The sequence below is a fragment of the Nonomuraea thailandensis genome (genome assembly GCF_024172165.1).
In the GTDB taxonomy this organism is placed as follows: domain Bacteria; phylum Actinomycetota; class Actinomycetes; order Streptosporangiales; family Streptosporangiaceae; genus Nonomuraea; species Nonomuraea thailandensis.
In genome coordinates this window covers 2,302,422-3,225,167 of sequence record NZ_JAMZEB010000002.1, presented here as the reverse complement: position 1 = coordinate 3,225,167, position 922,746 = coordinate 2,302,422, and the positions used below count along the sequence as shown (strand labels likewise).

Below are 922,746 nucleotides of genomic sequence, written 5' to 3'. Positions count from 1 at the left end.
AGAACCTGGAGGCCACTGAACGGCTGGCCGAGCTGGCCGCCGCCAAGGGTGCCACCGTGGCACAGCTCGCCCTGGCGTGGCTGCTCGCCCAGGGCGACGACATCGTGCCGATCCCCGGCACCCGTAACGTCAGGCGGCTGGAGGAGAACGTCGCGGCGGCCGACCTCACGCTCGACTCCTCCGACCTGGCGCGCATCGCCGAGATCCTGCCACACGGCGGCTACGGCGCCCGCTACCCGGAGACGCTGCAGCCGTCCTGGGACTGACCCTCGCGTACCCCCTTCCGTCATCGCTCAACACCTAGGAGAAGCACTGTGGGCAGCAAGATCGCACTGGTCACCGGGGGCAGCCGAGGCATCGGCCGGGCCATCGCAGAACGGCTCGGCCGCGACGGGTTCACCGTCGCGATCACCTACTCGCATGACAAGGACGCGGCCGAAGAGGTCGTCATGCGGATCGGCCCCGGTCACGCGTTCGCCATCCAGGCAACGTTCGGTGTCCACGGGGACGCCACCGCGCTGTGGCAGGCCTTCGACGCCCACCCGCTGACCAGCGGCGCCGTGGACATCATCGTGAACAACGCCGGCATCACCCGCAGCAGCGACCTGGCCTCGTTGACCGAGGCGGAGTTCGACCAGATCTTCGCCGTCAACGTCCGCGCGCCGTTCTTCGTCGTCCAGGAAGGGCTCCGGCGGCTGCGTGACGGCGGGCGGATCATCAACATCTCCGCCGGCACGGCCAGGCTGGCGTTGCCCGACTTGATCGCCTACGGACCCACCAAGGCCGCGTTGGACAACTTCACCCTCAACCTCGCCAAGGCTCTGGGCGAGCGCGGGATCACGGCGAACTCCGTGGCGCCCGGCATCGTGGACACCTATGGGTGGTTCCGGGACAACCCCGAAGCCGAGGCGCACGCCGTGTCGCTGGCCGCCCTCGGCCGGCTCGGACAGCCGGAGGACATCGCCGACATTGTCGGCTTCCTGGCCTCTGACGATGCTCGATGGATGACGGGGAGGGTGATCGATGCCACTGGCGGCGTCGGCCTCTGAAGCCCGCCGCGATCTTCCTCACTGCGGGTGCGCGCGGTCGGGTCGCCCCGGACGCCTCAGTCCGGGGGCTCCCACAGAACCGTGCGAGACAATCTCTCGTTGCAGAGCTCTGGTCGTTCTGATCACCGGGCAGTCGGGATCGCTGTTCACCCGCTCGGGGCAGCGGCAGCGTTGACCGTCGGAACCAGCAGCACGGCAACGGCCGGCCGTGACCCGGCTGCAGGCAAGCACTCGACATGCAGGCCCGGACCTGACTCGGCCCGTCAGAGGGGCGCGCCGGCCCACCGCCGGCAGATCGTCAGCACCTGCTGCTCGGTGGGCTTCTCCACCAACGGCATCCTGCCTGGCGATGCTCGCAGCCCGTCGAGCAGGACCTGCAGATAGCGGCGGTACAGCCGCGGACGGACCTGGACGGAGTGCTGCGCCAGGTCGGTCACCAGCCACAGGATCATCATCACGTCGTCACCGGCGACGTCGTCGCGCAGGTCGCCCTCGGCCCGCGCCCGGTCGAGCAGGTGCCTCAGGACCTCAGCGACGCGTTCGACGGTGGGCCGGCCGAGCCGCCATCCGCCGCCGCCGAGCGCCACGTCGCGCAGCCCGAGGTTGTCCACCAGCAGTTCGGTGATGCTTCCCAGGAGGAGTTCGAGGCCGTCCCAGGCCCGTTCGGCCTCACCCGCACGCCTCGCGACCTCCGCCAGCTGACCCAGCGGCTCCTCCAGCGCCGCGTGGATGAGCTCTTCCTTGTCGGTGAAGCGCCGGTACACGGTGCCGACGCCCACACCGGCGTGGTGGGCGACCTCGTTGAAGCCGACGGTGAGGCCGCGCTCGGCGAACAGTTCCTGCGCGGCGCGCACGATGCGGTCCCGGTTGCGCTCCGCGTCCCGGCGCAGGGTGCCGCGCCGCGCCGGCTCATGGGCGGAGGCGGGTCGCGGTGTCACGCCTCGAAGCGTACCCCCAAGCGGATAGATGGGATCAACATCACAGCCCGCCGACCCGACAGAAGCGGATGCGAGCTATCCACTTCTCACTAGACTGCGGAATCGGATAAGCCCTATCCGGTTACTTGAAGTCCCACGTCAGAAGCAGAAAGCGAGTGCACGATGGCCGAACTGCTGTACCGGCTGGGCCGGTTCACCGCCCGGCGGGCCTGGTGGGTGATCGCCGTCTGGGTCGTCGTGCTCGGTCTGGCCGTCGGAGCCTTCCTGGCCTTCGGCGGGACCATGAGCTCGACGATGACCATCCCCGGCACGCCCACGGCACAGGTAACCGACCGGCTCAAGACCGAGCTGCCGGTGGCCAGCGGCGGCACCGGCCAGGTCGTCCTCCACTCCAGGAACGGTACGGAGCTCACGGCCGACCAGCGCGAGAGCGTCAGCGCCGCGCTGAAGAAGGTCGCCGACCTGGACGGCGTCGACCAGGTGGCCGATCCGTTCACCTCCGCCGACGCGCGCGCGGAGCAGGCGAAGAAGATCGCGGATGGTCTGGCGCAGGTCGACAACGGCCGCGACCAGCTCGACAAGGGACGCAAGCGGCTCGACCAGGCCCGTACGCAGACCGAGGCGGGCATCGAGCAGACCGAGGCCGGCATCGAGCAGGCCGGTCAGAACCCGCAGCTCAAGGCGACCCTGACCCGGCTCAAGGCGACCCTCGCCCAGCTCGACAAGCAGCAGGCCGAGCTCGACGAGCAGAGCGCCACCCTGGAGAAGTCCGAGCAGCAGCTGCTCGTCGGGCGCGACCTGCTGACCATCGCGGATGGCATCCGTACGGTCTCCTCCGACGGCTCGACCGCGACCGCGACCGTCGTCTTCGACCTGCCGCAGCAGGAGATCACGCCGGAGACCAAGAAGGCCGTCACCGAGACCCTCGACGCGGCTCTTCCCGAAAGCGTCACCGCCGACTACTCCGCCGAGATCGCGCAGGGCGAGATCCAGCTCGGAGGCGTCGGCGAGGCGGTCGGCCTCATCGTCGCGGCCCTCGTGCTCATCATCATGACCGGCACCCTGGTGGCCGCCGGGCTGCCGATCCTCAACGCGCTCTTCGGCGTGGGCGTGGCCGTCGCGGGAGCCATGGCGCTGTCCGGCACCATCGAGATGACGTCGGTGACGCCCATCCTGGGCGCCATGCTCGGCCTGGCCGTCGGCATCGACTACGCCCTGTTCATCCTGCACCGCCACCGCCGCCAGCTGAAGGCGGGCATGCCCGTGCAGGAGTCGATCGGGCTGGCCAACGGCACCAGCGGCAACGCCGTGGTCTTCGCGGGCAGCACCGTGCTCATCGCGCTGCTGGCACTCAACATCACCGGCATCCCGTTCCTCGCGCTGATGGGCACCGTCGGCGCCGTCGCCATCGCCGTCGCGGTGCTCCTCACCGTGACCATGACCCCGGCACTGCTCGGCCTGCTCGGGCACCGGCTGCTCCCCCGGCGCGACAGGAAGGCCGCCTCGGACGCCACCGGGCACGGCGAGCCTCTGGCGGCGCCGAAGCACGTACAGCCGATGGGCTTCGGCAGTGCCGTCCTGCGGATCGTGATCGGCGTCGGCGCGCTGGCCCTCATCGCGCTGCCCGCCGCCTCGATGCGCCTCGGCCTGCCCACCGGCGCGTCCGAGGCCGCCGACTCCACGCAGTACCGCGCCTACACCGCCATCACCGAGAAGTTCGGCGCCGGCGCCAACGGGCCCCTGATCGTCGTCGCCGACCTCGATCGCGGCGTGACCGGCGACGATCTCACGCCGGCCCAGGCCGACCTCGGCAAGCAGCTCATGGACGTCGACGGGGTCACCGCGGTCGCCCCCATCGGCGCCAACGACCAGGGCACCGTCCTGGTCTTCCAGGTCGTCCCGACCGGCGGGCCGACCTCGGAGTCCACCGAGGACCTGGTCCACGACCTGCGCGGCCGCGCCCTCGATCTCGGCTCCGGCGACGTCTCCCTTTCGGTCGCGGGCAGCGCCAGCGCCAACCTCGACATCTCAGAGAAGCTCGCCGACGCCCTGCCGGCCTACCTCGCGGTCGTGGTCGGCCTGTCGCTGCTCATCCTGATCGTCGTGTTCCGCTCGATCCTGGTGCCCCTCATCGCCACGGGCGGCTTCGTCCTGTCGCTGTTCGCGGCGCTCGGCGGCGTCACGGCCGTCTACCAGTGGGGCTGGCTCGGCAGCGTCTTCGGCGTCACCGATCCCGCGCCGATCCTCAACTTCCTGCCGACCCTGCTCGTGGGCATCCTGTTCGGGCTCGCCATGGACTACCAGCTCTTCCTCACCTCAGGGATGCGTGAGGCCTACGCGCACGGCGCTCCCGCCCGGCAGGCGGTCACCGAGGGCGTACGGGCGGGAAGGGCCGTCGTCACCGCCGCCGCGGTCATCATGATCTCGGTCTTCGGCGGATTCATGTTCTCCCACATGACGATGATCCGGCCGGTCGGCTTCGCCCTGGCCTTCGGCGTGCTCGTCGACGCCTTCGTCGTACGCATGCTGATCATTCCGGCGGTCATGCACCTGGCGGGCGACAAGGCGTGGTGGCTGCCGCGCTGGCTCGACCGGATCCTGCCTGACGTGGACGTCGAGGGCGCCAAACTGGAACGTCACCACCAGCCTGCGCCGGCACGGGTCCCTGAGACCGCCGCACGCTGACGGCAGGTGCGCGGCCAGGACGGCCGGGCCCCGTCCTGCTGGAGGGCAGGTGGCCCGGCCGGTTGCCTGGACCGCCCGCTGGACGACCGGCAGCGCCCGATCGTCCAGAACGTCCACGGCGCACTGGCTGACCGGCGGCGACGCCGCGACGGCGTCCGGACGCCGGCCACGAACAGCGGTCTCTGCGAGCCGCACCTCCGGGTCTGCGATGGGAGCCCGCCGCCCGAGACGTCGCCGCGAAAAAACAGCCGGCCGGGCACTGCTCGATGGGCTGATCGCTCGATGGTTGCTCGCGTGTACGCGATACAGCCCGACAGACGGCGACACTGGCCGACACACTGGCGGGAAGAATCCCGATCACAGCCCATACGAATCAACATCCGGCGGCACCGAGCGACCTCAATCGTTCCAGCCGCCAGGGACCGTGTCGCCGCGCCGTGGCGGAGGTCATGCAATCGGCCTGGTCAGCAGGTGAAGCTCCCTGTAGGGCTCTCCGGGATGACGGGCTGGATCGCCGGCGAGTGGTCCGGACCCGCCGGAGACTGCGGTGGTCGCCAAGCTGGTGGCATCCTGGGCCGGTACGGCGGTGCCGGCGAACACGGCCGGCAAGCCGGCCATCCCGGTCATGACACGGAACTGCGATAGTCGGCTGCGCATTCGCATCCTTCTCTGAGGGGCGAAGGGCTGTCCGACCGGAATGCCCAATGTTTACAGAGATGCGCCGATGAAACTTTCATCAATGCCGGTGCACGCTGGCCGAACCTGCCATGTCAGAACCTGCACGTCCGACCGAAAAGTTTCAGCATCGCGCGCAGAAGTTCGCCAGGCAGAGACACGGTGACAATAGCCTTTCAGCTCCGGCCCGGGCGCGAAGTTCGAAATATGGACGAGAATAAATCCTGCCGTCCCCGGAGTCCGAAAGCTCGCAGCGGAAAGGGCCTTTCCGCAACCGTTGACAGTGATTCTGGCAGCGATCACAGTATGCATGCTTGTAGATCTCGAGGCGGCACTCGAGGGCCACCAGGCAGCGCCGTCGCATGACCGGACCGGCCGATATTCGGGCCGGCGAGGTGGAGTGGAGGCGAACAGTAGCCGGCATGCGAGGCGAAGCGCACAACCCAACAAATCGGAGATCAATCGAATGAGCAATTCTCCGCAGTGCCCTTGGCCATGTGCTCCGTCATGAGGCGACGGCCGCCAGATCCTCGTGACAAGTGGTCAACGCCGCCACTGAATTCGTGGTGACCGACCAAATACCCGTCCCTGTAAGGAGAAGCATGCGAAAAGTCACTTTGCTCCGCCGGTTCGGCCTCGTCTCAGCGGTGGCGGTCGGCCTGGCGACCACGCCCGTGGCCGCGCACGCCGACGGCTATGACACTCCCCGCAGCGCCACTGTTGTGGGGGCGGGCAACACCTACGCGGAAGGGGTGGCGGCGGCCGAACGGCGGGCCCGGCAGGCCGTCCTCGCGGTCGGCCACGACTGCACCCCTGGGACCTATCAGAATTTCGGCATCTACACCTCTCCGGGTGGCGGCACATGGGTCTTCCAGTCCACCCACGAGGCGATGTGCGTCGACTGATCAAGTTTCAGCAGATAGGCCTCCGCCGGCGTTGCCGGGGCACTGCAGCCCCGCTGTCCGCAGCGGAGGCCGTTCCATGCCAGGTGGGACATCGCTACGGCAATCGACGCGAACGAGGTCCGGCAAGGCATCAGCCCGCGTTGACCTGTCTTGTTCCGGCACGCGACCCGTGCGGCGGGGTACGACCGCTGGCGCGGTGTTTTGCCCAGGATGTGCTGGTGCGCCGCGAATTGCTCAAGCGTTTCGCTGATCGATGGCTGCTCGGTAGTTGCTCGTGCGCGTGCAACCCACGCGAACCTCGGGCCCCATCGCGCGGCGCGCAAAGGTGGTCTTCAGGAGTCGGCTCCCGGCTCGCGTGGAACAAGGTGACCAGTGCATGCGCCTCTGCGGCCGGGGGATCCCGAGAGGGTGCGCGAGTACCGGCTCACCGCGCGACTCGGCGAGGGTGGCCAGGGAACGGTGTTCCTCGGCATGTCACCCACCGGCACCCGCGTCGCGGTCAAGCTGCTGCGCGCCGACCTCGCGCAGGACGAGGAGGCGCTGGAGCGCTTCGTCCGTGAGGTCAGCACCACCCGACGGGTGTCGCCGTTCTGCACCGCGACGGCGATCGGCACCCCCTCCTACATGGCTCCCGAGCAGTTCGCGGGAGAGGACGCCGGATCAGCGGCCGACATGTTCGCCTGGGGCTGCACGATGGTCTTCGCGGCCAGCGGGCGTCCGCCGTTCGGCACCGACAGCCTGCCCGCGGACGGGCCCGGTGAAGGCGAAGTCGTCGGCCGGCGGCACCTGGCTCCCGGCCGTGATCGACGGCGGCCGAGCACCGGTCCGGCCCGCCGGGCAAAAACGCATCGGCGTGCTGGTCTGGCTCGCTCCGAACGCCGGCCAGGTCGTCCACGCCGAGCGGATCCTCACCGCAGGCGGCTTCGCGTATCCGCTGCCGGAGCCAGGAGAGCGCGTTTCTGTCTGCGGATCGCGGACCAGGTGTCCGTCGTGGTCCTGCTGCCGGTGCTGCGCCCACCGTGTACGTCAGCGGCTGGGCCTGTTTCCCGGCCCTGGCCTCAGGCCCGTCCTGGCCGAGTTGGAGGAGGGGTGCGCCCGGCTCGACGAGCCGGTCGAGCGGCGTCGTGATGACGGCTCAGGCACTACCGCCGGAAGCCGGTGAGCTCGACGAGCGCGGCCTCGACCGACGTGAACAGCTCGATGTCATGAACCGCGTGACCGGGCAGCACTCCCCCATCGACCACGAGCAACCGGCCGTCGGCTGCCCTGGCGTGCTGGGAGGCCGACGAAAGAAGGTCGCAGCCGCACTCATCGATCGCCGTCAGACGGGTGAGGTCCATGACGAGCAACGGCGGGATCCGGCCCACGAGCGCGTTGACCACGTACTGCTTGAGAATCAGGCAGGCCACGGCGTCGAGCCGCCCTGTCAGGGACAGCAGGACGACGTCCCCGTGCCGGTCGAGGCGGATGTCGAAGTCTGGATCGTCAGGGAGAGTGCCCGGTTTCGCGGAATGCATGGTGAAACGTCCCTGGTCTGATGGCGCGCTTCTACAGCGCCGACCAGACTTCCCGGCTCACCCTGAGGCCGACCCTAGCAGTCCCTTGCCGTGTGCAACGTTCACGGGCACGAAGAAGGCCAAAGAGGCTCAACGGCGCCCCAAACTCGGTCACACCATGCAAGGATATTTGGCGGCGACCTGCTCGCCGGTTGATCGGCCTGGTCGCGCTCGCCATCTGCATCCCCTTGGCGTACTACAACGGCTCGCTGCTCGATCGGCGCCCGACCGTGTACAACTGATCAACATGAAGGAGCGCTCGCCGGACCGGGTGGACCGGCTGGCCGCCGCCGGGCTGATCGTGCGCGAGGTCAACCCGCACAACCGCCGGGAGATCCTCATGCTGGCTCACCCCGGAGGGCCGGCGGCCGGTCGACGACGTCACCGCGCGCCGCAGCGAGGAGATCGCCGACATCGTCTCGCGTCTGACGCCGCAGGAGGCCCAGGCCTTGATCACCGCGATGACAGCGTTCAACAGGGCGGGCGGCGAACCATCGGCGACCATGCGCCATCCCCTCGGCTGGCCGGATCGGTGGTCCATCCCCGCCCGTAAGCTGAGTGCACCGGACTCCTGGCCCTGGCCGACGAACAGACCGTTCTGAAGGCTGCCGACGACCACCGACTGGACACACCGATCAGAAGCGGAACATCTCGGCGAACCGGCCGAGGAGCGCGGGATCGCCTTCGATGCGAAGGCTGCCGTCGCCGAGTAGTTCGTCCGGGGTCCTGCCGCCACCCATCAGTTCGCGGACGGGGTGGCCGGCCAGCCGTTCGATGACGAGGTCAGGGGCGGGGTGCGGACCGATGCCGACCATGAGCTCCCCATCGCTGATCTGCAGGCGGAGCGTGAAGTCGCCCATGCGGACCTCGTAGCCGACGGTGACGCCTGGGGCTGCTTCCGGCCGGTAGGCGGTGCGGAAGGACATGGCGACCGATTCGGCGGTGACCAGCTCGCCAGGGCGAGGCTCGGTGAGGGTCCGCGCGCCCCAGCGGCCCAGCGCGACCAACGCGGGTTCGAGGTCGCGCCCGTAGTCGGTCAGCTCGTAGACGACGGCGCGCTCGGGGCGCGGCAGCGCGCGACGGGTGGCCAGTCCTGCCTCCTCCAGCTGTTTGAGGCGGGCCGAAAGGATGTTGGTCGGGATGGCCGGCAGGCCCTTGTGCAGGTCTGTGAAGCGCTGGGGTCCGATGAGCAAGTTACGGATGATCAGCATGCTCCACCGTTCGCCGACCATCTCCATCGCGCGGGCCAGGCCGCAGAACTGTCCGTACTCCCGAGACGCCATGATGCAAATATTAACCCATACTTCAGTTGACAAAGCGTACTTGCAAAAGACAAGCTTCTTCCTGCCGGGCCGCGACGCAGGCCCGCGCATATCGTCTCCAAGGAGTCATCGCATGACCGCCAACCGCAAGATCGTGGCCGGGCGGCTGTTCATCTCGCTGGACGGTGTCGTGGAAGCACCGGAGAGGTGGCACTTCCCCTACCTGAACGACGAGATGAGCGCCGCGGTCTGGCCGCACCAGACGGGCGAACTGGCCGATCAGCTCAACACCATGGCAGCGGGCGGCGGCTCTTCGCCAGGGACGCCGGCCCGGTGCCCCTCGAGCTCACCCGATCCGCCGTGTTCACCACCGGCGTGATCGACCTGACGTACCGGCCGGCCTGAATCATCCGGATCCGCAAGACACGTACAGACCGAGGCACGGCAAGGCGCGCACTTCGGCTCCTGAGGTTCGCACCTGCCGGCCAGACCGCCATGGGGTCCCATCCCCGCTGCCCAAGGGAGAACAGCATGTCGTTCCAGGCCTACCTCGACAACATCGAGGACAAGACCGGACTGACACCACGCGAGTTCATCGCTCTGGCGAAGGAACGCGGCCTCGATGCCCCGTCCGTGAAGGCTGGGGAGATCGTCGACTGGCTGAAACAGGACCATGGCCTTGGACGTGGACACGCGATGGCGTTGGTGCACGTCATCAAGAAGGGGTCGAAGATCGACGCCAAACACGTCGGCAGCTCGGGCTCCCACCGCGACGAGTCCGACACGCTCTGGCTGGACGGCAAGAACAACCGGCCCTGACGAGGGCGCGCCGCATGGACAGCGGCTCCGACGGCGCCGGCCCTTCCGGGCGGCACCGTACGGTCATGGAAGAGGGCCGGCCCGTGCGGTGCCTGTCGAGAACACAGTTGGATGATCGATATGCACAGACCTCGTGCCCGCGAGGGGCACGCGTGCGGGACCCGGAGTGACGATGAGCCTGGAGAGCCTGGGACTGACCGCCGAGCAGGAGCGCCTCTACCGCTACCTGCTGCGCCACCCCCAGGCGGACCTGGATGTGGCCGAGGTCGAGCTGGTCATGCCCGGCGTGCGGCCGGTGCTGGCCGGCCTGCGGTCGCTGGGCCTGGTGGACGGCACGCTGACCGCGCTCGCCCCGGCCGCTGCGATCGATGTGCTGGTACGGCGGCGCATCGAGCAGACCCATCGCCAGCTCACCGAGCTGACCCTCGCCTGGGACGTGCTCACCGAGCTGACGGAGGAGCATCGCAGCGGCCGGCCCGTCCAGATGGTGGAGCACATCCCCGAGGGGGTGGCCGTCACCCGTCGCATACGTACGCTGCTGGCCGCCGATCCCGGCGAGTTCGCGCACCTGAAGATCCGCGCCCGTCACGTGTCCTCCGATTACGACGACAAGCCTTTCCAGCGGCTGCTGGCGCGCGGGTTACGCAGCCGCACCCTGTTCCCTGCGCGCACGCTGGGCGATCCGGGGCAGGAGCCGCACGCACGGTCCTTGCATGCCCTGGGCGATCTGCACCGGGTGACCAACGAGCCGGTCAGGCACCTGGCCATCGTCAACCGGTCGGTCGCCTTCGTGCAGGCCGATCCCGCCCAGGCGCGGGCGGGGGCGCTGCAGATCCGCCAGCCGGGTGTGGTGGCCATGCTGGCGGACGTGTTCGACGGCATGTGGGCGCGTGCCCGCGATCTGGACGATCTGCCGCTGTCGCCGATCGAGCAGCAGGTGCTGCACGCGCTGACCTGTCACGACAACGACGAGGTGGCCGCCCGGTCGATCAGCGTGTCGGTGCGCAAGTTCCGCGCGCACGTGGCGGAGCTGATGAACCGCCTGGACGCGGCCACCCGTTTCCAGGCAGCGCTGCGCGCCAAGGAACGCGGCTGGTTGTGACGGAAAAATCAGGACAAGTATGCGGCGGCCACCGCCGCGGTGCCGACCCGGTCGATGCCGGCGATCGGCGCGTCGCCGAAGGTGTCGCTCACGACGTCGCGCGTCCGCAGCCGAGGCGGCCAGCGCAGGGTGTTGGACATGAAGGCGGCCGGCCGCAGGAACGTCCAGGCCAGGCCGGACTCGCGCACAGCCGTCCCGGAGTCGATCATGTAGGCCGACACGGCGTTGGCGGTGTCGGTGGCCACGGCGGCCTGGCTGGACAGCAGCGCCACACGCTCGACTCCGGCCCCGGCTCAGGTGACCAGGATCACCGCAGCGTTCTGCCGAAGTGCGCGGCCACGGTGTCGGCCGACACCGTCACCTGCGGTTCCTGGTCGTAGAAGTCGAACTGGGTGCCCTGGGTCCACAGGATGTCCCCGGGCCCGGCCAGCCCGGCGTGGAAGCGGCGCGCGCCGTCGGGGATGGCGGCGTCCTGGCTGTGCACGAGCAGGGTGGGCCGGGTGATCTGCGGGGCCAGCGCGATGGAGTCGTAGGTGAGCCAGTCCGGCCAGGCCATCACCGCGAACCGGTTCGGCCAGGCCGGGATGCCGCCGCGGGCCGGGTTGAGATAGAAGTCGATGGCGTACGGCATGGCCGCGCGGGGATCCGTGGCGCTGACGACCGGCACGTAGTCGATCTCGCCGGTCTCGTCGTAGCGCGATCGGGCCTCGCGCCCGATCTTGATCTTCTCGGCCACCGCTTCCGCGCCCCCGTAGGCGGCCTCGCAGACGGCGGCGTCGTGCAGCCAGGGCGCCACCAGCGCCAGGGAGGTGATGCGGGGATCGTGCGCGGCGGCGTCGGCCATGTACATCGCCGCCGCGCAGATGCCCAGGGCGCCCACTCCATCGCCCTCGACCGCCGGGTGGCCGGCCAGGAAGCCGGCCGCGTGGTGGATGTCGCGGACCTTGCGCGCCGGGTTCTCGACCTCCCGCGGCTCGCCGCCCGATGCTCCGAAGCCGGTGAAGTCGAACGACAGTGCCGCGAAGCCGCGTTCGGCCAGGCGCTGGGCGTAACGGTCGGCCATCAGCTCCTTGACGCTGGTCCAGGTGCCGGCCACGACCACGCCCGGCGCCCGCTCCACCCCCTCGGGCAGGAAAAGGTTGCCGGCCAGGGTGACGCCGTCGCTGTCGAAGCTCACGTTCACGCGTACTCCAAGGTCGCTCTGGTGATCGATCCACCGGTGATGTCGAAGTGGTAGTTCGCGCGGAAGCCGCCTGCGCCCGCGGGCTGGAAGCGGACCAGCATGCTCACTCCGCCTGCGCGCGGGGTGTGGTCCAGCAGCGTGTACGTGCCGCCGATGACCTCGTTCGCCGCCCAGCGGCGGATGGCGTCCCGGCCGCGGATCTCGCGGCCGACGTCGGTGACCAGGCCGTCGGGCGCGAACGCGGCGGCCAGCGCGTCGGCGTCTCGCGCGGCCACCGCGTCCAGGTAGCGCTGCGCCGCCGGATCGAGCGGGCCGACTGAGGCGGCCGGCGAGGGCGGAGGAGTGACGGAGCCGGCCGCGACCGCGCGCAGCAGGTCGCCGCCGGCCACGCCCGCGATACCGCCGGCGACCAGGACGGCCGCCGCCGTCCCGGCGATGGCGAGGCCCTTCCTCATCGGACGCCGTCGTTCCAGGCCGCGGTCATCACGACCGCGGTGATCCGCCAGCCGCCGTCGGTGCGCGCCAGCTCGAAGCGGTACGTGCCGCCCAGCGTCCACAAGGTGTCATCGCTCTTACGGTGGGTGGCCTGGAAGGGGGCGGTGCACGAGGCGGTGTCGCCGTCGACGACGGCCAGAGGGTGGCCGAGCAGGTGCTGGGTGGCCGCGTAGCCGCCGAGCGCGGCCTGCCAGCCGTCGATGATCTGCGCCGGAGTCAGCGTGACGGGCTCGCCGCCGTTAAGGCTGGTGTAGTCCAGGGTCACCTTGTCGGAGAACACCTCGGCCAGCTCGGCCCACTGTCGCCGGTCGGCATGCCAGGCCATTCTCAGGCAGACGTCGATGACGTCGAATCGCTCCATGCGGCCAAGCATGTCGAGCCTTGCCGTGGGCGAGGCAGGCGTAGAAGTTGCAGCTCCGGCTGCAGGAACGTGCAGGTCGCCGCACAAATGGTCGCGCGCCTCCGCCGGCAGTACGGCTTGAGAGGGCGTCCGAGAAGCGAAGTCCGTGGTTGATCGCAACCCGGAACGCGTTCGACGACCCAGGGAACCCCAGGGGCACCGTTCCGCCAGGTCGCGTAAAACTGCCGCCGACGAACGCGGCTGGACCCGCGAAGCCGCATGATCGAGGGGTTTGTCGGGGCCGAATGCGAGACTCCGCACATGAATCTACGTTCAGGCAGCCTGACGTGAGCACGTTTGAGCAGTTCACCCTCGAACCGACCGACGAAGAGTGGCGCCGCGCGAGAATCGCTCGCGGGCAGCTCTGTGATCAGCGGTTCCCGTTGCCCGCAGGCGTGACCGACGTGATCTTCGACCGTGCGCGCTTGGTCAACGTGGACTTCACCGCGATGCGCTTCCCCTGTTTCGTTGCCTTTGGCAGCGAGTTCGACGGCTGCGACTTCTCCGGCGCCGTCTTCGAGCAGCTGTCGATGGGCAGCACCGGCACGGGCATCGGCGGACAGGAGGGGGACGGCGCCGCGTGGCCGCAGACCGTCTTTCGCGATTGCGTGTTCCGCCGCACTCGATTCGCGGAGTTCACCGCCTTCGGCAACGTCCGGTTCGAGGGGTGCACCTTCGACCGGTCTCGTCTGCGGCAACAGACGAACACGAGCGAGGCGGAGTTCGTCGACTGCGTCTTCCTCGGCCCGGTACGCAGCATCAACTTCTGGGGCCGCCCAGCCGATCGCGGCCATGCTGTGCTTGGCAGAGACCGCAACGACTTCAGCGGCAACGACTTCACCGCAGCCGAGCTCGACAACGTCTCCTTCCGTCATATCGACCTGCGGGCTCAGCGCTTCCCCGGGCTGCCCGGCTACGCGCTCCTCGGCCGGATCACCGAGCGGGCGCGTGCGGTGCTGCCGCTGGTCGACAACTGGCCGGATGACAAGCACCGCCAGGAGGCCCGTTCCGCGCTGGAGTTCCTCGCCGACACGGCGCGCGCCTGGACCGACGACCAAGCTCTGGTGAGCCCGGCGAGACTGGGCCGCAGGCTGCCGCCCGCCCTGCGCGAAGAGCTGTTCGCCGCGTTCAGACGCACATCCAGCGATACATCCCTCGGCTGAGGCGCACCGCCTCGCGGGCCAGGTCCCGCAAGGCGGTGAGGCGCTCGGTCTCGTACTCGTTGAGCAGCTCGTCCTCGGCATACTCACGCACCCGCGCATCTTCTACGGCAGCGAGCGCGGCGACCGTCTCCGGCATCACCCGGTCCACGCCCGACACCTCACCGTCGTCCACGACGACCTCACTGTCGCCGAACTCGCCGGCGTCGCGCCCGCTGAGCTCGGCCACCAGGTCGCCGAGCTCGTCGATCCACCCCTTGCAGTCGACATACGGCAACTTCGCATGCGCGGGCCCGCCGGAAAGAGCCCGCTCGGCTGACTCATCTGACTCCGCCGTGAAGTAGTCGACCAAGACGCCCATGGTCGAACACCTTATCGATCAAGCCGCCGCGAGGACAGAGATCGCCCTGGATCGTTCGTCTCCCAAGCGCATCGCTAGCTTGACCGTCCATATCCCCCGACCAGAAGGGCTCGCGCGTCCAGGACACCGGCTACGGCAGCCTGTCCCGGTTCGCGCGCGGGAAGATCGACCTGGAAGAGATCAAGGCCGAGAGCTACCCGCTGGCCGTAGAAGACGGCGCACGTCTGTCCCCCTTCGTCCGCCCGCACATCAACTTTTGTCTGGACATGTTGCCGAGTCGTCATGGTCCTGTCCTGGGCGCCTGGTCACTCATGGGTGTCGAAGGGTTCGTCTCTCCCATCTCGGCTCGCCCCCTGAGGGGCCGGGCCGCCGGTCCTGTCTATGCTCAAGCCCATGGCACTGGAATGGGAACAGATCATCGTCGACTCCGCCGACCCCGTCGCTCTGGGGCGCTGGTGGGCCGAGGCTCTCGGCTGGGTTGTGGTCGACGAATCCGAGGAGATCATCGAGATCCGGCCTGAGCCGGACCGGATGCCGGGGCTGCTCTTCGTGCCTGTCGCCGAGGGCAAGACGTCGAAGAACCGGCTCCACCCCGACTTCCGCCCCGACGACCAGGAGGCCGAGGTCGCCCGGCTGCTCTCCCTCGGTGCCCGGCGCGTCGACGTCGTGCAGGACGAGCAGCACTGGGTGACCCTCCTCGACCCGGAGGGCAACGAGTTCTGCGTCCTGGGTGAGCGGAAGAGCTGAGCGGAGGCCGGCAGTTATTCGAGGCCCCGAGTCGTACGGCGGAGGGTTCCATCCATCGACAGCGGCAGTCGTGGGGCGTGCTCGCTGGTGCTGAAGAACTTCGAACAGCGCAGGTAGAGGTCGCACTCGCAGGGGCCTTCCTGCGGAAGACGCAGGCAGACATCGTCGCGCTACGGTGGCCGAGGATCGCCATGACGGTCCGGATCTGCGCGCCGCCTACGGCGAGCCGGGTTCCGACCGCATGCCGGAATCTGTGGGCGGTGACGGTCGGGTGCCCGTCGGCGTCGGCCAGGCCCGCAATCGCCTACGCCCGGTCGCTGGGCAAGCCCGTGCGGTTCACGCACCCCGAAGTCGACCCCGACGCCTGACCGCCCACCTCCACACCCTCCGCAGGTAACCCTTGGAATTGATCGTCTAGGTGTCCGGACCGCTTCCTGCGCCCGGGCCGGGACGTTAGGGCGGTCCGAGGACGTCCGGGGTGATCAGGGCGCGGGCGGTGGCGGCGAAATAGTCGCTGGGGGCGGCGTCGGCGAGGCCGAGGATGACGCCCTGGCTGAGGCCGACCAGGAGCGCACGCAGCGCCGTGGCCAAGCGTTGCGACTGCTGCGACGTGACGGCGGTCCCGTGGTGGGGTCTGCCGGCAGCAGCGTGGTCAGGCGTTCTTCGTGTGCCTTGACGCTGGCGGCGAGTTCGGGTGCCCCAGCGCGCGCGAGGCCGTGGCCCCGCAATCCAGCGAACCGCTCGGGAGTCCGCTGTTCCTCCGTCCGGCGCCTCCATGCCCCGAACCAGACAAGCAATCCCAGGACGTCCTAATCACGCTGTCCTTCAGCCCGGCGTAGCGGGGTCGGGGATTGTCGCGGCTTCGTTTTCGCTTCGTTTCCGATACGTCCCCCGGCGCTCTCCCGCACAATCGCTGGCATGCCGAGTCCCAAGGATGTCCAGCAGGCCCGTACCCGCCGTATCGAGGAGGCCGCGGCGGCCCAGGCGCGCAAGGCCGAGCGGCGCGCCGAGAACGAACGCAACCGCAAGGCCAAGGTCGACGCCCAGCGCCGGGCGGCGCTGCCGATCCACGAGCGCCTGGCCGAGACCGCCGAGAGGATCGACGCCAAGTGGGTGATACCCGCTGCCACGGTGTCGGCCGAACAGGTGCGAGCCGCCCAGCGGGCCGCGATCACCCGGGTGGAGGTCGTGGAGGTGATCCGGGAGATCACCGTGGAGGTGCCCGCCCCGCCGCTGCCGGCAGGAAGCTACACCGAGTGCGAGGTGTGCGTGGGCCGGGGGATGCGCGACCGCTACGGGCAGGTGCCGGCCGGCGCCGAGCAACTGCGCCTGGTCGACGGGGCCGGGCAGGAGGTGACCGTGATCGACGTGTGCCCGACGCACGTGCCCTACGTCCAGGCCACCGCCCGCCGGCGCGGATTCCGGGCACTCACCCCGACCGGCGACCAGGCACCGGCAGCGCCGTCATAGGGTGCCGGACGCCTGGGGATGGACGACGGCGGCATCCGCGAGGGGTTCAACGGCGCGGGATGGGGCTGGAGGCCCTCGTGAAGCTCATGTCCATCCAGTGCCGCCAGTTCGAGCCGTCGTCAGTGCGCTCCCATTCGGCCGTCATGGAGGCGCCGTCTTCGGCGATCACCAGCCTCGCCCGCTCCGTCTCACCGGCGAACGTCCAGACACCCTCGTCGTCGACGCTTGCCCGCATGGTGACGAAGTTGCCGTGATGGTCGAAGGAGCGCATGGGGTAGGTCCGGCTCGCTGGATCGTAGGGACCGATCATCTCGATGACCTCGACGTGCTCCTCGTTCATGCGCACGTCCACGCGGTGAATGAGGAAGTGCTCGCCCGCCAGCCACTCGTAGGTGTCAGACCCGGCGATGCGGATCGCCGGGTCGATCGCGGTGGCCGCTGTCCGCCCCTGCGAACGCCAATGGCCGACCAGCGCGTTCAGGCGCCGGTTCTCCGATCGCGGGGCACGGGTGTGGTCGTCTCCTGACATGGCGGATCCTCGTCCTCGATAGAGTGTAAGATGTTGCTTAAACACTTACATGCTGTCCCGGCAGTGCGCAAACGAAGGCGGTGGCCCATGGACGACGCGCTTCGCGCTGTGGCGGACCCGACCCGCCGCGCCATCCTCGTCCTGGTGCGGGATCGCGAGGTTTCGGCCGGCGAGATCGCCGAGCGCTTTCCCGAAATCAGCCGCCCCGCGGTGTCCCAGCACCTGCGAACGCTGACAGCGGCCCGCCTCCTCGACGTCCGCCGCGCGGGCAATCGCCGCTTCTACCGGCTCCGTCCGGAGGGCCTGGCCGAGGCGGTGACGTTCCTGGAGAGCATGTGGTCCGCCTCGCTCAGCCGCCTCCAGCACGAAGCCGAGCGAGAAGAACGCGCGCGCACTGGCGACCAGGACGTGAAGGGATCGTGGTGAGCAGGACGATTGAGCAGACGTTGCACATCCGTGCGCGTCCCGAGACGGTCTGGCGGTTCTTCACCGACCCGGCACGCCTGGCGCGATGGTGGGGGACGGCCGAGCTGGACGCCCGCCCCGGCGGCACCTTGCAGGTCGCGATGCACGAGGGCCCACGCCCGGTGATGCGCGGACGGTTCGTGGAGCTCGTGCCGTACGAACGTCTCGTCTTCACCTTCGGCTGGGAGGCCACACCAGGAGCGCCCGGCATGGCACCAGAGGCATCCCGAGTCGAAGTCACCCTGACCCCGCTCGGTGACGGCACCGAGCTCACGCTGCGCCACAGCGGTCTGCCGGCCGTGCTCGAAGAGGAGACCAGCGACGGCTGGGCGCACCTGCTCCATCGTCTGGGCGAAACGGCCGGACACCAGGAGCTCCGCTGAATCTGGTCGAACCTCCGCGTACGTCGCTCCCCTGCTGCCTGCTCGCGCAGGTCGCGGATCCCGTCCTCGCGTCCCCAACCTCCGCGGTGAGCGCGCGGAGGTTGGAACGGATCCATGCGGCATCGCCAGGCCTGCCGTGGTGGCCGGCTCAGAGAGTCGCGGTCACAGGACGGCGGCCACCAAGGCGAGCGGGAACGGAGGTGAGCGGGAACGGAGGTGAGCGGGAACGGAGGTGAGCGCCGCCACCACGAGCACGGTCGCCGGCACCAGGGCGATCAGCTGCCAGGGTGCGGGAAGCGTGGCCTTGTCGCTGTCACCGCCGGCGATCGTGTTGATGGCGGCGAACAGCAGGAAGCCTCCCGGGAAGACACCCATGACGGCGCCGAGGAGCGCGGGCAGCACCTGCGCGGCCGCCAGGGCGACGGTCACTTCTCGGGGGGTTGCGCCGAGGGCGCGTGCCAGCGCCGATGCATGCCGGTTGTCGAGCACCGTCGCCCAGGTGATGACGACGGCGTTGACCGCCGCCAGGGTGAGCAGGACGACCGTCCAGACCAGGAGCACGTGCCGCAGCACCGCCACCTGAGCTTCGGTGTAGGCGCCGGTGCCTGGCTGGCCGGAGAGGAAGGTGTCGAGCACCAGCAGGACGTGGATCCCGCTGACCGTGACCGCGATGCTGACCGCACCCAGCGCCACCCGTCGCGGCCGGCGGGCGGCGACCCGCAGGGCGAGCAGCAGCGGGACGGGCAGCCGCGCAGAGACAGTGATCAGCCAACCGGTGCGGCGAGGCGGGCGGGCCGCGTCGGCCAGCGCGCTGACGGTGCTGGTGCGGGCGCCGCGCACGGCCGGCACAGCGGTCGCCACCACCGCGACGCCGAGCGCCACGGCGGTCACCAGCCCGATCGTGGGCCAGGTCAGCGGCGCCGTCCCCGCGCTGCCGACGAGGCCGGCGCTGGACCCGGTGAGCAGCGGAGCGGTCAGCGCTCCGAGCGCCAGCCCGGCCGCGGCCGCGACGGCGGCCACGAGGAGGTACTCCGCGAGCAGCACGGCAGCGACCAGACCCGGGGTGCCGCCGACTGCCTTGAGGAGTCCGACGCGCCGGTGCTGGTCGGCCATCCGGCCGCCGACCAGCACCGAGAGGCTGGCCACGGCGAGCAGGCCGAGCAGCCAGGCGCCGATGAGCAGCAGGGTCTGGGAGTCCTTGGCCAGATCGGTGGCATCGGCGAGGATGCTCTGCCAGGTCTGCATCGGCATGGCGCCGCCGTGATCGCCGCCGGTCCGGTCGACGAGGGCCTGCGCCTGGTCCGGGTCGGCCAGCTTCAGGTTCATCACGTAGGACAGGGGGCTTCGGTCGGAGGCGAGGCTCCGCACGTCCGCCCGGGTGAGCCAGACGAGCCCGGGATTGTGCAGCAGCCCCGCCGGCAGGTCCCGGTCGTCGGGGACGGCGCCGTTGATGCAGCCGGCGGAGACGACGCAGGTCGCCCCGGGATAGGGCGGCATGGCGGCGGTGACCGCGACGCCGACGACCTCGAACGACCTGCCGCCCAGGGCGACCGAGTCGCCGACGCCCACATCGAGCGAGTCGGCGAAGGCGGCCTGGAGCACCACGCCGCCGTCGCTGACCCACTTGCCTCGCGTCACCTCGGGCTGATCGACCGCCGTGACAGTGGCGTCGCGCCCCACGGCCTGGACATCGGATGTCCGGCCGGATGCCTCAAGGCTGCCTGCGATGACGGGGTACGGTCCGCTGTGCTCGGTGACGCCGGAGGCGGTGGCCAGTTTCCCGAGCGCGGTGAGGCCGGCGAGGCCGGCGCTCGCGACCACGTCGGGTCCCTTGGTCGCCGCCCGGGTGCTCCGGTACGGGTCGCCGGCCGCGTCACGCAGGACGAGCCCGAGCGTCAGCGTCGTGGTGGCGGCCAGGATGGCGATCAGCAGAAGCGCGGCCTCGGTCCGGCGACGCCGGAGGTCTCGCAGGGCGAGACGGACCACGAGAAGGAGGAGGCCCATGCCGGTCAACCCTCCAGCCCGGCGAGCGCACCAGGCTGCCCGGTGGTGCCGCCGCTCAGCCGGTTATCGTCCGCCAACGCGCCGTCGCGCATCGAGAACGTCCGGTCCGCGGTGGCCGCGATCCGCGCGTCATGGGTGACGATGACCAGCGTCTGCCCGGACTCGTGCAGGTCCTTGAAGAGCTGGAGGACGTCCAAGGTGGCGGCGCTGTCCAGGTTCCCGGTCGGTTCGTCGGCGAGGACGACCAGCGGCTCGTTGCACAGCGCCCGGGCGACCGCGACCCGCTGCCGCTGGCCGCCCGACAGGGCGGAGGGCAGGAACCGCGCCCGGCCGGCGAGCCCGAGCTGATCCAGCAGCTCCTCCGCGCGCCGCCGTGCGACCCGCGGCGAGCGTCCGGCCAGCAGCGCCACCAGTTCGACGTTCTCGACGGCGGTGAGCTCCTCCATCAGGTGGAAGGACTGGAAGACGTAGCTGACCTCGGTCCGTCGCATCCGGGCCAGCGCCTTCTCGCCGAGGTCGTCGATGCGCCGGCCGTTCAGCGACACCTCGCCGGCCGAGGGCCGGTCCAGCCCGCCGAGCAGGTGCAGCAGCGTGGACTTGCCGCAGCCGCTGGGCCCCGTGATCGCCACCGTCTCTCCCGCGCTGACATCGAGATCGACGCCGTCGACGGCATGCACCATTCCTTCCCCTCTGCCATGCTCCTTCCGCAGCCCGCGGGCGCTCAGTACGGGCGTGCCGGCGGCATTGCTCACGATCCACTCCTTGCGATGGGTCCGGTTCTGCCTACGGGTCCTCAGCCGGCGCAGGTCCGCCTCAGGGGCGAGAGAGGCGGCCGGCCCAGCCGCTTGCGGCAGGCACGTCAGAGCAGCGCCAGCGCCTCGGCCACACCGGGGTCGCGCCCGGTGGCCAGGTCGAGGGCGGTCATGGGGGCGTAGTGGTCGACCGGCACGCCGATCGTGTCGATGGTTTCGCGGGCGGGCCCGAGGTGCCTGACCTTGGGCAGGAGCATGGCGCTGCCGTCGTCGAGGAGATATGCCTGGCTGGGGCCGGAGACCGCTCCGGCGGTGCGGGTTCCGACGAGGGTGCCCAGGCCGTTGTCCTTGACCGCCGCGCTGAAGTCCCCGCAGGCCGAGGCGCATCCGCGGTCGGTGAGCACGATCAGGCGCGCGCCGAGCAGCGGGACGCTGTCGTCGGTCCGGTTGGGCACGCACTCGCCCTTGAGCGGGCAGAAGTAGCTGGTGACCTTGCCGTGCGCGAACGCGCCGAGCAACCGTGTGACCTCGCGAGGTGACCCTCCGCCGTTGCCGCGCAGGTCGAGGACCACGAGCTTCGGCCGGTCCCGCAGCTTGGCGATGACCTGGTCGGCGGCGCCTTCGTGGAATCGTTCACGGTGTCGCCGATGAACGCCGGCACGCCGTTGGCCTTGACCACGATGTCCCCTGGCCGGATGCCGGCCCTGGCGGCGGGGCTGCCGGGCAGCACCCGGGTGATGAACAGCGGCGGCCGGGCCGCGGGATCGAGCCGCGGGCCGTACTCGGCCGACACGCCCGCGATGCCCGTGCCGGTCGGCTCGCCCTGCGACGGGTCGGTGTCGCGGTTCCCGCTCAGGGCGGGCAGCCGGAGGTGGCTCCGGTCTGCGCCTCGCCGCATCAGGTCCTGGGTGTAGGCGGCGAAGGCGCTCCGCAGCAGCGCCTTCGGATCCATGACCGGGCCGCTGTAGTAGTTGTCCAGCACGCAGAAGTACGCCTGCCGGAGCGTGTTCACCGAGGTCGGCGGTGCCGATCGCGGCGGTGGCGCCGTGCTGGTGGCGCAGCCTCCGCCTCGGGTGGCCGATGGGGACGCCGGCTGGGGCGTCGTGGCCGATGCGGATGCGGACATCGGGCAAGCCGCCACCAGGACGGCCGCGCAGAGGGCTCTGATCATGGCGGTCAGCGTGGCCTGAAGCGGGTTACCCGGTCGTGAACGGATCCGTTAACGCCGCTGCAACGCCGATTCGAGTATGAACGTCGGATGCGCATTCTGGTGGCCGAAGACGAGCGCGACCTGGCCGATCTCGTGGCGGTGGGATTACGCCGCCATGCCATGGCCGTCGACGTGGTGTACGACGGGGCCGCCGCCGTGGAACGGCTGGCAGTGCACGACTACGACGTTCTCGTGCTGGATCGGGACCTGCCCGAGATGCACGGCGACCTCGTGTGCCGTGAGCTGGTGGCGCGCGGGAGCCGTACGCGGATCTTGATGATGACGGCGGCGGCGTCGGTGCCGGAACGAGTGGCGGGTCTGGGGATGGGAGCCGACGACTACCTGCCCAAACCGTTCGACTACACCGAGCTGGTCGCGCGGGTGCGGGCACTGGGACGGCGTAGCCGGTCGGCGGTGCCACCGGTGCTGACACGGCACGGGATCGTGCTCGACCCCCACCGGCTGCAAGCCTCGCGGGACGGGCGGCATCTGCACCTGTCACTCAAGGAGTTCGCCGTCCTGGAAGTGCTGATGAGGGCGGACGGCGCCGTCGTGAGCTCCGAGCGGCTGCTCGAAGAGGCCTGGGACGAGAACGCCGATCCGTTCACCACGGTGGTGCGGGTCCTGATCAGCCGCCTGCGGGCCAAGCTGGGCGACCCGCCGTGCATCCAGACCGTTCCCGGCGCGGGATACCTGTTGTGACGACGATCCGGGTCCGGCTCACCCTGATCTACTCCGGGCTGTTCCTGCTGACCTCGGTCGTGTTGCTGGTCACGGTCAACCTCCTGCTGCGCCAGGCGCTGAAGACGCGGGTCGCCCGGCTACCCGGGCAAGTGGTGGCACCGGGTCCCCGGCCGCTGCGGCCGCGGCTACCCGAGCTGGTGAACGACGTGATCAGCTACCAGTGGGAGATGACCACCTTCACGGTGGGGATCTTGACGCTGGTCTCGCTGGCCGTCGGATGGCTGGTCGCCGGGCGGATCCTGCGGCCCGTCCATCGGATCACCGCCACCGCGCAGCGGCTGTCCCTGTCGACGCTGCACGAGCGGATCGCGCTCACCGGGCGGGAGGACGAGCTGAAGGAACTGGCCGACACCTTCGACGCGATGCTCGACCGGCTCGAACGCTCCGTCGAGGCGCAGCGGCGGTTCATCGCCAACGCCTCCCACGAGTTGCGGACCCCGCTGGCCGTCCAGCGGGCGGCGATCGAGATCGGGCTCCCCGAGGACGGCGGCGAGATCCGCAGCACGCTCCTGCGCCACAACCGCCGCGTGGAGAACCTCATCGACGCCCTGCTGGTCCTGGCCCAGGCGGAGAACGGCCTGGACAACCGGAGCCCGGTGGCCCTGGACCAGGCGGTACGGCTCGTCCTTGCGGAAACAGGTGCGGACGGCGTCACCGTGACGGCGCGGGCAGAGCCGTTCGTCGTCGATGGGGATCCTGTCCTGCTGAACCGGCTCGTCACCAACCTCCTCGACAACGCGGTCCGCTACAACCACCCCGGCGGAACCGTTGAGGTGACGCTCTCCCGTGGGGTGTTGACGGTCCGTAACACCGGCCCGCACGTGCCCCAGGAACGTCTCGGCGATCTCTTCGAGCCCTTCCGGCGGCTGCACACGACGCCTGGACAGGGCGCCGGGCTCGGATTGTCGATCGTCGCGGCGATCGCAAGGGCTCACGGGGCCGACGTGCGGGCGCACCCCAATCCGGGTGGCGGGCTGGAGCTCGTCGTGGTCTTCCCGGAATCCGGGGACGCGTCCGCCGCGGGAGGAACAGCGGAGTGATGCGTGTGACCCGGAATGCGCGTGTGCCCCTCGTGGCGTTCCCCGGCGAGCACCTCGCCGTGATCTGCGGGATCGGGCCTGGACCTGGCTCCCGCCCGGCTCGCCGGAGCGGCACTCGCCCGACGGGGAGGACGTGTCGGGCGAGTGCCGGTTCCGTCAGTTGTCGGCGTAGGCCTGGAGCCCGGGCAGCGCCCTGCCATCGAAGTCGAACAGGGTGGTGTTGCTGACCACGTTGTCGCCGCCGACCTGCCAGCCGACCCCGTCCGCCGGGATCATGACCGGGTCCCAGTAGAGGTCTCCGATCACTGCGCCGTCCCTGACGGACTTGAGCCCGGCGAAGAGCTCGTACAGGAAGTCGCGCTGGCCCTCGGGCGTCTCTCCGTAGGGCACGGGGCCGTTGTCCAGGAGTTGGCCCTTGATGCCGTCATGGGTGACCGGGTTCCAGTTGATGCCGCTCTCCATGACCATGATCTTCTTGCCGAACCGGTCGTACATCCGCTCGAAGAACCCGAGCACGGTGGGGATGTCCTTCTGGGTCCAGTACGGGTAGTACGACGAGCCGATCAGGTCGAAGGGCACGCCCTGCTTCTCCAGTTCGCCGAAGTACCACTCGTACTTGCCGTCGTCACCCGCGGCGTCGAGGTGGATGATCACCTGGGAGCGCGGTGAGACGTCCTTGATCGCCCGGTGGCCGGCCTTGTAGAACCGGGCCAGCTTGGCGAAGGCGTCCGGCTGCCCGTAGGACGCGCCGTAGGGGAAGAGCAGGCCCCCGGCGGTCTCGTTGCCCAAGGACACGAAGGCCGGGGTGGTGCCCTGGGCCTTCATCCTGAGCATGATGCGCTTGGTGTAGTCGTAGACGTACTTCTCCAGCTTGGCGATGGCTTCGGCTTCCGGCAGCGAGGTCACCTCGCGCCAGTCCTTCGGGATGTCCTGGATCGCGCCGTTGGACCAGTAGTCGCTGTAGTGGAAGGTGAGCTGGACGGCCATGCCGTGCTCGGCGGCGCGCCGGGCCAGGTCGAGCATGTCGTTCTCGTCCTGGTAGCCCTGCGGCAGGTGGTCGCCGGGGTGGCCGATGCGCGGATGGTCAGGGCCGGTGCCGTTGTAGAGGCGCAGGCGAACGATGTTGACGCCGTTGTCGCGCAGGATGTCCATCGGGTCGCGGCGGTGGCCGCCTGCGTCGTAGTAGCGCCCGCCGCTGTCCTCGACCCAGTTCAGCATGGTGATGTCACCTCCCTTGTAGAAGGTGTACGGCTCCGCGGCCGGCACGACCTCCACGTCGTCGAGCCGGACCGTGGTGGCCGCCCGGCTGTCGACCCGCAGGCCGAGCGTCAGCTTTCCGCGCGTGACGGTCAGCCCTCTGACCACGATCTGCTTCCAGTCGCCGGAGGCGGGAAGCGCGGTGCGGCCGTTCCCGGCGAACAGGTAGGCCGACTTCTGACCGCCGGAGCTCCGGGCCCAGGCCGAGACGGTGTAGATGCCGTCGGGCACCCTGACCGTCTGCTCCACGGTGCCGGTGCCGGTGAGGGTGAGGGCCTGGTTCCCGGTACGTCCGGGGGCGGCGACGCCGGCCGCGCGCCCGGTCACCTTCCACCCGTCGAGGCGGGGGTTCTCGAAGCCGGGATTGACCAGGTCGCGGGCCTGTCCAGGAGACGAGGTGGCCGCGGAGGCGGAGGGAGCCGTCATTGAGGTGAGGGGAAGCGCTGCCGTCACGAGAACGGCGAGCGCTCGGCGAGCGCGCATGGGACTCCTCGATGCATGGGGGGACGCGTGGGCTGGAAGGGGCTGGTGATCGTCACCACTCGGCGAACGAGCCGTCGGCGTGCCGCCACAGCGGGCTGCGCCAGCGGTGGCCCTGCCGCGCCATCCGCTCCACCTCGGCCTCGTCGATCTCGATGCCGAGCCCGGGGCGGGTGGTGCGGGTGGCGTACCCGCCGGGAAAGGTCAGCGGGGCGGGATCGACGAGATAGTCCAGGATGTCGTTGCCCTCGTTGTAGTGGATGCCGACGCTCTGCTCCTGGATGAGGAAGTTGGGGATGGCGAAGGCCAGTTGCAGGCTGGAGGCCAGTGAGACGGGGCCGAGCGGGCAGTGCGGGGCCATGGTCACGTCGTAGGTCTCGGCCATCGCGGCGATCCGGCGGACCTCCGAGATTCCGCCGGCATGGCTCACGTCGGGCTGGGCCACCGCGATGCCGTGCCCGATGACATCGCGAAAGTCCCACCGCGAGTACAGCCGTTCGCCGGTGGCGAGCGGGATCGAGGTGCTCGCGGCGAGCGCGGCCAGGTTGCGCGAGTGCTCGGGCAGCACCGCCTCCTCCACGAACAGCGGCAGGTACGGCTCCAGGAGCGGCAGCAGCCGCCGGGCCATGGCGGTGGAGGCCCGCCCGTGCAGGTCGACCACCAGGTCGTGGTGCTCGCCGATGGCCTCGCGTACGGCGGCGACGCGCTGGACGACCTCCATGGTGCGGGCCGGGGTGTCGATGGTGGTCAGCTCGGCGGAGCCGTTCATCTTGACGGCGGTGAACCCGGCCTCGATCTGTGTCGCGGCGAGCTCGGCCACCTCGGCGGGGCGGTCGCCGCCGATCCAGGCGTACATGCGGGCCTTCTCGCGCACCGGGCCGCCGAGCAGCTGGTGCACGGGCAGGCCGGCGGCTTTGCCGGCGATGTCCCACAGCGCCTGGTCGATGCCGGCGACCGCGCTCGACAGCACCGGGCCGCCCCGGTAGAAGCCGCCCTTGGTGAGGACCTGCCAGTGGTCCTCGATCCGGAGCGGGTCCTCGCCGATCAGGTAGTCGCTCAGCTCGGCGACGGCGGCGCGGACGGTCTCGGCCCGGCCTTCGACGACCGGCTCGCCCCAGCCGGTGATGCCCTCGTCGGTGCGGATGCGCAGGAACAGCCAGCGGGGAGGGACGAGGAAGGTGTCCATGGAGACGATCTTCATGAAGGTCCGTTCTAGGAGGAAGTGGTGGAGATGCTCCAGCCGCCGTCGACGTTGAGGCAGGCGCCGGTGATGAAGGAGGCCTCCGGCGCGGCGAGGAAGGCGACGGCCGCGGCCACCTCGTCGGGGGTGCCGAAGCGGCCTGCCGGGGTCTCGGCGATGGTGGCGGCCCGGCCCTGCTCGCCGATGCCGTCCCAGGCGGGGCTCATGATCGGGCCGGGGACGACGGCGTTGACGCGGACATGCGGGGCGTACTCGACGGCGAGCTGCCGGGTCAGGGACTGCAGGCCGCCCTTGGCGGCGGCGTACGGGGCGCAGCCGGGGATGCCGGTCCGGGCGTGCACCGAGGAGGTGATGACCAGCGCGCCGGAGGCCTCGGCCAGCAGCGGGCAGAAGGTGCGCGCCGCCAGGTAGGCGGCCTTGAGCGAGACGTCGATCTGCAGGTCCCAGTCCTCTTCCGGCATCTCGTGCGCGGGGCGGGCGGGCACGACCCGGCCGGGGCCGTTGGCGTGCAGCACGTCCAGGCGGCCGAACCGGGCACGTACCTCCTCCAGGGCGGCGGCCCAGTCGCGGGCGGAGGAGACGTCCAGGTGCACGAAGGCGGCCCGCTCGCCGATCGCGGCGGCCACGTCGCGGCCCCGCTCGTCGGCGACGTCGGCCAGCAGCACCCGCGCTCCCTCGGCGGCCAGGCGGCGGGCGGTGGCCGCGCCGATGCCCGAGGCGGCGCCGGTGACCAGGGCCGTCCTGCCCTCGAAGCGGCCGCCGTTCGCCGCTCCGTGAGCCTCGGAGTGGCCGCTGTTCGCCGCTGCTCCGCGAGCCTCGGAGCGGCCGCTCATCGCTGCTCCGTGAACAGCGCGTTGGCGGTGACCTGCAGGTCCACGTCGGCCCACATCGGGTGGTGGGGGGCCGCGTTCGAGCAGACCACGGTGCCCCACGCGCCGACGCGCCGGGCGTGCCGGACCGCGTCCAGGCAGATTCCGGCTCCTACGGGCCCTTCCTCGAAGGTGCCGCGCAGCGGGGTGTAGCCGACCCAGCCCTCGCCGAACACGAGAGGCAGGTCGCGGGCAGCGGCCCAGTCTGCGGCCACCTCGATCCAGATACGCAGCCTCTCGGCCATGCCGTAGTGGTACCCGGCGTACCGGTCGTACAGCCAGCGGTCGAACCGGGCCGGATCACACCAGTCGTGAAGGTACACCTCGCGGGCCGGCACCACCGTGGCCGCGCCGCGCCACTGCTGCTCCGGACGCCAGTCTCGCAGGTCGGGGGCGTCCGGTCGCAGCAGCTCCCGCCGGGCGCGCTCCTGCGGGAACGGCACGGTGGTGTCGCGCAAGGCGAAGGCGGCGATGAGCTCGTCCAGGACGCCGTAGACGTAGGGGTGGAAGACGGCGACGTCGATGTTGGCGGGGATGCCGCGCATCTCGGCGTGCGGCACCCGGGCGTAGTTCACCGTCATGGGGAGGTCCGGGTGCCGGGTCTTGAACGCGTCGACGGCCTTCTCCAGGTACGGTCGCAGGCCGAGCACCCGGGGCTCGCCGGGCGCGAGCGCTTCGGTGAGCCAGGTGGACTGGATCTCGTTGTGCAGCTCGACGAACGCGATCTGCTCGGCCAGGCCGTGCCCCGCCACGAAGTCCACCAGGTCGGCGAGGGCCTCGGCCAGCGCGTTCGCGCGCCGCTCGGCCGGTACGGCGCGCAACGCCTCATACCAGGCGCGGTCGGCCAGGAAGCTGGAGCTCTGCTGGTACTCCCAGGAGGAGACGATCACCTGGCAGCCGTGCCGCCGGGCGGCCTGGAACAGCGCCAGCAGGTGCGCCCGGCCGTCCAGTGTCGCGCTCTCGCGGACGTCGTACCAGCGGGTGCCGAGTCCGTAACCGCGGCCGAAGGGGGCGAAGGTCAGCGCGGAGGTGTCCAGCCCGGATCCGAACAGCAGGTACGGCATCGCACAGACGCGCACGGTGTCGTACCCGCGCGCCACCGCCTCGGTGAAGGCCCGGTCCAGGTCCTCGAACGGCTCTCCTGGGCCGGTCCTGGTGTACCAGGTGAAGTCCCAGAGCGTGATGGTCAGCGTGGACAAGAATCGGCTCCCTCAGGATTTGACGGCGCCCGCGGTCAGGCCGTCGAGCAGTTGCTTGCGCAGCAGGATGAACATGATCAGGCTGGGGATCGCGGCGAGCACGCTGCCGGCCAGCACCAGGTCGACCTGGCGGGCCTCGGCGGCGTACAGCGACTGGATGCCCAGCGGCAGCGTGTACTGGGCGGGGTCGGAGACCACGATGAGCGGCCAGAGGAAGCTGTTGTAGCTGTTGAGGAATCCCCACACGGCCAGCGCGCCCAGCGCGGGACGCAGCAGCGGCAGCACCACGCGGGTGAACAGCCCGAACTCCGAGGCGCCGTCGATGCGGGCCGCCTCCAGCACCGAGTCGGGCACGGCCTGCTCGGCGTACTGGCGCATCATGAAGATGCCGAACGCGGGGGCCACCCAGGGCACGATCAGGCTGAAGTAGACGTTGGTGACGCCGGCCTTGACGAGCATGACGAACAGCGGCACGACGATCACCGCGAACGGCACGGCCATGGAGCTGAACATCACGTCGAACAGCAGCCGCTTGCCGCGGAAGCGGTACTTGGCGAAGGCGAACCCGGCCAGCGCGCACACGAACACCGACACCGCGGTGGACACCACGGCCACGACGGTGCTGGTCGCGAACCAGCCCCAGAACGGCTGCGTCTCCAGCAGGCGGGTGTAGTTCTCCAGCGTGAACGGCGACGGCAACGGCTGCGGCGGGTAGGTGAAGATGTCGCCGCGATGCTTGAACGACGAGCTGAGCGCCCACAGCAGCGGCAGCACGAACATCACCACGAGGGCGATCAGCAGGACGTACACCAGCCGCGGTCTGCGGGCGGCCGGCCCTGCCGAGGCGCGCCGGGCGTGCGAGGGATGCGAGGCTCGGGAGGCTTGGGTGGTGATCACTTCTCTCTCCCCACCCCGAGCGCCGCGTTGGCGGTGCGCCCGATGAGGAAGACGATGACGAACATCACGACGCCGGCCGCGGCCGCGTAGCCGAGCTGCTGGCGGGTGAAGGCCTCGCGGTAGATGAACATCGCCACCGACAGCGTCGCCTCGCCCGGGCCGCCCTTGGTCAGCAGCATGGGCTCCTCCAGGATCTGCGCGGTGCCGACCATGACGGTGACGGCGACGAACGCGGTGACGGGATTGAGCATGGGCAAGGTGACGTGGAAGAAGCTGTGCGCCCGGCCGGCGCCGTCGATGCTGGCGGCCTCGTACAGCTCGCGCGGGATGTTCTTCAGCCCGGCCAGGAAGAAGATCGTCAGGTAGCCGGTCCAGCGCCACAGCACCAGCAGCATCACGCTGACCTTCGCCCAGGAGGGCTCACCCAGCCAGTCGATGCCGCCCCAGCCGAAGAAGCCCCGCAGCGCGGCGTTGAACAGGCCGTACTCGCGGTCGTAGAACAGCGTGAAGACCAGCGCGATGATGATCGGTGACAGCACGACGGGGATGAAGAACGTCAGCCGGAAGAAGTCACGGCCGCGCAGGCCGCGCGCGTTGAGCGCCTGGGCGATCAGCAGCGCGGCCGGCACCACGACGCACACCGAGAACAGCACGTACAGGACCGTGTTGAGGACCGCGGTCAGGAAGCTGGTGTCGCCGAACAGGCGGGTGTAGTTGTCCAGCCCGACCCACAGCGGCGTGCCGAGCCCGGCCCACTCGGTCAGGCTCAGGTAGCCGCCGATGCCGATCGGGACGATCAGGAACAGCGCGTACAGCAGGTAGAACGGGGAGATGAAGACGTAAGGCGCCAGCGCCCTGCGTCCTGCGGCGGACAGCACCTCAGTTCCCCTTCTTGCTGGTGTAGGCGGCCACCGCCTCCTTGATCGCCTCGGCGGGCTTCTTCTTGCCCTGCAGCGTCTCCAGCATGGGGCCGCCCAGCGCCTCGGTGAGCACGTTCAGCGTGGCGTGCTGGTAGAAGGTCGGGCTGTCCTGCGAGGCGGGGGTGTAGACGTCGAACAGGCGCTGCCCGCCCAGGTACTCGTCCTCGAAGCCGAGGAAGTCCTGGTCCTGGTACAGCGACTTGAGGGTGGGCAGGAAGCCGCCCTGCTGGAAGCGCAGCAGCTGCCCGTCCCTGGTCAGGTAGGTCTGCTTGAGCAGCTCGGTGGCGGCCGCGGTGTTCGGCTTGTCCTTCAGGACGGCGAAGCCGGTGCCGCCGAGCGCGGAGGCGATGTGGCCGCCTCCGGCGAACTTGGGCAGGTTGCGGATGCGCCACTTGCCCTTCTGCTCGGGCACGTTGGTCTGCAGGCCGTAGACGTTGTACCAGTTCGGCATCACGGTGGCGATGAGCTTGCCGTTCTTCAGCGCGGCGGTGTTCGGCGCGCCGTACGGGTCGGGCAGGGCCAGCAGGAAGCCGCTGGCCACGCCCTTGGCCATGAAGTCGAGCACCTCGACGGCCTCGGGGGAGTCCAGGGTGAGGTTGCCGCTCTGGTCGAAGTAGCCGCCGCCACGCTGCAGCAGCAACTGCAGGAACACGTTCGTGATGGAGGTGTTGTCGCCGGTGGCGACGGTGCCGAGCGACTGCCCCGTCTTCTTGTGCAGCCGGGCGCCGATCTCCGCCAGCTCCTCCCAGGTGCCGACGTCCTCCGGGATGTCGTTCTTCTTGAACTCGTCCTCCCGGTAGTACAGGACACTGAGGCAGGTGTCGGACTCCAGCGCGTACAGCTTGCCGTCGATGCTGTACGGGGCGGTGCGCAGCAGATCGTCCTTCATCGGGGCGACGACGCCGTCCAGGTCGAGCAGGAGCTGCTTGCCGATGCCGCCGGTCATGACCCGCGGAAAGACACTGATCACGATCCCGATCATGTCGGGCGTCCCGGTACCGGCCGCACCCTGCGAGACCATCTTGGTGACCAGGGCCTCGCTGTCGGCCTGGGTGGTCTTCACGGTGTAGTCGAAGGCGCCGCCCGGCGCGGCGCTGAGCCGCTTGGCCGACTCGGTGAACGTCTTCACGTAGCCCGGGTCGTGCGTCCAGAAGTTGATCGTCACGGCCCCCGACTTGACCGCCTGGCCACCGCCGGTCCCGCCGCCGCAGGCGCCGAGCACCGGCGCGGCGAGCAGACCACCGCCGATCAGGCCGGTCCGACGCAGGAAGGCGCGCCGCGTCACGTCGCTCATCGTCGACTCCTTGGTTGGGGGTTTGATGTGCCCGGATACGGGACTTGACGAGCAGGATGCCGCCCCACCTCGCCGGAAGTCAACAATTAGTACGATTATTTTTTGCACTAGTATGTTTTGGAGGTGATGTAGGCGATCCATGGGGGCGGTGGCCGGGGTGCGGGCGTGGCATGATTCCGCCATGACGGAGATCGGGAGAGCCGGTGCGCACGACCGGGTGGTCAGCAGTCTGGGCACGGCCATCGTCAACGGCGACCTCTCACCTGACGACGACCTCGACGTGCCGGCTCTGCAGGAGCGTTTCTCGGTCAGCAGGACCGCCGTGCGCGAGGCGCTGCGGGTGCTGGCCGCCAAGGGCCTGGTGGGAGCCCGGCCCAGGCGAGGCACCTTCGTGGCGCCGCGTGAGCACTGGGCGCTCCTCGACGCCGACGTGCTGCGCTGGCGCTTCGCCGACCGGGTGGACGAGACGTTCCTGGACGAGCTGGGCGAGGTACGGCTGACCGTCGAGCCGGCCGTGGCGCGCATGGCGGCGCTGCGCCGCACCGATCGCGACCTGGCCGATCTGGAAGACGCCCTGGCCGCCATGCGGACGGCGGTGGGGCGGCCGGCCGTCGATCACGTGGAGGCCGATCTGGCCTTCCACCACGCCCTGCTGCGTGCCGCGCACAATGAGCTGATGGCGCAGATGGCCACCACGATCGAGGCGGGGCTGCGGTTGCGTGACCAGTTCGTGCACGCCACGCTCACCAGCGAATCCACCGACAAGCACGCCGAGGTGCTGCTCTCCGTGCGCAAGCAGCGGCCGAAGGCGGCCGAGACCGCGATGCGAGCGCTCATCGAGCGCTCCATCGCGGACGTCGACCTGGCCAAGAAGGTGCACGGAGAGCAGGCCGGACACTGACCGGTGGCAAGGCCGGACACTGACCGGTGGCAAGGCCGGACGATCAGGGCCCGTGCCCGCCGTCAGCGCGCCACACCGTCACCCGCCGCCAGCAGGTCCAGCTCGCGTAGCCGCGGCAGCCCCTCCCAGTCGCCCCACGTCGCCACGGCGAACGCGCCGCACGTCACGGCGCGCTCCGCGCGGCCGGCCAGGTCGAGCCCGTCCAGCCGCCCTGACAGGTAGCCCGCGACGAAGGCGTCGCCCGCCCCGACGGGGTCCACCTCGCTGACCTCGCGGGCGGGCACCCGCAGCGCCGTGTTCCCGTCGGTGACGTAGGCGCCCTCGCGCCCCAGCTTGACGACGACCTCGCGCGGCCCCAGGTCCAGCAGCCGCCGGGCCAGCATGCCGGGGTCGTCCCTGTCTTCCGGCGCCTCGTTCGCGACGAGCCGCGCTTCTTCCACGCCGGCGAAGAGCACCTCCGCCCGGCCGGCGAGCCGCCGCAGCACCTCACCGGCCTGTTCGGGCGGCCACAGCAGGGCGCGGTAGTTGACGTCGAAGCTGACCGGCACACCCGCTTGCTCCGCAACCAGCAACGCCCGCTCCACCGCGGCCGCGGGCCCGGGGCCGAGCGCCGGCGTGATCCCCGTCAGATGCAGAAGGTCCGCCGAACCGATCGCCTCGGCGGCGACATCGCCGGGCGAGAGCCGTACCCCCGCCCCGTCCCTGCGGTGGTAGGCGACCACCACCCGATCGGCGGTCCGCCGGTGACGCGTCATCTGCCCGGTGGGCCGGTCACCGTCGCGCACCGTACGGGAGACGTCGACGCCCTCACCCCGCATCGAGGTCAGGATCATGTCCGCCGCCGCGTCCTGACCGAGCCGCCCCAGCCACGTGGCGCGGTGTCCCAGCCTGGCCACCCCGATCGCGACGGTCGCCTCCGCGCCCGCGTACGACAGCGTGGCCGCGGCACCGGGTGACGGCGTGCCGATGCCGGACACCCGCGTCACCGCCATCACCTCGCCCAAGGTGACCAGCTCACCCATCCGGGCCTCTTCTCCCGGCGATCTCGACCAGCCGCTCGGCGCGGGCGGCCAGCGCTGCCGTGTCACCGTCCGCGCACGCCTCGCCCAGCAGCGGCGAGCCCATGCCCACGGCCCGCGCCCCGACCTGCAGGTAGCCGGGTACGTCCTCGATGCGGATGCCTCCGGTCGGCACCAGCGGGATCTGGGGCAGCGGGGCCCGTACGTCCCTGACGTAGCCGGGGCCGCCCGCCGCGCCCGCGGGAAAGACCTTGACCATGGCGGCCCCCTGCGACCACGCTTGGACGATCTCCGTCGGCGTGAACGCCCCCGGCAGGACGGGGACACCGAGCCGCCGCCCCTCCGCGATCACCTCGGGCAGCACAGCCGGTGTGATCAGGTAACCCGCGCCGGCGGCCACGGCCCGGCGGGCCGTGGCCGCGTCGAGCACCGTGCCCGCCCCGACCGCCACGCCCCGCAGCCCGCCCCCGGCCGCCCACCGGATGGCCTCGGCCGCGCCGGGAGTCGTCATGGTGACCTCCATCGCGCGGACGCCCGCGCCGGCGAGGGTCTCCAGCACGGCGTTGAGGTGGCGGGAGCCGGCGGCTCTGATGACGGCGATGACGGGCAGAGCGGCCAGCGCCTCGTCCAGGGTCGTCATCGCTCGTGCTCGACGACCACGGTGCGGGGCACCGGGACGAGGGTGACCGAGCGCAGTTCCAGGACGGCACCTCCCGGATAGGCGGTGGGCCGCACCTGGGGCGAGACGAACACGGGGGCGTCCTGGCTCAGCGGCAGCAGCCGCACCTCGATCCCGTGCTCCAGGACCTCCTCGCGGAAGCGGCGCAGCCCGATCTCCCACGCCGGGCCGTACCAGAACTGGTCGGCCACCAGCCGGCCGCCGATGTAGGCGCGGCCCACGTCGCCGATCCAGTCCAGCCGCAGCAGCACCTCCTCCTCGCCCGTGAAGGCCTCCTGGGGGACGGTGACGCGGTACACGGCCGCGTGATCGAAGTCCGCGTCGGTGGGCGCGGAGGCCCGTCCTGACACCGCGTCGATCACCGGCTGTCTGACCGGGCCCGCCTGCTCGACCTGCTCCACCTTCGCCTCGGGCACCTGACCGGCAGAGGCAGGCGCCGGCAGCAGGCCGAACACGCCGTCGGCCCGCGTCGCGGAGGCCGGGGCGGGGAAGATCCGCACGTCGGAGGAGCCCTGGCCGTGGACCACCAGGCGGCCCTCCTCGATCACCACGGGCCGCTCGCTCAGCACCAGCCGGTCAGCCCCCCAGAGCTGCCCCTGGGCGGCGGTCAGGGCGCGGGCCGCGTCCAGCACCAGGACAGCCGCGCCCGCACCGGACGCGTCGCGCACCCGTACCAGGCACCCGGCGCCCGGTACGAGATCAGTGATCACCAGGCGGTCGCCCTCGCGCTCCGCCGTCGCGGGACCCTCGACCCCGGTGACGGTGGCGGCGTCGAAGACGAGCTCCACCGGGATGCCGGCGGTCTGGCAGAAGACGTGCACCGGCTCGTCGGCGTCCAGCACCCCCATGGGCTGCGCGGTGGCGCTCAGCAACATGCTGCCGCCGACCGGGCGAGCGAGCGGCCAGACGAAGTACGCCCCGGACGGCACCGTCACCGGCTCACGCGGCACGACGAGCTCGCGACCGTCCAGCTCGACCGCGAACCGCACGTCCTCGTGGGCGGGCAGGGTCTCGACCGGCTGGTGATTGTTGACGAACAGGAACCCCGAGCGACCGTCGGAGCGTACACACCAGCGCAGCGTCTCCCGGTCGGCCGTGTCGTCGGGGGCGTCCTGTGGCATCGTCAGCGTCATGGTCGCCAGGTCCGGCCCGTCGGCCGCCAGCCACAGATGCTGCAGCCGCAGATGGTGGAAGGAGTCGCGGAACTGGCCGTACTCGCCGAGTGGAGCCTGGAAGTCGTAGTTGATCACCGGGCAGTCGTTGGGGTAGCCGGTGGCGTGCGACTCCTGCAGCGTGGACAGCTCGCCGATCTTCTGGGACGCCCCGTGGTACATGTAGTAGCCCTGCCACACCGACCCGCTGCCCAGCTTCACCAGCCCCAGCGCGGCCACGTCAGGGGCCTCGATCACCGGCCGGCGGTGGTAGGAGGTGTACATCCCGCCGCCCAGCTCACAGGTGGCGAACGGGTAGCGCGCCAGGTGGCTCTCGTCCGAGCCGGTCACCTCCGTGGTGCGCAGGTCCGCGCCGATGGAGTCGTCGTCCCGGCCGGGGCCGAAGAAGTAGTGGGCCCGGCTCTGCTGCGGCCAGCCGTCATGGGCGGTGTCCCACGCGGCCTCCGCGTACCCGCCGAACAGGGGAATCACCTCGTCCGGCGGCAACTGCGCGTGCCCCCAGCCGGTCGCCGTCCACAGCGGCGCGTCGATGCCCGCCGCCTGGGCGATGCGCTTCAGCGTGGCGAGGTGGCCGGGCTGGTCGTACAGCTCGTTCTCCACCTGCACCGCCACCACCGGGCCGCCCTGCTTGCGGGTCAGGCCGGCAAGCTGGGCGCCGATCTGCTCGTACAGCGGCCAGACCAGCTCGATGTAGCGGGGGTCGTCGGTTCGTGGCACGCAGTCGGCCCCCAGCACCCAGTCGGGGAAGCCGCCGTTGCGCGACTCCCCGTGCCCCCACGGCCCGATCCGCACCACCACGTCCAGCCCCAGCTCGGCACAGGTCGTCACGAAGCGGCGCAGGTCGCGGTCGCCGCTCCAGTCGAAGACGCCGCGCCGCTCCTCGTGCAGGTTCCAGAAGACGTACGCGGCGACGACCGTCACCCCGCCCGCTCGCACCTTCAGCAGCTCTTCCCGCCACTCGGCCGCCGGGTAGCGGCCGTAGTGGAACTCTCCCATGATCGGGAACCACGGTTCACCGCCCCGGCTCAGGTACCGGGAGTTCACGGTGATCGCGTCGGGCTGCTGGGGAAGGTCGCCCAGCCGCAGGTGGTCTTCCATGGGCGGGGGGATCTGGCTCGGGATGTCGAGTCGTCGCACTGCTGCACCTTTCCTTCAGGCCACACAACGGGTGCACAGTACTATAACTATGAGAAAAAATACTACTAGTCGAGCTGCTGAACGGTGCAGGCGCGATCCACGGCTGGGCAGGCCCGGCAAGCGGCCATAGGAGAACATACGCGGCGGAGTTCCCGCATCCGCATGCCGACCGGCGCGAGACGGCTGCGGTGATGTACCGGACGGCTCGCCGAACCGGCCGCCGCGACCGGGCCGAGGGCCGTCGGCGGCGCCGGCGGTCTGATGGACGCACATGCCGGCGCCCGCCCCCGGAATCTGCCGGAGGCGGGGCGCGGGGTGGCTCGCACTACTTCAGCCAGGCGTTGCGCTGGACGATGGGCAGGTTGCCCAGCCCGAGCGTGGTGCCGGCGCCGGCCAGGGCGAGGCCGATGAGGACGATGGAGTAGACGAGGTGGTCGTCCATGAAGGGGTTGTTCGCGAGGGGCAGCTCGGCGGCCCACATGAGGACCAGCATGAGCGTGCCGGTGGCGGCGGCGATCCGGGTGCCGATGCCCAGGACGAGGGCCAGGCCGATGCCGAGCAGGCCGGCCATGAACAGCCAGTCCACCCACGCCTGACCCGCCAGGCCGGCGAAGAAGCCACCGAGCGCGTTCTCGCCGGTGCCCTTCAGGAACCCGGTCGTCGGGCTCCCCCCGTTGATCCACGCCTTGGCCGCCGGAGTGGCGAACCCCCAGCCGAACGTCTTGTCCAGGAACGCCCACAGGAAGACCCAGCCGATCGAGATCCGGGCCGCGGCCCAGACGTAGTCGACGGGACGGCGGGCTCGCGCGGCACCGGTCTCCATGACGGGCCTGCTGATGGTGGCGGCCATGATGGCCCCCTTCCGAGGGGTGATGCGCCGTTTCTGTGTCCTGTCCAGCACACCGCCGGCGCGGCTCGCGTAGCAGTGCCGGAGGGCCTGCGGCGCAGGGACCTTCGTCCCCTGCCGCTCAGGGTTCGTCCTTGCCGGGGCCGGACCACCGCGACCGGGCAGGTCACGTGATGCAGGACGCCGTGACCGACGGAGCCGAGGACCGCCGAGGACCGCCGAGGACCGCCGAGGCGAAGCCTCCTCGCCCGCGCGAGCCCACGACCACCAGGTCTGCCATCGCACCGGCCCTGGCCAGGACGCCCACCGGGTGCCCGGACAGCGTCTCGTGGGTGATGTCGACGTCGGGGTTCTTCTCGCGCCACCGCGTCAGGCTCTCCGCGACCGCCCGGGACTCCTCCTGGTAGACCTCCACCATGCGGCTGTTCCAGGCGGTCAGGTACGGCCGCGGACCACTGCGACGGGACAGCTCGCGTGGTGGAGGACCCCCCTGCTGACCGATCCGAGCAGCAGCGAGCCGAACGCACCGCGGCCGTGGGAGCCGACGATCAGCAGGTCGCACGCGGTGCCGGTGAGGGCGTCGACGGGGTGCGCGTTCTGGACGTCCTCCACCAGCTCCACCTCGGGATGCCTGGCCTCCCATGGTGCGACCCGCTCGCGGACCATCTCGTGCCGGGTGGCGTGGATCTCGTCCACGTCGAAGTAGATCTCGGGAGCGAAGGCGTGCACCGGCACCTGCCAGGCGTGGATGAGGCGCAGCGTGGCTCCTCGCAGGCCGGCCTGCGCGAAGGCGTAGGCGATCGCCGGTTCGCAGCTGTCGGAGTCGTCGACGCCGACCGCGATCTCGCCGATCCGCTCGCGGGAGCCGGCCCGCACCACGACCACCGGGCAGGGCGCCTGCCCTGCCGTCTTCATGGTCACCGAGCCGAGCAGAGCTCTGGTGAACCCGCCCAGCCCTCGGTCGCCGATGACGAGCTCGTCCGCCTGCTGCGCCTGTTCCTGGAGAACATCCGCCGGCCTGCCCTCGACGAGCTGAGGGACCACCTGCACGGTGGGTTGCCGGGAACGCGCGATCGCCTCGGCCGCCTCCAGCACCTTCGCGGCCCCGCGCAGCAGCACGTCCTCCGGACCGAGAGCGACGACTCCGGCGATGTTGTACGGATGACGGTCCAGCGCATGAACGATCCGGAGCTCGGCACCCGTCCGCGACGCGTCGTCGGCCGCCCACTCGACCGCCGCGGCGGCAGCAGCCGAGCCGTCGACGCCCACGATCACGAGACCGGTCATGGTGATCCTCTTCACCGGCGGCTTCTCCGGAAAACTCCGGCCGGGGCAAACATGACATGGCCTGGCCTTTGGTTTCCCTGCAGGGCTTGCTCGTGCGGCTCGGGGAAGGCTCACCCGCCAGTCTCACGCGGTGATCCGGGCCTGACGCGTACAGGTGTGAGGGCTATGCCGGTGGTGCCGGCGCGTTCACCACGGCGACCGGGCAGTGCGCGCGGTGCAGTACGCTGTGACCGACCGAGCCCAGCCTCGCGCACGACACCCCGCTGAGCCCCACCGATCCCACGACGACGAGATCGGCGGTACGGGAGGCCGCGGCCAGAGCCGCGATGGGGTGCTCGAAGCTCATCGACACGGCCAGCTCGACGCCCGGGTGCGCCCCGCACCACTCGGACAGGCGCCGCTCGATGCCGTCGCTGTCATCGACGGGCACCGGCCCGAAGCCGGCGGGATGCGGAGCGGCGGGCGGATGGCGCAGGCCGTGCAGGACATGCAGACGGCCCCGGCGGGCGCTCGCCTGCTGCGCGGCGTACTCCAGAGCGTGGTCCGCCGCGGGAGAGCCGTCGTAGCCCACCACGACCTCACCGCTGGGCGCGCGGGGCAGACGCCTGACCACGACCACCGGGCATGCCGCGCACGCGGCCAGGCCGAGCCCGACCGAGCCCAGCACCAGGCCGGCGAAACCGCCGAGCCCTCTGCTGCCCACCACCACGGTGTCGGCCGTCCCCGATTCGCTGCGCAGCCGTTCGGTCACCGCTCCCGTCACCAGGGCAGTCGAGATCGACGCCTCGGGGGCCGAGTCGCGGGCCCGCCCGGCCGCGCTCAGCAGCTGCCTCTCGCATCGCCTGGTCAAGGTGTCCTGCTCCGTGGTGGCGTCCAGGGGGTGCTCGGCGCACCAGGGCTCGCGGACGTGCACGACCCGCAGCGGCAGCCCTCTGCGGTCGGCGTCCTCAGCCGCCCAGTCGAGCGCCGACCACGCCGTCCTGGAGCCGTCGAACCCGACGACGATCGATGTGGGCATCCTTCACTCTCTTCCTGCGGCGGACCGTGCCCGACACCTCCTTGGTAACCGTTTGTGATCGTTCTATTCGCCTCGGTGTGGCAGGCGGACGAGCTTCCGCAGGGATCGAGTGGACGGCCGGGGCCGGCTCGAAGGACGGAAGGCCTTCCTTCGCAGGACCTTCGACCATCACCGAGGCACGCCGGAACCGCGAGGGTGAGAGCACGAGCGAAGGAGAGACACAGGTGGCCATCCCCTGGCCCGGTCCGCCTGCGGCACCTGTCAGCACTGCGTCGGCAGCGGCGAGTCCCCATGCGATGCCGGATGCGCGCCGGGCGGGTCCGAGGACATCAACCGGTCCTGTGACGACGTCCTGACCGGCGCCATCACCGCGCGCCTGGTCTTCGCGATCCGAGAATCTGAAGGGACGCACCATGTGCAACTACTGCGGCTGCCGGGAGTTTCCACTGATCAGCCGCCTGTCCCAGGAGCACGGCGACATTCAGGAGTGCGCGGGAGCGCTGCGGCGGGCGATCCGCGAGGGCCGGCACGGCGACGCCGCGCCTCTTCTGGACGAACTGCTGACACGGCTCCTTCCGCACACCGTCACCGAGGAGAGCGGGCTGTTCGCCGAACTGCGCGCCGAGGGGTCGCTGGCCGCCGAGGTGGAGCGGCTCTGCGCCGAGCACGCCGGCATCCACGGCGTGCTCGGCACGATCGATCGGGCAACGCCCGACTGGCCCGCCGTGCTGGAGGCGCTGGACCGGCTGTACCGGCACATCGACCATGAGGAGCACGGGCTGTTCCCGGCCGCCGTCATCATGCTGCCGCTCGACGCCTGGGATCGCATCACACCAGGGCAGCCTCCGGCCGGCCTCCCTCCGGAAGACCGGTCCGCCGCCGGACGCCCGGGGTGACGAGTGGGCCTGACAGCAGGCCGGCTCGGGCCCTTCCCGCGTCCACCGTGGCGATCATGCGTGCCGCGACGGGGACCAGGCGTTCACGAACGGCACGCCCGCGGTGAAGGCGGCGCGGCCGATGCCGGCCGGCAGGGCGGCCGGGCTGGTCTGCCCGGCCAGGCCGATGGACAAGACGGGCCAAGGCGTCCGGAGGTGCCGGGCCACGTCGCTCTGATGGGGGAAGCTGCCCGGCGGGTAGCCGCACCACGGCTCCTCTGCGAGCACGTCGCCGGTGCCGGCGTAGGCGCGGGAGCGAGAGCCGCCGCAGATGGTACGGAACTCGCAAACTCCGCACCTGCCGCCCAGCAGCTCGGGATCGCGCAGATCGGCGAACAAGGGGGCGGAGCGGTAGATCTCGGTCAGCGGCCGATCACGTACGTTGCCCGCCCCCAACGGCAGAAATCCGGACGGATGTACGGTCCCGGATCGCCGCCCGTGATCACGAACAGCGGTGCGGGCCGGCCGAAGGCCGCCACCTGCCGCATCAGCTCGCCGGCCTCGTCGGTGGTCAGCTCCCCGGGATGCCGGTCGGGCACGGCTTCGGCCCGGCAGTGCAGGCACGCGAGCGGGCAGGCCTGCGTGGCCTCCCAGATCACGATGAAGGGGCGGTCGGCGACATCTCGCCGGATGGATCGCAACGGTGATCTGCCGGTCATGCCCTGCTGCCGGCTGAGCTGCAGCGGGCGCAGGAAGCGCCCGCAGGGACGGAGGGCTGGAGAACCTCGCCGGTCTTCTTCATCACAACGTCTCCGGCACGGAGAGAACAGAGCACGTGGAGCCAGGATGTCGTGCCGCAGGCTGCTCGCAGCAGGGACCAAAGTCCCCGGGCGAGTGTCCGATGGACCAGCACGGCCTGTCCTCGGCGAAGGTGTCACGCATGAGGCGCAGGCCCATCGCTCTCGATTCCGCCGACGTGCAGGTCAAGATCCGTGGCGGGATCCGTCCCGCGGAGGTCCGGCAGGCCAGGCAGACCATGGCGGAGCTGTCCAGGCTGGCGCACGAACGGGTGCTCGATGCCAGGGTCACGCTCGGCACCGCTCCCGGGCTCGCGGCGCGGCGGCGGACGGCGCAGGCCGTGGTGGGCTTCGTCCTAGCGGCAGTCGGAAGCGGACGCCGTGGGCAGGCGAAGTGCCATCACGGCGATGTCGTCCAGCCCGCTCGTCGGAAGCCCGCTGACGACCGAGTCGCAGAACCTGTCCACCGGCTCGTCGGCGACCGACTCGGCCAGGCGGCGCAGCCGCCCCAGGCCCTCGTCGAGATGTTCGCCGGGCCGCTCGACGAGACCGTCGGTGTACAGCAGCAGCGTGCTGCCGGGCGGCAGAGGTTCGACCTGTGAGGCGCGGGGCTTGGTGTAGGGGAAGCCGAGCAGCGGGCTGACGCCCTCTTCGAGGAGACGGCCCTGGCCCTCGCGGGTGACCAGCAGCGGCGGCGGGTGTCCCGCCGAGGCGTACCACAGCTGGTAACGGCCGTCGAGCTTCTCCACGCGGGCGTACACGCAGGTGGCGGTGACGTCGCCCGACAGCGACTCGATGGCGATGTTCAACCGGGTGAGGATCTCGCCCGGCGGTTCGCGGCGGTCCATGGCCAGCGCGCGGAGCATGTTGCGCAGCTGGCTCATGGTGACGGCGGCGCTCAGGTCGTGGCCGGACACGTCCCCGATGACCAGCGCCGGGACGCCGTCGGGCAGGACGAAGGAGTCGTACCAGTCGCCGCCCACGTCCGCCGCCGACGGGCTGGCCCGGTAGCGGGCGACGATCCGCAGGTCGGGCAGGCGCGGCGGATCGGCGAGCAGGCTGTACTGCAGGGCCAGCGCGATCTGCTGCGCGCGCTGGAAGCGGATGGCCCTGCTCAGAGCGTCGTGGGCGTGATCGAACATGCGGGTCAGCAGGGTGATGTCGTCCCGGCTGACCGGCGGGCGGTCGCCGCACGTCACCACGTTGACCACGGCCGGGACCGTGCCGTCCACCACGACCGGCAGGATCAGCATGCCGTTGGCGCCGTTGGCCGTCAGCCAGGGCAGCGTGCCGTCGGGGGCGACCTGCGGCGGGGGCGAGCCGGCGGGGAAGGTCTTCAGCATGGGCCGGCGGCGCCGTGCGACCTTGACGAAGGCGTGGGTGGGGGGAAGCGGTTCCTCGCTGTAGGGCGGCAGGCGCTTCACGCCGGGACGTGCGGCGGTGGCCACCCGCTCCACGATGAAGGGGGCGCCGCCGTGCCGTTCGCCGGTCAGGTCGGTGACGAGATAGACGCCGCAGCCGTCGGCCAGCTCCGGCACGATCACGTCGACCAGCGCGCCGAGCATCTCCTCCAGGCTTCCCAGCTGCGCCGTGGCGGTGGCGGCGCGGTCGAGCAGGCGTTGCCGCCGCTGGTCCTGCCACTGCTGCTCGATGTCGGTGCAGCTGCCCACCCACTCCACCACCTGGCCGTCCTGGCGGATCGGCACGGCGCGGAGCTGGAAGTGCCGGTAGCCGTCACGGGTGCGCAGCCGGTAGACGTGCTCCCACATCTCGGTGGCCTTGCTGACCGCGTGCGCCCATGACCTCACGGTGGCGGGGCGGTCGTCCGGGTGGACCATCTCCACCCAGCCCTGCCCGCGGTACTCCTCCCACTCCTGCCCGGTCACCCGTTGCCAGCTCGGGCTCGGCTCGGACACGTACCCTTCCCTGTTGGTCACCCAGAAGATGTCCACGCTCAGGCGCATCAGGCTCTCGTAGCGCCGCAGGATGCGGCGGCGCTCCTCGGCGACGGCCGTCATCTGGCGCGCGGTGGTGCACTGCTCGGTCACGTCCATCACCATCACGAGCACGCCGTACTCGCCGCCGCCGAAGGCCACCCGCGACAGGCTGAAGGTGAAGAAGTGCTCCCCCGGCGCCCGGGCGCCGGGAATCGGCAACGCCTCCTCGGCGGACCTGACGACCGGCTCCCCCGTGGCGTACACCCGGTCGAAGCCGGCACGGTAGTGCGGCAGCACGAAGGTCGCGAACGCCTCCTCCACCGGCATCCCGCCGCGAGGGGCGCTCACCTGCGAACGGTACATGGCGTTGCTGTAGATCAGCCGGTGCTCCGGCCCCCACGTCACCGCCACCCCGACCGGCGCCGGGTCCAGCATCTCGAGTGCGAGCCCGCTGCCGCCGCGATCTGCGACCTCCATCGTGACCTCCCCCGACGGTCACAAGCTCCCTCAGCCCTACCCATGGAGGGCGGGCCACGAACGCGCCCTCTCCCCCGGCGGCGTCCACCGGATCAGGCGCCGGGTGTTGCCGTTCGAGCGCGGCCGAGTGTGGCCGCGTGTGGCCGAGTGCGTCCGAATCCGTCTCGTCCCCCTGTTGGACAGCGGGTACACGGGTCTTCACTGATGGTGACGCGGCGACCCGCCGCACCGACGGAAGGACTGTCATGACCGACAACGAGCGCCACGAGCCGTACGAGCCCCCGCAGCTGCTGGAGATCGGCGAGTTCGGGCAGCTGACCCGCGGCTACGGCATGCTCAACATGGACGGCATCTACTACTACCCAGGCTGAGGCCACCGTGCCCCCCGAGTTCCCCGGAGTCCGGCACGGATCCGGACAGCGGCACGTCGCACAAGGAGAAGGCATCAGTCATGGTCGGTAACGAGTCGTACGAGCCTCCGCGGATGCTCGACCTCGGCAGTTTCGCAGAGCTGACCTGCGGTTCCGCCGGACCGTACGTGGACGCGTTCTACTACTACGGATAAGACGAGGGGTCCGGTGCGCAAGCTGAGCGGTGAGGAGTTCGCGGTGCTGCCCGACAGCGCCGCGGGAGCAGCCCTCGCGCAAACGTTGCACGGCGCAGTCGTGCTGAGCTACGCGTCCGGCCGTCCGTGTCTGCTGGCCGCCTCGCCCGGCGAGATCGTCAAGGCGGAGGCGGGCCACGCGCGGCTGGCGGTGATCGGCACGTGTCCGGTCACCGCCGGCCGGTTGCGGCGGATGGCCGCGCGGCTCGGGTGCCTGGCGGACGCCGATGCGGTGGCCGCGGCGCTGTCCGGCAGTTTCCATCTGGTCGCCGTCGTCGGCGGGCAGGTCCGGGTGCAGGGCACCGCTTCAGGCATGCGGCGGGTGTACTACGCGCGAGCCGGCGGGGCGGTGCTCGCATCCGATCGGGCGGCGTTGCTCGCCGCGCTGACGCGGGCGGCGGTGGACGAGCAGGCTCTGGCGGTGCGGCTGCTGATGATGGTTCCGCCGGCACTGGCCGAGCCGCTGTGGGAAGGGGTCGCCATGGTGCCGCCCGGCGAGGCGGCCCATATCGACGCGGACGGGGTGCGGCTGCGTCCCTGGTGGCGGGCGCCGGAGCCGGAGGTACCGCTGGAGGAGGGGGCTCCCGTGGTGAGGGCGGCCCTCGAGGAGGCCGTGGCCGCCCGGATCGGCGAGGGCGCGGTGGTGGCCGGCGACCTGTCCGGCGGGCTGGACTCCACGCCGGTCAGCTTCCTCGCCGCCGCGACGGCCGGGCAGCGGTCGGCGAAGCTGGTCACGCTCGCGCTGGCCATCGACGATCCCGACCATGACGACCCGCAGTGGGCGGCCCTGGCGCGGGCGTACCTGCCCGGCGAGCATGAGGTGGCCTGGTCCGGCGACCTGCCCAAGTGGTTCGCCGGAGCGGCCGAGGTCGTTCCGGGGCTGGACGAGCCGACGCGGTGGCTGCGCGCGCTGGCCCGCGATCTGGCGCATTCGGCGCTGCTGGCCGGGCGAGGAGCGACCGTGCGCCTGACCGGGCACGGCGGTGACGAGGTCACCCTGCTGCCCGCCTGCTACCTGCACGACCTGGCTCGCCGCCACCCGGCGGCGCTCTGGCCCCACCTGCGCGAACAGCGGTCCAGGGCTCGGTGGCCGCTGTGGGCGAGCGTCCGCGAGCTGGCCGACCGGCGCCCCTATGCCGCCTGGCTGGCCGATCAGGCGCAGACGCTCAGCGCGCCGCTGTCCCGTTTCCGGCCGGACTTCGGCTGGGAGCACCCGCTGCGCCTGCCCGACTGGACGAGCGGGGCCGCGAAGGACGCGGTCCGCCGGCAGCTCGTCACGTGCCCGGCCGAACCGTACTCTCCTCTGCGCGCCCAGCATCTGAGCCTGTCAAGCGTGCGTTCCATAGCCGCGTCCGTCGACGGCGCGCAGATCATGACGGGTCGTGTGGGCGTCCCCGTACACGCGCCCTTTCTGGACGACCACGTCGTCGCCGCCTGCCTGGCGGTGCGGCTGGACCAGCGGGCGGCGCCCGGCGTCTACAAGCCGCTCACCCGGGCCGCGATGCGCCCCGTCATGCCGGCCGAATGCCTGGAGCGCACCACCAAGGGCGAGTTCTCGGCCGACATCTATCAGGGGCTGCGCCTGCACCGCGACCAGCTCCTGACCCTGCTCGACGGCTCGCTGCTGGTGGAGCGCGGCCTGGCCGACGCCGCCGCGCTGCGCCGGACCTGCTTGCGCACCCCGGCCGAAGGCGGGCCGGGCGTGCTGGCACTTGACGTCTTCATCGCCGCCGAGAACTGGCTACGAGCCCTTCTCGCCCATCCCGTTCAGGAGGAGTCGTGCGCGTGAGCCTGCGCCCCGGCGTCACTCTCACCCCGATCGACGAGGTCGCCGTGCTCCTGGACGAGCGCACCGGCCGCTACCACCAGCTCAACGCCACCGCGGCACTCGTCCTGCGCAGCCTGCTGGCGGGACACGGCACCGGCGGGGCCGCCCGCGAGCTCGTCCAGGCCCATCCCGCCGCGACGCCCACCGCCGAGGCGGACGTCGCGGCGCTCGTCGGGCAGTTGCGCGCCGCGAAGCTGATCGTCGAGACCGTCGCCCTGGAGCAGCCGTGATGAGCGTGTCCATGGTGCCCGCCGACCGGCCCGGCCTGCCCTGGCGCCGTCGTCCGCCGGCGCTGGCCGCCGTGGCCGCCGCGCATCTGATCGCCCGCCTGCCGCCGGCCCGCATCCGCGCGGTGCTGACGTTCGTCCGCCGCGGCGCCGCGCCCGCCACCGCCGAGCAGGCCAGAGCGGCACGGGACGCGGTGCTCGCGGTCAGCCTGTCGTGCGCCGGGGAAGGCTGCCTGCCCCGCTCCATCGCCGCCGCCCTGCTGTGCCGCTCTCGCGGATCCTGGCCCACCTGGTGCGCGGGCATCCGGGTCAACCCGTTCGGCGCCCATGCCTGGATCGAGGCCGACGGCCACCCCGTCGACGAGCCGCCCCGCCGCTATCGGGTCACGATGGTCGTCGCCCCGCGGGAACTTCGGCGATGAGAGCCCTGACCCCGGTGCCGGCATGGCGCTCAGGCACCGAGGTGGTGACCTCCGGCGGATGGCCACAACAGGACGAACGCTTGACGCGGGCGGTGGCGCGGCCAAGGGTGAAGCCGGGGCGGATCCTGGAGGGGCACCATGAACGAGTACGAGGCGATCGTGCAGAGCCTGAGCGACATCGACCAGCGCATCAGGCAGGACAACACCGGGGTGTTCACCGAGATGCTCATCCTGTTCGATCACGTGCTGGTGGCACGCACCCAGCCGTACAGCGGCTACGACGGCTACCAGGTGGGCGGCAGGGATCTGCGTTACGCGCTGGTCAACCCGCTGTCCGGGGCCAGGAACACGCGCAGGCCGTACTACGTCGGCAACCAGGAGGCGAACATCTCGCTGGCCGACTCCGAGGTCGTCAGCATGGAGCAGGCCTGGCAGTGGATGACCGCCTGGAAGGCGGGTCACGCCGCGTACCGGCAGCAACTGGTCCAGCAGCAACAGGCCTGGCGGGAGGCGATGGAGGCGGGGGCGTCCGACATGCGGGCCCGCGAGTACGAGCGCCTGCGCATGGAGGAGGAGCCGCTGCCGCCGCCTCCCCAGATCTGGGGCCCGGTTCAGGAGAAGGCCTGGCAGGCCGAGGTGGACCGCGGGGAGGCGGCGGCGAACGAGGTGCTCAAGGACTGGGACAGCCGGCCCCGCTGGGTGACGGTGGTCCTGGTCGGCAACATCGGGCCGTGCGACGGGTGCAAGGCCCGGCTCAAGGTCTTCCTGTACGACCTCAGCGCGGAGATGTTCCCCAAGGCGCTCGTCATGGTGAAGGCCGTCTACACCGGCCAGGAGCACAAGCCGGGGGTACGCGGCGACACCGACCGGCTGCAGACCGAGTACGGCTACCCGGACCGTGCCCAGCAGGTGGAGTACCGGTCGGCCACCGGCACCGTCTGGCGGCCGTGGGCCCGCATCGTGACCCCCTGGCCGGTGCAGTGAACCGGCCCTGACCGGGACGGGGTCGCCCGGCCTGCTCACCGCGTCCGCGATGACCTGGAGCGCGTCGCGACAACGCCGGGGTACTGCCGGAGCCGGACGGCGCGTTTCGCGCGAGCTCGCTCTCGTCCCACGGCTCAGTACGCGCGACATTTCTGGGTAGAGCTGCCGGCACTGACTTCGGAGGAGGCCCGAGACCATGCCGGCACTGCCCGCGCCGCTGACGCACCACACGATCGACGTCGACGGGGTCGAGATCTTCTATCGGGAGGCGGGGCCGCCGGATGCGCCGGTGTTCCTGCTGCCGCACGGCTACCCCTGCTCCTCCTACGAGTTCCGCAACCTCATGCCCGCCCTCGGTGACCGCTGGCGTCTGCTCGCCCCCGACCTGCCGGGCTTCGGCTACAGCGCCACCCCCGAGGACTTCTCCTACACCTTCGACGGCTACGCCGCCTTCCTCGAACGCTTCACCCAGGTGATGGACCTGCCGCGCTACGCCCTCTACCTGCATGACTACGGCTCCCAGTTCGGCTTCCGCCTGGCGCTGCGCGCCCCCGAGAGGATCACCGCCCTGGTCGTCCAGAACGGCGACATCTACGAGGACGAGCTGGGCCCGAAATACGCCTGGCTCAAGGAGTTCTGGGCCGACCCGACCGACGAGGGCCGGGCCAGGATGGCGCAGAACGTCTCGGAGGACGGCTTCCGCAGCGAATTCGTCGGCGAGCTGCCCGCCCACCTGGCCGAACGCGTCAGCCCGGACCTGTGGAAACTCCACTGGGCGCTGATGGACACCCCTGAGCGCCGCCGCAACATCGTGGGCCTGTTCGAAGATCAGGCGACAACCCTGGGCTGGTTCCCCGAAGAACAGGCGTACCTGCGCGAACACCAGCCTCCCACCCTGATCGTCTGGGGGCCGCACGACGGCTACATGCCCGAAGGATCGGCGCGAGCCTACCTGCGCGACCTGCCGGACGCCGAGCTGCACCTGCTCGACGCCGGTCACTGGGCGCTGGAGACCAACCTCGCGGAAATCGTCCCCCTCGTCCGAGACTTCCTCGGCCGCGTCCCGTCGTCGCCCTGTCGCTCGGCCAGTGCCAGGCAATGCACGAGACGCTGACCTGGCTGAGAGAGCGGACCGCACCGCCGCGGAAGCGCGACCCCGCTTGCGCGCGTTCGCTGAGGCCGGCCTCTCAGCACGCGGGATTTGCGCGTCCGTCACGACCGGCCGGCGGCGGAACTGGATGAGGCGGTGTCTTCAGGGCGCGCCGAACCAGTCGGAGAGTGCTCTGTGCAACGCGGGCGTGGCGGTGTCGCCGGATTCGTCGACGGAGGCGGCCCAGGCGATGTGGGCGTCCGGCCGGATCAGCAGGACGTCGGCCGGTCGGTCGTCGGTCTTGGCGGTGCGAAGGTCGACGCGTCGCGTCCAGTGGCGGGCGGTTTCGCGCAGCTCGGGGCGGCCGGCGAGGTCGAGAAGGATGGGCCGGGCGGGGCGCAGGAGGTCGGCGACGCTGGTGACGCCCTCGTCGGTGTGCAGGGTGAGGTCGGGGGCGAAGGTGCCGGCCAGCGGGTGGTGGCCGGCGCCGGGCATCGGGTAGCGGATGTCGGTGCCGGCGACGAGGGCTCCCATCCGGCGTAGCGGCTGCTCGTCGGCGAGCAGTTCGGTGAAGACCTCCCGGAGTGCTTCGGCGGCCGCGTCGTGTCCGCGTCGCAGGGCCACCTGGGCGCGGGTGTGCAGCAGGGTGCGGGCGCCGGCCGGATGGCGTTCGTCGTGGTAGGTGTCGAGCAGGCCGGCCGGAGCCGTGCCGTGGAGGTCGGCGGCCAGCTTCCAGGCCAGGTTGACCGCGTCCAGCAGGCCGGCGTTGAGCGCCACTCCGGTGGCGGGGAACAGGTGCGCCGCGTCGCCGGCCAGCAGGATCCGCCCTTCGCGGTAGCGCTCGGCCTGGCGGGCCTTGAAGGTGAACCGGGACAACCGCGTCGATCCGGCCAGGGGCAGGTGCGCGCCGAGCACGCGGTGGACGCTGTTCTGCAGCTCGGCCAGGGTCATCGGGACGTCGTCGTCGTACTCGGCGGCCTCGTCCTCGATGGTGTAGAGGGAGACGGACCGGCTGCCGGGCGAGGAGCCGACGCCGAGCAGGCCCTGGTCCGTGCGGGTGAAGCCGGCGCGGATCGTGCCGAAGCCGGGGACGTCCAGATCGCCGTTGCCGAGAACGGTGACCGCGTCGGGCAGGGTGACCTGGGCCAGCCGGTTGACCTCCGGGTAGACCGTGCCGGGGAACGGGATGCCGGCCCAGCCGCGGATGCGGCTGCGCGCGCCGTCGCACCCCACGAGGTAGCGCGTGCTCACCTGGTAGGGGCCGTCGGGGCCGTGCACGTCCACGGTGACGGCGTCGTCGTCCTGGCTCACCCCGGTCACCTCGTGGCCGCGGCGGACGTCGACGCCGAGTTCGCCGGCGCGTTCGCCGAGCAGCCGCTCCAGCAGTTGCTGCGGCAGCGGCAGGGCGTGCATCGGAGGATCCGGCAGGTGGGTGAAGTCCAGGTGCACCCCGCCGAACGGGAACCGGGGAGCCGGCATCGGGCCGGTGCACGCCGCTTCGAACCGTGCCAGCAGGCCTCGGTAGCGCAGCAGTTCCAGGATCTGGCCGCCCAGGCCGCCGGCCTTGGGGGTGTCGCGTGGCCGCGGCTGCCGTTCCAGCACCAGCGGCCGCACTCCGGCCAGGCGCAGTTCGGCGGCCAGCATGAGACCGGTCGGGCCGGCCCCCACGATGATCACGTCGGCGTCCCCTGCCGGCCGCGCTACTCGCAGATCTTCTCCTGCGGGCCGGGGGGCATCGTGGTGCTTCATCATCAATGGCCTTTCGATCGTGTGGTTGTCGTGCTGCACCAGACGCGCATGGACACTCGCTTCTTGGGTGCATTGACCGTTTCGTAATTATTGAACGGGACGTCCCGTATGGCTGCCTAGCGTGAGGGATGCACCTCCTCGATGTCAAACGGGGCGTCCCGTCCCGATATGGTGAGGCTATGAACGCCCGCCGCCGCTCAGCCGACCGGACCGAAACGATCATGCAGACCGCACTCGATCTGGCCCTTGAAGTCGGCTACGCCAAGCTCAGCATGGAGGCGATCGCCGGCCGGGCCGGGGTCGGCAAGGACACCATCTACCGCCGGTGGCCCTCGAAGGGACTGCTGTTCCTCGACTCGCTGCTGTCGCTGAACCAGCGCGCCCTCGACTATCCCGACACCGGCGACGTCCTGGCCGACCTGCGACAGCAGATCCACGCCGCGGTGGACCTGCTCGCCACCCCGCCGTGGGGCCCGCTCTACCGGGCCCTGGTGGGCGAGGCTCAGCACAATCCGGCGGTCGCCGCCGGGCTGAACGACCGCTTCATCCAGCCGCAGGCGGACAAGACCGTCGCCCGGCTCAGGGCGGCTCAGACCAAGGGGCAGGTCTCACCCGACTTCGATCTCGAACTGGCCATGGCGGTCCTGTCCGGCCCCCTGTACTTCCAGTTGCTGATCACTCAGGAACCCCTGACCCACGAGTACGTCAACCGCATCCTCGACGCCCTCTTCGCCGGCCTGGACCCTCGGCCACGACCCTGAGATGCGACCGCTTGCCGGGACCGCGGGCACAACGGCGCGACGCGAATCAAACAGACATACTCCCGCTATACCGGACGTCAGTACGCTGGCGGCTCAGCCGAACCGGGCTTACCGAAAGGGAGAATCAATGGCGGCTCGAGCTGCTCGAACCATGATGACAAGTGCTTGTGCGGCAATCGCTCTAGGATTTTCAGCGGCACCCGCGAACGCCGACGAGCCGACCCTCCCAGCCGCTCCCAAGAAGGTCTATTCGATCGAGAAAATCGGGAAGCTGATGACGAATGTGCACGACGGCACCCGCCTCCTGGCATCCTGCCAAGCGGACAAGGGTGGCACCTGCACGATCTCACGCACCTTCAGCGTGACGCGCACGATCGGTGTCGCTCTGGGCGTCTCCAGGTCGTTCGTGTCGGGCGAGCTCAACATGAGCTCGGCCCGCACGGTAGAGGTGCGAGCCGCCTGCACCTCCCGGGCGTTCACGTCCAACAACCAGATCTACAAGGCTTATCCTTCGGGGACGCGGCAGTGGTACAAGGTCGTGGAGAAGTACTACGTCGGCGGAAAGCTCAAGCGGACGACGAAGTCGGTGCCGCTTCAGGCCTTCAATCCGCAGGGAGTCTCCTGTCTGATGCGCACCAAGTGACCTTACGCGGAATCCGTTCACGCGCGTGATGGATCAGGCGTATGTGGTGGCGTTCAGAGATTCCCGGTCACCATCTCGCGGAGAGCATCAGCGGCTGTGTGCCGTATCCCTCCTCCCAGGTCGCCGTCCGCCGCTTCGACCGCAAGCGCCTGCTCCGCCCCCGGTGGAGCGTTCGTGCCCTGCCTGCCTCACCGCGTCCACGACCTCTGACGCCGTACCCGTGCCACGGTGCCTCTCTTGCCCCCGGGCAGCGGACGATCGATACTGCCCAATACCGGGGGGAAAGCGCCAAACACCATCACCGTCCACCGAGCAGGGAGTGATCGCTGTGGCCTCTCCGCACCGCTACGTCCCCTCACGCCGCGATCTGCTGAGGTCCGGCATCTCGCTCGGCGCCGCCGCGGGTGTCGCCGGCACCGGTGTCGCCGACGCCTCGACCGCCTGGGAACCGCCGCGCGCCCAGGGCGAGCGCGGCATGGTGAACGTGCCGTTCGAGGGTTTCGAGAAGGTCCGGGTGGGGCTCATCGGCCTCGGCAACCGGGGCGGCAGCCAGGACGTGCGGTGGGGCGCCGTCTCCACGGTCACCGCCGTGTGCGACATCCGTCCGGAACGGGTCAGCCGCACCATCTCCCGCATCATGCAGCAGGGTTTCCAGGACGTCGAGCCGGTCGGCTACTCCGCGGGCGAGCAGGACTTCCTCAACCTCGTCCAGCGCGACGACATCGACCTGATCTACGTCGCCACCCCGTGGGAATGGCACTACCCGCAGGCCAGGGCGGCCATGGAGCACGGCAAGCACGTCGCGGTCGAGCTGCCGATCTCCCCGCACCTGGACGAGATCTGGAGCCTGGTGCGCACGTCCGAGCGGACCCGCAAGCACTGCATGCTCCTGGAGAACGTCAACTACTTCCGTCCCGAGCTGCAGATGTTCAACATGGTCCAGGCGGGGCTCTTCGGCGACCTGCAGCACGGCTCCGGCGGCTACGTCCACGACCTGCGCTGGCCGTACCTGTTCGGTGGCGCCTACCACCCCGAGCACTGGCGGCGGCGCTGGCAGACCCGGATGAACGCCCTGCACTACCCGATGCACGGCCTGGGGCCCGTCTCGGCCGCCATGGGCATCAACCGCGGGGACCGCTTCGACGAGCTGGTCGCCGTGGCGTCCCTGCCCAAGGCGCTGGCCCTGTTCCGCGAGGAGGACCCCCGGGTGACCCCGGACCACTCGTCCTGGCAGGACAAGCCGTACATCTCGGGCGACCGGCACACCTGCTTCGTCACCACCGCCCGCGGCCGGTTCATCCGGGTGGAGCACGACGTGAACTCCCCTCACCCGTACACCAGGGAGACCACGCTCACCGGCACGCGGGGGTCGATCGAGCTCGACAACGCCCGGGTCTACCTCGAATCGCTCGGCCACAACGACCACACCTGGCGGACCGGCAGCGCCTACACCGCCATCCGCCAGCAGTACGACCACTGGTTATGGCCGTTGCTGGAAAGGCTGGCCGACCAGTACGGCGGGCACGGCGGCGGCGACTTCGTCTCCATCTTCCGCCTCGTCCAGTTGATGCGGCTCGGCATGACACCCGACATCGACGTCTACGACTCGGCGGCATGGTGCTCGGTGATCCCGCTCAGCCACGAGTCGCTGAGGTCCGGCCGCCTGCGCCCGGTCAAGGTGCCCGACTTCACCCGCGGCCACTGGAAGGAGGCCCGCCCCACCTTCGACCGCCCGCAACCGGAGGACCCGCGGCTCACCGCCGGTCGCCGCGCCACCGGGATCATCGAGCCGGGCAGCAGCGAAGCGAACGGGGACGCCGACCCGGCGCCGGGCGCCGGCAACAGCCAGGAAGGCGGCCGACCGGCCCCCGACGGCCAGTGACCGCCGGTGCCCTCCACGGCTACCGCAGCCTCATGATCCAGTGCAGCCTGACCGGCGCCTTCGCCACCCCCGGCGACGGCCGGCACGCCGCGGACGGCATCCGGCGCACGTGCGCCGACCGGCCGAAGAATCGCTCACGACCCGGACAACATCTTTCACCCGAATCACAACATCCACCCGCAAGTTGATCCGGCACAAAAACGGGAAACCCATGCGGGTGTTTTGTGCCCGGCATAATCACTCCGCCGCGAAAGAATCTTCTTGTCGGTATGTGAATGATGTTGTACTCTCCATTAAAGATCAAATCGAATCAATCGATTGTGATGGAGTGGCCGTGGCAGTTCATGAGCCCCCGCAGCGCAAACGCCGCTTATCTCGACGCTTCTTCACCCGGGCCATGGGCGCCAGCGCCCTGGCCGCCGCCACGTCCGTCGCCACCCAGGCACGACCCGCCTCCGCACAGGCCATCTGCGAATACCTCTGCTGCCAATTGCTCTACTGCCCGACCTTCCCTTACAGCACGTGCTCGAACAACGCGACCTACATCTGGGGCTGCTACTCGGGAGCGTCCTTCTGCCGATGCTGCGAGGCCCCCGGCCGGGCCTCCATCAGCTGCTATCCCTGAGCAACAGACGGACGACCCGGAGGCCCCGCAATGTCGATCACCCCGACAAACCACGGCTACGCGTACATCTTCGAGAACGAGGGCGCGGTGAACGTGGCGGTCTGTTCCCGCATCGAGAACGACAAGCCCGTCGGCGTCATCGCCATTCATTTCCGCACCAAGCAGATCAAGGTCGATTCGACCATTCAACTGACCGGGGACAAGGGCGGGCGTTACTCGACCGCGCCCGTCGCCGTCTACGGGGAGGATCAGGTGATCCACCTCCGCACGGTGACCGCGGCCGAGGGGCTGACCGCGGCCGGGCTCCCGTCGTAGCCGGCATGGGCGTCCTGCCCGTCACCCTCAGCGCACTGCTCGCAGCGACCCTGCTCACCTCGGGGGCCGGCAAGATGGTCAGCCCGCGCGGCCTGGCCGCGGCCCTCGGTGAGCTGACCGGCTCACGGCAGCCGCCCGTCGTCCTGATCAGAGCGGTCGCCGCCGTGGAGATCGCTCTGGCCGCGCTGGCGGCGTCCGCCCAGGAGCACCCGCTGACCTTGCTGATCGCTGCCCTGCTGGGAGCGGCTTTCGCGCTGGTGGGGGTCATGGGACGGCTGCGGGCGAGCTCGCTGCCCTGCGGCTGCTTCGGCCGGAGCGGCTCCCGGTCGTTCGGCGGCTGGAACGTGCTGGCCGGCGCCGCGGTCCTGGCCTGGGCACTGGTGCCGGCGCTGCGCGCGACGGAGCACGACCAGGCCGTCCAGTTGCTCGCCCTGAACGTGGCGGTGGCCGTCCCCGTCTGGGCGAACCGGCGATACCTGACCGTCTTCGTCCGAGGAACCATCGCGCGCGAACGGACCGAAACATGATCACGGCACTGATTGTCACCCTGCTCGCGCTTCTCACCCTGGCGGTCGTGATCCTGTTCGCGATGTTGGGTGAGCTCAACGCGCGGGTCGCCCAGGCGCCCGCGGGCCAGGCGGGCCGGCCCGAGTCCGTCCAGCCGTTGCCGGAGGCCAAGCTCGGCGCGACGGTCATCGAGTTCCCCGACGGGCTCGCCCGGCCGCCGGGTGTGCTCCTGGTCTTCAGCACGACCTGCGGGGCGTGCCAGGAGCTGGCGCCGCAGGCGCGGGGCTTCTTCGCCTCGGCGGGGGTGGACCTGGTCGGCATCGTGGTGTCGTGCGCGTCGGCCGAGTCGGGCGGGGAGTTCGTGGCGCGCTACGGGCTGGCGGACCTGCCCGGCTACGTGGACGTCTCGGGCCGGTTCAGCATGGCGGCGCTGGGCGTCGGCATGAGCCCGGCGGCGGTGGCGCTCTCACCCGAGGGAGCCGTACGGTCTGCTGTGGTGTTCAGCTCCTTCAACGCCCTGTCGAGCTGGATCGGCTCCCTCGGCGACACTCCCGACGCCGCGGACGGCGTGAGCGTCCTGCCGGGCAAGGATCTCGTCTGATGAACGTACCCGCGATCGCGGTCCTGGCCTCGGCCGGCTTCGTCCTGCAGTACTGGAGCCCTTGAGGCCGTTCGATGGTCGGCGTCGCCGGTCCATTGTCCAGGCGGTCGCCTGGCGCAGCACGCCGCTTCATCGCGGGCTACTCCCTGGGGCTCGTGGCGGGCGGAGCGGTCATCGCCCTGCTGGCGGCCGTGGCCGCCGAAGGGCTGGGGAGCGCGCTCCCGCTCCGGTGGCGCGAGGTGGTGGCAGGCGCTCTGCTCGTCGGCGTGGGGGTCGCCGACGTCCTGAACCGCACCCCGCACGTGATGCGGCAGGTGCCCCAGGACTACGCGCGGGCGCTCGAACCCGGCTGGCGCGGCCTGCTCTGGGGCGTCGACCTCGGCCTGCTGTTCACCACGCAGAAGACCACGTCGCTCATCTGGGGCGCCCTGGTGGCCACCGTGCTGCTCAACCCCGCGGCGGCGCCGGTCTTCCTGGTCGGGATGGTGGTCGCGTCGGTGGTGGGGACGGCGATCGGGACGGCGCTCAACCACGTTCCCGGCCGGGCGTTCATGGGTGGTGAGCGGGTTTTCATCCGTACTGTTCGGATCTTGAGTGGAGTAGTGCTGATATGCCTGGGTTTGCTCCAGATCGTGTAGTGGCCGGAGCCGCCTCGCGCTGCACCCCGGATCCGGACGGCGGCGTCGTCGTGGTGACCAGGTTCGACTGCGGCGGGCTGTGGCGGCTGCTCGCGTTCCGCATCGCGCACGCCTGGATCTCCGCGCGCATCACGCCGCGGCTCGAAGGGCTCGTCTTCATCGCCACCCGTACGGACGTCGCGGCACGCCGGGTGCTGAGCGTCACCCTCTTCCGCAACCTCGACCAGGTCTACCAGATGGGTACCATCCCGGCGCACATCAAGGCCGCACGCGTCACCCGCCGGTTCGGCGTGCGGACCCGCGGCGCCATCTTCGCCAACGTCGGGGACTGGCGGACGGTGCTCTTCGACGCGATGGCGGGAGAGCCGGTCATCGACTGACGTACTCCAGGTCGATGGAGTCCGTATGGGAGCTCCACGCCAGGTCCAGGCGCCAGCAGCCGGGGCTGGGCAGGTCGACGGACGAAGGCCCGGGGCCGCCCCGGACGGTGATCTCCGTCGGCGTGCCGGTGCCGTTCAGCCGGGCCTCGATCCGCAACGGGTCGGAAGGAACCAGCGGCGCTTTCGAACGCCACAGTATTTTGTTTCCCCGGTCCGGACTCGGCGGGCTGTAGAGCGGATAAGCGAAGAGGACGGCGACCATGTCGCCGCGCCTGCTGGCGGCGTAGTGTATTTCCGCGCCGGGCGTGAAACCGGCTCGCGCCCAAGAAGGCGGCTCACCCTTGACGACCTGGAACTGGCACGGCGTCGTCGTGGCGGGATTTCCGGACGCCTGATCCTGCCGGCCCTGGGCGGGAGCGGCCTCATTCGTGCAGGCGGCTGACACAAGCAGTAATGCAGCCACCATGACGTGGCGCGACCGTATCAAGCCGACCTCCGAAAGCGCGACGGATGACGAAGTCACCCCTAACGTACTCGCGCCCGGCAGGGCGGGGAATCGGCTTGACGTATTTCGGAACCACGCTCGGCGGGCTGTTCGAGGATCGGTGGCCGCCGGCCGATGCGGCGTGCCTTGCGGTATTCGCCCGACGGCGGCCGGTCCACGCCCCTGGCCGCGAGGACGGTGCCGACGTCACCGACGTGGGCCTCGAACGAAGCAGCCGCCGCCGAAGGCCTCGATCGGCCGCGGGCCCACAGCCGGTGGGCAGCACGTCCTCACGGGCAAGGTGATCCCCGCGAAGCGACCCGCCTGTGAGCTGCCGTCAACGGGGCGTGCCGGATGGGCGGCAGGCGATCGGCGGGCCGGCTGCCACGCCTCAGATCAGGGGTAGAGCGTGTAGGTCTTGGTGTTGTTGCACACGATCGTGCCCGGGAGGCAGCGCTTGGCCCTGATCGTGATCCGGTCGAGGTTGGTGCGGGTCGTGGACCACTTGAAGCTCTTGTGGCCCTTGTTCCGGCCGGCCTCCTTGTACCCGCCGTAGATCTCGTTGCCGTTGCTCTTCTTGAAGGAGACCTCGACCACGGTCGTCCAGACGTCGTTCTTGGTGTCCGTGACGCTGCCGCGCGCCTCGCCGTAGCCGTTGCTGCAGAGCTTCAGGACGTAGCTGACGAAGCCGTCCTTCGTGCTCAGCTTGCTCCACTTGTCCTTGCAGCCGGCCGAGGACACGCTCGAGGTGGTGGTGGAGGCCGTGGCGGCCGTGGCCGGCGTCAGTACGGCGAAGGCCGCAGAGACCCCCACGACAGTGGCGAGCATCCTCGAGGCAGAAAGCTTCCGCATGGAATTCGATCCTTGTCAGTGAATGAGAATTTCGCGGTGCTCCGCCTGTGATCGGAGCACCGCGAAGAACGCTAGAGACCGGCGGTATGGCAGCGGTATGTCCGCAGCAAGCGGAGGTGTCCTGGGATCGAGCCCATCGACGGTCACGCAGACCCGGTCGTGGCCGGGCCCGGTGATGACCGTTGCGGCAGGGAACGATCGCAACTCGCTCGACGCAGCGCTGTCAGCCCGCGTTGATCGTCACTTGCTTCGCGTCCGGGAACCGGACGGGCAGAACTCGGCCTCCATCACCGTCTTGGACATGTCGAGCGAGTTGTATCCGGCGTACCGGTCGATGGTCACGTTGGTGGCGATCATGTGCTTGGCGTCCCGGGTGCCCATCGCGAAGGAGAACCCGCCGGTGATGGCGCCGCCGATGCCCCAGACCTGCACACCACACGAAAGCTCCCACGAGAAGACGCCGGTGCCGTACGTGGTGCCGGTGATCCAGGTGTCCTTCCAGGTCCCGTCCGGCATCTTGATCCCGGTCTTGACCATGGTGAACATCTCCCGCTGCTGGGCGGGCCGGAGAAGCCTGCCGCGCAGCAGCGCGCCGGCGAACCGGTGGAGATCGCCGGCCGTGGAGACCACGCCGCCCGCCGCCCACCCGGTGGTGGCGCTCTGGTCGGTGACGTCGTAGACCTTGGCGTCGGGCTCGGCGGCGAACAACGTCGAGTAGTGCCGGGGGTGGGGGCCGCGTATCCTCGTCTCCCTGCCCGGCAGGTACGTCCCGGTCAGGCCCAGCGGGCGGACGATCCGCCGCTCGATCTCGCCGGCCAGCGTCCTGCCCGTCACCTTCTCGACGATCATCCCGGCGAGGATGTAGCCGGTGTTGGAGTACACGAAGCCGTCACCCGGCGTCTCGAAGGAGCGCGGATTGCGCAGGCCGATCCTCACGAGCCGCTCGGGCGTGTAGACGTCGTAGCGGTGCTCCAGCCACGCGGGGCCGGAGAGCTTGGCGAACTCCTCCTGGTCGTTGCCGTAGTTGAAGATCCCGCTGGTGTGGTTGAGCAGGTGCCTGATGGTGATCGCGCCGCCGTCGTTGCCGTTGCCCTTGACCAGGCCGGGCAGCCACTTGTCCACGGTGTCGTCGAGGCTCAGCTTCCCTTCGCCCGCCAGTTGCAGCACGACGGTGGCCGTGAACGGCTTGGCGGCACTGCCGATCCGGAACCGCTCCTGCGGCTGGCGCTTGCGGCCGGTCCGCAGGTCGGCCACCCCCGCCGAGCCGAACCACCGTCCACGACGGTCGCGAACCTCGGCGACCATGCCGGGAGCACCACCGTCGGCCACGGCCCGGCCGAGCGCCCTCTGGAGCGGGGCGTGGCCGGGGGCGGCCGCCGCGGGGGGCGCCGTCGCGGCCCCCGCCAACGTCATGGCGGTGATGAGCAGCCCCACCGTCGAGGGGATGGATGTGGCCATGTCGGTTCCTTTCCAGGCGGGGTACGTCAGCACGACGCCGATCGCCCCGCTCGCGATAGTACTTGTTCAGCGCGAGCCAAACGCTATCTTGCGTTCATCTATTACGCAACGAAAGCCTCAATATACGCAGGAAAACGCCCCAAATATTGCAATGGGAATGCGGATGAACGCAAAACACCAAGCCTGACTTGCAATGAGATGTCGATGAAAGCAATTCCGCCTGCGAACACCTCGACGGGCCGTCACGACGACAGAGGTGACGGAGACAGGCCGGCCTACGCGGTCACGGTGCCGTGGCGATGCGACATCCCGCCGAGACACCTGGTACGCGGGCAAGGCCCTACGCGGCGAAGAAGGGAAGCCTCCTGGCATCAAGGGAAAGCCACTGTACGTGCGGACATGCTGCCGTCAGCCAGGAGCCCGCAAGCCGAGGTCAGGAGCTGCCGGCCAGATGGGAGAGGCCGGCGCGGGCGCGGGACTGCTCGGCGAGGTCGCCCACCTCGACGGCCGCGTCGAGGGCGTCACGGTAGAGGTGCCGTGCCCGGCCGGCCTGGCCGAGCGCCAGCGCGGCCGTGGCGAGGCCGTTGAGGGCCTTGGCCTCGCCGCGCCGATAGCCGAAGCGGCGGTACAGCTCCAGCGCGTCGCCGTGGTGCTCGCCCGCCTCCGCCGGCCGGTCCAGCCGCAGGCAGGCGATGCCGAGGTGGTGCAGGGCGTCGGCCTCGCCGCCCCGGCTGCCGATGGCCCGGAAGAGGTCCAGCGCCTCGCGGTGCAGCCCGGCCGCCTCGGCGAAGCGGCCCTGCCGCTCGTGGGCGGCCCCGAGGTAGTCCGTGGTCACCGCCTCGCCGAAGCGGTCGCCGAGCTCACGGAACACCTCCAGCGATCGGCGCAGCGCGCCGAGCGCGGCCTCGTGATCGCCGGCGGCGGCTCGCACGTCGCCCAGGCCGGTCAGGGCCCGAGCCTGGCCGCGGCGGTCGCCGGCAGTGCCGGCGACGGCCAGGGCCTGCTCGAAGCTCTCCGCCGCCAGCCGGTGGTCGCCCTGCGAACGGTGCACCCAGCCGAGGTCGGTCAGCGCCCGGCTCTCCTTCTCGGGGTCCGCGAGCCGCCGGGCCGCGGCCAGCGCCTTGCCGTGCAGCGTGCGGGCGTCGTCGTGCAGCGCGTGGTCGTACAGGTAGCGGTAGAGGGTGGTGGCCAGCAGGCCCGTGTGGGCCGGCCGGCCGGTGTCGCAGGCGTGCGCGGCGGATCGTACGAGGTTGCCGCGTTCGGCGTCCAGCCAGGCGCGCGCTTCGGCGGCGTCGCGGAAGCACGTCGCCGGGCGGGCGGTCGCCGGCCGCCTGTGGGCGCTGTCGGGATAGAGCAGGTCCATGGCCGCGGAGGCGGTGCTGAGGTGGTGGTCCAGCAGCCTGGTCAGGGCGGCGTGCCGTTCGTGGGATGGTTCTTCGGCTGCGGTGTCGTGGGCGTACTGCCGCAGCAGGTCGTGGAAGCGGTAGCGGCCCGGTTCGTGCTGCTGGAGCATGTGCGTGTCGAGCAGCGCCTCCAGCGTGTCCTCGGCCTCGGCGACGCCGAGGCCGGCCAGAGCGGCCGCGGCGGGCGGGGCGACGTCGCGGCCGGGGTGGAGGCCGAGCAGGCGGAACAGGTGGCGTTCGGTCTCCTCTAGCTGCTCGTACGACAGGGCGAACGCGGCCGCCACACCGCGCTCGGCCGTCGCCAGCTCCGACAGCCTGCGCCGTTCGTCGCGCAGGCGCTGGGCCAGGTAGGCGACGCTCCAACGGGGCCGGTGCCGGAGCCGGGCCCCGGCGATCCGTACGGCGAGCGGCAGGAATCCGCACAACAGGAGGACCTCGGCGACCGCGTCCGGCTCCCGGACGGCGCGTTCGCCCACGATCCGGGTGAAGAGGCCGGTGGCGTCGGCGGCGGGCAGGACCTCCATGGGCAGGGACCGGACGCCGTCGAGATCGGTCAGGCGGCGCCGGCTGGTGATGAGGAACAGGCTGCCGGAAGGGCCGGGGAGCAGCGGACGTACGTGCGCGGAGTCGGCCGCGTTGTCCAGGACGACGAGAACGCGGCGGCCCGCCAGCTCGGCTCGCCACAGCGCGGCGCGCTCCTCCAGCCGGGCGGGGACGGCCTCGGCGTGGATGCCGAGCTGGCGCAGCAGTGCCTCCAGCGCCTCGGACGTGGTCACCTGCTGCCTGCCCGCCGTGTGGGCGTGAAGATCGACGAAGAGCCGGCCGTCGGGGTAGTGATCGGCGAGGTGGTGGGCGGCGCGCACCGCGAGGGCGGTCTTGCCGATGCCGGCCATGCCGTCGATCGCGGTGATCGACGGCCCGGCGCCGTCCGCGGCGATCAGCTGGGTCAGCTCGGCGGTGCGGCCGGCGAAGTCGGCGACGTCGTAGGGCAGGAACGTCGGGGTCTTCCCCTTCGGGCTCTCGCCGGCTCGTACGGGCGGGCCGGCGTCCCCCCGCAGCACGGTCTCCTCCACGGACAGGAACGCGGGGCCCGGGTCCAGGCCCTGTTCGCGCGCCAGCCGGGCCCGGTAGCCACGCCCGGCGGACAGCGCGTCGGCCTGCCGTCCCGCGCGGTGCAGGGCCAGCATGAGCTGCCCGGTCAACCGCTCGCGCAGCGGGTGGCCGGCCAGCTCCGCGCCGAGCCGGTCGATGAGCTCCTCATGCCGTCCCGCGGCGAGCTCCAGGTCGGCCAGCCGTTCCACGGCGGCCAGCCGACGGTCCTCCAGCCTCGCGCGGGCGGCCGGAGCGTAGTGCGCCTGCACGTCGGCGAGCGCGGGCCCGCGCCACAGCTCCAGCGCCGAGCGCAGCCGCCGGGCGGCCTGGCGGGGATCGTCCTCGGCCGTGGCCGCGAGGGAGGTGAAGTCCTCCAGGTCCAGCTGCCCCGGCCGGGGGGTGAGCACGTATCCGGCCACGCTCGTCCGGATCTGGTCGGCCGCGCCCGCCGCGCGCAGGACGCGCCTGATCGCGGCCAGCGCCGCGTGCACCTGGGCGCGCGGTGTCCGGTGGCGTCGGCCCCCATACCGCGTCGATCAGCCGCTCCACGCTCTGCGCGCGGCCCGCGTGGAGCAGCAGGTAGCCGAGGAAGGCACGGTGCCGCGGGGCGAGGCCGGGCAACGGCCGGTCGCCTGCCGAGACCTCCACGGGACCCAGGATCAGGAAGCGCGCAGACACCCCAAGATCGTACAAGTTGTGGCATATCGGCGCTCCATAGCCCACGCATAGCCGGCGCATCAGAGCCCTTGCCGAAACTCGTCAGCAGAAAGCGCGTAACCGAACCCTGCTGAGGAGTCACCCCATGCAAGCACGGATGAAGAACCCCGCCCTGGTCCTGCCGGGCGCGATGCAGGCGCTGCTCGCGCTCGGCAAGGCCGCCGACCAGGCCGGGCTGCCCAGGACCACGGTCGACCTGGTGCTGTTGCGGGCCAGCCAGATCAACGGGTGCGGCGTGTGCGTGGACATGCACGCCAAGGACCTGCGCAAGCAGGGCGAGAGCGACGAGCGGCTGTTCGCCGTGGCCGCGTGGCGCGAGACCCCGTACTTCACCGACGCCGAGCGCGCCGCGCTCGCCCTGGCCGAGGAGGCCACCCGCCTGGCCGACGGCGGCCAGGTCGGCGACGCGGTGTGGGACGAGGCCGCCGACCACTACTCCGAGCAGGAGCTGGCCGGTCTCCTGCTGCAGATCGCCACCGTCAACCTGTGGAACCGGCTGAACGCCGCCACCCGGCAGATCGCGGGCGCGGCATGGTGAGCGTCGCGCTCGTCACCGGGGCCACCAGAGGCATCGGCCTGGCGACCGCCCGGCTGCTGACCGAACGCGGTGTCACCGCCATCGCCGGCGCGCGGGACGAGGCCGCCGCCGAGCGGCTCGGCCTGCCGTACGTGCGCCTCGACGTCACGGACCCGGCCGGCGTCCGCGCCGCCGCCGGATGGATCGAGCGGGAGTACGGCAGGCTCGACATCCTCGTCAACAACGCCGGGATCCTCCTGCCTGACGGGCCGCCGAGCCAGGCCACGGCCGAGCAGGCCCGGCACGTCTACGAGACGAACGTGTTCGGCGTCATCGAGGTCACGAACGCGATGCTGCCGCTGCTGCGCCGCTCGCCGGCGGGGCGCGTGGTGAACGTCTCCAGCGAGCGCGGCTCGATCGGCCGCGCCCTGGACCGGCGGCACCCGCTGTGGCCGATGCTCAACCTGACGTATGGCTCGTCCAAGGCCGCGCTCAACATGATCACCGTGTCCTACGCCAAGGAGCTGTGGGACACCCCGATCAAGGTCAACGCGGTCGACCCGGGCTGGGTGAAGACCGACATCAACCACGGCGCCGGGATCAAGACCCCCGAGGAGGGCGCCGCGCCGATCGTGGCCATGGCGCTGCTCGGCCCGGACGGCCCCACCGCCGCCTTCGTCCAGGACGAAGGCTTCATCCCCTTCTGAGGAGTACGCGCATGCGCGAAATCGTGCGAGGCCGGGTGTTCCTGCCTGGCGACGACGGGTTCGACCGGGCCGCCGCGCCATGGGCGGTGGGAGTACGCCAGCCGGTGGTCGCGGTCGCGGAGGCGGCCGACGCCGACGACGTGGTGGCGCTGGTCCGCTACGCCCGCCGGGCCGGGCTGACCGTCACCGCCCAGCCGTCCGGGCACGGCGCTTCCGGCGACGTCGACGGGATGATCCTGCTGCGCACCGGCCGCCTGGACGAGGTCGCCGTCGACCCGGCCCGGCGGCTGGTGCGGGCCGGTGCGGGCGCGCGGTGGGGGCAGGTGCTGGCCGCGACCGGCAAGCACGGCCTGACCGGGCTGGCGGGCAGCAGCCCGGTGGTCTCCGTCGCCGGGTTCGTCGCCGGTGGGGGCATCTCGTGGTTCGGCCGCAGGTACGGCTGGGCCGCCGACTCCGTGCGCGCGTTCGAGATCGTCAGCGCCGAGGGCGAGCCGGTGCGCGTCACCGCGAGCTCCGACGCCGACCTGTTCTGGGCGCTGCGCGGCGGTGGCGGCGACTACGGGATCATCACCGCCGTCGAGCTGGACCTGTACGAGGTACCCGGCCTGTACGGCGGGCGCATCGTGTGGCCCGCCACGCGCACCGGCGAGGTGTTCGAGGCGTTCCGGGCCATCACGGCGGACGCGCCGCGCGAGCTGTCGCTGTGGCTCAACCGGATGGCCGCGCCGCCTCCCGCCCCGGCGACGGTCGGCATCGACGTGACCTTCCTCGGAGAGGTCGCCGAGGTGGAGGAACTGCTGGCCCCGCTGGCGGCGATCGGCGGCAGCCTGTCCGACAGCCGTGGCCCGATGGACGTCGCCGGCCTGGGCGCCATCGCCGCCGAGCCGGTCGACCCCAGCCCGATGCTGGCACGCACCGAACTGCTGACCGATCTGCCCGTCGGCGTCCTCGCCGGGGCCGAGCTCGCGCCGCTGCTGAACATGCAGGTCAGGCATCTGGGCGGCGCCCTGGCCGAGGCGCGGCCGGACGGCGGCCCCGGTGGCGCGCTCGGCGAGCCGTACCTGCTCCACCTGCTCGGGCTGCGGCTGCCGCACCTGGCCGAGGCGGTGCGAGCCAGGCAGGCCGCGCTGGTCGCGCACGCGGGCGAGGCGGTCAGCGGGCGCAAGCCGTACACCTTCCTCGCGCCCGGCGAGAGCGCCGCCCAGGCCTTTCCCGCTGAGGCGGCGGCGCGACTGGCGCGGATCAAGCGCGAGCGCGATCCCGGCGGCGTCATATGCGCCAACTTCCCGGTAACGGGCTGAGGACCGGCCGCGCGCAGCGAGGGCGCCGGCCCCCGCGGGAACGTCGCGAACACGCCGGCGCGGGCCGATCGCACGCTCCACCACCGGCCCCGGCCCCGGGGCGGCACGAGAGGTGACCGTCAGAGCGGAAGATCGGGAAGCGCCGGGCGGCTGCTGTAGCGGCGGCGCTGGTAGAGGTAGAACAGCACGAGATGCACGGCGGCGGCCAGCAGGCCGAGCACGATCGCGGCGGCGAGGGGCAGTGCCTGGGCCGCGAGGAGGGTGATCCCCGCCCCGGTCACGATGCTGTTGATGGTGGCCACCATCATGGCGATGGAGAAGAAGCCGACAAGCCAGTCACGGCGCCGTCCGATGCCCAGCGTGGCCGCGGCCGCGGCGACGACATCGTCCTCTGCCGGTCCCGCCCAGGCGACGATGTACGCGTCCGCCTCCGGGGAGAGCCGGCGATAGTAGCGGCGGATGCGAGCCATGGCGCTGCGGCACTGGATGTTCTGCAGACCCGTGTCCACCAGCCGGACGCTGGTGAACAGCCCGAGGATGACCAGCGTGGGTAACAGGGCCGCGGCCAGCGGCGCGAACGCGGGCGAGGGCGGGGCCGCGAAGCCGAGCGCCACCAGCGAGCTGGACAGCGCCATGACGTACAGGGTGGCCCGAGCCGATTCCTCGCTGGTGGCGGTGCTCGCGGCCGTCTGCAGCACGAAGTGCTCGGTCGTGAGCGCGGACATGAAGGCAGGGTGATTGTCGGTCACCCGGACATACTGCCTTTCGCCTGCCGGCCACGCGATGGCCGGGAAGGCCGAGCCGTCCGTGCAGGACTGACCGGCGGCGATGCCGGGCGGCCGAACCGGAAATGACTCCGACCACGCCCAGGGGGTCGTTCTGAGGTCTAGAATCACGCCGAGTGGGGCTCATCTACAACGATGTGACCGGCGAACTCCCGCTGGTGCAACGGGTGTGGTCGGCGACCTGTGATGCCACGACCGGTTTCAGCTCGGCGGTCAAGGCCTCGTCCATGATCGCTTTTGCGCGGGGCGGCGGCGACTTCACGGTGCACGTGCGGGGACCGGAGACGAGGAGCACCTCGCTCACCTGCCTGGAGGGCTGGGAGTTCTTCGGCGTGGAGCTGCGGTTCGGCGCCTATCTGCCGCTCTACCCGCCCTCCGGCCTGATCGACCTCAGGGACGCGTTGCTGCCGACGCTGCCGGGCGGCCGGATCTTGCTGGACAACCGGGACTGGGAGATGCCGACCGTGCAGAACGTCGACGTCTTCGTCGACCGGCTGGTGCGGGCGGGCCTGTTGTCGTTCGATCCTCTCGTCGACGAGATCCGGCACGGCGAACGGCCACGCGGCATGTCGGAGCGGGTCGCGCAGATCCGGTTCCGCCGGGCCGTCGGGATCTCGCATCGCACGCTCGCCGGCATCGAGCAGGCACGGCACGCCGCGCGGCTCCTCACGGCGGGGAGCTCGATCGCCGACGTGGTCACCGCCTGCGGCTACTACGATCAGCCGCAGCTCGCGCGGGCGATGCGGCGGGCGACCGGCCACACCCCGGGCGAGCTGAGGGCCGGCATCCCGTTCCTGGCGTTCTGAGACGGGTTCGGTTCGATACAAGACGGACCGGCCGGCCGGATGCTTGACTCCTGGGCGTGCGAAAACTGATCGAATACGACCACCTCTCGATTGACGGCCGGATGTCCGGCGACGCCTGGTGGGCCGGGCAGGCGAACGTCGTCCCCGACGACGACCACTTCGCCTATCAGCTCCGGCTGCTGTCCTCGGCGGTCGGTCTCGTGCTCGGCCGGGTGACCTATGAGGGCTTCGCCCGCACCTGGCCGACCATGACCGGCGAGGTCGCAGACAAGATCAACTCCTTGCCCAAGCACGTCGCCTCCACCACGCTGACCGAGACCACGTGGAACGCGGAGGTGCTGGCCGGCGATCCGGTCGAGGCGGTCGCCCGGCTCAAGAAGGCCGGCGACGGCACCTTGGTGAAGTACGGCAACGGCCCGTTCAGCCGGGCGCTGGTCGAGGCAGGTCTGCTCGACGAACTGCATCTGAGCGTCTCCCCCTTCGTCGCCGGATCCGGTGAGTCGCTTCTGTCCGGCATCGGGACCACCGCCATGGATCTGCTGAAGGTGACCGAGCTCGGCAACGGCACAGTGGTGCTGACCTACAGGCCGAGCCGATAGGGGATCGACATGACTCAAGGTGCGTACGCCTCGGTGAACGGCATCGACCTCTACTACGAGGTTCTGGGCGCCGATCGGCCCGGTCCGCCGCTCGTCATGCTGCACGGCGGCGGGTACACGTTCCGTCTGAGCTTCGACTCGCTGCTGCCGGCGTTGGCCGCCGAGCGGAAGGTGATCGGTGTCGAGTTGCAGGGGCACGGGCACACCGCCGACAGCGACCGGCCGTTCTCCATCCGGCAGTGCGCCGAGGATGTGCTCGCGCTGCTCGACCAGCTCGGCGTCGGGCGGGCCGACCTGTTCGGCTACAGCCTGGGCGGGCTGGTCTCCACCGAGGTCGCCGTCTCGGCCCCGGATCGGGTCGGCCGGGCCGTGCTGGCGGCTTCGCATTTCCGGGCGACCCGGTCCGAGGCGTACTATCCCGAGATCACGGCGTTGGACCTGGCCTCGCCTCGGATGCCGACCGAGGAGGAGGCCGCGGCGATGCAGCGCGCCTACGACGAGGTGGCGCCGGATCCCGAGGGCTTCTTCCCGTTCGTGAGGAAGATCGAGCCGGTGGTGCACGATTTCGGCGGGTGGACCGACGAACAGCTGGCCCGGCTGACGATGCCGGTCCTGATCATCATCGGCGACACCGACTTCGTCCGGCTGGAGCACGGCGTCGAGATGAAGCAGCTGCTGCCGAACGCGCAGCTGGCGATCCTGCCGGGCACGAAACACCTTCAGGTCATCCGTCCCGACCTGGTGCTGCCGATGGTGACCGCGTTCCTGCGCCAGTGATCTGGATGCCGGCCCCGGCCCCGGCATCCAGATCACAGCCCGGCCACCGCGAGCGCGCCGAAGCCTGGCAGGGCGTGCTCGGCTCTCAGGTGCGGGTCCAGCGCTGGTTGGCGCCGCCGTGGCAGGTGTAGAGCTGGAGGCGGGTGCCGTTGGCGGTGCCCTGGCCCACCGCGTCCAGGCACAGCCCGGACTGCACGCCGGTGATGGTGCCATCGGCGTTCAGCCGCCATCTCTGGTTGGCGCCGCCGTGGCAGGAGTAGATCTGGAGGCGGGCGCCGTTGCCTGCGCCGGCCGCGTCGAGGCACTTGTCGCCGTGGACGCGGAGCTCGCCGGCCGAGGTGGCGGCCCACTGCTGGTTGACGCCCCCGTTGCAGTCCCACAACTGCACCTGCGTGCCGTCGGCGGTGGCCGTGCCGGGCACGTCCAGGCAGCGTCCGGAGCCTGCTCCCCTGATCTGCCCGGCGACCGGCGAGGTGGGCGTCGTGGTGGGCGTCGTGGTGGGCGTCGTGGTGGACGAGCCCTCGTCCAGGCCGAAGAAGCGGATGGCGTGCGCGGCCATCCCGGGGCGCGGCAGGTCGTGGCCCGCGCCCGTGATCGTGTACGCCTCGACCTGCCCGGAGCCGAAGACCCGCCGGGTCCAGCCGGACTGCGGGCTGTCGGTGGAGGTGGGGGTCTGGCTCAGCCCGTGCACGTCGGTCCACTGGTCGACCTCCTCCTGCAGCATCGTGTAGGGCAGCACGGAGTCGGCGGTGCCGTGCCAGGCCATCACGCGCGGGCGGGGCCCGGTGTAGCCGGGGTAGGCGTTCCTGGCCAGGTCACCCCACTGCCGCGGCGTCTTGTCGCCGCACCCTGCGGGCCCGAGGCACCCGTAGGGAACTCCCGCGAACGGCGCGCCCGCCTTGAACACGTCCGGGTACGTGGCGAGCAGGTTGAGCGTCTGCATCGCGCCGGAGGAGAAGCCGGTGGCGAACACCCGCTGCGGGTCGCCGTTGTAGCGCTGCAGCACATGGCTCGTCATGGAGACGATCGACACCGGATCGCTGCCGCCGCCGTGCCGCAGCGCCTCGGCCGACCACACGTCGAAGCAGTTGGACATGCCGTTGGCGCTCTTGTTCGCCTGCGGGTAGATGACCACGAAGCCGTACCGGTCGGCCAGCGAGGCGAACTCGGTCCCCTGGTGGAAGGACGGGGCCCAGCCGTTGCAGCCGTGCATCGCCACCAGCACGCCCGGCCTGGCCGCGACCCTGTCCGGGACGTACACGTACATCCGCAGACCGCCGGGGTTGGCGCCGAAGCCCGTCACCTCGGTCAGCGCCGCGGCCGACGCGCCCGGCACGGCCGTCAGGAACATGGCCAGCGCGGTGACCGCCGCCGTGACCATCGCCACCAGCGCGGCCCCGACGCCCACGTGCCGGCTCGTCCGCGGTTCGCCACGCTTCATGGTTCCGCCTCTCCGCTGTTAGCGCTAACGCCGACGGGGCCGAGCCCCTTGAGTCGATGGAGGGACGCAGCAAATACGAGAGGGAAAGCTACTGTCAAGAGCGCCTTAGCTTACGGCGGAGAGCAGTGGCGCCAGTTGAGCCTTCCTACCTCGGACTATCCCGCCGCGGGGACGACTGGCCAGCGATGGCGGGCCATGAAAGTTTCACGGCGACCCCACCTTCGGAGCCTGGGCCGAAACATTTCAAGAACACACAGCGGGAGTCATACCAGTACAGCGGGCCTCTCCGAGGACCAGGTAGCTCGAAACTTTCACTGCATTCTTGACAACTTTCGGCACAGATCCACACACTGAGTGCCCCACCTTCCCCATGATTCGCCTCTGGAGGCTCCAGCATGCGTGTCAACGCCATGTCCCCGCCTGCCGCCCGGCGGCCGCTCGGCGCTCGCCGCCACGCATTGATCGCAGGCGCGCTCGGCGCGCTCGGCCTGATCACGGCACTGGCGACCGCGATCCCGGCCGATGCCGCGGCGAGCACGCTCGGCGCGGCAGCCGCGCAGAGCGGCCGCTACTTCGGCACCGCCATCGCCTCGGGCAAGCTCGGCGACTCCGCCTACACGACGATCGCCGGCCGCGAGTTCGACATGGTCACGGCCGAGAACGAGATGAAGATCGACGCCACCGAGCCCAACCGGGGGCAGTTCAACTTCACCGCCGGGGACCGGGTCTACAACTGGGCCGTCCAGAACGGCAAGCGGGTGCGCGGCCACACCCTGGCCTGGCACTCCCAGCAGCCGGGCTGGATGCAGCAGTTGTCGGGCAGCACGCTGCGCCAGGCGATGATCAATCACATCAACGGCGTCATGGGCCACTACAAGGGCAAGATCTACGCCTGGGACGTGGTCAACGAGGCCTACGCCGACGGCAACTCCGGCGGGCGGCGTGACTCCAACCTGCAGCGCACCGGCAACGACTGGATCGAGGTGGCCTTCCGCACCGCGCGCGCCGCCGACCCGGCCGCCAAGCTGTGCTACAACGACTACAACATCGACAACTGGAGCTGGGCCAAGACGCAGGGCGTCTACAACATGGTCAGGGACTTCAAGGCCCGCGGCGTGCCGATCGACTGCGTCGGCCTGCAGTCGCACTTCAACAGCAACAGCCCGTACAACAGCAACTACCGCACGACCATCCAGAGCTTCGCCGCGCTGGGGGTCGACGTGCAGATCACCGAGCTGGACATCCAGGGCGGCTCGGCCACCACGTACGCCAACGTCGTCAACGACTGCCTGGCGGTGCCGCGCTGCACCGGCATCACGGTCTGGGGCGTCCGCGACACCGACTCCTGGCTCGGCTCCGGCGCCGCCGCGCTGCTCTTCGACGGCAACGGCAACAAGAAGGCCGCCTACACCGCCGTGCTCAACGCGCTCAACGGCGGCACCACGACCACGCCGACGCCCGGCGGCGACGCGGGCCGGATCACGAGCACGGCCTCCGGCCGCTGCGTGGACGTACCCAGCGCCGGCACCGCCGACGGCACCGCCGTGCAGCTGTGGGACTGCAACGGTCAGAGCAACCAGCAGTGGGCGCAGACCTCCGCCGGCGAGCTGAGGGTGTACGGCAACAAGTGCCTGGACGCCGGGGGCACGGGCAACGGCGCCAAGATCCAGATCTACTCCTGCTGGGGCGGCGACAACCAGAAGTGGCGCGTCAACTCCGACGGCACGATCGTGGGCGTGCAGTCCGGGCTGTGCCTCGACGCCGTGGGCGGCGGCACGGGCAACGGCACGGGGCTGCAGCTCTACAGCTGCTGGGGCGGCAGCAACCAGAAGTGGACCTACAACCCTGGCACGTGAGCAGGGCGTGAGTTCCCCCCGACCCTGATGGGGTGAGCCGCACCCGTCCGGACCGGAGCGGACGGGTGCGGCTCCATGGCGTGCCGGCCGCCCAGCGGCGCCAAGGGGCCCAGCCGCAGAGAGAGGGGGATCCTCTGGGGCGGCCGGTGGACACCGAACTCGTCGTCCGCGACGGCGCCGCCCCGGCCCCGACCGTCTGAGCCGTGGTCCCGGCTATCTCAGGCCGCCGACGGACAATCCTCCTCGCCAGTGTCGCTGGAGGGTGAAGAAGGCGATGACGAGCGGAACGACCGACACGAGCGCGCCCAGGATGATGAGGCTCCAGAGGGAGGTGCTGCCCGCGTTGTTGGCCGAGGCGATGCCCTGCCAGAGGCCGAGCCCGACGGTGACGGGGAAGAGGCGGTTGTCGGACAGCATGGCCAGCGGCAGGAAGTAGTTGTTCCAGGAGGCCACGGCCGACAGGAGCAGCACGGTGACCACCGCGGGCCGCATCAGCGGGAAGGCGACCTGGAGGAACGTGCGGATCTCGCCCGCGCCGTCGGCGCGCGCCGCGTCCAGGATCTCGTCGGGGACGGCGTCGCGCGCGTAGACGTGCATCAGGTAGACGCCGAACGGGTTGAGCAGGGAGGGCAGGATCACCGCCCAGATCGTGTTGGTGAGGCCGAACTCGGAGAACATCATGAAGGTGGGGATCACCAGGGCCGTCGCCGGCACCATCAGCGCGCCGAGCACGAGCGAGAAGCTGAAGCGCCGGGCGGCGAAGCGGTACTTGGCGAACCCGTAACCGGCCATGACGGCCAGGATCGTGGCGCCGATCCCGCCGGCGAACGCGTACAGGGTGGAGTTGAGGATCCACCTGCCGTAGATGCCGTTGTCGTAGGTGAACAGCTGCTGGAGGTTGCCGAGGTAGTCGATCCGGCCGGCGAACCACAAGGTGTTGCCGCCGCCGAACAGGCCGGGGGCGTCCTTGGAGCTGTTGACGATGACCCACCAGAACGGCACGAGGAAGTACACCACCAGAAATCCGAGCAGCACCTGCAGGGGCAGGTGGTGGCGCGGCCGGCGGCGGACGCCGGCGCGGGAGCGGGCACTCGTCACAGGAAGCTCCTCCGCTTGCGGGTGAAGAACAGGAAGGCGTAGACGCCGACGAAGACGATCCCGCCGAGAGCGAAGGAGATCGCTGATCCGTAGTTGAAGTTCGCGAGGGCGAACGCCTGCTGATAGGCGTACATGTTGGGGGTGAAGTCCGGTCCGATCGTGCCGGCCGCGAGTGATCGCAGGATCTGGGGCTCGTTGAAGAACTGCAAGGTGCCGATGAGCGAGAAGACCAGGATCAGCAGCAGCGCCGGGGCGATCAGCGGGATCTTGATGCGGAGCGCGATCTGCCACTTTCCGGCGCCGTCCATGCGGGCCGCCTCGTACAGCGCGGGGTCGATGCCCTGGAGCGCCGCGTACAAGATGATCATGTAGTAGCCGGCCCACTGCCAGGTGACGATGTTGACCAGGCCGAAGAAGATCAGGTTGCTGCCGAGGAAGTCGGGCGGGGCGGCGCCGAACAGGCCGAACAGGTCGGAGAGCGGCCCGAAGCTCCTGCTGTACAGGAATCCCCACATGACGGCCCCGATGACGGTGGGAATCGCGTACGGGAGGAAGATCATGAGGCGGGAGAAACGGGCGAACAGGGAGGTCACCGCATCCAGGATCAGGGCCATCGCGAGCGCGATGATGATCTGCAAGGGGATGGAGACCAGCGAGAAGCGGATGACGAACCATGACCCGGAAAGGAAGCTCGGGTCGGTGAACGCCTTCACATAATTGTCGAGGAGAACAAAACTGGTGCCGCCGATCAGCTTCTTCTGGAAAAGGCTGAGGTACAGCGCGTACGCGAGCGGCGCGATGAGCAGAGCGAGGAACACGATCCCGAACGGCCCGACGAAGAGCCATCCCATCAGGTGCTCGCGCAGGCTCACCTTGCCGCGCGTCCTGGGCTTGGCTCGGGTGCTCGGCACGCTCTTGTCGATCATGAGGGTCAACCTGGACTCCGGGGGTCGATGCTGGGGGGGTAGCGGGTGGGCCGGCCGGTGAGGGACGGCCCACCCCGCGCGTCACTGAACGGTGAAGCCCTGCTCCTTGGCGTACTTCGCCACGTCCTCCTGCACCCGGTCGGCGGCCTGCGCGCCGGTGACGGAGCCTTCGATGAGCGCGCTGACCTGCTTGGTCATGGCGTCGAAGTAGTACTGGCCGAACGGGCTGTAGGTGACGCCCTTGTAGGCGTTCGCGGCGGGAACGTAGACCTCCTTGTTCGCCTGCTGGCCGCCGAAGAAGGCCACCTTCAGGTTCACGAACTCGGGATCGTTGAGCGCCTTGAGGTTCAGCGGGAAGATGATCTGGTTGGTCCAGCCGTGGGTGAGCGACTCCTTGTCGGCGTAGAGGCCGAACGCCGCCTTCGCGGCGAGTTCGGGGTTCTTGGCCTGGCTGGTCACGGAGAAGGCGGAGCCGCCCCAGTTCACCTGCACCGGGTTGGCGGGGTCCCACTGCGGGAGCGGCGCGACCGCGAACGTGCCGGTGTCCTCGCCCTTGCCGACGCCGGCTCCGGTGAGGTAGCCGGGCGCCCACGCGGCCGAGATGTACGTCGCGTACTTGCCGTTGATCACTCCGGAGATGTACTCGGGGGTGAACTGGTCCTGCGTCCCGACCAGCCCCTTCTTCACCAGGCGGCCCCAGTAGTCGAGCACGTCCTTGGAGGCCTGGTCGTTCAGCTTGACGCCGATGGAGCTCTGCTGCGCCGGATCGTAGGCGAACGGGGCCGCGCCCTTCTGGATCTGCAGCGCCATGGTGAGGGCCGACACGTTCGCGGCGAAGTCGCCGAACGCCGGGCCGCCGGCGTCCTTCATCTTCTGGGCCGCCTCCTCGTACTCGGCCCATGTCTTCGGCGGCGTGATGTCGTACTTCTCGAAGATGTCCTTGCGGTAGATCATCGCCATCGGGCCGCCGTCGACGGGCACGCCGTAGACCGCGTCGCCGACGGAGACGTCCTTCCACGCGCCCTCGCTGTAGTCGGCCTTGACGGCGTCGAAGCCGTACTTCTTGATGTCGACGAGCGCGTTCTGGATCTGGAAGGTCGGGATGCGGTCCATCTCGATCATGATCACGTCGGGTGCGCCGGTGCCGGCCGAGATGGCGGTCTGGAACTTGTCGTACTCGTCGCTGCCCTGGCCGACGTTGGTCCAGCAGACCTGCACCTCGGCGTTCTGCTTGTTGAAGTTGTCGACGACGAGCTGCATGTTGGGGTACCAGCCCCACATCGTCACGACCGGCAGGTCCTTCTTGGGGATCGTGTTCGTGCAGTTGCTCGCGCCGCTGCCGCTGGCGGTGGTCGCGCCGCCCCCTCCCCCGCCGGAGGAGCAGGCCGTGAGCGCGGTCGCGGCGGCGAGCACGGCCACCGCGGCAGTGAGCCGGTTCTTGTTCATTGGCATATTTCCCTTGGGGATCGCGACGCACGAAGGGTCAGGCGCCGCCGTGGAAACCGAGCGATCGGCGGGGACGGGGCCCGGGTGGGGACCACCCGGGCCCCGTCCGTCGTGCCGATCCTCATGTGAGCGCTAACAGCACGCCCGGACGATCTCGCTCAGCGCTTGAACAGGCGCGGCGCGAGGTCGATGAGGTTCTTCTGCCACACGTCCCAGCCGTGCGGCCCGGGGGTGACCCCGTCGAACTCGTAGCGGATACCGAGGGTGTTCAGCGTGTTCAGGGACGTCATGAACGACGGGTAGACGAAGTCCGTCCGGTCGCCGACGTACAGGCGCAGCAGCTTGGTGCCGTTGTTGATCGCCTGCGCGTCGACGCCGGCGCCGCTGCCGAACCCGGCCGAGAAGGCCGCGACGTAGGCGAAGCGGCCCGGGTTCGCCTTGAGCATCCCGAAGGTCTGCCCGCCGCCCATCGACAGGCCCGCGAGGGCCTGCCGCGAGGGGTCGCTGGAGACGTTGTAGCGCTCGCGGGCCGCTGGAGCGAGGTTCTCCAGCAGCTCCTTGTTGAAGTCGGACACGTTGCCGTTGCCCATCACGACCACCATCGGCACCAGGTTCCCGTCGAGGAAGTGGTGGTCGAGGATCTGCTTGGCCCGGCCCATCTCCACCCAGTCCGTGTGGTTCTGGCCACCGCCGTGCTGGAGGTAGAAGACGGGGTACGGCTCCGCACGATCCGGGTCGTAGCCCGGCGGGGTCCAGACCAGCGCGGTCCGGTCCTGGTTCGTGACGTTGCTCCGGTACGTCAGGCTCTCGACCTTGCCGCCCTGGCCGGCGGGCACGTCCGTGAGCAGGCGCGCCTGGTCGCCGGGGACGAGGAAGGTGCTCCACGTCGGCTCGGTGGTCACCTTCGTCGGGTTCGACACGTCCTTGACCGAGGTGCGGTCCACGATCAGCCGGTAGTAGTAGAACCACGGGTCGAGCGGGCCCACGGTCACGCGCCAGCGGTCACCGGCGCGTGTCATCGGCACGCGCAACCAGCTGCCGCCCGGCGCCCAGTTCGCCCAGACCTTGACGTTCTGCGCGTTCTGGAAGTCCGTCGTCGTCTCGAAGGTGACGAAGCCGTCCTCGGTCACGAACGGCGTCGGAGTGGTGCCCGGCGCCGGTGGGGCGAACTCCCCCTTCAGCCGCCCGTGGCCGGCACTCGGGCCGTGGTCGCGCACCTTGCGGAACAGCCGCGGCACGAAGTCGATGAGGTTCTCCTGCCAGGCGTTCCAGTTGGCCCCGGCGTCGGGGTTGACCCCGTCGAACTCGTAACCGACGCGGGCGCGGTCCAGCGCCTTCGTCAGGCGGCCGGTCGCGTTGTACGCGGGGTCCGTCACGTTGCCCGTGTACAGGCGCACCAGCTTGACCTGGCGGTTGTCCGCCTTCACCTCCGTCAGGAGACCTGAGAACGAGCCGGCGTAGGCGTAGCGGCCCGGCCGGGTCAGTGCGGCGCGCAGCGCCCGCGCCCCGCCCTCGGCCACTCCGGCGATCGCCTGGTGCGCCGGGCCGCGGTGAACGCGGTAACGGTCGGCGACCGCCTCGCGCAGGTCCTCGCCGACCGGTGCGCCGCCGTCGCTGATCACGACCACCATCGGCTCCATGGCGCGCCGGATCGTCAGGTTGTCGAGGATCTGCTTGGCCCGGCCGAGGTCGAGCCAGTCGGTGGCGCTCACGCCGTCGGCCGGCTGCAGGTACAGCACGGGGTAGGTCTTCCTGGCCGCGTACCCCGGAGGCGTCCAGACCAGGGCCTGGCTCCCGGCCCCGTGGGTCAGGGTCTCGATCGTGCCGCCCTGCCCCTGCGGCGCGTCCGCCAGCAGGCGCGCCGCGTCGCCGGCCACGAGGAAGGTGCTCCAGAGCGGCTTGGACGCCACGGCGGTGCTGTTCGTCGGGTCCTTGAGACCCTTGGTGTCATCGCCCGTGACCTGGTACGAGTACAGGCCGGGCTTGAGCGGGCCGAGGACGCCCGACCAGGCGTCGCCCCGCCGGGTCAGGCCGAACTCCGCCCAGGTGGACGAGGGGCCGAAGTTGCCCTCGACGGCGAGCTGCGACACCGGGCCCACGGCGGCCTCGACGGCGGCCACCGGAACGGTGAAGGACGCGTAGCCGTCCTCGGAGACGGTCAGCCACGGCGTGTCCGCCGCCGCCGGCCGCGGCACGAGCAGCACTGCCGCGATCGCCATGACCGCGGCGGCGATCGCCGCCGCGAGCCTGCGCCCGCCTTGGGGGTGTGACCTGCCGTGATAAAGTAAAAATGGCATGCGAAAACTCCCTTAACGGTCGGCCACGGTTGATGCCCGGCCGGCCGACCGGATGTATGCGGTGGATCTTCAGTGGTCGGTGTTCGCACCTCCCTTCCGTCGTCGGGGTCAGCTTGCCCACCTGACGTTCGTTGCCGCGAACGTCAGGTGTGACGTGACGCCATACCTTACGGTGACGTCGCGATCACAGGGACCCGCCCGGTGCGGCGGTGGAGCCGCGCACCACCAGACGGGTCGGGAGCACGATCCGGCCCGGGCCTTCCCAGTCGCCGCGCACCAGCGACTTGAGCATGCGCGCGGCCTCGTACCCGAGCCGGTACATCGACTGGTCCACGGTGGTCAGCCCCGGCTCGGCCAGCGCCGACTCCGGGATGTTGTCGAAGCCGGCCACCGACAGGTCGCCGGGCACGTCGAGCCCCAGCTCCTTGGCGACCTCCAGGGTCTTCAACGCCATCCCGTCGCTGGCGGCGAAGATGGCCGTCGGCCGGTCCGGCCGGTCCAGCAGCGCCCGCGCGAGCGGTGCCGCGGACTCCGGGTTGAAGCTCCCCCGCGCGATCAGCCGCGAGTCGATCGGCACGCCGGCCTCGGCCAGCGCCGTGCGATAGCCCTCCTCGCGTGACCACGCGGCTTCGAGACTGGCGCGGCCCGCGATGAAGCCGATGCGCCGATGCCCCAGGCCGAGCAGGTGCTCGACCACCGCGGTGGCGCCCGCGAGGTTGTCGGCCGTCACCGACGGCACCGCCGAGCCCCGCGCCGGATCGATGACCACGACCGGAGTGCCGCTGCGCACCTCGCGCGAGGGCGTGACCACGATGCACCCGTCGGTGAGCGTGCCCGACAGGCGGGCCAGGTGCCGCTGCTCCCAGCCGTCCGAGTAGGTGCCGTAGAGGTCGCTGTTGGCGTAGATGATCAGATCGAAACCCGACTGGCTCAGAGCGTCCATCACTCCCTTCAGCACCTCGGCCGTGTAGGACTGGAAGCTGTGGGTGACCAGCCCCAGGACGTTGGTCCGGCTGCTGCGCAGGCTCGTGGCCACGAGACTCGACTCGTAGCCGAGCTGCTCGATGGCCGCACGGACCTGTCCGATGGTGCTCTCGCTGACGCCGTAACGCCGGTTGACCACCCGCGACACGGTCGCCGTGGAGACTCCCGCCAACCGTGCGACATCACTCATCGTCACTGGCGCGCCGCCGTTGGCCATGCTGCCTCACAAGTTGCAATCGTTATCGGTTACGTTTGCAGCGGCAAAGGTAAGCGATCTCCAACGCGGAAACAAGGCCTTTCCGGCCGGCCGTTCTTCGGGTAGAAACTTGACCGGATCGTCGTGATCAGGACGACGGCGCGGGGCCCGTCGAGTCGCGGACGCTGAGGGTCGTCGCCAGCTGGAGGTGCCGTGAGGCGGGCTGGACGCCGTCCGCCATGCCGAGAACGGTCTCCACGGCCATCCGCCCCATGCCGACGAGAGGCTGCCGGACGGACGTGAGCCGCGGCGTGGTCCACTCGGTCTGCGGCGTGTCGTCGAACCCCGTGACCGACAGCTCGTCCGGGACGGGAATGCCGAGCTCCTTGGCGGCGGCCAGGACCCCGACGGCGATCTCGTCGTTGCCCGCGACGATCGCGGTCGGCCGCTCGCCGGGCGAGAGGAGATCGCGGGCGTGCCGCTGCCCGGCCTCGACGGAGAACGCCTCGTGGCGGATCAGCGCGCGATCCGGGGCGATGCCGGCGGAGTCGAGCGCGGCCTGGTAGCCGTGGAAACGTTCCAGCGAGGGTGCGGAGCCGAGCGGTCCGCCGATCCAGGCGATCCTGCGGTGGCCGAACCTGATGACGTGCTCGGTCGCCGAACGGCCGCCCGCCCAGTTGGTGGAGCCGATGCTGACCAGCCGTGACTCCGTCGTGTCGATGGGATCGATCGTCACGACGGGCAGCCGGAGCTCCTCCGCGGCGCCGAGCACCGAGTCGGGCACGGCGACGGCCAGCGCGATGAGCCCGACGACGCCGGACGCCTGCTGCTCCTCGATCCAGGTGCCCGCCGCCGGGCGGCTCGTGCTGATCGGCTCGCCGGGCGGCAGGCGGAGCAGGAGCTCGGCCCGCGCCGAGGTGGCGGCCATGAGGATGCCCTGGAGCACCGTCCCGGCGTAACGGGACTCCACGATGTCGAGCACGGTGACGAGGGTGCGCTCCCGCGTCTGCTCGTGCCGCACCGCCGTCGGCTTGTAGCCGATCTCGGCCATGACCCCGAGCACCAGCTCGCGCGTCTTGGCCCCCACGTCGCTGCGCCCGTTGAGCACCTTCGACGCGGTCGTCGGCGAGACGCCGGCCAGCCGGGCGACGTCGGCCAACGTGGCTCGATCGGAAGGACCTCGCCGTCGCATCACGACTCCCTCTCTCCGGGCTACGAAATTATTTCGTAACCTACCACGAGCCCTTCTCTCCAGCGGTTCTCCCCCGTCCCCCCGTTGACACGGCGCAGAGGGGACACCTAGTGTCCTCGCAACATCGAATAAGCTGCGAAATATTTTCGTAACGGCTGAGGAACGAGAGGAGAGGCCCATGCGGCTCTCCCACAAGCTCAGGCTCCTTTCCGCGGCGCTCGCGCCGATGCTCGCGCTGACCGCGTGCTCGGGCGGCGGCTCCGGAGGCGGCTCCAGCGCCGGCGGCGGTGACGAGCAGGTGAAGATCACGGTCTGGAGCTGGGACGGCACTGTCGAGAAGGCCGTCCCCGGCTTCCAGGCCGCGAACCCGAACATCACGGTCGAGGTCGTCAACGCGGGCTCGTCCCAGGACGAGTACAAGGCGCTCGACAACGCCATCCAGGCCGGCTCGGGCGTCCCTGACCTCGTCATGTTCGAGTACTTCGCGGTGCCGTACTTCGCCGTTCCCGGCAAGCTCGCCGACCTCGGGGAGCTCGGCGCCGACAAGCTCAAGCAGGACTTCGTCCCGGCCGCGTGGAGCGACGTGACGGTCAACGGCAAGGTCCACGCGGTGCCCTCCGACTACGGTCCGTCGGCGATGTTCTACAACATGTCCACGCTCAGGAAGGCCGGCATCGAGGAACCCCCCGCCACCTGGGACGAGTACTACGAGGCCGCCAAGAAGATCCACGCTCTCGGCGACGACTACTACATCGCCCAGGACACCGGCGACATCTTCTTCCTGCTCTCCCTCATCTGGCAGGCCGGTGGCCGCCCCTTCAAGGTGGACGGCACCAAGGTGCGCATCGACTTCACCGACCCGGGCACGACCAAGGCCGTGGCCTTCTGGCAGAAGCTGCTCGACGAGGGCCTGATCAACACCAAGATCACCGGATGGTCCGACGACTGGAACCGGGCGCTCAACGACGGCACCCTGGCAACCCAGACCATGGGCGGCTGGCTGACCTCCACTCTGCCCGAGCGCGCGCCGGACGCCGCCGGTGACTTCCGGGTCGCGCTGATGCCGCAGTGGCAGCAGGGCGACAGGACCGGCGCGGCGAACGGCGGCAGTTCCTTCGGCATCCCCGCCGCGGCCGAGCACAAGGAGGCGGCCTTCACATTCCTCGAGTACTTCACGCACGGCGGCGGCCTGTCCACCCGCGTCGACGCCGGCGCCTTCGTGCCGAACATGTCGGTGCTGGAGAACGAGACGTTCCAGAGCAAGGCCAACCCGTACTTCGGCGACCAGAAGGTCGGCGCCGTGCTGGCCGAGGCCTCGGAGATCGTCGGCGGCGGCTGGCAGTACCCGCCGTTCTTCGAGTGGGCCCGCTCGATCTACGGCGACCTGGCCTCCCCGTTCTACACGACGGGCGAGGGCTCGCTCGCCGAGGTCCTCGAACAGTGGCGGCAGCGCTGCATCCAGTACGGCAACGAGCAGGGTTTCGAGGTGAGCTAGCAGGTGGCGCCGACCCGCAAGCGCCGCAGATCATCGATCGGGCCGGTGTTCATCGCGCCCTTCGGCGCGCTGTTCGCGCTCGTCTTCATCGTGCCCATCCTGTACGCCGCCTACCTGAGCCTCTTCCAGGACAGGCTCGTCGGCGGCAACACGTTCGTCGGGCTCGCCAACTACGTCAAGCTGGTGCAGGATCCGCAGTTCTGGGACGGTGTGGGACGCGTCGTCTGGTTCACCCTCGTCCAGGTGCCGATCATGCTGTTCTTCGCCATGGCCCTGGCGCTGGCGCTGGACTCCATGCGCCTGCACGGCGCCAGGTTCCTGCGAGTGACGATCTTCCTTCCGTACGCGGTGCCGGCGATCGTGTCGACGCTCATGTGGGGATTCCTCCTGGGCGTCAAGTACGGCCTGTTCGGCAGCCTCAACCGGGCCCTGGGCACGAACCTCGACCCCTTCGCCCCCGGCACCACGCTCATCTCCATCGGGGTGATGGTGACGTGGGCGTTCACCGGGTTCAACATGCTCATCTTCTACGCCGCGCTCAAGGCGGTCCCGCGCGAGCTGTACGAGGCGGCGGCGATCGACGGGGCCGGAGAGTTCCAGATCGTCCGGGCGATCAAGCTGCCGGCCCTGCGCGGGTCGCTGGTCGTCACGATCATCTTCTCGATCATCGGCACGTTCCAGATGTTCAACGAGCCGCAGATCCTGCCGTCGATGGTGGCCAACAGCGGCGTCACCACCTTCTACACGCCCAACCTGTACGCCTACAACCTGGCGTTCACCGGGTCGCAGCAGGGTTACGCCGCGGCGCTCGCGCTCGTCATGGCGGCGATCACCATCGCCGTCGCCTACGCCGTCCAGATCAGAGGGCTGAGGAATGCAGATCAGTAGCCGCCGGCTCTCCACGGTGGAGAATCCCAGGAAGAGCACGACTCTCACCGTGATGACGGGGCTGTTCACTCTGTACTGCCTGCTGCCGCTCGGATGGCTGGTCGTCAACGCCACCAAGTCGCAGGCCGACTTCGTGTCGACGTTCGGGCTCGCGCCCGGCCGCGAGTTCGCCCTGTGGGACAACATCGTGCAGGTGTTCACCTACCAGGACGGGATCTTCTCGCGGTGGTTGCTCAACACCGTGCTCTACGTCGTCGTGGGCGCGACCGTGTCCACCTTCCTGGCCGCCCTCGGCGGGTACGCCCTGGCCAAGCTCGACTTCCGGGGCAAGCGGACGTTCCTCCTCGTGGTGCTGGGGTCGATCTCGGTCCCCGGCATCGCCCTGGCGATCCCGCAGTTCCTGCTGTTCGCGCACATCGGCATGACCAACACGCCGTGGGCGGTGCTCATCCCGTCCTTCATCAACCCGTTCGGGTTGTACCTGATGTGGGTGTTCACGGCCGAAGCGGTGCCGACGGGCCTGCTGGAGGCCGCGAAGATCGACGGCGCCGGGGAGTTCCGGACCTTCCTGCAGATCGCGCTGCCGCTCCTCGCGCCGGCCGGAGTGACGGTCCTGCTGTTCTCGTTCGTGTCGATCTGGAACAACTACTTCCTGCCGTTGATCATGCTGAAGGATCCCGCCTGGTACCCGTTGACCGTCGGCATCAACCAGTGGAACAAGCTGGGCTCGACGGCCGGGAACGGCGCCCTCATCCAGAATCTCGTGATCACGTCCGCACTGCTGACCATCGTCCCGTTGATCATCGCGTTCCTCGGCCTGCAGCGGTACTGGCAGTCGGGCCTGTCGCTGGGCGCCGTCAAGGGCTAGATGGCGCACCTGTCGAAAGAAGTGAGGCAATGAAGAGCAAGCCCCGGTTCCGGATCGACGGCGAGCTGCGTGAGGAGACCGCGCTGCCGCACGTCTGGAGCAGGTGCATCGGCGCCGGCCGGGCGAACGAGGCGCTGCGCGCGGACTGGCAGCGGCAGTTCGCCGAGGTGGCCGCCGCGACGGGGGTCGAGTACCTCCGCTTCCACGGCGTCTTCCACGACGACATGTTCGTCTACCGGGACGGTTACGGCGGCGGCTTCGGCCCGGACACTCCCCTCCCCTCCCCCGTGTACACCTTCAGCTACGTCGACAAGGTCTTCGACTTCCTCCTGGACCTCGGCGTCCGGCCCTTCGTCGAGCTGGGCTTCATGCCGCGCGCGCTGGCCACGCGGACCGAGACCGTGTTCTGGTGGGGTGCTCACTGCAGCCCGCCCAACGACATGGCGCGCTGGGTCGAGCTGGTCACCAGAACGGTCGAGCACTGGATCGACCGGTACGGGTCCGACGAGGTGCGGCAGTGGCGCTTCGAGGTGTGGAACGAGCCGAACCTCGTCCCCTACTTCTGGACCGGCACGAAGACCGAGTACTTCCAGCTCTACGAGCACACCGTGCGGGCGATCAAGGCGATCGACCCCGCCCTGAAGGTCGGCGGGCCGGCCACGAGCGTCTTCGTGCCCGACGACCGCTACAGGGGCGAGACCGAGGACCGCTCCGCGGCGCTCGCGACGGCCGCCGCGACCGACGTGGACGCGCTCGACTGGCGCCCGGTCTGGATCGAGGACTTCATCGCCTGGTGCGCCGAGCGCGCCCTGCCGATCGACTTCGTCTCGGCCCACCTCTACCCCACCGACTTCGCCTACGGCGCCGACGGCGAGGCCGTGCACATCACCCGGTACGCCGACGCCACGTACGACGACCTGACCCTCCTGCGCAAGCTCGTGCGGAACAGCCCGTACCCCGAGGCGGAGATCCACATCACCGAGTGGTCGACGTCGCCGTCGGCCCGCGACTTCATCCACGACACGCCGTTCGCGGCGACCTCCATCACCCGGTCGTACCTGAAGTGCGCGGCTCTGGCCGACTCCATCTCCTACTGGACGTTCACGGACGTGTTCGAGGAGGGCGGCGCCGGGATCGGGCCGTTCCACGGCGGGTTCGGGCTGGTGAACGAGGGCGGCATCCACAAGCCCACGTTCCACGCGTTCACCATGCTGGGCCGGCTCGGCGATCGGCTGCTCCTCTCGACGCCCGACGGGGTCGTCACCCGCGACAGCCGGACGTCGGCCGTGTCGGCGGTGTTCTTCAACTACCCCGAGGACATGGCGATGAAGGGCGTCGCCGCGCGCGGCTCCTACCCGGCGGCCCGCGCGCTGGCCGAGGTGGGGCCGGGCCGGCGCGTCCGCCACTCGATCGGCGGCCTGCGGCCCGGCGGCACGTTCCTCGTCGAGATCCTGGACTGGGAGCACGGCAACGCCGCCGAGGCGTGGTACCGGCTCGGATCACCCCTCAACCTGTCCCGGGCCGAGCACGACCATCTCAGCGGGGTCGCCGACTCGCTCCTGCGGTACACGCTGACCGTGCCCGACGACGGCGTGCTCGACCTGGACGTCGAACTCGCCCCCTGGGCGGTGATGTCCCTGACGCAGGCGTCCTGACCAACGGCGCGGGCCGTCGTCCGGGAATGCCGGGCGACGGCCCGCGACCGGGGGTCAGGTACGGGTCCAGCGCTGGTTGGCGCCGCCGTTGCACGTCCAGATGGTCAGCCTGGTGCCGTTGGCGGTGGCGTTGCCGGGCACGTCCAGGCACTTGTTCGCGCCCACGGCGGTGACGCTGCCGTCACTGTTGAGGCGCCACTTCTGGTTGTTCTGGCCGTTGCAGTCCCAGATGATCACCGCGGTGCCGTCGGCGGTGCCGGCGCCGTTCACGTCCAGGCACTTGCCGCCGTACACCCGCAGCTCACCTGCGCCGGTCGTGGTCCACTGCTGGCCGGCCTGGCCGTTGCAGTCCCAGATCTGCGCCTGCGTGCCGTTGGCCTGCGAGGCGCTGTCCAGGCACCGGCCCGACCCCGCTCCCCGCAGTGCGCCCGTGTCGCCGGGGGGCGAGCCGTCGTCCCGCCCGACGCCCCTGCCGTTGAAGGTGATGGAGTCCAGGTCGAACGCGTTCGCGGACGGCGCCTTGAACACGACGTGCAGGGTGCGCGTGCCGCCGGGGTCGGTCACCCGCACCGCGGGCAGCGACACGTAGGTGTTCCAGCTCCCGGTCGCCGGCACGGTGCTGGTGGCGAGAAGGGGCCCGGCCGGCGAGTCGGCGCGCAGTTCGATGGAGGCGCCGGTGGCGGACGGCGCCGAGACGCGGAAGGACACCGTGTCGATGCCGGACAGGCTGATCGGGGTGAAGGAGATCCAGTCGCCGGCGGAGATGTCGCCGATGCGCCTGCCGCCCTCGGCTCCGGACTCGTCGACCACCCGGATCCCGGACGAGCCGGTGTAGTGCTCGGCCTGCTTGTGCTTCGGCTGCAGGGTGATGCCGGCGGAGCCCTTCAGTCCGCCCCGGTCGGTGTAGTCGGCGGACAGGACGTAGTAGACGTTGGACGCCTCGTCGTGGCCGGAGGCAGTGGTTGTGACCGTCCCGGTGCATCCGGTGTACTGGCCGGTGTCGTGGGCGTGCTGGTCGTGGCCGAGCGCGGTGATCACGTTGACCTTGGCACAGTCGGCGGCGCCGTCCTCGGCGTCGGTGACGTCCACCGTGTAGTCCACCTCGTCGCCGAAGTCGATGAACCCGCCGTCGGGCGGAGCCGGGAAGGCCACGTCGGGACGGGTGTTGCCGACGACGACGGGCACCGTGACGCTGCCCGTCTTCCCGCCCGCGTCCCGCACGGTCAGCCTGGCGGTGTAGGTGCCGTTGGCCTGGTAGGTGTGGGAGGGGTTGGCGCTGGTGGAGGTCGCGCCGTCACCGAACTCCCAGGCGTAGGTGATCGCGTCGCCGTCGGGGTCGGCCGAGCCGGCCGAGGAGAATGACACCGTCAGCGGCGCCGCGCCCGAGTCGGGGTCGGCGCTCGCCCTGGCCAGGGGTGCGCGGTTCCCTGCCACGTAGTCGATGCGGTAGATGCTGTCGTCGGTGTTGGCGTGGCCGAAGCCGTTGCCCCAGTCGGCCATGTACAGGGCGCCGTCCGGGCCGAACTTCATGTCGATCGGCGCCCGCGGGGCGAGCTGGGCCACGAAGGGGCTGATCTTCAGGAGGTCGCCCGAGGAGTCGAGGCGGAACTCCTTGACGAAGTTGCGGCTCCATTCGTAGAAGAACGGCGTGCCGTCGAAGTACGCGGGGAACTTCCGGTCCGAGCCGCCGGCCGCGTCGTAGCGGTAGAAGGGGCCGCCCATCGGAGCGGCGCCGCCGCAGCAGTTGATCTCGGGGAACTCGGCCGAGGCGTGGTAGTTGTACCAGACGGTCGCCGGCTTGGCGGCGGGCAGGCTGGTCAGGCCGGTGTTGTTGGGCGAGTTGTTGACCGGCGCCGAGCAGTTGAACTTCGCGCCGGAGGTGTTGGTGGCGAAGTTGTAGTCGTTGAACGGAAGGTTGTTGCCGACGCAGTACGGCCAGCCGTAGAAGCCCGGCTCCTTGATGAGGTTCCATTCGACGGTTCCCTCGGGGCCCCGGCCGGCGTTCGCGGAGCCCGCGTCGGGGCCGTAGTCGCCGACCGAGATCCAGCCCGTCGTCCTGTCCACCGAGAAGCGGAACGGGTTGCGGAAGCCCATCGCGTAGATTTCCGGCCGGGTCCTGGCGGTGCCGGGCGCGAACAGGTTGCCGGACGGGATCGTGTAGGTGCCGTCGGGCTCGGGGTGGATGCGCAGGATCTTGCCGCGCAGGTCGTTGGTGTTGGCCGAGGAGCGCTGGGCGTCGTAGTGCTCGCGGCCCTGCCGCTCGTCGATGGGGGTGTACCCGCTGGAGCCGTTGGGGTTGGTGTCGTCCCCGGGGCCGATGTAGAGGTTGCCGTTCGGGCCGAAGGCGAGGTAGCCGCCGGTGTGTCCTGGCTCGTCCACGTTGCGGTACGCCGGCACCTCGATGATCTTCTTCTCGCTGGACAGGTCGAGGCTGGTGCCGTTGAAGGTGAGCCTGGACACCCGGTTCACCTCGCCTCCGCCGGCCGGCGAGTAGTTGAGGTAGATCCAGCCGTTGGTGGCGAAGTTCGGGTCCAGAGCCAGGCCGATGCCGCCGTCCTCGCCGCCGTCGTACACCGGCAGGGTGGCGATGACGCGCGTGGCGCCGCCGCCCGCGGGGATCAGGTTCACCTTGCCGGAGCGGGAGATGTAGAAGACCCTGCCGTCGGCCGCCACGTCCAGCTCCATCGGCTGGTCCGGCGCGCCGTCGAGAGTGACCTTCTGGAAGCGGCTCGCGACCGTGCCGCCGCAGTCGCCCGCCGCCGCGCCCGCGGCCCACTGCACGGCGCCGAGCAGATGCTGCCTGAACAGCGGCTCGGAGTAGGAGGAGGCATTGTGGCCCATCGCGGTGGCCCACACGCGGGCGCCCTCCGGGTTGTGGCACCAGGAGATCGGATGGTCGGCGCCCATCTTGTTCGGGCCCGCGTCATAGGTGGTCTCGTCCGCGGTCACCAGTACGTGCACCGAGCCGCGCATGTTCCTGTCGAAGTTGTACCACTCCTCCGTCCGCGCCCACCGGTCGGGCAGCCCCTTCGTGGAGGGGTGCGCGTCGTCGGCCACCTTGGCGGTGCCCTGGAGGATCGAGGAGTGGGCGGTCATGTGCGCCCCGGCCAGGACGACCTGGTCCCACCAGGGGAACTGCGACTCGATGTTCATGTCGGTGGCGTTGTGCACGGCGACGACCCCGCGCCCGCCGCGCACGTAGGACTGGAAGGCCTGGCGCTGGGTGTCGTTGTCCCAGACCATGCCGCTGGTCTGGAACATGATCACGGCGTCGTAGCTGCTCATGGCCGCGCTCGTGAAGACGCTGGAGTCCTCGCTGCGGTCGACCTGGAAGTTGTTGTCGGCCGCCAGTTGCTGGAACATCGTGACGCCGGCGGAGATGGAGTCGTGCCGGTAGGCGCCGCTCGCCGTCTCGGTGAACAGCAGCACCTTGAACTGCGGCGCGGCGGCGTGCGCGGCCAGCGGCGACAGCGACAGCGACAGCAGCAGCCCTGACAAGGCTGCGGCCAGGGCGCTCAACAGGCGTGATCTTCGCATGAGGGATCTCCTGAGGGGGTTGCCGGCAACGATGCGGAACTTTCAGAGGGTGCGCAGGTAGGCGAGACCGTCCACGGCGAGGGCGTCCTGGCTCTGCGCGAGCGGCCGCCAGATGGAGGCCGCGGTGGCGATGGCCCGGTTGTGCGCGGTGAACGACTCGATGACGAGCGGGCCTTCGTAGCCGGTGTCACGCAGGGCGGTGGTGAAGCCGGGCCAGTCGAAGCGGTCGGCCCCGGGCGTGCCGCGGTCGGTGCCGCACACCTGCACGTGCGCGATCCGGCCGGCCGCGGTCCGCACCGCCCGGGCGGGGTCCTTCTCCTCGATGTTCAGGTGGTAGACGTCCAGGGCCAGGTGGCAGTCGCCGGGCAGCGCGTCGAGCGCCTGCTCGACGGTGTTGAGCAGGCTGGTCTCGTACCGGTTGAGCGGCTCGACCGCGAGCTGCACCCCGCGCCCGGCGGCGTGGTCCAGGACGGGCCGCAGGTTGGCGCGCAGCTCGGCGTAGGCCGCCTGGCGTTCGTCCGGCGAGAGCCGCCACGTCCGGCCGACGGAGGCGTACGCCGGGCCCGCGATCACCGGGGAGCCGACGGTCACCGCCACGTCGACACAGTGCCGCAGGTAGTCCTGAGTGTCGCGGACGGTCTCCGGGGAGGCGGCCACGAGCTCGCGTCCCGGCGGCATGACCAGCACCACGGACGCGGCCAGCCCGTGCTCGGCCAGCACCGCCGCGGCCTTGTCCGGGTTCCAGTCGCCGGGCCGCTCGACGGGCAGCTCGATGACGTCGAAGCCCCATCCGGCGACGAGGGGCGCGAGCCGCGCGAGGTCGTCGTCGGTCAGCGGGGAGACCCAGACCCAGGTGTTCACTCCGATGGATGACATGGGGTCCCTCTTCCTCGTCGGTGCGGGAGGCCGGTCAGCTCTTCCTGCCGCCCCAGGTCTCCGGGAAGCCGGGCAGGTCCTCGCACCCGCACAGCGCGTAGTGCAGCGGCGGCATGTTGGGCTTGAGGTAGGACGAGAGGTTTTCGGCGGTGACCTTGGGCTGCGGCAGGTTCCACGTCTCGGGCACCTGCTCGCCCTTGAGGATCTTCAGGGCGGCGATGACCGGGGTGCGCCACTGGTAGGTCGGGTACGTGGGCGCGACGGCGATGAGGTTGCCGTCCTTCCATTTCTGCAGGAAGTCCTGCTGGTCCTCGCCGTTGATCGGCGGCACCGGCAGGCCGGCGTCCTCGAAGGCCTCGATCGCGGCGACCGCCGTGGCGCCCGCGTCCATCCAGACGCCGTCGATCGTGCCGTGCCGCTGGAGGTAGTCGCTGACGATGCTCTTGGTCTTGGCGGCGTCGCCGTCGGTGAACTCCACCCCGACGACCTGGACCCGGCTGCGGTCGAAGACGACCTTCGCCGCCGACCAGCGGGTCTCCAGCACGTCCACGCCGGGCAGGATGCGCAGCGCCAGCACCTTGCCGCCGGCGGGCACCTTCCCTGCCAGGAACTCGGCGGCGTCGGCTCCGAAGGCGTAGCCGCCGATGGGCTTGATGAAGGTCACCGGGCAGTCGGTCTCCACGCCCCGGTCGAAGACGATGACCGGCACCTTCCCGCAGGCGGCCGTCACGGCGGGGGTGAGCGTGGCTGTGGTGTTCGGCGAGACGATCAGGGCGTCGCAGCCCTTGGCCTGCAGCTCGGCGATGTCGGAGATCTGCTTGTCGTCCTTGCCCTCGGCGTCCAGCGCGGTGAACTTCGCGATCTCCTCGTGCAGGCCGACCTCGGCCTGCATCGTCTTCCAGCCGACCTGGCGCCAGGGGTTGTTGACCGCCGCGTTGGAGAAGCACAGGTGGTACGGTCCGTCCTTCCTGTACCGCGCCGTGTCGATCATCTTGGGGGCGATGGCCTGCTCCCACGGTTTGCCCGAGGGGCCCTGCGGGGTCTGGGAGCGCATGGCGAGCTGGGCGTCGAAGTCCGCCTGGACGAAGAACTTCGACTGCGCGCCCGTTCCGGAGCGTGGGGCGCTGGAGGCGGGCGCGGCGGGCGGGGACGTGGCCGCCGGCTTGTCGGTGGTGCAGCCGGCGGCCACGAGCGCGATGATCGCGGTGAGCACGGCGGCCACGGTCTTACGACGCGGCATGAACGTCTCCTCTTCGGGGGGTGGGCTTGCGGAGAAGGGGAAGCCGGAGGGCTCCCGCCGCGACCGCGGCGATGATGATGACGCCCTGCACGGTGAACTCCAGCGCTCCGGAGATCCCGTACAGGTTGAGCAGGGTGAACAGCGCCTCCAGCGTGACGGCCCCGGCCATGGCGGCCAGCGCGGAGCCGCGCCCGCCGCCGAGCGCCACGCCGCCGAGCACGACCGCGGTGATGGCGGAGAACTCCAGGCCCTGGCCCACCTGGGCCGAGACCCCGGCGAAGCCGCCGAGCAGGATCGCCGCCACGGCCGCGGACAGGCCGGAGAGCATGAAGGCGAAGATCTTGACCCGGTCGACCCGGACCCCGGACAGCGCGGCGGCCCTCTCGTTGTCGCCGGTGGCCATGAGGGTCCTGCCGAAGTCGGCGCGCATGAGCCGGATCGCCGCCCCGCCGGCGGCCAGCAGGATCAGCACCGACCATGGCACCGCCCCGAGGCCACCCCGCCCGAACATCCTGAAGCCCTCCGACAGCGCGCCGCGTGGCGCGCCGCCGGTCCAGAGGAAGACGGCCCCGCTGAGGACGAGCAGCATCCCGAGCGTCACGATGAACGACGGCACTCGCAGCTTGGTGGTGACCAGGCCGTTGACCAGCCCGACGAGCGGCCCGGCGAGGATCAGCAGGGCGAGGACGGGCCACGTGGCGGACTCGTCGCCGTCGATGAGCCGGGCGGCGATCACCACCTCGGCCGTCACCAGCGAGCCGACCGACAGGTCGAACTCGCCGGCGACGATGACGAAGTACTGCCCCGCGGCGAGGATCACCAGCGGCGCTGCCCGTTTGAGGAACGTCAGGAACCCGGCCGGCTCCAGGAAGAAGGGGTTGGCCATCGCGATGGCGACCAGCAGCACCACGAGGACCGCGAGGATGGGGAGAGCCCTTTTCACGGCGTCCGCCTTGTCTTGCGCCGCGCGTAGACGGCCACCGCGACGACGATGACCACGCCACGGACCACGTCCTTGACGAAGGAGTCGACCTCGAGCTGGTTGAACAGGGTGTCCAGGACGGCCAGCAGCAGGACCCCGCCCACGGTGCCGGCGACGCCGCCCTTCCCGCCGGCCAGCGCGGTCCCGCCGAGCACGACCGCGGCGATGGACTCCAGGTCGTAGCCGCCGTCGGTGCCCACCGTCGGCGCTCCCGCCCCGAGCCGGGAGGCCAGCAGCAGCCCCGCGACGCCGGCGCAGAGCGAGCAGAGCACGTGGGTGAGCACGATGACCCGCCCCGTGCGGATGCCGGACAGCCGGGCGACCTCCGCGTTCCCGCCCACCGCGTAGATCCGGTGGCCCAGCCGCGTCCTGCTCAGCAGGAACCAGGCCGCGACGGCCACACCCGCCCAGAGCAGGGCGGAGACGGGCACCGGCCCGATGCGGGAGTAGCCGAGGAGCTGGAACGACTCGGGCACCCTGCCCGCGGGGCCGTCGTACAGGTGGTCGACGACCCCCTTGATGATCATGGCGACGCCCAGCGTGGCGATGAAGGCGTGCACCTGGAGCCGGGTGATGACCAGCCCGTTGACCAGGCCCACCAGCGCGCTGACGGCCAGCACGGCGGCGACCGCCGGCCCGATGCTCCCCTCCCCGCCCGCCATGATCTCCGCCGCGACCAGCGAGGACAGGCTGATCAGGTAGGCCACGGACAGGTCGAGCGAGCCGGCCAGGATCGCCAGCGTCTGCCCGACCGCCACGATGCCGAGGGCGGCCGAACGCTGCTGGATCCCGACGACGCTGTCCAGGGTGAGGAACTGGCCGCCGTCCAGCGCGACGAGCACCCAGCCGGCCGCGACCAGGCCGAGCAGGGCGAGGTAGACCACCTGCGCGGGTTCGCGCAGACGCGCCGCCAGGCCGCCGTGCGCCCGGCCGCGCCGGGCCGGACGGCGGGTGCGCGTGAGCAGGTCCATTCAGGCCACCCCTCCCGCGGCCAGGCGCATGATGGCCTCCTCCGAAGGCTCGGCGGGCAGCGTGCCCGCCACGCGGCCGTCGCGCAGGACGACGACCCGGTCACTCAGGCCGATGAGCTCGGGCAGCTCTGAGGAGATCATCATGATGGCCATGCCGCCGTCGGCCAGCTCGCGCATCAGATCGTGGATCGCGGCCTTGGCCCCGACGTCCACGCCCCTGGTCGGCTCGTCGAAGAGCAGCACGCGCGGCGCCACCGCCATCCACTTGACCAGCACGACCTTCTGCTGGTTGCCGCCGGACAGGTAGCGGACCTCCTGGTCCTGCCGGGCGGGCGCCAGGCGCACCCGTTCCAGCAGCTCGCGCACGCCGTCCCGGGTCCTGCCCCGGCCACCGGCCGCGCGGGCGACGAGCAGGGCGTTGTCGCGCACGGACTGGCGCAGCGCGAGCCCTTCCGCCTTGCGGTCCTCGGTCACGAGCCCGATGCCCAGCCGCACGCCCTCCCGCACGGAGCGCGGCCGCGCCGGGACCATCTCGCCCGTGGTGAACGGCTCCGCCCCGAAGATGGCCTTGGCCAGTGCCGACCTGCCGGAGCCCTGCAGCCCCGCGATGCCGACGATCTCCCCGGCGCGCAGGTCCAGGTCGATGTCCCGGAGCTTGTGGTTGCCGGCCCCGCGCAGGCTGAGCCGCACCTCGCCGGCGCCCGCGGAGCGGGGCGGGAAGCAGGCCCCGAGGTCGCGGCCCACCATCAGGCGGATCAGCTCGTCGGGGGTCACCTCGCCGATCGGGCGCGTGGTGACCCGCGCGCCGTCCTTGAGGACGGTGACCCGGTCGGCCAGGCCGAACACCTCGCGTAGTCGGTGGGAGATGTACACGACGGCGACGCCGCGTTCCCGCAGCCGGCCGATCAGCCGGTGGAGCAGCTCCACCTCGTGCTCGGCCAGCGCCGCGCTGGGCTCGTCCATGACGACGAGCCGCGCGTCCACCGACAGCGCCTTGACGATCTCGACGATCTGCTGCTGGGCCACCGACAGGCGCCTGACGGCATCGCGCGGGCCGAAGGGCTCCTCGCCCAGCTCGCCGAGGAGCCGGGCGGTCGCCTCCTCCATGGCGGCCCGGTCGACCAGGCCGCGCCGGACGGGCTCGCGCCCGAGGAACACGTTCTGCGCGACGGTGCGCTCGGGCAGCAGGTTGAACTCCTGATGGATGATCGCGATGCCGACCCGCTGCGCCTCCAGCGGGTGGCCGAAGGAGACGGGCCGGCCGTCGAGCTCGATCGTGCCCTCGTCCGGCGCGTGCACCCCACAGATGATCTTCATCAGGGTGGACTTGCCGGCGCCGTTCTCACCCACCACGGCGTGGACCTCACCGGCCGTCACCGCGAGGTCCACTCCGGACAACACCCGCACGCCGAGGAAGCTCTTGCCGATGCCGCGCATGCTCAGCACCTGAACCGCCTTCTGGAGGTGACTTTCAACGGCGCGGGCTCCCGCCTGGCTCAGCCACGGGTCCACCGCTGGTTCGCGCCGCCGTTGCAGGTCCAGATGCGAGCCCTGGTGCCGTTGGCGGTGCCTCCCGCCTCCAGGCACTTGTTCGCCCCCACGGCGGTGACGGTGCCGTCGCCGTTCAGGCGCCACTTCTGGTTGTTCTGGCCGTTGCAGCTCCAGATGATCACGTTGGTGCCGTCGGCGGTGGCGGCGCCGTTCACGTCCAGGCACTTGCCGCCGTAGACGCGCAGCTCGGTGGCGCTGGTGGCGGTCCACTGCTGGTTGGCCTGGCCGTTGCAGTCCCAGAGCTGCGCCGCGGCTCCGTTGGCCTGCGAGGCGCCGCTGACGTCGAGGCACCGGCCCGAGGCCACGCCCTTGAGCGGCCCCGTGCCGCCGGGCGTGCCGGTCGACTCCTTGATCCGGACGTTGCGGAAGGACACCACGTCGCCGGACCCGTGGTTCTGGATGCCGATGTACCCCTGCTGGAGCGAGCGGGCCGGGTCGGTGTTGGTGAAGTCGTTGATCCTGCTGCCGTTCAGGAACACCTGCAGCCGCTCGCCCTCCACCAGCAGCTCGTAGGTGTTCCACTGGCCCGGCGGGTTGAGCGCGGCGTCGCGGGCGGCGAGGTCGGCGGACTTGACGCCGTAGATCGCCCCGGTGGTCCTGTCCGCGGTGTCGGTCGCGTCGATCTGCACCTCGTAGCCGGTGCTGAGCGCCGCATTGGGATCGCTGGTGGCAGGGAAGCCGACGATCACACCGGAGTTGGAGTCGCCGGTCAGCCTCCAGTCGAGCTTGAGCGAGTAGGAGCGGAACTCCTTGGCGGAGTACCACAACATGCCCATGCCGCCCTGGGACGTCAGCGTGGCGTCGCCGTTGGCGAACGACCCCGGCCCCGCCTGGGACCAGCCCGTCGTCGAGCCGTTGTACAGCGTCGTGTACCCGGTCTCCGGGCGGCAGTCGGCGTTGACGGCCCCGGCCGTGTACCGGATGCCGCCCAGCAGCAGCGAGCGGAAGTTGGGGTCGGCGTACGACTCCTGGGTGTGCCCCAGCCCCGTGTAGAACGCGCGGCCCGCGGCCTGCGGGTGGCACCAGGTGATCGGGTGGTCGCCCATGTTCCCGCCGCTGTAACTGCCCTCGTCCAGGTTCTGCAGCACCCGGACGTTCGGGCGGGGGTTGGTGCGGTAGTTGTACCACTCGTCGGAACGCGACCAGGTCGCCCCCAGGTGGGCGGTCGCGGCGTGCGCCCGGTTCTCGGTCCGCACGGAGGCCTGCTGGATCGCCGGGTGGTTGTTGAAATAGGCCCCCATCAGCTGCCCGTAGTAGGACCAGTTGTACTCGGTGTCCGCGGCCGAGTGCACGCCCACGTAGCCGCCGCCGCCGTCCACGTAGGCCTGGAAGGCGGCCTGCTGGCTGTCGTTCAGCACGTCACCGGTCGTGCTCAGGAACACCACCGCCTTGTACTGGGCCAGGTTGGCCGTGGTGAAGGCGCTGGAGTCCTCGGTGGCGTCCACCGCGAAGTCGTTGGCGGTGCCCAGGTCGCGGACGGCCTGGATGCCGGCGGGGATCGAGTCGTGCCGGAACCCGGCCGTCTTGGAGAACACCAGCACCTTGAAGGCTGCGGCCTGGGCAGGGAGGGCGGGGATCATCACGGCGGGGATCATCACGGTGGTGACCGCGATCGCCGCCAGTGTCGCCACCAGGCGCCGCGGCCGAGAGGTCCTGCGGTCGATTCCTGGCGCGGCTGGGGTCGGATGTCGGAGCATGGGGTGTCCCTTTCAGACGCGGGTCCAGCGCTGGTCGGTTCCTCCGGTGCACGTCCAGATGCGGGCCTTGGTGCCGTTGGCGGTGCCGCCGACGTCCAGGCACTTGTTCGCGCCGACGGCGGTGATCGTGCCGTCGGCGTTCAGGCGCCACTTCTGGTTGTTCTGGCCGTTGCAGTCCCAGATGATCACCGCGGTGCCGTCGGCGGTGCCGGCGCCGTTCACGTCCAGGCACTTGCCTCCGTAGACCCGCAACTCGGTCGCGCCGGTCGAGGTCCACTGCTGGTTGGCGCCGGCGTTGCAGTCCCAGATCTGCGCCAGGGCGCCGTTGACCTGCGAGGCGCCGTTGACGTCCAGGCACCGGCCCGAGGCCACGCCCCGGAACGTGCTCGTGCCGCCCGCGGGCGGGGTGCCGGTGTCGAAGGTGAAGGAGTCGACGTCGAACAGGTAGCCCTGCCCGGTCGGGCCGCGGAAGACCAGGTACAACGTGGTCGGGCCGGACGGCGCGCCGCTGAGGCTCGCCGAGACGTCGGCGAAGGTGTCCCAGCCGCCGGTGCTCGCCACGTTCACCGTGCCCAGCAGCGTGCCGGTCGCCGAGCCCGCCCGGACCTCGATCCGGCCGCCCGCGCCGGCCGACGACACCCGGGCGGTGATCCGCGTGGCGTCGGCCAGGCTGTACGGCTGGAAGGAGATCCAGTCGCCGTCGTCGAGGAAGCCGGCCGTCCTGCCGCCCTCGGCGGTGGCGTGGTCGGCCGTCTGGACGCCCTGCTGGGCGCCGAAGTGCTCGGCCTGCCGGTGCCTGGGCTGCAGCACCCGGGCGCTGGTCGAGGTCAGGCCGCCCGCGTCGGTGTAGGAGGCCTCGAAGACGCCGTAGATGTTGGCCGCCGCGTCGTGCTCGCCGTCCACCGGCACCGCGATGGAGCCCGAGCAGCCGGTCCGCGAGGTGATCTGGTGGCGGTGGCTGTCGTGGCCGAGCAGGTAGGCGACGGTGACCTTCGCGCAGTCGACGGTGCCGTCCTCCGGGTCGGTGACGGTGACCTGGAAGGGGACCGTGTCCCCGAAGGAGAACAGGCGCCCGTCGGCGGGGCTGGTGAGGGTGACCGAGGGCGCGGTGTTGCCGACGTTCACGATCACGTTCGCCGTGCCGGTGAGGCCCTGCGGGTCACGGACCGTGAGCGTCGCCGTGTAGGCGCCGTTCGCCGTGTAGGTCTTGCCCGGGTTCGCCGCCGTGGAGGTGGTGCCGTCGCCGAAGTTCCACGCGTACGTCAGCGCGCCGCCCTCCGGGTCGGAACTGCCCGACGAGGAGAAATTCACGGTCAGCGGAGCGGGTCCGGACGTCTTGTCCGCGGCGGCCCTGGCGATCGGGTTGCGGTTGGCGCCGCCGATGTACTCGACGCGGTACAACGCCTGGTTGTTGCTGCCGGTGCCGTAGTCGAGGACGTACAGCGCGCCGTCGGGGCCGAAGGCCATGTCCATCACCTGCGTGCCGGACCACGGGAAGGCCGAGATCTCGCCGTAGCCGCCGTCCGTCCTGACCTCGATCGCCTTGATCCAGCGCCGGCCGTACTCGCCGGCGAAGTACCGCCCGTCGAGAACCTGCGGGAACTTGATCGGGGAGTTCAGGTTCGGGTCGAACCGGTAGACCGGGCCGCCCATCGGCGACTCCGACCCGGAGCCGAACTCCGGCGGGCTGCCGGCGTCCCCCGCGTACCGGATCCACGCGGGCTTGGCCGGGGGCAGCGTGGCGAGGCCGGTGTTGCGGAAGGAGTTGTTGGCCGGGCCGCCCGCGCAGTTGTACTTGGCGCCGGTGCCATTGCTGGCGAAGTTCCACTCGTTGTAGGTCTCGCTGGTGGTGTTCGTGCCGGTGCAGTACGGCCAGCCGTAGTTGCCGGGGCCGGTGATGCGGTTGAACTCCACCTGGCCGCTGGGCCCCCGGTTCGCGTTGGTCACGCCCGCGTCCGGCCCGTAGTCGCCGAGGTAGACGACGCCGGTCGCCTTGTCCACGCTCATCCGGAACGGGTTGCGGAAGCCCATCGCGTAGATCTCCGGCCGGGTTCTCGCCGTCCCCGGCGGGAACAGGTTGCCGCTGGGGATCGTGTAGGTGCCGTCGGGCTGCGGTTTGATGCGCAGCAGCTTGCCGCGCAGGTCGTTGGTGTTGGCGGAGGAGCGCTGCGCGTCGAACTGCGGGTTGCGGTTGGTCCGCTCGTCCAGCGGGGAGTAGCCGCTCGACTCGAACGGGTTGGTGTCGTCGCCGGTGGTCAGGTAGAGGTTGCCGGCGGCGTCGAAGTCGATGTCGCCGCCCACGTGGCAGCACTGGCCGCGGTCGTTCTGCACCCGCAGGACCACCTTCTCGCCGGCCAGGTCGAGCGTGTCGTCCGCCTTGAGGGTGAAGCGGGACAGGTACAGCTCGCCCTTCCACTGGTCGAACTGGGCCTGCGTGCCCGTGCCCGGCGCGTCCCCGGTCGGCGTGCTCAGCCTCGGGGAGTAGTAGAGCCAGAGGTGCCGGTTCGAGGCGAAGCCGGGGTCGGCCGCCACGCCCTGCAGTCCCTCCTCGTCGTGGGTGTAGACGTTGAGCCGGCCGGCCACCTTCGTGTTGCCGCCGGCGTCGGTGACGCGCACCGTGCCGTCACGGGCCGTGTGGACCACGGACCGGTTCGGCAGCACGGCCAGCGACATCGCCTCGCCCAGTTCCGCGCCGCCCGATGCGAGGGACACCTGCTGGTAGTCGGACGGCGGGATGTCGAGGGCGTGGGCCGGGGAGGCGCCGAGCGCGAGCGCTCCGGGGATGATCAGTGCCAGCGTGGTCAGCAGGGTGAGCCACGGACGTCGGGACATGAGGGTTCCCTCCTGCGACAGGAAGACCGGTCAGGGCGAGACGCCCGGGATTCGGCTCGTGGCCAGGGGGTGCCGCCTCTGGCCACGCGACGTTGGGCCGCCCGCAGTCGGACGGCGTCAGGCGCGGGTCCACTTCTGGCCGGCGCCGCCGTTGCAGGTCCAGATGCGGGCCCTGGTGCCGTTGGCGGTGCCGCCGACGTCCAGGCACTTGTTCGCGCCGACGGCGGTGATCGTGCCGTCGGCGTTCAGGCGCCACTTCTGGTTGTTCTGGCCGTTGCAGTCCCAGATGATCACCGCCGTGCCGTCGGCGGTGCCGGCGCCGTTCACGTCCAGGCACTTGCCTCCGTACACCCGCAGCTCACCCGCGCCTGTCGAGGTCCACTGCTGGTTGGCCTGGCCGTGGCAGTCCCACAGCTGCGCCGCGGCGCCGTTGGCCTGCGAGGCGCCGTTGACGTCCAGACACCGGTTGGACCCCACGCCCTTCAACGCGCTCGTGCCGCCCGGGGACTGGCCGCCGGGCCCGGCGGCGGCGATCACGGCCTGGGCGCCGGCCGGCCAGGCGCCGCCCGCGACGGTGACGTTGTTGTTCACCACGTTGCCGCGGTCGCCGTTGGTCACGTTGGTGCTGCCGTTGGTCGACCAGTTGCCTGTGACGGTGAAGTCGCCCATGTTCTCGCCGTACCAGTAGTTGGCGGTGGCCCAGGTGCCGGTGTTCGACAGCACGTTGTTCCTGACGGTGAAGTACCGGGAGCCCTCGTCGAAGTAGATGCCGAACCAGCCGTTGGTGCGCAGGCAGTGGTTGTCGCTGATCACCGCGCCGGGGTTCCACGACAGCGTGTAGATGCAGCCGCCGTCGGTCATCTGCTGCATGACGTCGTGCACGTAGTTGCCGACGAGCCGGTTGCCGGAGGCTGTGGTGGGCGTGGTGTAGCGCGGCTGGAAGTCGTACAGGCCGCGGTCGGCGTAGTGGGTGCTGCCGCCCGGCTCGTTGGCGCCCCAGCCGTAGCCGATCGACATCCCGGTGTAGGGCAGGTTGTAGACCTCGTTGTGGGAGACGTCGGTGCCGGTGACGTACGTGGTCAGGACCGAGACCACGCCCCGGTGGTCCAGGCCGAGGTCGTGGATGCGGTTGTGGCTGACGGTGATGTTCCGGTTGACCATCCGCGGGTCGGCGGGGTGGTGCGCGTCGGCGCGCACGCCGCCGACCACGACGCCGCCCGCCGAGCTGCGGGCGATCTCCGACCGGGTGACCGTGATGTCGGCGGCGCCCAGGCCCACCCCGCTGCCGTGCGCGTTGGCGTCGTTGCCGATGCCGATGGCCGTCTGCCCGAGGTTGACGAAGCGCGAGTCGGTGAAGGTGATGGTGTTCGCCGCGGAGACCTGCACGGCGGCGGGCATCTGGTGCCAGTTCGGCCGGGTCGCCTCGAACTGGCGGCAGCCCTGGTGGCACGAGGTGAAGGCGGGCCAGCTCCAGTTGCCGGCGATGTAGGCGCCGGTCTGCTGGTCCACGTAGCCCTGGTTGCCGCTGGGGCCGAGCCAGCTCGTGCCGGTGAAGGTGATCCCGCCGAACGTGATGTGGTGCGCGGGCGCGTCGTAGGTTCCGCCGACCTGCACCAGCGACTGCTGCACCGGCAGCTCCACGCTCACGTTGCCCATGTTCTGCCCGGCGAGCGGGATGTAGGACAGGGCGCCGGTTCCGGGGTCGAGGTACCACTCCCCCGGCGAGTCGAGGAACTCGTAGGCGTTGACCAGGTAGAGCGGCCCCGCCCGGTGCGGGCTGGTGAAGGTGTCGTAGCCGAAGTTGTTGTTGTTCCAGGCGGGCTGGCGCATCGTGATGAGGTTGCCGCTGATGCTCTGCACCGGCGCGTACCGGTCGGTGAAGGAGCCGACGCTCTCCATCTCGACCCGGCCCTGGTTGGCGAGGTTGTTCAGGTAGCCGAGCGCGCCGCTGGTGAATCTCATCCCGGTGCTGCTCGCGGTGAAGTCGGAGCGGTTGACGGCGGTGCGCGCCCGGGTGGCGAGCGCGCCGTCGACGTACAGCTGCCGGCTGTCGATCCCGGCGCCGGCGTCGGCGCGCCAGATGTTCTTCGCGGGGTCGGCCTGCGACCAGCCGGTGACCGCCCTGGCTCCGCTGATGACCGGGACGGCCCCCGCCGCCGCCGCCTGCCACCTGACGGAGTAGCCGTTGTTCCCGGAGTCGGCGGCGGTCAGCCGGAGCGGCGCGGAGAGCCGGTACACCCCGCCGGTCAGCTCCACGACGATGTCACCGGACATCCCGGCGTTCAGCGAGCGGACCGCCGTCTGCGCCGCGGCCAGCGAGCACGGCTGGGTGGCGGTGCACGCGCTGCCGGTGCCGTTGGGGGCGGCGTGAAGGGTCGTGGTGGCCGCGAGGGCCGGGGAGGCGGGGGCGATGAGGGCGAACGCCGCGGCCAGCGCGGCGGCGACGACGCCGGCCAGGGACGGTCTCGGCGTCGGAACGGGCGATGGTAAGGGCACAGTCGGTCCTTTGGGGGGTAGGGGCGCCGGCCTGCCTCTCAATTAGCTTCGGATCATGAGCGCCCGTCAAGAGATGAAGCAGATCTATTTCAGGATTCGCACACCAAGAGTATGACCAAAGTGCGCTCATCTCCCCGCCCACCAGCACAGACATCGGCACTCATGCCGAGCTACGGCAACCTGTCGCGCATGAATCGTTCATATGTGTCGTACTCATCGCGGAGGCACGCTTCACGGGAAGGGCCGGCTCATCAGTCATACTCATGCAGGAAACGCCGAGGAGGGAGCACGGTGACCGACACCCCGCGCGAGAGCGGATACCGGCCGGGCTACGAGGTAGCGGCCGAGCAGGTGCTGGAATTGATCGTCGAGCTCGGCCTGCGTCCGGGCGATCGCATGCCGACCGAGAACGAGCTGGCCCAGCAGCTGGGCACCAGCCGCACCGTGGTGCGCGAGGCGGTGAAGATCCTCTCCGCGCTCGGCCGGGTGCGCGCCCAGAAGGGCCGCGGCCTGTACGTGGCCGACGACGAGGGGATGTTCGGCGCCGGGCGCCGGGGATCCTTCTTCCTCCCGACCGACCTCGACCATGTCTACATGCTGTTCGAGTTCCGCCGGGCGCAGGAGATGGAGACCAGCCGGCTGGCCGCCCGCCGCGCCACCCCCGCCGAGCTGAGGGCCATCGAGGAAGCGGCCGGCGTGTGCCGCCACGGCTTCGAGACCGGGCGCGAGGACCTGTTCAACGAGGGCGACGACGCCTTCCACACCGCCATCGCCACGGCCTCGCACAACATGTTCCTCCAGGTCGCCGTGCAGGAGGCGCGCCGGCTGCAGGCGCAGTCGAGCCTCATCGGCCTGCGCGGCTCGGTGGGCGGGCACGCCGCCAAGGCCGTCGAGGAGCACGACGCCATCCACCAGGCCATCCGGGCCGGCGATCCGGAGGCGGCCGCGCAGGCGGCGGCCACGCACATCGACAACACCCTCGACGACTACCGCAGGGAGATCCAGCAGCGCCTCTTCTTCTCCTCGCGCTGAGCGGGCCCTCCCGGTCCGGTCCTGGCCGCACGCTGCCGGGCGAGCGGTCGCGGGGCAGGCTCATCCCGGGAACCGCGCCGGGCAGGAGTGGCTGGCGACCGCCAGCAGCCGCCGTCCGGCGTGCTCCGGCCGGATGTGCGGGCCCTCGGGTGCCGTGGCGTCCGGCCGGCGGAACGCGTCGATCGCCTGCTCGTCCACCGTGATGCCGAGGCCCGGTGAGTCGCCGAGGACGAACGCGCCGTTCTCGACGTGCAGGTCCAGCGACAGCCCGAGCGGCGGGTGCAGATCCTGCAACTCGCTGGCCAGGTGGTTCGGCACCGACGTCGCGGCGTGCAGCAGCGCGACGGGCGTGGCGCCGATCGGGCTGACCGGCAGGTCGTGGGCGTGCGCCAGCGCGGACACCCGCAGGAAGTGGGACACTCCCCAGACGACGGCCGTCTGCACGATGTCCACGGCGCCCGCGGCCAGCAGCGGGCGGAACTGCTCCAGCCCGGTGAGGTTCTCCCCCGTGGCGACGGAGGCGCGGATCCCGCGGCCGACCGTGGCCAGGCCCTCGGCGTCCCAGCGCCGGACCGGCTCCTCGATCCACGTGAGATCCAGCGTGCGTTCGAGCTCGCAGACGTGCCGGACGGCCTGCTTGCGGGTCCAGGCCTCGTTCACGTCGAGCATCAGACCCGGCCGCGCGCCGCGCCCCGCCTCGGTCAGGATGTCCCGCACCAGCGTCAGGCGGCGGCGGTCGCGTTCGATGTCGAGGCCGCCCTTGATCTTGGCCGCGCGCAGACCGTGCCGGGCGTAGACCTGGTAGACCGCGACGAGCTCGTCGTCGGTCAGGCCCATGTCGAGGCCGGAGGCGTAGGCGGTCACCTCCCGGTCGCGCCCGCCGAGCAGGCGCCAGAGCGGCTCGCCGGCGGCCTGCGCCTTGATGTCCCACAGGGCGGTGTCGAGCGCGCCGATCGTGCCGAACACCGCGCCGGCGTGGCCCGCCTTGAAGGTCCGCCGCAACATGCGGTCGTAGAGCGCCGTCACGCCGCGCGGATCCTCGCCTTCGATCGCGGCGAAGACGGCCCCGATCTCGACGTGCGGCCCGAGGCCGACGCCGGTGATCCCTTCGTCGGTGTCCACCAGGACGAGCGGCACCGGGACGGCTCCGTCGGCGAAGACGCCGTTGACGTCCCCGACGGGACGGCCCCATTCCTGGACCGTCGTCATGGTGCGATACCCCGTGATCCGCATGTCAGCCTTTCGTGGAACCGGCGGTGACGCCGTCGGCGATCTGCCGCTGGAGGAACAGGTAGATCATCAGCACGGGCACCGCGGCGATCAGGACGCCCGAGGCGAACATGGGGATGTCGTCGGAGTACTGCCCGCGCAGCGCGTTGACCCCGATCATGAGAGTGCGGTGCTCCGGCGACGGCATCATGAGCAGGGCGATGAGCACGTCGTTCCAGCAGAACAGGGCGTCGAGGATGCCGACCGACAGCAGCGCCGGAGCGCCCAGCGGGAGCATGATCCGCCGGTACACGCCGTACACCGTGCCGCCGTCGATCCTGGCCGCGTCGACGATCTCCGGCGGGATGGTCCGGTAGTGACTGGTCATCAGGAAGACGGTGAACGGCAGGAACTGGGCGACGTAGGCCAGGATCAGTCCCGGGTAGGTGTCGATGAGCCCGGTGTCGGCCATCACCCGGGTGAGCGGCACCATGATCACCTGGAACGGGATGAACAGCCCCGCCAGGCAGCCCAGGAAGATCATCGAGGAACCGCGGAAGCGCAGCCGGGCCAGCGCGAAGCCCGCCATCGACCCGAACAGCAGCAGCAGCGCCACGGCGCAGGCCACGACGACGAACGAGTTGACGAAGTACCGCGCCATCCCGGCGCCGGCCCACGCTTCGGCGAGGTTGTCCCACCGCAGGGAGCCCGCCGGGGAGAACCGGTCGAGGACGTAGTCGCGGCGCGTCTTCATCGCGACGTTGGCGGTGAAGACCAGCGGATAGATCGTGGCCAGCGCGAGACCGGCCATCGGCACCGCCGCCGCCCACCTGGCCAGGCGCGTCCCGCGCATCAGTCCTGCCTCCCGGCGCGGCGGAGCAGGGTGATCTGCAGGAGCCCGGCCACGAGCATGACGACGAAGAGCACCGTCGAGGCGGCCGAGGCGAGCGCCGGCCGGCTCATCTGTCCCTGCTGGTGCCAGATGTAGTACTCCGGCAGGTAGGTGGCGCCCTCCGGGCCCCCGCTGGTCATGACGAAGAGCAGGCCGAACATGGACGTCAGCATTCCGATCATCGTGGTCACGAAGACGAACTGGATGGTGCGGGTCAGGCCCGGGACGATCACGTGCCAGATGGTCCGGCCGAGCGACGCGCCGTCCACCCGGGCGGCGTCCAGCAGCGAGGAGTCCAAGGTGCTGAATCCCGCGAGGAACACCACCAGGGCCATCCCGAACGTCGCCCAGACGTGCACGCCGACGACCGTGAACATGGCGATGCCCGGCTCGCCTAGCCAGTCGACGGGGCCGGTGCCGAGCGCCGCGAGCACGGAGTTCAGCGGGCCGTCGTAGCCGAGCAGAAGGTTGAAGATCGCGCCGACGATCACCGGCGAGAGCACGGCCGGGAAGAAGTAGACGCTGCGGTAGACCCGGTGGCCCGGCACGCGCAGGTAGATGAACGTCGCGAGCAGGCCCGGGATCGCCACGGCCAGGGGAAGCAGCAGCACCAGCAGCCCGACGTTGCGTAGCGAGATCTGGAACAGCGGGTCGGCGGCGAGCTCCAGGTAGTTGTCCAGCCCGACGGGGCTGCCGTTGAGCTCGCCGTCGCCGGTGAAGGAGAAGTTGACCCCGAGGGCCAGCGGCCACAGCCGCAACCCCACGATGATCAGCACGGCCGGGGCCACCAGGACGTAGGGCGCCAGCCGCTCCCTGTGCGGGGACGGCCCTGCGATTCGCACGCGGTCAGCCCTTCCGATCGGAGGCGGCCAGCTGCTCCACGGCCTTGTCCACGGTGGTCGACCCGCTCAGGAGCTGCTGGGACAGTCGTCCCAGCAGGTCGAGGGTCTTGGCGGACAGCGCCACGTGCAGGGCGGGCTTGCCGGTCTCGATGCCGGAGGCGATCGTGGCGACGGCCGGACCGGCCCGCGAGACGTCGATCGTCGTGTCGGACGCGATCGCGCCGGCCTGGGTGGAGAACGCCGTCAGGGCGTCGGCCGAGGTCAGGGAGCGCACCAGATCGGCCGCCAGGCCGGGGGTCTTCGTCCACTTCGCGACCGCGTAGCCGATGCCGCCGTCGTACGGCAGGCTCGGGGTGGCCCCGTCGGTGACGACCGGCGCCCGCATGACGCCGATCTGGTCGGGCGGCAGGAACTCCTTGAAGTCGTTCCAGTGCCCGATGTCCGACATCAGCCCGATGATGTGAGCGGCCTTGCCGGTCTCGAAGACGCGGAAGATGTCGGTGAACATCGCGGTGGAGTTGGCGCCGTCGTTGTTCAGCCCCTTGTCGCCGGTCTCCTTCCACAGCTCGAAGATCCGCTTCACGTGGGGCGAGGTCCAGTCGCGCCTGCCGGCGATCCAGTCGTCGTACTCCCGGGGCGTGAGGATGCCGGAGCCGAGGCCCGACAGGAAGAACTGGATCCCGAAGCCCTCCTTGTTGCCGAGCGCGAAGCAGGCGGCGCCGGTCGCCTTCTTGATGGCGGCACAGCCGCCGACGAGCTCGTTCCACGTCCTGGGCGGGGCCGCCGGGTCGAGGCCGGCCTTCTCGTAGAGCGCCTTGTTGTAGTAGATCGGGTGCCCCTGCAGGGTCACCGGCGCGGCGTAGACCTTGCCGTCCTTGCTGAAGGCGTCCCAGCCCGCCAGCCGGCTCCGGTCGGCGGCCACGTACTGGTCCAGCGGGAGCAGGGCACCGGCCCGGTCGCGGAGCTGCCCGCCGCCGTTGAAGAGCATGACGTCGGGCCCCTTGCCGGCCTGGATCGCCGTGCCGAGCAGGGTGTAGTACTGGTCGAACGGCTGGGCGACGAACTCGACGGCGACCCCGGGGTGCCGTGCGGCGAAGTCCGCCTTCGCCTTCTCGATGTAGGTCGCGGCGACCGGTTCACCGGATTTCCAGTCCCAGACCACGAGCTTCTGCTGCTGCTGTTCCGCCTCGCCGGAGGGGGTGTCCGTCCGGGTGGCGCTCCCGCAACCCGCCACGGCCAGTGCCGCGGCCATGAGAGCCGACCATAACGCTCGCTGCTTCATCGTTGCCCGCTTCCCGCGAGTGGCCGCCGGATCCGGCCGACTGCGGCAAACGTAATTCGTATGACGTATGACGGCAAGAGGGTCTCCCGTATACTGCTGATCAGGTCACCGGAGGGCGGAATGACGGCATCGCAGGAATCAGCCGGCAGTGTCCCGGCGCAACCGGCCTGGGCGCGCCGCCCGGCGAGTCTCGCCCGGGCGGTGACGGCCGAGCTGGTGGAGCGCATCGTCCGCGGTGTGCACCCGCCCGGCACCGCGCTGCCTCCCGAGCCCGCGCTGTGCGAGGCGTTCTCCGTGAGCCGCACCGTCGTGCGCGAGGCGGTGAAGATCCTCCAGGAGAAGGGCCTCGTGCAGGTCCGGCAGGGCTCCGGCACCATGGTGACCCCGCCGGCGACCTGGGACATGCTCGACGAGCTCGTCCTCACCGCGGCCATCGCCGAGGACGAGAGCCTGACGATCCTCGACGACCTCGTCGTCACGCGGCGCGTGCTGGAGTCGGACATGGCCAACGTCGCCGCCCGCCTGGCCGGGCCCGACACCGTCGAGCGGCTGCGCACCCTGGTGGACCAGATGGACGAGCTCGTGGACGACCCGGTCACGTACGCCGAGAGCGACCGCGCCTTCCACGACACGATCATGCGCGCGTCCGACAACCGCATCGCGCGCGGCGTCGTGCGGTCGCTGGAGGGCCAGGTCGTCAACACCGCCCGCTACCTGGGCCGGACTGAGCGGGCCCTGTGCGTGGCGTCGAACCTGGGGCACCGCCGCATCTACGAGCGCATCGCCGCCCACGATCCCGAGGGCGCCGCCGAGGCGATGTTCCAGCACATCACCGAGGCCTGGATCGTCCGCCGCAGCGGCACGGCCGATCCCGTCCGCCTCCAGCGATAGCACGACCGCTACGCGCTCGCCTGCGCCCGGGCGACGGTCTTCCGCACGCAGAGACGCACGCGATCACTCACACGGGCGTGATGCTCCAGTGGTTGTTGGTGCTGTTGTTCGGCGCCCACATCGCCACGGTGGAGCCGGCGGTGGCGTTGCCCATGCCGTCCAGGGCGGTCCCGGTCCCCCGGTTGATGACCTGGTGGCGGCCGTTGGCCACGGCGTTCAGGCGCCACTGCTGGTTGACGCCGCCGTTCCAGGCCGCCTGCCGGGCGCTCGCGCCGTTCGCGGTGCTGCCCCAGCTGTCGACGACCATGCCGTTGGTGCGGTTGACGATGCGGTACCAGCCGCCGCCCAGGTCCGCGAGCTGCCACTGCAGGTTGGTGCTGCCGTCGAGGCTCCACTGTTTGAGCACCGAGCCGGAGGCGACGTTCCCGCCGCTGTCCAGGACGAGGCCGGTGGCGCCGTTGGCGATGCGGACGTAGCCGGCCGGTGAGGCGGTCACCGTGGCGCGGTAGGTGCGGCCGGCCTGGCCGGTCAGGGTGATGACGTCGGGTTCGGGTCTGGTGACCGGGACGGCGCCGCCGGTCGTGGTGTCGGTCACCTGGAGGGTCCCGGCGAACGAGCGGCTGCGGACGTTGACCGTCGCGTTGCGGTCGAACCTGACGAGGACCTCGGTGGCCGCGCCGGAGCTCCAGGTCACGTCCACCGTATGACCGCCGCGTCCCCGGAGGCCCTGCACCCTGCCGTTCGGCCAGGCGGGCGGCAGGGCCGGCAGCACGTGCAGCTCGCCGGCGTGGCTCTGCAGCAGCATCTCGGCGATGCCGGACGTGGCGCCGAAGTTGCCGTCGATCTGGAACGGAGGATGCAGGTCGAACAGGTTCGGCGCGAGCCGGTCCGTCCGCACCAGCAGGCGGAGCAGCGCGTGCGCCCGGCTGCCCTCCTCCAGCCGCGCCCAGTAGTTGATCTTCCAGGCGAGCGACCAGCCGGTGCCGTCGTCGCCGCGCAGTTCGAGCGTGCGCCGGGCGGCGGTGTGGAGGGCCGGGGTGCCGCGTCTGGTGATCTGGTTGCCGGGGTGCAGGCCGTAGAGGTGGGAGACGTGCCGGTGGTCGGCCTCTGGCTCGATCCAGTCGTACAGCCACTCCTGGATGTTGCCGCGCGAGCCGGTCTTCGTCGGCGGCAGCCGGTCCCGGGCGGCCAGGACCCGCGTCCGGAAGTCGGCGTCGGTGCCGAGCGCCTGGGCCGCCCTGGCACAGCCGTCGAACAGGTCGCGCAGGATCTGGTTGTCCATGGTGGGGCCGGCGCAGACGCTGACGCCCGAGTGGTGGGCCAGTTCCGGGGAGTTCGACGGGTTCGTGACCAGATAGCCGAGGCTCGGTTCCTGCACGAGGGTCTCGAGGAAGAACTGGGCGGCGCCCTTCATCGCCGGGTAGTACTGCCGGAGGAACTCCAGGTCGCCGGTGAAGGTGTAGTGGTCCCAGACGAGGGTGGCCAGCCACGCGCCGCCGGTCTGCCACATGCCCCAGAACGCGCCGTCCACCACCGACGTCCCCCGCCAGGCGTCGGTGTTGTGGTGGGTCACCCAGCCGCCTGCGTTGTACTGCGCCCGGGCCGTGCGGGCGCCGCTGACCGCGAGCTCGCCGATCATCCTGAACACCGGCTCGTAGCATTCCGACAGGTTCGTGGTGTCGGCCGGCCAGTAGTTCATCGGCAGGTTGGCGTTGATGGTGTATTTGGAGTCCCACGCCGGCGTCAGCGAGTCGTTCCAGATGCCCTGCAGGTTGGCCGGTTGGGTGCCCGGCCGGGAGGAGGAGATCAGCAGGTAGCGGCCGAACTGGAACAGCAGCGCGGAGAACTGCGGGTCGTCGGTGCTCGCGTGCTGGGCGATCCGCACGTCCGTCGGCTGGTCGGCGGCCGGGGTGCGGCCGAGGTCGAGCGCCGTGCGGCCGAACAGCCGCTGGTGGTCGGCGACGTGCCGGCCGCGCAGGTCGTCGAAGGTCCTGCCGGCCGCGGCGTCGAGGTGGCGCCGGGCGATGCCCTGGTGGTCGCCGCTGACGTCGCGCCAGTCGCGGTAGCCGGAGCCGATGGAGATCAGCACCGTCACGCTGTCGGCGTTGCGCACCTGCAGCGTGCCGCCGGAGCTGCTGACGGTGCCGCCCTCGGCGACGGCCCGGGCCAGGGCGAGGAACCTGACGGAGCCGGGCACTCCTTCCATGTCGCCCGAGATGCCGTCGAGGGCCACCGTGGCCGCGTCCGGGCTGGAGCGCGTCGTCCGCTGGGGGCTGGCGAACGTCGCGGAGAACGTGATCGAGCCCGGCCGGTCGGCGGTCAGGCGGAGGGCGATCACCTGGTCCGGCGCGCTCGCGAACGCCTCGCGCCGGTACCGCACGCCGTTCTGCAGGTAGGACACGGCAGTGGTGGCGGTGGTGAGGTCCAGATGGCGCTGGTACTCCGAGACGCCGGCAGTGCCGCCGAAGGTGAGGCGCAGGTCGCCGACGGTCTGGTAGGCCAGCTGGCCGGCCGGGGTGCCGCGCATGTTCTGGTCGATCAGGGTCTGGGCCTGGTTCCACTGGTTCTGGAAGACCAGCTGCCGGATCTGCCCCAGCGCGGCCGCCCCACGGGGGTTGCTCTGGTCGTAGGGGCCGCCCGCCCAGACGGTGTCCTCGTTGAGCTGCAGCCGCTCGGTGTCGGTGTTGCCGAACACCATGGCGCCCAGGCGGCCGTTGCCGATCGGCAGTGCTCTCAGCCAGTCCGTGCCGGCGCTCTCGTCGTACCACAGGGCGAGGTCATTCGCGGCCCGCACCTCCGGCGGGGGCGCCGAGGCGGCCCGGGCGGTGGCCGTCCAGGACAGCGGCACCATCGCGGATCCGGCGCCGGCCGCGCCGAATCTCAGTACTTGCCTTCGCGATAAATCGGACATGTCGCTTCTCGTTCTCCACTCTTACGTACGGGGGGCGCGGCCTGTCAGGCGGTTCGGACGAGCTGCCGCTGCTGGTTGGTGCCGCCCCCGTCGTCGTACTGGACGATGTCGGCGCCGTCGGCGGTGGAGGCACCCTGCGCTTCGAGGGCCTTACCGCTGTCGCGGTTGGCCAGCACGTACCAGGCGTTCGTGTCGATGCCGCCGGGAGTGCCGGTCATCCCGGTCACGAAGGTGGTCACGCTGCGGGCGGGGAGCGTGACGGTGAAGGAGCCGTTCGACACGCCGGTCGCGCCCTGGGGGCGACGGCGGCGGGGTCGTTGAGGATCGGGTCGGAGATGTTCTTCAGGTACTGGAAGGATTCGGGCGCGATGACCCTCGTGCTGATCGAGCCGGCGTTCTCCCGCAGGTGCCCGGTGGAGTCGTTCAGGTGCTGGGCACAGGCGCCGTACGGGTCGTACCGCAGGCGTCCGGCGTCGGTCCGGCCGCCCCCGACGAAGGTCTCGGCCATGTGGGCGGGCGGATTCCACGGAGACGCGATGACGGTCGCCCCGAGCTCGGCCGCGCCGTGCCGTGGCCAGGTCGCGGCTCCAGTCCGCCTGGTTCTCGGGGGCGGGGATCCTCAGCACGGAGAACCCCAGCCGCCCCTCGCCGGCGCCGAACGCCGTGTCGCGCTGGGCGGCCGCCAGGTCGCCGATCCAGGCCGCGTGGGCCATCCCGCCGAAGCCGCGGATGGTCTGGCGCCGGGCCGGGGGGTCGATGACCGCCGCAGCGGGGGCGGCCCGCCCCACGGCGGCGATGACCGGCAGCGCCCCCGTTGCGGTCATCGCGCTTCTGCGGCCCAGCCGGGTGCGGTCCCTGATGCCAGGGTCGTTCGGGCCATGCGTCATGTCTGCTCCTTCGGCTGCCGGGGCCGGCCCGCGCCCTCGCGGGCCCGCAGGGGCCGCGAGGGCGCCATCGGCGGCGGGGAGGCGCTTCCGCCCGGGTACGGCTCCGGTCCGGCCTGCTGCGACGGGGAAGGTGGTGAACGAGATCTCGGCCGACTTCCTGGAGGAAGGTAAGGGCCTCTGACGCGGCTCGTCAACCGTTCACGGCTGGAAACTTAACTAAGATCAACCCGATCGCATGGCGATCCATGGCCCATGCCGCCCGCGACACGGAACGCGGTCAGCGGCGACGCCCGGCTTCGCCGATGGACGCCTTTCCCGACGTCAGAAGCGGCGCGGCAGCGTCCGGACCGATCTGGACGAACGAGCATGGACGAGACCCGGCGTCCATCGTGTACGCCTGCACGGCAGAGCCGGCACGCCGAGGCGCGCATGGCCGGGCAGCAACTTAACTTCGAACCTCTCGCACGTTATCTGTTGCCAACGGGTAACTTCTGTGAAACTTTCACTTGCACGGGCGGTGCGTCGTGATCTCCCTGGAGACGAAATTCCAGGCGGGAAGGTGTTCCTTCGGCAGCGCCCGGGTCGGCAGGGGCTTCCCCTCGTTGACGCCAGGTCGGACCGTCGGATGTACTCCGCGACAGCGCCCTCACCGTAGGAGGCCCGTGCACCCCGCCAGCATGAAATGTTAGCGCTAACATCACCTCGGGAAGCCAAGGAGTCCGCATGTCCTTGAGCCGTCGTCAGCTCTTACAGGGCGCGGGCGCGACCGCCGCGCTCTCCGTCACCGGCCAGCTGGCCGGCGCCTCCCCCGCCCTGGCCGCCCTCCCCTGGGCCAGGCCCGACCTCGGCGTCTCGGCCTACGAGTTCGATCTCGGCCAGGTCCGGCTGACCTCCGGCCGCCTGCTGGACAACCAGAACCGCACGCTGAGCTACCTGCGCTTCGTCGACGTCGACCGGCTCCTGTACGTCTTCCGCGCCAACCACCGCCTGTCCACCGGCGGCGCGGCGGCCAACGGCGGCTGGGACGCGCCCACCTTCCCGTTCCGGTCCCACATGCAGGGCCACTTCCTGACGGCGTGGGCGCAGGCGTACGCGGTGCTCGGCGACACCACCTGCCGGGACAAGGCCGCCCACATGGTGGCCGAGCTGGCCAGGTGCCAGGCCAACAACGGCGCCGCCGGGTTCACCGGAGGCTACCTGTCCGGCTTCCCGGAGTCGGACATCACCGCCGTGGAGAACCGCACCCTGACCAACGGCAACGTGCCGTACTACTGCATCCACAAGACCCTGGCCGGGCTGCTGGACGTCTGGCGGCTGATCGGCGACACCCAGGCCAGGGCCGTGCTGCTGGCCCTGGCGGGGTGGGTGGACGCCCGCACGTCGCGGCTGAGCCAGAGCCAGATGCAGGCCATGCTCGGCACCGAGTTCGGCGGCATGAACGCCGTGCTGACGGACCTGTACCAGATGACGGGGGACTCCCGCTGGCTGGCCGCGGCCCGGCGGTTCGACCACGCGGCCGTGTTCGACCCGCTGGCCGCCGGCCAGGACCGGCTCAACGGCCTGCATGCCAACACGCAGGTGCCCAAGTGGATCGGGGCGGCGCGCGAGTACAAGGCGACGGGCACGACCCGCTACCGCGACATCGCCGCCAACGCCTGGTCCATCACCGTCGGCGCGCACACGTACGTGAACGGCTCCAACAGCCAGGCCGAGCACTTCCGCGCCCCCGGCGCGATCGCCGCCCACCTGACCAGGGACACCGGCGAGGCGTGCAACACCTACAACATGCTCAAGCTGACCCGGGAGCTGTGGCTGCTGTCGCCCACCCGGGCCGACTACTTCGACTACTACGAGAACGCCCTGCTCAACCACCTGGTCGGGCAGCAGCGCCCGGCCGACCCACGCGGGCACGTCACCTACTTCACCCCGCTCAACCCCGGCGGGCGCCGGGGCGTCGGCCCGGCCTGGGGCGGCGGCACCTGGAGCACGGACTACGGCTCCTTCTGGTGCTGCCAGGGCACCGGGATCGAGACCAACACCAAGCTGATGGACTCGATCTACTTCCACAACGGCACCACCCTGTTCGTGAACCTGTTCGTGCCCTCCACGCTCACCTGGAGCGGGCGCGGCATCACGGTCACCCAGACGACCTCGTATCCCGTCGGCGACACCACGTCGCTGCAGGTCACCGGCAACGTGAGCGGGTCGTGGTCGATGCGCGTCCGCATCCCGGCCTGGACGCAGGGCGCGACGATCAGCGTCAACGGCGTCCAGCAGAGCATCGCCGCGGCACCGGGCACCTACGCCGACCTCACCCGGTCGTGGACGACGGGCGACACCGTGACCGTACGGCTGCCCATGCGGGTGGTCATGAAGGCCGCCGGCGACGACCCGAACGTGCAGGCCGTCACCTACGGCCCGGTCGTGTTGTCGGGCGACTACGGCGACACCGCCCTGTCCGCGGCCCCCGCCCTGACCCCTTCCTCGATCGCCCGGACCAGCACCTCCGCCCTGACCTTCACGGCCACGGCCGGCGGGGCTCCGGTGCGGCTGGGCCCCTTCTACGACGCCCACGACCACAACTACGTCGTCTACTGGAACACCGGTGGCACCGGCGCGGCCAGCTTCCGGCTGGTCAACGCGGCCAGCGGACTGGTCCTCGGCATCCAGGACATGTCCACCGCCGACGGCGGCCCGGCCCTGCAGTGGACCGACAACGGCACCGCCGACCACGACTGGGTCCCGGTCATCGACGGCAGTGCCCTGCGGTTCCGCAACGTGCACAGCGGCAAGGTGCTCGGCGTCGAGAACATGTCGACCGCCGACAACGCCCGCGTGCTGCAGTGGGGCGACAACGGCACCGCCGACCACCGCTGGACGGTCACCGACGCCGGCGACGGCTCCGTCAAGATCCGCAACGTGCACAGCGGCAAGGTGCTCGGCGTCCAGAACGGCTCGACGGCCAACGGCGCCCCGGTGGTGCAGGACTCCGACAACGACAGCCCGGACAACCAGTGGCGATTCATGCCGAACGGCGCGCGCCGCCTCCAGAACGTGGGCACCGGCATGGTGCTCGGCGTCACCGGCATGTCCACGGCCGACGGCGCGCTCGTCGTGCAGTGGGGCGACACCGGAACCGCCGACCACCTGTGGACGGCGATCGCCGACACCGGCGGCTACCTGCGGCTGCGCAACTCCCACAGCCAGAAGGTGCTGGGCGTGGAGAACATGGGCACCGCCGCCGGGTCGCGCGTCGTGCAGTGGGCCGACAGCGGCACCGCCGACCACCGCTGGCGGCTGCGCTACGGGCCGGGCGCCGCCTTCCGCATCCAGTGCGCCAACGGCGGCCGGGTGCTCGGGCTCGCCGGCACCGCCCAGGGCGCCCAGGTCGTGCTCGCCGACGACAACGGCACGAACGGCAACCTCTGGAGGTTCCTGTGAGGCGCGTGCTCGCGATCCTGTCGTCCCTGCTCGTCGTGGGCGTGTTCCTCACGCCTCAGGCGTCGGCCGCGACGGTCGACACCAACGCCTGGTACGTGCTGGTCAACCGCAACAGCGGCAAGGCCCTGGACGTCTACAACCTCGCCACCAACGACGGCGCCCGCATCACCCAGTGGAGCCGCAACAACGGCAACCAGCAGCAGTGGCAGTTCGTCGACTCCGGCGGCGGCCACTACCGCATCAAGTCCCGCCACTCCGGCAAGGTCCTGGACGTCTCCGGCTTCTCCACCGCCAACGGCGGCGCGATCGTCCAGTGGGCCGACCTCAACGGCACCAACCAGCAGTGGCGCCTGGCCGACTCCCCCGACGGCCACGTGCGACTGATCAACCGCAACAGCAGTAAGGCCCTCGAAGTGCAGAACGCCTCCACCGCCGACGGCGCCAACATCGTCCAGTACGACGACTGGGGCGGCACCAACCAGCAGTGGCAGCTCGTCCGCGTGGACGGCGGCGGCAGTGGCTACACCAACCCGGTCGTCTGGCAGGACTTCGCCGACGGCGACATCATCCGCGTCGGCGACGCCTACTACTACTCGGCCTCGACGATGCACTACTCGCCGGGCGCGCCGATCCTGCGCTCGTACAACCTCGTCGACTGGGAGTACGCCGGCCACTCGGTCCCGAGGCTCGACTTCGGCTCGGGCGCCTACGACCTCAACGGCGGCCGGGCGTACGTGAAGGGTATCTGGGCCTCGACCCTCAACTACCGTCCCAGCAACAGCACCTACTACTGGATCGGCTGCGTCGAGTTCAACCGGACCTACGTCTACACCGCCTCCGCCGTGGACGGCACGTGGACCAAGCGCTCGCAGATCGGCACCTGCTACTACGACGCCGGCCTGCTGATCGACACCGACGACACCATGTACGTCGCCTACGGCAACGGCACCATCAGCGTCGCCCAGCTCACGCCGGACGGGCTCGGCCAGGTGCGGGCCCAGCAGGTGTTCCAGACCCCGAGCAGCGTCGGCACCCTGGAGGGCGCCCGCTTCTACAAGCGGGGCGGCTACTACTACATCTGGCTCACCCGCCCCGCCAACGGCCAGTACGTGCTCCGCTCCACCTCGCCGTGGGGCCCGTACGAGATGCGCCAGGTCCTGCTGAACATGCCCGGCCCCATCTCCGGCGGCGGCGTCCCCCACCAGGGCGGCCTCGTCCAGACCCAGAACGGCGACTGGTACTACATGTCGTTCGTCGACGCCTACCCCGGCGGCCGGGTCCCGGCGCTCGCGCCGATCACCTGGACCGGCGACTGGCCGACCGTCCAGACCGTCAACGGCGGCTGGGGGGTCACCTACCCCAGGCCGAACATCCAGACCAGCCGCACCGTCGCCTCCATGATCGGCCCTGACACCTTCACCGCGGGCAGCCTCGGCCACCGCTGGGAGTGGAACCACAACCCCGACACCAGCCGCTACTCCACCGGCGACGGCCTGCGCCTGCAGACCGCGACCGTCACCAACGACCTCTACAACGCCCGCAACACGCTGACCCACCGCATCCAGGGCCCGTCGTCCACGGCGACGATCGAGCTCGACCATTCGCAGATGGCCAACGGCGACCGCGCCGGGCTGGCCATGCTGCGCGACCAGTCGGCCTGGATCGGCGTCAAGCGCGACAACGGCGTCAACCGGGTCGTGATGACGAACGGGCTGACCATGAACAGCTCGTGGCAGACCACCGGCACCGGCGCCGAGGCGGCGAGCGCCGCCGTCACGGGCAGCCGGATCTGGCTACGGGCCACCGCCGACATCCGCCCCGGCTCCGGCCGGCAGGCCCGCTTCTCCTACAGCACCGACGGCAGCACCTTCGTGAGCCTCGGCCCGGCCTTCACGCTCAACAACGCCTGGCAGTTCTTCATGGGCTACCGCTTCGGGATCTTCAACTACGCCACCCAGTCACTCGGCGGCGCGGTCACCGTGCGCCGCTTCGACCTCACCACCCCCTGACCGAAAGGCACAGACGTGAAACTCGGATCCGTCCTGGCGACGGTGGCCACCTTACTGGCGAGCCTGCTCGTCGCCGCGCAGCCCGCCGACGCGGCCACCGTCGACACCAACGCCTGGTACGTCCTGGTCAACCGCAACAGCGGCAAGGCCCTGGACGTCTACAACCTCGCCACCAACGACGGCGCCCGCATCACCCAGTGGAGCCGCAACAACGGCAACCAGCAGCAGTGGCAGTTCGTCGACTCCGGCGGCGGCTACTACCGCATCAAGTCCCGCCACTCCGGCAAGGTCCTGGACGTCTACAACTTCTCCACCGCCAACGGCGGCGCGATCGTCCAGTGGGCCGACCTCAACGGCACCAACCAGCAGTGGCGCCTGGCCGACTCCCCCGACGGCCACGTGCGACTGATCAACCGCAACAGCAACAAGGCCCTGGAAGTGCAGGGCGCCTCCACCGCCGACGGCGCCAACATCGTCCAGTACGACGACTGGGGCGGCAACAACCAGCAGTGGCAGCTCGTCCGCGTGGACGGCGGCGGCAACCCCGGCCAGTGCGACCTTCCGTCGTCGTACCGCTGGTCATCGACGGGCGTGCTGGCGACCCCGAGGTCGGGCTGGGTCTCGCTCAAGGACTTCACCGTCGCCCCCTACAACGGCAGGCACCTCGTCTACGCCACCACGCACGACACCGGCACCAGGTGGGGCTCGATGAACTTCGGGCTGTTCAGCAACTGGTCGGAGATGGCCTCGGCCAGCCAGAACGCGATGTCCAACTCCACGGTCGCGCCCACGCTGTTCTACTTCGCCCCGAAGAACATCTGGGTGCTGGCCTACCAGTGGGGCGGCACCGCGTTCTCCTACCGCACCTCCAGCGACCCGACCAACCCGAACGGCTGGTCGGCGCAGCAGGTGCTCTTCTCCGGCAGCATCTCCGGCTCCAGCACCGGCCCCATCGACCAGACGCTCATCGGCGACGGCTCGAACATGTACCTGTTCTTCGCCGGCGACAACGGCAGGATCTACCGGGCCAGCATGCCCATCGGCAACTTCCCCGGCAGCTTCGGCAGCACCTCCACAGTGATCATGAGTGACACCACGAACAACCTGTTCGAGGCCGTCCAGGTCTACAAGCTCCAGGGCCAGACCAAGTACCTCATGATCGTCGAAGCGATCGGCGCGCAGGGCCGCTACTTCCGCTCGTTCACCGCCACCAGCCTGAACGGCTCCTGGACGCCGCAGGCCGCCACCGAGGCCAACCCCTTCGCCGGCAAGGCCAACAGCGGCGCCACCTGGACCAACGACATCAGTCACGGCGAGCTGATCCGCACCAGCGCCGACCAGACCTTCACCGTCGACCCCTGCAACCTGCAGCTCCTCTACCAGGGACGCAGCCCCAGCTCCGGCGGCGACTACGGTCTCCTGCCCTACCGGCCGGGCCTGCTGACGCTGCAGCGCTGACGGCCTGACGCGGACCAGCTCCTCCTGGTGGTCCTTCAGCGAACCGGGTCCTGGACACGGCGCCTGGGAGCGTCAGCCGTGTCCAGGACCCTCGCACATCCCGTCACCACCGGTCCGAGGGAGACAACTGGTGAGAATCGCCCTGCGCACGGTCCTGTGCACCGTGGGCCTGCTGCTTACGAGCGTGCTGTTCCCGTCGGCGGCCGGCGCCGACAATCCGATCGTGCAGACCATCTACACGGCCGATCCCGCGCCGCTCGTCCACAACGGCCGCGTCTACCTCTACACCGGTCACGACGAGGACGGCTCCACGTACTTCACCATGCGTGACTGGCACGTCTACTCCTCCTCGGACATGGCCAACTGGACCGACCACGGCTCCCCCATGAGCCTGGCCACCTTCGCCTGGGCCGACGCCAACGCCTGGGCCGGTCACGTCGCCCACCGCAACGGCCGCTTCTACTGGTACGTGCCGGTCCGCGACCGCGCCACCGGCTCGATGGCCATCGGCGTCGCGGTCGCCGACAGCCCGACCGGGCCCTTCCGGGACGCCATCGGGCGCCCGCTGGTCAACAACGGCGAGATCGACCCGAACGTCCTCATCGACGACAACGGCCAGGCCTACCTGTACTGGGGGAACCCTCGCCTCTGGTACGTCCGGCTGAACACGGACATGATCTCCTACTCCGGCAGCCCGACCCAGATCCCGCTCACCACCGCGGGCTTCGGCACGCGAACCGGCAACACCGGCCGCCCGACCCTGTACGAGGAAGGCCCCTGGGTCTTCAAGCGCAACGGCCTGTACTACAACGTCTTCGCCGCCGAGTGCTGCTCGGAGTTCATCGGCTACTCGACGGCGCCCAGCGCCACCGGGCCGTGGACCTACCGGGGGACGATCATGCCCCGCCAGGGCGGCAGCTTCACCAACCACGCCGGGGTCATCGACTTCAACGGCGGCTCCTACTTCTTCTACCACAACGGCGCCCTCCCAGGCGGGGGCGGTTACACCAGGTCAGTGGCCGTGGAGAGGTTCACCTACAACGCCGACGGCACGTTCCCCACCATCAACATGACCACCGCCGGGCCGCCCCAGATCGGCACGCTCGACCCCTTCGTCCGCCAGGAGGCCGAGACGATCGCCTGGGCCTCGGGGGTCGAGACCGAACCGTCCGGCGAGGGCGGCATGAACGTGGGCTTCATCGAGAACGGCGACCATCTCAAGGTCAAGGGCGTCGCCTTCGGAGACGGAGCCTCCTCCTTCACCGCCCGCGTGGCGTCGGCCACCGGCGGCGGCCGGATCGAGCTGCGGCTCGGCAGCGCCACCGGCGCCCTCGTGGGCACCTGCGCCGTCGCCGGCACCGGCGGGTGGCAGAGCTGGAGCTCGGTGACCTGCCCGGTGTCCGGGGCGACCGGCACGCACGACCTCTACCTCCGCTTCGCCGGCGGCAGCGGCTACCTGCTCAACCTCGACTGGTGGCAGTTCACGCCGGGCGGCGGCAGCGGCACCGACCTGCTGGCGAACGGCACCATGGAGAACGGCACGACCGGCTGGACCGCCTCCGGCGGCACCCTGACCGCCGCCACCGACGTCGCCCACGCCGGCAGCCGGTCCCTGCTCAACTCCGGGCGGACCGCGTCCTGGAACGGCCCCCACCAGAACGTGACCGCACGGCTCACCAACGGCAAGAGCTACCTCACGAGCGTCTGGGTGCGGTCGCAGAGCGGAAATCCCAGCGTGAAGGCGACCCTGACGGTCACGGCGGACGGCACCACGAGCTACCACCAGCTCACCCCGGCGCGAACGGCCGGCACGAACGGCTGGACCCAGCTCACCGGCACCACGACCGTGTCCTGGACCGGAACGCTGACCAACGCCTCCTTCTACGTCGAGACGACCGCCGGCACAGACGGCCTCTACGTCGACGACGCCTCCTTCCGGTGACCCGGCAGAAGGGACGCCGGCCATCCGACACCCCTGCGATCACCTGCGCCTGAGCCGCCCTCCCACCCCTTTGAGGAGAGACATCGATGAGCAGGAACCGAACGCGCTTCTCCCTCGTCCTGGCCGTGACACTGACCCTGACGGCAGGGGTCGGCCCGGTCCTGCCCGCGCGGGCGCTGGAGAACGGCGTGGGCCGCACCCCGCCGATGGGCTGGAACACCTGGAACACCTTCGGCTGCGACATCAACGAGACGCTGATCAAGCAGACGGCCGACGCGCTCGTCAGCTCCGGCATGCGCGACCTGGGCTACCAGTACGTCGTGGTCGACGACTGCTGGTTCGATCCTCATCGCGACCCGGCCGGAAACCTCCAGGCCAACCCGTCCCGCTTCCCGAGCGGCATGAAGGCGCTCGGCGACTACCTGCACGCCAGGAACCTGAAGTTCGGCCTCTACCAGGCGCCGCTGGACCGGACCTGCGCCCAGTACTTCGGCGCCTACCCGGGCGCGACCGGCAGCCTCGGCCACGAGGCCCAGGACGCCCGGCAGTTCGCCGCCTGGGGCGTCGACTACCTCAAGTACGACTGGTGCTCCCCCACCGGCACGATCGACGACCAGGTGCGCACCTTCGCGAAGATGCGCGACGCGCTGGCGGCCACCGGCAGGCCGATCCTCTACAGCATCAACCCCAACAGCATTCATGAGAAGACCGGCCCGCAGCGCGACTGGGGCGACGTCGCCAACATCTGGCGCACGACCGAGGACATCACCAACGCCTGGAACACGGGGCAGACCAACGGCTACCCGATGGGCATCCAGAACATCGTCAACGTCAACGTCCCGCTCGCGGGCCGGGCCCGGCCGGGGCAGTTCAACGACCCCGACATGATGGTCGTCGGCCGGGGCGGCATGAACGACACCGAGATGCGCAGCCACTTCGCCCTCTGGGCCGTCATGGCCGCCCCCCTCATCGCCGGCAACGACGTCCGCGCCATGGACGCCGCGACCTCGACGATCATGAAGAACGCGAACCTGATCGCCATCAACCAGGACCCGCTCGGCCTGCAGGCCACCCAGGTCGGCAACGACGGCATCCGCCGCGTCCTGGCCAAGCGGCTGAGCAACGGCGACGTCGCGGTCGCCCTGTTCAACCAGGGCGGCAGCAGCACCACGGTCAGCACCACCGCCTCCGCCATCGGTCTGACCGGCGGCCCGTTCACGCTCCGCGACGCCTGGACGAACGCCGTCACCACGACGACCGGCGCCATCTCGGCGAACGTGCCCGCGCACGGCACCGCCGTGTTCCGGGTCAGCGGCGGCACCGCCATCCCGGCCACCCGCATCCAGGGGGCCGGCTCCGGCAGGTGCCTCGACGTGAACGGCGCCTCCCAGGCCAACGGCACCCAGGTGGTCATCTGGGACTGCCACCAGCAGGCCAACCAGCAGTGGACCGGCACGACCGCCGGCGAGCTGCGCGTCTACGGCGCCAAGTGCCTGGACGTCAGCAACGCCGGCACCGCCGACGGCACCGGCGTCATCATCTGGGACTGCAACGGCCAGAGCAACCAGAGGTGGCGGTTCAACACCGACGGCAGTATCACGGCCGTCGGCGCGAACAAGTGCCTGGACGTGGCAGGCAACGCCACGGCCAACGGCACCAGGCTCCAGATCTGGACCTGCACGGGCGCGGCCAACCAGCGGTGGTCCCGGATCTAGGCCGTGTTTCAGAAGTGACTTGAGTGGCGGTTGCTCGAGGTGTTCGTAGATCGACAAAAAAAGAGGTCTCCGGTAGATGAGTCAACGACCAAGAAGACCATCTGCACGGAGACCTCGTGGACACCTTACCGGTGGCCGGGCGGGCTGATCTGACCGATGCGCAGTGGGCGGTGCTGGAGCCGCTGCTGCCGGTCGGCCGCAAGCCAGGGCGCCCGCCGACCTGGACGAAACGGCAGCTCATTAATGGGATCCGGTGGCGGGTTCGGGTGGGGGCGCCATGGCGGGACGTGCCGGAGCGGTACGGATGCTGGCAGACGATCTACGGGTTGTTCCGGCGCTGGCAGCGTGCCGGAACCTGGCAGCAGATCCTGACCGTCTTGCAGGCTCAGGCGGACGCGGCTGGGCTGATCACGTGGGATGTGAGTGTCGACTCCACCGTCTGCCGGGCTCATCAGCACGCCGCCGGGGCGCGGAAAAGGGGGATCTGCAGGTCGAGTCGCCGGGCGGGGTGCAGGAAGAGCCGGCCGATCACGGGCTGGGGCGTTCCCGGGGTGGCTTGAGCACCAAACTGCACCTGGCCACCGAGCAGGGCCGCAGAGCACTGTCGATCGTGCTGACGGCCGGGCAGCGTGGTGACAGCCCGCAGTTCACGGCGGTCTTGGAGGGCATCCGGGTGCCGCGCCTGGGCGGGGGCCGGCCCCGTACCCGGCCGGACCGGGTGCTGGCCGATAAGGCCTACAGCTCGCGCGGTAACCGCCGTTACCTGCGCAGGCGCGGCATCAAGGCCACCATCCCGATCAAGCTGGACCAAGCCGCCGCCCGGCGCAGGAAGGGGACGAAGGGCGGCCGGCCACCGGCCTTCGACCCCGAGTCCTACAAGCTGCGTCACGCCGTGGAATGCGGCATCAACCGGCTCAAGGGCTACCGGGCGGTGGCTACCCGCTTCGACAAGCTGGCCGTGCGCTACGAAGCGACTGTTCATATCGCCGTGATCGACACCTGGCTATGAGCGCACCACTTCTGAAACACGGCCTAGGGGCCGCCGCGGGGCGCTCGCCGACGGGAGACGACAGGAGGTCCGGGCGGCCGGCCGTCAGCGCAGTCGAGCCGCCAGCCCGTCGAGAACCACGCCGAGCTGCCGTTCGAACCTCCTGTCCCCGTCGTCGCGCAGGTGCCCGGCGGCCTTGACCAGGTCGGCGCCTTCCCCCAGCCACGCATCGCGCTCGGCGAGCGAGTACCGGCCCGGGTCGGCGCCGGCGGACTGGCTGCGCTCCTGCTCCTCGATCACGAAGCCGACCACGAACGCGGTGACCAGGTCGATGGCGTCGTCCGCCTCGGCCAGTGAGAACCCGGCCGCGGTCAGGCGCCCGAGCCAGGGCTCCTTGGCCTTCACCACGCCGGGGTCGGAGAAGCGGGTGCCGCTGAAGATGCGCGCTCCGTCCCGGTGGAGCAGGTACTCCGAGCGCAGGACGCGGGCGTAGGCGGCCACGCCGTCACGCCAGCCGGCGCCGGCGGCGATCTCCGAGAGGGCGGCGGTGACGCGGCGCATGACGAACGTGCTCATCTCGTCGAGCAGTTCCTGCTTGTTGCGGACGTGCCAGTACAGCGCGGGGGCTCCCACGCCGAGCCGGGAAGCGAGCGCGCGGACGGTGAGGGCGTCCATGCCCTTGTCATTGAGCAGATCGAGTGCCGCCGCCACGATCCGCTCCCGCGTGATGCCCTTCGCCACGGTTGACACCTTAACAAAGTTCAGGCACGGTGGGTGACATCGGAATTGAACTTAGTTCAGGAGCGTGCGATGCGTGCTGCAGTCGTCAACACCCCGGAGTCGACACCCGTCTGCGCGGACTTCCCCGACCCGGAACAGCGGCCGGGCCAGGCACCCCTGCGGCTCGTGGGCGCGGGTCTGCACCACGTCGTCCGCGGGCTGGCCTCCGGCCGCCACTACGGCAGCGGCCAGGCCTACCCCCTCGTGCCGGGCATCGACGCCGTGGCCAGGACCGGAGACGGGCGGCTGGTCTACACGGGCTTCGCCCGCTCACCCTGGGGGACGATGGCCGAGTGGCTGGTCACCCCGTTCGAGGTGGACCTGCCCGCCGGGGCCGATCCGCTCGCGGTCGCCGCCGGCATGAACCCCGCACTTGCGGGCTGGATGCCGCTGATCACCCGCCGCAGGGAGGCGGGCGAGCTCGGCACCGTGCTGGTGCTCGGGGCGACCGGCATGTCGGGCGGCCTGGCCGTGCGGGCGGCGCTGTCCCTCGGCGCGAAGCAGGTCATCGCCGCCGGGCGCGATCACGAGGCGCTGGAACGGCTGCGCGGCCTCGGCGCCGTCACCGTCCCGCTCGCGGCACCCGACGCCGCGGCACCCGGCGCCGGAGCGACCGGCACGGGAGCGGCCGCCCTCGCCGCCGCCGTAGCCGAGGCGCCGCCCGCGCTCGTGCTCGACTTCGTGTGGGGCTCCGTCGCCGAGGCCGCCTTCGCCGCGCTGGGCCAGGCCGGCACGAACGGCGACAACCCGGCGATCGGCTACGTGCAGATCGGCTCGCTCGCCGGAAACGACGCGGCGCTGCCCGCGGCGCTGCTGCGCAGCCGGCGGATCCGGATCAGCGGCAGCGGCGCGGGCTCGGTCTCGAAGGCCGAGATGATCGCCGAGCTTCCCGAGATCATCGCCCGGTTCGGCGACGGCACCTTCGACGCGCCGTACACCGCCTACCCGCTCAGCCGCGTCGGCGAGGCCTGGGCGCACCAGGGCCACACCCGCGCCGTCGTCGTCCCGGACTGACCGGGCCCGCTCAAGCAGAAGGGAAAGGGCATCATGCAGAGACGCGCACTGGTCGTCGGGCTCGGGATCGCCGGCATGTCCGCGGCGATCGGGCTGCGGCAGGCCGGGTGGCGGCCGGTCATCGTCGAACGGGCCACGGAACGCCGGAGAGGCGGCTACTTCGTCGGCCTCATGCCGCAGGGCAGGCAGGCCGCCGCCGACCTCGGCATCGCCGGCCACCTGCACACCCGCAACCCGCCCGGCGGCGGGAAGGCGTACTCGCTCACCCGGCGCGGGAACCGCGAGCCCGGCCTGGGGTTCCTGCACCAGCCGGGCGCTCCCGCCGCGGTGGTCCGCGGGGACATCGAAGCCGCGCTCTGGCAGGGCATCCGCAGGGACGGGACGAGCGAGCCCGTCGACGTGCGGTTCGCCACGAAACCCGTCGAGATCGACGACACCGGTACCGACGTGCGAGTGCTGCTGGAGAACACCGGTACCGGCGCGTGGCGCCGCGAGAGCTTCGACCTGGTCGTCGGTGCCGACGGGCTGCGATCGAGCGTGCGCCGCATGGTCTTCGGCCCGCACGAGGACTTCATGACCACCTGGGACGCGATGATCTGCGCGTTCCAGCTCCAGGCGCAGGTGCCGTCCTTCGCGGCGGCGGACAGCGTCATCAGCGCCCGCGAGGGCCGCGGGGCGTGGGTGTTCGGGTTCGCCGACCTGCCCCCGACCGCCCTGCTGACCTACCGGACGGGAGACGTCGAAGGACAGTTCGCCGGATCCACGATCGAGCGGCTGCGCACCGCGTTCTCCGACATGGACGACCCCGTGGTGCGGCACGCCCTCGACTCCCTGGAACAGGCGCCGGATTTCCTGTTCGACTCGGTGCACCAGGTGAAGATGCCCCGGTGGAGCAGAGAAAGGGTCGTCCTGGTGGGTGATGCGGCGTGGTGCCTGAATCTCTACTCGGGCATGGGCGCCACCTTCGCCCTGCGCGGTGGCGCCGAGCTCGGCCGGGCACTGCGGGAGAGCCCGGGCGATCTCGGCGTCGCGCTGACCGCCTGGGAGTCACGGCTGCGCCCGGCCATCACCAGGCATCAGCGCCTCGCCCGGATGAAGCAGCAGTTGTTCGTGCCGTCGAGCCGTCCGGCCGAAGCCCTTCGCTCGGTGGTCCTGCGCCTGGCGTGCGCGGCGCGAGAGCGCAGGCTGGCGAAGGCCCGTGCCGCCGGCGGAAGCACGCCGTGAGGTGACCCGCCCGCTGGGCATCCCCGAGCTAAACGCCGCGGCCTGCCCGCCCGGGCGGGGGTCTCCGGTCAGGCGGCGGTCATCCCGCCGTCGGCGGCGAGCGCGGCACCGGTGATGAATCGGGCTTCGTCGCTCAGCAGGAACGCCACGAACGCCGCGATCTCCTCCGGCTGGGCGATCCGCCCGATCGGGTGCATCACCGCGGCCGCCCGCAGGGACTCCTCCGGCGACGGGCCCAGGTTGCCGCGCAGCAGCGGCGTGTCGACCCCACCGGTGACCAGTGCGTTGATCCGTACTCCGGACCCGGCCGCGTCGAGCGCCGCCGACCGGGTCAGCCCGACCACGCCGTGCTTGGCCGCGCTGTAGGAGGCCATACCCGCCTGCCCGGTGACGCCGAGGACTGAGGCGTTGTTGACGATCGCGCCACCGCCGGCCGCCCGCAGCGCGGGGATCTGGTGCTTCAGGCCGAAGAAGACGCTGCTGAGGTTGAGGGTCAGGTCGGCGTGCCAGGCGTCGCCGTCCACGTCCGTCACCGCCCCGGCGGCGGTGGCGGCGCCGACGTTGTTGAAGGCGCCGTCGAGCCGGCCGTACCGGCTCACCGCCTGCCGGACCAGCTCAGCCGCCTCGGCCTCCACCGTCACGTCGGCGGGCACGAAGGTGGCCTCGCCTCCGGCGGAGCGAAGCCCGGCGGCCAGCGCGTCGCCGGCGTCCTTGCCGCGGGCGGCCAGAACGACGTGCCCGCCCTCGGCTGCGATCCGCTCGGCGGCGGCCCGGCCCATGCCGGAGGTGGCACCGGTGATCAGGATGACTTTCCCTGCGAAACGTGCGGACATGACTACTCCCTATGGACGTGTGCTGGCGAGTTCAGAAGGTGAGCACGAGCCGGCCGCGAAGACCGCCGGCCTCGAGCCGCCGGTGCGCCTCGGGGGCCTCGGCCGCGGGCAGTGCCGCCGCGACGCGCGGGGTGAGCGCGCCCGACTCGGCGAGCAGGCGGATCCGGTCCAGCTTGTCCGTCCGCCCCGCGTAGTCGGGGACGAACGGCGTCAGCACCGTGACGCGTCCGCCGCCGTCGATCTCCTGGCCGCCGGGCTCGCCGGCGGTGCGGAACCGGACGTACCGACCGCCGTCACGTACGGCATGGAGCAGGCGTGGTCCGGCCAGCGCCGCGTCGGCGACCGCCGCCACACCTTCCGGATACCGGGCACGGATCCGCTCGGCGACGTCGGAGCCTCTGGCCACGATGTCGGCCGCGCCGGAGCGGCGGATCAGATCCTCGTCGGCGGGCGCGGCATCGGCGACCACGGTCAGCCCCGCCTGCCTGCCCAGCTCGACCAGGTAGCCGCCGAGCGTCCCGGCGGCCCCGACCACGGCCAGGACGGAGCCGGGCGCGAGCGCGAGGCGGTCGAGCGTCAGCAGCGCGGTGAGCCCGTTCATCGGCAGCGTGGCCGCCGCCGGGTGATCGGCGCCCGCCGGCGCGCGGACGACCCAGCCGGCCGGGAGCACCACGTACTCGGCGTAGCCGCCCGTGGCCGGGCCGATCGGATGCGTCATCGCCATCACCGGCTCTCCCGGTGACAGGGCGGTCTCCGTGCCCGGGCCGATCTCGTCGATCACGCCGGCGATGTCCATCCCCGGCACGTACGGCGCCGGCACCCCGGCGAACAGGTGCGCGAGCACGCCACTGCGCAGGAGCGTGTCCGCCGGATTCACCGCGGCAGCGTGCACCCGCACCCGGACCTCGCCGGGCCCCGCATGCGGCTCCGGCAGATCGACGGCCCGCAACACAGCGGGCCCTCCGAACTCGTACAGACCGACCGCTCGCATCGTCGCAGCTCCTCGATGGTTCTCTTCATATACCTGGTACGATTTCAGCACCGTCGCACGGAGCGGGCGGAGGCGACAAGAAGGCACTTCGACCTGCCCAGGTATCACCGGGAGAACCGTTCCTCACAGGAACCTGGTATAGCCCGTATACTGCTCGCCATGGCGCACCCGATCACGCGGGCGGGCGACACCTCCGCAGACCGGCGCGAGCAGGCCCGCGACCTGATCCGCGACGTGCTCGAACGGATCGGCGACAAGTGGTCGGTGGTCGTCATCTGCCAGCTGAGCGACACCACCCGGCGGTTCAACGAGCTGCGCCGGATGAGTGCGCCCATCACCCAGCGCATGCTCAGCACGACACTGCGCGGCCTGGAACGGGACGGCCTGGTGACACGCACCGTCCACGACACCACTCCCCCGCGGGTCGACTACGCGCTGACCCCGCGCGGGCTCAGCCTGCTCAAGGTCGTCCGCGACCTGGCCGGATGGGCCGAGGACAACGCCTCCGGCATCCTGGAGTCCAGGACGGCCTTCGACGCCCGATGAGCTGACAGACCGCCCCTCGCAGGTGTGGGCGGCAACACGCCGTACGCGGCGCGACGGCGCAGTCGTCGCGCGCGGGCGGCAGGTCGGCGCGCCCGCCCGTGCCGCCGCCGGGCCCGCCGTCATGAGCCCGTTTGCGGGACGGCCCCGGTGAAGAGGATCATGGTGGCCCGGCGCCCCGGAGTGGTGGCGAAGAGGCCGCACGCCTCGTCCTGGTCCGGCGCCCGGAGTCTGCCCGTCGCCGTTCCAGGAGGTCTGCGCGTGTTGGTCGACGCTGCCCACCGGGGCGTTCATGACCGCCTCTCGGGCCGTCCCGAGCCGATCGGCCGATGAAGCGCCCTTCCTGCAAGCAAGATCACGGCAGGTTCCAAGTCAGCGGCAAGCCGGGTCACCGATGCTGCTGTGCGGACACCCGTGATCTTCGGCGAAGGGAGCAGGTGCGCGTGCCGTCCCCGAGGGGCGGGCCCGTTCGAGACCGCCCACCCGGGCACGTTCGACCTTGCTGGAAAGAGGACACATGAATACGGATGTGACGGGCGCGAACCGCCCTCTCACAGACTCGCCCGGCCGCCTCCACGAGGCCTTGGAGGCGCAGTGCCGGCGGACGCCCGATCGCGTCGCCGTCGTCGCGGGCACGAGCCGGCTCACCTACGCCGAGCTCGACCGCAGGGCCAACGGGATCGCCCACGCCCTGGCCGCGCGGGGTGTCGGACGCGGCGACCTGGCGGGGATCTGCCTGGACCGCGACGAGTGGCTGGTGCCCGCGCTGATCGGGGTGCTGAAGGCGGGGGCGGCCTACGTGCCGTTGGACCCGGCCTACCCGGGCGAGCGGTTACGGTTCATGGCCGAGGACGCCGCCGTGAGCGCGGTGGTCACCTCGGCGGCGCGGCTCGGCACCGCGTCGCTGACCGGCGCGGGCACCGTGCTCGTCGACGACGTGAGGCCCGCCGCGCGCGGGCCCGAGGTGCCCGGCGAGCCGGGCGACGCCGCGTACGTCATCTACACCTCCGGCTCCACCGGCCGCCCCAAGGGCGTGGTCGTGGAGCACCGCAACACCCTGAACCTGGTGCGCTGGGAGGCGTCCGCCTACACCGCCGAGGAGCTGAGCGGCATGCTGGCCGGCTCCTCCATCTGCTTCGACGCCTCGATCACGCAGATCTTCACGCCGCTGTCCGCCGGCGGAACCGTGATCATGGCGGACAACGTGCTGGCGCTGACGACGCTGCCGGCCCGCGGCGAGGTGCGCACGGTCTTCGGGGTCCCGTCCGCGCTGTCGGTGCTGCTGCGCGAGCCGCTGCCGGACGGCGTGCGCATGGTGCTGTCCGGCGGCGAGCGGCTGACCGCCGCCCTGGTCGCGCGCATGTACGCCAACCCGGGCGTGCGCCGCGTGCTCAACATGTACGGCCCCACCGAGTGCACCACCGGCTCCACCATGTTCGAGGTCAGCCGCGGCTACCAGGGCGACCCGCCGCTGGGCGCGCCGATGGCGAACGCGCTGCTCAGCGTGCGCGACGCCGCCGGCGCGCCGGTTCCGGACGGCGAGGTGGGCGAGTTGTGGATCGGCGGGCCCGGCGTGACCCGCGGGTACCTGGGCCACGAGTCGCAGGCGTTCCGCACCGAGCCGGACGGCGCCCGCGTCTACCGCAGCGGCGACCTGGTCCGGTGGGTGGACGGCGAGCTGCGTTACGTGGGCCGCGCCGACGACCAGGTCAAGATCCGCGGCTACCGGGTGGAGCTGGGCGAGGTCGAGTCGGCGCTGGACCGCCATCCCGCGGTGCGCCGCGCCGTCGTGCTGGCGCACACCGACGACGACGGCATCGCCTACCTCGCCGCGCACGTGGCGGCCTCCGGCGTGACCGAGCCCGAGCTGCGCGACTGGCTGCGCGACCGCCTGCCCGATCACCTGGTCCCGGCCAGGATCGGAGTGACCGGCGACCTGCCGATCGGCCCGACCGGCAAGGTGGACCGCGCGGCCCTGCCCAGGCTGGGCGCCGCCCGGACGGACAGCGCGGCGCCGGTCGCGCCGCGGACGGACGACGAGCGCCAGGTGGCCGAGGTGATCGCGGACGTGCTGGGCCTGCCGGAGGTGGGCGTGCACGACCGGTTCGCCGACCTGGGCGGGCACTCGCTGGCCGCCGCCCGGGTGGTGGCCGAGCTGTCACGGCGGCTCGGTCACACCGTGCCCCTGGCGGCGTTCCTGACCGAGCCGACCGCGGCCGGGCTGGCGGCGCGCCTGCGTGAGCCCGGCTCGGCGCCGGTGCGGCGGACCGGCCGGACCCGGCACCCGCTCACCGCCGCGCAACGCGAGTTCTGGACGTTGCGCCGGCTTCACCCGCACAGCCCGGTCACCACCGTGTCCGTCCGGCTGCGCGTGCGCGGCCTCAGCGGCAGCGCCCCGCTGCACCCGGCGCTGGACGCGATCCTGCGCCGGCACGAGGCCCTGCGCAGCACCGTCCGCACCGGCGAGGACGGCGTCCCGTACGCGGTCGTGCACCCGCCGGTCACCGTCCCCCTGGTGGAGCACCCGGCGGGCGCGGACCCGGCGAAGGTGGCGCAGGCGGCGGCGGAGCACGTGTTCGACGTGACGAACGAGGTGCCGCTGCTCCGCGCGAGCCTGTGCCCCGTCGGGGACGACGTGGCCGAGCTGGTTCTCGTGACGGATCACCTCGCCTTCGACGGCGGTTCCGTCGGCGTGCTGATGGACGAGCTGGCCGCCGAGCTGGCGGGCGAGCCCGTTCCCGGCCCGGCGGTGCAGCTCGGCGACGTGGCGGTGCGCGAGCAGGAGGACCGGCCCGACCTCGCGCGGCTGCGGGAGTTCTGGCGCGGCGAGCTGGCGGGGGCGCCGGTGGCGGGGCCTCCGCCCGGCGACCTGACGACGTGCCGGGTGATCAGGCCGCTGCCCGGGGAGCTCACGGACGGCGTGGCCGCGCTGGCCCGCGCGTGCGGCACGACCCCGTTCGCGGTGTACCTGGCCGCTCTCGCCCTGGCCTCCGGCGAGCCGGACACGCTGGTCGGCGTGGTCGCGGCGCGGCGCGCCAGGCCGGAGCTGGCCCGGGTCGTCGGGCCGCTGATCGACACGATGCCGGTGCGGCTGCGGCCGGACGCCGCGCCGACCTTCCGCGACCTGGTCGAGCAGGCCGGGGAGGCCACCACGCGGGCTCTGGTCCACCAGGAGGTTCCGCCCGCCGACCTGCCCCGCGCCCCGGTGCTGCTGGCCATGCAGCACGCCGAGGTGCCGGTGCGCGCCGGCTGCCTCGAACTGCTGACCGAGGTCGGCTCGGGCGCGGCGGTGCACGAGTTCAGCGTGCTCGTCAACCGCACGGCCGCCGGCGCCGAGCTGCACCTGGAGTACGCCGTCGCGCTACTGGGGCGGGAGGCGGCCGAGGCGTACCTGGACCGGCTGCTGTGGCTGCTGCGGCGCGCGGTGGCCGAGCCGGACCTGGTGATCGCGACCCTGGATCCGGTCACCCCGGAGGAACGCGCCGCGTTGCTGGCCCGCGCGGCCGGGCCGCGGCTGCCGGACGACCTGCCGCCGGTGCCGCTGGCGCTGGCGGCGCACACGACGGGCACGGCGGTGGTCGGGCCGGACGGCGCCGCGCTGAGTCACGCCGAGCTGAACGACCGCGCCGACCGGATCGCGGCCGGGCTGCTGGAGCACGGGGTGTCGCGGGGTGACGTGGTCGGCGTCCGCGTGCCGCGCGACCGGATGTTGCCCGCGGTGCTGCTGGGGGTGTGGCGGGCGGGGGCGGCCTACCTGCCGCTGGACCCGGAGCACCCGGCCGAGCGGCTGCGCCTGCTGGCCGCGGACGCGGGCGCCCGCGTGGTGCTCACGCGCGGCGAAGCACCGCTTGAGGGCGAGGCACGCGTTGAACGCGCGGCCTTCCATGAAGGCGCAGCGCCCCGTGAAGACGCAGCCCCCCGTGAAGACGCAGCCCTCCATAAAAGCCGTGCACCCCGTGAAGGCGGTGCACCCTTTGCGCCGGCGCCGGCCTCCGACGCGGACGGGCCGGTGATGCTCGACGCGGACCGGCTCGCGGCGGGCCCGCGCGCGGACCTGCCCGAGGTGCGCGGTGACGACCTGGCGTACCTGACCTACACCTCCGGCTCCACCGGCGCGCCCAAGGGGGTCGAGGTCACCCATGGCGGCCTGGCCGCCCTCGTGGCCGGGATGATCTCGACGCTCCGCCTCGGCCCGGCCGACGTGCAGCCCGCGGTCGCGCCGCTGAGCTTCGACGTCTCCGCCTCCGAGCTGTGGAGCGTGCTGACCGCCGGCGGCACGTCGGTGGTGGTCGACAGGGCCACGGCCACCGACGGGCACGCGCTGGCGGAGCTGATCAGCACGAGCGCGGCCACGGTGATCGACCTGGTGCCGACCGCGTACCGGATGCTGGTCGCGGCCGGCTGGGCGGGCGGCGCGGCGCTGCGCGCCGTGGCCGGCGGGGAGGCGCTGGACCCGGCGCTGGCCGAGCAGATCCTGCTCCGCGCCGGCGAGTTGTGGAACGCCTACGGGCCCACCGAGAGCACCGTCACCTCGGCGATGTACCGGGTGCGGGGGCACGAGGGCGACCGGGTGCCGATCGGGTCGCCGATGCCGGGCGAGCGGGCGTACGTGGTCGACGCGCGGCTGCGGCTGGTGCCGCCGGGCGCGGTCGGCGAGCTGCTGCTGGGCGGCGCCGGGGTGGCCCGCGGCTACCGAGGCCGGCCGGAGCCTGCCTCGGCCGCCTTCGTGGCCGACCCGTTCACGCCGGACGGCCGGTGCTACCGCACCGGTGACCTGGCGCGGTGGCGGCCGGACGGGACGCTGGAGTTCCACGGCCGCCGCGACCACCAGGTCAAGGTTCGGGGGTACCGGATCGAGCTGGGCGAGATCGAGGCCGTGCTGCGCGAGATCACCGAGGCCGCGGTGACGGTGGCAGGGGCGGACGCGCACGCCCACCTGGTCGGCTACGTCGCGCCGGAGACGGCGGACCTGGCCGCGATCGAGCGGCACGCCCGGTCCCGGCTGCCCGGCCACATGGTGCCGCGCCGCTGGGTCGCCCTGCCGGCCCTGCCCACGCTGCCCAGCGGCAAGGTCGACCGCGGCGCGCTGCCCGAGCCGGACACCGGGCCGGAGCCGGCGCGGGTCGCGCCCGCCACCGACGCCGAGCTCCTGGTGGCCGCCGTCTGGGCCGAGGTGCTCGAACGGGCCGAGGTCTGGGCCGGCGACGACTTCTTCGCCCTCGGGGGAGCCTCGTTCGCCGCGACCAGGGTGGCCGCCCGCCTGCGCGAGATGTTGCAGGTGGCCGTGCCCGTGCGGCTGCTGTTCGACCGCCCGGTGCTGGCCGACTTCGCCGCCGCGCTGGAAGAGCTGCTGGCCGCCGACCTGATGGAGGGGATCGAGGGATGACCGAGGTACGTGAGGACCGGATCGCCGCACTCGTCCGGTCCAGGCTCGCCGCCGCCCTCAAGCCGGGCGAGCAGGCCGGCATCCCGGCGACGTCGGCCGAGGACATGCCGCTGTCGCCGGCGCAGGAGCGGCTGTGGTTCCTGGCCCAGCTCGAACCGGGCACACCCGCCTACAACGTGCCGCTGACGCTGCGGCTGCGCGGCCCGGTGGACGTCGCCGCCCTCACCGGCGCGGTGGCGGACCTGGCGGAGCGGCACTGGATCCTGCGCGGCGTCATCGGCGAGGGACGCGTGCGGCCCGTCGCCGCCGTGCCCGTGCCGGTGGTGGACGTGGAGCCGGCGGGGCTGGAGCAAGAGCTGGCCGGGCACGCCTGGCGGCCGTTCCGGCTGGACGCCGAGCCGCCCCTGCGGGCCACGGTGTTCCGGCTCCGCGACGACGAGTGCGTGCTCGCGCTCACCCTGCACCACATCGCCACCGACGCCTGGTCGGAGCGCGTGCTGCTGGACGATCTCGCCCGCCTGTACGCCGCCCGCCTCGGCCTGGAGCCGCCCCCCGCTCCCCCGGCCCTGCAGTACGCGGACGTGGCCACGTGGGAGGCCGGGCGGCCGGACGCCGACCTCGACTGGTGGGCCGGGCGCCTGGCGGGCCTGCCGCCGGTGCTCGACCTGCCGCTCGCCCGCCCGCGCCCGCCCGTGCCCACGTGGGAGGGGGCGGCTGTCGCGGTGGAGGTGCCCGGGCCGCTGTCGGCGAAGGTGCGCGCGGTGGCGGGGACGTCGCCGTTCATGGTGTTCCTGGCCGGGTTGCAGGCGTTGCTGAGCCGTCTGTCCGGCATGGACGACATCGCCGTCGGAGTGCCGCACGCGGGCCGCCACCATCCCGACGCCGAGCAGGTCGTCGGCTGTTTCGTCAACACCCTGGTGGTGCGCGGCGACACCTCGGGCGACCCGACCGGCGCGGAGCTGCTGGCGCGGGCGCGCGGGGCGGCGCTGGACGCGTTCGCGCACGCCGGCACGCCGTTCGAGCGGGTCGTGGAGCGCCTGCAGCCGGAGCGGGACCTCTCGGTCACGCCGCTGTTCCAGGTGATGCTCAACGTCTACGACACCGGCGCGCCGGTGTCGCTGCCCGGTCTGGAGGTCGTGGCGGGGTCGCCGCCCGCGCCGACCGCCAAGTTCGACTTGAACCTGGAGCTCGGCGACGACGGCACCCGGTTCGCGGGCGAGCTGCGTTACCGCACGGACCTGTTCGACGAGGCCACCGTGCGGCGGCTCGCCGGCTGGTACCTGGAGCTCCTGGACGGCATGCTCACCGACCCGGACGCGCCGGTGCGGCTGCCGGCCGGCGACGACCTGCGCGGCCGGGCCGCGGACCTGCCCGTGAACGTGCCGCTGCACACGCTGGTCGAGCGGGCGGCCGACGCCCGCCCGGACGCGATCGCGGTCGAGGGGATGGGCGACGCCCGTTCGGTCGCGGTTGAGGCGGTGGCCGGCGCCCGCCCGGACGCGGACGTGGTCGAAGGGCCGCCCGGCACCCGCCCGGACGCGGACGTGGCCGGCTCGCTCAGCTACGCGGAGCTGGACCGCCGCGCCAACCAGGTGGCCCATTGGCTGCTGGCGAGCGGGGTCCGGCCGCAGGAGCCGGTCGGCGTGCTGCTGGAGCGGCGGCCGGAGCTGGTGGTCGCCATGCTCGGCGTGCTCAAGGCGGGCGCGGCCTACCTGCCGCTCGACCCGGTCTACCCGGAGCGCCGCAACCGGGCGGTGGTGGCCGACGCCGGGGCGCGCATCGTCCTCACGGAGGCCGAGCTCGCCGCCGCGGCGCAGGCGTCCGGCGAGCGTCCCGGCGTGAAGGTGCGGCCGGAGCACCTGGCGTACGTGATCTACACGTCGGGCTCGACCGGGCGGCCGAAGGGCGTCGCGGTCGAGCACCGGCACATCACGCACTACCTCGGCGCCGTGGCCGAGGCCGTTCCCGCGGGGATGACCTCGTTCGCGCTGGTCTCCACCGCCGCCGCCGACCTGGGCATGACGAACGTGTGGTGCGCGCTGACCACGGGCGCCACCCTCCACCTGATCGACCACGAGACGGCCACCGACCCGGCCGCGTTCGCCGCCCGCCTGACGGCACGTCCGGTGGACGCGATCAAGATGGTGCCCAGCCAGCTCGAACTCCTCGGCACGGCCGCGTTACCCGGGAAGCTGCTGATCCTGGCCGGTGAGGCGGTGCCGGCGGACCTGGTGGCGCAGGTCCGGGAGGCGCGGCCCGACCTGGAGGTGCAGATCCACTACGGCCCCACCGAGACCACGGTGTCGGTGCTGGCCTGCGACGCCGGCGAGGCTCTGGCCGAGCTGGGCCCAGACTCGGGACAGCGCTCGGGCCAGCGCTCGGGCCAGGACGCGGGACAGCGCTCGGGCCAAGGCTTGGGCCAGGGTCACGGCCGGGCGCCGCTGGGCCGGCCGCTGGCCGGCGTGGTGTGCCGGGTGGCCGACCCGTCCGGGAGGGCGCTGCCGTCCGGCGTGCCCGGGGAGTTGTGGATCGGCGGTCCCAGCGTGGCCCGCGGCTACCTGGGCCGCGCCGATCTCACCGCGGAACGCTTCACCGGCGGCTGGTACCGCACCGGCGACCGGGTCCGGGTGACCGGGGACGGGCTGGTGGAGTTCCTGGGGCGGATCGACGACCAGGTGAAGGTGCGCGGCTTCCGCGTGGAGCCGGGCGAGGTCGCCGCGGCGTTACGGGCCCTGCCGCAGGTCGCGGAGGCGTACGTGCAGCCGGTCGGCGCCGGTCTGGAGCGGCGCCTGGCCGCCTGGGTGACGCCGGCGGCCGTGGACGTGACGGTGGAGGTCGCTCAGGTGCGGGCGGCGCTGCGCGAGCGGCTGCCCGACTACATGGTGCCGGCCGCGATCGGCGTGCTGGAGGCGTTGCCGCTCACCCCGAACGGCAAGGTGGACCGGGCGGCGCTGACCATGCCCGAGGCGGGGCCCGCGGTGCGGGTGCCGCTGGGGAGTTCCGCTGAGCGCCTGGTGGGCGAGGTCTGGGCCGACGTGCTCGGGCTCGCCGAGGTGTTGGCGGACGACGACTTCTTCGCCCTCGGCGGGCACTCGTTCGCGGCGACCCGGGTGGCCGGGCGGCTGCGGGAGCGGCTGGGCGCGGCGGTGCCGGTGCGGCTGCTGTTCGAGCACCCCGTGCTGGCCGACCTGGCCGCCGCGCTCCCCCGCCCGCCCGCCACCGCGCGCGTCCGGCGCGCGCCGGCGGACGGGCCGATCCATGGGTCCGTGCACGGGCCGGCGGACGAGCCGATCGGCGGGCCGGCGGACGGGCCGATCGATGGGCCGGTGAACGGGCCGATCGGCGACCCGGTGGACGGGCCGGTGCCGCTGTCCGGGGTGCAGGCCAGGCTGTGGTTCCTGGCGCAGCTCGAACCGGACAGCAGCGCCTACAACGTGCCGGTGGCGCTGCGGCTGCGCGGCCCGCTGCGGGCGGAGGCGCTGCTGGGTGCGGTGCGCGACCTGGCTGAGCGGCATCACGTGCTGCGCGGCGTGGTCGACGACTCCGGCCCCGAGCCGGTGATGGTGGTGCGGGACGCCGGCGAGGTGCCCGTGTCCACCGCACGCGTCGATCGGCCGGAGGTGGAGGACGTGCTGGCCGCGCACCTGGCGACGCCGTTCGCGCTGGACCGCGAGCCGCCGATGCGTGCGGTGCTGCTCACCGTGGACGCCTGCGCGCACAGCGGCACGCACGACAGCGCGAAAGGCGGCGCGGAAGGCGGCACGCACGACGGCGCGGATGGCGAGCGGGAGCACGTGCTGTCGCTCACCTTCCACCACATCGCCACCGACGCGTGGACACGGGGCCTGCTGCTGTCGGAGCTGTCCGGCCTGTACGCCGCCCGCCTCGGCCTGCGCCCTCCCCTCGGCCCGCCGCCGGCGCAGTACGCCGAGGTGTCGCCGGTCCCCGACCCGGCCGACCTGGACTGGTGGGCCGGGCACCTGGACGGCCTGCCACCGGTGCTCGACCTGCCGACCGACCGGCCGCGCCCCGCGGTGCCCGGCCCGGGCGGGGCCGCGCTCGACCTGGAGCTGACGGCCGGCCTGAGCGAGCGGGTCAGGGCGGTGGCCGCCGCCTACCGGTCCACGCCGTTCATCGTGCTGCTGGCCGGGTTGCAGGCGCTGCTGGCCCGGCTGTCGGCGAGTACGGACATCGCGGTCGGCGTGCCGGTCTCCGGCCGCGACCATCCGGACACCGAAGGCGTGGTGGGCTGCTTCCTCAACACCGTGGTCGTGCGGACCGACGTGGGCGGCGACCCGACGGGGCGCGACCTGCTGGCCCGCGCGCGGGAGTCCGCCCTGGGCGCGCTGGCGCACGCGGGCACGCCGTTCGACCGGGTGGTGGACCGGCTGCGGCCGGAGCGGAACCTGGCGGCCACGCCGCTGTTCCAGGTGATGCTCAACTACGTTCCGGGTGTGGCCGGGGCGGAGCTGCCCGGCCTGGAGGCGTCCGAGATCCACCTGCCGGAGCTGACCACCAAGTTCGACCTGAGCTGGCACGTCGTCGACGAGGGGCCGGGCGTGCCGCTGCGCGGCGGGCTCGCCTACCGGAGCGACCTGTTCGAGCCGGGCACCGCGGCCAAGCTGACCCGCTGGTACGCGGCGCTGCTCGACGGGCTGCTCGCCGACCTGGACGCGCCGGTGGGCGCGGTGCCGCTGGAGCCGGTGACCGGCCCGGCCGTGGACGGCGGGCCGCCGCCCGAGCCGCCGGCCGGGGCGGTGCACCACCTGATCGAGCGCTGGGTGGACGAGACTCCCGGCGCGCCGGCCGTGGTGGGGGCCGGCCGCGCCCTGACCTACGCGGAGCTGGAGGCGTCCGCGAACCGGATCGCGCACTGGCTGCTGGAGGCCGGGGTGGGCGCCGACGAGCCGGTGGGCGTGCTGCTGGAGCCGGGCGCTGACCTGGCGTGTGCGTTGTTCGGCATCCAGAAGTCGGGCGGCGGCTACCTGCCGATGGACCCGGCGTACCCGGCGGCGCGGATCGCCGCGATGCTGGAGGCCGCCGGGGTGCGGGCCGTCGTGACGGTGAGCGAGTTCGCGCCCCTGATCGGCGACGGCAGGAGGGTGCTGGCGCTCGACCGGCCGCCGTCCCTGCCGGACACCCGCCCCGAGGTCGACGTGCGGCCCGGGCACCTGCACCACGTGATCTTCACGTCGGGGTCCACCGGCACGCCCAAGGCGGTGGCCGCCGAGCACGGCGGCGTCCTGAACTACCTGGGCGGCATGCTGCCGCGCATCGGGATGCCCGGCGGGTCGTTCGCGGTGATCTCCACGCCCGCCGCCGACTTCGGACTCACCTGCGTGTTCGGCGCGCTGACCACGGGCGGGACGGTGCACCTGGTGCCGCGCGAGACCGCGATGGACCCGGCCGCGTTCGCCGGTTACCTGGCCGAGCACCGGGTGGACGTCGTCAAGTGCGTGCCGAGCCACCTGGAGCTGCTGGCCTCGGGCGGCGACCTGGCCGCCGTGCTGCCGCGCGGGCTGCTGATCCTGGCGGGCGAGGCTTGCCCGTGGGACCTGGTGGAGCGGGCCCGGGCCGCGCGGCCCGGGCTCAGGATCCAGAGCCACTACGGCCACACCGAGTCCACGATGATCTGCCTGGTGTGCGACACCGAGGAGGTCCCCGCCGACCGGCGGACCGGGATCGTGCCGCTGGGCCGTCCGCTGCCCGGGGTGTACGGGCACCTGGTGGACGCCGCACTGCGGCCGGTGCCGCCCGGCGTGCCCGGCGAGCTGGTGGTCGGCGGCCCGGGGGTCACCCGCGGCTACATCGGCCGGCCCGAGCTGACCGCCGAGCGGTTCGTCCCCGACCCGCTGACCGGGAAGGGGCGTTGTTACCGCAGCGGCGATCTGCTGCGCGTCACCTCCGACGGGCGGATCGAGTTCCGCGGCCGGGTGGACGACCAGGTCAAGGTGCGCGGCTACCGCGTCGAGCTGGGCGAGGTCACCACCGCGCTGCGGGCGCTGCCGGAGGTCGCCGAGGCGGTGGTGCTGCCCGTCGGCGAGGGGAAGGCCAGGCAGCTCGCCGCGTGGGTGACGCCCGCGAGCGTGGAGGCCGCGGCCGTGCGCCCGGCGCTGCGTGAGCGGCTGCCCGACTACATGGTGCCGGCCCACGTCATGGCCCTCGACCGGCTCCCCCTCAACCCGAACGGGAAGATCGACCGGGCCGCCCTGCCCGAGCCGGTGGCGGAGCAGGCCGCGTACGCGCCGCCCGCGACGCCGGACGAGGAGCTGGTCGCCGGCGCCTTCGCCCGGGTGCTCGGTGTGGAGCGGGTGGGCGCGGGCGACGACTTCTTCGCCCTCGGCGGCGACTCGTTCGCCGCGGTGCGCGCGGTCAAGGAGATCGGCCGCGGGCTGCGGGTGATCGACCTGTTCACCCGGCCCTCCGTGGCCGAGCTGGCCGCGTTCCTGGGCCGCGAATCCCTGGGCGCCGATTCCCTGGGCGGCGAGGGCGGCGGCGGGCTGCTGCACCGGCTGGGCGGCGGCCGGGCCGGCGAGTTCACGCTGGTGTGCGTGCCGTACGGCGGCGGGTCGGCCGCGGTGTACCAGCCGCTGGCCCGGGCGCTGGGCGAGCGGGTGGAGGTGCTCTCGGCCGAGCTGCCCGGCCACGACCCCGCCCGCCCGGACGAGCCGCCGCTGCCGCTGGAGGAGCTGGTGGACGTGCTGGCCGCCGAGGTGGCCGCGACCGCGTCGGGCCCGGTCGCGATCTACGGCCACTGCGTGGGCTCCGCGCCCGCCGTCGCGCTGGCGCGCCGGCTGGAGGCGGACGGCGTGCCGGTGCTGGGCGTGATCGCTGCCGCGAGCTTCCCTGCGGCGCGGCTGCCCGGGCGGGTCAGGCGGCTGTTCGGTGGCGACCGCTGGGTGTCCGACCGCATGTTCCGCGACGCGTTGCGCGCCTCCGGCGGGCTGCTCGACGACATGGACGAGTCCGCCAAGCGCACCGCCGTACGCGCCATGCGGCATGACGCCGACCAGGCGCAGGAGTGGTTCGGCCGCGAACTGGCCGGCGAGGGGGCGCCGCTGCGCGCCCCGATCCTGAGCCTGGTCGGGGAACGCGACCGCGCCACCGAGCTGCACGAGGAGCGCTACACCGAGTGGGCGGCTTTCGCGCCTCGGGTGGAGCGGGCGGTGCTGCCCAGGGCCGGCCACTACTTCCTGCGCCACCAGGCCGAGCCGCTGGCCGCCCTGGTGCTGGCGCACCTGACCCGCTGGGCGGCCGGAACGCTGCCCGATCCGGTGCGCCCGCCGGAACGCACCGGGCTGCGGCCCTTCTACACGGTGGCGGCCGGGCAGATCGTCTCGGCGCTGGGCACGGCGCTGAGCTCGTTCGCGCTCGGTGTGTGGGCCTACCAGCGCAGCGGCGAGATCCTGGATCTCGCGCTGGTCACGATGCTGGCGCAGATCCCGGCGGTGCTGCTCACCCCGCTGGGCGGCGCGCTGGCCGACCGGGTGGACCGGCGCAGGATCATGCTGGCCTGCGACGCGCTGTCCGGGCTGGCCATGGTGGCGCTGGTGCTGCTGCTGACCACCGGAGGGCTGGAGTTCTGGAACGTCTGCCTCATCGTGGGCGTGACCTCGGTCGTGTCGGCGTTCCAGCAGCCCGCGTGGCTGGCGGCGATCGCGCAGCTGGTGCCGAAACCGTACCTGCCCCAGGCCAACGCGCTGGCGAACGTGGGCTTCGGCGCGGGCAACGTGGTCGCGCCGCTCGCGGGCGGCGCGCTGATCGGCCTGTTCGGGTTGTCGGCGGTGGTGGCCGTGGACGTGGTCACGTTCGCGGTCGGGGTGCTGACGCTGCTGCTGGTGCGTTTCCCCGACCGGCTGTTCCACCGGCGAGAGGAGACGTTCACGGCGGCGCTCACCGGCGGGTGGCGGTTCCTGCGCAGGCGGCGGCCGTTGCTGGTGATGGCGCTCTACTTCGCCGTGGTGAACTTCTGCACCGCGCTGATGTGGGTGCTCGTCACCCCGGTCGTGCTGGCCATCGGCACCTCGGCGGACCTGGGCGTGGTCACCGCCGTCGGCGGTGTCGGCGCGGCCGTGGGCACCGGCGTGGTGCTGGTGTGGGGCGGCACCCGGCGGCGGGCCACCGGGATGGTCGGCTTCGTGGTCGGGTCCGGGCTCGGCGTGGTGCTGATGGGCGTGTGGCCGGTCGTGTGGCTGGTCGCGGCGGGGTTGTTCGTCCGGCTGGCGTGCATGAGCATCGGCAACGCGCACTGGCTGTCGATCATCCAGGTCAAGGTGGGGCCGGAGCTGCAGGGGCGGGTGCTCGCGGTGAACATCATGATCGCCACGGCCATGCAGCCGCTCGGCTTCCTCACCGCCGGGCCGCTGGCGGAGTGGGCCGGGCGGTTCGCCGGCGGGCCCGGCGACGGCGCGGGGGTGGTGCTGCTCGCCAGCGGCGTGTTCCTGGTGGTGTGGGGGCTGCTGGGGCTGCTGTACCGGCCGCTGCATCACCTGGAGGACCTCGTCCCCGACGCCGCGCCGCCGTCGGAGGCCGCGGCCGACCTGGACGCCGTCCAGGAGAGGGTGCTGAGCGCGTGAACGCGGAAGGGGCGGAAGGGGCGGCACGCACGAAGTCAGGAGACGGGGCACGCGCGCAGGCGGAAGGCGCGGTGCGCGCGGGGCTCGTCACCGCGGCCGACATCCGGGAGGCCGGTGACCGCATCGCGCCGTACGTGCGGCGCACGCCGCTGCTACGGCTGCCCGGCGAACGGCTCTGGGTCAAGCCGGAGAACCGGCAGCCCACCCGCTCGTTCAAGGTGCGCGGTGCGGTCAACGCCGTGGGCAGGCTGGCCGGGCGCGGCGTCCGCCACGTGATCGCCCAGTCGTCGGGCAACCACGCCCAGGCCATCGCCTACGCCGCCGTCGAACAGGGCGTGCGGGCGACCGTCGTGCTGCCGGACACGGCACCGGAGCTGAAGGTGCGCGCCGCGCGCCGGCTCGGCGCCGAGGTGGTGATCGTGCCGCCCGCCCTGAGGGAGGAGGCATGCCTGGCGCTGGCCGACCGGTTCGGCGCGACGGTGGTCGGCTCCGACGCGTTCGACGTCATCGCCGGGCACGGCAGCGCCGGGACCGAGATCTGCCTGGACCTGCCGGACGCGGGGGCCGTCCTGGTGCCCGTCTGCAACGGCGGCCTGCTGGCCGGGATCGCCGTGGCGGTCAAGGCCGCCGGCCCGGCGATCCGGGTGATCGGCGTCGAGCCCGAGCTGGCCGCCGACGGGGCGGCCAGCTTCCGGTCGGGCACGCGGACGGCGTGGCCGGTGGAGCTGACCTACCGCACCAGGGCCGACGGGCTGCGCGCGCCGGTGCTGGGCGCGCTGGCGTGGGAACACCTCTACCGGTACGTGGACGACATGGTGACCGTGACCGAGGACGCCATCGACGCCGCCGCCGGCCTGCTCTGGCGGGAGCTGGGGGAACGCGCCGAGCCCAGCGGCGCGGTGGCCACGGCCGCCTACCTCACCCGCCGGGCGCACCTGCCGCCGGGGCCCGTGGTCGCGGTCCTGTCCGGCGGCAACGTCGCGATCGGCACGGAGTCCAGGGAGGAGCCGCTGGCGCGGAGCACCTGACCCCCATGGCCGCGCGGCCGGTCCGGCAGCGATCATCACCTGATCATTTCTCAGAACTTTCACCGGCGCCCCGCCGTCAAAGCAGACATGATGAAGACGATGATCGTGACCTCGCTGGTCGCGGGCTCCCTGATGGTCTCCGGTGCCACCGCCGCGGTGGCGCAGGCGAAGCCGGCGCTGGGGCCGTACGGTTACGGTGCCGTGAAGCTCGGCATGACCGTCAAGCAGGCCAAGGCCACAGGTGACGTGGTCGGCAAGATGCCGGGCGGAGGCGGCTGCTCCGGCTGGGACCTGAAGAAGTACCCGACTCCTGAGAACGGGGTCGGCATCTACATCTCACCACGCGTGGGGCTGGCCGCCATCTTCGCCGCGAAGGACATGAGGACCCCGGAGGGCATCAGGCTCGGCTCCACCACCAAGCAGCTGAAGGCCGCCTACCCGAAGATCAAGAAGGACATCCACGGCTACTATGTGATCACGGCCCCCGGCAACAAGAAGGCTTACTACTCCTTCGGTGTCACGCACGGCAAGGTCACCGAGTACGGCATCGCGCTCAAGAAGCAGGACTGCTTCAACTAGGTGCGATCTCCCGCGCTCATCAGCATGCCGCCGGAGCGCGGAAAAGGGATCTCCAGGAGCCTCCCGGAGACGTCGACAGCGAGCCCGAGGACCACGGCCTCGGGCACTCGCGCAGCGGGGCTGGTCGCCGGCCGCGACACCACGGCGTCACCGTCCTTGACCTCACCTCCGCCCCGCGGCGCGGCCCCGCATCAGAGGGAGGTCGCCGCACCGGGCCGGATCCGCAGCGGCAAGGATCCCTGGTGCAGCCGGAAGCCGTCCAGCTCCTCCGGCTCCACCGCGAGCCGCAGCCGGGGAAGCTCGCGGGCGATGCGCTCGAACATGATGCGAGCCTCGAGCCGCCCCAAGGAGGCGCCCAGGCAGAAGTGCGTCCCGTGGCCGAAGGCGAGGTGCCGGTGGACGTCCGGGCGATGGAGGTCGAACACGTCCGGATCGGAGAAGACCGAGGGGTCCCTGTTCGCGCCCCACAGTGACAGGCCGACGCGCTCGAACGCCGGGATCGTGCCCCCCGCGATGTCGACCTCGCGGAAGGTGAAGCGAGGCGGAACGATCTCGACGGGCCCGCGGAACCGGAGCGTCTCCTCGACGGCCGCGCTCGCCAGTGACGGGTCGGCGAGCAGGGCCTGCCACTGCTCAGGGTGCGTGAGCAGCAGCCGGATGCCGTTGACGAGGACGTCGACGGTGGTCTCCTGACCGGCGATGAGCAGGAGCTGCACCATCGCGACGAGCTCGTCGCGGTCGAGAGCGTCACCTTGCGACTCCAGCGCGACGAGCTCGGAGAGCAGGTCGTCCTCGGGGACCGCTCGGCGGCGCCCGGCCAGCTCGTCGAGGTAGGCGGCGAAGGCCAGCGTCGCCGCGGCATCGTGGTCGGCCGCGGAGACGATGATCGCCGACCACTCGCGGAACCGGGCGCGGTCCTCCTCGGGGATCCCGACGAGCTGGGCGATGACGTTCACGGGCAAGGGATCGACCAGGTCGGCCACTCCGTCGAACGTGCCCAGCCCGCGGGCGCGGGCGACCAGCCGGTCCGCGACGCCGGCGATCCACGGCTCCAGCCGCGCGATCGTCCGGGCCGTGAAGGCCGTGCTGACGAGCCCGCGCAGCCGGGTGTGGTCGGGTGGATCGAGCTGGATGAGCTGGCGCGCCGCGATTCGTGCCGCCTCGCTCCGGTGGTGCTCAGGGATCACGTCCGGAGCCTGATGCCTGAGCACTTCGTGACCGATGGCCGGGTGCCGCAGGCCGTCGAGGACGTCGGCATGGCGCGCCACGACCCAGAGCCGGTGACCGGCCGGGTCGACCTGCGGGACGGGCCGGCCGGCGGCCCGTACGCGGGCGTGGAACGCGTGCGGGTCGCGGCGCGTGTCGGGCTCCCACAGCTCCGACGGCCTGAACTCAACAGTCACGTGCCACCTTCGGTGAGGTCATGGATGTGAAGGGAGGCGCTCCGACCCGCGCCTACGGCGCCAGCTCGCTCCGCGCTCTCGCGGCGGCCGCCACCACCGCGTCCTTCTGCTCATCGGTCAGGCGCCCGGCCGCCACGAACTGCTCGGCCGTCCTGGCGACCGTGGCGACGAACGCGCCGTGGGTCGCGAACGGCGCATTGTCCCAGACCACGTCGAGGAACGTCAGCCCGTCGGTGCCGGGCGACGGGATGCCGCTGACCGGGACGTCGTAGTCGGGCAGCCCGTCGTTGCGTCTGACGTTGGGAACGCCGGAGTCGATGCTCCCGAAGACGATCTGCGGCTCCACCCGGCGGAAGTAGGCGGAGTGGGCCTGGGTGTCCCCGACGTACCACGGGCGCAGGGTGAACCCGTGCGTGGTGAAGATCGGGTCTCCTGCCGCGCTCGTACCGGCCGGCGTGATGGCCGCCCGCGCGTAGTCGCCGTCCCGCTTGAGGTACCGGTAGAGCGACAGCTCCCGGTAACTGCCGCCGCCGGGGTTGCCGACGATCGGCATGAGCAGCGGGCCCCACATGACGGACTGCGTGTCCGGCCGGTCGATGGCACGCTCGATCCGGATGCTGAACGGCATCGAGACGTCGATGACGTCCCCGGGGCGCCAGGTGCGGCGCAGCGTCACGTAGGTGCCCGGCTCGGCGGCCCGCACCGGCGCCATGGTTCCGTTGATCCGCACGGTGAACCCGTTGCGGGCCCATGCGGGGACGCGCAGCTTGATGTCGAGGGCGCCGGCGCCGTCGATGACGAGCTTCGTCCTGGCCTCGCGCGGGAAGTTCGTCTCCTGGGTCACGACGAGGTTCTTCTCCGCCCAGGTCATGGTCGAGGGCACGAAGAGGTTGACCCAGAGGGCCGAGCCGTCGGCGGCCCTGAAGTAGACGGTCTCCTGGTACTTGGTGTGGTTCTCCAGCCCCGTCCCCCCGCAGCAGGTGCCGGTGTTGCCGTAGGACCTGTTCGCGCCGGGCGTCAAGGGCTGGAAGTAGGTCACCTGCGGGTTGCTCGTGGTGGCCACGTCGGCTCGCGAGCCGGCGATCTGGTTGAGCACGGCTCGCTCGTAGTAGTCGATGTAGGCCGGGTCCTGCGTGTGGAAGAAGAGGTTGCGGGCCAGCTTGGAGACGTTGTAGATGGAGCAGGTCTCCGCGCCGCCCTGGGCGATCGCGTTGGCGATGTTGTCCCGGTTCTGGAACATCTCGATGTTGTTGTTGGAGCCGGGGTAGTTCCCGCCCGTGCCCCCGTGCGAGAACATGCGGTGCGGGACGACCATGCCGAAGAAGTTCTTCGCTGCCTGGAAGTAGTCCTCGTCGCCGCTCTGCTCGAAGATCCGCAGGTAGCCGACGAAGTTGGGCACGTGCTGGTTGACGTGCAGCCGGGCCGGGCGGCGCCGGCCGAGGTCGGCGGGGTCGGTCACCACGAGGATGTCCCGGTTCTCGACGCAGGCGCCGAAGAGGGACTCCCGGTTGTCGAAGAGCCTGGCCGTGTCGAGGTGCTTGGCGTCCCCGGTCAGGGCGTGGATCTCCGGGAACACCTCGTTGGCGCCGCCGTACTCGCCGGCGATGTAGGTGTCCCACATGAGGTTGAGGTCGCTCCTGGTGATGGGCCCCTGGTATTGCGGGTGGTTCTTGTCGCCGACGGTCAGGGCGAGGTGCGCCCACTCCGCCATCTTGATGACGACTTCGCGAGCCTTCTCGTTGCCGGTCAGGTAGTAGGCGTCCAGCAGGCCCCGCATGATCTTGTGCTGGGTGTACCAGGGCGCCCAGACGTTCGTGCCGAGGTTGCTGCCGTAGACGGCGAACCGGGGCGGCCCCAGCCGGATCACGGCGTCCTCGGGGATGGCCCCGAGATAGCCGGGATGGGTGGGCACCCACAGCCCGCCGCCTCCCTGCGTGACGGGGACGATGCCGGCGTCGCGGCCGTTGGGCGACGAGTCGAGCGCGGTCGATCCGCCTTCCTCCTCGAAGCGGTACCAGGCGATGTTCCCGCCGCCCGTGGATCCCGCGGCGGACGTCGTGAGGGACTGGACCTCTCCCGCGCTCAGGGCTCGGTCGAAGACGTGGAACTCGTCGATGGTCGCGTCGAGGAGCGGGTCTCCGTACTGGGAGCGGCCGATCCAGATGTTGCCCGGGACGCCGAGGCTGGTCGGGTCGAGCGTCATGCCGGTGTTGGTGGCCACCGCCGCGCCGTTGACGTAGAGCGTTCCGACAGTGCCCGAGAGCGTGACGGCGAGGTGTGCCCACTGCCCGGTCGGCAAGGCCGACGTGCCCGTGATCTGCTGCTCCTGACCGCTGCCGCCGATGGTGATCGCGAACCGCGGCGGATTGCCGGCCGCGCCCGAGCGGGCGGTGAGGAACATGTTGACCGTGGTGTTCTGGCCGAAGTCGAAGATCCTGCTCCAGGTCTGCGCCACGGCCAGGTTGACCCAGGTCGCGATCGTGAAGTCGGTGAGCTGGGACACCGCCTCCTGGGGAAGGCGCAGATGCTCCGCGCCGCTGCCGCCGTTGAGGCGCAGACCTTTGCCGAAGCGCCCCTCGACCCGGCCGATGACGGGCTCCTCGGGCTCGTTCCCCCCGCCGGGAGCGTCCATCCGCGCGGTGATGGCGGCCTGGCACGCGGCGAGCTCGTCGACCATCCAGTCGAGCTTGTCCTTGAAGACCTGCTGGCCCTGGTCGGCGTAGGCCTGGGCGAGGGCGCTCAGGTAGTGGCCGGCCCAGTGCCCGCTCAGCAGCCCGCCGTTCTCCCAGCCTCCGGGTAACTGCAGGCCCGGAGGGTTCGGCCGGCCGGCCTGGTCGTTGAAGAGCATGAGGAAGCGGCGTTCGTCGAACGCCTGCAGGAAGGCCTTCATCCGGTCCCGCTTCTCCTGCAGCAGACCGGCGTTCAGGCGTACCTCGCCCAGCGCGAACGGCCTGACCGCCGTGTTGCTCCCCGCACCGACGTACGGGATCCCGGCGACCCCCGCGGCCGAGGCCTCCGCCGCCGCCGCCGGAACAGGCTTGGCCGTCACGGCCAACGCCAGCCCGACGGTTGATGCTCGTACGAATGTCCGGCGGCTCACTCCCGGCTTCTCGGACGCTGTCATGGCCCGTCATCCCTTCGCTTACGAGCGGTGGCTGCACCGTGGACAGGTGGTTTCGTGCCGTCGCGAAATGTTAGCGCTAACATTTTCATGGTCAACGATGAGGACGTCTGACGAATCAGTAGCCTTCACAGACCTCGCCGACTAGACCAGCCAGCCGAACTGTTACTGATGTGTTGCACATCGAGACGCGGAGCTCTGCGGGCCCCTCGCCGGCGCCGCGTCCCCCGAGCGAGTACGACGCCGGCGAGAAGGTGACGCACCGGGTCAGTGGTCGGTGTCCTTGGTCTTGACCTTGCAGGTGGAGGTCGCCGTCCTCCCCGGGTCGCTCACCGACGTCGCGGTCAGCGTGACCGTGGCGGACCTGGCGCTGCCCGGCGTACGGGTCACGAAGACCGGGACGTCGGCCGACTCGCCGAACGCGGCCGTGGCCAGGTTGTTCGGCAGGTGCGCCGACCAGCCCGGGCCCGCCGCCCGAGCCGACAGCCGGTAGACGTCGTTGCGCAGGTGGGCCCGCTCGTCCTGCGGGTGCAGCGCCGGGTCCGTGGCCGCGTCCTTGCCGGTGTTGGTCAGCCGGAAGGAGCAGTTCGTGGCGTACTCGGGGGCCTTGCCGCCCGCCCGCCCGTTGCCCAGCGCCACGCCACGCTGCTGCGGCCCGGCGCCCGCCGGGTTCCGCACGCCGAGGACGTAGTGCAGGAAGCCGTTCTCGTCGGTGTACTTGTTCAGGATGTAGAAGTGCAGGCCGTTCGCGGCGTCGAGGTACTCGTTCGCCGAGCCCGAGTTCGTGCCGGCGTGGAACAACGCGTCGTTGAGCTGCCGGTAGTCACCGATGGTGCGCATCACCTCAGTGCCGTCGGGCCGCTCGTAGTCGAGCATGCCGATGTCTTCGGGATGCGCGTCCACGACCCACGTGAAGCAGTTGTAGCCGCAGGTCGAGCCCTCTCTGCCGTCCTGTCCGGGCTCGTAGGGCTTGTTCTTGGCGATCAGCACGCCGTTGTCCGGCTGGAACGAGCCGTACCCGATCCGCTGCACCGTCTCCAGCGTGTAGTTCCTCCATCCGCCGGAAGGGCCGCCGCCGTCGCACAGCGGGTCGGCGTTGACGTCGCAGGCGGGCGAGCGGTCCACCGGCGCGTCACCGTCCAGCAGCACCTGCAGGCCCGCCCGGGAGCCCGCCGGCAGCGGGCCGGTGTTCACGGCCCTGGCGATCACGTCCACGACGGCGAGGCCGGACCTGGCCAGCCCGTCACGGTTGAACCGCGCCACCGAGGAGTAGGGGACGAAGCCCATGCCGATCTTGTTCCGCAGCGTCTGCTCGGCGGCCATCGAGGCGCCCTGCTGCGCGGGAACCTGCCAGCGGTTGTGCGGACCGCCCGGCCCGTTGAACGAGCCCCGGTCCAGCATGTCCCACGGGCCCGACCCCGCGCGGTGGTACGGCCGCGCGTACGGATTGTTGTTGTTGTCACCGATGCTGAAGAAGAAGTGGGCCAGCTCGTGCGTGATCGTGCCCGAACTCTCACCCTGCCGGACCGTCGACTGGCCCCAGAGCTGCGAGCCGGCGAGCCAGGAGGTCCAGGGGACGTACCGGCTGCGCACGCTGGTGGGCTGTTCCGGGTTCGGGTTTCCCCAGACCTCCCGCGGCACGTCCTCCGGCGAGTCGAACTTCATCTCGCCGAACTCCTGCCACACCGAGGTCTCGTCGTAGCCGGCGTAGATCCGCAGGACCACGTCGTAGCCGCAGTTGCCGGTGCAGTTCGCGTCGGCGTGCCAGAGGGTGTCGGCGTCGGTTTCGAGCCTGGTCCCCGCGCAGTTGTTGACGCCGGCGCCGCCCGGGACCGTGACCGTCCCGTCGAGGGTGAGATGGGTGCTGTCCGGGATGCCGGTGACCACCCTGCGCCCGGACGGGGTCACCCCCGCGATCGTGACGACGTCGCCGACCTTGAGGAACGCGGTCGACGCCACCTCGATGGTGCTCACGGCGGACTGGCTGCCGGTCACCGTGGTCCGGCCGGGGCAGCCCTGCTGCTGTTCCTGGCCGATGTCGTTGAGGCCGTACTGGAAGGAGTCCTTCGGCAGCTCGTACGGCCCGAACGCGGTGATCGAGGAGACGCCGATCTTCCCGCCGCTCTGCTCCATCCAGTAGCCGTTGATGGTCTGGAAGTGGTTCACCGGGCTCGGCTTGTTGAAGAAGTCGGCGTAGAACCGCGGGACCTCGTCCCTGGTGATGGGGTCGAGCTGCGGGTTGCCGAAGGGGTCGGAATGCTTCGGCCGGGTGATCACGAACGGCTGGTTGGGGAAGTCCACGGCCACGAGGGCCACCCGCAGCGCGCGATCGGCCGGGACCGCGCCGTCGGTGGCCCAGCTCACTCCGGGGATCGGCTTGTAGTCCTGCCAGGTCATGTCCTGCTGGTCCTGCACGCGCTGGGGGTCGATCGGCTGCAGCGCGGGAGGCCGGAACGCCGTGGTGGCGGCCTGGCCGGCCTGCGTCATGCTCAGCGATGCGCCGAGCAGCAGGACGCCGGACACCGCGAGGGTCTTGGTCGACAAGCGTCGGGCTAAGCGACGGCCACGATGGAAGATCACGAACGTACACCTTTCCTGTACGAGCCTGCCGCACACTACGTCCGGAGGAGTTCCGCGTCACCGGCATCGGGTCGCACGCCGCCGGACCCGCCTCCCGCAGGACGAATTCGGCACCGCAACAATGGGCGTCGGCAAGAGTGGCCGGCATTTCTCACCGCGGGTCAATTCTCTATTCAGCCGAATCCCTCGACCCGCTTTGCGCATTTGCTACTGTCGAGCGGTGCCGGGCGGCCACGGGAGCTTTCCGTCGCGGCCCACGAGTGCGCCTCATGACAACTCGCAAAAAAGGAGAACGGCCTACGTGAACGCGACTCTCACCCCCTATCGGCCCGGCCTCGGCGACGCGGGCGCCGCGCGGCAGGCATAGTCATGGCACATTTCCCGGCGCCGCCGCGCCTCCCCGGCCGGGCGGGCGTCATCGTGGTGGGCGGCGGCATGGCCGGGCTCGAGCTGGCCGGTCAGCTGCACCGGTCGGGAGCCGGCGAGGTGCTCGTGATCGAGTCCGGTCCGGGCCTCGAGTCCCGCCACGTGTCGCAGTCCTACCCGGAGCGGCGCGCCGGCGAAGTGGTCCTGCGTCCGGAACGCGACCGCCACTTCTTCCGCGGCTGGGAGCCCGTGGGATCGCCGCACTTCGCCGACGGGTCCGGGCTCCGGCGCCGGCTGGGCGGACGTTCGCTCTACTGGTGGGGGATCGTGGTGCCGATGGACCCCTGGGCGCTGATCGAACCCTGGTGGCCGGCGTCCGTCATCGCGGACCTCACAGGGAGCCGGCGCGGCGGCGCGTCGCTCTATGCCCAGGTCGCGGAGGATCTCGGCATCCCGGCCGCGGCCCTCTCGCCCGGCGACACCCGCGGACCGGGTCCGTCGTTCTCCCTGGCGGGCCTGGACTTCCACCCGGTGCCGAGAGCGGTCCGCGGCACCGGGAGCCGCTGGAGCGCCTATTCGCCGCTGGACTACTGGCGTGACCCCGTCACGGCGAGCCCCGTTCGCGCCCTCGATGGCGTCACCATCGCCTGCCAGCACACCGTCGAGCGGGTGTTGCTGCGCGACGGGCGGGCCGCCGGCGTCCGGGCCGTTCGGGCCGGGGACTGCGATCCCGTCGACATCCGGGCGGACGCGGTGGTGCTCGCCGCGGGCACGATCGAGAACAGCCGGCTCGTTCTGCGTTCGCGCGCGAACGGCGGGACCACCCGGCAGCGGCTGACCGGTCTCAGCGACCACATCGTCCAGGGGTTCACCCTGACCCTGCCCGCCGGCGCGGCCGATCCCGCCGTGGCCCTGCCCGCCGGTCACTTCGTCTCCCCCGGCGACGGCGGTCACCGCTCGAACCTCTTCCTCGGCACCGAGGAACTCGCGTCCGGCTCGGTCCGCGTCGAGGTCAGCACGATGGGCGAGCACCTGCCGAACGAGCGCAGCTTCGTCGAGCACCGGCGGGCGCCGGACGGCACGACCAGCGTGCACGTGGGCGCGGCCCTGGCGGAGGCCGACGAAGCGCTGGTCGCGGAGCAGCAGCAGCGGCTCGGCGACCTCTGGCGCTCCCTCGGCGCCCGGTACGGGCTGCCGGCCACGCCGCTGGTCTTCGGCGGGTTCGGCACCTGGCGGCCGCTGTCAGGCGGCCTGGTCACGTACGCGTCCGCGCTGGGGACCGTCAACCACGAGGGCTGCACCATCCGCCTGGGCGACGGGCTGACCGAGCGGCACGAGGTCGAGGACGTCCCCGGGCTGTACGTGCTCGGGCCCGCCACGTTCCCGCGCCTGGGCGCGGCCAACCCGTCGCTGACCACTCTGGCGCTGTCCAGGCGGCTTGCCGCCATCCTGGCCGGCCCGCCACGGCACGGGACCGCATGCCCCTCCCCGGCACGAGGGTGATGACGCCTGATCACGAACATGCGCCACCAGCGAGAAACCCAAGGCCATCCTCAGGACCGCATGACGGACATACTCGCAATATACCGGCCGTCGCTATCTTCACTGTGAATCGCGACTGCGACGCTCGCAGCCGACAATTCTTTGCCTGCCCTGATTGCAACGTACTTCTATTGTGCGCTCATGAGAGGTGTCGTGGACGTTTCCGTTGTAACGGCGGTGCACAATCGCAGTGTCGCCGCACGAAATGTTCTCCGCAGTCTGACTCATCAGACTCTTCCCCCCGAATCGTTCGAGGTGGTGTTCGTCGACGACGGTTCCGAACGGCCGCTGGCCGACGAACTCGCCGCTGAACTGGCGGCGCTGGCGCCGGCGTTCAAGCTCCGTTTCCTCCGGCACGACACGGCAAGAGGCGTGCAGGAGGCGAGAAACGCCGGAGCCGCGCAGGCCGAGGGCGAGGTGCTCGTCTTCCTCGACGCCGACTGCCTGGCGCACCCCGGGTTGTTGCGGGCTCACCTGGACGCGCACGCCGGGCGCCAGGTGGCGGTGTGCGGTTACACGAGCGTGCGCGAGCTGACTCCGGCCGGTTGGAGGCTGCTGCTGGGCGACGACTGGGACTTCGGCGATCCGGCCGGCCTCGCCGGGCGCATGGAGGGGACGCCGCAGCTTCACGACCCGTTGTGCGAGCTGCTGGCCGATCCGCGGCCGAGTGACTGGGCCTTCTTCTGGACCCACAACGTCAGCATGCCTCGCTGGGCCTTCGAGCAGGTGGGCGGGTTCAAGAGCGAGTTCCCCGCCAAGGGCGTCGAGGACATCGAGATGGGTTACCGGCTCGCACGTGCGGGTCTGCCGACCGTCTTCGCGCCGGCGGCGAAGGCGGTGCATCAGCCCCATGACCGGCTTCGCGGGCGCGACATCGTCCAGGACCGGCACAACGAGCAGATCCTGGTGCGGATGTATCCGACGCTGGAGGTCGAAGCGGTCTGCAGCTACGACATCGTGCGCTCGCGCGAGCTCGTGCCGGCGATCGAGCGGTTCGCCCGGGCGCTGGATCCGGCCACGTCGGACTGCGCGCGGCTCGAGGAGCTTCCCGGGGTGTGCGCGCGGGTCGCCACCGCCGGGAACGTCCTGGTGCTGGGAGATCCGGCCGGCTGGCCGGCCGGGCTCAGGGCCCCTGACGCGGTCTGCTTTCCGGGAGACGCTCGGGAGTGGTCCGGGCCGGGCCGCGAGATCCCGTGGCTGCCGCTTCTCGGCACCCGCGTTCCGTACCCGGATGACCATTTCGAGCTCGGGCTGGTGACCGACTACTGGCGGAGCTTCCCCGAGCGGACGCTCAGCCGGATCCTGTCGGAGCTGTGCCGCACCTGCCGGAACGTGGTGCTGCTGTCGGGAGTCAGCACCGCGCCCCTGCAGCGGGCCGATCCCGCGCTGGCCGCGGCGCTCGACGCGCACGACCACCCCTACTGGGAGTTCACGGTGCGGCTTCGGCGTGAGCTGCACGAGTTCGAGATCGTCGAGCGCGAACGGGTGGGCGCCAGGGCGGCCTTCGACCTGCGTGAGCGGCCCTGGGAGGCCTCGGACCTGCGCACGGCGATCGGCGCTCCGCCGGCGCGGCACCCCGCGCAAGGGGGTGCGTGACGTGGAGCCTGCGCGTGACCCCCGATTCGATGAGCTCAAGCGAGCCAACCGCGACCGCAACATCGCGGAGTTCGAGGAGCGTGCCACCGTCCTGAGCAGCCTGCCACGGGTGCTGTTCCTGGAGCTGACGGAGAACTGCAACCTGTCGTGCGCGATGTGCCGTTCGGGCGGCCCGTTCGACCGTTCGCGCAACATGTCCATGGAGCTGTTCGACCAGGTCGCCGAGAAGCTGTTCCCCACCGCGGAGATCGTGGACCTGCGGGGCTGGGGCGAGAGCACCGTGCTGAAGCGCTTCCCGGAATTCGTGGACCGGGCGATCGGCTACGGCTGCCGGGTCCGGCTGGTGACGAACCTGTCGGTGACGAACGAGCAGCTGTGGCGCCGGATGGTGCGGCAGGGCGTGAACATCACCGTCTCGCTGGACGCGGCGCGCGCCGAGACGTTCGCCGCGCTGCGCGGCGGCGCCCGGCTGGAGGTGGTCCTGCGCAACCTGGAGGCGATCGTCGACGAGTCGGCCCGGCTGGGGACCGGGACGGACAACATCGTGCTGAACGTCGTGGTGCAGAGCCAGGCCCTCGGCGAACTGGCGGACATCGTGGCGCTGGGCGAACGATTCGGGGTGCGGGTCAACCTGAACGTGGTGAGCCTCGACGCGGACGATCCCGGCGATCTGCGGTTCCACCGTGCGGCGCTGGCCGACGCTCTGCACGACACGGCGCGGGCCGCGGCGGCCGGCGGCGTCGAGGTGCAGCTCAACACCGCGCTCGACCCGGGATGGGCGGACCTGTCGCACGCCGACAAGACCTGCACGCACCCGTGGATGTACTTCTACGTCAACTACCGGGGACAGACCGGCTTCTGCGACCACCTGATCGGCGCGCCCGGCACCCGCTACCTGATCGGGGACCTTCGCCGATCCGGCTTCGAGGAGATCTGGAACGGGCCGCGCTACCAGCGCCTCCGGGCCGAGCACGCCGCCGGCGCGGGGCAGATCTCGGACGACTTCGAGGAGTGCCGATGGTGCTACCGCAACCGATACACCGACTTCGACGAGGCGAGCTATCCACCCTACGCCCGGCACCGGGTGCTGCTGAGCCCCGCCCACTGCGCCTCCTTCCTGCCGGCCAGGTCCGGCCAGGCGCCCGGCCCGAGCAGGCGACGACTCCCCCTGGCAGGTGAATAGATGACGACGCGACCGCTTCCTGAGCCGGCCCCGCACCGGCCCGTCTGGCCCGAGATCGACGATCTCAGCGTGCAGGCGATCCAGGCCGCGTTGCTGAGCGGGCGCCTGGCGGTCAGCGGACCTCCGAGCCGCTGGCCGTCGCGGAACGTGATGGCGGCCGCGGCGCTGGCGAGGCTCACCCGGCGCCGCCACGCCACCCTGACGGCCAGCGGTTCCAGCGCGATCGTCATCGCGCTGCAGGCCGCGGACGTCGGTCCGGGCGACGTGGTGCTGCTTCCCGCCACCACGTGGGTGGCGTGCGCCACCGCCGTGCTGCGGGTCGGCGCGGTCCCCGCGTTCTTCGACGGCACCGACGGCTCCCCCTGCCTGGTCGGTCACAGCCCGGTCGACTCGCCCCGGGCGGTGCTCGGCGTCCACCTCTACGCGCAGCAGTGCGACGTCGCGGCGCTCCGCCGTCGGTTTCCGGACTCCGTCCTGATCGAGGACGCCTCCCATGCCCAGCTCGCCGAGACCGCCGGTGACAGGGTGGCGGGCTCGCTCGGCGACATCAGCATCATGAGCACCCAGGCGACCAAGATCCTTGCGACCGGCGAGGGCGGTGTCGTGCTGACCGACGACGGCGAGCTGGCCTCACGCATCGAGTCGCTGATGATGGATTCGCGCCGGAGGCTGCCCGAACCGGCCCTGGGCCTGCTCAACGAGCTCGAACCGGCGGGGCTGCAGCACGGAGCCAACCACGCCATGTCCGAGCTGTCGGCGGCGTTGTTGCTGGACCAGCTCGCCCGGCTGCCGGACCAGTCGCGGCGCCGCGCCACAGGGCTGGCGTACCTGCTCGACCGGCTGGCCGGCGCGGGCTGGCAGGCGTTCGCGGACGAGGGCGCGCGCCGTTCGGGCAACTTCTACGGGCTCGCGGTGCGGCTGCCCGGTCACGAGAGCGACGCCGGCTCCTTCATCGCGAAGGTGAGCCGTGACACCGGGATCGTCCTCGACCGCGTCTATCCGCCGCTGCCCGAAGGGCCGCTGTACCGGCCGGCGACGGTGAAGCAGTACGCCGGGCTCGGGGAGCTGACCGGTCCGCTGGAGCGGGCCCGGCACTGGCACGACCGGCACGTCGTGATCCCGCACCACCTCTTCCTGGCCGGCGAGCCCGCACTGGACGCTCTGGCCACGGCGATGACAGGAGGCGCCCGCAGGTCCAGAGCCGTGCCGCGGCGACGCCCGCTCGTCGAGGTGGTGGTCGTGACCCGGGGGGAGCGCCCGCGGTTGCTCGCGGCGGCGCTGGAGAGCGTGGCGGCGCAGCGAGACGTGGACGCCGACATCTCGGTGACCGTGTGGCTCGACAAGGGGGCCGACGCTCCGGACGAGGTCCTGCTGCCTGCCGGGCTCGACGGTGTCCGCCTCACGACGGTCGGGCACTCGGGCGCCGTCCCGGCCGAGCCGTGGACGCGCGTGGCCACGCTGCGGCAGTTCGCCATCGATCGCCGGATCGGCGATCACCTCGCCTTTCTCGACGACGACAACACCTGGTCACCCGATCATCTGGCCGGTCTGCTGGCGCTGGCCAGGCGCGGCTATCCGGCGGTCCACTCCTGGCGCCGCATGATCGACGCGGACGGGAACCCGGTCCTGGTCGACCGCTTCCCGTGGCTGCCACCGGGGGACAAGGCCGTCCAGCGGCTCGCCGAGCTCGCCTCGGCAGGCATCATGTCCGCGGACAGCAGCGTGATCAGGGACGCCGTCCGGCGCCCGGACGGCGGCGTGGGCATGGTCGACATGGGCGAGTGGCTCTTCGACTCGACGGTCCTGCCGGTGCTGCGCATCGCCACACCGCGCTCGGCCGCCGAGGTGGAGGAGCGCATCGGCGAGGACGACCTCCTCCTGCGGCAGATCGTCCGGCTCGGCATCCCCACCGCCTCCACCGAGAGGGAGACGCTCCGCTACCGCCTCGGAGGCATGTCCAACCCGGAAACGGTGACGAGATGAGCATCGAGCCACCGGACGGGCAGATCATGCACGACGCCGACTTCTTCGCCACCCACGGTTTCTGCGTGTGGCGCGGGCTGCTGGAGCCGGCCGAGGTCGAGGGCCTGCGCCGGGAGGTGGACGACGCGCTGGCCGCGAACTACGCTCTGCCTGCCGCCCCGGTCCCCCACGCCACCGGCACGGAGGGCTACTACGTGCCGATGATGGGCGATCGCACGCCCCTGAGCCGGGAGCTGCTCGCCGGGCGTCTCCTGCCCGCCGCCGTCAGGCTCCTCGGCACGCCGGTGCTGCCGAAGCCCGCCAAGGGGATCCTCTACCGCGACTCCTCGCCCTGGCATCAGGACTCGGCGGACGCCTCGTTGACGGCGGTCAAGATGGTGGCCTACCTGGAGCCGCTGACGGCCGCCGACGGCGCCCTGCAGGTGCTGCCCGGCAGCCATCGGGGCAGGTACGGCCGCGCCCTGGCCGAATACCGGCGCCGGTGGCCGGCGGCCGAGCCGCTGTTCGACGAGCGCGCCGAAGCGGCGATGTGGCCCGGCGTCCCGGTCACGACGAACCCCGGCGACGTGATCGCGTTCGACGTCCATCTGTGGCACGCCAGCATCGGCGGCCGGGACAGGCGGCAGTGGAGCGTCTCCTACGCGGCGGAACCGGCCGACGAGGCCGGGCGGTCGGCCGTCCGCGACTACCTGCTGTCGTTCCTGGACGTCGGACACCCCTACGACCTCGACACCTACCCCTACTTCGACCCGGAATGGGCGCATCCGCCCAGGCCGGCGTTCGCGGATCGCATGGCGGAGCTGCTTTCGTCCAGCCCGGTACCTGGGAGGCCGACCGTTCGATGAGCACCTTGCTGGATTTCTACGACCCCCTTCTCTACGAGTTGAACGTCGGCCACGCTCCGCGGGTCGGCGAGGTGTACCGCAAGGAGCTGTCGCCGCTGCCGGGCCGGCCCCGGGTGCTCGAGGTGGGATGCGGGACCGGCGACATCCTGGTGCCGCTGGCGGTGGACGGAGCCGAGGTGATCGGCGTCGACAGCTCGGCGCGGATGCTGGAGCATCTGGCGCACCGGCTGACCACGTTGCCGCGAGAGGTGGCCGCCCGGGTGCGTCTGGCGCGGGAGACGGCCCCGGCGCTGCCGGCGATGGACCAGGTCGACGCGGCCATCCTGCCGAACGACCTGGTCGCCCACCTGATCGGCGAGGACGCGCTGGACGAGCTGTTCCGCAACCTGCGCCGCGTCCTGAGGCCGGGCGGGATCCTGCTGCTGGACGCCGAGCGCTTCGACGTCGCCTTTCTCGCCTCGATCACCGGGTCCGGCGGCGGGCTGACCCGCACGCACGGCTTCTTCGACTTTCCTGACGGGCGGCTGCTCCGGGTGGACGAGCAGTCGGCGTACGACCCCGCCTCCGGGGTCCTCACCAGCACGTTCGGCTATCAGATCCTGGACGCGGACGCCACGGTCGAGACCACCTGGTACCGGACGCTGCGCCAGTATCCCCGGAGGATCCGCGAGATCACCGCGGCGCTGCGACTGGCCGGGTTCGACATCGCCGAGGTGCGGGAGGACGCGTTCCCCCCGGGGCTCGACCACATCCTGATCTCGGCACGGACGGCGGGGCCCGCGCATGACTGAACGATCGCGAGCGGAGCTGGCCGCCGCGCTGTGCGAGCTCTTCGGGCTGGAGGCGGCCGGTGCGGACGTCACCCCCGTCGGCCGCGGGGCGATGGGACAGGTCTGGCGGCTGACGGCCGGCGGTGCGGCGTACGCCGTCAAGGAGCATCTCTGGGGCGTGGACGAGCGGGCCGTGGCCCGCGGCGCGGCGTTCCAGCAGGCGGCGGCGACCGTCGGCGTGCGCTCCCCGCGCAACGTCCCCACCCCGGACGGAGCGCTGGTGGGGCACCTGCCTGCGGACCTGGGCGGCAGCGGCGTCCGCCTCTATGACTGGCAGGAGGGCCCGGCGCCGCGCCCGGACGAGGCGGAGACGCCCGAACGTCTGGGCGAGCTGCTGGCGCGCCTGCACGGGCTGGCCCTGACGGCGCCGGACCCGCCCGAGCCCTGGTACGAGACCCTCGACGAGGTGGACTGGGAACGCCTGGCCGGCCCGGCGGGGGCGCGCCGGCCGTGGCAGGAGCGGCTGGCGGCCACGCTGCCCGGCCTGCGGAGACTGGCGTCGCTGGTGACGCCCTCGGAGCCGGACGACCGGATCATGTGCCACCTGGATGTCCAGTGCTCCAACGTGGTGGTCACGGAGCGTGGCTGGGTCCTGCTGGACTGGGACGACACCGGCGCCGGGTGCCCCGACCGGGAGCTGGCCATGGCCCTGCTGCGCTGGTTCACCGCCGGCGGCGTCGACGGGGCCGCGATCGGCAAGACGATGGCCGCCTACCGCGCGGCGGGCGGGACCGCGGTGCTGGATCCGGACCGCTCGTTCGCCATGCAGGCCGCGAGCTGCGTCAACTTCGTCGCCGCACAGGCGCGGCTCGCGCTGGACGACGCCCACGCCGAGCATCACGCCGACGCGGAGGAGCGCCTGACGAACGTGCTGACGGCGCTGCCGGACGTCGCGACCTATCACGAGGTGGCCCGCTTCGCGGCGGCCGGTGACGCGGGCGGGGCGGCATGACCGGCTACTACCAGGGCCGCTTCCGCGACCAGTGGGAGGCGGTGGCGGCCGAGGTCTTCGCCGACGAGCTGGCCCTGACCACGGTGACCCCGCGTACGGGCCTGCGCGCCGCCCGCGGCGCCGGCTCCGCCGCGCGGATCGCCGCGAGGCTCGGCGCCGCGACCGGTCTGGAACTGACGGCGGACCTGGTGCGCCGCCTTGACAAGGTGCACGCGCTGGGCGCCTATCTGCGCACGCATGCCCGGCTCGATCTGTGCGTGCAGTTGCTGCCCGACTCCCGGGGCCCGCGGCCCAAGCTCTTCTACGTCCACTCCGCCTCCGGCAACGCGTTCGCGATCTGGGCGCTGCGGAGCCTGCTGCCCGTCCCGCTGTCGGGGGTGCGGGCGGCGGGCCTGTACGGCGAGCGCGAGATCCCGCGCACCATCGCGGAGTTCGCTGACGTCTACCTCGACGAGATCCGTGACGCGCAGCCCGAGGGCCCGTATCTGCTGTGCGGATTCTCCGGCGGCGGATCCATCGCCTTCGAGCTGGCCCGCAGGCTGCACGCGCAGGGCGCGCAGGTCGGGCTGCTGGCGTTGATAGACGCCCCTCCCCCGGTGTTCGGATCCACCTCGGTGCCGGACGAGAGCGTCCTGATGGAGGACCGCCTGCGCGAGTTGCTGCGCCGCGTCGAGGGCCGGGTGCGCGATCACGCCGATGCCGGCGACCCGGAGGTGGTCGGCGTCCTGCGCGGCGGGGACGCTCTGGCCAGGGACATGGGCAGCGACGCGCTGCGCCGGCAGCTGACGGTGTACGCCCGGCTGATCCGCGCGTGCGCGGCGTACCGGCCCGCCCGCTATCCCGGCACGGTGCACTACTTCGCGGCCGAGGCCGCACCGGAGCACGTGGAGCAGTGGGAGCCGTACGCCGGCGCCCTGCGCACGTACCGGCTCGACGCCGAGCACTACGAGTACGAGATCTTCGCCGATCCAGGCTTCCGCGAGGTGTTTGCCGGTCTCGTCGGTGACGCGCTGCGGCGGGCGGGGACCGGATCGGACGTCGCTTCCGGAAGCGGCGAGCGGTGCTGAGGCCCGCGCTCCTGCGCCAGGTCACGAACGCCTACCGGAGCCTGCCCAAGCCGGCCAGGCACTTTCTCCGGGAGGTCACCACCGGCCGGCCCTTCGTCACGCTGTCCCCCCATCTGCCGATCGCCATCCACGGCGCCTTCCAGCGGATGAGCGAGCGCCCGGATGATCCGCTGGCGGGCGGCGCGTACTACGAGTTCGGCCTCTACCGCGGGTACAGCCTGTGGTTCGCCGAGCAGATCTCCCGCGAGTACGCGGGGGCGGACTTCACGTGTCTCGGCTTCGACTCCTTCCGGGGCCTTCCCGCCTCGGCGGTGGACGGCGCCTTCTACGACACCGGGGACTTCGCCGCGGGTTACGACGAGGTCGTCGCGAACCTGCGTGCGCACGGCGCCGACTTCCGGCGGCTGCGGCTCTTCGAGGGGTTCTACGGCCAGGAGCTGTTCGAGGCTCTCGCCCGCGAGTACGACTTCCCGCCGGCGGCCGTCTGCACCATCGACGTGGACGTCTACGAATCCTGCCTCGAGGTGCTGCGCTTCCTGCACGGCCGGCTGCGGGTCGGTTCGATCATCATCTTCGACGACTACAACGACATGGGGGCCAGCGATGAGCACGGCGAGAGACGTGCGCTGGAGACGTTTCGGCTCGCGCATCCGGCCTTCTCGCTCCGGCATCTCCGGGATGTCGGTCCGGAGGCCGCGGTGTTCGAAGTGACGGCGATCTGAGAGAGGCATCGTGGACACCACGTACGAGATCTCGTTCGCCGGGCTCGCCCGGGAAACCGCCCCCCTGACCTGGGGCCAGCGCCACATCTGGACGATACAGGACGCGCACCCGCACAACCGCTCGCAGTTCCACCTCTCCCACCACTGGCGCGTTCCGCCCGGGGCCTCCGGACGAGACGTGCGGTCCGCCCTGGGTCGGCTCGTGGAGCGTCATCAGGCGCTGCGCACGCGCCTGCTGGACTCGCCCCGCGGCCTCACTCAGCAGGTGCACGGTGACGGCGCGTTCGCCGTGCGGGCGCGGGAGGTCGCGACCGGCGAGCAGAGCGAGTACGACCTCAACCGGCTGGCAGGGGAGCTGATCGGCGGTGACTTCGCGTGGGACGAGGAGTTCCTGGCGAGGTTCGCGATCCTGACCGTCCGCGGGGCGCCCGCCTGGGTCCTCGTGATCACCTCGCACATGATCACGGACGGGGCCGCCTGCTCGATCCTGGAGCGCGAGTTCCTGGCGCTGCTGGAGGCGCCGTCCGCGCTGCCCGACCCCACGAGCCAGCCCGTCCGGTGGGCCGCCGGGGAGCGAAGCCGGCGTGGCGCCGAGACCAGCAGCCGCAGTGCCGCGTACATGCGGGAGGTGCTGCGGAAACATCCGCGCCCGCTGTTCGGCGGGGCCGCGCCGCCCGCCGGCGCGAACGGCGGCTTTCCCGTCGTCCTGGGTCACGGCCCGGACCTGGGCAGGCACGTGCGGCGGCTCGCCACGCGCTGGAGAACGTCGGAGGCTTCCGTCGTCCTGACGGCGCTGGCGAGATCGTGCGCCGCGCACACGGGAGTCGACTCGTTCCCGCTGGGCGTGACCTGCTCCAACCGTCAGCTGCCCGGGGCCGCCGGATACGTGGGCATGCTCGCCCAGAACACCCTGATCGGGGTGGACGTCTCCAGCGGGACGCCGGCACGCGTGGCCGACCAGGTGCGCAGGTCCCTGCTGGCCGCCTCCGCGCATGCCGCCTTCGACCAGGACGAGCTGGGCGAGGTCCTGGCGGAGGCGGGCGTCGACGACGACTATGTGGGGTTCGGCGCCGTCGGGCACTTCGTGAACTACATGCCCCTCGATCGCGGGCCGGCGGCGGAGCAACGGGCCGGGTCCGCGTCGATCCGGATCGAGGAGGGCGATCCCGCCGACTACCGGATCCCCCGTTTCGGCGTGGTGTTCCACGCCATGGCGGACTACCTGGGGGTGCGCATGTTCGCGGACCCGGCGGTCATCCCGGTGGATCTGGCCCGGTCCGTCACCCGGTCCTGTCTCGAAACGTTGCAGTCGTTTGATTAGGAGGTCACGTGGGTGAGGTTGTCATCACCGGAGGGCTCGGCTTCATCGGTTCCCACGTCGCCGACGCCTATCTGGCGGCGGGATTCCGGGTCCGGGTGATCGATTCGACCGTCGGGGCGGTGATCGACGGCTCCGACTACGCGTCGGACGCACGCTACGAGGTGGTCAGGGAGCCCGTCGAGGACTATCTGGCCGGCGGCGGCACGTTCAGCGGCGTGGACCGGGTGATCCATGCCGCCTCGCACGTCGGCCCCGCCGGGATCCTGCCCAGGGCGGGCACACTGGGCTACGACATCGTCGCCAGTTCCAGCGCCGTCGTCGAGGCGTGCCTGGCGGCAGGCGTCCCGCTGTGCGTCTTCAGCTCGGCGGAGGTCTACGGCCGCAGCGGGATCCTGGACGAGCGGGACCCTCTCCGGGTGCCCACCGCCTACAACGCCCGTATCGAGTACGCGGTCGCCAAGGCCATGGTCGAGGCGATGACGGTCAACAGCATGGCCCGGGGGCTGCGGGCGGTGGTGATCCGCCCGTTCAACGTCGCCGGGCAGCGGCAGTCACGCGCCGGGGGTTTCGTGATGCCCACCTTCGTGCAGCAGGCGCTCGCGGGACGGCCCCTGACCGTCTTCGGCGACGGGAAGCAGGTGCGGGCGTTCACAGCCGCCGACGACCTCACCCATTTCGTCCTCGACTACATGGACGCCGCGATCGACGCCGGCGAGCCGATCGTCAACATCGGCAACCCGGCCAATCGCACGACGATCGGCAGGCTCGCCGAACGGGTACGCGAACTGCTCGGCAGCGACTCGCCCATCCTGCACACCGACGGACGCCGCCGGCACGGCGACGCCTACGCCGAGGCGGAGTCGTTCGAGAAGATGCCGGCGCTGCGCGCGGCGACCACCCTGGGGTGGAAGCCATCGGTCAACCTGGACGACCTCATCAGGACCACGGCGGACTACTACGAGAGTCGCGAGGACGTCAGGGGGCGCTGTGCGCCGCTTTGACCGCGTTCTACTGGTGTCACCGCACGCCGATGACGAGGTGCTCGGCTGCGGAGGGCTCCTCGCCAGGCTGGCGGACGACGGCTGCGAGGTGCACGTGCTCTACCTCGCCGTCGACGGCATGAGCCACTACGGCCTGGCCCGGCCGACGACGTTCCGGCAGCGCACGGCCGAGATCGAGCAGGTGAGCGAGCTGCTGGGGTTCGGCTACGAGATCGCCTACGGGGATCGGCAGCTCACCGAGCGCCTGGACACCGTCGGCTTGCGCGAGCTGGTGGACCTGCTGCAGGAGCGGATGGACCGGTTGCGTCCCGACCTGCTGCTGCTGCCCAGCGGCGACGACTACGACCAGGACCACGTGGCCGCCTTCCGGGCCGGGTTCGCGGCGGCCCGGCCGATCGGCGGGCAGTTCGGCAAGTGGCTGGTCCCGTACGTCATGTCGTACGAGATGACCAAGCTGCAGTGGGCCGCCGACCCGATGGGCAGGTGCACCGCCTTCGTGGACATCTCCGCCCACCTCGATCGCAAGCTGGAAGCGCTCGCGGCCTACGCGACGCAGGCCAGGCCCAGCCCGCACATCCGCAGCAGCGAGGTGGTCTCGGCGCTCGCCCGCATGCGGGGGGCGGAGATGGGCGTGCACAGCGCCGAGGCCTTCGAGGTGCACCGGGCGGTCCTGTAGACCGGGCGGTTTTCGAGACATGTCAGCCAACACGGGTGAGGTTAACGAATGTCCATCTCCGGCGCCGTGGACGCCATCGAAGTGCTCAGGCAACATCCGGACGTCGTCGACGCGGTCCTGGTGGACGTGGAGATCCACGGCAGAACCGCCTCGATCGCCGCCGTCCACGTCATCGACTACTGCAGCCCGCAACTCCTGCGCGAGCACGTCCACGACCTGCTCGGCGGGACGGGCAAGGCGGTCGACGGCGTATGGGTGGCGGACGTGCCCGACCATCCGGCGCCCGGCGGCGGCGCGCTCGACCTGGCGGCGATCCGGGAGACGCTCCGCGAGCACGCCGAAGAGGTGATCTTCGTCGCGCCCCGGGGCGATCTGGAGGAACAGCTCGCCGCGCTCTGGGCAGAGATCCTGACGCTGTCACGCGTCGGCGCCACCGACGACTTCATGGACCTCGGAGGCGACTCGCTGAGCGCCGCCAGGCTGCTGGGCGCTCTGCAGGAGCGGTGGGCCGCCACGATCGACGTCTTCGAGCTGCTGGAGGCCTCCACCGTACGCGGGCTCGCGCACCTCCTGCTCGAACGGGAAGCCGGGGCGGAGCGCGGATGATCACCATTGACCGGCGGCTGAGGCAGCTCGGCCGGACGCACGGCGAGCGACCGGCGATCATCACGGCCGCGCCGGACGGCGCTTGCGAGGAGCTGAGCTGGGCCGGCCTGTCCGACCGTGTCCTCGCCCTCGCCGGGCGCATGCGCGCGGCGGCCGGTCCTGACACCGTCGTCGCGATCCCGGCGCACCGCAGCCTCGACGGCGTCAGCCAGGTGCTGGCCGTGTTGTGCGCCGGGCTCATCGCCCTTCCCTACGAGCCATCGGTCCCGCCTGCGGAGCTGGAACGGCAGTTCTCAGCGGTCGGCGACCGCCTGGCCACGCCGACGCCCGCACCCGACCTGCTGGGCCGGGCGTCGGGACCTGCCGCCGACCGGCCGCCCGCCGCGGCGGAGGGCGGGTACGTGCTGCTGACCGGAGGCTCGACCGGGCTCCCGAAGCCGGTGCTCAGGCCCGGCCTGCCGTTCTTCCACCCGGACAAGGGGCCGTCGCTGCTGCTGCAGACGGCCGGATGGCGACCCGGGCAGACCCAGCTCGTCGTGGGCTCGCTCGCCCACGCGGCCCCGTTCAACCATCTCCTCGAAGGCGTCCTCAGCGGCAACACCCTGGTGCTTCCCGAGCTCTTCCTGCCGGGCGTCATCCTGGACCTCGTCGAACGGCACCGCGTCGACTGGATCCAGCTCACCCCCACGCACATGCGGATGCTGGAACCGGCTCTCGCCGGACGGCCGGACGCCCTGCGGCGGGTGAGCGGCGTCCTGCACACGGCGGCGCCGTGCCCTCCCGGCACCAAGCGGGCCTGGATCGAGGCGGTGGGCCCGCAACGGCTGTTCGAGATGTACGCCGCCACCGAGGACATCGGGCAGACGCTCTGCCGGGGTGACGAATGGCTGGCGCACCCCGGGACCGTCGGGCGCGGTTTCCTGACCCGGATCAGAATTCACGACGACGACGGGCGGCTCCTTCCGCCCGGCGAGGTCGGAACCGTTCACATGCGCGGCCTGCCGGGAAGCCGGTCCGGCCGCGGCACCATCCGGCCGGGCCGGCCCGGCCGCGGCGGGTTCGCCACCGTGGGCGACCACGGCCACCTCGACGAGGACGGCTACCTCTACCTGTCCGGCCGCGCCGACGACCTGGCCATCGTCGGTGGCGAGAACGTCTACACCGAACACGTCGCCGCGGTGATCATGTCACATCCGGGGGTCGCCGACGCCGCCGTGGTGGCCGCGCCCGACGACGTTCTCGGCGCGAGACTGATCGCCCTCGTCGTGCCCGGCGGCCAGGAGCCGCCGGGCGCGAGCGCCGTCCTCCGCCACTGCCGCGACCGGCTCGCCGGCCACCAGCTACCGGCGGAGGTGCGGATGGTCGAGGATCTCGGCCGCCTGCCCAGCGGAAAGCTGCCCCGCGAGAAGCTGAGGAGGATCGTTGCGCAACCCGTTTGAGAGACCGCCGTCACCGGGGCTGGACCCGCGCCTGGCCGTCGGTGTCTCGAACTGGCAGGGCCTGCGCCGGTTGCTCGCCGAGCGGCGGCGGCTGGCGCGGCTGCTGCCCAGCGGCGGGATGGGGAACGTCCTCGCCTACTGCGCCCTCCTGCTGCTCGCAGCCGCGGCCCCGTCGGCCACGGCCCTGCTGACCGGGCAGCTCGTCACGGCGACGGCCGCCGCCCCGGGCTCGCCGGACGGATGGGGACCGGCCACGCTGTCGCTGCTGGTGGCGATCGCCGTCGTCCATGTCGTGCAGCAGGGCGCCGAGGCCGGGCAGCAGATCTTCCGGGTCGCGCTCGCCCGGCGCATCGACGGCAGCGTACGGGCACGCGTGCGCGAGCTGACCCTGCAGCCGGGCGGGCTGTCCCATCTCGAACAGCCGGACCTGCAGGACGACCTGAACCGGCTGTGGGACACCGGGGGGATGATCAACCGCACCAGGAGCCCGGGCACCGCCACCGCGGGAGTCGTCGCGGCCGTGTTCCGGGTGCTCGGAGCGCTGGTGGCCACGGCCGTGGTCTTCGCCTTCTCTCCCCTGCTGGCGATCGGCCTGCTGACGGCGACCCTGCTCATCCGCGCGATCAACCGCCGCCAGTGGCTCTACCTCACCGAGGTCGCCGACGACCGGGCGCGACACCGCCGACGGGTGCACGAGTGGTCGGAGCTCGCCGCCGGGCCGGCCGCGGCGAAGGAGGTCCGGCTGTTCGGGCTGGGCGCGTGGGCGACCGAACGGCGCCGGCGGTCGGCGCTGGCGTGGGCCGGGCCGATCTGGGCGGTGCGGCGCGACATCCTGCGCAAGCAGGGGACGACGATGGTCCTGGCCGTCGGCGCGGGTTTCGCCGCGCTGGCCGTACCCGGCCTGGCGGCCGCAGCGGGCCTGATCGGCATCGAGGACCTGGTCGTCTACCTGGTGGCGGCGTGGGGCATCTTCGCCGCCCGCGACGTGGGGCCGGACGGGTTCGACATCGAGTACGGGCTGGGCGCGATCCGTGCCCTCGACCGCCTGATCGAACGGTACGCGCGCCTCGGGGCCGCCTGGGGCGCCCAGCCGCCGCCCACGGGTGCCACGGCACTGGCGGACGGCGCCGCGAGCCCGCCGCCGGCTCCGCGCATCCGCTTCGACGACGTCCGCTTCAGCTACCCGGGGAGCCGCCGGCCGGTGCTGGACGGCGTGGACCTGACCATCGAACCGGGCGAGGTCCTGGCGATCGTCGGGTACAACGGCGCCGGCAAGACCACCCTCATCAAACTGCTCAGCGGCCTGTACCGCCCGTCCGGCGGCCGGATCGTCGTGGACGGGAAGAGCCTCGCCGGCTTCGACGCGCGCGAGCTGTCAGCCTGGCGAGGCCGCATGACCGTGCTGTTCCAGGACTTCGTCCACTACCCCGGCAGCATCGCCGACAACATCGCGCTGTCCGCGCCCGAGACGCTCGGCGGCGAGCGGGAGACCACCTGGCGGGCGGTCACGGACGCCGCCGTCAGGGCCGGGATGGGCGACCTGCCGGCCCCGGCCACGGACGGGCTGGACACTCCGTTACGGGACGGGGAGGCAGGCGCGCTCGGGCTGTCCGGCGGGCAGTGGCAGAGGCTCGCGACCGCCAGGGCGCTGTTCGCCGTGCGGCACGGACGGCGGTTGCTGGTGCTGGACGAGCCGACCGCGCATCTGGACGTGCGAGCCGAGGAGGCGTTCTTCGACCAGGTCGTCCGCGAGGTGCGTGACACGTCGGTCGTGCTGATCTCCCATCGCCTCTCCACGGTCCGCCACGCCGACCGCATCGCGCTGCTGCGGTCGGGAAGGATCACCGAGACCGGCACCCACGAGGAGCTGCTCGACCGGAACGGCGACTACGCCAGGCTCTTCCGCCTGCAGGCCGACCGCTTCCAGGCTGTTCAGGGCGGCAACACGTGAAGGCGAGAGCCAGGGTCCTGGCGAGGATGCTCGCCCTGTCGGTCCGCGCGGACCCCAAGGTGGCGGCGCTGGCCGGCGTCCTGGTGGTCTTCGGCGCCGGGGCGCTGGCGCTGACGGCGCTGGCGCAGCGCTGGGTGGTCGACTCGGCCGCGAGCGGGGGCCGGCTCGCCGGCGGGGTGCTGCTCGCCGCGGCCCTGGGCGCCGCGGGCTTCGCCGCGATCACCATCTCGACCCACATCCAGAACAACCTGCGCAACGATCTGAGCGACCGGGTCGAGGTCCTGCTCAACCAGGAGATCTTGACCAGCGCGTCGGGGATTCCCACCGTCGAGCACCTGGAGCGGCCCGAGTATCTCGATCGGCTGGCGATGTTGCGAGCCGGCGGGGCCAGCGGCACCCGGGCGCTGGCGGTCTCCTGCTGGGTCGCCGTCGAGACGGCGGCGACCCTGCTCGGCCTCGGGCTCACGGTGTTCCTCCTGGCCGGCGTGCATCCCGCGTTGTCACTGCTGACCCTGCTGGGAGGTGCGCCTCTCGTGCTGGGCAACCGGGGCGACCGGCTGGTCCAGCGAGCCCTGGACGGCATCGCGGAGCCGGCGCGGCAGGAGCAGGCGCTGCACGACCTGTGCACGCTGCCCGGCCCCGGCAAGGAGGTGCGGATCGCCGGGAACGGCTGGAAGCTGAGCCGGCGCGCCCGGGACCTCTGGGCGTCGGCGCTACGGAGGGAGGTCGCCGCCCAGGTGCGCGGAGCGGCGTGGCGGTGGGCCGGATGGATCTGCTTCATCGCCGGTCTGGTCACGGCGATCGGGATCTCAGTGACGATGGTCCGCACCGGTCAGGCCACCGCGGGCGACATCGTCCTGATCATCGTCCTGGCCGGCCGGCTCGGGGAGCAGATCGACGCGACGCTCGACGGCGTGAGCCGGCTCTCCGAGGCAGGCCGAGTGGGGCGGCACTACCTGTGGCTCCAGGACTACGCGGCGGCGCGGACGCGCGGCGGGGGCCCGGCGCCGTACCGGCTCCGGGACGGCATCACCTTCGACGACGTCACCTTCACCTACGCCGGGGCGCGGACGCCGGCGCTGCGCGAGGTCAGCCTGCACCTGCCGGCCGGGTCGGTGGTCGGCCTGGTCGGCGTCAACGGCGCGGGCAAGAGCACACTGGTCAAGCTCCTCACCGGGATGTACCGGCCGGCCACCGGATCGATCTTCGTCGACGGCGCCGAGCTCGCCGGCATCGACCCCGCCTCCTGGCGGGCGCGGCTCAGCGGGGCCTTCCAGGACTTCGTCACACCACACCTGCCGGTGAGCGAGGCGATCGGCATCGGCGACCTGTCGCGGTTGGAAGACCGGCCCGCGGTGCTGGCGGCGGCTGAGAAGGGCGGCGCGGCCGAGCTGATCGCCGGGCTCCCGCGAGGACTCGACACCCAGCTCGGCCGGGCGTTCGACGGAGAGGAGCTGTCGCACGGCCAATGGCAGAAACTCGCGCTCGCCCGCGCGCTGATGCGCCCATCGCCGCTGGTGCTCGTCCTGGACGAACCCACCGCCGCGCTCGATCCCCAGGCCGAGCACGCCGTGTTCGAACGGTTCGCCGAACAGTCCGCACAGGTTTCCGCCAACGGCGGCATCGTCCTTCTCGTCTCGCACCGTTTCTCGACGCTGCACCTGGCCGACCACATCGTGGTGCTCTCCGGCGGCCGGGTCGCCGAGCAGGGCAGCCATGCCGAGCTGCTGGCCGGTGGCGGGGAGTACGCCACGCTCTACCTCACCCAGGCCAGGGGCTACCGGTGACCGCGGAAGGCGCGCGGATGCGGCGGGAGATCGGCTTCACCGGGGTGTTCAACTTCCGCGACGTGGGGGGCTACCCGGCCCTGGGCGGCCGGTCGGTGCGATGGCGCAGGCTGTTCCGTTCCGACGCACCGTCCGGTCTGAGTGGCGACGATCGGACGCGGTTCGCCTCGCTGGGCATTCGCACCGTGGTGGACCTGCGCCGGACGTACGAGGTCGAGCGGCAGGGCCGGATGCCGGACCTCGACGGCGTAGCCTACCGGCACATCGATCCCGGTCATCGGGAGTGGCACGCTTCGTACCGTCCCGGCGCCGACCCGGCCCGCTATTTCGCCGATCGTTATCTCGACCTGGCGGAGGAGGGGGCTCATGGCCTGGCCGAGACGATCAGGGTGATCGCCGCCGAGGAGTCCGGGCCCGTCCTCGTGCACTGCGTGACGGGCAAGGACCGTACCGGAGTGGTGTGCGCGCTCGTGCTCGCCCTGCTCGGCGTGCCCGATGACGACATCGACGCCGACTACGCCCTGAGCGCGCGGGCCAACGTCAGGTACGCGGCCTGGGCCCGCAGGAACCGGCAGGCCGTCCTGCCGGGATTCGCCTCGCCGCCCGGCTCCGTCAGGCTGTTCCTGGCCGGGCTGCGCGCCGTTCACGGCACGGTCGAGGCGTACCTGATCGGCGCCGGGCTGGGCGCCGATGAGCTGGCCGCCCTCAGAACGCACCTGCTCGAACAAGGGAGACATCATGGGATCTGAGCTGGAACGCTCGCTTTCGCGGATCTGGGTGGAGGAGCTGGGCCTGGACGCCGCCGATCCCGACGGCGATTTCTTCGCCGCGGGCGGGACGTCGCTGCTGGCGGTCCGGCTGGCCGGCCGGGTGCGCCGCGAGCTGCGCCTGGACATGGAGATCGACACGCTGGTCGAGCATCCGACGCTCGGGGCGCTGACGGCGTTCCTGGCGAGGGGGGACGCCGGGCCCGCCGCGCCGAGCGGACCGGCGTAGGGCGGCCCTGGCATCACGCGGCGGCCCGAATGCGGATGGAACGGGATGTCACGCCTTGAGGGCGTGCGATTATCACTTCCGAGAAGACATGCGAAATCACTGGTGGTCGCGGCCCTGATCGCCGCGTTACTGAGCGTCCCGGCCACGGCGGAGGCTGCGCCCTCGCCCGTCGCCGGCGAGATCACCACCCTCAAGAACGAGCTCGGCCGACTGATCGAGACCCAGCGACAGGGCCCTGCGCCCATGGACGACCAGGTCGCGACCGGCATGAAGGAGAATACGGAGAAGGCGGAATCCCAGATCGCCTCCGAGCCGTGTCAGGCGGCGGACTCACTGCTGGCCTTCGCCAGGGCCGGCCGTGAGCAGGTACGCGTCCTGCGGGACACGATCGACGGCGGCGGCTGGAACAGCGATCAGCTCGCGCAGCTCACCAGCACCCGCACCTGGCTGGACAGGCTCGGACGGCAGGCCGGAGCGCTTCGAGCCCGGATCTTCACCGAGATCAAGTCGTGCGAGGGGCCGATCGACGTCTACGTCGATCCCGTCCGGGCCCAGCCCAAGGGCGACAGCCTGCCCGATGACCGCCCGCTGGCCAGCCTGACCGACTCGGACGGCACGTCAACGGACTTCGTCGCCGACGAGCTGGTCGTCTCCACCTCGGAGCCATCGGTCCTGGACGCGATCGTCGCCCGCTACGACGGCAAGGTGCTGAACAAGGTGGAGCAGGGCGACACCATGCACTACCAGGTCAGGATCGAGACCAAGCTCGCCCAGCCCGAGAGGTTGAGCGACGATCTCAAGGCGATCGACCCGGACAAGACCCAGGCCGAGTCCGTGGCGGTGTCCAGCACCGCTGGGCTGGAACTGCTCGCCGCGGCCGCCTCGGCCACGAGCGAGAAGGCCACGGTCGGCGTCAACTGGGTCGGCACCTCGGACGACATCCCCAACAGCAACACGCCGGAGGCGTCCAGCGGCCCGTCGGGATTCAGCGCGTCCGGCTATGACCGCAACTCCTACACCTGGCAGTACCTCAACGAGGGCGGCCCTCAGGACATCGGCGTGACCTCGGCCTGGACGGTCCTCGACTCCGTCGGCAAGCTCGACAACAAGATCAAGGCAGCGGTGCTCGATCGCGGCTTCGACATCACCGCCGACCACCCCGCCTCCAGCACGGTCACCAGCTCGGTGCCCGGCGTGAGCCCGAGCTACCAGTTCAGCTGGGAGCCGCGCTGGCACGGAACCACGGTCACCGACTCGATGGCCGCCGTTCCCGGCAATTTCATCGGTACGGCAGGCACGGCCGCGACCGTCGTCCGTCCGACCGGGGTGTGGACGACCGGAGACATGTTCTACACCATGGCCGCGATCAGCCAGGCGCTGGCCGGAGGCAACAAGATCATCAACATGAGCTTCAGCGCCGCGGTGCCGTGGTACCTGGCGTGGAGCGTGCTGCCCTTCGACGGCTACACGGCCTTCGTCCGTGCGGTGAACGACGTGCTGCTCTTCTCCTCGGCGGGCAACGACGGAAAGGACGTCGACGCGACCACCGGTTTCATCGTCAAGTGGGAGAAGGCCTGGCACACCCCGTGCGAGAACTCGGGGGTGACCTGCGTCGGCGGGCTCGCCAAGAATTCGCTCAACCGCCATGCCGACTCGAACTACGGGCACGAACACGTCGACATCTTCGCGCCGTACACGGTCCTGGCCGGGCCGGACCCGGACAATCCCAGCACGAGCACGGCACGGGCCAAGCACGGCACCAGCTACGCGACGCCGTACACCGCCGGCGTCGCCGCGCTGATCTGGGCGGCGAACCCCGGCCAGAGCATGGACACGGTCGAGGACGTGCTCATGCGGAACAGGCGGCCGAGCCCTGACAGCAAGATCAAGAACAAGGTCATCACCGCTCTGAGCGCGGTCCAGGACGCGTTGCCGGCGACGATCAAGATCGACGCCCCGACGAACGGGAGCGTTCTGTCGCCGCACAGCCCGACCCAGTTCAGGGCGAGCCTGTGGACGGACGGTCACCCGCTGCCCGCGACCATCACCTGGCGGCGCAACGGCACCGTCATCGGCACGGGCCTGCAGTTCCAGTCGGCCGTTCCCGCCGGAACCCATGCGATCACGGCGACCGCCGTGTTCGCCGACGGAGCTTCCACGGCGGACGTGGTGACGGTCTCCTCCGTGGACCACGTCCCGGTGGTGAAGGTGAGCGGCCCGAGATCGACGACCTCGACACCCACCTTCGACAAGTCCGAGCTCATCCCGTTCCACGGGACGAGCCAGGACGACCTGGGCCCGCTGCCGGAAAGCGCGATGAAGTGGTACCTCGACAATTCGACCACGCCCTTCGCTACCGGCCACAATCCGACCATCAACACGGGCGCGGCCGTCGGCAACCACACGGTGACGCTCAAGGGCTGCGACACGGCCGGCCAGTGCGGCCAGGAGACCATCCCGATCGTCATCCAGGCCGACGGCTCGAACAAGCCACCGGTCGCTCGGGTGACCAACCCGGCGAACGGGACGCTGTTGTGGGTCAACGGCAACGACACGACCGGCTGGTATCACGAGATAACCCTCAACGGCACGGTCACCGACCCTGAGGGGGCGCCCGTCACGGTGAAGTGGTTCGACAACGGCGTCGAGATCGCCGACACCCTCCAGCCGACGGTCCGCCTCCGCGGCGGCTGCGGCCCGTACAACCACACCCTGGTCCTGCAGGCCAGGGACAACGCGGGCATCGTCCGCCAGGACCAGGTGACCGTCACGGTGAGCCTGGTCTGCTGACCACCGCGAGGGCCGGCCTGACCGGCCGGCCCTCGCACGGCCGGCGACCACCTTCCGTGAGAGACTTCCCGGGCACTCCCCCGCCTCGCGCCCGGCCGGCGCACGGATTTCCGTGAGTAGGCGCGCGGAACCGCGGGTCCAGGCCGATACTGGCCGTATCGGGGATGCGCACGGGACATGTCATCGGAGGGGCGGGCGGTCGCGGCATGGTGAAGGTGTATGTGTCCTCCACGTTCAAGGACCTGCAAGCCGAGCGGGCGGCGGTGCGGCTGGCCGTGGAGCGGATGCGGCTGCCCGGCGTGGCCATGGAGGCCTACGTCGCCGAGTCCGAGCGCCCGCTGGACAGGTGCCTGCGCGATGTCCGCGACTGCGACGTGTACGTGGGCGTCTTCGCCTGGCGCTACGGCTACATCCCGCCCGGGCAGAACACCTCGATCACCGAGCTGGAGTACCGGCAGGCCGTCGAGGCGGGCAAGCCCACCCTGATCTTCCTGCTCGACCAGGACGCCCCCTGGCCACGGTCCCGGATGGATCAGGACCTGCTCCGGATCGAGACGCTGCGGGAGGAACTGACCACGGCGTTGCTGTGCAGCACCTTCCACACCGCCGACGAACTGGCCGGGCTGGTCGGCGCCGCCCTCCACAACCATCTGACCGAACTGCGGCACAACAGCGCCGGCCGAGCTCCCGCCGGAGCTCCAGGCGCCGGGGCGCCACCGGCCGCCGAGCAGAGGACGTCGCAGGTGAGGGCCGAGGGCGATCGGTCGGTCGCCATCGGCGGCGGCAACTCCGGCATCGTCTCGACCGGTGACGGCGCGCGCAACGTGCAGATGCGGGCGCAGGCCTCGGATCAGGGCCGGGTGTACCAGTCAGCCGGCGACCAGCACATCTTCGAGGGCGACGACCAGCGGCGCGCCTATGGCGGCGACCACGTCGAGTTCCACCACAACACCTCTCCTGGCACCGTCGCCGGCAAGCAGGTGAACCACCCGGAGCCCGCCTCACCGGACGGAGAGGACGACGCGGCGCGCTGATGGCCGGATGGAGCGCCGCACCGAGACCGCCATCGCCGTGCGCATGTCCGGCCGGGTCAACGGCGTGGTGGGCGTGGTCGACAAGCTGACCTTGAAGCAGGACGACTCCAAGTGGGAGGCGTTCTGGTCCTGCTCGCGCGCGAGGCCATGAGCAGTGCCGGCCGTCAGGCCGTCACCGGGATCAGCGCCGTCGGTCTCATGGTGGGCAAGCGGATCAAAAGCTTGCCCGTACCGCACGGCGAGCAGATCGCGGGCATGGTCGGCCGCCGTGATCTGATGGCGATGCGGGCCCGCCCGTACCGTGCCCGGCATCGTCCGGGTCGAGCACGTCAGGAGATCACCATGAGTGCCGTCGTCGAGAACGTGATGACCACCGATGTGGCCGCCGTCAACGAGAACGCCTCCTTCCACACCGTGGCCGAGCTGCTCATCAGCCGGGGCGTCAGCGGCGTTCCGGTGCTGGACGACGACAACCGCGTGCTGGGCGTCGTGTCCGAGGCCGACCTGCTGGCCAAGGAGGAGTTCAAGGAGCGCTACTACGGCGACGGCTACCGGCCGCCGCTGCGCGCCCGCATCCGCCACGCGACCGGCAGCGAGGGCAGCGGCTACCGCAAGTCCCTCGGCGAGACCGCCGGTGCTCTGATGACCAGCCCCGCCCACGTCACCACCCCCGACGCCCCCGTCGTGTCGGCCGCCCGGCTGATGGACCGTTACGGCGTCAAGCGCCTGCCCGTGGTCGACGCCGACGGCCGCCTGGCCGGCATCGTCAGCCGCCGCGACCTGATCAAGGTCTTCCTCCGCCCCGACGAGGACATCGAGCAGGAGGTGCGCGAAGCGCTGCACGGCCGGGCCGACGTCGCCGTGGCCGACGCCGTCGTCACGCTGAGCGGGACGTACGCCGAGCACAGCCAGGCCGTCACCGCCGTCCGCCTGGCGGAGAACATCGACGGCGTCGTGGCCGTGCACGACGAGCTCACCTGGAAGCACGACGACATCGCCGACCTGCCCGTCTGGGGCGGCGCATGACCCCGGCCCGGCCGATCCGGTGACCGGCTGACCGCGCGAGGACGGTCACACCGGGCGGCGGCTGCTGGGCTCGATGGAGCGCTCCTGCGCGCGGGCGGTGGACCTCGGGTTACCGGCGATCGCCTTCACCGAGCACGTCGACCACACCGTCTGGACGGTCGCCCTCGATGCCCCCGCCCCCAACGGCCATCTTGCGACTCTGAGCACGCCGGACGGGCTGTTGACCCCCCGGCGTTCGACGCGCCCGGGTATCTGGAGGCGATCGAGAGGTGCCGCGAACGGTTCCCGAGTCTGCGGATCCTGAGTGGCCTCGAGGTGGGAGAGCCTCATTGGCATGCGGCGGCCGTCACAGATGTGTTCTCCGTGCTCGCGCACATCGACTACCCGGTCCGTTACTGGCCGGGACGAAAGGCCGGTCCGTTCGATCCCTCGGCGTTCGAAGAGGAGTTCCGGCACGCGCTGCGGGTGACAGCTCAGTCGGGAAGGGCACTTGAGATCAACACGCGCGTGCCGATGGGCCCGGCCCTCCGCGTCCCTACATCAGCGGCGGGACGACGATGAGGTCGTCGTCCTCGGCGGTCAGCTCGCCCACGACGTCCACCACGCCTTCGACGTTGCGGACGGCTTCGACGAGGGCGATGGCCTGCGACCTCCACCGCACCTGCCCGCCGATCCTCACCATGCCGGCGTCGATCTCGACCGTGAACGGGCCGGGCTGGGGCAGCAGGGCGCGGATGTCGGCCTCCAGCTCGCCGGCGGGGCGGGTGAAGACGCGCAGCACGTCCCGCTGGTGCAGGGTGCCGATGACTCTTCCGGTGACGACGTCGATCACGGGCAGCTGCTTGACACGCTCGGCGTGCATGAGCCGGGCCGCGTCGCGCACGCTGGTGCCCGGGGTGACGGTGATCGCCGGGGAGGTCATCAGCTGGGACGCCGTGACCGCGGCGGCCTTCTCGTGCTCGCGCCGCCGCTTGCGGGACTCGAACAGCGACACGCTGTGGCGTACCGTGTCGATCTCCTTGAGCAGCAGGTCGTCCTCGGAGACCACGCCTATCGGGCGGCGGTCGGCGTCGATGACGGTGACCGCGCCGACCGCGAACCGCTTCATCGCGGCCACGATGTCGGCGAACGACGCGTCCGCCAGCACGGCGATGGCCACGCGTCCCATGACGTCCTTGACTTCGATCGACATGATGTCCACCTCTCTCTCGCTTTCCAGGCTCGCGTACGGCGGCTCGCGCGGTCAGCGGCGAACGTCCCCGATGACCATGACGAAGGTCCCGCGTCGTCAGGCGCGGACCGCGGCGACCGGGCAGCGGGCATGATGCAGCACGCCCCGGCTGACCGGGCCGAGCAGCGCCGTTCCCAGGGCTCCGCGCCCGTACGAGCCGACGGCGAGCAGGCCGGCCACATACCGCGAGGGGTCGCTCACGTGCGCGATGCGCCGCGGCGGCCCTGCGAGCTTCATGGAGGACACGCACATGACCGGCTACGGAGACTTCGGACGTCGCATCCACCACCTCCGCGATCGGCTCGGCCTCTCGCTGGAGCAGGTCGCCGGCCGCGCTGACATGTCGGCCGGATACGTCCAGTGGCTGGAGACCCGGCTGGGCACCCCCGACAGGGGCACGGTGAGCGGGCTGGCCGGAGCGCTGGAGAACACGGTGGAGGACCTGCTCGGGGGGCCGCGATCGTCCTCCCGGCCAGGGGCCGGGGATGGACGAGCCGGTCCTGGAGGTGCTGGACGCCGAGGAGTGCCTGCGGCTGGCCGCGCCGGGCGGCATCGGGCGGGTGGCGTTCAACGGCTCGCACGGGCCGACGGTGCTGCCGGTCAACTTCAGGCTGTACGAGGGCGCCGTCGTCTTCCGCACCGCCCGTGGCGGTCCCATGGAGGCCGACCTGCGTACCGGCCTGGAAGGGGTGGACATCAAGATCGCCTTCCAGGTGGACCGGATCGACGAGGCTCAGCAGGCGGGCTGGAGCGTGCTCATCCTTAGGGAGCCGCCCACCACGTGCCGCAGGACGAGGTGGCCAAGGTGTCCGACGCCGGTGTCACGCCGTGGGCGGGCGGCGAGCGCCACGTGTACGTCCGCGTCGTCCCGCAGCAGGGCACCGGCTCAGGTCACGCCTGGATGTCGAGGGACGGGCCGCGGTCGCACCGATGAGACGCTGGCGGCCGGAAGTTCTTGCGCAGGAACCGGGCGCTGACGCCGGACTGCCTGGACACCCAGGCGCGGCATGGCGTGCGTCACCGGCAGCGGCGCGTCACGCGGAGCCGCCTCCCGCGCCGCCCGGCCGTTCGCGTCCGGGTGCCCGAAAACCCGCCCGACCTGGGGGCAGGGCGGGCGGGTGGCCGGGGCGGCTACTGGAGCCACGGGGTGCGGCGGACGATGGGCAGGTTGCCGAGCCCGAGGGTCCTGCCGACGCCGGCGAGGGCCAGGCCGACGAGGACGATCGCGTAGATGATGTGGTCGTCCATGAACGGGTTCGTCTGGAGGGGCAGCTCGGCCGCCCACATCATCAGCAGCATCGCGGTGCCGGCGCCGGCGGCGATCCGGGTGCCGATGCCGAGCACGAGCGCCAGGCCGATGCCGGCCAGGCCGGTCATGAACAGCCAGTCCACCCAGGCCTGCCCGGCCAGGGCCGAGAAGAAGCCGCCGAGGGCGTGCTCGCCGGTGCCCTTGAGGAAGCCGGTGGTCGGGCTGCCGCCGTTGGTCCAGGCCTTGGCCGCCGGGGTGGCGAAGCCGAGGCCGAAGGTCTTGTCCAGGAAGGCCCAGAGGAAGATCCAGCCGATCGCGATCCGGGCAGCGGCCCAGACGTGGTCGACGGGGTTCTTGCGCTCCGCCTTGCCCACGCTGGTGTGCGTCACAGGCCGGTTGACGGTGGTGGCCATGGCGAGCCTCCCTTTCCTGTTCTGTCGCGCGTCCTTGTCCCACCTCCATCACACCGGTTGCGGCGGCCGGTGATCAGTGCCGTACGGCCCTGGGCCGAAGGACCTTGGTCCTCCCCATGACAGCGTCCCGGTCAGCCCCTCTCCGCCTGGCGTTGTTGACGGCGTCCATGACCAGGTGGTGGCGGGAGGCGCGGTTGCGCACGGTCATGTCGAAGGGCGTGGTGGTGGTGCCCTCCTCGATGAAGCCGCGCACCGGGAACCGGTCGGCGTCCGGGCGGCCGTGCACGCTCCCTTCTCGGCGTGGTCACGGCGGTGCCCAGGGCGCGGCTTGCAGCCCTTGCCGCCTTCGGTGGGGCGGCAGCCCGGTCTGGGGCCACCACCACACCATCCGACCTCAGCCGGGAACCCCGTGAACAGGGCCGGAGGTCCCGACGACCGGAGGTCCGAGGGCCGTCTGCCGCAAGGCGTGCGACGGCGGCGAGCGGTCCCGTCCGGCCGGACCTGCCGTCAGGCGCGAACGGCGGGCGTCCAGCGGCATGGTCATCGCCGGCGGGAGAGCTCGTCAGCGCGGCGGAGCAGGGCTCGGCGCTCCGGCTCACTGCGGGCCAGGGCCGCGGCCTGCCGGAACAGGACGGCGGCACGATCATGGTCGCCCTGGCGAACGGTCAGGTCCGCCTCGGCGGCGACGGCGAGGGGATAGCCGTCCAGCATGCCGCCCGCACGCGCCCGGGCCAGCAGCGCGAGCCCGGCCGCCGGGCCGTGCGCGTGGCCGTGGGCCACCGCGCGGTTCAGCTCCACCACCGGGGTGGGTTGCATCCGCGCGAGCTCGTCGTAGCAGGACGCGATCGCCCGCCAGTCCGTGGCCGCCGCCGACGGAGCCGTGGCATGGCAGGCGGCGATGCGCGCCTGCAGCGCGTACGGGCCGTCCTGGCTGGTCGTGGCCAGGAGGCCGAGCGCTTCGGCGATGGCGGCGTGGTCCCAGCGGGACCGGTCCTGCTGGTCGAGCGGGAGCAGGTCGCCGTCGGGGTCGCGGCGGGCGTCGTGGCGCGAGTGCTGCAGCAGGAAGAGGGCGAGCAGCGCGGACACCTCCGACCGGCCCGGCATGAGCTGCCTGAGCAGCCGGGCCAGGCGGATCGCCTCCGTGGCGAACGCCGGCTCGCCGCCGGCCGTGTAGCCGCGGGTGAACAGCAGATAGAGCACCGCCAGCACGCCGGGCAACCGCTCGGCCAGGGCCGGGCCGGTGGGCACCCGGTACGGGATGCCGGCGTCGGCGATCCTCTTCTTGGCCCGGGTCAGGCGGCGGGTCATGGTGGACTCGCTGACCAGGAAGGCGCGGGCGATGCCGGCCGTCGGCACCGCGCAGATCGTCCGCAGCGTGAGCGCCACGCGGGCCTCCATCGCCAGCGCGGGGTGGCAGCACGTGAAGACGAGCCGCAAGCGATCATCCACGACCTCACCCACTGTCCCGTACGCCACCTCGCCCTCCACCTCGCCCTCCACCTCGCCCTCCACCTCGCCCTCCACCTCCCCTGCTGTCTCTCCCGCCGCCTGCGCCCGGCCGGCGGGATGTGTGGCGGTGCGGGCGAGCACCGCCAGCTCGTCCAGCTTGCGGCGTTCCACCGAAGCTCGCCGCAGCGTGTCGATCGCCCGGTTGCGGGCGACCGTCATGAGCCAGCCTCCGGGATTGGCCGGTACGCCGTCGGCCGGCCACCGCTGCAGGGCCAGCGTCAACGCCTCCTGCGCGCAGTCCTCGGCCAGCGCCCAGTCACCCGTGACGCGGATCAGCGCGGCGACGATGCGGACGTAGGCGTCCGCGGCGGCGGCCTCGACGGCGGAGGCCGCGGAGGCCGCCGAGGCCGCCGAGGCCGCCGAACCGGCAGCAGCCGCCGGAGCCGCCGCACCCGCCCCGGCGGACCTGGAGCCTGGCACCAGCGTCACTGTTGCGGCCCCGCGAACGGACGCAGCTCCAGCCGCCCGGCCCGAGCCATGGGATGGGTGCGGGCGATCTCGACCGCCTCGTCCAGGTCCGCGCACTCCAGCAGGTCGAAGCCCACGATCACCTCCTGGGTCTCGGCGAAGGGCCCCTCGCACAGCAGCAACTCACCGTTGCGCACCCGGACGGTGGTGGCCGCGGCAGCCGGGGCCAGCTCCGAGCCCTGCAACCGCCGCCCGCGAGCGTCGTTCTCCGACACCCACGCGTGAATGTCCGGCTCGTTCTCCTTGTCGGTGTCGGGCTGGGCGTCGGTGCAGACGAACATCAGGTACTTCACTCCGGGCTCCTTCGAACGGATGGCTTGCCGCCATGCTGACGAGTCACCCTAGTGACGAACGGGTAGCCCGATTCCGGACACACCCCGGTCCTCGCACACGAAATTCCACCCTGGCACCGCACCGGATCATCCCCGGCGTGCCCCCTCAGCCTGCGCTCACCACCGCCGAGGGCGATCGGCGGCCGTCGCGGGACCTTCGTCCCTGACCTGCCGGCCAGGAACGCGGGCAGGCTGAAGACATGAAACTCGACTCGGCCGGTCTGCAGGTGCTCACCCGCGAGGAGTGCATGCGCCTGCCGCCGTCACGCCCGATCGGGCGGATCGTCTTCACCGACCGCGCGCTGCCGGCGGTGCAGCCGGTCAACTTCTGCCTGGACGAGCAGGACATCGTCATCCGTACGGCGGCCGGCTCCGAGCCGGCGGCCACCACCCGCCGCTCGGTCGTGGCCTTCGAGGCCGACGACTCCGGCACCGGGGCCCGCAGCGGCTGGCCGGTCACCGTCGTCGGCTGCGCCCGCGTCGCCGAGGCCACCGGCCGGCGCCTCCAGCAGCTCACCTGACTCCTCAGGCCGCCGGAAACCCGTACTGCGCGATCCACAGACCGGGGATCACCTCGACCTCGCCGCGCAGGCCGAACCCGAGCCGTTCGTACAGCGCACGAGCCGGCACGTTGTCCCGCCCGGTGGCCACCACGATCCGGCGCTCCCCCGCCCTGGCCATGACCTCCTCGACCAGGCTCCTGCCGATCCCTCGCCGCAGCACGTCAGGATGGACGATCAGGCGGTTGATGTCCACCTCGGCGGGCGTCTCCTCCCACGCCACCGCGCCCGCGAGCCGGTCTCCCTCGACCATCGCGCCCAGCCACGAGAGGGGCTGGGCGCGCAGGTCGTCCAGGCTCTCGTGCAGGGGCGGGATCCGGTCGTCCTGGATGAGCTCGGCCTCGACGGCGTAGGAGGCACGCTGCAGGGCGAGCAACTGCGAGCCGAGCGGATCGTCGGCCGGGGAGACTTCGGTGATCAGCATCGCATCAGTATGACGCCGCGTCCGGCCTCCCGTTCCGCCCGGTGGCGGTCAGCAACCTGCCGTGCCCCTCAGGGGTGAGCGCGGGTTCCATCCGAAGAGGGATGCGCGTTACGCCGGGACGCTGCCAGAGTTCGCAGGCAAGCGGCCGCTGGGGCCGCCCCGACGCGGAAGGACTCCAGCAGTGTCATCGAGACGCACGAAGGTGGTGCGGGGTCCGGCGCTGATCGCGGGCCTCGCGCTCGCGGGCGGGCTCATCGCGGCCGCTCCCGCCGTGGCGGCGGAGCAGGCCGAGCTCACCGCGCCGGCCCTCACCGGCCAGTACGCCGTCGGCACCATCGACCTCCACCTCGTCGACCCGTCCCGCCCCGATCCGTGGAAGCCGGAACGGCGCCGGGAGCTCATGGTCACCGTCGCCTACCCGGCGGACCGGTCCGCCAGGGGCCCGCGGGCGCCGTGGGTCACGGCCGGCATGAGCACCGTCGTCGACCAGGCGCTGGCAGGCGACGACTACCTCGGTCTCCCGCCGGGCTCCATCGACTGGGCCTCGGCGAAGCGAAGGGCCGAGACCGGCGTCCCCGTGGCGCACGGCGCGCCGAAGCCGGTCGCGCTCTTCTCCCCCGGCTTCGGCGGCCCGCGGGAGACGTACACGGCGATCGTCGACGATCTGGCGAGCCGGGGCCACGTCGTCGTCTCGCTCTCGCACACCTACGAGAGCGCGGCGGTCGAGTTCCCCGGCGGGCGGCTCGAACTCGCGGTGCCCGGGGGTGAGAGCCCCGCGTTCGAGAAGAAGGCGCTCGACGCCCGGGTGACCGACAGCCGGTTCGTCCTCGACCAGCTCACGAAGATCAGCCGGGGCGAGAATCCCGACGCGGGCAAGCGGCCGCTCCCCCGCGGGCTCGGCCGGTCGCTCGGCCTGTCCCGGGTCGGCGCGTACGGGCACTCCTACGGCGGCTTCACCGCGGGCGAGACGATGGTCCACGATCGCCGTGTCGACGCCGGGATCAACCTGGACGGCGCGATGGCGACGGCGGTCGGCTATCCCCCGGGAAGTCCTTATATACCGGGAGAAGTCACGAAACGCGGCCTGGACAGGCCGTTCCTCCTGATGGGCGCCGAGGGCGTCGACGAGAACGGGAACCTCCTCGAGCACACGCACCGCAATCCCGCGTTCGACCGCAGCTGGGCGGAGTTCTGGGCCGGTCAGCGAGGCTGGAAGCGGGATCTGTTCCTGCGCGGCGGCAGCACGCACCTGGCCTACACCGACCTGCAGATCATCGTGCCGCAACTCGGCGCGCGCGTGGCGCCGGAGAAGCGTGAGGCGGTCATCGGCACCATCGACCCCCGCCGTTCGCTGGCCGCGCAACGGGACTACATCGGCGCGTTCTTCGAGCTGCACCTTCGCGGACGGGACCGGCACCTGTTCGACGGCGAATCCCCGCGGCACCCGAACATCGACTTCATCGGCTAGCGGGCCCGCGTGGTGGTCGGGCCCGGCTCATCACGCCGGCCACACCGGCCTGGCCCTGGTCCGCGCGGACGACGGAGCGTCCGGCCCCCGCTGGGGAGGCCGGACGCCCGGGTCTTGGTTCGCGCGGGTCACATGACCTTGGAGGTCAGCTCGTCGGCGATGTGGCGGGCCATGACGGTGTAGCCGGCGTCGTTCGGGTGGAGGTGGTCGCCGCTGTCGTAGGCGGGGTTGAGCACGTCCGCCTGGCCGGGGGCGGCCATGGCGCGGTCGAGGTCGACGACGGCATCGTACTCGCCCGAGGTGCGGATCCACTGGTTGACGGCGTCGCTGACGGTGGCGGCGTGCTCGCCCCAGTGGTCGGAGCCCTTGAAGGGCAGCAGGGTGGCTCCGACGACCTTGACGCCCTGGGCGTGCGCCAGCCGGATGAGCCTCCGGTGCCCGGCGATCAGCTCCTGGGCGGAGACCACGGGCGCGGGCTTGTAGGTGGGGGTGTCGGACTCGCTGAAGCCGAGGTCGTTGACCCCCTGGAGCACGACGACCGTACCGACGCCCGGCTGGTCGAGCACGTCGCGGCGGAAGCGGGCGGCTGAGTGGTCGCCGTACCAGGCGGAGTCGTTCAGGACGAGGTTGCCTCCGATGCCGGCGTTCAGGACCGGCCGGGCCCGGCCCTTGGCGGCGAGCTGCTCGGCCAGCTCGTCGGGGTAGCGGCCGTTGGCGTCGTTGGTGGAGCCGAAGCCGTCGGTGATGGAGTCGCCGAACGTCACCACGGCGTTCCGCTTGGCGCCCTGGCCGCCGGTGACGTCGATGCCGGACAGGTAGTACCAGGAGTGGGTGGCCTGGGCGAAGGCGGTGGCGGCGGTGTCGGCGGCGTGGTCGCCCTGGGCCCGGTAGCTGGTGGCGTAGGCCTGGGAGTGGAAGGTCGCGGGGCCGGTGGTGCCGGCGAAGTAGAGGGTCACGGCCACGGACTGGAACGGCTGGACGCGCAGCGGCACCGGATCGCTGGCCAGGGAGCCGTGAGCGGGCAGGTCGGCGGACGAGGCGCCGTCGAACGTCAGGCGCCGCACCGACCCGGGCCGCACCGAGGCGCCCTGCCCGGCGTGGGCCACGGTGGCTGCGGTCAGGTGGACGGCCGAGGGGCCGTAGTCGTTCGACAGGCGGATGCGCAGCGACGATCCGGCGGTGGTGAGGCGTACCACCTGGCGCACACTCTGGCCGCTGAAGCCTTCCTCCGACCAGTTGGGCTCGAAACCGGTGCTGGCGCGTTGCGGCGCGGCCGTCCACGCTGCCCGCCAGTCCGCCTGCCGGACGACACCGGCCTGAGGGGGCACGGCGGCGGCCACGGAGGTGGTCAGAGCGAGCGTCAACGTGGTCAGCGCGGTGCCCGTCGCGAGAGCGAAGCGGTTCATCACAACTCCTGTTAATGGGACTGAAGTTCCGTTAGCTGAACCATAGCGACAGCCGGACTTAATGGCAAACTAGTTCCATTAAGGATGGACGCACTTCTGGCCGTCGGCAGGCCTGCCGGTGGGTCCCGTCTACGCCTGGGGCCCTGTCGAGAGCCGCCGGAACTGGGCGGACACGCCTTCCGGATCCTTGTCGGCGGCCCTGCGCGGGTTGTTCCGTCCGAGGACGGCGTGTTCCGGGGCGGCATGGGCCGTGGCCGGCCGCAGAGCTCGTGCCAGAGGTTCGGGGGCTGCCACGGCGACGTCCAGGGCGATGCAACCGGCGTTGATCAGCTCGATGGCGTAGGTGCCGGGATGCTCCTCCGCCAGGAGTTCGCAGGCGTCGGCGGCTCGCCGGATCAGGGCGCGCGCCTGCTCGTGCCGATGGGCGGCGGACAGGGCGAGGGCCTCGTTGTTCAGTCTCGCGGCCTGGCCGAGGACCATGGCGGCCTCACGTGCGCAGGTCCTGCCGTACGGGTAACGCGCCCGGATCCCGGGCGATCCCCGCAGGACGGCCGCCGGTTCCTCCGCCGCCGAGGCGTACGGGATCTGGTGCCGGCTCCAGCCTGCCGAATTTCGCCACGCGATGCCGGCGGATCGGCCGCTCAGCGGCTACGTCTCGTCGACCGGCCATCCCATGGGACTTCTCATGGCAGCCGGGACCTCAGGACGTCGACCTCACAACCCGGCGCGAACGGGTCGAAGCCATGCTCGACCAGCCAGCGAACCACCACCAGGCTTCGCAACGACCACCACGCGCGGATCACGTCGAGGTCGACGTCGGCGCCGTAGCCGGCGACGAGGTCGCCGAGGTGCTCCTCGTGCCCGAGCGTCAAGATGGCGAGGTCGAACAGGGCATCGCCCTGGCCCGCCTCGGACCAGTCGATGATGCCCGTGACCTCGTCGCCGTCGACGAACACGTGAGTGATCTGCAGGTCGCCGTGGGTGAAAGCCGGAGTCCACGGCCGGAGCGCGGCCTCGGCGACCTGGCGGTTGCGGGTGACCAGGTCGGCGGGCAGGACGCCGTTCGTCACGAGCCACTCGCACTCGCCGTCGAGCTCCGCCGCCAACTCGTCGATGCCCCGGCCTGCCCGGCCGAGCCGGGGCGGCAGCGGCGCGTCGTGCAGCTTCCGGATGGCGGCGCCTGCCGCGGCCCACGCCGCCGGGGACGCGGCCGACGGCTCGCCGAGGCTGCCGAGCGCCGTCCCCGGGACCGCGGCGATCGCGAGCACCGGCGGCTTGTGCCACAGGACCTTCGGGGTCGGGACCGGCGCCAGCGCTATCGCCTCGACCTCGGCGTCGATGCGCGCCTGATCGCCGTCCACCTTCAGGAACACGTCGCCGACGCGCAGGGTCGCGCGCTCGGAGTGGGCGACGACCAATGTGACCTCATCCATGGGCGACCAGTATCCCGGGATCGATCGTCGAAGTCGCCGGGTTTATCGCGCGCGGTGACGCGGCTGACCGGGTTCCGCTGCCAAGCGGCCTCGGCCGGGACTCGCCCTCCGGCCGGCGTGTGCTCCCGGCACGAGCCCGCGAGCGTCACCAGTACACGAGCCCGCCGATCGTCACCAGTGCCACGACCACCGGCACCCGCGGCAGCGGCCCGGCGAGACGGGTGACCACGTAGAGCGCGCCGCCGCCCAGCGACCCGACCAGTGCCGGCAGGCCTCCTCCAGGGCGCCCAGCCGCCGCACGTCGCCCGGCTCCGCCCCGCCGGCGCCTCAGGCGTTCGCCCGGCGGAGGCGTTCGGCCGCTTGCGTCCAGAGCGCTCTGCCGGTCACCGCGGTGTAGCCGTGAAGCGCTTCCCATCGGATGTCGTGGGCCGCCGGCCACAGGCCGGCCGCCCACGCGACCTGCAGCTCTTCGTCGGTGAACCTGCGGGCACGGACGTCCTGATAGGCGGCCAGGAACGCCTCGGTGCTCTCGATCGGCGGCAGGGTGGCAGGCCCCAGCTTGGGGAAGACCGCGCTCGCGGCTCCCACCAGGGCGGCTTCCGGTTGCCAGGCCAGGCTGTCCCAGTCGTGCACCGTCCACACCTGGTGGTCATGCCACCGGAGGTTGTGCGACTCGAAGTCGGCGTGGCCCAGCACGCACGGCAGGTCGGCGGCCAGCAGCCGGCGGCGGGCCCTGTCGGCCGTGTCCAGGACGTGGCCGGGTACGGGACTCTGGTCCTTCTCGTCGAGCGACTCGATCGGCGGCCACAGCCCGGGGCCCGGGTGATCCCACCGTACCCAGCGAGGGTTCGGCAGCGGCGGCGTGACGGCGAGGTCCTCCAGGGCGGCCATCAGCCGGGCGAAGACCTCCGCGTAGCGCGCGGCGACGTCCGGCGCGTCCCCGTGCAGCACCTCTCCCCCAGGGCGGAACTCCTCCGCGTGCACCGCCAGGGGGCCGACACCGACGACCGGCGTGATCGGGTGGGCGCAGGGGAACCCGTTCCCGGCCAGCCGGGCCTGCGCCGCCACGCATGGTTCCGCCCGGCCGTCGTCGTCGCGGGCCTTGACCACGACGTCCGTACCCCCGGCCAAGCGGAGACCGAACACCGCCGACATCGATTGTTGCCGGAACAGCACGTCGGCGGGCCGGTCTCCGAGATGGGTCAGACACCACGCCGGCAGCCAGTCCGGCAGATCGTCGAACGACACAGTGAGAACTGTGCCACAGGCACGCGACCGCGCCTGAGCTGATGGCGCCGGCACGTGGCAGGGGTGCCGCTGGCATGACCCTGTCCGCTCGAACGCGACGCGGCCGGCCTGGTCACGATGTCTCCACGTCGGGCACGAGGGACGGCATGGGCGGGACGACGGACGCCAGCCAGCCGTCCGGCTTCGCGGTGAAGTGCGGCGCCGCCCCGGACGCCCAGCGGGACCGCAGCGCTCGTGCCGCGATCTGCCGGCCGGTCCGCTGTTCCGTCCAGCCGGCCTCCCGCTCCTCGGTGTGGCGGACGCACACCCGGCCGCGCTTGGCGCCGTCGGGGTAGTCGTTCCAGTTGATGCCGTGCTGGGACCACAGCATCTCCTGCATGTCGCCGGTGGACCTGCCGCGCAGCCGCTGGTGGGAGAACCTGGCCTGCGCCGCCATGGTGATCGAGTTGCGGACGCAGTCTCGCTGCCGCCACAGGAAGTAGTTCGCCACCTCCACCACGTCGGGGATGGTGAACACGCGGGCGTCGAAGGTGGCGTGCGGGTCGCTGCCGTCCACGGCGTACCGCTTGTTGAAGGCGACGGTCGCGGTCGAGGCGGCGATGGATACGATCTTCTGGACGACGCCGCCGAACCACGGCTGAGTGCCGGTGGACTCGAAGTCGGCCAGCAGGACGCTGCACTCGTCCGACTGTGTGAAGGCGAACACCGCCCCCGACATCTCCGCGCACAGGGCCTCCGCCACGCCGTCCATGGCACGCATCACCGCCTCGTCGAAGGGCCGGTCGGCGTGCCGGAGAAAGGTGTGGAACGCCCGGCCGTCCACCCGGACCACGGCGTAGGTGCGGCGCGGCAGCAGCGTGCGCGTGACCGCCTCGTAGCCCTTCATACGGTCACCCAGTCCGGTCCTGTCGCTCACGATGCCTCCCGGCCGTAGCAGGGGCTTGCGCGCCCATCGCCCGGTCCAGCATGGCGGACCACGTCCATCGGGTTCTTCTCGATTTTCCGGGCAGGCCGGCTCGCCCTGCACCTGCCGGTCCCCGTCTCGTCGACGCCCTGTTCACCGCCCCCGCGGCGAGGTCGCACACCACGGACGCCTCACCCCGGTGGGCCGACGGCATGGCGGGACGGGCGGCGCCAGCGCCGACCGGCTGACGCCGCGAACCGGCGGCCGGGACACCCGGCCTGTCCGCCAGGGCGTGAGCGGCCGGCAGGTGGGCGATGAGGTCTGCGCGCTGCTGACCGGGGGCGGCTACGCGCGGAAGGTCGCCGTCCCGCAGGGCCGTTCGCCTGGTCATCGACCAGAGCGTCCCCATGGCCGACGCCGCCGGGGCGCACCGGCTCATGGAGGCCGGCGGGCCTGTCGGCAAGGTCCTGCTGGTGGCCGGCCGAAGCACCTGGTGGAAGACGCCGCGCCGTGCGTCGCGAGGCCCCCACGCTCGTGGCGATCCCGGGTCAGTTCAGGACGTTCTCGTGGAGCGCGCGCAGCACCGCGTTGGTACGGTCACGCGCGCCGAGCTTGACCAGCAGGGCCGAGACGTGGTTCTTGACCGTGCCCTCGGCCAGGAACAGCGCCCGCGCGATCTCCCGGTTGCTGTACCCCTCCGCCACCAGCCGCAGGACCTCCAGCTCCCGATCGGTGAGCGGCTGGATCCGCGGCAGGTCCTCGCCTTCGGCAGGGCGGCGCCGGCGCACGGCGCGCAGCAGCCGGTCGGTGATCGAGGGAGAGATCAGGGTGCCGCCGTCGGCGAGGGTGCGGATGGCCCGGGTGAGCTGTTCGAGCGTCACGTCCTTGAGCAGGTAGCCGCACGCTCCGGCGCGCATCGCGTCGAGCACCAGCGTGTCGGTGTCGAAGGTGGTCAGGACCAGCACCGCAGGCGGCTCCTGCGCCGCGCCGTCGCGCAGGGCGGTGAGCGTCCAGATGCCGTCGTGGCGGGGCATGCGCAGGTCGAGGAGCACGACGTCGGGGGCGTGCTCCTCGATGGCGGCCAGGGCGGCCATGCCGTCGTCGGCCTCGCCCACCACCTCGATGTCGTCGGTCAGGTCGAGCAGGCTGCGGATGCCCTGCCGCACGAGGGTCTGGTCGTCCACCACGAGCACCCGGATCGTCACGCCGGCATCCAGGCGGTGACGCGGAATCCGTCGCTGCCGTCCAGCCGCACGTCCCCGCCCATCGCGCCGACCCGCTCGGCCAGGCCGCGCAGGCCGTTGCCCGGCACGATGCGGGACGCGCCGCGGCCGTCGTCGGCGGAGGTCAGGCGCACGGTGTCGTCCGGCCGCCGCTCGATGACGATGCGCAGCCGGGTCGCGTCCGCGTGCCGGATGGTGTTGGTGACGATCTCCTGCACGACGCGGATGAGCGTCATGGTCTGTTCCTCCGTGGTCTGGACGTCGTCGTCGATCTCCACGCTGATGTCCAGGCCGGGGATTCCGCTCACCACCGAGGCCAGGGACTCCCGCAGGTCGGGCGCGTCGGCGCGGAGCTGCCCCACGGTCGTGCGCACGTCGTCCAGCAGTTCCCTGGCCACCCGGTTGGCGCGTTCGACGTGCGGGCGCGCGCCGGCGCCGTCGTGATGGCGCGCGACCTCCAGTTCGAGGGTGAGGGCCGTGAGCTGGTGGCCGACGAGGTCGTGCAGCTCGCGGGCGATGCGCAGCCGCTCGTGGGCCCGGGCCGAGTCGGCGAGCACGACGCTCGCCGCGCGCAGCTCGACGTGCGCCTGCGCGAGCTCGCGGCGCATCCGCTGCTCCCTGAGGATCGCGATGGTGCTGAGCAGCGACGCCGCCTGGATCAGCAGGTAGAGCAGCGTGCCGATGGCGATGTCCGCGGCGACGCCGCCGACGAGGCTGAAGGTCGTGGCGATGACGACGGAGTTGAGCACGATCACGACCGGCCCCGCCCATGGCGGCAGCAGGTAGGCGCTCATGGCCGCGATGAAGACCAGCAGGATCGGCAGCCACCCGGCGTCGGGCGAGGTCAGGACGATGCCCCAGCCCAGGACGACACCCAGGCTGTACGAGAGCCGCGCGGGCAGGGGCCGGCGCTGGTGGCAGAGAGCGGCGGCCACGAAGCACACCAGGAGCATCGCGAACAGCGCGAGCCACATGGCCTTCGGGATGCGTGTGTCGGCCCCGCTGAACAGGACCGGCGTGCCCGTCGCGCAGCACAACAGGAGCACCACCAGACCCGACCAGGCATCCGGCCCGATTCCCCGCATGCCGCCACTGTACTGTCGCGCGGCGCCGCGCCGGGGGTGCCGAAAGTCATGGGCACGGAAGCTGACCATCGGCACGAGCGGGCCCCGCCCGCCCGCTCCTAGCGTCGGTGCCATGCCTGCACTCTCATCATCGCCCGCCATCGAGGCCGAGGGCCTGCACAAGCGGTACCGTTCCACGATCGCCGTGGACGACGTCAGCGTGTCCATCGGCGCGGGCGAGATCTTCGGCCTGCTCGGCCGCAACGGGGCCGGCAAGACGACCACCGTGGAGCTGATCGCCGGGCTGCGGCGGCCCGACCGAGGGGCCGTCCGCGTGCTCGGCCTGGACCCGCGGCGCGACCGCGCCCGCATCCGGCAGGTCCTCGGCGTCCAGTTGCAGGACAGCCATCTGCATGCCGCGCTCACGGTCGCCGAGATGGTGGGTCTGTACCGCAGCTTCTACCCGGCCCCGCTGGACGCCGCCGAGCTCATCGAGTCGGTGGGCCTGACCGAATCCCGCCGCGTCCGCTTCGAGAAGCTGTCCGGGGGGCAGCAGCAGCGGCTCTCGATCGCCCTCGCCCTGGTCGGGCGGCCCAGGGTGGTGATCCTCGACGAGCTCACCACCGGGCTCGACCCGCAGGCGCGCCGCCAGATGTGGGCCACCGTGGAGTCCCTGCGCGATTCGGGCGTCACCGTGCTGCTCGTCAGCCACGCCATGGAGGAGGTCGAGCGGCTGTGCGACCGGGTGGCGCTGCTCGACGCGGGCCGGGTCGTCGCCCTCGACACTCCCGCCGGGCTCGTCGGCAGGGTCGGATTCGCCCAGCGGGTGACCTTCCGGGCCACCGAGCCGGTGCCCGGCGGGCTGCTGGAGAGCATCGACGGGGTCGAGCAGGTGCGCGTGGACGGCGACACAGTCGTCGTCGAAGGCCACGGCGACCTGCTGCAGGCCGTGAGCGTGGGGCTGGTGCGGGCCGGCGTCGTGGCCGTCGGAACGCGCAGCGAGCAGGCCACCCTGGACGACGCCTTCCTCGCGCTGACGGGGCGGCGGCTGGACAACGAGGAGGAGACGACCCGATGACGAGCGTCACCGTGCACCGCCCCGGGCCCGGGGCCTGGATGCAGTTGCTGGTCTGCGAGATGAGGATGGTCGCGCGCGACACCGCCGGCCTGATCGTGCCGTTGGGGCTGCCCGTGCTGATCCTGGTGATGAACGCCTCGTCGGCCGCGCGGCAGCCGGTCGCGCACGGCCGCACGGCGCTCGACGTGTACGTGCTGCCGCTGGTGTTCACGATGGTCGTGGCCACGATCGGCATCATCAACATGCCGAGCTTCCTGGCCTACTACCGCCGCAGCGGGATCCTGAGACGCCTGGCGGTGACGCCCGCCTCGCCGGCCATGGTGCTGGCCGCCCAGGTGGCCGTCAGCGTGCTGCAGACGGCCGCCGGGGTCGCGGCCGCCTGGGTGGTGGCGCTCCTGGTGTTCGGCGCCCAGCCTCCGGTGGACGCCGGCGCGGCGCTCGGCGTGTTCGCGCTCGCCACGGCCTCGTTGTACGCCACCGGGCTGATCGTCGCAGCGGTGGCGCCCACGCCGAACTCCGCGGTGGCCATCGGCCTGGCCCTGTATTTCCTGCTCGGCGCGCTGGGCGGGATGTTCGGCGGGCGCGACAGCCTGCCCGTGGTGCTCGCGGCGATCGGGGAGTGGCTGCCGTTCGGCGCCGCGGTGGTGTCCATGTCGGCGGCGTGGAGCGGCTCACCCGTCGAGGCGGTCCACCTGCTCAGCCTCACCGCGAGCCTGGTGGTCGGCGGGGTCGTCGCGGCGCTGTTGTTCCGCTGGGAGTGAGGCCCGCCCCAGGCGATCGGCGCACCACAGGCACCTGTGGATGACCGATCGGCGGACCATGTCCCCTTCGGCGGGGCGCACCGTGCGGTACGAGGCCGGCGGGGGACCCCGCCAGCGCATACCGGCGACATACCGGCGCTGACTACGCTGACGGCTCCGTACTCGATCATGTCCGAAGGAACCCCTCGTGATCCGTCCAGCGCTCGTGACCGTCCTGGCCGTGCTGTTGTCGATGATCCCCGGCGTGTCGTACGCCGCGACCCCGGGCGCGCTCGGCACGGCGGGCAACCTCATGCGCGAAGAGCAGCCGCGCGCCGACGGCATCAGGCACGTGGACACCAAGGCGATCATCGCGGGGCTGAAGGCGCTCAACGCGAACACCTACGTCTATCCGATGGCCGGCGACAACGTGCACTGGACCGACCTGCGGGACGAGTTCCTGCCCGCCGCGGCCGCCGCGGGGATCGACGTCTGGGTGCTGGTGTACTCGCCGAGCCAGCAGGGCTGCTGCGTTTCCCGGCCGTTCAAGCACGACTACGTGGCCTGGTCCCGCGAGATCGCCACCCTCGCCAGGAGCCACCCGAACCTGGTCGCCTGGACGGTGGACGACTACGCCTACGACCTCAAGACGTTCACCCCGGCCTACGTCGGGGAGATGCGGTCTGCGGCCAGGGCGATCAGCCCCGCCCTCAAGTTCGTCCCGACCGTCTACTACGCGCAGTTCACCGACGCGTTCATCGCCGAGCAGATCCCGCTGATGGACGGGGTGATCTTCCCCTTCCGCGACGAGCCGTACCGGGACACCTCCTGGTCGTGGAGCCTGTCGTACCAGGTGCGGCAGCTCGCCAAGCGGCTGCCCGGCACCGAGGTCCACCTGATGCCCTACGCCCACCCGCTGAGCCACGCCGCCCAGAAGCCGACGGTGTCCTACGTCGAGGCGGTCACCAAGAAGGGCGTGGAGCACGTCCGCAGCGGTGAGCTCGCCGGGGTGCTCCAGTACAAGCTCCCGTTCGTCTCCCGCGACCAGGGGTGGACGCGCCCCGCCGCCGACAACCTGGCCCGCACGGGCGACGGACGGCTGAGCTTCGTCGTTCAGAAGAGCACGGCCACCAAGGCCGGCGAGTCATGCGGCGCGACGCGGAAGGTCACCCTGAGCGCGGGGGCGGCCAGGCGGGTGGTGAGCTTCTGGCACCGCGACGGCCGCGGGACGCAGCATCCGGCCGGTTACCACGTCAAGCAACTCCTGCTCAACGGCCAGGTGGTCTGGCAGCGGGACGTCACCGCCGACGCGGCCGACACCTGGCAGCGGACGACGGTCGACCTCACGGCCAAGCTGAGCGGCGCGACGGGCGCGACACTGCAGTGGCGCCTGTACGAGCGCAAGGGCGTGAGCGACTACTTCATCGACGTCAGCGTGGACGACGTCGCCCTCACCGGCATGGCGATGGCCGACCCCGGCGTGGAGAACGCCGCCGTCTGGACTCCCGCCCTGGCCCGCCAGGGCGGCCCGGTCTACTGCTCGGCCCAGGTCTACCACGAGAACTACGGCGCCGACCTCGGCGCGCGCATCGCCAGGCTGTACGCCGCCGGGTGAGCGCGCGCCGGCGCGCTGCTCTGCCTGAGCGTGAGACACGCGCTGCGCGTGTTGCGGCCGATCGCCTGCTCGAACCCCTCGTCGGTGGTCTTTCAGCACCATGCCCGGCAAGTGGACCACGAGGTCGAGTCACGGCTTGTCCTCGGGCTCGACCTCCCGCTCGGCGCGCAGGATGGCGGCGTCAAGCCCGAGCCGGCGCACAGCGTCCTCGACCGTCATCACGCCGTGGCCGGGAAGCGTCACCGTGCACGCCAGCCCCGCCCGTTCGGCCTGGCCTCGGTCCCCCAGAGCCACCCAGGCCTCCCCACGGTTACTTCTGGTCACTGAGGTACTCTGCGCTGACGAGTGACAGCGACGTGACCTGGTCGCTCGCGGGTGACGGAGGAGGCGGGGGCCGCATGTCGCACCAGGCCGAGGCGGACAGAGTGCTGCGTTCTCTGAACAGGACGTGCCTCGATCACGACCCGGACGTTCTCCGGTCCGTGCTGGACCGGGTCGGGGACAAGTGGAGCCTGATCCTCATCGGGTTGCTCGACATGGGGCCGATGCGCTTCACCGGGTTGCTGCGGACCGCGCCCGGCATCTCCCGCCGCATGCTGACGCTGACGCTGCGCAATCTGGAGCGGGACGGGCTGGTCAAGCGCGTGATCTATCCGGAGGTCCCGCCCAGGGTCGAGTACGAGGTGACCCCGTTCGGCCGCACCCTGTCCGAGCCCGTCCTGGCGCTCGCCCGGTGGACGGCCGACCACCAGGACACGCTCCGCGCCAACCGCCGCGCGTTCGACCAGGCGGCCGGCCTCGACGCCGACGATCTCGGCTGAGACCTGGCCGGTTCACTCCAGGTGACCACGGTTCCGTTGAAGTGACCGGTCACGTGCGGGTATTCAGTACTCGGAAGTCACCGAGGCCGGCGGAAAGCCCAGCTCGACGCCGTCGGCGCAGGTACCGGAGACGAGGTCCCGCCGGCATCGCCCCTGGGCGTTCGCATGCCCACCGGGACTCTCACACGCTCCCGCCCGCCCCGGGGCCTCCTTGGCAACCCCACACCGTAAGACATCCGTTGAAAGGACCCTGCGATGATTCGCATCGGCATCATCCTCGGCAGCACCCGCCCCGGCCGCAACGGCGAGCAGGTGGCGCGGTGGGTGCTGGAGCACGCCTCCCGGCGCACGGACGCCGTCTTCGAGCTGGTGGACCTGCTGGACCACCCGCTTCCGCACCTGGACGAGCCCCTGCCGCCGGCCTACGGCCAGTACCAGAACGAGCACACGAAGGCGTGGGCCGCCAAGATCGCCTCCTACGACGGCTTCGTCATGGTGACGCCCGAGTACAACCACTCCACCTCCGGTGTGCTGAAGAACGCGATCGACTACCTGTTCGCCGAGTGGAACCACAAGGCCTTCGGCATCGTGTCCTACGGCAGCGTCGGCGGGGCCCGGGCGGCGGAGCAGTTGCGACTGATCGGCGGTGAGCTGAAGCTCGCCGACGTGCGCACCAACGTGGCCCTGTCGTTGTTCACCGACTTCCGCGACTTCAGCAGGCTCGTGGCCGATGAGCGGCAGGTGGCGGCCCTCGTGACCATGCTCGACGAGGTCGTCGCCTGGAGCCGTGCCCTGGCCCCGCTCCGCCAGGCCGCCTGAACCGTGCTCCACGTCAGGATGCGGAGGAGGAGACCGTGACTGCCGCGCCGTCGCGGCCGGCTACCGCGTCCTGATCGCGGGCTCCGGGGCGGCCTCGCGGATCCCCCTCCTCGTCGAGGTCGTCACGCCCGGCGCGGTCGCGGTGAGCGCGGCGCAGGCGGCGGCCGGGGCGGACGTCGTGGTGCTGGCCCTGCCGCCGGGCAGGTACCGCGACGTTCCGGCCGGGGTCGCCGCGGGGCCGCGAGGTGCTCGGCGCGCGTCGCGGGACGCCGGCCTCAGGAGGCTTCTGAGGCGGGTTGTCTGAGCCTCCGGGCGACGGTCTCGAGCAACTCGTCCGAGAGGTCCTCGTCGGCCACGGCCCGGGCCATGAGCACGGCGCCGACCAGGGCGGCGAGGGTGAGCATCGCCTCTGCCCCGGCGTCCCGGCCGTCGCCGTCCGGGCCTTCGATCAGCTCCAGGTACGCGCGGACCTGCTTCTCGTAGGCCTGCCGGAGCCGCTCGTCGCCCCGCCCCGCGGCGGCTCCCAGGGTGACCAGCGCGCAGCCGGTGGCCGGTCTGTCGCGGTGCCGTCTGGCGAGATAGGCGTCGATGAGACCGTCCCGCGCGCTCCGCTCGTTCCCGCGCGCGGCCCGTTCCAGCTTCGCCGAGCCCTCGGTGAGGGCGACGGCGGCGGCCTGGGCGATGAGATCGTCGCGCGAGGTGAAGTGTTTGTAGAAGCCGCCGTGCGTGAGCCCGGCCTCCTTCATGAGGTCCGCGATGGCCGGGCGGGTGACTCCCTCAGCGCGGATCTTACGGGAGGTGATCCGCAGGACCCGGGCGCGGGTCGCCGCCTTGTCCGCCTGCGAATGGCCCATATCAACCCCTTTCCTCCCTTACCTGGATGACCTACATCATACAGAACTACGGCAAAATAGTATTTGACCTGGGGTTTCTTGATTCGATGGATGATGAGAATAATCCTGTAGGTCGGTGCGTTGACGCGGGAGTCCAACGAACCCATCGTGCCGGTCCCCGGCACGAGCGCAGGAGGCGCACATTATGGACATGAAACTCGAAGTCGTCGTGGTGCCGGTCTCGGACGTCGACCGGGCCAGGGACTTCTACACCGGGCTGGGCTGGCGGCTCGACGCCGACCTCGCCACCGGTGAGGACTTCCGGGTGGTGCAGGTGACCCCGCCCGGCTCGCCGGCCTCGGTCATCTTCGGCACCTCGGTCACGTCCCAGGCGCCCGGCTCGGCGCAGGGGCTGCACCTGATCGTCGACGACATCGCCGCCGCGTACGACGAGCTCAACCGGCTCGGCGCCGGCCCGAGCGAGATCTTCCACGACGCCGGCGGCATCTTCCACCACGCCGGCACCGACGCCCGGGTGCCCGGGCCGGACCCGCGGCGCACGAGTTACGGCTCGTTCCTGTCCTTCAGCGACCCCGACGGCAACGGCTGGATCCTTCAGGAGGTCACCACGCGGCTCCCGGGCCGGATCGACCCGTCGGCCACCACGTACGCCTCCGCCCCCGACCTCGCGGCCGCGCTGCGCCGGGCCGCCGCCGCGCACGGCGAGCACGAGGCGCGCCTCGGCACGGAGGACCCGGACTGGCCCGCCTGGTACGCCGACCACATGGTGCGCGAACAGGCCGGGACGGAGCTGCCGTCATGAGCGTGCGCGCTGTCACCCGCCCGCGGCGATCGGAGCTGATCGGATGACCACCCCCGAGCTGCCCCGGCAGGAATGTGCGATCACCGTCCTGGGCGGCCCCACGGCCGTCATCGACCTCGGCGGCCTGCGCATCGTCAGCGACCCGACCTTCGACGACGCCGGGCCGCACGGATACCTGACGAAGACGGCGGGTCCCGCCGCCACCGAGGACGCCCTGGGCGCGATCGACCTGGTGCTGGTCAGCCACGACGGCCATCCGGACAACCTCGACGAGCGGGGACGCGCGTACGCCGAAGCCGCCCCGCTGGTCATCACCGGCCCGCTCTCCGCGGCCCGGCTCGGTCCCCCCGCGATCGGGCTCGCGCCCTGGGACAGCCACCGCGTGCTCCGCGGCGACGGCGAGGGCCATCTCACCGTCCTGGCGGTCCCCGCCGTCCACGGCCCCGAGGACGGCGATCGTGATGCCGACGGCCACGTCAACTGCGAGGTCACCGGGTTCGTCCTGTCCGGTCCAGGGCTTCCCACGATCTACATCAGCGGCGACAACGCCTCCGTCCGCACCGTGGCGCGGATCTCCCGCCGCCTGCCGGACATCGACGTGGCGCTGATCCACGCCGGGGCGGCCCGCGTGCCCGCGAAGTTCGACGGGCGTCCCCTGACGTTCGACGGCCGGCGAGCCGCGGCCGCCGCGGCCGTGCTGGACCCGGGCCTGGTGATCCCTGCCCACTACGACGGCTGGGCCCACTTCTCCGAAGGGCTGGCCGACCTGGAGCTGGCCTTCGACGAAGCCGGCCTGTCCTCGCTCCTGCGGTCGGCGCCGCACGGCACCTGGACGCGGCTGCGCCGCTGAGGCGTCCCTGCCGGGCCGGCCGTCACCTAGCAGGCGTCGCGCGCGTACCCGAGCAGCTCCATGGCCGCGACGTTGTCGGGGCGGGACCAGAAGAGCTGGTGCAGCTCCTCCGACAGCTCGTCCGCGTGCGTGCCGGTGTGTCCTCGCCGGAAGAAGCCGCCGTCGACCCGGTGGAGCTCCGCGAAGGTGGGAATGCGGGCGTCCGGCAGGGGCCGCAGGGCCGGCGCCAGCGTGGCCAGCACGTTCTCGACGGCCGGTCGCGGCCGGCTGATCAGCTCCTCGTAGCGGAGCATCACGCGCTGGGGCGCGGGCGGACGTAGCCAGCTCAGGACGTTGCGGCCCCAGCTGCCCGTTCCGGCCTCGTCACGGCGGTCGATGATCGCGCGGATCCCGGCCTCGACGTCAGGCGCACCGGTCAGGCGGGCCCATGAGGTGATGGAGTCGCGGCCGTCCCGCACGAGGCAGATCGCGCGATCCTCCTCCCCGGCCCGCTGCCGGTGCGTCTTGACGAAATGCAGCTTCTCGGAGGCGCGCATCTCCTCGATCGGGGACGGGCGCTCCTCGAAGCCGATCAGGTCGGGGCCGAGCCGCTCGGCCACGCCGTCCACGTCGTAGACGGTGGAGGTGCGCACCCCGTACAGCTGCTTGAGGATGATGCGCAGGAAGGTGTTGCCTGATCGGGGGAACGAAGCGACCCAGATGATCATGCCCCCAACGGTAACGTCCGCATGCCCTGCGCGCGCATGGACGGCCGGCACGGGACCCGTGCGCCGGGTCCAGTGGCCGCTCACGCCGTCCCCTCCACCCGAGCCCGTGACCCGCTGCGACTTCCTCCGTTCCCTGCGCGGACCGGCGGAACGCTACGATCCCGGAATGCGAAGTGGTGCCCTGCTTGTCGGGTTCTGGGTGTGTGCGGCCGTGCACCTGGCGCTGGTGGCCGCGCAGGCGGCTCCGTTCGACACCCTCACCAAGGCGATGCTGATGCCGCTGCTGGCCGCGTGGGCGGCGGCCTCCGGCGGCTCGCGGGGCCTGGTGGCGGCGTTGCTGTTCTCCTGGGGCGGCGACGTCTGCCTGAACATCGACGGCCTGTTCATCCCCGGCATGGCCCTCTTCGCCGCCGCCCACGTCTGCTACCTCTCCTGCTTCGCGCGCAGGGGCGCCCTGCGCAGGCTGCCGCCCGCGATCCCGGCCGGCTACGGCCTGGCCTGGCTGGCGGCCATCGTGGTGCTCTGGCCGGGCCTGGGCGACCTGCGGGCGCCCGTGGCGGCGTACTCGCTGCTGCTGGTCTCCACCGCGGTGATCGCCTGGGGCGTCAACCGGCGGGCGGGCGCGGGAGCGCTGCTCTTCCTGCTGTCGGACAGCCTCATCGGCGTCAGCCTGGCGGGGCTGCCGCTCCTGCCGCTGCACGATGTCGTCGTCATGGCCACCTACCTGGCGGCCCAGTACCTCCTGGCGTCGGGGCTCATGTCCACCCCCGAACACCCGGGGGCCGCTCGCCCGCTCCCGACACGCGCTGAGGATCGAGGGCCGGAGCCGGCGGATACGCGAGACTGAGCTCATGGTTCCGGAGACTCCCGCCGCCGCGGCGGCGCTGTCGGTGGTCAGGCGTTTCTGCTCACCCGCGCTGCTCAACCACTGTGTCCGGTCCTACTTCTGGGGAGCGATGTACGGCGCGGCACACCGCATCGCCTACGACGAGGAGTTGTACTACGTCTCGGCGCTGCTGCATGACCTCGCGCTGACGGAGGCCTTCGACAGCCACACCGTGCCGTTCGAGGAGGCGGGAGGCCGGTTGGCCTGGGCCTTCGGCACGGCGGCCGGCTGGCCGGTCGAGCGGGCCGCCAGAGCCGAGGAGATCATCACCTTGCACATACGCGCGGACGTGTCCGCGTCCGCCGACCCCGAGGCGCACCTGCTGCAGGTCGCCACGAGCTGGGAGATCGTCGGGCGGCATGCCGAGCAGTTCCCGTCGGACGCGCGAGCGGAGCTGCTCACCCGCTTCCCCCGGCTGGGGTTCGCCGGTGAGTTCCTGGCGTCCTTCGAGGACCAGGCGAGGCGCAAGCCGGGCAGCGCCGCCGCCGTGTCGATCCGCAACGACCTCGCCACGCGGATCACCGCCAACCCGCTCGAAGGGCCTTCGCCCTCCTGAGCGGGTCCGGCGTGGAGGCGTGTCCGGGGTCAGGCGGCCGCGTAGATGAGCGCGCCCGCGCGTTCGAAGGGCACGACGGCGCCGTTGAGGATCACCTTGGCGGCCTTCGGCGCCGTGATCGCGATGGACGTGGCCGGGTCGGTGCTCGCGCTCAGCCCGCTGCCGTCGATGCGTACGGTGCCGTCCCCGTCGAAGGTCACGGCCAGGTCCTTGACCGCCGCCGGGGCCTTGACCAGGGTCGTGCCGGCACGTTCGATCGACGAGCCGTCCACCATCACGATCGACCCGGCGTCGGCGTAGAGCAGCTTGCCGTCGAAGGTGTAGGCCCCGAACGCGCGCGGCGCCTTCGTGGTCCAGGACTTGTAGTAGACCCCCGCGCCGCCGTTCAGGCTCAGGGCCGTGGCCTCGTGCGTCCGAGCGCCGCTCACGGGGAGCCGGTCCACCGTCGCCGAGGTGTCGGCCGCGCCCTTGGACGGCAGCAGGAGCGTGTCGAACGTCGTCCGGCCGGCGCCCGTCTTGACGTAGGAGGCGTACTTGGCGTCCTCCACCGAGTAGAACCGCGGCGCGTAGTAGCCGTCGCGCAGGGTGGAGGCGACCTCGCCGGGGTCGGCGGGGACGATCGTGAGGTTCGCGCCCGTCGCGAACGCGGTGGTCGTGGCCTCCGTCCCGGAGCGGATCGAGGGGTTCGCGTCCGCGGCGAGATGCCAGTTCTGCTCGTAGCGGTGCTCCTTGGCGGAGTCGGCCGGCTTGAGCCGGTCGGAGACCAGCCACAGGCCCGAGTGCAGCGACAGGACGGACCGCTCGTGGCGGACGCCGGCGGAGCTCTCGGTGTTCGCGCCGATCAGGTCGAAGGCGGGGTTGCTGATCAGATGCGAGATCCCGCCGGCCGCGGTCGAGGTCTGCGGCTGCTCGTCGATCTCGATCGTGCTGTGCGCCTCCGTGGTGAGCCGCAGCCACTTGGCGCGGGCGTCCGTGCTGTAGGTGAAGGTGCCCATGTCGGGCAGGAGGGGCCGGCCGTACGCGTACGCGGTGATCGCCAGCTCGTCCGGATGGCCGTGGTTGCCGCGGTCGGCGTTGATCCGCAGGTGGGAGTCGCCGGTGGTCCAGCCGGAGCGGGAGATCGCGACCCGGGTGTCCGGGTAGAGCGCGGAGGTGTGCGCCGGCTTCCTGCCCGACGTGCCGGAGGTGCCGGCGTGGAGCAGTTCGGGGTCGTCGAGCAGCTCGCCCAGGCTCCTGAGGGTGCTGCGCAGGTCGAGGGAGTCGCTGTCGCCGTAGGCCGGGCCGTACCCGCTGGGGTAGCTCTGGTCCATGAGGAAGCGGCCCAGTTGCCGCAGCTTGGCGGTCGCGGTGAAGGTGATGCCGTGGCGCCGCATGAAGGCGACGACGTCCACGTACTGTCTGAGGTAGCCCCGCAGGTAGGCGTCCGTGGACTCCTTGTAGCCGCCGTCGGCGTAGGTCGAGTCGTCGAGCTGGGCCGAGAGGAAGCCGGCGGCGTCGGCCCGCCACGCGGGCGCGGCGCGGAACTCGGGGAAGTAGACCGCGGCGTGCAGCAGCGTGATCTTCTGTGACTGCATCTTGTTCGGCGTGCCGTTGACGTTCACCTCCAGGTAGAGGCCGGCCCGGTTCATCGTCTTGAGGATCGCGACGTTGGCCTCGGGGGTCAGCGACGGGCTCTTGCGCAGGATCTCGTAGGCCGCGATCCAGTTCTGCAGGCGACGCGCGGCGTGCAGGTTGCCCGGGTAGGAACCGGCGCCCTGGTCGGCGTCGTAGGCGTCGGCGTCCTTGATGAAGTCGGTCATCAGGCCGATGAGCGTGCGGGCGTGCTGCTCGTCGCCGGTCCTCTGGTACTCCAGGGCCAGCGGGCCGGCGAAGTAGAAGCGGGGCAGCTGGTAGAGGTACTCCGCGTCGGCGCCGCCGGGCAGCTTCCAGTCGAAGCCGCCGGGGTCGCCCTCCCAGGAGAACGTGTTCTGCACGGTGTTGGACCAGGTGCGGGTGGCCTCGTCGAAGGTCTCGGCGTTGCCGTACAGCATGATGTCCTTGGCGGTGTCGGCCGTGCCGGTCAGCGTGAGCTCCGCCTTCTTCACGTTCGTGACGCTGCCGAGGTCGAAGCGCAGGTACGCCTTGCGGGTCTCATCGGTGAACGGGCCCGCGCCCTGGTCGCTGACCTGCATGTAGTACTTGGCGCCGTACACGTTGCCCGGCTTGGCCGCCCAGATGTAGGTGTCGTGCGCGGGGACGAGGGTCCGCACCGAGCCGTCGGCCAGGGTCAGGCGGAGGGTGGGTTTGCCCGAGCCCTTGCTCCTGCTGTTGATGAGGGCGATGACCGCGTCCTTGTACCGGCTCATCAGGAAGAATCCGGTCCTGCCGCTGTTGATGCTGCTGGTGACGTCGGCCGTGACGGTCTTCTCCCCCGGGCCGAAGGTGAGCGTCCGCACGTGGACCTCGCCCGATCCCAGCGTCCAGATGTGGCTGGGGGTCAGCTCGATCGCGCCCGGCCAGGCCGTGTGCGAGAAGCCGCCGGCCTCGATGGCCGGACGCGAGCGGTAGTGGTCCAGCAGCCGCCGCTTGGCCAGCGCGTAGTCGCCCGCCTTCACCGCGCTCTCGACGGGCTTCAGGCCCGCGTGCGCGTAGTTCAGCCGCGGCCCCACCGTCCAGGCGCTGCCGCTCCACCTTCCGAAGAAACCCGCGTCGGACAGCGCGGCCGCGACGGCCGGAGGGCCCGGCACGCCCAGGAACGCGGCGACCAGCATCAGGGCGGCGAACCGCCGCCACGAGGCAGACATGCACGCCAAGGTAGAGGCGCGCGGTATGTCGGGGGTATGCCGGCCGCGCAAGGGTCGTGATCGGCTTGCGGGCGGCGAGACGCGACGAGGGGCGAATGTCACACCATGGCGGCACGCTCGAACCTATGACCGTCCGGACCCTGCTCAGCCGCGTCTGAGCCGGACGCGCCACTGCCTCCAGCTCACCACAAGGAACCTCCATGAAGCTCACTGTCTTCGGCCCGGCCGACCGCATCGGGCAGCACGTCCTGGCCCAAGCCATCGCCGCCGGTCACGACGTCACGGCGGTGGCGCGCGATCCGGCGAAGCTCAGCCCCGGCGTACGTGCCATCACCAGCGACCTGAGCGCTCCCGACCCGGCGGTCCTCGAGCCGGCCGTCAGGGGCGGGTCGGCGTCTCCACCGTCGCCACCCCGGGCCGCCCCCGGCCGCCCAGGCGCGAGGCCGGCACCGGGTTCGTCATGCGGCATCTCAGCGTTCCCCTGCTCAGGCACGTGCTCGGCAAGCATTTCGCCGACGTCGCGCTGATGGAGGAGTTCCTGCGCGGCAGCGATCTGGACTGGACAGTCCTGCGGGTGCCGCGCGTGGTCGACGCACCTGCCACCGGACGTGTCCGGACCGCGTACGGCCGGCCGCTGCGGGCGGCCTTCCGCATCGGCCGGGCCGACGCCGCACAGGTGATGCTGAGACTGGCCGGACAGCCCGAGACCGCGGGGACGGTCGTCACGGCCGCCGACTGACGCGCTGATCGACCCCGAGGTCTTCGACGCCGCCGTCGTCCCCCGCTACCTGCCCGCGAAGGCCCTGCCGGCGCTGATGATCCCCGTCAGCGCCGACCGTACGTCGTGCAGTTCGGCGATCTGGGTGTCGATGCGCCGTTGCTCCCGCTCGAACGCGGCGATCAGGTCCTCGCAGCCGGGCGCGAGGAACTCTCCGTCGTCGACCATGCAGGGCAGGATCTCTCTGACCATGTCGCTGTTGAGGCCCGCCGAGAGCAGGATCCGGATGCGGCGCACCGTTTCGACGTGCTCGTCGGTGTAGTCGCGGTATCCGCCGGCCGTCCGCCCGGGAATCAGCAGGCCCTTCTCCTCGTAATAGCGCAACGCCCGGGGGCTCACCCCCGTGCGCCGTGCCAGAGCGCTGATCCGCACCCGTCGCCGCCTCTCCGACTTGACCTTCACGTCAACGTGAACCTTTAGCGTAACGGAGACGCGCCGGGAACCCCCTGGCGTCCTCGAACGACGGGAGAACACGACAGTGACGCAGCAGCTCTCGCCCGCGCCGGTGACCGTGCTGGGCATGGGGCCCATGGGGCGGGCCATCGCCGCGGCGTTCCTCGCCGCCGGTCACCCGACGACGGTGTGGAACCGTACCGCCGGCAAGGCCGGCGAGCTGCTCGCCCGCGGCGCGGTGCAGGCTGGCAGCCCGCTGGCCGCGCTCGGCGCCGGCGAGCTGGTCATCGCCTGCGTCATCGACGCGGACGCGGTGCACACCATCCTCGACCGGGCGCTGGCGGAGTCCGGCCGGTCACGGCTGCCCGCCACCACGCTGGTGAATCTCACCTCTGAAGGGCCTGGGCGCACGCGCGAGCTGGCAGCGAGAGCGGACGAACTGGGCCTGCTCTACCTGGACGGCTCGATCATGACTCCGGCGGCGGCCATCGGCACGCAGGCGACCCGCGTTCTCTACAGCGGGCCCGCCGCCCTCTTCGACCGCCACCGTCACACGCTGTCGGCGCTGGGCGGCGCGGCGGTCCATCTCGGTGACGACCCCGGGCGCGCGGCGAGCTTCGACGTCGCGCTGCTGAACCTGTTCTGGACGTCGATCGCCGGTCTGATGCACTCCTTCGCGCTCGCGGCGCGGCAGGACGTGCCGGCCTCCGCTCTGGCGCCGCACGCCCAGCAGATGGCGGGACTGGTCGCCGACCTGCTGCCCGGGCTCGCGGCCGAGATCGACGCCGGGCGCTTCTCCGGGGCGGAGTCGGCCTCGCTGACCTCGGTCGCCGCGAGCCTGGACCACATCGTTCACACCTTGGAGGAGGCGGGAGTCTCACCGGCCGTCGCCCGGGCCGCCAAGGACGCCGTGGACGCCGCGGTGTCGGCCGGCCACGGAGGCGACTCCACCGCCCGCCTCGCCGAGTTCCTCGGCCGTGGCGATGCGGGCGTAGTGCCGCGGACGTAGTGTCGCAGGCGTCGTGCCGCGGACGGCGGGCCGCGGACGGCGGGCCGCGGACGGCGGGCTTCAGCGGGTGAGCGTGAGCGGGTTGACCAGGTCGGCGTAGATCAGCAGGCCCGCCATGATCATCATCACGATCGCCATCGCGTACGTCAGCGGCAGCACCTTGGCGATGTCGACGTACTTGGGCTTCGGCCGCCGCATGACCCTGGCGTAGGCCCGCTTGAGCCCCTCCCAGAGCCCGCCGGCGACGTGCCCGCCGTCGAGAGGCAGCAGCGGGATGAGGTTGAACAGGCCGATCGCCAGGTTGAAGCCGCCCAGCAGGCTGACGAAGGTGGCCATCTTCTCCCGGTCCGACAGGTCGGAGGCCAGGATCTCGCCGCCCATGCGGCCCGCGCCGACCACGCCCACCGGGCCCTCGGGGTCGCGCTCCTCGCCCGAGAAGGCGGCGTGCCAGACGCCGGCCATCTTCTCCGGCAGGTTGAGCAGCGAGCTCGCCACCCGGCCCGTCAGCTCGCCCATGTAGCCGATGACCTGGCCGACGCTCTGCTGCTGCATCACCGTGGTGGGCCGCATGCCGAGGAAGCCGACGTTCCTGTCGATCTTCCCGGGGTCGTCGAGGCTGGGCCGGTCCTGGCCGACGAGCGTGACGGCGAGCGTCATCGGCCGGCCGTCGCGCACGATGCCGAGCTCGGCAGGGCCGGGGCCGTGGGAGCGGACCCGGCGGACGGCCTCGTCCCAGGAGCCGATCGTGGCGCCGTCGAAGGAGACCAGGTGGTCGCCCGGCCTGAGGCCCGCCTGCGCGGCGGGGGTGGGCCGGTCGCCGGGCCTGCAGGCGGTGCGCTGCTCGGAGCTGGGGATCACGCACGTCTCGGTGCTGGGCGAGACGATCGGCGCCTCGGCGGGCAGGCCGATGCCGACCAGCAGGATGGTGAAGAAGACGAACGCGAGCACGAAGTTCATCGCCGGGCCGCCGGACATGATGATGACCTTCTGCCACCACTTCTTGCGGTAGAAGACGCGGCCCTCGTCGCCCGGCCGCACCTCTTCCTGCGCGGCGTCGCGGGCCGACTCGATCAGGCCCTGCCACGGGCCGGTCGCCGTGCTCCTGAGCGTGCCCGGCTCGTCGCCGGGACGCGGCGGCAGCATGCCGATCATGCGGATGTAGCCGCCGAGCGGGATCCACTTGACGCCGTACTCGGTCTCGCCCTTGCGCCGTGACCAGGCGGTCGGGCCGAAGCCGACCATGTACTGGGTCACCTTGACGCCGAAGAGCTTGGCCGGCAGGAGATGGCCCAGCTCGTGCAGCGCGATGGAGAACATCAGCCCGAGAAGGAAGACGATGATCCCCGCAAGGTAGAGCCAGTTCATCTAGACGCGCTCCCCGCAGACGACGTTCAGAACAGCTCAGATTAGTGCAATGCGCCGCGCCCAAGGTCGTCTTCGTCCTCGAGACGCCCTTGGGCGCGCGGCCAGGTGCTATCGCAGCGGGGCGATGGGGCCGTCGGGCGAGATCAGGCGGGCTTCGAGCAGTTGCTCCACGTGACCGGCCACCTGCTGATCGGTCAGCCTGCGGAACCCGTCGGCGTCGATCACGGACACGATGGGCCAGATCTTCCTCGTCACGTCGGGCCCGCCGGTCGCCGAGTCGTCGTCGGCGGCGTCGTACAGCGCCTGGATCAGCGTCATCACCATGTCGTCGGCCGACGCGCCGTCGCGGTACAGCTTCTTCAGCGACCCGCGCGCGAAGATCGAGCCGGACCCGATCGCGTCGTACCTCTCCCGCTCGTACGGGCCGCCCGCCACGTCGTAGCTGAAGATGCGCCCCTCGTCCTTGCCGGGGTCGTAGGCGGCGAACAGCGGCACCAGCACCAGCCCCTGCATCGCCATCGCGAGGTTGCCGCGGATCATGTTGGCCAGCCGGTTGGCCTTGCCGGCCACCGACATCGACCGGCCCTCGACCTTCTCGTAGTGCTCCAGCTCCACCCGGTACAGCCGCGCCATCTCGATGCCCGTGCTGGCCGTGCCCGCGATGCCCATGCAGGAGTAGTCGTCGGCGCGGAACACCTTCTGCATGTCGCGCTGCGAGATGATGTTGCCCGACGTGGCCCGCCTGTCACCCGCCATGACCACGCCGCCGGCGAACGTGGCGGCCACGATCGTGGTCGCGTGCGGAACCTGGTCGCCGATCGGCGTGGCCAGCACCTCGTCCCGCCGCGGCAGCAGCTCAGGCGCGTACGAGCCGACGAACTCCGTGAACGACGAGTTTCCGGTGTTCTGGAAGAGCTGGTTCACCAAGCCGGCGGGCAGATCCCTGTGCGACACCACGCGATTACCTCCAAAGGATCAGTGTTCCTAAGGCGACCCTACTCATGTGGAGTCGCGTGAGTGGACGTCATGAGCACTTGTCTCCTGATCGGTGAGGAACCGGATGTGCATCCGGGGACCGAGAGCTGACCTCGATGCCAGGCACCCCTGCCCGCCCGCGCGGCGCGCGCCGTGCCCGGGTGACGGCGGCCTGGCATCCTGCGGCTGTAGAGCGCTGACCGGGGAAGAAGGGGATGATGACGGAGGCTCCGACGCGACGGCAGGAGAGCGCGGACGCGGCGATCGAGACACTGGCCGCGGACGGCATGCGCGGGCTCACCCACCGGGCCGTCGACCGGCCGCCGGGCTGCCGGAGGGTTCCTGCTCCTTCCGGGCTCGGCAGGCGCTGCTCCAGGCGACTCTCGGTCGCATCCTCGAGCTCGAGGTCGCGGAGATCATCGCCCTTGCCGAGGTGAGCGGGGACAACCCCGCGGACAGAGCTGTCGAGCTGGCGATGCTCGCCGCGCCTGCCAGGCCGGCGAGGTCACGTTCGAACCTGGGCGCGGCGAGCTTCGCCGGACGCGACCTGCGCAAGGTCTTCCCTGATCACTGGTCGTTCCTGCCGGGCGAGATCGCTCTCTACAGCTTCGTCCTGCTGCTCACCGGCGCCTTCCTGACGTTCCTTTGCAAGCCGAGCATGGGGCACGTCAAGGCGATCTCGCTGCCGCTGGCCGGGACGTACCTCCACGTACTACGGCGTGCTGTGGCCGACGGGAGCCAACGACGAGATCTCGGCCAGCTTCCACAGCTCGCTCTTCGCGATGACCTGGATCGGGCGGATCGGGGTCTTCGTCCTGCCGTTCCTCGCGTACATCGTCACCTACCGTCCGTGCCCGGCCCTGCAGCGCGACGACGCCGCGCTCGTCTCCCACGGCGTCGAGTCGGGCGTGATCAAGCGGCTGCCGCACGGCGAGTTCGTCGAGGCGCACGTGCGGTTGGACGAGGACCGCGAGGCGCACAGCAGGGGGAAGGCGGCGATCCCCCGTGATCGCCGGGGCCGGCGCGGTGCCGCCTCCCGGGCAGCGCGGACCGTTCGGCCGCCTTCGCGCCCGGATGAGCCGCACGTGTGGCGAGGAGAAGATCCCGCCGGAGGCCGGGCCTCGCGCGGGGCACGAGCAGGCCGCTGTGAGCGTGGATTCCCGCGAGGACGAGGCGGCGACCCGCTGACTCCGCACCCCGGACGTGGAAGCCGCGTCCGGGGGCACCGCCGGCCGACGTGGTAGACGGGAATAACGTCCGCATATGCCATTGGACGGTCTCCGGAAGCGCCGCTACAGTGTGGAGCCATGTCCAGTCCTGAGGCGTCAAGACGCTAGCCACCGGTCGCCCGGTGGCTTCCCGGGGTGTCACGCGGCAGCGTTCTCGCTGATTCCGCGCCTTTTTCGTCGCCTCCGCCGCCGGTTCACCGAGACACGGACTCTTCTCCCGGTAATTCCGCCGTTTCGTCACGGCGTCGAGCCGGTTTCCCTCACGCGGTGAGCTCTCCGTGCATTCCGCCGTGCGGACGTTTCGTGCGGACGTTTCGTGCGGCCTTCGTGAACGGCGTGCCCGCGTTTCTTCGTGAGCTCATTTACGGAGTCGACTGCTCATGCCCTTTGCCATTTACATTCTCGGCCTGGCCGTATTCGCCCAGGGAACGTCCGAGTTCATGTTGTCCGGGCTGCTCCCGGGCATCGCCGCGGACCTCGGCGTGTCCGTCTCGGCCGCCGGCGCGCTGACGTCGGCCTTCGCCGCGGGAATGATCGTCGGAGCGCCGCTGATGGCGGTGCTCAGCATGCGCTGGCCACGCCGGCTGGCGCTGCTCGTCTTCCTGGTCGCGTTCATGCTGGTGCACGTCGTCGGCGCGATCACTCCCAGCTTCTCCGTGCTCCTGGTGACCCGGGTGCTCGGGGCGCTGGCCACCGCGGGGTTCCTGGCCGTGGGGATCGCCACGGCGACCGGCATGGTCGCGCCGGACGCCAAGGGGCGGGCGACCTCCGTCCTGCTGGGAGGCGTCACGCTCGCGTGCGTCGCCGGGGTGCCCGCCGGCGCCGTGCTCGGGCAGGCGCTCGGCTGGCGGGCGGCGTTCTGGGCCGTGGCCCTGATCTCGCTGCCGGCCGTCTTCGCCGTCCTGCGCCTGGTCCCCGGCGCCGTGCGGGCTGACGCGGACGTCCCCCACGCCGCCCGGCCCAGTGCCGGGCGCGAGCTGCGGGCGCTGCGCCGCCCCCGGCTGCTGGTCGTGCTGCTGCTGGGCGCGCTGGTGAACGGCGCCACGTTCTGCACCTTCACCTACCTGGCTCCGCTCGTCGTCGGCGTCAGCGGCTTCTCCGAAGGCTGGGTGCCGGCGCTGCTGGCGCTGTTCGGCGCTGGATCGTTCGCCGGGGTGACCATCAGCGGCCGGCTGTCCGACACCAGGCCGATGTGGGTGCTGATCCCGGGCGGGATCGCCCTGCTGGCCGGGTGGGCGCTCTTCGCGGTGACGGCCCACAACCCGGTGGCCGCGCTGGTGCTCGCCCTCGTCCAGGGGACGCTGTCCTTCGCCGTCGGCTCGACGCTGATCGCCCAGGTGCTGTACGCGGCGGTGGAGGCGCCCTCGCTCGGCGGCTCCTTCGCGACCGTGGCGCTCAACGTGGGCGCGGCGGCCGGCCCGGCTCTCGGCGGCCTCGCCATGGCCGCCGGGTCCGGCTACCGCGCGCCGTTGTGGGTCAGCGCCGCGCTGGTGGCGGCAGCCCTGGTCACAGCCGCGCTCGCCGAGGCGGTCCGGCGCCTGCGGAGCACGCGGCGCGAGGTCGCCGACGTCACCGCATGACGGTCACGGGCGGCCCGTGAGGCGGGTTGCCCCGTTCCCCGGCCCGGACCGACCATCGGTCCGGGCCGGGCTGCCCCTGGCCCGGCGGTCCGTGCTCGCCGCCTGCCGGCCGGTTTTGCCACTACTCGGTGGTACTGTATAGTGCTACTTGGTAGCACAAGGTACCGGGAACAGAAGAGGACCCTGGTGGAGGACCTGACGGAGATGCTGAAGGGCACGCTCGAGGGCTGCGTGCTCGAAATCATCGGCAGCGAGGAGACCTACGGGTACGCCATCACACGCCGGCTGAACGAACTCGGCTTCGCCGACGTCGTCGAGGGGACGGTCTACACCATCCTCCTGCGCCTGGAGAAGAAGAACCTCGTCCAGGTGACGAAACGACCGTCCGAGCAGGGCCCGCCCCGCAAGTTCTACGCGCTCAACGACGCGGGCCGCAAAGAACTCGCGACGTTCTGGGCGAAATGGAAGTACATCACCTCACGGATCGACAAGCTCAAGGAGGGCGGACGATGAATTTCTGGGACACCATCACCGGCAACGATCTCACCAGGGAATGGAAGGCGTTCGAAGCCCGGGCCGCGGCCTTGCCGGCCGACTACCGGGCGGCGTGGGAGGAGATCAAGGCCCATCTTTCTCTCTACGGCGATTTCACGGGCCGGAACCTGATGCCGATTCTCGACGGCGCTCTGGGGCTGCTCGAGGAGACGGCGGCCGACGGGCAGAGTATTCACGAGGTGCTGGGCGACGACATCGCGGGCTTCTGCGCGGCGCTGGCCGGCGGAGAAGGGGCTCGCAACTTTCGCGACCGTTGGCGCGAGCAGTTGAACAGGAATGTCGCCAGGAAATTGGGCCGGTTGGGAGGCTGACGTGGGCATCCGGGACATCATCGAGGGCAAGAAGCAGTGGCGGGCGCACCTGGCGCGGGTCAAGGCGCTCCCGCCGGACTATCAGATCGTCTACAAGGAGATGCAGAGGTACTTCTTCAAGGTGGGGCCGGTCGAGCTGACCGACGGGTCCCTGCTCTCGGGGATCCTCGACTTCTTCGAGGAGGGCGTTGCGGCCGGCAAGGGGGTCCTGGAGCTCATCGGCGACGACGTCGCCGCCTTCGCCGACGACCTGATCAAGGACTCGCGCACCTTCGCGGACATCTACCAGGAGTCCACCAGCGGGAAACCCGGCACAGCCGAGAAGTAGCGCCTGAGCTGCTGCGGTCGGCATGACCAGGAGGGCCGTCCGGCCTGCTCCTCATCAATACCGGCCTCGGTCCAGCCATCATCACCGGCTCTCAGGTATGGCTGGACAACAAACCCATCGGCCCCTGGGAAAGAGGAACCGCACGCAAGGTGCGCCATTTCATGGATCCCTATCCCTGCGCCTATGGCCTCCTTGATCGGATGGCGCTCGAATCCGGGTACGAGGCGTTCCTCATAGAGATGGACAACTTCGACCGGGAGGCACATGCGCAGTTCGGGCGCCTGGTCGAGCACAGGCTCGACATCGAGATCCGCTACGAATCCCTGTACGGCGGCGAGGGCTACGTGGTGACAACGCGATCGACCGCGTGGCGTACAGCGACACTGCGTGTGCCGGACCCCAGCGTGCCACCGCGTCCTCTGCCTCCTCCCCGGTCTCCGGCCAAGCCCGCCGGCGGGCCCGCCGCCGGGTGCGAGCGATGACCCCTGCGAAGAAGGAGCCGGGTCACCGGTAGGTGAGCGCCCTCAGCGAGCCGTAGCGGGGGCCCAGAGGTGCGTCGAGGCTGGCCAATGCCGGAGAAACCTCTTACCTTCGGCAATATGGTTACTTCGGCCACGAAGATGCGGCCGCCGTGGCAGGACGGCCACTTCGTCGGCGGCCACCCGGCTCTGGATCTCACCAATACCGTCTTCGACCGCAACCACCCGGCAGAGAACGGGGAACTGCTGAAGGACCCCTCGGACGTCCTGACGTGGTGCGCGTCGGCGGGCCTGGCCGAAACGGTGCCGTCCTTGCCGGAGGCCTCCGCGAGCGAGTTCGTGACGGAGGTCCGCGCCGTCCGCGAGCAGGCGTGGGCCGTGTTCAGCGCGGTCGCGCACGGCGAGGCGGTGCCCGCCGCCGCGTTCGGCGCGCTGCTGGAGCGGGCCGGGGCAGGCGTGCGGTTGGAACAGGTCAAGCCGGCCGGCACCGGGCCCGGCCGTTTCACCACGGAGCGGACGGCGCCGGAAGGGATTCCCGCGACGCTGTCACTGCTGGTGATCCATGCGGTGTTCACCCTTCCGCACGACCGGATCAGGGCGTGCGGAAGATGCGGCTGGTTGTTCCTGGATTCCTCCCGGGGCGGGCGCCGCCGCTGGTGCAGCATGAGCATCTGCGGAAACCGCGAGAAGGCGCGCCGTCACCGTCAGAGCCGGAACCAGCACTGACCGGCAGCGTGCCTTCTCGCGCTTTCCCGGTGTCAGGCGAGTTTCCGCCGCATGATGGGCCGGTCCTTACGCGGACGGGCCACCTCGGAGAATCCGGCCTTGAGAAAGGCGCTGGCTATCCCGGTCATCGCCGTGTCCGCGCCCGCCCGTTTCCCGTCGCGGGGTTCGACGGGATAGCCTTCGGCGGTCGTGTAACCCGCGGAGGCCGCGTAGCCACAGACCGCTTCCAGCACGGCCGGCAGCAGCCCGGCGCCCCGGTGCTTCTTGTGGACGAGGACGCACGCGAGCGCGCAGACCGGCTCGTCGTCGATGTTCGACAGGAGCGGCGAGCGTTCCAGTCTCGGAAACGAGGAACGCGGCCCGAGCGAGCACCATGCCACCGGCGCGTCGTCGTCGTAGACGATGACGCCAGGCGCCGGCTCGCGCTGGGCGAGACGGCTCATGGCCTTCTTGTTGCCCTCTCCCTTTCCTTCCATCCATTCCGCGATGGACAGCCGCCAGTGCATGCACCAGCACCCACGGGCGCCTCCGTTGTCCCCGAGAACCGTCTCGAAGTCGCTCCAGGTCTTCTTGGACAGCTCCTTGACCGTCAGGGGGCCGGACGTCGTTCGCTTGCCACGTGCGTTCATCGCCGCACCGCCGATCTACGTGAGCGTTTCGGTGACCACACCTCCTCTGCCCTCCTTGAGCAGAGAACTAACCGTTATATGGCTAATATGGGTTACTCAGAGGGCTCCGCGCGAGCCAGTCCCGGTAGGTGGTGCCGGCGATGCGGGCGCCGTCCTTGGCGACCAGGGCGAAGCCGGAGGCTGCGGCGAACATGCCGGCGTCGTTGTCGGTGACGACGGTGCGGGGGTCGCCCTGCGCGACGTCGGCCGCGGCCATGGGCTGCACGAGGGCGGGTGGCAGGCGGACCGTGTGCTCGTCGCCGGTCCAGGACAACACGTCGTCGACGTACTCGAAGAACTGCGTGGCCCGTACGATCGAGTACGGCACGGGCCCGAACCTGAGCAGGCGCCAGCGACTTGTGCAGGCCCGCCCCGCTGAGCAGGTCAAGGCCCGTGGACGGCGAGTGCGGCACCGCCTCGTGCCCGCCCGCGTTCAGGAGCTCGACGACCCGCGAGCCGATGAGGCCGGTCCCACCGATGACAGCGATCTTCATTGCATCGACCTTCTTCGTTCTCCGGGGCTGTGAAGGGTTCACTCGCCTGACGAGACCGGACGGTCACGCGAGTCGTGACGCGCCCGTCCGGCGGCCACCGCCGCGCGCGGGTCAGCGGGACGCACTGAAAGGGCCACGGGTTCACGTGCGACGGGGCAAGAAACCTTGATCGAACGATCCGGGGTGGCGAACGGCCCGGCCGCCTGCGCGAACTTACGTTTCGTTATGGCTTCCATTCAGCCGTAACAAAGGGGGATTCCTCATGCTTCGTCGTGCTCTTGCGGGCTGCCTCACGCTCGCCGCCACCGGTCTGGCCACCATCGCCGGCCCCGCGGCCCATGCCGACTTCAAGGCCCCGTACGCGCAGGCCGCCGCGATCATCGACGCGGACGGTTCGCTCAACGAGGGCAAGAACGTCGTCAAGTCCTGGCGGGCGGGCACCGGCCGGTACTGCGTGCAGCTCAGCCACCACGTCGACGCCCGCGACTCGGTGGTCCAGCTCACCCCACGCCACGCGCTGCGCCTGCCGCACATCGCCTACCGTCACCCGTCGGCCACCTGCCGGCTCGACAACACCATCACCGTCAACGTCTACAGCACCCACACCAGCCGCCTCGCCGACAGCGGCTTCGACCTGCTGATCCCGTAGCTTCCACAGAAAGGACACGCAACCGACATGAACACCATCAGGCGATTCGCCACCGGGGCACTCGGCGGCGCCACCGCCGTGGCGGCCGCCGCGCTCCTGGCGCCGATGGCCGCGTCCGCGGACACTCCCTACGCCCAGGCCTCCGCGATGGTCGAGGCCAACGGGTCGGTGGCCAACAGCAAGCACGTGGACGACGTCTGGCACCCGTCCCGGGGCGTCTACTGCGTCATCGTGAGCCACCTCGTCGACCTGCACGGCGACGTGGCCATCCATGTCACGCCCATCGGCCGCTACGACCACCCGCGCTCGATGTCGGTGGAGCGCGGCGGGGACGAGTGCGTCCGGCACGACCTGCACCACGACATGGACGACCGCACGATCACCGTCTACAGCCGGGCGAGCTCCCGGGTGCCGGCCGAGACCGCGTTCTATCTGACCGTCTCCTGAGCCGCCGTTGCGAGGCCGCGCGCGTGACCCGCGCGCGGCCTCGCCGCTGATCCGCACCCTCCCAGGCCGGGTCATCCTCCTGGCCACTACTCGGGGACGCGCAGGACCAGCATGGCGACGTCGTCGTCGTTGTCGGCCGGACGAGTGCGTTCGAACAGCACATCGCAGTAGGAGTCCAGACCACGGTGGGCCAGTGAGGCGGCGTGTCGCCGCAACCGGGTGAGGCCATGGTCCAGAGTGTGGCGATGCGACTCGACCAGTCCGTCGGTGTAGAACACCAGGGTCGAGCCCGGGGGCAGCTCCGTGACGGCGTCGGCACGGTCGGGGCGCAGCCCCGTGCCCAGGAGCAGCCCTTGCCCCTCCTCCAGGAACCGGGCCTGTCCGTCCCGTTCCACCAGCAGCGGCGGCAGATGACCGGCGTTGGTCCAGTGCAGGAGCCATCTGCCGTCGTCCGCGCGCTCCAGCCGGGCGAAGACGACGGTGGCCATGACGGCCTGGGCCATGCGGGACACCGCCTGGTCGAGCCTGTTCACGATCATGCTGGGCGGCTCCCGCTCCGCCCCGGCGTAGGCTCGCAGCATGTTGCAGACCTGCGCCATTCCCGCGGCGGCGTCCAGGTCATGGCCGACCACGTCGCCGATCACCAGCGCGGTGGTGCCGCCGGGCAGGGCGAAGGCGTCGTACCAGTCGCCGCCGACCTGAGACGCGTGCGGCGCGGGCCAGTAGCAGGCCGTCATCTGCACCCCGGCCACGGACGGCATCTGCGGCAGCAGGTGGCGTTGCATGGTCTCGGCGACGCGGCGCTGGCGTTCGTACAGGCGGGCGTTGTCCAGGGCCAGGCCGGCGCGGCGGGCGATGTCCTCGACCAGCAGCAGGTCAGCGGCGGTGAACGCGCCGGAGCGCGCGGCCCGGCCGAGGGTCAGCGCTCCGACCACCTCCCGTACGCCGCGGATCGGCGCGATGCTCGCCGAGTGCATGCCGGTCGCCTGGAAGAGCTCCTGCTGCGCGACCGCGATGCCGGAATCCGGCCGTCCTTCGTACGTGGCCGGGCTCGCCAGCGTGGCGGTGACTCCGCGCAGCGCCCGGGACAGCGGCATGGAGGATTCCTCGGGCACCGGGGGCATCGGCCCCTCCAGGTCCTCCCGGTGCACCAGGGCGCCGTCCTCATGGTGCACCACCACGGCCCGCTCGACGCCCCTGCGGTCGGTGAGCAGGTCCACGATGGCCCAGTCGCCGAGGAGCGGCACCACCAGGCGCACCAGTTGGCGCAGGATCTCCTCGGCGTTGAGGCTCGAGGTGAGCGTCGTGGTGGTCTCCGCGAGCAGGGCGAGCCGATCCAGCTCCGACATCGGCGCGATGGCCGGCGCCGGCTCCTCCGCTTCCCCGGGCGTGGCGACCTGGTGGAACACCACCAGCGCTCCGGTCCTGCCCTCGCTGGTCCGGCACGGGGTGACGACCCAGGAGACGGGGAGCACCGAGCCGTCCCCGCGCTCGAACCAGGCCTGGTCGTCGTGCAGTGTGCGGCCGGTGAGCAGGGCCTGTCTCATCAGGCAGCGGACGCGCGGCAGCGGCTCGCCCGCTCTTCCGCGGTGCAGCAGGTCGTGGGCGTCCCGGCCGATCAGCTCGGCCGCGGTGCGGTGGAGCAACAGCGTGGCGTGGCGGTTGACGCCGGTGATGCGCCCTTGGTCGTCCACCACGTACGCGGCCGCGTCGAGGAGGCCGGGCAGCGCATCGGCTCCGCTGTCTTCAGCCGAGGCAGGCGCGTCAGCCGTGCCGCGTGCGATGTTCATGGCACCATGCCTCCTTTAGTGCATCTTATGCACCATCCTTCCCATGCCCCCTCGGCGTCCCTCTTCGGGTGCCCGGCTCCTAGGGCCGGCCGGTGGCGCCGGGTCCGCCCTCCGTACTGGGGACGTGCATGGTCAGGGTGAGCAGGGAGCCCTGGCCGGTCCTGTCGAGATGGACCTGGTCGCACAGACGCTGGATGATCCACAGACCGTACCCGTGCGAGGCGGCCGGGTCGATCTTGGCTTGGTCCAGGTGATCGCGGGTCAGGTGGCCGGCCACGTCCTCGACGTGCACGGTGATGGTGCCGGGCCGGGTGCGGACGGTGAGCGTGCCGGCGGCGCCGCCGTGGTCGAGCACGTTGGTGACCGCCTCGTTGACCGCGAGCACCAGATCCATCAACCGCTCGCCGCGCAGACCGCCGGCCACGGCATAGGCGCTGACCAGGTCACGCAGGCGGCCCAGATCGGTGCTGATCGGATAGCGCAGCACCCGCTCCATCGTCATCGTCGGCCCGTCGCAGGAGGTGGGGGGTGAGGTCTTTTCGGACCATTCTCCGCTGACCGGGCGGCAGAACGCCAAACCATAACGGACGGAACCGCGACGAGATGTCGAGAACCGGTGCACGGTTCCGTCCCGGGAGCGGAGAACCGCTCCGGTTCCTCCGGCGCCGGGGCCGTCACAGCCCCGTACCGGCAGATGCCCGAAAGGACAGGTCAGTGATGCGGAAACTCGTCGTCCAGCAGTGGGTCACCGTCGACAACATCGCCGCGGAGGAGGACGGCGGGCTCGGCTTCGTCTCCGGCGAGCCCTTCTCCGAGACCACCGACAAGGCGTTCGTGGCGAGGGTGATGGGGCTCATCGACTCGGTCGACACGCTGGTCCTCGGTGCGAACACCTACGCCCAGTCCAAGGACTACTGGCCGTACGCCGGCGAGCAGGGCGAGTACGGCGAGAAGCTCAACAACCTCACCAAGTTCGTCGCCTCCTCCACGCTCGACGAAGCCCCCTAGGGCGCCTTTCCCGCCGCGACCGTGACGCGCGACCCGGTCGCCACCGTCCGGGAGCTCAAGGAGCGGAGCGGCAAGGACATCTGGCTGTGGGGAAGCCTGGAGCTCATGCGCTCCCTGATGAGCGCCGGCGTCGTCGACGTGGTCCAGATGCTGGTCTGCCCGGTGTCACGCGGCAAGGGGACCCGCGTTTTCGAGGATCGGCAGGACCTGAGGCTGATCGAGGCCACCTCGTTCGGGAACGGTGTGGCCCTTCTGCGCTACGAGATCAAGAGATGAGGCGGGGCCGCCCGTCATCGTCCAGCGCTCGTGGCCGTCATCGGCTGGTACGGGCTCCGCGCCGCGCCCCGCAGGCGCTGACGCGGTCCGTCCGCGACCACGGCCGGGCCGCGGCGGGCGATGGTGCCCGGGGGCAGGTCCATGTGGTCTGCACCCCGGGCTGAGCCTGACCCGACGAGGTCAGAGCTGCCGGTAGTAGTAGGCGACGGGCACCGCCGTGCACCCCAGCTTCTCGTACAGGGCCCTGGCGGGCGCGTGGAAGGGATCGCCTCCGGTGCCGATCTCGACCACTTCGGCGCCCAGGGCCCGCATGGCCGCGAAGGCGTGCTCGCACAACGCCGCCCCCGTGCCGTGCCGGCGGTACTCCGCCGTGACGGCGAGGTGCGAGACGGCGCCGTTCCTGCGCGCCGTGTCGGCGCTCCAGGCCACGTAGCCGGCGATGGCGGGGCCCTCCTCCGCGACCGCGACGTACCTGTGCGCGGCCGGGTCGTGCAGCCCGGCGACCTGCTCGCGGTAGTCGTCGCGCCAGGCGCCGTGCTGGTTGGCGAAGACGACGTCGCCGACCGCGGGACGGAAGTGATCCTCGTAGAACGGCCCGAACGTCTCGATGGTCAGATCGATGAGCGGGGCGAGGTCGTGCTGAACGAACGAGCGAATATGCATGGACGTGCGCCTTTCAGGCTGAGAGCTGACACCCGGGGAAAACGGGGGGCATCGGTCGGCCTGCTCACGGCAACCGTGTCTGCGGTGAGCCGGCCCTCAGCCACGGGTACGCCCGGCGGCGAAGCACTCCATGACCCGCCACCCTAACGCCTTCGCGCCTTCGGCCCCACTGCTTTTCGAGGCGGGCGAGCGTGGTCGGCTCAGCGCAGGTCGAGCAGCATCACGTGACGGAGATCCGTGCCCGTCCCCAGGGGCCGCGCCTCGCCGATCTTGCGGTACCCCCAGGCCCGGTAGGCGGCCGGCGCCTTGCTGCCCGGGTGGACGTTCAGCATCACCCGCTCGGCCCCGAGGCCGTCGAGCAGCGTCTCGTGCAGCCGCCGCGCGATGCCCTGCCCGCGCCAGGGGCCGCGCACGGCGAGCTCCATCAGCCCGAAGGTGCGGTGCCCGTCCTCCCGGCGCAGGTCGTCGGGCACCGGCTCGGTCAGCTCGTCCCACCAGACCGTGTCGGGGGCGAGGGGGAAGCCGTACGCCATGCCGACCGGCTCGCCGTCCCCGGTGCGGGCCAGAGCGGCGCGGAAGGCGTGCTTGAGGGTCTGGGAGGGGAACCGCAGGAAGGCGGCGGCGACGTCGTCCTCCGTCTCGTGGTACGGAGGCTCGGCGAACGCTTCGGCGTAGATCAGCCTGAACTCGGCCTCGGCCCGGGCCGCGGCCGAGCCGTCCATGCGCTCGATCGCGATCGTCTCCTGCTGCGTCATGTGATGCCCCCTCGGGACGGTCTCGCGGATGCGCTCGCCACGCCGCTCGCTCGATCTTCCGGATCTTATCCGGCCCTTCGCAGGCAGCGGTGACGTCATCACCTTCCGACCGGCTCCCCGACGACGCCATCCGCGGTGACGGGCTTGGTGAGCAAGGCCGTCGCGCCGTCGGAGGACTCCGTGCGGTAACCCTGAGCATGGTAGAGGTCGAGGTTGCGCCGGCTCCGGGCGCCGGTGGCCAGCACGATGCGGCGGCAGGAGGCGCCGGCCGCGGCTTCGGCCTCGCGCAGCAGCCAGCGCCCCACGCCCTGGCCGCGCAGATCGGGGACGACGCCGAGGCGGCCCACGTGCCAGTCGTCGTCCACGCGGCGCGCGCGCACCATGCCCAGGAGGCGGCCGTCCCGCCACAGGCCCGTGGCCTGCCAGGTGGCCAGCCACGCGCGCACCTGATCCAGCGACTCCTCCAGGGCGGGGATGGCCAGGGTGTCGTTGGCCAGCGCCTCCTCCAGCCAGCAGCAACGCTGGAGCACCAGAACCTCCGGAGCGTCGTCCGGCGTCAGCGCTCTCACGTACGCCCCCGGCACCGGCGCCGTCCCGGAATCCGAGCGGGTTCGCTCGCGCATCGGGCGCAGGGCGTGGGCGAGGCGGGCGAGCTCGTCCAGGACGCCGACGGCGGCCCGGTCGCGGCCGGCGTCCGGGCGGACCCGTCCGCCGTCGAGCGCGTCGGCGATGCGCAGGGCGACGGTGGCGCCCAGCGGCACCAGCCGCAGCGTGGTCACCACCTGCTTGGCGTGCTGGACCGACCGGGTGCCCGCCGAGGTGTTGCCGTAGCTGACGAACCCCATCGGCTTCCACGCCCATTCCCGGCCCAGGTAGTCGAGGGCGTTCTTGAAGGCCGCCGGCATGCCGTAGTTGTACTCGGGGGTGACCGCGATGAAGCCGTCCGCCTCGTCCACCATCGCGCTCCACCGCTTGGTGTGCTCGTTGCGGTAGAGGCCGGACGCCGGCTCCTCCTCCTCGTCCAGGAACGGCAGGGCGAGGTCGCCGAGGGCCACCGGCTGAAGCTCCACGCCCAGCTCCGTGGCCCGTGGCGCGATGGTGTCGATCAGCCACCGGCCGACCGCCGGGCCGAGGGCGCCGGGACGAGTGCTGCACATGAGGACGATGACCCGCAGAGGTTTCGTTGACATGGAAATGAACCTAGCTGGTAACTTGTTTACATGTCAAAGAAAAGCTCGGAAGAGACGGTGCGCTGGCTCGACGCGGACGAGGAGCGCGCCTGGCGCGCCCTGCGCCGCATGATGATCGCGATCCAGTCGCGCACCGCGCACGACCTGGCCGCGATCGGCCTGTCGGAGCCCGACTACGAGGTGCTCAGCACCCTCTCCGAGCGCCCGGGCCGCACCAGCACGCTGCACGAGCAGGCCGCCAAGATGGGCTGGTCGCGCAGCCGCCTGTCGCGGCACGCCACCCGCATGGAGACCCGCGGTCTCGTACGGCGCGAGCCTGACCCCGACGACGGCCGGGGCTGTTATCTGGTCCTCACGGAGCACGGCATGGAGACGCTCGAGGACGCCGCCCCGGCCCACCTGGAATCGGTCCGCCGCCACGTCATCGACCGGCTGTCGCCCGCGGACCTGTCCGTGCTGGAAGGCATCGCCCGCAAGCTGGAAGAACCCGCGTAAGCACGGGCGGAGGACGGCTTCTGGTGGCTCGACGCGATGGAGGGCACCCTCACCCGGCCGTGGCAGGACGCCGACGCGGTGCAGGCGGAACTGAACACCGCCGACGGCCAGGAGCGTTACCTGCTGGCGAGCCTCGCGCAGGAGGCCGCGCTGCAGGGGCTGGCTCCGGGGCAGGGGCAGGTGTACGACTTCACGCATCCTCCGGTTCTCGGCGGTGAGGTGAGTGCGGGCAATCTCGGACTGCTCGACTTCGTGGTCGGGCTGAACATCGCCGGCCAGATCCACGGACAAGTACGTGATCTGCCTCCTGGTTCCCGCTGATCATCAGCGAGCTCCACCACGCCATCAGCCGGCCCTGGGCACGCGCGGGCGAAAAGCGGCCGGCCGGCTCGACGGCCGGCCGGGCCGCCTTGTCAGCCGACGAGTCTCGCGCTGAAGCGCGACTCGGCCGCGTCGAACTCGATCACGCGCACGCGTACGTTCGCGCCGGCCACGGCACCGCCGCCGCGGACGAGCCCTTGCACACCGGAGTCGGACTCGACGAGGAGCCCGAACGGCTTGACGGACCTGACGACGACATCGACCTCGTCGCCGGCGTTCGGGAGGTTTCCGGTCACACGGCTCACCCCCTTTCCCATGCTCAGGGTGAGTCGGACAGCGGGGCGCGCGCGGCCCCAGGTTCCTTCCGTCGCGGGGCGGCGCGGGCTCCGGGCTCTGCCCGGACATCACGCACGGCAGACGTTACAGGCCGGGCCGCCGTTCCACACCCCTCGGCCGCGTGGTGCGCCACGCCTCCGGAGAAGAGCCGGATCACCGAGCGGGCCAGGGCCTGCGGGTCCTCGTGGGCGGCCTCGGGCAGCGAGCCGCTCAGCCACAGGCCGGCGAACCCGTGGGCCAGCGACCAGGCGGCGATGGTCGTCAGCCGCTCCTGCCCCGGGCCCGGTGACAGCTTGCCTGCGCTGGTGACGAGCACGTGGGCCGCGCGCTCGCGAGCCGTTCGCAGGCTCGGGTCGTCCACCCGGTAGAGCTCGGGCCGGAACATCACCTCGAAGTACGGCCGGTGGTCGATGGCGAAGCGGACGTAGGCGACGCCGACTTCCAGCACGTCGTCCGCCGCCCGCTCCAGAGTGGCGGCGAACACCTCGAACCCTTCGGCGGCCACGGCCGTCAGCAGCCCCGCCTTGTCGCCGAAGTGGTGCGCGGGGGCGGCGTGCGAGACGCCCGCGCGCCGGGCCAGCTCGCGCAGGCTCCATCCGGCCGGGCCGGACTCCGCGATGGCGTCGAGGGCGGCGTCGATGATGGCGCGCCGCAGGTTGCCGTGGTGGTAGGTCGTCTGCTTGATCTGCCTCACCCCCGCGTTCCGGTGATCGATGATGTCACGCCGAGCCTATCTTGGCGTTGACAAGATGGCGAGTCGCCCCTCAATCTTTCCAGTGACAAGATTGGAGGAGGGAATGGTTCCGTTCATCGCCCTGCTTGGGGGTTTCGCTGTTCTGCGGGTGCTCGGCCTGGCCGGCGTCGACGTCCTGGACGGCTGGCAGCCCGCGCTGCGGGGAGCGCTCGCCCTGATGTTCGCCGTCACCGGCGTGCCGCACTTCCTGCCCTCGTGGCGGCGCGACTTCGTCGCGATGATCCCCGCGGCGTTCCCGCGACCGGCACTGCTGGTCACCGTCACGGGGGTGCTGGAGCTGGCCGGCGCGGCCGGGCTGCTGATCCCGGCCCTGGCGCCGTGGGCCGCGATCGGGCTCGCGCTGCTCATGGCCGCCATGTTCCCGGCCAACGTCTCGGCCGTCCGGCGCGGCCTCACGCTGGCCGGCAAGCCCGTGACGCCGCTGCCCGCCCGTACCGCGCTGCAGGTGCTGTTCATCGCCGCGGCCGTCGCGGCCGTCTAGTTCCGGACTCCATGGGACGACCGTCCCCGGCGGCTTCCGCGTCGCCTGCGGAATGCCGCTCGCACCCGGTGGTTCCCCGGCCGCGTGCCGGGTAGCACCCACCCGTACGAGCGCGCTTTCCCGCAGGTGAGGAGCAGCATGGAGCAGCCATGGACGTCCCTCGCGCGGTCGGGGCCGGCCGCGGCGTTCGGCGCCGCGGCACGCCTGCGGCGGGGGCGGCTCCCGGACATCCTCGGCATCGCGCTGCGCTGGCAGCAGGACGGCGGCCCGGCCGAGCTGCTGCTGGCCACCACCGGTCGCACCACGCTCGGCAGGCGCCTGCTCCGGCCCGCGACCCGGTGGACGGGCCTGTACTCCAGCCTGTTCCCGTACCAGGCGGGCGGCCGGCGGCTGCTGCTGGGCGCGCTGCTGCACACGCCCGCGCGGCTGCCCGCCACGCTCGGCGCCCTCGCCCATGCGGTCGAGGACGGCCTGGTCGTGCTCGAACTCCTCGCCGCCGCGCCCTCAGGGCCGTGGCGCCTGCTCGGCCAGGTTCACCTGACCGCCCCGGCGAGGGCGGACGCGGACCGTCCGACGAGGTTCAACCCCCTCCGGCGTCCCATCCCGGGCGTGCGCCCCGCGAGCCGGCTGAACGACGTGCGCGACGCCGCCTACGCGGCCGCGCAGCAGGTGCCCGACCAGCCGGGGAAGGACCCATGGTAGGTAGTCGGCATGGAATTCTTCTGTTATCACCGCGATCGTCCTGACTCCGCGGCGCTGCGTGACGAACTGGTGGAAGAGCACTGGGCCTACATGGACCGGTACGCGGCGGAGCTGATCGCCCGTGGCCCGACCTTCGTCCGCGGCGGCGAGACGGCCACCGGCAGCGTGCACATCGTCGACCTGCCGGACCTCGCCTCGGCGCGTGCGTTCGCCTTCGACGAGCCCAACTACCAGGCCGGTGTGTACCGGGACGTGATGTTGCGGCGATGGCGCAACGTGCTGGGGCGCACCATGTGGGACTTTCCCGGCGGAAGGGAGGGCGGCAACCGGTATCTGGTCCTGGGCCTCGGCGACGGGGAGGCCGCAGACCTCGTCCCGCCGCCCGGCCCTGACGAGTTGATCGCGTACGGGCCGCTGCTGTCCGACGACGGTGAGCGCCGGCTGGGCACGGCCGTGCTGCTGCGGGCGGCGGACCCGGAGGCGGCGCGCGCCGTCCTGACCCCGGACCGGTACGCCGGCATCGAGGTCCACGACTGGGAGTTCGGCGGGCGGCGGTAGAAACCCGCCGGGCGCGCGTCCTCTTCCTCGCCGTCCTGTGGTTTTCCGCAGGGCGGCCGGGCGGAGCACCGCATTCCGCCCGGAAGCCGATCTCCCTAGCGTTGATCACATGATGCAGACGATGATGAACGTGCTGGTGGCGGCGACCGTGGCGGCCGGGGGCCAGGGCCTCGGGGTGGGCCAGGAGCTGGAGAGGATCGTGGCGGGCAAGGGGGCGACGGCCGCGCTGGCACGCGTCTCCGACGGCCAGAGGACCTGGACGGGCGCCGCCGGCGTGCGCGACGTCGAGCGCGGCGGGCGCCCCTCCCCCAACGGCCACTTCCGGATCGGCAGCGTGACCAAGACCTTCGTCGCCACCGTGGTGCTCCAGCTCGTGGACGAGGGCAGGGTACGGCTCGACGACCCCATCGCCGGGCACCTGCCGGGCCTGGTGCCGGACGGTGAGCGCATCACGGTCCGCCGGCTCCTCGACCACAGCAGCCACCTGTACGACTACATGAGCGAGCCCGGCTACTCGACGAACCGGTGGCGCGGCGAGGCGCGGTTCCGCTCCTACCAGCCGCGCGAGCTGCTGAAGGTGGCCTTCGCCAAGAAGCTGCCCGACGACGGCACGTGGCACTACTCCAACACCAACTACGTGGTGCTCGGGCTGCTGATCGAGAAGCTGACCGGCAACCCGTACGGGCAGGAGGTCGAGCGCCGCATCCTGCGCCCGCTGAAACTGCGCCACACGTCGGTGCCGGGCGACCGCGCGGGGCTGCCGTCGCCACACGCCAAGGGCTACGAGCCGATGCCCGGGCTGGTGGACGCCACCCGGATGAACCCCTCCCTCGACTGGGCGGCCGGGGAGATGATCTCGACCACGGCCGATCTGGAGCGCTTCATGTCGGCCCTGCTGAGCGGCAGGCTGACCAGTGCCGCGTCGCTGCGGGCCATGCGCACGACCGTCGCGACCGGCGTCGGGTTCTCCTACGGGCTGGGGCTGCAGGCGTACAAGCTGCCGTGCGGCACGGTGTGGGGGCACAGCGGCGAGCTGATCGGCTACCTGACGTTCGCGTTCCGCTCGGACTCCGGCAAGTCGCTCACCATGTCGTTCAACCCCTCGACGCGCAACCCGTCCACCGAGGAGGTCATGGGGATCGCCGTCAAGACCTTCTGCGGGTCCTGAAGCCGGTGGCGCCTCAGGAGTCTCCCTGGGGCGCGAGCCCGTGGATCCTGGCGCGCAGGGCGTCGGCGTCACCCGGGGCCAGCTCGGCGACGAGGTCGAGGGCTCGGCCCAGGGTTCGCCGCCCTTCCGCCACCCGGCCCGCAGCCACCTGGGCCTCGCCCAGCCGCTGCAACGTCCGGGCGCCCAGCGCGCGCTTGCCGCCCCGCCATGACAACGACCGCAGGTAGTAGGCGATCGCGTCCTCGTACTGGCCGAGCAGGTGGTGGATGTAGCCCATGCTGTCGAGGGTGGCCGACTCGCCCGCCACGTCGTCCAGCTCGCGGTGGATGAGCAGGGCCTCCTCGCAGCGGCGCAGCGCCTGCCCGTACGCGCCGAGCCGGGCGTGGAACCAGCCGATGTTGTTGAGCACCCGGCCCTCGCCCGCCCGGTCGCCGGCCGAGCGGTGCAGCCGCAGCGCCTCCTCGCTCAGCTCCAGGCCCTCGGCGTACCGGCTCCGGCGGTCCTCCAGCACGCTGAGGTAGGTGAGGCACACGCCCTGCCCGACCTGGTCGCCGAGCGTGCGGAACAGGGTGAGGGCCTGCCGCAGGTGGGCGCCGCTCGTCCCGTCCTGGCCGAGGCGGATGAGGGCCTGGGCGAGCCCGACGCGGACGTGGGCCTGCGCGGCCGGGTCGTCCAGCCGCAGGGCGGCCTCCAGCGCGATCCGGTACATGGCGACCTGGTCGTCCGAGCGGCTCTCCTGCGACAGGAAGCCCCAGCAGGCGCAGGCGAGCTGCCAGGCGTGCGCGTCGAACCCGGCGCGGGCGGCGTGCCTGATGGCGGCCAGCAACGTCCGGTGCTCGCGGCCGAACCAGGCCAGGCTCTGCGCGCGGTCGCCGATGCGGGCCACGACCACGCCCGGCCTCGGCTGCGCCAGGGCCAGCGGCACGCGGTGCAGCATCTCCAGCAGCCCGTCGCCGAGGTGGGCGCTGTGCAGGTAGTGGTCGAGCAGCCGGTGCAGGGCCTCGCGGCGCTCGTGCTCGGAGTCGTGCAGCAGCGTGAGCTCCTCGGCGTACGCGCGGAGCAGGTCGTGCCAGCCGTACCGGCCGGGTGAGGGCTCCGCCGCCAGGTTCGCGCGGGTCAGCTCGGCCAGCAGGCGGCGGGCCTCGCGTACGGCGATCCCGGCCAGGCTGGCTGCGGCCGAGGCGGACAGCTCCGGCGCGGGCAGCAGGCCCCGCAGCCGGAACAGGCGCGCGGCCTCCGGGCTGAGCGCCCGGTAGGACCAGGAGAACACGGTCCGCATGTTCGTCCCGGTGTCGCCGCCGTCGAAGACGTCCAGGCTGCCCGGCTCGTCCGGGCCGTCCGCCTCCAGCCCCGTGATCAGCGCGCGGAGCGGGAACGCCGGGCGGGCCTGGGCGCGGGCGGCCACGATGGACAGGGCCAGCGGCAGCCCCGCGCACCGGGAGACGATGTCGTCCACCGCCTGCGGCTCGGCGCCGACCTTGGCCACGCCGAGCCTGCGCGTCAGCAGCTCGCGGGACTCGGCGGGCGAGAACAGCCCCAGCGACAGCGTACGGCCCCCCTCCGCCGCGACCAGCCCGGTCAGCTCGGCCCGGCTGGTGATCAGCGCCAGGCAGCCGGGCGCGCTGGGCAGCAGCGGGCGCACCTGGTCGGCGTCGAGGGCGTTGTCGAGCAGGATGAGCATGCGGCGCCCGGCCAGCAGGCTGCGGTAGAGCCCGGCCTGGGCCTCCAGCGTGGCGGGGATCAGCTCGGGCGGCACCTGGAGTGCGTCCAGGAACAGCCGTACCGCCTCGGCGGGCGATCGGGCGGCGTGCGTGGGCCCGTAGCCCTGGAGGTTGACGTAGAGCTGGCCGTCGGGGAAGCGGTCGCGTGCGCGGTGCGCCCAGTGCACGGCCAGGGTGGTCTTGCCGACGCCTCCGGTGCCGGTGACGACGCACGGCGGCGGCGCCTGTTCCTGCCTGGGGGCGGTCAGCCGGTCCAGGGCGGCCAGCTCGTCCTCGCGGGCGGTGAACGGCTCGGTGTCGGGCGGGAGGTGGCGGGGCACGGCGAGGCTCCCCGCGGCGGTCCCGCCGTTCGCCGCGGGGGTCTTCCCGTTCGCCGCCGTTTCGTCGCGGCCGGCCAGGATCGCCTGGTGCAGGCGTTGCAGCTCCTCGCCGGGCTCGAGGCCGAGCTCGTCGGCGAAGCGGCGCCTGACCGTGCGGAAGACGGACAGCGCCTCGGTGCGGTGGCCGCCGCGTGACAGCGCCGTCATCAGTAAGGTGACCAGCCGTTCCCGCAGCGGGTCCTCCCCCACCAGAGGCGCCAGCTCCGCGGCGACCTCCTGGTGCCGTCCCTGCCGCAGGTCGAGCGCGGCCCGCCGTTCCAGCGCCGCCAGCCGCTCCTCCTCCAGGCCGGGCAGCACGACGTCCGGCAGCCACCGTCCTGCCACGTCGGTCAGGGGCGGGCCCTGCCAGAGCGCCAGGGCCGCGCGCAGCAGGCCGGCGGCGCGTTCCGGATCCGTCTCGCCGCCGGCGCCGCGGACCAGCTCCCGGAAGCGGTGCAGGTCGACGCGGTCGCACCCGGTTGTCAGGCAGTAGCCGCGTGCCGAGGTCGTCAGCGCCGCCTCGGGGAACGGAGCCAGCAGGCGGCGGAGCCGGGAGATGTGCCCCTGGACGGCGTTGCGGGCGGACCCGGGTGGCTCGCTCGCCCACAGGGCGGTCTCCAGCCTGGCCACGGGCACCGGCCGTCCCGGTTCGAGCAGCAACATCGCCAGAACGGTCCGCTGCTGCGGCGTGGACGGGCCCAGCCGCCTCCCGGCGTGCCACGCTCCCACCGGCCCCAGCAGACGGAACTCCACGCCCTCGATGGTCACGTCGCCCCAAGCCTCCAGCCGCCGGCTCCCCGGTGATCGCCGTTTTTGATCACCGCTGGCAGCCTAACTGCGCATTCAGCGGAAAATCAGCGCTATTTCAGTACCAGGTCGCACTCTGGTCACAGAAGGCATCTAGCGCCGCACAACCCATGAGGAGGCACATCATGGAGATCAAGGTCAAGAAGGTCGAGTCCGTCAAGGCTACTCAGAACCCCGCCACGTGAGGCGCTGACACCGCCTGACGATTTCCCCCGCGGGGAGGGGCGCCACGCTCCTCCCCGCGGGTCTTTCATGACTACCGGCCGGCGCGGGAGGCACACGATGCGTGTGGCGTTGAAGGAATGCGAGTGGGAGACGATCGGTGACGATCTCCTGGTGGTCTTCGACGCTCGTGAGGCGATCACCCTGGACGACCCGGAGGGGCACGTGGCCGCGCTCCTCGCCGAGCTGCGCCGGGCCCCGCAGACCGCGGCCGAGCTGAGCGTCTCGCTCCAGCGGCGCGGCATCCCGCTCTCGGAGCAGGACGTCAGCGGCGGCCTGAGCGGGCTCGACTCCCTCGGCCTGGTCGAGGACGCCGACGGCCGGACCCTCGGCGACCCGGACGAGGACGAGCGGCACTTCTCCAACCTCAGCTTCTACGGCACCTACGCCGGCCTGGAGCGCCGGCGGGCCGCCTTCCACCGGCCGCTCAGCCAGGCCCACGTCCTCGTGCTCGGGGTCGGCGGCGGCGGCTCCTCCCTCGTCCAGTGCCTGGCCGGCCTCGGCGTCGGCGAGATGACCCTGGTCGACCAGGACCGCGTCGAGTCCCGCAACTTCGCCCGGCAGTTCCTCTACCACCACGCCGACATCGGCCTGTCGAAGGCCGAGCGGGCCGCCGCGTGGGTGCGCGACTACGACCCGCGCATCAAGGTGCACGCCGCCGACCGCTGGGTCTCCTCCCCCGAGGACCTCGACGACCTCATCCAGGGCGTCGATCTCGTGGCGGGCGGCCTCGACGGCCATCCGCACGCCAACCTCTGGGCCAACGAGGCCGCGGTGCGCAACGGCGTCCCGTACGTGCTGGGCGGGGCCAACCGCAGCCAGCTCATGTACCTGTCCGTGGACCCCGGCCGCACGGCCTGCCTGGCCTGCGACTACGCCGACCGGCCGACCGGGGGCGGGCCGGACGCGGTCGCCTACCGGATCGTGGAGAACATGAAGCTGAGCAACCCGCTCACCGGGCCGATGGCGATGCAGGTCGGCTCGCTGCTCGCCCTGGAGGCACAGCGCTACCTCACCGGGTACGAGCCGCCCCGCGCGGCCGGTCACCGCGTCACCCTGGACCTGCGCAACGGGCTGGTGCCCGAGTGGCAGCCCCTGCCCAGGAACCCGGACTGCCAGGTGTGCGCCCTGGCGCCGGCGCGCGAGGGTGAGCGCGGATGAGCGCCTCCGGCACCGCTCCGGTCAGGCTCAAGCCGCTCAGCGTCGTGCCCGAGGGCGACGACGAGGTCCTGGTCGGCGACCCCGCCAGCGGCACGTTCGTGACGATCCCGGCGGTCGGCGGAGTGGTGATCGCCGCCCTGCAGCGCGGCGCGAGCGTCGAGGAGGCGGCCGCCGAGGCGGAGGCGTTCGCCGGCGAGCCCGTCAACGTCCCGTCCTTCGTGGAGGTCCTCGGCGAGCTCGGCTTCCTGGACTCCGGCGACGCCGAGGACGCCTCCGCCCCCGTGCGCACCGCGCCCATCCAGGCCCGCCGCTGGATGACCAGCGTGCGCCCGGAGACCGTACGCCCCTTCTTCGGCCGCGTGGCCTGGGTCTTCTACGCCGCCTGCCTGCTCTACGCGCTGGCCGTCTTCGCCCTGCGGCCCGGCCTGCTCCCCGATCCGGCGGTGGACGCGTTCCCCTTCGACGACATCGGGCTCAGCGCCCTGGCCTGGCTGCCGTTCGTGTGGTTCGCGGCGGCCAGCCACGAGTGCGGGCACTGGCTGGGCGCGCGGGCACTGGGCATCCAGACCCGCTTCGGCATCGACCGCCGCCTGTGGATGCTGGTCTTCGAGACCGACCTCACCCAGCTCTGGACGCTCCCCCGCCGCCGGCGCTACGGCCCTCTGCTGGCGGGCCTGGCCGTGGACTCCGTCCTGCTGGCCGCGCTGCTCACCGGCCGGCTGCTGATCGACACCGGCCTGTGGCAGGCCCCGGAGCTGGTCGGGTCGCTGCTGGCGGCCTGGGTGTTCATCAAGGTCATGCAGATGCTCTGGCAGAGCCTGGTCTTCCTGCGCACCGACCTGTACGCGGTGCTGATCAACGCCCTGGGCTGCCGCAACCTGTGGCGCGTGAAGACGCTGATGCTCAAGCGCGCCTTCTCCCGGCTGACGGCCGAGGAGGAGGCGGAGCTGGCCGAGGCGACGGACACCGACCTGCGTGTGGGCCGCTGGTTCCGCTGGGTCTGGCTGGCGGGCTTCGCGGGCGTGATCGTCTGGTTCTGCGTGCTGCTGCTGCCGGTCTTCGCCCAGACCTTGAGCTGGGCCGCCGAGGGCCTGGCCGAAGGCCCGCTGACGGCCGCCTTCTGGTACCGCCTGCTCTGCGTCACCCTGCTCCTGGGCCCCGAGGCCCTGGCCCTCGTCCTGGCGGTCAAGGAGTACGCGGCCCGCCTGGCGGGCCGCCGCACGGCGGGGGTCGCCTAGTCCGCGGAGCGCAGCAGCATCGCCTCCACCTCGGGGCCGGCGTCGGCCGTGCAGATGTAGGTGGAGCTTCCGGTCGCCGGATCGACGAAGTACAGGGTCGCACGCTTGCCGCATTTCGCGCACCAAGCGGAGGGCCCGCCGCCGAGCTCGGCCAGGCCGACCTTGATCTCTGGGATGAGAAACGCCATGCGGGAAGCGTAGATCGGCACGGCCGGAACAGCCGTGCCGGCGACGTGTCTTGCCGAAACATGCCGAAGCGTCGACGCGGCCGCGACCTGGCGATTTCCGGCTAAGTCATCTCCCGGTAAATACGCCGGGCCCATCCACTATCGCCACATAGCGTGACGTTAGAGTGACGTACTGTGAACGATACTAAGCATGTGGAAATCACCTGGCCCGGCATCGGCATCACCGTGGCCGCCGAACTCGACCAGCGCAACCCCTCCCTGGCCCAGGCCCTCTGGGACGGGCTGCCCTACCAGAGCCTCCAGGGCCACGCCCTCGTAGCCGGATACCACCTGTACCACGTCGCTCCGGTGTACTCGTTGCTGCACACCCCGGCCGAGTACAAGGTGGACCGGCGCACGGTGCCCGACGGCACCCTGTTCTGCTCCCGGCTGCAGCACCTGGGCATCAAGTACGGCGAGCTCACCGAGCCCATGCAGGCCACCCCCATCGGCAAGGTCGCCGACGCCGACCTCGACGCCCTCGCCCAGGCCGGCCGCGAGGTGTGGCGCTCGGTCTACGAGACCAAGCAGCCCGTCATCGCCGAGGTGCGCCGCGCCGGCGAGCAGGGCGGCCACATCCTGCCCCGCCTGCCCGTCGGCGACCCCGAGCTCAACCGGCTCGCCATCGAGGTGCACGCCGAGACCGAGCGCATCTGGCTGGACCCGCCGCAGGAGCTGATCGACCTGCACCAGGGCCGCATCCCATCAGGCGCGGGCAGCTACGAGACGGTCCTGACCACTCTGCTGTTCGTCAACGGCGAGACCCGCCCGCTCGGCTACAGCTGCTACGGCGGGCTCGTGCGCGCCGCACTGGACGGCATGCCCATGCCGTGGCTGCGCCAGATGACCAGGCAGCTCGCCCACACGCCCGCCGAGTTCCTCGGCTACTGCGGCCTCGACCGCCTGTGGGACTTCACGCAGCGGCTGCTGTCGGGGCTGGAGCGGCTCGACGACCACGAGGACTTCGTCGCGATCATGGCCCACATGGCGCTCTACTGCAACTGCCTCGGCGGCTGGAACCTGCACCTGTTCCCCTGGGAGGCGGGCGCACACCTGCGCAGGACGGTGGCGGCCACATGAGCGCGGGCTCGCGGGTGGTGGTGATCGGCGGCGGCGTCATCGGGCTGTCGATCGCCTTCCACCTGGCCGAGGCCGGGGTCGACGTGACGCTGCTGGAGCGCGGCACGCTCGGCTCCGGCGCCTCCCGCGCCACCGCCGACGTGGTGCGCTCGTACTTCGCCGGCAACCCGGTCAGCTCGTCGCTGGCCGTCCGCAGCCTGGAGGCGTACCGGGCCTTTCCCAGCAGGCCGGGCACCGAGCTGCCGCTGCGGCAGGTCGGCTACCTGGTGCTGTTCACCGAGCCCGACCAGCTCGCCGCGTTCAACGCCGACCTGGCGGCGCAGCGGGCCGCCGGCGTGGACGTCGAGCTGATCAGCGCCGAGGAGGCCAGGGAGCGCAACCCGCTCATCGGCGACCTGCGGCTGCTGGGCGCCGCGTACTCGCCCGACGCCTACATCTCCGACACCGCCGCCATCGTCACCGCCTACGCGCGGGCCGCCGAGCAGGCGGGGGCGGCGCTGCGTACCGGCTGTCCCGTCACCGCCATCGACCCGGAGGCCGGGCGCGTGCAGACCGCCGACGGGGAGCTGTCCGCCGACGCCATCGTGTGCGCGGCCGGCGCCTGGTCGGCCTCGCTGGTGCGCTGCGCCGGCGTGGACATGCCGCTCACCGAGCCGATCGAGCAGGAGCTGCTCACCACCGACCCGCTGCCGCCCGGCACGCCGGAGGTCCCGGTCACGCTGCACGCCGCCAGCGGCCTGCTGATCCGCAACCGCGGCGACCGGCTGCTCATCGGCATGGGCTACCCGGGCCCCGACCGCGAGTCCTGGCGCCGGGAGGTGGCCGCACGGCTCGTCGAGACGTACCCGAGCCTGGCCGGGCTCGGCCTGCACACCGCCGTCACCGGCCTGCGCGACGCCAGCCCCGACAAGACCGCCTTCATCGGCCACCAGCCGGGGCCGCCGGCCTTCCTGTACGCCACCGGCTTCTCCGGCCACGGCCTGTGCAACGCGCCGGCCGCCGGCGAGCTGGTCCGCGACCTCTACCTCGATCGGGACCCGGGCATGGACGTGACCGCGCTGGCGGTCGGCCCCACACGGACGGGGCTGACGCGATGACCGACCAGCGCTCCGACCGGGCGCGCCACCTGGACGGCGCCACCGGCCTCGACGGCGACGGCGACGGCCGCGCCGAGCAGGCGGATCGTTTCGTGCTCGACCCGGCCACCGCCGACATGCACGCCGACAACGACCGGCTGCGGCAGGCGGGCCCGCTCGTGCCCATCACCGCCGAGGGCGTGCCCGCCTGGGCCGCCACCCGGTACGCGACGCTGCTGACCGTCCTGACCCACCCGGACATGTCCAGGGAGCTGCACCACTGGACCGGGCGGCACGCCATGCCGCCCGGCACGGCCATCGACCGCATCGTCACCGACACGTCCCTGCTCAACGCAGAAGGAGAGCGCCACCGCCGGCTGCGCATGCCGCTGACCACCGCGTTCTCGCAGCGGCGGCTGAACGGGCTGCGCCCGCGCATCGAGGAGCTCACTGCCCGCCTGATCGACCGGCTCGCCGAGCTGCTGCCCGACCAGCCGGTGGACCTGCGGCTGGAGTTCGCCTACCCGCTGCCGCGCGAGGTCATCTCCGAGCTGATCGGCATCCCGGCCAGGCACCAGGACGAGCTGCACCGGCTCACCGACGCCGTCGCCCAGGTCGGCGGCCTGGAGGACTCGCCCGGGCTGCGCAAGGAACTGCGCGAGCTGCTCGACCAGATCATCGACGAGCGGCGCGGCACGCCCGGCGAGGACCTCATCAGCGACCTGTTCGCGCTGCACGAGAAGGACGGCGGGCGGCTGTCGGAGGACGAGCTGTTCGCCACCATCGAGCTGCTGTTCATCGCCGGCCACGTCACCACCGTCAACCTGATCACCAACGCCATCGGCGCGCTGCTCACCGAGCGGGGGCAGCTCGACCTGCTGCGCTCCGGGCAGTGCCCCTACAGCGCCGCGGTGGAGGAGACGCTGCGCTGGGACTCGCCGATCGCCTACTTCCCGATGCGCTACGCCGTGCGCGACGTCGAGATCGACGGGGTGCGACTGCGCACGGGCGAGCCCGTGCTGGCCTGCTTCGCCTCCGCCGGCCGGGACCCGCACCAGTACGGCGACGACGCCCACGTCTTCGACGTCACCCGGGAGCAGTTCACGCACCTGGCCTTCGGGCACGGGCCGCACTTCTGCCTCGGCGCGCCGCTGGCCAGGCTGGAGGGCGAGATCGCGATCAAGGCGCTGTTCGAGGCGTTCCCCGACATGGCGCTGGCCCGGCCGGTGGAGGAGCTGCCGCCGCTGGACACGCTGCTGGGCAACAGCACGCGGACGATGCCGGTCGTGCTCGGCCCCCGCGCCCGCTGAGCGCCAGGCACCGGCCCGCACGCCCGCTGAGCCCAGGGCTCGGCCCACGCGCCCGCTGAGCCCCGGCTCGACCTGCCGCGCACGCCCGCGCCCGTCGGCGCAGCGCCGGGTCCGGCTCCGCCGTGTCCACGGTGAACCGGACCCGGCCGCCCGGCGGACACGCCCGCCGTACAACCGCTCGTCCAACACCCGGCCACGCACGCGTCACGTGCACGCTCTACGCTCCAGACGACGACGATTGGAGCCACCGCCGTGCCACACGCCACGCCCATGCGCCTGGCCACCACCATCCGCCCCTACGACTGGGGCTCGGTCACCGCCCTGCCCGAGTTGTTCGGCACCGAGCCGACCGGCGAGCCGCAGGCCGAGCTCTGGATGGGCGCCCATCCGGGAGCGCCCTCGACCGCCGGCGGCGTCCCGCTGAACGAGCTCATCGCCCGCGACCCCGCCGCCACCCTCGGCGAGCGCTGCGCCGAGCGGTTCGGCCCCGTCCTGCCCTACCTGCTGAAGGTGCTGGCCATCGAGCGGCCGCTGTCCCTCCAGGTCCATCCCACGACCGCGCAGGCCGAGGCCGGGTACGCCGACGAGAACGCCCGCGGGATCCCGATGGACGACTACACCCGCACCTACAAGGACGCCTCCCACAAGCCCGAGATGGTCTGCGCGCTCACCCCGTTCCACGGGTTGTGCGGCTTCCGCTCCCCCGAGGCCGCCGCCGGCCTGCTCGACCGGCTCGGCGTGCCCGGCCTGCGGCCCTGGATCGAGACGCTGCGCGCCGGTGAGCCGGCGCAGGCGCTGCGCACCGTGTTCGCCGCGATGCTGGACGACGCCGCGCGACCCCTGCGCGCCGAGGCCGAGGCGGCCCTGCTGGCGTCGCCGGACCCGGACCTGGCCGTCCACGCCGGCATCGCCCGCGCCTGCCCCGGCGACCCCGGCATCGTGGCCGCGCTCCTCCTGCACCACGTCACGCTGCGGCCGGGCGAGGCGCTCTACCTGGGCGCCGGCGTGCCGCACGCCTACCTCGGCGGCATCGGGGTGGAGATCATGGCCAACTCCGACAACGTGCTGCGCTGCGGGCTCACCACCAAGCACGTGGACGTGCCGGAGCTCATGCGCGTGGTGGACTTCGCTCCGTCCGGCCCGCACCTCGTCGAGCCGGCTGCCGGCGGCCCGGGCGCCTACGACTACCGGCCGCCCGCCCCCGAGTTCGCCCTCACCCGCTACGAGCTGACCGGGGCGGACGCCCACACCCTGCCCGGCGGCGTGCCGGGGATCGTGCTCTGCGTCGAGGGCGAGGCCAGGCTCGGGGACGACCTGACGCTGCGGCCTGGGCAGTCCGCCTTCGTCCCGGCCGCCGTTCCTTCGCCGCGGGTTTCGGGGAAGGGCACGGCCTACCTGGCCCGGCCCGGCGCCTTTACAAAGTAGATTCGCAGGGGACGGGAACGTTTCGGCCGCCGGTTGAACGTCCCGTCCCTAGGCTCCGGCCTGTGACCGATCATGTGACCATCGAGCCCAGCGTCCTGTACTTCGGGACCCCTGTCGTGCTGCTCTCGACCGAGAACCCGGACGGCTCCGCCAACCTCGCCCCCATGTCGTCGGCCTGGGCACTGGGCAAGGTGATCGTGCTCGGGCTGGGCGAGGAGGGACAGAGCGCCCGCAACCTCGCCGAACGGCCCGAGCTGGTGATCAACCTCCCCGCCCCGCACCAGTGGGAGGCGGTGGAGCGCCTGGCTCCGCTGACCGGCCGCCACCCCGTGCCGGCCACGAAGCATCCTGGGTGCCGCTTCGAGCCCGACAAGTTCGGCGCCGCCGGCCTGCGCGCCGAGCCCTCGAAGGAGGTGCGGCCGCCGCGGGTGGCCGAGTGCCCTCTGCAGTTCGAGGCGCGGGCGCAGAGCGTGCGCCGGGACGTCTCCGGCTCGTTCGTGATCGTCGAGGCCGTCGTCGCCCGGGTGCACGCCGACCCCCGCCTCGTCGTGCCGGGCACCCAGCACGTGGACCCGGCCGCGTGGAGCCCGCTCATCTACAACTTCCGCCACTACTTCGGACTCGGCCCCCAGCTCGGCCACTCCTACCGCAGCCAGACCCCCGTCCCGGCGCTCAACGCCGCCGGATCATGAGCACGTTGTCCGTGCGGGTCGTCGGCTCGCCGCCGGGGCCGTTCTGGGTGCGTTCGAACTCCTCGCTGCGCAGCACCTCCCACTCCCCCTGCGCGGGCTCCAGGGAGTCGAACACCTCCTGCGGCGTGGGGAAGTGCACGTCCGGGTGGTCGTGCTGCTGCCAGGCCGGCCAGCCGGCGTGCCCGGCGACCAGCAGCACCCCGCCGGGCGCGACCGCGGCGGCTGCCCTGCGCAGGATCCGCTCGCGCGGCATGTTCTTGCTGGAGTGCAGGTAGCAGGCGGTGACGAGGTCGTAGGCGCCTTCGGGGAACGACTCCCCGAGGTCGTGCCGCTGCCAGTCGATCTGCTTGCCCACCCCCGCCTCCTCGGCGTGACGGGCGGCGCGGCGCAGGGCGACGCCGGAGATGTCGGCGGCGGTGACCCGCCAGCCCTGGCGGGCCAGCCAGATGGCGTCGCCGCCCTCACCGCTGCCCAGGTCGAGCGCGGTGCCGGGCGTCAGGCCGGACACCTCGCGGACGAGCACGGCGTTGGCGTCGCCGCTCCAGATCCGCTCGCTCTGGCGGTAGCGGCCGTCCCAGAACTCCTCGTCCGTCACCTCGCCGGGGATCTGCCCCGGCGCGGCGGCCGCGATCGCGGCGCGGCGGGCTGCCACGGCGGCGCGGGCCTCCTCGGCGACCAGGTCGGCGTTGATGGCCGCGCCGGCCCGCACGCCCGCCGCCGAGGCGCTGACGACCTGGTCGACCACGTTGTTCACGTTGCCCGCCACGTACACGCCCGGCACGCCGGTCTTGCCCATGGGGTCGGCCGGGACGTAGGTGCCGATGACGAACCCGTTCATCTCCTGGTCGGCCGTCTCCAGCCCGAGCCCTTCGAGCCCGTCCAGCCGGGCGTTCAGGCGGGTGCCGACGGCCAGCGCCTGCCTCGGCACCTCCCTGCCGCCGTCCAGCCGCACGCCGGTCAGGCGGTCGCCGGCCACCACGACCTCGGTCAGCTCGCCCTCCACCACGGTGACGCCCCTGGCGGCGAGCTGCTCGCGGGCATCCTCCCCCGGCTCGGGGGCCGTGTGCAGGAAGAGGATCACGTCGTCGCTCCACTGCCGCCACAGCAGGGCCTGGTGCACGGCGAGCGGGTTGGTGGCCACGACGCCGATGGCCTGGTCGCGGGCCTCCCAGCCGTGGCAGTACGGGCAGTGCAGCACCTCGCGGCCCCACCGCCCGGCCAGCCCCGGCACCGGCGGCAGCTCGTCCACCAGGCCGGTGGCCACCAGCAGCCGGTCCGCCTCGGCCGCGGAGCCGTCCGCCAGGGCCACGCGGAAGCGCCCGTCGCCGAGCCGTTCCGCCGCGGTGACGGTGCCCGTCACGATCCGCCCGCCGTACCCGGTCACCTCCGCGCGGCCGGTGGCCAGCAGCTCGCGGGGCGGCACGCCCTCGTGGCCCAGGAGCACGTGCACACCCTGCGCGGGGGCGTTCCTGGGCTGTCCGGAGTCGATCACCAGCACCTTGCGGCGCGCCCGGGAGAGCGCGAGGGCCCCGCTCAGCCCGGCGGCCCCGCCGCCGACCACCACCACGTCGTACGTCGCGTCCATGCGCGGCTCCTCTCACTCGTTCACTGCTGAGCCACTGTGCGTCACCCTCCCGCCGGTTGACAAACTTCGTTGCCGGAATGGCAAAGTAGGGCGGGTGGAACTCGATGAGGTGCTGCAGGCGGTCGGGCCGCGGCTGCGCGCGATGCGGCTGGAGCGGGGCACGACGCTGGCCGAGCTGTCGAAGAGCACCGGCATCTCGGTCAGCACGCTGTCGCGGCTGGAGTCCGGCGGGCGCCGGCCCACGCTGGAGCTGATGCTGCTGCTCGCCGACGCCTACCAGGTGCAGCTCGACGAGCTGATCGACGCCCCGGTGACGGGCGACCCGCGGGTGCACATGCGGCCGCTCAAGCGACACGGCATGACGTACGTGCCGCTGAGCCGGCGGCCCGGCGGGCTGCAGGCGTTCAAGCAGATCTACCCGCCGGGGTGGCCGGGCTACGAGCCGGAGCAGCAGGTCCACGAGGGTTATGAATGGTTGTACGTGCTCTCGGGGCGGCTGCGCCTGCTGCTCGGCAGGCATTCCGTGGTGCTGGAAGCGGGTGAGGTCGCCGAGTTCGACACCCGCACGCCGCACGCGTTCGTCAACGAGGCCGACGAGCCCACCGAGGTGCTGGCCCTGTTCGGCCCGCAGGGCGAGCGCATGCACGTGCGCGCCCGCCCCGCCGCCAGGTGACGCCCCTGTCCCGCCGCCAGGTGACGCCCCCGGCATGGCCGGGTCGCGCCCGGATCAGTCGCCGAGCACGGCCAGGTCGAGGCCGGCCAGCCGCTCTGGGTCGGCGAGGATGTCGATCTCGACGATGCGGCCGTCCGTGATCGTGAAGCTCATGACCGCCGACGGCCTGCCGTCCACGGTGTTGACCACCCCGGCCAGGCCGTTGACCAGCGCGGAGTGCGCGGTGGACGGCGAGTAGCGGCGGAAGGTCAGCGCCTGGCCGGCCACGTTCGCCGCGCCGCGGACCTCGGCCAGGCCCCCGGTCAGCGCGCCGGCGTCGGCGCGCAGCACCACGTCGGGGTCGAGCACGGCCACCAGCGCCGCGAAGTCGCCGCGATGGGCGGCGGCGATGAACGCCCCGACGATCTCCCGCTGCCTGGCCAGGTCGGGGTCGGGCACCGGCGCGGCGCCGCGCACCCGCCGCCTGGCCCTGCTGGCGAGCTGCCTGGCCGTGCCCGGGGAGCGCCCGACGAGCGGCGCGATCTCCTCGAACGGCACCGCGAACATGTCGTGCAGCACGAACGCCAGCCGCTCGGCCGGGGTGAGCGACTCCAGCACCACCAGCAGCGCCAGCCCGACGGAGTCGGCCAGCAGCGCCGCCTGCTCGGGGTCGGGCCCGGAGGCGGGGCTCACCACGGGGTCGGGCATGCGCGCCTCCAGCGACTCCTCTCGGCGCGAGGTGCGGGCGCGCAACATGTCGAGGCACACCCGGCCGACGACCGTGGTCAGCCAGCCGGCCAGGTTCTCCACGTCGCCGGAGCCGGTGCGGCTCAGCCGCAGCCACGCCTCCTGCACGGCGTCCTCGGCCTCGCTGAGCGAGCCCAGCATCCGGTACGCCACCGCCTTCAGGTGCCCCCGGTGCGCCTCGAACCGGTCTGCCAGGAATTCACGGTCGTTCATCGGGCCTCGTCTCGCTGTCGTACGTCCGTCATCACACTGACGTACGGGGACGGGCCGATGTGACGGGCCCGTTCCGGCGCTTCTACTCCAGGACGGAGTGCCGCTTGCTGTAGGCGAAGTAGACGATCAGCCCGAGCAGGAACCAGGCGGCGAAGCGCAGCCACGTCACCGGCGCGAGGAAGGTGATCAGCCAGATCGAGAACAGCACCCCCACGGCCGGCACCACGGGCATCCATGGCGTGCGGAACGAGCGCGGCAGGTCCGGCTGCCGGTACCGCAGCACGATCACCGCCACGCACACCACCACGAACGCCAGCAGGATGCCGATGTTCGTCAGCTCGGCCGCCTCCTGGATCGGCAGGAACCCGGCGATCAGCGCCGAGGCGACGCCGACGATCCAGGTGACCCGCGTGGGCACCCTGCGCACGGGGTGCAGCCTGGCGAACCAGGCCGGCAGCAGCCCGTCCCTGCTCATGGAGAACCAGACGCGGGTGACGCCGAGCATGAACGTGAACATGACGGTCAGGATGCCGACGATGGCGCCCACCGCGATGACCGTGGCCAGGCCCGAGAGCCCGGCGGCGGCGAAGGCCGAGGAGAAGCCGCTCTCGGGGTCGATCTCCCGGTAGTTCTGCATACCGGTCAGGACGAGGCAGGCCAGCACGTACAGGACCATGGAGATGAGCAGCGAGTAGATGATCGCCTTGGGCATGTGCCGCGTCGCGTCGCGCGACTCCTCGGCCGCGGTGCTCATCGCGTCGTAGCCGAAGACCGCGAAGAACACGGTGGCGGCGCCGGTGATGGCGCCGCCGATCCCGAACGGGAAGAACGGCGTGTAGTTGGCGGTGTCGATGTGGAAGAAGCCGACCACGATGACCAGCAGCACGACCGCGACCTTGATGGCCACCACGAACGTCTCGAACCTGGCCGCCGCGCGGATGCCGAGGTTCAGCAGCGCCGCGATGAGCAGGCACAGCACCGCCGCGAACAGGTCCACCACGTGCCCGGGCCCGGTGCCGGGCGCGCCGAGCGACCAGGCGGGCAGCGTGATGCCGAGGTGCTGGAGCAGGAAGCCGAAGTAGCCGGAGATGCCGATGGCCACGACGGCGACGATCGCGGTGTACTCCAGCAGCAGGTCCCAGCCGATGAACCAGCCGACGATCTCCCCCAGGACCGCGTACCCGTAGGTGTAGGCCGAGCCGGCCTTCGGGATCAGGCCGGCGAACTCGGCGTAGGAGAGCGCGGCGGCGGCGCTGGCGATGCCCGCGATGAGGAACGACACGAGCACGGCCGGGCCCGCGCTCTCGTGGGCGACGGCGCCGGCCAGGGCGAAGATGCCCGCGCCGATGATGCCGCCCACGCCGATGGCGGTGAGCTGCCACAGCCCGAGCGACCTGGCCAGCTCCCCTTCGTGCTCCGTGGCGATCTGCGCCACCGGCTTGCGCCGGAAGACGCTGCGCGAAGTGACCATGACGCCCCCACTGCCGATGTCCGCTCCGTGGGTGCGACCTTCCCCCCTGGACGGTGGCTAACCTGCGGCGCGCTGCCTCAGGACGTTCTTTTGGATCTTGCCGGTGGAGGTCTTGGGCAGCTCGCAGAAGACGACCGCCTTGGGAGCCTTGAAGTGCGCCAGACGGGCGCGCACGTGCTCGATCAGCTCCTCCCCGGTGGCCCGCGCCCCGGCCGCGAGGGTGACGTACGCGACGGGCACCTCGCCCCAGTGCGGATCCGGCCGGGCCACGACCGCGGCCTCCTGCACGCCGGGATGGCTCATCAGCACGTTCTCCACCTCGACCGAGGCGATGTTCTCGCCCCCTGAGATGATCACGTCCTTGGCCCGGTCGACGATCTGCACGTACCCGTCGGCGTGCACCACGCCCAGGTCGCCGGTGCGGAACCAGCCGTCGGGCGCGGCCTTGTCGGTGGCCGCCTGGTCGCGGTGGTAGCCGATCATGACGTCGTTGCCGCGTACGGCGATCTCGCCGACCGTCGAGGCGTCGGCGGGCACGTCGCGGCCGTCGCCGCCGACGACGCGGATGCGCTGGGCGATCACGTTGCCCACCCCCTGGCGGGCGGTCAGCGCGGCCGACTCCCCGATCGGCAGGTCCCGCCATTCGGGCTGGGGCTGGCAGACGACGGCGGGCCCGTACGTCTCGGTGAGCCCGTACAGGTGGATCACGTCGATGCCGGCCTGCAGCGCCCGTTCCAGCAGGGCGGGGCTCGGCGGCGCGCCGCCGACGCAGGCGAGCAGGCGGGGGTCGAGGGCCCGGGCGGGGGCGTCCTCGTGGGCGAGCAGCGAGGTCAGGACGGTCGGGGCGCCGCACAGGTGGGTGACGCGGTGGTCGCGGATCAGCCGCCACGCCTGGCCGGGCTCCGTCTTCGGCAGGCAGACGTGCCGGGCGCCGGCCAGCGTGACCGCCCACGGGAAGCACCAGCCGTGGCAGTGGAACATCGGCAGTGTCCACAGGTAGGAGCTCGCGGTGTCGAGCCTGGTGTGCAGCGCCATGGCCAGCGCCTGGAGGTAGGCGCCGCGGTGGTGGTAGACGACTCCCTTGGGGCGCCCGGTGGTGCCGCTGGTGTAGTTGATCGACAGCGGGGACAGCTCGTCCTCGACCCTGACCAGCAGCGGCTCGGCCGCAGCCAGGAGCGTCTCGTACTCGGCGGCGGGCACCAGCCGCAGCCCGGTGGCTCCGGCCGCCCGCGTGGCCAGGTCGGTGAGGGCGTCGTCGTGCAGGAGCACCGACACCTCGGCGTGGTCGAGGATGTAGGCCAGCTCGCCGGCGGACAGGCGGATGTTCATCGGCACCAGCACCGCGCCCGCCGCCGGCACGCCGAAGGTGGCCTCCAGCAGCAGGTGCCCGTTGTGCGCCAGCACCGCGACCCGGTCGCCCGGCCGCACGCCGGCCGCGGCCAGCGCGCCCGCCAGCCGGCGGGCGCGCTCCCACAGGCCGGCGTAGGTCAGCTCCAGCGCGCCGTCCACGACCGCGAGCCGCGGGCCGAAGACGGTGGCGGATCGTTCGAGGAAGCTGGTGGGGGTCAGCGGCTCGTACGACAACACCCGCCCATAATCCTCCTAACGCGCCCGGTAGGCGAGCATGAGGGCGAAGCCGGTGAGCGCCGCCTTGTCGCCGCCGTCGAGGACGAGGTTCCAGGCGGGCCCGCCCACGCCGAGGCCCGGCGCGCTCAGGATCCGCCCCTCGCTCAGCGCCAGCCTGGCGTCGCCGTCGAGCAGGAACCGGGCCCCGCTCCCTGCGGGCGCGAAGCTCGGCTGGACGCCGGTGATCTGGCGGCCGCTGATCCCGGGGAACAGGTCCGCGGTCAGCGGCAGCACGAGCACGTCGTCCTCGCCCTCGAGGAACTGCGCCCACTGCCCGGGGAACTCGGCCGCCACGTCGAGCAGGCGCGCCGCCGGGTACGGCCGCAGCATCCCCCTGACCGCGTTCGCGAACACCTCCCCGCCCTGCTCGGCGGTGTACCTGACGGTGATCGTGACGTCGCGCAGCTCGGGCCCGGCGGGGCCGGAGAGCTCCAGCCGCCAGCGGGAGACGGCGCCGGTCCCCTCGAACGGCAGGTACCTGTCGTCGTCGAAGCGCAGCTCGAACAGCCCGTTGTTGTCCTTGTACTCCGTCAGGGCGGACAGCGCGATCTGCTGGCCCGGCCGCCAGTCGCCGCGCAGGGTGGCGGGCGGCGCGCCCTTGGGGTCGAGCAGGTGCTTGACGGCCTTCGGGTCGGGCTCCAGCACGATCTTGTTGTCGAGCTGGGTCAGGGTGGCGTTCGGCCCGATGGGCCCGTCCGCGGTCTCGAAGGACACCGACACCGTGCGGATCCTGCGCGCGTAGTGCCCGGGGAAGTCGCGGTCGTAGAGCGCCTGCGTCAGCGCGAACCCGCACCGGCCCGACTCGCGCAGGGCCAGCAGGGCCTGCGCGTCCACCGCCAGGAGCGACACCTTCCTGGTGATCTCCAGGCCGCGCCGGTCGCCGTCCAGGTACGCAGCATCCTGGCCTCGTCCACGCTCTCGCCCGTGTACTGGCGGAACAGCAGGTCGCCCCAGTCGAGCAGGTTGTCGACGTAGGCCATCACGACCGCGCGGCGGTAGGCGGCCGGGCGCAGCTCGGCGATGGCGTGCGGGTCGAACGGATCGTCCAGGTACGCCCTGAGCAGGCTGCCCCGGTCGCCGAGCAGCCCGTGGCGCCACCTGAGCCGGCCGATCAGGGCGAGCCGCTCCCTGAGCCCGGCCAGCACGGCCGGCGGAGCGCTCTTGAGCGCGCCGACGGCCTTCTCGACGGCGGCGAGCCCGCCGTCGGCCAGCTCGCCGAGCCGCGTCTCCTCGGCGCCGGTGAGCTCCCTGATCTGCTGGAAGGCCGGGGCCATCGCCTCGATCTCGGCCAGGACGGGCAGCAGCGCCTTCTCCAGCGTGCCGATCCTGACGCCGGCGGCGGCCAGCTCGGCCAGGTCACGGCGGCAGCCCTCGGCCAGCGCCCGGACGTCCACGGCGAGGAACGGCAGGAACCGCCAGTGCCGCGACGGCCGGGTGGGGTCGAAGACGTACTCGTACCAGGTGCGGGCCTCCTCGAAGCGCTGGGCCCCGTTGAGCGCCCGCGCGATGAGCATGGGCGCGTGGAAGAACAGCTCCCAGTAGTAGACGCCGTTGGCGCTCTGGAAGTCCAGGTGGGAGCCGACCGGCACGCCGGCCTCCGCGATCCGCGGCCACACCTTGATCGTGGTGGCGTCGGACAGCGTGGTGCTGAACCCGGGCAGCTCGTCGCTCTCCTGCGTCGCGGGCGCGAGCAGCGCGGCGACGCCGCCGACCAGCGGCTCGCGGTTGAGCTTGTAGGCGGTGCTGGAGGTCAGGCGGACGATGTCGTGCGGCAGCCCGGCGTACTCGAAGGGCCGCACGGCGTCGCCCGGCTCGAAGACGTGGTAATCGGCGCCCGAGAACAGCAGCAGCTTCTTCGTGCCGTCGAGCGCGCCCTGGAAGGGGGGCAGGCCGCCCCAGTTGCCCTCGACCGGGTCGAAACGGTTCACGGCAGGCAGACCGGCGGGCGTCAAGGCCGCCGCCACGAACCGGATCATGAAGGCCAGGGAGGCGGAGCACGCCACCGTGTACGCGCAGGCGGACCAGACGATCGTGTGACGGCGGCGCCCGGCGGGGCCCCTCAGCCGGTGTGACGGTGGCCGGCGGGCCCCTCAGCCGGTGTGACGGGAGGTCCGGCGGTCGGTCGGGCGGGCGGGCGAGCGGGCGCGGAAGGCCGCCGCCTTCGTCCGGCTCTGGCAGGAGCGGGAGCAGAACTGGCGCACCCCGTTGCGGGAGGCGTCCACGTACACGCGGTCGCACTGCCTGGCCTGGCAGAGGCCGAGGCGCCCGCCGAGGTCGCTGCCGATGGCCAGCGTCAGGGCGGAGGCGATGCCGGCGCTCCATCCCACGGCGAGGGTGTCGTCGGCGCCGTGGAAGTGGACCTGCCACGGCTCGCCGGGCACGCGGTCGAGCTGGGGCCGCGCGCCCGTGCTGATGACGAGCGCGTTGACGACGGCGGCGGCGTCGTCCTCCCGCCCGGCGTCCATCGCCTCGAACACGCGCCGGACCTTCAGCGTGGTCCCGGCCAGGTAGAGGGCCTCCTCCATGGACACCGTCACGTTGCCGGGCAGGACGGCGCGGATCATGTCCGGCAGCGAGTCGCCCCTGGGCGCCACGTAGGGCTTGCCGCGGTCGCCGCCGTCGGTCAGCACGTTCACGAGCGATACCGCGGTGTCGAGCAGGATCGCCACGTGACTATCGAACAACACTTGACTGGTCACTCCTTCCGCTCTACGTTCGTGACCGACGTTATCAGCTTCGTCGGTCACGCGGGAGGTGAACGTGCCGATCATCGGGGGTGCGGAGCGCTTGCCGCGTACGGTGTGGTGGCTCGTCCTGGCACGGGCGGTCAACCGGCTGGGGGCCTTCTCCGTCGGGTTCCTCACCGTCCTGATCACCAGCGGCTTCGGGGTCAGCGTGGTCGCCGCCGGCGCGATCTCCGCCGCCTTCGGCCTGGCCACGATCCCCTCGCGGCTGCTGGGCGGCGTGCTGGCCGACCGGCTCGGCCGCCGCCGCACGATCGTCGCCGGGCTGGTGGCGTGCGCGCTGGCACAGGCCGGCATCGCGCTCTCGTCCTCCGTGGCGATGGTCGCGGTGTTCGCCGTGCTGCTCGGGCTGGCGTTCGAGATCTACGAGCCGCCGTCGCAGGCGATGATCGCCGACGCCGTACGGCCCGCCCAGCAGGCGCAGGCGTTCAGCCTGTTCAACACGGCCCTGGCGGTGGGCGGCATGGGCGCCGGCCTGATCGCCGCGGGCCTGGGCCGCTGGGACCTGCGCTGGCTGTTCGTCGCGGACGCCGTGAGCTGCCTGATCTGCGCGGCCGTGATCCGCCTCGTGCTGCCCGCCGATCCGCCTGCCGCCCCCCGCCGGGCCGGGGAGCCGGCGCAGGGCGGGGGGCCGGCGCAGGGCGGGGGGCCGGCGCAGGGCCGAAGGCCGGCGCAGGGCGGGGTGTCGGCCTGGCGCGACCGCAGGCTGCTCGTGCTCCTGCTCTCCGGCACGCTCTTCGCCGTGATCTTCATGCAGGTGGGGATGGCGATGCCGCTGGCGCTGGCGCGGCGCGGGCTGGAGGCGGCGGACGCCGGGCTGCTGTCGGCCGTCGCGGCCGTGGTGATGGCGCTCTGCCAGCCGCTGCTGCGGTGGACGGCGGCGCTGTCGCACCACGCGGCGATGACGTCCGGTTACCTGCTGCTCGCCGCGGGCCTGGCCGGCTACGCCGCGGCGGAGGGACTGCCGGGCCACCTCGCCGCCACGGTGGTGTGGAGCGCCGGTGACGTGCTGATGTTCGGGCGCAGCTACGCCCTCGTCGTCGGCCTGGCGCCCCCGGACGCGCGGGGACGTTACCTGTCGGTCTTCGGCACCTGCTGGGGCTTCGCCACCGTCCTGGCGCCGCTGTGCGGCACGCAGCTCCTGGAGCTCGCCGGGCCGGCCGGCCTGTGGGGCGGCCTGGCCCTCGTGTGCCTGCTGCTGGCCGCGGCCCAGCTCACCGTGATCAGGCCCCTGCTCCGCAGGCAGGACTCCCGCACGATGGTGGGCGTATAGTGGGCACCCGCCCGTTCGTCAGGGCGGGCGGCGACGTGCAGGGCGGAGAAGGATCGACCATGCCGACAGGGGTGCACCTCCGCGACCCGCGGGACCAGCTCTTCGCCGCGGCCGAGCAGGTCCTGCGGCAGGGCGGCCCGGACGCGCTGACCAGCCGGGCGGTGACCGCGCAGGCCGGCTGCGCCAAGGGGGTCCTGCACCGGCACTTCGAGTCCTTCGACGCCTTCCTCGCGGAGTTCGTGCTCGACCGCATCGGCCTGATGCAGGCCCAGGGCGCCGTCCTGCGCGACTCCGCCGGGACGGGCACCGTGGTCGACAACCTCACCGACGCCCTGATCAAGCTCTTCGACCCGGTCGCCGTGTCGATCGTCGCCCTGGTCACCTTCCACAACCAGGTGCGCGTCCGGCTGCGCGAGGCCAGGCCGATCGCCGGCCTCCCGGTCATGACGGAGCTCGGGATCATCCTGTCCGGCTACCTCACCGCCGAGCGGGACCTCGGCCGCATCGCGGCCGGCGCCGAGGTCGATCGGCTCGCTCCCACGCTGGTCGGCGCCGCGCACCTGCTGTTCGCCGGCCTCGACGGCCTGCCACTGTGGCCCGAGGACGTCCGCTCGGTCGTCGCCTCGGTCCTCGGCGACGCCGTGACGGCGCGCTGACCGCCCTGACCCGAGCACGAGCTCGTCCATCACCCTGGAGAACAGATGACCAGCCCTGACACGGTGATCACCGCACTTCGCACCGGACACGACTCCCTGGCCGCGGCCGTGTCCTCCTTCGGCGGCGACGAACTGGCCCGCCCCTCGGGCTCGGCCGAATGGGACGTCTCGGAGGTGCTGAGCCACCTCGGCAGCGGCGCCGAGATCGCCCGCGCCACCCTGCGCGCCGCCCTCGACGGCGACCCGGCCCCCGGCCGCGACTTCATGCAGTCCGTCTGGGACCGGTGGAACGCCATGACGCGCGAGCAGCGCGCCGACGGCTTCGCCCGATCGAGCCAGGCCCTGACGGAGCTGTACGAGTCGCTCGGCCCGGGCACGCGGACGAGCCTGCGCATCGACCTGGGCTTCCTGCCGGAGCCGGTCGACGTGGCCACGGCCGGGCGGATGCGGCTCAGCGAGCTGACCCTGCACGCGTGGGACGTGCGGGTCGCCTTCGACGAGCACGCCACCCTGGCTCCGGAGGCCACCCGCGAGCTGCTGCACGGGGCGCCCGACCTGCTCGGCTGGGCCGCCAAGCCGGAGCGGCTCAAGGGCGAGCACGCGGTCGTGCACGTCACCACGACGGAGCCGGCGTCGGAGTTCGCGTTGCGGCTGGGCGAGCGGATCAGCGTGGACTTCGACGTCGCCGGCGAGGCCGACGGCACGCTGCTGCTGCCCGCGGAGTCGTGGCTGCGGCTCGTGGCGGGCCGCCTCGCGCCGCGCCACACGCCCGGGAGCGTCGCCACGACCGGCGCCGCCGACCTCGACCTGTTGCGCCACGTCTTCCCTGGTTACTAGGCGCACGAGACCGGTCCGCACCGCGACACGAAGGCACGGCACATGACAGAGCACCCCCTGTGGCCCACGACCGGCGCGGCCACCATCACCGCCTTCCCCGTGGACGGCCCCGCGCCGGCGATGGTGGTGTGCCCCGGCGGCGCCTACCACCACCTGGCCGATCACGAGGGCGCCCCGGTCGCGCGGTGGCTGAACTCGCTGGGTGTGGCGGCGTTCGTGCTGCGGTACCGGATCGCGCCGCACCGCCACCCGCTCCCCCTCCTCGACGCCGCCAGGGCGGTGCGCTGGGTGCGGCACCACGCGGCGGACGCCGGGGTGGATCCGGCCAGGGTGGGGGTGCTGGGGTTCTCGGCGGGCGGGCACCTGGCCGGGCTGCTCGCCACCGGGAAGGGGCCGATGCCGGCGGAAGGCCCGCACGACGCCGTGGACGAGGCCGATCCCCGGCCCGGGCTGGCCGTGCTGTGCTACCCCGTCACGACGCTGACCGGGTCGGCCGCGCATCGGGGCTCGGCCGCGAACCTGCTCGGCGCGGACGCTCCCCGGTCCGTGCGCGAGGAGCTCTCGCTCGCGAACCGGGTGACCGGGGACACGCCGCCCATGTTCCTGTGGCACACCGCCGACGACGAGTCCGTGCCGGTCGAGAACACCCTGTCGCTCTCCCTGGCGCTGGCCCGGCACGGCGTCGCGCAGGAGGTGCACGTGTACCCCAGCGGCAGGCACGGTCTCGGGCTGGCGGAGGAGGACCCGGTCGTGGGCGGCTGGACCGCGCGGTGCGCCGCCTTCCTGCGCGGCCGGGGCTGGTGACCCGGGGTCTCCCCGGCGGGCCGCGGGGTCCGCGCGACCGTCAGCCCTGGGTGGCGGCGGCGCGCATGCGCTCGAAGTTGGCCACGTACTGCCGGTAGACGTTCTTGTCGTTGAGCCGCAGCAGCGTCTCGTCGTTGCGGCGCAGCGAGGTCTCGTTGTAGTTGTGGCTGCCGGTGAAGACCCAGCGGGCGTCGCGGTCGCCGTCGTAGGAGCCCTCGACGAGCAGGTACTTGGAGTGGATGCGGCCGGGCAGCGCGCTGCCCGAGCCGAGGGTGCTCAGCTCGATGCCGGGCTGCGCGGCCAGGACGGCCTTGACCTCGTCGTCGATGATCCCGTACACGATCCGCACCCGGCAGCCGTCGCCGGCCAGGTCGCGCAGCTTCTCGGCGATGGCGACGCGGTAGGCGTCCCATTCCGACATGCCGACCCTGATGGTGGTGCCGCGCCGGCAGGAGACCCTGCCGAGGTGGTCCACGATCGGGTCGCCGTCCGCCTTGGGGAAGAAGTGCGCGCGGGCGCTGCGCGTCTGCACGACGCGGTAGTAGTCGAGGTTCTTCCGCTCTGCGGCCAGGTCGGCGAAGTAGGCGTCGTACGCGGCGTACAGGCGCCTGTCGCCGGGCAGGACGACGGCGTTGTTCCAGTACGTGGTGGAGTTCAGGTCGGTCAGGTTGGCCGAGGACTGCACCACGACGTCGGAGGCCCGGCCGGCCCGCGAGAACAGGTAGAACTTGTTGTGCTGCCCCTTGTCGCCGATGCAGGCGGCGGTGCCGCCCGACATCGGGCCGGTGCACACGTGCAGCCACGAGTCGCCCGTGAGGTCGGTGCCCAGCCCGGCCGCGAGCTGGGCGGCCACGGCCGCGCCCCGCTGGTCGCCGTCGAGGACGACGCGGACCCGCACGCCGCGCCGGTGCGCTTCGAGCAGCTCGGCGGCGAACTCACCGCCGGCCGTGCCGGACATGACGAAGTGGGCGATCTGGATGCTCGCCCCCGCGGGCGTCTGCCTGACCAGGCCGCAGAGGGTCCTTACGATCGCGGCCGGGTCCCCGCCGACCGGCTCGCTGAACACGGCGCCGGTCGTCACCGGTCCGGTGGGGGCGCCCGCGCAGGCGGACGCCCCGGACGACCCGGACGACCCGGCGGCGGCCGGTCCCGCGCCGGCGAGGGCGGCGGCGGCCAGGGCGACTCCGGCGGCCAGGGCGGGCAGGGACTTGCTCGTCATGCGGGGCTCCTCCAGCGTTACGGCCAGCCTTGATCACTGCTTTTGGGACTGGCCCGAAACGAGGGTGGAGCGCCCGGTTGCGATCATGGTGACGGCCCGCGGGCAGCGCGCTGAACGGTCGATGAACATCATCCGCCCGGCGGGCCCCGCCGGTGGGGGCTCGCGGAGGGCTAGAGCCTGCGCCACTCACCCGAGCCGAGGGCCGAGGCACCCTGCGGGCCCATCATCGTCATGCCGCCGTCCACGAACACCGTCGCGCCCGTGACGTACGAGGCGGCCGGCCCGGCCAGGAAGGCCACCACGGCCGCGACCTCGCGGGCGTCGCCCGGCCTGGGGATCGGGTTGCCCGGCCGGCTGCCCTCCTGCGGCGGCAGGTCCTCCTGCCCGGTCATGGGGGTGGCGATCTCGCCCGGCGCCACCGTGTTGACGGTGATGCCGTGGTCGGCCAGCTCCAGCGCCAGCACCCGGCTGAGCATGCGCAGCCCGCCCTTGGCCGCGCAGTACGGCCCCGAGCCCATCTTCGGGTACTCCTCGTGCACGCTGGTGACGTTGACGATCCGGCCGCCGCGCCCGGTGGCCACCATGCGCCTGGCCGCCCGCTGGGCGCACAGGAACGCGCCGTCGAGGTCCACCGCCAGGATCTCCCGCCAGCGCTCGTACCCCATCTCCAGCAGCGGCTCGTGGCTGCCGGTGCCCGCGTTGTTCACCAGCACGCCGAGGCCGCCCAGCTCGCCGGCCAAGTCGTCCACGACCTCGGCGGCGCGTACGGGGCCGGTCAGGTCGTGCTGCCGGACCGCGGGCGCCCGGCCGCGGTCGCGGACCAGGCGGGCGGTCTCCTCCGCGCCGTCGCGGTCGTGGTGGTAGGTGATGCCGACGTCGAAGCCCTGCTCGGCCAGCGCCACGGCGGTGGCCTTGCCGATGCCGGAGTCGGCTCCCGTGACGATCGCCACCCGGTCGTACGCGTCGTTCATGGTTTCCTCCCGTTGTCGCAGGGACTTACCTGCAAGCCACATCGGGCTCACCTGCCCGACAGCATTCCTATCGATCAAGAGACTCTACGCTGCGTGGTCATATAACTACTTTTAGTAGCGACTGCCTGTCCGACCCCCCGGAGGAAGAATGCCCACGGACCCGACGGAAACCCGGCTCAGCCTGGACACCCGGGCCGCGCGCAACCTGGCCACGACCACCAAGACCCGCCCGCAGATGCAGGCCATCAGTTCCCGGTGGCTGCTGCGCATGCTGCCCTGGGTCGACGTGCGCGGCGGGACGTACCGGGTCAACCGGCGGCTGACGCACCGGCCGGGGCGCGGGCGCGTCGGCGTGGTGCCGGGCGGGTCCGGCGACGCGCGGATCGTGCCCGGGACGCTGACGGAGATCCCGGCGCTGCGCGGCTTCGGCGACGCCGCCGCGCTGACGGCCATCGCCGGCGAGTTCGCGGTGCGCGAGCTGCGGCCCGGTGACGTCGTCGCCGAGGAGGGCGGCCCCGTCACCGGCGCCTGGGTGATCGCGCACGGCCGGGTCGAGCGCCTGGCCACCGGCCGGTACGGCGCCACCCAGTTCCTCGGCGTCATCGCCGACGGCGACCAGTTCGGCGACGAGGTCCTCGTCGAGGACGAGGCCCGCTGGCCGTGCACGTTCAGGGCCGCCACGCCGTGCACGGTGCTGTTCGCGCCGCGCGACGGGCTGCGGCGGGTGGCGGAGCGCTCGGCCGCGCTGCGCGAGCACCTCGCCGGTTACCTCGACACGCTGAGCAGGCCGGTCAACCGCCGCGGCGAGGCCGCCGTGCGCCTGTCGGCCGGTCACACCGGCGAGCCGGTCATCGACGGCACGTTCGTGGACTACGACCTGCACCCCCGCGAGTACGAGCTGAGCGTCGCCCAGACCATCCTGCGGGTCCATACCCGCGTCGCCGACCTGTTCAACGACCCGATGAACCAGATCGAGCAGCAGCTCCGCCTGACCATCCACGAGCTGCGCGAGCGCCAGGAGTCGGAGCTGCTCAACAACCGCGAGTTCGGGCTGCTCCACAACACCGACTACGACCAGCGCATCTACACCTGGTCGGGCCCGCCCACCCCCGACGACCTCGACGAGCTGATCAGCATGCGGCGCAAGACCCGGCTGCTGCTGGCCCACCCCAAGGCGATCGCCGCGTTCTTCCGCGAGTGCAACAAGCGGGGGCTGGTCGTGGGCAGCACCGAGGTCAACGGGCACGAGGTGCCTGCCTGGCGGGGCATCCCGATCTTCCCCTGCGGCAAGATCCCGGTCTCGCCGCACCGCACCACGTCGATCCTGGCGCTGCGGACGGGCGAGGACGACCAGGGCGTCGTCGGGCTCTACCAGACGGGCATCCCCGAGGAGTTCGAGCCGGGGCTGAACGTGCGCTTCATGGGCATCAACCCGCAGGCCGTGATGTCGTACCTGGTCAGCGCCTACTACTCGGTGGCGATCCTGGTGCCCGACGCGATCGGGATCCTCGAGGACGTCGACGTCGCCGCCCCGCGCTCGTGACCCGCCGGCCCCAGGAAGAGGCGCGCCATGTCTGACATCCCAGCCGGGCCGACGGGCCTGGGCTCCTACACGCTCAGCCTGCGCTCGGCGCTGCGGCCGTACCGGCACACGTTCGAGGAGGGCGACGGCCACGAGCCGCCCTCCTACGGCGGGTCCGGCAGGATCGGCGGCCCCGGCCTGGCGCCGCTGCCCTACCGGGAGCGCGACTGGGGTGACGGCACGTACCCGCCGCTGTACTGCCCCGATGCCGACCGCGTGGACGACGCGCTGGGCGCGGAGGTGGACCGGCGGCTGGTGGCGTGGGCGGAGCGGATCGGGCTGCACGAGGGGCGGATGGCGGAGTTCGCCTCGACGGGGTTCGGTCGGCTGGCCATGCTGACCCACACCGACACCGACGACCCCGACATGCTGCTGATCGCGGCGCAGATGAACAGCGCCTGGTGGGCGGCCGACGACTACTACGCCGACGAGACCGACCTGGGCGCCACGCCCACGGAGCTGCCGCCGAGGCTGGCGCTGGTCATGTCGGCCATGGACCCGCCGCCGGACGCCGGCGGCTACACCGAGCAGCTCGAGGAGGCGATCAGGAGCGATCCCGTGCTGGTGTCGCTGCGCTCGGCCACCAGCCACGCCGCCCGCCACGCCACCTCGGCGCAGGTCATGCGGCTGTGCAACATCACGAGCCAGATGTACGTGAGCTGGACGGCCTACGCCGCCTGGCGTTTCCTGGAGACGCCGCCGCCCGTGTGGCGTTACCTGGCGGCCCGCCAGCACGACAGCTTCTACACCTCCATGGTCCTCATCGACATCGTCGGCGGCTACGAGCTGTCGCCGCACCTGTTCGCGGAGCGGCGCTTCCACACCGCCCTCATGCAGGCGGGCACCGCCGCCGTGCTGGTCAACGACCTGCACTCGGCGGCCAAGGAGGCGGCCGACGAGCTGCCCGACTCCAACGTGGTGCTGCTCATCGCCGCCGAGGAGGGCTGCTCGACCCGCGAGGCCGCCGAGCGCACGGTCCGCCTGCACAACGAGTTCGTCCGCGGGTTCGAGCAGAGCCAGCGGGAGCTGTCCGCCCTGCCCTCCCCCGAGCTGAAGCGTTTCCTGCGCGGCGCGCAGGCGTGGATGGCCGGGGGCATCGAGTGGCACGGCAGTACGAGCCGCTACCAGTCCTGACCCGGCAACCCCTTTGATCACAACCAGGAAGGAGCCCGAGGTGACCGTCACCCCGAACGCCGTCCCCGTTCTGAGCAGCCTCTACCAGCAATCCGTCGCCGACTATTGGAACGCCGAGGAGAACCCGGTCAACCTGCGCCTGGGGGAGGTGGACGGCCTGTACCACCATCACTACGGCATCGGCGAGGTGGACTGGTCGGTCCTCGACGGCCCCGCCGAGACCAGGGAGAGACGCGTCGTCAACGAGCTGCACCGGCTGGAGAGCGCGCAGGCGGAGACGCTCATCGCGCACCTCGGCCCGCTGCGCCCCGATCACCGCGTCATGGACGCCGGGTCGGGCCGCGGCGGCTCCAGCCTCCTGGCCAACCTGCGCACCGGCTGCCAGGTGGACGGCGTGTCGATCTCCGAGTCCCAGGTCGCCTTCGCCAACCAGCAGGCCAAGGAGCGCGGCGTGGACGACAAGGTGCGCTTCCACTTCCGCAACATGCTCGACACCCGCTTCCCCACCGGCGACTTCCAGGCCATCTGGAACAACGAGAGCACGATGTACGTCGAGCTGTCGCTGCTGTTCGCCGAGCACTCCAGGCTGCTGCGCCGCGGCGGCCGCTACGTCTGCATCACCGGGTGCTACAACGACGCCTACGGCCTGCCCTCGCGCGCCATCAGCCAGATCAACGCCCACTACATCTGCGACATCCACTCGCGCAGCACCTACTTCAAGGAGCTGGCCGCCCACCGCCTCGTGCCGGTGAGCGTGGTGGACCTCACGGCGGCGACCATCCCCTACTGGGAGCTGCGGGCCAGGACGCATCTGGCCACCGGGATCGAGGACGCCTTCCTGGAGGCGTACAAGAGCGGCAGCTTCCAGTACCTGCTGATCGCGGCCGACCGGGTCTGACGGCCCGGCCTCCTCCCCCTCCCCCTGGCCTTCCCCCCGCCCGGCAGCCCTCCACGCGGTGACGCGCCCCTGCCGGGCCGCCGGTGTGCCGGCAGGAACGCGGCGACCGCGAAGGCGACCAGGGACGCGCCGCAGCCGATCGCCATGACCAGGCGGAAGCCGGCGGGCGACGGCGCGGTCAAGGTGCCGAGATCGACCGTGAGCCGGGCGAGCACGACCCCGGCGACGGCGCTGGAGACCGAGGTGCCGATGGCCCGCGAGAGCGTGTTGAGGCTGTTGGCGGCGGCCGTCTCCGCGATCGGCACCGCGGCCATGATGAGCGCGGGCATGGCCCCGTACGCCAGGCCGATGCCCGCCCCGATCACCGACGAGACGAGCACGAGCTGCCACGCCGCCGACATCAGCGCCACGCCGAGGCCGTAGCCGGCGGCGACCACGAGGGCGCCGGCCATGAGCGTCACCTTGGGGCCGCGGGCGCGCGAGAGCCGGGCCGACACCGGCGCCATGGCCATCATGACCAGCCCGGACGGCGCCAGCACCAGGCCCACGCCGAGCATGGTGGCGCCCAGCCCGTAGCCGGTGGAGACGGGCAGCTGCAGCAGTTGCGGCAGCACCAGCGACATGGCGAACATCGCGAACCCGAACACGACCGAGGCCAGGTTGGTCAGCAGCACCTGGCGGCGGGCGGTGGTGCGCAGGTCGACCAGCGGCTGCCGGGCGCGCAGCTCCCACACGCCCCACAGGCCGAGCACGGCGGCCCCGCCACAGAGCAGGCTCACCGTGACCGCGCTCCCCCATCCCCAGTCGGCGCCCTTGGAGACCGCCAGCAGCAGGCAGGTCAGCCCGGCCGACAGCCCGGCCGCGCCCGCCAGGTCGAAGCGCCCGCCGCCGCGCACCTCCGACTCCGGCACGAACGCCAGGACGAGCGCGGCGGCCACGGAGCCGAAGGCCGCCGACGTCCAGAACAGCATGTGCCAGTCGGTCTGCTCGGCCAGCAGGGCCGCCGCGGGCAGGCCGAGCGCGCCGCCGACGCCGAGCGAGGCGCTCATCAGGGCGGTCGCCGAGCCGAGCCGCTCGGCGGGCAGCTCGTCGCGCATGATGCTGATGCCCAGCGCGACGACGCCGGAGGCGGCGCCCTGCAGCGCCCTGCCCGCCACCATCGGGGCCAGCGTGTCGCTGAGGCCGCAGACGGCCGAGCCGGCCACCAGGAGGGCGAGGCTGATCAGCAGCATGCGCCGCTTGCCGTACATGTCGCCCAGGCGGCCCACGACCGGTGTCGCGACGGCCCCGGCGAGCAGCGTGACGGTGATCGCCCAGGTGGCGTCGTTCGGGGTGGCGTCCAGGAGGGTCGGGAGCTGCGGGATGAGCGGGATCACCACGGTCTGCATGAGCGCGACGACGATCCCGGCGAAGGCCAGCACCGGCACGACGGCCCGCGGTTTCCGGATGGAGGGCATGAGAGCAGCTTCCGGTGGGCGATCATTCACGTCAATGTCATGATCCGGCGGCGAGCGGTCTCCAGGCGAAGGCGTCGCCCCGGCGCTCGATGCGGCCGAGGCCGGGGAAGGGCAGGTGGTAGGCGTGCACGAGCAGGCTCTCCTCGGCCGCCCAGGCCAGCAGCCGGCGGCGGCTGGCGACCGAGCGGGCGGCGTCGTGGTCCCAGGGCGTGCGCCACGCGGGGTGGGCGAGCTGCAGCGGGTCGTAGAAGGTGTCGCCGAGGCAGAGCAGCCGCTCACCGCGCGAGCGCAGCAGGACGGCCGTGTGCCCGGGAGTGTGGCCGGCGGCGTCGACGGTGTGCACGCAGGGCAGCAGCTCGATGCCGTACTCGACGGGGCGCAGCCGCTCGCCGAAGAGCCTGATCGCCTCCTGCGCGGGCCGGCGCTGCTCGTCGGACAGCTCGCCGGCCCTCTTGGACCAGAACGCCACCTCGGCGGCGTGCGCGTATCCGGCCGCCTCGGGAAAGGCGAGCTCACCCGGCCAGGTGGCGCCCCTGACGTGGTCCTCGTGCAGGTGGGTGAAGACGACGGCGGCGAGGTCGGACGGCTCGAACCCGGCCTCCGCCAGGCCCGCGCCGAGCCGGCCGACCAGCGGCTCGATGGCGGGCCCGTACCCGAGGAAGCCCTGCCCGAGCCCCGTGTCGATCAGCGCCAGGCCTCCGGAGGTCTGCACGCACAGGCAGTTGTACGCGCACGTCAGCGTGGACCTGCCGCGCCCCTCCTCCGCGATGGCGGCCTCCAGCTCGTGCTCCGGCACCCCCGTTTCCGGGGTGTAGAACGCGGACAGCGGCGGCACCCAGGGCGGCTCTGGCTGGCCGTCGCTGATGACGGCGCAGTGCAGGTCGCCGACCGTGAAGCGGTGGATCATCGTGTCTCCCTGAAATCCGGTTGCCGAGGGGGCGCCGTGCCTTCCAGGATCATGCCGTGTGACGACTGCACATGAGAATGACGCCGCCCGCCCGCTGGCGCTGGTGACCGGTGTCGGCCGGACGGCCGGGATCGGCGCGGGCATCGCCGGCCGGCTCGCGGCTGACGGCTGGAACGTCGCCCTGACCCTCTGGACCCCGTACGACGAGCGCATGACCTGGGGCGTCGAGCCCGGAGCGACCGACGCGGTCACCAGGACGCTGGCCGCCCACGGCGCCGCCACCGCCGCCGTCGAGGCGGACCTGTCGGACCCGGACGCCCCGGCGTTCGTCTTCGACGAGGTCGAACGCCGCCTCGGCCCGGTCACGGCGCTGGTGATGTGCCACTGCGAGTCGGTCGACTCCGGCCTGCTCGACACCACCGTGGAGAGCTTCGACCGGCACTTCGCGGTCAACGCGCGGGCCACGTGGCTGCTGATCCGCGAGTACGGCCGCCGCTTCACCGGCGCGCACGGCACCGGCCGGATCGTCGCGCTCACCAGCGATCACACGGTGGGCAACCTGCCCTACGGCGCCAGCAAGGGCGCCCTGGACCGCATCACGCTGGCCGCCGCGCACGAGCTCGCCCACCTGGGCGTCACCGCCAACGCTGTCAACCCGGGGCCGGTGGACACCGGGTGGATGTCGGCGGAGACCCGGGAGCGGATGCTGCGCCTGACCCCGCTCGGCCGCCTCGGCACGCCTCTCGACACCGCGAACCTCGTGTCGTTCCTGTGCTCGCCGCAGGGGCAGTGGATCAACGGGCAGTTGCTGATGAGCAACGGCGGCCTGGGGTAGCGGGCGGCCGGGGCTTCAGGACGCCGGCGGCAGGAAGGCGGCGTGAGGGCTACGACGTCCGGTCCAGGAACGTGGCGATCGCCGTCACGAACGGGCCGGCGTCGTCGATCCAGGGCGAGTGCCCGGCTCCCGGCTGCACGACGAACTCGGCGCGGGGGAACAGCGCGGCGTACTCGGCGGCGGCGCCCGGGGGCGTGTTGAGGTCGAGCTCCCCGGCCAGCAGCAGCACCGGCGCGCCGAACGCGGCCAGGGCGGCGCGCGTTGCCTCGGGATCGTAGGCGCCCTCGGCCCCGTACACGGCGGCGGCCTCGTCGTTCCTGCGCCGCTCGCAGAGCGCCTGGAACGCCTGGGCCGCCTCGTCCCACCGTCCGAACATGAAGGGGTCGACGGCCGCCCACGTCTCGGCGGTGGCCTGGCCGCCCTGGATCTGCCGCAGGGCGGCGAAGGCCTCGGGGAACCAGGGCTCGCCGGCGCGCAGCCGGGCGGCCTCGAGCCTGGCCTGCGGGGTGGGATCCAGGCCGACGGCCCTGGTGCTGGGGGCGATCAGGAGGAGGCGGCCCGTGCGGTGGGGGTGGCGGGTGGCGTACAGGACGGCGAGGTTGGCGCCGGCGGAGTGGCCGAGCAGGTCGATCCGGTCGAGGCCGAGGTGCTCGCGCAGGGCCTCGACGTCGCCGACGAGCCGGTCGCAGCGGTAGGTGGCCGGATCGCGCGGTTCGTCGGACTCGCCGGTGCCTCGGGGGTCCATCAGGACGAGCCGCCGGTGCTCGGACAGGCCGCCCAGATCGCCCAGGTAGCCGGAATCCTGCATGGGGCCGCCCGGAAGGCAGATCAGCGGGTCGCCGTCACCTTCGCCATCACCTTCGCCTTCGCCGAAGAGGTGGTAGGCCAGGCGGGTCCCGTCGTGGGCTGAGAAGAAGGGCATGCCGGGATCCTTCCAACATCGCCCCCTGCCGGGCAATCGAGTATCGGACCTGCGCGAACCTTTGCCATGCCGTGGTCCGGGCTGAGGATCGTTCGGGGAACGTACGGGAAGGTTCGAGGTCGGATCGGCTCAAACTTCACCGGACCGGAGATGATCGTGCCCGCCAAGACCAGAAGCAGCACCAGAGCGACGACGAAGAAGCAGTCGAGCAGCCAGCCGTGGCTGCACGTGGACGGCACCGAGATCCAGGAGTTCGGCACCGTCAGGACGTGGCCGCTGGGCCTGTCGGACGAGGCCCGCGAGTACGCCTGCGAGCGGCTGAACCAGATCCTGGCCGACACGCAGATCCTCTACGCGCTCTACAAGAAGCACCACTGGCTGATGCGCGGCCCCACCTTCTACCAGCTCCACCTGCTGCTGGACAAGCACGCCGAAGAGCAGCTCAAGCTGGTCGACCTGATCGCCGAGCGCGTGCAGACGCTGGGCGGCATCGCGGTGGGCGACCCGCGGCACGTGGCGGAGATCACCGTGGTGCCGCGCCCGCCGAACGGCGCCGAGGAGGTGCCGGCGATGTTGTCGCGGCTGATCGAGGCGCACGAGACGATCCTGATCGCCTCGCACGACGCCGCCTCCCGCGCCGACGAGCTGGGCGACGACGGCACCAACGACCTGCTGGTCTCCGACGTGATCAGGACCGGGGAGCTGCAGACCTGGTTCCTGGTCGAGCACCTGGTGGACACGCCGCTCGTGGAGACGCCGCACGACGGGCAGACCCGCGCGCCGCGCCGCACCAGCCGTTCCTCCAAGTAGCCTCGGCACCCGCGGCGGCCTCCGGCCGGACGGCGACCGCCGCACCGGCGGGGGCGCGGACATCGCTGACCGGGTTCGGCGGGCGGAAGCCGCCGGGCTCGGCCCCGCGGGTCCCTACCTGGTCGTCATCAACAACGGGGACCTCCGTGACGGGCGTCAGCTCTCCACGCCGAACCCGTCGAGCGACTCGCGTTCCTCCTGCGTACGCAGCTCCTGGAAGAGCGTGATGTGCAGCCCCGCGGGCGCGTCGAGCCGGGAGTTCAGCGACTCCCACGGCGTGACCGTGGGCGGCGCCACCTCCGTCGCGCCCGCCGAGACCAGCCGCCGCGTGGCGTCCCTGGCGTCGTCCACCTCGAACGCGACGCGGATCCTGGGCGCCACCTGCCGCCCCACCTCGACCTCGTCGATCATGACCTTCTGCGCCGGGTTGGCGATCTCCAGCGTGGCGCGGCCCGCGTCGAGGATCGTCACGCGCGCGCCGTCCCCGCCGGAGAACGCGGCCTGCTCCGGCAGGCCGAGCACGTCGCGGTAGAAGGCCAGCGCGGCCTCGTAGTCCTCCGCCTCGACGACCAGCCTGAGCTGGCGGACCGGGCCGTCCGGGGAGGTGGGGTGGGTGGTCATGGCGGGCTCTCTCCTTCACGGGGTTGCTCTCTGCTCCCGTAGCAACCGGGCGGTCCCGTCACTTCATCCCCGCGGCAGGATCTTTCCGAGGCGAGCTGAGCCTCCGTGCCGGCCCGGGGTCAGTACTGCACCCACAGGTGGTAGAGGCCCGGTGCGGTCCAGTTGGACGGGATGGCGGTCTCGCAGTAGTACGAGCTCCAGGTGTGGTTCGCCTGGCCCTGCTGGCCGAACCACTGGCACTGGTCGGGCCAGCCGTAGCTGGCGTGCTTGACGTAGGCGGCGGAGGTGGAGGCCGCCAGGGCGGGGGCGGCCAGAGCGGGGGCGGCGAGGAGGGCGGCCGCGGCCAGCGCGAGCGCGCCGAGGGGGTGCGACTTCATACAGGAAAGTTAACTAACAATTTGTGCACCGGCAATGCCTTCCGGGGCGGCTCGGGGGCGGCGGTGGTCGCCTACGATCTCGGGATGATCACACTGCATGACATCATCGCCGGCGCGGAGAGCGGGCGGACGCCCGAGCCGGGCGCCGGGCCCACGATCGTCCCGCAGCCCTCCCCTCACGACGCGGGGGTGATCGCCTTCACCGGCCACAACGTGATCTACGCCGACGTCGGCGAGAGCTGGATCCGGTCCCGGATCCCCGAGGGCGACCTGTCGGCGCCGCTCAACCCGCCCTTCCTCAGGGACCTGGAGGAGCGCACGGGGCGCCGGGTCGACACCATCGACATGCTCGCCCTGGGCGGCCCCTGCGCCGGTGATCCGCCGATCGACCTGGCCGAGGTCACGGACGCGGCGCATCCGCGCGTCCGGCGTGCCCACCGCCGTCGCGCCGAGGTGCGCGTCTGGACCTGCCCGGGAGGGCTGCTGGTCGTGGGACGGGGCGTCGCCGGGCGGTGGGAGGTCGGGATCGAGGTGGAGCCCGCCGGACGGGGACGCGGGCTGGGCCGGGCCCTGGCCCGCGCCGCCCGGCATCTCGTCGCACGGCCGCTGTGGGCCCAGATCGCCCCGGGCAACGCGGCGAGCGTACGGGCGTTCCTCGCCGCCGGCTACGTCCCCATCGCGGCGGAGGCCCTCCTCGTCCCGGCCGGCACGACCGCCCGCGACGCCCGCGTGCCGCGATGACGCGCCGCGCGGGACCCCGTGTGACGCGCCGCGCGGGACCCGCGCGGGCGGCGGTGGCCTGCCGCGCCGGAGGCGGTGCTCGTCTCGCCGGCCGCCGGCCCGGCCCGGTGCCGGGTCAGGCGTAGCGCGGGAACAGGTCCGTCGTCGGCCAGGTCGTCACCTTGCCGATCTCGGCGTTCATGCGCGGGCTGAGCACGTCGAAGTCCGGCGAGCCGCTCTCCTCGTTGCGGTTGAACAGGGCGGCGTAGGTGAAGCCGTTCTGGAGCCGGGCGGTGTAGGTGTAGGTGCCCGGCAGCCCGCCGCTGTGCCAGGTGTTGAGATGCCCCGTGACCTGACGGACCCACAGGCCGGCGCCGTACCAGGAGCCGCTCTCGGTGACGCCGATCTCCGGCTTGGCGACCATCCTGCCGATGGAGGTCGCGTTCAGCACCGTGCCGGGGGCGTCCAGGATGCGGGCGAAGCGCACGAGGTCCACCGCCGAGGCCAGCCACCCGCCGCCGGGCCCGCGGTTCTCCATGCTGAAGGCGCCGTACGGGGCGGGCACCGTGGCGCCGGACGCGTCCGTGACGGTCCTGCTCGTCTGCGCCGACTCGTAGACGATCTCGCCGGGGGCGGCCTGCGCCTTGAGGGTGCGGCCGAGCCGCATGCGGGTGACGCCGGCGGGCGCCAGGATCTTCTGCTTCACGTACGACTCGTACGCCATGCCCGACGCCTTCTCGACGATCATGCCGAGCAGCATGTAGCCGTAGTTGCTGTAGGCGTACCTGCTGCCGGGAGCGAAGTCGAGGGGGCGGCCACCGGCGTACTGGACGATGTGGTCACGCGTGATCGGCAGCGTCAGGCCGAGCGAGCGGGAGATGGTGTGGTCCAGGTAGAGGTAGTCGCCCGAGATGTCGCGATCCCACCCGCCGGTGTGCTGCAGCAGCCGCCACACCGTCACGTTCGCCAGCCGGGGGTCGGCCGTCGTCGGCAGCCCGAGCAGGGTGGCGACGGACGTGCCGAGGCTCAGCTTGCCGTCCTGCGCCAGTCTCATGATCGCCACGGCGGTGATGTGCTTGCTCAGGCTGGCGATGCGGAACAGCGAGGTGGGGTTCAACGTCGGCACGGCGGGGTCGTCGCTGTAGCGGTAGGCCCTGGCCAGCACGAGCTTGCCGTTCTTGGTGATGGCGAGCTGCGCGCAGGAGATGGCGCGCTCCACGATGTAGGTCTTCATCACCTTGTCGAAGCCGGCGAGCGCGGCCGGCGCCACGCCCGCGGTCTGGACCGTCGCGGCGAACGCCGGGAGGGAGGTTCCCAGCGCGAGGGCCGGCACGGTGGCGGCGCCCGCCGCCAGGAAACGCCGCCTGCTCAGGCCGTTCGACACGGACGGGTACGGCTGGTTGATCGTCATGGTCAGATGTCTAGTGGATCACCGGCCAGAATGGGCTGGTTTCGGCCATTTTGGGGTTGCGGCAACCGGCCCATCCGGCCACGAGCACCACGGCGGCGAAGATCCTTTGCCAACTTAGACCCGATTTATACCTATTTATCCCTTTATGTCGTGATTTGCTGGATGAGTGGGGGAAGCACCTGGAAGGCGGCCCGAGCGAGGCCGGGCCGGGCGCGGCAACGTCCGGCAGGGCGGAGACGCACTCGGCCACGGCGCCGCCGAGCCGTCCTCCGCAGCGGACGAACGACCACTCAGGAGGGAGCGTTCCGATGACCTTTCACACCCACCACACACGGCCGATGACCGGCTGGGTGGGCTGGATCTGGTTCGGCGGCATGATGATGGTCCTCGCCGGGCTGTTCAACGTCATCACCGGCCTGACCGCCGTCTTCGCCAACCGGATCTACGTGCAGACGCCCAACCGGATCCTGCTCTTCGACCTCACCACCTGGGGCTGGCTGCATTTCGCCTTCGGCCTGCTCCTCCTGGCCACGGGCATCGCCATCACCGTCGGCCAGGCCTGGGCCCGGGTGGTCGGCGTCGTCCTGGTGATGCTGAACGCGCTCACACAGCTCACCTGGATCGCGGTGAACCCGTGGTGGTCACTGGCCGTCATCGCGATCGACGTGCTCGTGCTGTACGCGCTCATCGTCCACGGCCGCGAAGCCGAGCTCGACTGACACGCCGGCCGGCGCCGCCGATCCGGAGGCGGCGCTCACCGGCGTAACGGGTCTGGTCGGCGTCCCGTTCAGTGGTTACCGTCCGAGCCATGGCCGATTTCGAGCAATACCCGTTCGGGCCGGGCCCACGAGGGGCTCTGGCCGACGCGTACGCCGTGCGCCGGGACAAGGACCCGCTGGGGAAGGTGCGGCTGCCCAGCGGCTGCACCGCCTACCTCACCACGACGTACCAGGACACGCTCGCCGTGCTGAGCGACCCGCGCTTCGGCAGCGACCTCAGCCGCCCCGGCTCGCCCCGCATGTTCAGCGGGTTCTCCCTGTTCAACACGCCGGGGATGCTCTCCAGCATGGACCCGCCCGAGCACACCAGGCTGCGCAGGCTGCTGTCCGGGGTGTTCACGCCGCGCCGGGTGAACGGATGGCGGCCCAGGCTGCGGGCGCTCACCGCCGACCTGCTCGACGCGCTGCCCGCCGAGTTCGACTTCGTGCACGACTTCGCGTTCCCGCTGCCCGTCCAGGTCATCTGCGACGTCATGGGCGTGCCGGGCATCGACACCGAGCGGGTCCGGGCCTGGTCGGACGCCATGCTCTCCACCTCCAGCCTGTCGCCGGAGGAGCAGATGGGCGCCGCCATGGAGTTCGCCGCCTACATCGCCGAGGTGATCTCCGCCCACCGGGACGAGCCGGGCGACGGCCTGCTGGCCGCGATGATCCACGCCCGCGACGGCGAGGACCGGCTGAGCGAGGAGGAGCTGGTGACCAACACGCTGGTCCTGTTCCTCGCCGGGCACGAGACGACCGGGACGGCGCTGTCCAGGTCGATGTTGCGGCTGCTCGACCCGCGTGAGGGCTACGAACGGCTGACCGGCGAGCCCGGGCTGATCCCGGGCACGGTGGAGGAGCTGCTCAGGCTGGAGCTGGTCGGCGACAGCCCGTTCCTGCGGGTGGCCAGGCAGGACGTCGAGCTGCCCTCCGGCACCGTACGCGAGGGCGAGGCCGTGATCCCCTCCGTCTCCTCGGCCAACGTCGACCCGTCCGCCTTCCCCGACCCGGACGTGCTGCGGCCGGAGCGGCAGGCCGCGCACCTGACCTTCGGGCGCGGCGCGCACTTCTGCCTGGGCGCGAACCTGGCGCGGATGGAGCTGCAGGAGATCCTGGGCGTGCTGGTGACGCGGCAGCCGGGCCTCAGGCTGGCCGGGCCGGCCGGGGACGTGCCGTGGACCGAGGGCGTCCTGACCGTACGGCCGGCGCAGCTCGTCGTCCGCAAGGAGTGACCTCCCGGCGGCCACGGGCCCCAAGTGGTAAGGGCAGCCCTCCGCCTCTGCCCGCCTGGACCGGCGCCGAGGCGCACGGGCCAGGAGATGATCCCGGCCCCCTGGGGCCTCGGCCGTGCCGAGGTTAAGATCGGCTGGTGACGGTTCACGATCGAAGGGCCTTCATCATCGGCGGCACGGGCCAGATCGGCCGGGCCACCGCCGCCCGGCTCGCCGAGGCCGGATACGCGGTGACCCTCGGGCAGCGGCGCCCCCGTGCGGGCGCCGCGGAATCCGGCGGCGTGGTGTCGGTCCAGGTCGACCGGGCCGACACCGACGCGCTGCTCAACGCCCTCGACGGCCACGACGTGGTGGTGGACACCGTCGCGTTCACCCCGCTCCACGGCGAGCAGCTCGCCCGGCTGGCCGGGCGTGTCGGCTCGCTGGTGGTCATCTCGACGGGAGCGGTCTACCAGGCTCCCGGCCTGCCGGTGCCGATCCCGGAGTCGTGGCCGACGGTCGAGCGTGACGCCCACGACTATCCGGCGGGGAAGGCGGCGCTGGAGCGCCGCCTGCTGGCGACGCCCGGCCTGCCGGTCAGCATCCTGCGGACGGGCGTGCTGCACGGCCCGCACGGCAAGTCGCTGGATCACTGGTCGTTCATCAAGCGGGCGCTGGACAAGCGTCCGCACGTGGTGCTCGCCCAGGACGGGCGCAGCCGCTTCCCCACCTCGGCGGTCGCGAACGTCGCCGAGCTGATCCGGCTGTGCGCGCGGCGGCCGGCGGCCCGGGTGCTCAACATCGCCGACGACCCGCTGACCGTCGCCGAGATCGGCGCCAGGATCTTCGCCGTCATGGGCCACGAGGCGGAGATCGTCACGTTCGCGGGCCCGTCACGCCCGGACGGCCTGGGCTTCCATCCGTGGAACGTCCCGGAGCCGATCGTGTTCGGCATGGACAGGGCCAGGGCCGAGCTCGGCTACCGCCCGGCCGTCTCCTACGACGACGCGCTGCGCCAGGACATCGAATGGGCCGCCGCCGCCGTGGCGGAGGCGGAGGCGGGCGGCGGCGGATGGCAGGACGTCTTCCCCGATCTGGTCGCCCGCCACGGCCGCGACGTCTGGTTCCCCTACGCGGCCGAGGACGCCTTCGTCACCGGCGCGCAGGCGGGCGTCACCAGGTGACGGGCAGGGCGTGCAGCCCGAAGAACGGGGCGTCGTAGGCGAAGGGCAGCTCCTCGAAGGTGACCGCGAGGCGCAGCGCCGGCATCCGGGTCAGCAGCGTACCGACGGCGATGCGCAGCTCGGCGCGGGCGAGGTTGCGGCCGACGCACTGGTGCACGCCGTGGCCGAAGGCCAGGTGGTGGTTGGCGGGCCGGTGGATGTCGAAGTCGTCGGGGTTGTCGAAGGCCCGCGCGTCGCGGTTGGCGGAGGCGGCCAGCACCGTCAGGCGGTCGCCGGCGCGGATCCGGGCGGAGCCGATCTCCAGGTCATCGGTCGCGATCCGGTCGAAGCTGACCCAGTCCTGCACGGAGTGGAAGCGCAGCAGCTCCTCGATCGTGCCCGGCAGCAGGCCGGGGTCGGCGCGCAGCGCGGCGAGCTGCGCCGGGTGCCGCAGCAGCGTGAGCACGCCCATGGAGATCGTGTTCGCCGGCGAGTCGTAGCCCGCGAGCAGCAGGAGGAAGCCGATGTTGATCAGCTCGTCCGTGGTCAGCTCGCCGGTGGGCAGGTGCCGGGCGGCCAGCCGCCGGATCATGCCCCGGTGCGGGTCGCGCGGGGCGTCGCCGATGAGCTCGCGCAGGTAGCCGCGGACGTCGCCGGACGCCTGGGCCGCCACGCTCGGGTCCATGCTCGTCACCGACAACATGCGCAGCCGCGACTCGAAGAAGGCGTGGTCGGCGGCCGGGACGCCGAACAACTCGCACAGGACCCGCGACGGGACGCGGCGCGCGTACAGGGCGACGAGGTCGGCGGGCGGTCCGGCGGCCAGCAGCTCGTCGACGGCCCTGTCGGCGATGCGCTGGAGTGCCGGCCGCATGGCCTCCATGGGGCGGGCGCCGAGCTCCGGGATCAGCAGCCGCCGGAACCGGGTGTGCTCCGGCGGATCCAGGTCGACGAAGAAGCCGTCGTCGGGACGGTCGTCGTCGGGGCCGCGGGGCCGTTCCGGGCGTCCGGTGTTCGAGCTGATCCGCGGGTCGCTGAGGAGCTGCCGGGCCTCGGCGTGGCGGGTGACCGCCCAGACCGGCGCGCCGGTGGGCAGGGCCGCCCGGACGACCGGCGCGGTGGCGCGCATCCGCCGGTACTCGTCCGGCGGCGCGAACGGGCAGGTCCGCTTCATCGGGAAGGCCGGGACCGGGTCGTGCTCGGGTGTGCTCATCGCGCCTCCCCGCCGGTCCCCGTCACCGACGGCTGCTTCGGACGGCCGGTCCATCAGGCGCCCCCTTCCCGCCTCTGTGACCACGCGGGTGTCTGGAGGATCTCCACGACGGCGGCGGAGATGGTCACGCCGGGGCCGTAGGCGAACATCAGGAGATGGTCGCCGGGGCCCAGGCCGCCGCCGCGCACCAGGTGTTCCAGGGCGAGCACCTGGTCGCTGGCCCCGCAGTGGCCGATGGTCCGGCCGAAGTCCCACGTCGAGCGGGACGCCGGGATGCCCAGCCGGTGCTCGCAGATCTGCTCGGCGATCTCCCCGGAGGTGTTCATGCAGGTCACGCGGGTCACGTCCGCCGCCTTGATGCCGGCCTCCGACAGGGCGCGGTCGATCACCTCGACCATGCGCTCGTCCAGCGTCACCAGCACCATCGTCCCTTCGCCGCCGGTGACCGCGCGGCGCCGGAACGTGTCGTTGTGCGCGGCGAAGTCCACCGTCCTGCCCTCGGTGACGCCCGGCGGGAACAGCGGCTCGGCACACCGGTGCATCTCCTCGGCCTGCGACACCGACATGGTGCTGACCGAGGCCAGCCGGGCGAATCCCGGCGCGGTGTCGAGCACGACGGCGCCGGCCGCGTCGCCGGCGACGGCGCCCGGCAGCATCCGCCAGCGGTCCGCCAGCGGGGTGCCGTAGTTGTCGGCGGCGACCAGCAGCGCCGCCTGCCGTCCGGAGTCGGCCCGCAGGTAGCTCGCGGCCAGCTCCAGGGCCGCGAACATGCCGTTGCAGCCCTGCTTGAGCTGGGTCGACAGGACGCCGTCGCCGACCAGGTGGCGCTGCACGTAGGCCTGCGGCGGCCAGCCCTCGGGGCCCTGGTGCCAGGTGGAGGTGTAGAGGAGGAGGTCCAGGTCGGCGGGCGGGCGGCCGCTGCGCGCCAGCGCGGCGCGGGCCGCCCGCAACGCCATCTCCGGCGCCGGGAGGTCACCGGCCACCGCGACGGAGGCGATCCCGTGCAGCTCGGCCTCCTCGGCCGGGTACCAGCCCTCCGCCACCGCGTGCTCCACCGCCACGGTGTCGGGCAGGTACGACCCGACCCCGCTGATGTACATGTCCGCCGTCTCCATCTTCGCCTCCCGGCTCGCTCGAAGGGGTGGTGCCGGCGCCGCGCGCCCGGCGGGAACAGCGGTGTCACGGGGCGTGCGGTGCCGCGACCGGGTCGCCCGGTCCGTCGCGGAGCAGCAGCATCGGGTCGGCCAGCTCGTACAGGCCGCACATCGGGGGGCAGGCCTCGTAGCCGAGGAGCCGCTGGATGTCCTCGGGGTAGCCGCGGACCACGTCCAGGGGGATGGACAGGTACTGGTTCTCCTCCTGGCGCAGGTTGCCGAGGTCGTAGGCGTACGACAGGCCGGTGCGGGGCGCGTCCGAGGTGTTGGCGCCGGCCCCGTGGTAGGTGCTGCCGAGCCACAGCAGCGCGGAGCCGGCCCGCATCGTGGCGGGCACCGCCTCGTCCTCGCGTGGCCCGCGCTCGTCGTCCCAGAGGTGGCTGCCGGGGATCACCCGGGTGGCGCCGTTGCGCGCGGTGAACTCGCTGGCGGCGACCATGACCTGGACCCGGCTCTCCGGGCCCGGGTGGGTGCGCAGGTGAGCGGTGTCGTCGCGGTGCAGGCCCTGGGGTGCCACGCCCGGCTGGATCTGGATGGCCCGCGAGATGCCGAGCTGGATCGTCGGGACGAACTCGATGCGCTGCTCGCCGAGCCAGGCGCGCACCGGCCGCTGCAGGAAGTGCCGCGCGAGCCCGAGGAGGTGCGGCTGCCGCATGACGGCCACCGAGTGCGCGCTGCGGCGGACCAGGCCCGGCAGGATCCGGGTCTTCTCGCCGACCAGCCGCCCGTCGCCGTCCGCCTGGGCGGCCAGGGCCGGGCCCAGGTCCTCCCACAGGCCGTCGAGCGTGCCGGGGTCGAGGAAGTCCTCGATGATCACTGCTCCGGCCGCTTCGACCGCGTCGATCGCGTCCTCGATCGCGGCCGAGGCGGGCAGGGTGGTCAGGGTCGGCTTGGCATCGGTCATCCCGGCCTCCGCGAGGGCTGTGTCTGGTGAGGTGGTCAGGCGGCACAGGCGGCACATGCGGTACAGGCGGCTCAGGCGGGAGGGCCGAACCACCGCGTGAGTGCACCGGTCAGCGACTCCTCGCCGGCGGGGGTGCTCCAGGCGACGAAGCCGTCCGGGCGGATCAGCAGGGCGTCCGCCGGGGCGTCGGCGCAGGCGGCGGTGACCACGTCCACCCGGTCGGACCAGGGTCCGGCGAGCGCGCGCAGCGCGGGATCGGCGCCGAGGTCGAGCAGCAGCGGCCGGCCGGTGCGCTGCAGCTCGGCCAGCCGTACGGTGCCGTGGGCGCCTTTCAGCCGCAGGTCGGGGCAGTAGCGCCCGACGAGCGGGCCGGTCAGCGACGGGTCGCCCATGTCGTAGCTGATGTGCAGGTCGTCGACCAGGGCGGTCAGCCGCCGGTTCGTGTCGTCGTGGAGCAGCAGGCGGGTGAGCAGGCGGCGCAGCGCGTCGACGTGCGGGCCGGGGCGCATCAGCGCGATGGAGGCACGCTGGACCTCCAGGGTCTGCGCGCCGACCGGATGCCGTTCGGAGGTGTAGGTGTCGAGCAGTTCCTCGGGGCACCGGCCTCGCGCGACCGCGGCGAGCTTCCAGCCGGCGTTGAGGGCGTCGCCCAGCCCGAGCCGCAGGCCCGGGCCGCTCCACTGCGACTGCACGTGGGCGGCGTCGCCGACGAGCAGGACCCGGCCCTGCCGGTAGGTGGCGGCCTGCCGCTCGTTGTCGGTGAACCGGTTGATCTTGTGAACCTTGGTGACCGTGACGTCGGTGCCGCTGAGCCGGCGCAGCGCCTCCTGGAACTCCTCCCGCGTGATCGGGGCGTCCCGGTTCGCCGGTGGGCCGATGAACTCCAGGGTGATGAACCGGGGCGGCCCCTCCTCGTACACCAGGAGGCCGTTGTCCTTGCGGAACCAGCCGGGCAGGTGGAAATCGGGGTCGTCGACCTCGGCGAAGGCGCGGTATCCGGTCGTGATGCCGTCCGTTCCCGGGAAGGGGATGCCGGCCAGTTTCCTGATCGTGCTGCGGCCGCCGTCGCATCCCGCCAGCCAGCCGGCCCGCATCCGGTACGGCCCTTCGGGGCCGTCGACGTCGATCCGGACGCCGTCGCCGTCCTGGGTGAAGCCGGTGACCGTGTGGCCGCGCCGTACCTCGACGCCGAGTTCGGCGGCCCGCCGGGCCAGGTCCTGCTCCAGCAGTTGCTGCGGCACCAGCAGGTCGGGAGATTCGGGGCGGAGCACGAACATGGTGGCGAAGTGCCGCGCGCCGGGAAAGGCCTTGGGGTGCAGGCTGTCCGCCCGCCGCTCGCCCTGGGCGATGCGGGCCCGGTGCCCGGCCGTCGGCGGCGCGGGGGTGCCGTCGACGCCGATCAGGAGGCCGCGCCGGTCCAGGATGTCGATGGCCCGGCCGGTGATGCCCTCCGCCTTGGGGTGCGTCTCCATCTCCGGCAGTCGTTCGAGCACCACCACCGGCACGTCGTGCAGTGCCACCTCGCACGCGAGCATGAGCCCTATCGGGCCACCACCGACTACCGCGACCTGTGCCATTCGCACCTCTGCTGGGGGCGTGAGCCTGCTGGAGGAATCGCTGAGCGCCGGCCCGGGTCAGGCGTGGGACATGCGACTCATGTGTTGGCAGATGTGTCTGTTCAGGTAGTGCCGATGCTAAATCGGGTGGATAAAAAATTACTAGTGGTGGCATTTACCTGATTTGTCATGCATAATCCCCTTCGGTGTTGATCAACGGAGGTCGCCTATGCGCGACGGCCAGCAGGCCCAGCCCTTGGAAACCGATCGGCCCACCCCCTTCGACCCACCCATCGGACTGCGGCGGCGAGCCCCGCTCAGCAGGCTGGCCTACCCCGACGGGCATCTCGGCTGGGTGGCCACCGGACACTCCGTCACCCGGGCCATCCTGGCGGATCCGCGGTTCAGCACCCGGCGCGAGCTGCTGCACCAGCCGGTCGGCCACGAGCGCGCGGCCGAGCGCCCGACCCCGGCGGAGCCGGGCATCTTCCCGCACCTGGACCCGCCTGAGCACACCCGGTTCCGCCGCCTGCTCAGCCACCACTTCGGGCCGCGGCGCGTCGCCGAGCTGATGCCCGCGATCCAGCGGCACACCGCGCGGGTCCTGCGCGACCTGGCGGACGGCGGAGCGCCCGCCGACCTGGTCTCCGCGTTCGCCATGCCGATCCCGGCGCTGGTGATCTGCGAGCTGCTGGGCGTGCGGGCACGGGACCGGCAGCGGATCGCGGCGGCCACCTCGGTGATGAACGACCTGGACGCGCGCCCGGAGCAGGTGGCCGACGCCGTGGGGTCGATCACCGGGACGGTGCGCGGCGCCCTGTCCGGCGGCGCCTTGGGCAGCGGGCTGCTGGCTCAGGCCGCGGCGACCGGCGGCCTGAGCGAGGAGGAGCTCACCAACCTCGGCATGGTGCTCCTGGCCACGGGTCACCTGCCCACGGGGAGCATGCTCGCGCTCGGGGCGTTCGTGCTGCTGACCGACCCGGCCCAGCGGGCCCTCCTGGCGGCGGATCCGGGGCGGGCGGTCGAGGAGTTGCTGCGCTACCTGTCGATCCTCCAGTTCGACGTGCGGCGCACCGCGCTGGTCGAGGTCGAGATCGGCGGCCAGGTCATCGCGGCCGGCGAGACCGTGGTGCTGGCTCTGCCCGTGGCCAACCGGGACCCCGGGCTCTTCCCCGACCCGGACACCCTGGACCTGACCCGCTCCGCGGCCGGGCACCTGGCGTTCGGGCATGGCGTCCACCAGTGTCTCGGGCAGCATCTGGCGCGCGCCGAGCTGCGGGTGGCGCTCACCGCGCTCTTCGAGCGCTTCCCCGATCTGCGCCTGGCGGTGCCGCCGGCCGAGGTGCCGACCCGCGACCGCATGGCGGTGTACGGAGTGGAACGGCTGCCGGTCACCTGGGGCGTCGTCCCGGCGGACCGGCCGAGAGAGGTGCGAGATCATGCGCTACAGGACTCTGGGTGACTCCGGCCTCCGCACGTCGGTGGTCGGGCTGGGCTGCAACAGCATCGGCGCGAGTCTCGACGCGGCCCGGACCAGGGCGCTGGTGGACGCGGCGATCGAGGCGGGGGTCACGCTCTTCGACACCGCCGAGTCGTACGGCGAGCCCGCCGGCGCCGGCGAGGAGCTGCTCGGTGCGGCGCTGGCGGGGCGCCGGGACAAGGTGGTGCTGGCCACCAAGTTCGGCGCCCCCGGCCGCCGCCCCGACGACGGGCGGGGCGAGGCGCGCGGGGCGCCCGGCGGCCGGTCCTCCATCCGGCGGGCGGTGGAGGGCTCGCTGCGCCGCCTGCGCACCGACTACCTCGACCTGTACCAGTACCACGTGCCGGACGGCGTCACCCCGATCGAGGAGACCCTGTCCGCCCTGACCGAGCTGGTGCGCGAGGGCAAGGTGCGCTACCTCGGCAGCTCGAACGTCCCCGGCTGGCGGATCGCGGAGGCCGCGCACGTGGCCCGAGCGGGCGGCCACTCGCCGTTCGTGTCGACGCAGACCCACTGGTCGTTGCTGGAGCGCGGCGCCGAGCGCGAGGTGGTGCCGGCGGCCGTGCACTACGGGGTCGGGGTCCTGCCCTTCTTCCCGCTGGCTCACGGGCTGCTGACGGGGAAGGTGCGGCGCGGGCAGGAGCCGCCGCCCGGAACCCGGCTGGCGAGGCTCCCCCACCTCCTCACGCCGGAGAGGCTGGAGCGGGTGGAGGCGCTGGCGGCCTGGGGCGGCGAGCACGGCCGGTCCGTCCTGGAGGTGGCCATCGGCGCCCTGGCCGCGCTGCCCGGCTGCGGTTCGGTGATCGCCGGCGCGACCGGCCCGGAGCAGATCAGGGCCAACGCGGCCGCCGGCGACTGGGAGCCGACCGCCGGGGAGCTGGCCGAGATCACCGCGCTGGCGCCCCTGGGCTGATCACTCGCTGGACCGCCACGCGTTCAGGAACGGCCACTTGACGTCGAGGTTCACCAGCTCGATGACCCGGCGGTCGTCGAAGATGATGCGCTCGTTGCCCTTGTAGTAGCTGAACTTCGGAGCGTTCTTCTCGAACTCCACCGAGAAGTCGTCGAGGTCGCTGCGGAAACGTTCGGGCAGGAGGGCTTCGCCGTAGAGCGGCAGGGCGGGGATCTCGAACGTCTTGGTGAACGGGACCGTGGCGGACCCGCCTCGCACCCCCAGGTGCTGGATGCGGTCGCCCTCGTTGACGTCGCTCAGGCCGTCGTACGGCAGGGGGATCCTGAACGGGCCGCTGACGGTGCCGCCGTCCTCGAAGACGATCGCCTGGGTGCCCTTGGTCCAGGTGTGCCGCCAGCGGAACTTGGGGCCGCTGAAGGCGATCGCGGCCGCGTCGATGTCACGGGTGAACTGCTTGGGCAGGAACGGCCACTTCTTCTTGATCGGCGCCGGCCCCTCGATGAGCCCTCGGTCGTTGAAGATGGCGTACTGATCGCCGATCAACGCCATGTGCTTCCAGCCCTTCTTCTCGTTCACGGTGGTGACCGCGTCGAAGGCGCGCGGCGCCGGAGCGGGCGGGCGGGCCGGGTCCGGCGCGGCTGCCGACACCGAGGCGGGCGCCGCCGCCGCGCCCAGCGCCATCACGGCGGCCAGCAGCGCCGACAGCCGCCGCAGCCGCGGCAGGACCCTTGTCTGCTTCTCGCGCATGTTCCACTCCGTTCACGGGATCCGATGGCTCAGAGGTCACCGAACGGTTCGCGCGGGAGGCGGCGGCGGATGAGGGTCAGGGCTCCTGGTTCCGGTCGAGGCCGAGTGTGGCGATGAGGTCCTCGTGGAGCTCGAACCAGACCCGGTGGCAGGAGTCGACGTCGGTGTGGTCCACCCAGCCGCTCTCCCCTGCCCGGGCACGCGCGAGGGCAGCGGCGAACCGGGTGTCGTAGCCGCGGAACCGGGTCAGGACGCTCGCGAGCCGGCCCGCGAGCGGCCGGAGCCCGTCGCCGACCTCGCCCAGCTCGCGCAGGACCCTGGCGTCCCAGGCGGCGTCGGAGTGGTCGTTGACGGCGAGCCGGTCTCCTGCCGTGGGCCGCAGTTGCCAGTCGGTGCAGGCTTGCAGCAGGAGGGCGTTCAGCGGCAGGAACGCGCGGTAGACGTCACGGACCTCGCCGGCGCCGCCGGCCCGCGCGAGCTCGGCCGCGAGCAGGCGCTCGTTCTCGGCCCGGCCCCGCCCGGTCAGCGACCAGCCTCCGGTGCCGGCGAAGGAGGCGTGCTCGACCCAGCCGTACGCCTCGGCGTCGAGCAGCAGCTCCTTCGTCTCGGCCGGGTCGAGGCCGTACCGGCGGGCGATCACCGCGGTGTCCGCCATCCCGCTGATGCGTACGGCGTGCAGGGCCAGGAGGGCGGGCGCGGAGTCCGGCGTCATGATGCGGTGTCCTGTCGTGCGGTCAGGCGGGTGTAGTGCTGCTGGCACGCCTGCGGCGAGTTGAACCCCATCGCGTGCGCCATCTGCGCCCAGGTCAGCCCGGCGCTCCTGGCCATGAACAGCAGGGCCGACTCGAGCCCTTCGACCTCGGCGCGGGCGGCGGGCAGGAGGGTGAGCGCGCTCAGGACGGCCTCCGGGGTCAGGCCGGCGTTGCGCCAGACGGCGAACTGCACGAGGTCGACCGCCGAGGGCGGGGCGGGCGGGGGCCGCCACGGGCGGGCGTCGAGCGCGTCGGCGCCCAGGCTCAGCAGCCGCTCACGCGCGTCCTGCTCCCGCTGGGCCTGGACGTGGTCGGACTGTGCGCTGTGGGCGACGTTCTGCTTGCGTGCCATGCGACTCACCCTGCATAATCAACGAAATTTTGTCAACAAAGTGTTGAAGGGGCTCAATGATCATACCTCTCACGGAGGCCGTCGCGCAGACCTGCGGGGGGAAGGCCGGCGCGCTGGGCACGCTGCTGCGCGCGGGCCTGCCGGTCCCTGACGGCTTCGTCGTCCCGTTCGCCGCCTTCCCGGATCCGGGGCTCGGGCGGCCGGGAAGCCGTCGCGCCCCTGACGGCCGGGGCGCCCGGCCCCGGCCGGGCGACCCGGCCGCGGCGCGGCAGGCGATCGCCGCCCGCCCCCTGGACGCCGCCCTGATCGACGCCCTGGGACGCGCGCTTCGCGGGCTGGGGGATCCGCCGGTGGCGGTGCGGTCGTCGGCGGCGGGCGAGGACACCGGTCAGGCGTCGGCCGCCGGTCAGCACGAGAGCTTTCTCGCCGTGCGGGGGGCCGGAGAGGTCGCCGGGGCCGTACGTGACTGCTGGGCCTCGTTGTTGTCCCCGCGCGCCGTCGCCTACCGGGACGGCGAGGGGGCGTCCGCCGAGCCCGTGATGGCCGTCATCGTGCAACGCCAGCTCGACGCCGAGGTGTCCGGGGTCATGTTCACGCCCGCGGGCCCGGGCGGCGCGACCGAGATCGAGGCGTCCTGGGGCCTGGGGCCCAGCGTCGTCGGCGGCACGGTCACGCCCGACTCCTTCCGCGTCGCCGGGGACGGGACGGTCACCCGTACCATCGCGGACAAACGCACCCGTCTCGACCGGCATGGCACGCGGCTCGCGGTGCGCGACGTGCCCGCCGGCGACCGGAAGCGGGCGGCGATCGACGACGCGACCGCCGCGCGGCTCGCGGCGCTGGGCGCGGAGATCGCCGGGGTGCTCGGCGGGCCGCAGGACATCGAGTGGTCGATCGCCGACGGCCGCCTCTGGATCCTGCAGGCACGGCCGATCACCGCGGCACTCCCACCGCGCCCCTCGCCGCCGGACCCGCCCGCCACCGCGGTTGTCCCCGCCGGCGCTGCGGAGCTCCCGGCTGGCAGCCTCACCGGCACCCCGGGCAGCCGCGGGACCGCGACCGGGCCCGCCAGGATCGTCCGCGGGCCCGGCGACTTCACGCGGGTGCGGCAGGGCGACATCCTCGTCTGCCCTTTCACCGACCCCGCCTGGACACCGCTGCTGCGCATCGCCGCCGGTGTCGTCACCGAGACCGGCGGCGTGCTGTCCCACGCCGCGATCGTCGCCCGCGAGCAGGCCATCCCCGCCGTCCTCGGCATCCCGGACGCCACCCGCACCCTCCACGACGGCACCCTCATCACCGTCGACGGCGCCACCGGCACCGTCACGACGACCGGCGAGTGACCGGCCGCCGCCGGACCACCCCATCGAAGCTGAAAGGAGAAGGGGTGAGCGTGCCCGCCCGGGCGCCGCACCCCGACCACTGATGACGACGCGACGCCTCTACCTGGCCCGCCACGGCGCGGCCGACGCGTTCGGGGAGCTCACCGACATCGGGCGCCGCCAGGCGGCCCTGCTCGGCGAACGGCTCGCGAGCGTACCGATCGACGCCGTGTGGCACTCTCCGCTGTCACGCGCCGCGGCGAGCGCGCGCGAGCTCGCCCGCCATCTGCCGGACGCGCCCGTGGCCGAGGCCGCCGAGCTCGTCGACCACGTGCCCTACGTCCCCGCCCCGGCCGAGACTCCCCCGTCCTGGGCGGGCTTCTTCGACGGCTACGACGACGCCGAGGCGGAGTCGGGCCGGCGGCGCGCCGAGGCCCTGGTCACCCGGTTCGCCCAGGCGCCCGGCCCGGCCGCGGACGGCGCCCGGCCCGACACGCACGAGGTCCTGGTGACGCACGCCTACCAGATCGCCTGGCTGGTGCGGCACGCGCTGGACGCGCCGCCGTCCCGGTGGCTCGGGCTGAACAGCGGCAACACCGCGCTGACGGTCATCGAGTACCGCACCGGCCTGCCGCCCGCGATCGTGATGTTCAACGACATGAGCCACCTCCCGGCCGACCTGCGCTGGACCGGGTTCCCGGCCGGCGGCGTACGGCTGTGACATGACTCCCCCGGCGGACACGGACCGAGCCCGCCGACCGCGCCCGGCCCGACAGGCGAACCCTCACCGACAGGGCGGCGCGAGGCCTGGGAGCCGCGGTCACGGTGATGACATGAAGATCATCAGCGTTCCGGCCAGCCGCTCTTGAGCCACCTCGCCGGCCGGCCCGCAGCCGCCCCGCCGTGCGGCCGGCCGGCACCGGCTGGCGGACGTGCCCCGGGCTGCCGGGCCAGGAGGTGTTGTACGCCGTCCGGCTCGCGTCGGCCACGGGCGAGGCTGCCGAGGGCCGGATCGCCGCCGCCTACCAGGCGTGGTCCAGCGGCTCGGGCGGCGGGGACTCCCCCGTCGACGACCTGTCGGGCTTCGCCGGCCGGCTCGGCGTGCCCGCACCGGCCACCCGCCCGGACCTCCTGCCCCTCCTGGTGGCCGCGGGCCTGCTGAGCACCGAGACCGAGCACGGCGTGACCCGCTACCGCCTGGCCCCGGCCGGCTGCCGGCCACGGCCGAGGACATCCGCGAGACCATCCGCTACCGCGTCGGAGGCGGCCTGCTCAGCGTCCCCGAGGGCGCCACCTTCACCGCCGGGCCGCGTTCGCCCGAAGCCCGTCAGGGGCGCGCGACGTCCCGGAGCCGGTGGATCTCGGCGGCGGTGCTGCGTTCGGCCGTCCTCATGAAGCGGATGATGGTACGCACCTCCGCGTCGTCGAACTCGCCGAGATCGTCCCGCGTCCTGGCGATCAGCCCCGCGTAGGCGGCGCTCACCCGGTCGAGCCCGTCCTGGGTGGGTTCGATGAGCACGCGCCTGCGGTCGTGCGGGTCGGCCACCCGCCGGACGCAGCCCGCGGCGACGAGCCGGTCGATCATCCGTGAGGCCGAGCCGGTGGTGAGGTTCACGTGCCTGGCCAGGACGCCCGGTGTCGTCGGGCCGTGACGGCCCAGCACGTGCAGGCATTGCACGTCCGTGTCGGTGACGCCGAGGCTCTCGGCGACCAGGTTGTTGAGCTGGACCACCAGGATCGCCCAGCTGGGCACCACGTCCGTGGTGACCTCGGCGAGCAGCGCTTCCCTGCCCGCACCCGGCTCCGTCATCGTGGCACCTTTCCCGCGTCAATTCGCTGCGTCGCGCAGTGAAGTTCATGATATATTTTGCTGCGCCGCGCAGCCACTGTGTTACGCAGCAATATTATCCCACCGCCTCCGACCCGGGAGAACGACCCAGTATGAGCGCCCCCACCCGCCGCCACGGCGGCAGAGCGGCCCCCGAGGCCCTCCTGACCGGCCGCACGGCGGCCGTCGTCCTGGCCGCGATCCTCACCGCGTCCTTCATGGAGCTCCTCGACGCCACGATCGTCAGCGTGGCGGCCCCCGCCATCGCCCGGGACCTCGGCGCCGGCCAGGCCGCCCTGCAGTGGACGGTGGCCGGCTACACCCTGTCCGTCGGAGCGGGCCTGATCACCGGTGGCCGTCTGGGCGACCTGTACGGGCGCCGCCGCGTGTTCCTGCTGGGCCTGGCCGCGTTCATGCTGGCCTCGGCCGGTTGCGGGCTGGCGCCGAGCCCGGAAACGCTGGTCGGCATGCGCGTCGTGCAGGGCCTGGCCGGCGGGCTGATGATCCCGCAGGTGTTCGGCATCATCCGCGCCTCGTTCGAGCCCGGCGCACGGGCGCGGGCGCTGGGCGCCTACGGCGCCGTACTCGGCCTGGCCTCGGTGGCCGGGCCGTTGCTCGGCGGGCTGCTGGTCGAAGCCGACCTGTTCGGCCTGGGGTGGCGGGCGATCTTCTGGGTCAACGTGCCGATCGCCATCGCCGCGCTGGTCGTGGGGGCGCGGTTCATGCCCGAATCCCGCTCGCCGGGCCGTACGCGGCTGGACCTGGCAGGAGCGGCGCTGGCCGCCGTGGCCGCGACGCTGCTGCTCCTGCCCCTGATCCAGGGACGGGAGCAGGGCTGGCCCTGGTGGGGCTTCGCCGTCCTCGCGCTGTCGGTCCCGGCGACGGCCCTGTTCCTCCTGAGGCAGCGGCGCCTGGCCGGCCGGGGCGCGCAGCCGATCCTCGATCCCGCGCTGCTGCGCGTGCGCGCCTTCGCCGGCGGGCTGTCGGTCTCCGTGCTGTTCTTCGGGGCGCTCGGCTCCTTCTTCCTGCTGCTCTCCCTCTACCTGCAGCTCGGCGCCGGACGCAGCGCCCTGGAGACCGGGCTGGTGATCCTGCCGTACGCCGTGGGCTCGATCATCACCTCCGGGGTCGGCGTCCGGTTCGCCCACCGTGCCGGCCGCGCCGTCCTCGTCGGCGGCGCGCTGCTCCTGGCCGCGTCGCAGGCCGCGCTGCTGCTCGTCGTCGGCGGCGGCGAGCCCTCCTCCTGGGGGCTGGCCTGGCCCCTGCTCGTGGGAGGCCTGGGGCTGGGCCTGACCGCCCCGTCCCTGATCAACGTCGTGCTCGCCGGCGTGCCCGCGCGGGACGCGGGAGCGGCGGGCGGCGTCCTGACCACCGTCACGCAGATCGGCAACGCGCTGGGCGTCGCCGTCCTCGGCGCCGTGTTCTTCTCCCGGCTGGAGGGCTCCCTGCGCGACGGCGCCTCCGCCCTCCTCGCCTACGGCGACGCCCTCACCGCGATCCTGCCGTGGCAGGTCGCCTGCTACGCCGCCGCGGCCGCCCTCATGTTCCTCCTGCCCAAGAACGCGTGACTCCCGACCCTGACCAGCAAGGAGCCCCCATGACCGACGCGCCCCGCGTCACCGCCGACCCTTTCGCCGTCTCCGTCCGCGGGATCGGCGAGCCCCATCCCGCGCGCGCCGCCCTGCGCGCCGCCGGTCCCATCGTCCGGGCCGAGGCCCCGGCCGGCGGCCCGGCATGGATCATCACCGACGACGCCCTCGCCCGGGAGGCCCTCGTCCATCCCCTCATCGTGAAGGACCCCGCCTTCGCGCCGGCGCACTGGGACCCGCGCACCGCGGGCCTGGAGCCGGCCGCCGCCGCGCAGCCGTCGCTGACCACCTACGACGGCCCCGCCCACGCGCGGCTGCGCAGGGCGCACGCTCCGCTCTTCACCGCCAGGCGCATGCAGGACCACGCCGGCCGGATCACGGGCTTCGCCCGCGAACAGCTCACCGCGCTCGCCGCGACCGGCGGGACGGCCGATCTGATGGCCGACTTCACCACCCGCTTCCCCCTCACCGTGGTCTGCGACGTGCTGGGCGTCCCGCTCGACCGCGTCGACGAGGCCATCGCGGCCTGCCGGGGCATGCACAGCGCCGACCCCGCCGAGGTGGGCGCGGCCATGGCCGCCTTCGATCGCCTGGCCGCCGCGGCCCTGGAGGAGGGCCGCCACGGCCTGGCCGCCGAGCTGCGCGAGCGCGTCCCGGACGAGCTCACCGAGGCACAGCTGCACTACCTGATCTTCACCTTGATCTACGCCGGGCAGCTCACCACGGACCCGTCACTGGGCTTCCTGCTCGCGCACGTCCTCGCCGGCGCGCCGGCGGGCGAGGCGACGGCCGACGAGCTCGTCCGGGAGACGCTGCGCCGGCACGCGCCGGCGCCCTTCAGCCTCTGGCGCTTCACCTCCGCCGACCTTGACCTCGGAGGCGTCCGGCTGCCCGCCCGCTCCCCCGTGCTCGTCGACATCCAGGGCATCAACACGCACCCCGGCCGGGCGATGGGAGCGGACCTGACCTTCGGCGCGGGCCCGCACTACTGCACCGGCGCCCAGCTGGCCCAGCTCGAACTGCGCGCGGTGGTGGAGGTCGTGCGGGCCGACTTCCCCGGCGCCCGCCTCGCGGTCCCGCTCTCCGCGCTCCGGCAGAGCGACCTCGGCGGCATCCAGGGCAGCCGGTTGACCGCCCTGCCGGTGATCCTGCGGAGCTGAGCCTGCGTCAAACGCCTGAACGCCGCCGGTCAGGGTGCGGAGGCGCGGTTCAGGAGGCGGGCCGAGGAGGGCGCGGGCAGGTCGTCGTCCGACGGCCGCAGGGCCGACAGCAGCAGGGCCAGGTAGCGGCGCGGGTCGTGATGGGCGGGGTCGCCCGGGTGGGCGGTGGCCAGGGCCATGACGACGATCGCGGCGAGATCGCGGACGACCAGGTCGCCGCGCACCTGCCCGGCCTGCTGCGCGCGGTTCAGGACGGCGCCGAGCGGGCCCATGAAGCGGGCCGCGATGTCGACGGTGGAGGCGCCCGACTGCCGGGCGGCCTTCAGCAGCCCGTGGTGGGCGGCCAGGGTGCCGACCGCCGCCGTCAGCGCCTGGTCGAGCGCGGCCCCCGCGTCGGCGGCGTCGCGGGCGGCCAGCACCAGCGGCTCGACCTCCTCGGCGAAGTACGTCTCGAAGGCGGCCCTGATCACGCCGTCGCGGTCGCCGAAGCGCCGGTAGACGGTGGCGCTCCCGATGCCCGCCTGCCGGGCGATCTCGTCGAGGGAGACCTCGGGGCCGCGTTCGCGCAGGATCGCGATGGCGGCCCGGACGATCTTGTCGGCGTTGCGCAGCGCGTCGGCTCGCTGTCGCTGCTCGTGCGCACGGTGAACGCCGGCACCCGCGATCACCAGGCGACTTCGAAGGCGGACAGGCCGTACACGACGTTGAAGGAGCGGAACTGCGGCGGGGTGCCGGTCTCGCGCAGCCCGGGGAAGCGCTCGAACAGCGCCGGGAAGGCGATGCGCATCTCCATCCTGGCCAGCGGCGCGCCCAGGCAGTGGTGCACGCCGTGGCCGAAGGCGACGTGGCCGAGGTCGCCGCGGGCGATGTCGAGCCGGTCCGGGTCGGACATGAACGCCGGGTCGCGGTTGGCCGCGGGCAGCGCGCAGATCACGAGCTCGCCGGCCGGGATGCGGGTGCCGGACAGCTCGACCTCGGTGGTGGTGATCTTGCTGGTGCCGGAGTGCACGATGCTGAGCCAGCGCAGCAGCTCCTCGACGGTGGCGCCGATCCGCTCCGGCTCCTTCCTCAGCAGGTCGAGCTGGTCGGGGTGGCGCAGCAGGGCCAGGGTGCCGAGGCCGAGCATGTTGGAGGTGGTCTCGTGGCCGGCCAGCAGGAGCAGCCCGGCGATGCCCACCAGCTCGTCGGCAGACAGGTCGTCGCCGTGCTCGCGCACCAGCATGCCGAGCATGTCGTCGCCCGGCGCGGCCTGGGCGCGGGCCACGAGCCCGGCCATGTAGGAGCGCTGCTCCAGGCTGGCCGCCTGCCGCTCCTCGACCGGGAGCGAGATGTCCAGCACCTTGCCGGTGCGCCGCTGGAAGTCCGCGCGGTCGGTGTACGGCACGCCCAGCAGCTCGCAGATGACCAGAGAGGGGATCGGCAGCGCGAAGGCCGCGACCAGGTCGGCCGGCGAGCCGGTGCGCTCCATCGCGTCCAGGTGCTGCTCGACGATCTCGTGGATGCGCGGCTCCAGGCGGCGCATCCGCCGCATGGTGAACTCGGGCGTCAGGATGCGGCGCAGCCGGGTGTGCTCGGGCGGGTCGAAGGCGAGCAGGTTGCCCGCCCGCATCATCCTGATCTCCTCCTCGCTGTACTGCTGGCGGCGGGCCGCCTGGAACCCCATGACCTGGGCGTTGCTGAAGCGTTCGGCGTCCCCCAGCACCTCCCGCACGTCGGAGAACCGGCTGACGACCCACGCTTCGAGGCCGAACACGGTGGGCACCCGGCGGACGCCCTCCTCGTCGCGCAGCGCCGACAGCTCGGGGTCGGGATCGAAGCCGCTGCGCCGCATGTGCAGGGGCAATGTCACAGAATCGCTCATGTCAACTCCCGAGAAGGGCCCGCTTCGGACGATCTCGACTGACCGCGTGTCACTGAAACGACGGTAACCCATCATTTCGTGGGTCGCGCGGCGCCGCCCCGGCCCCGGGGCGCCGAGGTCGCGCGGGCGCCCGGGGCGGGGAGGCAGGCGGGCCGCCGGGCTCCCCCACGACATCGGGGCTGAGCCCGCGGAGCAGCTCAGACGGAAGCTGTCGATCGTGAAGTGTGCCGGATTCTGCGCGAGATTCTGGCAACTCAGGTGGGATTCTCCGGCGGGGATCGCTGCCTACACTCCGGTCGGACCAACATGAGTTCCCGTTCGTCACCCGCCGGGGAGGGTCAGTGCTCCCTCCGGCGTGCCCGCGGACGGGTGACGCGACGCCTCCCCGGCGGGCCACGCAGCCCCTCGCCTAGGAGGTCCCCCGTGTCATCCGGTGCTCTGTTATCCCGCGCGCGGCGGCTCGTCCCGGCCGCCGTCGCCCTGAGCGTCGTCCTGGCCATCAGCCCGGCGGCGGCCGCGGCGAGCCCGACGCCGTCCCCGCCGGCCAAGAAGTGGACGTCCACCCCGCTCGCCCCCGCCGAGGTCGTCGAGGGCGCGAAGTCCCCGACGGGCAAGCTCGCCAAGAGCGACCCGGCGCTGCTGCGCAGCACCTCCCCCGCGCCGGTCAACGTCGTGGTCAAGCTGGACTACGACTCGCTGGCCGCCTACGGGGGCGGCCTGCCCGGCCTGCCGGGCACGAGCCCCTCCGTCACCGGCCGGGCCCTGGACGCCAGGAGCGCCGACGCCAGGAAGTACGGCGCGCACATCGAGGAGATCGAGAGCGCCTTCCTCGCCGAGCTGGCCAGTAAGGTTCCCGGGGCCGTGCCCGGCCAGCGGATCAGGACGGTGTACGGCGGCATCGCGCTGCGCATCCCCGGCGACAAGGCGGCGGAGGTGCTGAAGCTGCCCGGCGCGGTCGCCGTGCAGGAGGACAAGCCGCAGCAACTGCTCACCGACTCCAGCCCCGCCTTCATCGGCGCTCCGGCGATCTACGGCAAGCTCGGCGACACCGACAAGACGGCCGGCAAGGGCGTGATCGTGGGCGTGCTGGACAGCGGCGCCTGGCCCGAGCACCCGTCGTTCGCCGCCCGGCCGGGCCTGCCCGCCCCGCCGCCGACCAAGGACGGCTCCGCGCGGGTCTGCGACTTCGGCGACAACCCGACCACCCCTGCCGGCGACCCGTTCACCTGCAACAACAAGCTGGTCGGCGGGCAGCCGTTCCTGGAGACGTACAACGCGGTCTTCGGCGGCGAGGTCTATCCCGACAGCGCCCGCGACTCCAACGGCCACGGCACCCACACCGCGAGCACGTCGGCGGGCGGCCCGGTGGCGGACGCCGGCCCGCTCGGCATCAGCCGCGGCCCGATCCACGGCATCGCGCCCGGCGCGGCGGTGTCGGTGTACAAGGTGTGCGGCGCGGAAGGCTGCTTCCCGTCGGACTCGGCGCAGGCGGTGGCGCGGGCCATCCTGGACGGCGCCCAGGTGCTCAACTTCTCGATCTCCGGCGGCAGCGACCCGTACAGCGACCCGGTGGAGCTGGCCTTCCTCGACGCGTACGCGGCGGGCGTGCTGGTGTCGGCGTCGGCGGGCAACTCCGGGCCCGGCGCGGACACCACCGACCACCTCGGCCCCTGGACGACCACGGTGGCCGCCTCCACGCAGACCAGGACGTTCCAGTCCACCGTCACGCTGACCGGCGGCGGCGCCACGGCGACGGTCAAGGGCGCCTCGATCACCCAGGGGCTCGGCTCGCCGCTGCCCGTGGTGCTCGCCTCCGCGCCCCCGTACAACAACGCGGCCTGCACCACGCCGGCGCCGGCCGGCCTCTTCACCGGGAAGATCGTGGCCTGCGAGCGCACCCCGAACCGGGTGCTGAAGAGCTTCAACGTCATGCAGGGCGGCGCGGCCGGCATGATCATCTACAACACGTTCCCGTTCGACGTCTTCACCGACGCCCACTGGATCCCGTCGGTGCACCTCGACAAGCCCGAGGCCGACACGCTGCTGAGCTTCCTGGCCGCCAACCCCGGCGCCACGGCCTCCTTCACCCAGGGCGCGAAGAGCGCCTGGCAGGGCGACGCGATCACGCACTTCTCCTCGCGCGGCCCGGGCGGCGACTTCCTCAAGCCCGACGTCACCGCGCCCGGCCTGCACATCATGGCGGGCATGACCCCGACGCCCGAGTCGCCGGCGGAGGGACCTCCCGGCAACCTCTACCAGGTCATCTCGGGCACCTCGATGTCGGCGCCGCACGTGGCGGGGGCGGCGGCGCTGCTGTTCGCGCTGCATCCCGGCTGGACGCCCGGTCAGGTCAAGTCCGCGCTGGAGACCACGGCCAGGACGGCGGTCACCAAGCAGGACAGGACGACTCCGGCGGACCCGTTCGACATGGGCGGCGGGCGCATCGACCTCACCAAGGCCGGCGACCCCGGCCTGACCCTGGACGAGAACGCCGCCGACTTCGTCGCCTCGGCCGCCGACCCGCTCAACCGCATCGACCTCAACCTGCCCTCGGTGAACGCCCCTGTCATGCCGGGCGTCATCACCGCCAGGCGCACGGTCACCAACGTCACGAACAGGACGCTCACCTTCACCGCCTCCGGCAGCACCGTCAGCGGCGCCGGCATCGCGGTGCTGCCGCCGCGATTCTCCGTCGCACCGGGCAGGAGCACCACGCTGAGCATCGTGATCACCGCGCCCGACCTGCCCGACGGGCAGTACTTCGGGCAGGTGGACCTCAAGCAGTCCGGCGGCTCGCGCGCGCTGCACCTGCCGGTCGCGTTCTTCCGCCAGGAGGGCGCGATCCCGGTGGACCAGACCTGCGCGCCGGCCACGATCCCCAGGAACACCGGCGAGTCCACCTGCACGGTCACCATCGCGAACGACACGCTGCAGGACGCCGAGGTGACCGCGGTCAGCACGCTCGACGCCCGCCTGCGGCTCAACGGCGTCACCGGAGCCACCAGGGTCGGCAGCCAGATCGCGACCGCCAGGGCGACGCTGGCCGCCAGGCAGCCCGCCAGCCCGTCGATCGCGCCGGGCGCGAGCCCCGGCGGGTACCTCCCGCTGGACGAGTTCGGCGTCACCCCCATCCCGATCGGTGACGAGCAGGCGCTCAACCTCACGCCTCCCGCCCCGTTCACCTTCGCCGGCCAGAGCTACACCCGGCTCGGCGTGACCTCCAACGGCTACAGCGTCGCGGGCGGCGCCACGGCCGGCGACATCGACTTCGCGCCGCAGACGCTGCCCGATCCGGCCCGCCCCAACGGCGTGCTGGCGACCTACTGGACCGATCTGGACGGCACCGGCGCGCCGGGCGTCCTGGCCACGGTCCTGTCGGACGGGACCAACCAGTGGCTGGTCGTCGAGTGGCGGGTCAACCTGTTCGGCACCACGACCCTGAAGGTGTTCCAGCAGTGGATCGGGCTCGGCGGCGCCGAGGACATCAGCTACGTCTACGATCCGGCCAACCTGCCGGGCGAGCCGCCCGCGGGCTACGGCCTCACCGTGGGCGCCGAGAACGAGCAGGGCTCGGCGGGCGCCCAGATCGCCGGGCCGCCGGCCGGGGACCTGCGGGTCACCAGCACGCCGGCCGCTCCCGGCGGCACGATGACGTACTCGATGCGGGTCAGAGGGGTCAGCCCCGGCGTGGGCAAGGTCACCACGGCCACCTCGACGCCCCAGGTACGCGGCATCACCGTGGAAGTGGACAGGATCACCGTCCAGTAGCGTGACGGCGGCCGCGGGCGGGCCCGCCCGCGGCCGCCGGGCGGGCCGACCTGGCCGAACGCCCGGGGGCGCGTTCTTCTCACAAGTGGCAGAACCGTAAAGTGAGGTGGTCCACACCAGTGAGGTAGGAGTCCCTCTTGCACGAGAAGCTGTCGTCGATCTACGACAACGTCCTGCGCCGCAACCCTGGAGAGGTCGAGTTCCACCAGGCGGTGCGCGAGGTGCTCGACAGCATCGGCCCGGCTCTCGGCAAGCATCCCGAGTACGCCGAATCCAAGATCATCGAGCGGATCTGCGAGCCCGAGCGGCAGATCATCTTCCGGGTGCCGTGGCTCGACGACCGGGGCGAGGTGCAGATCAACCGCGGCTTCAGGGTCGAGTTCAACAGCGCGCTGGGGCCGTACAAGGGCGGGTTGCGCTTCCACCCGTCGGTCTACCTGGGCATCGTCAAGTTCCTCGGCTTCGAGCAGATCTTCAAGAACGGGCTGACGGGCCTGCCGATCGGCGGCGGCAAGGGCGGGTCGGACTTCGACCCCAAGGGCCGCTCCGACCGTGAGGTGATGGCCTTCTGCCAGAGCTTCATGACCGAGCTGTACCGGCACATCGGCGAGTACACCGACGTGCCGGCCGGCGACATCGGCGTCGGCGGGCGGGAGATCGGCTACCTGTTCGGCCAGTACAAGCGCATCACCAACCGCTACGAGTCCGGCGTGATCACGGGCAAGGGGCTGGCGTACGGCGGCGCCCAGGTGCGCACCGAGGCGACCGGCTACGGGTGCGCGTTCTTCGTCGAGGAGATGCTCAGGGCGCGCGGCACGTCGTTCGACGGCAAGCGGGTCGTGGTGTCCGGCTCCGGCAACGTGGCGATCTACACGATCGAGAAGATCGAGCAGCTCGGCGGCGTCGTGGTGGCCTGCTCCGACTCCTCCGGCTACGTGCTCGACGAGAAGGGCATCGACCTGGGCCTGCTCAAGCAGGTCAAGCAGGTCGAGCGCGGCCGGCTGGACGGGTACGCGGCGCGCCGCGGCGAGCACGTCACCTTCGTGCCGGGCCGCAACGTGTGGGAGGTGCCCTGCGAGGTGGCGATGCCGTCCGCCACGCAGAACGAGATCACCGGCCGCGAGGCCGCGTTCCTGGTGGACAACGGCTGCATCGCGGTCGGCGAGGGCGCCAACATGCCCACCACCCCCGAGGGCATCAAGGTGTTCGCCGACGCGGGCGTCGCGTTCGGGCCGGGCAAGGCGGCCAACGCGGGCGGGGTGGCGACCAGCGCGCTGGAGATGCAGCAGAACGCCAGCCGCGACTCGTGGACGTTCGAGTTCTCCGAGCGCCGCCTGCGCGAGATCATGCAGGACATCCACGCCCGCTGCCTGGGGACCGCGGACGAGTACGGCATGCCGGGCAACTACGTGGCCGGCGCCAACATCGACGGCTTCCGCCGGGTCGCGGACGCCATGCTGGCGCTCGGCCTGATCTGAGCCCCGGTCTGGTCCGACCGTCGGCACCCGACCGGCCCGGCGTCGCCGGGCCGGGATCAGCCGCGGGGCGTGGGGCGGCGGCGGTTCCAGGAGTCGAGGATGTGGCGGCGCATGGCCGCCGCCGCCTCCTCCGGGTCGCCCGCCGCGATCGCGTCGCTGATCGCCTGGTGCTCGTCCAGCGTCCGGCGCATGACGGAGTCGTTGTACTCGCCGTGGTAGCGCATGCTGGTGCGGGCCTTGTCGTGGATGCTGTTGACGATCGCGCGGCCGAGCCGGTTGCCGGACGCCGCCATGATCATGTCGTGGAAGCGCACGTCGGCCGCGCCGAAGTCGGGCGGTGACTCCAGGCTCGCACGCATCGTGCCCAGCTCCGCGGCGATGCGCTCGTCGTCCCGCGCGGTGTGGAAGCGGGCCGCGGCGGCGGCCATGTCCGTCTCCAGCGCCGTACGCACCGAGACCAGCTCGTCCAGGAACGTCGCATGCTCGTCGTGCGCGATGACCGAGGTCAGCACGACGTCGTCGAGCAGGTTCCACTGCCGCGGATCCAGGACCTGGGTGCCGCGCCCGTGCTCGATCCTGACCAGGCCCTTCTCCTGGACGATCTTCACCGACTCGCGGATCACCGTGCGGCTGACGCCGAACTCCTCGCACAGCTCGCCCTCGGAGGGCAGCGCCGAGCCGGGGCGCAGCACGCCGCGGACGATGTCGTCCACGAGCTGCTCGACCACCGTGGTGCCCAGCTTGGCCGGGCGCACCCGGCGCGATCGGCGAGCGGGCCGCGATGCGCCGCCGGCCGTGCCGCCGGCCGTGCCGCCGTGGGCGTCGCCGCGGGTGTCGCCATGGGCGTCACCATGGGTGTGGCCGGCCGTGTCGTCGACAGGGTCCCCGGCGCGCGGGCCCGCCGGTGCGTGCTGTGTCACGTGCCCTCCCGAGCACTGATGGTCCTGATCTTCGGACCGCCTTGAGTATAGGCCATTGTGCGAGACATCACACGTATGATGTCATATCCCGAAACGCGGCGTTCACGTACCTCACTTCCCGCCTTTCGTCCCCCTAGGAACACCACATGAGACGACGCAGCCCGGCGATCCTCCTCACCTCGGTCCTGTTCACCGTCGCGGCCTGCGGCCCGCCGAACCCCGCCGGCACCGCGCGGCCCGCCCCGACCACCCCGGCCTCCTCCCCGTACGGCTTCGCCCCGGCCCCCCAGGAGGACGGCAAGCTCGTGGTCTGGGTGGACTCCACCCGGCTGGACGCCGCCAAGGCGTACCAGGCGGCGCACCCCGGCGAGCAGCTCGACATCGTCACCTACGACGGCAACGCCAACGGCTCCAACACGCTCAAGACCAAGGTCCAGCTCTTCAACCGGGCCGGCGAGGGCTGGCCGGACGTCGTGTTCACCACCGACAACAACACCGCCTCCTGGGCCTCGCAGGGCGACGACGCCTTCGTCGCCCCGCTGGACAAGGGCCTGATCGACCAGGCCACGCTGGGCGGGTTCGCCAAGGGCGCGCTGGACGTGTGCACGGTGGACGGCACCGTCTACTGCCTGCGCAACGACCTGGCCCAGGTGGTGCTCTGGTACAACAAGAAGCTGCTCGGCGAGTTCGGCTACCAGGTGCCCAGGACCTGGGAGGACTACCAGGCGCTGGCCGAGAAGGTGGCCGCCGAGCACCCCGGCTACCTCGTCGGCACGGCCGGCGACGCCTGGACGCCCGAGATCTACCTGTGGGGCGCGCAGTGCCCCGCCAACCAGGTCACCGCCGCCAAGGCGATCACGGTCAAGGCCACCGACCCCGCCTGCGTGCGGGGCGCGAAGCTGATCGACAAGCTCGTCGCGAACAAGACCATGTCCCTGCTGCCGCTCTTCGGCCCCGACTTCGCCAAGAACCAGGGCGACAAGGTCCTCATGCTGCCCGGCCCCGCCTGGTACGGAGGCGCGGTGTTCCAGGGCACGCTCAAGACGCCCGAGGGCGAGCTCGCGGTCGGCGACGCCCTCCACTGGGCGGACCAGAGCCCGCCGGTGACCGGCAACGTCGGCGGCGGCGCCTGGTGGGTCTCGCGGCACAGCGCCCGCCTGGAGGCCGCCAAGGACTTCGTCACCTGGGTCACCACGGCTGACGCGTACCAGGTGGACAAGTCGCCCGGCTATCCCGCCTACTCCCCCGCGGCGGCCAAGTGGATCGCCAAGCAGCAGGACAGCGGCTACTACGCCGGCGACATCGCCGCCCCGATCACCGCCGCGGCCGGTCAGGTCTGGCCCGGCTGGGGCTCGCCCGAGTTCAGCCAGGAGGCGGTGTGGGCCAAGACGGTCATCCCCGCCCAGACGGCGGGCAAGACCGTCGAGTCGCTGCTGCCCGACTGGCAGACCGCGATCGAGCAGCAGGCCCAGGTGTTCGGCTACCAGGTCACCAAATGAGCGCACCCGCGATGACCGCCGCCGGCACACGCGCAGGGAGCCGTTCGCGCTCCTGGCGGCCGGCGGCGGGGCACGCCTTCGTCTCCGGGTACGTGGTCCTGCTCGTGGCCTTCGGCATCGTCCCCACCTTGTACGCGCTCAACCTGGCCTTCACCGACGCCGACGGCCGCTTCGCCGGGCCGGCCAACTTCGTGCGCACCGCCCAGGACTTCCGGTTCCTGGCGGCCGTCGGGCACGTGGGCACGTACCTGGTGTTGTGGCTGGTCACGCTGACCGTGCTGGTCCTGACGCTGGCGCTGCTCGTGCACCGGCTGAGCGCGGCCTGGTCGCGGGCGGTGCTGCGGTTCGTCTACTACGTGCCGGGCGCGCTGGCCGGCGCGTCCAGCGTGCTGCTGTGGCTGTTCATGCTGGACCCGTCGGTGAGCCCGATCGACGGCATCGTGCGCTCGCTCTGGGGCTCGACGTTCGTGGCCGTGGTCGCGCCCGGGCACCTGCCGTGGCTCTTCACGATCATCGCGTTCTGGACCGGCGCGGGCGGCTGGATCGTCATCATGTACGGCGCGCTGAACAGCATCCCGCACGAGGTCATCGAGGCCGCCCGGGTGGACGGCGCCGGCCCGCTGCGCACCGCGCTGCGCGTGCAGCTGCCGATGCTGCGCAAGTGGATCGTCTACATGCTGATCCTGTCGCTCGCCGCGGGCACCCAGCTCTTCGTGGAGCCGCAGCTCATCTCCCAGGCGAGCTTCGGCGTCGTCGGCACCGACTACTCGCTCAACCAGCTCGCCTACCTGTACGCCTTCGACCAGAACGACTTCAACGGCTCGGCCGCCATCGCGATCGACCTGCTCATCGTGGCGCTGTGCAGCGCCGGCCTGTTCGTCGCCAAGGGAGGGCTGTTCGATGCGGACTGACCATCCGGCCCGCCTGGCGGTGCGCGCGCTGGTCGCCGCCGTGCTGGCCGGGTTCGCGCTGTTCTTCGTGCTGCCGATGGTGTGGCTGGTGCTGGCCGCCACCAAGACGCCGGCCGGCCTGATCCAGGACAACCCGCTCTCGCCCGGCTCGATCGCCGCGCTGCTGGACAACTGGCGCAGCCTCATGTCCTTCCAGGACGGCACGGTGGCGACCTGGATGGGCAACTCGGTGCTGTACGCCGCGCTGTCGGTGGCGATCACACTGCTGGTGAGCATCCCGGCCGGTTACGCGCTGGCCCTGATGAAGTTCCAGGGCCGCCGCCTGCTGCTGGTCGTCACGCTCGTGGTGATGCTGATGCCGGCCACCGCCCTGGTGCTGCCGATCTTCCTGGAGTTCAGCTACCTGGGGCTGGTCAACACGACCGCCTCGGTGGTGCTGCCGATGTCGTTCTTCCCGTTCGGCGTCTACCTGACCTACATCTACTTCTCCACCAGCGTCCCCGCCGAGCTGCTGGACTCGGCGCGGCTGGACGGGTGCGGCGAGTCGGCCACCTTCGCCCGGGTGGCGCTGCCGCTGGCCAAGCCGGTCGTCGCGCTCGTCGCCTTCTTCAGCTTCGTGACGAACTGGAACAACTTCTTCCTGCCGTACGTGATGCTGCCGAGCAGCGACCACTACCCCATGCAGGTCGGGCTGACCCAGATGCTGGCCGCGACCCCCACCTTCAACCCCGTCGTCGGCGCCAACGCCGAGGTGCAGCCGCCGGAGCTGGTCCTGGCCACCCTGATGTCGATCACCCCCGTGCTGCTCGTCTTCCTGTTCTCGCAGCGTTTCCTGGTCGCCGGGCTGACCGCCGGCGCGACCAAGGGCTGACCTTGAGGAGCTCCCACCGCATGACGCACCGCGCCACAACCGTGACGGCCAGCGTGCCCGTCCTCGACCCGCCCGCCTGGGCGCTGTCCCAGCGGGCCCTGCTGGACCTGCTCGACAGCGGGTGGCGGCTGTTCTCCGCCCGCTACACCAGGCCGGACGGCTCGCTGCGCTACGAGGGCCGGCTGTCCTCGCGTGACGGCGCGGACGACTTCTTCGAGCCGTTCTTCAACTGGCCGCAGCTCTACCTGCTGGGCGGCGCGGACGACCTGCTGGAGACGTGCGCGCGGCACTGGCACGGCGTGGTGGCCCAGATGACCGGGCTGGGCATGTTCGCCGACGAGTTCGAGATCGGCTACGACTGGTTCCACCAGGGTGAGAGCCTGCTGTTCACGTACTTCCTGACCGCCGCCGACCCGGTCGCCTGGACCGAGCGGGCCACCCGCTTCGCCGACCTGTACCTCTTCCCGGCCAAGGGCAACTACGACCCGGATCTGCGCATCATCAAGGCTCCGCACAACGGCAGCCGGGGCGCGAGGGAGGGCGTGTCCGACTCGCCCGCCTACCCGTGGACCGAGGCGGAGGCCGCCCAGTACGGCTACCCGCTCGACTGGCTGGTGCCCGGCGACGCGCCCGTGCCCCCTCTGGCCGGGGACCCGCGGCTCGGCGAGGAGATGCAGCGCCGCCTGGGCCGTGGCGACGCCGTCGGCAACCTCAGCGTGGCCGGCCTGGTCTGCAACGCCTACCTCGCCAGCGGCGAGCGGCGCTACGCCGACTGGCTGCGCGACTACGTCGGCGCCTGGCAGCGCAGGGCCGAGGCGAACGGCGGCGTCGTGCCCGACAACGTCGGCCTCGACGGCGTCGTCGGCAGTCAGCTCGACGGCCGGTGGTACGGCGGCCACTACGGCTGGACCTGGCCGCACGGCCTGTACAGCATCGGCCAGGCGGCGGCCGTCGGCGCGCTCAGCGCCGCCCTGGCCACCGGCGACGACGGCTACCTCGGCTTCGTCCGCTCCCTGCTGGACGCGGTCATCGAGCGCGGCGTCAAGCTGGCCTTCGACGAGAGCGACTCGGCCAACCAGGGCCGCTGGCGCGCCCACCTCGGCCCCGACGCATACGTGCCGACGCTGCTCGTGCCCTACCGGCACAGCGACAAGGGCTGGTTCGACCACAACCCGATCCAGACCTCGGTGCCCTTCGCACTCTGGCACCACACCGGCGCGGCCGAGGACCGTGCCCGCCTCGACGCGCTGCGGGCCGCCTCCGGGTACGACTGGGCGACCGTGCGGCCCTTCCGCGACAAGGAGGAGGCCGGGCACGAGGAGCCGTGGTACGCGTACCTGTGCGGCGACAACCCGGACTACCCCGAGCGGATCCTGGCGGCCGCGCACGCCCAGGCCCGCCGCCGCATCGCGCTGCTGCTCGCCAACGCCGGCCGCGACCTGCCGGAGGAGGCCATCCACCTGTGGCAGAACGTCAATCCGGTGGTGACCGAGGCGCTGGCCCAGCTCATGTGGGGCGGCCCGCAGGTGGTCTACAACGGCGGCCTGCAGCAGGCGCGGGTGCGTTACTTCGACGCCGGGCGCCGCCGCCCCGGCGTGCCCGACCAGGTGGCGGCGCTGGTCAGCGCGATCGAGCCGGAGGCCACGGTGGTCACCCTGGTCAACCTGTCGGCGACGTGCGACAGGACGATCGTCGTGCAGGGCGGGGCGTTCGGCGAGCACGAGATCGTGAGCGCCGCGGCGACGGCGGCCGAGCCCGGCTGGACCGGCCACGACACCGAGTACGTGCACCACGAGCCGGTGGTCTCGGCGGCCGAGCACGCGGTGGGCGGGCCGTACCTGACGGTGGAGCTGCCGGCGGGCACCATGATCACGCTGACGCTGCGGCTGCGGCTGCGCGCCTACCGGCCGTCCTACCGCTCTCCGTGGGGGGCGTGAGGCGGCGCCGTCAACGGCCCGAAGGGGTGTGCAGCCCGGCGATCACCATGTGGATCAGCAGGTCGTAGCTCTCCTCCAGGTCCTCGGGCAGGCCGAAGGCGCCTTCGGCCTCCAGGACGGCGAACCCGTGGACGGCCGCGCGCAGGCAGCGGGCCGCGTGGATCGCCGCCGAGTCCTTCATCCCGTAGGCCCGCAGGGTGGCGGACATGATGGTGAGCAGGCGCGCCCCCGCTTCCGCCGTGCGCGGCTCGGGGCTCTGGACGAGCGCGGCGTAACGGTTCGGGCAGCGCCGTACGTAGGCCCGCCACGCCGTCATCAGCGCGCGGACCGCCTCGTCGGCGGAGCGGCCGAGCACGGCCTCGCCGGCCTGGTCGGCGATCTCGCCGATGATCCGCGCGGACACCAGCGCCCGCAGCTCGGCGAGGTTGCGCACGTGCTTGTAGAGCGAGGGAGGGGCGACGCCCGCCGCGCCGGCCACCGCCGACAGGGTCAGCGCCGCGGGCCCGCCCTCGTCGACGACGCGCAGGGCCAGGTCGACGATGGCGCCGGCCGACAGTGCCGCCCTAGCCACGCCGGCCGGCCCCGAGGAAGCCCAGGACGGCCGCGGCGACCTCGGCGGGGAACTGCGCGTGCGGGTAGTGACCGGCGCCCTCGACCAGGTGCAGCCGCGCGGTCCCGGCCGGCATGCCGGCCACGATGCCCTCGCCCTCGGCCGCGGGATCGGCCCAGTCGGGGTCGAGGGTGCCCATGATGATCAGGGCGGGGCACCGGACGTCGCCGAGCCGGGCGCCCGCGTCGGTGGGTGCGGACGTGCCCATCCGGCTGACCACGGCCATCCGGCCCGGCCGGCGCAGGTCCGCCTCCAAGGCGGCGACGTGCCCGGCGTGCCCGGCGGGCCTGGCGCCGGGGTAGGCGTGGTCGAGGTAGCGCTTCCACGCCCCCACGCTGCGGAACAGGCCGGCCCCCATGAGCAGGGTCATGCCCTTGCGGTAGCGGGCGTCGGAGAACAGCGCGCCCAGGTTCACCTGCTGGGCGCGGGTGAACGGGCCGATCTCGACGATGGCACTGACCAGGCCGGGCTCCTGGGCCGCCGCGATGGTGGCCGCGCCGCCGCTGAAGGAGTGGCCCACGATCACGGCGGGGCCGCCCAGGTGCCTGATCAGGGCGAGGAGGTCGCCGGCGACGTCGGTGCGCGTGTACGACGGCCAGCCGGTGCTGGACTCGCCGTGGCCGCGCAGGTCCGTGGTCGCGACCCGGAACCCGGCGGCCACCAGCTCGGCCGCCAGCGCGCGGTAGGCCGCCCTGTTGTCGCCCATGCCGTGGGCGAGCACGATGAGCGGGCCCTGCCCGGTCACGTCATAGGCGAGCCGGCCGCCTTCGAGGTCCAGGAACTCACGGTTTATCTCCATAGCTAGTAAGCTAATGCCTTTAGCTGTGGCTCGTCAATCCCCGGAGGGCACGCCCGTGCGTACCGGCCGGGGTACGCGCCGGCCCCGCATGCCGCGGGCGGGTGCGGGCTTGCGCCCGCACCCGCCCGCCGAACTGTCCGTCCCTCCTAGCCGCAGTGCTCGAACGGGCTGTCGTAGACGGCCGAGCCGGCCTTGCCGCCCCACTTGACGCACTTGCCCGCCGCCGCGGCGCGGATCGGGCCCGCGTAGTAGGCGAAGCTGCCGCTGTCGGTGACCCTGGCCTTGCCCTGCACCTCCAGGTACGCGCTGGTGGCGGTGGCCGTGCCGATCGAGGTCTTCTTGATCGTGGCCACGCAGTTGTTGCCGTTGGCGGAGTTGTAGAGCAGGTGGACCGTCCCGGCCGTGCCCAGCGCGGCGCTGTCGATCACCTTGTAGCCGCTGCCGCACACCGACTCGGGCGTGTGCGGGTTGGTGGTGCCGCCGCTGCCGCCCGTGACGTACCGCATGAACGTGGTCCAGTTCCAGTACCCGCCGGGGTCGGTGTGGTCGGTGCCGGGGACCTGGTTGTGGCCGACGATGTGCGTGCGGTCCTTGGGGATGCCGTACCGGTCGGCGATGTTGCGGGTCAGCGCGGCCGACGAGCGGTACATGGCGTCGGTGAACCACGTGGCGTTGTCCACGAAGCCCTCGTGCTCGATGCCGACCGAGCGCCGGTTGTACTCACCGGCGTGGAAGGCGCGGTCCTTCTCCCTGACCATCTGGGTGACGGCGCCGTCGGAGGAGCGCACGACGTAGTGGGAGCTGACCTTGGCGGCCGGGTTCTGGAACCAGGAGATCGTCCCGGCGTAGGAGCCCTGCGCCACGTGGACGACGATCCGGTCGATCTTGTCGCTGGTCGGGCGGCTGGAGACGGCGTAGTTGGCGGTGCTCGCCGGCACCCACGCGGCCTGCGGGTAGTCCGTCGAGGCGGCGAACGTGCTGGGGCCGTCCAGGTCCTTGGCCTTGGCGTACGCGCCGCGGTCCGGCTCGACGGCGCGCGGCTTGACCGTGACGCTCTCGCCGCCCGTGCTGGTGGCGCGCACGCCCTCGGCCATCAGGTCGTAGACCGTGTCGGCGTACAGGCGGGCCACGTCGGCGGAGGCGGCGCCGCCGTAGCGGGCGATGGCCCCGTACCAGCGGGCCGGGTCCTTGCGGGCGGCGGCGTCCAGGCCCGCCTCGTCGGCCAGGGCGCGCAGCACGGCGGCGCCGCCCGCGATGTTGGCGGCGTCGTCGCTCTTGAGCTCGGCGACCGGCTGGTCGGTGAGGGTGGCCGCGCGCTCCAGCGTGCGGGAGGCCACCAGGTGCATCACGCCGTAGCCGCCGCTGGCGCTGGGCTCGCCGTCGTGCCCGTCCAGGTGGGTCTCGGCGTAGGCGAGCGAGATCAGCAGGTCGCGCGGCACCTCGTAGGTGGCGGCCGCCCGCGCGAACGCCGCGGACACGGGGCCGTCGGCGGACGTGGCCGCGGCCGGGCTCACCATGAGCAGCGAGGCGGGGATCAGCGCGCCGGTCAGCAGCACGGCTGAGCGGCGCAGTCGGGCTCGCACAGTGGTTCTCTCCTCAGGAAGTCTCGTTCGGGGGGACGCGCGTCAGCCGCAGTGCTCGAACGGGCTGTCGTAGGAGGCCGTGCCCGCCTTGCCGCCCCACTTGACGCACTTGCCGGCCGCCGCGGCGCGCACCGGGCCCGCGTAGTAGGCGAAGCTGCCGCTGTCGGTGACCCGGGTCTTGCCCTGCACCTCCAGGTACGCGCTGGTGGCGGTGGCCTTGCCCAGCGACGACTTCTTGATCGTGGCCACGCAGTTGTTGCCGTTGGCGGAGTTGTAGAGCAGGTAGGCGGTGCCCGCCGTGCCGAGGGCGGCCGAGTCGATCACCTTGTAGCCGGCGCCGCAGACCGACGTGGCGGTGTGCGGGTTGGTGGTGCCGCCGCCGCACTTGTTCTTCGAGGTCAGCGTCTGGTTCGGGTAGCCGAAGGTGACGCCGTTGAAGACGGCCTTGCGGACGTTGCTCGGGTAGCTGGTGCCCTGGCGGACCTCGTAGTGCAGGTGCGGGCTGATGTTGTTGCCCGGCTTGCTGGTGTTGCCGAGCGTGCCGATCTTCTGGCCCTGGGCGACCTGGGCGCCGGCGGCGACCGAGCGCGTGTTCAGGTGCGCGTAGTACGTCGTGTAGCCGCCGCCGTGGTCGATCTTGACCAGGTTGCCGTAGCCGTTCGCGGAGCCCTGGTGGGCGGAGATGACCACGGTGCCGGCCGCGGCGGCCACGACGGTGTCGCCGAGGTCGGCGTTGGCGGTGCTGCCGCGGTTGAAGTCGATCTCGTACGAGCGGTGCGCGCTGCTGGCGCTGGAGTTGCCCGTCCAGCTCTGGCCGCAGGGGAAGGGGAGCTGGAAGCTCGGCGCGGCCAGCGTCGAGACCTCGGGCACCTCGACCTGGTCCGGCGGGTCGTTCGGGTCCGGCGCGGGCGTCGTCGCCGTGGCCGCCGGGGTGGCGGACGGCGTGGCGGACGGGGAGGGGGCCGGCGTCGGGGCGGCGGAGGCGGCCTGGCCGGCGGCGAGGCCGCACACCAGGACGAACCCCACCGTGAGCACCCTGCTGGGTCGCATAAGGATCCTTTCCGTACGGCTCCGGGACGGGGACCCGCCCGGCGCCGATCATGATCAAGTGGATCTCTCGACGTGCGCTTGCTGGGGGTCAAGATTGCGAGTACGGCGTACAAAGAACATCCAAAATCGGTATAAAGGCTCAACCCGGCAATGGTTGCAACACCTCCAGCCAAGGAGTAGGTGCGGTCATAGTGGTTGATCAACCAGCCTTCGGTGTCCTCGGGCCGTTACGGGTCCGGGCCGCGGACCGGAGCGTTCGCGTCGGCGGCCCCAAGCCGCGGCTGCTGCTGGCCACGCTGCTGCTCGACGCGAACCAGGTGGTCGGCTCGGACACGCTCGTCGAGGTCCTGTGGGCCGGGAACCCGCCGTCGTCCGCCACGGCCAACCTGCGCACGTACGTGAGCTCCTTACGCGGGGTCCTCGGCGCGGCGGGCGCCGGCATCGCCGCCCACCCCTCCGGTTACGCGGTCGAGGTGGCGGCGGAGCGGCTGGACCTGCTGCTGTTCGAGGACCTGGTGGCCAGGGCGCGGGCCGGCGGGCGTACCGAGGAGGCCGCCGCGCACCTGCGCGAGGCGCTCGCGCTGTGGCGCGGCGAACCTCTCAGCGACCTGCCCGCCAGCCCCGCCTGGGACGCGCGGCTGCGGGCGCTCACCCAGGCCCGGCTCGGGGCGGCCGAGGAGCTGGTCGCGACCAAGCTGGCGGTGGGCGAGCACGCCTCCGCCATCGACGACCTCCGGGAGCTGATCGGCGAGCATCCGTACCGGGAGGATCTGTGGCAGCAGCTCATCCTGGCCCTGCATCGTGGCGGCAGGCGGGCCGAGGCGCTGCACGCCTACACCGTCATCCGGCGTCAGCTCGTGGACGATCTCGGCATCGAGCCCGGTCAGGAGCTGCGTGAGGCCCATGCCCGCGTCCTGGCCGAGGACTTCGACGAACCCGCCCTCGGCACCGGCCCGGGCCTGGGCTCGGGGGTGGGCCCCGGGGCAGCGGTGGACCTGAGCCCGGGCGCGGTCACAGACGCCGATCAGGGTGCGGGCTCCGGTCCGGACACGGGCGCAGGCCCGGACCCGGCTCCGGGCGCAGGCGCGGGTGCGGGGCCGGGACCGGGTGCGGGGCCGGGACTGGGTGCGGGGCCGGGAGCAGCGGGACCGGGAGCGGGTGCGGGTCTGGAGGCCGGAGCGGGCCTGGGTGTGCCGCGGCCTTACCAGCTCCCGCCCGACATAGCGGACTTCACCGGCCGGGCCACCGCGGTCACCGCGCTGACGGACGCCCTCGCGGCCGGGGAACGGCAGCCGGACGGGCCGCCGTCGATCGCCGTGGTCGTCGGGCCCCCGGGCGTCGGCAAGACGGCGCTGGCCGTGCACTGCGCCCACGCCGTTCGGTCCGGCTACCCGGCCGGGCAGCTGCACCTGTGCCTCGGCGGCACCGACCCCGCCCCCGCGGACCCGGCGGACCTGCTGGCCGAGGCGCTGCGCGCGCTGGGCGTCGGCGACGCCGCCCTGCCGCCCACCGTGCACGAACGCTCCGCCCTCTACCGCTCCCTGCTGGCCGAGCAACCCATGCTCGTCTTCCTCGACGACGCCGCCGACGCGGCCCAGGTGCGCGCCCTGCTGCCGGGCAACGGCTGCGCGGTCCTGATCACCAGCCGCCGGCGCATCACGGAGCTGCCCGGCGCGCTGCTGGTCGAGCTCGACGTGCTGCCGCCCGGCGAGGCCGAGCAGCTCCTCGGCCGCATCGTCGGCCCGCAGCGGCTGGCCGCCGACCGGCAGGCGGCCCTGGACATCCTCGACTCCTGCGGCCACCTGCCCCTGGCCGTCCGGATCGCCGGCGCCCGCCTGGCCGGCCGGCCCAACTGGCCGCTCAGCGTGCTCCAGCAGCGGCTGGCCGACGAGGCCGGCAGGCTCGACGAGCTGCGCGCCGGCGACCTGGAGGTGCGCGGTTCGTTCGAGCGCAGCACCCGGCGCCTGACCGGCGAGGCGGCCACCACCTTCCACGCGCTGGGCCTGCTCGGCCCGGCCTCCGTGCCCGGCTGGGTGGCCGACGCCGTCCTGGGCCGAGCCCGTACCGAAGCGGTCGTGGACTCGCTCGTGGACGCCAGCCTGCTGCGCCTGGCCGGCACCGACGCCCTCGGCCAGCCCCGCTACCAGTTGCACGACCTGATGCGCTGCCAGGCCAGGCAGCACGCGGACGACGAGGCCGGGCGGCAGGCGCTCGCCCGCGTGCTCGGCGGCTGGGCCAGCGCCACCGGCCACGCCGCGGCCCGCCTGCCCACCACCCTGTTCAGCCTGACGCCCGAGGAGCCCGCCTCCTGGAGCCTGCCGGGCGACACGCTCACCCGGCTCACCGCCGACCCGCTGTCGTGGTTCGAGGCCGAGCGCGAGTCGCTGGTGGAGGCGGTGCGGCTGGCCGCCGGCACCGGGCTGGCCGCCTCGGCGTGGGGGCTCGCCGCCGCCCTCGTCCCCTACTTCGACCTGCACTGCCGCCTGGAGGAGTGGCGGCTCACGCACCGCCTGGCCCTCGACAGCGCCCGCGCCGCGGGTGACCGGCGCGGCGAGGCCGCCATGCTGCGCGGCCTCGGCCAGGTGTGCCTGTACCAGGACCGCTACGCCGAGGCGGGCGACATGCTGAGGCGGGCCCGCGCGCTCTTCCGCGAGCTCGGCGACCCGCGTGGCGAGGCCATCTCGATCTGCGGGCTGGGCGCGGTCAGCCAGTTCTCCGGCGAGCACCTGCGGGCGCTCGGCTCCTTCCGGCACGCCCTGGCCATGTTCCTGGCCGTCGGTGACCGCAGCGGCGAGGCGTACGCGCGGCAGGCGATCGGGCGGATCCACCTGTCGCTGCGGGATCCGCACCAGGCGTCCAGGTGGCTGACCGAGGCCCTGCGGCTGGCCAGGGAGCTCGGCGACACCCACCGCGAGGGATGCGTGTCGATGCAGCTCGGCCGCCTGCACGACATGAAGGCCGACGCCGAGGAGGCGATGCGGTTCCAGGGGCGGGCGCTGGACATCTTCGAGCGGCTCGGCGACCGGCACTGCGGGGCGTACGCGATGCAGAGCCTGGGCGGGCTGCAGGCGGCCAACGGCAGGCGGTCCGACGGCTCCGACCGCCTGCAGGCGTCCCTGGCGATCTTCCAGCAGCTCGGCGACCGCAGCGGGGAGGCGGCGACGTTCCAGACGCTGGGCGAGCTCTACCGCTCGGCCGGGCGTGCCACGCTGGCCTCCCGCTACCTGCACCGCGCCGTCGAGCTGCGCAGGGAGCTGCGCGAGGACCGCTCGGCGGCGGCCCACGCGTAGCCGCCGCGGTCTTGCCCCAGGCAATTCTTGCCTGAGGCATGAACGCTTCCCCGCCTCGCGGCGTATCCATGAGTGACCAGTGCCGCACGAAGGCACGCCCCAGAACCCGGAAGGGGTGACGGTGCATGCGACTCAGCCGTCGCGTCCTGGCCGGTTGCGGTCTCGGCCTGCTCTGCTCGGCGACCGCCTGCGCCGGCTACACGCCCACGCCCACCTCCGACACCGCCGCGGTGAGCACGGTGCCGGCCGCCGTCGGCACGGAGACGACCGAGCCGCCCGCCACCCCGGCCGGGGAGGAGCAGGACGGCGGGACGCGGCAGACCGAGTGGGGCCCGCTGTCGGAGGCCGACCGGGACCTCATCCGCAAGGTCCGCCTGGCGAGCCTGTGGGAGATGCCCATGGCCCAGGACGCGGTGCAGCGCGCCGCCACCGCGCGCGTCCGCCAGATCAGCGGGGAGATCGCCTCCCAGCATCACACGCTCGACCGGCAGGTCCGCGACGTTGCCGCCAAGCTGCAGGTCAAGCTGCCGGTGAAGCCCACCACGCAGCAGCAGGCCTGGATGAGCGACATCTCGGGCAGGACCGGGGCCGCCTACGACACCACGTACGTCAAGTGGCTGCGCCTGGCGCACGGGCAGATCTTCCCCCTGATCGGCACGGTCCGCGGCAGCACCCAGAACACGCTGGTCCGCCGCTTCTCCGAGCAGGCCAACGCCGCCGTGCTCAACCACCAGCGGCTGCTGGAGAGCACCGGCCTGACCACACCGGCGAGCTTTCCCACGCCGCCCTCCTGACCGCCCCCCGCCTCCCCGCCGGAGGTCTCACAGCTCAGGGACGTCGGCCCGCGCGGGGACCTCCTTCTCGTCGGCGGCCTCCGCGAACGCCGACAGCGCCGCCACCACGGCGGCCCGCTGCTCCTGCGTGAGCTGGTTGAGGATGCGCGCCAGGTCGGCCTTGCGCTTCTGCGTCACGCCGTCCACCAGGGCGCGACCCTGCGCGGTCAGCGCGATCCTGAGCGTGCGCCGGTCGCTGGGCAGGCGGCTGCGCCGTACCAGCTGTTTGGCCACCAGCCGGTCGCACATGCGGGTGGCCGTCGACCTGTTCACGTCCAGGGCGTCGGCCAGGTCGATGAGCCGTTGCGGGCCCCGCGCCGCCATCAGGACGAGCGCGCGGTACTGCGGCAGCGTCACGTCACCGCCCGCGGCGGCGATCGATCGGGCCGCGACCCCCACCAGGGCGCGACTGGCGGTGAGCACCGCCTCCACCACCGGGTCGTCCTCGGAGAGCGCCCCGGTGACCCTGCCGTTCACGCGTCAACCCTCATCACATCGCACATTGTCGTCCGGAGAGCTCAGCGGCGCGAACGGCCTCGGGCGGGCAGGCGGCGGGGCGAGCCGTCCTGCGCCGCCCGGCCGCGGGCGGTCCGGGCGCAGGTCCGCGCTTCCCGCCGCCGTACACGCGCAGGTTCCGCACGTTCAGAGCCCGCTCACGCCTCCGCGCGCGTCCAGACCGGCGTGATCCGCACCTCGCGGAGCCGCCAGCCCGCCGGCGTCCGCACCACGGTGGAGGCCAGGCGCAGGCCGCCGGTGAAGTGCGGCGCCCGGCCGTCGCGGTAGTAGTGCACCAGCGAGTTCGCCGAGGCGTCCGCCTGGTCGCCGTCGAGGTCCACCAGCAGGTCGGTGGTCGTGTGCTGGGCGCGCTGCCCCTCGACCTCCGACTGCCGCATGAACTCGACGACCTTGCCCAGGCCGCGCAGCTCGCCTCCGCGCGGCGAGTGCACCGCCACGTCGTCGGCGAAGACCGTGCCCGCGTCGTCCCACCGCCCCTCGTCGAGCAGGAGGGCGAAGCGGGTGAACAGGTCGGCGATCTCGATCCGGTCGGCGATCAGAGTGTCCGTGGACATGTCATCCTCTTTCATTGGGGTCACCAACGTTTACGCCACTAACTATACAACAATTCGTTGGCCACGCCAACAGTTCGTGGGCGCACAGGGGAAACCGCGCCGCCGCCCGGGCATGCGCGGTGTCCCGGATCGCCTGGCCCAGCGCCTTGGCCGCCGCCGGATACCCGCGGCATGGCGCGGGTAAGGGCCGGTTACGGGGGGCAGGGACATGACACGACACACGACCAGGTTGCGGGAGCTGATCGGCGACCCCGAGATCCTGGTGGCGCCCGGCGTGTACGACGGCACGGGCGCCCGGCTGGCCCAGGCGCTCGGCTTCCGGGCGATCTACCTCAGCGGCTTCCAGACCTCGGCCGGTCTGCTGGGCAGGCCCGACGTCGGCTACCTGACGCTGACCCAGATGACGGCGCGGGTGGCCGCGTTCGCCGAGGCCGTGGACCTGCCGCTGATCGCCGACGCCGACACCGGCTACGGCAACCCGCTCAACGTGCGGCGCACCGTACGCGAGTACGAGGCGGCCGGCGCCGCGGCGCTGCACATCGAGGACCAGACCTTCCCCAAGCGCTGCGGGCACATGCTGGGCCGGCACGTCATCGCCACGGAGGACATGGTCCAGAAGATCAGGGCGGCGGCGGACGCGCGGCGCGACCCCGACTTCATGATCATCGCCCGTACCGACGCGCGCACCGAGCTGGGCCTGGACGAGGCGCTGGAGCGCGGCGCGCGTTACCACGAGGCGGGCGCCGACCTGCTGTTCATCGAGTCCCCGGAGAGCGAGGCCGAGATGCGGCGCGTCTGCGAGGCCTTCCGCGGCGTCGTCCCGGTGCTCAGCAACCAGATCGAGGGCGGCAGGACCCCGCTGGTGAACGTGCGCGGGCTGCAGGAGATGGGCTACGCGCTCGCGCTCTTCTCGGTGGGCGCGGCGTTCGCGGCGGCCAAGGGCATGCACGACTACCTGCGCACGCTCGCCACCCTGGGCGAGACCGGCCCGGCGATCGAGAACATGATCACGTTCGAGGCGTTCAACCACCTGATCGGCCTCGACGAGCACGCCGCGCTGGAGGAGCGGTACCGCACCCCCTGAGCACGGTCGTCGCGCACGGGTCGGTCCCGGACCCCCGGGAACGGCCGCTCACGGGTCGGTCCCGGACCTCCCGGGGACGGGTCAGGGCGAGGGCGCCGCCTCCGCCCGAGTCTCCTCCATGCGCAGGTCCACGCCGCGGATCCCGGCCGGCGCCGTGCTGAGCGCCACGCCCACGTAGACGATCAGCGACGCGCCCAGGGCGATGAACGTGGGCCACCCGTCGAAGCCCGCGCCGGCCAGCGTGTTCGGGACGTGGAGGAGCGTGTTGGGCGCGCCGTACATGGTGGGGGTCAGCGCGAACAGCACCAGCCGCACCACCAGGCCCACCGCCAGGGCGGCCAGCGCGGCGGGCGCGGAGCCGCGCCGCCAGAACAGGCCCAGCACGAACGGCACGACGAGGCAGGCCAGCATGAGGTCGAACGCCAGCGTGAGCAGCACGCCCGTCTGCGGCACCCGTAACGCCAGCAGCACCGCGCCGCCGACCACGGGCAGCATCGCCCAGCGGGTGGCGCGCAGCAGCGGGTCGGCCCGGCCTGGCCGGTGGACGCGGCGGGCCGAGCCCACGTTGCGCACGGCGACCGCGGCGGTGCCGAGGATGGCGCCGTCGGCCGTGGACAGCGACGCGCTGACGATGCCCGCCAGCACCAGCACGCTCAGCCCGGCCGGAGCGGCCCCGTCGAGCAGCGCCAGCAGGCCCTGGCCGGTGGCGACGGCGACCAGCGCGAACGGCACGCCGATCACGGCGGTGCCGGCGGCGGCGATGAAGCAGGCGCGGCGGGCGACGTCCGGCGAGCGGGCGGCGAAGATGCGCTGCATGAAGTCGATGGCGACGATGTCGCCGATCCCGAGCGCGACCAGCGTGGCCCAGTTGACGACCGCGCCCTGCCCCGGATCGGACAGTTGCCCGAGGTCGAACGGCCCCGCGCCGGGCGCGGGCCGCAGCCCGAAGGTGGCGGCCACCCAGAACAGCAGGGCGAACGCGGCGGTCGCGGTGATGAGCATCTGCACGATCGAGGTGTAGGCGTCGCTGAGCAGCCCGCCCGCGAGCGTGTAGATCAGCACCACCGCGACGATGATGAGCACTCCCCCGCTGTACGACGTCCCGAGGAAACGCTCGAACAGGAACCCGCCCGCCACCAGGTTCCCCGCGACCAGGATCGCGAACGCGGCGATCATCAGAAGCGCGGCGGCGACCTCGACGGCCCTGCCGTACCGGAGCCGGAAGAAGTCGGGCAGCGTCGTCAGGCCCATGCGGTTCATCGGCCGGGCGAAGAACAGGCCGGTGAGCAGCAGGCACAGGGCCAGCCCGAGGGGCAGCCCGGCTCCGGCCCAGAAGCCGAGGCCGGCGGCCAGGTCCGTGGCGCCGAGGGTGGCGTTGGTGTCGACGGCCTGGCCCATGAGCGTGGCGGCGACCACGGGCAGGGCCAGGCTGCGACCGGCGACCAGGAAGTTCCTGCTGTCGCCTGCGACACGCCGGGCCACCAGCAGCCCGACGACGATCATGGAGACGATGGCGAGCGCGACACCCAGAATGACCATGCTGGACAGCCGATCGTTGCGAGCGAAGACTCAGATCATGGCCAACGTAAACCAAGAAGGCGCCTGGGCCCAGCGGGCGGAGGCGGAAATCCCGACGGCTCGGCGGGAGGAGGAGCTCGAACGGGCGTTGGCTCACGGGCTGCCGGGCGCGCCCACCCTCACGGACCGGACGATCCCCACGTTCGCCCGAGGGGAGCTGCCGCACTTCGCGGGCGAACGCGGCACGTTCCTGAAGTGCCCGTACGTGGAGGACGTGCACGAGGTGGGGGACGCCGAGGTCGCCGTCTTCGGGGTGCCGCTCGACGCGGGGGCGACGTACCGGCCGGGCACGCGGTTCGGGCCGCAGGGCATCCGGCGCAGCACGAACCTCTTCGGCACCTACAGCTACGAGCTCGGCGTGGACCTGCGCGAGCAGCTCAACCTGGTGGACATCGGCGACGTGTTCACCATCCCCGGCAACCTGGAGAAGTCGTTCGACCAGATCAGCCAGGCGATGAGCCACGTCGTCCAGCAGGGCACGATGCCGGTGGTGCTGGGCGGGGACCACTCGATCGGCTTCCCGACGGTGCGCGGGCTCGCCGCGCACCACGAGGGGAACATCGGCATCATCCACTTCGACCGGCACGTCGACACCCAGGAGACCGACCTCGACGAGCGCATGCACACCACGCCGTGGTTCCACGCCACCAACATCAGGAACGCGCCCGCCACCAATCTCGTCCAGGTCGGCATCGGCGGCTGGCAGGCGCCCAGGGCCGGGGTCAAGGTCGGCCGCGAGCGCGGCACCACCGTGATCACGGTGGGCGACGTGGAGCGGGTCGGCGTGGAGCGCGTCGCCGAGACCGCGCTGGAGATCGCCTGGCAGGGCGCCGAGGCCGTCTACCTCTCCTTCGACATCGACGTCATCGACGCCGGGTTCGTCCCCGGCACCGGCTGGCCGGAGCCGGGCGGGCTACTGCCCCGGGAGGCGCTGAACCTCGTGCGGCTGGTGTCCGAGCCGGGGCTGGCCGGGATCGAGGTCGTGGAGTGCTCGCCGCCGTACGACTGGGCGGAGCAGACGGCGCTGCTCAGCGCCCGGGTCATCCTCGACAGCCTGGCCGTGCAGGTCAGGGCCGGGAAGCTGGGCCGTAAGGCGGCTGCCCGGCCGCGCGCCGCGTGGGGGCCCACGCCGTGACGGCCGCCCGGACGATCAGTGGTAGAAGCCGTCGATCGGGACGCGTGCCTCCTCGAACAGCGCCGGCCCCTCCTGCGGCACGCTGGGCCAGCCGCCGCCGGGCTTGAGCCGGGCGAACTGCTCGTTGGACAGGGCGTAGACCACGCGCCCCAGCCCGGAGCGCTCGATGCCGCCCCGGCACATGTCGCAGGGCTGGCAGCTGGTGTACATGGTGGTGGCCGCGGCGGTGGCCGGGTCCAGCTCGCGGGCCGCCCACCGGGCCAGTTTCAGCTCGGGATGGGCGGTGATGTCGCCGTCGCTGGTGACGGTGTTGTGCGCTTCGGCCAGCACGTCGCCGTCCGGGCCCACGAGGAGGGAGCCGAACGGGGCGTCGCCGCTCGCGCGGGACTTGGCGGCCAGCTCGATGGCCCTGCGCAGGAAGGTCTCCTCCTGAGGTGTCACTGTCGCTCCCTTGGTCGGTCGTGCGAGTGCGGGCTCGTCGGTGGTGCGGGTTCAGGCCGGTCGGTCGTGAGGGTTCAGGCCGGTCGGTCGTGCTGGTCGAGGTTCCAGTGGTCGGCCACGGCGGCCAGCGCGTGCCAGGCCGTCGCCGGGTGCAGCGTCTCGGCGGGGTCGCCGTCGAACGGGTCGAGCACCACGGTGTCGGCCCCGAGCGCGCGCAGCTCCTCCAGGTCTTCGACGATCTGGCCGATCGTGCCCTCCCCCGCGCGCCGCTCCGGGCCGGTGACCGGCGTGCCGGTCAGCCGCAGCACGATGCGCGGGGTCAGCGCGGGCGCCGGCCGTCCCAGCTCGCCGGCGACGCCCTTGAGCCGCTGCGCCGCGTCCCGCAGCCACGGGAGCGTCGTGCGCAGCGGATGGTACGCCTCACCCAGGCGCACCGCCCGGCGCAGCCCGGCCTCGCCGTTCCCGCCGACCCAGATGGGGATCGGCCCGGCACGGTAGTCGTCCTCGTCCGCCCACGCGGCCCGCATCGCCGCGAGGTGCTCGTCCGTCAGCCGCCCGCGCCGCTCGAACGGCACCCCGAGCGCGTCGAACTCCTGGCGGGCCCAGCCGGTGCCCACGCCGAGGACGAGCCGGCCACCGCTGAAACGGTTGAGGTTCGCCGCCATCCGGGCCATGAGCAGGGGGTGGCGGTACGGCACGATGAGGACCGAGGTGCCGAGCCTGATCCGGTCGGTGACGCCGGCCAGCCACGAGAGCGTGGTGAACGGCTCGTAGAACGGAGCCGGATACTGCTCGGCCACGTCGGGCGTCACCACGACGTGGTCGGAGATCATCAACAGGTCGTAGCCGAGCGCCTCCACCGTCCGCGCCCAGCGGCGCAGGACGGCCGGGCCGGTCCCCGGCCCGAAGTTCGGCACGTTCACCCCGATTCGCATGGCAGGAAGGCTATCGAGGCGGCGGCCCGGAGCTGAAGGCCTTCTTCACGGCCTTGACGGCCGATGGCCGGGAATCTGCCGGTAGTTTGGCGAGATGACCGAGGAACTCGACGAGACCGACTGGTCGATCCTGGCGGAGGTCCAGCGGGACGGCCGCATCCCCTTCACCGAGCTGGGCCGCCGGGTCAATCTCAGCGCCTCGGCCACCACCGAGCGCGTCAGACGGCTGGAGGCGCTGGGCGTCATCTCCGGCTACCGGGCCGACGTCGATCTCACCAGGGTCGGCTACGCCATCCTGGCCGTCGTGCGCCTGAAGTACCCGGGCAACCGGCACGAGCCGCTGCGCCGCCTGTTCGGCGAGCGCACGGAGATCCTGGAGTGCCTGCGCACCACCGGCGAGGACTGCTACACGCTGAAGGTGGCGGCGGGCTCCATGGCGCACCTCGAGAGCATCGTCGACGAGCTCGCCCGGTTCGGCAGCACCACGACCAACCTCGTCTACAGCCAGCCCCTGCCCTACCGCGGCCCGATGACCCCGCCCCGATGACCCGTCAGCCCCGCCCGTACCGGTCCTCGGCCCGCCAGAAGTACCAGAACCCGCCCACGAGCGCGGCGACCGCCCACACCAGGCACGAGATCCACACCATCTGCGGCGGGGTGTGGCTGGCGATGAGGATGTCCCGCATCCACTCGATGTAGGAGGCGGCCGGGTTCAGGTACATGGCGGTGGCCACCCATTCGGGCAGCCCCGCGCTGTTGACCACCTTGTCGTGGATGGCGAAGAACACGCCGGAGGCGTACAGCCACGTCCGCATGATGAACGGCAGCAGCTGGTTGAGGTCGCGCAGCGAGGCGCCGAGCCTGGCCAGGATCAGCCCCGCACCGACGTTGAACATCGTCTGCAGCACCAGCACGAGCGGGATCATCAGCCAGAGCAGCGTCGGCGGCTCGTCGGTGATCACCACGATGACCAGCAGCACGCCCATGGAGATGACGAGCTGCTGCAGCTCCTGGATCGTGTACGCCAGCGGCAGCGAGGCCCGCGGGAAGTGCAGGGCACGGATCAGCGACAGGTTGCCGGAGATCGACTTGGCTCCGGCCGTGACCGTGCGCTGCGTGTAGGTGAACACGAACATCCCGGTCAGCAGGAACGCCGGATAGTTCTCGATGCCCTTGCTGCCGCCGAGGATGAGGCCGAACATCACGTAGTAGATGGCGGCGTTCAGCAGCGGGGTGATGACCTGCCAGAGCTGGCCCAGCGCCGAGCCGGAGTACTTGGAGACGTTGCGCGAGGTCGCGTACGTCAGCACGAAGTGCCGCCGCTGCCAGAGCTGGCGCAGGTAGACGGGGAAGCCGGGGCGCGCGATGGCGGGCCGGAGCCCGTGCCTGCGGGCCAGCTCGGCCAGCGACTGGGGTGCGGGGTCTTCCACTTGGCTCATGAGCACCTCGAAGCGTTGCGGTCACCGCGCCGGCCCGCCCGGTGATCGAAGGGTTCTTGCATGCTCGATCATGCCCCGTGGCGGGGGGCGCCGGTCCAGTCCCGGGCCGGTGCGTCGCGCAGTCGAGCGCCTCATCCGGCGAGGTACGGGCGCAGCGCCTGCCCCAGGGCGTCGCGCATCGCGTCGGGCAGCGTGCCGTCACCGGTCAGCGCCCACAGGATGAGGGCGCCGTTGTAGGCCGTCTGCACCGCCCGGGCCAGCGGGCCCGCCTCCGCCTCTTCGACCAGCTCCCCCGCCGCCACCGCGGCGGCCAGCAGGGCGGCGATCTCGTCGCGGGTGCGGCGGGCGTGCTCGGCCGCGTGCGCGCGGAAGTCGGGGTCGGTCAGGTCGAGCTGCAGGAACCCGAGGCTGCCCGACAGCTCCTCGGGCGTGGACACGCCTTCCGCCAGGTGCACGAGCGCGGCGCGCAGGGCGGCCAGCGGCGAGGCGTGCTCCCGGCGGGCCCGCTCGTACGGCTCGGCCGCGGTGCGGGCGGCGTCGGCGGCGAACGCCAGGAGCAGGCCGCGCTTCGAGCCGAACCGCTGCACCAGCGTGGCCGGCGACAGCCCGGCCTCCTGGGCGACGGCGGCCAGCGTGAGCCCCTGCGGGCCGTGCCGGCCGATCGCGCGGGCGGTCGCGCCCAGGATCGCCTCGTCGCTGGTGGTGCGGGGCCTGCCCATGATCGGTTCCCCCCGAGTTTAGTGAATGCGCGTTTATAAACTAGCAGCTCCCCCGCCAGGACGCCGCCCGCCACGACGGCGCCTGTCAGGGCAGCGCCTGCCGCAACGGCGCCTGTCAGGACGGCGCCTGTCAGGACGGCGCCTGTCAGGACGGCGCCTCTCAGGACGGCGCCTGTCAGGACGGCGCCTGTCAGGACGGCGCCTCTCAGGACGGCGCCTCTCAGGACGGCGCCTGTCAGGACGGCGCCTCTCAGGACGGCGCCTCTCAGGACGGCGCCTCTCAGGACGGCGCCTGTCAGGACGGCGCCTCTCAGGACGGCGCCTCTCAGGACGGCGACGTGACGCCTGTCACCGCGAACCGCTCGACCTCGGCCACGTGACCGCCGGTGGAAGCGACGATGGTCATCGTCCGCCCCGGCTGCGCCGTGAACGAGACCCGCGCCGACCAGGCCGCGTTCTCCCCTCCGGCGGGCAGGCAGCACCGCTCCCCCACCGGGGCGTCCGAGCCCGGGTGGCGGACCTGGACCCTGATGCTCTCGTCCACGCCGGTGATACGGCCGCCGACGGTCACCGGGGAGCCGACGGCGGCGCCGTACGCGGGCCTGGTCAGGGAGAGCGTGGTGTCGTCGGTGCCGACCACCTCCCAGGGGGCGTCCTGGCCGGGCCCGTACCTCATGAGGTGCACGACGGCCGCCACCAGCGGCCGGGAGGCGTCCTCCGCGCGGAAGCCGACGTGCACGCGGGCGTGCGGGCCGTCCGTCACGGTCTTGACGGCGCGGTCGATGTCGGCGAAGCCGAGGAAGTCGCGGCTGAAGGCGATCGCGGTGCGGCGGGCGTCGAGGTGCCACGGCTCGTGGCCGCTCGCCCGGTACTCGCGCTGCCAGGCCGCCGCCTCCTCCGGGCTGGAGAACGGCCACAACGGCTGGTAGCGGCCGGCGATCAGGGTCTCACCCGGGCCGGGCCGGGCCTTCGGGGTGGTGCCCGCAGGCGAGGTGGGGGCGGGTGAGGTCGGGTCCGGCGAGGTCGGGTCCGGCGAGTTGGGGCCCGGCGAGGTGGGGGTGGGGGCGGGTGAGGAGCTCAGCGTGGCGGTGTCCGGCGCGCGCGGCGGCCCGGCGTCGCCGCAACCCGCCACAACTGCCCCCAGCACGGCGAGCAACGACAACACTCCTACGGTCAACGCTCTCATGCGGCGCCTCCTGCCAGGGCCGGTGGGGTTCGGGGGTTCGTGTGGCGCGGCCTGGTGACAGACGTACCCACTGGCTGCTCCCGCTTCCCGTGAGACGGGCCGCAGGTCCTGGGTCACGAGGTCCGGCGGCCATGGCTGGGCGCCGCGTGCGCGGGTAGCGTCCAGACATGGCCACCTTCGATCTGACCAGCTTGCGCGCCGTCGTCTTCGACACCGACGGCGTGGTCACCGACACGGCCCGGGTGCACGCCGCGGCGTGGAAGCACGTCTTCGACGCCTTCCTCAGGGGGCGCTCGGCGCCCTTCGACATCCGCGCCGACTATCTCACCCATGTGGACGGCCGGCCGCGGCTCGACGGCGTGCGCACGTTCCTGGCCTCGCGCGGCATCTCGCTGCCCGAGGGCGGGCCGGGCGACGAGCCGGGCGCGCCGACCGTGCACGGGCTGGGATTGGCCAAGGACGGGCTGTTCATGGAGCAGATCCGCCAGCACGGCGTGGCCGCCTTCCCCGCCACGGTGGCGCTGCTGCACGACCTGCGGCAGCGCGGCTGCCGTACGGGGGTGGTGTCGGCGAGCAGGCACTGCCGGGCGGTCGTGTCGTCCGCGGGGCTGCTGCACCTGTTCGACGTGCTGGTGGACGGCAACGACGCGGCCCGGCTGGGCCTGCCGGGCAAGCCGGATCCCGCGCTGTTCCTGGAGGCGGCGCGGCGGCTGGAGCTGCCGCCCGGCGACGTGGCGATCGTGGAGGACGCGCTGCCGGGTGTGGAGGCCGGGCGCAGGGGCGGGTTCGGGCAGGTCGTCGCCGTGGACAGGAGCGACACGCAGGCCGCCGCGATGCTGGCGGCCGGGGCCGGCGCGGTCGTCGCCGACCTGGCCGACGCCGACGTGACGGGCCGCGTGCCCGTGGGCCGCAGATGAACGCCCGCGCGGACGTGACGGGCCGTCTGCCGTGAGCTGCCGATGAACGCGATCGCGAACCTGCCCGTGAGCCGAGACGATGAACGCCGTCGCGAGTGCGCCCGTGAGCCGACGACGAACGCCATCTCGAATGCGCCCGTGAGCCGACGATGAACGCCGTCGCGCCGGACGCCTGGACGCTCGTCTACGAGGGTTTCGAGCCCGCGGGCGAGGGGCTGCGCGAGGCGCTGTGCACGCTGGGCAACGGCCGGTTCGCCACGCGCGGCGCCACTCCCGACGGGGAGCCGCGCACGCCGGGCACGTACCTGGCGGGCTGCTACGACCGGCTCGACTCGGTGGTGGCCGGCCACACCGTGACGAACGAGGACCTCGTCAACCTGCCCGACTGGCTGCCGCTGACGTTCGCCACGCCCGGCTCCGGCTGGTTCCGGCCCGAGCGGGCCGACCTGCCGCTCTACCGGCACGAGCTGGACCTGCGCCGCGGCGTGCTGGTGCGGGAGCTGCGCTGGCGCGACGGCGAGGGCCGGGTCACCCGGGTACGCCAGCGCCGCCTGGTGTCGATGGCGGACCCGTACCTGGCGGCGATGCAGACCACGTTCACCGCGGAGAACTGGTCGGGCCCGCTGCGCGTGCGCGCCACGCTGGAGGGCCGGGTGCGCAACGAGGGCGTGGCCCGCTACCGCGACCTGCGCGGCGACCACCTCACCGGGCACGCGACCGGCTCGGAGGACGACCTGGCCTGGCTGACGGCGCGCACCCGCAACTCGCACGTCGTCGTGGCGCTGGCCGCCAGGATCGACGCAGGCGTGCCCGCCAGGCCGGCGCTCGGCGCCGGTCACATCACCTCCGACCACGTGCTCGACCTGGCCGAGGGCGTGCCGGCCGAGCTCACGAAGGTCGTGGCACTGGCGTCCTCGCGCGATCCGGCCAGCCACGATCCGCGCTCGTCGGCGCTGCGGCACGTGCGCCGGGCGCCGCCGTTCGCGGAGCTGCTGGCGCGGCACGAGGCGGCGTGGGAGCGGCTGTGGCGGCGGGCCAGGCTCGACGTGGACGGCCCCGAGCTGTCGCTGGTCGTGCACCTGCACATCTTCCATCTGCTGCAGACGCTGTCCCCGCACACGGCCGACCTGGACGCCGGGGTGCCCGCCCGGGGGCTGCACGGCGAGGCGTACCGGGGGCACGTGTTCTGGGACGAGCTGTTCGTGCAGCCCTGGCTGGACCTGCGCTTCCCGCAGATCTCGCGCGGGCTGCTGCGCTACCGCTGGCGGCGGCTGCCCGAGGCGCGGGACGCGGCCAGGGAGGCCGGCCACGACGGCGCGATGTTCCCGTGGCAGAGCGGCAGCGACGGCCGCGAGGAGAGCCAGGTCCTGCACCTCAACCCCGCCTCCGGCCGCTGGCTGCCCGACCACTCCCGGCTGCAGCGGCACGTCGGCCTGGCCGTCGCCTACAACGTGTGGCACCACTACCTGGCCACCGGCTCCATGCCGCCGTGGTGCGCCGAGCTGCTGCTCGACATTGCCAGGTTCTTCGCCTCGCTGGCCGTCCCCGCCGGCGACCGGTACGAGATCCGCGGGGTCATGGGCCCCGACGAGTACCACGACGCCTATCCGGGCGCGTCCGTCCCCGGCCTGGACAACAACGCCTACACCAACGTCATGACCGCGTGGCTGATGGCGCGCGCCCGCGACACCGCCGCGCTGGCCCCCGACCTGGCCCCGGCCGCCGCGGAGCTGGACCGCTGGGACGCGCTCGGCCGCCGCCTGCGGGTCGACTTCCACGACGGCGTGATCAGCCAGTTCACCGGGTACGCCGACCTGCTGGAGCTCGACTGGGACCGCTACGCCGGCGTGCGCCGCCTGGACCGGGCGCTGGAGGCCGACGGCGACGACGTCAACCGGTACAAGGCGTCCAAGCAGGCCGACACCCTCATGCTGTGCTACCTGCTGACCGGCGACGAGCTGACCGGCATCCTGGAGCGGCTCGGCTATCCGCCCGATCCGGATCTCATCCCCCGCACCGTCTCCTACTACCTGCGGCGCACCAGCCACGGCTCCACGCTCAGCGCCGTCGTGCACGCCTGGGTGCTGGCGCGCTCGAACCGGGCGCAGTCGTGGCGCTTCTTCACCGAGGCCCTGCACAGCGACATCAGGGACGTCCAGGGCGGCACCACCGCGGAAGGCATCCATCTGGGCGCCATGGGCGGCACGCTCGACCTGCTGCAGCGCTGCTATCTGGGCTTGGAAGTCAGGCGCGACGGGCTGCGGCTGGACCCGCTGCTGCCCGGCGAGCTCGGGCTGGTGTCCATGCCGATCCGCTACCGGGGGCGTCAGGTGTTCATCGACGCCGACCATCACGAGGCCCGGCTCAACGGCGCCGCACGCCGTACCTATGGCAGAGGGGAAGTCATCATGACAGGCACAGGGGATCTCGGCCGTCGCGTCATCCACCACCGCGAGCGCCTCGGGCTGACCCGCGAGCAGGTCGCCGAGCGCGCGGACATGTCACCCGGTTACCTGAAATATCTGGAGGAGAACGCCGACACACCCGACACCGGAGCGCTCTATCGGCTGGCGGACGCGCTGGGCACGACGGTGGAGGACCTGCTGGGCGGGGGCCAGGACCGGCCGCCGGGGCGCGGGCCCGCCATGGCCCACCCGTCGCTGGAGACGCTGGACGAGCAGGAGTGCCGGCGGCTGATCGCGCCCGGCGGGATCGGGCGGGTGGCGTTCAACGGCTCGCACGGGCCGACGGTGCTGCCGGTCAACTACAAGGTGCACGAGGGCTCCATCGTCTTCCGCACCGCCGCGGGCGGGGCCATGGACCAGGACCTGCGCACCGGGCTGGAAGGGGTCGACATCCTGATCGCCTTCGAGATCGACAACTTCGACGAGACCAGACGGGAGGGGTGGAGCGTGCTGGTCCAGGGGCCCGCGCACCACGTGCCGGCGGAGGAGGCGGACGGCGCGGCCGGCACGGGCGTCACCCCGTGGGCCGGGGGCGAGCGGCAGCTCTACATCCGCATCGTCCCCCAGCAGATCACCGGGCGCCGCATCCACGGCATCTGAGGGGGCACGCGGGTCAGCGGCAGCCCGTGACGGCGAAGGCCATGAACTGCGTCACCTCCTCCTCGGAGAAGTTGTCGTCGGAGCCGATCACCAGCGTGCACTCGCCGCTCGCCAGCCGGGGGCCCCAGGCCATGCCCTCCAGGTTCTGCACCGGCGGGCGGAACCGGCCGAGGTCCTGGACCAGCCGCTTGGTGACCGGCCGGTACCTGCCGGCCTGCGTCAGCGAGTCGCGGCCGAGGACGTTCGAGGCGCCGCGCAGGTCGATCTCGTACAGCTTGGCCCGGTATCCCACGCCCTGGATCCAGGACCGTTCGAGTGCCAGGTACCGGTGGTCGTCGATGGCCAGCAGCTCCGACACGCCGCTGTCGCTCTGGCCCTCCGGCGGGCTCGGCGGGGCCGCCAGGGCGTCGAGCGGGTAGGCGTACTGGGCGCGGGTGCGGCCCTTGCGGTCCCACACAGTCAGCCGCGTCACCGAGCCGCCGCCCGCCGTCGGCGTCGGGCCGTCCTCGTAGCGCGGGCCCTCGGTCACGGCGGTGACGGCGCGTGCGGTGACGGCCACCCCCTCGAATCCGAAATTGCGGCGCGGCCCGCTTTCCGTGCTCTCGAAGCGCAAATTCGACGGCACCGGCAAATCAGCGACCTCGCGCCCTTCGAGGTTCATTCCGCGCACTGTGGAATGGGAGATGGGAATATCCGGATTCGCGCGGTCGGGCCGGTCGCCCTCGTCGCCCCACAGCAGCCGCCCGCTCCACCGGTCGACCCGGATCGACTCGGGGTCGGCCGAGCCCGGCTTGCCGTAGGCCGGGTACGGTGTCCCGTCCGGCCTGGTCAGCGTGGTGACGCCGGTCAGCCGCACGCCGGTGAAGCCGCCCGTCGTCGGGTCGATGGCCAGGCGGCCGGTGTAGAAGCGGGCGGGGCCGTAGCGCCAGCGGTCGTCGGAGACGAAGTACCAGGCGCCGGTGCGCGGGTCGTGGTCGAAGCCCGACAGGCCGCCCACGGTCGTGCCCTCGAACTTCACCAGGTACGGGATGCGCTGCTCGCCGAGGAAGCGGGTGATCCGCACTGGCTCCCGCGGGGCGGCCGCAGCGGGCGGAGCCGTGCCCGCCACCACCGCGAGAGCGAGGGCGATCCCCGTAATTCTCCGTGCACTTCTCCGTGTACGCGCCAATTGTTCCTCCGTCTCGGAATTCGACGGAGGAAATGAAAGCGCGTCTCACCGGAGAAGTCCACGAAGAAACCAACCGCATGCCGCACTGCAAAAGGCGCAAATCACTGCTCGATGTCGGGCAGGGTGACCAGGTGCAGGCTCCCGTCGCGCAGGCCGGCCGCCGAGGCGCCGAGAACGCTGCCGTTGCCGTCGATCTTCGTCGCGCTCGCCGCCCACGCACCCGCCGCGCCGCGCGCCCGGGTCCAGACGCCGTACGCGGGCACGACGGTCTGCACGTGCAGCGTGCCGTCCGGCAGGGCGGCCGCGGCCAGGGCGCTCACCGAGCCGTTGGCGTCGATGCGGACGGGGGCGGGCTGCCACGTCCCGGTCGCGCCGCGCGCCAGCGTCCACACCCCGGAGCCGGGCACCGCGCTCTGCACGTGCAGGCTCCCGTCGGGCAGCGCGGCGGACGAGATCGCGGCCACCGAGCCGTCGGCGGAGATCTTCACCGAGCTGCCCGCCCAGGCGCCGGCGGCGCTGCGGGTGCGGTCCCAGATCCCGGCCCCCGGCACGACGGTCTGCACGTGCAGGCTGCCGTCGGGCAGGCCGGCGGCGGACACGTCCGAGACGTCGCCGTTCTCGTCGATCTTCGTCGCGCTCGCCGCCCACGCGCCCGCCGCGCCGCGCACCCGGTTCCACACCCCGGAGCCGGGCACGACGGTCTGGACGTGCAGCGTGCCGTCGGGCAGGGCCGCAGCCGACACGTCCGAGACGTCGCCATTGCTGTCGATCTTGACGGCGTGCTCGTCCCACACCCCGGCCGGGCTGCGGCCCCGGTCCCACACGCCGCTGCCCGGCACCACCGTGAGCACGTGCAGGCTCCCGTCGGGCAGCGCGGCCACCGCCACGCCGGAGATGCCGCCGTTGCCGTCGATCCGGGCGGCGCTCGCGTCCCACGCGCCGGACGCGCCGCGCGTGCGGCCCCAGACCGTGCCGCGCAGGCTCCGGTCCTCGGCGCCGTAGTACGGGCTCCACACCCGCGCCTTGTAGAAGGCCGCGCCGGTGCGCCGGCGGGTCATGGCGGGGCCGAAGAAGTCGACGGTGTCGGTGCACCAGGTGCTGGCCGTGCACGATCCCGGGGGCGTCTTGGCGGAGTCGGCCCGCGTCTGCACGATCTGGCCTGAGGGCTGGTTGCCGATGGACTTGACGGCGCCCCTGCTCGCGCCGCTCCCGGCGGGGATGAAGGTCTTGGTGATCTTGTCGTACAGGTAGGCGGCCGAGCCCGTCGTAAGCCAGAGCCTGCCCGGGTCGTGGGCGTGGCCGTACACGTCGTGGCCGTGCGGCGTCGGGAGCACGGCCCTGCGCGAGGTGTCCTCGCGCAGGGTGGGCCGGGCGGGGGTGCCCTCGACCGCGAGCGCGGTCAGGATGGGCTGCGCGGTGGCGGAATCCCGGCCGATCACCCACAGCCGCCTGATCGCCGGGTCCCACAGGGCGGCGTGCGCGTCGGCCAGCCTGTACTCGGCGTACGTGGCGGCGTCGGGCCCCTGGGAGGAGGCGTACACCCTGACCCAGCCGCCGGTGGAGGCGGCCACCGCGAGGTTGCCGTCGGGCAGCAGCTCGGCGGCGTGCAGGTTGCCGGGCAGGATCCGCGCCCACTGCCGCACGCCGTCAGGGTAGGAGACGACGGCCGCGACGCCCCGGCTGCCGCCGGCGGCGACCACGACGCTCTTGGCCCCGGACGGCCGCTCGCGCAGCTTGAAGTCGGCGATGAGGCCGAACGCCGAGACCTCGTCGGCGGTGAACCGGCCGGGCGTCACGCTGGGCTGCCACGCCCATCTCACGGCGGCGGTGCCGTTCCAGTCGGCCACGGCGGGGTCGAAGGCGATCAGCCGCCTGCCCGTCTGGTCGCCTCCCACCACCCAGTAGTCGCCCGGGGCCGCCGCCGCGGGGCCCGCGGGCGCCCCCATGCTCACCAGCATGACCGCGACCATCGATAACAACCGCATCCACTGCCTCCTTGACCGGGGGAATCAGGTGGGGGCCGAGGCGGCGACACCGTCGAGGATGAGCCGCAGGCCGTGCGCGAACGCCTCGTCGCTCGTCGGCGCGCCGCCCGTCCTGACCCCCTCGACCGTGAGCGGGTAGTCCGTGGCGTACGCGGCCAGGCCGGGGCTGTCGCCGCGGCCTCGCCGGTCGAGGCGGGCCTGCTCGTTCAGCACGAAGCCGAGCGTGTAGTGGCTGATCGCGGTGATCGCGTGCAGGCCCCGCGCCGGGGTGAAACCGAGCCCGGTCAGCGTCCTGAGCTCCTCCTCGAAGCTCCTGGCCACGCCGGGCCCCGGGTCGCCGGCGGCGACCAGCCGCGCGCCGTCGCGGTGGCTGAGCAGCGTGCGCCGGTAGCGGTGCGCGCGCCGGGCCAGCCACTCCCGCCAGCCCTCGCCCTCGGCCGGCCCGCCCATGTCATGGGCGAGCAGCTCCCGGGCCATCTCGTCGAGCAGCTCCTGCTTGTTGCGGAAGTGCCAGTAGAGCGCCGGGTTCTGGACGCCCAGGCGGGCGGCGAGGCGGCGCACGGACAGGCCTTCCAGGCCGGCCTCGTCGAGCAGCTCGAGCGCCGCCCGCACGACGGTGTCCCGCGCCAGTCCCTTCTGTGCCATCGCGGATCACCTTAACACCGCTAAGTCATCGGGCTCCGCGTCCGCCGACCACGCCGTCGAGTCCAGGTCGTCGTTCGCGCCCGCCGATCACGCCGTCGTGTCCGGGTCGTCCTCGCGCGTGCCGATCACCGCCGTCGCGTCCAGGTCGCCGGAGGTGGCCACCCGGACCGCCAGCCCAGCGGCGCGTACGGCCTCGGCGGTCGCCGCCGCCTGGCGCTCGCTGGTCTCCACCAGCAGCCACCCGCCCGGCGCGAGCCAGCCGGGCGCGCCGCCGATCACCCGCCGCACCACGTCCAGCCCGTCGGAGCCGCCGTCCAGCGCGTGCAGCGGCTCGTGCAGGCGGGCTTCAGGAGGCAGCAGGCCCACCGACTCCGTCGGCACGTACGGGGGGCTGGCGATCAGGATGTCCACCCGGCCGCGCAGCGAGGCGGGCAGCGGGTCGTACAGGTCGCCCTCGTGGACCGTCGCCGTCCCCGCGAGGTTGCGCCGGGCGCAGCGGACGGCGGCGGGGTCGAGATCGGCGGCGTGCAGCTCGGCATGCGGCAGGGCCGCCGCCACCGCCGCGCCCATGGCGCCCGTGCCGCAGCACAGGTCCAGGACCACCGGCGTGCCCGCGACCTCGCGCGCCAGCCCCACGGCCGCCTCGATGAGGAACCCGGTGCGCGGCCGGGGCACGAACACCCCCGGCTCCACGTACACCCGCAGGCCGCAGAACTCCGCCCAGCCCAGGACGTGTTCGAGCGGTTCGCCTGCCACCCTGCGCGCCACCATGGCGTCGAGGTCGGCAGGGGTGGGCGCGGCGGACAGGAGCAGCTCCGCCTCGTCCTCGGCGAAGACGCATCCGGCGGCGCGGAGGCGGGCGATGATGGCAGCAGTACTGATAGATGACGAAAAAACCGACATGGGAGCCTTTCGGGATGCCGATGGGCGCTCCCGCGGTCACCTATTCCTTGTGGGCCGCACTTCGCGAGGGGAGCACCCGGACTGACACAGCGGTAATGGGTCTCACCTCCCGAGGACGATCCCACGTACGAGACCGCCACAGTATCAGCCCGCCGCATCCCCGCCGGACGGGCCCGCGCCCCGTGTCCCGTCGTCGTGTGCGCGGCACGGTCACGACTTGTGCGAGCTCCGGTCACGGCAGGGGCGGACGCTGAGCGAGCCCGTCCACGAGCGCGGTGGCCGGCACGTCGTCCTCTCCGAGGTGCCCGTCCGCGGCTCCGCCGCCCCGTACCGGGCGATCGGCGAGGTGTTCGGATGGCTGTGCGTGGCCGGCGCCCTCGTGCTGACCGGCCTGGCGGTCCGGCGGCCGGAGGGCCGGCCCTGATCGAACTGCCGCGCCGCTGGGTACGTTCGCCCTGCTCGATCTCTTACATCACCGGCGAGGAGCCGTCATGCAAGCCATCACCGTCCGGGACCGGGCCGCCGGTCTGGCCGGGCTCTCGCTGACCGAGGAGCCCTACCCGCACGCCGCCGAGAACGACGTGATCGTGCGGGTGCACGCCGCGGGGTTCACCCGGGGAGAGCTCGACTGGCCGGGAACGTGGGCGGACCGCGCGGGCCGCGACCGCACACCGAGCGTGCCCGGGCACGAGGTGTCCGGGACGGTGGCGGACCTGGGGTACGGGACCACCGGCCTGAGCGTGGGACAGCGGGTGTTCGGGCTGACCGACTGGACCCGCAACGGCTCGCTGGCCGAGTACGTGGCGGTGGAGGCGCGCAACCTGGCGCCGCTGCCGGCCGACATCGACCACACCGTGGCCGCCGCCCTGCCGATCTCGGGCCTGACCGCGTGGCAGGCGCTGTTCGACCACGGCCGCCTCACCGCCGGGCAGACCGTGCTGATCCACGGCGCCGCGGGCGCCGTCGGCTCGATCGCGGTGCAGCTCGCGCGCGAGGCGGGAGCCCGGGTGATCGGCACCGGCCGGGCCGGGGACAGGCCCACGGCGCTCGGCCTGGGCGTGGACGCCTTCCTGGACCTGGAGACCGGGCGCCTGGAGGACGCCGGTCAGGTCGATCTGGTGCTCGACGTGATCGGCGGCGACGTCCTGGACCGCTCCGCCGCCCTGGTGCGCCCCGGCGGCACCCTCGTCACCATCGCCGCGCCGCCGTCGGTCCTGCCCGGCAACGGCCGGGCGATCTTCTTCGTCGTCGAAGCCGATCGCGCCCGGCTCGCGGACCTGGCCCGCCGGCTGCGGGAGGACCGGCTCCGCGTGCTCGTCACGGCCGTGCGCCCGCTGGCCGAGGCGCCCGCCGCGTTCGCGGCCCGCGGCAAGACGATCATCCGGGTCGCCTGATGCCCTGCGATGGGCGAATCATCGCCAGGGCTTGAGAACGCCCCTGGTTAACCGCCTGGAGGCCCGGACAGCGTACTCGGACAGAGCACGATTGGAGAGCCGTCATGATCCGAGTACGGTTCGCCCGGAGCCTCCTGGTGTACGGCCTGGCGGCTTCGGCGGGCGCGTGCGCCGCCTCCGTGGCGGAGCAGCCGACCGGCCGGGCGCCGATCGCCGCCGTGACCACGCAGCCACCGGCCGAGACGCTCACGCCCCTGCTGGAGAAGGCGCTGCCGAACGTCAAGGGCAAGACGTTCACCTCGGCGATCGCCGACTTCCCGCCCGCCGCACGCGCGGTCCCGCACCGGCACGGCAACGCCTTCGTCTACGCCTACGTCCTGGAGGGCACGCTGCGCAGCCAGATCAGCGGCGAGCCGGTGCGCACCTACCGCCAGGGCGAGAGCTGGGTCGAGCCGCCGGGCGCCCACCACGTGCTCACGGAGAACACCAGCACGTCGAAACCGGCGAAACTCCTGGTCATTTTCATCTCGGACACAGGAGCCGAGATCAAGGTCGACGATCGGCCGAGGTAGCGGTGAGGAACCCATGAGCGACGAACATCTGCACCACCTGGACAACCCCGACGCGACCACGCCGCCGCCGAAGATCGAGCTCATCTCGTCGGTGCCGTCGCCGCCGCCGATGCCCGACAACGCCGAGGCGATGACGATCCGGGTCACCCTGCCGCCGGGCAGCGCGGGCAACCCGCCGCACCGCCACACCGGCCCCGCGTTCGGGTACATGATCAGCGGCGAGATGCTCTTCGAGCTGGAGGGCGAGCCGGAACGGGTCGTCAGGGCCGGGGAGACGTTCTGGGAGCCGGGCGGCGACCTCATCCACTACCAGGACGCCAACAACCTCCCGGACGCCGTGACCGAGTTCGTCGTCACGATGTTCGGGGTGGCCGGGCAGCCGATGCTGATCCCGGTGAGCGCGGAGGAGCTCGAAGCGCGCCGGGACCGCCGGGCGCCCCGCCCATGACACGGCCTTCGCCGTCCTCACCGGCTCCCGGTAGCCCTGGGCGGCCGCTTCGCCGGCGCTGGGCGGCGGGGTTCGGCGGCCTGGCCAATCTGGCCAGGTGGCTCTGGCGCGAGGCGAAGTGGCTGATCATCGGGGTCGTCGTGCTCTTCGTGGCGACCGGGCTGCTGATCGGCTGGGTGGAGGCCTACGAGATCCTCATGGGCTTCCGTTCTCCGTCCAGCGCCAAGCACTCGATCCTGGCGTGGGCGCTCTCCGTGGTGGGCTGGGCGATCATCCCGGCCCTGATCGGCGCCGTGGTGGGCTATCTGTGGCTGTGCAAGAAACCACGCTGACAGGTCGCATCGTCCCGGGCCGCGGCGTCAGGCGGCGAGCCAGCCCTCCCGCCTGGCGAGCCGCCGCGCCGTCCTGACGAGCGCCGTCACCGGGGGCGGCGCGGCCCGCTCCCAGGACAGCCGCAGCTCGATCGGCGGCAGCTCGTCGAGGACGGGCAGGAACGCGATGCCGCCCGGCAACTGGCTGCCCAGCGAGCGCGGCAGCAGCATGAACCCGCTGTCGCTGAGGCTCACGTCCAGGTTGCGCAGGCAGGGCAGCGGGTTCTCCCAGATCTCGAACTCCTCGCCCGTGCTCCCCAGCGCCGCGAGGACCTCGTCGTGGTAGAGCGGCGCGAAGTGCCGGGGGAAGAAGCGCAGCGTCTCACCGCGCGCCCGGCCCGGTCCGGCGCGCCGGCGCGGGGCAGGGCCTCAGCGCGACAGCGCGTAGGAGCTCAGGCTGCCGCTCCGCAGCCGATCGGCCACCGACTCGGCGATCTCACCCACCCGGATCGCGGTGTTGGACAGCAGGGTCGAGGTGAGGCCGTGGGTGTGCTCGCTGGCGCCCTGGACGTAGATGCCGCAGCGCATCGCCTGGGAGGTGACGACCCGGTAGTCGCGGTCCAGCCGCACGCCGCCGCCGGGGAGCCGCTCGCAGAGCCGTCCGGCCTCGCCGAGCAGGGTGAGCGGGTCGGCCGGCCGGTAGCCGGTCGCGTAGACGATGACGTCGGTCTCCAGCAGGGTGCGCTGGCCGGTGGGCAGGAACTCCACCGTGACGCGCAGCCCGCTCTCGTCCCGCTCGACGCCGGCCAGCCGTGAGGCGTTGTGGATGCGCAGCCGCTCCTTGCCCTGCACCTTCTCCTGGTAGTGGCGGCGGTACAGCTCGTCGATGAGGTCCAGGTCCACCACGGAGTAGTTGGTGGTGGCGTGGTAGGCGCGCAGCCGTGACTTGACCTCGTCGGGAGCGGTGTAGAAGTGGTCGACCGCCACGGGGTCGAAGATGCGGTTGGCGAAGGAGCTGTCGTCGGCGGGGGTGTAGCCGTACTTGGTGAAGACGGCGCACACCTCGGCCTCGGGGAAGGCGCCGTGCAGGTGCTCGGTCACCTCGGCCGCGCTCTGCCCCGCCCCGACGACCACGAACCTGCGCGGGTCGCGCAGCCCTGGCAGCTTGCCGAGCAGTTCCTCGCTGTGCCAGACCCGCTCGTCGGTGACCAGGCCGTCCGGCAGGACCGGTTCGAGGCCGGCGGCCAGGACCAGGTTGCGGGCGCGGCGGGTGACCAGCGTGCCGTCGGCCTGCCGGACGACCACGTCGAGGAGCTCGATCGTCCCGCCCGTCTCGACGGGGGTCACCGCGACGACCTCGCAGCCGTATTCCACCTGCTCGGAGAAGCCGGCGGCCGCCCATTCCAGATAGTCGTGAAACTCCATCCGGGACGGGAACATCGTCTTGTGATTGATGAAGTCGGGCAGCCGGCCCTTGTCCTGGAGATAGCAGAGAAAGCTGAATTCGCTGGTCGGGTTGCGCATGGTGACCAGGTCCTTCAGAAAGGACACCTGCATGGTCGTGCCTTCCAGCAACATGCCCCGGTGCCAGCCGAAGGCGGGCTGCTTCTCGAGGAACACGGCGTCGAGCACGTCGCCCATGCGCGCCTGGCGTTCCCGCAGCGCTATCGCCAGGGCGAGGTTGGAGGGTCCGAAGCCGATGCCTACGAGGTCGTGCACGTGCTGCTCCGCTGAGGACATGGAGGCCTTTCCGCCGGTGCGTAACTGGGGTGGAGTCGTGGCACAAATTAGGTTAGCCTGGCCTAATTAAGGCGAGCCTAACTTAATCCGATCCCCTCGACAAGGAGGCCCCATGCGGGTCGTGATGTTCGGCTACCAGACCTGGGGTCATCGCACGCTCCAGGCACTGCTGGATTCCGCGCACGAAGTCGTCCTGGTGGTGACCCACCCGAAGAGCGAGCACGCCTACGAGAGGATCTGGAGCGACTCGGTGGCCGAGCTGGCCGAGGCACACGGTGTCCCGGTGCTGCTGCGCAACCGGCCCGACGACGAGGAGCTGATGGTCCGGCTCAAGGAGGCCGAGCCCGACCTCATCGTCGCCAACAACTGGCGCACCTGGATCCCGCCGGAGATCTTCGCCCTCCCCCGCCACGGCACCCTCAACGTGCACGACTCGCTGCTGCCCGCCTACGCCGGCTTCTCCCCGCTGATCTGGGCGCTGATCAACGGCGAGCCGGAGGTCGGCGTCACCGCGCACATGATGAACGACGAGCTGGACGCCGGCGACATCGTCGTGCAGCGGGCCGTGCCCGTCGGGCCCGCCGACACCGCCACCGACCTCTTCCACCGCACGGTCGACCTGATCGCGCCGATCGTCACCGAGGCGCTCGACCTCATCGACTCCGGCCGCACCGCCTGGACGCCGCAGGACAGGTCGAAGGCCAGCTTCTTCCACAAGCGGTCGGTCGAGGACAGCAACATCGACTGGAGCTGGCCCGCCGAGGACATCGAGCGGCTGGTCCGCGCCCAGTCCGACCCGTATCCCAACGCCTTCACGCACTACAAGGGCGAGCGCGTGCGCGTGCTCAAGGCCTCGGTGTCGCAGGGGATCTACGGCGGCACGCCCGGCCGGGTCTTCATCCGGGAGGGTGACGGCGTGGTGATCGTCGCGGGCGCCGAGGCCCGCCGGGGCCGCAGCCACGGGCTGGTGATCGAACGCGTGCGCACGGAGGACGGCAGGGACCTGCCCGCCACCGAGGTGTTGCGCACCATGGGCGGCTACCTCACCCGTCACCCGTGAGCGTGTGGTGGCCCGCCTGCCGGGCCACCACCATCCGCGAGCACCCAGGAGACGTCCCGCAGCAGGGCGTGCCGCCAGCCCGCCCGGTCGTGGCCCGAGGCCGAGCGCGAGACCCGCACCGTGGCGCCGGCCCGCTCGGTCAGGGTCTCGACCAGCTCGCAGTGCGGCAACATCCGCCTCTCGTGCTCCCCCACGTCGAACGCGACCCGCAGCCCGGACAGGCCGGCGTGCTCCCTCAGGCGCGCGGCGACGGCGCCGCCGACCGGCCCGCCCATCGGGTCGGGCAGGCCCCGGGCCCCGGGCGCCCACCAGAACGACCCCGACTGGCAGGCGAGGCCGGACATCAGCCCGGGGAACTCCAGGGCCGCGTACAGCGCGCTCAGCCCGCCGAGGCTCTGCCCGGCCACCACCGTCCGGCCCGGGTCGGCGGGCACGCCGCTCTCCGCCACCAGCGGCAGCAGCTCGTCCCTGATCGCCTCCCACAGCTCCGGCCTGCAGGCGAGCTCGGCCTCCCTGTCCCTGGCGGGCACGAAGACGAGCGTGACGGGAGGCAGGTCGCCCTGGGCGACGGCCGAGTCGAACGCGGTCATGGCCGGGTGCAGGTACAACCAGTCGTCCCCGTCGAGCAGCAGGACCACCGGCCCGCCGCCGCCCGCCGGATGCACGCGCACCGTGCGCCGCCCGCCGAGCCGCTCGCTGGTCCAGCGCAGGCGGGTGCTCGGCAGCGGCAGGACGCCGTCGGGGCCGACAGCGGGCCAGTGCGGCTGGGCCGGGGCGTCGGGGGTGGCGGCGATCGACCGGTCGCCGCCGGCGCCCACGGGGTTGAACGGGTCGGCGCACTCCCCTTCGGCGGTGCGGAGCTGGTAGGTCACCCGCAGCCGCGCGGGCATGGCGACCTCGGCGTACCAGCAGTCGGTGTCACCCCAGCGGCGCAGGGGCACCGGCTCCGACCAGCTCTCGAAGCCGACGCTCGCCGGGGACCCGCGCCACAGGAACAGCGCCGTCCAGCCGCCCGCGCCGTCGGGCACGGTCGCCGGCGCAATCGCCGGCACGGTCGCCGTCGCCACTGCCGCCCAGAACTCCTCGGTGCCCGGCTCACCGGGTAACCCGAACCTGGCGAAGGTGTCGTCCATCGCAGCCCCGTCCGTCCCTACCGTCGGCCAGCGACTAAGGATAGCTTTACCTAAATCAATTGATCGAGACGGCGGTGGCGAACGTCGTATGGGAACTTCCGGGGCAGCGCGGGCGCACCGGCGGCGCGCGGCGGGAGCGGTCACGCTGGTGGTGGTCCTCGCGCTCGTGGGAGCCGCGTCGCTGGCCGTCGGCGCGCGCGCGTTGAGCCCCGGCGAGGTCTGGTACGGGCTGTTCGGGACACCGGTCGCCGACCAGCGGCTCAGCGAGATCACGCTCATCCTGCGGACCGTGCGGGTGCCCAGGACCGTGCTCGCGATCGTGGCAGGCGCCGCGCTGGGGGTCGGCGGGGCGCTGATCCAGGGGTTCACGCGCAACCCGATCGCCGACACGGGGCTGCTCGGGGTGAACTCCGGCGCCTCGTTCGCCGTGGTGACGGTGATCCTGCTGTTCGGGATCTCCAACCCGTTCCAGTACGTCTGGTTCGCCTTCCTCGGGGCGGCGGCCGCCGGGGTCGTCGTGTTCGGGCTGGCGAGCCTCGGCAGGGGAGCCGGCAGCCCACTGACGCTCGCGCTGACCGGCCAGGGGATCACGGTGTTCCTGGCGGCGATGACCACGGCGATCGCGCTGTCGGACCAGGCGTCGCTCAACGCGCTGCGCTTCTGGAACGCCGGCTCCGTGGCCGGCGTCGGCTTCGAGGTCATCTGGCCGGTGACGGCGTTCATCGCGGCCGGGCTGGTGCTGGCGCTGACCACCCTGCCGGCCGTCAACCTGCTCAACCTCGGCGACGACGTGGCCAGGGGGCTGGGCGTGAACACCAGGCTGAGCAGGACCGCCGGCATCGTGGCCATCACGGTGCTGGCGGGCGCGGCGACGGCGGCCTGCGGGCCCATCGCCTTCCTCGGGCTCATGGTGGCCCACGTGGCGCGCTACCTCACGGGGCCGGACTATCGCTGGCTGGTGCCGTACGCGGGCCTGCTCGGCGCCGTCGTCCTGCTGGCCTGCGACATCGTGGGGCGCGTGGTGACGCGGCCGGGCGAGTTGCAGGCAGGCGTGGTGGTCGCGCTGGCGGGCGCCCCGTTCTTCGCGGCGCTGGTGTGGCGCGGGAAGTTCAGGAGGACATGAAGGAGACGGCGGTCAGGCGCACGGTGGCGCCGGGCGTGCGGCTCGGCCGGGCGTCGCTGGTGTGGCGGCCCTGGCTGCTGGCCGTCACACTGCTGCTGGCGGGCGCGACGTTCCTGGTGTTCTGCCTGTCCATCGGCGTCGGGGACTTCCCCATCGGCCTGCCCCAGGTGATCGCCACGATCTTCGGGCGGGGCGAGCGGGTCGACGAGTTCGTCATCATGGACCTGCGGATGCCGCGGGCCCTGGCGGGGCTCGTCGTCGGCGTCGCACTGGGCCTGTCGGGGGCGATCACGCAGTCCATCGCGCGCAACCCGCTGGCCAGCCCCGACGTGCTGGGGATCACCGGGGGCGCGAGCGCGGTCTCGGTGTTCCTGGTGACGGTGTCGGGCGGGGCCGCCGCGGCGGTCAACGGCACCGTGGGCCTGTCCGCGGCGGCGCTCGCGGGCGGCCTCGGCACCGGGCTGCTGGTGTACCTCATGGCCTGGCGGCGCGGGATCGAGGGCCTGCGGCTCATCCTCATCGGCATCTCGGTGAGCGCCGTGATGGAGGCGATCACCACCTGGCTGCTGGTCACGGCGGACATCCGAGACGTGGCCAAGGCCCAGGCATGGCTGATCGGCTCGCTGGAGGAACGGTCGCGGGGCGAGGTCCTGGTGGCGCTGTGGTGCACGCTCGCCCTCCTGGCCGTGATCGTGCATCTCTCCTTCCACCTCGGGCCGATGCACTTCGGCGACCAGGTCGCGGCGAGCCTGGGCGTGCGGTACTCGATGGTGCGGGCGGTCCTGCTGCTGTGCGCGGTGCTGCTGGCCGGCGTGGCGGTGAGCGCGGCGGGCCCCGTCCCGTTCGTCGCGCTGGTGGCGCCGCAGGTGGCGATGCGCCTGGCGCGGCACGCGACACCGCCGCTCCTGGCCTCCGGGCTGGCGGGCGCGCTGCTGCTGACCGGCGCCGACCTGGTGGCCCGTACGGCGCTGCCGGCCGGCCTCCCCGTAGGCGTGGTCACCGCCGCCGTCGGCGGTCCCTTCCTCGTCTACCTGCTGGTGCGGGCGAACCTCAGAAGAGACCGCTAAGCAAGGTTAGCCTTACCTAATATCGGCGTGTTACGGTTTCCCTGGCAGTCGAGACCGCAGCGGACAGCAAGGGACCCCGATGCCTTCACACGGAACGACCCCGACGGCCCTACGGCGCTCAGCGGTGGCAGCGATGGCACTGTCCGCCGCGATCCTCGTCGCGGCCTGCGGCTCCGGCCCGGCGCCACAGCCGGAGGCCGGCAGCGCGGCCCCCACCACCGGCGGCGCGTTCCCGGTCACCGTGGAGCACGCGTTCGGCTCCACCCGGATCGCCCAGGCCCCGCAGCGGGTCGTCTCCGTCGGCTACACCGACGACCAGGCCGTCCTGGCGTTCGGCATCAAGCCGGTCGGCATGGTCGACCAGTACCCGAACCCGCCGGGCAGGACGCCCGACATCAACACCCAGTGGCCCTGGGTGAAGGACCGGTGGGGCGAGACCCGCCCCGAGGTCGTCATGACCAACGGGGACTCCGGCCCCAACTACGAGAAGATCGCCGCGCTGCGGCCCGACCTGATCGTCGCGGTCTACTCCGAGATCGACCAGGCCGCCTACGACCGGCTCACCAGGATCGCCCCGACGGTGGGCCGCACCAGGACCGAGCAGGAGCCGTTCAGCGCGCCGTGGCAGGACAACGCGGTGCACATCGCCAAGGCGCTCGGCAAGGCGGACGAGGGCGCGAAGATGGTCCAGGACATCCAGGCCAAGCTCGACGCGGCCCGCGCCGCGCATCCCGAGTTCGCCGATCAGACCGCCGTCGCGCTGTCCTGGTTCAAGAACTCGGTCGCGCCCTTCACCACCACCGACGTGCGCGGGCGCCTGGTGACGGGCATCGGGTTCAAGGGGCAGACGGAGATCGACAAGATCGCGGGCGGTAGCTTCTACACCGTGCTTTCCCCAGAACGTATCGACCTCATCGACGTCGATCGCATCTTCGTCATCGCGGACCAGGCCGACCAGGCGGCGCTGAAGAAGTTCGAGCTGTTCGCCAACCTGCCCGCCGTCAAGAGCGGCAAGGTGTCGTACCTGCTCGACAGCGAGGGTCCCGCCGTCGGCGCGGCCATCTCGCAGAGCACCCTGCTGTCGCTGCCGTACGCGATCGACGAGCTCGTCAAGTCGGCCGGCCAGGGATGACGCCGGTGCACGAGCCCCGTCCCCGGCCCGCCACGGCCCGGAGGTGAGCGGCGCCGAGGTTCGCGCCGCCCTGCGCACGGCCACCGGACGCGAGGCCGCCCGATGGGTGGCCGCGGCCTGCCGTGAGGCGCCCTGGCTGACGGCCGCCACCGCCGCCACCACGGTGGCGGGGGCGGCGCTCCAGGTGGTGCCCGTACTGCTGCTCGGCCGGGTGGTCGACGGGGTGGTCGCGGGCGAGCCGCACGGGATCCTGGTCACGGTCGGGGTGCTGCTGGTCGCCTCCGCGCTGCTCGGCGCGGCGGCCACCGCGGCGTCGGCGTACCTGATCGGGCGGCTGGGCGCGGAGCTGCTCGCGCGGCTGCGGGAGGGCGCCGTGCGGGCCGTGCTGGGCATGCCGAGCGCCCGGATCGAGCAGGTCGGCCACGGTGACGTGCTGTCCAGGGTCGGCGACGACGTGGCCGTGGTGTCCAAGGGCATCCGGCAGGCCGTTCCCACCGTGTTCTCGGCGGGGGTGCTGGTCGCCATCGCCACGGTCGGCATGTTCGGGCTGGACTGGCGGCTGGGGCTGGCGGGGGCCGGGGCGCTGCCCGCGTACGCGCTGGCCCTGCGCTGGTACCTGCCCAGGTCCGCGCCGCTCTACCGGGCGCAGCGCGAGGCCCAGGCCGACCGCGCGCAGGCGCTGATCAGCGGCCTGAACGGGATCGACACCGTCCGGGCGTACCGGCTGGAGGGCGTCTTCCGCGAGCGGGTCGCCCGCGAGTCGTGGCGGGTGCGCGATCTGGGCGTCGAGGTGTTCCGCTTCTTCGGCCGGTTCGTCGGCCGGGAGAACCGCGCCGAGTTCATCGGGCTGGTCCTGATCATCGTGACCGGGTACGTGCTGCTGGAGGCCGGCGCCGTCACCCTCGGCGAGGCCTCGGTGGCGCCGCTGCTGTTCCACCGGCTGTTCAACCCCCTCGGCGCCATCATGTTCACCTTCGACGAGGCGCAGAAGTCGGGCGCGAGCCTGACCCGGCTGGTCGGGGTGCTGGGCGAGCCGGCGGAGGAGCGGCTGGTGGGCGGCGCGGCCGTCGCGCCGGCGGGTGCCGGGCCGTACCCGGTGACGGTGCGGGGGCTGACGTTCGCCTACCCCGAGTCCGAGCGGCCGGTCCTGCATGAGGTGGACCTGGAGATCCCGGCGGGCGGCTCGCTCGCCCTGGTGGGGGCGACGGGCGCGGGCAAGTCGACGCTCGCCGCGCTGGTCGCGGGCATCGGCGTCCCGCAGGCCGGGTCGGTGCGCATCGGCCCGGCGGACCTGGCCGGGCTGGACGAGGCGGGGGCGCGGGTCCTGGTCAGCATCCTGACGCAGGAGACGCACGTGTTCTCCGGCAAGCTCGCCGACGACCTGCGGCTGGCCGCGCCCGAGGCGACGGACGCCGAGCTCATGGACGCTCTGGACACGGTCGGCGCCGGCGCGTGGGTGGCGGCGCTGCCCGACGGGCTGAGCACCGTGGTGGGCGAGGGCGGCGAGCGCCTGGACGGCGGCAAGGTCGCCCAGCTCGCGCTGGCCCGGCTGATCCTGGGCCGGTCGCCGGTGGTGGTGCTGGACGAATCCACCGCGGAGGCGGGCAGCCAGGGCGCCGCCGAGCTGGAGCGGGCCGTGCTGGCGGCGTGCCGGGGGCGTACCGCGCTGTTCGTGGCGCACCGGCTGACCCAGGCGATGGCGGCGGACCGCATCGCCGTGCTGGACGCGGGCCGGGTCGTGGAGCAGGGCACCCACGAGGAGCTGGTGGCCCTGGACGGCCGGTACGCGCGCTTGTGGCGGGCCTGGCGAGAGGCCGGCTAGGTGGTCAAGAGGAGGTTACCGAAAGGGATGGCTGAGTCTTCGATGTTGGAACCAAGCGCTCGTGTTGTTTCGCTTTCTTCCGCTCGGCTGGCCGGCCTGCGCCGGCGGACCGGTGAACATCCCGACAGGACTCTCGCCGAGGCGTGCGCGATCGGGCTGGCGTACTGGGCGACGGGCCGCGGCCCGGACGGCCTCGACCTCGCCCCCGGCACGCTCTTCACCGACGTGCTCGGCTGGGCCGGCAACGGCGGGCGCGCGCCCGCCGGCTGGGAGGTCACCGGCGACGGCATCACCGTCCCCGACGGCGTCGCGGTGGCCGACGCGCAGCTCGCGCTGGACGATCTGGCCGACTTCCCCGACCGGCCCGTGGGGACCATCGGCCCGTCCGGCGTGGCGGAGCGGCTGCGGGCCCTGGCCGGGTGGAACGACACCAGGGCCGACCGGGACCGCCCGACCGTCGTGGAGCTCTTCCGCGAGCAGGCGCGGGCCAGGCCGGACGCCGTCGCCATCGTCGACGAGCGCCGGTCACTGACCTATCGCGAGGTCGCCGCGCTGTCCGGCCAGCTCGCCCACCACCTGATCGAGCGCGGGCTGAAGGCCGAGCAGGTCGTCGGCATCTCGCTGGAGCGTTCCGCCGACATGGTCATCGGGCTGCTGGGCGTGCTCATGGCCGGCGGCGCTTTCGTGCCGCTCGACCCGCGCTGGCCCGCCGCGCGCCGGGCGGTCGTCATCGCCGACGCCGGGCTCGTGCTGCAGCTCGGCCACTCCCGCGAGGGGGAGCCTGAGGGCGTGGCCGTCGATCTGGACGACTGGGGGTTCGGCTCCTGCCCCGCCCGGGATCCCGAGCTCGGCATCCCCGGCCCCGCCCTGGCGTACGTGATCTTCACCTCGGGTTCGACCGGGCGGCCCAAGGGCGCCATGATCCGGCACGAGGCGATCAGCGAGCGGCTGCTGTGGCAGGCGGGCGAGATCCTGCGCTTCGGCCCCGAGGACGCCTCGCTGTTCAAGGCGCCGCTGTCGTTCGACATCTCCATCAACGAGATCTTCCTGCCGCTGGTGCGCGGCGGCAGGCTGGTGGTGCTGCGGCCCGGCGGCGAACGCGACCCGCACCACCTGCTCAGCGTGATCGCCGGGCAGCGCGTCACCTTCACGTACCTGGTCTCGTCCATGCTGGACGTGCTGCTGGAGATGGCGGGTGACTCCGGGCGGCTGGACAGCCTGCGGCACGTGTGGTGCGGCGGCGAGGTGCTGACCCCCGAGCTGTACGAGCGCTTCCGCACCCGCCTCGGCATCCCGCTCTACCACGGCTACGGCCCCGCCGAGACGACGATCGGCGTCTCGCACGTCATCTACCGGGGCGAGGCGGAGCGCCTGTCCACCTCGATCGGCAAGGCCAACCCCAACACCGAGCTGTACGTCCTGGACGAGGAGCTGCGCCCGGTCCCCGTCGGCGTCGGCGGCGAGCTGTACGTGGGCGGGTTCCTCCTGGGCCGCGGGTACGTCGGCGCGCCCGGCCTGACGGCGTCCCGGTTCGTGGCCAACCCGTTCGCCGCGGACGGGTCCCGCCTGTACCGGACCGGCGACCTCGCACGGTTCGCCCCGGACGGGTCGCTGGACTTCCTCGGCCGGGCCGACAACCAGATCAAGATCCGCGGCATGCGGCTGGAGCTGGAGGACGTCGAGGCCGGCCTCGCCGAGCACCCCGGCGTCCGGCACACCTGCGTCGTGGCGAGGAAGAACGCCGCGGGCGGCACCTACCTCGTGGGATACGTGATCCCGGCGGCCGGCAGCGAGGGCCTGCGGCCGGAGGAGGTCACGGCGTGGGCCGCCACGAACATGGTCGAGCACATGGTGCCCGCGCACGTCGTCGTGCTGAAGGAGTTCCCGCTCACCGAGAACGGCAAGCTGGACCGGCGCGCGCTGCCCGAGCCCGAGATCGGCGCGGGCCCGCTCACGCCGCCCGCCACCGAGAACGAGCGGGTGGTGTGCGCGGCGGTCGCGTCGGTGCTGGGGCTGGACGAGGTCGGCGTGGACCAGAACTTCTTCAAGCTCGGCGGCGACAGCATCCTGGCGATCTCGCTGCTGAGCGCGCTGCGCGAGGCGGGGCTGCACGTCACCGCGACGGAGATCTTCGCCGGCGGCACCGTGGGGGCGCTGGCGGCGGTGGCCAGGCGTGAGGCGGCCTCCCCCGCCGACACCGGGGACGTCGCGACCGGCCCCGTCACGGGCTCGCCCATCGTGCGGTGGCTCGGGCGGACCACCGGCGCCATCGACGGCTTCGTGCAGTCGGCGGTCCTGAACACCCCGGCGGGCCTGACCGCCGGCGCCCTCGACGAGATGCTCGCCGCCCTGCTCGCGCGGCACGACATGTTGCGGGCCAGGCTGGTGCGCGGCGACCGCTGGGGCTTCGAGGTCCCGGCGGCCGGCCAGGCGGTGGCCGGGTGGCAGGAGAGCGACCGGCCCATCGACGAGTGCGTCGCGCTCGCCGCCGGAGGGCTGGACCCCGACGGGGGCGTCATGTTGCGCGCCGTCTGGCGGCGGGAGGCCCGGCAACTGGTCCTGGTCGCCCATCACGTGGTGATCGACGGCGTGTCCTGGCGGATCCTGATGGAGGACCTGGCCACGGCGTGGCGGCAGCTCGCCGCGGGCACGCCGATCGAGCTGCCCCCGGTGGGCACGTCGTTCCGGCGCTGGACGCAGGTGCTGGAGCGGGCGGCGTCCGGCGCGGACCCGGAGTACTTCCTGCGGCCCCTTCCGGGAGCGGACGGGCCGGTGGGCAGGCGCCCGCTGTCGGCGGCCGACACCGTCGCGTCCGAGAGGGTCCGGGTCGTCACGGCGAGCCCCGAGGTCACCGCCGCGGTGCTGGGCGAGCTCCCCGCGAGGTTCCACGCCCGCGTCAACGACGTGCTGCTCACCGCGCTCGCCGTCGCCCTCGCCCGGTGGCGCCGCGATCTGGGGCAGGACCAGACGTTCGCGCACATCGAGCTGGAAGGCCACGGCCGGGAGGGGCGGCTCGTCGCGGACGCGGCCGGGTTCGAGCCGGAGCTGTCGCGGACCGTCGGCTGGTTCACCACGCTGTTCCCGGTGGTCGTGGACCCCGGCGCCGCGGCGGACCTCACCGCGCCCGAGTACCTGTCGGCCGCGCTCAAGGCGGTCAAGGAGGACCTCGCCCGGGTGCCGGGCAACGGTCTGCCCTACGGCGTCCTGCGCTACCTGGCCGGCCACGCCTTCGACGCGCCCGCCCCGCAGGTGCTGTTCAACTACCTGGGCCGCTTCGACGCGGGCGGGCCCGGCGACTGGCAGCTCGCCGGCGCCACGGGACAGCTGGGCGAGCGCCGGGACCCGGGGATGCGGCTGCCGCGCGCCCTGGAGTTCAACGCGATCGCCGAGCCCGGCCCCACCGGCGAGTACGAGCTGGCCACCGCCATCTCCTGGCCGGACGGCGTGTTCACCGGCGAGGACGTCGCGACGATCGGCGGTTACTTCCTGGCGGCCCTGGAGGGCCTGGCCGCGCTCGAACGGGGCGGCCACTCCCCCAGCGACTTCCGCCCGCTGTCGCTGACGCAGGCCGACGTCGACGCCCTGGACGGCCCGGCGCTGCACGACATCCTGCCGCTGACCCCGCTGCAGGAGGGCCTGTACTTCCACTCGGTCTTCGACGACGACTCGGCGGGCAGCTACGTCGAGCAGCAGGTGCTGACGCTGGAGGGCGAGGTGGACGCCGACCGGCTCGCCGCGGCGGCCACCCGGCTGCTCACGCTCTACCCGAACCTGGCCGCGCGGTTCGTGGCGCTCGCCGACGGCCGGGTGGTCTCGGTGCTGGAGAGCGGCCTGATCGCGCCGTTCACCACGCTGGAGCGCCCCGGCATGACCGGCGAGGAGATCCGCGAGCACGCCGAGCGTGACCGCCGCGCCGGGTTCGACCTGGCAGCGGGGCCGCTGATGCGCTACACGCTCATCCGCGCGGGCTCGGGCCGCGACGTCCTGGTGCAGACCGTGCACCACCTCATCGCCGACGGCTGGTCGGTGCCGGCCATGCTGCGCGCGCTGCTGGCGGAGTACCACGCGCCGGGCAGCGTGCACGCGCTGGGCGGCTTCCCCGCCTACGTGCGGTGGCTCGCCGGGCGGGACGACGACGTGAGCGACCGGGTGTGGCGCGACCAGCTCGCCGGGCTGCCCGGCCCCTCGCTGGTCGCCGAGGGTCACACCCCGTCCGGCCGGTTCGCCGACACCGCCGCGGAGCCGGGTGACGGCCTCGACCTCGACGGCGCCGCCCGGGCGGCGGGCGTGCCGCTGAGCGTCGCCGTGCACGGTGCCTGGGCGGTGACGCTGGGCGGCATGCTGCACAGCCAGGACGTGGTCTTCGGCTCCACGGTGTCCGGACGCGACGCGCCGGTGCCCGGCATCGAGGACATGGTGGGATTGTTCATCAACACGATCCCGGTGCGGGCCCGGTGGGGCGGCGCCACCACCTCGCACGAGCTGCTGTCCGCCGTGCGCGAGCACCAGAGCGCGGTGCTGCCGCACCAGCACGTGTCGCTGGCCGGGATCGGCCGGCAGGCCGGCGGCGGGCCGCTGTTCGACACGCTGGTGGTGTTCGACGTCGCGACCGACGTGGAGAGCCTGCGCCGGCCCGGCCACGACCTGGCCATCACCGGGGTCGTGAACGAGGGTGCTCCGCACTACCCGCTGACGCTGGTGGTGGAGCGCGCGCCGGACGGCCGGGCGCGCTTCAACCTGATCTACGACCGCGAGCTGCTGCGGGAGCGGGGCGCCCGGGCCGTCCTGGCCGCGTTCACCCGGGCCCTCACCGGGCTTCTCACGCGGCCGGACGACCTCGTGGACGACCTGGCCTCCGCAGCCCGGCCGGACGCGATCGCCGGCCGGGCGACGGCCGATGGCGACCGGGCAGGTGCGATCGCCGGCCGCGTGACGGCCGCCGGCGACCGGGCGGACGCGCCGGCCGTCGCGGCGACCCTGGGCGAGTTGTTCGACGCCGCCGCGAGCCGCGACCCCGACGCCACCGCCGTCACCCAGTGCGCGCTCGACGGCGGCACCCGGTCGCTGACCTACGGCGAGCTGGCGCAGGCGAAGGACCGGCTGGCCGCGGCGCTGCGCGCGGCCGGCGCCGGGCCCGGCGAACGGGTCGCGGTCGCCGTGCCCCGCTCGGCCGAGCAGGTCGTCGCCCTGGTCGCGACCGTCACCGCGGGCGGCGCGTACGTGCCGCTGGACCTGGCCTACCCGGACGAACGCCTGCGGTACGTCCTCGAAGACGCCGCCCCGCGGGTCGTGCTCGTGGACAGGGAACACCGGGACCGTCTCACGGACCTGCTGGCCAGGGCGGGCGTGCCGGCCCGCGTGCTCGTCCAGGGAGACGAGCCACCCCCGGACGCCGTCCCCGCCGGGCCGCGGCCCGGCCCGCACGACCCGGCGTACGTGATCTACACCTCCGGATCGACCGGCAGGCCCAAGGGCGTCGTCGTCCCGCACTCCAGCGTGGTCGCGCTGCTCACCAGCACCCGGCCCGCCATGGGCTTCGGCCCGGACGACGTGTGGGTGCAGTTCCACTCCTACTCCTTCGACTTCGCCGTGTGGGAGCTGTGGGGCGCGCTCGCGCACGGCGGCGAGCTGCTGGTTCCCGAGTACGGCCTGACCCGCTCCCCCGTCGACTTCCACCGCCTGGTACGCGAACGCGGCGTCACCGTGCTCAACCAGACCCCGTCGGCGTTCTACCGGTTCATCGAGGCCGACCGGCACGCCGCCGAGCCGCCGGCCTCGCTGCGCCGGATCGTCTTCGGCGGCGAGGCCCTGGACCTCGGGCGGCTGCGCGGCTGGGTCGAGCGGTACGGCACCGGCTCTCCCGAGCTGGTCAACATGTACGGCATCACCGAGACCACCGTCCACGTCACCCACCGGGTGCTCACGGCCGAGGACTTCGCGGCCCGGGACGACGCCGCCCCGATCGGCGGCCCCATCCCCGGCCTGGTCACCTACCTGCTCGACGACCGGCTCCGGCCCGTGCCGCCGGGGCGGGTGGGCGCCATCTACGTCGCCGGCGACCAGGTGTCGCTCGGCTACCTGGGCAGGCAGGGGCTCACCGCGAGCCGGTTCGTGGCGGACCCGTTCGCGGGTGACGGCTCCCGCATGTACCACACGGGCGACCTGGCCCGCCGGACGCTCGGCGGCGAGCTGGTCTTCGCCGGCCGCGCCGACGACCAGGTGCAGCTCAAGGGGTTCCGCGTCGAGCCGGGCGAGGTGGAGGGCGCGATCAGGGAGCTGGACGGCGTGGTGGACGCGGCCGTCACCGTGGCGGGCAGCGGTGACCATCTGGTCGCGCACGTCGTGGGCCGCGTGCCCGCCGACCTCACCCGGCTGCTGGCGGCGAAGCTGCCCGCGTACATGGTGCCCGGGCGGGTGCTGCCGGTGGACGCGCTGCCGCTGACGGTCAACGGCAAGCTGGACCGCCAGGCCCTGGCGCGGCGCGCGGCCCGGCTCGACGCCGAAGATCCGGCGCTCGCGCACGAACCGGCGGCGCTCACCGAGCAGGCCGGGCGCGCGGACCGGACGGCGGCGCTCACCGAGCAGCCCGGGCGCGCGGACGGGCCGGCGCTCGCCGCGCTGGTCGAGATCTTCGCCGACGCGCTGCCCGGCAGCGACGTGGACGCCGACACCGACTTCTTCCGCGCCGGGGGCGACAGCATCGTCGCCATCACCGTCGTCAACCGGGCCAGGGCGCTCGGCCTGCCCGTCTCCCCGCGCGAGGTGTTCCTGCACAGGACGCCACGCGCCCTGGCCGCGCACCTGGGCACGCGCACACCCCCGGCCACGGCCCCCGCGCCCGCCCGCCACGAGGACGGCCCGCTCACGCCGACGCCGATCATCCTGCGCCGGCGGGAGCTCGGCGGCTCCCTCGCCAGGTTCGCCCAGGCCAGGACGCTGGCGGCACCGGAGGGCACCGGATTCGCCGACGCCGAGCGCGCCGCGAACGCCGTCGTGGCCGCGCACCCGGCCCTCCGCCTGAGGCTGCGCGCCGAGCACGGGGTGTGGGCGCTGCGTACCGAACCGGCCCGTCCGGTGACCGTCACCCGCGCGGCGGCCACGGCGGAGGCGGCGGCCGCCGCGAACGAGGCCGCCGGGCGGCTCGACCCCGAGGCGGGTGAGGTGATCGCGTTCACCTGGCTGGAGGCGAGCCGGACCCTGGTGGTCACCGCGCACCACCTCGCCGTCGACGCGGTTTCCTGGCTGATCCTGCTGGACGACCTGGCCACCGCCATGCGAGGAGCGGCCCTGCCACCGCCCACCACGTCCTACGCCGAGTACGCCGGCACGCTGGCGGCCCGCTCCGCCCAGGCGATCGGCGACCTCGGCCACTGGCTGGAGACGCTCGAAGCACCCCCGCTGCTGCCCGCGATCGGGAACCTGCGCGAGGTCACGGTGGAGATCGCCCCCGAGGTGACCGCGAGCCTGACGCGCACCGCGCCCGCCGCGCTCGGCCTCGGCCTCACCGAGCTGCTGTGCGGCGCCCTGCGGGCCGCGCTGACCCACGTCCAGCAGGCGCCCGCCGACCTCGCCGTCGAGCTGGAACGGCACGGCCGGGTCCCGCTGCTCGAACACCACGACTACACCCGTACGGTCGGCTGGTTCACCGCCATCGCGCCCGTGCGGCTCACGGCGCACACCGACCCCGTGGCGGCGGCGCGCGAGGTCGCGGAACGCCAGCGGGACGAGCGCGGGCACCTGACCTACGGCCAGCTCAGGTATCTCGACCCGCAGACCGCCCCGCTGCTGGGCGCGCGCCCGCAGGTGCTGTTCAACTACCTCGGCCCGGCCACCGAGTCCCAGGCGCTCCCGATCACCGGCGGCGACCAGGCCGGCCCGTACGCCGTCGAGGTCAACGCCTGGCTCGACCCTGCCACCGGCAGCCTGCGCGCGGCCTTCACCCTGGCCGAGGGCGTGCCCGGCGAGCTCACCGAGCACTGGCGGCGCGCGCTGGAGCGCATCGCCGACGCCGGCGCGACGGCGGAACGCACGGCGCCGGTGACCCCGCTGCAACGCGGCCTGTACTTCCAGGCCCAGCTCACGGGCCCGGCGGGACACTACGTCGCCCAGAGCTACTTCACCTTCGACCGGCGGCTGGACGCCGGCGCGCTGGCCGAGGCGATGGCGTACGTGATCGCCCGGCACCCGGTCGTGGGCGCGGGCTTCGGCACCGACGCGGAGGGCAACCCGGTGCAGGTGCTCGCGGCGGGCCGCCGGGTCGAGGTCCGCACGGTCACGGCGTCCACCGAGGCGGAGGCCGAGGCGCTGCGGGCGCGCGACCGCGACACCGGCTTCGACCCCGGTGAGCCGCCGCTGATCCGGCTGACCGTGGTGCGCCTGCCCGGCGGGCACGACGGCCTGCTGCTCAGCTACCACCTGCTGCTGTGGGACGGCTGGTCGCGCGAGATCGTGCTGCGGGACCTGTTCGACGCCTACGCGGCCGTCGTCGCCGGACGGCCGCTCGACCCGTCCCCGGCCACGCCGAGCTTCGAGGACCACGCCAGGGCGCTGGCCGCCAGGGACGTCTCCGCGTCGGAGCGCTTCTGGGCGGAGCACCTGGCCGGCCTTCCGGGCCCGACGCTGCTCGCCGGCCCGTCGCCGTCGCTGCCGGACGAACTGCCGCTCGCGCTCGTGCGCACGCTGCCGGCCGGGCAGTCGCGGCTGCTGAGAGAGGCGGCCAAGGCGCACGGGGTCACGCTGAACTCGGTGCTGACCGGCGCCTTCGGCCTGATGCTCGGCGCGCACACCGGCCGCGGCGACGCCGTGTTCGGCGTGACCGTGTCCGGCCGGGAGGGTGAGGGACTGTCCGGCATCGTCGGCGTGCTGCTCAACACCGTGCCCATGTGGACCCGGCCCCGACCGGCCGGCACGGTGCGGGAGTACCTGTCGTCCGTGCAGGCGGCCAGGGTGGCGGCCATGGACCACGAGCACCTGGGGCTCGGCGAGATCCAGCGCGGCAGCGGCCACGACACCCTCTTCGACAACCTGTTCGTGCTCCAGAACTTCCTGGACCTGGACGCGTTCGCCGAGCTGAACGCCAGGCACGGCATCACCGCGGTGCGGGCCGACGACTCCACGCACTACCCGTTCACCTGGGTCGTCACACCCGGTGAGCAGCTCACGGTCAAGCTGGAGTACCGCGACCGCGACACCGGGCGCGCCCGCCGGCTCCTGGACGACTACCTGCGCGTGCTCGGCGACCTGGCCCGGTGGACCGGCCCGGTGGGCGCGCTGCCGGGTCCCGGGCCCGAGCCCGTGCCGGCCGGGCGCACCGACATCGGCACAGACACCGTGGTCGACCGGTTCGACCAGGCGGCCGACCGCGATCCGGACCGGGTCGCGCTCGTCGCCCACGGCCGCAGCATGACGTTCGCGCAGCTCCAGGCGCGCAGCCGCGCGGTGGCGGGCGTGCTCGCCGGGCGCGGCCTCGGCCCGGAGACGACCGTGGGCCTGGCGATCCCGCGCTCGCTCGACTCGATCGTGGCGCTGTTCGCCGTGCTGCGGACCGGCGCGGCGTACGTGCCGCTGGAGCTGGACCACCCGGACGAGCGGATCGCCGCGATCGTCGCGGACGCCCGCCCGGACGTGCTCCTCACCGTGAGCTCCGTCTCCCCCCGGCTGGCCGGGAGCGTGCCCCGGGAGAACCTGATCGAGCTGGACCGTCCGCTGCCCGCGGCCGAGCCGTTCGTGACGTTCGCGCCCGGCGACCCCGGCCGCCTGCGGCACCCCGCGTACACGATCTACACCTCCGGCTCGACCGGGAAGCCCAAGGGGGTGGTGACCGAGTACGCCGGGCTCACGAACATGCTGATCAACCACCAGCGCCGGATCTTCGAGCCGGTGCTGGCCGAGCACGGCCACCGGGTCTTCCGGATCGCGCACACGGTGTCGTTCGCGTTCGACATGTCATGGGAGGAGCTGCTGTGGCTCGCGGACGGCCACGAGGTGCACATCTGTGACGAGGAGCTGCGGCGCGACGCGCCCCGGCTGGTCGAGTACTGCCTGGAGCACGGGATCGACGTCATCAACGTGACCCCCACCTACGCCCAGCAACTGGTGGCCGAGGGCCTGCTCGACGACCCGGCACGACGGCCCCCGCTGGTGCTGCTGGGCGGTGAGGCGGTCACCCCGGCGTTGTGGCGGCGGCTCGCCGGGACCGAGGGCACGGTCGGCTACAACCTGTACGGTCCCACCGAGTACACCATCAACACCCTCGGCGTCGGCACGTTCGAGTGCCAGGACCCGGTGGTGGGCGTGGCCATCGACAACACCGACGTGTACGTGCTGGACCCGTGGTTGCGGCCGGTGCCGGACGGCGTGCCGGGCGAGCTGTACGTGTCCGGGATCGGCATCGCCCGCGGCTATCTCGGGCAGCCGGGCCAGACCGCGCACCGGTTCGTCGCGTGCCCGTTCGGCGAGCCGGGCGAGCGGATGTACCGCACCGGGGACCTCGTGCTGCGGCGCCCGGACGGGAACCTGACGTACCTGGGCCGCACCGACCAGCAGGTCAAGATCCGGGGCCACCGGGTCGAGCTGGGCGAGGTGGAGGCGGCGTTCGCGGCGCATCCGGCGGTGCGGTTCGTCGCCGCGGTCGCCCAGTCCGATCCGCAGGTGGACGGCGCGTACCGGCTGGCGGCGTACCTGGTGCTGGACGGCGGCGACCTGGCGGCGGTCGCCGCCGAGGCGGGCGCCGGGCTGCCGGAGTACCTGCGTCCCACCCACTACGCTCAGGTGGAGGCCATCCCGCTGACCGTGAACGGCAAGGCCGACACCAAGGCGCTGCCGGAGGCCAAGCCGCTGGGCGCGCTGACCACGTCGGCCGAGCGGGGCCCGGCGACCGAGACCGAGAGCGCGGTGTGCGAGTTCTTCGCCGAGGCGCTGGACCTGGATGACGACGAGGTGAGCGCGGTGAGCGACTTCGTGTCCCTCGGGGGGCACTCCATGCTGGCGGTACGGCTGATCGGGCTGCTGCGCCGCGAGTACGGCCCGGTGGTCACCATTCGTGACCTGTTCGCCCTGCGTACCCCCGAAGCGATCGCCAGGCACCTCGATGAGCGCTCCTGACCGGCGCGGGCCCTTCACGGGCCCGGCCATCCTCCGGACCGCGCTGCGGCGCAACGCCGGCGCCATGGCCGGCGGCACCCTGCTCATGGGCCTGTACCAGGCGGGCGAGACGGCCTTCCCCATCGCGCTCGGCCTGATCGTCGAGCACGCGCTGCAGGAGCGCAGCCTCGGCTCGCTCGGCTGGTCGATCGCGGCGCTGGCCGTGATCGTCACGACGGTGTCGCTGTCGTGGCGGTTCGGGATGCGCATCCTGCAGAAGGCCAACACGACCGAGGCGCACCGCTGGCGGGTGCAGGTCGCCGACTGCGGGCTGCAGCCGGTGGCCAGGGACACGGATCTCAAGTCCGGCGAGGTGCTGACCATCGCCACGGAGGACGCCGACCAGACCGCAGACATCATCGAGGTGGTGCCGCTGCTGATCAGCTCGCTGGTCGCGGTGCTGATCACGGCGGTCGCGCTGGGCATCGCGAGCGTCTGGCTGGGCCTGCTGGTGATCGTCGGCACCGTCGCGATCCTGACCATCCTGAGCGTGCTGTCCAGGCGGATCGGCGAGGGCACCCGCGAGCAGCAGGCGCGGGTGGCGCGGGCGGGGGCGAAGGTCGCCGACCTGATCAGCGGCCTGCGCCCGCTGCACGGCTTCGGCGGCAACCACGCGGCGTTCCTGTCGTACCGGACGGTGAGCACGGAGGCCAGGGACCAGGCGGTCACCGTCGCCCGCGTGAACGGCGCGTACGCCGGGGCCGCGCTGGCGCTGAACGCGATCCTCGCCGCCGCGGTGACGCTGGCGGCGGGGTGGCTGGCGCTGGACGGCCGGATCTCCATCGGGCAGCTCGTCATGGCCGTGGGGCTGGCACAGTTCATCATCGAGCCGCTCAAGCTGTTCTCCGAGATGCCGAAGTACGTGATGATCGCGCGCGCGTCGGCGGAGCGGATGGCGCTGGTGCTGGCCGCTCCCCCGGTGATGACCCCGGGGACGCGCAGCCCGTCCCCGGACGGGGACCTGGAGGTGGACAGCGTCCGGTACGGGTCCCTGCGGGAGCTGAAGTTCCACGTGCCCGCGGGCGAGTTCGCGGCGATCGCCGCCTACTCGGCGCGGGAGGCGGCCGATCTCGCCTCGGTCCTGGCCGTGAACGTGCCGCCCGGCGCGTACGAGGGCGTGGTGCGGGTCGGCGGGCGGGAGCTGGAGGACCTGTCGGCCGAGGCGGTCCGGGAGCACCTGCTGGTGAACCCGTACGACGCGGAGATCTTCGCGGGCACCCTGCGCACGAACATCGACCCGGCGGGCTCCGGCCACCTGGTCGCGGAGGCCGTCGAGGCGTCCATGCTGACCGACGTCGTCGCCCTGCACCGGGACGGGCTCGACCACGGCGTGCGCGACCGCGGCGCGAACCTCTCGGGCGGCCAGCGCCAGCGCCTGTCCCTGGCCCGCGCGCTGGCCGCCGACCCCGGCATCCTGGTCCTGCACGATCCGACGACGGCGGTCGACGCGGTCACCGAGCAGCTCATCGCGCGCAACCTCGCGGAGCTGCGGCGGGGCCGCACCCTGATCGTGATCACCAGCAGCCCCGCGCTCCTGGACGCCGCCGACCGCGTCCTCGTCCTGGACGGCGGTGTCATCACCGCCGAGGACACCCATCGCCATCTGCTGGCCACCGATGAGACCTACCGTCAGGCGGTGGCCCGATGAGCCATCGCCCGCCTCGTGGAAAGGACCGCACATGACCAACCCCTTCGACGATCCGGACGGCCGCTTCCTGGTTCTGGTCAACGCCGAGAACCAGCACTCCCTGTGGCCCGCCTTCGCCGAGGTCCCCGGCGGCTGGACCGTCGTGCTCCCCGACAGCAGCCGGGCCGCCTGCCTGGACTACGTCGAGAGCCACTGGACCGACCTGCGCCCCCGCTCGCTGACCGAGGCCGTGGGCGACTGATGCGGATCGCGCGCGTCCTCACCGGTCCGGTGGTCGCCCTGACGATCGCCGCCGCCCCGGCCTTGCCCGCGGAAGGCCCGGTGGTCGTCGAGGACGTGCGCGTCCCGCCCGTACCCCTGGGCGACCTGCAACGGTCCATCGCCGGCGATCGCGGGATCCACCTGGGCGGGATCGGCAGCGGCCTGTTCCCGGCCGGCCGGCGCGGCGACTACTGGATGGTCACCGATCGAGGGCCGACCGGGCAGGTCACCGTGGGCGCCGACCGGCGCCGCACGTTCCCGATCCCGGAGTTCAGCCCGGCGATCGTCCAGGTCGCCACCCGGTTCGGCGTCGAGATCAAGAAGTACCTGCCCCTGACCGGCGGCTCCGGCGAGCCGGTCACCGGGCTGAGCAACCGGGCCGGCCGCGACGAGGCGCCCTACACCTGGGACGGGCGGCGCGCGCTCCCGTACGACCCGGGCGGGGTGGACCCCGAGGACGTCGTGCGCACCTCGGACGGCGACTTCTGGCTGGCCGACGAGTACGGCCCGTCGCTGCTGCACGTCTCCGGCCGGGGCCGGGTGCTGGCCAGGCACGTGCCCGAGGGGCTCCGGCTCACCGGCGCCGGCTACCCCGTCAGGCGGACGCTGCCCGCCATCCTCGCCTCCCGCCGCCCGAACCGCGGCTTCGAGGGGCTGGCGCTCGGCGGCGGCACCCTCTACGTCGCGGTGCAGAGCCCGCTGGCGAACCCGGACGAGAAGACGACCGCATCCTCCCGCGCCGGCCGCATCCTCACCTTCGACCTGCGGGCCGGGAGGGTGACCGGCGAGTACGCCTACCGCTTCGAGGACGTCGCCTCCTTCGACCCTGCCGCGAACGGCGACCAGGGCGAGCTGAAGATCTCCGGGCTGGCGCACGTGAGCGGCCGCCGGCTGCTGGTGGCCGAGCGCACCGACCGCGTCGCCCGCGTCTACCGGATCGACCTGGCGAAGGCGACGAACCTGCTCGGCGGCCGGTACGACGACCCGGCCACCACACCGTCGCTGGAGGCGTCCGCCCTCTCACCGGCCACCACACCGTCGCTGAAGGAGTCCGCCCTCTCACCGGCCCTCAGGCTCCCGTCCAAGTCGCTCGTCGCCGACCTGCCCGCCGTCGCCCCCACCCTGCCCGGCAAGGTCGAGGGCATCGCCCTGCTCGACCCGCGCACGCTCGTCGTGACCAACGACAACGACCACGGGCTCGGCGCGTTCGGCGCGGACGGCCGGCTCGTGAGCAGCGGCGTGCCCACCCGGATCGTCACCATCCGCCTCCCCCGCCCGCTCCGCTGAGGCCGTCAGGGGACGCGCCCGGCCAGCTCGCCGGCCGAACGCGGCCTCCCCGACGCGACCACCTGCCGGAACAGGGTCTGCGCCGAGTCGCTCGCGTCCAGCCTCACGCTGATGAGGACCCGCCCGTCCCGCGCGACGTAGGACGCCTCGCCGCCGAGGGTGCGGCGCCACGCCTGCGCGCCGATGGGCTCGCACGGTTGCGGGGGCGGCTCGGGGTAGGAGAAGTTGCTGCAGTCCGCGGGCGGGGTGAAGCGGGCGGGGACGGAGGTCACCATGACCTCGATGTCCCCCGGCCTGCGGGCCTGGTACGGCGTCGCCGGATCCGCGCTGCCGTCCGGCACCAGGTGGTAGGTGAGCCCCGGCCCGCTGTACAGCGACACGGGCCCGAGCCGATACCCGGGCAGGTCGGCGACGACGAGCGGGATGCCGAGCTCCGCGAGCGCGTCGCGCCGGTCCAGCTCCTGCTGGCCCGGGGTCGCCGCGGCCGCCACGGGATAGGCCCCCAGCAACACCACGGCGACGACCACCCGCCCCCGGCTCACTCCCCTCGTGCACAACGCGGCCACGGCGAAGCACGCACCGGCGAGCAGCGAGGTCAGCCACCACGCGGGATCGGGAACCAGCAGCCTGGTCGACCAGCCGAGCACGAACGTCAGGCCGATCCCCGCGAGGGTGACCAGCCACGCCGGCCGTACCCGGACCAGCAGCAGCGCGACCCAGCCGAGCCCCGCCGACCCGGCACCGGCGACCAGCCCCAGCGGAAGCACACACTCCAGCCCGCCGGTGGGGCAGATGAACGCGCCGGCCCCGGACTCGGCCAGCAGCCGGAAGGCCCCGACCAGGACGAGGGGCAGGACCGCCCCCACGACGCCGGCGAGCAGAGCCCTGCCCCAGCCGGCCGATCGGGTGATCACCTCACTCATGCCATCAGCGTCCACCATTCCCGCTCCCCCGGCCTGAGTACGGCTACTCAAATCCCCGTTGCGGGAAATGAGTCGCACGGCGCCGGCCACTGAGTCGCACGGCGCCGGCCACTGAGTCGCCGGCTCAGCCGGCGTCGCGGTAGGCGGTGGCCGGGATGTGGCCGTGCAGGCGCAGCCCCGTTCCGGGGCTGGTCTCGATGGTGAGGGTGCCGCCGATGGCGCCCACGCGGTCGTACATGTTGGTGATGCCGTGGCCCGTGCGGATGAGGCCGGGGTGGCAGCCGGCGCCGGTGTCGGAGAGGTCGAAGGAGAGGCCGTCGTGCTCGCGCAGGTCGATGGTCACCGTGGCCTGCTCGCCCGCGTGCTTGCTGGCGTTCTGCAGCGCCTCCAGCAGGCAGAAGTAGATGTTGATCTCGATCTCGGGCGGGTACCGGCCGAGGCCGGCGGCGCGGATCTCGGTCGGCAGCGGGGAGTGGCGCGTGGCCGCGCGCAGCGCCGCCTCCAGCCCCGACTCGGCGAGCTGCGGCGGGTAGATGCCGTGTGCCAGGTCGCGCAGCTCGGCCTGGGCCTCGCGCAGGTCGGAGGTGAGCTGCGCGAGCACGGGGACGGCCTGGGCGGGGTCGGTGTCCATCAGCCGCTGGGCGACCCTGGACTGCACGGCGGCGGCGACGAGCCGCTGCTGGGCGCCGTCGTGCAGGTTCCGCTCGATCTGGCGGCGCTCCCTGTCGGCCGCCGCCACCAGGCGGGCGCGTGACTCCTGCAGCGCCTCCGCCCTGGCCACCAGCATCACGTGGTTGTGCCAGGCCAGGTACGAGGCCCGGGTCAGGCCCAGCACGACCAGGGCGATGACGACGGCGGCGACCAGCCATCCGGGGGCGTTCCCGGTGAACCCGACGCCGGGCGCCAGCCGGCCGGCGAGCGTGACGGCGACGGCCGCGGCGACCGTGCAGCCCATGATGACCTTGAAGCGCCGCCGCGGCAGGAACGCCACCGACAGCAGCACCGGCGACACGATCACCAGCGTCGCGTACGGCAGCGCGGCCGGGATCATCGCGGTCAGCGTCAGCGCGTAGCACCAGGTGATGGCCGCCGACAGGCCGATGGCGTGCTCGATGCGGTGGCGCTTGACGACCCGCAGCGCCGCCACGACCAGCAGGGCGACGGTGCCGCACCCGCCGGCCAGGGCGAGCAGCCAGAGCTTGTGCACGCCGGCGAAGGCCGCGGCGGCTACCGCGCCCGCCCCGAGCGTGACGCCCATGATCGCCCACAGGCCGGTGACGATGTACTGGTGGGGGTGCGGGTGGGTGCTGCGCTGGAGGCTGGTGTAGAGCCTGGCGATGAGGTGCCAGACGGCCTCCAGCCCGCCGCGTACGGTGCCGCCCCGCTCCTGGCGGGAGCGCTCCACGCCGGCGCTCTCCAGCACCGACCGCGGCAGGTGCCCGTGCAGGCGCAGGCCGCCGCCCGGCCGGGTGTCGACGGTGAGGGTGCCGCCGATGGCGCCCAGGCGGTCGTTCATGTTGATCATGCCGGTGCCGGTGTGGACGAGACCGGGGTCGCAGCCGCAGCCGTCGTCGCGGAAGTCGAAGGACAGCCCGTTGCGGTCCTGCAGGGTGATGGTCACGGTGGCCTGCTCCCCCGCGTGCCTGACCGCGTTGCGCAGGGCCTCCAGCAGGCAGAAGTAGATGTTGATCTCGATCTCGGGCGGGTAGCGGCCCACGCCGCTCGCGCGCACGGTGGCAGGGATCGGGGCGTGCTGGGCGGCGGCGCGCAGCGCCGTCTCCAGGCCGTACTGGCCGAGCTGGGGCGGGTAGATGCCGTGGGCCAGGCCGCGCAGCTCCGCGCTGGCCTCCTGAAGGTCGTCGGACAGGCGGGCCAGCAGCGGGCCGGCCTGCGCGGGGTCGGCGTCCAGCAGCCGCCGCGCCCGGCCCGTCTGCTCGGCGGCGGCGGCCAGGCGTTGCTGGGCGCCCTCGTGCAGGTTGCGCTCGATCTGGCAGCGCTCGCGGTCGGCCGCCGCGACCAGCCGGGCCCGCGACTCGCGCAGCGCCTCGGTCCTGGCGACCAGCATGCCGTGGTTCTGCCATGCGGCCAGCGACACCAGGACCGTGATGAACGGGATGAACACGATCGCCAGCGCGTCCATGACCGTCTTGGGCACCAGCCGTTCCAAGCCGACCCCGGGCGTCAGGCAGCCGACGACGACCAGCGTCGTGCCGACGAGCATCGTCGCGCCGAGCATGGCCGACAGCCGCTCGTGGTTCATGTGCTGCACGGCCACCAGCACCGGCAGCAGCACCGCCAGCGCCAGCGTGGCCAGCGCGAACGGCACCACCGAGGTGACGGCCACGGCCACGATCCAGTTGGACAGCGCGAACACGACGACGGCGGCGAAGCGCCGGTAGCGGTGGATCAGGTGGACGGCGCGCAGCAGGAACGCCGCCATGGTGAGCAGCAGCACGACGATGGCCAGCAGCCAGCCCTCGCGCCGGACCGCCACCCACAGGACCGCGACCCAGGCCGCGGCCACCGCGACGCCGATCAGGTCCGCCTGGATGTAGGTGCGCAGCCGCTCCCACTCCGGCGCGCCGATCTCGATGATCTCATGCCCCCGCAGGCCGGCTAAGAGTCTGCGCGCCCCCCGTCGCTCCACAACGCCTCCAGTTCGTCGGGGCCGAAGCGGTCCTTGTGCCGATAATGGGCCCCCAGCACCATCGCGTCACGAGGCAGGTCCTCGGTGTTGTTGACCGACAGCAGCACCACGGTGACGTCCGGATGCCCGCACTTGATCCGCCGGGCCGCCTCCAGGCCGCCCATGCCGGGCATGTTCACGTCCATGAGCACCATCCCGACAGGGTGGTGGCGCAGGAAGTCGAGCGCCTCCTCGCCGCTGGCCGCCTCCCCCGCCAGCACGAACCCGTCCACCACCGCGATCACGCCGGCCACGGCCCGGCGGAACGACGGCAGGTCGTCCACCACCAGAACGCGTACGAGCTGTTGGTCCACAAGCTGATCGTCGCATTCGATCGCCGCCGTGTCGGTGGTGCCACCATCACTATCCCGGCCGGATTTCCGGCTCCGGGCTGACCGCCGCGGCTTACCCGGGCGGGGAGCCGGAGTCGAGGAACATCAGGACCGCCTTGACCCGCCGGTTGGTGTCGCGGTCGCCGCGCAGGCCGAGCTTGACGAAGATGGAGTTGATGTACTTCTCGACCGCGCGCTCGGAGACGTTGAACGCGGTCGCGATGGCCAGGTTCGACCGGCCTGCGGCGACCTCGGCGAGCGTCTCGCGCTCGCGCGGCGTCAGGTGCCGCAGCGTGCCGGCGTCGTTGCGGGCCTTGGCCGACACCAGCGACTCCACGACCACGGGGTCGATGAACGACCCGCCGGAGGCGACCGTGCGCACCGCCGAGACCAGCTCGCCGGGCGCGGCGATGCGCTCCTTGAGCAGGTAGCCGCGCCTGCTGCTGCCCTGCTCGATCAGGGCCAGCAGGTACGTCGGGTCGAGGAACTGCGACAGCACCAGCACGGCCACGTCGGGGTGGCTGGCCCGCAGCGTCGTGGCCGCCCTGATGCCCTCGTCGCTCATGGTCGGCGGCATGCGGATGTCGGTGACGACGACGTCGGGCTGCTCCTTCTCGACGCATTCCATGAGCGCCTCGTAACCCGAGCAGACGCCGACGACCTCGGCCCCGGACTCGGTCGCGATGAGGGCCTCGATCCCGGCCCGCACCAGCAGGTGGTCCTCGGCGATCACCACCCGGAAGGACGTCACGTGGCAAACGTTAGCCCGCCGCCCTCGCCCGCTCAACGGGTGCGGAAAACCGAACCACCGACTCGGGAGCCAGCTTTATCGCTGAATTGGCGGGCGCGGCGCAAACTGGCGGTATCGGCAGTCGACCTGCGCACGAATATGAGGGGTTTCCACAAGGACAAAGACGGAGGGGGAGTGGTGGCCGAAATGCTTCACGTCGCCGCGCGAGTATCGCGAATCAGGTCCTACGTCAGCGAGCTGCTGGCGCGCGCCGACCGGGCGTTGTGCGCGGACCGGGACGAGCGGGCCCGCCAGTACGGGTGGACGGTCACCAGAACGGGGTTCGGCTCCCGGCGGTATCGCGACCCGCGCTTCGACGCGCTGAAGGCGGCCCGCCTCGCCGGACCGGGGGCCGCCCGGGAGCCGTCGGCCGGAGGAGTTGGTCGTCATGTTCCCGCGTAATCCGCGCCACAACCCGTACGCGGCGGCCGAGGGCCTGCTGCTTGAGCCGGGCCCCGGGCTGGTCACGCGGCTGTGGCGGTGGCGTACGGAGATCGTCCTGCTGGCGCTCGCGGCCGGGGCGGCGGTCGTGATCGCGACCGCCCTCGGCCAGGGAATGTGGTGGGCGCCGGTCGCGCTGGCGGGCCCCGTGGGCGTGCCCGCCACGGTGCCGGCCGGCCGGAAATGGATGCTGCGGCACTTCTGGTGCGTGTTTTCCCGGCACCGGATCCAGCGGGTGTGCGCGGAGACGTCCATGCACACCCGCGGAGGCAGAATTCCGCTGATCCTCTGGATAACGCCGACCGATTCCGGGGAAAGGGCTTTCATTCTGCTCCGGGCGGGGATTTGCGCCGACGACTTCGAGGCGTTCGGCGCGGAAATAGCGGCGGCCTGCTGCGCCGCTTCCGTCCGCGTGCGACGGCACCCGGGGCGGGCGCAGTTCGTCACGGTGGACATCGTGCGGAGGGGCGCGGAGGACATCGTGCGGAGGGGCGCTGAGCGCGACGAGCCCGGGGCGGGGACGCGGGGCGACGGCGAGCAGGACGCCAGGCGCCCGCTGGAGCGGCTGGCCGGCTGACCCCGCCCCACCACAGCCGGGCGGACCAGGCTCACGCCACCCGAGCCTGCCCGCCCTGCGCAGCCTCAGGGAGCGCCGGGGCCACCGGGCCGCCCCGGCCCCTGAGGCTCCGGCCACCCGGACGGAGGCGGTTTCGTCCGGGTGGCCGGCGTTCGCGCAGCCGGCCGGTGCCGCGCCGGCCGGCTGCGCCGATCACTTTCCGGCTCAGCCCGCATGGCCGCGCCGTCCCGCTTCCCGGGCCCCTCCGGCGTGGCCGCGCCGTCGGGCTTTGCGGCCCGTCCCGATCGGCCGGCTCAGGCGGATCTCTCCCGGCGTTCAGGGTCGTGCCGATCCAGGGGCCGATCCAGGGGCCGATCGCGGGGCACCAGGGTCGGGTTCACCCGGTCCAGCACCGTCTCGCGAGTGATCACGACCCGGGCCACGTCGTCCCGGCCCGGGACCTCGTACATGACGTCGAGCAGCACCTCCTCCATGATCGCGCGCACCGCCCTGGCCCCGGTGCGGCGCAGCAGCGCCTGCTCGGCGACGGCGGCCACGGCGCCGTCCGCGAACTCCAGCTCGACCCCGTCGAGCTCCAGCAGCCGCCGGTACTGCTCGATCAGCGCGTTGCGCGGCTCGGTCAGGATGCGGACCAGCGCCTCGCGGTCCGGCGGGCGCAGCGTCGCCACCACGGGGACCCTGCCGACGAACTCCGGGATGAACCCGTACCGGACCAGGTCCTGCGGCATCACCTGGGCGAGCACGTCGCCGGCGTCGGGCCCCGGCCGGAGCGCGGCGCCGAAGCCGGCGCCGCCACGGGCCACCCGCCGCTCGATGATCTGCTCCAGGCCGGCGAACGCGCCGCCCGCGATGAACAGCACGTTCGTCGTGTCGAGCTGGATGAGGTCCTGGTGGGGGTGCTTCCTGCCGCCCTGCGGCGGCACGCCGGCCACCGTGCCCTCCAGGATCTTCAGCAGCGCCTGCTGCACGCCCTCCCCCGAGACGTCGCGGGTGATCGACGGGTTGTCGCCCTTACGGGCGATCTTGTCGATCTCGTCGATGTAGACGATGCCGGTCGCGGCCCTGGCCAGGTCGTGGCCGGCTGCCTCGACGAGCGCGAGCAGCATGGTCTCGACGTCCTCGCCGACGTACCCGGCCTCGGTGAGCGCGGTGGCGTCGGCGACGGCGAACGGCACGTCGAGCAGCCGCGCCAGCGTCCGCACCAGGTGCGTCTTGCCGCTGCCCGTGGGGCCGAGGAGCAGGATGTTCGACTTGCCCAGTTCGGCCTCGGGCGCGCGGACGCGTTTGTAGTGGTTGTGGACGGCGACCGACAGGGCACGCTTGGCCTGGTCCTGGCCGATCACGTACTGGTCGAGGAAGGCGTGGATCTCGCGCGGCCTGGGCGGCTCCACGGTCGCGGGGCCGCGCGCCGCGCGCTCCCCGGCCATGAGCTCGGTGCACTGGCCCACGCACCCGTCGCAGATGCAGACGGAGGGCGGGCCCGCGATGAGCCTGCGCACCTCGCTCTGGCTCCTGCCGCAGAACGAGCAGTGCGGCAGGTCTCCGGTCTTGCCGGTGCGTGCCATCGCGCCGCCTCAGCCCGCCGGGCGCAGGGTCACGGGCAGGGACGCCAGCCTGCGCGTCCCCGGGTCGGGCAGGTACGACGCCTCCCCCGCGAGCGCCAGGTCGGGGAAGCGGCGCAGCAGCGCCCCGAGCGCGACGCCGGTCTGCATGCGGGCCAGCGAGGAGCCCACGCAGAAGTGCGGCCCGTGGCCGAACCCGAGGTGCGGCCCCGGCTCCCGCCCGATGTCGAACCTGTCGGGCTCGTCGAACACGCGCGGGTCCCGGTTGGCGGAGGCCACGGAGACCGTGACCGGCTGCCCCTCGGGGATGGGCACGCCGCCGATCTCGACGTCCTCGGCGGGGAACCGCGGCACGGTCATCGGCTGCGGCGGGCTCCAGCGGGCCAGCTCGTCCACGGCGCGCGGCATGAGCGCGGGGTCGGCGCGCAGCGCGGCGAGCTGGTCCGGATGGGCGAGCAGGGTGGCGACGGCGTTCGCGATGAGGTTGGCGGGGGTCTGGCCGGCCAGGACGAGCAGCCAGACCATGGTGACCAGCTCGTCGTCGGAGAGCCGGTCGCCGTCCTCCTCCACGACGCGGGCCAAATCGGACAGCAGGCCGTCGCCGGGCCGCTCCTTGACCGCGGCGATCGCCGACCTGGCGTCGCCGATGATCTCCGGGATGGACCGCGCGAACCGTTCGCCGTGCCCGGCGGCGATGGCGGCGCCGTACTCCCGCCAGCGTGGGCGGTCGGCGGGCGGGATGCCGACCAGCTCGCAGATCGCGTCGATCGGCAGCGGCTTGGCGAAGCGCTCCAGCAGGTCCACCGGCTCCCGCTCCGGCAGCTCGTCCAGCAGCCCTTCGACGATCCGCTCGACGCGCGCGGCGAACTCGCCGGCCTTGCGGGGCGTGAACGCGGGCGCGACCAGCCGGCGCAGGCGGGCGTGCTCGGCGCCGTTCGTCTCCGACATCGTGCGCAGGTACGGCCGGCAGTGCTCCGGCACGTCGGGCCGCAGGTAGCTGGCCTCGTTGATCCGCATGCGCGGGTCGGCCAGCATCGCCCTGGCCTCCTCGTGCCGCGTCACGGCCCAGAACGGGCCGAACCCCGGCACCAGCAGCCGCACCACCGCGGACAGCTCCCTGACCTGTGCGTACGCCGTGTACGGATCGTGCAGCACCACCGGATCGGTCAGGTCGATCTCCGGCACATCCATCGTGGCCCCATTTCGAATGATCCCATCATCTGGATGTTCACGGTATCTTGGCTGCGGAGCACACGGCAACGAGGAGGACGGTTGGCCCGGCTCACCAGAGCGGAGACCCAGGAGCGCAATCGCGCGAAGGTGCTGGCCGCGGCCAGGGCGGAGTTCGCCGAGCGCGGGTTCAGGGAAGCCAAGATCGACGACATCGCCGACCGCGCGGAGCTCACGCGCGGAGCCGTCTACTCGAACTTCCCCGGCAAGCGGGCGCTCTACTTCGCCGTGCTGGCCGACCTGGCCGAGCGCGTGCCCGTAGCCGCCCCGGAGGAGCCCGCGCTCACCGTGCGGGAGGCCCTCGCCGAGCTGGCGCGCGCCTGGGTGACCCGGCTGCCCCTGGCCACCGAGGACGAGCGGCAGCCGAGCAGGCTGAGCATGCACCTGATCCCCGAGATCCTCGCCGACGAGGTCACGCGGCGGCCGTACGCGCAGCTCATGCAGCTCAACGCGGTCCTGATCGGGCTGGCCATGGAGCGGCTGCGCCCGCCGAAGGAGCCGGACGGGCGGCTGGTGCGGCTGGCCGAGTCGGTGCTCACGGTTCTGCAGGGAGCCACTCAGCTCTCGGCCGCCGCGCCGGGGTTCGTGGATCCGTTCAACGTGATCCGGGTGTGCGAGCAGCTCGCCGGCCTCGACCTGGGCGACCGGTGGGCGCCGGCGCCCCTGCGCCCCCGGGTGCGGGAGACGGCCGAGCCCTGGTCGCCGCCTCCCGGAGCGATCGACGCGGTCGGCGGCGGGCCGGCCCGGCCGGAGCGCGACGGCGTGGTGGCGGTGCTCGGGCTGCACCGGCTCTCCGCCGCCGAGGACGCGGTGCGCGCCGCGCCGGCGGACGCCGAGGTCACCGCCGTCGTGGCGACGGGCGCGCCCAAGGAGCTGCTGCCGCTGGCCCGGCTGGTGATCGCCGAGGTGAGCACGTGCCTGCGGCAGGCGTTCCCGCGCCAGGCCTGGCCGCGGCTGCGGGTCGTGTACGACGAGAGCGGCGCGCTGGCGGCGGCGGCCGGGGTGACGGAGCCCGGCGACGACACGGAGGTCGCGCTCCGGGTGCGGTCGGGCCGGATCGTGGTGCGCGCGGAGGGGTACGGCGCCGCGCACGCGGCGGCCCGGCACCCCTGACCTGGGCGGTCGCGATCACCGGATCGGGTTCCCTGACCTGGGCGGTCGCGATCGCCGGATCGGGTTCCCTGACCTGGGCGGTCGCGATCGCCGGATCGGGTTCCCTGACCTGGGCGGTCGCGATCGCCGGATCGGGTTGCGGTCCGGATGGAACCGGCGGGCGGGCAAGCGCTGTCCAAGCTATGGGCGACGTTCACGCCGGTGTCCCGCCCGTCGGCAGCCTGTGCGGCAGGCCGTGGTGTTGCCGGGAGCCGGCTGACGCCGCGGACGGCCCTTCCCGTCCGCCGCGGGTGCTGGACGTCGCCCCCCGCCAGCCCCTGTCAGAGGGTGGTGGGCAGCACCGGCAGGCCGCGGACACCCGGGTCGGCGCAGAAGATCGCCCCCGCCTCGGGCTGCTCCGCGCGATCCACGCCGAGGGCCGAGGTGGTGATGAACAGCCGGTCCAGGTCGTCGCCGCCGAACGTGACGGCCGTGACCTTGCTGACCGGCAGCCGGACGACGGCGTCGAGCCGCCCGCCGGGGTCGTACCTGTGCACGGCCCCGCCCTGCCACATGGCCACCCAGACCCCGCCCTCGGCGTCCACCGTCAGCCCGTCGGGCGCGCCCTGCTCCGGGTCGACCACGGCGAACGGCCGCCGCCCGCTCAGCCCTTCCCGGGGGTCGTAGTCGAGCACGTCCACGCGCCCGGTCCCGGTGTCGGCGTAGTACGCCAGCCGCCCGTCCGGGCTGAAGCCGAATCCGTTCGAGATCGTCACCTCGGGCAGCACCACCCGCAGCGCCCCTGACGGACCGGCCACGTAGAAGGAGCCGCGGCCCGGCGAGGCGTCGTAGGCCATGCTGCCGATGTAGAAGCGGCCACCGGGGTCGCAGCCGCCCTCGTTCATGCGGATCGCGGGGTCGCTCCACGCCTCGCCGAGCGAGCGCAGCGGGGCGTCCAGGTCGTCGGAGCCGGCCAGCAGCAGCTCCCGCTCGGCCGCGACGACGTACCCGCCGGAGACGCGCGGCCGGACGACGGCGGCGACGGCGCCGACGTGCCTGCGGCGCACCGACCCGTCGGCGGCCAGCGCCAGCACGTCCCCCGCCAGCATGTCCACCCACCGCAGGCCGCCCCAGCGGGCGGACCACACGGGCCCCTCGCCGTGCTCGGCCACGGGGCCGGTGACGGTTGACGCGGTGATGGTCATGCCGCTCTTCCGGGGGCCGGTCGAGCGCTCCGAACAGTGAAGCTGATCACGGACGCCACCTAACCGCGCGGCGGGCCGCTTCGACAAGCCCGTTACGCGAACGTTACGCACGGTGCACTCTCCCCCTCTCGCCCGCAAGGCTTTGACCTGGACTTTCACCCTTGATGACCTGTTCGGCGGCCTCGGGGAAGATTTCTTCCGGGTTATTGACGAAATTTGGGCGTCTTGGGCAGACTCTCCGCATTGCGCACGATCGGCGACCCCGCACCCGACCTCGGGGCGGGGCCTGCCCGGCATGCGTCCACGTGGAAGGGACACCCTTGATGACTGGTTCCGACAACGGTTTCGACCGGCGATCCTTGCTGACCGGTGTGGCGGGCCTGCTGGGAGCGGCGGCGTTGCCGGCGTCCGCGGCCCACGCGTCCGCGGACGCCTCGCACGCGGCGGCCGGCGCCTCGCGGGCGGACGCGTCGATGCGGCGTTATCCGGCGAACTGGCCCGAACCCGAGCCCTACGGCCTGGCCGACACCCGGCAGGAGCTGTGGCCGCGTGACGACAACTCCTTCATCCTCCCCCTGGAGCTGCGCCCCCGCGACGAGGAGCTCGGCCGGGTCTGGATCCGCGACACCTACGTCAACTGCTTCCGCGTGGGCGGCCGCCCGCTCTACGTCGCCACCGGCACCACCCGCGTGCCCGGCCTCGCCGCGGCCGGGCCGTGGAACGACGGCATCTTCGTGTGGACGGCCCGGTCCCTGCGCGGGCCGTGGCGGCTGGCCGACACCACGCGCATCCGGCCGGACGCCGAGAAGGGCAAGGTGTGGTCGCCCGAGTTCGCCGGGGAGAACCGGCCGGGGCGGGTGGTGGTGGCCCCGTGGCAGGAGTACTGGACCGACGAGGGCCAGTTCGGCAAGCGGGGCAACGCGTGGGCGCCGGAGGTGCACTACTTCCGCGGCAAGTGGTACATCGTGGCGTGCATGGGCGACCACTCCCAGAAGGTCGGCTCGTTCATGCTGGTGAGCGAGGGCGGGGTGGAGGGCCCGTACCGGCTGGTCGAGGGCAACCACGACAAGCCGTTCGGCGAGTCGTTCATCGGCGGGCCCAACTGGATCAAACCCGGCGCCTACCACCACATCGACGGCAGCCTCTACAGCGAGGGCGACGACGCGTGGCTGGTGCTGCACAACCACCTGTACGCGAAGTTCCGGGACGACATGGAGGACATCGTCCCGGCCACGAACCTGCCCAGGTTCCAGCAGCGGCCCTACTCGCCCGAGCCGTACCTCGAAGGCGCGTACGTCTTCAAGCACGGCGGCAAGTACTACCTGCTCCACGCCGCGTGGGACCGCTCGTCGGTCAACGCCGACGGCAGCACGCGCTACGCCTACGACCCGCCCGGCGCCGGCCGCGCGCAGTACCAGTACGACGCCGTCGTGGCCGTCTCGGACACGTTCGAGGGTCCGTACTCCGAGCGGTGGACCGCGGGTGTCGGCGCGGGTCACAACAACTTCTTCGCCGACCACAGCGGCAAGGTGTGGGCGACGTTCTTCCGCAACCCCGCCTTCGGCTACTGGGCCGACCCGTCACGCGTGGGCGACTCCGCGGTGGCCGGCGTGGTGCGGATGGAGTGGACCGGCCCCGAGGGCAACCGCCTGTACGTCCAGCGCCCCCGCGGGCACTGAGCCCGGCCGGCGGCGGCGAGCCCGGAGGCGGCCGCCGGGCTCGCCGCCGCCGGGCCCCGCGTCAGGCCCGCTTCCCGGCGAGCTCGGGCTCCTCGACGGGCAGGCGCGGCCCGGCGGGCCGCGGCCGGGAGGGCTGGAGCTGGGCGGCGGCCAGCGCGGCCAGCACGACGACCGCACCGAACGCCTGGGCCGCGGTGAGCTCCTGGCCGAGCACGATCCACCCCAGCGCGGTGGCCACGACCGGGCTGAGCAGCCCGAGGAAGGTGACCTTGGTGGCCGACAACACCCGCAGCCCCCTGAACCACAGGGCGTAGGCGAGCGCGGCCCCGATGAGCGAGAGGTAGGCGTACCCGGCGACGTTCGCACCGCTCAACGCGGCCGGCGGCGCCCCTTCGACCACCAGCGCGACGGGGACCAGCAGCACGCCGCCGGCGACGAGCTGCCATCCGGTGGTGGCCAGCAGCGGCGCGGGCGACTGCCACCGCTTGCTCAGCACGACCCCGGCCGCCATGACGGCGGCCCCGCCGAGGGCCGCGGCCACGCCCAGCATGTCCAGCCGGGCGTCCGCCCGCAGCACGAGCAGGCCGACCCCGGCCACCCCCGCCACGGCGGCCAGCAGGGTGCGCCAGGTGAGCCGCTCGCCGAGCAGCCCGGCCGACAGCAGGGCGACCAGCAGCGGCTGGACGGCGCCGACGGTCGCCGCCACCCCTCCGGGCAACCGGTACGCCCCCACGAACAGCAACGCGAAGAACACGCCGATGTTCAGCGCGCCGAGCACCAGCGCGCGCCACCACCAGATCCCCCGCGGCAGGCACCGGGTGATCGCCACCAGGAGCAGGCCGGCGGGCAGGGCCCGGAGCACCGCGGCCAGGAGCGGCCGGTCGGGCGGCAGGAGCTCGGTGGTGACGAGGTACGTGGTGCCCCAGATGGCGGGGGTCAGCGCGGTCACGAGGACGATGCCCGTTCGATTCCTTAGCACTAAGACAAAGTATCTCAGCACTAAGCAATCTGTCACGCGATTTACCTCACCACTAAGACATCGCTAGGCTGGGGTGGTGGCCGATCATGTCGAACTCGTCCTGAAGCAATGGCACGAGCAGCGCCCTGACCTGGATGTCTCCCCGATGGGCGTGATCGGGCGGCTGTCGCGGCTGCACCGGCTGATCGACGCGGAGCTACGCCGGACGTTCGCCGCGCACGAGCTGGACAGGGCCTCCTTCGACGTCCTGGCCACCCTGCGCCGCAGCGACCCGCCGCACCGGCTGACGCCCGCCGAGCTGATGCGGGCCTCGATGATCACCTCGGGCGCGGTGACGCAGCGCCTCGACCGCCTGGAGGCGCGCGGGCTGGTGACGCGCACGCCCAGCGAGTCGGACGGGCGGGTCGTCCACGTGACGCTCACCGAGGAGGGGTACGCGTTGATCGAACGGGTGCTGCCCGATCACGTCGAGACGGAGCATCGGGTGCTGGCCGCGCTGCCGGAGGAGCGCCGCGCGGCCCTCGCCGAGACGCTGCGCGACCTGCTGGAATCCCTGGGGGACACGGCGGACTCGCTGTGAGCAGGGATGTCGTCAGTGACGGGGCGGGACGGCCTCAGCGGCGGCGCGGGCGGCGGCCCGTTCCCCGGCCCCCGGGCCTGTCACCGGGCCTGTCACCGGGCCTGTCACCGGGCCTGTCACCGGGCCGAGCACCGGCCGGCCCGTCAGCCGCCCAGTGGGCGGGGCGGGTCAGCCGGTCGGGCAGCCGAGTGGCGGAGTCGCCCCTGGCGGCGTTGACCTGCGCCTGGGTCAGGAAGACGCAGCCCGTGAGATCGGCCCCCGACAGGTCGGCGCCCCGCAGGTCGGCCCCGATCAGGTCGGCCTGCCGCAGGTCGGCGCCTCGCAGGTCGGCCCCGATGAGGTAGGCCCCGCGCAGGTTGGCGCCGCGCAGCCCCGCCCCCTTCAGCCGGGCGCCGATCAGGTCGGCCCCCCGGCGTTCCCTGCCGCCCAGCCCGGCCCGCGCCAGCTCGCTCGCCCGCAGCAGTAGCCCGTTCACCTCACCCCGGTGGGTGGCCACGTCGAGCTTCTCCAGCACGTCGGCGCTCTGCCGGGTGAGCCGCTCGGTCTCGTCCAGGGCGAGCCGCAGCGCGTCGTGCAGCGGCCGGGCCGCCTCCAGGGTCAGCGCCTCGGCGAGGTACCACAGCAGCTCGTGGAGCTGCCGCATGACGGGGAACACCGCGTACATCTGCCGTGCCGTGGCCGGCGCCTCCCGCCAGCTTCGCCCCTCGTACGTGACCTGCGAGACCTTCTGCCCGGCCCCGAAGCAGTCGAACACCGTGCACCCCTGGAACCCGCGCTCCCGCAACCGCGTGTGGATCGAGCAGCGGAAGTCGTCGCGCAGGTTGTGGCAGGGCTGCCCGCCGTCCTTGTCCACGGCGAAGTCGGCCGAGGCCGAGAACGGCAGCGCGACGCAGCACAGCCCGAAGCAGCTCTCACAGTCGGCCAGCAGGCCGAGCTCTCGGGGGTTCGTGACGTACTCCTCGGGGCTCCGCGGGAAAAGGGTCAGTCAAGGGTACTCAAGGATGGACGTACGGCGTCGTCGTGGTGAGCTCGGCGAAGCCCAGCCGCAGCAGGATGGGGTGGCTCTGGTCGGAGGCGTCCACCTGAAGGAACTCGTGGCCGCGGGCCACCGCCTCCCGGGCGCGGTAGGCGACCAGTGCCCGGTAGACGCCGCGCCCGCGCCACTCCGGCACGGTGCCGCCGCCCCACAGGCCCGCGAACCGGGTGCCGGGGTGCAGGTCCATGCGGGCGGCGCTGATCGGCACGTCACCGGCCATGGCGACGACCGCGACGACGCTGCCGGCGGCGAGCTGGGCGAGCAGGCGCTCCCTGATGCGTACGCGGCCGGCGCCGAAGGCGGCGTCGTGCACGTCGGCCACCAGCTCCACGCCCTCCTGGTCGATCACCGGCGCCAGGCGGACCCCGTCAGGGACGGGCGCGCCGGGGATCGCGGCGGCCCGCGCCACCATGAGCGTCTCGGCGGGCTCGGGGGTGAAGCCGGCGGCCTCCAGGCGGCTGCCGAGGTCGGCGGGCCGGTCGTGGCCGTACACCTTCCACTCGAACGCGCGCCCGAGCGCTCCGAAGTGCCGCACCTGCGCGGCGATGGCGGCGTCGGCGTCGGCACCGTCGCCGCGCAGGCCGGACCAGAGGACACCGTTCCAGCCGTCCTCCGGCCCCACCTGGCGCACCACGTCGCCGTCACGCTCGACCTCGGTGTCCGGGCCGTCGGCCACGACCTCGCGCCGCATCTCCCGATCGAAAGCGGCCAGTACCTCTGCACGATTCACCGGCACACCTCACCAGCCACGCCGCCCCACCCGCAACCGAATTACCAGCGGCCGCCCCTGACCCCACCACCCCTGGTCAGCTCCCGTATCGCCGCTGCCGGTCCGCGAAGCTGCGCAGCGCCCGCAGGAAGTCGATCTCGCGGAAGGCCGGCCAGTACGCCTCACAGAAGTACAGCTCGGAGTAGGCGGACTGCCAGAGCAGAAAGTTCGACATGCGCTGCTCCCCGCTGGTCCTGATCACCAGGTCGGGGTCCGGCTGCCCGGCCGTGTACAGGTGGCGGGCCACGTCGTCCACGGTCAGGGTCGAGGCCAGCTCCACCATGGACTGCCCGGCCTCGGCCCGCTCGTACAGCAGCTCGCGCAGCGCCTCGATGACCTCCTGGCGCCCGCCGTACCCGATGGCCAGGGTGAGGTGGAAGCCGGTGTCGCACGTGCGGGTGGCCTCGACCGCGCTCTTGAGCGCGCGGGCCGTGGTGTCGGGCAGGATGTCGAGCATCCCCGCTACGTGCACCCGCCAGCGGGCGTCGGGGCGGTCGAAGTGGTCGGCGACCATCTGCTCGATCACCTTCAGCAGGAAGGCCACCTCCTCGTCGCCGCGGCGCTGGAGGTTCTCCGTCGAGCAGAGGAACACGGTCAGGTGCTGGATGCCGAGCCCCTCGCACCAGGTCAGCACGTGCTCGATGTGGTCGGCGCCGAATTTGTGGCCCATGCTCGGGTTGGCCATGCCCATCTGCCTGGCCCAGCGCCGGTTGCCGTCCATGATCAGGCCGACGTGGCGGGGCAGCGGTCCCGCCATGATCTGACGGCGCAGGCGCCGGGCGTAGAGGGAGTGAAGGAGGTCAGTCGTCTGCACCCTCCAAGGATGACGCGGACGGCGGTCCGGAACCTGATCTTTCCCGATTTCTGACGGATAAGCTCCCGACGCCGCCCCCGGCCGTCCGCGCCGGTGGGCGGCTCGCGACCGGTGGCCGTCCTCAGCCGTCCGGCGAGGTGCTCTGGACGATCCGCGGCGGTGGGGCCAGGCCCAGGGCCGCGAGCAGCCCGTACTGCTCCTCGGTGATCTCGGTACGCTGCCGCAGGACGCTGGTCCGGGCGGCGAACGTGCCGAGCTTGATGCGGTCGAGCTCGCGCCGCAACCGTGACCACGGCAGCCCGGTGCGGCTCTCGGCGACGCGGACGAGAAGAAGGCTGAGCCAGGTGAGCAGCAGGTGCCCGCGGCCTCCAGGCTCCCCCTGGGTCTGCAGCCGCCGCAGGCCGGCGAGCAGGTCGCGCCACCCGCGTTCCGTTTCGAGCAGCCGCATGTAGCCGAGCGCGATCTCCTCGGCCGGCAGCTCGGGGTCGGTGGTGCGGACCAGGTACTTGCCGTCGAGGTTCTCCTCGGTCTTGACGGCCTTGACGTCGATGCGCAGCAGCCCGCCGGGCGTCAGGCGCAGATAGCGGCGCATCCGGGGATGGGCCGCGATCTCCAGGTGCAGGTCGGTGCGGTCGGCGAGAGACAGCCTGTCGGTGTCGTCGATCAGCGCGGAGAGCTCCTCCACCAGGCGGGTGCGTACTTCGGCGTCGCGCTGGGCGGTCCGGGTGTCGCAGCAGATCACGAAGCGTTCGTCCGCGGCGATGTGGACCTCCTTGACCCGCAGGTTCGCCGCCGCGCGGTGGTAGCGGCCCTGGCGGGACAGCGCGGCGTCGGCCTCGGCCGACCCCGAGCGCAGTTTCGCGCCGACGATGTAGTGGTGGTCGTCGTCCTTGTGCAGGGCGCACCGGCCGGCGGCGACCGGGCAGCCGCGGTCGGCCGTCCGGACGACGCGCGACAGCGTCCAGCCCTTCATGTCCTCCCTGGCCTGGCGGATCATCGCCGCGTCGTCCGCGCAGCCGGGCCAGCGCCAGACCCTGAGCGGGATGCCCGAACGGGTGACGGCCAGCCCGATCACGCTCTGGTGGGCCTCGTGGCAGCCGGGCGGGGCGAGGGCCTGGAAACCCGTCGTCCCCGCGCCCTGGGGATCCTCGTCGCCGTCCAGGCCGAGGTCCGGCGGCAGGGCGCCGTGGGCGGACTCGAAGAACAGCAGGTCGGCTTCGAGGCCGAGGCGGTCGGCCACCCGATGGAAGACCTCTTCCTGCAGCCGGCCGGACACCTCGCACAGCCACTCGGTCACCTTCTGGCAATCGTTTTCGGTGGTGGCGGGCAGCCCGTCGACGAAGACGTCCTCGTTCACCCAGCGCGCGACCTCGGCGGGCGGGTCGGCCGAGCCCGCCAGGGCCCGGCCGGCGACCAGGGCGAACAACACCCGCTCCGCCGCGGGGTCCAGCGCGCCGTCCCGGCGCATCCGGCGGAACGTTCCGTCGAGCTCCAGTTGCCGCCACAGCCCGTCCAGCGCCCACACCGCGCCGAACGGCCGCGAGTCCACGAACTCCAGGCCGTCGGCGGTCACGTCGAGGAGCTGGGCGGGATCGAGAATCTTGACAACCGAGGCGGCCAGGCGTAAAAGGGCCTGCCGGTTCGAGGCGTCGTCGCGGCCGAAATTGTAGATGACCTGCACTTTCGAACGCTTCGTCGCCGGATCCCACGCGTTGTGGGCCAACTGCAGGTAGCGAACTACGGAACCGTCCTTATTCCGCCGGGGAGTCGACCGCAAGTACATGGACGAGAACCTAATACCAGCCCCTATAAAAAGAGTACAAGCGGCGTATGCCCGCCGGGCGGGGACCGAGCGTGGCCGCCTCGTCACCTCGCGACCCGCTAATGGTTCATCCCGGCACGGGCCACAGGATTCGGCACGGTCCAGGGAGGGGCCGGCACTCACCGTCCGTTACCACCCGAGGCGCCGAGCGTGACTTCCGGCGTCCCGAGCCGGCGCCCGGCCGCCGGGGCCGCGGTGAGTTCGCAGGTCGCGGGCGCAGCCACGCGAAGTAGATCAATGATCAATCACCGTGTATCTAGGCCGTGCCCCGGCGGTGCGCGCGGCCCACGGCGGCTGAACAGGGGGGTTCGCCATCCCCTCGGCCCGCGGCGCTTCCCGCCCTTCATCCGGGGAGCGCACTTACCAGAGAGAATTACCTGACCCGATCGGTCAATGACAAATTTGACATACAAAGATGACTCCAAAGGCTTGGCATGGTGACCCGCCCTGTGGATGATGAGTAATCATGAGCTTCTGGCCCCACGGGCGGCCCGCAGGGACGCCCGCCTCATCCTGCGCCTCTCTGATCGGCCGATGGCATTCTGTGGAATGACGCGGGTCGGGCGCGGCGGCCACCTGGTGCGGGGACGGGCACTTCTTTCGCTCTCCTGAGCACTTTCGAAATCGCGACGGACCATGCCCGCCGCCATGCCGGGACTTCGCTGGAGAAAATCACGCGAGAATGCGATCGACCGGCGGCGGGCAATTAATGAGGACAGTTAGCCATAAGCACCATGTTAACGGGGTGAAAGATTTGCAGTTGAACGAATTCGGCGTGGTCCCGGTTCCGGAGTCCGCGGGCATCGGCTCCGCCGGACTCACCGCACTTCCCGACGGTCTGGGGCCGCAGATCGTCTGCGTGCCGATCGCCACGCTCATGCCCGGCGAGTCGCCCCGGCTGGCGGGGCAGGACCAGGAACACGTGGCGCGGCTGGCCGAGATCGACGGTCCCCTTCCCGCCATCCTCGTCCGCCGCTCCGACCGGCGCGTGATCGACGGAATGCACCGCCTGCTCGCCGCCCTGGTACGCGGCCAGAAGGACATCGACGTCGAGTTCTTCGACGGCACCACGGAAGACGCCTTCCTGCACGCCGTGCAGGCGAACATCGCCCACGGTCTCCCCCTCACCCACGCCGACCGGCGAGCCGCCGCGATCCGCATCGTCGCCTCGCACCCGCACATGTCGGACCGGGCCATCGCGCGGGCGTCCGGGCTCGGCGCCAAGGCGGTGGCCGCCATCCGCCGTCGTTCAACTGACTCGGTGCCGCAGTTGAACGCGCGCATCGGCCGCGACGGCAGGGTCCGGCCGCTGAGCGGCGCCAGCGGCCGGTTACGCGCGGCCGAGGTCATCGCCCGCAATCCCGACGCCTCGTTGCGCGAGGTGGCACGGCTCGCCGGGATCTCCCCGGCCACGGCGAGCGACGTGCGCAAACGCATGTTGTCGAACGAGCCGCCCACGATGATCCTGCCGGTCACCGGCACGGCGGAGGGCGCGGCGGAGGGCGCGGCGGGGCCCGTACCGGACGCCGCGATGCCCGACCAGATCGGCCGGCGGCGCGCCGAGCAGGCCACGACGGCGCAACTCCCCCAGCCGGAGCCCTCCCTGGTGCTGGACAAGCTGCTGCGCGACCCCTCGCTACGCCTGAAGGAGGAGGGCCGCCAGTTGCTGCGGCTGCTGAAGGAGACCGCGATGGCGATGGAGAGCTGGTCGGAGCTCATCGCCGCGGTCCCTCCCCACTGGGAGCACGTGGTGGTCAGGCTGGCCCGCCAGTACGCCGCCACCTGGCATCAGTTCGCGCAGGAGCTCGACGAGCGGGACCCGTCACTGCCCTGGAAGGCCGTCGGCCAGTAACGGGGCCGGGCCATGACGGACGGCGACGCCGAAGACCTCCCGGAAAAGCCGACGTCGCCGACCACCACGGGTGGGTCGGCGACGCCGCGGAACGGGTTACTTCTTCTCCATCGCCTCGATCAGGCTCTTGGGCCGCATGTCGGTCCACGACTTCTCGATGTAGTCGAGACATTCCTGGCGTCCGGCCTGCCCGAACACGGTCTTCCAGCCTTCGGGGACCGTCACGAAGATCGGCCAGAGGGAGTGCTGGCCCTCGTCGTTGACCAGGACCAGGTACTGGGCATCCGGGTCGTCGAACGGATTCGTCACCACGTCGTCCTTTCTCGGGTACGGGATGTGGGTGGCGCCGGAGAACGGACGTGCGTACGACTCCGGTCCGGCGTTCGGTGGCCGCGTGATGCGTCGCTCGGCCCCGCTGGGACCAACTATGAACTCAGGCACCGGGCGCCAGTCAATTTCGGCGGTTCCCCGTTCAACTGCGCTGATGCCGCAGTTGAACGGGCCTGTCCGGCACCGCCGCCCATCCCCATCGACAGCGAGGCAGGTACCCCTTGGGGGCGAAGAGCACGAAGAGCGGCCCGGCGGGGCTGCGGTTCGACGAATCGATCACCCAGCAGCGGGTGAAGCGCGGGACGGTGCGGCGGATCCTCCCGTACGCGCGGAGTTACCGCGGGTTCCTGGCCCTGCTGCTGCTGGCCACCGTCACCGTCGCGGTCATCACGGCCGCCGGTCCCCTCATCCTCAAGGCGATCATCGACGAGGGGATCCTGCCCGGGCGCACGGGCACGGTGGTGTGGCTGTGCCTGCTGGTGGCGGGGTTGTCGCTGGTCGAGGCGGGGGCGGCGTACCTGGGGGCGTGGTGCTCGGGCCGGATCGGCGAGGGCCTGGTGCACGACCTGCGGACCAGGGTGTTCGAGCACATCCAGCGCCAGCCGCTGGCGTTCTTCACCCGCACGCAGACCGGCGCGCTGGTCAGCCGGCTCAACACCGACGTGATCGGTGCCAGGCAGGCCCTGACGACGCTGCTGTCGCAGTCGGTGTCGACGCTGCTCACGCTCGTGCTCATCCTCGTCGCGATGGTGTACCTGTCGTGGCAGATCACCCTCGCGGCGCTGGTGATGGTCCCGCTCTTCCTGCTGCCGGCCCGGCTGATCGCGAAGAGGCAGGAGCGGCTCGCGCGGGAGTCGATGGAGCTGGACGCCGACATGAGCTCGATGATGCACGAGCGCTTCAACGTCTCCGGGGCGCTGCTGTCCAAGCTGTACGGCCACCCGCAGGACGACCTGGCCACGTTCGCGGGCAAGACCGCGCGCGTCCGCGACATCTCCATCCTGCGCGTCGTGTACGGGCGGATCTTCGCCATCGTCGTCACCGTCCTGACGGCTCTGACCACGGCCGTCGTGTACGGCCTCGGCGGCGTCCTGACCATCGGCGGCTCGCTCGAGCTCGGATCCCTGGTGGCCATGGTGGCGCTGCTGATGCGGCTCTACGGGCCGATCAACCTGCTGGCCTCGATGCAGGCCGCGGCGCTGACGGCCCTGGTGAGCTTCGACCGGGTGCTGGAGGTGCTCGACCTGGAGCCGCACATCACCGAGCGCGCCGGCGCGCGGGAGCTGGACCCGCCGGGTCATTCGGGCCCGCCGGCGCCGGACGTCGTCTTCGACCGGGTCTGTTTCCGTTATCCGGGGCCGGCGGAGGTGTCGCTGGCCTCGCTGGAGTCCGCCGCGGCCCGCGTCCCGGAGCAGGCGGACGACCGGTGGACGTTGCGCGACCTGAGCTTCCACGCCCCCGCGGGAAAGCTGACCGCGCTGGTCGGCCCGTCCGGTGCGGGCAAGACCACGATCACCCAGCTCGTCCCCCGCCTCTACGACGCCACCGAGGGCAGCGTGCGGGTCGGCGGCCAGGACGTCCGCGATCTGGCGCTGGGCTCGCTGCGCGACGCGGTGGGCGTGGTCACGCAGGACGCGCACCTGTTCCACGACACCCTGCGGGCCAACCTCGAGTACGCCCGGCGCGGCGCGAGCGAGCGCGAACTGATCGAGGCCTGCCGGGCGGCGCTCGTCTGGGACACGATCAGCGCCCTGCCGGACGGCCTGGACACCGTGGTCGGCGAGCGCGGCCACCGCCTGTCCGGCGGCGAGAAGCAGCGGATCGCCCTGGCCAGGCTGCTGCTCAAGGCTCCGCCGATCGTCGTGCTCGACGAGGCGACCGCGCACCTCGACTCGGAGTCGGAGGCGGCGATCCAGCGGGCGCTGGAGACGGCGCTGGCCGGGCGGACGTCGCTGGTGATCGCACACCGGCTGTCCACGATCAGGAACGCCGACCAGATCCTGGTCGTGGAGGCCGGCCGGATCAGGGAACGCGGCACGCACGAGGAGCTGCTGCCGGCCGGCGGGCTGTACGCGGACCTGTACCGGACGCAGTTCGCCCAGCGGCAACCGGCGGACGGCGCTCGCGTCGGCGGCTGAACCGATCTATCTTGTGGACCGATGTCCCGGGCATGGGGCCCGGAGAATTTGGGGGTTCGTGGTGGTCTGTGGTCGGGTGGTGAAGTTCGACGCGGCGAGGGGTTACGGGTTCATCGCACCCGACAACGGCGGCGAGGACGTCTTCCTGCACGTCAACGACATGCTGATGCCGGAGTCCGAGGTGCGGGCGGGGCTCGCGGTGGTGTTCGAGGTCGAGGAGGGCGACAGGGGGCCGAAGGCGTGGCGGGTGCGGCCGGCCGGAGGCGCGGGCGCCACGGCGATCGTGGCGGCGGCGCCCCAGCCGGCCGCCACGGCGGCCACATCGCAGGCGGGCGAGGACGAGCCCATGTGCGACGTGCTCGACGCGGACGACTACCTCAGGGAGGTGACGGAGATCCTGCTCAGCGAGGCTCCGTCGCTCACCGGCGGCCAGATCGTGCAGATCAGGGCCGGGCTGCTGCAGTTCGCCAAGAACCACGGGTGGGCCGAGGGCTGAGGCGCCGAAGGGCGGACGCCGGTCACCGGCGTCCGCCCTTCCGCATGTCCGGGCAGGTCAGGGGCGGCGGGTCGGGCCGAAGTCCTGGACCACGACCGCGACGGCGCCGACGCTGGGGTGGCGCTGCAGGACGGCCTCGATCTCGCCCAGCTCCATCCGCACCCCCGCGATCTTGACCTGGCGGTCGACGCGGCCCAGGTACTGCAGGGCGCCTCCCGGCAGGGCGCGGACCGCGTCGCCGGTGCGGTAGAGACGGCCGGTGGGGGTGCCGGCGAAGGGGTCCTGGAAGAACGCCTCGCGGGTGCGGTCGTGGTCGCCGGCGTAGCCGCGGCCGACGCAGACGCCGCCGACGAACAGCTCGCCGGTCTCGCCCGGGTCGCAGGCGTGCCAGCCGTCGCCCTCGCCGCCGTTGTCGCCGTCGCCGTCGCCGCTGTCGCCGCTGTCGCCGCTGTCGCCGTTGTTGGCGTCGTTGCCGCGGCGCAGGACGTACAGGTCGGTGTTGATGATGGGGGTGCCGATCGGCAGGCGCAGCAGTTCGAGGTCGGCGGGCGTGACCGTGTGGTGGGTGACGTCGTCGGAGCACTCGGTGGGGCCGTAGGCGTTGACCAGCCCGGCGTGCGGCATCTCGCGCAACCAGCGGCGCGCCACCTCGGTGGGCAGCTCCTCGCCGGTGGCCAGCATCCAGCGCAGCCCGCCGAGCAGACCCGTCGCGGGGGCGGGGGCGAGGTCGTCGAGGAGGAGGCGGACCATGGTGGGGACCAGCTCGACGATCGTGATGGCCTCCGCGCCGACGAGGCGGGCAAAGGCCACCGAGTCGTACGCCGTCGCGTCGCCGACCACCCGGACCCGGCCGCCGACGACGAGCGGGCAGAGCATCTGCCAGATGGAGATGTCGAACCCGAGCGGCGCCGTCTGCGCCACCGCGTCCCGGGCGGTCATGTCCAGGTCGACGACCTTGGCGTGCAGATGGTTGAGCATGCCCTGGTGCTCGACCACCGCGCCCTTGGGCCGGCCGGTCGAGCCGGAGGTGAACAGCATGTACCGCGGCTGGTCGGGCCCGTCGAGCCGGGCCGGGCCCGGCCGGCCCGGGAGCCCGGCGGCCTCGGCCGCGCGGACGAGCCGCACGCCGGCGCCGCGCGCCCCCTCGGCGAGCGCGGGTGTCACGCCGTCGCGGCCGGTGTCCAGGAGCAGGACGGCGCCGGCCCGCGTCAGCACCTCCGTCACGCGGGCGGCCGGCCAGGTGCCGTCGGCGGGTACGTACACCGCGCCGACGAGCTCGATCGCCAGGAACGCGGCGATGACCGATGCGCCCCGCTCCCCGCCCACCGCGACGACCGTGCCGGGCCCCGCACCCTCCCGCTCCAGCAGCGTGGCCAGGCGCCGCGCCTCGGCGGCGAGCTCGGCGTAGGTGAGGCGGCGGGTGTCGTCGGCCACCGCGGGGCGGTCCCCGTCGTCGGCGGCGACGCGTTCCACCAGGGTGATCACGGCGTCGGTGAGGTCCGCCGGGTGGGGGCGGCGCGCCGCCAGGGCGCGGGCGCGCTCGATCTCCCGCGGCGAGATGGGGAGCCGGGGCAGCTCGGCGAGGCCGAGCAGGTCGTCCGCGATTGTCATGTGCACGCTCCGGTAAATGCGGGGGAATTGCCGACCTTGCCGGGCCGAGATTTCCTCAAGTATCGTGATCCGCGCTACCGCGATCAAGGTTGCGCAGGGCCGGGGACAAAGGCCGGCCGTTCGTTTCGACTTCCCCCCGACCTGTTTCTGTCGTGTCCATTCCCGTCGCACTGGGGGATTCGGCGAAGTGCCTGTCATCAAAGCTCCGCAAGAGTTCAATGTCGAAGACCTTTTCATAGACCTGCGGACGGTTACAGGAGCGCCGCTCTATTTGAAATGCGAAGGGTTCAACTTCGCGGGTTCGGTCAAGTTGAAGGCGGCCACGGAAATGGTGGCCGCCGCCGAGCGTGACGGCCTGGTGGGGCCGGGCTCCGTACTGGTGGAGTCGTCGTCGGGCAACCTGGGCATCGCGCTGGCGATGGTCGCGGCCGACAAGGGGCTCCGGTTCCTCTGTGTGACCGATCCGCGCTGCAACACCGCCTCACGGCGGCTCATGCGCTCGCTGGGCGCCGAGGTCGTCGTGGTCCAGACGCAGGACGTCAACGGCGGTTACCTCGAGAGCCGCATCCGGCACGTCCGCGACCTGTGCGCCTCCGACAGCCGCTACGTGTGGCTCAACCAGTACGCCAACCCCGGGAACTGGCAGGCCCACTACCGGCACACCGCGCCCGCGATCGCGCGCAACTTCCCCGGCCTGGAGGTGCTGTTCGTCGGAGCGGGCACCACGGGCACGCTGATGGGCTGCGCCCGCTACTTCAAGGAACGGCGCGCGCCGGTCACGATCGTCGCGGTCGACGCGGTGGGCTCGGTGACGTTCGGCGGCGTCCCGGAGCGCCGCATGGTGCCGGGGCTGGGCACGAGCGTACGGCCCGGGCTGGTCGACGAGTCCTGGGTGGACGACGTGGTGCACGTGCCGGAGCCCGACACGATCCGGGCCTGCCACGGCCTGGCCGCGCGGGGGTTCCTGTTCGGCGGCTCGACGGGGACCGTCGTGAGCGGCGCGACGCGCTGGCTGGAGGAGAAGTACCCGGGTGAGGAGCCGGTCGCGCTGGCCGTCGCCCCGGACCTCGGCGAGCGCTACCTCGACTCCATCTACGAGGAGGGCTGGCTGCGTGAGCACTTCGGCCCTCTCGATCTGCCCGACCGACCGCATGGGAGCGCACATTGACTCAGGTACCGTCGTTCGCCGTCGTCTCCGGACAGCAGGTCGCCGGTGTCCTGCACGGCAGGGAGAAGCAGGTCGTGGAGGTGGTGGAGGCGGCGTACCGGCTGCACGGCGAGGGCCGTACGGTCAACCCGGACTCCTACTTCCTGCGCTTCCCCGACCGGCCGTCCTCCAGGATCATCGCGCTGCCGGCGTCGGTCGGGGCGCCCGTGGACGTGCACGGCGTCAAGTGGATCTCCTCGTTCCCGGAGAACGTGGCGGCCGGCCTCCCGCGTGCCTCGGCCGTGCTCATCCTCAACGACACCGCGACCGGCTATCCGATGGCGTGCCTGGAGAGCTCGATCATCAGCGCGGCGCGTACCGCCGCCTCCGCCGCGCTCGCGGCGACGACGCTGGCCGCCGCGCGTGCGGTGACGCCACGGCGCGCCGGTTTCGTGGGCACCGGCCTCATCGCCCGGTACGTGCACACGTACCTGGCGGCGGCCGGGCTGTCCTTCGACGAGGTGGGCGTGTTCGACCTGGATCGCGGGCACGCAGGCGGGTTCGCGGCCTACCTGGGGCGCGCCGGGGCGGGCCCGGTCAGGATCCACGACGACGCCGCGTCGCTGATCGCCGCGTCGGACCTGGTCGTGCTGGCCACGGTCGCGGGTGAGCCGCACATCCACGACCCCGGGCTGCTGGCGCACAACCCGCTGGTGCTGCACGTCTCGCTGCGCGACCTGTCGCCGGAGATCATCCTGTCGTCCTGCAACATCCTCGACGACGTCGAGCACTGCATGAAGGCCGGCACGTCGCCGCATCTGGCCGAGCAGCGCACCGGCGGCCGGTCGTTCGTCGACGGCACGCTGTACGACGTGCTGGAGGGCCGGGTCGCTCCCCCGGCCGGCCGGCCCGTCGTGTTCTCGCCGTTCGGGCTCGGAGTGCTCGACCTCGCCGTGGCCAGGTACGTCCTCGACGAGGTGAGCGCCTCCGGCGACCTCATGACGGTGCCCGGGTTCTTCCACGAGCTGAAGCGTCACGGCTGATCCCCCAGGGATTCGAGCCCGCCCCGGCCGCCGGGGCGGGCTCTTTCGCGTGGTCAGCCGTCCAGGCGCAGCCAGCGGGACACCGCGGACCAGACCTCGGCCAGGGTGTCGGGCTTGGCGATCTCGTAGTGGGTGCACGGGATGCTCGCGACCGCGATCTCGCCCGTCACGTACGGCCGCCAGAGCTCGGGCCTGGGCGCCTCGTCCGGCCTGCCGTCCTCGGCGACGACCAGCAGCACGTCCCCGTCGAACCGGCCGTGCTCGAAGCCGCGGCGCAGCTTGCGGTGGTTGCGCAGGAGACGGGCGAAGGTGCGGATCTCCTCCTCGGTGGCGGCGCCGAAGCCGTTGCCCGCCTGCCAGCGGACGATGTCCATCTGGCGCTCCAGCGCGGCGTCGGGGTCGTCGCCGTGCTCCTCCTGCTCGGTGTCCTGATCCGGCACCCACGGGTACTGGTCGAGCAGGACCAGGGCGGCGACCTCCTCGCCGGCGGTGCGGAGCTGGACGGCGATCTCGTGGGCGACGCCTCCCCCGTACGACCAGCCGAGCAGGTGGTACGGCCCGTGCGGCTGTACCGAGCGGATCTGCTCGATGTAGTCGGCGGCCATCTCCCGGATGGAGCCGGCGAACTCCGTGGTGCCGTCCAGGCCGCGGGCCTGCACCCCGTACAGGGGGATGCCGGGCTGGGCGTGGCGGGCCAGCGGCATGTAGCACCAGCTCAGGCCGCCGGCGGCGTGGATGCAGAAGAAGGGCTCGCGCTCGCCTTCGGCGCGGATGGGCAGCAGGACGTCGAGCGCGTCGCGTACCGAGGACAGGGTCATCCGCTTCATCAGCTCGGCGACGGTCGGGGCGACGAACAGGTCGCGGACCGCGATCGTCACGCCGCCGCGCCGCAGCCGCTCCACGAGCCGGACGGCCAGCAGGGAGTGCCCGCCGAGGGCGAAGAAGTCGTCGTCCACGCCCACGCTGTCGAGGCCGAGCACGTCGGCGAACGCCTCGCACAGGCCGGCCGTGATCGAGGTGACGTCCCAGTGGGTGACGCGTTCCTCGGTGGTGACTCCGGGGGCGGGCAGCGCCTTGCGGTCGAGCTTGCCGTTCGGCATCAGCGGCAGCCGGTCGATCACCATGACGGCCGCGGGGACCATGTAGCCGGGCAGGCGGTCCTGGGCGGCGGCGCGCACCTCCTGGGCGAGCCCGCCCGTGTCGCCGCCGGGGACGACGTAGGCCACCAGCCGCCGGTCGCCGGGGACGTCCTCGCGTACCAGCGCCACCGCCTGCGTCACGCGCGGGTGCGCGGCCAGGACCGTCTCGATCTCGCCCAGCTCGACGCGGAAGCCGCGGATCTTGACCTGGTCGTCGGAGCGGCCGGCGTACTGGAGCTCGCCCGCGGCGGTCCAGCGCACCACGTCGCCCGTGCGGTACATGCGCGCGCCGTCCGGCCCGAAGGGGCAGGCCACGAAGCGGGCCGAGGTCAGGCCGGGACGGCCGAGGTAGCCGCGGGCCATGCCGTCGCCGGCGATGTACAGCTCGCCCGGCACCCCGGGAGCGACCGGCTGGAGGGTGGCGTCCAGGACGTACACCTGGGTGTTGGCGATGGGGACGCCGATCGACGAGACGTCGGCGGCGGGCCCGGCGAGCTCCTTGGCGGTGGACCAGACCGTGGTCTCGGTGGGGCCGTACAGGTTCGTCAGGGTCGGCGTCCTGGCGAGCATGGTGTGGGCCAGGTCGGGCGGCAGCGCCTCGGCGCCGATCATCGCGCGGATCCGCGTCCAGTCCACCGGGTCGCCGGCGTCGGCGATCAGGCCGCGCCAGAGGCTCGGGGTGGCGTGGACCATGGTGGCGCCGGTGGAGCGGATCAGCGCGCGCAGCGCCCACGGGTCGAGCACCTGGTCCTGTGTGGCCAGGACGACGCGCGCGCCGTTCACCAGCGGCAGGTAGAACTCGAACCCGGCCATGTCGCAACCGTGCGTGCTGACCGCGAGCAGGCGGTCATCGGGGGTCAGCGCGTACGAGCCCTGCATCGACAGCAGGAAGTTGACGATGGCGTGGTGCTCGACGAGCACCCCCTTGGGACGGCCGGTGGAGCCCGAGGTGTAGATCACCCACATGGGGTGCCGCGGCCTCAGCGCCACGGCGGGCCTGGTGCCGGGCTCCGACCGCACCTCCGGGGCGTCGACCATGACGACGGGGACGCCGGTGTCGATCTCGAACTCGGGCAGGCGGGGGCGCATGTCCTCGCCGGTGAGCACGCAGGCCGCGCCGGAGTCGGCGATCACGTACGCGATGCGGCTCGCGGGGTAGGCCGGGTCGATCGGCAGGTAGGCGGCGCCTGCCTTGATCACGCCGAGCAGGGAGACCACCAGGTCGATGCCGCGTTCGAAGACGACGGCCACGACGGACTCCGGGCCCACGCCGCGGCCGATCAGGTGCCTGGCCACCTGGTTGGCGCGGGTGTCCAGCTCGTCGTAGGTGAGCTCCGCCTCGCCCGTGGTCAGGGCGGTCGCGCCGGGTGTGCGGGCGACCTGGGCCTCGAACAGGTCCACGACCGTGGTGGCGGGGATCGGGGCGGTGGTGTCGTTCCAGCCGGTGAGCATGCGGTGCCGTTCGGCGGCGCCGAGGACGTCCACCGCGCTGAGCCGGCGGCCTGGGTCCTCTGACAGGGTGGCGAGGAGCCGTACCAGGCGTTCGGCGAGGCGTTCGACCGACGTGCGGTCGAACAGGTCCGCCGCGCCGATGACCGCGCCGCGCATGCCCGCGGCGGCGCCGTCGGCGTCGAACGTCTCGCCGACGCTCACGTCCAGGTCGAACTTCACGACGGCCAGGTCCTCGGCCGTCCCGCCCTCGGGTGCCGGTTCCTGGGCGGCCGGTCGCCGGCCCGCGCCGAGGCCCGGCAGGTCGAGGGTGGCGTTCGCGGTGTTCTGCAGCAGCAGCATCACCTGGAACAGCGGGTGCCGGGCCAGCGACCTGACCGGCGACAGCTCCTCGACCAGGCGCTCGAACGGCACGTCGGGGTGGGCGAAGGCGCCCAGCCCGGCTTCCCTGACCCGCCCGAGCACCTCGCGGAAGGTGGGGTCGCCGGACAGGTCGGTACGCAGGACGAAGGTGTTGACGAAGTAGCCCACCAGGCCGTCGAGCGCCTCGTCGGTACGCCCGGCCAGCGCCGAGCCGATGGGGACGTCGGTGCCGCCGCCGAGCCGGGACAGCAGGACCGCCAGGGCGCCGTGCAACATCATGAACATGGTCACGCCCTCGGACCGGGCGACCTCCCGCAGCCGCGCGTGCACGTCGGCCGGGATCTCCAGCGGCACCCGCCTGCCGAGGTGCCCGGCCACCTCCTGGCGCGGCCGGTCGAACGGCAGCTCCAGCTCCTCGGGCAGGCCGGCGAGCGTCTGACGCCAGTAGGCGACCTGGCTGGAGATCAGGCTCTCCGGGTCGCCGGTGTCGCCGAGCACGTCGCGCTGCCAGAGCGCGTAGTCGGCGTACTGGACGGGCAGCGGCTCCCAGCTCGGCGCCCGGCCCTCGCAGCGGGCGGCGTAGGCGGCGGAGACGTCGCGCGCCAGCGGCGCCCACGACCAGCCGTCACCGGCGATGTGGTGCACCACGACCACGAGCACGTGCTCCTCGGGGCCGGTGCTGAACAGCCAGGCCCGGATCGGCGCCTCGGCGGACAGGTCGAAGGTGTGCGCCCGCGCCTCGTCCACCGCCGCCGCCAGGTCCCGCGGCGCGACCTGGCGGGTCGTCAGCTCCCAGTCGAGGTCACCGAGGGGGATGATCCGCTGGTACGGCTCTCCGTCGGCGATCGGGAACACCGTGCGGAGCACCTCATGGCGTTCGAGCACGTCGCGGAAGGCGGCGGCCATGGCCTGGCCGTCGATCCGGCCGGACAGGCGTACCGCGACGGGGATGTTGTAGGTGGCGCTGGGGCCTTCGAGCTGCGCGATGATCCACATGCGCCGCTGGCCGTACGACAGCGGGATCCGCTCGGGGCGGGAGCCCGCGGTCAGCGGCGTGCGCGCCCGGGCGGCGCCGTTCAGCCCGGCCGCCAGCCCGGCGACCGTGGGCGTGTCGAACAGGGCGCGGATCTCGATCTCGACGCCGAGCAGGGCGCGGATGCGGCTGACCAGGCGGACGGCGAGCAGGGAGTGGCCGCCGAGCGCGAAGAAGTCGTCGTCCACGCCCACGCTGTCCAGGCCCAGCACGTCGGCGAAGGCCAGGCACAGGATCTCCTCCTGCGCCGTGGCGGCCGGCCGGCCGGCCGCGCTCTGGGCGGAGCCGTAGTCGGGGGCGGGCAGTGCGTGGCGGTCGAGCTTGCCGTTGGCGGTCAGCGGCAGCGCGTCCAGCACGACCCAGGCCGAGGGGACGAGGTGGTCGGGGAGGCGGTCGGCGGCGAACGTGCGGGCCGCGGCGGGCAGGTCGCGGGCGTCCTCGGGGTCGTCGGCGACCAGGTAGCCGACGAGGCGGACGTCGCCGGGCGTTTCCTCCCGGGCCACCACGGCGACCTGCTCCACCCCGGGACAGCCGGCGAGCACCGCGCCCACCTCGCCCGGCTCGACGCGGAAGCCGCGGATCTTGACCTGGTCGTCCACCCGGCCGGCGAACACCAGCCTGCCGTCAACGGTCCAGCGAGCCCGGTCGCCGGTGCGGTACATGCGGGCGGCCGGCTGGAACGGGCAGGCCACGAACCGCTCCGCGCTCAGCCCGGGCCGTCCCAGATAGCCGCGGGCCAGCTGGGCGCCGGCCACGTAGAGCTCGCCGGTGACACCCGGCGGCACCGGGGTCAGGTGCTCGTCCAGGACGTAGAAGGCGGTGTTGGCCACGGGGGTGCCGACCGGGATCACCCCTGCCTCGGTGAGGCGGGTGGTGGCCACGCCGATCGTGGTCTCGGTGGGCCCGTAGTGGTTGAACACCGCGCACCCACGCTCGCCGGCCTGACCCAGCACCTGCTCCAGCCAGCCCGGGGCCGCCGCCTCCCCACCCAGCACCAGCGACCTGGCCGGCAGCACCCCCGGACCCATCGCCGCCAGATGCGAGGGCACCATCTTGACGAAGTCGACGCGACCCTCCTCCAGCACCACACGCAACGCCTCCGGATCGGTCGCCACCTCCTCCGCCACGACATGCACCCGGCCACCGAGCGTGAGACCGGCGAACACGATCGTGTTCCCCAGATCAGTGGCCTGACCCTGCACCAGCGCATACCGGCCACCATCCATCCCGAGCCGCCCCGGAACCGAACCCACATAGTTGGCCAGCGCCGCCTGCGTCACCACCACACCCTTCGGACGCCCCGTCGAACCCGAGGTGTAAATGACATACGCGGCCTGGCCACCGTGAACCTGGCGGGCAGGGGCGACGGTGGCCGCCATCGACAGCCGCATCGCGGTGAACACGTCATCCAGCACCAGCACCCGGCCCCGGCCCGCCGGCAACTCCTCAGCGATCTCCGCACTCGTGACCGTCAGCACCGCACGACTGTCACCGAGCATGTAGGCGATCCGCTCCACCGGCTGACCCGGATCAATCGGCACATACGCCGCCCCCGCCTTCCACACCGCCAGCACCGCCACGATCAGCTCCACACCACGCTCCAGACACACCCCCACCACCGACTCCACCCCGACACCCTCACCGACCAGGACATGAGCCAGCCGATTGGCCCGCTCATCCAACTCGGCATACGAAACCTCCTCCGGCCCCACCAGCGCCACCGCACCCGGCTGACCCACCACCCGGGCCTCGAACAACTCCACCACCGGCGCACCCAGCCCATCGACCGCCGTGGAGTTCCACCCCTCCACCACCCGGAGCCGCTCACCCGCATCCAGCAGATCCACGCGGCTGAGCCGCGTACCCGGCTCGGAGCTCACCGTCTCCAGCACCCGCACCCAATACCGCATGATGCGCTCGGCCCACTCCGGATCGAACAGATCCGTGGCGACCGTCACCGAACCCCGCACCCCCGCCGGCGCACCCTCGCCGTCGAACGCCTCGCTGACCATCACGTCGAGGTCGAACTTGGCGGCCCGATCGCCCGCCGACGCGGCTCCCGGCCGGACGACGGGCAGGTCCAGGGCCGCGCCGATGGTGTCGCCCTTGGTCAGCACCACCTGGAAGAGCGGGTGCCGGGCCATCGACCGCGACGGCGCCAGCTCCTCCACCAGCCGCTCGAACGGCACATCCTGGTGGGCGAACGCGGCCAGACTCCGCTCCCTGACCCGGGCCAGGAGCGCGCGGAACTCCGGATCACCCGACAGGTCCGCCCGCACGACCAGCGTGTTGACGAAGCAGCCCACCAGGTCCTCCAGCGCCGCGTCCGTGCGGCCCGCGTTCGCCGACCCGATCGGAATGTCGGTCCCCGCGCCCAGCCGCGACAACAGCACCGCCAGCGCGGCCTGCAACACCATGAACACCGTCACACCCTCGGCACGAGCGACAGCGACAAGCCGCGCATGCACCTCGGCCGGAACCAGCAACGGCACACTGTGACCCCGATGAGAGGCCACGACCGGACGCGGCCGATCGAACGGCAACGCCAGCTCCTCCGGCGCCCCCGCCAAGGCCTCCCGCCAGTACGCGACCTGGCGCGTGATCAGGCTGTCCGGGTCGGCTTCGTCGCCGAGCAGGTCGCGCTGCCAGAGGGCGTAGTCGGCGTACTGCACCGGCATCGGCTCCCACGCCGGGGCCCGCCCCTCACGGCGGGCCGCGTACGCCAGCGAGAAGTCACGCGCCAGCGGCGCCCTCGACCAGCCGTCGCTGGCGATGTGGTGGATCACCACGACCAGGACCCGCTCGTCGAACAGCCACGCCCGGATCGGCACCTCCGTGGTGAGGTCGAAGGCGTACTCCGTGGCGCCGGCGACCGCCTCGTCCACGTCGGGCACGCCGGCGACCGTCAGGCTCCAGTCCAGCTCGTCCAGGGGCACGACGTGCTGGTACGGCTCGCCGTCCGCGACGGGGAAGACCGTCCGCAGCACCTCGTGCCGCTCGATCACGTCCCGCAGGGCCAGGCCGAGCGCCTCCTGATCGACCTCGTCCGCCAGGCGCAACACGATCGGCACGTTGTAGGTCGCGCTGCGCCCTTCGAGCTGGCCGATGAACCACAACCGTTGCTGCGCGAACGACAACGGCACCCGCTCCGGCCGCTCCCTCGCCGCCAGTCCGGCCCGTGCCGCGTCCGCGTCGCCCAGCCGGGCCGCGAGCCCCGCCACCGTCGGCGTCTCGAACAACGCCCGCAGCGGCATCTCGACGCCGAGCACCGACCGGACGCGGCTGGCGAGCCGGACCGCGAGCAGGGAGTGGCCGCCGAGGGCGAAGAAGTCGTCGTCCACGCCGACGCCGTCCAGGCCGAGCACCTGCGCGAAGACGGCGCAGAGAATCTCCTCCCGCACGTCGGCCGGGCCACGTCCCGCTTGGGCGGTGTGGTCGGGGGCAGGCAGGGCCTTGCGGTCGAGCTTGCCGTTGGCGTTCAGCGGCAACGCGTCCAGCGGCACGATCGCGGCCGGCACCATGTAGGAGGGCAACCGGTCCGCGACGAACGCTCGGACGGATTCGGCCAGACCCGTTCCGTCTCCGGCGGGGACGACGTAGGCGACCAGGCGCTTGTCACCCGGCGTGTCCTCCCGGGCCACCACCACCGCCTGCGCCACACCCGGGTGAGCAGCCACCGCCGCCTGCACCTCACCCAGCTCGATCCGGAACCCGCGGATCTTGACCTGCTCGTCCACCCGGCCCAGATACTCCACCTGACCATCGGCGTTCCAGCGCACCACGTCCCCGGTCCGATACAGCCGCCCCCCGGCGTCGGAGAACGGGTCGGCGACGAAACGTTCCCCCGTCAGCGCCGGCCGGTTGAGATAGCCGCGCGCCAGCCCGCCACCGGCCAGATACAACTCCCCGGCCACCCCGACGGGCACCGGATTCATCGCGCCGTCCAGCACATACACCCGCGCGTTGTCCACCGGCCGGCCGATCGGCACGGCGCCGTCCACATCACCGTCGGCATACCAAGCCGTGGCGTAGACAGTCGCTTCAGTGGGGCCGTAAATGTTGGCCACCCGCGCCCCCGGCACCGCCGCCCGCAGACCCGCCACCACGTCCGCCGACAACGCCTCACCCGCCAGCACCACGGTCCGGGGCCGGACATGCAGCACGTCGGAACCGACCACCTGCGCCAGCGCCGACGGCACGCCACTGACCAGGCTCACCCCGCCCAGGTCACGGTTCTCATCGGCGACCGCCAGCACATCCGGCACGACCTCGACACAACCACCCGACACCAACGGACCGAACAACTCGAACACCGACACGTCGAACGTCAACGACGTCGAGAACAGCACACGAGCGAAGTCCGCCCCGCCGAACTCCCGCACCGCCCACTGCAGGAACCCCACCACCGACCGCTGCTCAACCACCACCCCCTTCGGCCGCCCGGTCGAACCCGAGGTGTAGATGACATAAGCCGCATGACCCGGCAAAGCCCGCGTTTCGACCGGACTGCCGGGCAGTTCCGGGCCGTTGACCACTACCGGCCGCACGTCCTGCGGAAGCCGATCGACCAGGTCTTCGGACGTCAGCACGGTCACGGCGCTGGTGTCGGCGAGCATGAACGCGATCCGCTCCACCGGATAACGCGCATCGATCGGCAGATACGCGCCACCCGCCTTGAGCACGGCCAGCACCGACACCACCAACTCGATGCCCCGCTCCAGACACACCCCCACCACCGACTCGGCCCGCACACCCCGGCCCGCCAGCACCCCGGCCAGCCGGTTCGCCCAGGCATCCAGCTCGGCGTAGGAAAGCTCCACACCATCCGCGGCCACCGCCACCGCATCCGGCGTCCGCGCCACCTGCGCCTCGAACAATCCGGCCAGCGTGGCCGGCGCCACCTCCACGGCCGTGTCGTTCCACTCACGCAGCAGCCGGTCCTGTTCCCGCTGGTCCAGCACCTCCACGGTGCTCAGCGGCAGGTCGGGGCCACCGTCCAGGGCCGATTCCAGCGCGGAGACGAGGTTGCGCGTGGTGGTGCGGAGCAGGGTGCCGACGCTGCGGGGGTCGATCGGCGCCACCGCGTCCACCGCCAGCGAGATCGCGTCGCCGTCGTCGTCCACCGACACGAGCAGCGGATAGTTGGTGCGCTCGGTGAAGTAGACCCGCCTGATGCCGTGCAGTCCCTCGTCGGCGGCCGGTCCGGCCTCGCCCGGGGTGTTGTGGCGGTAGTTGAACAGCGCGGTGAACAGCGGCAGGTCACCCGGCACACCGCTGGCCTGCTGAGCCAGCGTGAGCGGGGCGTGTTCGTGCTCCAGCAGCCCGGCCAGCTGGCTCCGCATCGCCGACACCGCGTCCAGCACGCCGAGCTCGCCCGTGCGCACGCGTACGGGCAGGGTGTTGATGAAGGGGCCGGGGACACGGTCGGACCCGGCGCTCGTGCTCATCCGCCCGAACAGGACCGTGCCGAAGACCACGTCGTCACCGGCCGAGACCGCCGCCAGGACCCGCGACCAGGCCACGTGCAGCAACGTCGCCGGGCTCGCGCCCACCCGGCGGGCGGCCTCCAGCAGCCCGGCGTGGAGTTCGGGTTCGAAGGCGACGCGGGCCCGTACGGTGTCCATGCCGTCGCGGCGGGCGTCCACGACGCCGAAGGGCGCGGTCGGCTCGGTGACGTCGCCGAGCAGGCCGGCGAAGTAGCGTTCGTGGTCGACGCCTCGGGCGCCGTTCCTGGCCTGGGCGACGAAGTCCCGGAAGGGCAGCGGCTCCGCCAGGTGCCTGCCCCGGCCGGTGAGGAAGGCCCGTACCTCGTCGAGCAGGACCTCCAGGGCCGTGTGGTCCTGCACCAGGTGGTGGATCCTGACCAGGGCCAGCCACTTCCCGGTGCCGGGGAGGGCGGCGGCGTGCATCCTGATCAGCGGGGCCCGGCCGAGGTCCATCGACGTGCCGCCGCGCGTCACCAGCTCCGCGACCGGGTCGGTGCCGCGCGGGTCCAGCTCCACCTCCTCGACCGGCATGACCGCGCGGCGCCAGACCACCTGGACCGGCTCCCGCACTCCTTGCCACACGATCGACGTGCGGTAGACGTCGTGGCGGTCGACCACCCGCTGCAGCGCGTCCGTGAAGGCGTCCAGCCGGTCGCGGGAGTCGAACTCCAGCACCGTCGGCATCACGTACGCGTCCTCGCCGCCGTCCGCCAGCAGGTGGTGGAACAGCAGGCCCTCCTGCAGGGGCGCGAGGGGGTAGACGTCGGCGACGTTGGGCGCGCCGCCCTCGACGGTGGCCGTCACGCGGTCGATCTCGTCCGGGGTCAGATCGACCAGGGGGAGCATGCCGGGCGTGATGACGGTGGCGCCGGCCGGGATCAGGTTCTCGGGTACCGCCGCGAGCGTCTCGCCGATCGACCTCGCCAGCCCGGCGGGGGTGGGCGCCTCGAACAGGGCCCGTACGGAGACCGAGACGCCGCGTGACCGGACCAGGGCGACCAGGCGGATCGCGAGCAGGGAGTGGCCGCCGAGGGCGAAGAAGTCGTCGTCCACGCCGACGCCGTCCAGGCCGAGCACCTCGGCGAACGCCGCGCAGAGGATCTCTTCGCGGACGTCGGCGGGGGCACGGCCGGTGCCCGCCGTGTACTCCGGGGCGGGCAGGGCCTTGCGGTCGAGCTTGCCGTTGGCGTTCAGTGGCAACGCGTCCAGCGGCACGATCGCGGCCGGCACCATGTAGGAGGGCAACCGGTCGGCCACGAACCCGCGCACCGCCTCGGCCAGATCTGCTTCGTCTCCGGCGGGGACGACGTAGGCGACCAGGCGCTTGTCACCCGGCGTGTCCTCCCGGGCCACCACCACCGCCTGCGCCACACCCGGGTGAGCAGCCACCGCCGCCTGCACCTCACCCAGCTCGATCCGGAACCCGCGGATCTTGACCTGCTCGTCCACCCGGCCCAGATACTCCACCTGACCATCGGCGTTCCAGCGCACCACGTCCCCGGTCCGATACAGCCGCCCCCCGGCGTCGGAGAACGGGTCGGCGACGAAACGTTCCCCCGTCAGCGCCGGCCGGTTGAGGTAGCCGCGCGCCAGCCCGCCACCGGCCAGATACAACTCCCCGGCCACCCCGACGGGCACCGGATTCATCGCGCCGTCCAGCACATACACCCGCGCGTTGTCCACCGGCCGGCCGATCGGCACGGCGCCGTCCACATCACCGTCGGCATACCAAGCCGTGGCGTAGACAGTCGCTTCAGTGGGGCCGTAAATGTTGGCCACCCGCGCCCCCGGCACCGCCGCCCGCAGACCCGCCACCACGTCCGCCGACAACGCCTCACCCGCCAGCACCACGGTCCGGGGCCGGACATGCAGCACGTCGGAACCGACCACCTGCGCCAGCGCCGACGGCACGCCACTGACCAGGCTCACCCCGCCCAGGTCACGGTTCTCATCGGCGACCGCCAGCACATCCGGCACGACCTCGACACAACCACCCGACACCAACGGACCGAACAACTCGAACACCGACACGTCGAACGTCAACGACGTCGAGAACAGCACACGAGCGAAGTCCGCCCCGCCGAACTCCCGCACCGCCCACTGCAGGAACCCCACCACCGACCGCTGCTCGACCACCACCCCCTTCGGCCGCCCGGTCGAACCCGAGGTGTAGATGACATAAGCCGCATGACCCGGCAGCACATGCCCCTCCACCGGCCCGCCGACCGGCCCGGGATCCTCGACCAGCACCGGCCGCACGTCCTGCGGAAGCCGATCCGCCAGACCCGCCGACGTCAGCACGGTCACGGCGCTGGTGTCGGCGAGCATGAACGCGATCCGCTCCACCGGATAACGCGCATCGATCGGCAGATACGCGCCACCCGCCTTGAGCACGGCCAGCACCGACACCACCAACTCGATGCCCCGCTCCAGACACACCCCCACCACCGACTCGGCCCGCACACCCCGGCCCGCCAGCACCCCGGCCAGCCGGTTCGCCCAGGCATCCAGCTCGGCGTAGGAAAGCTCCACACCATCCGCGGCCACCGCCACCGCATCCGGCGTCCGCGCCACCTGCGCCTCGAACAATCCGGCCAGCGTGGCCGGCGCCACCTCCACAGCCGTGTCGTTCCACTCACGCAGCAGCCGGTCCAGTGCCTCGGCGCCCAGCACGCCCACGGCGCCCAGCCCGATCTCGGGACCGCCCGCCAGGCAGTCCTCCAGCGCGCCGACCAGGTTCTCCGTGGCGGTGCGGACCAGCACCCCCACCTCGCCCGGGTCGATCGGCGCCACCGCGTCGATCGCCAGCGAGATCCGGTTCCCGTCGTCGTCCACCGACACCAGCAGCGGATAGTTGGTGCGCTCGCGCAGGTAGACGAGGTCGATGCCGTCGAGGCCGCCGCTCGGTTCCTGCTGCTCCTGGGGCCCGCTCGTGTTGTGGCGGTAGTTGAACAGCGCGGTGAACAGCGGCAGGTCACCCGGCACACCGCTGGCCTGCTGAGCCAGCGTGAGCGGGGCGTGTTCGTGCTCCAGCAGCCCGGCCAGCTGACTCCGCATCGCCGACACCGCGTCCAGCACGCCGAGCTCGCCCGTGCGCACGCGTACCGGCAGGGTGTTCATGTACGGGCCGGGCACCTGGTCGGAGCCGGTGCCCGCGTTCATGCGGCCGAACAGGATCGTGCCGAACACGACGTCGTCGCGGCCGGACACCGCCGCCAGGACCCGCGACCAGGCCACGTGCAGCAACGTCGCCGGGCTGGCCCCTACGCGGCGGGCGACCTCCAGCAGCCGGGTGTGCAGGCCGGTGGAGAACGGCACCACCTTGCGGACCGCGCCCGCGCCGTTGCCGCGCACGTCCACCATGCCGAACGGCGCGGTCGGCTCGGTGACGTCGCCGAGCAGGCCGGTGAAGTAGCGTTCGTGCTCGGCCCGCTCGACGGCGCCGCGGGCCTGGGCCACGAAGTTCCGGAACGGCAGCGGCCGGGGCAGCGTGGCGTCGCGGTGGGCGAGGATCGTGCGCACCTCTCGCAGGACGATCTCCAGCGCGGTGTGGTCGCGCACGATGTGGTGGTTGCGCACCAGCCCGAGCCAGCGGCCGGTGCCGGGAACCTGGGTGAGGTGTACGTCCATCAGCGGCGCGTGGCCCAGGTCCATGACCTGGCCGACGTGGGCGACCAGGCGTTCGGCCAGAACGCCGTCGCCTTGCGGGAGCGCCACCTCGCGCACCGGGAGGGTCGCCTGCCGCCAGACCACCTGGACCGGCTCGCGAAGCCCTTCCCAGACGATCGACGTGCGGTAGATGTCGTGGCGGTCGACCACCCGCTGCACCGCGTCGATGAAGGCGTCCAGGCGGTCGCGGGAGTCGAACTCCAGCACCATGGGCATCACGTACGCGTCCTCGCCACCCTCTGTCAGCAGGTGGTGGAACAGCAGACCTTCCTGGAGCGGCGCCAGGGGGTAGACGTCCGCGATGTTGGCCGCGCCGCCCTCCACCGCGGCCGCGATCCGGTCGAGCTCGCCCGCGGTCAGGTCCACCAGCGGCAGCATGTCGGGGGTGATCGAGGTGGCGCCGGCCGGGATGGCGTTGGCCGGGACCTCGACCTGCTGCTCTCCCACCGAGCGGGCCAGCCCGGCCGGGGTGGGCGCCTGGAAGAACGAGCGCACCGACACCGACACGCCACGGCCCTGCAACAGCGCCACCAGGCGGATCGCCAGCAGCGACTGGCCGCCCAGGGCGAAGAAGTCGTCGTCCACGCCCACCGACTCGACGCCCAGCACCTTGGCGAACGCCGCGCACACCATCTCCTCCCGCGCGTCGGCCGGCGCCCGGCCCGCCCTCGTCACCGCTCCGGGAGCGGGCAGCGCGGCCCGATCCAGCTTGCCGTTCGCCGTCAGGGGCAGCGCCTCCAGCGCCACCACCGCCGACGGCACCATGTACTCCGGCAGCCGCTCCGCCACATGGGCCCGTACCGCCTCGGGCGACATCTCACCCGACGGCACCACGTAGGCCACCAGCCGCCGATCCCCCGGCTGGTCCTCCCGCACGATCACGGCCGCCTGTGCCACCTGCGGATGCGTGGCGACGGCGGCCTGCACCTCGCCCGGCTCGACGCGGAAGCCCCGCACCTTCACCTGGTCATCCACCCGCCCCAGGAACTCCAGCTCACCCCCGGCCGTCCACCGCACCCGATCCCCACTGCGATACATCCGCACCCCAGCCTCGAACGGGCACGCCACGAACCGCTCACCCGTCAAACCAGGCCGATTCAAATAACCACGCGCCACCCCCGCACCGGCGACATACAACTCCCCCGCCACCCCGACCGGCACCGGCGCCAGACGATCATCCAGCACGTACACCCGCGTGTTGGCGACCGGCGGACCGATCACCGGACCCTGCTGCGTCCCGATCCACGCCACCGCGGTATCCACCGTGCACTCACTCGGCCCATAGAAGTTGAACCCCTCCACCCCGCTACCGGCCAGCCGCTCCCACAACCCCGCCGGCACCGCCTCACCACCCACACCCAGCCGCCTCAACCCGGCCCGCTCCACCAACCCATGCTCCACCAGCACCTGCGCATACGACGGCGTCACCTCCATGAAGCCGACCCCACCCGCCGCCAGCCACCCCACCAACCGGCCCGCATCCAACCACGTCTCACCATCCACCACATGCAACTCACAACCCGCGAACAACCCCGCCAGCTGATTCCACGACGCATCGAACGACACCGACGTCGTCAACGCCACCCGGCCGATTCCCGCCAGCACAGCCCGCGCCGACCACTCACACAGGCTCACCACCCCGCGATGCGGCACCACCACACCCTTCGGCCACCCCGTCGAACCCGACGTATAAACCACATACGCCGCATTCCCGCCACCCACCTCCACACCCAGCGCGCCCGCGGCATAACCGGCCAGCTCCGCCCCGACCACCGGATCGTCCAACACCACCACCGGCGCCCCCGCCACCACACCCGCCGTCCCCGCCGAGACCAGCACCACCACCGGCGCCGCGTCCGTCACCATCCACCGCAACCGCTCCCCCGGATACGCCGGATCCAGCGCCACATACGCCCCACCCGCCTTCAACACCGCCAGCAACGCCACCACCAAGCCCGCCCCACGCTCCAGACACACCCCCACCACCGACTCCGCCCCCACACCACGCCCCACCAGCAACCGCGCCAGCCGGTTCGCCCGCTCATCCACCTCCGCGAACGACAACCGCACCTCACCAGCCACCACCGCCACCGCCTGAGGCGCCCGCGCCACCTGCGACTCGAACAACTCCACCAACGACCCCGCCGCCACCTCGGCCGCCGTGTCGTTCCAGTCGGCCAGCAGCCGGCGCTCGGCCTCGTCCAGCACCTCCACCTCGCTCAACCGCGTACCCGGCTCACCGGTCACCGCGTCCAGGACCCGCGCCAACCGCCCGGCCAGCACCTCCACGGACCCGCGATCGAACACATCCGCCGCCGCCACCACCGACCCCCGCAGCCCCCCGGCGGCGCCACCCGCGCCGAACACCTCATCCAGCGTGAAGTCCAGGTCGAACTTGGCCGCCGACAGCTCCGTCGCGACCTGCGCGGACACCGCGCGGGACGGCCCGCCGGCACCGGCTCCCGGCAGTTCCAGCTCCGCCGCGCTGTGGTTCTGGACCTTGAACATCACCTGGAACAGCGGATGCCGGGCCATCGACCGCGACGGCGCCAGCTCCTCCACCAGCCGGTCGAACGGCAGTTCCTGGTGCGCGAACGCGTTCCACCCGGTCTGCCGGACGCGGGAGAGCACTTCGGTGAAGGCGGGGTCGCCGGACAGGTCCGTACGCAGGACGACGTTGTTGACGAAGAAGCCGACCAGGTCGTCCAGGGCGACGTCGGTACGGCCGGCCACCGTCGTGCCGACGGGAACGTCCGTGCCCGCGCCCAGCCGCGACAGCAACACGACCAGCGCGGCCTGCAACACCATGAACGTGGTCACGCCTTCCGCGCGCGCCAGCTCGATCACCCGCGCGTGCACCTCGGCCGGCACCTCGATCGGCACCGTGTGCCCGCGATGCGAGGCCACCGCGGGACGGGGCCGGTCGTAGGGCAGGCCGAGCTCCTCCGGGATGCCGGCCAGGGCGTCGCGCCAGTAGGCCAGCTGCGTGGAGATGAGGCTGTCCGGGTCCTTCTCGTCGCCGAGCAGCTCGCGCTGCCAGAGCGTGTAGTCGGCGTACTGCACCGGCAACGGCTCCCACGCCGGAGCCGCACCCGCGCACCGCGCGGCGTAAGCCACCGACACGTCCCGCGCCAGCGGCCTCATCGACCAGCCGTCGCCGGCGATGTGATGGACGACGACCACCAGCACCCGCTCATCCGCCCCGGCCTCGAACAGCCAGGCCCGGATCGGCACCTCCGACGACAGGTCGAAGGCGTACGCCGCCGCCTCGGCCACCGCGTCGGGCAGGCGGGCAGGGGCGACCTCGGTCACCGTCAGCTCCCAGGCCAGCTCCTCGGCGGCCACGATGTGCTGGTAGGGCTCGCCTTCCACGTCCGGGAAGGTCGTGCGCAGCACCTCGTGCCGCCCGATCACATCCCGCAGTGCCAGACCCAGCGCCCCGGCGTCGACCTCGCCCGACAGCGACAGCACGACCGGCATGTTGTAGGTGGCGCCCGGCCCTTCCGACCGGGCGACGAACCACAACCGGCGCTGCGCGAACGACAACGGAATCATCAGGACTCCTTCTGGGTACGCATGGGCCGCAACGCCGGCCTCGCTGATTTGAGATCACCAAGCTGTCGTGCAAGTCCTGCGACCGTCGGGGCTTCCAGCAGGACCTTCAACGGCACTTCCACACCGAGCACCGCCCGGATCTGGCTGACCAGCCGCACCGCCAGCAGCGAATGGCCGCCGAGGGCGAAGAAGTCGTCATCCACGCCGACGCCTTCCAGCCGGAGGACGTGCGCGAACGCCGCACACAGGAGCTCCTCTTGGCGGGTGGCCGGGGCCCGGCTGGGGGTGGCGGCGTACGCGGGGGCGGGCAGGGCCCTGCGGTCGAGCTTGCCGTTGACGGTCACCGGCAGCTCGTCGAGTACGATCACCGCCGAGGGCACCATGTACTCCGGCAACCGCGCGGCGGCGAACTCCCTGACGGCGTCGACCGAAATCTCGCCCGATGCCACCACATACGCCACCAGCCGCACGTCCCCCGGCACGTCCTCCCGCGCCACCACCACGACCTGCTCCACGCCAGGGCAGCCGGCCAGCACCGAACTGATCTCGCCCGGCTCGACCCGGAACCCGCGCACCTTCACCTGATCGTCGGCACGCCCGGCGAACAACAACTCGCCCTCGGCCGACCAGCTCGCCCGGTCCCCGGTCCGATACATCCTTTCGGCCCGCCCGAACGGGCACGCCACGAACCGCTCCGCGGTCAGCCCGGCCCGCCCGACATACCCCCGCGCGAGCTGCACCCCGGCCAGATACAACTCACCCACCACTCCCGGCGGCACCGGCCGCAGGAACTCATCCAGCACGTACGTCCGGGTGTTGGCCACCGGCCGGCCGATCGGCACCGACTCCGCCCCCGGACAACACCGCCACGCCGTCACATCCACCGACGCCTCAGTCGGACCGTAATAATTCTCCAGCCCCACCCCACCCAGCACCTCAAAAAACCGCCGCATCACATGCACCGGCAACGCCTCACCCGAACACACCACCCACCGCAACCCCCCACACCGCACAGCAGCAGGCTCAGCCAGAAACACCTCCAACATCGACGGCACAAAATGCGCCACCCGCACCCCCTCCGCCTCAATCAACCCCGCCAGATACGCCGCATCCCGCTGACCACCCGGCCGCGCCAACACCAGCACACCCCCATACAACAACGGCCAGAAAAACTCCCACACCGACACGTCGAACCCGAACGACGTCTTCTGCAACACCCCCTCACCCGCCACCAACCCCAACCGCTCCTGCATCCACCCCAACCGATTCACCACCCCCGCATGCGACACCACCACACCCTTCGGCCGCCCCGTCGAACCCGACGTGAACATCACATACGCCGCACCATCCGCACACACCTCACCCAGCCGCCCACCCGACAGCCCCACCGCCTCAACCGGATCAACCCACTGCACCCCCTCCGGCAACCCACCCCCAGCCCCGCCCACCAACCAGCCCGCCCCCGCATCCCCCAACAACATCCGAACCCGCTCAACCGGAAACCCCGGATCCACCGGCACATAAGCCCCACCCGCCTTCAACACCCCCAGCAACACCACCACCAGCTCAACCCCACGCTCCAAACACACCCCCACCACCGACTCCACCCCCACACCCCGCCCCACCAGCAACCGCGCCACCCGATTCGCCCGCTCATCCAACTCCCCGAACGACACCCGCTCACCATCCGCACCCACCACCGCCACCGCCCCAGGCGACCGCCCCACCTGCGCCTCGAACAACCCCACCAACGACCCCGACAACACCCCCACAGCCGTGTCGTTCCACTCCTCCACCACCAGACGCCGCTCTTGCGCTTCGAGCACGTCCACCGCACTCAGCCGAACCCGAGGATCCGCACTCACCACCCCCAGAACCCGCACCAGCCGCTCGACCAGCGCCTCCACCGACCCTCGATCGAACAGGTCGGCCGCGGCGACCAACGACCCCCGCACCCCGGCGGGCGCCCCCGAGGGGTCCATGACCTCGGCCAGTCCCAGTTCCAGGTCGAACTTGGCCGCCGCCTCCACCGGCATCCCCGCAGCCGACACCTCCGGCAGCTCCAGCACCGCCTGACCGGTGTTCTGCACGGTCAGCATCACCTGGAACAGCGGGTGCCGGGACAGCGACCGCGACGGCGCCAGCTCCTCCACCAGCCGCTCGAACGGCACGTCCTGGTGCTCGAAGGCCGCCAGGCTCGCTTCCCGCACCCGCCCCAGCAGCTCGTGGAACGTCGGATTACCGGACAGGTCGGTCCGCAGCACCAGCGTGCTGACGAAGAACCCGACCAGATCCTCCACCGCCTCGTCGGTCCGGCCCGCGTGGGCCGCCCCGATCGGAATGTCACCGCCCGCACCGAGCCGCGACAGCAGCACCGCCAGCGCGGCCTGCACCACCATGAACGTGGTCACGCCCTCGGCCCGTGCCAGCTCCACCATCCGCGCATGCACCTCGGCCGGCACCTCCACCGGCACCGTCACGCCCCGGTAGGACGCCACCGCCGGACGCGGCCGATCGACCGGCAGCGGCAGCTCCTCCGGCGCCCCCGCAAGCCTCTGCCGCCAGTACGCCACCTGCCGCGAGACCACGCTGCCCGCGTCCCGCTCGTCCCCCAGCAGCTCGCGCTGCCACAACGCGTAATCGGCGTACTGCACCGGCAACGGCTCCCACGCCGGAGCCGCACCCGCGCACCGCGCGGCGTAAGCCACCGACACGTCCCGCGCCAGCGGCCCCATCGACCACCCATCGCCCGCGATGTGGTGCACGACGACCACCAGCACCTGCTCGTCCGCGGCCGTCGAGAACAACCACGCCCGCACCGGCACCTCGGCCGACAGGTCGAAGGCGTACCGGCAGGCCTCGGCCACCGCCTCGCCGAGGTCCGCGACCCCGCTCACGGACAGCTCCCAGTCCAGGTCCGCGAAGGGCACCACCCGCTGGCTGGGCTCCCCGTCCACCTCGGGGAACACCGTCCGCAGCACCTCGTGCCGCCCGATCACGTCCCGCAGCGCCGCGCCCAGGGCCTCGGCGTCGACGCCGCCCGTGAGCCGCAGGACCACCGGGATGTTGTACGCAGGGCTCGGCCCCTCCAGGCGGCCGATGAACCACACCCGCCGCTGCGCGAACGACAGCGGCACCCGCTCCGGCCGGGGCTCCACGGCCCGCACGCCTCGCCGCGCCGCCCCGGCGTCCCCCAGCCGGCCGGCCAGCCCGGCCACCGTCGGCGCCTGGAACAGCAGTCGCAGCGGCACTTCGACGCCCAGCACCGTACGAACGCGGCTGATCAGCCGTACGGCCAGCAGCGAATGCCCGCCCAGCGCGAAGAAGTCGTCGTCCACGCCCACCTCGGGCAGCCCGAGCACCTCGGCGAACACGCCGCAGAGCAGCTCTTCGCGCAGGGTGGCCGGGGCGCGGCGGTCGCCGGCCGGTTGCCGGTCCGGGGCGGGCAGCGCCTTGCGGTCCACCTTGCCGTTGGCCGTCAGGGGCAGCGCATCGAGCACCATCACCAGCGACGGCACCATGTACGCGGGCAGGTCTCCGGCCACGTGCTCGCGGAGGGCCGCGCCGTCCGGCTGGTGGCCGGGCGCCGGTACGACGTATCCGACCAGGCGTGGGCCGCCGGCCGCGTCGTCCCGTACGGCCACCGCCGCCCGTGCCACCTGCTGGTGGCGTTCGAGCACGGCCTCGATCTCGCCCAGCTCGATGCGGAACCCGCGGATCTTGACCTGGTCGTCGGTGCGCCCCAGGCATTCGAGGGTGCCGTCGGCCCGCCAGCGTGCCAGGTCACCCGTCCGGTACATGCGTTCGCCGTCCGGCCCGTAGGGGGCGGCCACGAAACGTTCCGCCGTCAGGCCGGGCCGGCGCAGGTAGCCCCGGGCGAGCTGGGCGCCCGCCAGGTACAGCTCGCCGGCGACGCCGGCCGCCACGGGACGCAGGTCCCGGCCCAGTACGTAGGCGCGGGTGTTGGCGAACGGCCGCCCGATCGTCACCGGCCCGTCCGCCACCTGGGCCGACGTCGCCCAGATGGTGGCCTCGGTGGGCCCGTACAGGTTCTCGGCCCGCGCTCCCATGGCCGTGACGCCCGCGGCCAGCTCCCCGGGCAGCGCCTCGCCGCCGACGAGCATCCGCACGCCGCGGGGCCAGTCGCCGGTGTCGAGCAGCGCCCGCCACAGGGAGGGCACCGCCTGCACGGCCGTCGCGCCGCTGCCGCGTACCAGGTCGAGCAGGGCGGCCGGCTCGCGTACGGTCTCCGTGGGCGCGAGCACCACCCGGGCACCGGCCACGAGCGGCAGGAACAGCTCCAGCGCCGCGATGTCGAAGGACACCGTGGTGACCGCGACCAGCCGGTCGTCCGCGCTGAGCGGCACCCGTTCGGCGGCGGCCCGCAGGTGGTTGGCCAGCGCCCGATGGGTGATCACGACGCCCTTGGGCCGGCCGGTCGAGCCGGAGGTGTAGATCACGTACGCCGGGTTGTCGGGCGAGCAGGCGCCTGCGGGAGCGGCCTGAGGAGGGGCCGGCCGGGGGGTGCCGTCCAGGACGATCGCCGGGGCGGGCGACGGCGGCAGGAGCGCGGCGACGCCGGGTGAGGCGAGGACGACGGCCGGGGCGGCGTCGCGCAGCATGTAGCCGATCCGCTCGGCCGGGTACTCGGGATCGAGCGGCAGGTACGCCCCTCCGGCCTTGAGCACGGCGAGCAGGGCGACGACCAGTTCGGCGTCCCGTTCCATGACCACCGCCACCACCGACTCGGGCCCGACGCCCCGATCGCGCAGCTCGCCTGCGAGCCCGTCGGCACGCCGGTTCAGCTCGGCGTAGGTCAGCTCCTGGCCGCCCGAGGCGACGGCGATCGCGTCAGGCGTGCGGGCCGCCTGGGCCTCGAACAACTCCGGCAGCGTCGCGTCCGGTACCCCGGCCGCCGTGGCGTTCCATTCGTGCAGGACCCGGTGCAGCTCGCTCTCGTCGAGCGCGTCGATGCCGCTCAGCGGCAGGTCGGGGCCGCCGTTCAGGGCGTCTTCCAGTGCGGTGACCAGGTTCTCCGCGGCGGTGCGGACGAGCCTGCCGACGGCCGCCGGGTCGATGGGCGCCACCGCGTCCACGGTCAGCGCGAGCCCGTCGCCGTCGTCCTCGACCGCGACGCCGAGCGGGTAGTTGGTGCGCTCCCTGGCGAGCAGCAACCGGATGCCGTCCGGGCCGCCGCCCTCACCCTCGCCTCGCCGGGTGTTGTGGCGGTAGTTGAGGAACGAGGTGAACAGGGGGGTCTCGGCCGGTAGGCCGCCGGCCTGCTGGGCGAGCGAGAGAGGGGCGTGCTCGTGCTCCAGGAGCCGGGCGAGCTGGCCGCGCAGCTCCGACACGGCTTGGAGCACGGTCAGCTCGTGGGTGCGCACGCGTACCGGCAGGGTGTTGATGTACGGGCCCGGGACCTGCCCGGAGCCGGTGCCGGCGTGCATGCGCCCGAACAGCACCGTCCCGAACACCACGTCGTCGCGGCCGGACACCGCCGCCACCACGCGGGCCCAGGCCACGTGCATGAGTGTCGCGGTGCTGACGCCCAGCCGTCCGGCGACCGCGCGCAACCGCCGCTGCGACTGCTCGGAGAACGCCACGGCCCGGCGTACGACGCCGGCCCCGTCGCCGCGCGCGTCCACCAGGCCGAACGGCGTGGTCGGCTCGGTGACGTCGCCGAGCAGCTCGGCGAAGTGCCGTTCGTGCGCGGCACGGTCCGCGGCGTCGCGGGCCCGGGCCACGAAGTCGCGGAACGGCCGGGGCTCGGCGAGCTGGTCACCGCGGCCGGAGATGATTCCCAGGATCTCGGCGAGCAGCACCTCCAGCGCCATGTGGTCCTGGACCATGTGGTGCACCCTGGCCAGCGCCAGCCACCGGCCGCCGGGCGCGGCGGTGGTGTGCACGTCGATCATGGGCGCGCGGCCGACGTCCAGTCTCTGCCCGGCGTGGGCCACGAGCCGCTCGGCCAGATCACCGTCCTGCTCCGGCAGCTCGACCTCGCGCACGGGAAGTGTCGCCTGGCGCCGGACGACCTGGACCGGTTCGCGCAGCCCCTCCCAGACGATGGACGTGCGGTAGATGTCGTGGCGGTCGATCACCCGCTGCAACGCGCCGAGGAAGGCGTCGAGCCGGTCGCGGGTGTCGAACTCCAGCACGGTCGGCATCACGTACGCGTCCTCGCCGCCGTCCGCCAGCAGGTGGTGGAAGAGCAGCCCCTCCTGGAGCGGCGCGAGCGGGTAGACGTCGGCGATGCCGGCCGCGCCGCCCTCGACGGAGGCCACGACGCGGTCGAGCTCATCGGCGGTCAGGTCCACCAGGGGCAGCATGCCGGGGGTGATCCGGGTGGCGCCGTCGGGGATCAGGTTGGCGGGCACCGGCGCCCGGTCCACACCCGCTGTGGCGGCCAGGCCGGCCGGGGTCGGGGTTTCGAAGAGGGCGCGTACCGGCACGTCGAGGCCCTGGGCGCGCAGCCGTTCCGCCAGGCGGATGGCCAGCAGCGAGTGGCCGCCGAGCGCGAAGAAGTCGTCCTCGGCGCCGACCGACTCCAGGCCGAGGACGTCGGCGAACGCGGCGCACACCAGTTCCTCGCGCGGGTCGGCGGGGCCGCGGCCGGTGGCGGCGAGCGCGGTGAGGTCGGGCAGCGGCAGGCTCCTGGCGTCGATCTTGCCGTTCGGCGTCAGCGGGAGCTCGTCGAGCGTGACCAGCGCCGCGGGGACCATCGACTCGGGCAGGTGGCGGCGGACGAACTCCTTCAGCTCGGCCGCGTCGATGACGGCGCCGGGGGCCGGCACGACGTAGGCGACGAGCCGCGGGTCGGCCGCGGGCGGCTCCTCGCGGGGCGCGGCCACGACGACGAGCTCGCCGGAGGCCGTCCACCTGGCGCGGTGGGCGGTGCGGTACAGCAGGGTCCCGTCGGAGGTGAACGGGTTGGCCACGAACCGCTCCGGCCGTTGCCCGGCGGCGGCCACGTACAGGTCGCCGGTGACGCCGATCGGGGTGGGGGTGAGATGCTCGTCCAGCACGTACGCGCGCGTGGCCAGGGGCCGCATGTCGTCGGGCACCGGGACCGCCGCCGAGGCGACCTTGTTCCACTCCACCAGGACGTGCCGCCGTTCGGCGGGACCGAGCACGTCCACCGCGCTCAGGCGCGTGCCGGGGTCGGCGGTCACCTGCTCCAGTACCCGCGTCAGCCGGCCGGCGAGCGCCGTGACGCTCTCCTGGTCGAACACGTCGGCGGCGGCGGTGACCACACCGCGCATCCCCGCCGGCGCGCCGCCGGGGTCGAAGACCTCGCCGAACACCACTTCGAGATCGAACTTCGCCCCCAGCGCCCCCGGCGCCCCCGGCGCATCCGAGGCGCCGTCCCCGGCGGGCCCGTCCGCGACGGTCCTGCCGGCGTTCTGCAGGGTGAGCATCACCTGGAACAGCGGGTGCCGCGCCAGCGACCGCGCGGGCGCCAGCTCCTCGACGACCTTCTCGAACGGCACGTCCTGATGCCGGTACGCGGCCACGTCCGTCTGCCGCACCCGCGCGAGCACCTCGGCGAACGTGGGATCGCCCGAGGTGTCCGTACGCAGGACCAGGGTGTTGACGAAGAACCCGACCAGCTCGTCCAGGGCCTCGTCGGTACGGCCGGCGACGTCCGTGCCGATCGGCAGGTCGGTGCCCGCGCCCAGCCGCGACAGCAGCACCGCCAGCGCGGCCTGCAGCACCATGAACGTGGTGACGCCCTCGGCCCGCGCGACCGCCGCCAGCCGCTCGTGCACGGCGGCCGGGATCTCGATCCGTTCGCTGAGCCCCCGGTACGAGGCGACCGGCGGGCGAGGCCGGTCGAACGGCAGGGCCAGCTCCACCGGTGCGTCCAGCAGCCGGGCCCGCCAGTAGGCGAGCTGGCGGGACATGAGGCTGTCCGGGTCGCTCTCGTCGCCGAGCAGCTTGCGCTGCCACATGGTGTAGTCGCCGTACTGGACCGGCAGCGGCTCCCACTCCGGCGCCCCGCCCGCGCACCTGGCGGCGTAGGCCGTGGAGACGTCCCTGGTCAGCGGCCCCATCGACCAGGCGTCGCCGGCGATGTGGTGCAGCACCACGGTGAGCACCTGCCGGCCGTCGCCGGTGCGGAACAGCCAGGCCCGGACGGGGATCTCGCGCGCCAGGTCGAACGCGTACGCGCCGGCCTCCGCCACCGCGTCGTCGAGGTCCGCCACGTCGGCGACCCGCAGCTCCCACGCCAGCTCGCCGACCGGGACGACGTGCTGGTACGGCTCCCCGTCCACGGTCGCGACCACCGTGCGCAGCGCCTCGTGCCGCCCGATCACGTCCAGGAGGGCAGCGCCGAGCGCGGCGGCGTCCACCTGGCCCGGCAGCGTGCGCACGATGGGGATGTTGTAGGTCGCGCTCGGGCCTTCGAGCTGCCCGATGAACCACAACCGGCGCTGCGCGAACGACAACGGGATCATTCGGTCTCCTCCCCGGCGCCCAGGGGCCGCAACACGGGCCGCCGGGGTCTCTCGTCGCCCAGCCGCCGGGCGAGGCCCGCCGGGGTGGGCGCGTCGAACAGCGCCGCCAGGTCGGCCTCGACGTCCAGGACGGTCCTGATCCGGCTCATCAGCCGCACGGCGAGCAGCGAGTGGCCGCCGAGCGCGAAGAAGTCGTCGTCGACGCCGACCCTCTCCAGCCCGAGCACCTGGGCGAACGCCTCACACAGCCGCTCCTCCCTGGCGTCGGCGGGGGCGCGGCCGGCGCCTGCCGCGTACCGGGGCGCGGGCAGCGCCCTGCGGTCGAGCTTGCCGTTGACGGTCAGGGGCAACGCGTCGAGCACGACCACGGCGGCCGGCACCAGGTGCCCGGGCAGCCGCTCGGCCGCGAAGCGCCGCACCACGTCGGGAAGCGCGCCGTCGGAGGGCCCGTCGCCGTGGTGGGTGCCGTTGGCGCCCACCACGTAGGCGACCAGCCGGACGTCACCCGGGGTGTCCTCGCGGGCGACCACGGCCGCCTGCTCGACCTGCGGGCATCCGGCCAGCACCGCCCGCACCTCGCCCGGCTCGATGCGGAACCCGCGGATCTTGACCTGGTCGTCGGCCCGGCCGGAGAAGACCAGGTGGCCGCCGGCGGTCCATCGTGCCCGGTCGCCGGTCCGGTACATGCGCCGCCCGGGTTCGAACGGCGAGGCCACGAACCGGCCCGCCGTCAGCGCCGGTTGCCCCAGGTAGCCCCGGGCGAGCTGGCCGCCGGTGACGTACACCTCGCCGACCGTGCCGGTGGGCGCGGGCCGCAGCCACTCGTCCAGGACGTACACGCTCAGCCCGGGCAGGCCGCGCCCGATCACGCTGCCGGGAACGGCGCTCCGAGGGCTCAGCTCGTGGAAGGTGACGTGGACGGTGGTCTCGGTGATGCCGTACATGTTCACCAGGCGCACGCCTTCGCCGTGGCGTTCCCACCAGCCGCTCAGCCGCGCGGGGTCCAGCGCCTCGCCGCCGAACACGACGGCGCGTACCGAGGCGACCGCTTCGAGCCGGTGCTCCTCGACGGCCATGAGCTGGTAGAACGCCGACGGCGTCTGGCTCAGCACGGTGACGCGCTCGCGTTCGAGCAGGGCGAGGAACCGCTCCGGCGATCGCGACACCTCGTACGGCACCACCACGACGCGCCCGCCGTGCAGCAGCGCCCCCCACAGCTCCCACACCGAGAAGTCGAACGCGAAGGAGTGGAACCAGCTCCACACGTCGTCGGGCCCGAACCCGAACAGCGGGCGGGTCTGCGCGAACAGCCCGGTGACGTTGGCGTGGGTGACCGCCACCCCCTTGGGCAGGCCGGTCGAGCCGGAGGTGTAGATGACGTACGCCGGATTGTCCGGCGTGGGAGTCCGCCGTACCCCTGCCGCCGGCGTCTCCGGCCCGGCGGGATCGTTCACGAGCAGCCACGGCACTTCCGCGGGCAGCCGGTCACGCAGCTCCATGGTGCTCAGCACGCACCGCGCTCCGGCGTCCGCCAGCGAGTACGCGATCCGCTCCACCGGATACGCCGGATCCAGCGGCAGGTAGGCGCCACCCGCCTTCAGCACCCCCAGCATCGCCACCACCAGGTCGGTCCCGCGCTCCATGCACACACCGACCACCGACTCCGGCCCGATCCCCTGCCCGATCAGCAGCCGGGCCAGCCGGTCGGCGCGGGCGTCGAGGTCCGCGTACGTGACCTCGACACCGCCGGCCACCAGTGCGGTCGCGTCCGGCGTACGCGCGGCCTGGGCCTCGAACAACTCGGGCACCGTGGCGGGCCGGGCCGGGACCGGGGCTGCGTTCCACGCGGTGAGCAGGCGATGCCGCTCGTCCTGGTCGAGCAGTTCGACCGATCCGACGCGAGCCTCGGTGTCGCTGACAAGCAGGTCCAGGAGCCGGGTGAGCCGGTCCGCGACGCGACCGACCGAGCCCGGATCGAACAGGTCGGCGGCCCCGATCAACGATCCCCGCACACCGGCCGGGGCGCCGTCGGGGCCGAAGGTCTCGACGAGGCGAGCGTCCAGGTCGAACTTCGCGACGGGCGGCCCGGCAGCCAGCTCACCGGTCCGCGCTCCTGGCAGGTCCAGCGCGGCCTCGGCGGTGTTCTGCAGCGTCAGCATCACCTGGACGAGGGGATGCCGGGCGCGTGACCGCGCCGGGGCGAGCTCCTCGACGAGCCGCTCGAACGGCACGTCCTGGTGAGCCAGGGCCTCCAGGCTCGTCCGGCGGACTCGGTCGAGCAGTTCGCGGAAGGTCGGGTCGCCGGTCAGGTCGGTGCGCAGGACGAGCGTGTTGACGAAGAATCCGACGAGATCGTCCAGCGCCTCGTCGGTGCGTCCCGCGTTCGTGGCGCCGATGGGAACGTCGGCCCCGGCGCCCAGCCGTGACAGGAGCACCGCGAGGGCGGCCTGGACCACCATGAACGTGGTCACGCCCTCGTTCGTCGCCACCTCGGCCAGGCGGGCATGAACCTCGGCGGGAATCTCGATCGGCACGCTGTGCCCCTGGTGGGAGGCCACCGCGGGGCGCGGGCGGTCGGCCGGCAGGTCCAGCTCCTCCGGCAGGCCGTCCAGCGTCTGCCGCCAGTAGGCGACCTGGCGCGAGATCATGCTGTCCGGGTCCCGGTCGTCCCCGAGCAGGTCGCGCTGCCAGAGCGCGTAGTCGGCGTACTGGACGGGCAGCGGCTCCCACCGCGGCGCGGCGCCCGCGCGGCGGGCGGCGTAGGCGGCGGAGAGGTCCCTGGCCAGCGGCGCCCGTGACCAGCCGTCGCTGGCGATGTGGTGGATCACCACCACCAGCACGCGCTCGTCGATCAGCCAGGCCCGGATCGGCACCTCCGACGCCAGGTCGAAGGCGTACCCCGTCGCCTCGGCGACCCCCAGGTCCGCCGACGACACCCGCTGCATGCGCCAGACCAGCTCGTCCGGGTCGAGAATCCGCTGGTAAGGCTGACCGTCGACCACGGGGAAGGTCGTGCGCAGCACCTCGTGCCGCTCGATCACGTCCCGCAACGCCAGCCCCAGTGCCTCGCCGTCCACGTCGCCGTCGAGCCGGACCACGATCGGGATGTTGTAGGTCGCGCTCGGCCCTTCCAACTGGCCGATGAACCACAACCGCTGCTGCGCGTACGACAGCGGCACCCGCTCCGGCCGCGCCACCGGCGCCAGCGCCACCCGGGCCGTCCCCGCCTCGCCCAGCCGACCCGCCAGCGCGGCCACCGTCGGCGCCTCGAACAACACCGGCAACCCCAGCTCCACCCCCAACAGGGCCCGGACCCGGCTGACCAGCCGCACCGCCAGCAGCGAATGCCCACCCAGAGCGAAGAAGTCGTCGTCCACGCCGACTACGGGCAGCCCCAGCACCTCGGCGAACGCCCGGCACAACAACTCTTCCTGCACCGTGGCCGGAGCCCGCCCGCCACCAGCGCCGTGCTCAGGCGCCGGCAGAGCCCTGCGGTCGAGCTTGCCGTTCGCGGTCAGCGGCAACGCGTCGAGCGCGACGATCGCCGACGGCACCATGTAGTCGGGCAGCCGGTCCGCGGCGTAGCGGCTCAGGAGGCCGGCCACCCCTTCCGCACCCACGACATAGGCCACCAGCCTGTCCTCACGGGCGATCACCGCCGCCTGGGCCACCAGCGGATGCGCGGCCAGCACGGCCTGCACCTCACCCGGCTCGATCCGGAACCCACGGATCTTCACCTGGTCGTCCACGCGGCCCAGGAACATCAGTTGCCCGTCGGCCGACCATCGGACGCGGTCGCCGCTGCGGTACATGCGGGCGCCGGGCTCGAACGGGCAGGCCACGAACCGCTCCGACGTCAGACCAGCCCGCCCCACATACCCACGAGCCACCTGCACACCCGCGATGTACAACTCCCCGGCCACCCCCGGCGGCACCGGCCGCAACCGCCCATCCAGCACATACACCCGGCAGTTCGCGATCGGCCGCCCGATCGGCACCCACTCCCCCACCCCCGCCGACGCCTCGAACACACAACAACCCACCACCGTCTCCGTCGGCCCGTACTCATTGACCACCACCGACCCCGGCGACCGCGCCAGCAGCGAGCGAACCAGAGCACCCGGCAACGCCTCACCACCCACCACCCACGTCCGCCCCACATCAGAGCCCACCGTCTCAGCAAGCAGCCCCAGATGCGCCGGAACCACCTTCACCAAGCCCAGACCATCCGACAACACCCCGGCCAGCCCCTCAGCACCACCCTCTGTACTGACCACCACCGCCGCCCCCGACACCAACGGCACCCACACACTCGTCACCGTCAAGTCGAACCCCACCGACGAATGCAACGGAGCACCCTCACCCACCCCATAAACACCCGCCGCCCAGCCCACATAGTTCGCCAGCCCCGCCTGCGTCACCACCACACCCTTCGGCCGCCCCGTCGAACCCGAGGTGTAGATCACATAAGCCACCTGATCCCCCGACACCACCCGATCCGGCCTCACGCCGGAGGCGGCCCCCAGGCGCAGCCGGGTGAGGGTGTCGTCGAGCACCAGCATCCGGCCCCCGCCCGCCGGAAGTTCCTCCGCGATCTCCTCGCTCGTGACGGTCAGCACCGCACGACTGTCGGCCAGCATGAACGCGATCCGCTCCACCGGCTGCCCCGGATCGAGCGGAAGATAGCCCGCCCCCACCTTCCACACCGCCAGCAACGCCACCACCAGATCCACCCCACGCCCCAAACACACCCCCACCACAGACTCGACCCCCACCCCCTCCCCCACCAGCACCCGAGCCAGCCGATTGGCCCGCCCCTCCACCTCCGCATACGAAACGACCTCACCACCGCACCGCACCGCCACCGCATCCGGCGTCCGCTCCACCTGCACCTCGAACAACTCCACCACCGGCACACCCAACCCACCCGCCACCGTGGCGTTCCACTCCTCCACCACCAGCCGCCGCTCGCCCTCATCGAGCACGTCAACCGCTTCGATCCGGGTCCGCGGGTCGGTCACGAGCAGTTCCAGCACGCGGGCGAGCCGCGTCGCGATCCGCCCGACCGAGGCCGGGTCGAACAGGTCGGCCGCCCCGATCACGGACCCGCGAACCCCGGCGGGCGCCCCCTGAGGATCGAAGACCTCGCCGAGGCGTACTTCCAGGTCGAACTTGGCCACGGACGCCCCGGCCGGGAGGCCGGCCGTCCGGGCGCCGGGCAGGTCCAGCACGGCCTCGGCCATGTTCTGCAGGTCGAGCTGCACCTGGAACAGCGGGTGCCGGGCCCGCGACCGGCTCGGGGCCAGCTCCTCGACGAGCCGTTCGAACGGCACGTCCTGGTGGGCGAGGGCCTCCAGGCTCGTCCGGCGCACCCGGGCGAGCAGCTCCTGGAACGTCGGGTCGCCGGACAGGTCGGTGCGCAGCACCAGCGTGTTGATGAAGAACCCGACCAGGTCGTCCAGTGCCTCGTCGGTACGTCCCGCGTTGGCCGTGCCGATGGGGATGTCGGTGCCCGCGCCCAGCCGCGACAGCAACACCGCCAGCGCGGCCTGCACCACCATGAACGTGGTCGCCCGCTCGGCCCTGGCCACCTCCGCCAGGCGGGCGTGGACGTGGGCGGGGATCTCGATCGGCACGCTGTGCCCCTGGTGCGAGGCCACCGCGGGCCGGGGCCGGTCGACCGGCAGCTCCAGCTCCTCCGGGACGCCGGTAAGGGTGCGCCGCCAGTACGCCGTCTGCCCGGAGATGAGGCTGCCCGGATCGTCCTCGTCGCCGAGCAGGTCGCGCTGCCAGAGGGCGTAGTCGGCGTACTGGACCGGCAACGCCTCCCACGCCGGCGCCCGCCCCTCGCGCCGCGCCGCGTAGGCCGCCGACACGTCCTTGGCCAGCGGCGCCCGCGACCAGCCGTCGCTGGCGATGTGGTGGATCACCACCACCAGGACCCGCTCGTCGAACAGCCACGCCCGGATCGGCGCCTCCGACGCCAGGTCGAAGGCGTACCCCGTCGCCTCGGCGACCCCCAGGTCCGCCGACGACACCCGCTCCATGCGCCAGACCAGCTCGTCCGGGTCGAGAATCCGCTGGTAAGGCTGACCATCGGCGACCGGGAAGACCGTCCGCAGCACCTCGTGCCGCTCGATCACGTCCCGCAACGCCGCCCCGAGCGCGTCGAGGTCCACGTCACCGTCGAGCCGCAACACGATCGGCACGTTGTACGTGGCGCCGGGGCCTTCGAGCTGCCTGATGAACCACAGCCGTCGCTGCGCGTACGACAACGGCACCCGCTCCGGCCGCCGCTCCACCGCCGTCAGCGGAAGCCGGGCCGCGCCCATGTCCCCGAGACCCGCGGCGAGTCCGGCGACCGTCGGGGTGTCGAACAGGGCGCGGATCTCGATCTCGACGCCGAGCAGGGCGCGGATGCGGCTGACCAGGCGGACGGCGAGCAGGGAGTGGCCGCCGAGCGCGAAGAAGTCATCGTCGACGCCGACCGCCGGGAGCCCCAGCACCTCGGCGAACGCCGCGCACAGGGCCTCCTCCCGCGCGTCGGCCGGGCCGCGCCCGGCACCGGCCGCGGCGGCGTGGTCGGGCGCGGGCAGGGCCTGCCGGTCCAGCTTGCCGTTACTCGTCAGCGGCAGCGCGTCCAGCACCACCCAGGCCGACGGCACCAGGTGATCCGGCAGCCGATCGGCGGCGAACCTGCGCGCCGCCGACGGCAGCTCACTCGCGTCCTCCGCGTCACGCGCCACCAGATAACCGACGAGGCGGACGTCGCCGGGCGCTTCCTCCCGGGCCACGACGACCGCCTGGTGCACGCCCGGGCAGGCGGCCAGTGCCGCGGTGACCTCGCCCGGCTCGACGCGGAAGCCGCGGATCTTGACCTGGTCGTCCACCCGGCCGGCGAACACCAGCCTGCCGTCCTGGGTCCAGCGGGCCCGGTCGCCGGTGCGGTACATGCGGGCGGCCGGCTGGAACGGGCAGGCCACGAACCGCTCCGCGCTCAGCGCCGGACGGCCGAGGTAGCCGCGGGCCAGCTGGGCGCCGGCCACGTAGAGCTCGCCGGTGACACCCGGCGGCACCGGGGTCAGGTGCTCGTCCAGGACGTAGAAGGCGGTGTTGGCCACGGGGGTGCCGACCGGGATCACCCCTGCCTCGGTGAGGCGGGTGGTGGCCACGCCGATCGTGGTCTCGGTGGGCCCGTAGTGGTTGAACACCGCGCACCCACGCTCGCCGGCCTGACCCAGCACCTGCTCCAGCCAGCCCGGGGCCGCCGCCTCCCCACCCAGCACCAGCGACCTGGCCGGCAGCACCCCCGGACCCATCGCCGCCAGATGCGAGGGCACCATCTTGACGAAGTCGACGCGACCCTCCTCCAGCACCACACGCAACGCCTCCGGATCGGTCGCCACCTCCTCCGCCACGACATGCACCCGGCCACCGAGCGTGAGACCGGCGAACACGATCGTGTTCCCCAGATCAGTGGCCTGACCCTGCACCAGCGCATACCGGCCACCATCCATCCCGAGCCGCCCCGGAACCGAACCCACATAGTTGGCCAGCGCCGCCTGCGTCACCACCACACCCTTCGGACGCCCCGTCGAACCCGAGGTGTAAATGACATACGCGGCCTGGCCACCGTGAACCTGGCGGGCAGGGGCGACGGTGGCCGCCATCGACAGCCGCATCGCGGTGAACACGTCATCCAGCACCAGCACCCGGCCCCGGCCCGCCGGCAACTCCTCAGCGATCTCCGCACTCGTGACCGTCAGCACCGCACGACTGTCACCGAGCATGTAGGCGATCCGCTCCACCGGCTGACCCGGATCAATCGGCACATACGCCGCCCCCGCCTTCCACACCGCCAGCACCGCCACGATCAGCTCCACACCCCGCTCCAGACACACCCCCACCACCGACTCCACCCCGACACCCTCACCGACCAGGACATGAGCCAGCCGATTGGCCCGCTCATCCAACTCGGCATACGAAACCTCCTCCGGCCCCACCAGCGCCACCGCACCCGGCTGACCCACCACCCGGGCCTCGAACAACTCCACCACCGGCGCACCCAGCCCATCGACCGCCGTGGAGTTCCACCCCTCCACCACCCGGAGCCGCTCACCCGCATCCAGCAGATCCACGCGGCTGAGCCGCGTACCCGGCTCGGAGCTCACCGTCTCCAGCACCCGCACCCAATACCGCATGATGCGCTCGGCCCACTCCGGATCGAACAGATCCGTGGCGACCGTCACCGAACCCCGCACCCCCGCCGGCGCACCCTCGCCGTCGAACGCCTCGCTGACCATCACGTCGAGGTCGAACTTGGCGGCCGTCCGCCCGGTCCCGGCCACGGGAGCCGGGCCTGTCCGCACGCCCGGCAGATCCAGCTCGGCGGCGATGGTGTCCTGCTTGGTCAGCACCACCTGGAAGAGCGGGTGCCGGGCCATCGACCGCGACGGCGCCAGCTCCTCCACCAGCCGCTCGAACGGCACGTCCTGGTGGGCGAACGCGGCCAGGCTCCGCTCCCTGACCCGGGCCAGCAGGTCGCGGAACTCCGGATCGCCGGACAGGTCCGCCCGCACGACCAGCGTGTTGACGAAGCAGCCCACCAGGTCGTCCAAGGCCACGTCCGTACGGCCGGCGTTGGCCGACCCGATCGGAATGTCGGTCCCCGCGCCCAGCCGCGACAACAGCACCGCCAGCGCGGCCTGCAACACCATGAACACCGTCACACCCTCGGCACGAGCGACCGCGACAAGCCGCGCATGCACCTCGGCCGGAACCAGCAACGGCACACTGTGACCCCGATGAGAGGCCACGACCGGACGCGGCCGATCGAACGGCAACGCCAGCTCCTCCGGCGCCCCCGCCAGGGTGTCGCGCCAGTAGGCCATCTGCCCGGAGACCAGGCTGCCGGGATCGTCCTCGTCGCCGAGCAGCTCGCGCTGCCACAGCGTGTAGTCGGCGTACTGGACGGGCAGCGCCTCCCACGCCGGGGCCCGCCCCTCACGGCGGGCCGCGTACGCCAGCGAGAAGTCACGCGCCAGCGGCGCCATGGACCAGCCGTCGCTGGCGATGTGGTGGACGACGACCACCAGCACGCCGCCGTCGAACAACCAGGCTCGGATCGGCACCTCCGACGACAGGTCGAACGCGTGCCCCACCGCCTCGGTGACCGCGTTTTCGAGCCCGTCCCCGGCTTCGCAGGCGGACAGCTCCCAGTTCAGCTCGTCCATCCCGACGACCCGCTGGTACGGCTCGCCGTCCGCGACGGGGAAGACCGTCCGCAGCACCTCGTGCCGCTCGATCACGTCCCGCAACGCCGCCCCGAGCGCCGCCACGTCCACGTCACCACCGAGCCGCACCACGATCGGCACGTTGTAGGTCGCGCTCGGCCCCTCCAACTGGCCGATGAACCACAACCGCCGTTGCGCGAATGACAACGGCACCCGCTCCGGCCGCTCCACCGGCGTCAGCGCGGGCCGGGCCCGCCCGGCGCCGGTCAGCCGCTCCGCCAGCCGGGCCACCGTCGGCGCCTCGAACAGGGCCCGCAAGGGCACCTCCACGCCCAGCACCGACCGGACGCGGCTGATGAGCCGCACCGCCAGCAGGGAGTGCCCGCCCAGCGCGAAGAAGTCGTCGTCGACCGCCACCTGCGGCAGCCCGAGCACCTGCGCGAACACTCCGCACAGGAGCTCCTCGCGGGCGTCGGCCGGGCCGCGTCCCGCCGCGCCGCCGTAGTCGGGGGCGGGCAGGGCCTTGCGGTCGAGCTTGCCGCTGGTGGTGACGGGCAGGGCGGGCAGGGTCACGAGCGCGGCCGGCAGCATGTGGGCGGGCAGCCGTCCGGCGGCCATCGCCCGTACCGAGTCGGTGTCCACCTCCTGCGGCACGAGGTAGGCGACCAGCCGCCTGTCCCCGGGTACGTCCTCGCGCACGACGACCGCCGCCTGCGTCACCTGGGGGTGGGCGGCGAGCACCGCCTGCACCTCGCCCGGCTCGATCCGGAACCCGCGGATCTTCACCTGGTCGTCACCGCGGCCGGCGAACACCAGGCGGCCGGTCCCGTCCCAGCGGGCCCGGTCCCCGGTCCGGTACATCCGCCCGCCCGCCGGCCCGAACCGATCGGCCACGAACCGCTCCCCGGTCAGCCCGGGACGACCCGCGTAGCCGCGGGCCACCTGCGCCCCGGCCAGGTACAGCTCGCCCACCACGCCAGGCGGCACCGGGGACAGCCACTCGTCGAGCACGTAGGCGCGCACGTTCGCGTGCGGCCCGCCGATGGTCACCTCGCGGTCCGCCGACAGGTCGTCGGTCATCGCCGCGCACACGGTCACCTCGGTCGGCCCGTACGCGTTGACGAGCCGGCGCCCGGCTCCCCAGCGCGCCACGAGCTCCGAGCCGAGGGCCTCACCGCCGGCCACCACGGTCCGTACCCCGGCCAGTTCCTCCGTGCGCATCACGCCCAGGAGCGAGGGGGGCACCAGCAGGTGCGACACCCCGTGCCGCTGGATCACCCCGGCCAGCCCGGCCCCCGGCAGCAGCTCCGCGCTGTCGGCCACCACGAGGCAGCCGCCCGACCACAGCGCCGCCAGCAGTTCCCAGCAGGCGGCGTCGAAGCCGGGCGAGGCGAACTGCAGCACGCGGTCGCCCTCGCCGGCCTCCCAGCCGCCGGCCGCCAGCAGGTTCACCGCGCCCGCGTGGGTGACCACCACGCCCTTGGGCCGCCCGGTCGAGCCGGAGGTGTAGATGACGTACGCCGCGGACTCGGGCACCAGCCGCACGTCCAGCGGTGCGCCCGGGTGCGCCGCCGGGTCGTCCGCCATCACCCGCGTCAGGCCGTCCGGCACCAGGTGTGCCAACGGCGGCGAGGTCACCACCGCCACCGCGCCCGCGTCCGCCATCGAGTACGCGATCCGCTCCACCGGGTACGCCGGATCCACCGGCAGGAAGGCGCCGCCGGCCTTCAGCACGCCCAGCACCGCCACGACCCAATCGAGCCCCCGGCCGACGCACACCCCCACCACCGACTCGGGCGCCACACCCCGGGCCGCCAGCGCGCGGGCCAGCCGGTCGGCTCGCTCGTCCAGCTCGGCGTACGACACCCGGACACCCTCCCCGACCACCGCGAGGGCCCGGGGCGTCCGCCGTACCTGTGCCTGGAAGAGGTCCACCAGCGACGAGCCGGTCACCTCGCCGGCCGTGTCGTTCCACTCGGCCAGCACGCGGCGCCGTTCGCCGGCGTCGAGCACCTCCACGGCGCTCAGCCGCGTCTGCGGCTCGGCGGTCAGCGACGCCAGCACCCGCGTCAGCCGCCCGGTCAGCCGCTCGGCCGTCTCCCTGTCGAAGAGGTCCGCGGACGCCACCAGCGAGCCGCGCACCCCCGCGGGCCCGCCATGGGCGTCGAACACCTCGCCGAGCAGCACCTCGAGGTCGAACTTCGCCACCGCCGCACCGGCCGACACCCGCCGGGCCTGCGCCCCCGGCAGTTCCAGCACGGCCTCGCCGGTGTTCTCCAGGGTCAGCATCACCTGGAACAGCGGGTGCCGCGCCATGGACCGCGACGGCGCCAGCTCCTCGACCAGCCGCTCGAACGGCACATCCTGATGCGCGAACGCCGCCAGGCCGGACTCGCGTACGCGGCCGAGCACCTCGCGGAACGTCGGGTTCCCGGACAGGTCGGTACGCAGCACCAGCGTGTTGATGAAGAACCCGACGAGATCGTCCAGCGCCTCGTCGGTGCGTCCCGCGTTCGCCGCGCCGATGGGGAGGTCGGTCCCGGCGCCCAGCCGCGACAGGAGCACCGCGAGGGCGGCCTGGACCACCATGAACGTGGTCACGCCCTCGGCCCGCGCCACCTCAGCCAGGCGCGCGTGCACCTCGGCCGGCACCTCGATCGGCACCGTGTGCCCGCGATAGGAGGTCACGGCAGGACGCGGCCGATCGACCGGCAGCTCCAGCTCCTCCGGCGCCCCGGCCAAGGTCTCCCGCCAGTACGCGACCTGCCGCGAGATCATGCTGTCCGGGTCCCGGTCGTCCCCCAGCAGCTCGCGCTGCCACAGGGCGTAGTCGGCGTACTGGACCGGCAGCGGCGTCCACTCCGGAGCCCGCCCCTCGCGCCGTGCCGCATAGGCCATCGACACATCCCGCGCCAGCGGCGCCCGCGACCAGCCGTCGCTGGCGATGTGGTGGATCACCACCACCAGCACGCGCTCGTCGATCAGCCAGGCCCGGATCGGCACCTCCGACGCCAGGTCGAAGGCGTACGCCGCCGCCTCCTCCACCGCCATCGACGTCACCCGGGCCATCTCCCACACCAGCTCCCCAGGTGCGAGAACGCGCTGGTATGGCTGACCGTCGACCACGGGGAAGGTCGTGCGCAGCACCTCGTGCCGCTCGATCACGTCCCGCAACGCCGACCCCAGTGCCTCGCCGTCCACGTCCCCGTCGAGCCGGACCACGATCGGGATGTTGTAGGTCGCGCTCGGCCCTTCCAACTGGCCGATGAACCACAACCGCTGCTGCGCGTACGACAGCGGCACCCGCTCCGGCCGCGCCACCGGCGCCAGCGCCACCCGGGCCGTCCCCGCCTCGCCCAGCCGATCCGCCAGCGCGGCCACCGTCGGCGCCTCGAACAACACCGGCAACCCCAGCTCCACCCCCAACAGGGCCCGGACCCGGCTGACCAGCCGCACCGCCAGCAGCGAATGCCCGCCCAGAGCGAAGAAGTCGTCGTCCACGCCGACCTCGGGCAGCCCCAGCACCTCGGCGAACGCCTGGCACAACAGCTCTTCCTGCACCGTGGCCGGAGCCCGGCCCGAGCCCGCACTGTGTTCAGGTGCCGGCAGAGCCCTGCGGTCGAGCTTGCCGTTAGCGGTCAACGGCAACGCGTCGAGCGCGACGATCGCCGACGGCACCATGTAGCCGGGCAGCCGCTCGGCCACGAACCGCCGCAACAGCTCGGCCACCCCTTCGGCCCCCACGACGTACGCCACGAGCCGGACGTCACCCGGCGTGTCCTCACGAGCGATCACCGCCGCCTGGGCCACCAGCGGATGCGCGGCCAGCACGGCCTGCACCTCACCCGGCTCGATCCGGAACCCACGGATCTTCACCTGCTCATCGGTCCGGCCGAGGTACTCCAATTCTCCGCAGGCGTTCCACCTCGCGAGGTCGCCGCTGCGGTACATGCGGGCGCCGGGCTCGAACGGGCAGGCCACGAACCGCTCCGACGTCAGACCAGCCCGCCCCACATACCCACGAGCCACCTGCACACCCGCGATGTACAACTCCCCGGCCACCCCCGGCGGCACCGGCCGCAACCGCCCATCCAACACATACACCCGGCAGTTCGCGATCGGCCGCCCGATCGGCACCCACTCCCCCACCCCCGCCGACGCCTCGAACACACAACAACCCACCACCGTCTCCGTCGGCCCGTACTCATTGACCACCACCGACCCCGGCGACCGCGCCAGCAACGAGCGAACCAGAGCACCCGGCAACGCCTCACCACCCACCACCCACGTCCGCCCCACATCAGAGCCCACCGTCCCAGCAAGCAACCCCAGATGCGCCGGAACCACCTTCACCAAGCCCAGACCATCCGACAACACCCCGGCCAGCCCCTCAGCACCACCCTCTGTACTGACCACCACCGCCGCCCCCGACACCAACGGCACCCACACACTCGTCACCGTCAAGTCGAACCCCACCGACGAATGCAACGGAGCACCCTCACCCACCCCATAAACACCCGCCGCCCAGCCCACATAGTTCGCCAGCCCCGCCTGCGTCACCACCACACCCTTCGGCCGCCCCGTCGAACCCGAGGTGTAGATCACATAAGCCACCTGATCCCCCGACACCACCCGATCCGGCCTGACAGCGGGCACGGCCGCCAGGCGCAACGTCGTCAACGGGTCATCGAGCACGACCAGCCGCGCGGGCCCGGCCGGCAGCTCGTCGGCGATCTCCGAGCTGGTCACCGTCAGCACCGCACGACTGTCGGCCAGCATGAACGCGATCCGCTCCACCGGCTGCCCCGGATCGAGCGGAAGATAGCCCGCCCCCACCTTCCACACCGCCAGCAACGCCACCACCAGATCCACCCCACGCCCCAAACACACCCCCACCACAGACTCAGCCCCCACCCCCTCCCCCACCAGCACCCGAGCCAGCCGATTGGCCCGCCCCTCCACCTCCGCATACGAAACGACCTCACCACCACACCGCACCGCCACCGCATCCGGCGCCCGCTCCACCTGCGCCTCGAACAACTCCACCACCGGCACACCCAACCCACCCGCCACCGTGGCGTTCCACTCCCCCACCACCAGCCGCCGCTCGCCCTCATCGAGCACGTCCACGTCGCCGAGCGGCAGCTCCGGGCCTCCGTCCAGCGCCGTCTCCAGCGCGGAGACCAGGCCGGCCGTGGCGGTGCGGACCAGGCGGGCCACCGCGCGGGGCTGGATGGGCGCGACGGCGTCGATGGTCAGCGACAGCGGGCCGCCGTCGTCGTTGACGGCCACGGCGAGGGGGTAGTTGGTGCGGTCGTGGGTGAAGACCGTGCGGACGCCCTCAAGGCCCCCTCCGCCCCGGCCGGTGTTGCGGCGGTAGTTGAAGAACGAGGTGAACAGAGGAGTGTCGCCGGTGACGCCGCTGGCCCGCTGGGCGACGGCCAGGGAGGCGTGCTCGTGCTCCAGCAGTTCGCCGAGTTGGTCGCGCATCGCCGACACGGCGGCCAGGACGCCCGGCTCGCCGGTGCGCACGCGGACCGGGAGGGTGTTCATGAACGGGCCGGGTACGCGGTCGGAGCCCATGCCGGCGTTCATGCGGCCGAACAGGACGGTGCCGAAGACCACGTCGGCACGGCCGCTGATGGCGGCGAGCGCGCGGGCCCAGGCGACGTGCATCACCGGCGCGGGGCTGACGCCCATGCGGAGCGCGACGGCGCGCAGGCGGCCGGTCAGCTCGGGTGAGAGGCCGAGTTCCTCGCGGACGACTCCGGCGCCGTCGCCGCGGGCGTTCATGACGCCGTACGGGGCCGTCGGTTCGTGGACGTCGCCCAGCAGGTCGGCGAAGTAGCCGGCGTGCTCGCCCGCGCCGCCGCCGCGGGCCTGGGCCACGAAGGTCCGGAACGGCAGCGGCTCGGGCAGCGTGCCGCCGCGTCCGGTCAGGAAGGCCTGGACCTCGTCGAGCAGGACCTCCTTGGCCGTGTGGTCCTGCACCATGTGGTGGATGCGGAGCAGGGCCAGCCATCGGCCGTCACCGCCGGGCCGGGCGGCGGTGTGCACCCTGATCAGCGGGGCGCGGCCCAGATCCATCGACGACCCGCCGGCGGTCACGAGGCCGGCGACGGGGTCCGTTCCGCCGGGGTCGAGCGTCACCTCCTCGACGGGCAGGGCGGCGTGGCGCCACACGACCTGTACGGGTTCGCGTAGCCCGTCCCAGACGATGCCGGTCCGCAGGATGTCGTGCCGGTCCACCACGCGCTGCAGGGCGTCGAGGAAGGCGTCGAGCCGGTCGCGGGTGTCGAACTCGGCGACCGTCGGCAGCGCGTACGCGTCGTCGCCGCCGCCCGCCAGCAGGTGGTGGAAGAGCAGGCCCTCCTGCAGCGGGGCGAGCGGGTAGACGTCGGCGACGTTGGCCGCGCCGCCCTCGACGGTGGCCACGACGCGGTCGATCTCGTCGGCGGTCAGGCCGGCCAGCGGCAACATCCCGGGCGTGATCCGGGTGGCTCCGGCGGGGATGAGGTTGTCCGGCACCGTCACGGGTCTCGCGCCCGACGACCAGGCGAGACCCGCCGGGGTCGGGGACTGGAACAGCGCGCGCACCGACACCTCGACGCCCTGCTCGCGCAGCCGTTCCACCAGGCGGATGGCCAGCAGGGAGTGGCCGCCCAGCGTGAAGAAGTCGTCGTCCACGCCGGCCTCGGGCAGGCCGAGCACGTCGGCGAAGGCGGCGCAGACGATCTCTTCGCGGGGGTTCGAGGGGCGGCGGCCGGTGCCGGTCTCGTAGGCGGGGGCGGGCAGGGCGCGGCGGTCGAGCTTGCCGTTCGGGGTGAGCGGCAGGTCGTCCAGGACGACGACGGCCGACGGCACCATGTACTCGGGCAGCCGGCCGGCCGTGAAGGCGCGCACGGATTCCGGCAGGCCGGGCGCGTCGTCCGCGGGCACGACATAGGCGACCAGCCGGGTCTCGCCGGGCGTGTCCTCGCGCGCGACCACCGCGGCCCGCGCCACCGACGGGTGGGCGGCGACGGCCGCCTGCACCTCGCCCGGCTCGATCCGGAACCCGCGCACCTTGACCTGCTCGTCGGCGCGCCCGGCGAAGACGAGCCGCCCGTCGCCGGTCCATCGCACCAGGTCGCCGGTCCGGTAGAGCCGCTCGCCCGTCGCGAACGGCGAGGCCACGAACCGTTCGGCGGTCAGCGCGGAGCGGCCCACGTAACCGCGGGCGACCTGCGCGCCGGCGATGTAGAGCTCGCCCGCCACGCCGGGCGCCACCGGCTCCAGGAAGTCGTCCAGCACGAACATGCGGGTGTTGGCGAGCGGGCCGCCGAACGGCAGCGCGCCGCTCTCGCCGGGGTCCACGTGCCCGGCCGCGGTGATCACGGTGGCCTCGGTCGGCCCGTACGCGTGCACGAGCCGCCGTTCCCGAGCCCAGTCCCTGGCCAGGCCGGGCGGCATGTGCTCCGAGCCCACGACCATCGCCTCGACACCGGGCAGGTCGCCCGTCTCCAGGACCGCGAGCAGCGAGGGGACGACGCTGGCCGAGCGCACGCCGGTCGTCTCGACGAGCGCGCGCAGCAGGGCGGGCTCCGCGCGCTCGGCGGCGCTCGCCACGACCAGCGTGCCGCCGCGGGCCAGGGTGACCGCCACGTCCAGCACCGAGGCGTCGAACGTGAACGACGCGAACTGCAGGACCGGCACGCCCGGGCCCACCTCCATCAGCGGCCCGAACACCGAGACGAGGTTGGCGAGGGACGCGTGCTCGACCGCCACGCCCTTCGGCCGGCCGGTCGAGCCGGAGGTGTAGATGACGTACGCCAGCTCGCCGGCCAGGGGCCGCTCCGCGGGCGGCGTGCCCGGGCAGGCGCCGAGGCGGGGGTCGTCGAGGCGTACGGCGTGGGCGGCGCCGAGCGTCTCGTCCCGGTCGGTCACCAGCACGCGCACGCCGCTGTCGGCGACGGCGAAGGCCAGGCGGTCGGCGGGGTGGGCGGGGTCGAGCGGCACGTAGGCGGCGCCGGCCTTCCACACCGCGAGGATCGCCGTCACGATGTCGGCGCCGCGTGGCAGGCACACCCCCACGATGGACTCCGGGCCGACGCCGAGCGTGATGAGGTGGTGGGCGAGGCGGTTCGCCCGGGCGTCGAGGTCGGCGTAGGTGATCCGGGTGCCGTCGTGCACGACCGCGGTGGCGCCGGGCGTGCGTGCCGCCTGCGCCGCGAACAGCTCCGGCACCGTGCCGGACGGGATCTCGCCCGCCGTGTCGTTCCACTCGACGAGCAGCTTGTGGCGCTCCTGCGCGCTGAGCACGCCCGTCTCGCTCAGCCGGGTCCCGGGCTCGTCGACGACCAGCGTGAGCACGCGCCGCAGCCGCTCGGCGAGCAGCCCGGCCGACTCGGCGGTGAACACGTCCGCCGCCACGATCACCGAGCCGCGCAGCCCGGCGGGAGCGCCGTCGTCGTCGAACAGCTCGCCGGCGCTGACCTCGACGTCGAACCTGGACACCGCGCCGCCGCCGCTGCCGGGCACGACTCCCCCGGCGCGCACACCCGGCAGGTCCACGGCCGCCTGGGCGACGTTCTGCACGGTGAGCAGCACCTGGAACAGCGGGTGGCGGGCCAGCGACCGGCTCGGCGTCAGCTCCTCGACCAGCTTCTCGAAGGGCACGTCCTGGTGGGAGAACGCCGACAGGCTCGTCTCCCGCACGCGCGCGAGCACCTCGCGGAAGCCGGGGTCGCCGGACACGTCGGTCCGCAGCACCAGCGTGTTGACGAAGAAGCCGACCAGGTCCTCCAGGGCGACGTCGGTGCGCCCGGCCACCACCTGGCCGATCGGGATGTCGGTGCCCGCGCCCAGCCGCGACAGCAACATCGCCAGCGCCGCCTGTATCACCATGTACGTCGTGACGCCCTCGCGCCGCGCCACCTCGGCCAGCCGGGCGTGCGCGTCCGGCGGCAGCTCGAACGGCGCGCTGTGGCCGCGGTGCGTGGCGACCGGCGGGCGCGGCCGGTCGAACGGCAACGCCAGCTCCTCCGGCGCCCCGGCCAGGGTCTCCCGCCAGTAGGCGAGCTGGCGCGCCATGAGGCTGGCCGGATCGTTCTCGTCGCCGAGCAGCTCGCGCTGCCACAGCGTGTAGTCGGCGTACTGGACGGGCAGCGGCTCCCAGCCCGGCGCCCGGCCCTCGCGGCGGGCCGCGTACGCCTCGGAGACGTCGCGGGCCAGCGGCCCCTTCGACCAGCCGTCACCGGCGATGTGGTGCAGCACGACCGCCAGCACGTGATCGTCCGGCCCCGCCGAGAACAGGCACGCCCGGATCGGCACCTCGGCGGCCAGGTCGAAGGTGTGCTCCCACACCTGGCCCACCGCCGCGGCCAGATCGGCCGGCGGCGGCAGCTCGACCTCCTCCAGCCGCCAGTCGAGGCCGTCCATGCCGAGCACGCGCTGGTACGGCTCCCCGTCGGCCACGCCGATCACCGTCCGCAGCACCTCGTGCCGCTCCAGAACGTCACGCAGCGCGGCGGCCAGCGCCCGCTTGTCCACCCGGCCCGCCAGCCGCAACGCCACCGGGATGTTGTAGGTCGCGCTCGGGCCGTCGAGCCGCTCGATGAACCACAACCGGCGCTGTGCGAATGACAACGGAATCATCAAGACCCCTTTTGCTCACGTTGTCCAGTGACGTTTTCGGGGGGACGGGAAAGCCGCTCGAACAATGTCATAAAAAATGGCGGGGCGGCGAAAGCGCACCGCACTGTCCCGCCGTTTCACCGGGGTCCACTATGGCGTACGCCTCCGCGCCTGAACAATGCCACGAATTCGCCGCGCCATTGGCCGGCGTTCAACTGCGCCGGGGCCGCGGTTGAACGCCCGCCGTCACACCACCGGCTGGGCCGGCTCCAGCCCGGCCGGGCTCTCCTCCAGCGGGGCCGGCGTGACGGGCAGGCCGAGCCAGTCGAGGGCGTCGCCGATGTCGGCCGTGACGCGGATGGCGGCCCGTTCCTCCTGCGTGAGGAAGCCCTCGGCGACCACGTGGTCCAGCATGGTGACCAGCGGGTCGAAGAAGCCCGCCTGGTTGAGCAGGACGATGGGCTTCTCGTGGATCCGCAACTGGTTCCAGGTGGCGACCTCCATCAGCTCGTCCAGGGTGCCGAGCCCGCCGGGCAGGACCGCGAAGCCCATGGACAGGTCGTACATGAGCGCCTTGCGCTCGTGCATGGTCCCGACGACGTAGATGTTGCCGCTCGCGAGCTCGGGCTTCTCCCGCTCGTACAGATGGTGCGGGATCACGCCTGTCACGGCTCCGCCGGCCGTGGTGACGGCACTGGCGACCGCTCCCATGATGCCGACGCCGGCGGCACCGTAGACCAGCCCCGCACCGCGTCGCGCCAGTGCGGCGCCGAACTCTCCGGCCACGTGCAGGTAATGCGCGCGGGCGCCCGCGCGGGCGCCGCAGAAGACGGCGATGGCTCTGCCCTGGGAAGGACCGTTCAACATACTCTGCTCCCAACGAATCAGCGCAAGAAAAATCAGAAGGCCCGGCCGTATCTTTCGTCGTAGGTGAGTACGGACTGGAGCAGCACGTTCGCGCCCGCTATCAGGTCGTCGTCGGCGCTGTGCTCCTCCGGCGCGTGGCTGACGCCACCCTTGCTGGGCACGAAGATCATGCCCATCGGTGCGATGCGCCCGATGATCTGCGCGTCGTGGCCGGCGCCGCTGGGCAGGGAGAGGTGGCTCAGGTCGAGGATCTCGCTCGCCTCGGCGATGACGTCCCGCAGGCCCGCGTCGCAGGACATGGCGGTCACGCCGTGCTGGTCCGTCACCTCGATCGTGGTGACGGTCCTCATGGCGATGTCCAGGAGCTCGCCCCGCAGCCGCGCGATCGCCTGCCGGGTGGCGGCGTCGGACACGTCGCGCAGGTCCACCTGCAGCGTGACGGTTCCGGGGACGACGTTCCAGGCGTTGGGGGCCAGCGAGAGCGCCCCGACGGTGGCGACCCGTACCGGGCCGTGGGGGTGGGCGAGGCCGCCCACCGCGAGGATCACGTGCGCCGCCGCCACGAGCGCGTCCTGGCGCAGCTCCATCGGCGTGGTCCCGGCGTGCGAGGCCTTGCCGCGCACGGAGACGGTGAGCGTCGAACGGCCCGTGATGGCCTCCACCACCCCGATCCGGACGTCGCGGCTCTCCAGCACCGGGCCTTGTTCGATGTGCAGCTCCAGGTAGGCCGCCACCTGGTCAGGGCGCCACACGGCCCGGTCGAGGTGGGCGGGGTCCCCTCCGATGTCGGCCAGCGAGTCCGCCACGAGCCTGCCGCGATCGTCCACGGCGGTCAGGTCGGCCTCGTCGAGCGCGCCGACCATCGCGTGCGCCCCCCACATTCCCCGGGTGCCGAACGCGCCTTCCTCGTTGTTGAAGGCCACGACGGCGAGGGGGTGGGCCAGCGGGGTGCCGTGCTGGTTGAGCGCGCGGGCGACCTCGATGGCCGCCAGGACTCCGTACGCGCCGTCGAGGGCGCCGCCGTCGGGCACGGTGTCGATGTGCGACCCGAGCATGAGCGCCGGCAGGTCCGGGCGTTCTCCCGGCCGGTGCCCGATGATGTTCGCCGCGCTGTCGACGCAGGTCCGCAGCCCGGCTTCGGTCATCAGGTCGCGCACCAGCTCCCGCCCGCGGGCGTCCTCCGCGGTGAAGGCGAGCCTGGTGACGCCGCCGCCGGCCGTGGCGCCGATCGCGCCGAGGGCCCGGATGTTGGCCACCAGCCGATCGCCGGCGACCCGCAGGGTCTGGGCCGAACGCGTCTTCACGTCGTCTCCCATGATCGGGCCCTCACCGATCCGCCGGCGGGTTCGCCGCCGGGGAGGTCAGGCGTCCGGCCAGCTCCGCCAGGTCGCGGCTGCCCCGGATGTCCGCCATCGCGACGTCGAGACGGAGGTCCTGCCTGATCCTGAACGCCATCCTGGTGGCCAGGATCGAGTCACCGCCCAGGGCGGCGAAGTCGTCCTCCACGCCGATCGGCGACACTCCGAGCAGGTCCTCCCAGATGGCGGCCAGCGCCACCTCCGTGGGGGTGCGGGGCGAGGTGAACGTGGCCGCCGCCGGTCCGCTCCGCTCCCGGGGATCGGGCAGGGCCTTGCGATCGACCTTTCCGTTCGCGTTGAGCGGCACGGCCTCGATGGCGTGCAGCGCCGAGGGCAGCAGGTAGCCGGGCACCCGCTCGGCGAGATAGGCCATGAGCTCCTCCTCGCCGACCTCCGCCTGGGGCACGTAGTAGCCGACCAGCCGGCGCTGGGAGCCCTCGCCGAGGATCGCGGCCACCGACCGCGCGACGGCCGGATGGGTGGCCAGCACGTTCTCGACCTCGCCCGGCTCGACCCGGTAGCCGTTCAGCTTCACCTGGTCGTCCACCCTGCCCAGGAACTCGAGGTTGCCGTCCGGCAACCATCTGCCCAGGTCACCGGTGCGGTACATCCGGGCACCGGCCCGCTCGCCGAAGGGGTCGGGCAGGAAACGGCTCGCCGTCAGCGCCGGCCGGCCGGCGTAGCCGCGCACCACGCATTCCCCGCCGATGAACAGCTCTCCCGTGACGCCGACCGGTACGGGGTTCATCGCCGCGTCCAGCACGTACATGGTGGTGTTCGGGATGGCGCGCCCGATGGGGAGCAGGTCGCGTTCGACGGGGCGCCGGGTGTGGAAGATGGTGTTGCCCACCGAGGCCTCCGTCGGGCCGTACTCGTTGAGGACGACCGTGTCGGGGTCCAGCCGCCGCCAGCCGGCGAGATTGCGGCTGGGGAAGGCGTCCGCGCCGACGACGAGGGTGCCGGCCAGGTTCCTGGCCGCGGACCGTCCGAGCACTTCGGAAAGCAGGTCCAGGTGGCCCGGGGTCATCTTGATGAAGCTGAACGGCGCCAGCCGTTCCAGGCGGGAGCCCAGTTCGTGCACCGGCAGTTCCTCCGGCAGCATGCAGACGCGCTCGCCCATGATCAGCGGGGTGTAGAGGTTGGGCACGATCATGTCGAAGGAGAAGGAGGAGAACACCGGTGCTCCGCCGGAGCCCCGGCTCGCGTACCCCTCGACGCACCAGTTCAGGTAGTTGACCAGGCCGGAATGCGGGACCTGGACGCCCTTCGGCCGGCCGGTCGAGCCGGAGGTGTAGATGACGTACGCCAGGTTGGCGGGTGTGCTCAGCGGGGGGAGGTCGTCGGCGGGGTGGCGGGCGATGTCCGCGGCCCGCGTGTCGGTGCGCAGGACCCGCCAGCCGCCCTCCGGCAGCCGGGGCGCGAGGTGGGATCTGGTCACGACGAGGCGGGCCCGGGCGTCGTCGAGCAGGTAGCGCAGCCGTTCCTCCGGGTAGCCCGGGTCCAGCGGCAGGTAGGCGGCGCCGGACTTGAGCACGCCGAGCAAGGTGACGATCATGTCCGCGTCCCGCTCGGCGAGCACGCCGACCACGGACTCCGGCCCGGCCCCGAGGTCGCGCAGCTCCCTCGCGAGCCGGTTCGACCTGGCGTTGAGCTCGGCATAGGTGAGCTGGGCCTCGTCGCTCAGCACCGCGAGCGCGTCCGGGGTCCGGCGCACCTGCCGCTCGATGAGCTCGTGCAGGCAGCCCCGCGCGTAGTCGCGTGCCGGTCCGTTCCAGTCCACCAGCATGCGCCTGCGCTCCGCGGCGCTCAGCGGCGAGAACGACTCGTGCCGGTCGTCCGGCACCGTCATCGCCCTCAGCGTCGCGAGGTAGTAGTCGCGGATCACCGTCGCCTGCTCGTCGTCCAGCCGCCGGTGGTCCAGCGCCAGGGTCAGCCGCCCGGTGCGGGAGTCCCGGAGGAACCGCGCCGAGAGGGTGAGGTCGTTGGGCTCGATGCGATGGGTGATCGGAACAGGCGTGTCACTGAAGTCGACCATGGAGTCGAACAGCTCGGCGCCGCCCGTGTCCGGCACGATCCGGGCCAGCGGGTATCCGCTGTACGGGAGCATCGCCCGCACCTGGCCGGACACGCGGCGCACCAGGTCCAGCCATCGCCCGCCCCGCACGTCCACCCGGATCGGCAGGACGTTGAGGAAGACGCCCGCGGCCCCGTGCGCCTCGTGGGCGCTCTGGGGTGGCCGCATGGCCACCCCCGTGGCGACGTCGCCGTCGCCGGTCAGCAGGCTCAGCACCTTCAGGTGCGCCGCCAGCAGCACGTGCTCGACCGGCACGCCCGCCTCGCCGCTCAGCTCGCGCAGCGCGTCGCCGACGCCGTCCGGGACGGGCGACTCGATCGACCCGTACGCCGTGGCGCCGCCCGCGGGCAGGGGCTTGGGGGCGTAGCCGGAGAGGTGGTCCTGCCAGCGCTTGGCGTGCTCCGCGTCGTCGACGGCCGCCCGCTCCGCCGCGACGTACTCCGCGAACGCCCCGGAGGGTGGCGCGGCGTTGGCCGGGGCGCCCGGATCGGCGAGCAGGTCCGCGTACCGGCTCAGCGTCTCGTCGAGCACGCGGAGCAGGCTGTCCCGGTCGAGAACGGCCTGGTGGTACACCACGGTGCACTGGAACTCGTCCTCCGCCAGGCGGTGCAGCACGCAGCGCAGGAGCGGCGCCTCGGCGAGATCGAACGGCCGGCGCCCGTCGGCGCGCAGCCGGCGCTCCCGCTCCTGCTCGGGCAGGTCACGCAGATCGTGCACCTCGCGCCGCACGGTCGCCGCCGCGTGCACGAGCTGCATCGCCTCGCCGTAGGCGGTCAGGTCGAAGGAGGTCCGCAGGACGGCGTGCCGGTCCACCACGTCCTGGACCGCTCGATCGAACACCTCCAGGTCGAGCCCGAGCCCGCGCACGCGCGAACCGCAGGAGTTCAGGTAGGGTGTCTCCCCTTCTCCGGAAAGCGTGTGGTAGACGATGCCCAGTTGCAGCGCGGACATGGGATAGGCGTCGGAAAGCCCAGGCGGCAGCTCGGCCCGGTCCCCGCTCCGCACGAGCGAGAACGGTTCGGGTGCGGCTGTGCCGGCACTTTCCCGGCCGCCTGCCGGCCTGTTGTCCGTGGACGTGTCGCTCATTCTCATACTCGCCTTCTACAGCTACGTAGAATTTCTCGCCGTTCCTCCGGCGACAGCTCCTGCGATCGGAGCGCGACACCCGCGAAACGCCCGCGGGGCGGAAAAGCCGCTGAAGCGGAACCGAGCAAATCGATAAGAAAGTCGTGAGGCGGCGAAAGCGCGAATCACCGGCCCGGGCATTGCCGTTTCGCCGGGGTCCACTATGACGTATGCCTCGGCTCGTGAACAATGCCGCGCATTTTGCCGCGAAGGCGTTCAACTGCGCTGACGCCGCAGTTGAACGCCTTCGCGCGCGGCGGTGGTCAGCGGTCGCGCATGGGGCGCAGGGCCGGCCTCGTGGTCTTCTCCTCCCCGACCTGCCGCGCGAGGGTCGCGACCGTGGGGGCGTCGAAGAGCGTACGGACCTGGACGTCCACGCCCAGGAGAGCGCGGATGCGGCTGACCAGGCGGACAGCGAGCAGGGAGTGGCCGCCCAGCTCGAAGAAGTCGTCGTCGACGCCGACGCCGTCGAGCCCGAGCACCTCGGCGAACGCGGCGCACAACGCCTCCTCCCGCGCATCCGCCGGAGCCCGGCCGGCCCCGGCCGCGGCCGCGTGATCGGGTGCGGGCAGGGCGTGCCGGTCGAGCTTGCCGCCGGCGGTCAGCGGCAGCGCGTCCAGCACCACCCAGGCCGAGGGGACCAGGTGGTCGGGCAACCGCGCGGCGGCGAACCCGCGCGCCACCGACGGCAGATCACCGGCGTGGTCCGCGTCCTGAGCCACCAGGTAGCCGACGAGACGGGCCTCGCCGTCCTGCCGGGCCACCACGACCGCCTGGCCGACACCCGGGCATCCGGACAGCACCGCGGTGACCTCGCCCGGCTCCACCCGGAACCCGCGGATCTTCACCTGGTCGTCCACCCGGCCCGCGAACACCAGCCCGCCGTCGGCGGTCCAGCGGGCCCGGTCGCCGGTGCGATACATCCGCCCGCCGCCGAACGGGCAGGCCACGAAGCGCTCCGCCGTCAGCCCAGGACGGCCCAGGTAACCACGCGCCAGCTGGGCGCCGGTCACGTACAGCTCGCCGGTCACGCCGGGCGGCACGGGGGCCAGGTGCTCGTCCAGCACGTACAGGCCGGTGTTGGCCACCGGCCGCAGCCCGCCGGGCAGCCGGGTGGTGGCCACGCCGATCGTGGTCTCGGTCGGACCGTAGTGGTTGAACACCGCGCAGCCGCGCCGGCCGGCGGCCGTGAGGACCTGCTCCAGCCAGTCGGGGGCGGCGGCCTCGCCGCCCAGCACCAGCGAACGGGCGGGCAGCAGGTCCGGGCCCATCGCCGCCAGGTGCGACGGCACCATCTTGACGAAGTCGATCTCCTTCTCGGCCAGCAGCGCGCGCAGGGCCTCCGGATCGGTGGCCGCCTCCTCGGGCACGATGTGCAGCTCGCCGCCGAGCGCGAGACTGGCGAACACGATCGTGTTGCCCAGGTCGGTGGCCTGGCCCTGCACCAGCGCGTACCGGCCGCCGTCCAGGCCCAGGCGCTCCGGCGCCGACCCCACGTAGCTGGCCAGCGCCGCCTGGGTCACCACCACCCCCTTCGGGCGGCCGGTCGAACCCGAGGTGTAGATCACGTATGCGGCCTGCGCGCCGTCCGCACGCCGCTCCGGCCTTCCGGCCGAGGCCATCGACAGCCGCAGCGTGGTGAAGGTGTCGTCCAGCACCAGCAGTCGTGTCCGGCCCGCCGGGAGCTCGTCGGCGATCTCCTCGCTGGTGACCGTCAGCACCGCGCGGCTGTCGCCGAGCAGGTAGGCGATCCGCTCCACCGGCTGACGCGGGTCGATCGGCACGTACGCCGCCCCGGCCTTCCACACCGCCAGCACCGCCACGATCAGGTCGGCTCCGCGGCCCAGGCACACCCCGACCACCGACTCGGCGCCCACCCCCTCACCGGCCAGCACCTGCGCGAGCCGGTTGGCCCGCTCGTCCAGCTCGGCGTAGGTGACCTGCTCGGGGCCGGCGAGCGCGACCGCCTCCGGCCGGCGGGCCGCCTGCGCCTCGAACAGCTCCACCACCGGCGTGCCGAGCCCGCCGGCCGCCGTGTCGTTCCACTCCTCCAGCACTCTGCGCCGTTCGTGCTCCTCGAGCAGGTCGACCTCGCTCAGCCGCGTCCGCGTGTCGGTGCCGACGGTCTCCAGGACCCGCACCCAGTAGCGCGCGATCCGCTCGGCCCACTCCGGGTCGAACAGGTCGGTGGCGACCGTCACGGAGCCCCGCACCCCGGCCGGCGCCCCCTCGCCGTCGAGCACCTCGCCCACGAGCACGTCCAGGTCGAACTTGGCCGCCGACATCCCCGCCGGCATCCCCTCGGCCCGGACGCCGGGCAGGTCGAGCCTGGCCTCGGCGTTGTTCTGCATGGTGAAGACGATCTGGAACAGCGGGTGCCGGGCCATCGACCGCGACGGCGCCAGCTCCTCCACCAGCCGCTCGAAGGGCACGTCCTGGTGGGCGAGCGCGGCCAGGCTGCGCTCGCGTACCCGGCGCAGCAGCTCACGGAACTCGGGGTCGCCGGACAGGTCGGCGCGCACGACCAGGCTGTTGACGAAGCAGCCGACCAGGTCGTCCAAGGCCACGTCCGTACGGCCCGCGTTCGCCGACCCGATCGGGATGTCCGTGCCCGCGCCGAGCCGCGACAGCAGCACGGCGAGCCCGGCCTGCAACACCATGAACATCGTGACGCCCTCGGCGCGGGCCACGTCGGCCAGCCGCGCGTGCACCTCCGCAGGCACCTCCACCGGCACGCTGTGCCCGCGATGCGAGGCCACGACCGGGCGCGGCCGGTCGAACGGCAGCGCCAGCTCCTCCGGCGCCCCGGCCAGGGTCTCGCGCCAGTAGGCGACCTGCCGGGAGATCACGCTGTCCGGGTCGTTCTCGTCGCCCAGCAGGTCCCGCTGCCAGAGGGCGTAGTCGGCGTACTGCACCGGCAGCGGCTCCCACGCCGGGGCCCGCCCGCCACGCCTGGCCTGGTACGCCACCGACACGTCCCGCGCCAGCGGCCCGATGGACCAGCCGTCGCCCGCGATGTGGTGGATCACCACGACCAGCACCCGCTCGTCCGGCCCCGCCTCGAAGAACCAGGCGCCGATGGGCGCCTCGGCGGCCAGGTCGAAGGCGTACCCGGCGGCCTCGGCCACCGACGCCGCCAGGCCCGCGGGAGAGACCTCGCGCACCGACAGCTCCCAGCTCAGCTCCTGGATGGGCACCACCCGCTGGTACGGCTCACCGTCCGCGACGGGGAAGACCGTCCGCAACACCTCGTGCCGCCCGATCACGTCCCGCAGGGCGAGCCCGAGCGCGTCCCTGTCGATGTCGCCGTGCAGGCGCAACGCGATGGGGTCGTTGTACGTGGCGCTCGGCCCTTCGAGCTGGCCGATGAACCACAACCGCCGCTGCGCGAACGACAACGGCACCCGCTCCGGGCGTGCCATCGGCGCGAGTGGCGCCTGGGCGGTGCCGTCGTCGGACAGGCGGGCGGCGAGCCCGGCCGGCGTCGGCACCTCGAAGAGCACGCGGATGTCCACATCCACGCCGAGGACCGCGCGGACGCGGCTGGCCAGCCGCACCGCGAGCAGGGAGTGGCCGCCGAGGGCGAAGAAGTCGTCGTCCACGCCGACGCTCTCCAGGCCGAGCACCTGCGCGAACACCCCGCACAGGATCTCCTCGCGGGTGTCCGGCGGTCTGCGGTCCGCGGGCGCCGCCGTGCGCGCGCCGTAGTCCGGCTCGGGCAGGGCCTTGCGGTCGAGCTTGCCGTTGACCGTGAGCGGGAGGGCTTCGAGCGCCACCACGGCCGCGGGCACCATGTAGCCGGGCAGGCGTTCGGCCGCCAGCTCCAGGATCGACGGGTCGGCGCCGGCGGCGCCGTCCGTCAGGACGAGGTAGGCGACCAGGCGCTTGTCGCCCGGCTCGTCCTCCCGCATGATCACCGCGGCCCGGGCGACCCGCGGGTGGGTGAGGAGCACGTTCTCTATCTCGCCCGGCTCGACGCGGAAGCCGCGGATCTTCACCTGGTCGTCGCCGCGGCCGGCGAAGGCCAGCTCGCCGTCCGGCGTCCAGCGGGCCAGGTCGCCCGTGCGGTAGAGACGTGTGCCGTCGGCGGCGAACGGGTCGGCGACGAACCGCTCGGCGGTCAGCGCGGGCCGTCCGAGGTAGCCGCGGGCCAGCCCCGCGCCCGCGACGTACAGCTCGCCGACCACGCCGACCGGGGCGGGCGCCAGGAACTCGTCCAGGACGTACACCCGCGTGTCCACGACGGGCGTGCCGATCAGCACCTGGCCGGCGGCGGGGTCGCAACGCCAGAGCGTGGCGTCCACGGTGGTCTCCGTGGGCCCGTAGGAGTTGAACATGCGCCGGCCGCGCGCCCACCGCGCCATGACGTCCGGCGGGCACGCCTCGCCCGCGGCCACCACGACGACGCCGGTGTCGAGCGAGCCCTCGTCCAGGGTGGCGAGCACGGCGGGCGGCAGCGTCACGTGGGTGACCCGCCGCTCGGTGAGGAACGCCGGCAGGTCCCCGCCCAGCCGCCGGGCGGGCGGGATCACCACCAGCGCCGCGCCCGACAGCAGCGCCATCATCCACTCCCAGCCGAAGGTGTCGAAACTGGCCGACGCGAACTGCCCCACGCGGCTGCCCGGGCCGACGCCGAGGGCGCGCACCTGGCCGGCGACCAGCGCGGCCACTCCGGCGTGGGAGACGAGCACGCCCTTGGGCCGGCCGGTCGAGCCCGAGGTGTAGATGACGTACGCGGGCCGCGTCACCGCCCCGTCGTCCCTGACCGGCGGCGCCTCGGGGCCGTCGCCGTCCACGGCCAGCGTGGTCACGCCCGCGACGCCGGTGCCCACGACGACGGCGGGCGCGGCGTCCGCGACCATGAACGCCACCCGGTCGGCCGGGTAGGCGGGGTCGATCGGCAGGTACGCGCCCCCGGCCTTGAGCACCCCCAGCAGCGCGACGATCAGGTCGGCCCCGCGTTCGAGGCACACGCCCACCACCGACTCGGGGCCGACGCCGTGCCCGGCCAGCCGCCGGGCCAGCCGCCCGGCGCGTTCGTCCAGCTCGGCGTACGTCAGCTCGGTGCCGTCCGCCACCACGGCGACCGCGCCGGGCGTGCGCCGTACCTGGGCCTCGAACAGCTCCGCCACGGTCGCGGGCGGCACGTCGGACGCGGTGGCGTTCCAGCCCGTCAGGACGCGGTGCCGCTCGGCGGGGTCGAGCACGTCGAGTGCGCCGAGCCGGACCCGCGGGTCGCGGGAGACGGTCTCCAGCACGCGCGCCAGGCGCCCGGCCAGGGCGGTCACCGTACCGGGCTCGAACAGGTCCGCGGCGGCGGTGATCAGCGCGCGCACCCCGGCCGGGGAGCCGCCGTCGTCGAACGCCTCGGCCATGATGACGTCGAGGTCGAACTTGGCCGCGGAGGCGCTGGTGTGCACCGGCTCGGTGCGCAGGCCGGGCAGGTCGATGTCCTCGTCGATGGTGTTCTGCAGGGTCAGCATGACCTGGAACAGGGCGTGGCGGGCCATGGAGCGGCTCGGGGACAGCTCTTCGACCAGCCGCTCGAACGGCACGTTCTGGTGGGCGAAGACGCCGAGGCTGGTCTCGCGCACCCGGGTGAGGACCTCGGCGAAGGTGGGGTCGCCGGACAGGTCCGTACGCAGCACCAGCGTGTTGACGAACGAGCCCACCAGGTCGTCGAGCGCCTCATCGGTACGCCCCGCGTTCGGCGACCCGATCGGGATGTCGGTGCCCGCGCCGAGCCGGGACAGCAGCATGGCGAGCGCGGCCTGAAGGATCATGAACATGGTGACGCCCTCGTCGCGCGCCACCTGCCGCAGCGCGGCGTGCACCCCGGCCGGGACCTCCATGGGCACCGGGTGGCCGCGGTGGCTGGCCACGGCCGGGCGGGGGTGGTCGAAGGGCAGTGCCAGCTCCTCCGGCGCGCCGGCCAGGGCTTGGCGCCAGTACGCGACCTGGCCGGAGATGACGCTGCCCGGGTCCCGTTCGTCGCCGAGCAGTTCGCGTTGCCACAGGGTGTAGTCGGCGTACTGGAGCGGCAGCGGCGCCCATCCCGGCGCCCGGCCCGCGCGGCGCGCGGCGTAGGCGGCGGACAGGTCGCGGGCCAGCGGGCCGGTGGACGCGCCGTCGCTGGCGATGTGGTGGATCGTCACGGCCAGCACGTGCTCGTCCGGCGCGAGGCGGAACAACCACGCCCGCAGCGGCACCTCTTCGGCCAGGTCGAACACGTACCGGGCCGCGTCGGCGACCGCCGCGTCCAGCTCCCCGGGCGCGAGGTCGGTGACCGGCAGCTCCAGGGTGAGCTCCGACGGCGCCACGACCTCCTGGTACGGCTCCCCGTCCGCGGCCGGGAACCGCGTGCGCAGCACCTCGTGCCGCTCCACCACGTCGCGCAGCGCCAGGCGGAGCGCGCCGAGGTCGAGGGGGCCGCGCAGCCGCAGCGCGACCGGGACGTTGTACGTGGCGCTCGGCCCTTCGAGCTGGCCGATGAACCACACGCGGCGCTGCGCGAACGACAGCGGCACCCGTCGGGGGCGCTCCATCCGGGTGAGCGCGGTCTGCACGGCGGCGGCGCCGGCGCGGCGGGCCGCGTCGAGGTGGGCGGCGAGCGCGGCCACGGTCGGCGCCTCGAACAGAGCGCGCAGCGGCACCTCCATGCCCATGATCGTCCGTACCCGGCTGATCAGCCGGACCGCCAGCAGCGAGTGGCCGCCGAGCGCGAAGAAGTCGTCGTCCACGCCCACCCCGTCCAGGCCGAGGACCTGCGCGAACAGGCCGCACAGGATCTCCTCCTGAGGGGTGGCCGAGCGGGTGGCGGCCCCGGACGCGTGCTGGGGCACGGGCAGGGCCCTGCGATCGAGCTTGCCGTTGGCGGTCAGCGGCAGCTCGTCCATGATCACGAACGCCGACGGCACCATGTGGCCGGGCAGCCGCTCGGCCGCGTGGCTCCGCAGCGCGGCGGCCAGAGCCCCCGCACCGGACCGCGCGTGCGCGACCGGATCCGGTGCGCCCGCGTCCATCGCAACCGCGTCCATCGCAACGGGGTCCATCGCAACCGGGTCCATCGCGGGCGAATCCGGCTCGGCGGGTACGACGTAGGCCACCAGCCGCACGTCCCCCGGCACGTCCTCGCGGGGCACCACCGCGGCCTGCTCGACCAGCGGGTGGGCGGCGATCACGGCCTGCACCTCGCCCGGCTCGATCCGGAAGCCGCGGATCTTCACCTGGTCGTCCACCCGCCCGGCGAACACCAGCTCGCCGTCGGCGTTCCACCGCACCCGGTCGCCGGTCCGGTACATCCGCGTCCCGGCGGGCCCGAACGGATCGGCCACGAACCGCTCCGCGCTCAGCCCCGGCCGTCCCAGATAGCCGCGCGCCAGCCCGGCCCCGGCGACGTACAGCTCGCCCGCCACGCCCACCGGCACCGGCGCCAGGCGCTCGTCCACGACGTACACCTGCGTATTGGCGATCGGCGTGCCGATCGGCACGTCGGCCACGCCCGCCCGGCACTCCCACACCGCCGCGTCCACGGTGGTCTCCGTGGGGCCGTAGGAGTTGAACAGCTCCCGGCCCGGCGCCCACCGCTCGACCAGCTCGGCCGGCAGCGCCTCGCCGCCCACGTCGATGACCACGCCGGCGGGGACGGCGCCGTCGTCCATGCCGGCGAGCACGGCGGGCGGGAACGCGGCGTGCGTGATCCCCTCACCGGTGATGAACGCCGCCAGCTCCGCGCCGAGCCGCCGGTGCGGCGGCACGACGACGAGGGTGGCGCCGGCGGGCAGGGCCAGCGCCCATTCGGAGCAGAACATGTCGAAGCTGACGGACGCGAACTGCAGCATCCGCGATCCGGGGCCCACCTGGGTCGGGTAGCGCCGGGCGAGCGCCTCCGCCGTGTTGGCGAACCCCTCGTGGGTGAGGACGACGCCCTTGGGCCGGCCGGTCGAGCCGGAGGTGTAGATCACGTACGCCGGGTGCCCGGGCAGCACCGGCGACCCCAGGTCGTCACCGGGCAGCCCGCGCAGCTCCGCCGCCGTCCCGTGGGAGTCCACGACGAGCGCGCCGGGCACCGCCGCCGCCGTCGCCGCCGAGGCGAGCACCATCGCCGGCGCCGCGTCTCCGATCATGTACGCGATCCGCTCGGCCGGGTACTCCGGATCCACCGGCAGGTACGCGCCGCCCGCCTTCAGCACGCCGAGCACGGCGGCCATCAGCTCGACGCCGCGCTCCATCACCAGCGCTACCACCGACTCCGGGCCCACGCCCCGCCCCGCCAGCAGCCGGGCCAGCCGGTTGGCCCGCGCGTTCAGCTCCGCGTACGTGGCGGTGTCCCCGCCGCAGGCCACCGCGACCGCCTCGGGCGTCCGCGCCGCCTGGGCCTCGAACAGCTCCGTCACCGTCGCGGGCCGGACCTGGACCGCCGTGTCGTTCCAGGCGTTCAGCACCCGCTCGCGGCCGGCGGCGTCGAGCACGTCCACGGCGCTCAGCGGCGAGTCGGGGTCGCCGTCCAGCACCGCTTCCAGCGCGGTGGCCAGGTTGCCGGCGGTGGTGCGCAGCAACGTGCCGACGGCCCGCGGGTCGATCGGCGCGACGGCGTCCACGGCGAGCGAGAGCCGGTCGCCGCCGTCGTCCACGGAGACGGTGAGCGGGTAGTTGTCGCGGTCCTCGGAGTAGCGCAGCGTGACGCCCGGCAGCGACCCGCCCGCCTCCTGGGTGCCGGCGGCGTTGTGGCGGTAGTTGAGCAGGGAGGTGAACAGCGGGGCGCCGCCGGTGACGCCGCCGGCCTGCTGGGCGAGCGCCAGCGGGGCGTGCTCGTGGCGCAGCAGGTCCGCGAGCTGGCCGCGCATCGCGCCGACCGCTTCGAGCACGCCGGGGCCGTCGGTGCGGACGCGTACCGGCAGGGTGTTCATGTGGGGGCCGGGGACGCGGTCGGAGCCGGCGCCCGCGGTCATGCGGCCGAACAGCACCGATCCGAACACCACGTCGTCGCGGCCGGACAGCACCGACAGCAGCCGGGCCCACGCCACGTGCATGAGGGTCGCGGGGCTGGCGCCGGCCCGGCGGGAGACCTCGCGTATCCGCCGGGCCAGGCCGGGCGGGAAGGGCACGATCTCGCGCACGGAGGCGGTGCCGTGGTCGCGGACGTCGAGCACGCCGTACGGGGCGGTGGGCTCGGTGACGTCGCCGAGCAGGCCGGCGAAGTACCGCTCGTGCTCGGCGCGGCTGACGGCGCCCCTGGCCTGGGCCACGAAGTCCCGGAACGGCATCGGCTCAGGCAGGCCGGCGCCGCGGCCCTCGAGGAACGCCCGCACCTCGTCGATCACCACTTCGAGCGCGGTGTGGTCCTGCGCCATGTGGTGCACCCGGATGAGGCCGAGCCATCGGCCGGTGCCGGGGACGGGCGTGACGTGGACGCTCATCAGCGGCGCCCGGCCCAGGTCCATGGTCCGGCCGACGTGCGCCACCAGGCGTTCGGCGAGGTCGCCGCCCTGTCCGCCGAGCGTCACCTCGTGCACGGGCAGCTCCGCCCGCCGCCACACGACCTGGACGGGCTCCCGCAGCCCTTGCCAGACGATCGAGGTGCGATAGACGTCGTGGCGGTTCACGACCTGCCGCAGCGCGCCGGTGAAGGCGTCCAGCCGGTCGCGGGAGTCGAACTCGACCACGGTGGGCTGCACGTAGGCGTCCTGGCCGGTCTCGGCGAGCAGGTGGTGGAACAGGAGTCCTTCCTGCAAGGGCGCGAGGGGGTAGATGTCGGCGACGTTCGCGGCGCCGCCCTCGACCGTGGCCACGACGCGGTCGATCTCCTGCGCGGTCAGCTCGGCCAGCGGCAGCATCTCCGGGGTGATCGCGGTGGCGCCGGCCGGGATCGCGTTGGCCGGCACCGGCACCCTCGCCTCGGCGGCCGACCGCGCCAGCCCGGCCGGGGTGGGCGCCTGGAAGAACGAGCGCACCGACACCGACACGCCACGGCCCTGCAACGCCGCCACCACCCGGATCGCCAGCAGCGACTGGCCGCCCAGGGCGAAGAAGTCGTCGTCCACGCCCACCGACTCGACGCCCAGCACCTCGGCGAACGCCGCGCACACCACCTCCTCCCGCGCGTCGGCCGGGCCCCGGCCGGTCTTGGCTGCGTACCGCGGGACGGGCAGGGCCCGGCGGTCCAGCTTCCCGTTCGCCGTCAGGGGCAGCGCCTCCAGCGCCACCACCGCCGACGGCACCATGTACTCGGGCAGCCGCTCCGCGGCGAACTCCCGCACGACGTCGATCGAGATGCCTCCCGACGGCACCACGTAGGCCACCAGCCGCACGTCCCCGGGCACGTCCTCCCGCGCCACCACCGCGACCTGCCCCACCCCGGGACAACCGGCCAGCACCGACGCGACCTCGCCCGGCTCGACGCGGAAGCCCCGCACCTTCACCTGATCATCCACCCGCCCCAGGAACTCCAGCTCACCCCCGGCCGTCCACCGCACCCGATCCCCACTGCGATACATCCGCCCGCCCTCGAACGGACACGCCACGAACCGCTCAGCCGTCAACGCCGCCCGACCGGCGTACCCCCGCGCCACCCCCGCACCAGCGACATACAACTCACCCGCCACCCCGACCGGCACCGGCTGCAACGCGCCGTCTAGCACATACACCCGCGTGTTGGCGACCGGCGAGCCGATCACCGGACCCTGCTGCGTCCCGATCCACGCCACCGCGGTATCCACCGTGCACTCACTCGGCCCATAGAAGTTGAACCCCTCCACCCCGCTACCGGCCAGCCGCGCCCACAACCCCGCCGGCACCGCCTCACCGCCCACACCCAGCAGCCTCAACCCAGCCCGCTCCAGCAACCCGTGCTCCACCAGGACCTGCGCATACGACGGCGTCACCTCCATGAAATCGACCCCGCCCGCCGCCAGCCACCCCACCAACCGGCCCGCATCCAGCCACGTCTCCCCGTCCACCACATGCAACTCACGACCCGCGAACAACCCCGCCAGCTGATTCCACGACGCATCGAACGACACCGACGTCGTCAACGCCACCCGGCCGATTCCCGCCAGCACAGCCCGCGCCGACCACTCACACAGGCTCACCACCCCGCGATGCGGCACCACCACACCCTTCGGCCGCCCCGTCGAGCCCGAGGTGTACACCACGTACGCCGCATTCCCGCCGTCCACCTCGACGCCCAGCGCGTCCGCGGCGTGACCGGCCAGCTCGGCGGCCACCGCCGGATCGTCCAACACCACCACCGGCGTCCCCGCCACCACGCCCGCCGTCCCGGCCGAGGCCAGCACCACCACCGGCGCGGCGTCGGCCGCCATCCACCGCAACCGCTCCCCCGGATACGCCGGGTCCAGCGCCACATACGCCCCACCCGCCTTCAACACCGCCAGCAGGGCCACGATCAGCCCGGCGCCGCGCTCCAGGCACACCCCCACCACCGACTCGGGGCCCACACCGCGTCCCGCCAGCAGCCGCGCCAGCCGGTTCGCCCGCGCGTCCAGCTCCGCGAACGACAGCGCCGCGTCGCCCGCCACCACCGCCACGGCCCCCGGCGCACGCCTCACCTGGGCCTCGAACAACTCCACCAGCGACCCCGCCGCCACCTCGGCCGCCGTGTCGTTCCACGCCACGAGAACCTGGTGCCGCTCGGCCTCGTCCAGCACCTCCACCGCGCTCAGCCGGGTGGACGGCTCGGCGGTCACCACGTCCAGCACGCCCGCCAGCCGTGTGACCAGCAGCTCGGCCGACCGCCGGTCGAACAGGTCGGCCGCCGCGACCAGCGATCCGCGCAACCCGCCACGTCCCGGGATCTCGGCCACCGTGAAGTCCAGGTCGAACTTGGCCGCCGCCGTCCCCGGCGCCATCCCCTCGGCCCGGACCCCCGGCAGGTCCAGCACCGCCTCGGCGTTGTTCTGGACCTTGAACATCACCTGGAACAGCGGATGCCGGGCCATCGACCGCGACGGCGCCAGCTCCTCCACCAGCCGCTCGAAGGGCACGTCCTGGTGCTCGAAGGCGGCCAGGCTGCGCTCCCGCACCCGCCCCAGCAGCTCACGGAACGTCGGGTCGCCCGACAGGTCCGTACGGACGACGAGCGTGTTGATGAAGAAGCCGACGAGGTCGTGCAGCGCCTCGTCGGGCCGCCCGGCGTGCACCGCTCCCATCGGGACGTCGGTCCCGGCGCCGAGCCGTGACAGCAGCACGGCGAGCGCGGCCTGCACCACCATGTACGTGGTGACGCCCTCGCGCCGCGCCAGGTCCGCCAGCCGGGCGTGCACCTCGGCCGGCACCTCGATCGGCACCATGTGCCCGCGATGCGAGGCCACCTCCGGGCGCGGCCGGTCGAAGGGCAGCTCCAGCTCCTCGGGCGCGCCGGCCAGCGTGTCCCGCCAGTAGGCGACCTGGCCGGAGATCAGGCTCGCCGGATCCCGCTCGTCGCCGAGCGACTCCCGCTGCCACAGCGCGTAGTCGGCGTACTGGACGGGCAGCGGAGGCCAGGCGGGAGCCGTACCGGTGCGCCGGGCGCGGTAGGCCGCGGAGAGGTCCGCCGCCAGCGGCCCCATCGAGGCCCCGTCCCCGGCGATGTGATGGACCACGACCACCAGCACGTGCTCGTCGTGCGCCGCGGAAGGCCCCCGCTCGGACGGCTCCGTCCCCGAAGGCTCCGTCCCTGATGGCTCCGTCCCTGATGGCTCCGTCCCTGATGGCTCTGTCACCGAGAACAGCCACGCCCGGATCGGCACCTCCGACGACAGGTCGAAGGCGTATGCCGCCGCGTCGGCGACCACGCCGGGCAGCTCCGCGGCGGTGACGCCGACCACCGGGAGCTCCCAGTCGACGTCCCCGGCCGGGAGGATCCGCTGGCAGGACTCGCCGTCCAGGACGGGGAAGACCGTGCGCAGCACCTCGTGCCGCCCGATCACGTCGCGGAACGCCGCGCCGAGCGCCGCCACGTCCACGTCCCCCGACAGGGACAACGACACCGGGATGTTGTACGTCGCGCTCGGCCCCTCCAGCTGGCCGATGAACCACAGCCGCTGCTGCGCGTACGACAGGGGCACCCGCTCCGGCCGCTCCATCGGCGCCAGCCCCTTGCGGGCGGCCCCGGCGCCGGCCAGCCGGGCGGCGAGCCGCGCGACCGTGGACGCCTCGAACAGGTCCTTCAACGGCACTTCCACGCCGAGCACCGCCCGGATCCGGCTGATCAGCCGCACCGCCAGCAGCGAATGCCCGCCGAGCCGGAAGAAGTCGTCATCGACCCCGACGCCGTCGAGGCGGAGCACCTCCGCGAACGCCTCGCACAGGATCTCCTCCTCGCGGGTGCCCGGCCGCCGCCCGGCGGTCACGGTGTACGCGGGGGCGGGCAGGGCCTTGCGGTCGAGCTTGCCGTTGACCGACACGGGCAACGCGTCCAGCGCGACGACGGCGGACGGCACCATGTACTCCGGCAGCCGCTCCCCGGCGTAGCGCCGCACGACCTGCGCCAGGCCGGCCGTCTCTCCGGAAGGGACCACGTACGCCACCAGCCGCACGTCCCCCGGCACGTCCTCGCGGGGCACCACCACCACCTGCCCCACCTCGGGGCAGCCGGCCAGGACCAGGCCGACCTCGCTGGGCTCGACCCGGAAGCCGCGGATCTTCACCTGGTCGTCGGTCCGCCCGGCGAACAACAGCTCGCCGTCGGCCGACCAGCTCACCCGGTCCCCGGTCCGGTACATCCGCTCCCCGCCCGGGCCGAACGGGCACGCCACGAACCGCTCGGCGGTCAGCCCGGGGCGGCCGACGTAGCCCCGGGTCACCTGAATCCCGGCGATGTGCAGCTCACCGACCACGCCGGGCGGCACCGGCCGCAGGAACTCGTCCAGCACGTACGCCCGGGTGTTGGCCACCGGCCGTCCGATCGGCACCGAGCCGCCCGCCCAGCCGGGCGGGCACTCCCAGGCGGTCACCTCGATGGAGGCCTCGGTGGGCCCGTAGTAGTTCTCCAGCCGGACGCCGTCCAGCACCTCGAAGAACCGCCGCGTCGCGTGCGCCGGCAGCGCCTCGCCCGAACAGGCCACCCACTCCAGGCCGCCACATCGCGCGGCGGCCGGCTCGGCCAGGAACACCTCCAGCATCGACGGCACGAAGTGCGCCACGCTCACGCGTTCACGGCGGATCAGCTCCGCCAGATAGGCGGCGTCCCGGTGCCCGCCGGGCCGCGCCAGGACCAGCACGCCGCCGTACAGCAGCGGCCAGAACAGCTCCCACACCGACACGTCGAACCCGAACGACGTCTTCTGCAGCACGCGCGTGCCCTCGGGCAGCCGCAGCCGCTCCTGCATCCAGGCCAGCCGGTTCAGCACGCCCGCGTGCGGCACCACCACGCCCTTGGGCCGGCCGGTCGAGCCGGAGGTGAACATCACGTATGCCGCGTTCGCGCCGTCCACCTCGACGCCCAGGGCGTCCGCGGCCTGACCGGCCAGTTCGGCGGCCACCGCGGGATCGTCCAGCACGACCCGCGCGATCCCGCCGGGCAGCCGCACGCCGGACGAGGTGATCACGCAGACCGCCCCGGCCTGCTCCACCAGGTACGCCATCCGCTCGGCCGGGTAGTCCGGATCCACCGGCAGGTAGGCGGCCCCGGCCTTCAGCACGGCCAGCAGGGCGACCACCAGATCGACGCCGCGTTCCAGGGACACCCCGACCACGGACTCCGCCCCGGCGCCGCGCGCGGCCAGCAGCCGCGCCAGCCGGTTCGCCCGCGCGTCCAGCTCGGCGAACGACAGCTCCGTCCCGTCGCCGACGACCGCCGTGGCGTCCGGGGCGGCGGCCACGCGCGCCTCGAACAGCTCCGCGAGCGTCCCGGACGGCCGCTCCGCGAGGGTGCCGCCGGAGGTGTCGTTCCACTGTTCCACCACCAGGTGCCGCTCGCCGGCGGCCAGCACGTCCACGCCGCTCAGCCGGATCGCCGGGTCGGCGGTCAGCGTGTCCAGCACCCGCGTCCACCGCGCCACCAGCGTCTCGGCCGACTGCCTGTCGAACAGGTCGGCGGCCACCCGCAGGACCCCGCGCAGCCCCGCTTCCGACGACAGCTCGGTCAGGCTCAGCTCCAGGTCGAACTTGGCCGGCGCCTGCCCGACCGGCAGCCCGGTGGCCCGTACGCCGGGCAGCTCCAGCGCCGCCTCACCGGTGTTCTGCAGGGTGAGCAGCACCTGGAACAGCGGGTGCCGGGCCATCGACCTGGCCGGCGCCAGCTCCTCGACCAGCCGCTCGAAGGGCACGTCCTGGTGCTCGAAGGCGGCCAGGCTGGACTCCCGCACCCGGCCCAGCAGCTCGCGGAACGTCGGGTTCCCGGACAGGTCGGTACGCAGGACGAGCGTGTTGACGAAGAAGCCGACGAGGTCGTCCAGCGCCTCGTCCATGCGGCCGGCGTTCGGCGACCCGATCGGGACGTCGTTCCCGGCACCGAGCCGTGACAACAGCACGGCGAGCGCGGCCTGCACCACCATGAACGTGGTGACGCCCTCGGCCCGCGCCACGTCCGCCAGCCGCGCGTGCACCTCGGCCGGCACCTCGACCGGCACGGTGTGCCCCCGGTAGGAGGCCACCGCCGGGCGCGGCCGGTCGGCCGGCAGCACCAGTTCCTCCGGCACGCCGGTCAGCGCGTCCCGCCAGTATCCGAGCTGCCGGGCGAGCACGCTGTCGTCGTCCCGGTCCTCGCCCAGCAGGTCCCGCTGCCACAACGCGTAGTCGGCGTACTGGACCGGCAACGGCTCCCACCGGGGGGCCGCGCCGTGGCGGCGGGCCGCGTAGGCCACGGACAGGTCGCGCGCCAGCAGCCGCCACGACCAGCCGTCGCCCGCGATGTGGTGCAGGACCACCACCAGCACGTGCTCGTCCGCCTGCTCCGACAGCAGCCACGCCCGGATCGGCACCTCGCGCGCGAGGTCGAAGACGTGACCCACCGCTTCACCGATGCGGCCCTCGACCTCCTCCGGGGTCACCTCGGTCACGGCCAGCTCCCAGGCGGGCTCCTCCACGACCCGCTGACGGGGCTCGCCGTCCACGGCGGGGAAGACGGTCCGCAGCACCTCGTGCCGCCTGATCACGTCCAGGAACGCCGCGTTCAGTGCCGCCCGATCGACCTCGCCGGACAACCGGAGCACGACCGGCACGTTGTACGTCGCGCTCGGCCCTTCCAGGCGGGAGATGAACCACAGCCGCTGCTGCGCGTACGACAACGGCACGTGCTCCGGCCGCTCCACCGCCCGCAACGGCTTGCGCGCCGCTCCTGCGTCCTCCAGCCGGCCCGCCAGCGCCGCCACCGTGGGCGCCTCGAACACCCAGCGCAGCGGCACCTCGATGCCGAGCGCCGCGCGTATCCGGCTGACCAGCCGCACCGCCAGCAGCGAATGCCCGCCCAGCCGGAAGAAGTCGTCCTCCACCCCGGCCTCGGCCAGGCCCAGCACCTCGGCGAAGGCCCCGCACAGGCTCTCCTCCAGCGCGGTGGCCGGCGCCCGCGCCGCGGCCGGCCGCTGCCCCGGCACCGGCAGGGCCTGGCGGTCCACCTTGCCTCCGGCGGTCAGCGGCAGCTCGGCGAGCACGACGACCGTGGCGGGCACCATGTGGCCGGGCAGCCGGTCGGCGGCGTGGCGGAGCACCTGGCGGGGGTGCACGTCGCTGCCCTCGACGAAGGCCACCAGCCGGTCCTCACGGGCGATCACCGCGGCCCGGGTCACCTGCGGATGGGCCGCCAGCACGGCCTCCACCTCGCCCGGCTCGACCCGGAACTCCCGGATCTTCACCTGGTCGTCGGTCCGGCCGAGGTACTCCAATTCTCCGCCGGCGTTCCACCTCGCGAGGTCGCCGCTGCGGTACATGCGGGCGCCGGGCTCGAACGGGCAGGCCACGAACCGCTCCGACGTCAGACCAGCCCGCCCCACATACCCACGAGCCACCTGCACACCCGCGATGTACAACTCCCCGGCCACCCCCGGCGGCACCGGCCGCAACCGCCCATCCAGCACATACACCCGGCAGTTCGCGATCGGCCGCCCGATCGGCACCCACTCGCCGACCTCAGCCGACGCCTCATACGCGCAACAGCCGACCACCGTCTCCGTCGGGCCGTACTCATTGACCACCACCGACCCCGGCGACCGCGCCAGCAGCGAGCGAACCAGAGCACCCGGCAACGCCTCACCACCCACCACCCACGTCCGCCCGACATCCTCCGGCACCGTCCCGGACGGCCGCGCCAGCCGGGACGGGACGGCCTTCACCAGCCCGCCGGCCGGGTCCTGCGCGTTCGTCACCACGGTCGCACCCGACGCCAGCGGCACCCACAGGCTGGTCACCGTCAGGTCCACGGCCACCGAAGCGCGCAGCGCCGCGCCCGCGCCCACCTCGTACGCGCCGGCCGCCCACCCCACGTAGTTCGCCAGCCCGGCCTGCGTCACCACCACGCCCTTCCGGCGCCCCGTGGAGCCCGAGGTGTACATGACGTACGCCGCCTGCTCCCCGGCCATCGCCCGCTCCGGCCGCCCGGCGGGGGCCGCCGCGAGCCGCCGCGCCGTCCGCGCGTCGTCGAGCACGAGCAGCCGCGCCGGCAGCTCCTGCGCGATCCGCGCGCTGGTGACGGTCAGCACCGCCCGGCTCTCGGCCAGCATGTACGCGACCACCTCCGCGGGCTGCCCGGGGTCGATCGGCAGATAGGCCGCCCCCGCCTTCCACACCGCCAGCAACGCGACGACCAGATCCGCGCCGCGTTCCAGGCACACGCCCACCACCGACTCGGCGCCCACGCCCTCACCCGCCAGCACCCGCGCCAGCCGGTTGGCCCGGTCCTCCACCTCGGCGTACGACGTCTCGCCCGGGTCCGAGCGCACCGCCACCGCGTCAGGCGTCCGGGCCGCGGCCGACTCGAACAGCTCCACCACCGCCGCGCCGACGTCGGCGCGGGTGTCGTTCCAGTCCTCCAGCACCCGCCGCCGCTCCCCGGCGTCGAGCAGCTCCACCTCGCTCACGCGCGTCGACGGCTCGGCGCCGACCGCCGCCAGCACCCGCGCCAGCCGGGTCACCAGGACCTCGGCCGATCCCCGGTCGAACAGGTCCGCGGCGGCGACCATCGTCCCGCGCAGCCCCGCCGGCGCTCCGTCCGCGTCGAACACCTCGCCGACCAGCAGTTCGAGGTCGACCTTCGCCGCCGACTCGCCCGCGGGCAGCCCGGCGGCCCGCACGCCCGGCAGCTCCAGCGCCGCCTCGCCGGTGTTCTGCACGTTCAGCATCACCTGGAACAGCGGGTGCCGGGACAGCGACCGCGACGGCGCCAGGTCCTCCACCAGCCGCTCGAACGGCACGTCCTGGTGCTCGAAGGCCGCCAGGCTGGACTCCCGCACCCGGTCCAGCAGCTCGCGGAACGTCGGGTCCCCCGACAGGTCGGCCCGCAGCACCAGCGTGTTGACGAAGAAGCCGACCAGATCCTCCAGCGCCTCGTCCGTGCGCCCTGCGTTGGTGGAGCCGATCGGAATGTCGAGCCCCGCCCCCAGCCGCGACAACAACACCGCCAGGGCCGCCTGCAGCACCATGTACGTCGTCACGCCCTCGGCCCTGGCCACCTCGGCCAGCCGCGCGTGCACCTCGGCCGGGATCTCCACCGGCACCGAGTGCCCCCGGTAGGAGGCGACGGCGGGGCGCGGCCGGTCCACCGGCAGCCGCAACTCCTCGGGCGCCCCCGCCAGCACGTCCCGCCAGTGGCCGAGCTGCGCCGAGATCACGCTGTCCGGGTCCCGCTCGTCGCCCAGGAGCTCCCGCTGCCACAACGCGTAGTCCGCGTACTGCACCGGGAGGGGTTCCCACTGCGGGGCCGAACCCGCGCACCGGGCCGCGTACGCCACCGACAGGTCCCGCCCGAGGGGCCCCAGCGACCAGCCGTCACCCGCGATGTGGTGCACGACCACCACCAGCACGTGCTCGTCAGGCGACGCCGAGAACAACCACGCCCGTACCGGCACCTCGGCCGACAGGTCGAACACGTGCCCCGCGGCCGCGCCGACGGCCTCCTCCAGCTCGCCGGGCGGCACCTCGGCCACCGTCAGCTCCCAGGTCAGCCCGGCCGCCGGCAGGATGTGCTGGTGGGGTTCGCCGTCCACGGCGGGGAAGATCGTCCGCAGCACCTCGTGCCGCCCGATCACGTCCCGCAGCGCCGCGTTCAACGCCACCCGGTCCACCTCGCCCGACAGCCGCTGGGCGATCCGGATGTTGTAGATCGCGCTCGGGCCTTCCAGCTGCCCGATGAACCAGAGCCGCCGCTGCGCGAATGACAACGGAATCATCAGGAACCCTCCCGGGTACGCATCGGCCGTAGCGCCGGTCTGGCCGGCTTGTTGTCCGCGAACTGTCGTGCCAGCTCAGCCACCGTCCGCGCCTTGAACAGCGTGCGCAGCGGCACCTCGACACCCAGCGCCGTACGCACCCGGCTGACCAGCCGCACCGCCAGCAGCGAATGCCCGCCCAGCGCGAAGAAGTCGTCCTCGACCCCGACCTCGGGCAGCCCGAGCACCTGGGCGAACAGCTCGCACAGCAGCTCCTCCCGCGCGCCGGCCGGTTTCCGCCCGGTGCCCGCCTGGTACGCGGGGGCGGGCAGGGCCCGGCGGTCGAGCTTGCCGCTGGTGGTGACGGGCAGGGCGGCCAGCGGCACGACGGCGGAGGGCACCATGTGCGCCGGCAGCCGCTCGGCCGCGAACGCGCGCACCGACTCCGCCAGCCGCGCGTCGTCCCCCTCCGGCACGACGTACGCGACCAGGGACTTCTCGCCCGGCACGTCCTCGCGGGCGATCACGGCCGCCTGGACCACGCGGGGGTGGGCGGCCACGGCCGCCTGCACCTCGCCCGGCTCGATCCGGAACCCCCGGATCTTGACCTGGTCGTCGCTGCGCCCGGCGAACACCAGCCGCCCGCCCTCGGTCCACCGCACCCGGTCCCCGGTCCGGTACATCCGCTCGCCCACCGGGCCGAACGGGTCGGCCAGGAACCGCTCGGCGCTCAGCGCCGGGCGGCCGGCGTAACCACGGGCCACCTGCGCGCCGGCGAGGTACAGGTCGCCGGCCACCCCCGGCGGCACCGGCCGGAGGTGGCCGTCCAGCACGTAGGCCCGCGTGTTCACGTTGGGCCGGCCGATCGACACCTCGTCACCCGACATCGGCTCGTCCGTCATCGCCGAGCAGACCGTCACCTCGGTCGGGCCGTAGGCGTTCACCAGCCGGCGCCCGGCGCCCCAGCGCGCCACCAGCTCCGGCCCCAGCGCCTCCCCGCCGGCCACCAGCGTCCGCACACCGGCCAGGTCCGAGGGCGTCAGCACGCTCAGCGACGAGGGCGGCACCAGAGCGTGGCTCACCCCGAGCCTGGCCACCACCTCGGCCAGCCCGGCGCCCGGCAGCAGGTCCTGCGCGTCGGCCACCACCAGGCAGCCGCCCGACCACAGCGCCACCAGCACCTCCCAGATGGCGGCGTCGAAACCCGGCGAGGCGAGCTGCAGCACCCGATCACCGGCGCCCACCTGCCATCCACCGGCGGTCACCAGGTTGACCGCACTGTCGTGGGTGACCATCACGCCCTTGGGCCGCCCGGTCGATCCCGAGGTGTAGATCACGTACGCCATGCAGCCCGGCACCAGCCGCCCGCGGCGCTCGCCGGCGCTCAGCGCCGCACCGGACAGCCCGGCCAGTTCCGTCACGACCGCCGGATCGTCGAGCGTCACCCGCCGCACGCCCTCGGGCAGCCGCCCGACGTGCGCCGAGGAGGTCACCACCGCCGCCGCGCCCGCGTCGGCCAGGGAGAACGCGAGCCTGTCCGCCGGATACACCGGATCGAGCGGCAGGAACGCGGCCCCCGCCTTCAGCACTCCCAGCACCGCGACGACCCACTCCACCCCCCGCCCCAGCACCACGCCGACCGTCGACTCCACCGTCACGCCCCGGCCGGCCAGCAGCCGGGCCAGCCGGTTCGCCCGCTCGTCCAGCGCCGCGTACGACAGCTCCCCCTCGCCGGAGGCCACCGCGGGCGCGCCGGGCGTGCGCCGCGCCTGCGCCTCGAACAGCTCGACCAGCGTCGCCGGCGCCACCTCCACCGCCTCGCCGTTCCACTCGGCCAGCACCCGGCGGCACTCGGCCTCGTCCAGGACCTCCACGGCGTGCAGCGGCGAATCGCCGTCCCCGTCCAGCGCCGACTCCAGCGCGGACACGAGGTTCGTCACGCCGGTCCGCACCAGCGCGCCCACCGCGTGGGCGTCGATCGGCGAGACGGCGTCCACGGCCAGCCGGAGGTCCTCGCCGTCGTCGCCGGCCAGCAGTGCGAGCGGGTAGTTGGTGCGCTCACGCGAGTAGACCAGCCGCACGCCCTCCATCGACTCGTCCCAGCGCTCGCCCAGGTCCTGCCCGGTGCTGCGCCGGTAGTTGAGGATGGCGGTGAACAGCGGCGTGTCCCCCGCCACCCCGCTCGCCTGCTGCGCCAGGGCCAGCGGCGCGTGCTCGTGCTCCAGCAGCTCGCCGAGCCTGCCGCGCAGCTCGAACACCGCCTCCCGGGCGCCGAGCGTGCCCGTGCGCACGCGTACCGGAAGGGTGTTGATGAACGGGCCGGGCACGCGGTCCGCGCCCAGGCCCGCGTTCATCCGGCCGAACAGCACGGTCCCGAACACCACGTCGTCCCGGCCGGAGAGCACCGCCAGCACCCGGGCCCACACCACGTGCAGCACCGTCGCGGGGCTGACCCCCAGGCGCCGCGACGCCTCGCGCAGGCGTCCGACCAGCTCCGGGGAGGCCTCGATCCGGGCGCGTACGACACCGGCGCCGTCGCCCAGCACGTCCACCACGCCGTACGGGGCGGTCGGCTCCTCGACGTCGCCCAGCAGGTCCCTGAAGTACCGCTCGTGCTCGGACCGCTGTACCCCGCCGCGGGCCTGGGCGACGAAGTCGCGGAAGGGCAGCGGCTGCGGCAGCTCGCCGCCGCGGCCGGTCATGATGGCGAGGATCTCCGCGAGCAGCACCTCCAGTGCCGTGCCGTCGCGCACCATGTGGTGCGCGCGGATCAGCACGAGCCAGCCGTCGCCGCGGGGCTCGGCCGCGATGTGGGTGTCGAGCAGCGGCGGCCGTCCCAGGTCCATGATCTGGCCGCCGGCCGCGACCAGCTCGGCCACCGGGTCGGCGCCGCCCGGGTCCAGGGTCACCTCGACGACCGGCAGTTCGGCCCGGCGCCACACCACCTGCACGGGCTCGCGCAGCCCCTCCCACACGTACGAGGTGCGGTAGATGTCGTGCCGGGCCACCACCTGCCGCAACGCGTCGAGGAAGGCGTCGAGCCGCCGCCTGGAGTCGAACCGCAGCACGGCCGGCATCACGTACGCGTCGTCGCCGCCGTCGGCGAGCAGGTGGTGGAACAGCAGCCCCTCCTGGAGGGGTGCCAGCGGGTAGACGTCGGCCACGTTCGCCGCGCCGCCCTCGACGGTGGCCACGACCCGCTCGACCTCGCCGGCGTCCAGGTCCACCATCGGCAGCAGGTCCGGCGTGATGGCCGTGGCGCCCTCGGGGATCAGGTTGGCCGGTGGCACCACCCGTTCGATGCCCGCGGAAGCGGCCAGCGCCGCCACCGTCGGCGTGTCGAACAACGTCCGCACCGACACGGAGACCCCGCGGGTCCGCAGCAGTTCGACCAGGCGGACGGCGAGCAGCGAATGGCCGCCCAGCTCGAAGAAGTCGTCGTCGACCCCGACCGCGGGCAGGGCGAGCACCTCGGCGAAGGCGGCGCACAGGGCCTCCTCGCGCGGGCTGGACGGCCCGCGCCCGGCTCCGGCGGTCGCGGCGCCGCCAGGGGCGGGCAGGGCGTGGCGGTCCAGCTTGCCGTTGGCGGTCAGCGGCAACGCGTCCAGCACCACCCAGGCCGACGGCACCATGTGGTCCGGCAGCCGCTCGGCCGCGAACGCGCGCACCGCCGACGGCAGCTCACCCGCGCTCTCCGCGTCCTGCGCCACCAGGTAGCCGGCCAGCCGCACGTCACCCGGCGCCGCCTCGCGGGCCACGACCGCGACCTGGTCGACGCCCGGGCACTTGGCCAGCACGGCGCGGACCTCGCCCGGCTCCACCCGGAAGCCGCGGATCTTGACCTGGTCGTCCGCGCGCCCGGCGAAGACCACCTCGCCGTCGGCGGTCCAGCGGGCCCTGTCGCCGGTGCGGTACATGCGCCCGCCGCCGAACGGGCAGGCCACGAAGCGTTCCGCCGTCAGGCCGGGGCGTGCGAGGTAGCCGCGGGCGAGCTGGGCGCCGGCGATGTACAGCTCCCCCGTCACCCCCGGCGGCACCGGTGCCAGGTGCTCGTCCAGCACGTACAGGCGGGTGTTGGCGACCGGGGTCCCGACCGGGACCACGCCACCGGCCCGCAGGCGGGTCGTCGCGACACCGATGGTGGTCTCGGTGGGGCCGTAGTGGTTGTACACCGCGCAGCCGCGCCGCTCGGCCGCCGCGAGCAGGCGCGCCACCCAGTCCGGGGCCGCCGCCTCGCCGCCCAGCACCAGCGTCCGCGCGGGCAGCAGCGGCTCCGGCTCGCCCATCGCCGCCAGGTGGGAGGGCACCATCTTCAGGTAGTCCGCCCGTACGCCGCTCAGCGCGATCGGGTCGGTGGCGGCGTCCTCCGGCAGGATGTGCAGCTCGCCGCCCGTGGTCAGGGCGGCGAAGACGACCGTGTTGCCCAGGTCGGTCGCCTGTCCCTGCACCAGCGCGTACCGGCCGTCCGCCATGCCCAGGCGGCCGGGCACCGAGGCGACGTAGTTGGCCAGGCCGGCCTGGGTGACCACGACGCCCTTCGGCCTCCCCGTCGAGCCCGAGGTGTAGATGACGTAGGCGGCCTGCTCACCGAGCGTCCGGCGCTCCGGCCTGGTGGCCGGCGCCGCGGCCAGGCGCATCCTCGTGAACGTGTCGTCGAGGGTGAGCATGCGGGCGCGGCCCGCCGGCAGCTCCTCGGCGACCTCCTCGCTCGTCACCGTGAGCACGGCGCGGCTGTCGTCGAGCAGGTACGCGATCCGCTCCACCGGCTGCCGCGGGTCGATCGGCACGTACGCCGCCCCGGCCTTCCACACCGCCAGCACCGCCACGATCAGGTCGGCGCCCCGCTCCAGGCACACCCCCACCACCGACTCGGGCCGGACGCCCTCGCCGATCAGGACGTGCGCCAGCCGGTTCGCCCGCTCGTCCAGCTCGCCGTACGGGATCCGGGCGCCGTCTGCCACCACCGCGACCGCATCGGGTTCCTGGGCCTCGAACGACTCCAGCACCAGGGTCGGGCCGGTGTCGGTGCCGGTGTCGTTCCACTCCTCCAGCACCCGCCGCCGTCCCGCCTCGTCGAGCACGTCCACGCTGCTCAGCGGCGGCTCGTTCGCGCCGTCCAGCGCCCGCTCCAGCGCGGCCACGAGGTTGCCGGTGGCGGTGCGGACCAGCAGTCCCACGCTCCGGGCGTCGATCGGGGCGACCGCGTCGACGGCCACCGACATGCTGTCGCCGTTGTCATCGATGAGCACGACGAGGGGGTAGTTGGTGCGCTCGCGGACCAGCAGCAGCCGCGCCCCCTCCATCTCCCCGTCCACGCCGGCGCCGGTGTTGTGCCGGTAGTTGAGGAAGGAGGTGAACAGCGGCGCGTCACCCGCCACCCCGCTGGCCTGCTGGGCGATGGTGAGGGGGGCGTGCTCGTGTTCGAGGAGCTGGGCGAGCTGGCTGCGCATGGCCGACACCGCGGCCAGCACGCCGAGGTCTCCGGTACGCACCCGCACCGGCAGCGTGTTCATGAACGGCCCCGGCACGCGGTCGGCCCCGGCGCCGGCGTTCATCCGGCCGAACAACACCGTGCCGAACACCACGTCGTCCCGGTCCGACGTCGCCGCCAGCACCCGTGCCCAGGCCACGTGCAGCACCGTCGCCGGGCTCACCCCGAGCCGCCTGGCCACCTCCCGCAGCCGTCGATGGAGGTCGTCGGCGAACGGCACCACCTCGTGCACGGTGTCGGCGCCGTCGCCGCGCACGTCCACCAGCCCGTACGGCGCCGTCGGCTCCTCGACATCGGCCAGCAGCCCGGAGAAGTACCGCGCATGCTCGGCGCCGGTGATCCCGTGACGCGCCTGCGCCACGAAGTTCCGGAACGGCAGCGGCTCGGCCAGCTCCGCGCCCCGGCCGGCCAGGAACGCGGCCACCTCGGCGAGCAGCACCTCCAGCGCGGTGTGGTCGCGTACCACGTGGTGCATGCGGACGAGCGCCAGCCACCGGCCGCCGCCCGGCACCGCCGCGAGGTGCACGCCCATCAGCGGCGCCCGATGCAGGTCCATCGCCGAGCCCGCCAGCGCCACCAGCTCATCGACGGGATCGGCGCCGCCCGCGTCGAGCGTCACCTCGCGCACCGGCAGCACGGCGTGGCGCCGCACCACCTGGACCGGCTCCCGCACCCCCTCCCACACCAGGGACGTGCGGTAGATGTCGTGCCGGTCCACGACCCGCTGCAACGCCTCGACGAACCGCTCCACCCGCTCCCGGGAGTCGAACTCCAGCACCGCCCGCAGCACGTACGCGTCCTCGCCGCCGTCGGCCAGCAGGTGGTGGAACAGCAGCCCTTCCTGCAACGGCGCCAGCGGGTAGACGTCGGCCACGTTCGCCGCGCCGCCCTCGACGGTGGCCACGACCCGCCCGATCTCGTCGGCGGTCAGATCCACCAGGGGTAACATCTCCGGCGTGATGGCGGTCGCGCCGGCCGGGATGCGGTTCTCCGGAACGCTCACCTGCCGGGGCCCGGCCGCCGCGGCCAGTCCGGCCACCGTCGGCGTCTCGAACAACGCCCGCACCGACACCGGCACGCCGCGCGACCTCAGCAGCTCCACCAGCCGGATCACCAGCAGCGAATGCCCGCCGAGCCGGAAGAAGTCGTCATCCACCCCGACGCCGTCCAGCCCCAGGATCTCGCCGAAGGCCGCGCACAGCACCTCCTCGCGTGGGTCGGCCGGGGCGCGGCCGGTGCCGGCGGTGTACTGGGGCGCGGGCAGGGCCCTGCGGTCGAGCTTGCCGTTGACCGACACGGGCAGCTCGTCGAGTACGATCACCGCCGAGGGCACCATGTACTCCGGCAACCGCGCGGCGGCGAATTCCCTGACGGCATCGACCGAAATCTCGCCCGATGCCACCACATACGCCACCAGCCGCACGTCCCCCGGCACGTCCTCCCGCGCCACCACCGCCACGTGCTCCACGCCAGGGCAGCCGGCCAGCACCGAACTGATCTCGCCCGGCTCGACCCGGAAGCCGCGGATCTTGACCTGGTCGTCCACCCGCCCCGCGAACAGCAGCTCGCCCTCGGCCGACCAGCTCGCCCGGTCCCCGGTCCGATACATCCTTTCGGCCCGCCCGAACGGGCACGCCACGAACCGCTCCGCGGTCAGGCCGGGGCGGCCGGTGTAGCCACGGGCGAGCTGGATCCCCGCCACGTACAGGTCGCCCACCACTCCTACCGGCACCGGAGACAGCCGCTCGTCCAGCACGTACGTCCGGGTGTTGGCCACCGGCCGGCCGATCGGCACCGACTCCGCCCCCGGACAACACCGCCACGCCGTCACATCCACCGACGCCTCAGTCGGACCGTAATAATTCTCCAGCCCCACCCCACCCAGCACCTCAAAAAACCGCCGCATCACATGCACCGGCAACGCCTCACCCGAACACACCACCCACCGCAACCCCCCACACCGCACAGCAGCAGGCTCAGCCAGAAACACCTCCAACATCGACGGCACAAAATGCGCCACCCGCACCCCCTCCGCCTCAATCAACCCCGCCAGATACGCCGCATCCCGCTGACCACCCGGCCGCGCCAACACCAGCACACCCCCATACAACAACGGCCAGAAAAACTCCCACACCGACACGTCGAACCCGAACGACGTCTTCTGCAACACCCCCTCACCCGCCACCAACCCCAACCGCTCCTGCATCCACCCCAACCGATTCACCACCCCCGCATGCGACACCACCACACCCTTCGGCCGCCCCGTCGAACCCGACGTGAACATCACATACGCCGCACCATCCGCACACACCTCACCCAGCCGCCCACCCGACAGCCCCACCGCCTCAACCGGATCAACCCACTGCACCCCCTCCGGCAACCCACCCCCAGCCCCGCCCACCAACCAGCCCGCACCCGCATCCCCCAACAACATCCGAACCCGCTCAACCGGAAACCCCGGATCCACCGGCACATAAGCCCCACCCGCCTTCAACACCCCCAGCAACACCACCACCAGCTCAACCCCACGCTCCAAACACACCCCCACCACCGACTCCACCCCCACACCCCGCCCCACCAGCAACCGCGCCACCCGATTCGCCCGCTCATCCAACTCCCCGAACGACACCCGCTCACCATCCGCACCCACCACCGCCACCGCCCCCGGCGACCGCCCCACCTGCGCCTCGAACAACCCCACCAACGACCCCGACAACACCCCCACAGCCGTGTCGTTCCACTCCTCCACCACCAGACGCCGCTCTTGCGCTTCGAGCACGTCCACGCTGCTCAGCGGCGGCTCGTTCGCGCCGTCCAGCGCCCGCTCCAGCGCGGCCACGAGGTTGCCGGTGGCGGTGCGGACCAGCAGTCCCACGCTCCGGGCGTCGATCGGGGCGACCGCGTCGACGGCCACCGACGTGCTGTCGCCGTTGTCGTCGACCAGGACGACGAGGGGGTAGTTGGTGCGCTCGCGGACCAGCAGCAGCCGCGCCCCCTCCATCTCCCCGTCCACGCCGGCGCCGGTGTTGTGCCGGTAGTTGAGGAAGGAGGTGAACAGCGGCGCGTCACCCGCCACCCCGCTGGCCTGCTGGGCGATGGTGAGGGGGGCGTGCTCGTGTTCGAGGAGCTGGGCGAGCTGGCTGCGCATGGCCGACACCGCGGCCAGCACGCCGAGGTCTCCGGTACGCACCCGCACCGGCAGCGTGTTCATGAACGGCCCCGGCACGCGGTCGGCCCCGGCGCCGGCGTTCATCCGGCCGAACAACACCGTGCCGAACACCACGTCATCCCGGCCGGAGACCACTTCCAGCACCCGCGCCCAGGCCACGTGCAGCACCGTCGCCGGGCTCACCCCGAGCCGCCTGGCCACCTCCCGCAGCCGCCCGTGCAGCCCGTCGTCGAACGGCACCACCTCGTGCTCCGAGTCGGCGCCGTCGCCGCGCACGTCCACCACGCCGTACGGGGCGGTCGGCTCCTCGACGTCGCCCAGCAGTTCCGCGAAATAGCGACGGTGCTCGGCGCCGGTGATCCCGTGACGCGCCTGCGCCACGAAGTTCCGGAACGGCAGCGGCTCGGCCAGCTCCGCCTCACGACCGGCCAGGAACGCGGCCACCTCGGCGAACAGCACCTCCAGCGCGGTGTGGTCGCGTACCACGTGATGCATGCGGACGAGCGCCAGCCACCGGTCACCGCCCGGCACCGCCGCGAGGTGCACATCCATCAACGGCGCCCGGCGCAGGTCCATGACCGACCCGGCCAGCGCCACCAGAGCGGCCGCCGGATCAGCATGGTCCGGGCCGAGCGTCATCTCGCGCACCGGCAGCACGGCCCGCCGCCACACCACCTGGACCGGCTCCCGCAGCCCCTCCCACGCCAGGGACGTGCGGTAGATGTCGTGCCGGTCCACGACCCGCTGCAACGCCTCGACGAACCGCTCCACCCGCTCCCGGGAGTCGAACTCCAGCACCGCCGGAGTCACGTACACGTCCGTGCCGCCGTCGGCCAGCAAGTGGTGGAACAGCAACCCTTCCTGCAACGGCGCCAGCGGGTAGACGTCGGCCACGTTCGCCGCGCCGCCCTCGACGGTGGCCACGACCCGCCCGATCTCGTCGGCGGTCAGATCCACCAGGGGCAACATCTCCGGCGTGATGGCGGTCGCGCCGGCCGGGATCAGATTGCCGGGCACTTCTGTCTGCCCGGTGCTCACGGATGCGGCCAGGCCCGCCGGGGTGGGCGCGTCGAACAGGGCCCGTACCGAGACCGAGACGCCACGGGCGCGCAGGACCTCCACGAGCCGGATCACCAGCAGCGAATGCCCGCCCAGCCGGTAGAAGTCGTCGTCGGCGCTCACGCTCTCCAGGCCGAGCACCTCGGCGAAGGCTGCGCAGACGATCTCCTCGCGCGGGTCGGCCGGGGCGCGGCCGGTGCCGGCGGTGTACTGGGGCGCGGGCAGGGCCCTGCGGTCGAGCTTGCCGTTGACGGTCACCGGCAGGGCGTCCAGCACCACCACCGCCGACGGCACCATGTACTCCGGCAACCGTGTGGCGGCGAACTCCCTGACGGCATCGACCGAAATCTCGCCCGACGCCACCACATACGCCACCAGCCGCGCGTCCCCCGGCACGTCCTCCCGCGCCACCACCACGACCTGCTCCACGCCAGGGCAGCCGGCCAGCACCGAACTGATCTCGCCCGGCTCGACCCGGAACCCGCGCACCTTCACCTGATCGTCGGCACGCCCGGCGAACAACAACTCGCCCTCGGCCGACCAGCTCGCCCGGTCCCCGGTCCGATACATCCTTTCGGCCCGCCCGAACGGGCACGCCACGAACCGCTCCGCGGTCAGCCCGGCCCGCCCGACATACCCCCGCGCGAGCTGCACCCCGGCCAGATACAACTCACCCACCACTCCCGGCGGCACCGGCCGCAGGAACTCATCCAGCACGTACGTCCGGGTGTTGGCCACCGGCCGGCCGATCGGCACCGACTCCGCCCCCGGACAACACCGCCACGCCGTCACATCCACCGACGCCTCAGTCGGACCGTAATAATTCTCCAGCCCCACCCCACCCAGCACCTCAAAAAACCGCCGCATCACATGCACCGGCAACGCCTCACCCGAACACACCACCCACCGCAACCCCCCACACCGCACAGCAGCAGGCTCAGCCAGAAACACCTCCAACATCGACGGCACAAAATGCGCCACCCGCACCCCCTCCGCCTCAATCAACCCCGCCAGATACGCCGCATCCCGCTGACCACCCGGCCGCGCCAACACCAGCACACCCCCATACAACAACGGCCAGAAAAACTCCCACACCGACACGTCGAACCCGAACGACGTCTTCTGCAACACCCCCTCACCCGCCACCAACCCCAACCGCTCCTGCATCCACCCCAACCGATTCACCACCCCCGCATGCGACACCACCACACCCTTCGGCCGCCCCGTCGAACCCGACGTGAACATCACATACGCCGCACCATCCGCACACACCTCACCCAGCGAACCACCAGACAACCCCGCCAGCTCCGCCACCACCGCCGGATCATCCACCCCCACCCGCACCACACCCGGCAAACACGAACCAACCCCACCCGCCGTCACCAACCAGCCCGCCCCCGCATCCCCCAACAACATCCGAACCCGCTCAACCGGAAACCCCGGATCCACCGGCACATAAGCCCCACCCGCCTTCAACACCCCCAGCAACACCACCACCAGCTCAACCCCACGCTCCAAACACACCCCCACCACCGACTCCACCCCCACACCCCGCCCCACCAGCAACCGCGCCACCCGATTCGCCCGCTCATCCAACTCCCCGAACGACACCCGCTCACCATCCGCACCCACCACCGCCACCGCCCCCGGCGACCGCCCCACCTGCGCCTCGAACAACCCCACCAACGACCCCGACAACACCCCCACAGCCGTGTCGTTCCACTCCTCCACCACCAGACGCCGCTCCTCGTCGTCGAGGAGTTCGGCCCCGCTGACGCGGTCCTCGGCGGCGGCGCCCGCCAGCCACCGCAGCACGCTCAGATACCGCCGCGACACGTCGGCCGCCGCGTCCAGGTCGTGCAGGTCCGGGTTCACATCGACGTTGACCTGCAGTCCCGACCGGTCATAGAGGTCGATCCGGATCCCGTTGACGGTCCCGGTCGACAGGTTGTGCGCGGTGATGGCGCAGTCGCCGAAGCGCAGGTCGTAGTCGAACGACATGACGTTCACCAGCAGCCCGCACAGTTCGCCCTCGGCGACCCGCAGGTCGGTGTGCATGTCCTCGTACCGGTAGCGCTGCCGCCGCAGCCCTTCCCTGACCGCCTGGGCGGTCTGCCGGAGCAGGTCGGCGGCAGTGGTGCCGGGGTCGATGGTGAGGCGCAGCGGCAGGATGTTCGAGGTCATGCCGGGGATCGCCATCTCCCGCCTGCCGGCGCGGGCGCGTACGGGGATGCCGATGACGACGTCCCGTTCCCCGGTCATCCGGTGCTGGTAGAGGGCCGCCGCGGCGATGGACAGGCCGGAGAGGCTGGTCCGCAGGCGGCGGGCGGCGGTCTTGAGCCCGGCGGCCTCCGAGGGGGAGACGTCGTCGGTGTGCCGGAGGGGGGCCTGCTGGGCGCGGCGGATCCGGTTGGAGCCGCCGGCCGTGACGATCGGGAGGTCGGCGAGCCGGTCGAGCCAGTACTGGCGGTCCTGCTCGAAGTCGGCGGACTCGCGGTAGGCCCGGTCGGCGTCGAACAGCACCGACACCGGCTCCACGGCCCCTTCCTCGACCGGACGGCCCTCCAGGTACGCCGTGTACAGCTCCGCGCCCCGGGTGGCGATGAGCACGCCGCCCTGCCCGTCCATGGCGCAGTGGTGGGCCGAGGTGTACCAGTAGACGAGGTCGTCGGCGAGCCTGATGAGCGCGGTGGCGGACAGGCTGCCGCCCTCGAGGTTCACGGGCCGGTGCAGGTCGGCGCGCATCCACTCCTCTGCGGCGGCGCGCGGATCGGGCTCGGCGCTGACGTCGACGACGGGTACGGGGTAGTCGCGCACGTCGTGCACGTACTGCAGGGGGACGCCGTCGACCACCCGGAAGCGCAGCCGGAAGGTCTCGACCTCTTCCAGCCGCCGGCGCGCCGCCTGTTGGAGCAGCGCGAGGTCCACCTCACCGCGGATCTCCATGTACTCCGCGATGCGGAAGCTCCAGTTGTCCGGCGCGAATCGCTGGGCGTACCACATGGCGAGCTGGCCGGACATCAGTTCGCGGAGTTCGCCGTGAGCTGCAGCCATTCCGAGCACCCCAATTCGTTCGACACGCCGGCTGGACGGGCGGCCGCGCGCCAAGCCTTCTCCGGGCGGAAATTTGTTCACGTGCGCGCGCACAGCCCGATATCAGGGAGATGCAATTCGGGATTCGCGCGCCGCCCACTATGGCCCAGGGCCGAGCGCGGGATCAACGACGCCGTTCAACTGCTTCGCCGCCGCAGTTGTACGCCCCCGAGCGGCGTAAAAGGCGCGCTTGACGGGCTGAGAAAGGCCCTGAAACGGTAAGGCGTCCCGCGGTCGGCCGACCGCCGGAAAGGAAAAAGAATGTGAGGCACCGGCATGGCGGAAATGTCAGCGCCGCCGCATGTCAACCTGGTGGATCCCGCACTCTACTCACACGGTGACCCGTTCGCGCAATGGCGCTGGCTGCGTGAGCACGCGCCGGTCCACTGGCAGCCGCCGGCCGAGTTGCCCGGGTTCTGGTCGCTGACGCGCTATGACGACGTGCGCGCGGCGTACCGGGACGCCGCGACGTTCAGCTCGGCACAGGGGATCCTGCTGCGCCCGGCCGAGCACGGCGCGGACCCGGGAGGCGGGCGGACTCTGGCGCTGACCGATCCGCCGCGGCACCGCCGGTTGCGGGCCCTGGTGGACGAGTGGTTCGCGGTCCGCTCGATCCGCGCGCTGGAGCCGGAGATGCGCGACATCACGCGCGGCGTGGTGGACCGCGCGCTCGAACGCGGCAGCGTCGACTTCGTGGCCGACGTCGCGGCCCGGGTCCCCCTGTACGTGATCTGCCGGATGATGGGCGTCCCCGAACCGGACTGGGAGCACCTGTACGAGCTGACCAGCCAGGCGTTCGCCGCCGGCGACCCGCTCACCCGCAGGTTCGCCCACCTGGAGATCCTCGGTTACTTCGAGACCCTGCAGGCGGACAAGGCCGCGAACCCGGCCGACGACCTGGTGAGCGTGCTGGCGACGGCGGAGGTGGACGGCGAGCGGCTCAGCCCGGACGACGTCATCCTCAACTGCGACAACCTGCTGGTGGGCGGCACGGAGAACACGCGGATCGCGGCGGCCGGCGGCATGCTCACGTTCCTGGAGCGCCCTGACCAGTGGCAGGCGCTCGCCGGCGACGCCGGCCTGCTGCCGTCGGCGGTGGAGGAGGTCCTGCGGTGGACGTCCACCGCCACGCACATCATGCGCACCGCGGTGCGGCCGGTCGAGATCCACGGCCAGGCCGTCGAGCCCGGCGACAAGGTGGTGTTCTGGCTGCCGTCGGCCAACCGCGACGAGCGCGTCTTCGACGACCCGGACGCCTTCGACGTGCGGCGGCGCCCGAACCGGCACCTGGCTCTGGGCTTCGGCGAGCACTTCTGTCTCGGCAGCGTCCTGGCCCGGGTGGAGCTGCGCCTGCTGTACGGCGAACTGCTCGACCGGTCGGTGCGGATCGAGCCGGACGGCGAGCCGAAGCTCCTGGACTCGATCGTCGTCAACGGCCCGGAAAGCCTCCCGGTGCTCCTGAAGGCGGACCGCTAGCCGCCAGCCGGGTCGCCGCTCTGGCGGGCCGGCGTCGTCAGTCCGACATGGCGACCAGGACGCGGCGGTCGCCGGTGTAGGGGCGGCGGCCGTGTCCTACGGCGACGTTGTCGATGACCATGAGGTCGCCCTGCTGCCAGTCCACGTCCACGGCCATCTCCAGCCCGCGGTCGTGGACGTGGATGACGTACTCGTCGGGGATGGGGCTGCCGTCGGCGAACGTGACGGACTGCGGCAGCGCCTCGGACGGCAGGATCTGGGCCAGCTCGCGGGCGATGTCGTCGCCGAGCGCGGCCGGGTGGAAGTGGTCGGCCTGGTTGAACCAGACCGTGGATCCGGTGACCGGATGCCGGATCGAGGCGGGGCGAACGGGGCTCACCATGCGCAGCCCGCCGTCGGAGGTCCATTTCCAGTCGAACCGCCCCTCTTCGAGGAACGCCTCCACCTGCGCGCGGTCGTCGGTCTCGAACGTCTGCTTCCAGCTCCGCCCCAGGCCGAACCCGTCGTGCAGGTTCTGCGAGTAGCGGACGCCGCCGGCGAAGGCGTCCCGTACCTTCTCGTCCAGGGACTCCAGCCACAGCGCGCCGTCGACGACGGGCGTGGCGCCGCCGGACCCCGGTGTCGTGGCGCAGTAGAACAGCAGCCGGGCGGGCCACTTGTGGCTGTAGGACAGCTCGTTGTGCATCGCGATGGTCTGCTCGCTGGGGTACTCGGTGGAGGTGTAGACGTTGCCGGCGGCGACCTTGGTACGCGGCGACGTGCCGTGCGTGTAGGCCAGCCGGTTCGGCAGCAGCAGGTCCATGACCTCGTCGAGCTCGTGCTCGGCCACCTGGAAGCCGCGGAAGACCACGACCTTGGCCTGGGTGAGCACGTCCCCGAAGTCGCCCATCGCCGCCAGCGTGCGGCGCAGCCCGCCCGCGCCGGCCGCGGCGCCGCCGGGCCGGATCTCCATCGGCTTCCAGTCGTTGTACGCGCTCATGGCGAAGACCTCTCTCATCGGCCACATCCGGGGGCGAGTATGCGGGTCCCGCGCCCGGCCGGGCGAGCGCGTTCAAGTGCGGCCCCGCGCCAGTTGGACGGGCGTTCGACGCCCTGACGCGCCCCGTGTCATGGTGGAACGCGCTCCCACGGGCGCACTCCCCCACCCACCTGAGCAGGAGGCATCGTGCCCACGCCGACCGTCATCGAGAGCGCCCCATGCCGTTCGTGAGCACCAACGGGATCCAGCTCTCCTACCAGCGTTCAGGCAGCGGCGACCCCGTCCTGCTCATCATGGGCTCGAACGCCGCCGGCCACGTCTGGACCATGCACCAGACGCCGGCGCTGAACGCGGCCGGCTACGAGACGATCGTGTTCGACAACCGGGGCATCGCGCCGTCGAGCGTGCCGCCCGGCGAGTACACGCTGGCGGACATGGTGGCCGACACCCGAGGGCTGATCGAGGCGCTGGGGATCGGGCCGTGCCGCGTCGTGGGCACGTCCATGGGCGCGATGATCGCCCAGGAGCTGGCTCTGGAGTCTCCTGAGCTGGTGCGTTCGGCGGTGCTGATCGCCACCCGGTCACGGTCGGACGCGACCAGGCGGGCGATGGCGCGGGCGGATCGGGCGTTGCGGGAGAGCGGGGTCGAGCTGCCGGCCACGTACCAGGCCATGCGCACGGTCCTCGAGATGTTGTCCCCCGCGACGCTGAACGACGACGAGGCCGCCACCGGCTGGCTGGAGATCTTCGAGCTGATGACGGGCGCGGGCCGCGGCTCGGCCGGCCAGCTCGGCGTGGACACGATCGGCGACCGGCGGCCCGCGCTGCGGCGGGTCACCGTGCCGTGCCGGGCCATCGCCTTCGCCGACGACCTGGTGTGCCCGCCGCACCTGGTGGCCGAGGTGGCCGACGCCATCCCGGGCTGCGACCTGGTGGAGCTGCCCCGCTGCGGTCACCTGGGCAATCTGGAACGCCCCGACGCGGTGAACTCCGCGATCATCGAGTTCCTGGACAAGAACTGAAGCCGGTTCTCGGAGGCGGACAGCCGATCAGCCGGCCTGGGCCCTGACGAAGCGGCTCAGGCGGGCGCAGCCCTCCGGGATGAGGTCGCCGGGCAGGTAGCTGACGGACAGCCGGATGGCGTGGTCGCCGCCGCCCTGCGGATAGAAGTACGACATGGGCGTCCAGATGACCCCGTACTCCTCCGCGCAGCGGGCCAGGGCGTCGTTGTCGGCGCGGAACGGCACGCGGAGGGTGAGGAAGAAGCCGCCGCTGGGCTCGTTCCAGCTCACGCCGAGCCTCTCGCGGTCGGGGAAGCACGCGGCCAGCTCCCGCAGCGTGGTGCGCATCGCGTCGCCGTAGTGGGCGGCCGTCCCGGTGTTGAGCTCCGACGTACGGCCCCGCGCGGCGAGCAGCATGCCGGCCACGACCGCCTGGCTCACCGGCGAGGTGTTCACCGTCACCATGCTCTTGATCTTGGAAAGCTCGTCGGCCAGCAGCCCGCCCCCCTCGACCGGCTGGTCGGCCACGGCGTAACCGACGCGGGCGCCGGGGAAGAGCGTCTTGGAGAACGAGCCGAGCTGGACGACGCGGCGCTCGCGGTCGAGGGCCTTGAGCGCCGGGAGCTGCGGGCCCGGGCTGACCATCCGGTACGGGCTGTCCTCCAGGACCAGGACGTCGTACCGGGCGCACAGGGCGAGCAGTTCCTCGCGGGTGCTCAGAGGCATGGTGGCCCCGGACGGGTTGGAGTGGTCGGGCACCACGTAGAAGGCGCGGGGGCGGCGCCCGCGGGCCCGTTCGGCCAGGATGACCGCCTCCAGGTCGGCGCAGCGCAGTCCGTCCGCGTGCTCCTCGACCACGGCCGTGCTGACGTCGAGCAGGCGGGCCGCGCCGGTGATGCCGACGTAGCAGGGGCTGGAGACCAGGAGCACGTCGCCGGGGCCGGCGATGAGGGCACGGACCGCGAGCAGCATCGCCTCCTGGGCGCCGACGGTCACGACGATGGAGCCCGGCGGCACGTCGATGCCCTCGTCGGCGCGCAGCGAGGCGGCGATCAGGTCGCGGATCTGGCCGCTGGTGGGGCCGTACTGGAAGAGGGCGGAGCGGACCTGGGCGGGCGTGGCGCCGCTCTCCTCCAGGTGATCGACGTAGCGGCGCAGGTGGGTGAAGACGTCCTCGGTGGCGAAGAAGCCGTCGTGGGGACGGCCGGGGGCGAAGGAGATCGCGTCCGGGTAGCGGTGGGTGATCTCGTTGAGGAAGTTCATGGTGTCGAGCAGCGGGTCGGCGAGGCTGCCGTGCAGGTCCCGCCTGCGCAACGACACCCCGCCCGGCCGCGCCGCACCAGGGGCCGGAGCAACACCGGGGGCAGAAGCGGCACCAGGGGCAGAAGCCGCACCGAGGGCCGGGGCCGTGGCCCGGGCCGGAGCCGCGGCCGCTTCTGTGGGGGTGAGCAGTTCGGGGCCGGCGTCGCGCGGTGAGGGGACGCCGGTGAGAAGCATCGCCTCGGCCAGCTCGTCGGTGACGACGCCGAGAACCCCGGCCACGCCGTCGCTCCCGCCCGCGGCCAGCCCGTGCAGCACGGGCCGCCCGACGAGCACGGCGTCGGCGCCGAGGGCGAGGCAGGCCAGGACGTCGGCGCCGCGGCGTACCCCGCCGTCGATGAGCACGGCGCAGCTCCCGGACACCGCGGCCGCGATCTCCGGCAGCACGTCGAACGTCGCCGGCGCGCCGTCGAGCTGCCGCCCGCCGTGGTTGGACACGACGACGCCGCCGGCCCCCGCCTCCCGCGCCCGCAGCGCGTCGGAGCCGGTCAGCACGCCCTTGACCAGGACCGGCAGGGAGCTGATCGAGCGCAGCCACCCGACGACGGACCAGTCGAGCGCGGCGTCGAACTCGGCGAGCGCGTGCCCGCCCGGTGAGGAGAAGCCGGCGCCGGTGAGGTTGGCCGGCTCGACGCCGGGCGGCAGCAGGAAGCCGTTGCGCAGGTCACGAACCCGGCGGCCCAGCCTGGGGGCGTCGGCGGTGAGCACCAGGGCCTCGAAGCCGGCCCGCTCGGCCCGCTCGACCAGCCGCCGGGTGCTCGTACGGTCGCGGAAGCAGTAGACCTGCAGCCACAGCGGCGCGGTGGCGGCCGCGGCGATGTCCTCGAAGGTGCGGGAGGCGAAGGTGCTCACCACGAGCGGCACGCCGGCTCGGGCGGTGGCGACCTCCCCTTCGGGGTGGGCGAGCGTGTGGTACGCCATGGGCGCGACGCCCACCGGCGCGCCCCACACCCGGCCGAGAACCTCGGTCTTGGTGTGGGGCAGGCCGAGACCGGTCAGGACGCGGGGCCGCAGCCGTACGCGCTCGAAGGCCGTGAGGTTGGCGGCCAGCGTGCGCTCGGCGCCGGCGCCCCCCTCGACGAAGTCCCAGACGGCCGGGCCGAGCCGCTCGCGCGCCGCGGCGGCGTAGTCCGCGAGGGTGATCATCCGGCGCTCAGGCGGTCACGCTGGACGGCCTCGTACAGCGCGCGGATGTTGGAGCTGCCGAACCCGCGCGAGCCCAGCCGCTGGATGAGCTCGTAGAACAGCGTGTTGCGCTCGTACGGCGAGCGGCTGAACAGCTGCAGCAGTTGCCCCCACTCGTCGTGGTCGGCCAGCACCTGCGACTCCTGGAGCTCGGCGATGCCGAACCGGCTCTCCTGGAAGGTGTCGGCGAGCCTCTCGTAGTAGGCGGCGGGCGTGGTCAGGAAGTCCACGCCGCCTTCGCGGCAGTCGCGTACGGCCGCGATGATGTCCTCCACGAGGAAGGCCAGGTGCTGCACGCCGGGCCCGCCGTTGCGTCCGAGGAACGCGTCGAGCTGCCCGCCGTCCTTGCCGGGGTCGGGCGCGACCAGGGTGAACGTGACGCGTTCAGAGGCGCTGCGCACGACGATGGAGTCCATGGCCTGGCCGCCGGTGTCGACGTACTCGGAGGAGTAGCGGGAGAAGCCGTAGGCGTCGCGGTAGTAGTCGGCGTACTCGCCGAGCCTGCCTCCTTCGACGCAGACGGCCACGTGGTCAAGGAGCCTGATGTGGCCGTCCGCGTGGGCGGACAGGTCCGGGGTGGGCACCCAGTTGCGCCCGGGGGGCGCCACGCGGGCGGGGGCGTCCACCGGCGGCAGCAGGGTGTGGGTCACGCCGCCGAAGCCGGGCACGACCGTGTTGCCGCGCAGGGTCCGGACGGGCCCGGCGGCGGCCACGGCCGCCGCGGCACCGGTGCGGGCCACGTCGTCGCAGGTGAAGCCGATGTCGGCGATGCCGTCGCCGTGCTCGTCGAGGAACTTCCAGATCCCGTGGCCGGAGGTGACGACCATCTGCACCTCGCCCTGGCGCAGCAGCACGGAGCTCCGGTCGACCTCCACGGAGTCGGCGACGCGGGTGAACCCCATGGCTGTGACCAGGTAGTCGACGGCCGAGATCTTGTCTTGCGTGAACAGCTCGACGTACGAGATGTCTTGCACAGCCACGGGGATACCTCCTGGGGGAACCGATGGCCACTTCGTCGGGCGATACGGGCTTCGTCAGCCGGCTACCAGCGCCATTCCTGCTGCTTGAACAGGTGCCCGGCCTTGATGTCGCGCTCCGAGCACCAGGCGAGGAACTCGTTGATCTGCTTGATCTGGTACGTGTCCTCGTTGTAGGTGGTGGCCATGACGTGGCCGAGCCAGGCCTCCTCGCCCATGGCGTAGATGTAGCCCTCCTTGGCGCCCAGCTCCGTCATGATCGCCGCCGCCTGCTCGGCGTTCGAGCCCGACAGCTTGCGGGAGTCGCTCATCTTCTTGGGGATCGGGATGGTGAGCAGCGCCTGGTAGAGCCAGGTCAGCGGGGCGCCGTCGCACTCCATGCCCAGGAAGGCGTAGTCGGCCGTGCCGAGGTGACCCTTGATGTAGCGGTACAGGGTGGGGTCGATGCCGGAGGAGTCGGCGCCGATGAAGACGTTCTTGCCGGCCAGCTCGGCCCAGTACGTGGACTTGGCGCGGATGTCCAGGTCGCAGTGCTCGCCGAGGAACGGCGTGGCGGTCACCTTGCCGCCGGGGAAGGGGATCTCGTCGAAGTCGTCGACCTCGATCACGGGGAAGCCCTGGTGGCTCAGCATCAGCCCCATCGACGGGTCGCACAGGTTGCCGCGCGAGGAGCGCGGGACGACGACGGCGCCGACACGGCCGCGGAGCTGGAGCAGGGTCTCCAGGACAATGTGGTCCTGGTGCCCGTGCGTGATGAGCACGAGGTCGATGTAGTCGGGCAGGTCGTCCAGCGTGTACCGGTCGCCGGCGGTGCTGTCCGCGCTGATGAACGGGTCGGTCACGATGGCGGCCTCGGGCGTCTGGAGCACCAGGCAGGCGTGCCCGAAGTAGCGGATCCGGCCGCCGCCCTCGATGTGCCGGTCGGGCGCCAGGCTGGGGCGGTCGCTGAGCATGGCGGACAGCTGGACCGCCTGGGCGTCGTCGAGCTCCAGCGCCTCGCGCAGGTGGCGCAGGGTGGCCGGGCGCACCCGGGCCTTGAACAGCTCCTCCAGGCCGGGGTGGCGGAAGGGGATGCCCAGCTCCAGGACGTCCGGCGAGGGCAGCCGCGGCGTGCTGAGGATGAAGGGCCGCTCGATGCCGGTCTCGAAGGACAGCTGCACCGACTGGCGGGCCTCGGCGTAGACGTCGCTCTTGTAGACGAGCGGCTCCATGAAGCGCAGCTGCGCCTGGTTGTCGGTGTCGTAGGCCAGCTCGACCAGGCCGCCGAGCTCGGCGGGCAGCTTCGGGTAGAGCGGCGTCAGGTCGAACCCGGTGGCGCTGGCCCGCAGGATCTCCTGCCCGGCCGCGATCGCGTCGGCGAAGCGCAGCATGTCGGCGCGATCGCGCCTGATGGTGTCGAGCAGGTCGCGTACCTCGTCGGCGCGCGACTCGGGGATGTTGATGAAGTAGCCGCCGCGCAGCTCCGGGTTGTTGCTGGCCGCCACGTGGACCTGCGGCGACTGCAGGTACGACTCCAGCAACGGCACCTGGAGCCGGGCGAGGTTCATCGCCGCCTGCACCGGCGCGATCGTGTGCGGCCAGGCGAAGAACCTGTCCACCAGTGGCTCGACAATGACTTTCGACCGCAGAAACAACTGCTCATCAGCCATCTGCGCGCTCCCCTCGAGGTGAACTGACAACAGGAACCGGCCCGGGGCGCACGGGTTGTTGCGCATGGCACTGCGGCGGACCGTGAAGAAATGGACGACTACCGGGTGACCGGGTTCGCACTTGAGGCGCCGGCGAAGGGAAGAATGACCCGGCGGGACATTCGGCGGCAAGGCGCCGGCCCGTTGAACACTTTTGTTCAAGTGTGGCGGCGCCGCAGTTGAACACGGTGGCCGCGAAATATTAAGGACGTCATTCCGTACGCGTTTTCCGCAAGTCCCGTGCACGGTGGATCACGGCGGCGCCGAACGTCTATGGTCCGGGATCGACCGGGCGCTCGGAGCCCGCTTCGTCGGACGGGATGGGCGCTGCCGTATGCATTCGGCTTTGGTTGTCGGCACGGGGCTGGTGGGCACCTCGGTGGCGCTGGCGCTGCGCGCGCACGCCGTGACCGTGCACCTGCGGGACGCGGACCCGGAGGCGGTACGGACGGCGGCCTCGCTCGGCGCCGGGACCGCCCGGCCGCCGTCGGGCGCGGTGGACCTGGCGGTCGTGGCGGTGCCCCCGCCCCACGTCGCCGGCGTGCTGGCCGGGCTGCAGGCGGAGGGCGTGGCCGCGCACCACACGGACGTCGCCAGCGTCAAGGCGGAGGCGCAGCGGGAGGCCGTCGCGCTGGGCTGCGACACCTCGTCGTACATCGGCGGCCATCCGATGGCGGGCGCGGCGCACAGCGGCCCGCTCAAGGCCAGGGCCGACCTGTTCGAGGGCCGGATGTGGGCGCTCACGCCGACGCCCGACACCGGCACCGAGACGCTCAACACGGCGCTGGAGCTGGTGGCGTTGTGCGACGCGGTGCCCGTGGTCATGGAGGCCGTCGCGCACGACCGGGCGGTGGCGCTGGTCTCGCACGCGCCGCACGTCGTGGCGAGCCTGGTCGCCCAGCGCCTGGAGCACGCGGGGGAACGCGAGGTGAGCCTGGCCGGCCCCGGCCTGCGGGACCTGACCCGCATCGCGGAGGCCGACCCGGGGCTCTGGATGGACATCCTCGGCGCCAACGCCAGGGTCGTGGCCGACCTGCTCGAAGAGCTGGGCACCGACCTGGGGCGGATGGTGACGGCCCTGCGCGGGCTCGCCGGCGACGGCCCGGAACGCGCGGCCGGGCTGGCCGTCGTCGAGGACGTGCTGCGCAGGGGCCGTACGGGCCGCGCCCGCATCTCCGGCAAGCACGACACCCGGCCGGAGCGCTTCGAGACGGTCACCGCCGTCATCGGTGACCAGCCGGGCGAGCTGGCCCGCCTGTTCGCCGACGCCGACCAGGCGGGGGTCAACATCGAGGACGTCCGCATCGAGCACGCCACGGGGCAGCCCGCCGGGCTCGTCCACATCAGCGTCCTGCCCGGCCTGGCGGCGACGCTGCGCAAGGCGCTGCACGACCAGGGCTGGCGGCAGCGCTGACCGCCCGGATCCGAGGGGAGCGCACGTGCGTGGTCCTGCCCGGCGGCTGCTGCTCGCGCCCGTCACCATCACCGCCACCAAGCCCCTGCTGCCCACGCACGTCAAGGGCTTCCTCTGGGTGGACACGCTCTTCCGTGGCACGCGGCTGGTACGCGACCTGGAGTACTACTGGAATCCGCGCGCCGCGAACCTGACGGGGCAGACCATCCAGTTCTGGGACTACCTCGACCGCCGCCATCCGGAGCTCGACTTCGCCGCGCTGTCCCCCGACGACCTCGGTCACCTGTACGTGCGCTGCCACGCCTCGGGCGACACCCGCCCCATGGACCGCCTGCGCCACTACACCGAGCGCGTCGAGCGGGAGGGCTGGGTCCACCCGGCCACGCGGGCGGCCACCCGCGACTGGAAGCGGCAGCTCGGCCTGCTCGGCGTGCACGACCCCGGCCTGACCGCCGACCGGCCGGCCGTGGCCTCGATCGACGAGACCGTCGAACTGCTGGCGCGGCGGCACCTGTGCGTGGACCACCGCCGCCACGGCGGGCCCGCGTACCTGGACGGGACCCGCTGGGGCATGCCGCTGCGCCCGGTGGTCGGCGCGGACGGGCACGCCAACTACCTGCTGGTGATCCTGCGGGACCTGATCCCCCGCCTGGCCGCGGGCGAGGAGGTGCTGCTCGTCTACGACGAGGACCTGGCCCACGACTACGCGCTGCTGGCGCGCGTGCTGGCCGAGCTGGGCGCCCGGCCGTCGCGGCTGCCGCTGGGGCGGGTGCCGATCGGCGGCGTCGTACGCTCCAGCCGGCACGGCGGCTGGGACGGCCACTCCCTGGGCCGGCTCGCCGAGCTGTGCCTGCGGGAGGTCGACCCGGCCGTCTACCGCCTCGGGATGCGCCTGTACTTCATCGCGATGCTCAAGCGCACCGCCTCCGAGCCGTTCCGCCCGGACCTGCTGCGCCGCGCCCTGTCGCGGGCCCGCCGGATGCTGGGCGAGGCGGGTGACACGGGTGATCTGCCCGCTTACCTGCGGGGGTTCGCCACGCCCGCCGGGTGGGTGGATCCGTACCGCCTGACCGACGGCCTGTTCGCGCGGCGCGCGCCGGCCGCCCTGCTCGACCACGTGTACCTGTGACGCTCACTGATCACCGACCGACCACCCACCACCGACCACCGACCACCGACCACCGACCACCGAGAGTCCACGACCGGGAGGGCCATGACCACCGACCGTACCTTCGCCTCCGCCGCCGAACGTGCCGAGGCGTACCGGCGGCGGGTGTTGCTGGAGAGCGGCAAGGCCCTGGCCTCGCTGGACGACCCGCGCGCCGCCCAGGCCGCGGTGCTGGCCGAGCTCCTCGCCACGAACGGGGACACCGCCTTCGGCCGGGAGCACGGCCTGCCCGCGGTGCGCGACGCGGCCGGGTACCGGCGGGCGACGCCGATCCGCGGGCACGAGGAGTTCCGGCCGTGGCTGGAGCGGGTGCACGCCGGGGAGCGCGGGGTGCTGACGAGCGAGGAGCCCACGGCGTTCTTCGCCAGCAGCGGCACCACGGGCGGGGAGAAGAGCATCCCGGTGACGGCCGGGTTCCTGCGCCGCTGCTTCCTGCCGTTCTACTTCGCGGGTTTCGCGCAGCTCGTACGGCACCATCCCGATCTGCCCACCCGCGACGACACCGTGCTCAACCTGTGGCAGGACCCTCATTCACCGGCGGCCGCGACGCTCGGCGGCCGGCCGCACATCGGCCCCAGCCAGCTCGACTTCGCCAAGGCGGGCGAGGACCTCGCCGTCGGGCTCGGCAACCGGGCGCCGTGGAGCCGGCTGCCGGAGGAACTGGCCGGCGCCGGCCCGTGGGAGCGCTGCTACCTGCGGCTCCGGATGGCCGCCGAGCACGACGTACGGGGGATCATCGCGGTCAACCCGGCGATCGCGGCCGCGCTGCCCCACCAGCTCGCCCACTGGTGGCCCCGCATGGTGCGGGAGATCAGGGACGGGACGGTGGGCGGCCTGGCGATCCGGCCACCCGATCCCGGCCGGGCGGCCGGCCTGGAGCGGGCCGCCGCCCGGCGCGGCACGCTGCGCCCCGCCGACCTGTGGCCGCGCCTGGAGCTCCTCCTGACCTGGAACACCTACGTGTCCAGGCTGTACCTGCCGGGCCTGCGCGAGGAGTACGGCGCCGGCCTGCACATCCGTCCGGCGCCGATCGGGTCGTCGGAGGGGCCGCTGGCCGTCCCCCTGTCCGGCCGCGCGTCGGGCGGGGCGCTGATGGTGTCCGGCTGCCTGTACGAGTTCGTCCCGGCCGACGAGCGGATCGAGCCGTGGACCGACACCCTGGAGCCGCACGAGCTGGAGGAAGGCCAGGAGTACCACGTGGTGGTCTCGCACGTCGGCGGCCTGTACCGGTGCGCGGTGCGCGACATCGTCAAGGTGGTGGGGTTCGTCGGGTCGACGCCGGTGGTGGAGTACTCGTGCCGCGACGGCCTGGTGTCCGTGGCGGGCGAACGGGTCCGCGAGTCGCACGTGCTGCGGGCGGTGGCGGCGGCCGGCGAGACGACCGGCGTGGCCGTCCGCCAGGTGATGTACCGGGCCGGCACCGATGCGTCCCGCCACGATGCGGCCGTCGCCTTCGCCACGCCGCCGCCGCGGACGCGGGCCTTCACCACCGCGCTCGACGAGGAGCTGTGCCGCGAGGCGCCCGGGTACGCCGCCGCCCGCCGGTCGGGCGCCCTGGCCGAGCCGCTGGTGCACGCGGTGCCCGTGGAGGCGTTCTGGCGGGAGTGGCGGCGCCGGGTGGAGGACGGCGAGCGGCCCACCCGGGTCAAGGACCGGGTGTTCAGGGACGATCCGGGCGCGTGGACACGTGTCCTCTCAGGTACGGAGGCAGAGCGTTGACCGACACGGCCGAGCCCTCGCCGCGGGGGACGTCGTACCCCGGCCTGCCCGGCCGCGGCCAGTACACCGAGCGGGCCCGGCGGGAGCTGCTCGCCTGGCTGCGGACGACCACGAACGCCTCACTGCGCTCCCTTGAGCAGTCGACCATCGACCCGCGCTCGCTGCCGGGCAACCTGGAGAACTTCGTCGGCGTCGTGGACGTGCCCGTCGGCCTGGCCGGGCCGATGTTGTTCACCGGCCGCCACGCGCAGGGCATGGTGACGGCGCCGCTGGCCACCACCGAGGGCGCCCTGGTCGCCTCGGTCGCGCGCGGCGCCAAGGCGATCACGCTGGCGGGCGGGGTGACGAGCCAGGTCATCGCGCAGCGGATGACGCGGGCGCCCGTGTTCGAGTTCGCGGGGCTGGGGGCGGCGGCCGAGTTCGCCCGCTGGATCGTGACGTGCAAGGACGAGCTGGACCGGCGGGTGGCGGAGGTGTCGGCGCACTCGCGGCTGACGGCGGTCGACCCGGTGCAGCTCGGCAGGGCCGTACACCTGCGGTTCGTGTACGAGACCGCCGACGCGGGCGGCCAGAACATGACCACCGCCGCCACCTGGCGGGCCTGCCGGTGGATCAACGACCGGCTGGCCACCATGCCGGGGCTCGCGCCGGCCTGGTTCGCGATCGAGGCGAACCTGAGCGGCGACAAGAAGTTCACCCACCTCAACATGATCTCCGGCCGCGGCACCCGGGTCGCGGCCGAGTGCGTGCTGGACCGCACGACCGTGCGCCGCGTGCTCAAGAGCACGCCGGAGGCGATCGACCGGCTCTACCGGCACAGCGTGCTCGCCGGCCAGCAGGCCGGCATGGCGGGGCACGACATCGACGCGGCGAACGTCATCGCGGCCATCTTCGTCGCGACCGGGCAGGACATCGCCAGCGTGTACGAGTCCGGCACCGGCCTGTTCTCCGTGGACGTGTCCGAGGGCGACGTACGGGCCACGCTGGTCCTGCCGAGCCTGGTCACCGGGGTGGTCGGGGGCGGCACCAGGCTGGTGCGCCAGAGCGACTACCTGGACGTGCTCGGCTGCCGGGGCGAGGGCCACGCCGCCCGCTTCGCGGAGATCATCTGCGGGTTCGCGCTCGCGCTCAACCTGTCCACGATGGCGGCCGTGGCCGGGGGCCAGTTCGCCGACGCGCACGAACGGCTCGGCCGCGGCCGGCGGGTCGACTGGCTGAGCCGCGACGACCTCGGCGCCCCCCTGCTGCGGCCCATGCTGGCCCAGGCCATGAACGCGCCCGGCCTGGAGGTCACCGATGTCACCTGGATCGACCACGCGCCGGGATCGAGCCTCATCACCGAGCTCACCGCCCGGGCCGACCGCCGCAAGACCACGGGCATCTTCCCGGTCCGCGTGGCCTGGCGGCGGGACGACGCCGACGGGTCGACGGACCTGGTGCTCAAGGTCAAACCCCTCGACCAGGAAGTGATCATCGAGGCCGCCAAGCTCGCCTCGCTGTGCGGGGGCCAGGTGGCCGACCTGTACCCGCGCTGGCGCGACTGGACGGGCTTCACCGGCCTGCACACCCGTGAGCTCGCCGTGTACCGCCACGCGGAGCCGGCGTTGCGGGCGGTGCTGCCCCGCGCGTACGGGGTGCACGAGGACGCGGCGCGGGAGGCGTACGTCATCGCCATGGAACGCCTCGGGCCCGGCGTGCTGCACCTGGACAGCGCCGGCACCCCGGAGCAGTGGCGCCCGGAGCACCTGGCCGCGGCCGTGCGCGGGATCGCGGGCGTGCACGCGGCCTTCCTCGGCCGTCACGACGAGCTGCGCGCCTGGCTGGGGCCGGTGCAGAGCGCGGAGCGGATGACGGCCATGCGGGAGTTGTGGGGCGCGTTGCTGGAACACGCGGCGACCGAGCACCCGGAGCTGGTGGACGCCGCCTCGGCGCGCCGGCTCCGCCGGATCGTCGAGGAGATCCCGCGGTGGTGGGGGCGGCTGGAGTCCATGCCCCGCACCCTGGTCCACAACGACTTCAACCCCCGCAACATCGCCCTGCGCTCCCCCACCCCCCACTCCCCCGGCACTCACTTCTCCGGCCCCCACTCGCCGGACCCTCACTCGCCGGGCCCTCACTCGCCGGCCACCCGACCGGTCCCCTTCGCCCCGGAACATCCGGACGCGGCCCTGCACTCATCCGCCCCTCGCCTGGTCGCCTACGACTGGGAACTGGCGACGCTGCACGTCCCGCAGCGGGACCTGGCGGAGCTGCTGGCCTTCGTGCTGCCACCGGACGCCGGCGAGTCGCGGGTCACGGAGCTCCTCGACCTGCACCGGCAGGCCGTGGGCCACCTGGGCAAGCCGGAGGAGTGGCGCGAGGGCTACCGCCTGGCGCTGTGGGACTTCGCGGTGACGAGGCTGCTCGTGTACGTCATGGTGCACACCCAGCGGGAGCTGCCGTTCCTGGGCCGGGTCATGGCCACGACCCTGCGCCTGATCGCCATCGAGGACGCCACGACGGAGTGCCCCGATGCCTGATCCCGTGACGACCGCGCCACCGGCCGACCCGAACAGCGCCCGCCCGGCCCCGGACACGACGCCCGCCCCACCGGTACGGGTGGCGCTGCTCGGCATCGACGGGTCCGGCAAGAGCACATGCGCCCGCCTGCTCGCCCGGCGCTCCCCCGCGGCCCGCCCCCACGTCGTCCTGTCGTGCCTGCGCCCCCACGAGAATCCCGGCGGCCCCCTCGGGGAGTTGTCCCGGCACCTCGACGTCCTGTCCGCGGAGGCCGACCGCCTCGGCAGTCCCGACCTGAAGCTCGCCGTCCTCTACCTGCAGATGTGCACGTACGGTGTGGCGGAGCGCTTCTTCACCGGCCAGCAGACCGGCGCGATCATCACCGAGCGGCATCCGCTCATCGACACGCTCACCTACCTGCCGCTCTACCGCCGGGCCATCGGCGCGGTCGTCGCACCCGGCCGCCCCGCCGTCCTGCGACGACAGCTCGCGCGCATGCCCGCCCCCGCCGTCCAGGCGGCCCTCGCGTGGTGCCAGGCCCTCGCCCGCCGTACGGGAGGACGGGCACCGCGGCTCGACACCCTGGGCGAAGAGCTGGTCGGCCTGCTCACCCTGCCGCCCGAGGCCATGGTGAGCGAGTTCGCCACCCGTTTCGCGGTGACGCCGCCCGACGTGGCGATCCTGCTCGACATCGACGTCACCGAGGCCCTGCGCCGGTTGAGAGCCCGCGACCGCCGCCTGGAGCCTCACGAACGCGCCGACCTGCTCCCCTTGATCAGGGACGGCTACGACAAGGCCCTCCGGACCTTCACGTCGGTACGCGTGCACCGGGTCCGCGCCGACCACCGCCCGCCCCACGACGTCGCCGCCGAAGTAGCCCGGCTCGCCGGCTTGTGACCCCTCACCACCCCATATGCCCGAAGCCGCCCCCGCCTTGGAAGGCCGGCCCATGACACCCTCGGCTCCACCGGACGCTCCCGATCAGCGGACCCTGCGCGCTCACCTCGAAGCGAGACTCGCCCGCGTCCGCGACGCCCGCCCCACCGGCCCGCGCACGACGCGGGACGTCGGCGTGATCGCGGTCCTGCGCGCGTTCGACCCCGCCACGTTCGCCGCCGACGCGTACCGCTTCGCCGCCACCCTCCCCGATGCGCGGGGCCGCCCCTGGTACGCCGCCTTCACCCGCACGATCTTCCTCGCCGGCGACCCCCGCAACCTGGCCGATCGTCACCCCTTCGACCATCTCTCCCCCGACGGCTCCATCGCCTGGTACGCCCCCGCCCCGCTGAGCTCCCGCGAAGGACTCCGCCGTCTGCTGCGCCCGTTCCGCGGCCTCCGGGGCCTCACCGCCCCCCTCACCGAGGAGGTCCCTCTGGGGAACGGGAACACCACGGCCCGCCTCGACGTCCCCGTCGCCGGGCTCCCGCTTGAGGACTACCTGGTCCACGTCAACCACCTGATCGCGGAAGCGGCCCTGGACGGCCTCCTCCCCGGCACCGGCCGCCTGCTCCTGCGCCACCTCCCCGCCGCGCCGCCCCCCGCCGCCCACTACACCCGGATACGCGTCGTACCGGACCCCGGCTCGCCGGCCCGCCTGCGCGCCTGCGCCTACCTCACCCTCTGACTGACGCCGCACTTGAACAGCCGATTCACAGCTGATCATCCGTCCACTACTCTGCCTCTGATTTCAGCGAACGGAGAGCGTGGATGCGCATATTAGCCAGGTCCGGTTCAGTCCTGTTCATGGTCGTCGCCATGGTGACGGCCGCCATGATCGCCACCGCGCCGGCCGCGTCGGCGGCGCCCGCGCGCGGCGACGGACACCGGGTCACCGTCATGGTCCACGGGTTCGACCGCGAGGCCGACATCAGCTGCTCCGGCGCGTGGAACAGCGCCGAGCAGTGGCTCAACGCCAACGGCTGGGGCGACGTCGTCACCTTCGGGTACTACAACAAGGCGACCAACTGCGACCTCAGGCTCCAGGGCACCACCGACACGCGCATCCAGGAGGTCGGCCGCCAGTTCGCGTGGACCGTCTACTACCTGTACTCGAGCCATGACGTGGCCATCGACGTCGTGACCCACTCCATGGGCGGGCTGGTGGCCAAGGCGGCCGTCGAAGGCGTCAACAGGTACGGCGTGGGCAAGCCCGCGCCCGACCTGAGCGGCCTGACGATCGACAGGAACGACCTCGGCGCGACCGACTGGCCCAGGGACTGGCCCCCGTTCCTGTACATCGAGGACATGGTCACGTTCGCCACGCCGCACCAGGGCATCGGCAGCACGGTGGTGACCGCGTGCGCCGTCACCCACGAGCAGTGCAGCGACATGCGCCCGGGCAGCGGCTTCATCAGCTGGCTGGGCAAGCAGCCGCAGTCCCAGATGGGTACGGACTACACCTTCCTCGCCTCGGAGACCGACGACACCGTCAGCGCCAAGTCGGGGACCAACGACCGCACCGCCCACCATTGGGGCCTGTACAGCCACAACACCGAGGGCGGCACGCTGACCCACACCTCCATCAGGAACACCTCGACCGGCCAGTGGCAGGCGTCGTACGGCGGAGAGTTCAGCGACGAGGGCCAGGGCGCCTACCCCGCGCCACTGCCGCGCATGGCGGACGGCCTGTACGACCAGCGCGGCCGGTAGCCGGCCGGCAACCAGAACGTCAGGTCCCCCGGCTCGTGCGAACCGGGGGACTCACGCTGCCGGCCGGCTACGCCTGACCGTCCTGCATGACCTGGTAGTGCAGGGTGTGCGTCTCGCGGTCCACCAGATATCTGTCGTCGAGGTCGTAGAAGACGGCGTTCTCGTACTGCTGCCCGGCGAACGCCTTGACCGAGTCGAGCGAGTCCCAGAACGTCAGCGTCACGAACTCGGTCCGGTCGCCGTCCTCCCGGCGCATCAGATAGGCGCCCCGGTTGCCGGGCGTCCTGCGGTAGGCGTCCATCCCGGTCTCGTACAGGTAGTCGACGTAGGCGTCGGCGTCGCTGGCCCTGGTCCAGCCCCGCCACGTTCGCGCGATCATCCGGATCGATCCCTTCCGACGTGGCCGGAACCCACCATGGGGCGGGTCCCGGCCGCCTCCACGAAGCGGTCACACCAGTCAAATGACTTTGCCGGTGTCCAGTGCAGCATACCCGCCCACGATCTTGAGCACCGGCCCGCGCGGGCCGGGCGCCGTCCATGCGCCCGGGCCAGGCCGGCCCGGATGTTCAAGAGAGGCCGCTTTCCAAGAGGTAAGCTCCTCCTTCGAGGAGGTTCGAATGGCGAAGGTGGCCTTGGTCGGCGCGGGGAACGTCGAACTGACCCGTAAGATCCTCTCCGACCTGATGTCCAGCCCGGAGCTGGCCGGCAGCCTGCGGGTGGCCCTGCACGACATCGACGCCGGCCGCCTGGCGACCGCCGAGACGTTGTCCCGCCGCCTGAACGCCGAGGCGGGCGCGGGTGCGACGATCGAGGCCGGCGCCGACCGCGAAGCGGCGCTGGCCGGCGCCGACTTCGTCGTCTGCCAGATCGACGTGGGCGGGTACGACGCGGCGTTGTCGGACTTCGAGATCCCCCACCGGTACGGCGTGCGCCAGACCGTCGGCGACACGCTCGGCCTGGGCGGCATCTTCCGTGGGCTGCGCGCCATGCCCGTGCTGCTCGATCTGGCGCGCGACATGGCGCGGCTGTGCTCTGATGCCTGGCTGCTCAACTACACCGACCCCCTGGCCATGTTGTGCGGGGCCGTGGTCGCGGGCACGCCGCTGCGCCGGGTGGCGGGGCTGTGCCACTCGGTCCGTGACACCCACGCGCTGCTCGCCGACCTGATCGGCCGTGAGCTCGACGACATCGACTTCCTCACCGCCGGGCTGAACCACCAGGCGTTCGTACTGCGTTTCGAAAGCGAAGGGCTGTCCCTCTACGACGAGCTCGACCTGGTGATGGCCGCCGATCCCGAGCTGCGCGGGCACGTCCGCGCAGAGATCTACCGGCGTTTCGGCTATTTCCCGACCGAGTCCAGTGAGCACGCGGCCGAGTACGTGTCCTGGTTCCTGCCGCACGAGAAGGAGGTGCTCCGGCTCAACCCGCCGCTGAACGAGGGCTTGCGGCGCCGGCTCCGCAAGTACGACGCCTACGAGCGGCTGCGGGAGGCGCTGGCCGCCGGCAAGCCGGTGCTGGCCCGGTGGAAGCACTTCGAGATGGCCTCCGAAGTGATCCACTCCTTGCTCACCGGCACGCCGCGGGAGGTGCAGCTCACCCTCCCCAACGACGGGCTGATCGGCAATCTGCCGGCCGGCGCCTGTGTGGAGGTGCCCGCCCTGGTGGACGGCGCGGGAATCCACCCCCAGCCGGTCGGCGCCCTGCCCGTCCAGCTCATGGCGCTCAACCGGTCGTTTCTGAATGTGGTGGAATTGACCACGACAGCGGTCCTGGAAGAGCGACGATCGGCGGTGTACCAGGCGGCCATGCTCGACCCCAACACCTCGGCGACCCTTCCGCTGGCCGACATCGAGGCGGTGTGCGACGACATCATCGCGGCTCAGGCGGCGTACCTGCCCGGCGGCATCACGCACGGCAAGGCGGGCCGATGAAGGACACGGCCCCCTCGGCGCCTCCCGCCGGCGACGCCGGGGCCTCGCTGCGCCGCGAACGCATCGTGGCACTGGTGCTGGAGCACGAGTTCGTCCGGGTCACCGACCTGGCGGAGACGTTCGGCGTGTCCAGCGTGACGATCCGCGGCGATCTGGAGGTGCTCGGCCGTCAAGGCGCGCTGCGCCGGGTCCGCGGCGGGGCGATGCACGTCAAGGCCGCGCCGCCTCCCGACGAGGCGCCGTCCGAGACCGCGGTGGACAGCCTGGCGCCGGAGAAGACCCGGCTCGCCCGGCACGCCGCCGCGCTGGTGGCCGACGGTGAGAACATCATCATCGACTGCGGCACCACCGCCACGTTCCTGGCCCGCGAGCTGGTGGCCCGCGACGACCTGGCCGACGTCGTGGTCTTCACCAACAGCCTGCGGGTCGCGGCGGAGCTGGAGCCCGCCATTCCCCGCTTCTCCGTCCTCGTCACCGGCGGAACGCTCCGGCCGGCCACGCATGCGCTCGTCGACCCGCTGGGCGCGGCCATGCTGGAGCGCATCCACGCTGACACGGTGTTCCTCGGGTGCCACGGTGTTCACCTGGAGTCCGGGGTCACCGGGGCGCACCTGCTGGAGGCCGAGCTGAAGCAGCGCATGATCAAGGCCTCCCGGCGCCGGGTCGTGCTGGCGGATTCCACGAAACTGGGCCGGATCGGGCTGGCACCGATCTGTGCGCTGTCCGAGGTGAACCTCCTCATCACCGACGCCGGCGCCCCGTCCGGCTTCGTGAGCGCCGTTCAGGAGCAGGGCGTCGGCGTCGAGCTGGCGAAATGACGCCCGCCTGACGGGGGCGCTGATGAGGAGGGGTGCCGGTCAGGCGTGGAGGGTGAGGAGAGCGGGCATCCCGTCGGTGAACAGTCGCGCGTCGACCTGGTCCAGGGCGACGCGCAGCGCGCCGAGGGCGACGCTGTCGGCGCCGAGGTCGGAGGCCCTGATCTCGGGGACACGCAGGCAGAGGCGGCCGAGCTCCCGCTCGAAGGGTTCGATGAGCAGGTCGGCGGAGCGGGAGTAACCGCCGCCGAGGATGACGACCTGCGGGTCGAGGGTCAGCACGAGCGCCGCGGCGCCCACGGCCAGGTCCTTGACGTAGCGGCGCAGCGCGGTGCGGGCGTGGCGGTCGCCTTCGCGGGCGCGTTCGAAGACCCAGGCGGCCTTGTCGTTGGGGTGGATGTCCTCGGGCACCCCCGGGCAGTTCTCGATGTGGGAGGGGGCGGAGAGCCAGCGGACCGCCTTGAGGGCGCCGATCTCGCCGGCCGCTCCGCCGTATCCGCGCCGCAGGGTGCCGTCGAGGATGAGACCTGCGCCGGTGCGCATGCCCGCCAGCAGGTAGACGATGTCGTCGGCGTCCTGCGCGGCGCCCTTCCAGCGTTCGGCGACGGCGGCGAGCTTGCAGTCGTTCTCGACCAGGATCGGGCAGGTGAAGCGGGCCGAGAGGTGCTCGGCGGGCGAGACGCTCGCCCAGCCGGGCAGCGGGGTGAACAGTGTGGTGCGGCCGGTGGCGTCGACCGGGCCGGTCACGCCGACCGTCACCGCCCAGATCTGGTCGGGCCGCATCCCGGCGTCCGACAGGCACTGGGTGATGGCGACGTCGACGGCCTGGAGCCGGGCGGCGGGGTCGGCGTCCGGCTCGACCGGGAGCCGGTGGCTGTGCAGCACCTGTCCTTCGAGGTCGGCGAGCAGGACCAGGATCTTGTGGCCGCCGACGTCGACGCCGAGCACGTGTCCGGCGCCGGCGTTGAAGCGGTAGCGGCGGGCGGGGCGGCCGACGCTGCTGCCGTCGGGTTCGACGACCTGCACCCATCCGTCGGTGACCAGGCCGCGGACCACGACGTCGGTGCCGGGCCGGGACAGACCGGTGCGGGTGGCGAGCTCGGTGACGGTGGCGGGTGGCTGGCCCCGCATCGCCCGCACGATGCTGAGCGAGTTGATCTCGCGCAGTTTGCTGACGTCTACTCCGGCCGCCTCTGGCACCCCAACCCCCGATTATGCTTCGTTGTAGCGTAATTCTACCGGCCCCGTCAGGAGATCGGGTACTGCTGTCCCGCTCCCAGCGCGCCGGTGAAGTCCACGGTGCGGCCGTCGATGGCGAAACTGTAACGGCCCGTCCGGACGATCTCCGGCTGCTCGGCCAGGTAGGCCGTCATGTGCTCGAGCTCGTCCGCGCTCAACCATGACGGCGGGTCGGAGACCGCCTTGAACCCGCAGATCGTGGCCAGGTCCCGCAGCCAGCCCATCTGCGTCTCGGTGAGCAGGTTGAGCCGGCTGCGGAAGTACACGATGTCCGGGTCGACCTGGAGCAGGCGTGACTGCCACAGCCGGTGCAGCGTGTTCACCACGGCGTTGTAGGCCATGGCGTCCGAGGGGTCGTCGGTGGCGTAGTTGGTCCACAGCGGGGCGACGTCGGGGCCGCTGCGCAGCCCGTCCGCGAGGCCGAGCGAGGGCAGCAGCAGGGCGCCGCTGCCGAGCAGGTAGACCTCCGGGCCCGCGACGCGCCGGATCAGGGCGAGCGCGTCGCGATAGGCCTGCTCGCGGGGCCGGCCGGAGTGCCGGACGCCCGGGACCGCGCCGGCGTTGACGAAGTCGAGCTTGAGGTAGGTGAAGCCCCACTCGTGCACGACCTTGCGGATCATCCGGGTGAGGTGCTCCTGGACGCCGGGGTGGGTGAGGTCCAGGGCCCAGTAGGAGGTTCCCCAGTTGTGTCCGGCGGCCACCGGCTGCCCACCGGCGTCGCGCAGCAGGAATTCGGGATGCTCAAGGGCGGTTCGCGATGTGGGCAGCACGATGAACGGCGCCAGCCACAGGCCCGCCTGCATGCCGGCGGCGTTGATCCGCTCGGTCAGGGCGCGCATGCCGGAGGGGAACTTGTGGTTGGGATCCCAGTCCCCCACGGCGAGCTGCCAGCCGTCGTCGATCTGGGCGACGTCGTACGGCAGGCCCGCCAGCGCGGCGATGTCCTTGTTCAGCACCTGCTCGCTGATGCCCTCGTAGTAGGCGTACCAGGTGCACCAGACGTTGCCGGCCTGCCGGTCGCTGCGGCCCAGCCGCGCCGCGAGCTGGTCGGTGTAGCGGTCGAAGACCTCCTGCTCGGTGCCGTAGGCCAGGAACCAGGGGGCGCCGTCGTCCTCGTACCAGCCGGCGAGGGTGTCGAGGTCGGCCGACAGCCGGGGGGTGCCCAGGCCGAGGGAGCCCAGCAGGAGCACCCGCCCGTCGTCGCCCTGCAGCGCGGCCACGGCCGAGGAGTGGTGGCGGGCCGGGTCGTCCCAGACCGTGTCGTCCGCGGTCAGGCGCCGCTGGGGGTTGGCGATCCGCAAGGGGGGCTCGCTGAGCCGGCGCCACCCGCAGGGGCTCCAGGAGTTCTGGCCATGCCGGTAGAACAGGGCGTCGGCGAGACCGTGCAGGATCGCGACCCGTCCGGACGGGAGGACGAGACCGCCGGCGACGGGCGTGGGGGGCTCGGAACCGGTGAGCTCGATCGCGAATTCACGACCGGCCAGGTCGACGAGCAGGGGCATGGTTCTCCTTCGAGCAGCGGTGTTCAGGCGGCGGTGTTCGAGCAGCAGTGCCCGTCCGGCGCCGGCGCGGCGCGGATGCCGCCGGACGGGCAGATGACACCAGACGATCAGGCGAACAGGCTGTTGACCTGCTCGTTGGCCTTCTTCAGCGCCTCGGCGGGCTCGATCTGGCCGAGGATGACCGCCTGCAGGGCGTCCTGGACGATCTGGCTGATCTCGGTGCCGTGGTCGGTGATCGGCAGGAGGAACGTGCTGCCCGGGGTCTTGGTGTAGTCGACGTACACCTGCACGTCACGGCCCTTGGCCTTGTGGGCGGCCAGCGCCTTCTCCGCCGAGGTCTTGATCGCGGGGAACACGACGGCGTTGCCGGCCACCACGTCCTGGCAGGCGCTCGAGCCGAGGTACTTCACCCACTTCCACGCGGCGTCCTTGTTCTCGGTGCCCGCCCAGATGGCGTCCGACAGGCCGTTGATGGCGCTCTTGCGGGTCCCGACCGGCCCGACGGGCAGCGGCGCGAGCGCGAACTTGTGCTTGGCGCCCTCACCCATGTATGTGTTGATGGTCCAGGAGCCGGCGATCGTGAGCGCGGCCTTCCCGGAGTTCATCACGGCGTCGATGCCGAGCGTCGACTGCTTGTCGAAGCGGGGCGCGTACCCCTTGTCGGTCAGCGCCTTGTACCAGCCGATGGTCTCGATCAGTTTGGGGTCGTCGTACTTGAAGCGGGTGCCCCACGGGTTCTTGTCGAGGTAGGTCCAGCCGTTGGCGGCGGCCAGCTCGCCCCAGCCGTTCTGGCCCTGGGAGCCGTCGTTCCACTCGGGCTGGTATCCGTAGACCGCGACGTGGTCCTTGTCGAAGCCCGGGTCCAGGCCGTTGCGGCCCTTGTCGTCGATGGTGAGCTTGGCGATGACCTGCTCGAAGGTGCCGCCGTCGGTGGGGTTCCAGGTCAGGTCGGCGAGTTCGTCGGGCTTGACGCCCGCCTTGTCGAGCATGTCGCTGTTGTAGACGATCGCCTCGGTGTCCCAGTCCTTGGGCAGCCCGTACCGCTTGCCGTCCTTGGTCCACAGGTCCGCGAGCCCGTCCTGATACTGGGTCAGATCGACCTTGTCGGCGTCGACATAGGGCTGGATGTCGAGGATCTGCTGGCTGGAGACGAACTGCGGGTAGTACGACACCTGGTTGGTCCACACGTCGGGCGCCTCGCCCGCCGCCAGCTGCGTGGTCAGGTTCTGCCAGTACTGCGCCCAGGCCGTCTGGGTGATCTTGATGGTGATGTTCGGGTTCGCCTGGTGGAAGGCATCTGCGCAGGCCTGGTAGGAGGCCGACTGATTGTCGTCCCACAGCCAGTAGTCGAGCGTGACGGCACCACCCGCGTCACCGCCCGCCGGCTCGTCCGCCTCGGAACCGCCGCACGCGGTGAGCGTGGTGCCCGCCATCAGCCCGCAGAGCAGGGTTGCGGCGACCCGCTTCCTGTTGATCATCGAGGTGCCTCTTTCTGGGGGATAGGGCCGAGGGCCCGAGAAAGTTCCCTCTTGCCTTGTCGGCTCTCTCGAATAATGATGTGGCTCATCGAAAATTTGTCAAGGCCAGCTCATAAGTGCTTTGGCAATCGTCATGTGGAGGCATCGATGGTCCACTCTCCGATCGGCCGGCCTGCGCGGATGGCGCTCGTCGCCCTCCTGGCCGCGGCCGTCACGGCGCTACCCGCCCCGGGCTCGGCCGCGACCGTTCAGCCGGGCTGGCGGGATCTGGCGGCGGCGCAGGCTCCGGACGCCAATCCGCTGGAGGGCTTCATCCCCTACGCCGGCGCCTATACGACGTTCCCGCACTCGATGGAGTGGTTCTACCTGCCGCTGAACGCGGTGATGACCGGCCCGCACCGCTTCGACTGGGGGGCGTTGGAGGAGCAGCTGGACGCGATCGCCGCCCGGGGCCACCATGCGGCGTTCCGCTTCTACCTGGACTATCCGGGCAAGCCCAGCGGCGTCCCGCAGTTCCTGCTCGATCAGGGTCTGCTGACCCGGCCGTACGACGACTTCGGCAACAACGGGCAGAGCGTGTCGCCCGACTACGACGACCCGAACCTGACCGCCGCGCTCGACCGGTTCATCGCCGCCCTCGGCCGCCGCTACGACGGTGACCCGCGGATCGGGTTCGTCCAGCTCGGCCTGCTGGGATTCTGGGGCGAGTGGCACACCTGGCCGCACAACGGAGACCCGGGCACGGAGAACTGGTTCGCCTCCCAGGCCGAACAGCTCAGGGTGCTGAACGCCTACGACAAGGCCTTCGACCGGACCAGGCTCATGGTCCGCTACCCCGGCGCCGACAACAGGGCACACGACCTGGGCTACCACGACGACTCCTTCGCCTACTCCACCCTGCCGGGCCCCGGCTGGCACTTCATGGACCTGATGGGGCAGGCCGGCACCACAGGCAAGTGGCGGACCAACACGGTCGCCGGCGAGCTGCGGCCCGAGCTGCAGGGCTGCCTGTTCAACGTGCCGATGGACTGTCCCGGCGACGGGGACAAGGACTTCGACACGAGCGTCGCCCAGACCCACGCCACCTGGCTGCTCAACCACTACGCCTTCAGCCCCGGGTACACCGGCGCCGCCTACGGCCAGGCGCTGAAGGGCGCCAAGTCGCTGGGCTACGAGTTGCGGGTCACCGCCGTGCGCACCGAGCAGAGGCGCCGCGGCCTCGACGTCGCCGTCCGGATCAGCAACGACGGCGTGGCCCCGTTCTCCTACGACTGGCCCGTCCAGCTGGCCGCGGTCGGGCGGGACGGGCGGATCGCCCGGACCTGGACGACGTCGTGGAAGCTGACCGGCGTCATGCCCGGCGAGCCGGCCGAGCTCACCGCCACCCTGCCGCCCGGGCTGCGGAAGGGTGAGTACACGCTGGTCCTGCGGGCGGCCAACCCGTTGCGCAACGGCATGCCGCTGCGTTTCGCCAACGCCGACCAGGACACGACCGTCCCGGGCTGGCTGACCATCGGGCGGATCCGGGCCTCCTGACGCCACCACGAAAGGGGTGCGGCCCGGGCCGCACCCCGCTTCGTCACTTGATGCCGGAGAAGTTCATCGACTGCACCAGCCGCTTGCCCAGGAAGACGAGCAGGATGAGCACCGGGATGACGGACAGCACCGAACCGGCCATGATCCCGGTCCAGTCCGGCCCCCGGTTCGGCGACTGCTGGAGGAACACGCCCAGCCCGACGGTGAGCACCCGGGTGTCCTCGGCCTTGCCCACCAGCAACGGCCACAGGTAGTCCTTCCAGCTCCACACGACCGTGGTCAGCCCGATGGTGATCAGCGGGCCGCGGCTCATGGGCAGCACGATCTTCCAGAACATCCCCCACCTGCCGATGCCCTCCAGCGTCGCGGCCTCCTCCACGTCCCGGGGGATGGACAGGAAGAACTGGCGCAGGAAGAACACTGCGAACGGCGTCATCAGCAGGCTGGGCAGGACCAGCCCCGGGAACGTGTTCAGCAGGTCGAGCTGCTTGACCAGCACGAAGTTGGGCAGAATCGTGAAGATCGGCGGCACCATCAGCGCGGCGATGATGGCGGTGAAGGCCAGGTCCCTGCCGGGAAAGCGCAGCCGCGCGAAGGCATAGCCCGCCATGGCGCAGCAGAAGGTCTGCACGACGGCGATCAGCCCGCTGTAGATGACCGAGTTCATCGTGTACAGCAGGAAGTTCAGCTGCGCGCCCGACCCGCCCGCGGCCCTGGCCGTCTCGGCGTCGACCAGCCCCAGCACCCGGGCGAAGTTGATCAGCGTGGGGTTGTCCGGCCACAGCCCGGTCGAGTCGGTGTAGAGGTCGCCCGCCGGGGTCAGCGCCGTGCGGACCATCCAGTAGAAGGGGAAGACCGTGAGCACGACCGCGGCGATGACGGCGAACCAGGCGGCCTTCCTGCCGATTTTCAATCCGGAGAACATGCGAAGGCTCCTTAGGCCAGGTCCGAACGCGACGCACGCAGCATCCGCAACTGAAGGGTGGTCAGCACGCCGAGGATGACCACGAGGACCATCGCCAGGGCGGAGGCGTATCCCATGTCGAAGTAGGTGAACGCCCGCTGGTAGATGTAGTAGTAGATGACCCGGGTCTCCGGGATGGGAGCCTTGCCGCCGTACACCACCGCGACCGTGTCGAAGATCTGGAACGAGCCGATCAGCGACACCACCAGCACCAGTGCCAGGATCGGCCGCAGGAGCGGCAGTGTGATCGAGCGGAACATGCGCCATTCGCCGGCGCCGTCCATCGCCGCGCCCTCGTACAGGTGCGGCGGGATCTGCAACATCCCCGCGTAGAGCAGCAGTGCGGTGTAGCCCGTGAAGGTCCAGGTGTTGACCAGGGCCACCAGCGGCATCGCCCATTCAGGCGAGTTGAAGGACAGGGTCGTGTCGAGCCCGGTCAGGCCGATGAGGTGGTTGACGAACCCGAGATCGGGGTCCAGCAGCCAGGCCCACAGCAGGCCGATCGTCACGTTCGGCACCAGCCAGGGCACCAGCAGCGTCGCGCGCAGGACGACCGAGCGGGTCAGCCGGTGCATCAGCGCGGCCAGCCCGAGCGCGAGCAGGGTCTGGGAAACGATGTTCACGACCACGTAGTAGCCCGTGACCTTGAGCGCGTTCCAGGCCTGCGCGTCGCTGACCAGCTCCCGGTAGTTGTCCGCGCCGACGTATTTCGGATCGGCGAGCAGGCTGTAGTCGGTGAACGAGTACCAGATGCCCCGGGCCGTCGGATAGGCGTAGAAGACCGCGAAACCGGCGATCACCGGCAGCAGGAACAACCACGCGACCCGGCGGTCGTCCCGCCGCCGTCGCCGCGGGCGGCCATGGCGTCCGAGAAGCCCTTGCCGCTGGTCGGTCCCGGCATCGAGTCGTGTCCCAACCGCTTGCATGGGCGCTCCCTGTCGACTGCCACTCGCCGGCGTTCCGTGCGGGCCGGTCCTGGGTAATAATGATGTGAGTAATCGATATTTTGTCAAGAGCGCATCATATCTGCGAGGAGCGCCGACGGACTTGCGATAGCAAAAGTGGATCTGGCGCAAGCGAAGCCTTCATGCTTGTATTCCGTTACATCCAGGTTTCGCTCTGGCAACCCCCCACCATTCCGAGGCCCCCATGAAGATGAGACGTCGGCTCGCCTCTCTCGCCGCCATCACGATCCTGCTGTTAGGCGGGGCGGTTCCCGCGTCGGCCGCCCCGGCCGGCCCGCCCGCCCGGCCCCCCGCCGGGCCGCTCCCGGACACGACGCTGACCACCCACACCTACGCCTACGCCCCCACGCCGGTGGGGCAGCCGCTGAAGGGATTCGCCCCCTACCTGTTCCCCGGCGACAACTACGACGCCAAGTACCCCGGCGGCGTGATGTGGACCTACTTCGCGCTCAACGAGATCATGACGAACCCCTCGGACTGCAACGCCTTCGACTGGACGCTCTTCGAGAAGGCGCTGGACGAGTCCGCCGTGTGGGGCCGCCAGGTCGCCTTCCGGTTCTACGTGGAGTATCCGGGCGGCACCTCCTCCCACCCGGGCAACGGCATCCCGCCGTGTCTCAACGGCAAGGCGGCCCTGCGCAACAACGGGTTCTGGGGCACCGTCAGCCCCGACTACGACGACCCCGACGTCATCGCCGCGTTCACCGGCTTCATCAACGCCTTCGCCGCCCGGTACGACAAGGCGGGGCCCGGAGGAACGGCCGACCCCCGGATCGGGTTCATGTCCCTGGGCCTGGTCGGGCTGTGGGGTGAATGGCACACCTGGCCCTACGACCGGGACACCGCCGACGGCTACCCCGACCTGATGCCGACCGACGCCACCATCAGCACCCTGATCAACGCCTTCGACGCGGCCTTCGACAACATCCAGCTCGAGGTCCGCTACCCGGGCCTGGCCGGCACCCGGACGGCGAACATCGGCTTCCACGACGACTCCTGGCCCTACAAGGAGCACCGCGGCGGCCAGCTCAAGAGCATGACGCTGCCCAGGTCCATGAACGGCTGGGACGACGCGTTCACCCAGATCATGCTGGACAACGGCACGGAGAACCGCTGGACGACGCACTCCATCGGCGGGGAGGCCCGCCCCGAGATCCAGGGCTCCCTGTACGCCAACTACCCGGCCGGGGGCGGCCAGGTGGACGACGTGCTCGCCGCCACCGAGCTCACCCACATCAGCTGGATGATCAACCAGACCGGCGCGGGCGGCTACAGCCCCACCGACCCGAAGGTCGCCGCAGGCGTACGCAAGATGGGCTACAACCTGCACATCCCGCAGGCCAACTTCAACGCGAGCAACGGCGGCACCTTCAAGGTCGGCGTCACCGTGCAGAACGACGGGGTGGCGCCCTTCTACTACCCCTGGAAGTTCGTCATCGGCCTGCGGAACTCCAGTGGCAGCGTGGTCAAGACCTGGGACACCGACTGGGACATCCGCACCGTCCAGCCGCTCAAGATCCGCGCCTTCCCCGACTGGAACGCCGGCGCCGACCCCACCTACCTCGACTTCGGCCGCCCGGTGAACTTCTCGGCCAACCTCAACGCCGCGGGCGTCCCGGCCGGGAGCTACCAGCTCGTCCTGCGGGTGCGCAACCCGCTGGAGAGCATCACCCAGCAGGTGCTGCGCGACCGCCCGGCGTCCGTGCGGCTCACCGACTGGATCATCGACAGGTGGCGTCCCGCCTACCCGCTGTCGTTCGCCAACGCCAACCAGGGCTCCGACGGCTGGGTCGGCCTCGGCCAGATCAGCACCACCGGCACGTGCGGCGGTGACTGCACCGCGCCTTCGGCCCCGGCGGGCCTGGCCGTCACCGCCCGCACCGACACCAGCGTCTCGCTGTCCTGGTCCGCCTCGGCCGACAGCGGCGGCAGCGGCCTGCGGGGCTACCACGTCCACCGGTCGGGGACGAAGGTCACCGCCACGCCCGTCACCGGGACCTCGTTCACGGACACCGGGCTGACCGCCGGCCGTACCTACCAGTACACGGTCGAGGCGGTCGACAACGCCGGCAACGTCTCGGCCCGGTCGGCCGCCGTGAGCGCCACCACGACCGGCTGCTCCGGCGACTGCGCCGCGCCCACCGCACCCACGCTGACCTCCACGGGCAGGACCGCCACGACGGTGTCGCTCTCGTGGAGCGGCGCCACCGACGACGTCGGGGTCACCGGCTACGAGGTCTACCGCGGCAGCACGAGGGTCGCCACCCCCACCGGCACCTCCTACACCGACGAGGGCCTCACTCCCTCGACGAGCTACGCCTACACGGTCAAGGCCAAGGACGCCGCGGGCAACCTCTCGCCGTCCGGCAACACCGTCACCGTCGTCACCGAGGCGAACCCCGGCGGCTCCGGCCTGGTGCTGGACGACTTCGACGGCACCCCGGCCTACCCGTCAGGAGCGAAGAACGACCTGGGCAGGTGGACGGGAGGCAACTGCTTCCTGGACGGCGGCGGGTCCGGCGCGGTCACCGGCGGCGCGCTGAGCCTGCGCTACGACAACTGCGGCTGGTTCGGCAGCGACGTCGGGGTGGACCTCACCTCCAGGACCCACCTGGTGATCCGCGTCAAGGGCGCCACGGGCGGCGAGCAGGCCCACTTCAACCTCGGCCTCGGCGGCACCACCAAGCTCTTCGCCGACTACTCCCTCGACGGCGGCGCCCACCCGGCCATCACCACCGCCTACCAGGACATCAGGATCCCGCTGGCCGCCAACGGCATCAGCCGCAACTCCCCCGCCCAGCTCGCCATGGGCTTCTGGTACGGAGGCGCCTCCACCATCACCATCGACGAGATCCGCTTCGAATAGGACCACCCGGAGATGCCGAACATGCCAGAGCCCCTGCCCGTCGAGGCCCGCCACCGGCAGATCCCGACGACGAGGGCAGCGCGCATGTTCGGCATCCTGCTTCGCACTGCTCAGGACGCCGTGAGGTCTCCGAGCACTACGCGTCCTCGGCAGGCACCAGCAGGCCCGAAGATCCGCACCGCGACCCTCCCGTCGGGCAGCGGCGCCGGGCTGTCCGCGACCACCGCCTCGCCGCCCGGCCACGGCTCACTGTCAAGCAGCACCTCGTTGATCTGCAGCCGGCCGTCGTGGTGGGAGGTGAACAGGCGCAGCCCGTGCACCCTCCGGGTCAGCGGCTCGGCGCGCAACGCCTGCAGCAGCCGGTCGAGCGGGGATCCGGCGGAGGGCACCGGCCGGTCGGCGAACAGGTTGAGCTGGGTACCCAGCGAGCGACGCTCTCCACCAGCCATGGCCTGGCCGGCGCCGGGTGTGACACGGCGAAGTCGACCTGGGCCATCACCGCGCCGGCCGAGGCAGGGTGGACGAACAGCTCCGCCGCCACACCTCCTCGTCCCTGGGCGGCTCCTCACCCGCGCGGAACGCGGCGATCCCCACCTCGACGGCGGCGCCATACCTCAACGATTCGCGCAGCCCTGTCCACGGCGGCTCTCCGCCCGGCCTCCTCGGACAGACACCTGACACGCAGGTCCGCACGGTGCTGTGCGGGAGGGCCCTCAGTGGAGCTGGATGCCCACGAGGCAGGTGTCGTCGTCGGTGTCGGACCTGCTGTGGGTCAGCAGGTGGTCCAGCCGGTGGCCGAGGCCCGTGCTCGGGTGCGTGGCGGTTCGGAGAAGCTGCTGCTGCGCCTGCTGCAGGGGCAGGTCGCGGCGTTCGATCAGGCCGTCGGTGTACATGAGCAGGATGTCGTCGGAGGCGAGCTGGACCTGGCTCTCCTCGTAGGTCATGTCCGACAGCGCGCCGAGCAGGACGCCGCTGATCATGTCCAGCTCGACGGCCTGGCCGTCCCTGATCAGGATGGGCGGCAGGTGCCCGGCTCTGGCCCAGCTCAGGACGTGCGTGTCGGGGTCGTACAGCCCGCAGATCGCCGTCGCGGTCACGTTCTCGGTCAGGTGGTGGGCGACCATGTTGAGCCAGGCCAGGAGCTGTCCGGGGCCCGCGCCGGTGGCGGCCAGGCCGCGCAGGGCGTTGCGCAGCACGACCATGCCGGTGGCCGCCTCGATGCCGTGCCCGGCCACGTCGCCCACGGCCAGCAGGATCTTCTTGGACGGCAGTATGACGGCGTCGTACCAGTCGCCGCCGACCAGGTGATCCTTCTCCGCCGGCCGGTAGCGTACGGCGACGTCGAGGCCGAACGCCTCCACCGGCTGCTGGCTGGCCGGCATGATGGCCCGCTGGAGCTGCAGCGCCAGCCGGTTGCGCTCGGCCGCCTGCTGCTCGGTGTGGGCGAGCTGGTCGCGGGTGGCCGCGAGCGCCATCTCCGTCCAGTGCTGGGAGGAGATGTCCTGGTACGCGCCCCGGATGGCCAGCAGAAGGCCGTCGTCGCTCAGCGCCGGCTCGGCCACCACCCTGATGTGGCGGGCGATGCCGTCGCGCCGCTGCAGCCGGAACGCGGCGGAGGCGGGCTGGCGGTGGTGCAGCACCGTGCGCAGGAAGCGCCCGATGACCACCGCGTCGTCGGGGTGGGCGTGCTCGGCCAGCAGCTCCAGCGGGATGGGCGGCTCGCCCGGGTCCATTCCGTACAGCGAGTGGAGCTGGCTGTTCCAGGTGATCTCGCCGGTGAGCGCGTTCTCCTCGAAGCCGCCGATGCGGCCCAGGCGCTGGGCGTGCTGGAGCAGGCTGGCCAGGCGGGTGGCCTCGTCCTGCAGCCGCCAGATCATCAGCACGTCGTCGCCGTGGCGGGTGATGCTCACGTGCGCGACGCTGGCCAGCGGCACCTGGTCGACCAGCGCGGTCAGCGTCACCTGTTCGGACTGGAACGGCTCGCCGGTGGCGTGCACTCGCTCGATCTTGGAGAACAGGCCGTCGTCCTGGGCGGCCAGCGGGTACGCCTCCAGCAGCCGCGCACCGGTCACCATCGCGGTCGGCCGCCCGGCCGGGTCGGCGAAGCGCGGGTTGGTGTGGCGGATGCGGAAGTCGGTGAGCCGGCCGTCGGCGCTCAGGCAGGGCTGCAGCACCATCGCGGCGTCGGGCAGCACGTCGGCCAGGTCGGTCAGCTCCGACGGCGGGGCCGGGGCGGGCGCGACCGAAGGACGCTCCAGCGTGTGCGCGCACAGCTCGGCCAGCGCCTCGATCTGCTTGACGATCTGGGGCGACGGCGTCTCCAGCGGCTCGGGCCAGCTGATCTCCAGCACGCCCAGCACGCGGCCGCCGGTGCCGGCGGGCACCGAGGCGCGGCCGCCGCCGGGGGTGGCGTGCCGGCCGATCGAGGGCAGGCCGACGTCCGACAGCGCGCGCAGCCAGACCGGCTTGCGTTCGGTGAGCGCCTGCCGGGCGGGGGTGGCCACGCCGGGCGGCACGTAGCGCCAGCGGGCGGCCTCGGCCTCGTTGAAGCCGGCGTAGCCGGCCAGGGCGAGCGAGGCGTCGTGGCCGGCTGCCCAGATGGCGACGGCGGTGGCGCCGAGGGGGGTCAGCGCGTGTTGCAGCAGCGACTCGGCCACGGCCTGCGCGTCGCCGGCCTGCAGCATGCCGTTCTCGGCGCTGCGCATGCGCACCGCCACACCCGCACCGGCCCCTGCGCCGGTACGAGCGCTGTCGGCCACGCCGGCTCCTGCGCCTGTGCGCTCGGCCGCGCCGGCCCCCGCGCGGGGGCGAGCGCGTCCGGCCGCGGCCGGCGCCTCATGGGAGCGAGCCGCGTTCAGGAACTCCCGGGCCGTCTCGCTGATGCGGTCCCTGGCGGCGTGGTTGATGATGTCGGCCGACATCTCGATGGGCGAGACGCCCGCCTGCTCGGCCAGCGTCGCGATCTGCCGCGCGGCCTCGGTGAGGCCGCAGCCGAGCCGTTCGATCAGGATGCCCTTGGCCACCTCGATCAGCGCCCGGCCCTCGGCCGCGTGCTGGGCCTCCCGCACCGCCTCGCGCAGCCGTTCGATGGTGGCCGCCAGACGGCCGACGTTCGTGGCCGCGCCCGCGTCCGGAAGCTCCGGGGAACCGGCGCTGCCGGGGTCCGGCGCTGCCGGGTGCTGGAGGTCGTGCACGTGCTCTCCTTGCCTGGTGACGGGGCGTTGCGGGGGCCGGTACGCGGGCTACGCCGTCAGCCAGTGCCGGATGCGCTCGATCAGGTGATCGGCGTCCACCGGCTTGGTGACGTAGTCGCTGGCCCCCGCGGCCAGGCTCTTCTCCTGGTCGCCCGGCATCGCCTTGGCGGTCACGGCGATGATGGGCAGGGCGGCGTGCTGGGGCATCGCGCGGATCGCAGCCGTGGCGGCGTAGCCGTCCATCTCCGGCATCATGACGTCCATCAGCACGAGGTCGATCTCGGGGTGCTCGACGAGGGCGTCGATGCTCTCCCTGCCGTTCTCGGCGTGCAGGACGCGGATGCCGTGCACCTCCAGCATGCTGGTCAGCGCGAACAGGTTGCGGGTGTCGTCGTCCACGACCAGGATCGTGCGGCCGCTGAGCGCGCCGTCCACCTCGCTCTCGGCGGGGGCCGGGACGGACGCCTCCGAACGCATCAGCGGCAGCACGTCACCGACCTGCTCGGCCGTCAGGTGCAGCGCGATGCGCTCGCGCAGCTCGTCGAGGCTGGACAGCAGCTCGAGCGGCTGGTTGGCCAGGTGCGCCTCGCGCTGCGTGCCGGCCTGCCAGTTGCTGTAGGCCAGCACGGGCACCCCGGACAGCGCCGGGTCGCCGTCCATCGCTTCCAGGAGCTGGTAGGCCGCCTGCTGTGGCATCTCCAGGTCGAGCACGATGCAGTGGCAGGGTTCGGCGGCCAGGGTGGCCGCGGCCTCCTGGGCGCCGGCGGCGGCGACGAGCTCGATCTCGCCGACGCGGGTGCGCGGCAGCTCGTGCACCACACTCTCGGCGACCAGCGAGAGGAGCCCGCGGGCGCGCTGCTCGATCACCAGCAGGCGGCGCTGCTGGGGCGGAGCGGGCGTCCCGGCGGGACGCGGATCCTCGGGCGTCGCCTCGTCCGGTTCGCCGGCCTCTTCGGCCGGTTCGGCCGTGGTGTCCTTGGCGGCCGGGTCCTGGAAGTCGGGGCGTGCGATCGGCAGGTAGAGCGTGAACGTGCTGCCCTCCCCCGGCGCGCTGTGCGCGGTGATGGCGCCGCCGAGCAGGTAGGCGATCTCGCGGCTGATCGACAGGCCGAGGCCGGTGCCGCCGTACTTGCGGCTCGTCGTACCGTCGGCCTGCTGGAACGCCCCGAAGATCACTTCGAGCTGCTGCTCGGCGATGCCGATGCCGGTGTCGATCACGCGCAGGGCGAGCGCGCCTCCGTGGGGCCGCACCGAAGGGGGCAGCTCCGACTGCGCGGCCGGCTCGATGCGCAGCTCCACGCTGCCCGTCTCGGTGAACTTGACCGCGTTGGAGAGCAGGTTGCGCAGCACCTGGCGCAGCCGCGAGTCGTCGGTGAGCAGCTCGGACGGGACGCCGGGAAGGGTCGTGACGCGGAAGGCGAGGCTCTTCTGGCTGGTCATGGGCCGGAAGGTGGCCTCCACGTAGTCGAGCAGCTGACGGACCTGGACCCATTCCGGGTTGATGTCCATCTTGCCCGCCTCGACCTTGGACAGGTCGAGGATGTCGTTGATGAGCTGCAGCAGGTCCGAGCCGGCGGAGTGGATGATCCCGGCGTACTCCACCTGCTTCGGGGTGAGGTTGCGGGTGTGGTTCTGGGCCAGGAGCTGGGCCAGGATGAGCAGCGAGTTGAGCGGGGTGCGCAGCTCGTGGCTCATGTTCGCCAGGAACTCGCTCTTGTACTTGCTGGCCAGGGAGAGCTGGTGGGCGCGGTCCTCCAGCTCCTGGCGGGCCTGCTCGATCTCCAGGTTCTTGGTCTCGATGTCCTGGTTCTGGCGGGCCAGCAGCGTCGCCTTCTCCTCCAGCTCGGCGTTGGAGCGCTGCAGCTCCTCCTGCTGGTTCTGCAGCTCCTCCGAGCGCGCCTGGAGCTCGACCGCCAGCCGCTGCGACTCCTCGAGCAGCTCGTCGGTGCGCGCGTTGGCCACGATCGTGTTCAGGTTGACGCCGACGGTCTCCATGAGCTGGTCGAGGAAGGTGCGGTGGACGGGCGTGAACGGCTGCACCGAGGCCAGCTCGATCACGCCCAGCACCTGCTCCTCGACCACGATGGGCAGCACGATGAGCGAGGCCGGCAGGCTCTCCCCCAGACCGGAGGAGACCTTCACGTACCCGGCGGGCACCTCGTCCACGGCGATGGTCCTGCGGGTGCTCGCGGCCTGGCCGACCAGGGCCTGGCCGAGGCGGAAACGGCCGGGACGGTCGGTCTCCACCGGGTAGCCGTAGGCGCTGATGAGCTTCAGCTCGCTCTCCTCGGCCAGGAAGAAGGCGCCGTACTGGGCCGAGACCAGCGGCGCCAGCTCGTTCATCACCAGCTCGGCCACCGTGGCCAGGTCGCGGTGCCCCTGCATCAGGCTGGACATGCGGGCCAGGTTGGACTTCAGCCAGTCCTGCTGCTCGTTGGCCGTCGTGGTCTCGCGCAGCGACTTCACCATCGAGTTGATGTTGTCCTTGAGGTCGGCCAGCTCGCCCTCGGCGTCCACCGTGATCGACCTGGTCAGGTCACCGGAGGTGACCGCGCTGGTCACCTCGGCGATGGCACGGACCTGGCGGGTGAGGTTGCCGGCCAGCTCGTTGACGTTCTCCGTCAGCCGCTTCCAGGTGCCCGACACGCCCTCCACCTCGGCCTGCCCGCCCAGCCGGCCCTCGCTGCCCACCTCGCGGGCCACGCGCGTGACCTCGGCGGCGAAGGCCGAAAGCTGGTCCACCATCGTGTTGATCGTGGTCTTCAGCTCCAGGATCTCGCCGCGGGCGTCCACGTCGATCTTGCGGGTCAGGTCGCCCCTGGCCACCGCCGTGGTGACCTGGGCGATGCTGCGCACCTGGTTGGTCAGGTTGTCGGCCATCGAGTTGACGTTGTCGGTGAGGTTCTTCCAGGTGCCGGCCACGTTCGGGACGCGGGCCTGACCGCCGAGCTGGCCCTCCGTGCCGACCTCGCGGGCCACGCGGGTCACCTCGTCGGCGAACGCGCTGAGCGTGTCGACCATCGTGTTGATCGTCTGCGCGAGCACCGCGACCTCGCCCTTGGCCTCCACGGTGATCTTCTGCGACAGGTCGCCGCGGGCCACGGCGGTGGCCACCTGGGCGATGCTGCGCACCTGGCTGGTCAGGTTGGAGGCCATGACGTTGACGTTGTCCGTCAGGTCCTTCCAGGTGCCCGACACGCCCCGGACCGTCGCCTGCCCGCCCAGGTTGCCCTCCGTGCCCACCTCGCGGGCCACGCGGGTCACCTCGTCGGCGAACGCCGACAGCTGGTCGACCATCGTGTTGATGGTCTCCTTGAGCTCCAGGATCTCGCCCCGGGCGTCCACCCGGATCTTCTGCGACAGGTCGCCGCGCGCGACGGCGGTGGTGACCTCGGCGATGCTGCGGACCTGCGCCGTCAGGTTGTCGGCCATGACGTTGACCGACTCCGTCAGCGCCTTCCAGGTGCCGGAGACGCCCTTCACGTCGGCCTGGCCGCCCAGCCTGCCGTCGGTGCCGACCTCGCGCGCCACCCTCGTCACCTCGTCGGCGAACGACGAGAGCTGGTCGACCATCGTGTTCAGGGTGTTCTTCAGCTCCAGGATCTCGCCCCGGGCCGAAACCGTGATCTTCTGCGACAGGTCGCCGCGCGCCACCGCGGTGGCCACCTGGGAGATGTTGCGCACCTGGTCGGTCAGGTTGCCGGCCATGAAGTTCACCGAGTCGGTCAGGTCGCGCCAGGTGCCGGCCACGCCCTTCACGTTCGCCTGGCCGCCGAGCTGCCCCTCCGTGCCGACCTCGCGCGCCACCCTCGTCACCTCGTCGGCGAACGACGAGAGCTGGTCCACCATCGTGTTGACGGTGTTCTTCAGCTCCAGGATCTCGCCGCGCGCGTCCACCGTGATCTTCTGCGACAGGTCGCCGCGGGCCACGGCCGTGGTGACCTGGGCGATGCTGCGCACCTGGTCGGTGAGATTGCCGGCCATGGCGTTGACCGAGTCGGTGAGGTCCTTCCACGTCCCCGACACGCCCGGCACGTCGGCCTGGCCGCCCAGCCGGCCGTCGGTGCCCACCTCGCGGGCCACCCGGGTCACCTCAGAGGTGAACAGCGCGAGCTGGTCCACCATGCCGTTGAACACCGACGCGATCTCGCCGAGCAGCCCGTCGGCGTCCCCGGGCAGCCGATGGCGGAAGTCGCCGTCCCTGACGGCCGTCAGCCCCGCCAGGAGCTGCCTCAGCTCCTGCTCGCCGACTTCCGCGTTCGCGGAGTTGGTGGAACGCGAGCCCTGCACCGACGTGTCACTCATGTCCCGCCTCATCGTCCTTGCCCGTCAACCTGACTTGCCAGCCCTGTCAATCCGTCGCTCCGTAGTGCCGGGGACACCGCCCCGACCCGTACGTGCCTTCGTCACCGTTTTGTGAGGGTACTAGATCGTTGCAGTGCTTTCCTGCCGTCTGGCCTGCCGCAATGACGATCCACGAGCCAGAACCGCCGGGCGCCGCCCCTTCCCGTCGCCCGTGCCGAACAGAGGAACCGACTTGCCTTGGACCCTCCTGGCGCCCCCGGTTCGGGTTCTCCTCACCATCCCGGCGACCAGTGCCCTGACCGGCCGGCGATCCCTGGACAGATGAGCGCGAGCCGGCACCGTCAGCAGGCCGGGCAGTTCCGGCAGGAGGTGAGGCGGATCACCGTCACCGCTCGTCCTCCGCGTTCGCCGGGATCCCGTGATAGATGTCAAGGAGCTGTTGAGTCGAGTGCGGCAGGGATGCGTAGGTCCGAGGCCATCGACGGGCGTCCGCGAGGTTCCGGCGGGAGTGGACGGTGTCGCGGTGATCCGGGCCGAGGAGTCGCAGGCGGGCTTGCAGGTTACGTTCGTGCAGCGGGATCGAACGGTCCCATTCGCCTACGTACTCGTAGCTGTAGGCAAGATCGTCCCGGGCGAGCAAGGTGTCCGGATGGTCCTCGCCCAGATCTCGCACGGATTCGGACAGCGCTCGTTGCCGATCCTCGATCTGGCCGGCCGCGGTAGCCAAGGTGAGGCGGAGGAGCGCTGCTTCCTTCCTGAGGAAGTGAAGGGCGCTGCCCGGTTCCGGCTCCGCCTGGTGCGTCACCGCGTCGACGTGCGGAAGGAGCATCCTCCAGACGGGCCATAAGCCGAACTCCTTACGGTCGGGAAGGGCCCTGGTCAGAGCGGTGGCAGCCTGTTCGCGGGCTTGGGCGATGCTCTCGGGCAGGCGGTGCGGGTCGTCCGGGTCAGGGGTGCGGGCGACAGCATGGACAAGGCGATGGACCGCCAAGGTGTCGCTCTTCACGGTGATCATGCTGTACGCGGCGAGCCGGCCGACCGCCGAGACCAGCGCCGGGCCGCTGACCAGGTGTCCGAGGAGAGCACGCGGAATGTTGTCGGGGGCGTACCAGGCCAGGACGCGAAGGATCTGTCCGGGCAGGGGATCATCGGCGAGGCGATCCAGCGTCACCTGCCAGACGCGGGCGACGGTGCGTGCGGGATCGACGCCTTCAGCCCCGTCCCGGTACATGGCGCCCGGGTGGTCGGCAAGCAGCTCCGCGTACTCACGCGGAATGATGCCGGCCTGCGTCATATAGGCGCCGGCTTGCTCGATGGCCAGCGGAAGGCCGCCCAGTTCCGTGCAGAGATCGTCGGCCCCGGCAAGGTCACGCTCGCCCTCGTGGGTGAGGATGCCGCTGAGCAGCGCCACGGCTTCCGCCTGGTCGAGGACGTCCAAGGCGACGGGCGTGGCCAGGCGGTGCCAGCCGGTGGCACGGCGGCTGGTGATGAGGAACCGGCCGTCGGGCGCCCTCGCCAGCAGCGGCTGGACATCGGCGGGATCGTTCACGTTGTCAAGGATGACCAGCCAGTCCCCATGAGTGGCGAGCCACTGCATCGCCTGCTCCCTGAGCACCTCCAACGGAAGCACGTTGGACAGCGCGGGCTGCAACGCGGTGGCCAGCCTCGCCAGACCGGCATCGATGGCGGCGGTGCTGTCAGCGGTGATCCACCAGACCGGGGAGAAGCGGGTGCCGCCACGGGTGGCGGCCCAGTGCGCCGCCAGTGTGCTCTTCCCGATCCCTCCCAGTCCGTGCACCGCCTGCACAACGGCTCCGCCGGGACCTTCCAGCGCCTCGTCCAGCCGGGCCAGGGCCTGGCCGCGGCCCACGAACAGCCCTGTGCGCAACGGCACGTTGGTCAGCCGCGGCGGAGGCGGAAGATCCGCCATCCGTGTGAACGCCTCAGCCGGGATCACGGATGCCTGCCCGGCCTGGATCAACACGTTCATCGCGCCTTCGCCCGTTGACGCGATCCCGCTGAAGTCCCTGCCGATGGCCAGGGAACGATCTCCCTCAGCACTCGCTCCGGGCGTGGCAGAGCTGCTTCGCGGGGAGCGCTGCTCGTCGTCCGGTCGTCCGGGCTGCTCGCTCATCGTCACCCGGCTACGACCACAGCTCCCGCCACCCCGTGAGGCGGCGAACGGTGCAACGTGTACACCGACACACCAGGTGCGGCCAGGCCGGCGAACGTCCCGACAACCGCTCCGCCCCACGCCGACGTCCCTTGCCGAGCCATACGACCTCCGTTGCTCCTGAGCCGATATTGTCGGGGTCCCCACAGCCCAGGGCAATCCCGGAGCGGCCCTCGGCCGGAATACGCCGAGGCCCCTGCCGGCAGCGGGGACGGACGTCACGCCCGCCCGGCCGGCGTCCCCTCCAGGAAACGTCGCCTGGTCGCGAAACCTCCGGATTGTCGCCCGCGACCGCCAGGGTCCCGAGCCACACCTGCATGATCAAGACTGAGGAGCGGCATGGCCGGGTTGCTGCGGTCCGTCGAGGACGAGGTTCCCATCACCTACGGTCAGTTCGACCTTCATGACGGCTCCGGCCTCGGGCAAGAGACCGACGAGGATGCCTAGGCCGGCCTGTTGCTCGCGGAGCCGGGCGGGGTCGCCCTCGGGCCCCTGCAGTTGCGGGTCAGTATGCGCATGGGCAGGGAGCTGAACCCCCACGGCGCTCCCACCTACCGGCTGAAGCGTTCCGAGCTCCGCACTGTCCTGCTCCGGCCCGCTCCCGGGGTCAGCGGCAGCGCTTGGGCCTGCGGAGGCGGACCGGGTGCGCACTCGAAATCTATAGGCATCTCTTCAACGCCGGGGTGGTTGAGGAGATGCTGAAGCTCGGACGGGAGGATGCCCCGTAAGCGCCCCTCCGCGCTCCGGCCCGGAGCAGGCTCCTGCCCGCGGTGCGGCACCCGGCTGGACTACTGCCGGCGTTTCGACGCAACGCTGTGCGTGCTGTGTGACGAGCCCGCCTTGCGGCGGGCAGCGCGGCTGGCCCGCCGGCGGGGACGTCGCGCCTCACAACCACGTACGTAGATCGTCGATGTCGACCAGCGGCAACCCCCAGCGCAGGGCGAAGGCCTCCAGATCCGCGGCGCCGGCCATGGTGCCGTCGCGTTTCATCACCTCACAGCACACGCCCACCGGCGGCAGACCCGCGGCCAGGCACAGCGCGACGGTCGCTTCGGTGTGTCCGGCCCTCTCCCGCAACAGGCCGGGCCGGGCCGCGATGGGGACGACGTGGCCGGGCGAGGCGAAGTCGGCGGGCCGAGAGCCGGGGCGGGCGAGCTGCCGTACGGTCGCGGCGCGCTCGGCGGCGCTGACCCCGGTGCCCGTGCCCGCGGTCAGGTCGACCGGAGTGTGAAAGGCCGTGCCCTGGCGATCTCCCACGCCCGCCAGGGCCGGGATCTCCAGCCGCTCCAGGACCTCCGGCGCGCACGGAACGCACGGGTAGCCGTACACCTCGGTCAGCAGGAAGGTGAAGGCGGCCGGACGCAGGTCCGCGCCGGCGAAGATGACGTCGCCCTCGACCTCGCGATCGGGGTCCCACACCATGACAGCGCCTCCGGCGGCCAGCTGCCGCACCGCCTTCTCCACCCCGATCCGTCCCGACAGGTGCCCGGCCCAGCCCAGCGCCGCGACCGCGCGGGCGACGTGCGCGCTCGCGGAGGCCGGACCGTCCGCCGCCAGCCGGCCGACCATGTCGGATTCGATGTTGACCCGGTCGCCCACGGACAGCCCGGCCAGGGTCGTGCCGGCGAGCGTGGACGGGATCAGCGCCACCGAGAGGCGGTCCTTGACGATCTCGGCCACGGTCAGGCTCACGCCGTCGACCGCGATGGAGCCCTTGGCCGCGATCCTGCTGATGAACCGGTCCGGCGGGCGGATCCACAACCGCCGCCCCAGCCCCGGATCGTCGTCGACGCGGACGACCTTGCCGACCCCGTCGACGTGGCCCTGCACCAGATGCCCGTCGAGGGGGTCGCCGACGGTCAGGGGCGTTTCCAGATTCACCCGCCGGCCGGGGGCCGGCGTCTGGTCGAACGTCGTCCGCCGCCGGGTCTCGGTGCTGATCGACATGCTGATCAGATCCTGCTCCACGTGCTCGGCCGTCAGACGCACCCCTGCGACGTTCAGCGAGCCGCCGGGGACCAGCCGTCCGGCGCACTTGGCCGCCCGGATGCCGATGTCGTTCGCGCCGACGGCTTCGATCGTGCCGATCTCGTGAATTCTGCCGGTGAACATGCTCGTCCCCTTCGTACTGGCGTCCGCCGCAGCCGATGGCGTCAGGGACCGGCCGATGGGGTCCGAGAGGGGGCGGGGTGTCACCGCATGGCTCCGGAGTCGCACCGGATCGTTCCTCCGCGGGGAGGAACCGGCGGGCTGTCACCGCCGCACCTGGAATCGCGCCACCTTCACGATAGCCGTCATCCACGCCGATGAGAACGGGTTCGATCTTCTGATTCCGGTGTCACGAGTCTCCGGGCATGCCTCTTCCGCCAGGACAAAAGTGACGGGTTACGAAATCTCGTGACAATGATTATCATTTGCTCGATCTGTCGGACGTCGACCGTGAAGGGTGACGCATGTCCGCTTCTCGAGCCCCCTCGGTGCTGGCCCCCGCCCGCGCCACCCTGATCGGTTGTGGAGTCCTGACCGCGGTCAGCGCGCTGGCCGGGATGGCGCCGCTGATCGCGGTGGTCGAGATCAGCCGGCGCCTGCTCCACGGCGACACGGACGTGTGGCCGATCATCGTGGTCGCGCTCGCCGCCCTGGCCGTCAAGCAGCTCGGCACGTTCGGCGCGGGAGTGCTGACGCATCTGGCCGACATCCGGGTGTCGTTCAGGATCCGGCGGGAGCTGCTGGGCAAGCTGCGCAGGCTGCCGCTCGGCTGGTTCACCGACCGCAACTCCGGCGTCGTGAAGAAGACGGTCGAGGACGACGTCGCCGCGCTGCACCAGCTCATCGCCCACTCCGTGGTGGAGGTGACGGCCGCCGCCGTCCCCGTGGTGGTCGCGATCGGCTACCTGTTCGCCGTGGACTGGCGGATGGCGCTGATCAGCCTCGTTCCGCTGGTTGCCGGGCTGGTCGTGTACCAGCGGGCGATGGCCGGGGCGGGGACGAAGTATCCGGAGTTCATGACGTGGCTGACCCGGCTGAGCGGGGCGGCGGTCGAGTTCGTCAACGGCATCGGGGTGGTCAAGGCGTTCGGCACCCCGGGGGTGGCCAGTCGCCGGTTCCAGGAGGTGTCACGAAATTTCGCTCGATTCTTCCTCGACTGGGCGAAGGCGACGACCAGGGCCTCGGTCATCTCGGAGATCCTGCTGTCACCGCCGAGCGTGCTCGTCGTCATGGTGGGCGCCGGCGGCGCGCTCACCGCCGCCGGGTGGTTGCCGCTGACGAGTTTTCTGGCGTTCCTGGTGTTCGGGACGGTCACCACCGCGGGCCTGATGACGGTCATGATGTCGATCCATCCGCTGGTCACCGCGCTGAGCGTGGCGCGCGGCATCGGCGAGGTGCTCGCCGCGCCCGAGCTGCCCGTCCCGGCGAGCCCGATCGTGCCCGACCCCGACGCTCCCGGCCCGGTGGTGCGGATGCGCGGGGTGTGTTTCGCCTACGGGGACACGGTCGCGCTCGACGGCGTGGACCTGGACCTCGAACGCGGCACGGTCACCGCGCTGACAGGCCCGTCCGGATCCGGCAAGTCCACCCTGGCCAGGCTGCTGCCCCGCTTCGACGACCCGCAGCGGGGCTCCGTCGAGCTGTACGGCTCCGACCTGCGCGACCTCGACCCCGCCGAGCTGTACCGGCACGTGGCGTTCGTCTTCCAGGACGCGGCGCTGCTGCGCATGAGCATCCGCGACAACATCCGCCTGGCCCGCCCGGACGCCTGCGACGCCGACGTGCGGGCGGCGGCGGCCCAGGCGCAGATCCTCGACCGCCTCGACGCGCTCCCGCGCGGCCTGGACTCGGTGGCGGGCGAGGACGCCGAGCTGTCAGGGGGTGAGCGGCAGCGGGTGTGCATCGCCCGCGCCATCCTCGCCGACCGGCCGGTCCTGGTCCTGGACGAGGCCACGGCCAGTGCCGACCCCGAGAACGAGGCCCGCATCCAGGACGCGCTCAGCGAGGTCGCGCGCGGCCGTACCGTGCTGGTCATCGCGCACCGGCTGAGCACGATCCGCGGCGCCGACCAGATCGTGGTCCTCGACGAGGGCCGCGTGGCCGAGCGGGGACGGCACGAGGAGCTGCTGGCCCGCCAGGGCCTGTACACCCGCCTGTGGGAGCACGACCAGCGCGCCCGCCAGGACGCCGCCGAGCGGCTGGAGGCCGGCCGATGATCGCCATGATCCGCTACCTGTCCGAGCTGCTCGACCAGCGCGGGCGCCGTCACCTGTACGCCATGCTCGCCGCCCAGGCCGGGCAGGGGGTGCTGCAGGGGCTGGGCTTCCTGCTCGTGGCACCGCTGGTGGCCACCCTCACCACCGCGCCGGTCGACTGGGGCCGCTTCTGGCTGTGGGCGGGCGCCATCGTGGCCGCGGTCAGCGCCCACCACGCGCTGCTGGCGTGGAGCACCTCTCGCGGCTACGTCGTCGGCACCGACGTGCTGACCGGCTTCCACGAACGCCTGGGCAACCATCTCGCCACGCTGCCGATCGGCTGGTTCCGCGGCGACCGCACCGGCCCGATCGGGCGGATGCTCGGCAAGGGCACGATGGACGTCGCCAACGTCCCCGCCCACCTGCTGCGCCACGTCGTCGTCGGCATCACCGCGCCCACTACCATGATCATCGGCAGCTTCCTGCTCGACTGGCGGATCGGCCTGGCCTTCGCCGCCGGGGCGGTGCTGTGCGCGTCCGCCCTGCGGCTGCTCATGGTGATCGTGCGGCGCAACGACGACGACTACGAGCACGACATCGGCCTCAGCGCCTCCCGCATCGTCGAGTACGCCCGCCGGCAGCCGACCCTGCGCGCCTACGGCGTGCTCGACCGGCCCGAGCTCGGCACGCTGGAGGAGTCGCTGGTCCGCCAGCAGGGCTCCCAGGCACGGCTCACCATCCGGGGAGCCTGGGGGCTGATCGCGTTCTTCGGCGCCCTGCAACTCGTGGTCACCGCCGTCATCGCCCTCACGGTCCTCTTCACCCTGCAGGGCACCATGACCGTCGCGGTCATGATCGGCTTGATGATCGTCACCCTCCGCATGCTCGACCCGATCTCCCAGCTCGGCGAGCTCGCCGGCACCGTGCAGGTCAACGCCGACGCGATCGGCCGCGTACGGGCGCTGCTGGAGGTGCCGCCGCTGCCCGAACCGGCCGTGCCCGCCGAGCCGGCAGGCACCGGCATCGAGCTGCGCGGCGTGCGCTTCGGCTACGACGATGTCGACGGCGGGGGCCCCGTCGTCCTCGACGGCATCGACGCGACGATCCCCGCCGGCAGCTTCACCGCTGTCGTGGGCCCGTCCGGCGCGGGCAAGAGCACCCTGCTCAAGCTCATCGGCCGCTTCTTCGACGTCACCGAGGGCTCGATCCGCATCGGCGGGCGGGACGTGCGCGAGCTCGGCAGCGCCGGCGTCTCCCGGCTGACCGCGCAGGTCTTCCAGGACGTCTACCTGTTCGAGGGCACCATCGCCGACAACCTGCGCATGGCGGCCCCGGACGCCACCGGCGCCGACCTCGACCGGGTGGCCCGCGTCGCCCGCCTCGACGAGGTCGTCGAACGCCTCCCGAACGGCTGGGACACCCGCGTCGGCGAGGCCGGCTCCACCCTTTCCGGCGGCGAGAAGCAACGCGTCTCGATCGCCCGCGCCCTGCTCAAGGACGCCCCCGTCGTGCTGCTGGACGAGGCCACCGCCGCCCTGGACCCGGCCAACGAGGCCGCCGTCGCCGGCGCCATCGCCGAGCTGGCCCGCGAACGCACCGTCATCGTCGTCGCGCACCGCCTGTCCACGGTGGTCGCCGCCGACCGCATCCTCGTCCTGGACCAGGGCCGGATCACCGAGCACGGCGACCACGACACCCTGCTCGCCGCGGGCGGCACGTACGCCCGTTTCTGGGCCGAACGCGTCCGCGCCCGCGGCTGGCAGCTCCGCTGACGCCGACGAGCGTCCGCAACCGCGGGTCCCGCCCCTTCCAGAAGGAGAATCCCCATGACATCCGCCGGCATCGGCACCGTGTTCGACAGCGCGGCCACCCACTACGCCGAGGTCTCACCGCTGCTGTGGAACCGCATCGGCGAGGCCACGGTCACCACCGCCGCGATCCGTCCCGGCGAGCGGGTGCTGGACGTGTGCTGCGGGGCAGGCGCCTCGGCCATCCCCGCCGCGCGGTCCACCGGGCCGCAGGGCCACGTGGACGCCATCGACCTCGCCGCGGGCCTCCTCGCCCACGGGCGTCGCCGCGCCGTCGCCGAAGGGCTGCGGAATGTGCGTTTCGTCGAAGCCGACGCGACCACCTGGGAGGGCTCCGCCTACGACGTCGTGCAGTGCGTCCACGGCGTCTTCTTCCTGCCCGACATGGACGCCTCCGTCTCCCGCCTGGCCGGGCTGCTCCGCCCCGGCGGGCGCCTGGTCGTCACCACCTGGGCCCAGGGCGCGATGGAGGGCTTCGGCCGGCTGTTCGCCGAGGCCGTCGCGCACGTACGGCAGGCTCCGGTGGCTCCTCCCACCAGCAGGCAGCCGGCGTCCAGGATCGGCGCCGAGCGGGAGCTGGGCGCCTGGCTCACCGCCCGCGGGCTGACGCGCGTCACCGTGACCCGCTTCCCCCTGCGCCTCCCCCTGGACGCCGCGTTCGCCTGGCAGGTGGTGCTCGGCAGCGGCTTTCGCGGCATGCTCGCCGGCCTGGAGGAGCCCGCCGTCGAACGGGTACGCGCCGCCTTCGGACGCCTCCTGCGCGAAGGGGGCATGGCCGAGCTGGACGCCACGTCCCTCATCGGAGCCGGAACGCTCCCGTGACCGGCGGCGGCCGCCCCTTCCGGTGATGCTAGGGTCAGCGAACATGAAAACCATTCCCATTCGTTGGGGTGTGGCTGCCGCCGTGCTGACCCTGGCCACCGCCTGTGGCAGCGGCACGGCGGCCACCACCGCCTCCGCTCCCCCGGCGAGCCGGGTGACGAGTTGCGGGCTCCCCCTGACGATCCAGGCCCCGCCGCGGCGGGCGGTCGCCATGGAGCAGAACGCGGCGGAGATCATGCTGACCCTGGGGCTGGCCGGCCGCATGGCGGGCACCGCCTACCAGACCGACCCGGTGCTGCCCGAGCTGGCCGAGCCCTACGCCGAGGTGCCCGTACTGGCCGAGCATTACCCGGGCCGTGAGGCGCTGCTGGCAGGCAAGCCCGACTTCGTCTACTCCATGCGCGCCTCGGCCTTCGCCCCCGAGGCCGCCGGCTCCCGCCAGGACCTCGCCAGGCTGGGCGTTCCGGCGTACCTGTCCTCCAACGACTGCGAGGACCGGTCGCTCATCCCCGCCACCGCCGAGTTCGAGGCGATCTTCAAGGAGATCGACGACATCGCCACCGTCTTCGGAGTGCGGGAGCGCGGCCAGGCCGTGGTCGCCGACCTGCGGCGCCGGCTGGAGGCGGCCGGGCGCTCGGCGCCGGCGGATCTCGACGCCGACGTCATGTGGTACTACTCCGGCACCGAAACCCCCGCCATCGCCGGCGACACCGGCCTGCCCGGCACGATCACCAGGCTGCTGGGCGCGCGCAACGCGTTCGCCGACGTCGAGCAGCAGTGGCCGGAGGGCAACTGGGAGGAGATCGCCGCCCGCGACCCCGACGTGATCGTGCTGGCGGACCTCACCCGCGGCGGCGACGGCGACAGCGCCGAGGACAAGAAGCGCTTCCTGCGTGAAGACCCCGTCGCCTCCAGGCTCACCGCGGTCAGGAACGACCGCTTCGTCGTCGTCCCCGGCTCCTCCGTGGACCCGTCCATCCGCAGCGTCACCGCCGTCGAGCAGGTCGGCCAGGGCCTGGCCCGCCTGTACAGCGAGAAGGAGAGCTCTTGACCGCCCCCACGACGTCCCTGACCCCGCGCGACCTGCTGGCCCGCTGGGAGGAGCAGCAGAGCGCGTACGTCGCCCACCGCGAGAACCGCTTCGAGGTCATGCTGGACGTCCTGCGCCTGCACTCCCCCGCCGAGCCCACCGTGCTGGACCTGGCGTGCGGGCCCGGCTCGATCGCGGACCGGGTGCTGGCCCGCGTGCCCGGCTCCCGCGTCGTCGCCACCGACTACGACCCCGTGCTGGCCCGGCTCGCCGGCATGGTGCTCGGTGACCGGGCCACCGTGATCGACGCCGACCTGGCCGAGCCCGGCTGGAGCCGGCGCTTCACCGAGTGGCGCTTCGACGCCGTCCTGACCTCGACCGCGCTGCACTGGCTGTCACCGCGGCAGCTTCTCAGCGTGTACACCGAGCTGGCCGCGATCCTGCCGCCCGGCGCGGTCCTGCTCAACGCCGACCATCTGCGCTTCGGGCCCGAGCACCCCACCCTGGCCGAGGTGTCGGCCCGCCACGACGAGCAGGTGCAGCGCGTCGCCTTCACCGCCGGCACGCCGACCTGGGACGAATGGTGGGCCCTGGCCGGGCGGCTGCCCGAGCTCGCCGAGCGGATGCCCGAGCGCGAGCGGCGCTTCGCCGGCCGCCCGCCCCAGCCGCTCGCCCCGCCGGCCTTCCACCTCGCCGCGCTGCGGACGGCCGGCTTCGCCGAGGCGGGCACCGTCTGGCAGTACCTCGACGACTACGTCGTCTTCGCCAGGCGATGAGGACGGCATGCGCGATCGGCGGGGGCGTGCTGCTCCTGGTGGCGTCGATCGCGGCCGCCGCCGTGGTGGGAGCGGCCGGGCTGTCCCCCGCCGACGTGCTGCGGACGGTCGCGGCCCACGCCGGCCTGCCGGTGCGGCCGCTCGCGCCGCTGGACGACGGCATCATCTGGGAGCTGCGCCTGCCCCGGGTGCTGCTGGCCGTGCTGGTGGGAGCGGGCCTGTCGGTGTGCGGGGCCGTGCTGCAGGCGCTGACCCGCAACCCGCTGGCCGACCCGTACCTGCTGGGGATCTCCTCCGGCGCCTCGGCCGGAGCGGTGGCCGTGCTGGTCCTGGGCCTGGGCGCCGGCGCCGCCGCGCTGTCGGCGGGCGCCTTCGGCGGCGCTGTGCTCGCCTTCTGCTGCGTGCTGGCCATGATCGGGCGGCAGTTCGGCAGCACGGTGCGCGTCGTGCTGGCGGGGGTCGTGGTCTCGCAGCTGTTCAGCGCCCTGACGAGCCTGGTCGTGATCTGGGCGGCGGACGCGCAGAGCACCCGCGGGGTCACCTTCTGGCTGCTGGGCTCGCTGGCCTCGGCGAGCTGGGCGAGCGTGGCCCTGTGCGCCGTGGTCGCGGTGGCGGGCGTGATCGCCTGCTGGGCGGCCTCGTCCGCGCTGGACGCGTTCGCCTTCGGCCGTGAGGCCGCCGCGTCGCTGGGCGTCGCCCCGGCCAGGACGGAGCTGGTGCTGTTCTCGGTCACCGCGCTCACCACGGCGGTGCTGGTGGCGGCGAGCGGCGCGATCGGCTTCGTCGGCCTGATCGTCCCGCATGCCGTGCGCGCCCTGACCGGCGGCCGGCACCACGTGCTGCTTCCGGCCTGCGCCCTGTACGGCGGCGTGTTCCTGCTGGCCGCCGACACCGTCGCCCGCACCGCGTTCGCCCCTCGCGAGATCCCCGTCGGCGTGCTGACGGCGCTGATCGGCGTCCCCGCCTTCGCGCTCGTCATGCGGCGGAGAAAGGAGACACCGGCGTGAGCCTGCACGCCCATGACGTCACGTGGACGGCCCAGGGCCGGCCGATCGTCGACGGGGTCACCGTCGAGATCGCCCCCGGCGGCCTGACAGGGCTGCTCGGCCCGAACGGCTCGGGCAAGTCCACCTTCCTGCGGCTGCTCGCCGGGCTGCTGCGCCCGGCGGGCGGCACCGTCCTGCTCGACGGCCACGACCTGGACCGCCTGCCGCGGCGCGACGTCGCCCGCCGCCTGGCGGTGGTCGCCCAGGAGGTCTCCACCGACGCGGAGCTGACCGTCCTGGACGTGGTGCTGCTCGGCCGCATCCCCCATCGCCGCCGCCTGGTGGCCCCGGCGGGCGAGGACGATCTCGAACACGCCCGCCGCGCCCTGCGCCGGTGCGGGGTCGGCGAGCTGGAGCGCCGCCGCTGGCCGACGCTCTCCGGCGGTGAGCGGCAGCGGGTGAACATCGCCCGCGCGCTCGCCCAGGAGCCCGCCGAGCTGCTGCTGGACGAGCCCACCAACCACCTCGACATCGCCCACCAGCTCGCCCTGCTGGACCTGCTCGCCGCGACCCCCGTCACGGTCGTCACCGCCCTGCACGACCTCAACCTCGCCGCCCAGTACTGCGGTCATCTCCTGCTGCTGCACGAGGGGCGGCTCGTCGCCGCAGGGCCTCCGGGACAGGTCCTCACCTCCGAGACGGTGGAGCGGGTCTACCGCGTACGAGCGGAGATCACCCGCTCCGCCGGCGGCCGTCCGAGCCTGCGGTTCCTGAGCCGGGCAGGGGCCGCGGGAGCCGATCGCAGCGGCGCCGCCGCCCGCGCGTGAACCACGGTGATCACCTCCGGGACGGTGAGCGTTGACTTTGTCGCAAGCTATGACGCACCATGTTGCTACAAAACTTGCGACAAAGGAGGAGTCATGACCGATGCCCCATCGCCGGACGCCGACCCGCCGGCGGTCGCGACGGATCTGCGGCTGGCGAGCGCGTGGCTGGCCCGCAACGACCTCGCCCACGCCCGCCCGACCCCGCTGCTGGCCAAGCGGCTGGCGGTCCGGGAAGGCGCCCGCCTCGTCGCCGCGCTCATCACGTGTGCGCTGATCCTCGCGACGGCGCTCACCGCCGTGCCCGTCTTCGACGGCTCCCCGCCGCGGACGCTGCCGCTGCTGGCCCTGGCGGCGCTGATGGCCGCGCTGCTGCTGGCGCAGTCGCTGATCGACCGGTGGGTGCGACGCGTCGACCAGCGGGCGGGCGCGACGCTGTCCCGCAGGGTGGCCCATCCGATCCAGCCCGGCTGGCGGGCCGTGCTCGGCCGTCCGTACGCCGTCCACGCGGCCGCCGTGCTCGCCGGCGCGATCCTGCTGCCCGTGAGCGCCCTGGCCGTCGCGGACGCCACCGTGCGGCAGCTGGCCGTCGTCCTGCTGATCGGCCAGCTCGGCCTGGCGGTCATCAACGCCATGCAGCTGCTCCACCTGCTCAGGCGCCCGGTCGTGGCGGAGGACGAGAGCTCCCTGATCGCCGACGTCATCATGCGCGTCGACGACGCCCGCGAGCTCGCCTCGCCGAGCGTGCAGTCGACGCTGCCGATGGTGCTGCTGTTCGGCACCGCGCCCGGCTGGTGGAGCGCCGCCGCGGTCGCCTACCTGGTGCTGACCCTGCTCGTGTACGTCGTGCTCCGCTTCAGGACCCCGTCGAGCGCGACGGTGGCCCGCCGGATCATGGGCGTGCGATGATCATCATCGACACGACCTCGCCGGTGCCGCCGTTCGAGCAGCTACGGGCCCAGCTCGCGCGGCAGATCCAGGACCGCACGCTGGCCGTGGGCGCCCGGCTGCCGACCATTCGCCACCTCGCGGCCGACCTGGGCCTGGCCGTCAACACGGTCGGCCGGGCCTACCGGGAGCTGGAGGAGGCGGGGCTGATCGAAACGCGGGGGCGGGCGGGCTCGTTCGTCTCCGCCGCCGGGGAGGAGGGCCGCGAGCGGGCCCGCCGGGCCGCCGCCGACTACGCGGCTGTGATCGCCAGCGTCGGCATCGACGCGGGCGAGGCTATCCGCATCGTACAGGCGGCCCTGGCCTCCGGCGGGGCAGCACCCGCCCCGTCGTGAACGCGACCCGGCGGGCGCGACGGCCCGGCGCCGTGGAGCCGCGCGCCGACCGGCCTCTTCCGCGCCACAGCCCATCTGCGCGGGCGCTGCCTCGCCGGCCGTCAGCGCCTGCTCGTACGAAGAGAGCGCCCGGATGGTGCGTCATGTCGCCGTCCGGTCGGCTGTGTCCGACGGCGAGGCCGCCTCGCCGGAGGTGTGGCGCCTGACCGGCCACGAGCGGGGATGCCCGACGCGCTGCCAGCTCAAGGGGGCGCCCACGGCCACGCACGCGATCCCGGCCCACGGCAGGATGATCCGCGGAGCCTGGCCCTCGATGCCGCCCCCGATGGAGAAGAGCTCGTAGCCGAGGAGCAGGAACATCACGCCGAGGCAGGCTCCCGCCATCCGGTGGATCGTGGTGGCGCGCAGGGCGTCGTCGAGCATCGGCTGCGACTCGGGTCCCGCGGGCCTGCGCCGGTGCGCGACGAACCAGAGCGATGCCTCCATCACCACCAGCACGGCCGCCGCCGTCACCGCCGGCGCGGGCCCGAACTCGAACCCGTCGCGGATCTGGCCGGCGAGGAACCAGTGCCCGGCCACACCCACAACGATCGTGGCCAGTCCGACGACGCGGATGAGGATCAGTGCCGGACGTCCCAGGTAATCGCCCGCCCGCCCGGGCACGGGGGCGGCCACCCCCTGGCTGCCCGGACGGGGCCAGGTCACCTCGGCCAGCAGCGCCCCGAGCAGGTACCCCACCAGCCAGGACGGCGCACCCAGCAGGTCGAACGGGAAGGGCGGGGACGGCTGGGTGTAGGCCAGCGCCCAGACGATGCTCGTCGTGCCTCCCGCGAGGAGCGGGATGACGAACCCGACGGTGCGCAGGCACCGGCTGCGGTGGAGGTAACGGCTCGCCTGGTCCCAGTCGAGGCCGGCGGCGGGCAGGCCATGGCCGGCGGCCCACTCGACTACCTCGGGGCGGCGCTGGGGGCGGAAGGCCCGGTACAGCAGCAGCGCCACGACGGCCAGGTAGATCGCGATCCCCAGACTCCAGCCGACCATGGCCACCTCGCCTGCCGATGATGCAGCACATTAGCGCGCGACCCGGGAAGGTCGGGGGCGTCGAGCCGGTGACATCCATGAGCCGTCCGGGGATACGTCCGGTCTCACGACGGAAGGTCAAGACGCAGTGGCTCGTTGATTCTCAGCTGCTCGTCGAGAACAGCGACGAGGCTGCCGGTCAGGCCGGGGGCGATGCCGGGAGCCCACGGCCGAACGAGCTCGAGAAAGCCGCTGAGCTGCTGTTGTGCTGAGACGAGCAGCCTCTGCAGCTCGCTGACGGTGAATTCGACGGGCTGGACGGAGGAGCCGCCCCGGTCGTCCTGCCGGAGCCGGATGGTCCGGCCCTGGCGTTCGACCTGGGGTGTCGGGCCGTGCCCGAGCCAGGTTTCCCGGCCGAGGGCCACGTCCCACCAGTCGCGCCAGTTCTCCAGCCCGAAGCAGCAACCGGGCGCGACCTCGACGCCCGTGGCGGTGTCACGGAACCGCAGCCCGCCTGGCGCGGTCACTGCTCCGGTGTCGGCGAGGTGCTGTTCCAGGTGGGCCCGGGTCAGGCCGGCGACAGCCTCGACGGGGAGAGCGTTGTAGCTGAAGATGACGGCCATCGCGGTGCCGACTTCGGACGGGGACAGCTGGCCGCAGAGCGCGAGAAGCCGATCGCCGGACGGCCCGGCGATCGGCCAGGCCGTGAAGTCCACCGCGTCGTAGGTCTCCAGGACGACATCGACAATGACCATGCCGACCAGTATCGGGCTGCCGGTCGGCGCTTGTGGCGCGAGGGCCCCGAGGGTCCCGTTCACTCGAGGTTGTCGCGCTGCGTTCGAAGAAGTCTCGGCTCTTCCGACAACCCGATGGGCAGCTGACGAACGCCTGCGCCGATCGCCGTCGAGAGGTCTCAGGGCTGGAGGTTCTCCAGGTCCTGGAGAAGGCTGGGGTGCGTGGGCCGCCAGCCGAGGGTCTGGCGGGTGTGGGCGCTGGAAGACGGCTGGTCCATGGCGAAGATCGGGCCGAACGGGCCGAAGCTCTCCTGTGGCACCGTCTCGACCGGCAGGCCGAGTCGCCGGCCGATGACGGTCGCGAGGTCTCGTACGGCGTCGCCCTCGTCGGCGACGGCGTGCCAGGCCGTCCCGGGGGGTGCCGACTCCAGGGCCAGCCGGAACAGGACCGCCGCGTCGAGGGCGTGCACGGCCGGCCAGCGCTGGGTGCCGTCGCCGGGGTAGCCGGACACGCCGGTGCGGCGCGCGTGCTCCGTCAGCAGGCCGGCGAAACCGCCCCTGCCCTCGTTGTGCACCGTGCGCGGCATGCGTACGGCCACACTGCGCACGCCGCGTGAGGCCAGATCCAGCAGGGCGTTGACCGAACGGCCGCGACCGCCCACCGGTCCCTGGACCGGCGCCGGGTCGGCCTCGGTGGAGGGGCGGCCCGGCACCCAGGGGGTGCCCGAGACCGTGACGATCGGGCGGTCGCTGCCGAGCAGTTCCTCGCCCAGAGCGGCGAGAGCGGCGCCCTCCTCGGCGATCGACCGCGCGACGGCCTCGTCGGTGCTGTAGTCGCTGCCGAACGCCAGGCTGATCACGCCACCGGACCGCGCGGCGCCCGCCCGCAGGACGTCGAGGTCGGCCAGCTGCCCGCGCAGCACCTGGGCGCCGGCGTCGGTGAGGGTTTGCGCGGACCTGTCGGAGCGGGCCAGCGCGAGAACGGTGTGACCGTTGTTGAGCAGTTCGGCGACGACGGCGGAGCCGATGGTGCCGGTGCCGCCGGTGACGAAGACATGCATGCGACTCTCCAAAGTGATGGGACTTTTGTCCCGTCACTCTACACGCCGACGGGACACCTGTCCCATCACCTAGGATGGCGTTCATGGCCCGATGGCAACCGGAGACGACCCAGCGACTCGTCGTCGCGGCCGTCGACCTGTTCACCGAGCAGGGATACGACGCCACGACGGTGGCGCAGATCGCCGAGCGCGCCGGCGTCACCAAGAGCACCTTCTTCCGGCACTTCTCCGACAAGCGTGAGCTGCTGGTCGCCGGCCAGGAGACCCTGAGCCGGTTGCTCGCCGAAGGCATCGCCGAGGCGCCCCCGGACGCCGGCCCGCTCGACGCGGTCGCCGCCGGCCTCGAACGCGCCTCCAGCGCCATGGGCCCCGCGAACCGCGAGCTCGGCCCCCGCCTGAGAGCAGCCGTGGCGGCCAGCACCGAGCTCCAGGAGCGCGACGCGCTCAAGAGCGTCGGTCTCGCGGCCGCGATGACCGCCGCGCTCATCGCCCGCGGCGTCCAGGACCCGACTGCCCATCTCGCGGCCGAGCTGGGAGTCCTGGCCTTCAAGCGGGGTTACGCCGAGTGGTCAGAAGGGGATCGCGACGACGCGCGGGGGCTCGCGCACCATGCGCTGGCCGCCCTGCGGGAGCTGCGCGCGGCGGCGGCGTCACTGGGCTGATCGCCCCCGCGCCGGCCGGAGACAAGAAAAGGTGCTGTCGGCCTGCCCGCGCCTGTGCGCTCCGCCCGCACCGCGCCCGCGCCTGTGTGCTCCGCCCGCACCGCGTCGCCCGCACCGCGCCGCCGGCGGCTGCACGGTCGCGGCCGGTACGGCGGTTGCTATACGATCTGGTGCAGCGACAACGGTTCGCTCACGGAGATCGAAGGAGGTGAGTTGATGACTGTCGCGGAGACCACCGCTGTGCGCGGTGCCCGGATCATCCTCACTTCCCGGGCCTCTGCCTGACCTTCGCCTGCCCTTCTCCCTGATGGGAGCAGCTTCGGCACGCCTGCTGTCCGGCGGGGTCCCCTTTCAAGGGTCTCCACGTTGTCTCATCGACTCGCTTCACATCAGCCTGCTCCCTCTTCTCCTGCGCGCGTCCTGACTCCGGCCGGCTACGGCCCGTGCGACGCCGTCGCCGAGATCGGGCCCCGGCACATCACGCGCCTGCGACGCGCCATCAACCGCTCTTCCCACCGCAAGGCATGACGGAAAGGAATCTGGTCATGGACCTTCCCCGCATCTTCACCATCCGCGAAAGCAGCCACCGCATCCACAACCCGCTGACCGCGGCCAAGTTCGCCACCCTGGGCGAAGCGCTCCACCTCGCCCCCGGGACGCGGGTGCTCGACCTGGCCAGCGGCTCGGGCGAGATGCTGTGCACCTGGGCGCGTGACCACGGGATCACGGGCACCGGGGTGGACATCAGCACGGCCTTCACCGAGCGGGCCCGGGCCCGCGCCGCCGAGCTCGGCGTCGCCGACAGGGTCGAGTTCGTCCACGGCGACGCCTCGGGCCATGTCGCGGACCAGCCGGTCGAGCTGGCCGCCTGTGTCGGCGCGACGTGGATCGGGAACGGTGTCGCCGGAACGACCGAGCTGCTCAGCCGCAGCCTCCTTCCTGGAGGGCTGATGCTGATCGGCGAGCCGTACTGGCGGCGGACTCCTCAGGACGAGGAGACCGCCAAGGCCTGCCACGCCACCGGCATCTCCGATTTCCTGCTGCTGCCGGAGCTGATCGAGCAGTTCCAGGATCTCGGGTACGACGTCGTGGAGATGGTGCTCTCCGACCAGGACAGCTGGGACCGGTACGCCGCGGCCCAGTGGCTCAACCTGCGCCGCTGGCTCGACCGGAACCCTGACGACGAGCTGGCCCCCGAGGTACGGGAGGAGCTCACCCACGAGCCCGCCCGCTACGCGCGCTTCACGCGTGAGTATCTCGGCTGGGGAGTCTTCGCCCTGATGAAGCGCTGATGGAGCGCTATGGAGCGCTGACGGAGCACTGATGAAGCGCCGCTGAAGCGCCGATGAAGCGCTGACGCCCCGTCCCGTGCGGGGGCTCCGGGCGTCGCACCGTCCGGGCCCCGCACGGGACCTGTCGTCACCCGCGGCGGAGCGCCGGCGGCTTGGGCGCGCCGGCGCCCGCCCGTTTCGACGGCGTCCATCGGTCACTCCCGCGCGCGCAGGCCGGCGTAGACCTTCGTGGCGTTGCCCCCCAGAACGGCCGCGGCCACCTCCTCCGGCAGCAGCCCGGCGACGGCGCGGGCGTTGGCGGCGATGCCGGGAACGCCAGGCCAGTCGGTGCCGAAGATCCACTTGCGGGCGAGGCGGGTGAGGTCGTGGCGGGCGTAGTACTCGGGCAGCCGTTTGGGCGGCAGGCCGGACAGCTCCAGCCAGACGGTGTCCTGGGACAGGGCCAGGAAGGCGGCGGCGTCGTACCACCAGCCGCGCCCGCCGTGGGCGAGCACGACGTCGAGCCCGGGGAAGTCCCGGATGACCGGGATGAGGAAGGCCGGGTCGGCGTTCTCGTTGGCCGAGCCGGGGAAGGAGCTCGTGCCGCAGTGGACGACGAGCGGCACTCCGCGTTCTTCGAGCACGTGGTAGGCCGGGTAGAGGGCGGCGTCGTCGCAGCGGAAGCCGCCGTGCACGGGGTGCAGCTTGAGCGCGGCAGCGCCGAGGCCGAGCTGGCGCCGCACCTCGGCGGCGATGGGGAAGTGCAGGTGGGGGTTGACGTTGGCGACGGGGCGGAAGCGGGACGGGTTGTGCTCGACGATCGGCAGCAGGTCCTCGAACGCCTGCGTGCCGGTGGCCTTGGGGCTGTACTCGCAGAACAGCAGCGCGACGTCCACGCCCTGGGCGGCGAAGAGCTCGTCCAGGCGGGACGGGCGCGGCCTGCCGCCTGAGTCCCAGACGTCCTCCAGGAGGCCGTCCTGGCCGAAGCCGCGGGCCCAGCTCAGCCAGGCGGGCTTGAGGGTGCCGAGCAGGGGGACGTGGACGTGCGCGTCGATGAGCGGGAGGCCGTCGATCATGGTTCGTCCGTGAACGGGTGCCCGGTCCCGGGCGGGGCGCCGGCGTCGAACGGGGTCATGCTCACACCCGCCCGAGGTCGAAGTCGCCCTTGCGGCCGGTGCCGTAGCGGCGCAGCGCGCCGTCGGGGCCGGAGGCGTTGGGCCGGATGAAGATCCAGTTCTGCCAGGCGGTGAGCCGGCCGAAGATCTTCGTCTCCAGGGTCTCGGGGCCGGCGAATCGGTGGTTGGCCTCCATGCCGGTCAGCGCGTCGGGCGAGAGCGAGGCGCGTTCCTCGAAGGCGATGCGCAGCTCCTCCTCGAAGTCGATGTCGTCCAGGGCCACGGTGACCAGGCCGAGCTCGGTGGCGGCGGCGGCGTCCAGCGGCTCGCCCAGCCGGGCCCGTACGGCGTCCAGGTCGGCGTCGTTGCCCCAGAAGCGCGACCGCAGGCGGGACAGGCCGTTGCCCATCGGGTAGTCGCCGTCGTTGGCGGGCGTCAGCACGAGAGTGGCGGGGGTGGCGTCGTCGTCGCGGTCCTCGTAGACGCCCTCCAGCATGTACTGCCGGTCGGCGGCCAGCGCCAGCTCGGCCAGCAGCCCCGCGAAGGCGCTGCCCGGCTCGATGACGGCGATGAGGCTGCGGCTGGTGACGTCGAGGCGCTTGAGCGTGCGCTTGTAGTAGAGGCGCACCTCGTTGACGAACCAGTCGTCCGTGGTGTGGAGCTGGTCGTCGTAGGCCAGCACCCGGTCGTGGTCGCCGGCGGCGCGCAGCACCCAGATGCCGAGGTCCGGTTCGTTGGTCCGCAGGTGGAGGACGAGGTCGTCCAGCGCCCTGGTCATGGCCAGGGGCCAGTAGGCGGCGCCCTGGGCGGAGGGGCCGGCGGGCGGGGCGTCGTGCGGGCCGGACACCGTGATCTCGGCCCTGCGGTTCGCCCGGTCGAGCAGGGCGGACACGTACGGGTAGGTGATGGTGTCACCCTCGTCCTTGCGGTCGAGCGGCGTCAGCGCGACGCCTTCGGCGTCCGAGGGGCGCCGGGACCTGCGCACCGCCTCGCCGGCGCGCCTGGCGATCTCCTCGCCGAACGCGTTGCGCGTGACGGCGGCGTCGACCAGGCCCCATGCCAGCGCGGTCTTCCCGCGGAACCCCTCGGGCCTGGTGGCGAACAGGTCGGCGCGGTCCTTGCGCACGTGCCGCTTCTCGACGACGCGGGTCAGCCCGCCGGTGCCGGGCAGCACGCCGAGCAGCGGCACCTCGGGCAGGGAGACGGCCGAGGAGCCGTCGTCGACCAGGACGATCTGGTCGCAGGCCAGCGCCAGCTCGTAGCCGCCGCCCGCGGCGGTGCCGTTGAGTGCGGCGATCCAGGTCTGGCCGGAGTGCTCGGTGGCGTCCTCGATGCCGTTGCGGGTCTCGTTGGTGAACTTGCAGAAGTTCACCTTCCAGGCGTGCGAGGACTGGGCGAGCATGCGGATGTTGGCCCCGGCGCAGAACATCCGGTCCAGGCCGCCGGTCAGCACGACCGCTGCGACCTCGGGATGCTCGAAGCGCAGCCGCTGGACGAGGTCGTACAGCTCGATGTCCACGCCGAGGTCGTAGGAGTTCATCTTCAGCTCGTAGCCGGGGACCAGCCCGCCCTGCTCGTCCACGCGCAGCGTGACGGTGGCCACCGCGCCGTCCACCGTGAGCGTCCAGTGACGGTAGCGGTCCGGCGAGGTGGCGAAGCGGACCATCGGCGGGGTCTCGGCGGTGACAGTCAATGCGTGCTCCGGAGGTTCGGGGCCTTCACCCCTAATATTCGACTTGATATATAAGCAGCGTCAATGGTTTGTAGAATGTGCGGGCCGGGTCCTGGTTACAGGCAGGCAGGCCTGACCTGAGAGAATGCGCGTCACGGCGATGTCGAACGAGGGAGGGAGCGGTGGCCCCGAGCGAGCCGCGCACGCCTGACGGCGGCCGGCCGGCCGTGCCCGCGGAACGCCCGCAGGACCGGACGTCCGCCAGCGCCCGGTCGCTGCTGCTGACCGTTCTCGGGGAGTTCGTCATGCCCCGCCGTGGCGAGATGTGGACCGGCAGCCTGGTCGAGGCCCTCTCGTCCCTCGGGGTGGAGGAGAAGTCCGCCCGCCAGGCCCTGTCCCGCACCGCCGCCGAGGGCCTGTTGCAGTCCGAACGGCACGGCCGCAAGGTGCGGTGGAAGCTGACGGAGGCCGGCGACCGCCTGCTGCACGAGGGCGCCGAGCGCATCTACGCCTTCATGCGCCGCTCCCGCACCTGGGACGGGCGCTGGCTGGTGCTCACCGCGGGCGTGCCGGAGACCCAGCGCCAGCTCAGGCACCGGTTGCGCACCAAGCTCACCTGGCTCGGGCTCGGCTCGCCGGCTCCGGGGCTGTGGGTGGTGCCCGACGCCTCCAAGGAGGCCGAGGTGCGCGAGATCGTCCGCGAGCTCGACCTGGCCGACCGGGCCTACGCCTGGACGGGGCCGTCGGCGGGCATCGGCGACACCAGCAAGATCATCACGGCGGCGTGGGACCTCGACGACGTCGAGAAGCGCTACGTGGCCTTCATCGAACGTTTCGAAGGCCTCCCGGTCTCCTCCGATCGGGAGGCGTTCGTCAACCAGGTGCTGCTCATCCAGGAGTGGCGGCGCTTCCCGTTCGTCGATCCCGACCTGCCCGCCGAGCTGCTCGACCACGCCTGGCCGGGCCCCCGCGCGGCGGCCGTCTTCCACGACCTGCACAACCGGTGGCACCGGCGGGCCCAGGCCGAGTGGGGCCGGATGGAGCAGGACGCCGCCACGCGTCACTAGAGCAGCCCTTCCTCGGCCAGGTGCACGTAGTCGAACTCGACCGGCTGGTCGTTGATGCCGGTCTTGGGCGGGGCGATCCAGCCGGCGAACCTGCCGTACTCGTACTCGGGGATCATCAGCGAGGCGACCTTCTCGCGGTCCTCGGCCGTGGGCAGCCATTCGGCGGCCCGGGCGTGCCAGGCGGCCTCGTCGAGGACCTCGCCGTGCGGGGTGACGTGGTGGCCGGCGTAGACGCCGACCTTGCGGTTGAAGCCCTCGTGCGGCAGATAGAGGCGCTCGGACAGGCCGGCGTTCTTCAGGGCCTGGTTCCAGCGGCGCACGCCGTGGGCGCAGTCGGCGGCGTACTCGTCGCGCAGGTCGAGGTTGAGCGCGCTGAGCATGGGCACCGTCCTGGTCCTGATCCGCCCGTTCTCGACGTGGCTCAGCTCGCGGGTGTCCTCCAGCAGCACGTGGTCGTCCTTGCGGCGGGTCTCCATCCAGCGGCCCTTGAGACCTGAGGTGTAGTAGTTGCCGGCGTTGGTGGACTGCTCGGAGCCGAACAGGTCCATCGAGACGGAGAACTGGAAGTTCAGGTACCTCTGGATGATGTCCAGGGGGATGCCGCCGTGCGGGAGGATGTCGGCGGTGCCGTGCTCCCTCATGAGCTCGGCCGTGCGCTCCAGGGTGCGCTGCACGCCGGTGGTGCCCACGAACATGTGGTGGGCCTCCTCCTTGAGCATGAACTGGCAGGTGCGCGCGAGCGGGTCGAACGCCGACTCCTTCAGGGTGCCGAGCTGGTACTTGCCGTCGCGGTCGGTGAAGTAGGTGAACATGAAGAACTGCAGCCAGTCGGTGGTCTCCTCGTTGAACGCGCCGAGGATGCGGGGCGCGTCGAGGTCGCCGGAGTTGCGCTGGAGGAGCTGCTCGGCCTCCTCCCGGCCCTCCCTGCCGAAGTAGGCGTGCAGGAGGTAGACCATGGCCCACAGGTGGCGGCCCTCTTCGACGTTGACCTGGAAGAGGTTGCGCAGGTCGTAGATGCTGGGCGCGGTGTTGCCGAGGGCGCGCTGCTGCTCGACCGAGGCCGGCTCGGTGTCGCCCTGGATGACGATCAGCCGCATCAGGTCGGCGCGGTGCTCGCCGGGCACCTCCTGCCAGGCGGGCTCGCCCTTGTGCTTGCCGAAGCCCACCTTGCGGGCCGGGTCGCGCTCGGCCAGGAAGATGCCCCAGCGGTACTCCTCCATCGGGACGTGCTCGAAGTGCGCCCACCCGTCACGGCCGACGGCGACGGCGGTGCGCAGGTAGACGTCCTTGGTCGGCAGGGCCGGGCCGAGCGTCTTCCACCAGTCCAGGAACTTCGGCTGCCAGCTCTCCAGCGCGCGCTGCAGGCGGCGGTCACCGGCGAGATCGACGTTGTTCGGGATGCGCTCGCTGTAGTCGACGCGGCTCAGCGGGCCGGTGGGGGCGGGCGCCGCGCCCGTACGGGGGTCAGCGGTCATGGCTACTCCTTGCCGATGAAGGGTCCACCTCCCTCCAAAATGCCACATTCTCATTGCGACACATAAGTCAGGTGTAGCAAATAACTGAAACCGGCAGGTCAGGGCCGTCGTCACCGGCTCGAAGATCTCGATTGATTACACGCTATTGACGCCACAACACACATCTGTAGATTCTGGGCCCACCGTCCCAGCGCGGGGGCGCCGAGCCCATCCCCCTGGAGTGTCGCCATGCACGTCTTACGGAACAGAGCTGCCGCCCTTGCCCTCGTGACGACCGCACTCGTGCTCTCCGGCTGTGCCGGCTCCAGCCTTGACCAGTCCGGCGGCGGCGGGACCGGCGGCGCCGTGAAGATCGGGTTGCTGGTGCCGTTGTCGGGCGTCTACGCGCCGCTCGGCGAGGACATGCGCAACGGCTTCCAGCTCTATCTCGACCAGCACGGCGGCAAGCTCGGCGGCCGCGCCGTCGAGGTGGTCAGCGCCGACGAGGGCGAAGGCCCGCAGACGGGCGTGCCGGCCGCGCAGAAGCTGGTGACACAGGACCAGGTCACCGCGGTGGTGGGCGTCGTCAACTCGGCCACCGCGCTGGGGCTGCGCGACTTCTTCCACGAGTCGAAGAAGCCGCTGCTGGTGGCCAACGCCGGCGCCGACGACGTCACCGGCGCCCGCAAGTCCGAGTACGTGTGGCGCACCAGCTTCGCCAACGGCAAGGTCGCGGCCCCGCTCGGCCCCGCCGTGGCCAAGGAGGCCAAGGGCGGCGTCTACCTCATCGCCGCCGACTACGCCGCCGGCCGCGAGATGATCGCCGGCTTCCGCAAGACGTTCGAGGCCGCGGGCGGCAAGGTGGCCGGCGAGGAGTACACCCCCTTCGGCAAGACCCAGGACTTCCAGCCGTTCCTGTCGGCCATCCGCGGCTCCGACGCCAAGGCCGTCTACGCCTTCTACGCCGGCGCCGAGGCCGTCAGCTTCGTCAAGCAGTACAAGCAGTTCGGGCTGGCCGGCAGCACCCCGCTGTACGGCACCGGGTTCCTGACCGAGGGCGGCGTGCTCGACGCCCAGGGGGACGCCGCGGTGGGCGTCAAGACGTCGCTGCACTACTCCGCGGAGCTGGACACCCCGCGCAACAAGGAATTCGCAGCCGCCTACCGCAAGGCCTACGACGAGGCTCCCACGGTCTACGCGGTGCAGGCCTACGACGCCGCGACGGTGCTGGACAAGGCGCTTCCCGGCGCACCTGGCGGCACCGGGGAAGAGCTGGTCAAGGCGCTGGGCACCGTCGGGACCGTGGACAGCCCCCGGGGCCGGTGGAGCTTCGACGCCGACCACGACGCCCAGCAGACGTACTACCTGCGCGAGGTCCGCTCCAGCGGCGGCACCATGGTCAACGCCGTCGTCAGCGAGCTGGGCTGATGGCCACGTACCTGGTGAGCGTGCTCAACGGGCTGGCGATGGGCGCGCTGCTGTTCGCCATCGCGCTGGGCCTGTCGCTGGTGTTCGGCATGATGGACGTGCTCAACCTGGCCCACGGCGCCGTCTACCTGGCCGGCGCGTACGTCGCCGTGGCGCTGGTCGCCGACGGCGCGAGCCTGGCGGCCTTCGTGGTGGCGGTGCTGCTGGCCGCCGGGGTGGGCGCGGTGCTCGGCGGCGTCCTGGCGGGCCTGACCCGGGCCACGCCCCGCCACCTCGACCAGGCGCTGCTCACGCTCGGGGTCTCGCTGGTCGTCGCCGAGGTGCTGTCGATGCTGTTCGGCAACGACGTGCACTCCATCGGCGCGCCCGCCCCGGTGTCGGGCAGCGTCGCGGTGTTCGGCGAGACGTACCCGGTCTACCGGCTGCTCGTGATCGGGTTCGGGGTGGTGCTGGCCGCGGGCGTCTACGTGCTGGTCGAGCGGAGCCGGCTCGGCGCGCTGATCCGCGCGACGGTCGCCGACCGCGGCATGGTGTCGGCGCTGGGCGTCAACACGGGCCGGGTGCTCGTCGGGGTCTTCGCGGCGGGGGCCGGGCTCGCGGCGGCCGGCGGCGTGCTGGCCGGGCCCGTCCTGGGCGCCGCGCCCGGCCTGGACGAGAAGGTGCTGCTGCTGGCGCTGGTCGTGGTGGTGATCGGCGGGCTCGGCTCGGTCCGGGGCGCGCTGCTCGGCGCGGTGCTGATCGGGCAGGTGCAGGCACTCGGCACCGCGCTGCTGCCGGAGTACGCCTCCTTCCTGGTCTTCGCCGCGATGGGCGTGGTGCTCCTGCTGCGCCCGGCGGGCCTGCTGCCCGCGCGTACGGCGGTGCACGCATGAGGGCCGCCTACGAGACCACCACGCCGGCGGCCGATCCGGCGGGAGCGGCGGACGGCGTGCGACCCCGGCGCGCCGCGGGCAGGACCGCCGTGGCCGTCGCTCTGATCCTGCTCCTCGTGGCGGCGCCGCTGGTGCTGGGCGCCTACCCGGTCTCGGCCATGACCCGGATCCTGGCCTTCGCCGTGCTGGTGCTCAGCGTGGACCTGCTGACCGGTGTCACGGGGCTGCCCACGCTGGGGCAGGCGGCGTACTTCGGCGCCGGCGCCTACGCCGCGGCGCTGACCGGCATCCACCTCACCTCGGACGCCGCCGTCCAGGCGCTCGCCGGCCTGGCCGCCGGGCTGGTCACGGCGGCGCTGACCGGCTGGGTGGCGGTGCGGGCCCGGGGCATCGTCTTCCTGATGCTGACGCTCGCGATCGGCGAGTCGGTGCACCAGGTGGCCGACACCTGGTCGGTCGTGGGCGCCGGCAACGGGCTGGCCGGGATGCCTCCGATCACCCTGCTCGGCGGCCCGCCGCTCACCGCCGCCGGGTTCGTCTACTGGTGGGTGCTGGCGGTGGCGGCCACGGTCTTCGCGGCGGTCGCGCTGGTCGTGCGCTCCCCATACGGGCGGACGCTGCGCGGCATCCGCGACAACGAGCCCCGGCTGCGGGCCCTGGGCTACCGCCCGGCTCTCGCCAGGTACGGCGTGTTCTGCCTGGCCGGAGCCGTCGCGGGCGCCGGCGGCGCGCTGTGGGCGGCACATGCCAGGTTCGTCTCGGCCGGGGACCTCGGGTTCGAGGTCGCGGCGCTCGCCCTGCTCAGCGTGGTGATCGGCGGGGCGGGCAGTCTGTGGGGGCCCTGCCTGGGCGCGGCCCTGGTGCTGCTCGTCCGCGACAACCTGTCGGCCTCCATCGGCGGCCACGGGCCCCTCGTACTGGGCCTGGCCTTCGTGGCCGTCGTCTTCCTCCTCCCCCGCGGTCTCGCCGGGCTGAGAGCCGGGGCCCGCCACCGGAAGGAGCGGCTCCCGTGACGCCCCTGCTGGAGCTGCGCGGCCTGACCCGCGCCTACGGCTCGCTCAAGGCGGTCGACGGCGTGGACCTGTCCGTGCTGCCGGGCGAGCGGCACGCCCTCATCGGCCCGAACGGCGCCGGCAAGTCCACACTGTTCGCCACCGTGGCGGGAACCCTGCGGGCCACCTCGGGAAGCGTGTTGTTCGACGGGCAGGACATCACCGGGCTGCCGGAGTCCGAACGCGCCCGGCGCGGGCTGCTGCGCACCTACCAGCACGCCAGCCTGTTCCTGAACTGCTCGGTGCTGGACAACGTCGCCCTCGCCGTCCAGCGCGTCGACCGGGTGGCGCACCGCTTCGACCGGGCCGCGCGCCGCTTCGCCCGTACCGAGGCCGGAGCCCGCGCGCACCTGGAAGCGGTGGGGCTGGCCGGGCGCGCGGCCGACCGGGCAGGCGCGCTCTCGCACGGCGAGCGCAGGCAACTGGAGGTGGCGATGGTCCTGGCCGCGCAGCCGACGCTGGTGATGTTCGACGAGCCCACCGCAGGCATGTCCGCCGCCGAGACCGAACGCTTCGCCGGCCTCGTCGAACGGCTGCCGGACAGCCTGACCCTGCTCATCGTCGAGCACGACCTGGACGTGGTGTTCCGCCTCGCCGGCCGGGTCACCGTCCTGCACCTCGGAAGAGTCCTGGCCTCCGGCCCGCCCGGGCAGATCAGGGCCGACGACGACGTACGCGCCGCCTACCTCGGCACGGCCAGGACCGACGAACTCTTCACCGGAGACTCCCGATGACGGACGTGCTCACCGTATGCGACCTGCGGGCGGGCTACGCCGGCACCACCGTGCTCGACGGCGTCGGCCTCACCGTGCCCGAGGGCGCGGTCGTGGCTCTGCTCGGCCGCAACGGCGCCGGCAAGACCACCCTCGTGCACACCGTCATGGGCCTGCTCAAGCCGTACTCCGGCAGCATCAGGATCGGCGGCCGGGAGGTGGCCGGCGCCGCCGCGCACACCGTGGCGCGTGCCGGCGTCGCGATCGTCCCGCAGGGCCGCCGCGTCTTCGCCCCGCTCACCGTGGCGGAGAACCTCGGCCTCGCGGCCCGGCGCGGCGACCGCGCCTGGACGGTGGAGCGGGTCTACGAGCTGATGCCCCGGCTCGCCGGGCGTCGCGGCCACCGCGGCGACCAGTTGTCCGGTGGCGAGCAGCAGATGCTCGCGATCGGCCGGGCCCTGCTGCGCGATCCGCGCCTGCTCCTGCTGGACGAGCCGTCCGACGGCCTCGCCCCCGCCGTCGTGGATCACGTCGCCGGCCTGCTGGAACGGCTGCGCGGCGAGGGCATCGCGGCCCTGCTCGTGGAGCAGGACCTCCACCTGGCGTTCCGGCTGGCCGACGAGGTGGCGGTCATGCGCAAGGGGCAGATCGTGCACCGCGGCCCGACCGCCGAGTTCCGGGCCGATCGCGCGCGGGCCCACTCGCTCCTCGGCGTCGGCTGACGGTCCTGAGCGGCCCGCGGCCCGCGGGCCCGGGGCCCTGCGGCTCGGGCGGCCTGAGCGGGCCGGGCGGCCTGGGCGTCCCATAAGATCATCCGCATCGTCGCCTTACTCCGGGCCGCCGTCGCCCGCCACCGCTTCGGGCGTCCGGCCGCCGTCGCCGTCGCGCTCTACCTGACCGTCGCCGCCGTCGCCGCCGGGTACGGCGGCGGGCAGTGGTTCGCCCTCGTCGCGGCGGCGGGTCCGTGGCCGTGGGCGGACGAGACGCCGATCCTGCTCGGGGCGATCTGCGCGCTCAACGCGTGGGCGTTGTGGCAGATCCTGCGCGGCCCGGCCGTGCCGCGCGCCGGGGCGCCGCCGCGCGACGTGGTGTGGCTGCGGCGCCTGCTCTACGCGGACGTGGCCGGCGAGCTGCTGCTCTGGGAGCTCCTCGACGTCCTGTCCGACGTCGCGGAGTTCGCCGGGCGCTGGGCCGTGTGGAGCGCCACCCTGGTCCTGCTGGTGCGGACCCTCGCGGGGGCCACGGGCCGGTTCCGGCTGGTCGCCCTCGGCCTCGGCCTGACAGGGGTGCTGGCCGCGGTGCTGCGGCTGTTCGCCGGGGGCCCGCTGCTGTCGGCGTCGATCCTGCTGGCCAAGGCGACGATCTGCGCCAAGCTGATGATCATCGCCGGGCAGGGACGTGACGGGCGGTTCAGCGCCGCCACGGTGGTCATCGGCTGGACCGCCCTGCTCGTCCCGCAGATCTACTCGCTGCTCCAGGCCGGACGGCCGACGTTCGACGGCCTGACGCTCGCCGTGCACGCGATCGGCGGCCTCACCGTCGTGTGGGCGGCGCGCACCGCGCACGAGCTCGCCACTCCCGGCCCGCGCACCGCGCACGACGGCGCCGCCGCCGGCCCGCGCACCGCGCACGAGGGCGCCGCCGTCGCCGGCCCGGGTGTCGCGGCGCCCGCGACCCGGCGCACGCCGTGGCTGCTCACCGCAGCCACCGTCGTGCTCGTGCTGCCGATGGCCGTCGGATCCGAGAGGGACGCCCGGCTCACGTACACGGCCGCGGACGAGAGCTGCCGCGACCGGCTCCGGCCCGCGGCCGGCCTGGGGCCCGAGGAGCGGCGGCGGTCGTTCCTCTGCCTGGCCAGAGGCGGGACCTTCGCGGCGGCCACGATGTTCCCCGAGGACCTGGCCGACCAGCGCGTCCTCGCCTACGGGACGGAGCTGTGCGCGCTGCCCGGCGACCGGGAACGGCACGCGCTGCACGAGCGGGCGGGCGGCACCGCGGACAGCATCGAGCTGGCCGCGGCCCTGGAGTACCTGTGCCCCGGCATCGTCGCCCGCCAGAACGCCGAGGCCGGCCGCCGCCAGGCCGAGCGCGACCTGGAGGAGGCTCTGTGGAAGGCCCTGGCGAACGCCCGGTGCGCCGACCCGTGGCCCGGGGTGCGGGCCAGGCGGCAGGGCACGGCCGCGTACATGCTGTTCGAAGGCGGCGGCTACGCCGTCTTCGACGACCGCGACGACAGCGCGGGCGAGCCCGGCTACCTCTACGACGAAAGTGACGACGTCGCCGACCTCTTCGACGCCGGCCAGGACGGGTTCATCGACGCCGTGGGCAGCGCCGCCGCCATCGTGACCGACGAGGAGAACTCGGCGATGTGCATGACGGTCAAGGCGTTCGACAGGGCACCGCCGCTCCGGCTCACCGGCTGGGACCACGTCGTCGAAGTGGGCATCACCAGCCGCAGCGGCCGGCTGGTCGTGCCCGCGTACCCGGAGGGCGGCGACAGCGGGGCGGTCGCGCCGCTGCCCGGCCTGGCCGTCGCCGGTCCTGGCCGCTACCGCCTGCGCGTCCACACCCGCACGCGGCCGTGGGACGAGAACGATCCCCGCGCGCCGCTGGAGGAGCACCTGCTCGTCGTCTTTCCCGGCCGCTCGGCCGAGAAGGTCGTCCACCGCCCGCGCGGGTGACCGCGTACCCGCTCAGCGCCGGCCGCCCCCGCCCGCGCGGGTGACCGCGTACCCGCTCAGCGCCGGCCGCCGCCGTCCGCGCCGGGGACGCCGGGCCTGGTGAGGTTCTCGGGTTTGACGATCCTGTCGTAGAGGTCCGCCGGGACCCCGCAGTCGAGTGCGGCGTCCTTGAGCGGAAGGCCGTGGTCCAGCGCGTGGTGGGCGATGCGGGCGGCCTCGTCGTAGCCGACGACGGGGCTGAGCGCGGTCACCATCATGATCGAGTGGTCGATGTTGTGGCGCAGCCGCTCCATGTCGAGCTTGGCGCCCTCGACGAGGAAGGTGCGGAAGTGGTCCATCATGTCGGCCAGGATGCGCGCCGAGTGCAGCACGTTCTTGATGATGACGGGGCGGAAGGCGTTCAGCTCGAAGTTGCCTTCCGCGCCGGCCATCGAGACGGCCGTGTCGTTGCCGATCACCTGGATGGCGACCATCAGCATGGCCTCGGCCTGCGTCGGGTTGACCTTGCCCGGCATGATCGACGAGCCGGGCTCGTTGGACGGCAGGATCAGCTCGTGCAGCCCGGTACGCGGCCCGGAGCCGAGCCAGCGCAGGTCGTTGGCGAACTTGAACAGCGGCACGGCCAGGGTGCGCAGCGCGGCCGAGACCCGTACCAGGTCGTCGCAGGAGGTCTGGGCGGCGAACGTGTTGGGCGCGCTGGTGAAGGGCAGCCCGGTGAGCTCGGCGATCTTCGCGGCCATCTCCTGGCCGAAGCCGGGCGGCGCGTTCAGGCCCGTGCCGACGGCGGTGCCGCCGATGGCCAGCCGGTACAGGCCGACGCCGGTGCGTTCGAGATGGTCGATGGCGTCGCTGAGCTGGGCGACGTAGCCCGACCACTCCTGGCCGACGGTCAGCGGCGTGGCGTCCTCCAGGTGGGTGCGCCCGATCTTGACGACGTGCTCCCACTCCCGGCTCTTGGCCGCGGCGGCGTCCCGCAGCCTGACCGCGGCGGGCAGCACGTCGTCGTCGACGGTCTCGGCGGCGGCGATGTGCATCGCGGTGACGAAGGTGTCGTTGGACGACTGGCCCATGTTGACGTGGTCGTTCGGGTGGATCGGGTCCTTGCTGCCCAGCCGCCCGCCCACGAGCTGGATCGCCCGGTTGGAGATCACCTCGTTGACGTTCATGTTGGACTGGGTGCCGGAGCCGGTCTGCCACACGTACAGGGGGAACTCGCCGTCCAGCTCGCCCCGGACGACCTCGTCGGCGACCCTGCTGATCAGGTCGGCCTGCCACTGGGGCAGCCGGCCGGCGCCGGCGTTGACGATCGCGGCGGCCTTCTTGATGTGGCCGTAGGCGCGGTAGACGGCCTTGGGCATGCGGTCGTCGCCGATGTCGAAGTGGAGCAGGGAGCGCTGGGTCTGGGCGCCCCAGTAGTGCCCGGCCGGCACCTCGATCTCGCCCAGGGAGTCGCTCTCGGTCCGGGTGCCGTTGGCCCGCAGCCCGATCGGCACCTCGCGGACCTGCGGCGCGCTCACTGCCCGTTCCCGTGGACGCGCCGGTAGGCGGGCTGCCACATGGCGTCCTGGACCTGCTGGACGGTGTCGCGCAGATCGACGCGGGCCAGGTGCTCCTCGGCGGCCCGGTCGGCGACGGCGACGGCCACGGTGGCGGAGATCTCGCGCAGGTTGTCCACCTGAGGCAGCAGGGACGCGCCGGGAGCGGAGACGTCGGCCAGGCCGCCGACGGCCTCGGCCGCGGCCTGGAACATGCCGGGACTGACCCGGCGGGCCCGCGCCACCACCGCGCCCAGCCCGAGGCCCGGGTACAGCAGGGCGTTGTTGGCCTGGGCGATGGCGTAGGTGACGCCGTTGTAGGTGATGGGCTCGACGGGGATGCCGGTGGCGATCAGCGCCCGGCCGTCGCTCCAGCGGATCAGGTCGGCGGGCATCGCCTCGATGCGCTCGGTCGGGTTGGAGATCGGGAAGATGATCGGGCGGTCCACGCCCGCCGCCATCGTGCGCACGATCTGCTCGGTGAACGCGCCGTGCGCCGTGGAGGTGCCCAGCAGCATCGTCGGCTTGACCCGCTCGACCACCTCGGCCAGCGAGATGCCGTGCTCGCCGCGGGACCAGCCGGCGACCTCGTCGCGCGGGCGCGCGTAGGGCTGCTGGTAGTCGCGCAGGTCCGGCATGTCGTCGACCAGGAGCCCCTGCTTGTCGATCGGCCAGATCCGGCGGGTCGCGGTGTCGTGGTCGAGGCCGTCGCGGATCATCGCGTCGCGCAGCTGGTCGGCGATGCCGGTGCCGGCGGTGCCCGCGCCGAAGATGACGATCCGCTGCTCGCGCATCGGGGTCCCGGACGCCCGGACGGCGCTGAGCATGGCGGCCAGCACGATGGCGCCGGTGCCCTGCATGTCGTCGTTGAAGGTGCAGATCCGGCCGGTGTACTTCTCCAGGATCCGGCGGGCGTTGGACGGGCCGAAGTCCTCCCAGTGCAGCAGGGCGCCGGGGAACATCCGGGTGGCCGTGGTGACGTAGGCGTCGATGAAGTCGTCGTAGCGCTGCCCGCGTACGCGCGCGTGCCGGTTGCCGACGTAGGCCGGGTCGTTCAGCAACGCCTCGTTGTCGGTGCCGACGTCCAGGGCGACCGGGATGACGCGGCCGGGGTCGATGCCCGCGGCGGCGGTGTAGACGGCGAGCTTGCCGGTCGCGATGCCGATGCCGCCGCCCACCCCCCAGTCGCCGATGCCCAGGATCTCCTCGGCGTCGGAGGCCACGATCAGATCGACGTCGTCGGGGCCCAGCCCGGCGTTCCTGAAGGCCCGCTCGATCCCGCCCGGATCGTCGATGGACAGGTAGACGCCCCGGGGGCGGCGGTACTCGTGGCTGTAGGTCTTGATCGCCTGGGACACGGTCGGGTCGTACACGATGGGCAGCATCTCCCGCAGATGATCGCTCAGCAGCCGGTAGTACAGCACCTCGTTGCGGTCCCGCAGGGCCTCCAGGTAGACGTTCTTGAGCAGGTCGTCCGGCTGGGCCCGGTACTGGAGGTAGGCCCGCCTCGCCTGCTCCTCCAGCGTCTCCACCGCCGGCGGCAGCAGGCCTTCCAGGCCGAGCTCGGCGCGTTCCTCGGCCGAGAACGCCGTGCCCTTGTTCAGCAGCGGCTCCTGCAGCACCGCCTGGCCGTGCAGCGACGTCACATAGCTTCCGTCGGGCTGTTCGGCGAACATGGAGCTCACCAGATCGGGCTTCTTCTTGCCTGGCGACATCGTCGTCATCCCCCTTGAACACGCTGTCAGGTCTGCGGCCGCTCACAGAAGTTGCCCCGGCCCGGGGGGACGGACACTGACCCGGCGCTCACAAGTGCACCAAAACCGGACAAAGAAGGCCCCTCCAGGCCGAGCGCGACCCACTGGTCACGAGCCGTGGCCGGACCTGGCTTCGAAACGTATCGCGCCGTCGCGGCGGCGGGCCGTCAGGTGAACAGGGTGGTGGTGGCGCGCCGCACCAGGTCTTCCGGCTCGACGAGCGCCAGGCGGGACGGCCCGTCCGCGCCCCCCAGGCGCTCGAAGAGCAACCGCATCGCCTGCCTGGACACCGCCCTCGGGCGGGGCGAGACGTTCGTGATCGGCCGCGCGTACGCCAGCGCGGTCTCGTCGGTGCAGACGCCGGCGAGCGACACGTCCCGCCCGGCGACGAGATCCCGCTCGCGCAGCAGCCCATCACCGGCTCCCCCACCGCACCCACGACGTCACCGCCCTGCTGCGCGAGGGCCCCAACACCATCGGCGCCACCCTGGCCGACGGCTGGTACCGCGGCCGCACCTTCGACCGGACGAAGCCCTACGGCGACCGCACCGCCCTCATCGCCCAACGGGAGATCACCTGCGCCGACGGCACCACGGACGTCGTGGTCACCGGCGGCTCCTGGAGCAGCGAGAACGGCGTCCTGACCGTCACGGCCACCGTGCCGCCGGGCACGACCGCCCCGGTGAGCCTGCCGGACCTGGCGGAGCGGGAGGTGGCGGCGGGCACCCACACCTTCAGCGCGCCCTTGCAGGGCTCGCCCCGTCGTACGGGCGGGGAGAGTAGGGTGAGGTGGTGGACCGACGTATCTTCGGCCTGGAGAACGAGTACGGCGTCACGTGCACCTTCCAGGGCCAGCGCAGGTTGTCCCCGGACGAGGTGGCGCGCTACCTGTTCCGGCGGGTCGTGTCCTGGGGCCGGTCGAGCAACGTGTTCCTGCCCAACGGCGCCCGGCTGTATCTCGACGTGGGCAGCCATCCCGAGTACGCCACTCCCGAGTGCGACAACGTCGTGGAGCTGGTCACCCACGACAAGGCGGGCGAGCGGATCCTGGAGGGGCTGCTGGTCGACGCCGAGAAGCGGCTGCGCGAAGAGGGCATCGCGGGTGACATCTACCTGTTCAAGAACAACACCGACTCGGCCGGCAACTCCTACGGCTGCCACGAGAACTACTGTGTGGGCCGGCACGGGGAGTTCGGCCGGCTGGCCGATGTGCTGATCCCGTTCCTGGTCACCCGGCAGATCATCTGCGGCGCGGGCAAGGTGCTGCAGACCCCGCGCGGGGCGGTCTACTGCGTGTCGCAGCGCGCCGAGCACATCTGGGAGGGGGTGTCGTCGGCGACGACCCGCTCCCGCCCGATCATCAACACCCGTGACGAGCCGCACGGCGACGCCGAGCGGTTCCGCCGCCTGCACGTCATCGTGGGCGACTCCAACATGAGCGAGACCACCATGTTGCTCAAGGTCGGCGCGACCGACCTGGTGCTGCGCATGGTGGAGGCCGGGGTCGTGCTGCGCGACATGAGCCTGGAGAACCCGATCCGGGCGATCCGCGAGGTCTCGCATGACATGACCGGGCGGCGGCGGGTGCGGCTGGCCAACGGGCGCGAGGCGTCGTCGCTGGAGATCCAGCAGGAGTACCTGGGCAAGGCCAAGGACTTCGTGGACCGCCGCGGCGGCGACGAGATCGCCCACCGGGTGCTGGAGCTGTGGGAGCGCACGCTCACCGCGGTCGACACGGGCAACCTCGACCTGGTCTCGCGGGAGATCGACTGGGTGACGAAGTATCAGCTCATCGAGCGCTACCGGAAGAAGTACGACCTGCCGCTGTCCTCGCCGCGGGTGGCCCAGCTCGACCTGGCCTACCACGACGTGCACCGCAAGCGCGGCCTGTACTACCTGCTGCAGAAGCGCGGCTCGGTGGAGCGGGTGACCTCCGACATCCGGATCTTCGAGGCCAAGACGGTGCCGCCGCAGACCACCCGGGCGCGGCTGCGCGGCGAGTTCATCCGCAAGGCGCAGGAGAAGCGGCGCGACTTCACCGTCGACTGGGTGCACCTCAAGCTGAACGACCAGGCGCAGCGCACGGTGCTGTGCAAGGACCCGTTCCGCAGCGTGGACGAGCGGGTGGACAAGCTCATCGCCAGCATGTGACCGGAGGGGCTGTCACGTCCCACCGCCTCAGGCCGGGATCCAGTTGCCGTGGAAGCCCGCGGGGACGCGTACCGGGACGTGCACCTCGGCGAGCGGAGGCGCGGCCAGGTCGGCGGCGTCCAGGATGGCCAGGTAGCTCGTGCCGGTGCCGCGGTCGTGGGCGAACGTCATGAGGTAGCCCTCGTTCTCGCCGTTCCCGGGCCGGGGCACGAAGACGGCCTCGCCGCAGGTGTGGCCCGGAGGCAGGCGGTGCACCGCCCGGTCGCCGCCGCCGGTGAGGTCGTAGGCGTAGATCCGCGACCGCTCGGGCTCGGCGTCCAGGGAGAAGCTCGTCGTGTAGCCGTAACGGTGGGGCAGCCCGAGGACGGAGTCGGCGACCCGGGGGTACTCGCTGGGGGCGTCGTCGAGCGGCGCCTCGGCGACCGCGCCCGACCGCAGGTCCAGCGTCCAGCGGTGCACGACGGGGAGCCCGCCCTCCAGGTCGTCGGCGCCGCCGCGCCACAGCGTCGGGACGCGGGTGCCGGTGACGGTGATCGTGTCGCCCGCCGGATCCTCGAAGGCGTTCATGGTGTGCCACACGTAGCACGGGGCGACGTCGAACCAGCGTACGGGCGCGTCGTCGCCGGCCGTGCGCGCCAGCACGCCGAACCGGGCCCGGTGCGCGTCGTCCCAGCGCCACGGCGGCCCGCCCGCCGCTGCCTGCGCGGCGTCGAAGACGACCGGCAGGTCCATGAAGATCACGTGATTGCGGGTGATGGCGAAGTCGTGCATCATCGTCGCGCGCGGCACGTCCACGACCCGCGTCTGCACCACCTCGCCCGCGGCCGAGGCGCGGTAGCAGGTCAGATACGGCGGGCGGAGCTGGTAGCCGAAGAACAGCAGCTCGCCCGTGATCGGGCAGGTCTTCGGGTGCGCGGTCATCGGGGTGCGCAGGGCTCCGCCGAAGGTGTGCGCCCCGATCGTGGCGAGGTCCGGCGTCACCTCGTACGGGAAGCCGCCCTCCTCCAGGGCGAACAGGCGGCCCGCGTGCGCGACCAGGTGGGTGTTGGCCGTGGTGACCCGGTAGTCGATCCGGCGGGTCTCCTGGTCGAAGGCGAGGGCGAAACGGGACTCGCCGGGGTGCTCGTGCAGCGGCGTGCGCACGTACCGGTTGCGGTACCAGCGGGCCCTGCCGCCGTCGAGGGCGATGGTGTGGATCATTCCGTCGCCCGCGAAGGAGTGCGGCGACCAGCCGGTACGCGGGTTGGGCCCGTTGCGGAAGAACTGCCCGCTCAGCTCGGCCGGGATCTCGCCGACGACCCTGGACGGCTCCAGGGTCACCTCGTCGGCGACCGGCGCGTTGTTGCCCGCGAGGTGCAGCGGCACCGTTTCGGACATGGGGGAACTCCTGTCAGGCAGGTGGTGGGGACGCCGACCACCGTGCACGAAAAAATTCGCGGACAACAGTCTTGTTCTTCCCGCCCGCCTCAGCCGTCCGGGAGAAGCGCAGGTGAGAGGCGCGCAAGACGCACCGTGGAAGAGCCGGCGGGTCGCCGCCGCCCACGCGCCGCGGGCCCGGTGGCAGCCGCTCGCCGGCCGGAGACCCGCGAGCCCGCAGTGGCCGGTCAGGCCGTGTCGCCGCCGTCGGCCAGCAGGGTGCTGCCGGTCATGAACGCCGACAGGTCCGAGGCGCAGAACAGGGCGACGCGCGCGATGTCGTCCGGCGTGCCGACGCGGCCGATCGGGCTGTTCAGCATGAGGTCGGTCGGCGGGAGGTCGGCGAGGTTCACGCCCGCGGCGGCGGCCATCGCCAGGTTGCCCTCCGTGGGGACGAAGCTCGGCGCCACCCCGAGCACGCGGATGCCCATGGGCGCCAGTTCGAGGGCCAGCTCACGGGTGAGGCCGCGGGCGGCGTGCTTCGATCCGACGTAGGCGGCCAGGCCGGGGGCGCTGCCGCGGAAGCCTGCGGTGGAGACGATGTTCACGATGACGCCGCCCGTACCGGCCGCCGCCATGCGGCGGGCGGCCTCGCGCGCGCCGACGAACACGCCGCGCGCGTTCACCGCGAACACCTGGTCCCACGTCTCCTCGGTCATCTCCAGCAGCGGCACGGCCGGGAAGATGCCCGCGTTGTTCACCCAGACCTCCAGGCCGCCCAGCTCGGCGAGCGCCCGGTCGGCCGCGGCGGACACGGCCGCCGCGTCGGTGACGTCCATGGCGGCGCCGACCGCGCGCACGCCGTGGCGCTCGGCGAGCTCCTTGGCCGCCGCACCTGCCAGTCCTTCGTCGAGGTCGCCGATCAGCAGGTCCGCGCCGGCCTCGGCCAGCCGCGCGGCGATGGCCTTGCCCAGGCCGCGACCGCCGCCGGTGACGACGGCGCGCCGCCCCTTCAGCGAGACGAGCTCGGCAAGGGACTTGCCCGACACATCAGCAGTGGACATGAATGATCTCCTTCGGTTCGGAATCAGCGGTGACGCTCAGCCGCGGCTCGCGCTGACGCGGTACTGCGCGTTCAGCAGCGGCCAGGTCAGCTCGGCCATCTCGGCCGCGGGGCGGGAGCAGCCGCGCTCCAGCCAGTCCATGGCCACCCCGATCAGCGCACCGGCGGTGAACGCCGCCGTCACGTCGTGCGGGACGCGCTCCGGCCACGCGCCGGCGTCGGCCTGCCTCAGACGGTCATGGATGACGGCGGCGATGCGGCGGCGGATGTGGCCGGCGACGCGCGCGCTGCCCTGCGAGCCGAGCAGCGCGCGATACAGGCCGGCGTGCCCGGCCAGGCTGTCGAAGAACGCCGCCAGCGACGCGATCGCCTCCCGCACCAGGTCCGCCGAGTCGAGGGCGGGGCCGGGCAGGGACTCGATCAGGTCGTCGATCATGGCGGTGCAGGCGTCCTCGGCCAGCTCGTGGACGTCGCGGTAGTGGTCGTAGAAGGCCGAACGGCTCACCCCCGCGCCCTCCGCCACGTCCGAGACGCTGATCCGGGACACGTCCCGCTCCTCGGCCAGCTCGATCAGGGCCCGGGCCAGGGCGGATCGGGTGCGGCGCACGCGCCGGTCGGTGTTCTCCCTGGTGGCCACGACCCCTCCCAAAACGACACGTGCAAGTTTTCTTGCAGGTGTAGCTTAACGTGCGTTCAGCGACCCCGGGCCGGCCGTCATGCGCACGCGGGCGAGGACGGCCGAACCGGTTCCGGGCGGCGTCCGGTCTCTTGACGCGTACCTCGCCGCCCCTCAGAGGCGGTTCAATTTTCCGAACCGGATTCTGGTTCGGCGGCTGTTGCTCAGCCCCGGCTTGGGAAAGACTCTGGATCAGCACGACGCCACCCCCGGTTGTGCGCACGCACGGCGAGACCACGGACTCCGGAGCTGACATGAATCTCGACCCCATCCCCGCCGACCGGCTGACCTTCCGCCTGCCGCCGAAGTTCGACGACGTCGGGCAGGAGCGGCGCCACCGCCAGGAGCGCCTGGTCGCCGCGCTGCGCCTGTTCGGCAGGTTCGGCTTCGAGGAGGGCGTGGCCGGCCACATCACCGCCCGCGACCCCGAGCACCCCGACCACTTCTGGGTCAACCCGTTCGGCATGAGCTTCAAGCACATCAGGGTCAGCGACCTCATCCTGGTCAACCACGAGGGCCAGGTCGTGCACGGCAGGTACCACGTCAACCAGGCCGCCTTCGCCATCCACTCGATGGTCCACCAGGCCCGCCCGGACGCGGTCGCCGCCGCGCACTCCCACTCGGTGTACGGCAAGGCGCTGTCCTCGCTGGGCGCCCCGCTGGAGCCGCTGACCCAGGACGCCTGCGCCTTCTACGAGGACCACGGCCTGTTCGACGACTACACCGGCGTGGTCCTGGACACCGAGGAGGGCCGCCGCATCGCTCAGGCGCTGGGCTCGCACAAGGCCGTCATCCTGCGCAACCACGGCCTGCTCACGGTGGGCGACTCCGTCGACGCCGCCGCCTGGTGGTTCATCACGATGGAGCGCTCCTGCCAAGCGCAACTGCTGGCCAAGGCCGCCGGCCCGACCGTGTCCATCGAGCACGACCAGGCCAAGCTCACCCACGGCCAGATCGGCAACGACCTGGTCGGCTGGATCAACTTCCAGCCCCTGTACGACCAGATCGTCCGCTCCGACACCGACCTGTTCGACTGAAGCCGCCGTACCGATCGCGATGTTCGAGATCCCGCACCTGCTCGCGGAGTACGACCGCGCCCGCGCCTACACCGACGAACTCTGGCGCGACCTGACCGCCGAGGAACTGCACTGGCGTCCCGAGCGGGACTTCAGCCCCATCGGCTGGCACCTCGGCCACCAGGCCCACGTCGCCCACTTCATGATCCGCAACCTCACCGCGGCCGAGCCGAGCCCCGCCCCCGACCTGGACGGCCTCATGGACTCCGCCAACCCGGAGGCCAACCGCCTGCCCCTGCCCGACGCCCGGCGGCTGGCCGACTTCCGGGCCACCGTCGGCGAACGGGTGCACGCCCGCATGAACGCCATCGGAGCCGGGGACGTCGGCGCCCCCGCCCAGCTCAAGATCGTCGCGCAGACCCTGCTCACAGTGATCATCAACCACGAGTACCAGCACGACCGCTGGATCGGCGAGGTCCGCAACCGCGACCTCGGCCACGCCCTGCCCGACGACCCCGTCTCCGACCGCATCACCACCGTCGACGGCTACCTGGTCGTGTGCGGCTGGAACCTCTGACCCCACCCTCACGCCGGGCTCGTCCGGCGGATGTCACATGTCGCGCCCCCGCGACCTCTTACGGATGAAGCACACCCCTCATGCCGGAGGCGCCCATGTCGCAGCCCGATCCGCAGCACACCTCCATCGGCCGCAGGGCCTTCGGTTTCGGCGTCGCCGCGGCGTCGATGGCCGCCGTGCTCGGCACCACCTCACCCGCGAGCGCGAGGACGTCGAGCCGCTCGCCGGCGGTCCTGGACGAGACGACGCTGTGGGACAACACCGTGGATCCGCTGGAGAGCTACCACGTCCACGGCCTGGCCGTGCTGCCGGACGACACCGTCCTGGTCGTCACCGAAGGCCGCCACGAGGTGTGCGACGCCGGCCCCCGGGACCTGCTGCTGCGCCGCAGCCCCGACGGCGGCGCGACGTGGGAGCCGACGCGGACGCTGGTCCGCTCCGTCAACGGCCAGTCGTGGGGCAACCCGACCCTGGTGGTCGATCGGGCCACCGGCGGCGTCTTCCTGTTCTCCATGCTCTCGATCCGGCTGTCCGGCAACACCACCTGCTCCGGCGACCTCGGCGATCTCTATCTGATCGCCAGCACCGACGGCGGTCTCACCTGGAGCGCGCCGCGTGCCATGCCGGGCCTGTTCGACCACTTCGACCACGGATGGACGCTGCACGGCCCCGGCCCCGGGCACGGCATCCAGCTCGACAACGGCCGGCTGCTGCTCAACTGCTCCCACCGCCGCGAGGTCATCGGCAACACCGTCCCCGAGCGCCGCTACGGCGTGGCGTCGATCTACAGCGACGACCACGGCCGGACCTGGCACGCCACCGGCGAGGTGCCGGTCTCCTCCGCCTACCCCATCAACGAGGCCAGGCTGCTGCAGAGGTCCGACGGCACGGTGCTGATCAACGGCCGGGCCGCGGCGGGCGGCAACCGGCAGCGGATCGTGTCGGTCAGCTCCGACCGCGGGCTGACCTGGTCGCCTCCCCGGCTGGACGGGGCCACCGGCACGTTCAACGCCGTGGACGCGAGCCTGCTGCGCTACACCGGCGGGCCTGGAACGTCCGAGACCGGCCGGGTGCTGTTCAGCCGCCCCGACTCGCCGGTGCGCACCAACCTGACGGTGTCGATCAGCTACGACGACGCGCACTCCTTCCGCTACAGCAAAGTGATCAACGAGGGGCGCTCGTACTACTCCGAGCTGGGACGGCTCTCCGACGGCACGATCCTGCTCCTGTACGGCTGCGACGGCGACCACCCGAGCTTCCCCCGCCGGGTGGTGATGCGCCGGTTCTCCCTCGAATGGCTGAGCGAGGGGCGTGACAGCCTGTCCGGCGGCCCCGGCCACAGCGAACGTCTCATCGATCTGACCACGGGCGCCGCCACGTCCGGCGGCACCACGTCCACGGTCCAGGACCCGGTGGCGCGCGGGGGCAGGCGGGTGGTGTTCACCACGTCCCAGACCGGCGCCTACTTCGAGTACACCGTGAACGTCCCGGCCCCGGGCACCTACGAGCTGCTGCTGCGCTACTTCCGTGCCGCCGCGGGAGGCCTGGTCACCGTCTCGGTCGACGGCGTCAAACCGCGGTCGGCGGTGATGGACACCACCGCCGACCGGGCCGACGGCTACGACGTGGCCTACCTCGGGAGCCTCGCGTTGACGGCCGGCTCGCACAGGATCCGGTTCACCGCGTCCGGGGTCGGCCGGGGCGGCGGCCGGCTGGTCTCGCTGGACACGCTGAGCCTGATCGACGCGCCGTCGCAGCCCGACGTGCGGGAGGAGGTGGTGATCGACAACGGCGAGCTCGGGCACGAAGTGATCAGCGGCACCTGGACGGCCGGCTCGGGCGTGGCCGGCTTCCGCGGCGCCGGCTACCTCTACGCCCGTGCCGGCGCGGGCGCGAGCGTCGTCCGGTGGCGGCCGGTGGTCCCGCTCACCGGGCTGTACGAGGTGCAGGTCTCCTACACCGTGCACGAGAACCGCGCGAGCGACGCGCCCTACCGGATCCGCCACTCCGGCGGGACCACGCTCGTACGCGTCGACCAGGGCAGGAGCGGGGTGACGGAGCCGCGGGGCGGGTCGTGGGTGTCGCTCGGGACGTTCCGGATGAACGAGGGGGTGGGCAGGGTCGAGCTGAGCGACGAAGCGGACGGAGTGGTCATCGCCGACGCCGTCCGGCTGCTCCGCGCACCCGGGTGACCGGGACCGGGTGGCCGGGTCTCCCGTTGACGGATCAGCTGAGGGGTTGTAGAAAATCTGCCAGCGTCGCGGTGTACCCGGCAATGAGACCGCCGAGGGCATGGAGGCGCCGGAGCCAAGGACTCATCTTTGGTGACATCCCACGAGCGCCTGAGGGCGTTCGGCAATCAGTTGATCGAAGTACACCTCTGGCTGCGCGAGGAGCTCGCGGCCCTGCGCGAGGAGGTCGAGGGCCATCTCTCCGGCGGCACCCGGCTGCGCGAGCTGCGGGCTCACTGCCTGACCTTCTGCTCGGCGCTCACCCGGCACCACACCGGCGAGGACGACGGCGCGTTCCCCGAGGTGGGGGCGCGCTTCCCCGAGCTACGGCCCGTGCTGGACGAGCTGCGCCGCGACCACCGGCTCATCGACGACTCCCTGCGGCGGCTCCAGGAGCTGGTCGCCGGGCTGGACGGGGAGAGGGACCCGGCCGAGGTCCGCCGCGAGATCGACAGCCTCGCCGCGCTGATGGAGACGCACTTCGTCTACGAGGAGAAACGCATCGTCGCCGCGCTCAACGCCCTGGACGTGCCCGGCTGGGATCGCGCCCGGCCCGCGTTCCTGCGCACGTCCGGAGGGGGTCACCAGGACACGCGGCCCTGATCGCCGAAGAAGCCGCCGGTCTCGCCGTCGTCGCCGATCGTGGCCCAGTGCACGGCGGCGCGGGCGCCCTCCTCGGTGCTGCGCACGCCCTTGAAGCCGTTCAGGTCGGTGGCGACGTACCCCGGCGTCACCGCGTTGATCTTGATGTGGGCCAGGTCCGGGTCGTCGAGGAAGGCGTTGGCGTACTTGACCGTCAGCATGTTGACCGCGGTCTTCGTCGCCGAGTACGCGAACGAGTCGTGCGAGCGGGCGAACATGGAGCCCTGCTCGGTGGCGTTGGCGAAGGTGGCGGAGTCGCTGGAGACGTTGACGATGCGTGGCGACGGTGAGCGGCGCAGCAGCGGCAGCATCGCGTGGACGACCCGCACCAGCCCGAAGACGTTGGTCTCGAACTCCGGGCGCAGGTCGTCGGCCGACACTTCGCGGGCGGGCCTGCGGAGGAGCACGCCGGCGTTGTTCACCAGCACGTCGAGGCGGCCGTACTCGCGCTCGATGAACGCGGCGGCCTCCGTCACGGACGCGTCGTCCGTGACGTCGATCCGTACCGGGCGGGCGGTGAGGCCGGCTCCGGTGAGCTCCGCGGCCGCCTCAAGGCCGCGGCCGGGGTCGCGGCTGCCGAGCAGCACGGTGCAGCCGCGCTCGGCGAGCTGGCGGGCCGTGGCCAGGCCCAGCCCTTTGTTGGCGCCTGTGACCAGGGCGACGGCAGGGGTGGAGGGCAGCATCTCTCGCTCCTCGGGTTAAAGTGAAAGTACCCCTACACTTTAACCGTAGGGGTACTACGGTTGTCAAAGTCGAGGAAGTGGACGGTGGCATGGAGCCTGGCCTGGTGTCGCGGCGGCCGAAGCGGGCGGACGCGCGCCGCAACTTCGACGCCCTGGTGGCGGCGGCTCGCGACACGTTCGCCGAGAAGGGCGCGCAGACCTCGCTGGAGGACGTGGCGCGCCGCGCCGGAGTGAGCATCGCCACGCTGTACCGCAACTTCCCCACCCGCGAGGACCTGGTCGAGGAGGTTCACCGGGAGGAGGTCGAGGCCCTGTGCCGGGCCGCGGGCGACGCGGCCGGGCTGGAGCCGTGGGAGGCGCTGGCGGTGTGGCTGCGCCGGTTCGTCGAGTACATCGGCACCAAGCTGGCCTTCGCCGACGCGCTCAACCGCAGCTCCGACGGCTTCCAGGCCGGCCGCAGGGCGATGCGCGAGGCGGGCGGGCCGCTGCTCGAACGGGCTCAGGCGGCGGGGGTGGCGCGACGGGAGATCTCGATCGATGACGTGCTGCGCATGATCTCCGGCATCAGCACGGTCGAGTACGCCGACGACGAGCAGCGCGAACGGGTGCTCGACGTGGCGCTGGCGGGGTTGCGGCCCTGGCCGTGCTGATCGTGCCCAGGCACCCCACGGCCCATGGCAGCCGGCACCGCCGGGCTCAGCGCAGCAGGCCGACGAACATGGTGCGGTGGAGCACCTCCACGTGCGCCCTCGTCACCCGCACCGCCTCCACCGGATCGTGCCGCTCCAGGGCCGCGACCAGCGCGGCGTGCTCGCGGTTGGACTCGCGCAGGTAGTCCATCGGGTACGGCAGGTAGTAGTGGTAGAGCTGACGCAGCACGGGGCCGTAGTGCCCGGCCGCGGAGCCGACGCCGGATGACGCCGCCAGGGCCAGGTGGAACCGCTCGTCGCAGGTGTGGAAGCCGGCCCAGTCGGTGGCCTGGTCCATCTCGCCGACCAGGGCCTTCAGCTCGGCGAGGAGCTCGGGGGTGATGGCCGTGGCGGCCAGGTGGGCCAGGCCGCACTCGAGGATCAGGCGCTGGTCGATGAGCCGGTGGACCTCCGCGGTGGCCGTCCGGTAGGCCTCGATCTCGGCCACCCGGCCGATGGCCGGCTCGTCGGCGACCAGGGTCCCGCCGGTACGGCCGCGGCGGCGTACCAGCACGCCCTCCTCGCACAGCGCGATGAGCGCGCGGCGCACGGTGATCTCACCGACGTCGAGGGCGCGGGCGACCTCGGCGGCGGGCGGCAGGCGCTCACCGGGCTTGAGCAGCCCCAGGTCAACGGCCAGGGCGATGCGGGCGCGGACGGTGTCGAGCGCGGTGAGCCGCCGCAGCCCCTCAAGGGCCTGGGAGTTGAGCGCGGTGAGGGCGTTCATGGGACCACCGTACGTTGCTTTAAAAGCTCAATATGAGCTATTTTTGGGCAGCGCCAGCCGGAAGTGCTGGTCAGAAGGCAGGTTGGACGATGCCCAGGCCCCTACCCCTCGCCCTCGTGCAGGCCGAGCCGATCCCCGCCGGCACGCCGGTGTCCCGGTTCGCCGAGCAGGTGGAGGACGTGCTGACGAGCTTTCCCGCCACCCGGCTGGTGGTCTGCCCGGAGCTGCACCTGTTCGGCAGCCGGGTGCGTCCCGGTGAGCGGAACGCCGAGCTGGCCGACGCCGCCGAGCCACTGGACGGGCCCCGGGTCAGGGAGCTGGCCGAGCTCGCCGGCGACCTGGGCGTCTGGCTGGCGCCCGGCACGGTGTGCGAGCGCGGCGCGGACGGCGCGCTCTACAACACCGCGCTGATCCTGTCGCCCGAGGGCCGGCTCGCCGCCTCCTACCGCAAGGTCTTCCCCTGGCGGCCGTACGAGCCCTACCGCCCGGGCGACCGGTTCGTGGTGGCCGATCTGCCCGGCTTCGGCCGGGTGGGGCTGGCGATCTGCTACGACGCGTGGTTCCCGGAGGTGGCCAGGCACCTGGCCTGGATGGGGGCCGAGGTGATCGTCAACCCGGTGATGACCACCACCGCCGACCGCGAGCAGGAGCTGGTGCTGGCCCGCGCCAACGCCATCGTCAACCAGGTCTTCGTGGTCGGCGTCAACACCGCCGCCCCCACCGGCACCGGCCGCAGCCTGGTGGTCGACCCGGAGGGCCGGGTCAGGGTGACGGCCGGGGAGGCCGCCACCGTCCTGACCGACGTGCCGGACCTGGACGACGTCACGCGCGTCCGCCGTCACGGCACCGCCGGGCTCAACCGCGTCTGGTCCCAGTTCACCGACGCCGACCAGCCCCTGGAACTGCCCCTCTACCAGGGGCGCATCGATCCCGGCCGGTGGAGTCCGGCCGGCGCACCCCCGGAGTGAACCCATGCCCCCCACCCTGAGGCGCACCCTCGGCCTCCGCTCCGTCGTCCTGTTCGGGCTGGCGTATTTGACGCCGCTGATCGTGCTGGGCATCTTCGGCGTGGTGGCCGAGACCACCGCCGGAGCCTCGCCGTCGGCGTACGCGCTGGCCCTGGTCGCCATGTTGTTCACCGCGCTCAGCTACGGCCGGATGGCCGCCGCGTTCCCGGTCGCGGGCTCGGCCTACACCTACGTGCGGCGCACCGTGGACTCGCGGGCCGGGTTCCTGGTCGGCTGGGCCGTGCTGCTCGACTACTTCTTCCTGCCCATGGTCATCTGGCTGATCGGCGGCTCCTACCTGTCGGCGCAGTTCCCGTCCGTGCCGTCGTGGTTGTGGATCCTCGCCTTCATCGTGCTGACCACCGGCCTCAACCTGGCCGGGATCAAGGTCGCCGACCGGGCGAACTCGCTGCTCATGGTCTTCCAGATCCTGGTGCTCGTCTTCTTCGTGCTGCTGTCGGCCGGGCACCTGATCAGCGGGCAGGGCGCCGGCGCGCTGTTCGACCTGTCGCCCTTCACGGGCCAGGGCGCCACGCTGTCCACCGTCGCCGCGGGCGCCGCCATCGCCGCGTACTCCTTCCTCGGCTTCGACGCGGTGACCACGCTGACGGAGGAGACCGTCGAGCCGACCCGTACGATCCCGCGGGCCATCCTGCTCGTCGCGCTGATCGGCGGCGGCATCTTCGTCCTGGTCTCCTACGTCACCCAGCTCGTGCACCCGGGCGGCGCCTTCGCCGACTCCTCGGCGGCGGCCTCGGAGATCGCCCGGACCATCGGCGGCAGCCTGTTCGGCGCGGTCTTCCTGGCCGGCCTGGTGGTGGCCCAGTTCACCTCCGGCCTGGCCGCCCAGGCCAGCACCACCCGCCTGCTGTACGCCATGGGCCGCGACGCGGTGCTCCCCCGCCGGATCTTCGGCTACCTGCACCCGCGCCTGCGCACCCCGGTCTTCTCCATCCTGCTCACCGGCGTCGTCGGCCTGGCCGCCGTGTGGATGGACGTGGCCACCTCGACCTCGTTCATCAACTTCGGCGCCTTCACCGCCTTCACCTTCGTCAATCTGTCCGTCATCGCCCTGTACGTCCGCGAACGCCGGGCGGGCCGTCACCTGGGGGTCCCGGCGTACGTGCTGGCGCCCGCGATCGGCGCGGTGATCGACCTGTACCTGCTCACGCAGCTCGACGCGCACGCCATCACGCTCGGCCTGGTCTGGCTCGCCGTCGGGGTGATCTACCTCGCCTACCTGACCCGGATGTTCCGCGTCCCGCCACCGGAGCTCGACTTCGCCGAGCAGAAGACGGCCAGGACCTGACGGGACGCCCCGGTGATCAGGCGCGGGAAACGCCGTCCCTGCGCGCGTACGCGACCCCGGCCGCCCCGAAGCCGACGGCGAGCAGCAACCAGCCGGAGCCGTTGACGATGGTCGAGACGGCTCCGCCGCCGAGGATGACGGGGAAGGCCACGATCATCGCCGCGGCGGCCCAGCGCGGCACGGCCCTTCCGCGCCACAGCGCGATCCCCATGAGGATCACGCCCAGAGCCGTCAGCGGCACGAAGACCGCGCTCGCGAGCACGGGTGCGGCGAAGGAGCCGAGCTCCGCCAGGATCCTCTCGACCTGGGCGACGTCGTGGACGACCCGGTACGACGCGACCGCCGCCGCGTCGTAGCCGGCGCCGCCGAAGGACACGGCGGCGAACCCGAGGAAGGTGAGCACCAGCCCGGCCGTGCCGATCCTGCGGGAGGCCCGTCTGGCCTCGATCCCGGTGACGATCGCCCCTGCCAGCGCGGTGACGGCGAACACCAGGAGCAGGATGAAGGAGATCTGGAGCCGGCCGGAGCCGGCGGCGGCCTTGGGGATCCAGACCTGCGGCGCGTCGGAGAGCTGGTACGGCAGGGCGAAGGCCCAGCCGGCCATCGCCACGGGGCCGACGGGGGCGAGGAAGCCCAGGATGCGAGGGGGTGCGGCCACGGCCGCCTGCATGGTGGTCATGTGCAGACGCTAGGTTTCGCGGGCCTGCGGGCGCATCGGTGCTAGCTCTGACTTCGCAGCCACAGCAGCGCGGCCTGGACCCGGCGGTTGTGCTCGCCGCCGGGAGGCAGGCCGAGCTTGACGAAGATCGAGCCGAGGTGGGAGTCGACGGTCCGCTCCGAGACCGCCAGGCGACGGGCGATGGCGAGGTTGGTCAGGCCCTGGGCGAGCAGGCCGAGCACCTCGCGTTCGCGGGCGCTCAAGCCGGTGCCGACGAGGTAGTGGTCGATCACCTGGCGGTCGATGGCCGTGCCGCCCGCCGCCACCCGCCGTACGACGGCGACGAACTCCGTCAGCTCCAGCACCCGATCCTTGAGCAGGTAGCCGAACCGGGCCGGGCGATCGGCCGCCAGGCGCAGCGCCAGGACCGGCTCCACGATGTGCGAGAGCACCACCACGGCCAGGCCGGGATAGCGCTCGCGCAGCAGCATGACGGCTCTGGCGCCCTCGTCGGTGAACGTCGGCGGCATCCGCACGTCGGCGATCACGAGGTCGGGCCGGTGCTCCACCACCGCGTCCACCAGGCCGCCGGCGTCGCCGGTCTCGGCGACGACCTCGATGCCGTGCTGGGCGAGCAGGCGCGCGATGCTCTGGCGCAGCAGGACGAGGTCCTCGGCGATCACTACGCGCACGGCAGGATCACCTCCAGCAGCGTGCCGTGGGGTTCGGCGTCGCTGATCACCAGATGCCCGCCGGCGGCTCCGACCCGCTCGGCCAGGCCGCGCAGTCCCGTGCCGGCCCGCAGGTCGGCGCCGCCTCGCCCGTCGTCGCCGACCCGGATCGCGACGCGGCCCTCGTCGACGGCCACCTCGACGGTGATCGACCCGGCGCCGGCGTGCTTGACCGCGTTGGTCACCCCCTCGCACGCCACCATGTACGCGATCGTCTCCACGTGGGCCGGCAGCCGTTCCTCCGGAACGCCCAGGCGCACGGGCGTCGGCAACCGGCCGGTCAGGTCGCCGAGCGCGGCCTCCAGCCCGCGGCGGCTGAGCAGCTCCGGGGCGGAGCCCTGGGCCAGGGCGCGTAGCTCGCCGATCGCGGCGGTGAGGCTCTCGGCCGCGTCGTTCAGCAGCAGCCTGGCCTCGCCGTCGACCGCCGGCTCCGCCATCTTCAGGTCGAGCGCCAGGGCGAGCAGCCGGCCCTGGACGCCGTCGTGGAGATCGCGCTCCAGGCGTTTGCGCTCGTCGGAGACGGCCTGCTCGATCCGGGCGGCCTGATCCCGTACGGCCATCTCCAGCAGAGCCCGGTCGATCAGCGGAGCCACCTCCGCCTGGCAGCTCCGCACGTCGTCGGCGGCGGCGGAGCCCATCAGCAGCCGGGCGGACTCGCCCAGGGGCACGCCCGCCTCCGGCTCGGGCAGGCCGTCCACGTCCACCCAGCCCCGCTGCTCGGGAAGCCGGAGCAGCAGGCGGAGGCCGGGGTCGTCCAGCGCCTCGCGGAGGATCCGCTCGGTGGTCCGCGCCGGGTCGAGGGCGCTGCCCCGCTCCTTGACCAGACGCGCGGTCCTGGCCCGGACGGGGTCGGCACGCAGCACGAGCGCGTGCAGGAGGCGGCGGCGCAGCGGCGTGAGCGAGGCCGCGACCAGCAGGGTGGCGACGACGACCGGAAGCACCGCGCCCAGCCGGGCCCCGATGACGGCGCTCACGCCGACGACCACGATGGCGAAGAGGGCGCCGACGCTCGTAACCAGCATCCGCATCCAGCGCTCCCTGCCGGAGACCTCGCGAGCCCCCAGCGCGTCGCGCAACCCCAGCGAGCACAGGACGAAGGGCAGCGAGAACATGACGGCCAGGCCCGCCTCCCCCAGCCCCGCACTCAGCACACCGGCCCAGAACGCCATCAGCCCCGACAGGACGCAGAAGAGGATCGTGCCGATCGGCGCCAGCGACAACGCGGCCACCGTCAAGGCCCGGGAGCGCGTCTCACCGCGAGCCCGGCGAACGGCCCGCCACAGGACGAACGGCCCGGCGAGCACGCCCGCCATCCAGGGCAGCGCCGGCAGCCAGGTCCACTCCGCGCCGAGCTCCCACAGGGGCCGGATGTCCTGGTACGGCTCCCCGGCGGGCACCGCCACGGCGGTGAAGAGCAGGTAGAGCGCCGCGTACCCGAGCAGCCACCGCGCACCGAGCTCGCCGCGGCGACCTACGACGCCCAGGTGGGCCCCGGCGGCGACGAAGCAGACCTGGAGCAGGATGATCGGCAGGATGTAGCCGGTGGCGTGCAGGACGACGGCCGCCAGGGTGAGGGGATCACGCTGCCCGCGCAGCCCGCCGTACTCCACCGCCAGCGCCGTGGCGGCCAGGTACAGCAGCAGGGACGCCGCGGTCGCGAGCAACCAGCGGCCCACGGCGCGCGCGCCCTGCCGTGACAGCCGCACGGAGACCAGGTAGGTGACGAGTACGGCCGCGGCCAGCGCGCACACGAAGTACGGGCTGTTCCCGCCGTACCGCAGCCCTTCGCCCCAGCCCCGCAAGGCGACCGCGGCGGCAGCGGCGGCCGCTCCGCCGACGAGTGACGCACCCTTCATCCACCGATGATGACAGCGCCTCGCCCCTCACGGAATCGGTGCCTGCACCGGCTCAGAAGGGAAAGTCGCGATCCTGGTCCCGGACGGTGACCCACTGCAGCTCGCTGAACTCCTCCGCCGCGAACCCGAGCCCGAACCGGCCCCAGCCGCTGTCCTTGACGCCGCCGAACGGCATCTGCGGCTCGTCGTTGACCGGCTGGTCGTTGACGTGCACGATGCCGACCTCCAGCCGGGACGCCAGCCTGAGCCCGAACTGAGGACGGCCGGTGATGATCGACGCGGCCAGCCCCAGGTCGGAGGCGTTCGCCCGGGTCACGGCCTCTTCGGCCGAGTCGACGGCCTCCACCACCACGACCGGCCCGAACGTCTCCCCCTGCGCGATCTCCGCCTCGTCCGGCACGTCGGTCAGCACGGTGGCCGGATAGCAGGGAGGCTGCGGCACGCCGCCGGCCAGGACGCGGGAGCCGAGCTCGACGGCCTCCTTGACGCGGCGGTCCAGCAGCGCCAGCGCCCACTCGTTGATCACGGGGCCGACCACGGTGGCCGGGTCGTGCGGGTCGCCGGTGGGCAGCGCGGCCACCTTGGCCGCGAACCGCTCGGTGAACTCGGCGGCGAGCGGCCGTTCCACGTAGATGCGGCGGGCGCACATGCACACCTGGCCCTGGTGGATGAAGGCGCCGTAGGTCGCGGCGTTCACCGCGTAGGTGAGGTCGGCGTCGCGGGTGACGATGAGCGGGTTCTGGCCGCTGAGCTGGAGCACGACCCGCTTGAGGTGGCGGCCCGCCTTCTCGGCCAGGCGCCGGCCGGTCGGGGTGGAGCCGGTGAAGTTGACGCGCTTGACCAGGGGGCTCGCCAGCATCGCGTCGGCCACGCCGCCTGCCTCGCCGGGGGCGTGGGTGACCACGCCGAGCGCGCCGGCCGGCAGCCCGGCCTCGTGCAGCACCTCCGCCCACAGGGCGCCGCCGGTGTAGGGGGCCTCCTCGGAGGGTTTGAGCACCACGGTGTTGCCGAGGGCGAGAGGCCCGACGACGGCCCGTCCCGACAGGGTGAGGGAGGCGTTCCACGGCGCGATCGCGCCGACCACGCCCACCGGGCGGCGCACCGCCATCGCCTGCGTGCCCTCGACGTCGGAGGGCAGCAGGCTGCCGGTGGGCTGATAGGCGAGCTGGGCGGCCTGGCGGAGCAGCTTGAGCGCGAAGTCCACCTGGACCTCGCCGAAGTAGCGGCCGCACCCGGTCTCGGCGGCGAGGGCGTCGAGGACCTCGCCGCGCCTGGCGTGCAGGAGGTCGGCCGCGCGCAGGAAGACCTGCTGGCGCCGCCAGGGCGGCAGCGCTGACCAGCCCGGGAACGCCTCGTGCGCGGCGGTGATCGCCCGCTGGGCGTCGTCGGCGTCGCCGGCGGCCACCTCGGCGAGCACCTCGCCGGACCACGGAGAGTGATCGGGATAGGTACGGCCGGAGCCCGCGGCCACCCACTCGCCGCCGATGAAGTGCCCGATTCGCGACTTGCGCCAGCCGCTCCCCGTTCGGGCCATGCGCGTTGGTCCTCTCGGTCAAAGTATTCAGATAGCTAGAACTGTAAGACCATATGCTGACCACTGTGACCGATGAGGAACCCGCCCGGCGGCCCGAGCGCGCCGCGTCCGACACCCCGGCCTCCCACTCGGTGTCCCTGGAGCGGGGGCTGAGCATCCTCGACGCGTTCACCGGCGACCGCTCGGTGCTGGGGATCGCCGACCTGGCCCGGGCGGTGGGCCTGAACAAGAGCACCACGCACCGGTACGTGGCCACGCTGACCTCTCTGCGCTACCTGCAGCAGGACCCGGAGACGAAGAAGTACTTCCTCGGCCCGCGCGCCGTCGACCTGGGGTTCGCCGCGATCGACTCGATGGAGCTCACCCGCGTCACCGGGCCGCTGCTGCAGGCGCTGGCCGACGAGACGGGGTTCACGGTCAGCGTGGCGGTGTGCGACGGGCCGGACGTCGTCTACGTGGACCGGCGGCGCAGCACCCGGCGCACCTCCCTGGCCATGGACCTCAACCTGCACGTGGGCTCCCGCCTGCCGGCCTACTGCACCTCGATGGGCAAGGTGCTGCTCGCCTACCGCGACCCGGCGGCGCTGCGGCAGATCCTCGACCACACCGACATGGCCCGTCGCGGGCCCAAGACGATCACCAACAGGGAGCAGTTGCTGAGCGCGCTGGCCAAGGTGCGCCAGAGCGGGATGGCGGTCAACGACGAGGAGCTGGCGCCGGGCCTGCGCTCGTTCTCCGCGCCGGTGCGCGACCGGTCCGGTGAGGTGGTGGCCGCGATCAACATCGCGGTGTACCTGACGCTGGCCCCGACCAGCGTCGAGGCGCTGGCCGGGCGGCTGGAGGCGCCGCTGCGGCGGACCGCGGCCGAGATCTCCCGGCGCCTCGGTCACCGGCCGGTGGCGTAGCGCGTTCCACGTGGTGAATTCGCGTTCTACTGTCTGGGACGCACTGTTGCACGGGTGTTAACGGAGCCGTACGGTCAGGTCACCTTCACGGCATTCCGCAGGTCGGAGCCGCAGCAGGCCACGAGCCGTGCGCGCGCTGACCACCCCCAAGAGCACCCCTCTGTGTCCCGGCACGGCGCTTCGCCATGCCCGCGGGACACTGTCCGGCATAAGGAGTCCTCGCAGTGAGCGACGCTTCCCCCGGCGGCATGAACCGCCGTTCCTTCCTCAGCGCGGCCGGCCTCGGCGCCGCCGCGATCGGCGCCGCCCCGCTGCTGAGCGCCTGCGGCGGCATCAGGGGCACCGGCGCCTCCTCCTCCGACGTCCTCAAGATCGGGTACGTCAGCCCGCAGACGGGCGCCCTGGCCGGCTTCGCCACCGCCGACAACTTCGTGGTCAAGCAGATCACCGAAGCGCTGCGCAACGGCTTCACCGCCGGCGGCAAGAAGCGCACCATCGAGATCATCGTCAAGGACACCCAGTCCAACCCCAACCGGGCCACCGAGGTCACCCGCCAGCTCATCAACAGCGACAAGGTGGACCTGATCGTCGGCTCCTCCACCCCGGACACCACCAACCCGGTGGCCGACCAGTGCGAGGCCAACGGCATCCCGAACGTCACCACGATCGCCCCCTGGGAGGCGTGGTGGAACGGCCGGGGCGGCAAGGACGGCGAGGGCTTCACGTACACGACGCTGTTCTTCTTCGGCATGCAGGAGTTCGCCGACTGCTTCTTCCCGATGTGGCAGCGGATGGAGGTCGGCAACAAGAACGTCGCGGCGCTGTGGCCCAACGACACCGACGCCAACGCCTTCCGCAAGGGCCTGGGCCCGATGATGACCAAGGCCGGCTACGAGGTGGTGGACGGCGGCGCGTACCAGAACGGCGTGACTGACTTCAGCTCGCAGATCGCGAAGTTCAAGTCGTCGGACGCCGAGCTGTTCACCTGCACCCCCATCCCGCCCGACTTCCAGACGTTCTGGAAGCAGGCGCAGCAGCAGGGCTTCAAGCCGAAGCTGGCCACCGTCGCCAAGGTCATGCTCTTCCCCTCCGAGGCGGAGGCGCTCGGGCAGCTCGCCGGCAACGTCGCCACCGACTTCTGGTGGAGCCCGGCGCACCCGTACAAGTCGACGCTGGACGGCAAGACCGCCCAGCAGCTCGCCGACGACTTCGCCGCCACCGGCAAGCAGTGGACGCAGGCGCTCGGCTCGGTCTACTCGCTGTTCGAGATCGCCGTGCAGGCGTTCAAGAACGCGAGCGACCCCAAGGACCGCGACGACGTGGCCGACAAGCTGCGCACCATGAAGATCAGCTGCATGAGCGGCGACCTGGACTTCACCACCGGCCCCAAGCCCGGCATCGCCCTTCAGCATCCGGTCGGCGGCCAGTGGCGCAAGGGCGCCAAGTTCCCCTGGGACGTCGTCATCGTGGACAACTCGGCGAACAAGGCCGTCCCCGTCGGGGGCGACCTGCTGCCGACCAACGCATGATGACGACCTCACCGTTGCTGCGCCTGGAGGACATCTCCAAGAGCTTCGGCCAGGTGACCGTCGCCAGGGATCTGGCGCTCACGCTGGATCCGGGCGAGGCGCTGGGGATCGTCGGGCCCAACGGGGCGGGCAAGTCCAGCCTGTTCGCGATGATCTCCGGCGACCTGCGCCCGGACGCCGGCACGGTCTGGCTGGACGGGCGCGACGTCACCGGCGTCCCGCCGCACGCCCGCACCCGGGCCGGCATCGGCCGCACCTACCAGGTGCCGCGGCCGTTCACCCACCTCACCGTGTTCGAGAACGTGCTGGTGTGCGCGCACCAGGGCGCCGGGCTGCACGGCAGGCAGGCCTGGTCGCAGGCCATGGACGTGCTGGAACGCACCGGCCTGGCGGGCCTGGCCAACACCCCGGCGGGGCGGCTCACCCTGCTGCAGCGCAAGCGGCTGGAGGTGGCCCGCGCGCTCGGCACCGGGCCCCGGCTGCTGCTGCTCGACGAGGTCGCCGGCGGGCTCACCGAACCCGAGGTGGCCGAGCTGGTCGAGGTGATCAGGCGGCTGCACGCCGAAGGGCTCGGCATCGTGTGGATCGAGCACGTGGTGCACGCGCTGGTGAAGACCGTCGCCCGGATGATCTGCCTGGCAGGCGGTGACGTGGTCGCCGACGGCGAGCCCGTCGCGGTGCTGGCCGATGCGAAGGTGCGCGAGCTGTACCTGGGCGGCGGGCCGGAGACCGGGATGACAGAGGAGGGCTCGTGACGCTGCTGTCGATCCGCGACCTCACCGTGCACCACGGCCTGCTGCGCGCCGTGGACGGGCTCAGCCTGGAGCTGGAACGCGGCGAGGTGCTGGCGATCATCGGCGCCAACGGCGCGGGCAAGTCCACGCTGCTGCGCGCCCTGGCGGGGCTGAACCCGCCCACGTCGGGGAGCGTGCACCTCGGCGACCGCGACATCACCCGCTTCCCCGCCCACAAGCGGGTCTCGGCGGGGATCGCGCTGGTGCCGGAGGGGCGGCGGCTGTTCCGGTCGCTCACCGTCGAGGAGAACCTGCTCACCGGCGCGTACCGCAAGCGGCCCGGCCCCTGGTCGCTGGAGCGGGTCTACGAGCTGTTCCCGTGGATGACCGGGCGGCGGCGGCAGAACGCGGCGCAGCTGTCCGGCGGCGAGCAGCAGGCGGTGGCGATCGGCCGGGCGCTGCTGGCCAACCCCGACCTGCTGCTCGTGGACGAGCTGTCGCTGGGGCTGGCTCCGGTGATCGTGCGCCGCATCTACGAGGCGCTGCCGGAGATCGTCGCCGCCGGCACCACCGCGCTCATCGTCGAGCAGGACGTCTCGCAGGCCATGCGGGTCGCCGACCGGGTGCACTGCCTGCTGGAGGGCCGCTCGGTCCTGGCCGGCCGCCCCGCGGAGCTCACGGCGGAGCAGGTGGAGCACGCCTACTTCGGCATCGGCGAGATCGTTCAGGACGGGAAAGACTGACATGCAATGGTTCAACGCGGTGGTCCAGGGACTGCTGCTCGGCGGCCTGTACGCGCTGTTCGCGACCGGCCTGTCGCTGATGTTCGGCGTGATGCGGATCGTCAACCTCGCCCACGGTGACCTGGCCGTCGTCGCCTCGTTCCTGGCTCTGGCCCTGGTCGGCGGCACCGGGTTGCCGCTGTGGGTGGTGATCGTGGTGACCGTGCCGCTGTTCGCGGTGCTCGGTTACCTGACCCAGCGGGTGCTGCTCCAGGGCAGCCTCTCGTCGGGGCCGCTGGCCACGCTGCTGGTCACGTTCGGGCTGTCGATCGTGCTGCAGAACGTGCTGCTGGAGATCTTCTCCGCCGACACGCGCACGCTGGACGGCGGCTCGTTCGCCACCTCCTCCTTCCATCTGGGCTCGATCACGGTCGGCTGGCTGCCGCTGGTCACGTTCCTGCTGGCCTGCGCGGTGCTGGCGGGCATCCAGGTGTTCCTGTCGCGCACCGGGCTGGGCCGGATGCTGCGCGCCTCCTCCGACGACCGGGAGACGGCGAACCTGGTGGGCGCCGACAGCCGGCACGTGTACGGGGTGGCCACCGCCATCGCGTTCGCCACCGTGGCGCTGGCCGGGCTGATGTTCGCGGTGCGTTCCTCGTTCGACCCGGCCACCGGCCCGTCCCGGCTGATCTTCGCGTTCGAGGCGGTCGTCATCGGCGGGCTCGGCTCCCTCTGGGGAACGCTGCTGGGCGGCATCGTGCTGGGCGTCACCCAGTCGCTCGGCTCGCAGATCGACCCGGCGATGACGCTGCTCGCCGGCCACCTCGTCTTCCTCGCCGTGCTGGCCTTCCGGCCGCAGGGCCTGCTCGCGGGACGGACCGCATGACCCTCTCCCATCTGCTGACCGAGCGGGCGGCGGCCGCCGTGGACGTGCGCCGCGCCGCCCGTACCTCCAAGGTGTCGGGCGGGGCGCTGCTCGCCCTCGTGGTGGTGCTCGCGGCGCTGCCGTACCTGGTGTTCAGCGAGGTCACCGACACGCTCGTCAACTTCTTCGTGCTGGTCGCGCTGGCCGGCATGTGGAACCTGCTGGCCGGGTTCGGCGGGCTGGTCTCGGTGGGCCAGCAGGCCTTCGTCGGGATCGGCGCGTACAGCGTGATCGCGCTGGCCGACCTGGGGGTGCAGCCGTACCTGGCGGTGCCGCTGGCCGCGGTGACCTGCGTGGTGTTCGCCGTGCCCACCTCGTGGCTGGCCTTCCGGCTGCGCGGCGACTACTTCGCCGTCGGCACCTGGGTGATCGCCGAGGTCTACCGGCTGCTGGTGGTGCGGATCGACGCCCTGGGCGGGGCCAGCGGCAAGGGCCTGGCAGGGCTGTCGGGGCTGGACCCGGCGCTGCGCGGCGCGCTGACCTACTGGGTGGCGCTGGCGCTGACGCTGGCCACCGTCGGCGGCTGCTACCTGCTGCTGCGCGGCCGGGTGGGGCTGTCGCTGATGGCGGTGCGCGACGAGGAGACCGCCGCGAGCGCCGCCGGCATCGACGTGACCCGGGCCAAGCGGATCGTGTACCTGGTCTCGGCCGCCGGGTGCGGCGCGGCCGGCGGGGTGATCACGGTCAGCTCGCTGAGCGTCAACCCGGACGCGATCTTCAACGTGCAGTGGTCGGCGTACATGATCTTCATCGTGGTGATCGGCGGCATCGGCTTCGTCGAGGGGCCGCTGCTGGGCGCCGTGGTGTTCCTGACGCTGCAGCAACTGCTGTCCGACTACGGCTCGTGGTACCTGGTGATCCTGGGCGCCGTCGGCATCGCCGCCGCGCGGTGGCTGCCGGGCGGGCTGTGGGGGCTGGTGCGGGACCGGACCGGGCTGAGCCTCTTCCCGGTCGGCTACTTCGTACGGGACCCGGGCCATGCACGTTGACACGGCCACCGCGGCGTCGGCGGCCATCGCCCGCGGCGAGCTGTCGCCGGTCGAGCTGACCGAGCACCTGCTGACCAGGATCGCCGAGACCGACGCCGCGCTACACGCCTACGCCATCATCACCGCCGAGGACGCGCTCGCCCGCGCCAAGGCCCTCACCGCCGAACCGTCCCGCGGGCCGCTGCACGGCCTGCCGATCGGGATCAAGGACCTGATCGACACGGCCGGCGTGCCCACCGCCTACGGCTCGCCCCGCTTCCTCGGGCACGTTCCCGGCCGGGACGCGACGGCGGTGACCCGGCTGCTGGACGCCGGGACGGTGATCCTCGGCAAGCACACCACGCACGAGCTGGCCTGGGGCGGCCGTACCGACAGCGCGTTCTTCGGCCCCACGCACAACCCCTACCGGCACGGCCACGTCCCTGGCGGCTCGTCCGGCGGATCGGCGGCCTCGGTCGCCGCCGGCAGCTCCCTCGGCGGGCTCGGCTCGGACACGGCCGGCAGCGTGCGCATCCCCGCCGCGCTGAGCGGCTGCGTCGGCTTCAAGCCGACCCGTGGCCGCGTCCCGCTGGACGGCGTGCTGCCGCTGGCCCCGTCGCTGGACCACCTCGGAGTCCTGGCCCGCACCGTGGACGACGCGGCGCTGCTCATGGACGCTCTCGCGGCCCCCGTCCCGGGTGAGCCGCCGCGGCGGCCGCGGGTGGGCTGGCTGGGCGGCTGGTTCGGCGCGGTGCTCGCTCCGGAGGTGCGCGCGGCGCTCGACACCGTGCGGGCCCGGCTGGAGGACGCCGGGGTGGCCGTCGTGGACGTCGCCGTCCCGGACGAGCCGCTGATGCCGGAGGCGCCGCTGGCCAGGATCGTGCGTGAGGCCGGCGCGTTCCACCGGGCCGCCTTCCTGGAGGATCCGGAGCTGTTCGGGCCGGACGTCGCCGAGCTGATGCGGCTCCCCGCACCGCCCGCCGAGCAGGTGGAGCGGCAGGAGGCCGCGCTGGCGCGCGTCGTGGCGGCGCTGCGGTCCGCGCTGGACGACGGCTGCGACGTGCTGGCCTGCGCCACCGTGCCGGTGACGGCGCCGCCCATCGGCGCGGGCACCGTGACGGTGGCGGGCCGCGAGTGGCCCGTCGAGCTGGTGCTGACCCGGCTGACCGCGCCGTTCAACGCCGCCGGGCTGCCGGCGATCTCGGTGCCGGTGGCCCTGGCCGACGGCCTGCCGGTCGGGCTGCAGCTCGCCGGCGGTCCCCTGCGCGACGCCACCGTGCTGGCCGCGGGCCGCCTCGTCCAGCGGCTCACCCCGCCGCTGCCGCCGCCCGGCGTACCGGGTGGAGGAGATCGGCGATGAGAGTCACAGCCGCGGTCGTCGACCGGCTGGGCGGCCGGTTCCAGGTCGAGGAGCTCGACCTCGACGAGCCAGGACCGGGCGAGGCCCTGGTGCGGATCGTCGCCTCGGGCGTCTGCCACACCGACACGATCACCCGGCACGGCGACCTGCCGATGCCGTTCCCCGCCGTGCTCGGCCACGAGGGCGCCGGGGTGGTGGTGGCGGTGGGCGACGGCGTCACCTCGGTACGGCCGGGTGACCACGTGGTCATCGGCTGGCCCTCGTGCGGCGCCTGCCGCAACTGCCGCGACGGCGAGCCCCGCTACTGCGCCCGCCTCGGCGAGGCGCTGTGCGGCGGCGGGCGGCTGCTCGGCCCGCGAGCCGGGCAGAGCGCGCTGCGCCGGCCGGACGGCTCGCCGGTGCACAGCCACTTCTTCGGCCAGTCGTCGTTCTCCACCCACGCGCTCACCTGGGCGGACGCCCTGGTCGTCGTGCCCCCGGAGTCGTCAGGGGGCGTGCCGCTGGAGCTGCTGGGCCCGCTGGCCTGCGGCATCGCCACCGGAGCGGGGGCGGTGCTGAACACGCTCAGGCCCGGCCTCGGGTCGAGCCTGGTGATCTACGGCGTCGGCGCGGTCGGCCTGGCCGCGGTGATGGCCGCCCGCCTCTCCCCCGCCACGAAGATCATCGCGGTCGATCGGCACCGGTCCCGGCTGGAGCTGGCCCTGGAGTTCGGCGCCACCCACACGATCGACGCCTCCCAGGCCGACCCCGTGGCGGAGGTGCACCGCATCTGCGGCGGCCCCGCCGACCACGCCCTGGAGTGCACCGGCGTCATCCCCGTCGTCCGCCAGGCCGCCGACAGTGTCGGCATGCTGGGCACCTGCGTGCTCATCGGCGGCGCCCCGGCGGGGGCCGAGTTCGGCCTGGACCATCTGACGACGCTGTGGGGCAAGCGCGTCGTCGGCGTCCTGGGCGGCGGCGGCCGCAGCGAGCCGCTCATCGGCACCCTGATCGAGCTGTACCGGCAGGGACGTTTCCCGTTCGACCGGCTGGTGCGCTTCTACGACCTGGCCGACCTCGAAACGGCACTCGAAGACAGCCGCCGGGGCGAGGTGCTCAAGCCCGTCCTCCGTATGAAGGAACATTGATGACCATCACCCGTGAATTGCTCATCGGTGGCAAGGCCGTGCCCGCCCGGTCCGGCCGTACCACCGCCGATCTCAACCCCTACACCGGGCAGGCGTACGCCACCGTGGCCGCCGCCGGGCCCGAGGACGTGACCCTCGCGGTGGACGCCGCGCAGGCCGCCTTCGACGACTGGGCGGCGCTGAGCCCGTTCGCCCGCCGCACCATCTTCCTCAAGGCCGCGGACCTGCTGCAGGAGCGCGGCGAGCAGGCGGCGGCCCTCATGGCGGGCGAGGTCGGCGGCACCCGGCCGTGGGCCCTGTTCAACGTCGGCCTGGCCGCGAACATGCTGCGCGAGGTGGCCGCCGCGATCACCGCGCCCCGCGGCGACGTGCTCGCGGCGCAGGAGGAGGGCGCGCTCGGCCTGGCCGTACGCGAGCCCGTCGGCGTGGTCGCCGCCTTCTCCCCGTGGAACGCGCCCCTCATCCTCGGCGTGCGCTCGGTGGCCGCCGCGCTGGCCGCCGGGAACACGGTCGTGATGAAGCCCAGCGAGGACGCGCCGATCGCCTGCGGCCTGTTCGTCGCCGACGTCCTGGCCGAGGCCGGGCTCCCGGACGGCGTGCTCAACGTCGTCACCAACGACCCGGCCGACGCCGCGCAGGTCGCCGAGGCGCTCATCGCCGACGAGCGGGTGCGCGCGGTCAACTTCACCGGCTCCACCGAGGTCGGCCGCATCATCGGCACCCACGCCGCCAGGCACCTCAAGCCGGCCGTGCTGGAGCTCGGCGGCAAGAACGCGATCATCGTGCTCGACGACGCGGACCTGGGCTACGCGGTGGACGCGGCGACGTTCGGCGTGTTCATGAACGCCGGGCAGATCTGCATGTCAGGAGACCGCGTCCTGGTGCACGAGTCGCTGGCCGAGGAGTTCACGGCCAGGTTCGCCGCCAAGGTGAGCGCCCTGCCCGCGGGCGATCCCGCCGAGCCCGCCACGGTCATCGGGCCCCTGGTCTCCGCCGCCGCGGCGCAGCGCGTCGCCGCCCTCGTCCGCGACGCCGTCGCCAAGGGCGCCACCGTCGTGACCGGCGGAGGCGAGCCCTCCGGGGCGGTCCACCCGGCCACCGTCCTGACCAGCGTGCCCGCCGACGCCGACCTGTACTACGGCGAAGGCTTCGGCCCGATCTGCGTGATCGACACCTTCGCCACCGACGAGGAGGCCGTCGCCAAGGCCAACGACACCGCCCACGGCCTGACCGCGGGCATCATCACCGAGAACGGCACGCACGGCCTGCGCGTGGCCCGCCGGCTGCAGACCGGCATCGTCCACGTCAACGACCAGTCGGTCGCCGACGAGCCGCAGGCCCCGTTCGGCGGGTTCAAGTCCTCGGGCTACGGACGGTTCGGCGGCAGGTGGGGCATCGAGGCGTTCACCAACACCCGCTGGATCACCCTGGCGACCCAGCACGCCCACTACCCGTTCTGAGCCGCCGGCGGGGTGGGCGGCGTCAGGCTCATGGCCTGACGCCGCCCACCCGCCCACCCTGCCGAGCCGCCCGGCCGCGACGCGCAGGGCGGCTCGGCGCCGGATGCCTCTCAGCGCTCAGCGGGCGCCGAGGCAGCCGGCGACGGGGGTGTCAGCCAGGAACCCCGGAGCCGTCGGATCGGCGGCGGACGTGGCGCTGATGGCGTGGGTGGTGAGGCATTCGGCGATGGCGTTCGGATCGACTGCGGCGCTCGCCGCGGGGGCGGTGGCGCTCACAGTGGAGCAGAGGGCCGCGGCGGTCAGGGCCGCGACGGCGAACAGGCGCTTGCGGTGCTGCATGGGAGTCCTTCCTGGTGAACGATCTACCGGTGAGCCGTCTGCACCCAATTGCCGTCGTAGCAGGTGTAATAGTTGGTTCCGCTCCAATCCCAGGCGCCTTCCCCGTGCTGGTAGAAGGTGCGGTTGAACCAGCTCCAGTGGCAGCCCTGCTGGGCGTGCGCGGTGCCGGTGAAGCCCGGCGCGAAGACGGCCAGGGCCGCACCGGCGGCCAGGGCTGCGGCGAGCTTGCGGGCATGGCGGGTCAAAGAGTCCTCCCCACGATGCTGGACGCCTCCGAGGTGAGGCGTCCTGGTGCTTCCTAGGCTCCCCACCTCTCACGCTTGCGCCAACACAGAGTAATGAGCTTATTACCCGCAGTGACTGTTCTCTCATGCTGCGAGCCGGGCGGCGCCTACGTCGCGGTGATCGTGACGAGCCTGTCGAAGTCGCGGTCCGGCAGCGTCCTGTTGAGCTCCAGAAGCCTGTCGGCCATCCAGCCCACCGCGTAGCGCGTCTCGGGCTTGCCGGCTTCGACGGCCTGCCGGATGGCGGCGGCCACGACGCCGGGATCGCTGCCCTGGCTGTTCTCGCCGAGCTGCGCCTCGGCTCGCACGGCCATGGCCTCGGCCATCTCTCCGTACGCGGTCGTTCCGGAGACTGCGCGCAGGTCCCGCGCCGTGTGGTCCTCGAAGCCGGTCCTGATGATGCCGGGCTGGATGATCACGACGTCGATGCCGAACGGCTCGACCTCCATGCGCAGGGTGTCGGAGTAGGCCTCCAGCGCGTGCTTGGTCGCGTAGTACCAGCAGCCGAGCGGGAGGGCGATCTCACCTCCGATGGAGGAGACGTTGACGATCGTGCCGGATCCCCGCGCCCGCATGTGGGGCAGGGCGAGCTGCGTCAGCCGGGCCGGCGCGAAGACGTTGACCTCGAACTGGTCGCGCGCCTGGTCGAGAGGGATGTCCTCGGCCGCGCCGTGCATGACGGTGCCGGCGTTGTTGACCAGCACGTCGATGCGGCCCTGCTCCTCGATGACGGTGCCGATGACCCGTTCCAGATCCTCCGGCCGGCGTACGTCCAGGGCCAGGGCGTGCCCGCCGGCGTCGCGGAGGTCGTCCATCTTGTGGACGCGCCGCGCGGCGCCGTACACGATGTGGCCGGCGCGGGTGAGCTCGAGTGCGGTGGCCTTGCCGATGCCGGCGGAGGCGCCCGTGACGAGAACGACCTTTCCCATGGTTCCTCTCCCCTTCGATCTGAGGAGAAGGCTAGGATCGCGTACGTTCTCCGAACAACTCGCCAAACTCGAAATCGCAGGTGGGCAACCGCATATTGGTGCAATGATCGTGTAGCTGAGTGCAACCGCCGGAAGGATGGATCACATGCCGGGAGAGCGGCTGACGGCCGAGGACCGCCGCCGCATCGCCGAAGGGCTGGCGGCCGGGCTGACCTACGCGGAGATCGCCCGCAGGCTGGGGCGGTCCAGGTCCACCGTCACCCGCGAGATCGCCAGGAACGGCGGCCCGCACGGCTACCGGGCGGCCCGCGCGCAGCATGCGACGAGCTGGCGCGCCCGCCGCCGCAAGAGCGCTCCCCACGCCACCGCGCCGGCCGCCGCCCGGGATCGCGAGGCCCCCACGGTCCGGGAGTTCGAGGAGCGGTTCGCCGTCATGATGACCGAGACGGGGATGGCGCCCATGACGGCCCGGGTGTTCGCCGCGCTGTTCATCAGCGAGGGCGGCAGCCTGACCGCCACGGAGCTGGTCCAGCGTCTCCAGGTCAGTCCGGCGACGATCTCCCACGCCGTCCGGTGGCTCGAGCAGAGGGAGCTGGTCACCCGGGAGCGTGAGGCCCGCCGGGTGCGGTACATCGTCGACGCCGAGGTCTGGTACCGCGCCTGGGCGGCCAGCACCAGGTCGATGGCGAGGTGGGCCGCCGCCGCCCGGCAGGGCGCCGAGATCTTCGGCACCGACACCCCCACCGGCGACCGGCTCCACACCACCGGCCGGTTCTTCGAGCTCCTCGGCCACGACATGGCGCAGGCGGCCGAGCACTGGCGGCAGGCCCTGTCCACGCGACGCCGGCGATGACCACCGGGCCGTGGCGTGGCCCGTTGCCTGCACGGCACGTCTGAGCTGCGCGAACGTGGGTAGGGCCGTCCCATGGACAACGACCGGTGGACGCGCGGGCCCGTCATCGTCGTGGGAGCCGGGATGGCCGGGCTGGCATGCGCCGTGTGGCTGCACGAGGCCGGCGTCCCGGTCCGGGTGCTGGAGGCGTCCGACGACGTCGGCGGCCGGGTGCGCACCGACGTCGTCGGCGGGTTCCGGCTCGACCGCGGCTACCAGGTGTTCAACACCGCCTACCCGGAGGCCCGCCGTGTCCTCGACATCGACGCGCTCGACCTGCGGCCCTTCGCGTCGGGGCTGCTCGTCCAGGGCAGGACCGCGCGGGCCAGGGTGATGTTGCCGTGGCGGCATCCCCGGCACGCGCTGAGCGGGCTGCTCGCCGGTGTCGGCACGCTCGGCGACAGCGCCGTGCTCGCCGCCGTCACCGCGCGCGACCTGACCCTGCCCGGCTCCTGGCTGCGAGGGGGGCGGGAGCGGCGCACCGACGAGGAACTGCGCGCCTGGGGCATGTCCGCCAAGATGATCGACTGCCTGATCCGTCCCTTCCTGGCCGGCGTGGTCCTGGAACGCGACCTGGAGACCTCGAGCCGGGTCTTCCACCTGCTGTGGCGGTCGTTCGCGCGGGGCACCATCGGCGTGCCCGCCCTCGGCATGGGCGAGATCCCGCGCCGGCTCGCCGACCGGCTGCCAACCGGCACCGTCACGTTCGGCGCCCGCGCGAGCGAGGTCGCCGCGGACGGCGTGCGGCTCGCGGACGGCACGACGCTCGGCGCGGGCGCCGTCGTGGTGGCCGCCGATCCCGAGTCGGCGGGCCGCCTGCTGAGCGAGATCGAGGTGCCGCCCATGCGCGCGGTGACCACCTTCTACCACGCCGCTCCGCGATCTCCTCTGGGCGAGCCGATCCAGATCATCGACGCCACGGGGGCCATCACCGACACCCTCGTCCTCACGGACGCCGCTCCGGAGTACTCCGCCGACGGGCGCGCGCTGGTCTCCACGTCGGTCCTGGGCCTGCACGCCGACGAGGGCCCGGTGCGCCGGCGCCTGACCGAGATCTACGGCGACACCTCCGGCTGGGAGCACGTGGCCACGTATCCGGTCGCGGCGGCGCTTCCCGCGATGCCGCCGCCGCACCCGCTGCGCCGCCCCGTGCGGCTGCGGGCCGGCCTGTACGTCTGCGGCGACCACCGCGACACCGGCTCTCTGCAGGGCGCCCTGGTCTCCGGCCGCCGCGCCGCCCAGGCCGTGCTCGCCGACCTGCGGCCGCACCTGACGCGCAGCATGACGGCCCGCGAGCAGGCGGCGCGCTAGCCGCGGTCCCGTCGCGTCACCCGCGCGCGTCTACCGCGGATGCAGTAGATCCGCGGCTCCTACGGCGGCTGCGGCAGGAAAGGTGTCCGCGTCAGCGGGATGACCGGCGGCGGGTCCGGCGGACAGAGTTCTTCTCGTTGGCAGAAGGAAGCGGAGGAGAACCTCATGTCCGTCCTCATCGTCCTCGCCGCGCAGGCGGCCTCCCCCGTCTGTACGACGGCGGCGGAATGCGCGGGACAGGGTGTCGACACCTTCATCGGGACCCCTGATCGGGTCTGGGCCAGCGTGGCCGCGCTGGTATCGCTGTCCGGCGTGGTCCTCGGCCGGCTCGGGCTGCGCTCCGCCCGCCGTGGCGGCGGCTGGAGGAGGGCGGGCCTCGCGGCCGTGGTGCTGGGGCTGACCGGCGGGCTCAACGGCGCGGCGAACCTGGCGTCCGCCGACGGTGGTCTCGGCACCGGCAACGGGGTGGCCGGTGGGGCCGCGGCCCTGGCGCTGGGGCTCGCGGGCGCGGTCCTCGGCGGGCTGGCCCTGGCCCGCTCCAGGCGTGCCGAGCCGGGCGGCTGACCCTGGTCCGCCCAGCGAACGCCCCGGTCACGCCGCGCCCCGACGCCGGTCGCGGCCCCGGGAAGCCGGAGCCGCGACCGGCCGGGCGGCGCCGTCAGGCGATCGGCTGCTGGGCCAGCCCCAGGTCGTTGCCCTTGGGCTCCTTGACCGCCGTGACCGCGGCCAGGGAGATCACGCAGAGCACCATGATGTAGGCGCCGACGGACAGGGCGGATCCGGTGCTCTGCACCAGGGCCTGGGCGATCGTGGGGGCGAAGGCGCCGCCCAGGATGGCGCCGAGCGCGTAGCCGATGGCCACGCCGGAGTAGCGCACCGAGACGGGGAACATCTCGGCGTACATGGCCGACATGGGCCCGTACGACAGGCCCAGGCCGACGGTCAGGACGATGATCGCCAGCGTGAAGAGCCAGATGTCGCGGGTCTCCATCAGCAGGAAGAGCGGGATCATCCAGACGAACACGAGCGCGTACCCGATCTGGAAGGTGCGGACCCGGCCGATCCGGTCGGACAGCACCCCGCCGTACATGGTGAAGACCAGCCAGCCGACCGACCCGGCGACGGTGGCGAGCAGGACGGACGGCCTGGACAGGCCCAGCGTGGTGGTGCCGTAGCTGATGAAGTAGGCGATGAGGAGGTATCCGGCGGCGTTGTTGGCCACGAAGATCAGCGCGGTGAGCAGCACGTTCCTGCTGTTGCCGCGGAACAGGTCGCGCAGCGGCGCGGAGGAGGTCTTGGTGCGCTGCTGCAGCTCCTTGAACACGGGGCTCTCCTCGACGGCGCGCCGCACCAGGTAGCCGATGACGATCAGGGTCAGGGAGAGCAGGAACGGCACCCGCCAGCCCCACGCCTGGAACTGCTCCGGCGTGGTCACCGTGCTCATGATCCACAGGACGCCGGTCGCCAGGATGAGGCCGATCGGCACCCCGATCTGGGGGAAGGCTCCCCACCAGCCGCGGCGCTCGCGTGGCGCGTGCTCCACCGCCAGCAGGGCGGCGCCGCCCCATTCGCCGCCCGCGGAGAAGCCCTGGAGGATGCGCAGGAGGATGAGCGCGATGGGCGCCGCCACGCCGATCGTCCCGTAGGTGGGCAGCAGGCCGATGAGGGTGGTGGCCGCGCCCATGAGGAGCAGGGTCAGCACGAGCATGCGCTTGCGGCCGAGCCGGTCGCCGTACCGGCCGGCGATGATCGCGCCGAGCGGGCGGAACAGGAAGCTGATGCCGATCGTGGCCAGCGAGATGAGCGTGGCCAGGCCCGGGGCCTGCTCGTTCACGGGGGCCAGGAAGAGCGGGCCGAACACCAGGCCGGCGGCCTGGGCGTAGATGAAGAAGTCGTACCACTCGATGGTGGTGCCGGCCAGGGTGCTGGCGAGGACCTTGCGGTCGTCGCGCGTCATGGCGCGTGGTTCACTCGTCACGGTTGGGCTCCGTTCCTTACTGTGGGGGTCTGGTGGCTCGTTCGAGTGCCACCAGGGCGTGTTCGTAGGGGTGGCCGCCGGCGTGCTGGAGGCCGAGCTCGCAGGGGCGGTTCCCGCTCAGGTAGGCGTCGGCCGTGATGCCGGCGATCTCGGCGGTCTCCGCACGGGTGGCGCTCTCGGTCAGCTCGCGGTGCAGGAAGCCGCGGTCTCCGGCGAAACCGCAGCAGGTGGCGGCGAGGGGTTCGACCACCTCCTCGGCGAGCGCGTCGGCGACGGCGCGCAGGTCGCCGGTGTTGCCGAGGTGGCTCATCGCACAGGTCGGGTGCAGGACGGCGCGGGCCAGGCGGCGGGTGACCGTGAGTTTCGGCAGCAGGTCGGTACGCGCCCAGGTGAGCGCGTCGACCACGGTGAGCGCGGCGTGCCGGGCGCGGTCGCCGTCGTCCAGCACGGACGGCGCTTCCCGCAGGATGCCGAGCGTGCAGGAGCCGGCGTCCACGACGATGGGCAGCCTGCCGCCGTCGGACCACCGCCACAGGCGCCGCACGAGGTCGCCCGCGGCATGGGCGTGCGCGGCGCGGTGGCCCTTGCTGTGCCACACGGTGCCGCAGCAGGCACCGGCGAGGTCGGGCGGCGTCCACAACGCGATGCCCGCCCGGCCGGCGAGGACGGGCAGGGCGGCCGTCACCGTGGTGGCGTCGGGCGCGCCGGGTGGCGCGCCGAAGATCCGGTTGACGCAGGACGGGACGTGGACGGCCGTCGTCCCCGCCGGTCTGGGCCCTCGCCCGGTGACCGCCGGGGCGGGGCCGGGGGTGGCGGGCAGCCACTCCGGTACGCGGTTCGCTCCGAGAACCTTCCTGGCCAGGAGGCTCGCCGCCCGCACCGGCCGGTCTCCGGCAAGGTCGGCGAGCGTCCGCGCCAGGCGCAGCAGGATCCGCGCGAGGCGCTCGGCCGTGGCCCAGTGCCGCGCGAGGGCCGGCGTGACGCGTTCGGCCGCGCCGCCGTGCCGGGCGTGCCGGAGCTGCTTCATCGCGTGGCCGGTGTCGATGCCGACCGGGCACGCCGTCGCGCAGGAGCCGTCCGCGGCGCAGGTGTCGACGGCCGCGTAGCCGTACTCGCTCTCCAGGCCCGCGTCCGAGTCGCCGCGGCGGGCGATCTCGCGTTGCAGGACGATGCGCTGGCGCGGGGTGGTGGTCAGGTCGCGGCTCGGGCACACCGGCTCGCAGAAGCCGCATTCGATGCACCCGTCGAGCAGGGGGTTCACGGCCGGCAGGGCCTTGAGGTGGCGCAGGTGGGCGCGGGGGTCGTCGGTGAACAGCACGCCGTGGCCGAGGATGCCGTGCGGGTCGAAGGCGCCCTTGACCCGGCGCATCAGCCCGGTCAGCCGGGGGCCCCACTCGCGTTCGAGGAAGGGCGCCATGTTGCGGCCGGTGCCGTGCTCGCCCTTCAGCGACCCGTCGAAGCGGTCCACGATCAGCGTGACGATCTCCTCCACGCAGCGGGCGTACCGTTCGACGTCGTCCGGGTCGGCCGGGTCGAACACCATGGTGAAGTGCAGGTTACCGGCCGAGGCGTGACCGGCGACCGAGGCGTCGAACCGGTGGGCGGCGAGGATGCCGCGCAGCGCGACCGCCGCCTCCGCGACCCGCGCCGGCGGCACGCAGACGTCCTCGCCGAGCAGGATCGTGCCCGGCGGCCGGTTCGCGCCCAGAGCGGTGAGCAGCCCCTTGCGCACGGCCCAGAAGCCGCCCGCGGTCCTGGCGTCGCGGGTGAAGGTCCCGTGCAGGACGACGCCGTCGAGGAGCTCGCGGGCCTGGTGCTCGAAGCGGTCCAGCTCGGCCTGGTCTCCGGAGCGGAACTCGACGAGCAGCCCGGCGTCGTCCTCGCCGATGTCGTGCATCCAGCCGGGGGCGCCGCCGATGGAACGGGTGGCGCGCAGCGAGAGGTTGTCCAGCAGCTCCGCGGCCCGCGCGCCGAGGTCCATCAGCGCGGGGACGACCGCCGCGGCGGCGGCCAGATCGGGGAAGCGCAGGAAGGCCGTGCTCGCCCATCGGGGGCTGGGGACGGTGCGGAAGGTGATCTCCTCCAGGAAGCCCAGCGTGCCCTGGGAGCCGACGAGGAGCCCGCGCACGATCTGCGCCGGGGTGTCGCCGTCGAGGAAGGCGTCGAGCCGGTATCCGCTGGTGTTCTTGATCGCGAACTTGGCCCGGATGCGCGCGGCGAGCTCCGGGTCGGCGCGGATCTCGTCGCGGATCGCGAGGAGCCGGGCGACCAACTCTGGCTCGGCCTCGGCGAGGTGCCGGTCGGCGTCATGGGCCGCGGTGTCGAGCCGGGTCCCGGAGGGCAGCACGATCCGCAGGGACTCGACCGTCCGGTAGGAGTTGGCGTGCACGCCGCAGGTCATGCCGCTGGCGTTGTTGGCCACCACGCCGCCTACGCACGCCGCCGCGCTGCTGGCCGGGTCGGGGCCGAGCATGCGCCCGTAGCGGGCGAGGCGGGCGTTCGCCCGGGCCAGGATCACCCCGGGCGCGCTGCGCAGGATCGCACCGTCCTCCTCGACGGCCGCCCGGTCGAAGTGGCGGCGGACGTCGAGCAGGATGTCGTCGCCCTGCGCCTGGCCGTTGAGGCTGGTCCCGGCGGCGCGCAGGACGACCCGCCGCCCGTTCCCGCAGGCGAACCGGAAGACGGCGGCGACGTCGTCGCCGGTGCGGGCCAGCACCACGACCCGGGGCACCTGGTGGTAGGGGCTCGCGTCGGCGGAGTAGCGGATCAGGTCGGTGGCGGACGTCAGCACGTTCCCGGCGCCGACCGCCGTGACCAGCTCCTGCTCCGGTCGGGAACTCAGCGGCACGAAGCCCCCGCCGTCGCTCCGGTCGTGTCCGCCGCGTGCGTGCGCGGCGAGGACGGCGCCGCGGGCGCACCCGCCCGGCGGTCGCCGGGGGCGTCACCGGCCGGCCCGCGGGCTCGTTCGTAGCCGGATCGACGCCTGGGCATCTGGGATCGCCGGGCTGTCATGGCGACTCTCCTGGGGGATGGTCGGGCGGACAAATCTGAGTGGGACAACAGTGCGGGAAAGCCGCATGTGAAACAATGTCGAACCCGACCCGGATCTACCCTTTCCGGTGTCGGGTCCCACACCAACCTCCAAGGCGTGACCATGGCCACCATGACGCTGGGCAGCATGCTCGACGCGCTGCGCGCGGACCTCGTCCAGCTCGCGACCGGCGATGCGCACCTGCCCGTGGGCGGCGTCGAGCTCCTCGACGGCAGTGCCCTCGAACCGGTCGCGCCGCGGTGCCTGCTCCTCGCGCTCGGGCTGGACCTCTCCTCGGCCGGGGCCGTCGGCCAGGCGCTCCGGCTCGCGGCCGAGACGACCGGAGCGCTGGCGGTCAAGTGCGCCGACGGCCTGCCCGCGCCGGTCCTGGAGCAGGCGCGCGCGGCGGGAGCCACGGTCGTGGCGGTCAATCCGGACATCCCGTGGAGCCGCCTCTACGGCCTGGTCTCCACGCTCCTGGCCACCCAGCCGACCACCGGCGAGCCCGCCTCCGGTCTCGGCGGCGGCGACCTGTTCTCCCTGGCCAACTCGGTCGCAGCGATCTGCGGCGGCGCGGTGGCGATCATGGACACCGACCAGACGATCGTCGCCTACTCCAACCTGCCCGACCAGCCGATCGACGAGACCCGGCGAGTGGGCATCCTGTCGCGCCAGGTCCCCGGCCACGCCCTGCCCCACCACCTCACCGACGAGCTGTGGCGCAGCGACTCGGTCAAGCTCATCCGCCGCGACGGCTACCACCCCCGGCTCGCCATCGTGATCCGCGCCGGCGACACGGCACTCGGCTCGCTGTGGGCGACCTTCCCGGACGAGGACGCGATCGGCGACTGCGAGGCCGTGCTCGCCGCCGCGGCCAAGCTCGCCGCGCTGCACCTGCTCACCATCCGCCGGCACCTGGACGCCGACCAGGAGAGCCGCACCGCCGCCCTCCAGACGGCCCTCCAGCACCCGGGTCACGCCGACCGCGCACTGCCCCTGCCGGGAAGCCTCCTCTGCCTCGCCGAGGCCGAGGACGCCGATCACCGGCCCGACCAGCGGCCCGACCAGCGGCCCGACCAGCGGCCCGACCAGCGGGCGAGCCTGCTGCGCGCCGTCGGCCTGCTCGAACTCGACGCCCGCTCCCTCGGCCACGAGCCGACCATCAGCATGGTCAAGGACCGGATGTACGTGCTCCTCCAGGCCGCGCCACGCGGCTCGGTCACCGTCTCCACCCTGGCCGCCCACTTCCACCAGCGCGCGACCCGGCTGCTGCACACGAACCTGCTGATCGTCCGCAGCGAGCCCGCCGAGGACCCCGACGGCCTGCGCCAGGCACGCGACGACCTCGACCGCGCCATCAGCCACCTGCGGGACTCGGGCGCCCGGCCGGGCAGCTACGCGGCGCGGGACCTGCACGCCGAGATCGTCCGGCAACGGCTGTTCCACGCCGTACGGAGCGATGCGATGCTGCGGACGGGCTTCGGCCGGGTCATCGTCGCGCACGATCTCGCCCACGGCACCGCCTACCGGGCGACGCTGCTGTGCTATCTGCGGAGCTTCGGGGACGTCCGGGCGGCGAGCGCCGAGCTGACCCTGCACGAGAACACCGTCCGCAAGCGGATCAGGCGCGCGCAGGAGCTGTTCGGCATCGCGCTGGACAACCCGACGCACCGCCTGCTGCTCGAACTGGAGCTCGGGGCGTCGGCGCCCGGCGCCGGCCGCGGAGACGTCGAAGCCGCCGAGCAGTGAGCGCGTGACGTCCGGGAACCTCCGCGCATCGGCACGCTGGTCACCGTTCGGGCGGGCGAGCCCGGCGGCACGCTCAGAGCATGTGCCTGATCGGCCCGGGCATGTCAGGGACGGGCTGGTCGAGCAGTCCGTCCACGTCCGCCTGGGTCAGGAGGCGCGATTCCAGGAGGGCGTCGAAGCAGTTGCGCCAGTCCTGCCGGGCTTCGGCGTGCCGTCCCAGGGCGTGCCGGGTCTGGGCGGACCACCAGGCGGTCACCGCGTAGCCGATCCGGTATCCGGCCTCGCGCATGAGCGTCAGCGCCACCTGGTGGGTGTCGGCCGCCTCGGTGAGCCGTCCGGCATGCATCAAGGCGCGGGCCAAGGTCGCGCGGGACACGCCCTCGCCGTAGGGCATGCCGACGCCGTCCCATTCCGCGATGGCCGCCCGCGCCTGCTCGACGGCCTCCTCGAACCGGCCCTGCCGGTAGAGCACGTGCACCCGGTTGTTGAGGACGGCGCCCCGGGCGTAGTGGTCCCCGGCCTCCTCGGCGAGGTCCAGGGCCTGTGCCAGGTTCTCGAGGGCGAGGTCGAGCCGCCCGGTCACGGTGTGGACGACGCCCAGCTTGTTCAAGGGCCCGGCCTTCCGGTGCGGCAGGGCGGCCCTGTCCCAGCACGCCACGGCTCGTTCCAGGTGGTCGATCGCCTGGCCGTAGCGTCCCTGGTCGCGGTGGATCCAGCCCAGGAAGCCCTCCACCTGCGCCTGCCCGGCCCAGTCGCCGCACCGCGCGGCCGCCTCGGCCGCGTTGCGATGGACGTCGGCCAGTTGCGTGACCCAGCCGCGGTAGTTGAACGGCCAGTGCAATGCGATCGCCAGCCCGACGGCCGTGCCCGGATCGCCGGCCTGGCGGGCCACGGCCAGGAGGTTGTCACGCTCGGCCTCGATCCATCGGCCGGCCTCCCGCGCGCCCGCGAGCGCGACCCCGGGCTGATCGGCCGCGCAGGCGGGCTTCCCGGCCTGGACGTGCACGAGCCCTGTGGCGGTGTTGGCCGTGGCCAGGTAGTGGTGAAGCCCGCGGCGCAGCGCGGCCGCGGGCTCCGCGGGGGGCTGTTCGCGGGCGTACAGGCGGATCAGGTCGTGAAAGCGGTACCTGCCGTGCCCAGCGGGTTCCAGCAGCCGGGCGTCGAGGAGCCGTTCGAGCGCCGCCTCCGCCCGCGCCTCGGGCCAGCCGGCCAGGGCCGCCGTGGCGGCCGGGGTGTGGGTGGGCGTGTCGAGCAGGCCGAGGAGCGGCAGGACGTGCGCGGCGTCCCGGCCGCCCGGCTCTTCGCCCAGGTGGTGGAGGCTGACGGCGATGCCGGCGCGGACGGCCAGGTCGGCATGTTCCAGGGTGTCCAGGCGGCGGGTGGCGTCGGCGAGCCTGTCGGCGAGGTGGGACAGCGTCCAGCCGGGGCGGGCGGCCAGACGCGCCGCTGCGATGCGCAGGGCGAGGGGCAGCCCTCCGCAGAGCTCGATGATCCGCCCGGCTGCCTCCGGCTCGGCGTGGACCCGGCCGGGGCCGGCGATCCGCGCCAGCAGCGCGGTGGAGTCGGACGGGCCGAGCCCGGACAGGTTCAGCCGGCTCGCCCCGTCGACCGAGGTGAGAGCCTGCCGGCTGGTGATGACGGCCGCGCACCCCGACCCGGCGGGGATGAGCGGGCGGACCTGGCGGGTGTCGAGGGCGTTGTCGAGGATGATCAGCACGTTCCGCGCCGAGGTGAGGGACCGGTAGCGCGCGGCGGCCTCGTCGGCCGTGGCCGGTACGGCGGGGCCGTCCAGCCCGAGCGAGCGCAGGAGCCGGCCGAGCGCCTCGATCGGCGCCAGCGGCCGGAGGCCGTCGGTGGCGCCGTGCAGGTCGAGGTAGATGACGCCGTCGGTGAACCGGGCGGCCAGGGCGTGGGCGACGTGCACGGCCAGGGCGGACTTGCCGATGCCGCCGGGCCCGTCGATCACGGCGATGGCGGGCCCCTGGGCGGGGTCGAGCGCGGCGCGCAGGTGGTCGATCTCGGCGGCGCGGGCGGTGAAGGCGTGGGTGTCGGCGGGCAGTTCGGCCGGGACGTACGGCTCGCTGACGGTGGTCCGCCGGGCCGGGGTGGCCAGGTCGAGGGCGGGGTCCTTGGCGAGGACGGCCTGGTGCAGGCGGCGCAGCTCGGCGCCGGGTTCGATGCCGAGCTCGGCGACCATGACCCGGCGGGTGCCCTGGTAGACGTCGAGCGCCTCGGACGGGCGGCCCGCGCGGTGCAGGGCGAGCATGAGCTGGGCGGCGGGCCGTTCGCGCAGCGGGTGGGCCCGTACGTGGGCGGCCAGGTCGGTGGCCAGCGTGTGATGGTCACCGGCGGCCAGGCGCAGCTCGGCGTGGTCCTCCACGACGGTGTGGTGTTCCTCTTCCAGGCGCGCGGCTTCGATGCGCGCCCACGGGGCGGTCAGCCCGGCCAGCGGTTCGCCGCGCCACAACCGCAGGGCGGCGCGGAACAGGCCGTCCGCGGCGGCACTGTCTCCTTCCGCGCAGGCGGTACGGGCGCGTTCGGCCAGGCGGGCGAACAGGTGGGCGTCGACGCGGTCGGGGTCGAGCGCGAGCCGGTAGCCGCCGGGCACGGTCTCGATGAGCTCTTCGGTGGCGTGAGGTCCGAGGGCTTCGCGGAGCTTGGAGATCACGATGTGGAGCTGCTTGGCCGCGGTGGCCGCGGAGCTGTCCTCCCAGATGTCGGCGAGGATCCGATCGGCCCGTACGACGCGCCCGGTGTCCAGGGAGAGCCTGGCCAGCACGCCGACGCGTCGTTGCCCGGCGAGCCGGACCGGCTCGTCACCGGCCAGGATCTGCCACGGGCCGAGCAATCCGATCTCCAGCGCCATGCGGAGCGACTCCCATCCTTCGGAGTCGGCATTGTAACGAGATGGGCCCCTCGCCGCCTGATCCCGGCGCCCGGCCCGCCGTCCAAGGTCCGCCCGGTTCCGGCCGAGGGGCTACGGCGTCCCGGGGAACGGGACGGCCCAGGATTCCGGTTCCAGCTGGAGCCCGTTCGCCAGGTGGCTGATCATCCGGTACCAGCCGGTCAGGACGAGGAATTCGAGCAGCTGCTCGTCCCGGTAGTGGACGCGCAGGGCCTCCCAGGCGGGCTGCGACAGCCGCGCCGTGTCGTGCAGCTCGTCGACGGCGGCCAGCAGCGCCGCGTGGCGGGGCGGCCACGCGTCGTCGATCTCCGGGGCGGCGGTCGCCCGCAGGCGTCCGGGGGTGAGCCCGGCCTGCCGGGCGAGGGTCGCCGCGTGCACGCCCCATTCGTAGCCGCAGCCGGCGCGGGCGGTCACGCGGGCAATGACGACCTCCCGGTCGGCGGCGGGCAGCAGTCCGTGGCCCAGCAACCCCGCCCCGAGGGCGAACATCCGCGAGGCCAGCTCGGGGTTGCGGTGCAGGACGCGGAACAGCGCGAGCGGCTGGTACGGCACCCCGGGCGGCATCCAGCGGGGCCGTCCGGTGATGGCCGCGCTCGACCTGCTCGGACGGCGCTGGACGCTGCGCATCCTGTGGGAGCTGAGCAGGGCTCCCGCGGGCTTCAGGGAGCTCCAGCGCCGCTGCGAGCGGATGTCCTCCAGCGTGCTCAGCACCCGGCTCGACGAGCTGACCACCGCCCGCCTGACCATCCTGTACGACGACGGCTACCGGCTCACCCCCCTCGGCCGGGACCTCGTCGAGGCGCTCGCCCCGCTCAACGCCTGGAGCCGCCGCTGGGCCGGAGTACTGGACGAAGCCCCAGGGCAAGATCAGCCCTGAGGCACGCTCGGCCGGGCAAGGGTGTGCGAGTCAGCCCGATCCGGGCCCGGGCCTGCTCGCGAGCACCTTGGTCAGGGCCTCGACGACGTGAGCGGCGCCGGCGGGGTCGTCCATGAGCATCGCCTGGCGGACCCAGAGCACGTCGCGAGCCGCCGCCTCCGCGGCCGGGCAGGGCTCCGTACGGGCGCCCGCCTCGGCCAGGGCGGGCATCGTGCCGAGCGGCGGATAGCCGCCGTCGAGGGGGACCCCTTCCGCGGCCATGGCCGCCAGCAGGAACGCCCGGTCGAAGGGGACGTGGACGCGCAGCATGAGCAGGTGGCGCGAGTCGCGCGTGGTGCCGGGCGGTTGCGGGACCACGCTCGCCCATTCCGGGGGCAGGTCGCGGGCGACGGCGGCGGCGAAGGCGTTCCTGCGGTCGATCTCGTCGTCGAGCCGGTCCAGCCAGGGCAGCAGCAGGGCGGCTTGGATCTCGGTCAGGCGCAGGTTCCAGCCGACGCGCGGATGGCCGTACCAGGCGCCGTCCAGGGTGCGGCCGACGTTGCAGACCGACCAGACGGCCTCGTGGACCTCGCCGGCGCGGCAGACGACCAGGCCGCCCTCCCCCGCCGTCATCGCCTTGCTGGACTGGAAGCTGTAGACCCCGGCGTCGCCCAGCCCGCCGACGGGACGGTCGCGGTAGGTGGCGCCGTGAGCCTGGGCCGCATCCTCGACGACGGCCAGGCCGTGCCGTGCCGCGATGGCGTTCAGGGGGTCCATGTCGGCCGGGCTGCCCGCCAGGTGCACCGGCACGAGCGCGGCGGTGCGGGGGGTGAGCGCCGCTGCCACCGCGGGTGCGGACAGGTGGAGGTCGGTGGCGTCGACGTCCGCGATGACCGGTGTGGCGCCGGCGAGCAGGACCGCCGTGGCGGTGGCGACGAACGTGTACGCCGGCACGATCACCTCGTCGCCGGGCCCGACGCCGAGCCCGCGCAGCGCGGCGAACAGGCCGAGCGTGGCGTTGCCGACGGCGACGCCGTGCTCGACCCCGGAGCGGCGGGCGAACGCGGCGACCAGGTCCGAGCACGCCTTGCCGCCCTGGGTGGCGCCCCACTGGCCGCTGTCCAGCACGGCGGTGACGAGCGCGCGCTGGGCGTCGTCCATCGGGGGCGGCCACGACGGCCAGGGGTCGGTGCGCACGGGGGTGCCGCCGTCGATGGCCAGGGTCATGGATGATGTCCTTCCGCGGGGCCGGGGTGGATGGCGGGCGTCATGGGAGAGGTCCTTCCAGCGGTGCGGAGCGGGCCGCACCCAGGGTGCGGGCGAGGTCGCCGCCCAGGATGCGGGCGAGGTTGCCGCCCTGGACGAGGGCCCGGTCGGCGTCTTCGAGCGGGGCCAGGGCGACGCGGCCGAAACCGACCCGCAGGTCGAGGAAGCAGGCGTCGGAGCCGTACACGACACGATCGGCGCCGACCGCCTCCACCAGCCGGCCGATCCACCGCCCGGTCATCTTGGACCCGCAGATCTCCAGGTACAGGCTCGGATGGTCGCGGACGAGCTCGGCGGCGCGGGCGAAGCCGTACGGCCAGAGCCCCGCGTGCCCGAGCAGCAGCGGGACCCCCGGATGCCGGCGCGCCACGGTGACGAACCGCTCGGGGTCGCTCCAGGGCGAGTCCGTCTGGCCGTGGGCGAGCACGGGCAGGCCCAGCTCCCAGACCGGGTCGTAGCGGCGGTCGTCGAGGGCGCAATGGTGCACGTCCGGATGGATCTTGACACCCCACACGCCCTTCTCGACGAGCCGGTTGCGCTGGTGCGGGTTGTACACCTGCCACACCCCGAACCTGCCGGGGTGCCGCTCGGCGGCGTCGAAGGCGAGCCGGTTGCCCTCCTCGGCGCTGGGGCCGACGGCGAGCAGGTGGCTGATGCCGATGGCGTCGATGCCGAGGCGGTCCATGAGGGCGACCATGCCGCCGGCCGACGGGTCGGGGATGAGGAAGTCGGGCCACGGGCCGAGGTGCCCGTGCGCGTCGAGGATCACAGCAGGCCACCTCCGGACGCGATCAGGGCGATGTCGGCCTCCGGCAGGTCGAGGTGGTCGAGCAGGAAGCGGGGGCCGCAGTCGTCCATGACGGGGGCGCCGGTGCCGAACACCAGCCGTCCGGCCCCGAAGTGCCCGGCGAGCCATTCGACGCCGCGCTGGGTGTTGACGGTGCCGATCTCCAGCCACAGGTTCGGGATGGCGGCCATGAGCTCGGCGATGGCGCGCAGCCGCCGGTAGCCGGGGTTGAGCAGCAGGATGCGCTGCCGGGGCAGCTCCCGCGCGAGGGTGAGGAGCTGCGCGGGAGAGGTCTCCTCGAAGTCGATGGCGGCCGTGACGTCGAGCTCCGCCAGCCGTCGCAGGGCGCTCGGCCCGGTCAGCTCGAAGCGGTGCCGGGCGGGGCAGAGCCTGACCATGGGCACGTCCTGGTCGGGCACGGGCTCGAACGGGCCGGGCAGCAGCACGGGCACCGGGACGAGCCGGGGGTCGTCGAGGGCGAGCAGCGCCTCGTTCCCCGCGTGGGCGTCGGAGTAGAGGCTGAGGGTGTGGGTCACGTAGGCGCGGTCGATGCCCAGCCGTTCCATGTCCGGCCGCGGGTCCCGCGGCAGGTCGTCGAAGGGTACGGGGCCGATCAGCCGGTGGGCGTCCACGACGCGGGGCGGCGGCATCAGATCTGCGGCGGGGTGACGGTGAGCAGCGGGCAGCGCGGATCGAGATCGATCCTGGCCAGGTGCCGGCCGCTCATGGCCCACGCCTTCCAGGAGCCGGGCTCGAAGTGGAGCTGCGGGTTGGTGTACCAGTCGTCTCCGAGGCCGGTGGCCAGGTGCGTGGCCTCGGCTCCCAGCTCGTAGGCGTTCCCGCCGCCGAAGAACGTGCTGGCGAACACCCGGCCGCGGTGCGTGGTCAGCTCGCCGTACCCGGACAGGGTGCCCTGGTGCTTGATGGTCCTGGTGGCCAGGTCGAGGGCGATCCAGGCGCCGGAGTTGCGCTTGTAGACGCCGTAGAGGAGCCCGTCGTGCACCTTGACGTCCTGGAAGGTGCGGTGGCCCGCGACCGGGTCCACCTGCCACAGCACCGTGCGGGTGCGCAGGTCGAAGGCCGCGACGGACGCCGAGGCGTGCACCGCCGGGGTGCCGCCGCCGCCGAGCACGTCGCCGCCGAGGTAGACGACGCCCTTGCGGGCGTCCAGCGACAGGCTCATCAGGCTCTGGCCGGGGATGACGCCCTTGTAGACGTCGATGCGGCCGGTGTCGGGGTCCACGATCGACAGGGCGCCCTCCAGCTCGGCGCCCAGCGGGGCCGAGGCGACCAGCAGCTTGTCGCGCACCGGGTCGTACTCGATGTCCCAGGGGCGCTGCTGGCCGTGCCCGAGCAGGCCGAGGCTGCGGACCTCGTCGGTGCGCAGGTCGATGGAGATGATCTTCCCGCTGGGGTAGATGGCGGCGTAGATCTTGTTGCCGCGGCGCACGAGGTCCTTGGGCTCTCCGGGGACACGGAAGCGGCGCTGCTCGCCGGTGCGCAGGTCGCGTACGTCCATGAAGAAGTGACCGCCCACGTAGACGGCCCGGCCGGGCACCAGCAGCATGCTCTGGGGCCGTTCGGCGCCGGCGGGCAGGCCGGCCTCGATCAGGTCGGTGAACTGCGACTGCCCGGAGCTCAGGTCCAGCGTCCACATGCCGCCGCTGCCGGCGAAGCCGACCAGCGTGCCGTCGCCGGTCAGCGCGAGCCGCCTGGTCTCGTCGTCCTGCGACGGCGCGTCGGCCACCTTGGTGGGCGCGCTGTCGCCGGTGCGGTAGCGGTGGACGGCGCCGTCGGGGCGCGAGGTGGCGTAGACGGTGCCGTCGGCGGCCACGGCCAGGGCGTCGAAGCTGTTCGCGCCGAGCGGGACGCGCCGGACGTCGGTGCCGTCCTTGCGCACGTCGATGAGGGTCGACCCGCTCGTCGCGAGGATCCGGTCGCCGTGCTCGGCGACCACCCCGATGCCCGTGGTGCCCTGGGCCAGCTCGGTGACGGCGCCGCTCGCGCGGTTGATCGCGACGAGCTTGCCCTTGTCGAGCAGGCCCGCGTAGACGTTCTCGGCGTCGGCGGCCAGCGCCCTGACGTACCGCTCGCCGGGGGCCAGCACGCCGAAGTCGCGCACGGCGCCGGTGGCCGGGACGTACTGCTTGACCCTGCCGTCGGGGTAGGTGCCGGCGAAGACGGTGCCGTCGGGGGCGGCGGCCAGCGCCCAGATGTACCCGCCGTTCCTGCCGAAGGAGGCCAGGTGCACGACCTCGCCGGTGGCGGGGTCGAAGCGGTAGAGGTCGGGGACGGGGTAGGTGCCGACGTAGATCTTGCCGTCCGCCACGGTGGTGGCCCAGCCGCCCTCCGGCTCGCCGGTGGCGGGGCCGTCGGGCAGGCGCACGCTCCTGACGACCTTGCGGCTGCCCAGGTCGATCTCGGCCAGTACGGGCGGCTTCTGGCCGCGCGTGACGACGTAGGCCTTGCCCTCGTGCACCGTGGCGCCCACGATGGCGCCGGTCATCGACGCCGGCCCGAACGTCTCCACCCGCGGCCCGGCGCACGCGGGCGCCTTCGGCGGGGCGGCCGCCTGAGCCGGGAGCACCGGCAGGAGCAGGCCCGCGGCCAGGGCCGCGAGGACTGCGAGGGGTTTCCGCGGCACGACCGCACCTCCACGAGAGCATGTTGCCCAATTTTGGCCCAGACCGTAATGTGCGAAGCCGGATAAGTCAATGGAGGCGGTTGTGACGGCGTTCGACGCGAGCAGGCTGATCGGCGACCTGGAGGTGAGCCTGGACGTGGATGTCCTGGTCGGAGCCCATCCCGACCGCGACGGCCCGCCGGGCACGCCCGAGGCGGTGCTGGGCACGCTGGCCGCGCACCGCATCCGGGCGGGCGCGGTCGCGTCCCTGCGCGCCGCCCTGTTCGACGTGCGCGGCGGGAACGACGAGGTCCTGGCGCTGGAACCGCCGGTGGTGCCTGTCGGGACCGTGGACCTGCGCGACCCCATCGGCGCCGTACGGGAGCTCGACCGGCTGGCCGGGCTGGGCGTCAGGGCCGTCAGGCTCTTCCCCGACGAGCAGGGCGTGGAGGCGGGCTTCCCCTCGGTCCGCCACGTGGCCAGGAAGGCCGCGGCGCTGGGGCTCGTCGTGCTGACCGGTGGTGACGTGCGGCGCTTCTGGCAGCCGTTCTCCGGCCTGGACGCCACGGTGGTCTTTCTCGACACGCACTTCTACCACCTGGGCGACTTCCTCGTCGTGGCCGCCGACGAGCCGGGCTTCCACACCTCGACCCGCCTGCTGAACTCGCCCGACGCGCTGGAGACCGTACCGGCCGACCGGCTCCTGTACGGCTCCCGCACCCCCCACTACGAGCCGGTCGTCCCCCTGCTGCGCCTGGCGACCAGCGGGCTGAAGCCGGAGGAGATCGCCGCCGTCGCGGGCGGCAACGCGAGGAGGCTGCTCGGATGATCATCGACGTGCACGCGCACTGGGGCCCGTGGTTCTTCACCATGGACGTGGCCGGCGCCAACCTGAGCGCCATGGACAGGTTCGGCATCGACCTGTCGATCGTCTCGGCCACCGAAGCGGTGATCTACGACGCCCCCGCCGGTAACCGGGCCCTGGCCGCCTGGCTGGAGGGCCAGGACCGCCACCTCGGCTACGTCACCGTCAACCCCCGCAGGCAGGCCGACGCGGAGCGGGACCTGCGGGCGTACCTGCCCACCGGCAGGTTCGTCGGCGTCAAGATCCACACCGACTACACCCGCTCGCCCGTCTCCTCGCCCCAGACGCGCGAGGCGCTGGCCATGGTCGCGCAGGCGGGCGTGCCCGCGCTCGTGCACACGTGGGGCGCCACGGTGCTGGACCTGGCTCAGGCCTGCCTGGACACGCCCGGCCTGCGGGTCATCGCCGGGCACATGGGCGCCGACGGCCACGCCCACGCCATCGAGGCGGCCGGCGCCTGCGACCGCCTCTACCTCGAACCGTGCTACTCGCACGCCCCCGCCGGCCGCATCGCGCAGGTGGCGGCGGCGGTGGACCGCACGCGGCTGCTCTTCGGCACCGACTCGACCCTCATCGACCCGGCCTCGGCGTTCGGCGCGGTGGCGGCGGCGGGCCTGGACGCGGAGACGGCCGAGCTCGTCGCGTGGCGGAACGCCGTACGACTTTTCGATCTGGACATTACGGCCTAGTCCGTTATACCGTGCGGCCACCCTCACAAGGAGTGACCAGCGAATGATCCCCCGCCGCCGTTTTCTCCAAGCCGCAGCCGCCTCCGCAGCAGCCGTGACGATCCCCGCCACCCCCGCGATGGCCGCCGCCCGCGAGCCGAAGGGCACGATCACCGACCTGGGCCCGGCCAGCGTGGCCAGCCCCCTGGGCAACGCCGAGTTCGTCGGCGACGTGCTCTACCTCGGCTCGCGCGGCCTGGCGCCGAACGTCGTCGGCGCCTGGGACCTGGGCCAGGACCGGGTGACGGCGCACTTCGACATCCCGACCGGCGTGGGCATCTGGGCGATGTGCAAGGTGGGCACCGACGTCTACGTCGGCACCCACAGCCGCTCCGACCTCTACAAGATCGACACGCTCACCGGCAGCACGACCCTGCTGGCCCAGTACCCCGACCCCTACATCTGGACCATGGCCGCCTCCCCCGACGGCAAGGTCTACCTGGGCACGTCGCAGCCCGGCCGCGTGCTGGAGTACGACCCCGCCACCGGCGCCACCCGGGACCTGGGCCAGCCCGCGCCGGGCGAGGCGTACGTCCGCAGCATCCAGGCCGACGACACGCACGTCTACGCGGGCGTCGGCGCCAACGCCCACCTGGTCGCGATCGACCGGCGGACCGGCGAGAAGCGCGAGCTGCTGCCCGCCGAGGTGGCCGACCGCGACTGGGTGTCGAGCATGTCGATCAGCGGCACGCACGTGGCGGGCGGCATGAACTCGCTGGCGGAGCTGCTCGTGCTGGAGAAGGCGGACCCGGCCGCGTACAAGGTGGTCAAGGCCACCGCCCCGGGCGAGAAGTACGTGGTCTCGGTGCTGATCCACGACGGCTGGGTCTACTTCGCCGGCCGGCCCTCCGGGACCTTCTACCGCTACGAGATCGCGACCGGCGCGTACGAGGTGCTGGGCGTGCCGTTCCCGGAGGCGCAGACCGTCCGCATCCTGGAGCACGGCGGCCGCATCTACGGCGTGCAGGAGCCGGGCATCTTCGTCTACGACCCCGCCACCGGCGGCCTGAGCTATGTCAGCCACGTGCAGAAGGGGTTCAGGGCGGCCCCCGAGGAGCCCATGTCCGTGCACTGCGACGGCGAGCGCGTCTACGTGGGCGGCAAGGGCGGCTGCGACCTGCACGACCTGGCCACGGGCCAGGTCACCCGGCTGCCCATCCCCGGCGAGCCGAAGACCATCATGACCGCGGGGACGACCACCTACCTCGGGGTCTACACCCAGGCCGCCCTCTACTCCCACCGAGCGGGCGACCCGGAGGCCAGGCTGCTGCTGCGCACCGGCCACAACCAGGACCGGCCGAAGGACCTCGTCCACGACAGGCTGACCGGCCTGATCGTGATGTCCACCCAGCCGGAGCCTGGGCACCAGAACGGCGCGCTCGACGTCTACGACCCGAGGACCGGCCGGCTGGACACCTACCGCCCGGTCGTCGAACGCCAGACGGTGTTCTCGCTGGCCGCCCGGCTGGGCACCGTCCACCTGGGCACCAGCACGCAGGAGGGCCTCGGGTCGCCGCCGGTGACGTCCACGGCCCGGCTGGCGGCGTTCGACCTGCGTACCCGCGAGGTGAGGTGGGAGGTCGAGCCGGTGGCCGGCGCGAAGGCCGTCACGAGCCTCAAGCACGGCGCGCTCGCCCTGTACGGGATCACCGACGCGGGCGTGCTGTTCGAGTTCGACCTGCTCCGGCGCAAGGTCACGCGCACCCTCAAGGTGTGCGACCGGGGCGGCGACCTGGTGCTCGCCGGGAGATACGCCTATACCGGAGACGAGGCCGCGATCTACGAGATCGACCTGGTCAAGCTCACCTCCCGCAAGCTCGTGGAGGGGCTGGCGAGCGACTGGTTCGGTGGCGGCGCCCGGATCAACATCGACCCGTCCCGCAGGGCGCTCTACGCGCTCAAGGGGCGCAACCTGATCCGGGTGGCCATCTGAGCTACCAGGCCAGCACCCTGGCGCGCTCGCCGTCCGGAAGCGCGGGACCGTACGGGTCGTGGGCCCGGTCCCCGGGGACGAGCCCCTCCGCGGCGGCGAGCCAGGCCATGCGCTGGACGTAGCCCTCCATGGGAGCGGTGAACGTGGCCGCCGCCAGCCGGTCGAGGCGCGCGGCGGCCTTCTCGAAACCGCGCAGGTCCGCGCCCTCGTACGCGCGCAGCACCGCCGCCGTCGTCTCCACCGACGCGGCCGCGATGCCCACCAGCGCCGCCTGCGCGCCCCACAGCAGCGAGGCGGCGAACATGCGGTCCTCCCCCGTGATCGCCAGCCTGCCGGCCTCCAGGGTCAGGGCGATCGTCTCCTGGCACGCCATCGCGTCCGACAGCAGCGCCGTCTTGAGACCGGCGACGCCGGGCAGGCCCAGGATCCGGCGCAGCGTGGCGGGCGGGCACGGGTTCGTGTAGAGGTCGAAGGCGATCATCGGCAGGCCGGCGGCCGACCACACCGCCTCGTGCAGCGCCACCCGGTCCCCCGGCTCGGGGAACACCAGCACCCCGTCGGCCCCCAGCTCGGCCGCCATCCGCGCGTCCGCGACCGCGCCGGCCTCGCCGCCGTCCCGCGTGCCGCCGACGCCGACGATGACCGGGACGCCCGCGCGGCGGGCGCGGGCGATCACGCCGGCCCGCACCTCCGCCGGCAGGAACGGCCCGCGCCCGGTGTGCGCGAGCACGGCCAGGGCGTCGGCGCCCGAGTCGGCCAGCCGGCGGAAGTACGTCTCTGCGACGTCGAGATCCACCTCGCCGGCCCTGGTCATCGGCGTCAGCGCGGCGGCGGCCAGCCCTCCGCGCAGGCGGTCGCGCAACCCCGCGGCCCGAGCGTCGATCGGCATGCTCATCCTCGCTCCCCTCACCGGACGTCCCGGGCGACAAGCGTAGGCCGTCCCGATCAGCCGGTCACTTCAGGCCCGTCATCGCGATGCTGTTGACCAGGTAGCGCTGCAGCAGGAAGAAGACGACCAGGCAGGGCACCGCCGAGACGGCCGCCGAGGACATCAGCAGCGACCACTGCATCTCCTCCGTCTTCAGCACGGTGAGCCCGACCGTCAGCGTCCGCGTGGCGTCGCTCTGCGAGATCACCAGGGGCCACAGGAAGTCGTTCCAGTGCCACAGGAAGACGAACACGCCGAGGGTGGCCAGGATCGGCTTGGTCAGCGGCACCACGATCGTCCAGTAGACGCGCAGCTCGGAGGCCCCGTCGACCTTGGCGGCGTCGAACAGCTCGTCGGGCAGCCCCAGGATGAACTGGCGCATCAGGAAGACCGCCTGGGAGTTGGCCAGCGTCGGCACGATCAGGCCCCAGAAGGTGTCGACGCCGTCGAGGTCGGAGATGAGCACGTACAGCGGGATGAGCGTGGCCTGGAACGGCACCATCATGGTGGCCAGGAACGTCCACAACATGGCGTCGCGCCCGGGGAAGCGCTTCTTGGCGAACGCGTAGCCGGCCATCGACGCGGTGAGCAGGATGACCACCACGGAGACGCCCGAGTAGATCAGCGAGTTGAGCGTCCACTCGGCGAACCCCGACGCGCTCAGGACCTGCACGATGTTGTCGAAGGTGAGCGAGTCGGGCCACTGCGCCGGCACGGTGGGCGCGTTCCTGGGCGACAGCGCCACGATGACCATCGCGGCGAACGGGCCGAGCGTCAGCAGCGACATGACCGCGAGCAGCGTGTAGAGCGGCCACCGCCGGCCGTGGCGGCGTGGCCTGGTGGCCTGCCGGTCACGGACGGCGGCGGGGCGCGTGGCCGTCATCGTCATGTGTTCTCCTTGCCGATGAACCGGCGCTGGATCAGCGAGACGACCAGGACGATGGCGAACAGCACCATCCCCCAGGTGGCCGCGTAGCCGAACTCCCAGAACCTGAAGCCGCGTTCGAAGATGCCGTAGATGAGGGTGTAGCTGGCCTTGGCCGGCCCCCCGCCGGTCATCACGTAGATGGTGTCGAAGACCTGGAACGAGGAGATGGTCTCGATCACCAGCACGAAGAAGATCGCCGGCTTCAGCAGGGGCAGGGTGATGCCGCGGAAGCGCTGCCACGGGCCGGCCCCGTCGACCTTGGCCGCCTCCAGGTAGGAGCCTGGGATGGCCTTCAGCCCCGCCAGCAGGATCAGCATGGAGTAGCCGAAGCCCTTCCAGCAGGAGACGACGGCCAGGGCGGGCAGCACCAGCTCCGCCCGCTCCATGAAGCCGACGGGCCCCAGGTCCAGCTTGGCCAGCAGCCCGTTGATCAGGCCGTCGAACTCGTAGATCCAGCGCCAGATGAGGCCGGCGAAGACGAAGCTGGTCACGTACGGCAGGAAGAGGATGCCGCGGAACAGCCCCCGCATGAAGACGATCGAGTTGAGCAGCAGGGCGGTGGCGAGCGAGACGGCCATGACCAGTGGCACGTAGATGAGGGTGTAGACCAGCGTGGCCTGAAGGCTGGACCAGAAGTTCGGGTCGTTCACGAGGCGGGTGTAGTTGTCGACCCCGATGAAGTCCCATTCGCCGCCGATGTTCCAGTTCGTCAGGCTCATGCCCGCCGCCCCGAGCGTGGGGAAGATCCTGAAGATCAGGAACAGCACCAGCATCGGGAGCACGAACAGCAGCCCCGTGATCGGGTCACGCAGGCGATCACGCACCGGATCTCACACCCTTCCGAGCAGGCGGGCCGCCCCCGAAGCGGCCCGGTTTCGTGTCAGCCACCGCTGGCCAGCAGGTCGTTGCCCTCCTTGGCGGCGGCGTCGAGGGCCGTCTTGGCGTCCTCCTTGCCGATCAGCGCCGCCTGGACGTGGGCCGCGACCATCGCCATGATCTGGCGGGCCTTGGGGTGGGTGTCGCCGGGGAAGGCGTACTGCAGCGACTTGGCGAACTCCTTGGACGTGGCCGACTGGCCGGGGATCGTCACGTCCGTACGCGCGGAGAAGAAGCCGGACTCCTTGGCCAGCGGCCCGGCGACCTCGGGTGAGGCGATGTAGGCGGCGAACTTCCTGGCGGCGTCCTTGTTCTCGGAGTGCTTGGCCAGGACCAGGCCGCCGGGGATGCCGAAGGCGACCCGCTTGGCGCCTTCCAGCGGCAGGCCGATGCCGACGTTCTCCGCGCCGATGGCGGCGCCGAGCTGGTCGGCGTTGAGCGCCGTGGCCGCGTGGTACATCGCGCTCTTGCCGGCGGCCAGCGTGCCGCCCTCGATGTCGTTGCCCTTGCTGGCGGTGTTCTCCGGCAGGCCGCCGAGCGCCTTGAGGTCGAGCAGGAGCTGCAGGCTGGCGATGCCCTCCTGGCTGTTGACGGTCACGCTCTTGCCGTCGGGGGAGAACACCGAGCCGCCGTTGGCCCACAGGATCGGGTAGAAGCTCTGGTTGAGCGAGACCTCCGGCTTGCCGGGGTAGTCGAGCACCGCGACCTTCTTGGCGGCCAGCTTGGGGGCGGCCTCCTTCAGCTCGGCCAGCGTCTCGGGCGCCTTGGAGACACCCGCGTCGGCGAAGAGCTTCTTGTTGTAGATGGGGGCGGTGATCGTCTGGTAGACGGGCACGCCGTAGAGCTTGCCGTTCACGGTGAGCGCGGTGAGGGCGTTGGGCAGGTAGCCGCTCTTGTCGGCCGCGATCACGTCGTCCACGGCCTCGAGGGTGCCCTGCTCGGCGTACTGGGGGATCTGGTCGGGGCCGAGCACGACCAGGTCGAAGCCCTTCCTGGAGGCCAGGGCCGTGGTGATCTTCTCCTGGCGGCCGTCCCAGGGCTGCTGGTCGATCGTGACGTCGATCGCCGGGTTCTTGGCCTCGAAGTCCTTCTCGACCTTGTCCCAGAAGGCCTTGTTCTTGGCCTGGTCCGAGATGACGGGGTACATCCAGAGAGTCACCGCGCTCTTGTCCGAGCCCGAGCCGCCGGAACCGCACCCGCCGATCACGACGCTGAGGGCGACCGCGATGCCTGCTGCCGCTATGTTTCTCATCGGCGGCGTTCCTTTCCTGAATACCGGTCCTGACCGAAACCTAGTGACCGGGGATGGTCCGGTCAATGCCTGATACATGAACGTGACTACGACCGGCCGGGGTAGCCGGCGATCGCCTCGGCGATGGCCTTGACGTGCTCCGACGTGTAGTGCTCGTTCCAGTCGATGATGAGCAGCGTGGCGGCGACCAGCCGTTCGGCCCGCGGGCAGGGGGCGGGGCGGTAGCCCTCCAGGGGGTAGCGGGAGGAGCCGTAGACGGGCCTGTCCCAGAGCGGAGCCCGGTTGAGGGGTTCCTTCAGGTAACCGGCCCGTGCCGGAATTCCGGCCGCGTTCAGGTGGGCGGCCAGCTCGGGGGCGTCGCCGCGGGGCAGGAGGAGCGGGAACAACCACCACGCGTGCCCGTCCGGCCTCGGCAGCCCGAGATCGCCGCCGAGGTCGCGCAGGGCCTCGACGAGCAGGCCGGCCGTGCGGCGCCTGGACTCGACGACTCCCGGCAGCTTCGCGAGCTGGGCGCGGGCCACCGCGGCCTGCAGCTCGGTCATCCGGTAGTTCAGGCCCAGGCTCTCGTGCGAGCGGCCCGCCGCCCGGTCCCAGCCCTTGTCGGCGAACAGCCGCATGCGCCGGGCCAGCTCGTCGTCGTCGGTGATGGCCAGGCCGCCGTCACCGCACGTGATGTGCTTCCACTGCTGCAGGCTCAGGGTGCCGACGTGGCCGGCCGTGCCCGCGTACCGGCCGCCTGAGGGCCCTGACGGCGCGGATGGTCCCGACGGCGCGGATGGTCCCGACGGCGCGGGTGGTCCCGACGGCGCGGGTGGTCCTGACGGCCCCGGCAGCTCCGTCAGCCACGCCTGCGCGCAGTCCTCGATGAGGGTGAGTCCGTGCCTGTCGGCCAGCCGGCGCAGCTCGCCGACCCTGGCGGGCGCGCCGAACAGGTGCACGGCCATGATGGCGCGGGTGCGCGGCCCGATGAGCGCGGCGACGGCGTCCGGATCGAGGTTGCCGTCGGACGGGTCCACGTCGGCGAAGACAGGAACCGCGTTCTGCGCCAAGATGGGGGCCACGGTCCCGAAGTCCGTGATCGGCGTCGTGATGATCTCGTCACCGGGGTCCGGCGCCGCCGCCACGACCGACAGGTGGAGGGCCGCGGTGCCGGACGCGCACGCGATCGCGTGGCGGGAGCCGTACAGCTCCGCCACCTCGCGTTCGAGCGTCCGCGCCTCGGCCCCCCACACGGAGTTGAGCATGCCGGAGCGGATGACGCGCTCCAGCGCGGCCACCTCCTCGTCGCCGAGGGTGCGGCCCTCGGGCTCGGCCATGTTGGGAAAGTGCAGGGTCACCGGATAGCCTTTCGGTCTAGACCGTAAGTAGGGGAAGGGAGACGCGGGTGGGTTTCGTCATCGGAGTCGTCGGCCCGCACGATCTCGTCGACGACGTCGCGGCCACCTGCGAGGAGCAGCCCGGCGTCAGCGCGCTGCGGCTCGACTACGACCACGAGTCGCAAGCTCCCGCCATCGTCGAGGCGCACGCGAGCTCGGTCGAGGGCTGGCTGTTCACCGGGATCGTGCCGTACATGCTGGCGCGCGGCGCCGAGGTGCTCACCCGGCCCGCCGTGTTCGTCGACTACTCGGGCGCGACGCTGCTGAGCGCCCTGGTGCGGCTCCAGCACGAGGGCCAGGACATCACCCGGCTGTCGATCGACACCATCTCGCCCGCCGACGTCACCGCCACGTTCGACGAGGCCGGGCTGCCCACCGGCGAGCTGCGCACGCTGGGCTACCGGCCGGAGACGACGTCCAAGAAGATCATCGCCTTCCACCGCCGCTCCCCCGACCACCCCGTCATCACCTGCCTGAGCTCCGTGCACGAGGCGTTGCGCGACGAGATGCAGGTGCTGCGGCTGGCGCCGTCCGATCACTCCGTGCGCACGGCGCTGCGGCAGCTCCTGCTCACCGCCGAGGGGCAGGCGCAGGAGGACGCGCAGATCGCGCTCGGCCTGGTGGAGGTGGACAGCGACGAGGGCCTGCTGCGCGAGGCCGGCGCGCTGGCCGGCACGCTGGCCGGGTTCCGCGGGGGCAAGCACCTGCTGGTGACCACCCGCGGGCCGCTCTACGAGGCCACGGGCGGCTTCACGGGGCTGCCCATGCTGGCGCGGCTGGCCACTCACAGCAGCGTCGCGCGGGTGGGTTTCGGCCTCGGGCGCAGCGCCGCCGAGGCCGAGAGCCTGTCCCGCCGCGCCCTGGCCAGGGCCAGGCGCATCGGGAACGTGGCCGCCGTGCTGTCCCTGCGCGCCGACACCGACATCGTGCTGGAGTCGGTGATCAGCGCGCCCGCCGGCGGGCAGAACCTGCCGCTGCTCGCGCGCCGCGTGGGGCTGTCGGTGCCGACCCTGGAGAAGCTGCTGGAGGCCCGCGACGCGGCCGGCGGCGAGGCGCTGACCACCCGCGAGATCGCCGAGCGGCTCGCCGTCCAGCAGCGCACCGCCCGGCGCATGCTGCACCGGCTGGAGCTGGCCGGGCTGGCCGAACGCACCGGCAACCTGACCAGCGGATCCAGCGGCCGTCCGCTCACGCTCTACCGCCTGACCCTGTAGCCGTCCTCCCGCTCAGGCCAGCCACCGGTCCAGGCCCTGCGCGACGAAGTCGTCGTCGCGCAGCCACGGGTAGGCGGCCCAGACGCGGTCGATCTCGGCGAGCTGTCCCGGCGACAGGTCCTCCTGCGGGTCCAGGCACCAGCGTCCCGCCAGCAGCCCCTGGCGGCGCAGCACCTCGTGGATGCCCGGGATGCAGCCGTGGAAGCCGTTGGCCGAGTCGAAGATGGCCGCGTTGGCGTCGGTGAGGTGACCGTCCAGGCCGAGCAGCCGGCGTACGGCGGCGTCGTCGCCCGCACGCGCCCGCGTGGCCTCCTCCAGCAGCTCCACCGCCCGCCGCACCCAGACCGCCCACTGCCCGAGCAGGCCGCCCACGAACTCGACCTCCACCTGCCGCCCGTCCACGACCACCCGGTGCGAGGTGATGAGGTCGGCGAGGATGTGGTCGTCGTTGCCCGTGTAGAGCGCCACCTCCCCCTCCCGGCCCGCCCGCACGACGCCGTGCAGCACGTCGAGGGTGCGGTACCGGTCGAAGGGCGCGACCTTGACGCCCACGACGGACTCGATGCCCGCCAGCCGCGTCCAGAAGTCGCGCGACAGGGGCCGCCCGCCGACCGCGGGCTGCAGGTAGAAGCCGATCACGGGCAGCACCTCGCCGACGGCCCTGGCCCGCTCGATCAGCCCGTCCTCGTCGAACTCCCGGTACGGGCTCAGCAGCACCATGTGGTAGCCGAGCGACCGGGCCAGCTCCGCCTCGGCGACCGCCTGGTCGGTGGGCCCGGTCACGCCGGCGACCAGCACCACCTCGCGACCGGACTCCTTCGCCGTTCCCGCGGCCAGTTCGAGCACGGGAGCGAGCAGGCCGGTGCCGTGGATGGCGAACTGCGTGGTGTGCACGCCCACCGCCAGCCCGCCCGCCCCTGCCTCGACGTAGTAGCGCGTCAGAGCGCGCTGGCGGCGCTCGTCCAGCTTCCTGTCCTCGGTCAGGGCCAGCGGATGCGCCGGGATCACCAGACCGCGCCTGAACAGGTCGCGTACGGACTCCTGTGCCTGTGGAGCCTGCGCCTCTGAAGCCGTGCCGAGCACGTGAGGTCCCCCTTCGCCGTGTGAGATGAGCATGCGCCTGCCGTGTGCGCGGCGGGCGCATGCGTCAGAAACGCCCGTCACGGCGTTCGAACTTGGTGGGTTTGCCCAGCAGCGGCCCGCCGTCGGCGACCCAGCGCGCCGTGTGCTCGATCAGCTCGGCGGGGGTCAGCTCCGGGTAGCCGAACAGGCGGTGGCAGCGGGAGGCGTTCGACAGCAGCGCCGTGGGCGCCTCCTCGCCGGTGAACACCGGCTCCTTGCCGAGCGCCTCCCCGAGCGCCGACGCCGCCTGCCGCACCGAGATCAGCTCGGGGCCGGTGACGTTGAGCACGAACGGGGGCACGCCGGCGTGCAGCAGCGACCGCAGCGCCACCTCGTTGGCGTAGCCCTGCCAGACCACGTTCACCTGGCCCGTGGTCAGGTCGACGGGCTCCCCTGCGAGCACCTTCTGGGCGAGGTCGACCAGCACGCCGTAGCGCAGCTCGACCGCGTAGTTCAGCCGCAGCAGGGCCGTGGGCGTGCGGTTCTTCTCAGCGAAGTACGTCAGCACGCGCTCCCTGCCCAGGCAGCTCATCGCGTAGTCGCCGACGGGCCCGGTGGGCGAGCCCTCGGTGCTGCCGCCGCCGGTGACGGGAACGAGGGGATAGACGTTCCCGGTGGACAGCGCGGCGATCCTGCTCCCCGCGAACCGGTCGGCGACGCGGCCCGGCAGGTAGGTGTTGGTGAACCAGGCGGCGTGCTCCTGCCCGCTGCTCGTGCCGAACTTGGCTCCGACCAGGAACACCACGTTCGCCGCGTCCGGCAGCTCGTGCAGGGCCCGCTCGTCGGCGGCGTCGGCCGCGACCACCGTGGCGCCCTCGTCCTGGAGCGCCCGGGCCAGGCCCGGCTCGGAGAAGCGGGACACCGCGATGATCCGCCTGTCGCCGCCGGTGGCCTTCAGTGCCAGGCGCACGAGGCTCGGGCCGAGCTTGCCGCCCGCGCCCAGGATCATGATGTCGCCGTCGAGCTTGCCCAGATCGTCGACGAGCCCGGGGCTCGGCCGCGCGAGCCGCTCCTCGAGTTCCGCTGTCGTCCGCACGCGGTCTCCTCCGTCCATGATTTACGGTCCAGACCGTAACTGGGCGGGGCTCCGGCTGTCAACGGCTGGGGGCATGGCTGGACGCTGGACGCCGCTTACTCGGGAGCACGCGCCCAGGCGTCAGGCCTCAGTCGTTCAGAAGTCCTCGCGCGCGCGGACCAGCACGTCGAGAACGGCCCTGGTCTCCGCCCACGGCACGGGGCTGGGCGCGCCGTTCACCATCGCCAGGAACGCCTCGACCGTCCCCTCGTACCCGAGCCCGCGGACCACGTCGTCCCCGCCCTCGATCACGATCGTCTCGCTGCCGTCACGCGTGTGCAGCGTGACGCTGTAGGACTCCGTCTCGGACACGCCGAGGATCTCGACGGTGCCGGTGATGCCGTCGTCCCAGCGCAGCGCCATCACCCCGGTGTCCTCCGAGCGGAGCGTCGCGTAGTGCCGCCTCGCCCCCGCCGCGCCTGCCAGCCGCACCTCGGGCCCGAGCAGCGCCACCAGCAGCTCCACCCCGTGGATGCCCATGGTGACCATCGTGCCGCCGCCCTCTCCCGGCGTGTCCTGCCAGGCGTTGTAGCCGGTCGCCCACAGGCCGACGTCGTGCCGTACGGTCGCCCGCACCGCCAGCACCCGGTCACGATCGACCCGCACCCCAGCGAAGGCAGGGGCGAACCGCAGCACGGAGCCGGACAGCACGCGGTCGTGGATCGGCAGCCGGTCGAGCTGCTCCAGCTGCGCCCGGCTGGCGGCGGCGGGCTTGTTCACGAAGCAGGGCAACCCGGTCTCCAGCACCTCGGCCAGCGCCTGAGGGACCTGCGGGTTGGGCACGGTCAGCACCACCCCGTCGGGCCGGCCCGCCAGCGCCTCCGCCAGGCTGCCCGCCACCTTCGCCTGCGGGTGCTCGGCGGTGAACCGGCCGAGCCGCTCGGGATCCTGCTCCCACACCACGAGCTCCGCGTGGCGGGACAGGGTGCGGGCGTCGGTGTAGGGGTGGCTGGTGGCGAGCCCAGCGAGTGCGATGCGCACGGTTCGACCTTCCATGTCCGGGAACGGCTGCGCAAAGCGTAGCCATCCCGGCCGTACGTCACCTCCCCACTGCCCAGTGCTTCAGCTCGATCCTCTTCCTCGACGACCCAGGGAAGACGACGACCAGGTGCTCCTCCCCTCCGTCGGCCCGCACGTAGACGCGGAGCCGGTAGCGGCCCTTGCCGGCGATCGCCAGGTTCGGCATCGGGGCGCCCGCGCCGACCTCTCCCTCGCCCATCTCCGGCACGGTGAGCCGGCCGCTGCGGCTGACGATCGGCACCTCGGTGACCTGGTCCCATCCGGCCGTCCGCCGGGGTGGCGCGGTGCGGAAGGCCTTGACCGTGAGGCACAGATCGGAGACGTCCTCGAGGTGCCCGACGAGCGCCGCGCTGCCGGACACCCCGAGGAGGGCCTTGTCGTCGTAGAGCTTGTCGATCGCCCGCTCCACCGCCTCGTCGGCCGCTTCGTCCCCGGGGTCGTGAACCAGGTAGCCGTGATCGCCGTCGGCGAACAGGAAGTAGTTGGCCGTGGCCTGGACGACGCCCTTCCTGCGGGGCCACGGGTCGCGGCACCTCGCGTTCTGCTCGGCGACGTAGGCGTCGTTCGCCGCCTCCGTCTCCTCGGCCGAGCGCAGCAGCTCGGGACGGGTCGCGCCGACGATCTCCGGGCAGACGTAGACGAGGTCCCACTGGTCCGCGCCCCACGCGGGCCGCGCGCTCCCGGCGCGCTTCAGGATCGCCTCCTGCTCCTCGCGGTCCTTCGTACGGCACAGCGCCCGCCCGTACCCGAGGATCGCCTGGTCCGAGAGGCTGTCCGGGAACATGGGCGGGACCCCGCCCTCCCTGCTCCGCGCCCGGCAGAGGAACGCGGCGTCGCGTTCCCCGGGTTTCAGGTCACCGAAGCTGACGCGGTCGTAGCAGTCCATCGACCAGCCGGTGTAGGTGAGGTGCGCGGTCTGCTCCGGCTGGATCGCCGCGATGACCGGCACCACGATCACGGCCGCCACCGCGACGCGGACAGCGCGCCGCCGCGCGGGCGGAGGGTCCGCCGGGCGGTCCTCGGTGGGCAGTTCGCGGGCGGTCGCCGCGAGCCACACGGTGCCGACGAGCCCCACCGCGTCCACCATGACCAGCATCGCCAGGTAACCGACGGAGAGCCGCTCGAAGAGAGCGTCGAGCGGGATCACCAGCACGTAGACGCCGACGGACAGCCACCCGGCGGCCAGCGTGCCACGGCTCCACCGGCCGTCGCGCCACTGCCCGACGACCGTGAGGACGGTCGCCGCCACTCCGGCCACCATCAGGCCCATGACGACGACGTAGCCCGAGGCGAACTCCGCGAGATCCAGTTCGTCGAGCAGTCCGTCGGCCATCCCGGCCAGCCCGATCGCGAACATCGCGCCGGCCGTCGCGCGCAGCACGCGGGACCGCCAGCGGAAGACGAGCAGGTAGAGGACGTAGATCGCGGTCCACAGCGCGAGCTGGAACGCCGCGTCGACCGGGCGCGGAAGCAGCCCGATCGGATACCGCAGCACGAGGGTGTACGCCACCTCCAGATACAGCAGCCGGCGCAGCGCCTTCGCCCGGCTGTCCAGCGGCCCCCTCATCGGGGTGCGCAGGATCAGCCACAGGAGCGCGGCCTTCACCACCGCGGCCGACAGCAGCGCGACGACCGTCAGGGTGTCGAATCCGCCGGGCGAGAAGAAGTCCCAAGCCATCGGTGGCGACCATTCGACGGCCGCCCAGAGCCAGTCGTCGCCGATTATCAGGCCCGCGAGCGCCGCCGCAAGAACCAGACCTACTAATCCGATTCTGATAAACCGCCATAAATGATCTGAAGGCACGGGACGCGATCTTAGCGCGGCCTTTTACGTATTCCGGACCGCGCGGATCGGCGGCTGCCCCGAAGGCCTTCCATGGACCTCCCGGCCTGGGCGGCGATCCCTCACAGCTCGGCGCCGTCCACGCCGGCGGACCGGCAGATGTCGTCGAAGACGGCGAGATCCTTGGCCATGGTCTTGCGTGTCAGCTTCCGGCCGAAATCGGCGAAGAAGAGAGCCTGCTCGAATGCAGTCGACCGGCGCATCCAGCACGGTGACGCCATCCCGCTCGGTGACAAGCCCGCGTGATGGCGGCGTTCACCCCCGTACGGCCAGATATCCCGCGAGATGGCCGATCACCTCGCGCGCGTCGGCCTCGATGCCGTGGATGAACGTGGACCTGCGCCGCCGCAGCACGGGCAGCCCCAGCGCGTACAGCCCGGGACCGTCGACGACGCCGCCGTCGTGGCGCAGCCGGCCCTTCTCGTCGACCACGGGCACGTCGAGCCAGCCGTAGTCGGGCCGGAAACCCGTCGCCCACACGATCGTGCGGATCTCGCCGCTGCGCAGGTCGAGTCGCAGCCGCGCCGACTCGGGCACCCGGGTCGGCGCGAGGCGTTCCGGCGGGCCGAGGCCCGGATCGGCACCGGGGCCGGTGTCGCGTGTGCGGGCCCATGCGTCGAACGTGTCCAGCAGGCGCTCCAGCTTGAGGTCCGCGAGGGAGAACACGTTGCGCAGCCCGCCGGAGAACAGCGCGTGGCCGTCGCGGACGGCGGCCCAGCGGCCCACCAGTTCGACGCCCATCGAGGTGAGCGCGTTGAGGTCGAGCGTCGCGCGCTCGGGGGTCCCCACGAGCTGCGGCGAGGGCAGCCGCCGGGCCCGCGTGAGGTCGTCGATCTCGTCGTAGCGCTGGTCCCACACGCCGGAGGCGTGCATCCACCACAACACGTCGCGGCCGCGGTAGGTGCGGGGCATCCGCACGTGCTCCCCCACCGAGAGGATCACCGGCCGCCCGGAGCGCCGCAGCTCGGCGGCCAGTTGCACGCCGGTGGCCGACGCGCCGACGACGAGCACGCCGCCGTCGGGCAGCCGGTCGGGCGAGCGGTAGTCGTACGGCGTCAGTTGCTCCACGGACGGTGGCACGGCCTCGCCGAACGGCGGCACCACCGGCAGGTTGCAGGCGCCGCTGGCGATGACCAGCGTCCGGCAGCCGATCTCGCCGCGGCTCGTCGTCACGCGGTAGCCGTCGCCGGCGGGCCGGACGGAGGTGACGGTCGTGCCGGTCCTGACGGGAGCCCGCGAGAGCGCGGCGAAGCGCTCGACGAACCGCGTCACCTCCTTCGCGGTCAGGTAGCCGTCAGGGTCGGGGCCTTCGTAGGCGAGGCCGGGCAGGCGGCTCTGCCAGTTGGGGGTGAGCAGCCGGAAGGAGTCCCAGCGTTCGCGCCGCCAGGAGTTCGCCACCTCGCCGCGCTCGATCACCAGGTGATCGACGGACCGCTCGCTGAGGAAGCGGCTCGCGGCGAGGCCGGCGTGGCCGGCGCCGATGACGACGGTGGTGACGTGCTCGGTGATGGCTCGGCCTTCCAGGTCGGGGCGGCGTCCACGATGGTGGGCCCGGCCTTACGTGCTCAGGCGACATCCACGGCGGGGCTCGGGCTTGCGGGGTCAGGCGACATCCACGGCGGGGCTCGGGCTTGCGGGGTCAGGCGACGTCGACGGTGACGTTCGTCGGGTTCGTCAGGGCGTCGAACACGGCCGAGCGCTTCTGGGACTGGGCCACCAGCGCCTCGATCTCCTGCTTCGAGGCGTCGGCGTCGATGCTGAACGTCACCTTGATGTCGTCGAAGCCGTTGCGCACGTCGGCGTCGGCCCCGAGGATCCCGCGGATGTCGTGCGTGCCCTCGATCCTCGCCTCGACCGAGCGCAGCTGGATGCCGCGGTTCTGCGCGACGGAGGCCACGCCGGCCGTCAGGCAGCTCGCCAGGCCGACGAGCAGGTACTCGATCGGCGTGATCCCGTTGTCCTCCGCCGCGAACACCTCGGGGTGGTCGGCCTCGAACACCGCCTCGCTCTTGTGGCTGCGCTCCTGCCCGAGCCCGAAGAACTCCTTGACGGTCGTGGTGCTGTGCACGCCGTTCCGCCAGGTGGAGGAGGCCCGCCAGACGAACCGGGCGGCCTCGGGGGCGCCCTTCAGCACCTCGCGCGCGTCGAGCAGCGCCTGGACGTTCACACCGTTCGCGACCGTGGTCATGCCTCGCCTCATCTCCTGTATTTCCGGTAGGTATTTGACCATACACCGCCCGTGGCGGCTACGATAAGTGCCATGTCGCAGCCAGCCCCCACGCTCGCGGCCGGCAGTGTCGGCGTCGTGGAGACCCGCCACCTCGACCTGCCGGAGCCGGTCCGTCTCGACTGCGGCCGGGAGCTGCATCCGGTGCGCGTGGCGTACGAGACCTACGGCGCCCTCTCGCCCCGGCGCGACAACGTCATCCTGGTGTGCCACGCGCTCAGCGGCGACGCCCACGCGGCGGGCCTGTCGAAGGCGCCGTCCGGCGAGAGCACCCGCGACGGGTTCGGCGCCGCCGACCGCGACGGCGCCGGCGGCAAGGGGCTCGGCTGGTGGGACGGGATGATCGGCCCCGGCAAGGCGTTCGACACCGACCGCTACTTCGTCATCTCCACGAACCTGCTCGGGGGCTGCCGGGGGACGACGGGGCCGTCCTCGATCGACCCGGCGACGGGTCTGCCGTACGGGCCGGACTTCCCCGTCATCACGGTCGCGGACATGGTGCGCACGCAGCGCGCCTTCCTGGACGTCCTGGGCATCGAACGGCTCGCGGCGGTGGCCGGGGGCTCGCTCGGCGGCATGCAGGCGCTGGAGTGGGCGGTGCTGTACCCGGGCCAGGTCGACGCGGTCGTGGCGATCGCCGGCACGCACGCGCTGCACCCGCAGGGGGTGGCCTGGAACGCGATCGCGCGTGACTCGATCATGCGCGATCCGGCCTGGCAGGGCGGCCGCTACTACGGCACGGGCCGCGCGCCCGACGCCGGCATGGGCATCGGGCGGATGGTCGGCCACATCACCTACCTGTCCGCGCCCGCGCTGGAGGCCAAGTTCGGCCGGCGGCTGCAGGGCTCCGACGAGATCCGCTACACGATCACCGAGGCGGAGTTCGAGGTGGAGAGCTATCTGCGCCACCAGGCCGACTCGTTCGTCAGGCGCTTCGACGCCAACACCTACCTCTACACCTCCCGCGCGCTGACGTACTTCGACCTGGCCCGGCAGCACGGCGGCGGGTCGCTCGCGCGGGCGCTCGACGGCGTCTCGGCGCGCACGCTGCTGATCGCCTTCAGCTCCGACTGGCTGTATCCGCCGTCGGCCTCGCAGGAGATCGAGCAGGCGCTGCGCGCCCTCGGCAAGCCGGTCGAGCTGCAGGTGATCGAGGCGCCGTACGGCCACGACTGCTTCCTGCTGGAGGAGGCGCGGCAGACGCCCATCATCCGCCGGTTCCTGGCCCGGCCCGTCTGAGAGAGAGGCTCATGTGACCGACCAGCTCCCCCGCGCGGAACAGGCCCGCGAGTTCGGGTTCGAGACCCGGCAGCTGCATGCCGGGCAACGACCGGACCCGAACACGGGCGCCCGCGCGGTGCCGATCTTCCAGACGACCAGCTACGTCTTCGAGGACCCCGAGTCCGCGGCGGCGTACTTCAACCTCCAGGAGTACGGCAACACGTACTCGCGCATCATGAACCCGACCGTCGCGGTGTTCGAGGAGCGGGTGGCGAACCTGGAGGGCGGCGCCGGCGCGGTGGCGTTCGCCAGCGGGATCGCGGCGCAGGCGGCGGCGCTGTTCACGCTGCTGGAGCCGGGCGACCACGTCGTGTCGTCCTCGGCGCTCTACGGCGGCACGGTGAACCAGCTCAAGCACCTGCTGCGCAAGATGGGCGTGGAGCTGACCTGGGTCGATCCCGACGATCCGGACGCCTGGCGCAAGGCCGTCCAGCCGAACACGAAGGCGTTCTTCGGCGAGACGATCGGCAATCCCGCCGGCAACGTCCTGGACATCGAGACCGTGGCGGCCGTCGCGCACGAGCACGAGCTGCCGCTGATCGTGGACAACACGTTCGCCACGCCGTACCTGTGCCGGCCGATCGAGTGGGGCGCCGACATCGTGATCCACTCGGCGACCAAGTTCATCGGCGGCCACGGCACGAGCATCGGCGGCGTCGTCGTGGAGGGGGGCACGTTCGACTGGTCGAACGGGCGCTTCCCGGTGGTGGCGGATCCGTCGCCGGCCTACCACGGGCTGCGCTTCCACGAGACGTTCGGCATGTACGGCTACCTGATGAAACTGCGCGCCGAGACCCTGCGCGACCTCGGCGCGGCGCTGTCGCCGTTCAACGCCTTCCTGTTCCTGCAGGGGCTGGAGACGCTGTCGCTGCGCATGGACCGTCACGTGGACAACGCGCTGGCAGTGGCGGCATTCCTCCAGGCGCACGACCTGGCCTCCGGCGTCACCCACCCCGGCCTGCCGGGGAGCCGCCACCGGCCGCTGGTGGACAAGTACCTGCCGCGCGGCGCCGGCGCGGTGTTCTCCTTCGACTGCGCCGGCGGCCGGGCCGGCGGGCAGGCGTTGATCGGCGGCCTGACGCTCTGGTCCCACCTGGCCAACGTCGGCGACGCCAAGAGCCTGGTCATCCATCCCGCCAGCACCACGCACCGCCAGCTCGGCGACGACGAGCTGCGGGCGGCCGGCGTCGGGCCGGGGACGGTGCGGCTGTCGGTCGGCACCGAGTCCGTCGAGGACCTGATCTGGGACCTGGAGCAGGCTTTCGCCCGTGTCGGAGAGGTGAGCGCGGCATGACCGGACCCGACCGCTACCAGGACCCGCTGACGATCCAGCGCGTGCTGCACTCGACCAGGACGATCGCGATCGTGGGCCTGTCGGGCAACGAGCTGCGGGCCAGCCACTTCGTCGGCTACTACCTCAAGCGGCACGGCTACCGGATCATCCCGGTCAACCCCCGCGAGAAGGAGATCCTCGGCGAGACCAGCTACGCGAGCCTGCTCGACGTGCCCGAGCCGGTGGACCTCGTGAACGTCTTCCGCGCACCCGACGCCCTGCCGGAGATCGCGCGGGAGACGGTGGCGATCGGCGCCGGCGCCCTGTGGTGCCAGTTCGGCGTGATCAACGAGGAGGGCGCGCGGATCGCGGAGGACGGCGGCGTGACGGTGGTCATGGACCGCTGTCTCAAGGTCGAGCACGCGCGCTTCGCCGGCCGGATGCACTGGCTCGGCTTCAACACCCGGCGCATCACCTCTGTCCGGGCCGGGCTCCAGTAGCCCGGCCCGCTCATTCCGGCTATCCCGCGCCGGTGCGCGGCCCCTGGTGGGTGGCGGGCAGCCGGCGCACGCCGCGGCCGAGCAGCCGCTCGCGCAGCGTGGGCTCCTCGTACGACGTGCGGCAGCGGCCCCTGCGCTGCAGCTCCGGCACGACCAGCTCGATGAAGTCCTCGGCGGTGCCCGGCGACAGGTACTGCATGAGGTTGAACCCGGTGGCGCCGCTCTCGTCGGCCCAGCGTGCGATCTCGTCCGCGACGTGCTCCGGCGTGCCGGCGACGAAGAGCGGGCCGCCCTGGCCGATGGCCACAACCTCGACCGGCACTGGCGCAACGCCAGGACCGTCGCCAGCCACAGCCCGCGGGGTGCGGCAGCCTGACGCCGCTCGTCAGCCGGGATCGTGGGCGAGGGGCCCGGACAAACCCCTCGCCACCAGGCCGAGCAGCGCGTCCGCGGCCTTGCCGAGCAGGGCGAGCAGCAGGATCGACAGCAGCAGGATGTCCGTCCTGCCGGTGTTCTGGCTGTCGATCAGCAGGAAGCCGAGCCCCATGGACGAGGCGATCAGCTCGGCCGCGACCAGGAACAGCCAGCCCTGGGCGAGGCCGAGCCGCAGCCCGGCGAGGACGGCGGGCGCCGCGTACGGGAGCTGGATGCGCAGGAGCAGGCCCACCCCGCGCAACCCGTAGGCGCGGCCGGCCTCGACCAGGTGGGGGTCCACGTGGGCCAGCGCCGAGGCGAGCGTGGTGTAGACGGGGAAGAACGCGCCGATCGCCACCAGGACGATCTTCGGGGCCTCGGCGATGCCCAGCCAGAGCACCAGCAGCGGCACCCACGCCAGCGACGGCACCGCGCGCAGGGCCGCGACGCTCGGCGCGAGCAGGGCCCTGACCGGCGCGTACAGGCCGACCGCCGCGCCCAGCACCAGGCCCGCGGCGGCGCCGGCGGCGAAGCCCAGCAGGACGCGCTGCCCGCTGATCGCCACGTGCTGCCACAGCTCGCCGCGCCGGGCCAGCTCCGCCACCGCCGCCAGGACGGCCGAGGGCGCGGGGAGCTGCGCCGCGGTGAACACGCCCGTGGTGGCGGCGACCTGCCAGGCGGCCAGCACGACCAGCGGCACCACCAGCCCCACGGCGATCCGCCCTGGATGCCCGAGAGGCCCGAAGAGCCCCAGGCGCCGCCCCCCAAGTCCCGGCCGCCGCCACTCCAGGCGCCCCGGCCGCGACGAGCGACGCCCGTCCGCGGGCGGCCGCCCGGCGCCGGCCGGCCGGGAGGCGGGGCCGCCGGCACTCCCGGTCACGAAGACGCCTGCGCCTTCTCCGCGAAGCGGGGCTCGAACAGCGAGTCCAGCGCGGCGCGCGCCTCCTGCTCCGAGCGCACCTGGCTCTCCCGGACGAGGGTCGGCAGGATGCGCTCCAGCACCGCGCGCTGCTCGGCGCCGGGGACAGGGCTGATCGCCGTCTCCGTCCGCTCCTTGAGCACCACGGCGGCGACCTCGGGCGCGAGCTTGGCCTCGGCCGCCAGCAGCCGGACCGCCTCGTCGGGGTGCGCGGCCACCCACGCGCGGGCCCGTTCGTAGGCGTCGATCACCTTCTGCGCGAGGTCCGGCTGCTCGGCGAGGAAGGCCTCGCGGGCGTTGAGGAAGCCGTAGGAGTTGAAGGCCGGATTGCGGTAGACGAGCTTGGAGCCGGCGTCCACCTGGCTCTGCGCCATCAACGGGTCGAGCCCCGCCCAGGCGTCGACGTCGCCGCGTTCGAGCGCCGTCCTGCCGTCGGCGTGCTGCAGGTTGACGACCTCGACGTCCGTGCCGCCGAGCCCCGCCTCCTCCAGCGCCTGGAGCAGGAAGAAGTACGGGTCGGTGCCCTTGGTGGCGGCGACCTTCCTGCCCTTGAGCTGCTCGACCCCGGTGACGGACGAGCCCTTGGCCACGACGAGCGCCGTCCACTCGGGTCTGGTGTAGACGCCGATCGTCCTGATCGGGGTGCCGTTGGCGCGGGCCTGCAGCGCGGCGGCGCCGGCCGTGGAGCCGACGTCGATGGTCTCGGCGCGCAGGTTCTCGTTGGCCTTGTTGCTGCCCGCCGACAGCACCCAGGTGACCTTGGTGCCCTTGAGCTCGTCCTCCAGCCAGCGCTGGTCGCGGATGACCAGGCTGAGGGGGTTGTAGTAGGCGTAGTCGAGCCGCAGCTCCCCCGGCGCGGGCGGGGCGGCTCCGCTCTCCCCCTGCACGCAGCCGGTGGCCAGGCCGGCGAGCAGGACGGAGGTGAGCAGCAGGCGACGGTGGATCATGGCGCTTCCTTCACGGGGCTGCCTCTTCGGCAGGGACGGGCCTGGGTACGCCGAGCCGCTCCAGCAGGTCGGCGCGGAGCGAGGCGAGCTCGGGGTGCGCGCGGTCACGCGGCCGGGGATGCGGCACGTCGAGCACGGTCACGACGGTGGCGCCCGCGTGCGGCGGCCTGCTGCCGAGCAGGACCACCCGGTCCGCCAGGTGCAGGGCCTCGTCCACGTCGTGGGTGACGAGCAGGACGGTGGTCCCGGCGGCGCGCTGCACGTCTGCCAGCAGGTCCTGCATGCGCAGCCGGGTGAGGGCGTCCAGCGCGGCGAACGGCTCGTCGAGCAGCAGCACGCCGGGCCGGCGGGCCAGTGCCCTGGCCAGCGCCGCGCGCTGGGCCATGCCGCCGGACACCTGGCGCGGCCGGTGCCCGTGGAAGCCTGCCAGGCCGACGACCTCCAGCCAGTGCCGGACGACGCGTTCGCCGTCCGCCCGGGCGGTCCTCCTCGGCAGGCCGAGGGCCACGTTCCCGGCCAGGTCGCGCCAGGGCAGCAGGCGCGGCTCCTGGAAGACCACGGCGCAGCGCTCGTCGATCCCCCGGACGGCGTGCCCGTCCACCAGCGCCTCGCCGGCGGCCGGGGCTTCGAGCCCGGCCACCAGCCGCAGCAGGGTCGACTTCCCGCAGCCCGAGGGGCCGAGGATGGCGACGATCTCGCCCGGTGGGATGTCCAGCTCGATGTCCCGCAGCACGGCGTGACCGTTGCCGAAGGTGTGGCCGAGGCCGCGCAACCCCACCCCTGCCGCACGTGCCGGCATGCGCCTCTCTCCCTTAAATCGATATTCCCTACAGGATGTGCATGATTTTGGCATGCCGGTCGCGGTTTGTGAAGGTAGCCATTACATGTAAACCCTGTAGGTAATGTTGACTTTGTGGAAACGTCGCCGTAGCTTCGTGGGCATGATCCTGGGACGTGCGTCCGAGGCCGTGACCTCACCCTTGGCCGCCGTTCGCGACGCCGTTCGCGACGCCGGCCGCCCCTCCGGCGGACCGGCCTCCCCCGCCCGGCGCCGGCGCCCCGCGATCCGCAGGGTCGTGGTGCGCGTGCTCGCCGGGGCCGCGCTCCTCGGCCTGTGGCAGCTCGCCGCCGCCGCGGCGGCCAGCCCCTCCTTCATCCCCTCCCCCGGCGCCGTGTGGGAGCAGCTCCTGCTGCTGTCCACGACGCACGACGGCATCCGCGGCTACAGCGGCAGCCTGCTGGTCGAGCACCTGGGGGTCAGCCTGCGGCGCATCCTCGCCGGCTCGGCCATCGGCGTGGCCGGCGGGCTGGTGGCGGGCGTCGTGCTCGGCACGGTGCCGTGGATCCGCGTCGTGGCCGAGCCGGTGGTCACGTTCGTGCGGGCGCTGCCGCCGCTGGCGTACTTCAGCCTGCTCATCATCTGGTTCGGCATCGACGAGACGCCCAAGCTGTGGCTGCTGGCGATCGCGGCGCTGCCGCCGGTCGCGGTGGCCACCGCCGCTGCCGTGCACGGCGCTCCGGCCGACCTGGTCGAGGCGGCCAGGGCGCTGGGCGCCTCACGGCGCGACGTCATCCGGGACGTGGTGCTGCCCAGCGCGCTGCCGGAGATCTTCACCGGCGTGCGCCTGGCCGTCGGCATCGCGTACTCGTCGGTGGTCGCCGCGGAGACGGTCAACGGCGTGCCCGGCATCGGCGGCATGGTGCGGGACGCCCAGCGTTACCTGCAGACCGACGTCGTGGTGCTGGGGCTGCTGGCCATCGGCCTGTCAGGCCTGCTCATCGACGCTCTCCTGCGAGTCGCGGAGAAACGGCTCATCCCCTGGCGGGGCCGCTCGTGACCCGCCGCACGTCCCTCATGAGGAAACCGCCATGCGTCTGAGATTCCTGCTGTCCTTCGTGCTGATCGCGGTCCTGGCCGCGTGCGGTGACGGCACCGCGTCCCGGGGAGGCGGTGGCGGCGCGGAGGCCAAGCGCCTCCGCCTGGCCTACCAGGCCTTTCCCAGCGGTGACCTGATCGTCAAGAACAGGAGGTGGCTGGAGGAGGCGCTGCCCGGCTACCGGATCCAGTGGACGAAGTTCGACTCCGGCGCCAGCATCAACACCGCCTTCGTGGCCGGCAGCGTGGACATCGCCGCCATCGGGTCCAGCCCCGTCGCCCGCGGGCTGTCGGCACCGCTGAACATCCCGTACCAGGTGGCGTTCGTGCTCGACGTGGCCGGCGACAACGAGGCGCTGGTCGTCAGGAACGACAGCGGCGTGTCGGCGATCGAGGGCCTGCGCGGCAAGAAGGTCGCCACGTCGTTCGCCTCGACCGCCCACTACAGCCTGCTGGCCGCGCTCGACCGGGCGGGGGTGCGCGAGTCGGAGCTGACCATCGTCGACCTCGAACCGCAGGACATCCTCGCCTCCTGGACGCGCGGCGACATCGACGCCGCCTACACCTGGCTGCCCACGCTGAAGGAGCTGAAGAAGAACGGCAAGGTCCTGATCGCCAGCCGCGAGCTGGCGACGGCCGGCAAGCCCACGCTGGACCTCGGGGTGGTGTCCACCGCGTTCCTCAAGGCGCACCCGGAGGCGGTGGACGCCTGGCGCAAGGCCGAGGCGAGGGCCCTGCAGCTCATCGCCGGCGACCGCGCCGCGGCCGCCGCGGCGGTGGCCGCCGAGCTCAACCTGACCGAGGAGGACGCCGCCGACCAGCTCGGCCAGGGCGTCTTCCTCAAGCCCGCCGACCTGGCCTCCGCCGAATGGCTCGGCACGCCCGAGCGGCCCGGCGCGCTGGCCGAGAACCTCGTCAGCGCCGCGCAGTTCCTCAAGGACCTGCAGAAGATCGAGGCTGTGCCCGACCTGGCGACCGTCCGCGGCGCCATCTACAACCAGGGCCTGCCCGATGTCCTCGCCCCCTGAGGCCGCCGTCCGCGTGGAGGAGGTCGTGCACGCGTACGGGACGGGCTCCGACGCCGTGACCGCGCTGGGACCGATCTCGCTCGACGTGCCGCGGGGCTCGTTCCTCGTGATCGTCGGCGCGTCCGGGTGCGGCAAGAGCACGCTGCTGCGCCTGATCGCGGGCTTCGAGCGGGCCACCGCCGGCGTCGTACGGACCGCCGGCGCCCCGCCGTCGCCCGGCACCGGCGCCGGGATCGTGTTCCAGCAGCCCCGGCTGTTCCCCTGGAAGAGCGTGGGCGGCAACGTGGAGCTGGCCCTGCGCTACGCCGGCGTCCCCCGCGGCGAGCGCGCCCGCCGGGTGCCCGAGCTGCTGGAACGGGTCGGCCTGCACGACGTCGCCCACCGCCGGACCTGGCAGCTGTCCGGAGGCCAGCAGCAACGGGTCTCCATCGCCAGGGCGCTGGCGGGCGACGACCCGCTGCTGCTGCTGGACGAGCCGTTCGCGGCGCTGGACGCGCTCACCCGCGAGCGGCTGCAGGAGGACCTGCGCCGGGTGAGCGAGCGGACCGGCCGCACCTCCGTGTTCGTCACCCACAGCGTCGAGGAGGCGGTCTTCCTCGGCAGCCGCGTGGTGGTGCTCACCAAGAGGCCCGGCCGCGTCGCCCTCGACCTCGACCTCCCGCTGCCCCGTACCGGCCTGGAGCCGCTCCGCGCCCTGCCCGAGTACGCGGCCCTGCGCGCCACCGTCAGCCACGCCGTCCGTGACGCCGCCGGCTGAGCGGCCGGACCCCTCGAAGAACAGGAGCGACATGTCCCCGCTGACCGCCACCAAGCTCGCGCTGCACCCGCTCGGGCCGCACTTCGGCGCCCGCGTCGAAGGGCTGGACCTGGCCACCGCCACCGACGAGGACCTGGCCGAGGTACGGGCCGCCCTCGTCGCCAGGAAGGTGCTCTTCTTCTCCGGGCAGACCCTCGACGAGGACGGCCAGGTCGCCCTGGGCCGCCGCCTCGGCGAGCTGACCGCCTCCCACCCCGTCGTCGGCGGCGTGGACGAGGCCCACCCGGAGATCTACGCGCTCGACAGCGCCGACAACGGCTTCGCCGACGTCTGGCACACCGACGTCACGTTCATGCCGCGCCCGCCGCTCGGCTCGATCCTGCGCGCCGTGGTCCTGCCGCCCACCGGCGGTGACACGAGCTGGGCGGACAGCCAGCTCGCCTACGACTCCCTGGCGGCGCCGGTCAGGGAGCTGACCGACCAGCTCACCGCGGTGCACGACGGCAACCGCGAGTTCGGCTACTACCTGGCGCAGCGGCGCGGCGGCAAGGGCAGCGTCTGGGACGGCGAGGTCGTCACCCGGCTGGACCCCGTGGAGCACCCCGTCGTACGCGTCCACCCCGAGACCGGGCGCAAGGGCCTGTTCGTCAACCCCGGCTTCACCTCCCACATCGTCGGCGTCTCGGAGGCCGAGAGCCGCCACCTCCTCGACCTGTTCTACGCCCACCTCACCAAGCCGGAGCACATCGTCCGCCACCGCTGGAGCCTCGGCGACGTGGCCATGTGGGACAACCGCAGCACGGCCCACTACGCCAACCGCGACTACGGCACCGCGCACCGGGTCATGCACCGCATCACCCTGCGCGGCGACCGCCCGTCCGGGCCGTCGTCCGGGCCGTCGTCCGGCCGGAGCGGCTCCCTGCCGGCCGCGGGGTGATCGACGGGCACCCGCGCCCCGCCGGCCCTCCCGCGACCGGGTCACCTCAGCCGGCCTCGATCAGCCCGCGCCGGTAGGCGCGGACGAGCCGGCGCGGGACGAGCAGCTCCCGCCCGCCGACCGTGATCGGCACGAGGTCCGGGACGGCGGCCTTCCACCGGCTGCGGCGATGCCGGGTGTTGCTGCGCGAGGTCCTGCGCTTGGGGACGGCCATGGCTACCAGCTCGCCTTCGTGATGCCGGGCAGCTCGCCGCGGTGCGCCATCTCGCGGAAGCGCACCCGGGAGAGCCCGAACTTGGTCAGATGCCCGCGGGGCCGGCCGTCCACCGAGTCGCGGTTGCGTACGCGGGTGGCGCTGGCGTCGCGCGGCTGGCGGGCCAGCTCCCGCATCGCGTCCGCCCGCTCCTGCGGCGTTCCGGTGCGGACGAGCTCCTTCAGCTCGGCGCGCCGTTCCGCGTAGCGGGCGACGACGGCCCTGCGGCGCTCGTTGGCGGCGATCTTGCTCTTCTTCGCCATCAGATCCTCTCTCCCCGGGCCCGGATGCGCGCGACGGCCCGCTCGATGCCGATCTTGTCGATCGTCCTGATCGCGCGGGCGCTGAGCGTGAGCCTGACGAAGCGGCCCTCGCTCGGCAGCCAGTAACGGCGCTGGTGGATGTTGGGGTTCCAGCGGCGCCGGGTGCGGCGGTGGGAATGGGAGACGTTGTTGCCGAAGACCGGCTTGACGCCGGTGAGCTGGCAGTGCGCGGACATCAGGTCCTTCCGTGGCGGTGCTCGGCGTGGGACGGGTGGGTGCCGCTCATCGCTCCTCCCTGAACAGGACGTGCCTGCGGACGGTCGGGTCGTACTTGCGCAGGGTGAGCCGGTCGGGGTCGTTCCGCCGGTTCTTGGTGGTCACGTAGGTGTAGCCGGTGCCGGCCGTGGACTTGAGTTTGATCACGGGTCGCACCTCGTTTCTTGCCAAGGGAGTTCCTCTCTGGTTGCGGAGCTGTGCCATGATAACGAAAACGATTATCATCACAACAACTGGAGGTTCGTTGGCCACCCCCGTCGTCCTCGTCGCCGGCCTGCACGCCACGGCCCGTACCGCGACCGTCGAACGGCTCCTGGCCGGGCACCCCGGCTCGGTCGCCGTCCACCACGACCTCGGCGAGGTCACCCGAGGCCTCGTCCGGCGCACCGTCCGCGACGCCGCACGCGTGCTGGACACGGCCGACGTGCGCCTGGCCCACGGCTGCGTCACCTGCACCGTGCGCGAGGACCTCCTTCCCCGGCTCGTCACGCTCGCGCCCGGCGCGACGCTGCTCGTCGTCGATCTGTGGGACGCCGTCGAGCCCCGCTCGGTGGCCGAGGCCGTCGACTGTGACGAGGCACGAGAGATCCTGCGGCTCACCGCCGTCCTCACGGCTCTGGACGCCCAGGCCATGCCGGACGACATCACCCGCGGCGAGCCCCTCACCGCGGTCGGCAGGCCCGCCGCGGACGGCGACCAGCGCTACCTGGCCGAGGTGCTCGCCCGGCAGCTCGAATACGCCACCGGCCTGGTCCTGGACGGCGGCGACGAAGGCGACCGGGAGCTGTCCCGCGCCGTCCTCGCCCACCTCGCCCCCGTCACCCCGATCCACACCGCCGGCTCCCTCCCCCCGGTCACCGGCGCCACCGTGTGCACCGCGGAACTGGCCGAACGCGTGGACCCGGCCACCGCCCGGCTCCCCTGCGACGCGCGGACCGACGAGATCGTCACCACGGTCTGGCGCAGCCGCCGGCCCCTGCACCCCGCCCGCCTCTTCGAGGCCGTCGACGAGCTGGTCTTCGAGTCCGTGCGCTCGCGCGGCCGGTTCTGGCTGGCCACCCGCCCCGGGCAGCTCCTGGCCTGGGACGCCGTCGCCGGCATCGTCTCGGCCGAGGACGCCGGCCCCTGGCTGGCCGCCCTGCCCGAAGCCGCCTGGGACCTGGTCTCCCCGGCCCGCCGCCTGGCCGCCTCCCTCGACTGGGCGGCCCCGTACGGCGACCGCGTCCAGCACCTGGTCTTCACCGGCCCCGACCTCGACACCGCCCGCTTCCACGCCCTGCTCGACTCCTGCCTGCTCACCGAGCAGGAGGAGGCGGCCGGCCCGGACGCCTGGGCCCGCTACGACGACCCGTTCGCGCCCATCCTCACCCTCAAGGAGAACGCATGAAGCCCCGCCGCGCCCCGCGCAGGAAGCCGAACCCGCTGCAGAACGTCGGCCTCGTCGACTACAAGGACACCGCCCTGCTGCGCAAGTTCATCTCCGACCGCGGCAAGATCCGCAGCCGCCGCGTCACCGGCGTCACCGTCCAGCAGCAACGCCAGATCGCCAGGGCCGTCAAGACCGCCCGCGAGATGGCCCTGCTCCCCTACGCCTCCCGCCCCAGCGCATGACCGCGCCCCGCGTCGTCACAACTGCGCGATCGCGGCCCTCAGGAAGTGGTCGCGCCGGCGTGTGGCGTACGGGCTGTAGCACTGGGCCGGCGTGTTGAGAGCCGCTACGGCGTCCCAGTAGGGGACGTCGCCGGCCCGCGTGCCACGGGCCCGCTCCCAGCCCTCCAGCACCAGGCCGGGGGCGTCGTCGTCGTAGCTGATCGCCACCTGTTTGCGCAGCTCGCCGAGGTCCACACCAGGATTTCCGACGCCGGCGGTCTTCCAGTCGATCAGGCCGCGGATCCGGCCGCCGGCGACCACCGTGTTGCCGGGCCACACATCGCCGTGCACGAGGACGACCGGCCCGCCCGGGCCCTTGGCCGCCCGCACGCGTTCGTCGGCCAGGTGGAGCAGTGCGGTGGTCGGCGCCCTCCCCTCTCGCCGATCCCGGGCGAAGTCGTCGACCGCGATGGGGCGGGGCCGGAACGGGAGCTGCGGTCGCGGGCCGGGAGTGACGGCGTGGACCCGGGCGATCGCGGCGCCCGCCGCCAGGAGCAGGCCGGTGTCAGGTGCGGCGGGCCAGGCGCTCGTCCCGGGCACGACGGTCTCCAAGCTCACCGGCGTCTCCGCCGTACGGCCGTCGGGATCGGCCGCGAGCAGGCGGGGAGCCGGCAGGCCGTGCTCCTCGGCGACGGCGAGCGCCGCCGCGTTCGTCGCGATCATCTCGGGCCCGATCCGGCTGCTCGGGCACCGAAGGACCGCCGAGAACGCCGACCCGCCGGGGGCCGTCAGGTCGATCCACCACGGGCTTTCCCCGCCGTGCAGGGAACGCACGGCGCTGACCGCCATCCGGCCACCGAGCTGTCTCTCGAGCCACGCGCGCAGCGGCTCGGTGAGACCTGGACCGCGCTGCCTACCCATCCCGCACTGGACGAATGTGATCCACATGGGACGAGCTGTCAAGAGGCGGGCAGCGACGAGGGCGTCTCCGTTCCTCGCGGGTCGGGGGCGCCCGGAGCCGTCGATCCGGCGCCAGAGGGTTCCGGGGTCGATGCCGGATGCCGCCTGGCCGGCCTGATCACCGCACGCAGGGACGGCCGCCGGACGCTGTACGCGGTGGAGGACTCCCACGTGATCACGCTGATCCGCCAGATCTTCGATCACATCGCGCCCGACGGAAGCCTGGCACCCGATCCTCCCCGCCGGCCGCGCCCTCGGGGTCCGCGAGTTGCCCGATGGCGGTCCTGGAGGGTTCCGAGGCACCCTCGACGCAGCGGGCCGGCCGGTGGTCCCTGAGGGGGCGGTCGGGGAGCATGAGCTCGTCCGGCCGCTGACGCTGCTGATGCGCCACGGTCGTCCTTCCGCCCTACCCCGCCCCGGGCGGAGGCCAGCGGTCGACCGTCCGGGTCTCCGCCGCCGCGCGCAGCCTGATCCGCCGCCGGGTCTTCCGGTTGACGGGATCGGGGGACGGCCGGGTCGCTCAGGCGGGGCGGCCGCGGGATGCGAGGCGGTCGGCGAGTGCGAGGACGAGGTCGCGCAGTTCGCCGGGGCGTTCGATGACGAACGGCCGGTCGAGTGCGGCGAGCACCGCGGGCAGCCAGTCGAGCCGTTCGACCCGTAGCTCGACCCGGAACCAGCGCTCGTCCTCCGGGCTCGGCTCCACGGCGGTCTCCTCCTCAAGGGTGGCGACGGCGGCGGGCAGGTGGGTGCGGATCTGCCCGGCCGTCCCGTGGATCCGCAAGGTCACCTCGTGCCGGTAGGACGCTGCGGCGAAGCCTGACAGGACGCGCTGCGCCGGGTCCGGCCCGGCGGGCGCCTCGAACGAGCCCGGCAGGGCGCGGGCGTCCGCGACGCGGTCGAGGCGGAAGGTCCGGTTCTCGCCGGCGCCGGGGTCCTCGCCGGTGACGTACCAGCGGCCCGCGTGGCTGACGATCCCGTACGGGTGCAGCGTGCGGTCGCTGCGCCGGCCGGCGCGGTCGGTGTACCGGATCGAGACGGGCCGGTGGTGGCGGACCGCGTCGGCGATCGTGAGGAGGGTCGCGGCGTCCGGAGCGGCGGGCTCCCTGGACGGCCCGGTGAAGGCGAGGGATTGCAGGAGCGCGTCCAGCCTGGGGACGAGCCGCCCGGGGAGCACCCGGCGGATCTTCGCGGCGGCCGTCTCGCCGGCGGCGCCCGCCAGGGGCCGGTGGGCGAGCAGCCCGAGCAGTACGGCGAGAGCCTCGTCGTCGTCCAGCATGAGCGGCGGCAGCCGGTAGCCGCGGGCGAGGCGGTATCCGCCGTAGCGGCCCCGTACCGACTCGACCGGTATGCCGAGGTCGATGAGCTGGCCGACGTACCGCCGCACGGTGCGGCCGTCGACGCCGAGCCGGTCGGCGAGCTCGGCCATCGTCCGGATGCCGGCCGACTGCAGCAACTCCAGGAGGGTGAGCACGCGACCGGCCGGCGGGGACATGGGTTCGAGTCTACGGCCGATACTGGACCGAAACTGTCCAGTATCGGCCGTATCGTGCGGGGGCGCCGAAGGCTTCACGACTCGAAAGGGAACGCCATGGACTTCGTATCGATCCGCATCATCACCGGTGACGTCGCCCGCCTCGTCGGCTTCTACGAGAAGGCCACCGGGACGCCCGCCGACTGGTCGACCGAGGACTTCGCCGAGATCAGGACCTCCACCGCCACGCTGGCGATCGCCGGCGCCCGCACCGTGCCGCTGTTCGCCCCGGGGTCGTCGCGCCCGGCCGACAACCACAGCGTGATCGTCGAGTTCCTGGTCGACGACGTGGACCAGGTGCGTGAGAACCTGGCCGGCTTCGTCACCGGCTTCGTCGCCGAGCCCACCACGATGCCCTGGGGCAACCGGTCGCTGCTGTTCCGCGACCCCGACGGCAATCTCGTCAACGTCTTCACCCCGGTGACCCCCGCCGCCATCGCCCGGATACGCGGATGAGAACTTCTGTCCCCACATAGTGTACGTTTGTTCTTATGGGGACGTCCGGCAGGCAAGGACCGGCAGGCGCCGAGGGGCGGCGGGCGCGGCGGCACGATCCGCAGCGCAGGACGCGCATCCTGGACGCCGCGCTGGAGGTGCTGGTCGCCGACGGGGTGGCCGGCATCACGCACCGCAAGGTGGCCGCCCGCGCGGACGTGCCGCTGGGCTCGGTCACCTACCACTTCGCGAGCCTGGCCGACCTGCTGGCTCAGGCGTTCGCCTGGTATGTCGGACAACGAACGGCCGAGTACGAGGCCCTCTTCACGGAGGTGGCGACGCGTGCGGACCTGATCGAGATCCTGGTGGACCTCGTCCAGGCAGGGCCGTCCCGGCACCGCGGCGCCGTGCTCGGCTTCGAGCTGCATCTGGCGGCGCTGCGCGACCCCGCGCTGCGCGCGCTGACGCACGAGTGGACGCGGGCCAGCCGCGCCGTGCTGGCCCGCCTCACCGGGCCGGAGACCGCCGCCCGCCTGGACGCCCTGCTGGAAGGCATGATCATGCACGCGCTGCTGTCGACGGAACGGGAGCCGCGCGAGGAGACGAGGGCGGCCATCGCGCAGACCCTCGGCCCGGCCGCCGTCGGACCGGGAGCCTGAATCCCGCACACCCGGCACACCCTGGAAGGAGAGAACACCATGCCGACCGGCACACCCGTGATCCAGGTCAGTGACGCCGAGCTGAACGATCTCCGCGCCCGGCTGCGCGCCACGAGATGGGCCGAGCCCTGGCCGGTGGACGACTGGGAGGCGGGCACCGACGTCAAGGAACTGCGCCGCCTGGTCGCGTACTGGGCCTCCGGCTACGACTGGCGTACGCACGAGGCCGCCGTCAACGCCCTGCCCTCCCACCACGCCGACCTCGGCGGCACCCCCGTGCACTACCTCCGCTACGACGGCGAGCACCCGCACGCGCTGCCCATCGTGATCACCCACGGCTGGCCCAGCTCCGTCCTGGAGCTCACCGCCCTCGCCGAGCGGCTGGCCGCCCCCTCCCGGTACGGCGGCCGGCCGGAGGACTCCTTCACCGTGATCGTCCCCTCACTGCCGGGCTTCGCCTTCTCCCCGCAGCGGCCCACGCTCGCCGGAGCCGAACAGACCCACGACCTCTGGCACCTGCTGATGCACGACGAGCTCGGCTTCCGCCGCTACGCGGCACACGGCGGAGACCTGGGCGCCGGCGTCACCTCACGGCTGGCCGAGGCCCACCCCGAGGCCGTCGTCGGCATCCACCTGCTCGCCGCCGCGGCCCCGGCCGGGTACGACCCGGCCGGGCTCACCCCCGAGGAGGAGACCTACCTCGCCTCCCTGGCGGACTGGCAGGCGGAGGAGGGCGGTTACATGCACCAGCAGAACACCCGCCCGCTCACTCTCGCCGCCGGCCTGGCCGACTCGCCCGCGGGCCTGCTGGCCTGGATGGTGGAGAAGTACCGCGCGTGGAGCGACAGCGGGGGGAACCTGTCGTCGCGCTTCAGCGACGACTTCGTGCTCACCCAGGCCTCCCTCTACTGGTTCACGGGCACGATCTCCACCTCGTTCCGGCCCTACTACGAGTACGCGCACCGCCTGACCCGGCGGGTGCGGCGGGTGGAGGTCCCCACGGCCCTGGCCCTGTTCCCCGCCGACCTGAGCCGGCCGCCACGGAGCTGGGCCGAGCGCACCTACAACCTCACGCGCTACACCCGCATGCCCCGGGGCGGGCACTTCGCCGCGCACGAGGAGCCGGAGCTGCTCGCCCAGGACATCACCGCGTTCTTCCACGGCGGCGCGTAGGTCTCGGGCCGCCGTCCGGCCGCCGTCCGCGGGGACGATGGCGCCGGGGACGCGGGGGGACGAAGAGGGCGGGGTCGGAGGCGGGGTCGACGATCGCGCCGGGCCGCATGGGGCACCCGGTCATGGCAGGACGCGGCGGCTCCTGCTCGGCGTCAGCAGTCGCAACCGCAGCCGTCGCAGCCGCAGCCGTCCTCTCCCGGGCAGCACGAGGTGCAGTTGCTGCAGTTGCCGCAGCAGTCGAAGCCGGAGCAGTCGAAGCGCTCGCAGCAGGAGCTCTCCCGGTCCTCGTCCCAGGCGGGCCGGTACAGGCCGCACGTGCAGCAGGTCAGTGCGGCGCACGCCATCGACAGCAGCCCGCCGGGATCCTGCTTGCGCGGCCGCTTCCGCGGCGGCGCGCCGGGATCACCGGGCGGGTGACCGGTGCCGGGCGGGTGACCGGTGCCGGGCGGATGGCCGGCGGTGGGCGGGTTGCCGGCGGTGGGCGGGTTGCCGGCGGTGGCGAAGGCGCGGGAGACGGCGTTGCCGGTCTCGCGGACCAGCAGGGCCCGTGTCAGGGCGGGGCGGGGCAGGTCCAGCTCGTCCACGGCGGCGCGCAGCTCCGCGCGCGCGGCGTCGCAGTGGCGGCGCGCCTCGTCCAGGCCGGTGCCGGTGGCGGCCAGCGGGTTGTACGCCCCGGACGCCCGGTCGCCGTCCAGGTCCTCCACCGCGTCGATCAGGTGCGCCAGCCTGCCGAATCCGCGACCGGCCGCCTCCAGGGCCTCCCGGTTGTGCGGCTTGCCGGCGAGCACCGCCGTGTGCCCGAACGCGGCGGCCACGGCGTCCTCGGTGGGCTCCGTCAGCTCTCGTAACCCGGTGGATCTCCCCGCGCGTTCCAGGAGGGCCTGGCGGCCGGCCGCCGCCGTCAGCGGGGCGGGGTCGAAGCCCAGCGTGCCCGCCGTGGCCGTGCCGGCCGAGGACCAGCGGCCCGCCAGGCGGGTGGCGCCGGCGGCCACCGGGCGCCGGGCGTACACACCGTCCCCGTCCGCGACGTGGTCGTTCACCTTCCCGGCGGCCAGGAGCAGCGACACCGAGGCCGCCAGCCGTACCCCCTCGGACTCCGCCACGGTGGCGCCCTTGAAGCCGCGCAGCGCGCACGGGCCCACCTTGCGGTGCGACGTGGACGCCGGCGACTGGGCCTCGGTGAGGACGGACACGAGCAGCCCGTCGTAGTTGGTCACCAGGCGGGACAGGTGGCCGTGCTCCCCACGGAGCGCCAGGCAGAGCCCGCACAGGTGCCCCATCCAGTCCGCGTAGAGCCCCTTGCACAGGACGTGCCGACACGGGCGGACAATGCCGAACATACGTCCCCTTATGTGCGCAGTACCGGGCCAACCGTAGCACCAGGTGGCCGGCGCCCCGCCTCCTACCGGGGACAGAGGGCGGGTATCCCTGAGGGCGGATGCGCGGGGCGCCGGCCGTTCCTACGATGTGGTGATGACTCCCCGCTGGCTGTTACCCGCCGGCCTCGGGCTGCTCGTGCTGCTGGTCGGGCTCACGTGGGCGCAGACGAGCACGCGCGGCTGCGACTGCGCGTGGCCTGCCGCCACGGCCTGGTCCCTGGCCGGAGGGGCCGCCTTCGTCGCCGCCTGTCTCGTCATCGTGCGTACGGCGCCGCGCCGCCCCGCCGAGGTCGCCGGCCTCCTGGCTCCCGCCGCCATCGCCGCGCTCACGGCGCTCGCCGTCAACAGCATCGGCTGGTTCATCCTGGTTCTCCACATGGGGCTCGTCGCGCTGACCCTGCGGCTGTGGCCGGGCGTCGTCATGTGGCTCGCCTCGCTCGCCGTGGTGGGCGCGGCGGCGTTCACCACGCCGGACCCCGGCTGGCCGAACTGGCTGGCCGCCGTGACGCTGGTCTTCTGGGGCGGCTGGGCCGTGCGTTACCGCCTCGCGGTGGGCGAGCGGCTGCACCGGGCGGAGAGCGCCGCCACCGCCGCCACCGCCCTGGCGGAGCGGCAGCGGCTCGCCGCCGACCTGCACGACATCGTCGCCCACACCCTCGCCGTGACGGTGCTGCACCTGGGCGGCGTACGCCTGGCGCTCGCACACGACCCCAAGGAGGCGGCGGCGGGCATCGCCGAGGCGGAGCGCCTGGCCAGGCAGAGCATGGCGGAGCTGCGCAAGGTGGTCCGCGTGCTCGCCGAGGAAGGCCCCGACCCCGCCGTGGTCGCCCCGCAGCCGACCGCCCCCCGGCTGCCCGAGCTCTTCGAGGAGTACCGGACGGCGGGGCTGGAGCTGGACTCCAACGTCGAGGGCGACCTGCCGTCGGTGGGCCCGACGAGCGGGATGGTGCTCTACCGGCTGGTGCAGGAGGCCCTGGCCAACGCCACCCGCCACGCTCCACGGCGCTCCGTCGAGGTCCGGCTGCGCATCTCGGAGGAGGGCGCCGTGCTGGTCACGGTCTCCAACCCGCTGCCCGGCCGCCCGTCCCGGCACAATGGCGGCATGGGACTTCGCGCCATGGCCGACCGCGTGCGCATGGTCGGCGGCCACGTCACCGCCGGCCCCGAGGACGACCGGTGGGTCGTGCGGGCGGAGCTGCCGGCATGATCTCGGTGGTGCTGGTCGACGACCAGGAGCTGGCCAGGGCGGGGCTGCGCACCATCCTGCGCCGGCCGTACGGGTTCGACGTGGTCGGCGAGGCGGCCGACGGCCGGGCGGCGCTGGCGGAGGTCGCGCGCGTCCGTCCCGACGCCGTGGTCATGGACATCCGCATGCCGCGGATGGACGGCGTCGAGGCCACGCGTGCCCTGCTGGCCGCGGATCCGGCCGCCCGCGTCCTGGTGCTGACCACGTTCGGCGAGGACGGCGTGCTGGCGGCGGCGCTGCGGGCCGGCGCGTCCGGGTTCTGCCTCAAGGACGCCCCGGCCGAGGACATCCAGCGGGCCGTCCGCGCGGTGGCGGGGGGTGACGGCTGGCTGGATCCCGCCGTCTGCGGGCGGGTCCTGCGGCGTTACCGTACGGACCCGGTGACCGATCCCGGCGCGGTCCGGCGGCTCGGCGAGCTCACCTCCCGCGAGCTCGACGTGCTCAGGCTCATCGGCCGGGGGCTCAGCAACGCCGAGATCGCCCGCCGGCTCGTCATCGGCGAGGGCACGATCAAGACCCACGTCGGCCGGATCTTCACCAAGCTGGCCGTGCGCGACCGGGCCGCGGCCGTCGTCTTCGCCTTCGACCACGGCGTGGTCCGCCCCGGGGAGCCGCCGCCTATGCCTGAGGGCTGACGTCAGGTTCCGCCCCTGGCCAGACGACGGGCGGGCAGGTCGTCGGCGACCGTGAAGGCATGCTTCTCCGGACCCCCCGCCTCCAGGACGCCACCGCTCCCCCGCTCCCGCCGCTCGCCTGGCGGGCCACCGGCTCCGTCGCGGCCGCCGTCGTGCTCACCCTGCTCCTGCTGAGCCCGTGGTACGGCTACCACCGCGACGAGCTGTACTTCCGGCTGCTCGGCCAGACCCCCTCCTGGGGGTACTTCGACCAGCCTCCGCTGACCCCGCTGCTGGCCCGGCTGTCCACGGAGCTGTTCGGGGACACCATCGTCGGCCTGCGGGTCGTGCCCGCCCTGTGCGCGGGGGCGCTGATCCTGCTCGGCGCCGCGATCACGCGGGAGCTCGGCGGGCGCCGCGACGCGCAGACGCTCGCCGCCGCCGGGCTCGGCACCGGGATGTTCCCCCTGCTCGCCGGGCACACCCTGCTGACGCAGTCGGCCGACTTCGTGTTCTGGACGGCCTGCATCCTGTGCGTGCTGCGCGCCCTGCTGCGCGGCGACGGACGCTGGTGGCTGGCGGCCGGGGCCGTCGCGGGCGCCGCCACGTTCAACAAGCACCTCATCCTGCTGCTGCTCACGGGGCTGGCCACCGGCCTGCTCGTCACCGCCGGCCTGGCGGTGAAGGGGCCGCGCGCCGTCTTCGCCGACAGGTGGCTCTGGTCAGGGGCGGTCCTGGCGGCCGTGCTCGCGTCGCCGAACGTGGTCTACCAGGCCGTCAACGGCTGGCCCCAGCTCACCATGGCCGCCACGCTCAGCGAGCCGATCAACCGGATCATGTTCGTGCCCATGCTGGTGGCGCTGCTCAGCACGGGAGCGTTCGTGATCGCCGTCGCCGGGTGGTCGTGGCTGCGCCGGCGGCAGGAGACCCGGCCGATGGCGATCGCGGTCCTGGTGACGATCCTGCTCGGCTGGGCGTCGGGCGGGCGGGCGGACTACGTCGCGGGAAGCCTGATCTTCGCCTTCGTGGCCGGCTGCGTGCCCGCCGCCGCGTGGATGCGGGCCCGCCGCGCCCGGCTCCGGCTGGTGTGGTGGGGGCTGCTCGGCACCTCGGTCATCGGGATCGCGGTGGCGCTGCCGCTGCTCCCGCTGCCCGCGCTCGGCTCCTCGCCCAACGAGGTGTCCAGGGAGTCGGTGGGCTGGCCGCAGTTCGCCGCCCAGGTGGCCGGGGTGCACCGGGCGCTGCCGCCGGGAACGATCGTGATCACCTCGAACTATGGCGAGGCGGGTGCACTGAACCGGTTCGCGCCGGGCATCCCCGTCTACAGCGGGCACAACGAGCTGTGGCGCCAGGGGCCGCCGCCGCGGACGGCGCGGACGGTGGTCGCCGTGGGGCTGCCGCCCGAGCGGCTGCGGCCGCGCTTCACCACCTGCGAGTCCGCCGGGGTCGTCGATCACGGCACCGGAGTCGCGAACGAGGAGCAGGGCCTGCCCATCACGGTCTGCTCGGGACCGCGAACCCCGTGGACGAGCGCCTGGGCCGACTTCCGGCACGCGAGTTGAGGAGCGATCATGAGCACCGTTCTGGTCATCACGCCGACCTACAACGAACGCGACAACCTGCCCGGCGTCGTCGCCAGGATCCGCGCGGCCGTGCCCGCCGCCTGCGTCCTCGTCGTGGACGACAACAGCCCCGACGGAACGGGCCTGGTCGCGGACGGGCTCGACGGCGTGCACGTGCTGCACCGGGAGCGCAAGCAGGGGCTGGGCGCGGCGTACCTGGCGGGCTTCCGGTGGGGGCTGGAGCGCGGCTTCGACCTGCTGGTGGAGATCGACGCCGACGGCTCGCACCCGCCCGAGCGGCTGCCCGCCATGCTGGAGGCGGCGGAGCGGGCCGACCTCGTCATCGGCTCCCGCTGGGCTCCCGGCGGCCGCGTGGCGAACTGGCCGCGCAGGCGGGAGCTGCTCTCGCGGCTGGCCAACGGCTACGTACGGCGGGCGCTGCGCCTCGGCGTCGCCGACGCCACGGGAGGGTTCCGCGTGTACCGGGCCGCCGCGCTCGAACGGCTCCTGCTCGGCGGGGTGGAGTCGCGGGGGTACTGCTTCCAGGTGGATCTCACGCTGCGGGCCGTACGTCAGGGGTGCGCGGTGGCGGAGGTGCCGATCACCTTCGTGGACCGTACGAGCGGGGCGAGCAAGATGAGCGCCGGCGTGCTGTTCGAGGCGCTGTGGCGGGTGACCGTCTGGGCCTGGTCGCCGCGGCGGCGGCCCGGCGGCCGGGCCGCGCCGACGGCTGACGAACCTTCTCTCCCGCCACGGACAGGTGGAATGTCCTTGACGTGAGGAAGGTTGAACAAGCACATGAAGAAGATCGGTTTCCTGAGCTTCGGACATTGGTCGTCATCGCCGTACTCGAAGGCGCGCAGCGCGTCCGACACCCTGTTGCAGTCGATCGAGCTGGCGGTGGCCGCCGAGGAGCTCGGCGCCGACGGCGCCTACTTCCGCGTCCACCACTTCGCCCAGCAGCTCGCGAGCCCGTTCCCGCTGCTGGCGGCCGTCGGCGCGCGGACGAGCCGGATCGAGATCGGCACAGGCGTGATCGACATGCGCTACGAGAACCCCCTCTACATGGCCGAGGACGCCGGCGCGGCCGACCTCATCGCGGGCGGGCGGCTCCAGCTCGGCATCAGCCGGGGATCACCCGAGCAGGTGATCGACGGCTGGCGCTACTTCGGCCACGAGCCGGCCGAGGGCGAGACCGAGGCCGACATGGCGCGCAGGCACGCCGAGGTCTTCCTCAAGGTGCTGGAGGGTGAGGGGTTCGCCCAGCCGAACCCGCGCCCGATGTTCCCCAACCCGCCGGGATTGCTGCGTCTCGAACCGCACTCGCCGGGGCTGCGGCAGCGGATCTGGTGGGGCTCCAGCTCGAACGCCACCGCGAAGTGGGCCGCCGGGCTGGGCATGCACCTGATGAGCTCCACGCTCAAGGACGACGAGAACGGCAAGCCGTTCCACGTGCAGCAGGCCGAGCAGATCGCGGCCTACCGGCAGGCGTGGAAGGAGGCGGGTCACGAGGGCGAGCCGCGGGTGTCGGTGAGCCGCTCGATCATGCCGCTCGTCAACGAGACGGACCGCGCGTACTTCGGTCACGAGCGCGCCAGCTCCGACCAGATCGGCTTCATCGACGCCACCACCAGAGCCGTCTTCGGGCGCACGTACGCCGCCGAGCCCGACGTGCTCGTCAAGGAGCTGGCCGCCGACGAGGCGATCGCCGCGGCCGACACGCTCCTGCTGACGGTGCCCAGCCAGCTCGGCGTGGACTACAACGCCCACCTGCTCTCCTCGGTGCTGACCCACGTCGCCCCGGCGCTCGGCTGGCGCTGACGCGCGCGGGCCGTCCGGCTGCTAGCGGTACCCCATGGCCGGGATGACGCCGGCGAGCGCGCGTTCGATCCGCGCGCGGGTGTCGCCGTCGAACTGGTCGTCGCGGTGGTCGAGGCTGCGTGAGCGGAACGTCGAGGCGGTCGCGAAGTCGTCCACGCCGACGCTCTCGAAGAGCGCCTTGCGCCGGGCCGGCCAGTCGGCGGCGAGATCCTCGGCCTTGACCTCCACGTACCGCCTGGCGCCGAGGCCGGCGGTCGCCTTCCAGGCGAGCCATCGTTGGTAGATCGGCTTGAGCCAGTCGAGGACGCCGCCGACCGTGGACGGCGCCCACGGCTGGTCGACGTGCGAGGCGACCACCGAGACGGGGTGGCGCTTGATGTGCACGATGGTCGCCTCGGGGACGAGCTCCCACAGGAAGTCCATGCACAGCAGGTTGAACGGCGTCTTCTCGCACCACGCCGGCTTTCCCGCGTCGGCCGCCGCCCCGCCGAACATCGTGTCGATCGCGCGGCGGAGGATCGCGAGCAGCTCGCCGCGGTCGCCGAAGTATCGCGGGATCGCCCGCCGGCGGCTCTGCAGCTCGAACGGCCCGGCGGTCCAGCCGGCGTGGCCGGAGCCCGCCGCGGGCACGGACTCGTCGAAGGTGCTCGCCACGAGCTGCGGCCACAGCCGTCCGACCGCGTCCCAGTAGTGCCGCTCGCCGATGGCCTGGGGGACGGTATGACCGCGATCGCGGTCGTACCTGCCGACGAGCCGCACCGTGAGCATGTCGTTCAGCCTGCGGAGGGCGTCGTCCCCGACGTAGGGGTCGTATCGGGTCGTGAGCGCGTCCGCCACGTCCCTGAGGCCGCCCGGATCGACGATGAACCTGGTCTCGATCGGAATCCTGTGGATCTGCGGGTGTTCGCCGAGAATGGTCGCGAGCTGCGAGGTTCCCGAGCGGCCGGTGCCGGCGACGAAGATCGGGGACGGTCGGGTCACGGCGACCTACTCAACTCCGCGCGCGCCGGGGTGTCAATCGAATTCCGGCCCGTTTGGTTGTACGACACAACCACATGGTTGTATGGTCGAACCATGGCGGATGAGCGCGACCTCCAGGACGCCGTGGCCCGGTTCGTCCGGGCCTTCGGCCTGCACCAGCCCGACCAGACCCCGTGCGGGCGGCCCATCCCGGTGTCGGAGGCGCACGCCCTGGGCGAGCTGGCCCGCGACGGCGCGCTGCGGCAGAGCGAGCTGAGCCAGCGGCTGCGCCTGGAGAAGAGCACCACCAGCCGCCTGGTCACCCAGCTCATCAACCGCGGCTGGGCCGAGCGCGCCCCCGCGCCGGACGACGGGCGCGGGGTGCTGGTCCGGCTCACCCCCGCCGGAGTCAAGGCCGCCCGACAACTGGCCAAGGCCAGGGCGGCCCGCTTCGCCGCGGTTCTCGACCGCGTGCCGGAGAACGAACGCACGGGCGTGCTGCACGCCCTGGAGATCCTCACGGAGGCCATGGATGAACCCTAGGAAGCGACGTGTCCCCCTGCTGGTGGCCGGCCTCGCGGTGATCGCCGCCGCGTCGGCCGCATGCGCCACGGGTGATCAGAGCGGCCGGAGCACGGCGGAGCGGCAGGCGGAGATCGCCGCCAAGAGCCGCCAGGTGATGCCGTTCGACCTGGAACGCACCACGCATCGCTTCGCCAAGACCGGCACCGGCGGCGAGCAGACCGTCACCGCCGAGGATCCCGCCGACGCCCAGCAGATCGCACTCATCCGCCGGCACCTGAGCGAGGAGGTCACGCGCTTCGGCAAGGGCGACTTCGGCGACCCCGCCTCCATCCACGGCGGCGAGATGCCCGGCCTGCGCGAGCTCTCGGCCGGCCACGACCGGATCGACGTCCGCTACACCGAGGCCGCCTCCGGCGCGCGGATCACCTACACCACAGCGGACGCGTCCCTGATCAAGGCGCTGCACGCCTGGTTCGACGCCCAGGTCTCCGACCACGGCCCGCACGCCGAACACGGATGATCCTCCCCCCGGCCGGCGATCAGCATCGGCTCGCAATACCCTACCCCAGTAAGGTTTTTGACTCCGGAAGGATCGCTGTGATCGACATCCGTCGTGCCACCCCCGATGACGCCTCCACCGTGCACGCCCTCATCCACGGGCTGGCCGGGCATCAGGACCAGACCTGGGGCGTCACGGTCAGCGTCGAGGACCTGAAGCGGATGCTGGCCCGCCCGGACATCACCTACCTGATCGCCGAGCGGGACGGCCAGGCCGTCGGCTACGTCTCCTGGCTGGAGCGGATCAGCTTCTGGTCCGGCCAGGACTACCTCCACCTGGACGACCTGTACGTGACCGGCGCCGAGCGCGGCCACGGCGTGGGCGAGCGGCTCATGCGCGCGGCGGCCGAAGCCGCCGGCGGTAAGGTGATCCGCTGGGAGGTCGCCGAGGCCAACGAAGCGGCACAGCGCTTCTACACCCGCATCGGCGCCACGCTCACCAGCAAGAAGATCGGGCGCTGGCAGCCGCAGTGATCGGGCCGTGGCGGCCGGCCCGTCCGCTACGGGCCGGCCGCGAGGGTCACGACGTACCCGACGAACTTCAGGTCACCGGCATCCGGATCCCACCCGTCGGCGGAGGTCCGCGGGGAAAGCACCCCGTCGACCGGGTGATATGCGTTCTCGCCGGGAAGGGGCTCCATCCGGGCGTGGACGGCGGCGATCCCGGTGACCCGGGCTTCGACCTGGCGCCGGCCGGGAGACGGGTCGCTGTGGTGCTCCTCGCCCCAGTCGATCGTGGCGGCGGTCTCCTCGCCCAGGACTTGGGTCAGCCAGTCGCGGTCGGCGGGGGTGAGGGTCCAGGAGACCGTTGATCCGACGTGGAAGGGCTCGCCGCAACATTGCATCTGCCAGTCGTCGACCCACACGTTCCATCTCATCCCGCCAGTCTTGCCAGGCCGGGCGATGCGCACCACCACCCGGAGGGGCGCGGCGCCCAGCTGAACGAGCCGTCCAGGAATGACCTAAGGAGGATCAAAGTCCGGCGCCCGGTGCCGGACGGCGTCGATACGCTGCGCACGCGTAAGGATCAGGCGCTTCCGGGGGGCGGGGCATGCGGGGAAAGATCAAGCGGGCTCGCGGACGGGTGTCCGCGAAGGCTCTGGTGCTGGTGGCAGGGGCGGCCGGCATCGTGGCCACGGTGGTGGCCGTGGCCGGGGGTGGATCGACCACGTCCGCCGGGCAGCAGAACGCGTCGCCGCAAGGCGCGGGCACCCAGCCGGCCGTCACAGGCACCGGTGCTCCTCCCGCGGCTGCGCAGCTGTGGCACAAGCCGGCCGCCCCGGCTCCGGCGGCCCTCCCGCCGAAGGAGAGCGTGGGACGCGTCGGAGAAGCCGACGGCGCGGAGGAGCCGGGTACGGTCAGCGATCGGGTGCGCGTCGATGAAGCGCGTGAGCGCCGCGAGCTCGTCCGGCCGCAACGGCCGGCCGCGAGCCATCGCCACCCTCCCCGGCCGGGCCATCGGGCCAAGCGCGAGTCGAGCGCCTCGGCCCCGGACTCGCCGGCGTCATCGGGACGCGCCGGAGGCGGGTCGCTGCTCGGCATGAGGTGCGACGAGACGCCTCCGGCGCACGGGCACCAGCTCCGGGTGCGCGACCTCGCGTGCCACCGCCTCCTGCGCTGAACGACCTCCGGGCGGTCTTCCGGCGGCAGCGGGAGGGGGCGGGCCTGTCGCGGCACGGCCGCGTTGACGCGGGGCCCCGGTCAGCGCTCACGCGGCACGGCCGCGTTGACGCGGAGCCGCGGTCAGCGCTCGGCCGGCGCCCTCACGGGCGTGGCCGCGCGGCCGGTCCTGGCCGACTCCTGGGCGGCGAGGGCGAAGGCCAGGACCTCGCGCCCCTGCTCGCCGGTGAGCGCCGGCGGGGTGCCGTTGAGCAGGGCGTCCACGAAGTGGCGGCCGGAGCGGATGAAGCTGGTCTCCCACCCGGTCGGCATGTCGTCGTAGCCGGTGGTGACGCCGTCGCGGTGCAGGACGACCGGGGCGACGTTCAGCATGCGGCCGTGGCCGCGGGTCACCCAGATGACGCCCTTGGTGCCGGTGATCTCGACGCGGTCGTCCTGGGCGTAGTGGACGGTGTCCAGCTTGAGCTCGGGAGAGTGCACGACCTCCAGGGAGCCGACCGCGCCGTCCGGGTGGGTCCAGCTCACCAGGGAGGGAGCGTCGATCAGGCCGTCGTACGAGGTGCCGATGAAGGCGTGGACCCGGTCGGCGAGGCCGAGGAAGTGCCAGGCGATGGCGAACTTGTGGTGGCCGTCGTCGAAGACGAGCGGGCCGCCGCCGCACTGCTCGGGGTCGATCCGCCAGGCGCTGGCCGCGGCGGGGACCTCCCAGGCGGTGGGGCTCCAGCCGGGGTTGGACTTGAGGCGGATGCCGCGGATCTCGCCGATCTCGCCGGCCTCGACCAGTTCCTTGGCGCGCTGGACGGGCGGGTAGAAGACGAAGTTCTCGAACACCTTGAAGACCACGTCGCGCCCGGCGGCCCTGGCGATCATGGCGTCGGCGTCGGCGAGGCTCGTCGACATCGGCTTCTGCAGCGAGACGTGCTTGCCTGCGTCCATCGCGTCGAGGGCCACCTGCGCGTGCAGGTGGTGCGGGACGAGGATCTCCACCATGTCGACGTCGTCCCTGGCCAGCAGGTCGCGGTAGTCGGCGTGCCGGGCCTGCCCGGCCACGCCCCAGGCCGCCCCCCGGGTGTCGCGGTTCTCCGCCACGGGGTCGCAGACGGCCGTGATCACGGCCTCGGGGTGCTCCAGGTACGCCTGGGCGTGCAGGTCGGAGATACGGCCGCAGCCGATGATGCCAACGCGGATCACTGGGACTCCTGAATCTCTTTCTAGCCCTTGACCGCCCCGGTCGTGAGACCGGCGATGAAGTGCTTCTGGAAGGCGATGAAGATCGCGACTGTGGGCAGGCTGGCGAGCACGGCCATGGCCGCCTGAACGCCGTAGGCGACGGAGAACTGGCCCTGCTGCTGCAGGATGCCGACCATCACGGTGCGCATGGTGTCGGAACGGGTGAAGACGAGCGGGTAGAGGAAGTAGTTCCAGATGAAGGTGAACTGGAGCGTGGCGAGGGCCGCCAGGGCTGGACGGGTCATGGGCAGCACGATGGAGGCCAGGATGCGCGGCTCGCTCGCGCCGTCCACCAGGCCCGCCGCCCGCAGCTCGATCGGGAGGCTGCGGAAGAAGTTGCGCATGACCAGGGTGCACAGGGAGATCCCGTAACCGGAGTGCACGACGATCATCGGCCACAGCGTGTCGTACATGCCGGTCGTGTTGAACCCCTGGAACAGCGGGATCAGCAGGATCTGCGGCGGCACGAACAGCCCGGCGAGCAGGATGAAGCCGATGAACTCGCCGGCCCGTGGGCGCAGCACGGCGATCGCGTATCCGGCGAGGGTGCCCAGCGCCACGGAGACGGCGGTCGCCGGCACCGTCACCAGGACGGAGTTGAGCAGGTAACGGCCGGTGCTGCCGACCGAGAACGCCTGAAGGTAGTTGTCCAGGGTCAGGTTGCCGGTGGGGGCCCACAGGCCGTTCGCGGCGATCTCCGCGTCCGATTTGAGCGAGGTGTACAGGACGCCCAGGCACGGGACGAGGAACACCACCGCGAAGGCCAGCAGCAACGCCACCAGCGAGGCCTTCGACGCGCGGCCGCGTTCCCCGGCGATGGCGCTCTGCGCCGGGCGAGTCAGGGCGATCTCAGACATGCCGGTCCTTCCACGAGTTCCAGGCGAAGAACAGTCCGATGATCACGACCGAGACGACGAACAGCACGACGGACACCGCGCTGCCGTAGCCGAAGTCGTAGGTCTTGAACGACACGCGGTAGGCGAGCACCGCGAGCGTCTCGGTCTGCCGGAACGGGCCGCCGCCGGTCATGACGTACACGATGTCGAAGCTCTTCAGCGCGTTGATCAGGCTGAGCGAGGTGACCACGACGAACGACGGGCGCAGGGCGGGCAGGACGACGGCGCGCAGCCGCGCCCAGGCGCCGGCGCCGTCCATGTGCGCCGCCTCGGTGAGGTCGCGGGAGACGGAGGTGAGGCCGGCCAGGAAGATGACCATGGCCAGGGCGACCTGCTGCCAGCCCCAGGCGGCCATCACCGCCCACAGGGCCGTGTCGGGGTCGGACAGCCAGGCGTGCCCCCACGACTCCAGCCCCACCGCGCCGAGGACGAGGTTGAGCAGGCCGTCCTCGGGGCGGTAGATCCAGAACCAGACCTGGCCGACCACCACGAGTGACAGCGCCAGGGGCAGGAAGAAGATCGATTTGATGAGCTTGGCGAAGCGCGTGACGCGGTTCAGCGCGAGCGCGAGGGCGAGGCCCGCGACGGTGGGCACCACCACCGCGAGCACCGTCCAGATCAGGGTGTTCCGCAGCGCGCGCAGGAAGCTCGGGTCCGCGGTCATCCGGCGGAACTGCTCCAGCCCGACGAATTCGCCACCGCCGACCGCTTGCCAGTCGGTGAAGCCGTGCGCGAACGAGTACAGCGCCGGCCACACGACGGTGATCCCGTACGCGAGGAGCGGTGCGGCGAGGAAACCCCAGGCCCACCATGTCCGCCGGATCGTCATCCGCGGATGCCTCCTTTCTCGAATCAGACGAAGAGCTGGTCAGGAGCCGCCGAACACGCCGTCGGCGGCGGCCTGCGCCTCCTGCAGCGCGGACGCGGCCTCGGCGGGGCTGTTGACGAACTGGGCGATCGCGTTCAGCCCGGCGTCGGACATCTCCGGCGTGGTCGCCAGGTCGTAGTTGAAGGCGAAGACGGGCGCCTTGGCGACGACCTCGGCGGCCTTGTGCATGATCTCGTTCTGCGAGCTCAGGTCGGCCTTGGGGTTGGGGGCCAGGGCGCCCTGGGTGACGGCGACGGCCTGCTGCGCCTCGGGTGAGGCCAGGCAGGCGAGGACCTTGTCGGCCCCGGCCTTGTTGGCCGCCCCGGCAGCGATCGCGAACCCGTCCACCGGGCCTACGGCGGCCTGCGGCACACCGGGCGTGATCTCGGGGAAGGGGAAGAAGTCGTAGCCCGCGCCGGCCTTGACGTCGTTGCCCTCCCAGTAGCCGCTGATCCACGTGCCCATCACGGTCATCGCGGCCTTGCCCTGGGCCACCATGTCGGCGGCGTCGGGCCAGTCGTAGCCGTTGGGGTCGGCGTTGAAGTAGCCCTTGTCGAAGAGCTGCTTCCACAGGTCGAACGCCTGGGCCACCTGCGGGTCGGTGTACTTGGCCTTGCCCGCCATGAGCTGCGCCCGGTAGTCGGGGCCGGCCGTGCGCAGGAGGAGGTAGTCGAACCAGAACTGGGCGGGCCAGCGGTTCTTCGAGCCGAGCGCGAACGGGGTGATCCCGGCGGCCTTGAGCTTGTCCGCGGAGGCCAGCAGCTCGTCCCAGGTCTTCGGCATCTCGGTGATGCCGGCCTTCTTCATGACCTCGGGGTTGTAGAACACGCCGGCGTAGTGGTAGTCGAGCGGCAGCAGGTACTTCTTGCCGCTGTACGTCGCCGCGGCCTTGGCCAGCGTCTCCGGAATGGCCTGGTCGAGGCCGGCCTTGGCCCACACGTCGTCGAGCGGGGCCAGGCGCTGCTGGTCCACGAGGTACTGCGTCTTGGCTCCGGCCCAGTAGGAGAACAGGTCGGGCGGGTTGCTGCCGGCGAGCTGCACGAGGATGGCGTCCTTGAACGCCTCCTGCTCGGCCGGGCTGTTCTTGAGCTTCTCGCCGGCCTGCTTCTCGCAGATGGACAGCACCTGGGCCATGGCCTTGTTGCCGGCCTCGTCGCTGAAGTAGTGCACCATGCTGACCTCGCCGGTCGACGCGGCGGGGGCGCTCGAGGCCCCCGTTGTTCCCGCGCCGGAACCGCAGGCGGCTGCGAGGAGCGAGGCGGCCGTGACCGCCACCGCCAGTTTGACCGGGCGCCGCTGAACGGCGACGCTGTTCTTCGTCATCCGTGGATCTCCGTGGGTGTCGGTGGGTGGGCGTCGAACTTCGCGGGGACGCGCCCGCCCATCAGCTGGGTGATTCTGTACGCGGCGGCTGAGACCAGGTGGCCCAGCTCGCCGATCCTCGCGAGGGTGACCCGCGAGGCAGGCCCGGAAATCCCGATGGAGGCCAGCGGGACGCCGTGCAGGTTGAAGATCGGCGCCGCGACGCACCGGACGTCGAGGTTGAGCTCCTCGTCGTCGATGGCGTAGCCGCGGCGGCAGACCTGGTCCAGGTCGGCCGTGAGGCCGGCGAGCCCCGTGTGCGTACGCATGGTGTACGCGGTGAACGGCTCCGGCAGCAGCTCGGCCAGCTCCTCCTGGGTGGCCGTGCAGTACAGCGCCTTGCCGGTGGAGGAGGCGTAGATGACCGGCTGGGCACCGATCTCGGTCTCGACCGTGATGCGGCCGCCGGGCTGCCGTTCCTGGGCGACGTACACCCCGCCGCCACGCGTCCTGCGGGCGAGGTGGACCGCCTCGCCGGTCGCGGCCGACAGCTCGCGCATGATCGGGCCGGCGGTGCCGACGAGGTCCACCCCGCGCAGCACCTGGCCGGCGAGCGAGATGATCCGCGTCGAGACGCGGAAGAGCTTGGTGGCCGGGTCCTGCTCGACGTAACCGCGCTCTTCCAGCACGCGCAGCAGCCGGTGCACGTTGCCCTTGTCCGCGTTCACCTCGCGGGCGACGGCGGTCACGCCCAGCCCTTCCGGGCGGCGGGCGAGTGCTTCGAGGACGTCGAGGCCGGTCAGCAGGGCACCGGCGGCACGGGAGACGGGTACGGGCTCGGGGGTGAGGTCAGCCATGGGCGTAGTCAACCGGCCTCGTTGTCCGTCCGTCAATTCCGTTGTCTCAGAGGGCTCAACAGACATCGAAGTCGGCTCCCTCGTGGGCCTGGAGGACGTGGTCGCGGTAGAGCCGCCGCCAGCCCCGCTCCGGGGATCGGGGAGGCGTCCACCGCTCCCGGCGGCGTGCCAGCTCCTCAGGCTCCACCAGCAGCGACAGCTCTCCCGCCGCCGCGTCGAGCCGGATCAGGTCGCCGTCGCGCACCAGCGCCAGCGGGCCGCCGACCGCCGCCTCCGGGGACACGTGCAGGACCACCGTCCCGTACGCGGTGCCGCTCATCCGGGCGTCCGACACCCGCACCATGTCCCTGACGCCGTTCCTGGCGAGCTTGGCCGGGATCGGCACCGATCCGGCCTCGGGCATGCCGCCGCCGACCGGCCCGGCGTTGCGCAGCACCAGCACCGAGTCAGGGGTGACGGGCAGGCCGGGGTCGTCGATGCGGCGGGCCACGTCCTCGGGCGACTCGAAGACCACGGCGGGGCCCTCGTGCCTCAGCAGGGCGGGCGAGGCGGCCGAGCGCTTGATCACGGCGCCGTCGGGGGCGAGGCTGCCGCGCAGCACCGCCAGCGCGCCGGTGGGGCCGAGCGGGTCGTCCAGCGTGCGGATGGTGCTCTGCCAACCGGGCGGCGGGGTCACCCCGGCCAGCCGGTCGCGCAGCGTGCCGCCCTCGATCACCGGGACGTCCAGGTCGAGCAGCGGCTCCAGCGCCTTCATCAGCACGGGCACGCCGCCCGCCCGGTGCAGGTCCTCCATGTAGCCCACGCCCGACGGCTTGCAGTCCACGAGCAGCGGCACCCGGGAGGCGATGCGCGAGAGGTCGTCCAGGCCGAACGGCACGCCCGCGCGCCTGGCCACCGCCAGCAGGTGGATCACGGCGTTGGTGGAGCCGCCCAGGGCCAGCAGCACGGTGACCGCGTTGGCCAGCGCACCCGCGGTCACGATGGACGAGGGCCGCCGCCCTTCGAGCGCCGCCTCGACCGCGACCCGGCCGGAGCGCGCGCCGGCGCGGAGCCGGTCACCGGTGGGGGCGGGCGCGGTGGCGGTGCCGGCCGGGCTCATGCCGAGGGCCTCCGACAGGCACGCCATGGTCGAGGCGGTGCCCATGACCATGCAGGTGCCGCCGGTCGTGGCGAGCGCGCCGCGCACGTCGGCGATGTCGTCCCCGTCCAGCTCGCCCGCGCGGTGCCTGGCCCACATCGAGCGGCAGTCGGTGCAGGCCCCGAGCCGGGTGCCGCGCCACGTGCCGGTGAGCATGGAGCCGGCCACGAGCTGCACCGCCGGGACGTCCGCGGAGACCGCGGCCATGAGCTGGGCGGGCACGGTCTTGTCGCAGCCCCCGGCCAGCACGACCGCGTCCATCGGCTGGGCGCGGACGAGCTCCTCGGTCTCCAGTGCGGCCAGGTTGCGGAACAACATGGAGGTGGGCGACATGAGGATCTCGGGCAGCGACATCGCGGGGAAGACCACGGGCAGGCCGCCGGCCTCCAGCACGCCGCGTTCGACCGCCTTGACGAGCTGCGGCATCTCGCGGTGACAGGTGGTGAAGCCGCCGCTGGTGTCGGCGATGCCGACCACCGGCCGGTCGAGGTCCACCTCGTCGAACCCCGCGGAGGCGAGGAACGCCCTGCGCAGGAAGCGGCTGAACCCCTCGTCGCCGTACGAGGTGAGCCCCCGGTCGACGCCCCGGACGTCGGGCTGGACCATCACGCGCTCCTCAGTCGCAGGTTGACGTACTTGGCGACGGTGTAGTCCTGCACGCCCTCGGTGCCGCCCTCGCGGCCGAAGCCGGACTGCTTGACCCCGCCGAACGGCGCCTCGGCGGTGGCGATCGTCATCTCGTTGACGCCGACCATGCCGGTCTCCAGCTCCTCCGAGGCGCGGAAGGCGGTGGTCAGGTCCTCGGTGAAGACGAACCCCGCCAGGCCGAACGGCGTGGCGTTCGCCCTGGCCACGGCCTCCTCGAAGGTCCTGAACGTGCTGATGGGCGCGACCGGCCCGAACGGCTCCTCGACCATCACCTTCATGTCGTCGCGCACCCCGGACAGCACGGTCGGCAGGTAGAAGTGCCCGTCGGGCAGGCCGGCGGGGCCGCCTCCGGTCAGCACGGTCGCGCCGCACGCGACCGCGTCCTCCACCAGCGCGTGCACGCCGGCCAGGCGCCTGGCGGTGGTCAGCGGGCCCATGTCGGTGGCCGGGTCGCGCCCGTCACCCAGCCTGATCTCGCGTGTCTGCGCGACGAACGCCTCGGTGAACGCCTCGGCGACGTCCTCGTGGACGAGGAACCGGCTGGGGGAGATGCACACCTGGCCGGCGTTGCGGAACTTGGTGCGGGCGCACATCCGACCCGCGCGCTCGGCGTCCGCGTCCGCGAACACCAGGACCGGCGCGTGCCCGCCCAGCTCCATGGAGACCGACTTGATCCCGTCGGCGGCCAGGCGCAGCAGCTCCGCGCCGACCGGCACGGAGCCCGTCAGGCTCACCTTGCGGATCACGTCGGAGCCGATGAGGTGGCGGGAGATCATGGGGCCGTCGCCGCTGACCACGTTCAGCACCCCGGCGGGCAGCCCGGCCTCGTGGGCGAGCTCCGCGACGAGCAGGGAGCAGAGCGGCGCCTCCGCGGGGGCCATGAGCACCACGGAGCAGCCGGCGGCCAGCGCGGGGGCGATCTTCCGCACCCCGAGCAGCGCGGGGAAGTTCCAGGTGGCGAACGCGGCGACCGGGCCCACCGGCTCGCGGCGGACGAAGATGCGGGTGCCGGCGTCGCGGCCCTCGACCGTCCTGCCGTAGACGCGGCGGGCCTCGTCGGCGTACCAGTCGAACTGGTCGGCGCAGGCCAGCACCTCGCCCATGGACTGCGCCAGCGGCTTGCCCTGGTCGAGCGTCATGATCAGGGCGAAGCGTTCGGCCTGCGCGCGGATGCCGTCCGCGATGCGGCGCAGCACGCGCGAGCGCTCCCAGGGCTGCGTGCGCCGCCAGGTCACGAAGCCGGCGGCCGTCGCGGCCAGCGCGTGGTCGAGGTCCTCCGGCCGGGCGACGGGCAGCTCGGCGAGGAGCGTGCCGTCGGCGGGGTTGTGCACCGGGAACGTCTCGTCCGCGGTGTGCCAGGCGCCCGCGATGTACAGGGCGGCGGGCGGGAGCTGGGGGTCGCTCATGGGTTCACAGTCCGATCTCGTGTCGTAGCTCCTGGGTGGACCCCACCCAGTTGCCGACGTTCCAGCGGCCGTAGGAGGGCAGGCCCCCGTCGGGGTCGGGCCCGTAGTACACGGGGACGTGCACGATCGACAGGCCGGGGTGGGCGCGGGCCTTGTCCAGCGCCGCGCGCAGCTCCTCGGGCGTGGTGCCGCCGAACAGGGCGTTCACCCCGGTCACCGAGGCGCCCCACGCCACGTAGTCGACCTCGACGTGGTCCCAGGTCGCGTGCTCCTGGCCGTACTGGGCGGCCTGCAGGCTGGAGATGGCTGCCATCCGCCGGTTGTCCAGGACGACCACGCAGCCGGTCGCGCCGTGCGCCACGCCGTCGATGAGCACCTGCGGGTTCATGGTGAACGAGCCGTCGCCGGTCACCGCCACCGCGTACCAGTCGTCCTCGGACAACGCCGTTGCCAGCACCGCGCTCGTGGCGAACCCCATGTAGCTGGCGCCCGCCTCGGTGAAGGAGGCCTTGGGGTCGTCCTGGGCGGACATCTGGAAGCCGTACGCCTGGACGTCACCGGCGTCGAAGAACGTGACCGCCCGCGTCCCGGCCGCCCACTCCGCCACCGTGTGCACGGCGGCCGGCTGGGTGAGCACCTCGCGGCCCCAGACCGGGTCGTGCAGCCGCGGCCTGGCCAGGCGGGCCGCCTTGACGTCCTCCCAGGCGGCCCTGGCGGCCCGGCACTCGGCGAGCCAGGGGCTCTCCCGCGGCGCGGTGTCCCGGGTCTGGGTCTTCACGGCCTCGATCAGGGCGGCCAGGCTCAGCCGGGCGTCGCCGACGAGGGCGCTGGTACGGGCGTAGTGCGTGGCGGCGTCGAGGTCGGCGTTGACGTTGACGACGTGCTGGACGTTCGGGTAGCCGGTGCGGGAGCTGTCGGCCTGGCAGACCGAGCGGGTGCCGACGGCGAGCAGCAGGTCGGCGTGCTCCATGGCGTGGTTGCCGCTCAGCGAGCCCTTGGATCCGCCCACCATCATCTGGCGGGGGTGGCCCGAGGGGATGACGCCGAGGCTGACCGGCGACATCACGAACACGCCGTCCACCAGGTCGGCCAGCTCCTCCAGCTCCTCACGGCAGCCGTCCGCGCCGCCGCCGACCTTGATCACCACGCGCTGGGCGCCGAGCAGCCTGCGGGCGATCTCCGCGTACGACGCGGTGGGGCTGGCGGCGCCGAGCTGGGGCGGGGCGCCGACGGGCAGCTCGTCGAGGTTGAAGCCCTCGATCAGCTGGGGCTGGGTGTTCAGCGGCAGCAGCAGGTAGAAGGGCCCCGGCCGGTACGGGTGATCGACCTGGTTGAGGCCGCGGCGCAGCGCCGTCGGCAGCGCGCGCGGCGTGTGCAGCGAGTACGACGGGCCCATCGTCGCCGTCAGCCGGAGGAACAGCCCCTGCTCCGGCCGCGGGATCTGCTGCATGTTGGGGCCCTCGTCCTCGGTGGTCTCGTCCCCGTAGAGGTGCCAGACGCCCACGCCGTCGCTGGCGGCCACGAGGGAGCCGGCCATCGCCTGCAGCGCGCCCGGCCCGATCGAGGTGACCACTGCCGCCTTTTCACCGGTGACCCACCGCAACGCCGTTGCCGCGTGAGACGCCTCAGTCTCGTGCCGGACGGCGAACGTCCGCACGACGCCCGCGTCCTGGTAGACGCGCAGCACCTCGCCCAGTTCGGTCGAGCCGTGGCCGAGCACGGCGACGAACCGGGTCACCCCCTGCCTGATCAGCCCGAGAACGACCGCCTCGGCCATCGTCAGGTCATGCCTGCGCGGCAGCTCACCACTGTCCAGAGCCGCCTCGAGACTGCCGGCGCGTGCGATCGCCGCCGCGCGCGCCACGCGTTCAGCAGTCATCGTGCTCGATTCCCCCTCCACCGCACTCCTTCGATGTCGTGGACGTAGCGGTGACCGTACAACGCTGTTGCTTGACCGGCAATACCTAGAAGGCGATTGCCCCCAAATCGCCCATATGGGTTGTCTTACTGACAACAATTCGGGGCGATCGGCCCCGCGCGACGGCCTGGACAGCATGGCGAAGGCCGCCCCGGCGCGCGGTGCGCCGGGACGGCCTGGCTGGACGGGACCCGCCGGTTCACGAGGCCGGCGGGCGGGAGGAGCCGGTTCAGGAGGCCGGTTGGCGGGGCAGGCCGGGCGGGTTGATCCGCGACTCGGGGATGGCCTCGCTGGCCAGCCCCCACCGTTCCAGCACCTGCCCGTACGTCCCGTTCCGTATGACGGTGTTCAGCGCCTCGTGCAGCGGCTCGACCAGGCCGTTGTCCTTCTTGGTCATGGCGGCGATGAGCCCCTGCAGGTCCGGCCCGGCCCCGGAGAACGTGCCGGCGATGCGGGAGCCGCCGCTGACGGCGACGTTGTAGGCGATGTTCGGATGGGGCCCGAAGTACGCCTGCACGCGACCCGACTTGAGGGCGAGCAGCACGTCGCCGTACTTCTCGTAGTAGAGGATCTCGACCGGCTGACGGCCGGCGGCGCGGTTCTGCCGGTCCCAGTCGAGCAGGATCTTCTCCTGGTTGGTGCCGGAGCCGACCGACACGCGCAGCCCGGCGATGTCGGCGGGCCCCTTGATCGCCTTGACGGGGCCGGCGCCGGGCACCTGCCAGGCGAGCTGGTCGATGCGGTAGGTGGCGAAGTCGTAGGTGTCCTTGCGTTCCTCGGTGACGGTGACGTTGCTGAAGACGGCCTCGTACGTACCCGACCGGGCGGCCAGGAACAGGTTCTCCCAGGAGCTGGACCGCGGGGTGAACTCCAGGCCCAGCACGTCGGCCACGAGCTGGGCGAGGTCGGTCTCGACGCCGATCAGGGTGGTGTCGTCGGTGGCCGGGGACACCAGCGGGGGCGAGCCACCGGCACTGAAGCCGACGGTCAGCCTGCCGTCGGCGGCGATCTCCTTCGGCACCCTGGCCGCGATGGCCGCGACCTTCCCGGTCCGCACCCGGTTCTGGTCCGGGCTCAGGTTGATCTTCTTGCCCGCGACCACGGGAGCGGAGGCGGCGGGGGTGTCGAGCGCCGGTTCGGCGCCGCAGGCGGCGAGGGCGGCGACGAGGAGCACGGGCACGGCGAGGAGCCGCGCGGGCGAAACACGCATGTCTGTCGTCCTTCGGGGTGTCAGAGGACCTTGGCGAGGAAGGCGCGGGTGCGCTCGTGGACGGGGGCGTCGAGGACCTGCGCGGGCGGGCCGGCCTCGACGATGCGACCGGCGTCCATGAACGCCACCGTGTCGGCCGCCTCGCGGGCGAAGCCGATCTCGTGGGTGACCACGATCATGGTGGTGCCGCTGCGGGCGAGGTCCCTGACGACGTCGAGCACCTCGCCGACCAGCTCGGGGTCGAGCGCGCTGGTGGGCTCGTCGAACAGCAGCAGCTTGGGCTCCAGGGCGAGCGCGCGGGCGATGGCCACGCGCTGCTGCTGGCCGCCCGAGAGCGTACGTGGGTAGGCGTCGGCCTTGTCCGCCAGGCCGACGCGGGCCAGCAGCCGCTCGGCCAGCGGCTCGACCTCGGCGCGCGGCCGGCGCTGGGCCGACAGCGGGGCCTCGGTGACGTTCTGCCGGACCGTCAGGTGCGGGAAGAGGTTGAAGGACTGGAAGACGAAGCCGATCTGGGTGCGCTGGCGCAGCACCTCGCGCTCGGGCAGCTCGTGCAGGCGGTCGCCGGCCTGCCGGTAGCCGAGCAGCCGCCCGTCCACGCGGACCGAGCCGCGCTCCACCTTCTCCAGATGGTTGATCGTGCGCAGCAGGGTCGACTTGCCGGACCCCGACGGGCCGAGGATCACCAGCACCTGACCCCGGGGCACGTCCAGGTCCACGCCGCGCAGCACCTGCAGGGGACCGAAGCTCTTGTGCACGCCGCGCAGCTCGACCATCGCGCTCATGCCCGCCCCCTGCCGTAGTGCCGTTCCACGTAGTGCTGGACGAGCGACAGGGCGGTGGTGAGCACGAGGTACCAGACGGCCGCGACCAGCAGCAGGGCCATGACCCTGCCGTTGCGGTTGTAGATCACCTGCACCTGGTAGAACAGCTCGGGCAGCGCCATGATGTAGACCACCGAGGTGCCCTTGACCAGGCCGATGATCTCGTTGCCCGCGTTGGGGACGATGGTCCGCATGGCCTGCGGCAGGATGATCCGGAACAACCGCCGCGCCGGCGGCAGCCCGAGGGCGGCCGCCGCCTCCCGCTGCCCCTGGTCCACCGACAGCAGGCCCCCGCGGACGATCTCGGCGGCGTAGGCCGCCTGGTGCAGCGCCAGCCCGAGCACCGCCGCCGTCAACGGCCCGATCAGGTCCATCGTGCCGAAGTCGAAGAACGCGGGCCCGAACGGCACCCCGACCGACAACCGCGGGTAGAGCAGCGCCAGATTGTACCAGAACAGCAGTTGCAGGATGAGCGGCACCGACCTGAACAGCCACACGTACCCGAAGGCCACCGACGACAGCAGCCGGTTGGGCGACAGGCGCATCAGCGCCAGCACCGTGCCGAGCGCGAAGCCGAGTCCGATGCCGAGCGCGGTCAGCTCCAGCGTGAGCAGCACCGAGCGCACCACCGAGGGCGCGAACAGGTACTGCCCGACCACCTCCCACTCCCAGGCGGGGTTGGTGATCAGGGCGCTGGCGGCCATCGCCAGGACCACCAGCACGGCCGCCGCGGCCACCCACCGCAGCGGACGGCGGGCGGTCACCACCTCCAGCGGCCGTTCCGCCTCCTGGCGGGCGGGCGCCTCGACCCCGGGCACCGTCATGGCGCGTCGCCTCGACGCGGCTGCCCCAGCCCACCCGGCCCCCGGGTGTGCGCGCCCTCGGCCCGGCCGCGCGCCGGAACGCGTACGGTGCGGAACTCGGTCGTGCGGCGCAGGCGGAAGCCGAGCCGCTCGTACAGGCGGATGGCGTGCGTGTTGGCGGCGGACGCGTGCAGGAACGGCGTCTCGCCGCGGTCCCGGACGCCGGCGGCGACCGCGAGCACCAGCCGGGTCGCCAGCCCGCGGCCCCGGTGGCCGGGGTCGGTGCAGACGGCGCTGATCTCGGTCCAGCCCGGCGGGTGCAGCCGCTCCCCCGCCATGGCCACCAGCGCACCGCCGAGCCGGATCCCGACGTAGTGGCCGAGCTCGAGGGTCCGCGTCAGGAACGGGCCGGGCCTGGTCCGTTCGACGAGGTCCAGCATCTCGGGTACGTCCGCCGGCCCCAGCCGTACCGCGCCGGTGTCGTGCGCCCCGGCGACGCGTTCGCCGGTGAGCTGCACTCCGGGGACGTTCCTCGACTCCTCCCAGCCGCCCGGCGGCACCGCCACCGGGCCGGTCAGCGGCACCTCACCGCCCGCGCCGGCCAGCGCCGCCGCGTCCTGCCAGTCGGCGGGGCCCGGGTCGGGCGGCATCGACAGGAACGGGGAGACGTCGCGGGGGTAGCGCAGCACCCGGCCGCGCTGTTCGGCGAGGTGTGCGTGCGCTCCGAGCAGCGAGGCCCGCACCGGGTCGTCGAGCGCGTCGAAGCCGGCCGCCACCGGTAAGTGACGGGAGCCGCCGGAGGCGGCGGGGAAGGCGGGCGCGGTCATGCCGCGACCCGCTCCGGCGAGCCCGGACCGTCACCGGTCCCACCGATCCCAAGGAACTCCACAAGCATGAACCGAGACCTTTCTCACGTCCGTCAGCCGACCCCAGCTCAGCACAGCCCTCGAAAGCCGTCAAGTCCTACTTGTTTAGTTGGTTTTTTGTAGATTTCTCACATAACCCACTTGATTCACGGCAAATCTCTTCCTATCTTGAAGCCAGGCACGGTCTCCGACCACCTGGGCCTGCCGCACACCCCACGAGCAGCGCCACGAGGGCGAGCACTGCCGGTTCCACGCCTACGTCAGCGACATCTTCCCGGTGCAGAGCCCGCATCCCGGGATCTCGGGCGGCTCCTCGCCCGCCGCCTACGCCGCCGGCGGCGCGGAGGCGGACGTCTGTGGGGCGAGCCGCCGGCGGACGCCGCCCAGCACATCGAGTCGGTGTGGGCGGCGGCGCGCGCGGCCGGGCGGGCCGGAGAACACCGGCGCGCAGCGGCTCTCCGCCCGGGGGTACGACCTGCTCGGCGACGCCGTGGACTTCGGCCGCCTCATCTTCCCCCTCGTGAGGCAGGAGGCGGCCAGGCGCGACCGCGAGGCGGCCGAGCGCGGGCCGCACCTGCTGGAGAAGATCACCGCCGGGATCTGACGGTCCGGACGCGTCGAGCACTGGTGGACCCCGCGACGCACCCGCCTGGCGATCGCTATCGGGCCGGACGGCGCCGGTGAGCGCGCTGGCGGCAGGTGGGGCCGCAGTAGCGGGGCGGCCGCCCGGTGGCCCGGACCGGCAGCGGCGCCCCGCACTCCCCGCAGTGCCGCGAGGCCGGGGTTTCGTGACGCGGCGGCGAAGACGGGTCACGGAACGGCCGGGGTTCCGTGACAGGGGGGGCGCGCAGCCCGTCCAGCAGCAGCCGTACGAGCTGGGCGCCGCGAGCGTGGTCCCGGTGCGCCGAGCGCAGGGTGGCGCCCCCGACCGCGAGTGCCGACAGGTCGTCCACCCGCACGTCGGCGCGGACCACCCCCGCCTGCCTCCCCTCGCGCAGCAGGCGTTCCAAGGTCTCGTGGAAGCGCCGCACCGCGGCGGCCAGCACGGCGCGCGGCCAGCCGCGGTCACCCGTGAGCGCGTCGCACACGTGCTGGCGGCCCGCCGACTTCTCGATCACTTCGAGCAGGAAGCCGAACAGCGCCTCACCGGGAGCGGCGCGGGCGCGCCGGCGATCGGCGGCGGCCACCAGCGCGTCGAGGTGCTCGGCGAGCACCGCCTCCAGCAGGATGTCCTTGCTGGGGAAGTGCCGGTAGACCGTGCCCGCGCCGACCCCGGCGCGCTGCGCGATCCGGCCGAGGGACGCCTCGGGCCCCTCCTCGGCGAACACCCGCATCGCCGTACGCAGCACGAGCTCCCGGTTGCGGCGGGCATCGGCACGCCCGGGGGGCACTGCGAGCGGCGCTGCTGTCATGTCACGAAATCCTTGTCTGCGGCGGCGAAACGGGTGGAGCATTCCGGACCGAGCCAGTATCTCCCACAAGTTCCGGAGGACACCACCATGACCACCGCCACACCCGCAGGCACCGGTGCTGCGATCCTCGTCACCGGCGCCACCGGCAAGCAGGGCGGAGCCACCGCCCGGCGGCTGCTCGCCGGCGGCTGGAACGTCCGGGCGCTGGTGCGCGACCTGACCGCGCCGGCCGCCGCCGAGCTGGCCGCCGCGGGCGCCGAGCTCGTGCGCGGCGATTTCGACGACCCGGCCGGCCTGCCGGCCGCGCTCGACGGCGCCGCCGCCGTCTTCGGCGTTCCGCCGGTGGCCTACGGCCCGTCAGGACCGCAGACGGAGCTGGAGGCGACCCGCGGCAGGGCGCTGATCGACGCCGCGGTCAAGGCGGGCGTCGAACAGGTCGTCTTCAGCACCGTCGCCTCCACCTCGGCCCCCATGCGAGGGGCGCGGGGCAAGACGCTGATCGAGGAGTACCTGCACGACCACGTGGCGCTGCCCACCGTGCTGCGCCCGGTCCGCTTCATGACCAACTACCTCGGCGCCGGGGTCGTCGGCCTCGACGGCATCTCCCCCGAGGGCGTGCACCGGCACCTCTTCCCGCCGCACGAGCCCATGCAGGTCATCGCGCTGGAGGACATCGCCGAGTTCGCCGCGCTCGCGTTCGCCGATCCTGCCCGGTTCGCCGGGCGCACCCTGGAGCTGGCCGGCGACGAACCGACCCCGGTGGAAGCCGCCGCCGCGATCGCGGCGGCCACCGGCCTCCCGATCCGGTACGAGCAGCTCACCGGCGAGGAGACCGCCCGGCTCGGCCAGGAGATCGCCGACACCATGAAGCACTGGCAGGCCGGGCACCGCTGGCACGCCGACATCGAGGCGCTGCGCGTCATCCACCCCGGCCTGCGCACCCTCGCCGACTGGCTCGCCGAATCCGGCGCCGCCGCCATCCGCACCCACGTCGCCGCCGGCTGAGCCACCCCGCGCACAGAATTGTGACCGCGGGACATGGCGACGAAAGTCATGGACGTCGCGTTGCGGGTGTCCGCAGCACAAGCGGCTGAACGGCGGCCCCGATCGCCCATCAACGCATGATTAGTCCGAGTTGTCGAACGACGAGCAAAAACTTCCAAAAAACGAGAATCTTTATTCAGAACGCAAAGGAGGCGATTGCACCGTTCAGGGCGGTGTTCACGCTGACGAGCCTGAGCCGTCGCTCGATGGCCGCGCCCGGCTGCATGGGAAACTGCTGGGGTGACCGCACGACGTATCGCCTATCAGGGCGAGCCCGGCTCGAACTCCCACATGGTGTGCAAGAACCACTACCCCGACTGGCACACGGTGCCGTGCGCCTCCTTCGAGGACGTGTTCGCGGTGGTGGAGAACGGCGAGGCCGAGCTGGCGATGATCCCGATCGACAACTCGATCGCCGGCCGGGTCGCCGACATCCACCACTTCCTGCCGACCTCGGACCTCTACATCGTCGGCGAGCACTTTCTGCGCATCCAGTTCAACCTGATGGCGCCGCCGGGCGCCACCCTGGACACGATCAGGGCCGTGCACAGCCACGTGCACGCTCTCGGCCAGTGCCGCCGGATCATCCGCGAGCACGGCCTGGTGCCCGTGATCGCCGGTGACACCGCCGGCGCTGCGCGCGAGGTGGCCGAGGCGGACGACCCGACCCAGGCGGCGATCGCGCCGCCGCTCGCGGCGGACATCTACGGCTTGCACATCCTCGCCCGCGACGTCGAGGACGAGGAGCACAACACCACCCGCTTCGTGGTGCTCAGCCCCGCCTTCGTGCAGGCACCACGCGGCGAGGGCCCGGTGGTCACCTCGTTCGTCTTCAACGTCCGCAACCTGCCGGCCGCGCTCTACAAGGCGCTCGGCGGGTTCGCGACCAACGGCATCAACATGACCAAGCTGGAGAGCTACATGGTCGGCGGCCACTTCGCGGCCACCCAGTTCCTCGCCGAGGTCGACGGCCACCCCGAGGACCCCGGGCTGAAGAACGCGCTGGAGGAGCTGGCGTTCTTCACCACGGACGTGAAGATCCTCGGGGTCTATCCGGCCGACCCGTCCCGCGCCGACTAGGTCCCCGGACGGGCGCCAGGGCGCCCTCCTGCACCACCGTCCCTTCGGCGGCCCGGGTTCTGCGGGATCGCGAACGCCGTGCCCGGCGGGCCGGCGTCGAAGCCGGGTGCCGAGCCAAGTCCTGCCGCCGAGGGCCTGCACCGCGCGCCGCGCCGGGGGGCTCCGAGCCGCCGTACGTGCCGGCGGGCAGGCCGCTCGACGGGCGGCTCGCCGGTTCTCACTCCGGTCTCGTGACCAGGCGCTGGATGACCTGTTCTCGACTCACAGGATGGTGAGCCTGGATCTCGCCGCCGGAGAGATACACCACTGCGATGTCGTCGAAGCGCTTGGCCCGGGGCCATCGCCTGCCGTCGGGGTCGCCGGCTTCCGCCGCACGTACCTCGTCGAACAACCTCCACGGCGCGTCAGAGCCGAGGATGTCCAGGAGTTCGGAGAACGTGCCGAGCCCGAACTCGACGAAGCGGGTGGCGCCGTCGCTCAGCAGGGCCAGGCGGCGTACTTCTGCGATCGGGAAGCTGCCGGTGAGCGCGTCCCGTGCGGCTTCTTCGTCGACCGATGCGATCGGGTAGCCGAGAGGGTGGTTGCGCATGCGCCGCTGGTGTTCCACGAACTCGATGCGTGCCGCCCGGTGTGCGGGCGTACCGGTGGGCAGGGCGGCCATGCGCCGCCAGAGGTCGTCGCCGACCGCCTCGATGCGCCGGTCCGTCACCGTGATGACCTCGCCGTTGACCTCGGCGGCGAGGGTGGAGTCGCCGAGCACCAGGTATTCGACCTGGTCGGCCTGCAACCGGAGCATGGCAGCCGTGCAGGAGGGCGTGCCGGGATGTGAGAGGTCGCACGTGAACGTCCGGTGCGAGTGGGCGACCCCGGAGATGGCCCGCAGGAGCGCGATGTCCAGTCCGATGATCGGGTCACGCATGTGGGTCATGGCGGCGTCGCCCAATTGTGCGACGAACCACGGGGTGCCGTGACGGCAGCCGGTCGGAAGCTCGGAGGGGCCTCCCGCTCCGTCGAGGAGGACGGCTTGGGTCAGGGTGCCGCCGGCGGCGGCCACGTAGTCCTCGTTCGGCTTGTGGGCGCTGACGGGACGGGTGTGAAGGTACAAGCGCGCTCCTTCGACCGGCGGGCACCTCCTGTTCTCTCGTCACCGCCAGGATGCGTCAAGCGCCGCGTTCGGGTCGTCGAGCGGCTTGGAGCCCGGCTGAGCCATCTCGCCCGCCGGCCTCCGTGCGATAGGATCACCGGCTGTAGGCGGGGGCCTCGCAAGGACTTTCCTCACAAACCCGGATGACCTGGAGATATTCGTGTCCGGCGGGTAGCGCCGGGACCACGAAGAGGGCGTAGTGTGGTCGGTACCCGGACGTGTGCCCGTCCCCCCTGGGCTCCGATGGAGGTCCGCTGCTGTGCCGTCGCTGACGTTCAGTTCTCAGTATCTGCCCGGCGTGACCGTGATCGCGGTCGCCGGGGAGGTGGACATCACCACCGCCCACCTGTTGGACGACTACATCGGCCGCACCCGCCGCCACCAGGGCGACCATGTGGTGCTCGACCTGAGCGAGGTGCCGTACATGAGCAGTGCGGCGCTGCCCGTCCTGCTGGAGACCCACCTCGTCGCCTTCAGCAACGGTGCCAGCCTGCACCTGGCCGCGCCGCAGCGAGGGCCGGCGCAGTTGCTGGACGTCACCGAGGCCAAGGGCATGCTGAAGGTGCACGGCACCGTGGAGCAGGCCATCCGTGCCGCGCTGCAGGCGGCGCAGCCGTCCCCGGTGGGGGGCGGCGTCGCCTAGCGCCGTTCGGATCGTGACCGCCGGCGATACCCTGATCAGCCGCGGGCCCGACCAAGGTGTTCGCCGACCGGCTCGTGCCGTCTACCGGCAGGAGCACAGGTCACGACCGATGTCCGGCATCAGCGGCGACGCCTCCTGCGACGTGCGCTGCGGCTGCTGTCCGAGCCGCCCCCGCCGGGTGCGCGGGGGTCCGGGTACGGGGCCCGCAGCCCCATCAGGCCTAGAAGCTGCCTGGTCTGCATGATTCCTCCCGAGGTGTATATCGAACCTTTCGGCCTTTCTCCTTTTCAGCCGACACTCGCGACAACACAGCGGGTATAACGAGACTTCCCAAAATGCCCGATATGGGTTTATTTCGCCCTAGACTTTGCCGTTCCGCGTGCCAGGCGGCGGCCGAGCCGCTGCATCGGGCGTTCGATGAAGCGGTGACTCAGCCAGCTCACGGGCATCAGCAGGACCAGGAACGCCACGCTGACGCCGAGTTGCAGCGGCAACGGCGACCAGCGCATCTCCCCCGCCACCTGCATGACGGCCAGGAGGATCGGCAGGTGGGCGAGGTAGAGGGAGTAGCTGATCGTGCCGAGCCAGACGAGCACGGCGGGGACGCGGCGGGCCCGCCAGGCCATGGCGGCGGCGAAGGTGAGGACCGCGAGCAGGATGGTCAGGCCCCACACGTCCGGCTGCACCCACCACCAGCCCGCGTTCAGCGCCCACAGGGGCGTCGCGGCCACGAGCGCCCCGGCGGCGGCCACCGGCCACAACGCCCCCTGTCCGCGCTCCCATCGGTGGACCGCCGTGCCGGCGAACATCACGGCCAGGATCGCCACGCCGAACCAGGGGACCCGGCTGCTCGACACCACCAGCGCCAGCGCCATCACGCCCAGCGCGATCGCCGCCACCGTGCGCCCGCGGCCCGCCACCACGCACGCGAGCCCGACCACGAACATCCCGCACGAGACCAGGGCCGGCCATGCGCCCGGCCACGGCGGCCCCGGCAGCACCAGGGCGGCGACGGCCGCCACGATCGCGAACAGCGCCGGGAGCAGGCCCGGGCGGTCGCGCACGCCGGCCGTGAACAGCGCGACGACCAGCAGGTAGAAGACCATCTCGTACGACAGCGTCCACATGGTGTTCAGCACGCCCGCCGCGCCCACCGCGTCCAGGAGCATGGTCGCGTGCGCGGCCACGGACGACAGGTCCCTGGACACCTCGGGCCGTACCGGGATCCACCAGGCCAGGGCCAGGACCAGGGCGATGACCGCGAGATAGAGCGGGTAGAGGCGGAAGAACCGCCCGATCCAGAAGGCCCGCACGTCGCCGTGCCGCTCCAGCGAGGTCGGGATGATGTAGCCGCTGACCAGGAAGAACACCAGCACGCCGTAGACGCCGAGGTTGAACGAGGTGGGCCGTAGCCAGGGCATGGCCCAGGTCGTCAGGTGCTCCCCCACCACCGCGACGGCGCCGACGCCCCGCAGGGCGTCCAGCCAGGCGAGCCGGGGCTGAGCCTGCGGCACGACATGTTGAGCTCCAGGAAAGGCCCGGGACATATGGCTCAACGTATCGGAATCGTGATCCTTTGCCTGCAATGTTCGGGCCAGATCTTGTCCTGGCCTCGGCGCGGCACACGCGCTCATCGAGCCGGGCGCTGAGGCTCCAGGGTCGTCGTGAGCCGGGTCAGTGCCTCGGTGATCTGCTCGGGGGTGAGGCCGAGCACCGTGCGCTGGTAGCCGTACACCTCGGGGGCCAGAGGGGCGAGCAGGACGTCGACCAGCGCGTCCGGGCGGGGCGTGCCCGCGGCGGCCAGGAGCGCGCGCACGTGGGCGCGCCAGAAGCCGTACGCGCCCGTCTCGAAGCGGGAGCGGCCCACCTCCGAGCCGAGCACCAGGTGGGAGTGGTCTTCCAGCAGGCGGACCATGGCGGCGTAGAAGGCGGCCAGCCGCTCGGCGGGCGGCGCGCCCGGCCCCAGGGGCGGCTCGCCGCGCAGCAGGCGTTCCTGCAGCTCTCTCTCGTGCTCGTCCAGCAGCGCCACGGCGATCGACGCGCGGTCGGGATAGCGGCGGTAGAGCGTGCCCCGGCCCACCCCGGCCGTCCTGGCGATGTCGTCCATCGTCACGTCCTGCGGGGGCCGCTCCGCGAACAGCAGGGCGGCCGCCTCCAGGATGCGGGCGCGGTTGCGGGCGGCGTCGGCTCTCTCCATGCACCCGATTGTATCCGGACACAGCGTCCGCTTATAGTGAAGCGGACGGTGTGTCCAATTACCTGTGTGAGGAGAGATCATGCTGCTGCACCTGGACGCCAGCGCCCGCCGGGCGTCGTTCTCGCGGAAACTGTCAGGCGTGTACGCCGACACCTGGCGGGCCGCCCACCCCCAGGCCGGCTACGTCTACCGCGACCTGGCCGCGCGGCCCGTGCCGCACATCGGCGAGGCGTGGACCGAGCTGTGCGACCACATCCTGGAGCACGAGATCACCGACATCGCGCGCTACCGGGAGGCGGCTCGCACCCCCGATCGGCGGCAGGCGTGGGCCGTCGTGGAGCCGCTGCTGGACGAGGTGGTCGCGGCCGAGGTGATCCTCATCGGCACGCCGATGTACAACTACTCGATCCCCTCGGCGCTGAAGGCCTGGCTGGACCAGATCACCTTTCCCGGGATGTCGCTCGAAGGCCGCAGGTTCGTCGTGACGAGCGCCCGCGGCGGCGCGTACGGCCCCGGCACGCCGCGGGAGCCGTACGACCATCAGGAGCGTTACCTGCGCGACTTCTTCAAGGGCCACTTCCGGGTCGAGGACGTGACGTTCATCCACGCCGAGCTCGTCAACGCCCGCCTCGACCCGGCGCTGGCCCACCTGCGCGACCGGCACGAGGAATCGCTCGCCGCGGCGCTGAAGGAGGCGGCGCGGTGAGCTGGCTGACCCTGCTGCTGGCCGGGCTCGTCGAGGTGGCCTGGTCACAGTCCATCAAGCCGACGCAGAACTTCACCCGGCCGCTGCCCACGCTGGTCTGCCTGATCCTGATGGCCGCCGCCGTCTGGCTGCTGTCCCAGGCCATGAACACGTTGCCGGTCGGCACCGCGTACGCCGTCTTCACCGGCATCGGCGCCGTCGGCGCGATCACCTTGGGCATCGTGCTGAACGACGACCCCGTGTCAGTGGGCAGGATGGCGGCTCTCGCCCTGATCGTCGGCGGCATCGTGCTGGCCCGGGTCACCACCTGAGCCGTCGGCGGCGTCCCGGATGGCCTGGATCAGCGCGCTGGTGGCCGGCGGGTCGGGCGGATCGCCGTAGGTGGCGGCGTACAGGCGGCGGGTGAAGCCGGCGAGCTCGGTGGTGTGCACGCCGGGATGGCGGTGGGCCTGCAGCGCGAGGCCGGGCAGGGTGGTGACGCCCGCGCCGGCGGCGACGAGGGCCTGCACGACGACCATGTCGTCGCTGAGCGATGCGATGCGCGGGGTGAAGCCTTCGTGCCGGCACACCGTGACCAGTTCGTTCTGGCACCGTTCGCAGCCGCCGATCCACGGGGAGTGGCGGTGGTTCGCGATGCTGTCGCCGGGCCGGCGGCTGATGAGGTGGATCGGGTCGTCGCCCACGTGGACGAGGCGGAATCCCTCTTCCTCCTCCTCCACCGGGGCGCCGGCGTACCGGAAGACGAGTGCGACGTCGACCTTGCCCTGGCGCAGGAGCTGGAGCGCTTCGACCGGGTGCTGGTCGACGAGGACCAGCTCCAGCCCGGGATGCGCCTGGGCCAGGGCGGTGGCCGCCTTCGGCACGATCGTGCTCAGCGACGAGGAGTTGGCGGCCAGGCGCACCCGCCCCGCCCGCAGGCCGACCTGCGCCGCCAGCTCGCTGGTCGCCGCGTCGACCCGTCCCACGATCTCGGCGGCCCGGGCGGCCAGCAGACGGCCCTCGGGGGTCAGCCGGATCCCGCGCCCCGCCCTCTGGACGAGCTTGACGCCGGTGGCCGCTTCCAGGCGGGACAGGTAGTGGCTCACCGACGGCTGCGAGTAGTGCAGCTCTCTGGCCGCTTCGGTCACGGACCCGTGTCGCGCCACCGCGGCCAGCACCTTGAGGTGGATCAGGTTCAGCACTTATCAAGAATATGCATATAAATCTCGATTTATTGGCATTAGACATCATCTGTGCATCCGGCCATGCTCATGGATGAGAGCGCCGGCCTCGGCGCCCGGCCGACCGAGGAGCGCACGGTGAGCAGGCTCAGGTGTCACATCTCGATCTCGCTGGACGGTCTCGTCGCCGGCCCCGGCCAGGGCGCCTCGGCATGACCCGCACGACGACCAGCGGCCGCCCCGCCGGGCGCCGCGCCGACGGCACGACGCGGAGGAGAGCACCATGCGACCTGATCACCTGCAGCGCTTCATCGACGACGTAGGACTCGTGGTGGGCGGCACCGACGACGAGCACGAGATCACGGCGCGGGTCGCCGAGCTGCTGTCGGCCCTGCTGGCCGGTGGTTACCGGCTCCCGGCGGAGCTCACGCGGGCATCGTCAGAGCGTCACCTGACGTACCCGCTCCACATCGCTCCCGACGAGAGCTGGTCGCTGGCGGCCGTGGTCTGGGACGTGGGCCAGCGGACCAAGGTGCACTCGCACGAGACGTGGGGCGTCGCCGGCGTGTACGCGGGGGTCGAGCACGAGATCCGGTACCTCAAGCCGGCGGAGTCCGCGGCGGGCGCGCCGCTGGTGCCGGCCGGCGAATCGCGGTGGGTGCCGGGGCAGGTGACCGTCTGCTGCACGACCGACGACGACGTCCATGCCGTCGCGGCCGTCGGCCGCGAGCCCACTGTGGGGATCCACGTCTACGGCGGCGACATCGGCACGATCAGACGGCGGGCGTACGACCCCGCCACCGGCGCATGCGACTGGTTCGTCTCCGGCTGGGACAGCCCTGCCCGGTGACCGCCGGCGCCTGCCGCCAGCCGTCCGGGCTCAGTCGAGGAGCTGGACGTGGCCGTCGGTGCCGTGGACGCGGATCCGCTGCCCGTCCCGGATCAGCCGGGTGGCGTGCTCCACCCCCACGACGGCCGGCAGGCCGTACTCCCGCGCGATCACCGCGCCGTGCGTCATGAGGCCGCCCACCTCCGTCACCAGCCCGGCGACGGTGACGAACAGCGGGGTCCAGCTCGGGTCGGTGTAGGGGGTGACCAGGATGTCGCCCGCCTCCAGGTCGGCGTGCGCCATGTCCGTGACGACCCGGGCACGGCCCTCGACGGTGCCGGCCGAGACCGGGAGGCCGGGCAGCGCGCCGGGCGGGAGGTCGTCCCGCCGGTACCGGCCGTTGAGGGCCTCGCCGTCGGAGGTGAGGACCCGGGGCGGGGTGAGCGCCTCGTACGAGCGGAACGCCTCCCGCCTCTCCCGGATGAGCGCGGCGTCCGCCCGGCCGGCGCGCATGACCTCCCGCAGCTCCTCGAACCGCAGGAAGTAGAGGTCGTCCGGCTCGCGCAGGGCGCCGGAGCCGACGAGGCGGCCGGCTTCGCGCAGCAACGCCTGCTTGTAGACGAAGTAGCGGCTGATCATGCCGTACTTGGGGTACTCGCGGAACCCGGCGAAGGCGCGGACGCGGTCGATCATCCGTTTGGTCTCCGCGGCCTTGCGCTCCCCGCCGGGCAGGGCGCGCAGCCGTGTCAGCACGTCCTGTTCCTTGCGTCGTGCCTCCTGAAGCCCTTGGTCGAAGTGGCGCCTGCCCGCGCCCGGCTCGAAGTTCCTGACGTTGCCGAGGATGGTGGGGACGAGCGTGGCGGGGTCCTCGCTCCAGCGCGTCCTGGTGATGTCGATCTCGCCCGCGCAGCGCATGCCGTACTCGTCGAGGAAGCCCCGGAAGGCGTCCTGCGCCTCCCGCCCGCCGGGCAGCCCGGCCAGCTCGTCCAGGAAGCCCTCGCCCGAGCGGCCCTCGTCCACGACGCGGTGCAGGAACGCCACGACGCCGGCGTGCGGCCGGACCGCGTCCGCGACGTCGAGGAGGGCCAGCCCCATCTCGGACGTGACGTTGTGGGGGACGGACTGCGTGAGCGCGTCGGCCGCGTTCTTCTCGCCCAGCCACGACTCCAGGTGGTCGTTGAGCCACCAGGTCGCCTCCATCCCCGCCGTGATCACCTGCATGCTCCGCGGCTCGGCCAGGGTGCGCCTCAGCTCCGCGAGGTCGGACAGGATGAAGTCGAGCAGCGCCGGGCCGGACAGGGCCCGGATCTCCCGCCGAAGGGTGGCGATGGACTCCTGGGTGCGCCGGATCATCTCGGTGACGACGGCCGGATCGGTCTCGATCGTGGAGAGCGCGCCGCCGGCGGGTGCGCCGGGGAAGCCCTCGTCAGGGCGGGAGCGGATGAAGTCGCCGCGGTCGACGACGGTCTGGAGCGCGTCGCGGATCAGCGGGTCGGACCTGCCCAGGGTCTCGATGAGCCACGAGCGGCCCGCGGCCGTCCCCAGGATGGGGGCCACGTCGACGAACAGCCGCCCGCCCGCCTCGCTCATCGGCCGCTGGGTCGTCAGCTGCCACACGGACAGCCCCAGCGGCTTCATCGCGTCGGTCATCATCTGCTGGTGGCCGACCGAGACGTAGACGTGGTTGTCCTGGTCGTCGGTGACGGGGACGGGGAACAGGGTGGTGATCGGCCGGCTCTGGACGATGTGGAAGTCGTCGCCGGTCAGGCACCATTCGATGTCCTGGGGCCGGCCGAAGTGCGCTTCGATGCGCCGGCCCAGCCGCGCCAGGCGCACGGCCTGCGCGTCCGTCAGCACCGGCCGCCGCTGCCGCCCCGGCTCGACGGGCACGTCCCGGGTGCCGCCGCCCGCCGACGCCTCGACGAGCCGCGGCTTGGTGGCGACCGTCGCGGCGACGACCTCGTCGTCGCGGACCGTGTAGACGTCGCCGGCCACCAGACCGGAGACGAGCGGCTCGCCGAGCCCCCAGCCGGCCTCCACCGTGGCGACCTTCCGGTTCGAGGTCACGGGGTCGGCGGTGAAGAGCATCCCCGCCGCGTCCGGGAACACCATCCGCTGCACGACCACGGCCATCCGCACCTTGCGGTGGTCGAAGCCGTTGCGGCACCGGTAGATCACCGCCCGCTCGGTGAACAGCGAGGCCCAGCACCGCCGGACGTGCAGCAGGATCTCCGCCAGGCCCGCGATGTTGAGGTAGGAGTCCTGCTGGCCGGCGAAGGACGCCGTCGGCAGGTCCTCCGCCGTCGCGCTGGACCGCACCGCGCAGGCGACCGGCTCCCCGAGCCGGGCCAGCGCCGCGCCGATCTCCGCCGCGAGCTCGTCGGGCACGGCGGCGCCTTCGATGACGCGGCGGACCTCGGCGCTCAGGGTGCGGATCGCCGCGTGGTCGCCGGCTTCCACGCGCGACAGCCGGTCGAGGTGAGCGCCGATCGGCGGCGCCTCGGCCACGACCCGCCGGAAGGCGTGGGTCGAGACGCAGAAGCCGTCCGGCACGCTGATGCCGGCGATGCGCGAGAGCTCGCCCAGGTGAGCCCCCTTCCCGCCGGCCTCCGCGATGTCCGACGACCCGATCTGCTGGAAATCCATCACGTAACGCACGTCCACCGCTCCATCGTCCGCCGGGCTGGACGGGCCATTATGGAGCACTTTTCCGCGCCTCATGAGGTGCCCGGATCTGCTATAACCTGATAGTGGCAGGGGGTTTCGTCATGAGCCGCTGCCAAGAGGTTGCGCGGTCCGGCTCGCGAGGCGGGGCCGCAGGAGGATGACGGCGGTGAGGATCGCGGCCAGGTAGAAGCCGCCCGCGCCGAGCATGCCCGCGGTGTAGCCACTGGTGAGCGCGTCCGGCACGGGCGTGCCCGCAGGCCGGCTCGCGGTGGCGGTGGCTGCGACGCCGGCCAGGACGGCCAGGCCCAGCGCGCCGCCGATCTGCTGGCTGGTGTTGACCAGGCCGGAAGCGATGCCCGAGTCCCGCGCCGCGACACCCTGCACGCCCCCGATGGTGGCCGCGACGAAGCCGATGCCCAGGCCGATCCCGCCGGCGAGCTGGGCGGGCAGCAGCACCAGCAGCGGGTTCTGGCCGGGGGTCAGCAGGCTGAACCAGCCCATCGCCGCGGCGGCCACCGCCATCCCGGTCGCCAGGACGATCCGGGTGGAGGTGCGGGCCTGCAGCCTGGGCCCGACGAGGCCGGAGCCGATGCCGATGCCGATGGCGAACGGCAGGTACGCCAGCCCGGTGATCATGGGCGAGTACTGGTTGATCGTCTGCATGTAGAGGGTGAGGAAGTAGAAGGTGGCGAGCTGTCCGGCGCCCATGAGCAGCATCACCAGGTTGGCGCCGAGCCTGCCGCGGTCGGCCGGCACGCTCGGGGGCAGCATCGGGGTGCGCGCGCCGCGCTGGATGAGGACGAACGCGACCAGCAGCGCGAGGGCTGCCGCGCCGAAGGCGAGGGTGAGCGCGTCACCGGCGCCGTGGGAGCCCGCCCGGTTGATGGCGTACACCAGCGCGCCGAGCGCCAGGGTCACGGTGACCGCGCCGGGCAGGTCGAGGCCGCCGCGCTCGCGGGTGCCCGGCCGCAGGGCGAAGGTGCCGGCCAGGACCGCCAGCGCGATGGGGATGTTGATGAACATGATCCAGCGCCAGCCGAGGTACTCCGTCAGCGCGCCGCCCAGCAGCAGGCCGGCGACCGAGCCCAGGCCGCCCATGGCGCCGTAGACGCCGAGCGCCCTGTTGCGTTCGGGCCCGGCGGGGAAGGTGTCGGCGAGCAGGGAGAGCGCGGCCGGGGCGACGATCGCGGCGCCCACACCTTGCAGGACGCGGGCGGCGATCAGCACGCTGCCGTTGCCGGCCAGGCCGCCCAGCAGGGACGCGGCCAGGAAGACGGCCAGCCCCGCGCGGAACAGCCTGCGCCGCCCGAACACGTCGCCGGCGCGGCCGCCGGCCAGCAGCAGGCCGCCGAAGGCCAGGGCGTAGGAGGTGAGCACCCAGTCCAGGTCCGCCTCGGCGATGCCGAGCCCGGCGCCGATGACGGGCAGGCCGACGGTGACGATGGTGCCGTCCATCACCATCAGCAGTTGCGCGGCGGCGATCACCAGGAGGGCCAGGCCGCTTCTTTCATGAGAGGTGTGCGAGGTCATCAGACGTCCTCAGGAGGCGGCGTGGTGGACGGCGGCGGCGAGCCGGTCGTGCTCGGGGTAGGACCAGCCGAAGCCGAAACGGCGCCGCGTGTAGCCGAAGGCGATGCCGCTCATGGGGTCGGCGAACGCCTCCGAGCCGGCCGAGCCGTCGTGGCCGAACGCGTTCGCGCTGAGGAACGGGTAGCGCAGGCCCTTGGCCTGGAAGCCGAGCGCGTAGTTGCCCTGGTCGCCGCGGACCAGGTCGGCGCCGGTGGAGTGCAGCTGGGCGAACTCGGCGACGGTGCCGGGCTTGAGGAACGGTGGCCGCCCGTCGAGGCCCCAGACGGCGGCGGCGTACAGGCCGGCCAGGCCGCGCGCGCTGCCCACCCCGCCGGCCGAGGCCTGGCCGCCGGCGCGGACGGCGCGGGTGTTGGCGAAGGCCACCTGGTCCAGCGGTGGCGTGCTGTTGAGCCCGTAGCCGATGCCGAGGATGCTGTGCGGCCCCGGCAGGTTCGACCAGAACGCGGCCTCCTGCTCCGGGGTGGCCGTCCACCACCGGATCGGCCGGAACCGTTCCTCCTCGGTCTCGGGCAGCCCCAGGTAGAGGTCCAGCCCGTACGGGGCCCGGATGCGCTCCTCGTAGACCTGTTGCAGCGAGTGGCCGGTCACCCGCCGGATCACCTCGTTCACCAGGGCGAACGTGACGAACCCGCCGTAGCCGTAGGCCGAGCCCGGCCGCCAGTACGGCCGCTGCCCGGCCAGGCGGCTCGCGATCACCGCGTCGTCGGCCAGCTCGGCCGCCGTCAGCCCGCCGTCCACGCCGATGACGCCGGAGCGGTGGGTCAGCACGTCGCGCAGCGTGATCCCGCTCTTGCCGGCGGCGGCGAACTCCGGCCAGTGCCGGGCCACCGGCTCGTCCGGATCGAGCACGCCCTCCTGCGCCAGCAGCGCCGTCACCAGCGTCGCGGCGCCCTTGGTGGAGGAGTAGACGCCGGTCAGCGTGTCGCCGCTCACCTCGTCCCCGGCCCACAGGTCCACCGCCTGCCTGCCATGCGCGTAGGCGGTGAGCTGCGCGCCCGCCTGGCCGTCCTGCTCGGCCACCACCGCGGCGAACGCCTCGCGGACCTGCTCGAAGCCGTCCGCGACCGTGCCGTGGACATCCATCCTGCTCATCGTCGGCAACCCTTCGTGAGTGAGTGTCGGTCGCCGGCATGACGGATGCCCCGGCGGAAAGGTGACCGGGCGCGGTCGCGGTCACCTTTCGCTGCTTCGCCGCGTCAACTGTCTGACGTGAGCGAGATGAGAGGATTGCGACAGTGACGCACCATGACTTCCTGGCCGACCGGTTCCAGGGGCACCGCCCCCATCTGAAGGCGGTCGCCTACCGCATGCTCGGCTCGTTGAGCGAGGCGGAGGACGCGGTCCAGGAGGCGTGGCTGCGGCTGGCGCGTTCCGACTCGGCCGACATCGACAATCTCGGCGGCTGGCTGACCACCGTGGTCGGCCGGGTGTGCCTGGACATGCTGCGCAGCCGCAAGTCCAGGGCGGAGGAGTCGCTGGAGGACCGCCTGCCCGATCCGGTGATCAGCCGGGCCGACGCCGCCGATCCGGAGCAGGAGGTGCTGCTGGCCGACTCGGTGGGCCTGGCGCTGCTGGTGGTGCTGGAGTCCCTGACTCCGGCCGAACGGCTGGCGTTCGTGCTGCACGACATGTTCGGCCTGCCGTTCGAGCAGATCGCCCCCATCGTGGACCGGACCCCCGCGACGGCCAAGAAGCTCGCCAGCCGGGCGCGCCGGCGCGTCCGCGGCGCGGCCCCGAGCCCCGATCCCGATCTGAGCAGTCAGCGCCGGGCCGTGGACGCCTTCCTCGCCGCCGCCCGCGACGGCGACTTCGCGGCGCTGGTGTCCGTCCTCGATCCCGACGTGGTGCTACGCGCCGACGGCGGGCAGCTCACCGGCGGCATGAGGGTCATCCGGGGCCTGGAGGCCGTGGCCGGGCAGCTCGCCACCTTCCAGCGCATGGCCACCAGCACCACCACCCACCCGGCGCTCGTCAACGGCCTGGCCGGTCTGGTCAACACCATCGACGACCGGCTCATCTCCGTGATGAGCTTCACCATCGCCGACGACAGGATCGCCACGATCGACATCCTGTCCGACCCCGACCGGCTGGCCGGGCTCGATCTCGCCGACCTGGAGCCGTGATGCCCGCGGGAGCGAGCCGGATGGGGAAGGCGCCGGCTCGCCGGCGTTGGACGCTCGCGTGACGGTGTCCTACGGTGACGCCATGGGACTGCGGATCGGGGCCTTGATCATCGATAGCCGGGATCCCGGACGGGTGGCCAGGTTCTGGGCAGAGGCCCTGGACTGGGTGATCACCCGGGACGAGGATCCCGAGTGGGTGGTCGAGCCGCGCGAGGGCACCCGCGACGACTGCGTGGTGGCCGACCTGTTGTTCATCAAGGTGCCCGAGCTCAAGGCGGGCAAGAACCGCCTGCACTTCGACCTGCGTCCCGAGCATCAGGCCGTGGAGGTCGCCCGCCTGGAGAAGCTGGGAGCCACCCGCGTCGACATCGGCCAGGGCGACCAGCCTTGGGTGGTGATGGCCGACCCGGAAGGCAACGAGTTCTGCGTGCAGGACGCCCATGCGCCGCAGGTCCGGGCCGAGTGGCTGCGGCGGCACGAGGCTTTCCGGCCGGCGTGACCGTGCGAAGCCTTGCGCGGCCGCTTTCTGTTAGTAAAATTAACTAACAGTTGAGCGTGTATTCGCAGGTGAGGAGACTCATGAGAAGAGCAGCCTTACGCCTCGTCGTCACCGGCCTCGGCGTCGCCGCGCTCCTCGGCGGCACGGCCCCTGTCAGCGCCACGGCCTCGACCGCCATGGTCAGCATCTACGGCTACTACCCCACCGCGGAGAGCTGCCACCACGTCGGCCAGCGGGGCCGGAGCACCGGCCTGTGGCCCTGGTACACCTGCTTCCAGTCGAACCAGCTCTGGGCCCTTCAGATTCCCTGGTAGCCGTCGTCAGGGAGCGGCCATACTGAGCTCTTGTGAAGATCGCGCGGCTTGCGGCGTCCGTGGTGGTGTGTCTTGGCGCGGCGGCCGGGTGCTCGGAACCTGTGCGATCAGGGCCCGTGACCGTCACCCCTTCGGCGGCCACCCAGCAGGTGCAGCCCCGCTCCCCGCGATGGAAGGACGTCGCGGGTGCGCGGCTGCGGGCGCGGGCGGAGCTCGTGGACGTGGTCGCCAAGGGGCCTCGGCAGGCGTGGGCGGCGGGGTTCGAGGACGGCGCGGAGGACCGCGAAGGGACCGTGGTCGTCGAGCGATGGGACGGAACGGCGTGGAGGAAGACCACGCTCGATCGCGAGCTCTACGTGACCGGGTTCGACGTGGGCGGGCCCGGTGACATCTGGATCGTGGGCGACGGGGTGGTCGTCCACGGCGACGGGCGGCGCTGGTCGTACCCGCGCCCGTCCGGGCTGGGGAGGCACCGGTTCACCGACGTCTCGGCCGACAGGGGGCGAGCGGTGCTGGTCGGTACGGATCCGGCCAGGCAGACCTCGTTCGCCGTCGAGTGGACCGGCCGGACGTTCGAGAAGCGGGCCACCTTCCAGGGCCAGTTCCTGGCGGTCACGGCCAGGCACGGGCAGGTGTGGGTGGCCGGCGCCGGGCTTCGCGACGGCTGCTCGGGCGTCAGGCCCGCGGTCTGGCACGCCGGCCCGGACGGGACGTACGCCGAGCTGCCCCTTCCCGACGTGCCGGGAGGCTACCTCAGCCAGGTGTGGGCGATCTCGCCGGACGACGTGTGGGCCGTCGGCGGGATCGGGGGCGGGACGACGCCGTGGTTCGCCTGCCGGACCGCGGCCGGGGATCCCGGGCGGGCGGAGCCGCTCGTCATGCACTGGGACGGCGTCTCCTGGCAGCGGGTGGCCGTGCCCGGCGGTGACGGGCCGCTGACGAGCGTCACCGCGTCCGGGCCCGGCGACGTGTGGGCGGCCGGGGCCGGCGGCGGCGACACCACGGTCGCCCTGCACTTCGACGGGCGGGCCTGGACCCGTGAGCGGATCTACGACCATCCGCTGGGCCGCGTGGCCGTGGCGGCGGTTCCCGGCGCGGCGGAGGTGTGGGCCGTGGGGGCGGCGAACCACGACGCCGACTTCGGCAAGGAGGTCATCCTCCGGCGGAGGTAGGGCCGGCCGGCACCGCTCGTACGCTCGGAGGCGAAGGGATTTTGCCGCGACTTTCCGTACGCCCCCGCTGGTGAAGCCGCGATTGCGGCCCGCCCATGACTTCGCCTGGGGACGCCCATCGCCCACCCCGCGCGCGGCCATATTAGGACAAACACCAACATGGCACCCGAACCTGGCAGATAACGTGACCGCATGGCCGACGCAGGGAAGGGTCAGAGGCCGATGCCCTCGCCGGGGAACAACGAGCCCAGCACCTCTCCCCGATCAAACATGTCCGACGCGCACCTCACCGCCGCGCTGGACGAGACTCTCATGTGGGCGGCACGCGCCACCGCGGCCCACATCGCCGTGCTGTACCTGCTGGACGACACCGAGCAGGTCCTGCTCATGCAGGCCGAGCTGGGGCTGCCGGGCCCGGTCGTGGGGCCGTGGTCCAGGATGCGGCGCGCGAGCGACACGCCGGTGGCCGCGTCCGTCCGCCTGAGGGAAAGGATCTGGGTCGCGGATCCGGAGGAACTGGCCCGCCGCTTTCCCGCCGCTTCGCTGCTGGCGCCCTACCACTTCTCCATCATGGCGTCCCCGATCGCCGTCGACGGGCAGGTCAAGGGGACCTGGGCGCTCATCTGGCCGGCGCCGCGCACGTCGCCGCCCCAGCAGGGCGAAGGCGAGGCCATCGAACGGGTCTCCCAGCGGCTGGGCGAGCTGCTGCAGGACGGCGGGCCGCCGGTCCTGGCCACCGGATCGCCCCGCGTCCTGCCCTCGCCCGCGGCCGCGGCGCCGGAGCCCGGGACCGCCACGGCCGCCGCCGGCTTCGCCGAGCGGCTGCGGGACGGCTGCGTCGCGGTCGACCTGCACGGCCGCGTCACCTACGTCAACCCGCCGGCGGCCGAGCTGCTCGGCGGCAGCGTGCCGGAGATCTGCGACCGGGTGCTGTGGGAGGCCGTGGGGTGGCTGCGCGACCCGTTCTTCAAGGACCGCTTCCGGGCCGCGGTGGTCGGCCAGCGCCTCACCTGTTGCACCCTGCACCCCCCGCACGGCGACCCGATCGAGATCCGGATGCATCCCGGCCCGTCCGGGGTCAGCCTGCAGCTCATGTGCGTCGACGAGGCGCCACCCGATCCGGACGGCTCGCCCGTGTCGGCGCAGCCGCACGGCGTCCACAACCTCCTGCACATGGCCGCCACGCTGACCAGCGCGCTCACCACGAGCCAGGTCATCGACGTGGTCACCGATCACATGCTGCCCATGTGCGGCGTCCAGGCCATGACGATCCTGGTCGCCGAGGGCGGCAGGATGAGGATCATCGGCTCGCACGGCTGCAGCCCCGAGCTGCTGAACCACCTCGACTTCCTGCCCCTGACATCCGTCGGCCCCGTCGGTGACGTCGCCCGGACGGGCCGGCCGGCGTTCCTCGGCGACGGGCAGGGGCCCGGAGACCAGGCCCCGGACGCGATGCCCCCCGGCGGCATGGCAGCCTGGGCGTTCCTGCCGCTGGCCTTCGCCGACCGGGTGATCGGGGTCTGCGTACTGGCCTTCGACCACCCGCGCCGCTTCGCCGGCGCCGAGCGCGCCACGCTCACCTCCCTCGCCGGCATGATGGCCCAGGCCCTGGACCGCGCCCTGCTGTACGAGGCGAAGGACAACGTGGCCCACTGCCTGCAGACCAACCTCCTGCCCCGCAGGCTCCCCGAGATCGAGGGCCTGGAGACGGCCGCCCGGTACACGCCCGCCACGCGCGGTGCGGGCATCGGCGGCGACTTCTACGACCTCATCCGCCTGCATGACAGTGCCGCCGTGGCCGTCATCGGAGACGTCCAGGGCCACAACATGGCGGCGGCGGCCCTCATGGGGCAGGTCCGCACCGCCATCCACACCTCCGTCGCCGCCGACGCGCATCTCGGCGGCGATCCGGGCGGCGTGCTCCGGCACGCCAACCGGCTGCTCCTCGACCTGGACACCGAGCTGTTCACCAGTTGCCTGGTCGTCCATCTCGACCTGCGCCTGCGCGCGTTCTCCGCGGCCAACGCCGGCCACATGCCGCCCCTGCTGCGCGTCCCCCACGGCAGCGCCGAGCCCGTGGACGTCCCGCCGGGGCCGCTGCTCGGCATCGATCCGGACGCGGAGTACCACCCGGTGCAGGTGCCGTTCTCGCCCGGCGCCGTCCTGGCCCTGTACACCGACGGTCTCGTCGAGAGGCCGGACACGCACCTGGGCGAGGCCATCGCCGGCCTGGCCGCGCAGCTCACGCAGGCCGCCGACCAGCCGCTCCACCGGCTCAGCGAGACGCTGCTCGACTGCGCGCCCGACGCCGAGCAGCGCTGCGACGACATCGCGCTGCTGCTGCTCAAGCACCAGCAGCCCGCGCGCTGACCCGCGAGGCGGCCTCCTGGCGCGTCCCCGCGACGTCGCGCCCGTCGCTGCTTACGTTGAGAACATGCAGGCAGACAGCACCACCCCGGCGAACGGCTGGCACGACCCTCCCGGCGACCCCCGCTACCTGCCGATCGGCGAGCACGGGCTGATCGGCGACCTGCGCACGGTCGCGCTCGTGGGCACCAACGGCACCATCGACTGGTACTGCTGCCCTCGTTTCGACGCCCCGTCGGTGTTCGGCTCGCTCCTGGACGCCGACCGGGGCGGCTCGTTCGAGCTGGCCGCGGACATCCCGTACACGACCAAGCAGTTCTACTTCCCCGACACCAACGTCCTGATCACCCGCTTCTTCGCCGACGACGGCGTGGGCGAGATCCAGGACTTCATGCCCATCGAGGGCGGCGCCACCGAGGCCGACCGGCACCGGCTGATCCGGCGCGTCACCTGCGTGCGCGGCGCGCTGCCGTTCCGCGCCCTGGTGGCGCCGCGCTTCGACTACGCCCGCCAGCCGCACACCCTCACGCGGGACGGCGAGCTCACGATCTTCGAGTCGCCGTCGCTCAGCCTCCAGCTCTCCTCCAGCGTCCCCGTCGAGCACGACGACCGCGACGTGCGCACCCGGTTCGTGCTGCGCGAGGGCGAGCGCGCCGTGTTCGCCCTCGACCGGCTCGCGCCCAGCGTCGAACCCCGCGGCTGCCCGCTGGAGGAGGCCGAGCAGCTGTTCACGGCCACGGTCGCGTTCTGGCGCAAATGGCTGTCGGCCTCCCGCTACCGGGGCCGCTGGCGGGAGATCGTGCACCGCTCCGCGCTCACGCTCAAGCTCCTCACCTACGCGCCGACCGGCGGCATCGTCGCCGCGCCCACGACCAGCCTGCCCGAGCAGATCGGCGGGCAGCGCAACTGGGACTACCGGTACGTGTGGGTGCGCGACGCCGCGTTCTGCGTCTACGCCCTGCTCCGCCTCGGCTTCACCGAGGAGGCGGAGGCGTTCATGGACTTCCTGGACAGCAACGTCCGGCTGTCCGGCACCGGCCCCGGCGGGCCGCTGCAGATCATGTACGGCATCGACGGCCGCAGCGAGCTGCCCGAGGAGGAGCTGCCCCACCTGGAGGGCTACCGCGGCTCGCGGCCCGTCCGGATCGGCAACGCCGCCGTCGACCAGCTCCAGCTCGACATCTACGGCGCCCTCATCGACTCCGTGTACCTGTACAACAAGTGGGGCACGCCCATCTCCAGCCGCCGCTGGGACGAGCTGTGCACGCTGGTCAACTGGGTCTGCGACAACTGGGACCAGCCCGACGAGGGCGTCTGGGAGACCCGCGGCGGGCGCAGGAACTTCACCTACTCCCGCCTGATGTGCTGGGTGGCGATCGAGCGCGCCATGCGCGTGGCCGGCCAGCGCGGCCTGCCCGCCGACATCCCGCGCTGGCGCGACAACCGCGACGCCATCTACCGCGACATCATGCAGCACGGCTGGTCGGAGCGGCTGCAGGGGTTCGTGCAGCACTTCGACGACGAGTTGCTCGACGCGGCCGTGCTGATGATGCCGCTGGCGAAGTTCGTCTCGCCGACCGACCCCAAATGGCTGTCCACCCTGGACGCGCTCGGCGACAGCCTCGTCTCCGACTCCCTGGTCTACCGCTACGACCCCGAGCTCAGCCCGGACGGACTGGAGGGCCCGGAGGGCACGTTCTCGATCTGCTCGTTCTGGTACGTCGAGGCGCTGGCCCGGGCGGGCCGCGTCGAGGAGGCCCGCCTGGCCTTCGAGAAGATGCTCACCTACGCCAACCACCTCGGGCTGTACGCCGAGCAGATCGGGCACACGGGCGAGCAGCTCGGCAACTTCCCGCAGGCCTTCACCCATCTGGCGCTCATCAGCGCGGCCTTCAACCTCGATCACGCCCTCGGTTAGGAGCGCTCACGGGTGCGCCGGGGCCGGGGTGTAGATGACCACGTGGAGGTCGGGGTGGTCGGCGGGGGCCAGGCGGTGGTGCTCGTAGCGCAGGACGCCCGCCGCGGGATGGTGGAAGAGCCGTTCGCGGGAGGTGAAGCCCTCGATGCGGTGGTCCTGCCAGGCGGCTCTGAACACCGCGCTGGCCCCGAGGAGGCGCTGGATGACCGGGGTGCGGGCCAGGTCGCCGAGGCGGGGGCCGGCCTCGGCGCGGAACTCGGCGAGGAAGCGGCGGCTGGTGGTCTCCCAGTCGGGCAGGAGGTCGCGGACGTAGGGGTCGGTGAACACCAGCCACAGCAGGTTGCGCTCGCCCGGGTCCACCGTGGCCACGTTCGGGTACAGGGTGGCGTAGGCGGCGTTCCAGCCGGTGATCGTCCAGTCGGGGGCGATGGCGTAGGCGGGGAAGCCGGCCAGCGCGTCCAGCAGGCGCTGCACGTGGCCGGGGGCCGTGCGCCCGGCGTCCGCGGTGGCCGCGGGCAGGGGCGCGTAGCCGGCCAGGGAGAGCATGTAGGCATGCTCGGCCGAGGTCAGGTGCAGGGTGCGGGCGAGGGCGTCGAGGACCTGGCGGGAGGGCTGGATGTCGCGGCCCTGCTCCAGCCAGGTGTACCAGGTCGCGCTGACCCCGGAGAGGGTGGCGACCTCCTCGCGGCGCAGGCCGCCCCTGCGGCGCGGCCCGGGCGGGGGCAGGCCGACGGTGACAGGGTCGAGGGCCGCCCGTCTGGCGCGCAGGAAGCTGCCCAGTGCTCCGCGTCGCTCGGCCGCCGTGTTCATCCGAACCAGGGTAATGCTGGTAGCAGGAGTGCTAGTAGTACGGGCGTCTTCGCCGTACGCCCGCGGGCCGCCAGCATGGCGGCATGCCACAGTTGAGATCACGTACGGTCACCCACGGGCGGAACATGGCCGGCGCCCGCGCCCTGATGCGCGCCTCCGGCGTCCCGGCGGCGGACATCGGCGTCAAGCCGGTCATCGCGGTGGCCAACAGCTTCACCGAGTTCGTGCCCGGCCACACCCATCTGCAGCCGGTGGGGCGCCTCGTCTGCGAGGCCGTCACGGCGGCGGGCGGGATCGCGCGCGAGTTCAACACCATCGCCGTCGACGACGGCATCGCCATGGGCCACGCCGGGATGTTGTACTCGCTGCCGTCGCGGGAGCTGATCGCCGACTCCATCGAGTACATGGTGCAGGCGCACTGCGCCGACGCGCTGGTGTGCGTCTCCAACTGCGACAAGATCACTCCAGGGATGCTGATGGCCGCGCTGCGGCTGAACATCCCCACGGTGTTCGTCTCCGGCGGCCCGATGGAGGGGGGCCGGGCGGTCATGGGCGACGGCACGGTCCGTACCGGGCTGAACCTGATCAGCGCCATGTCCGAGGCCGCCAACCCCGACCTGACGGACGAGGACCTGGCCAGGATCGAGGAGGCGGCCTGCCCCACCTGCGGATCCTGCTCCGGCATGTTCACCGCCAACTCCATGAACTGCCTGCTGGAGGCGCTCGGCCTGGCCCTGCCCGGCAACGGCACCACGCTGGCCACCCACACCGCCCGCCGCGCCCTGTACAAGCAGGCCGGCCGCACCGTGATGGAGCTGGCCACGCGCTACTACGCCAAGGACGACGCCGGCGTGCTGCCCCGCGCGATCGCCTCCCGGGCCGCCTTCGACAACGCCATGGCCCTGGACCTGGCCATGGGCGGCTCCACCAACACCGTGCTGCACCTGCTGGCCGCCGCCCGCGAGGCCGGGCTCGACTTCACGCTGGCCGACATCGAGGCGCGCTCGCGCACGGTGCCGTTCCTGTGCAAGGTCGCCCCCAACGGCCCGTACCTGATGGAGGACGTGCACCGAGCCGGCGGCATCCCCGCCATCCTGGGCGAGCTGCACCGGGCCGGGATGTTGCGGCCCGGCGTGCAGGCCGTGCACGCGGACTCGCTCGACGCGTGGCTGGCCGCCTGGGACGTGCGCGCCGCGTCCCCCTCCCGCGAGGCGGTGGAGCTGTTCCACGCCGCCCCGGGCGGCGCCCGATCGCCGGCCGCGTTCTCTCAGTCGGCCCGGTGGGAGTCCCTCGACCTGGACGCCTCGGCGGGCTGCGTGCGCGACGCCGCGCACGCGTACTCGGCCGACGCGGGCCTCGCGGTGCTGCGCGGCAACCTCGCCCCGGACGGCGCCGTGGTGAAGTCGGCCGGCGTGCCGGCGGTCCTGCACGTCTTCACCGGCCGGGCGGTGGTCACCGAGTCGCAGGAGGAGGCCGTCGAGGCGATCCTGTCCGGGCGGCTGTCACCGGGCGACGTGCTCGTCATCCGCTACGAGGGGCCGCGCGGCGGGCCCGGCATGCAGGAGATGTTGTACCCGACCGCCTACCTCAAGGGCCGGGGCCTGGCCGGGGCGTGCGCGGTGGTCACCGACGGCCGCTTCTCCGGCGGCAGCTCCGGCCTGTCGATCGGCCATGCCTCGCCCGAGGCTGCGGCCGGCGGTGTCCTGGCCCTGGTCGAGGACGGCGACACCATCACCGTCGACCTGCCCGCCCGTGCCCTGCGCCTGGACGTGCCCGAGCAGGAGCTCGCCGCGCGCCGCCACCGCCTGGAGCAGCACGCCGGCTACCGGCCCCGGCATCGCGACCGGCCCCTGTCGGCCGCCCTGCGCGCCTACGCGGCCCTGGCCGAGTCGGCCGACAAGGGCGCCGTACGCGAGATCGCGGGACGCTGAGACCCGGAGGAGCACGACGCTCATGCCGTGGCGGGCCAGGCGAGGTCGTCAACGGCCAGGAAGCGCTCGCCGGCCACGCTCGCGGGCGTCACCCCGGTGTACGCCATGACATCCCGGTGCAGGTGCGACTGGTCGGCGTAGCCGGCGTCGGCCGCGACCCGGGCCGCGCCGACGCCCGCGACCAGGCGGTGGGCGGCGTGGTCGAAGCGGACCAGCTTCACGGCCTGCTTGGGCCGCAGGCCGAGCTGCGCGCGGAACCGGGACCACAGCCGCTTGCGGCTCCACCCGACCTCCTCCGCGAGCCCGTCGACCCGGATCAGGCCCCGGCCGCCGACGATCCGCTCCCAGGCCCAGGCCACCTCCGGGTCGACCGGCGCGCGTGCCTCGTGCCGGCGGGCGAGCAGCGCGTCCGCCAGCGCGAACCGGTCGTCCCACGAGGAGGACGCGGCCAGCCGCTCCAGGATCCGCGGCGCCTCCGGGCCCCACAGATCGTCGAGCGTCACCACGGCGCCGTCGAGCTCGGCCGGGGAGACGCCCAGGACCGCGTGCGCGATCACCGGGGACAGGCGCACCTGCACGCACTCGACGTTCTCGCCCCGCGCCCAGACCGCGCCGCCTGACCCGAACCCGGGCCCGGCCACGAGGCTTCCCAGGTGCCGCCGCCCGGCGGCGCCGTCGAGGACGGCCGAGCCGGCGCCGAACTCCAGCAGCAACGTCACGGCCGGGTGCGGGACCATCCGGAGCGCGTCCAGGTCGCGGACGTGGAACCCGGCCATGGTGACACCGGCCACCCGGCTGGGCCGCCGAGGACTCGCGACGCCCCAAACAGACTCGCCGTGCACGAACGTCCGCACGAATCCATGCTACGCGAGCCGGTCGAGGGGAACATCTGTCCAAGCCAGGCCCGCGCACCGGCGGCGACAGTGACCTCATGCCCCTTCCTGACACGACCGGGACCACCACCGGGACCACGACCACGACCCTGTCCCTGGACGACGGTGACCTGCACGTGTGCCTGGACGGCCCGCGCGACGCCCCCGCACTCCTGCTCGTCCACGGGTCGGCCTCCTCGGTCCGCTCCTGGGATCCGATGGTCCCGCTGCTGACCGGATCCCATCGCGTCCTCCGGATCGACCTGCTCGGTCACGGCCGGTCGGCCAAACCGGACGACCGGAGCTACGCCACCCCCGACCAGGCGCGCCGGGCCGGCGAAGCGCTGGATCGGCTCGGCGTCCGGCAGGCCGTCGTCGCCGGGCACTCCAGCGGCGGCGTGGTCGCCACCGCCCTCGCCGAGCTACGGCCCGGCCTGGTGACCGCGCTGGCGCTGGTCAACACCGGTCCCAGCCTGGACGCGTAGCTGGCGCCGCAGTCCGCCGCCATCGCGCCCGGCGAGTGGCCGCCGGCCGACGAGCGGATCCGCCGGTTCGCGAGCACGGGTTTCAGCCGGCCGGGCTACCAGGTCCCGCAGGAGCTCCTGGACGAGGTGCGCCTCATGACGTACCACACGCTGTCCATGACGATGATGGGCACCACCGAGTACCTGAGGCAGCGGCCGCTCCCGGACCGGCTGGCGGAGCTCGGCAAGCCGGTGCTGGTGATCTTCGGCGAGGACGACCGGAGATGGCGGTCCTCGTCGGCCGCGGACCGCCGCGCTGCTCCTGGCCTTCGCCGCGGTCCACGCCACGCGGGCGGGCTGAGCGGTGCGGCCTGCCTCGGGCGGGCTGAGCGGGCGGCCTGCCTCGGGCGGGCGGCTCGGCGCGGGGCGATGCCGCCGGGTCAGCGCGTCAGGCTCCGGCTCGGCGGCGCGGGCGCCCACGAGGCGAGGATGCGCAGCGCGTCGTACGACGGCGTGCCGGGCTCGGCGGTGAGCACCATGAGGCGCTGCCCGGAGCCGTCGGGGCTGCTCCACGTGTCGCAATCGAGGGTGAGCTCACCGGCCAGCGGATGCCGGTAACGCTTGGTGCCGTAGGTGGCGGTGTTGACGCGGTGCTCGGCCCACCAGGTGCGGAAGTCGGCGTCCCGTACGGACAGCTCGCCGACGAGGCGGGCGAGCTCGGGATCGTCGTGATCGGCGGCGGACTCCATGCGCAGGGCGGCGACGGCGTCGCGGGCGTCGTGCTCCCACTCCAGGTGCATGCCCCGGATGGCCGGGTCGGTGAACAGCAGCCGCACGTAGTTGCGCCCGTCCGCGGGGAGCTGCGCGAAGTCGGTGAACAGGGCTGCGGCGCCGGCGTTCCACTCCAGCACGTCCAGCCGCCTGCCCAGCACGATGGCGGGGGTGGCGGTGAGCTGGTCGAGCAGGCGGCGCATGGCGGGGCGCACGCGCTGCGCGGGCCGGCGCCTGCGCGGCCGGGCGTCGGCCTTGCCGGCCAGCTGGTACAGGTACCGCTGCTGGTCGTCGTCGAGGCGCAGTGCGCGGGCGAGCGTGGCGAGCACCGAGGCGGACGCTCGCACGCGGCCCTGCTCCAGCCGCGTGTAGTAGTCGACGCTGATGGCGGCGAGCTGGGCGACCTCCTCGCGGCGCAGCCCCGCGACCTTGCGCCGGGACCCCTGCTCGGGCAGCCCCAGGTCCTGCGGGGCCAGCTGCGCCCGGCGCGCCTTGAGGAAGGCGCCGAGTTCGCCCGGGCCTGATGTGGTGCTCATGCCTCCATTGTCGGACCTGACGGGTCGAGGCTGAGGGGGCAGGTTTCTTCCCAGGCAGGAACTCGCCGCTTTTGCCCCTCCGGGATCGCGACCACCGTGGACTCGTGCCCGGCGCCGTGCCGGGCGACCACGGACGGAGCACTCCATGTCGAAGATCGACGTCACCTTCCCCAGCGCCGGCCTCCCGCTCGCCGCCCACCTGCACCTTCCCGACGCCCCGGCCGAGGGCCCCCGCCCGGCGATCGTCGTCGGCCACCCCGGCACCGGGGTGAAGGAGCAGGCCGCCGGGCTCTACGCCCGCCTCCTGGCCGAGAGGGGGTTCGTCGCGCTCGCCTACGACGCGGCCTACCAGGGCGAGAGCGGCGGCGAACCCCGCGGCCTGGAGGACCCGGCGCAGCGCGTCGAGGACCTGAAGGCCGCCGTCTCGTGCCTGACCGCTCGCGGCGAGGTGGATCCCGGCCGCATCGGCGTGCTCGGCATCTGCGCCTCGGGCGGCTACGCCCTCGCGGCCACCGCGGGCGACCGCCGCGTCAGGGCACTGGCCACCGTCAGCGCTGTGGACGTCGCCCGCCAGTTCCGGCTGGGCGCCGACGGAACCCAGGACCCGGCCGTGTTCCTCGGCATGCTGGACGCCGCGGCGCACGCCCGTACCGTGGCGGCCCGGGGCGAGGAGCCGCCGGTGCTGGCCCTCTTCCCTGACACCGTCGAGCAGGCCTACGCGCTCGGCGGGGAGCACGGCGCCGAGGGCTTCGAGTACTACCGCACCGAACGCGGGCTGCACCCCCGCTCGGCGGGCTCCCTCACCTGGGACAGCATCGACAGGATGGCCGCCTTCGACGCCTTCGCGCCGATCCCGCTGATCGGGGAACGGCCGCTGCTCATGGTCGCCGGCAGCCGCGCCGTCACGTCCTGGATGAGCGTCGAGGCCTTCCAGCGGGCCACCGGCCCGAAGGAGCTGTGCTGGATCGACGGTGCCAGCCACGTCGATCTCTACGACAGGAAGCAGTACGTGGATCTCGCCGTGGAGCGGATCGCCGGGTTCTTCGGCGAGAACCTCAGCCGGACGGCCTAGCCCGCTGCCGTTCCGCACCGCGAAGGCGGCCGCCCGGCATGGGCGGCCGCCTTCGCGGGTTCTCCGGGTGGTCACTTCAGCAGGCGCTTGCCCAGAAGCTCCTTGCCCTGCTCGGCCCCCTTACGGCTTTCGGCCTGGGCGCGGCGGAAGAAGCTCGCCAGCTCCCCGTCGCCGGCGCGCTCGGCGTCGGCGATGTAGTTCTCCAGCCGCAGCACGTTGCTCAGGCACTGCTCCACGAACCAGATCAGGTTGTAGTCCTTGTCCTGAGTGCCGGTGACCTTGCCAGTCTCCTGGCTTGACGGATCCATGTGTCTCCTCCTAGCCCTTCGACGGTCAGATCCCCCTGCCGGCCCGGCCCCGCCGGGCCGCCTCTGTCCTCCTGCCCATCAGGCACGAGGTATGCCCGCCGGCGCCGGGTGATGACTTTCACCGGGAGGAAATGCCCGCCCCGCCTTGAGCGTTGGCCGGGACATGGGGAACCGTTTCGCGGACGAGAACGTCATCCGTCGTCTCCTCAACGAGGCGCGCACGTGGGCGTTCGTCGGCCTGTCCGACAATCCCGGCCGTACGGCCTACGACCAGGCGGGGCTGCTCAAGTCGCGAGGGCGGCGGATCGTTCCCGTGCATCCCGCCGCCGAGGCCGTGCTGGGCGAGCCCGGCTACGCGTCGCTGGCCGAGGTGCCGGACCACGTGGACGTCGTGGCCGTGTACCGCCGCTCCGAGCATGCCGGGCAGGTGATCGACGAGGCCGTCGCGATCGGCGCCGGCGCGGTCTGGCTGCCCCTGGGCGTGATCGACGAGGCGGCCGGCCTGCGCGCGCTGGACGCCGGCCTCGACGTGGTCATGGACCGCTGCCCCGGGGTCGAATGGGCCCTGCGGCGCCTTGCCTAGGTCTGCCCGCGGCGGATGACCTTGGTGGCCTGCTGCCCCTCCCCCGGCTCCACCGCCGGGCTGCGCGAGGCCGTGGACACCAGCACGTCGGGCGGGTCCTGGCGGTAGAACAGGTCGATGTCGACCTCCTCACCGCCCATGATCAGCGTGTCCCACGCCCCGCTGACCAGCAGCGCGCGCAGGGTCTCCGCCTTCAGCCCGCGCAGGTGGCCGCGGAGCGTGGCGTCGTCCGGCATGCCGGGGATGCGCGGGGCCAGGCGGTCGCGGATCTGCCGCAACCGGGCCAGGAGCGCGTCCAGGTCGGCCTGCGCGTCGTTCCGCTCCGGGGCCTCCGCGATGCCCTGCGCGATCTGGTCCTTGATCGCCCGCGTGACGCCGTCGCCGTCGGTGGTGACCATCGCCTTCCAGGCGCGGCTCTTGTGCCGGTACTGCAGCATCGACATGGCCGCCTCGTGCCGGATGAAGTCCGCGTCCCGGAACGGCCGGGCCCGCCAGCTCTGGCTGAGCGTCCTGGCCAGCGAGATGGCCGAGGCCAGCCCGCTGTTGAGGCCGCGGCCCGGCCAGAAGTGGATCGCGTTGGCGGCGTCGCCGAGCAGGAATCCGTACGTGCCGGGCGTGGTGGCGGTGGGCGCGTGCAGTTGGGCGGTGAAGCGGGGCCGCTGCACCATGTCGAGCCGGAAGGCGGTGACGGCGCTCAGGTTCTCCTCCCGCACCCCGAAGAACCGCAGCCCCTCCATCACCCGCCCCCACAGCGCCGAGCCCCTGACCAGGGCGGGCAGGAACAGCGTGCTGTGCGTCGAGCAGCGGAACTCGCCGTGCTCGGTGCGGTCCATGAGGCACGGGCTGGCGGCCACGCACTGCTCGAACACGCGCCGGACGGGGTCGATGCCGATGACCTCCTCGGCCTCGGCGTCGGTCAGGCGCATGTTGAGGAAGCCCTCGCCGCGCAGGGCGTTCAGGAGGAAGCGGTTCTGCGCGACGGTGAGCAGGACCGTCATGGGGTCCGGCAGGTCGGACCTGACGCGCAGGCCCAGCACGACGTCCCGCACGTGGTGGCCGTCGAGCGAGTAGATGGAGGTGTCGGCCTTGCCGAACTTGGCGGCGAAGTGCTCCCGGGTGCGCGAGCGGCCGCCCTCGCAGATGGCCAGCACGTGGTCCCGCGCGGCGGCCTCCGGGTGCTCGGCGGCGTCGAAGCGCTCAGGGACCAGCCGGATCCGGCCGGGCCGCTCGCCGGCCATCGCCAGCAGCGTGTCCTCGATGTGCGAGATGCGCAGGTTGCGCGGGCTCCGGCCGCGGATCGAGTCGGGGCCGGCCGGCCACATCTCGGTGTACGCGCCGGGGCCGAACAGCCGGGCCTGCACCTTCTCCGGCAGGTTCAGGTACTGGCGGCTCTGCACCGTCACCACCTGCTGCCGCCGGACGTTGCCCTGCTCCTTGCCCTTCCACACGACCCGGTCGCCGTCGCGCATCCAGCGGCCGTCGTACACGGTGACCGCCACCCGCTCGCCCATGAGGTGGTCGAGGAGCAGGGCGAAGCCGAGCCCGACCGGGCCGCCGCCGCTGATCGTGACGCGCAGGACCGCGGCGGGGTCCACCGCGGGCGCCGCCCTCAGGCCGATCTCCCGCATGAGCGCCGGATCCATGATCGTCTCGGCGTCGTCGGACGCCTCGAAGCGGAACATCTCGTCGCCGATCGTGATCAGGTCGCCGGGCCGGAGCTCGTGCCTGGTCACGCGGACGCCGTTGACGAGCGTGCCGTTGCGGCTGCCCAGGTCGTGCAGGACGTACCGGCCCGCCTCGTGCCGCACCTCCGCGTGCGCGCGCGAGGCCCGGCCGCTGGCGATCACGATGCGGCTGTCGTTCCTGCGGCCGAAGGTCATCGGCCGGTCGTCCATCGGATAACGCTGTCCGGACAGCGGGCCGTCACGCCCCACGATCACCGGCGGCATAGGTCACTCCCATTTCCCAGGCCTGTTGACGGAGTTGCGCCCCCAGCGTGAACCGGATCGCCGGAAACGACCGCTGAAAATTACGCACGCCGCGAATATCACCGGTGAAACAGTGGCTCGGGAAAACGGGTGGGCATAATGCGATCAAAGCGCGTACGCGACGCCTTCGGCGCCACGCCTGGGAGGTACGGTGACCCCCGATCCGATCGACGCCTTCGAGCACATCTCGGCCGGATACCATCCGGATCCCGCGCTGTCGATGTCCCTGCACGCCGACGCCTACACGGATCCGCGGTGGGCCGGCGTCGACCAGCGGGCGATCTTCGCCCGCACCTGGCAGTGGCTGTGCCACGTGGAGCGGTTGCGGGAGGCGGGCGCCTACGTGACGGGCACGGTGGCCGGCCTGCCGATCGTGGCCGTCCGCGACGCGGCCGGCACGTTACGGGCGTTCTACAACGTGTGCAAGCACCGGGCGCACGAGCTGCTGTCCGGCTCCGGGGTCCGGCGCAGCATCGTGTGCCCGTACCATGCCTGGACCTTCGACCTGACCGGCCGGCTCAGGCGGGCGCGCAACACCGGCGGCATGCCGGCCTTCGACACCTCCGCGGTGCGCCTCGACCAGATCCGGATCACCGAGTTCGGGGGCATGGTCTACGTCAACCTCGACCCCGCGGCGGCCCCGCTGCGGGAGCAGGCCGGGGAGCTGGAGGCGGAGATCCGGGCGCGGGCTCCGGACGTCGCCAAGCTGACGCTCGCCCGCCGGCTCACCTACGATATCGCCTCCAACTGGAAGAATGTCGTGGACAATTTCCTGGAGTGTTACCACTGCCATGTGGCGCACAAGGATTTCGTGTCCCTGGTGGATATGAGCACGTACCGGGTCACCACCTACGGGATCTACTCCAGCCATATGGCGCAGGCGGGCCGGGCGGGCAATTCCGCCTACGACGTGTCGGGCGCGACGGTCACCGAGCACGCGGTGTGGTGGTTGTGGCCCAACACCTGCCTGCTGCGCTATCCAGGCCGCGGCAACTTCATGGTGTTGCAGATCGTTCCCGACGGGCCGGAGCGCACGCGGGAGACGTGGGACTTCTACCTGGAGGCCGCCGAGCCCGACGAGGCGGAGCTGGACAGCATCCGCTACATCGACGAGGTCCTCCAGAAGGAGGACATCGCCCTGGTGGAGAGCGTCCAGCGCGGCATGCGCACCCCCGCCTTCACCCAGGGGAAGATCGTGCACGACCCCGGCGGGTCGGGGCTGTCCGAGCACGCGGTCCACCACTTCCACGGCCTCGTCCTGGACGCGTACCGGCGCGAGCTGCGCCCCGCCTGAGCGGTCAGTGGTGGTAGGCGTGGATCACGGCGTGGCCCTTGCCCCGCCCGATGATCCACTTGTTGATGGGCGTGGTGACGAGGAAGGCCACGAGCAGCGAGAACGCCAGGGCGCCCCAGAACAGGAAGGAGGCCAGGCCGGAGTCCATCGCGCCGGGGATGATCAGCATGATGCCGTTGTCGACGATCTCCATGACGAGGATCGACAGGGTGTCGGCGGCCAGCGCGAGCCGCAGCGCCGCACGCCACTTCAGGCCCGCGCGGAACAGGCCGCGCAGGGTGAGCGCGTAGCCGAAGACGAACGCCAGGGCGACGGCCAGGAGGATGCTGGGAAGGTCGTGCCAGCCCAGGGCGGTGGCGATCACCATGCCGAGCACCTCGCCGATGGCGCACCCGGTGAGGCAGTGCAGCGTCGCGGACGCCGCCACGCCCCACGTCGCCTTCATCGGCCCATGAGCCGCCCCGTGATGCTGGTCGTGCTCAGCGTGCTCAGGGTGCTCGCCATGCTCACTGTGCTCGCCATGCTCACTGTGCGCGTCGGGACGGGGAGCGGGGGAACCGTGGTCGTGCTCGCCGTGATGCATAGATCCGGACATCGTTACCTTCCAGGCGTTTCATTCGCATTTTAGCGCGGCCCAACTTATACCCCCCATGGGTATGAACGCAATGCCCAGGAGCCCGTCCGGGCGCGGCCGGCGCCCGGACGGGCTCCGCCGGGTCAGAGCCTGCCGAGGATCCTCCGCAGCTGCTCGACCTCGGCCTGCTGCGTGGCCGCCATCGCGCCGGCCAGCTCTTTGGCCCGCGGGTTCGAGCCTGCGGCCTGCTCGGTGCGGGCCATCTCGATGGCGCCCTGGTGATGGGCGATCATCTGTCCCGCGGGCGGGCAGGGCGGATGGCCCGCCCGCGCGTGCGACCGGCCTATACACGCAGGATCGAGAGAGTCGCCAGGCGCCTGGAGGCAGGCTTCGGCGGCGGACGGGCGGGCCGCCGGGCGGACGCGATCGCCCCTCCCCCGCTCTCCGCCCGTCGTCCCGCCCGTGCCCGGGCACCGGTCAGCAGCAGGACGACGAGCGAGATCAGGACGGCCAGGCACACGTCCGTCGGGTCCAAGGGCGGCACGGAGTCGGGCACGAACCCCTCGGCCCCCGCGGCGGCAGCGACGTGGGAGGCCGGGGCGGAGCCGTGACCGCCGCTCGGATGACCCAGGGTGTGCATGCCGCACACGCCCAGGGCGAGGGCTGCGAGCAGGACCGCGCGCGCCAGCCGCATTCCACGGATCGGCCGCACAGGTCCCACCACCCTTCGAGGCAAGCAGCACGTCAGAACGCCAGCAAGCGTACTATCGTTCATCGTAGATGAGAGGAGACGGCGGATGGCACGTGGCCTGGGCGAGCTGGAGTCCACGATCATGGAGCGCATGTGGGCGATCAGGCGGCCCGCCTCGGTGCGGGACGTGCTGGAGCACCTCGAGCAGGGCCGCACCATCGCCTACACGACCGTCATGACCGTGATGGACAAGCTGCACACCAAGGGCCTGCTCAAGCGGAAGTCGGCCGGCCGCGCCTACATCTACGAGACGGTGTCGTCGAAGGAGGCGTACACCGCCGACGTGATGCGCGAGTCCCTGGCCGGCAGCGGCAACAGGGCGGCCACGCTGGTGCACTTCCTGGAGCGGCTCACCCCCGAGGAGGCGGGCGCCCTGGAGGCGGCCCTTCAGGTGTACCCGCCGGGGGGACGCAGCTCATGACGGTGGCGATCGTCCTGGCCCTGTACGGTCTGTGCGCGGCGCTGGCGCTGCCGGGGCTGCTCGGGCGGGGCACCTGGGCCGAGCGCGCGCCGAGGCTGGCGATCGCGCTGTGGCAGGCGGCCGGCGTGTCGGTGGCCGCCTCGGCGGTGCTGTCGGCCTTCGCCGTCGCCGTGCCCGCCTCGGTGGTGGGGCACGGCCTGGCCGACCTGTTCGAGGCCTGCGCCGCGCTGCTTCACGACGAGGTGGCCCTGAGCTCGGCCGGCACCTGGGCGGGCCTGGCCGCCGGCGGTCTTCTCGTGGGCCGGGTCGCCTCGGTGGGGGTGAAGGTCCTGCTGCGCGCCCGCCGCGAGCGTCGCCGGCATGCCGACGCCCTGGCCCTGCTCGGCAAGCACGATCACGAGCTCGACGCGATGGTGGTCGAGTACGACGAGCGCCTGGCGTACTGCCTGCCCGGCCGGAAGGGGCACGCGGTGATCACCACCGGAGCGCTGCGCTCGCTCGCCCCCGAACAGGTCGCCGCGGTGCTCGCGCACGAACAGGCGCATCTGCGCGGGCGGCACCACCTGGCGCTGGCCGGCGCCGAGGCGCTGGCACGGGCGTTCCCCCGCGTCCCCCTGTTCGAGCAGGGGCGCAGGGAGGTCGCGCGCCTGGTGGAGCTGCTGGCCGACGACGTGGCGGCACGCCGTCACCAGCGGGTCCATCTCGCGGCCGCCCTGGTGGGACTCGCGACGGGGCGCGTGCCGGCCTTCGCGCTGGGCGCGGGCGGGGAGACGGCTCTGACCAGGGTCCGGCGGATGTTGCACCCGCACGCCCCGCTGGCCCGCCGGCAGCGCGTCGCGGGACGGCTCGCGGTGACGGCGCTGCTCGCCGGTCCCGCCGCTCTGGCGCTGGCGCCGGGCGTGGCGGCGTTCCTGGCGCACCACTGCCACTCCCTTCTCAGCTGAGGACAGAAGGGGACGGCTCCGCGCCGTTCGACGCGGAGCCGTCCCTGGTCGTGCTACTTGAAGCGGCGCAGGCGCAGGCTGTTGGTGACCACGAAGACGCTGGAGAACGCCATCGCCGCACCCGCGATCATCGGGTTCAGCAGGCCGAGCGCGGCCAGCGGCAGCGCGGCCACGTTGTAGGCGAAGGCCCAGAACAGGTTGCCCTTGATCGTTGACAGCGTGCGCCGCGACAGCCGGATCGCATCCGCCGCCACCCGCAGGTCACCCCGCACCAAGGTCAGATCACTCGCCTCGATGGCGGCATCGGTGCCGGTGCCCATGGCCAGCCCCAGGTCCGCCTGGGCCAGCGCGGCGGCGTCGTTGACACCGTCACCGACCATGGCGACGACCTTGCCCTCGGCCTGCAGCCTCTTGACCACGTCCACCTTGCCGGCGGGCAGCACCTCGGCGATCACCTCGTCGATGCCCACCTCGGCCGCCACCGTCTTGGCGACGGCCTCGTTGTCGCCGGTCAGCAGGACCGGGGTCAGGCCGAGTACACGGAGCTGGGCGATGGCCTCCTTGCTGGTGGGCTTGACCACGTCCGCCACGACGAGCACGGCGCGGGCCTTGCCGTCCCAGCCGACCGCCACCGCGGTGCGGCCGGCGGCCTGGGCCTCGTGCAGGTCCCGCTCCAGGCCGGCGGGAAGGTGCTGGGACCACTCCTCCAGCAGCCGGGGGCGGCCCACCAGGACCGCGTGGCCGTCCACGATGCCCTGCACACCGAGGCCCTCGACGTTGGCGAAGCCCTCGGGCGCCGGGAGCTCGCCGACGCGGGCGGCGGCGCCCTTGGCGACGGCCTGGGCGATCGGGTGCTCTGAGGCGTGTTCCAGCGCGCCGGCCAGGCGCAGCACCTCCTCTTCGCTCTCGCCTTCGGCCACGTGGACGGCGGTGAGGGTCATCCTGCCCTCGGTGACGGTGCCGGTCTTGTCCAGCACGACCGTGTTGATCCTGCGGGTGGACTCCAGCACCTCGGGGCCCTTGATGAGGATGCCGAGCTGGGCGCCGCGGCCGGTGCCGACCAGCAGCGCGGTCGGGGTGGCCAGGCCGAGCGCGCACGGGCAGGCGATGATCAGTACGGCCACCGCGGCGGTGAACGCCGCCCCCACGCCGTCGCCGGTGCCGAGCCAGAAGCCGAGCGTGCCGAGAGCCAGCGCGATCACGATCGGCACGAAGATGCCGGAGATCCGGTCGGCCAGCCGTTGCACCTGGGCCTTGCCGGTCTGCGCGTCCTCCACCAGCCTGGCCATCTGGGCGAGCTGGGTGTCGGCGCCGACCCGGGTAGTGCGGACGATCAGGCGGCCGCCGGCGTTCACCGTCGCGCCGGTCACCGCGTCGCCCGGCCGCACCTCGACCGGGACCGATTCGCCGGTCAGCATCGAGGCGTCCACCGCGGAGGTGCCTTCCTCGACGACGCCGTCGGTGGCGATCTTCTCGCCCGGCCGGACGATGAACCGGTCGCCGACCTTGAGCTGCTCGACGGGGACGCGGCGACCGTCCGCGAGCTCCACGTCCTTGGCGCCCAGCTCCAGCAGGGCCCGCAGCGCCGCCCCGGCGCGGCGCTTGGAGCGGGCCTCGAAGTAGCGCCCGGCCAGGATGAACGCCGTGACGCCTGCCGCGGCCTCCAGGTAGATGTTGCCGGAGCCGTCGGTGCGCTCGATCGTGAACGCGAACGGGTGCGTCATCCCCGGCGTGCCCGCCGTACCGAAGAACAGCGCCCACAACGACCAGCCCAGCGCCGCCAGCGTGCCGATCGAGATCAGCGTGTCCATCGTCGCGGCGCCGTGCCGCAGGTTCGTCCAGGCGGCCTTGTGGAACGGCCAGCCCGCGTACACCACCACCGGTGCGGCCAGCACCAGCGACAGCCACTGCCAGTTCGTGAACTGCAACGGCGGGATCATCGCCATCGCGATCACGGGCACGGCCAGCACCACGGAGGTGATGAGACGGTCGCGCAGCGGCTGGAGCTCATCCTGCGGCTCCTGCTCGGCCTGGTCGGGCTGCGGCGGTGCGGGCAGGGCCGCGGTGTAGCCGGCCTTCTCCACCTCGGCGATGAGCTGCTGGGGGGCGACGCCTTCGGGGAAGGTGACCTTCGCCTTCTCGGTGGCGTAGTTGACCGTCGCGGTGACGCCGTCCATCTTGTTCAGTTTGCGCTCGATGCGGTTGGCGCAGGAGGCGCAGGTCATGCCGCCGATCGAGAGTTCGACGGCGTTCTGCCGGTCGTCGGTGAGCTGGGACATCACCGTTCTCCTTCCTCTCGGTCAGTGGCTGTGGCCATCGTCGTTGTGGCCGCTCGGAGTGGGTGTGGGCTCGGACGCGGGGACCTGGGGTCGCTCACCGGCGCCGACGGTGAAGCCGGCGGTACGGACCTCGCCCTCGTGCTGGAAGTCCAGGAAGAGGCGGTAGTCGCCGGTGCTGGGCACCTCGGCGTAGAAGACGATCTCGGGGCCGGCCTTGGTCCTGCCGTCGCCGGGCTCTCCGTCGGGGTGGACGTGCAGGTAGGCCAGGTCCCGGGCGCGCAGGGCCACCAGGTGGCCGTAGGCGCCGAGGTAGGGCTGCAGGTCGGTGACCGGCTCGCCGTCCTTGCTGACCTTGAGGGTGAGCTTGCTGGACCGGCCGGGGGTCAGCTCGCCGTCGAGGGTGACCTCGTAACCGTCGACCGTCGCCGAGCGGCTCTCCTGCGGGAGCGCCTCGGGCCGGTAGTCGCCGGCCACGGACAGGTCGGCGCCGAGGGTCAGGCCGCTGCCGCCGGTCGGCGCGAAGTCGGCGAAGGCGCGGTACGGCCCGGCCTCGGGCAGGGTCAGCTTGACCGACCACACGCCGTCGGGCGCCATCTCCGGGTGCACGTGCTGGAACGTCTTCAGGTCGCGGGCGGCGACGATGAGATGGAGCTTCTTGTCGTGCTCGACCTGGAAGTCGGTGACCGGCTTGCCGTCGGGGCCGGATACGGCGAAACGAAACTCAGTGGGCTCGCCGGGTTTGATCGTCGTGGTGAGCGGATTGAGGCTGTAGCCGTTCTCGGACACTTGGAGCCCCCCGGGGGTATCGTCCTTCACCTGCTCGGTGGTGTGCTCCCCATGTCCCGCGCTCGCGCTCGCGGTGGGCGCCGTCATCGCGGCGTGGTCCTCGGCCGGAGGGGTTCCGACCGGGCCGACCGCCTTGCCGACGCCCAGGGCTCCGCCGAAGACGACGGCCAGCCCCAGCGCGTACGAGCCGAGCTTCATCGCGGTGTTCACTGGTTCGCCACCTCATAACCGGCCTCTTCGACGGCGGCGACGATCTTCGCCGCGTCCACGGGGCCGTCGCTGTCAACGGTCAGCAGGCCGGAGGCCAGGTCGACCTCGACGCTGGTGACACCGGCCACCTCGCCGACCTCCTCCTTGACGGAGCTGACGCAGTGGCCGCAGGTCATACCCTTGACGGTGTAGGTGGCGGTGCTCATATCGGTCTCTCCTTCAATCCGGATGTCTAGGAACGAACAAGTCGTGCGATGGCGTCGGAGGCCTCCTTGACCTTGGCCTCCGCCTCCGGCCCGCCCTTCTGCGCGGCCTCGGCGACGCAGTGGGCCAGGTGCTCCTCGAGCAGCGACAGGGAGAACGACTTCAGCGCGCTGGTCGCCGCCGACACCTGCGTCAGGATGTCGATGCAGTACTTGTCCTCGTCGACCATCCGCTGCAGGCCGCGGATCTGCCCCTCGATGCGGCGCAGGCGCATCGCGTGGTCCTGCTTGTTCTCGGTGTATCCGGCCATGTCCACCCCTCTCCTCGGTCGGCCGCTCGTAACAACACCATACCCCCCTATGGTATTCCGGGCAACCGCGGGCGGCTCGATCGGGATCGCACGCCATAGATGCCGGCCGTGGCGCGCGTCTGGACAGGCGAGACCAGAGGAGACCCGTTGCATTCCGACTTCGCCGAGTTCGTGGCCACACGATCGGACAGCATGATCAGGCTCGCCTACGTCCTGACCGGCGACCAGCACGCGGCCGAGGACCTGCTGCAGACGGCGCTGGCCAAGACGGTCGCCCACTGGCGCAGGATCCGCACCAACCCCGAGGCCTACGTGCGGCGGGTCATGTACCACGAACAGGTGGGGAGGTGGCGAAGTCCCCGCTGGGGCCGCGAGCGCGTGGTCCAGGAGCTTCCCGAGCGGCCGGTCGGCGACCGTACGGGCGAGGTCGAGACGCGCGTGACGCTCGCGCAGGCGCTGCGGGCCCTGCCGGCGCGCAAGCGCGCGGTGCTCGTCCTGCGCTACTACGAGGACCTGCCCGAGTCCGAGGTGGCCAGGATCATGGGCTGCTCGGTGGGCACCGTGCGCAGCCAGACCCACCAGGCGATCGTCCGGCTCCGCGAGCTGGTCGGCGAACCCGTCACCTTGGAGGCCTGACCGATGAGCACCGTCAACGAGCGCGCGATCGCCGAGGAGCTGCGCCGCATGGCCGCCGGAGCTCGTCCCGCGCCCGACCCGCACACGCTCGTGGCCGGCGCCACGCGACGGCGCCGCCGCAGGTCGTGGACGCTGGCCGGAGCCGCGCTGGCCGCCGCCTGCACGGCCGGCGCGCTCGTCCTCGTCCCCCTGCCCGGCGGCCGGGAGACCGTGGCCTCGCTCGTTCCCACGCTGCCGCCCAACAGCCCGGAGCAACTGCGGGCCGTACGCGACTGCATGCCGGAGGGCGGCCCGTCCGTCAACACGAACCCGAAGTGGCGCGACCCGGCGCACGGCACGGCCGCCGACTTCCGCGTGCTGGCCGAGGCCCGCGACACGTACGGCCGCACCGCGCTGGTCGGCAGCACCAAGGGCTTCGTCCTGTGCACGCCGAGCAAGCAGACGCCCGACCCGCCGGTGTTCACCTACTGGGGCCACGAGGCCCCCGGGAACCTGCGCGGCTTCCCCGGCGACCTCGCCGTGGACGTCTACGAGGCCAAGTACTCCTCCGCGGAGAAGGAGAACTACTTCCGGGTCGTGGCCGGACGGGTGTCGCCCCGGGTCGAGCGGGTGAGCATCACCTGGTCGCCGGGCGAGCGCACGGACGCGAAGGCGAGCGGGGGCTTCTTCGTCGCCAGGCGGATCGCCGGCACGGTGACGCGGAAGGACACCTCCGGCGAGCCGGAGCGATACCTGGACACGCCGCCGGTCACGGTGACCGCGTTCGACGCCGCGGGCGAGGTCGTGGCGCGGGAGCGGAACGTGCGCTTCGCCGAGCGCCACGTCTCCTCGGGTCAGGGCTCCTGAGCCCCCGGTTGCGATCTCATATTTCCATTTGGCAATATGACCACGTGAGCGCCTATGCAGCCCTGGCCGAGCCGCACCGCAGGCAGATTCTCGACCTCCTGCGTGAAGGCGAGCGGCCGGCCGGAGAGCTGGTCGAACGCCTCGACCTCAGCCAGCCCGGCGTGTCCAAGCACCTCAAGGTGCTGCGCGAGGCCGGGCTCGTCGCGGTCCGCATCGAGGGCAAGCAGCGGATGTACTCGCTGCGCCCGGAGCCCCTTGCCGAGGTCGACCAGTGGCTGGCGCCCTATCGGGCGCTCTGGTCGCGACGCCTCGACGCCCTGGAACGACACCTGGAGGAAAATCCATGATCGACGGCACTCTGGAAACGATCGACGGCCGCCCGGCGCTGCGCTTCGAGCGCGTGCTCCCCTACCCGGTCGAGCGCGTGTGGCGGGCCGTCAGCGTCCCGGCTGAGCTCGAACGCTGGTTCCCGGCCGCCGCCGGGTGGACCCCGGCGGCGGGCGAGGTCATCGAGGCCGCCGGCGGCACCGGCGAGGTGACCGAGGTCGACCCGCCCCACCGTCTGGCCTGGACCTTCGCCGGCCAGTCCTACAGCTTCGAGCTCACCCCCGACGGTGACGGCTGCCGCCTGGTGTTCGTCCACGTCATCGACGACCGCGGCCTGTCCGCGCAGACCGCCGCCGGCTGGGAGGCGTACCTGTCGCGGCTGGAGCCTCATCTGGCCGGCGAGTCCGTGTCCGAGATGGAGGCGCACGGGCAGTGGGAGGAGGTCCACGAGCGCTACGCCGAGCGCTTCGGGGTCGATCCCGCGCCGGGCCGGCGCTTCGCGGCGGTGCTACGCGGGGAGGGCGGCGACGCCTGAGCTCGCGCGGCAGGCCCGCACGGGGCCTCAGCGGCGTTCGGCCCCGGCTCGAAGGACCTTCGCCGGTACGGCTTCGGGACCTTCGTCCTTTCGACACCGCTGCCGCACCGGTAGCGTCGAACGCATGATTCGTGTGTTTCTCCTCGACGATCACGAGGTCGTCCGCCGGGGCGTGGCGGCGCTGCTGGACTCCGAGGACGACATCGAGGTGATCGGCGAGGCGGGCACGGCCGAGTCCGCGATCGCGCGCATCCCGGCGCTCACGCCCGACGTGGCGGTGCTGGACGTGCGCCTGCCCGACGGCAACGGCGTGGACGTCTGCCGCGAGGTGCGCTCGCGGGTGCCGGGGCTGGCCTGCCTGATGCTCACCTCGTTCGCCGACGACGACGCGCTGTTCGACGCGGTGATGGCCGGCGCGGCCGGTTACGTGCTCAAGCAGATCCACGGCTCCGACCTGGTGGGCGCCGTGCGCACGGTCGCCTCCGGCCAGTCGCTGCTCGACCCGCAGACCACCGCCGCCATGTTGCAGCGGCTGCGCGACCAGGCCGCCAGGAAGGACCCGCTCGCCGCGCTGACCGAGCAGGAGCGGCAGATCCTCGACCTCATCGGCGAGGGGCTGACCAACCGGCAGATCGGCGAGCGCATGTTCCTGGCCGAGAAGACCGTCAAGAACTACGTCTCCAACCTGCTGTCCAAGCTCGACATGCAGCGCCGCACCCAGGCCGCCGCCCTGGCCGCCCGCCTGCGGGCCGACCGCAGGCACTGATCGGGCCCGGGCCCGCGCGCGGGGCGGCTCCAGCGCCTGCGGAGCGGCAGAGGCTTCAGCGCCTCTGCCGGACGAGGTCGCACAGCGGCGGGGTCAGGACGGCGGCGCCGGCGGCCATGGCCCAGCCCAGCGGCGGGATCCCGGTGAGCGCGAGCATGGCGCCCAGCGGCGGCACCAGCGTGACCAGGGTCTGCAGCGCGGCCGTCCCGATGACGGCGAGCAGCACCGCCTTGCCGTGCCACCAGCCCCGCTCGAACGTCCACCGCCGCGCCCTGGCCACGTAGGCCAGCGTGAGCCGGGCGAACACGAGGGTCAGCACCGCCTGCGTCCTGACCATGGTGTCGTCCCAGCCGAGCCGGCGGGCGACCTCGACGGCCGCGACGACCAGCAGGCCGACGACCAGGGAGCGCGCGCCGATACGGGCCAGCACCCGCCGCGACAGCAGGCCGTCCCGGGCGGGCGTGGTCGCGAGCGGGTCGCCGGGCGCGCGGTCGACGCCCAGGGCGATGGCGGGGATGCCGTCGAGCACCAGGTTGATCCAGAGCAGGTGCACCGGCAGCAGCGGGATGACCAGGTCGGGCCAGAGGAACAGGCCGACGAGCACGAGGAAGATCTCCGCCAGGTTGCCCGCCAGCAGGTAGCCGATCATGGAAGCGACGTTGTGGTGCAGGCGGCGGCCCTCGCGCACCCCGGTGACGATGGTGCCCAGCTCGCCGTTGGTGACGACCACGGCCGCCGCCTCGCGGGCGACGTCGGTGCCCTCCTCCCCCGCCATCGCCACCCCGACGTCCGCGTGCCGCAGGGCCGGGGCGTCGTTGACGCCGTCGCCGGTCATCGCGACGATCTCGCCGCCCTCGCGCAGGGCGTGGACGAGGTCGAGCTTGGTCGCCGGATCGACGCGCGCCAGAACGCCCGCCTCGCGCAGCCGGTCGGCGCGGTCCGCGCCGTCCAGGCCCGCGCCCGTCACCACCGGCTCCGGCTCGATGCCGACCTCCTCGGCCACGGCGCGGGCGGTGTCGGCGTGGTCGCCGGTCACCATGATCACCCGGATGCCGCCGCGTCGCGCGTCCGCCACCGCCTGCCCGGCCGACGGGCGGATCTCGTCGCTCAGCCCGACCAGGCCGACCGGCCGCAGCCCGGTCGCGTCCAGGTCGGCGGTGTCGCCCTCGGCCAGCGCCAGCACCCGCAAGCCGCGCCTGGCCAGCTCCGGCACCGCCCCGGCCAGCCGGTCGGCCTCCGGCCCCGGCGAGCAGCGGGCCAGCACCACCTCCGGGGCGCCCTTCACGGTCAGCACCGGGCCGGGCGTGACCACGGCCATCGACCGGGTGTCGGCGTCGAAGGGCCGGGTGGCCGAACGCGGCTCGTCCGGGCGTGCCCCGTGATCGGCGGCGGCGGTCAGCAGCGCGACGTCCACCGCGTCGCCGAGCCCGTCCCGGGCGTCGTTGCAGCGTGCGGCGGCCCGCCACAGATCCGCACCGGGCGTGAGGACGTGGTCGGCCACGGCCAGCCGGCCGGTGGTGAGCGTGCCGGTCTTGTCGGAGGCGATGACCGTGGTGGCGCCGAGCGCCTGGATCGCCGACAGGCGCCGTACGATCACGCCGAGCCCGGCCATGCGCTGCGAGCCGAGCGCGAGCGCGGTGGTGACGGCCGCAGCCATGCTCTCCGGCACGGCCGCGATGGCCAGCGCCACCCCGGCCAGGACCAGCTCGAACGGCTCGATGCCGCCCCTGGTGAAGCCGAGCACCACCATGACGACGCCCGCGACGACGGCCAGCACCCCGATGCGCCTGGACACCCGGGCCAGCTCCACCTCCAGGGGCCCCTTCACGTGGCCTTGCAGCGCGGAGGCGATGGCGCCCATCTGGGTCCGGGCGCCGGTGGCGGTGACGACCGCCACGCCGGAGCCGCGCACGACCATGGTCCCGGAGAACAGCTCGCCGTCGCGGTCACCCAGCGGCCCGCCGGCGTGCCCGCCGGCCCGCTTGCCCGCCGAACGCGACTCGCCCGTCAGCATCGACTCGTTGGCCGCCAGCGAGGCCGCCTCGGCCACCCGGGCGTCGGCGGGCACCCGGTCGCCCGCCGCCACCTCGATCACGTCCCCGGGCACCACCTCGGCCGCCGCGATCCGCCGCACGGCGCCGCCGCGCCGGACCTTGGCCATCGGCGCGGTCAGCGTCCGCAGGGCGCGGACCGCCTGCTCGGCCTTGACCTCCTGCGTCACGCCGATGATGACGTTGACCAGCAGGATGGCCAGGATCGCCGACCCCTCGGGCACCTCGCGCAGGACGGCGAGCGTGACCAGGCCGGCGATCAGCAGCAGGACCGACAGCGGGTCGGCGAGCTGGCGCGCCGCCCGGGCCGTCAGGGACGGGCGCTTCGCCTCCGGCAGCTCGTTGCGCCCGTGGACGGACAGCAGCCGCGCGGCCTCGTCGTCGGCGAGCCCGGGCGGGGCGGGCGTGGGAGCGTGCATGACCTCACTAGATCATCGGCGGCGTGGCCTGCGCGTGAGCCGAAGGCCCTCACTCCATGGGACCTTCGGCCCGCACCCTGTGTCAAGCAACCATGACGGTGGGTGACGGATCGCGTCATCCGGCGCTGAGGGCGTCAGCGAGGGCTCGGTCCATGCGGTTTCTCCTCGATGTGCGCGGGTTCAGCGACCGGCGTCGGTCACCTGGGCGGCCGTGACGGCGACGGTGGTGACGATGTCGGCCACGGTGGCGCCGCGGGACAGGTCGTTGACCGGCTTGCGCAGCCCCTGCAGCACCGGACCGACCGCGACGGCGCCGGCGCTGCGCTGGACGCCCTTGTAGAGGGTGTTGCCGGTGTTGAGGTCGGGCACCACGAAGACCGTGGCGCGGCCGGCCACCTGGCTGCCGGGCATCTTGGTGCGGGCCACGGCGGGGTCGATCGCGGCGTCGTACTGGATCGGGCCCTCCACCTCCAGGTCCGGGCGGCGCTCGCGGACCAGCTCGGTGGCGGCGCGCACCTTGTCGACGTCGGCGCCGGCGCCCGAGGCGCCCGTCGAGTACGACAACATGGCGATCCTCGGCTCGACGCCGAACAGGGCCGCGGTGCCGGCCGAGGCGATCGCGATGCCGGCGAGCTGCTCGGCGCTCGGGTCCGGGTTGACCGCGCAGTCGCCGTAGACCAGCACCCGATCGGCCAGGCACATGAAGAACACGCTGGAGACCAGGCCCAGGCGCAGGATCTCGAACGCCGGCCTGATCGTGTGCGCGGTGGTGTGCGCCGCGCCGGACACCATGCCGTCGGCCATCCCGGTGTGCACCATGAGCGTGCCGAAGTAGGAGACGTCGGTGACGGTGTCGCGGGCCAGCTCGACGTTCATGCCCTTGTGCGCCCGGGCGGCGGCGTACTCGCGGGCGAACCGCTCGCGCAGCTCCGCGTCGAACGGGCTGAGCACCCGGGCGTCGTCCAGGTCGAGGCCGAGCTGGGCGGCCTGGACGCGGATGCGTTCCTCGTCGCCGAGCAGGGTGAGCTCGGCCACGCCGCGGCGCAGCAGGATGTCGGCGGCGCGCAGGATGCGCGGCTCCTCGCCCTCGGGCAGCACGATGTGCCTGCGCCGGGCGCGGGCCCGGTCCAGCAGCTCGTACTCGAACATGAGGGGCGTGACGACGTCGGTCTTGGCGATGTCCAGCCGCTCCAGCAGCAGGGCGCCGTCCACGTGCTCGGCGAACAGCCGCACGGCCGTGTCGGTCTTGCCGCCCGCCTCGGGCGTGAACCGGCCCTCCACCGCCGACAGCCGGGTCGCGGTGTCGAAGGTGTCGTGGTCGGTGGCGACCACCGGCAGCGGGATCGTCATGCCGCGCAGTAGGCGCTCGACGGGGGCGGGCAGGTCGGTGCCACCGGTGAGCACGACGGCCGACAGGGCGGGGAAGCCCGGCGACGTGTGCGCCGCGATCAGGCCCGGCAGCAGCGCGGCGGCCCGGTCGGACGGGATGATCACCGCCGCGCCCTCGGTGAGGCGGTCCAGGATGCCGGGCAGCGACATCGCGCCCACCATCAGCGTGCTCGCCTCCCGGCCGAGCCCGTCGCGCTCGCCCAGGTAGAACCGGCCGTCGCAGGCGTCCGCCAGGTCGGCCACCGTGGGCGCGCGCAGCGAGGGGGCCTCCGGCAGCACGAACACCGGTGTCGGGTGCGCGACCGTGAGCCGCCCGGGCGCGCGGGTGACCACGACCGCGAGCTCGCGGGCGTGATGGTGGGCCAGCTCCCTGGCCGACAGCTCGACCGCCGCGGCGATCTGCGCGGCCGTGCGGCCCCTGCCGCTCACCACGTTGACCACCGGCGTGCCCAGGTCGGCCGCCAGCCGGGCGTTGAACCCGAACTCCGTCGGCGCCCCCACGTCGGTGTAGTCGGTGCCGACCACCACCACCGCGTCGCACCGCCCGGCGAGCGCGCGGAAGCGGGCCACGACGTCGCCCGCGGCGCGATCCACGTCGGCGTGCACGTCGTCATAGGTGACGCCCGCGTACGCCTCGTAGGGCAGGGCGAGCTGGAACCTGCTGCGGATGGTGTTGACCAACGCGTCCTCGCGTCCGGACCGGACCACCGGCCGGAACACGCCCACGGTCTCCACCTGCCGGGACAGCAGCTCCACCAGGCCCAGCGCGACGGTCCCCTTGTTGCTTCCCGCCTCGCCCGCGGCGACGTACACAGCACGTGTCATGCCCCTCATTGTTCTCGCCTCCGGCAGTCCCTTCGCCGCGGGGCCCCGGGCGGGGCTCCGGCGGGCAGGGCCTAGGCTCGTGGGCATGGCCGACCCCATCCTCGTCCTGAACACGGGATCCTCCTCGATCAAGTACGAGCTCGTGGACCCGCACACCCACGCGCGCTCGGCCAGGGGGCTCGTCGAACGCATCGGGCAGGAGCAGGGGCGGCTGACGCACCGCAGCGGGGACGGGCAGCCGTACGTGCGCGACCGCGCCTTCGCCGACCACGGCGAGGGGCTGGCGGCGATGATGGAGGCGTTCTCGGCGGCCGGGCCCGAACTGTCCCCGGTCGCGGTGGGGCATCGGGTGGTGCACGGCGGCGACCGGTTCGCCGAGGCCGTGCTGATCGACGACTCCGTGGTCGCCGCCATCGAGGAGCTGGCGCCGCTCGCTCCCCTGCACAATCCGGTCAACCTGACCGGCATCCGGCTCGCCCGCAAGGTGTTCCCCGACGTGCCGCAGGTCGCCGTGTTCGACACCGCGTTCCATCGCACGCTGCCGCCGGAGGCGTACACGTACGCGGTGCCGGGCGAGTGGCGCGGGCTGGGCGTGCGGCGTTTCGGCTTCCACGGCACGTCCTGCGCGTACGTCTCCCGCCGCGCCGCCGCGTTCCTCGGCCGGGACCTCGCCGGGCTCGACCTGATCGTGCTGCACCTGGGCAACGGCGCCAGCGCGACCGCGATCTCCGGCGGGCGCAGCGTCGACACCTCCATGGGCATGACGCCGCTGGAAGGGCTGGTCATGGGCACCCGCTCGGGCGACGTGGACCCCGCGCTCGCCGGCTACCTCGCCCGGACGGCCGGCCTGGACGCCGAGCAGGTGGAGCGGAGGCTCAGTCACGGGGGCGGCCTGCTCGCGCTCACCGGATCCAGCGACATGCGCGAGGTGCGCGCCCGCTCCCGGGACGACGACGAGGCCCGGCTGGCCCTGCGGATCTACACCCGGCGCATCCGCAAGTACGTCGGCGCCTACCACGCGCTGCTCGGCCGGGTGGACGCGATCGTGTTCACCGGCGGGGTGGGTGAGCACGACGCGGCCACCCGCGCCGAGTCGCTGGCGGGGCTGGAGCGGCTCGGCATCGCCGTGGACGCCGCGCTCAACGCGGCGGCCTCGGGTGAGGAGCGCGCGGTCTCTCCGGCGGGGGCCGAGGTGCCCGTGCTGGTCATCCCCACCGACGAGGAGTGGGAGATCGCCGCCCAGACCCTCGCGCGGCTCTCCGCCCCTTCCGCCGGTTAGCGGGGCCGGGGCCGGGTCTGGCGGGCCGGGTCTGGCGGGCCGGGTCTGGCGGGCCGGGTCTGGCGGGCCGGGGTCCGGCGGGCCGGCTCGGGCAGCGGGCAAGGGTGTGGCGAGTGGCTCGGACGGCGGTGTGGCGGGTGGCCCGGGTAGGGGTGTGGCGGGCATAGCATGGCTGGGTGGGGTCGTTGTGGCCGGTGTGCCGCTCACGCGGCGGGCGCCGCCCCCGGTGATCATTCGTTCGGTCGCCATCCCGAGATGCCCTGCGCCGTCCCTTGATCAGCCGTTGTGCCAGGAGTGTGCATGAGCAACCGCCTCACCGCCGCGATGATCGACCAGGCGGCCGAACGGTTGCGGCCGGTGATCCGCCGTACCGCCCTGGAGCCGAACGAGCGGCTGTCCGGCCTGCTCGGCGGCCGGGTGCTGCTCAAGCGCGAGGACGCGCAGCTCTGCCGCTCCTACAAGGTGCGCGGCGCGTTCAACCTGATCGCCTCCCTCACGCAGGACGAGCGGCGGCGCGGCGTGGTCTGCGCGAGCGCGGGCAACCACGGGCAGGGCGTCGCGTTCGCCTGCGCCCGCCTGGGGATCAACGGCCGTGTGTACGTCCCGTCCACCACGCCGCGGCAGAAGCGCGAGCGCATCGCGGCGCTCGGCGGCGACCGGGTGGAGATCGTGGTCGGCGGCGGCACCTACGACGAGGCGAGCGGCGCCGCGCACGACGACAGCGAGCGCACCGGCGCGGTCTACGTGCACCCGTTCGACGACGTCAGGACGATGGCCGGGCAGGGCACGGTGGGCCTGGAGATCCTGGAGCAGTCCGGCGGGCGGCCGGGCACCGTGGTCGTCCCGGTCGGCGGCGGCGGGCTGATCAGCGGCCTGGCCGTCTGGCTGCGCGAGCACTCCCCCGGCACCCGCATCGTCGGCGCCGAGCCGGCCGGTGCGGCCAGCATGCGGGCCGCGCTCGACCACGGCGGCCCCGTCGCCCTGCCCGAGCTCGACACCTTCGTCGACGGCGCCGCCGTCGGCAGGGTCGGAGACGCCACGTTCCCTCTGGTCAAGGAGCTGGTCGACGAGGTCGTCGCGGTCGATGAGGGTGCGATCTGCACGGAGATGCTGGATCTGTACCAGACCGACGGCATCATCGCCGAGCCCGCCGGAGCCCTCGCGGGCGCGGCGGCCCGCGAGGCGCTGCCCTACGCTTCCCCGGGGCCGGTGGTGTGCGTGGTGTCGGGCGGGAACAACGACGTCAGCCGCTACAACGAGGTGCTGGAGCGCTCGCTCGTGCACATCGGGCTGAGGCACTACTTCCTGGTGACCTTCCCGCAGCGTCCCGGCGCCCTGCGCCACTTCCTGGACGAGGTGCTGGGCGAGGGCCAGGACATCATCGCCTTCGAGTACATCAAGAAGAACAACCGCGAGACCGGCCCCGCCCTCGTCGGCATCGAGCTGGAGCGGGCTGGTGACCTCGACGATCTCCTGTTCAGGATGAAGGCGAGCCCGCTGACGGTGGAGCGCATCCCGCCGGGCTCGCCGCTGTTCACGTTCATCCTGTGACGGCCGCGGCGTCGAGGAGGGCCTGGCACAGGCGCGCCCGCACGGTGACGCCGGCGTGGTCGAAGCGCTCGCACAACCGCTCGTGCGTCCGCAGGATGAGGGTCCGTGCGGCCGGAACCCTCCATGGAGATCATCATCTCCTGGCCTGCGGCGGCTGTCGCGGCGGCGAGGCAGGTGGCGTTCCGGAGGCCGAGGTCGGGGTCCACGACGGAGCCGATGTGCGAGACAAGGGCGTCATCACGTCCTGCGGCTGTAAAGCCGGAGCGCGATCGGGGCGAGCACGATCGTCATGGCGGCCGAGATCCCGAGCACGAGCAGGACGTCCCCGGCGTCCGGGACGCCGTCGAGCAGGCCGCGCGCCGCCTCGACCAGGAGCGTCACCGGGTTGACGGTCACGAACTCCCGCAGCGGGCCCGGCATGGTGTCCGGCGGCGCGAACGCCGAGCTCACGAACGTCAGCGGGAAAAGGATCATGGTGGACGCCCCCATGACGGCGGCGGGAGTCCGCGCGGTGAGGCCGACGATCAGCCAGAGCCAGCTCAGCGCGAAGCAGAAGACCAGCAGCAGCGCGACGGCCCCGGCGAGGCCCCCGGGCCCGCCGGGCGCGCGGTACCCGATCAGCGTCGCGACGCCGAGCACGAACGCGGAGGCGATCCCGTAGCGCAGCGTGTCGCCCAGCAGCGCGCCGACGAGCGGCGCCGGGCGCCAGATCGGCTGCGAGCGGAAGCGGTCGAAGGCTCCCTGCCCGATGTCGGTGTTGAGCGTCACGGCCGTGTACATCGTCATGAAGACGATCGTCTGGGCGAGGATTCCCGGCAGGGCGTAACGCAGGTACGCCTCAGGCGAGCCGATCATCGCCCCGCCGAACACGTACGTGAACATCAGCGTGAACATGATCGGGAACAGCGTGGCGTCGAGGAGCTGCTCCGGCACGTGCCTGATCTTCAGCAGGACCCGCCAGGCGAAGGTCAGCGTCGCGCCGAGCGGTCCGGCGCCCGTGTCCGGCGGCGGCGCGCCGGCGACGGCGGAGATCAGCCGGGTGTCGAGCGCCGGCCGTCCGGCCTCCTGATGGACGGTCACGCCGCCGCCTCCTGCCGGGCCGCAGCGGCGGCGTCGGCCGGTCTGCCGGTGAGGGCCAGGAACACCTCGTCCAGGCTCGGCTGGGCCAGCGCGTACTCGCCGATGCCGAGCCCGCGTCCGGTGATGGCCGCCAGCGCGCTCGCGACCGCGGCCGGTTCGCCCACCCGCAGGGAGAGCGCGGCGGGATCCGGCTCCAGCACGGGGTCGGCGCCGAGCATCTCCCCCAGGAGGCGCGCGACCTCGGGACGGTCGGCGCTGTCGGTGACCCGCACGCGTAGCGCACCCGCGCCGACCAGGGCCTTGAGCCGGCCACTCGTGCCCTCGGCGATGACGCGGCCGTGGTCGACGACGGCGATGCGGTCGGCGAGCCGATCGGCCTCCTCCAGGTACTGCGTGGTGAGCAGGACGGTGGTGCCGGCGCCGACCAGCGCTCGCACGCTCTGCCACACCTGACCGCGGGTACGCGGGTCCAGGCCGGTCGTCGGCTCGTCGAGCATCAGCAGCGCGGGGCGGACGACGAGGGAGCCCGCGATGTCGAGCCGGCGCCGCATGCCGCCGGAGTAGGCCTTCACCTGCCGCCTGGAGGCCGCGCCCAGGTCGAAGGCCTCCAGGAGGTCGGTGGCGCGCTTCCTCGCCGCGCTGCCCCGGTGGCCGCGCAGGCGGGCGAGCAGGGTGATGTTCTCCAGCCCGGTCAGGTCCTCGTCGAGCGAGGCGAACTGCCCGGTGAGCGCCAGCAGGGCCCTGACCCGGGCCGCCTCGGTGGTGACGTCGTGGCCCAGCACGCGGGCCACGCCGCCGTCGGGACGGATCAGCGTGGCGATCATCCGGATCAGGGTGGTCTTGCCCGCCCCGTTGGGCCCCAGCACGGACTGGACGCACCCGGCGGGCACCGCGAGGTCGACGCCGTCCACCGCCCGGGTGGCGCCGAAGACCTTGACCAGGCCGCGGGTCTCGATCGCCCAGGTCTCCCGGCTCACGTCGCGGGCCCTTCCCCGCACGGCCGGCACACCGGCCCTTCGATCAGTGATGTCATGAAGGCAGCGTGCCGCGGCGTCACGGCGGCGGTCTTGAAGGAATGTTCAGGCGGCGCGCGCCCGCGTCCAGGCGACGCTGTCGACCGTCCACAGCGGGTCGGCGGCGATCGCGCCCGGGGTGCGGCCGGCGAACCGGAGCACCTCGCGGTGGAGGTGCGACTGGTCGGCGTAGCCGAGCTCCGCGGCGACCTCGGCGAGGCTGGCGGCCGTGCCGAGCCGGCTGAGCGCCAGGTCGAACCGGACGATCGTCGCCGCCCGCTTCGGCGAGACGCCGATCTGCGACTTGAACCGGCTCCAGAACCGCGTGCGGCTCCAGCCGTACAGGGCGGGCAGGCCGCCGATCAGCACCCGCCCGTGGCCGTCCCGGATCCGCCGCCACGCGTCGGCCACCTCGGGGTCGATGCGGGCCCCGGAGCGGCGCCGCCGGGCGAGCGCGTCGCGGACCAGCGCGAACCGGTCGTCCCAGGACCGCGTCCCGATCAGCTGTTCGCGCAGCCGGACGGCGTCTCGCCCCCAGATGCCGGCCAGGTCCAGCGGCGCGCCGTTGAGCTCGGCCGGTGGCACGCCGAGCAGGCCCGGCGCGGCCGTCAGGTCCACCTGGAGCTCGACGCAGTCGATGGCGCGGCCGGACATCCTGACGGCCGTCGGGGCGATGCCCGCGACGAGGCCGCCCTCGACGGCGCCGCTGCTGAAGGGCTCCAGGCTGCCGGGGGTGCAGTCGATCACGATCGCGATCGCGGGGCCGGGGGGTACGCGCTCCTCGAACGTCCCGCCGGAGCGGTCGCGGAAGCCGGCCATCCTGACGCCCGGGACCGCGTGCGCCGCCGTGGGGGCCGCCACCTCCCAGCCGCCGTGGCCCCGTAGCTCCGGCCCGGTGTCGTCGGCTCCCATGAACGTGAGCATAGCTCTCGCCCGTCAGCGGCCGGCGATCGTGCGCGCCCCTGAAGTCGTGCGCGTCCGTGCCCCGAAGCGGCTCTCCGCCGTGAACCGGAGCGGCCTTCTGCCCGACTGTGCAGGGTGACGAAAGGGATCAAGTGGAGGAAGAGGACACCGTGAAGGCGCTGGAGGCCGACGGGCTGGGCAAGCGGTTCCGCACGCGCTGGGCGCTGCGTGAGGCCACGTTCGAGCTGCCCGCCGGGGCCCGGTGCGCGCTGGTCGGGCCGAACGGGGCGGGCAAGACCACGCTGCTGAACCTGGTGACCGGGCTGCTGGTGCCCACCACCGGCGGGGTGCGCGTCCTCGGCCGGCCGCTGGAGCCGTCCAGGGTGGCGTTCGTGGCGCAGGACAAGCCGCTGTACCGGCGGTGGAGCGTGGCCGACCTGCTGCGTTACGGCGCCGCGACCAACCCGCGCTGGGACCGGCACGCCGCCGCCTCGTTCCTGCGCGCCCACGAGATCCCCGTCCAGGAGCGGGCGGACCGCCTGTCCGGCGGGCAGCGCACCCTGGTGGCCCTCGCCCTGGCCGTCGGCAAGCGGGCCGGCCTGCTGGTGCTTGACGAGCCGCTGGCCGAGCTGGACCCGCTCGCGCGCATCCAGGTGATGGACGCGGTGCGCGAGCAGGAGACCACCGTCCTGCTGTCGTCGCACATCCTGGCCGACCTGGCCGGGGTGTGCGATCACCTGATCCTGCTCGGCGCCGGCCGCGTCCGGCTTTGCGGCTCCTTCACCGAACTGCTGGCCGCCCGCCCCACCGCCACCACCATGGAGGACCTCGTGCTCGACCACCTGCGCGACCCCGGGCTCGCCCGATGACCGGGCCGACGACCAGGCCGACCACCGGGCCGATGGTGGGGCCGGTCGCGGGGCCGCTGTGGGCGGCCTGGCGGGGGCAGCGCGCCCAGGCCGCCGCGATCGCCGCCGTCGTGCTGATGTACGGCCTGGCCGCCGCCGCGGAACGGGCGGAGCCAGGGCTGTCCGGGCTGACCCAGCACCTGGCCGGCCTCCTGCCCGGGGCGATCTGCCTGGTGTGGGGCGCGCCGCTGATCTCCCGCGAGTTCGAGACGGGGACGTACAAACTCGCCTGGACGCAGAGCCTGACGCGCGGCCGCTGGCTGGCCGCGGCGGTGGCCGTCCCGGTCGCCGGCGGCCTGGCAGCGGCGGCGGCGCCGGCCGCCCTGCTGGCCTGGGTGGTGCCCGCCGCGCCGGGCGATCCGATGGCCTGGCCGTACTACGAGAGCCACGGTGCGGTGCCGTTCGCCCGGGTGCTGTTCGCCCTGCTGCTCGGCGTCGCGGCCGGCGCCGTGACCAGGCACACCCGCATCGCCATGCCGCTGTCGGTCCTGCTGGTCGGCCTCGGCCAGCTCGCGGGGCGGGCGCTGCGGGGCCGCCTCGGGCTGCCCTACTGGCCGGCGCAGTGGGTCGAGACGGCCGCCTACCTCGTCCTCACGCTGCTCCTGGCCGGCGCGGCCCTGCTGGCGATCAGGCGGCGCGCCTGAAGGGCGCCGCGGCCCGTGAAACCCAGGCCGGACCGCCGCGCTTGGCTGCGCGCGAGCAGGGTAGCGAGCCGCCATGGCAGCCGACGTCATCACCCTCATCAAGGCCGACCACCGCAAGGTGGAGGAGCTGTTCGCCAAGCTGAGCAGCGGCAGAGGCGACCCGCGGGCCATCGTGGCCGCGCTGCACGCCCTGCTCACCGCGCACGCCCGGGCCGAGGAGGACGTCATCTACCCCCGCCTCGACGCCCATCACGGCCTGGAGCAGCACAAGGAGGCCGAGGTGCTGCTGGACAGCCTCAAGCGGGCCGAGCCGGGCGGCACGGAGTTCGCCGGCGCCCACGCGCTGCTGGCCGTCTCGGTGAGCCACCACGTGCAGGAGGAGGAGAGCACGCTCCTGCCGCTGCTGGCCCGTACGACGAGCGAACGGGAGCTGCGCGACCTCGGCAGGACGTTCCGGCAACGCCGGCAGCAGGAGCTGCGCGCGCTGACCTGGAAGGCCCGTGCGGCCTCCGGCGGCGGCCACCTCACCAAGACGGAGCTGTACGAGCGGGCCCGCGAGGCCGACATCCCCGGCCGGTCCCGCATGAGCAAGAAGGAGCTCGAGAAGGCCCTGGCCAGGGCTCGTTCCTGAGACCTTCACCCCGGCTTGAGAACGATCTACCCGGCAGTGGGCACGACTACGGTTCTCGGGACGGGGGGAACCGGCATGTGCGGCATCACCGGATGGGTGGACTTCGAGCGGGACCTGCGGGAGGAACGCGGGATCGCGCAGGACATGACCGACACCATGGCCTGCCGCGGCCCCGACGACGAGGGCCTCTGGACGGCCCGGCACGCCGCCATCGGGCACCGCAGGCTCGCCATCATCGACCTCGCCGGCGGCCGTCAGCCGATGGTCGCCGAGGAGGAGGGGCGCGAGCCGGCCGTCCTCACCTACAGCGGCGAGGTGTACAACTTCGAGGAGCTGCGCGCGGAGCTGTCCGGCCTCGGCCACCGCTTCCGCACCCGCAGCGACACCGAGGTGGTGCTGCGCGCCTACCTCGAATGGGGTGAGGAGCTGGCCGGGCACCTCAACGGCATGTACGCCTTCGCCGTCTGGGACGCCCGCTCCGAGCGCCTGCTCCTGGTCCGCGACCGCATGGGCATCAAGCCGCTGTACTACTACCCCACCCCTCACGGCGTGCTGTTCGGCTCCGAGCCCAAGGCGATCCTGGCCAACCCGCTCGCCCGCCGCGTGCTCGACGCCGACGGGCTGCGCGAACTGCTGGCGTTCGTCAAGACGCCGGAGCACGGCGTCCTCGCCGGCGTGCACGAGGTGCGCCCCGGCCAGACCGTCACCGTGACCAGGGAGGGCGTCACCAAGCGCCGCTACTGGCAGCTCGAGTCCCACGAGCACCCGGACGACGTGGGCTCGACCGTCAAGGCCGTGCGCGGCCTGCTCGACGACATCGTCGCCCGCCAGCTCATCAGCGACGTGCCCCTGTGCTCCCTGCTGTCGGGCGGCCTGGACTCCAGCATGGTCACCGCCCTGGCCGCCAAGCTGCTGCGCGAGCAGGGCCTCGGCACGGTGCGCTCGTTCTCGGTGGACTTCGCCGGCTACACCGAGAACTTCAAGCCGGATCTCACCCGCTCCACCCCGGACGCCCCGTACGTGCACCAGCTCGCCCGCCACGCCGGCGCCGACCACACCGACATCGTGCTGGACTCGGGCGAGCTGATGGACCCGGAGGTGCGCGCGGCCGTGCTGCGGGCCCGCGACCTGCCGATGGGCATCGGCGACATGGACAGCTCGCTCTACCTGCTGTTCAAGGCGATCCGCGGGCACTCCACGGTGGCGCTGTCGGGCGAGTCGGCGGACGAGGTGTTCGGCGGCTACCGGTGGTTCCACGACCCGGAGGCGGTCGAAGCCGGCACCTTCCCGTGGCTGGCCTCGCCCGCCGGCGCCGCCCACCTCGGCGCGGAGCGGCTGCTGAAGGACGACCTGGCGCGGCTCGTGGACCTGCCCGGCTACCGGGCCGAACGCTACCGGCAGGCCCTGGCCGAGGTGCCGCTGCTGCCGGGCGAGAGCGGGCACGAGCGGCGCATGCGGGAGATCAGCTACCTGCATCTGACCCGGTTCGTGCAGATCCTGCTGGACCGCAAGGACCGGATGAGCATGGCGGTGGGGCTGGAGGTGCGGGTGCCGTTCTGCGACCACCGCCTCGTGGAGTACGTCTTCAACGTGCCCTGGGCGATCAAGACGTTCGACGGCCGGGAGAAGAGCCTGCTCCGGGCCGCCGCGGCGGACCTGCTGCCCGACAGCATCCTTCAGCGGGTCAAGAGCCCGTACCCGGCCACCCAGGATCCCGCCTACGACCGGGCCCTGCGCGAGCGGGCGGCCACGCTGCTCCGGCACACGGACTCGCCGGCCGCCGCGCTGGTCGACTGGGACAAGGCCCGCGAGATCGTCACCGGGCCGCCGTCCCCGGCGAGCCGGGCCGTGCTGGAGCGGTTCCTGCAGCTCGACCGGTGGTTGCGGCAGTACAGGATCGAGCTCGCGATCTAAGGGGCGCGACGGCGCCCAGGCTTCCGTGCCAGCATCTCGATCATGCTTGAGTACGAGACGAGCGACGCGATGCTGGCCGCCGTCGCCGCCCGGCACGGCGTCGCCGCCGGGCGGGTGCGGCCCCTGCCCGAGGGGGTGGCCAACCGGGCCTTCCTGCTCGGGGACGACCTGGTCCTGCGCGTCCCGCGGACCGAGCGGTTCCTGCCGGACCTGCTCAAGGAGGCCGCGGTCATCCCGGTCGCGCTGCGGGCCGGGGTGCGCACCGCGGAGGTCGTCGCCTTCGACGGCGGCGGGTCGGAGGTGGGCGTGCCGTACATGGTGCTCACCCGGACGCGCGGGGTGGATCTGGCCCGTCTCGACCCGCGGGCGGCCGGCATGGCGCGGGTGCTCCGGGAGGTGGGGCGGGAGCTGGGCAGGCTGCACCGGGTGGCCCGGAGCGCCCCGCCGACACCGCCGGGACCGCAGACCGCATCGGCCGCACCGGCCTCGCCGGCCCTGGCCGGCGTCCCGGTGGACGGCGGCGGCGTGGACCCGTGGGCGCTCACCGGCCGGCTGGTCAAGGAAGGGTGGATCGACGAAGAGGCCGGCCGGTGGCTCGGCGGCTGGTTCGACCGCCTCTCGGCGCACCTGCCGGCGAGCCCGCCGCTGGTCCTGGTCCACGGCGACATCGCGCCGCAGAACCTGCTCGTCCTCCCGGAGACGGCCCGGCTCGGCGGGATCGTGGACTGGGGCGACGCCGCCTTCGCCGACCCCGCCTCCGATTTCGCCAAGATGCCGCTCGAATGCGTGCCCGCCATGCTCGGCGGCTACCGGGAGGAGACCCCGGCGGACGCGCCGGACTGGGAGGCCCGGGTGCTCTGGTTCCACCTCACCTGGGCGCTGGGCCGCCTGGCCGCTCCGGCGCCGCGCCCGGGCGAACGCCACTGGACCGCCCCTCCGGCCGCCCGGCTCCTGGGCCTGCTGCGCTTCTTCGCCTCGGCTCCACCGGCTCCCTGGGCCGGCCTGACCTGACTTTCCTGCGCCTTCGCGCGGGCCTCGCCCGGCGGCGGGGGGCACGCGCATGACCGTTCAGCCCGGTGTGCGAGGCTGGACTCGTGATCGACCCGCGAACCGTGGTCCTGGTCGAGGGAGCCAGCGACAAGTCGGCCATCGAGACGCTGGCCCAGCGCCGGGGCGTTGACCTGGCCGCCGAGGGCATCTCCCTCGTGTCGATGGGCGGCGCCACCAACATCGGGACGTACGTCGGCGAGCTCGGCCCCTCCGGCCGCCGGCTGCGGCTGGCCGGCCTGTGCGACGCCCGGGAGGAAGTCGACTTCCGCAGGGCCCTGGAGCGCGCCGGGCTCGGCTCCGGCCTGGGCCCGGGCGACCTGGAGACGCTCGGGTTCTTCGTGTGCGTCGCCGACCTGGAGGACGAGCTGATCCGTGCCCTCGGCACCGCCGCGGTCGAGCGCGTCGTCGACGCCGAGGGCGAGCTCGGCTCCTTCCGCACGATGCAGATGCAGCCCGCGTGGCGCGGAAGGGCCTCTCACGACCAGTTGCGCCGGTTCATGGGAGCGGGCAGCGGGCGGAAGATCCGTTACTCGAGCCTGCTGGTCGCGGCACTCGATCTCGATCGGGTGCCGCGTCCGCTGGACATGCTGCTGGCCCACCTGCTGGACGGCCCGGGAGGATGAGGCCCGGCCCGCGGGTCAGGAGCGGCCGGCCTGCGTGAGGTGGAGCTGGGCGTACCGGCCGCCGGCCGTCAGGAGCTCGTCGTGCGTGCCCTGCTCGACGACGCGGCCGCGGTCGAGCACGACGATCCGGTCGGCCTGCCGCACGGTGGACAGCCGGTGCGCCACCACGAGGGTCGTCCGCCCCCTCATCAGGCGGGCGAGCGCGTCCTTGACCAGCTCCTCGGACTCCGAATCCAGTGCGGACGTGGCCTCGTCCAGCAGCAGGATCCGCGGGTCGCGGACGAGCGCGCGGGCGATCGCGAGCCGCTGCCGCTGCCCGCCCGACAGGCGCGCGCCCCGCTCCCCCACGACCGTGTCCCAGCCGTCCGGCTGGTCCTGGACGAACGCCCACGCGTTCGCGTCGCGCAGCGCCTGGACGATCCGCTCGTCGGGGACCTCCGGCAGCCCGTAGGCGATGTTCTCCCGGATGGTGCCCTCGAACAGCACGGACTCCTGCGGGACGACCGAGACGAAGCGGCGGACGGTCCGCAGGTCCAGCTCCTGGATGTCGGCGCCGTCGAGCAGGATGCGGCCGCCGGTCGGCCGCACGAAGCCGAGCACCAGGTTGAGCAGCGTCGACTTGCCCGACCCTGACGAGCCGACGAACGCGACGGTCGTCCCCGACGGGATGTCGAGGTCGATGCCGTGCAGGGCGTCCTCGTCCGCTCCGGGGTAGCGGTGCGAGGCGCGCTCCAGCCGGATCGCGCCGTCCACGGCGCCGACGACCCGCTTGCCCTCGTTCTGCTCCAGATCCGGCTCCTGGATGACCTCGGCGATCGACCGGATCGACTCCACGCCGCGCGCGGCGACCGGGATCAGCAGGAGCAGCTGGGTGAGCCCCTGCGTGAGCAGCGCGAAGTAGCTCGACAGCAGCACCACCTCGCCCGCGGTGATCGGCAGCAGGCCGGTCAGGGAGAACACCGCGGCCAGCACCAGGCAGCCGACCCCGAGGAGCTGCATCGTCACCCAGGACAGGGAGGCGACGTGCCCGTTGAGCATGTCCAGGTGCAGGCCGGCCCTGCGGACGCCGTCGGCGCCGTAGGCGACGCGCGTGACCGCGGTCTCCTCCAGGCCGTGCGCGCGGGTGACGGGGATCAGCGACGCCATCTCGCCGACCCGGGCGGCCAGCCCCTCCATCTCGCGCCGCAGCGCCTCGTTGCGGCGGCGCGAGCGCCGGCCCAGCGCGGTGCGCAGCACCAGGGCGATCGGGACGGTGAGCGCGTAGACGGGCAGGAACTGCGGCACGGCGAGCGCGGTCATCGAGACCGCGCCGATGAGCACCATGGTCGCCGACAGCAGCGGGTGGGTCACCTGCTGGAGCGCGAGCTCCACGTTCTCGACGTCGCGCACCACCTTGTTCTGCACGATCGACGAGCTCACGCGGGTGTGGTAGCCGATCGACAGGCTCTGCAGCCGCGCGGCCAGCGCGTTGCGCAGGTCGGCGCCGATGTCGCGGACGACCGTCATGAAGCTGCGCGTGTACAGGATGTGGTTCGGATAGTTCTGCAGCAGCAGGACGGCCGCGAGCGCGAACCACCACAGGACGGAGGTCAGGGACCCGCGCCCGGCGACGACGTCGATGATCGCGGCGGTGATGACCGGGAGGAACCAGAGCGGGATCTCCTTCAACGCGAACGCCAGGAGCGCCGCCGACATGCGGCCGGGCCGGCGGGCGAGCAGCCGGGCCACGGACCGGGCCGGATGGGCGCCGTCGATCAGGGCGGAGACGTGGGAGGGGGGCTTCACGGCGGCATGTCCTTTCCGCCGCCACGAACGGCGACGCGACGGCGGGGATCATGCAACCACACGCTCCCCCGCCGCCACGGACCGGGCCGGGCGGGGGCGCCGCTCCCGAGGCCCGGCGCGGCGGGGGCGCCGCGCCGGGCCGCTCGCTCAGCCGGCGTGCTTGAGCGCCCAGTCGAGGGCGTGGTCGGCGATCTCCTCCCAGCCCTGCTCCGCGGGCATCAGGTGGCAGCGGCCGGGGTACTCGACCACCTCGGTCACCAGGCCGGGCGCCTTGTAGTGCTTGGCGTTCGAGCGCTGGATCCTGGGCGGCATGAGGTTGTCGTTCTCGCCCGAAACGAACAGCAGCGGCGGGCGCAGGCCGTTGTGGTAGTCGACCCAGTTGTCGTCCTTGCCGGGGTGGATGTTGGCCAGGGCGCTGCCCCAGAAGATGTTGCCGGAGGCGGGGATGTGGTAGCGCTCGTAGGTGGCGCGGGCCTGGTCCTCGGGCAGGGTGTTGGTGAAGGCGTAGCGCCAGTGCTCGTAGTCGAGCCCGACCGCCCGGTGCCGGTTGGCGGGGTTCTTGAGCACGGGGAAGGTGGCCTTGATCTGCGACAGCGGGATGATCTTGACGCCTTCGGTGGGGGCGGAGTTGATGGCCACCCCGGCGGCGCCGTAGCCGTGGTCGAGCAGGATCTGGGTGAACACGCCGCCGGCCGAGTGGCCCATGATGATCGGCGGGGTGTCCAGGCCGCGGATCAGCGTCTCCAGCGACTCGATGATCTGCGGGACGGTGACCTGCTCGATCGGGGTGGGGTCGGCGTTGAGCGCCTCCACCTCCACCTCGAAGCCGGGGTAGGCGGGGGCGACGACCTTGAAGCCCTTGGCCTGGTAGCGGGTGATCCAGTGCTCCCAGCTGCGGGGAGTGACCCAGAAGCCGTGGATCAGGACGATGGTGTCGGGTCTCATGGCGAGCTCCTTAACGGGTGGCGGCGTAGGCGGACAGGACGACCGCGGCGGCGGCGTCCGGGTGGGAGGTCATGACGACGTGGGAGGAGCGGATCTCCTTGACCGTGCTGCCGGCGCGCTTGGCCATGAACCGCTGCGCGGCCGGCGGGATCACCTTGTCCTGGGTGGGGATCAGGTACCAGGACGGGATGTTCTTCCAGGCGGGCTCTCCGCTGCCGTCCGACAGGCCGGTGGCGCTGCCGGGCCGCTGGGTGGCGGCCATCGCCCGGGTCCTGTAAGCGGGCAGGTCGGCGGCGAACACCTCGCGGAACTTCTCGGCGGTGATGTAGCCGTCGGTGCCGGCGACGGTGCCGTCGGGCAGCTTGTAGTCGCGGGCCAGCAGCGCGTGGCCCAGCTCGCTGCCGGGGAACTGCCCGGCCAGCTTCAGGGCGCTCTCGCCCTTGTCGGGCGCGAAGGCGCCCAGGTAGACCAGGGCCTTGACGTTGTCGTGGCCGCGGGCGGCGTTGGTGATGACGATGCCGCCGTAGGAGTGCCCGACCAGGATGATCGGGCCGGGGATGGTGTCCAGGACGCTGGAGACGTACGCGGCGTCGCCCGCCACGTCCCGCAGCGGGTTCGCCGGCGCGATCACCGGGAACCCGGCGCCCTGCAACCGGGTGATCAGCTCGTTGAAGCCGGAGGCGTCGGCGAACGCGCCGTGCACGAGCACCACGGTCGGCTTGGCACCGGCGGAGGTCACGGCGGCGGAGGTGGCGGCAGAGGTGGCGGCGGAGGCGGGCGTGACGGTGGCGCTCACGCCGAGCGTCAGCGTCAGGGCGGCGACGGCGAGGCTGAATCCGCTGCGGGTCCGGGACTGGGGGCGGACGGTCATGTCGGGTCTCCTTGGAAGTCGAGCCGTAGTGGCAGCACGAGCATCCGGCGTCCGGCGGAAGGGCTGAATCGGTCAGTTGACTGCATCTGTGGTCACGCCTTCGAGTGCGTCACGCAGTGCGGCCCGCGAGGTGATGCCGAGCTTGGGGAAGATCCGGTACAGGTGGGCGCTCACGGTGCGGGACGACAGGAACAGCCGCTCGCCGATCTCCTTGTTGCTCAGCCCGGAGGCGGCCAGCCTGGCGACCTCCAGTTGCTGGGCGGTCAGGCCGTGCGCGGCGCTGGGCCGCTGCGCGAGCGCCACGCCGGTGGCCCGCAGCTCCTGCTCGGCCCGCTGCTGCCAGGCCGTGGCGCCGACGCCGGCGAACAGGTCGGCGGCCCGCCGCAGCTCGGGCCGCGCCTCGCCCGGCTGCAGACGGCGGCGTTGCAGCTCGCCCAGGGCGAGCCTGACCCGGGCGTGGTCGAACGGCCAGCGTTCGGTCCTCGGCAGCGCGAGAGCCGCCCGGAACAGCGCGACCCCCTCCTCGGGCGGCGCCACCAGTGCCTGGGCGGCCATGACGTGCAGGCGCAGGCGGGGCGCCCGCTCGGCCAGGTGCGCGGCCGCGTCGGCGTGCGCCCTGGCCTCGTTCGTCCTGCCGGTGCGCACCGCCGACTCCACCAGGTCGAAGACCGCCCACGGCGCGAACGCCACGTACGGGGGGATGACGCCCGGCGGGCTGATGCTCGTCCAGTACGCGTAGGCGCTGTCGTAGTCGCCGTGCGCCATCGCGGCCAGCGCCAGGTTGCGGGCCGACAGCGACAGGTGCAGGCCGCTGCCGCGCGGCGCGGCCCACTGCTCGACGGTCCTGCTGTACTCGCGGGCGCTGTCGGCGTCGCCTCGGGCGGCGGCCAGCCAGCCGAGGCTGCAGCGCAGGTCGTGCGCCAGGAGGTCCAGGTCGTGGCGTACACACAGGTCGAGCCCCGAGTTGGCGGCGCTCTCCGCGGCCTCCCACTGCCCGGCCAGGAAGTGGTCGTGCGCGGCCAGCCAGTAGCCGCTGGCGGCGTGCGTCACCGCGCCCTGGCCGCTCTCGCCGTCGATGAGGTCGCGGATGCGGTCCCGGTAGTCCGGCAGCACGTCCATCCAGGTGGCCGCCCGGCACAGCGCGGCCACCCGGCCCGGCGGGGCGTCGGCGGGCAGCGCGTCGAGCGCGGTCCGCACGAGCGCCGCCGATCCCTGGCCGAGGAAGACGTCGTGCAGCAGGCGGACGAGGTCGTCGTCGCAGCCGGTGACCACGCCGCTCACCTCCGCCCATTCCTGCGGATCCTGCGTGTACGAGGCGGCCATCACCCTCACCAGGGTCCCCGCCCCGGGTGTGCCGCGCAGCAGGCGGCGCGCGGCGTCCAGGTCGCCGTTGCGCAGCATGAGGATCTGCGCCTTGGTGGCCAGGGCCCTGGCGGGGTCGTCGAGGTGGCGGCGCGCCTGGTCGAGCAGGCTCTGGGCCAGGTCGAGCTGCCCCGATTCGCCCGCCAGTTCGGCGGCCAGCTCCAGCCGCCCGGCGCGCGCCTCGGGCTCGGGGGTGAGCTCCGCCGCCCGCAGCAGCGCCTTGACGGCCAGCCCGCTGCCGCCGCGCAGGCTCACCGCGCGGGCCGCCTTCTCGATCTCCGCGGCCACCTTCTCGTCCGGCTCGACCGTGGCCGCGGCCAGGTGCCACATGCGCAGCTCGGGATCGGCCCGGTGCTGCTCGGCCAGCACGGTGTGCGCCTCGCGCGTCTCCTCCGGCGAGGCCGTCCTGATGATCGCCGACCTGACCAGCGGGTGGCGGAAGCGCAGCCCGGACGGGGTGGAGTCGCGGGTCACCAGCCCCGCCAGCTCGGCCTCCTGCAGCTCGTACGGCGACAGCTCGGCCCGGTGCTCCAGCCGGTCACCGTCGAGCGCCGCCACCAGCAGCGTGGTGCGGATCCGCGGCGCCAGCTCCAGCAGCCGCCCCGCGAACCCGGTCTCCAGCCGGGTCCGCAGCGACGCGCCGGTGGGCAGCAGCTCCACGCCGACGGACGTCTGCGGCAGCTCGGTGATCGCCAGCGGGTTGCCGGCGGCCTCGTCGAGCACGCGTTCGCGCACCGACGACGGCAGGCCGGGGTGGAGCAGGTCCAGCAGCTGCCCGGCCGCCTCGTCGTCGAGCGGGCCGACCTCCAGCATGCCGATGCCGGGCGTGACGCGCTCGGTGGCGGTCATCGGCCGGCGGGCGAAGATCGCCCGCAGGTCGTACGGCTGCAGCCGCAGCAGGACGAACATCATCACCTCGCGCGTGGGGTGGTCCACCCAGTGCGCGTCCTCCACGGCGATCAGCACCGGCCCGTCCTCGGCCACGGCGGCCAGCACCGCCAGAGACGCCACCGAGATCGCCAGCCGGTCGGGGGGCGGCCCGTCCCGCAGGCCGAGCACCCTGCGTAAGGTGTCGCGGTGGAACGGCTCCACCCGGTCCAGGTACTCCATCACGGGCGCGAAGAGCTGGTGCAGCCCGGCGAAGGCGAGCTGCGCCTCGCTCTCGAAGCCGCTGCCGCCCAGCACCCGCATCCCCTGCCGCCTGGCGTAGGCGATGCCGGCCCGCAGCAGCACCGACTTGCCCACGCCCGGGTCGCCGTGCAGCACGACGTTGGGCAGGGCTCCCGGGGCGCGGTCGATCGCCTGCCGCAGCGTGGCCAGCTCCCTGGCGCGTCCGATGATGTCCATGGTTCGTCTCCTCGGTGCAGTCATTTGACCGATTGCCGTGTCTGCCGCCGGCGGCATGCTGGGCGGGTGGCGCGACTACAGGTGGATAGCGACGTGAGCCTCTGCTACGAGGACGTCGGCGACGGGCCGCCCGTCGTCCTGGTGCACGGCTGGCCGCTGTCGCTCCGGTTCTGGGAGCCCCAGATCGGCCCGCTGGTCGAGGCCGGGCACCGGGTGGTCTGCTACGACCGCCGCGGGTTCGGCGGCTCCAGCCGGCCCTGGCGCGGCTACGACCTGGCCACCTTCACCGCCGACCTGGCGGCGCTGGTCGAGAGCCTGGACCTGACGGGGCTGGCGCTGGTGGGGTTCTCCACCGGCTGCGCCGAGGCGGTCGGCTACGCCGCCTCGTCGGGGCGGGTGGCCCGGCTGGTGCTGGCCAGCCCGGTGCTCTACCCGGACCCGCTCGCGCACGAGCTCCGCGGCGCCTCCCTGCGGTACCGCCTGCCCATGCTCGACGACCTGCTGCTCAGGTTCTTCGCCGTCGGCGGGCACAGCACGCTGGACGAGCCGACACGCCAGTACCTGCTCAGGCATGCCGCCGACGCCTCCCCCAAGGCGACCGCGGACTCGCTGACGGCCTGGAGCGCCGCCGATCCCGGCCCCGGCCTGGCCCGCGTCACCGTGCCCACGCTGATCCTTCAGGGCGAGCAGGACGCGTTCGTCCCTCTGGAGGACAGCGGGGCGCGCGTCGCGCGGGCGATCGCGGGCAGCTCCCTCGTGACGATCCCCGACGCGCCGCACGGTGCTCCGCTCACCCACGTCGAGCAGTGGAATGAGCTCTTGCTGGAGTTCCTGGCGAGATGACGGCACGCGGCGACGGTACGTCGCGCATGACGGACCGGGGTATCAGTCGCGTGACGTATATCCGGGGGCCGCCTGTTCCAGGGCGTCGCGCAGCTGCCCGCGCGAGGTGATGCCGAGCTTGGGGAACGCCCGGTACAGGTGGGTGCTGACGGTGCGGTGCGACAGGTAGAGCTGCTGGCCGATCTCGCGGTTGGACAGCCCGGAGGCGGCCAGCCGGGCGATGTGCAGCTCCTGCGAGGTGAGCAGCTCGGCGGCCGGCGCGACGCGCAGGTCGCTGGTCTCGCCCGCGGCCCGCAGCTCCTGGCGGGCCTTCTCGCCCCAGGCGAGCAGCCCGAGCACGTCGAAGGCGTCGCGGGCGGCGCGCAGCGGCACCCGCGCCTCCTGGATCCGCCGCCGGCGGCGCAGCCACATGCCGTGGGTGAGCAGCAGGCGTGCCCGGGCGGTGGGCCAGCGGGACAGGTCGGCGCCCAGCGCGTCCTGGTAGAGCGCCTCGGCTTCGGCATCGCCCGCCAGCAGCGCCCGGGCGTGCCGGAGCCCCACGTGCAGCAGCGGGGACGGGGTCCTGGCGGCCACCTGCTCCAGCTCGGCCACCGCCCGCCTGGCCGGCTCCGTACGGCCGGCCCCGACGGCGGCCTCCGCCAGCTCGCTGATCACCCACAACCGCCAGATCATGTGGTGGGCGGCGTCACCCGGCTCGAACAGCCGCCACAGGTGCCCGAACGCGTCGTCGTGCCGCCCGGCGCACAACGCGATCACGCCTCTGGCATGCTCGATCAGCGCCGCGACCGCGCTGATGGCGACGGTGCCGAGCACCCGCTCCCCCTCCGCGGCCAGCGCCAGGCCGCGCTCCTCCTCGCCGCGGAGCCCGGCCAGCAGCGCCAGCATGCCGAGGGCGGAGGCCTGCCGGCGCGGCTGCCCGGTCTCGCGGGCCAGGCGCTCGGCCTCCTCCGCGACCAGCACCGCCCCGGCCCAGTCGCCGCAGAAGATCTGCCGCCACACCTGCGTGCTGAGCGCCCGCGTGAGCAGGCCCAGCCTGCCCTGGATGCGCAGGTCGGCGATCGAGCTCTCCATGAAGTCGCCGACCAGGTCGAAGGCGCCGACCGAGCTCGCCGCGACGCCCAGGAGCCTGGTCACGTCCGCGTCCAGCCGGGTGTGGCGGATCTTGGCCAGGCGTTCGATGACGTCCGCGCAGCGTTCCACCGCCCCTGCCGTGGCCAGGGTGACCAGCAGCTCGGGGTCGTCGTCGCCGGCCGCGAGCCGTTCGGCCAGGGCGATGACGCTGCCGCGCTGCTCCCAGCCTGGGTCGCTCCACCAGCAGCGGATGGCCGCGGCCCGGACGAAGCCGAGCGCGAGCTCGCGGTCGCCCGCCGCGTGCGCCGCTTCGGCCGTCGTGACCAGCCGGTGGATCCGCGCGGGGCCGTCGTTGCGCCCCTCGCCGAGCATCTCGCTCAGCCACAGGCCCCTGGCGTGCGGCAGCTCACCCAGGACGGACGGCCTGGCCAGCGCGAGCAGCTCGGCGGCCTGGTCGCCGCGGCCGAGCTCGAAGGCCAGCTCGGCCGCGGTCAGCAGGCGATGGGCGCCCGCTGCCGGCTCCTCGCTGACCTCCGCCGCCCGGCGCAGGGCGGTCACCGCCACCGGGATCGCGCCGCGCTGCCGGGCCCGCGCGGCCACCCCCTCCAGCTCGGTGGCGACGGACTCGTCCCGCTGGGCGATCGCCGCGGCGCGGTGCCAGGCCCTGCGGTCCGGGTCGCGCTCGTGCACCAGCGCCAGCGCGGCGTGGGCCGCCAGCCGATCGGTGCGGCCGGCCTTCTGGTAGATCGCCGAGCGCACCAGGGGGTGCCGGAAGCGCAGGGCCTGCTCGCGCAGCTCCACCAGCCCCGCGTCCACGGCCGGGGCCAGCGCCTCGGCGGTCAGGACCGCGCCCGCCACGATCCCGCCGCCCGCCAGGGCGTCGGCCACGTCGTGGCCGTCGTTGGCCGCGGCCACCAGCAGCAGCGCCCTGGTGTGCGGCGGCAGCTCGGCCAGCCGCACGGCGAAGGCCCGCTCCAGGCGGGCGGTGAGCGGCAGCCACGCCGCCTCGGCCGTGACGGCCCCGGCGCCGAGCGCGAGCGGCAGCTCGACCAGGGCGAGCGGGTTGCCGGCCGCCTCGCTCAGCACGCGCCAGCGCATGCCGACGCTGAGCCCGGCGGCCTGGGCGTCCAGGAGCGCCTCGGCCGCTGCGGACTCCAGGCCGGTCAGCCGCAGCTCGGGGAGGTCGCTGGCGTCCAGGCTGGTGGGATGGCCGTCGCGCAGGGCCATCAGCAGCACGATCGGGTCCGATCGCACCCGCCTGGCCACGAACCCCAGCACCTCGGTGGTGGGCCCGTCCAGCCACTGGACGTCGTCCACCACGATGAGCAGGGGCCGGTCGGTCGCCGTGTCGCCCAGCAGGTTGAGTACGGCGAGCGCGACCAGGAACGGCTCGGGGTCCCCTGCCTCGCTCATCCCGAAGGCGCCGAGCAGGGCCTCGCGCTGGCGGGCGGGCAACTGGCCGGCGGCGCCGAGCATCGGCCGCAGGAGCTGGTGGAGCCCGGCGAAGGGCAGGTGCGTCTCGCTCTGCACCCCGGACGCGGTGGAGACCAGCAGGTTCCCGGCCTCGGCGCGCTCCGTGACGGCGGCCAGCAGGGCCGACTTGCCGATGCCCGCCGCTCCGCGTACGACGAGCGCGGCTCCGCGCTCGTGAACGCCGTCCACGAGCCCTTCGAGTGTCGCGACCTCGCGTTCGCGGCCGAAGAGCGTGCTCACGCGACACCTCCCGCCGCCGCCCCCTTGATCGAATTGTCGCATAAGTACGTCATGTGACGAATGACTGGTGCCTTGACTTCTCCTAGCGTCGGCAGCGCATCGCACCGGCCCTTGGAGCAGTCAATGACCGAACCCGTCCTGGAGCCGGCTGCCCGGGCCTTCGCCGATGCCACCGCGGGCCCTCCGTTCCTGCACGGCATGCCGCTCGCGGCGGGCCGCCGGGCGCTGGCGGAGGTCCAGTGCCCGGACATCCTCGTGCCCGGCGTCACCCGGCAGCCGATCGAGGGGACGCGGCTCACCGTCTTCCGCCCCGGCGACGCCGCGGGTCCGCTGCCCGTGGTGCTCTACCTGCACGGCGACTGGGTCTTCGGCGGCGAGCACGCCCACGGGCGGCTGGCCCGCGAGCTGGCCCGCGAGTCGGGGGCGGCGACGGTGTTCGTCGACTACAGCCTCTCGCCCGAGGCCCGCTACCCCGTCGCGCTCGGCGAGGGGCAGGCGGCACTGGAGTGGGTGCGCGCGCACGGCGGCGCCCACGGGCTGGACGCTTCCAGGATCGCGGTGGCCGGCGGCAACCTGGCCGCCGCGCTCGCCCTGGCCGCCCGTGAGCGCCTGGCGGCGCAGGTGCTGCTGTGCCCGGCCATGGACGCGTCCTGCGGCACCGGCTCCTACCGCGAGTTCGCCGAGGGCTACTTCCTGCGCGCCGACGGCATGCGCTGGCGCTGGGACCAGTACGCCGGGGACGAGGCGCAGCGGGCCGAGATCACCGTCTCGCCGCTGCGGGCTCCGAAGCGCCGGCTCTCCGGGCTGCCGCCCGCCCTGGTCGTCACCGCCGGGGCCGACGTGTTGCGGGACGAGGGCGAGGCGTACGCCGCCGGGCTGCGCGCGGCGGGCGTGCCCGTGACCGCCGTCCGCTACGAGGGCGTCATCCACGGGTTCCTCTCGCTCAACGCGCTGCGCGGCACCCACGCCGCCCAGCGGGCGATCGGCCGGGCCGGGCGCTTCCTGGCCCAGGCACTCGGCACCGCCGGCTGAGGCCGGGCGCACCACCTGCCGAGGCCGTGCACACTGCCTGCTGAGGCCAGGAGGCACGGCCGGGGGCCTCTTGGGTGTGACCGGTCATCCACCGTAAGCTTGGGGTGATCTTCACCGGCTCGCGGCGAGGGAGCGTCCGATCACCACCCCACCCGGCTTCGCTGAGGTGCTGCGCCGCCATCGGCACGCGGCACGCCTGACGCTGGAGCAGCTCGCCGAGGCCTCAGGGGTGAGCGCCCGCACCCTGTCGGACATGGAGCGCGGCCGCAGCAAGGGCCCGCAGCACCGTACCGTCACCGCGCTGGCCGACGCGCTCGGCCTGGCCGACGCCGACCGCAGGCAGCTCATCGAGCTGGCGCGCGAGGGCCGCCTGCGCGATCACTGGAACCGCCCGACCGGGCTGTGCGAACTGCCCCGCTCCGTCGACGACTTCACCGGCCGGTCCCCGGAGCTGGCCTGGATCGACGAGCTGCTGCACGCCGGCGACGCGGGAGTGGGGCTCATCACCGGCTCCGCCGGGCTCGGCAAGACCACGCTGACCGTCCGCGCCGCCCACGCCCTGCGGCCGGGCTTCCCCGGCGGGGTGTACTTCCTCGACCTGTTCGGCATGTCCGCGCAGCCCCTGCCCGTGAACGAGGCGCTGAGCCTGCTGCTGCGCGCACTCGGCAGCACGGAGCAGCAGATCCCGCCGGACGTCGCCGGGCGCGCGTCCCTGTACCGGTCCCTGCTGCGCGAGCGGCGCGCGCTGATCGTGCTGGACAACGCCGCCTCCGAGGAGCAGGTCCGGCCGCTGCTGCCGGGCGGCGGCGCGGGCAAGGCGCTGGTGACCAGCCGCCGCCTGCTGGCCGGGCTCGAAGGGGTACGCAGGCTCGGCCTCGGGCCGCTGCCCCCGATGGAGGCCACGGAGCTGCTGACCGGCATCCTGAAGGAGCGCGGCGCCTCCGACGACGACCCGGCGCTCTGGCAGCTCGCGCAGCTGTGCGGCGGCCTGCCCCTCGCGCTCAGGATCGCCGGGAACCGGCTGGTCAGCAGGCCCGGCTGGAACGCCGCCGACCTCGCCGCCCGGCTGACGAACGAGGAGCGCCGCCTGGACCAGCTCAGCGCCGGCGATCTGAAGATCGCCACCGCGTTCGGGCTGTCCTACGAGCAGCTCGCCGGCTCCACCCGCCGGGTCTTCCGCCGGCTCGCCCTGGTGCCGGGACGCACCTTCGACGCCGCGCTGGCCGCCGTGGCGGGCGGCATGCCGACCGAGGGGGCCTGGGACGCCCTCGACGAGCTCGTCGACCTCGGCCTGCTCCAGGACAGCGCGTCGGGACGCTACCGCTTCCACGACCTGGTACGGCTCTTCGCCCGCGACCGGCTCAGGGCCGAGGAGTCCGCGGCCGAGCGCGAGGCGGTCACCCTGACGGTGACCGAGTGGCTGCTGCGGACGGCCACCAGCGCCGGATGGTGGTTCGGCCTGGGGTCCGGCCGGCGCGACCATGACCGCGCCGGTCCGTCCACCGCGGAGGAGGCCGACCGCTGGCTGCGGGTGAACGTGGACAACTGGCTGGGCGCCCTGCGTCAGGTGGCGAGCCGCGGCGGTCACGCCGCCGTCATCGACTTCGCCATGTCGGTGGTGCACTTCTCCGACCGATGGATGCACGCGGTGCACTGGAGTGACGTCTACACCCTCGGCGTGGAGGCGGCCGCCGCCCTGGGCGACCTGTCCCGGCAGGCCGCGCAGCTGAACGCGCTCGCGTGGGTGCAGCTCACGTCCGGAGGCGACATGGAGGCCGCGCTGCGCCACACGGCGCAGGCGATGGAGCTGGCCGTCCGCGCCGGCAGCACCGAGGAGATCGCCTCGGCCCACCACTTCGCGGCGGGCGCGCTGCGCAGGCTCGGGCGGCTCGACGAGGCCATCGAGGCGCAGAGCCAGGCGGCGGAGCTCTTCAAGGCCGACGGTGACATCGATGCCTACAGCCATTGTCTCGGCTCCCTGGGCTCCTGCCATCGAGACGCCGGCCACTACGAGCAGGCGCTGGAGCAGTACCACCGCCTGTGGGACCTGGTGAACGACGACGCGTCGGGGCTGGCGCCGAGCACCGTGGCGTTCAGCCGGCCGGTCGCGCTGGCCCGCATCGGCGAATGTCTGGGGCTCCTCGGCCAGCGGTCCGAGGCGATCAGCAAGCTCTCCGAGGCGATCGGCCTCCTGGAGCAGGCCCAGTTGCCCGCCGTGCAGGCCGGCGCCCTGGAGACGCTGGCGGCCCTGCTGGCGGAGGAGGGCCGCCCCGGCGAGAGCCGCCAGGCGTACGCGCGGGCGGCCGAGGTGTACGAGGTCACCGGCGACGCCGACGCGAGCAGCCGCTGCCGTGACCTGGCCAACGCCGCCTCCTGACGGTTCTCCGCACTAGTTCTGCGTGCTGTTCTGCGTGGCCCGGCCGCCTCCGCGCGCCTTGGATGGGGTGCACCGGGACAGGCACCGGGCCTGTCCGCCCAGCTCAGGAATGACATGACCGCCATCAGGAACATCGTGCTCGTGCACGGTGACTTCGTGGCCGGATCCGGCTGGCAGGCCGTCCACGACGAGCTGACCAGGGACGGCTTCCGCGTCCACATCGTGCAGATCCCGACCCTGTCGCTGGAGGGCGACGCCGCCGTCACCCGCCGCGTCCTGGACGGCCTCGACGGCCCGGCCGTCCTGAGCGGCCACTCCTACGGCGGGGCCGTCATCAGTGAGGCCGGCATCCATCCCCGGGTCGCGTCGCTGGTGTACATCGCCGCGTTCGCCCCCGACCAGGGCGAATCGGCCGGCGCCCTCGTCACCACCCCGCCCTTTCCCGCTCCCGTGGACGGCCTGCTTCTCCTCGACCGCGACAGGTTCGCCGCCTCGTTCGCCGCCGACCTGCCCGACCAGGTGGCCGCGTCCCTGGCCGGCTCCCAGATCCCGAGCGGCGTGGAGGCGTTCGCCGGGCGGGTCAGCGACCCGGCCTGGCGGCACAGGCCGAGCTGGTACCTCGTCGCGACCGCGGACCGGATGATCCCGCCGCAGGCCCAGCGCAGGATGGCCGAGCGCGCCGGAGCGACGGTCGTCGAGGTCATCGCCAGTCACGCCGTCCACATCTCCCAGCCCGCCGCGGTGGCCGACCTCATCCGCCAGGCCGCCACGACCTCCAGGAGGCATCCATGAAGAAGAGGCCGGTGACCAAGGCCGCCGTGATCGGCACCGCGCTCGAGTTCTACGACCACGCCCTCTTCGGCCTGGGCGCGGCGATCGTCTTCGACAAGCAGTTCTTCCCCGCCGAGACGCCCCTCGCGGGCACCCTGGGCTCCTTCGCCGCTTTCGCCGTCGGATTCCTGGCCCGCCCGATCGGCGGTGTCGTGTTCGGCCACTTCGGCGACCGTACCGGGCGCAAGCCGATGCTGGTCATGACGTTGCTGCTGATGGGGCTGTCCACGGCCGGCATCGGGCTGCTGCCCACCTACGACCAGGTGGGCCTGGTGGCGCCCGTCCTGCTGACGGTGCTGCGGCTGGCGCAGGGGTTCGGCGCGGGGGCCGAGTACGCGGGGGCGCTGGTCCTGGTGGCCGAGACCAGCGATCCGCGCCGGCGCGGGCTGTGGGCCTCGCTTCCCGGCGCGGGCGTGCAGCTCGGCCTCCTGACGGCCACGCTGGTCTTCACCGCGGTCTCGGCGCTGCCGTCGTTCGAGACGTGGGCCTGGCGGCTGCCGTTCCTGCTCAGCCTGGTGGGGGTGGGAGTGGGGCTGTTCCTCAGGTTCCAGGTGCAGGAGTCGGAGCTGTTCGAGCGCGAGCGGGCGCGTGGCGTGAGCCGGTTCCCGGCGCTGGCGGTGTTCAGGAGGCAGCCGCGGGTCCTGCTGATCGCCTTCGCGGCCAACGCCCCGTTCGGTGCGATCGGGTACGTCCTCAACGTCTTCGTGCTGTCGTACGTGACCAGGACGCTCGGCCTGCCCGCCGCGGTCGGGCTGAGCGCCAAGCTGCTGGCCTCGGCGGTGGCGATCGCGGTCACGCCGCTGTTCGGGCTGCTGTCGGACCGGATCGGCCGCCGTCCCGTCTTCCTCGGCGCCGCGCTCTTCCTGTGCGCCTTCGCCTTCCCGATGTTCTGGATGGTCGACACCGGCCACCCCGGGCTGGTGATCCTCGCGATCACGGTGGGGTACGGCGTCTGCGTCGCCGGGATGTTCGCCGTGCTGGCCTCGCTGCTCACCGAGCTGTTCGACACCCGCTACCGCTACAGCGGCGTCGCCATCGCCCGCGAGTGGACGGCGGCGCTGTCCAGCGGCCCCGCCCCGCTCGTGGCGGCCGTCCTGGTGGCGGCCGCGGGCGGCGCGTCCTGGCCCCTCGCCCTGCTGGTGGCGGGCTGCGCGGCGGCCACGGCCTTCGCCGTCCTGCTCGCCCCGGAGACCCGCCGCCGCGACCTGACCGAGAGCGTGGGCAAGTCATCTGCCCGGGCGGGTGCAGTCATCTGACCGATTCCCCGCGGACCGCGAGCACCTAGCGTCGAGACCACCGACAACGACCCGAAAGGTCATGACATGCCCTACGTGAGCACCGCCGACGGCACGCAGATCTACTACAAGGACTGGGGCAGCGGCCGGCCCGTCGTGTTCAGCCACGGCTGGCCGCTGAACGCCGACGCCTGGGACAACCAGCTCCATCTGGTCGCCTCCCACGGCTTGCGCGCCATCGCCCACGACCGGCGCGGCCACGGCCGCTCCAGCCAGTCCTGGCACGGCAACGAGATGGACACCTACGCCGACGACCTGGCCACCCTCATGGACACCCTCGACCTGCGCGAGGCGATCCTGGTCGGGCACTCCACCGGCGGCGGCGAGGTGACCCGCTACCTGGGCCGGCACGGCAGCGCCCGGGTGTCCAAGGCCGTCCTGGTCGGCGCCGTGCCGCCGCTGATGCTCAAGACCGGCGCCAACCCCGAGGGCCTGCCCATCGAGGTGTTCGACGCCATCCGGGCCGGGGTCTCCGCCGACCGATCCCGGTTCTACAAGGAGCTGGCCGTCCCGTTCTACGGCTTCAACCGCGAGGGCGCGCAACCGTCGCAGGGCGTGATCGACGCCTTCTGGCTGTGGAGCATGCAGGTCGGGGTCAAGGGAGCGCTCGACTGCATCAGGGCCTTCTCCGAGACGGACTTCACCGAGGACCTCAAGCGCATCGACGTCCCGACCCTGGTCGCCCACGGGGACGACGACCAGATCGTGCCCTTCGTCGCCAGCGCCCCGCGGACGGCGGAGCTCCTCAAAGATGCCACGCTCAAGGTCTACCCCGGCGCGCCGCACGGCCTGACGGGCGCCTTCGAGCGGGAGTTCGGCGACGACCTGCTCGCCTTCATCAGCCGCTGACGGCCCTGCGCGCGGTCACGGGCTCAGCGCTCGGTGAGCGCCAGCTTCGCGCCGAGGGCCACGAAGGCGGCGCCGAAGCCGCGCCGAAGCCACGTCAGCACCCGGGGGCGGGAGATCACCTGGTTCCTGACGGCGGCGGCGCAGAGCCCGTACCCGGCGAAGACCGCGAACGTCAGCAGCATGAACACCGCGCCGAGCTCCAGCATGCGCGTCAGCGCGGACGGCTCGCCCGCGCTGACGAACTGCGGCAGGAACGCGAAGAAGAAGATCGACAATTTCGGGTTGAGTATGTTGACCAGCACTCCGTCGCCGATCACCCGCAGCGCGGGGCGCGGCTCGGCCTGCCCCTCGACGTTGAGGGCGCCGCGCTCGCGCAGGGTGTTCCAGGCCATGTAGAGCAGGTACGCGACGCCCGCGTACTTGATGACCTGGAAGGCGACGGCGCTGGCGTGCAGGAGGGCGGCCAGGCCGGTCACGGCGGCGGCCAGGTGCGGGACGATGCCGAGCGTGCAGCCGAAGGCGGCCACGACGCCGGCGCGGCCGCCGCGGGTCAGCCCCGCCGCGAGCGTGTAGAGAACCCCCGTGCCGGGGGTGACGACGATGACGAGCGAGGTCAGCAGGAACTCGATGCTCACGGCCGGCGGCCCTTCCCGGGGGAGGTGGTGTCCCCCGGGAGCCAACCAGCCCTCGCCTTCTATGTCAATCCGGACTTTCTATAGAAGGCGGGGGCCACGCGTCGCCCCAGTCCACGTCGCGGGCCTGGCGGTAGAGCCCGCCCTGCCGCTTGGAGACGATCACGTCGCGCAGGCCGTCGCCCTCGGTGCACAGGCGCAGCGAGACCACGCCCTTGCGTTTCTGCGGGTGACGCAGGACCCGGGAGGCCGGGCGCGGCCAGGGGCCGGTGGTGGCGGCGACGTACGAGAACTTCTCGTCCTCGAAACTGAGCGTGCCCGCCTTGATCCGGCGGTGCAGGGACGTCCGGGGCAGGCGCACCGAGAAGTGGCACCAGTCGCGTCCCTCCTGGATGGGGCAGGCGCCGTCGTGCGGGCAGGGGGCGACGATCGTGCGGCCCTGGGCGGCCAGGACGTCGCGGGCCGCGGCGACGGTGGCGTGCCCGGCCGGGGTGCCCGGCTCGATGATGATCACCATGGCGGCCTCCTCGGCCAGCCACTTGACGACGCCCGGGCGGTCGGGCCCGGGGAGCTCGCCCAGGGCGTACGACATGGTGACCAGGTCGGCGGCGGGCCGGTCGAGGCCCGCGCCGATGGACGCCTGCCGCCAGGTCGTGCCCCGCAACGGCGCCGCGCCGCCGCGGGCCAGGCGGCGGCCCAGGTCGATGATGTGCGCGTCGTGCTCGACGACGGTGATCCGCTCGATGGACGGCCAGATCCCGGCCGCCGCCCAGATCGCCGCGCCGGTGCCGCCTCCCGCGTCGAGGTGGCTGCGCGGCTCGAAGCCGGGGGTCAGCATCGCCGCCTGGCGCATGGCGGTGGAGGCGGCGGCGTACGTGGCGGGCATGCGGTAGGCCGCGTAGGCGGTGATGTCGGCGCGCGAGCGCAGGTGGTTGCCACCGGTGGAGACGCCGGCGACGCGGTAGCGCTCGGTGATCCGGGTCACCGCGTCCGACAGCTCCTGCGGCGAGAAGCGGGCCACGGCCTGGTCGAGGGCGGCACTGAGGTCATCGGGGAGCATGGCTGGATTCACCTGACGCGCGGGACGGGGAGAAGGACGGGGAGAAGGACAGGGCTCGACGCAGGGCGTACGGGCATGGAGGCATGCGGAACGGCTCCTCGAAGGCGGTACGTGTAACGGCCGGTTACGCGAGCGACCGCTTCGGACGAGGAGCATTTGCCCACCGGCACGGGCCCGACTGCGGCCGGGCCGACCGGCTAGAGCGTGTGCCCTCGCCATGAAGCGGCGGCACAGACCTTGGCGAGGCGCATACGAACCCCCATCAATCGCGCGAAGACCACCGTGCACATTATCGGCCATGCGGCGCCGTCCGCGGCATCACCCTCCGCGGCCCCTCCCCTGAGGGGGCGTCCCCCTCCGGCTGAAGGGCGTCACCCGCCGGCGGCCTGGCAGCCGGTGCGGAAGAGCCGCCAGAACGCCAGCGCCGAATCCTCGGCGGAACCTCCGTCCGCGACCCAGTGCGCGATCACCCCGACGAGGGCGCCGGCCAGGTAGGCGGCGTGCATGTCCACCGGCACGTCGTCCCAGCCGCAGGGGCGCCGGCCTTCGGCGAAGCGCTGCGTGAGCTCGGCCGTCAGGCGCTCGCGCATCCGGGCGCCGAAGCGGGCGCTGCCGTGGGCCCCGAGCATGCGCCGGTACATCCCGGCGTTGACGGCCACGTGCTCGAACAGCTCGACCAGCGGGAGGGGCGCCCGGTCGCGGGGGGCGTCGAGCGGGCACAGGGCGGCGGCCCTGGCGACGGCCGTGACGGCGTCGTCCATGGCATCGGTGATCAGGGAGTCGACGTCGGAATAGTGCAGGTAGACCGTCGCCCGGTTCACCTCGGCGCGCTTGGCCAGCGCGGACATCGTGATGGTGGCGAGCTCCTGCTGCAGCGCCAGCTCCAGCACGGCCGCCTTGAGCCGGGCACGGGTGCGCTGGGCGCGTGGATCATCCGGGTTCACGCCTCCACTATACGACACACATCGCTTATGCGACAGGTGTTGACTATTCGACATTTGTCGCATACTTTGATGGCATGAGAGTGGAGATTTGGGCGGACGTCGTCTGCGGATGGGCTCACATCGGGAAGCGCCGACTGGAGAAGGCGCTGGCCTCCTGGGAGGGGGAGCCGGTCGAGGTGGTCTGGCGGCCGTACCGGATCGATCCGTCGGCGCCCGCGCGGGCCGTCCCCATGGCGGACCTCCTGCGTGACCCCGTGGCCGACGAGGCGCTGCGTGCCTGCGCGCCCGGCCTGTCCCCCACGGAGAACCGGGCGCGGGTGGCCGGGGTGGCCGCCGCCGAAGGGCTCGGCGAGCAGTGGGGCTCCGAGTGGCGGGCCAGCACGCTGGAGGCGCACCGGCTGATCGCGCTGGCGTACGAGAAGGGCGGGGCCGAGCTGCAGGACCGCGTGGTGGAGCGGGTGTTGCGGGCGCACTTCGTGGACGTCCAGGACATCAGCGACCTCGCCGTCCTGACCGCCATCGCCGCCGAGGCGGGGCTGGCGGAGGAGGCCGGCTACACCGGCGAGCCCTCCCTGGAGACCCTGCCGGGGGCCGAGCTGGTGCGCGAGCTGCTGCTCGTCGGCAAGGCCAAGGGCGTGCGGACCTCGCCCACGATCGTGGCGAACGGGCTCGCGCTGGAGGGCGCGCAGCCGCCCGAGGCGCTGCGGGAGTTCCTCGAGGACGCCGCGCGGCACACGCCCCGGCGGCTGCCCGCCGAGGTGGAGCGGCTGCGCCTCGCGGAGTCGCTGCTCGACCAGCGCGACCCCCTGGGCACGCTGACCCTGCTGCGGCCGCTGATGGCCGAGCACGGCGACGATCGGGGTGTGCGGCTGCTGGCGGCGCGGGCGTACTTCGCCTCGGCCCAGCTCAACCGGGCGCGTACGGCGCTGGAGTCGCTGGTGGCCGAGTCGCCGGACGACTCCTACGCCCGTCACCTGCTGGGCCGTACCCTGCAGCGCCAGGGGCGGCACGAGGAGGCCGCCTCCCACCTCACCCTGGCCGCCGCCATGACCCCGGACTACGGCACCGACTGACCCGCACGGGACCGACGCCCGGCCGGCGCCGGTCGTCCGCGAGCCACACGCGGGGGCTTGCCGGGGGCCGGTGCCGCCGGCGCGGGTCGCGGGTGGCGAAGGGCTGTGCCCGTGGCGAACACCTGCCCGGCACCCCCCGCCACCCCGCTAACGTGCAAGTCGTGGACGATCTCGACCTCGCATACGAGGAGGCGGGCCCGCCGGCGCCTCCGGGCACCGTCGTGCTGCTGCACGCGGGAGTGGCCGACATGCGCATGTGGGAGCACCAGTTCGCCGCGCTGTCCGAGCGTTACCGGGTGATCCGCTACGACTGGCGCGGCCACGGCAGATCCGGCGACGCAGGCGGCGAGGTCTGCCACCACGAGGACCTGCTCGCCCTCATGGACGCCCTGGGCGTGGACCGGGCGGCGCTGGTGGGCTGCTCGATGGGCGGCGCGTACGCGGTCGAGGCCGCTCTCGCCGCACCCGACCGGGTCGCCGCGCTCGCCCTGATCTGCTCGGGTCTGTCCGGTCACCAGTGGCCGCGCGAGATGCTGGAACAGGCCGCCGAGCGCGTCCACTCCTCGGTGCCACCCGACCGCCTGGCCCGCTACCGCGCGGGAACCGCCGACCACGTGGACCCCGCCGACGTGCGAGCGATGGCGGAGGCGCACACCCTCTGGCAGGTCGCGGGGCCCGAGCGCAGCCGTGACGCGCTGCCGGAGCCGGTGTGGGACGCGGCCGTGGAGATGTGCCGGCTGGTGTTCGAACGCGCCTGGACCGGCCCCAGGTCCGCCGAACGCCGGCTCGTCCCGCCCGCCGCCACCCGCCTGCCCGAGGTGAGCGCCCCCACGCTGGTGATCAACGGGCTGTCGGACGTGCCGGGCATCCAGGAGGTGTCGGCGCTGCTGTCGGAAGGCATCCCGGGCGCCCGCCGCCTCGACCTCCCCGAAACCGGCCATCTCCCGCCCCTGGAGCGCCCACGGCAGGTGACCGACGCCCTGACGACCTTCCTGCGGGACGTCTTCGCCACCTGACCAGCCCGCTCGCACCGCAGCGCGCCCACCGAGGGCAGCCACTCGGCCGTCAGTTGCGCGTCCACCAGGTTGTCCAGCACCAGCAGGCATCGCTCTCGCTGCGCGCCGAGCCACTCCTTCAGGCGTTGCGCCCCCTGCTCGGCGTCCTCCCCCGGCACGGTGATGCCGGCGGTGCGGGCGGCCGCGTCCATCCCCGACAGGAGCAGGTCACGGCTCTCCGCGTGCACCCACGCCACCAGTGGCCACCCTTGCTCCGCGCGAGCACGCGCGTAGGCCGCCGCGAGCTGTGTCTTGCCCACGCCACGCGGACCCGTGAGCACGCTGACCGCCACCGACTGGTCCGGCCCCACGGCCGACTCCAGCACCGCCATGAGTTCGGCGCGCCGTTGCAGGGCCGCGGACGCCCGGGGGACGTCTCCCACGACGAGCGCCCCCGCCTCCCCGCTCTGCGGCGGTGGCGCGGGGCGGTGAGGCGCCGAGGCCTTGAGCGTGAGCCATGGCCCGACCGTGAGACACACCATCGCCCCGGCGTACCATGCCGCCTGGGCCCATCCGGGGCCGTCGACCTGGTTGGTGGCCACCCCGCCGCCCACAGTGACGGCGACGCCGGCCAGCGTCAGGCTCCACCGCCGAGCCTTCGTGGCACTCATGCGGCCATCTTCCTCCGTACCGCCGGCGAGCACGACCGGGACGTCAGAAGCCGGGCGGGCTGCCGCAGCAGATGATCTCCGCGATGCGCGGGCCGCCGTTCCGCGCGGCGCTGGGGGCGATCGCGCCGATCCTGGTGTACGACACGGTGGTGACGAACGCGGCGGATCTTGCCCGCTACGCCGCCGTCACCGTGCCGGTCCTCGGCGTCGCCGGCCGGGCCGGCCCGGAGCTCCCGCGCACGACGTCCGGGTAGGTGGCGCGGGCGGTGCCGGGGCGGGGCGGGGCGGCCTGCGCGGCGGGTTCCGCGACGTCGGGGCGGGGCTGCCCGGCGCCGACGTTGATCACGTTCTCCGGCCGGGTGCGGCGGCGGCCCGGCTCGTCATCGGCGGATCATTGCGGGAAAAGCCGGTGTGGCGCTACTGGAAGCCTCAAGATCGCTACGTATAGTGATGGCCGATGGCACTCCGTGATTACAGGGGGAGATCATGAAGAAGAGCCTTATCGCCACCGGCGGGGCGCTGCTCGCCGCGGCCATGCTGTTCGGCACGGCAGGCTCGGCGTCCGCAGGCGACGAGAAGGACTACGCCTGGGCCGAGGAGTGGGCCAAGCGTCCGAAGCACTGCGGCCTGGGCCTGAACGACGACACGACCTACCACCACATCACCAAGCACGGCGTCTTCGCCGGCACCCGCGACTCGGACGTCTGCAAGAAGTCCGACTCCAAGGACTGGTCGGACGACGAGGGCGACGACGACTACGGCTACGACGACTGACGAGAGCTGAGCTTTCGGCGTACGGCTGTCCCGGTACCCGCCCAGCGCGGGGGCCGGGACAGCCGCCGTTCGGGCCCCATGACGGCCCGCCCAGAGCTCGATCGAGTACCCTCGACCCACCTGTACGGCTCCGCCCGTCGCATGATCGGCACGGCTGATATCCTTATGGCGTAAGGAATTGTCCGCCCCGGGAGTTCCGTGTTGGTCGTCTTCGCAGGTCAGGGTGATGCGCGACGGTCGATGGCGCTGCTGTGGCGCAGCGGCGAGGAGCCGGGCGAGGTGCGGCCGGGCCCCAAACCGGGGCTGAGCGTGGACGTGATCGTCGAGGCCGCCATCGAGGTGGCCGACAGCGAGGGCATGGCCGCCCTGTCGATGCGCAAGGTCGGCGAGCGGCTGGGGCGCACGGGCATGGCGCTCTACACGTACGTGCCGAACAAGGGCGAGCTGGTCGACCTCATGTACGACCGCGTGCTGGCCGAGCTGCCCGCCGAGTACGACGTGAGCGCGGGCTGGCGCCCGGCCGTGGCCTCGTGGGCCGAGCACACGCTGGCCTTCTACCTGCGCCACCCCTGGGTGTTGCAGGTGTCGCAGGCCCGGCCGGTGCTGGGGCCCAACGAGTTCGCGACGCTGGAGAGCGTGGTGTCGATCCTGCGCGGCACGGGGCTGGGGCCGCGGCGGACGCGCGGGATGGTGGCGCTGCTGTTCGACTTCGTCCGGGGTGCGGCCAGGACCGTCACGGAGTCGCGGCTGGCTCCCTCGGCGACCGGGGTGTCGGACGAGGAGTGGTGGCGCACGCGCTCGCACCTGCTGGAGGAGGTGGCGCCGGGCTTCACCGACCAGTACCCGATGGTGGCGTGGGTGGAGTCGGAGGACGGCGGGCCCGGCACGGCCGACACGTTCGCGATCGGCCTGGACGTGCTGCTCGACGGCATCGAGAGCGCGGTGGCCAAGGGTTGAGCACAGGCATCCGGCCGGCCCCGGCCACGCGGGGACGGACGTCCGGCTAGCCCCGGCCCGACAGGCGGGCCGCGAGCTCGGCCTCGTCGCGGACGAACCAGAGCTGCTCCCCCCGGTTGGCCTCGGCGATCCAGGCGCGTACCGCGTTGCTGGCGGCGGCGTGCGGGGCGGCGTCGCCCACGATGGCCAGCCCGAGCCGGTAGTTGGCGAACTTCTGCGTGACCTCGCCGGCCACGCCGCTGCTCAGCGTGAAGAAGTCGGCAGGCAGCCGCTCGATGGGCACGGCCACCCAGGTGACGTCGCGCCCCCAGGTCTCTCCGATGAGGTCGAGCACGTCGGCGGTCCCGTTCATGGGCTCGCCGTCGGCGTAGTGGTAGCCGTCGGGCATGGCTGCTCTCCAGGAAGTCGATGACGTGTCGGCGGGCCCGGCCGTTCAGTCGCGCACGAGCGCGTCGATGATGCGCAGCACCTGCGCGCTCTCCTCCAGCCCGCCCAGGACGACGATCTTGAGGTGCTCGCGCTCCTCGTCATAGACGAACTGCACGCGCAGGCCGTTCGGCCGGCCTGTCAGGGAGCCCATGACCATGGTGCTGAGGCGGTCCATGTCGCGCCTGGCGATGCCGTCGATCTGCACGATGCCGGACACCTCGGCGTGACGGGGCCTGGCGGGCGCGCTGACCGGCAGGCCGGTGAACGCCGCGAGGTCCTCCTTGGCGATGCGGTACTGCCTGCCGATGCGCACGGCGGGCAGCCGCCCGTCCCGCACGTAGTTACGCACGGTCTTGACGTGCAGGCCCAGGAGGTCCGCGACCTGCTCCACGGTGTATTGCTCCATAACACTCCCTATTATGCCGTAGACGAGGGAGTAAAAGGGAAGGATCAGGCGTGCGCCCCGACGGTGACCGGGCCGATCGTGAGCCGCGGGCGGCCCTCCAGCACCTCGCCGACCCGCAGCACCTGCTCCTGGAGCTCGCCCAGCTGGGCCGGGGTGAGGTCGCGCAGCGGCTCGACCGTGACGTCGATCCGGCTGCCCGAGCGCCGCTGGTGCCAGACGCCGGCCACGTTCCCGTCCACGAGCAGCACGGGGAAGTTGCCCGCCTGCCCGCCGTTCAGCGCCCGCCGCGCCGCGTCGCCCGCGTACAGGAGCTCGCGGGGCCGGCCCGCCACCACGTAAGCGTCGAAGTACGGCAGCAGCCGCACGCCCCGGGGCGGCTCGCCGGGCACCGCGGTGTCGCCCGCTAGCACCCAGGCCGGCCTCCCCTCCAGCCGTACCTCCTCCAGCTCGACCCCTTCGAACGCCGCCTTCGCCCACCCGGCGGACCCGCCCGCCCACTGGGCGAACTCGGCGGGAGTGGCGGGCCCGTACGCCCGCAGGTAGCTCCTGGCCAGCCAGGCGGGCCCGTCCGTCGCCGGCGGGGCGTCCGGCGCGGCGGTGTAGGTGACCTTGCGCCCGCGGCCCGCCCCGAAGACGAACGCGCCCCGGTGCGCCGCCAGGTGCATGACCTGCCGCCACCGCGGCCAGTAGGTCTGGAACGCGGGCATGACCAGGTCGCCCGCCCACGGCCCGGTGGCCGCGACGACCGCCTCGCTCAGCTCGTCCATCGTCAGCTCGGCGCCCTGGAGCGCCTCACGGATGGCCGTCACCACATGGTCGCGCTGCTCGTCCGTCATCCGGATGTTCGCCGGTGCGGGCGCGACGGGCAGCGTGGACAGGGCGCCGACCCACCTGGGCAGGTCGCGGGCGGGCAGCAGGTGCACGGTGCCGCGCGGGCCGTGCGTCTTGACCAGGCCGCGCTCCTTCCACAGCGCCTCGCGCACGTGGACGCGGGTGACGCCGTCGAGCCGCAGCCCGACGGACAGCTCGGCGGCCGACATGACCTGGGCGTGCGCGCCGCACATGGCGGCCACCGTCTCCTCGGGGCCGCCGGCCGCGGTGACGAGCCCGGCGCGCTCCAGCCGCCTCGCGCTGACCTGCGGCCACGACAGTTCGATCACGGGAATGTGCCTCTCTTCCGTCCGACGGCCCCACGCTACGACCCCATGCGGAAAGCTTCCTTCCGCGAAGGGCGAAAGCGATGAAAGTGGACGACAAGTGACCTTCCAGTCGATCCCACTAGTCTCACGGGTCATGATCCGCCTCAGTCCCGACCTCGGGCCGCTCACCCCCCGTCAGCGCTGGCGCAGGGCCCGCCTCCAGGCCTACTCCTGGACCCTGACGGGCGCGTACCGGCTGGGCACCCTGAACCCCGCGATCTGGCGCATGGTCGCCCGCGGCTACCACCCCGCGCTCGACTGGGTGGCGGCCCGGCACGCCAGGGTGGCCTGCCAGTTCGCGGCCGTGGACGTGCCCGCCTACCGCCACTTCCTGCGCGCGCACGAGGCCGAGCGCGCCCGCCTGCTGGCCGACTTCCCCGAGACGACCAAGCAGAACTACGCCGGCACGTACGACGAGGCCAGCCGCTGCCAGGAGGGCAGGCTGCACCGGCCCGGCGTGATCGTGGACGAGTCGTCCGGATCCAGCGGCAAGCCGTACAACTGGGTGCGCGGGCCGCGCGAGCTGCAGGGCATCTACCGCAACGCCGCCGGGTACATCGAGCTGGTCTTCCCCGGCAGGCGGCTGTTCGTGATCAACGCGTACTCGATGGGCGCCTGGGCCACCGGCACCACCACCGGGGCGGCCATGGCCCGCATCGCGATGGTCAAGAACACCGGCCCCGACCTGGAGAAGATCGCCGACACGCTGGAGCACTTCGGCCCCGGCTACGACTACGTGGTGGCGGCGTACCCGCCGTTCCTGAAGCACCTGCGCGACCGCCTCGACGAGGCGGGCTTCCCGTGGGAGGACTACCGCATCCGCGGCATGGTCGGCGGCGAGGGCATGACGGAGGCGCTGCGCGACTACCTGGAGGAGCGCTTCGAGGAGGTGCGCTCCGGCTACGGCGCCAGCGACCTGACGATCGGGATGGGCGCGGAGAGCGGCTTCAGCGTACGGCTGCGCAAGCGCCTGGCCACCGACCAGCGGCTGCGTGACGCCCTGCTCGGCCCCGGCGAGCAGCGGCTGCCGATGATCTTCCACTACAACCCGCTGGAGACGTTCCTGGAGGTCAACGCCGGCGGCGAGCTGCTGTGCACGATCAACACCAAGAGCTGCCTGCAGCCCAAGCTGCGCTACAACGTGGGCGACGAGGCCCGGCTGCACACGCTCGCCGAGGTGCGGCGGGCGCTGGGCGACGACGACTACGCGGCCATGTGGACCGACGAGCGGATGAACCTGCCGCTGCTGTTCCTGTTCGGCCGCAAGGACTCGACGATCTCGTACATGGGGGCCAACCTCTACCCGCAGGACGTCGAGTACGGCCTCTACCAGGGCAACCCGTACGCCGCCGCGATCAACCGGTTCTGCCTGTCGCTGGAGGAGCTGCCCGGCCTGGAGTACCGGCCGGTGATCAACCTGGAGGTGCGCGGTGAGGTGGACCAGGGGGCGCTGGCGGAGATCTGCCGCAAGGGGGTCGTGGCGCACCTGAGCGCGGTCTCGCGCGACTTCGCCGAGTCGCTGAAGGAGGACCCGACGGCCGCCGATCTGCGGATCAAGGTGTTCGGGCTGGGTGAGGGGCCGTTCGCGCGGCTGACGAAGATGAAGAACGTCTATCTGGTGAAGGACGCATGAGGACCACCGATTTCAGCAGGACGCCGCCGCAGGGGCAGGCGACGGCGATGTTCGTCGGGGCGACCCGCTATCGGGGGCCGCTGTCGATCCTGACGCTCACGCTGACGTGGTTCCGGATGGTGCGGGACATGAAGCGGATGCGCGGCTACCGCTGGCACAAGGTCTACTGGGAGTTCCCGTACACGCTGGGCACCCTGGCCTTCTTCGAGGACCGCGACGCGCTGCTGCGCTTCGCGCGCAGCCGCCACCACCGCAAGCTCATGCAGTGGGTGACGGACGGCACGAAGAACGCCACCGGCGGCTACATCCGGCTCTACAACGCCGAGCCCGAGGGGTACAGCAACGGGATCTGGCGGGCCGAGGGCGGGGAGATGGCGCACATCGAGACGTTCACGCCGCTGTCCGCCGAGAACGGCGGCGGCCCGCCGGTGAGGCGCGCGTGATCCCCGTCGAGTCCCGCCGCGACCTGCGTGACTTCCTCACCTTCACCGACCGGCTGTACGCGGGCGAGGAACGGTTCGTCCCGCCCCTGCGCGCCACGGTGCGCGGATGGCGCCGGCGCGGCGTGCGGCTGCTCCTGCTGCGGCGGGGCGGGCGCGTGGTCGCGCGCACGACGCTGCACACCGACGCCGCCCTGGACGCCAGGCTGGGGCGGGACACCCAGCTCTTCGGGCTGACGGAGTTCGAGCAGGACGCGGCCGAGGAACTGTTCGACGCGATCTGCGCGGCCGGGGTGGCGGCCGGGAGGAAGGCGGTGTTCGGGCCGGTGTCGCTGCTGCCCAACCAGGCCGGAGGGGTGATCACCTCGGGGTTCGGGGAGCGCGGGTTCATCGACAGCGCCTGGAACCGGCCGTACTACCCGGCCGCCTACGAGGCGTACGGGTTCGGCCGCCGGTTCGAGTCCGACACCTGGATCTGCCCGGTGCCGCGGGAGCCGGTGTTCGCCTTCGACGACGCGCGGATCCGCGCCGAGGAGCTGCGGGTGCACCGCGGGGACCGGCGGCGGGTGCGCGAGCAGCTCCCGATCCTGCGCGAGATGCTCAACGCCAGCTTCGCGCAGCTCGGGTACTACACCGAGATCTCCGCCGAGCAGCTCGCCGAGCAGACGGACGGGCTGGCGTACCTGCTGGACGAGGCGCTGCTGCTCTATTTGACGAAGGCGGGGCGGCCGATCGCCTTCGTGCTGTGCCTGCCCGACATCTCCGCTTTCGTCGCGAGGATTCGCGGAAACCTGCACCTCTTCCACCAGCTCCGGCTGCTCGCCACCCGCTCCCGCTACCGCCGCGAGGCCGTGCTCATCGTCAAGGGCACGGTGCCGGACGAGCAGGGCCACGGCTACATGCGGCTGCTGTCACGGGAGCTGCACGACGGGCTGCGGCGGGGTGGCTACCACACGCTGCGCAGCACGTACGTCGAGCGCGGCAACCCCGGCTCGGCCGCCCAGTACGTCGCGATGGGCGGGCGGCCCCTGCACGGCTACACCTTCTATGACAAGGATCTCGAGTGAGACAGCTCCGGGCGCTGGAGCCCGACTTCTGGCGCGCGCCCAGCGCGCACAACACGCAGCCGTGGACGCTCACCTACGCCGGCGGTCAGGCGGCCGTCGGCTGGGATCCGGCCAGGGCGCTGCCCATCAGCGACCCCACGGGGCGCGACCTGCGGCTCAGCCTGGGGGCGTTCGTCGAGTGCTGCCTGATCGTGTGCGCGGACGCGGGCCTGTCCGTCGCCTACCGGCCCGACCCCGGGCCGCTGCGCGCGGGCTTCCTGTACGGGGCAGAGAAGCCGTACAGGACGTCCTTCACCACGGCGGACGTGCGGGCCCGGGGCGCCAACCGCGGCGAGTACCACGCGGAGCGGCTGCCGGACGAGGTGGCCGGCGCGCTGGAGGGGACGCGCCGGCTGCCCTGCCGCGACCTGGCGGACCTGCTGCACGCCGCGGACCTGCACCAGTTCGGGGACAGGGAGGTGACGCGGGAGCTGCGGGCGTGGCTGCGGCTGACCCGGCGGCACCGCCGCTACTTCCTCGACGGCCTCAGCGACCGGGCGCTGGCGCTGACCAAGGTGGAGGCGCTCGGGCTGCGGGCCTCGCTCGCCCTCTACCCGGCACTGCGGCGGCTGGGGCTGCCCCGGGTGCTGGCCGGGGCGTCGCGGGGGCTGCTCGACTACGACGGGGACGTGCTCGTCCTGGTGGGGCCGGTGGACGAGGAGGTGGAGGCGGGGCGGCTGCTGATGCGGCACTGGCTGACGCTGTCGGGGCTCGGGTACACCACGCATCCGCTGAGCCAGATCATCGACTGCGAGGCGACCCGGCGGGAGCTGGCGCGGCGCCTCGGCGTGGCCGATCCCCGCACGCTGCTGCACGTGGCGCGGGTGGGGCGGCCCCGGGCGCCCGCCACGCCGTCCGCCCGGCTCCGCGGCGCCTGACCGGGCCCTGAGGGCTCGCTTCGGGGACGCCCGCCCCTGACGCGGCTCACCCGCAGACGCTCAGGGGACGGGCGCCGGCTCGCCGGGCATGGCGACGGGGGCGGGCTCATCGGGCATGGCGGCGGGGGCGGGCTCATCGGGCATGGCGGCGGGAACGGGCTCGGCGCGGGCGGCCCAGCGGCCGTCGTCGCTGCGGACCAGGCGTACCGGATGCTCGAAGCAGGCGCTGACCAGCTCGCTGGTCAGCACGTCCGCGACCGGGCCGGCCGCCAGGCAGCGGCCGTCGCGCAGCAGCATGGCGTGCGTGGTGGTGGCGGGCAGCTCCTCCAGGTGGTGCGTGACCAGCACGGTGGCCAGCGAGGAGTGCCGGGCGCGCAGCGCGTCGATGCTGGCCAGCAACTGCTCGCGGGCGGCCAGGTCGAGCCCGGTCGCCGGCTCGTCGAGCAGCAGCAGCCGGGGCTGCGGCATGAGCGCGCGGGCGATGAGCGCGCGCCCCCGCTCCCCCTGGGACAGGGTGGCCCACGTGGCCTGCGCCCGGCGGCTCATGCCGAGCATCGCGATCAGCCGGTCGGCCCGCTCGCTCTCCTGCTCCGTGGGCGCCCAGCGGGGCACGGGCGCGGCGGTGTTGGTCAGCCCGGTCAGCACCACGTCCCGCACCCGCAGCGGCCCGTCAGGGGTGTGGCGCGGGTTGACGTGCCCCAGGTACGAGCGCAGCTCGCGCACGTCCACCCGGCCCATGGTGCGCCCGAGCACCTCGACCACGCCGCGGCTGGGATGGGTCACGGCGCCCAGCAGGCCGAGCAGCGTGCTCTTGCCGGCGCCGTTCGCCCCGAGCAGCGCCCAGTGCTCGCCGGGGTCGACGGTGAGCGAGATGTCGCGCAGCAGGTGGCGGCCGTCGCGGACGAGCGCCACGGAGTCGGCCCGCAACACGGGGCCGTGGTCGGCTGGGCGCGAGACTACGATCATGCCGGGTAATTTATCAGGTCCTCAGACATCTGATGTTTCATGCCAAGGATTTCGCCAGGAATTGGTGATCGGCGCGTCGCGCGGGCGTGGGTCCCGCTCCGGCGCGGTACGACCTGCCCTGATACCGGCGAGCTCTCGGGGGAGAACGGTGAAGATGACCTGGCCGGCCGTGGCGACGGTGTTCGCCGCCGCCGCACTACTCACGGGCGGCTGCGCGGACGGCCAGGGCGGGGCGGGGCAGGCGGGACCCGCCGCTCCCGGGCAGACGCAGCCAGGGCCGACCATCACCGCGGACGACGAGCTGCCGACCGAAGGCAGCGGGGACCTGCCCGAAGCCACGGCTCAGGTGGGGCTGGACTGCAAGAGAATGCTGAAGGAGGGCGACTTCGCGGGTACGGCGCAAAAGATGGGCCAGGTGGCCTCCGGTGGCGGCACGGACGGCGAGAAGGCGGTCGCGAAGGTGTGCAAAGCCGCGGCGGAGGCCAACCAGCGACAGTGGCGGCAGGCGAGCGGCACCGTCCGCGAGGCGGAGCAGCAGGCCGAAGACATTCCCGCGCCGATGCGCCCGGCGATGTTGCGGATGCTCAACGAATCGAAACTGACCGCCGCCCTCGCCCTGGGCGACGCCGGGAGCGCCAAGGAGGCCTGGGCCGATCTCGGGGAGCTCGGCGGCATCCCCAAGGAGTTCCTGGGCGACGCGTGCTCGCTGGCGTCCGATCCCGCCACTCTGCCGGAGTGCGCGACCGTCACGTCGCCGCCCACCACGACGGAGTCCTCGCCGGACGGAGGATCACCCTCCGGCGAAGAGTCCCCCACGAACGACGAGCACTCCTCGGAGGAGCCCGTGGAGCCCACGGAGCCCGAGCCCGGCCCGACGGACACCGGCGACCCGGCCGAGACGTCCGGGGAGGACGGCTCCACCCCGCAGGAGGACGACGGCCCGGCCCCCGCCGAGTCGTGAGCGCGCCCCCGGACGAAGGCGGCGGCACCGGCCAGGACCTCACCCGCGCGTGGGCCGTCCTGGCGCACGTCGTGACACCGACCACCTTCATCGCGGCGATCCTGATGTACTTCGGGGCCGTACGCGCCAACACCATGTACGGGCAACTCGGCCTGGACCACAGCATCCTGGGCCTGTCCTTCCAGGACTACGTGCTGCGCAGCGTCACCCTGGCGGTGGAACCGCTGATCGTGCTCCTGGTGCTGGCCCTGGTCGCGCCGCTCGCGCACGGGTGGGTGGTCCGGTGCGCGGACAGGCACTGCACCGCCGTGAAGCGGGTGATCGCGGTCCTGGCGGTGCTCGGGTTCGCGGGCGTCGGCATGGGCCTGGCGGCCATGAACGGACGGTTGCGCCTGCCGTCCCACGCCGTGCCCATCAGCCTGGGGCTCGGCGTCTTCGTGCTCGTCTACGGCCTCTCCCTGTATCAGAGAGTCAGTGCGCGGCACGTCGTCTCCACCGCCGACCAGCTGCTCCAGCGCACCCTGTGCGTGGTGCTCCTCCTGGTACTGCTGCTGTGGACGGTCAGCGAGCTCGCGCAGCAGGACGGCATGAAGGCGGCCATCGCGTACCGCTCCGATCCGGGAGCGCTGCCCAGCACGGTGGTCTACTCGGCGCGGCGGCTGCATCTGGAAAGCCTGGGGATCGAGGAGACCGCGCTGCCGGACCCCGGCGCGATGTACCGCTATCGGTACCGCGGCCTGCACTTGCTGCTCCACTCCAACCAGCGCTACTTCCTGCTGCCCGCCTGCTGGGCGAGCGACCCGTGGGCCCGCGCGATCGTCCTTCCCGCGGACGCTTCACTGCGGCTGGAGTTCCCCATGCTCAAGCTGCCGCCGGAGTGCCCGGCCTGACCGCCGCCGCCGCCGCCCGCTTCAGGCGCCGCAGGCCTCTCGGACGTCGGCGACCAGCCCGGCCGCCGCGTCGATGGTGCGGGTGATCTCCTCCGGCGTGCTCCCGACGCCCGCGAGCAGCGCCTGCGCCCGCTCCCCGAACCCCTCCGGCGCCGACGGCAGCCGGTCGGCGGCGGCGACCATGCCCTTCTCGTTGATCAGCCAGGCCCCGTCGGCGGCGTGCAGCGCCTGGCAGGCCACGCCGATCGCGCGGAACAGCGCCCCCGCCGCGTACGCCGGATCCCGTCCGGCTGCGCCGTACCGGGCCGTCATCAGCGCGAAGTCGCACTCCCACAGCCCCGCGATCAGGGCCTTGCGCAGGGCCGGCGGGTAGTGCGCGGTCTCCTCCCGCAGCGTGGCCAGCTCACCGGCCGGGTCGGCGAGCACCTGGCAGAGCGCCACCTCACCGGCGTAGGCGTGGGAGTAGAAGCCCAGCGGGTGACCGGCCTGGACGCCGATCTCGTAGTGGCCGTCCAGGCAGTCGCGCCAGATCCGGTGCACGCGGTCGAGGTCGCGGTAGATCCAGTCCACCCGCCATCCGTCCACGGTGAGCCAGCCGCCGCCGTCCACCCACGGGCCCCAGCCGCCGGGCTCGGTCACGTCCGTGTCCTGGCCCGTCACCTCCCGCGCGAGCGCGCGCAGCCCGGCCACGTCGAGCCGGCCACGGTAGTAGAGGCCGAGGTCGATGTCGCTGTCGGGGCGGTGGGTGCCGCGGGCGCGGCTGCCTCCGAGCACGACGGCGATCACGCCGGGCACCGCGGCCAGCCGGCCGGCGATGGCGGGCAGGTCAGGGGTTCGCACGGTACGAGCCTAGAGGGCCCCGGCGTGGAGGCCGGAGGCGATCGGCCGTCCGGCCGCTGAGCTGGTATTTCCCTGATGTCCGGTCGGTGGGCCCCCCTAGGATGTGGGAGGTGACGTACATGCTGGTGATCCACATTGACGAGGGGGGCTGATGCCGGTCGCCGTCGAGGGGCTGCTGCGGGAGCTGGCGCCACAGGTGCTCGGCACGCTCGTGCGGCGCTACGAGCAGTTCGACACGTGCGAGGACGCGGTGCAGGAGGCGCTGCTCGACGCCTCCGTGCAGTGGCCGAGGGACGGCGTGCCGGACAACCCGCGCGGCTGGCTGGTGACCGTGGCCGCGCGCCGGGTCATCGACCAGGTGCGCAGCGAGCACGCCCGCCGGCGCCGCGAGGAGAGCGTGGCGGTCAGCGTGGCGGCCGACGAGCTCACGGCCCCGGCGCCGGGCGACGAGCGGGCCGGTGACCGGGACGACACGCTGACGCTGCTGTTCCTGTGCTGCCATCCGTCGCTGTCGGAGGCCTCGCAGCTCGCACTGACGCTGCGGGCCGTGGGCGGGCTGACGACGGCGCAGATCGCCAGCGCGTTCCTGGTGCCGGAGGCGACGATGGGGCAGCGCATCAGCCGGGCCAAGCAGCGGATCAAGGCCACCGGGGCGGAGTTCAGGATGCCGCCGGAGGCCGAGCGCGGCGACCGGCTGCGGGTGGTGCTGCACGTGCTGTACCTGATCTTCAACGAGGGCTACACCGCCACCTCGGGGCCCGAGCTGCACAGGGCCGAGCTGACGGGTGAGGCGGTCCGGCTGACCCGGGCGGTGCTGCGGCTGCTGCCCGACGACGGGGAGATCATGGGGCTGCTGGCGCTCATGCTGCTCACCGAGGCGCGCCGCCCGGCCCGTACGGACGGCGACGGGCGGCTGATCCCGCTGGCCGAGCAGGACAGGAGCCTGTGGGACCGGCGGCTGATCGATGAGGGCGTGGAGCTGGTCACCAAGGCTCTGTCCTCGACGGCGCTCGGGCCGTACCAGCTCCAGGCGGCCATCGCGGCCGTGCACGACGAGGCGGCCACCGCCGGGGAGACGGACTGGCCGCAGATCCTGGCGCTGTACGGGGTGCTGTCAGGGATCGAGGACAATCCGGTGGTCAGGCTCAACCAGGCGGTGGCCGTGGCCATGGTGCAGGGGCCGCGCGCTGGCCTCGGCCTGCTCGACGAGCTGGCCGCCGACGACCGGATGGCCGGGCACCACCGGCTGGCGGCCGTACGCGCGCATCTGCTGGAGATGGACGGCGACGCGGAGGAGGCCGTGGCCGCGTACCGGGAGGCGGCGAGGCTGACCACGAGCCTGCCCGAGCGGCGCTACCTGGAGGACCGGGCGACCCGCCTGTCTTGACAATCTTTTTTGTCGGTGCGATCGTTTGACCATGCACGATGTGGCGGTGATCGAGGACGCCGCGGCCGCCGAGGCGTCGCTCGACCCCATGCGGTCGAGACTGCTGGCCGAGCTGGTGGAGCCGGGCTCGGCGACCTCGCTGGCGGCCAAGGTGGGCCTGGCCAGGCAGAAGGTCAACTACCATCTGCGCACGCTGGAGCGGCACGGCCTGGTGGAGCTGGTCGAGGAGCGCAGGAAGGGCAACGTCACCGAGCGCGTGATGCAGGCCACGGCGGCCTCGTTCGTGATCTCCCCCACCGCGCTGGCCTCGGTGCAGCCCGACCCCGCCAGGTCGCCCGACCGGCTGTCGGCCCGCTGGCTGCTGGCGCTGGCGGCGCAGCTCGTACGCGATGTCGGCGCCCTGGTCACCGGCGCCGCCAAGGCGCAGAAGCGGGTGGCGACGTTCGCCGTCGACGGCGAGGTGCGCTTCGCGTCGGCGGCGGACCGGGCGGCGTTCGCCGAGGAGCTGACCCAGTGCGTGACCTCCCTGATCAGCAAATATCACGACGAGTCCGCTGAGGGCGGGCGCGAGCACCGGCTGGTCGTGGCGGTCCACCCCTCCGTGACCGCGAAGAGGGAGCGCTGAGGTGGGCCGCGACTTCGACATGCCGCAGGAGGCCACGGTCGAGGCCACCCCGGAGGAGGTCTGGGAGGCCATCTCGACGGGGCCGGGCATCGACTCGTGGTTCATGGGGCGCACGCAGGTGGCCGAGGGGATCGTCCGCACCGCGTTCGGCCAGGTCGAGCTGCCGCCGTCCGCCGTCACGGCCGCCGAGCCGCTCCGGCGCTTCGCCCACTCCAGCGGCAAGGCCGATGACGGGAGGTTCGTGGCCTACGAGTTCATGATCGAGGGGCGGGATCGGGGCAGCACGCTCGTCCGCATGGTGACCAGCGGATTCCTGCCGGGTGACGACTGGCAGGACGAGTTCGAGGCCATGTCCCGGGGCCTGGAGATGTACTTCGCGACGCTGGTGGAGTATCTGGGCCACTTCGCGGGGCGGGTGGCGACGCCGCTCACGGAGTTCGGGCCGCCGGTCACGGACTGGGCCGTCGCGTGGGAGAGGTTGTACGCCGCTCTCGGCGGGGTGCCCGCGGTGGGCGACCGGGCCGCGGTCTGCGGGGTGAAGGGGGTCGTGTACCACCGCGACTCCCAGACGCTGGGCATCCGGGCGGGCGACGGCATGTACCGGTTCATGCAGGGGTTCGGCGGATCCATGATCGCCTCGCATCTGCTGTTCGAGGACGGGGCGGATCAGGGGCCGCGGTGGCGGGCCTGGCTGGAGGAACTGCACGCCGGGTGACCGCCTCCCGCAAGGGCATCCCGATCTTCCCGCGCGCCGGCCCCGCCGTAGCCGGCCGACGTCCGGGCCGACGTCCGGGCCGATGTCAGCGGACCCCGGTCCCGGTCTATTCTGCTGGGCATGCCGACACGCCTGTCGCCCCGCCTCGCCGCGATCGTGAGCGCACTCCCCCTGGAGCCGCACTTCCGCGTCCTGGAGATCGGTTGCGGCCCGGGGGCGGCGGCCCGGGCCGTGGCGGCCCGCCTCGGGGCCGGGCACGTCCTGGCCATCGACAGGTCCGCCACCGCGATCGCGCAGGCGCGGGCGGCGGCCGCCGGTGAGATCGCGGCCGGCCGCATGAGCGTCCGCCAGGTCGCGGGCGAGGACTTCGTCCTGCTGCCCGGTGAGGAGCCGTACGACCTGGTGTTCGCCGTCCGCGTCGGCGCGCTCGACGGGCGGCGTCCCGAGGCCGGGCGGCGCCTGCTCGATCGTGTCGCCCTGGCGACCAGGGCAGGGGCCAGGCTGTTCATCGACGGCGGCGACCCCCTGCGGGAGCTGCCGATCCCGAGGTGAGGGGCGCCGACCGGAGGTGGAAGAGCGCGGACCCCGAGGTGAGGGAGCGTGGCGTCAGGGCATGAGTGACGGGTGAACGTCGTCGCGATCTCCGACACGCACGCGCCCAGGCGCTGGCGCGGGTGCCCGCCCCGGGTGGCCGGGCACCTGCGCGGCGCGGACGTCATCCTGCACGCCGGAGACGTCTGCGTGCCCTCGGTGCTGGCGGAGCTGGCCGCGTACGCGCCCGTCCACGTCGTGAAGGGCAACAACGACGGCCCCGACGTGGTGGCCCCGGAGACGCTGGAGCTGACCCTGGACGGGCTGCGGATCGGCATGATCCACGACAGCGGCCCGGCCAAGGGCCGGCTGGCCCGCATGCGGCGCCGCTTCCCGCACGCGGACCTGGTGGTCTTCGGTCACTCGCACATCCCGCTCAACGAGTCGGGCGACGGCCTGCGGATCTTCAACCCGGGCTCCCCCACCGACCGCCGCCGCCAGCCGCACGGCACGGTGGGCCTGCTCACGATCGAGCACGGCGTCCTGACCAGGGCCGAGATCGTGCCCGTCACTCCTTGACGACGTCGTCGCGCGCCTTGTCCAGGTTGGTCTTCAGCTCCTCCATGACCTTGGCGTAGCCGAGGTAGCTGTAGCGCTCGGCGGCGTGCCACGGGTAGAGCTGGCCGGCCTTGACGGCGGGCAGCTTGGCCCAGGTGGGCTTCTTGGCCATCTCCTCGATCTTCATGGACTGGGAGCGCGCGTCCACCAGGATCACGTCGGCCTGGTACTTGTCGGCGTTCTCCCAGCTCAGCACCTCCCAGAAGCCGCCCTCGCTCTCCGTCGGCCGCTCCGGGTAGACGATCTTGAGGCCCAGGTCGTCGCCCCAGTACTTGAGGTCGGGGTGGTCCGGCAGGTACGCCACGTACAGCGACTCCGGCGTGCCCGTGACGATCATGACGCTGAGGCCGGGCCTGTCCGCGGCGAGCGTCTTCAGCGCGGCGCCGGCGTCCTCGAAGCGCTTCTTGGCCTCGGCCACCGGCGCGGCGTTCAGGTCGGCGCCGAGCGCGGCGGCGAGCCGGCCGTACTTCTCGATGATCTGCACCAGGGGCGTGCCGCTGAGCTGCACGCCGACGGTGGGGGCGATCTGGTCGACGGCCGCGATGGACTGCTCCGGGACGTACCAGAGCGCGTCCTTGACGTACATGCCCGCCACCAGCAGGTCAGGCTGGAGCGAGGCGTACTTCTCGACGTTGAACTCGCCCCACACGTTCCCGATCGACTCGACCTTGGTGATGTCGACCTCGCCCACCTCCGGGTCGCGCCCGCCGTCCTTGAGCTTGTGCGGGCCGAAGACCCCGACCGGCCGCACGCCGAAGTCCCACAGCGCGGCGGCCGCCGCCGACTGGGCCACGACGCGCTGGGGGCGCTGCGGCAGGGAGACGTTCTTGCCGCGGTCGTCGGTCCAGGTCCACGGGCCCTGCGAGGCGGCCTGGGAGGACGGGGCCTGCGCGGCGGGCGAGGAGGCGGGGGGCGAGGCGGTCCCGCCACAGGCGCTGACGCCGAGCAGAGCGGCGGCACCGAGGGCGACGAAGGTACGTCGCGGGACGTTGGCCATGGATTCTCCTCATGGGACGGACTTTGCCCTTATGGACGGCATATTAGATTAGCCTTACCTAACCTAAAAGTCCTCTTGGGGGAGTACGGAGCCCGCCCCGTACGACCGGCGGCGTAGCCGGGGCGGCGACGGCCGGCCGATGCGCGGGCGGCCCGGCGGCAAGATCCTGGAGACCTTAAGGGCGGCGGTAAGGCGACGGGAACGCGACCGTAAGCGCCCTCCAGCACTCTGATCTCAGATCACGGAGCAGAGCAGAGAAGGGCCAGACAGATGAGCCAGCCGTACAGCATCCAGGACGAGATCCTCCTCCCCGGCTTCACCGGGACCGTGCACCTGCCGGGCGAGGCCGGCTACGACGAGGCCCGCCGCTCGCTGAACCCGGCCGTGGACTCCCGCCCGGCGCTGATCGCCGAGGCGCAGAGCGTCGCCGACCTCCGGGTCGCGCTGCTGGCGGCCCGCGCCCACGGGGTCCCGTTCGCGGTCCAGGCCACCGGGCACGGCACGCACGCCCCCTGCGACGGCGGCATCCTGGTCAGGACCTCCTCGATGGCGTCGGTGCTGGTGGACCCGGCCCGCCGGATCGCCCGGGTGGGGCCGGGGGCGCGCTGGAGCGAAGTGATCGCCGCCGCCGCGCCGTTCGGCCTGGCGCCGCTGTCGGGCTCGGCGCCGTCGGTCGGCGTCACCGGTTACACGCTCGGCGGCGGGCTCGGGTGGCTGGCCCGCAAGCACGGGTTCGCGGCCGACAGCGTGCTGCGGGCCGAGGTGCTGCTGGCGGACGGGCGGCACGTGACCGCGAGCCCCGACAGCCACCCCGAGCTGTTCTGGGCCCTGCGGGGCGGCGGTGGCGGGTTCGGCGTGGTGACGTCGCTGGAGTTCCGCCTCTACCCGGTCCCGGAGGTGTACGCGGGGTTCGTGTACTTCCCCATCGAGGCGGCGGCGCGGACGCTGGAGGCGTACCGGACCTGGATCGACGACGCCCCCGACGAGATCAGCACGGCGGTCGTGCTCAAGCGCATGCCCGACGACGAGCAGGTGCCGGCGGCGGTGCGCGGCAGGCACGTGGTGCTGCTCAAGGTCCTGCACGCCGGGACGGCCGAGGAGGCGGGGAAGCTGCTCGCGCCGCTGTTCGCGGCGGCCGGGCCGGCGCTGCTGGACGAAGCGCGGACCACCACGTACGGCGCCGCGGCCATGGGCGGGACGCCCAACCGGCACATGGACATGTTCGACACCGTGCCCGGCGAGGTCGTCGACGCGCTGGTGCGCGCCTCGGAGCAGGCTCAGACGATCGAGATCAGGCACTGGGGCGGCGCGATGGGCCGGCCGGGGCCGGACGCCGGGCCGGTGAGCCACCGCGCCACCAGGCTGTCGGTGATCGTGGACACCGTGGTGCCGGGGCTGGCCGAGGAGTTGCGGCCGTACGCCAACGGCGGGACGTTCCTGAACTTCCTGGCGGACCCGTCGCGGACCGCGGCGGCGTACACGGAGGGGGACTACGGGCGGCTGCGCGAGGTCAAGCGCGCCTACGACCCCGACGGGTTCTTCCGCGTCGGGCACGTCGCGAAGTGAGCGTCACCCGCGCGCACCCCGCGCCGGATCGACCGGCCAGGAGACAACTGAACAGTGATCTACGCGTCCGGGCCGTGGCCGCCCGCGGTCAGGTCGGCGGTGATGCGGTCGGCCGTGAGCGGCACTCCGGGCAGCGGGGTCGCGGCCTCGGGGCGCAGGCCGTCCAGGAGCGCGGCCAGCAGGCGGGCGCGTACGGCGTCGTCGAGCGCGGGCGGCACCGCCGGCAGCGGCCGGGTCAGCACGGTGAGGAACATGACGAGGTCGCCGGCGCTCACATCGGCCCGCAGCGCCCCCTCCGCGCGGGCGGCGCCGGCCAGGGCGTCGAGCGCCGCCAGAAGACGCGCGCGAGCCTCGCGGAACTCGGAGTCCGGCTCGACGTGGTCGCCGAGGATGGGCAGCATCGCGACGATCCGCCGCTCGACGACACCCGCCGCGAACGCCGCCAGCGCCGCACCGGCCCCCTGCCCGGCGGCCAGGACCTCGGTGGCGAGCGCGCCCACCTGGGCCATGTTGTCCACCACCACGGCACGGATGAGGTCGGCCCGGGCCGGGAAGTGGCGGTAGAGCGTGGCGTTGCCGACGCCCGCCCGGGTGGCGATCTGGTCGAGCGGCGCGTCGGGCCCCTGGTCCAGGAAGGCCAGATGGGCCGCGCGCAGGATCTGCTCGCGGTTGCGGCGGGCGTCGGCGCGCAGCTCTTTCACAGGACCCTCTTCCCGACATAACCGTGGACGCTTTCCCCGGTTATGTTACTGTGCGGGACAACCGGGGAAATTCTCCCCGTTTATTCCCACGGGAGGATCGGATGGGATCGATCGCGAGGACCTCCGTCGCGTGTGTCGTCACCGGTGGCGGGCCCGCCGGCATGGTGCTCGGCCTGCTGCTGGCCCGGTCGGGCGTGGAGGTGGCGGTGCTGGAGAAGTACCCCGACTTCCTGCGCGACTTCCGCGGCGACACGGTGCACGCCTCCACGCTGGGGCTGCTGGACGAGCTGGGGCTCGGCGAGCGGTTCGCGGCGCTGCCGCAGCAGCGGGAGCGCCGGCTGACGATGGCGTTCGACGACGGCGCCATCACCGAGGACTTCAGCCGCCTGCCGGGCGCCCACCAGCACATCGCGCTGGTGCCGCAGTGGGACTTCCTCGACCTGCTCGCCGCGGCGGGCGGCGAGTCGCCGCACTTCCACCTCGCACAGAACGCCGAGGTCGACGGCCTGCTGCGCGACGGCGAGCGCGTGTGCGGGGTGCGCTACACCGACCAGGACACCGGCAGGACGCACGAGCTGAGCGCACCGCTGGTGGTGGCCGCCGACGGGCGGCACTCGACCGTGCGCGACCTGCTCGGTCTGCGCCCGCGCGCCTCGGCCGCGCCCCATGACTGCCTGTACGTACGCATCCCCCGCCTGCCCGGCGACCCTGACGGCACGTTCCTGCGCTTCTCCGCCACCGGCGGCCTCATCATGATCAACCGGGGCGACTACTGGCAGGGGGCCCTGCTGATCGCCAAGGGCATGGCCGACGCGGCACGGGCCGGTGACGGCGCTTGGACCCGCCGCACGATCAGCCGGCTGGCCCCGTACACCGCCGGGCGGATGGCCGCCATCGGCGCCGCGGACATCGCCGTCCTGCAGATCCGCATCGACCGGCTCGCCCGCTGGTGGGCGCCGGGCGTGCTGCTCATCGGCGACGCCGCGCACGCCATGTCCCCGATCGCCGGCGTGGGCGTCAACCTGGCCGTCCAGGACGCGGTCGCGGCGGCCCGCGTCCTGGTGCCGGCGCTGCGGCGCGGCCGGGTGAGCGAGCGGGAGCTGGCCCGGGTGCAGCGGCGGCGCCAGTGGCCCACCGTGATCACCCAGGCCCTCCAGCGCACGGCTCAGGACCGCTTCGTGGCCGCCTCGATCACCGGGGAGGCCGGGGGCGCCCCGCTGCGCCTGCCGCAACCGCTGCGGACGCTGCGGCACTGGCGCGGCCTGCCCCACCTGCTCGGGCGGGTCGTGGGGCTGGGCATCCGGCCCGAGCGCCTGACCGGCCCCCTGGCGCCGCTGAGCCATGGATGACCGGCGTCAGCTCACGACGCCGCTCAGCTCGTTCGGCGGCTGCGGGAGGGACACGCTCCCGGTGACCTCGCCGGAGGGGAAGTCCACCGCGTGAAGCCGCTTGCCCGCCGGGTCGCTCACGTAGACGACCTGGTCACGGACGAAGATGTTCGGCCGGGGACGCTGCCACTCCAGGGGCTCCTTCCACTCGTCCAGCACCTTGACGGTCCTGACGACCTTCCCCGCCGCCGGGTCGATGACGTGGACGGCGCCGTCGGTGCCGAGGACGAGGGCTTCGCCGCCCGGCCCGCGCGCCAGTGACCGGAAGGTGTAGCTCGTGCCGAGGTCCACCAGCTTCAGCGTGCCGGTCGTGGTGTCGATGAGGGAGACCTGGGTCGGGCGTTCCAGCTCGGCGTCCGGGTCCTTCTTGTAGTCGCCGAGGACGACCGGGGACAGGTCCGAGCCCGACTGGTTGCCGATCCTGCCGTACTCGTCGGGGCTGTCGATCTTGCTGATCTTCCCGTCCTTGTACAGCAGGACGCCGTCCTCGCAGCCGAGCACGACGGCCTCGTCCCGGGCGGTGGCCTCGCCGTGCACGCCGGGGCAGTCCTCGCTGCGGGTGATCTCCTTGCGGCCCTTGTCCAGGACGGCGATGCCGGTGCGCTTCTCCTCGGTGCCGAGGGTGACGACGAGCTCGCCGTTCTCCAGCTCGATGGCGACGCCGTGGTGGGCCGTCGCGGCCTGGTACACCTCGCCCTTCGGCAGCCCCGCGGCCAGCTCGGCCGGGTCGAAGAGGGTGACCTCGCCGGTGCCGTCGGCGAACAGGACGGTGGTGCCGGCGTGCCGCACCACGTGCCCCGGCTTGGCGCCCTTGAACTCGTCGTCCTTCAGCGTCGCCGAGGCGGCGTCGAGCACGCGGAAGCCGGTCGAGGTGGAGACGAGCACGTGACGGGCGTCCCCGGCGGGGTTGACCCGGTTGTAGCCGGCGAGGGGGATGTCCTTGACCAGCTTCAGGCTCTGCCCGTCGAGCACGTACAGGCCGCCGTCGTAGGTCAGCACGAGGGGGTCCGTCACCGCCTGCTGAGGGACGGCGGCGGGGGCGGCCGCCTCTGTTGCGGTCTCCTGCGCGGCGCCGCAGGCGGTGAGCAGGAGGGCTCCGGCGAGCAGCGTCGCCGGAGCGGCGATCCGGGTCATGGGTGGTGCGCCTTTCTGTTGGAGGGGATGGGTGTCAGCGGCCCTTGAGGCCGTCGACGATCGCTTTCGTGTTGCTGCGGACCATCTCGGCGTACGTGGCCGCGCCCGGCGTCCTGCGGCTCAGCGACTCCGAGAACAGGGGGACGACCCGGACGTCCACGCCCGCTTCCGAGGCCAGCACCTGGGCGAGCCGGTCGGGCTGCGAGGAGTCGGCGAAGATCGCCTTGACGCCGGTGCGCCGGATGGTGTCCCTGAGCGATTTCAGGTCCGAGGCGCTCGGCGAGGCCAGGGTGGTGCCGCTGGGGATGACGGCGCCGACCACCTCGAAGCCGTAGCGCCGGGCGAAGTAGCCGAAGACGTGGTGGTTGGTGACCAGGCGCCGGGCCTCGGCCGGGACGGTGGCGACCTGCTGCCCGACCCAGGCGTCCAGCTCCTGGACCTGGCTCCGGTACGCCGCGGCGGCGGCCCTGACGGCGGCGGCGTCCACACCGTCCACGTGCGCGACGACCTGCTCGGCGATGAGGTTTACGGCCTTCGCCATGCGGCCCGGGTCGGTCCAGAAGTGCGGGTCGGGCCGCCCCGCCGACTCGTCGGCGGTGAACGTGATCGGATCGACCCGCTCCCCCACGGCCAGCGCGGGAACGCCGGCCCGCCGGGCGGCCTCGACGTTGCGCAGCACGCCTTCCTCCAGGCCGAGCCCGTTGTGGACGATCAGGTCGGCGGCCTCGATCCGCGCGGCCTCCTGGGCGGAGACGCCGAACGAGTGCGGATCGGAGTCCGGCCTCATCAGCACGCTCACCTCGGCCTCGCCGCCGACGACGGCCCGGGTGACGTCTCCGAGGATGTCGGTGGTGACCACGACGCCGGGCGCGGATCCGCCGGCGGCCGAGCAGCCTGCCGCCGCCGTCGCGAGCACGAGCGCCGCCAGGATCCTGGACAGCGCGCTCACCGGCCGGTCTCCGTCAGGTACGCGGGCGCGAGGCCCGGCCGGAGCGTTCTGGCACGCCGGAGGTCGTCGTTGTAGTCGATCTCGTGGACGGCCCTGCCCGCCGGGTCGTTGACGTAGGCGCGGGAGGTGTCCACCTGGATGCCGGTCGCGCCGGCCGGCAGCCTGGTCCTGGCCGTCTCCTCGCCGGTGACCGGGTCGTGGGCGCGCAGGGCGCCGTCCCCGGTGAGGGACAGGACCGGCGTGTCGTCGCCGGTGGCGTTCACCGCCACGACCGGGCCCGTCTCCAGCAGCCGCCACGTCCTGCCGGTCACGTCCAGCACCCAGACCCCGCGCTCGCCCGCCTCGGCGGCCAGCGTCGAGCTGCCGGGGCGGTGCCGGAACGCCCGCGCGCGCTCGCCTTTCCCGACCCCGCGCGGATAGCGGATCTTCACGCTCTCGAACGCGCCGTCCCTGCCGGTGACCAGCAGCGCGCCGTCGGCGCAGCCGAACACCGCGCCGCGCCGGGTGAGCGCCGTTCCCTCGGCGTCCGCGCAGCTCCCGACGGTGGCGCCGGGCTCGCCGGTCCTGGCCCTGACCTGTACGGCGCCGTCCCGCGCGACCAGCAGCCGCTCCCCGTAGGGCACGACGGCGTCGGCCGTCAACCGGCCCGTCTCGGTGAGCTCGCCCTCGTCCATGCGGGCCCGGTCGAACAGCATGACCGTGCCGTCGCCCGACCGGACGGCGGTGATCGCCGCGTCGCCTGTCACGTCGTACGGCGGTCGCCCGGCGATCGTGCCGAGGTCGCGCGTGGCGGCCCGGTAGTAGTGCACGTGGTCGCCGTGATCGACGGTCCAGCCGCCGCTGTCGATCACCCGCAGCGCGCCCGGGGCCGTGGTGAGGAAGGCGTGGCGGCCGTTTCCGACGATCTCGCGCACGCCGGCAGGGGGCGCGTCGCCCTGTGTCGTGCCCTCCGGCGCGTCGTGTGACGGGTCGCCGGACGCGTTGCCGCTCGGCGGGCCGCCGTGTGCCGCCGCGGCCGGCACCTCTGCGGTCCGGCCGGTGAGCAGGTCGAGCACGTGCGCCCGGTCCGTCGCACCGTCGGACAGGACGAGGCGTAGCTGCGGCTCGGCCGTCTCCTCCGCACCCTCGACGTACCCGTGCGGCACCTGCTCCGGCCCGCCCGTTTCCGCCGTCCCCGTCCCTGACGCGCCGCGTTCCGCAGCGCAGCCCGCGAGCAGGGCTCCAGCGGCGAGGATCGCGATGATCGACCTGCTCAACCCGCCACCCCCGCCACCCGCGCGGGCCGCCGCCGCAGGAAGTCGCCCAGCGCCGACAGGAAGAACAGCCCCACGGCCACGGCCGCGATCGTCGCGCCGGCCGCCGTGGCCGCGTGCCAGGACACGATCAGCCCCACCACGGTCGAGACGACCCCGAGCAGCGCCGCCCCGAGCATGATCGTCGCGATGCTCCTGGCCCACAGCGCGGCGGCGGCCGGCGGCCCGATCAGCAGGCCGAACACCAGCAACGTCCCGACGATGTGGAACGACGCCACGATCGCCACCGTGACCAGCCCGAGCAGCAGGACGTGCGCCACCCGGGGCCGCATCCCCAGGGTGTGGGCCTTGCGCGGGTCGAAGGCGAGCGCGACGAACAGCCGGTGACCGAGCACCGCGACCGCGGCCGTGACCGCGAGCGCCGCGCCCAGCCCCGCCAGGTCCTGCCCGGTGACCGCGAGCACGTCGCCGAACAGGAACGCGGTCAGATCCACCGCGAAGGACCGGGAGTGCGAGACCACGATCACGCCCAGGGACAACATCCCCGCGAACAGCAGGCCGATGCTGGTGTCCTGCGAGAGCCGGGCGGACCGGCTGAGGACGCTCACCCCGTACGCCATGCCGCCCGCGCTGAGCAGCGCGCCGATCAGGACGTTCACCCCGGCCATCGAGGCGAGCGCCACTCCGAGGAGCATCCCGTGCGACATCGCGTCGCCCAGGAAGGCCATGCCGCGCAGCACCACCCATGTCCCGGCGAGCGCGCAGAGCAGCGACACGAGGATGCCCGCCCAGAGCGCTTGCCGGACAAACGACACCTGAAAGGGATCAAACAACCAGTCCATGGCCGAGGACTCTATAATGAAAACCGTTGTCGTTTCCAGCCGGGGTCACGCAGAAGGGCCATGCCCCGCCGCGCCGCCCCGGCCGCCCCGCACGAACGAGCCGCTCGAGGCGCTACCCCGCCCGCGGGCGACGCCGACGAGCCGGTGCCCCCCTCGTACGGAACGAGACCGGCGCGTTCACCCAGGTCTCCTGACGGACGTCACGTCGTTGACCGGGTACCGGGCGCCCTGCCCGGTCAGGACCCGGACGGCCTCCTCCGCGGCGACGCGCCGCACCGTCTCGACGGCCTGCTCGGAGTAGTAGGCGGCGTGCGGGGTGACGATCACGTTGGGCAGCGAGAACAGCGGGTTGCGCGGCTGCCAGTCGCGCTGCTTGGCGGGCTCCTCCTCCAGGTCGTCCAGGGCCGCGCCGCCGATCCAGCCCTCCACGAGCGCCTGGTGGAGTGCCGCGTCCTCCACGATCGGGCCGCGGGCGGTGTTGACCAGGACAGCGGTCGGCTTCATCCTGCGCAGCGTCGCGCGGTCGAAGGTGTGGTGCGTCCCGGGGGTGAGCGGCGCCTGGATCACGAGGTAGTCGGCGCCCTCGACGAGCTGGTCGAAGGAGACCGGCCGCACCTGGCGCGAGCGGAGCTCGGACTCGCCGACGAACGGGTCGTGCGCCCACACCTCGACGCCGAACGCCTTCGCGCGTTCGGCGATGAGCTGGGCGATGGCGCCGAAGGACAGCACGCCGAGCACCCGCCCGCGCAGCCGCCAGATCGGCTGCCCGCTCTGCCACCGCCATTCGCCCTGCCGGGTCGCCCGGTCGTAGACGCAGATCTTGCGGGCGGCGGCCAGCCAGAGCGCCACCGCGTGGTCGGCGACCTCCTCGGCGCACCACTCGTTCGGCGCGTTCGTGACCTGGATGCCGCGCCGGGTCGCGGCGTCGACGTCGACGATGTCCACGCCGGTGCCGTAGCGGGCGATCACCCGGCAGCGGGTGAAGGCGTCGATGGCGCGGGCCCCGACCCGGGCGTACTGGTTCAGCACGCCATCGACGTCCCGGCCCCGCTCGATCACCTCGTCCTCGCTCTTGCACCGGGCGGCGAGGAGCTCGAAGCCGGCGCCCTCGACGATGGCGCGTTCGATGTCCACATCGCCGAAGTCGGAGTCGGCGATCATGATGGTGCCTCTGGAGTCAGTGCGAGTCACGGGGAATCCCCTTGGTGTGTACGAGGTCCTGGTACGCCAGGGCCAGCTCCAGGCAGCCTCCGCTGTCGAGCTGCCCGACCGTGGCGCGGTAGATCTCCTGCCACGGCGTCTGGTTCTCCAGCACCGGCGGCGTGTACCCGGCCCACCGCGCCGCGATCTCCTCGTCCGTGAGCAGGACGTCGACGCGCGCGTGGTCGAGGTCGACGCGGATGCGGTCGCCGGTGCGCAGGATGGCGAGGTTGCCGCCGGCCGCGGCCTCGGGGCTGGCGTTGAGGATGGACGGCGCGTCGGAGGTGCCGCTCTGGCGGCCGTCGCCGAGCGTGGGCAGCGTGGTGACGCCCATGCGGAGCAGCGCTGCGGGCACCTCCATGTTCACGACCTCGGCCGACCCCGGATAGCCGATCGGCCCGGTGTAGCGGATGACGAGGATGCAGTGCTCGTCCACGCCCAGCTCCGGGTCGTCGATGCGGGCGTGGTAGTCCTCGGGCCCCTCGAAGACGATGGCGCGGTAGTCGGACACGGCGGGAAAGTCGCCGGTGAGCACCGAGGTCTTCATGACCGCGGAGTCGAACAGGTTGCCCGTCATGACGAGGAGCCCGCCGCGCGCCGCGAGGGGCTCGTCGAAGGGGCGGATGACCGTCGGGTCGGCGGGCGGGGCGTCGGCCAGGTTCTCGGCCACGGTCCGGCCGGAGACGGTCACGGCGTCGCCGTGCAGGCGTCCCGCATCCAGCAGCGACCGCATGAGGGCGGGCACGCCGCCGGCGCGGTAGAAGTCCTCGCCGAGGAACTCGCCGGCGGGTGCCACGTCCGCCAGCACCGGGATGTCGGCTCCGGGATGTCGGCTCCGACGCGCTGCCAGTCCTGGATGGTCAGCGGCACCCCGGCGTGCCGGGCGATGGCGTTGACGTGGACGGGCACGTTGGTGGAGGCGGCGATGGCCGAGGCGACCACGATCGCGTTCTCGAAGGCCCGCATCGTCATGATCGTGCGCGGAGTCAGGTCCTCGCGGACGAGGTCCACGGCCCGGCGGCCGGTCTCGTAGGCGATCTGCGCCCGCCGCCGGTAAGGGGCCGGTATCGCCGCGCAGCCGGGCAGGGACATCCCCAGGGCCTCCGCCATGCTGTTCATCGACAGCGCGGTGCCCATGGTGTTGCAGTGGCCGATGCTGGGCGCGGACGCGCACACGCGCGCCATGAACTCGTCGTAGTCGATCTCCCCGGTGAGCAGCAGCCGCTTCGACTGCCAGATCACCAGCCCGGAGCCCGACGCGGCCATCCGGCGGCCCTGGTGGTAGCCGTTCAGCATGGGGCCGCCGGACAGCACGATCGCCGGGATGTTCACCGTCGCCGCCGCGGTGAGGCACGCGGGTGTGGTCTTGTCGCAGCCCGTCGTCAGGACGACCCCGTCGAGCGGATACCCGTAGAGCACCTCGACCAGCCCGAGGTAGGCGAGGTTGCGGTCCAGCGCGGCGGTCGGGCGTTTGCCGGTCTCCTGCAGCGGATGGACGGGGAACTCCAGCGGGATGCCGCCGTTGTCGCGGATCCCGTCACGGACCCGGTCGGCGAGGGCGAGATGGTGGCGGTTGCAGGGGACGAGGTCGCTGCCCGTCTGGGCGATGCCGATGATCGGCCGGCCGGACCTGAGCTCCGCCGGGGTCAGCCCGAAGTTGAGGAAGCGTTCGAGATACAGGGCCGTCATCTCCGGATTGCCCGCGTTGTCCCACCAAGCCTGGCTGCGCAGGCCGCCCGTGGGGCGCTCCATCGGCGACATCATGCTTCTCCCCGCTGCGGCAGGACCGTCCGATCCGGCCAGGTGTTCGGCACGCGGCACCAGATCTCTGGACCATGCCCTGGCGGTCGGTGATCGGCCTACCCCTGCGGCTCCACCGGGTAAACGCCGCTCTACGCCAAGTCACCGTGTGCCCGGCCGGCCGAGGCGACGCTCGCGCGGGGCGGGTACCGGCAGGTCAGCCTCGCGGCAGCCTCCCCAGACGCGGCGCCGGCGCCTGGGACAGGGCCGTGATCGCGGCCTGTGTGCTGGGGTGGATGTCGAGCGCGTCCCAGACCTCGGTGATCTGCAGCAGCCGGGCGGGCAGATCACGCACCGCGGCCAGATGCAGGGTGCCGCCCTGCCGGCGCACCTCGCCGTGCACGCGCAGCAGGACGTGCAGGCCGGTGCTGTCCATGAACGTCAGCCCGCCCAGATCGAGCACAAGAGGCCGGCCCGGATGCCGCATCCGGCCGATGTAGGACTCCAGGTCGTCGGCGTTGCCGGCGTCGAGCTCCCCGGTCACGCTGATCATCACACCGGCCGCCGGGCCCGCGGCGAGCGGGCGGCAGCCCAGGTGTAACGGCGTCATGTCGGGACCGTGCGAAGGCGGGCGAAATCAATCATGACCGTCTCAGGAGGTAGGCCCGGCTGGTACGGCGGCGTGGTGCCGTCACCCCCGAGCGTAAGGGGGAAGGCTGGTGCAGGAAAGCCAGTTCGCCATACGATCTCCAGGTAGCGAGATGTATCCGTTCCGTACACGGGAGCGCCGCAGCTCCGGCCGGAGAAGGCATACGCAATCGTGAGCGCATCGGCCGACCGTACCCCCACCTGGACCTTCCTCACCCACCACGCCCGCGTGCTGATCGACCTCTTCATCGACCGGGACAGAAGCCGGTGATCGCCGGAGCCCCCTCCGCCCGATCGCGCCTCGTGGCGGCAGCGGTCCCGGACGCGCCGGCCGGCGGCGCCGGCGGCCGGGGTGGCGCGGCGCGGCGGCTCAGAAGTACCCGGCCCAGCCCGACCCGCGGGACTGGGCGAGCCCGAACGTGTTGGCGCCCTTGCCGTTCCAGATGTAGAGCTTGCCGTCGTGGGTGGCGGCTAGATCGTTGATGCCGTTCTGGTTGATGTCGCCGGGCGTCATCAACGTGCTCGCGTACGGTTCCCAGCCCGGTCCGATCTCCTGACCGGCGGTGAAGTTGTTGGCGCCCCTGCCGTTCCAGACGAAGAGGATGTGGTCGGCCTTTCTCACCGCCGCCAGGTCACCGATCCCGTCGCCGTTGAAATCGCCGCCGATCGGCCGGGTGTAGACGCCCCAGTTGGCGCCGATGGCGGTTCTCGGGCCGAAGGCGTTGCCGCCCCTGCCGTTCCAGACGTACAGCGTGCCGTGGTACGTGGCCGCGATGTCGTCGTTCCCGTCCTGGTTGATGTCGCCGAGCGAGGTCAACGTGTCCTCGTACGGCGCCCAGCCCGCCCCGAGCTGCTGGGCGGCGGTGAAGTCGTCGGCGCCCTTGCCGTTCCAGACGTGCAGGGTGTGGTCGTCCTTCCTGGAGGCGGCCAGGTCGGTGAGGCCGTCGCGGTTGAAGTCCCCCGCGATCGGCCGGCTGTAGGCGTCCCAGCCGGGCCCGACAGGCGTGGCGGCGGCGAAGCCGTTGGCGCCCGTGCCGTTCCAGACGGTCAGCGTCCCGGTGGCGGCCGAGAACAGGTCGCCGACCCCGTCGCTGTTGAAGTCCTGGTTCGCGCCGGTCATCACCGCGTAGTGCGAGCGGAGCTCGGCCGCTGTGAGCGCGCGGTCGTACATCGCGAACTTCCCGATCGCCCCCTGGAAATAGCTCCTGAAGTTGCGGGTGCCCACTCGGACGGGAGCCGGGCCGGGCCTGGGCTTGACGATGACCTCGTCCTCCTGGCCCGGGCGATAGACCAGGTTGTCGGAGCCGGACAGCACGCCGTTCCTGTAGATGCGCACCTTCCCGTAGGTGCCTTCGGAGGTGTCGAACGTGATCGCGACGTGGATCCACTGGTTGACCGTCAGCGCGTGCTGGAAGGCGGCGCCGGCGCCGAATCCGCCCTCGGGGTTCCAGGCGTAGCCGGAGATGCGGTTGGGGCGGTCCGGGTGGGACTTGTTGTACATGCGGCCGGCCCACTCCTGGTCGCCGCCCGCGCCGGACTTCGTGCCCTTCCCCATGAAGTAGACGTAGCCGTCCTGTTCCACGTCGGGGAAGTTCAGGGCGTGCGGTCTGATCCACGCCTCCACGGTGAACTTCCCGGTGGTGGAGATGTGGAAGGCCCTGGCGTCGGGCACCTCGAAGTAGCCCGACGTGCCGTCGAACACGGCGGCGCCGTCCCTGTTGGGGAGCTGGACGGAGCTCGTGACGCCGCGGAAGGTGCCCTTGTGCCCGTTGCCGGCCCGGTCGAGCTCCGTTCCGGCCGACGGGTGGGACAGCCGCCAGTAGGCCGCGGGCTCGTGCGAGAGCACCAGCCGGTCGTACGGGCTCAGCCCGCCGGCCTGTGCCGCGGCGGGCTCCGCTACGGCCACGGCCGTCGACATCGCCATCAAGGCGGCGCAGATGCCGAGTTTCATCCATCTCATGAGCCCGCAGAGTAGGGAGGGCCGGTATATCGGCAGTATGTCCCCATGGTGGGCCGCCATGGCGGGCCGCCATGGGCAGCAGCGCATTTTGCGGCGAAATGGGGCCTGCCCAACGCCTTGGTGAGGTATTGGCCTCGTTGATGCCGTCATCAAAGCCCTGCGTGCCCCTTCCGCTACGGTGCATGTGCTCGACTGGGGCCCATGAAGGCTCGGCATGATTGGCCGATCACCAAGCGCATCACCATGTTCGCCGGGGCGATGGCGGCGCTGTTGTCAGCCATGCTGGCCGCCGCGGTGCTGCTCGCGATCCATCGCTACGCGACCGAGGACCGGATGAGCGAGATCTCCGCGGACGGTGGCCGCGTGGCGCACGAGATCGAGCACGGCGACGTCCGCATGCCGCTGGTCGAGCACGCCGATCGTCATGTGCAGATCGTGGACGCCGCGGGCAGGGTCGTCGCCTCGTCGCTCCGTCTGCGGGGCGAACCGGCCATGGCCGGCTTCACCCCCATTCCCAGAGCCATGTCGACCGCTGTCGTCTGCGACGGGGTGTTCTCCGGCCAGGGCTGCAACATCGTGGTCGCGCACTCGGCCTACCGGCAGGGTGAGGACTGGATCGTCTACAGCTCCGGCCCCACGGTTCCGCTGTACGTCACCCCGTGGCTGGCCGCGACCGTGATCGGCGCCGCGGCGTTGATGGCTGTGGCGATCACGGTCCTGGGCCATCGGATCGTCACCACCGCGCTCAGCCCGGTGAACGCCATCCGGGCGGAGCTCGACTCGATCAGCGAGGCCTGTCCTGACCGGCGGGTCACCCTTCCGCCGAGTCGCGACGAGACTTATGACCTGGCCGAGAGCGTGAACCGCACGCTCGCCCGGTTGCACGCCGCGATGGGTCAGCAGCGCCGCTTCACCTCCGACGCCTCGCACGAGCTGCTCACGCCCATCGCGGCGATCCGCGCGGAGGTCGAGGACGCCCTGTACGCGCCGGAGGACACCACCGTGACCCGGCTGGGCGGCGCGGTGCTGCCCAGCGTGGACCGGATCGAGAGGATCGTGGGCGACCTGCTGACCATGGCCCGGCTGGAGGGGCACGAGCCCCTGAAGCATGAGGTGATCGATCTGGCCGGGCTGGTGAGCGCGCAGCTCGAAGCCCGCCGCGACGCCCGCAAGGAGTTCGCCTGCGAGCTGGAGCCCGGCGTGCTGGTGAGCGGCGACAGGACGCAGCTCGCCCGGCTGCTCACCGGCCTGCTGGACAACGCTGATCGGCACGCCGCCACCACGGTCACCGTCCGGGTGTGCCATGAGCCCGGAGCAGGGCGGCACGGTCCGCACCTCCCGGCGGGCGTCGCGCGGCTGGAGGTGCTCGACGACGGCTGCGGCATCGAGGCGGACAAGCGTGAGCTGGTCTTCCAGCGCTTCGCCCGGCTCGACACCGCCCGCGATCGCGAAGCCGGCGGCACCGGCCTGGGGCTGGCGATCGCCCGGCAGATCGCCCAGGCGCATGAGGGCACCCTGCAGATCGAGGACAGCCCGGCCGGCGCGCGCTTCGTCCTGCGCCTTCCCCTGGCCTCCGTGTCGGAACCGGCGCGGGGAGAGGGAGCGGACCAGCCCGGAGGCGCCGCCGGCCGTGAGGTGTAGGGGAGCTCTTCGCGGGTGACCAGGTCAGCCGAGCAGGGTGCGCCCCCAGTAGTCCCCTGCGTCCCTGACGCCGGGCGGGCAGGCGAACAGGCCGCTGGAGACGTGCTTGATGTACTCGTTGAGCGGGTCGGTCCTGGCCAGAGCCATCTGGACGGGCACGAACTGCTTGCGCGGGTCGCGCTGGTAGGCGATGAAGAACAGCCCGGCGTCCAGCCTGCCGAGCCCGTCGGAACCGTCCACGTAGTTGTAGCCGCGCCGCAGCAGGTGCGCGTTGCCGTGGCTGCTGGGGTGCGCCAGCCTGACGTGCGCGTCGGGTTTCATCGCCGTCAAGTCCACGGGGTCGAACTCCTTCCGCTTGCCGGCCGGCGCGCCCTCACCCTTGTCGCGGCCGAAGATCTCCTCCTGCTCGCGCAGCGAGGTGCGGTCCCACGTCTCGATGGTCATGCGGATCTTCCTCGTCACCAGGTAGGTGCCGCCCGCCATCCAGCCGGCGCCGTCCGGTGCCGCGGCCCAGAGCTGGTCGCGCAGCAGGGCCGCGTCCTCCAGCTTCATGTTGTTGGTGCCGTCCTTGAAGCCCATCAGGTTGCGCGGGGTCACCTGGGCGCGAGAGGTGGACGACGTACGGCCGAATCCGAGCTGTGACCAGCGCACCGACACCTTGCCGAAACCGATCCTGGCCAGGTTGCGGATGGCGTGCACGGCGACCTGGGGGTCGTGGGCGCACGCCTGCACGCAGAGGTCGCCGCCCGACAGCTCAGGGATCAGCTGCTCGCCGGGGAACTTCGGCAGGTCGGCCAGGGCAGCGGGGCGCCTGGCGGCCAGCCCGAAACGGCGGTCGAACAGGGACGGGCCGAAGCCGATGGTCAGCGTGAGCCCCGAGGCGGGCAGCCCGAGCGCCTCGCCGGTGTCGTCGGGCGCGGCCTCCGGCGAGCCGCCGGCCGCGCCGAAGGAGCCGGCCTCCTTGCCCTGGGTGAGCCGGGCGGCGGCGGCCGTCCACTCCTGCAGCAGGTCCACCAGCTCGGCCCTGCTGCCGGTGGTGACGTCGAAGGCGACGAAGTGCAGCCGGTCCTGGGCGGGGGTGACGATCCCCGCCTGGTGCTCGCCGTAGAAGGGGAAGGGGGCGGAGGTGGTCGCGTGCGTGACCGGCGGCTCCTGCGCCATCGAGCGAGCGGCGATCGCGCCGGCGCCCGCTGCCGCGGCCCCGGCCGCGCCGAGGCCGAACATCTTCCTGCGGCTCATCCGCTCGCTCATGGCTCCGGCTCCTACTTCGCCACGATCGGTGCGATCTTGCTGATCGGTTCGGCCAGCGCGTTGATCACGTCCGACAGGCTCTTCAGCTCCGCCTCGGACAGCTCGTCGTGCAGCCGCCAGCCGTCGCCCTTCTGGTGCCTGCCCAGCTCGGCCTCGGCGGCGGCGAACTTCTCGTCCAGGGTCTTGACCAGGTCGGGGGCGCGCTCCTCCAGCACGGGGCGGAGCGCCTGGACCGCCGCCTTGGAGCCCTGGAGGTTGGCGTCGAAGTCCCACAGATCGGTGTGCGACCAGATGTCCTCCTCGCCGGTGATCTTGCCGGTGGCCACCTCGTCGAGCAGTTCCTTGGCGCCGTTGGCCAGGTTCAGCGGGGTCAGCTCCGCGGCGTTGGCCTTGGCCACGATCGTCTTGACGTCGGCGATGAGCTTGTCGGCGACGGGGCCGTCCTTGCTGACGTCCCTGGCGATCCAGAGATCCTTCTCGATCTTGTGGAAGCCCGTCCACTCCTCGCCTTCGGCCAGGTCCGCCTCGCGGGCGTCGATGGCCGGGTCGAGGTCGCCGAAGATCTCCGCGACCGGCTCGATGCGCTCCCAGTACGTCCGCGAGACCGGGTAGAGCTCCTTGGCCTCCTCGATCCGGCCCGCCTTGACGGCGTCGACGAACTCCTGCGTCTTGACCAGCAGCGTGTCGCTCTGGCTCTTGACGTAGCGCTTGTAGCTGGCCGTCGCCTCGGCGAGCTTGGCGTCGGCGTTGAGCGCCCTGTGCTCGCCGGTGACCTTCAGCGGGTTGCGGATGCCCTTGCCGACCATGCCGGGCTTGCACGCCGTCTCGTACGTCCCGGCGGGCAGCTCGGCGATCAGCTCCCGGGTCAGGCCCGGCACGATGTTCTCCACCTCGGCCATGACACGGTCGCCCGGCGCGTAGACGTAGAACTCGGTCACCTTGCTGCCGCCGTTGGTGATCGCGAACGTGCTGGTCCCCGCGGCGACCTCGGACACGGCGACCTCGCACTCGGTGTCGCTGGCCGCGACCGCGACCTTGTCCGGCTTCCGCGCCGCGGCGGAGCCGCCGGGGGCGGGGGTCTCGGCCGCGCAGGCGGTCAGCGCGGCCAGGGCGAGCGCGCCGGCGGTGAGGCGGGTGATGGCGGACATGGTGCTCCTGTTCAGGCCGCGGGCGCGGGCGTGGTGCGGGTGCGGGAGGGACGCAGGAAGAGGTAGAGGGTGGGGATCAGGTAGGCGGCCCAGGCGATGGTCTCCACGACGCTGGGCTGCGGGGTGAGGTTGAGCGTTCCGGCCAGCAGGGCGCCGTACCAGGAGTCGGCGGGCACGACGGCGCTGATGTCGAAGGCGTAGGCGCTCAGGCCCGGCACGATGGCCGCCTCCTGCAGGTCGTGCACGCCGTACTTGAAGATCCCGGCGGCGACCAGGATGAGGAGCAGGCCGGTCCAGGTGAAGAACGTGGTGAGGTTGATGCGCACGGCCGACCTGTACAGGCCGTAGCCGAGCAGGACCGCGGCGAGCAGGCCCAGGCTGATGCCGATGAGCGGCTGGGCGGAGGTGGTCGCGCCCTGGACGGAGGCGAAGAACAGCAGCGCGGTCTCCAGCCCCTCGCGCGCCACGGCCAGGAACGCCATGACGACGACGGCGACCGGGCCCAGCTCCAGCGCCTCGGCGAGCTTGCCCCGCAGCTCGCCGGAGAGCGCGCGGGCGGCCCGCCGCATCCAGAAGATCATCCAGGTGACGAAGGCGACGGCCAGCAGCGAGGTGATGGCGTCGAAGAGCTCCTGGCCCGTGTGCCCGAGGTTGGCGGCGGTGAAGGTCAGGATCGCGCCGAAGCCGACCGAGAGGGCCACGGCGGCGAGCACGCCGGTCCAGACGTACGGCAGCCTGTCCGTGCGGTCGCTCTTGACCAGGAACGCGACCAGCACGGAGACGACGAGCGCCGCCTCGAGCCCTTCGCGCAGGCCGATGAGAAAGCTGGCGAACACCGTTGCTCCAATGCTGGGAAAGCCCGGGATGCCGACGCCCCGGACTGCTACACGCTTGTAGAAGTTAACATAGGCTCACCTAACTAGCCAGGTGGCCTGGTCATGGGCGAGTCCGTCGAGCGCGGTGATCGCATAGGGTGTGCGCGATGGACACAGACCCGGAAGATCGCGCTGATCGAGCCGAACTCCCTGATCAGGGCGAGCGCCGCCGGCCCGGTGAGCTGGAGGCGGCGGTCCTCGCCGTTCTGCGGGATGCGGGCTCTTCGCTCACGCCGGGGCAGGTACGGGATCTGCTCGACCCCACGGGCGGGTTGTCCTACAGCGCCGTCGTCACCACGCTGGTCAGGCTGCACGGGAAGCGGGCCGTCACCCGCCGCAGGGAGGGCCGGGCCTACCGGTACGGGGCTCTGACCGATGCCGCCGGGCTCGTCGCGCAACGCATGAACGCCCTGCTCCACGCGGAGGACGATCGTGCTACGGTGCTCCGCCGGTTCGTGCACGAGCTGGAGCCGGGCGATGAGGAGCTCCTGCGCCGGCTGCTCGCCGACGAGCCCGGCGCGTGACCGATCGTGGGCCGACCCTGTTCGGTTAGGTTAGCTTTGCCTGAATGCATGCGACTGAAAGCCGGCTGGTGCCTTGTTTGATCATTTCGTCTGGTCCGTTCTGGCAGTCCCGGTCATGGTGGTCGCCCTCGTGACGCTGCTCGCGGACCGGTTGCCGCCGTCGCCCGCCGCCAAGGTCCTCGCCTGCTCGGCCGCGGCAACGGCGCTGGCGAGCCTGCTCAACGTGGTGGCGTTCACCGTGAAGGCCCTGGCCGAGATTCCCTTCGTCGCCGGCCTCTTCGGGTGGTCGTACCGGACGGTGATCGCCGACACGGGACACGTGCGGTGGGTTCCGTGGCTGTGCGTGCTCCTGATGGGGTGGGCGGCGGTGGCCGCCGTCAGGGTGGTGCGGCGCCACCGCGGCGGACGGGCGTGGGCGCTCCGGCTCGACGGCGTCACGACCGATGACGGGGTCGTCGTCGTCCCCGGCGAGGAGGCCGACGCCTTCGCCGTGCCGGGCAGGCCGGGGCACGTCGTGGTCACGACCGGGATGCGGAAGTCCCTCGACGACGAGCAGTACGCGGCGTTGCTGGCCCACGAGCGGGCGCACCTGGACCAGGGCCATCCCCGGCTGATGCTGCTGAGCGACCTGGCCGGCGCGGTTCATCCGGCCCTGCGGTGGGTCTCCGGCCGGGTCGGCTACCTGGTCGAGCGTGCCGCCGACGAGCAGGCGGCCGCGGTGATCGGCGATCGCAGGACCCTCGCCTCAGCGATCGGCGCGGCGGCCCTGGCCTCCCATGGCCGGCCGCCGCTCGGGCCCGGCCCCTTCGCCTCCTTCGCCCGGCCCAGACGGCCCGGCGCCATCCCGCGCAGGGTCGCCGCCCTCCTGCATCAGGCACGTGACGGGCGGCTCTGGCCGGCCGCCGTTCCGGCCGTCCTGGCGGTGAGCTCCCTCATCTGGACCGGCGAAGCCCTCTATGACCTGGTCGAGCTGCTCGTCCTGGCGCACGGCTGAGCTCGCGGCTCAGCGCCGGCAGCCGTCACGGGCCGGCGGGTCTCGGGACCGAGCCGTTCACAGAGGGCGCGAGCCTCACCCCGTAGCGCTGTCGTCGACCGCCGTCATCGCGAAATCGGCGACCCGCCGTTGCTCCTTGTACCAGGCACCCTCCATGACGTCGTCCCTCACGGTCGCCGAGTACGTGCCGTCGAAGTCGATCCCGCGTTTTCCGCGGCGCGTGTAACTGACCTCTTTCCAGGTGAGCCGCACACCGTTGACCACCGGATCGTCCTCGATCTTTCCGGTGACGCCGGTAGCCGTGTCGTCATCCGGATACGTCATGGTGCCGTCGAACGCGTTGCCGGACCGGACCGCGATGTCGAGCCGAATGGGATAGGACTCGTTGTACGTCCCCCGCCATGAGACCCTGATCTTCCTCAGGCCGGCACCGGCGGCCGAGGCGCTACGCAGAATGCCGTGAATCGCGCCCTCGGCCAGCATGAGAAACGCATAGGCGCGAGTGTCGCCCGCTGGATCCGTCTCCCAATCGGCCATGTCCATCAGCTCTTGCAGCCGCTGAACGGAAAGCGCCACGTCGGCTTCCATCTGGCCCTTGCTCACGAGGCGGTGCATGGTCTCCGGCAACTGCGACGGAAGGGTCCTGCGTAACTGGGGATAGTGCTCCTTCAGGGCCCGGTTCACCTGGTCGAACGCCGCGTGAATTCCCTCCGTCCGGTTTCTGCTGACCGTCGCCATCAGATCCACAAGGCTCACGGGAATGCCGTCGTGCGCCTCCGGCGGGGGGACATTGTCGGAAAGGGTGACGGAGATATCCTTGCCCACCTCGTCGACCTTGAGGTCCAGGGTCTTCACCTGCACGTCGACCGACCCCACCGTGATCCCGAGCGAGTCGAGCCTCTTGGTGATCCACGTACGCAGGGCGAGGACGACGACAATGACCACGACCGGCCACGCGAGCGCGGAAACCAGTTGCGAGACGAACTCCATGCCGCTCAAACCTGGCCTCTTTCGCCCGCCGGGAAGAATGCCCTGCGAGCAAGTATGACGTGGCGCCGCATCGATCATCCAGGTCCCGCGGAAATCCCTTCGGGAACGTCGGTCGGCGATGCGGCGGTCATCATGGCTGCCCTCCTCGGCGGACCACGCGGTAACGCAGATGTGTGGCGTCGTGACCCTGGAGGCGGCGGACCGGCTCCAGCTCGATGTGGCCGAGTCCCGTCGCCTCGAACAGCCGGCGGCCCCCGCCCAGCAACACGGGTACGAGGTGCAGCTCGATCTCATCGAGCTGGCCGGCCGCCAGCAGCGCCCGCGCGGCGCCCGCGCCGTGCACCAGCACCGCCCGGTCTCGTGCTGCGGTCCGGGCCGCGGCGGCGCACGCGTCGACGTCGGTGTGGAACGTCGCGCTGCCGGGTGGCACGTCGTCCGCGTCGGCGTGGTGGGTCAGCACGCAGATCGGCACCCCGTCGTGGTGATCGCCGTTCCATCTGCCCGCCAGCTCGAACGTGCGGCGGCCCGAGATCACGGCGCCGGTGTCCATGGCCTCGCGGTACACCTGCCCGTCGATCCCGGTGGACATCCGCTCGTCGAGCCAGTTGAACAGCCGTCCGCCGTCGCGTCCGAGCTCCTGGCCCTCACGGTCGTCCGGTCCGGCGATGAAGCCGTCGACGGACATGGCCATGTACAGGCGGAGGGGCGCGTCACTCATGGGGGTCACCGTCCTGGTCCGGGCAGTCGGCAGCGGTCATGCCGTCGGCGTGGCCGGGAGGCCACTGGACGAGCTCGATCCGGCGGCCGTCCGGATCGGTGACGACCTTCGTCACCAGGCCGTCCTCGCGTTCGTGACCCGGGCCGACGGGCACGATCCCCTTCGAGGCGAGGGCGTCCAGCGTGCCGGCCATCGACTCGACCTTCACGACGAGATGACTCAGGCCGGTCCCCCGTTCGACCGGTTCGGCGTCATGAACGAGCTCGATGGCGACGAACTCGTCGTCGGGCAGCTTGAGCATCGTCAGACGCCCGATCGGGGTCCGCGGCACGGTCCCGACGACCTGGTAGCCGATGGCTTGGTAGAACGTCAGCGAATGCCCGAGGTCGGTCACCCGCAGCCCGATGTGCAAGGTCCTCATCATGGCCCTCCTTCTCGTGCGTCCAGCGTCGCGCGAGCGGGGGTCTCTCGGGTATCCCAGATTTCTGGGGTCCGGTTTATGCTGCACCATGGTCGACGTTCAGGCGGTGCGTGAACGGGTCAGGGATGACATCGGGCGGCTGGTTCACCGCGGGATGTCGGTGGAGTGCTACTGGCGCGCGGTGAGCGACGCCCTGGCCGGATGTGTGCCGTCGGAGGGCTCCTGCCTGATGACCATGGACCCGGCCACCATGTTGCCGACCGCGGAGTTCGTCGAGAACGGGCTCAGCGCGGATGCGTTCAGCCGGCTCGTCGAGATCGAGTTGCGCGAGCCCGACTACACCAAGTGGGTCGACCTGGCGCGGGAGGGCACGGCGGCGGCGAGCCTGAGTGAGGCCACCGCGGGCGATCTCGACCTCAGCCGGCGTCAGCGGGAGGTCCGGCGTCCGGAGGGGTATGCCGACGAGCTTCGGGTCGTCCTGTCCAGCAGCACCGGTACGTGGGGCGCGCTGACCGTGTTCCGCGAGACGGACAGACCGTACTTCTCGGTGCCCGAGGTTCGTCTCCTCTCGTCTCTCACCGGGTTGCTCTCGGACGGGCTGCGCCGGGCCCTCCTGCTCGAGGCCGCGTCCACCGGCCACACTGACACCGGCATGCTCGTGCTGGATCCCGACGACGGGGTCGACCTCGCCAATCGGGAGGCCGAGCGGTGGGTCGACGAGCTCGACGTCGGCGAACGAGCCGGCACCAGGCTGCCGCTCGTGGTCCGCTCCGTCGCTCGCCAGGCACGTGCCATCGCCGGCGGGAGGGAGCGGGTCGCCGAGGTGGGGCCTGCGCGGGCGCGCGTGCGGACCCGGACGGGCCGCTGGGCGATCGTCCGCGCGTCCCTGTTGGGCCAGGGCCCGCTGGCGCCGGTCGCGGTGCTCCTCGAAGCGGCCCGGCCGGCCGAGATGGCGCCGCTGTTGGCCGACATGTACGGGCTGACCCAGCGGGAGAGGCGGGTCACCGAGCTCGTCGCGCAGGGGCTGTCGACGAGAGAGATCGGCAACCGGCTCCACCTGGCGGCGTACACCGTTCAGGACCACCTGAAAGCGATCTTCGCCAAGTCCGGCACCGGCTCTCGCGGGGACCTGGTGGCCCGCCTGTTCTTCGACCGGCGCGCCACGTCCCTGACCGCGCCGTCGGTGATCCCGGACGGTTCGCACGGCCTTGACGATCGCCCGAGTCCGGCCGGACCCCTCGCATAGGCGCAGGTCAGGACGTGGGGCGGACGAGGGCGACGCGCAGGATCCGATCGTCGCCGGGGCGGGCGGCGGTGCCGCCCCACGTGGCTCCGTCGGTGTTGGAGGTCGTGATCCACAGGGAGCCGTCGGGCGCCGGCTCCACCGTGCGGATCCGTCCGTACCGCTGGACGAAGTAGGCGACGGGGTCGCCGTCCGCCCGGGGGCCGTCGACGGGCAGGCGCCAGAGTCGCTGTCCGCCGAGCGCGCCCATCCAGACGGCCCCGCCCGCGACGGCGATGCCGGACGGGGAGGCGTCGTCGGGATGGACGGTGAAGATCGGGCGTTCGCCGTGCGAGCCGTCACGGCCTTCGGACTCGGGCCATCCGTAGTCGCGTCCCGGGCGCAGGACGTTCAGCTCGTCCCAGGTACGGTGGCCGAGCTCGGATGCGTAGGCGGTGCCGTCGGGGCCGAACGCGATGCCCTGCACGTTGCGGTGGCCGCTGGAGTAGACGGCGGTTCCCGAGGGGTTGTCCGGTGGTACGGATCCGTCGGGGCGGATGCGCAGGATCTTGCCGTTGAGCGAGGCGTCGTCGGCCGCGTTCCCGGGCGAGAAGGCGTCGCCGGTGCCGATCCAGAGGTTGCCGTCGGGCCCGAAGCGCAGGCGCCCGCCGTGATGGCGGTCGGCGGTCTCGATGCCGTCGAGGACGACCCGGTCCTGGCGCAGGGACCGCAGGCGGGGGTCGAGGCGCAGCGCCACGACGCGGTTGGTGGGCGAGGCCGACACGTAGGCGTAGACGGTGCGGTCCTCGCCGAAGGACGGCGAGACGGCCAGCCCGAGGAGGCCGCCTTCGGCGCTCACCTCGACCCCGGGGACCGTGCCGATCGGCTCGGGATCGCCGCCCTGCCGGATGCGCAGGATCCGCGCCGACGACCGCTCGGACACCAGGGCCGAGCCGTCCGGGAGGAACGTCAGGCCCCACGGCATGGTCAGGCCGCGAACGATCTCGGTGACCTCTCCTGGGACCAGGCCACGTGTGAGGTCCTGCGCCGCGCGGGGCGAGGCTGTCTGGCGGGGGGCGGCTGTCTCGCGGGGTTCCGGGGGCGCGCATCCCGGCAGCGAGACCGTGACGCAGAGGAGAGCGGCGACGGCGCTGAGGCGGTGGCCCGTACGGGAGATGAGAAGCATGACTGAGCTGTCCTTCATGTCGTTGGGGCGCGGCGAACCGCCGGACCGGGCGTTGGAGTCCCTTCTGCGGAGTTCAGGCGGCAGCACCGTTGGCGAAGACGGTCTGGCCGTTGACCCAGCGGCCGGGGCCGGCCAGGAAGGCGACGACCTCCGCGATGTCCTGCGGGGTGCCGAGCCGCTTCATCGGGCTCAGACCGGCGATCCGGTCGACGTCCTGCCGTGACTTGCCGTCGAGGAACAGCTCCGTGGCCGTCGGACCCGGGGCCACCGCGTTGACCGTGATGTCGCGCCCGCCCAGTTCCTTGGCGAGGATCGGGACGAGCGCCTCCACCGCCCCCTTGCTCGCGCCGTACGCGCCGTAGGCCGGCAGGTGCAGCCGGGTGACGCTGGTGGAGAAGGCGACGATGGCGCCCCCCGGCCGGACCCGCCGCGCGGCCTCCCTGGCCACGACGAACGTGCCCCGCACGTTGACGCGCAACTGCCGGTCGAGCTCGCCCAGGTCCAGGTCGCGGACCGGTCGCAGCGCCATCACCCCGGCCGCGTTGACCACGACGTCGACGGGGCCGAGGCGCTGCTCGACGGCGTCGAACGCGGCGGCGACCTCGACCTCGTCGGCCACGTCGGCCCGTAGCGCGATCCCGCGGGCGCCGGCCGCCTCGATCTCGCCGACGGCGGCGTCCGCCTCCTTGGCGTCGGAGGCGTACACGACGGCGACGTCCTGGCCCGCGGCGGCGAGCCGGGAGGCGACGGCGCGGCCGATCCCCCGCGAGCCTCCGGTGACGATGGCGACGCGTGCTGCGGTACTCATGAGACTCCTTCGCTCGTTCGCTAACAATATGAAGTTAGCATCGCTATCTCAACGCTAACAAGGGGCGGTTAGCGAATGTGTTAGCAAAGAAAGCTATATCCCGTTAGCATCGGTACATGATCAGCGTGAACGACAAGCGTGAAACGATCCTCGACGTCGCGGCGGACCTGCTGGCGCGCGAGGGAAGGGACGCGGTCTCGACCAGGGCGGTCTGCAACGCCGCCGGCGTTCAGGCGCCGATCCTGTACCGGCTCTTCGGCGACAAGCAGGGTCTGCTGGACGCCGTGGCCGACCGGGGGCTCCGGTCCTACCTCGCCGAGAAGCGGGGTCTGACGCCCAGCGGCGACCCGGTGGAGGACCTGCGGCGCGGCTGGGATCTGCACCTCGGCTTCGGCCTGGCCCAGCCCTCCCTGTACGCCCTGATCTACGGCAGTCCGCGGCCGGGCGCCGAGCCCGAAGGGGCGAAGCAGGCCGCGCGGATCCTCGCCGGGCTGGTGCGCCGCGTCGCCCTGGCGGGCCGGCTCCGCGTTCCGGAGGAGCGGGCGGCGCGCGCGGTCCACGCGGCCGGCCGCGGCACCACGCTGGCTCTGATCGCCACGCCGGAGGCGGAGCGCGACATGGACGCCGCCCGGATCGTCCGTGAGGCCGTCATCGCCGCGATCGCCGATCCCGCCCCGAACGGCTCCACGCGCGGCCGCGACGACGTCGTGACCGGCGCCATCACCCTGAAGGCCGCCCTCGCGGACCTGAAGGCCCTCAGCCCCGCCGAGGCACGGCTGCTCGGTGACTGGCTCGACCGGATCATCGGCGGTTGACGCGCCGCGCACCTCGTTCCGTCAGCCGTGCCCCGAATCGTCCAGGCAGGAAGGCGCACCGTGACCAGACGCCTGAACTTCCGCTGGCGCCTCCGGCAGCTCATGGCCGCCCACGAGATGTGGAAGACGACGGACCTGATCCCGCTGCTGCGCGAGCGCGGTGTGAGCCTGTCGCCGGCCCAGGTCTACCGGCTGGTCGCCGGCAAGCCCGAACGCCTGTCGATGCGTACGCTCGTCGCGCTGTGCGACATCTTCGACTGCACGCCGGCGGACCTGATCGAGCCCTACGCCGAAACGAACCGGCCCTGAGCCGGTCAGTGCCGGTCAGTGCCGGTCGGCGTAGTGCCGCGCGAGCAGGTCCCCGCCCCAGTCGTCACGCAGGTCGCGCCAGACGGAGTGGATGTGGTTGGCCTCGTCCTGCGTGTTGTCGTACTCCAGCAGGAACGTGGGGCCGGCGACGCAGTAGTAGTGCCCCTGCCCTCGCTGGTCGGACCCCATCCAGGCGAACGTCACCTTGTCGAGGCCGGCATCGAGCGCATGCCGCCAGCAGGCGTCGCCGTACCAGCCGGGGGCACGGTCGAAGTAGCGCCGGACGAGCCTTTCGAGCAGGTTCCTCGACGACGCGGACATGTCGGCGCAGGACAGCCCGAGGGGGATGCGATCGAGCTCGGCGACGGGATCGTTGCGGGTGAGGACGTCGTCGGGGGCCACCTCGCCGGTGATCGCGATCGACCGCTGGTGCGGTGCGAGGTCGGCGAGCAGGGCCCGCCCCAGGTCCTCCTCCTCGGCGAGCAGCCGCAGGCCCCGCCGCGGCCCCGACAGGACCATGGCCGGCTCGGCGCCCAGGAAGCTCGGCGTGACGGCGATCGAGTCGCCCGAGACCGTGATGTGCACGGCGAGGTGGTGGCCGTTGACCCGCCACGCCCACGGCGCCGATCCCGCCGGGTCGCCGAACACACGGAACCAGTAGCGGTCGCCGTCGATCTCCTCGACACCGGTGACGAGGCGGCGCCGGACGCGTTCGAGCTCGATCACGCCTCTCGCGGTGCGCGCCCCGGCGAGGCCGCAGCCGGCGTCGAGGAGGGCGAGGGCCAGCTCCTGCTGCTTCGAGGTCATCTCGACCAGCGGCAGCCCCGGGCGCGGACCGGGCAGATAGGACCATTCGGTGCGCTCCGGCGAGCCGAATTCCGCCGTCGCCGCGGCGCTCCGCCCGGTGTCGAGCGAGCCGAGGAAGCGCAGCACCGCCTGCCGCATCAGCTGGACGTCATGAGCGCTCATCTTGGGTTCCTCACCGTGGGGGTGCTGTCGCGGGACATCAGAGAACACGCCCTGACGCCACAAAGCGCAACATACTGCACGTAAACGACAAATGGCGTAGCCCCTTGAAGGCGGCCGGCGTTCACCGGCCGCGGCCGGCGCGGTGCCGGCGTACCGCGTCGCGGTTGGCGCAGCGCGGCGAGCAGTAGCGTTGCCGTCCCGTGCGGGAGGTGTCGGCGAAGATCAGGTCGCATTCGGTCACGGCGCACCGCCGCAGGCGGTGCATGCCCCGCCCCGCCAGATGAAGCGCGGTGCCCACGGAGAAGAGCGAGAACAGCACCGAGCCGAGCGGCTGGCCGTGGTCGCGGTAGTGCAGATGCCAGCCGCCGCCGGCGTGGTCGGTCATCCGCGGGTACGCCGCAGACGCCGCCAGCATGCGGTTGACCAGCTCGGCGCGCTCGTGTTCGCCGGAGGCGTCGACGACCTTCTCCCACTCGTCCAGCACGGCGTGCAGCCGGTCCAGGTCCTCCCGCGTGACCGGGCTCTCCAGGACGAGCCCGGCGGCGCGGCAGCGGTCCGCCAGCTCCCCTGCGGTCGCCGGGCGCCGGTTGGCCAGGTCCGCGGCCAGGTTCACGGCATCCTCGCCGTAAGGGTTGAGATGCATAAGACCATTACACCAGCCTGGTTGGTGTGACGGATCCAGCGGAGACACGGCCGGCGGCCGCAGGCGAGCGGCGCACCCGGGCGATCGGACCCTCCATGCGAGCGGAGAAGAGCACGAGCGGCGGCGGGCCCACCGAGCGCGCGTGGCGGTACCGGTGGGTCATCCTCGGCGTCGCCACGTTCACGCAGGCCGCGTGCGGGTTCTTCATGCAGGGCATCGGGGCGATGGGCGTCCACCTGCAGCGCGATCTGAGCCTGAGCACCACCCAGCTCGGCCTGCTGCTGTCGGCGTCCCAGCTCGTGCCGCTGATCGGGCTGCTGGTGGCCGGGGAGCTGCTGGACCGCTACGACGAGCGATGGGTCGTCGGGATCGGCGCCGTCGTCATCGCGGTGAGCCTGGGTGTGGGCAGCGCGACGCCGGGATACGTGTCCCTGCTGCTCGTGCTGCTGGTCGTCGGCGCGGGGTACAGCACCATCCAGCCCGGCGGCAGCAAGTCGGTGGCGTCGTGGTTCGACACCTCCCAGCGAGGGCTGGCGATGGGCATCCGCCAGGCCGGCGTGCCTCTGGGAGGCGTGCTGTCAGCGGCCGTGCTGCCCGCCCTGGCCGCCGCGGCCGGCTGGCCGGTGACGCTGGCCGCCGGCGGGCTCGTCGCGTTCCTGGGCGCCGTGCTGTTCATCGGCTTCTCCCGCCGGCCGCCGGCGCGGCGCCTGCCGTCGCGGGAGGGCGCGCCGCGCCCCGGCACCCGGCTGGGGATGCTGCGCGAGCCGTCCATGAGGAGGGCCGTGCTGTCGGGGATGGCCCTGGTGTCGGTGCACAGCGGTCTCGGCGTGCTGACCGTCGTGCACCTGCACGAGGCGGCCTCGGTCGAGGCGGGGCACGCGGCCCTCGTGTTCGTGGCGGTCCAGGCGGCCGGCGTGGCGGGCCGCGTCGGCCTGGCGGCCTGGAGCGACCGCAGCAGCTCCGGGCGCTACACCTGCGTGCTGGCCTGCATGGTCGCCGTGGTCGTGGGTGCGGTGGCGCTCATGACCCCGCTGGGCCACTCGCCGGTGGCGGCGAGCCTGCTGTTCGTCTGGCTCGGGTTCTTCGGGATCGGCTGGTACGGCCCGTGGGTCGCCTACCTGGCCGAAGCGGCGCCACCGGGCAAGACGGGCTTCGCGATCGGCCTGGCCATGGCCGTCAACCAGAGCGCCATCATCCTCGCGCCGCCCGCCCTCGGCCTGCTCAAGGATCTGACCGGCGCTTTCGCGACGCCGTGGGCGGCTCTGGCCGTCTGCACCGCCGCCGCCCTGGCGGTCACGGGCCGCGAAGGACGCGGACCCGCCGCCCGCCCGCGCTCGTGACCGGCCCGGACCGCGCCTGCTCCTGGGCGCGCGCCCAGGAGCCGGGCTCGGCCGTCGGCTCAGAACACGTGGGCCAGGCAGCCCACGGCGACGGCGACCGCGATCGTGACCACGGCCAGCGCTCTCAAGGACTTGGAAAGATGCACCATGATGTCCCTCCGGGTTTCACAGGCAGTAGCGCACGAGCCAGTCATCCGCGTCGTAGGCCCGCTGCGCGGGATCCAGCGCGGTGGCCGGGCGCTCCTCCACGGTGTCCTCGATCCGGATCCGCTCGGGGAGCCGGCCGAATCGGGCCTGCCGCGGGGCCTCGGCGGCGGCGTCCACCGGCCGCATGTCAGACGGCCTTCGCGTTGATGGTGACCGGGATGTTGCCGCGGGTCGCCTTGGAGTAGGGGCAGAGCTGGTGGGCCGCCGCTCCCAGCTCCTCGGCGGTCCGCTGGTCCACGCCGCCGAGCTCCAGGTTGAGCACGGCGCTGAGGCCGAACCCGTCGTCGCCGTGGTGCAGGCTCACCTCGACGGTGATGGCCGTGCTCTTCAGCGTGACCTTGCGCTGGGCCGCCGCCCTCCTGACCGCGCCGAGGAAGCAGGAGCCCCAGCCGGCGGCGAAGAGCTGCTCGGGGTTGGTGGCGCCGCCCGCGCCGCCGAGCTCCTTCGGGATGGCGAGGGTGGTGTCGAGCATGCCGTCGTCGGCCTGGACGCGGCCGCCGTTCCTGCCCTCGCCCGTGACGGTGACGACCCCGGTGTAGCTGGCAGCCATGGCTGATTCCCTTCTGAGCGGGTACGCCGGGAAGCACTTTCTTGCGTCACCGGCTTAACTGGTGACGATACTGGCAGCCCAAGCGTCACCTGTCAATATGGTGACGCTCGCCGGTCCACCCGCATGCGGGGTGGCCTATGATGAAAACGATTGTCGAATTCACGGGGAGGCGCGATGGGGGCCGGCGACGCGGTCGTGCTGAGCGAGGTCACGGCGGGTCACGGCCGCAGACCGGTCCTGCGCGGGCTGTCGGCCCGGCTGCCCCGCCACGGCGTGACCGCGATCGTCGGCCCGAACGGCTCGGGCAAGTCCACTCTGCTCGGCGTGCTGGCCGGGACCATCCGGCCGGTCAGCGGCACGGTGGAGCTCGGCGGCGCCGGCCGGCCCGGGTACGTGGCGCAGCGCGACGCGGTCTCCGACGCGCTGCCGATCACCGTGCGCGACACCGTGGCGATGGGCCGGTGGGCGTCACGCGGCCCGTGGCGGCGGCTGACGGCGCACGACTGGGCGATCGTGGAGACCCGCATGGCCGAGCTGGACGTCTCCGCGCTGGCCGCGCGCCGCCTGAGCACACTGTCGGGCGGGCAGCGCCAGCGCGTGCTGCTGGCCCAGGGGCTCGCCCAGGAGCCGGGGCTGCTCCTGCTGGACGAGCCCACGACCGGCCTGGACACGGCCTCCCGGCGGCACATCGCCGGGGTGCTCGACCGGGAGAGCTCCCGTGGCGTGACGATCGTCCACGTCACCCACGATCCGGCGGCGGCCCTGCGCGCCGATCACTGCCTGCTGCTCGACGAGGGCCGGCTGGTCGCGCAGGGGCCGCCCGGCTCCGTACTGACTCTTGAGGAGCCGCTGATCAGCGGCGTCGCGTCCGGGCCAGCAGCCACAGCAGCAGCGGAGCTCCGAGCGCGCCGGTGACCACGCCGACCGGCAGCTCCACGTCCGGGATCAGCAGCCGCGCGACGAGGTCCGCGCCCAGCACCACGAACGCCCCGGTCAGGCCCGAGGCCAGCGGCGGCGGGCAGGCGGCGCGCGACAGGCGCTGAGCGATCTGCGGCGCGGCCAGAGCCACGAACGCCACGGGGCCGGCCGCCGCCGTGCCGAAGGCCACCAGCGCGACGCCCGCCATGAGCAGCGCGAGCCGGGCCGCCTGCACCGGGGCGCCGAGCACGACCGCCACCTCGTCGCCGAGCTGGAGCACCCGGGTCCAGTTGCCGAGCAGCAGCGCGGCGGGCACCAGCACCGCCAGCGCGAGGGCCAGCGGCGTCACGTGGTCCCAGGTGCGGCCGTTCAGGTTGCCGAACAGCCAGCCCAGGGCCTGCTGGGCCTGGAAGTCGCCGCTGGTGACCATGAGGTACTCGGTGGCGCTCGTGCACATCCACGACAGCCCGATGCCGACCAGCACGATGCGCCCGCCGGTGGTGCCGCGCCGCCAGGCCAGCAGGTACGTGACGAGCGCCGCCAGCACGGCCCCCGCGAAGCCCAGCACCTGCAGCCCGCTGCCGACGCCGAGCACGATCCCGGCCACCACGGCCACCCCGGCGCCCTGGGTGACGCCGATCATGTCGGGGCTGGCGAGCGGGTTGCGGGTCATGGTCTGGAACAGCGCGCCCGACACGCCGAACGCGACGCCGGCGAGCAGCCCGGTGAGCGCCCTGGGCAGGCGCAGCTCGTGCACCACGAACGCCGTCCCCTGCTCACCGCTCCCGAGCAGCGCGGCGACGACCTCGCCGAGCCCGAGCCGCACCTCCCCCAGCCCGATGCCGAGGCAGAACGCGAGGAACGCGGCGGCGGCGGCGCCCAGGCAGACCAGGACGACCCGGGGGCGCAGCACGCCGGAGACGGGCGGGAAGGACAGCCGGAAGGCGACGGCCCGGCCCGGTGACATCGATGCGCGCATGCTCACAACTCCGCGAGGCGACGGCGGCGGGCCAGGACGACGAAGAAGGGCCCGCCGACGAACGCCACCAGCAGGCCCGCCTGCACCTCGATCGGCGGCGCCACGACGCGTCCCAGCACGTCGGCGGCCAGCAGCAGGCAGGGGCCGAGCAGCGCCGCCAGCGGCAGCAGCAGCCGGTGGTCGGCCTCGGAGCGCCCGCCGCCCCTGGCCAGGGCGCGCGCCACGTAGGGGACGACGAGCCCGACGAAGACGACGGGGCCGATGGCGGCGACGGCGGAGCCGGTCAGCAGCATCACGGCCGCCGCGCCCCGCAGGCGTACCAGGCCGACGCGGCGGCCCAGGCCCCTGGCCACGTCGTCGCCGAGCGCCAGGCTGTTGAGCGCGGGGCCGCAGGTGAGGGCGAGCGCCGCCCCCAGGGCCGCGAACGGCAGGAGCTGGGGCAGCAGCTCGCCGCCCGCCCCGGACAGCGACCCGGCGGACCAGAACCGGTACCTGCTCAGCGACTCCGGGTCCACCAGCACGAACGCGCTGGTGACCGAGCTGAGCAGGAACGTGGTGGCGACCCCGGCCAGGGCCAGCTTGACCGGGGTCATGCCGTCGCGGCCGAGCCCGGCCAGCCCGTACACGACCACGCTGGCCACCAGCGCCCCCGCGAACGCGAACCACACGAACCCGGCGGGCGCCGCCACCCCGAGCACGCCGATGGCCAGCACGACGGCGAAGGCTGCGCCGGCGCTCGCGCCGAGCACGCCGGGGTCGGCCAGCGGGTTGCGGGTGAGCGCCTGCATGAGGGCGCCGGACAGGCCGAGCGCGGCCCCGGCCAGGAGCCCGATCAGGGTGCGCGGGACGCGTACGGACCAGATGACGTCGAGGACGTCCCGGTCGCCCGCCGTTCCCGCGAGCGCGCCGGCCACCTGGTCGAGCGGGATCGCGCGGGCGCCGAGCGAGAGCGACAGCAGGCACACCGCGATCAGCGCGACGACGGCGGCCGCGACGGCTCTCACGAGGTCTTCGTGGCGGGGTCGCCGTCCACCGCCGCGGCCAGGCGCGGGACGAGCGTGTCGAGCACGTACGGGACGCTGAGCACGGTGAGGAAGGCGACCGCGTCGCTCGGCGGCGTGCCCTCGGGCAGGTAGACCTCTCGGCCCTCCCCGACCACGTCGAGCGCCTTGTAGACGGTGTCGCCGTGCAGGGTCTGCTCGCCCTTGGCGACGTCGGTCACGCTCCAGACGATCACGCCGGTGTCGAGCAGGTCGAGCCGCTCCCTGCTGATGTTGGCGCCGAACTTGTCGCCGATGGCCTGGTCGAGGTCGGGCGGGAGCTGGAAGCCGAGCGAGCCGAGCAGGCGGTTGCGCGGGTCCTGGCTGCCGAAGACGAAGTAGCCCTCGTACAGGGTGGCCATGAGGCCGCTCTGACCCGCGAACTCGGGGTGCTTCCCGCGCTCCTCGGCGAAGCGGTCCTCGACCTGCTTGACCAGGCCCTCGGCCTCGGCGGGCTTGCCGACGGCGAGACCGACCCGCTTGGTGACCTCCTGCCACGGGATGCCGTAGTCGATGTACTCCTTGGGCTGGGCCACGGTCGGCGCGATCTTGGACAGCGTCTCGTACTGCTCCTTGGTCAGGCCGGAGTACAGGGCCAGGATCAGGTCGGGATCGAGCGCGGCGATCTTCTCGAACTGCGGGCCGCTGCCGGTGTCCCTGAGCACCTGCGGGCGGGCGGCGCCGCCGAGCCTGCTCTCGGCCCAGGGGCCGATGGCGCCGGGGTACTCGCCGAACCACTCCGTGGTGCCGACCGGCACGACGCCGAGGGCGAGCAGGGAGTCCTGCTCCAGCAGGCCGACGGTGACGACACGCTTGGGCTCGGCATCGATGGTGGTGCTGCCGTACTTGTGCGGCATCGTCACGGGGAAGGCCGTGGACGTGCCCGATGAGGACGCCTGTGGCGGCGGCGCGGCTGCGGGTGTGGTGGAGCCGCAGCCCACGACGGTGGTCAGGACGAGCGCCACGAGGGCGAGCGCGCGGGTCAAGGACGGCTCCTCAAGAGGTAAGGCCATGCTAAATAAGGCGAGCCTAACCTTACATGGGGAGTCGATCAATGTGGTGACACGGCCGACCTGCCGGCAGCCGTGTCACCTGGTGAGGTTCCACCCCGGCGGGAGGCCGGGGCCGGCCCCCTTACGGCCGCGTGCTCCGGTGCGGCATGTGCTCCGCGGTGCCGACGTGGTTGCGCTGCTTGCGCATGCCGGCCATGCCCAGCAGGCCGAGCAGGCCCAGCAGGCCCCACAGGCCGGCGTTGCCGCCGCCTTCGTCCCTGTTGTTGTCCTGCGGTGCGGGCGTCACCTGGCTCTGTGCGACCGGCTCGACGGGTGTGTCGGCCGTTGCCGCGGCGGCCGGGGCTAGCGTCAAGAAGAACGCCAGGCCCAGCCCGGTCAGGGTCTTGCGCATTGGGTTCCCCCGATCCGGCGGTCTCTACAACCGCGGAGACCGCCTATCACGCCTTCTCCGACGAAGGCTTCCGATAGCGGGGCGATCTCCAGATCCCCTGCTAACAGCCCCCTACCATCGTCCGGGGCGCATCAAACGCCTTCTCCCGGCAGGTGGCGGGCCGGCACGCCGGCACGTACGCGGGCCTCGGCGATCCTGGCCAGCTCCGCTCTCGCCCGCGGGCCGGCGGCGCCGGGCGCGGGCCGTACGGGAGCCAGCAGCCGCACCTCCACGACCAGGTCGCGCGTGGCGGCCACCCGCAGCAGCGAGGCCAGCAGCGAGTCGTCGCCCACGAAGCAGGCGCGGGTGGAGGGCTCCCGCCCCTCGCGGTAGCGCAGGGTGGCCGGCCGGACGTCGGCTCCCGCGTCGATCGCCGCCTGGAACACCGCGCGCCTGAACCCGCCCATCCCCCGCCCGCACCACGTGGTCCCCTCGGGAAAGGCGACGACCGTGTCGCCCGCCCTGAGCGCGCCGGCCACGCCCGCCACCGCGGACGGCAGCGCCGTCAGCCGGTCCCTGTCGATGAACAGCGCCCCGGCCCCCGCCACCAGGGTGCTGATGACCGGCCAGCCGGCCACCTCCCGCTTGGCCAGCGGCCTGGACGGCACCGTGGCCGCGATGACCAGCGGGTCGAGCCAGGAGATGTGGTTGGCCACGACCAGCGTGCCCACCCCCGCGGCGACGCCGGCTCCGTGCGCCTCCAGGCGGATGCCGAGCGCGCCGAGCATCAGCCGCGCCCACAGCCGCGTGAGCCGCGACTGCCTGAACGCACGGGCGATCATGGCCACGGGCACGCCGCCCAGCACCACGGCGAGCGCGGCCGCCAGGCGGCCGGCGCGCCGGACGCTGCCCACTGCGGAGGCCGCGTCCCCGATGCAGGCCGCCGGCGTGCACGGCCCCTGGGGCCGCCAGGGGTCGAGCTGCGCCGCGGGTGGCGGCAGAACGGTGCTCACAGGGGCTCGCCGAGGAAGTGGCGCAGGTAGCGGGCGTTGACGTTGGCCATGGACAGCAGCATGAAGAAGTCGGCGGTGCCGAAGTCCCGGTCGTGCGCGGGCTCCCCGCACACCCACGACCCCAGCCGCAGGTAGCCCCGCAGCAGCGGCGGCGGCACGAACCGGTCGGGCGGCGCCACCCGGCCGGGCCGCCACGGCGTGCGCGGCCGCACCCGGTGCTCCTCGGGGCCGAGCGGCACCCGCTCCATCACGGCGGCGGCCATCGCGCCCCCGTCGTCGAGCGGCACCGAGCAGCAGCCCGCCAGCCACTGGTGCCCGCCGGAGACCATGTAGCGGGCGATGCCCGCCCACATCAGGGCGACCACCGCGCCGTCCCGGTGGTCGGGGTGCACGCAGGTGCGCCCGGCCTCCACCAGCCCCTTCCTGAGGGGAGCGAGGCGGGCGAGGTCGAACTCGGCGTCGGAGTAGAGCCGCTCGGCGCGGCCTGGAGGCAGCAGCCGGTAGGTCCCGACGACCTGGTGGCCGTCGCGGACGAGGAGATGGTCGCAGTAGGCGTCGAAGCGGTCGGCGTCGAGGCCGGAGACCGGGCTGTCGAGCCGCGCCCCCATCTCCCCGGCGAAGACCTCGTATCGCAGCCGCTGGGCCGCTTGCAGGTCGGCGGCGCTGGTGGCCATGCCGACCGTGTACCTACCGGTGTCGAGAGAGATCGTCATGGGGCGCGCGTCCTTCCCTGAAGGGTCCTCGCGCCTATGTCGACATGCCGAAATGACGTGCGCGTTCCGCGCCGGGGGCAGTCAGGCGACCGAGAGAAAAAAATCGTTTCCCCCGCGTCACCCGGCTCACTACACTCACCACCTGACGCCGATGACGTGATCAAGGAAGGGAGCCGGCCGTGCGCGACCACAGCACCGCTGCCGCCGTCTCCCTGTCGCGTTACGAGGTGATCCTGGTGTCTTCGCGCGCCCGGTGCCGGCTGCGCGGCCGCCACTGGTTGCTGCCCTGACGAGACCCTGACGAGACCCTGTCCGGAGCCCCTGCCCGAGGCCGTCTCGCGGGCCGTCGAATCGCGCCGTCCTGTCCAAGATGAGCCCCGAAAGGGTCATGGGCCGTGCGTGCTCACGTTTTCAACCCCCTGCAGACCGTCCGTAACCTCGGCATCCTCGCCCACGTCGACGCCGGCAAGACCACCGTCACCGAGCGGATGTTGTACCTGACCGGCGCCACCTACAAGCGCGGCGAGGTGCACGACGGCACGACCGTCACCGACTTCGACCCCCAGGAGCGCGACCGCGGCATCACGATCTTCGCCGCCGCGGTGAGCTGCGAGTGGGACGGGCACCGGATCAACCTGATCGACACCCCCGGCCATGTCGACTTCTCCGACGAGGTCGAGCGTTCGCTGCGGGTGCTCGACGGCGCGATCGCGGTGTTCGACGGCGTGGCCGGCGTGGAGCCGCAGAGCGAGTCGGTGTGGCGGCGGGCCGACCGGCACGGGGTTCCGCGCATCGCGTTCGTGAACAAGCTGGACCGGGCGGGCGCCGACCTCGACGCGGCGGTGGAGTCGATCCGCCGCAGGCTGCATCCGGCGCCGCTGGTGGTGCAGCTCCCGATCGGCCGCGAGGACGGCTTCGCCGGCGTGGTCGACCTGCTCGCCATGCGGGCGCTGGTCTGGGACGGCGGCGTCATGGAGACCGGGCCCGTCCCGGAGCACCTGCTGGAGGAGGCGCGGCGGCGCCGCCGGCTCCTTGAGGAGGCGGTGGCCGAGCTGCATCCGGGGGCGCTGGAGGAGTTCTGCGCCGAACCGTCGCTCTCCGAGGCGACGCTGGTGGCCGCGCTGCGCGAGCTGACCGCCGGCGGCGCGGGCGTGGTGGTGCTGTGCGGCTCGGCCTACCGGGACCGCGGGATCGAGCCGCTGCTGGACGCCGTCCTCCGGTACCTGCCCTCGCCGCTGGACGTGCCCGCCGTGCGCGGGCAGGACGGGCAGGCCCGCCCGGCCGATCCGGCGGCGCCGCTGGCCGCGCTGGCGTTCAAGGTGAGCGCGACGGCGACCGGGCGGCTGACGTACCTGCGGATCTACTCGGGCACGATGCGGAAGGGGGATGCGGTGCTGGACGCGGGCACGGGCCGGACCGAGCGGATCGGCCGGATCCTGCGGGTGCAGGCCGACCGGCACGCCGAGGCGGACCGGGCGGTGGCCGGCGACATCGTGGCCGTGGTCGGCCCGAAGGCGGCCCGCGCGGGCACGACCCTGTGCGCGCCCGGAGCCCCGCTGCTGCTGGAGCCGCCGGGCGCGACCGAGCCGGTGGTGTCCGTGGCCGTCGAGGCACGCGGGAGCGGCGACGGCGACCGGCTGGCGGCGGCGCTGGCCCGGCTGGCCGAGGAGGATCCCTCGCTGGCCGTGCGCGCCGACGCCGAGACGGGGCAGACCGTGCTGTCCGGGATGGGCGAGCTGCATCTGGAGGTGGCGGCGGAGAAGCTGCGGCGCGACCACCGGCTGGAGGTGAGCGTCGGGCGGCCGCAGGTCGCCTTCAGGGAGACGGTCGGGCGCGGCGTGTCCGGGCTGCTGTACCGGCACGTCAAGCAGGACGGCGGCGCCGGGCAGTTCGCCCACGTGGTGATCGACGTCGAGCCGCTGGACGAGGGCTTCGCCTTCGCCTCGGCGGTGACCGGCGGCCGGGTGCCGCGCGAGTACGTGCGCGCGGTCGAGGCCGGCTGCCGGGACGCGCTGTCCGACGGGCCGCTCGGCGGTCACCCGGTGACCGGGCTGCGGGTCACGCTGACCGACGGGGCCACGCACGTCAAGGACTCCTCCGAGATGGCGTTCCGCGCCGCCGGGCGGCTGGCGCTGCGCGAGGCGCTGCGGCAGTGCGCGATGGTGCTGCTGGAGCCGGTGGTGGAGGTGACCGTGACGGTGCCGGACGAAATGGCCGGCGCGGTGCTGGGCGACCTGTCGGCGCGGCGGGGCCGCATCTCGGGCTCCGAGGCGCGGGCCGGCGCGGTGGTGATCACCGCGGTGGTGCCGCTGGCCGAGGTGTTCGGGTACGCGACCCGGCTGCGCAGCCGTACCCAGGGGCGGGGCACGTTCACCACGCGCCCCGCCGGGTACGCCCCCGCCTAACCGGCGGTGGTGAAGGAGATCCAGACGTCAGGAGGGACGTCGGGCCGGTTCGGCACGGCCAGGCGTTCCTCCGTCCACGCGGCGCCCGCCAGCTCCGTGGCGACCCGCCGCCAGAACGCGACGGCCGTCGTGTTGGAGTCCTGGAAGGCGACCTTCCAGGAGCCGGGGTGACGCCCGATCACCTCCCGCACGACGGTCATCCCGATGCCGGACCGGCGGGCGCCTCGTACGACGAAGAAGCTGTTCAGCACGCGCGCCCGGCCGGACAGCGCGCGCACGAACGCGAAGCCGACCGGAGACTCGCCGCTGGTGAACAGGTAGGCCGCCCAGTCGTCGTCCGTCAGCGCCGAGCGCAGCCGGTCGCTGTGGTAGGTGCCGTCGGGGCTGGGCAGGCCGCCCTGGAAGTCGGCCATGTCGTGGCGGAACATGAGCCAGAGGCGCTCGGCCGTGGGATGGTCGGCGGCCGTCATCGGCCGCACGGTCACATGTGCAGAAGTCATATAAAGATCGTCCGGCCGGGAGCAAACCCGGCCGGAAGGGTAAACCGTAGCAGACCCGATCATGGAGTGGTGACGGCGGCTCCCGTCACCGAGGACGACCAGTACAACGCCCCGGCCACCTGCGCGAATTGGCCCTTGGGATGGTTGCGGAACATCGGCTCGGTGCCGAACAGCACCACGGCCGCGCCCCGCTCGTCCCTGCCGCTGACCACGGCGGCCTGGCCTCTGGCCTCTTCCTGGCCGCCTCCCGAGCCGTCCTCCCTGGGCCGCCAGTGACCGGCGACCAGCGGGCCGTCCGCCGCGTACGACTGCTCGACCGTGACCTCGGGCCCCAGGCCGGTGAACCAGAGCGGCGTGTACACGAACGAGTGCCCGGGCAGGCCGCTGCCGGCGGACACGACCCGGACCACGCCGTTGCCGTCCGGGTTGCCGGTCACCGTGGTGGCGGTCAGCAGGCCCGCGGCGGTGTTGAAGGCGGCACCCGTGCGGCCCCGGGTGATGACGCCGCCGGTGGCGAGGAACGCGTCGAGCGCGGTCCTGGCCGCCGGGTTGAGTGCCGCGTGGCTGAGGCCGCTGGAAACGTACAGGACGTCCGTGGCGCTCCAGTCGTAGCCCGCGTTCAGCACCGCGGTGGAGACGGGCGTGACGGAGAAGCCGAGCTCCCGCAGCGTGAACAGCTCGTCTGCGGACGCGGCGGCGGCGACGCGCACCTGGGCGAGCGGGGTGCCGGTGGCCGTGCCCGCGGGGGTGAAGGCGACGCCGTAGCGGTCGGCCACCGTCCTGGCCGCCTGCCTGGCCTGGGCGGGGACGATCGCCGTGCCGTCGGCCCAGGTCACCGCGACGCCCTGGGCGAGCAGGTCGTTGAGCGCCCTGACCTCCTTGCCGTCGCGGACCTCCAGCGCGAGCGCGCCGGGGGTGCGCGGGACGGAGCCTGTCGGGGCGGCGGCCCTGACCTGCTCGGTACGCGCGCGCAGCGACTCGACCGGCTCGACCGTGGCGCCCCACAGCAGCGCGTGGCTCCAGCCGGAGATGTCGTACATGGCGCCGACCCTGGGCGAGATGTCCGCACCCGGCTCCAGCATGACGTTGGCCAGGCCGCGCTTCGGCTGCCGCATGTCCACGACGTACGAGCCGGCCGGGTACGTCCTGCCGCCCGAGCGGAACGCCGACCTCGCCCGCTCGACGCGGACGTCGTTGGCGATCAGGTGGTCCACCAGGCGCGCGGCGGCCGTGGCCGAGCGCTGGCCGGAACCGGCCGGGATGACGTACGCGCGCGGGAACGTGGTGGTGTAGACGTCCTCGGGCCCGAACCCGGGCACGATGCCGAGCGGCACCTCCTTCGCCGGCTCGCCCGCCGCGCCGCGCCGGAACACCTCGATCTGGTCGGCGATCAGCTTGTCGTGCCGCGCGTGCACGAAGCCGTAGGTGGCGCGCACCGCCGCGGCGGCCACGTCGGTGTTGATGGCCGAGCGGCGGCGCAGCTCCTCGACCGGCTCGTTGCTGTAGGCGGGCTCGTTGACGTCGAGGGGGATCTCCACGGTGTGCGCGGCGACCGTGCCGTGGAACGGCGCGTACTGCGGGGTGAAGATGGGCGGCCAGTCGTCCCAGCCGTCCGTGGAGTCGCGGAACGGGATCTGTGCCGGCTCCACGCCGTCCTCGTCCGGGGTGTAGCCGAGCGCGTTGACGGCGGTCTCCATGCCGAGGCCGTTGGCGTAGGTGTTGGTGATGAACAGGTCGTACTCGTAGTTGGCGCCGTGCGGCGGCGTGGTCGGCTCGATGAGCGTGCCGTTGACGTAGCCGTGCAGGTCGACCAGGGCGACCGGCTGGGTGTCCATGATCGCCTGGCGCATCGCGCGCGCCTCCGGCTGGGAGGCGGTGACGAAGTCGCGGTTCAGGTCGAAGCCGGCGCCGTTCTGGCGCACGCCGTTGACGCGGCCGTCGGGGTTGGCGGTGACGTTGAAGTACAGGCGGTTGCGGGCCAGCAGGCTCGCGACCGCCGGGTCCTTGCTGGTGGCGAGCTGCTCGATGGTGCGCAGGGAGGCGTCGGTGCCCTCCCACTCGTTGCCGTGGATGTTGGCGTTGATGAAGATCGGCGCCTTGTACCGGGCGGCCAGCCCGCGGTCGCGGGCGGCGGCGGCCGGGTCGTTCTCGATGCGCTCGCGGATGTGCTCCTGCTCGCGCGCCCTGGCGGCGCTCTCCGGCTCGGTGACGGTGACGAGGTAGAGGTCGCGGCCCTGGTACGAGCTGCCGATGATCTCCACGCTCACCCGGTCGCTGCGCCGCTGCAGCTCGTTCAGTCTGGGCGCGATGCCGTGGTACGGCACCAGGCCCAGCTTGATCGAGGAGTCGGCCGGGTTCTCCGGCGGCAGCGGGAGCCTCGTCCGGCGCGGGTAGCCGCGCTCGCGCGAGTGCCCGTACGGCTGTGCCTCGGGCATGGCCCTGGCGTCGAGGGTGGCGGCCTGCTCGGGCACGCCGGCCGCGACCTCGTTGCGCTCGGGGCCGTTGCCGAAGTCCCTCACGGGCGGCGCCGGGTCTGCCAGGGCGGCCGGTGCGGGGACGGCGAGGAGTGCGGCCGCGACGGTCACGGCCAGGAGACGGCGCATCAACGCTCCCTGTAGTCGGCGGCGATCCCGATGAGCGAGATGAGCCCCGAGGCGAACTCCATCGCCTCCGCGTGGCCCTCCTCGAACGGGGGCTGGAAGCCCACGCCCTCCCAGGCGCGGGTCGCCGGGTTCCACAGGTCGGCGCCGACCTCGAAGTCCCAGCCGTAGATGCCGAAGTCGTACCAGAGCTCGTCGGCGGAGTTGCCGGCGGCCGAGTACAGCACGTCCGTCACCGGCCCGGTCTGCTGCGGCCAGATGACGGTGCCCCGCTCGGCGGCGATGGCCTCCTCGATGGTGCGGGCCGAGCGCAGGAAGTACGCCAGGTCCTGCTGCGAGGGCCTGGGCAGGGTGACGCGGCCGTCGAGCTTGTACGCGCCGGGAGGCCACATGAAGAAGCCGCCGTAGCTGTGCACGTTCATGGCGAACTTGATGTTGCGGTACTTCTGCGCCAGCCAGATGACGTTGCGGCTCTCGGGCTCGGAGTGCTCGCCGGGCCCGGCGTACGTGCCGCTCTGGCAGTTGGCCGAGGCGCCGAAGTAGCCGTCGAACAGCGAGCCGGCGGCGTAGTTGCGGTTGACGTCCACGCCCCAGGTGTTGCGCAGCGCCGGGTCGGACTGCTGCGGCGGGCAGTGGTTCGTCATGTTCTTACGCTGGGAGTTGAAGTCGTAGAAGCTGTAGTTCGCGCCGTCGGGGTTGACGGTCGGCACGATGAAGATGTCGGTGCGCTCCAGCAGCCGGCGCGTGGCCCTGTCGCGGGCGTAGTTGCGCAGCAGCCGCTCGGCCGCCTCGATCGTGACCAGCGGCGTCACCCATTCCCTGGCGTGCTCCTGCGAGTAGGCGAGCACGCCGGTGCGCGAGCCGTCGCGGCGCTCGCCGATGCGCAGCGCGAGCACCGTCGCGGGCGCGCGGGAGACGCCGGACGGGGCGTTGAGGAAGTCGTCGAGCTGCGCCGGCGGCGCGGGCGCCATGACTCCCGCCCCCGGGTCGGTGCGGTAGAGGGCGGCCCTGACGGGGATGCCGGGCACGGCGTTGACGGCCGCGACGACCTGGGCGGCGGTGCTGACCGGCGTGCCGGAGGCGTCGGTGGCCAGGCTGACGGTGATGAGCTTGCCGTTGACGGTGACCTGCAGCGGGCGGGCGGGCGCGCCGGGGGCGGTCAGCTCGACGGACAGGTCGTTGCCGCCCTCGGAGCCGTACGCGGTGGAGGTGACGACCACGGCGGCGCCGGGCGGCGTGCCGATCAGCGCCTGGGCGTGCCTGCGGTAGCCGTTCGTCCTGTGCGGCAGCGCGATCAGGTCGGTGAGCTTGGGGAACTGCCGGTGCAGCGCCTTGATGCGCTCGTTGAGCTGGGCCGGCGGCATGTACTGGGTGATGAAGTCCTTCTGGTAGCCGCGGCTGTCGTGGTCGGGCCGCTCGCCGTCGGGCCACTCGCCGACGCGGGCCTCGGCCCTGCCGCCGCCGGTGGAGGTGACGGTGATCCGCTGCGGGCGGTCGCCGGCCGGGACGGGGGTGCTGAACTGGTGCCCCAGGTACGCGCCCGCGTCCATGTACGCGATCATCTCGGCCTGGCCGGTCGTGCCGCGCCGCCCCTGCCAGGTGACGGTGAGCGTGGCGGCCTGGGCGGCGCTGCTGCTCGCCTCGACGGACAGGAAGTACCCGTCGCGGGACTTGAACCAGACCGCCCGCTCGACGACGATCTGGTCCTGCTGCGTGGTGGTGGCCTTGGCGGTGGCCCGCGGCGGGGCGTCGGAGGCCCTCGTCACGCCCGCGGGCAGGGCGGCGAGCTGGCTCGGGGTGAGCACCGCGTCGATCTGGACGCTGCCGTCCGCCTGCGGGCGCACCCGTTCGGTGAGGTCGGCGCCTGAGGCGACCAGCCGCTCCATGGCGGCCGCGTCCGGCACGGACAGCGTGACCAGGGAGACCGGCTCCGGGTCGGCGGGTCCGGCGACCGCCGGAACCGATGGCGCAGGTGCCAGTAATGTCGTGACGACGGTCAGCAGAACGACTGCGGACGCCCGTAAGCCGTGCATGAGCCCTCCAGGAAGATCCCTTCTGGGGCTCATTGAAAGCCGACAATCATCAACGGGCAAGACCCAGGAAATCCACAACCTCTCGGACGAAACGCTCCCTGCCGCGCTCGGCGCGGTCGAGATGCACGTAGTGCGTCGCCTCCGGCAGCTCCACGCTGCGCACCTCGCGGGCGTGCACGAGGTGCTCGCGCAGCCTCGTCACGTCCTCGGGGCGGCTCCAGAAGTCGCGCTCGCTGCGCACGATGAGCGTGCGGGCGGTGATCGTGCCGGCGTCCCAGAGCTGGCGGCCCGTGGCCAGGGAGAAGCTGTCCTCCATGGCGCCGGAGGGGGCGCGGAGGCTGGGCGGCGTACGGGTGCCGCTGGTGGGGTCGGAGGCCAGCGCCGCCCTGACGTAGGCGCCGGCCACCGCCGGGTCGCGCCAGGCCGTCTTGTCCTGGACCGGGATGCTGCTGTCCCACGACGGCAGAAGGCTGTCGCCGGTGGCCAGGCGGTAGGCGCCGTAGCGCGCGGCGTTGAAGCGGCCCGGGTGGGCCGGGTCCTCGGTGTCGGTGCCGCGGCCCAGGGTGGGGTGGCCGTCGACCGGGCCGTACAGGGTGTTGTAGAGCACGAGGTGGCTGACCCGGCCGGGCCGGGCGGCGGCGTACTGGCCCAGCCAGTGGGCTCCGGTCGCCCAGCCGAGCAGGGCGACCCGGCCCTTCGGGGCGATCCGGTCCACCACGGCGGCGATGTCGCGGACCACCTCGTCGGAGCGGACGGCGGGCCGGCTCTCCTGGGGCGGCCGGGACAGGGCCGTCGGGCGGGTGGACGCGCCGTAGCCGCGGGCGTCCATGACGTAGACGCGGTGTCCGGCGCGGGCCAGGTCCTCGGCGAGCGAGCCGCCGGGGACGGGCAGGTCGAAGCTGGCCACGCCCGGGACACGGGCGCCGTGCAGCAGCAGGACCGGCGGGCGGCCGCGTCCGCCGCCCGGGGCCGTCACCTCGCGGACGGCGATCCGTACGCCCGGGTCGCTCGTGACCTGGAAGTCCGAGCGTTTCACCTCGTCGCGGGGCTCGGCCGTGAGGGAGACGGCGGTGACCAGGCTGATGACGGTGTTGAGGATCAGGCGCATGGCATCGATCCTGGCGCCGTGGCGCCGGGCGACCCGGATTCAGCTCCTGATCGGGTGCGATTCATATGCGATCCCGACATAATCCGCCACCGGTGCCCGGGACCCCGGGCCGCCTGCCGGACAGTTGGAGATGTGGACGCTTCGCCGCGCACCCGCCTGCGAGATGGCGATCACGCCGCCTTCTCGGCCCTGTTCGACGAGTTCGCCCAGCAGATCTACGCGCACGCCTTCCGGCTGGCGGGTGACCGGTCGATGGCCGGGGACGTGACGGCGGCGACCTTCGGGCAGGCGTGGCACTCCCGCCGCGAGATCGAGCCCGAGGGTGGCTCGCTCCGGCCGTGGCTGCTCGGCATCGCCACCAACCTGGTCCGTTCCGCGCGGCGCGGGGAGCGGAGCCGTCGCCGCCGCCGGAGCGGCCGCCCTGCTCGGGACAGGCCCGGCCCAGGCGGTGGCCGACAGTCCGGACGGCACGATCAGGTGGCGCCCGGGCAGGTCGCGGTGCTGGAGTTCATGGTGAAGGGCTCCGGCCTGACCCTGGAGGCGGGGGTCAGCGATCGTGTCTCGGCCGGCCTCACGCTGGCCGACCGTCCCGGCGTTTGAGACGGCGCTCTGCCGGACCGGCGGACATGCCGGCCGAGCGCCCCGGGTAAGACGGCGCGTTCGCCGGAGCGGCGGTCACGACGCGGTGACGTGCGGCACCGCGTCGTAGGCCGCCCAGTCGGCGCTGATGGCGCTCGCCGTCTTCAGCAGCAGCGGCAGGTGCTCCTCGGTGAGCTGGTCGATGGAGGTCTCGGCGGCGTGCGCGTTGACGTTCACCGCCGCGATGACGTTGCCGAGCCCGTCGCGCAGCGGGGCCGCGACCGACCGGATGCCCAGGGCGAGCTGCTCGTCGGTCACCGCCCAGCCCTTGGCCCGCACCGTGCGCAGCGCCGCCTCGCGCTCCTTGGCGTCCGGCCGCCAGCGCGGCTCGATGCCGGAGCGGCTCGGCTCCGACAACACCCGCTCCACCTCGGCCGGCGGCAGCGCGGCCAGCAGCACCTTGCCCAGGGACGTCTGCAGTGCCGGGAAGCGGATGCCGATCTGCACCGACAGGGCGACGATCTTCGGGACGGAGACCCTGGCCACGTACACGATGTCGGAGCCGTCGAGCTGGGCGATCGAGGACGACTCGCGGGTCTGCGTGACCAGCCGCTCCAGGTGCGGGCGGGCCACCTCCCACAGGCCCATCGAGCGCACGTACGACACGCCCAGCTCCAGCACCCTCGGCGTGAGCGCGAACCCGCCCCGCTCCGGCCGGGCGTAACCCAGCTCCTGGAGGGTGAGCAGGATGCGCCGGGCCGTCGGCCGGGCCAGGCCGGCGGCCGTGGCCACCTCGGTCAGCGACATGACCGGGCGGCCCGGCTGGAATGCCCTGATGACGTCGAGGCCGCGTGCCAGCGCCTCGATGAAGTCAGGTCCGGTCTCACCACGTGCCATGTACGCCCTCGCTCGCTTCTGGATCTGCTTGATCCGACTTTAGGGTCTCCTACAGGCGGTGGGTGGAGTCGCTGCGGTAGTCGGTGTAGGTGTACGGGTTGTCCAGGACCTTGGTGGTGGGGATGTCGGGGTTCATGCCCTTCTCCCAGGCCTCCTCCCCCATCTCCCCCTTGAGGTGGTCGATCGTGCGCTCGGCCCCGGCCCGCGCGGCGGCCAGGTCGATCCCGACCAGCCGGTGCTCGTGCTTGACGACCCGCCCGTTCACGAGCACGGTGTGCACGTCGCCGCGCTGCGCCTGGAACGCGACGTGCCCGAACGGGTTGAGCAGCGGGAACGACACGGGCGAGCCGTCGTTCTTGATAAGCACGAGATCCGCCTTCTGGCCGGGTGCGACGGTGCCGAGGTCGTCGCGGCCGATGGCGGCGGCGCCGCCCCTGGTGGCCCAGTCCACGACCTGGTCGGCGCGCAGCGCGCAGTGCGTGACCGTCTCGCTCTTGGCATGCGCCTCCAGGTGCTCGCGGGAGCGGTCGGCGCCGAGCGTGGCGCGCATGGCGGAGAACAGGTCCCCGCTCCACCACACGCTGGTGTCCATGGACAGCGAGACCGGGATGCCGTGGGAGCGGATGGCCCAGGTGGGCGGGTAGCCCTGGCCCGCGCTCTGCTCGCTCTCCGTGGAGACCGAGACGGAGCCTCCGGTGGCCGCGATGCGGTGGTAGGAGTCGGCCGACAGCGAGGCGGCGTGCACGTAGATGGTGCCGGGGGCCATGAAGCCGTGCTCGTACATCAGCCGGATGCCGTCGTCGCCGGTGGCGCCCCACACGCCGGCGTGCGTGGTGACGGTCACGCCGAGGTCGCGGGCGACCTCGAAGGCGGGCTGCTCGGGGAACGACGGGTCGCCGAGCACGTCGAAGGCCATCTGGAAGCCGAGCATGCCGTCACCGGTGATCCTCCTGCGCACGAAGTCGCGGAACTCCGGCGCGGTCGCCCACTCGGCGGGCGGCTGCTGGATGTTGCCGTACGCGAGCACGTACCGGCCCGGCACCGACCGCAGCGCGTCGGCGGCGGCGTCGGCGTGGTCGGGGGTGCGCAGGCCGTGCGACCAGTCGACGACGGTGGTGACGCCGGCGTCGATGGCCTCGATGGCGGCCAGCGTGTTGCCGGCGTGCACGTCCTCGGGCCGGAACAGCTTGCCGTACTCCAGGTAGAACCAGACGAAGTACTGGGTGAGCGTCCAGTCGGCGCCGTAGCCGCGCAGCGCGGTCTGCCACATGTGGCGGTGCGTGTCGATCATGCCGGGCATGACGATGCCGCCGGAGGCGTCGATCTCGGCGGCGCCCTCGGGTGCCTCCAGGCCGGGGCCGACGGCGGCGATCGTGTCGCCGGTGACCAGGACGTCCGTGTCGGGCAGCACGCGGCGGCCGTCCATGGGCAGCACGGTGCCGCCGCGCAGCACCAGGGGGCGTCCGGCCTGGAAGTCGTTCATGGCACGCTCCTCGCTTGCGAACGAATGTCCGCTGTACGGTCACCGCCACTGTGATGAGCCGGTGATGTGCTGTCAAGACGGTTGACGATGGCGGCGGCGCGTGCTGTGATCACTTGGGCGGACATTCGTCCGTTACGCGGACGCGAGGTGGAGCTGGATGACTGACGGGCCTTTGTCCGGCGTGCTGGTGGCCGACTTCTCCCGGATCCTGGCCGGGCCGTACGCGACGATGTTGCTGGCCGACCTGGGCGCCGACGTCGTCAAGGTGGAGGGGCCGCGGGGCGACGACACGCGGACGTGGACACCGCCCGCGCGGGGCGAGGTGTCCACGTACTACCTCGGGGTCAACCGGGGCAAGCGGTCGATCGCGCTGGACCTGCGCGAGGAGGGCGACGCGCGGCTGGCCAGGGAGCTGGCGCGGCGGGCCGACGTGCTGGTGGAGAACTTCCGGCCGGGCGGGCTGGCGAAGTACGGGCTCGACTACGCGGCCGTCTCCACCGGCAACCCGGGCGTGGTGTACGCGTCGATCAGCGGGTTCGGGTCGGGGGCCGGGGCGCGGGTGCCGGGTTACGACCTGATGGTGCAGGCCATGTCCGGGCTGATGAGCCTGACCGGCGAGCCGGACGGGCCGCCGTACCGGGCCGGGATCTCGGTGTTCGACGTGATGGCGGGCAACCACGCCGTCATCGGCGTGCTGGCCGCCCTGCGGCACCGCGACACGACCGGGCGGGGGCAGCACGTCGAGGTGAACCTGATGTCGTCCGCGCTGACGGGGCTGGTCAACCAGAGCTCCGCGTACGTGGCGGGGGACGTGGTGCCGTTCAGGATGGGCAACGCGCATCCGAGCGTCTTCCCGTACGAGCCGCTGCCCACCGCCGACCACGACCTGATCGTGGCCGCGGCCAACGACGGGCAGTTCAGGAAGTTGTGCGAGGTGCTCGGGATCCCCGAGGTGGCCGACGACCCGCGGTTCGCGCGCAACGCCGACCGTACGGCACGGCGCGAGGAGCTGCGGCCGCTCCTCGTCGAGCGGCTCGTCACCCGGCCGGCGGACGAGTGGTTCGCCCTGCTGGTGGAGGCCGGGGTGCCGAGCGGGCCGATCAACACCATCGACGGCGGGTTCGCGGTGGCGGAGCGGTTCGAGCTGGAGCCGGTCGTGGTGGTGGGCGAGGGCGAGCGGGCGGTGCCGACGACGCGGCACCCGATCCGCTTCTCCGAGACGCCCGCCGGGTACGCGCTGCCGCCGCCCGAGCTGGACGAGCACGGCGCCGAGCTGCGCAAGTGGCTGGAGGGCGGGTCGCATGCCTGAGGACGTGGCCGGCGGGCGGGAACGCGACGACCTGGCGGGCGGGCGGGAGCACGAGAACGTGGCGCGCGGGCGGGAGCGCGACGACCTGGCGGGTCGGCGGGCGTCCGGGTACCCGACCGCGCTCGGGGCGTCCTCACGTAAGGAGATCACGCTGCTCGGGCAGGATCTGGCCGCGGACGTGATGGGCGAGGTGGGCTTCGGCGAGCTGGCGTTCTGGCTGGCCACGCAGCGCCGCCCCGCCCCCGGCGAGGTGCGGGTGTTCGAGGCCGTGCTCGCCGCGCTGGCCGATCACGGGTTCACGCCCACCGCGATCGTGACGCGGCTGACGTACCTGTCGGCGCCCGACTCCGTCCAGGGAGCCCTGGCGGCCGGGCTGCTCGGCGGCGGCTCCCGCTTCCTCGGCGTCACCGAGGACTGCGGCCGGTTCCTGCACGAGACGATCGCCGGCCGCGACCCGCTCCCGTGCGACGAGCCCGGCTGGGACGCGCTCGCCCTGGAGACCGTCCGGGCCCGGCGCGAGTCCGGGCGGCTCGTCCCCGGGCTCGGCCACCACGTGCACAAGGACGGCGACCCGCGCACGCCCCGGCTGTTCGAGATCGCGGCCGAGGAGGGGCTGTTCGGGCCGCACCTGTCGCTGTTCGAAGCCATCGGGCGGGTGCATCCGCGGGTGCTCGGCCGGACGCTGCCGCTGAACGGCGCCGGGGCCTGCGGGGCCGCGCTGGCCGATCTGGGGCTGCCGCTGGAGCTGCTGCGCGGGTTCGCGCTGCTGGCCAGGACCGCCGGGCTGATCGGGCAGCTCGCCGAGGAGCTACGCCACCCGGTGGCCAACGAGATCTTCCTGTCCGTGGACCTGAACAACCGGTCCGTCCCGCCCGAGCCGTACCCCGATGGAGGCCCGCATGGCTGAGCTCGTCGATGGAGGTCCGCATGGCTGAGGTCGTCGCCGTCATCGCGTCCACGCACCACCCCTTCTACTACCGCGCCAGCACCGCCACCGGCGAGGACCGCCCGCCGTTCGCCGACGAGTGGGTGCGCAAGGTGCTGGCGTTCCGGGAGACGCTGACCAGGGCCAGGCCGGACGTGCTGGTGATGGTCGGCTCCGACCACTTCCACCAGCTCTGGCTGGACAACATGCCGCAGTTCCTGATCGGCAAGGCGCCCTGCTACGACGCGAACTTCTACAACGAGGAACGCGAGTTCGGGCTCCCCCGCATGGTGTGCCGGGGGCAGGAGGACCTGTCGGCGCACCTCCTGCGCGAGGGCCTGGACGCCGGCTTCGACCTGGCCTTCTCCAACGAGCTGCGGATCGACCACTCGATCACCTGCCCGATCATCACCCTGCGCCCGCAGAACGACCTGCCGATCGTGCCCGTCTACACCAACATCTTCGCCCCTCCCCTGCCGCGGCCGAAGCGGTTCGTGCAGCTCGGGCGGGCCATCAGGGAGATGGTGGAGTCGTGGCCGTCCGACCAGCGGGTGGCGATCATCGGCACCGGGCACCTGTCGCTCGAGCTCGGCGGGCCGCGCCAGTTCGGGCCGCACGGCCCCGACCCCGAGTTCGACCGCAAGGCCGTGGAGTGGATCTCCTCGGGGGACGTCGAGGGCTGCCTGGCCGAGGTCACCCTCGACAGCCTGCACCTGCCCGGCAACGCCACCCACGGGTTCATGGACTTCATGCTCATGATGGGGGTGGCGGGCGACGGCCGTAAGGCCGACTACGTGGACACCTACGACCTGTTCCACACCATGGAGGCGTACTTCACCTGGTTCCCGGACGGAGGCGGCCGGTCGTGAGCAAGTACCTGCTGAACAAGTTCCTCTTCACCGTCGACCGCGATCCCGAGCTGGTGGAGCGCTACCGCGCCGAGCCCCGGGCCACGGTGGAGTGGTGGGAGGCCACGTACGCGAACCGGATCCTGGGGTGTCACGAAGGGGAGTCGTCCACGTGGCTGGGGTTCGACGACGTCGAGCGGGAGGCGCTGGTCTCGCATGACCATCCGCGGCTGTTCGAGCTGGGGGCGCATCCGTTTCTGACGTTGACGTTGTTCATCGCCATGTTCGAGCGGGATCACCCGCCGCTCGGGTTCCAGACGGAGTATGCGCGGCGGCTGGCGCATGTGCGGCTGCCGTATCCGGACATCGCGACCTGATGACCGACCACCCCGCCGACCAGTCCGGCTCTCGGCCGGCCGGCCTGTCCACCGGCGCGGCTGCCGACCGGCCTCCCGGCCCAGGGCCCGACCCGGCCTCGCCCACCTCGCCGGTGATGGTCGCCGCCCGGATCGAGAACTGCGGGCGGCCTCCCGTCGTGGCCGATGGCTCCTCGCCCGTGCCCGGCGCCGGTCAGGAGCTCGTGCGGGTCCTCGCCGCTCCGATCACGCCGCTGGACCTGCTGTGCGCGAGCGGGACGTCGTACTTCGGCACGCCCGCGTTGCCGTACGTGCCGGGTGTGCAGGGGGTGGGCTCGGTGGACGGGCGGCTGGTGTGGTTCCCGACGGCGGCGGGGATGGCGGCGGGCGACGGGAGCATGGCGGAGCTGGCCCTGGTACGGGCCGAGGACCTGGTCGATCTGCCCGCCGGCGCCGACCCGTACGCCATGGCGGCGCTCGGGCTGTCGGCGGTGGCCGCGTACCTGGCGCTGACGTGGCGGGGTGAGCTGGCGCGGGGTGAGCAGGTGCTGGTGCTGGGCGGAGGCGGTGTGGTGGGACAGGCCGCCATCCAGCTCGCCCGCCTCGCGGGGGCGCGGCGGGTGGTGGCGGCGGCGCGCTCCGAGCGCGGAAGGCAGCGCGCCCGATGGGCGGGCGCCGACGCCGTGGTCCCGCTGGGCCCCGTGACGAGCGCCGACGACCCGCCAGTCAGCCCGCAAGCCGTCACCGCAGATCCGCGAGCCACCCCGGAAGCCGTCGCCCGTGAGGTGGAGGAGCTCGCGCGCCGCCTCGCCGCCGCCTGCGACGGGCCCGTGGACCTGGTGCTAGACCCCCTCTTCGGCGTCCCCGCCGCCGCTGCGGCGCGCACCCTGCGCAACGGCGGGCGCCTGGTCAACCTCGGCGGCTCGGCTTCGGAGACCTGCCCGCTCGACTCCGCCACCCTGCGCAGCCGCTCCCTGCGCCTCCTGGGCTACACCAACAACGAACTCACGAGGGAGCAGCGGGCGGCGGCCATCACGTACGTCGCGCAGCAGTCGGCGGCCGGGCGGCTGCGGGTGGAGCACGAGGTGATGCCGCTGGCGGAGGCGGCGGACGCGTGGCGGCGCCAGGCGGCGGGCACCGCCAAGGGCCGGATCGTCCTGCGCACCGGCTGACCGGCCCGCCGATCACCGTCCTGCTCCGGCAGCCCGGGTACGCGGCGTCGAAGACGAGCGCGGCGGCAACCGCCCCGGAAGGCAAGCAGCGATGAGCAAGCTTCTCAGCAGAGTGCTCGCCCTCGTCCGTCCACGTGTGCCGACGGCTGAACGGGCACTCGCCCGGAGCGCGGGAGACCCGCGCTCCGGGCGATCCGCTGGTCAGCGCAGCGCGGCGGCGAGGGCGCGCCACTCCTTGCGCGGGAAGACGCCGGCATCGGCCGTGACCACCTGCACGCACACGTGATCGGCCCCGGCGGCGCGGTGCTCGTCCAGCCGCCGCAGGATCGCCTCCTCATCCCCCCATGCGAACACGTCGTCGAACAGCCGGTCGCTCACCGAGGCCAGCTCCTCGGGCGAGTAGCCGAGACGCAGCAGGTTGTTGGCGTAGTTCGGCAGGGCGAGGTAGCGCCGCAGCCAGCCGTCGCCGATCGCGCGCGCCTCCTCCCTGCCCGTGCACAGGATCACCGTCTGCTCGGGGAGCAGGAGCGGCCCCTCCCCCAGTGCCTCCCGGGCGAGGCGGGTGTGCTCGGTGGTGCCGAGGTAGGGGTGCGCGCCACGCGCCCGCTTGGCGGCCATGTCCAGCATCTTCGGGCCCAGCGCGGCCAGCACCCGGCTGCCGGTGGGCACCGGCTGGTCCGCCCGGTCGAGCTCGTCGAGGAAGGCCGTCATCGCCGCCAGCGGCTTGCGATAGCGGCCCGGCTCCTGCTCGTTGTTGACGGCGATGGCGTGGCTCACGCCGATGCCCATCAGGAAGCGGCCGTCGTGCGCCGCCGACAGCGACGCGAAGGAGGCGGCGACGCCGGCGGGGTCGTGCATCCAGAGGTTGAGGATGCCGGTGGCCACGACGATCTCGCGGGTGGCCGTCAGCAGGTTGCCGACGGTGTCGAAGACCGGCCCTCCGCCGTCCGGGAACCACAGGGCGCTGAACCCCAGCTCGTCGAGCTCCGCGGCCGCGTCGGCGGCTTCGCCCTGGTCGCCGTAACGCAGGTGGTGACTCCACACGCCCACACCGGAAAGATCCATGACAGCCTCTCCCACCGCCGGCACACGAGGTGACGGCCCAACCCTATCCATGAAGATCTCCTGTGCAGAAGCGGGAGACGGGGATCGCAAACGCGTGCCTGCCCGGCCGGCGGTGTCAGGCCGGTGGCTCGCCTCGGGGTTCGGGGGTCTCCCCCGTGCGGGGGAGGCGTATCCCCCGCGCACGGGAGTGCCGGCGGGCCGGCCGGTTCTACGGTCGGGGCCATGGTTGATTTCGTTCGTCCGCGGCGCTGGCCGGCGTACGCGATGGCGCTGCTGCTGCTCGGGTACGCCGTGGGGAAGGCGGCCTTCGCCCTTCAGGCCCGGCTCGGGTTCCCCGGCGGGCCGCCCGTGCCGGCCTCCGAGGCCGCGGGGTACTTTCTCGATCCGGCGCTCGCCCAGTGGCTCGCGAGCGCGTCCGGGGTGCTGGGCGCGTGCGTCGCGCTGGCCACCGTCACGTCGCTCGGGCGGCTGCTGCCCAGAACGCTGATGCTGGTCGTGCTGGGAGGGATGACGCTGGCCGTGCTGGGCGGGGGCGGGATCATGGTCCTGGACGGGTTCGTCGGCATCGGGGTGGGGTGGCAGTGGTACCACGGGGTGCTCGGCCTCGTGGCGATCGCCGTGACCGTGGAGATGTCGCGGTCGTACCTGGTGGCGACGCGTCCGGCAAGGCGGCTCGGCGCCGGTGCCGCGCCCACGGCGTAGGTGGCGTAGGTGGCGTAGGTGGCGTAGGTGGCTGCCGGCGGCTGGAGCGGCACTGGCGGGTGCGTGGGTGGCTGCCGAGGGCTGGAGCGGCACTGGCGGGTGGCGGTGGTGAGCGGGCCGGCGGATGGTGCTCAGACGTGGGCGAGCTGGGCCACTCCTGAGCGCGGCGACGACAGCACCGGGACGCCGCCGCCCGCCTCCCCCACGATCCGCGCCATCGACGCCTGGGCCAGCACCACCACGTCCACCTTCGCCGCCAGCTCCCGGAACCCGTCGAGGACCAGCGTGTCGTGCCGGGCGGCGTCGCCGGCCCGCAGCGCCTCGAACGCCCCCTCGCACAGCCGGGGCACGACCTCCCGTTCCGCCCCGCGCCGCGCCGCCGCCCGCCGGACCGCCCGGGTGGTGGGGCCGAGGGTGGTGGCGAGGGTGGCCAGCACGCCGATCCGGGCGCCCTCCCGTACGGCCTGCTCGGCCATCGGCTCGTCGATCCGCAGGATCGGCAGCGCGGCGAAGGGGCGCGCCCGCTCGGCCGCCTCGCCGATGGACGAGCAGGTCACCAGCAGCGTGCCCGCGCCGGACTCCTCGGCGTAGGCCGCGTACGCCACCAGCCGGCGCAGCACGTGCGGCGGCGGGTCGCCGGCGGCGATGGTGTCCTGGAGCAGGCTCTCGTCCACGAAGTGCAGGATGCGGGCGCCCGGGCGAGCCTCGGCGGCCAGCTCGGTGAGGGGGGCGGCGAGCGCGGGCACGGTGTGCAACATCGCGATCGTCACACCGACGCGCCCCGCCGGTTGCTCCGCGCTCTCCTCGGGGCGGCTCACCGGACGCTCCGAACCAGGCTCGGGGCGGCTCACCGGACGCTCCGAACCAGGCTCGGGGCGGCTCATCGGGTGGTCCAGGGGCGGGCGTGCTCGTCCACGATCGCCGCCAGCCGCTGCAGGCGGGGCACGGAGCGGGCGCGAAGCCCGGCGGCCACGTCCTCGGCGCCGACCACGTCACTCCAGATGGCCCGCCCGGCCAGCATGCCGGACGCCCCGGCCCGGCAGGCGGCCCGTACGGCGGCGGGGAAGTCGTCGCGCTCGACGCCCTGGGAGAGCACGACCCACGGGACGGGGATCATCGCGTCGAGCCGCCCGCACTCCTCGGCCAGCCGCTCCTCCGGCGCCGCCCCGCCCAGCGGCACCTGCGCCTTGTACAGGCTCGGCCGCAGCCCGGCCAGCTCCCTGGCCGCCTCCCGGATGGCGGCGGGCCCGTCGAACGCGGTGGCGCCGGCGGCCGGCTTGGCGACGCCTTCGAGGACGGACAGCAGCCCGGCGTCCGCGCACCGCCGTACGAACTCGGCGGCGATCTCCAGCCGCCGCCCCCGCCGCTCGTCGTCCCGCCAGATCAGGAGCAGCTTGGCCGCCACGGCCCCGGCCTCACGGGCGGCGGCGAGGTCGACCCGCTCGTCGATCCCGGTGTCCTCCACGGGCCCGTCGGGCTCCTGTTCCAGGCTGTCCACGGCGACGATCAGCCCGCCCGGCACCATCCGCCCGGCGGCCACCTGCCCGAACCCGTAGTCCTGGTCGATGAGGAACCCGGACGCGTACGGCCCCGCCTCCCGCGCCACCGCGAGCTTGAACGACGTCAGCCGGTCGTCCCCCACCCGCTCCCCGAGCGCCGCCGTGAACATCTGCCTGAGGCTCTCCCGCTGGTCCATCGCGACCATCGCGAACCCGCCGGACGGGCGGGCCAGGAGGTCGAGCGTCGGGGTGGTGGTCTGCTGGGTGGTCATGCGTGCTCCTGACGTCGCGGTGCTCGGGCTGAGGTGCGGAATCGGTCGTAGAGGGGCAGGTAGGCGTCCTGGAGCTCGGGCTCGGCCGGCAACGGCTCCGCGGGCAGCACGGGCACGTCGTCCAGCGAGCCACCGGCGTGCCCGGCGATGAGCGCGGCGCCCGCGCAGACGGCGTCGTCGGCCCGCACCACCTCGACGGGCACGGGCGAGACGGCCGCCTTGACCCGCATCCAGAGCGGGATCCTGACCTGGCCGCCGAAGACGGCCAGGCGGCGGGGGGCGGCGCCGGTCAGGGCGGTGAGCTCGTCGAGGATCCAGCGGGTGTGCAGGCAGGTGCCCTCGACGGCGGCCGCGAGCAGGTCGCCGGCGCCGTGCCCGGCCGCGATCCCGGACCACGCCATCCGGCGGTCCCGGTCGGGCGCGGGGGCCACGCGTCCGCGCAGGTACGGCTCGACGACGATCCCGGTCGGCAACCGCACCCCCGCCAGCAGCCCGGGCAACGCCGCGTACCCGCCGGACGCGCCGCCGGTGGCCGCGACGGCCGAGGGGGTGGGGGTGAACAAGCCGAGTAACCAGTCGACGACCGCGCCGCTCGTCGCCAGGCCGCCCACCAGCACCGTACGGGCCCCGTCCAGCGACGGGTCCGCCGTCACTCCCATCGCCACCCCCGCGCCGGGATCGGGCGGCTCCGCCGACGGCATGATCACCGCCTCGGCCGTCCCCAGCGAGTCCGCCGCGTCCCCCGGCCGCCGCACCCCCGCGGCCCAGGCCCCCACCGCGTGATCGTGGCCCGCGATCACCACCGGCGTGCCGGGCGCCACGCCACTCACGCGTGCCACCACCCCGCCGACCGGCTCCACCGCCGCTCGCACGTCGGGCAGCCGCGCCCCGCTCATCCCCGCCAGGGCGAGCAGGTCCGCGTCGTACTCACCGCGCTCGACGTGATAGCCCAGCGTGCGCGCCGCCAGCGTGGCGTGCGTGCGCGGCACCCCCGTGAGCGCGTACGCCACCGCGTCCGGCACGCTCGCCCACCACCGCATCGCCCGCAGCACCTCCGGCGCCCGGCTCCGCAGCCACAGCCACTTGGCGAGCGGCGCCTTGGCGTCGGCCCACCGCCCGGTCCGCGCGTACAGGGCCGTGGGGTCCAGGCGCAGCTGCGCGATCTCCGCGGCGCCCCTGGGGTCGTTCCACCACAGCAGCGGGGTGAGCGCCTCCCCTGACGCGCCGAGCGGCACGCCGGTCTCGGCCATCCCGGCGATCCCGATCGCCGCGGGCGCCCGCCCGGCCCGCTCAGCGCATTCTCCGAGCCCCTGGGTCACGGCGGCGACGAGGCCGGGCAGGCTCCGGGGCGTGGGCCGGCGGACGGCGGCCACGCAGCCGCCCCGCTCGTCGAAGAAGCCCACCTTGACGTGGGTGGTGCCCACGTCGATCCCGGCGGTCACTGGCCGCGGCGTCCCCGGCGTCATGTTGTCACTATAGGTCCAGAAGTTGGCGTAAAAGTGCCAACTTTTGAGCCATAATTCTCATATGACCAGCGAAGGCACCCTCCGCTACACCTCGGCCCCGCACCGCCGCGAGGCGATCCTGCGCCGCGTCGAGCAGGACGGGTACGTCGCCGCCGCCGACCTGGTCACCGACCTGGGCGTCTCCTTCAACACCGTCCGCCGCGACCTGCGCAGGCTGGCCGGCGACGGCCTGATCAGGGCCGTACGCGGCGGCGCCACCGCGGCGGACGCGACCGCCCCGCCCTTCACCGACCGCTCCGCCCAGGCCACGGGCGCCAAGCGCGCGATCGCCGCCGCGGCCGTCGCGCACGTCGAGCCGGGCACCGCCGTGGCGCTCGACTCGGGCACCACCACCCTGGAGATCGCCAGGCTGCTGCCCGCCGACGCCGGCCTCACCGTGATCACCCACTCGCTGCCCGCCATCGCCGTGCTGGCCCCCCGGCCGGACATCACGCTCATCGGCATCGGCGGCCAGTACGGCAGGGACACGCGCTCCTTCGGCGGCCCCGAGACCCTGGCGGCGCTGGAGCACCTGAGCGTGCGCACGCTGTTCCTGGCCGCCACCGCGCTCGACGGCTCGGGCGTGTACGGGGCGACGCCGTACGAGGCCGAGACCAAGCGCCGCCTCATCTCCATCGCCCGCAGGACGGTCGTCGTGGCGGACGCGCGCAAGTTCGCGCTGAGCGCCCCCATCCGGGTATGCGGCTGGGAGGCCGCCGAGCGCCTGGTGACGGACGGCGTCCCGGAGGGCTTCGCGGGCGTCCCGGTGCAACTCGCGCCCTAGGCGGGCCTCGGAGCACGCCGGCCTGCTCGGTCGCGGCGCGCCCATGAACGACCTCGAAGGCGATCGCCTTTTCCCATAACGCATTCACCGAGAGCCTCGCGAGAACCTGGGCTCATTTCTGAATGCCAGGAAACCAGCAGGAAACGGGTTCTTGACAAACCTCACAGGCGGCCAATACTCTCCAGCCAAAATTTAATCGATTCAATCAGCGGAGCTCGTCACATGAGACCCCCCAGCAGCATCCGCCGCACATTGGCCTCAGGCCTGGCCGCCCTCCTCTGCCTGCCGCTCACCGCCCTGCCCGCGTCGGCCGACGCCCAGGGCGGCCACCGTGACGGCATCAGGCTCGAGCACCTCGACCGCGGCCTGGTTGCGGCCTCCACCAGCGAAGGCGTCTTCCTGAGCTGGCGTCTCCTCGGCGACGAGGTGACCGGCTCCGGCGCCACGGGCATGACGGGCGCCGACTTCCGCGTCTATCGCGACGGCCGCCCGATCGCCACGGTGACCGACAGCACCAACTACCGCGACCCCGCCGGCACGGCCGCGTCCGAGTACCGGGTCGCCCCGATCGTGAAGGGCCGTGAGGGCCGCCGCAGCGCCGTGGCGAAGCCTTGGCTTAAAACGTTTCACGACCTGCCGCTGAAGAAGCCCGCCGACGGGGTGACCCCGATGGGCGAGGCGTACACGTACGCGGCCAACGACCTGAGCGTGGGCGACGTGGACGGCGACGGCCAGTACGAGTACGTGGTCAAGTGGGACCCGTCGAACTCCAAGGACGTCTCGCAGCGCGGCTACACCGGCAACACCTACCTGGACACCTACGAGCTGGACGGCACCCTGCGCTGGCGCCTCGACCTGGGCGTGAACATCCGCTCCGGCGCCCACTACACGCAGTTCCTGGTCTACGACTTCGACGGTGACGGCCGCTCGGAGACGATGCTCAAGACCGCCCCCGGCACGAAGATCATCCGCTACGGGTCCGACGGTCAGGTGGTGTCCGAGCGGTACATCACGATGCCGCGCGAGGACGTCAAGGCCGGATACGCCAACACCGACGACTACCGAAAGAGCGCCGCAGACTATTTCGACCACGTTGTTGAAATGTTCGCGAAATGGCACGAGCACCCGGAGGTCGTCGCCGGGCGCTGGCCGGCCACGCTGGAAGAGGCGTTCGGCATCGAGAAGAAGTACGCCTACCCGCTCTCGCACGCCGACGCGACCGAGCTGGCCAACTACTTCGTCGACGTCTACGCTCCGGGCCGCAGCGGCAACAACCGGCTGCGCGAGTTCAACGGGTTCGTCCTGACCGGCCCCGAGTACCTGTCGGTGTTCGACGGCGCCAGCGGGCGCGAGCTGCAGACGATCCACTACAAGCCAGGACGCGGCGACGACGGCCTGCTGTGGGGCGACTACGCGATGGCCAGGGTCGAGCCGGGCAACCGCGTGGACCGCTTCCTGTCCTCGGTCGCCTACCTCGACGGCAGGCGCCCGTCGGCGATCTTCGCGCGCGGCTACTACACGCGCACCACCCTGGTCGCCTACGACTGGGACGGCAAGCGGCTCAAGGAGCGCTGGTACGTCGACAGCGGCCACGCCCCGATGGCCAACCCGTTCAACGCGGGACCGCACGGCGTGGACGGGACCAACCCCGAGTACGCCCAGCTCACCACCCAGGGCTTCCACTCGATGAGCGTGGCCGACGTGGACGGCGACGGCAAGCAGGAGATCATCTACGGCGCCGCCACCCTCGACGACGACGGCGACGTGCTGTACTCCTCCTTCGCCGAGGGCCCCCCGAACGGCAACTTCCCCGGCCAGTCCATCCGCCTCGGCCACGGTGACGCCATGCACGTGGGCGACTTCGACCCCGACCGGCCGGGCCTGGAGATCTGGACGGTGCACGAGGGCGGCCGCTCGGCCCCGTACGGCTGGGCGCTGCGCGACGCCGCCACCGGCCAGGTCGTCCACGGCGGTTACAGCGGCGTGGACACCGGCCGCGGCATGGTCGGCGACATCGACCCGGCCGTCCGCGGCGTCGAGAGCTGGTCGTCGATGCCGCCCGACCAGGCCGTCCAGGCGGGCCTGTGGTCGGCGCGCGGCGACTACCTGGGCCGCAACGCCCCCGGCACGAACATGAGCATCCGCTGGGCCGCCGACATGACCACCCAGCTCGTCAACGGCACGGCCACCACCGTCCTGCAGACGCCGACCATCGACGACTACAGGCGCGGCACGCTGCTGACCGCCGAGGGCACGCTGACCAACAACTGGACCAAGGGCAACCCGGGCCTGGTCGCCGACGTGTTCGGCGACTGGCGCGAGGAGCTGCTGGTGCGCACCGCCGACAGCAGTGCGATCCGCGTGTACGTCAGCACCGAGCTGACCGACCGTAAGCTGTACACGCTGATGCACGATCCGCAGTACCGGGTGGAGGTGGCCCGCCAGCAGACGGCCTACAATCAGCCCGCCTACCCGAGCTTCTACCTCGGCTCGGACATCGACTGGTCGAAGGTCCCCGTACCCGGCCGCAGGTGACCTGAGGGGAAGGGTGTGCGGCCCCGAGGCCGCACACCCCGCCTCCCAGGAAGCCGCGAGCTCCTTGGAGGCGTACCGAAGTGCCGGATCCGGTGTCGCGGGGAGCCGCTGGGCGTGCCACGTACCTGGCCGCGCTGGGCGTGGCCGCCGTCCTGGTCACGGGATGCACGGGGCCGCCGCCGGTCGCGCCCAGCGGCCCCGACGACGTGTGGGCGCTCGGCAGCCCGCACGAAGGCGCCGGCCGCCTGCTGCTCCTGCACTTCGACGGCCGGCGCTGGCGCGAGCGTCCCGCGCCGGAGGTGAGGTGGAGCTCCGAGGACGACGAAAGGTTCCCCGCGCTGGTGGCGACCGGGCCGCGCGACGCCTGGGTCTTCGCCGCCACCACCGCCGTGACCGCGTACCACTGGGACGGCGAGCGCTGGAGCGATGCCCGGCTGCCGGACCTGCGTCTCGACCCGGGCGAGCGGGCCGACGCCACCGCCCTCGCGCCCGACGACGTGTGGCTGGTGGCCGGCGATCACGCCTCCCACTGGGACGGGCGGGCCTGGACGGTCATGCGCCTGCCCGCCTGGGCGGCATCGGTGTCGGCCGCGGCGCCCGACCAGGTGTGGGCGGTCGGCGGCACCGGCCGTCCGGCCGCGCAGGGCTGCTCCGCCTCGCAGGCGGCCACCATGCGCTGGGACGGCCGGTCGTGGCGGCTCGTCCCCGCGCCCGAGGACCGCACGCCGAGCCAGGAGATCAACAGCGAGGGCCGTCCGGACGGCAGCATCCCGTCGATCAGGCTCACCGGGGTCGTCGCGCACGGCCCGGGCAACGTGCGGGCGGTCGGCACCCGCAGCGTGTTCGACTACGAGGACGGCAGCAGGAGCACCACGATCACCCTGCACTGGGACGGCACGGCCTGGACGCGGGTGGCGGGCTCGGCCTACGCCGGCGCGTCCGGCTCCGACGGCGCGGACGGGATCATCCTGGTCGACTGGGACGCCGGCGCCGAGGGCGGCCTGCGCGGGACCATCCGGGTCGCGCCCGGCGGCGGCCGGACCGAGCTCGCGCCGATGGCGGGGGCGGACCGCGGGCGCGAGGTCGACGTCTCCGCCCTGGGCGCGGTGCCCGGGACCCGGACGGTCTACGCGGCCGGCCTCGCCTACGGCAGGAACTCCGGGCCCCTGATCGCCCGCTACCGCTGAGCCTGCGCCTGATGTCAGGCCGGCAGGGCTCCGTCACCGAGGCCGCCGGCGAACGGCGTCGCCCGCCACTGGACGACGGCCGGCTTCAGGTAGTCGGCCAGCACGGGCAGCTGCGGCACGAACGCGAGGGCGGTGAGGGCCCGCAGCATGCCGACGGCGTTCACGAAGGCCATGACCTGCGCGTTCAGCGGCCTCAGGCCGTTGCGCCCGGCGCCGCGGTTGTAGGCGGCCTCGTACTCGGGCCCGAGGGCGGCCAGGTCCCACTCGACGGGGCCCAGGGTGACCAGCTCGAAGTCGGAGTAGAGGTCGCCGTGCACGCCGCGGAAGATGTTGGCGGGCGGGGAGTCGCCGTGGACGGGCTGGAGGTCGATCCCCGGGAACGCCTGCTCGAACGCGGCGCGTGAGCGTACGAGAGGCTCCAGGACCTGCCACTCGCGGCGGGCGCGGTCGAGGTCGGCGGGGTCGAGGAGGTCGGGGCGCTCTTCGAGCAGGGCGAGGCTCTCCGTGACGAAGTGCGGCTCCGCCGCGGACAGGAACTCCAGCTCGCCGGGGTAGGCGCGCATCGCGGCGTGCAGGCCGGCGACGCTCTCCGCGTTGGCCACGTAGTCGGGCTCCCTGCCCTGGTCCTCCTCGACGAACTGCCAGAACGTCATCGAGAAGCCGTCGCGCCGGACCGGCTCGCGCGGCACCAGCGGGCTGGGCGGGATCACGGGAGTGCCCTGGTCGGCGAGCCACTGGGACACCTCCAGCTCCGCCTGCTGGCGGCGGGCCAGGAACTCGGCGTCCGTCCGGGGCGGCAGGACCGTGGGGACCCGGGCCACGACCGGTGCGGGCGCGAGATGGACGACGACCGAGAACAGGTCATGGAGCACCCTGGCGCCGGTCACGGTGAGGCCGAGGTCGCGGCCCGCCGCGACGGCGGCGTCGAGGGCGGCGGCGGTGCGGCGGGCGAGGTGAGACGGTGTCAGGAAATCGGTCATCGACCGATCCTTCCATGAGGCCGGGCGTGAAGTGACAGTTCACACGCCCGGAGACGCGCGAAGGGCGCCCCCCGTGCGGGGAGCGCCCTCTGCGTCGAGGTCAGCGGCCGGCGTTCTTGACCGAGACCTGCTGGGTCATGGTGCTGTTGTCCTTCTCGGACCAGGCACCGGTGGAGAAGGCCACCGGGAAGCTCTTCTTGCCGACACCGCCGCCCCACTTGGTCACGACATAGTCGATCTTGATGTGGCCCTCGCCGCCGACGCCGTCCACACCCAGGGTGTCCGGGTTGAACTTCCCGCCGGTCAGCTCGGCGAAGGTCTTGGCGTCCAGGTCGAGCATGACCCCGCGGTTGGAGGGGTCGCCGGGGCCGCGGTCACCCACGAAGAAGGGCATCTTCTTGCCCTTGTAGACCACGTAGCCCTCGGTCATGAGAGGCCAGCTCGGGCTGGCGACCAGGCCCTTCTGCATGGGCTTGCCGGCGGCCGGGAGGCCGGTGTCACCGGCGCGGCCCGAGGCGTCGTCCCAGAAGTAGGAGGCCGTGGTGGAGCCCTTCAGCAAGCCCTTGTTCTGGTCGGTGTGGCCAGAGTCGGCGTGCGCCGCGGTCGAGCCAATGGTCAACGCCGTGGCAGCGGACGCGGCGAGCATGGCAATGGCACGCAGGCGAGCAGACATAGTAAAATAAGGTCCTTTGTTAGGGGACGGGACACGCGCTCGCTGGACGGACGTAGCCGGGCAGCACGCCGTACGGTCGCTACGTGGAGCGCAGGAGAATCCATGGAGTAGGATTCGGGACCCGGGAGGCCTGGCCTTCCTTCCAGAGGTAAGGCGAAGGTCACTCGCCGGTAACAGGTACTAACTTACCTACTCAAACCGGACAAAGGCAAACGAAACCCCATGAAACCGGCAAAGATCTACCCTCGCCGGTAAAGCCCCTCACTGCACGTCCCGCCGCAGCACGCGCAGAACGCCTACGGCCATGGGGATGACGACCCACACCGCCACCGCGGCGGCCAGCCGTGCGACGTCCCCGCCGCCCATGGTTCCCTCCATCAGCGCGTTGCCGGCCGTGTTCAGATCCAGCCATTCGGCCAGGGTCCGGCCCACCGGGCCGAGCTGGGTCACGAAACCCCACAGCATGGGCCTGACCAGGTAGATCACTATTGCCGCCGGCGCGTTCAGCAGCAGCATGCCCATCGCCAGCCCCTCGGCGGTCGACAGGACGACCACCGCCGTCCAGCCCAGCAACCGGGCCGGGTCGAGGCCCCAGGTGGCCTCCACGTCCCGCACGGCGGCGGACAGGGCCGTCATCGGCACCGCCACCAGCAGGGCCGCCACGCACGCCAGCACGGCCGCGCCGAGCACGGGCAGGCACTTGGCCGCCAGCACCCGCCCCCGCCGGGGCTCCAGCGTGAACGTGGTGAGGGCGGTACGGTGGCTCCACTCGCCCGTGACGGTGAGGATGCCGAGCACGGGCAGCAGCACGCCCATCGCGATGGCCGCGGTGTTCGCCAGGGTGTACAGGTCGGCCGGTCCGGCGAACAGGCCGCGGCCGGCGACGAGCGCGAGCGCCACGGCGGCCAGGACCCCTGACATGATCATGCTGGTGCGGGTGTCCAGCAGCTTGCGGGTCTCGACCCGCAGCAGGGTGCTGAAGGGGGTGCGGCGCTCGATCGTCATGCCGCGCTCCGATCGGGATGAAGGGCTCATGCGGGGCTCCGGTCCGTGTGGGAGGCTCATGCGGGGCTCCGGTCCGCGTGGGAGGTCAGCTCCAGGAACGTCTGTTCGAGGCTGCGGCCCCGGCCGAGCTCGGCGAGCGTGCCCTGGGCCAGCACCCGGCCGCCGCCGATCAGCACGATGCGATCGGCCACCTGCTCGACCTCGTACAGCAGGTGGGAGCTGAGCAGCACCGCGCACCCCGAGGCGGCCAGGCCGCGCAGCAGCTCGCGCATCCACTGGATGCCCTGCGGGTCCAGGCCGTTGGCAGGCTCGTCCAGGACGAGCGCCCTGGGCCGCCCGAGCAGGGCGTGCCCGATGCCCAGGCGCTGCCGCATGCCCAGCGAATAGCCGCCGACGGCCCGCCTGCCCTCCTTGCCGGTCAGGCCCACCAGCTCCAGCACCTCGTCCACGCGCGATCCGGGCAGCCCGAGCATCATGGCGCCCAGGGTGAGCACCTCCCGCCCGCTGCGGCCGGGATGCGCGGCGCCGGCGTCGAGCAGCGTGCCCACGTCGTAGCCGGGGCGCTCCAGCTCCGCGTACGGCCGCCCGAGCACGGTGGCCGAGCCCGAGGTCGGGCGGCAGAGCCCGGCCAGGACACGCATGGCCGTCGACTTGCCGGCGCCGTTGGGCCCGAGGAACCCGGTCACGGTGCCGGGCGGGACCGTGAAGGACACCTCGTCCAGCGCCCTGATCCCCTTGTACGTCTTGGTGACGCGGTGGAATTCGATCACAGGGGCAAGTCCATCGGGAACTCCGCCCGGGCTCATCAAGCCTGGGTCCACGGTTTGCGTCCTCAGGGCTGCCCCGCCGGCCGCGACGATGGACCTGAGTCGCTACGGCGATGGACCTGGGGAGCTGAAGCGCCGGCCAAGGGGTCTCTAGGCTGGAGCCCGTGCCCGACCTCCACGACCCCGCCGACCTCCCGCCGCAGGCCCGCCGCCCCTCCCCCAGGTCTCCGGACACGCTCGGCACCGCGGCCCTCTACCTGATCGCCGCCGCCCCGCTGCTGCTCGTCCTCCTCCTGGCGGCCACCTGGTCCGGCCGCGGCGGGGAGGCCGGCGCCATGCTTCCGATGCGGCTTCTCGACGTGGCGCTCGGCGCGGCGGGCCTGGTGCTGCTGCGGTGGCGGACGCGGTGGCCGTGGCAGGTGGCGCTGCTCACGGCGGTGCCGACCGTTTTCTCCTGGACGCTCAACGGCCCGGCCGTCGTCGCGTTCGCCTCGCTGGCCATGCACCACCGCCAGCGGCACGTGGTGCCGGTCGCGGTGGTGTTCTGGCTGAGCATCGTCGCCTCCACCCTGTGGTGGCAGAGCAACTGGCTGCTGACCGCCCTGTACGCGCTGGTGGGCGGCGTCGGGCTCACGGCGCTGACCGTCTTCGGCCTCTACCTGCGCGGGCGGCGGGAGCTGGCCGAGGCGCAGCGGGCGGCGCAGGAGGCGTCCCAGGCCCAGCGGATCGAGCAGGCCAAACTGGAGGAACGGCTCAAGATCGCCCAGGAGATGCACGACGTCCTGGCCCACCGGATCTCGCTGCTGACGATGCTCGCGGGCGGCCTGGCCTACCGCCGGGACCTGAGCCCCGAGCAGACGCGCGAGACCGCGCTGGCCATCCAGGAGAACGCCCACCAGTCGCTCAACGAGCTGCGCGCCGTGCTCGGCACCCTGCGGCGCGGCAGCGGCGGCCCCGACGCGCCGCAGCCGACGCTGGACCACCTGGACGCCCTGTTCGCGGAGGTGCGCGCCGCCGGTCAGCGGGTCGAGGTGGACGACTCGGTGGACCGCAAGGAGCTGCTGCCGGCGCAGACGGGGCGGCACGCGTACCGGATCGTGCAGGAGGCGCTCACCAACGCGCGCAAGCACGCCCCCGGCAGCTCCGTGCGCGCCGAGCTCGGCGGGCGGCCGGGATCGGGGCTGCGGATCCGGGTGAGCAACCCGGCGCCCGCCGGCGCGGCCGCCGGGCCCGGCGGCCGGCTCGGGCTGGTCGGCCTGGCCGAACGCACCCGGATGGCCGGCGGCACCATCACCCACGACGTACGGGACGGGCGGTTTGTCCTGGACGCCCTGCTGCCGTGGGAGGCTTGACCCCGTGATCAGAGTGGTGATCGTGGACGACGACCCGATGGTGCGCACGGGGCTGCGCCTCATCCTGGGCGGCGAGCCCGACCTGGAGCTGGCCGGCGAGGCGGGCGACGGGAAGCAGGCCATGGCGGTGATCCGCGACCTGCGGCCCGACGTGGTGCTGATGGACATCCGGATGCCGGAGCAGGACGGCCTGACCACCACCGAGCTGCTGCTGGGCCGCCGCGACGCGCCCCGGATCCTGGTGCTGACCACGTTCGACGCCGACGACATGGTGCTGCGCGCGCTGCAGCTCGGGGCGAGCGGGTTCCTGCTGAAGGACACGCCGCCGCCGAAGATGATCGAGGCGGTGCGGGCCGTGGCGCGCGGCGAGCCGGTGCTGTCGCCGAGCGTCGCCCAGCAGGTGATCGCGGCGGCCACCGGGCGCTTCGAGCCGCACCGGCCGGAGGCGGCGCGGGAGCTGGAGTCGCTGACGGAGCGCGAGCGGGAGGTGGCGGTGGAGGTGGCCAGGGGCAGCTCCAACGCGGAGATCGCGCGGGACCTGTCGGTGAGCGTGGCCACGGTGAAGGCGAACATCACGCGCATCTTCGCCAAGCTGGGCACCGACAACCGGGTGGTCGTGGCCATGAAGGTGCGCGACGCGGGCCTGCTCTGAGCCGCGGCTCCCCGGCGAGGATGCGCACGCGGGCCCGCTCAGAGCGCCTTGGCCACTCGAACGGCTCCGCGCCGATGCCGAGCGGCGGGCCCGGCGCGACCGGGAGCGTCTCGGCCACCCCGTCGGGCTGGACGAGCACCGGCGACAGGTGGCCGGCTGCTCTGCAGGGTGAGCGCGGTGCGCCGCTCCCTGGCGTACAGGCGTGCGCGGATCTCTGATCAGGAACCCGGGATTCACCGGCGTACGTCCTGCGTGTGTGACGGGGGTCACGGCCTGCCGGATCGTCACAATAAACGGGTTCGTCTATGTACGCACCGGTTTCTCGCCGTGTGGCGCGGTGCTGCGGCGGACGATGAGGGTGGTGGCCAGCTCGATGCGGGTGCCGGCGGGGCCCTTCGGGTGGGTGAGCTCCTCGTACACGAGCCGGACGGCCTCGTTGGCCATGTCGTCGAGCGGCTGGCGGACGGTGGTGAGCGGCGGCGACAGCGTCTCGCACAGCAGCGAGTCGTCGAAGCCGACGACGGACAGGTCGTCGGGCACGCGCAGGCCGCGCTCGGTGGCCGCCTGGTAGACGCCGGCGGCCTGCAGGTCGTTGCCGGCGAAGACGGCGGTGGGCGGGTCGTCGCGGTCGAGCAGCTCGCCGCCGAAGCCCTTGCCGCTGCCGACCAGGAAGTCGCCGTAGCGGGTGAGCGCGGGGTCGGAGTCGATGCCGAACGTGCGGTGCGCGGCCAGGTACCCCTCGTACCGGTCGAGCGTGCACTGCGTGTCGAGCGGCCCGCCGATGAAGGCGATCCTGGTGTGGCCGAGCTCCAGCAGGTGGGTGGTGGCCATGACGCCGCCCAGCCAGTTGGTGGCGCCGACGGTGGACAGGCGCGGGTCGCGCTGGCCGACCGGGTCGAGCAGGACGAGCGGCACGTGCAGCAGCTCCTCCAGGGCGGCGATCTCGCGCTGGTCGGCGCGGGAGAGCACCAGCACGATGCCGTCGGTGTTGCGCTTGCGCACCATCCCGATCCAGCGCCGCAGGTCGAAGTCGGCGCGCGCGGAGGAGGTCACGACGAGCGAGAAGCCCCACCGGGCCGCCGCCTTCTCCGCGCCGCTGATGAGCACCTGGGCCCACGGGGAGCCGAGCCCGTCGATGAGCAGGTCCACGACGCCGACACGGGGTGCGGTGGGCGGGCGCGGGGCCTCGTAGCCGGACGTCCGGACCGCTTCGAGCACCTTGTCCCTGGTGGCGGCGGAGACGTGTTTCTTGCCGCTCAGCACCTTGGACACCGTCGGCACCGAGACTCCGGCCGCCGCCGCGACGTCGGCCAGTGTGGCTCGAGGCACAGGACCTCCCGCGTGTTGAAACTTTCGGAAAACCCACCTGAAACTAGGTGGCGTCTTCACCTGGGAAATTGATGAGGTGCCGCCATTTGATACGCGCTGTTGACAGGGTTGCGAGCAGGACCCTACCGTACTTGATCGATAATGTCACGATAATCTTTCGGAAAGTTACTCAGAAACTTTCCGGACGTTTGATGCGCATGAACGAGGGTGTATGCCTGCACGTGTTGAGCAGCCGGATCTCGCCGGACGACGGTCCCGGCGGGTCGAGGAACTGCTGGCGGAGATGACGCTCGGCGAGAAGCTCGCGCAACTCGTGGGCGTGTGGCTGAACGTCAATCGGGACGAGGGCGTGGTCGCCCCGCTGCAGGACTCGATGCAGGGCGAGGACGTGCAGTTCGAGGCGTTCGCCGAGAACGGCGTCGGCCAGATCACCCGCCATTTCGGCACCCGGCCCGTCGACCCGGAATGGGCCCGCACCGCGCTGGCCGCGCGGCAGCGCTGGCTGCGGGAGAACACGCGGCTCGGCATTCCGGCGCTCGCGCACGAGGAGTGCCTGACGGGGCTGGCGGCGTGGCAGGCCACCACCTACCCGGTGCCACCGGCGTGGGGCGCCTCGTTCGACCCGGACCTGGTGGCGGAGATGGGCCGCAGGATCGGGGAGAGCATGCGCTCGCTCGGCGTGCACCAGGGCCTGGCGCCCGTGCTCGACGTGATCCGCGACCAGCGGTGGGGCCGGGTCGAGGAGTGCGTCTCCGAGGACCCGTACGAGGTCGCCACGATCGCCGCCGCCTACGTGCGCGGCGTGCAGTCCACGGGCGTGATCGCCACCCTGAAGCACTTCGTCGGCTACTCCAACTCCCGCGCCGGCCGCAACCTCGCCCCCGTGCACGCGGGCCCGCGCGAGGTGGCCGACACGCTGCTGTTCCCGTTCGAGGTCGCGGTGCGCGACGCGGGCGCCGGCTCGGTGATGAACTCCTACGCCGAGATCGACGGCATCCCCATCGCCGCCGACGCCCACTACCTCACCGAGATCCTGCGCGAGCGGTGGGGCTTCGAGGGCACGGTCGTCGCCGACTACTTCGCGGTGGCGTTCCTGCACACCCTGCACGCGGTCGCCGCCGACGCCGGGGACGCCGCCGTCCAGGCGCTGACCGCCGGCATCGACGTCGAGCTGCCGACCGGCGTGGCCTACCTGGAGCCGCTGGAGCGGGCGGTCGCCGAGGGCCGGATCGAGGAGTCGCTGATCGACCGGGCGCTGCGCCGCGTGCTGCGGCAGAAGGCGGAGCTCGGGCTGCTCGACGACGACTACGACCCCGAGCCGTCCGGGCCCGTGGACCTCGACGACGCCGGCTCCCGCGACCTGGCGCGGCGGCTGGCCGAGGAGTCGGTCATCCTGCTCACCAACGACGGCGTGCTCCCCCTCCGGGCCGAGGGGAAGCAGATCGCGGTCGTCGGGCCGAACGCCGACGACGTGGCCGCGCTGTTCGGCTGCTACTCCTTCGTCCAGCACGTGCTGCCGCACTTCCCCGGGGTCGAGACCGGCATCGCCGCCCCGACCGTGCTGGAGGCGCTGCGCGCGGAGCTGCCCGGAGCGCGGATCAGCACCGCGAAGGGCACCGGCGTGGACGACGGCGACCGCGAGGGCATCCCCGGCGCCGCCCGCCTGGCCGCCGGGTCCGACGTCGCGATCCTGGTGCTGGGCGACCGGTCGGGGCTGTTCGGCCGGGGCACCTCCGGCGAGGGCTGCGACGTGGAGAGCCTCGACCTGCCAGGCGCGCAGCGGGAGCTGGCCGAGGCGGTGCTGGCCACGGGCACGCCGACCGTGGTGGTGCTGATGACGGGCCGCGCGTACGCGGTGCCGTCGATCATCGAGGGCGCTTCGGCGGTCGTGCAGGCGTACTTCCCCGGCGAGGAGGGCGCGGGTGCGATCGCCCGCGTGCTGAGCGGCGCCGTGAACCCGTCCGGGCGGCTGCCGATGAGCATGCCGCGCGGCACCGCCAGCCAGCCCTACAGCTACCTGCACCCGCGGCTCGGCGGGGCCGGCTCGGTCAGCAACCTCGACCCCGCCCCCGTCCTGCCCTTCGGGCACGGCCTCAGCTACACCCGCTTCGAGTACGCCGGCCTCACCGTCGAGGCCGGCGAGGTCCCCGCCGGGCAGCCGATCCGCTGCTCGGTGGTGGTGCGCAACGCCGGCGACCGGGCGGGCGCGGAGGTCGTCCAGCTGTACGCCGCCGACCGGATCGCCTCGGTCACCCGCCCCCTCGCCCAGCTCGTCGGCTACGCCCGCGTCGAGCTCCCGCCCGGCGGCAGCGCGCGGGTCGCGTTCGACGTGCCGGCCCGGCTGCTGTCGTTCACCGGCAGGGACGGGCGGCGCGTGGTCGAGCCCGGCGAGGTCGGCCTGTCCGTGCGCCGCTCGGTCGCGGACGTGGTGGACGAGCGGACGGTCACGCTGACCGGCCCGGTGCACGAGCTCACCGGCTCGGAGCGCCGCCTGACGGACGTTTCCATTGAAGATCACAACTGACGGGAGCAGTGGCATGTCGCGCATGGAGAATTTCCGGCGCCGGGTGGGTGGTTTCGCGTTCGGCGGCGACTACAACCCCGAGCAGTGGGACCGCGAGGTGTGGCAGGAGGACGTCCGGCTGATGCGCGAGGCCGGTGTGAACACCGTCAGCCTGGGCGTCTTCGCGTGGGCCTCGCTGGAGCCCGAGCCCGGGAAGTACGAGTTCGGCTGGATGGACGAGATCATGGATCTCCTCCACGAGAACGGCATCAGCGTCAATCTGGCCACCCCCACGGCCGCGCCGCCCGTCTGGCTCACCCACCTGCACCCCGAGGTGTTCCCCATCAGGGAGGACGGGCATCCGTTCGGCTTCGGCAACCGCATGCAGTACGACCCGTCCTCACCCGTCTACCGCGAGTACGCGGCCTCGATCACCACCAAGCTGGCCGAGCGTTACTCCTTCCACCCGGCGCTGGCGATGTGGCACATCAGCAACGAGTACGGCCCCACGTCGTACGGCCCGGCCGCCGCGGCCAACTTCCGCACCTGGCTCAAGCGCAGGTACGGCACCCTCGACCGGCTGAACGAGGCGTGGACCACCCGGTTCTGGGGCCAGGTCTACACCGACTGGGAGCAGGTCGACGTCCCGCACATCCCCCGCACCTGGATGAACCCCACCCGCAGGCTCGACTTCAAGCGCTTCACCTCCGACGCGCTGCTGGAGTGCTACCTCGCCGAGCGGGACATCGTGCGCTCCTTCCGCGACGACATCCCGGTCATGACCAACTTCATGCGCTTCTTCCGCCACGCCGACTACTGGAAGTGGGCGCCGGAGGAGGACGCGGCCGCGCTCGACATCTACCCGAACCCGGCCGACGCCGACTCCCACGTGTCGGCGGCCTTCAACTACGACCTGTTCCGCTCCCTCAAGGGCGGGCAGCCGTGGATGCTGATGGAGCAGTCGAGCAGCGCGGTCAGCCAGTGGCAGCTCAACATCGTCAAGGAGCCCGGCCGGATGCGGCTCGGCTCGCTGCAGGCGGTGTCGCGGGCGGCCGACTCGGTGATGTTCTTCCAGTGGCGGGCCAGCCGCGGCGGGCAGGAGCGCTTCCACTCGGCGATGCTGCCGCACTCCGGGCCCGACTCGCGCACGTTCAGGGAGATCAAGGACCTGGGCCGGGAGGTCGGGCGGCTCGCCCCGGTCGCCGGCACCCGCTCGCGGTCGGACATCGCGATCATGTTCGACTGGGACGGCTGGTGGGGGCTGGAGGAGGTCTTCGGCCTGCCGCGCTCCGACTTCAGCTACACCGACACCGTCATGCGGCACTACACGCCGCTGTGGGAGCGCCACCACGCGGTGGACGTGGTGGGCCACGCCTCGTCGCTGGACGGGTACAAGGTGCTGATCGTGCCGAACGCGTACCTGATCGACGACGAGGCCGTCGCGCGCATCCACGAGTTCGCCCGGAACGGCGGGACCGTGATCATGTCGTTCTTCTCCGGCGTCGTGGACGCCGACAACCGGGTCAGGCCGAACGGCTACCCGGGGGCGTTCCGCGAGCTCATCGGGGCCAAGATCGACGAGTACTGGCCGGCGCGGCCGCACGAGGAGTTCGCCGTGACGTTCGCCGACGGGCGGCGCACGACGGCGACCTGGTGGCGCGACGACCTGCACCTGGAGTCGGGCAAGGCGCTGGCCACGTACGCGGACGGGCTGCTGGAGGGGCGGGCCGCCGTGGTCGAGAACGCCTACGGCGCCGGGCGGGTCGTCTACTTCGCGACCCTGCTGGAGCAGGAGGCGTTCGACGCCACCGTGGCGCGGGTCGTCGGGGAGGCGGGCGTGCGCTCGCGCTTCGAGGGGGTTCCCGCGCACGTGGAGTGCACCGTGCGCGGCGACGACGCCTACGACTACGTGTTCCTGCTCAACCACAGCGCCGAGGCGGGCGCGTCCGTCCCCGTGGGAGGGAAGGGGACGGACCTGCTCACCGGCCAGGAGGTGTCCGGCGAGGTCGCGCTGGCGCCGCTGGGCGCGGCGGTCATCCAGATCGCCCGCGCGTAACGGGCGAGGCCACGGGCGCGGCGGTCATCCGGACCGCCCGCCCGTGACGGCCTGAGCGGGGGCGCCGGTCGTGCCCCCGCTCAGCATGCGGTGGCCGGCGGCCGTGTCCATGTACTCGCGTACGCGGTGGATCGGGCCGTCGCGCAGCTCGAAGACGAAGCAGCAGTCGTTGCGGTAGGGGTTGCCGCCGGCCGGCGTGGCCGTCATGGTCTCCGCCACGACCACCACGTCGCCGTCGGCGTAGAAGCCGCGGAAGTCCAGCGACACGTCCGCCACGAACAGGCGGTGGAAGTCGACGGCCAGGAAGCGGGTGATGGCGTCCCTTGGACCGGCTGCTACGGACCTGTTCACGGTGTCCTGGACGGGGCGTGCAGGCTCGCGCTACTTCACGGTGTCCTGGACAGGGCGTACAGGCTCGCGCCTCGTTCGGCCCGCCGCTCAGGGGCCTTCCTCGGCGTACGCGGTCGCGACCTCGATGGCGGGCCGGTAGGCCGTGACCTGGTCGGAGGTCCAGCCGGCCGGGCCGTGTGCCGTGTCGTGGGTGACGATCCGGTAGATCAGCGCCCGTACCAGCATCTGGCCCCACTCCGGCAGGTGCGCCCAGCGGGCGGCCAGCGCGGGCGAGGCGCCGTACCAGCACAGGGCGTCGGCGACCGCGACCGCCGCCGCCCACGACGGTGGCCGCCAGTAGAGCGGCCAGTCGATGATCGCCGGCGGCAGCCCGGCGGCGAACAGCACGTTGCCCGGCAGGTCCCCGTGCACGGCCTGCGAGGGGAGCTCGACCGGGCGCCGCACCCGGAGGAGCGGCTCCAGCAGCCCCGCCGCATCGGACGGGGCCGGCAGCTCCTCCCACGCCACCCGGTCGCCGCGCGACCAGGGATCGTCGCGCACGTCCAGGAAGGCGGGGCGGGGCAGGTGCGCGACCGCCTCGTGGAAGGCGGCGGCGGCGCGCAGCACCTCGTCCTGCCTGCGCACGTCCGGCTCTCCGGGCACCAGCCGGTACGCCTCCCAGCCCCGCGTCACCCACGCACCGTCCGCCCCCGCCACCGGACGAGGCACCCGGAACGCGGGCGAGGGGGGCAGGGCGGCGAGCACCCCGGCCCGCCACCGAGCTTCCGGCAGGAACCCGACCCTCTTGAGCACCAGGTTCCCGGCCCGCCACGCGCCTCCCATCCAGACCGGCTCGGCCGCCGTCACCCCGTAGGCGTCCAGGACACCGGCAGGCGGCGGCCTGTCCTCTGCCGGGAGGGCCCGGTGCGCGGCGCTCATGGCGAGCCCGCCTGCGGCGGCCCAGCGGTCACGAGGAGGCGGGCGGGGTCGCGAGCCAGGCGGCGACGTCCGCCCTGAGCCGGGCCTTCAGTTGCTCCGGCGCGAACGACGCGTCGATCGACGCCGTGGCGAACGCCGCGAGCTCCGCGTCCCCGTAGCCGAAGACCTCCCGCAACCGCAGGTACTCCGCCGCCAGCGCCGTCTCCCCGTCCGTGTTGACCGTGACGGCCAGCCCCGCCTCCCGCAGCCGGGGCAGCGGATGCTCGGCCAGCGACGGCACGAGCCCGAGCAGCACGTTCGACGAGGGACAGACCTCCAGTGGGAGCCCCCGCTCGCGCACCTCGGCCACCAGCGCGGCGTCGTCGAGCACCCGGATGCCGTGCCCGAGCCGCTCGGTGTGCCCCAGCTCGATCGCCTCCCGGATGCTGCCGGCGCCCGCCGCCTCCCCCGCGTGGTGCACCAGGTGCAGCCCGGCGTCCCTGGCCGCGTCGCACACCTGCGCGAACGGCGCCAGCGGGTAGCTCTCGTCACCCGCCAGGCCGATGCCGATCACCCGCTCGTGGCGCAGGGCCAGCTTGTACGTCTGCCACATCCGCTCCACCGGCCGCCGCCTGGAGTGGTCGAGCAGCACCCGGCACTCGATCCCGTGCCTGGCCTGCCCCTCGGCCAGCCCGTCGAGCACCGCCTCCAGCGGCATCTCCGGATCCCCGACGCGCTCGCCGTGCGAGGCCGCCGTGAACGTGACCTCGACGTACCGGGTGCCCTGGGCCGCCTCGTCGGCGCAGAACTCCACGGCGACCCGGCGGAACCGATCGGCCGTGGTCAGCAGCTCGCGCACCCTGGCCCGCTGGTCGGCGAACTGCCTGAAGGTGGTGAAACCTCCGTCGGGCTCCGGCGGGCCGCCCCACTCGCGCACGGTCCCCGGCCGTACGGTGCTCTCCAGGTGCACGTGCAGGTGGGCCTTGGGCAACGTCCGTACGTCTCTCACGTGCGACCACCTTAAGGGGCCGCCCGGACCGCCCGCAGCTCGATTTCCGGACGTACGGTCGCAGACGGGGCCCTTGGAGGGAGGAGCGGATCATGACCGTTGTGCTGGTTCACGGCGTCCCCGAGACGCCGGCCGTCTGGGACCCGCTGCGCGCTGCCCTGCGACGGCAGGACGTGCGCGCGCTGCGGCTGCCCGGCTTCGGCTGCCCGCGGCCCGAGGGGTTCGGCTCGACGAAGGAGGAGTACGTGGCCTGGCTGGCCGCCGAGCTGGAGTCGATGGGCGACGACGAGATCGACCTCGTCGGCCACGACTGGGGCGGCGGCCTGGTGGTGCGGCTGGTCAGCCTGCAGCCCGAGCTCGTCCGCTCCTGGGTCACCGACGCCCCCGGCCTGGCCCATCCCGGCTTCCGCTGGCACGACGCCGCCCGGCTGTGGCAGACGCCGGGCGCCGGCGAGCAGTTCTTCGAGCAGCTCACGGCGATGCCGGCCGAGGCGCGGGCGGAGGCGTTCGGAGGGATCGGCGTGCCGCGCGAGCACGTGGCGGCTATCGCCGGCGCGGTGGACAGGGAGATGGGCGAGAGCATCCTGGCCCTCTACCGGTCCGCGGTGCGGGTGGCGGAGGAGTGGTCGCCGGCGTTCACCGGCATTCCGGTGCCGGGGCTGGCGCTGGTGCCTTCCGAGGATCCGTACCTGGCTGCGGACGTGGCGCGGGCGAGCGCGGCCAGGGCGGGCGCGGCGGTGGCCGGCCTGCCCGGGCTCGGCCACTGGTGGATGCTGCAGGATCCGGCGGCGGGGGCGGCGAGGCTGGAGGAGTTCTGGCGCGAGGTGGGCAAGTAGCCGCCGGGCCCGCCCCCACCGGTGGATCGCCGTACGCCGGAGCCTAGGCGGGTGGCCGCTTGGTGAGGCGGAGCTTCGACTGCTTGTGCGGCAGCCGTTCCCAGTCGTCCATGAACGTGGCGTCGAAGCCGTGCCTGCCGGCCAGCGCGACGAGCGTCTCGGTGCGGTAGTAGAAGTCCTCCCGCAGAACCTGGTGCTCCCTGCCCTCGGTGCGGTCGAAGGTGAAGTCGAACCACCCGCCGGGCTTCATGACCCTGCCCACGTGGGCGAAGCACTCCTCGATCACGTCCAGCGGGGAGTGCGAGAAGACGCTGTGCGCGTGCACGACGTCGAAGTGCTCGTCGGGCAGGAAGGCGAAGCGCAGGTCGCGTACGGGAGTGAGGTAGGGCAGCTTGTCCGCCAGGCCGTGCTGGAGGATCGTGTTCTGGGCGGCCATGAGGATGTCGGGCGAGATGTCGATGCCGTAGTAGTTGCCGGTGTGCAGGTAGTCGATGAACAGGCGACCGGCCCGCAGGTTGCCGCAGCCGATCTCCAGCATCCGGCATTCCGGCTTCAGGCCGTGCTCCACCAGGTAGTCGAACTGCATGCGGCCCAGCGCCAGCCACCGCTTGTGGGTGTGGGAGCCGACGGCGCCCTCGGGGTCGCGGGCCGTGTCGGACTTCATGACGGCCCTGTAGTAGCCGATGTGGTCCCGCGTACGCAGCCTGAACCACGTGTCGCGGGCCAGGCGCCGCAGGTGGGGGATGATCTTGTGTGGGTTCTTGACGGCGTACGTCGCTTGGTGGACGAGGCTCGATCGGGAGCGTTTCACGCCTTGGAATGTAGGTCAGGGGTGCGGCCGGCCATAGGGCTGTCGCGACACTCTTGATTTCCCGTTTGCGCAGCCTTTCTGTCCCCCCACCGCCTGCCCTCCTCCTCCGCTGCCCTGCGGGGGTGAGGGGAGGGTGATGGCGGAGGCCCTCATCGGGCGCATGCGGGGCTGCGGCCCCGGCTCAGGCGACCGCCTGCCTGGCGTGGCGACCTGGCCGACGTGGCAGCCCGCCTGGCGTGGCAACCCGCCTCTGGCGCCTGCCTGTCCAACGCATCGCCTGGCGCAGGTGGCGGCCTGCCTCGCGCGACCACCCGGCGCGGGTAGGGACCGGCCCGGGCACCCGTCCGGCTTACGCGGCCGGCGCGTGGCGCTCGGGTGGGCGGTCAGCTCAGGTATTCGCGCAGGGCCAGGGAGCGGGACGGGTGGCGGAGCTTGGACATGGTCTTGGCCTCGATCTGGCGGATGCGCTCGCGGGTGACGCCGTAGATGCGGCCGATCTCGTCCAGCGTCATGGGCTTGCCGTCCGTGAGGCCGTACCGCATGCTGATCACGCCCGCCTCGCGCTCGGAGAGCTGGTCGAGCAGGGCCCGTAGCTGCTGCTGGAGCAGCGTGAACGAGACCGCGTCCGCCGGCGAGACCGCCTCGGTGTCCTCGATGAGGTCGCCGAACTCGCTGTCGCCCTCCTCCCCCAGCGGCGTGTGCAGGGAGATCGGCTCGCGCCCGTACCGCTGGACCTCGATGACGCGCTCGACCTCGAGCTCGCTCTCCTTGGCGATCTCCTCGGGGGTGGGCTCGCGCCCGAGGTCGCTCTGCAGCCGCCGCTGCACCCGCGCGACCTTGTTGATCAGCTCCACCATGTGGACGGGGATGCGGATCGTCCGCGCCTGGTCGGCCATGGCGCGGGTGATGGCCTGCTTGATCCACCAGGTGGCGTACGTGGAGAACTTGTAGCCGAGCTGGTAGTCGAACTTCTCGATCGTCCGGATCAGCCCCAGGTTCCCCTCCTGGATCAGGTCCAGGAAGAGCATGCCGCGACCGGTGTAGCGCTTGGCGATCGAGACCACCAGCCGCAGGTTGGCCTCCAGCATGCGGCGCTTGGCACGCAGGCCGTCGTCGGCGATCCACTCCAGATCGGCGCGCAACTGGCCGGAAAGCGCTGGTTCGGTGTCGAGCCGTTCCCTGGCGAACAGCCCTGCCTCGATGCGCTTGGCGAGGTCGATCTCCTGCTCGGCGGTGAGCAGGGGCACGCGGCCGATCTCCTTCAGGTAGGCCTTGACCGAGTCGGCGCCGACGGCCGCGCCACCGTCGGCGCCTGCCTCAGCGCTGGTGTCGTCCAGTTCGAGAACCTCTGCTGCTTGGGACAAAACTCTCTCCTCGCTCGCTTTGGATGATGGACGGCGGCCTAAGTTTAGGTCGCACCTAACTTTAGGTATCCTCTAGCAGAGAGTCAACCTAAAATAAGGTCGAACCTAACTTTTTGTGGAAGACTAGGGCCATGAGCACCGACACCTTGGGGTTGAGGGAACAGAAGAAGCGAGAGACTCGGCAGGCCATCTCTGACCACGCTACCCAACTGTTCCTGGAACGTGGCTTCGACCGGACGACGATCGCCGACATCGCCGCCGCCGCCCGGGTCGCCAAGATGACCGTGACCAACTACTTCCCGCGCAAGGAGGACCTGGCACTCGACCACCACGAGGAGTTCGCGGCGGGCCTGGCGGAGACGGTCGCGCGCCGCCCGGCCGGGGAGTCGGCGCTCGGAGCCGTGCGGGGGGCGTATCTGGCGGCGCTGGAGCGGCGCGACCCGGTCATCGGCTTCACCGGGCGCGATTTCGCCCGGATGGTCGCCGACAGCCCCACCCTGGTGGCGCGCCTGCGTGACCTGCACGACCAGCGCGAGGAGGCCCTGGCCCGGCATCTCGTACAGGAGGCGCCGGGGGATCCGGTCGCCGCGCGGGCCGTGGCCGCGCAGCTCGCGGCGGCGGACCGGCTGCTCTTCCGTGAGCTGCAGGCCCGCATGCTGGCGGGCGAGGTGGACGAGGACGGCATCGCCGCCGCGCTCGGCGCCATGGCACGCCGGGTCTTCGACCTGCTGGAGCCCGCCATCGGCGCTTACGCCATCCGCTGAACGCCCCGCCACCGCCCTGCCGCGCGCCCAGCGGACGAGCCCACGTCGCCGCGCAAGCGGCGCGCGCCCCCTGGACTCGGCACGCACGCCGGGCCCGCTCCACCGGGCAGTCAGGGGAGCTCCACTCAGCCGGGCGCACACGTCAGGCCGCCTCGGCCGGTGACCGGGACACGCCACCGCGCCCCCTCATGGGGCCGTCACGGAGCTGCCGGGCGGCAACCATGCGATCTCCCCTTCCTCCACCCCGGCGAAGGCCATCAGGCGCGCTCCCTCCGCGGCCAGCTCCCCCATCACCTCATCCGGCAGCGGATGAAAGGGCTCGACCGTCAGCACGCCGTGCTTAAGGTCCCACACGCCACCGACAGTTCCGTCCACGAGGAAGGTGGGGTAGACGACCGCCCCCACGCACACCGCCCTGCGCTGCCCGGCGGTCATCATCCGGCTCCGGTCGGCGTAGGCCACGATGAGGTTGTCGAACCAGGGCAGGAAGCGGACGGGCGCGGGCGTGTCGTCGGCGGCGAGCGGCGCGTCCGCCAGGTCGTAGAGGACACGTCCGGAAACATCGTGATAACGGCGGAGGCCGGGCATGGCCTCCATGACGGCGCGCAGCCGCGTCAGCCCCGACCACATCTGCACGTCCATCACGCTCGCCGGCCCGTACGCCGCCAGGTACCGCGCCACCAGCCGCTCGACCGCCGGCGCCGGCTCCAGCGACCGCCCCAGCCACTCCTCCGCCAGCGTGAACGGCGTCGGCCCGCCCTTGCCCCAGATCCCGTTCGGCGGCGTGTGCACGACCGGCACCAGCGCCTGCGCCGAGAAGCCCAGCGCCGTCGGGTCGACCTCGGGCCACCGCTCCCGAAGCAGGTCGCGCAGCTGCGGGCGGGTGAGCGTGCGCCCGGCCAGGTGGCCGCGCGCCAGCGCCGCCAGCTCCTCGAGGTCCACCTCGCGCATCAGCCGCCCGAACGCCGCCTGCCGGGTACGCGACAGGATCACCTGCGCCAGCGGCCGGATCCACACGTAGTCGTCGGCCAGCGTCAGGTGCTGCGTGCCGCGCAGCAGCGAGCCGCGCACCACCTGCCTGCCGTACAGGAGCGTGGCGAGGTCGTCCTGGGTGAAGGAGGCCAGGCGGGTCCACAGGCCGATGTAGGGGGCGTCGATCTCCTGGCCCTGCACCGCCACCAGGCGCTCGACCGCCTGGGCGGCCGACATCCCGGACCGGTTCAGCAGGAGCTGCCGTTCCAGCGTGGTGCGGTTGAGTACGCGGAGGCCGAGCTCGGGGGTCTGCGTCATACGAGCAGCGTAGAAACTATTGCGGCAAGTTCCCTTCCGCGTTGCGCAGCTCCTCCAGGGCGTCGCGCAGGTGGCCGGCCAGCTCCCAGGCGTCCGGCACCATCTCCCTGTCGGTGACGATGCCGATGTCGAGCGAGCCGTCGTAGGAGAAGGCCGTGATGTTCACGCCCCCGCTCACCTCGGTGATCACCGAGACGGGGAAGTGGCACAGCAGCCGCGCGCCGCACACGTACAGGGGGAACTGGGGGCCCGGGACGTTCGAGATGATCACGTTGATCGGCGGCGCGGCCTGCCCGACCAGCGCGAACGCCGAGCGTGAGGCCAGCCCCATGAGGGCGGCCGGCATCGACTCGCTGAACTCGCGCAGCCACCGCGCGGGCGCCAGCGCGAACCTGTCCTTGATCCGGTGCATGGCGTGCCGCACGTGGTGCAGGCGCGCGGCGGGGTCGGCGACGTGGACGGCCAGCGGCGCCGTCATGATCGCCACCTGGTTGCCCGGCCCCTCGTCGCCCACGACCCGCAGCGAGAACGGCACCCCGGCCACCAGCGGCTGCCGCGGCACCCCGCCGTGCCGGGCCAGCCACGTGCGCAGCCCGCCCGCGCACACGGCCATGACCACGTCGTTGACCGTGACCCCGAACGCCTTGCGCACCTGCTTGATCTCCTCCAGCGGCAGCGACACGAACGCGAAGCGCCGGTGCCCGGACAGCGGCCCGCTGAACGGCGTCCTGGGCGCGGGCAGCGCCGGCAGGTCCGGCGCCCGGCCGCTGCCGGCCAGGCGGCGGGCGAGCCCGGAGACGGCCGCGGCGCCGGGGATCCAGGACACGACGGGGATCTCGTCCAGGTGCGGCACGGCGCGGGCGGCGAAGCGCACGGCGCCGGCGGGGTTGCCCGCCAGCCTGGCCAGGCCGCGCGCCACCATGGCCAGCGGCGCGGGCGGCGGCTCGTCCCGCTCGGGCGGGTGCGGGGGCGGCGGCGCGGGCTCGGGGGCGAGGTCGAGCAGCGCGGCCAGCACGTCGGCGCCGCCGATGCCGTCCACGGCCGCGTGGTGGATCTTCGTGTAGAGGCCCATGCGGCCGCCGGACAGCCCGTGGATCAGGTAGATCTCCCAGAGCGGGCGTCCGCGGTCGAGCCTGCGGGCGTGCAGGCGCGAGACCTGGTCGGCGAGCTGCCGGTCGTCGCCGGGCGGCGGCAGGCCGATCTCGCGTACGTGGTAGTCGAGGTCGAGATCGTCCTCCTGCACCCAGTACGGGTGGTCCAGCCCCAGCGGCACGGTGGCCAGCCGGCGCCGTAACGCGGGCACGTACGGGAGCTTGCGTTCGAGCAGGGCCTGGAGGTCGGCCCGGTTCAGATCGCCTTCCAGCACGGCCAGGCCGGCGATGTTGGCGATGTTGGTGGCGGTCTCGAAATGGAGGAACTGCGCGTCCAGGGCGGTCAGCTGTGGCATCGTCACACCTCCGCCACCGAACCAATCAGACTGCGTCCACCGCTTCAAGTGCCAGGGAGCCGGCGTCGGGCTCGGCGAAGGCCAGCAGGCGCAGCCCCTCCTCCTCCAGCGGGCCCAGATCGGCCCTGCCGAACGGGGTGACGAGCAGCCTGGCCTTCTTGCCCGAGCGCTTGATCTGCCAGGTGCCGGCCGCGAAGCCGTCGACCAGGTAGACGGCCCGCACCCGCAGGTTCTTGGTGGCGACGAAGCCCTTGTGCTCCTCGGCCAGCACGCGGGTGCGGTCGGCGTGGCCGAGGATCAGCGTGTCGAAGTCGGGCAGGAACCGCACGGGGGCAGGGACGTCGCCGCCGGGCCGGGGCGCGCCGGGCAGGTCGAACAGCTCGCGCCCGGCGTAGGTCACCCGTTCCAGGTCCATGCCGGCCATGACCTGGCGCAGCCCGCCGAGCCCCGACCAGGTCTGCACGTCGGCGGGGGTGGCGGGGCCGAACGCGGCCAGGTAGCGCTCGATCAGGGCGGGCGCGTCCGCGGGCGACATCGGGACGCCGGGCAGGCCGAACGCCGGGTCGCGCGGGAAGCTCCAGCGGTCCCCGGTCGGCTCGATGACCAGCGGGGTGAGCATGCGGGCGGCGTACCCGAGCGCCCGGTCGTTCACGCCAGGGAACTCCTCCAGCAGCCGGGGCCGCAGCTCGTTGAACGTCATGGCCCCCGCCTCCAGCAGCCGTCCGGCGGCGGCCGCGACCGCGTCGAAGTCGACCCCGTCGAAGCGGCGCGCCGCCGCGGCCAGCACGGGCGCCACCAGCGGCCGGAACGCCGCGAAGTCGGCGGCCGTCACCAGGTGCAGCGTGGCCCGCCACAGGGTGGCGCGCACCAGCGTGCGCGCGTGCAGCGCCGCGTGCAGGTCCTCGCGCTCGAACCCGGCCAGCCGCGTCCACACCCCCAGGTACGGCGGGCGCGGCTCCTGCGCCTGCAACCCCACCAGCCGGTGCACCACGTCGGCCACGTCCCCCTCGTGGCGCGAGAGAAGATGCTGACGGGCCAGGGTGGCACGGTTGAGGTCGCGAAGGTTGAGCATCTACATATCATGCCTTTCCCCATCAAAGAGGTACGCGCCACGTACCCCGCCTTGTCCGACGGATTCGCCTACCTCGACGGCGCCGCCGGCACGCAGACCCCCCGGCCCGTGATCGACGCCATCGCCACCGCCTACCGGACGGGGATCGGCAACGTCGGCGGCGCCTTCCCCGCCAGCCACCGCTCCGACGCCATCGTGGCCGCCTGCCGCGCCGCCGTGGCCGACCTGGTCGGCGGCCATCCCGACGGGGTGATCCTCGGCCAGAACATGACCACCCTCACCTACCGCCTGTCCCGGGCCCTGGCCGGCCCCGGTGACGAGGTGGTGCTCTCCCGGCTGGACCACGACGCCAACGTGCGCCCCTGGACGCAGACCGGCGCCACCGTGCGCTGGGCCGAGGTGGACCCGGTCACCGGCGAGCTGCCCGTCGAGCAGTACGCCGGCCTGATCAACGAGCGGACGAAGGTCGTCGCCGTCACGGCGGCCAGCAACATCCTCGGCACCCGCCCCGACGTGCCCGCCATCGCCGAGCTGGCGCACCGGGCGGGCGCGCTCATGTACGTGGACGGCGTGCACGCCACCCCGCACGGCCCCGTGGACATGCGGGCGCTGGGCGCCGACTTCTACGCCACCAGCGCCTACAAGTGGTCGGGCCCGCACATCGGCGCCGTGATCGCCGACCCCGCGCTGCTGGAGACGATCGCGCCCGACAAGCTGGCCTCCTCGCCCGACACGGTGCCGCACCGGTTCGAGACAGGCACGCTGCCGTTCGCCGACCTCGACGGGGTGACCGCCGCCGTGGACCACCTCGCGGCCATGGTGCCGGGCACGGGCAACCGTCGCGAGCGCCTGCTGACCTCGATGGCCGCCGCGGAGGAGCACGAGCTGGCGCTGTTCTCGGTGCTCGTCGAAGGGCTGGAGACGATGCCGCACGTCACCGTGTACGGCAAGCCGGCCAGGCGCACCGCGACCGCGTACTTCAACGTGGTCGGCCACGCCCCGCGCCAGGTGGCCGAGCACCTGGCCAGGCTGGGGGTGAACGTGTGGAGCGGTCACAGCTACGCCTGGGAGCTGACCGGCGCGCTCGGCATCCGCGACACGGGCAGCGCGGTCCGCGCGGGCCTGGTGCACTACAACGACCGCTCGGACGTGGACCGCCTCCTGGAGGGGGTGGCCCGCCTGGCGTGACCGCCGGGTGTGCATGATGCACAGCGAGGCCGTGCCGGCTGTGGGATGTCACCACTGACACCCGCTTGACCAGCTCCTATGGTGGGCGGCTAAGCAACACCCCCGCCTGCGAAGGAGCCCGGCATGGCCTCAGCCGTCGGTGTCGACGATTACGCGCTCACCAGGGTCCCCCAGAGCGCCCGCTACTCCTGGTGGTCGGTCGCCGTTCAGCGGTTCGGCCAGGTCTCCGCGCTGAGCCAGTTCCTGCTCGGCGCCACGCTCGGCTTCGGGATGGGGTTCTGGGAGGCGTTCCTGGCGCTCACCCTGGGCGCCGTCATCCTCGAAGTGGTCGCCGTCTTCGTCGGCATCATCGGGATGCGGGAGGGGCTGTCCACCTCCATGCTGGCCCGCTGGACGGGGTTCGGCAGGTCCGGGTCGGCGCTGATCGGGCTGGCCATCGGGATCAGCCTCGTGGGCTGGTTCGGCATCCAGTCGGCGGTCTCGGCTCAGGGGCTGGCCGCGCTGGTGGGCGTGCTGCCCGAGTGGGGCTGGTCGCTGGTGTTCGGGCTGGTGGTCACCTCGATCGTGCTGTGGGGCTTCGGTTCGATGGCGTGGACGGCGTACGTCACCGTGCCCGCGTTCCTCGTCCTGGTCGGCTGGTCGATCATCAGCGAGCTGTCCCGGCACGACGTGGGCGCGCTGATGGCCTCGGCGCCGCCGGGCCCGCAGCTCAGCCTGCTGGAGGGGACGACGCTGGTCGCGGGCGGGTTCATCGTGGGCTCGATCATCACGCCGGACATGACCCGGTTCAACCGCAGCGTCGCGGACGTGGTCAAGCAGACGGTGGTCGGCGTCACGCTCGGCGAGTACGTCATCGGCATGGCCGGCGTGCTGCTGGCGCACGCCGTCGGCACCAGCGAGATCACCACCATCGTCACCTCGTCGGTCGGCTGGGTCGGCATCCTGGTGATCGTCGCGGGCACCGTGAAGATCAACGACTGGAACCTCTACTCCTCCGGCCTCGGCCTGGTGAACTTCGTCGGCACCGTCTTCGGCAGGCGCGTGCACCGCGGCCTGGCCACCGCGCTGATCGGCGTCGTGGGCAGCGTGCTGGCCGCGGCCGGCATCCTGGGCGCGTTCACCGAGTTCCTGACGCTGCTCGGCGTGGCGTTCCCGCCGATCGCCGGGATCATGGTGGCCGAGTACTTCGTGGTCCGGCGCTGGCGCGGCGATCTGGAGGCGGCCAGGGCGAGCGGGCGGCTGCCGGAGCAGGCTCCGGCCTGGGTGCCGGCCACGCTGGTGATCTGGCTGGTCGCGGCCCTGGTGGGCAGGTTCGTGGAGATCGGGCTCGGCAGCATCAACTCGCTGGTCGTCGCGTTCGTGCTCTACGTGGTGGCCGGGAAGCTGGGGCTGGTGCGGGGCGTGGGGGCCGGCCGTACCGAGCAGGCGCGGGTCTGAGAGACAAGTGAGGGGAAATCACGTGCGTATCGGCATCGACGTGGGCGGCACCAACACCGACGCCGTCCTCCTGGACGGGCGGCAGGTGCTCGCCGCCGTCAAGACCAGCACCACCGCCGACGTCACGTCCGGCATCGTGGCCGCCATCGCGGGGCTGCAGGAGCAGCGGCCGTTCGACCCGGCGGACGTGCGGGCGGTGATGATCGGAACGACGCACTTCATCAACGCCCTGGTCGAGGCGCGCAGGCTGGCTCCGACGGCGGCGCTGCGGCTGAGCCTGCCCGCGGGGGCGTCGCTGCCGCCGATGGTCGACTGGCCCGGGCGGCTGATCGAGGCGGTGTCCGGTCGCGGCTACCTGGTGCACGGCGGCCACGAGTTCGACGGCAGGCACATCGCCGAGCTGGACGAGGCCGAGGTGCGCAAGGCCGCCGCCGACATGGGCCAGGCCGGGGTGCGCAGCGTCGCCATCACCTCGGTGTTCTCGCCGGTCAACGCCGAGTTCGAGGCGCGCGCGGCGGAGATCGTCGCCGCCGAGCTGCCGGACGCGGCCATCTCGCTGTCCTCCGAGATCGGCCGGATCGGGCTGCTGGAGCGGGAGAACGCCACCATCATCAACGCCGCGCTGCGCGAGCTGGCCGCGCACATCGTGGACGGCCTGGCCTCCTCGGTCAGCGGGGCGGGCATCACCGCGCCGCTGTACCTGAGCCAGAACGACGGCACGCTCATGGACGTGGACTTCGCCCGCCGCTACCCGGTGGCCACGTTCGCCTCGGGGCCGACCAACTCCATGCGCGGCGCCGCCGTGCTGTCCGGGCTGGACACCTGCGCGGTCGTGGACGTGGGCGGCACCACCAGCGACGTGGGCGTGCTGCGGCACGGCTTCCCCCGCGAGGCCACGACCGACGTGACCGTGGCCGGGATCCGCACCAACTTCCGCATGCCGGACGTGCTGTCCATCGGCATCGGCGGGGGCAGCCTGGTCCGCGACGCGGCCGTGGGCCCCGACTCCGTCGGCTACGAGCTGACCTCCAGGGCACTGGTGTTCGGCGGCGGCACGCTGACCGCCACCGACATCGCCGTGGCGGCGGGCCGGGCCGAGATCGGCGACCCCTCCCTGGTCGCGCACCTGGACAGGAGCCTGGTCGAGGCGGCGCTGCGGCGCATCGCCGACGACGTCGCCGACGTGGTGGAGCGCATGCGCACCTCCGCCGAGCCGCTCCCGGTCGTGGCCGTGGGCGGCGGCTCCGTGCTGCTGCCGGACGAGCTGGCCGGCGCGGGCGAGGTACGGCGGCCCGACCACTACGCCGTGGCCAACGCGATCGGCGCGGCCATCGCCCAGATCGGCGGCGAGGTGGACCGCGTGTACGCCGTCGAGCCCGGCCGCCGCGACGCCGTCGTGGACGCCGCCAAGCAGGAGGCCGTGGACCGGGCCGTGGCCGCCGGCGCGTCCCCCTCGACGGTGCGGATCGTGGACTTCGACGAGGTGCCGATCCCGTACCTGCCCGGCAACGCCACCCGCATCAGGGCCAAGGCCGTGGGCGAACTCCAGCTCACCGACGCGAAGGGACGCTGACACATGCGCGAGATCACCCTGGCGGACCTGGACGACATCGCGACCGGCGCCGCCGTCCTCGGCACGGGCGGCGGCGGCGACCCGCACATCGGCCGGCTGCTGGCCGCCTCCGCCGTGCGCGAGTACGGCCCCGTGAAGCTGTGCTCGCTGGAGGAGCTGCCCGACGACGCCGCCCTCGTACAGGTGGCCATGATGGGCGCGCCCACCGTGATGGTGGAGAAGCTGCCCTCGGTCGACCAGGTCTCCGCCGCGGCCGGCGCGCTGAGCGGCCACCTCGGCAGTGGCCTGACCCACATCGCCTGCGCCGAGGCCGGCGGCGTCAACTCGCTCATCCCGGTGGTCGCGGCGGCGCAGCTCGGGCTGCCGCTGGTGGACGCCGACGGCATGGGGCGCGCCTTCCCCGAGATCCAGATGGTCCTGCCCACCCTGTACGGCGTGCGCGCCACCCCCATGGCCATCGCCGACGAGAAGGGCAACCGTGCCGTCCTGGACACCGTGGACAACCACTGGGCCGAGCGCCTGGCCCGCTCCGCGACCATCGACATGGGCTGCTCCGCCATGATCAGCTCGTACGCGATGAGCGGCGCCCAGGCCCGCGACTCGCTCGTGCCCGGCACCCTCAGCCTCTGCGCCGAGCTGGGCAGGCTGGTCCGCGAAGCGCGAGCCGCGCACGCGGACCCGGTGGCCGCCGTGGTCGCCCGGCTGGGCGGCTCGACGCTGTTCACCGGCAAGGTGACCGACGTCGAGCGCCGCACCGTGACCGGCTTCGCCCGCGGCACCGCGACCCTGTCGGGCCTGGACGGCGACGCCGGGAGCGCGCTGACGCTGCGCTTCCAGAACGAGTACCTGGTCGCCGAGGTGGACGGGCGGGTGCGGGCGACCGTACCCGACCTGATCTGCACCCTGGACCGCGAGAGCGGCGAGGCCGTCACCACCGAGGCGCTGCGGTTCGGGCAGCGGGTGACGGTCATCGCCGCCCCCGCGGACCCGCGCTGGCACACCCCCGAGGGGCTGGCGCTGGCCGGGCCGCGGTACTTCGGCTACGACCTCGACCCCGTCGGGGCGAACGGATGAGCTGGGAGCTGACCGAGCAGGACCTGCCCGACCTGGCCCGCGGCGCCGCCGTCCTGGGCACGGGCGGGGGCGGTGACCCGTACGTCGGGCACCTGCTGGTGCGCGAGGCCATCCGCGAGCACGGCCCCGTCACCGTGCTCGACCCGGACGAGCTGGACGACGACACGCTGGTCATCCCCACCGCCCAGATGGGCGCGCCGACGGTGGTGCACGAGAAGCTGCCGCGCGGCACCGAGCCGGTCGCCGCGCTGCGCGCGCTGGAGGCGCACCTGGGCAGGAGGGCCGGCGCGACCATGCCGATCGAGTGCGGCGGCATCAACTCGATGATCCCGCTCGTCGTCGCCGCCAGGACCGGCCTGCCCGTCGTGGACGCCGACGGCATGGGGCGCGCCTTCCCCGAGCTGCAGATGGAGACGTTCGCGGTGTACGGGGTGCCGGGCTCGCCGATGGTCGTGGCCGGGGAGCGCGGCGAGACCACGATCATCGACACCGGCGCCGACAACGCGCGCATGGAGTGGCTGGCCCGCGGCGTCACGATCCGGCTCGGCGGCGTGGCGCACATCGCCGAGTACCCGATGACCGGCGCCCAGGTCAAGCGCACGGCGGTGCCGCGCACGCTGTCGCTGGCCCGGACCGTGGGCCGCACGCTCAGGCTGGCCAGGCAGGGCGCGTCCGACCCGGTCGCGGCCCTGGCCGAGGCCCTGCGCGACACCCTGTACGGGCACCTGCGCGTGTTGTTCTCCGGGAAGGTCACCGACGTCGAACGGCGCACCGAGGCGGGCTTCGCCCGCGGCAGGGCGGTGGCCGTGTCGTTCGACGGGCGGCACGAGCTGGAGCTGATGTTCCAGAACGAGCACCTGGTGGCGCTGGTGGACGGCCAGGCCCGCTGCGTCGTCCCCGACCTGGTGTGCGTGCTGGAGGCGGAGCAGGCCGAGCCGATCACCACCGAGAGCCTGCGGTACGGCCAGCGGATCACGGTCGTGGGCATCTCCACGCCCGCCCTCATGCGCACCCCGGAGGCGCTGGCGGTGTTCGGGCCGTCCGCGTTCGGCCTGCCGTACGCGTTCAGGCCCGTCGAGGAGGTCGTGTCCGGTCAGGCAGCCGGGGAGCCGTAGTCGTTCCAGCTCGGCTGCTGGGTCATCAGCTCCTGCCAGGTGGGCCAGCTCTGGCCGGTGTGCTGGCGCAGCAGCTCGCCGGTCAGGGTGAACGGCGGAGCCTTGTGGGGCTTGGCCAGGCCCTGGGCGACGATCGCGTCGTACAGGGCGGCTGAGCCGCGCAGGCGGGGAAGTGCCGCGTGGACGCGGTCGGCGTAACCGGCCGGGAGGGTGTAGGGCCCCTGGGGGCCGAGGTCGAAGCCGGCGCCCGCCGAGACGAGCGCGATCTCCGGCCGCTTGCGCAGGGCGATGTCGGGGTGCAGGTGCAGGGCGATGGCGTCCCAGACGACCTCCAGGCGCTCGGGCGGCACCCCGAGGCCGGTGAGGAAGGTGACGGCGTGGTCGGCGCCGTCGATGTCGAACGGCTGCTCGCTGTCGCCCAGCGCCGTCTCGCCCAGCCCCGCGTCGTGCAGCACGCAGCCGAGGAACAGCAGCTCGTCGTCGTAGTCGAGGCCGGGGTGCTGCCCCTGCTGCTCGCCGATGAAGCGGCCGAACAGGTAGGTGCGCATGCTGTGGTTGAAGATGGCCGGATCCTCGATGTCCCTGGCGTGCCGCATCGCGGCCGTGGCGAGGTCGGTGCGGGGGAAGGGCAGGGAGTCGTGTTCCACCGGAGTTCCTTTCGCGAACCTTCAGGCTGCCTGAAGCCTAGTCCATGCTTCAGGCAGCCTGAAAGTGGGGATCCGGCGATGGCGCGGCACGGCTCCGGACGGGGCTGGACAACGCGTCTCGCCGCATGATCACAATATGGCGCTGTTCGATTGAAAGGCCGAAAGTGATCAGAAAAGGCATCGCGGGGCTGCTCGCCCCGATCGCCATACTTCTCAGCACCAGCGTCACGGGTGCTTCCGCGCAGGACGGAACCCCCGCGCCCACCCATCCCGGACCGGTCTACGCGACCGTCACCGACCCGGGCGCGAAGCTGTCGTTACAGACGTTCGGGCGTCCGGACGGCAAGGACATGGTCTTCCGGATCTCCGGATCGGTGTACGCCAACATCGAGGGCAACAGCCTGGACCCGGCCATGCGGCACGGCCAGAAGCTGTTCAACATCGAGGGGTACAACATCCGGCGGCTGTACCGGGCCCCCGACACCAACCAGCTCTACCAGCTCTCCCGCGAGATCGTCTTCTACACCGACCCGGCGGATCCGCGACGGGTCCTGCGGGAGTGGAAGAACCCGATCGACGGCAGGACGTACCCGGTCATCCCCATCAACAACGACACGGTGAACTTCGGCCCGTTCACGATCACCTCCGCCTACGCCGGCCCGCCGCTGCAGCAACTGCACGACGAGACGGTGTGGACCAGCGACATCCCCGTCCGCACGAACTTCGCCACCACGCTCGGCGAGAGCTTCGGCCTGACCGGCGGCGTGTACGCCGCCCAGGAGATGTTCGACTTCTCCGTCGACGAGCGCGAGGTCGAGGAGCGCACGCGGTCCGGCGTGCCCACCGGCGCGATGGAGACGAAGATCAGCTGGGCGCGGACCAGCCCGTGGGCGCCGTTCATGTGCCTGCCCGAGACCGACGTGCGCGGTCAGCTCACCTACCACGCCCGGAGCTGGTCCCTGGACTCCTACGGCCAGATCGAGCCGTGGCTGCGGGCCGAGATCGAGACGGGCTACCCGCTGTACAAGTCCGCCCCCAGCGCGCCGGGGGCGAGCGAGAACTCCTGGACGTCCTTCTACAACAAGCAGCTCGGCAAGGGCGTCACCACCTGGGCGGGGTGGTGCGCGGCCAACGGCCGCGCCTGAGCACCCGATCCGGTCACGGCACGGGGTGCGGTGCGGTGCGGGCCCTGGCGGCCATCAGATGGTCGATGAGCGCCAGCAGCACATCGCGCCCCTCCTTCCGGTCACGGGCGTCACACAGGACCAGGGGCACCTGCGGGTCCAGGTCGAGCGCCTTGCGGATCTCCTCCTGCGACCGGTCCCTGACCCCGTGGAAGCAGTTGACGCCGACGACGAAGGGGATGCCGCGGCTCTCGAAGAAGTCGATGGAGGCGAAGCTCACCTCCAGCCGGCGGGTGTCGACCAGGACGACCGCGCCCAGCGCGCCGTTGACGAGGTCGTTCCACATGAACCAGAAGCGCTCCTGCCCCGGCGTGCCGAACAGGTAGAGCACCAGGTGGTCGTTGATGGTGATGCGGCCGAAGTCCAGCGCGACGGTGGTGGTGGACTTGCCGCTCACGCCGTCCAGGTCGTCGACGCCGACGCTGACGTGGGTCAGGTACTCCTCCGTACGCAGCGGGGCGACCTCGCTCACCGCGCCCACCATGGTCGTCTTCCCGACGCCGAACCCGCCGGCGATCAGGATCTTCACCGCCAGGGGCGCATCGTCCCCCTGGTCAGAGTTTGCGTAACCCATCCCTCACCGCCTCAAGGATTGCCATGTCCGGGTAACCGCCTGCCTGCGCGAAGGCCAGCGGTGGCCGGGCCCGCACCTGACCCGACTCGATCAGATCACCGATGAGGATCTTGGTCACCGACACCGGCAGGTCCACCGCCGCGGCGATCTCCGCCACCGCCAGCGGGCGCCCGCACAGCCCGTGGATGGCGCGGTGCTCCGGCTGCCATCGCCGCTGGCCGCGCCCGGTCTCCTCCAGAGCGTCGGACAGCGCCGCCACCACGGTGATCAGCGCCAGGTCCTCCCGCCCGGCGGCGGTCCGCCCGCCGGTGATCGTGTAAGGACGGACAAGGGGTTCGTCGGCGTCGTCGTCGGCGAACCCCTCCGTCCAGTGTTTCATCCGTGTCCCCAGACATCGTGGCCCTGCGGGGTGCGCGCGTCGGTGCCCAGCTTCTTGCCGACCTGCTGGATCAGGGTGTGCATGGCCACGCTCATGAGCTCGGCGTCGACCTCCTGGGAGGCGACCACGGCCAGGTGGGTGCCCCGGCCGGCGGCGGTGATGAACAGCCACAGGTCGGCCATCTCGATGATGACCTGGTGGACCTGCCCGCCGCCGAAGAGCTGTCCGGCGCCGCGGGCCAGGCTCTGCTGGCCGGTGGCGATCGCGGCCAGCCGTTCGGCGTCCGCGCGTTTGATGGTCCGCGACCGGCTGATCACCAGGCCGTCGTCGGACAGCACGATGGCGTGCCGGGTGCCCGCGACTTGATCGACCAGGCCGTCCAGCAGCCAGTCCAGGTCCGTGTCGGTGGCGGTGGTGCGCTGCGTCATCATCGATCTTCCGTCGTCGGGGAGGTGGGTTCGGGGGATCCGCCCGGCGGGGTCTGGGAGACGTCCTCGCCGGTGCGGCGCTTTCTGGACTGCCGTTGGAAGGCGCCGATCATGGCGCCGGATCGGCCGGGTTGCTCGGGTGCGGTCCAGCTCTCCTGGCCGCCGCCGTCATCGGCGTCCGCCGGGACCCGGAGTTCTTCGGCCAGGCTCGCCTGGCGTACGCGCTGAGGGAGCGGCCGGGGGCCGGACGCCTCCGGCGCGCCAGGGGCGGCTGTGACGGGCGCCTCCGGCGAGCCGGGGGCGGCCGTGACGGAGGCCATCGCGCGGCCCCTGGCCCTGGTCGGGAGCGCCGCGTTCCGCTCCAGCGGGGACGGGGGCCGCGTGACCGCGTCCGCGGGGGCCGGCTCCTCGGGGACCGGCTCCGTACGCGGGCGGTCCACCACCAGCGTCTCCGAGAGGAGCACGATGACCCGGGTGCCGCCGAAGGCCGACGAGCGCAGCTCCACCTGCAGGCCCAGGCTCGCGGCCAGCCGGGCCACCACGTACAGGCCCAGGCGCACGTCGTCGGCGTGCGTCATCATGTCGAGCTGCGGCGGCGCCTGCAGCAGGGCGTTGACGGCGTCGTACTGCTCGGGCTCCATGCCCAGGCCGCGGTCCTCGATCTCCACGGCGACGCCCCTGCTGACGGGCGCGGCCCGCACCTCGACGGGGGTCAGCGGCTTGGAGAAGGTGGTGGCGTTCTCCATCAGCTCCGCCAGGACGTGGATCAGCGGGCCCACCGCGCGCTCGGCGATCCAGGGCTCGCCCTCGACGTCGATCGAGATCCGGCGGTAGTCCTGGACCTCGCTCTGCGCGGCCCGCAGCACGTCGAGCAGGCGCACCGGCCTGCGCCAGCGGCGCTGCGGCTGGCCGCCGCCGAGGATCACCAGGTTCTCCTCGTAGCGGCGCAGCCGGGCCGTCAGGTGGTCCAGGTCGAACAGTCCCTCCAGCACCTCGGGGTCCTCGTGCTTGCGTTCGAGCTCGTCCAGCTTCTTGAGCTGCAGGCCGATGAGGATCTGGGTGCGGCGGGCGATGCGCTGGAGCATGCGCTGGAAGCCGCGGTGCTGTTCGGCCTGCCGCACCGCGGTGCGCACGGCGCTGCGGCGGGCCAGGTTGAGCGCCTGCCCGAGCTCGCCGAGCTCGTCGCCGGTGGGCTCGATCATGCGTACTTCGGCGTCCGCGTCGACGTCCTCGCCGCGCTCCAGGCGGGCGACCACGTCGGGCAGCCGCTCCTGGAGCTCCTGGGCGTCGTGGCGCAGGTGCAGGATGCGCCGCCGGAGAACGGACGTCAGCCGCCAGCTCGTGAAGACCACCAGGCCCAGGGCGAGCAGGCCCACGGTGGAGATGCTGACGAAGACCGTGAAGATCATGTCGGCGTGGCCGTAGCCGACGCTGCCGAGATGCGCGAAGCGCAGGCCGACCAGCTCGCGCAGCTGCCCGGTGACCGTCTCCGCCGAGGAGCGCCACTCGCTGCTGTCGTCGCGCAGCCGCACCTGGTCGCCGTCGGCGAGCGACAGCCGCCCTTCCACGGCGGTCATGGTCCGCCAGGCCTGGCCGTCGGTCATCGTCGCGTACCGGGTCTCCTCGCCCGTCAGAACGGGCACCACCCGGGCGTGCATGAGGTGGTTCCTGGTGCCGGCGGCCTCGGTGACGATGTTGTACTCGCTCCTCGTCAGCTTCCCGGCCGGCCAGCCGCGGGCCAGGACGGCGTCCTCGCGGCCGACCATGTCGACGATCCAGAGCAGATCGACCAGGGGCTGCGCCGTGGTGTTCACCTGGCCCTCGCCGGTGTTGCTGAGGGCGGCCACCACGCCGAGGCCCGACTCGATGACGCCGCTGTAGTACTCGAACGCCTGCCGGCCGCTGGACCAGCCCGAGTCCACCGCCCGGCGCTGCTGGTCGAGGAGGCCGAGCTCGCGTCCGGTCCTGGTCAGGGCTTCGGCGAGCCCCTCCTGCGCGTCGGCGGGGTTCAGCGTCGTGAGGGGGCGGAAGGCACGCACGGCCCGGTCGGTCGCGGCCCGCTGCTCGGTGAGCCTGTCACGCGCGCCGCCGCCGCGGGCGGCCTGCACCTGCGCGGTGAGCCTGCGCTCCTGGTCCAGCGCGAAGAACAGCTCGGTCGCCGGCCTGCCGACCGTCGTGGTGGCCAGGTCCATCTGGACCTGCTCCGTCTGCCACTGCCCGAAGAGCTGCGACATGCCCGACGCCAGCAGCGGGGTGAACGTCACGGTCGGGACGATCACCACGACGAGCAGCACCGTACGCAGGCGCAGCCGGCGCACGCCCGCCCGCTCGCCCGTGCCGTTCAGGGTTCCCGTTGGCTGTCGCCTGCCCCTGCTCCATTCAGCCACGTGCAGGACACTCTCCTCGCCGATCGGTGAAGCCCAGGACAGAAGATCGCCATACAGGCGATCGGTGCCCGATCGTAGCCATACGGCAGTTGAACCGGAAAGTCCCTCTTTCCTGACCGAGATCCACCGTCACAAACCGGTGGCCGCGCGGGCGACGGCGCTCTCCGGCCAGGCGCAGGCGGCCGCCGCCACGGGGGCCAGGAGGATCGGCCCCGCGATCCGTCCGGCCTTCCTCCAGCGGGGCTGCGCCGCGGGTGCCCGGGCGGCGAAGACCCGCTCCCTGACCAGCACGGCGTGGCAGGTCGCGCCGGCCGCCATCTCTTCCATGAACACCCCGGTCGGCGCGCCGTGATGCGCGGGCCCCCTGAGGCTTGTCCCTGGTACGCGCCGCGTACGGCAAGCTGTGGGCATGCTGCGCATCGAGTGGCCGGACGTGGACGCGCTGGAGCGGGGCGTGGCCGTGCTCGGCTCCGGAGGCGGCGGCGACAGCCGCACCGCGGCCACGCTGCTGCGCAGGCGGCTGGCCGACGGCCTGGACGTCGCCGTGCGCCCGCTCGACGCCCTGCCGCCCGAGGCGCGGGTCGTGCCGGTGGGCGTGGTCGGCGCGACCGCCGTCTTCGCCGAGAAGCTGCCCGGCGGGCACGAGGTCGCCGCCGCCGTGGCGGCCATCCAGCGCTGGACGGGCGAGCGCGCCGACGCGCTGATCTCCATCGAGATCGGCGGGCTGAACGGCGTCCTGCCACTGGTGGCCGCCTGCGACCTCGGCCTGGGCGCGGTGGACGCCGACCTGTCGGGGCGCGGGCTGCCGCGGCTGGACCAGCTCTCCCTGGCCGCCGCCGGCCGCCCGCTCACCCCGGCCGCGCTGGCCGAGCCGAGCGGTCAGGTGCTCGTGCAGAGCACCGGCGCGCCCGCCGACCTGGAGCGCACCGCCCGCACCTTCCTGCCCGCCGCGGGCGGCTGGGCGGCGCTCGCCCTCGCGCCCGTCCCGGCGCGCGAGCTGGCCGCCTGCTGCGTGACCGGCTCCGTGTCCGGCGCGGTACGGCTGGGGCGGCGGATCCTCGCCCTCGGAGAGTCACCCGACCCCGGCCGGCTGGCCGACGCCACCGGAGGGCGGGTGCTGTCCGTGGGGCGCGTGGTGGAGGTCACCCGGCGGCCGGGCCCGGAGGTGCACGGGCGGCCGGGGTTCGCGCGCGGCAGCGTCACCCTGGCCGGGCACGCGTCGGGGGAGCTGCTGCGGGTGGAGATGGAGAACGAGTACCTGCTCGCGCTGCGTGACGGGCTCGTCGTGGCGTCCACGCCTGACGTGATCGCGGTGCTGGACCGGCGGACCGCGGTGCCGATCGCGGGGGATCTGGTACGGGTGGGTATGGAGGTCATGGTGCTGCAGGTGGCGATCTCGGCGTTCTGGACCGATCCAGGCAGGATCGCCGTCCTCGCGCCGCGCGCCTACGGGCTGGACTCCGACCCCGTGCTGCTGGAGCGGGACGGGCAGTCCGCCGGTGCGGGCGCCCGGCCTGGCGGCGGTGCGGGGCTGGGGGCGGGGGCGTGATCGGCTCGCGGGGACGTCTGGAGGTGGGCCGATGACCAGCGTGCGCAGGCTGCTGGCGCTGCCCGAGTGGAGCGGTCAGGTGCGGGTGCTCGCCGGGGCGGCCGGGCTCGACGCGCCGGTACGCGCCGTCCGGGCCGTCGCCGACCCGGCAGCCGGTCACGAGGCGGGGGCCGACGAGCTGATCATCGTCACGGTCCCGCCGCGGCCCGCCGACTGGCGCGTGGACGCGCTGCTGCGCCGGGTGGTGGACGCAGGCGGCGCGGGCGTGCTCGTCCCCTGCGGCCCCGCGACGGGCGCGGGCGGCGCGGCGAGCAGCGGGGCCACGGCGGGCGCGGAGGTGTCGCGGGCGACGTCGCTGCTGGCCGACCGGCTCGGGCTGCCGCTGCTCGGCGCCGTGGGCGGCGACCCCCTGGACCTGGTCGTCGCGGCCCGGCTGCTGCTGGCCGAGCCGGAGATCGACCGCGCCCGGCTCGTGCTGGCCGCGCACCGCGCCTTCGACAACCGCACCCGCTCCCCCGAGGACGTGGTGCGCGAGCTGGCCGACCTGCTCGGGGTGCCGGTGGCGCTGCTCGACGACCGCGGGGCGCCGCTGGCCGGGGAGATCGCCGAGCCCGGAGCCGTGCGCGTGGACGAGTTCGTCCCGCAGCGGGCGGCGCTGGCCGACGGGCTGCTGTTGGCCCATCCGGCGCTGCTGCCGCACCCGGCGCGGCCGGGGCTCTGGCTGGTGGCCGAGCTGCGGGGCACGGCGGCGGCGCGGGCCGAGATCGTGCCGCCCGCCCTGGCCGTGGCCGCCGCCGCGGTGCAGCGCTGGCTGCTGGTGCACCGCGTGGAGCTGGAGCGCGACGCGCGGGCCCGTACCGCGCTGCTGGGCGACCTGCTGCGGCTGGACGCCGAGCCCTCGGCCCAGTTGCGCAGGCGGGTGGCCGACGCGGGATGGCAGCTCGGCGGCTGGCACGTCGGCCTGCGCATCGGCGCCGTCCCCGCGCTGGATCTGGTGCCGTGGACGGCGGAGATCTCCCGCGTCCTGCGCGCGGAGGGCGTCGAGGCGGTGGTCGTCGAGCACGGCGAGGGATGGACGGGCTGGACCACGTTCGCCCAGGAGCCCACGCCCGCGCGGGTGCGCGCCCTGGCGGCCAGGCTGCGCGCCGCCCACAGGAAGCTGCGCGGCTCGATCGCCGACCACATGGGGGTCGGCCGCCCGCACCCCTGGCCGGAGGGGCTGGCCGGCACGGTGGCGGAGGCCACGGACGCGGCCAGGCTCGCCGCGACCCGCCCGGAGGCGGGCTTCTTCCTTCAGGTGGACCAGCTCGGCATGGCGCAGCTCCTGCTGGAGTGGACCAGGACCGACACGTTCGAGCCCGCCGCCCGCGCGCTGCTCGCGCCCCTGCGCGACCAGCCGGGCGACCTCCTCCGTACGCTGTCGGCCTACCTGGACGCGGAGTCGTCGATCGCGGAGACCGCCGCCGTGCTCGGGGTGCACCGCAACACCGTGGCGGGCCGCATCGACCGCGTGGAGCGGCTGCTGGGCGTGGACCTCGGCCACCGGGACGAGCGCCTGGCCCTCCACCTGGCCTGCCGCACGGTCACCCTGCCCGGCCGCTGACCCGCCGCCGCAGGAGGCCCGCCGCAGAAGGCCGCCACAGGAGGCCGCCGAAGGTCAGTGATCGCGCAGGCAGCGGTCCAGTTCGGCGCGCAGGACGCGCTGGAAGGCGTCCACGTGGTGGGCGTTCATGAGGGTGTAGTGCTCGCCGGGCACCTCCAGGTACCGGTTCTCGCCCCGGGTGAAGTCGTCCCATCTGCGCAGGTCGTTGTCGAGCCAGTCCTGCTTGGTGCCGCGCAGCGGGATGGCGTAGAAGACGCTGACCGAGGCGACGGTGCCGCTCGGCTCGTAGGAGCGGCCGGCCCGTACCAGGGACTGGGCCAGGTCCACCCACGCGGCGAACTGGTCGCGATCGAGGTCGAGCTCGGACAGCCGGCGCTTTGAGGCCGCGGCCATGATGCGGTCGATCTGGCGCTGCGCGGGCAGGTCGCGGAGCGCCGGTTGCAGCGCGCCGGCCTCGGCCGGCGCGAGCAGGTCGAGGAAGAGCGCCAGGTGCAGGGCGCCCTCGGTGAAGTCGAGCTCGTTCATGCGCCGCCGGATGTGCGGCGGCAGGTTGAAGATGCCGACGAAGTCGACCCGCTCCCCCAGCCTCTCCAGGGCCTTGGCGATCTCGAACGCGACCGCGCCGCCGTAGGAGTAGCCCGCGATCGCGTACGGCCCGGCGGGCTGGCGCAGCCGGATCGCGTCCACGTAGCAGGAGACCATCTCCTCGAAGCTGCCGAAGTGCGGCTCCCCCGGGCCGAAGCCGCGCGCCCGCAGGGCGTGGAACGGGCGCTCGCCGGTGAAGTAACCGGCGAGGTTGACGAAGACGAGCACCTCCCCCACGCCGGGGTGCACGCAGAACAGCGGCGTGCCCGCACCGCTCTGCTGGAGCGGCACGACCGGGTCGTAGGGGGCGTGCCGCCCGGTTCCGCCGTCCAGGAGCGCGGCCAGCGCCCGGACGGTGGGCGCGCGCAGGATCGCCGTGGCGGGCAGGTCGCGGCCGGGGAAGTCGCGGCGCAGGCGCTGCTTGAGCCGCAGCACGTCCAGGGAGGTCCCGCCCAGCTCCAGGAAGTTCGCGGTCGCGCCGACCTCGCCCGGCCGCAGCCCGAACAGGTCGGCGTAGACGCGGGCGACGGCCCGTTCGGCGCCGTCGCGCGGCGGGAGGTGCGCGCCGCGCCGCCGCCCGGTCAGCTCGGCCGCCCACCGCTGCCGCGCGGCGAACTCGCCCTCGTCCAGCCGGCGGCGCAGCAGCGCCCGCTGGATCTTGCCGAGCGCGGTCCTGGGCAGCTCGGACGCGGGCAGCGGCAGGATCACCGCCAGCCGCGTGCCCCACAGCCGCGCGACCTTGTCGCGCACGGCCACCAGCGCCCGCCGCACCCCCTCCCCGTCGGAGAGCGGCACGTTCGGCGTGAAGACGACGGCCGGCCGCTCGGTGTCGTCGCCGGGTCGCCGTACCGGGAAGGCCGCCACGCAGGTGTCCCGCACCTCCGGCAGCGCGCCGAGGGCCGCCTCCACCTCCTGGCAGGGGTGGTTGACGCCGTTGACGATGATGCTGTCCTTGCTGCGGCCGGTCAGGCTGAGCCCTCCGCCGGACAGGCGGCCGCGGTCCCCCGTGCGGAACCAGCCGTCGCCCGTGAACGCCGCCGCGCTCGCCTCCGGGTCACCGGCGTAGCCGCCGAAGACCATGGGGCCGCTCACCTGCAGCTCGCCTTCCGCCTCCGCGGGCAGGGGCGCGTCGCCCCCGTCCGTGATCCGGACGCCGAAGCCGGGGATCGGCGGGCCGAGCGAGGCGAACTCCCTTCCCTCGTCGGCCTCCGGGAACGCGAGGTTCATGGTGCTGCCCGCACACGTCTCGGTCATCCCGAACGCGGGCACGACGGCGCCGGGCCGCAGCCCGTACGGGGCCAGGGCCTCCAGGAACCGCCGGGCGGTGGCGCAGACGACCGCCTCGCCGCCGGACAGGATGTGGCGCAGCGCCGACAGGTCGAGCTCCGGGCCGCCCTCGGGCGGCGGCAGTGCCTTGTTGATCTCGCCGAAGAGGAAGTTGGGGGCGAAGGTCAGGGTGACGCCGTGCTGCGAGGCCAGGTGGAGGAAGCGCAGCGGGTCGCCCAGCACGTACGGCGGCGCGGCCTGGACCTGGGACGCGCCCAGCGACAGGGGCAGCAGGTGGCCTTCGATGGCGGCGATGTGGTCGAAGGCGATCCAGTTCATCATCACGTCGCCGGGGTGGCACGCCAGCCGTTCCGCCTTGCCGGCCAGCGAGGCGAGAAGGTTGGCGTGGGTGAGCGGCACGGCCTTGCTGTCGCCCGAGGAGCCGGACGTCAGCATCAGCACCGCCACGCCGTCCGGCGCCGGCTCGCGCGCCTCTCCCGCACCGGGCGCTGCGCCGGAAGGCTCCCGCGCGGCCCCCGATCGGCCGGAGGTCGTGCCGTGCAGGTCCTCGACCAGGGCCACCCTGCGGCCGGGCAGTGGCGGCAGGGCGGGCAGGAGGTTCCCGGCGGTCACGATCGGCGGGTCGCCCAGCAGCCGTCCGACGTGCTCCAGCCGCGCCGCCCACCGCGCGGTGTCCCCCTGCGGCGGCGCCATGGGGCACGGTGTCAGCCCGCCGAGCACGCAGGCCCAGAAGGCGGGCACCACGTCCGGCGCGCGCTCCAGCACCAGCACGACCTCGGCTCCGGGCCGCAGCCCCAGCCCGTCCAGCCCGGCGAGCATCCGGCAGGCCAGCTCGTGCAGGCCGGCGTACGACTGGGCGGTGACCGCTCCGCCCTCGTCCACGTACCGCAGCCCTCGCTCCGGCCCGCTCTCGGCCGCGCGCCGCAACAACCCGGCCAGGCCGCCGCACTCGGCCGAGAGCCGCCGCGGCTCCCCCGGGCCGCCGCTCGCGTCACCGGCCATCGGTCCAGCCCGCGTCGTCCCGGCCGGCGCGGGTCCGGCCTGCCGTCCGCAGGCTGTCGAGTTTGTGGCGGACGGCGTCGCCGTCGTTCAGCCTGGGGAACGGCTCACGAGGCGGCCTCACCCCCAGGAACGCGCACAGCGGCCCCCACCCCTGGCACACGTCGAAGACCAGCAGCCGCTCGGCGGGCAGCCCCTCCTGGACGGCGGCGGCGTGCCGGGCGAACCCCGCGACCGCCCGCGCCTCGTCCGGCACCCAGTCGGGCCCGGGCCGGACGCCGTCGAAGGTGGCGCAGGCGATGTGCCGCAGCAGCGGCAGGAGCGGGGCGAAGGCCTCCTCGAACGCGTCGCCCCCGCCACGGGCGGCGGCGATCGCGGCGGCCCGGCGGCCGACCATGGCGCGGAAGCTGGCGTACCAGCGGGCCGGGTCGCGTACGGTCAGGACGACCTTGGCCTCGGGAAAGACAGCCGCCAGCTCCCGCCAGTAGAAGCTCACCGGCCAGTCGATCGCCGACCGGTACCCGGCGAGCACCCGCTCCCACCCGGCCCGGTCGGCCGGCGCGGCCGGCAGCCAGCGGCCGATGAGCTCGGGGTGGTCGAAGAGCTCGAACATGTGGTGGCAGCGCCCGAAACCGAGCCGCTCCAGTGCCGCCTTCAGCGACAGGGTGCCCGTCCTGGGCAGCCCCGCCCCGATCACCTCGATCAACTCTCCGCCTCCGTCCGATCACTCTTAGTATTAGGACGAAGGGGTCGATTTATGGCCGGGGTGGCGGAAAGGATCGGTCAGGTGCGCGGCCGGGTGGGCGGCCCGCGCGGTCAGGTGCGCGGCGGCGCGACCGAGGAGCGCTGGATGAGCCGGGAGCGCAGGGTGTGCATCTCGCGCGCGGGCTCGGCCCCGCCGAGGATGTCGAGCAGGACCTGGGCCGCCTTGGCGCCCAGCTCGTGCACCGGCTGCGCGATCATCGTGAGCGGCGGCTCCATCACCGCCGCCCACGCGCTGTCGTCGAACCCGATCAGCGCCACGTCGTCCGGGTACGACAGCCCGGCCTTGCGCAGCGCGCGCAGCGAGCCGGTCATGCCGTCGGTCTCGGAGCAGAACACGGCGGTGACCCGGTCGGGCAGCGCGAGCATGCGGCCGACCTCGGTGACGACCCGCTCCTCGGTCTTCGGCCCGACCATCACGAGCTGCGGGTCGAACGGGATGTGCGCGTCGTCGAGGGCGTCGAGGTAGCCGCGCAGCCGCTCGCCGTCGGTCCACAGGTTGCGCGAGGCCGCCGTCAGCAGCTCGCGCCTGGTGGCCGGCGGCCGGTCCACCGGAGGCCCCCAGACGAAGCCGATGCGCCGGTGCCCGGCGGCGATGAGCACCTCCACCGCCTCGCGGGCGGCGTCGCGGTTGTCGATGACGACGGAGTCGAGGTCGAGCGCGGAGACGGCGCGGTCGACGAGCACGACCGGGATGCCCCGGTCGATGGCGGCCTTGAGGTGCGCGACCTGGTCGCGGCCGAGCGCGGCCGAGGCCACGATGACGCCGTCGACGCGCTTGTCGATGAGCACGTTGGCCGCCGCCACCTCCTCCTGGAGGTTCTCGTACGTGCTCAGCACGATCACGTCGAACCCGCGCGCCCGCGAGGTGTCGGAGACGCCCCGCAGCAGCCCGGCGAAGAACGGGTTGCCGATGTCGGCCACGATGACGCCCAGGGTGTGGCTCACCCCGGTGGACATGCTGCGCGCGAGCGCGTTGGCGCGGTAGCCGAGCTTCTCGGCCGCCGCCAGCACGCGGGCGCGCAGCTCGGGGCTGACGTATCCGTAACCGCCCAGCGTGCGCGCGGCCGTGGCCCTGCCCACGCCGGCCTCCGCCGCCACCTCGGAGATCGTCGGCCCCGCCTGGCCGCGGTCAGTCGGCATGGATCCCGTCCCTCGTCACTGAATCATGCTAGCCACGCGGTGGCACGGCCGTGCCCGAAGGCGCCTTCGACGAAGCACTGCGCGTGCGCCGCCTGCGCGCCCCCGTGCAGCGCCCGCTCGATCGCGGCCGGGGCCGCCGGGCGGCCGGCGGCCCAGCCCTCGCGCAGCAGCGAGACGGCGAACCCGGCGAGGAACGCGTCGCCGCAGCCCATCGTGTCCACGATGTCCTCGGCGAGCCAGGCCGGGGCGGACACGGTGACGTCGCCGTCATGGGCGAAGGCGCCGGCCACGCCGCGGGTGCCGAGCGCGAGCCCGGCTCCCCGGCGCACGGCCTCGGCGAGCAGGTCAGCCGTGGCGTCCTCGTCGAGGTGGGAGCAGGACAGCAGCACCAGGTCGGCGTGCGGGCAGACCCGGTCGAGGTAGGCCGGGTCGCGGTACTCCTCCTCGCTGGACAGGTCGAAGCTGACCAGCGGGCCGAGCCCGGCCAGCTTGGGCAGCTCGGGCTCGCTGTGGGAGTAGACGCTGGAGTGCACCAGGTCGAAGCCGCCCAGGTAGCCGAGCAGGTCCGCGTCCAGCTCCAGCGGCTCGCGCACGGTGACGCCGCCGCCGTTCCAGCCGAGGAAGACGCGCTCGCCGTCGTCCACCCGCAGGCGGGAGACGCCGCTCTCACCCGGGCGCACGACGCAGCGGTCCACGGCCACGCCTTGGGCGGCGATGGAGCCGCGCAGGAACGCGCCGAGCCCGTCGTCGCCGAAGACCCCGAGGTAGGCCGACTCGACGCCGAGCCTGCGGGCGTAGACGGCGACGTTGACGCTGTTGCCGCCGGGGTAGTCGATGCCCCGGTCGACGAACCGGTCGACGATGTTGTCGCCGAAGCCGAGCACTCTCATCGGTTCAGTAGTCCATGACCCGGTAGTAGCGGCGCAGGTCGAGCGAGTGGTCGCGGACCCGCTCCAGGTGCTTGCTGACCCGGCCCATGACGGTGTCGAGCACGAGCGGCGCGAGCAGGCCGCGGAACTCGGGGCTGATGCCGGTGAGCGGGTAGTCGCGGGTGTCGAAGACCGTGACGTCCTTGGAGACGCGCCTGGCGAAGGTCTCGGCGCGGTCGGTCAGGGCGCGGGTCTCGTCCTCACCCTGGAAGACGATGACGCTGGTGTCCTCCTCCAGCAGCTCCAGCGAGCCGTGGAAGAACTCGGCGCTGTGCACCCTGGTGGTGCGCAGCCACTGCATCTCCTCGAGGATGCACATCGAGTAGAGGTAGGTGAAGCCCCAGAGGTTGCCGCCGCCGATGAGGAAGTAGTAGTCGCTGTCCTTGTGGGCGTCGGCGAACGCGGCGGCCACCGGCTCGGCCTGCCTGGCCACCTCGACGAGGATCTCCGGGATCCCGGCCAGCTCGCCGGCGAGCCGGCCGTAGCCGTCGAACTCGCCGCGGCGCTCCAGCAGCCTGCCCACGAACAGCAGCAGCTGGAAGTCGAACGGCCAGGTCTTGGGCCGGGAGATCAGCGCGGTGTCCGCCTTCGTGGCCACGGGCGAGTCGGGGTGGCCGGTGAAGGAGATCGTGTACGCGCCCTTGGACTTGCAGTACTCGATGGCCCGCACGCTGTCGTCGGTCGTGCCCGAGACGGAGGTGAACAGCGCCACCGTGCGCTCGCCGAGCCGGGCGTCACCGGAGGCGATCAGCTCGGCGGCGATCACGGCGCGAACGTCGAGCGCCGAGGCGCGCCGGGCGAGGTGCTCGTACGGCCACATCTGCGCGTACGTGCCGCCGGCCCCGACCAGGAGCAGGGTGTCGAACCCCTCGTCCACGAGCCGGTCGACCAGCTCCTCGATCTGAGGGCGCAGGGCCACCGCGCTCGCCACCTGGGAGAGAAATTCCGGCTCGTCGAATCCGAGCATCGTCGCATCCTTTCGCAGACTCCGGCGCCCGCCTGATCGGGACCTGATACCGGTATCACGCGGGGGTCACGTTGGCACAGGCCGCCGGGCGGCGTCAACCGCCGGTCCCGGATTCATCAGTCTGAGCTGCGAAGACATTGCCTCCCGCCAGGTCACGCCAGGTTAACGAATGAAAGATCTTGGCGAGCGGGTCTGGTACCGGTATCAGGTGAGCTGTATGGTCGGCCAACACCACGCACCGGTGGAGAAAGGAAGCCCATGCGCCCTCGCGCCCTGCCGACGTTCGCGGCACTCCTCGGGACACTCACGCTGGCCGCCTGCGGTGGCGGCGGAACCACCCAGGCCCCCAAGGCCGACGCCGCCGCCACGCCGGAGTTCTCCGGCACGCTGAGCATTCTCACCAAGTTCGCCGGCGACCCCACGGGCCCCTACTTCGAGAACCTCGCCGCCGCGTACACCAAGCAGCACCCGCAGGTGAAGTTCGAGCTGATCCAGGAGACCGACCAGAGCGTCAAGGACAAGCTCAAGACGCTCACCGCCTCCGACGCGCTGCCCGACATCTACTTCACCTGGACCGGGAACTGGGCCGACAACTACATCCGCGGCGGCCGGGCCGCCGACCTGACCGCGGTGATCGGCCCGGACACCCCCTGGGGCAGGACCTTCAGCCCCGGCTCGCTGGCCGCCTTCGCCCGCGACGGCAGGAACTACGGGATCCCGCTGTACGGCAACGGCAAGTTCATGGGCTACAGCAAGAGCGCCTTCGGCAAGGCGGGCATCGCGGTGCCCAGGACGTTCGAGGAGCTCATCGCCGCCTGCGGGCCGCTGCGCGAGGCCGGGTACGAGCCCGTCGCCTTCGGCAACAAGGACGGCTGGCCCGCCCTGCACTATCTGCAGCAGCTCTTCGCCTACAACGTGCCGGACGCCACGCTGCAGGCCGACTTCGACCCGGCCACCGCCAAGCTCGCCGACCCCGGCTACGTCACCGCGCTCAACCAGTTCAAGACCCTGGTCGACCAGTGCACCGACACCAAGGGCGGCACCAACGGCGTGCTCTACAGCTCAGCCCAGGAGGCGTTCGCCAACGGCAAGGCCGCCATGTACTACCAGGAGATCCTCGAGTTCGACAACGCGACGTCGGCCAAGGTGAAGCCGGACGACTTCGGCATCTTCCAGCTCCCGGTGCCGCGGAACGCGCCCGGCGACGGCACGGTGCTGGAGGGCTCGCCGGAGGGATACCTGATCAACGCCAAGTCGCCCAGGGTCGCCCTCGCGGTGGACTTCATGAAGTTCGCCACCGGCCTGGAGAACGCCAGGACGCTGTCGGCGCCGCCGTACGGGCAGCCCAGCACCGTCGTCGGCGCGGTCACCGAGGACACCTCCAGCAAGGCCGTCCACGAGGGCGTGCAGCTCGTCAACAAGGCGCCCAAGCTGGCGATCTGGCTCGACACCGTCACCGTTCCCGAGGTGGCCGACGCGTGGCTGGCCGGCGGCGAGGCCCTGATCAGCGGCGGGAAGACGGCCGAGCAGGTGCTCGAAAGCGTGCGCCAGGCCTCCGAGTCGGCCAAGTAGCCGTGCGCGCCGCCCTGCGAAGGACGCTCGGGCTCGCGTGGGTCGTCCCCGCCCTCGTGCTGGTCGGAGTGTTCGTCTACCTCCCCCTCGTGCAGAACCTGCAGTTCAGCACGCTGAAGTGGGACATCTACAGCGGCAGCCAGGAGTACGTCGGCCTCGGCAACTACGCCAGGCTGGTCGAGGATCCGGTCTTCTGGTCGTCGCTGGGCAACAACGTGCTGTACGCGGTGGTCTCCATCGTCTTCCAGGTGTTCGGCGCGCTCCTGCTGGCCGCGCTCATCGAGGGCGTGCGGAGCGAGCGGTGGCAGCGCGCGCTGCGGGCGATCTACTTCATCCCGTCGGCGATCTCCCTGACCGTCGCCGGCCTGCTGTTCTACTTCATCTACGAGCCGAACCTGGGCCCGCTCAACCACGCGCTGAAGGCCGCCGGGCTCGGCGAGCTCGCCCAGGCGTGGCTGGGGCAGGAGAGCACGGCCATGTCGTCGATCATCGCGATGAGCCAGTGGCAGGGCTTCGGCTACTCGACGCTGCTGTTCGCGGTGGCGATCCAGCGCATCCCGGCGGAGATCTACGGCGCCGCCGCCATCGACGGCGTCGGCGCGGTGGGCCGCTTCTTCCGGATCACGGTGCCGCTCGTGCGGGAGATGACCGGGCTGATGGCGATCGTCACGCTCTCGGGCGCGTTCCAGGTGTTCAACGAGGTCATGGTGATGACGGCGGGCGGCCCCGACAACTCGACGCAGGTGCTGGGCACCTGGCTGTACCGCAGCGGGTTCGTGCGCAACAACTTCGGGTACGCCGCCGCGATCGCGACCGTGCTGTTCGTGATCACGCTCGGCGTGGCGGTGGCGCAGCTCTGGGTCACCCGCAGGAGAAGGGTGGAATGGTGACGCGCCTGAGCTTCCTCGGGGTGATCGCCCGCGTGTTCATGTGGGCGTTCCTGCTGACCCTGGCCGTGGTCGTGCTCTACCCGCTGCTGTGGATGACGCTCAACGGGTTCAAGACCAACGCCGAGCTGTTCGGCGACCCGTTCGCGCTGCCGCTGGACTGGAGCTTCGGCAACTACGCCAAGGCGTGGAACCGCGGCGTCAGCGACTACCTGACCACCAGCGTGCTGGTCACGCTGACCTCGACCGTCGCCACCGTGTTCATCAGCGCGTGGGCCGCCTACGGGCTGACGCGCGTGGACGTCCCGCTGAACAGGACGCTCACGGCGGCCATCCTGGGCGGGCTGATGCTCGCGCCGACCGTGGCGCTGGTGCCGCTGGTGAAGCTGTTCCAGGCGATGGGGCTGTACAACACGTTCTGGGCGCTGCTCATCCTCTACACCGCCTTCCGCATCCCGTTCACCACGTTCCTCATCAGGGCGTACATGATCGATCTGCCGCGCGAGGTGGACGAGGCCGCCGAGATGGACGGCGCGGGCCGCTGGACGGCGTTCTGGCGGATCATCCTGCCGATGTGCAAGCCCATCCTCACCTCGACGGTGCTGCTGCACGTCCTGTTCACCTGGAACGAGTACCTGTTCGCGATGATCTTCACCAGCGGCTCCGGCGTGCAGACCCTGCCCGTCGGGCTGACGAGCCTGATGAGCAAGCACGGCACCGACTACCCCGTGGTGTTCGCCGGGATGGTGATCGCCGCGCTGCCGGTGGTGCTGCTGTTCTTCCTCGGCCAGCGCCACATCGTCAAGGGCCTCGCGGACGGGGTCGGGAAATGATCGAACCCACCCGCTTCACCGGGTCGAACTTCGCCTACCAGCACCTGCCGTTCGACCGCTGCCTCGACGACATGGCCCGGCTCGGCCGGGAACGCCTGGAGCTGTGGGGCATCGCGCCGCAGCTCCACGTCCCCGAGCTGAGCGACGCGGGGGCGCGGGCCGTCCGCCGCCGCGCCGGGTCGCGCGGCCTGACCGTCGCCTGCCTCACGCCCGAGCAGGTGATGTACCCCGTCAACCTGGCCTCCCCCGACACCGGGCTGCGGGCGCGCAGCGTGGCGATGTTCCGCCGCGCCGCCGAGCTCTGCGCCGAGCTCGGGGCGGAGCTGCTGCTGCTCACGCCGGGGCGCGGCTTCGAGGACGAGCCGGCGTCGTACGCCTGGCGCCGCTCGGCCGACGCGATCGGCGAGATCACCGCGTACGCCGGGACGCTCGGCGTGACGTGCGTGCTGGAGGCGCTGCAGCGCGTCGAGTCGAACCTGGTCAACGACTCCCGGGCGCTGGCTGCGATGATCGGCGAGATCGGCGCGCCGAACCTGGGCGCCGTGCTGGACACCGTGGCCATGGCCGTGGCCGGGGAGAGCGTGGACGACTACTTCGACGCGCTCGGCGACCGCGTACGGCACGTGCACCTCGTCGACGGCCGGCCCGCCGGGCACCTGGCGTGGGGCGACGGGGAGCTGCCGCTGGACGGCTACCTGGAGGCGCTGGACCGGCGGGGGTACCGGGGGCTCATGACGTTCGAGCTGTTCGGGGACGGCACGTACGCCATGGATCCGCGGCCCGCCGTGGAGCGCTGCCTGGACGCCTGCCGTGTGCAGGCGTAGTGGCCGGCCGCGAGTTCCGGCCGGCCACTACGGCCTCTGGAGGTGGGGCCTGCCGCACGCACACCCTCTTCGAGCACATCACGCCCCCTCTTCACGCCCCCAACTTCTGGGGGCATCAGGCGCAACCGTGGGGCAGGCTTTTACCATCCGATGCCCGGCGCGGGCCCGCGCGGCGGTCAGCGCGGGCGATCCGCGTCCGGCCGGTGCGGGCGCAGCCGGGACCAGGCGAGCAGGACGTGCACCCGGTCGGGCAGCCCGAGCTTGGCCAGCACGCTCGACACGTGCACCTTCACCGTGTACCGGCTGATGACCAGCCGCGCGGCGATCTCGTCGTTGGACAGGCCCTCGGCGATCAGCCCGCACACCTCCCGCTCGCGCGCGGTCAGCCGTTCCGCCGCCGCCAGCAGCAGGCGGTCCTCCTCGGTGGGCAGCATGGGCCGCAACGCCTCGATCATCCGGGTCGTCGCCTCGGGCGCCAGCACCGTCAGCTCCATGCCGCCGATGGTCTGGGCGAAGCGCAGGTCGGCCTCGCCGCTGCGGCCGTGCGCGACGGCGGGAGCCGCCCAGGCGAGCGCCGCCACGAGCGCGAGCAGGGCGGGAATCAGGCGTTTCAGCACGGGTCCGAGCGTAGGAACGGGCCCGTGCCCGGCACATCGGGCGCGGGCACTGACCTGCCTGGTTCCCGGGAACTACGCCGCCTCTCAGGGCCGGCGATCAGCCGCGCAGGAGGAGCAGCGGCACCGGCCGGCCGGGCTCGTGGCCGTACGGGACCGCCGCCAGGGCGTCCGCGAGGGCCGCGCCGTTCAGGAACGCCGGGCGGTCGCCGCCGAGGGCCCGCACGCCGGGGCCGTCCCAGACGACGGGGACGATGCGGGTGCGGCCGGCGGGCACCGGGACCTGGGAGGTCAGCGGGGCCTGCGGCAGGTCGCCGAGCGCGCGGCCGGACAGCCCGGCGAGGAGCGGGCCGAGCAGGGTGTGCGCGGCGGCCAGCGCGGCGAACGGGTTGCCGGGCAGGCCGATGACGTACGGGCCGCCGGGCAGCCTGGCCAGCAGGGCGGGGTGGCCGGGGCGGCAGGCGACCGAGTCGACGATCCAGCGGACGTCGCGTTCGGCGAGCAGGCGGCGCAGCCCGTCGGTGACGCCGACCGACGTCGATCCGGTGACCACGACGACGTCGGCCCCCGCGGCGGCCTCCACCGCCTCGGCCAGCGCGGCGACGGGCTGGTCGGGCACGTGGACGAGGCCGTCGAGGCGGCCGCCGAGCTCGGCGATCAGCGACGGCAGCAGCGGCCCGAGCGCGTCGCGCACCCGGCCCGGCCCTGGCAGGCCGTGCCGGGCCAGCTCGTCCCCCGTGACGATCGCCCGGACGACAGGGGTGGGGTGGACGAGCAGCTCGTCATACCCGCAGGTGGCGGCCAGTCCGAGCAGCGCCGGGCCCACCGCGGTGCCCGCGGGCGCGAGACGCGTGCCCGCGGGCGCGTCCTCCCCGGTGTACCGGATGTGCTTGCCGCGCGCCAGCCCGGGAACGGCGACCCGGCCGTCACTGACCGCGGCCGACTCGTCGCGACGTCCGACCTGGCCGTCACGCGCCCCGCCGGACTCGTCGCGACACCCGTTCCGGCCGTCACGCGCCCCGCCGGACTCGTCGCGACACCCGTTCCGGCCGTCACGCGTCCCGCCGGGACCATCGGGGCAGGTGACCCTGCCGTCGCAGACGGTGGCCGACTCGACCGGCAGCACCGCCCAGGTCCCGGGAGGGACGACGGCGCCGGTCGAGATCTCCACGGCGTTCCCGGCCGTCAGGCGCTCGCCCGTCCACGGCCGGCCGGGCCGGGCGCTGCCGGTGATCGACCACGGCCCGGCACCCGCCACTGCGTACCCGTCCATCGCCGAGGTGTCGAAGGCGGGCAGCGGCGTCGCCACGACGAGGTCCTCCGCGAGCGTCAGGCCCGCCGCCTGGCCGAGCGCCACCCGCACGGCCGGCGCCGGCTCCGCCGCCGCGTGCGCGAACCGTCTCGCCGTCGCCCACGCGACGTCGCGGCGGGTGTCTTGATCGGCTGTCGTGACCACGCCTCACGTTCCCATCCGCGGCGTCCGGCCCGCAAGTCGACGCTCTCGTCCCTTCCGGAGCACGTCGGCGGCACCGACTTGACAGATACCCCCCAGTGGTATTGATTGGCACCCGCCCAACATACCCCATAGGGGTACCGATAACGGGAGAGCTTGGAGATCCCTCATGTCCGCACCATCCCCCCGGCGCTGGACCGCCCTGGCCCTGATCGCCACGGCCCAGTTCATCGTGATCATGGACACGTCGATCATCGGCGTGGCCCTGCCCCGCATCCAGCAGGACCTCGGCTTCTCGCAGGAGAACCTGTCCTGGGTCTTCAACGCCTATGTCGTCGCCTTCGGCGGCCTCCTCCTGCTGGGCGGCCGCCTGTCCGACCTGTTCGGCGCGCGCCGGCTCTTCAGCGCCGGCTGGATCGTCCTGCTCGCCGGCTCGCTCCTGGCCGGCATCGCGCCCGAGGTGTGGGTCGAGCTGACCGGCCGCGCCGTCCAGGGCGTGGGCGCCGCGCTGATCGCCCCGTCCGCGCTCACCCTGCTGATGATGTTGTTCGGCCACGACCCCAGGGAGCTGACCAGGGCTCTGGCCCTGTACGGCGCAGCCGCGCCCGCGGGCGGCACCGCCGGCGTCTTCCTCGGCGGCGTCATCACCGAGTACCTGAGCTGGCCCTGGGTCTTCTACATCAACATCCCCATCGCCCTCGTCGCCCTCGCGGCCACCGGCCCGCTGATGCCCGCCGCCCCGGCCCGGCGCGGCTCCATCGACGTCCTCGGCACGCTGACCGTCACCCTCGGCCTCGGCGCCGCCGTCTACGCCATCGTCCGCGCGCCCGAGGCGGGCTGGGGCTCCGCCCAGACGCTGATCACGCTCGCCGTCGCCGTGCTGCTGCTGGCCGCGTTCGTCGCCGTCCAGGCCCGCCGCCGCGAGCCGCTGATGCGCCTGTCCATCTTCCGCACCCCGAACCTGGCCGCCGCCAACCTGACCCAGCTCCTGCTCGGCGGCGCCTGGATCCCGATGTGGTTCTTCCTCAACCTCTACCTGCAGCAGGTCCTGGGCTACAGCGCCTTCCCCAGCGGCGCCGCCCTGGTCCCGATGACCGTGCTCATCATGATCGGCATGATCGTCGTGGCGCCGCGGGCCATCGGCCGCTTCGGCCCCAAGCCGACCACGGTCACCGGCCTGCTCCTGCTCACGGCGGGGATGGCGTGGCTGTCGCTGATCAGCCCGGACGGCGGCTTCGCCGCCGACGTCCTGCCCGCCAGCCTCGTGGCAGCCCTCGGCATGTCGCTGGCCTTCATCCCCTCCCTCGGCACCGCCATCTCCTCCGCCCGCCCGGAGGAGGGCGGCCTGGCCTCGGGCATCGTCAACACCAGCTACCAGGTCGGCTCCGCGCTCGGCCTGGCCGCGATGACCGCGGTGGCCGCCGCCAACGGCGCCGACCGGCTCGGCGACCTGCCCGCGCTGACCGACGGCTTCTCCGCCGCCTTCGTCGGAGCCGCCGCCATCGCCCTCGCAGGCGCGCTGATCGCCGCCGCCACCCTGCGCACCCGCACCGGCGCCCCGGCCGACGAGCTCACCGGCTCCCGCGGCTGACGCCTTGGCCACCGCTGACCGGTGTCCCTCGCGCAGGACCGACCCGACAACGCCCCGGCTCCCGTCGACGGGAGCCGGGGCGCCGTCGCGTCGCCCGCATGCCGGCGGCTCAGATCAGGGCGGCCGCCAGGAGGAAGATCGCGGTGCCGTGCGCCAGGGCAGCGGCGACGACCCCGCTCCGCAGCCGCAGGAAGGCGCAGATCAACCCCTCGTACAGGGTGAAGGCCAGCAGCGGCCAGCCCGCGTCCGTGACGGTCGAGGCCAGGAAGACGTGGCAGGCGGCGAACAGCGACGCCGACAGCAGCGCCGCCCGTACGGCGCCGAACTGCTGCTCCAGCCGCCCTTGCAGGAACCCGCGGAACAGCACCTCCTCGGCCAGGTTGCCGGCCAGGCTGAACAGCAGCAGCACCGGCAGCAGCGTGACGGCGACCGCCCCGCCGCGCCCGGACAGCGGGGTCGGCAGCGACAGCAACACCACCGGCGCGGCGGCCAGCACCCCGCCACCGACGCCCCATCCGGCCGCCGCGGGCCCGAACCGGCCCCAGCGCACCAGGGACCGCAGCCCGGCGTCCGCGCGCAGCAGGCCCGCGGTCAGCAGCACCGTGCCGAGGCCGAACAGCAGCAGGATGCCCGCCTGGCCGGTGAAGCGCAGCCACGGAGCCCCTCCCGCGACGCCCAGCCGCCAGAACCCGAGCGGCGTCATCGCGTCCCTGATCAGGACGAAGCCCAGGATGAGCGTCACGATGCGCAGCAGCGGGTCACGCTCGCCGCGCGCGAGCGCGAAGCAACCGCCGATCAGCAGCAGGCCGGGCAGGGTCCGGGCGCCGTAGGCCAGGAGTTCGGGCAGCACGAAGACGGTTCCGTTCTCAAGAGGGGAGGCGGGGCGATCAGCCCGCCGTTCAATAATGCGAGCTATTCTCAGTTTTCGGTACTCGCATGGGAGGCTCGTGCTCACACCCCGTAAACAGCCCCGCCAGCACCGCTCCCGTGAGACGGTGGCGGTGATCCTGGAGGCGGCTGCTCAGCTTTTCCAGCGGTACGGCTACGCCGGCACCACCACGAACAAGATCGCCGAACGCGCCGGGGTGTCCATCGGATCGCTCTATCAGTACTTCCCGAACAAGGACGCCCTGCTGGTCGCGCTGGCCGAGCACCACCTGGCCCAGAGCGGCGAGCAGGTCGCCCAGGTCCTCGCCCGCGCCGCCGAGCGGCGCCCGTCCCTGCTCGAACTGCTCACCGGCCTGGTGCGGTGCGTGGCCGACCTGCACACCGACCGGCCCGCCCTGCACCGGCTGCTGTTCGACCAGGCGCCCCGCACTCCCGGCCTGGTCGCCCGCTTCCGGGAGACCGAGCAGCGGATCGCCCACGCGCTGGCCGGCGAGCTGCGCCGGATCGGAGCCGGTGGCCCCGATCCCGAGCTCAGCGGGCTGCTGGCCGTTCAGGGCATCGAGGCGCACCTGCACGGCGCCCTGCTCGACCCGCCCGCCGGCCGCGACAGCGCCGCGCACGTGAACGCCGTGATCCACCTCTGGCACCGGGCCCTCTCCCCGGACCGGTGAACGCTCCCTCAGCCCACCGGGTCAGCGGCTCGACAGCCAGGCGCGCCAGCCGCCGTACTTCGTGATGTCCTCGCCCGCCGACGCCGCCTCCTGCGTGCAGCCGAACCCCACCGCCCAGCGGCCGTCGGAGAGCTCGACCCGGCCGAGCGTCATGGGCGCGGGCAGGCCGGCCAGGAAACGGCCGAGCGCCCCCTCGGACACCAGCCAGACCTCGCCCTCGACGGGCGCGCCGCCTGCGCCGACCCTCACCAGCCCCGGCTTCGGGGGGACGGTGCCGAGCACGCGCAGGGCGTAGGCGGCGGAGGTCCGCGCGGGCCGGTCCCAGCGGGCGCCGAGGTCGCGCAACTCGGGTTCGAGCGGCTGGCCGGCCAGGTGGGCGCCGACCACGAAGAGCTCGACGGCCCGGACGCCGCCGTCCGCGATCGCCGCCGGCCACGGCGGCGTCCCGGCGGGAAGCGGCGGGGCGCCTCCGGCGTACTCCGCCGGGGGCTCCGGCTGGACGGCGACCAGGCCGGCCAGGTCGAGCGCGACCGCGTCGTGGAACGGGCGGGCGAGGACGGTCACGCCGAACTGGGCGATCCCCCGCTCGGAGCCCTCGTCGACCGTGCCCGCCGGCACGGCGACCGCGCACAGGTCGAACAGGTTGCAGAAGTTCGTGTACGTGCCGACGCGCGAGTTGACCGCCACCGGCTCGGCGGCGACCTCGGCCACCGTGGGATGGCAGGGCGCCGTCGGCACGAGCAGCGCGTCGAAGCCGCCGAGCAGCTCCATGCACTCCTGCCGCAGCCGCTCCAGGCGCGCGACGTCGCGTACCAGGCTCGACGCGGAGACCTTCCCCGCCCGGCTGATGATCGCGCCGACGGTGGGGTCCACGTCGCCGGGGTGGGCGTCCACGAACCCGCCGACGGCGGCGTGCCGCTCGGCGACGAGCGCGCCGTCGTAGAGCAGCCGGGCCGCGGCCAGGAACGGCTCGATCCGGATCGGCTCCACCACGGCTCCCGCCTCCCGCAGCCGCTCCACGGCGGCCGTGAAGGCGTCGGCCCAGCCGGGGGCCATGGCCGGCAGCTCGTCGGGGACGGCCACGCGCGCCGCCGCGGGCGCGGCCAGGGGCGCGCCGGCCGGCCAGGGCCGGGTCCCGGGGCCGCCGGCCATCGCGGCCATGGCGGCGCCGGCGGTGCCGAGGTCCCGCGCCATGATCGTGACCGCGTCGTACGAGCGGCACGCCGGCACGACCCCCGCCACGGACACCGTGCCCAGCGTCGGCTTGATCCCCACGATGCCCTGGAACGCGGCCGGGACCCGGCCCGAGCCGGCGGTGTCGGTGCCGATCGCGAGGTCGGCCAGGCCGAGCGCCACCGCGACCGCCGAGCCCGAGCTCGAACCGCCCGACACGAATGACGGCCGGCGCGCGTCCCGCACCCCTCCGTACGGGCTGCGCTGCCCGACCAGGCCGGTCGCGAACTGGTCGAGGTTCGTCACGCCGACGACGGTCGCGCCGGCGGCCCGCAGCCGCGCCACCGCCTGAGCGTCGGCGGCCGCGGGGCCGGACGCGAAGGCGGGGCAGGCCGCGGTCGTCGGGAAGCCCGCCACGTCCACGTTGTTCTTCACGGCCAGCCGCAGCCCGGCCAGCGGCCCGGAGGCCGCCGCCACCTCGGCCGCCACCTCGGCCTCGTCCCGGTGCGCGATGAACACCTCCGGCCGCCGCCCGCGCAACACCTCGCGAGCGCTCCCGCCCGAGCCGGCACCCCCGCTCAGCGCCTCGCCGGCGTTCCCAAGGGGGCTACTCCCGGCGGCGCTCATGAGAGCGGCCCCAGCACCACGAGGCAGTCACCGGGGGCGACCTGGGTGCCCGTGGCGGCGCGGACCTCGGTCACGACACCCGCCGCCGGCGCCGCCAGATACGTCTCCATCTTCATGGCCTCGAGCGCCACCAGCGTCCTCCCCTCCTCGACCACGTCGCCCACGGCGACCTCCACCTTCCACACGTTCGCCACGAACGGCGCGTCCAGCCGCGCGCCGCCCTCCGGCACGACCACCTCGGCGGGCGCGGCCGGCTCCACGGCCGCCGCCCGCTCGGCGCGGGTGAACTCGCCCGCCTCCTCCCAGGCCCGCCGCTCGGCCGCGAACGCCGCCGCCTGCCTGGCCCGGAACGCGGCGATCGACCCGGCGTTCTCCGCCAGGAAACGCTCGTGATCGGCCAGCGAGAACGACCCGTCGGCGGCGTCCAGGGCCGTCCGGCCGGCGGCCAGGTCGGCGCGCAGGTCGAGCAGTTCCTCCGCCGAGACCGGATACCAGCGGATCCGGTCGAAGAACCGCAGCAGCCACGGGTCCCGGCCGGGCTCCGGATGGGTGCGCCACACCTGGGTCGTACGGCCCACGAACTGGTAGCCGCCGGGCCCCTCCATGCCGTAGACGCACAGGTACGCGCCGCCGATGCCGACGGAGTTCTCCGCCGTCCAGGTACGGGCGGGGTTGTACTTCGTGGTGACCAGCCGGTGCCGCGGGTCGAGCGGCGTCGCCACCGGAGCGCCCAGGTACACGTCACCCAGGCCCAGCACCAGGTACTCGGCGTCGAACACCGTGCGGTAGACGTCGTCCACGCTGTCGAGCCCGTTGATGCGGCGGATGAACTCGATGTTCCACGGGCACCAGGGGGCGTCGTCGCGCACCCCGGCCATGTAACGCTCGATCGCCTCCCTCGTGGCCGGGTCGTCCCAGCTCAGCGGCAGTCTCACCGTACGGCTCGGCACGACCAGGTCGGCGGTGCGCGGCAGCGTGGCCTCCAGCTCCACGAGCAGGCCGAGCAGGCGGCGCACCGGCAGCACCTGCGGATCGACGTGCACCTGGAGGGAGCGGATGCCGGGCGTCAGGTCGAGCACGCCGGCCGGGGCGAGCTCGGCCAGCGCCGTGTGCAGCGCGTGCACGCGGGCGCGCAGCGCGAGGTCGAGCACGAGGTCGCCGTACTCGACGAGGACGCTGTCGTCGCCCTGCCTGCGGTACGTCACCGCCGGCCCGTCGGTCCCGTCGGTCCCGTCGAGCCGTCGCAGCACGCCGTCGTCGAGGTCGCCGCCCGGCACGAGCACGGGCAGGCCGAGCGAGCGCGGCGGCACGGCTTCGGCGGCCCGCACCGGGACGAACGACACCGTGTCGCCCGGCCTGAGCTGGCCCAGCTTCCACCGCTCGGCCGACACCACCGTGACCGGGCAGACGAAGCCGCCGAGGCTGGGCCCGTCGGGGCCGAGCAGGATGGGGGTGTCGCCGGTGAAGTCCAGGGCGCCGACCGAGTACGGCGTGTCGTGGATGTTGGAGGGGTGCAGGCCGGCCTCGCCGCCGTCGCGCCGCGCCCAGGCCGGCCTGGGGCCGACCAGGCGGACGCCGGTGCGCGCCGAGTTGAAGTGCACGCTGTAGCGGGTGGCGTAGAGCTGGACGACGTCGTCCCGGGTGAAGAACTCGGGCGCGGCGTGCGGCCCCTCGCTGACGCCGAGCTCCCAGTGGTCGCCGAAGCCGGGACGGCGCTCGGTGGGGACGGGCCCGGCCGGGGTCGCGGTGGCGGGGCCGGTGCGGAGCACGTCGCCGGGGCGCAGCGCGCGTCCGCCGTGGCCGCCGAAGCGGCCGAGGGTGAAGGTGGCCGCGCTGCCGAGGTACGGCGGCACGTCCAGCCCTCCGGCGAAGGCGACGTAGCTGCGCAGCCCGGCGGTGGCGTCGCCGACGTGCAGGGTGGCCCCGGCCGGCACCCGTACGGGCTCCCACATCGGGACGGCGACGCCGTCCACGGTGACCGCCGCGGGCGCCCCGGTCACGCACACCAGCGTGTCGTGGCTGACCTGGAGGGCGGGGCCGCTTGCGGTGCACTCCAGGCCGGCCGCGTTCTCGTCGTTGCCGAGCGCGAGGTTGGCCAGCCGCAGCGAGCGGTCGTCCATCGCCCCGCTCGGCGGCACGCCGACCTGCCAGTAGCCGACGCGTCCCTCGGCGTCCTGGACGGTGGTCATCAGGCCGGCGCGCACGACGGTGATCCGCGGCTCGGGGTCGCCGACGCCGGCGAGGGTGCCGGTGGTGTGCGTGGCGGCCCTGAACTCCGGGATCCCGACGGCGGCGCGCAGCAGACCGAGGTTGACCTCGATGCCGTCGGCCCGGGTCGAGGCGAGGGCCCGTCCGAGGCGCTCCAGGGCCTCCTCGCGGCTGCCGCCGGTGGCGATCACCTTGGCGAGCATCGGGTCGTAGGCGGTGGACACCTCGGTGCCGGTCCCGGCCCAGCCGTCGACCCGGACGCCCTTCCCGGACGGCAGCTCCACCCTGGTCAGCACGCCGGCGCTCGGGCGGAAGCCGGCGGCCGGGTCCTCGGCGTACACGCGCGCCTCGACGGCGTGCCCGGACACCGGCACGGCGCCGGTCGCGAGGTGCGGCGCGAGGAACGAGTCGTCGCCGCCGGCCAGCCGCAGCATCCACGCGACCAGGTCCACGCCGGTCACCTGCTCGGTGACGGGGTGCTCCACCTGGAGGCGGGCGTTGACCTCCAGGAAGGAGAGCTCCTCGCGCTCGGCGTCGTAGACGAACTCGACCGTGCCGGCCGAGCGGTAGCGGATCGAGGCGGCCAGGTCGCGTGAGGTGCGGTGCAGCCGCTCGCGCACGTGGCCGGGCAGGGCGGGCGCGGGCGCCTCCTCCACGACCTTCTGGTTGCGCCGCTGCAGCGAGCAGTCGCGGTCGCCGAGGGTGACGACGCCGCCCGCGCCGTCGCCGAAGAGCTGGACCTCGACGTGGCGGGCGCGCTCGACGTACCGCTCGGCGAAGACGCCGGCGGAGCCGAAGCTGCGCAGCGCGAGGCCGGTCACCCGGTCGTAGGCGGCCCGCAGCTCGTCCGGGGTGCGGCACACGGTCATGCCGATGCCGCCGCCTCCGCCGGTGGCCTTGAGCATGACGGGGTAGCCGATGGCCGCCACCTCCGCCACCGCGTGGTCGGCGTCCGTCAGCAGGCCGGTGCCGGGGAAGACCGGCACCCCTGCCGCCACCGCCACCGCGCGGGCGGCGTGCTTGTCGCCGAAGGTGCGCAGGTGGGCGGGCGTCGGGCCGACGAACGCGAGCCCGGCGCCCTCGACGAGCTCGGCGAAACCGGCGTCCTCGGCCAGGAACCCGTAACCCGGGTGGATCGCGTCCGCGCCGCTCTCCTTGGCGGCGCGCAGGACCGCCTCCGCGTCGAGGTAGGACTGCGCGGGCGCGGCCGGGCCCAGCAGGACGGCCTCGTCGGCGAGCCGGACGTGCGCGGCGGCCCGGTCGATCTCGGAGAACACCGCGACGGTGCGCACGCCGAGCTCCCGGGCGGTGCGGATGATCCGGCAGGCGATCTCGCCGCGGTTGGCGACCAGCAGCGTGCCGGGAAGTCGCCTCGGCTCAGGCACCGGCGTACACCACCATCTGGGCGCGGCTGGGGTCGAAGCCGTTGCAGGGGTTGTTGATCTGGGGGCAGTTGGAGACGACGACGAGGGTGTCCTTCTCGGCGCGGAGCGCGAGCGACAGGCCGGGGGCCGAGATGCCGTCCACGATGCCGAGCGCGCCGTCGGGGTCGACGGGCACGTTCATGAACCAGTTGACGTTGGAGACCTGGTCGCGCTTGCCCATGCCGTGCTTGGACAGCTCGGCGAGGAAGTTGTCGGCGCAGGCGTGCTGCGCGTAGGTGTGGTGGCCGTACCGCAGGGTGTTGGACTCGCGGGAGCAGGCGCCGCCCAGGGTGTCGTGCCGGCCGACCTCGTCGGCGACCACGGTCAGGAGCGGCTCGGACTCGTTGTCGCGCAGCACGCTGCCCGTGGTGAGGAAGATCGTCTCCTGCTCCTGCAGCGTCGCCTGGGCGCTGTAGGCGCGCCAGGTCCGCAGGGCGTCGTAGGCGAGGAAGTCGACGGCCTGGTTGCCGTCGAGGTCGACGATGGCCAGCACCTGCCCGCGCTGGAGCACCCGTGACCAGGGGGCGCGGGGCGGGACGGTCTCCCGGTGCAGCTCGGCCCCGAACGCGTCCGTCTTCACAGTCCTCTGCCCTTCCGGTGGTCGGCGGTGTTCTCGTAGGCGCGCCGGCCCTCGGGCGTGGCGCTCCACTGGGGGTCCCCGGGCGCCGTCACGCGGTCCCGCCAGGCGAGGATCTCCAGCGGGGTGACGGTGTACGCGGGGCGCGGGTCGAGCGGGTGGGCGGCGTTCGCGAGGAGCACGACGACCGGGAGCTCGGTGCGCAGGACGACGCTCGTGCCGGCTCCGGCCGAGCCCTGCCACCCGGGCCGTCCCTCGGCGTCGATGCGCACGCCCTGGAAGAAGGAGATCGACGGGGGCAGGTCCCGCCGTTCCAGGCCGTGCTTCGCGCCGGCGAGGGCGAGCAGCTCCCGTCCGGCGGGGCTGGGGCCCTGGGGTGAGCCGTCGCCGTAGCGCCGCTCGTTCCTGGCGCGGGTCGAGGCGCCGTACAGGGTGTCGTGCCGCCCCGAGCCGTCCGTGAGCACGGTCGCCAGGACTCTGGCCTGGTCGCTGAGCAGCAGGTACGACTCCCCGGCGTACACCTGCCACTGCACCTTGACCGTGTCGGCGATGTTGAGCCGCTCCCACGGCATGCCGGCGTGGAACAGCAGCAGCGACGCGCAGGCGTCGCCGTCGGGGTCGGTGAGCCGGATCGCGGTGCCCGCCGCGAGGACGCGGTGGGCGTAGCCGCCCGCGGGCAGGCGGTCCGCCCAGACGAGGTCGCCGGCGGCGACTCCTTCCGGCGGGTCCGCCCAGCGCGAGGCCGGCACGGTCGGCGCGGTGTGGACCGCGGTGCCCTCCTGGGCCCTGGCGTGGGCGCGCGCACCTGCGGTGGTGGCGGTCCCGTTCTGGAGTGTGGTCACGACGCTCCTCGTAATTTCTGTCGCTTGACAGAAAATGCTGGGCGGCCTCGCGAACGCGCATGGGTCAGGACGGTAAATCCCGTGTTAAGCGCTGCTCACGGGGGCTGAGCGCCCGCTGTGATGGGGCTGCGCGGTGAGTTTTGCGTTACGGCAGATGAACGCCGGCGTCATGAGGCGGAAACGAGGGGCCCGTACATATCGGTCAACCGACAGAAATTCGAGCGCCCGGAGACCCGATGGACGTCACCGCCACTCCCCCGCCACCCACCGACGAAGCCTCGCTGCGGACCTTCGGCTACCGACAGGAGCTGCACCGCAGCATGGGCAGGTACGCCTCCTTCGCCGCGGGCTTCTCCTTCATCTCCGTGCTGACCACGGTCTTCCAGTTCTTCGCCATCGGGTACTCCTTCGGCGGCCCCGCCTTCTTCTGGACCTGGCCGATCGTGCTGGCCGGGCAGCTCCTGGTCGCGCTCTGCTTCGCCGAGCTGGCCGCCCGCTACCCGATCTCCGGCTCGATCTACCAGTGGTCCACCCGGCTGAGCACGCCGGCGTTCGGCTGGTTCGCGGGCTGGATCATGATCCTCGGGCAGATCGTCGTCGTCGCCGCCGCGGCGCTCGCCCTGCAGGTGGTGCTGCCCTCGATCTGGCCGGGCTTCCAGCTCGTCGGCGGCGACCCCGCGCCGACCACCGCCACGGGCGCGGCCAACGCCGCCGTCCTCGGGCTGATCCTGCTCGCGCTCACCACGGCCGTGAACGTCATCGACAACCGCGTCCTGGCCCGGGTCAACAGCATCGGCGTCACCACGGAGATCATCGGCGCGGTGCTCATCATCGTGCTGCTGTTCACCCACGCCGAGAACGGCGCCGGCGTCACGTTCAGCACCGGCGGGCAGGGCGGGGCCATCGGCGCGCTGCTGGTCGGCTCGTTCACCGCCGCGTACGTGCTCATCGGCTTCGACAGCGCGGGCGAGCTGAGCGAGGAGACCCGCAACCCCCGCCGGGTCGCCCCGCGCACCATCCTGACCGCGCTCACGGCGGCCGGGCTGCTCGGCGGGCTCATCATCTTCGCCGGCCTGCTCGCCGCGCCCAGCCTGACCGACGGGCGGCTGGCCACCGAGGGCCTGTCGTACGTGCTCACCAGCAGCCTGGGCGACTGGGTGGGCAAGCTGCTGCTGGCCGACGTGGTGGTGGCGATCGCCGTGGCGACCATGGCGATCCAGACCGCGGCCACCAGGATGTTGTTCTCCATGGCGCGCGACGGGGTGGTCCCCTTCTCCGGCGCGCTGTCCAGGGTCTCGCCCCGCACCGGCATGCCGACCGGCCCCGCACTGGTCACCGGAGGGCTGGCCGCCGCGATCCTGCTGCTGAACTTCGCCTCGCCCGAGGCGTTCCTGGCCATCGGCACCACCTGCATCGTGCTGCTCTACCTGGCGTACGCGATGGTGACGGGCCCGCTGCTGGTGCAGCGGCTGCGCGGCGCCTGGCGGGGCGGGGCGCCGGCCGGGACCGCGGAGGACGGGACGCCGCTGTTCAGCATGGGCCGCTGGGGGCTGCCGGTCAACGCGCTGGCCTTCTGCTACGGGCTGGCCATGACGGTGAACCTGGCCTGGCCGAGGGCCGAGGTGTACGCCCCGATCACCGGCCACTGGTTCTTCCAGTGGTTCACCCTGCTCTTCCTCGCGGCGGTCGTCACCCTGGGCCTGATCTACCGGCGGCTACGCCTGACCGGCGTGGCCGGCGGGCGGCTGCCGGTCGCGAACACCGGCCAGGCGTAGCGCCGCGTCGGCGGTGGCGGCCGCCAGCGTCTCGACGGCGGCGACTGCCAGCTCGCCCGGGGTGTCCCTGCGGATCAGGATGACGCCCTCGATCAGCGCGAACAGCAGGTCGGTGCGCAGCGCCCGGTCCTCGGGAGAGAGCGCCGCCCCGGCCGAGGTGGCCGCCAGCAGCCTGCCGTACACGTCCTTGAGCTCGTCACGCATCCGCCGGAACCCGGCGAACCGCTCCGTGCGCACCTCGGGCAGCAGGTAGAGCGCGCCCAGGTTGTACGGCCCCGAGCACAGCAGCCCCGCGTCACGATGGCACAGCTCCCACAGCCGCTCCTCAGCCGTGGCGCCGGACAGGGCGCGCGCGGCCTCCAGGGACGGCCGGACCGTGCTCTCCAGCAGCTCGGCGAGGATGTCCTCCTTGCCGTCGAAGTAGTGGTAGATCGACGCCTGCCTGATCCCGGCCCCCTCGGCCAGCGCCCGCGTCGTGGTGGCGGTGTAGCCGTGGGTGGTGAACAGCTCCGCCGCCGCCGTCAGGATCTCCTCCCGCGGGCTCAACCCGCTCCGCGGGCGCGCCACGGCGCGCGGCCTGCCTACTTTGCGCACGGTGGAAGGGGCACTCACCGCACGATCGTCGCACACCTGCGGCCGGGCCACGATCGGCGCGCATCTCCGGCCGGGGCCGGGGCCACGGCGCTAGCGGCGCCCCGCCCGGTTCAGGGCGTCCTCGGCCTGCGCGGCCATCGAGGTCACCAGCTGCTCCGCCGAGGGCAGGTCGGCGATGAGGTCCACGGCCTCGCCCGCCCAGACCGGCAGCGGCGGGATCGCACCGCGCGCCACGTCGTCCCGGTACTCCTCAAGGGCCCGGGAATCGGCGGCGAGCTCGGCCTCCCGGCCGCGCCAGCGGTCGAGGTAGGGGTGGCCGAGGGTGCGGGCCGGATACTTGGACGGCCACGCGGAGCCGCGCGCGATGTCGAGCACGGTGCTGCGCTCGGTGTCCTGGCCCCGCCCTTCGACGATGGCCTCGGTGATCGAGGGATCGACCAGGGCCTCGGTGGTGGCCTGGAAACGGGTGCCGACGAGTGCTCCCGCGGCGCCCAGCACGAGAGCGGCCGCCACCCCGCGCCCGTCGGCGATGCCGCCCGCCGCGAGCACCGGCACCGGAGCCACGAGATCCACCACCGCGGGCACGAACGGCAGGGTGGACCGCCCGCGCGCGGCGCCGTGCCCGCCGCTCTCGGTGCCCTGCGCCACGATGACGTCGGCGCCCAGGGCCGCGGCCTGCTCGGCCTCCTCCAGATCGGTGACCTGGAGGAACAGCAGGGCGCCCGCCTCGCGGACGCGGCCGGCGTACGGGCTCGGATCGCCGAACGACAACATCACGGCACGAGGGCCGTAGCTCAGCGCCAGCTCCACGGCGGCGAGATCGATCCCCCAGGTCAGGAATCCGATGCCCCACGGCAGCCCCGTCCCGGCGACGACGGGCACCTCGCGGGCCAGCCACTCAGGATCCCCGTGCGCGCCGCCCAGGAGCCCCAGCCCGCCGCCCCGGCAGACGGCCGCGGCCAGCTCCCCGCCCGCCGACCCGCCCATCGGCGCCAGCGCGATCGGGTGCCGCACGCCGAGCAGCTCCGTGAAGACCGTCGGCAACGTCATACCCGCATCATGCCGTCCTCCCCGGCGCGCCGAACCACCGCGGCAGCCGGTCGAGCAGCTCCCGCTGGTCGTCGCCGGCCCACGCCACGTGCCCGTCCGGCCGCAGCAGCACGGCGGGCACGTCCAGGCCCCCACCCGGATCGGCCACAGTGTCAACGACGGTGTCAACGACGGTGTCGACGACGGTGTCGACCCGATCCTCCCAGCCCCCGGCCGAGAGCCGGCCGGTCTGGTCGAGCAGCAGGCCGCGGCCCCCGCGCATCAGCTCGTACAGGCGGCCCCGCTTCAGCCGCACGTCCCGCATGCGCCTGCCGAGCAGGTCGTGCCCCTCGCCGAAGTCGTAGCGGACCCCGATCGCGGTGATCTTCCCGATCAGGTACCGGTGCACCTGTTCGAAGTCCATCAGCTCCGACAGCAGCCGGCGGACCGCCTGGGGGCCCGGCTCGGTGGACATCAGCTCCATCTGCGCGCGGGTGTTGTCGAGCACGTCGGCGGCCACCGGGCGGCGCTCGCTCTCATAGCTGTCCAGCAGCCCCTCCGGCGCCCAGCCGCCGAGCTCGGCGGCCAGCTTCCAGCCGAGGTTGAAGGCGTCCTGGATGCCGCGGTTGAGCCCCTGCCCGCCCGCCGGCGGGTGGATGTGCGCCGCGTCGCCCGCCAGCAGCACCCGGCCGGCCCGGTAGCGCTCGGCCAGCCGGGTGGCGTCGCCGAAGCGGGACAGCCAGCGCGGTGAGCGCACGCCGAAGTCGGTGCCCGCCCACGCCCGGAGCTGCCTGCCGAACTCCTCGACGGTCGGCGGGACGGCCCGGTCCTCCGCCACCCCCTCCGCGGGCACGACCACGCGGTACACCCCGTCGCCGAGGGGGATGGCGCCGAACACGAGCTGGGTCTTGCGGACCTCCGCGACGACGGCGGCGATCGCCGCCGGATCCTCGGTCAGCTCCATCTCGCCCAGCAGCGTCACCGTCCTGGCGGGCTCGCCGGGGAAGGCGACGCCGAGCAGCTTGCGTACCGTGCTGCGGCCGCCGTCGCAGCCGACCAGGTAGCGCGAGCGCACCCGCGTGCCGTCCGCCAGCTCGGCGCTCACGCCGTCCTCGTCCTGGCTCAGCCCGACCAGCTCGCGGCCGCGCCGGACGTCGGCGCCGGCCTCGGCGGCGTGTTCCGCCAGCAGGCGATCGGTGACGGGCTGCGGGATGGCCAGGGCGTAGGGGTGCGCGGTGTCCAGCCGTTCGAGCGGGGGCTTGTCGATTCCGGCGAAGTGGCCGCCGATCGGGAAGCGCCGGCCGTGCGCGAGGAAGCGCTCCAGCAACCCGCGCTGGTCCAGCACCTCGAGGCTGCGGGTGTGCAGGCCGAGCGAGCGGACGTACGGCGCCGGCTCCGCGTCCTTCTCCAGCACGAGCACGCGCACGCCGTGCAGCCGCAGCTCGCCGGCCAGCATCGAACCGGTCGGCCCGCCACCGGCGATGATCACATCGAACATGGATCGCCCGTTTCCGTGAGTTCGCCTGCCGGCCAGTCGCGCCGCACCACCGCGGCGCGCGTCATCTCCGCTGGTCCTGGCCCTGAACGTTGATTGTGCGGCACGCCCCCGGTCTTGCCGCAAGACCCCCGCTGCGCTATAGGTTGAAGGTGGCGGGGGGTTCCATCCCCTGCGCGTCCCCGAGCGGCGAGGCCCGATCGGTGTGGCCCCGGACGGCTCGCCTGTCACGCGTGCGCGGGGCCACCCGGTCAACGTCTCCAGAGCCCCGTTCCGCGAAGGAGACGACGCGTGTCCCAGCCCCTGCCCTTCGTCATCGACCCCGCCGGCGCCGACCGCCACGCCGAGTACCGGGCCCTGCGGGGCTCGCGGCCCGGCCACCCCCGTGGACGTGCTCGGCCTGCGTGCCTGGGCGGTCTCCGACCCCGCCCTGCTGAAGACCCTGCTCACCAGCCCCGACGTGTCCAAGAACGGCCGCGCTCACTATCCGGACTTCCAGCGGACGAACCGCACCTGGCCGCTCGCCCTGTGGATCGAGGTGCAGAGCATGCTCACCGCGTACGGCGCCGACCACCGCAGGTTACGGCGGATGGTCGCCCCCGCCTTCAGCGCGCGCCGCATCGCCGAGCTGCTTCCGGCAGCTCATCGACAACGTCTTCGACAGCACGCTCACCCCCGAGCAGGCGCAGGCCAACGCCGCGCGCCTGTTCGAGGTCACCGACCAGCTCATCGCCACCAAGCGCGCCCATCCCGGCGGCGACATGACCTCCCTGCTCATCGCGGCCCGCGTCGAGGTCGCCGAGGCCCTACGCCGGCTCTTCGCGCGCTTCCCCGGCCTCTCGCTCGCGGCGCCGGCCGACTCCCTGCGCGGCGCCGGGTGACCTTACGCCCTCTGTCACGTATCGGCGGCGCCGTCTTGTCTGAGCTGTGCACGGCCGGAACGAACCGGCCACTGATCCGCGGAGGAATGCCGATGAGCACCGATCACACCCACGCCCACCACCTCGACAACCCCGACAAGAGCGGCCCGCCGCCGAAGATCGACGTGGTCGCCACCGTGCCCGGGGCGCCGCCCGCGCCGGAGGGGGCCGAGGCGATGACGCTCCTGGTCACGTTGCCGCCGAACAGCCCTGGCGCGCCGCCGCACCGGCACTCGGGGCCGGCCTACGGCTACGTGGTCAAGGGAGCGATCAACTTCGAGCTCGAAGGCGACCCCGTGCGGGTGGTGCGGGCCGGTGAGGCGTTCTGGGAGCCGGGCGGTGACGTGATCCACTACCAGGACGGCAACCACCTCGCCGACGAGGAGTCTGCGTTCGTGGTGACGATGTTCTGCGCGCCGGGGCAGCCGATGCTGATCCCGGTCAGCGCGGAGGAGCTGGAAGCCCGCCGGGACCGCCGCGCGCCCCGGCCATGACCAGGACGTCGCTGACCACGCTCGCCCGCGACCTGGTCGCCCTGGCCCGTGAGGCGCACAGCGGTCGCAGCGCCACCACCGTCCACGGCGGGCACGATCGTTCGCTGCGGCAGACGGTCATGGCGTTGCGGCAGGGCGAGCACATCCACGAGCACGACCATCCCGGCGAGGTGACGGTGCACGTGCTGCACGGGCGGGTACGGCTGGTGGCCGGGCCCGAGTCGTGGGACGGGCTGCCCGGCGACCTGCTGGTCATGCCCGAACGCCGCCACCGCGTGGAGGCCGTGCAGGATTGCGCGTTCCTGTTCACCACCGCGCGGTGCGGGTGAGGAGGGCCACCGGCCGCCCCGAGACGGCGTGCCGGTGGCCCCCACCCTGATCCGAAGAGGGCGGGTGCCCTACCCGCCGCGCATCGCCGGCCGCCTCCCGCCTCCACCGGACAACAGGCATGCGGCCTGCAGGGCGACGGTGCCACATGGTGAGGCGGGATTCCTGGTTACGGCTGCGTGGCCGCCAGGCCGAGAGCGAGACGCTGGACCGGCTCGTGACGACCGCGCAGGGCGGTCACAGCTCGGTGCTGGTGGTGCGGGGCGAGGCGGGCATCTGATCTGCCTGGTGGACGACGCCCAGTGGCTCGACCGGGTCTCGGTGCAGACACTCGCCTTCGTCGCGCGACGCCTGCTCGCCGAGCGGATCGGGCTGGTGTTCGCGGTTCGCCCGCCCCTGCTGGAGCTGCCTCGCGGGCGGTCCACGGCTCGGCGCCCCCGCACGAGCGGCAGGACGTGCACCGCGTGCTGGCCGACGCGACCGATCCCCGGTCGGATCCCGGCAGGCGGGCGTGGCACCTGGCCGGCGCCACCGCCGGCCCCGACGAGCCGGTGGCCGCCGAGCTGGCCACGATCCCGCCCGCCGCGGCGCCAGAGCGCTGGCGGCGGCCCGCGCCAAGTACCAGGCTGGCGGGTACGACGCCGCGCGCGGCCTCCTGGACGCGGCCGAGCTCACCCCGCTCGACGAACGCCAGCGCGCCCGGGCCGGCCTGCTGCGCGGCCGGATCATGTCAGCCGCCAGGAGCGCGGGCACCGCCCTGCCGCTGCTGCTCAGGGCCGCCAGGCGGCTGGAGCCGCTGGCGCGCGGCTGGCCCAGGAGACCTACCGCGACGCGCTCGACGCGCCCCTGACCGTCGACCGCCTGCCGGTCGGCGCCCGCCTGCCGGACGTCGCGCGGGCGGCGCTCGCCGCCCGCCCGGGCCGCCGCCGGAGCGCCACCATCTGCTCCTGCGCGGCCTGGCCGTGATGACCATCGAGGGGTACGCGGGCCGGCGTGTCCCTGGTGCGGCAGGCCCTGGACGCCTTCCGCGCCGAAGGGCTCTCCCCGGAGGAGTGCCTGGGCCGGCTCCCGCTCGCCTCCCGCATGGCGTCCAACGTCTGGGACTTCGACGGCAACACGGCGCTCTCGACGCGGCTGGTCGACCTGGCCCGCGAGATGGGGGCGCTGTCGGTGCTGCCGTCGGCGCTCCTGCAGCTCGTGTCGAACCGCAGGGCAGGATGCCGACGGCCTGCCAGTGCGCCGGCGTGGAGGTGGCGGAGTCGGCGTCCCGTACGGGGAGGCGGTCGAGCGGCTCGGGCGCACCGGGGTCCGGGTCACCCACGCGCGCAAGCTCGGCGTCGCCTCCCGCAGGCAGCTGCGGACCGCGCTGCCGCAGGGCCCAGGAGGCACGGCCTGAGCCCGATGCGGCTTCCGCATCGGGCTCAGGCCAGCTCGTACGGGTCATTCGACGAGGACGGGGCGCAGGCGCGCCGAGATCGCGAACGCTGCGGCGACGGCCACCATGCCGAGGCCGGCCCACAGGTTGGCGTTCACGTCGCCGGTCTTGGCCCGGTCCGCGGCGGTGTCCACGACGAGTCCCATGACGGTCAGGACGACGCCGTAGAAGCCGATCAGTGCGGCGATGACGACGCGGATGTCGAACGCGCCGGCCTTGCGGGGTGCGGGCTGGTCGTCGGTCATGTGCCGGTGGCCTTTCATCGGAAGATCACGTTGAGGGCGGTGACGAGCACCAGGGAGATGCCCGCCAGCTTGGCCGGCGCCCGGTACCAGGGCAGCCGGGCGGCGGCCGGGTCGGTGCGCCGGGCCTTGGGCGTCTCGGAGTAGACCAGGCCGCTCAGCTCCTTCGCCGGTTTCGGGGCGGTGATCAGGCTGACCAGGATGCTGACCACGAGGTCGGTGACGAACGCCACGCCCGCGGAGACGAAGGCCGCGCCCTGCCCGGGCAGCTCGATCAGGCCGCTCTCGTTGGCCAGCCACACGGCGATCGCGCCCAGGGTGCCGGACACCAGGCCGATCCAGCCGGCGGCCGGGGTCATGCGTTTCCAGAAGATGCCCAGGATGAAGGTGGCGAACAGCGGGGCGTTGAAGAAGCCGAACAGGGTCTGCAGGTAGGTCATCAGGTTGCCGTAGCCGGCGGCGATGAACGCGGTGCCGATGGCCAGCACCGTGGCGCCGACGGTGGCCCACCGGCCGACCTTCAGGTAGTAGCCGTCGGAGCGGCCCTTGACCACGTACTGCTGCCACAGGTCGTAGCTGAAGACGGTGTTGAAGGCGGAGATGTTGGCCGCCATGCCGGCCATGAACGCGGCCAGCAGGCCGGTCAGCGCGAGGCCGAGCAGCCCGGTGGGCAGCGTGTCGCGGATGAGCAGCAGGATGGAGTCGTTGTAGGTGACCCCCGCCGCCGGATCGCCGGCCTTGAGCCGCATCACCTCGGGCACCAGCACTCCGGCGATCATGCCGGGGATGACGACGATGAACGGGATGAACATCTTCGGGAACGAGGCGATGATCGGGGTGCTGCGCGCGGCGGTCATCGAGCTGGTGGCCATGGCCCGCTGGACCTCGACGAAGTTGGTCGTCCAGTAGCCGAAGGAGAGCACGAAGCCCAGCCCGAACACGATGCCGACCACGGACAGGACGGGGTTGGCGAACCCGGCCAGCTCGGTGCCCGGCCAGGAGCTGAGCTCCTGGGCGCCGCCGCCCGCGGCGCTGCGCACCCGGTCGATGAGGCCGCCGACGCCGCCGGCGCGGTGCAGGCCGATGAGGGTGAGCGGCAGCAGCGCGGCGACGATGACGAAGAACTGCAGCACCTCGTTGTAGATCGCGGCCGACAGCCCGCCCAGGGTGATGTAGCTGAGCACGATCACGGCGGCCAGGATCAGGGCCACCCACAAGGGCCAGCCGAGCAGCCCGTTGACCACGGTGGCCAGCAGGAACAGGTTGATCCCCGCGATCAGCACCTGCGCCAGCGCGAAGGTGATCGCGTTGACCAGGTGGGCTCCGGGGCCGAAGCGGCGGCGCATGAACTCCGGCACGCTGCGCACCTTGGAGCCGTAGTAGAACGGCATCATCACGATGCCGAGGAACAACATGGCCGGGATGGCGCCGATCCAGTAGTAGTGCATGGTGGGCATGCCGTACTCGGCGCCGTTGGCCGACATCCCGATGACCTCGACGGCGCCGAGGTTGGCCGAGATGAACGCCAGCCCGGTGATCCACGCCGGCAGCGACCGCCCCGACAGCAGGAAGTCGAGACTGCTGGAGATCCGCCGGCGCGCGGTCACCCCGACCAGCAGGACGACGGCGAAGTAGACGAGGATCAGCGCGTAGTCGACGAGTCCGGCGCCGATCCTCAAGGGGTTGTCCACGAGGGTTTCTTCCTTTCCGGGCGCGGGCGCCTACGAGCGTGACTGCGGCGGCACGTAGTCGAAGGTGGGGCCGGCGCCCGCCTCCATCAGCGCCAGGGCCTGGCCCTTGAGCGCGTACATGGTGCCGACGGCGGCGCCGAGCAGCTTGGGGTCGCCGTCGAAGGCCTGCTCAAGCTGGTTCAGCAGGGTGCAGTAGGTGCGGTTGAACTCCTCCTGCGCGGTGCGGGTCGCGCTGCCGGGGGCGTGGTCGGACAGCCGCGGATCGGGCGGCATCGGGCGCACGGCGGACAGGTTCACCGAGATCGGCTCGCCGGTGGGGCCGGACTGCGGGGTGTCCCCGCGCTGGTAGCGGCGCCCGGCCTTGAGCTCCTGGAAGCGGTAGTAGTGGGCGACCTCGTCCCGTTCGGGGTGGAAGATGTCCTGGTCGCCGTCCCAGACCTGGCCCCTGGCCGTGCCCTCGCCCTGCTCGACGATCTCCTCCAGCGCGCCCAGCGCCGACTCCAGGTCCTCCACCGCGAACAGCCGGCCCGCGGTGTGCCGGAAGTGGGTGCCGGTCACCTGGCGGGCGGGGTCGCCGCTGAAGACCTCCCGCTCGCCGAGCTGCTCGCACAGGTGGCGCAGCCCCTGCTCGATCGCGTCGTAGAACTGGCCGATCGTCTCGTAGCCGTCGGCCTGCGCCGGCGCGCCGGGCGGCGCAGGCTGCTCCAGGCGCAGGAACATCTCCAGCGCCTCGGGCCCGAACGGGAGCAGCGACAGCTCCAGGGAGCTGTGCGGCAGCCGCCGGGGATGGGGCGGCAGCATCTCCGGCGTGTCGAGGCGCGGCCGGCCGCCGACGGCGTTGAGCAGGTTCGCGGCCAGCGCCAGGTGCAGCATCTCCTCGGCGAAGACGCTGCCCACCACCTCCACGGCCTCGGGGTTGCGCTCCGGGTCCAGCGAGTACAGCGCGCACAGGTACGGCGGCAGCGTCGCGTGCTCCAGCTCGATCGCCCACTGCAGGTGCTCGCGCAGGCTGTCGAGGGTGTCGATCCGGGCGGGCCCGGGAGCGGCGAAGCTCTCCAGGTTCTTCATCGGTGTTCCTGTTCCTTGTCAGAAGGGTCGGGTCAGGCCGTGGCCGGCCCCTGGCGGGTCCGGATCCTGCGGCGCTCCTCGGGGGTGGTGCCGCCCCACATGCCGTCCGGCTCGCCGGTGCGCAGCGCCCAGTCGAGGCAGATCGCCTGTACGGGGCAGCTCCGGCAGATGCGCCGTGCCTGGTCCTCGCGTTGCCCGGCGTGGTCGTCCCAGGTGATGGGGAAGAACAGGCCGGGGTCGGCGTCCTGGCAGGCGGCGCGGGCGGTCCAGCGCAGAGGTGATCGGGGCTCATGAATCTGCTGGACGGTCATGGTCTCCGCCTCGTAAGGACGAGTGGCGCGGCCGGCGCACGCCCGCCCCGACGCGGTGGGTGCCGGGGACGTCGTGGATGAGGATCGCGGGCACGGCGGCGTCACTTCCGCGCGTCGCCGGCGCCCAGCGCCGCCTTGAGCACCTCGATGGCCTGGGCGGTGGCGGCGCGGGCGGCGCGGGTGTCGCGCACGGGGTTGAGCATCATGAAGTCGTGCAGCGTGCCGTTGTAGCGGACGCTGGTGGTCGGCACGCCGGCGGCCGTGAGGCGGCGGGCGTAGGCCTCGCCCTCGTCGCGCAGCACGTCGTTCTCGTCCACGACGACGAACGCGGGCGGCAGCCCCGCCAGGTCCTCCAGCGTGGCGCGCAGCGGGGAGGCGGTGATCTCGGCCCGCTGGGCGGGGTCGGTGGTGTAGGCGTCCCAGAACCAGGCCATCGCCTTGGCGGTCAGGTGGGGGCCGTCGGCGAACTCGCGGTAGCTGCCGGTGTCCTGGCCGGCGTCGGTGACCGGGTAGTACAGCGACTGGTGCAGGAAGCGCACGTCGCCGCGCTGCTTGGCCATGATCGTCAGCGCGGCGGTCATGTTCCCGCCGACGGAGTCGCCCGCCACGGCCAGCCTGGTGGCGTCGAGGTTCTCCGCCGCGCCCTCCTTGGTGATCCACAGGGCGGTCGCGTACGCCTGCTCGATCGCCACCGGGTAGCGCGCCTCGGGCGAGCGGTCGTACTCCACGAACACCACGGCCGCGCCCGTCCCGACGGCCAGCTCGCGCACCAGGCGGTCGTGGGTGCCCGCGTTGCCCAGCACCCAGCCTCCCCCGTGCACGTACAGCACGACCGGCAGCGTCCCCGCGGAGCCGGCGGGCCTGACGATCCTGACCCGCACGTCACCGGCCGCGGCCGGCACGGTGATCCACTTCTCGTCCACGTCCGGCATGGGCACCGTGCCGGACTGCACGCCGTCCAGGAGCTTGCGGGCGCCCTCCGTGCCGAGCTCGTACACGAACGGGGGCCTGCCCGCCGCCTGCGCGAACTCCTGCGCCGCCGGCTCCAGAACGTAGTCGCTCATGGTCTTCCTCTCGCTGGCGACCGGCCCCTCGGCCGGTCCTCGCCCCCTTGGACCGGACGGTGTCCGCGGTTCGTGACACCGCCGGGACGAGAGTCGCCGGGCGGCGGCTCCGGGAAGGCTCCGTCTTGCCGATCGCCGTCTCAGCCTCCAGGATGAGCACCGGGCTCATGACCGCCTCGCGCTCGGCCCGCCGCGCCCCGGACCAGAGCCCCCGGGGGGTTACCCCTGGCTCAGCAGGCGTCCTGACCAGGCGATTCCTTGATCGCGGGCTGGCGACCCCGCGCTCCCCCCGGACCCCCTAGTGGACCCCGGGGCCCCCGGGCCAGGGTGGTGACCACGGGGTCCCCAGGGCGCGATGGAGGGCTACGGAAAGCGACCGTGATCGCAGTGGCATCCGCCGGATGCCGGCTGTGAACGGAGTTGCAACCGTGACCATGAACCTGTTGGAGTCGTACGGGGACCAGGCCGGGCAGATAGACGACCGGTCGATCGCCGGGTGGGACGGAGCCGCCGCGACGTTCGTCAGCGCCGCGCCGCGGCTCTACGCGATCGGCCTGCGGGTCCTCCAGGACGTGGGCGAGGCCGAGGACGTGGTGCAGGAGACGTGGCTGCGCTGGTCCCGCGCCAACCGCTCGATCGTCGTCAGCCCGGCCGCGTTCCTGGCGCTGACCACCACGAGGCTGGCCATCAACGTCACCCAGTCCGCCCGCAAGCGCCGTGAGACCTCCGCCGGGCCCTGGCTGCCCGAGACGCCGGACCAGTCGGTCGGCCCCGAGACGGCGGCCGAGCGGCACGAGGCGATCGACGGCGCGATCAGGCTGCTGCTGGAGCGGCTGACGCCCGCCGAGCGGGCGGTCTACCTGCTGCGCATCGCCTTCGACTACCCCTACCGGCAGATCGGCGAGGTCCTGCGCCTGACCGAGGACCACACGCGCCAGCTCCTGCGGCGTGCCCGCCAGCACCTGGCCAACGGGCGCGTCCACCCGGTGAGCGCTCCCGCGCACCAGCGCCTCGTACGGACGTTCCTCGCCGCCGCGCAGACCGGCGGCCTCGCCGACCTCGAAGAACTGCTCGCCGCCGACGTCGCCCGCTAGGCGCGGGCGCCTGGCGCCCACGGCGCCGCGGGCGGCGGTGGCACCGCCACGACGACACGTCCCAGAGCCGCGACGGGGAGACGACAGCCTCCGGGACGACCAGCACACGTGCACCCCCCGAAGACCCGAACAGGGACGGCCACCGCACAGCCGCGTGCCGGCGAGGACGCCGCGAGCTCGTGCCCGGCGCCGGGCGCCTTCGAGGCCCGGAAACGCCGAAGTGGCCGTACCCCCACCGGCAGGCCCGGTCTGCCGCCGGTCCGGGGAAGTACAGCCACTGCGCGCCGCATGAGCGCCCGCGCCGAAACGGTACGCGGCCCGCGGCTCTGTCCCGCCGCGGGCCGCGTACCGCGGGTTCAGCCGCCCGCGTGGCGGACGGCCTCCAGGATGGTCTCCGTCACCGCGCCGGGCTGGGAGGCGGCGAGCGCGTGGGAGGCGCCGGGGATCTCCCGGGTGCCCCGCGAGCCGGCCCGCTCCGCCATGAAGCGCAGCGCCTCGGCCGGGATGTTGAGGTCGCGCTCGCCGTGCACGAACCAGGACGGGACGGTGCGCCAGGCGGGCTCCTGCCCCGGCTCGTCCCGCAGCGCCCGCTCGGTCACCGGCCGCTGGGTCGCGGCCATCAGCGCGGCCTCGCCGGCCTCCAGGTCGGCGCAGAACTGGTGGTGGAACTTGCCGGGGTCGATGCGGAACTCGTTGCCGCCGGACGCGACCGGGTAGGCGACCAGCGCCTCGCCCAGGCTGCTGCCCTCGAACTTGGCCGACAGCAGGAAGGCGCTTTCGCCCTGCTCGGGGGCGAAGGCGGCGACGTAGACCAGGGCCCGCACGGCGGGGTCGCCTGCCGCCGCCCGGCTGATCACCATGCCGCCGTAGGAGTGGCCGGCCAGGACGACGGGCCGGCCGAGACCGGCGATCACGTCGCGCACGTACGCGGCGTCGCCCTCGACGTCGCGCAGCGGGTTGGCCACGGCGACCGCCTCCAGCCCATGGCTGTGCAGGCGCTCGATGACCCGGTTCCAGGATGCCGATTCGGCGAAGGCGCCGTGCACCAGCACGACGACGGGCTGCTCGGTCATGATGTCGTTCCTTCTCTCGTGGTGGGATCGGTGGCCGGGGAGGGCTCCTCACGGAAGCCGATCTCCCGGTGGGTGCCGTCGCACAGCGGTTTGTTGCCGGAGTGGCCGCAGCGGCACAGCGTCATCCGGTTGCGGGTCTCCAGCGGGCGGCCGTCCGATCGGATCACCGGCACCCCGCCGGTGACCCACAGCGCGCTCGCCAGACCGTCCTCCTCCTCCAGGACCGAGACGGCCTGCGGGAGGTCGGGCTCGATCGTCTCGCCGCCGCGTTCGAGCGCGTAGCTGTAGGAGCCCGAGGGGCAGTGGTCGATGCGGCCCATGATGGTGGAGCGCACGTCGCTGTCGCCGGTGTCGGCGAGCATGGCGGCGATCGGCCTGGTGCGGCCGATGCAGAAGGCGGCGTGGACGCACAGCTCCCCCACGCGTTGCGCCGAGATGCCGGCCCCGTCGTGCACGTGCTGCAGCTCCCGGTACGGCCGCATGACCGGGCCCTCCGTGCCGTCGAACCCGATCACGGCGTGCGTCCCGTCGCAGAACGGCTTGGCGTCCGAGTGGCCGCAGCGGCACAGCGCGTACGTGTCCTCGGTCTCCAGCGGCTCGCCGGTCTTCCAGGTCAGCGCGTCGTCACCGGAGGAGACGATCTTGCGCTTGCGCCGCAGCGGGACGCCGCCGTAGACGACGTACGGGCCGTCGCGCAGGACGACGACGCGCCGCTCGTCGCCGGAGCTCCACCGGCGGCGTTCCGGCGCCACGTAGCCGAAGGCGGGGCCGGCGCCCGCCTCCATCAGCGCCAGGGCCTGGGCCTTGAGCGCGTACATGGTGCCGGTGGCGACCGCGAGGAGCCTCGGGTTGCCGTTGAACGCCCGCTCCAGCAGGTGCAGGACGGCGCAGTAGGTGTGGTCGAACTCGTCCTGGGCCCGGCGGATCGCGCTGCCCGGCTCGGCCGGGCGCGGGTTGGGCGGCATCGGGCGCACGCCGGCCGGATCGAGCCGGATCGGCTCGCCGGTGGGGCCGGACTGCGGGGTGTCGCCGCGCCGGTAGCGCCGGCCGGACTTGAGCTCCTGGAAGCGGTAGTAGTGGGCGACCTCGTCCCGTTCGGGGTGGAAGACGTCCTTGTCGCCGTCCCAGACCTCGCCGTGGGAGTTGCCCTCGCCCTGCTCGACGATCTCCTCCAGCGCCTCCAGCGCCGACTTCAGGTCATGGACCGCGACGAGCCGGCCCGCGGTGTGCCGGAAGTGACCGGCGTGCACCTGGCGGGCCGGGTCGCCGGAGAAGACCTCCTGCTCGCCGAGCCGGTCGCACAGGAGGCGCAGCCCCTGCTCGATCGCGGCGTAGAACTGGCCGATCGTCTCGTAGTCGTCGCCCTCCGGCGCGGCTCCCGGCGGCGCCGGCCGTTCGAGGCGCAGGAACATCTCCAGCGCGTCCGCGCCGAAGGGGACCAGCGACAGCTCCAGGGTCCTGTCGCCGTGGGGCAGGCGCCGCGGATGGGGCGGGAGCATCCGCGGCGAGTCCAGGACCGGCTGCCCGCCGACGGCGTTCAGCAGGTTCGCGGCCAGCGCCAGGTGCAGCATCTCCTCGGCGAAGACGCTGCTCACGATGGCGGCTGCCTCCGGGTTGCGCTCCGCGTCCAGCGAGTACAGCGCGCACAGGTACGGCGGCAGCGTCGCGTGCTCCAGCTCGATCGCCCACTGCAGGTGCTCGCGCAGGCTGCCGAGCGTGTCGATCCGCGCCTCACGCGACGTGGCCGTCTCGTGCAGACCGCCGGGCGGGCCGGTGCGCGCCTCACGCGACATGGTCGTCCGGCCGCGCGCCGTCCTCCAGCACCTCGACCGCGTCGCGCAGGCCGCGCAGGCCGATCTCCTCGCGTTCGGCCTCGGCCGGGTCGAACAGCCACTCGGAGACCGGCAGGCCGGCGACCTCCTCCGGACGGCTGGCCTCGACCAGGCTCAGCTCCGCCTCGACCTCGACCTCCAGCTCGTGCAGGAAGTCGTCCTCGCCGGTGCTCATCTTTCCTCCATGGGTGGCTCGGGTGGATGTGCGGCTGACCGCGTGGATCAGCCGCACGCTGATCTGGCCGGACGCGAACAGGTGGGTGAAGCGCTCACCCTGGCCGGCCGCCAGCGCGTAGGCCGGGTGGGGCCGGTGGCGGGTCGCGAACATCCCCAGGCACCAGGCCGCCGGCCCCCCGCCCCGGCCCCCACGTCCAGCAGCGTCATGCCCGGGGACAACGCGCCGGCCTCGGCCGGCCAGGCCAGCGCGGCCGGGCTCGCGCTGCCCCGGCAGGCGGCCGGGATGGCGTGCCGCCGTCCGAGTTCCTCGACGGCCTCGGCGGTCCAGCCGGTGACGTCGTCGAACTCGGCGGCCATCGCCGGTGCGGTCACGGACCTACTTGCCCGCGCCGGAGCTGCCGAGCCAGTCCCGGTAGGTGATCGTGCCCAGCACGGCGTTGTCGTCGAGGGGGACCAGCGACCGCTCGCTCACCTCGCTGCCGAAGTAGCGCGCGTGCGGGTCGGTGACGACCTCGCGGGTGTCGCCCCAGGCGGTCAGCGCCTTGCGGAAGAACTCGTCCATCCGGTACTGCTGCGGCCCGGCGATCTCGACCCTGCCGTTCAGCGGCGTGCCGACCGCCGTCCTGCCGACCGCCTTGGCCACGTCGTCGCCGGCGATCGGCTGGAAGAGCACCGGCGCGATGTGCACCTTGCCGTCCACGGTGGCCTCGTCGGCGATGCCGCGGGCGAACTCGAAGAACTGGGTCGAGTGCACCAGCGAGAACGGCACCCCCGACTTCTCGATCAGCTGCTCCTGGGCGATCTTCGCCGCGAAGTAGCCGTTGTCCGGCATGCGCTCCGTGCCCACGATCGACACCGCGACGTGGTGGCCCACGCCCGCCGCCTTCTCGGCCGCCAGCAGGTTGCCCGTGGAGGTCTCGAAGAACTCCAGCACCGCGGCCCGCTCGAACGACGGCGAGTTCGACACGTCGACGACCACCTGGGCGCCCGCCAGCACCTCGGCCAGGCCCTCCCCCGTGAGGGTGTTCACGCCGGTGTTCGGCGAGGCCGCGACCGCCTCGTGACCGTGCTCGCCCAGCTTCGCCACCAGCTTCGACCCGATCAGGCCGGTCCCGCCGATCACCACGATCTTCATGCGGATTCCTCTCTCGTTCGCCGGGTCACCTTGTCGCCACCCGGTCGTCAGCTAAGACCGGACAGCCCCGCGCGCTCGTGACGGATCCCGGGAAATTTCTCGTGGCCTATGCGCCGCCGCGGATGACCGCCACCGGGCAGCCGGCGTGGTGCAGCACGTTCTGGCTGACCGAGCCGTGCAGCAGCGCGCCGAGCTCGTGGCGGTGGTGCGAGCCCACCACGAGCAGGGACGCCTGCTCGGCGGCGTGCGTCAGCGCCTTGCCCGGGCGCCCGGTCAGCGTCTCCTGGTCGAACGTGACCGTGGGGAAACGTTCCCGCCACCGGGCCAGGTCGGGGTCCGGCAGCGGCGGACGGCCCGGATCGGCCGGTCCGACGTGCGCCAGCATCACGGGATCCGCCGTCCTGGCGGCGTGCGCGCAGGCGAAGGCGAGCAGCGCCTCGCTCTCGCCGGGGTCGGCGATGCCCACCACGACGGGCCCGCCAGGCCGGGCGGAGCCGCGCACGACGACGACGGGGCAGTCGGCCTCGGCCGCCAGCCGGGCGCCCACCGAGCCCAGCAGCAGCCCGCCCACCTCGCCGAGCCCGCGGCTGCCCACGACGAGCAGCTCCGCCTCCCGGGAATGGTGCAGCAGCGCGGTCACCGGCTCGCCCTCCGGCAGGTCGGTCGTCACCTCCACGCCGGGCGCGACCGCCTGCGCGCGGGCCCGCGCGGTGTCCAGGACGCGTTCGGCGGCGTGCTGGAGGCCGCCCTCGGGCGGCCCTCCCGGCACGGGCCCCAGGGGCACGTTGAGGAGGGGCCAGATGAAGGCGTGCACGATCCGCAGGGGCCGCCGCCTGCGTACGGCCTCGGCGGCGGCCCACTCCACGGCCCGCAGGCCGTCCTCGGAGTCGTCCACGCCCACGATCACAGGGGTCATCACGTCATCCTTTCCAGTTGTGCTGCCCGGTCGCCGGTCGCCGGCTACTCGACGAGCTTTCCGGCGGTCGAGACCTCGCGCATCAGCGCCGCGATCGCGGCGGGAACCGGCGGGATCGCCTCGCGTTCCACCGCTCCCGGGCCGGACCACACGAGGTTGACCCGCAGCTCGGGGTCGAGCCGCGGGTGGTCGGAGCGGTTGTGGCAGCCGCGGGTCTCGCGCCGCTCCAGCGCGGTCTCGATCGTGGCGCGCGCGGCGAGCGCCGCCGACTTCAGGTCGAAGGCGTGCGCCAGGTCCTGGAAACCGGCCAGGTCCGGATGCACGCCGACGTCGCCCATGCGCGCCTCCACGGCGGCCAGCTCGTCCAGGCCCTGCAGCAGGCCGCTCTCGTCGCGCACCACCCCGGCGTGCTCGGTCATGATGTCGCGCAGGGCGCGTTGCAGCGCCCGCACGTTCTCGGGGCCGTCGGCGGCCAGCAGCTCGTCCACCTCCGCCCGCGCCTCGGCGACCGCCCCGGCCGAGCGGCGCTGGGCCTCCAGGCCCGCGGAGTGCTCGGCCGCCGCCTGCCCGGCGAGGCGGCCGTAGACCAGCAGCTCGATGAGCGAGTTGCCGCCCAGCCGGTTGGCGCCGTGCAGCCCGCTGGCCGCCTCCCCGATCGCGTACAGGCCGTCGACACCGGTGCCGTGGTCCTCGGGCCGCACCCAGACGCCGCCCATCGAGTAGTGCGCGGTCGGCGCGATCTCGATCGGCTGCCTGGTGATGTCGAGCATCTGCAGCTCCAGCAGCGTCTGGTAGACGCGGGGCAGCCGGGTCATGATCGTCTCGCGCGGCAGGTGGGACACGTCCAGCCAGACGCCTCCATCCGGGGTGCCGCGGCCCTGCTTGATCTCGGTGTACGCGGCCAGCGCGACGCGATCCCGCGTGGACAGCTCCATGCGCTCCGGGTCGTACCGCTCCATGAAGCGCTCCCCGAGCCCGTTGCGCAGGATCCCGCCCTCCCCCCTGGCCGCCTCGGAGACGAGCGTGCCGGCCGCGCTCTCGGGCGCGATGAGACCCGACGGGTGGAACTGCACAAGCTCGGCGTCCCGGATGCGGCAGCCGGCCAGGACAGCCAGGCGGAAGGAGTCGCCGGTGTTCTCGTCACGCCGCGAGGAGGTGCGCCGCCAGATCCGGGTGTGCCCGCCGGTGGCCAGGATCACCGCGTCGGCGTGGACGACGTACCGGCTGCCGTCGGTCAGGTCGAACCCGTACGCGCCGAAGACCGCGCCGTCGCGGACCAGCAGGCGGGTGACGTACACGGTGTCGAGGACGGGGATCCGGAGCTGGGCCGCCCGGTTGATCAGGGTGCGCTGGATCTCCAGGCCGGTGTAGTCGCCGGCGTAGGCGGTGCGCCGGTAGCTGTGGGCGCCGAAGAAGCGCAGGGAGATCCGCCCGTCCGGCTCGCGCGCGAACGGCATTCCGTACCGCTCCAGATCCTCGATCCCGCGCGCCGCCCCCTCGGTGACGATGCGCACCGTCTCCGGATGGGCGAGCAGATAGCTCTCCTTGAGCGTGTCGGCCGCGTGCTGCTGCCAGCTGTCCTCAGGGTCCATCGTGGCCAGCGCCGCGTTGACGCCGCCCGCCGCCAGCGTCGTGTGCGCGTCCGCCTTCGGCCGCTTGCCCACGGCCAGGACGCCGACCCCGCGCTCGGCGAGCTCGATCGCGGCCCGCAGCCCGGCCCCTCCCGTGCCGATCACCAGGACTGGGGTGGCGATCCGGTTCTCCAGCGCATGCATATCGTGTTCCTTCTGACCCGTGTCGGCGATGGCACTTCGGAAACAAGACCGGATGGCGACGCGATCTGTGACAGCTTCGCCGTCCTGGAATGAATGTCCCCACTTCCGTGCTCCACCGAGTGCAGTCGTTCATGGAAGAAGGCGTTTCGCATGGCAGCGCAGGCCGACGCGGCCCGGCTCATCGTGCAGGCTCTGGAGGCGGAGGGCGTCGAGTACGTCTTCGGCATCCCGGGCGAGGAGAACATTCACTTCGTCGACGCGCTCAAGGACTCCTCGATCCGTTACGTGCTCGTCCGTCACGAGCAGGGCGCGGCGTTCATGGCGGAGATCTACGGCAGGCTCACCGGCAAGGCGGGCGTGGCGTCGGCCACGCTCGGGCCCGGGGCGATCAACCTGCAGCTCGGCGTGGCCGACGCCACCACCAACAGCACGCCGGTGGTGGCGATCACGGCGCAGGTCGGGCTCGACCGCATCTACAAGGAGTCGCACCAGGTGGTGGACCTGGTGTCGCTGTTCCGTCCGATCACCAAGTGGGCGGAGCTGGCGCCCTCGGCGCGGGCGCTGCCCGAGCTGATCCGCAAGGCGTTCAAGACCGCCCAGACCGAACGGCCGGGCGCCGTCTACCTGGCCATCCCCGAGGACGTCGAGTCCGCGCCGGTCCCCGACGGCCTGCGCCCGCTGCCGGTGAACGTCGTACGCCCCCAGGACCCCTCCCCCGCCCAGATCGCCCGCGCCGCCGACATCCTGGCCACCGCGCGCAGGCCGATCGTGCTGGCCGGTCACGGGGCGACCCGGGCGGGGGCCGCGCAGGCGCTCGTCCGCTTCTCCGAGCGGCTGGGGCTGCCGGTGGCGACCACGTTCAACGGCAAGGGGGTCTTCCCCGACGACCACCGGCACGCGCTGGGCGCGGTGGGGTTCATGCGGCACGACTACGTGAACTTCGGCTTCGACGAGGCCGACGTGCTGATCAGCGTCGGGTACGAGCTGCAGGAGTTCGACCCGGTCAAGATCAACCCGGAGCGGGACAAGCAGATCATCCACATTCACCGGTTCCCCGCCGAGGTGGACGACCACTACCCGGTGGCGGTCGGCGTGCACGGGGACATCTCGCGGTCGCTGCACGTGCTGGCGGACGCCGTGCACCGGCGGTTCGAGATCAACGGCACCGGCGAGAAGATCCGCCGCATGCTGCGGGAGGAGCTGGAGCAGGGGCGGGCCGAGAGCGGGTTCCCGCTGTCGCCGCGGCGGGTGGTGGCCGACATCCGCGCGGCCATGGGGCGCGAGGACATCGTGCTGGCCGACACGGGCGCGGTGAAGATGTGGATGGCCCGCATGTACCCGACGTACGAGCCGAACACGATGCTGGTCTCCAACGGGCTGTCGTCGATGGGGTTCGCCGTGCCGGGGGCGCTGGCCGCCAAGCTCGCGTATCCGCGGCGGCGGGTGCTGGCGGCCACGGGCGACGGGGCGTTCCTGATGAACTCGCAGGAGCTGGAGACGGCCGTGCGGGAGCGCGTCCCGTTCGTGGTGCTGGTGTGGGAGGACGGCGCGTACGGGCTGATCGAGTGGAAGATGGACCTGGAGCTGGGGCGCGACTCCAACGTGGCCTTCGGCAACCCCGACTTCGTGAAGTACGCGGAGAGCTTCGGGGCGCGCGGCTACCGGATCGGGAGCGCGGAGGAGCTGCTGCCGACGTTGCGCAAGGCGCTGGCCGATGACGTGGTGTCGGTGATCGCGGTGCCGGTGGACTACTCCGCGAACCTGGAGCTGACCGACAAGCTGGGCGAGCTGACCGGGCCCTTCTGACGCGGCCCTTCCGACCGGCCCCATCGGCGCGGCCCCTTTGACACGGCCCCTTTTGACGCGGCCCGTTCGAGCGGCGGCCTGGGCGGGCTCGCCCGATCCTTCGTAAGATCGTCAGGGTGAGCCTGCCTGCCGTGTCCGTGCCGGGAGCGCTGCCGGTCGAGCCGGCGCGCGACCCGTACCACGTCTATCTCGACTCCCTGACCAGCCCCGAGTCGCGGCGCACGATGCGCGGCTGTCTCGATCGGCTGGCCAAGCTGCTGACCGGCGACGACAGCGCGACGGGGGCGGGGCAGCCCTGGCACCTGCTGCGGTACGAGCACACCGTGCGGATCCGTACGATGCTCACCGACCAGGGGTGGTCGGCGGCGTACGTGAACAAGCACCTGGTGGCACTGCGGCGGGTGCTGAAGGAGGCGTGGCGGCTGGGGCAGACCAGCGCCGAGGACCTCGCCCGCGCCTCCGACCTGGCCCCGGTGCGGCAGAGCCGCCTGCCCGCCGGGCACCATGTGCCGCCCGAGGTGGTGGGCGCGGCGCTGTCGGCGTGCGACGACTCGCCCGCCGGGGTGCGCGACGCGGCGCTGATCTCCGTGCTGTACTCGACCGGCTGCCGCCGCGCCGAGCTCGGCGGGCTGACGCTGGCCGACTACGACCCGGGGTCGCGGTCGCTGCGGGTGCGCGGCAAGCGCGACAAGGAGCGCCTGGTCTACCTGACGACGGACGCGATCGGGCTGGTGGAGCGGTGGCTGGCGCTGCGCGGCAACGGGCCGGGGGCGCTCTTCAGCCCGATCAGCAAGGCGGGGCGGCTGCGTACGCGTGACGGGCGGCCGGTGGGGCTGACCGGGCAGGGCATCGCCGACATCCTGACCCGGCGGTTCGGGGAGGCGGGGGCGTCGCGGCGCACGGCGCACGACTTCCGCCGTACGTTCATCGGCGAGCTGCTGGACGCCGGGGTGGACCTGGCGACGGCGCAGGCCCTCGTGGGGCACGCCTCGCCGGCCACCACGGCCCGCTACGACCGCCGCCCGGAGCGCACCCGCCGCGAGGCCGTCGACCGCCTCCGCCTTCCGGCCGCCCGTCCCCTCGCCTGACCGGCTGCCCGGCGGCACGGGGGTTGCACGCTCCCCTCGGCTGACACGCAGACAGGTGACAGCACGTCCGGTGGCCGGCCGACGGGCCGTTCCGGCGGGGGCGGGCGGCAAGGCCGGGGCGCGGAAGAACGGCAGGACCGCTCCGGCGCGGGCGGGTGGCCGGGCCGGAGCGGTTCGGGTGCGGGGTTCAGCCCGCCAGGCGAGGCACGATGCCGGAGCTGTGCAGGCGTTCGCGGGCCGCCGCGATGGCCTCGTCGGTCGTGGCGAACACCTGACCGGCCTGGTCGAGCCGGGCGATCACGCCGAGTGCCTCCAGCGGCTGATGGTGCCCGTCGGGGATGCCCGACACGTACACCATGACCCCCCGCCCTTCGAGCCGTTCGATGGTGTCGGAGAGCACCTTCGCCCCGCTGGCGTCGATGGTGGAGACCAGGCGCATGCGCAGCACCACCACGGACACGCCGGTCACCTCGGACAGGTCCATCAGCAGCCGGTGGGCGGCGGCGAAGAACAGCGGCCCGTCCAGCCGGTAGGTGACGATGTGCTCGGCGAGCAGGGCGTGCTCGTCCTCGGTGTGCTGCGGCTGCAGGTCGTGGCGGAGCGGCTCCTGGTAGAAGCGCACGTTCCGCGCGATCGCCCGCAGCGCCAGCGCCCCCGCGACGACCAGGCCGAGGATGATGGCCAGAACGGTGTCGAGCGTCAGCGTGGCGATGGCGGTCAGCACGAGCACCGCCGCGTCGCTCCTGGTCGAGCGCCACATGGCGCGTACGGAGTCGCGCTCGACCATGCGGATGGAGGTGGCCAGCAGCACCCCGGCCAGCGCGGCGAGCGGGATCTTGGAGACCAGCCCGGCGGCGGTGTAGACGATGGCGCCCAGGATCAGCGCGTGGGCCAGCGCCGCGAGCCGGGAGGTCGCCCCGGAGCGGACGTTGACGGCGGTCCTGACGATGGCGCCGGTGCCGGGCATGCCGCCGAACATCGGGGTGACGAGGTTGGCGATGCCCTGGCCGAACAGCTCCCTGTCGGGGTCGTGCCGGTGCCGTCCGGTCATGTTGTCGGCCACGGTGGCCGACAACAGCGACTCCATCGAGGCCAGCGCGGCCACCGCGATGGCGGGTGCGATGAGGGACGGCAGCACGTCGAGGTCGAGGAAGCCCAGCGACGGCGCGGGCAGCCCCTGCGGGAGGTGGCCGATGGTGGCCAGCGGCAGCTCTGCCAGCTCCGCGACGATGGTGACGACGACCACGGCCAGCAGCGAGAACGGCACGTTCGGCCGCAGGCTCGCGCCCACCAGCAGCGCCGCCGCCACGATGAGGGTGACCGACATGGCCCACCAGTGCGGCCTGGCCAGGAAGTCGATGACGGCGTGCCAGGCCACGACCGCGACCTTGTCGCTGTCGTGCGCCGGGACGCCGAGCGCGTGCGGGATCTGCTGCAGGCCGATGACGCCGGCCATGCCGACGGTGAAGCCGGCGACGACGGGCGCGGGGACCAGGGACATGTAACGTCCGGCCCGCGCCAGGGCGAGCATGACGAGCAGCGCTCCGGCCAGCAGCCCGACGGTGAGCACGCCGGTGGCGCCGTGGTCGCTCATGATGGGCATGAGCACGACGGTCATCGCGCCGCTGGTGCCCGACACCTGCAGGGCCGAGCCGCCGAACAGCGCGGCCAGTGATCCGGCGACCACCGCGGTGGCCAGGCCGGAGGCGGCGCCGAGGCCGGAGGAGACGCCGAATCCCAGTGCCAGCGGCAGCGCGACGATCGCCACGGTCAGGCCGGCCAGGAGGTTGCTGCGGGGCTGGTGGCGCATCGCGGCCAGCGCGGCCCGTTCGGGCAGCACCGACCGGACGCGTCCCCAGCTCGCGGCCATCACGCCCGTCACGTTGTGTCACCGATCGAATCGGTACGGTGACCGTGCATACACATGAAAGGTCCGTTCACCACCACTCCTTCTAGGTAAAGACAACCCCGCCTTGTCCCAAATTGCATAAATTTGCAATTCGTGAAGAGGTTGTCAGGATAACAACATCACCCCCTCTCACCTGGCTAAACTCCCTCGATCTTGCGATATTCGCCAGGCGTGAAATCGCCCTAATGTTTGAAAAGCGCGGGGAATCAGACAGGCAGCATTCCAAAGCCGCGCTCGGCCGCGCGCACGGCCTCCGCCTCGACCTCCGCGATCGGCCGCCCGTCCGCCAGCAGTTGCCAGTTGCGCCGGGCCAGCACCCGCTGCGTGGCCACCGCCTGACCGGCCAGCAGCCGCGCCGTCAGCTCGTCGGCCGTCTCCGCGAGGGCCTCGGCCAGGGCCTCCTCGTCCCGCGCCATGTGCTGGTAGAGCCGCGCCACCAGGCTGGGCGCGCCGGAGAACACCATGCGGTGGTAGGCCACCACCTCGGGGTCGTCGTTGAGCCCGGTGACCGGGTCGTGCCGGGCCAGCCCGTCGAGGAAGTGGCGGCGCAGCGCCCGCACCGGCCGCTCCCCCGCAGCCCGCTCCCGCACCACCCGGGCCGACTCGCCGAGGTGGTCGGCGATCCGGTGCAGGACGAGGTCCTCCTTCGTGGCGAAGTACTTGAACAGTGTCGGCTTGGACACCCCGGCCGCCGCCGCGACCTCCGCGACGGACACCTCCTCGAAGCCGCGCTCCAGGAAGAGCGTGATGGCGGCGGTGGAGATGGCCTCGTGCACGCGCCGCCGTTGCAGCTCCCGCAGTCCCGTCATGAGCACACTCTAGCAAAGTGTTAACCTGGTTAAATTCTTAACCGGGTTAACACTTCTGGGAGGCGTGATGGCCACGCTCGACGACGAGCGGGAGTACGTCGAACGCTGCAGGGCCGGCCTGCGCAGGATGCTGGAGGGCGCCAGGAACAACGTCATCGTCGGCGAGAGCGTGGCCGGCGACCGCTACAGCGCCGAACGCCTGGGCCGGCACCTCAAGAGCCTGGCCAAGGAGCTGAGCGAGGAGCCCGAGGGCCCGCCGTTCTTCGGTCGGCTGGACTTCGGCCCTGGCTCCGCCGAGCACGCCGGACGGGCGTACCACATCGGCCGCCGGCACATCAGCGGCGAGCACGGCGGCCCGCCCGTGGTGATCGACTGGCGCGCGCCGGTCTCTCGGGCCTTCTACCGGGCCAGTGCCCGCGATCCGCAGGGCGTGGACGTACGCCGCCGCTTCGGCTGGTCGGGCACCACCCTCACCGGCTTCGAGGACGAGCGGCTCTCGCGCGGCGAGCAGGGCGAGAGCAGGATCCTCGCGGCCGAGATCGAGCGCCCCCGCGTCGGCCCCATGCGCGACATCGTCGCCACCATCCAGCCAGAGCAGGACGACCTCGTCCGCGCCGGGCTCGACACCTCGATCTGCGTGCAGGGCGCCCCCGGCACCGGCAAGACGGCGGTCGGCCTGCACCGGGCCGCCTACCTGCTCTACGCCCACCGGCAGCGCCTCCAGCGCGCCGGCGTGCTCGTGCTCGGCCCCAACCGCGCCTTCCTCGGCTACATCTCGGCGGTGCTGCCGGCGCTCGGCGAGGTGGACGTCGAGCAGACGACGCTGGAGCGGCTGCTGGCCACCGTCCCCGTCACGGCGACGGACGACGAGGCGACGGCCGTGGTCAAGCACGACGCCCGCATGGCACGGGTGCTGCGCAGAGCCCTGTACGGGCGGATCGCCAGGCCGGTCGAGCCGGTCGCGGTGCCCGACGGCTCCTACCGGTGGCGGGTGCGCGAGGACGAGCTGCGCCGCTTCGTGGACGACACCCGGCGCGAGTCCGTTCCCTACGGCACCGGCCGCGAACGCGTCAGGGCGCGCGTGGCCGAGGCCGTCCGCCGCCAGGCCGAGGCCCGCGGGCGGACGGCCGGCGCGGCCTGGCTGCGCAAGGTGGGCCGCGCCGTCACGCCGTGGCTCGACCAGGTCTGGCCGGCCGTCAAGCCGGAGGAGGTCCTGTACGAGCTGCTGCGCGGCCCCGCGGCGGACGGCCGCGACCCGGCGCGCGGCCTGCTGACGGACGCCGAGCGCGCGGCCCTGACCTGGAGCAGGCCGCCGCGCGGGGTCAAGAGCGCGAAGTGGTCGGCGGCCGACCTGGTGCTGCTGGACGAGCTCGGCTCGCTGATCGAACGCCCGCGCGGCTACGGGCACGTGATCGTGGACGAGGCCCAGGACCTGTCGCCGATGGAGTGCCGCGCGGTGGCCAGGCGCAGCGAGCACGGCTCGCTGACCGTGCTCGGCGACCTGGCGCAGGGCACCACGCCGTGGGCGGCGGCGTCCTGGCCGGAGCGCCTGGAGCTGCTCGGCAAGCCCGGCGGCGAGGTCATCGCGCTCAGCACCGGGTTCCGCGTCCCGGCGGCCGTGGTGGAGCTGGCCAACACGCTGCTGGCGGCGCTGGAGGCGGAGGTGCCCGCGACGCGCTCGTACCGCTCCGACGGGCGGCTGCGGGTGACGGAGGTGCCCGTTCTGGAGAAGGGGGTGGTGGAGGCGGTGCGCGAGGCGTTCGGGTTCGAGGGCTCGATCGGGGTGATCGCCGCGGACGCCGGCGTGGAGTCGATCACCGCCGCGCTCTGGAACGAGGGCCTCGACGTGAGCGGCCGGCTCAGCGTGATGCCGGCCTCCATGTGCAAGGGTCTGGAGTACGACCACGTCGTCGTGGCCGAGCCCGCGGCCATCGCCGGGGCGGAGCGGCGCGGGCTCAACCGCCTGTACGTCGCCCTGACCCGCGCGGTGTCCCGGCTCGACGTGGTGCATGCCCGGCCTCTTCCGCCGCAGCTGGCCCACCCATCCTGAAATGGGCATATGTCTCGACATCGACCTCCCGTCCGGTGTGTGATGTGTGCACCCTCCGAGAGGAGCCCGCGCGTGTCCTCCTCCCCCGACCCCGCGGACCCGTCCGGCACCGGCGACGCCCCCGCCCGGCCCCACCCGGCCACCCCGGACGGCACGCCCCGCAGGAGCGGCCCGCTCAACGCGGACGGCCCGCCCGCAGCCGGCGCGCCCGCCAGTGGCGAGCAGGCCGCCGCAGGGGATTCGTCCGGCCGAAGCGGCCCGCTCGCCGCCAGCGGCCCACCCGCTCGAAGCCGGCCGACCGCCGCCAACAGCCCGCCAGCTCGAAGCCGGCCGACCGCCGCGCGCGGCGCGTCCGACCGGAGCAGCCCGGCCGCCGCGGATGGCGCGGGCGTTCAAGGTGGCCCGGCGGCCGCGGATGGCGCGGCCGTCGCGGATGGCGCGGCAGGCAAGAGCGGCCCGCTCACCGCAGGCGGCACGCCCAGGGGCGGCGACGCGGCTCGGCGCGGCGCCGGCGAGGCCGATGACGCCGGCGGAACCGATGACGCCGGCGAGGTCGATGACGTCGATGACGTCGATGACGTTGGTGATCGGCCGCGGTGGGCCGTACCGCCGGCGGTGAGGGCGCCGCGGGTGCTGGATCAGGTGCCGTCGGTCATCGGGTTCGTCTGCGGGGCGGTGGCCGTGCTCTACCTGCCGGTCCTGTTCGGCCTGGCGGGGCTCGTGCTGGGCGTCGTGGGTCATGCCCGCGGCGAGCCCCTGGGCCGGTGGGCCGCGATCGCCGCGGGCGCGGGGATGTTGCTCGGGACGCTGCTCAGCATCCTGCTCACCCCGGGGTAGAGCCGTCAGACGGCGGCCGGCGCCACGGTGGGCGACACGCGGGCGGCGCGCATGGCCGGGTAGATGCCCGCCGCCGTGCCTTTCACCAGCGTCGCGACGACCGCCCCGCCCAGCGCCCACGGCGGCACGACGACCGGCCAGCCCCCACGACGGCGGTGTCCAGCCCCCTACGAGGTGGACGACCGTTCGACCGTTCAGCCGGATGCAGGGCGAGCGGGTGCGCTCCTCTCACGGGACGGGGCTGGGCTTGTGGATCGCGCGAGCCGTCGTGGCCGCGGACGGCGGGACGGTGACGGCGCCGGCCGAGGGCGGGCCGCACGTGGAGGTACGGCTGCCGCGCACCACGGCGTGAGATCCTGGAGGGATGCTGACGCCGATCGACACGCTGCGCGCGCAGGTCACCGCCCGGCTGGCCGCCTTCGAGCGCAGGCAGGTCCCGCCGGCCGGCGGGGTGCGCAGGGCCGGCGTCACCGTGTGCGTGCTGGAGGACACCGGGGGCCGCCCGTACGTGGTCGTGATCAGGCGGGCCGCGCGCGGCCGCAACCCGGGGCAGTGGGCGCTGCCCGGCGGGCGCGCCGACGACGGGGAGCGGCCGGAGGAGGCGGCGCTGCGCGAGCTGGCCGAGGAGACCGGCGTCACGGGGGTGGAGGTGGCGGGGCTGCTCGACGATTTCGTCACCGACTCGGGGTTCGTGATCACGCCGGTGGTGGCGTTCGGCGGCCGTCAGGAGCCGGTGCCGGACCCGCGGGAGGTGGCCTCGGTGCACGCGGTGCCGCTGGAGCGGTTCCTGGCGCCGGGGGTGCCGCGCTGGCGGGGCGAGCTGCTGCAGATGCCGCTGGGGCCGTCCATCGTGATCCACGCGCCGACGGGGGCCATCCTGTGGCAGTTCGCCGAGGTGGCGCTGCGGGGGCGGGAGCAGCGGGTCTTCGACGTGGCGCAGCCGCACTGGACCAGGACATGAGCCGGTAAAACGCGGCCCAAGAGGTAGGCGCGATTACCTTCAGGGGCGGCCGGTGTGCTTAACTCAAGATTGCCGATGTGGTTAGTGTCCCCCGGGCCGCAAATTACCGCCTTCACGGAATACCGTTCGGCTGGAGCCGTGTTGTGCACCTCGCCGAGGAGGCGACCGCCACATCGGCCTAACAGCTTTTCCCAGGCGTCCCGCCGCACCGGCGGGGCGCCTGATCTATGGTGGGGTGGCCGCAGGCCCGATGATCAGGAGAGCTCGTTGCTGTACGAAGTGGTCAAGTTCGCCGCCGCACCGCTGACGACCGCGATGTGCAGGCCGCACATCTCGGGCGCGGCCCACGTGCCGAGGAGCGGGCCCGCGATCCTGGCCGCCAACCACCTGTCGGTGCTCGACTCGTTCCTGCTCCCGGCGCTGCTGCCCCGGCACGTGACGTTCACCGCCAAGAACGAGTACTTCGACGGCAACCCCGTCTCCGGGTTCTTCATGCGGCTGGGCGGGAGCCTGCCGATCGACCGGGAGAGCGCGCACGCCGCGCAGGCCATGCTCGACGACGCCGCCGCGCTGCTGGAGCGGGGCGAGCTGTTCGGCATCCACCCCGAGGGCACCCGCTCCCCCGACGGCCGCCTCTACCGCGGCAAGATCGGGGTGGCCTGGCTGGCGCTCAAGACCGGCGCCCCCGTGCTGCCGGTGGCGCTGAGCGGCACCGACAAGGTGCTGCCCTACGGGGCGAAGGTGCCCAGGCCGGCGAAGATCGGCATCTCCATCGGGGCGCCGATGCGGTTCGAGGGCGACCACGCCAACGCGCGTGACCGGCGGCGGGTGACCGACGAGATCATGGCGGCCATCCAGAAGCTGTCCGGTCAGGAGTATGTGCCGACGTACGCGGCCAGTTACAAAGCTTCGAATGGAATGTCCTGATTCGGACGCTAGGCTCGGACACCTGTCGTCGAGAAGTCTGGGGGCTGATCAGTGGCGCGGGGTCGTACGATCGCGATCGTGTCCGGCGTCGCCGTGCTCGCGGTGGGGGCCGCGGCCGGTGGCGCGTACTACGTCCTGCACACGAGGGGCACTCCGGCCGAGACCGCGCAGCGTTTCGCCGTGGCGTGGCAGGCCGGTGACAAGACCGCGATGGCGGCCGAGCTGGCCGCGCCGCAGCAGCTCACCGCGTACGACCAGCAGCGCACCGCCCTCGCCGTCGAGTCGGCCGCCGTCAAGCTGGGCCGGGTCACCGAGGGCGACGACCGCGCCAGCGTCCCCTACACCGCCACGTTCGGCCTGAAGAACATCGGCCGGTGGACCTACGAGGGCAAGATCGACCTGGTGGTGGCCGACCGCACCTGGAAGGTCGACTGGAAGCCCGCGACGCTGCACCCGTCGATGACCGAGGGGGCCGCGTTCTCGCTCAAGACCAAGTGGCCGCAGCGCGCCGAGATCACCGACGCCGACGGCGACCGCATCGACACCGGCGCGGTCGGCGGCTCGGTGCAGCAGCTCGTCGGCTACCTCGACAAGGCCACCAAGAAGGACGTCTCCAAGCTGGGCTCCTCCTACAAGGTCGGGCAGGCCGTCGGCCGCGGCGGGCTGCAGGAGACCTTCCAGGAGCAGCTCGCCGGCACCCCCGCGACCGAGATCAGGCTCGGCGACGAGACGCTGGAGACCATCGAGGGCACCGAGGGCGCGCCCGTCCAGACCACGCTCGACCCGCAGACGCAGGCCGCCGCGGTGGCCGCGGTCAAGGACATGAAGAAGCCCACCTCGCTGGTCGCGATCAAGCCTTCCAGCGGCGAGATCCTGGCCGTGGTCAACAACGTGGGCGGGTTCAACCGGGCGCTCGACGGCCGCTACCCGCCCGGCTCGACGTTCAAGGCGGTCACCGCGATCGGGCTGCTGCAGGCCGGGGTGTCGCCGCAGGACACGGTGACCTGCCCGAAGAACGTCAACGTCGGCGGGCTGTCGATCCGCAACTCCGACGAGGAGGCGTTCGGGTCGATCTCGTTCCTCGACTCCTTCGCCCATTCGTGCAACACGACGTTCGCGCCGCTGGCGGAGTCGAAGCTGGGCGCCGACAAGCTGCTGGACGTGGCCGAGGAGGTGGGGTTCAACCAGCCGCTGAACATCGGGGTGCCGGCCACGAAGGCCAGCTTCCCCAGGGCCGAGTCCGACGCCGAGCTGGCCGCGGAGTCGTTCGGTCAGGCCAGGATCACGGCCAGCCCGCTGTCGATGGCCTCGGTGGCCGCGGCCATCGCCGACGGCACGTGGCGCCCGCCGACGCTGGTGCCGTCGATCAGGCAGAAGGCCAAGGAGCGGGAGCTGCCCGAAGGGGTGCGGTCCGGGCTGCACACGATGATGTCGGCGGTGGTGACCAAGGGCACCGCCAAGTCGGCGGGGCTGCCGTCGGGCACTCACGGCAAGACCGGCACGGCCGAGTACGGCACGGGCGAGAAGCTGAACTCCCACGCCTGGTTCATGGGCTTCAAGGGGGACGTCGCGTTCGCCGTGGTCGTCGAGGGCGGAGGCGGCGGCGGTGCGGTGGCCGCCCCCGTCGCGGCCACGTTCCTCAGGAACCTCTAGCCCTTCAGGAACCGGCGGATCTCCTCGGCGACCCGCTCGGGGCGCCCGCGCTGGGCGGCGTTCTGCGTGGCGCCGTGGTCGAGGCCCTCCATGACCACGCGCCTGGCCCGCGGCATGACGCGCTCCAGCTCGACGAGCGCGGACCTCAGGTAGCCCTGGCTCCTGCCGCCGCCGAGGAGCAGCGTCTCCACCTCGACCGGACCGTACGCCGCGAAGCCCCCGAAGGCCTCGGCCACGATCTGGATGTCGTGGCGCTGGGTCGGGGCCAGCTCCCTGAACGTCGGCCCGTCCGCCGCCGCCCCGTCCTGGCTTCGCAGCATCAGGCCCGTCAGCCACTCCTGCACGCGGCGGGGCAGCGCGTTGAACAGCGGCGGGCCGAGCCGGGCGGCCCGCATGCCGGTGACGAGCGCCGCGGGGACGCGGCCCGCGGCGATCTCGCGGTCGAAGCGCTCCAGGGCGCCGCGCACGCCGGTGGCGTCGAGGCCCAGCGGGGGCTCGAAGAGCACGGCCTTGCTCAGGGCGGCCGGGCGGGCGAGCGCGGTGTGCAGGGTGATGACCGCGCCGGAGCTGACGCCGGCGGCGTACCGGGCGCCGGTGGCGCGCAGCACCGCCTCCAGGTCCTCGATCTCGCGTGCGAGCCCGTAGTCCGCGCCCGCGGGGCCGCTGCCGCCCCGGCCGCGGCGGTCGGGCAGGTAGCAGGTGAAGTCGCCGGCCAGGGCTCCGGCCAGCTCGATCTGGGTGTGCCCGGTCTGCATGGCGCCGTGCACGATCACCAAGCCGGGGCCCTGCCCGACCTCGCGGTAGCTGATCGTGGTGCCGTCGGCGGACGTCACGGTGCCGGTGGTGGTCGTGGTCATGGTGGCTCCCCTTCTGGCCTTCGGTCGGCCGGGCGGCCTCTCTCGGCGAGGTCCGCCACGTCGGGCGACATCTCGCCCGTGCGGTGATACGCCTGCCATTCCGCCAGACCGGGGAACGTGCCCCCGTCCAGCTCCGCCAGCAGCGATCGCACCCAGGCGGCCTGGGCCTCCCGCATCGCCAGCGCGTACTCGGACTCGACCAGGAACAGCCGGGGCACCTCGGCCCGATCCCCTTCCAGCGCCCGCCGGTCGGCCTCGATCTGCTTCTCCAGCACCTCCAGCCGCCGCAGCAGCAGCGCCGCGACCTCGTCGGGGCCGAGGCCGGCCATCACCGACAGGCCCGCCTCGAACGCCGACGGCTCCCGGCGCGGCTCGGACAGCAGCTCCCTGGTCCAGTCGTCGGCCTCCTGGCGGCCCGCGCCGGTGACGCGGTAGACGGTGCGCTCGGGGCGGCCGCCCTGGCGGGCGCTCTCCACCGCCTCCAGCAGGCCGTGTTTCTCCAGGTTGCGCACGACGGTGTAGAGGGAGCCCCATTTGATCGGCATGTCCTGGTCCTTGCCGCGGGAGCGCAGGACGGAGGCCATCTCGTAGGGATGCATCGGGCGCTGGTCGACGACGGTGAGCACGGCCAGCGCCAGCAGGTTGCTCACCGGACGCCGTCGGGGCATCTCCACTCACCGTCCTCGATCACTCGCTTACTCGTGGACGAGTATACGCAGACGAGTACTCGCCTACAAGGCTGCCGCTGACCTCCGAACGCGTCGATGGCGAGCTGGCGGCACCGGCCCCTGGGCTTCACGGACGGATTCGATAGCGTTCGAACGAGAAGGACCGGCGGGGCGCGCCCCGCCGGTGAGAGCCACGGACAACGAGGACGGCCGCCGATGAGCCGCGAGCACCACTACCAGACCGTCGTGACCTGGACCGGCAACAAGGGCACCGGCACCAGCGGCTACCGCGACTTCGGGCGCGAGCACGAGCTGTCGGCCGAGGGCCCGCCGGTCATCGGGGGCAGCTCCGACCCCGCGTTCCGCGGCGACCCGGCGCGCTGGAACCCCGAACAGCTCCTGGTCGGCTCACTGTCGCAGTGTCACATGCTGTGGTACCTGCACAAGTGCGCCGTGGCCGGCGTGGTCGTCACCGGGTACACCGACACCGCGACCGGCACCATGGCCGAGTCGGCGGACGGCGGTCGCTTCACCGAGGTGGTGCTGCACCCGGCGGTCACCGTGGCCGCGCAGGAGATGGCCGAGACGGCCCTGGCCCTGCACGCCGACGCCCACAAGGCGTGCTTCATCGCCAACTCGGTCAACTTCCCGGTCCGCCACGAGCCGACCGTCCACGTGGCGGGCTGACCGCGGGACCCGCCGCGGTCTCGTAGTCGAGGCCCAGCCTGGGCGCGATCTCGCGCAGGCACTCCTCGAACACCGGCTCCATGTCGGAGTAGACGAAGTCGAGCTGGTTCAGCACCTCCATGCAGAGCAGGCCGTACAGCCTGATCCAGCACGACATGAACACGTGGATCGCCTCCACGGGCAGCCCCATGCCGGTGGAGGCCGCGTACGCCCGCAGTTGCTCCCTGATGGACGCGGGCAGCTCACCCGGATCGGGCACCGGGAACGGCCGGTGCTCCCACAGCTCGGCGATCTCCTCCAGGAAGACCTGCTCGAAGTCGCGCCCGGCCAGCTCGCGCGGCGAGTCGGGCCGCCGCTCGGCCGTGATCGGGCTGGCGAACACCCAGCCGAACTCCGCCCGATGCGACACCGCCCAGCTCCGCATCGCCCGGCAGGCCGCCAGCAGCCGCGCGGCGTGCTCTCCCGGCGGGCAGGCGTCGCGAGCCGTCTCCATGGCCTGCGTCAGCTCGCGGAAGAAGTCGGCCGTCACCGCTCCGACCAGCTCCTCGTGCCCGGCGAAGTAGTGGTAGAGCGCCGGGCCGCTCATGCCCATCTCCCTGGCCACGGCGTTGATCGTGACGGCCTGCGAGCCCTGCTCGATCAGCAGCCTGCGCGCCGCCGCGCGGATCTCCGCCAGCGTCGCCTGCCGTACCCGTTCGCGCCTGCTGACACCCTGCGCGGTCATCCGCCCACCTTTCTCGCGTTCCGTTGACATCCTAGGGCATCTATGTTTCCTTAATGCCTCTAAGCAAATTTACCCCTAATAAGGAGGCATCGTGGCGCCCAACCCCTTGGCGAGCGCCTTCGCCAAGTACGTCATGGAGGCCCGGGTCGCCGAGACCGGCCTGGTCACGCCCACCATGCGGCGCATCCGCCTGGCGACGGAGACGCCGATCGCGTTCCCGTACCGGGCCGGGCAGCACATCCGCGTCCAGATCAACGACCCGCTGTCGGTCTACGGGATCCTGCGTCCGGCCGAGACGCTGCGGACGTACACGATCTGGGAGCTCGGCCAGGACCGGCGGTCGCTGGAGCTGCGCGCGCACCTGTACGGCGGCGACGGCATCGGGCTGCGCTGGGCACAGGAGGCGGCGCCGGGGGACACGGTGACGTTCTGGTGGCCGCAGGGCGACTTCTTCACCCGCGACGACGCGCCGTTCCATCTGTTCGCCGGGGACGAGACGGCGAGCGCCGCGTTCGGCCCGATGGTGCGCGCGCTCGGGGAGGACGCGCGGGTGCACGGGGTGCTGGAGAGCGAGTCCGCCGAGCACGACCCGCCCATGCCCGGCCCGCACGAGTTGCGCCGCGCGCACCGCCGGGGCGCGCCGGCCGCGTCCTCGCGGACGCTGCTCGCCGCGGTGGCCGGCCTGGAGCTGCCCGGCAACACCGGGGCCGCCTATCTCGCGGGGGAGGCGCGCACGTGCCAGATGATCCGCGACTACCTCGTACGCGAACGCAACTGGCCCCGCAAGGCCATCAAGGTCAAGCCGTTCTGGACGCCCGGCAAGCGCGGCCTGCACTGAGTTCGGGCCAACTTATTCCTTGACACGAATATTCTCCATGGCGAATACTTCTGCCCATGGAGGCACTCCTCACCGCACTGGCCGATCCGGCCCGCTGGCGGCTCGTCAGCCTGCTGGCCGAGCGGCCCCGCCCGGTCGGCGTGCTCGCCCAGCTCGCCGGGGCGCGGCAGCCGCAGACGACCAAGCACCTTCAGGCCCTGGAGCGCGCCGGTCTCGTCGTCTCCCGGCGCACCGGCCAGCGCCGCATCTACGCGCTCAGGTCCGCTGCGCTGCGCGACCTGGCGGCGGCGCTCAACCGGCTCGCCGACCTCGCCGAGCAGCCCGGCGGCCCCGGCGAGGTGTTCGAGCGCCACGGGCTCAGCCTCGACGCCGCGCGGCTGGAGGCGCGGGAGCCGGGCTGGGCCGACGGCCGGTCGTTCACGTTCCACCGGTCGCTCGCGGCGGACCCCGGGCTGTCCTGGCGTCACCTGACCGAGACCGCGCTGCTCGCCCGCTGGTGGACGCCCGACGACCTGCGCGTCTCCGAGCTCGTGTTCGAGGCGCGGCCGGGCGGGCGGATCGTCCACGAGTACCGCGACGCCGAGGACGCCGACGGCTCCGACGTGGTCGCCGGGCGCGCGGAGGGAGTCGTCGACCTCGCACACCCCGGCGAGCGCCTGTCCTACCGGCTCTCCCCGCGGCTCCCCGGCGGCGGGATCGCCTTCACCGCCCACGTCGACCTCGTCCTGCGGCCCACCGGCGCCGGCACGGACCTCGACGTGGACTTCCGGGTCACCGACAGCACCATCGGCTCCGCCGACTTCATCGCAGGCATCGAGCTCGGCTTCGGCCAGAGCCTCGACAAGCTCGTGGCCGCCCTGGCCGCGGCCACCACCCCCACCGACATGAGGAGCACGAGATGACGCAGCAGACCACCCGCAGGGTCGTCACCAACATGAGCCTGTCCCTCGACGGCCACTACGCCCGTCCGGACGACCCGGCCGACATGGGCTGGGTGATGCCGTACGCGGTCACCGACGTCGCCCGCGACCACCTGACCGGCCTCTGGGAGCCCGCCACGACGGCGCTGCTCGGACGGGTGAACGCCGAGGGCTTCCTCGGCTTCTGGCCCACCGTCATCGGCATGGAGGGCGCCGACCCGCGTGACGAGGGGTTCGCGAAGTGGCTCGTGGACGCCGACAAGGTGGTGCTCTCCTCCACCCTGCAAGAGGCGCCGTGGGAGCGCACGACGATCGCCGACAGGCCGGCGGCCGACGTGGTCGAGGAGCTCAGGGCGGCCGAGGGCGGCGACATCCTCGTGCTCTCCAGCGCGAGCGTCATCAAGGCGCTGCTGGCCGCCGACCAGGTCGACCGGCTGGCGCTCACGATCTTCCCGGTCTTCCTCGGCGGCGGGCCGCGGCTCTTCGACGACGGCCTGCCCGCCGGGCAGTGGGCGCTCGTCAGGCAGGCCGCGGGCGAGCACGGCACGTTGTCCCTCGTCTACGACCGGGTCCGCTGAGCCCTATCGGGGCCGCACGTTGTGGTTGCGCGCGAACAGGTTGCCGGGGTCGAGCCGAAGCTTGACCGCCGCGAGCCGCCGGTGGGTCCGCGGCGGGTAGATCGCGGCGACGTCCTCCTCGGTGGCGGAGGCGAGGAAGTTCGCGTACGCGCCCTCGACGTGGGGCGCCAGCCTGCCCCACAGCGCGTCCAGGCCCGGACGGGCGGCCTCGACGACCGGCGGCGGCCCCACGGTGGTGGTCACGACCATCAGCTCCGCCCGGCGGTGCGCGTAGGCGGTGGCGTCGTCGGGGACGCGGGACACCGCGCCGCCGACGCTGCGGACGGAGATGATCGGCGCCCCCTGCGCCGCCCTGGCCTCGGCGAGGACGGCCAGCACCGCGGGCACCGACCCCTCGCCGACGAACGCGTTCCTGGTCGCGAACCGGATGCCCGGCGGCGGGGTCACGCCCTCCACGAGCGTGTCGGCGTACGGGATCGGCCTGACGTCGTCGACGATCACCGTGCCGAGCCGGCGGATCGGGTCGATCGCCCGGGCGGCGAGCTCCGGGGCGTCGCCGTCGAAGGTGACCAGGATCTCGATCGGTCCTTCAGGGCCGCCGGCGAAGGGGTTGACGAGGTTCGCGATGGAGGTGAGCTCCTCGGGCGCGGCGCGCAGGTGATCCGCCCAGCCCTGGAGCACGGTGGCCGCCTCCTGCGGCGGGAAGGTGATCCGGCCGTGGAAGACGTCCGTCGTCGGGTGCGCCGCGAACTCGAAGGCCGTCACGATCCCGAAGTTGCCACCGCCGCCGCGGATCGCCCAGAACAGCTCCGGGTCCTCCCCCGCGCTCGCGCGCACGACCTCTCCCGCGGCCGTGACCAGCTCCGCGGCGACCAGGTGGTCCAATGCCAGGCCGTGCTTGCGCACCTTCCAGCCGATGCCGCCGCTCAGCGTCAGCCCGCCGACGCCCACGCTCCTCGTGTCGCCCGAGGAGATCGCCAGGTCGTGCGGGGCCAGGGCGGTCGCGACCTGGCCCCAGGTGGCGCCGCCGCCGATCCTCACGACGTGCCGCTCCTTGTCGACGATCTCCACGTCCGCGAGCCTGCCGAGGTCGATCACGACGCCGCCGTCATTGGTGCCGAACCCCGCGAAGGCGTGGCCCCCGCCCCGCACGGACAGCACCAGCCCCGTGGCGGCGGCGAACCCGACCGCCGCCTGGACGTCCGCGACGCTCTCGGGCCGCAGCACGCAGGCGGGGCTGCCCGTGGCCACGACCGAACGGGCGGCCGACTCGTACTCCGCCCCACCCGGCTCGATGACGGCGCCGCCGAAGTCGCGGCGAAGGATCTCAAGCGCTGCACTCATCACGTTCCTCATCTCGACGTGCCCGGCCGGTGCCGGACGCCCAGGAGATGCCGGCGGGCCCGCCCTTGTGACAGCGCGGGGCGCGTGACGTACGCCACACGCGGGCGGGTCGCCGCTGGGGCGCCCTAGGCTCGCTGTCACAAAACGGCGCGACCCGGCATCTGGTGGAAGTGACAGTCGAGAGCGAACAGGAGCCGTCCATGGCCGACATGCCGGAGTTCGAGCCCGGGGAGCACGCGGAGGGCACGAGCCACCCGGATCCCGCCACCGCGGCGTTCGTCGCGCACCGCAACCTGCTGTTCACCGTCGCCTACGAGATGCTCGGCTCCGCCGCCGACGCCGAGGACGTGCTGCAGGAGACCTGGATGCGGTGGGTGGGCGTCGATCTGGCGGAGGTGCGGGATCAGCGGGCGTACCTCGTGCGGATCACCACCCGGCAGGCGCTGGGCCGGTTGCGGACGCTCGGGCGGCGCAAGGAGTCCTACGTCGGCCCGTGGCTGCCGGAGCCGCTGCTGACCGCGCCGGACGTGGCGGAGGACGTGGAGCTGGCCGAGAGCGTGTCGATGGCGATGCTGCTGGTGCTGGAGACGCTCACGCCGACCGAGCGGGCGGTGTTCGTCCTGCGCGAGGTGTTCGACCTGGACTACGACGAGATCGCCGAGGCCGTGGACAAGAGCCAGGCCGCCGTCCGGCAGATCGCCCATCGGGCGCGCTCACACGTCGCGGCGCGGCGGCCGCGCGAGACGGTCTCCCCCGCCGAGTCACGGGACGCGCTGGCGGCGTTCCAGCGGGCGGTCCGGACCGGGGACCTGCAGAACCTGCTCGACATCCTCGCCCCGGACGTCGTCCTGCTGACGGACGGAGGCGGGATCAAGCAGGCGGCCCTGGCGCCCATCGTGGGGGCCGGCAGCGTGGCGGCCGTGCTGACCAGAATCGGCGGCACGACGTCGCTGCTGCCGGTGCAGGTCAACGGCTATCCGGCGCTGGCCGTCCGGCGCGACGGCGAGCTCGACACCGTCATGGCGGTGCATGTCGACGGCGGGCTCATCACCGGGCTGTACGCCGTGCGCAACCCCGAGAAGCTGTCGCGCATGGAGCGGGAGACCGCCCTGCGCCGCTGACCCCGATGCGTTGTCGTGGCCCCGCGGCGGGCTCAGGCCGCACGACACGACCCTGCGCACTGCCGGGAGGAGCGGCGCAGGGTCGGAAGGGCGGTGCGGCGAGTCAGAAGGCCAGGGCCAGAGCCAGGGCGGCGGCGGCCTCGTGGCGGAGAAGCATGATCAGGAGCGTGGCGACCAGGGTGGCGATGAGAAGCCAGCTGATCAGGATGATGACCGTCGTGCGGCGCGGCCGGGGTCTGGGCACGCGCTCCCCGCTCGACCTCGCCTCGCTGCGACGAACCCGCTCGTTGAACGACTCGAGCCGAGCGACGAGTCGCGGATCGTCATCGACGAGGTGCTGCTCGATCTGGGCCAGCATCCGCTCCTCGTCCTGCGACCAGGCCATAGGTACCTCCCGAACGCAAGCTCTGTGGCGTCTTCCTGCCCAACCATGAAGATCATTAGCCCCCGGCTGACCACTTAATTGCCACCTCTTTTCGGTTTGCGATCAAGCTCGAACGACTGTTCTAATCATGGCATGCGCTGGGACAACCTCCGCCTGACCGCGCCAGGCCGGGCCGATCCGACCGAGCCGCTCTTCGCCCGCGGCGCGGTCACCCGCACGTTCGACACGCCCGAGTTCAAGGGGATGACCTTCTACGAGATCCGGGCCAGATCCATCATCAACCGGGTGCCCGGCGCCAGCCGCGTCCCGTTCGACTACACGATCAACCCCTACCGGGGCTGCGGCCACCGCTGCGTTTACTGCTTCGCCAGAAAAACACATGAATATCTTGACCTCGATGCCGGTGCGGACTTCGACTCCAAAATCGTCGTCAAGGTCAACGCCGCCGAGCTGGCCCGCAAGGAGCTCGCCTCGCCCCGCTGGGGCGGCCACCACGTGGCCATGGGCACCAACGTCGACTGTTACCAGCGCGCGGAGGGCCGCTACAAGCTGATGCGCGGCATCCTGACCGCGCTGCGCGACGCCGCCAACCCGTTCTCCATCCTCACCAAGGGCACCCTGATCCTGCGCGACCTCGACCTGCTCACCGAGGCCGCCGACGTCGCGGACGTCGGCGCCAACCTCTCGGTGGGGTTCGTCGACGAGGAGCTGTGGCGCGCCGTCGAGCCCGGCACCCCCAACCCGCGCCGCCGCCTCGAGACCTGCGCGACCCTCAACGACAACGGCATCGCCTGCGGCGTCCTGATGGCGCCCGTCCTGCCCTATCTCACCGATTCCCCCGCACAGCTCGACCGCACGGTCAGGGAGATCGCCGAATCCGGCGCCACCCACATCTCCCCCATCGTGCTGCACCTGCGGCCTGGAGCGCGGGAGTGGTGGCTGGGCTGGCTGTCGCGCGAGCACCCGCGCCTGGTGCCGCGCTACCTGGAGCTGTACGGGCGGGGGGCGTACGCGCCGAAGCCGTACCAGCAGCGGGTCACCGCCATGATCAAGGACCTCGCCGAACGCCACGGAGTCGGCCGCGCCACCCCCGCCATGGCCCGCCGCCTCCCGCCCCAGCGCCCCTCGCCACCCGAGCCCGAGCAGCTCCGCCTCCTCTGAGCTCGCGGGGCTGCACCGAGCCGGCGGGGCCCCGTCGAGCGCTGGGTTTCCGGACGGCGCGGCGCGTCGTCCCAGCAGGAGTGACCGCCGTGCGGGCCTGGGGTGGCGCGGCGCCGTTCACCCGTGCGGGTCGCGGCGACCCGCTGGGCGGAAATTCGGTGGCCGGGCCGTGTGGGGCGGTGGCAGGATGGCCGGGCAGTGTCGGACCACGATCAAGGAGCTTGGGATGCGGCGCCGCCTCGGAATCTCCCAGCACGACATCGGCACGAGAGTTTCCCGAGGGCTCCTTGATCAAGCACGTCCTGAACATCGGCATCCTCGCGCACGTAGACGCGGGAAAGACCAGCCTCACTGAGCGGCTCCTGTTCGAGACCGGCGTCATCGACCGGCTCGGCAGCGTGGACGCGGGCAACACCCAGACCGACAGTGGCGAGATCGAACGCCGCCGCGGCATCACCATCCGCACCGCCGTGGCCTCCTTCGCCCTGGGCGACCTGCGGGTCAACCTGGTGGACACCCCCGGCCACGCCGACTTCGTGGCCGAGGTCGAGCGCGCGCTCGGCGTCCTGGACGGCGCCGTGCTGGTGCTGTCGGCCGTCGAAGGGGTGCAGCCGCACACCCGGGTCCTGATGCGGACCCTGCGCAGGTTGCGCCTGCCCACCCTGATCTTCGTGAACAAGATCGACCGGGCGGGGGCGCGGGAACAGGACCTGCTCGCCGACATCCGGCGCCGGCTCTCGCCGTCGTGCGTCCCGCTCAACACCGTTGACGGCCTCGGCGGCCGGGCGGCCGTCACCCGGCCCGTCGCCGGCCCGTACGAGGCCGCCGAGGTGCTGGCGGAGCGGGACGACGAGCTGCTGGAGCTGCTCGTCGACGGCAAGGCCCCCGATCAGGGGACGGTACGCGCGGCGCTGGCACGGCAGTGCGGCGACGGTGTGGCGTTTCCGGTGCTGTTCGGCTCGGCGATCACCGGGCAAGGGCTGCCCGAGCTGCTCGACGGCATCGCCGAGCTCTTCCCCGCCGTGCCGCGGGTGGCGGAGGAGGGGCCGGCGACGGGCACGGTGTTCGCCATCGAGCGGGCCGCCTCCGGGGAGAAGGTGGCCTATGCGCGGATCCGGTCCGGAACCCTGCGGGTGCGGGAACCGCTGACCTTCTACCGCGGGCAACGGCACAGCGGTGCTGACGGTCTCCGTCCGAGCGACGGCGCGGGGACACGAGGCGGCGGGAGCGGGCACGGCGGCGCGACCACGCACAGCGGCGGGAGCGGGGATGCCGGCCATGGGTACGAGGCCCGCCTGACCGCGCTGTCGGTCGCCGGCGCCGCCGGCGAGGCCCACGCCGTGGCCGGTGACATCGTCAGATTGTGGGGCGTGCCGGAGATCCGGGTCGGCGATCACCTGGGTGAGCCGGGGCCGGCGGGACAGGCGTACTTCACCCCGCCCGGCCTCGAGACCGTGGTCCGCCCGCGGGTCCCCGGCCAGGAGCCACGCCTGCACGCCGCGCTCCTCGCGCTGGCCGAGCAGGACCCGCTGATCGGCACCCGCACCCTGCCCGGCGGCGACACCTCGGTCCTGCTCTACGGCGAGGTGCAGAAGGAGGTCATCGGCGAGACCCTGGCCAGGGACTTCGGCGTGGAGGCGGGCTTCGAGCCGAGCCGCCCGGTGTACTTCGAACGCCCGGCGGGCACCGGTGAGGCGGCCGAGGAGATCCAGCGGCAGGGCCGCAACGACTTCATGGCCACCGTCGGGTTGCGGGTCGAGCCCGCCCCCAGGGGGTCGGGGATCGCCTACCGGCTGGAGGTCGATCTCGGGTCGTTGCCGGCCGCCTTCCACCGGGCGATCGAGGAGAGCGTGCGCCTGGCCCTGCGCGAGGGGCCGCGCGGCTGGCCGGTGACCGACGTGCTGGTGACGCTGACCAGGACCGGTTACTCCTCGCCGGTGACCGTGGCGGCCGACTTCCGCGGGCGCGCCCGGGTGGTGCTGGCGCGGGCGCTGCGCCGGGCGGGCACGGTCGTGTACGAGCCGTGCCACCGCTTCGAGGCGGAGGTGCCGCTGGACGCGTTCGGCCCGGTCACGGCGCAACTGGCCGGGCTGGGCGGGGAGCTGCGGGAGGCGCGCAGGGACGGCGAGGGCTGGGTGCTGGAGGGCGAGATCCCGGCGGCGATGGTCCATGAGGTAGAGCGGCGCCTGCCCGGCTTGTCGCACGGCGAGGGCGTGTGGTGGTCAGAGCCGGCGGGTGACCGGCAACTCAGATGAACCGCCACTTCGGGATGATAGTGGCGGTATGTCGGATTTCTCCGCTGAATGGGTATTAAGTGGCTTGGTGTACCAATCAGGTGCATCTCATCCGTTACAGGGGGGATTTTCGATGGCTGACACGAAGAAGAAACCCGCTTCCAAGTCCGGCAAGTCCAAGAAGCAGGCCATCAAGACCAGCAGGCAGGCCAAGGAGACGAAGCGGGAAGGCCGGAAGACCACCGACGAGAGCTGAGGCATCGGCCGCCCGACGGTGATGTGATCGGACGGCCGCGGCCCGCCAAGCGCCCCGGCTGTCCGATCGACCAGTGGAGCTGCCATGTCGGCATACCTGCGCTTCCCCGCCGTCTTCCAGGACGTGGTGGTCTTCGCCGCCGAGGACGACCTGTGGATGGTCTCCGCACACGGCGGGCGGGCCTTCCGGCTGACCGCCGGCCAGGCCGAGGCCGGTTATCCGCGCATCTCGCCGCGTGGCGACCAGCTCGCGTTCGTCGGGCGCGAGGAGGGCCCCGAAGAGGTGTACGTGATGCCGTCCGGCGGCGGCGCGGCCCGCAGGGTGACCTTCCACGGCGCCCGCTGCACGGTGACCGGATGGGACCCGGAGGGCCGCATCCTGTACGCCAGCGACCAGTCCCAGCCGTTCGAGGGCCGCAAGTGGCTGCACCGGGTGGCGCCGGGCGGGGTGCCGGAGCGGCTGCCGTACGGGCCGGCGAACTCGATCGCGTACGGACCGCAGAACATGATCGTGCTGGGCCGCAACACGGCGGACCCGGCGCGGTGGAAGCGTTACCGCGGCGGCACCGTCGGCGACCTGTGGATCGACCCGAGCGGCGACGGCGAGTTCAGGCGGCTGATCAGGCTGCCGGGCAATCTGGCCTCGCCGTCCTGGTGTGACGACCGGGTGTGCTTCATCTCCGACCACGAGGGCGTCGGCAACGTCTACTCGTGCACCCCAGACGGCCAGGACCTGCGCAAGCACACCCACCACGACGACTACTACGCGCGCAACCTGTCCGGCGACGGCCACCGGCTGGTCTACCACGCGGGCGCGGACCTCTACCTGCTGGAGCCGGGCGAGCGGGCGCGCCGGCTGGACGTGCGGCTGGCCAGCTCCAGGACGCAGCGCAACCGCAGGTTCGTCGAGGCGGCCGACTACCTCGACAGCGCCACGCTCAGCCCCGACGGCAGCGCGCTGGCGATCACGGCGCGCGGCAAGGCGTACGCGATGGCGAACTGGGAGGGCCCGGTACGCCAGCACGGCTCCCCCGACGGCGTCCGCTACCGCTTCCTGACCTGGCTGAACGACGGCGTGCGGCTCATCGCGGCCGCCAGCGACGACGGCGACGAGGAGAAGCTGGTCGTGCTGGAGGGCGGCGAGGGCGGCCCCGGCACCGAGGTGGCCCGGCTGGGCCGGATCAACGAGCTGGTGCCCGACCCCGCCCACGACCGGATCGCGGTCGTCAACCACCGCCACGAGCTGCACCTGCTCGACCTGGAGACCGGGCGCTCGGAGCTGGTGGAGGCGAACCCGCACGGGCCGCCCGAGGATCCCGCCTGGTCGCACGACGGCCTGTGGCTGGCGTACGCGAGCCCCCTCAACGCCCAGACCACCGCGATCAAGCTGTACCGCCCGGAGACGGGCCGGTCGGCGCAGGCCAGCGAGCCGGTGCTCAAGGACTCGATGCCGGCCTTCGACCCCCTGGGCAGGTATCTGTACTTCATCGGCCAGCGCGCCTTCTCCCCCGTCTACGACCAGCTCCAGTTCGACCTGGGTTTCCCGCTGGGCACCCGCCCGTACGCGGTGACGCTGCGCGCGGACGTGCCGGACCCGTTCGTGCCCCGGCCCCGCCCCCTGGAGGAGAAGGACGACGACGAGGACGAGGAGGAGGAGGGGGACGAGGAGCCGCTGCGCGTGGACGTGGACGGCCTGGCCCGCAGGGTCACCGCGTTCCCGCTGCCGGAGGGCCGCTACGAGCAGGTGGCGGGGCTGAAGGACAAGGCGCTGATCCTGACCAGCCCGCTGCACGGGGACGACACGCTGCACCTGTTCGACTTCGCCAAGGGCGAGAGCGAGACGTTCGCCGACGGGGTGAGCGCGTTCGAGCTGGGACGCGACCACAGGACGCTGCTGTACCGGGCGGGTGGCCGGCTGCGCGTGGTGAAGGCGGGCGAGGTGCCGGGCGAGGAGGAGACGCCCGGGCGGCAGAGCGGCTGGGTCGACCTGTCGCGCATCAAGGTGTCGGTCTGCCCGGAGGCCGAGTGGCGGCAGATGTTCAGGGAGGCGTGGCGGCTGCAGCGGGAGAACTTCTGGACCGAGGACATGGCGGGCGTGGACTGGCCGGCCGTGTACGACCGGTACCGGCCGCTGGTGGAGCGGGTGACGACCCGGGGCGAGTTCTCCGACCTGCTGTGGGAGCTGCACGGCGAGCTGGCCACCAGCCACGCGTACGAGAGCGGCGGCGAGTACCGCCCCGGCCCGGACTACAGCCAGGGCAAGCTCGGCGTGGACTGGCGGCTGCGCGACGGCGTCTACCACATCGCCGCCGTCGTGACGGGCGACCCGTGGGACCCGGACGCCACCTCGCCGCTCAACCGGGTCGGGCTGGACGTGCGTACGGGCGACGCCGTCCTGGCCATCAACGGCGCCCCGATCGGAGCGGCGACCGCCACCCCGAACGAGCGCCTGGTCAACCAGGCCGGCGAGGAGGTCGAGCTGACGCTGCGGCGCGAGGAGCGTGTCTTCACCGTCACCGTGCGGGCCCTGGCCGACGAGCAGCCCGCCCGTTACCGCGACTGGGTGAACCTCAACCGCGCCCAGTGCCACCAGCGCTCCGGCGGCCGGATCGGCTACCTGCACGTGCCGGACATGGGGCCCGACGGGTTCGGGGAGTTCCACCGGGGCTTCCTGTCCGAGTACGACCGGCACGCGCTCATCGTGGACGTGCGTTTCAACGGCGGCGGCCACGTCTCGTCGCTGCTGCTGCAGAAGCTGGCCAGGCGGCGGCTCGGCTACGACTACCCGCGGTGGGGCGACCCGGAGCCGTACCCGCCGGAGTCGCCGCGCGGCCCGCTGGTGGCGGTCACGAACGAGTGGGCGGGCTCCGACGGCGACATCTTCAGCCACACCTTCAAGCTGCTGAGGCTGGGCCCGCTGGTCGGCAGGCGCACGTGGGGCGGCGTGATCGGCATCTGGCCGCGGCACACGCTGGCCGACGGGACGGTGACCACGCAGCCGGAGTTCTCCTTCGCCTTCGACGATGTGGGCTGGCAGGTGGAGAACTACGGCACCGATCCCGACATCGAGGTGGACATCACCCCGCAGGATTACGCCAGAGGCGTGGACACGCAGCTCGAGCGGGCCATCGACGTCGCGCTGGAGCTGCTGGCCGAGCGTCCGCCGCATACTCCCGATCCCCGGCACAGACCGCGCATGCAACCTTAATGACCTTTATGGCGTCTAAAGATCATAGGTGGGGAAAGTGCATCGGGGATGAACAGAGTGCACTCCGCCGACGGAGAGATGTTGGGCCGGTGGTGAGGTAACCGTTCTCACCACCGGCCACGTGTGTTGGGACTGCTTCCGCGACTAAGGGGGATTTCTCAGGTGCGCGCACTGGCACGCAAGGGCAAGTCGGCGATGCGGCGGCTCTATCGGGGATACAACCGGCGCAAGGCGAGCAGCGCGCCGCCGCCCTCGACGCAGCGGGTGAGCATCCTGCTCCTGCACGCGTACGGGATGGGCGGGACGATCAGGACCGTGTTCAACCTGGCCAGTTATCTGGCCGAGCGGCACGACGTGGAGATCGTCAGCATTCTGAAGGAGGCGGAGGAGCCGTTCTTCCCCATCGACCCGCGCGTGAAGTTCCGCTTCCTGGACGACCGGCTCAACCCGGGGCACGACCCCGTCCGCGCGATGTTGTCGAAGATGCCGAGCAGGCTCATCCCGAAGGAGGAGTCGGCCTACCACCGCTTCAACCTGTGGACCGACCTCAGGCTGGCCCGCTTCATCCGCTCACTCGACACCGGCGTGCTGATGGCCACCCGCCCGGGGCTCAACCTGGCGATGGCCCAGTTAGCCCCGCCCGGCGTGATCACGATCGGGCAGGAGCACGTGGCCCTGCGCACGCAGCCGGAGCCCGTCCAGGAGCTGATCAAGTGGCGGTACCGCCGCCTGGACGCGCTGGTCACCCTCACCAAGGCCGACCTGCGCGACTACCGCGAGACGCTGCCGAAGAAGCCGCGCAAGCTGGCGCGCATCCCCAACGCCGTGCCGCCGATGACGGGCGAGGTGTCCAAGCTCGACAGCAAGGTGGCCGTGGCGGTCGGCAGGATGACCCGGATCAAGGGCTTCCACCGGCTGGTCACCGCCTGGGAGACGGTCGCCGCCGCGCACCCCGACTGGAAGCTGCGCATCTACGGCGCCGGGCCGCAGGAGGACAACCTGCGCCGGCAGATCGCCGAGGCGGGGCTCGAGGGCAAGGTCGAGCTGCCGGGGCCGACCACCGACGTGGGCGCGGAGCTGGAGAAGGCGTCCATCTACGTGCTCAGCTCGCGGCACGAGGGCTTCCCCATGACGATCCTGGAGGCGATGGCCAAGGGGCTGGCCATCGTCAGCTTCAACAGCCCGCACGGGCCCAAGGAAATGATCACGCACGAGGCGGACGGGCTGCTGGTCAAGCCGCGCACCAATGCCAACCTCGCCGAGTCGATCATCAGGGTCATCGAGGACGAGCCGCTGCGCCGCGGTCTGGCCGCGCGGGCGCTGGAGACGGCCCGCACGTACGACGTGGACGTCATCGGCCGGCAGTGGGACGCGTTGCTGGCCGATCTGCTGGCCCGCCGCGACGCCAAGGCCCGCCCGGCCGCCGCGCCCGAGCCGCCGTGCCCCTAGGGACCCGGCAGCGGGGAGCCGTCACACCCCCGTGCCGGTGAGCTCCACCGGCTCGGCGATGACGTCCACGAGCGCGCCGTTGCGATGGACGGTGATGGGCAGCGGCCGCCCGATCGCCTCGGCGAACATCAGCCGCTGCAGGCTCTGCGCGTCACCCACCGGGTTGCGCCCGGCGCTGAGCACCAGGTCGCCGGCGCGCAGCCCGGCCCGGTGCGCGGGCGAGCCGGGCACCACCTCGACCACGCGCAGCGCCCCGCTCTGCCCGGTGCGGCGCCGCAGCTCCTCGGGCAGCGGCGCCGGCGAGGTCACCAGCCCGAGGAACGCCCGGCGGACCCGGCCGTCCCTGATCAGGGCCGCGATGATGGAGCGGGTCGTGCCGTTCATCGGCACGGCCAGGCCCACCCCGATCCCGGCCACCGCCGTGTTGATCCCGACCACCCGCGCCCGGGAGTCGGCCAGCGCCCCGCCGGAGTTGCCGGGGTTGAGCGCCGCGTCGGTCTGGATGACGTCCTCGATCAGCCGCATGCTGGAGCCGCTGCGCGCCGGCAGCGACCGCCCGAGCCCGGACACCACTCCGGCCGTGACCGACCCGGTCAGCCCGAGCGGGTTCCCCACGGCCACGACGAGCTGCCCGACCACGAGGCCGTCGCTGTCGCCCAGCTCGGCGGGCGGCGGCGTGGCCGCCTGCGCCCTGACCACGGCCAGGTCCGACAGCGGGTCCCGCCCGATCACCTGGAAGTCGCCGGACGAGCCGTCGGCGAACGCCACGGTGCCCGACCGGGCGGAGCCGAGCACGTGCGCGTTCGTCAGCAGGAACCCGTCGGCGGTGAACACCACCGCGGATCCGCTGCCCTCGCGGGTCCGCACGCTCGCCACCTTCGGCAGCAGCTCGGCCGCCACGGACGACACGACCTGGGAGTAGGCGTCGAGGGGGTCCGCCATGGAGTCCTCCAGATGATTACTTACTTACACATTAACTCCTCATGGCCGCGCCTCGTAGACGATGTTGAACGGGGTCTCCGCCACCCGGCGGAACCGGCTGAACCCGGCCTCGGCCGTCAGCCGCCGCACCGGCTCCTCTCCTGCCTGGGCGCCGAGGGCGTAGCCGCCCTCCTGGGACAGCGCGTTGGGCACGCACAGGAACGTCGAGAACGCGTAGTAGGCGCGGCCCACCGGGTTCATGTTCTCGCTCAGCGACCGCCCCGCCGCGGGCTCGACGATCATCCAGGTGCCGTCGTCGGAAAGCCGGCCGCGCACCTGCCGCGCCGCGCCGAGCGGGTCCCCCATGTCGTGCAGCGCGTCGAACGTGGTCACCAGGTCGTACGGCCCGCCGCCGAAGTTCTGCGCGCTGCCCACCCGGAACTCGACCCGGTCGCCGAGCCCGAGGGCCTCCGCCCGCTCGCGGGCGTGCTCGACGGAGGCCCCGTGGTAGTCCCACCCGACGAACTCCGAGGCCGGGAAGGCCCGCGCCATGAGCGTGGTGGACGCGCCGTGCCCGCATCCGATGTCGGCGACCCGGATCCCGGCGCGCAGCCCGCCTTCCACGCCCTCGAGCGCGGGCAGCCAGGCGCTGACGAGGTTGGCGGTGTACCCGAACCGGAAGAAGCGCTCGCAGCCGGAGAACACGTCCGCGTCGTGCTCGTGCCAGCCGACCCCCTTCCCCGTGCGGAACGCCTCGGTGATCCGCGGCTCCGCCTTCAGCGCGCCGAGGGCGAGCTGGAAGCCGCCCAGCACCGGACCGTCCGGGTCGGTGAGCGCGTACGCCTGCTCCTCGGACAGGGAGTAGCGGCCCGACGCGGCGTCGTACTCGACGTAGCCGCCGGCAGCCTGCACGCGCAGCCACTCCTCGACGTAACGCGGGGCCGTGCCCGTGCGGTCGGCCAGCTCCTGCGGCAGTTGCGGCTTCTCGGCCAGTGCCCGGTAGAGGCCGAGCCTGTCGCCGATCACGACGCTGCCGGCCGCCATGGTGGCGCCGACGTCGTTGACGAACTTGCCGAGGAACTCCATGAGTCGTGCTTCGTTCATGGCGATGATCTCTCTCTGTGTGTTGAGTGACGGACGGTGCCACGGACGGCCCACGCTCCGGCCGTCAACGGGATGGAGCCGTCCGGAGCGGCGGGCAGGCGGGCGCGCAACGACTCCCGCAGGGCACGCCGGTGTTCCTCGCTGAGGGACGCGACGTACCCGGGCGCCGGTCCCTGGCCACCGAGGAACGGCCGCCAGTAGTCGTCGTACCCGGAGAACGCGGTGACCGTCCGGATGGCCCGGACGGTCACGCCGTCGAGCCCGGCCCGCGTCCACAGGGCGCGCAGGCCGTCGGGCCGGCACAGCGGGAACCGGCGTGCCTCGTCCAGGCCGGCCGCGGCCGGGTCGAGCGCGATGGCGGCGTCCCAGAAGTGCCGGATCATCGCCATCCCGCCCGCGTAGTCCCACACGTAGGCGGCGACGGTGCCGCCCCGCGCGGCGACCCTGACCTGCTCGGCCACGGCGAGCCCCGGGTCGGGGACGAAGTTGAGCGCCAGCCCGCTGACCACGGCGTCGAACCGGCCGGCCGGCACGGGCAGCGCCCGCATGTCGCCGCCGCGGAAGCCGGCGCGGGAGTCGGTGACGCGGGCCCGGGCGCCGGCCAGGAACCCCTCCGAGGTGTCCACGCCGAGGACCTCGGCGGGCTGCGCCACCTCGAGGATCGCCGCGGTCAGAGCTCCCGTGCCGCACCCCGCGTCCAGCCAGCGCGCGCCGCCGGGCACGCCCAGCCCGCGCACGAAGCCCTTCGCGACACGGCGGCTCCACCGGCCGACGTACGCCTCGTAGGCGTCGCCGGCGGACCAGACCTCAGCGACCATCACGCCTCCCTTTCCCAGGGGGCGTGACATTCCGTTCCATCGCGGGCTCCGGAGGATGCCCGCGGCGGCGGCCTCCCGCTAGAGCAGCGCCGTCACGCTGCGGGCGACGGCCTGGGCGGCCCGCCAGGTCAGCTCGGCGTGGGCCGCGAGCGCCTGGGCGGTGATGACGAGCGCGTGACCGCCGCCGAAGGGCACCAGGTGGTGGGACTGGCGCCAGCTCTCCCCTTCGTGCCGGTAGGCGAGGTCCACCGACTCCAGCCCGGGGTCCTGCCGCTGGGACAGCATGGTCTGGCCGGGCCCCGCCAGCTCGACGAGCGGCGGGATGCGGTCGCGGGCCAGCGGGCCCTGCGGGTAGATGAGCGACTCGTCCGGCCCCCACAGGTAGAAGGGGGTGGAGTCGCCGGTCGGCGAGGACTCGATGGCGAAGTCGTCCGGCCAGATGACCGAGTAGTGCAAGGTCTCGATCCGCCAGACCTTCTCGCCGGGGCCGGGCAGCACCTCGACGACGTGCTCCACGGTGCGGGCGTCGGTCACGTCGACCGCCGCCGTGCGCGTCGCCTCGCCCGCGCCCTGGATGACGGTGACGACGCCGGGGGCGTCGGCGGAGCGCTCGAAGCCGTAGGGCCACCAGGGCACCAGGGTCACTCCGTGCCCCGACAGCCGCGCTAACACATGGCTCACGTGTCGTCCCCTCCCGCCGGCGATCATACTGCCTGGGCCAGCGCCGCCCCGCAGTAGGCCGCGCCCAGCCCCGCCACCACGCTCGCCACCGCGTTGGCGACCGCGTGGAAGCGGGCGCCCTCCTCCACCAGCCGCACCGTCTCGTACCCCAGGGTCGAGTACGTCGTCAGCGCCCCGCAGAATCCTGTACCCGCCAGCGCCCACACCGCACCCTCGACCGGCAGTGCGGCCAGGAAACCCAGCAGCGCCGACCCGGCGACGTTGACCGCCAGCGTGCCCCAGGGGAACACGGTGTCGTGGCGCGCCTGGACGGCCCGGTCCGCCAGGTAGCGCAGGGGCGCCCCCACCGCCGCCCCCAGCACGATGAGCAGCACCGTCACCGCGTGCCCGCCCCCGTCACGGCGGCGGCGACGCGCCGGGTCAGCCACATGCCCGCCACCACCGCCGCGAGCGCCGCGAGCATCGTGACGGCCAGGTAGACCAGCCCCGTCACCGGCGCGCCCGCGGCGACCGCCCGCTGCGCGTCCACCACGTACGTCGAGAACGTCGTGTACCCGCCCAGCACCCCCACGCCCAGGAACGGCCGCGTCAGCCGGTGGGCCGTCCGCACCTCGGTGATCACCACCATGAGCACCCCGATGAGCAGGCAGCCCGACACGTTGACCAGGAACGTCGCCCACGGGAAGTCCGCGGGGCCGTTCGGCAGCGCGGTCTGCGCGCCGTACCTGGCCAGGGCGCCGATCGCGCCGCCCGCCGCGATCGCGGCGATCACCGGCCAGTGCAGCTCGGCCCGCTGCGCCGGCACGTGCAGGTCGACGTCCGGATCGACGGGACGATCAGTCACACAACCCTCCCCGTGTCAGAACAGGCGATACCGGGAATTTCTCTAGACAACCTGGAGCTCATGGAGGCGTGCTTGAGCACCAAGGACGCGGTCGCGGTCCTCGCCGGAGCCATCATCGTCGTTTCCTTCATCGGCAGCGCCAAGACCCCGCCTGCCACGGCCGCCGGCCCTCTGGGCAACATCAGCGGCACTCTGCCGGGTCTGGCACCCATCATCTCCGACGCCGAGAAGGCCGAGGCGCGGGGGCTCATCAAGCGGCTGCGGGTGAAGGGGCTCGGCCCCAACACCGGCTACGCGCGCACCCGGTACGGGGAGAACTGGGCCGACAGCGCGACCGGGGTGCCGTACGCGCGCAACGGCTGCCGCACCCGTGACGACCTGCTGGCCCGCGACGGGCAGAACGTGCAGTTCAGAGCCGGGTCGAGCTGCGAGGTCGTGTCGATGGAGCTGACCGACCCCTACACCGGCCGGCTGATCCACTGGCACAAGGACAACGCCGACGAGGTGCAGGTCGACCACGTGGTGCCGCTGAACTACGGGTGGCGGATGGGCGCGCCGCGCTGGCCGATGTCCAAGCGGCTGGACTTCGCCAACGACCCGCTCAACCTGCTGCCCGTGGACGGCGCGGCCAACGAGCAGAAGGACGCCTCGGGGCCGGCGAGCTGGCTGCCGCCCCGGCGGGCCGTGCGGTGCGCCTACGTCACCCGGTGGGCCCAGGTGGCGCTCAAGTACGACATCCCGGTCACCTCCGCCGACAGGAAGACCATGCTCGCGCAGTGCCGCTAGCGGGGGTCGAGCCAGGTGAAGCCGCGCGCGTAGGTGCGCTCGGCCAGCACCCGCTGCCCGGCGGTGTTGGGGTGGAAGTAGTCCCACTTACTGACGTGGTCGAGGGTGAACGGGTAGGAGAACACCGCTCCCCCGTCGGTGCGGCAGTTGCGGCCGTAGGCGGCGCAGGCTCCGGCGGCGGCGCGGTTGTAGGCCTGCACGCGGGCCCGCACCCTGGCGCGGCGCTGGTCGTCGGCGCGCCGGGTCGAGGTGGGGGCGGCCAGCATGGACTGGCAGATACGGCCGGTCCCCCAGAACGTGCGGGCCAGCGCGTTGCCCTTGCCGACCTGCCACAACCGCCGCACGTCGGGGACGCTGGCGAAGAGCACCCTGGCTCCGGGCATGCCGGAGCGCAGCTCGGCCAGCGCCGCGTCCAGGCGCTGCCGGTAGGTGGCGACGGGGGTCATCGACTGCTCGGTACGGGTGCAGGCGTCCTGGGCGCCTATGAGAATCGTCACGTAGTCGGCCTTGGCCGCGATCGCCTTCCTCATCTGCCCGAGCAGGTCGGCGCTGGTGGCGCCGGGAGCGGCGAAGGTGAGGTTGTGCTTGTGGAGCGTTCCAGACAGCTCGGTGAGGCGGGAGTAGTGGCTGCTGACCTCGCCGCTGTCGCCGGTGGACCAGGAGCGGGCGGTGCAGGAGACGTACCAGCCGCAGGCGTTGAAGCCGGTGGAGATGGAGTCCCCGAGCGCGGCCATGACGCCGGGCACGGGCTGGGCGTTCCGCGCCGCGCGAACGGGCGGAGCGGCGGCGTGCGCGGGGAGCGTGCCCGAAGTGGTGAGCACGACGGCGGCGGCCAGGACGGGCCCCAGGCGAGCGATCATGAGCTCCAAGTTAGGGAGCCGATCAGCGGCCCACCATGACCTCGCGGCAAGGTCTGCCAGTTCAGGACCGACTTCATATCGCCGCTTGACAGACCGGACTGGATATGGTCCGTCTGAATACTCCTTGGCATCCGGTTTTTTCTGGGTTCTTTGCCCGTAACCGCGCATTCACGGGGGTCCGAGTCGAACGTGTTCAGTTCCCGCATAGAGTGTCTTGGGTGAGTGTCGCGCTCGGAACAACCCGCCCGCTGCCGGTTCGCACCACCCCTGTTGGCGACCCCGGTGACCTGCTGGCATCCCTCCCCCGTACGGCCCCCTACGCGTGGATCAGGAACGGCGAGGGCCTCGTCGGCTGGGGAGAGGCCGCCCGGGTGGCCGTGCCGCCGGGGCCCGGCAGGTTCGCCTGGGCCCGCCGGTGGCTGGCCTCCGTGCTCGGGGACGCGCAGGTGCACGACGACGTGCGCACCCCTGGGTCCGGCGCGGTCGCCTTCGGCAGCTTCACCTTCGACGAGGACGCCCACGGCTCCGTCCTGGTGGTCCCGCGGGCCGTGCTCGCCCGCCGCGACGGCCACGCCTGGCTGACCACGATCGGCGACGCGCCGCTGGAGACGTTCACCCCGGTCCGCGACCCGGGCAGGATCAGCTACGGCGACGGCAGCCTGACCGCGCCCGAGTGGGAGCACGTCGTGGCGCGTGCCGCGCGGCGCATCCGCGAGGGCGAGCTGGAGAAGGTGGTGCTGGCCCGCGACCTGGTCGCCACCGCCGAGCGGCCGATCGACGTGCGGCTGCTGCTGTCCAGGCTGGCCGCCCGCTACCCCGAGTGCTACACGTTTTCGGTGGCGGGGCTGGTCGGCGCGACGCCGGAGCTGCTGATCCGGCGCACGGGGCAGGAGATCGAGTCGCTGGTGCTGGCCGGCACGACCGCGCGCGGCACCGGCCCGGCCGACGACCTGGCGCGCGGGGCGGCGCTGCTCGCCTCGGCGAAGGACCGGCACGAGCACGAGTGCGCGATCGCCTCCGTACGCCAGACGCTGTCGCCGCTGTGCTCCTCGCTGACCACGCCCGACGAGCCCGAGCTGCTCGTGCTGCCGAACGTGCAGCACCTGGCCAGCCACGTCACCGGCCGGCTGGCCGACGGGGCGTCGGTGCTGGACGTGGTGGCGGCCATGCACCCGACGGCGGCCGTCGGCGGCACCCCGACGAAGACGGCGATCCAGGTCATCCGCGAGCTGGAGGGCATGAACCGCGCCGGCTACGCCGGCCCCGTGGGCTGGATCGACGCCAACGGCGACGGCGAGTGGGGCATCGCGCTGCGTTCCGGGCAGGTGCAGGGGCGGCGGGCGCGGCTGTTCGCGGGCGGCGGGATCATGGGCGACTCCGACCCGGCGGCCGAGCTGGCCGAGGCGCAGGCGAAGTTCCGCGTCATGCAGTACGCCCTGGAGGGCTGACTCAGGCGGGCACGTGGAGGTCGTCGCCGAGCTCCACGCGGGCCCGGCCGGCCGTCAGCGTGGCCACCCAGTCGGCGAACGCGGGCACCTCGTCGTCGCCCACCGCGACGTCGAACGTGACCTCGCCCGCGTACGTCACCTCGCGCACCGCGTGCCGGGAGGCCCGCAGGTCGTTCTCCACCCGCCCGGCCTGGTCGTGCGCGACCGCCACGCGCACCAGCTTGGCCGGGACCATGCGCACGGGCTCGGCCCGGTCGAGCGTCTCGGTCACCGCGGAGCCGTAGGCGCGCACCAGCCCGCCCGCCCCCAGCAGGGTGCCGCCGAAGTAGCGCGTCACCACCGCCACCACGTCGCTGAACCCCCTGCCCACCAGCGCCTGCACCATGGGCGTGCCCGCGGTGCCGCCGGGCTCGCCGTCGTCGTCGCCCTTCTGGATGCGCTCGCCGATCACGTACGCCGTGCAGTTGTGGGTGGCGGCGGGATGCTCGCGGCGGCGCCCGGCGATGAAGGCGGCGGCCTCCTCGACGGTGCGTGCCGGGGCCAGGGCGCAGATGAAGCGCGAGCGCCGCGCCTCCGTCTCGTGCTCGACGACGGTCTTCAAGGTCAGGTACGAGGCAGGCACAGTCGCAAGGGTATGCCCTCGCCGCAGGAGCTGAGAGAGCTACGATCTCGTCATTCCATAAGGACCTATGGGAGGGTCTCATGGACACTGCGGACGACGTCATGCCCTTCGTCACGGCGGCGATCGACGCCTACGGCACCGGCGTGCTGGCCAAGACCAGCGAGCTGGCCGCGGACACCGAGGTGGCCCGCGGCTCGCGCATCCTGCAGCGGGTCTTCGGACGGGGAGACGCGCGGGCCCACCAGGTGATCGGCCGGGTGGCCGGCGCCAAGCCCGACGACGAGTCCGGCCGGGCCGCGTTGCGGGGCGCGATCATCGAGGAGTTCCGGTCGGACCCGCTGTTGCGGCGGGAGGTGGCCGCGATGCTCTCCCGGGTGGTGCTGGGGAGCCACGACAGCGGCATGATCGTCACCGGGGACGGCAACCGGGTCGGCTGACCCCTGCGCCGTGCACTGCCGTCCGCTCCGGGATGTGCGCCCCGCACACCGCGGCGGGCGGCTGCTCCTCGTACGGTTCACGGCATGAGCTATCGCGTCGCCATGGACATCGGCGGCACCTTCACCGACGTCGTCTGCTACGACGAGCGGTCGGGTGCCGTCACGGCCTCGAAGGCGCCCACCACGCCGGGCGATCTGGCCGAGGGCGTCTTCGCCGCGCTCGGCCGGGTCGTCGACGACCCCGCGGGCATCTCGTTCTTCGTGCACGGCACCACCCAGGGGCTCAACGCGCTGCTGGAGCGCAAGGGCGCCCGCGTGCTGCTGCTGGCGAGCCAGGGCGGCCGGGACGTCTACCAGATCGCCAGGGGCAACCGGGACCGCATGTTCGACCTGCGTTACCGCAAGCCGGCGCCGCTGGTGCCGCGCCAGGACGTCATGGAGGCGGGCGGCCGGCTCGACTACCGGGGCCGCGAGCTGGCGCCGCTGGACGAGGAGTCGGTGCTGGCGGCGGCGAGGCGGGCGCGGGCCGAGGGGTTCGACGCGGTGGCGGTGTGCCTGCTGTTCTCCTACGTCGACCCGGCGCACGAGGTCAGGGCGGGCGAGATCCTGCGGGCCGAGCTGGGCGACGACGTGCTGGTGGTGCTCTCGCACGAGGTGGCGCGGGAGTGGCGCGAGTACGAGCGCACCTCGTCGGCGGTGCTGGAGGCGTACACCGGGCCGGTGGTGCGCCGGTACCTGGCCGGGATCGAGCGGCGCTTCGCCGAGCGCGGGCTGGCCGTGCCGGTGCACGTGATGCAGTCGTCGGGCGGGCTGGTCAACGCCTCGTACGCGATGCGGCGCCCGCTGCAGACGCTGCTGTCGGGCCCGGTCGGCGGGACGATGGGCGGGGTGGCCGCCTCCCGGCTGCTCGGGCGCGGGCCCGGCGCCGGTGCGGCGCGCCGGCGCAACGTCATCTGCGTGGACATGGGCGGCACCTCGTTCGACGTGTCGCTGGTCGTGGACGGGCGGCCGGACGTCAACAGCGAGGCCCGCGTCGAGGGCTACCCGGTGCTGATGCCGATCGTGAACCTGCACACGATCGGCGCGGGCGGCGGCTCCCTCGCCTACGCGGAGGCGGGCGCGCTGCGCGTGGGCCCCGAGTCGGCCGGTGCGGTGCCGGGGCCCGCCTGCTACGGCAGGGGCGGCGCGCGGCCGACCGTCACCGACGCGAACGTGGTGCTCGGGCGGGTGGATCCGGCGTGGTTCGCGGGCGGGCTGATGACGCTGGACGTGGAGGCCGCCGGGATCGCGGTCGCGGAGCTGGCCGGGGAGCTGCGGATCGATCCGCTGACGCTGGCCGAGGGCATCTGCGACGTGGCCAACGCCAAGATGGCGCAGGCGATCCGCACGCTGACCGTGGAGCACGGGGTGGAGCCGCGGGAGTTCGCGCTGGTGGCGTTCGGCGGCGCGGGGGCGATGCACGCGGCGTTCATCGCGCGCGAGCTGGGGATCTCCGAGGTGGTGGTGCCGCGCTTCCCGGGGGCGTTCTCGGCGTGGGGCATGCTGGAGGCGGAGGTGCGCAGGGATCTGACGCATCCGTACTTCCGGCCGCAGGACACCCTCGACGGCCCCGACATGTCCGGAAATCTCGTGGCTTTGGAGCGGGATGCGCTCGACGCGCTCGCCGGGCAGGGCGTCCCGGAGGAGCGGCGGCGGGTGGAGCACGCCGTGGACATGCGCTACGAGGGCCAGGACTACACGCTCACCATCCCGCTGCGCGACGCCGCCGAGCCGGCCGAGCCGGAGTTCCTGGCGGAGATCGCGGCCCGCTACGCCGAGGCGCACACCGCGCGGTACGGGCACGCCACGCCCGAGGCGCCGGTGGAGTTCGTCATGCTGCGCAGCACCGGGTTCGGCTCGTTCCCGCGCACCGCCGCGCCGGCCGTCGCCGCCTCCGGGCAGGAGGCTCCCGACGTACGGGATGTGATCTTCGACGGCGCGGTGCACCGCACCCCCGTGCTGCGCCGCGCCGGCCTGGACGGCGAGCTGGCCGGGCCCGCGATCGTGGTGGAGGAGACCGCGACCACGGTCATCCCGCCCGGCTGCGTGGCCACGGTGGATGACAACGGCTTCCTCATCCTGAAAGTGAACACGTGATCGACCCCGTCAGCACCGAGATCATCCGCTGCGCGCTGCTGCAGGCGGCGGAGGACATGAACACCACCCTCATCCGCAGCTCCTACACCCCCGTCATCTACGAGGCCAAGGACTGCGCGGTCGCGCTGCTCGACCGCGACCACAACGTGCTCGGCCAGTCGTCCGGGCTGCCGATCTTCCTGGGCAACCTGGAGGTGTGCACCCGCGAGACCGAGCGCCTGTACGGGCGGGAGGTCTGGCAGGAGGGCGATGTGTGGGTGCTGAACGACTCCTACATCGGCGGCACTCACCTCAACGACGTCACCGTCTACGGGCCGATCTTCGCCGGCGGGGAGCTGGCCGGGTTCGCCGCGTCGCGGGCGCACTGGCTGGACGTCGGCTCCAAGGACCCGGGCGGCTCCATGGACTCCACCTCGATCTTCCAGGAGGGCCTGCGGCTGGGCCCGGTGAAGGTGTACGCGGGCGGTGAGCCCTGCCGCGACCTGCACGAGGTCATCTCCCGCAACGTCCGCTTCCCGCACGCCACGCTCGGCGACCTGCGAGCCCAGGTGAGCTGCGCGATGACCGGGCAGCGGCGGCTGAAGGAGATCGTCGGCCGGTGGGGGCTGGAGACCCTGCTGGCCGCCCGCGACGAGATCTTCGCCCAGACCGAGCGCATGGAGCGGGCGGCCATCGCGGCCGTCCCCGACGGCGTGTACCGGGCGTCGGGGTTCCTCGACAACGACGGCATCGACCTGGCCACGCCGCTGCCGGTGAACGTGACGGTCACGGTGTCGGGCGAGAGCATGCACGTGGACCTGACCGACTGCGCCGACCAGGCGCTCGGCCCGGTCAACTGCGGCGCGGCGCAGGCGGTGGCGGCCGTGCGGGTCGGCTACAAGCTGCTGGTCTCCGGCGAGGTGCCGCTGAACGGCGGCTCGTTCCGGCCGCTGTCGGTGACGACCAGGCCCGGCTCGATGCTGGCCGCCGAGTCGCCGGCCGCCTGCCAGTACTACTACTCGCACCTGGGGCTGCTCATCGACCTCGTGGTCAAGGCCCTGGCGGGGGCGATGCCGGACCAGGCGGCGGCGGCCTCGTACGGGGACTCGATGATCGTGCAGTTCACCGGGACGGACCCGCGCACCGGCAAGCTGTACGTCTCCCAGGAGGCCACCGTCGGCGGCTGGGGCGCCTGGGAGGGCGGCGACGGCGAGAGCTGCCTGATCAACAACGTCAACGGGTCGCTGCGGGACATGCCGATCGAGGTGCTGGAGACGCTGTTCCCGGTCCGCGTCACCCGCTACGAGGTCCGTCCCGGCACCGGCGGGGCCGGGCGGTGGCGGGGCGGGAACGGGGTGGTGCGGGAGTACGAGTTCTGCGGGGACACGTCGTTGTCGCTGTGGTTCGAGCGGTCGGTCACCCCGGCGTGGGGGCTGGCGGGCGGCCTCGCGGGCGCGCCGCCACGCGTCACCCTCAACCCGGGGACCGATGGGGAGCGGGAGATGCTCAAGGCCAACGCGCTGCCCGTCAAGGCCGGGGACGTGCTGCGGTGCGAGTCCGGCGGTGGCGGCGGCTACGGGCCGCCCGAGCTGCGCGCGCCGGAGGCGACGGCGGCCGACCTGGCCCAGGGCATGACCACCCGCTGACAGGCGGCTCCGCCCGGGGCCGGCCACTGGCCGGTCCCGGATCCCGCGGTGCCCGTCGCGCGCGATCCGAGCAGGTCCGCGACGTCGCCGACCCGACCTCGACGCGCCCGTGGACGTGCGGGCGTCAACGGCCACCACCAGCGCCCTGCGCCTCCGCTCACCCCGGATGACGAGGCGTCCACCGACCCTGATGTCCTGTTCCTGCCCGGACGTCACGGTGATGCCCTCTGCCGGATCCTGGAAGAGGGCCCGGCCGTCCGGCAAGTCGATCAACGATGGGAGCAAGGTGCCAGGAAGGACTTCTCCGCCCGCCATCACCCGGGTGGCGCTGGCGGTGCTGCTGGCCGCAACGATGTCCTGCGGGGCGCCGACCGGCAAGGACGCCGGGGACGCCGGCGGCGAGGGCGGCATCGTCTGGGAGCGGTGCGAGGAGGAGCCGGCCGTCGAGTGCGGCACACTGACGGTGCCGGTCGACTGGTCCGAGCCGGACGGCCCCACCGTCGATCTGGCCCTCGCCCGGCGCAGGGCCACCGACCCCGCCGCGCGGATCGGATCCCTGCTGGCCAACCCGGGCGGCCCCGGCAACTCCGGCGTGAACGACATCCTCCGGTCCGCCGGCTTCAGCGCTGACGTCCAGCGGCGCTTCGACATCATCGGCCACGACCCCAGGGGCGTCGCCCGCAGCGGCTCGGTGACCTGCTCGGCCTCGGTCTACAACGAGATGCCCGCCCCGGTCATGACCAGCCAGGCCGACTACGACCGATGGATCGCCTTCGACAAGAAGCTGCACGCGGACTGCCGCGAGCGCACCGGCCCCCTGTACGACCACCTCGACTCGGTCAGCGTGGCCCGTGACATGGACGCCATCCGCGCCGCGCTCGGCGAGGACAAGCTGACCTCCTACGGCGTCTCCTACGGCACGCTCGCCCAGCAGATGTACGCCGAGCTGTTCCCGGACCGGGTCAGGGCCATGGTGCTGGACGGCAACATGGACCACAGCCTGAACGTCAAGGCGTTCCAGGTGGACGACGCGGCCGCCGTCCAGGACAGCTTCGACGAGTTCGTCGCCTGGTGCGAGCGGGACACCGGGTGCGTCCTGCACGGGCGCGACGTCCGGGCGCTGTGGAGAGGGCTGGTCGAGAAGGCGGACCGCGGCGAGCTGTACTGGCCGGGCGCCGCCGGTCGGCAGGTGAGCGCTCACAACCTCCGCTGGCTGGGCGTGGTGCTCAACGAGGCGCCCGCCTGGCGGCAGGAGGCCGCGGTGCTCCACGCCCTGGACGGCGGGCCGGTGCCGGACGACATGCCGGGCCCTCCCGGCAACGGGCCCGTGAACGGTGAGACCGCCGAACTCCCCACCGCGATCCTGTGCCAGGACTTCGACCTTTCACTCCGCGACTACGGCGAGTACGCCGAGGTGATGCGCGCGGCCAACGAGGCGGCCCCCGACCTGCGGTACAACCCGATGCCGATGGGCGACATGCCGATCTGCCAGGGCCGCGCGGTCCAGGTCGGCAACCCGCAGCATCGGCTGCGGTACACGGGCAGCGCTCCGCTGCTGGTGGCCACCTCCATGCACGACCCTGACACGCCGTACGAGTGGTCCGCCCGCGTGGCCCGCCGGCTCGGCCCGAAGGCCACGCTGCTCACGTACGAGGGCTGGGGCCACGGCGTCTACGGGATGACCCGGTGCACCATGGCCACCGTGGACGCGTACCTGATCTCGCCGGCCGTGCCCGCGCGGGACGCCCGCTGCCCGGCCGAAGAACGCCAGGACTAGGCCGGACTCTCTCCTGGCGCCGGGGCGGCGGCGCGGCCGCGGCGCCGGTCCATCTCCCGCCATTCCGGGCGCAGGCCGGTCAGCCCGGTGGCCAGGGCGTAGGCTGCGCCGCAGGCCAGCAGGACCGGCGCCAGGCCCGCCAGCGACACCGCCGCCCCCGCCAGCAGGCCGCCGAGGGGAATTCCGGCCCAGGCCAGCGAGGTCTGCAGCGCTCCCACCCGCCCCAGCAGGCCGCGCGGCACCCGCTCGTACGTGATCGCTCCCAGGATCGGGTTCAGGAACCCCCCGGCGAACCCGCTCGCCGCGAACAGGCCCACGATCGCCCACACCGGCAGGTCGGCGGCCAGGATCAGGAACCGCGGCGGCCCCGCCAGCAGGAACGCCACGAAGAACACCGGCCGCCGCCGCATCCGGTGCGCCACCGCCGCCGCGACCAGGCTCCCGCCGACCGCCGTCAGGCCCATCACGCTGCCGGTCAGCCCGAGCACGGCGGGACCGTGCCCGGACTCCTTGGCCCACACGGGCGCGAGCACCTGGGAGAAGGCCGCGTCGAGCAGGTTCGTGACGCTCACCACGACGATCAGGGCGAGCAGCAACGGCTGGCCGCGCAGGAACGCCAGCCCCTGCCCGAACCGCTGCCAGTACCCCTCCCGCTCCCCCTCCGCCGAGGCCGGCGCCCCCTGCCCCATGCCGCGCGGCAGCGCCCAGGCCACGATCAGCGAGCCCAGCGCGAAACATCCGGCGCTCACTCCCAGGCTCGCCATCGGCCCGAGCGCCACCACGATCACGCCTCCGGCCGCGGGCCCCACCGTCTGGGCCAGCCGTTCGGTGACGCCCATGAGGCCGGTGGCCCGCTCCAGCGGCACCCGCCCCCGCTCGGCCGCCTCCGGGACCATGATCTCCTTGGCCAGGTCGCCCGGCCCGCGGGCCGCGCCGATCACCGCGACGAGCGGGACGAGCGCGCCCAGCGGCAGCATGCCGAGCGTGTGCAGCAGGACGACGAGGCCGGCCGCCGCCGCGCTCACCACGTCGGCGGCCCAGGAGACGCGCCGCGGTCCCATCCGGTCGAGAATCGGTCCGGCCAGCGCCTTGACCAGCACGTACGGCGCCATCTCGGCGAACGCCACCATCCCCGTGTGCGCCGCGCTCCCGGTGCTCACGTACACGAACCAGGGCAGCGCGATGGCCGAGACCCGCGTCCCGGTCAGCGCGACGGCGATGGCCGCCAGCACCCCGGACAGGGACCGAGATCTCACGCCGGCTCCGGCAGGACCTGCGTGATGAGCGAGACCCGCGCCGCGTCCTCGGGGGCCCGCGCGCCGGGCTCGTCCCGCCGGTAACGGGTGATCACCTCGCCCAGTTCCTCCCGCAGCCGCCGCCCCTCCTCCGGGGTCAGGCGCAGCGCGTACGAGCTGAGGTCCAGCACGGTGCGCCACTCCTTGGGCATGGTCTGCATCTCGTTCAGCGCCTGCTGGGTGCGCAGGTTGTACAGGGCGGCGATGGACTGCATGTACGCCAGCACCGCCTCCGGCTCGCGCTCGGCCAGCTCCTCTCCGGTCAGCCGGGTGCTGCGGTGCACCGAGCGCCACCACCGCTCGCGTGCGTTGCCCCGCTCCAGGTCCTCCTCCACGAACCCGGCCGCGCCGAGCCTGCGCAGGTGGTAGCTGGCCGTTCCCGAGTTGACGCCCAGGCGCTCGGCCAGGCGGGTGGCGGTGGACGGGCCGTGCTTGCGGAGCAGGTCCACGAGCTGCACGCGGACGGGGTGGGCCAGGGCCCGCAGGCCCTTCGCATCGAGGACGACGACGGACTTGTCGGGTTCGCTCATGCCCCGACCCTAGACCGCAAACACCTCTTCGCAAAGAGTTGTTCGCGAAGAGGTGTTGGCGAAGAAGTGTTGGCGATTCACCGGATTGGATGAAACGTCCGATCTGGACATAGGATCCGACGCGTGACCCCGACAGACCCGCGCGTGCGGATGTGGTCGCCGGTGTGCGCGGCGATCGCCAAGCTGCTGGCCCCGCACGCCGAAGTGGTGCTGCACGACACCGCGACCGACCGCGTCCTGGCCGTCTGGAACCCCCTGTCCAGGCGCGCCGCCGGCGACCCGTCGATGCTCGGCGAGCTGGACCGGCTGGAACCCGCCGGCGACGACGTCCACGGCCCGTACGAGAAGCTGCTGCCCGACGGGCGGCGGCTGTCCTCGGTCAGCGCCGTGCTGCGCGACGACGGCGGCCGGCCGTCGGCGGTGCTCTGCGTGAACCTCGACCGCACCCCGCTCGATCAGGCGGCGGCGCTGCTGGCCGCGTTCGCCGCGCCGACCTCGCCGCGCCCCGAGGCCATGTTCGAGCAGGACTGGACGGAGCGGGTGCACCAGGTCGTCGGCGCCTACGTCCGCGAGCACGGGCGCGCCGCCGAGCGGCTGACCCGCGACGACCGCCTCGCCGTGCTGGCCGAGCTCGACGCGGCGGGCGTGTTCGCCGTCCGCCGCGCCGTCCCCGTCGTCGCCGGCGCGCTGAAGATTTCCCGATCCACCCTGTACGCGCTGCTCGCCGACCTCAGAAGGAGCCGACCATGAGCCGACTGCCCGACTTCCGGCTGGAGGTCTACTTCTCCCGCTGGGAGTTCACCGCGCGCCACCACCTGACCGCCTCCGACGCCCAGACCATGACCATGGCCGAGCTGCTCGCCCTCGCCGATCCCGACGACGCCCGCGCCTGGGAGACGCTCTCCCTCGGCTACACCGAGACGTACGGCGACCCTGAGCTGCGCCAGGCCATCGCGAGCACGTACGAGCGGGCGGGCGCCGACGACGTGATCTGCTTCGCCGGCGCCGAGGAGGCCCTCTACCTCGCCATGCAGGTCCTGCTCGGCCCCGGCGACCACGCCGTCGTGATCACCCCCAACTACCAGGCCGCCGAGACCGTGCCCCTGTCGCTGTGCGAGGTCACCGGCGTCGCCCTGGACCCCGCGCGCGGCTGGGCGCTCGACCTCGACGCCGTCGAGGCGGCCCTCCGGCCCGGCACCCGCGTGGTGTCGGTCAACTTCCCCAACAACCCCACCGGCGCGCTCATCCCCGCCGCCGACCTCGCCCGCCTGGCCGCGATGTGCGAGGAACGCGGCATCCACCTGTTCAGCGACGAGGTCTACCGCGGGCTGGAGCTCGACCCCGCCCGCACGCTGCCGCAGGCCGCCGACCTGTCGCCCACCGCGCTGTCGCTGAACGTCACCTCCAAGTCGCTCGGCCTGCCCGGCCTGCGGATCGGCTGGATCGCCTGCCGCGACCGCGAGCTGCGCTCCCGCCTCGAACGCGCCAAGCACTACACCACCATCTGCAACTCCGCGCCCAGCGAGGTGCTGGCCCGGATCGCGATCAAGGCCAGGGACCGCATCCTGGAGCGCAACCGGGGCATCATCGCCGCCAACCTGCCCCGCTTCGAGGCGTTCTTCACCGAGTTCGGCGACCTGTTCGAGTGGCGGGCGCCCGACGGCGGCTGCGTGGCCTTCCCCCGCTACCTCGGCCGCGACGGCGTCGAGGCGTTCTGCACCGAGCTGGTCGAGCGGGCCGGCGTGCTGCTGCTGCCCGCGAGCATCTACCGCTCGCAGCTCACCGACACGCCCGCCGACCGGTTCAGGATCGGCGTCGGGCGCGCCGACCCCGAGCCCGCCCTGAGCGCCTTCGCCGCCCACCTGAAGGGACTATGAGCTGGGCAGCACCTCGCGCAGCAGGCGGCGGTTGCCCGGGCGCGGCTTCCACTCCCGCGGGTAACCGAGGGAGACCTCCTCGAAACGCACCCCGTCGTGCCACGTCACGCGGGGGATGTGCAGATGACCGTAGATCATCGCCGCCGTGCGGTGGCGGCGGTGCCAGTCGCGCGTGGCCGTGGTGCCGCACCACTGCGCGAACTGCGGATAACGCAGCACGTCCGTCGGCTCGCGCACCAGCGGGTAGTGGTTGACGAACACCAGCGGCACGTCGTCGTCCAGCTCGGCCAGCCGCCGGCTGGTCTGCGCCACCCGGGCGCGGCACCAGGCGTCACGCGAGGGGTACGGGTCGGGGTGCAGGACGTACTCGTCGGTGCAGACCACGCCCGTGCTGTGGGCGTAGGTCAGGGCGCTCTCCTTGGTGTGGTGGCCCGGCGGCAGGAACGTGTAGTCGTACAAAAGGAACAGCGGCACGATCCGCACCGGCCCGCCGGCGCCCTCCCATAACGGATACTCGTCCTCCGGGGTGACGACGCCCAGATCCCTGCAGACCCGTACGAGATGCTCGTAGCGCGCGACCCCCCGCAGCTCGGGCGGCTCGCCCGGCACGGTCCACAACTCGTGGTTGCCCGGCACCCACACGACCCGCTCGAACCGGCTCGCCAGCAGGCTCAGCGCCCACGTGATGCCCTCCAGCCGTTCTCCCACATCGCCCGCCACCAGCAGCCAGTCGCCGGGCGTGACGGGTTTCAGCTCCGCCACGATGGCCCTGTTCTCGGGATAGCCGATGTGCAGGTCGCTGACGGCCAGCAACCTGCTCACCCCTGACAGCTCCGCCTCCGCCAACGGGATCTCCTTCCGGGAGTGCCGTTACGAGCATGCCATGCGCGATCTCAACCCAGCATCACGGCGCTCAACGCAACGTCCCCGTGCTCAGCGCAACATCACGTGCTCAGCGCAACATCACGTGCTCAGCGCAACATCACGTGCTCAGCGCAACATCACGTGCTCAGCGCAACATCATGGTGCTCAGCGCAGCATCACGTGGCAGGCGAGTTGCAGCGCCAGGCGGGTGACGGCGTCGTCGAGGTCGAAACCGGCGGACTTGATGCGGTCCAGCCGGGTGGTGATCGTGTTGCGGTGCACGCCCAGCCGCTCGGCCGCCTTCAGCGCGCCGCCCTCGTCCAGGACCGCTCCCAGCGTCTCCAGCAGCGTGCCGTCCCGATCGATCGCCAGCAGCGGGCGTAGCACGACGGCCGCCGGAGCCCGCAACGCCCCCGTCGGGAGCGCTCCGAGCAGCTCGGCCGGGCCGATCCGGTCGGCGCGCTGCACCATGCCCGCACCCGCCACGTACGCCGCCGCCTCGGCTCCCAGCAGTGACTCCGCCAGCACGTCCAGCCCCTCCACCTGGCCGCCCACTCCCCCGGCGCACAGCCACGGCATGCTCTGCAGTGCCTGCCGGATGCGCTCGGCCAGCTCGGACGGGCCCAGCGCGGACCAGCCCGCCCA

General features: G+C 72.7%; 777 protein-coding genes and 9 pseudogenes (2 of these 786 running past the window's edge). 392 read left to right on the top strand and 394 right to left on the bottom strand.

Annotation, left to right across the window (positions count from 1 at the left end; translation table 11 throughout):
- Both HD597_RS18390 and HD597_RS18385 read left to right on the top strand, forming a co-directional pair.
- Positions 1 to 266 carry the end of an aldo/keto reductase gene (locus HD597_RS18390; protein WP_253743809.1) on the top strand. 709 nt of this gene lie to the left of the window's left edge, so only the last 266 of its 975 coding nucleotides appear in the window; its start codon lies off the left edge, out of view; the stop codon is at positions 264 to 266.
- Positions 267 to 314: 48 nt separating this feature from the next.
- Positions 315 to 1,049 (top strand): SDR family oxidoreductase, encoded by a 735-nt coding sequence (locus HD597_RS18385; RefSeq protein ID WP_253743805.1) that lies wholly within the window; start codon positions 315 to 317, stop codon positions 1,047 to 1,049.
- 263 nt (positions 1,050 to 1,312) lie between these two features.
- Here HD597_RS18385 and HD597_RS18380 read toward each other — a convergent pair whose 3' ends face one another.
- Complete coding sequence (locus tag HD597_RS18380; protein ID WP_253743802.1) at positions 1,313 to 1,987, bottom strand: TetR/AcrR family transcriptional regulator; 675 nt, start codon at positions 1,985 to 1,987, stop codon at positions 1,313 to 1,315.
- Between the two features lie 162 nt (positions 1,988 to 2,149).
- On the opposite strand from HD597_RS18380, the gene HD597_RS18375 reads away from it, so the two are divergent.
- Positions 2,150 to 4,672, top strand: a complete 2,523-nt coding sequence (locus HD597_RS18375; RefSeq protein ID WP_253743799.1) for an MMPL family transporter — start codon at positions 2,150 to 2,152, stop codon at positions 4,670 to 4,672.
- 1,277 nt (positions 4,673 to 5,949) lie between these two features.
- Positions 5,950 to 6,252, top strand: a complete 303-nt coding sequence (locus HD597_RS18370; protein ID WP_253743795.1) for a hypothetical protein — start codon at positions 5,950 to 5,952, stop codon at positions 6,250 to 6,252.
- Positions 6,253 to 7,394: 1,142 nt separating this feature from the next.
- Here the strand turns inward: HD597_RS18370 and HD597_RS18365 are convergent.
- The 3 genes from HD597_RS18365 to HD597_RS18355 form a co-directional block, all read right to left on the bottom strand.
- Positions 7,395 to 7,769: an STAS domain-containing protein gene (locus HD597_RS18365; protein WP_253743794.1), complete on the bottom strand. Its 375-nt coding sequence runs from the start codon at positions 7,767 to 7,769 to the stop codon at positions 7,395 to 7,397.
- Positions 7,770 to 8,004: 235 nt separating this feature from the next.
- The gene (locus HD597_RS18360; protein ID WP_253743792.1) at positions 8,005 to 8,427 is read right to left on the bottom strand and encodes a hypothetical protein; all 423 of its coding nucleotides are present in this window, start codon (positions 8,425 to 8,427) and stop codon (positions 8,005 to 8,007) included.
- Positions 8,428 to 8,443: 16 nt separating this feature from the next.
- Positions 8,444 to 9,091 (bottom strand): winged helix-turn-helix transcriptional regulator, encoded by a 648-nt coding sequence (locus HD597_RS18355; RefSeq protein ID WP_253743790.1) that lies wholly within the window; start codon positions 9,089 to 9,091, stop codon positions 8,444 to 8,446.
- Between the two features lie 112 nt (positions 9,092 to 9,203).
- On the opposite strand from HD597_RS18355, the gene HD597_RS18350 reads away from it, so the two are divergent.
- From HD597_RS18350 to HD597_RS18340, 3 genes are all read left to right on the top strand, one after another.
- Positions 9,204 to 9,449 carry a hypothetical protein gene (locus HD597_RS18350; protein WP_253743788.1) on the top strand — a complete coding sequence of 82 codons (246 nt, stop codon included), beginning with the start codon at positions 9,204 to 9,206 and terminating at the stop codon, positions 9,447 to 9,449.
- Positions 9,450 to 9,601: 152 nt separating this feature from the next.
- The gene (locus HD597_RS18345; protein WP_253743786.1) at positions 9,602 to 9,889 is read left to right on the top strand and encodes a DUF4287 domain-containing protein; all 288 of its coding nucleotides are present in this window, start codon (positions 9,602 to 9,604) and stop codon (positions 9,887 to 9,889) included.
- Positions 9,890 to 10,061: 172 nt separating this feature from the next.
- On the top strand, positions 10,062 to 10,991 hold the full coding sequence (locus HD597_RS18340; RefSeq protein ID WP_253743784.1) for a helix-turn-helix domain-containing protein: 930 nt from the start codon (positions 10,062 to 10,064) through the stop codon (positions 10,989 to 10,991).
- An 8-nt stretch (positions 10,992 to 10,999) separates the two neighbouring features.
- On the opposite strand, the gene HD597_RS18335 is transcribed toward HD597_RS18340, so the two are convergent.
- Genes HD597_RS18335 through HD597_RS18320 form a run of 4 tightly spaced genes read right to left on the bottom strand, consistent with a single transcriptional unit; the run spans position 11,000 to position 13,030 of the window.
- The gene (locus tag HD597_RS18335) at positions 11,000 to 11,263 is read right to left on the bottom strand and encodes an SDR family oxidoreductase (protein ID WP_253743782.1); all 264 of its coding nucleotides are present in this window, start codon (positions 11,261 to 11,263) and stop codon (positions 11,000 to 11,002) included.
- Between the two features lie 35 nt (positions 11,264 to 11,298).
- Positions 11,299 to 12,174: an alpha/beta hydrolase gene (locus HD597_RS18330; protein ID WP_253743780.1), complete on the bottom strand. Its 876-nt coding sequence runs from the start codon at positions 12,172 to 12,174 to the stop codon at positions 11,299 to 11,301.
- Positions 12,171 to 12,629, bottom strand: coding sequence for a nuclear transport factor 2 family protein (locus tag HD597_RS18325; protein ID WP_253743778.1), 459 nt, complete (start codon positions 12,627 to 12,629; stop codon positions 12,171 to 12,173). Before HD597_RS18325 ends, HD597_RS18330 begins: the two co-directional genes overlap by 4 nt.
- Positions 12,626 to 13,030, bottom strand: coding sequence for a nuclear transport factor 2 family protein (locus tag HD597_RS18320; protein WP_253743776.1), 405 nt, complete (start codon positions 13,028 to 13,030; stop codon positions 12,626 to 12,628). The genes HD597_RS18325 and HD597_RS18320 overlap by 4 nt, the downstream gene beginning before the upstream one ends.
- A 326-nt stretch (positions 13,031 to 13,356) precedes the next feature.
- Between HD597_RS18320 and HD597_RS18315 the strand changes: the two genes are divergently transcribed.
- Positions 13,357 to 14,232, top strand: coding sequence for a pentapeptide repeat-containing protein (locus tag HD597_RS18315; RefSeq protein WP_253743774.1), 876 nt, complete (start codon positions 13,357 to 13,359; stop codon positions 14,230 to 14,232).
- Here HD597_RS18315 and HD597_RS18310 read toward each other — a convergent pair.
- Positions 14,198 to 14,581 (bottom strand): hypothetical protein, encoded by a 384-nt coding sequence (locus HD597_RS18310; RefSeq protein WP_253743772.1) that lies wholly within the window; start codon positions 14,579 to 14,581, stop codon positions 14,198 to 14,200. The genes HD597_RS18315 and HD597_RS18310 overlap by 35 nt on opposite strands.
- Positions 14,582 to 14,983: 402 nt before the next feature.
- On the opposite strand from HD597_RS18310, the gene HD597_RS18305 reads away from it, so the two are divergent.
- On the top strand, positions 14,984 to 15,337 hold the full coding sequence (locus HD597_RS18305) for a VOC family protein (RefSeq protein ID WP_253743770.1): 354 nt from the start codon (positions 14,984 to 14,986) through the stop codon (positions 15,335 to 15,337).
- A gap of 172 nt (positions 15,338 to 15,509) precedes the next feature.
- Here the strand turns inward: HD597_RS18305 and HD597_RS66750 are convergent.
- Together HD597_RS66750 and HD597_RS18300 are read right to left on the bottom strand one after the other, a co-directional pair.
- Positions 15,510 to 15,629, bottom strand: a pseudogene (locus HD597_RS66750) (tyrosine-type recombinase/integrase); the annotation flags it as partial.
- A gap of 161 nt (positions 15,630 to 15,790) precedes the next feature.
- Positions 15,791 to 15,928 (bottom strand): hypothetical protein, encoded by a 138-nt coding sequence (locus tag HD597_RS18300; RefSeq protein WP_253743768.1) that lies wholly within the window; start codon positions 15,926 to 15,928, stop codon positions 15,791 to 15,793.
- Between the two features lie 327 nt (positions 15,929 to 16,255).
- Between HD597_RS18300 and HD597_RS18295 the strand changes: the two genes are divergently transcribed.
- Positions 16,256 to 16,807 (top strand): hypothetical protein, encoded by a 552-nt coding sequence (locus HD597_RS18295; protein ID WP_253743766.1) that lies wholly within the window; start codon positions 16,256 to 16,258, stop codon positions 16,805 to 16,807.
- A 46-nt stretch (positions 16,808 to 16,853) separates the two neighbouring features.
- Here HD597_RS18295 and HD597_RS18290 read toward each other — a convergent pair whose 3' ends face one another.
- Positions 16,854 to 17,336, bottom strand: coding sequence for a DUF1579 family protein (locus HD597_RS18290; protein WP_253743764.1), 483 nt, complete (start codon positions 17,334 to 17,336; stop codon positions 16,854 to 16,856).
- 87 nt (positions 17,337 to 17,423) lie between these two features.
- On the opposite strand from HD597_RS18290, the gene HD597_RS18285 reads away from it, so the two are divergent.
- Together HD597_RS18285 and HD597_RS18280 are read left to right on the top strand one after the other, a co-directional pair.
- The gene (locus HD597_RS18285; RefSeq protein WP_253743762.1) at positions 17,424 to 17,762 is read left to right on the top strand and encodes an ArsR/SmtB family transcription factor; all 339 of its coding nucleotides are present in this window, start codon (positions 17,424 to 17,426) and stop codon (positions 17,760 to 17,762) included.
- Positions 17,759 to 18,184: an SRPBCC family protein gene (locus tag HD597_RS18280; RefSeq protein WP_253743760.1), complete on the top strand. Its 426-nt coding sequence runs from the start codon at positions 17,759 to 17,761 to the stop codon at positions 18,182 to 18,184. The genes HD597_RS18285 and HD597_RS18280 overlap by 4 nt, the downstream gene beginning before the upstream one ends.
- Before the next feature lie 162 nt (positions 18,185 to 18,346).
- Here HD597_RS18280 and HD597_RS18275 read toward each other — a convergent pair whose 3' ends face one another.
- The 4 genes and pseudogenes from HD597_RS18275 to HD597_RS66745 form a co-directional block, all read right to left on the bottom strand.
- Positions 18,347 to 20,188, bottom strand: a complete 1,842-nt coding sequence (locus tag HD597_RS18275; protein ID WP_253743758.1) for an FtsX-like permease family protein — start codon at positions 20,186 to 20,188, stop codon at positions 18,347 to 18,349.
- A 5-nt stretch (positions 20,189 to 20,193) separates the two neighbouring features.
- Positions 20,194 to 20,868, bottom strand: coding sequence for an ABC transporter ATP-binding protein (locus tag HD597_RS18270; RefSeq protein WP_253759396.1), 675 nt, complete (start codon positions 20,866 to 20,868; stop codon positions 20,194 to 20,196).
- A 179-nt stretch (positions 20,869 to 21,047) separates the two neighbouring features.
- Positions 21,048 to 21,542 carry a S41 family peptidase gene (locus HD597_RS18265; RefSeq protein WP_308210966.1) on the bottom strand — a complete coding sequence of 165 codons (495 nt, stop codon included), beginning with the start codon at positions 21,540 to 21,542 and terminating at the stop codon, positions 21,048 to 21,050.
- Positions 21,543 to 21,634: 92 nt separating this feature from the next.
- A pseudogene (locus HD597_RS66745) lies at positions 21,635 to 21,838 on the bottom strand (PDZ domain-containing protein); the annotation flags it as partial.
- Positions 21,839 to 21,911: 73 nt separating this feature from the next.
- On the opposite strand from HD597_RS66745, the gene HD597_RS18255 reads away from it, so the two are divergent.
- From HD597_RS18255 to HD597_RS64550, 3 genes are all read left to right on the top strand, one after another.
- Positions 21,912 to 22,130: a hypothetical protein gene (locus HD597_RS18255; protein ID WP_253743752.1), complete on the top strand. Its 219-nt coding sequence runs from the start codon at positions 21,912 to 21,914 to the stop codon at positions 22,128 to 22,130.
- A 68-nt stretch (positions 22,131 to 22,198) separates the two neighbouring features.
- Positions 22,199 to 22,852: a response regulator transcription factor gene (locus HD597_RS18250; protein WP_253743750.1), complete on the top strand. Its 654-nt coding sequence runs from the start codon at positions 22,199 to 22,201 to the stop codon at positions 22,850 to 22,852.
- Complete coding sequence (locus tag HD597_RS64550; RefSeq protein ID WP_308210640.1) at positions 22,849 to 23,934, top strand: HAMP domain-containing sensor histidine kinase; 1,086 nt, start codon at positions 22,849 to 22,851, stop codon at positions 23,932 to 23,934. Before HD597_RS18250 ends, HD597_RS64550 begins: the two co-directional genes overlap by 4 nt.
- 156 nt (positions 23,935 to 24,090) lie before the next feature.
- Here HD597_RS64550 and HD597_RS18235 read toward each other — a convergent pair whose 3' ends face one another.
- The 7 genes from HD597_RS18235 to HD597_RS18205 form a co-directional block, all read right to left on the bottom strand.
- Positions 24,091 to 25,617, bottom strand: a complete 1,527-nt coding sequence (locus tag HD597_RS18235) for a glycosyl hydrolase 53 family protein (RefSeq protein WP_253743748.1) — start codon at positions 25,615 to 25,617, stop codon at positions 24,091 to 24,093.
- A gap of 109 nt (positions 25,618 to 25,726) precedes the next feature.
- Positions 25,727 to 26,872 (bottom strand): galactonate dehydratase, encoded by a 1,146-nt coding sequence (dgoD, locus tag HD597_RS18230; protein ID WP_253743746.1) that lies wholly within the window; start codon positions 26,870 to 26,872, stop codon positions 25,727 to 25,729.
- Positions 26,873 to 26,883: 11 nt separating this feature from the next.
- Positions 26,884 to 27,705 carry an SDR family NAD(P)-dependent oxidoreductase gene (locus HD597_RS18225; RefSeq protein ID WP_253743744.1) on the bottom strand — a complete coding sequence of 274 codons (822 nt, stop codon included), beginning with the start codon at positions 27,703 to 27,705 and terminating at the stop codon, positions 26,884 to 26,886.
- Positions 27,702 to 28,940 (bottom strand): cellulase-like family protein, encoded by a 1,239-nt coding sequence (locus HD597_RS18220; protein ID WP_253743742.1) that lies wholly within the window; start codon positions 28,938 to 28,940, stop codon positions 27,702 to 27,704. Before HD597_RS18220 ends, HD597_RS18225 begins: the two co-directional genes overlap by 4 nt.
- 12 nt (positions 28,941 to 28,952) lie before the next feature.
- Complete coding sequence (locus HD597_RS18215; RefSeq protein WP_253743740.1) at positions 28,953 to 29,837, bottom strand: carbohydrate ABC transporter permease; 885 nt, start codon at positions 29,835 to 29,837, stop codon at positions 28,953 to 28,955.
- Positions 29,834 to 30,715, bottom strand: a complete 882-nt coding sequence (locus HD597_RS18210) for a carbohydrate ABC transporter permease (protein WP_253743738.1) — start codon at positions 30,713 to 30,715, stop codon at positions 29,834 to 29,836. The genes HD597_RS18215 and HD597_RS18210 overlap by 4 nt, the downstream gene beginning before the upstream one ends.
- 1 nt (position 30,716) lies before the next feature.
- A complete protein-coding gene (locus tag HD597_RS18205) occupies positions 30,717 to 32,051 on the bottom strand; it encodes an ABC transporter substrate-binding protein (RefSeq protein WP_253743736.1) in 1,335 nt (444 codons plus the stop codon).
- 181 nt (positions 32,052 to 32,232) lie between these two features.
- On the opposite strand from HD597_RS18205, the gene HD597_RS18200 reads away from it, so the two are divergent.
- The gene (locus tag HD597_RS18200; RefSeq protein ID WP_253743734.1) at positions 32,233 to 32,952 is read left to right on the top strand and encodes a FadR/GntR family transcriptional regulator; all 720 of its coding nucleotides are present in this window, start codon (positions 32,233 to 32,235) and stop codon (positions 32,950 to 32,952) included.
- A 62-nt stretch (positions 32,953 to 33,014) separates the two neighbouring features.
- Here the strand turns inward: HD597_RS18200 and HD597_RS18195 are convergent, their stop codons facing one another.
- The 7 genes from HD597_RS18195 to HD597_RS18165 all read right to left on the bottom strand — a co-directional run bounded on the left by HD597_RS18195 (position 33,015) and on the right by HD597_RS18165 (position 40,111).
- Positions 33,015 to 33,974 carry a sugar kinase gene (locus tag HD597_RS18195; protein WP_253743732.1) on the bottom strand — a complete coding sequence of 320 codons (960 nt, stop codon included), beginning with the start codon at positions 33,972 to 33,974 and terminating at the stop codon, positions 33,015 to 33,017.
- On the bottom strand, positions 33,967 to 34,611 hold the full coding sequence (locus HD597_RS18190) for a bifunctional 4-hydroxy-2-oxoglutarate aldolase/2-dehydro-3-deoxy-phosphogluconate aldolase (protein WP_253743730.1): 645 nt from the start codon (positions 34,609 to 34,611) through the stop codon (positions 33,967 to 33,969). The genes HD597_RS18195 and HD597_RS18190 overlap by 8 nt, the downstream gene beginning before the upstream one ends.
- Positions 34,608 to 36,959, bottom strand: a complete 2,352-nt coding sequence (locus HD597_RS18185) for a beta-galactosidase (RefSeq protein WP_253743728.1) — start codon at positions 36,957 to 36,959, stop codon at positions 34,608 to 34,610. Before HD597_RS18185 ends, HD597_RS18190 begins: the two co-directional genes overlap by 4 nt.
- 325 nt (positions 36,960 to 37,284) lie before the next feature.
- A complete protein-coding gene (locus tag HD597_RS18180; protein ID WP_253743726.1) occupies positions 37,285 to 37,809 on the bottom strand; it encodes a DoxX family protein in 525 nt (174 codons plus the stop codon).
- 163 nt (positions 37,810 to 37,972) lie between these two features.
- The gene (locus HD597_RS18175) at positions 37,973 to 38,224 is read right to left on the bottom strand and encodes a universal stress protein (protein ID WP_253743724.1); all 252 of its coding nucleotides are present in this window, start codon (positions 38,222 to 38,224) and stop codon (positions 37,973 to 37,975) included.
- A 17-nt stretch (positions 38,225 to 38,241) separates the two neighbouring features.
- Complete coding sequence (locus HD597_RS18170) at positions 38,242 to 39,108, bottom strand: universal stress protein (RefSeq protein WP_308210639.1); 867 nt, start codon at positions 39,106 to 39,108, stop codon at positions 38,242 to 38,244.
- Between the two features lie 148 nt (positions 39,109 to 39,256).
- Positions 39,257 to 40,111, bottom strand: coding sequence for a universal stress protein (locus HD597_RS18165; RefSeq protein WP_253743722.1), 855 nt, complete (start codon positions 40,109 to 40,111; stop codon positions 39,257 to 39,259).
- 413 nt (positions 40,112 to 40,524) lie between these two features.
- Here HD597_RS18165 and HD597_RS18160 point away from each other — a divergent pair, with 413 nt between their 5' ends.
- Positions 40,525 to 41,007, top strand: a complete 483-nt coding sequence (locus HD597_RS18160) for a hemerythrin domain-containing protein (RefSeq protein ID WP_253743720.1) — start codon at positions 40,525 to 40,527, stop codon at positions 41,005 to 41,007.
- Between the two features lie 54 nt (positions 41,008 to 41,061).
- On the opposite strand, the gene HD597_RS18155 is transcribed toward HD597_RS18160, so the two are convergent.
- From HD597_RS18155 to HD597_RS18145, 3 genes are all read right to left on the bottom strand, one after another.
- Positions 41,062 to 41,442 (bottom strand): hypothetical protein, encoded by a 381-nt coding sequence (locus HD597_RS18155; protein ID WP_253743719.1) that lies wholly within the window; start codon positions 41,440 to 41,442, stop codon positions 41,062 to 41,064.
- Positions 41,409 to 41,705, bottom strand: a complete 297-nt coding sequence (locus tag HD597_RS18150) for a hypothetical protein (protein ID WP_253743717.1) — start codon at positions 41,703 to 41,705, stop codon at positions 41,409 to 41,411. Before HD597_RS18150 ends, HD597_RS18155 begins: the two co-directional genes overlap by 34 nt.
- A gap of 434 nt (positions 41,706 to 42,139) precedes the next feature.
- Complete coding sequence (locus HD597_RS18145; protein ID WP_253743714.1) at positions 42,140 to 44,197, bottom strand: SpoIIE family protein phosphatase; 2,058 nt, start codon at positions 44,195 to 44,197, stop codon at positions 42,140 to 42,142.
- A 245-nt stretch (positions 44,198 to 44,442) separates the two neighbouring features.
- Here HD597_RS18145 and HD597_RS18140 point away from each other — a divergent pair, with 245 nt between their 5' ends.
- The 7 genes from HD597_RS18140 to HD597_RS18110 all read left to right on the top strand — a co-directional run bounded on the left by HD597_RS18140 (position 44,443) and on the right by HD597_RS18110 (position 49,376).
- Positions 44,443 to 44,568, top strand: coding sequence for a lasso RiPP family leader peptide-containing protein (locus HD597_RS18140; RefSeq protein WP_253743712.1), 126 nt, complete (start codon positions 44,443 to 44,445; stop codon positions 44,566 to 44,568).
- Between the two features lie 80 nt (positions 44,569 to 44,648).
- Positions 44,649 to 44,762 carry a lasso RiPP family leader peptide-containing protein gene (locus HD597_RS18135; RefSeq protein WP_253743710.1) on the top strand — a complete coding sequence of 38 codons (114 nt, stop codon included), beginning with the start codon at positions 44,649 to 44,651 and terminating at the stop codon, positions 44,760 to 44,762.
- 13 nt (positions 44,763 to 44,775) lie between these two features.
- Positions 44,776 to 46,590: an asparagine synthase-related protein gene (locus HD597_RS18130; RefSeq protein WP_253743708.1), complete on the top strand. Its 1,815-nt coding sequence runs from the start codon at positions 44,776 to 44,778 to the stop codon at positions 46,588 to 46,590.
- The gene (locus HD597_RS18125) at positions 46,587 to 46,859 is read left to right on the top strand and encodes a lasso peptide biosynthesis PqqD family chaperone (protein ID WP_253743705.1); all 273 of its coding nucleotides are present in this window, start codon (positions 46,587 to 46,589) and stop codon (positions 46,857 to 46,859) included. The genes HD597_RS18130 and HD597_RS18125 overlap by 4 nt, the downstream gene beginning before the upstream one ends.
- Positions 46,859 to 47,278, top strand: a complete 420-nt coding sequence (locus tag HD597_RS18120) for a lasso peptide biosynthesis B2 protein (protein WP_253743703.1) — start codon at positions 46,859 to 46,861, stop codon at positions 47,276 to 47,278. The genes HD597_RS18125 and HD597_RS18120 overlap by 1 nt, the downstream gene beginning before the upstream one ends.
- A 138-nt stretch (positions 47,279 to 47,416) precedes the next feature.
- Complete coding sequence (locus HD597_RS18115) at positions 47,417 to 48,262, top strand: hypothetical protein (RefSeq protein WP_253743701.1); 846 nt, start codon at positions 47,417 to 47,419, stop codon at positions 48,260 to 48,262.
- A 196-nt stretch (positions 48,263 to 48,458) separates the two neighbouring features.
- A complete protein-coding gene (locus tag HD597_RS18110; RefSeq protein ID WP_253743699.1) occupies positions 48,459 to 49,376 on the top strand; it encodes an alpha/beta fold hydrolase in 918 nt (305 codons plus the stop codon).
- A gap of 138 nt (positions 49,377 to 49,514) precedes the next feature.
- Here the strand turns inward: HD597_RS18110 and HD597_RS18105 are convergent, their stop codons facing one another.
- Entirely contained in the window at positions 49,515 to 51,029 is a 1,515-nt protein-coding gene (locus HD597_RS18105) for an FAD-dependent monooxygenase (protein ID WP_253743697.1), read from the bottom strand.
- Positions 51,030 to 51,280: 251 nt separating this feature from the next.
- On the opposite strand from HD597_RS18105, the gene HD597_RS18100 reads away from it, so the two are divergent.
- From HD597_RS18100 to HD597_RS18060, 9 genes are all read left to right on the top strand, one after another.
- A complete protein-coding gene (locus HD597_RS18100; protein WP_253743695.1) occupies positions 51,281 to 51,862 on the top strand; it encodes a TetR/AcrR family transcriptional regulator in 582 nt (193 codons plus the stop codon).
- 127 nt (positions 51,863 to 51,989) lie between these two features.
- A complete protein-coding gene (locus tag HD597_RS18095; RefSeq protein ID WP_253743692.1) occupies positions 51,990 to 52,505 on the top strand; it encodes a hypothetical protein in 516 nt (171 codons plus the stop codon).
- Between the two features lie 328 nt (positions 52,506 to 52,833).
- Positions 52,834 to 54,387, top strand: a complete 1,554-nt coding sequence (locus HD597_RS18090) for a Gfo/Idh/MocA family protein (RefSeq protein WP_253743690.1) — start codon at positions 52,834 to 52,836, stop codon at positions 54,385 to 54,387.
- A gap of 334 nt (positions 54,388 to 54,721) precedes the next feature.
- On the top strand, positions 54,722 to 55,012 hold the full coding sequence (locus HD597_RS18085; protein ID WP_253743688.1) for a hypothetical protein: 291 nt from the start codon (positions 54,722 to 54,724) through the stop codon (positions 55,010 to 55,012).
- 30 nt (positions 55,013 to 55,042) lie between these two features.
- Positions 55,043 to 55,327, top strand: a complete 285-nt coding sequence (locus HD597_RS18080; protein ID WP_253743686.1) for a hypothetical protein — start codon at positions 55,043 to 55,045, stop codon at positions 55,325 to 55,327.
- A gap of 5 nt (positions 55,328 to 55,332) precedes the next feature.
- Entirely contained in the window at positions 55,333 to 55,854 is a 522-nt protein-coding gene (locus HD597_RS18075) for a MauE/DoxX family redox-associated membrane protein (RefSeq protein WP_253743685.1), read from the top strand.
- Entirely contained in the window at positions 55,851 to 56,435 is a 585-nt protein-coding gene (locus tag HD597_RS18070) for a TlpA family protein disulfide reductase (protein ID WP_253743683.1), read from the top strand. The genes HD597_RS18075 and HD597_RS18070 overlap by 4 nt, the downstream gene beginning before the upstream one ends.
- A gap of 155 nt (positions 56,436 to 56,590) precedes the next feature.
- Complete coding sequence (locus tag HD597_RS18065) at positions 56,591 to 57,073, top strand: hypothetical protein (protein ID WP_253743681.1); 483 nt, start codon at positions 56,591 to 56,593, stop codon at positions 57,071 to 57,073.
- A complete protein-coding gene (locus tag HD597_RS18060) occupies positions 57,073 to 57,453 on the top strand; it encodes a hypothetical protein (RefSeq protein WP_253743679.1) in 381 nt (126 codons plus the stop codon). The genes HD597_RS18065 and HD597_RS18060 overlap by 1 nt, the downstream gene beginning before the upstream one ends.
- Here the strand turns inward: HD597_RS18060 and HD597_RS18055 are convergent.
- From HD597_RS18055 to HD597_RS18040, 4 genes are all read right to left on the bottom strand, one after another.
- The gene (locus tag HD597_RS18055; RefSeq protein WP_253743677.1) at positions 57,443 to 57,976 is read right to left on the bottom strand and encodes a hypothetical protein; all 534 of its coding nucleotides are present in this window, start codon (positions 57,974 to 57,976) and stop codon (positions 57,443 to 57,445) included. The genes HD597_RS18060 and HD597_RS18055 overlap by 11 nt on opposite strands.
- 357 nt (positions 57,977 to 58,333) lie before the next feature.
- Positions 58,334 to 58,789, bottom strand: coding sequence for a hypothetical protein (locus HD597_RS18050; RefSeq protein WP_253743675.1), 456 nt, complete (start codon positions 58,787 to 58,789; stop codon positions 58,334 to 58,336).
- 240 nt (positions 58,790 to 59,029) lie between these two features.
- Positions 59,030 to 60,247, bottom strand: a complete 1,218-nt coding sequence (locus HD597_RS18045) for a serine hydrolase domain-containing protein (protein ID WP_253743673.1) — start codon at positions 60,245 to 60,247, stop codon at positions 59,030 to 59,032.
- A 433-nt stretch (positions 60,248 to 60,680) separates the two neighbouring features.
- Entirely contained in the window at positions 60,681 to 63,233 is a 2,553-nt protein-coding gene (locus HD597_RS18040; protein ID WP_253743671.1) for an ATP-binding protein, read from the bottom strand.
- 311 nt (positions 63,234 to 63,544) lie between these two features.
- Between HD597_RS18040 and HD597_RS18035 the strand changes: the two genes are divergently transcribed.
- Genes HD597_RS18035 through HD597_RS18025 form a run of 3 tightly spaced genes read left to right on the top strand, consistent with a single transcriptional unit; the run spans position 63,545 to position 65,984 of the window.
- Positions 63,545 to 63,997 (top strand): carboxymuconolactone decarboxylase family protein, encoded by a 453-nt coding sequence (locus HD597_RS18035; protein WP_253743669.1) that lies wholly within the window; start codon positions 63,545 to 63,547, stop codon positions 63,995 to 63,997.
- On the top strand, positions 63,946 to 64,683 hold the full coding sequence (locus tag HD597_RS18030) for an SDR family oxidoreductase (protein ID WP_253743667.1): 738 nt from the start codon (positions 63,946 to 63,948) through the stop codon (positions 64,681 to 64,683). The genes HD597_RS18035 and HD597_RS18030 overlap by 52 nt, the downstream gene beginning before the upstream one ends.
- 11 nt (positions 64,684 to 64,694) lie before the next feature.
- On the top strand, positions 64,695 to 65,984 hold the full coding sequence (locus tag HD597_RS18025) for an FAD-binding oxidoreductase (protein ID WP_253743665.1): 1,290 nt from the start codon (positions 64,695 to 64,697) through the stop codon (positions 65,982 to 65,984).
- Positions 65,985 to 66,103: 119 nt separating this feature from the next.
- Here the strand turns inward: HD597_RS18025 and HD597_RS18020 are convergent, their stop codons facing one another.
- The gene (locus HD597_RS18020; protein WP_253743663.1) at positions 66,104 to 66,709 is read right to left on the bottom strand and encodes a hypothetical protein; all 606 of its coding nucleotides are present in this window, start codon (positions 66,707 to 66,709) and stop codon (positions 66,104 to 66,106) included.
- A 176-nt stretch (positions 66,710 to 66,885) separates the two neighbouring features.
- Here HD597_RS18020 and HD597_RS65850 point away from each other — a divergent pair, with 176 nt between their 5' ends.
- Genes HD597_RS65850 through HD597_RS18005 form a run of 3 tightly spaced genes read left to right on the top strand, consistent with a single transcriptional unit; the run spans position 66,886 to position 68,951 of the window.
- Positions 66,886 to 67,575, top strand: coding sequence for a helix-turn-helix domain-containing protein (locus tag HD597_RS65850; protein WP_253743660.1), 690 nt, complete (start codon positions 66,886 to 66,888; stop codon positions 67,573 to 67,575).
- 56 nt (positions 67,576 to 67,631) lie between these two features.
- Positions 67,632 to 68,174, top strand: coding sequence for a dihydrofolate reductase family protein (locus HD597_RS18010; protein ID WP_253743658.1), 543 nt, complete (start codon positions 67,632 to 67,634; stop codon positions 68,172 to 68,174).
- A gap of 9 nt (positions 68,175 to 68,183) precedes the next feature.
- A complete protein-coding gene (locus HD597_RS18005; protein WP_253743656.1) occupies positions 68,184 to 68,951 on the top strand; it encodes an alpha/beta fold hydrolase in 768 nt (255 codons plus the stop codon).
- An 85-nt stretch (positions 68,952 to 69,036) separates the two neighbouring features.
- Here the strand turns inward: HD597_RS18005 and HD597_RS18000 are convergent, their stop codons facing one another.
- The gene (locus HD597_RS18000; RefSeq protein WP_253743654.1) at positions 69,037 to 70,392 is read right to left on the bottom strand and encodes an extracellular catalytic domain type 1 short-chain-length polyhydroxyalkanoate depolymerase; all 1,356 of its coding nucleotides are present in this window, start codon (positions 70,390 to 70,392) and stop codon (positions 69,037 to 69,039) included.
- Positions 70,393 to 70,787: 395 nt separating this feature from the next.
- Here HD597_RS18000 and HD597_RS17995 point away from each other — a divergent pair, with 395 nt between their 5' ends.
- On the top strand, positions 70,788 to 72,248 hold the full coding sequence (locus HD597_RS17995; RefSeq protein ID WP_253743650.1) for an endo-1,4-beta-xylanase: 1,461 nt from the start codon (positions 70,788 to 70,790) through the stop codon (positions 72,246 to 72,248).
- A 213-nt stretch (positions 72,249 to 72,461) separates the two neighbouring features.
- Here the strand turns inward: HD597_RS17995 and HD597_RS17990 are convergent, their stop codons facing one another.
- The 6 genes from HD597_RS17990 to HD597_RS17965 all read right to left on the bottom strand — a co-directional run bounded on the left by HD597_RS17990 (position 72,462) and on the right by HD597_RS17965 (position 80,354).
- Positions 72,462 to 73,346 carry a carbohydrate ABC transporter permease gene (locus tag HD597_RS17990; RefSeq protein WP_253743648.1) on the bottom strand — a complete coding sequence of 295 codons (885 nt, stop codon included), beginning with the start codon at positions 73,344 to 73,346 and terminating at the stop codon, positions 72,462 to 72,464.
- Positions 73,343 to 74,272: a carbohydrate ABC transporter permease gene (locus tag HD597_RS17985; protein ID WP_253743638.1), complete on the bottom strand. Its 930-nt coding sequence runs from the start codon at positions 74,270 to 74,272 to the stop codon at positions 73,343 to 73,345. The genes HD597_RS17990 and HD597_RS17985 overlap by 4 nt, the downstream gene beginning before the upstream one ends.
- Positions 74,273 to 74,353: 81 nt before the next feature.
- Positions 74,354 to 75,718 (bottom strand): ABC transporter substrate-binding protein, encoded by a 1,365-nt coding sequence (locus tag HD597_RS17980; protein WP_253743637.1) that lies wholly within the window; start codon positions 75,716 to 75,718, stop codon positions 74,354 to 74,356.
- Between the two features lie 158 nt (positions 75,719 to 75,876).
- Positions 75,877 to 78,015 carry an alpha/beta hydrolase gene (locus HD597_RS17975; protein WP_253743635.1) on the bottom strand — a complete coding sequence of 713 codons (2,139 nt, stop codon included), beginning with the start codon at positions 78,013 to 78,015 and terminating at the stop codon, positions 75,877 to 75,879.
- A gap of 184 nt (positions 78,016 to 78,199) precedes the next feature.
- Complete coding sequence (locus HD597_RS17970; RefSeq protein ID WP_253743633.1) at positions 78,200 to 79,189, bottom strand: LacI family DNA-binding transcriptional regulator; 990 nt, start codon at positions 79,187 to 79,189, stop codon at positions 78,200 to 78,202.
- Between the two features lie 154 nt (positions 79,190 to 79,343).
- Positions 79,344 to 80,354, bottom strand: a complete 1,011-nt coding sequence (locus HD597_RS17965) for a LacI family DNA-binding transcriptional regulator (protein ID WP_253743631.1) — start codon at positions 80,352 to 80,354, stop codon at positions 79,344 to 79,346.
- A 211-nt stretch (positions 80,355 to 80,565) separates the two neighbouring features.
- On the opposite strand from HD597_RS17965, the gene HD597_RS17960 reads away from it, so the two are divergent.
- From HD597_RS17960 to HD597_RS17945, 4 genes are read left to right on the top strand one after another with little or no spacing between them, the layout of a single operon-like run.
- Entirely contained in the window at positions 80,566 to 81,882 is a 1,317-nt protein-coding gene (locus HD597_RS17960) for an ABC transporter substrate-binding protein (protein WP_253743629.1), read from the top strand.
- 3 nt (positions 81,883 to 81,885) lie between these two features.
- Entirely contained in the window at positions 81,886 to 82,770 is an 885-nt protein-coding gene (locus HD597_RS17955; protein WP_253743627.1) for a carbohydrate ABC transporter permease, read from the top strand.
- The gene (locus tag HD597_RS17950) at positions 82,757 to 83,638 is read left to right on the top strand and encodes a carbohydrate ABC transporter permease (RefSeq protein ID WP_253743625.1); all 882 of its coding nucleotides are present in this window, start codon (positions 82,757 to 82,759) and stop codon (positions 83,636 to 83,638) included. The genes HD597_RS17955 and HD597_RS17950 overlap by 14 nt, the downstream gene beginning before the upstream one ends.
- A 29-nt stretch (positions 83,639 to 83,667) precedes the next feature.
- Positions 83,668 to 85,293: a GH39 family glycosyl hydrolase gene (locus tag HD597_RS17945; RefSeq protein ID WP_253743623.1), complete on the top strand. Its 1,626-nt coding sequence runs from the start codon at positions 83,668 to 83,670 to the stop codon at positions 85,291 to 85,293.
- A 54-nt stretch (positions 85,294 to 85,347) separates the two neighbouring features.
- Here HD597_RS17945 and HD597_RS17940 read toward each other — a convergent pair whose 3' ends face one another.
- The 9 genes from HD597_RS17940 to HD597_RS65845 form a co-directional block, all read right to left on the bottom strand.
- Positions 85,348 to 88,830, bottom strand: coding sequence for a ThuA domain-containing protein (locus HD597_RS17940; protein ID WP_253743621.1), 3,483 nt, complete (start codon positions 88,828 to 88,830; stop codon positions 85,348 to 85,350).
- 42 nt (positions 88,831 to 88,872) lie between these two features.
- Complete coding sequence (locus HD597_RS17935; RefSeq protein ID WP_253743618.1) at positions 88,873 to 89,706, bottom strand: sugar phosphate isomerase/epimerase family protein; 834 nt, start codon at positions 89,704 to 89,706, stop codon at positions 88,873 to 88,875.
- Between the two features lie 34 nt (positions 89,707 to 89,740).
- Positions 89,741 to 90,946 carry a substrate-binding domain-containing protein gene (locus tag HD597_RS17930; protein ID WP_253743616.1) on the bottom strand — a complete coding sequence of 402 codons (1,206 nt, stop codon included), beginning with the start codon at positions 90,944 to 90,946 and terminating at the stop codon, positions 89,741 to 89,743.
- Positions 90,933 to 91,832, bottom strand: a complete 900-nt coding sequence (locus HD597_RS17925) for an ABC transporter permease (RefSeq protein WP_253759389.1) — start codon at positions 91,830 to 91,832, stop codon at positions 90,933 to 90,935. The genes HD597_RS17930 and HD597_RS17925 overlap by 14 nt, the downstream gene beginning before the upstream one ends.
- 53 nt (positions 91,833 to 91,885) lie before the next feature.
- Positions 91,886 to 92,899: an ABC transporter permease gene (locus tag HD597_RS17920; RefSeq protein WP_253743614.1), complete on the bottom strand. Its 1,014-nt coding sequence runs from the start codon at positions 92,897 to 92,899 to the stop codon at positions 91,886 to 91,888.
- Entirely contained in the window at positions 92,900 to 94,336 is a 1,437-nt protein-coding gene (locus HD597_RS17915) for a sugar ABC transporter ATP-binding protein (protein ID WP_253759386.1), read from the bottom strand. It lies immediately after the preceding gene.
- A gap of 59 nt (positions 94,337 to 94,395) precedes the next feature.
- On the bottom strand, positions 94,396 to 96,147 hold the full coding sequence (locus HD597_RS17910; RefSeq protein WP_253743612.1) for a ThuA domain-containing protein: 1,752 nt from the start codon (positions 96,145 to 96,147) through the stop codon (positions 94,396 to 94,398).
- A 12-nt stretch (positions 96,148 to 96,159) separates the two neighbouring features.
- On the bottom strand, positions 96,160 to 98,979 hold the full coding sequence (locus HD597_RS17905; protein WP_253743610.1) for a PQQ-dependent sugar dehydrogenase: 2,820 nt from the start codon (positions 98,977 to 98,979) through the stop codon (positions 96,160 to 96,162).
- Between the two features lie 117 nt (positions 98,980 to 99,096).
- The gene (locus tag HD597_RS65845) at positions 99,097 to 101,475 is read right to left on the bottom strand and encodes an RICIN domain-containing protein (protein WP_253743608.1); all 2,379 of its coding nucleotides are present in this window, start codon (positions 101,473 to 101,475) and stop codon (positions 99,097 to 99,099) included.
- Between the two features lie 291 nt (positions 101,476 to 101,766).
- Here HD597_RS65845 and HD597_RS17895 point away from each other — a divergent pair, with 291 nt between their 5' ends.
- Positions 101,767 to 102,507 (top strand): FadR/GntR family transcriptional regulator, encoded by a 741-nt coding sequence (locus tag HD597_RS17895; RefSeq protein ID WP_253743606.1) that lies wholly within the window; start codon positions 101,767 to 101,769, stop codon positions 102,505 to 102,507.
- A 60-nt stretch (positions 102,508 to 102,567) separates the two neighbouring features.
- Here the strand turns inward: HD597_RS17895 and HD597_RS17890 are convergent, their stop codons facing one another.
- From HD597_RS17890 to HD597_RS17875, 4 genes are read right to left on the bottom strand one after another with little or no spacing between them, the layout of a single operon-like run.
- Positions 102,568 to 103,716, bottom strand: coding sequence for a mandelate racemase/muconate lactonizing enzyme family protein (locus HD597_RS17890; protein ID WP_253743604.1), 1,149 nt, complete (start codon positions 103,714 to 103,716; stop codon positions 102,568 to 102,570).
- Between the two features lie 25 nt (positions 103,717 to 103,741).
- Positions 103,742 to 104,569: a carbohydrate ABC transporter permease gene (locus HD597_RS17885; RefSeq protein WP_253743602.1), complete on the bottom strand. Its 828-nt coding sequence runs from the start codon at positions 104,567 to 104,569 to the stop codon at positions 103,742 to 103,744.
- Positions 104,569 to 105,450, bottom strand: a complete 882-nt coding sequence (locus HD597_RS17880; protein WP_253743600.1) for a carbohydrate ABC transporter permease — start codon at positions 105,448 to 105,450, stop codon at positions 104,569 to 104,571. The genes HD597_RS17885 and HD597_RS17880 overlap by 1 nt, the downstream gene beginning before the upstream one ends.
- A 4-nt stretch (positions 105,451 to 105,454) precedes the next feature.
- On the bottom strand, positions 105,455 to 106,702 hold the full coding sequence (locus tag HD597_RS17875; RefSeq protein WP_253743598.1) for an ABC transporter substrate-binding protein: 1,248 nt from the start codon (positions 106,700 to 106,702) through the stop codon (positions 105,455 to 105,457).
- A gap of 150 nt (positions 106,703 to 106,852) precedes the next feature.
- Between HD597_RS17875 and HD597_RS17870 the strand changes: the two genes are divergently transcribed.
- Positions 106,853 to 107,623 (top strand): FadR/GntR family transcriptional regulator, encoded by a 771-nt coding sequence (locus HD597_RS17870; RefSeq protein ID WP_253743596.1) that lies wholly within the window; start codon positions 106,853 to 106,855, stop codon positions 107,621 to 107,623.
- Between the two features lie 67 nt (positions 107,624 to 107,690).
- Here HD597_RS17870 and HD597_RS17865 read toward each other — a convergent pair whose 3' ends face one another.
- The 3 genes from HD597_RS17865 to HD597_RS64535 form a co-directional block, all read right to left on the bottom strand.
- Positions 107,691 to 110,474, bottom strand: a complete 2,784-nt coding sequence (locus HD597_RS17865; protein WP_253743593.1) for a glycosyl hydrolase family 95 catalytic domain-containing protein — start codon at positions 110,472 to 110,474, stop codon at positions 107,691 to 107,693.
- A gap of 104 nt (positions 110,475 to 110,578) precedes the next feature.
- Positions 110,579 to 110,773 carry an RICIN domain-containing protein gene (locus tag HD597_RS17860; RefSeq protein ID WP_253743591.1) on the bottom strand — a complete coding sequence of 65 codons (195 nt, stop codon included), beginning with the start codon at positions 110,771 to 110,773 and terminating at the stop codon, positions 110,579 to 110,581.
- A complete protein-coding gene (locus tag HD597_RS64535) occupies positions 110,770 to 111,042 on the bottom strand; it encodes a hypothetical protein (RefSeq protein WP_276082947.1) in 273 nt (90 codons plus the stop codon). The genes HD597_RS17860 and HD597_RS64535 overlap by 4 nt, the downstream gene beginning before the upstream one ends.
- A gap of 1,102 nt (positions 111,043 to 112,144) precedes the next feature.
- Here HD597_RS64535 and HD597_RS17850 point away from each other — a divergent pair.
- From HD597_RS17850 to HD597_RS17825, 6 genes are all read left to right on the top strand, one after another.
- Positions 112,145 to 114,862 carry a beta-L-arabinofuranosidase domain-containing protein gene (locus HD597_RS17850; protein WP_253743589.1) on the top strand — a complete coding sequence of 906 codons (2,718 nt, stop codon included), beginning with the start codon at positions 112,145 to 112,147 and terminating at the stop codon, positions 114,860 to 114,862.
- On the top strand, positions 114,859 to 116,871 hold the full coding sequence (locus HD597_RS17845) for a family 43 glycosylhydrolase (protein WP_253743587.1): 2,013 nt from the start codon (positions 114,859 to 114,861) through the stop codon (positions 116,869 to 116,871). The genes HD597_RS17850 and HD597_RS17845 overlap by 4 nt, the downstream gene beginning before the upstream one ends.
- A 42-nt stretch (positions 116,872 to 116,913) precedes the next feature.
- A complete protein-coding gene (locus tag HD597_RS17840; protein ID WP_372513619.1) occupies positions 116,914 to 118,329 on the top strand; it encodes a non-reducing end alpha-L-arabinofuranosidase family hydrolase in 1,416 nt (471 codons plus the stop codon).
- A 130-nt stretch (positions 118,330 to 118,459) separates the two neighbouring features.
- Entirely contained in the window at positions 118,460 to 120,271 is a 1,812-nt protein-coding gene (locus HD597_RS17835; protein WP_253743584.1) for a family 43 glycosylhydrolase, read from the top strand.
- 86 nt (positions 120,272 to 120,357) lie between these two features.
- Positions 120,358 to 121,986 carry a glycoside hydrolase family 27 protein gene (locus tag HD597_RS17830; RefSeq protein WP_253743582.1) on the top strand — a complete coding sequence of 543 codons (1,629 nt, stop codon included), beginning with the start codon at positions 120,358 to 120,360 and terminating at the stop codon, positions 121,984 to 121,986.
- Between the two features lie 101 nt (positions 121,987 to 122,087).
- A protein-coding gene (locus tag HD597_RS17825) for an IS5 family transposase (RefSeq protein WP_276082695.1) occupies positions 122,088 to 122,995 on the top strand; the annotation gives its coding sequence in 2 pieces (ribosomal slippage) (positions 122,088 to 122,514 and positions 122,514 to 122,995; 909 coding nt in all).
- Positions 122,996 to 123,079: 84 nt separating this feature from the next.
- Here the strand turns inward: HD597_RS17825 and HD597_RS17820 are convergent.
- Entirely contained in the window at positions 123,080 to 123,715 is a 636-nt protein-coding gene (locus tag HD597_RS17820; RefSeq protein ID WP_253743580.1) for a TetR/AcrR family transcriptional regulator C-terminal domain-containing protein, read from the bottom strand.
- Positions 123,716 to 123,784: 69 nt separating this feature from the next.
- Here HD597_RS17820 and HD597_RS17815 point away from each other — a divergent pair, with 69 nt between their 5' ends.
- A complete protein-coding gene (locus tag HD597_RS17815) occupies positions 123,785 to 124,768 on the top strand; it encodes a hypothetical protein (protein WP_253743577.1) in 984 nt (327 codons plus the stop codon).
- A gap of 33 nt (positions 124,769 to 124,801) precedes the next feature.
- The gene (locus HD597_RS17810; RefSeq protein ID WP_253743575.1) at positions 124,802 to 125,992 is read left to right on the top strand and encodes an FAD-dependent monooxygenase; all 1,191 of its coding nucleotides are present in this window, start codon (positions 124,802 to 124,804) and stop codon (positions 125,990 to 125,992) included.
- 68 nt (positions 125,993 to 126,060) lie between these two features.
- Here the strand turns inward: HD597_RS17810 and HD597_RS17805 are convergent, their stop codons facing one another.
- Positions 126,061 to 126,825, bottom strand: coding sequence for an SDR family oxidoreductase (locus HD597_RS17805; RefSeq protein WP_253743573.1), 765 nt, complete (start codon positions 126,823 to 126,825; stop codon positions 126,061 to 126,063).
- 31 nt (positions 126,826 to 126,856) lie between these two features.
- Positions 126,857 to 127,816 carry a quinone oxidoreductase family protein gene (locus tag HD597_RS17800; protein WP_253743571.1) on the bottom strand — a complete coding sequence of 320 codons (960 nt, stop codon included), beginning with the start codon at positions 127,814 to 127,816 and terminating at the stop codon, positions 126,857 to 126,859.
- 159 nt (positions 127,817 to 127,975) lie between these two features.
- On the opposite strand from HD597_RS17800, the gene HD597_RS17795 reads away from it, so the two are divergent.
- The 7 genes and pseudogenes from HD597_RS17795 (at position 127,976) to HD597_RS17775 (ending at position 143,928) form a co-directional block, all read left to right on the top strand.
- Positions 127,976 to 128,362 carry a winged helix-turn-helix transcriptional regulator gene (locus HD597_RS17795; RefSeq protein WP_253743569.1) on the top strand — a complete coding sequence of 129 codons (387 nt, stop codon included), beginning with the start codon at positions 127,976 to 127,978 and terminating at the stop codon, positions 128,360 to 128,362.
- Between the two features lie 514 nt (positions 128,363 to 128,876).
- Entirely contained in the window at positions 128,877 to 133,745 is a 4,869-nt protein-coding gene (locus tag HD597_RS17790) for a non-ribosomal peptide synthetase (RefSeq protein ID WP_253743567.1), read from the top strand.
- Positions 133,742 to 135,061 (top strand): annotated as a pseudogene (locus HD597_RS67270) (condensation domain-containing protein); the annotation flags it as partial. The gene HD597_RS17790 and the pseudogene HD597_RS67270, both read left to right, overlap by 4 nt.
- Positions 135,044 to 136,669 (top strand): annotated as a pseudogene (locus HD597_RS67265) (amino acid adenylation domain-containing protein); the annotation flags it as partial. The pseudogenes HD597_RS67270 and HD597_RS67265, both read left to right, overlap by 18 nt.
- Before the next feature lie 33 nt (positions 136,670 to 136,702).
- A complete protein-coding gene (locus tag HD597_RS17785) occupies positions 136,703 to 142,321 on the top strand; it encodes a non-ribosomal peptide synthetase (RefSeq protein WP_425572344.1) in 5,619 nt (1,872 codons plus the stop codon).
- Positions 142,318 to 143,349 carry a threonine ammonia-lyase gene (locus HD597_RS17780; RefSeq protein ID WP_253743563.1) on the top strand — a complete coding sequence of 344 codons (1,032 nt, stop codon included), beginning with the start codon at positions 142,318 to 142,320 and terminating at the stop codon, positions 143,347 to 143,349. The genes HD597_RS17785 and HD597_RS17780 overlap by 4 nt, the downstream gene beginning before the upstream one ends.
- A 99-nt stretch (positions 143,350 to 143,448) precedes the next feature.
- The gene (locus HD597_RS17775; RefSeq protein WP_253743561.1) at positions 143,449 to 143,928 is read left to right on the top strand and encodes a hypothetical protein; all 480 of its coding nucleotides are present in this window, start codon (positions 143,449 to 143,451) and stop codon (positions 143,926 to 143,928) included.
- Between the two features lie 191 nt (positions 143,929 to 144,119).
- Here HD597_RS17775 and HD597_RS65840 read toward each other — a convergent pair whose 3' ends face one another.
- The 3 genes from HD597_RS65840 to HD597_RS17760 form a co-directional block, all read right to left on the bottom strand.
- Entirely contained in the window at positions 144,120 to 145,331 is a 1,212-nt protein-coding gene (locus HD597_RS65840; protein ID WP_253743559.1) for a cytochrome P450, read from the bottom strand.
- 52 nt (positions 145,332 to 145,383) lie between these two features.
- Positions 145,384 to 148,455, bottom strand: coding sequence for a beta-L-arabinofuranosidase domain-containing protein (locus tag HD597_RS17765; RefSeq protein ID WP_253743557.1), 3,072 nt, complete (start codon positions 148,453 to 148,455; stop codon positions 145,384 to 145,386).
- Between the two features lie 264 nt (positions 148,456 to 148,719).
- The gene (locus HD597_RS17760) at positions 148,720 to 150,996 is read right to left on the bottom strand and encodes an immunoglobulin domain-containing protein (protein WP_253743555.1); all 2,277 of its coding nucleotides are present in this window, start codon (positions 150,994 to 150,996) and stop codon (positions 148,720 to 148,722) included.
- A gap of 405 nt (positions 150,997 to 151,401) precedes the next feature.
- Here HD597_RS17760 and HD597_RS17755 point away from each other — a divergent pair, with 405 nt between their 5' ends.
- The 22 genes from HD597_RS17755 (at position 151,402) to HD597_RS17650 (ending at position 176,745) form a co-directional block, all read left to right on the top strand.
- Entirely contained in the window at positions 151,402 to 152,901 is a 1,500-nt protein-coding gene (locus tag HD597_RS17755) for a GMC oxidoreductase (protein WP_253743553.1), read from the top strand.
- A gap of 180 nt (positions 152,902 to 153,081) precedes the next feature.
- A complete protein-coding gene (locus tag HD597_RS17750) occupies positions 153,082 to 154,536 on the top strand; it encodes a glycosyltransferase family 2 protein (RefSeq protein ID WP_253743551.1) in 1,455 nt (484 codons plus the stop codon).
- 1 nt (position 154,537) lies between these two features.
- The gene (locus tag HD597_RS17745) at positions 154,538 to 155,719 is read left to right on the top strand and encodes a radical SAM protein (RefSeq protein ID WP_253743549.1); all 1,182 of its coding nucleotides are present in this window, start codon (positions 154,538 to 154,540) and stop codon (positions 155,717 to 155,719) included.
- Positions 155,720 to 157,702: a DegT/DnrJ/EryC1/StrS family aminotransferase gene (locus tag HD597_RS17740; RefSeq protein ID WP_253743547.1), complete on the top strand. Its 1,983-nt coding sequence runs from the start codon at positions 155,720 to 155,722 to the stop codon at positions 157,700 to 157,702.
- Entirely contained in the window at positions 157,699 to 158,547 is an 849-nt protein-coding gene (locus HD597_RS17735; RefSeq protein ID WP_253743545.1) for a phytanoyl-CoA dioxygenase family protein, read from the top strand. Before HD597_RS17740 ends, HD597_RS17735 begins: the two co-directional genes overlap by 4 nt.
- Positions 158,544 to 159,338 (top strand): class I SAM-dependent methyltransferase, encoded by a 795-nt coding sequence (locus HD597_RS17730; protein WP_253743543.1) that lies wholly within the window; start codon positions 158,544 to 158,546, stop codon positions 159,336 to 159,338. The genes HD597_RS17735 and HD597_RS17730 overlap by 4 nt, the downstream gene beginning before the upstream one ends.
- Entirely contained in the window at positions 159,331 to 160,329 is a 999-nt protein-coding gene (locus tag HD597_RS17725) for a phosphotransferase enzyme family protein (RefSeq protein WP_253743541.1), read from the top strand. Before HD597_RS17730 ends, HD597_RS17725 begins: the two co-directional genes overlap by 8 nt.
- Complete coding sequence (locus tag HD597_RS17720; RefSeq protein ID WP_253743539.1) at positions 160,326 to 161,396, top strand: thioesterase domain-containing protein; 1,071 nt, start codon at positions 160,326 to 160,328, stop codon at positions 161,394 to 161,396. Before HD597_RS17725 ends, HD597_RS17720 begins: the two co-directional genes overlap by 4 nt.
- Complete coding sequence (locus HD597_RS17715) at positions 161,390 to 162,118, top strand: TylF/MycF/NovP-related O-methyltransferase (RefSeq protein WP_253743537.1); 729 nt, start codon at positions 161,390 to 161,392, stop codon at positions 162,116 to 162,118. Before HD597_RS17720 ends, HD597_RS17715 begins: the two co-directional genes overlap by 7 nt.
- Before the next feature lie 10 nt (positions 162,119 to 162,128).
- Positions 162,129 to 163,439, top strand: a complete 1,311-nt coding sequence (locus tag HD597_RS17710) for a condensation domain-containing protein (RefSeq protein WP_253743535.1) — start codon at positions 162,129 to 162,131, stop codon at positions 163,437 to 163,439.
- A gap of 8 nt (positions 163,440 to 163,447) precedes the next feature.
- Positions 163,448 to 164,440 (top strand): NAD-dependent epimerase/dehydratase family protein, encoded by a 993-nt coding sequence (locus HD597_RS17705; RefSeq protein WP_253743533.1) that lies wholly within the window; start codon positions 163,448 to 163,450, stop codon positions 164,438 to 164,440.
- Positions 164,427 to 165,116: a PIG-L deacetylase family protein gene (locus HD597_RS17700; protein ID WP_253743531.1), complete on the top strand. Its 690-nt coding sequence runs from the start codon at positions 164,427 to 164,429 to the stop codon at positions 165,114 to 165,116. The genes HD597_RS17705 and HD597_RS17700 overlap by 14 nt, the downstream gene beginning before the upstream one ends.
- A 48-nt stretch (positions 165,117 to 165,164) precedes the next feature.
- Positions 165,165 to 165,722 (top strand): phosphopantetheine-binding protein, encoded by a 558-nt coding sequence (locus HD597_RS17695; RefSeq protein ID WP_253743529.1) that lies wholly within the window; start codon positions 165,165 to 165,167, stop codon positions 165,720 to 165,722.
- Entirely contained in the window at positions 165,719 to 167,161 is a 1,443-nt protein-coding gene (locus HD597_RS17690; protein WP_253743527.1) for a class I adenylate-forming enzyme family protein, read from the top strand. Before HD597_RS17695 ends, HD597_RS17690 begins: the two co-directional genes overlap by 4 nt.
- Entirely contained in the window at positions 167,145 to 169,112 is a 1,968-nt protein-coding gene (locus HD597_RS17685) for an ABC transporter ATP-binding protein (RefSeq protein ID WP_253743525.1), read from the top strand. The genes HD597_RS17690 and HD597_RS17685 overlap by 17 nt, the downstream gene beginning before the upstream one ends.
- Entirely contained in the window at positions 169,109 to 170,899 is a 1,791-nt protein-coding gene (locus HD597_RS65835) for an ATP-binding cassette domain-containing protein (protein WP_253743523.1), read from the top strand. The genes HD597_RS17685 and HD597_RS65835 overlap by 4 nt, the downstream gene beginning before the upstream one ends.
- A complete protein-coding gene (locus tag HD597_RS17675) occupies positions 170,896 to 171,648 on the top strand; it encodes a tyrosine-protein phosphatase (protein ID WP_253743521.1) in 753 nt (250 codons plus the stop codon). Before HD597_RS65835 ends, HD597_RS17675 begins: the two co-directional genes overlap by 4 nt.
- Positions 171,638 to 171,895, top strand: a complete 258-nt coding sequence (locus HD597_RS17670; RefSeq protein WP_253743519.1) for a phosphopantetheine-binding protein — start codon at positions 171,638 to 171,640, stop codon at positions 171,893 to 171,895. The genes HD597_RS17675 and HD597_RS17670 overlap by 11 nt, the downstream gene beginning before the upstream one ends.
- A 102-nt stretch (positions 171,896 to 171,997) precedes the next feature.
- Positions 171,998 to 174,685, top strand: a complete 2,688-nt coding sequence (locus tag HD597_RS17665; RefSeq protein WP_253743517.1) for a S8 family serine peptidase — start codon at positions 171,998 to 172,000, stop codon at positions 174,683 to 174,685.
- A gap of 206 nt (positions 174,686 to 174,891) precedes the next feature.
- Positions 174,892 to 175,719 carry a DUF4062 domain-containing protein gene (locus HD597_RS17660; RefSeq protein ID WP_253743515.1) on the top strand — a complete coding sequence of 276 codons (828 nt, stop codon included), beginning with the start codon at positions 174,892 to 174,894 and terminating at the stop codon, positions 175,717 to 175,719.
- Between the two features lie 7 nt (positions 175,720 to 175,726).
- A complete protein-coding gene (locus HD597_RS17655; RefSeq protein WP_253743514.1) occupies positions 175,727 to 175,870 on the top strand; it encodes a hypothetical protein in 144 nt (47 codons plus the stop codon).
- Positions 175,871 to 176,061: 191 nt separating this feature from the next.
- On the top strand, positions 176,062 to 176,745 hold the full coding sequence (locus HD597_RS17650) for a CBS domain-containing protein (RefSeq protein ID WP_253743512.1): 684 nt from the start codon (positions 176,062 to 176,064) through the stop codon (positions 176,743 to 176,745).
- A gap of 535 nt (positions 176,746 to 177,280) precedes the next feature.
- On the opposite strand, the gene HD597_RS17645 is transcribed toward HD597_RS17650, so the two are convergent.
- Both HD597_RS17645 and HD597_RS17640 read right to left on the bottom strand, forming a co-directional pair.
- Positions 177,281 to 177,937, bottom strand: coding sequence for a CBS domain-containing protein (locus tag HD597_RS17645; protein ID WP_253743510.1), 657 nt, complete (start codon positions 177,935 to 177,937; stop codon positions 177,281 to 177,283).
- Between the two features lie 96 nt (positions 177,938 to 178,033).
- Positions 178,034 to 178,213 (bottom strand): universal stress protein, encoded by a 180-nt coding sequence (locus HD597_RS17640; RefSeq protein ID WP_372513374.1) that lies wholly within the window; start codon positions 178,211 to 178,213, stop codon positions 178,034 to 178,036.
- Here HD597_RS17640 and HD597_RS17635 point away from each other — a divergent pair.
- A pseudogene (locus HD597_RS17635) lies at positions 178,185 to 178,391 on the top strand (helix-turn-helix domain-containing protein); the annotation flags it as partial. The gene HD597_RS17640 and the pseudogene HD597_RS17635 sit on opposite strands and share 29 nt — an antisense overlap.
- Before the next feature lie 70 nt (positions 178,392 to 178,461).
- Positions 178,462 to 178,953 carry a pyridoxamine 5'-phosphate oxidase family protein gene (locus HD597_RS17630; RefSeq protein WP_253743508.1) on the top strand — a complete coding sequence of 164 codons (492 nt, stop codon included), beginning with the start codon at positions 178,462 to 178,464 and terminating at the stop codon, positions 178,951 to 178,953.
- A 154-nt stretch (positions 178,954 to 179,107) separates the two neighbouring features.
- Here HD597_RS17630 and HD597_RS17625 read toward each other — a convergent pair whose 3' ends face one another.
- The 4 genes from HD597_RS17625 to HD597_RS17610 all read right to left on the bottom strand — a co-directional run bounded on the left by HD597_RS17625 (position 179,108) and on the right by HD597_RS17610 (position 181,908).
- Positions 179,108 to 179,638 carry a DoxX family protein gene (locus tag HD597_RS17625; RefSeq protein ID WP_253743506.1) on the bottom strand — a complete coding sequence of 177 codons (531 nt, stop codon included), beginning with the start codon at positions 179,636 to 179,638 and terminating at the stop codon, positions 179,108 to 179,110.
- 73 nt (positions 179,639 to 179,711) lie between these two features.
- Positions 179,712 to 179,924 (bottom strand): phosphoketolase family protein, encoded by a 213-nt coding sequence (locus HD597_RS17620; RefSeq protein WP_253743504.1) that lies wholly within the window; start codon positions 179,922 to 179,924, stop codon positions 179,712 to 179,714.
- Positions 179,925 to 180,178: 254 nt separating this feature from the next.
- Entirely contained in the window at positions 180,179 to 181,567 is a 1,389-nt protein-coding gene (locus HD597_RS17615) for an RNA polymerase sigma factor (protein WP_253743503.1), read from the bottom strand.
- A 5-nt stretch (positions 181,568 to 181,572) separates the two neighbouring features.
- The gene (locus tag HD597_RS17610) at positions 181,573 to 181,908 is read right to left on the bottom strand and encodes a YciI family protein (RefSeq protein WP_253743501.1); all 336 of its coding nucleotides are present in this window, start codon (positions 181,906 to 181,908) and stop codon (positions 181,573 to 181,575) included.
- A 239-nt stretch (positions 181,909 to 182,147) separates the two neighbouring features.
- Here HD597_RS17610 and HD597_RS17605 point away from each other — a divergent pair, with 239 nt between their 5' ends.
- Positions 182,148 to 182,468, top strand: a complete 321-nt coding sequence (locus tag HD597_RS17605; protein WP_253743499.1) for a pyridoxamine 5'-phosphate oxidase family protein — start codon at positions 182,148 to 182,150, stop codon at positions 182,466 to 182,468.
- Positions 182,469 to 182,472: 4 nt separating this feature from the next.
- Here the strand turns inward: HD597_RS17605 and HD597_RS17600 are convergent, their stop codons facing one another.
- The gene (locus HD597_RS17600; protein WP_253743497.1) at positions 182,473 to 182,931 is read right to left on the bottom strand and encodes a GNAT family N-acetyltransferase; all 459 of its coding nucleotides are present in this window, start codon (positions 182,929 to 182,931) and stop codon (positions 182,473 to 182,475) included.
- Positions 182,932 to 183,112: 181 nt separating this feature from the next.
- On the opposite strand from HD597_RS17600, the gene HD597_RS17595 reads away from it, so the two are divergent.
- Positions 183,113 to 184,399 carry an alpha/beta hydrolase family protein gene (locus HD597_RS17595; RefSeq protein WP_253743496.1) on the top strand — a complete coding sequence of 429 codons (1,287 nt, stop codon included), beginning with the start codon at positions 183,113 to 183,115 and terminating at the stop codon, positions 184,397 to 184,399.
- A 128-nt stretch (positions 184,400 to 184,527) separates the two neighbouring features.
- Here HD597_RS17595 and HD597_RS17590 read toward each other — a convergent pair whose 3' ends face one another.
- From HD597_RS17590 to HD597_RS17560, 7 genes are all read right to left on the bottom strand, one after another.
- Positions 184,528 to 185,805 carry an SGNH/GDSL hydrolase family protein gene (locus tag HD597_RS17590; RefSeq protein ID WP_253743494.1) on the bottom strand — a complete coding sequence of 426 codons (1,278 nt, stop codon included), beginning with the start codon at positions 185,803 to 185,805 and terminating at the stop codon, positions 184,528 to 184,530.
- A gap of 129 nt (positions 185,806 to 185,934) precedes the next feature.
- The gene (locus HD597_RS17585; RefSeq protein ID WP_253743492.1) at positions 185,935 to 186,285 is read right to left on the bottom strand and encodes a hypothetical protein; all 351 of its coding nucleotides are present in this window, start codon (positions 186,283 to 186,285) and stop codon (positions 185,935 to 185,937) included.
- A 203-nt stretch (positions 186,286 to 186,488) separates the two neighbouring features.
- Positions 186,489 to 187,238 (bottom strand): phosphotransferase family protein, encoded by a 750-nt coding sequence (locus HD597_RS17580; RefSeq protein ID WP_253743491.1) that lies wholly within the window; start codon positions 187,236 to 187,238, stop codon positions 186,489 to 186,491.
- 327 nt (positions 187,239 to 187,565) lie between these two features.
- Positions 187,566 to 188,486, bottom strand: a complete 921-nt coding sequence (locus HD597_RS17575) for an aminoglycoside phosphotransferase/kinase family protein (protein ID WP_253743488.1) — start codon at positions 188,484 to 188,486, stop codon at positions 187,566 to 187,568.
- A gap of 112 nt (positions 188,487 to 188,598) precedes the next feature.
- Positions 188,599 to 189,402, bottom strand: a complete 804-nt coding sequence (locus HD597_RS17570; RefSeq protein WP_253743486.1) for a tRNA(His) guanylyltransferase Thg1 family protein — start codon at positions 189,400 to 189,402, stop codon at positions 188,599 to 188,601.
- Positions 189,403 to 189,938: 536 nt separating this feature from the next.
- A complete protein-coding gene (locus HD597_RS17565) occupies positions 189,939 to 190,595 on the bottom strand; it encodes a response regulator (RefSeq protein ID WP_253743484.1) in 657 nt (218 codons plus the stop codon).
- A complete protein-coding gene (locus HD597_RS17560; RefSeq protein WP_253743482.1) occupies positions 190,592 to 191,698 on the bottom strand; it encodes a histidine kinase in 1,107 nt (368 codons plus the stop codon). The genes HD597_RS17565 and HD597_RS17560 overlap by 4 nt, the downstream gene beginning before the upstream one ends.
- A gap of 112 nt (positions 191,699 to 191,810) precedes the next feature.
- On the opposite strand from HD597_RS17560, the gene HD597_RS17555 reads away from it, so the two are divergent.
- The 3 genes from HD597_RS17555 to HD597_RS17545 all read left to right on the top strand — a co-directional run bounded on the left by HD597_RS17555 (position 191,811) and on the right by HD597_RS17545 (position 195,110).
- On the top strand, positions 191,811 to 192,755 hold the full coding sequence (locus tag HD597_RS17555) for an ABC transporter ATP-binding protein (protein WP_253743480.1): 945 nt from the start codon (positions 191,811 to 191,813) through the stop codon (positions 192,753 to 192,755).
- Positions 192,752 to 193,516, top strand: coding sequence for an ABC transporter permease (locus HD597_RS17550; RefSeq protein ID WP_253743478.1), 765 nt, complete (start codon positions 192,752 to 192,754; stop codon positions 193,514 to 193,516). Before HD597_RS17555 ends, HD597_RS17550 begins: the two co-directional genes overlap by 4 nt.
- Before the next feature lie 187 nt (positions 193,517 to 193,703).
- Complete coding sequence (locus HD597_RS17545; protein WP_253743476.1) at positions 193,704 to 195,110, top strand: hypothetical protein; 1,407 nt, start codon at positions 193,704 to 193,706, stop codon at positions 195,108 to 195,110.
- A gap of 129 nt (positions 195,111 to 195,239) precedes the next feature.
- Here HD597_RS17545 and HD597_RS17540 read toward each other — a convergent pair whose 3' ends face one another.
- Positions 195,240 to 195,404, bottom strand: a complete 165-nt coding sequence (locus HD597_RS17540; protein ID WP_253743474.1) for a hypothetical protein — start codon at positions 195,402 to 195,404, stop codon at positions 195,240 to 195,242.
- 104 nt (positions 195,405 to 195,508) lie between these two features.
- On the opposite strand from HD597_RS17540, the gene HD597_RS17535 reads away from it, so the two are divergent.
- The 3 genes from HD597_RS17535 to HD597_RS66740 all read left to right on the top strand — a co-directional run bounded on the left by HD597_RS17535 (position 195,509) and on the right by HD597_RS66740 (position 197,054).
- Positions 195,509 to 195,931, top strand: coding sequence for a winged helix-turn-helix transcriptional regulator (locus tag HD597_RS17535; RefSeq protein ID WP_276082946.1), 423 nt, complete (start codon positions 195,509 to 195,511; stop codon positions 195,929 to 195,931).
- A 255-nt stretch (positions 195,932 to 196,186) separates the two neighbouring features.
- On the top strand, positions 196,187 to 196,750 hold the full coding sequence (locus HD597_RS17530; protein WP_253743472.1) for an NADPH-dependent FMN reductase: 564 nt from the start codon (positions 196,187 to 196,189) through the stop codon (positions 196,748 to 196,750).
- The gene (locus HD597_RS66740) at positions 196,719 to 197,054 is read left to right on the top strand and encodes an NAD(P)-binding domain-containing protein (RefSeq protein ID WP_372513373.1); all 336 of its coding nucleotides are present in this window, start codon (positions 196,719 to 196,721) and stop codon (positions 197,052 to 197,054) included. The genes HD597_RS17530 and HD597_RS66740 overlap by 32 nt, the downstream gene beginning before the upstream one ends.
- On the opposite strand, the gene HD597_RS17525 is transcribed toward HD597_RS66740, so the two are convergent.
- On the bottom strand, positions 197,026 to 197,604 hold the full coding sequence (locus HD597_RS17525; RefSeq protein WP_253743470.1) for a TetR/AcrR family transcriptional regulator: 579 nt from the start codon (positions 197,602 to 197,604) through the stop codon (positions 197,026 to 197,028). The two genes, HD597_RS66740 and HD597_RS17525, sit on opposite strands and share 29 nt — an antisense overlap.
- A gap of 190 nt (positions 197,605 to 197,794) precedes the next feature.
- Here HD597_RS17525 and HD597_RS17520 point away from each other — a divergent pair, with 190 nt between their 5' ends.
- Entirely contained in the window at positions 197,795 to 198,406 is a 612-nt protein-coding gene (locus tag HD597_RS17520) for a VOC family protein (protein ID WP_253743469.1), read from the top strand.
- Positions 198,407 to 198,449: 43 nt separating this feature from the next.
- Positions 198,450 to 199,256, top strand: a complete 807-nt coding sequence (locus HD597_RS17515) for an MBL fold metallo-hydrolase (RefSeq protein ID WP_253743467.1) — start codon at positions 198,450 to 198,452, stop codon at positions 199,254 to 199,256.
- 26 nt (positions 199,257 to 199,282) lie between these two features.
- Here HD597_RS17515 and HD597_RS17510 read toward each other — a convergent pair whose 3' ends face one another.
- Positions 199,283 to 199,963 carry a sulfotransferase domain-containing protein gene (locus HD597_RS17510; RefSeq protein ID WP_253743465.1) on the bottom strand — a complete coding sequence of 227 codons (681 nt, stop codon included), beginning with the start codon at positions 199,961 to 199,963 and terminating at the stop codon, positions 199,283 to 199,285.
- Between the two features lie 166 nt (positions 199,964 to 200,129).
- On the opposite strand from HD597_RS17510, the gene HD597_RS17505 reads away from it, so the two are divergent.
- Positions 200,130 to 200,810, top strand: a complete 681-nt coding sequence (locus HD597_RS17505; protein ID WP_253743463.1) for a lysoplasmalogenase — start codon at positions 200,130 to 200,132, stop codon at positions 200,808 to 200,810.
- 4 nt (positions 200,811 to 200,814) lie between these two features.
- Positions 200,815 to 201,405: an HD domain-containing protein gene (locus HD597_RS17500; RefSeq protein WP_253743461.1), complete on the top strand. Its 591-nt coding sequence runs from the start codon at positions 200,815 to 200,817 to the stop codon at positions 201,403 to 201,405.
- 29 nt (positions 201,406 to 201,434) lie between these two features.
- Here the strand turns inward: HD597_RS17500 and HD597_RS17495 are convergent, their stop codons facing one another.
- Positions 201,435 to 204,188 (bottom strand): heparinase II/III family protein, encoded by a 2,754-nt coding sequence (locus tag HD597_RS17495; RefSeq protein WP_253743459.1) that lies wholly within the window; start codon positions 204,186 to 204,188, stop codon positions 201,435 to 201,437.
- 200 nt (positions 204,189 to 204,388) lie between these two features.
- On the opposite strand from HD597_RS17495, the gene HD597_RS66735 reads away from it, so the two are divergent.
- Both HD597_RS66735 and HD597_RS17490 read left to right on the top strand, forming a co-directional pair.
- Positions 204,389 to 204,715 carry an NAD(P)H-binding protein gene (locus tag HD597_RS66735; RefSeq protein ID WP_372513372.1) on the top strand — a complete coding sequence of 109 codons (327 nt, stop codon included), beginning with the start codon at positions 204,389 to 204,391 and terminating at the stop codon, positions 204,713 to 204,715.
- Positions 204,649 to 204,927: an NAD(P)H-binding protein gene (locus HD597_RS17490; RefSeq protein WP_253743458.1), complete on the top strand. Its 279-nt coding sequence runs from the start codon at positions 204,649 to 204,651 to the stop codon at positions 204,925 to 204,927. The genes HD597_RS66735 and HD597_RS17490 overlap by 67 nt, the downstream gene beginning before the upstream one ends.
- Before the next feature lie 45 nt (positions 204,928 to 204,972).
- On the opposite strand, the gene HD597_RS17485 is transcribed toward HD597_RS17490, so the two are convergent.
- Positions 204,973 to 205,368, bottom strand: a complete 396-nt coding sequence (locus HD597_RS17485) for a MerR family transcriptional regulator (protein WP_253743456.1) — start codon at positions 205,366 to 205,368, stop codon at positions 204,973 to 204,975.
- 76 nt (positions 205,369 to 205,444) lie between these two features.
- Here HD597_RS17485 and HD597_RS17480 point away from each other — a divergent pair, with 76 nt between their 5' ends.
- Positions 205,445 to 206,368 carry an NAD(P)-dependent oxidoreductase gene (locus tag HD597_RS17480; protein ID WP_253743454.1) on the top strand — a complete coding sequence of 308 codons (924 nt, stop codon included), beginning with the start codon at positions 205,445 to 205,447 and terminating at the stop codon, positions 206,366 to 206,368.
- Positions 206,369 to 206,428: 60 nt separating this feature from the next.
- Here the strand turns inward: HD597_RS17480 and HD597_RS17475 are convergent, their stop codons facing one another.
- The gene (locus HD597_RS17475) at positions 206,429 to 207,733 is read right to left on the bottom strand and encodes a M50 family metallopeptidase (RefSeq protein WP_253743452.1); all 1,305 of its coding nucleotides are present in this window, start codon (positions 207,731 to 207,733) and stop codon (positions 206,429 to 206,431) included.
- 108 nt (positions 207,734 to 207,841) lie between these two features.
- Entirely contained in the window at positions 207,842 to 208,690 is an 849-nt protein-coding gene (gene prcB / locus HD597_RS17470; protein ID WP_253743450.1) for a proteasome subunit beta, read from the bottom strand.
- Between the two features lie 493 nt (positions 208,691 to 209,183).
- On the opposite strand from prcB, the pseudogene HD597_RS66730 reads away from it, so the two are divergent.
- Positions 209,184 to 209,375, top strand: a pseudogene (locus HD597_RS66730) (hypothetical protein); the annotation flags it as partial.
- A 45-nt stretch (positions 209,376 to 209,420) separates the two neighbouring features.
- Here HD597_RS66730 and HD597_RS64520 read toward each other — a convergent pair.
- Positions 209,421 to 209,549 carry a hypothetical protein gene (locus tag HD597_RS64520; RefSeq protein ID WP_276082945.1) on the bottom strand — a complete coding sequence of 43 codons (129 nt, stop codon included), beginning with the start codon at positions 209,547 to 209,549 and terminating at the stop codon, positions 209,421 to 209,423.
- Positions 209,550 to 209,713: 164 nt separating this feature from the next.
- Here HD597_RS64520 and HD597_RS17465 point away from each other — a divergent pair, with 164 nt between their 5' ends.
- From HD597_RS17465 to HD597_RS17435, 7 genes are all read left to right on the top strand, one after another.
- Positions 209,714 to 209,896, top strand: coding sequence for a hypothetical protein (locus HD597_RS17465; protein WP_253743448.1), 183 nt, complete (start codon positions 209,714 to 209,716; stop codon positions 209,894 to 209,896).
- Between the two features lie 421 nt (positions 209,897 to 210,317).
- On the top strand, positions 210,318 to 211,517 hold the full coding sequence (locus tag HD597_RS17460; RefSeq protein WP_253743446.1) for a Cmx/CmrA family chloramphenicol efflux MFS transporter: 1,200 nt from the start codon (positions 210,318 to 210,320) through the stop codon (positions 211,515 to 211,517).
- A 186-nt stretch (positions 211,518 to 211,703) separates the two neighbouring features.
- Positions 211,704 to 212,030, top strand: coding sequence for a PadR family transcriptional regulator (locus HD597_RS17455; RefSeq protein WP_253743444.1), 327 nt, complete (start codon positions 211,704 to 211,706; stop codon positions 212,028 to 212,030).
- On the top strand, positions 212,027 to 212,383 hold the full coding sequence (locus HD597_RS17450) for a DUF1048 domain-containing protein (RefSeq protein WP_253743442.1): 357 nt from the start codon (positions 212,027 to 212,029) through the stop codon (positions 212,381 to 212,383). The genes HD597_RS17455 and HD597_RS17450 overlap by 4 nt, the downstream gene beginning before the upstream one ends.
- A gap of 1 nt (position 212,384) precedes the next feature.
- A complete protein-coding gene (locus HD597_RS17445) occupies positions 212,385 to 212,711 on the top strand; it encodes a DUF1048 domain-containing protein (RefSeq protein ID WP_253743440.1) in 327 nt (108 codons plus the stop codon).
- Positions 212,712 to 212,872: 161 nt separating this feature from the next.
- The gene (locus HD597_RS17440) at positions 212,873 to 213,193 is read left to right on the top strand and encodes a hypothetical protein (RefSeq protein ID WP_253743438.1); all 321 of its coding nucleotides are present in this window, start codon (positions 212,873 to 212,875) and stop codon (positions 213,191 to 213,193) included.
- A 117-nt stretch (positions 213,194 to 213,310) separates the two neighbouring features.
- A complete protein-coding gene (locus HD597_RS17435) occupies positions 213,311 to 213,916 on the top strand; it encodes a CGNR zinc finger domain-containing protein (protein WP_253743436.1) in 606 nt (201 codons plus the stop codon).
- A 32-nt stretch (positions 213,917 to 213,948) separates the two neighbouring features.
- Here HD597_RS17435 and HD597_RS17430 read toward each other — a convergent pair whose 3' ends face one another.
- Together HD597_RS17430 and HD597_RS17425 are read right to left on the bottom strand one after the other, a co-directional pair.
- Positions 213,949 to 214,422 (bottom strand): GNAT family N-acetyltransferase, encoded by a 474-nt coding sequence (locus HD597_RS17430; RefSeq protein ID WP_253743435.1) that lies wholly within the window; start codon positions 214,420 to 214,422, stop codon positions 213,949 to 213,951.
- A gap of 205 nt (positions 214,423 to 214,627) precedes the next feature.
- On the bottom strand, positions 214,628 to 214,912 hold the full coding sequence (locus HD597_RS17425) for an SDR family oxidoreductase (protein ID WP_253743433.1): 285 nt from the start codon (positions 214,910 to 214,912) through the stop codon (positions 214,628 to 214,630).
- Between the two features lie 428 nt (positions 214,913 to 215,340).
- On the opposite strand from HD597_RS17425, the gene HD597_RS17420 reads away from it, so the two are divergent.
- Entirely contained in the window at positions 215,341 to 215,727 is a 387-nt protein-coding gene (locus HD597_RS17420) for a hypothetical protein (RefSeq protein ID WP_253743431.1), read from the top strand.
- Positions 215,728 to 215,754: 27 nt separating this feature from the next.
- Positions 215,755 to 216,174 carry a hypothetical protein gene (locus tag HD597_RS17415; RefSeq protein ID WP_253743429.1) on the top strand — a complete coding sequence of 140 codons (420 nt, stop codon included), beginning with the start codon at positions 215,755 to 215,757 and terminating at the stop codon, positions 216,172 to 216,174.
- 86 nt (positions 216,175 to 216,260) lie between these two features.
- On the opposite strand, the gene HD597_RS17410 is transcribed toward HD597_RS17415, so the two are convergent.
- Together HD597_RS17410 and HD597_RS17405 are read right to left on the bottom strand one after the other, a co-directional pair.
- The gene (locus HD597_RS17410) at positions 216,261 to 217,964 is read right to left on the bottom strand and encodes a SpoIIE family protein phosphatase (protein ID WP_253743427.1); all 1,704 of its coding nucleotides are present in this window, start codon (positions 217,962 to 217,964) and stop codon (positions 216,261 to 216,263) included.
- Between the two features lie 79 nt (positions 217,965 to 218,043).
- Positions 218,044 to 218,466 carry an ATP-binding protein gene (locus tag HD597_RS17405; protein ID WP_253743425.1) on the bottom strand — a complete coding sequence of 141 codons (423 nt, stop codon included), beginning with the start codon at positions 218,464 to 218,466 and terminating at the stop codon, positions 218,044 to 218,046.
- 215 nt (positions 218,467 to 218,681) lie between these two features.
- Here HD597_RS17405 and HD597_RS17400 point away from each other — a divergent pair, with 215 nt between their 5' ends.
- The gene (locus HD597_RS17400; RefSeq protein ID WP_253743423.1) at positions 218,682 to 218,972 is read left to right on the top strand and encodes a dihydrofolate reductase family protein; all 291 of its coding nucleotides are present in this window, start codon (positions 218,682 to 218,684) and stop codon (positions 218,970 to 218,972) included.
- Positions 218,973 to 218,993: 21 nt separating this feature from the next.
- Positions 218,994 to 219,248 carry a dihydrofolate reductase family protein gene (locus HD597_RS17395; protein WP_253743421.1) on the top strand — a complete coding sequence of 85 codons (255 nt, stop codon included), beginning with the start codon at positions 218,994 to 218,996 and terminating at the stop codon, positions 219,246 to 219,248.
- Positions 219,249 to 219,428: 180 nt separating this feature from the next.
- Here the strand turns inward: HD597_RS17395 and HD597_RS17390 are convergent, their stop codons facing one another.
- The 3 genes from HD597_RS17390 to HD597_RS17380 all read right to left on the bottom strand — a co-directional run bounded on the left by HD597_RS17390 (position 219,429) and on the right by HD597_RS17380 (position 221,856).
- On the bottom strand, positions 219,429 to 219,911 hold the full coding sequence (locus HD597_RS17390) for a GNAT family N-acetyltransferase (RefSeq protein WP_253743419.1): 483 nt from the start codon (positions 219,909 to 219,911) through the stop codon (positions 219,429 to 219,431).
- 200 nt (positions 219,912 to 220,111) lie between these two features.
- Positions 220,112 to 220,666 carry a GNAT family N-acetyltransferase gene (locus tag HD597_RS17385; protein WP_253743417.1) on the bottom strand — a complete coding sequence of 185 codons (555 nt, stop codon included), beginning with the start codon at positions 220,664 to 220,666 and terminating at the stop codon, positions 220,112 to 220,114.
- Positions 220,667 to 220,764: 98 nt separating this feature from the next.
- Complete coding sequence (locus HD597_RS17380; RefSeq protein WP_253743415.1) at positions 220,765 to 221,856, bottom strand: bifunctional NAD(P)H-dependent oxidoreductase/GNAT family N-acetyltransferase; 1,092 nt, start codon at positions 221,854 to 221,856, stop codon at positions 220,765 to 220,767.
- Between the two features lie 30 nt (positions 221,857 to 221,886).
- Here HD597_RS17380 and HD597_RS17375 point away from each other — a divergent pair, with 30 nt between their 5' ends.
- Both HD597_RS17375 and HD597_RS17370 read left to right on the top strand, forming a co-directional pair.
- Positions 221,887 to 222,351 (top strand): MarR family winged helix-turn-helix transcriptional regulator, encoded by a 465-nt coding sequence (locus HD597_RS17375; RefSeq protein ID WP_253743413.1) that lies wholly within the window; start codon positions 221,887 to 221,889, stop codon positions 222,349 to 222,351.
- A gap of 36 nt (positions 222,352 to 222,387) precedes the next feature.
- Positions 222,388 to 222,672 (top strand): T6SS immunity protein Tdi1 domain-containing protein, encoded by a 285-nt coding sequence (locus HD597_RS17370; protein ID WP_253743411.1) that lies wholly within the window; start codon positions 222,388 to 222,390, stop codon positions 222,670 to 222,672.
- Positions 222,673 to 222,764: 92 nt separating this feature from the next.
- Here the strand turns inward: HD597_RS17370 and HD597_RS17365 are convergent, their stop codons facing one another.
- On the bottom strand, positions 222,765 to 222,968 hold the full coding sequence (locus tag HD597_RS17365; RefSeq protein WP_253743409.1) for a S1 domain-containing protein: 204 nt from the start codon (positions 222,966 to 222,968) through the stop codon (positions 222,765 to 222,767).
- A 23-nt stretch (positions 222,969 to 222,991) separates the two neighbouring features.
- The gene (locus HD597_RS17360) at positions 222,992 to 223,702 is read right to left on the bottom strand and encodes a TetR/AcrR family transcriptional regulator (RefSeq protein ID WP_253743407.1); all 711 of its coding nucleotides are present in this window, start codon (positions 223,700 to 223,702) and stop codon (positions 222,992 to 222,994) included.
- 103 nt (positions 223,703 to 223,805) lie between these two features.
- Between HD597_RS17360 and HD597_RS17355 the strand changes: the two genes are divergently transcribed.
- The 4 genes from HD597_RS17355 to HD597_RS17340 all read left to right on the top strand — a co-directional run bounded on the left by HD597_RS17355 (position 223,806) and on the right by HD597_RS17340 (position 226,671).
- The gene (locus tag HD597_RS17355; RefSeq protein WP_253743405.1) at positions 223,806 to 224,243 is read left to right on the top strand and encodes a DoxX family protein; all 438 of its coding nucleotides are present in this window, start codon (positions 223,806 to 223,808) and stop codon (positions 224,241 to 224,243) included.
- A 138-nt stretch (positions 224,244 to 224,381) separates the two neighbouring features.
- Positions 224,382 to 224,945 (top strand): hypothetical protein, encoded by a 564-nt coding sequence (locus tag HD597_RS17350; RefSeq protein ID WP_253743403.1) that lies wholly within the window; start codon positions 224,382 to 224,384, stop codon positions 224,943 to 224,945.
- Positions 224,946 to 224,954: 9 nt separating this feature from the next.
- On the top strand, positions 224,955 to 225,503 hold the full coding sequence (locus HD597_RS17345) for a YciI family protein (RefSeq protein ID WP_253743401.1): 549 nt from the start codon (positions 224,955 to 224,957) through the stop codon (positions 225,501 to 225,503).
- A 109-nt stretch (positions 225,504 to 225,612) separates the two neighbouring features.
- Positions 225,613 to 226,671: a serine hydrolase domain-containing protein gene (locus tag HD597_RS17340; RefSeq protein ID WP_253743399.1), complete on the top strand. Its 1,059-nt coding sequence runs from the start codon at positions 225,613 to 225,615 to the stop codon at positions 226,669 to 226,671.
- A gap of 13 nt (positions 226,672 to 226,684) precedes the next feature.
- Here HD597_RS17340 and HD597_RS17335 read toward each other — a convergent pair whose 3' ends face one another.
- The gene (locus HD597_RS17335; protein WP_253743397.1) at positions 226,685 to 229,504 is read right to left on the bottom strand and encodes an AfsR/SARP family transcriptional regulator; all 2,820 of its coding nucleotides are present in this window, start codon (positions 229,502 to 229,504) and stop codon (positions 226,685 to 226,687) included.
- Between the two features lie 336 nt (positions 229,505 to 229,840).
- Here HD597_RS17335 and HD597_RS17330 point away from each other — a divergent pair, with 336 nt between their 5' ends.
- Together HD597_RS17330 and HD597_RS17325 are read left to right on the top strand one after the other, a co-directional pair.
- A complete protein-coding gene (locus tag HD597_RS17330) occupies positions 229,841 to 230,941 on the top strand; it encodes a HesA/MoeB/ThiF family protein (RefSeq protein ID WP_253743395.1) in 1,101 nt (366 codons plus the stop codon).
- Entirely contained in the window at positions 230,938 to 232,179 is a 1,242-nt protein-coding gene (locus HD597_RS17325; RefSeq protein WP_253743394.1) for a hypothetical protein, read from the top strand. Before HD597_RS17330 ends, HD597_RS17325 begins: the two co-directional genes overlap by 4 nt.
- Here HD597_RS17325 and HD597_RS17320 read toward each other — a convergent pair.
- Positions 232,176 to 232,367 (bottom strand): hypothetical protein, encoded by a 192-nt coding sequence (locus tag HD597_RS17320; RefSeq protein WP_185104623.1) that lies wholly within the window; start codon positions 232,365 to 232,367, stop codon positions 232,176 to 232,178. The genes HD597_RS17325 and HD597_RS17320 overlap by 4 nt on opposite strands.
- Before the next feature lie 192 nt (positions 232,368 to 232,559).
- Here HD597_RS17320 and HD597_RS17315 point away from each other — a divergent pair, with 192 nt between their 5' ends.
- The 5 genes from HD597_RS17315 to HD597_RS17295 all read left to right on the top strand — a co-directional run bounded on the left by HD597_RS17315 (position 232,560) and on the right by HD597_RS17295 (position 237,989).
- Entirely contained in the window at positions 232,560 to 233,486 is a 927-nt protein-coding gene (locus tag HD597_RS17315; RefSeq protein WP_253743393.1) for a cucumopine synthase-related protein, read from the top strand.
- Positions 233,483 to 234,583: an NAD(P)/FAD-dependent oxidoreductase gene (locus tag HD597_RS17310; protein WP_253743392.1), complete on the top strand. Its 1,101-nt coding sequence runs from the start codon at positions 233,483 to 233,485 to the stop codon at positions 234,581 to 234,583. Before HD597_RS17315 ends, HD597_RS17310 begins: the two co-directional genes overlap by 4 nt.
- Positions 234,580 to 235,872: a cytochrome P450 family protein gene (locus HD597_RS17305; RefSeq protein ID WP_253743391.1), complete on the top strand. Its 1,293-nt coding sequence runs from the start codon at positions 234,580 to 234,582 to the stop codon at positions 235,870 to 235,872. The genes HD597_RS17310 and HD597_RS17305 overlap by 4 nt, the downstream gene beginning before the upstream one ends.
- 252 nt (positions 235,873 to 236,124) lie before the next feature.
- Positions 236,125 to 237,297, top strand: coding sequence for a mannose-6-phosphate isomerase, class I (manA, locus tag HD597_RS17300; protein ID WP_253743390.1), 1,173 nt, complete (start codon positions 236,125 to 236,127; stop codon positions 237,295 to 237,297).
- A gap of 62 nt (positions 237,298 to 237,359) precedes the next feature.
- Positions 237,360 to 237,989, top strand: coding sequence for a flavin reductase family protein (locus HD597_RS17295; RefSeq protein ID WP_253743389.1), 630 nt, complete (start codon positions 237,360 to 237,362; stop codon positions 237,987 to 237,989).
- Here the strand turns inward: HD597_RS17295 and HD597_RS65830 are convergent.
- Entirely contained in the window at positions 237,970 to 239,574 is a 1,605-nt protein-coding gene (locus HD597_RS65830) for an FAD-dependent oxidoreductase (protein WP_308210635.1), read from the bottom strand. The two genes, HD597_RS17295 and HD597_RS65830, sit on opposite strands and share 20 nt — an antisense overlap.
- A 94-nt stretch (positions 239,575 to 239,668) precedes the next feature.
- Here HD597_RS65830 and HD597_RS17280 point away from each other — a divergent pair, with 94 nt between their 5' ends.
- On the top strand, positions 239,669 to 240,247 hold the full coding sequence (locus tag HD597_RS17280; protein WP_308210634.1) for a helix-turn-helix domain-containing protein: 579 nt from the start codon (positions 239,669 to 239,671) through the stop codon (positions 240,245 to 240,247).
- A gap of 54 nt (positions 240,248 to 240,301) precedes the next feature.
- Here HD597_RS17280 and sigJ (HD597_RS17275) read toward each other — a convergent pair whose 3' ends face one another.
- The 6 genes from sigJ (HD597_RS17275) to HD597_RS17250 all read right to left on the bottom strand — a co-directional run bounded on the left by sigJ (HD597_RS17275) (position 240,302) and on the right by HD597_RS17250 (position 246,970).
- Positions 240,302 to 241,186 carry an RNA polymerase sigma factor SigJ gene (gene sigJ, locus HD597_RS17275; RefSeq protein ID WP_253743388.1) on the bottom strand — a complete coding sequence of 295 codons (885 nt, stop codon included), beginning with the start codon at positions 241,184 to 241,186 and terminating at the stop codon, positions 240,302 to 240,304.
- 82 nt (positions 241,187 to 241,268) lie between these two features.
- Positions 241,269 to 242,657 carry an amino acid permease gene (locus tag HD597_RS17270; protein ID WP_253743387.1) on the bottom strand — a complete coding sequence of 463 codons (1,389 nt, stop codon included), beginning with the start codon at positions 242,655 to 242,657 and terminating at the stop codon, positions 241,269 to 241,271.
- A gap of 57 nt (positions 242,658 to 242,714) precedes the next feature.
- Positions 242,715 to 244,244 (bottom strand): AMP-binding protein, encoded by a 1,530-nt coding sequence (locus tag HD597_RS17265; RefSeq protein WP_253743386.1) that lies wholly within the window; start codon positions 244,242 to 244,244, stop codon positions 242,715 to 242,717.
- 15 nt (positions 244,245 to 244,259) lie between these two features.
- Positions 244,260 to 245,132 carry a Tc toxin subunit A-related protein gene (locus HD597_RS17260; protein ID WP_253743385.1) on the bottom strand — a complete coding sequence of 291 codons (873 nt, stop codon included), beginning with the start codon at positions 245,130 to 245,132 and terminating at the stop codon, positions 244,260 to 244,262.
- Entirely contained in the window at positions 245,060 to 246,259 is a 1,200-nt protein-coding gene (locus HD597_RS17255) for a hypothetical protein (RefSeq protein ID WP_253743384.1), read from the bottom strand. The genes HD597_RS17260 and HD597_RS17255 overlap by 73 nt, the downstream gene beginning before the upstream one ends.
- Before the next feature lie 114 nt (positions 246,260 to 246,373).
- Positions 246,374 to 246,970 carry a CGNR zinc finger domain-containing protein gene (locus tag HD597_RS17250; protein ID WP_253743383.1) on the bottom strand — a complete coding sequence of 199 codons (597 nt, stop codon included), beginning with the start codon at positions 246,968 to 246,970 and terminating at the stop codon, positions 246,374 to 246,376.
- A gap of 73 nt (positions 246,971 to 247,043) precedes the next feature.
- Between HD597_RS17250 and HD597_RS17245 the strand changes: the two genes are divergently transcribed.
- From HD597_RS17245 to HD597_RS17230, 4 genes are read left to right on the top strand one after another with little or no spacing between them, the layout of a single operon-like run.
- Positions 247,044 to 248,300: an MFS transporter gene (locus HD597_RS17245; RefSeq protein ID WP_253743382.1), complete on the top strand. Its 1,257-nt coding sequence runs from the start codon at positions 247,044 to 247,046 to the stop codon at positions 248,298 to 248,300.
- 59 nt (positions 248,301 to 248,359) lie between these two features.
- Entirely contained in the window at positions 248,360 to 248,956 is a 597-nt protein-coding gene (locus tag HD597_RS17240; RefSeq protein WP_253743381.1) for a TetR/AcrR family transcriptional regulator, read from the top strand.
- A gap of 45 nt (positions 248,957 to 249,001) precedes the next feature.
- A complete protein-coding gene (locus HD597_RS17235; RefSeq protein WP_253743380.1) occupies positions 249,002 to 249,793 on the top strand; it encodes a maleylpyruvate isomerase family mycothiol-dependent enzyme in 792 nt (263 codons plus the stop codon).
- Between the two features lie 42 nt (positions 249,794 to 249,835).
- Positions 249,836 to 250,597, top strand: coding sequence for an alpha/beta hydrolase (locus HD597_RS17230; RefSeq protein ID WP_253743379.1), 762 nt, complete (start codon positions 249,836 to 249,838; stop codon positions 250,595 to 250,597).
- Between the two features lie 40 nt (positions 250,598 to 250,637).
- Here HD597_RS17230 and HD597_RS17225 read toward each other — a convergent pair whose 3' ends face one another.
- The gene (locus tag HD597_RS17225) at positions 250,638 to 251,816 is read right to left on the bottom strand and encodes a phospholipase D-like domain-containing protein (protein ID WP_253743378.1); all 1,179 of its coding nucleotides are present in this window, start codon (positions 251,814 to 251,816) and stop codon (positions 250,638 to 250,640) included.
- Positions 251,817 to 251,986: 170 nt separating this feature from the next.
- A complete protein-coding gene (locus tag HD597_RS17220) occupies positions 251,987 to 252,787 on the bottom strand; it encodes an SDR family oxidoreductase (protein ID WP_253743377.1) in 801 nt (266 codons plus the stop codon).
- 148 nt (positions 252,788 to 252,935) lie between these two features.
- On the opposite strand from HD597_RS17220, the gene HD597_RS17215 reads away from it, so the two are divergent.
- Genes HD597_RS17215 through HD597_RS17205 form a run of 3 tightly spaced genes read left to right on the top strand, consistent with a single transcriptional unit; the run spans position 252,936 to position 256,401 of the window.
- A complete protein-coding gene (locus HD597_RS17215) occupies positions 252,936 to 254,330 on the top strand; it encodes a family 2B encapsulin nanocompartment shell protein (RefSeq protein WP_253743375.1) in 1,395 nt (464 codons plus the stop codon).
- A 27-nt stretch (positions 254,331 to 254,357) separates the two neighbouring features.
- Positions 254,358 to 255,503, top strand: coding sequence for a family 2 encapsulin nanocompartment cargo protein terpene cyclase (locus HD597_RS17210; protein ID WP_253743374.1), 1,146 nt, complete (start codon positions 254,358 to 254,360; stop codon positions 255,501 to 255,503).
- A gap of 40 nt (positions 255,504 to 255,543) precedes the next feature.
- Positions 255,544 to 256,401 carry a geranyl diphosphate 2-C-methyltransferase gene (locus tag HD597_RS17205; RefSeq protein WP_253743373.1) on the top strand — a complete coding sequence of 286 codons (858 nt, stop codon included), beginning with the start codon at positions 255,544 to 255,546 and terminating at the stop codon, positions 256,399 to 256,401.
- Here the strand turns inward: HD597_RS17205 and HD597_RS17200 are convergent.
- Together HD597_RS17200 and HD597_RS17195 are read right to left on the bottom strand one after the other, a co-directional pair.
- Positions 256,287 to 257,858, bottom strand: a complete 1,572-nt coding sequence (locus tag HD597_RS17200) for an MFS transporter (protein WP_253743372.1) — start codon at positions 257,856 to 257,858, stop codon at positions 256,287 to 256,289. The genes HD597_RS17205 and HD597_RS17200 overlap by 115 nt on opposite strands.
- 37 nt (positions 257,859 to 257,895) lie before the next feature.
- A complete protein-coding gene (locus tag HD597_RS17195) occupies positions 257,896 to 258,765 on the bottom strand; it encodes an MBL fold metallo-hydrolase (protein WP_253743371.1) in 870 nt (289 codons plus the stop codon).
- Between the two features lie 58 nt (positions 258,766 to 258,823).
- On the opposite strand from HD597_RS17195, the gene HD597_RS17190 reads away from it, so the two are divergent.
- Positions 258,824 to 259,600 carry an SDR family oxidoreductase gene (locus HD597_RS17190; protein WP_253743370.1) on the top strand — a complete coding sequence of 259 codons (777 nt, stop codon included), beginning with the start codon at positions 258,824 to 258,826 and terminating at the stop codon, positions 259,598 to 259,600.
- A 49-nt stretch (positions 259,601 to 259,649) separates the two neighbouring features.
- Here HD597_RS17190 and HD597_RS17185 read toward each other — a convergent pair whose 3' ends face one another.
- A complete protein-coding gene (locus HD597_RS17185) occupies positions 259,650 to 260,522 on the bottom strand; it encodes an alpha/beta fold hydrolase (protein WP_253743369.1) in 873 nt (290 codons plus the stop codon).
- 156 nt (positions 260,523 to 260,678) lie between these two features.
- On the opposite strand from HD597_RS17185, the gene HD597_RS17180 reads away from it, so the two are divergent.
- On the top strand, positions 260,679 to 261,332 hold the full coding sequence (locus tag HD597_RS17180; RefSeq protein ID WP_253743368.1) for a Dps family protein: 654 nt from the start codon (positions 260,679 to 260,681) through the stop codon (positions 261,330 to 261,332).
- Between the two features lie 156 nt (positions 261,333 to 261,488).
- Here the strand turns inward: HD597_RS17180 and HD597_RS17175 are convergent, their stop codons facing one another.
- Positions 261,489 to 261,953, bottom strand: a complete 465-nt coding sequence (locus tag HD597_RS17175; RefSeq protein WP_253743367.1) for a VOC family protein — start codon at positions 261,951 to 261,953, stop codon at positions 261,489 to 261,491.
- A 119-nt stretch (positions 261,954 to 262,072) separates the two neighbouring features.
- The gene (locus HD597_RS17170) at positions 262,073 to 262,330 is read right to left on the bottom strand and encodes a hypothetical protein (protein WP_253743366.1); all 258 of its coding nucleotides are present in this window, start codon (positions 262,328 to 262,330) and stop codon (positions 262,073 to 262,075) included.
- A gap of 84 nt (positions 262,331 to 262,414) precedes the next feature.
- On the opposite strand from HD597_RS17170, the gene HD597_RS17165 reads away from it, so the two are divergent.
- Positions 262,415 to 263,071, top strand: a complete 657-nt coding sequence (locus tag HD597_RS17165; RefSeq protein WP_253743365.1) for a GNAT family N-acetyltransferase — start codon at positions 262,415 to 262,417, stop codon at positions 263,069 to 263,071.
- A 115-nt stretch (positions 263,072 to 263,186) separates the two neighbouring features.
- Here HD597_RS17165 and HD597_RS17160 read toward each other — a convergent pair whose 3' ends face one another.
- Positions 263,187 to 264,461 carry a serine hydrolase domain-containing protein gene (locus HD597_RS17160; RefSeq protein WP_253743364.1) on the bottom strand — a complete coding sequence of 425 codons (1,275 nt, stop codon included), beginning with the start codon at positions 264,459 to 264,461 and terminating at the stop codon, positions 263,187 to 263,189.
- A 308-nt stretch (positions 264,462 to 264,769) separates the two neighbouring features.
- Between HD597_RS17160 and HD597_RS17155 the strand changes: the two genes are divergently transcribed.
- The 3 genes from HD597_RS17155 to HD597_RS17145 all read left to right on the top strand — a co-directional run bounded on the left by HD597_RS17155 (position 264,770) and on the right by HD597_RS17145 (position 267,617).
- Positions 264,770 to 265,180, top strand: coding sequence for a DUF7144 family membrane protein (locus HD597_RS17155; protein WP_253743363.1), 411 nt, complete (start codon positions 264,770 to 264,772; stop codon positions 265,178 to 265,180).
- Positions 265,181 to 265,269: 89 nt separating this feature from the next.
- Positions 265,270 to 266,454 carry a cytochrome P450 gene (locus HD597_RS17150; protein WP_253743362.1) on the top strand — a complete coding sequence of 395 codons (1,185 nt, stop codon included), beginning with the start codon at positions 265,270 to 265,272 and terminating at the stop codon, positions 266,452 to 266,454.
- A 137-nt stretch (positions 266,455 to 266,591) separates the two neighbouring features.
- Positions 266,592 to 267,617: an NAD-dependent epimerase/dehydratase family protein gene (locus HD597_RS17145; protein WP_253743361.1), complete on the top strand. Its 1,026-nt coding sequence runs from the start codon at positions 266,592 to 266,594 to the stop codon at positions 267,615 to 267,617.
- Here HD597_RS17145 and HD597_RS17140 read toward each other — a convergent pair.
- The 4 genes from HD597_RS17140 to HD597_RS17125 form a co-directional block, all read right to left on the bottom strand.
- Positions 267,607 to 268,809 (bottom strand): cytochrome P450, encoded by a 1,203-nt coding sequence (locus tag HD597_RS17140; RefSeq protein WP_253743359.1) that lies wholly within the window; start codon positions 268,807 to 268,809, stop codon positions 267,607 to 267,609. The two genes, HD597_RS17145 and HD597_RS17140, sit on opposite strands and share 11 nt — an antisense overlap.
- 53 nt (positions 268,810 to 268,862) lie before the next feature.
- Positions 268,863 to 269,924, bottom strand: coding sequence for a ketoacyl-ACP synthase III family protein (locus tag HD597_RS17135; protein ID WP_253743357.1), 1,062 nt, complete (start codon positions 269,922 to 269,924; stop codon positions 268,863 to 268,865).
- 64 nt (positions 269,925 to 269,988) lie between these two features.
- A complete protein-coding gene (locus HD597_RS17130; RefSeq protein ID WP_253743355.1) occupies positions 269,989 to 270,867 on the bottom strand; it encodes a phytanoyl-CoA dioxygenase family protein in 879 nt (292 codons plus the stop codon).
- Between the two features lie 71 nt (positions 270,868 to 270,938).
- Entirely contained in the window at positions 270,939 to 272,444 is a 1,506-nt protein-coding gene (locus tag HD597_RS17125; RefSeq protein WP_276082943.1) for an FAD-dependent monooxygenase, read from the bottom strand.
- Between the two features lie 208 nt (positions 272,445 to 272,652).
- Here HD597_RS17125 and HD597_RS17120 point away from each other — a divergent pair, with 208 nt between their 5' ends.
- Positions 272,653 to 273,885 carry a cytochrome P450 gene (locus tag HD597_RS17120; protein ID WP_253743350.1) on the top strand — a complete coding sequence of 411 codons (1,233 nt, stop codon included), beginning with the start codon at positions 272,653 to 272,655 and terminating at the stop codon, positions 273,883 to 273,885.
- Positions 273,863 to 274,816: an aldo/keto reductase gene (locus tag HD597_RS17115; protein WP_253743347.1), complete on the top strand. Its 954-nt coding sequence runs from the start codon at positions 273,863 to 273,865 to the stop codon at positions 274,814 to 274,816. The genes HD597_RS17120 and HD597_RS17115 overlap by 23 nt, the downstream gene beginning before the upstream one ends.
- Here the strand turns inward: HD597_RS17115 and HD597_RS17110 are convergent, their stop codons facing one another.
- From HD597_RS17110 to HD597_RS17100, 3 genes are all read right to left on the bottom strand, one after another.
- A complete protein-coding gene (locus HD597_RS17110; protein ID WP_253743345.1) occupies positions 274,817 to 275,563 on the bottom strand; it encodes a hypothetical protein in 747 nt (248 codons plus the stop codon). It lies immediately after the preceding gene.
- A gap of 76 nt (positions 275,564 to 275,639) precedes the next feature.
- Positions 275,640 to 276,275: a transcriptional regulator gene (locus HD597_RS17105; protein ID WP_253743343.1), complete on the bottom strand. Its 636-nt coding sequence runs from the start codon at positions 276,273 to 276,275 to the stop codon at positions 275,640 to 275,642.
- On the bottom strand, positions 276,272 to 276,667 hold the full coding sequence (locus HD597_RS17100; protein ID WP_253743342.1) for a DNA-binding protein: 396 nt from the start codon (positions 276,665 to 276,667) through the stop codon (positions 276,272 to 276,274). The genes HD597_RS17105 and HD597_RS17100 overlap by 4 nt, the downstream gene beginning before the upstream one ends.
- 56 nt (positions 276,668 to 276,723) lie before the next feature.
- Here HD597_RS17100 and HD597_RS17095 point away from each other — a divergent pair, with 56 nt between their 5' ends.
- Positions 276,724 to 278,010 carry a PEP/pyruvate-binding domain-containing protein gene (locus HD597_RS17095; protein ID WP_253743341.1) on the top strand — a complete coding sequence of 429 codons (1,287 nt, stop codon included), beginning with the start codon at positions 276,724 to 276,726 and terminating at the stop codon, positions 278,008 to 278,010.
- An 82-nt stretch (positions 278,011 to 278,092) separates the two neighbouring features.
- Entirely contained in the window at positions 278,093 to 278,710 is a 618-nt protein-coding gene (locus tag HD597_RS17090; RefSeq protein WP_253743336.1) for a histidine phosphatase family protein, read from the top strand.
- 606 nt (positions 278,711 to 279,316) lie between these two features.
- Here the strand turns inward: HD597_RS17090 and HD597_RS17085 are convergent.
- Positions 279,317 to 279,799, bottom strand: a complete 483-nt coding sequence (locus HD597_RS17085; protein WP_253743334.1) for a MarR family winged helix-turn-helix transcriptional regulator — start codon at positions 279,797 to 279,799, stop codon at positions 279,317 to 279,319.
- A gap of 131 nt (positions 279,800 to 279,930) precedes the next feature.
- Between HD597_RS17085 and HD597_RS17080 the strand changes: the two genes are divergently transcribed.
- Complete coding sequence (locus tag HD597_RS17080; RefSeq protein WP_253743332.1) at positions 279,931 to 281,385, top strand: MFS transporter; 1,455 nt, start codon at positions 279,931 to 279,933, stop codon at positions 281,383 to 281,385.
- A gap of 29 nt (positions 281,386 to 281,414) precedes the next feature.
- The gene (locus tag HD597_RS17075; protein WP_253743330.1) at positions 281,415 to 282,566 is read left to right on the top strand and encodes a cytochrome P450 family protein; all 1,152 of its coding nucleotides are present in this window, start codon (positions 281,415 to 281,417) and stop codon (positions 282,564 to 282,566) included.
- 29 nt (positions 282,567 to 282,595) lie between these two features.
- Here the strand turns inward: HD597_RS17075 and HD597_RS17070 are convergent, their stop codons facing one another.
- Together HD597_RS17070 and HD597_RS17065 are read right to left on the bottom strand one after the other, a co-directional pair.
- Positions 282,596 to 283,234: a TetR/AcrR family transcriptional regulator gene (locus HD597_RS17070; protein ID WP_253743328.1), complete on the bottom strand. Its 639-nt coding sequence runs from the start codon at positions 283,232 to 283,234 to the stop codon at positions 282,596 to 282,598.
- Positions 283,231 to 284,427 (bottom strand): cytochrome P450, encoded by a 1,197-nt coding sequence (locus HD597_RS17065; RefSeq protein ID WP_253743324.1) that lies wholly within the window; start codon positions 284,425 to 284,427, stop codon positions 283,231 to 283,233. The genes HD597_RS17070 and HD597_RS17065 overlap by 4 nt, the downstream gene beginning before the upstream one ends.
- A 423-nt stretch (positions 284,428 to 284,850) precedes the next feature.
- Here HD597_RS17065 and HD597_RS64515 point away from each other — a divergent pair, with 423 nt between their 5' ends.
- Both HD597_RS64515 and gdhA read left to right on the top strand, forming a co-directional pair.
- Positions 284,851 to 288,195 carry a S8 family serine peptidase gene (locus tag HD597_RS64515; RefSeq protein WP_308210633.1) on the top strand — a complete coding sequence of 1,115 codons (3,345 nt, stop codon included), beginning with the start codon at positions 284,851 to 284,853 and terminating at the stop codon, positions 288,193 to 288,195.
- A gap of 137 nt (positions 288,196 to 288,332) precedes the next feature.
- The gene (gene gdhA, locus HD597_RS17050) at positions 288,333 to 289,673 is read left to right on the top strand and encodes an NADP-specific glutamate dehydrogenase (RefSeq protein WP_253743320.1); all 1,341 of its coding nucleotides are present in this window, start codon (positions 288,333 to 288,335) and stop codon (positions 289,671 to 289,673) included.
- A 56-nt stretch (positions 289,674 to 289,729) separates the two neighbouring features.
- On the opposite strand, the gene HD597_RS17045 is transcribed toward gdhA, so the two are convergent.
- Entirely contained in the window at positions 289,730 to 290,593 is an 864-nt protein-coding gene (locus HD597_RS17045) for a FadR/GntR family transcriptional regulator (RefSeq protein ID WP_253743317.1), read from the bottom strand.
- Positions 290,594 to 290,739: 146 nt separating this feature from the next.
- Here HD597_RS17045 and HD597_RS17040 point away from each other — a divergent pair, with 146 nt between their 5' ends.
- From HD597_RS17040 to HD597_RS17025, 4 genes are read left to right on the top strand one after another with little or no spacing between them, the layout of a single operon-like run.
- Positions 290,740 to 292,092 carry an ABC transporter substrate-binding protein gene (locus tag HD597_RS17040; protein WP_253743315.1) on the top strand — a complete coding sequence of 451 codons (1,353 nt, stop codon included), beginning with the start codon at positions 290,740 to 290,742 and terminating at the stop codon, positions 292,090 to 292,092.
- On the top strand, positions 292,089 to 293,003 hold the full coding sequence (locus HD597_RS17035; RefSeq protein WP_253743314.1) for a carbohydrate ABC transporter permease: 915 nt from the start codon (positions 292,089 to 292,091) through the stop codon (positions 293,001 to 293,003). Before HD597_RS17040 ends, HD597_RS17035 begins: the two co-directional genes overlap by 4 nt.
- Positions 292,993 to 293,874, top strand: coding sequence for a carbohydrate ABC transporter permease (locus tag HD597_RS17030; protein WP_253743313.1), 882 nt, complete (start codon positions 292,993 to 292,995; stop codon positions 293,872 to 293,874). Before HD597_RS17035 ends, HD597_RS17030 begins: the two co-directional genes overlap by 11 nt.
- 20 nt (positions 293,875 to 293,894) lie before the next feature.
- A complete protein-coding gene (locus HD597_RS17025) occupies positions 293,895 to 295,811 on the top strand; it encodes a DUF8034 domain-containing protein (protein ID WP_253743312.1) in 1,917 nt (638 codons plus the stop codon).
- Between the two features lie 10 nt (positions 295,812 to 295,821).
- Here HD597_RS17025 and HD597_RS17020 read toward each other — a convergent pair whose 3' ends face one another.
- The 4 genes from HD597_RS17020 to HD597_RS17005 form a co-directional block, all read right to left on the bottom strand.
- Positions 295,822 to 296,382, bottom strand: a complete 561-nt coding sequence (locus HD597_RS17020) for a TetR/AcrR family transcriptional regulator (RefSeq protein WP_253743311.1) — start codon at positions 296,380 to 296,382, stop codon at positions 295,822 to 295,824.
- Positions 296,375 to 297,220 (bottom strand): alpha/beta fold hydrolase, encoded by an 846-nt coding sequence (locus HD597_RS17015; protein WP_253743309.1) that lies wholly within the window; start codon positions 297,218 to 297,220, stop codon positions 296,375 to 296,377. The genes HD597_RS17020 and HD597_RS17015 overlap by 8 nt, the downstream gene beginning before the upstream one ends.
- A gap of 146 nt (positions 297,221 to 297,366) precedes the next feature.
- On the bottom strand, positions 297,367 to 298,803 hold the full coding sequence (locus HD597_RS17010; RefSeq protein WP_253743307.1) for an N-acetylmuramoyl-L-alanine amidase: 1,437 nt from the start codon (positions 298,801 to 298,803) through the stop codon (positions 297,367 to 297,369).
- 42 nt (positions 298,804 to 298,845) lie between these two features.
- Positions 298,846 to 299,853, bottom strand: coding sequence for a M23 family metallopeptidase (locus tag HD597_RS17005; protein WP_253743305.1), 1,008 nt, complete (start codon positions 299,851 to 299,853; stop codon positions 298,846 to 298,848).
- A gap of 191 nt (positions 299,854 to 300,044) precedes the next feature.
- On the opposite strand from HD597_RS17005, the gene HD597_RS64510 reads away from it, so the two are divergent.
- Positions 300,045 to 303,143 (top strand): AfsR/SARP family transcriptional regulator, encoded by a 3,099-nt coding sequence (locus HD597_RS64510; RefSeq protein ID WP_308210632.1) that lies wholly within the window; start codon positions 300,045 to 300,047, stop codon positions 303,141 to 303,143.
- Positions 303,144 to 303,268: 125 nt separating this feature from the next.
- Positions 303,269 to 303,937: a DUF4142 domain-containing protein gene (locus HD597_RS16990; protein ID WP_253743303.1), complete on the top strand. Its 669-nt coding sequence runs from the start codon at positions 303,269 to 303,271 to the stop codon at positions 303,935 to 303,937.
- A gap of 27 nt (positions 303,938 to 303,964) precedes the next feature.
- On the opposite strand, the gene HD597_RS16985 is transcribed toward HD597_RS16990, so the two are convergent.
- Both HD597_RS16985 and HD597_RS16980 read right to left on the bottom strand, forming a co-directional pair.
- Entirely contained in the window at positions 303,965 to 304,453 is a 489-nt protein-coding gene (locus HD597_RS16985; protein ID WP_253743301.1) for a MarR family transcriptional regulator, read from the bottom strand.
- A gap of 176 nt (positions 304,454 to 304,629) precedes the next feature.
- On the bottom strand, positions 304,630 to 305,046 hold the full coding sequence (locus HD597_RS16980; protein WP_253743299.1) for a nuclear transport factor 2 family protein: 417 nt from the start codon (positions 305,044 to 305,046) through the stop codon (positions 304,630 to 304,632).
- A gap of 208 nt (positions 305,047 to 305,254) precedes the next feature.
- On the opposite strand from HD597_RS16980, the gene HD597_RS16975 reads away from it, so the two are divergent.
- The gene (locus HD597_RS16975; RefSeq protein ID WP_253743296.1) at positions 305,255 to 306,130 is read left to right on the top strand and encodes an isocitrate lyase/PEP mutase family protein; all 876 of its coding nucleotides are present in this window, start codon (positions 305,255 to 305,257) and stop codon (positions 306,128 to 306,130) included.
- Positions 306,131 to 306,211: 81 nt separating this feature from the next.
- On the opposite strand, the gene HD597_RS16970 is transcribed toward HD597_RS16975, so the two are convergent.
- On the bottom strand, positions 306,212 to 307,669 hold the full coding sequence (locus tag HD597_RS16970) for a high affinity choline transporter 1 (protein ID WP_253743294.1): 1,458 nt from the start codon (positions 307,667 to 307,669) through the stop codon (positions 306,212 to 306,214).
- Between the two features lie 37 nt (positions 307,670 to 307,706).
- Here HD597_RS16970 and speB point away from each other — a divergent pair, with 37 nt between their 5' ends.
- Positions 307,707 to 308,843, top strand: a complete 1,137-nt coding sequence (gene speB, locus HD597_RS16965) for an agmatinase (RefSeq protein WP_253743292.1) — start codon at positions 307,707 to 307,709, stop codon at positions 308,841 to 308,843.
- A 15-nt stretch (positions 308,844 to 308,858) separates the two neighbouring features.
- Here the strand turns inward: speB and HD597_RS16960 are convergent, their stop codons facing one another.
- Both HD597_RS16960 and HD597_RS16955 read right to left on the bottom strand, forming a co-directional pair.
- Positions 308,859 to 309,284, bottom strand: a complete 426-nt coding sequence (locus HD597_RS16960) for a nucleoside deaminase (RefSeq protein WP_253743290.1) — start codon at positions 309,282 to 309,284, stop codon at positions 308,859 to 308,861.
- 74 nt (positions 309,285 to 309,358) lie between these two features.
- Positions 309,359 to 310,219 carry an LLM class flavin-dependent oxidoreductase gene (locus HD597_RS16955; RefSeq protein ID WP_253743288.1) on the bottom strand — a complete coding sequence of 287 codons (861 nt, stop codon included), beginning with the start codon at positions 310,217 to 310,219 and terminating at the stop codon, positions 309,359 to 309,361.
- A gap of 94 nt (positions 310,220 to 310,313) precedes the next feature.
- Between HD597_RS16955 and HD597_RS16950 the strand changes: the two genes are divergently transcribed.
- Positions 310,314 to 310,766, top strand: coding sequence for an Lrp/AsnC family transcriptional regulator (locus HD597_RS16950; RefSeq protein WP_253743287.1), 453 nt, complete (start codon positions 310,314 to 310,316; stop codon positions 310,764 to 310,766).
- A gap of 4 nt (positions 310,767 to 310,770) precedes the next feature.
- On the opposite strand, the gene HD597_RS16945 is transcribed toward HD597_RS16950, so the two are convergent.
- The 4 genes and pseudogenes from HD597_RS16945 to HD597_RS64500 all read right to left on the bottom strand — a co-directional run bounded on the left by HD597_RS16945 (position 310,771) and on the right by HD597_RS64500 (position 313,563).
- Entirely contained in the window at positions 310,771 to 311,658 is an 888-nt protein-coding gene (locus HD597_RS16945; protein ID WP_253743286.1) for an ABC transporter permease, read from the bottom strand.
- 131 nt (positions 311,659 to 311,789) lie between these two features.
- Entirely contained in the window at positions 311,790 to 312,377 is a 588-nt protein-coding gene (locus tag HD597_RS16940; RefSeq protein WP_253743285.1) for a TetR family transcriptional regulator, read from the bottom strand.
- 89 nt (positions 312,378 to 312,466) lie between these two features.
- A pseudogene (locus HD597_RS64505) lies at positions 312,467 to 312,676 on the bottom strand (pentapeptide repeat-containing protein); the annotation flags it as partial.
- A 26-nt stretch (positions 312,677 to 312,702) separates the two neighbouring features.
- Positions 312,703 to 313,563: a hypothetical protein gene (locus HD597_RS64500; RefSeq protein WP_276082941.1), complete on the bottom strand. Its 861-nt coding sequence runs from the start codon at positions 313,561 to 313,563 to the stop codon at positions 312,703 to 312,705.
- Positions 313,564 to 313,730: 167 nt separating this feature from the next.
- Between HD597_RS64500 and HD597_RS16930 the strand changes: the two genes are divergently transcribed.
- Together HD597_RS16930 and HD597_RS16925 are read left to right on the top strand one after the other, a co-directional pair.
- Entirely contained in the window at positions 313,731 to 314,480 is a 750-nt protein-coding gene (locus HD597_RS16930; RefSeq protein ID WP_253743284.1) for an HAD family hydrolase, read from the top strand.
- 149 nt (positions 314,481 to 314,629) lie between these two features.
- Positions 314,630 to 317,545 carry a pyridoxamine 5'-phosphate oxidase family protein gene (locus tag HD597_RS16925; RefSeq protein ID WP_308210631.1) on the top strand — a complete coding sequence of 972 codons (2,916 nt, stop codon included), beginning with the start codon at positions 314,630 to 314,632 and terminating at the stop codon, positions 317,543 to 317,545.
- A 13-nt stretch (positions 317,546 to 317,558) separates the two neighbouring features.
- Here HD597_RS16925 and HD597_RS16915 read toward each other — a convergent pair whose 3' ends face one another.
- The 4 genes from HD597_RS16915 to HD597_RS16900 all read right to left on the bottom strand — a co-directional run bounded on the left by HD597_RS16915 (position 317,559) and on the right by HD597_RS16900 (position 322,246).
- A complete protein-coding gene (locus HD597_RS16915) occupies positions 317,559 to 318,608 on the bottom strand; it encodes an esterase-like activity of phytase family protein (protein ID WP_253743278.1) in 1,050 nt (349 codons plus the stop codon).
- A gap of 206 nt (positions 318,609 to 318,814) precedes the next feature.
- Positions 318,815 to 320,698, bottom strand: coding sequence for a DUF6528 family protein (locus HD597_RS16910; protein WP_253743276.1), 1,884 nt, complete (start codon positions 320,696 to 320,698; stop codon positions 318,815 to 318,817).
- A 24-nt stretch (positions 320,699 to 320,722) separates the two neighbouring features.
- A complete protein-coding gene (locus HD597_RS16905; RefSeq protein WP_253743274.1) occupies positions 320,723 to 321,343 on the bottom strand; it encodes a TetR/AcrR family transcriptional regulator C-terminal domain-containing protein in 621 nt (206 codons plus the stop codon).
- A gap of 87 nt (positions 321,344 to 321,430) precedes the next feature.
- Complete coding sequence (locus tag HD597_RS16900; RefSeq protein WP_253743272.1) at positions 321,431 to 322,246, bottom strand: putative protein N(5)-glutamine methyltransferase; 816 nt, start codon at positions 322,244 to 322,246, stop codon at positions 321,431 to 321,433.
- Between the two features lie 217 nt (positions 322,247 to 322,463).
- On the opposite strand from HD597_RS16900, the gene HD597_RS16895 reads away from it, so the two are divergent.
- From HD597_RS16895 to HD597_RS16875, 5 genes are all read left to right on the top strand, one after another.
- Positions 322,464 to 322,670 carry a hypothetical protein gene (locus HD597_RS16895; RefSeq protein WP_253743270.1) on the top strand — a complete coding sequence of 69 codons (207 nt, stop codon included), beginning with the start codon at positions 322,464 to 322,466 and terminating at the stop codon, positions 322,668 to 322,670.
- Between the two features lie 67 nt (positions 322,671 to 322,737).
- A complete protein-coding gene (locus HD597_RS16890) occupies positions 322,738 to 323,640 on the top strand; it encodes an NADP-dependent oxidoreductase (protein WP_253743268.1) in 903 nt (300 codons plus the stop codon).
- A 104-nt stretch (positions 323,641 to 323,744) separates the two neighbouring features.
- Entirely contained in the window at positions 323,745 to 324,212 is a 468-nt protein-coding gene (locus tag HD597_RS16885; RefSeq protein WP_253743266.1) for a cupin domain-containing protein, read from the top strand.
- A 13-nt stretch (positions 324,213 to 324,225) separates the two neighbouring features.
- Positions 324,226 to 324,660, top strand: coding sequence for a cupin domain-containing protein (locus HD597_RS16880; protein WP_253743264.1), 435 nt, complete (start codon positions 324,226 to 324,228; stop codon positions 324,658 to 324,660).
- Positions 324,657 to 324,992, top strand: a complete 336-nt coding sequence (locus tag HD597_RS16875) for a DUF6313 family protein (RefSeq protein WP_253743262.1) — start codon at positions 324,657 to 324,659, stop codon at positions 324,990 to 324,992. The genes HD597_RS16880 and HD597_RS16875 overlap by 4 nt, the downstream gene beginning before the upstream one ends.
- A gap of 27 nt (positions 324,993 to 325,019) precedes the next feature.
- On the opposite strand, the gene HD597_RS16870 is transcribed toward HD597_RS16875, so the two are convergent.
- Positions 325,020 to 325,226: a type 2 periplasmic-binding domain-containing protein gene (locus tag HD597_RS16870; protein WP_253743261.1), complete on the bottom strand. Its 207-nt coding sequence runs from the start codon at positions 325,224 to 325,226 to the stop codon at positions 325,020 to 325,022.
- 174 nt (positions 325,227 to 325,400) lie between these two features.
- Complete coding sequence (locus HD597_RS16865) at positions 325,401 to 326,711, bottom strand: lysine N(6)-hydroxylase/L-ornithine N(5)-oxygenase family protein (RefSeq protein WP_253743259.1); 1,311 nt, start codon at positions 326,709 to 326,711, stop codon at positions 325,401 to 325,403.
- 112 nt (positions 326,712 to 326,823) lie between these two features.
- On the opposite strand from HD597_RS16865, the gene HD597_RS16860 reads away from it, so the two are divergent.
- A complete protein-coding gene (locus HD597_RS16860; RefSeq protein ID WP_253743258.1) occupies positions 326,824 to 327,771 on the top strand; it encodes a methionyl-tRNA formyltransferase in 948 nt (315 codons plus the stop codon).
- Here the strand turns inward: HD597_RS16860 and HD597_RS16855 are convergent.
- The gene (locus tag HD597_RS16855) at positions 327,762 to 328,904 is read right to left on the bottom strand and encodes an alpha/beta hydrolase-fold protein (RefSeq protein ID WP_253743256.1); all 1,143 of its coding nucleotides are present in this window, start codon (positions 328,902 to 328,904) and stop codon (positions 327,762 to 327,764) included. The genes HD597_RS16860 and HD597_RS16855 overlap by 10 nt on opposite strands.
- 88 nt (positions 328,905 to 328,992) lie before the next feature.
- Here HD597_RS16855 and HD597_RS16850 point away from each other — a divergent pair, with 88 nt between their 5' ends.
- The 8 genes from HD597_RS16850 (at position 328,993) to HD597_RS16815 (ending at position 348,386) form a co-directional block, all read left to right on the top strand.
- Positions 328,993 to 330,027: a FecCD family ABC transporter permease gene (locus tag HD597_RS16850; protein ID WP_276082940.1), complete on the top strand. Its 1,035-nt coding sequence runs from the start codon at positions 328,993 to 328,995 to the stop codon at positions 330,025 to 330,027.
- Positions 330,024 to 331,094 (top strand): FecCD family ABC transporter permease, encoded by a 1,071-nt coding sequence (locus tag HD597_RS16845; protein ID WP_253759372.1) that lies wholly within the window; start codon positions 330,024 to 330,026, stop codon positions 331,092 to 331,094. Before HD597_RS16850 ends, HD597_RS16845 begins: the two co-directional genes overlap by 4 nt.
- A 133-nt stretch (positions 331,095 to 331,227) precedes the next feature.
- A complete protein-coding gene (locus HD597_RS16840; protein WP_253743253.1) occupies positions 331,228 to 332,226 on the top strand; it encodes an iron-siderophore ABC transporter substrate-binding protein in 999 nt (332 codons plus the stop codon).
- A gap of 43 nt (positions 332,227 to 332,269) precedes the next feature.
- Complete coding sequence (locus HD597_RS16835) at positions 332,270 to 334,048, top strand: ABC transporter ATP-binding protein (protein WP_253743251.1); 1,779 nt, start codon at positions 332,270 to 332,272, stop codon at positions 334,046 to 334,048.
- Between the two features lie 27 nt (positions 334,049 to 334,075).
- Positions 334,076 to 345,151 (top strand): non-ribosomal peptide synthetase, encoded by an 11,076-nt coding sequence (locus HD597_RS16830; protein WP_253743249.1) that lies wholly within the window; start codon positions 334,076 to 334,078, stop codon positions 345,149 to 345,151.
- A complete protein-coding gene (locus tag HD597_RS16825; RefSeq protein WP_253743247.1) occupies positions 345,138 to 346,838 on the top strand; it encodes an ABC transporter ATP-binding protein in 1,701 nt (566 codons plus the stop codon). Before HD597_RS16830 ends, HD597_RS16825 begins: the two co-directional genes overlap by 14 nt.
- A 31-nt stretch (positions 346,839 to 346,869) precedes the next feature.
- Entirely contained in the window at positions 346,870 to 347,079 is a 210-nt protein-coding gene (locus HD597_RS16820) for an MbtH family protein (RefSeq protein WP_253743246.1), read from the top strand.
- The gene (locus HD597_RS16815) at positions 347,079 to 348,386 is read left to right on the top strand and encodes an esterase-like activity of phytase family protein (RefSeq protein ID WP_253743245.1); all 1,308 of its coding nucleotides are present in this window, start codon (positions 347,079 to 347,081) and stop codon (positions 348,384 to 348,386) included. The genes HD597_RS16820 and HD597_RS16815 overlap by 1 nt, the downstream gene beginning before the upstream one ends.
- 5 nt (positions 348,387 to 348,391) lie before the next feature.
- Here HD597_RS16815 and HD597_RS16810 read toward each other — a convergent pair whose 3' ends face one another.
- The 4 genes from HD597_RS16810 to HD597_RS16795 form a co-directional block, all read right to left on the bottom strand.
- On the bottom strand, positions 348,392 to 349,309 hold the full coding sequence (locus HD597_RS16810) for a hypothetical protein (RefSeq protein WP_253743244.1): 918 nt from the start codon (positions 349,307 to 349,309) through the stop codon (positions 348,392 to 348,394).
- Between the two features lie 124 nt (positions 349,310 to 349,433).
- Positions 349,434 to 351,956 (bottom strand): sensor histidine kinase, encoded by a 2,523-nt coding sequence (locus HD597_RS16805; protein ID WP_253743243.1) that lies wholly within the window; start codon positions 351,954 to 351,956, stop codon positions 349,434 to 349,436.
- A complete protein-coding gene (locus HD597_RS16800) occupies positions 351,926 to 352,309 on the bottom strand; it encodes a response regulator (protein WP_253743242.1) in 384 nt (127 codons plus the stop codon). The genes HD597_RS16805 and HD597_RS16800 overlap by 31 nt, the downstream gene beginning before the upstream one ends.
- Before the next feature lie 91 nt (positions 352,310 to 352,400).
- Positions 352,401 to 353,078: a response regulator transcription factor gene (locus HD597_RS16795; RefSeq protein ID WP_253743241.1), complete on the bottom strand. Its 678-nt coding sequence runs from the start codon at positions 353,076 to 353,078 to the stop codon at positions 352,401 to 352,403.
- A gap of 177 nt (positions 353,079 to 353,255) precedes the next feature.
- Here HD597_RS16795 and HD597_RS16790 point away from each other — a divergent pair, with 177 nt between their 5' ends.
- Both HD597_RS16790 and HD597_RS16785 read left to right on the top strand, forming a co-directional pair.
- Entirely contained in the window at positions 353,256 to 353,519 is a 264-nt protein-coding gene (locus HD597_RS16790; protein WP_253743240.1) for a hypothetical protein, read from the top strand.
- Positions 353,506 to 354,135: a hypothetical protein gene (locus tag HD597_RS16785; protein WP_253743239.1), complete on the top strand. Its 630-nt coding sequence runs from the start codon at positions 353,506 to 353,508 to the stop codon at positions 354,133 to 354,135. Before HD597_RS16790 ends, HD597_RS16785 begins: the two co-directional genes overlap by 14 nt.
- Positions 354,136 to 354,428: 293 nt before the next feature.
- Here the strand turns inward: HD597_RS16785 and clpX are convergent, their stop codons facing one another.
- Together clpX and HD597_RS16775 are read right to left on the bottom strand one after the other, a co-directional pair.
- Positions 354,429 to 355,700: an ATP-dependent Clp protease ATP-binding subunit ClpX gene (clpX, locus tag HD597_RS16780; RefSeq protein ID WP_253743237.1), complete on the bottom strand. Its 1,272-nt coding sequence runs from the start codon at positions 355,698 to 355,700 to the stop codon at positions 354,429 to 354,431.
- 9 nt (positions 355,701 to 355,709) lie between these two features.
- Positions 355,710 to 356,888 carry a cytochrome P450 family protein gene (locus HD597_RS16775; protein ID WP_253743236.1) on the bottom strand — a complete coding sequence of 393 codons (1,179 nt, stop codon included), beginning with the start codon at positions 356,886 to 356,888 and terminating at the stop codon, positions 355,710 to 355,712.
- Positions 356,889 to 356,969: 81 nt separating this feature from the next.
- On the opposite strand from HD597_RS16775, the gene HD597_RS16770 reads away from it, so the two are divergent.
- Positions 356,970 to 358,040, top strand: coding sequence for a TetR/AcrR family transcriptional regulator (locus tag HD597_RS16770; protein ID WP_253743235.1), 1,071 nt, complete (start codon positions 356,970 to 356,972; stop codon positions 358,038 to 358,040).
- A gap of 320 nt (positions 358,041 to 358,360) precedes the next feature.
- On the opposite strand, the gene HD597_RS16765 is transcribed toward HD597_RS16770, so the two are convergent.
- Positions 358,361 to 359,224: an SMP-30/gluconolactonase/LRE family protein gene (locus HD597_RS16765; protein WP_253743234.1), complete on the bottom strand. Its 864-nt coding sequence runs from the start codon at positions 359,222 to 359,224 to the stop codon at positions 358,361 to 358,363.
- 323 nt (positions 359,225 to 359,547) lie between these two features.
- Between HD597_RS16765 and HD597_RS16760 the strand changes: the two genes are divergently transcribed.
- Positions 359,548 to 360,903: a family 43 glycosylhydrolase gene (locus tag HD597_RS16760; protein ID WP_253743233.1), complete on the top strand. Its 1,356-nt coding sequence runs from the start codon at positions 359,548 to 359,550 to the stop codon at positions 360,901 to 360,903.
- 61 nt (positions 360,904 to 360,964) lie between these two features.
- On the opposite strand, the gene HD597_RS16755 is transcribed toward HD597_RS16760, so the two are convergent.
- Entirely contained in the window at positions 360,965 to 361,882 is a 918-nt protein-coding gene (locus HD597_RS16755) for an EamA family transporter (protein WP_253743232.1), read from the bottom strand.
- A 76-nt stretch (positions 361,883 to 361,958) separates the two neighbouring features.
- Here HD597_RS16755 and HD597_RS16750 point away from each other — a divergent pair, with 76 nt between their 5' ends.
- Positions 361,959 to 362,462: a MarR family winged helix-turn-helix transcriptional regulator gene (locus HD597_RS16750; protein WP_253743231.1), complete on the top strand. Its 504-nt coding sequence runs from the start codon at positions 361,959 to 361,961 to the stop codon at positions 362,460 to 362,462.
- Between the two features lie 34 nt (positions 362,463 to 362,496).
- On the opposite strand, the gene HD597_RS16745 is transcribed toward HD597_RS16750, so the two are convergent.
- From HD597_RS16745 to HD597_RS16730, 4 genes are all read right to left on the bottom strand, one after another.
- Positions 362,497 to 363,315, bottom strand: coding sequence for a pentapeptide repeat-containing protein (locus HD597_RS16745; protein ID WP_308210628.1), 819 nt, complete (start codon positions 363,313 to 363,315; stop codon positions 362,497 to 362,499).
- A 142-nt stretch (positions 363,316 to 363,457) separates the two neighbouring features.
- A complete protein-coding gene (locus HD597_RS16740) occupies positions 363,458 to 364,228 on the bottom strand; it encodes a GNAT family N-acetyltransferase (RefSeq protein ID WP_253743229.1) in 771 nt (256 codons plus the stop codon).
- Between the two features lie 76 nt (positions 364,229 to 364,304).
- A complete protein-coding gene (gene uppS / locus HD597_RS16735) occupies positions 364,305 to 365,081 on the bottom strand; it encodes a polyprenyl diphosphate synthase (protein ID WP_253743227.1) in 777 nt (258 codons plus the stop codon).
- Between the two features lie 121 nt (positions 365,082 to 365,202).
- Positions 365,203 to 366,864 carry an IS1634 family transposase gene (locus HD597_RS16730; protein ID WP_425572343.1) on the bottom strand — a complete coding sequence of 554 codons (1,662 nt, stop codon included), beginning with the start codon at positions 366,862 to 366,864 and terminating at the stop codon, positions 365,203 to 365,205.
- Between the two features lie 799 nt (positions 366,865 to 367,663).
- On the opposite strand from HD597_RS16730, the gene HD597_RS16725 reads away from it, so the two are divergent.
- Positions 367,664 to 368,755 (top strand): ParB/RepB/Spo0J family partition protein, encoded by a 1,092-nt coding sequence (locus tag HD597_RS16725; RefSeq protein WP_253743224.1) that lies wholly within the window; start codon positions 367,664 to 367,666, stop codon positions 368,753 to 368,755.
- A gap of 96 nt (positions 368,756 to 368,851) precedes the next feature.
- Here the strand turns inward: HD597_RS16725 and HD597_RS16720 are convergent, their stop codons facing one another.
- Positions 368,852 to 369,064, bottom strand: coding sequence for an MbtH family protein (locus HD597_RS16720; RefSeq protein WP_138694824.1), 213 nt, complete (start codon positions 369,062 to 369,064; stop codon positions 368,852 to 368,854).
- A gap of 242 nt (positions 369,065 to 369,306) precedes the next feature.
- Between HD597_RS16720 and HD597_RS16715 the strand changes: the two genes are divergently transcribed.
- Positions 369,307 to 371,223, top strand: a complete 1,917-nt coding sequence (locus tag HD597_RS16715) for an ABC transporter ATP-binding protein (protein WP_253743223.1) — start codon at positions 369,307 to 369,309, stop codon at positions 371,221 to 371,223.
- 79 nt (positions 371,224 to 371,302) lie between these two features.
- Positions 371,303 to 371,719: a cold-shock protein gene (locus tag HD597_RS16710; protein ID WP_308210627.1), complete on the top strand. Its 417-nt coding sequence runs from the start codon at positions 371,303 to 371,305 to the stop codon at positions 371,717 to 371,719.
- 57 nt (positions 371,720 to 371,776) lie between these two features.
- Here HD597_RS16710 and HD597_RS16705 read toward each other — a convergent pair whose 3' ends face one another.
- A complete protein-coding gene (locus HD597_RS16705; RefSeq protein WP_253743218.1) occupies positions 371,777 to 373,330 on the bottom strand; it encodes an amino acid adenylation domain-containing protein in 1,554 nt (517 codons plus the stop codon).
- Positions 373,331 to 373,517: 187 nt separating this feature from the next.
- On the opposite strand from HD597_RS16705, the gene sbnA reads away from it, so the two are divergent.
- Together sbnA and sbnB are read left to right on the top strand one after the other, a co-directional pair.
- A complete protein-coding gene (sbnA, locus tag HD597_RS16700; protein ID WP_253743216.1) occupies positions 373,518 to 374,498 on the top strand; it encodes a 2,3-diaminopropionate biosynthesis protein SbnA in 981 nt (326 codons plus the stop codon).
- On the top strand, positions 374,495 to 375,520 hold the full coding sequence (sbnB, locus tag HD597_RS16695) for a 2,3-diaminopropionate biosynthesis protein SbnB (protein WP_253743215.1): 1,026 nt from the start codon (positions 374,495 to 374,497) through the stop codon (positions 375,518 to 375,520). Before sbnA ends, sbnB begins: the two co-directional genes overlap by 4 nt.
- Positions 375,521 to 375,573: 53 nt before the next feature.
- Here the strand turns inward: sbnB and HD597_RS16690 are convergent, their stop codons facing one another.
- From HD597_RS16690 to HD597_RS16655, 8 genes are all read right to left on the bottom strand, one after another.
- Positions 375,574 to 392,214 carry a non-ribosomal peptide synthetase gene (locus HD597_RS16690; RefSeq protein WP_253743212.1) on the bottom strand — a complete coding sequence of 5,547 codons (16,641 nt, stop codon included), beginning with the start codon at positions 392,212 to 392,214 and terminating at the stop codon, positions 375,574 to 375,576.
- Positions 392,214 to 400,673 carry a non-ribosomal peptide synthetase gene (locus tag HD597_RS16685; protein ID WP_253743211.1) on the bottom strand — a complete coding sequence of 2,820 codons (8,460 nt, stop codon included), beginning with the start codon at positions 400,671 to 400,673 and terminating at the stop codon, positions 392,214 to 392,216. Before HD597_RS16685 ends, HD597_RS16690 begins: the two co-directional genes overlap by 1 nt.
- Positions 400,670 to 419,542 carry a non-ribosomal peptide synthase/polyketide synthase gene (locus tag HD597_RS16680; protein WP_253743204.1) on the bottom strand — a complete coding sequence of 6,291 codons (18,873 nt, stop codon included), beginning with the start codon at positions 419,540 to 419,542 and terminating at the stop codon, positions 400,670 to 400,672. Before HD597_RS16680 ends, HD597_RS16685 begins: the two co-directional genes overlap by 4 nt.
- A gap of 225 nt (positions 419,543 to 419,767) precedes the next feature.
- Positions 419,768 to 420,388 (bottom strand): LOG family protein, encoded by a 621-nt coding sequence (locus HD597_RS16675; protein WP_253743201.1) that lies wholly within the window; start codon positions 420,386 to 420,388, stop codon positions 419,768 to 419,770.
- Positions 420,389 to 420,420: 32 nt separating this feature from the next.
- The gene (locus HD597_RS16670; protein ID WP_253743199.1) at positions 420,421 to 421,692 is read right to left on the bottom strand and encodes a Zn-dependent hydrolase; all 1,272 of its coding nucleotides are present in this window, start codon (positions 421,690 to 421,692) and stop codon (positions 420,421 to 420,423) included.
- A 22-nt stretch (positions 421,693 to 421,714) separates the two neighbouring features.
- Entirely contained in the window at positions 421,715 to 424,825 is a 3,111-nt protein-coding gene (locus HD597_RS16665) for a non-ribosomal peptide synthetase (protein WP_253743197.1), read from the bottom strand.
- Between the two features lie 383 nt (positions 424,826 to 425,208).
- Positions 425,209 to 444,264, bottom strand: coding sequence for a non-ribosomal peptide synthase/polyketide synthase (locus HD597_RS16660; protein ID WP_253743192.1), 19,056 nt, complete (start codon positions 444,262 to 444,264; stop codon positions 425,209 to 425,211).
- On the bottom strand, positions 444,264 to 457,016 hold the full coding sequence (locus HD597_RS16655) for a non-ribosomal peptide synthetase (RefSeq protein WP_253743190.1): 12,753 nt from the start codon (positions 457,014 to 457,016) through the stop codon (positions 444,264 to 444,266). Before HD597_RS16655 ends, HD597_RS16660 begins: the two co-directional genes overlap by 1 nt.
- 351 nt (positions 457,017 to 457,367) lie before the next feature.
- On the opposite strand from HD597_RS16655, the gene HD597_RS16650 reads away from it, so the two are divergent.
- The gene (locus HD597_RS16650) at positions 457,368 to 458,531 is read left to right on the top strand and encodes a cytochrome P450 (RefSeq protein ID WP_253743188.1); all 1,164 of its coding nucleotides are present in this window, start codon (positions 457,368 to 457,370) and stop codon (positions 458,529 to 458,531) included.
- Positions 458,532 to 458,568: 37 nt separating this feature from the next.
- Here the strand turns inward: HD597_RS16650 and HD597_RS16645 are convergent, their stop codons facing one another.
- The gene (locus tag HD597_RS16645) at positions 458,569 to 459,528 is read right to left on the bottom strand and encodes a TauD/TfdA family dioxygenase (protein ID WP_253743186.1); all 960 of its coding nucleotides are present in this window, start codon (positions 459,526 to 459,528) and stop codon (positions 458,569 to 458,571) included.
- Positions 459,529 to 459,737: 209 nt separating this feature from the next.
- Here HD597_RS16645 and HD597_RS16640 point away from each other — a divergent pair, with 209 nt between their 5' ends.
- A complete protein-coding gene (locus tag HD597_RS16640) occupies positions 459,738 to 460,532 on the top strand; it encodes an alpha/beta fold hydrolase (RefSeq protein WP_253743184.1) in 795 nt (264 codons plus the stop codon).
- 27 nt (positions 460,533 to 460,559) lie between these two features.
- On the opposite strand, the gene HD597_RS16635 is transcribed toward HD597_RS16640, so the two are convergent.
- From HD597_RS16635 to HD597_RS16625, 3 genes are all read right to left on the bottom strand, one after another.
- The gene (locus tag HD597_RS16635; RefSeq protein WP_253743182.1) at positions 460,560 to 462,977 is read right to left on the bottom strand and encodes an aminotransferase class I/II-fold pyridoxal phosphate-dependent enzyme; all 2,418 of its coding nucleotides are present in this window, start codon (positions 462,975 to 462,977) and stop codon (positions 460,560 to 460,562) included.
- Positions 462,974 to 463,996 (bottom strand): 4-hydroxyphenylpyruvate dioxygenase, encoded by a 1,023-nt coding sequence (gene hppD, locus HD597_RS16630; protein ID WP_253743179.1) that lies wholly within the window; start codon positions 463,994 to 463,996, stop codon positions 462,974 to 462,976. Before hppD ends, HD597_RS16635 begins: the two co-directional genes overlap by 4 nt.
- Before the next feature lie 62 nt (positions 463,997 to 464,058).
- Positions 464,059 to 465,642 carry an MBL fold metallo-hydrolase gene (locus HD597_RS16625; protein ID WP_253743178.1) on the bottom strand — a complete coding sequence of 528 codons (1,584 nt, stop codon included), beginning with the start codon at positions 465,640 to 465,642 and terminating at the stop codon, positions 464,059 to 464,061.
- Between the two features lie 385 nt (positions 465,643 to 466,027).
- Here HD597_RS16625 and HD597_RS16620 point away from each other — a divergent pair, with 385 nt between their 5' ends.
- The 7 genes from HD597_RS16620 (at position 466,028) to HD597_RS16590 (ending at position 475,130) form a co-directional block, all read left to right on the top strand.
- Positions 466,028 to 467,095, top strand: a complete 1,068-nt coding sequence (locus HD597_RS16620; protein ID WP_253743177.1) for a prephenate dehydrogenase — start codon at positions 466,028 to 466,030, stop codon at positions 467,093 to 467,095.
- A 25-nt stretch (positions 467,096 to 467,120) separates the two neighbouring features.
- On the top strand, positions 467,121 to 468,224 hold the full coding sequence (locus HD597_RS16615; protein WP_253743176.1) for a hypothetical protein: 1,104 nt from the start codon (positions 467,121 to 467,123) through the stop codon (positions 468,222 to 468,224).
- A gap of 84 nt (positions 468,225 to 468,308) precedes the next feature.
- Complete coding sequence (locus HD597_RS16610; protein WP_253743175.1) at positions 468,309 to 469,982, top strand: GH3 auxin-responsive promoter family protein; 1,674 nt, start codon at positions 468,309 to 468,311, stop codon at positions 469,980 to 469,982.
- A complete protein-coding gene (locus HD597_RS16605) occupies positions 469,979 to 472,501 on the top strand; it encodes a hydroxymethylglutaryl-coenzyme A reductase family protein (protein ID WP_253743174.1) in 2,523 nt (840 codons plus the stop codon). The genes HD597_RS16610 and HD597_RS16605 overlap by 4 nt, the downstream gene beginning before the upstream one ends.
- On the top strand, positions 472,494 to 473,378 hold the full coding sequence (locus HD597_RS16600; protein WP_253743173.1) for a nucleoside/nucleotide kinase family protein: 885 nt from the start codon (positions 472,494 to 472,496) through the stop codon (positions 473,376 to 473,378). Before HD597_RS16605 ends, HD597_RS16600 begins: the two co-directional genes overlap by 8 nt.
- 52 nt (positions 473,379 to 473,430) lie before the next feature.
- On the top strand, positions 473,431 to 474,105 hold the full coding sequence (locus HD597_RS16595) for a DUF6182 family protein (protein ID WP_253743172.1): 675 nt from the start codon (positions 473,431 to 473,433) through the stop codon (positions 474,103 to 474,105).
- A gap of 83 nt (positions 474,106 to 474,188) precedes the next feature.
- A complete protein-coding gene (locus HD597_RS16590) occupies positions 474,189 to 475,130 on the top strand; it encodes an esterase/lipase family protein (protein WP_253743168.1) in 942 nt (313 codons plus the stop codon).
- A gap of 67 nt (positions 475,131 to 475,197) precedes the next feature.
- Here HD597_RS16590 and HD597_RS16585 read toward each other — a convergent pair whose 3' ends face one another.
- Complete coding sequence (locus HD597_RS16585; protein WP_253743167.1) at positions 475,198 to 475,509, bottom strand: antibiotic biosynthesis monooxygenase; 312 nt, start codon at positions 475,507 to 475,509, stop codon at positions 475,198 to 475,200.
- A gap of 238 nt (positions 475,510 to 475,747) precedes the next feature.
- On the opposite strand from HD597_RS16585, the gene HD597_RS16580 reads away from it, so the two are divergent.
- A complete protein-coding gene (locus HD597_RS16580) occupies positions 475,748 to 477,061 on the top strand; it encodes a family 4 glycosyl hydrolase (RefSeq protein ID WP_253743165.1) in 1,314 nt (437 codons plus the stop codon).
- On the top strand, positions 477,058 to 477,879 hold the full coding sequence (locus tag HD597_RS16575; protein ID WP_253743164.1) for a DeoR/GlpR family DNA-binding transcription regulator: 822 nt from the start codon (positions 477,058 to 477,060) through the stop codon (positions 477,877 to 477,879). The genes HD597_RS16580 and HD597_RS16575 overlap by 4 nt, the downstream gene beginning before the upstream one ends.
- A 39-nt stretch (positions 477,880 to 477,918) precedes the next feature.
- On the opposite strand, the gene HD597_RS16570 is transcribed toward HD597_RS16575, so the two are convergent.
- The 3 genes from HD597_RS16570 to HD597_RS16560 all read right to left on the bottom strand — a co-directional run bounded on the left by HD597_RS16570 (position 477,919) and on the right by HD597_RS16560 (position 482,095).
- Entirely contained in the window at positions 477,919 to 479,076 is a 1,158-nt protein-coding gene (locus tag HD597_RS16570; RefSeq protein ID WP_253743162.1) for an ROK family transcriptional regulator, read from the bottom strand.
- A 47-nt stretch (positions 479,077 to 479,123) separates the two neighbouring features.
- Positions 479,124 to 480,617, bottom strand: coding sequence for a glycoside hydrolase family 36 protein (locus tag HD597_RS16565; protein ID WP_253743161.1), 1,494 nt, complete (start codon positions 480,615 to 480,617; stop codon positions 479,124 to 479,126).
- A 107-nt stretch (positions 480,618 to 480,724) separates the two neighbouring features.
- Entirely contained in the window at positions 480,725 to 482,095 is a 1,371-nt protein-coding gene (locus HD597_RS16560; RefSeq protein ID WP_253743160.1) for an ABC transporter substrate-binding protein, read from the bottom strand.
- Between the two features lie 147 nt (positions 482,096 to 482,242).
- Here HD597_RS16560 and HD597_RS16555 point away from each other — a divergent pair, with 147 nt between their 5' ends.
- The gene (locus HD597_RS16555) at positions 482,243 to 483,631 is read left to right on the top strand and encodes a DUF4832 domain-containing protein (RefSeq protein ID WP_253743159.1); all 1,389 of its coding nucleotides are present in this window, start codon (positions 482,243 to 482,245) and stop codon (positions 483,629 to 483,631) included.
- Positions 483,632 to 483,674: 43 nt separating this feature from the next.
- Here HD597_RS16555 and HD597_RS16550 read toward each other — a convergent pair whose 3' ends face one another.
- Both HD597_RS16550 and HD597_RS16545 read right to left on the bottom strand, forming a co-directional pair.
- Complete coding sequence (locus tag HD597_RS16550; RefSeq protein ID WP_253743158.1) at positions 483,675 to 484,556, bottom strand: carbohydrate ABC transporter permease; 882 nt, start codon at positions 484,554 to 484,556, stop codon at positions 483,675 to 483,677.
- Between the two features lie 11 nt (positions 484,557 to 484,567).
- Positions 484,568 to 485,521, bottom strand: a complete 954-nt coding sequence (locus HD597_RS16545; RefSeq protein WP_253743157.1) for a carbohydrate ABC transporter permease — start codon at positions 485,519 to 485,521, stop codon at positions 484,568 to 484,570.
- 223 nt (positions 485,522 to 485,744) lie between these two features.
- Here HD597_RS16545 and HD597_RS16540 point away from each other — a divergent pair, with 223 nt between their 5' ends.
- Entirely contained in the window at positions 485,745 to 488,426 is a 2,682-nt protein-coding gene (locus tag HD597_RS16540) for a fibronectin type III domain-containing protein (RefSeq protein WP_253743156.1), read from the top strand.
- Positions 488,427 to 488,536: 110 nt separating this feature from the next.
- On the opposite strand, the gene HD597_RS16535 is transcribed toward HD597_RS16540, so the two are convergent.
- The 5 genes from HD597_RS16535 to HD597_RS16515 all read right to left on the bottom strand — a co-directional run bounded on the left by HD597_RS16535 (position 488,537) and on the right by HD597_RS16515 (position 500,210).
- Entirely contained in the window at positions 488,537 to 488,875 is a 339-nt protein-coding gene (locus HD597_RS16535; protein WP_253743155.1) for a DUF6348 family protein, read from the bottom strand.
- A 264-nt stretch (positions 488,876 to 489,139) separates the two neighbouring features.
- Positions 489,140 to 491,620: a SpoIIE family protein phosphatase gene (locus HD597_RS16530; protein ID WP_253743154.1), complete on the bottom strand. Its 2,481-nt coding sequence runs from the start codon at positions 491,618 to 491,620 to the stop codon at positions 489,140 to 489,142.
- 48 nt (positions 491,621 to 491,668) lie between these two features.
- Positions 491,669 to 495,925, bottom strand: coding sequence for a HAMP domain-containing hybrid sensor histidine kinase/response regulator (locus HD597_RS16525; RefSeq protein WP_253743152.1), 4,257 nt, complete (start codon positions 495,923 to 495,925; stop codon positions 491,669 to 491,671).
- Between the two features lie 385 nt (positions 495,926 to 496,310).
- Positions 496,311 to 497,915, bottom strand: coding sequence for an NB-ARC domain-containing protein (locus HD597_RS16520; RefSeq protein ID WP_253743150.1), 1,605 nt, complete (start codon positions 497,913 to 497,915; stop codon positions 496,311 to 496,313).
- A gap of 1,068 nt (positions 497,916 to 498,983) precedes the next feature.
- Positions 498,984 to 500,210, bottom strand: a complete 1,227-nt coding sequence (locus HD597_RS16515) for a riboflavin synthase (RefSeq protein ID WP_253743148.1) — start codon at positions 500,208 to 500,210, stop codon at positions 498,984 to 498,986.
- A 341-nt stretch (positions 500,211 to 500,551) separates the two neighbouring features.
- Here HD597_RS16515 and HD597_RS16510 point away from each other — a divergent pair, with 341 nt between their 5' ends.
- The 9 genes from HD597_RS16510 to HD597_RS16470 all read left to right on the top strand — a co-directional run bounded on the left by HD597_RS16510 (position 500,552) and on the right by HD597_RS16470 (position 509,811).
- Positions 500,552 to 502,303, top strand: a complete 1,752-nt coding sequence (locus HD597_RS16510; RefSeq protein WP_253743147.1) for an ABC transporter ATP-binding protein — start codon at positions 500,552 to 500,554, stop codon at positions 502,301 to 502,303.
- A complete protein-coding gene (locus HD597_RS16505; protein WP_253743146.1) occupies positions 502,300 to 504,054 on the top strand; it encodes an ABC transporter ATP-binding protein in 1,755 nt (584 codons plus the stop codon). The genes HD597_RS16510 and HD597_RS16505 overlap by 4 nt, the downstream gene beginning before the upstream one ends.
- A gap of 54 nt (positions 504,055 to 504,108) precedes the next feature.
- Positions 504,109 to 504,912 carry a class I SAM-dependent methyltransferase gene (locus HD597_RS16500; RefSeq protein WP_253743145.1) on the top strand — a complete coding sequence of 268 codons (804 nt, stop codon included), beginning with the start codon at positions 504,109 to 504,111 and terminating at the stop codon, positions 504,910 to 504,912.
- 43 nt (positions 504,913 to 504,955) lie between these two features.
- On the top strand, positions 504,956 to 505,963 hold the full coding sequence (locus HD597_RS16495) for an ABC transporter substrate-binding protein (protein ID WP_253743144.1): 1,008 nt from the start codon (positions 504,956 to 504,958) through the stop codon (positions 505,961 to 505,963).
- Positions 505,960 to 506,718, top strand: a complete 759-nt coding sequence (locus tag HD597_RS16490; RefSeq protein WP_253743142.1) for a class I SAM-dependent methyltransferase — start codon at positions 505,960 to 505,962, stop codon at positions 506,716 to 506,718. Before HD597_RS16495 ends, HD597_RS16490 begins: the two co-directional genes overlap by 4 nt.
- Complete coding sequence (locus tag HD597_RS16485; RefSeq protein ID WP_253743139.1) at positions 506,715 to 507,725, top strand: FecCD family ABC transporter permease; 1,011 nt, start codon at positions 506,715 to 506,717, stop codon at positions 507,723 to 507,725. The genes HD597_RS16490 and HD597_RS16485 overlap by 4 nt, the downstream gene beginning before the upstream one ends.
- Complete coding sequence (locus HD597_RS16480; RefSeq protein ID WP_253743137.1) at positions 507,722 to 508,531, top strand: ABC transporter ATP-binding protein; 810 nt, start codon at positions 507,722 to 507,724, stop codon at positions 508,529 to 508,531. Before HD597_RS16485 ends, HD597_RS16480 begins: the two co-directional genes overlap by 4 nt.
- A gap of 93 nt (positions 508,532 to 508,624) precedes the next feature.
- Complete coding sequence (locus HD597_RS16475; RefSeq protein WP_253743136.1) at positions 508,625 to 509,437, top strand: hypothetical protein; 813 nt, start codon at positions 508,625 to 508,627, stop codon at positions 509,435 to 509,437.
- Complete coding sequence (locus HD597_RS16470) at positions 509,434 to 509,811, top strand: GntR family transcriptional regulator (RefSeq protein WP_253743134.1); 378 nt, start codon at positions 509,434 to 509,436, stop codon at positions 509,809 to 509,811. The genes HD597_RS16475 and HD597_RS16470 overlap by 4 nt, the downstream gene beginning before the upstream one ends.
- A gap of 141 nt (positions 509,812 to 509,952) precedes the next feature.
- Here the strand turns inward: HD597_RS16470 and HD597_RS16465 are convergent, their stop codons facing one another.
- The 3 genes from HD597_RS16465 to HD597_RS16455 form a co-directional block, all read right to left on the bottom strand.
- Complete coding sequence (locus tag HD597_RS16465; RefSeq protein WP_253743131.1) at positions 509,953 to 510,852, bottom strand: hypothetical protein; 900 nt, start codon at positions 510,850 to 510,852, stop codon at positions 509,953 to 509,955.
- 104 nt (positions 510,853 to 510,956) lie between these two features.
- Positions 510,957 to 511,649: a hypothetical protein gene (locus HD597_RS16460; protein ID WP_253743129.1), complete on the bottom strand. Its 693-nt coding sequence runs from the start codon at positions 511,647 to 511,649 to the stop codon at positions 510,957 to 510,959.
- A 95-nt stretch (positions 511,650 to 511,744) separates the two neighbouring features.
- Positions 511,745 to 512,626 carry an SDR family oxidoreductase gene (locus HD597_RS16455; RefSeq protein ID WP_253743126.1) on the bottom strand — a complete coding sequence of 294 codons (882 nt, stop codon included), beginning with the start codon at positions 512,624 to 512,626 and terminating at the stop codon, positions 511,745 to 511,747.
- An 83-nt stretch (positions 512,627 to 512,709) separates the two neighbouring features.
- Between HD597_RS16455 and HD597_RS16450 the strand changes: the two genes are divergently transcribed.
- Positions 512,710 to 513,288, top strand: coding sequence for a TetR/AcrR family transcriptional regulator (locus tag HD597_RS16450; RefSeq protein WP_253743124.1), 579 nt, complete (start codon positions 512,710 to 512,712; stop codon positions 513,286 to 513,288).
- 545 nt (positions 513,289 to 513,833) lie between these two features.
- Entirely contained in the window at positions 513,834 to 514,580 is a 747-nt protein-coding gene (locus tag HD597_RS16445) for an SAM-dependent methyltransferase (protein ID WP_253743123.1), read from the top strand.
- Between the two features lie 194 nt (positions 514,581 to 514,774).
- Here HD597_RS16445 and HD597_RS16440 read toward each other — a convergent pair whose 3' ends face one another.
- Both HD597_RS16440 and boxC read right to left on the bottom strand, forming a co-directional pair.
- Positions 514,775 to 515,635 (bottom strand): amidohydrolase family protein, encoded by an 861-nt coding sequence (locus HD597_RS16440; RefSeq protein ID WP_253743121.1) that lies wholly within the window; start codon positions 515,633 to 515,635, stop codon positions 514,775 to 514,777.
- Positions 515,636 to 515,696: 61 nt separating this feature from the next.
- On the bottom strand, positions 515,697 to 517,367 hold the full coding sequence (boxC, locus tag HD597_RS16435; protein WP_253743119.1) for a 2,3-epoxybenzoyl-CoA dihydrolase: 1,671 nt from the start codon (positions 517,365 to 517,367) through the stop codon (positions 515,697 to 515,699).
- 161 nt (positions 517,368 to 517,528) lie between these two features.
- On the opposite strand from boxC, the gene HD597_RS16430 reads away from it, so the two are divergent.
- Entirely contained in the window at positions 517,529 to 518,413 is an 885-nt protein-coding gene (locus tag HD597_RS16430) for a PaaX family transcriptional regulator (protein WP_253743117.1), read from the top strand.
- On the opposite strand, the gene boxB is transcribed toward HD597_RS16430, so the two are convergent.
- Entirely contained in the window at positions 518,410 to 519,888 is a 1,479-nt protein-coding gene (gene boxB / locus HD597_RS16425) for a benzoyl-CoA 2,3-epoxidase subunit BoxB (RefSeq protein WP_253743116.1), read from the bottom strand. The two genes, HD597_RS16430 and boxB, sit on opposite strands and share 4 nt — an antisense overlap.
- Before the next feature lie 267 nt (positions 519,889 to 520,155).
- On the opposite strand from boxB, the gene HD597_RS16420 reads away from it, so the two are divergent.
- The 6 genes from HD597_RS16420 (at position 520,156) to HD597_RS16395 (ending at position 526,613) form a co-directional block, all read left to right on the top strand.
- The gene (locus tag HD597_RS16420) at positions 520,156 to 521,295 is read left to right on the top strand and encodes an ABC transporter substrate-binding protein (RefSeq protein WP_253743115.1); all 1,140 of its coding nucleotides are present in this window, start codon (positions 520,156 to 520,158) and stop codon (positions 521,293 to 521,295) included.
- Positions 521,295 to 522,167: a branched-chain amino acid ABC transporter permease gene (locus HD597_RS16415; RefSeq protein WP_253743114.1), complete on the top strand. Its 873-nt coding sequence runs from the start codon at positions 521,295 to 521,297 to the stop codon at positions 522,165 to 522,167. Before HD597_RS16420 ends, HD597_RS16415 begins: the two co-directional genes overlap by 1 nt.
- A complete protein-coding gene (locus HD597_RS16410) occupies positions 522,164 to 523,180 on the top strand; it encodes a branched-chain amino acid ABC transporter permease (RefSeq protein ID WP_253743113.1) in 1,017 nt (338 codons plus the stop codon). The genes HD597_RS16415 and HD597_RS16410 overlap by 4 nt, the downstream gene beginning before the upstream one ends.
- Entirely contained in the window at positions 523,177 to 523,953 is a 777-nt protein-coding gene (locus HD597_RS16405) for an ABC transporter ATP-binding protein (protein WP_253743112.1), read from the top strand. Before HD597_RS16410 ends, HD597_RS16405 begins: the two co-directional genes overlap by 4 nt.
- Entirely contained in the window at positions 523,950 to 524,654 is a 705-nt protein-coding gene (locus HD597_RS16400) for an ABC transporter ATP-binding protein (protein ID WP_253743110.1), read from the top strand. Before HD597_RS16405 ends, HD597_RS16400 begins: the two co-directional genes overlap by 4 nt.
- Positions 524,655 to 524,960: 306 nt before the next feature.
- Positions 524,961 to 526,613 carry a hypothetical protein gene (locus HD597_RS16395; RefSeq protein WP_253743108.1) on the top strand — a complete coding sequence of 551 codons (1,653 nt, stop codon included), beginning with the start codon at positions 524,961 to 524,963 and terminating at the stop codon, positions 526,611 to 526,613.
- Positions 526,614 to 526,669: 56 nt separating this feature from the next.
- Here HD597_RS16395 and HD597_RS16390 read toward each other — a convergent pair whose 3' ends face one another.
- The 3 genes from HD597_RS16390 to HD597_RS16380 form a co-directional block, all read right to left on the bottom strand.
- Positions 526,670 to 528,130 (bottom strand): class II fumarate hydratase, encoded by a 1,461-nt coding sequence (locus HD597_RS16390; RefSeq protein ID WP_253743107.1) that lies wholly within the window; start codon positions 528,128 to 528,130, stop codon positions 526,670 to 526,672.
- A complete protein-coding gene (locus tag HD597_RS16385; protein WP_276082934.1) occupies positions 528,127 to 529,863 on the bottom strand; it encodes an NAD-dependent malic enzyme in 1,737 nt (578 codons plus the stop codon). The genes HD597_RS16390 and HD597_RS16385 overlap by 4 nt, the downstream gene beginning before the upstream one ends.
- Positions 529,864 to 530,069: 206 nt before the next feature.
- Positions 530,070 to 530,309, bottom strand: a complete 240-nt coding sequence (locus HD597_RS16380; protein WP_276083800.1) for a substrate-binding domain-containing protein — start codon at positions 530,307 to 530,309, stop codon at positions 530,070 to 530,072.
- 44 nt (positions 530,310 to 530,353) lie between these two features.
- On the opposite strand from HD597_RS16380, the pseudogene HD597_RS16375 reads away from it, so the two are divergent.
- A pseudogene (locus tag HD597_RS16375) lies at positions 530,354 to 530,488 on the top strand (alpha-L-rhamnosidase N-terminal domain-containing protein); the annotation flags it as partial.
- On the opposite strand, the gene HD597_RS16370 reads toward HD597_RS16375, so the two are convergent.
- On the bottom strand, positions 530,437 to 530,628 hold the full coding sequence (locus HD597_RS16370) for a hypothetical protein (RefSeq protein WP_253743103.1): 192 nt from the start codon (positions 530,626 to 530,628) through the stop codon (positions 530,437 to 530,439). The pseudogene HD597_RS16375 and the gene HD597_RS16370 overlap by 52 nt on opposite strands.
- 66 nt (positions 530,629 to 530,694) lie before the next feature.
- On the opposite strand from HD597_RS16370, the gene pafA reads away from it, so the two are divergent.
- Positions 530,695 to 532,053: a Pup--protein ligase gene (gene pafA, locus HD597_RS16365; RefSeq protein WP_253743102.1), complete on the top strand. Its 1,359-nt coding sequence runs from the start codon at positions 530,695 to 530,697 to the stop codon at positions 532,051 to 532,053.
- A gap of 27 nt (positions 532,054 to 532,080) precedes the next feature.
- Here the strand turns inward: pafA and HD597_RS16360 are convergent, their stop codons facing one another.
- From HD597_RS16360 to HD597_RS16350, 3 genes are all read right to left on the bottom strand, one after another.
- On the bottom strand, positions 532,081 to 533,430 hold the full coding sequence (locus HD597_RS16360) for a carotenoid oxygenase family protein (protein WP_253743101.1): 1,350 nt from the start codon (positions 533,428 to 533,430) through the stop codon (positions 532,081 to 532,083).
- Between the two features lie 227 nt (positions 533,431 to 533,657).
- Entirely contained in the window at positions 533,658 to 534,473 is an 816-nt protein-coding gene (locus tag HD597_RS16355; protein WP_253743100.1) for an SDR family NAD(P)-dependent oxidoreductase, read from the bottom strand.
- Positions 534,474 to 534,509: 36 nt separating this feature from the next.
- Positions 534,510 to 535,109, bottom strand: coding sequence for a TetR/AcrR family transcriptional regulator (locus HD597_RS16350; RefSeq protein ID WP_253743099.1), 600 nt, complete (start codon positions 535,107 to 535,109; stop codon positions 534,510 to 534,512).
- Between the two features lie 293 nt (positions 535,110 to 535,402).
- Between HD597_RS16350 and HD597_RS16345 the strand changes: the two genes are divergently transcribed.
- From HD597_RS16345 to HD597_RS16330, 4 genes are all read left to right on the top strand, one after another.
- Complete coding sequence (locus HD597_RS16345) at positions 535,403 to 536,185, top strand: class II aldolase/adducin family protein (protein ID WP_253743098.1); 783 nt, start codon at positions 535,403 to 535,405, stop codon at positions 536,183 to 536,185.
- 19 nt (positions 536,186 to 536,204) lie between these two features.
- Entirely contained in the window at positions 536,205 to 536,741 is a 537-nt protein-coding gene (locus tag HD597_RS16340) for a DinB family protein (protein ID WP_253743097.1), read from the top strand.
- 95 nt (positions 536,742 to 536,836) lie between these two features.
- A complete protein-coding gene (locus HD597_RS16335) occupies positions 536,837 to 538,933 on the top strand; it encodes a golvesin C-terminal-like domain-containing protein (RefSeq protein WP_253743093.1) in 2,097 nt (698 codons plus the stop codon).
- A 132-nt stretch (positions 538,934 to 539,065) separates the two neighbouring features.
- A complete protein-coding gene (locus HD597_RS16330) occupies positions 539,066 to 539,575 on the top strand; it encodes a hemerythrin domain-containing protein (protein ID WP_253743089.1) in 510 nt (169 codons plus the stop codon).
- Here the strand turns inward: HD597_RS16330 and HD597_RS16325 are convergent.
- Positions 539,554 to 540,297 carry an SDR family oxidoreductase gene (locus HD597_RS16325; protein WP_253743086.1) on the bottom strand — a complete coding sequence of 248 codons (744 nt, stop codon included), beginning with the start codon at positions 540,295 to 540,297 and terminating at the stop codon, positions 539,554 to 539,556. The two genes, HD597_RS16330 and HD597_RS16325, sit on opposite strands and share 22 nt — an antisense overlap.
- Before the next feature lie 89 nt (positions 540,298 to 540,386).
- On the opposite strand from HD597_RS16325, the gene HD597_RS16320 reads away from it, so the two are divergent.
- The gene (locus HD597_RS16320; RefSeq protein WP_253743084.1) at positions 540,387 to 540,947 is read left to right on the top strand and encodes a TetR/AcrR family transcriptional regulator; all 561 of its coding nucleotides are present in this window, start codon (positions 540,387 to 540,389) and stop codon (positions 540,945 to 540,947) included.
- Between the two features lie 46 nt (positions 540,948 to 540,993).
- On the opposite strand, the gene HD597_RS16315 is transcribed toward HD597_RS16320, so the two are convergent.
- Positions 540,994 to 541,713, bottom strand: a complete 720-nt coding sequence (locus HD597_RS16315; RefSeq protein ID WP_253743082.1) for a FadR/GntR family transcriptional regulator — start codon at positions 541,711 to 541,713, stop codon at positions 540,994 to 540,996.
- Between the two features lie 89 nt (positions 541,714 to 541,802).
- Between HD597_RS16315 and HD597_RS16310 the strand changes: the two genes are divergently transcribed.
- Together HD597_RS16310 and HD597_RS16305 are read left to right on the top strand one after the other, a co-directional pair.
- Entirely contained in the window at positions 541,803 to 542,681 is an 879-nt protein-coding gene (locus HD597_RS16310; RefSeq protein ID WP_253743080.1) for a carbon-nitrogen hydrolase family protein, read from the top strand.
- A gap of 4 nt (positions 542,682 to 542,685) precedes the next feature.
- Positions 542,686 to 544,029 (top strand): APC family permease, encoded by a 1,344-nt coding sequence (locus tag HD597_RS16305; RefSeq protein ID WP_253743078.1) that lies wholly within the window; start codon positions 542,686 to 542,688, stop codon positions 544,027 to 544,029.
- A gap of 16 nt (positions 544,030 to 544,045) precedes the next feature.
- Here HD597_RS16305 and HD597_RS16300 read toward each other — a convergent pair whose 3' ends face one another.
- The 4 genes from HD597_RS16300 to HD597_RS16285 are packed head-to-tail and all read right to left on the bottom strand — an operon-like array spanning position 544,046 to position 548,808.
- A complete protein-coding gene (locus tag HD597_RS16300; RefSeq protein ID WP_253743077.1) occupies positions 544,046 to 544,708 on the bottom strand; it encodes a hypothetical protein in 663 nt (220 codons plus the stop codon).
- A gap of 41 nt (positions 544,709 to 544,749) precedes the next feature.
- Positions 544,750 to 545,379, bottom strand: a complete 630-nt coding sequence (locus tag HD597_RS16295; protein WP_253743075.1) for a response regulator transcription factor — start codon at positions 545,377 to 545,379, stop codon at positions 544,750 to 544,752.
- Positions 545,370 to 547,274 (bottom strand): sensor histidine kinase, encoded by a 1,905-nt coding sequence (locus tag HD597_RS16290; protein WP_253743074.1) that lies wholly within the window; start codon positions 547,272 to 547,274, stop codon positions 545,370 to 545,372. Before HD597_RS16290 ends, HD597_RS16295 begins: the two co-directional genes overlap by 10 nt.
- A 52-nt stretch (positions 547,275 to 547,326) precedes the next feature.
- A complete protein-coding gene (locus tag HD597_RS16285; protein ID WP_253743071.1) occupies positions 547,327 to 548,808 on the bottom strand; it encodes an aldehyde dehydrogenase family protein in 1,482 nt (493 codons plus the stop codon).
- Positions 548,809 to 548,873: 65 nt separating this feature from the next.
- On the opposite strand from HD597_RS16285, the gene HD597_RS16280 reads away from it, so the two are divergent.
- From HD597_RS16280 to HD597_RS16240, 9 genes are all read left to right on the top strand, one after another.
- Positions 548,874 to 549,713 (top strand): IclR family transcriptional regulator, encoded by an 840-nt coding sequence (locus HD597_RS16280; RefSeq protein WP_253743069.1) that lies wholly within the window; start codon positions 548,874 to 548,876, stop codon positions 549,711 to 549,713.
- Between the two features lie 224 nt (positions 549,714 to 549,937).
- Complete coding sequence (locus HD597_RS16275; RefSeq protein WP_253743068.1) at positions 549,938 to 551,242, top strand: ABC transporter substrate-binding protein; 1,305 nt, start codon at positions 549,938 to 549,940, stop codon at positions 551,240 to 551,242.
- The gene (locus tag HD597_RS16270; protein WP_253743066.1) at positions 551,239 to 551,997 is read left to right on the top strand and encodes an ABC transporter ATP-binding protein; all 759 of its coding nucleotides are present in this window, start codon (positions 551,239 to 551,241) and stop codon (positions 551,995 to 551,997) included. The genes HD597_RS16275 and HD597_RS16270 overlap by 4 nt, the downstream gene beginning before the upstream one ends.
- Positions 551,994 to 552,719: an ABC transporter ATP-binding protein gene (locus tag HD597_RS16265; RefSeq protein ID WP_253743064.1), complete on the top strand. Its 726-nt coding sequence runs from the start codon at positions 551,994 to 551,996 to the stop codon at positions 552,717 to 552,719. The genes HD597_RS16270 and HD597_RS16265 overlap by 4 nt, the downstream gene beginning before the upstream one ends.
- Position 552,720: 1 nt before the next feature.
- Positions 552,721 to 553,584 carry a branched-chain amino acid ABC transporter permease gene (locus HD597_RS16260; RefSeq protein WP_253743063.1) on the top strand — a complete coding sequence of 288 codons (864 nt, stop codon included), beginning with the start codon at positions 552,721 to 552,723 and terminating at the stop codon, positions 553,582 to 553,584.
- Positions 553,581 to 554,612 (top strand): branched-chain amino acid ABC transporter permease, encoded by a 1,032-nt coding sequence (locus tag HD597_RS16255; RefSeq protein ID WP_253743061.1) that lies wholly within the window; start codon positions 553,581 to 553,583, stop codon positions 554,610 to 554,612. The genes HD597_RS16260 and HD597_RS16255 overlap by 4 nt, the downstream gene beginning before the upstream one ends.
- Entirely contained in the window at positions 554,602 to 555,951 is a 1,350-nt protein-coding gene (locus tag HD597_RS16250; RefSeq protein WP_253743059.1) for an amidase, read from the top strand. The genes HD597_RS16255 and HD597_RS16250 overlap by 11 nt, the downstream gene beginning before the upstream one ends.
- Positions 555,948 to 557,078, top strand: coding sequence for an NAD(P)-dependent alcohol dehydrogenase (locus tag HD597_RS16245; RefSeq protein WP_253743057.1), 1,131 nt, complete (start codon positions 555,948 to 555,950; stop codon positions 557,076 to 557,078). The genes HD597_RS16250 and HD597_RS16245 overlap by 4 nt, the downstream gene beginning before the upstream one ends.
- Positions 557,078 to 558,538: an aldehyde dehydrogenase family protein gene (locus HD597_RS16240; protein ID WP_253743055.1), complete on the top strand. Its 1,461-nt coding sequence runs from the start codon at positions 557,078 to 557,080 to the stop codon at positions 558,536 to 558,538. Before HD597_RS16245 ends, HD597_RS16240 begins: the two co-directional genes overlap by 1 nt.
- A 117-nt stretch (positions 558,539 to 558,655) precedes the next feature.
- On the opposite strand, the gene HD597_RS16235 is transcribed toward HD597_RS16240, so the two are convergent.
- From HD597_RS16235 to HD597_RS16225, 3 genes are all read right to left on the bottom strand, one after another.
- Positions 558,656 to 558,877, bottom strand: coding sequence for a hypothetical protein (locus HD597_RS16235; protein ID WP_253743054.1), 222 nt, complete (start codon positions 558,875 to 558,877; stop codon positions 558,656 to 558,658).
- 23 nt (positions 558,878 to 558,900) lie between these two features.
- On the bottom strand, positions 558,901 to 559,122 hold the full coding sequence (locus tag HD597_RS16230) for a hypothetical protein (protein WP_253743052.1): 222 nt from the start codon (positions 559,120 to 559,122) through the stop codon (positions 558,901 to 558,903).
- A gap of 146 nt (positions 559,123 to 559,268) precedes the next feature.
- Positions 559,269 to 560,090, bottom strand: coding sequence for an oxidoreductase (locus HD597_RS16225; RefSeq protein ID WP_253743050.1), 822 nt, complete (start codon positions 560,088 to 560,090; stop codon positions 559,269 to 559,271).
- Between the two features lie 145 nt (positions 560,091 to 560,235).
- On the opposite strand from HD597_RS16225, the gene HD597_RS16220 reads away from it, so the two are divergent.
- The 3 genes from HD597_RS16220 (at position 560,236) to HD597_RS16210 (ending at position 562,857) form a co-directional block, all read left to right on the top strand.
- Entirely contained in the window at positions 560,236 to 560,943 is a 708-nt protein-coding gene (locus tag HD597_RS16220) for a GbsR/MarR family transcriptional regulator (RefSeq protein ID WP_253743048.1), read from the top strand.
- Positions 560,944 to 561,015: 72 nt separating this feature from the next.
- Positions 561,016 to 562,293 (top strand): NAD(P)/FAD-dependent oxidoreductase, encoded by a 1,278-nt coding sequence (locus tag HD597_RS16215; protein ID WP_253743046.1) that lies wholly within the window; start codon positions 561,016 to 561,018, stop codon positions 562,291 to 562,293.
- Between the two features lie 165 nt (positions 562,294 to 562,458).
- Positions 562,459 to 562,857: a DUF6223 family protein gene (locus HD597_RS16210; protein WP_253743045.1), complete on the top strand. Its 399-nt coding sequence runs from the start codon at positions 562,459 to 562,461 to the stop codon at positions 562,855 to 562,857.
- Positions 562,858 to 562,951: 94 nt separating this feature from the next.
- Here the strand turns inward: HD597_RS16210 and HD597_RS16205 are convergent, their stop codons facing one another.
- On the bottom strand, positions 562,952 to 564,250 hold the full coding sequence (locus tag HD597_RS16205; protein WP_253759370.1) for an MFS transporter: 1,299 nt from the start codon (positions 564,248 to 564,250) through the stop codon (positions 562,952 to 562,954).
- A gap of 37 nt (positions 564,251 to 564,287) precedes the next feature.
- On the bottom strand, positions 564,288 to 567,119 hold the full coding sequence (locus tag HD597_RS16200) for an FAD-binding and (Fe-S)-binding domain-containing protein (RefSeq protein ID WP_253743044.1): 2,832 nt from the start codon (positions 567,117 to 567,119) through the stop codon (positions 564,288 to 564,290).
- 306 nt (positions 567,120 to 567,425) lie between these two features.
- On the opposite strand from HD597_RS16200, the gene HD597_RS16195 reads away from it, so the two are divergent.
- Complete coding sequence (locus HD597_RS16195) at positions 567,426 to 569,051, top strand: PucR family transcriptional regulator (protein WP_253759369.1); 1,626 nt, start codon at positions 567,426 to 567,428, stop codon at positions 569,049 to 569,051.
- Positions 569,052 to 569,124: 73 nt separating this feature from the next.
- On the opposite strand, the gene HD597_RS16190 is transcribed toward HD597_RS16195, so the two are convergent.
- Positions 569,125 to 571,917 (bottom strand): AfsR/SARP family transcriptional regulator, encoded by a 2,793-nt coding sequence (locus HD597_RS16190; protein WP_276082930.1) that lies wholly within the window; start codon positions 571,915 to 571,917, stop codon positions 569,125 to 569,127.
- 111 nt (positions 571,918 to 572,028) lie between these two features.
- The gene (locus HD597_RS16180; RefSeq protein ID WP_253743042.1) at positions 572,029 to 572,520 is read right to left on the bottom strand and encodes a carboxymuconolactone decarboxylase family protein; all 492 of its coding nucleotides are present in this window, start codon (positions 572,518 to 572,520) and stop codon (positions 572,029 to 572,031) included.
- 19 nt (positions 572,521 to 572,539) lie between these two features.
- Between HD597_RS16180 and HD597_RS16175 the strand changes: the two genes are divergently transcribed.
- The gene (locus HD597_RS16175) at positions 572,540 to 572,833 is read left to right on the top strand and encodes a winged helix-turn-helix transcriptional regulator (protein WP_253743035.1); all 294 of its coding nucleotides are present in this window, start codon (positions 572,540 to 572,542) and stop codon (positions 572,831 to 572,833) included.
- Positions 572,834 to 572,863: 30 nt separating this feature from the next.
- On the opposite strand, the gene HD597_RS16170 is transcribed toward HD597_RS16175, so the two are convergent.
- The 4 genes from HD597_RS16170 to HD597_RS16155 are packed head-to-tail and all read right to left on the bottom strand — an operon-like array spanning position 572,864 to position 577,509.
- Positions 572,864 to 574,039 (bottom strand): DegT/DnrJ/EryC1/StrS family aminotransferase, encoded by a 1,176-nt coding sequence (locus HD597_RS16170; protein ID WP_253743033.1) that lies wholly within the window; start codon positions 574,037 to 574,039, stop codon positions 572,864 to 572,866.
- Between the two features lie 40 nt (positions 574,040 to 574,079).
- Positions 574,080 to 574,847, bottom strand: coding sequence for an amidohydrolase family protein (locus HD597_RS16165; RefSeq protein ID WP_253743031.1), 768 nt, complete (start codon positions 574,845 to 574,847; stop codon positions 574,080 to 574,082).
- Positions 574,844 to 575,515: an amidohydrolase family protein gene (locus tag HD597_RS16160; protein WP_253743029.1), complete on the bottom strand. Its 672-nt coding sequence runs from the start codon at positions 575,513 to 575,515 to the stop codon at positions 574,844 to 574,846. The genes HD597_RS16165 and HD597_RS16160 overlap by 4 nt, the downstream gene beginning before the upstream one ends.
- On the bottom strand, positions 575,515 to 577,509 hold the full coding sequence (locus HD597_RS16155) for an NHL repeat-containing protein (RefSeq protein ID WP_253743027.1): 1,995 nt from the start codon (positions 577,507 to 577,509) through the stop codon (positions 575,515 to 575,517). The genes HD597_RS16160 and HD597_RS16155 overlap by 1 nt, the downstream gene beginning before the upstream one ends.
- An 82-nt stretch (positions 577,510 to 577,591) precedes the next feature.
- On the opposite strand from HD597_RS16155, the gene HD597_RS16150 reads away from it, so the two are divergent.
- Genes HD597_RS16150 through HD597_RS16140 form a run of 3 tightly spaced genes read left to right on the top strand, consistent with a single transcriptional unit; the run spans position 577,592 to position 581,014 of the window.
- On the top strand, positions 577,592 to 578,317 hold the full coding sequence (locus tag HD597_RS16150; RefSeq protein ID WP_253743025.1) for an amidohydrolase family protein: 726 nt from the start codon (positions 577,592 to 577,594) through the stop codon (positions 578,315 to 578,317).
- Positions 578,314 to 579,042 (top strand): amidohydrolase family protein, encoded by a 729-nt coding sequence (locus HD597_RS16145; RefSeq protein ID WP_253743023.1) that lies wholly within the window; start codon positions 578,314 to 578,316, stop codon positions 579,040 to 579,042. The genes HD597_RS16150 and HD597_RS16145 overlap by 4 nt, the downstream gene beginning before the upstream one ends.
- A 43-nt stretch (positions 579,043 to 579,085) precedes the next feature.
- Complete coding sequence (locus HD597_RS16140) at positions 579,086 to 581,014, top strand: PQQ-binding-like beta-propeller repeat protein (RefSeq protein ID WP_253743022.1); 1,929 nt, start codon at positions 579,086 to 579,088, stop codon at positions 581,012 to 581,014.
- A gap of 1 nt (position 581,015) precedes the next feature.
- Here the strand turns inward: HD597_RS16140 and HD597_RS16135 are convergent, their stop codons facing one another.
- The 5 genes from HD597_RS16135 to HD597_RS16115 form a co-directional block, all read right to left on the bottom strand.
- The gene (locus HD597_RS16135; protein ID WP_253743020.1) at positions 581,016 to 581,903 is read right to left on the bottom strand and encodes a dihydrodipicolinate synthase family protein; all 888 of its coding nucleotides are present in this window, start codon (positions 581,901 to 581,903) and stop codon (positions 581,016 to 581,018) included.
- 64 nt (positions 581,904 to 581,967) lie between these two features.
- On the bottom strand, positions 581,968 to 582,831 hold the full coding sequence (locus tag HD597_RS16130; protein WP_253743019.1) for a carbohydrate ABC transporter permease: 864 nt from the start codon (positions 582,829 to 582,831) through the stop codon (positions 581,968 to 581,970).
- Positions 582,828 to 583,694 carry a carbohydrate ABC transporter permease gene (locus tag HD597_RS16125; protein ID WP_253743017.1) on the bottom strand — a complete coding sequence of 289 codons (867 nt, stop codon included), beginning with the start codon at positions 583,692 to 583,694 and terminating at the stop codon, positions 582,828 to 582,830. Before HD597_RS16125 ends, HD597_RS16130 begins: the two co-directional genes overlap by 4 nt.
- A gap of 56 nt (positions 583,695 to 583,750) precedes the next feature.
- On the bottom strand, positions 583,751 to 584,998 hold the full coding sequence (locus HD597_RS16120; protein ID WP_253743016.1) for an extracellular solute-binding protein: 1,248 nt from the start codon (positions 584,996 to 584,998) through the stop codon (positions 583,751 to 583,753).
- An 86-nt stretch (positions 584,999 to 585,084) separates the two neighbouring features.
- The gene (locus tag HD597_RS16115; protein ID WP_253743015.1) at positions 585,085 to 586,335 is read right to left on the bottom strand and encodes a DegT/DnrJ/EryC1/StrS family aminotransferase; all 1,251 of its coding nucleotides are present in this window, start codon (positions 586,333 to 586,335) and stop codon (positions 585,085 to 585,087) included.
- Positions 586,336 to 586,382: 47 nt separating this feature from the next.
- On the opposite strand from HD597_RS16115, the gene HD597_RS16110 reads away from it, so the two are divergent.
- Positions 586,383 to 587,588, top strand: a complete 1,206-nt coding sequence (locus HD597_RS16110; protein WP_253743014.1) for a hypothetical protein — start codon at positions 586,383 to 586,385, stop codon at positions 587,586 to 587,588.
- Positions 587,589 to 587,600: 12 nt separating this feature from the next.
- Here the strand turns inward: HD597_RS16110 and HD597_RS16105 are convergent, their stop codons facing one another.
- From HD597_RS16105 to HD597_RS16075, 7 genes are all read right to left on the bottom strand, one after another.
- Complete coding sequence (locus tag HD597_RS16105) at positions 587,601 to 588,671, bottom strand: dihydrodipicolinate synthase family protein (protein WP_253743013.1); 1,071 nt, start codon at positions 588,669 to 588,671, stop codon at positions 587,601 to 587,603.
- A gap of 64 nt (positions 588,672 to 588,735) precedes the next feature.
- Positions 588,736 to 589,746 (bottom strand): NAD-dependent epimerase/dehydratase family protein, encoded by a 1,011-nt coding sequence (locus HD597_RS16100; protein ID WP_253743012.1) that lies wholly within the window; start codon positions 589,744 to 589,746, stop codon positions 588,736 to 588,738.
- 135 nt (positions 589,747 to 589,881) lie between these two features.
- Complete coding sequence (locus tag HD597_RS16095) at positions 589,882 to 590,766, bottom strand: Gfo/Idh/MocA family protein (RefSeq protein ID WP_253743011.1); 885 nt, start codon at positions 590,764 to 590,766, stop codon at positions 589,882 to 589,884.
- A gap of 58 nt (positions 590,767 to 590,824) precedes the next feature.
- The gene (locus HD597_RS16090; protein ID WP_253743010.1) at positions 590,825 to 592,483 is read right to left on the bottom strand and encodes a hypothetical protein; all 1,659 of its coding nucleotides are present in this window, start codon (positions 592,481 to 592,483) and stop codon (positions 590,825 to 590,827) included.
- A gap of 227 nt (positions 592,484 to 592,710) precedes the next feature.
- On the bottom strand, positions 592,711 to 592,851 hold the full coding sequence (locus HD597_RS16085) for a hypothetical protein (RefSeq protein ID WP_253743009.1): 141 nt from the start codon (positions 592,849 to 592,851) through the stop codon (positions 592,711 to 592,713).
- A 52-nt stretch (positions 592,852 to 592,903) separates the two neighbouring features.
- Positions 592,904 to 594,130, bottom strand: coding sequence for an NAD(P)-binding domain-containing protein (locus HD597_RS16080; RefSeq protein WP_253759367.1), 1,227 nt, complete (start codon positions 594,128 to 594,130; stop codon positions 592,904 to 592,906).
- A gap of 157 nt (positions 594,131 to 594,287) precedes the next feature.
- On the bottom strand, positions 594,288 to 594,836 hold the full coding sequence (locus HD597_RS16075) for an OsmC family protein (protein ID WP_253743008.1): 549 nt from the start codon (positions 594,834 to 594,836) through the stop codon (positions 594,288 to 594,290).
- A 72-nt stretch (positions 594,837 to 594,908) separates the two neighbouring features.
- Here HD597_RS16075 and metX point away from each other — a divergent pair, with 72 nt between their 5' ends.
- From metX to HD597_RS16060, 3 genes are read left to right on the top strand one after another with little or no spacing between them, the layout of a single operon-like run.
- Entirely contained in the window at positions 594,909 to 596,114 is a 1,206-nt protein-coding gene (gene metX / locus HD597_RS16070; protein WP_253743007.1) for a homoserine O-acetyltransferase MetX, read from the top strand.
- Positions 596,115 to 596,127: 13 nt separating this feature from the next.
- Complete coding sequence (locus HD597_RS16065; protein ID WP_253743006.1) at positions 596,128 to 597,450, top strand: O-acetylhomoserine aminocarboxypropyltransferase/cysteine synthase family protein; 1,323 nt, start codon at positions 596,128 to 596,130, stop codon at positions 597,448 to 597,450.
- Positions 597,447 to 597,929, top strand: coding sequence for a CoA-binding protein (locus HD597_RS16060; protein ID WP_253743005.1), 483 nt, complete (start codon positions 597,447 to 597,449; stop codon positions 597,927 to 597,929). Before HD597_RS16065 ends, HD597_RS16060 begins: the two co-directional genes overlap by 4 nt.
- 19 nt (positions 597,930 to 597,948) lie before the next feature.
- Here HD597_RS16060 and HD597_RS16055 read toward each other — a convergent pair whose 3' ends face one another.
- The 4 genes from HD597_RS16055 to HD597_RS16040 form a co-directional block, all read right to left on the bottom strand.
- Positions 597,949 to 598,251: a hypothetical protein gene (locus tag HD597_RS16055; protein WP_253743004.1), complete on the bottom strand. Its 303-nt coding sequence runs from the start codon at positions 598,249 to 598,251 to the stop codon at positions 597,949 to 597,951.
- A 63-nt stretch (positions 598,252 to 598,314) separates the two neighbouring features.
- A complete protein-coding gene (locus HD597_RS65825; RefSeq protein ID WP_253743003.1) occupies positions 598,315 to 599,223 on the bottom strand; it encodes an ABC transporter permease in 909 nt (302 codons plus the stop codon).
- Entirely contained in the window at positions 599,220 to 600,209 is a 990-nt protein-coding gene (locus HD597_RS16045) for an aliphatic sulfonate ABC transporter substrate-binding protein (RefSeq protein ID WP_253743002.1), read from the bottom strand. The genes HD597_RS65825 and HD597_RS16045 overlap by 4 nt, the downstream gene beginning before the upstream one ends.
- A gap of 10 nt (positions 600,210 to 600,219) precedes the next feature.
- Complete coding sequence (locus HD597_RS16040) at positions 600,220 to 601,008, bottom strand: ABC transporter ATP-binding protein (RefSeq protein WP_253743001.1); 789 nt, start codon at positions 601,006 to 601,008, stop codon at positions 600,220 to 600,222.
- 142 nt (positions 601,009 to 601,150) lie between these two features.
- On the opposite strand from HD597_RS16040, the gene HD597_RS16035 reads away from it, so the two are divergent.
- Genes HD597_RS16035 through HD597_RS16020 form a run of 4 tightly spaced genes read left to right on the top strand, consistent with a single transcriptional unit; the run spans position 601,151 to position 604,807 of the window.
- The gene (locus HD597_RS16035; RefSeq protein WP_253743000.1) at positions 601,151 to 602,047 is read left to right on the top strand and encodes an ABC transporter permease; all 897 of its coding nucleotides are present in this window, start codon (positions 601,151 to 601,153) and stop codon (positions 602,045 to 602,047) included.
- A gap of 31 nt (positions 602,048 to 602,078) precedes the next feature.
- Positions 602,079 to 603,113, top strand: coding sequence for a taurine ABC transporter substrate-binding protein (locus tag HD597_RS16030; protein WP_253742999.1), 1,035 nt, complete (start codon positions 602,079 to 602,081; stop codon positions 603,111 to 603,113).
- Complete coding sequence (locus HD597_RS16025; RefSeq protein ID WP_253742998.1) at positions 603,097 to 603,870, top strand: ABC transporter ATP-binding protein; 774 nt, start codon at positions 603,097 to 603,099, stop codon at positions 603,868 to 603,870. The genes HD597_RS16030 and HD597_RS16025 overlap by 17 nt, the downstream gene beginning before the upstream one ends.
- A 31-nt stretch (positions 603,871 to 603,901) precedes the next feature.
- Positions 603,902 to 604,807, top strand: coding sequence for a TauD/TfdA dioxygenase family protein (locus HD597_RS16020; protein ID WP_253742997.1), 906 nt, complete (start codon positions 603,902 to 603,904; stop codon positions 604,805 to 604,807).
- 46 nt (positions 604,808 to 604,853) lie between these two features.
- Here HD597_RS16020 and rpmF read toward each other — a convergent pair whose 3' ends face one another.
- Genes rpmF through rpmG form a run of 4 tightly spaced genes read right to left on the bottom strand, consistent with a single transcriptional unit; the run spans position 604,854 to position 605,770 of the window.
- The gene (rpmF, locus tag HD597_RS16015) at positions 604,854 to 605,021 is read right to left on the bottom strand and encodes a 50S ribosomal protein L32 (RefSeq protein WP_253742996.1); all 168 of its coding nucleotides are present in this window, start codon (positions 605,019 to 605,021) and stop codon (positions 604,854 to 604,856) included.
- A 2-nt stretch (positions 605,022 to 605,023) separates the two neighbouring features.
- A complete protein-coding gene (gene rpsN / locus HD597_RS16010; protein ID WP_253742995.1) occupies positions 605,024 to 605,323 on the bottom strand; it encodes a 30S ribosomal protein S14 in 300 nt (99 codons plus the stop codon).
- Positions 605,323 to 605,559 (bottom strand): 50S ribosomal protein L28, encoded by a 237-nt coding sequence (gene rpmB / locus HD597_RS16005; protein WP_253742994.1) that lies wholly within the window; start codon positions 605,557 to 605,559, stop codon positions 605,323 to 605,325. Before rpmB ends, rpsN begins: the two co-directional genes overlap by 1 nt.
- 46 nt (positions 605,560 to 605,605) lie before the next feature.
- Positions 605,606 to 605,770 carry a 50S ribosomal protein L33 gene (rpmG, locus tag HD597_RS16000; RefSeq protein WP_253742993.1) on the bottom strand — a complete coding sequence of 55 codons (165 nt, stop codon included), beginning with the start codon at positions 605,768 to 605,770 and terminating at the stop codon, positions 605,606 to 605,608.
- Positions 605,771 to 605,843: 73 nt separating this feature from the next.
- On the opposite strand from rpmG, the gene HD597_RS15995 reads away from it, so the two are divergent.
- Together HD597_RS15995 and rpsR are read left to right on the top strand one after the other, a co-directional pair.
- The gene (locus HD597_RS15995) at positions 605,844 to 606,986 is read left to right on the top strand and encodes a CobW family GTP-binding protein (protein WP_253742992.1); all 1,143 of its coding nucleotides are present in this window, start codon (positions 605,844 to 605,846) and stop codon (positions 606,984 to 606,986) included.
- On the top strand, positions 606,983 to 607,210 hold the full coding sequence (gene rpsR / locus HD597_RS15990; protein WP_253742991.1) for a 30S ribosomal protein S18: 228 nt from the start codon (positions 606,983 to 606,985) through the stop codon (positions 607,208 to 607,210). Before HD597_RS15995 ends, rpsR begins: the two co-directional genes overlap by 4 nt.
- 15 nt (positions 607,211 to 607,225) lie before the next feature.
- On the opposite strand, the gene HD597_RS15985 is transcribed toward rpsR, so the two are convergent.
- On the bottom strand, positions 607,226 to 608,110 hold the full coding sequence (locus HD597_RS15985; protein ID WP_253742990.1) for a phosphotransferase family protein: 885 nt from the start codon (positions 608,108 to 608,110) through the stop codon (positions 607,226 to 607,228).
- A 559-nt stretch (positions 608,111 to 608,669) separates the two neighbouring features.
- A complete protein-coding gene (locus HD597_RS15980; protein ID WP_253742989.1) occupies positions 608,670 to 609,641 on the bottom strand; it encodes a helix-turn-helix transcriptional regulator in 972 nt (323 codons plus the stop codon).
- A gap of 96 nt (positions 609,642 to 609,737) precedes the next feature.
- Between HD597_RS15980 and HD597_RS15975 the strand changes: the two genes are divergently transcribed.
- From HD597_RS15975 to HD597_RS15965, 3 genes are read left to right on the top strand one after another with little or no spacing between them, the layout of a single operon-like run.
- Positions 609,738 to 610,136 carry a VOC family protein gene (locus HD597_RS15975; RefSeq protein WP_253742988.1) on the top strand — a complete coding sequence of 133 codons (399 nt, stop codon included), beginning with the start codon at positions 609,738 to 609,740 and terminating at the stop codon, positions 610,134 to 610,136.
- Positions 610,137 to 610,171: 35 nt separating this feature from the next.
- Positions 610,172 to 610,774 carry a TetR/AcrR family transcriptional regulator gene (locus HD597_RS15970; protein ID WP_253742987.1) on the top strand — a complete coding sequence of 201 codons (603 nt, stop codon included), beginning with the start codon at positions 610,172 to 610,174 and terminating at the stop codon, positions 610,772 to 610,774.
- 39 nt (positions 610,775 to 610,813) lie between these two features.
- Positions 610,814 to 611,947 carry an epoxide hydrolase family protein gene (locus tag HD597_RS15965; RefSeq protein WP_253742986.1) on the top strand — a complete coding sequence of 378 codons (1,134 nt, stop codon included), beginning with the start codon at positions 610,814 to 610,816 and terminating at the stop codon, positions 611,945 to 611,947.
- A 152-nt stretch (positions 611,948 to 612,099) separates the two neighbouring features.
- Here HD597_RS15965 and HD597_RS15960 read toward each other — a convergent pair whose 3' ends face one another.
- The gene (locus HD597_RS15960; protein ID WP_253742985.1) at positions 612,100 to 613,287 is read right to left on the bottom strand and encodes a DUF5685 family protein; all 1,188 of its coding nucleotides are present in this window, start codon (positions 613,285 to 613,287) and stop codon (positions 612,100 to 612,102) included.
- 133 nt (positions 613,288 to 613,420) lie between these two features.
- On the opposite strand from HD597_RS15960, the gene HD597_RS15955 reads away from it, so the two are divergent.
- From HD597_RS15955 to HD597_RS15935, 5 genes are read left to right on the top strand one after another with little or no spacing between them, the layout of a single operon-like run.
- Entirely contained in the window at positions 613,421 to 614,533 is a 1,113-nt protein-coding gene (locus tag HD597_RS15955) for a sensor histidine kinase (protein ID WP_253742984.1), read from the top strand.
- The gene (locus HD597_RS15950) at positions 614,530 to 615,207 is read left to right on the top strand and encodes a response regulator (RefSeq protein ID WP_253742983.1); all 678 of its coding nucleotides are present in this window, start codon (positions 614,530 to 614,532) and stop codon (positions 615,205 to 615,207) included. Before HD597_RS15955 ends, HD597_RS15950 begins: the two co-directional genes overlap by 4 nt.
- Before the next feature lie 59 nt (positions 615,208 to 615,266).
- On the top strand, positions 615,267 to 616,748 hold the full coding sequence (locus HD597_RS15945) for an ArnT family glycosyltransferase (RefSeq protein WP_253742982.1): 1,482 nt from the start codon (positions 615,267 to 615,269) through the stop codon (positions 616,746 to 616,748).
- A 9-nt stretch (positions 616,749 to 616,757) separates the two neighbouring features.
- A complete protein-coding gene (locus HD597_RS15940; protein WP_253742981.1) occupies positions 616,758 to 617,528 on the top strand; it encodes a polyprenol monophosphomannose synthase in 771 nt (256 codons plus the stop codon).
- 18 nt (positions 617,529 to 617,546) lie between these two features.
- Positions 617,547 to 618,569, top strand: a complete 1,023-nt coding sequence (locus tag HD597_RS15935; protein WP_253742980.1) for an LLM class flavin-dependent oxidoreductase — start codon at positions 617,547 to 617,549, stop codon at positions 618,567 to 618,569.
- Positions 618,570 to 618,590: 21 nt separating this feature from the next.
- Here the strand turns inward: HD597_RS15935 and HD597_RS15930 are convergent, their stop codons facing one another.
- Positions 618,591 to 619,550: a sulfotransferase gene (locus HD597_RS15930; protein WP_253742979.1), complete on the bottom strand. Its 960-nt coding sequence runs from the start codon at positions 619,548 to 619,550 to the stop codon at positions 618,591 to 618,593.
- Between the two features lie 93 nt (positions 619,551 to 619,643).
- On the opposite strand from HD597_RS15930, the gene HD597_RS15925 reads away from it, so the two are divergent.
- The 3 genes from HD597_RS15925 to HD597_RS15915 all read left to right on the top strand — a co-directional run bounded on the left by HD597_RS15925 (position 619,644) and on the right by HD597_RS15915 (position 621,086).
- Positions 619,644 to 620,072 (top strand): MarR family winged helix-turn-helix transcriptional regulator, encoded by a 429-nt coding sequence (locus HD597_RS15925; RefSeq protein ID WP_253742978.1) that lies wholly within the window; start codon positions 619,644 to 619,646, stop codon positions 620,070 to 620,072.
- Entirely contained in the window at positions 620,062 to 620,574 is a 513-nt protein-coding gene (locus tag HD597_RS15920; RefSeq protein ID WP_253742977.1) for a hypothetical protein, read from the top strand. Before HD597_RS15925 ends, HD597_RS15920 begins: the two co-directional genes overlap by 11 nt.
- 77 nt (positions 620,575 to 620,651) lie before the next feature.
- Positions 620,652 to 621,086, top strand: a complete 435-nt coding sequence (locus tag HD597_RS15915) for a GNAT family N-acetyltransferase (protein ID WP_253742976.1) — start codon at positions 620,652 to 620,654, stop codon at positions 621,084 to 621,086.
- Between the two features lie 26 nt (positions 621,087 to 621,112).
- Here the strand turns inward: HD597_RS15915 and HD597_RS15910 are convergent, their stop codons facing one another.
- Positions 621,113 to 621,490: a DUF6578 domain-containing protein gene (locus HD597_RS15910; RefSeq protein ID WP_253742975.1), complete on the bottom strand. Its 378-nt coding sequence runs from the start codon at positions 621,488 to 621,490 to the stop codon at positions 621,113 to 621,115.
- 173 nt (positions 621,491 to 621,663) lie between these two features.
- Between HD597_RS15910 and HD597_RS15905 the strand changes: the two genes are divergently transcribed.
- On the top strand, positions 621,664 to 622,233 hold the full coding sequence (locus HD597_RS15905) for a hypothetical protein (protein WP_253742974.1): 570 nt from the start codon (positions 621,664 to 621,666) through the stop codon (positions 622,231 to 622,233).
- Positions 622,234 to 622,355: 122 nt separating this feature from the next.
- Here HD597_RS15905 and HD597_RS65820 read toward each other — a convergent pair whose 3' ends face one another.
- The 12 genes from HD597_RS65820 to HD597_RS15845 form a co-directional block, all read right to left on the bottom strand.
- Positions 622,356 to 623,423 carry a Gfo/Idh/MocA family protein gene (locus HD597_RS65820; protein WP_253742973.1) on the bottom strand — a complete coding sequence of 356 codons (1,068 nt, stop codon included), beginning with the start codon at positions 623,421 to 623,423 and terminating at the stop codon, positions 622,356 to 622,358.
- A gap of 20 nt (positions 623,424 to 623,443) precedes the next feature.
- Positions 623,444 to 624,319, bottom strand: a complete 876-nt coding sequence (locus HD597_RS15895) for a carbohydrate ABC transporter permease (RefSeq protein WP_253742972.1) — start codon at positions 624,317 to 624,319, stop codon at positions 623,444 to 623,446.
- Positions 624,312 to 625,187 carry a carbohydrate ABC transporter permease gene (locus HD597_RS15890; protein WP_253742971.1) on the bottom strand — a complete coding sequence of 292 codons (876 nt, stop codon included), beginning with the start codon at positions 625,185 to 625,187 and terminating at the stop codon, positions 624,312 to 624,314. Before HD597_RS15890 ends, HD597_RS15895 begins: the two co-directional genes overlap by 8 nt.
- A gap of 39 nt (positions 625,188 to 625,226) precedes the next feature.
- Entirely contained in the window at positions 625,227 to 626,549 is a 1,323-nt protein-coding gene (locus HD597_RS15885) for an ABC transporter substrate-binding protein (RefSeq protein WP_253742970.1), read from the bottom strand.
- The gene (locus HD597_RS15880) at positions 626,546 to 627,385 is read right to left on the bottom strand and encodes an IclR family transcriptional regulator (protein ID WP_253742969.1); all 840 of its coding nucleotides are present in this window, start codon (positions 627,383 to 627,385) and stop codon (positions 626,546 to 626,548) included. Before HD597_RS15880 ends, HD597_RS15885 begins: the two co-directional genes overlap by 4 nt.
- A 55-nt stretch (positions 627,386 to 627,440) precedes the next feature.
- Positions 627,441 to 629,129, bottom strand: a complete 1,689-nt coding sequence (locus HD597_RS15875) for a dihydroxy-acid dehydratase (protein ID WP_253742968.1) — start codon at positions 629,127 to 629,129, stop codon at positions 627,441 to 627,443.
- Entirely contained in the window at positions 629,129 to 630,577 is a 1,449-nt protein-coding gene (locus tag HD597_RS15870) for an NAD-dependent succinate-semialdehyde dehydrogenase (protein WP_253742967.1), read from the bottom strand. The genes HD597_RS15875 and HD597_RS15870 overlap by 1 nt, the downstream gene beginning before the upstream one ends.
- A 4-nt stretch (positions 630,578 to 630,581) precedes the next feature.
- Entirely contained in the window at positions 630,582 to 632,456 is a 1,875-nt protein-coding gene (locus HD597_RS15865) for a thiamine pyrophosphate-binding protein (protein ID WP_253742966.1), read from the bottom strand.
- A gap of 268 nt (positions 632,457 to 632,724) precedes the next feature.
- Positions 632,725 to 633,705: an ABC transporter substrate-binding protein gene (locus HD597_RS15860; protein ID WP_253742965.1), complete on the bottom strand. Its 981-nt coding sequence runs from the start codon at positions 633,703 to 633,705 to the stop codon at positions 632,725 to 632,727.
- Between the two features lie 20 nt (positions 633,706 to 633,725).
- On the bottom strand, positions 633,726 to 634,487 hold the full coding sequence (locus HD597_RS15855) for an amino acid ABC transporter ATP-binding protein (RefSeq protein WP_276082926.1): 762 nt from the start codon (positions 634,485 to 634,487) through the stop codon (positions 633,726 to 633,728).
- Positions 634,484 to 635,350 (bottom strand): amino acid ABC transporter permease, encoded by an 867-nt coding sequence (locus HD597_RS15850; protein ID WP_253742964.1) that lies wholly within the window; start codon positions 635,348 to 635,350, stop codon positions 634,484 to 634,486. Before HD597_RS15850 ends, HD597_RS15855 begins: the two co-directional genes overlap by 4 nt.
- Positions 635,347 to 636,156, bottom strand: coding sequence for a GNAT family N-acetyltransferase (locus tag HD597_RS15845; protein WP_253742963.1), 810 nt, complete (start codon positions 636,154 to 636,156; stop codon positions 635,347 to 635,349). Before HD597_RS15845 ends, HD597_RS15850 begins: the two co-directional genes overlap by 4 nt.
- Positions 636,157 to 636,472: 316 nt before the next feature.
- On the opposite strand from HD597_RS15845, the gene HD597_RS15840 reads away from it, so the two are divergent.
- Positions 636,473 to 636,799 (top strand): hypothetical protein, encoded by a 327-nt coding sequence (locus HD597_RS15840; RefSeq protein WP_253742962.1) that lies wholly within the window; start codon positions 636,473 to 636,475, stop codon positions 636,797 to 636,799.
- Between the two features lie 55 nt (positions 636,800 to 636,854).
- Here the strand turns inward: HD597_RS15840 and HD597_RS15835 are convergent, their stop codons facing one another.
- Positions 636,855 to 637,607: a TetR/AcrR family transcriptional regulator gene (locus HD597_RS15835; RefSeq protein ID WP_253742961.1), complete on the bottom strand. Its 753-nt coding sequence runs from the start codon at positions 637,605 to 637,607 to the stop codon at positions 636,855 to 636,857.
- Positions 637,608 to 637,694: 87 nt separating this feature from the next.
- Here HD597_RS15835 and HD597_RS15830 point away from each other — a divergent pair, with 87 nt between their 5' ends.
- Together HD597_RS15830 and HD597_RS15825 are read left to right on the top strand one after the other, a co-directional pair.
- Positions 637,695 to 638,612: an NmrA family NAD(P)-binding protein gene (locus HD597_RS15830; RefSeq protein ID WP_253742960.1), complete on the top strand. Its 918-nt coding sequence runs from the start codon at positions 637,695 to 637,697 to the stop codon at positions 638,610 to 638,612.
- 279 nt (positions 638,613 to 638,891) lie between these two features.
- Entirely contained in the window at positions 638,892 to 639,731 is an 840-nt protein-coding gene (locus tag HD597_RS15825) for a prephenate dehydratase (RefSeq protein ID WP_253742959.1), read from the top strand.
- A gap of 217 nt (positions 639,732 to 639,948) precedes the next feature.
- On the opposite strand, the gene HD597_RS15820 is transcribed toward HD597_RS15825, so the two are convergent.
- Positions 639,949 to 640,836, bottom strand: a complete 888-nt coding sequence (locus HD597_RS15820) for an integrase (protein WP_253742958.1) — start codon at positions 640,834 to 640,836, stop codon at positions 639,949 to 639,951.
- A gap of 238 nt (positions 640,837 to 641,074) precedes the next feature.
- On the opposite strand from HD597_RS15820, the gene HD597_RS15815 reads away from it, so the two are divergent.
- Complete coding sequence (locus HD597_RS15815) at positions 641,075 to 641,518, top strand: STAS domain-containing protein (RefSeq protein WP_308210621.1); 444 nt, start codon at positions 641,075 to 641,077, stop codon at positions 641,516 to 641,518.
- Between the two features lie 350 nt (positions 641,519 to 641,868).
- Here HD597_RS15815 and HD597_RS15810 read toward each other — a convergent pair whose 3' ends face one another.
- Positions 641,869 to 643,032 carry an acyltransferase family protein gene (locus HD597_RS15810; protein ID WP_253742956.1) on the bottom strand — a complete coding sequence of 388 codons (1,164 nt, stop codon included), beginning with the start codon at positions 643,030 to 643,032 and terminating at the stop codon, positions 641,869 to 641,871.
- A 116-nt stretch (positions 643,033 to 643,148) separates the two neighbouring features.
- A complete protein-coding gene (locus tag HD597_RS15805) occupies positions 643,149 to 643,715 on the bottom strand; it encodes a TetR/AcrR family transcriptional regulator (protein WP_253742955.1) in 567 nt (188 codons plus the stop codon).
- A gap of 79 nt (positions 643,716 to 643,794) precedes the next feature.
- Between HD597_RS15805 and HD597_RS15800 the strand changes: the two genes are divergently transcribed.
- Both HD597_RS15800 and HD597_RS15795 read left to right on the top strand, forming a co-directional pair.
- Positions 643,795 to 644,421 carry an FMN-dependent NADH-azoreductase gene (locus HD597_RS15800; protein WP_253742954.1) on the top strand — a complete coding sequence of 209 codons (627 nt, stop codon included), beginning with the start codon at positions 643,795 to 643,797 and terminating at the stop codon, positions 644,419 to 644,421.
- The gene (locus tag HD597_RS15795; RefSeq protein WP_253742953.1) at positions 644,418 to 644,732 is read left to right on the top strand and encodes a DMT family transporter; all 315 of its coding nucleotides are present in this window, start codon (positions 644,418 to 644,420) and stop codon (positions 644,730 to 644,732) included. The genes HD597_RS15800 and HD597_RS15795 overlap by 4 nt, the downstream gene beginning before the upstream one ends.
- On the opposite strand, the gene HD597_RS15790 is transcribed toward HD597_RS15795, so the two are convergent.
- Entirely contained in the window at positions 644,664 to 645,602 is a 939-nt protein-coding gene (locus HD597_RS15790) for a LysR family transcriptional regulator (protein WP_253742952.1), read from the bottom strand. The genes HD597_RS15795 and HD597_RS15790 overlap by 69 nt on opposite strands.
- Positions 645,603 to 645,665: 63 nt before the next feature.
- Here HD597_RS15790 and HD597_RS64480 point away from each other — a divergent pair, with 63 nt between their 5' ends.
- Positions 645,666 to 645,797, top strand: coding sequence for a hypothetical protein (locus HD597_RS64480; protein ID WP_276082923.1), 132 nt, complete (start codon positions 645,666 to 645,668; stop codon positions 645,795 to 645,797).
- Positions 645,798 to 645,864: 67 nt separating this feature from the next.
- Positions 645,865 to 646,431 carry a cysteine dioxygenase family protein gene (locus tag HD597_RS15785; RefSeq protein ID WP_253742951.1) on the top strand — a complete coding sequence of 189 codons (567 nt, stop codon included), beginning with the start codon at positions 645,865 to 645,867 and terminating at the stop codon, positions 646,429 to 646,431.
- Between the two features lie 30 nt (positions 646,432 to 646,461).
- Here HD597_RS15785 and rph read toward each other — a convergent pair whose 3' ends face one another.
- The 3 genes from rph to HD597_RS15770 all read right to left on the bottom strand — a co-directional run bounded on the left by rph (position 646,462) and on the right by HD597_RS15770 (position 651,759).
- Positions 646,462 to 649,068, bottom strand: coding sequence for a rifamycin-inactivating phosphotransferase (rph, locus tag HD597_RS15780; RefSeq protein WP_253742950.1), 2,607 nt, complete (start codon positions 649,066 to 649,068; stop codon positions 646,462 to 646,464).
- A gap of 108 nt (positions 649,069 to 649,176) precedes the next feature.
- Positions 649,177 to 650,607 carry an MFS transporter gene (locus HD597_RS15775; RefSeq protein WP_253742949.1) on the bottom strand — a complete coding sequence of 477 codons (1,431 nt, stop codon included), beginning with the start codon at positions 650,605 to 650,607 and terminating at the stop codon, positions 649,177 to 649,179.
- A gap of 9 nt (positions 650,608 to 650,616) precedes the next feature.
- Positions 650,617 to 651,759: a serine hydrolase domain-containing protein gene (locus tag HD597_RS15770; RefSeq protein WP_253742948.1), complete on the bottom strand. Its 1,143-nt coding sequence runs from the start codon at positions 651,757 to 651,759 to the stop codon at positions 650,617 to 650,619.
- A 143-nt stretch (positions 651,760 to 651,902) separates the two neighbouring features.
- Between HD597_RS15770 and sigJ (HD597_RS15765) the strand changes: the two genes are divergently transcribed.
- From sigJ (HD597_RS15765) to HD597_RS15740, 6 genes are all read left to right on the top strand, one after another.
- Positions 651,903 to 652,790: an RNA polymerase sigma factor SigJ gene (sigJ, locus tag HD597_RS15765; RefSeq protein ID WP_253742947.1), complete on the top strand. Its 888-nt coding sequence runs from the start codon at positions 651,903 to 651,905 to the stop codon at positions 652,788 to 652,790.
- Between the two features lie 82 nt (positions 652,791 to 652,872).
- The gene (locus tag HD597_RS15760; RefSeq protein ID WP_253742946.1) at positions 652,873 to 653,289 is read left to right on the top strand and encodes a VOC family protein; all 417 of its coding nucleotides are present in this window, start codon (positions 652,873 to 652,875) and stop codon (positions 653,287 to 653,289) included.
- Positions 653,290 to 653,369: 80 nt separating this feature from the next.
- Positions 653,370 to 653,603: a hypothetical protein gene (locus HD597_RS15755; RefSeq protein WP_253742945.1), complete on the top strand. Its 234-nt coding sequence runs from the start codon at positions 653,370 to 653,372 to the stop codon at positions 653,601 to 653,603.
- A gap of 116 nt (positions 653,604 to 653,719) precedes the next feature.
- Positions 653,720 to 654,775, top strand: coding sequence for a hypothetical protein (locus HD597_RS15750; RefSeq protein WP_253742944.1), 1,056 nt, complete (start codon positions 653,720 to 653,722; stop codon positions 654,773 to 654,775).
- A 270-nt stretch (positions 654,776 to 655,045) separates the two neighbouring features.
- The gene (locus tag HD597_RS15745) at positions 655,046 to 657,145 is read left to right on the top strand and encodes a SpoIIE family protein phosphatase (RefSeq protein WP_253742943.1); all 2,100 of its coding nucleotides are present in this window, start codon (positions 655,046 to 655,048) and stop codon (positions 657,143 to 657,145) included.
- A 64-nt stretch (positions 657,146 to 657,209) separates the two neighbouring features.
- A complete protein-coding gene (locus HD597_RS15740; protein ID WP_253742942.1) occupies positions 657,210 to 659,060 on the top strand; it encodes a glycoside hydrolase family 15 protein in 1,851 nt (616 codons plus the stop codon).
- A 6-nt stretch (positions 659,061 to 659,066) separates the two neighbouring features.
- On the opposite strand, the gene HD597_RS15735 is transcribed toward HD597_RS15740, so the two are convergent.
- On the bottom strand, positions 659,067 to 659,870 hold the full coding sequence (locus HD597_RS15735; RefSeq protein WP_253742941.1) for a helix-turn-helix transcriptional regulator: 804 nt from the start codon (positions 659,868 to 659,870) through the stop codon (positions 659,067 to 659,069).
- Between the two features lie 83 nt (positions 659,871 to 659,953).
- On the opposite strand from HD597_RS15735, the gene ilvD reads away from it, so the two are divergent.
- Positions 659,954 to 661,801, top strand: a complete 1,848-nt coding sequence (gene ilvD, locus HD597_RS15730) for a dihydroxy-acid dehydratase (RefSeq protein WP_253742940.1) — start codon at positions 659,954 to 659,956, stop codon at positions 661,799 to 661,801.
- A gap of 20 nt (positions 661,802 to 661,821) precedes the next feature.
- Here ilvD and HD597_RS15725 read toward each other — a convergent pair whose 3' ends face one another.
- Positions 661,822 to 662,655: a helix-turn-helix domain-containing protein gene (locus HD597_RS15725; protein WP_253742939.1), complete on the bottom strand. Its 834-nt coding sequence runs from the start codon at positions 662,653 to 662,655 to the stop codon at positions 661,822 to 661,824.
- Positions 662,656 to 662,732: 77 nt separating this feature from the next.
- On the opposite strand from HD597_RS15725, the gene HD597_RS15720 reads away from it, so the two are divergent.
- Positions 662,733 to 663,158, top strand: coding sequence for an alpha/beta fold hydrolase (locus HD597_RS15720; protein ID WP_253742938.1), 426 nt, complete (start codon positions 662,733 to 662,735; stop codon positions 663,156 to 663,158).
- Positions 663,159 to 663,577: 419 nt separating this feature from the next.
- Here HD597_RS15720 and HD597_RS15715 read toward each other — a convergent pair whose 3' ends face one another.
- Positions 663,578 to 664,444: a helix-turn-helix domain-containing protein gene (locus HD597_RS15715; protein WP_253742937.1), complete on the bottom strand. Its 867-nt coding sequence runs from the start codon at positions 664,442 to 664,444 to the stop codon at positions 663,578 to 663,580.
- Positions 664,445 to 664,589: 145 nt separating this feature from the next.
- Between HD597_RS15715 and HD597_RS15710 the strand changes: the two genes are divergently transcribed.
- A complete protein-coding gene (locus HD597_RS15710; protein WP_253742936.1) occupies positions 664,590 to 665,516 on the top strand; it encodes an alpha/beta hydrolase in 927 nt (308 codons plus the stop codon).
- Positions 665,517 to 665,587: 71 nt separating this feature from the next.
- Here the strand turns inward: HD597_RS15710 and HD597_RS15705 are convergent, their stop codons facing one another.
- Positions 665,588 to 665,824, bottom strand: coding sequence for a hypothetical protein (locus tag HD597_RS15705; protein WP_253742935.1), 237 nt, complete (start codon positions 665,822 to 665,824; stop codon positions 665,588 to 665,590).
- A gap of 163 nt (positions 665,825 to 665,987) precedes the next feature.
- Between HD597_RS15705 and HD597_RS15700 the strand changes: the two genes are divergently transcribed.
- Complete coding sequence (locus tag HD597_RS15700; protein ID WP_253742934.1) at positions 665,988 to 666,407, top strand: CoA-binding protein; 420 nt, start codon at positions 665,988 to 665,990, stop codon at positions 666,405 to 666,407.
- On the opposite strand, the gene HD597_RS15695 is transcribed toward HD597_RS15700, so the two are convergent.
- Positions 666,404 to 668,356 carry an FHA domain-containing protein gene (locus HD597_RS15695; RefSeq protein WP_253742933.1) on the bottom strand — a complete coding sequence of 651 codons (1,953 nt, stop codon included), beginning with the start codon at positions 668,354 to 668,356 and terminating at the stop codon, positions 666,404 to 666,406. The genes HD597_RS15700 and HD597_RS15695 overlap by 4 nt on opposite strands.
- A 190-nt stretch (positions 668,357 to 668,546) precedes the next feature.
- Here HD597_RS15695 and HD597_RS15690 point away from each other — a divergent pair, with 190 nt between their 5' ends.
- Positions 668,547 to 669,689: an aromatic ring-hydroxylating oxygenase subunit alpha gene (locus HD597_RS15690; RefSeq protein WP_253742932.1), complete on the top strand. Its 1,143-nt coding sequence runs from the start codon at positions 668,547 to 668,549 to the stop codon at positions 669,687 to 669,689.
- Between the two features lie 4 nt (positions 669,690 to 669,693).
- On the opposite strand, the gene HD597_RS15685 is transcribed toward HD597_RS15690, so the two are convergent.
- From HD597_RS15685 to HD597_RS15675, 3 genes are all read right to left on the bottom strand, one after another.
- On the bottom strand, positions 669,694 to 670,134 hold the full coding sequence (locus HD597_RS15685) for a DUF4396 domain-containing protein (protein WP_253742931.1): 441 nt from the start codon (positions 670,132 to 670,134) through the stop codon (positions 669,694 to 669,696).
- A 272-nt stretch (positions 670,135 to 670,406) separates the two neighbouring features.
- Positions 670,407 to 670,556 (bottom strand): DUF305 domain-containing protein, encoded by a 150-nt coding sequence (locus HD597_RS15680; RefSeq protein ID WP_253742930.1) that lies wholly within the window; start codon positions 670,554 to 670,556, stop codon positions 670,407 to 670,409.
- Between the two features lie 50 nt (positions 670,557 to 670,606).
- Complete coding sequence (locus HD597_RS15675; RefSeq protein ID WP_253742929.1) at positions 670,607 to 670,975, bottom strand: hypothetical protein; 369 nt, start codon at positions 670,973 to 670,975, stop codon at positions 670,607 to 670,609.
- An 85-nt stretch (positions 670,976 to 671,060) separates the two neighbouring features.
- Here HD597_RS15675 and HD597_RS15670 point away from each other — a divergent pair, with 85 nt between their 5' ends.
- Together HD597_RS15670 and HD597_RS15665 are read left to right on the top strand one after the other, a co-directional pair.
- The gene (locus HD597_RS15670; protein ID WP_253742928.1) at positions 671,061 to 671,435 is read left to right on the top strand and encodes a BlaI/MecI/CopY family transcriptional regulator; all 375 of its coding nucleotides are present in this window, start codon (positions 671,061 to 671,063) and stop codon (positions 671,433 to 671,435) included.
- Complete coding sequence (locus HD597_RS15665; RefSeq protein ID WP_253742927.1) at positions 671,432 to 672,379, top strand: M56 family metallopeptidase; 948 nt, start codon at positions 671,432 to 671,434, stop codon at positions 672,377 to 672,379. The genes HD597_RS15670 and HD597_RS15665 overlap by 4 nt, the downstream gene beginning before the upstream one ends.
- A gap of 53 nt (positions 672,380 to 672,432) precedes the next feature.
- On the opposite strand, the gene HD597_RS15660 is transcribed toward HD597_RS15665, so the two are convergent.
- Genes HD597_RS15660 through HD597_RS15645 form a run of 4 tightly spaced genes read right to left on the bottom strand, consistent with a single transcriptional unit; the run spans position 672,433 to position 676,168 of the window.
- On the bottom strand, positions 672,433 to 674,658 hold the full coding sequence (locus tag HD597_RS15660) for a heavy metal translocating P-type ATPase (RefSeq protein WP_253742926.1): 2,226 nt from the start codon (positions 674,656 to 674,658) through the stop codon (positions 672,433 to 672,435).
- A gap of 21 nt (positions 674,659 to 674,679) precedes the next feature.
- The gene (locus HD597_RS15655; RefSeq protein ID WP_253742925.1) at positions 674,680 to 675,654 is read right to left on the bottom strand and encodes a DUF8832 domain-containing protein; all 975 of its coding nucleotides are present in this window, start codon (positions 675,652 to 675,654) and stop codon (positions 674,680 to 674,682) included.
- On the bottom strand, positions 675,651 to 675,860 hold the full coding sequence (locus HD597_RS15650; RefSeq protein ID WP_253742924.1) for a heavy-metal-associated domain-containing protein: 210 nt from the start codon (positions 675,858 to 675,860) through the stop codon (positions 675,651 to 675,653). Before HD597_RS15650 ends, HD597_RS15655 begins: the two co-directional genes overlap by 4 nt.
- Positions 675,861 to 675,886: 26 nt before the next feature.
- Positions 675,887 to 676,168, bottom strand: a complete 282-nt coding sequence (locus HD597_RS15645) for a metal-sensitive transcriptional regulator (protein WP_253742923.1) — start codon at positions 676,166 to 676,168, stop codon at positions 675,887 to 675,889.
- A gap of 147 nt (positions 676,169 to 676,315) precedes the next feature.
- On the opposite strand from HD597_RS15645, the gene HD597_RS15640 reads away from it, so the two are divergent.
- From HD597_RS15640 to HD597_RS15620, 5 genes are all read left to right on the top strand, one after another.
- Positions 676,316 to 676,804 (top strand): SigE family RNA polymerase sigma factor, encoded by a 489-nt coding sequence (locus HD597_RS15640; RefSeq protein WP_253742922.1) that lies wholly within the window; start codon positions 676,316 to 676,318, stop codon positions 676,802 to 676,804.
- 3 nt (positions 676,805 to 676,807) lie between these two features.
- A complete protein-coding gene (locus HD597_RS15635) occupies positions 676,808 to 677,650 on the top strand; it encodes a hypothetical protein (RefSeq protein WP_253742921.1) in 843 nt (280 codons plus the stop codon).
- Between the two features lie 44 nt (positions 677,651 to 677,694).
- Positions 677,695 to 677,997, top strand: coding sequence for an ArsR/SmtB family transcription factor (locus HD597_RS15630; RefSeq protein ID WP_253742920.1), 303 nt, complete (start codon positions 677,695 to 677,697; stop codon positions 677,995 to 677,997).
- The gene (locus HD597_RS15625; RefSeq protein ID WP_253742919.1) at positions 677,994 to 678,512 is read left to right on the top strand and encodes an SRPBCC domain-containing protein; all 519 of its coding nucleotides are present in this window, start codon (positions 677,994 to 677,996) and stop codon (positions 678,510 to 678,512) included. The genes HD597_RS15630 and HD597_RS15625 overlap by 4 nt, the downstream gene beginning before the upstream one ends.
- Before the next feature lie 124 nt (positions 678,513 to 678,636).
- Positions 678,637 to 679,278 carry a response regulator transcription factor gene (locus HD597_RS15620; protein WP_253742918.1) on the top strand — a complete coding sequence of 214 codons (642 nt, stop codon included), beginning with the start codon at positions 678,637 to 678,639 and terminating at the stop codon, positions 679,276 to 679,278.
- 55 nt (positions 679,279 to 679,333) lie between these two features.
- Here HD597_RS15620 and HD597_RS15615 read toward each other — a convergent pair whose 3' ends face one another.
- Complete coding sequence (locus HD597_RS15615) at positions 679,334 to 681,748, bottom strand: cation-translocating P-type ATPase (RefSeq protein ID WP_253742917.1); 2,415 nt, start codon at positions 681,746 to 681,748, stop codon at positions 679,334 to 679,336.
- Positions 681,749 to 681,928: 180 nt separating this feature from the next.
- Complete coding sequence (gene pta / locus HD597_RS15610; protein WP_253742916.1) at positions 681,929 to 683,962, bottom strand: phosphate acetyltransferase; 2,034 nt, start codon at positions 683,960 to 683,962, stop codon at positions 681,929 to 681,931.
- Positions 683,963 to 684,047: 85 nt separating this feature from the next.
- On the opposite strand from pta, the gene HD597_RS15605 reads away from it, so the two are divergent.
- Positions 684,048 to 685,241, top strand: a complete 1,194-nt coding sequence (locus HD597_RS15605) for an acetate/propionate family kinase (RefSeq protein WP_253742915.1) — start codon at positions 684,048 to 684,050, stop codon at positions 685,239 to 685,241.
- 300 nt (positions 685,242 to 685,541) lie between these two features.
- Positions 685,542 to 686,792 (top strand): threonine ammonia-lyase IlvA, encoded by a 1,251-nt coding sequence (gene ilvA, locus HD597_RS15600; RefSeq protein WP_253742914.1) that lies wholly within the window; start codon positions 685,542 to 685,544, stop codon positions 686,790 to 686,792.
- 237 nt (positions 686,793 to 687,029) lie between these two features.
- On the opposite strand, the gene HD597_RS15595 is transcribed toward ilvA, so the two are convergent.
- From HD597_RS15595 to HD597_RS15585, 3 genes are all read right to left on the bottom strand, one after another.
- Positions 687,030 to 687,872, bottom strand: a complete 843-nt coding sequence (locus HD597_RS15595; protein ID WP_253742913.1) for an ABC transporter permease — start codon at positions 687,870 to 687,872, stop codon at positions 687,030 to 687,032.
- Complete coding sequence (locus HD597_RS15590; RefSeq protein ID WP_253742912.1) at positions 687,869 to 688,849, bottom strand: ATP-binding cassette domain-containing protein; 981 nt, start codon at positions 688,847 to 688,849, stop codon at positions 687,869 to 687,871. The genes HD597_RS15595 and HD597_RS15590 overlap by 4 nt, the downstream gene beginning before the upstream one ends.
- A 102-nt stretch (positions 688,850 to 688,951) precedes the next feature.
- The gene (locus tag HD597_RS15585; RefSeq protein ID WP_253742911.1) at positions 688,952 to 689,797 is read right to left on the bottom strand and encodes a helix-turn-helix domain-containing protein; all 846 of its coding nucleotides are present in this window, start codon (positions 689,795 to 689,797) and stop codon (positions 688,952 to 688,954) included.
- 143 nt (positions 689,798 to 689,940) lie between these two features.
- On the opposite strand from HD597_RS15585, the gene HD597_RS15580 reads away from it, so the two are divergent.
- The 6 genes from HD597_RS15580 to HD597_RS15555 all read left to right on the top strand — a co-directional run bounded on the left by HD597_RS15580 (position 689,941) and on the right by HD597_RS15555 (position 695,558).
- Complete coding sequence (locus tag HD597_RS15580) at positions 689,941 to 690,657, top strand: ABC transporter ATP-binding protein (protein ID WP_253742910.1); 717 nt, start codon at positions 689,941 to 689,943, stop codon at positions 690,655 to 690,657.
- Positions 690,654 to 691,340 carry an ABC-2 membrane transporter-related protein gene (locus HD597_RS15575; protein ID WP_253742909.1) on the top strand — a complete coding sequence of 229 codons (687 nt, stop codon included), beginning with the start codon at positions 690,654 to 690,656 and terminating at the stop codon, positions 691,338 to 691,340. The genes HD597_RS15580 and HD597_RS15575 overlap by 4 nt, the downstream gene beginning before the upstream one ends.
- Before the next feature lie 73 nt (positions 691,341 to 691,413).
- Entirely contained in the window at positions 691,414 to 691,971 is a 558-nt protein-coding gene (locus HD597_RS15570) for a hemerythrin domain-containing protein (RefSeq protein WP_253742908.1), read from the top strand.
- A 75-nt stretch (positions 691,972 to 692,046) separates the two neighbouring features.
- Entirely contained in the window at positions 692,047 to 693,885 is a 1,839-nt protein-coding gene (asnB, locus tag HD597_RS15565) for an asparagine synthase (glutamine-hydrolyzing) (RefSeq protein WP_253742907.1), read from the top strand.
- Positions 693,886 to 693,927: 42 nt separating this feature from the next.
- Entirely contained in the window at positions 693,928 to 694,896 is a 969-nt protein-coding gene (locus HD597_RS15560; protein WP_253742906.1) for a phosphotransferase family protein, read from the top strand.
- An 83-nt stretch (positions 694,897 to 694,979) separates the two neighbouring features.
- A complete protein-coding gene (locus HD597_RS15555) occupies positions 694,980 to 695,558 on the top strand; it encodes a TOPRIM nucleotidyl transferase/hydrolase domain-containing protein (RefSeq protein WP_253742905.1) in 579 nt (192 codons plus the stop codon).
- 15 nt (positions 695,559 to 695,573) lie between these two features.
- Here HD597_RS15555 and HD597_RS15550 read toward each other — a convergent pair whose 3' ends face one another.
- The 4 genes from HD597_RS15550 to HD597_RS15535 all read right to left on the bottom strand — a co-directional run bounded on the left by HD597_RS15550 (position 695,574) and on the right by HD597_RS15535 (position 701,868).
- Positions 695,574 to 697,343: an ABC transporter ATP-binding protein gene (locus HD597_RS15550; RefSeq protein WP_253742904.1), complete on the bottom strand. Its 1,770-nt coding sequence runs from the start codon at positions 697,341 to 697,343 to the stop codon at positions 695,574 to 695,576.
- Positions 697,344 to 697,490: 147 nt separating this feature from the next.
- Entirely contained in the window at positions 697,491 to 698,288 is a 798-nt protein-coding gene (locus HD597_RS15545; RefSeq protein WP_253742903.1) for an alpha/beta hydrolase, read from the bottom strand.
- Between the two features lie 10 nt (positions 698,289 to 698,298).
- Positions 698,299 to 699,159 carry an alpha/beta fold hydrolase gene (locus HD597_RS15540; protein WP_253742902.1) on the bottom strand — a complete coding sequence of 287 codons (861 nt, stop codon included), beginning with the start codon at positions 699,157 to 699,159 and terminating at the stop codon, positions 698,299 to 698,301.
- A gap of 72 nt (positions 699,160 to 699,231) precedes the next feature.
- Complete coding sequence (locus HD597_RS15535) at positions 699,232 to 701,868, bottom strand: AAA family ATPase (protein ID WP_253742901.1); 2,637 nt, start codon at positions 701,866 to 701,868, stop codon at positions 699,232 to 699,234.
- A gap of 93 nt (positions 701,869 to 701,961) precedes the next feature.
- Between HD597_RS15535 and HD597_RS15530 the strand changes: the two genes are divergently transcribed.
- Positions 701,962 to 702,711, top strand: coding sequence for an alpha/beta fold hydrolase (locus tag HD597_RS15530; RefSeq protein ID WP_253742900.1), 750 nt, complete (start codon positions 701,962 to 701,964; stop codon positions 702,709 to 702,711).
- A 42-nt stretch (positions 702,712 to 702,753) separates the two neighbouring features.
- Here the strand turns inward: HD597_RS15530 and HD597_RS15525 are convergent, their stop codons facing one another.
- On the bottom strand, positions 702,754 to 705,495 hold the full coding sequence (locus tag HD597_RS15525; RefSeq protein ID WP_253742899.1) for a helix-turn-helix transcriptional regulator: 2,742 nt from the start codon (positions 705,493 to 705,495) through the stop codon (positions 702,754 to 702,756).
- 123 nt (positions 705,496 to 705,618) lie between these two features.
- On the opposite strand from HD597_RS15525, the gene HD597_RS15520 reads away from it, so the two are divergent.
- The 5 genes from HD597_RS15520 to HD597_RS15500 all read left to right on the top strand — a co-directional run bounded on the left by HD597_RS15520 (position 705,619) and on the right by HD597_RS15500 (position 711,879).
- Positions 705,619 to 706,527 (top strand): alpha/beta hydrolase, encoded by a 909-nt coding sequence (locus HD597_RS15520; protein WP_253742898.1) that lies wholly within the window; start codon positions 705,619 to 705,621, stop codon positions 706,525 to 706,527.
- A 166-nt stretch (positions 706,528 to 706,693) separates the two neighbouring features.
- Complete coding sequence (locus tag HD597_RS15515; RefSeq protein ID WP_253742897.1) at positions 706,694 to 708,904, top strand: XRE family transcriptional regulator; 2,211 nt, start codon at positions 706,694 to 706,696, stop codon at positions 708,902 to 708,904.
- A gap of 114 nt (positions 708,905 to 709,018) precedes the next feature.
- Positions 709,019 to 709,696 (top strand): alpha/beta fold hydrolase, encoded by a 678-nt coding sequence (locus HD597_RS15510; protein WP_253742896.1) that lies wholly within the window; start codon positions 709,019 to 709,021, stop codon positions 709,694 to 709,696.
- Positions 709,693 to 710,991 (top strand): MFS transporter, encoded by a 1,299-nt coding sequence (locus HD597_RS15505; protein WP_253742895.1) that lies wholly within the window; start codon positions 709,693 to 709,695, stop codon positions 710,989 to 710,991. The genes HD597_RS15510 and HD597_RS15505 overlap by 4 nt, the downstream gene beginning before the upstream one ends.
- 66 nt (positions 710,992 to 711,057) lie before the next feature.
- Positions 711,058 to 711,879: an alpha/beta fold hydrolase gene (locus HD597_RS15500; RefSeq protein ID WP_253742894.1), complete on the top strand. Its 822-nt coding sequence runs from the start codon at positions 711,058 to 711,060 to the stop codon at positions 711,877 to 711,879.
- Positions 711,880 to 711,902: 23 nt separating this feature from the next.
- Here the strand turns inward: HD597_RS15500 and HD597_RS15495 are convergent, their stop codons facing one another.
- The 3 genes from HD597_RS15495 to HD597_RS15485 all read right to left on the bottom strand — a co-directional run bounded on the left by HD597_RS15495 (position 711,903) and on the right by HD597_RS15485 (position 714,515).
- Positions 711,903 to 712,514 carry a LysE family translocator gene (locus HD597_RS15495; RefSeq protein WP_253742893.1) on the bottom strand — a complete coding sequence of 204 codons (612 nt, stop codon included), beginning with the start codon at positions 712,512 to 712,514 and terminating at the stop codon, positions 711,903 to 711,905.
- A 64-nt stretch (positions 712,515 to 712,578) separates the two neighbouring features.
- A complete protein-coding gene (locus HD597_RS15490; RefSeq protein WP_253742892.1) occupies positions 712,579 to 713,571 on the bottom strand; it encodes a small ribosomal subunit Rsm22 family protein in 993 nt (330 codons plus the stop codon).
- A gap of 371 nt (positions 713,572 to 713,942) precedes the next feature.
- Positions 713,943 to 714,515: a TetR/AcrR family transcriptional regulator gene (locus HD597_RS15485; RefSeq protein WP_253742891.1), complete on the bottom strand. Its 573-nt coding sequence runs from the start codon at positions 714,513 to 714,515 to the stop codon at positions 713,943 to 713,945.
- Positions 714,516 to 714,589: 74 nt separating this feature from the next.
- On the opposite strand from HD597_RS15485, the gene HD597_RS15480 reads away from it, so the two are divergent.
- The 5 genes from HD597_RS15480 to HD597_RS15460 all read left to right on the top strand — a co-directional run bounded on the left by HD597_RS15480 (position 714,590) and on the right by HD597_RS15460 (position 718,985).
- Positions 714,590 to 715,588 carry a DsbA family oxidoreductase gene (locus HD597_RS15480; protein ID WP_253742890.1) on the top strand — a complete coding sequence of 333 codons (999 nt, stop codon included), beginning with the start codon at positions 714,590 to 714,592 and terminating at the stop codon, positions 715,586 to 715,588.
- Between the two features lie 161 nt (positions 715,589 to 715,749).
- The gene (locus tag HD597_RS15475) at positions 715,750 to 716,604 is read left to right on the top strand and encodes an alpha/beta fold hydrolase (protein WP_253742889.1); all 855 of its coding nucleotides are present in this window, start codon (positions 715,750 to 715,752) and stop codon (positions 716,602 to 716,604) included.
- Positions 716,605 to 717,337: 733 nt separating this feature from the next.
- The gene (locus HD597_RS15470; RefSeq protein WP_253742888.1) at positions 717,338 to 717,508 is read left to right on the top strand and encodes a hypothetical protein; all 171 of its coding nucleotides are present in this window, start codon (positions 717,338 to 717,340) and stop codon (positions 717,506 to 717,508) included.
- A 232-nt stretch (positions 717,509 to 717,740) separates the two neighbouring features.
- Positions 717,741 to 718,028: a hypothetical protein gene (locus HD597_RS15465; protein ID WP_253742887.1), complete on the top strand. Its 288-nt coding sequence runs from the start codon at positions 717,741 to 717,743 to the stop codon at positions 718,026 to 718,028.
- A gap of 201 nt (positions 718,029 to 718,229) precedes the next feature.
- Positions 718,230 to 718,985 carry a TetR/AcrR family transcriptional regulator gene (locus HD597_RS15460; protein ID WP_253759365.1) on the top strand — a complete coding sequence of 252 codons (756 nt, stop codon included), beginning with the start codon at positions 718,230 to 718,232 and terminating at the stop codon, positions 718,983 to 718,985.
- 46 nt (positions 718,986 to 719,031) lie between these two features.
- Here the strand turns inward: HD597_RS15460 and HD597_RS15455 are convergent, their stop codons facing one another.
- From HD597_RS15455 to HD597_RS15445, 3 genes are read right to left on the bottom strand one after another with little or no spacing between them, the layout of a single operon-like run.
- Positions 719,032 to 719,373 carry a DUF4180 domain-containing protein gene (locus HD597_RS15455; protein ID WP_253742886.1) on the bottom strand — a complete coding sequence of 114 codons (342 nt, stop codon included), beginning with the start codon at positions 719,371 to 719,373 and terminating at the stop codon, positions 719,032 to 719,034.
- 45 nt (positions 719,374 to 719,418) lie between these two features.
- Positions 719,419 to 719,820: a helix-turn-helix domain-containing protein gene (locus HD597_RS15450; protein ID WP_253742885.1), complete on the bottom strand. Its 402-nt coding sequence runs from the start codon at positions 719,818 to 719,820 to the stop codon at positions 719,419 to 719,421.
- A 44-nt stretch (positions 719,821 to 719,864) separates the two neighbouring features.
- Positions 719,865 to 720,980, bottom strand: a complete 1,116-nt coding sequence (locus tag HD597_RS15445; RefSeq protein ID WP_253742884.1) for a winged helix DNA-binding domain-containing protein — start codon at positions 720,978 to 720,980, stop codon at positions 719,865 to 719,867.
- Positions 720,981 to 721,113: 133 nt separating this feature from the next.
- Here HD597_RS15445 and HD597_RS15440 point away from each other — a divergent pair, with 133 nt between their 5' ends.
- The 4 genes from HD597_RS15440 to HD597_RS15425 are packed head-to-tail and all read left to right on the top strand — an operon-like array spanning position 721,114 to position 725,076.
- Positions 721,114 to 722,652 (top strand): phenylacetate--CoA ligase family protein, encoded by a 1,539-nt coding sequence (locus HD597_RS15440; RefSeq protein ID WP_253742883.1) that lies wholly within the window; start codon positions 721,114 to 721,116, stop codon positions 722,650 to 722,652.
- Positions 722,649 to 723,095, top strand: a complete 447-nt coding sequence (locus HD597_RS15435; RefSeq protein WP_253742882.1) for a DUF4188 domain-containing protein — start codon at positions 722,649 to 722,651, stop codon at positions 723,093 to 723,095. Before HD597_RS15440 ends, HD597_RS15435 begins: the two co-directional genes overlap by 4 nt.
- A complete protein-coding gene (locus HD597_RS15430; protein WP_253742881.1) occupies positions 723,092 to 724,159 on the top strand; it encodes a hypothetical protein in 1,068 nt (355 codons plus the stop codon). The genes HD597_RS15435 and HD597_RS15430 overlap by 4 nt, the downstream gene beginning before the upstream one ends.
- Positions 724,156 to 725,076: a nitroreductase family protein gene (locus tag HD597_RS15425; RefSeq protein ID WP_253742880.1), complete on the top strand. Its 921-nt coding sequence runs from the start codon at positions 724,156 to 724,158 to the stop codon at positions 725,074 to 725,076. The genes HD597_RS15430 and HD597_RS15425 overlap by 4 nt, the downstream gene beginning before the upstream one ends.
- A 60-nt stretch (positions 725,077 to 725,136) precedes the next feature.
- Here the strand turns inward: HD597_RS15425 and HD597_RS15420 are convergent, their stop codons facing one another.
- On the bottom strand, positions 725,137 to 726,042 hold the full coding sequence (locus HD597_RS15420) for an ABC transporter ATP-binding protein (RefSeq protein WP_253742879.1): 906 nt from the start codon (positions 726,040 to 726,042) through the stop codon (positions 725,137 to 725,139).
- 148 nt (positions 726,043 to 726,190) lie between these two features.
- Between HD597_RS15420 and HD597_RS15415 the strand changes: the two genes are divergently transcribed.
- Both HD597_RS15415 and HD597_RS15410 read left to right on the top strand, forming a co-directional pair.
- On the top strand, positions 726,191 to 727,003 hold the full coding sequence (locus HD597_RS15415) for a hypothetical protein (RefSeq protein WP_253742878.1): 813 nt from the start codon (positions 726,191 to 726,193) through the stop codon (positions 727,001 to 727,003).
- Positions 727,000 to 727,893, top strand: coding sequence for a hypothetical protein (locus HD597_RS15410; protein WP_253742877.1), 894 nt, complete (start codon positions 727,000 to 727,002; stop codon positions 727,891 to 727,893). Before HD597_RS15415 ends, HD597_RS15410 begins: the two co-directional genes overlap by 4 nt.
- A gap of 21 nt (positions 727,894 to 727,914) precedes the next feature.
- Here the strand turns inward: HD597_RS15410 and HD597_RS15405 are convergent, their stop codons facing one another.
- Positions 727,915 to 728,733 carry a nucleotidyltransferase domain-containing protein gene (locus HD597_RS15405; RefSeq protein WP_253742876.1) on the bottom strand — a complete coding sequence of 273 codons (819 nt, stop codon included), beginning with the start codon at positions 728,731 to 728,733 and terminating at the stop codon, positions 727,915 to 727,917.
- A 151-nt stretch (positions 728,734 to 728,884) separates the two neighbouring features.
- Between HD597_RS15405 and HD597_RS15400 the strand changes: the two genes are divergently transcribed.
- From HD597_RS15400 to HD597_RS15380, 5 genes are all read left to right on the top strand, one after another.
- Entirely contained in the window at positions 728,885 to 730,120 is a 1,236-nt protein-coding gene (locus tag HD597_RS15400) for an RNA polymerase sigma factor (RefSeq protein WP_253742875.1), read from the top strand.
- A gap of 31 nt (positions 730,121 to 730,151) precedes the next feature.
- Entirely contained in the window at positions 730,152 to 730,745 is a 594-nt protein-coding gene (locus HD597_RS15395) for an ArsR/SmtB family transcription factor (protein WP_253742874.1), read from the top strand.
- 1 nt (position 730,746) lies between these two features.
- On the top strand, positions 730,747 to 731,460 hold the full coding sequence (locus tag HD597_RS15390) for an SRPBCC family protein (RefSeq protein ID WP_253742873.1): 714 nt from the start codon (positions 730,747 to 730,749) through the stop codon (positions 731,458 to 731,460).
- 120 nt (positions 731,461 to 731,580) lie between these two features.
- Positions 731,581 to 732,012, top strand: a complete 432-nt coding sequence (locus HD597_RS15385) for a methyltransferase domain-containing protein (protein ID WP_253742872.1) — start codon at positions 731,581 to 731,583, stop codon at positions 732,010 to 732,012.
- 72 nt (positions 732,013 to 732,084) lie between these two features.
- Complete coding sequence (locus HD597_RS15380; RefSeq protein ID WP_253742871.1) at positions 732,085 to 732,570, top strand: metallophosphoesterase family protein; 486 nt, start codon at positions 732,085 to 732,087, stop codon at positions 732,568 to 732,570.
- Here HD597_RS15380 and HD597_RS15375 read toward each other — a convergent pair.
- Positions 732,560 to 733,606: an ABC transporter substrate-binding protein gene (locus HD597_RS15375; protein WP_253742870.1), complete on the bottom strand. Its 1,047-nt coding sequence runs from the start codon at positions 733,604 to 733,606 to the stop codon at positions 732,560 to 732,562. The two genes, HD597_RS15380 and HD597_RS15375, sit on opposite strands and share 11 nt — an antisense overlap.
- 270 nt (positions 733,607 to 733,876) lie before the next feature.
- Here HD597_RS15375 and HD597_RS15370 point away from each other — a divergent pair, with 270 nt between their 5' ends.
- Complete coding sequence (locus tag HD597_RS15370) at positions 733,877 to 735,172, top strand: FAD-binding oxidoreductase (protein WP_253742869.1); 1,296 nt, start codon at positions 733,877 to 733,879, stop codon at positions 735,170 to 735,172.
- Between the two features lie 59 nt (positions 735,173 to 735,231).
- Here HD597_RS15370 and HD597_RS15365 read toward each other — a convergent pair whose 3' ends face one another.
- Positions 735,232 to 735,873, bottom strand: coding sequence for a TetR/AcrR family transcriptional regulator (locus HD597_RS15365; protein WP_253742868.1), 642 nt, complete (start codon positions 735,871 to 735,873; stop codon positions 735,232 to 735,234).
- Positions 735,874 to 735,974: 101 nt separating this feature from the next.
- On the opposite strand from HD597_RS15365, the gene HD597_RS15360 reads away from it, so the two are divergent.
- On the top strand, positions 735,975 to 737,222 hold the full coding sequence (locus tag HD597_RS15360; protein ID WP_253742867.1) for an FAD-dependent oxidoreductase: 1,248 nt from the start codon (positions 735,975 to 735,977) through the stop codon (positions 737,220 to 737,222).
- Positions 737,223 to 737,228: 6 nt separating this feature from the next.
- On the opposite strand, the gene aztD is transcribed toward HD597_RS15360, so the two are convergent.
- The 9 genes from aztD to HD597_RS15320 form a co-directional block, all read right to left on the bottom strand.
- Complete coding sequence (gene aztD, locus HD597_RS15355; protein WP_253742866.1) at positions 737,229 to 738,395, bottom strand: zinc metallochaperone AztD; 1,167 nt, start codon at positions 738,393 to 738,395, stop codon at positions 737,229 to 737,231.
- A gap of 34 nt (positions 738,396 to 738,429) precedes the next feature.
- Complete coding sequence (gene aztC / locus HD597_RS15350) at positions 738,430 to 739,344, bottom strand: zinc ABC transporter substrate-binding protein AztC (RefSeq protein ID WP_372513371.1); 915 nt, start codon at positions 739,342 to 739,344, stop codon at positions 738,430 to 738,432.
- Positions 739,341 to 740,600, bottom strand: coding sequence for a hypothetical protein (locus HD597_RS15345; RefSeq protein ID WP_253742865.1), 1,260 nt, complete (start codon positions 740,598 to 740,600; stop codon positions 739,341 to 739,343). Before HD597_RS15345 ends, aztC begins: the two co-directional genes overlap by 4 nt.
- The gene (gene aztB / locus HD597_RS15340; protein WP_253742864.1) at positions 740,597 to 741,439 is read right to left on the bottom strand and encodes a zinc ABC transporter permease AztB; all 843 of its coding nucleotides are present in this window, start codon (positions 741,437 to 741,439) and stop codon (positions 740,597 to 740,599) included. Before aztB ends, HD597_RS15345 begins: the two co-directional genes overlap by 4 nt.
- Before the next feature lie 177 nt (positions 741,440 to 741,616).
- A complete protein-coding gene (locus HD597_RS15335) occupies positions 741,617 to 742,630 on the bottom strand; it encodes a C-terminal binding protein (RefSeq protein WP_253742863.1) in 1,014 nt (337 codons plus the stop codon).
- Positions 742,617 to 743,435, bottom strand: a complete 819-nt coding sequence (locus HD597_RS64475; RefSeq protein WP_308210618.1) for a dihydroxy-acid dehydratase domain-containing protein — start codon at positions 743,433 to 743,435, stop codon at positions 742,617 to 742,619. The genes HD597_RS15335 and HD597_RS64475 overlap by 14 nt, the downstream gene beginning before the upstream one ends.
- The gene (locus tag HD597_RS64470) at positions 743,327 to 744,391 is read right to left on the bottom strand and encodes a dihydroxy-acid dehydratase domain-containing protein (protein ID WP_276082918.1); all 1,065 of its coding nucleotides are present in this window, start codon (positions 744,389 to 744,391) and stop codon (positions 743,327 to 743,329) included. Before HD597_RS64470 ends, HD597_RS64475 begins: the two co-directional genes overlap by 109 nt.
- Before the next feature lie 205 nt (positions 744,392 to 744,596).
- Positions 744,597 to 744,989: an STAS domain-containing protein gene (locus HD597_RS15325; protein WP_253742862.1), complete on the bottom strand. Its 393-nt coding sequence runs from the start codon at positions 744,987 to 744,989 to the stop codon at positions 744,597 to 744,599.
- Positions 744,990 to 745,397: 408 nt separating this feature from the next.
- Positions 745,398 to 746,987, bottom strand: coding sequence for an FG-GAP-like repeat-containing protein (locus HD597_RS15320; protein WP_253742861.1), 1,590 nt, complete (start codon positions 746,985 to 746,987; stop codon positions 745,398 to 745,400).
- A 201-nt stretch (positions 746,988 to 747,188) separates the two neighbouring features.
- Between HD597_RS15320 and HD597_RS15315 the strand changes: the two genes are divergently transcribed.
- A complete protein-coding gene (locus tag HD597_RS15315; RefSeq protein ID WP_253742860.1) occupies positions 747,189 to 748,628 on the top strand; it encodes a sensor histidine kinase in 1,440 nt (479 codons plus the stop codon).
- Positions 748,629 to 748,652: 24 nt separating this feature from the next.
- On the opposite strand, the gene efeB is transcribed toward HD597_RS15315, so the two are convergent.
- Genes efeB through efeU form a run of 3 tightly spaced genes read right to left on the bottom strand, consistent with a single transcriptional unit; the run spans position 748,653 to position 751,863 of the window.
- A complete protein-coding gene (gene efeB / locus HD597_RS15310) occupies positions 748,653 to 749,879 on the bottom strand; it encodes an iron uptake transporter deferrochelatase/peroxidase subunit (protein ID WP_253742859.1) in 1,227 nt (408 codons plus the stop codon).
- An 11-nt stretch (positions 749,880 to 749,890) separates the two neighbouring features.
- A complete protein-coding gene (gene efeO, locus HD597_RS15305) occupies positions 749,891 to 751,027 on the bottom strand; it encodes an iron uptake system protein EfeO (RefSeq protein WP_253742858.1) in 1,137 nt (378 codons plus the stop codon).
- An 11-nt stretch (positions 751,028 to 751,038) separates the two neighbouring features.
- Positions 751,039 to 751,863, bottom strand: coding sequence for an iron uptake transporter permease EfeU (gene efeU, locus HD597_RS15300; protein ID WP_253742857.1), 825 nt, complete (start codon positions 751,861 to 751,863; stop codon positions 751,039 to 751,041).
- A 146-nt stretch (positions 751,864 to 752,009) separates the two neighbouring features.
- Here efeU and HD597_RS15295 point away from each other — a divergent pair, with 146 nt between their 5' ends.
- Positions 752,010 to 752,426 (top strand): BlaI/MecI/CopY family transcriptional regulator, encoded by a 417-nt coding sequence (locus HD597_RS15295; protein WP_253742856.1) that lies wholly within the window; start codon positions 752,010 to 752,012, stop codon positions 752,424 to 752,426.
- A gap of 115 nt (positions 752,427 to 752,541) precedes the next feature.
- Positions 752,542 to 753,420, top strand: a complete 879-nt coding sequence (locus tag HD597_RS15290; protein WP_253742855.1) for a M56 family metallopeptidase — start codon at positions 752,542 to 752,544, stop codon at positions 753,418 to 753,420.
- A gap of 75 nt (positions 753,421 to 753,495) precedes the next feature.
- Here the strand turns inward: HD597_RS15290 and HD597_RS15285 are convergent, their stop codons facing one another.
- The 3 genes from HD597_RS15285 to HD597_RS15275 all read right to left on the bottom strand — a co-directional run bounded on the left by HD597_RS15285 (position 753,496) and on the right by HD597_RS15275 (position 755,552).
- Complete coding sequence (locus HD597_RS15285) at positions 753,496 to 754,410, bottom strand: hypothetical protein (RefSeq protein WP_253742854.1); 915 nt, start codon at positions 754,408 to 754,410, stop codon at positions 753,496 to 753,498.
- A 130-nt stretch (positions 754,411 to 754,540) separates the two neighbouring features.
- Entirely contained in the window at positions 754,541 to 755,128 is a 588-nt protein-coding gene (locus HD597_RS15280) for a dihydrofolate reductase family protein (RefSeq protein WP_253742853.1), read from the bottom strand.
- Positions 755,121 to 755,552 (bottom strand): VOC family protein, encoded by a 432-nt coding sequence (locus HD597_RS15275; protein ID WP_253742852.1) that lies wholly within the window; start codon positions 755,550 to 755,552, stop codon positions 755,121 to 755,123. Before HD597_RS15275 ends, HD597_RS15280 begins: the two co-directional genes overlap by 8 nt.
- 85 nt (positions 755,553 to 755,637) lie before the next feature.
- Between HD597_RS15275 and HD597_RS15270 the strand changes: the two genes are divergently transcribed.
- Positions 755,638 to 756,795: a helix-turn-helix transcriptional regulator gene (locus HD597_RS15270; RefSeq protein WP_253742851.1), complete on the top strand. Its 1,158-nt coding sequence runs from the start codon at positions 755,638 to 755,640 to the stop codon at positions 756,793 to 756,795.
- Positions 756,796 to 756,802: 7 nt separating this feature from the next.
- On the opposite strand, the gene HD597_RS15265 is transcribed toward HD597_RS15270, so the two are convergent.
- Complete coding sequence (locus HD597_RS15265; protein WP_253742850.1) at positions 756,803 to 757,957, bottom strand: PQQ-dependent sugar dehydrogenase; 1,155 nt, start codon at positions 757,955 to 757,957, stop codon at positions 756,803 to 756,805.
- 73 nt (positions 757,958 to 758,030) lie between these two features.
- Positions 758,031 to 758,765 (bottom strand): SDR family oxidoreductase, encoded by a 735-nt coding sequence (locus HD597_RS15260; RefSeq protein ID WP_253742849.1) that lies wholly within the window; start codon positions 758,763 to 758,765, stop codon positions 758,031 to 758,033.
- Positions 758,766 to 758,881: 116 nt separating this feature from the next.
- Between HD597_RS15260 and HD597_RS15255 the strand changes: the two genes are divergently transcribed.
- Positions 758,882 to 759,580 carry a TetR/AcrR family transcriptional regulator gene (locus tag HD597_RS15255; protein ID WP_253742848.1) on the top strand — a complete coding sequence of 233 codons (699 nt, stop codon included), beginning with the start codon at positions 758,882 to 758,884 and terminating at the stop codon, positions 759,578 to 759,580.
- 60 nt (positions 759,581 to 759,640) lie between these two features.
- Positions 759,641 to 759,889, top strand: a complete 249-nt coding sequence (locus tag HD597_RS15250; protein ID WP_253742847.1) for a helix-turn-helix domain-containing protein — start codon at positions 759,641 to 759,643, stop codon at positions 759,887 to 759,889.
- Positions 759,890 to 759,904: 15 nt separating this feature from the next.
- Here the strand turns inward: HD597_RS15250 and HD597_RS15245 are convergent, their stop codons facing one another.
- Both HD597_RS15245 and HD597_RS15240 read right to left on the bottom strand, forming a co-directional pair.
- On the bottom strand, positions 759,905 to 760,858 hold the full coding sequence (locus HD597_RS15245) for a DUF3500 domain-containing protein (RefSeq protein WP_253742846.1): 954 nt from the start codon (positions 760,856 to 760,858) through the stop codon (positions 759,905 to 759,907).
- A 121-nt stretch (positions 760,859 to 760,979) separates the two neighbouring features.
- Complete coding sequence (locus HD597_RS15240) at positions 760,980 to 761,501, bottom strand: CGNR zinc finger domain-containing protein (RefSeq protein ID WP_253742845.1); 522 nt, start codon at positions 761,499 to 761,501, stop codon at positions 760,980 to 760,982.
- 95 nt (positions 761,502 to 761,596) lie between these two features.
- Between HD597_RS15240 and HD597_RS15235 the strand changes: the two genes are divergently transcribed.
- Positions 761,597 to 762,841 carry an MFS transporter gene (locus tag HD597_RS15235; protein WP_253742844.1) on the top strand — a complete coding sequence of 415 codons (1,245 nt, stop codon included), beginning with the start codon at positions 761,597 to 761,599 and terminating at the stop codon, positions 762,839 to 762,841.
- 165 nt (positions 762,842 to 763,006) lie between these two features.
- Here the strand turns inward: HD597_RS15235 and HD597_RS15230 are convergent, their stop codons facing one another.
- Positions 763,007 to 763,174 carry a hypothetical protein gene (locus HD597_RS15230; protein ID WP_253742843.1) on the bottom strand — a complete coding sequence of 56 codons (168 nt, stop codon included), beginning with the start codon at positions 763,172 to 763,174 and terminating at the stop codon, positions 763,007 to 763,009.
- A 1-nt stretch (position 763,175) separates the two neighbouring features.
- Positions 763,176 to 763,598: an organic hydroperoxide resistance protein gene (locus tag HD597_RS15225; protein WP_253742842.1), complete on the bottom strand. Its 423-nt coding sequence runs from the start codon at positions 763,596 to 763,598 to the stop codon at positions 763,176 to 763,178.
- A gap of 174 nt (positions 763,599 to 763,772) precedes the next feature.
- Here HD597_RS15225 and aztA point away from each other — a divergent pair, with 174 nt between their 5' ends.
- On the top strand, positions 763,773 to 764,513 hold the full coding sequence (gene aztA, locus HD597_RS15220; protein ID WP_253759361.1) for a zinc ABC transporter ATP-binding protein AztA: 741 nt from the start codon (positions 763,773 to 763,775) through the stop codon (positions 764,511 to 764,513).
- On the opposite strand, the gene HD597_RS15215 is transcribed toward aztA, so the two are convergent.
- From HD597_RS15215 to HD597_RS15190, 6 genes are all read right to left on the bottom strand, one after another.
- Positions 764,452 to 765,495 carry a FecCD family ABC transporter permease gene (locus tag HD597_RS15215; RefSeq protein ID WP_253742841.1) on the bottom strand — a complete coding sequence of 348 codons (1,044 nt, stop codon included), beginning with the start codon at positions 765,493 to 765,495 and terminating at the stop codon, positions 764,452 to 764,454. The two genes, aztA and HD597_RS15215, sit on opposite strands and share 62 nt — an antisense overlap.
- A 2-nt stretch (positions 765,496 to 765,497) precedes the next feature.
- On the bottom strand, positions 765,498 to 766,499 hold the full coding sequence (locus tag HD597_RS15210) for a FecCD family ABC transporter permease (RefSeq protein WP_253742840.1): 1,002 nt from the start codon (positions 766,497 to 766,499) through the stop codon (positions 765,498 to 765,500).
- Positions 766,496 to 767,521, bottom strand: coding sequence for an iron-siderophore ABC transporter substrate-binding protein (locus tag HD597_RS15205; protein WP_253742839.1), 1,026 nt, complete (start codon positions 767,519 to 767,521; stop codon positions 766,496 to 766,498). Before HD597_RS15205 ends, HD597_RS15210 begins: the two co-directional genes overlap by 4 nt.
- Positions 767,522 to 767,669: 148 nt before the next feature.
- Positions 767,670 to 767,939 (bottom strand): WGxxGxxG family protein, encoded by a 270-nt coding sequence (locus HD597_RS15200; protein ID WP_253742838.1) that lies wholly within the window; start codon positions 767,937 to 767,939, stop codon positions 767,670 to 767,672.
- Positions 767,940 to 768,070: 131 nt separating this feature from the next.
- Positions 768,071 to 768,931 (bottom strand): lysophospholipid acyltransferase family protein, encoded by an 861-nt coding sequence (locus HD597_RS15195; protein WP_253742837.1) that lies wholly within the window; start codon positions 768,929 to 768,931, stop codon positions 768,071 to 768,073.
- A complete protein-coding gene (locus tag HD597_RS15190; RefSeq protein WP_253742836.1) occupies positions 768,928 to 769,644 on the bottom strand; it encodes a GNAT family N-acetyltransferase in 717 nt (238 codons plus the stop codon). Before HD597_RS15190 ends, HD597_RS15195 begins: the two co-directional genes overlap by 4 nt.
- A 395-nt stretch (positions 769,645 to 770,039) precedes the next feature.
- Here HD597_RS15190 and fusA point away from each other — a divergent pair, with 395 nt between their 5' ends.
- On the top strand, positions 770,040 to 772,049 hold the full coding sequence (gene fusA, locus HD597_RS15185) for an elongation factor G (protein WP_253742835.1): 2,010 nt from the start codon (positions 770,040 to 770,042) through the stop codon (positions 772,047 to 772,049).
- Here fusA and HD597_RS15180 read toward each other — a convergent pair.
- From HD597_RS15180 to HD597_RS15165, 4 genes are read right to left on the bottom strand one after another with little or no spacing between them, the layout of a single operon-like run.
- On the bottom strand, positions 772,046 to 772,549 hold the full coding sequence (locus HD597_RS15180) for a GNAT family N-acetyltransferase (RefSeq protein ID WP_253742832.1): 504 nt from the start codon (positions 772,547 to 772,549) through the stop codon (positions 772,046 to 772,048). The two genes, fusA and HD597_RS15180, sit on opposite strands and share 4 nt — an antisense overlap.
- A gap of 59 nt (positions 772,550 to 772,608) precedes the next feature.
- Positions 772,609 to 775,152 carry a M14 family zinc carboxypeptidase gene (locus tag HD597_RS15175; RefSeq protein ID WP_253742831.1) on the bottom strand — a complete coding sequence of 848 codons (2,544 nt, stop codon included), beginning with the start codon at positions 775,150 to 775,152 and terminating at the stop codon, positions 772,609 to 772,611.
- Positions 775,152 to 777,182, bottom strand: coding sequence for a M14 family zinc carboxypeptidase (locus tag HD597_RS15170; protein ID WP_253742830.1), 2,031 nt, complete (start codon positions 777,180 to 777,182; stop codon positions 775,152 to 775,154). The genes HD597_RS15175 and HD597_RS15170 overlap by 1 nt, the downstream gene beginning before the upstream one ends.
- Before the next feature lie 49 nt (positions 777,183 to 777,231).
- Positions 777,232 to 778,290 carry an alpha/beta fold hydrolase gene (locus HD597_RS15165; RefSeq protein WP_253742829.1) on the bottom strand — a complete coding sequence of 353 codons (1,059 nt, stop codon included), beginning with the start codon at positions 778,288 to 778,290 and terminating at the stop codon, positions 777,232 to 777,234.
- 132 nt (positions 778,291 to 778,422) lie between these two features.
- Here HD597_RS15165 and HD597_RS15160 point away from each other — a divergent pair, with 132 nt between their 5' ends.
- On the top strand, positions 778,423 to 778,890 hold the full coding sequence (locus tag HD597_RS15160; protein ID WP_253742828.1) for an RNA polymerase sigma factor: 468 nt from the start codon (positions 778,423 to 778,425) through the stop codon (positions 778,888 to 778,890).
- Positions 778,891 to 778,965: 75 nt separating this feature from the next.
- Here HD597_RS15160 and HD597_RS15155 read toward each other — a convergent pair whose 3' ends face one another.
- Positions 778,966 to 779,766: an IclR family transcriptional regulator domain-containing protein gene (locus tag HD597_RS15155; RefSeq protein WP_253742827.1), complete on the bottom strand. Its 801-nt coding sequence runs from the start codon at positions 779,764 to 779,766 to the stop codon at positions 778,966 to 778,968.
- A gap of 49 nt (positions 779,767 to 779,815) precedes the next feature.
- A complete protein-coding gene (locus HD597_RS15150) occupies positions 779,816 to 781,249 on the bottom strand; it encodes an amidohydrolase family protein (protein ID WP_253742826.1) in 1,434 nt (477 codons plus the stop codon).
- A 157-nt stretch (positions 781,250 to 781,406) separates the two neighbouring features.
- On the opposite strand from HD597_RS15150, the gene HD597_RS15145 reads away from it, so the two are divergent.
- Genes HD597_RS15145 through HD597_RS15125 form a run of 5 tightly spaced genes read left to right on the top strand, consistent with a single transcriptional unit; the run spans position 781,407 to position 785,859 of the window.
- On the top strand, positions 781,407 to 782,558 hold the full coding sequence (locus HD597_RS15145; protein WP_253742825.1) for a CaiB/BaiF CoA transferase family protein: 1,152 nt from the start codon (positions 781,407 to 781,409) through the stop codon (positions 782,556 to 782,558).
- Positions 782,551 to 783,465, top strand: a complete 915-nt coding sequence (locus HD597_RS15140; protein WP_253742821.1) for a citryl-CoA lyase — start codon at positions 782,551 to 782,553, stop codon at positions 783,463 to 783,465. The genes HD597_RS15145 and HD597_RS15140 overlap by 8 nt, the downstream gene beginning before the upstream one ends.
- Positions 783,466 to 783,485: 20 nt before the next feature.
- Positions 783,486 to 784,352: a DODA-type extradiol aromatic ring-opening family dioxygenase gene (locus tag HD597_RS15135; RefSeq protein WP_253742820.1), complete on the top strand. Its 867-nt coding sequence runs from the start codon at positions 783,486 to 783,488 to the stop codon at positions 784,350 to 784,352.
- Positions 784,349 to 784,708, top strand: coding sequence for a hypothetical protein (locus HD597_RS15130; protein WP_253742819.1), 360 nt, complete (start codon positions 784,349 to 784,351; stop codon positions 784,706 to 784,708). The genes HD597_RS15135 and HD597_RS15130 overlap by 4 nt, the downstream gene beginning before the upstream one ends.
- Complete coding sequence (locus HD597_RS15125; protein ID WP_253742818.1) at positions 784,708 to 785,859, top strand: quinone oxidoreductase family protein; 1,152 nt, start codon at positions 784,708 to 784,710, stop codon at positions 785,857 to 785,859. Before HD597_RS15130 ends, HD597_RS15125 begins: the two co-directional genes overlap by 1 nt.
- A gap of 201 nt (positions 785,860 to 786,060) precedes the next feature.
- On the opposite strand, the gene HD597_RS15120 is transcribed toward HD597_RS15125, so the two are convergent.
- The gene (locus HD597_RS15120) at positions 786,061 to 786,924 is read right to left on the bottom strand and encodes an LLM class F420-dependent oxidoreductase (protein WP_253742815.1); all 864 of its coding nucleotides are present in this window, start codon (positions 786,922 to 786,924) and stop codon (positions 786,061 to 786,063) included.
- A gap of 222 nt (positions 786,925 to 787,146) precedes the next feature.
- On the opposite strand from HD597_RS15120, the gene HD597_RS15115 reads away from it, so the two are divergent.
- A complete protein-coding gene (locus HD597_RS15115; RefSeq protein ID WP_253742810.1) occupies positions 787,147 to 787,626 on the top strand; it encodes a hypothetical protein in 480 nt (159 codons plus the stop codon).
- A 131-nt stretch (positions 787,627 to 787,757) separates the two neighbouring features.
- Here HD597_RS15115 and HD597_RS15110 read toward each other — a convergent pair whose 3' ends face one another.
- From HD597_RS15110 to HD597_RS15100, 3 genes are all read right to left on the bottom strand, one after another.
- A complete protein-coding gene (locus tag HD597_RS15110) occupies positions 787,758 to 788,444 on the bottom strand; it encodes an aspartate/glutamate racemase family protein (RefSeq protein WP_253742809.1) in 687 nt (228 codons plus the stop codon).
- Between the two features lie 62 nt (positions 788,445 to 788,506).
- Positions 788,507 to 789,397 (bottom strand): hypothetical protein, encoded by an 891-nt coding sequence (locus HD597_RS15105; protein ID WP_253742808.1) that lies wholly within the window; start codon positions 789,395 to 789,397, stop codon positions 788,507 to 788,509.
- Positions 789,394 to 790,863, bottom strand: a complete 1,470-nt coding sequence (locus HD597_RS15100) for an FGGY-family carbohydrate kinase (protein WP_253742800.1) — start codon at positions 790,861 to 790,863, stop codon at positions 789,394 to 789,396. Before HD597_RS15100 ends, HD597_RS15105 begins: the two co-directional genes overlap by 4 nt.
- A gap of 61 nt (positions 790,864 to 790,924) precedes the next feature.
- Here HD597_RS15100 and HD597_RS15095 point away from each other — a divergent pair, with 61 nt between their 5' ends.
- The 3 genes from HD597_RS15095 (at position 790,925) to HD597_RS15085 (ending at position 795,408) form a co-directional block, all read left to right on the top strand.
- Positions 790,925 to 791,686: a DeoR/GlpR family DNA-binding transcription regulator gene (locus tag HD597_RS15095; protein WP_253742799.1), complete on the top strand. Its 762-nt coding sequence runs from the start codon at positions 790,925 to 790,927 to the stop codon at positions 791,684 to 791,686.
- 222 nt (positions 791,687 to 791,908) lie between these two features.
- Complete coding sequence (locus tag HD597_RS15090) at positions 791,909 to 794,221, top strand: rhamnogalacturonan lyase (protein WP_253742798.1); 2,313 nt, start codon at positions 791,909 to 791,911, stop codon at positions 794,219 to 794,221.
- 80 nt (positions 794,222 to 794,301) lie between these two features.
- Positions 794,302 to 795,408, top strand: a complete 1,107-nt coding sequence (locus tag HD597_RS15085; protein WP_253742797.1) for a hypothetical protein — start codon at positions 794,302 to 794,304, stop codon at positions 795,406 to 795,408.
- A gap of 14 nt (positions 795,409 to 795,422) precedes the next feature.
- Here the strand turns inward: HD597_RS15085 and HD597_RS15080 are convergent, their stop codons facing one another.
- The 4 genes from HD597_RS15080 to HD597_RS15065 all read right to left on the bottom strand — a co-directional run bounded on the left by HD597_RS15080 (position 795,423) and on the right by HD597_RS15065 (position 798,836).
- Positions 795,423 to 796,388, bottom strand: a complete 966-nt coding sequence (locus tag HD597_RS15080) for an aminoglycoside phosphotransferase family protein (RefSeq protein ID WP_253742796.1) — start codon at positions 796,386 to 796,388, stop codon at positions 795,423 to 795,425.
- A gap of 100 nt (positions 796,389 to 796,488) precedes the next feature.
- Positions 796,489 to 797,061: a hypothetical protein gene (locus HD597_RS15075; protein WP_253742795.1), complete on the bottom strand. Its 573-nt coding sequence runs from the start codon at positions 797,059 to 797,061 to the stop codon at positions 796,489 to 796,491.
- 261 nt (positions 797,062 to 797,322) lie between these two features.
- Positions 797,323 to 798,066, bottom strand: a complete 744-nt coding sequence (locus HD597_RS15070; protein ID WP_253742794.1) for a hypothetical protein — start codon at positions 798,064 to 798,066, stop codon at positions 797,323 to 797,325.
- A 56-nt stretch (positions 798,067 to 798,122) separates the two neighbouring features.
- Entirely contained in the window at positions 798,123 to 798,836 is a 714-nt protein-coding gene (locus HD597_RS15065; RefSeq protein WP_253742792.1) for an ABC transporter ATP-binding protein, read from the bottom strand.
- 161 nt (positions 798,837 to 798,997) lie between these two features.
- Here HD597_RS15065 and HD597_RS15060 point away from each other — a divergent pair, with 161 nt between their 5' ends.
- Together HD597_RS15060 and HD597_RS15055 are read left to right on the top strand one after the other, a co-directional pair.
- Positions 798,998 to 800,185 carry a sensor histidine kinase gene (locus HD597_RS15060; protein ID WP_253742790.1) on the top strand — a complete coding sequence of 396 codons (1,188 nt, stop codon included), beginning with the start codon at positions 798,998 to 799,000 and terminating at the stop codon, positions 800,183 to 800,185.
- Between the two features lie 4 nt (positions 800,186 to 800,189).
- Positions 800,190 to 800,837, top strand: a complete 648-nt coding sequence (locus tag HD597_RS15055) for a response regulator (RefSeq protein ID WP_253742788.1) — start codon at positions 800,190 to 800,192, stop codon at positions 800,835 to 800,837.
- 303 nt (positions 800,838 to 801,140) lie between these two features.
- Here HD597_RS15055 and HD597_RS15050 read toward each other — a convergent pair whose 3' ends face one another.
- The gene (locus HD597_RS15050; protein ID WP_253742786.1) at positions 801,141 to 802,166 is read right to left on the bottom strand and encodes a LacI family DNA-binding transcriptional regulator; all 1,026 of its coding nucleotides are present in this window, start codon (positions 802,164 to 802,166) and stop codon (positions 801,141 to 801,143) included.
- A 211-nt stretch (positions 802,167 to 802,377) separates the two neighbouring features.
- Between HD597_RS15050 and HD597_RS15045 the strand changes: the two genes are divergently transcribed.
- Positions 802,378 to 804,690, top strand: coding sequence for a beta-xylosidase/alpha-l-arabinosidase (locus HD597_RS15045; protein WP_253742785.1), 2,313 nt, complete (start codon positions 802,378 to 802,380; stop codon positions 804,688 to 804,690).
- 22 nt (positions 804,691 to 804,712) lie between these two features.
- Complete coding sequence (locus tag HD597_RS15040; RefSeq protein ID WP_253742783.1) at positions 804,713 to 806,725, top strand: beta-galactosidase; 2,013 nt, start codon at positions 804,713 to 804,715, stop codon at positions 806,723 to 806,725.
- 24 nt (positions 806,726 to 806,749) lie between these two features.
- Here HD597_RS15040 and HD597_RS15035 read toward each other — a convergent pair whose 3' ends face one another.
- The 3 genes from HD597_RS15035 to HD597_RS15025 all read right to left on the bottom strand — a co-directional run bounded on the left by HD597_RS15035 (position 806,750) and on the right by HD597_RS15025 (position 808,982).
- A complete protein-coding gene (locus tag HD597_RS15035; RefSeq protein WP_253742782.1) occupies positions 806,750 to 807,076 on the bottom strand; it encodes a nuclear transport factor 2 family protein in 327 nt (108 codons plus the stop codon).
- Between the two features lie 87 nt (positions 807,077 to 807,163).
- Entirely contained in the window at positions 807,164 to 807,994 is an 831-nt protein-coding gene (locus tag HD597_RS15030) for a TIGR02569 family protein (protein WP_253742780.1), read from the bottom strand.
- Positions 807,995 to 808,022: 28 nt separating this feature from the next.
- Positions 808,023 to 808,982 carry an adenosine deaminase family protein gene (locus HD597_RS15025; protein ID WP_253742778.1) on the bottom strand — a complete coding sequence of 320 codons (960 nt, stop codon included), beginning with the start codon at positions 808,980 to 808,982 and terminating at the stop codon, positions 808,023 to 808,025.
- A 92-nt stretch (positions 808,983 to 809,074) separates the two neighbouring features.
- On the opposite strand from HD597_RS15025, the gene HD597_RS15020 reads away from it, so the two are divergent.
- Positions 809,075 to 809,818 (top strand): alpha/beta fold hydrolase, encoded by a 744-nt coding sequence (locus HD597_RS15020; RefSeq protein WP_253742776.1) that lies wholly within the window; start codon positions 809,075 to 809,077, stop codon positions 809,816 to 809,818.
- Positions 809,819 to 809,861: 43 nt separating this feature from the next.
- Here the strand turns inward: HD597_RS15020 and HD597_RS15015 are convergent, their stop codons facing one another.
- Positions 809,862 to 810,629: a class I SAM-dependent methyltransferase gene (locus HD597_RS15015; RefSeq protein ID WP_253742775.1), complete on the bottom strand. Its 768-nt coding sequence runs from the start codon at positions 810,627 to 810,629 to the stop codon at positions 809,862 to 809,864.
- A gap of 383 nt (positions 810,630 to 811,012) precedes the next feature.
- Positions 811,013 to 811,975: pseudogene (locus tag HD597_RS15010) on the bottom strand (RNA polymerase sigma factor); the annotation flags it as partial.
- Positions 811,976 to 812,124: 149 nt separating this feature from the next.
- On the opposite strand from HD597_RS15010, the gene HD597_RS15005 reads away from it, so the two are divergent.
- Positions 812,125 to 812,757 (top strand): TetR/AcrR family transcriptional regulator, encoded by a 633-nt coding sequence (locus HD597_RS15005; RefSeq protein WP_253742773.1) that lies wholly within the window; start codon positions 812,125 to 812,127, stop codon positions 812,755 to 812,757.
- A gap of 186 nt (positions 812,758 to 812,943) precedes the next feature.
- On the opposite strand, the gene HD597_RS15000 is transcribed toward HD597_RS15005, so the two are convergent.
- From HD597_RS15000 to HD597_RS14990, 3 genes are read right to left on the bottom strand one after another with little or no spacing between them, the layout of a single operon-like run.
- On the bottom strand, positions 812,944 to 814,047 hold the full coding sequence (locus HD597_RS15000; RefSeq protein ID WP_253742771.1) for a winged helix DNA-binding domain-containing protein: 1,104 nt from the start codon (positions 814,045 to 814,047) through the stop codon (positions 812,944 to 812,946).
- A gap of 16 nt (positions 814,048 to 814,063) precedes the next feature.
- Positions 814,064 to 815,494, bottom strand: a complete 1,431-nt coding sequence (locus HD597_RS14995) for a WS/DGAT/MGAT family O-acyltransferase (RefSeq protein WP_253742769.1) — start codon at positions 815,492 to 815,494, stop codon at positions 814,064 to 814,066.
- A 25-nt stretch (positions 815,495 to 815,519) separates the two neighbouring features.
- Positions 815,520 to 816,566 (bottom strand): winged helix DNA-binding domain-containing protein, encoded by a 1,047-nt coding sequence (locus tag HD597_RS14990; protein ID WP_253742768.1) that lies wholly within the window; start codon positions 816,564 to 816,566, stop codon positions 815,520 to 815,522.
- 9 nt (positions 816,567 to 816,575) lie between these two features.
- Between HD597_RS14990 and HD597_RS14985 the strand changes: the two genes are divergently transcribed.
- The 5 genes from HD597_RS14985 (at position 816,576) to HD597_RS14965 (ending at position 822,953) form a co-directional block, all read left to right on the top strand.
- Positions 816,576 to 817,754, top strand: a complete 1,179-nt coding sequence (locus HD597_RS14985; RefSeq protein WP_253742766.1) for a cysteine desulfurase-like protein — start codon at positions 816,576 to 816,578, stop codon at positions 817,752 to 817,754.
- A gap of 123 nt (positions 817,755 to 817,877) precedes the next feature.
- Entirely contained in the window at positions 817,878 to 819,191 is a 1,314-nt protein-coding gene (locus HD597_RS14980; protein ID WP_253742764.1) for a purine-cytosine permease family protein, read from the top strand.
- 22 nt (positions 819,192 to 819,213) lie between these two features.
- Positions 819,214 to 820,764, top strand: coding sequence for a hydantoinase/oxoprolinase N-terminal domain-containing protein (locus HD597_RS14975; RefSeq protein WP_253742761.1), 1,551 nt, complete (start codon positions 819,214 to 819,216; stop codon positions 820,762 to 820,764).
- 3 nt (positions 820,765 to 820,767) lie between these two features.
- A complete protein-coding gene (locus HD597_RS14970) occupies positions 820,768 to 821,838 on the top strand; it encodes an S-methyl thiohydantoin desulfurase family protein (RefSeq protein WP_253742760.1) in 1,071 nt (356 codons plus the stop codon).
- A complete protein-coding gene (locus tag HD597_RS14965; protein ID WP_253742758.1) occupies positions 821,835 to 822,953 on the top strand; it encodes an S-methyl thiohydantoin desulfurase family protein in 1,119 nt (372 codons plus the stop codon). Before HD597_RS14970 ends, HD597_RS14965 begins: the two co-directional genes overlap by 4 nt.
- On the opposite strand, the gene HD597_RS14960 is transcribed toward HD597_RS14965, so the two are convergent.
- On the bottom strand, positions 822,932 to 823,600 hold the full coding sequence (locus HD597_RS14960) for an HD domain-containing protein (RefSeq protein ID WP_253742757.1): 669 nt from the start codon (positions 823,598 to 823,600) through the stop codon (positions 822,932 to 822,934). The two genes, HD597_RS14965 and HD597_RS14960, sit on opposite strands and share 22 nt — an antisense overlap.
- 164 nt (positions 823,601 to 823,764) lie before the next feature.
- On the opposite strand from HD597_RS14960, the gene HD597_RS14955 reads away from it, so the two are divergent.
- Positions 823,765 to 824,745: a DUF1838 family protein gene (locus tag HD597_RS14955; protein ID WP_253742753.1), complete on the top strand. Its 981-nt coding sequence runs from the start codon at positions 823,765 to 823,767 to the stop codon at positions 824,743 to 824,745.
- Between the two features lie 13 nt (positions 824,746 to 824,758).
- On the opposite strand, the gene HD597_RS14950 is transcribed toward HD597_RS14955, so the two are convergent.
- From HD597_RS14950 to HD597_RS14930, 5 genes are all read right to left on the bottom strand, one after another.
- Complete coding sequence (locus HD597_RS14950) at positions 824,759 to 825,358, bottom strand: GTP-binding protein (RefSeq protein WP_253742751.1); 600 nt, start codon at positions 825,356 to 825,358, stop codon at positions 824,759 to 824,761.
- The gene (locus HD597_RS14945; RefSeq protein ID WP_253742749.1) at positions 825,339 to 825,737 is read right to left on the bottom strand and encodes a DUF742 domain-containing protein; all 399 of its coding nucleotides are present in this window, start codon (positions 825,735 to 825,737) and stop codon (positions 825,339 to 825,341) included. Before HD597_RS14945 ends, HD597_RS14950 begins: the two co-directional genes overlap by 20 nt.
- Positions 825,734 to 826,165, bottom strand: coding sequence for a roadblock/LC7 domain-containing protein (locus HD597_RS14940; RefSeq protein WP_253759359.1), 432 nt, complete (start codon positions 826,163 to 826,165; stop codon positions 825,734 to 825,736). Before HD597_RS14940 ends, HD597_RS14945 begins: the two co-directional genes overlap by 4 nt.
- Positions 826,165 to 828,552, bottom strand: a complete 2,388-nt coding sequence (locus HD597_RS14935) for a sensor histidine kinase (RefSeq protein ID WP_253742748.1) — start codon at positions 828,550 to 828,552, stop codon at positions 826,165 to 826,167. Before HD597_RS14935 ends, HD597_RS14940 begins: the two co-directional genes overlap by 1 nt.
- Positions 828,553 to 828,681: 129 nt before the next feature.
- Positions 828,682 to 828,879, bottom strand: coding sequence for a hypothetical protein (locus HD597_RS14930; protein ID WP_253742747.1), 198 nt, complete (start codon positions 828,877 to 828,879; stop codon positions 828,682 to 828,684).
- A gap of 82 nt (positions 828,880 to 828,961) precedes the next feature.
- On the opposite strand from HD597_RS14930, the gene HD597_RS14925 reads away from it, so the two are divergent.
- Positions 828,962 to 830,101, top strand: coding sequence for an S-methyl thiohydantoin desulfurase family protein (locus HD597_RS14925; RefSeq protein ID WP_253742746.1), 1,140 nt, complete (start codon positions 828,962 to 828,964; stop codon positions 830,099 to 830,101).
- 31 nt (positions 830,102 to 830,132) lie between these two features.
- Positions 830,133 to 831,704: a PucR family transcriptional regulator gene (locus HD597_RS14920; protein ID WP_253742743.1), complete on the top strand. Its 1,572-nt coding sequence runs from the start codon at positions 830,133 to 830,135 to the stop codon at positions 831,702 to 831,704.
- Between the two features lie 54 nt (positions 831,705 to 831,758).
- Here HD597_RS14920 and HD597_RS14915 read toward each other — a convergent pair whose 3' ends face one another.
- From HD597_RS14915 to HD597_RS14895, 5 genes are all read right to left on the bottom strand, one after another.
- On the bottom strand, positions 831,759 to 834,578 hold the full coding sequence (locus tag HD597_RS14915; RefSeq protein WP_253742742.1) for a non-ribosomal peptide synthetase: 2,820 nt from the start codon (positions 834,576 to 834,578) through the stop codon (positions 831,759 to 831,761).
- Positions 834,568 to 835,272 (bottom strand): sulfotransferase family protein, encoded by a 705-nt coding sequence (locus HD597_RS14910; RefSeq protein ID WP_253759358.1) that lies wholly within the window; start codon positions 835,270 to 835,272, stop codon positions 834,568 to 834,570. Before HD597_RS14910 ends, HD597_RS14915 begins: the two co-directional genes overlap by 11 nt.
- 119 nt (positions 835,273 to 835,391) lie before the next feature.
- Positions 835,392 to 836,480 carry a LacI family DNA-binding transcriptional regulator gene (locus HD597_RS14905; RefSeq protein WP_253742741.1) on the bottom strand — a complete coding sequence of 363 codons (1,089 nt, stop codon included), beginning with the start codon at positions 836,478 to 836,480 and terminating at the stop codon, positions 835,392 to 835,394.
- A gap of 23 nt (positions 836,481 to 836,503) precedes the next feature.
- Positions 836,504 to 837,370 carry a PfkB family carbohydrate kinase gene (locus HD597_RS14900; RefSeq protein WP_253742740.1) on the bottom strand — a complete coding sequence of 289 codons (867 nt, stop codon included), beginning with the start codon at positions 837,368 to 837,370 and terminating at the stop codon, positions 836,504 to 836,506.
- Positions 837,371 to 837,374: 4 nt separating this feature from the next.
- Positions 837,375 to 838,376, bottom strand: a complete 1,002-nt coding sequence (locus tag HD597_RS14895) for an SIS domain-containing protein (RefSeq protein WP_253742739.1) — start codon at positions 838,374 to 838,376, stop codon at positions 837,375 to 837,377.
- A gap of 258 nt (positions 838,377 to 838,634) precedes the next feature.
- On the opposite strand from HD597_RS14895, the gene HD597_RS14890 reads away from it, so the two are divergent.
- Genes HD597_RS14890 through HD597_RS14875 form a run of 4 tightly spaced genes read left to right on the top strand, consistent with a single transcriptional unit; the run spans position 838,635 to position 842,492 of the window.
- A complete protein-coding gene (locus tag HD597_RS14890; RefSeq protein WP_253742738.1) occupies positions 838,635 to 839,948 on the top strand; it encodes an ABC transporter substrate-binding protein in 1,314 nt (437 codons plus the stop codon).
- Between the two features lie 2 nt (positions 839,949 to 839,950).
- A complete protein-coding gene (locus tag HD597_RS14885) occupies positions 839,951 to 840,838 on the top strand; it encodes a carbohydrate ABC transporter permease (RefSeq protein WP_253742736.1) in 888 nt (295 codons plus the stop codon).
- Entirely contained in the window at positions 840,832 to 841,668 is an 837-nt protein-coding gene (locus HD597_RS14880) for a carbohydrate ABC transporter permease (RefSeq protein ID WP_253742734.1), read from the top strand. Before HD597_RS14885 ends, HD597_RS14880 begins: the two co-directional genes overlap by 7 nt.
- Positions 841,665 to 842,492, top strand: coding sequence for a sugar phosphate isomerase/epimerase family protein (locus HD597_RS14875; protein ID WP_253742732.1), 828 nt, complete (start codon positions 841,665 to 841,667; stop codon positions 842,490 to 842,492). The genes HD597_RS14880 and HD597_RS14875 overlap by 4 nt, the downstream gene beginning before the upstream one ends.
- Positions 842,493 to 842,668: 176 nt before the next feature.
- Here the strand turns inward: HD597_RS14875 and HD597_RS65815 are convergent, their stop codons facing one another.
- A complete protein-coding gene (locus HD597_RS65815; protein ID WP_308210614.1) occupies positions 842,669 to 843,109 on the bottom strand; it encodes a helix-turn-helix transcriptional regulator in 441 nt (146 codons plus the stop codon).
- Positions 843,110 to 843,206: 97 nt separating this feature from the next.
- Positions 843,207 to 844,562 (bottom strand): molybdopterin-binding protein, encoded by a 1,356-nt coding sequence (locus tag HD597_RS65810; protein WP_253742730.1) that lies wholly within the window; start codon positions 844,560 to 844,562, stop codon positions 843,207 to 843,209.
- 166 nt (positions 844,563 to 844,728) lie between these two features.
- On the opposite strand from HD597_RS65810, the gene HD597_RS14860 reads away from it, so the two are divergent.
- Positions 844,729 to 846,150, top strand: a complete 1,422-nt coding sequence (locus HD597_RS14860; RefSeq protein WP_253742729.1) for an MFS transporter — start codon at positions 844,729 to 844,731, stop codon at positions 846,148 to 846,150.
- A 109-nt stretch (positions 846,151 to 846,259) separates the two neighbouring features.
- On the opposite strand, the gene HD597_RS14855 is transcribed toward HD597_RS14860, so the two are convergent.
- Entirely contained in the window at positions 846,260 to 847,000 is a 741-nt protein-coding gene (locus HD597_RS14855; protein ID WP_253742727.1) for a CPBP family intramembrane glutamic endopeptidase, read from the bottom strand.
- 97 nt (positions 847,001 to 847,097) lie between these two features.
- Here HD597_RS14855 and HD597_RS14850 point away from each other — a divergent pair, with 97 nt between their 5' ends.
- Complete coding sequence (locus HD597_RS14850; protein ID WP_253742726.1) at positions 847,098 to 847,709, top strand: TetR/AcrR family transcriptional regulator; 612 nt, start codon at positions 847,098 to 847,100, stop codon at positions 847,707 to 847,709.
- 21 nt (positions 847,710 to 847,730) lie between these two features.
- On the opposite strand, the gene atzF is transcribed toward HD597_RS14850, so the two are convergent.
- The 4 genes from atzF to HD597_RS14830 are packed head-to-tail and all read right to left on the bottom strand — an operon-like array spanning position 847,731 to position 854,560.
- Positions 847,731 to 849,509 (bottom strand): allophanate hydrolase, encoded by a 1,779-nt coding sequence (gene atzF / locus HD597_RS14845; protein WP_253742724.1) that lies wholly within the window; start codon positions 849,507 to 849,509, stop codon positions 847,731 to 847,733.
- Positions 849,506 to 853,102, bottom strand: coding sequence for an urea carboxylase (gene uca, locus HD597_RS14840; RefSeq protein WP_253742723.1), 3,597 nt, complete (start codon positions 853,100 to 853,102; stop codon positions 849,506 to 849,508). The genes atzF and uca overlap by 4 nt, the downstream gene beginning before the upstream one ends.
- Positions 853,095 to 853,721: an urea amidolyase associated protein UAAP2 gene (locus tag HD597_RS14835; RefSeq protein ID WP_253742722.1), complete on the bottom strand. Its 627-nt coding sequence runs from the start codon at positions 853,719 to 853,721 to the stop codon at positions 853,095 to 853,097. Before HD597_RS14835 ends, uca begins: the two co-directional genes overlap by 8 nt.
- A complete protein-coding gene (locus HD597_RS14830; RefSeq protein ID WP_253742721.1) occupies positions 853,718 to 854,560 on the bottom strand; it encodes an urea amidolyase associated protein UAAP1 in 843 nt (280 codons plus the stop codon). Before HD597_RS14830 ends, HD597_RS14835 begins: the two co-directional genes overlap by 4 nt.
- Positions 854,561 to 854,796: 236 nt before the next feature.
- On the opposite strand from HD597_RS14830, the gene HD597_RS14825 reads away from it, so the two are divergent.
- Positions 854,797 to 856,335 carry an amino acid permease gene (locus HD597_RS14825; RefSeq protein WP_253742720.1) on the top strand — a complete coding sequence of 513 codons (1,539 nt, stop codon included), beginning with the start codon at positions 854,797 to 854,799 and terminating at the stop codon, positions 856,333 to 856,335.
- On the opposite strand, the gene HD597_RS14820 is transcribed toward HD597_RS14825, so the two are convergent.
- The 4 genes from HD597_RS14820 to HD597_RS14805 form a co-directional block, all read right to left on the bottom strand.
- On the bottom strand, positions 856,276 to 856,947 hold the full coding sequence (locus tag HD597_RS14820) for a TetR/AcrR family transcriptional regulator (protein WP_253742719.1): 672 nt from the start codon (positions 856,945 to 856,947) through the stop codon (positions 856,276 to 856,278). The genes HD597_RS14825 and HD597_RS14820 overlap by 60 nt on opposite strands.
- Before the next feature lie 72 nt (positions 856,948 to 857,019).
- Entirely contained in the window at positions 857,020 to 857,979 is a 960-nt protein-coding gene (locus HD597_RS14815) for an NAD(P)H-dependent flavin oxidoreductase (RefSeq protein ID WP_253742718.1), read from the bottom strand.
- Between the two features lie 7 nt (positions 857,980 to 857,986).
- Complete coding sequence (rox, locus tag HD597_RS14810) at positions 857,987 to 859,456, bottom strand: rifampin monooxygenase (protein ID WP_253742717.1); 1,470 nt, start codon at positions 859,454 to 859,456, stop codon at positions 857,987 to 857,989.
- 480 nt (positions 859,457 to 859,936) lie between these two features.
- Positions 859,937 to 860,074 (bottom strand): hypothetical protein, encoded by a 138-nt coding sequence (locus tag HD597_RS14805; RefSeq protein ID WP_253742716.1) that lies wholly within the window; start codon positions 860,072 to 860,074, stop codon positions 859,937 to 859,939.
- Positions 860,075 to 860,214: 140 nt separating this feature from the next.
- Between HD597_RS14805 and HD597_RS14800 the strand changes: the two genes are divergently transcribed.
- The 6 genes from HD597_RS14800 (at position 860,215) to HD597_RS14780 (ending at position 862,590) form a co-directional block, all read left to right on the top strand.
- Positions 860,215 to 860,334 carry a cytochrome P450 gene (locus HD597_RS14800; RefSeq protein WP_253742715.1) on the top strand — a complete coding sequence of 40 codons (120 nt, stop codon included), beginning with the start codon at positions 860,215 to 860,217 and terminating at the stop codon, positions 860,332 to 860,334.
- 92 nt (positions 860,335 to 860,426) lie between these two features.
- Positions 860,427 to 860,867, top strand: coding sequence for a cupin domain-containing protein (locus HD597_RS14795; protein WP_253742714.1), 441 nt, complete (start codon positions 860,427 to 860,429; stop codon positions 860,865 to 860,867).
- Positions 860,864 to 861,196, top strand: a complete 333-nt coding sequence (locus tag HD597_RS14790; RefSeq protein ID WP_253742713.1) for a cupin domain-containing protein — start codon at positions 860,864 to 860,866, stop codon at positions 861,194 to 861,196. Before HD597_RS14795 ends, HD597_RS14790 begins: the two co-directional genes overlap by 4 nt.
- Positions 861,197 to 861,342: 146 nt before the next feature.
- The gene (locus HD597_RS64450; RefSeq protein WP_276082913.1) at positions 861,343 to 861,474 is read left to right on the top strand and encodes a hypothetical protein; all 132 of its coding nucleotides are present in this window, start codon (positions 861,343 to 861,345) and stop codon (positions 861,472 to 861,474) included.
- Positions 861,475 to 861,705: 231 nt separating this feature from the next.
- Positions 861,706 to 862,044: a hypothetical protein gene (locus tag HD597_RS14785; RefSeq protein WP_253742712.1), complete on the top strand. Its 339-nt coding sequence runs from the start codon at positions 861,706 to 861,708 to the stop codon at positions 862,042 to 862,044.
- Positions 862,045 to 862,428: 384 nt separating this feature from the next.
- Entirely contained in the window at positions 862,429 to 862,590 is a 162-nt protein-coding gene (locus HD597_RS14780) for a hypothetical protein (RefSeq protein WP_253742711.1), read from the top strand.
- A 44-nt stretch (positions 862,591 to 862,634) separates the two neighbouring features.
- On the opposite strand, the gene HD597_RS14775 is transcribed toward HD597_RS14780, so the two are convergent.
- The 5 genes from HD597_RS14775 to HD597_RS14755 all read right to left on the bottom strand — a co-directional run bounded on the left by HD597_RS14775 (position 862,635) and on the right by HD597_RS14755 (position 867,005).
- Positions 862,635 to 862,874 (bottom strand): hypothetical protein, encoded by a 240-nt coding sequence (locus tag HD597_RS14775; RefSeq protein ID WP_253742708.1) that lies wholly within the window; start codon positions 862,872 to 862,874, stop codon positions 862,635 to 862,637.
- A gap of 14 nt (positions 862,875 to 862,888) precedes the next feature.
- Positions 862,889 to 864,562: a sodium:solute symporter family protein gene (locus HD597_RS14770; RefSeq protein WP_253742694.1), complete on the bottom strand. Its 1,674-nt coding sequence runs from the start codon at positions 864,560 to 864,562 to the stop codon at positions 862,889 to 862,891.
- 30 nt (positions 864,563 to 864,592) lie between these two features.
- Positions 864,593 to 865,630: a ferritin-like domain-containing protein gene (locus tag HD597_RS14765; protein WP_253742692.1), complete on the bottom strand. Its 1,038-nt coding sequence runs from the start codon at positions 865,628 to 865,630 to the stop codon at positions 864,593 to 864,595.
- 32 nt (positions 865,631 to 865,662) lie between these two features.
- Positions 865,663 to 865,941, bottom strand: a complete 279-nt coding sequence (locus HD597_RS14760) for a WhiB family transcriptional regulator (protein WP_253742690.1) — start codon at positions 865,939 to 865,941, stop codon at positions 865,663 to 865,665.
- Between the two features lie 101 nt (positions 865,942 to 866,042).
- On the bottom strand, positions 866,043 to 867,005 hold the full coding sequence (locus HD597_RS14755) for an alpha/beta hydrolase (RefSeq protein WP_253742688.1): 963 nt from the start codon (positions 867,003 to 867,005) through the stop codon (positions 866,043 to 866,045).
- 434 nt (positions 867,006 to 867,439) lie between these two features.
- Between HD597_RS14755 and HD597_RS14750 the strand changes: the two genes are divergently transcribed.
- Positions 867,440 to 868,099: a sigma-70 family RNA polymerase sigma factor gene (locus HD597_RS14750; protein ID WP_253759356.1), complete on the top strand. Its 660-nt coding sequence runs from the start codon at positions 867,440 to 867,442 to the stop codon at positions 868,097 to 868,099.
- Positions 868,100 to 868,455: 356 nt separating this feature from the next.
- Here the strand turns inward: HD597_RS14750 and HD597_RS14745 are convergent, their stop codons facing one another.
- From HD597_RS14745 to HD597_RS14720, 6 genes are all read right to left on the bottom strand, one after another.
- A complete protein-coding gene (locus tag HD597_RS14745) occupies positions 868,456 to 869,172 on the bottom strand; it encodes an alpha/beta fold hydrolase (protein WP_253742686.1) in 717 nt (238 codons plus the stop codon).
- Positions 869,169 to 870,965 carry a ferritin-like domain-containing protein gene (locus tag HD597_RS14740; RefSeq protein ID WP_253742684.1) on the bottom strand — a complete coding sequence of 599 codons (1,797 nt, stop codon included), beginning with the start codon at positions 870,963 to 870,965 and terminating at the stop codon, positions 869,169 to 869,171. Before HD597_RS14740 ends, HD597_RS14745 begins: the two co-directional genes overlap by 4 nt.
- Positions 870,955 to 871,332, bottom strand: a complete 378-nt coding sequence (locus HD597_RS14735) for a hypothetical protein (protein WP_253742683.1) — start codon at positions 871,330 to 871,332, stop codon at positions 870,955 to 870,957. The genes HD597_RS14740 and HD597_RS14735 overlap by 11 nt, the downstream gene beginning before the upstream one ends.
- Before the next feature lie 225 nt (positions 871,333 to 871,557).
- The gene (locus tag HD597_RS14730) at positions 871,558 to 872,316 is read right to left on the bottom strand and encodes an SDR family oxidoreductase (RefSeq protein ID WP_253742681.1); all 759 of its coding nucleotides are present in this window, start codon (positions 872,314 to 872,316) and stop codon (positions 871,558 to 871,560) included.
- Between the two features lie 106 nt (positions 872,317 to 872,422).
- Positions 872,423 to 873,232 (bottom strand): universal stress protein, encoded by an 810-nt coding sequence (locus HD597_RS14725; RefSeq protein WP_253742679.1) that lies wholly within the window; start codon positions 873,230 to 873,232, stop codon positions 872,423 to 872,425.
- Positions 873,233 to 873,276: 44 nt separating this feature from the next.
- Positions 873,277 to 875,007 carry an L-aspartate oxidase gene (locus HD597_RS14720; RefSeq protein ID WP_253742677.1) on the bottom strand — a complete coding sequence of 577 codons (1,731 nt, stop codon included), beginning with the start codon at positions 875,005 to 875,007 and terminating at the stop codon, positions 873,277 to 873,279.
- 150 nt (positions 875,008 to 875,157) lie between these two features.
- On the opposite strand from HD597_RS14720, the gene HD597_RS14715 reads away from it, so the two are divergent.
- Both HD597_RS14715 and HD597_RS14710 read left to right on the top strand, forming a co-directional pair.
- The gene (locus HD597_RS14715; RefSeq protein WP_253742676.1) at positions 875,158 to 876,813 is read left to right on the top strand and encodes an acetolactate synthase large subunit; all 1,656 of its coding nucleotides are present in this window, start codon (positions 875,158 to 875,160) and stop codon (positions 876,811 to 876,813) included.
- 116 nt (positions 876,814 to 876,929) lie between these two features.
- Positions 876,930 to 877,901 carry a tyrosine-type recombinase/integrase gene (locus HD597_RS14710; RefSeq protein WP_253742675.1) on the top strand — a complete coding sequence of 324 codons (972 nt, stop codon included), beginning with the start codon at positions 876,930 to 876,932 and terminating at the stop codon, positions 877,899 to 877,901.
- Between the two features lie 187 nt (positions 877,902 to 878,088).
- On the opposite strand, the gene HD597_RS14705 is transcribed toward HD597_RS14710, so the two are convergent.
- Both HD597_RS14705 and HD597_RS14700 read right to left on the bottom strand, forming a co-directional pair.
- Complete coding sequence (locus HD597_RS14705; RefSeq protein ID WP_253742674.1) at positions 878,089 to 879,783, bottom strand: SulP family inorganic anion transporter; 1,695 nt, start codon at positions 879,781 to 879,783, stop codon at positions 878,089 to 878,091.
- Positions 879,784 to 880,016: 233 nt separating this feature from the next.
- Positions 880,017 to 880,619, bottom strand: a complete 603-nt coding sequence (locus tag HD597_RS14700; RefSeq protein WP_253742673.1) for a TetR/AcrR family transcriptional regulator — start codon at positions 880,617 to 880,619, stop codon at positions 880,017 to 880,019.
- Positions 880,620 to 880,686: 67 nt separating this feature from the next.
- Between HD597_RS14700 and HD597_RS14695 the strand changes: the two genes are divergently transcribed.
- Together HD597_RS14695 and HD597_RS14690 are read left to right on the top strand one after the other, a co-directional pair.
- On the top strand, positions 880,687 to 882,669 hold the full coding sequence (locus HD597_RS14695; RefSeq protein ID WP_253742671.1) for a HelD family protein: 1,983 nt from the start codon (positions 880,687 to 880,689) through the stop codon (positions 882,667 to 882,669).
- A 72-nt stretch (positions 882,670 to 882,741) separates the two neighbouring features.
- On the top strand, positions 882,742 to 883,506 hold the full coding sequence (locus HD597_RS14690; RefSeq protein ID WP_253742670.1) for a hypothetical protein: 765 nt from the start codon (positions 882,742 to 882,744) through the stop codon (positions 883,504 to 883,506).
- 5 nt (positions 883,507 to 883,511) lie between these two features.
- On the opposite strand, the gene HD597_RS64445 is transcribed toward HD597_RS14690, so the two are convergent.
- Positions 883,512 to 883,634 carry a hypothetical protein gene (locus tag HD597_RS64445; protein WP_276082911.1) on the bottom strand — a complete coding sequence of 41 codons (123 nt, stop codon included), beginning with the start codon at positions 883,632 to 883,634 and terminating at the stop codon, positions 883,512 to 883,514.
- Positions 883,635 to 883,708: 74 nt separating this feature from the next.
- Between HD597_RS64445 and HD597_RS14685 the strand changes: the two genes are divergently transcribed.
- The 4 genes from HD597_RS14685 (at position 883,709) to HD597_RS14670 (ending at position 887,047) form a co-directional block, all read left to right on the top strand.
- Positions 883,709 to 883,858, top strand: coding sequence for a histidine kinase (locus HD597_RS14685; protein WP_253742669.1), 150 nt, complete (start codon positions 883,709 to 883,711; stop codon positions 883,856 to 883,858).
- Between the two features lie 12 nt (positions 883,859 to 883,870).
- A complete protein-coding gene (locus tag HD597_RS14680) occupies positions 883,871 to 884,467 on the top strand; it encodes an NUDIX hydrolase (protein ID WP_253742668.1) in 597 nt (198 codons plus the stop codon).
- 267 nt (positions 884,468 to 884,734) lie between these two features.
- A complete protein-coding gene (locus HD597_RS14675; protein ID WP_308210613.1) occupies positions 884,735 to 885,394 on the top strand; it encodes a lysophospholipid acyltransferase family protein in 660 nt (219 codons plus the stop codon).
- 78 nt (positions 885,395 to 885,472) lie between these two features.
- Positions 885,473 to 887,047, top strand: coding sequence for a penicillin-binding transpeptidase domain-containing protein (locus HD597_RS14670; RefSeq protein WP_253742667.1), 1,575 nt, complete (start codon positions 885,473 to 885,475; stop codon positions 887,045 to 887,047).
- Here HD597_RS14670 and HD597_RS14665 read toward each other — a convergent pair.
- Both HD597_RS14665 and HD597_RS14660 read right to left on the bottom strand, forming a co-directional pair.
- Positions 887,044 to 887,904, bottom strand: coding sequence for an alpha/beta fold hydrolase (locus HD597_RS14665; RefSeq protein ID WP_253742666.1), 861 nt, complete (start codon positions 887,902 to 887,904; stop codon positions 887,044 to 887,046). The genes HD597_RS14670 and HD597_RS14665 overlap by 4 nt on opposite strands.
- Entirely contained in the window at positions 887,901 to 888,572 is a 672-nt protein-coding gene (locus tag HD597_RS14660; RefSeq protein WP_253742665.1) for a PadR family transcriptional regulator, read from the bottom strand. The genes HD597_RS14665 and HD597_RS14660 overlap by 4 nt, the downstream gene beginning before the upstream one ends.
- 216 nt (positions 888,573 to 888,788) lie before the next feature.
- Here HD597_RS14660 and HD597_RS14655 point away from each other — a divergent pair, with 216 nt between their 5' ends.
- The gene (locus tag HD597_RS14655) at positions 888,789 to 889,259 is read left to right on the top strand and encodes an OsmC family protein (protein WP_253742664.1); all 471 of its coding nucleotides are present in this window, start codon (positions 888,789 to 888,791) and stop codon (positions 889,257 to 889,259) included.
- Here HD597_RS14655 and HD597_RS14650 read toward each other — a convergent pair.
- A complete protein-coding gene (locus HD597_RS14650) occupies positions 889,213 to 889,983 on the bottom strand; it encodes a TetR/AcrR family transcriptional regulator (protein WP_253742662.1) in 771 nt (256 codons plus the stop codon). The genes HD597_RS14655 and HD597_RS14650 overlap by 47 nt on opposite strands.
- A 91-nt stretch (positions 889,984 to 890,074) precedes the next feature.
- Here HD597_RS14650 and HD597_RS14645 point away from each other — a divergent pair, with 91 nt between their 5' ends.
- From HD597_RS14645 to HD597_RS14635, 3 genes are read left to right on the top strand one after another with little or no spacing between them, the layout of a single operon-like run.
- Positions 890,075 to 890,821: a siderophore-interacting protein gene (locus tag HD597_RS14645; protein WP_253742661.1), complete on the top strand. Its 747-nt coding sequence runs from the start codon at positions 890,075 to 890,077 to the stop codon at positions 890,819 to 890,821.
- A 56-nt stretch (positions 890,822 to 890,877) separates the two neighbouring features.
- Positions 890,878 to 891,723 (top strand): metalloregulator ArsR/SmtB family transcription factor, encoded by an 846-nt coding sequence (locus HD597_RS14640; protein WP_253742660.1) that lies wholly within the window; start codon positions 890,878 to 890,880, stop codon positions 891,721 to 891,723.
- Complete coding sequence (locus tag HD597_RS14635; protein WP_253742659.1) at positions 891,720 to 892,319, top strand: dihydrofolate reductase family protein; 600 nt, start codon at positions 891,720 to 891,722, stop codon at positions 892,317 to 892,319. Before HD597_RS14640 ends, HD597_RS14635 begins: the two co-directional genes overlap by 4 nt.
- A gap of 3 nt (positions 892,320 to 892,322) precedes the next feature.
- Here the strand turns inward: HD597_RS14635 and HD597_RS14630 are convergent, their stop codons facing one another.
- Positions 892,323 to 893,663, bottom strand: coding sequence for an FAD-binding oxidoreductase (locus tag HD597_RS14630; protein WP_253742658.1), 1,341 nt, complete (start codon positions 893,661 to 893,663; stop codon positions 892,323 to 892,325).
- 200 nt (positions 893,664 to 893,863) lie between these two features.
- On the opposite strand from HD597_RS14630, the gene HD597_RS14625 reads away from it, so the two are divergent.
- Entirely contained in the window at positions 893,864 to 894,784 is a 921-nt protein-coding gene (locus HD597_RS14625; protein WP_372513370.1) for an RNA polymerase sigma-70 factor, read from the top strand.
- 103 nt (positions 894,785 to 894,887) lie between these two features.
- On the opposite strand, the gene HD597_RS14620 is transcribed toward HD597_RS14625, so the two are convergent.
- A complete protein-coding gene (locus tag HD597_RS14620; protein ID WP_253742657.1) occupies positions 894,888 to 895,169 on the bottom strand; it encodes a DUF3040 domain-containing protein in 282 nt (93 codons plus the stop codon).
- Between the two features lie 132 nt (positions 895,170 to 895,301).
- On the opposite strand from HD597_RS14620, the gene HD597_RS14615 reads away from it, so the two are divergent.
- The 5 genes from HD597_RS14615 to HD597_RS14600 all read left to right on the top strand — a co-directional run bounded on the left by HD597_RS14615 (position 895,302) and on the right by HD597_RS14600 (position 903,476).
- Complete coding sequence (locus HD597_RS14615) at positions 895,302 to 896,330, top strand: Rv2578c family radical SAM protein (protein ID WP_253742654.1); 1,029 nt, start codon at positions 895,302 to 895,304, stop codon at positions 896,328 to 896,330.
- Positions 896,331 to 896,617: 287 nt separating this feature from the next.
- Positions 896,618 to 898,585, top strand: a complete 1,968-nt coding sequence (locus tag HD597_RS14610; protein WP_253742652.1) for an elongation factor G — start codon at positions 896,618 to 896,620, stop codon at positions 898,583 to 898,585.
- A 112-nt stretch (positions 898,586 to 898,697) separates the two neighbouring features.
- A complete protein-coding gene (locus HD597_RS64440; protein WP_276082910.1) occupies positions 898,698 to 898,820 on the top strand; it encodes a hypothetical protein in 123 nt (40 codons plus the stop codon).
- Between the two features lie 84 nt (positions 898,821 to 898,904).
- Positions 898,905 to 902,027: a S41 family peptidase gene (locus HD597_RS14605; RefSeq protein WP_253742651.1), complete on the top strand. Its 3,123-nt coding sequence runs from the start codon at positions 898,905 to 898,907 to the stop codon at positions 902,025 to 902,027.
- 162 nt (positions 902,028 to 902,189) lie between these two features.
- On the top strand, positions 902,190 to 903,476 hold the full coding sequence (locus HD597_RS14600; protein ID WP_253742649.1) for a glycosyltransferase family 4 protein: 1,287 nt from the start codon (positions 902,190 to 902,192) through the stop codon (positions 903,474 to 903,476).
- Positions 903,477 to 903,497: 21 nt separating this feature from the next.
- Here HD597_RS14600 and HD597_RS14595 read toward each other — a convergent pair whose 3' ends face one another.
- The 6 genes from HD597_RS14595 to HD597_RS14570 form a co-directional block, all read right to left on the bottom strand.
- Positions 903,498 to 904,418: a S1C family serine protease gene (locus HD597_RS14595; RefSeq protein ID WP_253742648.1), complete on the bottom strand. Its 921-nt coding sequence runs from the start codon at positions 904,416 to 904,418 to the stop codon at positions 903,498 to 903,500.
- A 39-nt stretch (positions 904,419 to 904,457) separates the two neighbouring features.
- Positions 904,458 to 905,501, bottom strand: a complete 1,044-nt coding sequence (locus tag HD597_RS14590) for a class I SAM-dependent methyltransferase (RefSeq protein ID WP_253742646.1) — start codon at positions 905,499 to 905,501, stop codon at positions 904,458 to 904,460.
- Entirely contained in the window at positions 905,498 to 906,319 is an 822-nt protein-coding gene (locus tag HD597_RS14585) for a class I SAM-dependent methyltransferase (protein ID WP_253742644.1), read from the bottom strand. The genes HD597_RS14590 and HD597_RS14585 overlap by 4 nt, the downstream gene beginning before the upstream one ends.
- A 78-nt stretch (positions 906,320 to 906,397) precedes the next feature.
- Positions 906,398 to 907,000 carry a hypothetical protein gene (locus HD597_RS14580; protein ID WP_253742642.1) on the bottom strand — a complete coding sequence of 201 codons (603 nt, stop codon included), beginning with the start codon at positions 906,998 to 907,000 and terminating at the stop codon, positions 906,398 to 906,400.
- Positions 907,001 to 907,023: 23 nt separating this feature from the next.
- Positions 907,024 to 907,380: a fluoride efflux transporter CrcB gene (crcB, locus tag HD597_RS14575; RefSeq protein ID WP_253742641.1), complete on the bottom strand. Its 357-nt coding sequence runs from the start codon at positions 907,378 to 907,380 to the stop codon at positions 907,024 to 907,026.
- Positions 907,377 to 907,844, bottom strand: coding sequence for a fluoride efflux transporter FluC (locus HD597_RS14570; protein WP_253742640.1), 468 nt, complete (start codon positions 907,842 to 907,844; stop codon positions 907,377 to 907,379). The genes crcB and HD597_RS14570 overlap by 4 nt, the downstream gene beginning before the upstream one ends.
- A 72-nt stretch (positions 907,845 to 907,916) precedes the next feature.
- On the opposite strand from HD597_RS14570, the gene HD597_RS14565 reads away from it, so the two are divergent.
- On the top strand, positions 907,917 to 908,630 hold the full coding sequence (locus HD597_RS14565; protein WP_253742639.1) for an HNH endonuclease family protein: 714 nt from the start codon (positions 907,917 to 907,919) through the stop codon (positions 908,628 to 908,630).
- Here HD597_RS14565 and HD597_RS14560 read toward each other — a convergent pair.
- Complete coding sequence (locus HD597_RS14560; RefSeq protein WP_253742638.1) at positions 908,627 to 909,490, bottom strand: GDSL-type esterase/lipase family protein; 864 nt, start codon at positions 909,488 to 909,490, stop codon at positions 908,627 to 908,629. The two genes, HD597_RS14565 and HD597_RS14560, sit on opposite strands and share 4 nt — an antisense overlap.
- A 218-nt stretch (positions 909,491 to 909,708) precedes the next feature.
- Here HD597_RS14560 and HD597_RS14555 point away from each other — a divergent pair, with 218 nt between their 5' ends.
- On the top strand, positions 909,709 to 910,938 hold the full coding sequence (locus HD597_RS14555) for an isochorismate synthase (protein ID WP_253742637.1): 1,230 nt from the start codon (positions 909,709 to 909,711) through the stop codon (positions 910,936 to 910,938).
- A gap of 1 nt (position 910,939) precedes the next feature.
- On the opposite strand, the gene HD597_RS14550 is transcribed toward HD597_RS14555, so the two are convergent.
- Entirely contained in the window at positions 910,940 to 911,560 is a 621-nt protein-coding gene (locus tag HD597_RS14550; protein ID WP_253742636.1) for a YigZ family protein, read from the bottom strand.
- An 80-nt stretch (positions 911,561 to 911,640) separates the two neighbouring features.
- Here HD597_RS14550 and HD597_RS14545 point away from each other — a divergent pair, with 80 nt between their 5' ends.
- The 4 genes from HD597_RS14545 (at position 911,641) to HD597_RS14530 (ending at position 917,535) form a co-directional block, all read left to right on the top strand.
- On the top strand, positions 911,641 to 911,997 hold the full coding sequence (locus HD597_RS14545; RefSeq protein WP_253742634.1) for a hypothetical protein: 357 nt from the start codon (positions 911,641 to 911,643) through the stop codon (positions 911,995 to 911,997).
- A gap of 84 nt (positions 911,998 to 912,081) precedes the next feature.
- A complete protein-coding gene (locus HD597_RS14540) occupies positions 912,082 to 914,133 on the top strand; it encodes a hydantoinase/oxoprolinase family protein (RefSeq protein ID WP_253742632.1) in 2,052 nt (683 codons plus the stop codon).
- Positions 914,130 to 915,758, top strand: a complete 1,629-nt coding sequence (locus HD597_RS14535) for a hydantoinase B/oxoprolinase family protein (protein WP_253742630.1) — start codon at positions 914,130 to 914,132, stop codon at positions 915,756 to 915,758. The genes HD597_RS14540 and HD597_RS14535 overlap by 4 nt, the downstream gene beginning before the upstream one ends.
- 286 nt (positions 915,759 to 916,044) lie before the next feature.
- A complete protein-coding gene (locus HD597_RS14530) occupies positions 916,045 to 917,535 on the top strand; it encodes an alpha/beta fold hydrolase (protein WP_253742628.1) in 1,491 nt (496 codons plus the stop codon).
- Here HD597_RS14530 and HD597_RS14525 read toward each other — a convergent pair.
- Together HD597_RS14525 and HD597_RS14520 are read right to left on the bottom strand one after the other, a co-directional pair.
- Positions 917,532 to 918,791 (bottom strand): MFS transporter, encoded by a 1,260-nt coding sequence (locus HD597_RS14525; protein WP_253742627.1) that lies wholly within the window; start codon positions 918,789 to 918,791, stop codon positions 917,532 to 917,534. The genes HD597_RS14530 and HD597_RS14525 overlap by 4 nt on opposite strands.
- Entirely contained in the window at positions 918,788 to 919,360 is a 573-nt protein-coding gene (locus HD597_RS14520) for an ArsR/SmtB family transcription factor (RefSeq protein ID WP_253742626.1), read from the bottom strand. The genes HD597_RS14525 and HD597_RS14520 overlap by 4 nt, the downstream gene beginning before the upstream one ends.
- Before the next feature lie 123 nt (positions 919,361 to 919,483).
- Here HD597_RS14520 and HD597_RS14515 point away from each other — a divergent pair, with 123 nt between their 5' ends.
- Together HD597_RS14515 and HD597_RS14510 are read left to right on the top strand one after the other, a co-directional pair.
- Positions 919,484 to 920,110 carry a helix-turn-helix transcriptional regulator gene (locus tag HD597_RS14515; RefSeq protein ID WP_253742625.1) on the top strand — a complete coding sequence of 209 codons (627 nt, stop codon included), beginning with the start codon at positions 919,484 to 919,486 and terminating at the stop codon, positions 920,108 to 920,110.
- Positions 920,107 to 921,237 carry an aminotransferase class I/II-fold pyridoxal phosphate-dependent enzyme gene (locus HD597_RS14510; protein WP_253742624.1) on the top strand — a complete coding sequence of 377 codons (1,131 nt, stop codon included), beginning with the start codon at positions 920,107 to 920,109 and terminating at the stop codon, positions 921,235 to 921,237. The genes HD597_RS14515 and HD597_RS14510 overlap by 4 nt, the downstream gene beginning before the upstream one ends.
- On the opposite strand, the gene HD597_RS14505 is transcribed toward HD597_RS14510, so the two are convergent.
- Entirely contained in the window at positions 921,232 to 922,083 is an 852-nt protein-coding gene (locus HD597_RS14505) for a metallophosphoesterase family protein (RefSeq protein WP_253742623.1), read from the bottom strand. The genes HD597_RS14510 and HD597_RS14505 overlap by 6 nt on opposite strands.
- Before the next feature lie 183 nt (positions 922,084 to 922,266).
- Positions 922,267 to 922,746, bottom strand: partial view of a helix-turn-helix domain-containing protein gene (locus HD597_RS64435; protein WP_276082909.1) — the final stretch only. 1,377 nt of this gene lie beyond the right edge of the window; the window shows 480 of its 1,857 coding nt (coding positions 1,378-1,857); the start codon falls outside the window, past its right edge — the gene reads right to left on this strand; it ends in the stop codon at positions 922,267 to 922,269.

Coding starts and splice junctions, on each gene's coding strand:
- HD597_RS14985 (WP_253742766.1), top strand. CDS start 816,576: ATGCCTTTCCCCATCAAAGAGGTACGCGCCACGTACCCCGCCTTGTCC.
- HD597_RS15465 (WP_253742887.1), top strand. CDS start 717,741: ATGAAGAAGAGCCTTATCGCCACCGGCGGGGCGCTGCTCGCCGCGGCC.
- HD597_RS15985 (WP_253742990.1), bottom strand. CDS start 608,110: ATGGGTAGGCAGCGCGGTCCAGGTCTCACCGAGCCGCTGCGCGCGTGG.
- HD597_RS14585 (WP_253742644.1), bottom strand. CDS start 906,319: ATGGTCGCTGAGGTCTGGTCCGCCGGCGACGCCTACGAGGCGTACGTC.
- HD597_RS15885 (WP_253742970.1), bottom strand. CDS start 626,549: ATGACGAAGAACAGCGTCGCCGTTCAGCGGCGCCCGGTCAAACTGGCG.
- HD597_RS16585 (WP_253743167.1), bottom strand. CDS start 475,509: ATGATCGCGCGAACGTGGCGGGGCTGGACCAGGGCCAGCGACGCCGAC.
- HD597_RS16400 (WP_253743110.1), top strand. CDS start 523,950: ATGACGGACGTGCTCACCGTATGCGACCTGCGGGCGGGCTACGCCGGC.
- HD597_RS18200 (WP_253743734.1), top strand. CDS start 32,233: ATGACGGAGATCGGGAGAGCCGGTGCGCACGACCGGGTGGTCAGCAGT.
- HD597_RS14725 (WP_253742679.1), bottom strand. CDS start 873,232: ATGACCCCTGTGATCGTGGGCGTGGACGACTCCGAGGACGGCCTGCGG.
- HD597_RS17985 (WP_253743638.1), bottom strand. CDS start 74,272: ATGATCGACAAGAGCGTGCCGAGCACCCGAGCCAAGCCCAGGACGCGC.
- HD597_RS15545 (WP_253742903.1), bottom strand. CDS start 698,288: ATGAGACCCGACACCATCGTCCTGATCCACGGCTTCTGGGTCACTCCC.
- HD597_RS16145 (WP_253743023.1), top strand. CDS start 578,314: ATGATCATCGACGTGCACGCGCACTGGGGCCCGTGGTTCTTCACCATG.
- HD597_RS16510 (WP_253743147.1), top strand. CDS start 500,552: ATGTCCGCTTCTCGAGCCCCCTCGGTGCTGGCCCCCGCCCGCGCCACC.
- HD597_RS16925 (WP_308210631.1), top strand. CDS start 314,630: ATGAACGCCGTCGCGCCGGACGCCTGGACGCTCGTCTACGAGGGTTTC.
- HD597_RS16890 (WP_253743268.1), top strand. CDS start 322,738: ATGCAAGCCATCACCGTCCGGGACCGGGCCGCCGGTCTGGCCGGGCTC.
- pta (WP_253742916.1), bottom strand. CDS start 683,962: ATGACACGTGCTGTGTACGTCGCCGCGGGCGAGGCGGGAAGCAACAAG.
- HD597_RS16945 (WP_253743286.1), bottom strand. CDS start 311,658: ATGAGCCAAGTGGAAGACCCCGCACCCCAGTCGCTGGCCGAGCTGGCC.
- HD597_RS15910 (WP_253742975.1), bottom strand. CDS start 621,490: ATGAGATGGAACGTGTGGGTCGACGACTGGCAGATGCAATGTTGCGGC.
- HD597_RS15785 (WP_253742951.1), top strand. CDS start 645,865: ATGCGACCTGATCACCTGCAGCGCTTCATCGACGACGTAGGACTCGTG.
- ilvD (WP_253742940.1), top strand. CDS start 659,954: ATGCCACAGTTGAGATCACGTACGGTCACCCACGGGCGGAACATGGCC.
- HD597_RS14735 (WP_253742683.1), bottom strand. CDS start 871,332: ATGTTCGCGACCCGCCACCGGCCCCACCCGGCCTACGCGCTGGCGGCC.
- HD597_RS16195 (WP_253759369.1), top strand. CDS start 567,426: ATGGCCACCATGACGCTGGGCAGCATGCTCGACGCGCTGCGCGCGGAC.
- HD597_RS15620 (WP_253742918.1), top strand. CDS start 678,637: ATGATTCGTGTGTTTCTCCTCGACGATCACGAGGTCGTCCGCCGGGGC.
- HD597_RS15320 (WP_253742861.1), bottom strand. CDS start 746,987: ATGAGATGGATGAAACTCGGCATCTGCGCCGCCTTGATGGCGATGTCG.
- HD597_RS18275 (WP_253743758.1), bottom strand. CDS start 20,188: ATGGGCCTCCTCCTTCTCGTGGTCCGTCTCGCCCTGCGAGACCTCCGG.
- HD597_RS17625 (WP_253743506.1), bottom strand. CDS start 179,638: ATGGCCACCACCGTCAACCGGCCTGTGACGCACACCAGCGTGGGCAAG.
- HD597_RS17890 (WP_253743604.1), bottom strand. CDS start 103,716: ATGACGACGGTCCAGGAATGGGGCCGTCCCGTCGGGGACGTCAACGGC.
- HD597_RS15940 (WP_253742981.1), top strand. CDS start 616,758: ATGAGCACCGTTCTGGTCATCACGCCGACCTACAACGAACGCGACAAC.
- HD597_RS17605 (WP_253743499.1), top strand. CDS start 182,148: ATGAAACTCGACTCGGCCGGTCTGCAGGTGCTCACCCGCGAGGAGTGC.
- HD597_RS14625 (WP_372513370.1), top strand. CDS start 893,864: ATGGCCGACATGCCGGAGTTCGAGCCCGGGGAGCACGCGGAGGGCACG.
- HD597_RS14595 (WP_253742648.1), bottom strand. CDS start 904,418: ATGGCGGACCCCCTCGACGCCTACTCCCAGGTCGTGTCGTCCGTGGCG.
- HD597_RS17720 (WP_253743539.1), top strand. CDS start 160,326: ATGACCGGCTACTACCAGGGCCGCTTCCGCGACCAGTGGGAGGCGGTG.
- HD597_RS17440 (WP_253743438.1), top strand. CDS start 212,873: ATGGATCCCTATCCCTGCGCCTATGGCCTCCTTGATCGGATGGCGCTC.
- HD597_RS16285 (WP_253743071.1), bottom strand. CDS start 548,808: ATGGCCCGAACGGGGAGCGGCTGGCGCAAGTCGCGAATCGGGCACTTC.
- HD597_RS15880 (WP_253742969.1), bottom strand. CDS start 627,385: ATGGCTGACCTCACCCCCGAGCCCGTACCCGTCTCCCGTGCCGCCGGT.
- HD597_RS15125 (WP_253742818.1), top strand. CDS start 784,708: ATGACCGACCACCCCGCCGACCAGTCCGGCTCTCGGCCGGCCGGCCTG.
- HD597_RS15375 (WP_253742870.1), bottom strand. CDS start 733,606: ATGGCCAACGTCCCGCGACGTACCTTCGTCGCCCTCGGTGCCGCCGCT.
- HD597_RS16215 (WP_253743046.1), top strand. CDS start 561,016: ATGGACAACGACCGGTGGACGCGCGGGCCCGTCATCGTCGTGGGAGCC.
- rpsR (WP_253742991.1), top strand. CDS start 606,983: ATGAAGCCCCGCCGCGCCCCGCGCAGGAAGCCGAACCCGCTGCAGAAC.
- HD597_RS15080 (WP_253742796.1), bottom strand. CDS start 796,388: ATGACCGATTTCCTGACACCGTCTCACCTCGCCCGCCGCACCGCCGCC.
- HD597_RS17915 (WP_253759386.1), bottom strand. CDS start 94,336: ATGCGCGGCATCGGCAAGAGCTTCCTCGGCGTGCGGGTGTTGTCCGGA.
- HD597_RS16600 (WP_253743173.1), top strand. CDS start 472,494: ATGCCTGATCCCGTGACGACCGCGCCACCGGCCGACCCGAACAGCGCC.
- HD597_RS16980 (WP_253743299.1), bottom strand. CDS start 305,046: ATGTCCACGGACACTCTGATCGCCGACCGGATCGAGATCGCCGACCTG.
- HD597_RS16555 (WP_253743159.1), top strand. CDS start 482,243: ATGGTCCACTCTCCGATCGGCCGGCCTGCGCGGATGGCGCTCGTCGCC.
- HD597_RS17235 (WP_253743380.1), top strand. CDS start 249,002: ATGACCAGCCCTGACACGGTGATCACCGCACTTCGCACCGGACACGAC.
- HD597_RS16045 (WP_253743002.1), bottom strand. CDS start 600,209: ATGATCCACCGTCGCCTGCTGCTCACCTCCGTCCTGCTCGCCGGCCTG.
- rpsN (WP_253742995.1), bottom strand. CDS start 605,323: ATGGCGAAGAAGAGCAAGATCGCCGCCAACGAGCGCCGCAGGGCCGTC.
- HD597_RS15605 (WP_253742915.1), top strand. CDS start 684,048: ATGGCCGACCCCATCCTCGTCCTGAACACGGGATCCTCCTCGATCAAG.
- HD597_RS15850 (WP_253742964.1), bottom strand. CDS start 635,350: ATGACGGTGCCCGGGGTCGAGGCGCCCGCCCGCCAGGAGGCGGAACGG.
- HD597_RS17690 (WP_253743527.1), top strand. CDS start 165,719: ATGATCACCATTGACCGGCGGCTGAGGCAGCTCGGCCGGACGCACGGC.
- HD597_RS16500 (WP_253743145.1), top strand. CDS start 504,109: ATGACATCCGCCGGCATCGGCACCGTGTTCGACAGCGCGGCCACCCAC.
- HD597_RS15175 (WP_253742831.1), bottom strand. CDS start 775,152: ATGCGCCGTCTCCTGGCCGTGACCGTCGCGGCCGCACTCCTCGCCGTC.
- HD597_RS17945 (WP_253743623.1), top strand. CDS start 83,668: ATGAAGAGCAAGCCCCGGTTCCGGATCGACGGCGAGCTGCGTGAGGAG.
- HD597_RS16205 (WP_253759370.1), bottom strand. CDS start 564,250: ATGACGCGCGACGACCGCAAGGTCCTCGCCAGCACCCTGGCCGGCACC.
- HD597_RS18165 (WP_253743722.1), bottom strand. CDS start 40,111: ATGCCCACATCGATCGTCGTCGGGTTCGACGGCTCCAGGACGGCGTGG.
- HD597_RS16930 (WP_253743284.1), top strand. CDS start 313,731: ATGGCCACCTTCGATCTGACCAGCTTGCGCGCCGTCGTCTTCGACACC.
- HD597_RS16245 (WP_253743057.1), top strand. CDS start 555,948: ATGAGAGTCACAGCCGCGGTCGTCGACCGGCTGGGCGGCCGGTTCCAG.
- HD597_RS15615 (WP_253742917.1), bottom strand. CDS start 681,748: ATGCACGCTCCCACGCCCGCCCCGCCCGGGCTCGCCGACGACGAGGCC.
- HD597_RS18195 (WP_253743732.1), bottom strand. CDS start 33,974: ATGGGTGAGCTGGTCACCTTGGGCGAGGTGATGGCGGTGACGCGGGTG.
- HD597_RS17655 (WP_253743514.1), top strand. CDS start 175,727: ATGGAGCGCCGCACCGAGACCGCCATCGCCGTGCGCATGTCCGGCCGG.
- HD597_RS17910 (WP_253743612.1), bottom strand. CDS start 96,147: ATGCTCCGACATCCGACCCCAGCCGCGCCAGGAATCGACCGCAGGACC.
- HD597_RS17755 (WP_253743553.1), top strand. CDS start 151,402: ATGGCACATTTCCCGGCGCCGCCGCGCCTCCCCGGCCGGGCGGGCGTC.
- dgoD (WP_253743746.1), bottom strand. CDS start 26,872: ATGAAGATCGTCTCCATGGACACCTTCCTCGTCCCTCCCCGCTGGCTG.
- HD597_RS17255 (WP_253743384.1), bottom strand. CDS start 246,259: ATGATCCGGTTCGTGGCGGCGGCCTTGACGCCCGCCGGTCTGCCTGCC.
- HD597_RS15145 (WP_253742825.1), top strand. CDS start 781,407: ATGACTGACGGGCCTTTGTCCGGCGTGCTGGTGGCCGACTTCTCCCGG.
- HD597_RS18140 (WP_253743712.1), top strand. CDS start 44,443: ATGACCGACAACGAGCGCCACGAGCCGTACGAGCCCCCGCAGCTGCTG.
- HD597_RS16470 (WP_253743134.1), top strand. CDS start 509,434: ATGATCATCATCGACACGACCTCGCCGGTGCCGCCGTTCGAGCAGCTA.
- sigJ (WP_253743388.1), bottom strand. CDS start 241,186: ATGAACGACCGTGAATTCCTGGCAGACCGGTTCGAGGCGCACCGGGGG.
- HD597_RS15645 (WP_253742923.1), bottom strand. CDS start 676,168: ATGGCCGGATACACCGAGAACAAGCAGGACCACGCGATGCGCCTGCGC.
- HD597_RS14640 (WP_253742660.1), top strand. CDS start 890,878: ATGGAGGCACTCCTCACCGCACTGGCCGATCCGGCCCGCTGGCGGCTC.
- rox (WP_253742717.1), bottom strand. CDS start 859,456: ATGTTCGATGTGATCATCGCCGGTGGCGGGCCGACCGGTTCGATGCTG.
- HD597_RS17905 (WP_253743610.1), bottom strand. CDS start 98,979: ATGTCCCGACGTCCGTGGCTCACCCTGCTGACCACGCTGGCACTGATC.
- HD597_RS17960 (WP_253743629.1), top strand. CDS start 80,566: ATGCGGCTCTCCCACAAGCTCAGGCTCCTTTCCGCGGCGCTCGCGCCG.
- HD597_RS16855 (WP_253743256.1), bottom strand. CDS start 328,904: ATGGACGACACCTTCGCCAGGTTCGGGTTACCCGGTGAGCCGGGCACC.
- HD597_RS17435 (WP_253743436.1), top strand. CDS start 213,311: ATGGTTACTTCGGCCACGAAGATGCGGCCGCCGTGGCAGGACGGCCAC.
- HD597_RS18325 (WP_253743778.1), bottom strand. CDS start 12,629: ATGAGGAAGGGCCTCGCCATCGCCGGGACGGCGGCGGCCGTCCTGGTC.
- HD597_RS14660 (WP_253742665.1), bottom strand. CDS start 888,572: ATGCCCCGACGGCGTCCGGTGAGCAACCTGCTGGCGCTGGCCGTGCTC.
- HD597_RS16130 (WP_253743019.1), bottom strand. CDS start 582,831: ATGACGATGACGGCCACGCGCCCCGCCGCCGTCCGTGACCGGCAGGCC.
- HD597_RS15845 (WP_253742963.1), bottom strand. CDS start 636,156: ATGACCGCGCCCGCCTTCCCCGCCGCCTCCGGCGGCTCCCGTCACTTA.
- HD597_RS16170 (WP_253743033.1), bottom strand. CDS start 574,039: ATGACCCTGGCCATCGACGGCGGCACCCCCGTGCGCACCGACCCCTGG.
- HD597_RS18190 (WP_253743730.1), bottom strand. CDS start 34,611: ATGACGACCCTGGACGAGGCGCTGGCCGCTCTGCCCGTCATCGCCGTC.
- HD597_RS15905 (WP_253742974.1), top strand. CDS start 621,664: ATGCGGGGAAAGATCAAGCGGGCTCGCGGACGGGTGTCCGCGAAGGCT.
- HD597_RS17140 (WP_253743359.1), bottom strand. CDS start 268,809: ATGAGCACACCCGAGCACGACCCGGTCCCGGCCTTCCCGATGAAGCGG.
- HD597_RS15325 (WP_253742862.1), bottom strand. CDS start 744,989: ATGACGCCGTTACACCTGGGCTGCCGCCCGCTCGCCGCGGGCCCGGCG.
- HD597_RS15105 (WP_253742808.1), bottom strand. CDS start 789,397: ATGACCACCCAGCAGACCACCACCCCGACGCTCGACCTCCTGGCCCGC.
- rpmB (WP_253742994.1), bottom strand. CDS start 605,559: ATGTCCGCGCACTGCCAGCTCACCGGCGTCAAGCCGGTCTTCGGCAAC.
- HD597_RS16255 (WP_253743061.1), top strand. CDS start 553,581: ATGACCCTCTCCCATCTGCTGACCGAGCGGGCGGCGGCCGCCGTGGAC.
- HD597_RS16760 (WP_253743233.1), top strand. CDS start 359,548: ATGACTGGTTCCGACAACGGTTTCGACCGGCGATCCTTGCTGACCGGT.
- HD597_RS15920 (WP_253742977.1), top strand. CDS start 620,062: ATGAACCCTAGGAAGCGACGTGTCCCCCTGCTGGTGGCCGGCCTCGCG.
- HD597_RS15115 (WP_253742810.1), top strand. CDS start 787,147: ATGGTTGATTTCGTTCGTCCGCGGCGCTGGCCGGCGTACGCGATGGCG.
- HD597_RS16560 (WP_253743160.1), bottom strand. CDS start 482,095: ATGATCAACAGGAAGCGGGTCGCCGCAACCCTGCTCTGCGGGCTGATG.
- HD597_RS17640 (WP_372513374.1), bottom strand. CDS start 178,213: ATGAAGCTCGCAGGGCCGCCGCGGCGCATCGCGCACGTGAGCGACCCC.
- HD597_RS17040 (WP_253743315.1), top strand. CDS start 290,740: ATGAGACGACGCAGCCCGGCGATCCTCCTCACCTCGGTCCTGTTCACC.
- HD597_RS14760 (WP_253742690.1), bottom strand. CDS start 865,941: ATGACCGTCCAGCAGATTCATGAGCCCCGATCACCTCTGCGCTGGACC.
- HD597_RS16610 (WP_253743175.1), top strand. CDS start 468,309: ATGACCACCGACCGTACCTTCGCCTCCGCCGCCGAACGTGCCGAGGCG.
- HD597_RS14755 (WP_253742688.1), bottom strand. CDS start 867,005: ATGAGCGACTACGTTCTGGAGCCGGCGGCGCAGGAGTTCGCGCAGGCG.
- HD597_RS16660 (WP_253743192.1), bottom strand. CDS start 444,264: ATGATTCCGTTGTCATTCGCGCAGCGGCGGCTCTGGTTCATCGGGCAG.
- HD597_RS16335 (WP_253743093.1), top strand. CDS start 536,837: ATGTCGCAGCCCGATCCGCAGCACACCTCCATCGGCCGCAGGGCCTTC.
- HD597_RS16655 (WP_253743190.1), bottom strand. CDS start 457,016: ATGGCTGCAGCTCACGGCGAACTCCGCGAACTGATGTCCGGCCAGCTC.
- HD597_RS14685 (WP_253742669.1), top strand. CDS start 883,709: ATGCAGGGCGAGCGGGTGCGCTCCTCTCACGGGACGGGGCTGGGCTTG.
- HD597_RS15945 (WP_253742982.1), top strand. CDS start 615,267: ATGCTTCTCCGGACCCCCCGCCTCCAGGACGCCACCGCTCCCCCGCTC.
- HD597_RS17670 (WP_253743519.1), top strand. CDS start 171,638: ATGGGATCTGAGCTGGAACGCTCGCTTTCGCGGATCTGGGTGGAGGAG.
- HD597_RS14930 (WP_253742747.1), bottom strand. CDS start 828,879: ATGGAAGAGATGGCGGCCGGCGCGACCTGCCACGCCGTGCTGGTCAGG.
- HD597_RS16865 (WP_253743259.1), bottom strand. CDS start 326,711: ATGTCCTCAGCGGAGCAGCACGTGCACGACCTCGTAGGCATCGGCTTC.
- HD597_RS16140 (WP_253743022.1), top strand. CDS start 579,086: ATGATCCCCCGCCGCCGTTTTCTCCAAGCCGCAGCCGCCTCCGCAGCA.
- HD597_RS16645 (WP_253743186.1), bottom strand. CDS start 459,528: ATGAGAGAGGTCTTCGCCATGAGCGCGTACAACGACTGGAAGCCGATG.
- HD597_RS17405 (WP_253743425.1), bottom strand. CDS start 218,466: ATGACGATGGAGCGGGTGCTGCGCTATCCGATCAGCACCGATCTGGGC.
- HD597_RS14630 (WP_253742658.1), bottom strand. CDS start 893,663: ATGAGTGCAGCGCTTGAGATCCTTCGCCGCGACTTCGGCGGCGCCGTC.
- HD597_RS14805 (WP_253742716.1), bottom strand. CDS start 860,074: ATGCGGCGCGCGCTGAAGGCGGGGGCGACCATCCGCCGTAACCTGCGG.
- HD597_RS17950 (WP_253743625.1), top strand. CDS start 82,757: ATGCAGATCAGTAGCCGCCGGCTCTCCACGGTGGAGAATCCCAGGAAG.
- HD597_RS17110 (WP_253743345.1), bottom strand. CDS start 275,563: ATGCGCGAGAAGCAGACAAGGGTCCTGCCGCGGCTGCGGCGGCTGTCG.
- HD597_RS17340 (WP_253743399.1), top strand. CDS start 225,613: ATGATGCAGACGATGATGAACGTGCTGGTGGCGGCGACCGTGGCGGCC.
- HD597_RS15685 (WP_253742931.1), bottom strand. CDS start 670,134: ATGAAGGCGACGTGGGGCGTGGCGGCGTCCGCGACGCTGCACTGCCTC.
- HD597_RS15395 (WP_253742874.1), top strand. CDS start 730,152: ATGCACGATGTGGCGGTGATCGAGGACGCCGCGGCCGCCGAGGCGTCG.
- HD597_RS17930 (WP_253743616.1), bottom strand. CDS start 90,946: ATGCCGCGTCGTAAGACCGTGGCCGCCGTGCTCACCGCGATCATCGCG.
- HD597_RS17940 (WP_253743621.1), bottom strand. CDS start 88,830: ATGCGAAGATCACGCCTGTTGAGCGCCCTGGCCGCAGCCTTGTCAGGG.
- efeB (WP_253742859.1), bottom strand. CDS start 749,879: ATGAGCGAGCGGATGAGCCGCAGGAAGATGTTCGGCCTCGGCGCGGCC.
- HD597_RS15315 (WP_253742860.1), top strand. CDS start 747,189: ATGAAGGCTCGGCATGATTGGCCGATCACCAAGCGCATCACCATGTTC.
- HD597_RS17210 (WP_253743374.1), top strand. CDS start 254,358: ATGTCTGACATCCCAGCCGGGCCGACGGGCCTGGGCTCCTACACGCTC.
- HD597_RS16860 (WP_253743258.1), top strand. CDS start 326,824: ATGCGGGTCGTGATGTTCGGCTACCAGACCTGGGGTCATCGCACGCTC.
- HD597_RS14825 (WP_253742720.1), top strand. CDS start 854,797: ATGGACGTCACCGCCACTCCCCCGCCACCCACCGACGAAGCCTCGCTG.
- HD597_RS16250 (WP_253743059.1), top strand. CDS start 554,602: ATGCACGTTGACACGGCCACCGCGGCGTCGGCGGCCATCGCCCGCGGC.
- HD597_RS15770 (WP_253742948.1), bottom strand. CDS start 651,759: ATGAGCAGGATGGATGTCCACGGCACGGTCGCGGACGGCTTCGAGCAG.
- metX (WP_253743007.1), top strand. CDS start 594,909: ATGTCGCAGCCAGCCCCCACGCTCGCGGCCGGCAGTGTCGGCGTCGTG.
- HD597_RS15700 (WP_253742934.1), top strand. CDS start 665,988: ATGGGGAACCGTTTCGCGGACGAGAACGTCATCCGTCGTCTCCTCAAC.
- HD597_RS16850 (WP_276082940.1), top strand. CDS start 328,993: ATGGGAACTTCCGGGGCAGCGCGGGCGCACCGGCGGCGCGCGGCGGGA.
- HD597_RS15020 (WP_253742776.1), top strand. CDS start 809,075: ATGACCGTTGTGCTGGTTCACGGCGTCCCCGAGACGCCGGCCGTCTGG.
- HD597_RS17935 (WP_253743618.1), bottom strand. CDS start 89,706: ATGTCATCCATCGGAGTGAACACCTGGGTCTGGGTCTCCCCGCTGACC.
- HD597_RS15090 (WP_253742798.1), top strand. CDS start 791,909: ATGAGACCCCCCAGCAGCATCCGCCGCACATTGGCCTCAGGCCTGGCC.
- HD597_RS17695 (WP_253743529.1), top strand. CDS start 165,165: ATGTCCATCTCCGGCGCCGTGGACGCCATCGAAGTGCTCAGGCAACAT.
- HD597_RS16730 (WP_425572343.1), bottom strand. CDS start 366,864: ATGTACTTGCGGTCGACTCCCCGGCGGAATAAGGACGGTTCCGTAGTT.
- HD597_RS15005 (WP_253742773.1), top strand. CDS start 812,125: ATGAGCACCGACACCTTGGGGTTGAGGGAACAGAAGAAGCGAGAGACT.
- HD597_RS17795 (WP_253743569.1), top strand. CDS start 127,976: ATGGCGCACCCGATCACGCGGGCGGGCGACACCTCCGCAGACCGGCGC.
- HD597_RS17355 (WP_253743405.1), top strand. CDS start 223,806: ATGGTTCCGTTCATCGCCCTGCTTGGGGGTTTCGCTGTTCTGCGGGTG.
- HD597_RS17800 (WP_253743571.1), bottom strand. CDS start 127,816: ATGCGAGCGGTCGGTCTGTACGAGTTCGGAGGGCCCGCTGTGTTGCGG.
- HD597_RS15150 (WP_253742826.1), bottom strand. CDS start 781,249: ATGAACGACTTCCAGGCCGGACGCCCCCTGGTGCTGCGCGGCGGCACC.
- HD597_RS16270 (WP_253743066.1), top strand. CDS start 551,239: ATGATGACGACCTCACCGTTGCTGCGCCTGGAGGACATCTCCAAGAGC.
- HD597_RS15860 (WP_253742965.1), bottom strand. CDS start 633,705: ATGCGTGTTTCGCCCGCGCGGCTCCTCGCCGTGCCCGTGCTCCTCGTC.
- HD597_RS16235 (WP_253743054.1), bottom strand. CDS start 558,877: ATGCAGCACCGCAAGCGCCTGTTCGCCGTCGCGGCCCTGACCGCCGCG.
- HD597_RS15215 (WP_253742841.1), bottom strand. CDS start 765,495: ATGCGCGCATCGATGTCACCGGGCCGGGCCGTCGCCTTCCGGCTGTCC.
- HD597_RS16950 (WP_253743287.1), top strand. CDS start 310,314: ATGACCGAGGAACTCGACGAGACCGACTGGTCGATCCTGGCGGAGGTC.
- HD597_RS16575 (WP_253743164.1), top strand. CDS start 477,058: ATGAAGGACACGGCCCCCTCGGCGCCTCCCGCCGGCGACGCCGGGGCC.
- HD597_RS17920 (WP_253743614.1), bottom strand. CDS start 92,899: ATGGACCTGCTCACGCGCACCCGCCGTCCGGCCCGGCGCGGCCGGGCG.
- HD597_RS15735 (WP_253742941.1), bottom strand. CDS start 659,870: ATGAACACGGCGGCCGAGCGACGCGGAGCACTGGGCAGCTTCCTGCGC.
- HD597_RS16210 (WP_253743045.1), top strand. CDS start 562,459: ATGTCCGTCCTCATCGTCCTCGCCGCGCAGGCGGCCTCCCCCGTCTGT.
- aztB (WP_253742864.1), bottom strand. CDS start 741,439: ATGGACTGGTTGTTTGATCCCTTTCAGGTGTCGTTTGTCCGGCAAGCG.
- HD597_RS17150 (WP_253743362.1), top strand. CDS start 265,270: ATGGCCGATTTCGAGCAATACCCGTTCGGGCCGGGCCCACGAGGGGCT.
- HD597_RS15295 (WP_253742856.1), top strand. CDS start 752,010: ATGGACACAGACCCGGAAGATCGCGCTGATCGAGCCGAACTCCCTGAT.
- HD597_RS15650 (WP_253742924.1), bottom strand. CDS start 675,860: ATGAGCACCGCCACCTACACCGTCAAGGGTATGACCTGCGGCCACTGC.
- HD597_RS17585 (WP_253743492.1), bottom strand. CDS start 186,285: ATGGTCCTCGGCCAGGCCGCGAGACTGAACAACGAGGCCCTCGCCCTG.
- HD597_RS17870 (WP_253743596.1), top strand. CDS start 106,853: ATGACGGCATCGCAGGAATCAGCCGGCAGTGTCCCGGCGCAACCGGCC.
- HD597_RS17165 (WP_253743365.1), top strand. CDS start 262,415: ATGATCACACTGCATGACATCATCGCCGGCGCGGAGAGCGGGCGGACG.
- HD597_RS15955 (WP_253742984.1), top strand. CDS start 613,421: ATGACTCCCCGCTGGCTGTTACCCGCCGGCCTCGGGCTGCTCGTGCTG.
- HD597_RS18020 (WP_253743663.1), bottom strand. CDS start 66,709: ATGTCCGCGCTCACGACCGAGCACTTCGTGCTGCAGACGGCCGCGAGC.
- HD597_RS16810 (WP_253743244.1), bottom strand. CDS start 349,309: ATGAGTGAGGTGATCACCCGATCGGCCGGCTGGGGCAGGGCTCTGCTC.
- HD597_RS17995 (WP_253743650.1), top strand. CDS start 70,788: ATGCGTGTCAACGCCATGTCCCCGCCTGCCGCCCGGCGGCCGCTCGGC.
- HD597_RS17310 (WP_253743392.1), top strand. CDS start 233,483: ATGAGCGCGGGCTCGCGGGTGGTGGTGATCGGCGGCGGCGTCATCGGG.
- HD597_RS16410 (WP_253743113.1), top strand. CDS start 522,164: ATGAGGGCCGCCTACGAGACCACCACGCCGGCGGCCGATCCGGCGGGA.
- HD597_RS15670 (WP_253742928.1), top strand. CDS start 671,061: ATGGCACGTGGCCTGGGCGAGCTGGAGTCCACGATCATGGAGCGCATG.
- HD597_RS16765 (WP_253743234.1), bottom strand. CDS start 359,224: ATGACCATCACCGCGTCAACCGTCACCGGCCCCGTGGCCGAGCACGGC.
- HD597_RS16540 (WP_253743156.1), top strand. CDS start 485,745: ATGAAGATGAGACGTCGGCTCGCCTCTCTCGCCGCCATCACGATCCTG.
- HD597_RS15275 (WP_253742852.1), bottom strand. CDS start 755,552: ATGATGAGGACCTTGCACATCGGGCTGCGGGTGACCGACCTCGGGCAT.
- efeO (WP_253742858.1), bottom strand. CDS start 751,027: ATGTCCGCCATCACCCGCCTCACCGCCGGCGCGCTCGCCCTGGCCGCG.
- HD597_RS15040 (WP_253742783.1), top strand. CDS start 804,713: ATGGAGAATTTCCGGCGCCGGGTGGGTGGTTTCGCGTTCGGCGGCGAC.
- HD597_RS17510 (WP_253743465.1), bottom strand. CDS start 199,963: ATGATCATCTGGGTCGCTTCGTTCCCCCGATCAGGCAACACCTTCCTG.
- HD597_RS18270 (WP_253759396.1), bottom strand. CDS start 20,868: ATGGTGCATGCCGTCGACGGCGTCGATCTCGATGTCAGCGCGGGAGAG.
- HD597_RS15870 (WP_253742967.1), bottom strand. CDS start 630,577: ATGAGCGACCCCCAGCTCCCGCCCGCCGCCCTGTACATCGCGGGCGCC.
- HD597_RS15895 (WP_253742972.1), bottom strand. CDS start 624,319: ATGTCTGAGATCGCCCTGACTCGCCCGGCGCAGAGCGCCATCGCCGGG.
- HD597_RS15450 (WP_253742885.1), bottom strand. CDS start 719,820: ATGGAGCAATACACCGTGGAGCAGGTCGCGGACCTCCTGGGCCTGCAC.
- HD597_RS18000 (WP_253743654.1), bottom strand. CDS start 70,392: ATGAAGCGTGGCGAACCGCGGACGAGCCGGCACGTGGGCGTCGGGGCC.
- HD597_RS15235 (WP_253742844.1), top strand. CDS start 761,597: ATGCGAGCGGAGAAGAGCACGAGCGGCGGCGGGCCCACCGAGCGCGCG.
- HD597_RS18095 (WP_253743692.1), top strand. CDS start 51,990: ATGGCGGCTCGAGCTGCTCGAACCATGATGACAAGTGCTTGTGCGGCA.
- HD597_RS17775 (WP_253743561.1), top strand. CDS start 143,449: ATGATCGTGACCTCGCTGGTCGCGGGCTCCCTGATGGTCTCCGGTGCC.
- HD597_RS16120 (WP_253743016.1), bottom strand. CDS start 584,998: ATGAGAAACATAGCGGCAGCAGGCATCGCGGTCGCCCTCAGCGTCGTG.
- HD597_RS17515 (WP_253743467.1), top strand. CDS start 198,450: ATGACCACCCCCGAGCTGCCCCGGCAGGAATGTGCGATCACCGTCCTG.
- HD597_RS64450 (WP_276082913.1), top strand. CDS start 861,343: ATGGTGAGGCGGGATTCCTGGTTACGGCTGCGTGGCCGCCAGGCCGAG.
- HD597_RS14720 (WP_253742677.1), bottom strand. CDS start 875,007: ATGCATGCGCTGGAGAACCGGATCGCCACCCCAGTCCTGGTGATCGGC.
- HD597_RS17810 (WP_253743575.1), top strand. CDS start 124,802: ATGCAGAGACGCGCACTGGTCGTCGGGCTCGGGATCGCCGGCATGTCC.
- HD597_RS18135 (WP_253743710.1), top strand. CDS start 44,649: ATGGTCGGTAACGAGTCGTACGAGCCTCCGCGGATGCTCGACCTCGGC.
- HD597_RS18160 (WP_253743720.1), top strand. CDS start 40,525: ATGTGCAACTACTGCGGCTGCCGGGAGTTTCCACTGATCAGCCGCCTG.
- ilvA (WP_253742914.1), top strand. CDS start 685,542: ATGAGCAACCGCCTCACCGCCGCGATGATCGACCAGGCGGCCGAACGG.
- HD597_RS14680 (WP_253742668.1), top strand. CDS start 883,871: ATGCTGACGCCGATCGACACGCTGCGCGCGCAGGTCACCGCCCGGCTG.
- HD597_RS17830 (WP_253743582.1), top strand. CDS start 120,358: ATGAGCAGGAACCGAACGCGCTTCTCCCTCGTCCTGGCCGTGACACTG.
- HD597_RS18320 (WP_253743776.1), bottom strand. CDS start 13,030: ATGGAGCGATTCGACGTCATCGACGTCTGCCTGAGAATGGCCTGGCAT.
- HD597_RS17400 (WP_253743423.1), top strand. CDS start 218,682: ATGCGGAAACTCGTCGTCCAGCAGTGGGTCACCGTCGACAACATCGCC.
- HD597_RS14730 (WP_253742681.1), bottom strand. CDS start 872,316: ATGAAGATCGTGGTGATCGGCGGGACCGGCCTGATCGGGTCGAAGCTG.
- HD597_RS14900 (WP_253742740.1), bottom strand. CDS start 837,370: ATGAGAGTGCTCGGCTTCGGCGACAACATCGTCGACCGGTTCGTCGAC.
- HD597_RS16880 (WP_253743264.1), top strand. CDS start 324,226: ATGAGCGACGAACATCTGCACCACCTGGACAACCCCGACGCGACCACG.
- HD597_RS14800 (WP_253742715.1), top strand. CDS start 860,215: ATGACCTCCCTGCTCATCGCGGCCCGCGTCGAGGTCGCCGAGGCCCTA.
- HD597_RS15190 (WP_253742836.1), bottom strand. CDS start 769,644: ATGACGATCTCTCTCGACACCGGTAGGTACACGGTCGGCATGGCCACC.
- HD597_RS16970 (WP_253743294.1), bottom strand. CDS start 307,669: ATGGTCATTCTGGGTGTCGCGCTCGCCATCGTCTCCATGATCGTCGTC.
- HD597_RS17975 (WP_253743635.1), bottom strand. CDS start 78,015: ATGCCATTTTTACTTTATCACGGCAGGTCACACCCCCAAGGCGGGCGC.
- HD597_RS17220 (WP_253743377.1), bottom strand. CDS start 252,787: ATGAACGACGCGTACGACCGGGTGGCGATCGTCACGGGAGCCGACTCC.
- HD597_RS14815 (WP_253742718.1), bottom strand. CDS start 857,979: ATGACGTTGCCGACGGTCTTCACGGAGCTGCTCGGCGTGCGGCACCCG.
- HD597_RS18290 (WP_253743764.1), bottom strand. CDS start 17,336: ATGTCAGGAGACGACCACACCCGTGCCCCGCGATCGGAGAACCGGCGC.
- HD597_RS17645 (WP_253743510.1), bottom strand. CDS start 177,937: ATGTCGATCGAAGTCAAGGACGTCATGGGACGCGTGGCCATCGCCGTG.
- HD597_RS16525 (WP_253743152.1), bottom strand. CDS start 495,925: ATGAGTGACACGTCGGTGCAGGGCTCGCGTTCCACCAACTCCGCGAAC.
- HD597_RS16885 (WP_253743266.1), top strand. CDS start 323,745: ATGATCCGAGTACGGTTCGCCCGGAGCCTCCTGGTGTACGGCCTGGCG.
- HD597_RS17590 (WP_253743494.1), bottom strand. CDS start 185,805: ATGAACCGCTTCGCTCTCGCGACGGGCACCGCGCTGACCACGTTGACG.
- HD597_RS16360 (WP_253743101.1), bottom strand. CDS start 533,430: ATGTCCGAAACGGTGCCGCTGCACCTCGCGGGCAACAACGCGCCGGTC.
- HD597_RS17740 (WP_253743547.1), top strand. CDS start 155,720: ATGACGACGCGACCGCTTCCTGAGCCGGCCCCGCACCGGCCCGTCTGG.
- HD597_RS16320 (WP_253743084.1), top strand. CDS start 540,387: ATGGAGCCTGGCCTGGTGTCGCGGCGGCCGAAGCGGGCGGACGCGCGC.
- HD597_RS16025 (WP_253742998.1), top strand. CDS start 603,097: ATGTCCTCGCCCCCTGAGGCCGCCGTCCGCGTGGAGGAGGTCGTGCAC.
- HD597_RS15180 (WP_253742832.1), bottom strand. CDS start 772,549: ATGACTTCTGCACATGTGACCGTGCGGCCGATGACGGCCGCCGACCAT.
- HD597_RS16175 (WP_253743035.1), top strand. CDS start 572,540: ATGGCCGCGCTCGACCTGCTCGGACGGCGCTGGACGCTGCGCATCCTG.
- HD597_RS18050 (WP_253743675.1), bottom strand. CDS start 58,789: ATGCGGAAGCTTTCTGCCTCGAGGATGCTCGCCACTGTCGTGGGGGTC.
- HD597_RS17195 (WP_253743371.1), bottom strand. CDS start 258,765: ATGATCCACCGCTTCACGGTCGGCGACCTGCACTGCGCCGTCATCAGC.
- HD597_RS17415 (WP_253743429.1), top strand. CDS start 215,755: ATGAACACCATCAGGCGATTCGCCACCGGGGCACTCGGCGGCGCCACC.
- HD597_RS16040 (WP_253743001.1), bottom strand. CDS start 601,008: ATGCCGGCACGTGCGGCAGGGGTGGGGTTGCGCGGCCTCGGCCACACC.
- HD597_RS16515 (WP_253743148.1), bottom strand. CDS start 500,210: ATGTTCACCGGCAGAATTCACGAGATCGGCACGATCGAAGCCGTCGGC.
- HD597_RS17815 (WP_253743577.1), top strand. CDS start 123,785: ATGCGTGCTGCAGTCGTCAACACCCCGGAGTCGACACCCGTCTGCGCG.
- HD597_RS17505 (WP_253743463.1), top strand. CDS start 200,130: ATGCGAAGTGGTGCCCTGCTTGTCGGGTTCTGGGTGTGTGCGGCCGTG.
- HD597_RS17735 (WP_253743545.1), top strand. CDS start 157,699: ATGAGCATCGAGCCACCGGACGGGCAGATCATGCACGACGCCGACTTC.
- HD597_RS14925 (WP_253742746.1), top strand. CDS start 828,962: ATGCTGCGCATCGAGTGGCCGGACGTGGACGCGCTGGAGCGGGGCGTG.
- HD597_RS15095 (WP_253742799.1), top strand. CDS start 790,925: ATGACCAGCGAAGGCACCCTCCGCTACACCTCGGCCCCGCACCGCCGC.
- HD597_RS17410 (WP_253743427.1), bottom strand. CDS start 217,964: ATGAACATCGCACGCGGCACGGCTGACGCGCCTGCCTCGGCTGAAGAC.
- HD597_RS14605 (WP_253742651.1), top strand. CDS start 898,905: ATGTCGGCATACCTGCGCTTCCCCGCCGTCTTCCAGGACGTGGTGGTC.
- HD597_RS17450 (WP_253743442.1), top strand. CDS start 212,027: ATGAATTTCTGGGACACCATCACCGGCAACGATCTCACCAGGGAATGG.
- HD597_RS16190 (WP_276082930.1), bottom strand. CDS start 571,917: ATGGCGCTGGAGATCGGATTGCTCGGCCCGTGGCAGATCCTGGCCGGT.
- HD597_RS16075 (WP_253743008.1), bottom strand. CDS start 594,836: ATGACCACGGTCGCGAACGGTGTGAACGTCCAGGCGCTGCTCGACGCG.
- HD597_RS16310 (WP_253743080.1), top strand. CDS start 541,803: ATGCCCAGGCCCCTACCCCTCGCCCTCGTGCAGGCCGAGCCGATCCCC.
- HD597_RS15480 (WP_253742890.1), top strand. CDS start 714,590: ATGAGAGTGGAGATTTGGGCGGACGTCGTCTGCGGATGGGCTCACATC.
- HD597_RS15695 (WP_253742933.1), bottom strand. CDS start 668,356: ATGCCGCCGGTGATCGTGGGGCGTGACGGCCCGCTGTCCGGACAGCGT.
- HD597_RS17185 (WP_253743369.1), bottom strand. CDS start 260,522: ATGCCCTTCTTCTCAGCCCACGACGGGACCCGCCTGGCCTACCACCTC.
- HD597_RS15980 (WP_253742989.1), bottom strand. CDS start 609,641: ATGTCCCCGCCGGCCGGTCGCGTGCTCACCCTCCTGGAGTTGCTGCAG.
- HD597_RS15835 (WP_253742961.1), bottom strand. CDS start 637,607: ATGACAGCAGCGCCGCTCGCAGTGCCCCCCGGGCGTGCCGATGCCCGC.
- HD597_RS16900 (WP_253743272.1), bottom strand. CDS start 322,246: ATGTCGGTTTTTTCGTCATCTATCAGTACTGCTGCCATCATCGCCCGC.
- HD597_RS16545 (WP_253743157.1), bottom strand. CDS start 485,521: ATGCAAGCGGTTGGGACACGACTCGATGCCGGGACCGACCAGCGGCAA.
- HD597_RS14745 (WP_253742686.1), bottom strand. CDS start 869,172: ATGACCGAGCAGCCCGTCGTCGTGCTGGTGCACGGCGCCTTCGCCGAA.
- HD597_RS15925 (WP_253742978.1), top strand. CDS start 619,644: ATGGCGGATGAGCGCGACCTCCAGGACGCCGTGGCCCGGTTCGTCCGG.
- HD597_RS18250 (WP_253743750.1), top strand. CDS start 22,199: ATGCGCATTCTGGTGGCCGAAGACGAGCGCGACCTGGCCGATCTCGTG.
- HD597_RS17630 (WP_253743508.1), top strand. CDS start 178,462: ATGGACGAGCCGGTCCTGGAGGTGCTGGACGCCGAGGAGTGCCTGCGG.
- HD597_RS17980 (WP_253743637.1), bottom strand. CDS start 75,718: ATGAACAAGAACCGGCTCACTGCCGCGGTGGCCGTGCTCGCCGCCGCG.
- HD597_RS15705 (WP_253742935.1), bottom strand. CDS start 665,824: ATGGATCCGTCAAGCCAGGAGACTGGCAAGGTCACCGGCACTCAGGAC.
- HD597_RS17925 (WP_253759389.1), bottom strand. CDS start 91,832: ATGGCCAACCCCTTCTTCCTGGAGCCGGCCGGGTTCCTGACGTTCCTC.
- HD597_RS17325 (WP_253743394.1), top strand. CDS start 230,938: ATGAGCGCCTCCGGCACCGCTCCGGTCAGGCTCAAGCCGCTCAGCGTC.
- HD597_RS17805 (WP_253743573.1), bottom strand. CDS start 126,825: ATGTCCGCACGTTTCGCAGGGAAAGTCATCCTGATCACCGGTGCCACC.
- HD597_RS15540 (WP_253742902.1), bottom strand. CDS start 699,159: ATGACCGTCCGCCCCCAGTCCCGGACCCGCAGCGGATTCAGCCTCGCC.
- HD597_RS15740 (WP_253742942.1), top strand. CDS start 657,210: ATGCAGGCAGACAGCACCACCCCGGCGAACGGCTGGCACGACCCTCCC.
- HD597_RS18340 (WP_253743784.1), top strand. CDS start 10,062: ATGAGCCTGGAGAGCCTGGGACTGACCGCCGAGCAGGAGCGCCTCTAC.
- HD597_RS16775 (WP_253743236.1), bottom strand. CDS start 356,888: ATGGATGTGCCGGAGATCGACCTGACCGATCCGGTGGTGCTGCACGAT.
- HD597_RS16505 (WP_253743146.1), top strand. CDS start 502,300: ATGATCGCCATGATCCGCTACCTGTCCGAGCTGCTCGACCAGCGCGGG.
- HD597_RS15260 (WP_253742849.1), bottom strand. CDS start 758,765: ATGAGTACCGCAGCACGCGTCGCCATCGTCACCGGAGGCTCGCGGGGG.
- HD597_RS17130 (WP_253743355.1), bottom strand. CDS start 270,867: ATGACCGATGCCAAGCCGACCCTGACCACCCTGCCCGCCTCGGCCGCG.
- HD597_RS18110 (WP_253743699.1), top strand. CDS start 48,459: ATGCCGGCACTGCCCGCGCCGCTGACGCACCACACGATCGACGTCGAC.
- HD597_RS16690 (WP_253743212.1), bottom strand. CDS start 392,214: ATGATTCCGTTGTCGTTCGCGCAGCGCCGGTTGTGGTTCGTCGCCCGG.
- HD597_RS18025 (WP_253743665.1), top strand. CDS start 64,695: ATGCGCGAAATCGTGCGAGGCCGGGTGTTCCTGCCTGGCGACGACGGG.
- HD597_RS17500 (WP_253743461.1), top strand. CDS start 200,815: ATGGTTCCGGAGACTCCCGCCGCCGCGGCGGCGCTGTCGGTGGTCAGG.
- HD597_RS17170 (WP_253743366.1), bottom strand. CDS start 262,330: ATGAAGTCGCACCCCCTCGGCGCGCTCGCGCTGGCCGCGGCCGCCCTC.
- HD597_RS16845 (WP_253759372.1), top strand. CDS start 330,024: ATGAAGGAGACGGCGGTCAGGCGCACGGTGGCGCCGGGCGTGCGGCTC.
- HD597_RS18350 (WP_253743788.1), top strand. CDS start 9,204: ATGACCGCCAACCGCAAGATCGTGGCCGGGCGGCTGTTCATCTCGCTG.
- HD597_RS17650 (WP_253743512.1), top strand. CDS start 176,062: ATGAGTGCCGTCGTCGAGAACGTGATGACCACCGATGTGGCCGCCGTC.
- HD597_RS16290 (WP_253743074.1), bottom strand. CDS start 547,274: ATGAAGGGTGCGTCACTCGTCGGCGGAGCGGCCGCCGCTGCCGCCGCG.
- HD597_RS17550 (WP_253743478.1), top strand. CDS start 192,752: ATGACGAGCGTCACCGTGCACCGCCCCGGGCCCGGGGCCTGGATGCAG.
- HD597_RS16385 (WP_276082934.1), bottom strand. CDS start 529,863: ATGTCGCCAGGCAAGAAGAAGCCCGATCTGGTGAGCTCCATGTTCGCC.
- atzF (WP_253742724.1), bottom strand. CDS start 849,509: ATGAGCGCCGCCGGGAGTAGCCCCCTTGGGAACGCCGGCGAGGCGCTG.
- HD597_RS17560 (WP_253743482.1), bottom strand. CDS start 191,698: ATGCGGGGAATCGGGCCGGATGCCTGGTCGGGTCTGGTGGTGCTCCTG.
- HD597_RS17135 (WP_253743357.1), bottom strand. CDS start 269,924: ATGGAGACGGCGGACATGTACATCAGCGGGGTCGGGTCGTACCTGCCC.
- HD597_RS65830 (WP_308210635.1), bottom strand. CDS start 239,574: ATGGACGCGACGTACGACGTGGTGGTGGTCGGCGGCGGGGCCGCCGGG.
- HD597_RS16680 (WP_253743204.1), bottom strand. CDS start 419,542: ATGATTCCGTTGTCATTCGCACAGCGCCGGTTGTGGTTCATCGAGCGG.
- HD597_RS15265 (WP_253742850.1), bottom strand. CDS start 757,957: ATGCTTCTCATCTCCCGTACGGGCCACCGCCTCAGCGCCGTCGCCGCT.
- HD597_RS14765 (WP_253742692.1), bottom strand. CDS start 865,630: ATGAAGAACCTGGAGAGCTTCGCCGCTCCCGGGCCCGCCCGGATCGAC.
- HD597_RS16355 (WP_253743100.1), bottom strand. CDS start 534,473: ATGTCCACTGCTGATGTGTCGGGCAAGTCCCTTGCCGAGCTCGTCTCG.
- HD597_RS14545 (WP_253742634.1), top strand. CDS start 911,641: ATGGACACTGCGGACGACGTCATGCCCTTCGTCACGGCGGCGATCGAC.
- HD597_RS14945 (WP_253742749.1), bottom strand. CDS start 825,737: ATGAAACACTGGACGGAGGGGTTCGCCGACGACGACGCCGACGAACCC.
- HD597_RS18375 (WP_253743799.1), top strand. CDS start 2,150: ATGGCCGAACTGCTGTACCGGCTGGGCCGGTTCACCGCCCGGCGGGCC.
- HD597_RS14510 (WP_253742624.1), top strand. CDS start 920,107: ATGAGCCGACTGCCCGACTTCCGGCTGGAGGTCTACTTCTCCCGCTGG.
- HD597_RS18145 (WP_253743714.1), bottom strand. CDS start 44,197: ATGGAGGTCGCAGATCGCGGCGGCAGCGGGCTCGCACTCGAGATGCTG.
- HD597_RS17885 (WP_253743602.1), bottom strand. CDS start 104,569: ATGCGCGGGACGCGCCTGGCCAGGTGGGCGGCGGCGGTGCCGATGGCC.
- HD597_RS16035 (WP_253743000.1), top strand. CDS start 601,151: ATGATCCTGGGACGTGCGTCCGAGGCCGTGACCTCACCCTTGGCCGCC.
- HD597_RS16595 (WP_253743172.1), top strand. CDS start 473,431: ATGACACCCTCGGCTCCACCGGACGCTCCCGATCAGCGGACCCTGCGC.
- HD597_RS15585 (WP_253742911.1), bottom strand. CDS start 689,797: ATGGGAGCCGACGACACCGGGCCGGAGCTACGGGGCCACGGCGGCTGG.
- HD597_RS16345 (WP_253743098.1), top strand. CDS start 535,403: ATGAATCTCGACCCCATCCCCGCCGACCGGCTGACCTTCCGCCTGCCG.
- HD597_RS15935 (WP_253742980.1), top strand. CDS start 617,547: ATGAAGAAGATCGGTTTCCTGAGCTTCGGACATTGGTCGTCATCGCCG.
- HD597_RS16160 (WP_253743029.1), bottom strand. CDS start 575,515: ATGCCGCCGCCCCGCGTCGTGGACGCCCACCGGCTGATCGGCCCCGTA.
- HD597_RS15270 (WP_253742851.1), top strand. CDS start 755,638: ATGGTCGACGTTCAGGCGGTGCGTGAACGGGTCAGGGATGACATCGGG.
- HD597_RS16550 (WP_253743158.1), bottom strand. CDS start 484,556: ATGTTCTCCGGATTGAAAATCGGCAGGAAGGCCGCCTGGTTCGCCGTC.
- HD597_RS15140 (WP_253742821.1), top strand. CDS start 782,551: ATGCCTGAGGACGTGGCCGGCGGGCGGGAACGCGACGACCTGGCGGGC.
- HD597_RS16495 (WP_253743144.1), top strand. CDS start 504,956: ATGAAAACCATTCCCATTCGTTGGGGTGTGGCTGCCGCCGTGCTGACC.
- HD597_RS15745 (WP_253742943.1), top strand. CDS start 655,046: ATGTCCGACGCGCACCTCACCGCCGCGCTGGACGAGACTCTCATGTGG.
- HD597_RS17085 (WP_253743334.1), bottom strand. CDS start 279,799: ATGACGGAGCCGGGTGCGGGCAGGGAAGCGCTGCTCGCCGAGGTCACC.
- HD597_RS14650 (WP_253742662.1), bottom strand. CDS start 889,983: ATGACCGCGCAGGGTGTCAGCAGGCGCGAACGGGTACGGCAGGCGACG.
- HD597_RS15075 (WP_253742795.1), bottom strand. CDS start 797,061: ATGTCTGCTCGCCTGCGTGCCATTGCCATGCTCGCCGCGTCCGCTGCC.
- HD597_RS16675 (WP_253743201.1), bottom strand. CDS start 420,388: ATGTTGAACGGTCCTTCCCAGGGCAGAGCCATCGCCGTCTTCTGCGGC.
- HD597_RS14970 (WP_253742760.1), top strand. CDS start 820,768: ATGCGCGAGATCACCCTGGCGGACCTGGACGACATCGCGACCGGCGCC.
- HD597_RS16840 (WP_253743253.1), top strand. CDS start 331,228: ATGGCACTGTCCGCCGCGATCCTCGTCGCGGCCTGCGGCTCCGGCCCG.
- HD597_RS17730 (WP_253743543.1), top strand. CDS start 158,544: ATGAGCACCTTGCTGGATTTCTACGACCCCCTTCTCTACGAGTTGAAC.
- HD597_RS14895 (WP_253742739.1), bottom strand. CDS start 838,376: ATGCTCGGATTCGACGAGCCGGAATTTCTCTCCCAGGTGGCGAGCGCG.
- HD597_RS18370 (WP_253743795.1), top strand. CDS start 5,950: ATGCGAAAAGTCACTTTGCTCCGCCGGTTCGGCCTCGTCTCAGCGGTG.
- HD597_RS16135 (WP_253743020.1), bottom strand. CDS start 581,903: ATGCCGATCGACGCTCGGGCCGCGGGGTTGCGCGACCGCCTGCGCGGA.
- HD597_RS15775 (WP_253742949.1), bottom strand. CDS start 650,607: ATGACCTCGCACACCTCTCATGAAAGAAGCGGCCTGGCCCTCCTGGTG.
- HD597_RS15710 (WP_253742936.1), top strand. CDS start 664,590: ATGTCGAAGATCGACGTCACCTTCCCCAGCGCCGGCCTCCCGCTCGCC.
- HD597_RS16685 (WP_253743211.1), bottom strand. CDS start 400,673: ATGATCCCGTTGTCGTTCGCGCAGCGCCGGTTGTGGTTCATCGGGCAG.
- HD597_RS17555 (WP_253743480.1), top strand. CDS start 191,811: ATGCCTGCACTCTCATCATCGCCCGCCATCGAGGCCGAGGGCCTGCAC.
- HD597_RS64470 (WP_276082918.1), bottom strand. CDS start 744,391: ATGGAGCGCCCCACGGGCGGCCTGCGCAGCCAGGCTTGGTGGGACAAC.
- HD597_RS18035 (WP_253743669.1), top strand. CDS start 63,545: ATGCAAGCACGGATGAAGAACCCCGCCCTGGTCCTGCCGGGCGCGATG.
- HD597_RS16220 (WP_253743048.1), top strand. CDS start 560,236: ATGCCGGGAGAGCGGCTGACGGCCGAGGACCGCCGCCGCATCGCCGAA.
- HD597_RS16940 (WP_253743285.1), bottom strand. CDS start 312,377: ATGGGCAGGCCCCGCACCACCAGCGACGAGGCGATCCTGGGCGCGACC.
- HD597_RS17765 (WP_253743557.1), bottom strand. CDS start 148,455: ATGACAGCGTCCGAGAAGCCGGGAGTGAGCCGCCGGACATTCGTACGA.
- HD597_RS17580 (WP_253743491.1), bottom strand. CDS start 187,238: ATGGATGAGGTCACATTGGTCGTCGCCCACTCCGAGCGCGCGACCCTG.
- HD597_RS17075 (WP_253743330.1), top strand. CDS start 281,415: ATGACCGACGCGCCCCGCGTCACCGCCGACCCTTTCGCCGTCTCCGTC.
- HD597_RS15510 (WP_253742896.1), top strand. CDS start 709,019: ATGACCGCCATCAGGAACATCGTGCTCGTGCACGGTGACTTCGTGGCC.
- HD597_RS16180 (WP_253743042.1), bottom strand. CDS start 572,520: ATGCCGCCCGGGGTGCCGTACCAGCCGCTCGCGCTGTTCCGCGTCCTG.
- HD597_RS14990 (WP_253742768.1), bottom strand. CDS start 816,566: ATGCTCAACCTTCGCGACCTCAACCGTGCCACCCTGGCCCGTCAGCAT.
- HD597_RS16475 (WP_253743136.1), top strand. CDS start 508,625: ATGACCGATGCCCCATCGCCGGACGCCGACCCGCCGGCGGTCGCGACG.
- HD597_RS16875 (WP_253743262.1), top strand. CDS start 324,657: ATGACACGGCCTTCGCCGTCCTCACCGGCTCCCGGTAGCCCTGGGCGG.
- asnB (WP_253742907.1), top strand. CDS start 692,047: ATGTGCGGCATCACCGGATGGGTGGACTTCGAGCGGGACCTGCGGGAG.
- HD597_RS17115 (WP_253743347.1), top strand. CDS start 273,863: ATGCGCTACAGGACTCTGGGTGACTCCGGCCTCCGCACGTCGGTGGTC.
- HD597_RS17380 (WP_253743415.1), bottom strand. CDS start 221,856: ATGTCAACGAAACCTCTGCGGGTCATCGTCCTCATGTGCAGCACTCGT.
- HD597_RS17175 (WP_253743367.1), bottom strand. CDS start 261,953: ATGACCACCCACCCCACCTCCCCGGACGGCCCGGTCCGCCAGCTCAGG.
- HD597_RS15120 (WP_253742815.1), bottom strand. CDS start 786,924: ATGGATCTTTCCGGTGTGGGCGTGTGGAGTCACCACCTGCGTTACGGC.
- HD597_RS15455 (WP_253742886.1), bottom strand. CDS start 719,373: ATGCCCGACGGCTACCACTACGCCGACGGCGAGCCCATGAACGGGACC.
- boxB (WP_253743116.1), bottom strand. CDS start 519,888: ATGACCGCTGACCCCCGTACGGGCGCGGCGCCCGCCCCCACCGGCCCG.
- HD597_RS17015 (WP_253743309.1), bottom strand. CDS start 297,220: ATGGAGATAAACCGTGAGTTCCTGGACCTCGAAGGCGGCCGGCTCGCC.
- HD597_RS17350 (WP_253743403.1), top strand. CDS start 224,382: ATGGAGCAGCCATGGACGTCCCTCGCGCGGTCGGGGCCGGCCGCGGCG.
- HD597_RS14790 (WP_253742713.1), top strand. CDS start 860,864: ATGACCAGGACGTCGCTGACCACGCTCGCCCGCGACCTGGTCGCCCTG.
- HD597_RS17215 (WP_253743375.1), top strand. CDS start 252,936: ATGCCCACGGACCCGACGGAAACCCGGCTCAGCCTGGACACCCGGGCC.
- HD597_RS16465 (WP_253743131.1), bottom strand. CDS start 510,852: ATGGTCGGCTGGAGTCTGGGGATCGCGATCTACCTGGCCGTCGTGGCG.
- HD597_RS18305 (WP_253743770.1), top strand. CDS start 14,984: ATGGCACTGGAATGGGAACAGATCATCGTCGACTCCGCCGACCCCGTC.
- HD597_RS18295 (WP_253743766.1), top strand. CDS start 16,256: ATGCCGAGTCCCAAGGATGTCCAGCAGGCCCGTACCCGCCGTATCGAG.
- HD597_RS14750 (WP_253759356.1), top strand. CDS start 867,440: ATGAACCTGTTGGAGTCGTACGGGGACCAGGCCGGGCAGATAGACGAC.
- HD597_RS66735 (WP_372513372.1), top strand. CDS start 204,389: ATGAAGCTCACTGTCTTCGGCCCGGCCGACCGCATCGGGCAGCACGTC.
- HD597_RS15370 (WP_253742869.1), top strand. CDS start 733,877: ATGAGCCAGCCGTACAGCATCCAGGACGAGATCCTCCTCCCCGGCTTC.
- HD597_RS15950 (WP_253742983.1), top strand. CDS start 614,530: ATGATCTCGGTGGTGCTGGTCGACGACCAGGAGCTGGCCAGGGCGGGG.
- HD597_RS14860 (WP_253742729.1), top strand. CDS start 844,729: ATGTCCGCACCATCCCCCCGGCGCTGGACCGCCCTGGCCCTGATCGCC.
- HD597_RS16565 (WP_253743161.1), bottom strand. CDS start 480,617: ATGCCCCTGCTCGTCGACCTGGCCGGTCGTGAATTCGCGATCGAGCTC.
- HD597_RS64535 (WP_276082947.1), bottom strand. CDS start 111,042: ATGGCCGAGACCTTCGTCGGGGGCGGCCGGACCGACGCCGGACGCCTG.
- HD597_RS16905 (WP_253743274.1), bottom strand. CDS start 321,343: ATGGCACAGAAGGGACTGGCGCGGGACACCGTCGTGCGGGCGGCGCTC.
- HD597_RS15960 (WP_253742985.1), bottom strand. CDS start 613,287: ATGTTCGGCATTGTCCGCCCGTGTCGGCACGTCCTGTGCAAGGGGCTC.
- HD597_RS16910 (WP_253743276.1), bottom strand. CDS start 320,698: ATGCGGTTGTTATCGATGGTCGCGGTCATGCTGGTGAGCATGGGGGCG.
- HD597_RS16260 (WP_253743063.1), top strand. CDS start 552,721: ATGCAATGGTTCAACGCGGTGGTCCAGGGACTGCTGCTCGGCGGCCTG.
- HD597_RS15975 (WP_253742988.1), top strand. CDS start 609,738: ATGGACTTCGTATCGATCCGCATCATCACCGGTGACGTCGCCCGCCTC.
- HD597_RS14695 (WP_253742671.1), top strand. CDS start 880,687: ATGGCCACGCTCGACGACGAGCGGGAGTACGTCGAACGCTGCAGGGCC.
- aztD (WP_253742866.1), bottom strand. CDS start 738,395: ATGACCCGGATCGCCGCTCCGGCGACGCTGCTCGCCGGAGCCCTCCTG.
- HD597_RS14775 (WP_253742708.1), bottom strand. CDS start 862,874: ATGACCGACGACCAGCCCGCACCCCGCAAGGCCGGCGCGTTCGACATC.
- HD597_RS16450 (WP_253743124.1), top strand. CDS start 512,710: ATGGCCCGATGGCAACCGGAGACGACCCAGCGACTCGTCGTCGCGGCC.
- HD597_RS16325 (WP_253743086.1), bottom strand. CDS start 540,297: ATGCTGCCCTCCACCCCTGCCGTCGCCCTGGTCACAGGCGCCAACAAA.
- HD597_RS15045 (WP_253742785.1), top strand. CDS start 802,378: ATGCCTGCACGTGTTGAGCAGCCGGATCTCGCCGGACGACGGTCCCGG.
- HD597_RS15435 (WP_253742882.1), top strand. CDS start 722,649: ATGAGGACCACCGATTTCAGCAGGACGCCGCCGCAGGGGCAGGCGACG.
- HD597_RS16225 (WP_253743050.1), bottom strand. CDS start 560,090: ATGGGAAAGGTCGTTCTCGTCACGGGCGCCTCCGCCGGCATCGGCAAG.
- HD597_RS14995 (WP_253742769.1), bottom strand. CDS start 815,494: ATGCCACAGCTGACCGCCCTGGACGCGCAGTTCCTCCATTTCGAGACC.
- HD597_RS15575 (WP_253742909.1), top strand. CDS start 690,654: ATGACCGGGCCGACGACCAGGCCGACCACCGGGCCGATGGTGGGGCCG.
- HD597_RS16785 (WP_253743239.1), top strand. CDS start 353,506: ATGTTCCCGCGTAATCCGCGCCACAACCCGTACGCGGCGGCCGAGGGC.
- HD597_RS15225 (WP_253742842.1), bottom strand. CDS start 763,598: ATGGCTGCCAGCTACACCGGGGTCGTCACCGTCACGGGCGAGGGCAGG.
- HD597_RS15230 (WP_253742843.1), bottom strand. CDS start 763,174: ATGCGGCCGGTGGACGCCGCCGCCGAGGCCCCGCGGCAGGCCCGATTC.
- HD597_RS16240 (WP_253743055.1), top strand. CDS start 557,078: ATGACCATCACCCGTGAATTGCTCATCGGTGGCAAGGCCGTGCCCGCC.
- HD597_RS17105 (WP_253743343.1), bottom strand. CDS start 276,275: ATGACGCCGGACTCCGCGCCCGCCCTCCTGGCCCTGCACGCCGTACGC.
- HD597_RS15385 (WP_253742872.1), top strand. CDS start 731,581: ATGCCGACACGCCTGTCGCCCCGCCTCGCCGCGATCGTGAGCGCACTC.
- clpX (WP_253743237.1), bottom strand. CDS start 355,700: ATGGCACGCACCGGCAAGACCGGAGACCTGCCGCACTGCTCGTTCTGC.
- HD597_RS15165 (WP_253742829.1), bottom strand. CDS start 778,290: ATGCGCCTGATCCTCAACACCGTCATCAGCCTGGTCACCGCCGTCTCC.
- HD597_RS18205 (WP_253743736.1), bottom strand. CDS start 32,051: ATGAGCGACGTGACGCGGCGCGCCTTCCTGCGTCGGACCGGCCTGATC.
- HD597_RS16815 (WP_253743245.1), top strand. CDS start 347,079: ATGCGGATCGCGCGCGTCCTCACCGGTCCGGTGGTCGCCCTGACGATC.
- HD597_RS17490 (WP_253743458.1), top strand. CDS start 204,649: ATGCGGCATCTCAGCGTTCCCCTGCTCAGGCACGTGCTCGGCAAGCAT.
- HD597_RS14965 (WP_253742758.1), top strand. CDS start 821,835: ATGAGCTGGGAGCTGACCGAGCAGGACCTGCCCGACCTGGCCCGCGGC.
- HD597_RS17320 (WP_185104623.1), bottom strand. CDS start 232,367: ATGGCGTTTCTCATCCCAGAGATCAAGGTCGGCCTGGCCGAGCTCGGC.
- HD597_RS15135 (WP_253742820.1), top strand. CDS start 783,486: ATGGCTGAGGTCGTCGCCGTCATCGCGTCCACGCACCACCCCTTCTAC.
- HD597_RS15625 (WP_253742919.1), top strand. CDS start 677,994: ATGATCGACGGCACTCTGGAAACGATCGACGGCCGCCCGGCGCTGCGC.
- HD597_RS15170 (WP_253742830.1), bottom strand. CDS start 777,182: ATGCACGGCTTACGGGCGTCCGCAGTCGTTCTGCTGACCGTCGTCACG.
- rpmF (WP_253742996.1), bottom strand. CDS start 605,021: ATGGCCGTCCCCAAGCGCAGGACCTCGCGCAGCAACACCCGGCATCGC.
- HD597_RS14635 (WP_253742659.1), top strand. CDS start 891,720: ATGACGCAGCAGACCACCCGCAGGGTCGTCACCAACATGAGCCTGTCC.
- HD597_RS14890 (WP_253742738.1), top strand. CDS start 838,635: ATGCGCCCTCGCGCCCTGCCGACGTTCGCGGCACTCCTCGGGACACTC.
- HD597_RS18070 (WP_253743683.1), top strand. CDS start 55,851: ATGATCACGGCACTGATTGTCACCCTGCTCGCGCTTCTCACCCTGGCG.
- HD597_RS15400 (WP_253742875.1), top strand. CDS start 728,885: ATGCCGGTCGCCGTCGAGGGGCTGCTGCGGGAGCTGGCGCCACAGGTG.
- HD597_RS16300 (WP_253743077.1), bottom strand. CDS start 544,708: ATGACCACCATGCAGGCGGCCGTGGCCGCACCCCCTCGCATCCTGGGC.
- HD597_RS18115 (WP_253743701.1), top strand. CDS start 47,417: ATGAACGAGTACGAGGCGATCGTGCAGAGCCTGAGCGACATCGACCAG.
- HD597_RS15720 (WP_253742938.1), top strand. CDS start 662,733: ATGCCCCTTCCTGACACGACCGGGACCACCACCGGGACCACGACCACG.
- HD597_RS17035 (WP_253743314.1), top strand. CDS start 292,089: ATGAGCGCACCCGCGATGACCGCCGCCGGCACACGCGCAGGGAGCCGT.
- HD597_RS15800 (WP_253742954.1), top strand. CDS start 643,795: ATGCTGCTGCACCTGGACGCCAGCGCCCGCCGGGCGTCGTTCTCGCGG.
- HD597_RS15660 (WP_253742926.1), bottom strand. CDS start 674,658: ATGTCCCAGCTCACCGACGACCGGCAGAACGCCGTCGAACTCTCGATC.
- HD597_RS15420 (WP_253742879.1), bottom strand. CDS start 726,042: ATGATCGTAGTCTCGCGCCCAGCCGACCACGGCCCCGTGTTGCGGGCC.
- HD597_RS16090 (WP_253743010.1), bottom strand. CDS start 592,483: ATGGCTTGGGACTTCTTCTCGCCCGGCGGATTCGACACCCTGACGGTC.
- HD597_RS18045 (WP_253743673.1), bottom strand. CDS start 60,247: ATGGCCACATCCATCCCCTCGACGGTGGGGCTGCTCATCACCGCCATG.
- HD597_RS14920 (WP_253742743.1), top strand. CDS start 830,133: ATGACCAGCGTGCGCAGGCTGCTGGCGCTGCCCGAGTGGAGCGGTCAG.
- HD597_RS17330 (WP_253743395.1), top strand. CDS start 229,841: ATGCGTGTGGCGTTGAAGGAATGCGAGTGGGAGACGATCGGTGACGAT.
- HD597_RS15560 (WP_253742906.1), top strand. CDS start 693,928: ATGCTTGAGTACGAGACGAGCGACGCGATGCTGGCCGCCGTCGCCGCC.
- HD597_RS17120 (WP_253743350.1), top strand. CDS start 272,653: ATGCGCGACGGCCAGCAGGCCCAGCCCTTGGAAACCGATCGGCCCACC.
- HD597_RS16535 (WP_253743155.1), bottom strand. CDS start 488,875: ATGGCTGGTGGAGAGCGTCGCTCGCTGGGTACCCAGCTCAACCTGTTC.
- HD597_RS18225 (WP_253743744.1), bottom strand. CDS start 27,705: ATGAGCGGCCGCTCCGAGGCTCGCGGAGCAGCGGCGAACAGCGGCCAC.
- HD597_RS15505 (WP_253742895.1), top strand. CDS start 709,693: ATGAAGAAGAGGCCGGTGACCAAGGCCGCCGTGATCGGCACCGCGCTC.
- HD597_RS16485 (WP_253743139.1), top strand. CDS start 506,715: ATGAGGACGGCATGCGCGATCGGCGGGGGCGTGCTGCTCCTGGTGGCG.
- HD597_RS17725 (WP_253743541.1), top strand. CDS start 159,331: ATGACTGAACGATCGCGAGCGGAGCTGGCCGCCGCGCTGTGCGAGCTC.
- HD597_RS15470 (WP_253742888.1), top strand. CDS start 717,338: ATGCGCGGGCCGCCGTTCCGCGCGGCGCTGGGGGCGATCGCGCCGATC.
- HD597_RS14615 (WP_253742654.1), top strand. CDS start 895,302: ATGCGCTGGGACAACCTCCGCCTGACCGCGCCAGGCCGGGCCGATCCG.
- HD597_RS18100 (WP_253743695.1), top strand. CDS start 51,281: ATGAACGCCCGCCGCCGCTCAGCCGACCGGACCGAAACGATCATGCAG.
- HD597_RS15360 (WP_253742867.1), top strand. CDS start 735,975: ATGGGATCGATCGCGAGGACCTCCGTCGCGTGTGTCGTCACCGGTGGC.
- HD597_RS15970 (WP_253742987.1), top strand. CDS start 610,172: ATGGGGACGTCCGGCAGGCAAGGACCGGCAGGCGCCGAGGGGCGGCGG.
- HD597_RS15490 (WP_253742892.1), bottom strand. CDS start 713,571: ATGCTCCCCGATGACCTCAGTGCCGCCCTCGACCAGGCCGTGGCCCGC.
- speB (WP_253743292.1), top strand. CDS start 307,707: ATGGCCAACGTAAACCAAGAAGGCGCCTGGGCCCAGCGGGCGGAGGCG.
- HD597_RS16625 (WP_253743178.1), bottom strand. CDS start 465,642: ATGGCTGATGAGCAGTTGTTTCTGCGGTCGAAAGTCATTGTCGAGCCA.
- HD597_RS16415 (WP_253743114.1), top strand. CDS start 521,295: ATGGCCACGTACCTGGTGAGCGTGCTCAACGGGCTGGCGATGGGCGCG.
- HD597_RS15000 (WP_253742771.1), bottom strand. CDS start 814,047: ATGACGCAGACCCCCGAGCTCGGCCTCCGCGTACTCAACCGCACCACG.
- HD597_RS18235 (WP_253743748.1), bottom strand. CDS start 25,617: ATGACGGCTCCCTCCGCCTCCGCGGCCACCTCGTCTCCTGGACAGGCC.
- HD597_RS16020 (WP_253742997.1), top strand. CDS start 603,902: ATGTCCCCGCTGACCGCCACCAAGCTCGCGCTGCACCCGCTCGGGCCG.
- HD597_RS16705 (WP_253743218.1), bottom strand. CDS start 373,330: ATGACAATCGCGGACGACCTGCTCGGCCTCGCCGAGCTGCCCCGGCTC.
- HD597_RS17430 (WP_253743435.1), bottom strand. CDS start 214,422: ATGCACTGGCGGCTGTCCATCGCGGAATGGATGGAAGGAAAGGGAGAG.
- HD597_RS14905 (WP_253742741.1), bottom strand. CDS start 836,480: ATGCCGACTGACCGCGGCCAGGCGGGGCCGACGATCTCCGAGGTGGCG.
- HD597_RS64500 (WP_276082941.1), bottom strand. CDS start 313,563: ATGAGAGCGTTGACCGTAGGAGTGTTGTCGTTGCTCGCCGTGCTGGGG.
- HD597_RS18120 (WP_253743703.1), top strand. CDS start 46,859: ATGAGCGTGTCCATGGTGCCCGCCGACCGGCCCGGCCTGCCCTGGCGC.
- HD597_RS17375 (WP_253743413.1), top strand. CDS start 221,887: ATGTCAAAGAAAAGCTCGGAAGAGACGGTGCGCTGGCTCGACGCGGAC.
- HD597_RS18355 (WP_253743790.1), bottom strand. CDS start 9,091: ATGGCGTCTCGGGAGTACGGACAGTTCTGCGGCCTGGCCCGCGCGATG.
- HD597_RS17785 (WP_425572344.1), top strand. CDS start 136,703: ATGCCCGAGGCGGGGCCCGCGGTGCGGGTGCCGCTGGGGAGTTCCGCT.
- HD597_RS18005 (WP_253743656.1), top strand. CDS start 68,184: ATGACTCAAGGTGCGTACGCCTCGGTGAACGGCATCGACCTCTACTAC.
- HD597_RS15100 (WP_253742800.1), bottom strand. CDS start 790,863: ATGACGCCGGGGACGCCGCGGCCAGTGACCGCCGGGATCGACGTGGGC.
- HD597_RS17025 (WP_253743312.1), top strand. CDS start 293,895: ATGACGCACCGCGCCACAACCGTGACGGCCAGCGTGCCCGTCCTCGAC.
- HD597_RS14740 (WP_253742684.1), bottom strand. CDS start 870,965: ATGTCGCGTGAGGCGCGCACCGGCCCGCCCGGCGGTCTGCACGAGACG.
- HD597_RS16520 (WP_253743150.1), bottom strand. CDS start 497,915: ATGAACGTGTTGATCCAGGCCGGGCAGGCATCCGTGATCCCGGCTGAG.
- HD597_RS15255 (WP_253742848.1), top strand. CDS start 758,882: ATGATCAGCGTGAACGACAAGCGTGAAACGATCCTCGACGTCGCGGCG.
- HD597_RS16455 (WP_253743126.1), bottom strand. CDS start 512,626: ATGCATGTCTTCGTCACCGGCGGCACCGGCACCATCGGCTCCGCCGTC.
- HD597_RS15875 (WP_253742968.1), bottom strand. CDS start 629,129: ATGGTCCAGCCCGACGTCCGGGGCGTCGACCGGGGGCTCACCTCGTAC.
- HD597_RS15520 (WP_253742898.1), top strand. CDS start 705,619: ATGACCGAACCCGTCCTGGAGCCGGCTGCCCGGGCCTTCGCCGATGCC.
- HD597_RS14540 (WP_253742632.1), top strand. CDS start 912,082: ATGAGCTATCGCGTCGCCATGGACATCGGCGGCACCTTCACCGACGTC.
- HD597_RS15570 (WP_253742908.1), top strand. CDS start 691,414: ATGGCAGCCGACGTCATCACCCTCATCAAGGCCGACCACCGCAAGGTG.
- HD597_RS17225 (WP_253743378.1), bottom strand. CDS start 251,816: ATGACGAGCAAGTCCCTGCCCGCCCTGGCCGCCGGAGTCGCCCTGGCC.
- HD597_RS18345 (WP_253743786.1), top strand. CDS start 9,602: ATGTCGTTCCAGGCCTACCTCGACAACATCGAGGACAAGACCGGACTG.
- HD597_RS15200 (WP_253742838.1), bottom strand. CDS start 767,939: ATGCGCAAGACCCTGACCGGGCTGGGCCTGGCGTTCTTCTTGACGCTA.
- aztA (WP_253759361.1), top strand. CDS start 763,773: ATGGGGGCCGGCGACGCGGTCGTGCTGAGCGAGGTCACGGCGGGTCAC.
- HD597_RS14655 (WP_253742664.1), top strand. CDS start 888,789: ATGAGCCGCGAGCACCACTACCAGACCGTCGTGACCTGGACCGGCAAC.
- HD597_RS17660 (WP_253743515.1), top strand. CDS start 174,892: ATGGTGAAGGTGTATGTGTCCTCCACGTTCAAGGACCTGCAAGCCGAG.
- HD597_RS18365 (WP_253743794.1), bottom strand. CDS start 7,769: ATGCATTCCGCGAAACCGGGCACTCTCCCTGACGATCCAGACTTCGAC.
- HD597_RS17495 (WP_253743459.1), bottom strand. CDS start 204,188: ATGTCTGCCTCGTGGCGGCGGTTCGCCGCCCTGATGCTGGTCGCCGCG.
- HD597_RS17865 (WP_253743593.1), bottom strand. CDS start 110,474: ATGGTGCCGCTGTCCTGGACGGCCACCGCCCGGGCCGCCTCGGCGCCC.
- HD597_RS15755 (WP_253742945.1), top strand. CDS start 653,370: ATGAGAAGAGCAGCCTTACGCCTCGTCGTCACCGGCCTCGGCGTCGCC.
- HD597_RS14715 (WP_253742676.1), top strand. CDS start 875,158: ATGGCAGCGCAGGCCGACGCGGCCCGGCTCATCGTGCAGGCTCTGGAG.
- HD597_RS17090 (WP_253743336.1), top strand. CDS start 278,093: ATGACGACGCGACGCCTCTACCTGGCCCGCCACGGCGCGGCCGACGCG.
- HD597_RS15715 (WP_253742937.1), bottom strand. CDS start 664,444: ATGAGCACCACATCAGGCCCGGGCGAACTCGGCGCCTTCCTCAAGGCG.
- HD597_RS17420 (WP_253743431.1), top strand. CDS start 215,341: ATGCTTCGTCGTGCTCTTGCGGGCTGCCTCACGCTCGCCGCCACCGGT.
- HD597_RS15500 (WP_253742894.1), top strand. CDS start 711,058: ATGCCCTACGTGAGCACCGCCGACGGCACGCAGATCTACTACAAGGAC.
- HD597_RS15280 (WP_253742853.1), bottom strand. CDS start 755,128: ATGAGTGACGCGCCCCTCCGCCTGTACATGGCCATGTCCGTCGACGGC.
- HD597_RS17390 (WP_253743419.1), bottom strand. CDS start 219,911: ATGCATATTCGCTCGTTCGTTCAGCACGACCTCGCCCCGCTCATCGAT.
- HD597_RS64440 (WP_276082910.1), top strand. CDS start 898,698: ATGGCTGACACGAAGAAGAAACCCGCTTCCAAGTCCGGCAAGTCCAAG.
- HD597_RS17525 (WP_253743470.1), bottom strand. CDS start 197,604: ATGGGCCATTCGCAGGCGGACAAGGCGGCGACCCGCGCCCGGGTCCTG.
- HD597_RS17155 (WP_253743363.1), top strand. CDS start 264,770: ATGACCTTTCACACCCACCACACACGGCCGATGACCGGCTGGGTGGGC.
- HD597_RS16440 (WP_253743121.1), bottom strand. CDS start 515,635: ATGATCGACGGCCTCCCGCTCATCGACGCGCACGTCCACGTCCCCCTG.
- HD597_RS17160 (WP_253743364.1), bottom strand. CDS start 264,461: ATGACGATCAACCAGCCGTACCCGTCCGTGTCGAACGGCCTGAGCAGG.
- HD597_RS17385 (WP_253743417.1), bottom strand. CDS start 220,666: ATGACGCAGCAGGAGACGATCGCGATCGAGCGCATGGACGGCTCGGCC.
- HD597_RS15240 (WP_253742845.1), bottom strand. CDS start 761,501: ATGCATCTCAACCCTTACGGCGAGGATGCCGTGAACCTGGCCGCGGAC.
- HD597_RS17270 (WP_253743387.1), bottom strand. CDS start 242,657: ATGGTCACTTCGCGCAGCGTCTTCCGGCGCAAGCCGGTGGCGCAGATC.
- HD597_RS15155 (WP_253742827.1), bottom strand. CDS start 779,766: ATGGCACGTGGTGAGACCGGACCTGACTTCATCGAGGCGCTGGCACGC.
- HD597_RS18285 (WP_253743762.1), top strand. CDS start 17,424: ATGGACGACGCGCTTCGCGCTGTGGCGGACCCGACCCGCCGCGCCATC.
- HD597_RS14665 (WP_253742666.1), bottom strand. CDS start 887,904: ATGACCACGACCACCACCGGCACCGTGACGTCCGCCGACGGCACCACG.
- HD597_RS14880 (WP_253742734.1), top strand. CDS start 840,832: ATGGTGACGCGCCTGAGCTTCCTCGGGGTGATCGCCCGCGTGTTCATG.
- HD597_RS16990 (WP_253743303.1), top strand. CDS start 303,269: ATGCGACTCAGCCGTCGCGTCCTGGCCGGTTGCGGTCTCGGCCTGCTC.
- HD597_RS17065 (WP_253743324.1), bottom strand. CDS start 284,427: ATGAGCGATTCTGTGACATTGCCCCTGCACATGCGGCGCAGCGGCTTC.
- HD597_RS15245 (WP_253742846.1), bottom strand. CDS start 760,858: ATGAGCGCTCATGACGTCCAGCTGATGCGGCAGGCGGTGCTGCGCTTC.
- HD597_RS17460 (WP_253743446.1), top strand. CDS start 210,318: ATGCCCTTTGCCATTTACATTCTCGGCCTGGCCGTATTCGCCCAGGGA.
- HD597_RS15070 (WP_253742794.1), bottom strand. CDS start 798,066: ATGACGATCGAGCGCCGCACCCCCTTCAGCACCCTGCTGCGGGTCGAG.
- HD597_RS16445 (WP_253743123.1), top strand. CDS start 513,834: ATGGACCTTCCCCGCATCTTCACCATCCGCGAAAGCAGCCACCGCATC.
- HD597_RS17200 (WP_253743372.1), bottom strand. CDS start 257,858: ATGCCCTCCATCCGGAAACCGCGGGCCGTCGTGCCGGTGCTGGCCTTC.
- HD597_RS18075 (WP_253743685.1), top strand. CDS start 55,333: ATGGGCGTCCTGCCCGTCACCCTCAGCGCACTGCTCGCAGCGACCCTG.
- HD597_RS17100 (WP_253743342.1), bottom strand. CDS start 276,667: ATGGCACGCAAGCAGAACGTCGCCCACAGCGCACAGTCCGACCACGTC.
- HD597_RS14980 (WP_253742764.1), top strand. CDS start 817,878: ATGGCCTCAGCCGTCGGTGTCGACGATTACGCGCTCACCAGGGTCCCC.
- HD597_RS16305 (WP_253743078.1), top strand. CDS start 542,686: ATGCCCCCCACCCTGAGGCGCACCCTCGGCCTCCGCTCCGTCGTCCTG.
- HD597_RS16820 (WP_253743246.1), top strand. CDS start 346,870: ATGACCAACCCCTTCGACGATCCGGACGGCCGCTTCCTGGTTCTGGTC.
- HD597_RS15665 (WP_253742927.1), top strand. CDS start 671,432: ATGACGGTGGCGATCGTCCTGGCCCTGTACGGTCTGTGCGCGGCGCTG.
- HD597_RS18180 (WP_253743726.1), bottom strand. CDS start 37,809: ATGGCCGCCACCATCAGCAGGCCCGTCATGGAGACCGGTGCCGCGCGA.
- HD597_RS17240 (WP_253743381.1), top strand. CDS start 248,360: ATGCCGACAGGGGTGCACCTCCGCGACCCGCGGGACCAGCTCTTCGCC.
- HD597_RS14560 (WP_253742638.1), bottom strand. CDS start 909,490: ATGATCGCTCGCCTGGGGCCCGTCCTGGCCGCCGCCGTCGTGCTCACC.
- HD597_RS18150 (WP_253743717.1), bottom strand. CDS start 41,705: ATGACCGGCAGATCACCGTTGCGATCCATCCGGCGAGATGTCGCCGAC.
- HD597_RS15285 (WP_253742854.1), bottom strand. CDS start 754,410: ATGGAGTTCGTCTCGCAACTGGTTTCCGCGCTCGCGTGGCCGGTCGTG.
- HD597_RS14950 (WP_253742751.1), bottom strand. CDS start 825,358: ATGGGTTACGCAAACTCTGACCAGGGGGACGATGCGCCCCTGGCGGTG.
- HD597_RS15805 (WP_253742955.1), bottom strand. CDS start 643,715: ATGGAGAGAGCCGACGCCGCCCGCAACCGCGCCCGCATCCTGGAGGCG.
- HD597_RS16830 (WP_253743249.1), top strand. CDS start 334,076: ATGGCTGAGTCTTCGATGTTGGAACCAAGCGCTCGTGTTGTTTCGCTT.
- HD597_RS16590 (WP_253743168.1), top strand. CDS start 474,189: ATGCGCATATTAGCCAGGTCCGGTTCAGTCCTGTTCATGGTCGTCGCC.
- HD597_RS15440 (WP_253742883.1), top strand. CDS start 721,114: ATGATCCGCCTCAGTCCCGACCTCGGGCCGCTCACCCCCCGTCAGCGC.
- HD597_RS15290 (WP_253742855.1), top strand. CDS start 752,542: ATGGTGGTCGCCCTCGTGACGCTGCTCGCGGACCGGTTGCCGCCGTCG.
- HD597_RS14915 (WP_253742742.1), bottom strand. CDS start 834,578: ATGGCCGGTGACGCGAGCGGCGGCCCGGGGGAGCCGCGGCGGCTCTCG.
- HD597_RS17530 (WP_253743472.1), top strand. CDS start 196,187: ATGATTCGCATCGGCATCATCCTCGGCAGCACCCGCCCCGGCCGCAAC.
- HD597_RS15680 (WP_253742930.1), bottom strand. CDS start 670,556: ATGATCGCCCATCACCAGGGCGCCATCGAGATGGCCCGCACCGAGCAG.
- HD597_RS14590 (WP_253742646.1), bottom strand. CDS start 905,501: ATGAACGAAGCACGACTCATGGAGTTCCTCGGCAAGTTCGTCAACGAC.
- HD597_RS16315 (WP_253743082.1), bottom strand. CDS start 541,713: ATGAACGCCCTCACCGCGCTCAACTCCCAGGCCCTTGAGGGGCTGCGG.
- HD597_RS17600 (WP_253743497.1), bottom strand. CDS start 182,931: ATGCTGATCACCGAAGTCTCCCCGGCCGACGATCCGCTCGGCTCGCAG.
- HD597_RS16955 (WP_253743288.1), bottom strand. CDS start 310,219: ATGCGAATCGGGGTGAACGTGCCGAACTTCGGGCCGGGGACCGGCCCG.
- HD597_RS17875 (WP_253743598.1), bottom strand. CDS start 106,702: ATGGCCGCGGCACTGGCCGTGGCGGGTTGCGGGAGCGCCACCCGGACG.
- HD597_RS18080 (WP_253743686.1), top strand. CDS start 55,043: ATGTCGATCACCCCGACAAACCACGGCTACGCGTACATCTTCGAGAAC.
- HD597_RS17475 (WP_253743452.1), bottom strand. CDS start 207,733: ATGAACTGGCTCTACCTTGCGGGGATCATCGTCTTCCTTCTCGGGCTG.
- HD597_RS16085 (WP_253743009.1), bottom strand. CDS start 592,851: ATGCGCCGGTCGACTGCATTCGAGCAGGCTCTCTTCTTCGCCGATTTC.
- HD597_RS17005 (WP_253743305.1), bottom strand. CDS start 299,853: ATGCGACCCAGCAGGGTGCTCACGGTGGGGTTCGTCCTGGTGTGCGGC.
- HD597_RS17970 (WP_253743633.1), bottom strand. CDS start 79,189: ATGAGTGATGTCGCACGGTTGGCGGGAGTCTCCACGGCGACCGTGTCG.
- HD597_RS16030 (WP_253742999.1), top strand. CDS start 602,079: ATGCGTCTGAGATTCCTGCTGTCCTTCGTGCTGATCGCGGTCCTGGCC.
- HD597_RS15965 (WP_253742986.1), top strand. CDS start 610,814: ATGCCGACCGGCACACCCGTGATCCAGGTCAGTGACGCCGAGCTGAAC.
- HD597_RS17230 (WP_253743379.1), top strand. CDS start 249,836: ATGACAGAGCACCCCCTGTGGCCCACGACCGGCGCGGCCACCATCACC.
- HD597_RS15830 (WP_253742960.1), top strand. CDS start 637,695: ATGACCACCGCCACACCCGCAGGCACCGGTGCTGCGATCCTCGTCACC.
- HD597_RS16340 (WP_253743097.1), top strand. CDS start 536,205: ATGTTCGAGATCCCGCACCTGCTCGCGGAGTACGACCGCGCCCGCGCC.
- HD597_RS17750 (WP_253743551.1), top strand. CDS start 153,082: ATGAGAGGTGTCGTGGACGTTTCCGTTGTAACGGCGGTGCACAATCGC.
- HD597_RS14620 (WP_253742657.1), bottom strand. CDS start 895,169: ATGGCCTGGTCGCAGGACGAGGAGCGGATGCTGGCCCAGATCGAGCAG.
- HD597_RS15535 (WP_253742901.1), bottom strand. CDS start 701,868: ATGGACATCATCGGACGCGCCAGGGAGCTGGCCACGCTGCGGCAGGCG.
- HD597_RS17305 (WP_253743391.1), top strand. CDS start 234,580: ATGACCGACCAGCGCTCCGACCGGGCGCGCCACCTGGACGGCGCCACC.
- HD597_RS14700 (WP_253742673.1), bottom strand. CDS start 880,619: ATGACGGGACTGCGGGAGCTGCAACGGCGGCGCGTGCACGAGGCCATC.
- HD597_RS15030 (WP_253742780.1), bottom strand. CDS start 807,994: ATGAGCGCCGCGCACCGGGCCCTCCCGGCAGAGGACAGGCCGCCGCCT.
- HD597_RS16060 (WP_253743005.1), top strand. CDS start 597,447: ATGACCGGACCCGACCGCTACCAGGACCCGCTGACGATCCAGCGCGTG.
- HD597_RS16825 (WP_253743247.1), top strand. CDS start 345,138: ATGAGCGCTCCTGACCGGCGCGGGCCCTTCACGGGCCCGGCCATCCTC.
- HD597_RS14940 (WP_253759359.1), bottom strand. CDS start 826,165: ATGACGCAGCGCACCACCGCCACCGACACGGACCTGGACTGGCTGCTG.
- HD597_RS17030 (WP_253743313.1), top strand. CDS start 292,993: ATGCGGACTGACCATCCGGCCCGCCTGGCGGTGCGCGCGCTGGTCGCC.
- HD597_RS17095 (WP_253743341.1), top strand. CDS start 276,724: ATGATCATACCTCTCACGGAGGCCGTCGCGCAGACCTGCGGGGGGAAG.
- HD597_RS15760 (WP_253742946.1), top strand. CDS start 652,873: ATGGGACTGCGGATCGGGGCCTTGATCATCGATAGCCGGGATCCCGGA.
- HD597_RS14520 (WP_253742626.1), bottom strand. CDS start 919,360: ATGAGCGAACCCGACAAGTCCGTCGTCGTCCTCGATGCGAAGGGCCTG.
- HD597_RS17850 (WP_253743589.1), top strand. CDS start 112,145: ATGTCCTTGAGCCGTCGTCAGCTCTTACAGGGCGCGGGCGCGACCGCC.
- HD597_RS64480 (WP_276082923.1), top strand. CDS start 645,666: ATGCTCATGGATGAGAGCGCCGGCCTCGGCGCCCGGCCGACCGAGGAG.
- HD597_RS17370 (WP_253743411.1), top strand. CDS start 222,388: ATGGAGGGCACCCTCACCCGGCCGTGGCAGGACGCCGACGCGGTGCAG.
- HD597_RS16635 (WP_253743182.1), bottom strand. CDS start 462,977: ATGATCACCCTCGCGGACTACGCCGCCGCGGCGCGCGAGCGGCTCGGC.
- HD597_RS17345 (WP_253743401.1), top strand. CDS start 224,955: ATGGAATTCTTCTGTTATCACCGCGATCGTCCTGACTCCGCGGCGCTG.
- HD597_RS17790 (WP_253743567.1), top strand. CDS start 128,877: ATGAATACGGATGTGACGGGCGCGAACCGCCCTCTCACAGACTCGCCC.
- HD597_RS17535 (WP_276082946.1), top strand. CDS start 195,509: ATGTCGCACCAGGCCGAGGCGGACAGAGTGCTGCGTTCTCTGAACAGG.
- HD597_RS15855 (WP_276082926.1), bottom strand. CDS start 634,487: ATGAGCGCGATGGTCGAGCTGCGCGGCGTGCACAAGAGCTTCGGTCCC.
- HD597_RS16580 (WP_253743165.1), top strand. CDS start 475,748: ATGGCGAAGGTGGCCTTGGTCGGCGCGGGGAACGTCGAACTGACCCGT.
- HD597_RS16975 (WP_253743296.1), top strand. CDS start 305,255: ATGACACGACACACGACCAGGTTGCGGGAGCTGATCGGCGACCCCGAG.
- HD597_RS17125 (WP_276082943.1), bottom strand. CDS start 272,444: ATGGCACAGGTCGCGGTAGTCGGTGGTGGCCCGATAGGGCTCATGCTC.
- HD597_RS17080 (WP_253743332.1), top strand. CDS start 279,931: ATGAGCGCCCCCACCCGCCGCCACGGCGGCAGAGCGGCCCCCGAGGCC.
- HD597_RS15890 (WP_253742971.1), bottom strand. CDS start 625,187: ATGACGATCCGGCGGACATGGTGGGCCTGGGGTTTCCTCGCCGCACCG.
- HD597_RS17520 (WP_253743469.1), top strand. CDS start 197,795: ATGAAACTCGAAGTCGTCGTGGTGCCGGTCTCGGACGTCGACCGGGCC.
- HD597_RS15635 (WP_253742921.1), top strand. CDS start 676,808: ATGAGCACCGTCAACGAGCGCGCGATCGCCGAGGAGCTGCGCCGCATG.
- HD597_RS18175 (WP_253743724.1), bottom strand. CDS start 38,224: ATGGTGGAGGTCTACCAGGAGGAGTCCCGGGCGGTCGCGGAGAGCCTG.
- HD597_RS15865 (WP_253742966.1), bottom strand. CDS start 632,456: ATGACTGCTGAACGCGTGGCGCGCGCGGCGGCGATCGCACGCGCCGGC.
- HD597_RS14875 (WP_253742732.1), top strand. CDS start 841,665: ATGATCGAACCCACCCGCTTCACCGGGTCGAACTTCGCCTACCAGCAC.
- HD597_RS14795 (WP_253742714.1), top strand. CDS start 860,427: ATGAGCACCGATCACACCCACGCCCACCACCTCGACAACCCCGACAAG.